Origin of the sequence: Streptomyces sp. NPDC006259, from assembly GCF_042870975.1 — a bacterium.
Lineage (GTDB): Bacteria > Actinomycetota > Actinomycetes > Streptomycetales > Streptomycetaceae > Streptomyces.
On the sequence record NZ_JBIAHY010000003.1, the window covers coordinates 285,108 to 1,194,085 of the forward strand.

Sequence of the window (908,978 nt, forward strand, 5' to 3'; positions counted from 1 at the left end):
CCGCTGCCGATGCCGGCCACCTGGAGCCAGCCCGTGTAGCCGCCCTGTTCGCGGGTGCCCCACTCCAGCCGCATCTGCTCGGGCCGCGCGCGCAACAGGGCCGAGGTGTCCTCGCCGGTACGGTCCTCGTGCACCGTGACGGCGGGCAGGTCCCCGGCGTCGACGTGCAGGGCGTCCGGCAGCCAGGCGTCCATCCCGCCGATGTCGGCGGCCCGGTCGAAGACGTTCTCGGGCGACGCGGGCATGGTGCGTGAACGTTCGTACTCGGTCATCGCGGTACCGTCCTCGGCTCGGGTACGTACAACGGATCGCGTGCCCGGGCCGGCCCGGACACGAGGTCGGGCGGCGTCGGGCGCCACCGTCCGCCGGGGCCGCGCGGCGAGCGCGCTGGGCAGATCCCGACCCCGGCGGGCGGGTCGACGGGACGGCCCTAGTCGTTGCCGAAGATGGCCTTCTGGACGTCGTTGGGACCGTCGAACTGCTTCGTCCCCGCGTGCGACAGCTTGTCGACGACCTTCTCGTCCGCGCCGTTGTCACGGGCCAGGGAGACGAGGTCGTCCCGGCTGGCGGGGTAGTCGGCGCCCTTGAGTGCCTTCTGCACATCGATCGGGCTCATGTCGGCCATGGCAGCCTCCTTACGTGGGTCGACGCGGGCGCACCCGCGCGTGGACGCCCCGGGTACCCAGCGTCCGAAGCGGACAATCGGCCCCGGAGACCGACGGCCGGCCCGAGGCCGCGGACCGTTCGGGCCCGCACGGCCGGGGCACCGTCCGGGGCGCTGATCCGACCGGCACTCGCGTCGGCGAAGAGGTGGGAAGCGCCGTTCACCACCCGGACTCCGGGGACGGCCCGTTCCGGAACCGGACTCACGGGCCGTCGCGGAGCGACTCGTCGTCCAGCGACACGATTCTGCGGAGCCTGTCAATGGTCCGCGGGTGGTGAGGCCCCGCGGGGCCTCGTCGGTCAGTGGGCGGCGCAGACGCTGTCCACTCGCACCACGGCGTCGGTCCGGGCGGTGATGTCCCCGACGGTGACGCCGGCCGCTTCACGGCGTCCCCTCGCGCAGGGCGTCGGAGACGGACTTGACGCCGCCGTGCGCGGTCATGCCGCCGTCCACCGGGATGTCGGCGCCGCTGATGAACGACGCGTCGTCGGACAGCAGGAACACGACCAGGGGCGCCACCTCGCCGACGGTTCCGGTGCGGCCGAGCGGAGTCTCCCTGAGGCTGGCCTCGCGGAAGGCGGGCGCGGCGGAGGCGGTCATCTCGGTCTCGATGTAGCCGGGGTGGATCGTGTTGACGCGGATGCCGCGCGGGCCCAGCTCCAGGGCGGCCGTCTTCGACAGGCCGCGCAGGGCCCACTTGCTGGTCGTGTAGGCGACCGGGTAGTGCGCGGTGAGGGCCGCCGAGGAGCCGACGTTGACGACGCAGGAGCCCGGTGGCATGAGCGGTGCGAGGTGCTGGATGCCGAGGAGCGGGCCGGTGACGTTGACGGCGTGGACGCGGGCCATGTCCTCGGGCCGCACGTCGCCGACGCGGGCCCGCCAGGTGATGCCCGCGTTGTTGACCAGTCCGTGGACCCGCCCGTACGACTCCCGCAGCTCGGCCGCGAGTCCGGCCCAGTCCTGCTCGCTGCTGACGTCGAGGCGCCGGCAGCCGGGCGCCTCGGTCACGTCGGTGGCGATGACGCGGGCGCCCTCCCGGCTGAGCAACTCGGCCTCGGCGGCGCCCTGCCCGCGGGCCGCGCCGGTGACGACGACGACCTTGCCGAGCAGCCTCTTGGGAGGCGGGCCGCTCACGGCCGCTCCCGGGACCGGCGCCGGCCCGCGGGCAGGGGGACGGGCTCGACGCCCGGGACGACGGTGTTGGTGAGGGTGCCCACGCCTTCGACGGTGAGGGCGACGGTGTCGCCGGGCTGGAGCGGCAGCGGGTCCTGCCCACCGCGTCGGCCCCAGAGTTCGGCGAGGCAGCCGCCGTTGCCGCAGGTGCCCGAGCCGAGGACGTCGCCGGGGACGACGCGGGTGCCGCGGGAGGCGTAGGCGGTCATCTCCTCGAAGGTCCAGCTCATGTTGGACAGCAGGTCCTCGCCGACGACCTCGCCGTTGACCTCGGCGGTCAGCGCGAGGCGCAGGAAGCCGTCGGTGTCCCGGTACGGCTCCAGCTCGTCGGCGGTGACGAGGTACGGGCCGAGGGTGGTGGCGGTGTCCTTGCCCTTGCAGGGGCCGAGGCCGACCTTCATCTCCGCGCCCTGGAGGTCGCGGGCGGACCAGTCGTTGAACACGGTGTAGCCCACGATGTGGTCGCGGGCCCGTTCCGGGGTGAGGTCGCGGCCCTCCCGGCCGATCACGGCGGCCACCTCCAGTTCGAAGTCCAGTACGGCCGAGCCGGGCGGTACCGGTATGCCGTCACGGTGGCCGTAGATCGCGTGGGGGTTGGTGAAGTAGAACGTCGGGGCCGCGTACCACTGCTCGGGGACGCCGCCGGTGCCCTCCACGGACCGGCGTACCCCCTCCACGTGCTCCTCGAAGGTGACGAAGTCCCGTACCGAGGCGGGTTGCAGCGGGGGCAGCAGCCGTACGTCGCGGGCATGCGGGCCGGGCGGCACGTCGAGGGCCGCGGCGCCGGCGGCGAGCAGTCCGGGGAGCCCGTCGGCACCCTGGATCAGTGCGGTGAGGGAGGTGACGCCGGGCAGGGGGAAGAGGGTGCCGTCCCCTTCCACCACCGCCACCCGGCGGCGGTCCTGGTGTTCGTAGGCGGCGAAACGCATGGTGCGGCTCCAGCGGGGTCGATCGGGGCGGCTCAGACCGGCGGGGCGACGAAGACGCCGCGGTCGGGGTCGTTGAAGGACTCCTTGGCGACGAGTTCGTTCATGGGGTTGGCGGTGCCCCACTGGTCGGTGACTTCGGGCTTGGAGAAGTCGTAGACGTGGGGGTGCCAGGTGTCCTCGTCCAGGCACTCCAGCTCGGTGGTGTACTCGACGGTGTTGCCGTGCGGGTCGAGGAAGTAGGTGAAGGTGTTGTCGCCGGCCATGTGCCGTCCGGGGCCCCAGATCTTCTGGAAGCCGGCCCGGATGACACGGCCCGATCCGCGCATGTACTCGTCGATGCCGCGCATCTCGAAGGAGACGTGGTGCAGCGAGGTGTGCGGACCCTTGGCCAGCGCCATGGAGTGGTGCTGGTTGCTGATCCGCATGAAGTGCATGACCTCGCCCATGTGCGGCGAGCTGAGCGTGTCCGAGAGCGCGAAGCCGAGGTGACGCTCGTACCACTCCCGCGTGCGCTGCAGATCCGGGGAGTTGAGGACCACGTGACTCAGCTTGACCGGGATGGCCTCCTTCTCCTCGATCCTGCGGTGCCGCCTGACCTCGACGTCGGCGGAGACCTCGATCGTGCGTCCGTCCACGTCGAAGAAGCGGAAGCCGTAGCCGCCGCCGGGCGTGTCCACCGTGCCGGGCCGCGTGATCAGCTGGACCCCGCCGGCGAGGAGCCGCTCGGCGAGGGTGTCGACGTCGGCGGCCGACGCGGCGCCGTAGGAGACGAGGTCCAGGCGCTTCTCGTCGGCCTTGCGGAGCCGGACCACATACTGCTCGGGGGAGCCCTCGGCGGCCAGGAAGGAGATGCCGGAGTCCTCGGCGACCTTGGTCAGGCCCCAGACGCCGGAGTAGAAGTCGAGCTGCTTGTCGTAGTCGGGCACGGCGAGGTCGACGTGCCGCAGGTGGGTGAGCAGGCGCATGGCGTCAGTCCTTGCGGAGGAGGGCGGCGGCGTTGCCGCCGCGGACGGCGTGGAAGTCGGCCTCGGGCAGTCGCGCGGCGCGCAGAGCGCCGACGGGGTCCTCGGTGCCCATGTCGAAGGGGAAGTCGGACCCGAGGAGCACCCGGTCGGCCCCGGCGACCCGGACCAGTTCCCGCAGCACGTGCGGATCGTGGACGAGGGAGTCGAAGTACAGCCGCTTCAGATAGCTGCTGGGCGGGTGCGCGCAGCCGGCGCCCGCGTCGGGGCGGGCCGACCAGGCGTGGTCGGAGCGGCCGATGTGCGTGGGCAGGTAGCCGCCGCCGTGCGCGGCGATCAGCCTGAGTCCGGGGTGCCGGTCGAGGACACCGGAGAAGACCAGGTGCGAGAGGGCGACGGCGTTCTCGGTGGGCTGGCCGACGGTGTTGGACAGGTACCACTGGCCCAGGCGCTCGTCGAGCGTGCAGCCGAAGGGATGCAGGAGGAGCAGGGCACCGGTCTCCTCGGCCCGGGCCCAGAAGGGCTCGTAGGCCGGGTCCGAGAGTTCGCGGCCGGGGGCGTGGCTGGAGATCTCCACGCCCAGCAGGCCCTGCGCGAGGGCGTGGTCGAGCGCCTCGACGGCGAGTCGGGGGTGCTGGAGCGGAGCGAGGCCCAGGCCGCGCAGCCGGTCGGGGGCGGTGGCACAGTGCGCGGCCGTCGCCTCGTTGGCGAGCCGGTACACCTTCTCCGCGGTCGGCTCGTCGGCCCAGTAGTGGTAGTGCGACGGGGAGGGGCTGACCAGTTGGAGGTCCACCCCCTGGGCGTCCATGGCCGCCAGCCGCACGGTCACGTCGGTCAGGCGGGGGAGGCGCTCGCGGACCATGGGTCCGCTGACGGCGAGTGCGGCCGGGCCGTTGCGGCGGGCGTCCAGGGCCCGCGCCTCGGCGAGCCCTTGCTCCCCCTCCACCAGCGCCTCGACCTCCGGCAGCAGGACGTGGGCGTGCACGTCCACGGTGGGGGCGGACGCCCCGAACTCCGGCGCGGTCACGGCAGCTCCCGCAGCATGGTCATGGTGTGGGCCATCAGAGCGGGCACATCGGCGTCGCGCACTCCGTCGAGCTGCCACTGCCCGATCTGCACGGACGCCTCGACGACCGGCCGGACACGGGCGATCCGCCGCTCGTAGTACGCCTGGAACAACGCGTCGTCCCAGTTCTCGGACGCGGTGAGCATCTGCGCGAGCACCCAGGCGTCCTCCAGCGACAGGGCGGCCCCCTGGGCGAGGGTGGGCGGACAGCAGTGGGCGGCGTCGCCGACCAGGACGACCCGGCCGCGGTGCCAGGAGCCCTCGACCAGCAGCCGGTCGAACCAGGTGTAGTTGACCTTCGCCGGGTCGGTGAGGTGCGTGGTGATCTCCGGCCAGAAACCGCCGTACGCCGAGGCCAGACGCCGCATCTCGTCGGCGTGGGTCGCCGCCGGTATGGAGGCGCGGTCGCGGTTGGCCTCGACGACGTACGCGTACAGCGTCGTCTCGCTGGTCGGGCAGTAGCCGGCGATGTAGGCCGGGCCGCCGTAGGCGAGATCGGTGCGGACGACTCCCGCCGGGCGTGGGGCGGCGATGCGCCAGATCGCCATGCCGGTGGGTTCGGGCTTCACCGTGATGCCGATCGCGGCACGGGTGGCGGAGCCGAGGCCGTCGGCGGCGACGACCAGGTCGTAGCGGTGGCCGGTGCCGTCGCTGAGGCGTACGGAGACACCGCCGGCGTCCTGGTCCAGGATCTCGGCCGTGGTGCCGAGACGGACGGTGGCACCGCTCGCCCGGACGGCCTCGATCAGGATCTGCTGGAGCCGGGGGCGCTGCATGCCCACGGTGGCGGGCAGGTCGTCGCCGCCCGTGCGCAGGTCGTCCTGCACGTGCAGGACGGTGCCGTCGGGGGCGGTGATGCCGACCGAGCCGAAAGCGAAGCCGGACGCCTCCACCTGGTCCCACACGCCGAGTTCGCGCAGGACGCGCAGGGCGTTGCCCTGGAGGGTGATGCCGGAACCGGCGGTGGCGTTCCAGTCGTCCCTGGCCTCGATCAGGTCCACGGTGAGACCGGCGCGGCGCAGCAGAAGCGTCACGGCGTTGCCGGCCGCGCCGCCACCGACGACGAGAACCGTGCGGGGCTGGGTCATGAAGAACTCCTTCGTCCCTCGGTCTACTTGACGGCGATCGGGTTGACGGGGGAACCGACCGCGCCGGTGATGGGCAGTGGCGCCGCGGTGAGCCAGAAGTCGTACGCGCCGTCGACGGCGCAGTCGTCGGCGAGGGCCTCGAGGTCCCACATCTCGCCGATGAGCAGGCCGAGGTGGGGGATGGCGACCTGGTGCAGCGGCTGGAAGGCGTGCTCGAACTCGTTGGGCCGCACCTCGAACCCCCAGGTGTCGGTGGCGAGCGCGGCGATCTCGCTGCCGTGCAGCCAGCCGGCCGTGGTGAACGACAGGCCGGGGGCGGGCCCACCGGCGTACTCGCCCCAGCCGGCGCGGCGGACCCGGGCCAGCTGGCCCGTACGCACGAGCACGAGGTCGCCGCGGCCGACCGTGACGTCCTGGGCCCGGGCGGTGGCGGTCAGGTGCTCCTCGGTGATCGCGAACCCGTCCGGCAGCTCGCCGTCCTCGCCGACGACCCGGCCGACGTCGAGGAGGACTCCGCGTCCGGCGACGTGCGGGGCCATGTGCTCGATACCGGTGACCTGGTCGCCGTCGGAGGTGACGACCTTCTCGGCGGCACGGCCGTTCCATGCCCTGCCGTGGTCGAAGATGTGGCCCAGGCCGTCCCACTGGGTGGAGCACTGCAACGGCATCGCGATCACGTCGTCGGCGCCGCCGATGCCGTGCGGCAGGCCCTGGTTGCCGAGGGCCGCGTCGGTGCCGGTGTCCAGCATGGTGTGGACCGGGTTGGTGCGGCGCCGCCAGCCCTTCTGCGGGCCGTCGATGTCGAAGCGCTGGGACAGCGAGAAGCTGACGCCCCGTCGGATCAGTGCGGCGCCCTCGCGACGCTTGGCCTCGTCGAGGAAGTTGAGGGTGCCGAGCACGTCGTCGTCGCCCCAGCGACCCCAGTTGGAGTACGCCTTCGCGGCCCTGGCGATCGAGCCCTCGGGGTCGGTGCGGTCCAAGGTCACCGGGTCGCCTCCGCCACACAGCGGGTGCGCTGGGCGCCGAGTCCGGTGATGGAGGCGTCCATGACGTCACCGTCGCGCAGCAGCCGGCCCCAATGCATGCCGTTGCCGGCGGGGGAGCCGGTCAGCACCAGGTCGCCGGGCAGGAGGCGGGCGGTCTGCGAGGCGTAGGAGACCATCCGCGCCACGTCGAAGATCATGTCCCGGGTGGACTCGTCCTGCATGGTCTCGCCGTTCAGCTTCAGCCTCAGACGCAGATCGCCCGTGTCCGCGACCGACCCCGCGGGCACGATCCAGGGGCCGAGCGGGGTGAACCCGGGGGCGTTCTTGCTGCGCAGCCAGTCGGTGCCGATCTGCGGCATGTCCCGGCGGAAGACGGTGGCCCGGTCGGTCAGGTCATTGGCGATCGTGTAGCCGGCGACGTGGTCGAGGGCCTCCTCGACGGACACCCGGTGGGCCGGGCGGCCGATCACCGCGGCCAGTTCCAACTCCCAGTCGGGCTTCTGCGCCCAGGTGGGCAGCACGACGTCGTCGTAGGGACCGGTGACCGCGCTCGGCAGGCCGATGAACACGTACGGCAGGTCCTCGGCCGCCCGCCGGTCCATGATGTCCGCGGCCTCCGCGCGCCGCTCGGCCTCAGGCCGGTCGTCACCGGGCGCGCGGTGCGCGACGTGCAGGTCGATGACGTGCTGCCGGTAGTTGGCGCCCGACTGGAACACCTGGCGAGGCTCGACGGGGGCGTGCACCCGGAACTCCGCCAGCGGGCCGCGCACGAGCGAGCCGTCCTCGGCGAGTGCGGCCAGCCGCGGTGCCACCGCGTCCCAGTCGTCCAGGAGCCCGCGCATGGTCAGGCCGGTGGAGCCGAGGACGGGACGCAGGTCGAGCACCTGGGCGTCGGGTGTGACGAGTGCGGGGAAGGCGGGCCCCTCGGGAGCGGAAAGGGTGGCCAGTGCGAAGGGTCCGGCGAAGAGTGCGGACGCGGCTTCAGGTTTCACGGACATGTCCTCCTGATGGCGAGGGCACTAATCTGGACCCGCCACACACGATCACGGAAATCGATTCCGTGGATGACTCTCATCCACCGAACGAATTCCCGCAGGTCGTCGCCGGACCGTTAGGGAAATCGCCGTGAATCTCAGTCGCCTGGACCTCAATCTCGTCGTCGCCCTGCGCGCCCTCCTCGAGGAGCGCAACGTCACCCGCGCCGGGCGGCGTGTCGGTCTCAGCCAGCCGGCGATGAGCGCGGCCCTGTCCCGGCTGCGCCGCCACTTCGACGACGACCTGCTCGCCCGGGTCGGCGGACACTACGAGCTGACGGCCCTCGGTCAGGTGCTCCTGGACCGCACCTCCACGGCGTACGACGTGCTGGAGCGCCTCTTCGCCAGCCAGGCGGACTTCGATCCCGCCCGAGAGCAACGCGAGTTCAGACTGATCGCGTCCGACTACGCCGTCGCGGTCTTCGGCGCCGAGTTGGCCCGGGTCATGCATGAGGAGGCTCCGGGCATCCGGCTGCGGTTCGCGCAGACCCCGACCACGGTGGTGGACGCCACCGACGCGCTGCTGAGCACGTCCGACGGCCTGCTGATGCCGCACGGGGTCATCAGCGACTTCCCGGCCACCGACCTGTACGGGGACCGCTGGGTCTTCCTCGTCGCCGACGACCATCCCAGCGTCGACGGCCGTCTCACCCGCCAGGACCTGGCCCGACTGCCCTGGGTCACCTACCAGCGCACCTACGACGCCCCGGCCGTGCGCCAGCTGGGAATGCTGGGCGTCGAGCCCCGGGTCGAGGTCTCTGTGGACAGCTTCCAGATCATTCCGCTGCTGGTGGCCGGTACCCGGCGCATCGCCCTCATCCAGGCTCGTCTGGCCCGGCTCCTCGCGCCGCTCGCCGGCGTTCGCGTGGTGCCGCCGCCGTACGAGGCCGTGCCGTTGCGGGAGGCCATGTGGTGGCATCCCGTGCACACGCACGACGCGGCCCACATCTGGCTGCGCGAGACGGCGGCCCGCGTCGGCAGACGGATGGCCGACGAGCCGGAGGAGTGAGCGCGGCCCGCCGCGCAAGAGCGGCGGACGCACCGCCCGTGAGCGGTGCTCGCGCCGTCCAGGAGCGATGGGCGCGCCGCCCGTGAGCGATGCTCGCGCCGGCCAAGAGCGACGGACACCATCCATGCGGCGGATGGAAGCCATCCACAACGTCCATGACGGCGGGGGTGGGCAGACCTCCGGCACCCGGCAGATGGCCCGCTTCTGCCTCGGCCCCTACGACTATCCGCTCCAGGGACCGCCGAACTGACCGCCGGGCGTCCCGTCACCGTGGAGATCACCTACGACAACGCCGCCGCGCAGACCGGTACGTGCGGCCGGGAGCGATGACGCTCGTCCCGGGTGTCCACACCTTCGCGACGGCGCGCTCGTCCCGCGCGGTCACCGCACAGCGGTCCCTCACCCTCGGCTGACTGCCGTCGGCACTCCGGTCGCCGGTGGTTCGCGCGGCCTCTCCACCGGTCGAGTGGACGCCGGACGAGCCGCCGCCCGGGGGCCCCGCCCCGACAGCTCGCACATCGCTCCAGCCACCCTCACTCTCCCTTCCCGCCCGGAGTCCGACCGTGACACGCACCGGACACCTGCTCGGCCTCGCCCTCCGCCCGGCACTCGCGGGACCACGACGACCTGATGCGCCGGCCGGATCCGGCAGAGACGCGTTCGGCCTGGTGAGGAGGGTGGCGCCGGTCGGTGGCGGGCATTTACGCTGCGTGCGGCAGTGGCCGACGCCGGCGGCCTGACCCGGTGGCCCGAGGCGGGCCACGGGGAGGGGACGGGCTCGCGCCCGCTCTCCCCGGTGGCCCGCTCCGCTGTCGCGCACAGCCCTTCGACGCACCCGAACCCCGAGGTCAGGTATGCGATTCACGACTCGTCCCACCCTGAGCGGAACCTTCGGCATGGTGTCCTCCACCCACTGGCTGGCCTCCCAGTCGGCGATGGCCGTCCTGGAGGACGGCGGCAACGCCTACGACGCCGCCGTGGCCGGCGCCTTCGTGCTGCACGTCGTCGAACCCCACCTCAACGGCCCCGCCGGAGAGGTGCCGATCCTGCTCGCCCCCAAGGACGGCGAGGTACGCGTGCTGTGCGGACAGGGCGTCGCCCCGGCCGGTGCCACCGTCGCCCACTACCGCGGCCTCGGACTGGACCTCGTCCCCGGCACCGGCCCCCTCGCGGCGGCCGTCCCCGGCGCCTTCGACGCGTGGATGCTCCTGCTGCGCGACCACGGCACCAAGTCCCTCGACGACGTCCTGAAGTACGCCATCGGATACGCCGAGCACGGGCACGCGCCCGTGGAGAACGTCGGCGCCACCGTCGAGACGGTACGCGAGCTGTTCGAGACCGAGTGGACGTCCTCGGCGGACGTCTACCTGCCCGGCGGCGAGGCCCCCCGCCCTGGCCGGCTGATGCGCAATCCCGCGCTCGCCGCCACCTGGAGGCGGCTCCTCGCCGAGACCGCCGGCGCGGGGGGACGGCAGGCCCGGATCGAGGCCGCGCGCGAGGTCTGGCGGACCGGATTCATCGCCGAGGCCCTCGTCCGGCAGGCCCGGCGCCCGACCCTGGACACCAGCGGCACCCACCACACCGGCACGCTCACGGCGGCCGACCTGGCCGGCTGGTCCGCGACCTACGAGGCGCCGGCGACGTACGACTGGAACGGCTGGACCGTGTGCAAGGCGGGCCCCTGGAGCCAGGGCCCGGTCTTCCTCCAGCAGCTCGCCCTCCTCCCGCCCGAGCTGCCCGCCCACGGCTCCGCCGACCACGTCCACCTCCTGGTGGAGGGCTGCAAACTCGCCATGGCCGACCGGGAGGCCTGGTACGGCGACGCGGCCGAGGTCCCGCTCGACGAGCTGCTCTCGGCCCCCTACAACGCCGGCCGACGCGCGATGATCGGCGGCAGGGCCTCGCACGAGCTGCGGCCGGGCCGCCCCGGCGGACGCGAGCCCCGGCTGAGCGCCCACGCGCGCGTGGTGGCCACGGACGAGCCCGGCTTCAGCCCCATGGGCGCCGGTGAGCCGACCGTCGCCAAGCCCTCGACGTCACCGGTGCCGGGGGAGCCCGCGACCGCCGCGGACGGTGCCACCCGCGGCGACACCTGCCACCTCGACGTCGTCGACCGCTGGGGCAACATGGTCGCGGCCACGCCCAGCGGGGGCTGGCTCCAGTCGAACCCGGTCGTGCCCGAACTGGGCTTCCCGCTCGGCACCCGTCTGCAGATGACCTGGCTGGAGGAGGGGCTGCCGAACTCCCTCACCCCGGGCCGGCGCCCCCGTACCACCCTGACGCCGTCGATCGCCCTGCGCGACGGCGTCCCGGTCCTCGCGTTCGGCACCCCCGGCGGGGACCAGCAGGACCAGTGGCAGCTGCACTTCTTCCTCGCCGTCGCCCACCGCGCGCGGGTGCGCGGCGGCCTCGACCTCCAGGGCGCGATCGACGCCCCGAACTGGCACAACGACGCCTTCCCCGGCTCCTTCTACCCGCGCGGCATGCGGCCGGGCAGCGTGACCGTGGAGTCCCGCTTCCCCCGCGCCGTCATCGAGGACCTGCGCGGGCGCGGCCACGAGGTGACCGTCGCCGACGCGTGGTCCGAGGGCCGGCTGTGCGCGGTCGCCCGCGACCCGGAGACGGGAATCCTGTCGGCGGCGGCGAACCCACGGGGCATGCAGGGCTATGCGGTGGGGCGCTGAGGCGGGCGGCGGACCCCGACTCCCGCCCCCACTTCGTCTTCCTTCGTCTTCATCCCGATTCCACCCGCTGTGCACCGGCGGGCCGGGGATTGTCAGTGGGGCGTGTTCTCATGGAAGCATGATCGAAGACACGGAAACCATCGACGAGTTTCTCGCCCGCCACGCCGCCGACGTGGCGGAAGCCGTCCGCGAGGCCGCGGCCACGGAGATCATGCCGCGCTTCCGGCAGCTCGCCGCGCACCAGGTGGACCGGAAGAGCGGGCCGCACGACCTGGTCACGGACGCCGACCGCAATGCCGAGCTGTATCTCACCGACGTCCTCGGCGCCCTGCTGCCGGGCTCGGTCGTCGTCGGAGAGGAGGCGGTGCACGCCAACCCGGCGAGCTACGAGGCGATACAGGGCGACGCCCCGGTGTGGATCGTCGACCCGGTCGACGGCACACGGCAGTTCGTCCACGGGGACGACGGCTTCTGCACCCTGGTCGCGCTCGCCCGGCACGGCGTCGTGCGGGCCTCCTGGACGTACGCCCCCGCCCGCGGCCAATTCGCCACCGCCGTGCGCGGCGGCGGCGCCTTCCTCAACGGCGAGCGGCTGTTCGCCGGGCCGCCCGCGCCCGGCCGCGACCTGACGGTGGCGACCTCCCACCCCGACTACACGACCGACGACCAGAAGCGCGCCCTGCTGGCCCTGTGGACGGACGGCGTCGCCCCGCGCGCCTGCGGCTCGGCCGGCCTGGAGTACCTCGCCGTGGCCCGGGGCGAGCTGGACGCCACGGCGTTCTCCTGGGAGGCGGCCTGGGACCACGCGGCCGGCCTGCTGCTGGTCGAGGAGGCGGGTGGCGCCCATCTCACCCTCGGCGGCGAGCCGTTCAGGATCAAGGGCGGCAACACCCTGCCGTTCACGGCCGCGCGGGACGCGGCGACGGCCCGGCGGGTGACCGGCCTGCTGTCCGGGACCCGCCCCTGACCCCGGCCGTGCCGCCGCCCGCACCGGGCAGAGGTCCGCTTCGAGGCCCACGCCCGCGTAGAGGCTCACGCCCGCGTAGAGGTCCGCTTCGAGGCCCACCCCGCGCCGAGGCCCGCGGTGAGGCCCACGCCCGCAGTCCGACCGGGCCGCCCGCGCTGTCCCACCCCCGGCATATCCTGACCGGGAGGCCGCCGGCTGACGAAGGGGTCCAAGTGTCGTCGATGCTCGATGTCGTGGTGGTGGGAGCGGGGCCGAACGGCCTGACCGCAGCCGTGGAACTGGCCCGCCGCGGCTTCTCCGTGGCGCTCTTCGAGGCCAGGGACACGGTGGGCGGCGGCGCCCGCACGGAGGAACTCACCCTCCCCGGCTTCCGCCACGACCCGTGCTCCGCCGCGCACCCCCTGGGCATCAACTCGCCCGCCTTCCGCGCCCTGCCCCTGGAGCGGTACGGCCTCGAATGGCTGCACTCCGAGCTGGCCATGGCGCACCCCTTCCCCGACGGCAGCGCGGCCGTGCTGTCCCGTTCGGTCGCCGAGACGGCCGCCTCCTTCGGCCCCCGCGACGCGGGCACGTACCGAAGGCTCGTCGAGCCGTTCCTGCGCAAGTGGGACGTGCTCGCGCGGGACTTCATGTCCCTGCCGCTGACGGCGCTGCCCCGCGACCCGGTCACCCTCGCCCGCTTCGGACTGGTCGGCCTGCCGCCGTCCACCTGGCTGACACGTCGTTTCCACGACGAGAAGGCCAAGACCCTGTTCGCCGGACTCGTCGCCCACGTCATGGCACCCCTCGGCGGCCTCGCCACCGGCGCGGTCGGACTGGTCTTCGCGCTCGCCGGGCACGCCCGCGGCTGGCCGGTGGCCCGGGGCGGCTCCCAGGCCGTCTCCGACGCCCTCGCCGGCTATCTGACGGACCTCGGCGGCGCCATCCACACCGACTACGAGGTCAAGCGCCTCGACGACCTGCCCCCGGCCCGCGCCTACGTCTTCGACACCTCGCCCACCGCCCTCGCCCGCATCGCCGGCCTAGGCCGCTTCTACGAGCGCTACAGGTACGGCGCCGGCGTCCACAAGATCGACTACGCGCTCGACGGCCCGGTCCCCTGGACCGCCGAGGAGGCCCGCCGCGCCACCACCGTCCAGATCGGCGCGGACAGCGCGGAGATCGGCGCCGCCCTGCACGCCGCCTCCCGGCAGGGCCGCCCACCGGAGAAGCCGTTCATGATCACGGTGCAGCCCGGTGTCGTCGACCCCACCCGCGCCCCGGCCGGCAAGCAGGTCTTCTGGGCGTACGCCCATGTGCCCAACGGCTGGACCGGCGACCTCACCGACACCATGGAACGCCAGCTGGAACGCTTCGCGCCCGGATTCCGCGACCGCGTCCTGGCCCGCGCCGTCGCCGGCCCCGCCGAACTCGCCGCCCGCAACGCCAACTACGTCGGCGGCGACATCGGCACCGGCGCGGCCTCGGGCCTCCAGCTCCTGCTGCGCCCCAGGCTCTCCCTGTTCCCGTACTCCACCCCGCACCCGGCCGTATTCATCTGCTCCTCGGCCACCCCGCCCGGCCCCGGCGTCCACGGCATGTCGGGCCACAACGCGGCCAAGGCCGTCTGGCGCAAGCTGCGGCAGGAGGCCTGACGCCGCCGTCACAGCGACACAGCACCCGCTCGGCAGGAAGAGGACAACCGTCATGACCGCCATCACGTTCGTGCGGGGCGACATCACCGCGGAGTCCGTGGACGCCGTCGTCAACGCCGCCAACTCCTCGCTGCTGGGCGGCGGCGGGGTCGACGGCGCCATCCACCGCCGCGGCGGACCCGCCATCCTCGACGCGTGCCGCACGCTCCGCGCCTCGCACCACGGCAAGGGCCTGCCCACCGGCCAGGCCGTCGCCACCACCGCGGGCCGGCTCCCCGCCCGCTGGGTGATCCACACCGTCGGCCCACGCCACAGCGCGGACGAGGACCGCTCGGAGCTGCTGGCCTCCTGCTACCGCGAGTCGCTGCGCGTGGCCGACGAGCTGGGCGCCCGCACCGTCGCCTTCCCGGCCGTGTCCGCCGGCATCTACGGCTGGCCCCTGGACGACGCCGCGCGGATCGCGGTGGAGACCGTACGGGCGACCCCGACGGCGGTCGAGGAGGTCAGGTTCGTCCTCTTCGACGAGCGGGCGTACACGGCGTTCGCCGCGCGGCTGGGCTGACGGGGCCACGGCAGGCCCCGCATGCCGTTCGGGGCTTCCGCTCCCGGCAACCGCGTCGCCCTCCGGCCTCCGGCACCCACCGTCGCCGATGACCCGCACGCGGGGCCACCGCGGCGGCTGCGGGGCCGCGGACCCCCGTGGGGCTGCCCGCTCACATCCGGCCACCCCCCGCTGTGCGCCGGGATTAACCCCCGACGGCCGGTCCGGGAGACACCTGCGTAATGCGCGGTTCGTACCGTCGCAGAAGCCTCGCAGCGGCTCTCACCAGGCCGATCGTCAGAAAGAAGGGGGCGCCCGTGGCCGTGCCGGACCCGCGGACCGACAGCACGACGAAGGTGCGCACGGTCTGCTCGTACTGCGGCGTCGGCTGCGGCCTGCTCCTCGACGTCGGCCTCGGACCGGACGGACGCCGTACGGTCCTCAAGGCATCCGGCGACAAGGAGCACCCGGCGAATCTCGGACGGCTGTGCACCAAGGGGGCGACCACCGCCGATCTGCTCGCCGCGCCGGGCCGGCTCACCACCGCCCTGGTCCGCGCGGACCGGGGCGAGGAACCCGAGCCGACGCCCGTCGACGCGGCCGTGGCCGAGACCGCCCGCAGACTGCGGGCGATCGTCGACGAGCACGGCCCCGACGCGGTCGCCCTCTACGTCTCCGGCCAGATGAGCCTGGAGGCGCAGTACCTCGCGAACAAGCTGGTCAAGGGCTACCTGCGCACCAACCAGATCGAGTCGAACTCGCGGCTCTGCATGGCCAGCGCGGGGACCGGTTACAAGCTGTCCCTCGGGGCGGACGGCCCGCCGGGCTCGTACGAGGATCTCGACCGGGCGGACGTCTTCCTCGTCATCGGCTCCAACATGGCCGACTGCCACCCGATCCTCTTCCTGCGGATGATGGACCGGGTGAAAGCGGGCGCGAAGCTGATCGTCGTCGACCCGCGCCGCACCGCCACCGCCGCCAAGGCCGACCTGTTCCTCCAGATCAGGCCGGGCACCGACCTCGCCCTGCTGAACGGGCTGCTCCACCTCCTGCACGAGGCCGGCCACACCGACCCCGCCTTCGTGGCCGCCCACACCGAGGGCTGGGAGGCGATGGTGCCGTTCCTGGCCGACTACCCGCCCGCGACCGTCTCGGACATCACCGGCATCCCCGAGGCCGACCTGCGCGAGGCGGCCCGGCTGATCGGCGAGGCGGGGGAGTGGACCAGCTGCTGGACGATGGGCCTCAACCAGTCCACGCACGGCACCTGGAACACCAACGCGCTGGTCAACCTCCACCTCGCCACCGGCAAGATCTGCCGTCCCGGCAGCGGGCCGTTCTCCCTCACCGGCCAGCCCAACGCCATGGGCGGCCGGGAGATGGGCTACATGGGACCCGGCCTGCCCGGACAGCGCTCCGTGCTCGTCGACGCCGACCGGGCCTTCGCCGAGGAGGTGTGGGGGCTGGCGCCCGGCACGATCCGCGCCGACGGCGTCGGCAAGGGCACCGTCGAGATGTTCCGGAAGATGGCCGAGGGCCACATCAAGGCCTGCTGGATCATCTGCACCAACCCCGTCGCCTCCGTCGCCAACCGCCGCACGGTCATCGAGGGCCTGGAGGCGGCCGAGTTCGTCGTCGCGCAGGACGTCTTCTCGGAGACCGAGACGAACGCCTACGCCGACGTGGTCCTGCCCGGCGCGCTGTGGACCGAGTCCGAGGGCGTCCTGGTCAACAGCGAACGCAACCTCACCCTCGCCCGGCCCGCCGCCGACCCGCCCGGCGAGGCCATGGCCGACTGGCGGCTGATCGCCGCCGTAGCCCGCGCGATGGGTTTCGAGAGCGGCTTCTCCTACGACAGCGCGGAGCGGATCTTCGAGGAGATCAAGCGCTTCCACAACCCGCAGACCGGCTACGACCTGCGAGGGGTGACGTACGAGCGGCTGCGCGCCACCCCGGTGCAGTGGCCGGCCGCCACCGTCGACGGCCCCGACCGCAACCCCGTCCGCTACGTCGAGGAGGACGGTTCGCTCACCTTCCCCACCGCGAGCGGCCGTGCCGTCTTCCACGCCCGTCCGCACGTGCCGCCCGCCGAGATGCCGGACGACGACTACCCGTTCGTCCTGAACACCGGCCGCCTCCAGCACCAGTGGCACACGCTGACCAAGACGGCGAAGGTGGCCAAGCTCAACAAGCTCGATCCGGGCCCCTTCGTCGAGGTGCACCCCGAGGACGCGGCCGGGCTCGGCATAGCCGACGGCGACTCGGTGGAGGTCGCCTCGCGGCGCGGCCGGGCCGTGCTGCCCGCCGTCGTCACCGACCGGGTGCTGCCCGGCTCCTGCTTCGCGCCCTTCCACTGGAACGACCTGTTCGGCGAGTACCTCAGCGTCAACGCCGTGACCAGCGACGCCGTCGACCCACTGTCCTTCCAGCCGGAGCTGAAGGTGTGCGCGGTGTCGTTGAGCAGGGTGTCGACGCCGGTGAGCGTGCGGGCGCCCGGCAGCACCCCGGCGCGGACCCCGACCGTCGAACCGAGCGCCGTCCACGCCGCCGTCGCGGCGGTCCCCCTCCCCTCCGCCACCTCCCCCTCGGCCACGTCCGTCCCGTCCGTCGCCCACCCGGCCCCCTCCGCGGCCTCCGTGTTCGGTCTGGAGCCCGTCCCGCCGCCGGTCCTGACCGAGCGGGAACGGCGGTACCTGGTCGGGTTCCTCGCCGGGATACCGGCCGGCGCCCCCGGCGTTCCCGTCCTGCCGCCGGACGCGCCCTTCAGCCCCGACCACGCCGTCTGGGTCAACGGCACCCTCGCCAGGATGTACTCCCGCACCGACACCCGCACCGACACCCGTACCGACACGGCGCCGGGGGGTTTCGAGGGACGCCGGGTGGTGATCCTGTGGGCCTCGCAGACCGGCAACGCCGAGGAGGTCGCCGCCGCCACCGCCGACCGGCTCGCCGCGGGCGGCCACAGCGCCTCCCTCGTCGCCATGGACGAGGCCGACCCGGCCGCGCTGCCCTCCGACGCCGACCTGCTGCTGATCACCAGCACCTTCGGCGACGGCGACGCCCCCGACAACGGCGCCGGCTTCTGGGACGACCTCGCCGACCTGGACGCCGGCCGCCTGACCGGCCGCCGGTACGCCGTCCTGGCCCTCGGAGACTCCTCCTACGACGACTTCTGCGGACACGGACGCCGGCTCGACCGCCGCATGGACGAGCTGGGCGCCGTACGGCTGGCACCCCGCACGGACTGCGAACCGGACTACGAGCCGCAGGCGGACGCCTGGCTGGACCAGGTGCTCATCGCACTCGAGGAGGCGGAACCCGGGCAGGCGGAGCCCGGGCAGGCGCGGCGCGAGGACGCGGTACGACCCTTGCCGCCGACCGTGTCCCTCGCGCCGGCCCTGCCCCTCGCGCCGGCCGCGCCCGCCGCCTTCGCCGCACCGGTCACGCTCACCCCACCCGTCACGCCCACCGCGCCTTCCCCGTCGGTCACCGCCGCCGCACGGCGCTCCGGGCGTCCCGCTCCCGTGACCGCCCGTCTGGTGGGAAACCGCTTGCTGAGCCAGCCGGGTTCCGGCAAGGAGGTACGCCGTTTCACCTTCGACACCCGCGACAGCGAGACGCCGCTCGGCTACGAGGCCGGCGACGCCCTCGGCGTACGTCCGGTCAACTCGCCGGCGCTGGTCGAGGAGTGGCTGGCCGTCACCGGTCTCGACGCGCGGGTCCGGGTGCGGCTGAACGGCGTCGGCGAGACCACCCTCGACGAGGCCCTGCTGCGCCACCTCGACATCACCCGGATCACCCCCGCCCTCCTGCGCTTCACCGCCGACCGCGCCCGCGACCCGCGAGAGCTGCGCAAGCTGCTGCGCCCGGACAACAAGGGCGAGCTGGCGAAGTGGTCCTGGGGGCGGCAGGCCGTCGACGTGGCCGCCGAGTTCGGCGTCCGGGCCGGGGCGCAGGACTGGGCCGAGGCGCTGGGGCGGCTCCAGCCACGCCTCTACTCCATCTCCTCGAGTCCGCTCACCGACCCCCATCTCGTCTCGCTCACCGTCTCCGTGGTGCGTTACGAGAACCTGGCGGGCCGTCCCCGGCAGGGCGTCTGCTCACCCTTCCTGGCCGACGCGGGACCGGGCACCGAGGTGCCGGTGCACGTGCAGCGTTCACCGCACTTCCGGCCGCCCGCCGATCCGGCGACCCCGATGGTGATGGTGGGTCCCGGCACCGGGGTGGCGCCGTTCGTCGGCTTCCTGGAGGAACGCCGGGCGCGCGGCCACCGGGCCCCCAACTGGCTGTTCTTCGGCGAGCAGCACCGGGCCACCGACTTCTACTACGAGGAGGAACTGACCGCCCTGCTGGCCGACGGCACCCTGGAACGCCTGGACACCGCCTTCTCCCGCGACCAGCGCGCCAAGGTCTACGTCCAGGACAGGATGCGCGAGCACGGCTCCCAGCTGTGGTCCTGGCTGCGGGACGGCGCCCACTTCTACGTCTGCGGGGACGCCTCCCGCATGGCCAGGGACGTCGACCAGGCCCTGCGCGACATCGCCGTCGTCCACGGCGGCCTCGACCAGTCGGAGGCGGCGGCCTACGTGAAACAGCTGGCAGCCGACAAACGGTACGTACGCGACGTGTACTAACGGCCGGTCACCCACGGTGATCCTCGTCAAGTCGCGTTGCGCCGAGTTGAGTTGATATTCGGCCAATATCGGCGCGCCCCTGTTCGGTTTCTCAACAGCAACGGACAAGATCTGACGCACCCTCCGTCCCGTGCAGCCGCACGGTTCGCCCCGAGGAAGGTCATGGTCATGTCGCACCCGCACGTGTCGTCCATGGACCGGCCGGACCGCCCCCAGCGGGTGGTCGTCAGCCGTCGTCGTCTCCTCGAAGGATCGGCCGCCGTTCTCGGCGCGCTCGCCCTCGCCGGCCCCGCCGCCGGCCGACGCGCGGCCGCCGCGGAGACGACCCCGGAGTGGAACGGTCACCTCGACGTCTTCCGGCTCGGCACCGAACCGCCCCACACCACCCTCATGCCGTACGCGAACCTCGCGCAGGCCCTCGCCGCCGACCGCACCCGTTCCCCCTACCGGCTCAGCCTGGACGGGACCTGGAAGTTCGCGCACGCCGACCGCCCCGACGACCGCGACGCCGACTTCCACCGCACCGACCTCGACGACAGCGACTGGGACACCCTGCCCGTGCCGTCCGTCTGGCAGATGCACGGGTACGACCGCCCGATCTACCTCAACATCACCTACCCCTACTGGGGCCCCAACGGCCACGGTGAGAACCCGCAGCCGCCCGCCGCGCCCACCCGCTACAACCCCGTCGGCCAGTACCGGCGGACCTTCACCGTGCCGCGGAACTGGGCGGGGCGGCGGACCTTCCTGCACTTCGAGGGGGTCAAGTCCGCGCACTACGTGTGGATCAACGGCCGCCTCGTCGGCTACCACGAGGACTCCTACACCCCCGCCGAGTACGACATCACCGAGCACCTGCGGCCCGGCACCAACCAGATCGCCGTCGAGGTCTACCGCTACTCGGACGGCGACTGGCTGGAGGACCAGGACATGATCCGGCTGAGCGGCATCTTCCGCTCGGTCCACCTGTACTCCACCCCCACCGTCCACCTGCGCGACTTCAAGCTGGACACGCCGCTGGGCGCCGACCACACCACCGCCGAGCTGGCGGTGACGGCCAGCGTGCGGGACTACGCCGGCAAGGGCGGCGAGGAGGGCAAGGGCGGCAAGGGCGGCCAGGAACGAGTATCCGGTGGACGGTATACCGTCGACACCCTTCTGTACGACGCCGCCGGACATCCCGTCTGGCCCCGGCCGCTCCGCCAGACCGTCGACCTCGCCGCCGGCGGCGAGACGACCGTACGGGCCGCCAGAGCCGTTCCCTCACCCCGCCTCTGGTCGGCCGAGGACCCCTACCTCTACACGGCCGTGCTGCACCTGCGCGACCCCGCGGGAAAGGTCATCGAAACCCTGTCCCACCGGGTCGGCCTGCGCGAGTTCGCCCTCAAGGACGGGCTGATGCGCATCAACGGCCGCCCCGTCTCCTTCCGCGGCACCAACCGGCACGAGATGCACCCCGCCCGCGGCACCGCCCTCACCCGCGCCGACATGATCCAGGACATCCGGATCATCAAGCGGCTGAACATGAACTCCGTCCGCACCTCGCACTACCCGAACAACCCGCAGTGGTACGAACTCGCCGACCAGTACGGCCTCTACCTCGTCGACGAGACCAACCTGGAGACCCACGGCATCCGCTCCGAGTACCCCGGCGACCACCCCGACTGGACGGCCGCCTGCGTGGCCCGCGCCCAGAACATGGTGCACCGCGACAAGAACCACGCCTCCGTCGTCATCTGGTCCCTCGGCAACGAGGCCGGCGGCGGCAGCACCTTCACCGCCATGCACGACTGGATCCGCTCCTACGACCCCACCCGCGTCATCCAGTACGAGGGCGACGACCGCCCCGGCGTCAGCGACATCCGCTCCGAGATGTACGACAGCCCCCAACGCGTCGAACAACGCGCGAAGGACACCGCCGACACCCGGCCGTACGTCATGATCGAGTACAGCCACTCGATGGGGAACTCCACCGGCAACTTCACGAAGTACTGGGACCTCGTCCGCCGCCACGACGTCCTCCAGGGCGGCTGGATCTGGGACTTCGTCGACCAGTCCCTCAACTGGCCCACACCGGCGCGCACGCTGTTCACCGAGACCGGCCCCGCCCGGCTGCGCGGTGAACTGATGGCGTCCAGCGGCACCTTCGACCGCACCCGAGGTGTCTCGGGAGCCACCGTCTTCGCCCGCGACCCCCGCCTCGACCTGACCGGCTCCCTCACCCTGGAGGTCTGGGCGACCCCGCGCTTCACCGGATACCACCAGCCCCTCATCGCCAAGGGCGACACCCAGTACGCCCTGAAGCAGAGCGACCGGACCCTGGAGTTCTTCATCCACGGCGGCGGCCAGTGGATCACCGCGAACTGGACCGTTCCCGAGGACTGGACCGGCCGCGAGCACCACATCGCGGGCGTCTTCGACGCGGACGCCGGCACCCTCACCCTGTATGTCGACGGCGTGCAGCGGGCCACCCGCACCACCACCCGCCGCCCCGCCGGCAACACCGCGCCCCTCGCCCTCGGCAACGACACCGACAACCACACCCGCGAGTTCAGCGGCAGCATCCGCCGCGCCCGCGTCTACGCCCGCGCGCTGACCGCGGCCGAACTCGCCGACGACGGCCGCGGCCCCGACGACGACGGTGTGCGGTTCTGGTTCGACGCGGCGACCGTCGCCGTCGACGAGAAGCAGCCGCACGAGAAGACCTTCCTCGCCTACGGCGGCGACTGGGGCGACCTCCCCAACGACGGGGCTTTCGTCGCCGACGGCCTCATCACCGCCGACCGGGGTCACACCGGCAAGGCCGCCGAGGTCAAGCGCGTCTACCAGGCCGTCAACGCCACCCCGGTGCCCGGCGGCGCCCCCGGCGCGGTCACGCTCATCAACGAGCACCTCTTCACCAACCTGCGCCGGTTTCGCGGTCACTGGTCGCTCGTCACCGACGGAAAGGTCACACAGAAGGGCAGGCTGACCCGCGGCCAGCTCGACGTCCCGCCCCTGAGCCGCAAGGACATCATCGTCCCCCTGAAGCTGCCCGCCGACCCGTCGCCCGGCAGCGAGTACTTCCTCGAACTCTCCTTCACCCTCAAGGAGTCCACCCCCTGGGCCAGGGCCGGCTTCGAGGTGGCGCGGCAACAGATCCCCGTCGACGCGGGCAGCCCCGCCGTGACTCCCGTCCCCCTCCGCGACGTTCCCGCCCTCACCCACCAGGACGGCGACACGACGGTCACCGTCACCGGCCGGGACTTCTCCGTCACCGTCGACAAGCGCACCGGCGTCATCACCTCCTACGAGGCCGGCGGCCACCGCCTCCTCACCTCCGGGCCCGCACCCAACTACTGGCGGGCGCCCACCGACAACGACCACGGGAACGGCCAGCACACCCGCAACCAGACCTGGCGCGACGCGGGCACCCGCCGCACGGTCACCGGCGTGAGCGTGCGCGCCCTGCGCGACCGGGCCGTCGAGATCGAGGTCACCGGCACACTGCCGACCACGACACCGTCGACGTACACCACCACCTACACCGTCTTCGGGAACGCCGAGATCAAGGTCGACCACACCCTGCGTCCGGGCGCCGCCGACCTGCCGTACATCCCGGAGATCGGAAGCATCCTGTTCCTGCCGGCCCGTCTGGAACACGTGCACTACTACGGGCGCGGCCCCGAGGAGAACCACTGGGACCGCAACGACGGCACCGACGTGGGCCTTTACTCCGGGACGGTCACCGGGCTGTGGACGCCGTACATCCGCCCGCAGGAGAACGGCAACAGGACCGACGTGCGCTGGGTCGCCCTCACCGACCGCGACGGCGTCGGCCTGCTCGCCACCGGCGAACCGCTGCTGGAGGTCAACGCCTCCCACTTCACGCCCGAGGACCTGTCGGTCGGCGCCCGCCACGACTACCAGCTCACCCCGCGCCCCGAGGTCGTCCTCCGCCTGAACCACCGGCAGATGGGGGTCGGCGGCGACAACAGCTGGGGCGCGCACACCCACGACGAGTACAAGCTGTTCGCCGACCGGGACCACGCCTACAGCTACCGGCTGCGTCCGCTCCAGCGCGTCTCACGGGCGACGGCCGCCGCTCGCCGGCCCACGGCGACGCAGTAGCCGCACCCGGAAGGGGCCCGCCGGAGCCGCCGGCGGTCCCCTTCCGCGGCGATATCGGACACACCTTGTTGATCTCTGTGGCGGTGGGCGCGCGGGAGCGGAACAATCCACCACGGAACGGGTGTCGCCGAGTGAGGAAGAGGAACGTCCCATGGTGGAGCAGGACGAGCGCTTCGATGTCGTCGTACTAGGCGCCGGGCCCGGCGGCTACGTCGCCGCGGTGCGCGCCGCCCAGCTGGGAAAACGCGTCGCGGTCGTGGAGGAGAAGTACTGGGGAGGCGTCTGCCTGAACGTCGGCTGCATCCCGACCAAGGCCCTCCTGCGCAACGCCGAACTCGCGCACATCTTCACCCGTGAGGCGAAGACGTTCGGGATCAAGGTCGACGGAGAGGTCTCCTTCGACTACGGCGAGGCCTACCGCCGCAGCCGCAAGGTCGCCGACGGCCGCGTCAAGGGCGTCCACTTCCTGATGAAGAAGAACGGGATCACCGAGTACGACGGCCGCGGCACCTTCCTCGACCCGCACACGCTCCAGGTGACCGGTTACGACGGGGAGACCCGCACCATCGGGTTCGAGCACTGCGTCATCGCCACCGGCGCCACGCCCCGGCTGCTGCCCGGCACCAAGCGCACCGCCCGGGTGGTGACCTACGAGGAGCAGATCCTCGCCGAGGACCTGCCGCAGTCCATCGTGATCGCCGGAGCCGGTGCCATCGGCATCGAGTTCGCCTACGTCCTGCACAACTACGGCGTGAAGGTCACGATCGTCGAGTTCCTGGACCGGATGGCGCCGCTGGAGGACGCCGAGGTCTCCGCCGAACTGGCCAAGCAGTACCGCCGACTGGGCATCGACGTGCTCACCTCGACCCGCGTCGAGTCCATCGACGAGTCCGGCCCGCAGGTCCGCGTCACCGTCACCGGCAAGGACGGCTCCCAGCGGGTCCTGGAGGCCGACAAGGTCCTCCAGGCCATCGGCTTCGCCCCGAACGTCACCGGTTACGGCCTGGAGAACACCGGCGTGACGGTCACCGAGCGCGGCGCCATCGACGTCGACGGCCGCTGCCGCACCTCCGTCCCGCACATCTACGCCATCGGCGACGTCACCGCCAAGCTGATGCTCGCGCACGCGGCCGAGTCCATGGGCATCATCGCCGCCGAGACCCTCGCCGACGCGGAGACCATGGAACTCGACTACGCGATGATTCCGCGCGCCACCTTCTGCCAGCCCCAGATCGCCAGCTTCGGCTACACCGAGGCGCAGGCCCGCGACCTCGGACACGACGTGAAGGTCGCCAAGTTCCCCTTCACCGCCAACGGCAAGTCGCACGGACTCGGCGACACCACCGGCTTCGTGAAGCTGATCAGCGACGCCAAGTACGGCGAGCTGCTCGGCGGCCACCTCATCGGTCCCGACGTCACCGAACTGCTGCCCGAGCTGACCCTGGCCCAGCAGTGGGACCTCACCGTCCACGAGGTCGCCCGGAACGTGCACGCCCACCCGACCCTGAGCGAGGCGGTCAAGGAGGCCGTGCACGGCCTGGCCGGGCACATGATCAACATGTGAGAGCCGACGGCGGGACGGTTCACCCGGACGGCACCGCCGCACTGGCCCCCGCCGTGCCCCCGGGATGTCCTGGCATCCGGCGCGCCGCGCCGAGGGACGCGCCGACGGACGCGCCGACGGAGGGAGGGCACCATGGCGGACGGTGCTGCCGGTTCGGGCGGCGACCCGAAGGGCGAGATCGGCACCGCGTGGTCCGTGCCGCCCGGCGGACCCCGCCCGCGCACGGACCGCTCCGAGCCCCGGACCACCGTCGGCGTCACCTTCGCCGGCACCCTGATGCTGTGCGGCGGATTCCTCGCCGTCCTCCAGGGCATCGCGGCGATCGCCGAGGACGACGTCTACGCCCGCGTCGGCTCGTACGTCTACGGGCTCAGCCTCCTCGGCTGGGGCCTGCTCCATCTCGTCCTGGGCGCCCTGGTCGCCGTCACCGGGGCGAGCCTGCTCAGGGGCGCGTTCCGGGCCCGCCTCCCCGGCATCCTCCTCGCCTCGCTCAGCCTGGTCGCCCAGTTCCTGTTCCTGCCGTACGAGCCGGTGTGGTCGGTGGTGGTGATGGCGATGGACGTGCTCGTGATCCGGGCACTGGCGTCGTGGCGGGAGTCGGCCGGCTGACCGGGGAGGCGAGGTCGGCCGACAGGCGGTCGTGGCGTCAGGCCGGGCGTGGGCGCAGGGGCGTCGACGTCAGTCGTCCCCGGCGACGCCGTCGGGGGCAATTGCGTCGCCGTGCCGCGTCACCGCGTGGAGGCGGCGGGGCCGCCGTGGGCTGCGCGAAGGCGGTGGTGGGACCGGCCGCGTGCGGCGGCCGCATCCGTGCCGGCCAGGCGGTCCCGAGTCACTCGGAGGTGTCGCTGATGCCCAACCGCAGATGCTCCACGTGGTAGACGGCCTGGTCGAGGAGGCCCGCGACATGGTGGTCGTGCAGTGCGTAGACGACCGAACGGCCGCTTCGCTCGCCGACCACGAGACCCAGATTGCGCAGCAGCCGGAGCTGGTGCGAGCACGCGGACTGCTCCATGCCGACCGCGGCGGCCAACTCCGTGGCGGGAAGCGGACCTTCGCGCAGGCGGGCGAGGATCAGCAGCCGGGAGGGGGTGGAGAGGGCCTGGAGGGTGGTGGCCACCTTGGCCACGTTGTCCGCGTCCAGGCGCACGCGGTCGGTGGCTGTGGTGGTGACGGCTCCATGACCCATGAGGGGTATCCTACCCACCAGGCATGAACGAATGAACGACTCTTCATGTGTTCCTGTATCGTGCGACGTGTGTCCACCTCCCTCGCCTCTCTTCCCACCGCCGCGGGCCCGACTCCGCCCCGTCGCCGCACTCGCCTCCTGGCCCTTCCGGAGGCCCGCTGGGCCCTCACGGCCACGGTCGCCTTCCTGGCCGGCCTCGCGTGCGACGTCGGCGGCGCACCGTCGTGGGCGTACGGGATCCTGTATGCCGTCGCCTACGCGGCTGGCGGCTGGGAACCGGCACGCGAAGGTCTGCGGGCGCTGCGCGAGAAGACCCTCGACGTCGACCTGCTGATGATCGTCGCGGCGCTCGGCGCGGCCGCGATCGGCCAGACCCTCGACGGCGCCCTGCTGATCGTCATCTTCGCCACCTCCGGCGCGCTGGAGGCGCTGGCCACCGCCCGCACCGCCGACTCCGTCCGCGGCCTGCTCGACCTCGCGCCCGACACCGCGACCCGCCTCACCGCCGACGGGGAGGAAACCGTCCCGGCGGTCCGACTCGCCGTCGGCGACCTGCTGGTGGTCCGTCCGGGCGAACGCATCGGCGCCGACGGCCGCGTCGTCGACGGCGTCAGCGAGGCCGACCAGGCGACCATCACCGGCGAACCCCTCCCGGTCGTCAAGCGCCCCGGCGACGACGTCTTCGCCGGCACCCTCAACGGCACCGGCGCGCTCCGCGTCCGTGTCGAACGCGACCCCGCCGACTCCGTCATCGCCCGCATCGTCACCCTCGTCGAGGACGCCTCCCGCACCAAGGCGCCGACCCAACTCTTCATCGAGAGGATCGAACAGCGCTACGCGGTCGCCGTCGTCGCCGCCACCCTCACCGTGTTCGCCCTGCCGCTCGCCTTCGGGGCGGACCTGACGGACGCCCTGCTCCGTGCGATGACCTTCATGATCGTCGCGTCGCCGTGCGCGGTCGTCCTCGCCACCATGCCGCCGCTGCTGTCCGCCATCGCCACCGCCGGCCGGCACGGCGTCCTGGTCAAGTCCGCCGTCGCCATGGAACGTCTCGGCGAGATCGACACCGCCGCCCTCGACAAGACGGGCACCCTCACCGAGGGCACGCCCGAGGTCACGGACGTCAGCCCGCTGCCGGGGTCCGGCCTCGACGCCGACGCCCTCCTCGCCCTCGCGGCGGCAGCCGAGCATCCCAGCGAACACCCGCTGGCGAGGGCGGTCGTGGGAGCCGCCCGGGCTCGCGGACTGCGGATCGCCCCGGCGAGCGGGTTCGCGGCGACGCCCGGGCGAGGGGTCCGCGCGACCGTCGAGGGGTGTGTGGTGGAGGTGGGCAGGATGCGGGATCCCGCCGACCGTATGGACGGGGTCGACGGTGTGCGAGATTCTGTCGACTGTATGCACGACCGCGGCGATGTGCCGGATTCCGCCGACGGTATGCACCGGCCCGACGGTGTGCCGGATTCCGCCGATCGTATGCACCGGCCCGACGGTGTCCCGGATCCCGCCGATCGTAGGCAGCACCGCGACGGTGTGCCGGAGCCTGCCGACCGTATGCGGAAGCCCGACGGTGTGCCCGGCGACCGTATGCACGGGGCCCTGCACCCCTCGGCCGGCACCACCGTCCTCGTCACCCGCGACGCCACCCCCGTAGGCACCCTCACCCTTGCCGACCGAGTCCGTCCCGCCGCTCCGGCCGCGACCGCGGCCCTGGCAGCGCTGACCGGCACCACTCCGGTCCTCCTCACCGGGGACAACGCGGACGCCGCCGCCCGGGTCGCCGAGGCCACCGGCATCACGGACGTCCGCGCGGGCCTGCTCCCCGAGGACAAGGTGAACGCCGTCCGTGATCTCCAACTCGCGGGGCGCAAGGTGCTGTTCGTCGGCGACGGGGTCAATGACGCGCCCGCGCTGGCCGCCGCCCACGCGGGCCTCGCTATGGGCCGGGCGGGTTCCGACCTGGCGCTGGAGACGGCCGACGCCGTGATCGTCCGCGACGACCTCACGGCCGTGCCGGCGGTCGTACGGCTCTCGCGGACCGCTCGCCGGCTGGTGCGACAGAACCTGGTGATCGCGGGCACGTTCATCACCGGCCTCGTGTTGTGGGACCTCGTCGGCCACCTCCCGTTGCCGCTCGGGGTGGCCGGCCACGAGGGATCGACCGTGCTGGTCGGCCTCAACGGGTTGCGGCTGCTCCGGGAGCGCGCCTGGCAGGGGTGATCGGCGACGGTGCTGGACGGACGAGGTCCATGTCGGATTCTCGCCAGCACCGGACGGGCCGGTGGCTGATGCTGGACACATGCTGAAAGGGATGTACACCGACCGGGAGCGCTGTGTGCGCGCCGTGCAGTCCAAGGACGCGCGGTTCGACGGCTGGTTCTTCACCGCGGTCCTGACCACCGGCATCTACTGCCGGCCGAGCTGTCCGGTGGTGGCGCCCAAGCCGGAGAACATGGTGTTCCACGCGAGCGCCGCCGCCTGCCAGCAGGCCGGGTTCCGGGCCTGCAAACGCTGCCGGCCCGACACCAGCCCGGGCTCCCCGGAGTGGAACCGGCGGGCCGACCTCGTGGCCCGCGCCATGCGGCTGATCGCCGACGGCGTGGTCGACCGGGAGGGTGTGCCCGGCCTCGCCGGCCGCCTCGGCTACAGCACCCGCCAGGTCGAGCGGCAGCTCCTCGCGGAACTCGGCGCGGGCCCCCTCGCGCTGGCCCGCGCCCAGCGCGCGCAGACCGCCCGACTGCTCGTCGAGTCCACCGCGCTGTCCATGGCGGACGTGGCGTTCGCGGCGGGCTTCGCCTCCGTCCGCGCGTTCAACGACACCGTGCGCGAGGTCTTCGCGCTCTCCCCGACCGAACTGCGGGCCCGCGTCCCGAAGCGGTACGACGCCACCACGGCGGGACTCCGCACCCCGACGCTCGCACCCCCGCCCCGCCCGGGTACGCGGCCCACCGGCACCGATGGCATCTCCACCACGACCGGCATCACGAGCCCCACAAGCCCCGCGAACACCACCGTGACACCGGCCGCCCCCGTCACCCTCCAGCTGCGCCTGCCGTTCCGCGCCCCCCTCAACCCCGACAACCTCTTCGGACACCTCGTGGCGACCGCCGTCCCGGGCGTGGAGGAGTGGCGGGACGGGGCGTACCGGCGCACGCTGCGGCTGCCGTACGGGCACGGGATCGTGGGGCTCGCCCCGCGCCCCGACCACGTCGCCTGCCGGCTCACCCTCGGTGACCTGCGGGACCTCACCGTCGCCATCAGCCGCTGCCGGCGGATGCTCGACCTGGACGCCGACCCCGTCGCCGTCGACGACCGGTTGCGCACGGACCCGCTGCTCGCCCCCCTGGTGGAGAAGGCGCCGGGTCGCCGCGTTCCGCGCACCGTGGACGAGGCGGAGTTCGCGGTGCGCGCGGTCCTCGGGCAACAGGTGTCCACGGCGGCGGCCCGTACCCACGCGGCCCGTCTGGTCGCCGCGCACGGGGAAGCCGTCGACGACCCGGAGGGCGGCCTCACCCACCTCTTCCCGACGCCCGAGGCGCTCGCCGAGGTCGACCCCGAGTCCCTCGCGATGCCCCGCACCCGCCGTACGACCCTCACCACACTCGTGGAGCAACTCGCTGAGGGAAGTCTCCACTTGGGGGTGGAGTCCGACTGGGATCAGGCCCGCGCCCGACTGCTGTCGCTGCCCGGCTTCGGCCCCTGGACGGTCGACGTCATCGCGATGCGCGCCCTCGGCGACCCCGACGCCTTCCTCCCCACCGACCTCGGAGTCCGGCGCGCCGCGCGGGAGTTGGGCCTTCCCTCCACTCCCGCCGCGCTCATGGCGCGCGCGGTGGCGTGGCGCCCCTGGCGGGCCTACGCCGTCCAGTACCTGTGGGCGACCGACACCCATCCGATCAACTTCCTTCCGGCCTGAGCACGTTCACGAACGGACCCACCATGAAGCGGCACACCGTCATCGACAGCCCGTACGGACCCCTCACGCTCGTCGCCGAAGACGGCGTTCTGTGCGGTCTCTACATGACCGAACAGCGCCACCGCCCGGCGGAGGAGACCTTCGGCCCTCGTGACGCCACCCTCTTCGGCGCCACCGAGGAGCAGCTGGAGGCCTATTTCGCCGGGGAGTTGAAGGAGTTCGCGCTCCCGCTGAGCCTGCACGGCACGCCGTTCCAGCGCACCGTCTGGGAGGCGCTGCGGCAGATCCCCTACGGCGAGACCCGCACCTACGGCGAACTCGCGGAGGCCCTCGGGAATCCGACCGCCTCCCGCGCGGTGGGTCTGGCCAACGGCCGCAACCCGATCGGCATCATCGTCCCCTGCCACCGTGTCGTCGGCGCGAACGGAAGCCTCACCGGATACGGGGGCGGCCTGGACCGCAAGCAGCGGCTGCTGAACCTGGAGCGCGCGGGGGGTGTGACGGCGCTGTTCTAGCGGGGTTCTCCGGCCGGCCCGGCCGCTCGGGGCGGGCTTGTTCCTCCAAGGCTGTCGTTCATGTGGATGAACAACAATCATGTGCACGACCGTTGACCCGCTCATGGCAAGCGCTTACCTTCCAGAACTAAGCGCTTTGGTCATCTGCGCGCGGAGTCCGGTCGTCGGTCATGTTCACCATGCCGAACCAGCCGTATGGTCGCACCGGGCCCGCCGCGGAGAAAAGGGGTCAGCCAACCCACCCCTCGTCGGACGAGCCGCAACCACCTGGAGAGAGAACGATGCAACGGAGACCCGTCATCGCGTGCGTCGGCCTGCTGGCCGGCACACTCGTCGCGTTGTCCGGCAACACGGCGCAGGCAGCGTCCACCCGCTACGAGGCCGAGAGTTCCCCGGCGGTCTGCACCGGCACCATCGACTCCGACTGGGCCGGCTACTCCGGCAGCGGATTCTGCAACGCCACCAACGCGGTGGGCTCTTACGCGCAGTTCACCGTGAACGCCTCCGCCGCCGGCACGGCGACGCTGAGCATCCGCTTCGCCAACGGGACGACCGCGGCCCGGCCCGCCACCCTCACGGTGAACGGCTCCTCGGCCACCACGGTCTCCTTCGAGAGCACCGGAGCCTGGGGCACATGGGCGACGAAGACCCTGTCGGTTCCGGTCGCCTCGGGCGGCAACACCATCCGGCTCAGCCCCACCGCCGCCGCCGGACTGCCCAACATCGACTACCTCGACGCCGAGGTCGGCGGCACCACCACGCCGCCCCCCTCGGCAACCGCTCTCTACGTGGCGCCGAACGGCACCGACGGCGCGGCCGGCACCCAGGCGGCGCCCACGACGCTCACCTCGGCGATCAGCCGCATCACCCCGGGCGGCACGATCTACCTGCGCGGCGGGACGTACGGATACGCCCAGACGGTCACCATCCCGGCGGGCAACAACGGCACCGCCGCCGACCGCACGGAACTCCTCGCCTACCCGGGTGAGACGCCGGTCCTGAACTTCTCGGCCCAGGCCGAGGACCCCGCCAACCGCGGCCTCGCCGTCAACGGGTCGTACTGGCACATCAAGGGAATCGTCGTCGAACGGGCCGGCGACAACGGCATCTTCGTCGGCGGCAGCAACAACATCTTCGAGCGCACGGTGACCCGGTTCAACCGCGACACCGGTCTCCAGCTCTCCCGGATGCTGTCCAGCACCCCCAGCAGCCAGTGGCCCTCCAACAACCTCATCCTGAGCGCGGAGTCGCACGACAACGCCGACTCCGACGGCGAGGACGCCGACGGCTTCGCCGCCAAGCTCACCACCGGTCCGGGGAACGTCTTCCGCTACGCGGTGTCCCACAACAACATCGACGACGGCTGGGACCTCTACACCAAGTCGGACACCGGCCCGATCGGCCCGGTGACCATCGAGGACTCCCTCGCCTACGACAACGGCACCCTCAGCGACGGCTCCCAGGCCGGCAACGGTGACCGTAACGGCTACAAGCTCGGCGGCGAGGACATCGCGGTCAACCACATCGTCCGGCGCTCCATCGCCTACCACAACGGCAAGCACGGCTTCACCTACAACAGCAACCCCGGCTCCATGACGGTGTCGGGCAACGTCAGCATCGACAACGCCCAGCGCAACTTCAACTTCGACGCCGGCACCTCGGTGTTCACCAACAACACCTCCTGCCGCAGTGGCAGCGGCACCAACGACCGGATCATCGGCACCGCCGACACCACCAACCAGTTCTGGTCCGGCACCAACGGCTCCCGCTGCTCGTCCTACGCCGGAGCGCTGCACTGGTCCTACGCCTCGGACGGCCGCCTGGTCGTCACCTTCGGCGGCAACTAGGTCCACAGCGGCGGCGACCGGTCCACGGACGCGGCCCGGCCTCGACGCCCCGACGCCCCGACGGCCCACCGGCCGCCGGGGCGTCCGCCTGCCCGGCTGCCGGTCAGCCGGCCGCCGATCTCCGGCCGCCACCGCCGCCACCAGCGGGGCGCGCGTGCTCTCAGGAACCGTTCCCGACGCCGAGCCCGCGCAGCACCGCGAGCAGGGCCGTGCCGACGGCCTGCCGGATCACCTCGTCGGCGATCCCGTCGTACGGGGTCGGCTCGGCTCTGACGATGAGCGGCCCGGCGCCGTGGTCGGCGGCCACCTCGACCAGACCTGCCGCCGGCTGTACCCGGAGACTGGTGCCGGCGGCGACGAAGACCTGACCGAGCCCGCACCGGCGGCCGCGCGGCCCCCCGGCGAGCGCCCCCACCGGGCACGGCCCCGGGGCGGTCACGCCACCCGGTGGCCGTTCTCCAGTTCCGCCGTCCCCGAACCGTCCGCCAGGACGTCCAGCGCGGCCAGTACCCGGAGGCCGAGGGCGCCCGGCAGGTGGTCGGTGAGCTCCTCGCGCCGCACCAGCCGCCAGGACAGCAGCTCCTCCTCCTGGAGGCGGATCGCCTTCAGGTCCTCCTCGCCGAGGACTCCGCCGTCGTACACGTACGCCACCAGCGGCGGCCGGTTCGTACCCTGCACCCAGTCGACGGCGAGCAGCCGGCCGAGTTCGCGGTCGAGGCCGATCTCCTCCAACGTCTCGCGGCGGGCGCCCTGGCGCGGGGTCTCGCCGTCGTCGGACTCGACGGTGCCGCCCGGAAGCGCCCACCCGGCACGGTAGTTGGGTTCGACGAGCAGCACCCGCCCCCGCTCGTCCCGGAAGAGCGCCGCGGCGCCGGCCAGGACGCGGGGCAGCGAGGCGATGTACGTGGCGTAGTCAGCAGTGGTCACCCTCGAAGGGTATCCAGCTCCCGGCGTCGGCCGTCGCCGCGCACGGAGGCGGACGACCGGCTCGGTCAACAGGCGTCCGCCCCCGCCAGCCGCAGCGTGCGCCCCGCCAGTTCGCTGATGCGCACCCCGTCGAAGCCGAAGACGGCGCTGCGCACGGTGTCCCGCAACGGCTCCGTCCACTGCGCGGGGATCGCCGCCGCCCCGGTCAGCACCCCGGCCACGGAACCCGCCGTCGCCCCGTTGGAGTCGGTGTCCAGACCGCCGCGGACGGTCAGGGCGATGGTGCGGGTGAAGTCCCCGTCGCCGTACAGCAGCCCGGCGGTGAGGACGGCGGCGTTCGGGACCGTGTGGATCCAGCCCAGCCCCGCCGTCTCCTCCGCCACGGTGGTGAGCGTGTCCTCCCAGCTCATGCGGGTGCGGTGGAGCGACGTGACCCGGCGTACGGTCCGGGCGAGGCGGCTGCTCGCCGGGATCACCGCCAGTGCCTCGTCCACGGCGTGGCGCGTCGACGGCGCGGTGAACGCGGCGGCCACCAGCGCCGCCGCCCACATCGCGCCGTAGACGCCGTTGCCGGTGTGCGACAGCACCGCGTCCCGGCGGGCCAGCGAGGCGGCGCGGCGGGGAAGGCCGGGGCTGGTCCAGCCGTAGACGTCGGCACGGATCAGGGCGCCGATCCACTCCTGGTACGGATTGTCGTACGTCGCCGTCAGCGGAGGCTTCAGCCCGCTCGCGAGGTTGCGGTACGCCGCGCGCTCCGCGGTGAACGTCTGGAGATACGGCAGCCGCAGCAGCCACAGGTCGCCGACCTGCTCGGTGCTGAAGCCGAAACCGTGGGTCTCCAGGAGGTGCAGACCGAGGATGGCGTAGTCGATGTCGTCGTCGCGGCAGCTGCCGTGCACGCGGCCGCGTACGCACTGACGCCACTCGGGGCGCAGTGGCGGCCCGTCGTCGTCGGCGGCCGGTTCGGGCAGGTAGTCGGTGAGCGGCAGGGCGTCCGCCCGCCGCAGATAGCGGTCGATGCGGTCGCGCGTCCACAGGTCGCCCTGCTCGACCGGCTTGCCCAGCATGTTCCCGGCGATCCGGCCCAGCCAGCCCCCGAGCACCCGGTCGGCGAGTTCGCGCTCGTTCACCACAGGGGTCATGCTTCCGGTCTACCCGATTCCCGGCCGGACCGCGCCACCACCCGACGGCCCACATCCCGTCCCACGCGCCGTCGCCCGCCGCCGGCGCGCCTCGGCCCTGTCCCAGCCGTGCCGCCGTCCGCCTCGCGTCCGCCCGCGTGCCGCCCGCTCCTCCGGTCGCTCGCGAGCTGCCCGCCCTCCGGCCACCCGCGGCGTGTCGACAGGGCGCGGGGGAGCCGCTTCGTGGCTGTTCACGGCCCGGACAGGCATGACGGCGGGGGCGTCCTCCGGTTAAGGTCGCAGCGGCGCGACTGGCCCCGAAATGCGCGGGCCCGGAGAGCAAGGGGATCAAGTGGCGGACGCCGGAACGCAGGGCACTCGCAGGGTGCTCGTGGCCGCGGACAAGTTCAAGGGCTCACTGACGGCCGTGGAGGTCGCCGAGCGGGTGACGGCCGGACTGCGCCGGGCACTGCCGGGGGTCGAGGTTGAGGCCCTGCCGGTCGCCGACGGCGGCGACGGCACGGTCGCCGCGGCGGTCGCGGCCGGATTCGAACGCCGGGAGGTACGGGTCGCCGGCCCCCTCGGCCAGGAGGTCACCGCCGCGTTCGCGGTGCGGGGCGACACCGCCGTCGTGGAGATGGCCGAGGCGAGCGGACTGCAACGGCTGCCGGCCGGCGTGTTCGCCCCGCTGACGGCCTCGACGTACGGCTCCGGCGAGCTGCTGCGGGCCGCGCTGGACGCGGGCGTGCGGACGATCGTGTTCGGGGTCGGCGGCAGCGCCACCACGGACGGCGGTGCGGGCATGCTGTCCGCGCTGGGCGCCCGCTTCCTGGACGCGGACGGCGAGCCCGTCACTCCGGGCGGCGGCGGCCTCGCCGACCTGGCGAGCGCGGACCTCTCCGGTCTCGACCCCCGCCTCACCTCCGTCGAACTCGTCCTGGCCAGCGACGTCGACAATCCGCTGACCGGCCCGAAGGGCGCTCCGGCGGTCTACGGCCCGCAGAAGGGCGCCTCGCCGGACGACGTGGCGGCGCTGGACGCGGCGCTCGCGCACTACGCCAAGGTGCTGGAGGCCTCGGTCGGTCCGCGGGCCGCCGAGTACGCCGCCGCACCGGGGGCGGGCGCCGCGGGCGGCATCGGTTACGGCGCGCTGCTGCTCGGCGCCCGGTTCCGCGCCGGCATCGAGGTCATGCTCGACGTGCTGGGGTTCGCACCGGCGCTGGAGCGGGCCGAGCTGGTCATCACCGGTGAGGGTTCCCTCGACGAGCAGACCCTGCACGGCAAGGCGCCCGCAGGGGTCGCGGCGGCGGCCCGAGCGGCCGGCAAGGAGGTCGTCGCGGTCTGCGGCCGTCTCGCGCTGCCGCCGGAGGCCCTGGGCCGGGCCGGGATCAGGCGCGCCTACCCGCTCACGGACGCCGAGCCGGACATCGCGAAGTGCATCGCGGAGGCCGGCCCGATTCTGGAGCGCGTCGCGGAGCGGATCGGGCGCGACTTCCTGACCTGATCGGTCCCCGCCGCCGACGAGCACAGGGGGCGGAAGCAGGAGTCGGGCGTGGGCGCAGGCACGGGCACGGGCACGGGCACGGGCAGTGTCCGGGCCGTCGGCGGGCGTGCGGACGGGTCGCCGGGAACCGGCGCCTCCCTCGGGCGCCGTGGGACGGGCCGTCGGGCTTCGTCGGCCACCGGCCTCTCGGGCGCCGTGCAGTGCGGACGTCCTCGAAGGTTGCCGTGCGGACGGGGCATCGGGCTTTCGTCGGCCACCGGCCCCCGGGGGGCGCTGTGTGGTGCGGACGTCCTTGAAGGTTGGCGTGCGGACGGGGCGTCGGGCTTCGTCGGCCACCGGCCTCCCGTGGGCGCCGTGCGGTGCGGACGTCCTCGTAGGTTGGCGTGCGGACGGGTCGTCGGGCTTCGTCGGCCACTGGCCCCCGGGGGGCGCTGTGTGGTGCGGACGTCCTTGAAGGTTGCCGTGCGGACGGGTCGTCCGGCCTCGCCGACCACCGGCCCCCGGGGGCGCCGCGAGGTGCGGCCCACCGGCCCCCGGGGGCGCCATGCGATGCGGACGTCCTCGAACGCGAAACGGGTGTGGCCCGGACCTCGGAGGTCCGGGCCACACCCGTCGGCGTGTGAGGGCGGCTACGGCAGCTGGGCCGCGCGCGCCTCGCGCCGGTTGTCGCGGAAGGTGTTCACCCGGCGGGCCGTGGCGAACAGCGGGATGACGGCGCCCATGACCAGCTGGAGCGCGCAGCCCGTCTGGAGGAGCAGCTGGCCGCCGGGGGCGTCGAAGGCCCAGGCGGTGAGCAGGCCCATCGCCAGCACGATCCAGACGAGCATCGCGCCGGCCAGGCGGCCCCGCGGCTTCGGGTACTCGACCCGGCTGACCATCAGCCAGGCGGTGCCCAGGATGGCGAGGAGGGTCGCCACGAAGGGCAGCTCCAGCAGGACGATCGAGACGACCGTGAGTGCGCCGCACGGTGACGGCATGCCCTGGAACATGCCGTTCGTCGGTGTCACACAGGAGAAGCGCGCCAGTCTCAGCACCACCGCCAGCAGGACGACGATCGCCCCCACCGCGGCCACTCGCTGGTAGGCGTCGTCCGCCACCATGCCGTAGACGAGGACGAAGTACGCCGGTGCCAGACCGAAGCTGATCAGGTCCGAGAGGTTGTCCAGCTCGGCGCCCATCGGCGAGGAGCGCAGCTTGCGTGCGACGAGACCGTCGAACAGGTCGAAGACCGCCGCGCACAGCATGAGGATGACGGCCGTGGCCGCGCTGTTGCGCGCCATGCCGGATTCCTGGCTGTCGGTGAGGTGCGGGATGAGGATGCCGGTGGTGGTGAAGTACACCGCCATGAAGCCGCACGTGGCGTTGCCGAGGGTGAGGGTGTCCGCTATCGACAGACGCAGCGAGAGGGGCATCTCCTCCACCTCGTCCACGTCGTCGGCCTCGGGCACCCAGCCCGTCTGGGTCTCCGGGTCAATCACGGTCAATGCGAGTCACCCCTGCCACGGTCTTCTGCCCCACCTCGACCGCCACGTCCACACCCTCGGGGAGGTAGACGTCGACGCGTGAGCCGAAGCGGATCAGGCCGATCCGCTCGCCCTGCTCGACCTTCGTGCCCTGGGGGATGTAAGGGACGATGCGGCGGGCTACGGCACCGGCGATCTGGATCATCTCGATGTCACCCAGCTCGGTGTCGAAGTGCCAGACGACGCGCTCGTTGTTCTCGCTCTCCTTGTTGAAGGCCGGCACGAACCCACCCGGGATGTGCTCGACCGACGTCACCGTGCCGGCCAGCGGGGCGCGGTTGACGTGGACGTTGAGCGGGCTCATGAAGATCGCGACCCGGGTCCGTCCGTCCTTCCACGGCATGATGCTCTGCACCACACCGTCGGCGGGGGAGATGACCCTGCCGGAAGCGATCTCGCGCTCGGGGTCGCGGAAGAACCACAGCATGCCCGCCGCGAGAGCGGTGGCGGGCACGGCGACGGCCTTGGCGACACCCGAGCGGCGGGCGCGGACCAGGCTGACGGCGGCGGTGGCGACGGTCGGGAGGAGCCACGGCGATGCTCCGCGCGCAAGGCGTACGCCGGCCAGGCTGTCGCGAGGTGCAGAGGTTTGGCTGTGGGGCATGGATGACCTTCGTAGCGAATGATGCCGCGCTTCGACGGGGGGACGGCGGCTTTCCCGCGATCGTAGCGGTTCGGGGCCGCAACTGGGTAAGCCAGGAAGCCGAGTCGACGGCAAGGGGTGGTTGACGGGGTGTGATCTTCTTCTCGAAGAAAACACCCCCAACCGGACATCTAGCCCTGGAATCGATACTCTTCGAGCAGTCTGCGACCGATGATCATTTTCTGGATCTCGGCAGTGCCTTCACCGATGAGCAGCATCGGGGCCTCTCGGTAGAGGCGCTCGATCTCGTACTCCTTGGAGAAGCCGTAGCCGCCGTGGATCCGGAAGGCGTCCTCCACGACCTCCTTGCAGTACTCGGAGGCGAGATACTTCGCCATCCCTGCCTCAAGGTCGTTTCGTTCCCCGGAATCCTTTTTGCGCGCGGCATTCACCATCATCGCATGGGCGGCCTCGACCTTGGTAGCCATCTCGGCCAGTTTGAACTGGATCGCCTGGTGCTGGGCGATCGGCTTGCCGAAGGTGTGGCGCTGCTGGGCGTAGCTCACGCCCAGCTCGAAGGCGCGCTGGGCGACGCCGCAGCCGCGGGCGGCGACGTTGACGCGGCCGACCTCCACACCGTCCATCATGTGGTAGAAACCACGGCCGGTGACCCCGCCGAGCACGCGGTCTGCGGGAACGCGCAGACCGTCCATGATCAGCTCGGTGGTGTCGACCCCCTTGTAACCCATCTTGTCGATCTTGCCCGGGATGGTGAGGCCGGGTCGGACCTCGCCGAAGCCGGGCTCCTTCTCCACCAGGAAGGTCGTCATCGACTTGTGGGGCGCGGTCCCCTCGGGGTGTCCTTCGTCACTGCGCACCAGAACGGCCACCAGGGAGGACGTACCGCCGTTCGTCAGCCACATCTTCTGGCCGTTCAGGACGTACTCCTCGCCGTCCTTCACCGCCTTGGAGGTGATCGCCGACACGTCCGAGCCCAGCCCCGGCTCCGACATCGAGAACGCGCCCCGGATGTCGCCGGCCGCCATCCGCGGCAGGAAGTGGTCCTTCTGCTCCCGCGTGCCGTGCTGCTTGAGCATGTACGCCACGATGAAGTGCGTGTTGATGATGCCGGAGACGGACATCCAGCCGCGGGCGATCTCCTCGACGCACAGGGCGTAGGTGAGGAGCGACTCGCCCAGACCCCCGTACTCCTCGGGGATCATCAGGCCGAACAGGCCCAGCTCCTTCAGGCCGTCGACGATCGCCTGCGGGTACTCGTCGCGGTGCTCCAGCTCGGTGGCGACCGGGATGATCTCCTTGTCCACGAAGTCGCGGACGGTGGAGAGGATCTCCTGCTGGACGTCGGTCAGACCGGCGGTCTGGGCTAGGCGCGCCATGGCTACTTCTCCGTCTTTTCCGAAGGGTCGTTCAGCTCCGGGCGGCCGGGCTGCTCGCCGCCGCGCTCCTTGGTGTACGTCTCGGTGGGCACCATCACCTTGCGGCGGAACACGCAGACCAGCGTGCCGTCCTGCTTGTAGCCCTTGGTCTCGACGTAGACGATGCCGCGGTCGTTCTTCGACTTGGACGGCCACTTGTCGAGGACGGTCGTCTGGCCGTACACCGTGTCGCCGTGGAAGGTCGGCGCCACGTGCCGGAGCGACTCGATCTCCAGGTTGGCGATCGCCTTGCCGGAGACGTCCGGGACGGACATGCCGAGCAGCAGCGAGTAGATGTAGTTGCCGACGACGACGTTCCTGCCGAAGTCGGTCGTCCTCTCCGCGTAGTTGCTGTCCATGTGGAGCGGGTGGTGGTTCATGGTGAGGAGACAGAACAGGTGGTCGTCGTACTCCGTGACCGTCTTGCCCGGCCAGTGCTTGTACGTCGCCCCGACCTCGAACTCCTCGTACGTGCGTCCGAACTGCATCGCCGTCACGCCTCCGGGATCTCGAACGTGCTGGTGCGCCGCATGCCGGCGGCGCGGCCCTTGCCGGAGATGACCAGGGCCATCTTGCGGCTGGCCTCGTCGATCATCTCGTCGCCGAGCATCGCGGAGCCCTTCTTGCCACCCGCCTCGGACGTGTAGTAGTCGTACGCGTCCAGGATCAGCTCGGCGTGGTCGTAGTCCTCCTGGGACGGCGAGAAGATCTCGTTGGACGCCTCCACCTGGCCCGGGTGCAGCACCCACTTGCCGTCGAAGCCGAGCGCGGCGGCGCGCCGGGCGACCTCGCGGTAGCCGTCGACGTTGCGGATCTGGAGGTAGGGGCCGTCGATCGCCTGGAGGTCGTTGGCGCGCGCGGCCATCAGGATCTTCATCAGGATGTAGTGGTAGGCGTCCGCCGGGTAGCCGGGCGGCTGCTCGCCCACGACCAGCGACTTCATGTTGATCGACGCCATGAAGTCGGCCGGGCCGAAGATGATCGTCTCGACCCGCGGAGAGGCCTGGGCGATCTCGTTGACGTTGTTGAGGCCCTGGGCGTTCTCGATCTGCGCCTCGATGCCGATGCGGCCGACCTCGAAGCCCATCGTCTTCTCGATCTGCGTCAGCAGCAGGTCCAGGGCGACGACCTGCTGGGCGTTCTGCACCTTCGGCAGCATGATGCAGTCGAGGTTCGGACCCGCGCCCTCGACGACCGTGACGACATCGCGGTACGTCCACTCGGTCGTCCAGTCGTTGACGCGCACGACCCTCGTCTTGCCCGTCCAGTCGCCCTCGTTGAGGAACTTGACGATGGTGTGCCGCGCCTCGGGCTTGGCGAGGGGCGCGCAGGCGTCCTCCAGGTCGAGGAAGACCTGGTCGGCGGGGAGGCCCTGGGCCTTCTCCAGGAAGCGCGGGTTCGAACCCGGCACGGCCAGGCAGGAGCGCCGCGGGCGGAGACGGTTGACGGTCATGCGGGGACCTCCAGGGGGTCGAGCTTGTTCGCTTTGCGGATCTCGTCCACGATGCGGCCGATGATCGCGGTGATGTCGAAGTCCTTCGGTGTGAACACGGCGGCCACTCCCGCGGCCAGCAGTTGTTCGGCGTCACCGCCTGGGATGATGCCACCGGCGATCACCGGAATGTCTGTGGCACCGGCCACACGCAGCCGTTCGAGGACGTCCGGCACCAGTTGGGCGTGCGATCCGGACAGGATCGACAGGCCGACCGCGTGCACGTCCTCGGCGACGGCCGCGTCCACGATCTGCTCCGGCGTCAGCCGGATTCCCTGGTAGACCACCTCGAAGCCGGCGTCGCGCGCGCGCACGGCGATCTGCTCGGCGCCGTTGGAGTGCCCGTCCAGGCCCGGCTTGCCGACCAGGAACCGCAGCTTGCCGACGCCGAGGTCCGAAGCCGTCAGCTCCACCTTGCGGCGCACCTCGGACAGCGCCGAGCCCGCCTCGGCGGGGATCGCCACCGGAGCCGACGAGACCCCCGTCGGGGCGCGGAACTCGCCGAACACCTCGCGCAGCGCCCCGGCCCACTCCCCGGTCGTGACGCCGGCGCGGGCGCACTCGAGGGTGGCCTCCATGAGGTTGCCGGTGCCCTTGGCGGCCTCCTTCAGCTTCTCCAGCGCCTTGCAGGGGCGCGGATGGTTGAAGGGCGGCTGGTACCGGGTGTCGCGCCAGTGCCGGAGGGAGGCGATCACACGGGCCTCGACGGCCGGGTCGACCGTCTGGATCGCCGTGTCGAGATCGGCGGTCAGCGGGTTCGGTTCGGTCGTCCCGAAGACGTTGACGCCGACGATCTTCTCCTGACCGGACTCGATACGACCCCTGCGCTCCGCGTGCGAGGAGACCAGCTGCGACTTGAGGTAGCCGGACTCGACGGCGGCCATCGCGCCGCCCATCTCCTCGATGCGCTCCATCTCGGCGAGCGACTCCTCGACCAGCTCGCCCACCTTGGCCTCGATCACCTTCGACCCCTCGAAGATGTCCTCGTACTCCAGCAGGTCGCTCTCGTACGCCAGCACCTGCTGCATGCGCAGCGACCACTGCTGGTCCCAGGGGCGGGGCAGGCCCAGCGCCTCGTTCCAGGCCGGCAGCTGCACGGCACGCGCGCGTGCGTCCTTGGAGAGGGTCACGGCCAGCATCTCCAGCACGATCCGCTGGACGTTGTTCTCCGGCTGCGCCTCGGTCAGTCCGAGGGAGTTGACCTGGACGCCGTAGCGGAAGCGGCGGTGCTTGGGGTTCTCGATGCCGTACCGCTCACGGGTGACGCGGTCCCAGATGCGGCCGAAGGCACGCATCTTGCACATCTCCTCGACGAAGCGGACGCCCGCGTTCACGAAGAAGGAGATCCGGCCGACGACCTCTCCCATACGCTCCTGCGGCACCTGGCCGCTGTCGCGGACGGCGTCCAGCACGGCGATCGCCGTCGACATCGCGTACGCGATCTCCTGGACCGGCGTGGCGCCCGCCTCCTGCAGGTGGTAGCTGCAGATGTTGATCGGGTTCCACTTCGGCATGTGGGAGACCGTGTACGCGATCATGTCGGTCGTCAGGCGCAGGCTCGGCCCCGGCGGGAACACGTGCGTGCCGCGGGACAGGTACTCCTTGACGATGTCGTTCTGGGTCGTGCCCTGGAGCCGGGTGATGTCCGCGCCCTGCTCCTCGGCGACGACCTGGTAGAGCGCCAGCAGCCACATGGCGGTGGCGTTGATGGTCATCGAGGTGTTCATCTGCTCCAGGGGGATGTCCTGGAACAGCCGGCGCATGTCACCGAGGTGGGCCACCGGCACGCCGACCCGGCCGACCTCGCCGCGGGCGAGGACGTGGTCGGAGTCGTAGCCGGTCTGCGTCGGCAGGTCGAACGCCACCGACAGGCCCGTCTGGCCCTTGGCGAGGTTGCGCCGGTACAGCTCGTTGGACGCCTCGGCCGTGGAGTGGCCGGCGTAGGTCCGCATCAACCACGGCCGGTCCTTCTCCCTCCGCGCACCGGAGGACTGACGCTCAGTCATGGGTGACCTCAGACGTTGCGGAAGCGGTTGATGGCGTCGATGTGCTGGGCGCGCTTGTCGTGGTCGCGCACGCCGAGCCCTTCCTCGGGGGCCAGGCACAGCACGCCGACCTTGCCCTGGTGGACGTTGCGGTGCACGTCGTGGGCGGCCTGGCCGGTCTCCTCCAGGGCGTAGACCTTCGACAGGGTCGGGTGGATCTTGCCCTTCGCGACGAGCCGGTTGGCCTCCCAGGCCTCGCGGTAGTTGGCGAAGTGCGAGCCGACGATCTTCTTGAGGGACATCCACAGGTAGCGGTTGTCGTACTCGTGGTGGTAGCCCGAGGTGGAGGCGCAGGTGACGATGGTGCCGCCCTTGCGGGTGACGTACACGGAAGCACCGAAGGTCTCGCGGCCCGGGTGCTCGAAGACGATGTCCACGTCCTCGCCGCCGGTCAGTTCGCGGATGCGCTTGCCGAGACGCTTCCACTCCTTGGGGTCCTGGGTGTGCTCGTCCTTCCAGAACTTGTAGTCCTCGGCGGTGCGGTCGATGATCGCCTCGGCGCCCATGGCCCGGCAGATGTCCGCCTTCTGCTCGCTGGAGACGACACAGATGGGGTTGGCGCCGCCGGCCAGCGCGAACTGGGTGGCGTAGGAGCCGAGGCCGCCGCTGGCGCCCCAGATCAGGACGTTGTCGCCCTGCTTCATGCCGGCGCCGTTGCGCGAGACCAGCTGCCGGTAGGCGGTGGAGTTGACCAGGCCCGGGGCGGCGGCCTCCTCCCAGCTGAGGTGGTCCGGCTTGGGCATCAGCTGGTTGGACTTGACCAGGGCGATCTCGGCGAGGCCGCCGAAGTTGGTCTCGAAGCCCCAGATGCGCTGCTCGGGGTCGAGCATCGTGTCGTTGTGGCCGTCCGAGGACTCCAGCTCGACCGACAGGCAGTGCGCGACGACCTCGTCACCGGGCTTCCAGGAGTTGACGCCGGGGCCGGTGCGCAGGACGACGCCCGCGAGGTCGGAGCCGATGATGTGGTACGGCAGGTCGTGGCGCTTGCTCAGCTCGCTGAGCCTGCCGTAGCGCTCCAGGAAGCCGAACGTCGACACCGGCTCGAAGATCGAGGTCCACACCGAGTTGTAGTTGACCGAGGAGGCCATGACGGCCACCAGGGCCTCGCCGGGGCCCAGTTCCGGCACCGGCACCTCGTCCAGGTGGATGGACTTGCGGGGGTCCTTGTCGCGGGTGGCGAGCCCGGCGAACATCTCCGTCTCGTCCTTGTGCACGGTGATCGCGCGGTACGACTCGGGGAGCGGCAGGGCGGCGAAGTCGTCCGGGGTCGAGTCCGGCGACTGGATCGCGTCCAGGATGTCCTTCACGGTCACGGTATTGCCTCCGGCGGTGAGCGCCCTGAGGGAGGGGCGCTGAGGGTTACGTCGTTGCTGCTGAGGGTGGGTAGGGGTGTGCCGTCGGTTCGGCGGGTGGTGCTGTTCGGCAGCGCTTTGTGGCGCGGGAGGTTGCCTGTGACGCAGGCGTCCGGGCGCGCGAGCCATGGAGCTTGCGGGGACAGCCGGCGTACGCATGGTCTCTGCACGCCGGCCGCCCGGACACCTTCAACGTATGACACGGCGTGTCACCTCGCAAGGCACTGAGTGCCAGAACTTCCCCTCAGATGAAATCTTTACGTAACACATGAGCGATGATCGATCGAACCGCCCCGGAAATCCCCGCGAAAAGGGGCTCTGACATGCCAAAACGGCCACCCGGTGGGGTGGCCGTCGTCACAGCGTCCGGAGGTCGTGAGGGGCGGTTCAGCGCTCCTTGAGCGCCTGCTCGATGGTCCGCATGACCTCGTGCAGCGGGGCGTCGGTGCGGGCGACCGTCACCAGGACCTCGCCCGGTTCGAAGACCGCCGCGGCGGCCGGCCGCGTCGCGGCGGTGCCGCGCCCGGCACCGATGCCGGTGCCGAACGTCTTGCGCACGATGCCGAAGGCGTGGTCGAGCTGGGCCTCGACGTCACCCTGGCCGCCCGCCCGCAGCCAGCGCCGCAGCACGTGGTTGTGGGCGGTGACCACGGCCGAGGCGGCGACCTCGGCCAGCAGCGGGTCGTCGTTGGCGTCGTCGTCGTGCGCGTGCTCGTCGAAGTGGCCCAGCAGGTAGCGGGTGAAGAGACGCTCGTAGCGGGCCACCGACGCGATCTCCGCCTCGCGCAGGGTCGGCACCTCGCGGGTGAGCTTGTAGCGGGCGACCGAGATCTCCGGCCGGGCCGCGTACATCTTCATGACTTCCTTGATGCCGCGGCACACCGTGTCCAGCGGGTGCTCGTGCGCGGGGGCCGCGTTCAGCACCGCCTCGGCCCGGATCAGGGTGTCGTCGTGATCGGGGAAGATCGCCTCTTCCTTGGAGCGGAAGTGGCGGAAGAAGGTCCGGCGGGCGACCCCGGCCGCGGCCGCGATCTCGTCGACGGTGGTGGCCTCGTACCCCTTGGTCGCGAACAGCTCCATCGCCGCGGCCGCCAGTTCGCGGCGCATCTTCAGCCGCTGGGCCGCCGCGCGGGAGCCCGCGGCACTCTCCGGCGCGTCGGCCGTGAAAGGTGTACGTGAGGACTTGGCGGGCTGGGGCATGCCCTGAACGTACTGCATGTGCGCAGCTCGGTGCGCCTGTCCGGCCCCTTCCCCGCCCCACGCGGGCAGGGAGGGGGCCGCCGTTCCGAGCAGCCCGCCCCAGTCCTCACCGGCCCTCGACCGGTCGCCGACGCCGTCAGCGGCGGGCATGTTCGCGGAAGCCCCGGCCCGTCTTGCGGCCGAGGCAGCCCGCGGCCACCAGGTGCTCCAGAAGCGGCGCCGGCGCCAGCCCCGGGTCGCGGAACTCGCGGTGCAGGACCTTCTCGATGGCGAGCGAGACGTCCAGTCCGACGACGTCCAGCAGCTCGAAGGGGCCCATCGGATAGCCACCGCCCAGCTTCATCGCCGCGTCGATGTCGTCGAGGGAGGCGTAGTGCTCCTGCACCATCTTGATCGCGTTGTTGAGGTACGGGAACAGCAGGGCGTTCACGATGAACCCGGCCCGGTCGCCGCAGTCCACGGCGTGCTTCCTGATCCTGACGCAGACCTCGCGGACCGTCGAGTGGACGTCCTCGGCCGTCAGCACCGTGCGGACGACCTCGACCAGCTTCATCGCGGGCGCCGGGTTGAAGAAGTGCATGCCGATCACGTCCTGCGGACGCGAGGTGGCGCGGGCCAGCGCCACGACCGGCAGCGAGGACGTGGTGGTGGCCAGGACGGCACCCCGCTTGCACACCTTGTCCAGCGCCGCGAACAGCTGCCGCTTGACGTCCAGGTCCTCGGCGATCGCCTCGACGGCCAGATCCACATCGGCGAAGGCGTCGTAGGACCCGGCCGGGGTGATCCGCTCCAGGGTCTGCGCGGCGGCCTCGGCGGTCAGCCGGCCCTTGTCGACGGAGCGCGCGAGGGACTTGCCGATCCGGGCCCTGGCCGTCCGCGCCTTCTCCTCGGTGCGGGCGGCCAGGACGACGTCGTAGCCCGCCTTGGCGAAGACCTCCGCGATGCCGGAGGCCATCGTGCCCGAGCCCGCCACGCCGACGCTGCGCACCGGACGGCCGGGGGCACCCGACGCGTCGGCGACGGGCGTCAGGGCGTCCGGCACGACCGTCGCGCCGCCGGGGGCGTCGTAGGTGTAGAAGCCGCGGCCCGACTTGCGGCCGGTCAGGCCCGCCTCGCCGAGCTGCTTGAGGATCGGCGCGGGGGCGTGCAACCGGTCCTGGGACTCGGCGTACATGGCCTCCAGGACCGTGCGGGCGGTGTCGACGCCGATCAGGTCCAGCAGCGCCAGCGGGCCCATCGGCAGTCCGCAGCCCAGCCGCATCGCGGCGTCGATGTCCTCGCGGGAGGCGTACTTCGCCTCGTACATCGCGGCGGCCTGGTTGAGGTAGCCGAACAGCAGGCCGTCCGCGACGAACCCGGGGCGGTCGCCGACCGCGACCGGCTCCTTGCCCAGGTCGAGGGCGAGGTCGGTGACCGCGGCGACGGCGGCGGGAGCGGTCAGCACCGAGGAGACCACCTCGACCAGTTTCATCGCCGGGGCCGGGTTGAAGAAGTGCAGGCCCAGCACCCGCTCGGGGCGCGCCGAGTCGGCGGCGAGCCGGGTGACGGACAGCGCGTTGGTGCCGGTCGCCAGGATCGCCTCGGGCCGCACGATGCCGTCCAGCTCCCGGAAGATCTGCTGCTTGATCTCGTACGACTCCGGCGCCACCTCGATGACCAGGTCGGCGTCGGCCGCCGCGGCGAGGTCGGTCGAGGTGCGCACGCGGGCGAGGGCGTCGGCGCGCTCCTGGCCGGTGAGCCGGCCGCGTTCCACGGCGCGGGCGGTGGAGGCCTCCAGGGCGGCGACGGACCGCGCGGCCTGGGCCTCGGTGATGTCGATGCCGATCACCTCACGGCCGGCCCGGGCCAGGACCTCGGCGATACCGGTGCCCATGGTGCCGAGACCGACGACGGCGATCGTCCGGAGGGCGGAGAGAGGGGCGGGGGACAGGGGAGCGGCCATCGCGGGACTCCAGGAATGAGGGTGACGGCTGGAAGCGTCCCCGGTGCGTCCGGGCGCCTTCGAAGGGCAGCGGGGACGCACCGGGGTGCGTGAAGCGGAGTGCTCGGTGCGGGTGTTTCCGGGCTGCGAGCGCACACGCCCGGGACCGTCGCTGCGGACGTGCACACGTCCGAGGAACGGTGATGACCGACCGGCCCTGTCCCGAGGCCGGGTCGTGCAAGCGGTACCTGACGTACCGAACCGACTCCGTCGCGGCGGCTGCGTCACCAGGCCGTCACGAACGGGGGTGCGAGTGGGTAACTCGCTCGTATGAGCTTAACCGGTGGGTAACGAGCGCGCCAGCCCCTCGGGTTTGTGATGTACGTCCCGACGCCGTCACCACCGCTCTAGGCTCGCCCTCATGGACGAAGAGTTGCGAACGCTCACGGAGCGCTTACGGCGGGAGTCGGGAGGGGGCGCCGTCTTCGAGGAGTTGACGGCCACCGCCGACCACGACGCGCTCGCCGAGGTGCTCACCGCCGCCGGGCAGCCGCTGTGGGCCAGGGAACTGGCCGCGTTCCGCCTGGGACTTGCCGGGGACCGGCGCGCCTTCGAGGCCCTCGTCCTCTTCCTCAACCACCGCGACCCGCCCCGCTGCGCCTCCGCCGCGCACGCCCTCGCGCGGCTGGGCGACCCGCGGACCGCGCGGGCGGCGGCCACCCTGGCCACCAACGAACTGCGCGTCGCCTACGCCCTGCACCCCGTCCGGCTCCTGGTGGAGCTGCGCGCACCCGAGGCGGTGCCCGCGCTGATCACGACGCTGCGGCGGCGGCTGCGCCCGCACGACCCGTACCGACGGGTCGCCCTCGCCTGCGTGGACGGCCTCGGCAGCCTGGGCGACGGCCGCGCCCGCCCCGTCCTCAACGACGCCCTCGCCCACCCGGTCCTCGCGGAGGCGGCGGTACGGGCGCTGGCGCGGATCCCCCGGCAACGGTGAGCCACCGTCGAGACCGGGGGACGGGGCGACCGGGCCGCGGGGCGACGGGGGTGACGGGGCGACGGGGGTGACGGGGCGACGGGGGTGACGGCCGAGGGGTGACGGCCACGGGGGTGACGGCCGCGGGGCGGCGATGCCGGAGGGTTGCTGTGCGGGGGCGCATCCGCCCGCGGGCTCGCCTCCCGGCGCCCACCGGATCGCACGCCGCGCTGCCGCGGGGCTGTCGGGCTCGGCCCGTGGCCCAGCGGGCCGGCAGACCCGGGGGACCCGCACCGCGCCGTCCGGCGACCCGGCCCAGCCCCGCCGCCTGGGTGCCCCTGGTCCCGCGGCCGGTCGCCCGGCAGCCTGGTCGGACCCGCCATCCGGCAGGCCGTCCCCGACAACCCGGCGAGACCGGACCCGGCCCTCGATCCGGCAGCCGTCAGCCGTCAACCGTCAGACATCAGCCGTCAACCGTCAGACATCAGGCGTGAGCCACCCGCCGTCAGGCCGTCAGGTCTCGGACGTACCGCACCTCCGGCACCTGCACCCCGTCGACCTCGAAGGGCTCCCGCTCGCCGTCCGCCTGGAAGCCCGCTCGTTCGTAGAAGCGGCGGGCCGCGGTGTTGCCCTCGATCACCCAGAGGTACATGCGGGGATGACCGGCGGCCGTGCCGCGGCGGACCGACTCGGTGAGGAGGGCCCGTCCGACGCCGCCGCCGAGGCGGGCCGGGTCCACGTAGATCGCGTACAACTCGGCGTCCGAGGTCCGTGCTTCGCCGTCGCGGTAGGCGCCGTGGGCGGCCCAGCCCAGCACCTCGCCGTCTCGCTCCGCGACCAGGTTCAGCACGCCGCCGTCGCCGCGCGTGAACCAGCCACGGCGCCGCTCGGCGTCCTCGGACACGCTGAGCGCGTCGAGGTGGGACTGGGGCACCAGGCCCCGGTAGGCGCTCTGCCAGCCGCGAATGCGGATCTCGGAGACGCGGTCGCAGTCGCCGAGGGTCATCTCGCGCACCCGGAGAGCCGTCATGCTCCGATCACCGCGTACGCCTCGATCTCCATCAGGAACTCCGGCCGGACGAGCGCGGCCGACTGCACGGCCGAGGCGGCCGGCAGCCGGTCGTCGGGTATGTGCGCGGCGCGGGCCGCGCGGATCGCCGGCATGTGTGCCATGTCGGTGACGAGGCAGGTGAGTTCGACGACGTCGCCGAAGGTCGCCCCGGCGGCGGCCGGACAGCGCCGCGGATTCTCGAAGACCTGCCGGGCCTGGGCCCGCGGATCGCCCTCGCCGACCACACGTCGGTTCTCGTCCAGGGGAAGCCGACCGGAGACGGCCACGAAACGGCCGGTGCCCGGCACCACACGGGTGTACTGCGCGGCGGCGGCGACGCCGTCGGGGGCGGGAATCCTGGTCAGCTCACTCATGCGTCCATGGTGGACCATGGGTCCGACAACGCCCCCGACGGGCCCGCGGCCGGCGCCGGCTCAGCCGCGGAAGCCGAGCAGCCCGTGCAGCGTCGCACCGTGGGCCGTGCCCGTGCCCGTGCCGGCCTTCGCGCTCAGCGGCTTCGGGTCGGGCAGCGCCTCGCACACCGCGTCGGCCGCGCCGATCCCGCGCGGCACCGTGCCGTCGGCCAGGTAGGCCGCCAGGTGCCTGTCCAGGCAGGCGTTCCCGCTCAGCGTGATGCCGTGGTTGCCGCCGCCCTCCTCCACGACGAGGCGGGAACCGCCGAGCAGGGCGTGCATCGTCGCCCCGCCCTCGTACGGGGTCGCCGCGTCGTCCGTCGCCTGGAACAGCAGCGCCGGCGGCAGCCGACCGTTGGCGACGTCGACCGGATGCCGCGAGCGGGTCGGCCAGAACGCGCACGGCGCGTTGTACCAGGCGTTGCTCCAGGTCATGAAGGGCGCCTTCGTGTACGTCGACCAGTTGTCGGAGCGCCACTCGTCCCAGTCGCGCGGCCAGTGGGCGTCACGGCACTGCACCGCCGTGTAGACGCTGTAGCCGTTGCCGTCGGCGGGGTCCACCGCGCCGAGGTCCCCGTACGTCTCGATCAGCGGCTCCGCGTCGCGGTCGTTCACGTACGCGGCGAAGGCCTTGGCCAGATGCGGCCAGTAACCGTTGAAGTAGCCGCCCGGCATGAAGGTGTCCTCCAGCTCGGAGGGGCCCACCTTGCCGCCCGCCGGCTTCTTCGCCAACGCCGCCCGCATGGCGTACCACCGCGCCTCGACACGCGCCGGGTCGGTGCCGAGCCGGTAGGTGGCGTCGTGCTCGGCGATCCAGGCCATCAGCGCGCGGTGGCGGTCGTTGAACGCGAGGTCCTGCGTGAGGTTGTCGTCGTACCAGACGCCGGTGGGGTCGACGATCGAGTCCAGGACCAGACGCCGCACCCGCTCCGGGTACAGCTTCGCGTAGACCGCGCCGAGGTAGGTGCCGTACGAGTAGCCGAAGTAGTTCAGTCGCCCCGCGCCGACGGCCCGGCGGATCGCGTCCATGTCCCGGACCGTGCTGAGGGTGTCGATGTAGGGCAGCACGCCCGCGTACTTCTTGCCGCAGTCCTCGGCGAAGGCCCTGACCCGCGCGAGGTTGGCGCGCTCGGTCTCGACGGTGAAGGGGACCGAGTCGGGGCGCACGGGAGCGAAGTGGCCCGGCCGGCAGTTCAGGGCCGGCGTGCTCCTGCCCACCCCGCGCGGGTCGAAGCCGATGACGTCGTACTGCGCGGCCACCGTCTTCGGCAGCGACGACGCGACGAACCCGGCGAGGGAGAGCCCGCTGCCACCGGGCCCGCCCGGGTTGACCAGCAGCGGTCCCTGGTACGTCCTGGCGGTGTGCGGGACCCGGGACAGCGCGAGCGTGATCTGCTTCCCGCTCGGGTTCCCGTGGTCGAGCGGCACCTTCAGGGAGGCGCACTGGAGCGTCGGACGGTCGGTGGTACCGCACTTCTTCCAGGCGGGCCTCGCCGCCGACGCCGCCTCGGCGGTGGGTGACGGGCTGGCGCCGGCGGGCCCGGCGGCCAACGCCCCGGCCACGACGACGGCGGCACCGCACAGCGCTGCTGCGCGTTTCCTCATGGGGTCCTCCCAGGACGGAGGTCGAAGGACCGCGTGGATCACGGTCCTCGGCGCATCGTCCCGGTATCGGGGCCCGGAAGAACCTGTTCTGGTGATAGTTGACCCGATCGGGTAGCCGGTTGCCCTCGGACGCGCTCAGAGCAGCGTGAGCTGGGTCGGTCCGGGCGCGGCGGGCTCCGCCGCCGGCCCGGTCGGCCGGATCCGGCGGGCTGTCCCCGCGCGCGTGGGGCCGATGCCGTACTCCTCGGCCAGGTCGTGGACCTGACGGGTGATCCGGCGCTGGTACCACTTCGGCGCGTAGGCGCCGTCCGCGTACAGGCGCTCGTAGCGGCGCACCAGGTGCGGGTGGTGCTCTCCGAGCCAGGCCATGAACCACTCGCGGGCGCCGGGCCGCAGATGCAGCACCAGCGGGGTGACGGAGGTCGCCCCGGACGCCGCGATCGCCCGCACCGTGTCCCGCAGCTGGGCCGGCCCGTCGCCGAGGAAGGGGATCACGGGAGCCATCAGCACCCCGCAGCCGATGCCGTGCCCGGTCAGGGTCCGTACGACGTCCAGGCGCCGCTGCGGGGCCGGCGTCCCCGGCTCGACGGTGCGCCACAGCTCGGTGTCGGTGAAGCCGACCGACACGGAGACGCCGACGTCGGTCACCTCCGCGGACTGCTTCAGCAGGTCGAGGTCGCGCAGGATCAGCGTGCCCTTGGTCAGGATGGAGAAGGGGTTCGCCCGGTCGCGCAGGGCGGTCAGGATGCCCGGCATCAGCCGGTAGCGGCCCTCGGCGCGCTGGTAGCAGTCGACGTTGGTGCCCATCGCGACGTGCTCGCCCTGCCAGCGGGGCGAGGCGAGCTGGCGGCGCAGCAGCTCCGGCGCGTTGACCTTGACGACGATCTGGGTGTCGAAGCCGATGCCGGTGTCCAGGTCGAGATAGCCGTGGGTCTTGCGGGCGAAGCAGTACACGCACGCGTGCGTGCAGCCCCGGTAGGGGTTCACCGTCCACTCGAACGGCATCCGGGAGGCGCCCGGCACCCGGTTCAGGATGGTGCGGGCCCGGATCTCGTGGAACGTGATCCCGGCGAACTCCGGCGTGTCGAACGTCCTGGTGGTGACCGCGTCCGCGCCGAACAGCGCGGCGTCGGCCGGCCGCTCGTGACGGGGTTCCGCGGCGGGTTCCACGGTGAGGTTCTCCCAGCGCATGACGCCTCCTCGGTAGCACTGGACCCACAATAGAACACTTGTTCCCATGATCGTGCGAAGGCCCTTTCCGACCGGCCCACGACCGCTTGCGCACCCCCGATTTGGGCGGCCGGGGACCGGGGTGGTTGGCTTGCCCCGATCCGAGGAACCACCGAGCAACAAGGACCTGGAGGAACCCCATGGCGCAGGTCGAGGCCACCACCGAGCGGGTCGTCGCGGCGGCCCCGGACACGGTGTTCGACGCGATCGCCGACTACAGCGGCACGCGCGCGAAGCTGCTGCCCGAGCAGTTCAGCGAGTACGAGGTGCGCGAGGGCGGCGACGGCGAGGGCACCCTCGTCCACTGGAAGCTCCAGGCCACCAGCAAGCGCGTCCGGGACTGCCTCCTGGAGGTCACCGAGCCCACCGACGGCGAGCTGGTCGAGAAGGACCGCAACTCCTCGATGGTCACCGTCTGGCGGGTCACCCCGGCCGGTGAGGGCAGCTCCCGCGTCGTCGTGACCACCACCTGGACCGGCGCGGGCGGCATCGGCGGCTTCTTCGAGAGGACCTTCGCGCCCAAGGGTCTCGGCCGGATCTACGACGTGATCCTCGGCAATCTCGCCACCGAGGTCGAGAAGTAGCACGACCAGGTCAAGGAACGGACGGTTCCTGACCGTTGCTCCACCTCACCGGTTCGAGTGGTTCTCGCTTCGGACCGGGTTGGCGCCGTAACTCGTCGCTCTTGCTCGGAGTTGTCGCTTCACGCGGGACTTGTGCGGCAGGTGCGACGAGGGGAGCGGCAGGTGGGCGGGACCACTGCGGTGCGGGAAGACCTGCGCGACGGATCGCCGGGCGCACCGGTGACGGCACTTCCACCGCGCCCCGCGCCCGCGCCCAAGGAGTCCCGGCCCGCCGGACCGAGCCCGCGCCAGGTGCGGTGGGTCTTCTTCGCACTCATGCTCGCGCTGCTCCTCGCGGCGCTGGAGCAGATGATCGTCGCCACCGCGCTCCCGAGGATCGTCGGCGAACTGCACGGCCTCGACAGGATGTCCTGGGCGATCACCGCCTACCTCCTCACCGCCACGATCGGACTGCCGGTCTACGGCAAACTCGGCGACCTCCTCGGCCGCAAGGGCGTCTTCCAGTTCGCGATCGTCGTCTTCGTCGTCGGCTCCGCGCTCGCCGGACGGGCGCGGACCATGGACCAGCTGATCGCCTTCCGCGCCGTGCAGGGCGTCGGCGCCGGCGGGCTCATGATCGGCGTACAGGCGATCATCGCGGACATCGTGCCGCCCCGGCAGCGCGCCCGCTTCATGGGCCTCATCGGCGCCGCCTTCGGCCTCGCCTCCGTCGCCGGACCACTGCTCGGCGGCTACTTCACCGACCACCTGTCCTGGCGCTGGTGCTTCTACGTCAACGTCCCCTTCGGCCTGCTCACCCTCGCCGTCGTGTCCGTCGTCCTCCACCTGCCCAGGCCGAGCGCCAGGCCGCGCTTCGACGTGCTCGGCACCCTGCTGCTCGCCGCCGCCTCCACCTGCCTGGTCCTGCTGACCAGCTGGGGCGGCACCGAGCACGCCTGGAACTCGCGCGTCGTCCTCTGCCTCGCCGCGGGGGCCGTCCTGTCCACCGCCCTCTTCCTGGTCGCCGAGCGCTTCGCCGCCGAACCGCTCATCCCGCTGCGGCTGTTCCGCGACCCCGTCTTCACCCTCACCAGCCTCGTGGGACTCGTGATCGGCGTCGCCCTGTTCGGCGCCGCCGGCTACCTGCCGACCTTCCTCCAGATGGTCGACGGCGCCTCCGCCACCGAGTCCGGGCTGCTCATGCTGCCCATGATGGGCGGCATCGTCATCGCCTCCGTCGTCTCGGGACAACTCATCACCCACACCGGCCGCTACCGCCTCCACCCCGTCCTCGGCGGCGCCCTCGCCGTGCTCGGCATGTGGCTGCTGTCCCGGCTCGACGCCGACACGCCCAGGCCGCACTACAGCCTTTGGATGGCAGTCCTCGGCGCCGGGATCGGCCTGGTGATGCCGGTCCTCGTCCTCGCCGCGCAGAACTCCGTGCGCCCCGCCGACCTCGGCACCGCCACCAGCGCCCACACCTACTTCCGCCAGATCGGCGGCAGCGTCGGCGCCGCCGTCTTCGGGGCCCTCTTCGCCGGCCGGCTCACCGACTCCCTGCGCGAGCGCCTCCCCGCGAGCGCGGACGCCGGCCTCCCCGACCCCGAGTCGATCACCCCGCAGCTCGTCCACACCCTGCCCCCGGCGCTGCGCGACGCCTACGTCGGCGCGTACGCCGACGCCATGCCGAGGATCTTCCTGTACCTCGTGCCGGTGCTCGCCCTCGGCCTGGTCCTCGCCTTCTTCCTCAAGGAGAAACCGCTGGTGTCCCACCACACCACCGAAACGGAACCCGCGCCCGTGACCACCCCCGTCCCGCACGCCCGTGTCGCGCACACCGCCGGCATCCCCGTCTGCGGCACGGTCCAGCACCCCGACGGCACCGCCGTGCCGCGCGCCGCGCTCACGCTGATCGACGTCGCCGGCCGGCAGATCGGGCGAGGCGCCAGCGGCGAGGACGGACGGTACGAGCTGGCCACGCCCGGCTCCGGCGCGTACGTCCTGATCGCCGCCGCCGGCGGGCACCAGCCGCAGGCCGTCGCGGTGACCGTCGGTGAGCGCCCGGTCGAGCTGGACGTCGTCCTCGGCGGCGCCGGACGCCTCGCCGGTGCCGTCCTCACCGCCGACGGCACACCCGTGCGGGACGCCGCCGTCACCCTCACCAACGTCCACGGCGAGGTCGTCGCCAGTACCCGCAGCGGGCGCGAGGGCGGCTACGTCATCACCGAGCTGGTGGCCGGCGAGTACACCCTCGCCGCCAGCGCCCCCGCCTTCCGCCCGGCCGCGCTGCCCGTCTCCGTGCAGGCCTCCCGGGAGACCCGCCAGGACGTCGAACTGGCCGGCGGCGCCGTGCTGCGCGGCACGGTCCGGGCCACCGGCGGGAGGTCCGTCGAGGACGCGCGCGTGACCCTCCTGGACGCCGCCGGCAACGTGGTGGACACCCTCACCACGGGCCCGGACGGCACCTTCCGCTTCGTCGACCTGGCCTCCGGCGAGTACACCGTCATCGCCGCGGGCTACCCGCCGGTCGCCACCGTGCTGCACCTGGCCGGCGGCGGGCGCACGGAGCGTGATCTGCAACTGGGCCACGAGGACTGAGAAGACGCCGGGAAAGGCCGTTACCCAGCACTTCCTCGGTGAAACCAATTCCAGAATTGCCGCACATCCCGAGCGGCGGGCGCCGTACGGTGGTGCCTGCCGGGCAGATCTTGAGCAGCTCTGGGGAGAGAGGGTCTGGGCCATGGACCGTGGCACCGAGAGGGGCACACCTCCCAGCCGCGGAGCCGGAAGCGGTGCGCCACCGGAGCCCGCGGACAGCGGACGCGTCCCGCTCGCCGTGGTCGTCGTCGACCGGGCCGGTCTCGTCTCGCACTGGAGCAGCGGCGCCCGTCGGCTGTTCGGCGTTCCGAAGGACGAGGCGATCGGCCGGCCCGCCATCGACCTGCTCCCCGTCTCCGGCGCCCTCCCCGACATCGACGACGGCCCCCCGTACGAGGAGTACGCGCCCGACGACGGCCTCGGACCCGGGCTCGGCACCTCCCTCGACGGCGGGCTGGGCTACCCGGCCGCCGGGCGGGCCCGGCTGACCGTGCCCGAGCGGGACGGGACGCACGGTCTCGCGCCCTCGGGATGCGGGAGGAACCGCGTCGACGTGCTGTGGTGGGCGTACCCGCTCGTCGGACCGGGCAGCGAGCGCCTCCTGGTGCTGGCCGCCGACGCGGAGGCCCTGCACCAGCCCGATCGGGACGACGGTCCGCTCGTCCCGCAGCGCATCGCGCCCGGCTTCGCCCTGCACACCGACTTCCCCGGCGCCGAGGACCTCGCCCGCCGGCTCCCCGAGATCCTGCCCAGCATGAGCGTCGGCCAGAGCGCCCGCATCGTCGCGCAGATGCTCGAACTCGGCTATCCGGTCCTCGAGTTCAGCCAGAACGACCGGGTGCCCGTGACCCCCGACTGGGGCGTCGCCCGGCGCGTCGAGCGCCGGGCCCGCCGCGAGCGGGCCGCCCGAGCCGCGGCCGCGGGCCGACCCCTGCCCGAGGACGCCGACGACGAGGGCGAGGACCTCGAGTACGTCGCCGTCCGCGAACGCCTGGAGTTCCTCAACGAGGTCAGCGGGAAGATCGGCACCTCGCTCGACCTGACCCGCACCATCGGCGAGGTCAGCAGGGCCGTGGTGCCGCGCTTCACCGACGTCGCCGGCACCTACCTGCGCGAACAGGTCGTCGCCGGCGAGGGGTTCCCCGACGGGGTGCCGGACACCACGACCATGTGGCACCGGGTCGCGCTGGAACACACCGACGAACCCGGCCGCTGGGACGACGTCGTGCCGGTCGGCGAGGCGATGCCCTTTCCGGCGCACACCCCGTTCTTCCAGTGCATGACCAGCGGCGAACCCGTCCTCGTGCCGCGCATCAGCGAGCAGCTGGGCCACGCCATCGCCTCGCAGTTCGAGAAACGGGACATCCGGCCCCTGATCACGGGCCGTTCGATGCTCGTCGTCCCGCTGAAGGCACGCAACGTGGTCCTCGGCTTCATGATCCTGCTGCGCCACCCCGAGCGCGCCGAGTTCAACGACATGGACCGGGTCACCGGAGCCGAACTCGCCGCCCGCGCGGGCCTGGTGCTCGACAACGCGCGCATGTACACCTACCAGGAGAGCGTCGCCGAGACCCTCCAGGACAGCATGCTGCCGCACATCCCGCCGCGCATGGCGGGCTGCGACATCGCGACCCGCTATCTGCCCGGCACCCTGCTGGGGCGGGTCGGCGGCGACTGGTTCGACTCCGTGAAGCTGCCCGGCGCCCGCACCGCGCTCGTCGTCGGCGACGTGATGGGCCATGGCCTCAACTCGGCCGCCATGATGGGCCAGTTGCGCACCGCGGTGCAGACCATGGCCGCCCTCGACCTGCCTCCCGCGCAACTCCTGCGCAACCTCGACGACCTGGCCCAGCGCCTGGGCGACAGCTACCTCGCGACCTGCCTGTACGCCGTCTACGACCCGATCGCGAGCGAGTTGCACCTCGCCAACGCGGGCCACATCCCACCCGTGCTGGTGCGCGCCGACGGCGGCCGCAGCGAACTGCTCACCCTGCCCACCGGCGCGCCCATCGGCGTCGGCGGGGTGCCCTTCGAGGCGGTACGCGTGCGCGTGGCGCCCGGCGACCGGCTGGTGATGTGCACCGACGGACTCGTGGAGATGCGCGGCGTGGACATCGGCGTGGGCCTGGCGACCCTGTGCGAGTCGGCCGCCCATCCGGCCGCCTCGATGGACGACGCCTGCGACACCATCATCCGCGCCCTCAACACCAGCGGTGGCCGCAAGGACGACGTGGCCCTTCTGATGGCCCGCCTCAACGGCATCGCACCCGACGACGTCGCCGAATGGACCTTCCCCCTCGCACCGGCCCAGGTCGGCCGGGCCCGCGCCGTGATCCGCGAACAGCTCCGTGCCTGGGGGCTGGCGAGACTGGCCGACCCGGCGGAGCTGATGGTCAGCGAGGTGGTCACCAACGCCGTACGGCACTCGCACGGCCGGCCGGTGGCCCTGCGGCTGGTGCGCGGGGACGCGCTGCTGTGCGAGGTGGACGACGACGACCACGAGCTGCCGACCCTGCTGAGCGCCGGACCCGGCGACGAGTTCGGGCGCGGGCTGAGCGTGGTGAGCGCGCTGGCCCGGGAGTGGGGCACCAGCCGTAACGCCGTCGGCAAGTCCGTCTGGTTCGAACTGGCCCTCCCCGGGCGCTGACCGGCGTCCTCCGGGGGGCGCGAAAGGCGCACAACGGCGCACGCCCACCGAACGAGGCGTGAAGGAACGCGTACGGCGCTTGTCCGCGCCACCGGGGGAGCGATACACCGTACTGGCCCGTCGCTCACGGCGGGCCGGTGTCGCACCCTGGGGAGTTGGCATGAGCGTGACGAGTCGGTACCGGGCGGCCTGGGAGGGTTTCTGGCGAGAGGCCCCGGGCGAGGTGGGGGCGGTGTTCTGGGACGCGGACCCGGCGGTGACGGCGGCCCGCCATCTCGCCTTCTTCGAGCCGCGGTTGCTCGATCACGCACTGCCGCTGGTGGACCTCGGCTGCGGAAACGGCACCCAGACCCGCTTCCTGGCCGACCGCTTCCCGCAGGTGATCGGCGCCGATCTGTCCGCCGCGGCGCTCGACCACGCCCGTCGTGCCGACCCCGCCGGACAGGCGGCGTACCGGCTGCTGGACGCGGCCGAGAGGGGTGAGGCGGAGATGCTGCACGCCGAACTCGGCGACGTCAACGTCTACATGAGGGGCGTCCTGCACCAGTGCGAGCCCGGCGACCGGCAGCCCCTGGTCGACGGGATCGCCGTGCTGCTGGGGGAGCGCGGCCGGGCCTTCCTGGTCGAGCTGTCGGAGGCCGCCCGGCCCGTCCTGGGCGGACTCGCACAGGGCCCCGACGGTCCTCCGCCGAAGCTCGCACCGGTCTTCCGGCACGGCATAGCGCCCGGCGAGGTCGCCGACGACGCGGTACCGGTGTATCTGGCCGCCGCCGGACTGACCGTCCTCGCCTCCGGCGAACTCCCGCTCACCACCACCGAGTTCGCCCCCGACGGCACCCGGATCGAGCTGCCGTCGAGGTGGATCCTGGCGGGCCGGGAGGGCTGACCGCGGTCGCACGGCGGTGACTCCTGGCCCCGTCGCGCCAGCCGGCGCCCGCGGTGAGGTTCCGGACCTGCTGTCCGGGGCGGAGCGGGCTGCCGCCGCCGTGGCGGCCTGAACCGGGTGGGAGGGGGTTTCCCGTGTCCGACGCCGGGAGGCTCGGGCCGGCCCGGTGGGCGACGGGGCGGACGCGGACGGGCGGGCGGGCGGGTGGAGTGAGGGCCGGGCGCGCGTCGATGCCGGGCCGAGAGCGCCCCGAGCGGCACCTGCGGTACCAGAACCAGGCCCGGGTGCCGGCCTCGCCCCGGCGTCGCAGGTGGGCGCCGCGTCTCCGCGGGCCTGCCGGCCGCCGGGGCCGGGTCCTTCGAGCGGGCCGCTCGGCCGCCGGGGCGGGGTCCCTGCAACGGGCCGCTCGGCCGCCGGGGCCGGGCCCTTCGAACGGGCCGCTCGGCTGCCGGGGCCGGGTCTCCGCAACCGCCCGCTCGGCTGCCGGGGGACAGCCTCGCGCTCCGACCCCCTGCCGGTCGTACCGCTGGGGGTACGTCCGACCTCCGGCGCGGGGGGACGGTTAAGCTCAGGGGGTTTTCCGGGAGAGGACGGACGCGGGTATGAAGATCCTGATCAGCGCTGACATGGAGGGCGCCACCGGCGTCACCTGGCCGGCCGACGTGCTGCCGGGGACGCCGCAGTGGGAGCGGTGCCGGGCGCTGTTCACCTCCGACGTCAACGCGGCCGTCCTCGGGTTCTTCGACGGCGGTGCCGACGAGGTCCTGATCAACGAGGCGCACTGGACGATGCGCAACCTGCTCCTGGAGCGGCTCGACGAACGGGCGCAGCTGCTCACCGGTCGGCACAAGTCGCTGTCCATGGTGGAGGGCGTCCAGCACGGCGACGTCGACGGCATCGCGTTCGTCGGCTACCACGCGGGCGCCGGCGCGGAGGGCGTCCTCGCCCACACCTACCTCGCCAACTCCATCACCGGGGTGTGGCTGAACGACGTGCGGGCGAGCGAGGGACTGCTGAACGCGCGGGTCGTCGCCGAGTACGGGGTGCCGGTGGTGCTGGTCACCGGTGACGACGTGGCCTGCGAGGACGCGCTCGGGTACGCGCCCGAGGCGCTGAAGGTGGCCGTCAAGGACCATGTGTCGCGGTACGCGGCGGTGTGCCGGACGCCCGCCAGGACCGCCGCCGACATCCGGGCGGCGGCCAGGGAGGCCACCGTGCTGGCGGTCCGTCAGGAACCGGTCGCGGCAGGTCCGTTCACCGTCGCCGTGGAGTTCGACGCCGAGCACCTGGCGATGGCCGCGACCGTGGTGCCGGGCGTGGCGCGGACCGGGGAACGCCGGGTCGCCTACAGCAGCGACACCATGTACGAGGGCATTCGCACGTTCAAGGCGGTCACGACGATCGTCTCGGCCGCGGTGGAGGAGCAGTATGGCTGACGGGCAGGCGAGGGACGAGGTCGTGCGCTTCACCTCGGATCTCATCCGGATCGACACGACCAACCGGGGCGGCGGCGACTGCCGCGAGCGGCCCGCCGCCGAGTACGCGGCCGAGCGGCTCGCCGGGGCGGGCCTGGAGCCGACCCTGCTCGAACGCACCCCGGGCCGCACCAACGTGGTCGCCCGCATCGAGGGCACCGACCCGTCCGCGGACGCGCTGCTCGTCCACGGTCACCTGGACGTGGTGCCGGCCGAGGCCGCGGACTGGAGCGTGCACCCCTTCTCGGGCGAGGTGCGCGACGGCGTCGTGTGGGGGCGCGGTGCGGTCGACATGAAGAACATGGACGCGATGATCCTCGCCGTCGTGCGGGGCTGGGCCCGCCAGGGCGTCCGGCCCCGACGCGATCTCGTCATCGCGTTCACGGCGGACGAGGAGGCCAGTGCCGAGGACGGTTCCGGGTTCCTGGCGGACCGGCACCCCCACCTCTTCGAGGGCTGCACGGAGGGCATCGGCGAGTCGGGGGCGTTCACCTTCCACGACGGCGCCGGGCACCAGATCTACCCCATCGCGGCCGGCGAACGCGGCACCGGCTGGCTGAGATTGACCGCGCGCGGACGCGCGGGCCACGGCTCCAAGGTCAACCGGGAGAACGCGGTGACCCGGCTGGCCGCCGCGATCACCCGCATCGGCGAGCACGAGTGGCCGCTGCGGCTCACCCCGACCGTGTCGGCCGCGCTCACCGAACTCGCCGCCCTGTACGGCATCGAGGCCGGCCCGGACGACGTGGACGGCCTGCTGGAGAAGCTCGGCCCGGCGGCCAAGCTGGTGGAGGCGACCGTCCGCAACAGCGCCAACCCGACCATGCTGAACGCCGGTTACAAGATCAACGTCATTCCGGGGGAGGCCGTGGCGTACGTCGACGGGCGGTACCTCGCGGGCTGCGAGGACGAGTTCCGCGCCACCCTCGACGCGCTGACCGGGCCCGACGTGAGCTGGGAGTTCGAGCACCGCGAGGTCGCCCTCCAGGCGCCGCTGGACTCGCCGACGTACGCCGGGATGCGGGCGGCCGTCGAGGAGTTCGCGCCGGAGGGGTACGTGGTGCCGTACTGCATGTCCGGTGGCACGGACGCCAAGCAGTTCTCGCGGCTCGGGATCACCGGCTACGGATTCGCCCCGCTGAAGCTGCCGGAGGGCCTCGACTACCAGGCTCTCTTCCACGGTGTCGACGAGCGAGTGCCCGTCGAGGCGCTGCACTTCGGCGTCGACGTCCTCGACCGTTTCCTGCGCACGGCCTAGAGGAGACAGACGTGCAGATCCTGCCGTACGGAGCCTGGCCCTCCCCCCTGGACGCGCGTCTCGCCGCCGCGCACGACGGGCGTCCCGAGTACGTCGGTTTCGTCGGCGACGAGGTGTGGTGGACGGCGCCCCGTCCCGCCGAGGGCGGCCGGCGCACCCTCGTGCGACGGCGCGCGGACGGCACCGAGGAGTCCGTCCTGCCGGCCCCGTGGAACGTGCGCAGCAGGGTCCTGGAGTACGGCGGACAGCCCTGGGCGGGGCAGGTGCGCGACGGCCGGACCCTGGTGGTCTTCGTGCACTTCGCCGACCAGCGGCTGTACGCCTACGAGCCCGGCGGCGAGCCCCGGCCGCTGACCCCCGTGTCGGCGGTGGGCGGCGGGCTGCGCTGGGCGGATCCGCAGGTGCTGCTCGCGCGCGGTGAGGTCTGGTGCGTGCTGGAGGAGTTCACCGGGGAGGGCCCCACCGACGTGCGCCGGGTGTCGGCCGCCGTTCCGCTGGACGGCTCGGCGGCGGCGGACCGCAGTGCCGTGCGCGAACTCACCGACGATCGGCGGCGGTTCGTCACCGGGGCCCGGCTGTCGCCCGACGGACGGCGGGCCGCGTGGCTGGCCTGGGACCACCCGCGGATGCCCTGGGACGGGACGGAGGCCCTGGTCGCCGAGGTCGGTGCCGACGGCACGTTCGGCACCCCGGTCGTGGTGGCCGGCGGGCCGGAGGAGTCGATCGCCCAGGTCGACTGGTCGACGGATGGCCGTCTACTGTATACAAGCGACCGTATGGGCTGGTGGAACCTGTACCGGGACCACCACCCGGTCTGTCCGCGCGAGGAGGAGTTCGGCGGAGCCCTCTGGAAGCTCGGTCACCGCTGGTTCGCCCCGCTGGCCGACGGGCTCGTCGCCGTCGTGCACGGTCGCGGGGCCGCCGTGCTCGGCGTCCTCGACCCGGAGACCGGTGAGGTCGTCGACGTGGCCGGACCCTGGACCGAGTTCGCCTCCACCCTCGCCGTGCACGGCGAGCGAGTCGTCGCCGTGGGCGCGAGCCCGCGCAGCGCCTACGAGGTGGTCGAACTCGACACGCGCACGGGCCGCGCCCGCGTGATCGGCGCCGCACACGACGACACCGTCGACCCGGCCCACTACCCCGAGCCCCAGATCCGCGCCTTCACCGGCCCCGAGGGCCGCGAGATCCACGCCCACGTCTACCCGCCGCACAACCCCGGCTGCGTCGCCCCCGGCGCCGAGCTGCCGCCGTACGTGATCTGGGCGCACGGCGGGCCCACCGACCGCTCACCGCTCGTACTGGACCTGGAGATCGCCTACTTCACCTCCCGCGGCATCGGCGTCGCCGAGGTCGACTACGGGGGATCGACGGGATACGGGCGCGAGTACCGGGACCGGCTGCGCGGGCAGTGGGGTGTGGTCGACGTCGAGGACTGCGCGGCGGTCGCCCTCGCCCTCGCCGACGAGGGCACCGCCGACCGCGACCGGCTGGCCATCCGCGGCGGCAGCGCCGGCGGCTGGACCGCCGCCGCCTCGCTGGCCGGCACCGACGTCTACGCCTGCGGCACGATCATCTATCCCGTCCTCGACCTCGCTGCCTGGGCGACGGGGGAGACCCACGACTTCGAGTCGCGCTACCTCGACACCCTGGTCGGACCCCTGGACGAGGTGCCCGCCCGCTACGCGGAACGCTCACCCGTGGAACACGCCGACCGGATCGACGTACCGTTCCTGCTGCTCCAGGGCCTCGACGACGTGATCTGTCCGCCCGCCCAGGCCGAACGGCTCCTCGCCCGCATCGCGGGACGCGGGATCCCGCACGCCTACCTCGCCTTCGAGGGCGAGGGGCACGGCTTCCGGCGGGCCGAGACGGTGGTACGCGCCCTGGAGGCCGAACTCTCCCTGTACGCGCAGGTGTTCGGGCTGAGCACGCCCGGCATTCCCCTCCTGGAGCTGACGAAGTGAAGCGACTCCTGCGGCCGCCCCGGCTCGCCCCCGGCGCCCGGGTGGCCATCGTCGCGCCCAGCGGTCCCGTCCTCGAGGAACGGCTCCAGGCCGGCCTCGACCTGCTGCGCGGCTGGGACCTCGACCCCTACGCCGCACCCCACGTCCTGGACCGGCACGGCGAGGTGGACTACCTGGCCGGAACCGACGCCGACCGGGCCGCCGACCTCCAGCGCGCCTGGTGCGACCCGTCCGTGGACGCGGTGATCTGCGCGCGCGGCGGCTACGGCGCCCAGCGCATGGTCGACCTGCTCGACTGGGAGGCCATGCGGGCCGCCGGGCCGAAGGTGTTCCTGGGCTTCAGCGACAGCACCACCCTGCACGAGGCGTTCGCCGTCCGCCTCGGCCTGGTCACGCTGTACGGCCCGGTCGCCGCCGGCGTCGACTTCGTGAAGAACGCCCGCGCGCAGGAACATCTGCGGGCCACCCTGTTCGCCCCGGAGACCGTCCGCACCCTCGCCTCCGCCGGCACCGCCCTCGCCCCCGGCCGCGCCCGCGGCGTCACCCTCGGCGGCTGTCTCGCCCTGCTGGCCACCGGGTACGGCACCCCCCACACCCGGTCCGGCGCCCGCGGCGGACTCCTGCTCCTGGAGGACGTGGGGGAGCGGCCGTACGCCGTCGACCGGACGCTCACCCAACTCCTGCGCACCGGCTGGCTCGACGGCGTCGCCGGGATCGCGCTGGGGTCCTGGGCGCAGTGCGGGCCCTACGAGGAGCTGCGGCCGGTCCTGGCCGACCGGCTCGGCGGGCTCGGCGTGCCGGTGGTGGAGGAACTCGGCTTCGGCCACTGCGACGGAGCCGTGACGGTGCCCTTCGGGGTCGCCGCCGAACTCGACGCGGACGCGGGCACGCTCACCCTCGACACACCCGCGCTGAGCTGACGCACGGGCCCCGGCCCGTGCGTCGGGAGGACCGTCCCGCACGCCGGCGCGCGGGACGGCCGCCACGCGTGGGGCCGTCCCACGCGCTCACCCGCGCGACCGGCCAGCCGTGCGGGGAGCGACCTCCGGTTGACGCGGGCGGCCCGTGCGGAGAGCGACCTCCGGCTGACGCGGGCGCCCGGCGCGTCACCCGTGGGCAGGCCTCGCCGCGCGCGGGGGCGCCCGCGGGCCCACCCTGGTCGTATGAGCCCGATGACCTCCGAGAGCGGCGGAAAGAGCGGCGGGAAGACCGGTGGAGCGGACGGAGCGCAGGCGCCCGCCCGGATCACCGTGCTGGCGCTCACCGTCCTCACCCTGATCTTCATCTTCGAGAACACCGGCGCCACGCGGATCAGGCTGCTGGTCCCCGAGGTGACGGTGACGGTGCCGCTGTGGACGGCGATGCTCGCCACCGGGGTCGTCGGCGCGCTGTGCGGCGCGTACGTCGTCAGACGGCGCGGCTGACCCCGTCGTACCCTGGCCCGATGCCGCACACCACGTCCCGCCACCTCGCCGAGGGCCCCCGCGTGGGCATACGCCACTTCACCCACGCCGACGCGGACGAGTTCACCGCCCGGGTGCGGGAGAGCGAGGACCTGCACCGTCCGTGGCTGTTCCCGCCCGCCACCGCCGAGGCGTACCGGGCGTACGCGGGACGGCTGATCCAGGACCCCACGAAGGCCGGATTCCTCGTGTGCGACCTGGACGACGGGGCCGTCGCCGGGTTCATCAACATCAACAACATCGTCGGAGGCGGCTTCCAGTGCGGCGCGCTCGGCTACGGCGCCTTCGCGCACGCCGCCGGCCGCGGACTGATGCGCGAGGGACTCGACCTGGTGGTGGAGCACGCCTTCGGGCCGATGCGGCTGCACCGGCTGGAGATCAACGTGCAGCCCGGCAACGCGGCCTCGATCGCCCTCGCGCGGGCCTGCGGCTTCCGCCTGGAGGGCTTCTCCCCGAAGATGATCTACCTGGACGGGGACTGGCGCGACCACGAGCGGTGGGCGCTCACCGCCGAGATGCGCACCCAGCGCTCTCCGGGCAGCCCACACTCTCCGGGCGGCCCGCGCCTCCCGAGGTCCGTCGGCCCTGCCGGTTGACCTTCGTCGCCGCCGCCCTCGGCCGCCACTGATCCGGTGTCAGCCTCACGCCGGGCGGCGGTCCACGTACTCGTACACCGCGCCGTCGGGATGCCGCACGATCAGATTGCGGCCCGCCGGGGTCGCCACCGGGCCCGCGATGATGTCCGCGCCCAGCTCGTCCAGCGTCTTGCGCGCCTCGTCGACGTCCGTCACGGCGATCGTCGCCGCGACCTTGCGCAGCACCTCCAGCTCGGTCGCGGGCCCGCTCATCAGCAGGAAGCAGCCGACCGCCGCGACCTGCACGCCGCCGCGCCCGAAGCGCAGCGCCGGGGTGCCCGAGAGGCGCTCGTAGAACGGGACGGCGGCTTCCAGGTCGTCGACGCAGACACGCAGGGTGGCTCCCAGAATGTTCATGCGGGGAAGCCTAGTTGGGCCGGCCGGCACACGGAGATCCCTTCCCCCGGTCCCTCGCTGGGCACGCCGTGGCCGTCCGGCTCCCGCCCGCGTTACCGGTCGGCAGGCCCGCCCGAAGGCCGGCAGGCTCAGGCGAGTTGGGGCAGTACCTTCGTGCGGTAGAAGTCGAAGAAGCCGCGCTGGTCGGGGCCGATCTGGTTGACGTAGATCCGGTCGAAGCCCGCGTCGGCGAACGCCTTGAGCGCGCCGACATGGTCCTCCACGTCGTCGCCGCACACCGTGTTCTCGGCCACCATCTCCTCCGTGACCAGCGGCTCCAGCTGCTCGAAGTGGCTCGGCGTGGGCAGCACCTGGCCCATCTCACCGGGCAGCAGCTGGTTCGACCAGAGCCTGCGGACCGTGCGGACGGCCTCGTCGCGGTCGGGGCCGTAGCAGACCTTCGTGCCGCCGCTGACGAGCTTGGCACCGCCGCCGCCCTTGCGGAACTGCTCCACCATCGGCTCCTGCGGCATCATCGTGATGTAGCCGTCGCCGATCCGGGACGCCAGCGCCGTGGCCTTCGGGCCGAATCCGGAGATGTCGATGGGGACCGGCTCGTCCGGGACCGTGTACAGGCGGGCGTTCTCCACCGTGTAGTGGGTGCCGACGTGGTTGACCTCCTCGCCGGTGAACAGCCGCCGCATGATCTGGATCGCCTCCTCCAGCATCTCCAGGCGTACGTGCGTGGGCGGCCAGGCGTCGCCCAGGATGTGCTCGTTGAGGGCTTCGCCCGAGCCGACGCCGAGCCGGAAGCGGCCCTGCGTCATCACCGCGCTCGTCGCGGCGGCCTGCGCCACCACCGCCGGGTGCATCCGCACCGTCGGGCAGGTCACGGCCGTCTCGATGGGCAGCGACACCGCCTCCGACAGGGCGCCGATCACCGACCAGACGAACGGGCTCTGGCCCTGTGCGTCGTTCCACGGGTGGTAGTGGTCGGAGATCCAGAGCGCCGTGAATCCGGCCTGCTCGGCCATCCGCGCCTGTTCGACGAGGTCCGCGGGGCCGAACTCCTCGCAGGACAGGAAATAGCCGTACTCGGGCATGGAGGTACCTCCGCTGGGGGGTGCGGCGGGTGGGCGGTCGCGGTCCGGGTTACCCCGCGGGCGGGCCGGAAACCGGGCGGCGACGCGGGACCAAGGGGACCCGGCACACGTTTGGCGGGCCCTGCCGGGGGGACGCGTAAACCCCCGTACGACACACTTCCCCGCGGCCCGCGCGGCGTGGGGCCACCGGAGGCGAACGTGAGTCGACCCCGCATCGTGATCGTCGGAGCCGGCTTCGCCGGATACCGCACGGCCCGCACCCTGGCGCGGGCGGCCCGCGGCCGGGCCGACATCACCCTGCTGAACCCGACCGACTACTTCCTGTACCTGCCCCTGCTGCCGCAGGTGGCCGTCGGGATCCTCGAACCGCGCCGGGTCACCGTCTCCCTCGCCGGCACCCTGCCGGACGTGCGGCTGGTGCTCGGCGAGGCCGGCCGCGTCGACCTCGACGGGCGCACGGTGCACTACACCGGCCCCGAGGGCGAGTCGGGCACCCTGGGCTACGACCGGCTGGTGCTGGCCGCGGGCAGCGTCAACAAGCTGCTGCCCATCCCGGGCGTCGCCGAGCACGCCCACGGCTTCCGCGGCCTGCCCGAGGCGCTCTACCTTCGCGACCACGTGACCCGGCAGGTCGAACTGGCCTCCTCCTCCGACTCCGCCGCGCTCTGCTCGGCACGCTGTACGTTCGTGGTCGTCGGCGCCGGCTACACCGGCACCGAAGTCGCCGCGCAGGGCCAGCTGTTCACCGACGCGCTGGTGCGCTCCCACCCCCTCCGCAAGGACGTACGGCCGCGCTGGCTGCTCCTCGACGTGGCCGACCGGCTCCTGCCCGAACTGGACGAGCGGCTCTCCGGCACCGCCGGCCGGGTGCTGCGCGAACGTGGCGTCGACGTGCGGATGGGGACCTCCGTGAAGGAGGCCACCGCGGACGGGGTCCTGCTCACCGACGGCGAGTTCGTCGACACCCGGACCCTGGTGTGGTGCGTGGGCGTACGGCCCGACCCCCTGGCGGAGTCCCTCGGACTGCCCATGGAGCGCGGACGGCTCCTCGTCGAGCCGACCCTCCAGGTGCCCGGCAGGCCCGAGGTGTTCGCGTGCGGTGACGCCGCCGCCGTACCCGATCTGGAGAAGCCGGGGGCGTACACGCCGATGACGGCGCAGCACGCCTGGCGGCAAGGCAAGGTCGCCGGTCACAACATCGCCGCCTCACTGACCGGTCGCGAGCTGCGGCCCTACCGGCACAAGGACATGGGCTTCGTCGTCGACCTCGGTGGCATTGAGGCCGCCGCCAACCCGCTGGGCGTCCCGCTGTCGGGGCCGGTCGCCGGCGCGGTCACCCGCGGGTACCACCTGGCCGCCATGCCCGGCAACCGCGTGCGGGTCGCGGCCGACTGGCTGCTGGACGCCGTACTGCCGCGCCAGGCCGTCCAGTTGGGACTCGTGCGGTCCTCGTCGGTACCGCTGGACACGGCGTCGCCGGAGCTGGCGCGGCTGCCGGACGGGCGGGAACGGCAGACGGCGTCCGCGAGGCCTGGCGCCGCCGCCGGCGGCCAGAAGGCCGTCGGCGGGGGTGGCGGCGAGGACACCTCGCGGACCATCACCTCGCCGACTCCGGAGCCGGTGAGGAGCGAGCCGGCCAAGCACGGGAACCGGCCGGGGCAGGCACCCGCGGAGAACCAGCCCGGTCCGGAGCCGGCGGAGAACCAGCCCGGTCCGGAGCCGGCGGAGAACCAGCCCGGTTCGGAGCCCGCGAAGAACCAGCCCGGTCCTGAGCCTGCCAAGAACCAGCCCGGTTCGGAGCCCGCGAAGAACCAGCCGCGCCCCGCGCCTCGGGAAGGAGGCCGGTAACCCGATGGACACCGCCGAACTCACCGAACTCGGCCAGCAGTTGCGGGTGGACAGTGTCCGTGCCTGCGCCGCCGCCGGCTCCGGGCACCCGACGTCCTCGATGTCCGCCGCGGATCTGATGGCCGTGCTGCTGGCGAACCACCTGCGCTACGACTTCGACCGCCCCGCCCACCCGGCCAACGACCGTTTCATCCTCTCCAAGGGCCACGCCTCCCCGCTGCTGTACGCGGCGTACAAGGCGGCCGGAGCCATCGACGACGACGAACTCCTCACCTTCCGCGGACTCGGCAGCCGCCTCGAAGGCCACCCCACCCCACGGCGCCTGCCCTGGGTGGAGACGGCCACCGGCTCGCTCGGCCAGGGACTGCCCGTCGGTGTCGGCATCGCCCTCGCGGGCAGCCGGCTGGACCACGGGGACCACCGGGTGTGGGTGCTGTGCGGAGACGGCGAGATGGCCGAGGGCTCGGTGTGGGAGGCCGCCGAACACGCGGGCCACGAGCACCTGGACAACCTCACGGTGATCGTCGACGTCAACCGGCTCGGCCAGCGCGGGCCCACCCGGCACGGCCACGACCTCGACGCGTACGCCCGCCGCTTCCAGGCCTTCGACTGGCACACCGTGCAGGTGGACGGGCACGACGTGGACGCCGTCGACCGCGCGTACGGCGAGGCGCTCTCCACCAGGGGACAGCCCACCGCGATCCTCGCCCGCACCCTCAAGGGCAGGGGCGTCGAGGCCGTCCAGGACCGCGAGGGCCTGCACGGCAAGCCGCTGCCGGACGCCGACGAGGCGATCGCGGAACTCGGCGGACTCCGTGACCTGCGGGTGGAGGTGCACGAGCCGCCCGTCACCCGCATGCTGCACTCCGTGCCCACCGGCCGTCTCGACCTGCCCCGCTGGGAGAAGGGCGACCCCGAGGAGGGCGTCGCCACCCGCGACGCCTTCGGGCAGGCCCTCGCCGCGCTCGGCACGGCCCGCGGCGACATCGTGGCGCTCGACGGCGAGGTGGGCGACTCCACCCGCACCGAGTCCTTCGCCAAGGAACACCCCGAGCGGTTCTTCGAGTGCCATATCGCCGAACAGCAGCTCGTCGCCACCGCGGTCGGCATGGCCACCCGCGGCTGGCTGCCGTACGCCTCCACGTTCGCGGCCTTCCTGACCCGGGCGTACGACTTCGTGCGCATGGCGTCCGTCAGCGGCGCCGGGATCAACCTGGTCGGCTCGCACGCCGGAGTGGCCGTCGGGCAGGACGGGCCCTCCCAGATGGGCCTGGAGGACCTGGCGATGTTCCGGGCCGTGCACGGCTCCACCGTCCTGTACCCCTGCGACGCCAACCAGACCGCCGGGCTGGTCGCCGCGATGGCCGGGCTCGACGGCATCCGCTATCTGCGCACCTCGCGCGGCGCGAGCCCGGTGATCTACGGCCCCGACGAGGAGTTCCCGGTCGGCGGCAGCAAGGTGCTGCGCTCCTCCGACGGCGACCGGCTGACCGTCGTCGCGGCCGGTGTCACCCTGCACGAGGCGCTGAAGGCCGCCGACGCCCTCGACGCCGAGGGCATCGCGGTCCGGGTGATCGACCTGTACTCGGTCAAGCCGGTCGACCGGGACACCCTGCGGCGGGCCGCCGAGGAGACCGGCTGCCTCCTGACCGTGGAGGACCACCACGAGGAGGGCGGCCTCGGCGACGCGGTCCTCGACGCCTTCACCGACGGGCGTCCCGTGCCCCGCCTGGTGCGACTGGCCGTCCGCACGATGCCGGGTTCGGCGAGCCCCGAGGAGCAGCTGCACGCGGCGGGCATCGACGCGGACTCCATCGCCGCCTCCGCCCGGCTGCTGGTGGAGACGGCGGTCCTGCCATGAGCGACGGGGGCCGCGCGGGGAAGGACGGCGGCCGCGCGGGGAGCGACGGCGCTCGTCCGGGGGGTCACGGTGGCGCGACCGTGCGGGCCGGACGCCGCACCGTCGAGGTGCACCGGCCGGACAAGGTGCTGTTCCCGGCCGGTGCCGACGGGACGGAGTACACCAAGGGCGACCTGGTGGCGTACTACCGCGCGGTGGCCCCGTTCATGCTGCCGCAGCTGCGCGGCCGGCCGCTGATGCTGGAACGGCATCCGGACGGCGTCGGCGGACCCCGGTTCATGCAGAAGAACACCCCCGAGCACTACCCGGAGTGGATCAGCCGGGTGGAGGTCGCCAAGGAGGACGGCACCGTCCTGCACACCGTGTGCGACGACTTCGCCACCCTCGTGTACCTTGCCGACCAGGCCTGCCTCACCCCGCACCGCTGGCTGTCGCGGGCCGGCCGGGTCGACCGCCCCGACCTGATGGTCTTCGACCTGGACCCCTCCGGCGACGACTTCGACGCCGTGCGCGAGGCGGCCCGACGGCTGGGCGAGCTGCTCGACGAGGTGCGGCTGCCGTCCGCCCTGATGACGAGCGGCTCACGGGGACTGCACGTCGTCGTCCCGCTGAACGGACGGCACGGCTTCGACGAGGTGCGCGCCTTCGCGCGGGACGCCGCCGACCTGCTCGCCGCCGAGCACCCCGACGACCTGACGACCGCCGCCCGCAAGAAGGACCGCGGCGGGCGGCTCTACCTCGACGTGCAGCGCAACGGTTACGCGCAGACCGCGGTCGCCCCCTACGCCGTGCGGGCCCTTCCCGGTGCCCCCGTGGCCGTGCCCATCGGCTGGGACCAGCTCGACGACCCCGGCCTGGGGCCGCGCCGCTGGACCATCGCCGACGCCGTGGAGCAGGCCCGCACCGATCCGTGGTCGGGGCTGGGCACCCGCGGCCGTGCCCTGGGGCCCGCCAGGCGCCGCCTCGACGCGCTGCGTGGCTGATGCACACATCGTCCGTGCGCAGGCCGTCCGGCCGGCGCGGCGGACGCGTACGCCTGTGAAGGTTTGGCCATGGTCCTTGCGGCCACACGAAGGAAGAGGTGGCCATGCCGAACACGAAGAACACGAAGACCACAACCGGAACACACACTTCACGAAACGCCCCGAAAACCCCTGACGACGACGACCCCGACGGCGAGGACCAGACCGTGACGGACAACCGGCCGAGCCCCATGGATGTGCTGCGCGAGGCGCGCGCCCAGCTCGCGGAGCTGACCGGCATGACCGCGGAGAGCGTGTCGTCCTTCGCGCAGACGGAGGACGGCTGGTCCCTGGAGGTCGAGGTCCTCGAACTCGAGCGGGTGCCCGACACCATGAGCCTCATGGCGACCTATGAGGTCGAACTGGACCCGGAGGGCCGGCTGACCGGCTACCGCCGCGTTCGTCGGTACGAACGCGGGCGGGCCGACGCGCACAGGTCCGGCGGCCGGTAGGCCGCTCGCCGCTTCACGGCACGGATCCCATACCACTCATCACAAGGAGGTGCGGTCGAATGACCGTGGTCCCGGCACAACAGTCCGGCGGCGGAGGTGGCTCCAGCGGCCTCTACGACGTCCTGGAACTCGTTCTCGACAGGGGGCTGGTCATCGACGCCTTCATACGAGTCTCCCTGGTCGGCATCGAGATCCTGAAGATCGACGTACGGGTGGTCGTCGCCAGCGTCGACACCTATCTGCGGTTCGCCGAGGCGTGCAACCGTCTCGACCTGGAGGCGGGGCCGCGCAAGAGCCCCGGCCTGCCCGAGATCGTCGGAGACGTCACCGAGTCCGGCGCCCGCGGCAAGTCCAAGGGCGCCCTGTCCGGCGCCGCGGAGACCATCTCCGGCGCCTTCAAGCAGGCCCGTGACGAGGGCGCCGAGACCGAGTCCAGGCCGCGTCCGCGCAAGGCGACCTCCGCGCGCCGCAAGGAGGAGCAGGAGTGAGCACCTACGTCTACGGCATCACCGCCGCTTCGCACCCCGCCCTTCCGGACGGCCTGAACGGTGTGGGAGAGCCTCCCCTGCCCGTGCGGGTGCTGCGCGCGGGGGACCTCGCGGCCGTCGTCAGCGACGCCCCCGAGAACCTGCGGCCCAAGCGCCGCGACCTCCTCGCGCACCAGACCGTTCTCGGCGAGATCGGGGCGGAGGGCTGCGTGCTGCCGATGCGGTTCGGCAGCGTCGCCCCCGACGACGACGCCGTCACGGGCGTCCTCACCGAGCGCGCCGAGCACTACGCGGAGCGGCTGCGGGCTCTCGACAACAAGGTCGAGTACAACGTCAAGGCCTCCCATGTGGAGGAGGCCGTGCTGCACCAGGTGATGGCGGACAGCCCCGAGCTGCGCGCGCTGGCCGAGGCGAACCGGCAGGCGGGAGGCGGCTCCTACGAGCAGAAGCTCCAGCTCGGCGAGATGGTGGCGGCCGCCGTCAAGGCCCGTGAGGCGGAGGACGCGGCGGAGATCCAGCGGGTGCTGGAACCGCTCGCGGCGGCCGTCGAGGCGGGTCCGGAGTCGACCGGCTGGCTCGCCAACGTCTCGTTCCTCGTGGACCGCGACGAGGCCGCGCGCTTCCTGGAGGCGGCGGAGGGCATCCGCGAGAGCCGGTCCTACCTGGAGGTGCGGGTCAACGGTCCGCTGCCGCCGTACAGCTTCGTCGAGCCCGGCCCCGCGAAGCCCGCCGTGCCGGCCGCCGAGTAGCGGAGCACAGAAGCGAAGGAGCCAAGGAGATGGGCCTGATCTCGGAGGTGTTGCTGTTGCCGTTCGCCCCGGTGCGGGGCAGCGGCTGGGTGATCCAGCAGGTCGTTCGTGAGGCCGAGCGGATCTACTACGACCCCGCCACGGTGAGGGCCGAACTCTCCAAGCTCGAGGAGCGGTTGGAAGCCGGAGAGATCACGGAGGAGGAGTTCGACCGGATGGAGGACGAACTCCTCGACCGGCTGGACATCGCCATGGGCACGAGCACGGGAACCGACGACGGGACGGCATCATGAACCGAGTGGGACTGGGCCTCGCGATAGGGGCCGGATACCTCCTGGGGCGCACGAAGAAGATGAAACTGGCGTTCGCCGTGGGCTCGATGGTCGCGGGCAAGCGGCTGAACCTGACCCCGCGCGCCCTGGCGGACCTGGTGTCCCAGCAGCTGAAGGACAACCCGCAGTTCAAGCAGCTCGGCGACGAGCTGCGGCAGGACCTGCGAGGTGTCGGCAAGGCGGCCTCCGGCGCGATGGTGGAACGCCAGATGAACGCCCTCGCGGACCGGTTGCACAGCCGTACCGGTCAGGTCCGCGACCAGCTTCAGGGGGTCGTCCCCGACATGCCGGGCGGCGGGTCGCGCGAGGACGAGGACACCGACGAGGAGTACGACGAGCCGGAGTCCGCGCGTGACGAGCGCGACGAGGACGAGGACGCCGAGGACGAGGCCGAGGATAACGGCACGGCCGAGAACGGGGCCGAAGACGGCGAGGCGGCCGAGGAGGAGACGCAGGAGCGTCCGCGCAAGAAGACGGCGGCGAAGAAGGCACCGGCGAAGAAGGCCGCGAAGAAGGCACCGGCCAGGAAGGCGCCGGTCAAGAAGACCGCCGCGTCCGGCCGTGAAACGGCCGCGAGGACCGCGTCGCGGGCACGGCGGCCGAAGGAAGGCGGTGAGTGATGACCGAGACCCTCGGATCGGCCACGTCCACGGCGGGCAAGGCGGCCGGCGGCAACCCGCTGGCAGGGGTCGCGCAGAGCGAGGCCGCCGACCGGCTGAAGGCGGAGGTGCAGGAGTACCTCGCCGCACAGACCGAGCGCGTGCTGGCCGGTGTCGGCCGCAAACTCGGCGAGACCACGGTCAAGCTGAACGACATCGCCGAGGGCAACAGCCCCGGCTTCGCCAAGCTCGCGCTGGACGGCGGCAAAAAGATCGCCGAAGGCAAGGGCCCCGTGCGCACCGCGCTCGAACTCGGCGCCTCGCGCGCCAAGGACAAGGTGACCGGCGCCCTGAAGAACCTGGGCGGCGGCAAGGGCAAGAGCAAGGGCGGATCGGGCAAGAAGCCCACCGTCATCATGGAGCAGATCGACGTCGGCGTGCCGCTGCGCACCGCCTACGACCAGTGGACGCAGTACCAGGACTTCAGCACCTTCGCCAAGGGCGTCAAGAGCGCGAGCCGCGCCGACGACACCACCAGCGACTGGCAGCTGAAGGTCTTCTGGTCGAACCGGAGCTGGAAGGCGAAGACCACCGAGCAGGTCCCTGACGACCGGATCTCCTGGACGTCCGAGGGCGCCAAGGGCACCACCAAGGGCGTGGTCTCCTTCCACCGGATCGCCGACAACCTCACCCGCGTCCTGCTGGTCGTGGAGTACTACCCCACCGGCCTGTTCGAGAAGACCGGCAACATCTGGCGGGCCCAGGGCCGCCGCGCCCGCCTCGACCTGAAGAACTACGCCCGGTTCGTCACCCTCAAGGGAGAGGTGGACGACGGCTGGCGCGGCGAGATCCGCGACGGCGAGGTCGTCCGGTCCCACGAGGACGCCCTCGCCGAGGAGGAGAGCGAGTCCGAGAACTCCGAGGAGAACGCCGAGCCCGAGGAGGAGGCGTACGACGAGGACGAGCCGGAGGCGGAGTACGACGAGGACGCCGAGCCCGAGGACGAGCCCGACGCCGAGTACGACGAGGCCGACGAGGTCGAGGGGACCGAGGAGGAGGACGAGCCCGACGCCGAGTACGAGGAGGCTGATGAGGCCGACGAGGCCGACGAGGCCGAGGCCGAGGACGAGCGCGCGTACGACGAGGACGGGAGCCGTCGATGAGCGTGCCGAGCCGGATGCCGGAACCGTACGGCCAGAGCGGCGGCGCCAACCTCGCGGACATCCTGGAACGGGTCCTCGACAAGGGCATCGTCATCGCCGGTGACATCCGGATCAACCTGCTCGACATCGAACTGCTCACCATCAAGCTCCGCCTCATCGTCGCCTCCGTCGACAAGGCGAAGGAGATGGGCATCGACTGGTGGGAGGACGACCCCGCGCTGTCCTCCCGTGCCGGACGCGACCAGCTCGCCCGGGAGAACGCCGAGCTGCGGGAGCGGCTGGCCCGGCTCGAGGAACTCGAGCCGCGCCGCTCCCGCGCGCAGGACCCCGCGCCCGCCCCCGCCCGTGAGGAGTCCCCATGACCGGACTGCGCTACGTCTACGCCGTCTGCCGGCCCTTCGGCGCGCCGCTCCAGGCCCAGCTGACGGGCGTGGCCGGCGCACCGGCCAAGATGCTGCACCACCACGGCCTGATCGCCGTCGTCAGCGACGTGCCGGAGCGGGACTTCGCCGAGGAGCCGCTCCGCGCCCATCTGGAGGACCTGGACTGGCTCGCCGCCACCGCGCGCGGCCACCAGCAGGTCATCGACGCGCTGACCGCGGTCACCACGCCGCTGCCGCTGCGGCTGGGCACCGTCTTCCGTGACGACAGCGGCGTCCGCGTGATGATCGAGGAACGCGAGGAGGTCTTCCTGCGCACCCTGGAGCGGCTGGACGGGCGCGTGGAGTGGGGTGTGAAGATCTACGTGGAGCCCACCGGCCAGGACGACACGGCCGGCCCGGACGCCGCGGAGGCGAAGCCGGTTTCCGGCCGCGACTACCTGCGGCAGCGGCGCATGCGGGTGAGGGCGCACGAGGACACCTGGCAGCGGGCGGAGCGGTTCGCGGGCCGACTCCACACCCTCCTCTCGGAACACGCGGACTCGGCCCGTCTGCACGCACCGCAGAACTCGGCCCTTTCCCGGGCGGCCGGACAGAACGTGTTGAATGCCGCCTATCTGGTTCCACGCGCCACGTCCGAGGAATTCGTGGAAATCGTGGACCGCACGAAGGGCGAGGAACCCGGAATGCGCGTGGAACTCACCGGGCCCTGGGCCGCCTACTCCTTCGTGGAGCCCGCGGCGGCCGAGGGCACGGAGAGCGGCACTCAGGCCGGGGCGCGGGGCGGGGCGAGCGGCGCGCAGGGCGCGGGGAGTACCGGGAACACGGGGGAGGAGGGCTCATGACCGTCGTGGAGCGCCGGGAGGTCGCCCTCGTCGACCTGCTCGACCGGTTGCTGGCGGGCGGAGTCGTCATCACCGGTGACATCACCCTGCGGATCGCGGACGTCGACCTGGTCCGCATCGATCTCAACGCCCTGATCAGCTCCGTGAACGAGAACGTGCCGTCGCCCTGGAGGGAGCTTTCGTGACCACGCAGCGCAAGCGTCATGTCGACCTCGAACCCGACACGGTCGAGCGGGACCTGATCAAGCTGGTCCTCACCGTCGTCGAGCTGCTGCGCCAGCTGATGGAACGGCAGGCGCTGCGCCGCTTCGACCAGGGCGACCTGTCCGAGGAGCAGGAGGAGCGGATCGGGCTCACGCTGATGCTGCTCGACGACCGGATGACCGAACTGCGCGAGCGCTACGGACTGCGGCCCGAGGACCTGAATCTGGACCTCGGGCCGCTCGGACCGCTGCTGCCCCGGGAATGAGGCGTCCGGCAGGACGCCGGTGAAGCGTTCCCGGGGTCAATTCACCACCTGTACCAACGACCCCGGCCTCCTCCCGCGGTGGTTCCGCGCATCAGGAATCCCAGGAGCCAGAGAACGAGAACCGCGATAGCGATCCACCAAAGCACGTTCACCGCGAATCCGGCACCGAAAAGAATCAGCACCAGAAGCAGTACCAGCAGGATGGGAACCATAGTTTCGAACCTCCTGCTGTCCGGGTTTCCCCGAATGCGCGATTCAGGCGTCCTTTCTGCACAGAATCTCTCCGTGCAGAACGGCGAACCAGCCGTCCGGACGCTCTCCCCATTCCCGCCAGGCCCGTTCCACGGCCGTCAGCCGTCCGGCGTCGGCGTGCCCGCCCTCGACGGCGCGTTCCGCGTAGGCGGAGGCCTGGGTGCGGTCGGCCCACAGGCCGCTCCACCAGGCCCGCTCCTCGACGGTGCTGAACGTCCAGGTGGCGGAGGTGGCCGTGATGTCGGTGAAGCCCGCCTCGCGCGCCCAGGACTTCAGCCGGCGACCGGCGTCGGGTTCTCCGCCGTTGGCGCGGGCCACCGTGCGGTACAGGTCCAGCCAGTCGTCCATGCCGGCCGAGGCCGGGTACCAGGTCATGGCGGCGTAGTCCGCGTCGCGGACGGCGACGTATCCGCCGGGCCGGGTGACGCGCCGCATCTCGCGCAGCGCCCGCACCGGGTCGCCGACGTGCTGGAGCACCTGGTGGGCGTGGACCACGCAGAACGTGTCGTCCGGGTACTCCAGGGCGTGCACGTCGGCGACCACGAAGGCGGTGTTGGTCAGGCCGCGCGCGGCGGCCGTGGCCCGCGCCTGCTCCAGGATGCCGGGAGCGTGGTCGGCGCCGGTGACGTGTCCGTCGGGGACCAGGGCGGCCAGGTCGGCGGTGATGGTGCCCGGACCGCAGCCGATGTCCAGGACCCGCATGTCCGGTTCCAGCGCACCGAGAAGGTACGCGGCCGAGTTGGCGGCGGTCCGCCAGGTGTGCGACCGCAGCACCGACTCGTGGTGTCCGTGCGTGTAGACGGCGGTCTCCCGTGCTCCCGGCATGGCTCAGCCCCTTCTCGACGACCCGGTCCCCGGACTCGGCGGAGCCCGGGGCCTGATGTCCGTCACCGTACGTGCGCAACCGCATGCTGAGACAGTTCGTCCCGCAGAGTGGAATGACGGAGCGTCAGGTCTGGGCGGGTACCCTTCAGGGGCCGACATCCCGCGCGGGGCGGCACGACACCGGAGGGTGAGCGCATGCGTCTGCTGCTGGTCCGTCACGGCGAGACTCCGACCAACGTGGCCCGCCTGCTGGACACCGCCGTCCCCGGCCCCGGCCTGACCGCGCTCGGCGAGCGGCAGGCCGCGGCCCTGCCCGAGGCCCTCGCCGACGAGGACATCGACGCCCTCTACGCCTCCACCCTGGTGCGGACCCGGCTCACCGCCGCGCCGCTGGCCGCGGCCCGCGGCCTCGACGTCCTGGTCCGCGACGGCATCCGGGAGATCTCCGCCGGTGACCTCGAACTGCTGCCGGGCGAGTCACGGGAGGGCGAGCGGTACATGCGCACGGTGTTCGCCTGGGCGGCCGGGGACCTGGCACTGCGCATGCCGGGCGGCGAGAGCGGCACCGAGTTCCTCGAGCGCTACGACGCCGTGGTCGCCGAGGCCGCGGCGAGCGGCGCCCGCACCGTCGCCCTGGTCAGCCACGGCGCCGCGATCCGCGCCTGGACGGTGGCCCGCGCCCTCAACGTCGACGTGCCCTTCGCCGCCGCCCACCGTCTCGCCAACACCGGTGTGATCGTCCTCGACGGCTCACCGTCCGACGGATTCAAGGCCCTGACCTGGGCGGGCGCGACCGTGGCACCCGCGGGCGAGGGCGGGCCGGCCGGCGAGCCGCTCGACCCGGCCGGATGAGCCGCGACCTGCGGGGACCGCGCCGATAACGGTTTGCCGCATCCGGCGGGCGGCCCGCAGAATGCACCCTCATGGGACACCTGGAAGCCGCGCACCTCGAGTACTACCTCCCCGACGGGAGAACGTTGCTCGGCGACGTGTCCTTCCGGGTGGGCGAAGGGGCCGTCGTGGCCCTGGTCGGACCCAACGGCGCGGGCAAGACGACCCTGCTGCGGCTGATCTCCGGCGAGCTGAAACCCCACGGCGGCACCGTCACCGTCAGCGGCGGGCTCGGCGTGATGCGCCAGTTCGTGGGCTCCGTACGGGACGAGACGACCGTGCGCGACCTGCTCGTGTCGGTGTCCTCGCCGCGCATCCAGGAGGTCGCCAGGGCCGTCGACAAGGCCGAGCACGCGATCATGACCGTCGACGACGAGGCCGCGCAGATGCAGTACGCGCAGGCCCTCTCCGACTGGGCGGAGGCGCACGGGTACGAGGCCGAGACGCTGTGGGACATGTGCACCACGGCGGCCCTCGGCGTGCCCTACGACAAGGCCCAGTTCCGTCAGGTGCGCACCCTGTCCGGCGGCGAGCAGAAGCGGCTGGTGCTGGAGGCGCTGCTGCGCGGCACCGACGAGGTGCTCCTGCTCGACGAGCCGGACAACTACCTCGACGTGCCCGGCAAGCGGTGGCTGGAGGAGCGGCTCAAGGAGACCCGCAAGACGGTCCTGTTCGTCTCCCACGACCGCGAACTCCTCTCCCGCGCCGCCGAGAAGATCGTCTCCGTGGAGCCGGGACCGGCCGGCGCCGACGCCTGGGTGCACGGCGGCGGCTTCGCCACCTACCACGAGGCCCGGCGCGAACGCTTCGCCCGCTTCGAGGAGCTGCGCCGCCGCTGGGACGAGAAGCACGCCCAGCTGAAGAAGCTCGTCCTGAACCTCCGGCAGGCCGCCTCCATCAGCCATGAGCTGGCGTCCCGCTACCAGGCGGCCCAGACCCGCCTGCGCAAGTTCGAGGAGGCCGGCCCGCCGCCCGAGCCGCCGCGCGAGCAGGACATCACCATGCGCCTCAAGGGCGGCCGCACCGGCGTGCGGGCCGTCACCTGCAAGGGCCTGGAACTGACCGGCCTGATGAAACCCTTCGACCTGGAGGTCTTCTACGGCGAACGGGTCGCCGTCCTCGGCTCCAACGGCTCGGGCAAGTCGCACTTCCTGCGCCTGCTGGCCGGCGACACCGTGGCGCACACGGGGGAGTGGAAACTGGGCGCGCGGGTGGTGGCGGGCCACTTCGCGCAGACCCACGCCCACCCCGAGCTGCTGGGCCGCACACTCCTGGACATCCTGTGGCAGGAGCACTCCCAGGACCGGGGCGCCGCCATGTCCCGGCTACGCCGGTACGAGCTGACCCAGCAGGCCGAGCAGGCCTTCGAACGGCTCTCCGGCGGCCAGCAGGCCCGCTTCCAGATCCTGCTGCTGGAGCTGGAGGGCGTCACGGCCCTGCTCCTCGACGAGCCGACCGACAACCTCGACCTGGAGTCCGCTGAAGCCCTCCAGGAAGGGCTGGAGGCCTTCGACGGCACGGTCCTCGCCGTCACCCACGACCGCTGGTTCGCCCGCTCCTTCGACCGCTACCTGGTGTTCGGCAGCGACGGCCGGGTCCGGGAGACCCCGGAGCCGGTGTGGGACGAGCGCCGCGTGGAGCGCGCCCGGTAGCGCCGGCCCCTCCGTCGGCCGTGTCCGGCGGGATGGCTCGGGGCGCCGTCGGCCGCCCGTGAGCGGCTTCCCGCCGGCGTGCTCCCGGTCGGGCGGCCCGAGTGTGCCCCCGGTCGGCCGGGAGTGCGTGCCGGGGTGCCGGCGCGGCCGCAGGCGCCGGGCCGGAGAGCCGGTGCGACGGATAGGGGCCGGATAGTTCCCTGGGTCGGAGAGTCTCCTGGTGCGGAGAGTTCCCCGGGTCCTCCCGGACGCCGGCCGGATGCCTGTGCTCCACCGGGGGTACTCGGGCCCCATGGACGAACACGACGAGTGGGGCACCACGATGACCGGAGTCGACCCCGACCGGCTGGACGACCAGCAGCTCATGAAGGAGCTGGAGACGATCCACCGCACCCGCCACGACACCCTCCTGCACGGCTCGAACGACGCCCTGCGCGCCCACAACGACCGGATGGCCCAGCTGGAGGGCGAGTACCTGCGCCGCAACCCGCGCCGCCTGGTCTCGCCGGGCCGCACCCGCGACGGAGCCAGGGAACGCACCGGATCCGCCGAGGGCACGGACCGCCCGGACACCCCGGTCGGCAAGTGGGGCCCGGGCACGGCGAACGGCCCCGGCCGGGCCTGAGCCCTGCCGGAGCCGCTCCGTCGACGGCCCGCTGCCGGGGAGCCGCTCAGGCGGCTTCCCGGCCGAACACGTCCAGGTACGTCTCGCAGAACGCCTTCAGATCGTCCGGCTTGCGGCTGGTCACCAGCTTGTTGGGCCCGTGGTCGCAGACCTTGACCTGCTCGTCGACCCAGGTGCCGCCCGCGTTCTCGAGGTCCGTCCGCAGGCTCGGCCACGAGGTCAGCACCCGGTCGCGCACGACGTCCGCCTCGATCAGCGTCCACGGGGCGTGGCAGATCGCGGCGACCGGCAGGCCCTGATCGAAGAACGCCTTGACGAACGCCACCGCCTGCTCGTCGGTGCGCAGGAAGTCCGGGTTCGCGACCCCGCCCGGCAGGACCAGCCCGCCGAAGGAGTCCGCCGAGGCCTCGCCGGTCACCTCGTCGACCGGGAAGGTGTCCGCCTTGTCGAGGTGGTCGAAGGCCTGGATCTCACCCGGCGCGGTCGACACCAGCACGGGTTCGTGGCCCGCGTCCTTCGCCGCCTGCCAGGGATCGGTCAGCTCCACCTGCTCGACGCCCTCGGGGGCCGTCAGAAACGCGATGCGCATGATCGTTCCACGTCCTTTCCTGATGATCTCGCTCGGATGTCGCTTGTGGTCGGATGATCAGCGTGTCGGCCGGCTCCCGCGGGCCGGCGGGAACGACCCCGCCCGGCCGCCGCCTCGCCGCACGTCTCCTTCGGATCCTCGGGATCCGGTCCACCGCGTACCCGGGGGACCGGGGCCGACACGAGGAACCGGCCGCCGACGTCGTGACCGCGGGTCACTCCCGCTCCGGCCCCGGCCCCGGCAGGAACTCCTGCACCTTCGCCTTGAACCCCTGCCTCAGCACCGAGCCCCCGTCCGCGTCGCCCCGCAGGATCGAGGCGGCCGTCGCCTCCATCTGCTCCCAGGTCGCGTGCGGCGGGACCGGCGGCACCGCCGGGTCGGTGAGGAACTCCACGACCGCCGGCCCGTCCGCCTCCAGCGCCGTACGCCAGCCCGCCGCCACGTCCTCCGGCTTCTCCACCCGCACCCCCGTCAGACCGAGGCTGCGGGCGAACGCCGCGTACTGCACGTCCGGCAGCTCCTGCGACGGCAGGAACGACGGGGCGCCGCCCATGGCCCGCAGCTCCCACGTCACCTGGTTGAGGTCCCGGTTGTTCCACACGGCGACCACCAGCCGCCGGTCCGGCCAGCGGTCCTGGTACTTCGCCGCCGTGATCAGCTCCGCCAGCCCGTTCATCTGCATCGCCCCGTCCCCGACCAGCGCGACCACCGGCCGGTCCGGATGGGCGAACTTCGCACCGATCGCGTACGGCACCCCGCAGCCCATCGTCGCCAGCGTGCCGGAGAGCGAGCCGCGCATGTCACCGCGCATCGTCAGATGGCGCGCGTACCAGTTCGCCACCGAACCCGAGTCGGAGGTGACGATCGCGTCGTCCGGCAGCAGCGGGTCCAGGGCCCGCGCCACGTACTCGGGGTTGATCGGATCGGCCGACACCCGCGCCCGCCGCTCCAGCACGTCCTGCCAGTGCCGGACGTTGTCGCACACCGTGTCGAACCACTCGCGGCCCCGCGTGCCCTCGGACGTCAGCATCGGGATCAGCCGCCGCAGGGTCTCGCGCGCGTCACCGACCAGGTTCACCTCGTACGGATAGCGCATCCCGACCATGTGCGGATCGAGGTCGATCTGCACGCCCCGCGCCTGGCCGAACTCCGGCAGGAACTGCGAGTAGGGGAACGAGGAACCGATCGTCAGCAGGGTGTCGCAGTCGCGCATCAGCTCGTACGACGGCCGGGTGCCGAGCAGGCCGATCGAGCCGGTGACGTACGGGAGTTCGTCGCTGAGGACGTCCTTGCCGAGCAGCGCCTTCGCCACACCGGCGCCGAGGAGTTCGGCGATCCGCTCCACCTCCGCGCGGGCCCGCGCCGCGCCCTGGCCGACCAGGATCGCCACCTTGTCGCCGGAGTCGAGGATCTCCGCCGCCCGCCGCAGCGACTCCTCCGACGGAACGGTCGTCCACTCGCTGCGGTCCAGGCTCGAGGGGACCATCTTGAACGCGTGGGTGGGCGGCGAGTAGTCCAGCTCCTGCACGTCCCCGGGGATGATCACCGCGGTCGGGCAGCGGCGGCCGTACGCGGTGCGGATCGCCCGGTCCAGCACGTTCGGCAGCTGCTCGGGGACCGTGACCGTCTCCACGAACTCCGAGGCGACGTCCTTGAAGAGGCTGTGCAGGTCGACCTCCTGCTGGTACGACCCGCCCATCGCGGTGCGGTGCGTCTGGCCGACGATCGCCAGGACCGGCACATGGTCCAGCTTCGCGTCGTACAGGCCGTTGAGGAGGTGGATGGCGCCCGGACCCGAGGTCGCCGCGCACACACCGAGCCGACCGCTGAACTTGGCGTAGCCGACCGCCTGGAACGCCGACATCTCCTCGTGCCGGGACTGCACGAAACGCGGTTGGTCGTCGGCCCGGCCCCACGCCGCGAGAAGCCCGTTGATGCCGTCGCCGGGATAGCCGAAGACCTGCTCCACACCCCATTCGCGCAGCCGGCGCAGGACGTGGTCGGAGACCTTGGTCGTCATGGAAGGGTCCTCCCTGGGCATGGGGCGGCGCGGCACCGCCAGGCCTGTCCCGAGTGACCCCGAAGACCGCCGGAAAACCTGGCCGGGCGGGCGCGGACAAGGGCGGGGGGCAGGCGCGGCACCGTCACTTCGGCGCCCCACGCGCCCGCGTCACCCGATCGGGTGCGGCCGTCCCGCCAATGGACCGTGGCCGCGGGCGGTGGCGGGCGGGGCGGGCTGTGATGGCTGTGGGGCACGGAGATGTGCCTCACAGCCGTCGGCCGAAGGAGCCGTGCCATGCGCCGCACCGCCCGTGTCCTGTCCGTCGCCGCCCTGGCCGGTGCCGTGCTGACCGGCGCCGCCCCGGCCGCGTTCGCGGACCCGGCGGTGGAGATCAGCCCGGCCACGGCCGCTCCCGGAGGCAGCGTCACCGTCACCGTGACCTGCGACCCCCTCGGCGCGCCCGCCCCCCAGACCATCGACGCCGCCTCGGACGCCTTCGAGGAGGGCAGCGTCAAGCTCACGCTGGAGCCCGGCGGCGACGAGCTGACCGGCCCCGCCTATCGCGGCACCGCCCGTATCGCCCCGGCCGCGGACCTCGACGAACCGGCCGACGCGGCCGACGTGGCCGACGCCGACACCGCGTGGACCGTCGACGGCACCTGCCCGGCACCGCCCGGCGGCCAGGGCGGCATGTGGAGCGCCACCTACGACGTCCCCCGCGCGGGCGGCGCGGGCGGCGGCGCGAGCGGCGGCGGCACGGGACCGACCATCCCGCCCTGCGCACCCGCGCACACCACGGCCTGCTCCACGCCCCAGCCGTGCGCGTCCGAACACACCACCCCCGGCCACACCACCCCCGGCCACGGCGCCTCCTGCCCCACCCACCCCGCACCGCAGCCCTGCCCCCCGTCCCGCGACTACGCGCCGCAGGGCATCGCGCCGCAGGGCATCGCGCCGCACGGCACCGCCTGCCCCGGCGCGGCCGTCGAGCACGGCGTGCGTGCCGGCTCCGGCGGCACCTTCACCGACTCCGTCCCCGCCCTGGTCGCCGGCGGACTGCTGATCGCCGGCGCGCTCGGCGCCGCCGCCCACCGCCTGTGCCGCCGGAACCGCACGGCGGGCGCCTGACCCCGCCCGGCCCGCGCTGTGATCGGCGCTACCCCGGGCCACGGCCATGGGGCGACCATGTCCGGGTACCCGACACCCCGAGGGCCCGCCCGGCCCCGGACGCCCGTCGCGCACCACCCGGCACGGGGACGAAGTCCCGCCACCGCACGGCGGGCCCGGCGGCCGGCGGCAGCACAGGGCAGCAGGCACCGACGGCGCGGAGGACGGCATGCGGGGCACGGAACCGGAAGGGCACGGCCCCGTCCGCTACGGGCCGGCGCTGCCCGCGGACGGCCTGCCCGTGCTGCCCGAACTCGCCGCCGTCCTCGCCGCGGCCGCCGAACGCGCCGACGGCGAACCCGTCGGCGGCGGCCGGGCCCTCCTGGACGCCGCCTGCGGCTACTGGGAACGCCGCGGCACCCCCACCGGGGCGGACCGGGTCGCGGCCGGGCCCGGCGCCCCCGCCCTGCTGGTCGCGCTGACCGCCGCCCTCGGCGGCGACGTCCTGGTGCCGAGGCCCTGCGCGGCCTGGTGGGCGCCGTACGCCCGCCTGCTGGGACGGCCCGTCTTCCATGTGCCCACGCCCGCCGAGTGCGGCGGCGTCCCCGACCCCTACGCCCTCCTGGAGACCGTGCGCCGGGTCCGCGCCGAGGGCGGCGACCCTCGGCTGCTGGTGCTGTCCGTCGCCGACGACCCCACCGCCACCGTCGCCCCGCCCGAGGTGCTGCACGAGGCCGTGGAGGCCGCCGCGGGCGCGGGCCTGCACCTGATCAGCGACGAGACCTGGCGCGACACCCTGCACGCCCCGCACGAGAGCGTCCCGGTCGGCCCCGCCGAGATGCTCCCCGACCGGGTCACCGTGGTCAGCGACCTCGCCGGCGCCCTGCTGCCCACCGGCTGGCCCGCGGCCGTCGCCCGCCTCCCCGCCACCGCCGCCGGGGCCGATCTCCACGCGCGCGTGCTCGACGTCCTCACCGCGCTCGACGCGCGCGTGGCCGCCCCCGTGGCCGCGGCCGCCGCCTTCGCCCTGACCGAGCCCGAGCCCGTCACCGCGCGGGTGGAGGCCGCCGCACGCCTGCACGCGCGCGTGGCCGCCGCCGCGCACACCGCCGTGGTCGCCGCCGGCGCCCTCGCCCTGCCGCCGCGCGCCGGCCGTCACCTGTACGTGGACCTCGGGCCGCTGCGGGAGGAGCTGACGGCGCGGGGCGTCGGCGACGCACAGGACCTGGAGGATCTCCTCACCGCCCGGCTCGGCATGCCCGCGCCGGGCGGCCACCGCTTCGGCGACGACCTCGGGGCGCTGCGCGTCCGGCTCTCCACGGGCATGCTGCTCGGCGGAACGGACGCGCAGCGCACCGCATGCCTCATGTCGCCCACACCACTGGAACTGCCACACGTGCAACGCGCGTTGGACCACCTGAGGTCGAACCTCGACGATCTCCGTGACGACGCTCAGCGACGGGAGCCTCCTCGATGACGCAGCAGTCCGAGTCGACCACCCCCATGCCCGTGCGGGACACCGACGCCCCGCCGGTCGATTCCCCCGTGACCTCTCCCGTCCCGCCGCTCGCCGAACCCCGCCCGCTGGACGAACACCGGGTGTGGCCGCGCTCCTTCCACGACCGGCTGACCGCCCCGCTGCCCGGCCTCAAGGCCCTCGCCCGCTTCGCCCGCGAGGGTGCCGTACGGCCCGGCCGGGAAGGTCTCGCCGACATCCCGCGGCTGCCCTTCGAGCCCGCCCCGCTGCCCCGCGTCGACACCCGCACCGTCGCCGTCACCTGGGCGGGGCACGCCAGTTGGGTGGTGCGGATCGGCGGCCTGACCGTCCTGACCGACCCCGTCTGGTCGCGCCGCATCATCGGCACCCCGGCGCGCATCACCCCCGTCGGCGTCCCCTGGGAGGCCCTGCCGCCCGTCGACGCCGTCGTCATCAGCCACAACCACTACGACCACCTCGACGCCCCCACCCTGCGCCGACTGCCGCGCGACACCCCGGTGTTCGTGCCGGCCGGACTCGGACGCTGGTTCCGGCGCCGCCGGTTCACCCGCGTCACCGAGCTGGACTGGTGGGAGGCGGCCGAACTCTCCGGCGTCCGCTTCGACTTCGTACCGTCCCACCACTGGTCCAAGCGCAGCCTCACCGACACCTGCCGCACCCTGTGGGGAGGCTGGGTGCTCACCGACCGCGACGGACAGCGCGTCTACTTCGCGGGCGACACGGGGTACGGCCACTGGTTCTCCCGCATCGGACAGCGCTACCCCGGAATCGACCTCGCGCTGCTGCCCATCGGCGCCTACGACCCCCGCTGGTGGCTCAGCGACGTCCACTGCGACCCGGAGGAGGCGGTACGGGCGGCACGCGAGGTGGGGGCGCGCCGGATGGCCCCCATGCACTGGGGCACCTTCGTCCTCTCCGCCGAACCCGTCCTCGAACCCCTCACCCGGGTGAGGGCCGCCTGGGCCAAGGCCGGCCTGGCCCGCGAGGACCTGTGGGACCTGCCGGTGGGGGGTTCGCGGGTGCTGTGAGGGGGTGCCGGGGAGAGAAGCGCGTGGCCCGCCGGGCGCGCGGCTCGGGGCGGTGCGCGTCGGGAGCGGGGAAGCGGCGTACCTCAGGGGACGCGGAACCGCACGCCGTTCGAGACTCGCGGCCCGAGACGTACGGCCTGGGAACTGCGGCCGGAGACGTACGGCCCGAGACGTACACCCTGAGACCCGCGGCCCGCGTCCCGCCGTTCCGCGACTCTCACCCGGCCGGCCGTTCGCGCAGTCTTCGCCACAGACCCGGCACCACGCTGACGGCCAGCGTCAGCACCACCGCCGCTACGACGCCCTGCCACGGCTCCGGGAACAGCGAACCTCCGAGGATGCCGATCACCTGATAGGTCACCGCCCAGGCCAGACAGGCCGGCAGGTTGCCCCGCGCGAACCGGCGCAGCGGCCACTCGGCCATCAGGCACGCCAGCATCACCGGGATGCGGCCCGCGGGCACCAGCCGGGACAGCACCAGCACGGCCGTACCGTGGTCGGCGAGCTTCTCCTGGGCCTGCGCGAGCCGTTCCTCCGGCGCCCGCGACCGGAGCGCCGCCAGCCAGCGCGAGCCGTTCCTCGACCGCATCCCGCGCCGGCCCAGCCAGTACAGCGCCGCGTCCCCGCAGAACGCGGCCAGCGACGCCGTTACGAACACCAGGGCCAGCGCGAAGGGCGCCGTCTGGTGGAAGGCGACCACGGCCGCCGAACTCACCAGCGCCCCCGTCGGCACCACCGGCACCAGCGCGCCGATCAGCACCAGCAGGAACAACGACGGGTAGCCGAGCGCCTGTTGCGTGGACTCCATGGGTATGACCGCCGGGAGGGTGGCCGGCGGCGTCATCGCGCGACCTCGGGGCGCACGCTCTCCCCGTGGCCGAGCCGGTGCACCACCACATCCGGCGCGCGCTCCGCCGCCAGGCGCGCGAACTCATCGCCGGGCGCGTGGAACTCATGAGGGCGCACGGCGTCCATCCCGATCGGCCAGTACGTGCCGTAGTGCACCGGCACCGCGCTGCGCGGCCCCAGCAGGGCCAGCGCCTCCGCGGCCCGTCCCGCGTCCAGGTGGCCCTCCCCGAGGTAGGGTCCCCAGCCGCCCACCGGCAGCAGCGCCACATCGACCCGGCCGACCTCGTCGGCCATCGACTCGAACAGGCCGGTGTCCCCGGCGAAGTACGTCCGTGCCTCGCCCTCCACCACGTACCCGAGCGCGGGGGAGCGGTGCCGGCCGACCGGCAGCCGCCGCCCGTCGTGCCGCGCGGGCACGGTCCGTACGCGCAGGTCGCCGACGGTCGTCTCGTCACCCGGCGCCACCTCGGTCAGCCGCAGATGGGTGAGGCGCCGCAGCCCCGGGACGGCGCGCGGCGCGCCACGGGGCACCAGCAGGCGTGTGCCCGGCGCGAGACGCGCCAGCGAGGGAAGGTGCAGGTGATCGGAGTGCAGATGCGACACGAGCGCCACGTCCGCGCGCCGGGCGTCCGGCGGGGGCAGCGCCCCCCGACGCCGCCGCAGATGCGCCAACCGGCGGGCGAACAGGGGATCGGTGAGCACACGGACGTCCGAATCCGTGATCGTGCAGGTGGCGTGACCCCACCAGGTGATCTCCACCGGCACCTCTTTACCCCCTTCGCGCGACTCCCCCGAAGCCTACGGGCAGGAGTAGGGTCGGCGGCGAAACCCGGAGGTGAGGGGGCGCCATGGGACCGGTCAGGGTCACGGCGATCGCGAGTCTGACGCCGCTGGAGGAACTGGACGCCGATCCCTTTCTGGTGGACTCCCGCAGCCAGCACGCGATGTGCGCGCGGTGGGCCGCGGAACGGGGGTACGTCGTCAGCCGCGAACTGCTGGTGCGCGGTCTGCGGCCGGACCACTGCGTGCTGTGGGACGGCGTCAGGCCCGGTGTCGACCTCTTCGTCGCGCCCAGCCGACGGGTGCTGGAGAGCGCCCTGTCGTCCGTCGAGGAGTTCGCCGAGGAGTGCGCGCGGCGGGGGGTGCGGGTCGAGACGGTGGGAGTCGCCGAACCCGCCTATGACGCGCAGATGAAGGCACATGTGCACCGGAGACTGTCGATGCCGACGGCCGGGTACGACGGGCGTTGACCGCTCGGCGGGCCGCGTCCGCGGATTCGCGCCCGCGAGGACGCGGTGCCTTCCGGCGGGGACGCCTCTCCGCGACGGCGTCTTGCCCGATCGTGCCCACGCGCCGCGCGCGGACATGCCCACCGGCGCAGCCGCACGGGCCGCAGTCCCGGCACCGTACGTCCCCGCAGTCCGGTAGCCGTGCGCCCCTGTGGTTCCGCGCCGTCCGGGCGTTGCCGGCACCGCCTCTTCGGTGCGGTGCCGAAGCGCTCCCGGTCCGGTGGCCTCCGCCGTCCGTGTGACAGGGTGGTGCGCGGAGGTCCGCTCCGACGACGGGCCGGGACGTGAGGTGTGCGGGGCGTGGGCGAGGGGCGTTGGCGGCGGGCCGTCAGTCAGGCCGGGCGGAGCGTCACGGTGTGGGCCGTGTCCACGGTCACGATGCTGGTGCTCGCCGGCATCCTGCCGGACTTCCGGCTCCAGTCGCCCGACGGCGACAGCGCCACCACCATCGCCGTCACCGCCGCCGCCGGGGCCGGTGTCTTCGGCGTGCTGTCGGCGCTCGCCTGGCCGCTCCTCGTCCGGCTGCTGCTGCTCGTGCCGGCGCTCGTCCTCGGCCTGCTGGTGTTCTTCCTCAACGGCTCCCTCCTTCTCCTGGCCCTGCGCCTGAACCCCTCGGGGCAGAGCGAGGCCGCCCCCGAGACCGCCGTCATCGTCGCCGCCGTGATGTCCGCCGTCGCCTCCGCGACCGGCGGCGCCCTGGCCGTGCGGGACGACGACGCCTACCGCCGCCGCCTCTACCGTCTCGCCGACCGCCGCCGCGGAAGCGGACCGCCCTGCCCCGCCACCCACGGCACCGTCTTCCTCCAGCTCGACGGGGTCGGCCACGACGTGCTGGCCGCGGCCGTCGGGAAGGGGCTGATGCCCACCGTCGCCAAGTGGCTGGGCGCCGGACCGCGGGCGACGGCCCGCCCCACCCACCGGCTCACCCCGTGGCGCACCGACTGGTCCAGCCAGACCGGGGCCAGCCAGCTCGGCATCCTGCACGGCAGCAACTTCGACGTGCCCGCGTTCCGCTGGTACGAGAAGGACAGCCGGGAGGTGATGGTCTGCAACCGTCCGACCAGCGCCGCCGAACTCCAGCGCCGGGCCGTGGAACGCACCGCCGACGGCGGGCTGCTCTCCGCCGACGGCGCCAGCCGGGGCAACCTCTTCGGCGGCGGCGCCGACGAACAGGCCCTCGTGCTGTCCATCGCCACCCGCCGCCGCAGCCGCGCGACCCGCTCGCGGGCCGGCTACTTCGCCTACTTCTCCGACCCGGCCAACGCCGTCCGCACCGCCCTGTCCTTCGTGGCGGAGGCCGGCCGGGAGATCGGCCAGTCCACCCGCGCCCGGCTGCGCAGACAGCGTCCGCGCGTGGCACGCGGCGGCCTGTACCCGTTCATCCGCGCCTTCGCGACCGTCGTCGAGCGGGACGTCGTCGTCGCCGCGGTGATGGGCGACATGCTGGCCGGCCGCAGCGCCGTCTACGCCGACCTGGTCGCCTACGACGAGGTGGCGCACCACTCCGGGCCGCTCGGCCGCGACACCGAGCAGGTCCTCGCCCGCCTCGACCGGTCCCTGGCGCTCATCGAGAACGTCGCCGACCACGCCCCGCGGCCGTACCGCATCGTCGTCCTGTCCGACCACGGGCAGAGCCCCGGCGAGACCTTCCGCGCCCGCTACGGCCTCTCCCTCGGCGACCTGGTCCGAGCCGGCTGCGGGCTGCCCGTACCGCGCCGGGCGCGGCGCACCCACAGCGGCGCCGAGGCCCGTGCGACCGTCCGGGCGGCGCTGCGCAGACCCGTAGAGGAGGGGGACGAACAGCACCGCCCGGCCCGCCGCTCGGAGCCGATCGTGCTCGCCTCCGGCAACCTCGGTCTGGTCTCCTTCCCGGACGTGCCCCACCGGATGAGCAAGGAGGAGATCGACGCCCGCCACCCCGCGCTGCTCCCCACGCTCGCCAACCACCCCGGCATCGGCTTCCTCCTGGTCCGCAGCGAGGAGCACGGCGGGGTCGTGCTGGGCGCCCACGGCGCGGAGATCCCCCTCGACCGGCTCGACGAGGAGCCCGGCCCGCTGGCCGGGTTCGGTCCCGGTGCGGCCCAGGCCGTGCGCCGCACCCACACCTTCCCGCACACCGCCGACATCATGGTGAACTCCTTCCACGACCCCGCCGACGGCGAGGTCCTCGCCTTCGAGGAGCAGATCGGCTCGCACGGCGGCCTCGGCGGCGCCCAGTCGAAACCCTTCCTGCTGTCGCCCCTCGCCCTGTCGGCACCGGCCGAGGACGGCGAGGACCTGACCGGCGCCGAGCAGATCCACCGCGTCCTGCGCCGCTGGCTGCGCGAGTCGGACGGGCCCCAGGTGCCGCTGGAGACGGCGCGGCAGGAGCGGGCGGCCTGAAAACCGGCTGCGACGACAGGTCCGTACGCACACACTGTTCGTGAATCGCGCGACCGCGCACCCGTTCGGACCCCGAGGAGTCGCTGCGTGCAGGCAGCCGTCACCGTCACGCCCTCCCGCATCCCGGAGCTGCTGCTCGGCCTCGCCACCGTGCGCCCCGTGTTCCTCTGGGGCGCGCCCGGCATCGGAAAGTCCTCCCTGGTGCGCGACTTCGCCGAGTCCCTGGGCCTCGAGTGCGTGAGCCTGCTGGGTACCCAGCTCGCGCCCGAGGACCTGATCGGCGTGCCGCAGATCCGGGACGGGCGCTCGGTGTTCTGCCCGCCGGAGGCGATCGCCCGCTCCGAGCCGTACTGCCTGTTCCTCGACGAACTGAACGCCGCCACCCCGGACGTGCAGAAGGCGTTCTACTCGCTGATCCTCGACCGCCGTATCGGGAGCTACGACCTGCCCAAGGGGTCCATCGTCATCGGCGCCGGCAACCGTGCCACCGACAACGCCCTCGCCCGCCCGATCGCCTCCGCACTGGTGAACCGCCTCACCCACGTCCACCTGGAGGCGTCCGCCGCGGACTGGCTCGTCTGGGCGGCGGGCAACGGCATCCATCCGTGGGTCCTGGACCATCTCACCGACCGGCCCGACCACCTGTGGTCCAAGCCGCCGAAGACCGAGGAGCCGTTCTCCACACCCCGCTCCTGGCACATGCTCTCCGACGCGCTGCACTCCTTCGGCCCGGACCTCGACGAGGACACCCTGCGGGTCCTGGCGCACGGCACACTGACCCCCGCGCACGCCACGGCCTTCTGCGGCTACGTCAAGATCGTCCGCAGCCGGTACGGCATCGAGGCCGTCATCAAGGGCGACGCCCCCTGGCCGCACCGCCCGCAGGACCGCGACCTGCTCTACTACCTCGCCGAGTCGTTCCGCGGCCGCCTGGTGAAGGAACTGCCCGCCGACAAGGAGCACATGTCGGCGAACGGCCGGCAGACCGCCTACCGCGCCAAGTCGCTGCTCGTGCAGCTCGCCGAGATCTCCGTCGAGGTCGCCCAGAGCGTCATCACCCCGGACGCCGACGGCAACCCCGTGCTGCCCGCCTGGTTCCTGATCGAGGCGGCCCGGGACATGCCCCGCCTGGTGGAGGCGCGCCGGTGACCCGCGGCCGCGGCGGCCGCAAGAAGCGCGACCTCGCCGGTGAGGCGTTCGCCGAGGGCATGCGGCTGCTGCGCGCCAACCCGGCGCTGGCCGCCGTCGACTTCGACGCCTGCCGGCACGAGGACTGCGACCTCGCACCCCGGACCGGTCTCCTGCGGGTCGACTCCGACGGCAGGGTCCACGCCCGCCCCGACCGGGTCGCGGAGCCCGCCCGGTGGGCGTGGTCGCTCGCCCACGCCGCCCTCCACCTCGGCTTCGGGCACCTCCCGGCGGACAAGGGCGAGCGGATCCAGCCCGACCGGTACGAACTGGCCGCCCGCTGCACGGTCGTCAACCGCTTCCTGCTGACGTTCCCCGTCGGCGCCGCCCCGGACGACCTGCCGCCCACGTATCCCGACGGCGACGAGGAGCAGCTCGCCGACCGCTGGCGGCGCACCGGCCTCCCGGCCGCCTACGAGCACTGCGGAACGGCGGGCGCCGAACCCGACCAGCTGTTGCTGCCGTGGGACGCCTGGCGTTTCGCCCAGCCGCCCGACCGTCAGCTGGCGTTCGCGACCGCCCTCACCCGCACCGTGTCCACCGCGATGGACGTGGCGGGCGGCCGCCGCGACGGTTTCGACGGCGAGCCGCCGGGCCGACGCCCCTGGGAGAAGGCGCTGAGCTGGTTCATCTCCTCGTACCCGCTGCTGGGCGGCGTCGCGGCCGGCATCAGGCTCGTCGCCGACGCGGAGATCGCCCGCGCCCACGGCATCTCCGTCGCCGCCGTCAACGCCGAGGCGGGCGAGGTGTACGTCAACCCCCTGCGGACGCTGGAGGACGAGGAATGGCGGTTCGTCCTCGCCCACGAGCTGCTGCACGCCGCCCTGCGCCACGGCGACCGCTGCGGCACCCGCGACCCCTACCTCTTCAACGTGGCCTGCGACTACGTCATCAACGGCTGGCTGCGCGAGATGCGGGTGGGCACCATGCCCGAAGGACTCTTGTACGACCGGGAGCTGGCCGGCCTGTCCGCCGAGGAGGTCTACGACCGGATCGCCGGCGACCTGCGCCGGATGCGCCGCCTGTCCACCCTGCGCGGCAAGGGCGTCGGCGACGTGCTCGGCGCCCCGCTCGGCCCGCCCCGCGACCATGTCGATCTCGACGGCTTCTACCGGCGCGGCCTCGCGCACGGCCTCGACCTGCACGAGCGCCAGGAACGCGGCTACCTGCCCGGCGGCCTCGTCGACGAGATCCGCGCGCTCAGCCACCCACCCCTGCCCTGGGACGCGCTGCTGGCCCGCTGGTTCGACGAGTTCGTGCCCCGCCCCGAGCCGGTGCGGACGTACGCCAGGCCGTCGCGCCGTCAGGCCTCGACGCCCGGCATCCCGCGCGCGGGCCGGTACTTCCCGCCCGAGGAGATCGCCCGCTGCACCTTCGGCGTCGTCCTGGACACCTCCGGTTCGATGGACCGCACCCTCCTCGGCAAGGCGCTCGGCGCCATCGCCTCCTACGCCGAGGCCCGGGACGTACCGGCCGCCCGCGTTGTGTTCTGCGACGCGGCCCCGCACGACGCGGGCTACCTGCCGGTCACCGAGATCGCCGGGCGGGTCAGGGTGCACGGCCGCGGCGGCACCGTCCTCCAGCCGGGCATCGACCTCCTGCTCCGGGCGGACGACTTCCCGCGGGGCGCCCCGGTCCTCGTCATCACCGACGGCTGGTGCGACGTCCTGCGCGTCCGGCGCGAGCACGCGTACCTCATTCCCCAGGGCCGTCACCTGCCGTTCACCCCTCAGGGGCCGGTCTTCCGGGTGCGGTGACGGCGAGTGTGATCGGATGGGCACGGAAACCCGTCGTACGGGAAAACCATGCGAAAGGAACAACCGTGGCCACCACGCGCTCCGCACACACCGTCTGGGAAGGCAGCCTGATCGAGGGCAACGGAGTCGTCACCTTCGACTCCTCCGGCGCCATCGACGAGCAGCCCGTGACGTGGGCCGCCCGCACCCAGGAGGCGAACGGCAAGACCAGCCCCGAGGAGCTGATCGCCGCCGCCCACTCCAGCTGCTTCTCCATGGCGTTCTCGCACGCCCTGGCCGGTGCCGGCACCCCGCCCACCAGGCTGGTCACGTCGGCCGACGTCACCTTCCAGCCGGGCGAGGGCATCACGGGCATCCACCTCACCGTGGAGGGCACCGTGCCGGGCCTCGACGAGGACGCGTTCGTCGCCGCCGCCGAACAGGCGAAGGTCGGCTGCCCGGTCTCGCAGGCCCTGAAGGCCGTACCGATCACCCTGTCGGCCAAGCTCGCCTGAGCCTTCGGGCACCCGGCCGGTCGCGCCGCCCGCACGACCGGCCGGTTCCCGGGGCCCCGGCGCGTCCACGAGGAAGAGGCATGACCCGACCCGCCGTCTCCGCCCATCGCGGCGGCAGCGAGCACCGCACCGCCGCCACCCTCGCGGCCTACGAGGACGCGCTCTCCTCGGGCGCCGAGTACGCCGAGTTCGACATCCGGCGCACCGCCGACGGCGTCCTCGTCGTCCACCACGACCCGCGCGCCGGGAGCGACGGCCCACCGCTGTCCCGGATCACCTACGCCGAACTGTGCGCGCGCACCGGAGCCGCCGTGCCCCTCGTCGAGGAGGTCATGGCGCTGGTCGCGGGGAGACTGATCGGGCATCTGGATCTCAAGGAGACCGGTCACGAGCGGGAGGTGATCGATCTCGCCGTGGCGGTGCTCGGCCGGGACGGGTTCGTCGCCACGACGCTGGAGGACCGTTCCGTCGCCGCCGTCACCCGTGACTTCCCCGGTGTGCGCACCGCCCTGTCGCTGGGGCGGGACCGCCGGGAGGTGGCGATGGGGCGGCTGGCCGCGACCCGCGCCGGCGAACTCTTCCCGGCCCGGCGACTGCGGGCCTGCGGGGCGCACGGCGTCGCCGTCCACCGGCGGCTGGCGCGCGCCACCGTACTGCGCGGGGCGGCCCGGCGGGGCCTGTTCACCCTGGTGTGGACGGTCAACGACGACCCCGGACTGCGGACCTTCCTGGCCGATCCCCGGGTGGACGTGCTGGTCACGGACCGGCCCTGGCACGCCGTGCGACTGCGCGGCGAGCCCCGCCGCGACCTTGCGGCGGACAGTCCGGCTCGGTGAGTCGGGAGGGTGGTCCGTCGTGGCTCGGGTGGGTGCGGGCCGGTGAGTCGGGAGGGTGGTCCGTCGTGGCTCGCGCCGGTGCGGCCGGGTGAGTCGGCAGGATCGTCCGTCCTGGCTCACACCAGCCCGGCCAGGCTCCCGATCACCGACTGCGCCCACTCCTGCGCACCGATCGCCGTGCCTGCCGCGACGCCGGTGGCGACCGGGGCCAGGGCTCCCTTCAGGCCGTTCACCGCGCGGCGCAGTCTGCGCTCCTCGGGCGGCCGGGGGCCGGTGATCTCCGCGAGGACCTCCTGGGCCGCGGCCTCGGCGTCCTCGCGGTCTCGATCCGTGAGACCGGCCTCGGGCAGCTGCCGCAGCAGGTCGCTCACCAGCGCCGCGAGCGCCTCGAAGCCGGGGGCGACCGCGGTGTTGTTCTGCTGGTTCTGGGTGACGGACTGGTTGTTCCACGCCAACATGGCGCCGGTGACCGGGTCGTTGAACACCGGGCCGTGGTAGTTGTGCACCTGCCGAGGGTCGCTCGTCGGGTCGCTCGTGGGATCGCTCATGGAGTGGCTCCGTCCTGGTCGTCACGGTCGTCGTGGTCGTCACGGTCGTCGTTCCGGATGACCCGCTGGATGACCTCCGGGACGGCCTCCGGGACGGCCTCCGAACCGGCCCGCGGGGTGGCTTCCGGCGCGGCCCGCGGGTCGGCCTGCTGGATGACCTGCCGGACGATCCGCTGGGTGATCTCGTCGTTGTTCCATGCCAGGTGCACCCCGTGCACGGCCGCGTTGAAGACCGGGCCGTGGTAGTGGTTGACGATCTGCGCGGGGGACGGCGCCGGTTCGGGGACCCGTTCCACCACCGGCCGTGACGACTGCAACGACACCAGGTCGACACGGCCGTTGTGCCGCACACCCACGCCTCGCGTGCCGGTCACGGAGCAGTTCACCAGCCGGCCGCCGCCCGACTCGTCGAAGGCGACCCCGGCGGCCGCGCAGTCGTCGAACCGGCTGTCGGCGACATCGACGTACGCGGACTCGGTGCCGCACAGGCCGAACGCCTCCGATCCGGTGACGGTGAGGTCGCGGGCGACGAGCCGCGCCCTGCCGAACGCCACGGCCCCGCCGGCGCGCGTCGCCGAGACAGTGCAGTCGTCGACCCTCAGGTACGCCTCCTCGCCGACGCCGAAGCCCAGCACCCCGCGCTCCGCCGCGACCCGCGTGAGGGTGACCCGGGCCTCGCCGGTGACCGCGACGGCGGCCAGGTCGAAGCCGGAGATCCGCGCGTCGGTGAGCCGGGCCGTCGTACCGCCGTTGCCCCGCGCCTCCAGGCCCGCCGGGCAGCGCTCGACCCGGACCTGCTCGAACACGGCCCTGGACTCGTCGAACACGCGCAGGGCGACGCCCGTCAAATCCTCGACGACGAGGCCCGTGAAGTCTCCCCTGGCCCTGTCGACGACGGCGACACCGACGTTGCCGCCCGACACGCGGCAGCCGGTCACCCGCGGCGCCCCGCCGTTGGTCGAGAACACGGCGACGCTGCCCGCGTGGTGGACCTCGCAGTTCTCGAACGTGCCCCGGCCCGTCGTCTGCACGTTGATGCCGGTGTCGCGGCAGTCGGCGAACACGCAGTCGCGCACCACCGGGTCGGCGCCGCTCGCCACGCCGATCCCGTGTTCGGCGTCGACGACGCGCAGGCCCCGCACGAGGCCGCGGGACTGCTCCACGAACATGACCGCCTCCGCGTGCACGGAGTCCACCCGGCAGTCGGACATGGTCAGTTCGGCCCGGGTGTCCGCCATCACGGCCGCCTTCTCGGTGCCGGTCAGCGCGCACCCGACGAGTTCCGCCCACGCGTCGCTGACCCGCACCCCGTGGATCCGGCTGCCCTCGACGCGGCTGTCTCGCACCGAGACGCGGGCTCCCTCGATCACCGCGACCGCGTTGTCCGCGGCGTCGTGGAAGGCGCACCGCACCACGTATCCGGCGGCACCGGCGAACAGGGTCCGGCCGGAGCGGAACACACTGTCCGTCAGCGACACCGACGTTCCCCGCCGGGCGTGCACACAGACCCCGCCGTGCGCCCGCACCTCCGTGTGGTCCAGCGTCAGGGTCCCTCCGCGGCAGTCGACGACGTCCGTCTCGCGGCCGACCAGGAGGAGACCGCGGACCCGGACCGTGCCGAAGGCGTCGAGCGCGGTGCCGCGCGACGGGCTCACCACGACCGAACCGGGTCCGCCCCGTCCGGCCAGCTCCACCTCGCCGCGGACGGTCAGGGACTCCTCGTAGTGGCCGGGCTCGATCTCGATCAGCGCCGGTCCGTGCCGGTCGGCGGCGGCCCGCAACGCCGACGAGATGTCGGGGTGCGCACGACGACCGCCGTGCGGTGCGACCACGTACTTCCTGACCATGCCCGCCTTCCCCGCAGCGCCCCGGAAGTCCCTCTCGTTCGCAGCCGCCGATGCTACCGGAGCGCTCGGCGCCCCGGCGGGGTCACGGGACACGGTCCGGTGCAGACGATCCGCTGTATGCGGTCGGCAGTGTGGCGCATACGGCGATCAGGGCGGACGCGGACGGTGTGGCGACGCCGGTGAACTCCGGCCGTGCCCGTGCCCGTGCCCGTGTCGTGCCCGTGCCCGTGTCGTGCCCGTGTCGGTGGCCGCGGCAGAGGCGTAGGCAGCGGAGAGGCAGCGGCCCTCCGAGCGGGCCGGGGAGTCTCAGTGCTTGCGGGCCACCCCCGCGTACACCGGCACGATGCCCTCCGCCTGGAGGGCCACGTCCTCCGGGTCCGGCCGCCAGCCGGAGACCGGGATCACCCCCGGACCGAGCAGTTCCAGCCCCTCGAAGAAGCGGGAGAACTCCGCGAGCGAGCGGGGGTGGAAGGGGGTGCCGCCGCGCCGGAAGTGGTTCGTGGCCTTCCCGATCGCCTCCGGGTTCAGGTCGGGGGTGACCTGGGAGAGGATCAGGTGACTGCCGGGCGCGAGCGCGGCCACGTACCGCTTCAGCAGCCCGTACACGTCGTCGCCCGCCGGGTCCTCGCCCAGGTAGTGGGTGAGCGCGACCAGTGACAGCGCCACCGGCCGGTCCAGGTCGAGGAAGTCGGCCGCCCGGCGCAGCAGCGTGTCGACGTCCCGGACGTCGGCGTGCACGTACTCGGTGGCGCCCTCGGGCGAGCCGTGCAGCAGCGCCTGGGCGTGCCGCAGCACGATCGGGTCGTTGTCGGCGTAGACGATCCTCGCCCCGGGGGAGACGGCCTGTGCCACCTGGTGCAGGTTGGGCTCGGTGGGGATGCCCGTGCCGATGTCCAAGAACTGGCGGACGCCCGTCTCGGCGACGGTGCGCACGGCCCGCTGCATGAACCGGCGGTTGGCGCGCGCCCCGCGCAGCACCGTGTCGTCCACGGCGAGGATCCTGCGGGCCAGTTCCTCGTCCACGGGGTAGTTGTCCTTGCCGCCCAGCCACCAGTCGTACACCCGGGCCGGGTGCGGCCTGCTGGTGTCGATGCGGACGGCGGCCTCGGACTCGGATCCGGTCATGCGCGGTCTCTCCTGGTGAGTGGGAGGAGCTGGGACGGTCGCAAGGGGCGGGCCGGGGTCAGAACCCCCCGCGGACGTCCCGCAGGAGCTTCCTCGTGCGCTGCGCCGACGCGGCGTGCGTCGTCATGTGGTCGAGGACCTCCAGATGCGCGGAGACCTCCCTGCGCGAGTCCAGGTACAGGGCCCCGGACAGGTACTCGGTGACGACCATGTCGGGCAGTTCGGGCTCGGCGAAACGGAACAGCGAGAAGGGCGCGGACGTCCCCGGGTGCGGGCCGTCGGCGAACTCCGCCACCTGCAGGGTGATCCGGTCCCGCTCCGCCAACTCCAGGAGTCTGTCGATCTGTTCGTACATGACGTCGGCGTCGACGCTGACCGGTCGGCGCAGTACCGTTTCGTCCAGCACGGCCCACAGGTGCGGCGGGTCGGGGCCCTCGAGCAGCTGTTGCCGGGCCAGCCGCAGCGACACGTGCCGCTCGATGGCCTCCGGTCCGGTCCGGCCGACCGTCCCGGCCTCCAGCACGGCTCGGGCGTACCGTTCCGTCTGCAACAGCCCCGGCACGAAGTGGGGTTCGTAGGACCGGATGAGCCGGGCCGCGCCCTCCAGGCTGACGTACAGGCTGAACCATTCCGGCAGGACGTCGTGGAACCGCTGCCACCAGCCGGGCCGGTTCGCCTCCTCGGCGAGCGCGACGAAGGTGTCGGTCTCCTCCTGGGCCACCCCGTAGGCGGCCAGCAGCACCAGCACATAGGGGATCTTGAGGGAGACCTCGGCCGTCTCCATGCGTCGCACGGTCGCCGGGGCCACCCGCAGCGCGCGGGCCGCCTCCTCGCGGCTGAGGCCCGCCGCCTCGCGCAGCTCCTGGAGCCGTCTGCCGAGTACCACCTGGCCCACCGTCGGCGCGGGCCGCCGCTCACTCACGCCACGTCTCCCCTGCGTGTCGAAACACGCCGGTCAGTGTGTCATGTTCGGGCCGTGCGGCGACAGGCAGCACGGGGAGACGCGGGACCGTGCGAGGGGCCTGCGGTGGGCGACCGGGTACGAGGGGCCTGTGGCGCGCCGCCTCGCGGGGGTGCGCCCGGGGCAAGGCGCTTTACTTCGTGGGTAATCGACGACGGACCGGTGGGCACGGGATCGTGGTGGCGACGGTTCCGGGGCGGCGCACTCCGCTCCGGAACCCGCTCGCACCGGCCGACCCGCGTGTCCGTCGGCTCGCCGGTGGCTGGGGACCGCCGGTGGCTGCGGACCGTCGGGGCTCAGCCCATCAGCGAGTGCAGGTACTTGACCGTCGCCGGGTCGGCGGGGAGCAGCGTCTCGACGGCCAGCTCGGCGACCGTCACGTCCATCGGTGTGTTGAACGTGGAGATCGACGAGATGAAGGACAGCGTCCGCCCCTCGTGCTCGATCAGCATCGGCAGCGCGAAGTACGGGACGGGCTCGGCGGGTTCGGCCTCCGGCATCGTCCGCGCCATCGTCTCGGGGACCGGCTCCGGGACCGGATAGGCGGCGACCTCCTCGTACAGCGCCCGCAGCGGCGGGAAACGGTGAAGGGCGATCTGCCGTTCCATCTGGGCCAGCAGGTGCCCGCGCCACTCGGGCAGGTTGCGGATGCGCGGCGCGAGGCCCTCCGGGTGCAGCGTCAGCCGCATCGCGTTCAGCGGCGGCGCGAGCAGCGACTCCGGGAGGCCCTCCATCAGCATGGTGACCCCGCGGTTGGCGGCCAGCACGTTGTACGTGGCGTCCACCACCAGTGCCGGATACGGCTCGTAGCCCTGGATCAGGCGCTCCAGGCCGGCGCGGAGCGCGTCCAGCGCCGGATCGTCCAGCGGGGTCTCGCGGTAGCGGGGGGCGTGACCGGCCGCCACCAGCAGGGCGTTGCGCTCGCGCACGGGCACGTCGAGGTGCTCGGCCAGCCGCAGCACCATCTCCTCGCTGGGCCGGGAGCGGCCCGTCTCGACGAAGCTGATGTGACGGGCCGAGGAGTCGGCGCGCAGCGCCAGTTCCAGCTGACTGACCTTGCGCCGCTCCCGCCAGGCCCGCAGCAGGGGGCCGACGCCCCGGTCGGCGGGGCCAACGGAGCCCGGGGTGCCGGTCGAGAGAAGGGTCATACGGAGGACCGTAGCCGAGGGGCGCGCGGACGACAGCGCCGCGTCCCGGCGGTGCCGCGCGGGGAACGGCTCGCGGACCCGTTCGGCGGCCTGCTCACCGTCGCCGGCCTCACCGTCGCCGGCCTCACCGTCGCCGGCCTCACCGTCGCCGGCCTCGCCGACGACGGTGTCCCCGCGTCCCGGGCACCGACGGCTGCCTGCCCGGACCGGCGGGAACCCGTCGGGCCGCGGCCGCCGCGGCTGCGCTGTGGCAGGCTGGACGGGTACCCGACACCAGCCCCCCGAGGGAAGGGACCAGGTCATGGCCGTCGCACCGCTGTCACAGGAGGAGATCGACGACCGGCTCGCGGAGCTGCCCGGCTGGTCCCACGAGGCCGGCCGCCTCACCCGCTCCTACCGCCTCGCCTCCCACTTCGCCGCGACCGCCCTGGTCATCCACGTCGCCCAGGTCCAGGAGGAGCTGAACCACCACTCCGAACTGACCCTCGGCTACGACACGGTCTCCCTCGCGGTGAACACCCACAGCGCGGGCGGCGCCGTCACCGACCTCGACTTCGAGCTGGCCCGCCGGGTGCGGGACCTGGCACCGGCGCACGGCACGCGCTGAGACGCGCGGCGGACGGGACGGGGGACCCACGTGCTGGACTACGAGGAGGAAGCCGCACGCTACGACGCCTCGCGCGGCGGCGAACCCAGGGCGGCAGCCGCCGCGGAGGGCGTCCTGGCCCTCCTGCCGGACGGCGCGCGCACCCTGCTCGACCTCGGCTGCGGCACCGGCATCGTCACCCGCAGGCTCGCCGCCGGACGCGCCGGCCTGCGGGTGACCGGCGTCGACCTCGCCGCGGCGATGGCCCGCCAGGCCGCCCTACGGCTCCCCGGCGCCGTGGTCCGGGCCGACAGCCGCCGACTGCCGTTCCGGGACGGCGAGTTCGACGCCGTCAGCAGCGTGTGGCTGCTGCATCTCGCACCGACCGACGCGGACGTGCGGGCGATCGTCGCCGAGTGCGCGCGGGTGCTGCGGCCGGGCGGCACGTACGTCACCACCGTCGACAAGGCCGCCTCGCACAACGTGGGCAGCGACATCGACGCCGTGCTCGCCGCCCGGCCGCCCAGCGCCGCCCGCGACGCGGCGACGCTCGTCGCGTCCCATGCCGTGGACTGCGGCCTCCTCCCCGCCGGCCAAGGCCGCTTCCCCGGTCGGGGCCAGGGCCGCAGCCCGCGCCGCACCGTCGCCGACCTGCGGCGCGGCTGGTTCGTCACGCTGCCGCCGGGCGAGCCGATCGCGGAGACGTTCGCCGCGCGGCTGGCCGCGCTGCCCGACCAGGACCGGCCCCGTCCCGATCCCTGCTTCACGCTGACGGTGTTCGAGAAGCCGGGGAGAGCACCCGAAGGCGCGTGAAGTCCGTGGATACCGCACCCGGCTGACCGGCCTGACCGCGCAGGAGGCCGAGGCGCTGTTCCTGGCGGGGGCGCCCGGTCCCGCCGCGCAGCTCGGCCTCGGCGCGGTGCTGGCCGCCGCCCAGCTGAAGGTGCGGGCGGCGCTGCCGACGGAACTGCGGGAGCACGCCGACCGGATCAGCGGGCGCTTCCATCTGGACGCGCCCGGCTGGTACGCGCGGGCGGAGGCGGCGCCGTATCTGCCGGAGGTCGCCGACGCGGTCTGGAACAACCGTGTACTGGATATCGCATACCGTCGCTGGCGTACCCCCACCGACGTGGACCGCCGACTGGAGCCGTACGGTCTCGTGCTCAAAGCGGGCCGTTGGTACGTCGTCGCCGGACCGGGCCCGCGGACGTTCCGCGTCGACCAGATCCTCCGGCTCACCGCCTCCGAGGAGCGGTTCGTCCGCCCGGACCACTTCGACCTGGCCGCCCACTGGACGGCGTACCAGCGGGACTTCCACGAGCGGCTCCACACCGCCCGCGCGGTGGTGCGGCTCGCGCCGGGCGTGACGCTGGCGCGCGCGACCCCCGTGGGAGAGGGCACGGAGGCCGACGGCCGGACCGTGGTCACCGTCCCCATCGAGTCCGTGGCGCGCGCGCACGACGAGTTCCTGCGCCTCGGCACGGACGTGGAGGTGCTCGCGCCGCCCGAGCTGCGCGCCCGCCTCGCGCGGACCGTCACCGCTCTCGCCGATCGCTACCGCGCGCCCCTCGACGACGCGCACCAGGACCCCGGCAGCCCCCGGACCGTCGGCGACGCCTGAGCGGACCGGGACCCGCCCGTCCTTCCTGCGCGCCGACGGTTGCAGCCTCGTCGGCCGGCGCCGTCGCGCGCGAAGGGCGCGCGCCGCTCACGGCACGCGCCCCACGGACCCGCCGGCTGCCCGGCTCGGGCCGGTCAGCTCACCGCGCAGCTCCGATCGCCCAGCGTGAACGCGGTCGGTTTCACGTTGGTGCCGGACCAGTTGCCCGTGAAGCCGAAGCTCACCGAGGAGCCCGCCGCCACGGTGCCGTTCCAGCCGATGTTCTTCGCGGTCACCGTCGCACCCGACTGGGTGTACTCGGCGTTCCACAGTTGGGAGACCATCTGGCCGTTGGCGAAGGCCCACTTCAGCGCCCATCCCGACCAGGCGGTGGTTCCCGTGTTGGCGAGTCTCACGTCCGCCTGGAAGCCACCGGACCACTGGTTGGTGACCGTGTACGTCACCGTGCAGGCGCCCGTCGGTGTCGGGTCCGTACCGCCACCGCCACCGCCACCGCCACCGCCTCCGGGGTCCGAGGTGTCGCCGTAGACGACGCCCCGGCCGTTGGTCGAGACGTAGACGCGGCCGTAGACCCGCGGGTCACCCGTGATCGCGGCGCCGGTCCAACCCCACTGGTGGGCGTCGTCGTTGATCCGGGTCCAGGTCGCGCCCCTGTCCGTGGAGCGGAAGATGCCGCGCACACCGCCGATCTTCGCGCTGGTGTAGAGCGTCTGGTACGAGGCACCCGCGGCCGCCTTGCCGAAGCCGATCGTGTCGGCCTCCTGGACGTTCGACAGCTTGCCGAAGCTCGCGCCGCCGTCCGTCGAGTGCCACAGCCCGTACGCCCCGTCGCTCGCCCCGCCGGCCAGCCAGATGTCGCCCTTCGTACCGGGCAGCGCCTGGAACCGCACGCTGTCCCCGCTGGGCAGACCGGTCGCCGAGGACGCGGTGAAGGTCGCGCCGCCGTCCGCACTCACATAGAACTTGCCCGACTTGAAGCCGTAGAAGGTCTTGGCGTCGACACGGTCGGACTCCACGATCGCGCCGGCCGGGATGCCGCTCGACGCCGACCAGGAGGTGCCGAAGCCCGTCGTGTGGTGCACGCCGGCACCCGCCGGGCTCCACACGAAGCGGCTGCCGTCGGCCGCCGCCGCCACCGTCCCCCCGCCGCTCACCCCCGCGGGGTCGGTGCCGCCGAACCAGTTGGCGCCGTTGTCCGTCGAGAACGCCACATGCGGGCCCGAGTCGAGATCGCCGGTCCGCACCACCGTGTTCGGGCTGGACTCGGCGAAGTCCAGGCTCGTCGTCGTGGTGAAGTTCGGCGAGGTGAACATCATCGACGGGACCTTGGTCAGGTCGGTGTGCCGGAAGCCGCCGATGTCGCCGAGGGCGCTGAGCAGCGGTGCACCCGCCGGGGGCGAGGCGAGGTCGTTGACCGCGGTCTCCTCCAGACCCTGCACCATCGGCTTGATGGTGAACTGGCTCCCGGAGTCCCAGTTGGTCAGGTTCTCCGTGCCGTAGAGCGTCGCGCCGGTGCCGTACATCATCCGGTTGGAGTCGAACGGGTCGATCTCCAGCGACTCCGTCATCCAGCCCAGCTTCGGCGTCTGCTCGGGCGGTGACGGGTTCGCGCCCCAGGTCAGCCAGGGGGAGGACGAGACGTCCATGGTGTACCGGTTCTGGCGGGTGGGATACGACGTGTAGTCCCACGCCTTCGTCCAGGTGCCGCCGCTGTCGGTGGAGCGGAAGATCTGGGTGTCCGGCCACCAGGAGCTGTAGGCGGTCGCCATCACCGTGCCGGGATGCTGCCGGTCGACCGTCAGCCCGCTGAAACCGTAGTACGTGTCGGCCTCCGCGACCGGGCTGATGTCCGTCCAGGCGCCGGTCGCCGTCGTGTACCGGTACAGCCGGCCCTTGCCGCCGTCGTACGGGCCGCCCTTGTCGCTGTATGCGATGTACAGCTGGCCGTTGACGGTATCCAGTACACCCTTGTGCGCCAGGTGTCCCGTCGGCTGTCCGGCCACCCGCGACCAGGTCGCACCCGCGTCCGTCGAGCGGTACACCGCGTTGTCCGTGTCCGCGACGCCGACGTAGATCGTCTTGGTCGCGCTGCCCGACGTGCCCGTCGACTCGTCGAAGGTGACCCAGACGATGCCCTGGTTGTCGGAGGCGTAGCCGCTCGTGTCGCTCGGATCCTGCACGTAGTCACCGACGTTGGGGAAGTTCGCCACCTGCGACCAGGTGACACCCGAGTCCGTCGACCGCCACAGTCCCCTGCCGCTCGGCGCGCCCAGGTACAGCACGCTGTTGCGGTTCGGGTCGACGGCGAGGCGCTCGCCCATGCCCCGGCCGGGCATGTTGCCGCCCAGCTTGAACGGCAGGTCCGTCTTCTGCCAGCTCGCCCCCCGGTTCGCGGAGCGCAGGACCGCCCCGTTCCCCGGGTCCCAGCTGTTGGTGTACGTGCCGACGGCCGCGTACACCCGGTCCGGGTCGACCGAGTCGGAGGCCAGGCTCACCACACCCGTGTGCCCCCAGTCCGCCCAGCCGACCGAGTCCAGCAGGGGGGTCCAGGTCCTGCTGCTCTGCTGCCAGCGGTAGGCGCCGCCGATGTCGGTGCGGGCGTAGGCGAGGTTCTTCTCCTTGCGGTTGAAGACGATGCCCGGGACGAAACCGCCGCCGTCGATCCGGGCGTTCTTCCAGGTGTACGACTCCGCCGCGAGCGTCGTGGGTGGGGCGCTGTCGGCGGCCAGCGCGGGCGGGGTGCCGGCGAGCAGGCCGGCCGCGAGCGCCAGCGCGGCCGTGAGGATACGGGTTCTTCGCACGGTGGGGATCCTTCCTCGCGAAGCCATGTGAGCCCGGACGAGGCCGTGGGGGCCGTGGGGAGGTCACAGGCCAGAGGTCAGAGGTCGGGTGAGGGGTCGTGCGGGAAGTGCGACGACCGGGCGGTCCCCTGTGCGGGTGGGGACCGCCCGGCGCGGTACGCGGAGCCTTAGCGGGGGCTTATTCGAGAAGCTCCGCGTACGAGCCCATGGCCATGGCGATGTCCGCCTGGGCCCAGAAGCGGTGGTACGTGAACACGGGCGCGGCTCCGCCCGCGAGATAGCTCTCGATCTTCGACCAGGACGGGTCGTCCTCGTAGAAGGACCTGATCGAGTCGAAGGTCGAGGAGGCGTTGATCGGGTCGCCGTTCGGCATCGTGCCGGTCCAGCCGCTCGGGACGTACACGCCGTCGTCGAAGCGGTTGTAGTCGGCGCGGGTCTCGGGGACCGCGATGCCGAGGGCGTCCTGGTTGTTCTTCCACATGCCGTCCAGGAGCGCCTTGGCGGTCGACTTCGCCTCCGCGTCACCGGACTTGGCGGCGTAGTACGTCAGGGTCCTGGCGTACGCGGCCGCCACGCCGACGTCGTTGGTGTAGTCGGCGACCGTGACGTGAAGTCCCGTGTTGGCGCTGGGACTCGACGCGTTCCAGGTGTCGGGCCGGCCCGACCACTGGAGGGTGGAGGGGATGCGGAAGGTGCCGTCCGGGTTGATCGTGGTCTTGGACAGCGCCCAGTCGACCCACTTGTCGAGGACGACCTTGGCGTCCGCGTCACCCGTCTGCTGGTAGTACTCGGCGACCCGCTCCATCGACCACGCCTGGAAGCCGAACCACTGGTTGGACGGCGGGTCGTGGTAGACGGGCTGCTCGTCGTAGTACATGCCGTAGAAGGTCGACGTGCCGGCCGGGGGAGTCGCGTAGCGGCCCGCCCAGCTGTTCGTCGCCCCGCCCGCGATGGCGCCCTCGCTGGACTGGAGCCACCGGTAGAACTCCAGCTGCCGGTCCAGCGACTTGGCCCAGTCCGCCTGTCCCGTCGCCGACTTGGGCTTCAGATCGGCGTAACTGCTGAGCGCGTAGGCGGCCAGGGGGTTCTGGTAGCCGCCGTGCGCATGGCTGGAACCGATGCGCCAGGCCCAGCCGGCGCTGGTGTCGGTGGCGCCGCCCCACGCGTAGTACCAGGACAGCAGGTAGTGCGAGGAGTCCTTGCCGGTGCCCGCGGGGCAGGTCGACGGACCCACGCAGTTGCCGATCTTCTTGAAGTACTTGTCGTACATCGCGTAGCGCAGGTAGTCGCCCATCTTGGCCGCCTTGGCGACGGTGGCCGAGACCTGGCTGCCCTTGCCCTGCTGCTCCGCCCAGACGTCCGCCCAGTACGCGGCCTGCACGGCCCGCGCGTCGGCGTCCGGGGCGTTGGTGAACTTCCACTGCTTGGCGTAGGAGGCGTCACCGGTGAACAGGTCCAGGTAGCCGTTCCTGCCGCCGTACTTGAAGGCGTCACAGGTGGGCTGCGGCACCGTCTCCCACACCGACTCCTGCGCACCGCGCTGGAAGGTGTTGATGTACGACGGGCCGGTGTCGGCCGGGCCGGCCTCGCACTTGCCGGGGGAGTTGCCGTAGCCGTACACGTTGTCGACGTCCTGGAGCCAGTGCATACCGTAGACGTCGTCCGTGCCGTACGCGGTCTTCAGTTCACCGGCGATCGGATCCTGTCCCACCGACGCCGAGGCGTCCAGCTTCGCCGGGTACTCGTTGGGCGTGTCCAGTTCCGGGGCGTACGTCGCCGGCTTGGACGCGTTGTAGAAGGAGTTCGTCGGCTGGTCGGCGTGGGTGGGGATCATGTACTTCTCCATGATCTCCCAGGCGCCGTTGAACTTGGTCCAGTCGCCCGTGACCTTGCCGTACATCGCCTGGAGCCAGAGCAGATAGCTGTAGGCCTCCGACGTGGTCTCGTGCCCGTGGTCCGGAGCCTCGACGATCAGCGTCTCCACCGAGTGGTAGGGAATGCCCTCGGGGGAGAAGTAGCCGCTCGCCGGGTTGGTGATCTTGCCGTACAGCTCCAGGAAGCGCGCGTCGTACGCCTTGGACGCGGCGATCTGGGTGACCGTGACCGAGGCCTTCGCGTGTCCGTTCGCCGACGACTCGAAGGTGGCCGTGCCGGTGCCGGAGCCGTTGCCCGTGATGGTCACCTTCTGCGCGGTGTTCCAGTTCGACGGAGTGAACGTCAGGCTCGCGCCGCCGGTCACCGTGAGTCCCGAGTTGCCGCTCGTCCGGGCGGTCGTCACGGTCACGTTGGCCGAGGGCTGGGTGGAGAGCCGTATGTCGTACGTCCCCGTCTTGCCCTGCTGGACGGCGAGTTGCGTGGTGGAGGCCACCACCGCCGGTCCGGAGGCGACCGTGATGCCGACCGGCGTGGAGGAGGCGGAGGCACCGAGGCTGTCGTAGGCCTTCGCCACCAGCGAATGACTGCCCACGGTCAACCCGGAGGCCGACAGGGAGTAGGGCGCGCTGGTGTCGGTGCCCAACAGGGTCGTGTCGTCGTAGAACTCGACCTTGGTGACGGTCGCGCTGTCCGCGGCCGCCGCGGTGGCGGCGAGCGGCACCGCGTTGCCCTGGGTGTAGACCGCGCCCGCGGCCGGGCTGGTCAGGACGGTGATCGGCGGCTGGTGGGCGCCGGTGCAGGGGGTGCCGTTGACCGAGAAACCGGCCGGAGCGGCGTTGCTGCCGCTGTAGGTGAACTGCGCGCCGGTGCTGACCGCCGCGCCGGCCGCGACCGTCCCGTTGTAGGAGGCGTTGGTGACCGTGATCTGCTTGCCCGACTGCGACCAGCTGCCGTTCCAGCCGTTCGTCAGCCTCTGGTCACCCGCGTAGGCGTACGTCAGGCTCCAGCCGCTGATCGGGTCCGTGCCGCGGTTGGTGAGGGTCAGGTCCGCGGTGAAACCGGAGCCCCAGTCGTTCGTCTTGTAGTCCACGCTGCACTGGAGTGCCGCAGCCTGGGCGGTGGTCGTGGTGGTGCTCAACATGGCCAGCGGGAGCGCGAGGGCCGCCACGGCGGCGGTCCACAGCCGCCGCGCCGTGCGACGTCTGCGTGAGGGATCCATGGTGCTGGTTCCTCCTTGCGGCTCGGAGAAGTGGGGAGGAGCAACAAGCCTTGAACCAGTGGGAGCGCTCCCATAGTGAGGATGGGGGTGGGGGCGGTCAAGGTGCTTGAAGAGTCGAAAAGATTCGACAGTCGATGCCGAGGAAAGTCGGGCAACCCCCCTGTTCTTTGCCGACGCTTGCCGCTAGCTTCGTTGACACCAGTGGGAGCGCTTCCATCAGTCGACGCGTCCGTACCGACGTGCCCGATCTGTGAGGAGTCGCTCCATGCGACACCCCCCGCGTTCAGTACTTTTAGCCGTCGCCGGCACGGTCGCCCTCGCCCTGGGCGCCACGCTGCCGGTCAGGGCGGCACAGGGCACCCGGCCCGTTCGGTGGCCCGCGTCGAGGCACCCGGCATGACGCCGGTCGTCGAACCGCACCGGACGTACGGCCAGTACACGGGCGACTCGGCCGGCTGCTCCGACGTGCGCGCCGATGGCCGGCAGCCGATGCCGGACCCGCGGTACACACCGGCGTTCCGGAAGCCGGTGGCCGACACCTTCGGGAACGGCCCGGCCGTCGTGTCCGGCCCGTTCCACGAGCCCTATCCCGACCGCGCGACCGCCACGGCCACCCGGCCCGGCAGTGCCGACGGGACGGCGGTACCTGCCCCGGCATCGGGTACGAGGTCGCCGGTATACAGGATCCGGTCGACGCCGTACGGTCGACCGGCGCCGATAACGTGATCCTCACCGACGGGATCGCCTCCTGCGACGACCCCATCCAGTGGCCGCCGCACGAACCGGCCGACCCGACGGACAACCGTGCCGCCCGGCACGTGCACCACGTGCGCCGGGCACGCGCACCACGTCGACTCCCGTTCCGACGCGGGCTGCCGAGCCCCACACTCGGCCCCGCCCTCATAGCTGGGCCGGACACGGAACACCCACCCGGGACGGCTCCACCGGTCCGTCCCCGATCTCGCACCACGACGGGACACCCACCGCGTACGGCAGGGGGCCGCGATCATCCGCGCCCCCGACGGGCCCGCACCCCGTACCACCGGACCACACCGGCACCACCGCACCACCGCACCACCGCAACCGATAGGGAAACGCGCACCGATCGACACCCGCAACCGAGAAGGAAACCCGCACTCATGAGCCGTAGCAGAACAGCGACACTCGCCGCGCTGGCGCTGGTCGCCGGTGCCTCCGGGACGGCACTGGCCGTCGTCCCCGGCGACGCCGGCGTCACCGCCGTGCCGTGCACCGTGGACTACAAGGTGCAGAACGACTGGGGATCCGGCTTCACCGCCAGCGTCACCGTCACCAACAACGCGGCTGCCAAGTCGAGTTGGGCCGTGAAGTGGTCGTACGCCGGAAGCCAGAAGGTCACCAACGGCTGGAACGCGAAGATCACCCAGTCCGGCACGGCCGTCACCGCCGCCAACGAGAGCTACAACGGCACACTGGCGACGGGCGGTTCGGCCAGCTTCGGGTTCCAGGGCACCTACAGCGGCAGTAACGCGCTCCCGACGGCGTTCACCCTCGACGGCGTCACCTGCAACGTCGACGGCGGCGGCCCGACCGACCCCGGCCCGACCGATCCCGGCCCCACCGACCCCGGCACCCCCGGTACCAGGGTCGACAACCCCTACGCCGGCGCCAAGGTGTACGTGAACCCCGAGTGGTCGGCGAAGGCCGCCGCGGAACCGGGCGGCACCCGCGTCTCCAACCAGCCCACCGGCGTCTGGCTCGACCGCATCGCCGCGATCAACGGCGCCAACGGGACCATGGGCCTGCGCGCCCACCTCGACGAGGCGCTGAAGCAGAAGGGCTCCGGCGAACTCGTCGTCCAGCTGGTCATCTACAACCTGCCCGGACGCGACTGCGCCGCCCTGGCCTCCAACGGCGAGCTGGGCCCGACGGAGATCGACAAGTACAAGACGCAGTACATCGACCCCATCAAGGCGATCCTCGGCGACTCCAAGTACGCCGGGCTGCGCATCGTCAACACCATCGAGATCGACTCGCTGCCCAACCTCGTCACCAACACCGGCGGCCGGGTCACGGCCACCCCGCAGTGCGACGTGATGAAGGCCAACGGCAACTACCAGAAGGGCGTCGGCTACGCCCTGAACAAGCTCGGTGACGTGCCCAACGTCTACAACTACATCGACGCCGGACACCACGGCTGGATCGGCTGGGACGACAACTTCGCCCCCAGCGCGGCCCTGTTCAAGGAGGCCGCGACCACCGAGGGCGCCACGGTCAACGACGTCCACGGCTTCATCACCAACACGGCCAACTACAGCGCCCTGAAGGAGAACAACTTCACCATCAACGACTCGGTGGCCGGCAAGTCGGTCCGCGAGTCGAAGTGGGTCGACTGGAACCGCTACGTCGACGAGCTGTCCTTCGCCCAGGCCTTCCGCAACCAGCTGGTGACGACCGGCTTCAACTCCGGCATCGGCATGCTGATCGACACCTCCCGCAACGGCTGGGGCGGTTCGGCCCGGCCCACCGGTCCCGGTGCCCTGACCACCGTCGACACCTACGTCGACGGCGGCCGCTACGACCGCCGCATCAACACCGGCAACTGGTGCAACCAGGCCGGTGCGGGCCTCGGTGAGCGCCCGAAGGCCAGCCCGGCCGCCGGGATCGACGCCTACGTGTGGATGAAGCCCCCGGGGGAGTCCGACGGCTCCAGCAGCGCCATCCCGAACGACGAGGGCAAAGGCTTCGACCGGATGTGCGACCCGACCTACACGGGTAACCCGCGCAACGGCAACAACCTGTCGGGCGCCCTGCCCAACGCGCCCGTCTCGGGGCGTTGGTTCTCCGCCCAGTTCCAGCAGCTGATGCAGAACGCGTATCCGCCGCTGCCGTAACCGAACGACCCGCCGGGGATCAACGCCCCGCTCTCCCCGGCGCAGTGCCCGGCCGCTCCCGTTCACCGGGAGCGGCCGGGCCGCGTTCGCCCGGGCCGCGTTCGCCCGGGCCGCGTTCGCTCGGGCCGCGTTCGCTCGGGGAACCGTCCGCCCGGAACCGTTCGCCGTCTTTTTGCCGTCCCGGCAACAGCGGTGGCCACCGGCCGGTGCGTCGACGCACGCTGTCGGCACCACGGACGAGAGGCTGACCACCATGGCGCGCGAACAGCACGAACAGCACGAACAGCACCAGCAGCACGAGCAGCAGCACCAGCACGGCGGCCACGCCCAGCCCGGCCCCCACGGCCACGGCCACGGGAACGGCACCGACATCGACTGGGCCGAGATGGCACCGCACCTGGAGGCCCAGGCCGAACTCTTCATGCCTCTGTACGAGAAGGCCCTGTCCTGGCTCGGCAAGGAGGTGACCGAGCCGGGTCTGATCGTCGACGCCGGCAGCGGACCCGGCGTGGTGTCCTGTCTGTTCGCCGAGATGTTCCCGGGCGCGCGGGTCATGGCCGTCGACGGCTCCGGACCGCTCCTGGAGCGGGCGCGGGCACGCGCCGGCCGACGCGGATTCGACGACCGCTTCGGCACACTGGCCGGCGAACTGCCCGGCGTGCTCGACGAGTTGGACTACCCCGCCGACCTGATCTGGGCCGGCCGCAGTCTGCACCACCTGGGTGACCAGCGCGCCGCCCTCGCCGCGTTCGCCGAGCGGCTGGCGCCCGGCGGCACGTTGGCGATCATGGAGGGGGGCCTGCCGAGCCGCTTCCTGCCGCGCGACCTCGGATTCGGCCGCCCGGGTCTGGAGGCGCGGCTGGACGCGCTGGAGGCGGAGTGGTTCGCCCGGATGCGCGCCGACCTGCCCGGAGCCGTCGAGGAGACCGAGGACTGGGCCGCGCTGCTGGGTGCGGCGGGCTTGAAGCACGCCCGCACCCGTACCTTCCTGCTCGACCTGCCGGCCCCCGCCTCCGACCGCGCCCGCGCCTACATCGCCGCCTCCCTCGGCCGTCTCCGGGACGTCTTCGGGGCCACGCTCGAGGCGGGCGACCGGGCCATGCTCGACCGGCTGCTCGACCCCGGGGACCCGGCGGGCGTGCACCGCAGGCCGGACGTGTTCGTGCTGGCCGCCCACTCGGTGCACACGGCGGTCAAGTCGGTCCGCGACGAGACTTCTTGACTTCGAGAGCGCTCCAAGTGATGGACTCCGTGCCGTTCACGCTGCACGCAGGGGGTACACATCATGAGCAGTTCTCCGGACACGACCGGCGCACCCGGAACGACGACCGCGCCGGTCGCCCTCATCACCGGCGGCGGCAGCGGCATCGGCGCCGCCGTCGCACGGCGCCTGCTGGACGCCGGGTACCGGGTCACCGTCACGGGCCGCGGCGAGGATCGGCTGCGCGCCTTCGCCACCGAACTCGGCGAGCCCGAGGGGCTGCTGACCATCGTCGGCAGCGCGTCCGACTACGGCCACGTAAAGTCGGCGGTCGACCGTACGCTCAAGGCGTACGGTCGACTGGACACGGTCGTCGCCAACGCTGGCGCCGCCACCCACGACTCCGTCGCCGAAGGCGACCCCACCGGCTGGACCGACATGGTCCTGACGAACGTGCTGGGCCCCGCCCTTCTCGTGCGCGCCTCGATCGACGCGCTGAAGGAGAGCCGCGGCCGGATCGTCCTGATCGGCAGCGTCGCCGGCTTCGTGCCCACCGCGGGCAACGTCTACGGCGCGACCAAGTGGGCGGTCACCGGGCTCGCCGAGAACACCCGCCGGCAGGTCACCGAATGGGGTGTCGGCGTCACCCTGATCGCGCCCGGCCGGGTGGAGACCCCGTTCTGGGACGGCTACGGCAGCCTGCCGCCCGGACACCTGCTGACCGCCGACCAGATCGCCGACTCCGTGGTGTGGGCGGTCCGCCAGCCCGAGGGGGTCGACATCAACACCGTCGTCGTACGCCCGGTGGGACAGCCCAACTGAGCGAGCGACGTGCGAAGGGCGCCCCTCGGCAGGAGGGGCGCCCTTCGTCGGTCGGTCCGGAAACTCAGCCGACGTCGAACGTGGCCGGGTCGGGGCCGATGCGCCGGTCCTCGTTCAGCGCGCTGATCGCGGCGAGGTCCTCGGTGTCGAGGCTGAAGTCGAACACCTCGATGTTCTCCCTGATCCGCGACGGCGTCACGGACTTCGGGATCACGACGTTGCCGAGCTGGAGGTGCCAGCGCAGCACGACCTGGGCCGGGGTGCGGTCGTGCTTGCGGGCGATGGCGACGATCGCCGGCACCTCCAGCAGCCCCTTGCCCTGGCCCAGCGGTGACCAGGCCTCGGTGGCGATGCCCCGCTCGGCGTGGAACTCCCGCGCGGCGTGCTGCTGGAGGTGCGGGTGCAGCTCGATCTGGTTGACCGCGGGGATGACCGAGGTCTCGGCGATGAGCCGCTCCACGTGCTCCGGCAGGAAGTTCGAGACGCCGATGGCCCGCGCGCGGCCGTCCGCGAGGAGCTTCTCGAACGCCTTGTAGGTGTCGACGTAGGTGTCGCGGGCCGGCAGCGGCCAGTGGATCAGGTACAGGTCGACGTGGTCGAGGCCCAGCTTCTCCAGCGAGGTGTCGAACGCGCGGAGCGTCGCGTCGTAACCCTGGTCGGCGTTCCAGAGCTTGGTGGTGACGAAGAGGTCCTCGCGGGCCAGGCCGGAGGCGGCGAGGGCCTTGCCGGTGCCCTCCTCGTTGCCGTAGATCGCCGCTGTGTCGATGCTGCGGTACCCGGCCTCCAGTGCGGTGGTCACCGCCTGCTCGGCCTCGTCGTCCGGCACCTGCCAGACGCCGAAGCCCAGCTGGGGCATCTCGACGCCGTTGTTCAGGATGATCGGGGGGACCTTGCTGCTCACGAGCTCTTGATCCTTCGGTTGTCCGTCAAGTGGTTCTCCCATCGTCAACGATCACGGGGTGTGATGCATTCCTGACCCCGGAACGCGCAGCCGGGGCTCACGTCCCGTACAGCGCGTCGACCTCGGCGGCATACGTGTTCTCGATGGCCTTGCGCTTCAGCTTCAGGGACGGGGTGAGGAGGCCGTGCTCCTCGGTGAACGGCTGGGCGAGGATGCGGAAGGTGCGGATCGACTCGGCCTGCGAGACCATCGTGTTCGCCGCCACGACGGCCCGGCGCACCTCCGCCTCCAGGTCCGGGTCGCGCACCAGCTCGGCGGGCGTCAGCCGCGGTTTGTCGCGCATCTGGAGCCAGTGTTCGACGGCCTCCTGGTCGAGGGTGACCAGGGCGGCGACGAACGGCCGGTCGTTGCCGACGACGATGCACTGGTTCACCAGCGGATGGTCCCGGACGCGTTCCTCCAGCAGCCCCGGTGAAACACTCTTGCCGCTGGAGGTGACGAGGATCTCTTTCTTGCGGCCCGTGATGGTGAGGTAGCCGTCCTCGTCGAGGGAGCCCAGATCGCCGGTGGCGAGCCAGCCGTCGTGCAGGGTCTCGTCGGTGGCCTTGGGGTTGTTGAGGTAGCCCTGGAAGACGTTGTCGCCGCGCAGCCAGATCTCGCCGTCGTCCGCGATGTGCACGGTCAGGCCGGGGATGGCCTGGCCGACGGTGCCGTACCGGGTGCGTCCTGGCGGGTTGGCGGTGGCGGCCGCGGTCGTCTCCGTGAGGCCGTAGCCCTCGTAGATCTGCACGCCGGCGCCCGCGAAGAACAGGCCGAGCCTGCGGTCCATCGCCGAGCCGCCGGACATGGCGTGCCGGACGCGGCCGCCCATGGCCGCGCGCACCTTGGAGTAGACGAGCTTGTCGAACAGCTGGTGCTGCATCCGCAGCCCCGCCGAGGGGCCCGGCCCGGTGCCCCAGGCCTTCGCCTCGACGGCTTCCGCGTAGTCCACGGCCACCTCGACGGCCTTCTCGAACGGCCCCGCCCTGCCCTCCCGCTCGGCCTTGCGACGCGCCGCGTTGAACACCTTCTCGAAGATGTACGGCACGGCGAGGAAGAAGGTCGGCCGGAACGCGGCCAGGTCGGGCAGCAGGGCGGCGGCGTGCAGTTGGGGCTGGTGGCCGAAGCGGACCCGGCCGCGGATCGCGGCGATCTGCACCATCCGGCCGAAGACGTGCGCGAGCGGCAGGAACAGCAGCGTCGCCGCCTCGTCGCCCTTCTTGGAGTGGAAGACCGGCTCCCAGCGCTCGATGACGGTGTCCGCCTCGAACATGAAGTTGCCGTGGGAGATGACACAGCCCTTGGGCCGGCCGGTGGTGCCGGAGGTGTAGATGACCGTCGCGGTCGACTCCGGGGTGACCGCCTCGCGGTGCCGGTGCACCACCTCGTCCTCGAGGTGGGCGCCGGCGTCGTACAGCTCCCGCACACACCCCGCGTCCAGCTGCCACAGCCGGCGCAGCCGGGGGAGGCGGTCGATGACGGTGGCGATCGTCATGGCGTGGTCCTCGTGCTCGACGACCGCCGCGGTGACCTCGGAGTCGTACAGCATCCAGAAGCACTGCTCGGCCGAGGAGGTCGAGTAGACGGGGACGACCTGGGCGCCGATGGTCCACAGGGCGAAGTCGAAGAGGGTCCACTCGTAACGGGTGCGGGACATGATCGCGACGCGGTCGCCGAACCGGACGCCTTCGGCGAGGAGGCCCTTGGCGAGGGCGAGGACCTCGTCGCGGAACTCGGCGGAGGTCACGTCCCGCCAGTCGCCCCGCTCGTCCTTGCGGCCCAGCGCGATGTGGAGCGGGTCGTCCTGGGCGTGCTCGAACACGACGTCGGCCAGACCGCCCACCGGCGGTGCCGACGCCAACGGAGGGTTGGTGAACTCGCGCAAACCCCGCACCCCGCTTCTCATGGCCGCACAGCGCCGTGAAAGCTACCCCACGCCCGCGCGGGGCGGGAGGGGGCCGGAAAATGGGACATTCTCTCGTCCGTGCTGGTGAGTGCGGGAAAATGGGTCCACCTGCGGAGGGGTCGGACAGAAAAACTGACCGAAGAGTAAGTTCCGGTGCCGTAATCTCCACCGAATCTGCCCGACCCGCTTACGCCGCCCACCCGGCGCGAAGGGTCAGCCGCGCGTCGGCGCGGTCCCTTCGGACAGCGACGGAGCGACCGGTTCCGTCCCGCCCTCGCGGCCGCGGCGCTCCGGCCCGACCAGCACCAGGACGAGGGCACCGGCGACCAGCCCGGCGGCGCCCGCCGTGAGCAGCGCCGCGTCGAGCCCGGCGGCGAACGCCGTCCGCAGGGCGTGTTCGCCGTACGCCCCGCGCAGCGCCCCGGCGCCGCCGCCCGCCAGTGTGTGGGCCGCCTCGCGCGGCAGCGCACCGGTCGCCCGCGAGGTCACCACGGTGCCGAAGAGGGCGACCCCGAGCGCGTAGCCGAGCTGGCGCACGGTGCTCACCGCGCCGCCCGCCATCCCCGCCCGCTGCGCCGGCACGGCGGCCAGCGCCGCGCCCGCGACCGTCGGCGCCACCAGCCCGGTCCCCACGCCCACCAGCACGAACCCGGGCGACAGCGCCGTCCAGGACGACCCCGCGTCCAGGACCGACTGGGCGCAGCAGCCCGCACCGATCAGCAGCAGCCCGCCGCCGATCGCCAGCCGGGCGGGCACACCGTGCAGCAGCCTGCCCACCAGCACCGCGACGACCATGGCCGCCACCGTCATCGGCAGCAGCGTCAGCCCAGCGCGGACCGGACTCATACCCAGCAGCGTCTGCATCCAGATCGACAGGTACGGCGTGACCCCGAACGCCACTGCGTTGAAGGCGAACGCCCCCAGCATCGCCCCGACGAAGGCGGGCCGCCGCAGCAGCGCCAGATCCAGCAGCGGGTGCGCGGCCCGGCGCTCCACCAGCACGAAGCAGACCAGCGCCAGCCCCGCGAGCCCCGCCGACACCAGCGTGGCCGTCGCGCCCCAGCCGTCCTCCCCGGCCCGCACCACCGCGTACGTCGTGCCGCCCGCGAACCCGGCGAACGTGACCGTCCCCGCCCAGTCCACGCTCATCCCGCGCGGCCCCTTCGACTCCGGCACCACCTTCAGCGTCAGCCACACCGCGACCACGCTCACCGGCAGGTTCACGAGGAAGATCCACCGCCAGCCGGGTCCCGCGGTGAGCAGCCCGCCCAGCACCGGCCCGACCGCCGCGGCGCCGCCGCTGACCGCGCCCCACACCCCGAGCGCGGCCGAGCGCCGCCGCCCCTGGTACACGGCGCCGAGCAGGGGCAGCGTCGTCGCGAGCATCGCCGCCGCGCCGACCCCCTGCACCGCGCGCGCCGCGACCAGCGTCCCCGGCCCCGGGGCGAGCCCGCAGAGCAGGGAGGCCACCGCGAACAGCACCACCCCCGCCACATGCACCCGGCGCCGCCCCAGGACGTCGGCGGCGGCGCCCGCCGCCAGCAGCAGCGCGGCCAGCGCCAGCGCGTACCCGTCCACCACCCACTGAAGATCGCTCAACGACGCGTCCAGCGCCTTCGCCATGTCGGGCAGCGCCACCACCACGATCGTCACGTCCAGCAACAACATGAACGTGCCCAGACACACCGCCGTCAGCGGCCCCCATACGCGCATGACTCCCACTCCCTCTCGAGGAACACGAACGCTCCGTACGATGAGCGGATGCCGGACGATCAGCAGGGAAAAGGGCGGCAGCGCGACGGAATCCGATGGGGGAGCGGCCGATGAGAAGGGAATCCGACACCTTCGACGAACTGGACCTGAAACTGATCTGTGCCCTGGAGATCGACGGGCGGGCCTCCTTCAGCAGACTCGGCGCCGCCCTCGGTGTCTCCGACCAGACCGTCGCCCGCCGCTACCGCAGACTGTGCGCCGAGGGCGGCCTGCGCGTCGTCGCGGTCCGCGACGCCGAGCGGCTCGGCCAGGACCAGTGGATGCTGCGCCTGCGCTGCGTCCCCGACAGCGCCACCGTCATCGCCGACGCCCTCGCCAAACGCCACGACACCAACTGGATCGGCCTCGGCTCCGGCGGCACCGAGATCGTCTGCATGACCCGCCCGCGCCGCCCCGGCGACCATGACGACCTGCTCCTCGGCAGACTCCCGCGCACCCCGAGCGTCGTGGAGATCCGCGCCCAGCAGATCCTGCACCGCTTCTACGGCGGCCCCAGCGGCTGGCTGCGCAAGTTCGGGGTCCTCGACGACGACACGACCGCGGCCCTGCTGCCCCGCCACGGCACGCCCGCCGGGCCGGCCCGCATCGACCCCGAGGACGAGCCTCTCCTCGCCGTCCTCGAACGCGACGGTCGCGCCGGCCACCCCGCACTCCAGCGGGCCACCGGCCGCTCGGAGTCCTCCGTCAAACGCCGCCTCGGCGCCCTGCTCGCCTCGGGGGCCGTCTACATCGACGTCGAGTACCACTCCGAGATCCTCGGCTTCCCCCTCACCGCCGCCCTCTGGATCACCACGACACCCGCCGCCCTGCACACCGTCGGCGAGGCCCTGGCCGGCCACGACGAGGTGGCGCACGCGGCCGCCACGGCCGGCCCGTCGCAGATCGTCGTCACCGCCGTCGCCCGCGACACGGCGGGCCTCTACGCCTATCTCAGCGGGCCCCTCGGCCGGCTGGAGGGCGTCCAGCACGTGGAGGCGACGCCGTTCCTGCGCAGGATCAAGCAGCTCACCTACCAGCGTCCGGCGCGCTAGTCCGCCAGGGTCCGACGAACGATCCGAGAGTCCCCGGCCGGGGCACCGGTCGCACCGATCGCACCGGCCGGCCCCGATGGCGCGGCCCGCGCCCGTCCGACCGGGGCCAGGCGGCCCGGTCCGGACCCGCCCGGCGGGGGCCCACGGCGCGGTCGGCACGAGCCGGGCGGGGTCAGGCGGCGCGGTCCACACGAGTCGGCCGGGTCAGACGGCCGGTCCGGTCCTGCCGGGCCGGGCCCGATGGCGCGGCCGCGCCCGCCCGGCACAGGTCAGGCGCCGGTCCGGCCCTGCCCGGCCGGGCTGATGGCGCGGTCCACACGAGTCGGGCGGGGTCAGGCGGCGCGGTCCGGGCCCGCCCGGCGGGGGCCGCGTCGGTGCAGGCGGTCGCCGCCCGCCAGGATCGCCGCCGCCAACGCGTCGGCCGCGCCCTGCGCCGCCGTACGCCGCCGCCCGTGCACCAGGACGAACTCCACCCGGCCCAGCTCGGGCAGGCCCGCCCGCTCCGGGACGCGCACCAGGCCCGGCGGGATCAGGCCGCGCGAGTGCGCCATCACGCCCAGTCCCGCGCGGGCCGCCGCGATGAGACCGTTCAGGCTGCCGCTCGTGCACACGATCCGCCACGCCCGCCCCTGTCGCTCCAGCGCCTCCAGGGCGAGGGCACGGGTGATCCCCGGCGGCGGGAAGACGATCAGCGGCACCGGGCGGTCGGCGTGCAGCCGCAGCCGGTCCGCGCCGATCCACACCAGCTCGTCGTGCCGGACCAGCTCGCCGCGCGGATCCTCGGGGCGCCGCTTGGCCAGCACCAGGTCCAGCTTCCCGGCCGCGAGCTGCTCGTGCAGCGTGCCGGACAGCTCCACGGTCAGCTCCAGGTCGACCTCCGGATGGTCGTGCCGAAAGCCTTCCAGGATCTCCGGCAGCCGCGTCAGCACGAAGTCCTCGGAGGCGCCGAAGCGCAGCCGCCCGCGCAACCGGGTACCCGTGAAGAACGCCGTCGCCTGCTCGTGCACCTCCAGGATCCGGCGCGCGAAACCCAGCATCGCCTCGCCGTCCTCGGTCAGTTCCACCGAGTGCGTGTCCCGGGTGAACAGCGTCCGCCCGGCGGCGTCCTCCAGACGGCGTACGTGCTGGCTGACGGTCGACTGGCGCAGCCCGAGCCGCCGGGCGGCCTGCGTGAAACTCAGCGTCTGGGCGACCGCCAGGAAGGTGCGCAGCTGGGAAGGTTCGTACACACCGGCCACCGTACCGGTCATCACGGTGCGCGATCACAGTGAGAGCGGTATGCCGGATTCCCGATCACGGAGTCGGGGAGGACGATGGACGGGGGGTCCGCGGGCCTCACGGCATGTGAACGAACGAGCGAGAACGACAAGTGGAGCACCGTGAAACACCTTCGCCGGCCGACCCGGATGCCGATCGACCCGTACATCCTCCTGCTGCTCGGGACGGTCGGTCTCGCGGCGCTCCTGCCGGCCCGCGGCGACGCCGCCGACGTGGCCTCCGGCGCCTCCACGGCCGCGATCGCCTTCCTCTTCTTCCTGTACGGCGCCCGCCTCTCCACCCGGGAGGCGGTGGACGGGCTCAGGCACTGGCGGCTGCACGTCACGGTCCTCGCCTTTACCTTCGTGATCTTCCCGCTGCTCGGCATGGCGACCCGCGGCCTCGTCCCGGTGATCCTCACCGACCCGCTCCACCAGGGACTGCTGTTCCTGACCCTGGTCCCGTCGACCGTCCAGTCCTCGATCGCCTTCACCTCGATCGCCCGCGGCAACGTGCCCGCCGCGATCTGCGCCGGCTCCTTCTCCTCACTGGTCGGCATCGTCGTCACGCCCCTGCTCGCGGCCGCGCTGCTCGGCAGCAGCGGCGGCTTCTCCGCGGACTCCCTCGTGGAGATCGTGCTGCAACTGCTCGTGCCGTTCGTGGCGGGGCAGGTGCTGCGGCGCTGGATCGGCGGGTTCGTCACCCGGCACAAGAAGGTCCTCGGCTACGTCGACCGCGGCTCGATCCTCCTCGTCGTCTACACCGCGTTCAGCGAGGGCATGGTCCAGGGCATCTGGCACCAGGTCAGCCCGGCCAGGCTCGCCGGTCTGCTGGCCGTCGAGGCCGTCCTGCTCGCCGTGATGCTCACGCTGACCTGGTACGGCTCCAAGGCGCTGCGGTTCGACCGCGCGGACCGGATCGCCATCCAGTTCGCCGGGTCCAAGAAGTCCCTGGCCTCCGGACTCCCCATGGCGAGCGTCCTGTTCGGCGCGCACGCCTCCCTCGCCGTGCTGCCGCTGATGCTGTTCCACCAGATGCAGCTCATGGTGTGCGCGGTCATCGCCAAGCGCCGCTCGCACGACCCGGAGGCGGAGAGCGAGAGGGATACGGCGAGCGGGACGGGGGCGGAGAAGGACTCGGAGGCGGAGACCGCGACGGGGACGGTCGCGGCGGGGGCGACGGACGCGGTGTCACGGTCCGCGGCCGACAGGCAGGCGCCATCGCGCTGAGGGCGTTCGCGCCGGGAACGGTGCGGGGTGGCGCTGCGGGGCGGGGACGCCTTCGCGCCGGGGCGGCCGCCCCACTCGCCGGGGGGCGTGGTCGAGGCGGGGCCCCTGCGACGCAGGGGGCGCTCCCCGCCGGTCGGGGCCCCGCCGCCGTGCCGCGGGCGGCCGCCTAGCCCCGCGCGGCCGTGGTCCGCAGGGCGATGCGGTCCTCACCCGCGTACACGTTCATGGAACTGCCCCGCAGGAAGCCCACCAGCGTCAGTCCCGTCTCCGCCGCCAGGTCCACCGCCAGGGAGGACGGCGCCGACACCGCCGCGAGCACCGGGATGCCCGCCATCACGGCCTTCTGCGCCAGCTCGAACGAGGCCCGGCCCGACACGAGCAGGATCGCGCGGGACAACGGCAGGCCGCCGCTCTGCAGGGCACGGCCGACCAGCTTGTCGACCGCGTTGTGCCGGCCGACGTCCTCACGGACGTCCAGCAGCTCGCCGCCCTCCGAGAACAGGGCCGCCGCGTGCAGGCCACCGGTGCGGTCGAAGACGCGCTGGGCCTCGCGCAGCCGGTCGGGCAGCACGGCGAGGAGTTCCGGTTCGATGCGGAGCGGGGGAGTGTCGGCGATGGGCCAGCGGGTCGTCGTACGGACCGCGTCCAGGCTGGCCTTGCCGCACAGGCCGCAGGAGGAGGTCGTGTACACGTTCCGCTCGAGGGTGATGTCGGGGAGGCTGAGGCCCGGCGCGGTCCGCACGTCGACGACGTTGTACGTGTTCGATCCGTCGACGGTCGCCCCGGCGCAGTAGACGATGTTCTGCAGGTCGGATCCCCGCGCCAGTACGCCCTCGCTGACCAGGAATCCGGCGGCCAGCGCGAAGTCGTCACCGGGCGTGCGCATGGTGATGGCGAGGGGTTTGCCGTTGAGCCGGATCTCCAGCGGTTCCTCCGCGACCAGCGTGTCCGGGCGAGTGGAGACCGCCCCGTCGCGGATGCGGAGCACCTTGCGTCGTTCGGTGACTCGTCCCATGTCCTCAGCCCCGGTTCTGTACGTGCTGGTAGCCGAAACGGCCCTTGATGCAGAGATTGCCGTGGGTCACCGGGCTGTCGTGCGGCGAGGTGACCTTCACGATCTCATTGTCCTGCACGTGCAGCGTCACGTTGCAGCCCACACCGCAGTACGCGCACACGGTCGTCGTCCTGGTCTGCGCCGACTCGTCCCAGGTACCCGCCGCCCGCCGGTCGAACTCCGACTTGAAGGACAGCGCCCCCGTCGGGCACACCTCGATGCAGTTCCCGCAGTACACACACGCCGAGTCGGTCAGCGGCCCGTCGTGCTCCACGGCGATCCGGGCGTCGAAACCACGGCCCGCGACGGTGATCGCGAAGGTGTTCTGCCACTGCTCGCCGCAGGCGTCGACGCACTTGTAGCAGAGGACGCACTTGCCGTAGTCGCGGACGTAGAGGTCGTTGTCGACCCTGGGTTCCTCGTTCAGGCGGGCCGCGTCGGGGCCGAAGCGGTCCGGCTTCGCCCCGTACTCCTTGATCCACTCCGCGGCCGACGGGGTCGTGGACAGATCGACCGAGGACGCGAGGAGTTCGAGGACGATCTTGCGGCTGTGCCGGGCGCGTTCGGTGTCGGTACGGACCTCCATGCCGGGCTCGGCCCTGCGGGAACAGGCCGGGACGAGCGTGCGCGAGCCCTCGACCTCCACGACGCAGAGGCGGCAGGCGTTCTTCGGGGCGAGCGTGTCCCCCTGGCACAGCGTCGGCACGTCCTTCCCCACCGCCCGGCAGGCGTCCAGGATCGTCGAGCCCTCCGGCGCGCGCACCGGTTCGCCGTCGACGGTGAACTCCAGCAGGCGGCGCGGGATCCCCAGCGGTGTCACGGTCATTCGTATGCCCCCAGACGGTCGATCGCCGACTCCACGGCGTTCCACGCGGTCTGCCCGAGACCGCAGATCGAGGCGTCCCGCATCGCGCGGCCCACCTCCCTGAGCAGGGCGATGTCCTCGGCGGCCGCCGCCCCCGTGCGCTCCGCGATCCGGTGCAGCGCCTCCTCCTGGCGGACCGTCCCGACCCGGCACGGTACGCACTGCCCACAGGACTCGTCGCGGAAGAACTCGGCGATCCGCACCAGGAGCCGGGGCAGCGGGACCGTGTCGTCGAAGGCCATCACGACCCCGGAACCGAGGGTCGTGCCCGCCTCGCGGGTGCCCTCGAAGGTGAGCGGGACGTCCAGCTCGTCGGGGCGTACGAAGCCGCCGGCCGCCCCGCCGAGCAGCACCGCGCGCAACCGGTCGCGGACGCCCGCCCGCTCCAGCAGCTCGCCCAGCGTCGCGCCGAACGGCAGCTCGTAGACTCCGGGCCGTTCCACCGACCCCGACACGCAGAACAGCTTGGGGCCGGTGGACGCGGCGGTGCCGATCGCCGCGTACGCCGGAGCGCCCATGGTCAGGATCGGCAGGACGTTGACCAGCGTCTCCACGTTGTTCTCGACCGTCGGCCGGCCGAACAGGCCCTTCTCCACCGGAAAGGGGGGCTTCGAGCGCGGCTCACCCCGGTAGCCCTCGATCGAGTTGAACAGGGCGGTCTCCTCACCGCAGATGTAGGCGCCTGCGCCGCGCCGGATCTCGATGTCGAAGGAGTAGCCCTGGCCGAGGATGTCGTCACCGAGCAGTCCACGGGCGCGCGCCTGGTCGACGGCACATTGCATACGGGACATCGCCCGCGGATACTCGCCGCGCAGATACAGGTAGCCACGGTCCGCGCCGACCGCGTACGCCGCGACCGTCATCGCCTCGACGAGCGCGTAGGGGTCACCCTCCATCAGCACCCGGTCCTTGAACGTGCCCGGTTCGGACTCGTCGGCGTTGCACACCAGGTAGTGCGGACGGTCCGGCCGGGACGCCGTCGCCTGCCACTTGCGGCCGGTCGGGAAGGCGGCGCCGCCGCGCCCCACCAGCCCGGAGTCGGTGACCTCCCGGATGACGCCGGCCGGGCCGAGGCCGAAGGCGATGCGCAGGGCCGCGTAGCCGCCGTGGGCCCGGTAGTCGTCCAGCGAGGCGGGGTCGACGACGCCCACCCGGCGCAGCAGGACCAGCCCGTCCTCGCCGGCCTGCGGGAGGGCCGCCACGGCGGGCGGCTCCGCCGCCGCCGAGTCCGGCGCGCTCGCGGCGAGCACGGCCTCGCGCACGGTCGCCGGCGCCGCCACCGCCGTACGCACCGGGTCGCCCGCCCTGATCGCGAGGGCGGCCGGAGCACGTTCGCACAGGCCCAGGCAGGGCCCGCGCTCGACCTGGACACCGCTGCCGGGGCCGAGCGCCGCCTCGATCCCGGTGCACAGGTCCCGCGCCCCGGCGGCCGTGCACGCCAGGTCCGTGCAGACGTGCAGGACGGTCGCGGGGCGGGGCCGGACGGAGAACATCGCGTAGAAGGTGGCCACCCCGTACGCCTCCGCCGGCGGCACGGTCAGCCGGCGGCACAGGTAGTCCAGGGCGCCCTCGCTGATCCAGCCGACGCGGTCGTTGACGGCGTGCAGCCCCGGCAGCAGCAGCTCGCGCCGGTCGCGGGCTTCGCGTCCGCCGCGCGCCCATCTGAGGTCGGCGTCGCTGCGGTCGGCGCCCTCCCAGGAGGACAGCGGAGGGCCCAACAGGGCGTCGACCGCCGCCCGTTCCTCGTCCGTCGGCTTGCTGTCGCCGAAGTGCAGGTCCACGCCGTCACCTCACACCGGTCGGGGTCGGGAGCTTCTCGATCCGGATCGCCGACGCCTTGAACTCCGCTGTTCCCGCGATCGGGCAGTTCGCCTCGGTGGTCAGCCGGTTGGTGTCCACCTCGTCGGGGAAGTGCATCGTCATGAACGCCAGGCCGGGCCGCAGCGCGGTGTCGATCCACACCGGCGCCGTCACCGCACCGCGCCGGGACGACACCCGCACCTCCTCGCCGACCACCACCCCGAGGTGCTCGGCGTCCTCCGGGCACAGCTCGACGAACTCGCCGCGCCTCAGGGGAGACGCGTAACCGCCGCTCTGCACGCCGGTGTTGTAGGAGTCCAGGCGCCTGCCGGTGGTCAGCCTGATCGGGTACGCCTCGTCGGTGAGGTCGACCGGCGGATCGTGCCGGACGATGCCGAACGGCGCCCGGGGACCCCGGAGTACCGGATCCGCCTCCCACAACCGCCCGTGCAGATACGCGGACTCGATCCGCCCGGTGCTCGGGCACGGCCACTGGATGCCCTGGTGCTCCGCGAGCCGCCGGTACGTCATCCCGTAGTGGTCCGGCGAGACCGAGCGCAGCTCGTTCCACACCGACTCCGCGTCGGCGTACTTCCAGTCGTGGCCGAGTCGGGACGCCAGGTCGCAGAGGATGTCGATGTCCTCGCGGGCCAGGCCGGGCGGTGTCACGGCGCGCCGCACCCGCTGGACCCGGCGTTCGCTGTTGGTGGTCGTGCCCTCGGTCTCCGCCCAGCCGGCCGTCGCCGGCAGCACGACATGCGCCAGCTCGGCCGTCCTCGTGAGGAAGATGTCCTGCACGACGAGGAAGTCCAGCGCCTTCAGCCGCCGTACGGCCTGCTCGCTGTCGGCCTCCGACTGCGCCGGGTTCTCACCGATGCAGTAGACGGCCTTCAGCTCACCGTCCTCCATCGCCTCGAACATGTCCGTGAGGTTCATCCCGTAGTGGGGCTGGATGACGGTGTCCCAGGCCGACTCGAACTTCAGCCGGGCCCCCGGGTCGAGGATGTCCTGGAAGCCGGGCAGCCGGTTGGGGATGGCGCCCATGTCGCCGCCGCCCTGCACGTTGTTCTGCCCGCGCAGGGGCTGGAGTCCGGAGCCGTACCGGCCGACGTGGCCGGTGAGCAGCGAGAGGTTGATCAGCGCGCGCACGTTGTCGGTGCCGTTGTGGTGCTCGGTGATGCCGAGGGTCCAGCAGAGCTGCGCGCGCTCGGCGCGGGCGTAGGCGTGGGCCAGTTCCCGGACGGCGGCGGCCGGTACCCCGGTGACCTTCTCGGCCAGCGACAGCGTCCATGGCTCGACCAGCGCCCGGTACTCCTCGAAACCGCTGGTCGCGCGGTCGATGAACGCGTGGTTCGCGAGCCCGGCGTGGATGATCTCGCGGCCGACGGCGTGGGCCAGGGCGATGTCCGTACCGACGTTGAGGCCGAGCCAACTGTCCGCCCACTCGGCGGTGGACGTCCGTCGCGGATCGACCGCATACAGTCGACCGCCGTTGTGGATCCCCTTCAGCACGTGCTGGAAGAAGATCGGATGCGCGAACCGGGCGTTGGAGCCCCACATCACGATGACGTCCGTGTGCTCGATCTCCTCGTACGACGACGTCCCCCCGCCGGAGCCGAACGCCGCCGACAGGCCGGCCACGCTCGGCGCGTGACAGGTGCGGTTGCAGGAGTCGACGTTGTTGGTGCCCATGACGACCCGGGCGAACTTCTGCGCCACGTAGTTCGTCTCGTTGGTGGCGCGCGCGCAGGAGAACATGCCGAACGCGCCGCGCGCGGCCGCCAGGCCCCGGGCCGCCCGGTCCAGCGCCTCGTCCCAGCCGGCCTGCCGCAACGGCTCGTCGAGACCGTCACGCACCAGCGGATGGGTCAGTCGTGTGTAGGTCTTCGGGGTCCGGTCGCGTTTCCTCATGCGGCGCTCCTCAGCGCGAGCAGGTCCGAGATGGCGTGCACGGTGCGCAGGGTGGGCACCTCCACGCCGGTGATCTCCGCCATCTCGACGACCGCCGCGAGGAGGACGTCGAGTTCCAGCGGCTTGCCGCGCTCCAGATCCTGGAGCGTGGAGGTGCGATGGTCGCCGACGCGCTCGGCGCCCGCGAGGCGCCGCTCGATGGACACGCCCACCTCGCAGCCGAGGGCCTCGGCGACGGCGAGCGTCTCGCGCATCATCGTCTCGATGACCTGACGGGTGCCGCCGTGCAGACACATCTGCCGCATGGTGGCGCGGGCCAGCGCGCTGATCGGGTTGAAGGAGATGTTGCCGAGCAGCTTGAGCCAGATGTCGTTGCGCAGGTCCGGTTCGACCGGGCACTTCAGTCCGCCCGCCCGCATGGCGTCACCGAAGGCCGCGCAGCGCGCGGACACGCTGCGGTCGGGTTCGCCGATCGAGAACCGGGTGCCCTCCAAGTGGCGGACGACGCCCGGCCCTTGGAGCTCGGTGGCCGCGTACACCACACAGCCGACGGCCCGTTCGGGCGCGAGGACGGCGCTGACCGTGCCGCCGGGGTCCACGCTCTCCAGCCGGTGGCCGTCGTGGGGGCCGCCGTGGCGGTGGAAGTACCACCAGGGGATGCCGTTCTGGGCGGCGACGACCGCCGTGGTGTCGTGCAGCAGCGGCTCGATCAGCGGCCCGCAGGCCGCGTACGAGTGGGCCTTGAGACCGAGGAGGACGAAGTCGACCGGGCCGATCTCGGCCGGATCGTCGGTGGCGTGCGCGCGGGCGGTGAAGTCGCCGCGCGGGCTGAGCACCCGCACCCCGTCCCGCCTCATGGCCGTCAGGTGCGGTCCACGGGCGACGAGATGCACGTCGGCGCCGGCGCGGTGGAGCGCGGCGCCGACATAGGCGCCGATCGCGCCGGCGCCGAGAACTGCGACTTTCACGGGACACTCCGTTCGGTTCGAGGGATACCGCGGAGAGGGGTGGGGCAGAGCTGCCGATGACCGGATCCTGTCGACGAAATATTGTCTACAGTATGGGGAACCGTCCAGCAAGGGGGCGCGCACGGTCGAGGCCGTTCCCTACCGTTCGCCGCAGCCCGCATACCGTTCACCGCATACGGCCGATGCGCCGACTGTCCAACTCCCGTGCGGCTGCCTACCGTCCCGGATCATGAGTCCCCCGGTCGCACCCCTGGGCTGGAGCCGCTGGCTCGTCCCGCCCGCCGCCCTCTCCGTCCACCTCTCGATCGGACAGGCCTACGCCTGGTCCGTCTTCAAGCCACCGCTCGAATCCGCGCTCGGCCTCAGTGGCACGCAGAGCGCGCTCCCCTTCCAGCTGGCGATCGTCATGCTCGGGCTGTCCGCCGCGTTCGGCGGCACGCTCGTGGAGCGCAACGGCCCGCGCTGGGCGATGACCGTCGCCCTGGTCTGCTTCTCCTCGGGCTTCCTCGTCTCCGCGCTCGGCGCCGCCACCGAGCAGTACTGGCTGATCGTCCTCGGCTACGGTTTCGTCGGCGGCATCGGCCTCGGCATCGGTTACATCTCGCCGGTGTCCACCCTGATCAAGTGGTTCCCCGACCGGCCCGGCATGGCCACCGGCATCGCCATCATGGGGTTCGGCGGCGGCGCGCTCATCGCCTCGCCCTGGTCGGCGCGGATGCTGGAGTCGTTCGGTTCCGACCACTCCGGGATCGCGCTGGCGTTCCTCGTCCACGGGATGTCGTATGCCGCCTTCATGACCCTGGGCGTCCTCCTGGTGCGGGTGCCGCGCGCCGTCGAGCCGGCGGCGGGCGGCACCGGCTCCGTCTCCGGCGTGCAGGTCTCCGCCCGCACCGCCGTGCGCACCCCGCAGTTCTGGTGCCTGTGGCTGGTGCTCTGCATGAACGTGACCGCCGGCATCGGCATCCTGGAGAAGGCCGCCCCGATGATCACGGACTTCTTCGCCGACACCTCGACCCCCGTGTCCGTCACCGCCGCCGCGGGCTTCGTGGCCCTGCTGTCGGCCGCCAACATGGCCGGCCGCATCGGCTGGTCGTCGACCTCCGACCTCATCGGACGCAAGAACATCTACCGCGTCTACCTCGGCGTCGGCGCCCTCATGTACGCGCTGATCGCCCTGGTCGGCGACGGCTCCAAGCCCGTGTTCGTCCTGGCGGCGCTGGTGATCCTCTCCTTCTACGGAGGCGGCTTCGCCACGATCCCCGCCTACCTCAAGGACCTGTTCGGCACCTACCAGGTCGGCGCGATCCACGGGCGGCTGCTGACCGCCTGGTCGACGGCCGGCGTCCTCGGCCCGCTGATCGTCAACTGGATCGCCGACCGGCAGGAGGAGGCCGGCAGGCACGGCTCGTCCCTCTACACCACGTCCCTGGTCATCATGATCGGGCTGCTTGCCGTCGGCTTCGTCGCCAACGAACTCGTCCGCCCCGTCCACCCCCGCCACCACCACGTCCCCGCCCCGAGGGAGGCCGCCGCCGATGTCGCAGCCGACACCGCAGGAACAAGTCCCCAGCAGTCCGGGTCCGCGTGAGCGGCGACCGCTGATCGCCTTCGCCTGGCTGTGGGTGGGCGCCCCGCTCGCCTACGGGCTGTACGAACTCGTACGGAAGGCGACGCAGCTGTTCACCGGATAGAGGGAGGGGCGTCCGTCCGCGGGGACCCGGGCGCCGCGGCGGACGGACGCCCGCGCGGAGCGGGGATAGCGGGAAGCCGACAAGCCCGGCGCGGGTTTCCTGTCGCTTCACGTGCCCGCGTACCCGTGAGTCACTGATCAGACTGGAGGATCCCGCTACCCAAGGCAACGAGGGGGACCCCCCAATGAACGGCTCGCGCATCGTCGCCGTCGGTCACTACCAGCCCGCCAAGGTACTCACCAACGAGGACCTGGCGGAACTGGTCGACACCAATGACGAGTGGATCAGGAGCCGGGTGGGTATCCGCACGCGCCACATCGCCGGGCCCGACGAGCCGGTGGACGAGCTGGCCGGGCACGCCGCCGCCAAGGCGCTGGCGGCGGCCGGTCTCACCCCCGCGGACATCGACCTCGTTCTCGTCGCCACCTCGACCGCTGTGGACCGCTCGCCCAACATGGCCGCACGGGTCGCGGCCCGGCTCGGCATCCCCGGGCCGGCCGCGATCGACGTCAACGTGGTGTGCGCCGGCTTCACCCACGCGCTCGCCACCGCCGACCACACGGTCCGCGCGGGCGCCGCGACCCGCGCCCTGGTCATCGGCGCCGACAAGATGTCCGACGTGACCGACTGGACCGACCGCACCACCTGCGTCCTGGTCGGCGACGGGGCGGGCGCCGCCGTGGTCGAGGCGTGCCCCGCCGGAACCGAGCCCGGGATCGGACCCGTGCTGTGGGGGTCGGTGCCCGAGATGGGCCACGCGGTGCGCATCGAGGGGCAGCCGGCCCGGTTCGCGCAGGAGGGGCAGAGTGTCTACCGGTGGGCGACCACCCGGCTGCCGCCGCTGGCGCGGCAGGCCTGTGAGCGGGCCGGTCTCGTGCCGGAGGACCTCGCCGCCGTCGTCCTGCACCAGGCGAACCTGCGCATCATCGAGCCCCTCGCCGCCAAGATCGGCGCCGTCAACGCCGTGGTGGCGCGCGACGTCACCGAATCGGGGAACACCTCTGCGGCGAGCATCCCGCTCGCCTTCTCCAAGCTGGTGGAGCAGGGCGTGATCGGCAGCGGTGATCCGGTCCTGCTGTTCGGTTTCGGCGGCAACCTCTCGTACGCGGGCCAGGTCGTACGCTGCCCGTGACGGGCGGCGTCAACGGATCCGGGCGGCGGTGTGACGCGGTCGACCGCGCCCGCCTCTGGCTACAGTGAGCCGTAGACTGTAGACGAAAGACAATCGATACTGGCTTTCCGGCTGCCGGCGCCCGGCGCTGCCCAGGAGGGGGACCGACCGATGTTGTCGACAGGACTGCCGCAGGGTGCCGTGCCCAAGCTGGAACGCCCCGGACCGCTGCGCGAGCGTGTCTACGAGGCGTTGCTCGAACTGATCACGACCCGCGCGCTCCAGCCCGGCCAGCACCTCGTCGAGAGCGAACTCGCCGGTCACCTCGGCGTCTCGCGGCAGCCGGTGCGGGAGGCCCTGCAGCGGCTGAACACCGAGGGCTGGGTCGACCTGCGGCCCGCCCAGGGCGCGTTCGTGCACGTGCCGACAGAGGAAGAGGCGGACCAACTCCTCACCGTGCGTACGCTGTTGGAGGCCGAGGCGGCCCGGCTCGCCGCCGCGAACGCCGACAAGGCCGGCATCGAGGCCCTGGACGAGCTTCAGGCGCAGGGCATGCTGGCGGTCGCCTCCGACGACGTGGACCGGGCCGTGCTGCTCAACGCCATGTTCCACGCGAAGATCATGGAACTGGCGGGCAACGCGGTCCTCGCCGAACTGGCGGGACAGGTCGACCGGCGGGTGCGCTGGTACTACACGCCCATCGCGCGACAGCGCGGTCACCAGTCCTGGATCGAACACCGGGACCTGATCGCCGCCATCGCGGAGGGCGACGAACAGCGCGCCACCCAGCTCATGCGCGAGCACACGGAGCACACGCGCCGCTCCTACCACGCCCGCCAGGGGGCATAACCCGGCGCCGGCCCGTCACCGGCACCACCGTCGTCCCCCCTGCCGCCGCGGCCCTCATCGCCGACGTCATCCCCTGCCGCCGCGGCCCTCGCCGTTGACGTCCCCCCTTCGCCGTGGCCCTGACCGTGGCCATCACGGCCGCCGTCGCCGCGTCCGCCGCCGCTCCTGCCCCGCGTGCCCCCGACGGGCCGCGGGGCACGGCTTTGTCCTGCGAGTGGAGAAAGTTGACGGTAATCCGTGCATGACTTCTTCCCACTCCCGGCAACCGCTGCTACGTTCCCCTCGAAAGCCCGACAGCAGGCGGCCGACCGAGGCGGGGAGGGGTTCGTGAGACGCATGACGGCGCGACCCGCGAACACGCATCAGGCCCGGCTGCTGCGGCTATTGCGCGACGGGGGCCCCAACTCCCGCGCACAGCTGGGTGACCAGGTCGACCTCTCCCGGTCCAAGCTGGCCGTGGAGGTGGACCGGCTGCTGGAGACGGGACTGGTCGTGGCCGACGGGCTCGCCGCCTCGCGCGGTGGGCGCCGCTCCCACAACGTCCGGCTCAATCCCCAACTCCGTTTCCTGGGCGTCGACATCGGGGCGACCTCGGTCGACGTCGCCGTCACCAACGCCGAACTGGAGACGCTCGGACACCTCAACCAGCCCCTCGACGTACGTCAGGGTCCGGTCGCGGTCTTCGAGCAAGTACTCGCGATGGCGGCCAAGTTGAGGGCGACCGGACTCGCCGAGGGCTTCGACGGCGCCGGAATCGGAGTCCCCGGCCCGGTCCGCTTCCCCGAGGGCATACCGGTCGCACCACCGATCATGCCCGGCTGGGACGGCTTCCCCGTACGGGAGGCGCTCAGCCAGGAACTCGGCTGCCCGGTCATGGTCGACAACGACGTGAACCTCATGGCGATGGGCGAGCAGCACGCGGGCGTCGCCCGCACCGTCGCCGATTTCCTCTGCGTCAAGATCGGCACCGGCATCGGGTGCGGCATCGTCGTCGGCGGCCAGGTCTACCGCGGCACCACCGGCAGCGCGGGCGACATCGGGCACATCCAGGCGGTGCCCGACGGCCGGCCCTGCGCCTGCGGCAACCGCGGTTGCCTGGAGGCCTACTTCAGCGGCGCGGCCCTGGCCCGTGACGCCACCGAGGCGGCCCAGCAGGGCCTTTCGGCGGTACTCGCGGCACGGCTGGAGACACACGGCGGCCTCACCGCCGTCGACGTCGCCGCGGCCGCCGCCGCGGGCGACGCCACCTCCCTCGACCTGATCCGCGAGGGCGGCAACCGCGTCGGCCAGGTCATCGCCGGACTCGTCTCGTTCTTCAACCCCGGCCTGGTGGTGATCGGCGGTGGGGTCACCGGCCTCGGCCACACCCTGCTCGCCGCCATCCGCACCCAGGTCTACCGCCAGTCGCTGCCCCTGGCGACCGGCAACCTCCCCATCGTCCTGGGTGAGTTGGGTCCCACCGCCGGCGTGATCGGCGCGGCCCGCCTCATCAGCGACCACCTGTTCTCACCCGCGTAGCCACCTCGTTCGTACCGGCGATCCCTTCATCCGCGTAGCCACCCCGTCCGTACCGGCGATCTCCTCATCCGCGTAGCCGTCCCGTCCGTCCGTAACGGCGGTCCCCTCACCCGCGTAGTCACCCGTTCGTGCCGGTCCTCCGCCTCAGCCTTCTCGCGCACCCTCCACCCCGCTTCGTACGGCCCGCCGGCAGGGCGCACCGCTGCGCCCTGCCCCGCCCCACCCCGAGAGCGCCCGCTCCATGGCGTTCTGCCCTGACTCCGGCCCGCACGCCCGCCGAGGGGAACTCACATGGCACCAGAACCACCGCTGCTCAGCATGTCCGGCATCACCAAGTCGTTCCCCGGCGTCCGGGCCCTGGACGGCGTCGACCTCGACGTCCAGGCCGGTGAAGTGCACTGCCTGCTCGGCCAGAACGGGGCCGGCAAGTCCACCCTCATCAAGGTTCTGGCCGGTGCCCACCAGCCCGACGGCGGTACCGTCCGCTGGCGCGGCGAACCCGTGGTCCTGCGCTCCCCGATCGCCTCCATGCGCCTCGGCATCGCCACCATCTACCAGGAACTCGACCTGGTGGAACACCTGTCGGTGGCGGAGAACGTCCACCTCGGCCACGAACCCACCGCCGCGGGATTCGTCGTCCGCAGACGGCGGGCCCGGCGGACGACCGGCGCCCTGCTCGGCCGACTCGGGCACGCGGAGATCGATCCCGCGCGCCCGGTGGGGGAGTTGTCCGCGGCGCAGCAGCAGGTCGTCTCCATGGCGCGGGCCCTCTCCCACGACGTCCGGCTGATCGTGATGGACGAGCCGTCCGCCGCCCTCGATCCGGACGAGGTCTCCAACCTCTTCCGGATCGTCGGCGACCTGACCGCGGACGGCGTCGCCGTCGTCTACATCTCCCATCGTCTCAAGGAGATCCGCCGCATCGGCGACCGCGTCACCGTGCTGAAGGACGGCCGGGCGGTGGCCGGCGGACTGCCCGCGAAGTCGACACCCACCCGTGAGGTCGTCGCCCTGATGACGGGCCGCAACGTCGAGTACGTCTTCCCCGAGCGGCCGACGGCCGGCCGGCCGCCGACGAACGGGACCCCTCTGCTGGAGGTGCGCGGACTGGCCAGGAAGGGTGAGTTCGAGCCGCTCGACCTCGACCTGCGGCCGGGGGAGATCGTCGGCCTCGCCGGACTGGTCGGCTCCGGGCGCTCCGAGATTCTGGAGACGGTCTACGGCGCGCGCAGGCCCACCTCCGGTCAAGTGCTCGTGGACGGGAAGCCGTTGAGGCCGGGCAGTGTTCGGTCCGCCGTACGCGCCGGACTGGGGCTGGCTCCCGAGGAGCGCAAGGCACAGGCGCTGCTGATGCTGGAGTCCGTCACCCGCAACGTCTCCGTCTCCTCCCTCTCCCGCTTCTCGCGCGCCGGCTGGATCGACCGCGGCTCCGAACGCGACGCGGCCCGCGCGGCGACCCGAGAACTCTCGCTGCGCCCCGACAACCCGTCCGTGCCGGTCCGCACCCTGTCCGGCGGCAACCAGCAGAAGGCCGTCCTGGCCCGCTGGCTGCTGCGCGGCTGCCGCGTCCTGCTGCTCGACGAACCCACCCGCGGGGTCGACGTCGGGGCCCGCGCCGAACTGTATGCGGTCGTGCGTCGACTGGCCGACGAAGGCCTGGCCGTGCTGCTCGTGTCCAGCGAGGTGCCGGAGGTCCTCGGACTCGCCGACCGCGTCCTGGTGCTCCGCGAGGGACGCGTGGTCCACACCGCGCCGGCGCACGAGCTGGACGAACACCGCGTACTCGACCTCGTCATGGAAGGAAGCCCGGCGTCATGACGCAGCCCCTCTCCCCGCCGCGGGACAGCACCGAGAAGGTGCCCCAGGTCCCGCTCCCCGCCTGGCGCGGCCTCATGGCCCGCACCGACGTCCGGACCCTGTCCCTCCTCGGCGTCCTCGCCGCGCTCGTCGTGATCGGCGGCATCACCAAGCCCGACGAGTTCCTCGACACCCGCAACCTCCAACTCGTCCTCACCCAGGCGTCGGTGATCGGTGTCGTCACGGTCGGCATGACCTTCGTCATCACCTCCGGTGGCATCGACCTCTCCGTCGGCGCCATCGTCGCCCTCGCCTCCGTCTGGGCGACCACACTCGCCACCCAGGAGTACGGCTTCGGAGGCGTCCTCCTCACCTCCGTCCTCGTCGGCCTCGGCTGCGGCATGGTCAACGGCCTCCTCATCGCCTACGGCGGCATGGTCCCGTTCATCGCCACCCTCGCGATGCTCGCCTCCGCCCGTGGCCTGGCCCTGCAGATCACCGACGGCAAGACGCAGATCGTCACCTCCGACAGCATCCTCGACCTCGGCGAGCGCGACGCGTACGTCCTCGGCGTGCCGCCCCTCGTGATGGTCTTCGCAGTCGTGACGATCATCGGCTGGCTGGTGCTCAACCGCACCACCTTCGGCCGGCGCACGGTCGCCGTCGGCGGCAACGCGGAGGCCGCCCGCCTCGCCGGCATCGACGTACGCCGTCAGCGGCTCTACCTCTACCTGCTCTCCGGACTGTGCTGCGGCATCGCCGCCTTCCTGCTGATCGTCCTGTCCGGATCGGGTCAGAACACCAACGGCAACCTGTACGAACTCGACGCCATCGCCGCCGCGATCATCGGCGGCACCCTGCTCAGCGGGGGCCGCGGCACCGTCGTCGGCTCCGTGCTCGGCGTCCTGATCTTCACCACGATCACCAACATCTTCGCCCTCAACAACCTGCAGAGCGACGTCCAGCAGATCGCCAAGGGCGCGATCATCGTCGCCGCCGTGCTGGTCCAGCGCCGTACCGCGAGCACGACCTGAGGAAAGGGTTCACCGCCATGTCAGAGCCGACGAGACCTTCCAGCCGCTTCACCAGCCGCCGGGGTCTGCTCCTCGGTACCGCCGCCGCCTCGGCCGGTGCCCTTCTGACCGGTTGCACCAGCAACGACCCCAAGGGCGAGAAGCCCGCCGCGGACACCCGGCCGGCCGCCGACGACAAGCCCGGCAAGCAGGTCACCATCGGCTTCGCCGGACCCCAGGCCGACCACGGCTGGCTCAACGCCATCAACGACAACGCGGAGAACCGGGCCAAGAAGTACTCCGACGTCACCCTGGAGATCACCGAGGGCTCCAACGACACCGCCCAGCAGATCGGCCAGATCGAGACCCTCATCAACAAGAAGGTCGACGTCCTGGTCGTCCTGCCCGCCGACGGCAAGGCCCTCACCCAGGTCGGTCTCCAGGCGATGCGCGCGGGCATCCCGGTCGTCAACCTCGACCGGATCTTCAACTCCCCGCAGGCGTACCGCTGCTGGATCGGCGGCGACAACTACGGCATGGGCCTGAACGCCGGTCACTACATCGGCGAGAAACTCAAGGGCAGGTCCGGCGCCCGGGTGATCGAACTGGCGGGCCTGGACAACCTGGAACTCACCAAGCAGCGCACCCAGGGCTTCGACGACGCGCTGAAGAACTACCCCAACATCAAGAAGGTGGCCCGCCAGGCGGCCGACTTCACGGTCGAGTCGGGGCAGGCCAAGATGGCCCAACTCCTCCAGGCGCAGCCCAAGTTCGACGCGCTGTGGAACCACGACGACGATCAGGGCGTGGGCGCGCTGCGCGCCATCGAACAGGCCGGCCGGGACGACTTCATGATGGTCGGCGGGGCGGGCGCCCTCTCCGCCTTCCAGGCGATCAAACAGGACAACGGCGTCCTCAAGGCCACCGTCCTCTACCCGCCCACCATGGCCGCCTCCGCCATCGACCTCGCCCGCGCCCTCGGCCAGGGCAAGGGCGTCACAGGCCTCGCGGAGTACGAGATCCCCGCGTCGATGACCCTCTACTCGGCGGTGGTCGACAAGGAGAACGTCGACCAGTACATGTCCACCGGCTTCCGGTGAGACACGGGCTCCGCCCGACCGGCCCGTACCGGGGCACCGGGCGGAGTCCGGTGGAACGGGACGGCGGGCGAACCGGTTCCGCTCCACTTCCCGCTGCCGCTTTCGCTTCTGTTCCCGCTTCCGCTTCAGCTCACGTTCCCGTTCTCCGCTCTCCCTCCCGCCGCCCCGACGACGACGGCTCGGGGCGGGACGTGTGCCCGGCGGGACACGCCTTCGGTGGGGACGCGCCTCCGGTGGCACGTGCCCCAGCCGGGCCACGTCCCCAGCCGGGCCGCGTCCCCCGGCGGGCCGCGTCCCCAGCCGGGCCGCGTCCCCCGGCGGGCCGCGTCCCCCGGCGGGCCGCGTCCCCCGGCGGCGCGTGCCGCCGCGCGGCCTGCACCGGGGGCGAGACCCGGCGGGCGAGGCGCACTCCGACCGACCGCCGGCCCCGAGCCACCCGCCCGGCAGGCCCCACCCCACCGCGCCACGACGACGAGGAGGACACCTGCATGGAACAGCCGCAGCAGTCAGCGGGACCGGAGGAGGCCGGTGCGGAGGCCGGCAAACCCCCGCTCCGCGTCGGCATGGTCGGCTACGCGTTCATGGGCGCCGCCCACTCCCAGGGCTGGCGCACCGCGGGCCGCGTCTTCGACCTGCCCCTGCGTCCGGTGCTCGCCGCGCTCTGCGGCCGTGACGCCGTCGCCGTCCGCGCGGCGGCCGAACGGCACGGCTGGGCGACGACCGAGACCGACTGGCGGGCGCTGGTCGAACGCGACGACGTGGACCTCGTGGACATCTGCACACCCGGCGACAGCCACGCCGAGATCGCGCTCGCCGCGCTCGCCGCCGGCAAGCACGTCCTGTGCGAGAAGCCCCTCGCGAACACGGTCGAGGAAGCCGAGACCATGGCACGGGCCGCGGAGACCGCGTTCACGGCACACGGTCGGCTGGCGATGGTCGGCTTCAACTACCGTCGGGTCCCCGCCACCGCGCTGGCCCGGAGCATGGTGGCCGAGGGCCGGCTCGGACGACTGCGGCACGTCCGGGTGACCTACCTCCAGGACTGGCTGAACGACCCGGAGTTCCCGCTGACCTGGCGGCTGCGCAGGGAGCTGGCGGGTTCCGGCTCCCTCGGCGACCTCGGCGCGCACATCGTCGACCTCGCCCAACACCTCGTGGGAGAACCACTGGCCGGGGTCTCCGCGCTCACCGAGACGTTCGTACGGCAGCGGCCGCTGCCCGGCGGGCCGACCAGCGGCCTGGCCGGCGGGGCCGGCGCCGGCACCGGAACGGTCACCGTCGACGACGCCGCCGTGTTCACCGGCCGCTTCCCCTCCGGCGCCCTCGCCTCCTTCGAGGCGACCCGCTACGCCACCGGCCGCAAGAACGCCCTGCGTCTCGAACTCAACGGTGAGCGAGGCTCGTTGGCCTTCGATCTGGAGCGGCTGAACGAGCTGTGGTTCCACGACGCGACCGAGCCCGGCACCCACGCCGGCTTCCGGCGCATCCTCGTCACCGAACCCGACCACCCCTACCTGGGCGGCTGGTGGCCACCCGGCCACGGCCTCGGCTACGAGCACACCTTCGTCCACCAGGCCCGCGACCTCGTCCACGCGATCGCCGGGGGCAGCAGGCCGCAGCCCTCCTTCGCCGAAGGACTCCAGGTCCAGCGCGTCCTCGCGGCGGTCGAGGAGAGCGCCGGGAAGAACGCCGTCTACACCCCGATCGCCGACTGAGGAGGACTCGCAGCATGCCCCGCAGATTCACACTCTTCACCGGCCAGTGGGCAGACCTTCCCCTGGAGGAGGTGTGCCGCCTCGCCCGCGACTTCGGCTACGACGGCCTCGAACTCGCCTGCTGGGGCGACCACTTCGAGGTCGACAAGGCCCTCGCCGACCCGACGTACCTCGACTCCAGGCGGGCCCTGCTCGACAGGTACGGCCTGCGGTGCTGGGCCGTCTCCAACCACCTGGTGGGACAGGCCGTCTGCGACGCCATCATCGACGAGCGTCACCAGGCCATCCTGCCCGCCCGGATCTGGGGCGACGGCGAACCGGAGGGCGTCCGCCGGCGGGCCGCCGCCGAGATCGCGGACACCGCCCGCGCGGCGGCGGCGTTCGGCGTCGACACCGTCGTCGGCTTCACCGGATCCGCCATCTGGCACCTGGTGGCGATGTTCCCGCCCGCCCCCGAAAGCATGATCGAACGCGGTTACGACGACTTCGCCGAGCGCTGGAACCCGATCCTCGACGTCTTCGACGCGGAGGGCGTGCGGTTCGCGCACGAGGTCCACCCGAGCGAGATCGCCTACGACTACTGGACGACCGTACGCACCCTGGACGCGGTCGACCGCCGACCGGCCTTCGGCCTCAACTTCGACCCCAGCCATTTCGTGTGGCAGGACCTCGATCCGGTCGGATTCCTCTGGGACTTCCGCGACCGCATCTACCACGTGGACTGCAAGGAGGCCCGCAAGCGCCTCGACGGCCGCAACGGCCGCCTCGGCTCCCACCTGCCCTGGGGCGATCCGCGCCGCGGCTGGGACTTCGTGTCCGCCGGCCACGGCGACGTGCCCTGGGAGGACGTCTTCCGGATGCTGCGCTCGATCGACTACCACGGCCCCGTCTCCGTGGAGTGGGAGGACGCCGGCATGGACCGGTCGCAGGGCGCCCCCGAGGCACTGAAGCACCTGAAGGCCTACGACTTCGAGCCGCCGTCGGCCTCCTTCGACGCGGCGTTCGGCAACTGATCACAGGCTCCCCACAGGCCCCCGGGATGACGGCGCATCCCGGCGCACCCACCCGCACGTACAACCGGCCCCATCCTGGAGGCACCCGTGCACGGGAACGACCCCACCACCCGCACCGCCGGACACCGGACCCGCAGGCGACATAACCCGCTGCACAGGGCGATCGCCCTGTTCGGCGGCGTCCTGCTGGCCGGGACGTCACTCGGCCTCACCGCACCCCGGGCCGGCGCAGCCGTCGCCGGCCGGGCAGCCCCGGCCGCGGCCGTCGCCGCGGCGGACTTCCAGCAGGTCACCCTCGCCAAGGGCGAGGCGGAGGTCGGCGAGCCCATGTCGCTCGCCGTCCTCCCCGACCGCTCCGTCCTGCACACCTCGCGCGACGGCGAACTGCGTCTCACCGACGCGGCAGGCAACACCCGCCTGGCGGGCAGGCTCGACGTGTACTCCCACGACGAGGAGGGCCTCCAAGGCATCGGCGTCGACCCGCGGTTCAACGCCAACCGCTTCATCTACCTGTACTACGCGCCCCCGTTGGACACCCCCGCGGGTGACGCTCCCGAGACCGGCACGGCCGCCGACTTCGCGCCCTTCGACGGAGTCAACCGGCTCTCCCGGTTCGTCCTGCGGACCGACGGCACCCTGGACCCCGCCAGCGAGACGAGGATCCTCGACGTGCCGGCCTCCCGCGGGCTGTGCTGCCACGTCGGGGGCGACATCGACTTCGACGCGGCGGGCAACCTGTACCTGTCGACGGGCGACGACACCAACCCCTTCCAGTCGGACGGCTTCACGCCCATCGACGACCGCCCGAACCGCAACCCCGCCTTCGACGCCCGGCGTTCCTCCGGCAACACCAACGACCTGCGCGGCAAGATCCTGCGCATCAAGGTGAACGCGGACGGCTCGTACACGGTCCCCGAGGGCAACCTCTTCGCGCCCGGCACGGACAGGACGCGGCCCGAGATCTACGCGATGGGTTTCCGCAATCCGTTCCGGTTCAGCGTCGACAAGGAGACGGGCATCCTCCACGTCGGCGACTACGGTCCCGACGCCGGCGCCGCCGACCCTGCCCGTGGTCCCGCCGGGCAGGTCGAGTTCGCCCGTGTCACGGGACCGGGCAACTTCGGCTGGCCGTTCTGCACGGGCGACAATGATCCGTATACGGCATACGATTTCGCGACGGGTGTATCCGGTGCGCCGTTCGACTGTGCCGCCCCGAAGAACACCTCGCCGCACAACACCGGCCTCACCGACCTGCCGCCGGCCCAGCCCGCCTGGATCCCGTACGACGACGGTTCGCTGCCCGAGTTCGGCAGCGGCTCGGAGTCCCCGATGGGCGGCCCGGTCTACCACTACGATCCGGCGCTCGACTCGCCGGTGAAGTTCCCCGAGGCCTACGACGGCGACTTCTTCGCCGGGGAGTTCGGCCGCCGCTGGATCAAGCGGATCACCAGCGACGCCGACGGCACGGTGCAGACGATCGACGACATACCGTGGACCGGCACCCAGATCATGGACATGACCTTCGGTCCGGACGGCGCGCTGTACGTCCTCGACTACGGCGTCTCCTGGTTCGGCGGCGACGAGCACTCCGCCCTCTACCGGATCGAGAACGCCACCGACGGCCACTCCCCGGTCGCCCAGGCCGCGGCCGACCGCACCTCCGGCCAGGCGCCGCTCAGGGTGGGCTTCTCCTCGGCCGGCACGACCGACCAGGACGGGGACGCCGTCACCTACAGCTGGGACTTCGGCGACGGCTCCACCTCCACCGCGGCCGACCCCACGCACCGCTACCGGAAGAACGGCACGTACACCGCCACGCTCACCGCGAAGGACCCGAGCGGCCGCACCGGAAGCGCGAGCGTGCAGGTGGTCGTCGGCAACACCGCACCGAAGGTCACCCTCGAACTCCCCAGGGACGGGCAGCTGTTCAGCTTCGGCGACGCCATCCCGTTCACGGTGCGCGTCACCGACCCGGAGGACCGCACGATCGACTGCTCGAAGGTCCAGGTCACCTTCGTCCTCGGTCACGACAGCCACGGCCACCCCGTGACCTCCGCGAACGGCTGCACCGGCACCATCCGGACCAGCGCCGACGGCGGCCATGACGACGACGCCAACATCTTCGGCGTGTTCGACGCCGAGTATACCGACGGCGGAGGCGGCGGCCAGGCGGCGCTCACCACCCACGACCAGAACCTGCTCCAGCCCCGCCACCGCCAGGCCGAGCACTTCGGGAACTCCTCCGGCACCACCGTGACCACGCGCGAAGCGGCGCACGGCGGACGGACCGTCGGCGACATCTCGTCGGGCGACTGGATCTCCTTCACGCCGTACGTCCTCGCCGACGCCAAGAAGATCACCGCCCGCGTCGCGTCCGCCGGTTCCGGCGGAACACTGGAGGTCCGCGCCGGCTCGCGCACGGGCACCCTCCTCGGCAGGGCGACCGTGCCGGCCACCGGCGGCTGGGACACCTACCAGGACGTCAGCGCCCGACTGTCCCGCGCTCCGAGGGGCACGACGACCCTCTACCTGGTCTTCAAGGGCGGCGGTTCCGCAGCCCTGTTCGAGCTGGACGACTTCACCCTCACCGCGAGCTGAGAGGAGGCTCCCATGCGCTCAACCGGCCCAGCGGCCACACCACTTGCGGGAGCCGCCCTGCTCCTGTGCGGCGTCACGCCGCCCGCCGCGTCGCATCCCTCCTCCCCGGACGAAGCACGAGTCCCGGAACTGCCCGTCAAGGGCTCCTGAACGGCGGCGGGCGGAGGACGCCGGACCTCCGCCCGCCGTCACCACCCCCTCGCCCGCCCGGCACTCGCCTCCCCACGTGCACCTCCACGACGCCCGCCTCCAGACGCCCGCCTCCATGACGCCCGCTTCCTCGACGCCCGTCTTTCGGCGCTCGCGTCCTCGGCGCTCGTCTCCTGCGCGCCCGCCACCTCGCGTTCCACCGTTTCGCACCGCTCCCGCCCCCCTTCCGCACCGCTCCCGACCCCCTTCCGCACCCAGCTCCGCGCCCGACTTCGCGCACGACAAGGAGGCCGCACATGTCCGCGCCCCGCCAAGTTCCCCCTCGCGTCGGCGTCTGGCTGATCGGGGCCCGTGGCTCCGTCGCCACCACCGTGGTGGCGGGGTGCGCCGCCCTGACGGCCGGACTGCGCCCGCCCACGGGCCTGGTCACCGAGACCCCCGCCTTCGCTGACAGCGCGCTGCCCGCCCTGTCCCGCCTCGTCTTCGGCGGCCACGACACGCTCGACTGCCCCTTGCCCAAACGCGCCGAGCAGCTCGCCGCCGGGGGAGTTTTGCCACCCGGCCTCCCCGCCGCCGTGGAGACGGAACTCGCCGCCGCCGACCGGGAGATCAGACCGGGCGGCCCCCTGCCCGGTGACACCCGCGACGAGGACCGGCTGATCACCGCGTTCACCACCGACCTGCTCGACTTCGTACGACGACACGGCCTGGCCCGCGCGGTCGTGGTGAACGTCGCCTCCACCGAACCCGCCCCTACCGGCCCCGGGCTCCCCGCCAGCTCCCTCTACGCGGCGGCGGCCCTGCGCGCCGGCTGCCCCTACGTCAACTTCACGCCGTCGACCGGCCTGCGCCACCCCCGCCTCGCCGCTCTCGCCGCGGCCAGCGGCCTGCCGTACGCCGGACGCGACGGCAAGACCGGGCAGACGCTGCTGCGGTCCGTCCTCGGGCCGATGTTCGCCCAGCGGGCCCTCGCCGTCCGCGCCTGGTCCGGCACCAACCTGCTGGGCGGCGGCGACGGGGCCGCCCTGGCCGATCCGGCGGCCGCCGCGGCGAAGAACGCCGGCAAGGGACGCGTCCTCGCCGACACGCTCGGCACGGTCCCCGAGGGCCAGGTGCACATCGACGACGTGCCCGCCCTCGGCGACTGGAAGACGGCCTGGGACCACATCGCCTTCGACGGTTTCCTCGGCACCCGCATGGTCCTGCAGACCATCTGGCAGGGATGCGACTCGGCCCTCGCGGCCCCGCTCGTCCTCGACCTGGCCCGCCTCCTCGCCCGCGCCCACGAACGCGGCCTGTCGGGCCCCCGCCCCGAACTCGCCTTCTTCTTCAAGGACCCGGTGGGAGACGCGCCGGCGTCCCTGGCGGAGCAGTACGCGCACCTGTGCCGGTTCGCCCGCCGGCTGAGCGACGAGGGCGGACGGTGAGCGCGGCACCGGCCCTCGCCCACGGCCGCCCCGACCCGCGGGCATGGGCCGAACTCCTGCGCCTGCCAGCCCTGTTCACCGTTCCCGGCGACGCCCTCGCGGGGGCGGCAGCGGCCACCGCCCGCCCCGACCGCCGCACCGTCCTCGCGATCGCCTCCTCCCTCTGCCTCTACGAGGCCGGTATGGCCCTCAACGACTGGGCGGACCGGGCGGAGGACGCCGCCGAACGTCCTCACCGGCCGCTGCCCTCCGGCCGGATCCGGCCTGCCGCCGCCCTCGGCGCGGCCTGCGCCCTCACCGCCACCGGCCTGGCCCTGGCCGCCCGAGCGGGCCGCCCCGCCCTGACGATCTCGGTCCCGCTCGCGGCGACCGTCTGGTCCTACGACCTCTTCCTCAAACGCACCCCCGCCGGCCCCTTCGCCATGGCGGCCGCGCGCGGCCTGGACCTGCTTCTCGGCGCCGCGGCCACCGGCGGCGGCCTCCGCCCGGCCCTTCCCTCGGCAGCGCTCCTGAGCACCCACACCCTCGCGGTGACGACGGTCTCCCGCCACGAGACGCGCGACGGCACGCCCGCCGCCCCCGTCGCCGCACTGGCCACCACCGCCGTCCTGGCGTGGCTGCTGCCCCGGCGGCCACCGCGCCACGGTCCACCGCCGCGACGGCGACACACCCGGCGTCGCGCCGCGACGACCACGGCCCTCACCGCCGCCTACGCCGCGACCGTCGCCCGCCCCTACCTCTACGCCGTCCTCAACCCCTCACCCCCTCTCACCCAACGGGCCGTGGGAGCTGGCGTCCGCGCCACGATCCCCCTGCAGGCCGCCCTCGCCGCCCGCACCGGAGCCGGCGCCACAGCGCTGTTCACGGTCGCCCTCGCCCCGGTCGCCCGGCGGTTCGCGAGGCGGGTGAGCGTCACGTGAGCCCACGGCGCCCGGCCCCCGCCGTCCCTGCGGCGCCCGTTCCGGTCGGCACCCCCCGTCCGCTCCGCTTCGGCTACGGCACCAACGGTCTGGCCGATCTCCGCCTCGACGACGCCCTCACCCTCCTCGCCGACCTCGGCTACGACGGCGTCGGGCTGACCCTCGACCACATGCACCTCGATCCGCTCGCCCCGCACCTCGCCGCCCGCACCCGGCGGCTGGCGCGGCGGCTGGACGCGCTCGCGCTCGACGTCACCGTGGAGACCGGGGGCCGCTACGTCCTCGACCCGCGCCGCAAGCACGGACCCTCCCTCCTGGACGCCGACCCGGACGAGCGGGCCCGCCGGGTCGACCTGCTGATCCGCGCCGTCCGGATCGCCGGCGACCTCGGCGCCCACGCCGTGCACTGCTTCAGCGGCACCCTGCCGCCCGGCACCGACCGGGAGACTGCCTGGCGGCGCCTCGCGGACGCCCTCGCCCCGGTGCTGGCGGCCGCCGTCACCGCAGGCGTGCCCCTCGCCGTCGAACCCGAACCGGGTCATCTCCTCGCCTCCCTCGCGGACTTCCACCACCTGCGTCTCCTCCTCGGTGACCCCGAGCCGCTCGGCCTCACCCTCGACATCGGTCACTGCCAGTGCCTCGAACCGCTCCCTCCGGCCGACTGTGTGCGTGCCGCGGCTCCCTGGCTGCGGCACGTGCAGATCGAGGACATGCGCCGGGGGGTCCACGAGCACCTTCCCTTCGGGGACGGCGAGATCGACTTCCCGCCCGTCCTCGCCGCACTCCGCGCCACCGGCTACCAGGGCCTGACGGTCGTCGAACTGCCCCGCCACTCCCACGCGGGCCCCCGGCAGGCCGAACTCTCCCTCCCGTTCCTCCACCACGCGGCAACACCCGCCCCGTTCCTCCACCACGCGGCAACACCCGCCCCACCCGACGGCCACCCGCCCGCCTTGGTGGAGCCTGCCCCCGGCCCGCCCGCGCCCGGAGCGGCCGGCCACCGCCCACCCATGCCCGGAGCGGCCGGCCATCGCCAACCAGCGCCCGAGGGATTCGGCGACGGCACACTCGCACCCGGGGAGGTCGGCCACCGCGCTCCCGCACCCGGAGGGCCCGGCTACCGCCCATCCGCGCCCGGAGAGGTCGGCCATCGCCCGCCCGCGCCCGAGGAGTCCGGCGACGGCAGACTCGCACCCGTGGGGGCCGGCCACCGGCCATCCGCGCCCGGAGGGCCCGGCTACCGCCCATCCGCCGCCGGAGAGGTCGGCCACCGCGCTCCCGCGCGCGGTGAGGTCGGCCACCGCGCTCCCGCGCGCGGTGAGGTCGGCCACCGCGCTCCCGCGCGCGGTGAGGTCGGCCACCGCGCTCCCGCCCCCGGAAAACCCGGCCACCACCCGCCCACGCCCGAGCAACCCGCCCACGGCACACCCGCCCCCGAGCAACCCGGCCACCGCCTCGAATCTCAGGAACCGCGGCCCACCCACCGGCCGCCCCTGCCGCCCCCGGCCCTCTCTCCCGTACCACCCGGCGAGCCCTGCGTCACCCAGGAAGGGAGCACTTCATGATCGACCGCCACACCACCGCGGCCGTCCCGGCGCGGTCGCGTCGGGGCACCACCCCCGCCCCCGGCGCGACATCCTCCGCTCCGGCGCCCGAAGAAGCCCGCCCCACCTGGGGCACGCCCGACGCACTCCGCCACCGTCTGGAGTCCGAACTGCCCGAACCGGCCCGCGCCTGGTTCCTGAAGGCCCTCGACGAGGCCGCCGCCCACCCCGGTACCCACGGTCCGGTCTCCACGTGGGAGTTGCGTCTCGCGGAGGCCGGCCGTCGCTGCGGGCGCCGGCACGCGGACGCCGTCCGGATGCTCATCCTGCGCGCCGCCCGCGCCGACCCCGCCGCCCTTTGCCGGGTGTACTTCCAGGGCACCGCCGACGAACGCCGGGCCGTGCTGCGCGCCCTGCCGTACCTCGTGTCCGGCCCGGACGCCCTGCCGCTGGTGGAGGACGCCCTGCGGACCAACGACACCCGCCTCCTGGCGGCCGCCGTCGGCCCCTACGCCGCCCGCCACCTCGACGCCCACGGCTGGCGCCACGCCGTCCTGAAGTGCCTGTTCACCGGTGTGCCCGTCGACGCGGTGGCGGACCTGGCGGGCCGGGCCCGCGCCGACGCCGAACTCGCCCGCATGCTCGCCGACCACGCCGCCGAACGCACGGCCGCGGGCCGTCCCGTCCCCTCCGACCTGCACCGCGTGCTCGCCCTGACCGACTCGGCCGGCCCCGCCGGTGCCGTGCCCCCGCCGCACGGGACGCGGCCGCACGGGACGCACCCGCCAGGGGCGCCTTCCCACGGCGCGGGCCACCCCCACGGCAAGGAGTCCTGATGCGCATCTTCGACCCCCACATCCACATGACCTCCCGGACCACCGACGACTACGAGGCCATGTACGCGGCCGGTGTCCGAGCCGTCGTCGAGCCCTCCTTCTGGCTCGGCCAGCCCCGCACCTCGCCCGCCTCCTTCCTCGACCACTTCGACTCCCTCCTGGGCTGGGAACCCTTCCGTGCCGCCCAGTACGGCATCGCCCACCACTGCACCCTCGCCCTCAACCCCAAGGAGGCCAACGACCCCCGCTGCGTCCCCGTCCTCGACGAACTGGCCCGCTATCTCGTCAAGGACCAGGTGGTGGCCGTGGGCGAGATCGGCTACGACTCGATGACCCCCGCCGAGGACACCGCCCTCGCGGCCCAGCTCCAGCTCGCCGCCGACCACGGGCTGCCCGCGCTGGTGCACACCCCGCACCGCGACAAGCTAGCCGGGCTGCGCCGCACCCTCGACGTCGTGCGGGAGTCCGCGCTGCCGGAGGAGCACGTCCTGCTCGACCACCTCAACGAGACCACCGTGAAGGAGGCCATGGACAGCGGCTGCTGGCTGGGCTTCTCGGTGTATCCGGACACCAAGATGGACGAGCGCCGCATGGTGGGCATCCTGCGCGACCACGGACCCGAGCGGGTCCTGGTGAACTCCGCCGCCGACTGGGGGCGCAGCGATCCCCTCAAGACCCGGGCCGTGGCCGACCTGATGCTGGCCGAGGGCTTCACCGAGGACGACGTCGACCGGGTCCTGTGGCGCAACCCCGTCGCCTTCTACGGCGTCAGCGGCCGGCTGGACGTCGAGGTCACCGCTCCCGGTGCCACCCACGAGGGCAACTCCGTGCTGCGCGGCGGGGAGTGAACGATGCGCTTCCGCCACCCCGACGGCACCACCGTCCACCTCGCCTACTGCACCAACGTGCATCCCGCCGAGACCCTCGACGGCGTGCTGGCGCAACTGCGCGACCACTGCGAGCCCGTCCGCCGGCGTCTGGGCCGTGACCGGCTCGGCATCGGCCTGTGGCTCGCCAAGGACGCCGCGCACGCCCTCGACACCGACCCGGCCGCCCTGCGCGGCCTGCGGGCCGAACTCGACCGGCGGGGCCTGGAGGTCGTCACCCTCAACGGCTTCCCCTACGACGGCTTCGGCGCCGAGCAGGTCAAGTACCGCGTGTACAGGCCCGACTGGGCCGACCCCGAACGCCTCGACCACACCACGGCCCTGGCCCGTGTCCTCACCGGTCTCCTCCCCGACGACCTCACCGAGGGCAGCATCTCCACCCTGCCCCTCGGCTGGCGCACCACCTGGACCGGCGCCCGCGCCGACGCGGCGCACACGGCCCTGCTCACCCTCGCCGAACGCCTGGACGCCCTCGCGGACCTCACCGGCCGCTCCGTCCGCGTCGGTCTCGAACCGGAGCCCGGCTGCGTCGTCGAGACCACCGGCGACGCCCTCGCCCCGCTCACCGCCGTCGGCCACCCCCGCATCGGCGTCTGCGTCGACACCTGTCACCTCGCCACCTCCTTCGAGGACCCGCGCACCGCCCTGGAGGCGCTCACCGCGGCCCGCGTCCCGGTGGTCAAGTCCCAGCTGTCGGCCGCCCTGCACGCCGAGAACCCCCGGCTCCCCGCCGTCCGCGAGGCCCTCGCCGACTTCGACGAACCCCGCTTCCTGCACCAGACCCGCACGTCCCCCACCCTCCCCTCCGTTCGAGCGGAAGGGACCGCCGTCCCCGCCGGCCTGAAGGGCACCGACGACCTCGGCGAGGCCCTCGCCGGCGACGTCCTGCCGGACACCTCGCCCTGGCGCGCCCACTTCCACGTCCCGCTGCACGCGGCTCCCGCCGCGCCCCTCGCCTCGACGCTGCCCGTCCTCGTGGACGCCCTGACCCGCCTCGTCGGCGGACCGCACCCGCTCACCCGTCACCTCGAGGTCGAGACCTACACCTGGCAGGCCCTCCCGCCCGAGCTGCGCCCCCGCGGCCGTGCCCAGCTCGCCGACGGCATCGCCGCCGAACTCGCTCTGGCCCGCGACCTGTTGACCGACCTCGGCCTGAAGGAACTGCCATGACCCCCGCCACCCCGCAGGCAGACCCGCAGGCCACCCCGGAAGCGGGCCCGCAGGCAGTCCCGCAGGGCACCCCAAAAGCCGGCCCGCAGGCCGGCGCGGTCCCCGGCCGTCCCGTCCCGCTCCTCGTCCTCGACGTCGTCGGTCTCACCCCTCGTCTCCTCGACCACATGCCCCGCCTCAGGTCACTGGCCGACCGCGGCTCGTGCGCCCCGCTCGGCACCGTCCTGCCCGCCGTCACCTGCGCCGCCCAGTCCACCTTCCTCACCGGCACGCACCCGTCCGAGCACGGCATCGTGGGCAACGGCTGGTACTTCCGCGAACTCGGCGACGTCCTGCTGTGGCGCCAGCACAACGCTCTCGTCGCCGGCGACAAACTGTGGGACGCCGCCCGCCGGGCGTACCCCGGCTACACGGTCGCCAACATCTGCTGGTGGTACGCCATGGGCGCCGACACCGACATCACCGTCACCCCCCGCCCCGTCTACTACGCCGACGGCCGCAAGGAGCCCGACTGCTACACGCGGCCACCGGCCCTGCACGACGAACTCACCGGGAGACTCGGCACCTTCCCCCTCTTCCACTTCTGGGGCCCCGGCGCGGACCTCGTCTCCAGCCGCTGGATCATCGACGCCACCCGGCACATCCTGCGCTCCCGCCGCCCCGACCTGGCCCTGTGCTACCTCCCTCACCTCGACTACGACCTCCAGCGCTTCGGCCCCGACGACCCGCGCTCCCTGCGGGCGGCCGCCGACCTCGACGCCGCCATGGCCCCGCTGCTGGACGAGGCGCGCGCGCAGGGCCGTACCGTCGTGGCGCTGTCCGAGTACGGCATCACCCCGGTGAGCCGGCCCGTCGACATCAACCGCGCCCTGCGCCGCGCCGGACTGCTGGAGGTGCACACCCAGGACGGCATGGAGTACCTCGACCCGACGGCGTCCCGTGCCTTCGCGGTCGCCGACCACCAGATCGCCCACGTCTACGTGCGCCGGCCCGAGGACCTGGACGCCACCCGTGCCGCCCTCGCCGGCCTGCCCGGCATCGGGGAACTCCTCGACGACGAGGGCAAGAAGGCGCACCACCTCGACCATCCCCGCTCCGGTGAGCTGGTCGCCGTCGCGGAGCCGGACGCCTGGTTCACGTACTACTACTGGCTCGACGACGCCCGCGCGCCCGACTTCGCCCGGCTCGTCGAGATCCACCGCAAACCCGGCTACGACCCGGTCGAGCTGTTCATGGACCCCCTCGACCCCTATGTGAAGGTCAGGGCGGCCACCGCCCTGGCGCGCAAGAAGCTCGGCATGCGCTACCGCATGGCGGTCGTGCCTCTCGATCCGTCACCTGTCCGGGGCAGCCACGGCCGCCCACCCGCGAGCGACGACGACGGTCCCCTCCTCATCTGCTCCACCCCCCGCGCCGTCGGTGACCGGGTCGCGGCCACCGATGTCAAGCAACTCCTGCTCCGTCTCGCCGGACTCGACCGACGCACGGCCACCGAGATCCAGCCGCTCTGAGTGAAGCACGCACCACTGACAACGGCCCGCCCCGCAAGCCCGGGGGCGGGCCACGACAGAAGGCAGGCAACCGTGACCCCGCACTCCGACTCGCCCCGCACCGACGCCCCGCACGCCACCGAGGGCCCCGACCAGGACCTGCGCCGCAGCCTGGGCGTCGGCCGCCGCCGTTTCCTCAGCACCTGCACCGCCGTCGCCGGCGCGGCGATCGCCGCCCCCGTCCTCGGCGCCTCACCGGCCTTCGCCCAGGACCGGGAGAACACCCACGGCCACCGTGAGCGCGGACACGGCGGTGACGTCCTCGTGCCGGCCCACAGGCGCGGCATCATCCTGTACACCGTCCGCGACGCGACCGGCCGTGACCCGCTCTCCACCGACCTGCCCTCGGGGTTCCGCGAGGTCTTCGCGCAGCTGGCCCGTTTCGGCTACCGCCAGGTGGAGTTCGCCGGATACGGCCAGCACGCCAACGCACCCGGCGGCGCCGGCCTGGAGTCCGTCGAGGGGGCCCGGCTGCTGCGGCGCTGGCTGGACGAGTACGGCCTGCGCGCCCAGGGCAACCACGGCTTCATACCGCCCTCCTGGCCGCTGACCACCGCCGACCTGGACACCTTCAAGAAGCACCTGGAGATCGCCAACATCCTGGGCATGGACCACATGGGCACCGGCGGTGACCCCACCAACAGCTCCTACCGGGCCGACTGGGACGTGGCCGCCGACAAGTGGAACGCCCTCGGGAGGATCGCCCGCCGCGAGGGCGTCAAGCTCTACACCCACAACCACGACGCCGCCTACGGCTTCCTCCTCGACGGCGGCCCCCTCGACGACCAGGGCCGTCCCACCCGCAGCTCCGGCGTCCGCAGGCTGGAGTACTTCCTCGAGGTGACCGACCCGAAGTACGTCTGGCTGGAGATGGACGTCTTCTGGGCGCACGTGGCCCGGTACAAGTTCCACACCTACACCGCGCACGACGGCTCCACCCGGGAGAAGGTCTTCGACCCCGCCGGTCTCGTCGCCCGCCACAACAAGCGCTACCCGCTGTTCCACGCCAAGGACGGCACGGTCAACACGGCCAACGGGCAGGGCTACGACATGGTGCCCTTCGGGACGGGCGTCATCGACTACGCCACGTTCTTCTCCCGGGTCGGGGAGCGCAACTACCACAACCCCATGGTGGAGCAGGACAACGCGCCCAGCTCCACCGATCCCGGGCAGTCCCTGCGGCATGCCCGGACCGGCCACGACAACCTCGCCGCCCTGCGCGGGCGGCGCCACTGACCGCACCCCCGCCCCCCGCACCCCCGCACCGGGCGGCCCTTCCCGCACCTCGCGGGAAGGGCCGCCCGGTCCGTCCGTCGGGGTCAGGCCGTCTCCTCACCGAGCGGATGCGGGTTGGGGACCACGTCCCGGGTCCTCGGCCGGTCCGGGGCCTTCAGGAAGAGGGCCAGGACCGCGGAGGCCAGTCCGACGGACCCCGCGATGACGAACGCCCCCTCGTAGTCCCACGCGCCGACCACGACCGCGCCCATCCCGGAGCCGACCAGGCCCGAGATCAGCTTGGAGCTGTAGACCATCCCGTAGTTGGAGGCGTTGTTGTTCTCGCCGAAGTAGTCCGCCGTCATGGCCGCGAACAGCGGGAAGATCGCGCCGCCGCCGAAGCCGGAGACCATGGAGCAGAACAGGAAGAACGGCATGCTGCCCATCCGGCCGGAGACCAGCACCCCGAACTGGGCGGTGCCCAGCACCAGGCAGACGATGATCAGGGTGCGGCGGCGGCCGAACCTGTCGGAGATCCAGCCGATCACGCCGCGTCCGGTGCCGTTGACGATGGCCTTCAGGGACATCGCCGTGGCCACGATCCCGCCCGCGAACCCCATGTCCTTGCCGAAGGGCACCTGGAAGGCGATGCCGAAGATGTTGATGCCGGCGGTGCACAGCAGACAGAACCACATCATCCACAGGACGGGTGTGCGGGCGGCCTCCCTCGGTGAGTACTGCTTGACCGCCGGAGGGTTCTTCTCCAGCGCGCGGCGGATCTTCGGGTCGTCGGTCTGCCGGAGCGGGTCCACGTGCGCGGGCCACCAGTTCTTCGGCGGGTCCTTGAAGAACCAGCCGGCGAAGGCGACGACCGAGCAGCAGATCAGGCCGACCGACACCAGGACGACCTCGTAGTTGCCGAGGTCCATGTACGAGGTGAACAGGAACACGAAGGGCACCGAGCCGTAGGCGAAACCGCCGTTGACCATGCCCGTCTTGCCGCCCTTGCGCTCCGGATACCACTTGCCGACCATGTTCACGCAGGTCGCGTAGACGAGGCCGGCGCCGATGCCGCTGAACATGCCGAACCCGATGTAGGCGACGATCACGTGCGGCGCGAACGCCAGCGAGAGGTAGCCGCAGACCGTGCCCAGCGCGCCGAGCATCATCGCGTACCGCGCGGGGAGCCGGCCGCTCTCGCGGAGCTGCCCGGCGGGGAAGGCCACGGCGGCCTGGAAGAAGATCCAGACCCCCATCAGCCAGAAGATGTGCCCGCTGTTCCACAGGTGGGCCTCGTGCAGGGTGTCCTCGGCGGAGGTGAACGCGTACTCCGAGGAGCTGATGCCCAGCATGCCCATCCACGGGAGGAGCACCATGGTCCAGCGTGGTCGCCCCATGATGTCCCGGTCGGTCTCGCCGATCCGGTACAGGCGGCCGTTGCGGTCCGTCACCTCCCGGTACGGGAGGGAGGTGGAGAAGTCGGTGGTCGTCATGTGTGTCGCACCCCTTGCGTCGAAAGATCTGGCCAGCGCCCCCTGTCCCATGCCTTTCGTGCGCGCTCGGGTCCCGGGGCCGGCCGACGCGCACCGTCGGCCGGCCCCGCGCCGGGTCACCTCATGAACCGCCCCCCAGCAACCCGGCCGCCCGCGCCCACCGGTACTTCGCGCCGAGCACCGCCACCGGCTTCTCGGTCGTGTACGGGTAGGCGACGACCCCCCGCTCGTACAGGTACTGGCAGGCCTCCTCGACCTCCACGTCGCCCGCGAGCGACGCCACGACGGGCTTCTCGATGCCGCGCGCGCGGAACTCGGCCACCACGCGCGCGGTCAGCTCCGCGAACACCATCGGGGGAGTGACGATGGTGTGCCAGTAGCCCAGGACGAGCGCGTGGACGCGCGGATCCTCCAGGCCGAGCCGGATCGTCGCCTCGTACGTCAACGGCGGCTCGCCCCCGGTGATGTCGACCGGGTTGCCCGCCGCGCCGAAGGGCGGGATGAACTCCCGGAAGGAGGCGTCCAGGTCGGGAGGGATCTCCATCAGGGTCAGGCCGTTGTCGGTCACCGCGTCCGACAGGAGCACGCCGCTGCCGCCGGCCCCCGTGATGATCACGATGTTGTCCCCCCGGGGAGTGGGAAGGACCGGCAACGCGCGCGCGTACTCGAGCATCTCGTTCAGCCCCGGGGCCCGGATCACCCCCGCCTGGCGCAGGATGTCGTCGTACACGGCGTCGTCGCCCGCGAGCGCTCCGGTGTGCGAGCCGGCGGCCCTGGCACCGGCCGCGGTACGTCCCGCCTTGAGCACGACGACGGGCTTCTTCGGCACGGTCGCCCGCGCGGCCTCGACGAAGGCGCGTCCGTCCTTGAGGTCCTCCAGGTGCATCGCGATGCAGTCGGTGTGCGGGTCCTCGCCGAACCAGGTCAGCAGGTCGTCCTCGTCCAGGTCCGCCTTGTTGCCGAGCCCCACGATCGCGGACACGCCCGTCTTCGTGGTCCGCGCGAAGCCCAGGACGGCCATCCCGATGCCCCCGGACTGGGAGGTCAGCGCGACCCCGCCCTTGACGTCGTACGGCGTGCAGAACGTGGCGCACAGGTTGTGCCAGGTCGCGTAGTAGCCGTAGATGTTCGGCCCGAGCAGCCGGACGCCGTGCCGCTCGGCGATGGCCACGATCTCGTCCTGGAGCGCGTGCTCGCCGGTCTCGGCGAACCCGGAGGGGATGAGCACGGCGTTGGGGATCTTCTTGCGTCCCACCTCCTCCAGGGCCGAGGCCACGAACTTGGCGGGGATCGCGAAGACCGCCACATCCACCTCGCCGGGAACGTCGGTGACACTCTTGTACGCCCTGCGGCCCAGGATGTCATCGGCCCGGGGGTTCACCGGGTGGATGGAACCGGCGAAACCTCCGTCGATCAGGTTGCGCATCACCGAGTTGCCGATCTTGCCCTGCTCGTTGGAGGCGCCGATGACGGCGACGGAGACGGGCTCCATCAGCCGCCGCATCGAGGTGAGGATCTCGGTGCGCGTGTAGCGCCGGCGTTCCTTGGCGGGGGCGTCGGAGAGGATCACGCGGATGTCCGCGGCGACCGCGCCGTCCGGGGTGGCGATCACCGGGTTGAGGTCCACCTCGGCGATCTCCGGGAAGTCGGCGACCAGTCGGGAGACGCGGCGGATCTGTTCGGCGACGGCCCACCGGTCCACGGCCGCCTGTCCGCGCACCCCGCGCAGGATCTCCGCCGCCCGGATGGAGTCGAGCATGGACAGGGCCTCGTCGGCGTCCACGGGCGCGAGCCGGAAGGTGACGTCCTTGAGGACCTCCACCAGCACCCCGCCGAGCCCGAACGCCACGACCTTGCCGAACGTCGGGTCGGTGACCGCGCCGACGATGACCTCCTGCCCCTTCGGCAGCAGCTCCTGCACCTGGACGCCCGTGATGCGCGCGTCGGCGTCGTACGCGCGCGCGTTGGCGACGATCCTGTGGAACGCGGCCCGTACGTCCGCCGCGCCCTCGACGCCGACGACCACTCCGCCGGCGTCGGTCTTGTGCAGGATGTCCGGCGAGACGATCTTCATCACGACCGGCCCGCCGAACCGGGCCGCGTACGCGACGGCCTCGTCGACGTCCCTCGCCAGTTCCTCGCCCGGTACGGCGATCCCGTAGGCGTCCGCGACCACCTTGCCCTCGGGCGCGGTCAGCGCGGTCCGTCCCTCGGCGCGCACCGTGTCGAGCAGCGCGCGCACCTGCGGTGCCCGGTCCTCGGCCGGCACGTCAGATCACCCCGTTCGACCGGAGCAGGCGCAGTTCCTCGTCGCCGAGGCCGAGTTCGCCCACGTACACGTCCGCGTTGTGCTGGCCGAGCAGCGGGGAGGCGGTCACCTCGACGGGGGAGTCGGAGAGCTTCAGCGGGCTGCCGACGGTCACGAACTCGCCGCGCTCGGGGTGCGGCACGCGCACCACCATCTCGTTGGCGGCGAGCGACGCGTCCTCGATGATCTCCTTGGTGGACAGGATCGGCCCGCACGGGATGTTGTGGGCGTTGAGCCGCTCCAGCACCTCCCACTTGGGCAGCGTCGAGGACCACTCCTCGATCAGCTGGAACATCTTGCCCAGCTTGGGCAGCCGGGCCCGGGGTGTCGCCCACTCGGGGTCGTCGGCCAGCTCAGGCCGGCCGATCAGCTCGGTGACCGGCCGCCAGCCGACGGGCTGCACGATGACGTAGACGTAGTCGTTCGGGCCGCCCGGAGCGCACCTGACGGCCCAGCCGGGCTGGCCGCCGCCGGACGCGTTCCCGGAGCGGGGAACCTCGTCGCCGAAGTCGTCGTTGGGATACTCGGCGAGCGGTCCGTGGGCCAGGCGTTGCTGGTCCCGCAGTTTCACCCGGCACAGGTTGAGCACGGCGTGCTGCATGGCCACGTCGACCCGCTGCCCGCGCCCGGTGTTCTCGCGCTGGTACAAGGCCGCGAGGATCCCCGCCACGGCGTGCACACCCGTCCCCGAGTCCCCGATCTGGGCCCCCGTCGCCAGCGGCGGCCCGTCCTGGAAACCGGTGGTCGACATCGACCCGCCCATGGCCTGGGCGACGACCTCGTACGCCTTGAAGTCGGTGTACGGCCCGTCCCCGAACCCCTTGATGGAGGCGTAGACGATCCGTGGATTGATCTCCCGGACGCGGTCCCAGGTGAAGCCCATCCGGTCGACGGCGCCCGGTCCGAAGTTCTCGACCATGACGTCGGAGCGCCGGATCAGCTCGGTGAGGATCTCCTTGCCGCGTTCGGTCTTGGTGTTGAGGGTGATGCTCCGCTTGTTGCAGTTGAGCATCGTGAAGTAGAGGGAGTCGACGTCCGGGAGATCGCGCAGCTGGCTCCGCGTGATGTCACCGGAGGGCGCCTCCAGCTTGACGACGTCGGCGCCGAGCCAGGCGAGCAGCTGGGTCGCCGAGGGCCCGGACTGGACGTGCGTCATGTCCAGGACGCGGATGCCTTCGAGTGCCTTGGTCATGGCCGGCGCTCCTCACTTGTACATGGTCTGGTTCATGGTTCCGGGGGCGTACGCGTCGGGGTCGACCCAGACGTTGATCAGCGAGGGCTTCCCGGACTCGCGGGCGCGCCGGAGCGCGGGGCCGATGTCGGCGGGGTCGCGGACCTCCTCGCCGTAGCCGCCCAGCATCTGGGCGAACCGGTCGTAGTGGACGTCGCCGAGGGTGTTGCCGATCCGCTCGCGCTCCTTGCCGTACTTGGCGGCCTGGCCGTAGCGGATCTGGTTCATGGAGGAGTTGTTGCCGACGACGCCGACGAAGGGGAGGTCGTAGCGGACGAGCGTCTCGAAGTCCCAGCCGGTGAGGGAGAACGCGCCGTCGCCGAAGAGGGCGACGACCTCCTTGTCGGGCCGTGCCTGCTTGGCGGCGAGGACGAAGGGGATGCCGACGCCGAGGGTGCCCAGCGGGCCCGGGTCCATCCAGTGGCCCGGCGACTTGGGCTGCACGACCTGTCCGGAGAAGGTGACGATGTCGCCGCCGTCGCCGATGTATATCGAGTCCTCGGTGAGGAAGTCGTTGATCTCGCTGACCAGGCGGTAGGGGTGGATGGGTGAGGCGTCCGAACGCAGTTGCGGAAGCCGCTTCTCCAGGGCGCTCTGCTCGGCGGCGCGCAGTTCGTCGAGCCACTCCTTGCGCCGTGACGCGCCCCCGTCGAGACGCCCTGAGGCGGCCTCGGTCACCGACTTGAGCACCAGGCCGGCGTCGCCCACGATGCCGAGGTCGATGTCGCGGTTCTTGCCGACGGTCCGGTAGTCGAGGTCGATCTGCACGACGGTCGCGTCCGGGGACAGCCGCTTGCCGTAGCCCATGCGGAAGTCGAAGGGCGTGCCGACGACGACGATGACGTCGGCGTGGGAGAAGGCGTAGCGGCGGGAGAGCTGGAAGTGGTGCGGGTCGCCGGGCGGGAGGGTGCCGCGGCCGGCGCCGTTCATGTACGCCGGGATGTTCAGGGTGCGGACCACCTCGACGGCCGCCTCCGTGCCGCGGGTCGTCCACACCTGGCTGCCCAGCAGGATCGCGGGCTTCTCGGCGTGTGTGAGGAGGTCGGCGAGTTTCTCGACGGCCTCGGGGTCGCCGGCCGAGCGGGTGGAGGCGCGGTAGGCGCCGGCCCGTGGCACCCGCGCCTTCGCGGCGGGCACCTTGGCGTCCAGGACGTCGCGCGGGATCTCCAGGAAGGAGGGGCCGGGGGCGCCGTGGTAGCACTCGCGGAAGGCCATGGACACCATGTCGGCGGCGCGCGCGGTGTCCGGCACGGTCGCCGAGAACTTGGTGATCGGCGCCATCATGTCGACGTGCGGCAGGTCCTGGAGGGAGCCCATCCGGTGCTGGCTGAGGGCGCCCTGGCCGCCGATCAGCAGCATGGGTGACTCGGCCCGGAAGGCGTTGGCGACACCGGTGACGGCGTCGGTGGTGCCGGGGCCGGCCGTGACGACCGCGCAGCCGGGTTTGCCGGTGACGCGGGCGTAGCCGTCCGCGGCGTGGGCGGCGACCTGCTCGTGGCGGACGTCGACGACTTCTATGCCCTCGTCGACGCAGCCGTCGTAGATGTCGATGATGTGGCCGCCGCACAGGGTGTAGATGCGTTCGACGCCCTCGGCTCTGAGCGCCTTGGCAACGAGGTGGCCACCGGAAATGGCGTCCTGGGTGTCGTCGGGCATGGCGAAGTCCCGTCCCTTCGTAGGGGGTGGAAAGCTCTCGCGGTACATTGCATACAGTCGACGAATACTGTATGAAGCTTGTTATCCCGCATCCGGTGGGTGGTGTCCAGGGGGCGTGCGGCACTTTCGGTCATCGGAGATCGGCCTCGCGATGACTTCGCAGACGGGAGCCGAGATGGACCTGTACGAGCACCAGGCAAGGGAACTCTTCGCAGAACACGGCATCGCGGTCCCGCGGGCCGAGGTGACCGACTCACCCAAGGAGGCGCGCGAGATCGCCCGTCGGCTGGGCGGCCGCGCCGTCGTGAAGGCGCAGGTCAAGACGGGCGGACGCGGCAAGGCGGGCGGCGTCGGCCTGGCCGCGGACCCGGCCGCCGCCGAACTGACCGCCCGGCGGATCCTCGGCATGGACATCAACGGCCACACCGTCCGCACCGTGATGCTGGCCCAGCCGGTCGACATCGAGAGCGAGTTCTACGTCTCCTACGTCCTCGACCGCGGGGCCGGCTGCTTCCTGGCCATCGCCTCCGCCGAGGGCGGCACCGAGATCGAGGAGGTCGCCGCCCGTCGCCCGGACGCCGTGACCCGTATCCCCATCGACCCGGCCCAGGGCGTCACCCCGGCGAAGGCGGGCGAGATCGTCGCGGCGGCCGGCCTGCCGTCGCAGGCCGTCGACGTCCTGGTCCGGCTCTGGCGGGTACTGGTCCGCGAGGACGCCCTCCTCGTCGAGGTCAACCCGCTCGCGCGCACCCCGCAGGACCGCCTGATCGCCCTCGACGGAAAGGTCACCCTCGACGACAACGCCTCCTTCCGGCAGGCCCGTTGGGGCGGGACCGCCGCCGGACCCGACGACCCGCTGGAGGCGGCGGCCGCGGCGAAGGGCCTCCACTACGTCAAGCTGGACGGCGAGGTCGGCGTCATCGGCAACGGCGCGGGCCTGGTCATGTCGACGCTCGACGTGGTCGCCGGCTGCGGCGCCCGCCCCGCCGACTTCCTCGACATCGGCGGGGGAGCGTCGGCCGGGGTCATGGCCGACGGACTGGCGCTCGTCCTGTCCGACCCGGCCGTCAAGTCGGTCCTCGTCAACATCTTCGGCGGCATCACCGCCTGCGACGCGGTCGCCGAGGGCATCGTGCGCGCCCTGGACACCGTACGGCTGACCAAGCCGCTCGTCGTCCGGCTCGACGGCAACAACGCCGCCAGGGGCCGAGCCATCCTCGACGAGCACCCGCATCCCCTGGTCGAACAGGCCACCACCATGGACAGCGCCGCGCGCCGCGCCGCCCGCCTCGCCACCGCAGCCTGAGGAGACCCCGTGGCCGTTTACCTCACCAAGGAGAGCAAGGTCCTCGTGCAGGGCATGACCGGCGGCGAAGGCATGAAGCACACCCGCCGCATGCTCGCCGCCGGCACGAACGTCGTCGGCGGCGTCAACCCCCGCAAGGCGGGCCGCACCGTCGCCTTCGACGTCCCCGCGTCCCCCAACGGCCCGGGCGGTGCCCCCGTCGCCGTACCGGTCTTCGGGTCGGTGGCCGACGGTGTACGGTCGACCGGCGCCGATGTCACCGTCGTCCTCGTCCCGCCCGCCTTCGCCGGGGCGGCCGTCACCGAGGCCGTCGACGCCGGCATCGGGCTCGCCGTGGTCATCACCGAGGGCATCCCGGTCCACGACTCCGTCGCCTTCACCACGTACGCCAGGGTGCGCGGCACCCGCGTGATCGGCCCCAACTGCCCCGGCCTGATCAGCCCCGGCCAGTCCAACGCCGGCATCATCCCCGCCGACATCACCGAACCCGGCCGCATCGGCCTGGTCTCCAAGTCGGGGACGCTGACCTACCAACTCATGCACGAGCTACGGGACATCGGCTTCTCCACCTGTGTCGGCATCGGCGGTGACCCGGTCGTCGGCACGACCCACATCGACTGCCTGGCCGCCTTCGAGGACGACCCCGACACCGACCTCGTCGTCCTCATCGGGGAGATCGGCGGCGACGCGGAGGAGCGGGCCGCCGCCTACGTCCGCGACCACGTCACCAAGCCCGTCGTCGGCTACGTCGCCGGGTTCACCGCGCCCGAGGGCAGGACCATGGGCCACGCCGGCGCGATCGTCTCCGGCTCCTCGGGGACCGCGCAGGCGAAGAAGGCGGCCCTGGAGGCGGCCGGGGTGCGGGTGGGAGACACACCCACCGAGACCGCGAAGCTCGTGCTCGGCCTGCTCGGCGACCGGGCCTGACCATGCGACCGGGCCTGGCAACTGGACGTGGCCCGAGGCCTCGACCGGGCCTGGCAACTGGACGTGGCCCGAGGCCTCGACCGGGCCTGGCAACTGGACCTGGCCCGAGGCCTCGACCGGGCCTGACAACTGGACCTGGCCCGAGGTGTCGACCGGGCCTGACAACTGGACCTGGCCCGAGGTGTCGACCAGGCCAGACGCCTCGACCTGGCCCAAGGCCTCGACCGGGCCCGAGGCCTCGACCGCGCGCGGGCCGGCAGGGCCCGTGCCCTCTCCCCCTTTTCCTCTCGACCGTGCACCGAGAGCGGAGCGACCGATGACATCCACCCTCACCCTCAAATCCGGCACCTCCTGGGCCGACGCCTGGCGACGCTGCCTCACCGCCGCCCCCGAGGCCTTCCGCGACGACCGGGTCCTCAACCTCTGGAACGCCACCTGGCAGGCCGACGGCCGCACCCTTCCCGCCACCAGCCCGGTCGACGGCCGACCCGTCATCGGACCGCCCCGCCTGGACGGAGCCACCGCCCACCGGGCGGTCCGCGCCTCCCTGGACCAGCACCGGGCCTGGCGCCACCTCCCGCTGGCCGAACGGCGCGCCCGCGTCGCCGCCACCCTCGACGCCCTCGCCGCCCACCGCGAACTCCTCGCGCTCCTGCTGGTCTGGGAGATCGGCAAACCCTGGCGGCTCGCGCAGGCCGACGTCGACCGTGCCGTCGACGGGGTGCGCTGGTACGTCGACGGCATCGAACCGATGCTGGCCGGCCGGGCCCCACTGGACGGCCCGGTGTCCAACATCGCCAGCTGGAACTACCCGATGAGCGTGCTCGTTCACGCGGTCCTGGTCCAGGCGCTGGCGGGCAACGCGGTCATCGCCAAGACGCCGACCGACGGCGGCGTCGCCTGTCTGACCCTGGCCTGCGCCCTCGCCGCCCGCGAGGGCATCCCGGTCACCCTCGTCAGCGGCAGCGGGGGCGAACTGTCGGAGGCGCTGGTGCGCGCGCCCGAGATCGGCTGCGTCTCCTTCGTCGGCGGCCGCGACACCGGCGCCGCCGTCGCCACCGCCGTGACGGACCTCGGCAAGCGGCACATCCTCGAACAGGAGGGACTCAACACCTGGGGCGTCTGGAACCACTCGGACTGGGACGGCCTCGCGGCCCTCGTCCCCCAGCTGTTCGACTACGGCAAACAGCGCTGCACGGCGTACCCGCGCTTCGTCGTCCAGCGGGAGCTGTTCGACGCGTTCCTCGCGGCCTACCTCCCGGCGGTGCGCACCCTGACGGTCGGCCATCCGCTGGCGGTGGAGAACCCCGACGACCCCTACCCGCGACCGGACTTCGGGCCGGTCATCAACGCGGCCAAGGCCAAGGACCTGCACGACCAGGTCGCCGAGGCCGTCGACCGGGGAGCCGTCCCGCTGTACCGCGGGGATCCGGCGGACGCCCGCTTCCTGCCCGGCCAGGACACCTCCGCGTACGTCCGTCCGGTCACGCTCCTCAATCCGCCGCCGTCGTCGCCGCTGCACCACGCGGAACCCTTCGGCCCGGTCGACACGATCGTCCTGGTCGACACGGAGGCGGAACTGCTCGCCGCCATGAACGCGTCCAACGGGGCCCTGGTCGCCACCCTCTCCACGGACGACCGCGCCACCTACGAGCGACTGGCCCCGCAGATCCGCGCCTTCAAGGTCGGCCACGGCCGACCCCGCTCGCGCGGGGACCGCGACGAACTGTTCGGAGGCTTCGGGCAGTCCTGGCGCGGCGCGTTCGTCGGCGGCGACCTGCTCGTGCGGGCGGTGACCCGGGGACCGGCGGGGGAGCGGCTGCCGGGGAACTTCCCCGAGTACCAGCTGATGCCCTGACCCCGAGCGGGGGCGGCACGTCCGTCCGGCGGCTTCCCGCCCGGTCCCCGGACACCAGCCGTTACCCTCGCCGCATGGTCCGTGACCGGGAGCCCCGCCCGCCGTCCCCCGAGCGTCCGCTCGGCCATCTGCTCGGGCGGGCCCACAGCCGGCTCACCCGGATGACCGCGGAGGCGCTCGCCCCGCACGGCGTGGACGGGCACGAGCTGACGGTCCTCGCCGTGCTCGCCGACGGCGAGGTGCTGTCGCAGGCCGGCGCCGCCGCCCGGCTGGGTGTCGACCGCCCCACGATGGTGTCGCTCATCGACGGACCGGAGGACCACGCTCTCGTGGAGCGGCGGCGCAGCCCGCACGACCGCCGCAGGAACCTGGTGACCCTGACGCCGCTGGGTGAGAAGTGCCTGCGCCAGGCGGAGCGGGCACGCCGCGCGGCGGAGCAACGCTTCCTCGCACCGCTGGACGAGCAGACGGCCGCAGCCCTCCGCCGGGCGCTGCGCACGCTGGTCCCCGAGGAGCGGCCGCCGGTCCCGCTGCCGTGACCGTGGCGGCACACTGGGTGACACCGGGCGCCGCGCCCCGCCCGGCCGCCCGGCAGGCCCCCGGCCAGCGGATACTCGGGTGAAGGGCACTCCGAAAGCTTGGTATTGTTGTCCATGTCGCCGCGGGGAACAGCCACGGCGGCAGACACCTGGTCCGGGTGGCGGAATGGCAGACGCGCTAGCTTGAGGTGCTAGTGCCCTTTATCGGGCGTGGGGGTTCAAGTCCCCCCTCGGACACGTATCACCCTCCGCATCGAGCGCTTCTCGCTCGGTGAGGACGGTCGCGGAGAGCCTCCGCCAAGACGTCGCCCGCATCCGGGAATCCCGGATGCGGGCTTTGTCGTTCCCTGCCGTACCGACTTCCGGGAAAACCCTCCGAACACCCGATTGCCTCCCGAATGCCGCGGAAGCGCGTTTATCGGTTGCGCCGGACGCGACTCTCCCGCGGACTCTTGACGAACCGTCAATGTTCATCTGTGGCGCCCATGTTGGCGACCTGTGACCGCTTCGTGTGGTGATACGATCACCGCGCTTGTAGAGCGGGCGGATGGGTGAAGGACGACATCCCCGACTACGGGGACAGTCCGGGCGGTGGTCTCGATGCGGGCGGTCCCGCCGGTCCACCCGCATTGACGGGAATTCAGCAACTGGCCGTCAGTCGCCTGAAGAGAGTCTTATGACTGATTACATACAGAACCCGGTACTCTGGGCTCTCCTCGCCGCCGTACTCGTCGCCGTCACCCTCATCGTTCGTCAGCGGAGGGCGGCACGGACGTTAAGGCAGGAGTTCGCAGATCTCAAGGCTCGCCACAGCGAGCTGGAGAACGGGTACGCGAAATCCGTCGAGGCGGCGCAGGAAAGAGCGGACGAGGCAACGAAAACAGTCCTGAAGTCCGCCATGCGGACCCTTCAGGGCCTCGCCGCGGAACAGCAGTTGATTGTTTCCCGGCTCCAGAACAAATACGGCGAGTCGGTCATTCTCCAGGACCTTCTGGAGATCGACCACACGAACTCTCAGTTCGGCCGCCGGGCCCAGTCCATCGCCGTCCTCTGCGACGGCTGGCTGGGACGGCAGCGCGATGTGGCGTCGGTCTACGACGTCGTCCGCAGCGCCCAGGGCAGGATCCGTCATTACCGGCGGGTGGAGATTCTCTCGCAGGTCGATTTCGGCATCACCAGCCGCGCCGTCGAACCGGTCGCCCTGGCCCTCGCCGAACTCCTCGACAACGCCACCAGCTATTCCAGCCCGGACACGGTCGTCGAGATCAACATTCGCACCGTGCCCAAGGGCATCTGCATCGTCGTGGACGACGCCGGTGTCGGTATGAACGACGAGGAACGCACCCGCGCGGAGAAGCTCCTCTCCAGTGACCGGGTCTCCGGCGTCTCCGGGCTCGGCAACCCGCCGCAGTTCGGGTTCGCGGTGATCGGCGTCCTCGCCGAACGCTTCGGCTTCGAGGTGTCCGTCGACTCCAGCTCGCCCTACGGCGGCGTACGCGCGGTCCTCCTCCTGCCGCACGACCTGCTCACCAACGCACCCCAGCAGAAGGAACCGACGCCGGCCGCACCGGCCGTCGCCGCACCCACCCGCGGCGGCCCCGAGCCGGCGCCGGCGCCGAGCACCACCGCCGACGGCCTGCCCAAGCGGCGCCGCAAGCGGCCCATGGCCATCGTGCCCGGCAGCGCGCCCACCTCCTCCGCCCCCTCGCGATCGGGCGCGGAGACGGCGGCAATCATGGGCGCCTTCCAGCGCGGCACCCAGTCCGGCCGGCGGGCCACCCCTGCGGACCCCGCGGAACAGTCCAGCAGCACACGTGGCGCAAGCAGTGAAGGGCATGAGTTCTCGTGAACGACGATCTGTCATGGATGCTTGACAGCGCCCTGGAGATTCCCGGGGCCCTGCACGCCGTCCTGATATCCGCCGACGGTCTGCTGATGGCCCGGACGCAGGACTTCGGGAAGGACGATGCGGACCGCGTGGCCGCCGCCATGAGCGGCGTGCAGTCGCTCAGCCGCTCCCTGGCCTTCTTCTGCGAGGACGCCCAGCAGCGCTGGCGGCAGACCCTGGTCGAGTTCGACGGCGGCTGGGTCTTCCTGATCTCCGCCGGCGAGGGCGCCTACCTCGGCGTCTCCGCCTCGCCCGACGTCGACATGGCGGACATCACCTTCCGGATGCAGCAGCTCGTCGGCCAGCTCGGCAAGGCGCTGACGACCCCGCCCCGCGAGAACCTCGGCGCGCGGTCATGAGCGGATTCGACGAACTGGAGCCCCAGACACCGGAGTTAGTGCGTCCGTACGTCATCACCAAGGGACGCGGACTGCCCGACGAGGAGCAGCTCTCCCTCATCACCCTGGTGACGGCGTCAGCCGACCACCAGCAGCGGCCCACCCGGCTGTCCCCGGAGGAGCAGAGCCTGCTCGAGCTGTGCTCGGCCGGCTACCTGTCGGTCGCCGAGATCGCCGGACACACCCAACTCCCGCTCGGCGTGGTGAAGATCCTCCTCGCCGCCCTCACCGAGGGCGGCTACCTCGTCACCCGCCCGCCCGTGCAGCGGGCACCCCTCGCCGACCGGGAGATCCTGGAGGAGGTGCTGAATGGTCTCAGGGCCAAGTTTGGATGAACACGCGTACGTCCGTGAGGGCGCGTCGCAGACGGCCGTGAAGATCCTCGTCGTCGGCCACTTCGCGGTGGGCAAGACCACGTTCATCGGGGCGATCTCCGAGATCCCCCCGCTGTCCACCGAGGAGACGATGACGCGGGCCGCGGAGGCCGTCGACGACCTCAAGGGAGTCCAGGGCAAGACCACCACCACGGTCGCCATGGACTTCGGTCGTCTGACCATCAGCGACCGGGTCGTGCTCTACCTGTTCGGGACGCCCGGTCAGCAGCGTTTCGTGCAGATGTGGGAGGACATGGCCCGCGGCGCGCTCGGCGCCCTCGTCCTGGTCGACCCCGAACGGCTCGCGGACTCGTTCGCCGTGATCGACCTGATCGAGCAGTACGGGCTGGACTACGCCATCGCCGTCAACCACTTCGACGGCTCCCCCCTGCGGGACGAGACCGCGCTGCGTGACGCGCTGGACCTGCTCGACGACACCCCCGTCGTCACCTGCGACGCGCGGGACGAGCGATCGTCCGCCGAAGCGCTCATCACTCTCGTCCGCCACCTGCAGGACCGTGCCCACTAGGAGCAGAAATGGACCAACCCACCGCTCCCGTGCCCCCGCCCGGGTGCCCGGCGCACAACAGCGGCGCCAGAGTGCCGCTCCACGGACCGGAGTTCGCGGCCGACCCGCAGGCCTACTACGCCTACCTGCGCCACTACGGGCCGACCGCCCCGGTCGAACTGGCCCCCGGCGTCGAGGCCACCCTCGTCACCGACTACGCCACAGCGCTGCAACTCCTCCAGGACTCCGGGTCGTTCCGTAAGGACGCCCGCCGCTGGCGGCACTTCAACGAGGGCAAGATCAGCCCGGACAGCCCCGTCACCCCGCTGCTGGCGTACCGGCCCAACTGCATGTTCGCCGACGGCGCGGACCATCTGCGACTGCGCCAGGCGGTCACCGACAGCTTCGCGCGGGTGGACTCGCTGCTGCTCGGCCACAGCACCGAGCGCATCTCCGACTACCTCATCTCCCAGTTCAGCGCCCGCGGTTCGGCCGACCTGCTCGGCGACTACGCCAAGCAGCTGCCGCTGTTCGTGTTCAACGAACTCTTCGGCTGCACCGCCGACATCGGCGACCGGGTGCTCTTCGGCATCTCCGGCATGTTCGACGGCATCAACGCCGAGAAGGCCACCGAGGTGCTCTTCCAGGCGGTCGGCGAGCTGGTCGCCCTCAAGCGACGCAACCCCGGCGACGACGTCACGTCCTGGCTGATGCAGCATCCGGCCGCGCTCACCGACGAGGAGATGGTCCATCAGCTCGCCCTGCTGCTGGGGGCGGGCGCCGAACCGCTGCGCAACCTCATCGGCAACACCCTGCACCGGCTGCTCACCCACGACCGGTATGCCCAGGGCGGGCTGATCGACGAGGCGATGGACGACACCCTGTGGGAGAACCCGCCGATGTCGAACTATGCCCCGCACTACCCGGTAGCCGACATGGAGTTCGCCGGCGGGCACCTGGAGGCCGGCGACCTGGTGATGGTGAGCTTCGCTGCCGCCAACACCGGTCCGGCGCTGTCGGCGGCCCGTCAGGCGGGCAGCAACCGGGCCCACCTCGCCTGGAGCGCCGGCCCGCACGCCTGCCCCTCGAAGGAGCCGGCGCGACACATTGCCGTAGCGGCCATCGAGAACCTCCTCAACAAGCTGCCCGACGTCCAACTGGCGGTTCCGGAGGACAGCCTGACGTGGCGTCCGGGGCCCTTCAATCGGGCCCTGGCGAACCTTCCGGCACGGTTCACCCCGGTCCGGACGGCGCGCCCGGAGAACCCGCAGACCCGTCCGGAGACGCCCGCGGCGGAAGTCGGCGACGCGGCGCGCAAGGGCGAGCAGAGCGGTGTCTGGAGCAAGTTCCTCACCTGGCTCACGAGGTGATTCACACAACATCCACAGTCTTCGCCCCCACAGCATGAAGTTTCGACGGCGGGGGTAGTGAGCAACGCGGTATGCGTGTTGCTCACGAGAAGAAGGAGGTGTCGTGGACCTCGTTTCCACCGGCGCCGCTGTCCCCCGACACCGCGCCCGACGGCTCCAGCCAGGACCGCACATAACCGGGGGGCGATCGAGCGCCCCCTCCGCCGACGCTCCCGGCACGGCGCCACTGCTGCACAGACGGCAAGACACGATACCCGCCCCACCGGGCGGGTATCTTCTTGCCCGCCCCCGCACGGCGGGGGAGGCCCGGTGACGCGCACGCGCACCGACCGCCGCAGTGGGCGGGACACCCCGACCCTGGGCGCGCTGACCGTAGGCCAGTTGTTGCGGTTGTGCCAGGTCGCGGGGCTGGACCGCACCGACGCGGAGGCGTACGCCGGCGTACTCGTCGAGGCGCTCGGGGCCGCGGCGGGACGGCCCCTCGACCTGCCGCCGCCCTCCCGGACCTTCCTCTCCGACGACCACACGCCGGTCGAGTTCTCGCTGTCCTTCCTGCCCGGCGGAGCGCCCTCGCTGCGCGTGCTGCTGGAACCCGGGTGCGCGGCAGGCAGCCTGAAACGCAACGGGCGCGCCGGACTGCGGGTGATCCGCGAGCTGGCACAGCGCTGGAGGTTCGCCACCGACCCGCTCGACGAGGTGGAGGACCTGTTCTTCCCGGCCAACCCTCAGGGATCCTTCGCCCTCTGGTGCGCGCTCGAACTCGGCCCCGGCGGCATACCCAGGCTGAAGGTGTACCTCAACCCCAACGCCTCCGGCGAGGAACGAGCCGCCGAGATCGTGCGCAAGGCCCTGCGCAGGCTCGGACACCGCAAGGTCCTCGCCACCCTGCCCCCGGCCGACGGGTATCCGTTCCTCGCCCTGGACCTCGGCGCATGGGAGGCGCCCCGGGTGAAGGTGTACGTCCGGCACGACGGCCTCGCCGCCGAGGAGGCGCCCAGCCTCTCCCGGATGGACCCCGGGCCGGGCCGGGCGGAGGTCGAGGAGTTCGTCCGCACCGCGGCCGGCTTCGGCGGCGACGCCTTCGGACAGGGCCTCGGTCACGAGGCTCGGCTCACCGGCCGGCCCGCCCTGACCTGCCACGCCTTCACCGAGGCGGGAACCGGCCCCACCGGCTTCACCCTGCACATCCCGGTCAGGGAGTACGCGCGGCACGACGGGGAGGCCCTGGCCCGGGCCACGACCCTGCTCGGCCGCTACGGCATGGACACCGCCGCGCTGTGGCGGGCCCTGCCGGCCGTCACCTCGCGCCGCCCGGAGGACGGTGTGGGACTCATCGCCTACCTGGCGCTGGCCCACCAGCACGGCCGCCCCCCGAGGGTGACCGCGTACCTCTCCTCGGAGGCCTACCGGGTCCGCCCGCCGGTCGCCTTCCCGCCCACCCTGGCCACGGCCGGCCGGTAGGACGCCGACGAACACAGCCACAGGCAGGGCCTCAGGGATCTGGGGGGAGCCGTACGCCGATGGAGTCGGACCGCTCCCCTCGCGCCGCGGCGGGACCCGCGGCGGTTCCCCCGACGGCCCGCCGCGGACCGCGAGCCGCCCGGTCCGCCCCCGCGGCGGCACGACGAAGGGCCCGGTACGACGAAGGGTCCGGCAGGGTCAAGGGTCCGGCAGGGGCAAGGGTCCGGTACGACGAAGGGTCCGGCCCGGCGCCGGGACCCCGGTCCGTACCGAACAGCCCTTGCGCGCGGGCAGGTACGGGACCTGTCACGGCTCGCCGCGCAGCTCCTCCAGGTACGGTGCCACGTTCACCTGGATCGACGCGCCCTCCGTCTGCCCGTACTGACCGGCGATGCCGTTCAGGTACGCGGAGATCTCCTTGCGCATGACCTCCGCCTCCGGCAGGACCGCCTCACCCGTGATGATGTCCGCGATCCACCGCGACTGGGCCTCCACGAGCCGGGTGATGGAACCGAGCGGACGGACCAGGCCGACGAAGTACAGCCCCGGATGGCCGGGGGCGACGACGCGCTTGTACAGCTCGACCGAACCCCGCGGACCGACCGGACAGCCGGCCGGCAGGAACGGGAAGGCCATGCGGTAGCCGGTGCAGTACACGATCGCGTCCGCCCGCACGGACGTGCCGTCGGTGAAGGTCACCAGGTCGCCGTCGACGACGTCGATCGCGGGCCTGGGTGTGACCGCGCCGTGCCGGATGCGGCTGAGGATCTCGTCCGAGATGGTGACGGCCGAGGCGAAGACCGGATGGTCCGGCTCGGGCAGGCCGTAGTCCCCGATCCTGCCGCGGACGACGAGCAGCGCCTGTTCGACGAAACGCCGCTGCTCGGCCAGGGACATGCTCGTCCACCACGGCGCGTCGGCGATCTCGTCGAGGGACATCCCGAAAAGCTGCTTGGGCAGGATGTGCAGTCCCCGGCGCACCGAGAGGACGGTCTGCGCGGCGTGCCGGGAGAGGTCCGCGGCGATGTCCACCGCCGAGGCGCCCAGCCCCACGACGACGACGCGCCGCCCCGCGTAATCGGCGCCGTCACGGTAGTCCACCGCGTGCAGGATCGTTCCTGTGAACGTCTCGGAGCCGGGGGGCAGGGCCGGCATGCTGGGTTCGGTGTTGTGCCCGGACGCGACGATCACGTGCGTGAAGCTCCGGGACGCGCGCACGCCCTCGGCGTCCCGGCTGACGACCGTCCACGTGCCGTCGGGCTCCGGCCGTACCGACTCCACGGCCGTCTCCAGCTCGATGTGGTCCACCACCCCGGCCCACTCGGCGAACGAGCGCAGATAGGAGGCGACTTCACTGTGCCGGGGGTAGAGCGGGTAGGAGGCCGGCATCGGGTGGTCGGCATAACCCGTCAGCTGCTTGGCGGTGTTGAGGTGCAGCGACAGATAGCCCGGACCGCGTTCGCCGGCCTGCACCCGCCGCCAGATACCGCCCACGTCCGGCGCCTGCTCCAGGCAGCGGAAGTCGATGCCCGCCGACCTCAGGGCATGGGCTGTCGCCAGTCCCGACAAACCCGCACCGATCAGACACACCCTCACGGATTCCCCCACAGAAGAGACACCATCCTTTCGCGCCGGGCAGTGACTGCCCATCCGGCACACGTCCCACTCTTCTCCCACCAGCGACAAGGATCACAGGCGTGCCTCGGGTGGCCGGTCGGCACGCAGAGAACGCGGAGACCGGCCGGGCGGGGAGGCGGGGCGGGAGACGCTTCGAGCGAGGTCGCCAGAGGTCCGCTCGAGACGTGGCCGACCGGTTCGTCCGGTGGATCGCCGGCCTTCGTGACGAACGCCGAGCGGGCGATGGTGACACCCCACGACCGACGGCCCGGCGCGCGTCCGTCGGCCAAGAGCCCGTGCCGACAACGTGTCCGACGAACCCCAGCGCCTCATCGATGGCCACGGTGGACAGTGTCCTGTCGACGTCCAGATGAGAAGGGCGGCGAGGCGCGGTACGGCTCAGGGCGCGGCGCAGGGCGCGTATCGAGTGGTGATCGGCAGAGCCGTGACGAAGCGCTGTGGCGCAACGGCGGCTCGATCCGCGGCCGGGCACGGCCAAGAACGATGTTGCCGCCGCCTGTGACGGTCACTAAGGTCGATCGGGTGACTGCCGGGTCGGCCATGGGCCACGCACGAGTGGGGTTCCCGGCCTCGGCGTGAGCACGAGGCGGGCAAGAGCCCCGCCCCCTTCTCCGCGTCTTAGCTCCCGGCGCCCGCACACGGGCGCCCATTCCAGCGGATCCCAAGACCGGAGACCCACCCACTGATGTCCTATGAGCAGCAGTACCTCCATGAATCCGAGCGGCCGGCGGCCGGCGTCCAGCTGAACCACACCGCCGTCTACGCGAGCGACCGGCATCTGTCCGCCGAGTTCCTCGCCGCGGTCCTGGGCTTGAAGGTCGGCGCCCCGTTCGGACCGTTCCTGCCCGTCGACCTCGGCAACGGCGTGACGCTCGACTACTACGAGAAGAGGGACGAGCCGATCCAGTCGCAGCACTACGCCTTCCTCGTCCCTGACGAGCAGTTCGACGCCGTGGTCACCCGTCTGGAGGCGGTCGGGGTCACCTACTACGCCGACCCCGGCCACACCGAACCCGGCCGGATCAACCGCCTGTTCGGTGGCCGCGGCGCCTACTTCGACGACCCGGACGGTCACAACATGGAGGTCATGACCCGGCCCTATGTCCGCCCTTAGGGTGGGACAGGGCTGTGTTCAAGGGGTGCCTCGGGTGAGGTCCCCTCCGTAGACGTGATTGAGCCCTGAAGGCCTGGGCTGTGTACGTCAGTTGCCGTTGAGGCCCCACGCGTCGAGTCCGCCGTAGGCAGGGGGTCTCCAGGCAGTGGAGGGGGGGCGGCGAAGCCGACTGCCTCGCCGCGGTGGACGGCGACGAGCGAATCGTTCCGCTGCTTCGGTGGAGATCCGACCGGACCTCGGTCAGTCGATGCCTTCGACGATGCGGAAGTCGCGCTCGACGCCGTCGGAGAGGGCGACCAGCGCCTCCTGGTAGGCCACATCTCGTGCGCCGCGACGGCCTGCTCGAAGGTGTCGAACTCGATCAGGACGCCGCGTTCGGCGATTCCGGCGTCATGCGCCACGACCCGACCGCCACGGACGAGGACCCGACCGCCACGGACGAGGACCCGACCGCCACGGACGAGGACCCGACCGCCACGGCCTTGACGGCCGGGGCGGCCGGCTTGTTGTGAGCAGCCGGCTTCTCAGGGTCCGAAATGGTGCGGTAGACGCTGACCCGGTAGCCCTTGGGCATGGAACCTCCAGTGTGGGATGAGCGCATCCGACTTACGAGTTGGTCTCCGACGAGCGTCGGCGGGCGAGAGCGAGGCTTGTCAGCGTCGTGATGGCCATGGCGCCGATGCCGACCAGCGCCGCGGTGGTGTAGGCGCTGTCGTCGGGGAGGAGGTGGCCGGGGCCCGCGGCGAGGATCAGGCCGCCGACGGCGCTGCCCAGGGAGTACCCGACGCTGCGGACGACGTAGTTGAAGCTCATGGCGCTCGACGTCTCGCTCCTGGGGGTGACGGCCAGGATGACGCCGGGCATCGCGGCCGAGAAGCCGCCGACGCCGAAGCCGAGCACGCCCATCGCCGCGAACAGTTCGGCCAGGTCCGACCGCGCTGCCGCGAACAGGGCGAACCCGCCGCCGACCACGACGGCGCTGCCGGCCAGGAGCAGGGGGTCGGCGATCCGCGTCCGGACCCGCGGCGTGAGCTTGCCGGCGACGAACCCCAGCACCGAGAACGGGATGAGGACCAGCCCGGCGACGAAGGTCGTCAGCCCGAAGCCGTAGCCGGCGCCGTGCGGCGTCTGCGCGTACCGGGTGATGAGCGTGAGCAGGAGGTACATGCCGATCCCGCCGACGAACATGGCGAGGTTCGCCCCGGCGACCGCCGGGTGCCGCACCGCCCGCACATCGACCAGGGGCGTCGTGCTGCGCAGCTCGATGACGGCCCAGACGCAGAGCAGCACCATCGCGACGACGGCGAGGCCCGCCGCCACGGCGAGGTGCCGGCTCCACAGATTCCGTTCGCCGGCGAGGAACAGGATGAGGAACAGCGCAGCGGCCAGGACGACGGCGCCTGCCACGTCCACGTGGGCGGAGCGGCCTTCGGGGGCGTCGGGCATGGAGCGCCACGCGGTCAGGAGGGCGGCGGCGGTGACGACCAGGCCGAGGCCGTAGGCGGCCCGCACCCCGCCGAACTCGGCGAGCAGTGCGGCCAGCGGGTAGCCGACGCCGGCCCCGATGATCGAGACCACCGAGATCAGGGCGATCACGGCCGCGCTGCGCTCCTCGGGGAGGTGGTCCCGGGCCACGCCCATCATCAGCGCGGTCAGCCCGAGCCCGATGCCCTGGGCCGCCCTGCCGGCCAGCAGCCACGCGAACGGCAGCGGCAGCACGGTGAGCGCGCTGCCGGCGACGACGACCGCCAGCGTGGCGAGGATCGTGGCCCGCCGGTGCGGGCCGGCTCCGAGCCGGCCCAGGACCGGCGTGGCGACGGCGCCGCTGAGCAGCGCGGCGGTCAGTGTCCACTGCGCGCTGCCGAGCGAGACGTGGAACGAGGTCGCCACGCTGGTGATGAGCGGCGTCCCGAGGCTGGCGACGGCCGCCACGACCAGAGCGATGAACATCAGGGCGGGGACCAGCGGCCGAGCCTCGGGACGCGCCACCGGGAGAGCCTTCACCGTGGCCCCGCCGGCCGGCTGCCCGGTCACTGCTTCCGTCCTTCGCGGTCCTGGCTCTCGAGTTCTGCGAGATGCTTCAGCGCCGGAAGGGCCGCCACCAGCGCCTCGACCTCGTCACCGGTGAGTTCGCCGATCAACCGCTCGAACGCGTGGACGCCCGCCTGGCGTCGCGTCCGGACGTAGGAGGCGCCGGCCTCGGTCAGGCACACCAGCGTGACCCGCTTGTCGGACGCGTCGCCCTGCCGCTCGACCAGGCCGGACTCCTCCATCACCCGGACCAGGGCGGTCATCGCGGGCTGGGTGACGCCCTCGACCGCGGCCAGATCGGTGATGCGCCGCGGGCCGGTCCGGTCCAAGGTGGCCAGGGTGGCGGCGGACGTCAGGCTCATGTCCCGGGGCAGGCGTCTCGCGGCCCTGGTGGCCAGGCCGTAGAGGGCTGCCCCGATGGCGGCGGACGCGCCCGGAGCGGTGTCTTGACGACTCATGCTGGAAGCATAGCGCTTTTATATTCACTCTCTATGTAAATGGCCGACTGGTGCGGGAGGCTCGGCCCTTGAGCGGCCGGCCCGCCGGATCCGGGGTCGGTGCCAGGCCCGGCAGCCGGTCGGCGCCGTCGCCCCCGGCGAGCCGGTCGGGGAAGTCGGACAGCACGCTGTGGTGGGCGCCGGGGTCTTCGGGTTCCAGGCCGAGGCGTACGTGAAGTCGGTGCGGCAGCGCACCGCCTCGGCGGCCTGGCGGTCCGGCACGTTCAGCGCGTACGGCAGCACGCAGAGGGTGGCCGGCTGCGCGGGCGAGAGCCCGAGGCGGCCGTCGCGCGGGTACCGGGCGGTGAAGGCCTCGTCGCGGAACAGGCCGTAGAGGCGGTCGCGGATCCACATCGCCGGGTGCCGTGGGGGCGGGGTCCGCGGCGGCCCTTGTGGACCCTCGCCGTATGTCAGAGGGATACCCGCGCTGTTCTGCCAGCGGCAGAACACCGGCCGCACCGGGCTCGACGATCACTACAGTCCCGTCGCATGACGACGATCACGACGCGTACGGTCGAGTATCCGGCCGACGGTTTGACGATGATCGGGCACCTCGCGCTCCCGGCCGGTGTCGATCGCCGGCCCGCGGTGCTGCTCGGACCGGAGGGCATGGGGCTCAGCGACGTCGAGCGCCGCCGGGCCGATGCCCTCGCCGAGCTGGGATACGTGGCGTTCGCGTTCGACCTTCACGGCGGGCGCTACCTGGGCGACCCCGAGGAGATGCTGGCCCGTTGCCTGCCACTGCTCGCTGATCCGGACCGGATGCGAGGCATCGGCCATGCGGCGCTCGACGTGTTGCGCACCGAACCGCGGACCGACCCCGACCGGATCGCCGCCGTCGGCTACGGCACCGGGGGCGCCGTCGGGCTGGAACTCGGGCGCGGCGGCGTCGGCCTGCGCGCGATCGGGACAGTCAACGCACTGACCACGGGCCGACCGGGCGAGGCGGCGCGCATCCGCTGCCCGGTGTGGGCCGGAGTCGGGTCGGAGGACCCGATCATGCCGCCCGCGCAACGGAACGCGTTCACCGCTGAGATGCAGGCCGCGGGCGTCGACTGGCGCCTCACGGTCTACGGCGGCGCCTTGCACGCCTTCCATCACCCGCCGGTCGACCACCCCGTGGTCCCCGGCGTCGGCCACCACCCACGGCACGCCCAGCGAGCCTGGCGCGACGTCGTCGACCTGCTCGCCGAGTGCCTGCCCCTGACGGAGGATCAGGGGCCCGACCGAGGTGGGCATGCCGGTCCCGGGCACTGACCCCTTCAGGGGTGGCGAATCGGCTCGGTCGGGAGCGCTCAGTCGAGATCGCTCGGCGTCGGTGTCGGCGTACGGCCCGCCCGAACCTCCTTCAGCCGCTCGGTGCCCTGCTCCACGGCGGACTCGGTGGTGTCCTCGTCGGCGCCGTCCAGCCCGCCGTTGGTGATCGTGATCGCGTCGTCGCCGACCCGCACGACGGCGACGTCGAGGGTGAGCGTCACGGGGTCGCCGTTCGAGGTGCCCTTCACGGTGACGGTGAGGCCCTGCCGGGCGTCGCCCTCGTCGGGCAGCGAGGTCTCGACGACCTGGACGGTACGGTCGCCGCTGTCACCGCCGGTCAGGGTGAACTGGTCGCAGGTGTCGGGCAGCTTCTTCAGCCAGTCCATCGCCTTGTCGAGCGGGGCCTTCTGGTAGGCGGCGACCTGGTACAGCAGCCGGGAGTCACCCTCCTGGAAGCCGTTCAGCGCCGACGCCCCGGACGGAGTGCCGAGCAGGGTCTCGTCGTAGAGCGCGTCGATCAGCCGCTGGCAGTCGGCCGCCTCGGCCTTCCCGGTGAGGAACTGGGCCGTGTCCACCTGCCCGATGAGCAGCTTGTCGCGCCAGGTCTGCGGGTCCTTCACCTGCACCCAGTCGTCCTCGATGTCCGCCGCGGTGATCAGCGCGTTCCGGGCGCCGGTCGCCGAGAGGGTGGCGGCGGGTGACGGGGCGGCGCCGGACGACTCGCCGGTGCCGGCGGACGGCGAGGCGCCGACCGACGGGGTGGTGGCCCGTGCGGCGAGGGGCCGCTCGGCGGCGGCGGTCTCCGAGCCGGCCGCCGCCCCGTCGTCCCCGCTGGAGCAGGCCGCCGTGGCGAGCAGCGTCCCGGTGGCCATCGCGGCGGCCAGGACACGGGCCGGGCGGACCGCGCGGGCCCGACGGTCCGCCGCGCGAGGTACGGCCGTGACCGGTGCGGCCGTACGGGGCGTGGCCGGGTCCGGCGCGGCGGCGGTCCTCACCGTGCGGGACGGGCGGCCGGTCGGGCGTGGGGTGATCACGTTTGCCTCCTGAGGACGGGACGGGTTCCCGGCGCACCTGTGCCCGGGCGGCCCCCCTTGCCTCCACCGCACCACCGGCCCGCCCGCCCGACCAGCGCAGGAGGTCATACGGGTGAGCGTGTACGCCCGGCGGCGGGAGCGGATGGGGGGAGCGGCGAGGCACCCGGGCGGGCCGACGTCGCCCTTGCTCGGGGGCGTGGCGGCGTCAGGGCACGGGGATGCGACGGTGCTGCGCCCGAGCGGGCCTGCGTCGCCCTTGCTCGGGGCGCCGGGACGCGGGGGAGTGCGGGCGCGGCGGCGTGGCGGCGCGAGGAATCGGCGGTGTGCCGGGGGCGCATCCGAGCGGGTCCGCGCGCAGCCCTTGGTCGGGGTGCTGCTCGCCGCAGGGCAGCTCGTGGGTGCGGCCGTCCGACGGGGGCCGCACCCGGCCCCGCGCCGGAAGGGCGGGTGCGGGCCGGAAAACCCGAGGTGGCCGGGCCGGTCGCCGGGGCATCATGACGACTCCCGCCGCCTTCTCGCGGCGTCGGCCGATCAGCTCAGGGGGACTCCGTGACCGTCCAGAACATCCTGCTGTCCGGCGTGGTCGGCTCGACCGCCTACGGGCTCGCCCACGCCGGTTCCGACGTGGACCGGCTCGGCCTCTTCGCGGCGCCCACCGAGGAGTTGCACGGACTGCACCCGCCGAAGGAGTCCCATGTCGGCACGGCGCCCGACCGGACCCTGCACGAGGCCGCCAAATGGTGCCGGCTCGCACTCGGCGGCAACCCCACCGTCATGGAACTCGTGTGGCTTCCCGAGGAGTTGTACGAGGTGCGCACCCCTCTCGGTGACGAACTCGTCGGCATCCGTGCCACGTTCCTGAGCGCCCGGCGTGTCCGGGACGCCTACCTCGGTTACGCCTCCCAGCAGTTCCGCAGGCTGCTCGGCCGTGGCGACGGTTCCTTCTCCGCGGACACGCGCAAGCGGACCGCCAAGCACGCCCGGCACCTGAAGCGGCTGTGCGGGCAGGGCTACGAGCTGTACACCACGGGCACGTTGAGCATTCGCGTCGACGACCCGGAGAGCTTCCACCGGTTCGGCGAGCAGGTCGCGGACGACCCCGACACGGCCCTTCCGCTGCTGCGCCGGTACGAGGCGGCGTTCGACGAAGCGCGCAGCGTGCTGCCCGAACAGCCCGACGAGCGTGCCGCCGACGCGTGGCTGCGCAAGGTACGGCGGCACTTCTACGCGTCCTGACGATGCCGTCGAGCCGGCGTCTCGCCGGCCCGCGGAAAAGCACGTGCCACGCGCGCCCGTTCCTCCCTAGACTCACTTCACCGAGCGCCGCCCACCCACGGGGCCGCGCCACACCGCGACGAACGAGGGGAGCCGGCCATGCGCGACCACAGCGCTGCCACCGCTCCCCGTTCCCGCTACGAGGTGATCCTCGTGTCCTTGTTCCTCCGGTGCCCGCGGCGCGGCCGGCACCGGACGGTCTGACGAGACCCCGGCCCTCACGACAGAGCTGCCCCGGCGACTTCCCGCCGCGGTGGCCGCTCCGCCGTCCCGTTGGCCGACAATCCGTCAGAAATCGCGCTGCCCTTTTCACGAGACACCCCTCGAAAGGCCATGGGCCGTGCGCGACAACCTCGACCGTCACCTCGCCTCCGTACGCAACCTGGGCATCCTCGCCCATGTCGACGCGGGCAAGACCACCGTCACGGAGCGGATCCTCTTCGCCACCGGGACCACGCACAAGCGCGGTGAGGTCCACGACGGTACGACCGTCACCGACTTCGACCCCCAGGAGCGCGACCGCGGGATCACCATCTTCGCCGCGGCCGTCAGCTGCGACTGGGACGGTCACCGCGTCAACCTGATCGACACCCCCGGACACGTCGACTTCGCCGACGAGGTGGAGCGTTCGCTGCGGGTGCTGGACGGGGCCGTCGCGGTGTTCGACGCCGTCGCGGGTGTCGAGCCGCAGAGCGAGTCCGTGTGGCGGCAGGCCGACCGGCACGGCGTGCCGAGGATCGCGTTCGTCAACAAGCTGGACCGGACGGGCGCCGACCTCGACACGGCCGTGGCGTCGATCCGGGAACGGCTGCACCCCGTCCCGCTCGTCGTCCAGCTTCCGATCGGCACGGAGGACGCTTTCACGGGCGTCGTCGACCTGCTGCGGATGCGGGCGCTGACCTGGGACGACGCTGGCGGGACGGCCGTGGAGGGGCCAGTGCCCGAGGAACTGCTGGAGGAGGCGCTGCGGCGCCGCCGACTGCTCGAGGAGGCGGTGGCGGAGCGGCATCCTGCCGCACTGGAGGAGTTCTGCGACCGGGAGACGGTCTCGGCCGCAACGCTCGCCGCGGCGCTGCGCGACCTGACCCGCACCCAGGACGGCGTGGTCGTGCTGTGCGGCTCGGCCTACCGCAACCGCGGGATCGAGCCGCTGCTCGACGCCGTGGTCGCCTATCTGCCGTCGCCACTGGACGTGCCGGCCGTATGCGGTATGCACGACGGTGTCGACGAGCGACGGCCGGCCGACCCCGCCGCGCCGTTCGCGGCCCTCGCGTTCAAGGTCAACGCCACACCCACCGGCAGGCTCACCTACCTGCGGGTGTACTCAGGGACGATCGGGAAGGGAGACGCGGTATGGGACGCGACCGCCGGCCGCGGCGAACGTGTCGGCCGGATCCTGCGCGTCCAGGCCGACCGGCACGCCCAGCTGGAACGCGCGGTCGCCGGGGACATCGTGGCCGTCATCGGGCTGAAGGCCGCCCGCCCGGGTTCGACCCTGTGTGCGCCGGACGCCCCGCTGGTCCTCGAACCCCCCGGGGTCGCCGATCCCGTCGTCGCGGTCGCGGTCGAGCCGCGCCGCGGGACCGACGCCGACCGGCTGGCCTCAGCCCTCGCCCGGCTGGCGGAGGAGGACCCGTCGCTCACGGTGCGGACCGACGCCGAGACCGGACAGACCGTGCTGTCGGGGATGGGCGAGCTGCACCTGGAGGTGGCGGTGGAGAAGATCCGCCTCGCCCTCGGGCTGGAGGTCAACGTCGGGCGGCCGCGTGTCACCTACCGGGAGACGGTGGGCCGAGGCGTGTCCCAACTGGTCTTCCGGCACGTCAAACAGGACGGCGGCGCCGGCCAGTTCGCGCATGTCGTGCTCGATGTCGAGCCGTTGGAGGACGGGTTCGACTTCCGGTCCGCCGTGGTCGGCGGGCGGGTTCCGCAGGAGTACGTCCGTGCCGTCGAGGCGGGCTGCCGCGACGCGCTCGCGGAGGGCCCCCTTGGCGGGCACGCGGTGACCGGCCTGCGGGTCACGCTGACCGACGGGTCGACGCATGTGAAGGACTCCTCCGAGACGGCCTTCCGCACGGCGGGCCGGCTCGGCCTGCGCGAGGCCCTGCGGGCCTGCGCGATGGTGTTGCTGGAACCGGTGGTGGACGTCACGGTCACCGTGCCCGAGGACGCCGTGGGCGGAGTCCTCGGTGACCTGGCCGCCCGGCGCGGCCGGGTGACCGGCTCCGAGGTCCGCGGCGGCGCGGCCGTGGTGACCGCGACCGTGCCGCTCGCGGAACTGTTCGGCTACGCCACCCGGCTGCGCAGCCGCACCCAGGGCCGCGGCACCTTCACGGCCCGACCGACGGGGTACGCCCCGGCACCGGCGCCGGCGGCGACACCGTAGGACCCGTACGCCCCGGAGGGACCACCCCTCCGGGGCGTAGCGGCGAACGCGGGAATCGGCGAGGGCGAGGGTCTCGGACGGGGCGGCGAAGGCATCGGCAAGGTGACGATGGCTCCGGCTCCGGGGAGGCGGCGGCCGGAGCACTGCCCCACCGAAGCCTCGGCCGGAGACCGCCGAAGCGGGGGCGGCCAAGACGCGGCCGAAGCGGGGGTCGGAGCACCACCGAAGCGCCGGCCAAGGCGACGGTCCAGCGGGGGTCGGCTCACCGCCGAAGCCTCGGCCAGAGCACCGGCAAAGCGTCGGCCAGAACACCGCCGAAGCGGCGTCGGCAAGGCGCTGGCACAACGGGGGTCGGAGCACTGTCGCAGCCTCGGCCAGAGCACCGGCAAAGCGTCGGCCAGAGCACCGGCAAAACGTCGGCCAGGGCACCGCCGAAGCGGCGGCCGAACCACCGCCGAAGCAGCGGCCGAACCACCGGTGGGAGTGGCGACGAAAGCCGCACCGAGTTGCACAACCCTCGTCGAAACTCTTGACGCGGCCCGCTTCCGAGGTTTAACTCACGTCCTAAATTAAGTCCTGATGAGAGACCCGGGAGTCGATCCATGCGCACCATCCGAGCCGCGGCCGCAGGCGCCGTCGTGATGTCACTCGCCCTGGCCGTGACGGCCTGCGGCGGCGGTTCGTCGACGGACGGGAGCGGGTCCGACGACTCGCCCAAGGAACTGACGTACTGGGCCTCCAACCAGGGCGCCAGCATAGAGATCGACAAGAAGGTCCTCCGGCCGGAGCTGGACAAGTTCGAGAAGGAGACCGGGATCAAGGTGAAGCTGGAGGTCGTGCCCTGGTCCGACCTGCTCAACCGGATCCTCACCGCCACCACGTCCGGGCAGGGCCCCGACGTCCTGAACATCGGCAACACCTGGTCGGCCTCGCTCCAGGCGACCGGCGGGCTGCTGCCCTGGGACGACGCCAACTTCGCCAAGATCGGCGGCAGGGACCGCTTCGTGGAATCGGCGCTCGGCTCGACGGGCACGCAGGGCAAGGCCCCCGCGGCCGTACCGCTGTACTCGATGGCGTACGCGCTCTACTACAACAAGCAGCTCCTCGCCGACGCGGGCATCTCCCAGCCCCCGGCGACCTGGGACCAGTTGGCCGCCGACGGCAAGAAGATCCAGGCGAAGGGCAAGCAGGTCCTGGGCGCCGAGGGCGCGAACGTCTCGGAGAACGTCCACCACGTCTTCACCTTCGCCAAGCAGCACGGCGCGGACTTCTTCACCACCGAGGGCAAGCCCGACTTCACCTCCGACGGCGCGGTGAGCGCGGTCAAGCAGTACGTCGACCTGATGGCGAAGGACAAGGCGATCCCGCAGGGCAACGCCGAATACGGGCAGAACCAGTCCGTCAGCGACTTCGCCAAGGGCAAAACCGCCTTCCTGCTGTGGCAGTCGGCCTCCGCCAACCTGAAGTCGCAGGGCATGGACGAGGACCAGTACGGCATCGCGCCCGTGCCCGTGCGGTCCGGCACCCCCGGCGCCGGCACCCAGGTCAACTCGATGGTCGCCGGCATCAACCTGGCCGTCTTCAAGAACACCGACAACCTCGACGGCGCCACCAAGTTCGTGAAGTTCATGACGAGCGACGAGGAGCAGAAGATCCTCAACAAGGCCTACAGCTCCATCCCGCCGGTCGCCTCGGCGCAGGCGGACCCCGCCTTCAACACCCCCGCCAACGCCGTCCTGAAGGACACCCTCGCCAAGAGCGCCGCCGCGCTGCCGCAGGTCCCCGACGAGTCGCAGTTCGAGACGGCCGTCGGTACGGCCGTGAAGGAGCTGTTCGCCGACGCGGCCGCCGGACGGGCGGTGACCACCGAGTCGGTGAAGGCCCGCCTGGAGAAGGCCCAGCAGCAGATGCCGACGAAGTGAGCGTGATGACGACCACGGTCACCGAGCAGGCCACCGTGCGCAAGAAGTCCCCCGGAGCGGCGGACGGCCCCCGCCGCCGCCCCGGCCGGATCCGGCGCATCGGACTGCCCTACCTGCTGCTTCTGCCCGCCCTGATCCTCGAACTCCTCGTCCACCTGGTGCCGATGGCCGTCGGCATCGTGATGAGCTTCAAGGAACTCACCCAGTTCTACATCCGTGACTGGGGCACCGCCCCCTGGGCCGGACTCGACAACTACTCGATGTCCGTGGACTTCGACGCCCCGGTCGGCGAGGCCCTGTTGCACTCGTTCCTCGTCACCGTCGCCTTCACCCTGCTGTCGGTGGGCCTGTGCTGGCTCATCGGCACGGCGGCGGCGATCTTCATGCAGGACACCTTCCGCGGCCGCGGACTGCTGCGGGCCCTGTTCCTGGTGCCGTACGCCCTGCCGGTCTACGCGGCCGTCATCACCTGGGTCTTCATGTTCCAGCACGACAACGGCCTGGTGAACCACGTCCTGCACGACCAGCTCCACCTCACCGACAAGCCGTCCTTCTGGCTGATCGGCGACAACAGCTTCTATGCCTTGCTCACCGTGTCGGTGTGGAAGGGCTGGCCGTTCGCCTTCCTCATCGTGATGGCGGGCCTGCAGAACATCCCGCGCGAGCTGTACGAGGCGGCCGCCCTGGACGGCGCCGGCGTGTGGCAGCAGATCCGCCGGATCACCCTGCCGTCGCTGAGCGCGGTGAACCAGGTCCTGGTCCTGGTGCTGTTCCTGTGGACGTTCAACGACTTCAACACGCCCTACGTCATGTTCGGCAAGGCCGCCCCGGAGGCCGCGGACCTCGTCTCGGTCCACATCTACCAGGCCTCGTTCGTCACCTGGAACTTCGGCGCCGGTTCCGCGATGTCGGTTCTGCTGCTGCTGTTCCTGCTCATCGTGACCGGCGTGTACCTGGCCGTCACCTCGCGCGGACGGAGGCCCGCCGATGCCTGACCTGCACCGGGCGCTGCCCGACTCGCCCATGGCGCCGCCGCGTTCGTTCCTGTGGGCGCGGCGCGTCTTCCTCACGCTGCTGGCCGGCTTCGTCCTGCTGCCCGTGTACGTGATGGTCTCCAGTTCCCTCAAGCCGCTCGCCGACGTCTCGGGCACGTTCCGCTGGCTGCCGAGCGACCTGACGATCAGGCCGTACATCGACATCTGGTCGACCGTCCCGCTCGCCCGCTACTTCGTGAACTCGCTCGTCGTGGCGGGCGCGGCGACGGTCTGCTCGGTGGTGATCGCGGTGTTCAGCGCCTACGCGGTGAGCCGCTACGACTTCCGCGGCAAACGCACGTTCACGGTCACCGTCCTGTCCACGCAGATGTTCCCCGGCATCCTCTTCCTCCTCCCGCTGTTCCTCCTCTACGTCAACATCGGCAACGCCACCGGCATCGCCCTGTTCGGCTCGCGCGGCGGGCTGATCCTGACGTATCTCACCTTCTCCCTGCCCTTCTCCATCTGGATGCTGATCGGATACTTCGACTCGGTGCCACGCGATCTGGACGAGGCGGCACTGGTGGACGGCTGCGGTCCGCTCGGGGCGCTGTTCAGGATCGTCGTGCCGGCCGCGATCCCCGGCATCGTCGCGGTCGCCGTCTACGCCTTCATGACGGCGTGGGGCGAGGTGCTGTTCGCCTCCGTCATGACCAACGACACCACCCGCACCCTCGCCGTCGGACTACAGGGCTACTCCACCCTCAACGACGTGTACTGGAACCAGATCATGGCCGCCTCGCTGGTCGTCAGCGTGCCCGTGGTGGCCGGCTTCCTCCTCCTCCAGCGCTACCTCGTGGCCGGCCTGACGGCGGGAGCGGTGAAGTGAGCAACCTCCGTGAATCCGAAAGGACCCCCGTGACCATCGACCTCGCCGCACTCCCGCACGACTTCCTGTGGGGCACGGCCACCTCGGCGTACCAGATCGAGGGAGCCGTGGCGGAGGACGGCCGTTCGCCGTCGATCTGGGACACGTTCTCGCACACCCCCGGAAAGATCGCCGGCGACGACCACGGCGACGTCGCCTGCGACCACTACCACCGCTGGCGCGAGGACATCGCCCTCATGCGCCGACTCGGCACCAACGCCTACCGGATGTCGATCGCCTGGCCGCGCGTGATGCCGGGCGGCGACGGCCCGGTCAACCCCAAGGGCCTCGCCTTCTACGACGAGTTGGTCGACACCCTGCTGGCCGCGGGCATCACCCCGTCCGTCACCCTCTACCACTGGGACCTGCCGCAGGTCCTCCAGGACCGCGGCGGCTGGCCCGAGCGCGACACCGCCGAGCACTTCGCCGCGTACGCGTCGGCGGTCGCCGGACGGCTCGGCGACCGGGTCTCCCACTGGACCACCCTCAACGAGCCCCTGTGCTCGGCCTGGATCGGCCACCTCGAAGGCACGATGGCCCCCGGCCTGACCGACCTGACGGCAGCCGTCCGCGCCTCCTACCACCTGCTCCTCGGCCACGGTCTCGCCGTACAGGCCATCCGGGCGGCGGCGCCCGGCGCCGAGGTGGGCATCGTCAACAACCTGTCCACCGTGCACCCCGCCAGCGACCGGGCCGAGGATCTCGCCGCGGCCCGCCGGGTGGACGGCCACACCAACCGCTGGTGGCTCGACCCGGTCCACGGCCGCGGCTTCCCGGCCGACATGCGCGAGGTCTACGGCGTAGAACTCTCCGAGCAGCCGGGCGACATGGAGACGATCGCCGCCCCCCTCGACTGGCTGGGCCTGAACTACTACTTCCCGGCGACCGTCACCGACGACCCCCAGGGGCCCGCCCCGTACGCCCGTTCCGTGCGCCGCCCCGGTGTGCCGCGCACCGGTATGGACTGGGAGGTCGACCCGAGCGGCATCGAGGCGCTGCTGCTGCGCCTGACCGACGAGTACGGCGCCCGGCGTCTGTACGTCACGGAGAACGGTTCCGCGTACCCGGACGTCGTCCGCCCCGACGGCACGATCGACGACCCCGAGCGCCAGGCGTACCTCTCCGGCCACCTCGCGGCCTGCGCCTCCGCCGCCCGCAAGGGGGCCCCGCTGGCCGGGTACTTCGCCTGGTCGCTGCTGGACAACTTCGAGTGGGCGTACGGCTACGACAAGCGGTTCGGGCTCGTCCACGTCGACTACCGCACCCAGGCCCGCACGATCAAGGGCACCGGACGCCACTACGCGGACATCATCCGCAGGCACCGGGAGGGGGTGGCGAGGGCGGCCTGACGCGCCGGCGGTGTGGTGAGGGTTCGGAGACGGGTGCGGGAGGCGCCGAGCAGGAACGGACGGTCGCCCCGGCGGCACGGTTTCCGGGCCCCGCCCCTCCGTCGTACGGAATCGGCGTCCTGCCGCCGTCGGGGGGACGGCCTCACCGGCGGTCGCTCCCCGCTCGGGCGGTCCGGTCAGAGGACCAGGTACAGGACCAGCACGAGCACGAGGACGACGAGGGCGACGACCGCCGCCACGGTCAGGGAGGCCTTCCGCCGGCCCTCCTCCGACAGCCGCCGCACGACGTCGAGCCGTCCGTCGGCACCCGGGAAGACGTAGAACTCCAGGTTGCCGGAGCCGGACGGCGTCGCCTTGACCACCGTGAGCCGCTGGATGGCGACCTGACGTTCCTTCTCCTCCTTCCGTGGGCGCAGGTGCGGTTCGAGGGCCTCGCGGTGGGCGGGGGAGAGGTCGTCGGGAAGCGGACCGTCGCCGAGCCGGTCCTCGTGCCAGCCGGCCGAGGCCAGCTCCGACGTCACCCGCCGGGGCCGCGGGACGGGCGGTCGCACCGTCTCGGTCTCCGAGGTCCACACGATCCGTCCCGCCGTCCAGGACGTGAGGTTGCCGTGCCCCTCACAGGTGGCGCACCGGACGGTGCCCGTACGCCCGCACGGCTTGCAGGCGATGCGCCCGCTCGCCTTGCACTTCCGGCACCTGACCTTCCCCCAGCCCCCGCATCTGGAGCACGCGCCGGCGGGTGTGTGACAGCCCTCGCAGGTCACCCGCTCGTCGGGCCGGCCGGGCCGACCGGGCCGCCCCGGCCCGGGCGGCCGGGGCGGGGTGCCGGGCAGGCCGCCGTGGTTGAGGTAGTGCGTGCACGAGGAGACGCCCTCGCACAGGGAGCACACCTCGGCGGGCTCGCACGGGCGGTACGTCATGCCGTCGCAGTCGGCGCATCGCCGCCGGCCGTTGCCGCAGTCGCAGGACCTGAGGTGCACCGAGCCGTTTCTGACCAGGTCGAGCGGCCGGTGGAGGGGCGTCTCGTGCGGGCCGAGCTTGTAGTGCTTCAGCACGTCGTAGACCGGACGCTGCGACAGATCGACGGTGCCCGGCAGGTGCCGAGTCTCCTGGGTGCGGTCTTCGACGCTGCGGGTGACGGTGCCCTCGAGCAGGTGCAGGCGGGTGAGGACGAAGTCCGTGGCCGACGGACCGGGACGCCCGTTCCTGCCCCGTGCCAGGAACGTGTCGAGCGCCGCACGCACCTCGTCGTCGGACGGATCGTCTGCTGCCACCGCGAACCCACCTCCCAAGTGGCACCCTCCCGCTCGCGATACAAGCCGGGCCGGTGCCGAGCGGCACCAGTGTGACGGGGCGGAGGCCGCCGCAGAAGAGGGCGACAGGGAGTGGCCGCGACGTCCGGGGCGCCAAGATGCTCGCCTACCATGTCGACGGACACGGTCCACTGCTGGTCTCTCTCCCGGGCGGGCCGGTGCGGGCCTCCTCCTACCCGGGGAGTCTCGGCCCTGCCGAGCCGACCGAGACAGGCCAGCACCATATGTCCGTCGACCAGGCTTCCTGGGAAGCCGCGGTGCGTCACCTGTACGAGGGCGCGTACCCGTACGACGCCACGGGCCCGCGTCGCCACGAGGACTGGGTCCTCGACGTCATGGCGCTGATGGCGCGGGTCCCGGACCCACGCGGTTGGGCCGGTCTCGACGACGCGGCTCAGGCCCCGGAGCGTGCGGCCTCACGTACGTATCCCTTCGTCGCCCATTCCCCGGAGCACATCGCGCCGCGTCTTCAGGAGATCGACCGTGCCGGCGCCGAGAATCTGCTCCTGGCCCTCACGGACGACGGGTGCACCCTGTCCAACCTGAGGCGCTTCGCGGAGAGCGAGGAGGAACTGCGGGAGATGGCACGCACGATCCTCGCGCGTTACGGGGGTGAGGCCGGCTATCACACCAACATCAACAGGCCGGGTCATGTGCGCGGCACGCTCGACTTCACGTCGTCGGGCTGGGCGTACAGCCCGCTCAGCGTCTACACGGAGGACTACGGCCTGATCGTCGTCTCCGACACCGAGGTGGGCATGTTCTGGAACTTCGCCGACTACTGACCCGTCGGAGCGCGGACCCTTGCCCCGTTCGTCGGAAGGATTCTCCCGTGCTGACCCGTTCCGCCTCCTACCCCGACCGGGAGACCGCCCATTGCCAAGTAGCGTGCTGTCACCCTCGCGGGTCGGTGCCGGCGGAGCGACCGCGCCGTGTCGGCGGGCCGAGACCCGGGATGCCCGCGCCAGGGGTTGGTCACACGTTCGGGTGAGGCTTCCTGGTGTGGGCACGGTGCGGACCGGCGGTCCGTTTGATCCGTCGACGAGCGCGTCCTGGTCGTGTTCGTCGCATTGATCGCGAACACCACGGGGGCACACATGACTCTGACCTTCCATCGCAACCCGGACGGCACGACCACCGGCCGGAACGAGGGGTCCGGTCTCACCGTGACCCACGCCGACGCGGAAGAGGTCAAGCGGCGGTTGTACGAGGACGCCGGGTGGGAGTACACGCCTCCGCCGCCTCCCGTTCCACCCGGTTGCCACCGGTTCTCCCTCCTGCACGAGGAGTTCGAGGCCGCCGGTTTCGGGGACGAGCGGTACGCGGACCTGCGGGCGCGTCCGCCGGAGGGGTGCCTACCGGTCGACCGGGGCTGCCTCGCCCTGGAATGCGAGCGGCCTGGGCGAACGCTCCTGGACGCGGTCGCGGGGACCGTCGCGGAGATCCGGCGCGAGTACGGGCTGGCGATGAACAGCCTGGGCGTCGAGAAACCGCAGGAGTGGCTCGGAGGCGACACGGACGGGCACCCGGCGAAGACTGTCGCGCAGCTCGTGCTGATGGCCGCTCATCGCGCCCGTCTGCTCGGCTATGGGCGCAGAGACCTGGTCCGGCTCATCGACGCGACGGGAATCGAGTAGCTGCCGAGGTGGCGGAGGAGACGGGAGGAGCGAAGGGGAGCGGGCGGGAGCGGGACCGGGCGGGGAGCCGGCCTGGGGTGCCGGTGATCTCTCGCACTGGTCCCCGACCCCGGCCACTGGTCACCCGGCACGAGCCCCCGGGTCCCGCCCACTGGCCAGAGAGCTGGCCTCGAACCGAGCAGCCCTACGAGGCAGGGAGCCGATACCAGCGGCCGGGAGGGGGGACCTGTGCGGGACGACCAGTGGCCCGTGCCTCGCGCCGGGCGACCGGCGGATCGGTCCCGTGCCTCGCGCCGGGCGACCGGCGGATCGGTCCCGTGCCTCGCGCCGGGCGACCGGCGGATCGGTCCCCTGCCTCGCGCCGGGCGACCGGCGGATCGGTCCCCTGCCTCGCGCCGGGCGACCGGCGAACCACCCCCCACACACACCCGCCCCGGACGCCCACCGCTGGAACCCGCTGCCAGCGACGCCGCCCCCGCACGCGACGAGGGCCCGGATCCGCCAGGTGGGCGGACCGGGCCCCTCGATGTCGTGTCACGCGGCCAGGGCCTCTCGTGCGGATCAGGCCGGGGTCGCGGGGTCGGCACCGCACCCCCGCCGCGTTGCCGTGGGTCTCCAGGGCTCCGCCCTGACTCCCTGCTCCGCCTTGCGATGCACGGCACGAGACCCTGCCCCCTGATCCGGGCCGATCCGAACGAAGACCCTAGTGTCCGGCCAGTTCCAGCCTCAGCTGGAGTTCCAGTTCGAGCCTCGTCCCCGTCGGCGCCGCCTTCGCCTTCACGTCCGCCTTCACATCCGTCCTCGTGCCCGGCTGCGCCTGCGCGCCTGCCGGTATCCGGGACTCCCGCCACAGCCACAGCACGTCCCGGCCGAACGACCACAGCAGGAGCGCCAGCGCCAGCAGGGCCACCCCGAAGTTTCCGGCGTGGGGGAGCAGGCCGGCGCCGGCGACGAGGAGGCAGATGCCCTGCATCGCGGCGACCGTCTTGCGGGCCGTGCTCGGGGGGAGGGGGGCGTTGAGCCACGGGGCCACGCGGGCCGCGGCGACGAAGGCGTAGCGCATCGCGCCGATCAGGAGGACCCAGGGGCCGAGGGCCGTGGAGACGTACACGCTGAGCACGAGGATCAGGAACGCGTCGACCTCCATGTCGAAACGTGCGCCCAGGGCCGTCGACGTGCCCGTGCGTCGTGCCACCTTGCCGTCCACGCCGTCCAGCAGCAGGGCCACGGCCGTCAGGCCGACCAGCAGGGACACCGGGGGCGCGCTCACGAAGGAGTCCGCCACCAGCGCCGTCACCCCGCCGACCAGGGTGGCCCGGCCGAGGGTGACCCGGTTCGCCGGGCCGAAGGTGCGCAGACCCGAGCGGTGCAGTGCCCGTGAGAGCACCGCCCAGGTGGCGACGGCGAAGACGAGGCCGGTCACCCAGCCCGCCGGGCCCATGCCGATCGCCGTGCCGAGCAGGGCCAGCACCAGGACCTGCACGCCCGCTCCCACAGCGGGCTCCTGCTGGACCAGCCTTGCGTCGTAAGTGTTGTTCAGGGCCACCGCACATCCTCCGGCCAGGTGACAGAGTCGATCAAGGCCGCGTACTGTGCGCGACCTGTGCACACCTCGGTACGTGAGCCAGTTCCCGAACGTTCAGGAGGACGCCGATGAACCGCACCGCACGTGCGTTCTGGATCGGTTCGCCCGGCCATGGCGAGATCCGTGACGTGACCCTGCCGGACCCGGCGCAGGGTGAGGTCGTCGTCCGCTCGCTGTACTCCGGCGTCAGCCGCGGCACGGAGACCCTGGTCTTCCGCGGCGGGGTCCCCGAGAGCCAGCACGCGGTGATGCGGGCGCCGTTCCAGGAGGGCGACTTCCCGGCACCCGTGAAGTACGGCTACCTCAACGTCGGGGTGGTGGAGGAGGGCCCGGGGGATCTGGTCGGGCGTACCGTCTTCTCGCTGTTCCCGCACCAGACCCGCTTCGTCGTCCCGGCGAGCGCCGTCACCGTCGTACCGGACTCGGTGCCCGCCGGCCGGGCCGTCCTGGCCGGCACGGTCGAGACGGCCGTGAACGCGCTGTGGGACGCGGCACCTCTGGTCGGCGACCGGATCGCCGTGGTCGGCGGCGGCATGGTCGGCTGCTCGGTGGCCGCGCTGCTGCGCCGCTTCCCGGGCGTGCGCGTGCAGTTGGTGGACGCCGATCCGGCGCGGGCGGAGATCGCCGAGGCGCTCGGCGTCGGCTTCGCCTCCCCCCAGGAGGCGCTGGGCGGCTGCGACCTCGTCGTGCACGCCAGCGCCACCGAGCAGGGCCTCGCCCGCTCCCTTGAGCTGCTGAGCGCCGAGGGCACGGTCCTCGAACTGAGCTGGTACGGCGACCGCAAGGTCTCCCTGCCGCTCGGCGAGGCCTTCCACTCCCGGCGGCTGGTCATCCGCAGCAGCCAGGTCGGCACCGTCTCGCCGCGCCGCGCGAACCGCGACTACGCCGACCGGCTCGCCCTCGCCCTGGAACTCCTCGCCGACCCCGCGCTCGACGCCCTCGTCACCGGCGAGAGCGCCTTCGACGAGTTGCCGGAGGTGATGCCCCGGCTCGTGAGCGGGGCGATTCCGGCCCTGTGCCACCGGGTCGCCTACGAGAAAAGCGCCTGACCTGAGAAAAGAGTGAGAGTCGGCTGAACACGGGGAAGGCAGGAGCCGTACTACACGGCATCCCCCGGCGGCCGATGGCCGGGGGACCAGACGCGCCGCACCTGGAGGGTCGTCCGTTGTTCAGTGTCACGGTCCGCGATCACATCATGATCGCCCACAGTTTCCGCGGTGAGGTCTTCGGACCAGCTCAGCGCCTGCACGGAGCGACGTTCCTCGTGGACGCCACCTTCCGTCGCGAGCAGCTCGACGACGACAACATCGTCGTCGACATCGGCCTGGCGACCCAGGAACTGGGCGCCGTAGTCAGCGAGCTGAACTACAGAAACCTCGACAACGAGCCCGATTTCGCCGGCGTCAACACCTCCACCGAGTTCCTCGCCAAGGTGATCGCCGACCGGCTCGCCGAGCGGATCCACAAGGGCGCGCTCGGCGAGGGCGCCCTTGGCATCGCCGCCCTCTCCGTCACCCTGCACGAGTCGCACGTCGCCTGGGCGAGTTACGAGCGTGCGCTGTGACCGACGTGACGATGGAAAAGGCACCGCTCGCCTACCTGCCCGCGCAGCCGGCGAGCCCGAGGAAGACCGGGGGGATCATCCCCATGTCCCTGCGTTCCGTGCACTTCGTCATGCCCGGCGGCGTCGACGACCCGGCGAATCCCAGTGGCGGCAACGCCTACGACCGCCGTGTCTGCCTGGACCTGCCCGGCTTCGGCTGGCAGGTCCACAAGCACCTAGTGTCCGGCGAGTGGCCCCGTCCGCGGGCCGCCGCCCGCGCCGAACTCGCCCGCACGCTGCGCGACCTGCCCGACGGCACCGTCGTCCTGCTCGACGGGCTGGTGGCCTGCGGCGTCCCGGAGATCGTCGTACCGGAGGCGGAACGGCTGCGGCTCGCCGTCCTGGTGCACCTGCCGCTCGGTGACGAGACGGGCCTCGACCCGGCGCTCGCCGCCGAACTCGACGCCACGGAGCGGACGGTGCTGCGTGCCGTCCCCGCCGTCATCGCCACCAGCGACTGGGCGGTCCGCCGCCTCGTCTCGCACCACGGCCTCGCGCCGGAGAAGGTGCACGAGGCCGCGCCCGGCGCCGACATCGCCCCCCTCGCCTCCGGCACCGACGGCGTCTCCCGCCTGCTGTGCGTGGCGGCCGTGACTCCCCGCAAGGGCCAGCACCGGCTGATCGAGGCGCTCGCCGCGGTGACCGACCTGCCGTGGACCTGCTCCTGCGTGGGCGGCCTCGGCCAGGACCCGGAGTACGTGGCCCATCTGCGCGGCCTCATCGGCAAGTACGGCCTCCAGGACCGGCTGGAGCTGGCCGGTCCGAAGGCGGGCGCCCAGCTCGACGCCGCCTACGCCTCCGCCGACCTGATGGTCCTCACCTCCTACGCCGAGACGTACGGCATGGCCGTCACCGAGGCCCTCGCCCGTGGCATCCCCGTCCTCGCCACCGACGTGGGCGGCGTGCCCGAGGCGGTCGGCCGCGCCCCCGACGGCGGTGTCCCCGGCATCCTCGTGCCGCCGGAGGACCCGGCCGCCCTCGCCGCGGAACTGCGCGGCTGGTTCGGCGAGGCCGACGTGCGGCGCCGGCTCAAGGCGGCCGCGCGAGGCCGGCGGGCGGCCCTCAACGGCTGGGCGAGCACCGCCCAGCGCCTCGCCGGCGTCCTCGGCCGGCTCCCCGGGGAACCCCGGAGGGCGGCATGAGGAAGACCACGGTGACGCCGGCCGACCTGGCACGGCGGATCGGACGGATTCCGGCCCAGCCCGGACCTCGGGAGGTGTCCTCGGACATGGAGACGCAGACAACCGGTGTCATCGAAGGCGCCGGCCCGGTGACCCGCCCCGGCGAGCGGCCGACCGTACGGCTGCGGGACGAGGACGGCGCGGCCCAGGAACCGCCCCGCTACGCCCCCGAGTGGCTGCGGCTGCGCGAGCCCGCCGACGCCGCCGCACGGGCGAACGACCTGCTGGACCCGCTGCGCATAAGGCTGGCCAACCTGCCCGGCCGCACCGGCGGGCTCGTCGTGCACGACCTGGGCTGCGGCACCGGCTCGATGGGCCGCTGGCTCGCCCCCCGCCTGGACGGTCCCCAGCACTGGATCCTGCACGACCGGGACCCCTACCTGCTGCACTTCGCGGCCGCCGGCTCCCCGCGGGCCGCCGCCGACGGCAGCCGGGTCACCGTCGAGACCCGCCGCGGCGACGTCGCCCGGCTCACCCCGGACGCCCTGGCCGGCGCCTCGCTGGTCACCGCGTCGGCACTGCTGGACGTCCTCACCCGCGAGGAGGTCGACACCCTCGCCGCCGCCTGTGCGGGCGCCGGCTGCCCCGCCCTGCTGACCCTCTCCGTCGCCGGGCGCGTCGAACTGAGCGCCGAGGACCCGATGGACGAGGAGATCGCCGCCGCCTTCGACGACCACCAGCGGCGCGGCGGCCTCCTCGGCCCCGACGCGGTCGACGCGGCCTGCGAGGCGTTCGCCGGCCACGGCGCGACCGTGGCGGTGCACCCCAGCGCCTGGCGGCTCGGCCCCGACGAGGCCGCGCTCACCGCCCAGTGGCTGCGCGGCTGGGTCGGCGCCGCCGTCGAGGAGCGCCCCGACCTCGCCGCCCGCGCCGGGACCTACCTCGCGGCCCGGCTGGCGGCCTGCGCGGCCGGTGAACTCCACGTCACCGTCCACCACAACGACCTCCTCGCCCTCGCCCGGCCCACCGGCGGCGTCTGATGGGCACGGAGACGGTGGGCGCGCGCGTCCCGGCGGCGTCACCGGCGCCGCGTGCGCGGACGGCCGTACGACGGTCCCGGCACGACGGCGCGACACGGGCGGGTACGTCCGTCCCCGCGGCCCGTACGGCGGCCGTGGATTCCCCGGCGCGTTCCGGCCCCGCCGTCTCCGAGGCCCGTACCGGCGCGACCGTGACCGAGTCGCGGGCCGCGCGGCCCGCCGCCCGTTCCCGGTTCGCGGCGCTGCGCTCCCACGTCGGCCCCCTCGCCGGGGTCGTGATCCTCGGTGTCCTGCTGTGGCGGACGGGCACCGGCCCCGTCCTGGACGGGCTGCGGCGGATCGACGCCCCGACCCTGCTGCTCGGTCTCGGAATCGGTGCCGTCACCACCGTGTTCAGCGCGTGGCGGTGGGCGCTGGTGGCCCGCGGACTGGGCATCCGACTGCCCCTGGGCCCCGCCGTCGCCGACTACTACCGCTCCCTGTTCCTCAACGCGGCGCTGCCCGGCGGCATCCTCGGGGACGTGCACCGCGCCGTGCGCCACGGGCAGAGCGCCGGTGACGTCGGACGCGGCGTACGGGCCGTCGTCCTGGAGCGCACGGCGGGACAACTCGTGCTGGCCGTCGCCGGAGTGACGATCCTGCTGACCCTGCCGTCCCCGGTCATGGGCGACGTGCGGCACTTCGCGCCGGCGGCCGGCCTCGGCGCGCTCGCCACGCTCGCCGCCGTACGCGCCGTGCGGAGGAACTCCCCGGCGTCCGGCCGGGGCGGACGGACGCGGAAGGCGCTGGCCGAGGCGCGCGCGGGGCTGCTGTCCCGACGCAACGCAGCCGGCGTCGCCCTGTCGTCGGCGGTCGTCCTGGCCGGGCACCTCGCCACGTTCGTCGTGGCCGCCCGCGCGGCCGGCTCAGGCGCCCCGGTGCTCACCCTGCTGCCGCTGGCGGTCCTCGCGCTGCTCGCCATGGGCGTGCCGCTGAACGTCGGCGGCTGGGGACCCCGCGAGGGCGTCACCGCCTGGGCGTTCGGCGCGGCCGGACTCGGCGCGGGCACCGGCCTCGCGGTCGCCGTCGTCTACGGGATGCTCAGCTTCGCGGCCGCGCTGCCGGGCCTGGTCGTGCTCGTCGCCCGCTGGTACACGGGACTGGGCGGCCGCGACGGCGCTCGGAGGCGGGACACGGATGCGGAGGCCGACAGGGATCGGGATGCGGATCGGGACGGGCGGACGGCGCCGGACAGCCCCGTTCCGCACCCGGCACCCGGTCACGCGCCCGAGGGGCACCGCGCCGGGTCCGCGGCCGACAGCGTCGTACCGGACACGGCGCGCCGCGGCGACCGTTACGCGGGATCGTCCTTGGAATCCTCCGCGGTGGTCCCGGTCGTCAGTATCGAGAAATACGTCCCGAAGGAATCCGCCAGGCTCGACAGGAGTTCCTTCCCCTTTTCCGCGGACCCCAGGGAGGGACGGCCGATGACGCCCGAATCGGTATAGGCGGACATTCCCAGCGTGAGCAGATGGCGACGGTCGTCCGCGGTGAAATCGGCCGACTCGTAACCGGGCCGGACGAGTTCGGGGTGGGTGTGCAGCAGGATCGAGGTCTCGATCTCCCCGGCGTGCATGTCGGTGAGCAGGGAGGTCGACACCCCGGACCGCTGCCGGGCGGTCTCCCAGTCCTCCGGGGCCGGGAACAGCGCCATCCGCTCGCCGCGGGCGGAGGACTCCTGGACGGCGTTGCCCAGGACGTAGTTCCCGCCGTGTCCGTTGACCAGCACCAGGGCCTCGACGCCCGAGCGGCGCAGTGAGGCCGCGATGTCCTGTACCACCGCGTGAAGGGTGACGGCGGAGATGCTGACGGTTCCCGGCCAGTCCGCGTGCTCGTGCGAGCAGGCGATGGTCACCGGAGGGAGGAGGTGCACCGGGTACGCGGCGGCGATCTCCCGCGCTATCGCGCAGGCGACGAGCGTGTCGGTCGCCAACGGCAGGTACGGTCCGTGCTGTTCGAAGCTTCCGACGGGCAGCACCGCCACCTGGACCGGCAGCTCCGCGCCGCGCGACCGCACGTCCTCGCTGGTGTCCGCGGGCATGATTCCGTACGCCGCCGTCCGCATTTCCGAACCACTCATCTTTTCCCGGCCTTTCGTCTCTGCTTAGGAACCAGATCATGACAGACAAATTTGGCGTGCTCGGCAAGAAGTCCTCCCAGCGCACCGGTGTGGAACGCGTGGTGAATGCACCGCTGCCCACCGTGTACGGCAAATTCCAGGCGATCGGTTACCTCGACCACGACCGCGGCGACGAGCAGGTGGCCCTGGTGTACGGCGAGCCGGGCCCCGAGAACGTGCTGACCCGGCTGCATTCGGAATGCCTCACCGGTGACGCGTTCGGTTCGCAGCACTGCGAGTGCGGCGATCAGCTCGAGTCCGCGCTGCGGGCCGTCGTCGCCGAGGGCCGGGGCATCGTCGTCTACCTGCGCGGGCACGAGGGCCGGGGCATCGGGCTGCTGGGCAAGCTGCGGGCGATGGCGCTCCAGGCGGAGGGTCTGGACACCGTGGAGGCGAACGTCGCGCTGGGCTTCCCGGTGGACGCGCGGGACTACAAGGTTGCCGCCGACATCCTGCGCGATCTGGGCGTGCGCTCCGTCCGCCTGATGTCGAACAACCCGCGCAAGCGGGAGGCTCTGATCGACAACGGCATCCAGGTCGCCGAGGAGGTGCCGCTGCTGATAGAGCCGTGCGAGAACAACATCACGTATCTGCGCACCAAGCGTGAGCGGCTGGACCACCGCCTGCCGCACCTGGACGCGGTGGCGCACTGGTCCTGACCGCGCGGCCCTCACCGGACCGCCCTTCACCACGCGGCCCGCACCGGGCGGCCGCTGGCCGTGACCGTACGGCCCCATCGAACGGCCCCTACCGGAACGGCTCCCGAGCAGGCCGCAGGGGCGGCCGGAACGGCAGGGGCCGCGACGGCCAAGGCGTATGACGGCAGGGGCCATGACGGCAGGGGCCATGACGGTCCGAGCCGGTGCAGGTCGAGCCGGTGAGGGTCGGGGCGTGTGCCGGTCGGGGCCATGACCGGCACACGCCGACCGGCAGGGCGCCGACCCGCAGGGCGCCGACCGGCGAGGTGCTGGGCCGGCAGGGCGCCGACAGCGGGGTGCCGACCGGCGGGGTGGGTGACGGGCCGGGCGACGGCGGCCCGCCCGGTCAGTCCGTGACCGCCTCGTGGACCAGCCGCTTGAGGTCGGGGTAGAGCTTCAGCGACTTCCTCGGCCGTACCTGTGTGAAGAACTGCACGGTCAGATCGCGGCTCGGGTCGACCCAGAACGTCGTCGTGGCCACGCCGCTCCAGCCGTACGTGCCGAGCCCGGAGGGGGCCTGGGTGCGGTCGGGGTCGATCACCACGGAGACGCCGAGGCCGAACCCCACACCGTCGTTGCCGGGTTCGTCGTGGGCGGGGCGGCTGCCGACCGTGCGCAGGTCGGCGCCGCCCGGCAGGTGGTTGCGTGTCATCAGGTCCACGGTCTCAGGCTTCAGCAGCCGTGTCCCGTCGAGTTCGCCGCGGCGGCGCAGCAACTCCGTGAACCGGTGGATGTCGTACGCGGTCGCGACCATACCGCCGCTGCCCGACAGGAACCGGGGCCGCCCGGACAGCGGCAGCCCCGCGATCGGTTCGATCCCGCCGTCCTCGGTGCCGCCGTACAGCTCGGCCAGCCGGCCCGCCTGGTCGCCGGTGACCTGGAAGCCGGCGTCGGGCATGCCGAGCGGGTGGAAGATCCGTTCGGCGAGGAACTCGTCGAGGGGACGGCCGGAGACGACCTCGATGATGCGGCCCAGGACGTTGGTGGCCACCGAGTAGTTCCACTGCGTGCCCGGCTCGAACTGGAGCGGCAGCCGCGCGTACGCCTCGACGGTCCCGGCCAGGTCCGAACCGGGCAGCACCGCCGATTCCAGCCCGGCCTCCCGGTATTGGGCGTCGACGGGGTGGCAGTGGTAGAAGGCGAAGGTCAGGCCCGCGGTGTGGGTCATCAGGTGCCGCACGAGCAGCGGCCGCCCGAGCGGCCGGGTCTCGAGGGACGGGCCGGAGCCGCCGACGTAGACGCGTGGCTCGGCGAAGGCCGGGAGGTGGGCGGCCACCGGGTCGTCGAGGGAGAGCCGACCCTCCTCCACCAGTATCAGCGCAGCGACCGAGGTGACCGGTTTGGTCATGGAGTAGATCCGCCACAGGGTGTCGGACTCGACGGGGAGCCCGGCGGCCATGTCGCGGCGGCCGTGCGCGGTGAGGTGCGCGATCCGGCCGCCGCGGGCGACGGACACCAGGAAGCCGGGGAGCCGGCCCTCGTCGACGTAGTGGGCGACATGCTGGTCGAGGCGGTCCAGCGCCTTCGCGTCCAGCCCGACCTCGGTGGGGTCGACCTCTTGCCGAAGCTGTGCCATCGCTCTCCTCCGGTGCGTTCGATCGAGGTGCGGTCCGGCATACCCCGCCGGAACGACCTCAGACTTCATCGTCGCCCAGTGACGGCCCGAAGGAACCCCTTTCGACAGGGGGAACGGTGTGCGGCGCGTCGCCGGGACCGGCGGGACGAGGCTGCGGGAGGGACCGGGGAGGGGCGGGACGAGGTCGCGGAAGGGACCGGGAGGGGGCGGCCCCGACGGCGGTGGGAACGCCCGACCGGGGCCGTCCGTCCGGGACCGTCCGGGACCGGCGCGGAAGCGGACGGCACAACGGCAGCGCCGCGGCGGCCACCACGGCGAGCACGACGAGCGGCGACCTGGTCCCGGCCGCGTCCATGAGCACGGTCGCCGACGCCACCCCGAGGACCGGCCCCACGTTCATCGCCGTCTGCTGCAATCCGCCCGCCACACCGGCCGACTCCACGGGAGCCTGCCGTACGACGACATGGGTGGCCGCGACCATGACCGTGCCGAATCCGGCGCCCACCAGGGCGAACCCGGCGCAGAAGGCGGCCGTGCCGGGGGCGGCGGAGAGGGTGAGGATGCCGACGGCGAGGAGGGCGATCGCCCCCGTGACGGTGGGACGGGCACCGGCCCGGCGCAGCAGGACGGCCGACGCCGGCGCCGCGGCCACCAGGGACGCGGCCAGCGGGAGGCTGACGAGGGCCGTGCGCAGCGGGGTGAGGCCCAGGTCGTCCTGGAGGACGTACACGCAGGCGAAGAGGGAGCCGTTGAGGACCGCCGAGGCGGTGACCAGCAGGGCCAGGGCCGCCCCGACGGCCGGGGAGCCGAGGACGGCGGGCGGCACCAGCGGTGCCGGGGCGCGGCGCTCGTGGCGGACGAAGCCGGCGCAGGCGACGACGGCCGTCAGGGCCCCCAGCGCGCCGGTGACGCCGGAGGGCGCGACGAGGGTGTGCACCAGGGAGGCCAGGACCACCGCGAGCCAGAGGGCGCCCGGCACGTCCAGGGCGAGGGCCGGCGACGCCGGTGGACGTTCCCGCCGCTCGGAGGCGAGGGCGAGCGCGCCGAACGCCAGCGCGGGCAGCACGTTGAGCAGGAACACCGCCCGCCACCCGAAGCCGGTCGTCAACGCCCCGCCCAGCACGGGCCCGGCCGCCGCCGCCAGCCCGATCGCGGCCGTCCGTGCGGCGATCGGCCGGCGCAGTCCTTCCGGCGGGTAGGCGGAGCGCAGCATGCCGAGCGTCGCGGGCTGCAACAGCGCCCCGAACACGCCCTGCACCACCCGCAGTCCGATCACCCAGCCCACGCTCGGCGCCACGGCGATGCCCGCCGAGGTCGCCCCGAAGCCGAGCATGCCGACGGCGAACGCGCGCCGGTGGCCGTAGCGGTCACCGAGCCGCCCGGCGAAAACCAACAGGGCGGCCACGGCGACGAGATACCCGGTGCTGGTCCACTGGACCTCGGCGAAGGACGCGTCCAGGTCACGTTGCAGGGTGGGCTGGGCGACGGTGAGGACGGTGCCGTCCAGGGCGACGACCATGGCGCCGGCGACACTGCTCGCCAGCGTCGGCGGACGCTTCACCGGCGGGCCCCCCGACCCAGATGGGCGTCGACGGCCGTCCGCAGCAGCGGTACGACGTCCTCGCTGCCGGTGGCGAGTTGGAGGCTGCCCCAGCTCCACAGCTGGGCGATGCCGTGCAGGTTCGCCCACAGCGCCGCCGTGACGGCGCGGGCGTCGGCGTCCGGCCGGACCCGGCCGACCAGCTCCACCAGCACCCCGAACAGCGGCAGACTGGTGTCCCTGAGCCCCAGATGGCCGCTGCGCAACAGGTCGTGACGGAACATCAGCTCGTACATGCCGGTGTTGTCGAAGGCGAACTCCAGGTACACCCTGCCCAGTTCGACGACCTGCTCGCGCGGGGGCGCGGTGCCGTCCCCGCGCGCCGTCGCCACCCGGTCGGCGAGTTCGGCGAAGCCCCTGCGGGCGATGGCCGACAGCAGCTCCAGGTGGGTGGGGAAGTGGCGGCGGGGCGCCCCGTGCGAGACACCCGCCCGGCGGGCGATCTCCCGCAGGGTCAGCGCCCCGACGCCCTCCCGGGCCAGCAGGTCCACACCGACGTCGACCAGTCGGACCCGCAGGTCCTGTCCGGCCTTCTCCTCATCGCTCATGGACAGTGTCTACCAGCTGGGCGTAGACACTGTCTACTCGCTGGGTCCGGGTGTGCGGGAGCGCCGCTCCGGCGCGGGGAATGCGGACGGGTCCCCCGCCCGTTGTCCCGAGATGACACCGGACACACGGCACGCACTGCTCGCCCTGCTCTCCGACGGCCACGGCGGGGTACTGGTCACCCTCAAGCGGGACGGCCGACCGCAGTTGTCGAACGTCAGCCACCACTACGACCCCGAGGAGGGCGTCGTCCGGATCTCCGTCACCGGCGACCGGGCGAAGACCCGCAACCTGCGCCGCGACCCCCGCGCCTCGTACCACGTGTCCACCCCGGACCGCCGCGCCTACACGGTCGTCGAGGGCACCGCCGAACTCTCACCCGTGGCCGCGCACCCCTACGACGACACGGTCGAGGAACTCGTCCGCCTCTACCGCGAGGTGGTCGGCGAACACCCCGACTGGGAGGACTACCGCGCCGCCATGGTCCGCGACCGCCGCCTGGTGGTGCGCCTCCGGGTGGAGCGCGCGTACGGCATCCCGAAGGTGGCCGACGGCGGCTAGGTCCCTCCGGGCGGACGAGGCCGATGCCGTCCGGGTCCGTCCTCGGCTGCGCCCTGGACGGCGGCCGCCCGGTCCGTGCCGCATGGCGAAGGCCCGCCGGAGGCGCTGTCCGGCCGATGTCGGATCGTCGATCCTCGTCGGCCGCGACTCCGGCGGGCCCTTCGTGTGATGTCGTCCGGCTAGGCGCGGACGTTCCACTCGGCGATCACGGGCCGTCCGTGCTCCCGGGACAGCCGGCTGACCGTGCCCGTGGCCAGCTGGAACAACCGCCCGTCGGCGGGCGGCAGTCCGAGCCGACGGGCCGTCAGGACCCGCAGGAAGTGGCCGTGGGCGACAAGGACGACGTCGCCTTCGCCACCCGCCAGTGCCGCGTCCACCCGGGTCAGCACGCGGTCCGCGCGCGCTCCGGTCTCCTGCGGCGACTCGCCGGGATGACCCTCGGGGCCGGGCGGCACGCCGTCCGTCCACAGGTCCCAGGTGGGCCGGGTGCGGTGTATCTCGACGGTGGTGACGCCCTCGTAGGCGCCGTAGTCCCACTCCCGCAGGTCGGGTTCGGGTACGGCCCCGGTGACTCCCGCCAGTTCGGCGGTGCGGACCGCGCGGCGCGACGGGCTGGTCAGGGCGAGCGAGAAGGGCCGGCCGGAGAGGAGTGGAGCGAGGGACTTGGCCTGTTCCTCGCCGCGCGTGGTGAGCGGCAGATCGGTCCAGCTGGTGTGCTGCCCCGACGCGCTCCACTCCGTCTCCCCATGGCGGACCAGAAGGAGATCCCCCACGGCCGGGCCTACTTCTTCGCCGACTCGACGGCGTGGCCGCCGAACTGGTTGCGCAGCGCCGCGATCATCTTCATCTGCGGCGAGTCCTCCTGACGGGAGGCGAACCGCGCGAACAGCGAGGCCGTGATCGCCGGCAGCGGCACCGCGTTGTCGATGGCGGCCTCCACGGTCCAGCGGCCCTCGCCCGAGTCCTCGGCGTAGCCGCGCAGCTTGTCGAGGTGCTCGTCGTCGTCGAGGGCGTTGACCGCCAGGTCCAGCAGCCAGGACCGGATGACCGTGCCCTCCTGCCAGGAGCGGAACACCTCGCGGACGTCGGTCACCGAGTCGACCTTCTCCAGCAGCTCCCAGCCCTCGGCGTAGGCCTGCATCATGGCGTACTCGATGCCGTTGTGGACCATCTTGGAGAAGTGGCCGGCGCCGACCTTGCCCGCGTGGACATAGCCGTACGGGCCCTCCGGCTTGAGCGCGTCGAAGATCGGGCGGAGCCGGTCGACGTGCTCCTTCTCGCCGCCGACCATCAGCGCGTAACCGTTCTCCAGACCCCACACACCGCCGGAGACGCCGGCGTCGACGAAGCCGATGCCCTTGGCGCCCAGCTCGGCGGCGTGCTTCTCGTCGTCCGTCCAGCGGGAGTTGCCGCCGTCCACGACGGTGTCGCCGGCCTCCAGGAGGTCGCCCAGCTCGTCGACGACGGACTGCGTGGGCGCACCGGCCGGGACCATCACCCACACCGTGCGCGGCGCTTCGAGGCTCTCGACGAGTTCGGCGAGACCACTCACGTCGGAGAGGTCGGGATTGCGGTCGTAGCCGACGACGGTGTGGCCCGCGCGGCGGATCCGCTCGCGCATGTTGCCGCCCATCTTGCCGAGACCGATCAGACCCAGCTGCATGTCAGTGCACTTCCTTCAGTTCACGGTAGGCGGCCACGAGGGCGGTGGTGGAGGTGTCGAGGCCGGGGACGTCGGCGCCCTGGGTGAGGGCGGGTTCGACGCGCTTGGCGAGGACCTTGCCCAGCTCGACGCCCCACTGGTCGAAGGAGTCGATGTCCCAGACGGCGCCCTGGACGAACACCTTGTGCTCGTACAGGGCGATGAGCTGGCCGAGTACCGACGGGGTCAGTTCGGCCGCGAGGATCGTGGTCGTCGGGTGGTTGCCCTGGAAGGTGCGGGGCGCGACCTGTTCCTCGGGGACTCCTTCGGCGCGTACCTCGTCGGGGGTCTTGCCGAAGGCGAGCGCCTGCGTCTGCGCGAAGAAGTTCGCCATCAACAGGTCGTGCTGGGCCGCGAGTTCGTCGCTCAGTCCGCCGACGGGGCGGGCGAAGCCGATGAAGTCGGCCGGGATCAGCTTGGTGCCCTGGTGGATCAGCTGGTAGTAGGCGTGCTGCCCGTTGGTCCCCGGCGTGCCCCACACCACGGGCCCGGTCTGCCACTCCACGGGCCGTCCCGCACGGTCCACCGACTTGCCGTTGGACTCCATGTCGAGCTGCTGGAGATAGGCGGTGAACTTCGACAGGTAGTGGCTGTACGGCAGCACCGCGTGCGACTGGGCGTCGAAGAAGTTGCCGTACCAGATGCCCAGCAGGCCCAGCAGCAGCGGGGCGTTGGCCTCGGCGGGCGCGGTGCGGAAGTGGTCGTCGACCGTGTGGAAGCCGTCCAGCATCTCGCGGAAGCGGTCGGGGCCGATGGCGATCATCAGGGAGAGACCGATCGCCGAGTCGAAGGAGTAGCGGCCGCCGACCCAGTCCCAGAACGCGAACATGTTCTCCGGGTCGATGCCGAAGCCGGCGACCTTCCCGGCGTTCGTCGACAGGGCGACGAAGTGCTTGGCGACCGCCTTGTCCTCCCCGCCCAGGCCGTCGAGCAGCCAGCTGCGGGCGGAGGTGGCGTTGGTGATCGTCTCGATGGTGGTGAACGTCTTGGACGCCACGATGAACAGTGTCTCGGCCGGGTCGAGGTCGCGTACCGCCTCGTGCAGGTCGGCGCCGTCCACGTTCGACACGAAGCGGACGGTGAGGTCGCGGTCGGTGAACGCGCGCAGCGCCTCGTACGCCATCGCGGGGCCCAGGTCGGAGCCGCCGATACCGATGTTGACGACGTTGCGGATGCGCCTGCCGGTGTGGCCGGTCCACTCGCCGGAACGCACGCGGCCGGCGAAATCGGCCATCCGGTCCAGCACGGCGTGCACCTGGGGCACGACGTTCTCCCCGTCGACCTCGATCACCGCCTCACGCGGAGCGCGCAGCGCGGTGTGCAGCACCGCCCGGTCCTCGGTGGTGTTGATCCTCTCGCCGCGGAACATCGCGTCCCGCAGCCCGAAGACATCGGTGGCCACGGCCAGCTCACGCAACAGCGCGAGCGTCTCGTCGGTGATCAGATGCTTGGAGTAGTCGATCCGCAGGTCGCCGACGCGCACGACGTAGCGTTCGGCGCGCCCGGGGTCCGTCGCGAACAGCTCGCGCAGACGCGCTTGCCACTGGGCGCGGTGGTCCTCCAGCGCGGCCCACTCGGGCCGCCGCGTGAGCAGGGGTGTCTCAGACATGGGACGGGGTCTCCTTGGTGCCTTCGCCGCGCAGGGCGACGGCGTACATCTCGTCGGCGTCGAGGCGCCGCAGCTCCTCGGCGATCAGTTCGGAGGTGGGGCGGACCTTCAGCGCGAGGGTGCGCGAGGGCTGGCCGGGCAGGGACAGCGTGGCCAGCGGGCCCTCGGGGCGGTCGATGACGATCTCGCCGCTGTCGGTGCCGAGCCGGACGGCCGTGACCACCGGGCCCGCGGTCTCCACCCGCTCGACGGACACCTTCAGCCGGGCCTCCAGCCAGCGCGCGAGCAGCTCGGCGCTCGGGTTGTCCGCCTCGCTCTCCACGGCCGCCGAGACGATCGGCATCCGTGCCTGGTCCAGCGCCGCCGCCAGCATGGAGCGCCACGGCGTCAGCCGGGTCCACGCCAGGTCGGTGTCGCCGGGGGCGTACGACCTCACGCGCGCCTCCAGTGCCTGGAGGGGCCGCTCGACGGCGTACATGTCGGTGATCCGGCGCTGGGCCAGCGCGCCCAGCGGATCCTTGACCGGGTTGTGCGGCGCGTCCACCGGCCACCAGACGACGACCGGCGCGTCCGGCAGCAGCAGCGGCAGCACGACGGAGTCGGCGTGCTCGGACACCTCGCCGTAGGTGCGCAGGATCACCGTCTCGCCGGTGCCGGCCTCGGACCCCACCCGGACCTCGGCGTCGAGGCGCGACTGGGTGCGCTCGCGGGGAGTGCGGGCGTGCCGCTTGATGACGACCAGGGTGCGCGAGGGGTGCTCGTGCGAGGCCTCCTCGGCCGCCTTGATCGAGTCGTAGGCGTTCTCCTCGTCCGTGACGATCACCATCGTCAGGACCATGCCCACGGCCGGTGTGCCGATGGCGCGGCGACCCTGCACCAGCGCCTTGTTGATCTTGCTTGCCGTGGTGTCGGTCAGGTCGATCTTCATGGCCTGCGCCAGCTCCGTCCGTCTTGTGCGAGCATCTCGTCGGCTTCCTCGGGTCCCCAGCTGCCCGAGGTGTACTGCGCGGGCCTGCCGTGCCGCGCCCAGTGCTCCTCGACCGGGTCGAGGATCCTCCAGGACTCTTCCACTTCCTGGTGGCGCGGGAACAGGTTGGCGTCGCCCAGCAGCACGTCCAGGATGAGGCGCTCGTACGCCTCCGGGCTGGACTCCGTGAAGGACTCGCCGTACGCGAAGTCCATCGTGACGTCCCGGATCTCCATGGAGGTACCCGGCACCTTGGAGCCGAAGCGGACCGTGACGCCCTCGTCGGGCTGGACCCGGATGACGATCGCGTTGGCGCCGAGTTCCTCGGTGGCGTTGGAGTCGAACGGGGAGTGGGGCGCCCGCTGGAAGACGACCGCGATCTCGGTGACCCGGCGGCCCAGGCGCTTGCCGGTGCGCAGGTAGAACGGCACGCCCGCCCAGCGGCGGTTGTCGACGTTCAGCCGGACCGCGGCGTAGGTGTCCGTCGTGGAGGCCGGGTCGATGCCGTCCTCCTCCAGATATCCGCGCACCTTCTCGCCGCCCTGCCAGGCGCCCGCGTACTGCGCCCGCACGGTGTGCCGGCCGAGGTCCTCCGGCAGCTTCACGGCCTTGAAGACCTTCAGCTTCTCGGTCAGCAGCGAGGCCGCGTCGAAGGAGGCGGGCTCCTCCATCGCAGTGAGCGCCATCAACTGGAGGAGGTGGTTCTGGATGACGTCACGCGCCGAGCCGATGCCGTCGTAGTAGCCGGCCCGGCCGCCGATGCCGATGTCCTCGGCCATCGTGATCTGGACGTGGTCCACGTAGGACCGGTTCCAGATCGGCTCGAACATCTGGTTGGCGAAACGCAGCGCCAGGATGTTCTGGACGGTCTCCTTGCCCAGGTAGTGGTCGATGCGGAACACCTGGTCGGGCTCGAACACGTCGTGCACGATCGCGTTCAGCTCCCGCGCGCTCGCCAGGTCGTGCCCGAACGGCTTCTCGATGACCGCCCGTCGCCACGATCCGTCCGGCGCGTTCGCCAGCCCGTGCTTCTTGAGCTGCTCGACGACCTTGGGGAAGAACTTCGGCGGTACGGACAGGTAGAAGGCGTAGTTGCCGCCGGTGCCCCGCGAGTGGTTCAGCTCCTCGACGGCGTCGCGCAGCTGCTTGAACGCCGTGTCGTCGTCGAAGTCGCCGGGGATGAACCGCATGCCCTCGGCGAGCTGCTGCCAGACCTCCTCACGGAACGGCGTCCGCGCGTGCTCGCGCACCGCGTCGTGGACGACCTGCGCGAAGTCCTGGTCCTCCCAGTCGCGGCGCGCGAAGCCGACGAGCGAGAAGCCCGGCGGGAGCAGGCCGCGGTTGGCGAGGTCGTAGACGGCGGGCATCAGCTTCTTGCGGGACAGGTCGCCGGTCACGCCGAAGATGACGAGTCCGGACGGGCCGGCGATGCGGGGCAGGCGCCGGTCGCGGGGATCCCGCAACGGGTTGTCCCAGGCGGCGTCAGTGCCGGCAGTGCTCATTCCGTGTCAACTCCCTTGGTGTCGGATCCCTCGGTGTCTACTGCCCCGATGTCGAGCGACTTTGTGACCGCGTCCAGAAGGTCCTGCCACGCCACCGCGAACTTGGCGACGCCCTCGTCCTCCAACCGGGTGACGACCTCCTCGTAGGAGATGCCGAGCGCCTCCACGGCGGCGAGGTCGGCGCGGGCCTGCGGGTAGCCGCCGGCGCCCGTGGGGCCGGTGACGGCGCCGTGGTCGGCGGTGGCGTTCAGCGTGGCCTCCGGCATGGTGTTGACGGTGCCGGGCGCCACGAGTCCGTCGACGTACAGCGTGTCCTTGTAGGCAGGATCCTTCACACCGGTGGATGCCCACAGCGGGCGCTGCCTGTTGGCCTTCGCCCCGGCGAGGGCCGTCCAGCGGTCTCCGGCGAAGGTCTCCTCGTACGCCTGGTAGGCCAGCCGGGCGTTGGCGAGCGCGGCCCGGCCCTTGAGCGCGAGCGCCTCGTCCGTGCCGAGGACGGTGAGGCGCTTGTCGATCTCGGCGTCGACGCGGGAGACGAAGAAGGAGGCGACGGAGTGGACGGTCGACAGGTCGACGCCCCGCGCGGCGGCCTTCTCCAGACCCGCCAGGTAGGCGTCCATGACCTCGCGGTAGCGCTCCAGCGAGAAGATCAGCGTGACGTTGACGCTGATGCCGAGGCCGATGACCTCGGTGATCGCCGGGAGGCCGGCCTTCGTCGCCGGGATCTTGATCATGACGTTGGGGCGGTCGACGAGCCAGGCGAGCTGCTTGGCCTCGGCGATCGTGGCCGCGGTCTCGTGGGCGAGACGGGGATCGACCTCGATCGAGACCCGGCCGTCCCGGCCACCTGTGGCCGTGTATACGGAATGCAGGATGTCGGCGGCCGCGCGCACATCCGCGGTCGTCATCATCCGGACGGCCTCGTCGACCGTGACACCCCGTACGGCGAGGTCGGCGAGCTGCTCCTGGTAACCCTCGCCGGAGCCGATGGCGGCCTGGAAGATCGACGGGTTGGTGGTCACCCCGACGACGTGCTTCGTGGCCACGAGTTCGGCGAGGTTGCCGGACGTGATCCGCTCGCGGGACAGGTCGTCCAGCCAGATCGAGACGCCCTCGGCGGAGAGGCGCTCCAGGGCTCCCGCGGCAGCGGTTGCTTCGGTCACTGTGATCATCTTCTTTCTGGCGATCGGATCAACCGCGGGCGGCGGCCAGGGATTCCCGGGCGGCGGCGGCGACGTTCTGCGGCGTGAAGCCGAACTCGGCGAACAGGATCCCGGCGTCGGCGGAGGCGCCGAAGTGCTCCAGGGAGACGATGCGTCCCGCGTCCCCCACGAAGCGGTGCCAGGTGAGGCCGATGCCCGCCTCGACGGCGACCCGGGCCTTCACCGACGGCGGCAGGACGCTGTCGCGGTACTCGCGCGACTGCTCCTCGAACCACTCCACCGACGGCATCGACACCACCCGGGCGCCGATCCCCTCGGCCTCCAGCGCCTCCCGCGCGGCGACGGCCAGGTGCACCTCGGAGCCGGTGGCGATCAGGACGACGTCCGGGGTGTCCTTCGAGGACTCCTTCAGGACGTAGCCGCCCTTCGCCGCGTCCGGGTTCGGCGCGTACGTCGGCACGCCCTGCCGGGTGAGGGCCAGGCCGTGCGGGGCCGGGCGGGTGCCGTGCCGGCGGAGGATCTCCGCCCAGGCGACGGCCGTCTCGTTGGCGTCGGCGGGGCGTACGACGTTCAGGCCGGGGACGGCGCGCAGCGAGGCCAGGTGCTCGACCGGCTGGTGGGTGGGGCCGTCCTCGCCGAGGCCGATGGAGTCGTGCGTCCACACGTACGTCACCGGCAGCTGCATCAGCGCCGACATGCGGACGGCGTTGCGCATGTAGTCGGAGAACACCAGGAAGGTGCCGCCGTAGACGCGGGTGTTGCCGTGCAGGGCGATGCCGTTCATCTCGGCGGCCATCGAGAACTCGCGGATGCCGAAGTGGACCGTGCGGCCGTACGGGTCCGCCCCGGGCAGCGGGTTGCCCTGCGGCAGGAACGACGAGGTCCTGTCGATGGTGGTGTTGTTCGAGCCCGCCAGGTCGGCGGAGCCGCCCCACAGCTCCGGCAGGACCGGGCCGAGCGCCTGGAGCACCTTCCCGGAGGCCGCTCGGGTGGCGAGCGCCTCGCCCTCCTCGAAGACCGGGAGGTGGTTCTCCCAGCCCTCGGGGAGCTGACCCGCGAGGACCCGGTCGAACAGCTTGGCCCGCTCCGGCTGCGCGCCGCGCCACACGCCGAGCCGCTTGTCCCAGGCGGCGTGGGCCTCGGCGCCCCGGTCGAGGGCGGCGCGGGTGTGGGCGAGGACGTCGTCGGGGACCTCGAAGGACCGCTCCGGGTCGAAGCCCAGGAGGCGCTTGGTGGCGGCCACCTCGCCGTCGCCGAGCGCGGAGCCGTGGGAGGCCTCGGTGTTCCGCGCGTTCGGCGCGGGCCAGGCGATGACCGTGCGCATCGCGATGATCGACGGGCGTGCCGTCTCGGCCCGCGCCGCCGTCAGCGCCGCGTACAGGGCGTGCACGTCGACGTCGCCGTTCTCCTGCGGCTCGATCCGCCGCACGTGCCAGCCGTAGGCCTCGTACCGCTTCAGGACGTCCTCGGAGAAGGCGGTCGCGGTGTCGCCCTCGATGGAGATGTGGTTGTCGTCGTAGAGGAGCACCAGGTTGCCGAGCCGCTGGTGGCCGGCGAGCGAGGAGGCCTCGGCGGAGACGCCCTCCTGGAGGTCGCCGTCGGAGACGATCGCCCAGATCGTGTGGTCGAACGGCGAGGTGCCCTCCGGCGCCTCGGGGTCGAACAGGCCGCGCTCGTAGCGGGCGGCCATCGCCATGCCGACGGCGTTGGCGAGGCCCTGGCCGAGCGGCCCGGTGGTGGTCTCCACCCCGGCCGTGTGTCCGTACTCGGGATGGCCCGGCGTCTTCGAACCGTGGGTGCGGAACGCCTTGAGGTCGTCCAGGTCCAGCTCGTAGCCGGCCAGGAACAACTGTGTGTACAGGGTCAGCGAGGTGTGGCCGGGGGAGAGGACGAACCGGTCACGGCCGGTCCACTCCGGGTCCGCCGGATCGTGTCGCATCACCTTCTGAAAGAGCGTGTACGCGGCCGGTGCGAGGCTCATCGCGGTGCCGGGGTGGCCGTTGCCCACCTTCTGCACGGCGTCAGCGGCCAACAGCCGTGCCGTGTCGACGGCACGCCGGTCGAGTTCGGTCCACTCCATGCTGTCCGGTGTCTGCGTGCTCATCTTCAAGAAATCCTCGGTGAGAGGGAACTGGCTGGTCTGATGTGTTCAAGAGTAAAAGTCTGACTTTTTCGGGGGAAGGTCCTCGTGTGTCAGGCTGTGGTGAAAGTGGGACACCCCGGCGGCGCCGGGCACGATCGAGGCGGCACGAGACGGACATGGCGGACACAACCGTCGAAGACGGCGACGGGATCAGGACGTTCCCCTTCCCGGTCGGCCTCAGTGCCGGCGGCGTCGGCATGCAGGTCGGCCCGATGGGCCCCGGCCGTACCTGGCACGCCGACGCGCCGCTGGAGCGTGTGCACCGGATCGACTTCCACATCGTCCTGCTGTTCACCGACGGCCCCGTCCGTCACATGGTCGACTTCGCCGAGTACGAGGCGACGGCCGGTGACGTCCTGTGGATCCGTCCGGGCCAGGTCCACCGCTTCTCCAGGACGAGCGAGTACCGCGGAACCGTCCTCACCATGCAGCCCGGCTTCCTGCCCCGCACCACGGTCGAGGCCACCGGCCTGTACCGCTACGACCTGCCGCCGCTGCTGCATCCCGACGACGCCCAGTCGGCCGGCCTGCGCGCTGCCCTGACGCACCTGCGGCAGGAGTACGACGACACCGCCACCGCGACCCTGCCCCTGACCCTGCACACCGCCGTGCTGCGGCACTGCCTGACGGCGTTTCTGCTGCGCCTCGGGCACCTCGCCACCAGCTCGCCGGAGGCGGCCCGCCGTCAGGCCGACACCACGTTCACCCTCTTCCGGGAGGCGGTGGAACGGGACTTCGCAACCAACCACAGCGTCAGCGCGTACGCCGACGCGCTCGGCTACTCCCGCCGCACCCTCGTGCGCGCGGTGCGCGCGGCGACCGGCGAGACACCCAAGGGCTTCATCGACAAGCGGGTCGTCCTGGAGGCGAAGCGGCTCCTCGCCCACACCGAGCTGCCGATCGGCAGGGTCGGCGCCGCGGTCGGCTTCCCCGACCCGGCGAACTTCTCCAAGTTCTTCCACCAGCACACGGACATGACTCCGGCGGCGTTCCGCGCGGAACTGCGCTGAGACGCCGCCGGGTCGGGTGGGCCGCCGTCAGCGGCCGAAGGTGAACCAGTTCACGTTCACGAAGTCGGCGGGCTGTCCGCTGGTGAAGGTGAGATAGACGTCGTGCGTTCCGGTCACCGCGGTGATGTTCGCCGGGATCGTCCGCCACGACTGCCAGCCACCCGTGTTGGCCACCGCGAAACTCCCCACGGGCGCGGCGCTACGACTGTCCAGGCGCACCTCGACCAGGCCGCTCACCCCGCCGGCCGCGCCGCTCGCCACCCGGGCGACGAACTGCCGGGCCGCCGTGGAACCGAAGTTCACGCCGCGGTAGAGCGCCCAGTCGCCGTTGGCGAGGGAGCCGATGTCCTGGCCGCCGCCGGTGTCGGTCGTGGTCTCGGTGACGGCACCGGACTGGCCGTCGTGGGACTCGGCCTGGACGGTGGCGTAGGCGTCGCGGCCGCCGGTCGGCGGAGGCGTGGTGCCGCCCCCGCCGCCGGCCGCCTGGAGGACCTGCACGTAGTCGACGACCATCGGCACCCCCGAGCGCGTGTCGCCGTCCAGACCGCCGCCGAACGCGTCCGGGAAGCCGCCGCCCATGGCCACGTTGAGGATGATGAAGAAGCCGTGGTTCGTCGCGTCGTTCCAGGTCGCGGCGGGGACCTGAGCCGCCGTCACGGTGTGGAAGGTGACGCCGTCGACCAGGAAGCGGATCGCCTCGGGGGTCACCGAGCGGTCCCACTCCATGGTGTAGGTGTGGAAGCCGGACTGACACGTCGTGTTGGGGCACGCGGTGGAGTTGCCGATGCCGGTGGTCTCGTTGCACGGGCCGCCCGGGCTGGTGCCGCAGTGCATCGTCGACCAGACCTTGTTCAGCCCCTGGACGTTCTCCATGATGTCCAGCTCGCCGACGCCGGGCCAGTTCTGGTAGTTGCCGCGGTACGGGGCGCCCAGCGTCCAGAACGCCGGCCAGTAGCCCTCGGCGGCGGTGCCGGTCACGTTGGGCATCTGGATGCGGGCCTCGACCCGCAGCTTGCCGCCGGACGGGGGCTGGAAGTCGGTGCGGTTGGTCTCGATACGGCCCGAGGTCCAGCGGCCCGCCGAGTCCCGCAGCGGGGTGATGCGCAGATTGCCGTTGCCGTCGAGCGAGACGTTGCTCGTGCTGTTCGTCATCGTCTCGACCTCTCCGGTGCCCCAGTTGGCGGGCCCGCCCGGATACGAGGTGCCGGTGGCGTACTGCCAGTTGGAGGTGGAGACGCCGGTGCCGGCGGCGCCGGTGAAGTCGTCGAGGAAGACCTGGGACCACCCCGCCGCAGGGGTGGGCGCGGAGGCGTTCGCGGAGGGGGAGGCGACGGCGGCGGCCGCCGCGAGGCCGAGGGTGCCGACGACGGCGCCGAGCGCCCGCAGCGGGGAGCGCCGTCTGCGAGGTGGGGTGCCGGAGGTGTCGCTCATGGTGGGGAGCCTCTCGGGTACGGAGTGGTCGTGCGCGGGTGCCTTCGACAGCGCCCCGGTGTTTGAGAGCGCTCTCAAAGTGCCGTCAATGTGCTCCTCGGTGCCCCGGTCGTCAAGAGTCAAAGCAGGGAAAGTCCCTGCCGCGCGGGTGTGTTCACGCCGTGAACCGCTTCCGCGGCTCACCGCCTCAGGTCAGACGGGCCGCCAGCCGAGCGCCCGTGAGATCCCCCGGGCCGCGAGCCGGACCGCCGGTGCCAGGACCGGGACCTCCGCTTCGGCGTAGGGCACGACGACCGACACGGCCGCGACCACCGTGCCGTCCGGCCCGCGCACCGGCGCGGCCACCGACAGGGCGTCGTCGGTGACCTGGCGGCTGCTCACCGCGACGCCGGTGCGCCGCACGTCGGCGAGCACCCGGCGCAACCGGGCCGGATCGGTGAGGGTGTGGTCGGTACAGGCCGTCAACGGGCCCTCGCAGTAGGTCTCCTGCACCTCGGGAGAGCAGTGCGCCAGCAGGACCAGACCGACCCCGGTGACGTGCAGCGGCCAGCGGGCGCCCACCCGGATGCGGACCCCGACCGCGGAATGCCCGGACAGCCACTCGGTGTAGACGACCTCGGAGCCGTCCCGGACCGCCAACTGCACGTTCTCGTGGGTGGCTTCGTAGAGGTCCTCCAGATACGGCAGCGCGGCCTGGCGCAGGGCCAGGCCGCGCGGGGCGAGCGCCGCGACCTCCCACAGCCGCAGCCCGACGTGGTACGTACCGGACGCGTCCCGCTCCAGCGCGCCCCAGGCGGTCAGGGCGGTCACCAGCCGGTGCGCGGTGGTGAGCGTCAGCCCCGCCCGCCGACTGATGTCGGTCAGGGTCAGCGCCGGGTGCGCGTGGTCGAACGCGGCGAGCACGGACAGCAGCCGGTCGGGCGCGGAGCGGGCGGTCATGGCGGGGGTTCCTCGGCTTCACGGGTACGGCGACGTCGTCACCACGACACCTTCACGGGCGGTGCGGCCTGCGGGTCCGGCGCGGCCTCGCGCTCACTGCGGTGTTCCTTCCCTGGCCGGGTCGGCGGACCGAGCCGGGGCGGGATCGAGCGCGTCCCCGCGCGTCTCGCGCAACCGCCACACGGTGACGGCGGTGATCGCGGCGCCACCGCACAGCAGCAGCGACACGGGAGTGCTTCCGCCGCCGTTCGACGCGAGCAGACTGCTCGCGATCAGTGGCGAGAAACCCGCGCCGATCAGTGTCGCCGCCTGGTAGCCGAGGGAGGCGCCGGTGTAGCGGACCCGGGTGCCGAACATCTCGGTGAGCAGGGCGCCGAGCGGCCCGTACATCGTGGACTGGGCGACGCCGTGCCCGAGGACGAGGGCGAGGATCAGCAGGCCGGGGGAGCCCGTGTCGACCAGTGCGAGTACCGGGAAGGCCAGGGCCGCCGAGGCGAGGGCACCGGCGAGCACGACGGGCCGGCGGCCGATCCGGTCGGACAGGGCGGAGGCGGCGGGCAGGACCAGCAGGGCCACGCAGGAGGCGATGGTGACGGCGGCGAGCACCTGCGGTCGACTGTATGCGCCGTGTTCACGGTCGACCGCATACGAAATCATGAATCCCGTCAGCAGTGACTGGGCCGTGAACGCCCCGATGCCCACGCAGGCCGCGAGCAGTACGGGCTTGGGCCGGCGCAGCACCTCCAGGACCGGCGGCCGGTCGAGCGGCTCGGCCCTGCGGAACAGCGGGCTCTCGGCGACCCGCAGCCGGACGAACATCCCGACCGCCAGCAGGACCACGCTGAGCAGGAACGGCACCCGCCAGCCCCACTCACGGAACTGGTCGTCCGGCAGCGTGGACACGAGGGTCACCACACCGGCGGACAGCACCGAGCCGAGCGGGGCGCCGAGCTGCGTGGAACTGGACCACAGACCGCGCCGGGAGCCCCCGGCCCCTTCGGCGTGTTCGGCGTGCTCGACGACCATCAGGGTGGCGCCGCCCCACTCGCCGCCGATCGCGAGGCCCTGCACGACCCGCAGGGTGACCAGCAGGACGGGCGCCCACACGCCGATCGCGTCATAGGTCGGCAGCAGACCGATGAGGAAGCTGCCGGAGCCCATCAGCGTCATGGTCAGCAGCATCATCGACCTGCGGCCGATCCGGTCGCCGAAGTGGCCGAAGACGAGGCCGCCGAGCGGACGCGCCACGTAGCCGGCGGCGAAGGTGCCGAAGGCCGCGACCGTGCCGACGGCCGGGTCGGCGCCGGGGAAGAAGAGGTCGCCGAAGACGAGCGCGGCGACGGTGCCGTAGACGAGGAAGTCGTAGAACTCGACGGTGGTGCCGAGCAGCCCGGACAGGGCTACGCGGCGCAGTTGCGGGGACGGGCGGCGGGCGGACGTACGGGATGGCTGCACGGAGGCTCCCTGGGGAGGAGGGCGGGGGATGGTGCAGATACCGGGGGAGAGTCCGGCGTCCCGTGAAGTTAGGCAGTTGTGTGGCCGCCGTCAATCATTTGCACGACATCAGTGGGGTCCGTCCTCCGCGATACGCAGCAACAGGGCGTGCAGCGTGGCGCGTTCCGTCTCGTCGAGCGGGGCGAGGAGGTCGTCGGTCACCCGCCGGCCGGCGGCGTCGGTGCCGCGCAGGAAGGCCCGGCCGTTCTCGGTCAGTGCGACGATCCGGCTGCGGCGGTCGTCCGGGGCCGGCCGGCGTTCGGCGAAGCCCAGCTTCTCCAGGTCGTCGACCAGGCCGACGATCGCGCTCGGGTCGTAGCCGAGCCGGGTGCTCAGCTCGCGCTGCAGCACGCCCTCGGACGTGGCCAGGAAGCGCAGCACGGCGTAGTGGCGCAGGCGCAGCCCCCACTCCTGCAGGGACGTGTTGAACAGTTGTCCCGAGCGCAGTCCCAGCCGGTACAGCAGATAGCCGGTGTCGGCGTGCAGTGCGCGCATCCACGGTTCGTCCGCGTCGATCGGGGTGGCGTTCACGGTGTCGTCCTGGCGGGCGATGGCGGGCTCCCTGGTGTCGGCCCCGGAGGGCGGTCCGGCGTGGTGCGGTCCAGCATGACGCACTCCATGCGACCACAACAACTATTGACGTCAACAATTATTGCTCTTAGCTTCGATCTCGAAGCCGCACCACCCGTGTGCGGCCGCACCCTGTGCGGTGCGGCCGACCCATGTGAAGGGACACCGTCGTGCCCAGCATCGATCTCACCGGCAAGGCCGCCGTCGTCACCGGCAGCGGCCGGGGCCTCGGCCTCGCCTACGCCCAGGCCCTCGCCGCCCACGGCGCCCGCGTGGTCGTCAACGACATCGACGAGGCGGTCGCCGAGCAGGCCGTGAAGTCCATCACCGAGGCGGGCGGCACCGCCGTCGCCGAGGTGGTCGCCGTGGGCACCTCCGAGGCCGCCGACCGGCTGGTGAACCGCGCCGTGCGGGAGTTCGGACGGCTCGACGTCCTGGTCACCAACGCGGGCATCCTGCGCGACAGGGTGCTGTGGAAGATGACCGACGACGACTTCGACGCGGTGATCACCACCCACCTCAGGGGCACCTTCACCTGCGCCCGCGCCGCCGCGACACGCATGCGCGAGCAGGGCGAGGGCGGCACACTCGTCCTGGTGGGCTCCCCGGCCGGCCAGCGCGGCAACTTCGGACAGACCAACTACGCCGCCGCCAAGGCCGGCATCGCCGCCATGGCCCGCACCTGGTCCATGGAACTGGGCCGCGCGAACATCACCGTCAACGCCGTCGTCCCGGTCGCCGCCACCGCGATGACCGAGACCATCCCCGCCTTCGCCCCCTACGTCGAGGCCATGAAGGACGGCGAGCCGCTGCCCGCCTTCCTCCGCAAGGGCGAGGGCTTCGGCACCCCCGAGGACTGCGCGGCCCTCGTGCCCTTCCTCGCCTCCGAGGCCGCCCGCTCCATCACCGGACAGGCCATCGGCATCGGCGGCGACAAGGTGGCACTCTGGTCGCATCCGCAGGAGATCCGCGCGGCGTACGCCGACGGCGGCTGGACCCCGGACGGCCTGGCCGACGCCTTCCGCACCTCGGTCGGCGCGGAACTCCAGACCGTCGGCATCCCGGCGCCCCAGTTCCCGGAGGCGTGATGGCTCCCTCCATGAACGTCGAGGACCTCGTCGCGATCGACGTCCACACCCACGCGGAGGTGTCCTCCCAGGGCCACTCCTCCCTGGACGACGACCTGCACGACGCCTCCTCCGCCTACTTCAAGGTCGAGGGCACGCGGAAGCCGACCCTCCAGGAGACGGCCGCCTACTACCGCGAGCGCAGGATGGCCGCCGTGATCTTCACCGTGGACGCCGAGTCCGCGACCGGCACCGCCCCCGTCCCCAACGAGGAGGTCGCCGAGGCGGCCGCCGCCAACGCCGACGTCCTCATCCCCTTCGCCTCCATCGACCCCTTCCGGGGCAAGGCTGGTGTGAAGCAGGCCCGGCGCCTGGTCGAGGAGTACGGGGTGAAGGGCTTCAAGTTCCACCCCAGCATCCAGGGCTTCTTCCCCAACGACCGGGCCGTGGCGTACGCGCTCTACGAGGTGATCGAGGAGACCGGCGCCATCGCCCTGTTCCACACCGGCCAGACCGGCATCGGCGCCGGCGTGCCCGGCGGCGGCGGCATCCGGCTCAAGTACTCCAACCCGCTGCACGTCGACGACGTCGCCGCAGACTTCCCGCACCTGCGGATCATCCTGGCGCATCCGTCGTTCCCCTGGCAGGACGAGGCCCTCGCCGTCGCCACGCACAAGCCGGGCGTGCACATCGACCTCTCCGGCTGGTCGCCGAAGTACTTCCCGCCGCAGCTCGTGCAGTACGCCAACACCCTGCTCAAGGACAAGGTCCTCTTCGGCTCCGACTTCCCCGTCCTGACCCCCGACCGCTGGCTCGCCGACTTCGACAAGCTGACGATCAAGGACGAGGTGAAGCCGAAGATCCTCAAGGAGAACGCCGCCCGGCTGCTCGGGCTGACCACCACACCGTGAAGGGGCGTGGAGATGCGCAACGAGGGACTGGGATCCTGGCCCGCACGCCGGGCCCGTAAGACCCCGCACCGCACGGCCCTGGTCCACGGCGACGTGTCGACCGCCCACGGTGAACCGGCTGCCGTCGGCGGTGGACCGTCTGCCGTCCATGCTGAACCGTCCACGATCCATGGTGAACGGTCCCCGGTCGACGGTGGTCCGTCCACGGTCCGCGGTGAACGGTCCACGGTCGACGGTGGTCCGTCGGCGGTCCGCGGTGGACGGTCCACGGCCGACGGTGACCCGTCGCCGGTCCACGGCGTACGGTCGACCGACTACCGCACATTGCATACACGCACCACGCGCCTGGCCCACGCCCTGCGTGCCCGAGGCGTCCGTCGCGGCGACCGGATCGCCTACCTCGGCCCGAACCACCCCTCCTACCTGGAGACCCTGTTCGCGGCAGGCACTCTCGGCGCCGTCTTCGTGCCGCTCAACATCCGCCTGGCCGGCCCCGAGATCGCCTACCAGCTCGCCGACTCCGGCGCGAAGGCCCTGGTGTACGGCCCGGCGTACGGCGGCCTGGTGGCTGGGCTGCCCGGCAGCACCGACGTCCGGACCTATCTGGAGGTCGGCGCCGAGTACGAGGAGGCGCTAGCGTCGGCCGCGGAGGACCCGATCGACGAGCCGGTCGGCGCCGACGACACCTGCGTCATCATGTACACCTCGGGCACCACCGGCCGCCCCAAGGGCGCGATGCTCACCCACGGCAACCTCACCTGGAACGCGCTCAACGTACTCGTCGACACCGACCTGATCGCCGACGAACGGGCCCTGGTCTCCGCGCCGTTGTTCCACACGGCCGGCCTGAACATGCTCACCCTGCCGGTCCTCCTCAAGGGCGGCACCTGTGTCCTGGTCGAGTCCTTCGACCCGGACACCACCTTCGACCTCGTCGAACGCCACCGGATCACCTTCATGTTCGGGGTCCCGACGATGTTCGACCAGATCGCCCGGCACCCGCGCTGGCAGGACGCCGATCTGTCCTCCCTGCGCATCCTGACCTGCGGCGGCTCCCCGGTCCCCACCGCGCTGATCGCCGCCTACCAGGAGCGCGGCCTCACCTTCCTGCAGGGCTACGGCATGACCGAGGCCGCCCCCGGCACCCTGTTCCTGGACGCCGAACACGCGATCTGCAAGGCCGGCTCGGCCGGTGTCCCGCACTTCTTCAGCGATGTGCGGGTGGTCCGGCCCGACCTGGCGCCCGTCCGGGCCGGCGAGACGGGTGAGGTGGTGGTGCGCGGCCCGCACGTCATGCCCGGCTACTGGGGGCTGCCCGAGGAGAGCGCCGCGTCCTTCGCCGACGGCTGGTTCCGCAGCGGGGACGCGGCGCGCGTCGACGAGGACGGTTACGTGTACATCGTCGACCGCATGAAGGACATGATCATCTCCGGTGGCGAGAACGTCTACCCCGCCGAGATCGAGGACCTGCTCCTCACCCACCCCGACATCGTCGAGTGCGCGGTCATCGGCGTGCCCGACGACAAGTGGGGGGAGGTGCCGCGGGCGGTGGTCGTGCCGCGCGAGGGCGCCTCGCCGGACCCCGACGAGGTACTGGCCTCGCTCGCCGGCCGCCTCGCCAAGTACAAGATCCCGAAGTCGGTCGTCATCGCGGACGAACTCCCGCGCACCGCCTCCGGGAAGCTCCTCAAGTCCCGGGTGCGCAAGCGCTTCGGCGACAACTCCTGACTGAGAAGGACGGCTGTATGAGCTTCACCGTGAACGGCCTCGACGAGCTGAAGAAGCTGGCAGGCAGCGACCTGGGCACCAGCGAGTGGATCGAGGTCACCCAGGAGCGCATCGACACCTTCGCCGACGCCACCGGCGACCACCAGTGGATCCACGTGGACCCGGAGCGCGCCAAGGACGGGCCCTTCGGCGCGCCCATCGCCCACGGATACCTCACCCTGTCCCTGTTCATCCCGCTGTTCACCGAGCTGCTGGACGTCCAGGGCGTCACCACCAAGGTCAACTACGGGCTGAACAAGGTCCGTTTCCCCTCACCGGTGAAGGTCGGCTCCCGCATTCGCCTCACCGGCCGGCTCACCGAGGTGGCGGAGGTGCCGGGCGGGGTGCAGATCACCGTCGACGGCGCGATCGAGATCGAGGGCGGTGCGAAGCCGGCGGCGGTGCTGCAGAGCCTGTCCCGGTTCTACGCCTGACCGATGCCGGCCCGACGGCCCGACGGCGGGCGGCCGGGCGGCCGGGCGGCACGCGTCGGCTCGCCACCGCGTCCGGGCGAACCGGTCGTGCGTCGGATTCGGGCACAGGCGGCCCCGCACCGGATCCGGACCGCCGGCCCTACGCCGGGTCGGGGCGCACCGGCACCAGGTCGAGCAGGTGCTCCACCGAGGCGTTCGCGAGCGGGGACAGCCGTTCGTGGACGCTTCGGAACGTCTTCTCCGCCTGCTCGGCCGGCCAGTCGTCCGGCAGGTGCTTCACGGGCAGACGCGGGTCGCCGCGGATGATCCGCAGCCACTCGGTCTGGAGCAGCAGCCGACGGGCCAGTGCGTCGTCGGGGTCCGGCGCCGCCGTCTCCCAGGGCTGCCAGCGTCGTAGGAACGCCGTGTAGCGGTCGGCGAGTTCGGGGAGTTCCCAGGTCTCCTCGATCATCGCGCCGATGTCCGTGCCGGCGTCGGCGTTCGCACGGAACACCTTCACATGGGAGGCGAGCCCGAGTCCGGTGACCAGGGCGGACACGTCGACCTCGCCCGGCGCGATCCACAGCCCGCCGAACAACGGGCCGAAACCGCTCCAGGCGAGTTTCGCGCGCAGGTCGTGACGCTGGCGCTGCCAGGACTCCGGCAGGGAGAAACCGAGCAGGGTCCAGGTGCCGTCCCAGTCCCGGTTCACGGCGCCGGTCCGCCATATCCGCCGCTCGCCGTCGCGCAGCACCTCCGCCGAGTGCCCGGTGAGGCCGAAGTACATCCGGCGGCCCTCCCGTTGCCGACGCAGCAGACCCCGGTGGACCATGCGGGTCAGTGTCGAGCGGGTCGCCTGCTCTCCCACGCCGACGCGGGCGAAGACGTCGATCACGCTGCCCGAGTACACGCACACGTCCCGTCCGAGCACCTGCTCGCCCAGGAAGGTGAGCATCAGGGACTGCGGTCGCAGCGACTCTTCGGTGGTCACGCGGCCACGGTACCTCCGGCCGGGGTCCGGTCAGGCACCCGCCGTCCCGTCGTAACACGGTGCGGGCGGTCCGGCGTCCCGGCGGGATGCGGTGCGGCGGTCCGGCGTCCCGGCGGGACCCGGTGGGGGCGGGTCGGCGTCCCGGCCGGCGCCCGCCGGGCCGGCCGCCGCCGAGCCGAGCGCGAACGCGGCGCCGAACAGGTCCGCCGGTGCGCGGAGCAGGCGCCGGGAGGCGCCCCGCGCGTCGAGGCCGGCGGGGGAGACGGACGGGGTCGGCCCAGGAAGGCGGCTGCCGCCCGGTCATCGTTCTCTCTCGGGGCTCGGGCTCAGTGGTTCATGAAGGAGGTGACGGGCAGCGCCCGTTCGACGATCCGTACGTCGCCCAGCCGGCCCCGCAGGATCCGGTCGATCCGCCCGCCGTACGCGTAGCCGCCGAGCAGCCACGGCAGTCCCACCGAGGCGATGCCGACCGACCTGGCCTTCGGGGTGCGGACGAGCGGGCATCCCTCGACGTAAAACGTGGTGTGCCGGCCGTCGTTGACGACGGCGAGAGGCCACCGGGTCTCCAGCGGGGTCTCCTGTCCCCAGTCGGTGGCGATGCCCTCCTGGTCGAACGGGCGCATCCCCCACTGCGGCTCGCGGTCGTTCGAGAGGGAGAGCGTGGCCAACGGCTCGTCGAGGTCGTCACCGGTCTTCCCGGCGCCCCACGACCGGCCGGTCGGTCTTCCGTCCGTCACGCCCTGGAGGATGCCGTGGTCCCGGAACCCCCGGATCAAGCCGCCCTGAAGTCCCGGGGTGGCCTCGCTGGCGGCCCAGCCACGTCGGTGACCGGAAACGCGCGGCACTCGTCGGGATGGGAAAGCCCGAGGCGAAGTGGGCATGGATTTGATCGAAAATGACGGATATCGTTCACGCCGTGGTGGCAGAACGACGACGCCGACTCATCCTGCGGGCCCGCGAGACCCTGCGGGCCCGGCGCTCCGGTGGGCCCGTGGCCGTGGACCATCTCTCCGGGCAGCTGGGCGTCAGCCCCGCCACGGTCCGGCGCGACCTGATCGGACGCGAGGAACATGGCCCGCCCGCACGTGTCCACGGCGGCACCGTCGTCGACGACGGCGACCGGCCCTTCACCCAGACCAGCGAGACCGCCGAGGTCGCTGACACCGCCGAGACCGCCGAGACCGCCGAGACCGCCGAGGCCCCAGTGGCCGCCGAGGGTCACCATGATCACCGGCGACCTGGTGGTCCACGAGGAACTCGCCGACGGCGAGGGTGCCGACCCGGTGCTGCTCGGTGGCATGCTCCGGCCTGAGTACCGCTCTCTACGCCATGATCAAGAGCGCCCAGGTCGTCCTGCCGGCGGACACGACGAAGTTCTTGCCCGCGACCGTGTTCCCGGCCACGCCGAAGTTCCCGGGTACGGGATGGCGAGGGTCCGTGGTCAGGGCGACCTGGACATGGTGGTGGCCGACGCGCCGGTGGACCCGGCGACCCGGTCCGTCGAGGAGACGGGTGTCGAGGTGGCCCCGGGCAGGAAAGGTGCAGGCGTGGCAGGAAGGGTGCAGGCGTGAAACTGACGATTCTGGGCGGCGGCGGATTCCGGGTGCCGCTCGTGTACGGCGCGCTGCTGACGGACCACGCCGAGGGGCGGGTCACCGAGGTCGTACTCCACGATGTGGACGACAGCCGACTGTATGCGGTAGCCCGGGTCCTGGCTGAACAGGCGGCGACGGTGGCCGACGCCCCCACCGTGACCGCGACGACCGATCTGGACGAGGCCCTGCGCGGCGCCGACTTCGTCTTCTCCGCGATCCGCGTCGGCGGCCTGGAGGGCCGGGCGAACGACGAACGGGTGGCTCTGGCGGAGGGCGTCCTCGGCCAGGAGACGGTCGGCGCGGGCGGCATCGCCTACGGTCTGCGCACGGTGCCCGTCGCGGTCGACATCGCCCGGCGGGTGGCCCGCCTGGCCCCGGACGCGTGGGTCATCAACTTCACCAACCCGGCCGGCCTGGTCACCGAGGCCATGTCCCGTCACCTCGGCGACCGCGTCATCGGCATCTGCGACTCGCCGGTCGGTCTGGGCCGCCGGATCGCGCGGGTCCTCGGCGCGAACCCGAGCGAGGCGTTCGTCGACTACGTGGGCCTCAACCACCTCGGCTGGGTACGAGGCCTGCGGGTCGCCGGCCGCGACGAACTCCCGCGGCTGCTGGCCGACTCGGACCTGCTCGGCTCCTTCGAGGAGGGCAGGCTGTTCGGCGTCGACTGGCTGCGGTCGCTCGGCGCGATCCCCAACGAGTACCTGCACTACTACTACTTCAACCGCGAGACCGTGCGCGCCTACCAGCAGGCCGAGAAGACCCGCGGCGCCTTCCTGCGCGACCAGCAGGCGCGGTTCTACGAGGAGGTGCGCCGGCCCGACGCGGCGGCGCTGACCGCCTGGGACCGTACCCGCGCCGAGCGCGAGGCGACCTACATGGCCGAGAACCGGGAGACCGCCGGTGCCGGCGAACGCGAGGCCGACGACCTGTCCGGCGGCTACGAGAAGGTGGCCCTCGCCCTGATGCGGGCCATCGCCCGCGACGAACGCACCACCCTGATCCTCAACGTCCGCAATCGGAGCACCCTCTCGGTGCTCGACACGGACGCGGTCGTCGAGGTGCCCTGCCTCGTCGACGCCAACGGCGCCCACCCCGTGTCGGTGGCCCCGCTGCCCGGCCACGCGACCGGGCTGGTCTGCGCCGTGAAGGGGGTCGAGCGGGAGGTGCTGGCCGCCGCCGAGTCGGGCTCGCGGGCGAGCGCGGTGAAGGCGTTCGCCCTGCACCCGCTCGTCGACTCGGTGCACGTGGCGCGCAGGCTCCTCGAGGGCTACACCGCGGTCCACCCGGGCCTGGCCTACCTCGGGTAAGCGCTTTCCCCCTGTTTCCCGTAGGTTCCAGCAGTTAGCCCTTCCCGGTTCCCTGGAGACTTCCCATGCACGACGAACGCCGCCGGATCGAGGAGCGCGTCGAGCGCGTCCACACCCAGCGCATCAAGCCCGCCGTCTACGCGGCCACCGTGCCCTTCGAGGTCGAGGCCTGGCAGGCGCCGGGCGAGCCCGTCTCCTTCGCGGAGGCCGCGGCGGCGCCGTACGAGCCCTTCGCGATGGACACGCCCTGGGGTCCGCCCTGGGGGACCACCTGGTTCCGGATGCGTGGCCGGGTGCCCGCCGAGTGGGCCGGGAAGCGGGTCGAGGCGGTCATCGACCTGGGCTTCGTCGGCGGCTGGCCCGGCAACCAGGCCGAGGCCCTGGTCCACCTGACCGACGGCACCCCGCTGAAGGCGGTCAACCCGCTCAACCAGTACGTGCCGATCGGCAACCCGGCGACCGGCGGCGAGGTGATCGACTACCTGGTCGAGGCGGCTTCCAACCCCGACATCCTGGCGAACGGCTTCGCGACCCCGACGCCGCTCGGCGATGTACTGACGGCAGGCGACCGTCCACTGTATACATTCCACCGCGCCGACATCGCCGTCCTCGACGAGCAGGTCTTCCACCTGGACCTCGACCTCCAGGTCCTGCGGGAACTCATGGCCCACCTCGGCGAGCACGAGCCGCGCCGCCACGAGATCATGCACACCCTCGACCGCGCCATGGACGCCGTCGACCTGGACGACATCTCCGGCAGCGCCGCCGCCGTCCGCGAGGTCCTCGCCCCCGCCCTGGCCAGGCCCGCCCATGCCAGCGCCCACACCGTCTCGGGCGTCGGCCACGCACACATCGACTCCGCCTGGCTGTGGCCCATCCGCGAGACCAAGCGCAAGACGTCCCGCACCTTCTCCAACGTCACCGCACTCGCCGACGAGTACGACGACTTCATCTTCGCCTGCTCGCAGGCCCAGCAGTACGAGTGGGTGCGCGACAACTACCCCCAGGTGTGGGCGCGCATCCAGGAGTCGATCAAGAAGGGGCAGTGGGCGCCGGTCGGCGGCATGTGGGTCGAGTCCGACGGCAACCTGCCCGGCGGCGAGGCCATCGCCCGCCAACTGGTCCACGGCAAGCGGTTCTTCATCGAGCACTTCGGGATCGAGACCAGGGGGGTCTGGCTGCCGGACTCCTTCGGCTACAACGCGGCCTACCCGCAGCTCGCCAAGCTCGCCGGCAACGACTGGTTCCTCACCCAGAAGATCTCCTGGAACCAGACGAACAGCTTCCCCCACCACACCTTCTGGTGGGAGGGCATCGACGGCACCCGCATCTTCACCCACTTCCCGCCGATCGACACCTACAACGCCCGCTTCAGCGGCGAGGAGATGGACCGCGCCGTCCGCAACTACGCCGAGAAGGGCGCCGGCACCCGCTCCCTGGCACCCTTCGGCTGGGGCGACGGCGGCGGCGGCCCCACCCGCGAGATCATGGAACGCGCCCGCCGCCTCGCCGACCTGGAGGGTTCGCCGAAGGTCGTCGTCGAACACCCCGACGACTTCTTCGCGAAGGCCCGCGCCGAGTATCCGGACGCCCCGGTGTGGAACGGCGAGCTGTACCTGGAGCTGCACCGCGCCACCTACACCTCCCAGGCCCGCACCAAGCAGGGCAACCGTCGCTCCGAACACCGCCTGCGCGAGGCCGAGCTGTGGGCGACGACGGCCGCGTTGCACGCACCGGGCTACGCCTACCCCCACGACAAGCTCGACCGGCTGTGGAAGACGGTCCTGCTCCACCAGTTCCACGACATCCTGCCGGGCTCGTCGATCGCCTGGGTGCACCGCGAGGCGGAGGCCGAGTACGCGCGCGTGGCGGGGGAGCTGGAGGCGCTGACGGCGGAGGCGATCGGCGCGCTGGGCGGTGGCGGGCCCCGGGTCTTCAACACCAGCCCGTACGACCGCGCCGAGGTGGTCCGCACCGCCGACGGCACGCCGGCCTTCGTGCGGGTCCCGGCGGGCGGCAGCGCCCCCCTCGCGGGCGGCGAGGCCCCGCCGCCGGTCGAGGTCTCCGGACGCGTCCTCGACAACGGGCTGGTACGGGTGGAGATCGCGGAGGACGGCACACTGTCCTCCGTACGCGATCTGCGGGCGGACCGCGAGGTCCTCGCCGACGCCGGCAACCTGCTCCGCCTGCACACCGACCTCCCCAACAACTGGGACGCCTGGGACATCGACCGGCACTACCGGAACCGGTACACCGACCTCCTGACCGCGGACTCCGTCGAGGTGGTCGAGGAGGGGCCGCTCGTGGGCGCCGTCCGCGTCACCCGGTCCTTCGGCAGGGGCTCGACCATCAGCCAGACGATCACCCTGCGCGCAGGCAGCCCTCGCGTCGACTTCGAGACCGACATCGACTGGCACGAAGCGGAGAAGATCCTGAAGGCGGCCTTCCCGGTGGACGTGCGGGCCCCGCACTCCTCCGCCGAGATCCAGTTCGGGCACGTGCAGCGCCCCACCCACACCAACACGACCTGGGAGGCCGCCAAGTTCGAGGTCTCCTGCCACCGCTGGGTGCACATCGGCGAGCCCGGCTACGGCGTCGCCGTCATCAACGACTCCACCTACGGCCACGACGTCTCCCGCTCCGTCCGGGAGGACGGAGGCACGACCACCACCGTGCGCCTCAGCCTGGTGCGCGCCCCGCGCGTCCCGGACCCCGGGGCCGACCAGGGCAGGCACCGCTTCACCTACGCGCTGCTGCCCGGCGCGAGCATCGAGGAGGCGGTCGCCGAGGGCTACGCGCTCAACCTCCCGCTGCGCGTGGCCGACGTGGCGGGCGCGAACGTCCCGGTGGTCTCCGTCAACGGCGAGGGCATCACCGTCGAGGCGGTCAAGCTCGCCGACGACGCGTCCGGCGATGTCGTCGTCCGGCTCTACGAGTCGCGCGGCGGCCGGGCCACCGGCACCCTGCGCGCCGGCTTCCCGCTCTCCGGCGCCCAGGTCACGGACCTGCTGGAGCGACCGCTGGAGCCGGCCGTCACCGACGGCGAGGACGGCGTCCTGGTGCGGCTGCGGCCCTTCCAGATCCTGACACTCAGGCTGGGCCGCACCACCGGCGGCAACTAGGGCTCTCGTTCGGATCAGGCCGGGCTCGCGGGTTCCGGTGCCGCACCTCGCCGCGTTGTCGTCGGTCCCCAGGGTTCCGCCCCGGTTCCCTCGTCCGCCTCGCGGTCCACGGCACCGGAACCCGCTCCCTGATCCGGCCCGGGAGCCGAACGAAATCCCCTGGCCCCGTCCACCCGGCCGGCCGCGGCCCGGACCGCGCCCGCCCTCGGCCCGAGCGCCTCTTCCGCGCATGGGGCGAGGCCGTCCCCGTGCGACCGTGGTGGGCGGTGCTCACCTCGGGCTGCCGTGCCCCGTGGCGCCCGCGACGTGCTCGGGCCGGCCGGTCGCTCCCCGTGACAGCGGCCGGCCGGCCCGATCCCCCGTTCCCTCGGGGATCCCCCGTCGATCCCCGAGTTCCCCCGATTCCCCCGTGCTCCCCCCTGGTCCCCCGTCGGTACCCGCGCGGTGGTGCTCGTCGTGCCCTCCCGCTCCCACGAAGGTCCCCCGTGACCCCGCCGTCCCCCGCGATCCCCCGTGGGCCGTCGGTGTCACACCGTTAAGAGCGCGCACCCCGGGTCCTGATACACCCTGGGAGAGAGAAATCCCCCGGACTTGTCGTCCGGGGGATTCGAGGGCGTCTCGCGACCGCCGTATCAGCCGGTGAAGCCGGCCGTGATGGAGGTGAACTGCCAGGTGGTCTGGCTGATTCCCGAGCAGTTGCTGGTCACTCCGCCGCCCGGGCAGGGACGGTCGCGGTTGACGGACCAGTAGGCGAGCCGGGCGATGTGCCGGCTGTTCGCCCAGTCGCGGATCTGGGTCCAGATCGCGGGCGACGTCAGCTCCTGCTGGTCGGAGAGGCCGTTCATGCCGGAGATGCCGATGTGCGCGTAGGCCGTGGCGTCGTCCCACCCGAAGGTGGACTTCAGCTTGTTCTTCAGCCCCTCGGAGGCGTTCACGGTGTTGCCGTACATGTCCGAGCCGCCGCCGAAGTCGAACGGCATGATCGTGAACACGTCGATGCCGGCGTTCAGCGCGCGCGCCTGCTCGATGAGCCGGTTGCCCCAGTACGTCGGGCCGGTCGTCGTGGTGCCGAAGGTGAGGATCGTCCGCAGGCCGGGATTGTTCGCCTTGACGATCTTCAGCGCGCCCAGGATGCGGTCCTGCACGGCCGCGTTCTCGAACTCGTCCGTGTTCTCGATGTCGACGTCGATCGCCTTGAGGCCGTACGCGTCGATCACCTTCTGATAGGCGCCCGCCAGCGCCTCGGCCGTCGAGCAGTTGGGGCCGAGCTTGTTGCCGCTCCACCCGCCGATGGACGGCACGATGTCACCGCCGGCGGAGCGGATGGAGTTGATGACCGCCTGGTCGTTGCCGCCGGTGAGCGCCCGCTGTCCGTCCCAGGCCGGGTTGCAGCCGCCGGAGGACAGGATGAACGCCAGCGTGTACCACTTGACCCCGGTCGCGTTCATCACCGAGGTCGCGCTCGGCGGATCGCCCCAGCCGAGGTACAGGTAGGGCGCGGCCTGCTTGAACCCGGTCCCGCCGTCACCGCCCGCGTTCGTCGTCACCGTCACGGCGGCGGAGGCCGCCGAGACGTTCCCCGCGGCGTCCCGGGCCCGCACGGTGAAGGTGTATCCGGTGCTCGGCGACAGCCCGCTGACGGTGGTGCCGGTCCCGGCCACGCTCTGCACCCGGTTCGTCCCGCTGTAGACGTCGTACGCCGTGACGCCCACGTTGTCCGTCGCGGCGTTCCAGGTCAGGGAGACGCTGGTCGAGGTCTTGCCGGTCGAGGCCAGTGCGGTGGGCGCGCTGGGTGCCTGGGTGTCGCCGCCACCGCCGCCGGGTCCGTCGAGGCTGATGTCGTCGGCCTGGTAGGTGCCCTGGGCGTACCAGCCGTGGACGTAGATCCGGGCGCTGGTCTGGCCGGCGCCGGTGGTGAAGGACACCGACAGCCTGCTGTACGCCGACGGCGACGAGGTCCAGGTCGAGGCGCCGCCGTCCACCCCGAGGTAGACGTAGCTGCCGCGCACCCAGCCGCTCAGCGTGTACGCCGTGTCGGGCTGAACGGCGACGGTCTGGGCGCACTGGGCGATGTCGCTCGAACTGACGGCGCCCGCGAGCGCCTTGGCGCCGCTGTGCACGGGGGAGGAGACGACCGAGCCGAGGCCGCCGGAGCAGGTCCAGGGGGAGAGGCCGCCGGATTCGAAGCCGGGGTTGCCGAGGATGTTGGCCGCCTGCGCGGTGCTGGGCAGTGCCACCGCCCCCGCGAGGGCGAGGGCGGCGGTGCCGAGCAGGGCGAGGAGCCGGCGTGGGGTACGTCCGAGGAATGAGGTGCGCACGCGATCTCCCTGAAGAAATGGGGGTGTTCGGGAGTGCAGAGAGGTGCTGGGATGCGCAACCCAAGTTGGTATGGACCAATCCCGCTGTCAAGGTGATCGACGGAATTGGTCCATACCGGTGAGGTCTACAGGGGCAGCGCCTGCGCCGCCTGGCCCACCTCGACGGAGTCGGCCGGCGCGGGCACGGCCGGCAGCAGGGGCTCCGTCTCCTCCGCCCGCTGCTGCGGAAGCGACACCGGACGCAGCTGACGCAGTCCCGACACCACCGCGTAGTCCTGTCCCAGGAACGGCGGCACGATCTCGCCGGGGTCCTCGCCCAGCGCCAACTGCACGGCCGCCCAAGGGGCGTTGACCCCGCACAGGGACAGTTGGTGCAGCCCGCCCGCCGGACGCGTGTTGACGTCCATCAGGACCGGCAGGTCACCGAACATCCGGAACTGGATGTTGGACAGGTAGTGCAGTCCGAACCCCTCGGCGATCCGCCGGGCCGGCTCCAGCCACTGCTCCTGGAGGGTGAAACCCCGGCGACGGCCGTTCTTGGTGCGGCCGATGGACAGCCGGATCCGGTTGTCCGGGCCGGTCAGGCAGTCCACCGACACCTCCGGCTGTTCCAGCCGCGGCATCACCAGCCAGTCCACCGGCTCATCGGCCTGCTCCAGCGCCTCGACGACCACGTCCAGCTGGACGTGCGGCGTCGGGAAGCCGCTGAGCCGGGACAGCGAGAAGGGCGAGCGGGTGATCACCCGGAAGCCCACCCCGCCCGCGCCGGACGCCGGCTTGAAGCACGCCGTGTGGCCGTCGGCCTCCAACTCCTCGACGGCGGCGACCAGTTGGTCCGCCGTCCGGACCCGCCGCCACGGCGGCACGGGCACGCCGATCGCCTGGACCGCCTCGTAGGCGATCACCTTGTCGTGGAAGACCGCGACGGCCTCGGGCGGCGGGGCCAGCAGCGCCGTACCGGCCGCGGCGAAGTCCGCGCGGTGCGCCACGATCGCCGCCTGGTGCAGCCGGGGCACGAACACGTCGATGCCGCGGCGCCGGCACTGGTCGAGTGCGTACTCGACGTACCCGGCCGGGGAGAGGCCCTCCGGCTCCAGGTCGGCGGTGTCGGCGGCGGCCAGGACGGGCGAGTCGGCGTCACCGTGCGTGGCGTGGATGTCCACGGCCCGGTCGCTCGGATTTCGCCGCAGCTGATCCATGAAGAACACGTTCTCCGCGTACGTGCGGTTGAGCCAGACGCGTACGCGAGAGACCATGCGGGCCGCCTTTCACGGTTCGCGGGCAGGGCGAAGCAGGCCCGGCCCGGGCAGGGGGAGTGGAGGGACACCAAACCGCCCTGCGCGAAGGCAGGTCGTGGCGGTGGTGTTGGGGCGATCATACGGCTTCCCGGAGGTGCCGCGTGCAACGCCCGTGTTACGGATGTTCCGAACATGTTCGTACGGAGCGCGCACGCGGGTAAGGATGGGTGGGCCGCGGCGCCGTTCGCGCGTGCGGTGACGGGTGACAGACGGGGAACGGGAGCAGAGCGTGACGTCGACGGCCGGTGGAGCCGGGCAGCTGCTGGCCATCAGCGATCTGCACATCGGCTATCCCGAGAACCGGGCCCTGGTCGAGCGCATGGCGCCGGAGAGCGACGAGGACTGGCTGCTGGTCGCCGGTGACGTCTCGGAGAGCGTCGCCGACATCCGCTGGACGCTGAAGACCCTCGCGAGCCGCTTCCACAAGGTCGTCTGGGCCCCCGGGAACCACGAACTGTGGACCCACCCCAAGGACGCCGTCACCCTGCGCGGCGTCGCCCGCTACGAGCACCTCGTGCAGGTGTGCCGCGAGCTGGGCGTGACCACCCCCGAGGACCCCTACCCCGTCTGGGAGGGCCCCGGCGGCCCCGTCGCGGTCGCCCCGCTGTTCCTGCTGTACGACTACTCGTTCCTCCCGGCCGACTGCGCCACCAAGGAGGAGGGCCTCGCCTACGCGCACCGCACGGGCGTCGTGTGCAACGACGAGTACCTGCTGCACCCCGACCCCTACCCGACCCGCGACGACTGGTGCCGGGCCCGCGTCGCCGAGACCGAGCGCCGGCTCGCCGCCCTCCCGGCGGACCTCCCCACCGTCCTCGTCAACCACTATCCGCTGGACCGGCACCCCACCGACGTCCTGTGGTACCCCGAGTTCGCCATGTGGTGCGGCACCCGGCTGACCGCCGACTGGCACCGCCGCTTCCGGGTCGCCGCCATGGTCTACGGCCACCTCCACATCCCGCGGACGACCTGGCACGAGGGCGTCCGCTTCGAGGAGGTCTCGGTGGGCTACCCCCGCGAGTGGCGCAAACGCCCGCAGCCGCCCGGCCGGCTGCGCCGCATCCTGCCCTGGGAGGACGAGAGCGCGTGATCGAGGAACTGCTGCCGGAGACGGTGATCGCCGTCGAGGCCCACGGCGAGGACGGCGTCCGCGAGTTCGGCGGCGGACCCCTGTATCCGGAGGAGGAGGCGCTGGTGGCGCGGGCCGTCGCCAAACGCCGCCGCGAGTTCACCCTCGTACGCTCCTGCGCCCGGCGCGCCATGGAGAAGCTCGGCGCGCCCCCGCAGCCCGTGCTGCCCGGCGAACGGGGCGCCCCGACCTGGCCGGCCGGGCTGGCGGGCAGCATGACCCACTGCGACGGCTACGCCGCGGCCGCCCTGGTCCGGGCCGCCGACCTGGCCTCGATCGGCATCGACGCCGAACCGCACCAGCCGCTGCCCGACGGCGTCCTGTCCGCCATCGCCCTGCCGGCGGAGCGGGAACGGCTGCGCCGGCTCGCCGCGGACCGGCCCGAAGTGCACTGGGACCGGCTGCTGTTCAGCGCCAAGGAGTCCGTCTACAAGGCGTGGTTCCCGCTCACCCGGAAGTGGCTGGACTTCAGCGAGGCCGACATCGAGATCGACGCCGGCCCCGAGGGCGGTGCGCAGGGCACCCTGCGGGCCCGCCTCCTCGTCCCGGGACCGGTGGTCGACGGCTGCCGCCTGGGACACTTCGAGGGCGGCTGGACCGTGGGGCGGGGACTGGTGGCGACGGCGATCACCGTCCCGCACGGCTGAGCCCCGCCGGACCGGTCGCCCGCGCGGGCGACCGCGGCGCCGCTGCACGGTCCGTCATCGGTCCGGGTACCAGTTCTGCAGCAGGCGGAAGAACTCCTCCTCGTTGCCCGCGAGGCCCGCGGCCGCCAGGGCCTGCTCCGCCTCGGCGAGGACGGCGGGCGGGACCACGGGGGGCAGGCGGTCGCACGGCGGACCGCCGGCGTCGTCCCCGAACGCCGCCCGGACGGTGTGCAGCAGCCGCAGGTAGGCCTGCACGGCGGTGCGCTCGCGGTCGGTCATTACGGCAGTGGGCATCGGTCGGCTCTCCCCGTGTCGGCGTCGTCTCCCACGCGCCCGGCGGCGCGCACGCCCCCGTACGGCGGCGCACCCTCCAGCTTGCCGCGCACCACTGACAATCCGGCTCGCCCCGGCTGCGGTTCGCCCGCTTAGCGGAGGTGAAACCTGACCGAAACCCCCTGGGGGAAACCGTCCCTACCCTGGACGCAGGGGCTTTCGGCCGACCGCCGGAGGCCAGGGTGACGGGAGGCGAACCGATGGTCGACACCCCCCAGCCCCGCCCCGCCCGGCCGCCGCGGCTGCGCCGGGTCGGCGACGGCGAACTCCAGGTGCGCCACCTTGTCCTGCACGGCTACCGGCGCGCCTTCCGGATGGCCGGGGAAGGCCCCGCGCTGGTCCTCGTCCACGGCATCGGGGACTCCTCCGCCACCTGGGCGGAGCTGATCCCCGACCTCGCCCGCACGCACACCGTCGTCGCCCCGGACCTCCTCGGCCACGGCGCCTCCGACAAGCCGCGCGCCGACTACTCGGTGGCCGCCTACGCCAACGGACTGCGGGACCTGCTCAGTACGCTCGGCATCGAGTCGGCGACCCTGGTCGGCCACTCGCTGGGCGGGGGAGTGGCCATGCAGTTCGCCTACCAGTTCCCCGAACGCACGGAACGCCTCGTCCTCGTCAGCGCGGGCGGCGTCGGCCGCGAGGTCAACCCCGGCCTGCGGCTGGTGTCGCTGCCCGGCGCCCACCTGGCGCTCTCCGCGCTGCGGCTGCCCGGCATGCGCTTCCCCGTAGGCCTCGCCGTACGGCTGATGAAACTCCTCGACACCGATCTCGGGCAGGACGCGCCCGAGCTGCTCACGCTCGTCGACGCCCTGCCGGACGAGACCTCGCGCAACGCCTTCATCCGCACCCTGCGCGCGGTCGTCGACTGGCGCGGCCAGGTCGTGACCATGCTGGACCGCTGCTATCTGACGGAGGGCATGCCGACCATGCTCCTGTGGGGCGACCGGGACAGTGTGGTGCCGGTACGGCACGCGTACGGGGCGCACGCGGCGATGCCCGGCAGCCGGCTGGAGATCTTCGAGGGCGCCGGGCACTTCCCGTTCCACACCGACCCGGCCCGGTTCCGCGCCCTGATCGAGGAGTTCACCCGCACCACGGCGCCGGCCGACTGGAGCCGCGACCGCTGGCGTGGCCTCCTGAGCGAGGGCCGCCCCGGCGCGGGAGCGTCACCCGCCGTCGGGGAGCGCGACCTGAAGGAGGCCGGCGAGCGCAGCGCCACCTGACCTGACCGGCCCTGGCCCGACGGTCACGCCCGGTCCTGCGGCCCCAGGTACCCCAGCGCGGCCTCGATCCGGCCCGCCAGGTGATCGCGCTGCCCGCGCGGCGAGGAACCGGCCAGCCACGTACGGCACTTGCTGGCGAGGAGCAGGCCGAAGCTCTCGGCGTCCCGTTCGTCGGCCTGGTCGAACCGGGTGCGTGCGGCGACCTTGCGGACCGCCGCCTCCAGGTCGGCGCCGTCGTGGAGCAGCCGGGCGGCGACCGCGGCGCCCTCCACGTGGTGGCCGCAGTGGCCCGCGTTCATGTGCCACAGCTCATGGCCGAGGATCACCAACTGGTGGTCCGGCGCGGTCCGTTCCTCGATCACGACGAGGTCCTGGTCGGCCATGTCGAGCCACAGGCCGCTGGCGGTGCCGGTCGGGAACGCGGCCGTACGGAAGGTGACCGGGCGGCCGCGGCGGCGGCTCATGCCGTCGCACAGGGCCCCGTACAGGTCGGCCGGGGCGGCGGGGGCGGGGAGGGTCAGTTCCGCGACCAGCTCGCCGCACAGACGGCGCATGTCCTTGGCGATGCCCACAGCTCTCCCAGTTCTCCCCCGGATCACGACTCGGGCCGCTTCACGCTCTCCAGGAGCATGTCCAGCCATTCGGCGACCTTGTCGCGGTGCTGGTCGGTGGGCAGTTGGGCTGCCCGCCACGCGATCCCGCGGACTCCGTGGTCCTGGAGCAGCCGCTCCAGCGGATCCTCGACGGCCGCGGCCGCCTCCCTGGCGGCGAGCTTCTGGAGCAGCTCCTGCTCGATGTGCTGGAGGGCGCCCGCGAGCGCCTCGGGATCCTCCGCCGTCAGGAAGCCGGCGTGCACGCGGAAGAAGCGCTGGAGGGCGTCGCAGTGCTCCATGGTGGGACGGCGGTCGCCGTTGATGAGGGCGCCCGCCTGCTGCCGCGACATACCGGCGCCGTCGGCGATCTCCTGCTGGGTGTACCTGCGGCCGTTGGGCTTGAGTCTGGTGCGGCGCAACAGGTCCAGGCGTTGCAGGAACCGGGCCTGCACGTCCGGCTCGCCCGCCGGGCGGCCGCTCAGGAGGGACTTGACCACGGACTCGGGGACGCCGGAGGCGACGGAGAGCCGCCCGGTGCCGAAGACCTCCGCGTGCGGCACGCCGAGCCGGTCGGCGAGAGCGGTGACACGGGCGACGACGGCCGACAGCAGCACCGTCGCCGTGGCGCCCGGAACCTCGAAGCCATCCGTCACCGACAGGTCTCCTACGTCTCTCACGAGCCTCTCACGGGCACACGCGATCGCCGTGAACTGCCCGGAGACTAACCGGTCTTTCGAACTCACATCCAGGTCTCGCCACAACTGTGGCCAATTTCAGCCGTCAACGAGCGCCGAATGCCACGATAGTTGACACGCCGCGCGCCGGGCACCAGGATCGGCACGCCGCGTGAAGGCCGCAGAGGCAAGAGGGGTGACCTCCCGATGGCATATCAGGCAGGTGGGCAGCGGTCGGTACCGCGGCCCGTCCCCGAGAGTCCCGAGGCCCAGTCCTATCTACGGGACTACGCCACGTACCTGGAGGCCGTGCCCTTCCCTTCCGTCGTACTCGACCACCGCTGGGACGTCGTCCTCGCCAACGCCGCTTTCGCGTCACTTTTCCGGGACGTGAGCCCGCATCCGACGGCCCTGCCGGACGACAACTTCCTGCGGTTCGTCCTCTTCCACCCGGACGCGCCCTCGGTCCTCGGCGACCACGAGGCCGGCTGGTGCCTGCCGGTGCTGGCCCGGTTCGCCGCCACCCTGGAGCGGCACGGCCACGACCCCGTCCTCCAGGCGATCCGCCGCGAGATCGCCCAGGATCCCCTCATGGAGGCCGCCTACCGGCAGGGCCTGCCGCACTGGGTGCGCGCCATGGGGGAGGACGCCGTCGAGCACGACGGGGCGGTCCGCACCCTGCTCCATCCCGATCCGCGCCGGGCCGCCACCGAGTGCCGTATCGTCGGCGAGACTCCGCGGACCCTGCGCGAGATGGGGTACACGCGGCTGACGATGGTGCTGCGCGAGGCACCCGCGCCGGCGCCGCGCGGAGTACGGCGTCCGCGCCGCACCGCGGGGCACCTCAGCGTGGTCCCGGCCCCCGAGGCCTGACCGGGCACCGTCGGCGTTCAGGTCGCCGACGGCGCCCGGGTCAGCGGGACGGCGGGGGGTCCGTCCTCGACACCGTCCCCTCGTCCGTCCCTCCGCCGGCCTGTACGTCCGCCTCCACCGGCGCGTCCGCCAGACCGACCGACTCCAGCGCGTCGGCCACCGACTCCCGCCGACTCGCCCTCCCCGACGCCTCCTGCCTCCACGGCAGTTCCACGTCGGCCCCGACCCGCATCCAGGGGAAGAGGCTGCGCCCAACCGCGGATCAGGGACCGCGCGGGATCCGCCCGGGACTATTCGAGGACCCCTGCCTCACAGGTCCAGCACGAGCCGCTCCCCCCGGCACCGGGAGACACAGATCATCATCGACTCCCCGGCCTCCCGCTCCGCGTCCGTGAGGACGGAGTCCCGGTGGTCGGGGATGCCGTCGAGGACATCGGTCTCACAGGTGCCGCAGGTTCCTTCGGTGCAGGAGAACAGCACCTCGACTCCGGCGGCGCGGACGGTGTCCAGCACCGAGACGTCGGGCGCGACGGTCAGCGTCCGGCCGCTGCGGGCCAGCTCGACCTCGAACGCGCGCTCCTCGCCGCCCTGTTGCCCCTTCGGCTGGAACCGTTCGACGTGCAGCGCGCCGGACGGACAGCGTGCCTCGACCGCGTCGAGCAGCGGACCGGGACCGCAGCAGTAGACCAGGGTCCCCTCGGGCAGCGCGTCCAGCACGGAGCCGAGGTCGAGCAGCCCGGCCTCGTCCTGCGGGGCGAGGGTCACCCGGTCGCCGTACCGCGCCAGTTCCTCGGTGAACGCCATCGAGGCGCGGGAGCGGCCGCCGTACAGGAGGGTCCACTCGGCGCCCGCCGCGTCGGCCGCCGCGAGCATCGGGAGGATCGGGGTGATCCCGATGCCGCCCGCGACGAAGCGGTAGCGGGGCGCGGGCCGCAGCGGGAAGTGGTTGCGCGGACCCCGTACCCGCACCGTGTCGCCCGGACCCAACTGCTCGTGCACATAGGCCGATCCGCCGCGGCCCCGCGGCTCCCGCAGCACCGCGACCCGCCAGCCGGAGCGGTCCGCCGGGTCGCCGCACAGCGAGTACTGGCGCTCCAGGCCCGGACCGAGGAGAAGGCCGACATGGGCACCGGGTTCCCAGGCGGGCAGGGGGTCGCCCAGCGGATGGCGCAGGGTGAGTGCCTGTACACCGTCGGCCACGGATCGCATACCGTCGACGACGAGGTGGGTTTCGTGGACCGTGGTCATGCGTCGCTTCCGTGCTTCGTGTCGGTGTTGGTGGAGTCGGCGTGCGCGGTGTCTGCGGTGTCCGCGGTCCCCGCGGTGTTCGCAGTGTCTTTGGTGCTCGCGGTGTCCGTGGTGTCCGTGACGTACGTGGTGTTCGCGCTGTTCGCCTCGTGCGCCGGGGGCAGGTGGCCTTCGGGGTGGGCGAGCATCCACTCCCACATCAGTACCGGGTCCTGGGCGGTGTGCTCGGCACCGCAGTGGCAGGTGCCGTGCAGGAGGTCGGTGCCCGGCAGCCAGGCGATGCGGTAGACCTCGCCGGTGGGGCCGCTCACCGGACCCTCTCCCGCGGCTTGTCGCCCTCCTCGACCAGACGGGCGAGGATCCGGCGGGCCGCCAGGCCGCCGGTGTCGATGTTGATGCTCAGCTCCTGGTAGCCCGACCGCTCCGAACCGAGCGTGCGCTGAAGGAGGTTGAGCGCGTCGACGTCCTGCATGACGACCGTGTGGTTGTTGCCCCGCAGGAACTCGGTGACCTCGTCGTCGTCCGTCGCCCAGTCCCGCGAGACCATCCAGAAGTCGTACACCTTGCCGTCCGAGGCAGGCGTGATGGCGTAGGTGATCTCAGTGTGGAAGCCGTTCGGGTCGGTGCCGTCGGCCTCCGGCAGGACACCGGCCGGCGCGATGCGGCTGTGCAGCAGGTAGAGGCAGGGCGCGTGGTACTCGATGTCCTGCCAGCGGGTGATGCGGCCCTCGATGCCAGTCGAACGGGCGTAGAACGGCGGGCACTCGGCGTCGTCCATGTGCCGGCTCACCCGCACGATGCCCGCGCCCTCGTCCACCTCGGTGGTGATGGGCGTCTCCGCGACCTCGGGCGTGCCGATGTAACCGCCGTGCAGATACGTCTCGTGGGACAGGTCCAGGAGGTTGTCGACCAGCAGCCCGTAGTCGGCGTCGATCGCTTCCATGCCGCGGACGGTGGTCCAGCCGGGCGAGTCCAGGTGGCGGGCGCGTGGGACGGCCCGCGGGTCGGCGAGTGCCGGATCGCCGATCCACACCCACACCAGGGAGTCCTGCTCGACCACCGGGTAGGAGGCGACACGGGCGGTGCGTGGAACGCGTTTCTGCCCCGGCACGTACACGCAGGTGCCGGTCGTGTCGTAGGTGAAACCGTGGTAACCGCAGACGATCCGGTCGCCGTCCAGGCGGCTCTCGGAGAGCGGGAAACGGCGGTGCACGCAGCGGTCGTGCAGCGCGACCGGGGTTCCGTCCTCCTCCGTCCGGTACAGGACGAGCGGCTCCCCGAGGACCGTGCGCCCGAGCAACTCCTCGCGCCCCACCTCGTGGCTGTAGGCGGCGACGTACCACTGGTTCCTGGCGAAGGCGGTCATGTGGGGCATGGCGTTCCCGTCCCTGTCGGCGGGGCGTCGGCGCCCCGCGTGCCGTGGTGGGCATCAGGGTCCTGAGCGCCGTGTCCACCGCGCAAGGCCGCTTCTGCCAGGCGGAAGGGCTTCCGGGAACCGGCTGGTCAGTGCCGTGCTCCGCCGGTCGGCGGCGACGGGGTCCGCGATGGCGCGTGGGGCGGGAACGCCAGGGGTCAGCGCAGGCCCGCCGCGTCGAGCAGGGTGTTCACCGTGGGGGCCACGAGCCCTGTCAGCGTGTCGGCTCCGATTCCCGCGCGGGCGCTGGCGCCGTCGAAGACCAGGATCAGCTGCCGTGCCAGCAGCTCCGGGTCGCGCGCCCCGCCCTGGTCGGCCTCGGTACGGAAGAAGGCCGTCAGGTTCCCCTTGATCCGGTGCGCCACCTGGCTCGCGGGGTGGCTCCGGTCCTTCAGCTCGATCTGAGCGGCCAGGTACCGGCAGCCTCGGAACTCGGGTGCGCCCGACTGTAGTTCCACCTGCTCGAAGACGTACAGGATCCGCTCGCGGGGGGAACGGCTGCCGTCGTCCGCCGGGGGCAGGAGCCCGGCCACGAATCCGGCGGCACGCTCCTCCAGGCTTGCCGCCAGCAGTTCGTCCTTGCTCGCGAACAACTGGTACATGGAACGCTTGGACACCGCCGCCGCCTTGCACAGCGCGTCGACACCGATTCCCACACCGTCCCGGTAGGTGAGCGTGGCCGCCGCGTCCAGCAGCCGCTCTCGGGAACTCTGCTTCACCCTGGTGGTCATACTGCGAGGTTAACCCGCCCCCGGAGAAATGGAAACCGACCTGTTTACGGGGCTCCGTCGGACCCCGCGCCTCCGCGCCTGCGCGCCTCCGCGCCTCCGCGCCGCCCACGGCGGAGCACGCCTCGGGGCGGGGTGACGGGCCGGTGGGGCGGGGTGATGGGGGGTGCGCCCGTCGGCAGGCGCCTGGTGCGACTGCCGGTGGACGGTTGGTGCGACCGCCGGTGGACGGTTGGTACGGCCCGCGGGCGGGCGGCCGGCGCGCCCGCGGGCGGGCGGCCGGTACGCCCGGGGTGGACGGCTGACGCGCCGCCAGCCGGGGGCACACGCGGCGACGGCAGGCCGGGAGGCTTCCCCGTCGTGGGTCCGCCCGCCCGCCGCCGTGACCAGGTGCCCGTCGGTCTCGGAAACCCGGCTCAGTGGGCGATCACGGGCTCGCCCTCCGAGGGCGCCAGAGCCGAGTTCGGGAGCAGGAACGCCGTGAGCACCGCACCGACCACGAAGATCCCGGCGCCCCACGCGAGGGTGGCGGTGTAGCTCTCGACCCCGGCCTGCGCCGCGGTCAGTGCGCTGGGCTTGTGCGAGGTCAGGTAGTCGGTCGCGGCTGATGAGGCGACAGTGGTCAGCAGTGCCGTGCTGATCGAGCCACCCACCTGCTGGCTGGTGTTGATGAGCGCTGAGGCGACGCCCGTGTCCTCGTGGTGCACGCCTGCGGTCGCACCTTGGAACGCGGTGGTCATCACCGCGCCGATGCCGAGGCCCAGAAGGATCATGCCGGGCATGATGTCGGCGACATAGGTGCTGTCCAGGGTGAGCCGGGTCAGCAGGGCCATGCCGGATGCGGAGATCAGGAAGCCGGCGCTGACCACGATCCTGGGACCGACCCTGGGCAGCAGCGAGGGCACGGTGGTCGACGAGGCGACGATGCCCATGACCATCGGCAGGAAGGACAGACCGGCCTCGATCGGCGAGTAGCCGATGCTGGCCTCCAGGTAGTAGGTCAGGAACAGGAAGATCGAGAACATCCCCATGCCCAAGATGAACACCGCCAGGAAGGAACCGCCGCGGGTCCGGTCCAGTACGAGACGCAGCGGCAGCAGCGGATGCGCGACCCTGGACTCCACCCGGACGAACACCGCGAGCAGTACCACCCCGCCGATCAGGAATCCGAGGGTGACCGGGTCGGTCCAACTCGTCGATTCGACGTGCGCGAACCCGTAGACGACGGCGAACAGGGCGGCGCTCACCGCGAGGGTCCCCGGAAGGTCGATGCGGGGCCGTTCGGCGATCGCGGGCCTGGCCAGCAGCAGTACTGCGCCGACCAGTGCGACGGCCGCGAAGACGACGTTCACGTACATCACCCAGCGCCACGACGCCCATTCGGTGAGCATGCCGCCCAGCAGCAGCCCGATGGCCGCGCCCGCACCCGACAACGCGCTGAAGATGCCGAAGGCCTTCGCCCTCTCGGCCCGCTCGGTGAAGGTCACACTGAGCAGGGAGAGTGCCGCGGGGGCGAGCAGCGCGGCGAACAGGCCCTGGGCCACGCGTGCCGCGACCAGGATTTCGAAGCTGCTGGCCGCGCCGCCGGCGACGGAGGCGCCCGCGAAACCGATCAGGCCGGTCACGAAAGTGGTACGCCGGCCGAACAGGTCGCCGAGCCGGCCACCGAGCAGCAGCAGGCTGCCGAAGGCGAGGGCGTAACCCGTGACGACCCACTGTCGGCTGCCGTCGCTGAAACCGAGGTCGTGCTGGGCCGCCGGCAGCGCGATGTTCACGACGGTCGCGTCGAGCGTGACCATGAGCTGTGCCACGCCCAGCACGACAAGCACCCACCAGCGCACGCTGTGTGAGCCGCGAAGGCCCGAGCCGGATGTCCCGGAGGCGGGCGCCCCGCGATCGATGGCGGTAGACATTGTTCCCCTTTGTCACTCTTCGTGGAGATGCACCGATCGGAAACCGATCTGTTTCCCCTCAGGAAAACAGATCGGTTTCCGTGGTGCAAGTGCGCCTTCGGCGACTCCCGCGCGGCCGACCCCCTTCGTCCAGCCCCTCCCGCTCCCGCGGCCGACCCCGTGGACCTGGGCCACGACCTGCTCCCGCGGCCGACTCGTCGCCGAGTGCGGGGTGTTCTCGGCGGGCCGGGGCATTCCGCCGGCCGGCGTCGAGCCGCGGCCCCGCCTCCCCGGCCGGGACGGTGGGGCGGGCCGGCGTGGCGGGCCGGTCGACGTGCGGAACCGGGCCCCTGACGACCACGTCCCCTTCCGGCCCGGTCGGCACCTCGTCCGCGATGACGCCGTACGGCCACGGACGCCACGTCTACGGCCCCCGGTGCTCGGGAACACCGCGCGACGGGACAGGCCCGGTGCTGGAGAAGTGCGGCCCCTCGTGGACGGGCCCGGTGCTGGAGAAGCGCGGCCCCGCGTACGCCGCGACGCCGACGGGCCCGGTGCTCGAAAGCACCGGGCCCGTCACGCCCCCGTCACCGCGCCTTCCCCGTCCCCACGGGCGGGCGCGGCTCGTCCCATGCCGCTCACATGTGGACGGTGGGGGCGGCGTCGGCGTCGACCGCCGGGACGCCACGTCGGTAGAGCAGGGCCGTGACCAGCGCGCCGGCCGCGAAGAAGCCGGCCGACCACCAGTAGGCGGCGGAGTAGGACTCCAGTGCGGCCTGTGCCTGGGTGAGCTTGTCGGTGGGGTTCTTGCCGACCAGGTAGGACGTGGCGGCGCTGGCGGCGAGCGTGTTGAGCAGGGCGGTGCCGATGGAACCGCCGATCTGCTGCATCGTGTTGACGGAGGCCGAGGCCACTCCGGCGTCCTCGGCGGCCACACCGCTGGTGGCGACGCTCATGGCCGGGGCCATGATCAGGCCGATGCCGAGGCCGGTGACCAGCAGCGGCGGCAGGACGTGGGCCGCGTAGGTGCTGTCCAGGCCGAGGCCGGTCAGCCAGACCATGCCGACGGCTCCGAGAACCATGCCGAGCGGGACCACGATCTTCGGCCCGATGCGCGGGAGCAGGGTGCTGGTGGACAGGGTGGCGCTCAGCATGAGGGCACCGACCATCGGAAGGAAGGCCAGGCCCGTCTGGACGGCGGAGAAGCCGAGGCTGAGCTGGAGGTAGTAGGTGAGGAAGAGGAACACGCCGAACATTCCGGCGCTGGAGACCAGCATGGCGACGAAGGACGCGCCGCGGTCGCGGTCCAGCAGTACGCGCAGCGGCAGCAGCGGGTGCGGGGCCTTGGTCTGCCACCGGGTGAAGGCCGTCAGCAGGACGGCGCCGGCCGCGAGGAAGCCCCAGGACAGCGGCGAACTCCAGTCGTGGGACTCGGCGTTGGAGAAGCCGTAGACGATGCTGAAGAGGCCGGTGGTGACCAGGACGGTGCCGGGGATGTCGAGCCTGGAGCCGCGGTCACGGGCCGTGCGCCGGAGCAGCAGGGAGCCGCCGACTATGGCGAAGGCCGCGATGAAGAGGTTGACGAAGAGGGTCCAGCGCCAGTCCATGTACTCGGTGAGGACACCGCCGAGGAGCAGGCCGACGGCCGCGCCGGAGCCGGCGATCGCGCCGAAGATGCCGAAGGCCTTCGCGCGTTCCCTGGGATCGGTGAAGGTGGTCGTCAGCAGGGAGAGCGCGGCGGGTGCGAGCAGTGCGCCGAACAGGCCCTGCAGGGCGCGGCCCGCGACGAGCATCTCGAAGCTGGTGGCCGCACCGGCCACGGCGGAGGCGACCGCGAAGCCGCTGACGCCGACCAGGAAGGCGGGCTTGCGGCCGAAGAGGTCGGCTATCCGGCCGCCGAGCAGCAGCAGGCTGCCGAAGGCGAGCGAGTAGGCGGTGACGATCCAGGTCCGGTTGCCGTCGGAGAATCCGAGGTCGGCCTGGGCGGACGGCAGGGCGATGTTCACGATGGTCGCGTCCAGCACGACCATCAGCTGGGCGAGCCCGATGACGGCGAGGATCCACCACCGGTGGCGGGGCCCCGCCTCCTCGGCCTGCGCACCGGTCTTCCCGAGCGACACCGTGTCCGGTGCGGCGGCTGTGTGAGCCATGGGGACGTACTCCAGTCGTGGTTCGGATGACGAACAGGTAAAACGAAACCGTTTCGTACAGCTAGCCTAGATGGCTCCGGAACGAAACGCAAACGTTTCGCTCGGGCGAGGGTGGCGCCGCGCGGGGAGCCGGTTCCGTGGAGCTGCGCCCGCGCCCCGCCCGGCCCTGTCGACCCCCTGACGACGCTTGACGGCTCAATGATGTGGTTGCACGTGATGTCCCCGCGCGTGGTGTTCCTGCGTGTGCGGACCGGAGGTCGACGACCGAGGAGAACCATGAGTGACAACCGGCGGAACGAGCAGCCGAACCACGCGGCCATCGAGGCGGAGCGGGGCCGGTTGCGGGAGCGGCATCTGCGGCCCGGTGGGGAGCGGCCCCCGTCGTCCGCCCGTGGGCTGCACCACACCGCGCTGATCAGCGGCGACGTCGAGCGGACGATCCGTTTCTACCAGGACGTCCTGGAGTTCCCGCTGACCGAACTGATCGAGAACCGGGACTACCCCGGTTCCTCGCACTTCTTCTTCGACATCGGGAACCGCAACCTGCTCGCCTTCTTCGACTTCCCGGGCCTCGACGTGGGCCCCTACGCGGAGGTCCTGGGCGGGCTGCACCACGTGGCGATCTCGGTCGAGCCGGAGCGGTGGACACACCTCGTCGACAACCTCACGAAGGCGGGCGTGGAGCACGTGGTGCACAGCGGGGTGTCCGTCTACTTCCGCGACCCCGACGGCGCCCGCGTCGAACTCATCGCCGATCCGCTCGGGGAGATGTACGGCGACGAGGTGCTGTGACGGCTGCCGCGCCCTCGACGGGGCCCGCCCCTCCCCGCACCGACAGGCCGCGCTCGTCGCCGGGCGCGGCGAACGTCAGGCCCGAGCGCGGTGGGTCGCGGGCCGGGTGCCGTGAACGACGGGGCAGCGCCCCGCCGCGTCGCGTACGTCCACGAGGGCGCGGTACGCCGACAGCCCGCCCGGCCTCGGCACCGCGACGGACCTGTGTCGATGTCGATGTCAGGGGGTCGCCGACCACACCCGTGACGGGGTGTGGGGCCGCGGAGCCGTCCCGCGATGTGCGGCTCCGCCGCGTGAGCGAGCATGACCGACCCCACCGGCCGACCCCCGAACCACGGCCCTCGAACGGCAGCACCCGAGCGACGGCTCCCGAGCCACAGCTCTCGAACCGCAGCTCCTGAGCCACGGCTCCCGTGCAACGCCTCGAACGGCAGCCCCCAACCCCAGCCCCCGAACCGCCGCCCCACCCCGCACCCCCCGTACCGGCGACCTTCACGTGGGCGCCATCCGTGCCTTCCCTCTCGTTGTGTGCTCTTGGAACACTCCTCGCGCATTCCCCCAGCGAACGACGGGCCGTCGAACGCGCCCCGCACGAGAGGTCCTTCACCCATGTCCGAAGTCAACCGGCGCAGATTCCTCCAGATCGCGGGTGCCACCACGGCGTTCAGCGCGCTGTCGAGCAGCATCGAGCGGGCCGCGGCCCTGCCGGCCCACCACCGCACCGGGACGATCGAGGACGTCGAGCACATCGTCGTCCTGATGCAGGAGAACCGTTCCTTCGACCACTACTTCGGCAAGCTGAGGGGCGTACGCGGCTTCGGCGACCCGCACCCGGTGACGCTCGCGAACGGCAGGTCGGTCTGGCACCAGTCGGACGGCACCAGGGACCTCCTGCCCTTCCACCCGACCGCCGACGACCTCGGCATGCAGTTCCTCGAAGGCCTCCCGCACAGCTGGCCCGACGGCCAGGCGGCCTACAACGGCGGCAGGTACGACAAGTGGGTGCCCGCCAAGGGCACGACGACGATGGCGTACCTCACCCGGGAGGACATTCCCTTCCACTACGCGCTCGCCGACCGGTTCACGGTCTGCGACGCCTACCACTGCTCGTTCATCGGCTCGACCGACCCGAACCGCTACTACCTCTGGACGGGTCACACGGGCAACGACGGCCGGGGCGGCGGCCCCGTCATGGGCAACGACGAGGCGGGCTACGACTGGACGACGTACCCCGAGCGGCTGGAGAAGGCCGGCGTCTCCTGGAAGATCTACCAGGACATCGGCGACGGCCTCGACGCGCGGGGCTCCTGGGGCTGGATCCAGGACGCCTACCGCGGCAACTACGGCGACAACTCGCTGCTCTACTTCAACAGGTACCGCGAGGCCGCCCCCGGCGACCCGCTGTACGACAAGGCCCGCACCGGCACGGACGTCAAGAACGGCGACGGCTACTTCGACCGACTGCGCGCCGACGTGAAGACCGGCAAGCTGCCGCAGATCTCCTGGATCGCCGCCCCCGAGGCCTTCTCGGAGCACTCCAACTGGCCCTCCAACTACGGTGCCTGGTACATCGCCCAGGTGCTGGACGCGCTGACCTCCGACCCGGCGGTGTGGGCGAGGACGGCGCTGTTCATCACCTACGACGAGAACGACGGCTTCTTCGACCACCTGGTGCCGCCGCTGCCGCCGGCCTCCGAGGAGCGGGGCAGGTCCACCGTCGACGTCACCCTGGACCTGTACCCGGGCGCCGGCGACCGCGTCGCCGGTCCGTACGGCCTGGGCCCGCGGGTGCCGATGCTCGTCGTCTCGCCCTGGAGCAAGGGCGGTTACGTCTGCTCCGAGACCCTCGACCACACCTCGGTCATCCGTTTCATGGAGCGCCGCTTCGGGGTGCGCGAGCCGAACATCTCCCCCTGGCGGCGGGCCGTCTGCGGCGACCTGACCACGGCCTTCGACTTCACCCGCAAGGACACCCGGCCGGTCGCGCTGCCCGACACCGACGGGTACGAGCCGCGCGACCGTGAGCGCCACCCCGACTACCGGCCCACCCCGCCCGCCGAGGGCGCCCTGCCCCGGCAGGAGCGCGGACTGCGGCCCGCCCGCCCTCTCACGTACGCGCCCTGCGTGGACGGTTCGGCCGACCCGGCCACCGGTAGGCTCACCCTCACCTTCGCCTCCGGCGCCAAGGCCGGCGCCGCCTTCCTGGTCACCTCCGCGAACCGTGCCGACGGGCCCTGGACGTACACCACCGAGGCCGGCAAGAAGATCTCCGACACCTGGGACCCGGCGGACCCGGGTGGCTCCCACGACCTCACCGTGCACGGGCCGAACGGCTTCCTGCGCGTCTTCAAGGGGCCGGGGAGGACCGCGGGTCCCGAGGTCGTCGCCCGGCACGTGGGCGACGACGTGGAGCTGACCTTCACCAACCGGACCTCCGCCACCGTGGAGTTGGAGGTGGCCGACGGCTACCGCGACCGCACCACGACCGTACGGGTCCGGGCGGGCGCCGTCCTCAAGCGCACCGTCGACCTGAGGGCCGGCCGCCGCTGGTACGACCTCACCGTCACCTCCGTCGCGGACCCGTCGTTCCAGCGGCGGTTCGCGGGGCACGTCGAGAACGGGCGCCCCGGCGTGAGCGACCCGGCCATCCTCACGGAATGAGCGTGCCGGCAGGGCGGAAGCGCGGTGAACACCGCGTCGTGGGGGCTGGTCAGGTCCTGGTGGGCTCGGGGTAGTGTGCCCCGGTGACCACGCATTCGAACACACCTTCAGGTTGGTACCCCGACCCGCACGGGGCCGACCGGACCCTGCGGTACTGGGACGGGTCCCAGTGGACCGAGCACACCCACGCCGAGCAGCAGCCGCAGGGCCTGCCGCAGACGCCGCCGCAGCAGCACGCACCGGCCCAGCAGCACGCACCGGCCCAGCAGCACGTACCGGCCCAGCAGTCGGTACCGGCGCAGCCCTTCCCGCCGCAGACGCCCGCGCAGCCGGCCGCCGGACCCGACCCCCGTGTGCAGCGCCAGGTGCAGCAGCAGGCGGGGGTCGCGGCGGGCGGCCCCGGCGGCGGCACGCTGTTCAGCGAGCCGGTACTGGTGGTCAACCAGAAGGCCAAGCTGATCGAGTTGACCAACGAGTACAAGGTCATGGACCAGCAGGGCAATCAGCTCGGCTCGGTCGTGCAGGTCGGGCAGAGCGCGCTGAGGAAGATCCTGCGCTTCGTCGCCAGCGTCGACCAGTTCCTGACCCACCGGCTGGAGATCCGCGACGCCCACGGTCAGCCGGTCCTGCTGCTGACCCGCCCGCGCAAGTTCCTCAAGTCCCGTGTGGTCGTGACGCGTCCCGACGGGCAGCCGGTCGGCGAGATCGTCCAGCAGAACGTCTTCGGGAAGATCAACTTCGCCATCAACGCGGACGGCCGGCAGGTCGGCGCGATCAGGGCGGAGAACTGGCGGGCCTGGAACTTCGCGATCGTCGACCACGCGGACAACGAGGTCGCCCGGATCACCAAGACCTGGGAAGGTCTCGCCAAGACCCTCTTCACCACCGCGGACAACTACGTCCTTCAGATCCACTACCAGCTGCCGGAACCCCTGCTGAGCCTGGTCGTCGCCACCGCCCTCACGGTCGACACGGCCCTGAAGCAGGACTCCCGCGGCCTCGGCTGACGCCGGTCACCACGCCGTCAGGTGCCCCGGCCCGGTGGTCGGCCGGGGCAGCAGCGCGGGTTCGGCGGAGGCCGTTTCCGGCTTGAGCGCCAGCACCGCGGCCACCGGATGTTCGTCGTGCCCGTCGCCGTGGCCTACGGCGTGCCCGTCGTCGTACCGCGAGCCGAACGCCGGTCCGTACCCGGAGCCGAGGACCGCCGTGGGGGCCCCGCTGGAGTGCGCGGTGGGTGGTGCGGCGGGCTGCGGCGTCGCCCGGGTCAGCAGCATCACGCCCCACGCGGAGAGTCCGGCCCCGGCGGCCGCGAGGAGCACGCCCGCCACCCCGCCCTGGAGCCGTTCGCCCAGCAGCGTGAGGCCGATCACCGCGGCGGCCATCGGGTTCGCCAGCGTCACCACCGCCAGGGGGGCGCCCAGTCCGCCCCGGTAGGCGGTCTGGGACAGCAGCAGCCCGCCCGTGGCGAGGGCGGCCACCAGCAGCGCCACCCCGACGACCTGCACGCTGAACAGCGGACCGGACCGGTCGGTCGCGGCCACCGTCACCGTCTGGGTGAGCGCGGAGGCCACCCCGGAGGCGAATCCGGAAGCGCTCGCGTGCCGCAGGCCGGGCCGGGTGCCGGGCCGGGCCAGCAGCCCGATCAGCGCCGCCGTCACCCCCGCCACGGCGACCGCCTCGGATCCGCTCAGCACGTCGTCGGGGGCCGGACCGGACGCGGTGACCAGGATCGCGGCCAGCCCGAGCAGGGTCAGGGCGGTGCCCCGCCACTCGGCCGCTCCGACCCGGCGTCCGGCGATGCGCGCGCCCAGCGGCACCGCCGCGACCAGGGTGAGCGCGCCGAGCGGCTGCACCACGGTCAGCGGACCGTACTTGAGGGCCACGACGTGCAGCATGGCGGCCCCGGCGTTGAGACCCACCGAGGCCCACCAGGCCCCGCTGCCCAGCAACCGTACGAGTCCGGTGCCGGCGGAGCGGGAGGCCAGCCGCTCCTGGGCGACGGCCGCGGCGGCGTAGGCGACCGCGGAGAACAGCGACAGGACGACGGCGACGAGGGCGGCGTTCATCGGCCGGCCCCCACGAGCACCTTCTCCTCGGCCGGTACGAGCGCGGGCGTCTCGCGTCCGGCCGTCGTCACCGTGCGCCGCGGCGGGTGGACGACCGCGAGGGCGACGCCGAGCAGCGCCGCGGCGACGAGCGCGTCGAGCCAGTAGTGGTTCGCCGTGCCCACGATCACCGCCAGGGTGAACAGCGGGTGCAGCAGCCACAGCCACCGCCCGCGCGACCGGGTGGCGGCGATCAGTCCGACGGCGACCATGAGGGCCCAGCCGAAGTGCAGCGAGGGCATCGCCGCGAACTGGTTCGACAGGGTGTCGGTCTGCGGGGGCCCGTACACCGACGGCCCGTACACCCGCGCGGTGTCGATCAGCCCCGTGGCCGAGAGCATCCGGGGCGGCGCGAGGGGGAACGTGAGGTGGACCACCAGGGCGGCGGCCGTGACGGCGGCCAGCACCCGGCGGGCCCAGACGTAGTGCGCGGGGCGGCGCAGGTAGAGCCAGACCAGGAAGGCCGCGGTGGCGGGGAAGTGGACGGTCGCGTAGTAGGTGTTCGCGAGGTGGACCAGTCCGTCGCCGTGCAGCAGAAGGGACTGCACCGTGTCCTCGTCCGGCAGCCGGAGCCACCGCTCCGCGTCCCACACGCGGTGCGCGTTGCGGAAGGCCTCGGCGGTGTGGCCGGTGGCCAGCTGTCGGCCGAACTTGTAGACGAGGAACAGTCCGGCGACGAGCAGCAGCTCCCGGACTATCGGCGGCCGTACCGGTGTGGCCGGTTCCGCTTGTTCAGGCTCGGTGCGGGCATTCATCCCCCGGCCCCTTCGCTGACGTGGTGCGTGTGCTGATGCACGTGCGTGGTTGGTGCTGGTGTGTGCGTGCGGGGCCGTGACCCCTGCATGCACCATCGATACGACATCGTACCGATACGCCAGTGTACCGATACGTTCGGGTACCGGTACACTGGCGTATCGATTGACATACGACACACTGGGATCGGGCCCGTGCGAAGGGCCCGCCGGACAGCAGTGAGGAGAAGGGCCGATGACGTCGCAGGCCGCGGACGGACCGGAGTCGGTCGCCGCCTCGCGCCGCTCCAAGCTCACGCCCGAGCGCGAGCAGGAGTTCTTCGACGCCGTCCTGGAGCAGATCCGCGAGTGCGGGTACGAGGCCGTCACGATGGAGGGCGTCGCCACCAGCACCCGGTGCAGCAAGTCGACGCTGTACCGGCAGTGGAAGACCAAGCCGCAGTTCGTGGTGGCCGCTCTGCGGTCCCGCCGCCGATCGCGACTCGACGGGATCGACACCGGATCACTCGCCGACGACCTGCGCGAGGCCGCGCGGGGAGCCGCTCGGTGGTCCATGACCGACACCAAGCTGCTCCAGGCCCTGGGGCACGCCGTCACCCAGGACGCGGAGCTGTCGTGCGCGTTGCGTGAGGCGATCGTCGAACCCGAGATCGCCGCTTTGCGGGAGATCCTGCGCCGGGGCGTCGAGCGCGGCGAGGTCGCGGCCGGCCACCCGGCGCTGGAGTACGTCCCGGCCCAGATGTTCGGCGTCGTCCGGGCCCGTCCGGTGGTGGACGGGGAGTACGCCGACGAGGACTACCTGCTGCGCTTCGTGGAGGCCGCCGTGCTGCCGGCACTCGGCCTCGGACCGGAAAGACCCAGGCCGCCGTCCGCGGGATGACCGGACGGTGACCTGCTCGCGCCGCACCGTGGGGACGGGGGCGGCGCGCACCCCCGGCCGGGTGGGGTTCCCCTTGAGCGGAGGGGAGCCCCACCCGGCCGCCTGTGTTCCGGCGCCACGGGGCTCGCACGGGGCCGACTCGGACCGGCTGCGAGCGGTCCGAACCGCGGGTCCGCGGGGCTGATGCGGACCGGCCGGACGGGCGGAGACCGGCCGACGCCGAATCCGACCTGGCCGCTACCGCCCACGCGCCCTGGCCGTTACCGCGCACGGCCTTCGCCGCTGCCGCTCACGCGCCCTGCCCGGCTCCGCTCACACGCCCTGGCCGTTACCGCGCACGGCCTTCGCCGCCGCCGCTCACGCGCCCTGCCCGGCCCCGCTCACACGCCCTGGCCGCTGCCGCCCCCCGTCGCCACCTTGATGCCCTTGGTCATCTCGTCGATGACGGACACCTTCTGGTCGGCGTCGACGCCGAAGCGCAGGACCACCATCCGCTTGCTGTCCGCGGGCGCGGGGAAGGCCAGGGACTCGACGTAGCCGTCGGCGCCCTTGCTCGTGACCGCCTTCCAGCGCACCAGGTAGCCCTTCTGCCCGGCCACCGTCACCGCCTTCGAGGCGAGCACCTGGTGGGAGGTGATCTCGCCGTACGTGGTGCCGCCGTAGGACTCCTCGGCGTTGGCCTCGATGTCCGCCTTGGCGACCGCCTCCGCGGTGGCGCCGGGCACCTGGGCCGGAGCCGAGTACACGCCGCCCTTGGTGCAGGTCTTCGACGTGTCGCCGGGGCACGGGTAGGAGGACTCGGACGTGATCTGTGCGCCCACGCTCAGCTCCTGCCCGCTCCAGCCGTCGGGGATCGGGATGCTGATGCCGTTGAGCGCGTCGGTCACCGCGCCGCTCTCGATCTTCGGCGCCTCCGACCCCTTGGGGGACGGCGAGGCGCCGCCCGAACCGCCCGAACCGCCCGAGTCGCCGAAGGGGTCCTGGCCGCCGGAACCACCCGGACCGCCCCGGCCGCCGGGCCCCTGCGCCGTACCGGTCGTGTCCGAACCGCCGCCGTCCCTGGTCAGCGCGTACACGCCGACCCCGATGCTGGCCAGGACCGCCACGGCCACCGCGACGGCCGTTCCGGTGCGCAGCCCACGCCGCGAGCCGGTGGGCGGCGCGGAAGGAAACGCCGGATATGCCGGGAACGCGCCGACCGTCGGGGCCTGCGCCGGAGCACCCCACGCGGCGGCCGAGCCCGCGGGACGGGTCCGGTCCGTCCATGCCCCGCCGTCCCACCAGCGTTCGGTGGGCGGGGCGTCACTTGTCTGCCCGGGGTCGGGATACCACCCGGGGGGAGTCACCTGCGTCATGCCCCCACCGTATGAGGCATCGGTGAAAGTCGTATGAGAGGGATGGCCCCTTGTTCGGGGAACCGTCGTGGCACCCCGTGCCCCGCTGGCGGGAAACCGACGTCAATTCGTCGTCGGTCCCCTCTCGTTGACGTCCGGGGGCTTCCTCCGCAGGCCCGCGGGGCCGCGCGGGCCACCGCCCGTCACCCGCCGGGGCAACAGCTGGGCGGACCACCCTCCGCGCGGACCTCCGGACGGCTACGCTCGAGGTCTGGTACGTCGTTCGGGCGACTTGGGGAGGTAGCGGGATGACGGAGGTACGGCCGGCGGCGGCCGCCTCGGCCTCCCTGTGGGAGCGCGACGAGGAAGTGGCCGCCATCGAGCGGGTGGTGGACAGGCTCTGCGCCGACGGGTCCACGTCGGGCCAGGTGCATCTGCTGCGCGGCGACGCGGGGATAGGCAAGACGGCACTGCTGGCCGAGACACGGCGTATCGCCGAGGCCCGTGGCTGCACGGTGTGGTCGGCCCGCGGCGGCGAGACCCTCAGGTCCGTCCCCTTCAACGTGGTACGGCAGTTGCTCCAGCCCGCGCTGCTGTCGCTGCACCCGGAGGAGGCCCGCGAGTACCTCGGTGACTGGTACGACATCGCCGGCCCCGCCCTCGGTATCGCCGAACCGGGTGAGAGCAATGCCGACCCCCAGGGCGTGTGCGACGGCCTCGTCGCCGCCGTGACCCGGCTGGCCAGGCGGGACTGGCCGCTCGTCCTGCTGGTGGACGACGCCCACTGGGCCGACCAGGAGACCCTGCGCTGGCTCGCCGCCTTCGTGGAGCGTCTCGACGACCTGTCCGTGCTGGTCGTCGTGGCCCGCAGGACCACCGAGGTCAAGGGCGACAGCGCCCAGCACCTCGACACGATCGCCGCCGCGGCCGGACAGTCCGTCACCAGCCTCAGCGCCCTGACCCCGGAGGCGGTCGCCGGCCTCACCCGCGCCACCCTCGGCGCGCACGCCGACGACCCGTTCTGCCGCGAGGTCTGGGCCGTCACCGGCGGAAACCCCTACGACACCGTCGAACTCCTCGCCAAGGTCCAGGACCGGGCGCTGGCCCCCGGCGAGTCCTCCGCCACCGAACTGCGCCCGCTGAACCGCTCGGCACGCGGCGGCGGCCTCGTCACCCGCCTCGAACAACTGGGCGTCGACGCCACCCGGTTCGCCATGGCGGCCGCGATCCTCGGCGCCGAGATCACCGTCGACCAGGCGGCCCGGCTCGCCGGCATGCGTCACGAGGTCGCGGTGCGCTGCGCCGAACTGCTGCGCACCGCCCGCATCCTCACCGCACCCGACGCGGCGACCGTCCCCGCCGACGACGTCGCCCTGGAGTTCGTCCACCCGCTGATCGCCACCGCCGTCTACGACTCCATCCCCGAGGGCCTGCGCAAGGCGATGCACGGCATCGCCGCCGAGGTCGTCATCGACACCGGCAAGGGTCTCGCGGCCGCCTCCCGGCATCTGCTCCAGGTCCACGCCGACGACGACGAGGAACTCGTCGAGCAACTGCGCGAGGCCGCCCGCGAACACCTCGCCGTCGGCGCCCCGGACGCGGCCCGCCGCTGCCTGGAACGCGCCCTCAGGGAGCCGCCCGCGCCCGACGTGCACCCGCACGTCCTCTACGAACTGGGCTGCGCCACCCTCCTGACCTCACCCGCCCGGACCATCGAGCACCTGCGGACCGCCCTGGCCATGCCCGGCCTCGACAACGCCGAGCGGGTCGACGCCGTCTACTGCCTCTCCCAGGCCCTCACGCACAACGACCAGCTGGAGGAGGCCGTCCGCACCGTGGAGGCGGAGGCCGCCCGGCAGACCACCGGGCCGGCCCGGATGCGGCTCCAGGCCGTGCAGTTCATGTGGGAGGGCATCCACGCGGGCGAGACCACCTCGCCCGGCCGCTCCGAGAAGCTCAGCAGGCTCGCCGCCACCTGCACCGGCCGGGACAACGCCGAGCGCGCCCTGCTCATCCTGCGCGGCTTCGACGCCATGACCCACGGCGAGAACGCGGAAGTCGTCGTCGAACTGTGCGACCGCGCCCTGGTCAACGGCCGCCTCGCGCCCGGCCTCGGCTGGACCGACCCCGAGTGGGGCCTGGAACTGCTGATGATGCTGGCCAGCTCGTACGCCTACACCGACCGCCTCGACCGGGCCGAGGCCCTCTTCAACGAAGCCCTGCGCGCCTACGTCACCGCCGGCTGGAGCGGCGGCCACCTCGCCCTGGCCCATGCCTACCTCGGACTCGGCCTGCGCCGCCGGGGCCGGCTGAGGGAGGCCGAGGAGTCCCTGCGGGAGTCACTGCGCATCGCCGAACGCGTCGGCCGCGGCCTGCCGCTGTACTGGTCGGCCGTCTGCAACCTCGTCGACACGCTGCTCGCCCGCGGTCATGTCCAGGAGGCCTGGGACATCGCCGAGCAGTACGGCTTCGCCCCGCCCTACCCGTCCACGATCGTGCTGCCCGACCCCCGCTCGGTGCGCGGCCGGCTGCTGCTGGCGGTCGGCCGCACCCAGGACGGCATCAACGAACTGGAGGAGGCCGAGAAGGCGGCGGCCGTCCGCGGCCACCTCAACCCGGTGATGGTTCCCTGGGCCGCCGATCTGGCCAGGGCCCTGGCCACCGAGGACCCGGCCCGGGCCGCCCGGCTGGCCTCCGACGCCCGACGCCAGGCCGAACGCTTCGGCACGGACACCGCCATCGGCGAGGCCCTGCGCTGCGCCGCCGCCCTGGAGACCGGCCAGCGCGCGGTCCGTCTCGCCGCCCAGGCGGTCACCTACCTGGAGGCCTCGCCCTGCCAGTACGAACACGCCGCGGCCCGCGTGGAGTACGGCATCGCCTCCCGCTCGGCCTCCGAACTCCACCGCGGCCTCACCCTGGCCCGCACCTGTCACGCCGACGGCCTCGTCGCCCAGGCACAGACCGCCCTGGACACCCTGGGCGCCCCGGCGGTCGGCCTGGTACCCGGACAGAAACACCGGTAGAGGCGCCCGTGCGGCCCCGAGGCGACCGGCCACGCCGGTGACCGGGGGCCAGGACCCCGGTGCGGGTGGTGGGCCCCGGTGACGTCACTCGGTGGTCTCCTCCTCCGCCAGCACCCGCTGGGCCGTCGCGAAGGCCGAGTTCGCCGCCGGTACGCCGCAGTAGACGGCCGTCTGGAGCAGGACCGCGCCGATCTCCTCCGGGGTGAGTCCGTTGTGCCGGGCCGCCCGGACGTGCATGGCCAGCTCGTCGTAGTGGCCGTGGGCGACCAGCGCGGTGAGGGTGATCATGCTGCGCTCGCGACGGCTGAGCGTCGGGTCGGTCCAGATCTCGCCCCAGGCGTAGCGGGAGATGAAGTCCTGGAAGCGGGCGGTGAACGGCGTCTGCCGGGCCTGCGCCCGCTCCACGTGCGCGTCGCCCAGCACCTCCCGCCGTACCCGCATGCCCGGCCCGGCGGTTCCGCTGCCGAAGTGGGCACGCAGCGCGGTCAGCACGGCTCGCGGACACTGCGCGGGGGCCAGGTGCGAGGCGCCCGGGATCTCCACGAGCGTGGCGCCCGGCACCGCGTCCGCGATCTCCCGCAGATGCGCCGGCGGCGTCGCCGGGTCCTCCCGGCCGGCGACCAGCAGCGTGGGTACGGCGATCTCCGCGAGCCTCTCGCGCAGGTCGAACGCGGCCAGCGCGTCGCAGCAGGCCGCGTAGCCCGCCGGGTCGGCGCGGCGGTGGTCGGCGACCAGGCGCGGCACGGTGAACCCGCCGCTGAACCAGCGCGCGTTCGCGCCGTCGGCGAGCGAGGCGAGTCCCTCGCGCCGTACCAGCGCGGCCCGTTCCCGCCACGGCCCGGCGCCGCCGAAGTGGGCGGACGAACAGACCACCGCCAGCGACGACACCCGCTCGGGACGGTGCAGTGCCAGATGGAGTCCGACCGCCCCGCCCAGGGAGACGCCCGCGTAGGCGAACCGGGCCAGGCCGAGGGAGTCGGCGAGCGCCAGCACCAGATCGGCGAGGTCGGCGACGGTGGCGCCGGGACCGATGAGGTCGGCGGCCGAGCCGCCGTGTCCGGGCAGGTCCCAGCGGATCACCCGGTGCGTGCTGGACAGTTCGGGCGCGACCTCGTCCCACAGGGCGTAGGAGGTGCCGAGGGAGGGCCCGAGGAGCAGCGGGGGAGCGGAGGCCGAACCCTCGGCACGGTGGTTGAGCAGCTTCTCGGTCAACGTCGCTCCAGCGCACGGTCGGTGAGGGCTCCGGCGGAGCCGGTGTAGTGGGCGGGGTCGAGGAGGTCGTCCAGGTCGACGCCCTTCAACGCCGGTTCCGAGGCGAGCAGTTCGCCCAGCGGGCGGCCCTCGGCGAAGGTGCGGGGAGCCAGCCGGGTCAGCAGCTCCTTGGCGCGGGCCCGGCCGAGCACCGCCGACAGTTCGGCGGAGAGCCGCTCGGAGACGATCAGCCCGTGGGTGAGCCCGAGGTTCCCGCGCATGACGTCCGCCCGCACCCGCAGGTCCTCGGTCAGTTCCGCCGCGTCCCGGGCGGCCCCGCCGACCAGCCGCAGCAGATCCCGCAGCGGCTCCCACTCGGCGTGCCAGGCCCCGGCCGGCCGCTCGTCCCGCGCGACCAGCGTGCCGTACAGCGTCGCCGCGAGCTGCGGGGCCCGCAGGGCGGCGGCCGTGATCAGCGTGGACCGCACCGGATTCGCCTTGTGCGGCATCGCCGAGGAGCCACCGCCACCGCCCTCCGCGACCTCGCCGACCTCGGTGCGGGAGAGGGTGAGCACGTCGGCCGCCGTCTTTCCCAGCGCCCCCGCCGCGAAGGCCAGGCATCCGGCCAGGTCGGCGATCGGAGTGCGCAGGGTGTGCCAGGGCAGCAGCGGCGCGCGCAGCCCCAGTTCACGCGCGTACGCGGCGGGCAGCGCGGTCGGGTCCTCGGCGCCGTACGCCGTGAAGGCCGCCAGCGTCCCGGCCGCACCGCCGAGTTGGGCGGGCAGCGAGTCCCGTACGCCCGAGATCCGGTCCCGCGCGTCCAGGACCAGCGACCGCCACCCGGCGGCCTTCAGTCCGAACGTCGTCGGTACGGCGTGCTGGGTGAGGGTCCGGCCCGGCATGGGCGTGTCGCGGTGCTCGGCGGCCAGCCGCGCCAAGGCCCGCTGCGCACGGTCGAGGTCGGCGAGGACCGGCTCCAGTGTCCGCACCGCGACCAGCATCGTCGCCGTGTCCATGATGTCCTGGCTGGTCGCGCCCCGGTGGACGTAGGGCCCGTGCTCCGCGCCGACCGCTTCGGTGAGGTCCGCGACCAGCGGGATCACCGGGTTCCCGCCGCGCCTCGCGCGCTCGGCGAGCGACCGTAGGTCGAAGGTGCCCGCGGTGGCCTCGGTCACGGCCGCCGCGGCCGCTTCGGGGGCCAGTCCGAGCGCGGCCTGGGCACGGGTCAGCGCGGCCTCCGCGTCGAGCAGCGCCCGCAGGTAGGCGGTGTCGCTCGTCGCGGAGGCGGCAGGGGAGCCGGTCCACCCGGGGGCGAGCAGACCGGCGTGCGACTGATCAGCTGTCACTGGAACTCCAGGAAGACCGTCTCGCCGTCGCCCTGAAGGCGGATGTCGAAACGGTAGGCGCCCCCGCCGTCGTCCGCCGCGATCAGCGTGCCGCGGCGCGCCGGGTCGAGGCCGGCCAGCAGCGGGTCCGTGGCGTGCGCGGCGGTGTCCCGCGGGAGGTAGATCCGGGTGAAGAGATGGACGAGCAGGCCCCGCGCGAACACGCACACACTCAGGTAGGGGGCGCTACGGCCGCGCGCGCCGGGTCGCAGGGTGCGCGCGTACCAGTGGCCGTTGGCGTCGGTCTGGATGCGGCCCCAGCCGGTGAACTCCACGCCGTTGCGTCCCAGATAGCCGCCGGTCGCGGGGTCCCGCCGGATCGAGCCGTCGACGGCCGGGACCCGGCCGTCCGGGTCGGGGCCCCACAGCTCGACGAAGGCGTCCGGCAGCGGCCTGCCCTCACCGTCGTACACGTGGCCCTGGACGGTGATCGTGTCGGGGTGGCCGACGGGCGCGATGTCGCCGCCGCCGGGGAAGGGCAGCGCGTAGCCGTAGAAGGGGCCGACCGTGTGCGACGGGGTGGGCAGCACGCTCTCCGGGCTGCTGGTGTCGATCTTCGTCATGGCGGGTCAGCGTCCTTCTTCGATCCAGGTGGCGTTCGGGCCGTCCAGCACGATGTCCCAGTGGTAGCCGAGCGAGAACTCCGGCACGGACAGACTGTGGTCGTAGGTGGCGACCAGTCGCTGCCGGGCCGCGTCGTCCGTCACCGACTGCAGGATCGGGTCGTGGGCGAACAGCGGGTCGTTCGGGAAGTACATCTGGGTCACCAGCCGCTGGGTGAACGCCGAACCGAACAGCGAGAAGTGGATGTGCGCGGGCCGCCAGGCGTTGACGTGGTTGCGCCACGGATACGGCCCCGGCTGGACGGTGGTGAAGCGGTAGAAGCCGTCGTCGTCGCTGAGCGTGCGGCCCACGCCGGTGAAGTTCGGGTCCAGCGGCGCGTCGTGCTGCTCGCGCTGGTGGGCGTACCGGCCCGCCGAGTTGGCCTGCCAGATCTCCACCAGCTGGCCGCGGACCGGCCGTCCGGAGCGGTCGAGGAGCCGGCCGGAGACGGTGATGCGCTCGCCGATCGGCTCACCGCGGTGATGCCGGGTCAGGTCGTTGTCGATCTCGGTGATGTCCCGCTCCCCGAAGGCGGGCGAGGCCAGCTCCACCAGCTCCGGGTCCTTGCCGACGTCGATCCGGACCGGCGGCTGCCGCGGATGGCGCAGGGTGGAGGAGCGGTAGGGCGCGTAGTCGCGGCGCGGATGGTGCTCGACGGGCGCGCCGTCCGCGACCCGCTTCCGGTAGGCGGCGCGCTCCGCCGCGATCTCCTGGTCGATGTCGGCTTGCGTGAGAGTCATGAGGGGTCCCGGGGTCACTGACGTTCGAGGACGAGGGCGAGGCCTTGGCCCACGCCGATGCAGAGGGTGGCGACACCGATGCCCGAGCCGCGGCGGGCGAGCTGGTGGGCGACGGTGCCGGCGAGGCGGGCGCCGGAGGCGCCCAGTGGGTGGCCGAGGGCGATGGCGCCGCCCTGCGGGTTGAGGATCGCCGGGTCGAACTCGGGCCACTCGGCCACGCAGCCCAGCACCTGGGCGGCGAAGGCCTCGTTCAGTTCGAGCACGGACAGGTCGTCGAAGCCCTTTCCCGCCTTGGCGAGGGCCCGGTTGACCGCCTCGACGGGAGCGAGTCCGAAGTACTGCGGGTCGAGGGCCGACACACCGGTGGCGCTCACCCGGGCGAGGGGTTCACGGCCGACGGCCCGGAGACCCTCCTCGTCGACGAGGAGCAGGGCCGCGGCGCCGTCGTTCAGCGGCGACGCGTTCCCGGCGGTGACGGTGCCGCCCTCCGTCCGGAACGACGGCCTGAGCTTGGCCATCGCCTCCAGGGAGGCGTCCGGCCGTACCGACTCGTCGGCCGCGAGGACCAGCGGGTCGCCCTTGCGGCGGGGGATCGTGACGGAGACCAGTTCGGGGTCGAACAGGCCCTGCTCCCGGGCTCGCGCCGCCTTGCGGTGGCTGTCCAGCGCGAACTCGTCCTGCCGCACGCGGCTGATCCCGTGCTTGTCGGCGATCAGCTCCGCGCTCTCGCCGAGCGGGACGGTCCACCGCGGTTCCATCCGCGGGTTGACCATCCGCCAGCCCAGCGTGGTCGAGTACAGCTCCGCGTGGCCCGCCGGGAACGGCCCGTCGCTCTTGGGCAGGACGTACGGCGCGCGGGTCATCGACTCGACCCCGCCGGCCACCGCGATCGAGGCGTCCCCGACGGCGATCGCGCGGGCGGCCTGGATCACCGCCTCCAGGCCGGAGGCGCACAGCCGGTTGACGGTCACGCCCGGCACGGAGGTCGGCAGGCCCGCGAGCAGCGCGGCCATCCGGCCCACGTTGCGGTTGTCCTCGCCGGCGCCGTTGGCGTTGCCGAAGTACACGTCCTCGATCCGGGACGGGTCCAGCGCGGGGGTACGCGCCAGGAGTTCGCGGATCGCGTGGGCGGCGAGGTCGTCCGGGCGCAACGAGGCCAGGCCGCCGTTGTAGCGGCCGACCGGGGTGCGGACCGCGTCGACGATGTACACGCTTCTCACGGCTGGATCCCCTCCGGGACGCCGACCTCGGCGTCGGTCTTCGCGACGATCTCGGCCACGCCCACGCCGGGCGCGGTCTCGACGAGCACCAGGCCGTCCTCGGTGACGTCGAGGACGCCGAGGTCGGTGATGATCCGGTTCACGCAGGCCCTGCCGGTCAGGGGCAGCGCGCACTCGGCGAGGATCTTCGGGCTGCCGTCCTTCGCGGTGTGCGCCATCACGACGATGACGGTACGGGCGCCGTGGACCAGGTCCATCGCCCCGCCGATGCCGGTGATCATCTTGCCGGGGATCGCCCAGTTGGCGAGGTCGCCCCTCTCGGACACCTGCATGGCGCCGAGCACGGCGACATCGATGTGGCCGCCGCGGATCATGCCGAAGGAGAGCGCCGAGTCGAAGAAGGAGGCGCCCGGCAGGACCGTGACAGTCTCCTTGCCGGCGTTGATCAGATCGGGATCGACCTGGTCCTCGGTGGGGTAGGGGCCGGTGCCCAGAATGCCGTTCTCGCTCTCCAGGACCACCTCGACGTCGGCGGGGAGGTGGTTGGGGATCAGGGTCGGCAGGCCGATGCCGAGATTGACGTACTGCCCGTCCCTCAGCTCGCGCGCGGCGCGGGCCGCCATCTGCTCGCGTGTCCAGGCCATCAGCCGTTCACCCGTTCCTTCGGCGCGGGCGCCGAGACGGTCCGCTTCTCGATCTTCTTGTCGGCGGCCTGCCCGGCCGTCAGGGCCACCACCCGCTGCACGAACACGCCCGGCAGGTGCACGGCGTCCGGGTCGATCCCGCCGGGCTCGACCAGCTCCTCGACCTCGGCGATCGTGATCCGCCCCGCCATCGCCGCGAGCGGGTTGAAGTTGCGGGCGGACCGGTGGAAGACGAGGTTGCCGTGCCGGTCCCCCTTCGCCGCCCTGACCAGCGCGTAGTCGGTGCGGATGGCGTGCTCCAGCACGTACTCGGTGCCGTCGAACTCGCGCACCTCCTTCGGCGGCGAGGCGAGCGCCACCCCGCCCCGGCCGTCGTAGCGCCACGGCAGTCCGCCCTCGGCGACCTGGGTGCCCACCCCGGCCGGGGTGTAGAAGGCGGGAATGCCGGCCCCGCCGGCCCGCAGGCGCTCGGCGAGCGTGCCCTGGGGGATCATCTCGACCTCCAGCTCCCCGGACAGGTACTGGCGTGCGAACTCCTTGTTCGCCCCGATGTAGGAACCGGTCACCCGGGCGATCCGCCCGGCGGCCAGCAGGACGGCGAGCCCCGACTCCATCGCCCCGCAGTTGTTGGAGACCACCGACACCCCGGTGACGCCCCGCTCGTACAGGGCCTGGATGAGGACGCCCGGTACGCCGCTCAGCCCGAAACCGCCCACTGCCAGCGACGCGCCGTCCGGCACGTCGGCCACCGCCTCCTCGGCCGTGGCGACCACCTTGTCCATGCGTGCAGCCCCATCTCTCTCCGTGCGCCCCCGCCTCAATTAATCAGGGCACTGACTATTTTGTCGAGGTGTCCTCACGCTGCCACCGACGAGCCAGGTCGTCAAGACCCGGGAGAAGGCCGAGGTCGCTCACGGTCGAACGAAGGCAGACAGCGGCCTTCCGTCCAGGTATCGTTCCGTGCACATACGATCCGACTTCGGGAGCACGCATGGCTGCGGTGGACCTCGACACCCATCCCGGGCACCTCGCCCGGCGGCTCCAGCAGGCGCACTACCTGCTGTGGAACGCGATGGTCTCCGAGGAGATCACCTCGCCGCAGTTCGCCGTCCTGAACGCCCTGGTCGCCGAGCCGGGTCTCGACCAGCGCACCGTGGGGGAGCGGGTGGGGCTGGACCGCTCCACCGTCGCCGAGGTGATCAGCCGGCTGATCCGGCGCGAACTCCTCGACAAGGTCCGCGATCCGCAGGACGGCCGCCGGTTCCTGCTGCGCCTGACCGACGACGGCGTACGCGCCCACCGCAGGCTCGCCGTGCGTACGGCCCGGATGAGCCAGGTCTTCCTCGCCCCGCTGTCCGCCGCGGAGCAGACGGTCTTCTTCGATCTGATCCGGCGGGTGGCGGACGCGGCGGAGGAACTGCGCAACCCGGCGGAACCCCTGGCCGACCGGGGCGCGCGTACCTAGGCTCCCTGCTCCGAGGTCCCGAACGAGGATCGCTGCGTCACGACGCCTGCGCGAGGACCACCCACACCTGGCCCTCGGCGAAGGCGACCGGCTCGCCGTCCCGCGTCGTGAACGCAGTGCCGTCCGCCGCCCGCGGACGCTGCCACCGCACGTCGTGGGAGCGCCCGTCGCGCAGCACCACGGCCGTCCCCGAACCGACCGTCTCCGTGTACGGCGTGTGGTTGCCGAGCGAGTCGTGGTACCGGGACGTGCGCACGTTCACGTACTGCACGACCACCGTCGCCGGCGCGAGCCGCCGTCCGTCGGCGGTCACCGTCGGCGTGCCGTCCGTCGTGACCTCCCAGCGCCGCCGCTCCCCGGACCAGGTGAAGGCGAAGCGGGCCGAGGGATAGCGCACGGTGCGGGAGGCGACGGGGGTGCCCCCCTGCGGTGCGGGGCCGTGGCGGAAGCCCGTGGTCAGCGCGGCCTCACCGGGCGCGGCCGGCAGCACCCGGCCGGGGCGCAGGTAGAGGTTGTGCGGGGACGCCTTGTCGGTGCCGCGGTAGTAGGCCCCTTCCGTGCCCTCCGGGGTGACGGCCTCCAGCGGCTCCTTGTCGATCAGCGGCAGCAGCCTGCCCTGCGCGCCGGAGAAGGCCAGCGCCGGCCGGTCGAACTGGCGCAACAGCTCCAGGTCGGACTCGCGGGCGCTGCGCACCGGCCCGACGGTCTTCGGCAACCGCGTCGCGTACACCGCCATCAGCCGGCTCAGGCCGCCCTCGACCTGCTCCACGTAGACGATGTCCGCGGCTTCCAGGCCGGTCTGCGGCCGGGCCGCGGGGGCGTTGTCGATCTTCACGACCAGGACCTGGCCGTGAGGGGCCGCGCTCGTGCCCGTGCTGCTCGGCGGCCGGTCGGTGCCGCGACCGTCGTCGGCCGGGCCTGAGCCGCTCGTGCAGCCCGCCGCGAGGGACAGCGCGAGCGCCGCGGCCAGCACCGCCCCGGTCGCCGGGCCGCGCCCGGGGTGGGTGCCCCGTCGCCCCGGCCACCGTCGCCCCGGCCACCGTCGGCCCGGCCGTCTTCGCTCCGGCCACGGTCGCTCCAGGGGCGGCAGCCGCCTGCCGTGGATCGGGCCGGTCGTGCCGGCCACCGTCGCCATGTCCACCATCGCCACCCCGTTCCGTACCCCGATTGTGCGCTTGTCCGCTTGCGGCCGGCCATACCCGATCGATCCTGATCGTTCGCGGAGACTGGGCCGATCGGCCCCACCCGCTCGTGCCGGGGTAGCCCGGCGGGAGCGGGCGTGCGCGATTCGGAACCGGGACCCCCGGGTACCCGGCCCGCACCCCGGGACCCGGCAACGGCAACGGCGGGCCCCGAACTCGGTGGAGGGAGCACGTCACGATGAAGGCAGTGACCTGGCAGGGAAAGCGGGACGTACGGGTGGAGACCGTGCCCGACCCGAAGATCCAGGAACCGACGGACGCCGTCATCCGCGTGACATCCACCGGACTGTGCGGCTCCGACCTGCACCTCTACGAGGTGCTCACCCCGTTCATGACACCGGGCGACATCCTCGGCCACGAACCCATGGGCATCGTCGAGGAGGTCGGCGCCGGCGTCCCCGACCTCAGCGTCGGCGACCGGGTCGTCGTGCCCTTCCAGATCGCCTGCGGCAACTGCTGGATGTGCCTGGACTCCCTCCCCACCCAGTGCGAGACCACCCAGGTCACCGCCGAGGGCATGGGCGCCGCCCTGTTCGGCTACACCCGCCTGTACGGCGCGGTGCCCGGCGGCCAGGCCGAGTACCTGCGCGTCCCGCAGGCCCAGTACGGCCCCATCAAGGTGCCGCAGGGTCCGCCCGACGACCGCTTCGTCTACCTCTCCGACGTCCTGCCCACCGCCTGGCAGGCGGTCGAGTACGCCGACATCCCCCAGGGCGGCAGCGTCGCCGTGCTCGGCCTCGGCCCCATCGGCGACATGGCCTGCCGGGTGGCCCGGCTCCGCGGCGCCGGGCGGGTGTTCGGCGTCGATCTGGTCGGCGACCGGCTGCGCCGGGCCCAGGCCAGGGGCGTCGAGACGTACGACCTCAGGAACTTCGACAGCGAGAAGGAACTGGTCGACGCGATCCGCGACCAGACCGACGGCCGCGGCCCGGACGCCGTCATCGACGCCGTTGGCACCGAGGCGCACGGCAGCGCCGCCGCCCGCATGATCCAGAACGCGTCCGCCCTGCTGCCGCGCAAGCTCAGCGGCCCCCTCGCCGAACGCTTCAGCGTCGACCGGCTCGCCGCCCTGCACACCGCCATCGAACTCGTGCGCCGCGGCGGCACGCTCTCCCTCGTCGGCGTCTACGGCGGCATGGCCGACCCGCTGCCGATGCTCACCATGTTCGACAAGCAGCTCCAGATCCGGATGGGCCAGGCCAACGTGCGCCGCTGGAGCGACGACATCATGCCCTACCTCACCGACGAGGACCCGCTCGGCGTCGACGACTTCGCCACCCACCGCGTCCCGCTGTCCGAGGCCCCGAAGGCGTACGAGGTGTTCCAGCAGAAGCGGGACGGAGCAGTGAAGATCCTCATGACCCCGTGAGGATCTTCATGACGCCGTGGCCGGACGCCCTGAACCCGGAAGGTGGCGCCGGGCAGGGTGAATGAGGGTCGGGGCGCGGGGCAGGGTGAACCCCGATGGTGAACCTCGATCGGGGCGCGGGGCAGGGTCAGGAGGGCGCCGTCCGCGGCGGCGCCCCGAGGATCTCCGCGAGGTCGTAGCGCACCGGCTCCTCCAGCTGCCCGTACGTGCAGCTCTCCGGGGTCCGGTCCGGGCGCCAGCGCCGGAATCGGGCCGTGTGCCGGAAACGCGCCCCGTTCTCCATGTGGTCGTACGCCACCTCGGCCACCCGCTCCGGCCTGAGCGGCACCCAGGACAGGTCCTTCTTGCCCGACCAGCGGCTCGGCGCCCCCGGCAGCCGGGCACCCTCATGCGCCGCCTCCTCCGCCCACGCCGCCCAGGGATGCCCCCGTACGTCGTCCAGGCGCAGCGGCTCCAGCTCCTCGACCAGCTCCGCGCGGCGCCGCATCGTGAACGCGGCCGACACGCCGACATGCTGGAGGGCACCCCGGTCGTCGTACAGACCCAGCAGCAGCGAGCCGACCACCGGCCCGCTCTTGTGCAACCGGTACCCGGCCACCACCACGTCCGCGGTCCGCTCGTGCTTGACCTTGTACATGGCCCGCTCGTCCGGGCGGTACGCCAGCGTCAGCGGCTTGGCGATCACCCCGTCCAGGCCGGCCCCCTCGAACTCCTCGAACCAGCGCCGCGCCACGTCGATGTCCGTCGTCGCGGGCGCCAGATGCACGGGCGGCGTCACCTGGTCCAACGCCCGCTCCAGCAGCGCCCGCCGGTCGGTCAGCGCCACGTCCAGCAGCGCCTCGTCGGCCAGCGCCAGCAGGTCGAAGGCGACGAAGGAGGACGGCGTCCGCTCGGCGAGCGTGCGCACCCGCGAGTCCGCCGGGTGGATCCGCTCGGTCAGCGCGTCGAAGTCCAGCCGGCCGTCACGGGCGATCACGATCTCCCCGTCCAGCACGCACCGCTCGGGCAACCGCTCCCGCAACGCCGCCACCAGCTCGGGGAAGTACCTGGTCAACGGTTTGCCGGTACGGCTGCCCAGCTCGACCTCGGCGCCGTCGCGGAACACGATCGCCCGGAAACCGTCCCACTTCGCCTCGTACTGCATCCCCGGCGGAATCGCCGCCACCGACTTGGCGAGCATGGGCTTCACGGGCGGCATGACGGGCAGATCCATGGTCCGATTCTGTGCGGAAACCGCCCGAACCGCCCGGTGTGCGAGCTGTGCGAGGTACGCCTACCGTGGCTCGCATGGGCGATGCGGTGGAACTCGAGGTGGCCGGCCGGACCGTGCGGCTGTCCAGCCCGGACAAGATCTTCTTCCCGGAGCGCGGCTTCACCAAGCTGGACCTCGCCCGCTACTACCAGGCCGTCGCCCCCGGCATCCTGCGCGCCCTGCGCGACCGCCCCACCACCCTGGAGCGCTACCCGGACGGGGTGACCGGCGAATCGTTCTTCCAGAAGCGGGCGCCGAAGAACATGCCCGACTGGATCCCGCGCGCCCACATCACCTTCCCCAGCGGCCGCAGCGCGGACGAGATGTGCCCCACAGAACCGGCCGCGGTGCTGTGGGCCGCCCAGTACGGCACACTCACCTTCCACCCCTGGCCGGTGCGGCGCGGCGACGTCGACCGCCCCGACGAACTCCGCGTCGACCTCGACCCGCAGCCCGGCACCGACTACGACGACGCCGTCCACGCCGCCCATGAACTGCGTGCCGTACTCGAGGAGTTCGGAGGCCTGCGCGGTTGGCCCAAGACCTCCGGCGGACGCGGCCTGCACGTCTTCGTGCCGATCGAGCCGCGCTGGACGTTCACCCAGGTCCGCCGCGCCGCCATCGCCGCCGGCCGCGAGCTGGAACGCCGGATGCCGGACCGGGTCACCACCAAGTGGTGGAAGGAGGAGCGGGGCGAGCGGATCTTCGTCGACTACAACCAGACCGCCCGCGACCGCACCATCGCCTCCGCCTACTCCGTACGCCCCCGCCCGCACGCCCCCGTCTCGGCACCCCTGACCTGGGAGGAGGTCGGCGTGGCCCACCCCCGTGACTTCGACATCGTGAGCATGCAGGTCCGTTACGCCGAACTCGGCGACGTGCACGCGGAGATGGACGAGCACGCGTACTCGCTCGACGCCCTCCTGGAGCTGGCCCGCCGCGACGAACACGACCACGGACTCGGTGATCTGCCGTACCCGCCCGAGTATCCGAAGATGCCGGGCGAACCCAGGCGGGTGCAGCCGAGCCGGGCCCGCAAGAACGGGCCGGACGTGCCGACGACCCCCTGACGCACGGCGCCGCACAAGGTCCGGTCCCGGACCACAGCGACGCCCCACCCACGTCGAGGGCGTTCGAGAGCGCTCTCACCTCCTCTCCCGCGCGGCTATCCTGAGCCGCACCGCACCGAGGAGGAGCCCCGAAGTGAGCGACACAGTGCCGCGTCCCACACTGGAGGCAGTGGCCGCACGGGCGGGCGTCTCGCGGGCGACCGTCTCACGGGTCGTCAACGGTGGGGACGGGGTCCGTGAGCCGCTCGTCGAGCGGGTCCGGCAGGCTGTGGAGGAGCTGGGGTACGTCCCCAACCAGGCCGCCCGCAGCCTGGTGACGAAGCGGCACGACGCCGTCGCCGTCGTCATCGCCGAACCGGAGGCACGGGTCTTCGCCGACCCCTTCTTCGCCCTCCAGCTCCGCGGCATCAGCAAGGAGCTGACCGCTCACGACAACCAGCTCGTGCTGCTGCTCACCGAGGGCCGCGACGATCACGGCCGGGTCGCCCGCTATCTCGCCGGCGGCCATGTCGACGGCGCCCTCGTCTTCTCCCTCCACGTCGACGACCCCCTCCCGGGACTGATCCAGGGCGCCGGGGTCCCGACGGTCTTCGGCGGCCGCCCCGGCTGGGGCGACGGCACGCGCGACGTCGTCTACGTGGACAGCGACAACCGCGGCGGCGCCCGTACCGCCGTACGCCATCTCGTCGGACTCGGCCGCACCCGCGTCGCGCACATCACCGGACCGCTCGACCAGACCTCCGCGGCGGACCGGCTCCAGGGCTGGCGGGACGTGATGGGGGACGCCGACCCGCGGCTCGTGGTGGAGAGCGACTTCACGCCCGGCGGGGGCGAGCGTGCCATGCGGGACCTTCTCGACCGCTGCCCGGACGTCGACGCCGTCTTCGCCGCCAACGACCTGACCGCCTCCGGCGTCCTGCGCGTGCTGCGCGAACGCGGGCTGCGGGTGCCCGAGGACGTCGCCGTGGTCGGCTTCGACGACATGGTGCCGGTCGCCGAACAGAGCGACCCGCCCCTGACCACGGTCCGTCAGGACATCGAGGAGATGGGCCGCATCATGACCCGCCTCCTGCTGGGCAGCATCAACCGCGGCAACGCCGGCGAGACTGCCCCGGACCCCGCGGAACCGGCCGTTCCGGGCGGTCTGGTCCTGCCGACCACCCTGGTGCACCGCGCCTCGGCGTAGCGGCCAGCGGCACAGCGTCCACCGGCGGGAACCGCACCCTGCCGTGTGTGCGTGCCGGACCGTCCAGGGCAGAGGCCCACCGGCAGTCGCTGCCGGAGCGCCGACGGTCGGTCCGGCGCGCCGCCGTGCGCCACGGTCCGTCGTGGGGGCACCATCAGTGCGGCCGGGGGCCCTGACGCGCCGCGTATATCCGTCGTTGATGGAACGTTTTTCGCCGTGGGCCACGATTCGGGCCATGTTCACCGACACGATCACCACCCCCGACCTCGCCTGGCAGCGGGAGGCACTGTGCGCGCAGACCGGGGCGGACTTCTTCTTCCCGGAACCCGGCAGCTCGGTGCGGGATGCCAAGCGCATCTGCGGCATGTGCGAGATGCGGACCGCGTGCCTCGACTACGCCCTCGCCCACGATGAACGCTTCGGCGTATGGGGCGGCCTGTCGGAGAAGGAACGCCTGAACCTGCGCCGCACCTCGCACTGAACCCGCGCCGCGCCTCGCACTGAACCCGCGCCGCACGCCGGACCCCGAGGGCGGGTGTACGACCGCATCGCGGGGGTGCGGTCAAGAACCGGGAGCGCTTGCGGACAGGTAGCCGCGTCCATCGCCCGCGACGGGCGGCCGGGCGCCGCGAGGCACGCGCCGCCGAGGTGCCGGCGCCGAGGCCGCTGCGACGACCGCGACCGGCGCCCGATGCCGACGCGAGGACGCCCTGTCGGCCGGGGCCGGCCACACCGGCGTCCTCCACGGCCCGCACCGTCCGCGCAGCCTTCAGACGACAAGTCGATGTGTCGACAGGGCGTGTCCTCCGCCGCTCCGCATCCGATCGAGCCCGCGCGGTGGAGCGTCCGGTCCCTCGGGTTCGGGGTGGTGCAGAACCCTCCGGGTCCCGGATCCGGACGAGGCGTGCTCGGCGCCCGGACCGAGCAGGGAACCGAGCGCCTGCCTGGCCGTGGAGCGGCGGGCGTGGCGGCAGGAGGCCGCAGGCGCGAACGGCCCGCCCCCGGAAACCGATTCCCGGGGGCGGGCCGTCACGTGCGGCGTGGGTCGCGACGTGGTGGGTCGCGGTGTGGCGGGTCAGCCCGCGGCGCGGGCCGCCATGCGGGCCTTGCGTGCCGCCAGCTTCTCGTCGAACTTCGAGGCCTCGGCGTCCAGACCGCCCATGTAGAGGCCGAGTTCCTCCTGCGCCTTCAGACCCTCCGGGCCCAGGCCGTCCATCTCCAGGACCCTCAGGTGGCGCAGGACGGGCTGGAGCACGTCGTCGTGGTGGATGCGCATGTTGTACACCTCGCCGATGGCCATCTGGGCCGCCGCCCGCTCGAAGCCGGGCATGCCGTGGCCGGGCATGCGGAAGTTCACGACCACGTCCCGCACCGCCTGCATGGTGAGGTCGGGTGCCAGCTCGAAGGCGGCCTTCAGCAGGTTGCGGTAGAAGACCATGTGGAGGTTCTCGTCGGTCGCGATGCGCGCCAGCATGCGGTCGCAGACCGGGTCGCCGGACTGGTGGCCGGTGTTGCGGTGCGAGATGCGGGTCGCCAGTTCCTGGAAGGCGACGTAGGCCACCGAGTGCAGCATCGAGTGGCGGTTGTCCGACTCGAAGCCCTCACTCATGTGGACCATCCGGAACGCTTCCAGCTGGTCGGGGTCGACCGCGCGGGAGGCGAGCAGGTAGTCGCGCATCACGATGCCGTGCCGGCCCTCCTCGGCCGTCCAGCGGTGCACCCAGGTGCCCCAGGCGCCGTCACGGCCGAACAGCGAGGCGATCTCGTGGTGGTAGCTGGGGAGGTTGTCCTCGGTGAGCAGGTTCACCACCAGCGCGATCCGGCCGATCTCGGTGACCTTCGACTGCTCCTTCTCCCAGGCCTGGCCGTCCTCGAAGAAGCCGGGGAAGTTGCGGGCGTCGCTCCACGGCACGTACTCGTGCGGCATCCAGTCCTTGGCGACCTTCAGGTGCCGGTTCAGTTCCGTCTCGACCACTTCTTCCAAGGCGTACAGCAGCCGGGCGTCGGTCCAGACGGCGGAGGGGCTGCCGAGGTTCGGAGAGGTGATCGTCACGGGTACTCCAGGGGGACGTGATGCAATGCGGACTACGTCCGGCAGGCGGTGCCGGAACTTACGGGATCGTAGGCTACGAACCCGTAGGTTACGTAGCCGTAGGTTAAGTTCGGTGTAAAGACTGCTGATCAGCCGCGTTGCGCGACACGCCGGGCACCTTGCCGGGTACCCCGGATTACGCCGGGACACCCAGGTCCCGGGGTTAATCCGGTGGCGCGTTCACCCGATCAGGCGTATAGGGCCCGCAGCCGCACCGAGAGACACGTCACACACCCCCCCAGTTTCTCGAACTCGCCGATGTCGACCACGACGGGTTCGTACCCGAGGTCGGCGAGCAGGCCCGCGGTCCTGGGCGCGCTCGCGGCGATCAGCAGCCTCGGTCCGCCGAGCAGCACCACGTGGGCGCCGGACTCCTCGGGTACGGACAGGAACCGGGGGAACAGCGCCGGCCGGTCCACCTTCGGGATGTGGCCGATCACCGTGCCGTCGGGCAGCGCGGTGACGGCCGACTTCAGGTGCAGCACCTTGCTCACGGGGACGGCCACGACCCTCGCCCCGAGCGGTTCGAAGGCCTCCCGCACCTGCTGGACCCCGGCCGCGTTGGTACGGCCTCCCCGGCCGACGTAGACCGTGTCGCCGTCCTTGAGGACGTCGCCGCCGTCCAGCGTGCCGGGCTCCCAGATCCAGTTGACCGAGCAGCCCAGCCGGGCGACGGCCTCCTCCACCGCGGCGGTCTCCGCGCGCCGGGACTCGGCGCCGGGGCGCGTGATCAGGGCGACGTTGCGGTACATCACGACCGTGTCCTCGACGAACACGGAGTCCGGGCAGTCGTCGGCGGGGTCGACCTCGATGGTCTCCCAGCCGTTGGCCCGCAGGGCCTCGGCGTAGGCCTCCCACTGCTCCAGGGCGAGGCCCACGTCGACCGTTCCGCGCTCGACGTGCGTGACCAGGCCTTCGGCGAGGCGTGGGCCGGGGCGGCGGATGAGGGCTTTCTTGCTGGGCACGTCCAGGTCTTTCGCGTCGGCGGTGGCTGACCGGCGCCCCGGGAAGGGGCGCCGGTCAGCCATCATGCAGGGCCGGTGCACGGCGGCAAAACCCTCGCCGCCGGGCTGTGGCCCTCCTGAGACCCGCCGCGCTACGCCGGATCCGCCAGCTCCCGCGCCGACGTCGCCCGCAGTTCCCCGTCCAGCAGCAGCCAGCGGGTGATCCCGATCGACTCCAGGAACGGCAGGTCGTGGCTGGCCACGATCAACGCGCCCTGGTAGGACTCCAGGGCGGACGTGAGCTGCCGCACGCTCGCCATGTCGAGGTTGTTCGTCGGCTCGTCCAGCATCAGCAGCTGCGGCGCGGGCTCGGCCAGCATCAGCGCGGCGAGCGTCGCCCGGAACCGTTCGCCGCCGGACAGCGTCGCCGCCTTCTGGTCGGCGCGGGCGCCCCGGAAGAGGAAGCGTGCCAGCCGCGCCCTGATCCGGTTGTTGGTGGCGTCCGGCGCGAAGCGGGCCACGTTCTCGGCGACCGTCAGCCCGTCGTCGAGGACGTCCAGCCGCTCTGGCAGGAAACGCAGCGGCACGTGCGCGTGCGCCTCGCCCGCGACCGGGGCCAGTTCCCCGGCGATGGTGCGCAGCAGCGTCGTCTTGCCCGCGCCGTTGCGCCCCACCAACGCCACCCGCTCGGGTCCGCGCAGGTCGAAACCGCCCTCCACGCGCGCGCCGTACGCGAGCCGCAGATCCAGCAGGCTGAGGACGTCACGGCCCGGCGGTACGGCCGTGTACGGCAGGTCGACGCGGATCTCGTCGTCGTCCCGGACGGCCTCGACCGCCTCGTCCAGCCGCTCCCTGGCCTCGGCGAGCTTCTCCTCGTGCATGATGCGGTGCTTGCCGGCGGACTCCTGCGCCGCCCGCTTGCGCGCCCCCATGACGATCTTCGGTTCGCGTTTCTGGTCCCACATCTTCTGGCCGTAACGCCTGCGCCGGGCCAGTTTCATGTGGGCGTCGGACAGTTCGCGTTTCTGCTTGCGCAGGTCGGACTCGGCGACGCGCACCATGCGCTCGGCGGCCTCCTGCTCGGTGGTGAGCGCCTCCTCGTAGGCGGAGAAGTTGCCGCCGTACCAGGTGACCTCGCCGGCGCGCAGGTCGGCGATCTGGTCGACGAGTTCGAGCAGTTCCCGGTCGTGGCTGACGACGACCAGCACGCCCGGCCAGGACGCGACGGCCGCGTACAGCCGGCGTCGGGCGTACAGGTCGAGGTTGTTGGTCGGTTCGTCGAGCAGCAGGATGTCCGGCCGGCGCAGCAGCAGTGCGGCCAGCCGCAGCAGGACGGACTCGCCGCCCGACACCTCGCCCACGGTGCGGTCCAGGCCGATGTGACCGAGTCCGAGTTCGCCGAGGGTGACCAGGGCGCGTTCCTCGACGTCCCAGTCGTCGCCGACGGTGTCGAAGTGCTTCTCGGACACGTTCCCGGCCTCGATGGCGTGCAGCGCGGCCCGGCGGGTGGCGATGCCGAGGGCCTCGTCGACGCGGAGGGAGGTGTCGAGTGTGACGTTCTGCGGGAGGTGTCCGACCTCCCCGACGGTGCGGACGGTGCCGTCCGAGGGGGTCAGTGCGCCGGCGATCAGCTTCAGCAGGGTCGACTTGCCGGAGCCGTTGACGCCGACGAGTCCGGTCCGGCCGGGGCCGAAGGCGACGTCGAGCCCGTCCAGGACGGGGGTGCCGTCGGGCCAGGCGAAGGAGAGGGACGTGCAGGTGATCGAAGATGACAAGAGGGCCTCGCGGTCGCGTGTGCGGTCAGGGCAACGCGTATCGAGACACCGGAGGCGGCGACCACCGCGGGAGCGGGCGGAGCGAAGGGGCACGGACAGCCGTGGAGAGGCCCTGCTCCGCGAAGGACGGCTCGAACGCCGAGGTCGCACGCGGCACCCACACCCGGCGGGGTGTGCGGTGCGGTGTCTCTGACCTCAGACGAGCAACGTCCTTCTCCTATCGGCGGCGACAGATGCGTTGTACACCGTAGGAGCGGGCCGGAAGGGCTGTCAACGGATATTAGAGCGCGTCCCGCATCAGCTCCGCGAGGTCGCGGTCCAGGTCGAGCTGCAGGTGTTCCAGACCGGCCGGTACCAGTTCGCCGGTGGCCTGGAGGAAGCGCCGGATCTCCGCCGAGTGCACGTGCACGATCGCGGTGCCCTCGGGCGCGTGGAACTCCAGCACCGTCCGGTCGTACCCGTACGGCCGCACGCGGACGTCGCCCTCGCCCTCGGCGTCGTGCAGACCCGCGGTGAGCAGGTCGCGGGCGAAGGTCCAGCAGACGTCCACGCCCTCCAGGGTGGCCGGGGCCGGGAAGGTCATGCGGACGGCGAAGGGATCACGCCGGTCGTAGTGCAGCGTGGCGGGGATGCTCTGCATCCGAGGTGCGGCGGCGACCAGGCGCGCCTCGACGGGCTGCTCGATGACGATGGACAACGCCTTGCTCCCTTGTGACGGCGGGACGGACTTCCGGGCGGGTGGGCCGGACACTGGAAGAGACGCCGGAACCGGCCGATCCGTGCACACGAGATCCGAGTGACCTCGGTCACCGCCTTCATGCACGGGAGTGACTCACCTCTCCTGCCGTGTCTCGTCGGGCGGTTGGGGTGATCGCGGCCATCTGGACGCCGCAGGTGCGGTGGACTAGCTTCGCCCGCCATGAGGCCCTTGGGGAAGACGCGACACCCGATCCGTACGGCGCGCACGGCACCGGCCAGGCGCGCGGGGCGTGCGGCGGCGGCGGGAGCGGCCTGCGCGGCGGTGCTGGCCGTGCTGACGGCCGTACCGGCGCAGGCGCAGCGGGAGGCCGGGCCGGGCGGCCCGGCGCCCGCGTGGGCGCTCAAGGACACCGGCGCCCCGGCCGTCCGCTTCCGCGGGCTAGCGGCGGTCGACCGGCGCACCGCCTGGGTGGCGGGAACGCGGGGCACCGTCCTGCGCACCACCGACGGCGGGAGCAGCTGGCGCAACGTCTCCCCGCCCGGCGCCGCCGACCTCCAGTTCCGCGACGTCGAGGCCTTCGACGCGCGGCACGCCGTGGTGCTGGCCATCGGCGAGGGCGAGGCCTCCCGCGTGTACCGCACCGACGACGGCGGGGCGAGCTGGTCGGAGTCGTTCCGCAACACCGACGCGCGGGCCTTCTACGACTGCCTGACCTTCTTCGACCGCCGGCACGGCCTCGCGATGAGCGACCCCGTCGACGGCAGGTTCCGCACCCTGTCGACCAGCGACGGCGGCCGCTCCTGGACGGTGCTGCCGGACACGGGCATGCCGCCGGCGCTGCCGGGCGAGGCGGGCTTCGCGGCGAGCGGGCAGTGCCTGGTGTCGGCCGGCCCCCGGGACGTGTGGCTGGCCACCGGCGGCGCCGCCCGCGCGCGCGTGCTGCACTCCGCGGACCGTGGACGGACCTGGACGGTCGCCGACGCCCCGATCCCGGCGGGCGACCCCGCGCGCGGGGTGTTCGCGCTCGCCTTCCGCGACCGCGGCCACGGTCTCGCGGTCGGCGGCGACTACCGCGCCGACCAGCCCTCCCCGTCGGCGGCGGCCACGAGCGGCGACGCGGGCCGGACCTGGCGGCCGGCCGGCACACCCCCGCCCGCCTACCGCTCCGGCGTCGCCTGGCTGCCGCACAGCCGCACCGCCGCCCTCGCGGTCGGCCCCACCGGCACCGACCTGACCACCGACGCCGGCCGCACCTGGCGCACTGTCGACACCGGCTCGTACGACACCGTCGACTGCGCCCCCGACCGCGGCTGCTGGGCCGCCGGCGAACAGGGGCGGGTGGCGCGCCTGGAGGGGCCGTAGGGGTCTCGTCGCCGGGCCGGAGGAAGAACTCCGGCCATCGCGGGTACCCGGCGGTCCGGACACGAGAGGAGTGAGCGCACATGCCACGCGGTTCCAGCCCCAAGCGCGAGCGTCAGTACGAGCACATCAAGGACAGTGCCGAGGAGCGGGGGGAGAGCACCGGACGGGCGAAGGAGATCGCCGCCCGCACGGTGAACAAGGAGCGCGCCCGGTCCGGCGAGTCGAAGACCGCGAGCCGGACCTCCACGAAGGACAAGTCGTCCGGCGAGCGGGGCGGACAGCGGTCCGGGAAGGGCTCCGGGGGCCCCACCTACGACCAGCTGTACGAGGAGGCCAAGCGGCGCGGTGTCCACGGGCGTTCGGACATGAACAAGAGCCAGCTGCAACGCGCCCTCGGCAAGAACTGACGGCCAGGACCGACGGCCGGCAAGGTTCGACGGGGCGGCCCGCTCAGCCGGGCGTGACCCGGTACCGCTCCAGCTCGGGCGTCGTCTTGGTGGCCTCGAACTCCGTGACGCGGTACGCGCACACGCCGGCGAGGACGAAGGGGTCGCCCGCCGTGACGTCCTCGATCCGGGCGCGGTCCTCCGCGACGGCGACGATCACCCCGCCGTCGCGGGGGTTCTTGCGTCCGGACGCCAGGAACACCCCGCGCGCGTACTGCTCGTCGAGCCAGGTCACATGGTCCGGGAGGACCGCGTCGACGGCGTCCAGCGGTGCGGTGTAGGTCAGTTCCAGTACGAACATGATCGCGAGCCTACGTCGTCCGGACCGGCCCCGTAGGCTCGTCCTCACCATGACGACCGTAAGCGTTCCGGCGGGCTGGCCCGCGACCGAGGCAGAGGCCCGCGCCGTCCAGGACGAGCTGCGGGCGCGGGTGGTGCTCCGCGAGGCGGGACCGCCACCCGGCACCGGGCACGTGACGGGTGTCGACGTCGCCTACGACGACGAGCGGGACGTGGTCGCGGCGGCGGCCGTCGTGCTGGACGCGGCGAGTCTCGCCGTGGTCGCCGAGGCCACCGCGGTGGGACGGATCTCCTTCCCTTACGTCCCCGGCCTGCTCGCCTTCCGTGAGATCCCCACGGTGCTCGCCGCCCTGGACGCCCTGCCGTGCGCGCCCGGCCTGGTCGTCTGCGACGGCTACGGCCTGGCCCACCCGCGCCGTTTCGGCCTCGCCAGCCATCTCGGGGTTCTGACCGGGCTGCCGACGATCGGCGTCGCGAAGAACCCGTTCACCTTCACGTACACCGACCCGGCCGACGCGCGCGGGTCCGCGGCGCCGCTGCTCGCCGACGACGAGGAGGTGGGGCGCGCCCTGCGCACGCGCGCGGGCGTCAAGCCGGTCTTCGTCTCCGTCGGCCACCGGGTGAGCCTGGACAACGCCTGCGCCCACGTCCTGGCCCTGGCTCCGCGGTTCCGCCTGCCGGAGTCGACCCGGCGGGCGGACGCGCTGTGCCGCGGGGCGCTTCGGGAGGCGACCACCGGGCACTGAGCCGGACCTTCGACCGGCGCCGGACACCGGGAATCGCGTGGATGCCCGCCCTGCCGGAGCGCCGGCCGCTGTCAGCCCCGCCGCCCAGGGCGAGACTGCCCAGACCCAGGCCGGCCAGACTGCCGACCATGGGCAGTTCCGCACCGCCGCAGTGCTGGTGGCTGTCGTCCTGGGGAAGCTGGGCGACGTTGCCACCGGCGGTGCCGACGCCGCCGGTCGCCGTGCCGCCGGCCGCGGCTCCGGAGGTGTTGTGGCAGAGGTTGCCGAAGGCGGGGCCGGCGATGGGCAGGATGCCTCCGGCCGACGCGGGCTGGGCACTGACAAGTGCGCCGAGAGCGACAGTGCATCCGATGCCGATGCCGATGCCGATGCCGATGCCGATGCCGATGCTTCGAGCGAGGGTCCGTGCGGGCATGCCACGGTCAACGTCCCGGCGGCCGGGGAGGTTATGGACCTACCCGGCGGCCGACACGCGGCCTCGTCGTCGGCCGTCGCGAACCCCTGGTCCCGTGGTCCGGGCGCGCTCCACGCCCCGGGCCGGGTACGCCCCGTACGGGGCACTCCGGCGCCGGCCTGCGGGCGCAAAGGCGGAAGTCGACGGCCGGGGCAGGAACCGGCACCGCCCGCCCTGGGCTCCTCCCGGCCGGAGGAGCCCAGGGCGGGGATGTGCGAGGGGCTACTCGGTGCGCAGGCCCTCCGGCCGCATCATCCGCAGCAGCGGCGGCAGGCTGAGCAGCGTGACCACGCCGACCACGGCCGTGCCCACGCCGGTCATGGTCAGGACGCTCGCCCAGTCCACGGCCACCGGTGTACGGGTCATCTTCAGCAGCACCGAGCCGAGGGTGATACCCACCGTGGTGGCCAGCACGAGGCCGAGTCCGACCGGGAGGGCCGTCTGCCACAGCACCGACAGGCTCAGCGTGCGGCGCCGGGTGCCGAAGGCGACCAGCGCGGAGAGCAGCTTCCTGCGCTCGCGCAGCTGCTCCAGCTGGGAGACCAGCAGACTCGCGCCGATCAGCGCCAGCACGAAGGCGGAGCCGACGAACAGGCCGGTGCGGAGGGAGGCGTACCGGGCGTCCTCCTCGGTCGCCGACCAGCTGTAGGCGTCTGCCAGGGGGTCGGTCCGGGCGACCACGTTGCGCACGTACTCCCGCGCGTCCGGCACCGACGGGTCCAGCCGCAGGTACACCCCGTTCGCGTACACCGCGGGCGCGGCCCCGGTGGGCAGGGCGGCGGGGGTGACCAGCACGCTGTTGGCGTCCCCCAGTGAGTCCTTGCGCGCGTCCACCACCCGCACGTCGGCCGGAACGGTCCAGGGCACCTCGAGGCCGCGTTCGGTGACGTCGCCGTACGACGGGTCGATCCAGAGCCGCCGACCGGGCTTCACCACGGCGATCTCCGCGGCGTTGCCGGCGGAGGTGTAGCCGCTCCTCGTCCGGGTGACGAAGACGTCGCCGTCCTCGCAGGAGGGAAGCGTGGCGAGTTCGCGCAGGGCGGCGCAGTCACCCACGGTCATGCTGTTGCTGTTCTTCGGGTCGCGGCGCGCGTCCCCGTACTGCGAGATGGCCAGGGCCACTGCGGCCTTCACTCCCTTGGTGCCGGTGAACGCGCGCTCGACACCGGACAGCGGCTTTCGGTCGCTGAAATCGACCTGCATCTGGACCCGGCCGGGGTCCTGGCCCGTGGCCTCGGTGTACTGGCTCTGCACTCCCGTGAACAGCATCTGCAGGGCGATGGCGCCGGCCACGGCGACGGCGATGCCGTTGACCATGCGTGCGGCTGTCCCGCTGCTCAGCTGCAACCGCCGTACCGCGAGCTGCCAGGACAGCGGGCCCTTGCCGAGGCGGACGACGACCGCCTCCACGACCCAGGGGAGCAGCGCGGTGATGCCGATCAGCAGCAGCAGCACGCCGCCGATGACGAGGTACTGGTTGAAGTCGCCGTGCTCGCGGCCCTTGCCGATCAACGGGTAGAGCATCGCCAGGCCGGCCGGGGGCGGCAGCAGCCGCCACCACAGCCGGCGGCGGCGCTGCTTCGCCGCGCGCACCACGCCCAGCGGCTCCACCACCACGCCGCGCAACGCGAGCAGCGTGACGAGGACGGCGGCGACCGGGACCGCCACGGCGACCAGCGCGGCGAGCGCGGGGGAGGGATCGAGGTAGCTGGGCCAGACGCTCACGCCCAGCACCTCGGCGGAGCCCAGCGTCTGACGGCCGAGGAGGAAGAAGGCGGTGCCGACGACCAGGCCGAGCAGGGCTCCGGCGAGTGCCTCGCCCGCCGCGATCCGCCGGGTCATGTGGCTGTCCGAGCCCACCAGGCGCAGCGCGGCCAGCCGGCGGTCGCGGCGCTCGCCGCCGAAGCGGACGGCGGCGGCGATGAACACGGCGACCGGGGTGAGCAGCACCACGAACACGACCAGGACCATGAGCAGCAGCACCGGGTCGGTCTTCTCGGCCGTCGCGTCCGGGTCGCCGTACCCGGTCAGCCGGTGCACCGGGGAGAAGTCCGTGGGTTTCAGCCCCGAGGCGCCCGCGTAGTAGGCCAGTTCGTGGGAACCGATGAGTCCGCTCTCACCGATCGTGCCGGTGATCCTGTAGGGCAGCCGCTCCCGCAGCAGCTCGGCGCCGTCCGAGGCGAGCAGGGCCTCGAGCGCGGGGGAGACGACCATCTCGCCCTTGCCCGGGAAGCTGTCGACCCCCGGGGGCAACGGCGCCCGTCCGCCCTCGGGCTCGACGAGCCGGCCCCGGATGTCGTCGTCGTGCCAGGTGGTGTCGGTGGCGGCGATCAGGACGGTGTCGTCGGCCTTCGGCGGGGCCTGTTCCGAGTACTGGAACGTGTTGTCGAAGCGGGCGTCCTCCACCTTGTCGCGGGCGGCGAACACGTTGGGCAGGGCGGTGCACAGCAGGAGCAGTGCCACGCCGAGGCCGACGCCGACGGCGGTGAGCGTCATCCGGACCCAGCCCTCGCGTCCGCCGGTGACGGCGAAGCGGGCCCCCATGGCCAGGTCTCGGACCCACTGGCGAGGACTCATACGGCGCGCTCCATGGAACGGGACCTGCCGTCGCGGACGACGATCTCGCGGTCGGAGTAGGCGGCCACGCGTGTCTCGTGGGTGACGAGGACGACGGCGGCATCGGTCGAGCGGGCCGCTTCGGTCAGCAGTTCCATCACGCGTTCGCCGTTGGAGGAGTCGAGGGCGCCGGTGGGTTCGTCGGCGAACAGCAGGCGCGGTCCGGTGACCAGCGACCGGGCCACGGCGACGCGCTGGCCCTGGCCGCCGGAGACCTCGCCGGGACGCTTGTCCCGGAGGTCGTCGACCTCCAGGCGCTCCATCCAGCCGAGCGCGGTGCGCTCGGCGTCCTTGCGGGGGGCGCCGTTCAGCCGCAGCGGCAGGGCGACGTTCTCCACGCAGGTCAGTTCCGGTACGAGCTGGCCGAACTGGAACACGAACCCGAACTCGGAGCGGCGCAGCGCGCTGCGCCGGGCGTCGCTCATCGTCGCCAGCTCCTGCCCGTCGTAGGTGATGGAACCGGAGTCGGGCGGCACGATGCCGGCGAGGCAGTGCAGGAGGGTGGACTTGCCGGACCCGGAGGGGCCCATGACGGCGACGACCTCACCGGGGTGGATGGAGAACTCGGCGCCGTCCAGCGCGAGGGTCGGACCGTACGCCTTGCGCAGGTCGTGCGCGGTGAGCAGGGGGCCTGGAGGAGAAGTCGTCATCGGGTCGGAGCCTCACGGAGTTCGTCGAGTCGGGCGGCGGCCGCTTCCGGCCGGCGTGGATCGGTTTCCGCACTCTACACACTGTGTATACGCCGAGTGTATAGATGGCGGGCGTACCGGGGGTGCCGGTCCGGGCGGCCCGTACGACAGTGCAGGTGGGGGAGGTGGGGACGCCCCTCGTCACGGTTCGGAAACAGCGCGCCGACAGCGAGGCAGGAGTTCTCCACCGGTACCGCGGGACGCGCGCCCCGGTCCGTAAGTGCCGAACGGCCGTCAGGGCGGCGCGGACCCGGTCCGTAGGTGCCGACGGCCGTCAGGGCGGCGCGGTGACGCCCCAGGGGCCGGACACGCCGCGTAGCCCAAACCGAGTACGCGTAGGTCGTCCTGAGTACCTGTACGGATGTGGGCCCGGTGCGCGACCGGCAGGCTGGCCGCATGACGACGCACCGAGCCCCGAAGCCCCTCGCCGACCCCGACCGGCCCGTCGAGCGCGCCGTGAACGCGGCGCTGATCCTCGCCGTCCTGGCCGGACTCGGCTGGATCGCCGGGATGATCCACACGCTGGTGGAGTGGCAGGTCTGAGCCGACGGGCTGCCGGCCGCGCGGTCAGCGGCTCGCCGCCACCCGGAAGCGGATGCCCGCCGCGCGCAGCCGTTCGGTCAGCGCGTCGCCCATCGCCACCGCCGTCGTGACCTGCCCGGCCGTCTCCGGCAGGTCGTCGAAGGCCAGGGCCAGCGCGGCCTCGGCGAACATCTTCGCCGTCTCGTCGTAGCCGGGGTCCCCACCGGAGACCTCCGTGTACACCCGCCGGCCGCCGCCCTCGCCCACGAACCGCACCGAGAACCAGCTCCGTGCCCGCTTCTCCGCGCTCGGGCCCTCGCCGGGCTTCAGCCGGTCGGACAGCCAGCGCCGGGCGGGCGGCACCTGGGCGGCGGCGAACAGCGCGCCGACGGCCGCGCTCCCGCCCACCGCCACCGGCAGCCGACGTACGGCCGCGTAGTGGCGGTAGCGGAAGTCGGGGCCGTAACGCTCCAGGGCCTTCGCCGACCGGCGCACGATCTGCGGGTCGATCGTCGGCAGGGGCAGCGCCCAGGCGCCGACCTCCGGGGCGAACCGGGGTGTTCCCAGCGGGGCCGTGGCCCGGCGGCCCATCAGGCGCGGTTCGTGCCGGCGCCGTTCGCGGGCCGCGGCCGCCATCTGCCGGCCGCGGGCGAACTGGCCCAGCGCGGAGGCGAACGTCCCGCCGGAGAAGGTGGCGTCGGCGCTCACATAGCCGTCCACGGTCAGTGCCACGCCCTCCGGGAGCTGCCGGACCGTGAAGTACGCCCCCAGGTCGTGCGGGACCGAGTCGAACCCGCAGGCGTGCACCAGCCGGGCGCCCGTCTCCCGCGCGCGTGCGTCGTGCCGGACGTAGGCCAGGTCCACGAACTCCGGCTCGCCGGTGAGGTCGAGATAGTCGGTGCCGGCGTCCGCGCAGGCGGCCACCAGCTCCTCGCCGTACGTCACGTAGGGGCCGACGGTCGTCGCCACCACGCGCGCGTGCTCGGCGAGGGCGCGCAGCGAGGCCGGATCGGACACGTCCGCCCGCAGCACACCGGGCTCCGCACCGCCCGGCAGCCGGTCCCGCAGCCGCCGCAGCCTCTCCTCGTCGCGCCCGGCGATCGCCCAGCGCAGATCGCCGGGCGCGTGGGCCGCGAGGTACTCGGCGGTGAGCGTCCCGACGAAGCCGCTCGCCCCGAAGAGCACGAGATCGTACGGACGGTCCGTCCTTTTCAGCCTGCTCATGACACCCCTTGGTCTCGCTGCCCGCGCCGCTGTCGGTGGCTGAGGCTAGCGTGAGGAGGGCGGAGCGCGAGGACGAGCCCGGAGGCAGCAGGTGGCCGTGGACGACAACGCCGTGAGGAAACGGGAGAAAGTACGCCGCTTCGCGCTCGGACTGCCGGGCGCGACGGAGGAGTTCCCGTGGGGCGAGACCGTCGCCAAGGTCGACGGGAAGGTGTTCGTCTTCCTCGGCGTCGACGACGGCGGTCACCCCCTCGGCCTCACGGTCAAGCTGAAGGACGAGACGGCCCACGCCCACGCACTGGCCTCCCCGGGCGCCGCGCCCGCCGGGTACGGCCTCGGCCGGGCCGGCTGGGTGAGCGTCCCGCTGGCGCCGGAGGGCGCCCCCGCGGCCGAGCTGCTGTGCGACTGGGTCGAGGAGAGCTACCGCGCGATCGCCCGGAAGGGGCGCACGGCGGAACTCGACGGCCGCTGACGCCGGCGGCGGGCGGACGGCGGCCCCCGGACCGGCTCCGCCTTCCGAGAACTGGCCAAGCGCTTGCTCGCCCGCTCTTGTGTCCGCTGGAACGGGTTCTTAGCATCACTGGTGTTACATCGGTTGTGTCACAGCAAGGGGGCTGGATGACGACGACAGCGGGGACGGCGGGGCACGGCCCGCTCGCCGGTGTGCGCGTGGTCGAACTGGCCGGCATCGGGCCGGGCCCCTTCGCGGCCATGCTGCTGGCCGACCTCGGCGCCGACGTCGTCCGCGTGGACCGCCCGGGCGGCACCTCCCTGGGCATCGACCCCGTCCACGACGTCACCAACCGCAACAAGCGCTCGGTCCTGGTCGACCTCAAGGCACCGGACGGCCCGGCGCGCGTGCTCGACCTCGCCGCCCGCGCCGACGTGCTCATCGAGGGCAACCGACCCGGCGTGGCCGAGCGCCTCGGTGTCGGCCCCGAGGCCTGCCACGCCCGCAACCCCCGGCTCGTCTACGGCCGGATGACCGGCTGGGGCCAGGACGGCCCCCTCGCCCAGCGCGCCGGCCACGACATCGCCTACATCGCCGTCACCGGCGCCCTCGGCATGATCGGCGCCCCCGGCACCCCGCCGCCCGCCCCCGCCAACCTCCTCGGTGACTACGCGGGCGGTTCCCTCTACCTCGTCGTCGGCGTCCTCGCCGCGCTGCACCACGCGCGCGCGACAGGTGCCGGCCAGGTCGTCGACGCCGCCATCGTCGACGGCACCGCCCACCTCTCCGCCATGATCCACGGAATGCTCTCCGCCGGCGCCTGGCGGGATCGCCGCGCAGCCAACCTCCTCGACGGCGGCTGCCCCTACTACGGCACCTACGAGACGGCCGACGGCGGCCACATGGCCGTCGGCGCCCTGGAGCCGCGCTTCTACGACGAGTTCCTACGCGCCCTCGGCCTCGACGGCTTCGACGACGCCCGCACGGACCCGACCCGCTGGGGCGACCTGCGCGAGGCCGTCGCCGCCCGCTTCAGGTCCCGCACCCGCGAGGAGTGGACGGCCGTCTTCGCGGGCACCGACGCCTGCGTGGCACCCGTGCTGTCGCTGCGCGAGGCGCCGCACCACCCGCACCTCGCCGCCCGCGGCACCTTCACCGACCACGACGGCCTCACCCAGCCCGCCCCCGCGCCCCGCTTCTCCGCCACCCCGACCGCCGTGCGCGGCGGGCCCACGCGTCCCGGCGCCGACACCGCCGCCGTGGCCCGCGACTGGGACCTGCCCCGGCTCGCCGACCCCCGAGACCACCAGCTCCCCGACCCTCACCGAAAGGCCTCCCCGTGAGCACCGAAGCGTACGTCTACGACGCGATCCGCACCCCGCGCGGGCGCGGCAAGGCAGGCGGCGCCCTGCACGGCACGAAGCCCATCGACCTCGTCGTCGGGCTCATCCACGAGCTGCGCGAGCGCTTCCCGAGCCTGGACCCGGCCGCGATCGACGACATCGTGCTCGGCGTCGTCGGACCGGTCGGCGACCAGGGCTCCGACATCGCACGGATCGCCGCGATCGCCGCCGGACTGCCGGACACCGTGGCGGGCGTACAGGAGAACCGCTTCTGCGCCTCCGGATTGGAGGCCGTCAACCTGGCCGCCATGAAGGTCCGTTCCGGCTGGGAGGACCTGGTCCTCGCGGGCGGCGTGGAATCGATGTCCAGGGTGCCGATGGCCTCCGACGGCGGCGCCTGGTTCAACGACCCGATGACCAACCTCGCCGTGAACTTCGTGCCGCAGGGCATCGGCGCCGACCTCATCGCCACCATCGAGGGCTTCTCCCGCCGGGACGTCGACGAGTACGCCGCCCTCTCCCAGGAGCGGGCGGCCACCGCCGTCAAGGAGGGCCGCTTCGACCGCTCGATCGTGCCGGTCAAGGACCGCGGCGGCCTCGTCGTCCTCGACCACGACGAGCACCCGCGCCCTGGCACCACCGCCGACTCCCTCGCCAGGCTCAAGCCCTCCTTCGCCTCCATCGGCGAACTGGGCGGCTTCGACGCCGTGGCGCTGCAGAAGTACCACTGGGTCGAGAAGATCGACCACGTCCACCACGCGGGCAACTCCTCCGGCATCGTCGACGGCGCCTCGCTCGTCGCGGTCGGCTCCAAGGAGGTCGGCGAGCGGTACGGCCTCACCCCGCGCGCGCGGATCGTCTCCGCCGCCGTCTCCGGCTCCGAGCCCACCATCATGCTCACCGGTCCGGCGCCCGCCACCCGCAAGGCCCTCGCCAAGGCCGGCCTGACCATCGACGACATCGACCTCGTCGAGATCAACGAGGCGTTCGCGGCGGTCGTCCTGCGCTTCGCGCGCGACATGGGCCTGTCCCTCGACAAGGTCAACGTCAACGGCGGCGCGATCGCCCTCGGCCACCCTCTCGGCGCCACCGGCGCCATGATCCTCGGCTCGCTCGTCGACGAACTGGAGCGCCAGGACAAGCGCTACGGCCTCGCCACCCTGTGCGTGGGCGGCGGCATGGGCATCGCCACGATCGTCGAACGCGTCTGACCACCCCGGCGGAACCAAGAGACTGCTACGGAGACCCTGTCATGACACAGAGCACCACCATCCGCTGGGAACAGGACCGCACCGGCCTCGTCACCCTCGTCCTCGACGACCCCGACCAGTCCGCCAACACCATGAACCAGGCGTTCCGCGCCTCCCTCGCCGTGGTCGCCGACCGCCTGGAGGCCGAGAAGGACACCGTCCGGGGCGTCATCGTCACCTCCGCGAAGAAGACCTTCTTCGCCGGCGGCGACCTGCGCGACCTGATCCGCGTCACCCCCGACACCGCCCAGGAACTGTTCGACGGCGGCCTGGAGATCAAGCGCAACCTGCGCCGCATCGAGACCCTCGGCAAGCCCGTCGTCGCCGCCCTCAACGGCGCGGCCCTCGGCGGCGGTTACGAGATCGCCCTCGCCTGCCACCACCGCATCGCCCTCGACGCCCCCGGCTCGAAGATCGGCTGCCCCGAGGTCACCCTCGGCCTGCTCCCCGGCGGTGGCGGCGTCGTCCGCACGGTCCGCCTGCTCGGCATCGCCGACGCCCTCCTCAAGGTCCTCCTCCAGGGCACCCAGTACAGCCCGCGGCGCGCCCTGGAGAACGGCCTGGTCCACGAGGTCGCCGACAGCCACGAGGAGATGCTCGACAGGGCCCGCGCCTTCATCGACGCCCACCCCGAGTCGCAGCAGCCCTGGGACAGGCCCGGCTACCGCATCCCGGGCGGCACCCCCGCCAACCCCGCCTTCGCGGCGAACCTGCCCGCCTTCCCCGCCACCCTGCGCAAGCAGACGGGCGGCGCCCCCTACCCGGCGCCGCGCAACATCCTCGCCGCCGCCGTCGAGGGCGCCCAGGTCGACTTCGAGACCGCACAGGTCGTCGAGGCCCGCTACTTCGTGGAACTGGCCGCCGGACAGACCTCGAAGAACATGATCCAGGCGTTCTTCTTCGACCTCCAGGCAGTCAACTCCGGCGTCAGCCGCCCCCGGGGCGTCGAGCCCCGCCAGGTCCGCAAGGTGGCCGTCCTCGGCGCCGGGATGATGGGCGCGGGCATCGCCTACTCCGCCGCCCGCGCGGGCATCGACGTCGTCCTCAAGGACGTCTCCCTCGAAGCGGCCGTCAAGGGCAGGGCGTACTCCGAGAAGCTCTGCGCCAAGGCCGTCTCCCGGGGCCGTACCAGCCGGGAGAAGGCCGACGCGCTGCTCGCCCGCATCACGCCCACCGCGGACCCGCAGGACCTGGCCGGCTGCGACGCCGTCATCGAGGCCGTCTTCGAGGACACCTCGCTCAAGCACAAGGTGTTCCAGGAGATCCAGCACATCGTGGAGCCCGACGCGCTGCTGTGCTCCAACACCTCCACCCTGCCCATCACCGTCCTCGCCGAGGGCGTCGAGCGGCAGGGCGACTTCGTCGGCCTGCACTTCTTCTCGCCCGTCGACAAGATGCCGCTCGTCGAGATCATCAAGGGTGAGCGCACCGGCGACGAGGCCCTCGCCCGCGCCTTCGACCTGGTCCGGCAGATCAGGAAGACGCCCATCGTCGTCAACGACTCGCGCGGCTTCTTCACCTCACGGGTGATCGGCCACTTCATCAACGAGGGCGTCGCCATGGTCGGCGAGGGCATCGAGCCCGCGTCCGTGGAACAGGCGGCCGCCCAGGCCGGCTACCCGGCCAAGGTGCTGTCCCTGATGGACGAGCTGACCCTCACCCTGCCGCGCAAGATCCGCAACGAGTCGAAGCGGGCCGTCGAGGAGGCCGGCGGCACCTGGCCCGGCCACCCCGCCGAGGCCGTCATCGACCGCATGGTCGACGAGTTCGGCCGCACCGGCCGCAGCGGCGGCGGCGGCTTCTACGAGTACGACGAGGACGGCGGGCGGGTCGGCCTGTGGCCCGGCCTGCGCGAGCACTTCACCCGCGAGGACGCGCGGATCCCCTTCCGGGACATGCAGGAACGCATGCTCTTCGCCGAGGCCCTCGACACCGTCAGGCTCCTGGAGGAGGGCGTCCTGACATCCGTCGCCGACGCCAACATCGGCTCCCTGTTCGGCATCGGCTTCCCGGGCTGGACCGGCGGCGTCCTGCAGTACATCAACGGCTACGACGGCGGCCTGCCCGGATTCGTGGCACGCGCGCGGGAACTCGCCGAGCGCTACGGCGACCGCTTCGCCCCGCCCGCGCTGCTGGTCGAGAAGGCGGAGAAGGGCGAGACCTTCACCGACGGGCGCTGAGCCGTCCCACCCGTCACGGGGAGCCGTCCGACTCCGGCGGCTCCCCGAGCCACTCCCGCACCTCCTGGGTCAGCGACCGCTGGAACGCCGTCAGCAGCGCCTGCACGACCAGCGGCTGCATGTGCGCCGACAGCGACCGCACCGCGCGCGCGTCCCGCTCGACCACGTCCTCGCGGAGCAGCCGCGACAGCTCGTGGGCCGCGGCCCGCGCATTGTCCACCAGCACGTTGCGGGCGGCCAGGATCGCCTCCTGGGACAGCGGCACGTCGAGGAGGCGGACGCCCAGCCTGAGCAGCCCCGCGTCGACGCGGTACGCACCGTCACCGGTCCGCTCGCCCAGCACGCCCATCGCGGCCAGCCGCTCCACGTCCTCGTCGTCCAGCGCCCGCCCCGCCCGCCGCTCCAGCTCCCCCCGGGTCACCGTCTCCACGGTGTCCGGCGCCCAGGACGCCACCACCGCCCGGTGCACGGCCAGGTCGTGGGCGTCGAGGCCGGGCGGCAGCCGGTCCAGGTACCGCTCGATCGCTGCCAGCGTCAGGCCCTGCCGTTGCAGCTCCTCGATCAGCGCGAGGCGCGCCAGGTGCTCGGGACCGTAGCGCCCCACCCGGCGCGGACCGATCACCGGCGGCGGCAGCAGGCCCTTGGTGCTGTAGAAGCGCACCGTCCGCACGGTGACCCCGGCGCGCGCGGCCAGCTCGTCGACCGTGAGGGCCGGCTCCTCGGTCTCGATCGTCATGTGCAGCAGTATCGCTGTCACACCAGTGCTGTGAAACCCGCGGACGCCGCGACGATCACCCTGTGAGAAGTGACGCGCTGTGACATGGGCCATCGCATGACCGCCGGCGGTCAGGGAAAATGCCCCCTTGGTCTGTGCCCCTACCCGGGAGCCGCCGGCCACGACAGTACGGACACCCGGGCGCACCACGCTCCGGGCGCACCAGAAGGTGGAACCACCCGTGAGCAAGGACGCCGTGCACACGGCCGAAGTCGCCGCCCACCCCCAGGCGACCGCGCACCCCGCGGACGCGGGCGACGCCGGCTACAGCAAGGACCTCAAGCCCCGCCACGTCAACATGATCGCGATCGGCGGGGCCATCGGCACCGGCCTGTTCCTGGGCGCCGGAGGACGCCTCCACGACGCGGGCCCGGCGCTCGCCCTCGCCTACCTGGTCTGCGGCGTCTTCGCCTTCTTCGTGGTGCGGGCGCTCGGCGAACTCGTCCTGTACCGCCCGTCCTCCGGATCCTTCGTGTCGTACGCGCGCGAGTTCCTCGGCGAGAAGGGCGCCTATGTCGCCGGCTGGATGTACTTTCTGAACTGGTCGACCACCGGCATCGCGGACATCACCGCGATCGCGCTCTACACGCACTACTGGAGCATGTTCACCAGCATCCCGCAGTGGGTGCTGGCGCTGGTCGCGCTCGCCGTGGTCCTCGCCGTGAACCTGGTCTCCGTGAAGATCTTCGGCGAGATGGAGTTCTGGTTCGCGATCGTCAAGGTCGCCACCCTCGTCGCCTTCATGTGTATCGGCATCTTCCTGCTGGCCACGAGGCACGAGGTGGACGGCCGGACCCCCGGCCCGGGCGTCATCACCGACCACGGCGGCTTCCTGCCGCACGGCGCGATGCCCGTGGTCCTCGTCATGCAGGGCGTCATCTTCGCGTACGCCGCCCTGGAGCTGGTCGGCATCGCCGCGGGCGAGACCGCCGAGCCCGAGAAGGTCGTCCCGCGCGCGGTGAACTCGATCATGTGGCGCGTCGGCCTCTTCTACGTCGGTTCGGTCGTCCTGCTCGCCCTGCTGCTGCCGGGCTCCGTCTACTCCGCCGACGAGAGCCCCTTCGTCACCGTGCTGTCGAGGATCGGCGTCTCCGGCGCCGGCGACGTGATGAACCTCGTCGTCCTCACCGCCGCCATGTCCTCGCTCAACTCCGGCCTGTACTCCACCGGCCGCATCCTGCGCTCCATGGCGATGGCGGGCTCGGCCCCCGGCTTCACCGCCCGCATGAACCGCAGCCAGGTCCCCTACGGCGGCATCCTCCTGACCTGCGCGGTCTGCGTCCTCGGCGTCGGCCTGAACTACCTCGTGCCGGACCAGGCCTTCGAGATCGTGCTGAACGTCGCCTCCCTCGGCATCATCAGCACCTGGGTGATCATCATGGTCTGCCACCTGGTCTTCGTCCGCCGCGCCGAGGCCGGCCTGCTGACCCGTCCGGCCTTCCGTCTCCCCGGCAGCCCGGTCACCGAGATCGTCACGATCGCCTTCCTCGTCGCGGTCCTCGCCCTCATGGGCAACGACCCCGACGTCGGCCGCAAGACCCTCCTCCTCATCCCGGTCGTCGCGGCGGCCCTGGTCGCCGGCTGGTTCGCACTCCGCCGCGGTGCCGCACGGTCGACGGACCGCGAGCCGAGCGACCTGACGAAGTAGCGGGCCCGGCCCACTGTCAGTGGCATCGCCTACGGTGGCGTCATGTCGGAGATCACTTACGTCCGGGGTGACGCCACCGCACCGTCGGTGCGGGGCGTCAAGGTGATCGCCCATGTCTGCAACGACATCGGGGGATGGGGGAAGGGCTTCGTCCTGGCGCTGTCGCGCCGCTGGCCCGAGCCGGAGCGGGCCTACCGCGCCTGGCACCGGGAGCGCGCGTCGAACGACTTCGGGCTGGGCGCCGTCCAGCTCGTCCAGGTCGAACCGCAGGTGTGGGTGGCCAACATGGTCGGCCAGCGCGGCATCAGGAGGGGCGGCAGGGGCGTTCCGGTGCGCTACGACGCCATCGACACGGCGCTGGCACGCCTGGCGGGTGAGGCCGCCCGACTCGGTGCCTGCGTCCACATGCCGCGCATAGGCTGCGGACTGGCCGGCGGCGAGTGGTCCCGCGTCGAGCCGCTCGTCCTCGGGCGGCTCGTGGAGCGCGGGATCGCGGTGACCGTCCACGACCACGGGGAGAGGCCGAAGTGAGCCGGGACATCGACGTGCTCGTGCTGGGCGGCGCGGGTGTGGACACCATCGTGCACGTGCCGGAGCTGCCGCTCCCGTACGCCGACAGCTACATGATCGACAGCGGGGTGCGGACCCGCGCGGGACAGACGGGGGACTTCGTCGCGCTGGGTCTGAGCACCCTGGGCCTGCGCACCCACCACCTGGACTTCCTCGGCGACGACCCCGAGGGCGACCTGGTGCGGGCCCTGCACGAGGACCGGGGCATCGCCCTCACCGCGATCCCGCAGCCCGCCGGCACCAAGCGCGCGGTCAACCTGGTCGGCCCGGACGGCCGGCGCCTCTCCCTGTACGACACGAGCCGAGCCCACCCCGGCGACCGCTTCCCCGAGGACGTCCTGCGGACCCTCGCCGCCGCCGGCCGCCACGCGCACGTGTCCATCACCCAACCCTGCGCCCACGCCCTGCCCACCCTGCGCGAGACCGGCGTGACCCTCTCCACCGACCTGCACGACTGGGACGGTGAGAACCCCTACCACGAGGCGTTCGCGTACACCGCCGACGTCGTCTTCCTCTCCACGACCGCCCTGGCCGACCCCGAGCGGACCATGCGCCGCATCGCCGAACGGGGCCGCGCCGAGGCGGTCGTCGCCACGGCCGGCGCCGAGGGCGCGTACCTCCTGTCCGACGGCGAGTTGACCCACGTACCGCCGGTGACGCCCCCGGCCCCGGTGGTGGACAGCAACGGCGCCGGGGACGCCTTCGCCGCCGCCTTCCTCTACGGCCGCCTCACCGGCGAACCCCCGCACCGATGCGCCGGGTACGGCGCGATCGCCGGGGCGTACGCCTGCACCGTGCCGGCCACGGAGGCGCGCGCGATCGGCCGGGAGCAGCTCCTCGCCGCAACGGCCCGGGGCGGTCCCGCCGGCTGACGGACCGGGACGGTATCCGGCCACCGCCGACGCCCAATCGCCCTCTTCTGCGCGGCAGTTGGCCGCTGTACCGTCCCGCCCATGCCGACACGCACGCGCTTCACGACCTGGAGACCGTTCGCGACCGCCGCCATCATCACCTTGGTGGCCGCCTTCCTGACCCCGGCGGCGGCCCACGCCACACCGCGCGAGAGCCTGCCCCGCTACTCCTACGACAACGCCGTCCGCGAGGCCGTCTGGGTGGACACGCGCCTCGACGGCGACGGCGACGGACGCACCGACCGGGTCGCCGTCGACATCGTGCGCCCCCGCGAACCCGCCGCCCGGGGCCGCAAGGTGCCCGTCATCATGGACGCCAGCCCCTACTACTCCTGCTGCGGACGCGGCAACGAGAGCCAGCGCAAGACCTACGACGCGCAGGGCCACGTCGTGCAGATGCCGCTGTTCTACGACAACTACTTCGTGCCCCGCGGCTACGCCTTCGTCGCCGTCGACCTGGCCGGCACCAACCGCTCCGACGGCTGCGTCGACGTCGGCGGCCGCTCCGACATCCTCTCCGCGAAGGTCGTCGTCGACTGGCTCAACGGCCGTGCCACGGCGTACACGACCCGCACCGGGACCACCACCGCCGCCGCGGGCTGGACCAACGGCCGCACCGGCATGATCGGCAAGAGCTGGGACGGCACCATCGCCAACGGCGTCGCCGCCACCGGCGTGAAGGGCCTGAGGACCATCGTCCCGATCAGCGCCATCTCCTCCTGGTACGACTACTACTTCCAGCAGGGCGCCCCGCTCTACGACTCCGGTCCCGACTGGCTGTCGGACTACGTCGACAGTCCCGACGCCCGCGCCAGGTGCGCCGCCGTCCAGCGCAGGCTCGTCGAGGAGGCGCCCCGCACCGGCGACCTGACCGGACTGTGGAGCGAGCGCGACTACGTCCCGGACGCCGGCAAGGTCAGGGCGAGCGTCTTCCTCGTGCACGGCCTCCAGGACCTCAACGTCCGGATGAAACACGTCGGCCAGTGGTGGGACGCCCTCGCGGAGCACGGCGTCGAACGCAAGATCTGGCTCTCCCAGACCGGCCACGTCGACCCCTTCGACTTCCGCCGCGCCGCCTGGGTCGACACCCTGCACCGCTGGTTCGACCACGAACTCCTCGGCTACGACAACGGCATCGACCGCGAACCCATGGCCGACATCGAACGCCACCCCGACCAGTGGGCGACCTCGAAGGTCTGGCCGCCCAAGGGCACCCGGACGGCCACCCTGCGCCCGGCCGCCGGAGACCGGCCGGGCGTCGGCACCCTCGGCCTGCACAGGGGCGAGGGCACCGCGACGTTCACCGACGACCCCGCGCTGAGCGAGACCGACTGGGCCGCGGCCGTCGACACCCCGACCCCCGCCAAGGCCGGGTTCACCACCGCGCCCCTCAGCCGGGACCTGCGCCTGTCCGGCTCCTCCCGCGTCACGGTGACCGCCACGCCCTCCACGCCCACGGCCCACCTGAGCGCCGTCCTCGTGGACCTCGGCCCCGACACGATCCGCGACTACGCCGCGAGCGGTGAGGGCGTCACCACCCTCACCGACCGCAGCTGCTGGGGTCCGAGCACCGCCGGCGACAGCGCCTGCTTCAAGGAGACGCGGGCCAGGACCGCCGACGTCGGGTACACCGTCCTCAGCCGCGGCTGGGCCGACGCGGGCACCCACGCCGACGCGGGCAAGGGCGTCCCCCTCACCCCGGGCAAGGCCTTCACGATCACCGTCGACCTGGCCGCCACCGACCATGTCGTCCCGGCGGGCCACCGCCTGGCGCTGATCCTCGCCGGCACCGACAAGGACCTCGTCGACCCGCCCGCCGACGCCCCGACCCTCACCCTCGACCTGTCCCGCACCACCGCCCACGTCCCGTTCGTCGGCGGCGTCGGGGCCTTCGCCGCCGCCACGGCCGGTACGGCGACGGCCGCCGCGCACTCCGGACCGCTGGACGGCGTGGCCGCCGCGACGCACCCGCACCGCGTTCCGTAGGGCGCCGGTTCAGGAGGGGGCGGCCAGCCCGGCCGCCTCCTCCGCGCAGCCCCACGCCACGGTCACCCCGGCTCCGCCGTGCCCGTAGTGGTGCACCACCACCCGCCCGTCCGGCAGCACCCGCCGCTCCAGCCGCACCGCCGGCCGGACCGGCCGCAGTCCCACCCGGTGCTCCAGGATCCGCGCCCCCGCCACCTCCGGCCGCAGCGCCGCACAGCGCCGCACGATCGCCGCCGCCACCGCCCGGTCCGGCTCCAGGGACCACACGTCGTCCTCCGCCGTGCCGCCCAGCAGCAGCCGCCCCGGCTGCGGGAAGAGGTAGGCCATCCCGCCGTCCGGCGTGGTGGACACCAGCCAGGTGCGCAGGCCCGGGTTCGCCACGACGACCAGCTGTCCGCGCACCGGCCGTACGGAGGGGTCCGCGGCCAGGTCACGGGCGCCCAGGCCGGTGCAGTTCACCACCACCGGCGCGTCCGCCTCGGCCAGATCCCGCACCGTGCGCTCCTCGACCGTGCCGCCCGCCCGCCGCAGCCGCTCCCGCAGCCAGGGCAGGTGTGCCGCCATGTCGATCAACGGCAGCCGGGCGTGGACGGCGGTGCCGCCTGCGTACTCCGCCGTCGTCGCCCGGCGCAGCCCGGCCAGCCGCCCGACGGCCCAGCCCTCGACATCGTCCAGGTCGGTCTCGCCCATCACCCCGTCGACCAGGCGCACCCCGGTCGTCCCCGGCCGCTCCGCCAGCTTCTCGTACACCTCCAGCGAGCGCAGCGCCCACGTCCGCGCCGACGCCATCGGCTCGATGTGGTACGGCCACCACAGCGCGCCCGCGACCGCCGAGGTGGTCCGCTCCACCGGGTCCCGCGTCCACACCCGGACCCGCCGGCCCCGTTCGGCGAGGACGAGCGCCGTCACCAGCCCGACGACCCCGCCCCCGACCACGATCACATCGTCACCGCGTCGCGTGTCCACGCCCGGACGGTAGCCGACCACCGGCCCGTCGGCGACGGTGCGAAACCGCCGCGACCCGGGCACCGGCGGTGCGACTAGGATCTACTCCCTGATGACTGCCACTCTCGTCGCCAAGAACCTCGCCGCCGGCCACGGCGACCGCGCCCTCTTCTCCGGGCTCGACCTCGTCGTCGCCCCTGGGGACGTGATCGGGCTGGTCGGAGCCAACGGCGCGGGCAAGTCCACCCTGCTGACGCTCCTCGCCGGGCTCTCCGCACCCGAGCAGGGCGAGCTGCGCCTGTCCCCGCCGACCGCGAGCGTCGGCCACCTGCCCCAGGAGCCCGAACGCCGGCCCGGCGAGAGCGTGCGCGAGTTCCTCGCCCGCCGCACCGGCGTCGCCGAGGCCCAGCGGACCATGGACGAGGCCACCCAGGCCCTCGTCGACGGGGCGCCCGGATCCGACGACGCGTACGCCACGAGCCTGGAACGCTGGCTGGACCTCGGCGGCGCCGATCTGGACGAGCGCGCCGAGGACGTCGCCGACTCCCTCGGGCTGGGTGTCGACCTGAACCAGCCGATGACCTCGCTCTCCGGCGGCCAGGCGGCCCGCGCCGGCCTCGCCTCCCTCCTGCTGTCCCGCTACGACGTCTTCCTCCTGGACGAGCCCACCAACGACCTCGACCTGGACGGCCTGGAGCGCCTCGAACGCTTCGTGACCGGCCTGCGCGCCGGCACCGTCGTCGTCAGCCACGACCGCGAGTTCCTCACCCGCACCGTCACCAAGGTCCTCGAACTCGACCTCGCCCAGCAGCAGGTCAGGCTCTACGGCGGCGGCTACGACGCCTACCTGGAGGAGCGGGACGTGGCCCGCCGGCACGCCCGCGACGACTACGAGGAGTTCGCCGACAAGAAGGCCGCCCTCCAGGACCGCGCGCAGACGCAGCGCTCCTGGATGGACAAGGGCGTCAAGAACGCACGCCGCAAGGCGGCCAACGACAACGACAAGATCGGCCGCAAGTTCCGCAGCGAGGCCAGCGAGAAGCAGGCCGCGAAGGCCCGCCAGACCCAGCGCATGATCGAGCGCCTGGAGGTGGTCGACGAGCCGCGCAAGGAGTGGGAGCTGCGCATGGAGATCGCGTCCGCCCCGCGCTCCGGTGCCGTCGTGGCGACCCTGCGCGACGCCGAGGTGCGGCGCGGCGGCTTCGCCCTCGGCCCGGTGACCCTCCAGGTCGACTGGGCCGACCGGGTCGCGGTGACCGGCGCCAACGGCGCCGGCAAGTCCACCCTGCTCGGCGCGCTCCTCGGCCGGATCCCGCTGGACGCCGGGCACGGCGCGCTCGGTTCGGGCGTCCTGGTCGGCGAGGTCGACCAGGCCCGCAAGCTGTTCCACGGCCCCGAGGCGCTGCTCGACGCGTTCGGCGCGGCCGTCCCGGACACCGAACCGGCGGAGGTGCGCACCCTGCTGGCCAAGTTCGGGCTCAAGGCGGAGCACGTGCTGCGTCCGGCGGCCACCCTGTCACCCGGCGAGCGCACCCGTGCAGCTCTCGCCCTTCTCCAGGGCAGGGGAGTGAACCTCCTCGTCCTGGACGAGCCCACCAACCACCTGGACCTCCCGGCCATCGAACAGCTGGAGTCGGCCCTCGACGCCTACGAGGGCACGCTCCTGCTGGTGACCCACGACCGCCGCATGCTGGACGCGGTCCACGTCACCCGCCGCCTGGAGGTCGCCGACGGCAAGGTGACGGAACGCCGGTAGAACCTGCCGTCGCGCCTCCGCCTGCCGGGCGACGCCCGGCACGCGCTCTCGCCGCACCGGGCCGAGGCCCGAGGACGGCCGGCCGCGGTCACCCCGCGACGCGGGTGGCCAGCCCCGGATAGTCGACGACGAAGCCGTCCGCGTCGAAGTCCAGGTCGCTGCGGAAGGTCGCGGAAGCGAACCGGACCCGGCCCCCGCCGCCGGGTGTGCGCGCCAGATGGGTGTACGTCTGCCGGGACGGCCGTACCGTCAGGTCCGGCACGGACACCCACGCCATCAGCAGCCGCCGCTCGCCCGCCACCCGGTGCAGCCGGTGCCGCAGCACCGGCATGGTGTTGGTGAGCGGGCTGCGCCCCAGGTCGCAGTCGAGCGCGCCGTCGAAGGCGGGCAGCCGTTCCCCGTCGGCCGTCCACCCGCCGCGCCCGTCGTGCCGCAGATCGAGGCTGCGGCTGCGGGCGGCGGTCTCGGCCGTCACCCGCAGCCGGCGCGTGACGCAGTCGGCCGACGTCTCCAGCTCATAGCTGATCCAGTACGGCTCCGGCAGGGTGGCGACCGCCCGCCCCCGGGCCCGCAGGACGTCACCGTCGAGTTCGGCCCAGGCGGTCTCGTATCCCCGGCCGGCGGATACGTCCCAGGTGAGTACACGCGAGGTGCTCATACCGGCACTGTACGAGACGGGCCCGGCCGCCGCGGAGTGCGGAGACCGGGCCCACCGCTCGCCCGTTACCGCTTGCCCCCGGGGTCGGCCAGTCCGGCCCGGCGCAGGGCGTCCGCCATCGCGCTGTTGGCCGGCGGCGGAGCCTGGCGCGCGCCGGCGGACCGCTGGCCCCCGCCGCGCTGTCCGTCCTGCTGCCGCTGCCCGCCCTGCCCGCCCTGCTGCCGCTGTCCGCCCTGTCGGCGCTGCTGCGGCGGACGCCCGCCGCGCTGCGGCCGGCCCTCGCCCGCCGGGTCGCCCTTGGGCGCCGCCTCGTCGTCCAGCCGCAGCGTCAGGGAGATCCGCTTGCGCGGGATGTCGATGTCGAGGACCTTCACCCTGACGATGTCACCGGGCTTGACCACGTCCCGCGGGTCCTTGACGAAGGTGTGGGACAAGGCGGAGACATGCGCCAGTCCGTCCTGGTGGACGCCGATGTCGATGAACGCCCCGAAGGCCGCGACGTTGGTGACGACGCCCTCCAGCACCATCCCCGACTCCAGGTCGGAGATCTTCTCCACGCCGTCCTTGAACGTGGCCGTCCTGAAGGCGGGCCGCGGGTCACGCCCGGGCTTCTCCAGCTCCTTCAGGATGTCGGTGACGGTCGGCAGACCGAACGTCTCGTCCACGAAGTCGGCCGGCCGCAGCGAACGCAGTACCGCCGTGTTGCCCACCAGCGAGGCGACGTCCTGACCGGACGTCCTCACCATCCGGCGTACCACCGGGTAGGCCTCGGGGTGCACGCTGGAGGCGTCCAGCGGGTCGTCGGCGCCGCGGATCCGCAGGAATCCCGCGCACTGCTCGTACGCCTTGGGGCCGAGCCGGGGCACCTTCTTCAACGCCTGCCGGGACGTGAACGGCCCGTTGGAGTCCCGGTGCGCCACGATGTTCTCGGCGAGGCCGGAGGTGATGCCGGAGACCCGGGCGAGCAGGGGGGCCGAGGCGGTGTTGACGTCGACCCCGACGCCGTTCACGCAGTCCTCCACCACCGCGTCCAGCGAACGCGACAGCTTCAGCTCGGACAGGTCGTGCTGGTACTGGCCGACCCCGATCGACTTCGGGTCGATCTTCACCAGCTCGGCCAGCGGATCCTGGAGCCGGCGCGCGATCGAGACCGCGCCGCGCAGCGACACGTCCATGTCGGGCAGCTCCTGCGAGGCGAACGCGGACGCCGAGTACACCGACGCGCCGGCCTCCGACACCATCACCTTGGTCAGCTTCAACTCCGGGTGCCTGTCGATGAGTTCACCGGCGAGTCTGTCGGTCTCGCGGGACGCGGTGCCGTTGCCGATCGCGATCAGCTCGACCGCGTGCTCCTTCGCCAGCCGCGCCAGCTTGGCGATCGCCTCGTCCCACCGGTTGGCGGGGACGTGCGGGTGGATGACGTCGGTGGCGACGACCTTGCCGGTCGCGTCGACGACGGCGACCTTCACGCCCGTACGGAAGCCGGGGTCCAGGCCGAGCGTCGCCCGCGTGCCCGCGGGGGCGGCGAGCAGCAGATCACGCAGGTTCGCCGCGAAGACGTTCACCGCCTCGTCCTCGGCGGCCGTGCGCAGCCTGAGCCGCAGATCGATGCCGAGGTGCACGAGGAGGCGGGTGCGCCAGGCCCAGCGGACGGTGTCCTTGAGCCACTTGTCGCCCGGCCGGCCGCGGTCCGTGATGCCGAACCGGTGGGCCACGATCCCCTCGTACGAGGACGGCCCGTCCGTCGGCTCCTCCGGCTCCAGGACGAGGTCGAGGACCTCCTCCTTCTCACCGCGCAGCATGGCCAGGATCCGGTGCGAGGGCAGCGCGGTGAACGGCTCGGCGAAGTCGAAGTAGTCGGCGAACTTCGCGCCCGTCTCCTCCTTGCCCTTCCGTACCTTCGCGGCGAGCCGGCCCCGGACCCACATCCGCTCGCGCAGCTCACCGATCAGGTCGGCGTCCTCCGAGAACCGCTCGGTGAGGATCGCCCGCGCGCCGTCCAGCGCGGCCTGCGGATCGGCGACGCCCTTGTCGGAGTCGACGAAGGCGGCCGCCGCGGCGAGCGGCTCCACCGAGGGGTCCCCGAGCAGTCCGTCGGCGAGGGGCTCCAGGCCCGCCTCGCGTGCGATCTGCGCCTTCGTCCGCCGCTTGGGCTTGAACGGCAGGTAGATGTCCTCCAGCCGCGCCTTGGTCTCGGCACCCCGGATCCGCGCTTCCAGCTCGTCGGTGAGCCTGCCCTGCTCGCGCACGGACTCCAGGATCGCCGTCCGGCGCTCCTCCAGCTCCCGCAGATAGCGCAGCCGCTCCTCGATCGTGCGCAGCTGCGCGTCGTCGAGCATGTCGGTCGCTTCCTTGCGGTAGCGGGCGATGAAGGGCACCGTCGAGCCGCCGTCGAGCAGCTCCACGGCGGACTTCACCTGCCGCTCCCGCACGCCGAGTTCCTCGGCGATCCTGCCTTCGATGGACCCTACGAGGGCTGGCAGCTGTGTCGTCACGATTCCCGTACCGCCTTCTCCACTGAGGTTGCGCGGCAATTGTGGCAGGCGGCGCCGACACTCGGGGGATCAGGACGTGTCCGGGCGGGCCTCAGGCCCTGCCGTGCCGCGTGCTGGAGGAGGCCCCGCCGAACAGGCGGGCGAGGGCCCGGAAGGGCAGCGTCACGACGGTGGCGATGGCCCCACCGATCTGCCGCAGTACGTCTGCGATGGCACGGAACACGGAGTTCTCCTTTCGTCTCCCGGCCACGACGGCCGGGACCTCCGGGTACCTCCTGCGAGGCCGATCATGCTTGCCCGCGTTCCGGCATCCTCCCCACCAGGGTGTTTTCCCCTGTTTCGGTCCTGTTTCGTCAGGGACGGCATCGTGTACCCGCACGGGCCGACGGCACGGTGGACGCGGAGGCCCGCACCGTCACCCCCCGCCGGGCCCGGCGCGTCCCGGCCGACACCGCCATGGACGGGGCCGCGGGCGCCGGGCCGACGACGGTCCGCCGGCGCGCCGCGCGCACCGCATGGCAGAAAGGGTGGGAAACGCGTCGTTGCGGCCGTCGCCCCGCCCGCGAAGAATCGACCGCATGGCCCAGCGCACCGTCCTCGTCGTCCTCTTCGACGACGTCCAGAGCCTCGACGTCACCGGCCCCGTGGAGGTCTTCGCGGGGGCCGACGCGCACGTCCCCGGCACCTACCGCGTCCGGACCGCCTCGCTGGACGGCGGTGCCGTGCGCACCTCCAGCGGTCTGACCCTCGTACCCGACACGGCCCTCTCCGACGCGCCCGACCCGCACATCCTCCTTGTGCCGGGCGGCCGGGGCACCCGCACGCCCGACCCGCGGCTGACCGACTGGCTGCGTGAGCACGGCCCGCGCGCCGAGCGCCTGGTCTCGGTGTGCACCGGCGCGATCCTCCTCGCGGAGGCGGGGCTGCTGGACGGCCGCCGCGCCACGACCCACTGGGCGTACTGCGACACCCTCGCCCGCGACCACCCGGCGATCGAGGTCCACACCGACCCCGTCTACGTGCGCGACGGGCACGTCTCCACCTCGGCCGGCGTCACCGCGGGCATCGACCTGGCCCTCGCCCTGGTCGAGGAGGACCTGGGCCGGGAGGTGGCCCTCGGCATCGCCCGCCACCTGGTCGTCTTCCTGCGCAGGCCCGGCAACCAGGCCCAGTTCAGCGCCCAGCTCGCCGCGCAGACCGCCCGGCGGGAGCCGCTGCGCGAGGTCCAGCAGTGGATCACCGAGCACCCGGACGGCGACCTGAGCGTCGAGTCCCTCGCCGCCCGCGCCCTGCTGTCGCCCCGCCACTTCGCCCGCGCCTTCCGCGCCGAGACCGGCACGACTCCCGGCCGCTACGTCGACCGGGTCCGCCTCGAACACGCCCGGCGGCTGCTGGAGGACACCGCCGGCGGTGTCGAGGAGATCTCCCGCGCCAGCGGATACGGCACCGCGGAGGCCATGCGCCGGGCCTTCGTCAAGGCCCTCGCCGTCTCCCCGGCCGAGTACCGCCGCCGGTTCCGCCCCGCCGCCCCCATGCGCCGAACGTTCACCGGTTCCTCCCCGAAAGGCAACGCATGCAGATCGCCATCGTCCTCTTCGACCGCTTCACCGCACTGGACGCCGTAGGCCCCTACGAGATGCTCGGCCGCCTCCCCGACGCGCGCACCGTCTTCGTCGCCGAGCGGACCGGCCCGGTGCGCACCGACACCGGGAACCTCGCCCTCACCGCCGACCGGACCCTCGCCGAGGTGCCGAGCCCCGACATCGTGGTCGTGCCCGGCGGCCCCGGCCAGACCCCCCAGATGGACAACCCCGTGCTGCTGGACTGGCTGCGCGCCGCCGACACCGCCAGCACCTGGACGACCTCGGTGTGCACCGGTTCCCTCCTCCTGGCGGCCGCCGGACTCCTCGACGGCCGCCGGGCCACCTCCCACTGGCTCGCCCTGGACCACCTGAAGCGGTACGGCGCCGAGCCGACGCGGGAGCGGGTCGTCACCGACGGCAAGTACGTCACCGCGGCCGGCGTCTCCGCCGGCATCGACATGGGTCTCACGCTGCTCGGCCGGATCGCCGGCGCCGAACGCGCCCAGGCCGTCCAGCTGCTGACCGAGTACGACCCGCGGCCGCCCTACGACGCCGGATCACCGGAGAAGGCACCGGCGCACCTCGTCGAGAAGTTCCGGGCCACGAGCCGGTTCACCCTGACGTAGTCCAGGTGAAGCGCGGCTCCCTGCGCTCCAGGAAGGCGGCGACCCCCTCCGCGGTGTCGCCGCCGGCCCGCGCCTGCGCCGTCCAGTGGGCGTCGCGGTCCGTGCGGCCGTCGGCGAACTCCTTCGCCGCGGCCTGCGTCAGCCGCGAGCGGGACACCAGGACGCCGGTGAACTCCGCGACCCTGTCGTCGAGTCCGCCGGCCGGCCGCACCTCGTCGACCAGACCGGTGCGCAGCGCTCGCTCGGTGTCGATCAACTCGCCGGAGAAGAGAAGGTACTTGGCGGTGGCCGGACCCACCAGCCCCACCAGCCGCCGGGTGGCGGAGGACGGGTAGACGATCCCGAGCCTGGCCGGCGTCACCCCGAACAGCGCGCCCTCCTCGGCGAACCGCAGATCGCAGGCGGCCGCGAGCTGCGCGCCGCCGCCCACGCAGTGCCCCTTCACCGCGGCCAGCGTCGGCTTGGGGAAGGCGGCGAGCGCCTCCTCGGCCCGCACGGCCAGCGCCTGCGCCTCGTCGGGCGAGCCCTGGAGGGTGGAGATGTCGGCCCCCGCGCAGAAGGTGCCGCCCGCGCCGGTCAGTACCAGCGCCCCCACGGCGGGATCGGCGGCCAGCTTCGCCAGCAGCGGTGGCAGCGCCCGCCACATCGCGGCCGTCATGGCGTTGCGCTTGGCCGGATGGTGCAGGACGACGGTGGCGACAGCGTCGGTGACACCGTGCAGCAGTTCGGGCTCCATGGCCCGGATGCTAACCGTCCGGCCGCGCACATGATCAAGCCCGGCCGGGTGAGCGGCACGGCATCGAGGGCACAGGGGACTCAGGGGGAACGCGCTACGAGGAGGTGCCCATGGACACGTCCACCCGGCCCCGGGGCGGGACGGCGAAGCTCCGCAGGGATCTCAGCTGGCTCGCCGTGCTCGGGGTGATCCTGGTGGTGGCCGGGCTCGTCGGGCTCGTCTACACCGGTGTCGCCACCCTGACCTCGATGCTGCTGTTCGGCTGGCTGCTGCTGATCGGCGGCGTCGTCGGCCTGCTGCACGCGATCCAGGCCCGCGGCACCAACTTCTTCTGGCTGGGTGTGATCGTGGCCGCCCTGAACATCGCCGCCGGAGTCGTGATCGTCCGCAAACCCGACGAGGCCGCCGCCGCGCTCACCATGTTCGCCGCCCTGCTGTTCCTCACCGGCGGTCTCTTCCGGCTGGTCGGCAGCATGGTCGTGCGGGGCCCGCAGTTCGGCTGGACACTCATGCTGGGCGCCTTCGACCTGCTGCTCGGCATCCTGGTGCTGATCGACTGGCCGAGCAGCAGCCAGTACGTCATCGGCTGCTTCTTCTCCCTCGCCCTGCTCTTCGACGGGCTCGGGCTGGTGGCCACCGGCTTCGGGGGCAGGCGCATCGTGGGCATGGTCACCGACCGCATGGCCGGGGAGGCCGACGCGGGGGACGAACCGGGCGGGGGCACCGCCCAACGCGTACAACCCGAATAGTGCGCGAAGGTGGCACGGACGTCACAGAAGCGGTCGGGTCTCCGGCACGGACGGTCCTGGGCGGTCGGAAGCGCTCGATATTCGCTGACTTCTGTTCAGGTATCCGGCCGGAAGCGCGGTGTTACCAACACTCGACGTGTGGTGACAATCGAGCGCAAGGACGGCGACCGGACGATGGAGAACCACGGGCGCGGGCCCGGCCCACGCCCCGAGGGCGAAGCGGGAGCACCTCCCGAGACGTCGGAGGCCTCACCGGACGACAGAGTGCCGCGACGGCCGCCGCGGCCGCTGCCCTACGAGGGTGTCTGGCGGTTCACCGCCCCCGCCGAGGACGTCTCGGTCCCGCAGGCCAGACACGCCGTGCGGGACCTGCTGTACCGGCAGGGGGTGCCCGCCTCGGACGACCTGGTCCAGGGCCTGCTGCTGATCGTCTCCGAGCTGGTGACCAACGCCGTACGGCACGCGGCACTGCTGTCGCCGATGCTCGCGGTGGAGGTGGCCGTCGGGGCCGAGTGGGTGCGGGTGTCGGTGGAGGACAACCACCCCTACCGCCCGACCGCCCTGGAGACCGACCACGGCCGGACCGGCGGGAGGGGCCTGCTGCTGGTGCGGGAGATCACCCGCGAGGCCGGCGGGGCCTGCGACGTCGAACACACCGCGGGCGGCGGCAAGGTGATCTGGGCCGCCCTGCCGCTCAAGCCCGCGGGACTCCGCTAGCTCGCCCACCGCTGGTTCACCAGCCGGCCGAGGGACCCGTCAGCTCCCGCACCGCCGGCCTGGCCGCGTCCAGCACGGTCATGAACCAGGAGGAGAACCCGTCCTTCGCATGCCGCTCCGCCAGCTCGGCGGCCGTCACGAAGGCCGTGTCACCGACCTCCTCCGGGTCCGGCCGCAGCGCGGACTGCACCATCCCCACGAACAGGTGGTTGTACTCCTGCTCCACCAGACCCGAGGCCGGGTCCGGGTGGTTGTAGCGGACCGTGCCCGCCTCCGCCATCAGCGAGGGGGACACCCCCAGCTCCTCGAAGGTCCGCCGCGCGGCCGCCGCGAACGGCGCCTCACCCGGGTAGGGGTGACCGCAGCAGGTGTTGGACCAGACGCCGGGGGAGTGGTACTTGCCGAGCGCCCGCTGCTGGAGCAGCAGCCGGCCCCGCTCGTCGAAGAGGAACACGGAGAACGCCCGGTGCAGCCGCCCCGGCGCCCGATGGGCCGCGAGCTTCTCCGCGGTGCCGATGGTCACGCCGTCCTCATCGACCAGTTCCAGCAAAATCGGGTCCGCGGTGCCGCTCGACGAGCCGTTCGTCGCGGTGGCAGGTGTGATCGGCATACCCATCCTTAACATCGTCCTCGCGCCCCAGTCTGCCGTACGCGCACGGCGCTTCCGGCACTTCCCCGCGAACGCCCGCATGTCCCGCCGCACGGCGCGACCGCGGCCGTCGCCACTCCGTCACCGGAAACGGGCCCCGGTGGGTGATCTTGCCCGGCACCGCGGGCGCGGAACCGTCCGGAACGCATGTGCGAACACCGTGCAGGGCGGGCGCTCAGTGGCACAGCCGCGCCTCGTGCTCCGCGTGCCCGCTGGGCTCCAGCTGGAAGGTGCAGTGCGCCACGTCGAAGTGATCGCCCAGGCAGCCCTGGAGTTCGTGCAGCATCTTCTCGTGGCCGATCGCGTCCAGCACGTCGGAGCGCACCACCACGTGCGCCGACAGCACCGGCATCCCGGAGGTGATCGTCCAGGCGTGGAGGTCGTGCACGTCCTCCACGCCGTCCAGGGCGACCATGTGGGTGCGGACCTCCGCCATGTCGACGCCCTTCGGGGCCGCCTCGAGCAGCACGTCCAGCGTCTCGCGCAGCAGCTTCACGGTGCGCGGCACGATCATCAGGCCGATGACGAGCGAGGCGACCGGGTCGGCCGCCTGCCAGCCCGTCGTCAGGATCACCACCGCCGACAGCAGCACCGCGACCGAGCCCAGCGCGTCCGCCGCCACCTCGAGGAACGCGCCCCGCACGTTGAGGCTGTCCGCCTGCCCACGCATCAGCAGCGTCAGGGAGACCATGTTGGCGACCAGGCCGATCCCGCCGAAGAGGATCATCAGGGAGCCCTCGGTCGGGGCCGGCGTGAAGAACCGCTGGACGGCCTCGTAGACGACGTAGCCGCCCACGCCGAGCAGCAGCAGACAGTTGGCGAGGGCGGCCAGGATCTCGGCACGGGCGTACCCGAAGGTGCGGTTCCCGGTCGGCGGGCGGCTCGCGAAGTGGATGGCGAGCAGCGCCATGCCCAGGCCGAGCGCGTCGGTCGCCATGTGCGCGGCGTCCGCGATCAGCGCGAGGGAGTCGGCGAGCAGGCCACCGACGATCTCCACCACCATGACGGTCAGCGTGATCGACAGCGCGGCGCGCAGTCTGCCCCGGTACGCCGCCGCCGCCGTGCCGGTGGCCGGCGCGTGCGTGTGGCCGTGATCGTGCCCTGCCCCCATGAGAAACAGCCTCCTGTGATCCGCCCGGGATCCCAGTCAACTACGGGTGGGGGGTATCCGGCAACGCGGCACTGAACACCGTTGTCATATGCCCTGACCTGCGGAAACGAACCGCAGGTCAGGCGCCTGCCGACCGCTCATCCGCCGTGGTGCGACTGCCAGCCCCGCCAGGCCGACGCGACCATCTCGCGCATCCCCCGCGAGGCGCTCCAGCCCAGTTCCCGGGCGGCCAGCGCCGCCGACGCCACCGCGCGCGGCGCGTCACCGGGGCGTCGCCCCTCGACGACGGCCGGCCGGCCGTCGCCGGTGACCTCGCCGATCAGCGTGACCAGCTCGCGCACCGAGACGCCCTCGCCGCGGCCGATGTTCACCGTCAGATCGCCGCCGGCATCCGGCGCGGTGAGCCGCCGGGCCGCCGCGAGATGCGCCTCGGCCAGGTCGGCCACGTGGATGTAGTCCCGCACACAGGTGCCGTCGGGCGTCGGATAGTCGTCACCGAAGATCCGCGGGGCCTCGTCGCGGGTGAGCCGGTCGAAGACCATCGGGACGATGTTGAAGACCCCGGTGTCGGCCAGCTCCGGCGCGGCCGCCCCGGCCACGTTGAAGTAGCGCAGGCAGGTCGTCGCGATGCCGTGCGCCTCGCCCGCCGCCCGCACCAGCCACTCCCCGGCGAGCTTGGTCTCGCCGTACGGGTTGACGGGGGCGCAGGGGGTGTCCTCCGTGATGAGGTCCACGTCCGGGTTGCCGTAGACGGCCGCCGACGAGGAGAACACGAACCGCCGGACACCGGCCCCGGCGACCGCCTCCAGCAGCGTGGCCAGACCTCCGACGTTCTCCCGGTAGTAGTGCGTGGGCCGCGCCACCGACTCGGCGACCTGCTTGCGCGCCGCCAGGTGCACCACCCCGGTCACCGCGTGCTCGGCCAGGACCCGCTCGACCAGGCCGGCGTCGAACGCCGAGCCCGCCACGAACGGCACCTTCGCCGGCAGCCGTCCGGGGACACCGGCCGACAGGTCGTCCAGCACGACGACGCGCTCGCCGGCGCCGGTCATGGCCCGCGCCACATGTGCCCCTATGTATCCGGCCCCGCCGGTGATCAGCCACGTCATGGCCGCCCACCCTATGCCGAGGCCCCGGGTCCGTGCGCAATGTCCCGGATGTCTGCCGTGCGGGAGCGCGGTTTGTCGACGGGGCCGCCGATCGCCCATGATGATCTCGGCGAAGGCCGGTCCGGGCCGCGTGGATCGGACCTGAACGGCCGGTGAACACGGCCTTCCCGGCATCCGATAGCCTCTGCCGAATGCCGCGCGCCCGGTGCCGTCACCGGTGCCGTCCAGGGGCGTCCGCCCTGCACAGCCCACCACGCAGAAGACCGGCGCGCACACGCCGGGACCCAGGGAGTGAGTTCGGTTGTCGACCGCCATCCTCACCGGTCAGCCGGTCCCCGGTTCGTCGATCGAGGCAGACCTGCGGTCCCTCGGCTTCGACGTCCGCACCGCCGCCGATGCCGCCGACGCGGAGACGCTGCTCGCCGCCGTCCCGGGTGAGGAGCGGGTCGCCGTCGTCGACACCCGCTTCGTGGGCCACCGGCACGCGCTGCGCCTCGGCCTGACCGACCCCCGCTTCCCGCTCGCCGCGGTGCCGGGCGCCGTCACCGCGCAGCCGGCCGGCCGCCGGGCCCTGACCCGCGCCATGGCCCGCGAGACCTCCGCGACCGGCGGCACCGCGCTCGCCGTGGACAGCCTCGCCGACCGCATCGTCACCGCCCTCGACGCCGACGGCAGCGAGGTCCACCGCCCCGAGCTGGGCAGCCTGGTCGCCGCCGTCCCCGCCGACCCGCAGGCCCGCAACGAGGCACGGCAGGCCGTCGGCGCCGTCGACGACGAGGCCGTACGCCTGAAGTCGGCGGTGAAGGCCCGCGACGGCTTCTTCACCACGTTCTGCATCAGCCCCTACTCGCGCTACCTCGCCCGCTGGTGCGCCCGCCGGGGCATGACCCCCAACCAGGTCACCACCGCCTCGCTGATCACCGCGCTGATCGCGGCGGGCTGCGCGGCCACCGGCACCCGCGTCGGGTACGTCGCCGCCGGACTGCTCCTCCTCCTCTCCTTCGTCCTGGACTGCACCGACGGTCAGCTCGCCCGCTACTCCTTGCAGTACTCCACCCTCGGCGCCTGGCTCGACGCCACCTTCGACCGGGCCAAGGAGTACGCCTACTACGCGGGTCTCGCCCTCGGCGCCGCCCGCGGCGGCGACGACGTGTGGGCGCTGGCCCTCGGCGCGATGGTCCTCCAGACCTGCCGGCACGTCGTGGACTTCTCCTTCAACGAGGCGAACGCCGACAGCACGGCCGCCAGCACCAGCCCCACCGCCGCCCTCTCCGGCAAGCTGGACAGCGTCGGCTGGACGGTCTGGGCGCGCCGGATGATAGTGCTGCCCATCGGCGAACGATGGGCCATGATCGCCGTCCTCACCGCGGCCACCACCCCGCGCGTCACCTTCTACGTCCTGCTCGTCGGCTGCGCCTTCGCCGCGACCTACACCACGGCGGGCCGCGTCCTGCGCTCCCTCACCCGCAGGGCGCGCCGCACGGACCGGGCGGCGCAGGCTCTCGCCGACCTCGCCGACAGCGGGCCGGCGGCCGGCCTGCTGGTCCGGTTCCTGCCCGGCGATCCGCGTCCGACGGCGACCCTCAGTGCCGCCGCCGGCGCCGTCATGGTCACGCTCGCGGCCTGGCTGTGGGGACCGGGCTGGTGGGTCGTGCCGGCGGCCGGCGCCTACGTCCTGCTGGCCGCCGAAGCCGTCACCCACCCCCTCAAGGGGGCCCTCGACTGGCTCGTCCCGCCGCTGTTCCGCGCCGCCGAGTACGGCACGGTGCTGCTCCTCGCGGCCAAGGCGGACGTGGACGGGGCGCTGCCGGCGGCTTTCGGGCTGGTCGCCGCCGTCGCCTACCATCACTACGACACGGTGTACCGCATCCGCGGCAACGCCGGAGCGCCGCCGGCCTGGCTGGTGCGCGCCGTCGGGGGGCAGGAGGGGCGGACGCTGCTCGTGGCCGTACTGGCCGCCGTGCTCACCGCCCGGCAGTTCACGGTCGCGCTCACGGTCCTGGCCGTGGCCGTCGCCCTCGTGGTGCTCTTCGAGAGCATCCGCTTCTGGGTCGCCGCCCACCGGGCAGGCGCCCCGTCCGTACACGATGAAGGAGAACCCGCATGATCGGCCTCGTGCTGGCGGCCGGCGCCGGACGGCGTCTGCGCCCCTACACCGACAGCCTTCCCAAGGCTCTGGTGCCGGTGGGGCCCGCGGGCATAGAGGGCGAGCCCACGGTGCTGGACCTGACCCTCGGCAACTTCGCCGAGATCGGTCTGACCGAGGTCGCGGTCATCGTCGGCTACCGCAAGGAGGCCGTGTACGAGCGCAAGGCGGCCCTGGAGGCGAAGTACGGCCTCAAGCTGACCCTCATCGACAACGACAAGGCCGAGGAGTGGAACAACGCCTACTCCCTGTGGTGCGGGCGTGACGCCCTCAAGGACGGGGTGATCCTCGCCAACGGCGACACCGTGCACCCGGTCTCCGTGGAGAGGACCCTGCTCGCCGCCCGCGGCGACGGCAAGAGGATCATCCTCGCCCTCGACACCGTGAAGTCGCTCGCGGACGAGGAGATGAAGGTCGTCGTCGACCCCGCCAAGGGCATGACGAAGATCACCAAGCTGATGGACCCCGCCGAGGCCACCGGCGAGTACATCGGCGTCACCCTCATCGAGGGCGACGCCGCCCCCGAACTGGCCGACGCGCTGAAGACCGTCTGGGAGACCGACCCCCAGCAGTTCTACGAGCACGGCTACCAGGAACTGGTGAACCGCGGCTTCCGGATCGACGTGGCCCCGATCGGCGACGTCAGCTGGGTCGAGATCGACAACCACGACGACCTCGCCCGTGGACGGGAGATCGCATGCCAGTACTGACCCGGCTGATCCCCTCCCCGGTCGTCGTCGACATCCGTCCGGGTGCCCTCGACGACCTCGTGGGGGTCCTCGCCGACGAGCGCATCTCGCACTCCGGCAAGCTCGCGATCGCCGTGAGCGGCGGCTCGGGCGCCCGGCTGCGCGAGCGCCTCACCCCCGCCCTGCCCGGCGCCACCTGGTACGAGGTCGGCGGCGGCACCCTCGACGACGCCGTGCAGCTCGCCGGTGACATAAAGGCCGGCCACTACGACGCCGTCGTGGGCCTGGGCGGCGGCAAGATCATCGATTGCGCCAAGTTCGCCGCGGCACGCGTCGGCCTGCCGCTCGTGGCCGTACCGACGAACCTCGCGCACGACGGCCTGTGCTCGCCGGTCGCCACCCTCGACAACGACGCGGGCCGCGGCTCCTACGGGGTGCCCAACCCGATCGCCGTCGTGATCGACCTGGACGTCATCCGCGACGCGCCGGTGCGCTACGTACGGGCCGGCATCGGTGACGCCGTCTCCAACATCTCCGCGATCGCCGACTGGGAACTCGCCCACCGCGTCAAGGGCGAGAAGATCGACGGCCTCGCCGCCGCGATCGCCCGGCAGGCCGGCGAGGCGGTCCTCAGGCACCCGGGCGGCATCGGCGACACCGGCTTCCTCCAGGTGCTCGCCGAGGCGCTCGTCCTCAGCGGCATCGCGATGTCGGTGTCCGGCGACTCCCGCCCGTCCTCCGGCGCCTGCCACGAGATCAACCACGCCTTCGACCTGCTCTACCCGAGGCGCGCCGCCGCCCACGGCGAGCAGTGCGGACTGGGCGCGGCCTTCGCGATGTACCTGCGCGGCGCCCACGAGGAGTCGGCGTACATGGCCGAGGTGCTGCGACGGCACGGGCTGCCGGTGCTGCCCGACGACATCGGCTTCACGACGGAGGAGTTCGTCAAGGTCGTGGAGTACGCCCCGCAGACCCGCCCCGGCCGCTACACGATCCTCGAACACCTCGACCTCAAGACCGAACAGATCAAGGACACCTACGCCGACTATGTCAAGGCCATCGGTAGCTGAACTCAGACCGGTCGTCCACCCCCCGGGGGTGAAGGACCGGCGCAGCGGTGAGCACTGGATGGGACGCCTCTACATGCGTGAGGTGTCCCTGCGGGTCGACCGCTACCTGGTCAACACCAGGGTCACGCCCAACCAGCTCACGTACCTGATGACCGTCTTCGGCGTGCTCGCGGCCCCGGCCCTGCTGGTGCCGGGGATCGCGGGCGCGGTGCTCGGCGTGGTCTGCGTCCAGATGTACCTGCTGCTGGACTGCGTCGACGGCGAGATCGCCCGCTGGAAGAAGCAGTACTCCCTCGGCGGCGTCTACCTGGACCGGGTCGGCGCCTATCTGACCGACGCGGCCGTGCTCGTCGGCTTCGGCCTGCGCGCCGCCGACCTGTGGGGCACCGGACGCATCGACTGGCTGTGGGCCTTCCTCGGCACGCTGGCCGCGCTCGGCGCGATCCTGATCAAGGCGGAGACCGACCTCGTCGGCGTCGCCCGCCACCAGGGCGGACTGCCGCCGGTCAAGGAGACGGCGTCCGAGCCGCGCTCCTCCGGCATGGCGCTGGCCCGCCGGGCCGCCGCCGCGCTCAAGTTCCACCGCCTGGTCCTGGGGATCGAGGCCTCGCTGCTCATCCTGGTCCTGGCGATCGTGGACCAGACGCGCGGCGACCTCTTCTTCTCCCGGCTCGGGGTCGCCGTACTGGCCGGTATCGCGCTGCTCCAGACGGTGCTGCACCTGGTGTCCATCCTCGCGTCGAGCAGGCTGCGGTGAGCGCCCCCGTGAAGGTCGGCGCGGTGATCATCACCATGGGCAACCGCCCCGAGGAACTGCGCGCCCTGATCGACTCGATCGCCAAGCAGGACGGCGACCCGGTCGAGGTCGTCGTGGTGGGCAACGGCTCCCCGGTCCCGGACGTCGCCGAGTTCGCCGCGCACGTGCGCACCGTCGAGCTGCCGGAGAACCTCGGCATCCCCGGCGGCCGCAACGTCGGCACGGAGGCCTTCGGGCCCAGCGGCCGCGACGTCGACATCCTGCTGTTCCTCGACGACGACGGTCTGCTCGCCCGGCACGACACCGCCCGGCTGTGCCGCGAGGCCTTCGCGGCCGACCCCGAGCTGGGCATCATCAGCTTCCGCATCGCCGACCCCGAGACCGGGGTCACCCAGCGCCGCCACGTGCCCCGGCTGCGCGCCTCGGACCCGATGCGCTCCTCCCGCGTCACCACCTTCCTCGGCGGCGCCAACGCGGTGCGCACCCAGGTCCTCGCCGAGGTCGGCGGGCTCCCGGACGCGTTCTTCTACGCCCACGAGGAGACCGACCTGGCATGGCGGGCCCTCGACGCGGGCTGGATGATCGACTACCGGGCCGACATGGTGCTGCACCACCCGACGACCGCGCCCTCGCGGCACGCGGTCTACCACCGCATGGTCGCCCGCAACCGGGTCTGGCTGGCCCGGCGGAACCTCCCTGCGCCCCTCGTCCCGGTCTACCTCGGCGTCTGGCTGCTGCTCACCCTGGTGCGCCGCCCCTCGCGCCCGGCGCTGAAGGCGTGGTTCGGTGGTTTCCGGGAAGGGTGGACCACGTCCTGCGGACCGCGCCGCCCCATGAAGTGGCGTACGGTGTGGCGGCTGACCCGACTGGGCCGGCCTCCCGTCATCTGACAAGCTCGTCCCCGAGGGCCCCGGGCCGTTCCGCGGCCCCCCGGCACGTGCCGGCCCGGTTCAGGCCGCGCATCCCGAAGACGAAGGTTTCCTACTGGTGAGTGAGACAACGCATGACGGCGGAGTCGCGGTGAGCGCGCCGCCGTCGCCCGACGAGGGCCTCACGGCGGCACAGCTGGCCGCCAAGTACGGGTTGGCCGTGAGCGGTGCCCGGCCTTCGCTGCGGGAGTACGTCCGCCAGCTCTGGGGGCGTCGTCACTTCATCCTGGCCTTTTCCCAGGCGAAGCTGACCGCGCAGTACAGCCAGGCCAAGCTGGGCCAGCTGTGGCAGGTGGCCACGCCGCTGCTGAACGCCGCCGTGTACTTCATGATCTTCGGCGTGATCCTCAACGCCAGCCGCGGCATGGACAAGGAGGTGTACATCCCGTTCCTCGTCACGGGCGTGTTCGTCTTCACCTTCACCCAGTCCTCGGTGATGAGCGGGGTCCGGGCCATCTCCGGCAACCTCGGCCTGGTCCGCGCCCTGCACTTCCCGCGGGCCTCGCTGCCGATCTCCTTCGCGCTCCAGCAGCTCCAGCAGCTGCTGTACTCGATGATCGTGCTGTTCCTGGTGGTGATCGGCTTCGGCAGTTACCCGGACGCCTCCTGGGCTCTGATCGTCCCGGTGCTGGCGCTCCAGTTCTGCTTCAACACCGGTCTGGCGCTGGTGTTCGCGCGGGCCGGCGCGAAGACCCCGGACCTGGCGCAGCTGATGCCGTTCGTGATGCGGACCTGGATGTACGCCTCCGGTGTCATGTTCTCCATCCCCGTCTTCCTCGCCGAGAAGCCGCAGTGGGTGGCCAACGTGCTGCAGTGGAACCCGGCCGCCATCTACATGGACCTGATGCGCTTCGCCCTCATCGACGAGTACGGCGCCGAGAACCTGCCCGAGCACGTGTGGGTGGTCGCCGGCGGCTGGGCCGCGCTGTTCGCGATCGGCGGCTTCGTCTACTTCTGGCAGGCGGAGGAGAGGTACGGCCGTGGCTGAGCAGGCGCCGGGCACCCGGGTCCCCACCGTCATCGCCGACGACGTGCACATCGTCTACCGCGTCAACGGCGCCCGGACGGGCAGGGGCAGCGCCACCGCCGCCCTCAGCCGCATCGTCAAGCGCGGCGGCGAGGAGCGGGGCGTGCGCAAGGTGCACGCGGTGCGCGGCGTCTCCTTCGTGGCCCACCGCGGCGAGGCCGTCGGCCTGATCGGCTCCAACGGCTCCGGCAAGTCCACCCTGCTGCGCGCCATCGCCGGCCTGCTGCCGCCGGAGAGCGGCAAGGTCTTCACCGACGGCCAGCCCTCCCTGCTCGGCGTGAACGCCGCCCTCATGAACGACCTCACCGGCGAACGCAACATCGTCCTCGGCGGTCTCGCCATGGGCATGACCCGGGAGCAGATCAAGGAGCGCTACCAGGAGATCGTCGACTTCTCCGGCATCAACGAGAAGGGCGACTTCGTCACCCTGCCCATGCGCACCTACTCCTCCGGCATGCAGGCCCGCCTGCGGTTCTCCATCGCCGCGGCCAAGGACCACGACGTCCTCATGATCGACGAGGCGCTGGCCACCGGCGACGCGAAGTTCCGCAAGCGCTCCGAGGAACGCATCCGGGAGCTGCGGCGGCAGGCCGGGACGGTGTTCCTGGTCAGCCACAGCAACAAGTCGATCCGCGACACCTGCGACCGCGTGCTGTGGCTGGAACGCGGTGAACTGCGCATGGACGGACCGACCGAAGAGGTCTTGCGGGAGTACGAGAAGTTCACCGGGAAGTGACCCGGACCCGGTGCCGCCGGGGCCCCGCCGGAACCTTCCGGCGGGGCCCCGCGTCTGCAAAGGAAGCGTCAACTCCTGCCCCTGGTAGGAATCTTGACGCCAATCGGTGCGTTGTTGTGATCTGCGGGACACCCCCGCGAACCCCGGCGCGTTGTACAACGTAAGCTGTAGCGGTCCCGAATCGCGTCAAGTGGGGCGATAACGCGCGACACCCTCGGGCACCGCCGCCGCGCGGGCGGCCGGGCGGCGTGTCCGAAATAGTGGGTGTCGGGTTGTCGGTGTAGAACGGGAGATGTGACGGCAATGGCTACGGAAACTCCCCAGCTCAACGCAGCATGCGCCGTCCCCGCGCCGGGCAGTCCGCGATGACGGCGCCGAGCATGGCGGACACGGAGCGCGGCACCCTGGCCAAGGCCGCCGGCGAGAACTTCCCCGTGGCCCCGTTCTTCCTGCCTCGGGACTGGCGCGAGGACCTGGTCGCCGTGTACGGCTTCGCCCGCCTCGTCGACGACATCGGTGACGGCGACCTGGCGCCCGGCGGCGCCGACGCCCACCTGCTGGGCGTGCCGGCCGACGAGGCCGAGGACCGCCTCGTCCTCCTCGACGCCTTCGAGGCCGACCTGCGGCGCGTCTTTGACGGCACGCCCCGCCACCCCCTGCTGCGCCGCCTCCAGCCCACCGTGCGCCGCCGCTCGCTCACCCCCGACCCCTTCCTCGGCCTGATCGCCGCCAACCGCCAGGACCAGCTCGTCACCCGGTACGAGACCTACGACGACCTGCTGGCCTACTGCGAGCTGTCCGCCAACCCGGTGGGCCGGCTGGTCCTCGCCGTCACCGGCACCACGACCCCCGAGCGCGTCCGGCGCTCCGACGCGATCTGCACCGCGCTCCAGATCGTCGAGCACCTCCAGGACGTGGCCGAGGACCTCGGCCGCGACCGTGTCTACCTGCCCGCCACCGACATGAGGCGTTTCCACGTCCAGGAGGCGGACCTCGCCGCGGCCACCGCGGGCGCGTCGGTGCGCGCCCTGGTCGCCTTCGAAGCCGAACGCGCCCGCGATCTGCTGAATGAGGGTGCCCCTCTCGTGGGTAGCGTCCACGGAAGGCTCAGGCTGCTGCTCGCGGGCTTCGTGGCGGGAGGAAGGGCGGCGCTCCACGCGATCGCCGCCGCCCAGCACGACGTTCTTCCCGGCCCGCCCAAGCCCGGCAGGCTCCGGCTGCTGCGCGAGGTGGGCGTGACCCTGCGAGAAGAGGGGTGATCCGGACCGTGGACTCTCCGCCACCCGTGTCCGCACCGGTACTCGCCGCCTACGGCTACTGCGAGACGGTCACCGGACAGCAGGCGCGCAACTTCGCCTACGGCATCCGGCTGCTGCCCACCGCCAAGCGGCGCGCGATGTCGGCGCTGTACGCGTTCTCGCGCCGCGTCGACGACATCGGCGACGGCGCGCTGGACGCCGAGGTCAAGGGCGCCCGGCTGGAGGACACGCGGGCGCTGCTCACCCGGGTCCGCGCCGGCGAGGTCGCGGAGGACGACACCGACCCCGTCGCGGTCGCCCTCGCGCACGCGGCGAAGACCTTCCCGATCCCGCTCGGCGGCCTGGACGAGCTGATCGACGGCGTCCTGATGGACGTCCGCGGCGAGACCTACGAGACCTGGGACGACCTGAAGACGTACTGCCGCTGTGTGGCGGGTGCCATCGGGAGGCTCTCCCTCGGCGTGTTCGGCACGGAACCGGCGGCGCGCGGCGCCGAACGGGCGCCGGAGTACGCCGACACCCTCGGCCTCGCCCTCCAGCTGACCAACATCCTGCGGGACGTCCGCGAGGACGCCGTCGGCGGGCGCGTCTACCTGCCCGCCGACGACCTCGCCAAGTTCGGCTGCTCGGCCGGGTTCGACGGGCCGACGCCGCCGGAGGGCTCCGACTTCGCGGGCCTCGTGCACTTCGAGGTGCGGCGGGCCCGCGCCCTCTTCGCCGAGGGCTACCGGCTGCTCCCGCTGCTCGACCGCCGCAGCGGCGCCTGCGTGGCCGCGATGGCCGGCATCTACCGCCGCCTCCTCGACCGCATCGAACGCGACCCCGAGGCCGTCCTGCGCGGCCGGGTCTCCCTGCCGGGCCGGGAGAAGGCGTACGTCGCCGTCCGCGGACTCTCCGGTCTGGACACCCGCCATGTGTCCCGGCTGGCCGGCAGGAGGCAGCTCTGATGGACCCACGGGGTGACGGAGCGGACCAGGGGGACGCCGCCGGCGGCGAACGGCGGGCAACCCCGCGCCGCGGCGCGGCGTCCCTGACTGCGACGATCGGCCGTGCGGAGTTCCACGGTCACGGTGGGCGCGCAGAGAAGGGTGCACGATGAGCGACGAACCGCGCTCCGGCAGCGCGGAGACCTCCGGGCGGGACGCCGTCGTGATCGGCGGCGGGCTCGCCGGCATCACCGCCGCGCTCGCGCTCGCCGACGCCGGCGTCCGCGTCACCCTGCTCGAGGGCCGGCCCCGGCTCGGCGGCCTGGCCTTCTCCTTCCAGCGCGGCGGGCTCACCGTCGACAACGGTCAGCACGTCTACCTGCGCTGCTGCACCGCCTACCGCTGGTTCCTCGACCGCATCGAGGGCGCGGCGCTGGCACCGCTCCAGAACCGTCTCGACGTGCCCGTCGTCGACCTCGCCAGGCCCGAGGGGCGACGGCTCGGCAGGCTGCGGCGCGACGCGCTGCCGGTCCCCCTGCACCTGGGGCGCAGCCTCGCCACCTATCCCCACCTCTCGCTCGCCGACCGCGCCAGGGTCGGCCGGGCCGCGCTCGCGCTCAAGGGACTCGACCTCGCGGATCCGGCCCTGGACGCCCAGGACTTCGGCAGCTGGCTGACCGCGCACGGCCAGTCGGCGCGGGCCGTCGAGGCCCTGTGGGACCTGGTCGGGGTCGCCACCCTCAACGCGGTGGCGGGCGACACCTCCCTGGCGCTCGCCGCGATGGTGTTCAAGACCGGTCTGCTGTCCGACCCGGGCGCCGCCGACATTGGCTGGGCCCGCGTCCCGCTGGGCGACCTGCACGACCGGCTGGCCCGCGAGGCGCTCGACGCCGCGGGCGTGCGCACCGAGGTCCGTACCCGCGTCACCGGGATCTCCGCCGACGAGCACGGCACCTGGACGGTCCAGGTCCCCGGCGAGACGCTGCGCGCGGACGCCGTCGTGCTCGCCGTACCGCAGCGCGAGGCGCACGACCTGCTGCCGGACGGGGCGCTGGACGCCCCCGAGCGGCTCCTGGAGATCGGGACGGCGCCGATCCTGAACGTGCACGTCGTCTACGACCGCAAGGTGCTCGACGTCCCCTTCTTCGCCGCGCTCGGCACCCCCGTGCAGTGGGTGTTCGACCGCACCGACGCCTCAGGACTGCGCGAGGGCCAGTACCTCGCCCTGTCGCAGTCCGCCGCGCGGGACGACATCGACGCGCCCGTCGCCGCCCTGCGCGCGCGCTACCTGCCCGAACTGGAGCGGCTGCTGCCGGGCACCCGCGGCGCCACGGTGCGCGACTTCTTCGTGACCCGGGAGCGCACGGCCACCTTCGCTCCCGCCCCCGGCGTCGGACGGCTCAGGCCCGGCGCCCGCACCAAGTCACCCGGCCTGTACCTGGCCGGGGCGTGGACCGCCACCGGGTGGCCCGCGACCATGGAGAGCGCGGTGCGCAGTGGCGTGAGCGCGGCGGACGCCGCCCTCGGCGCCCTCGGCCGGCCCCGCCCCCGCCGCCTCTTCGCGTTCGAGGAGGCGGCCCACCGCATCGTCCCGGGGGACGCCGCGTCCGACGGCGGCCGCGCCACGGGCCGGAGTGCCGGCCGAGAACCGGAGGGCCCGGGTGTTCCCCTGCGAGGTGGCACCCGGTGACGTTCGATCAGCACGGCCCGGCACACCCCCGCACCCCCTCCGGTACCGCGACAAGAGGAGAAACTGTGCCCACTGTGCCCCCGGCCGAGACGGCCGCTCGGAGGACCGCGGTGGACGTGACCGCGCTGCTGGAGCGCGGCCGGACCCTGGCCACACCGGTGCTGCGCGCGGCCGTCGACCGCCTGGTGTCACCCATGGACACGGTCGCCGCCTACCACTTCGGCTGGATCGACGCCCAGGGCAATCCGACCGACGGGGACGGCGGCAAGGCCGTACGTCCCGCGCTCGCGGTGCTCTCCGCCGAGGTCACCGGTGCCGCGCCCGAGGTGGGCGTGCCCGGCGCGGTCGCCGTCGAACTGGTCCACAACTTCTCGCTCCTGCACGACGACCTGATGGACGGCGACGAGCAGCGCCGCCACCGCGACACCGTCTGGAAGGTGCACGGTCCCGCCCAGGCCATCCTGGTCGGCGACGCCCTGTTCGCCCTGGCCAACGAGGTCCTTCTCGAACTCGGCACGGTCGAGGCGGGCCGGGCCGCCCGCCGGCTGACCACCGCCACCCGCGCCCTGATCGACGGGCAGGCCCAGGACATCTCCTACGAGCACCGCGACCGCGTCAGCGTCGAGGAGTGCCTGGAGATGGAGGGCAACAAGACCGGCGCCCTGCTGGCCTGCGCCAGCTCCGTCGGCGCGGTGCTCGGCGGCGCGGACGCGCACACCGCCGACACGCTGGAGCGGTACGGCCACCACCTCGGCCTGGCCTTCCAGGCCGTCGACGACCTCCTCGGCATCTGGGGCGACCCGGAGGCCACCGGCAAGCAGACCTGGAGCGATCTGCGCCAGCGCAAGAAGTCCCTGCCGGTCGTGGCCGCGCTCGACGCCGGCGGCCCCGCCTCCGAGCGGCTCGGGGAGATGCTCGCCGCCGACGCCAAGCGCGGCGACTTCGAGGACTTCTCGGAGGAGGAGTTCGCGGCCCGCGCCGCGCTCATCGAGGAGGCGGGCGGCCGGGAGTGGACCGCCGAGGAGGCACGCCGTCAGCACGCCATCGCCATCGAGGCCCTGACCGCCGTCCCCATGCCCGAGCGGGTGCGCGAACAGTTCACGGCGCTCGCCGACTTCGTCGTCGTACGAAAGAGATGATCACTATCGGTCGAATAGCCCTCGCGTAGTCGCCGGCCGGTGACGCGGGAAGAGACGCACCGGCCGACGGCGGACCCACAGCAGACGCAACGACATGCACACTGCACGAAGGGGAAGCCATGACAGCGACGACCGACGGAAGCACCGGGGCGGCCCTGCCGCCCCGCGCTGCCGCGGCCAGCGAAATCCGTATCGACATCCCCGTGGCGGCCGGGGTACAAGAAGCCGCCCAGCGCGCGATGCGGCGCGCGACCGACTTCCTGCTCGCCCGGCAGGACGTCGAGGGCTGGTGGAAGGGCGACCTCGAGACGAACGTCACCATGGACGCCGAGGACCTGCTGCTCCGTCAGTTCCTGGGCATCCTCGACGAGCCGACGACGCACGCCGCCGCCCTCTTCATCCGCGGCGAGCAGCGCGAGGACGGTGCCTGGGCCACCTTCTACGGCGGCCCCGGCGACCTCTCCGCCACCGTCGAGGCCTACGTCGCCCTGCGGCTGGCCGGGGACGAGCCCGACGCGCCGCACATGGCGAGGGCCTCCGCCTGGGTCCGCGACCGGGGCGGGATCGCCGCCGCGCGGGTCTTCACCCGGATCTGGCTGGCGCTGTTCGGCTGGTGGAAGTGGGACGACCTGCCCGAACTCCCGCCGGAACTCATGTACTTCCCGAAGTGGTTCCCGCTCAGCATCTACAACTTCGGCTGCTGGGCCCGGCAGACCATCGTGCCGCTCACCGTCGTCTCGGCCAAGCGCCCGGTGCGTCCGGCGCCGTTCCCCCTGGACGAGCTGCACACCGACCCGGCCGTGCCCAACCCGCCCAGGCCACTGGCGCCCGTGGCCAGTTGGGACGGGCTGTTCCAGCGGCTGGACAAGGTCGTGCGCGGCTACCGCACGGTCGCCGTGCGCCGGCTGCGCAAGGCCGCCCTGAACTCCGCCGCCCGCTGGATCATCGAACGGCAGGAGAACGACGGCTGCTGGGGCGGCATCCAGCCGCCGGCCGTGTACTCGGTCATCGCCCTGTACCTGCTCGGCTACGACCTCGAACACCCCGTGATGCGGGAGGGCCTGAAGTCGCTGGACCGGTACGCGCTGTGGCGCGAGGACGGGGCCCGCATGATCGAGGCCTGCCAGTCACCGGTGTGGGACACCTGCCTGGCCACCATCGCGCTGGCCGACGCGGGGGTGCCGGCCGACCACCCCCAACTGGTCAAGGCGGCCGACTGGATGCTGGGCGAGCAGATCGTGCGGCCCGGCGACTGGTCCGTACGACGTCCCCACCTCCCGCCGGGGGGATGGGCGTTCGAGTTCCACAACGACAACTACCCGGACATCGACGACACCGCCGAGGTGGTCCTGGCGCTGCGCCGGGTCCGCCACCACGACCCGGAGCGGGTGGAGAACGCCATCGGACGCGGGGTGCGCTGGAACCTCGGCATGCAGTCGAAGAACGGCGCCTGGGGCGCCTTCGACGTCGACAACACCAGCCCCTTCCCCAACCGGCTGCCGTTCTGCGACTTCGGCGAGGTCATCGACCCGCCGTCGGCGGACGTCACCGCGCACGTCGTCGAGATGCTCGCGTTCGAAGGCCTCTCGCACGATCCGCGCACCCGGCGCGGCATCGCCTGGCTGCTCGCCGAACAGGAGCCGGAGGGCTCGTGGTTCGGCCGCTGGGGCGTCAACTACCTCTACGGCACCGGCTCGGTGGTGCCCGCGCTCACCGCCGCCGGACTGCCCACCCGGCACCCGGCGATCCGGCGGGCGGTCGCCTGGCTGGAACGCGTCCAGAACGACGACGGCGGCTGGGGCGAGGACCTGCGCTCCTACCAGGACCCCACCCGCTGGAGCGGCCGGGGCGCCTCGACCGCCTCCCAGACCGCCTGGGCGCTGATGGCGCTGCTGGCGGCCGGGGAGAAGGACTCCAGGGCCGTCGAACGGGGCGTCGCCTGGCTCGCCGAGACCCAGCGCGAGGACGGTTCCTGGGACGAGCCGCAGTTCACCGGCACGGGCTTCCCCTGGGACTTCTCCATCAACTACCACCTGTACCGGCAGGTCTTCCCGCTGACCGCGCTCGGCCGGTACGTCCACGGCGAGCCTCTCGCCCCGAAGGCGCCGGTTGCCGTCGAGGCCGAGGGGAGCTGATGAACACGCCGCCCGCCTCCGCCCCGCTGCTGATCGCCTGCGCGCTCGGCATCGAGCACCTCGCCCTGCGCATGGGCGACCGCGGCGGGGCCGGCGGGCCGGTGACCGTGCTGCGCACCGGCATGGGGCCCAGGGCGGCCGAGCGCTCCGTCAGCCGGGTCCTGGCCGACCCGGTGCTCGGCGGGGCGGCCGTGCTCGCCACCGGTTTCTGTGCCGGACTGGCCCCCGGCATGCACCCCGGCGACCTGGTGGTCGCCGAGGAGACCCGCGACCCGCTCGGCACCGTGCCGTGCGTGAACACCGACCTGCTCGTCAAGGAACTCGTGCGCACGCTGCCCGGGCGCACCGTCCACACCGGCCCCCTGACCGGCTCCGACCACGTGGTGCGCGGGCCGGAGCGGTCCGACCTGCTCGCCACCGGCGCGATCGCCGTGGACATGGAGTCCGCGGCCACGCTGCTGAGCGCCGTCCGCGCGGGCCCCCGCCCCGTTGCGGCCGTCCGGGTGGTCGTGGACGCTCCTGAACATGAACTCGTCCGGATCGGCACGGTCCGCGGTGGAATATCGGCTTTCCGTGTCCTTCGTTCCGTCCTGCCTGCATTCTTCGAATGGCACCGCAATGTGCTGCTCCCCCGGAGGTGAGCCAGATGGCCATGCCGCTGCGCCAGTCCGTCAAGGTCGCTACATACTTGGCCGAACAGAAGCTCCGCAAGCGGGAGAAGTTCCCGCTCATCGTGGAGCTGGAACCCCTCTTCGCCTGCAACCTCAAGTGCGAGGGCTGCGGCAAGATCCAGCATCCGGCGGGGGTGCTCAAGCAGCGCATGCCGGTCGCCCAGGCCGTGGGGGCGGTGCTCGAATCCGGTGCTCCGATGGTGTCGATCGCCGGCGGTGAGCCGCTGATGCACCCCCAGATCGATGAGATCGTGCGCCAGTTGGTGGCGAAGAAGAAGTTCGTCTTCCTCTGCACCAACGCTCTGCTGATGCGCAAGAAGATGGAGAGATTCACCCCCTCGCCCTACTTCGCGTTCGCCGTGCACATCGACGGGCTGCGCGAGCGGCACGACGAGTCGGTGGCCAAGGAGGGCGTGTTCGACGAGGCGGTGGAGGCGATCAAGGAGGCCAAGCGACGCGGCTTCCGGGTCACCACCAACTCGACGTTCTTCAACACCGACACCCCCCAGACCATCATCGAGGTGCTCAACTTCCTCAACGACGACCTCAAGGTCGACGAGATGATGATCTCGCCCGCCTACGCCTACGAGAAGGCCCCCGACCAGGAGCACTTCCTCGGCGTGGAGCAGACCCGCGAGCTGTTCAAGAAGGCCTTCTCCGGCGGCAACCGGCGCCGCTGGCGGCTCAACCACTCGCCGCTCTTCCTGGACTTCCTGGAGGGCAAGGTCGACTTCCCGTGCACGGCCTGGGCGATCCCGAACTACTCCCTCTTCGGCTGGCAGCGGCCCTGCTACCTGATGAGTGACGGCTACGTGCCGACGTACCGCGAACTGATCGAGGAGACCGACTGGGACAAGTACGGCCGCGGCAAGGACCCGCGCTGCGCGAACTGCATGGCGCACTGCGGTTACGAGCCCACCGCCGTACTCGCCACCATGGGCTCGCTCAAGGAGTCGCTGCGAGCCATGCGCGAGACGGTCTCCGGGAACCGCGAGTAGTGCCATGACCGCCATGTCCTCGGGCTTCCCCGAGGTACCGGTCCGGCCGATCGCCACGCGGCGCGTGGCGCGGCGGATCCAGGTCGGACCGGTGGCGGTCGGGGGCGGCGACCCGGTTTCGGTGCGGTCGACGACGACGACCCGTACGTCCGACATCGGGACGACACCCCAGCGGATCGCCGAGCTGACCGGGTCCGGCTGCCGGCTCGTCCGCGTCGCCTGCCCCACGCGGTCGCCGAGCGCGCCGCCCGCCGAGGAGGTGGAGGTCGGCATCCAGAGCCTGGAGTCGCTCCACCCCCGGCAGCGCGGGCTGGAGATCGTCTCCTGCCCGTCCCGCGGCCGCGCCCGGGTCGACGTCTGCAAGCCGGCCGACGAGGTCACCGCGGGGCCGGAGGGCATGGCGGTCCCGCTCCGCGTCGCGGTCATGGGAGGTGCGGTCCGAAGGTCCCGGCGAGGCGCGGGAGGCGGACCTGGGGGTCGCCTCCGGCCACGGCAAGGGGCATCTCCTCGTCAGGGGCGAGGTCGTCAGGACCTCCTCCCCGAGTCGGAGATCGAGGAGACCTTCGTCGAGGAGGCGATGAGGATCGCCGAACGGAAGGAACAGGACGGCGTCGTCTCGGGGGAGCCGGCCGTCACCGTGAGTCGAACAGCACGGACCGAGAGGGGGCCCGAGCGTGACGATCCTGGAGAACATTCGGCAACCACGCGACCTGAAGGCGCTGTCCGAGGAGGAACTCGGCGACCTGGCCGGTGAGATCAGGGAGTTCCTGGTGCAGGCGGTCGCCAGGACCGGGGGACACCTCGGACCCAATCTGGGAGTGGTGGAACTGACCATCGCCCTGCACCGGGTCTTCGAGTCGCCGGTCGACCGCATCCTGTGGGACACCGGCCACCAGAGCTATGTGCACAAACTCCTGACGGGACGCCAGGACTTCTCCAAGCTGCGCGGCAAGGGCGGACTGTCCGGCTATCCCTCGCGCGAGGAGTCCGAGCACGACGTCATCGAGAACAGCCACGCCTCCACCGCCCTCGGCTGGGCCGACGGCCTCGCCAAGGCCCGCCAGGTGCGGGGCGAGGAGGGCCATGTCGTGGCGGTCGTCGGTGACGGCGCGCTCACCGGCGGCATGGCCTGGGAGGCCCTGAACAACATCGCGGCAGCCAGGGACAGGCCGCTGATCATCGTCGTCAACGACAACGAACGCTCCTACGCCCCGACCATCGGCGGCCTCGCCGACCATCTGGCCACCCTGCGCACCACCGACGGCTACGAGAGGGTGCTGGCCTGGGGGAAGGACGTACTGCTGCGCACGCCCGTCGTCGGGAACACCGTCTACGAGTCGCTGCACGGCGCGAAGAAGGGCTTCAAGGACGCCTTCGCCCCGCAGGGCATGTTCGAGGACCTCGGGCTGAAGTACGTCGGTCCCGTCGACGGGCATGACGTGGGGGCCGTCGAGTCGGCGCTGCGGCGGGCCAGGCGCTTCCACGGTCCGGTGCTGGTGCACTGCCTCACCGAGAAGGGCCGCGGCTACGAGCCCGCCCTCGCGCACGAGGAGGACCACTTCCACACCGTCGGGGTGATGGACCCGCTGACCTGCGCGCCGCTCGCCCCGGCCGGCGCCCCCTCCTGGACGTCCGTGTTCGGCGACGAGATCGTGCGGATCGGACGGGAACGCGACGACGTGGTGGCGATCACCGCCGCCATGCTGCACCCGGTCGGCCTCGGCGAGTTCGCCGCCCGCTTCCCCGACCGGGTGTGGGACGTCGGGATCGCCGAACAGCACGCGACGGTGTCCGCGGCCGGGCTGGCCACCGGCGGACTGCACCCCGTCGTCGCCGTCTACGCCACCTTCCTCAACCGCGCCTTCGACCAGCTGTTGATGGACGTGGCCCTGCACCGCTGCGGGGTCACCTTCGTCCTCGACCGCGCCGGGGTCACCGGGGTCGACGGCGCCTCCCACAACGGCGTGTGGGACATGTCCGTCCTCCAGGTCGTCCCCGGACTCCGGATCGCCGCCCCGCGCGACGCCGACCAGCTGCGCGCGCAGCTCCGGGAGGCGGTCGCCGTGGACGACGCCCCCACCCTGATCCGCTTCCCGAAGGAGTCGGTCGGCCCCCGCGTCCCGGCCGTCGGCCAGGTCGGCGGCATGGACGTCCTGCACCGCGGCGCGGCGCCGGAGGTCCTCCTGGTCGCCGTCGGCGTCATGGCGCCGACCTGCCTCGGGGCCGCCGAACTGCTGGAGGCCCGCGGCATCGGCTGCACGGTGGTCGACCCGCGCTGGGTCAAGCCCGTGGACCAGGCCCTGCCCGGCCTCGCCGCCGAGCACCGTCTGGTGGCCGTCGTCGAGGACAACAGCCGGGCCGCGGGAGTCGGTTCGGCCGTCGCCCTGGCGCTGGGGGACGCCGAGGTCGACGTGCCCGTACGGCGGTTCGGCATCCCGGAGCAGTTCCTCGCGCACGCCAAGCGGGCCGAGGTGCTCGCCGACATCGGCCTCACGCCGGTCGAGATCGCCGGGCGCATCAGTGCGAGCCTGGCCGTCCGCGACGCGGGCGGCCCCGACAAGAAGGCGACCGACGGCCCCACCGACGGGACGGCCGACGGCCCGGTCAAGGAGACACCGCGATGACCACGGAGTTCGACCTCGGCGCGCTGCTGGCCGAGCGCGGAGCCGAACGCTACGAGCTGCACGGCAGATACCTCAACCACCAACTGCCGCGCATGCTGCACACCATCGGCTTCGACAAGGTCTACGAGCGGGGCGAGGGCGCGTACTTCTGGGACGCGGAGGGCAACGACTACCTGGACATGCTCGCCGGGTTCGGGGTGATGGGCCTGGGCCGCCACCACCCCGTCGTCCGCAAGGCGCTGCACGACGTCCTCGACGCCTCGCTCGCCGACCTCACCCGCTTCGACTGCCAGCCGCTGCCCGGACTGCTGGCGGAGAAGCTCCTCACCCACAGTCCGCACCTGGACCGGGTGTTCTTCGGCAACAGCGGCACGGAGGCCGTCGAGACCGCGCTGAAGTTCGCCCGGTACGCCACCGGGAAACCGAGGGTCCTGTACTGCGACCACGCCTTCCACGGCCTCACCACGGGTTCCCTCTCCGTCAACGGCGAGGACGGGTTCCGGGACGGCTTCGCCCCGCTGCTGCCCGACACGGCCGTACCCCTCGGCGATCTCGACGCGCTGGCGCGGGAGTTGGCGAAGGGCGACGTGGCCGCCCTGATCGTCGAGCCGATCCAGGGCAAGGGGGTGCACGAGGCCCCGCCCGGCTATCTGCGCTCCGCCCAGGAACTGCTGCACCGGCACAAGGCGCTGCTCATCGCCGACGAGGTGCAGACCGGCCTCGGCCGGACCGGCGACTTCTACGCCTACCAGCACGAGGAGGGCGTCGAACCCGACCTGGTCTGCGTCGCCAAGGCGCTGTCCGGCGGCTACGTGCCGGTCGGCGCGACGCTGGGTAAGGACTGGATCTTCCGGAAGGTCTACTCGTCCATGGACCGGGTGCTCGTCCACTCGGCGAGCTTCGGGTCCAACGCGCAGGCCATGGCGGCGGGGCTCGCCGTGCTGTCCGTCATGGAGAACGAGCAGGTCGTCGCCGGCGCCCGCGTGACGGGCGAACTGCTGAAGTCCCGGCTCACGGCGCTGATCGACAAGTACGAGCTGCTCGCCGACGTCCGCGGCCGGGGCCTGATGATCGGCATCGAGTTCGGCAAGCCGCGGTCGCTGAAGCTGCGCAGCCGCTGGACCATGCTCCAGGCGGCCCGCAAGGGCCTGTTCGCGCAGATGGTGGTCGTCCCGCTGCTCCAGCGGCACCGCATCCTCACCCAGGTCTCCGGCGACCACCTGGAGGTGATCAAGCTGATCCCACCGCTGGTCGTGGGCGAACGGGAGGTGGACCGGTTCGTGGACGCCTTCACCGAGGTGATGGACGACGCGCACAACGGTGGCGGGCTGGTCTGGGACTTCGGCCGCACGCTGATCAAGCAGGCGGTGGCGAACCGGTAGGTTCACGCGGGCTGGGGGGGGTGAGAGGCTGAGGGGGTGACGGCCCGACGGGCTGCTGGGCCCTTGCTCCGGCGGTACGCTTCGGTCTGTTTCGCGCCGGGTCGCGCGGAACCCGTACCTCACCGAGGTTTGCCTCTGAGGCAACAAAATTGCCGCAGGGGCAAACTTCCGGCTGAATAGAGGCATGAGCCACCCTGTCCCGGATCCCGGGTCCGAGCCGGTCGGCGACCTGGGAGTCGTCGCCCCGCAACTGCGGGCCCTGCGCCGACGCGCCACCCTCACCCTGGAGGCGGCGGCCCGCGCCGCCGGGCTGTCACCGGCCCACCTCTCCCGCCTGGAGACCGGGCAGCGCCAGCCCTCGCTGCCGATGCTGCTCGCGCTCGCCCGTATCTACGGTACGACCGTCTCCGAGCTGCTCGGGGAAACGGTCGCGGGCCGGGACGCCGTCGTGCGCACGGCCGACATGGAACCCACCCACGCGGGCGGCTGGACGTACTGGCAGTCCGGGGCGCCGGGGCGGGGCATGCAGGCGCTGCGGGTGCAGGTGCCGTACGGCTCACAGGGCGACATGGTGCGGGTGCATCCCGGTGAGGAGTGGCTGCACGTCCTGCGCGGACGGCTGCGGCTGCGCCTCGGTGACACCACCCACCTGCTCGGCCCCGGGGACAGCGCGCACTTCGACTCGCTGACCCCGCACCGCATCGCGGCCCAGGACCCCGACGGGGTCGACCTGCTCTTCGTCCACACCCTGTTGCAGAGTCCGACGGCCGCACTGTGCCTCGGCCCCAACCCTGGAGAGACGCCATGACCGACATGGAGGACAAGTTCCCCCGGAGCCTGTGGATCCGGCTGATCATCTACATCGCGGTGGGACACGTCTTCGCCGGGTTCCTCTGGCTGCTGTTCGAGGTCGGCGCCAACCAGTAGCCGACGGGCGCCGGGAGTGCTCGCTCAGTCGAGCAGACGCTCCCGGAGCCGCTCGCGGGTCTCCGGGGCCAGGCCGAGACCCTGCTCCAGGTAGGCGTCGACCCCGCCCCAGGTCTCCTCGACGGTCTCGAGCGCGGCCGCGAGGTACTCGGCGCGGGCGTCGAAGAGCGGGCTGAGCAGCTCCATCACCTCGGGGGAGTACGCCTCTGCGGACGTGCTGCTGCGGCGCACCTTGTAACGGCGGTGCTTGGCGTTGGACTCCAGGTAGTCCGTCAGGATCGCCTCGCGTTCCACGCCCAGCGCGAGCAGTGTCACGGCGACGGACAGACCCGCGCGGTCCTTGCCCGCCGCACAGTGCATCAGCGCCGGGACGCTGTCCTCGGCGAGGGCGTGCAGCACGCGGGAGTGCTCGCCCGTGCGCTCCTTCACGATCGAGCGGTAGGACGCGATCATCCGGCCGGCCGCCTTGCCGTCGCCGAGGATCTCGCGCAGTTGGTCGATGTGGCCGTCGCGGACCATCTTCCAGAACTCGGAGCCGTCCGCCGGGTCGGAGAGCGGGAGATTCACATTGCGCACGCCCGGCAGCTCGACGTCCGGGCCCTCCAGCTTCTGGTCCGCCGCGTTGCGGAAGTCGAAGACCGTGTGCAGGCCCAGCGAGGAGAGGAACGCGGCGTCCTCGGCGGTGGCGTGCGCGAGATGTCCGCTGCGGAACAGCACACCGTGGCGGACCCGTCGGCCGTCGACGGTCGGCAGACCGCCCACGTCACGGAAGTTCCGTACCCCGGCCAGCTCGGGTTCGGTCGACGGGATCTGCTGCGTCACGGGGGCTCCTCCCGGTCGTCGGTTCCGGTCGGCGCGGCTCGACATGGCCACCGGAACACCTCCTGACCATACGACATGGATGCCTGGGGCAAACGGGCTCTCCACCACGGTTTCCGGCGGTCGCGGCGCCTCCGGCGGTCGCGGGGCACGGAGGGCATGTCGGGTGCCCGAAGGGCGGGCAAGAGGTGCCGGGCGCACGCCCCTGTCAGGTGTGGCTCCGGCGTCCGGCATTCGCAGCACGGACGAACAGGTGCGGAATTCGGCGAAACGGTCCGGTCGGACTCGCCCCGCGTGCGTAATGGGCCGGGCGACCCCGGAACGGGCCGGTGGCGCTTGTGCTGGGTTACGCGGCCCGTCACGGGTTACCCGGGGCCGCAATGGGCTGGGCGCGCTCGGAAAGGAATGAGCGCGCTCGGCCCGGATATAGCGAATGAAATGCCGTGAAACGGGCGATGTTCACCGGCCGCGATGTGTCATATCGCGAGGTGCGCGGCGAGATGTGCGGCTACCTCGATGCGGCGGTTATCCGCCTGTGTCGCATGTGGGGGTTCTGTCCGAATTGAAGCCTTCATTCCCACTCGCGCTGAATTACGGGACTATGGGGGCAGGGTGCGTGAGCAGGGTCATATTCGTGACCCTGCGTCGTCCGTCATGTTCACGTAATGCTGTTGTTTTCCCAGGGTGTTCACCGGGAAATCGGCCTCTCCATTCACGCAGGGTGACGGAGAATTCCCGCAGGGGATCAAGGGAATGACGCGGGGAGTACAACCTTCGCTTGTGGCTGTGCGTCGTGGTCGCTTACGTTCCACACCAATCCGGACGGACGCCCAATCCTGCCGCCGCCCGGAACCCGCACACTCACCCGTGAACGGCAGGAGCGGGGGACCCACAGGCAGTACCGCCTGTTCCGGTCTCCGGAACGGCTAGGGGTACAGCCGCGCCTCGGCGCGGCCGGACATCTCCAGTCCGCACCCGACAGCTCACCTCGCAGGCGCCGGAGAGGAATTCGTCATGCCCGCCAAGGGTAAGCACCGCCGTCCGAAGCCCCAGCGCTTCACCCGCTCCATCGCCGCCGCCGGAACCGGCGGCGCCGCGCTCGCCCTCCCGCTCATGGGGGCCACCGGTGCGCACGCCGCGCCGTCCCAGTCGGCGGCGCAGTCGCTCTCCCCCGTCTCCGCCGTTTCCCCGCTCTCCTCCGTCCCGGAAAAGGCCGTCGAGGCCGTCCCGGTGGCGCAGAAGTCCGCGAAGTCCGCCACGGGCGCCAAGACCTACACGGTGCGGTCCGGCGACTACCTCTCGAAGATCGCCGACGAGCAGGACGTCAGCGGCGGCTGGACCCGTCTCTACGCGGACAACCGCGAGGCCGTCGGCGACAACCCGTCGCTGATCCACCCGGGTCTGAAGCTGTCGATCGGTGAGCGGGCCGCGGCGGGCACGACCAAGTCGCCGTCGGGTCCCTCTGGTTCCTCCGGTTCGTCCACCCCGTCGAAGAAGTCCTCGGGCTCCTCCACGAAGTCGTCCTCCTCGGCCTCGTCCGGGAAGTCCTCCTCCTCGGACTCGGCCAAGTCGTCCTCGGCGAAGGCGTCCACGACGCAGGCCGCCGGGAACACCACCGCCGCCACCGGCTTCACCCTCCCGGTGTCCGGCGCGACCGTCGGCACGCCGTACAGGATGTCCGGCAGCATGTGGTCCAGCGGCTACCACACCGGTGTCGACTTCGTGGTCCCGACCGGCACCTCGCTCAAGGCCGTCGGCGCGGGCACGGTCGTCTCCGCCGGCTGGGGCGGCGCGTACGGCAACCAGGTCGTCATCAGGCTCGCCGACGGCTACTACGCCCAGTACGCCCACCTGTCCTCGCTCTCCGTCTCGGCCGGCCAGTCCGTCTCCGCCGGTCAGCAGGTCGGCCTCTCCGGTGCCACCGGCAACGTGACCGGCCCGCACCTGCACTTCGAGATCCGCACCGGTCCCGACTACGGCTCGGACGTCGACCCGCTCGCCTACCTCCGCTCGCACGGCGTCTCCGTCGGCTGACGTATCGCTCGCCCGGCGTCCCGTCGGCTGACGTACCGCTCGCCCGGCGTCGCGTCGGCCGACGTACCGCCCGTACGGCGTCCCGTCGGCCGACCGACGTACCGCTCGACCTTCCGCCTCCACCTGACACGCCGCCGAAGGCCGGACCCCGTTCCCGGGGTCCGGCCTTCGGCGTTTCCGAGGACCCGCATCGGTCCTCGCGGCTGGTCGACTTTGCGCGTTCATGATCGTTCTGTTGCGGTCTCATGGCGAGTCCGCCCGAGGCGTCGACAGGCGGGGCAGGGTGGGGACACAGTGGCGGAACGGAACGGCAAGCGCTTTCTACTCGCGCGCCCAGTCCGTCTCACGCAGCCCCGTGTCACGAAGGAGCCCCGGTGCACGCCACCCCACGCCGAAGAACCGTCACCGTCGCCGCGACCGCGGCGGCCCTGCTGGCGGGGCTGACCGCCGCACCGGCCGGCGTTCAGGCGGCCTCGGCGCACGCCGGGCAGCCGCGCCGCGTCGTCGAGAACCTCGACCGCGGACTGGTCGCCGTCCCGGCCGCCGGGGAGACCTTCCTCAGCTGGCGGCTGCTCGGCACCGAGTACGCCCGCCACGGCGACGCGATCGCCTTCGACGTGTACAAGAACGGCCGCCGCCTCAACCGCGAACCGGTCAGGAAGTCCACGACGTACCGCGACGCGACCCCCGGCAAGGGCGCCTACACCGTCCGCGCGGTCGTCGACGGGCGCGCGTCACGGCCGAGTTCCCCCGCCCTCGACTTCACCCACGGCTACGCCGAGATACCGCTCGCCGCCGCCGACGGCTACACCGTCCAGCACGCCTGGCCCGGCGACCTCGACGGCGACGGACGGTACGAACTCGTCGTCAGCCGGCTCCACGGGACCAGGGACCGTCCCGATCTGCTGGAGGCGTACACCCTCACCGGCGAGCAGCTGTGGCGGGTCGACCTCGGCCCCGGCTCCTACACGCAGGTCGGCGGGAACGGTGCCAACGACCCCGCGCCCGCCGCGATCAGCGGATCCACCGCGATCGGCGGCTACCGCAACGACGACAACGTCACGGTGTACGACCTCGACAGCGACGGGAAGGCCGAGGTGCTGGTCCACACGGCCGCCGGGACCACCTTCGCGGACGGTGCCCGCGTCACCGCCGACTCGCCCGCCGACCAGTTCGTCTCGGTGATCGACGGCGCGACCGGCACCGAGCGCACCCGGCAGCCCGTCCCCGACGACTTCGTCGCCGACGGCCCCTCGGGCGGCCACTTCGGCATCGCCCACCTCGACGGCGAACACCCCAGCCTCGTCACCAAGTCGGTCACCCGCGTCGGCGCCCGGCGCGGCGCCTTCCGCACCCTGTTCCAGACCTGGGACTACGACGGCACCGAGCTGACCCGCCGCTGGAAGTACGTCGTGGACCCGGCCTCCGGCGCGACCAGCTTCCACCAGATCCGCACGGTCGACGTCGACCAGGACGGCCGGGACGAGATCGCCGACGGCAACTACGTCGTCAACAGCGACGGCACCCTGCGCTATGTGGTCGACGGCGCCATCCACGGCGACCGCTTCTCCATCGCCGACCTGGACCCGGCCCGCCCCGGCCTGGAGGGCTTCGCCATCCAGCAGTCCGAACTGGGCGTCGTCTCGAACTTCCCCTGGTACTACTACGACGCCGACACGGGGGAGCGGCTGGTGACCGGCGCGCACCCGGCGAACCCGGTGAGCGACGCCGACCTCGACGTCGGCCGCGGCAGCGCCGCCGACATCGACCCGGGCCACCCCGGCTCCGAGTACTGGACCTCCACCGCGGACGTCACCCGGCCCGGCGCCGGTGTCTTCAACGTGCGGGACGGCAAGGTGTCCGGCACGACTCCCAGCGTCAACTTCCGCATCTGGTGGGACGGTGACAAGACGTCGGAGCTGCTCGACCTCACCCACGTCGAGAAGTGGGACCCCGCCACCGAGACGGCCACCAGGATCTTCGAACCGGCGGGCGTGGTGTCCGGCGCCCGCAACGCCACCCCCTTCTACGGCGACCTGGTCGGCGACTGGCGCGAGGAGATCCTCGCCGAGACCGCCGACCACACCGCCCTGCGCCTGTACACCACGACCGAGCCGACGAGCACCCGCGTCTACACCCTCGCGCAGAACCCCGCCTACCGGCTCGGCTGGACCGTGCGCGGCTACCTCCAGTCGACGTACCCCGACTACTACCTCGGCACCGAGACCCGTCGCATCCCCGAACCACGCGTCACCACGCCCGCCGTCACCCCGCCCGCCGTCACCACGCCCTGAAGGGGCCGCTTCCCATGACCACCACCCGCAGAACCTTCGGCGCCCTGGCCGCCGGCGCCGCCCTGGCCGCACTCGCCCCCGCGACCGCCGCGAGCGCCGTCCCCCGCCACCGCCGTCCGATCGCCCACGACGACTTCCGCCACGGCCTCGGCCGGTGGGCCGTCGAACTCGAGAAGGGCGGCACCGTCACCGCCTCCCGCGGCATCCTGGAGGTCGACGTGCCCGCCGGCGCGACGATCTGGTTCAAGGAGCGCCTCGAAGGGCCGTACGTCCTGGAGTACACGGCCACCCCCGTCTCCGAGGGCGGCGTCAACGACCGCGTCTCGGACCTCAACAACTTCTGGAACGCCGTCGACGCCCGTTCCCCGGACGACCTCTTCGCCACTCCGCGCGGCGGTGCCCTCGCCGAGTACGACCACCTCAGGACGTACTACGTCGGCTACGGCGCCAACACCAACACCACCACCCGGCTGCGCCGTTACGTCGGCCAGGCCGGGGTGCGGCCGCTGGTCCTCGACTACACCCGGCCGCTGCTGGTGGCGAACGCGCCGCACCACGTCCGCATCGTCTCCGACGGCTCCACCGTCCGGTGGTGGAACAACGGGCGGCTCGTCTTCGACTACACCGACCCCGAGCCGTACACGTCCGGGCACTTCGCCTTCCGCACCACCTGGAGTCATTTCCGGATCAGTGAATTCCGGGTGTGGTCGTTGCATCGACGCGACTGAGGAGGGCCTTATTCCCTCATTGGCCAAGTCTTTAGGAGTGTCTTATCTCACCGTCCGTCAACCCCTTCCTACGGTCGCGTAAGTCACATTCGAAGGTGAATCATGAACGGTTGTGGCAGACGATTCGAAGAATGACGACAGCTCAGTGATCGGGTCGTACGTGGCGCTGGGGGACAGCTTCACCGAAGGCGTCGGCGACCCCGGCCCCGACGGAGCGTTCGTCGGCTGGGCCGACCGGTTCGCGGTACTGCTCGCGGACCGGCGGCCCGAGGGCGACTTCCGGTACGTGAACCTGGCGGTGCGCGGCAAGCTGCTCGACCAGATCGTGGAGGACCAGCTCCCGCGGGCCGTCGAGCTGGCTCCGGACCTGGTCTCCTTCTGCGCGGGCGGCAACGACATCCTCCGGCCCGGCACCGACCCCGACGAGGTCGCCGAACGCTTCGAGCGGGCGATCGCGGCCCTGACCTCCGTGGCCGGCAAGGTCATGGTGACGACCGGGTTCGACACCCGTGGCGTCCCCGTGCTCAGGCATCTGCGCGGCAAGATCGCCACCTACAACGGGCATGTGCGCGCCGTCGCCGACCGGTACGGCTGCCCGGTCCTCGACCTGTGGTCCCTGAAGTCCATCCAGGACCGACGGGCCTGGGACGGCGACCGGCTCCACCTCGGCGCGGAGGGGCACACGCGCGTGGCGCTGCGCGCCGGTCAGATCCTCGGCCTGGAGGTGCCCGCCGACCCGGAGCAGCCCTGGCCGCAGCTCCCGCCGCGCGGCACCCTCGAGATCCGGCGCGACGACGTGCAGTGGGCGCGCGAGTACCTGGTGCCGTGGATCGGGCGACGACTGCGCGGGGAGTCCTCGGGCGACCACGTCATCGCCAAGGGCACGCTCTCGCCCGACGACATCAAGATGCGGATCGCGCCGGTGGCATGAGCCACCGGCGGGCTGCGAGGGTGACGCGGGGGCCGGCCGTTCCCCTGGTGCGGCCGGCCGCACCGGCCGGTGGGGCGAGCGCGGGAGCGGTGGCCTCGCCGGGCCCGTCGGCACTGCCGGGACGACCGCAGGTCCCTCGCCTTCACGGGCCGTTCGCCCGCGCGACGGCGCCGGAGACGGTGACGCCGATGGACGCACTCCACTGACTCCGCCTCAGCGCTCCCGGACGCTCGACGTCTCCGGTTCCAGGCCGAGTTCCCGGGTGACGGCCTCCTCCACCCATTCCTGCGCGCGGCTGCGGGGCACGGCGCCGTCGTAGGACGTGAGCTGTACGGCCAGGCCGTCGAGGAGGGCCGTCAGGCGCAGGGCCGTCCCGGCCGGGTCCGGACAGCGGAACTCACCCGCGGCCACGCCCTCCGCGATCACCTCGGCGAGCGCCGCCTTCCACCGCCGGTCCAGGTCACGGGCGACGTCCCGAAGGGCGGGTTCGCGCAGCGACACCGCCCAGCCCTCGATCCACAACCGCCAGCCCTTGGCCGGTCCGGTGGGGGCGTACCAGCGCACCGCCGACCGCAGCCGGCGCAGCGCGGTGGTCCGCCGGCCGAGCAGTTCGCGCAGACGGGCCAGGTCGGCCTCGGCGGCGTAGGCGAACGCGTCGGCGACCAGCCGTTCCTTGGTGGAGAAGTGGTAGAGCACCAGCGCGTTGCTCACACCGAGCGCCGAGGCCACGTCGGCGATCCTGACCGCCGCCACGCCCCGCGCCTCGATCTGCTCGATGGCCGCCCGCAGCAATTCCTCGCGCCGCTCGGCAACACTCAACCGGACCCTTGCCACGCCGTCACCCTACACAGGGCCCGCGACCTGCGGCGACGCCGTCGGAAGCGCCGGTCGGACCGCTCCACGGCGGCCGTCAGGCGCTGCCCGGCGATCGTCCGCGCGGCCCGGCGAGGGGAGGTGGCGAACGCTCCCGCGCCGTCACGGGTGCGACCAGGGCGAGCGTCGAGCGGCGCGCGTGTGGAGGCGGGCGGCCAGGTGTCCGCGCCGACGGAGCCGAGCAGCGCCCACCGCCGGGCGTCCCGGAGTCGACGACGGCGTCCGGCACGACGCTCACCCCGCGCGCGTGCGGGGGCTCCTCAGCGCCGGGCAGTACCGGAGGGCATCGCGCCGGCGCCGCGTCGACGTGCTGCGGCCGGCTCTCCACCAGGGCGGTCGGGAGTCTGTCGGACCGGCCGACCATAATGGAATCCTCAGCGACTCCCCCTGGAGGTACCGTGCCCGGATTCCGTTCCCTGAGCCCCGGGCTCCGCGCTCTGCAGCCCGAGGCCTTCGGCGCGGACCCGAGCGGTGAGCGCATGGCGCGTATCCGCAGATCACCCCACTTCGAGAACGGGGTCTTCCAGAACCCCGGCGGCCTCGGCGCGCGGATCCGGCCCTCGGGTTCCGCGCTCGACTTCGCCAAGGCCTTCTTCGACAGGGGTACGCGTCCCCGCCGCGCTCCCTCCGGGGCGGTCCCGGTGCACCCCACCACGCTCGCCGACCTGGCCCGGCCGCCCGCCACGGGCCTGCGCCTGACCTGGATGGGGCACTCCAGCGTGCTCGCGGAGATCGACGGCCACCGGGTGCTGTTCGACCCGGTCTGGGGCGAGCGCTGCTCCCCCTTCCCGTTCGCCGGCCCCAAGCGGCTGCACCCGGCCCCGCTGCCGCTGGCCACCCTCGGCCCGGTCGACGTCGTCGTCATCTCGCACGACCACTACGACCACCTAGACCTGCCCACGATCAAGGCGCTGGCCGGCACGGACACCCTGTTCGCGGTGCCGCTCGGCGTCGGAGCCCATCTCGAACACTGGGGGGTGTCCGCGGACCGGCTGCGCGAACTGGACTGGCACGAGGCGACCGAGGTCGGCGGCCTCACCCTCACCGCCACCCCGGCCCGCCACTTCTGCGGCCGCGGTCTGCGCAACACCCAGCACACCCTGTGGGCCTCCTGGTCCGTCGCCGGCGACCAGCACCGGATCTTCCACAGCGGTGACACCGGCTACTTCGACGGCTTCAAGGACATCGGCGCCGCGTACGGCCCCTTCGACGCCACGATGATCCAGATAGGGGCGTACTCGGACCTGTGGCCGGACATCCACATGACCCCCGAGGAGGGGCTGCGCGCCCACCTGGACCTCCAGGGCGGACCGAGCGGGGTGATCCTGCCCATCCACTGGGCCACCTTCAATCTGGCCACGCACGCGTGGTCGGACCCGGGGGAGGGCACCCTGGCCGCCGCGCGCGCCGCCGGCACGCGGGTCGCGCTGCCCCGTCCCGGCGAGCCGTTCGAGCCCACCGCGGAGACCGTGCCCGCCGAGCCGTGGTGGCGTGCCGTGGCGCTCGCCCCGGCGGGCGGATGGGCCGAACCGCAGCCGGAAGCAAAGGCCACGGCAGATACGGGGAGTGACATCTCGGAGAACGCGGCGGAGGACGGGGACGCTCCGGAGGTCGTCCCGGCGAGCTGACCGGACCGCCGGAGCCCGACTCGGCCGCCCGACGACGGGGCCGGGGAGCGAACAGCTCCCCGGCCCCGTCGCCTGTTTCCGAACGCCTCTGACCAGCTCTGATCGATTTCTTCACCTCAACTGTCCGGGTGTCTCGCGGGTTTATCGGTCTGTCGTACGAAGCCTCATACCAGAGCGGGACGCTCACCGGGGGACTTCGTCAACTGCCCATCGCACATGACGGATTGCCGACTACTGTGAGTGGTCGTCGGGTGAGAAGGGGCCGCGAAGGTCCCGGCTCTCCCGACCGACACCGCGATGGCGCGAGCCCGAGGAGCGCATCCCACGCGAGCCCCAGGCCCGACGGACAGTACGAGGACACCGATGTCTCACCTCCGCGCACCGGCCGCACGCGCAGACCGCCGTGAGGGCGGACGGCACGGAAGGCCGGTCGCCCGCACCGCGCCCGCACCGGCCGAGACGCACATACGGCCGCAACTGCTGCGGCTCGCCGTGCTGCCGCCGACCGCCGTCGCCCTCAGCGCCTGCGCGGTGATCCTGTTCACCGTGCGCTCCACCGGCACCCGGCCGGGACCGACCCTGTGGGCCGTGCTCGCCGGGGCCGTCGCGGTGACCGGCGTCGGCATCGTCGTCGCCGCCGTGGCCGCCGACCGGGCAGCCCGCGCCGTCGGCGACCGCGTCACCGCCCTGCGCCGCGACAGCGCGAGCCGCGAGGCCGACCTGCGCGGCCTGCTCGACGCCCTGCGCCGCGGCGAGGTCCCGCCGCGGCGCAAGCCGCGCGGCGGACCGCCCCACGACGCCGACGAGTTCGAGCTGCTGGCCGCCGATCTCTCCCGCGCCCACGACGGAGCCGTCGACGCCGTCGTCCAGGCCGCCCAGCTCTCCAGCCAGACCGGCAGCGAACAGAAGCTCGAGGTGTTCGTCAACCTCGCGCGGCGCCTCCAGTCCCTCGTGCACCGCGAGATCGCCACCCTGGACGAGCTGGAGAACGAGATCGAGGACCCCGACCTCCTCAAGGGCCTCTTCCACGTCGACCACCTCGCCACCCGTATCCGTCGGCACGCCGAGAACCTCGCCGTCCTCGGCGGCGCGGTCTCCCGGCGGCAGTGGAGCAACCCCGTCTCCATGACCGAGGTGCTGCGCTCCGCCATCGCCGAGGTCGAGCAGTACTCGCGGGTCAAGCTCGTCCCGCCGGTCGACGGCGAACTGCGCGGGCACGCCGTCGCCGACGTCATCCACCTGCTCGCCGAACTCGTCGAGAACGCCACGGTGTTCTCCGCCCCGCACACCCAGGTCCTGCTGCGCGCCAACCTGGTCACCTCCGGGCTCGCCGTCGAGGTCGAGGACCGCGGCCTCGGCATGCCCGTCGAGGAACAGAGCCGCATGAACGCGCTGCTCGCCGACCCCGACCAGGTCAACGTCGGCCGCCTGCTCGCCGACGGCCGCATCGGCCTCTACGTCGTCTCCCAGCTGGCCCGCCGCCACGGCATCCGGGTCCGGCTCCAGAACAACATCTACGGCGGCGTCCAGGCCGTACTCGTCGTACCGCAGTCCCTGCTGGGATCGGCCGGGCCGCCGTCGTCGCCGATGGAGGAGACCGGCGCGGGCCTGGTGCCGGCGGGGACCGCCGGGACGGCGGGCGCGGCGGGTGGACAGGTTCCGCGAGGAGGGGAGAGGCCGGCACTGACTCCTCAGATCCGCCCGCAGCCACCGGGCCAGGAACAGGACCAGCTCCAGCCTCAGCTCCGAGGTCAGGACCAGCCCCAGTTCCCAGGCCAAGGCCAACCCGAGTCCCAGCCCGAGCCCCAGCCCCAGCCCCACGATCAGGCCCGGACTGGCACGCAGCCGCAACCGCAACCGCAACCGCATGGCCGGCCGCAGCCGCCGTCCCTGCCCCCGTCGCTCTCACCCGAGCGGCCCCGGTCCGAGTCGAGCCCCCAGCCTCAGCTCCATCTCCGGCCCCAACTCCACCAGCGGGCCGATCTCCAGCCACAGACCCCCTCCCTGACGAACTATCAGCCCCAGCTCCAGCCGCTGTTCCCGCCTGAACCCGGCCCCCACTCCCCGACCCCACCGCAGAGCACCCCGCACAGCACCCCGCAGGGCCCGCCGCGTCCGGGCGACGCCGCCGCATCGCCCCCCGCTCCTCCCGCCCCGCTCCCCGTCCAGCACGACACCCCCCACCCGAACGACGGCCGGCCGGCCCCCCTCCCCGTCCGCGGCGCCCACGAGGAGCGGCCCAATCCGGCCGAGGCCGTACCCGGTGTCCGGCCCGGCGACCGGTCCGCCGTGGAGGAGATCGCGGGCCTGGCGCCCACCCCGCGGATGGGCACGGTGCGGGGCACCATGGGCAAGCCCCAACTGCCCCGCCGCCGAGCCCAGGAGCACCTCGCGCCGCAGCTGCGCGGCGGCCCCGCCCCCCGCCCCGACGCCGAGCCTCCCGCCGCGCACGACCCCGGTCTGATGGCCGCCTTCCAGCGCGGGGTCGGCCTCGCCGAGGCCCAGCAGAGCCTGGAGTCGGACGTCCTGCCGGACCGGACCGGCCCGTCCGCGGCGGACGTACGGCCCCTCTCCCCCCAGTCCGAGGCCGAGGCACGCACCGTGTACGGCCTTCCCGGTGGCCTCGGCCACCGGTCCACCACCCGGCACGACGGGAGCACACCAGCCGGATGATCACCCCCCTCACCAGCCCCGCCCTCACCCCCACCGCTCCCGCTGACCTTCGTACCTCAAGGAGTCGATCCACCATGGCGAGCGACGCGCCGACCGGCCAGGTATCCGATCTCGACTGGCTGATGAGCGGCCTCGTGCAGCGCGTACCGCACACCAGCAGTGCCGTCCTCCTCTCCTGCGACGGCCTCGTGAAGTCCGTCCACGGCCTCGACCACGACAGCGCCGACCACATGGCGGCCCTGGCCTCCGGGCTGTACTCCCTCGGCCGCAGCGCCGGCAACCGCTTCGGCGACGGCGGGGACGTACGGCAGGTCGTCGTCGAACTCGACTCGACGCTGCTGTTCGTCACCACCGCGGGCTCGGGCACCTGTCTCGCGGTACTGGCCGGACGCGAGGCCGACGCCGCCGTGCTCGGCTACGAGATGGCGATGCTCGTCAAGAGCGTGCGGCCCTACCTGGTGACCGCGCCCCGGCAGCACGCCGTCGAACCCTCGGTGATGGGACCTTGAGGGTGGCGGCGGCCGGCGACGGGCCCTGGCTCGACGACGCGGCCGGACGGCTGGTGCGCCCGTTCACGGTCAGCAACGGCCGCACCAGACCCACCGTCGCCCTCGACCTCATGTCGCAGGTGCGGGCCACCGGGGCGACCCCCCTCGGCTATCTCGGCCCCGAACACGCGCAGGCCCTGCGCCTGTGCCGGGACCCCGTCCCGGTGGCCGAGGTGGCCGCCCATCTGAGGTTGCCGGCGGCCGTCACCAAGGTGCTGCTGGCGGACCTCGTCGACTGCGGGGCGCTGACCACCAAGCCCCCCGAGTTCCACCACAGCCCCACCGACCGGGCCCTACTGGAGGCAGTGCTCGATGGACTACGACGACAGCTCTGACTACGACGACGGCACCGACCCCTTCCCGACCGCGCTGAAGATCCTGGTCGCGGGCGGGTTCGGGGTCGGCAAGACCACGTTCGTCGGCGCGGTGAGCGAGATCGCGCCCCTGAGCACCGAGGAGCTGCTCACCACCGTCAGCGCCGCTACCGACAACCTCGACGGCATCGAGAACAAGGTCGAGACGACCGTGGCCATGGACTTCGGCCGCATCAGCCTCGATCCGCAGCACGTCCTGTACCTGTTCGGCACCCCCGGACAGGAGAGGTTCTGGTTCATGTGGGACGAGCTGTCCGAGGGCGCCCTCGGCGCGGTCGTCCTCGCCGACACCCGCCGCCTGCAGGAGTGCTTCGCGGCCGTCGACTTCTTCGAGGAACGAGGCCTCGGCTTCATCGTGGCCGTCAACGAGTTCGACGGCGCCCACCGCTACGACCCCGAGGAGGTGCGCGCGGCCATCGACCTGGACCCGGCCATCCCCATCGTGCGCTGTGACGCCCGTATCTCCGCGTCGAGCGTGCAGACCCTGCTCACCCTCGTCCGCCACCTCATCGCCCACGCACCGGCGGCACCCCGGCCGAGCCGCGGCGCCCACATGTGATCACCGCACACCACACACCGGAGCCGCACATGCCGTACGTCCACACCGACGGAGTCCGCCCATGAGCTACGACCCGCCCCGCCCGGCCGGTCGACTGCTGCTCACCCCCGAGGACAAGGAAGCCCGTGCCCGCACCCTGAGGCTGCGCCGACTCGGCCTCGGGGAGCGGGCGGAGCCCGCCCTGGACGCCTTCGCGGACCGCCTCGCCGAGGTGACCGACGCGCCGTACGCGATGGTCAACTTCATCCACGAGGACCGGCAGTTCTTCGCCGGGCTGCACACCCCGCCGGGCGGCCGTGCCGCCCGCGGCGGCAAGCCGGAGATCAGCCGCCGGCTGGCCCGCGAGTACGGCTACTGCCCGTACGTCGTCGCGCGCCGCAAGGCGCTGGTGCTGGAGGACGTCCGTGACTACCCGCGGTTCGCGGGCAACCCGGTCGTCGACGAGTACGGCATCCACTCCTACCTCGGCGCCCCGCTGATCGACACGGCCGGTCTGGTGCTCGGCACGGTCTCCGTGGCCGACCTGGCGCCCCGGCCCTGGGGCAGAGCGGGCCTGGAGACCATCAAGGCGACCGCGGCGGACCTCGTCGGCCGGCTGGAACACCGGGAGGCCGGCGGACCGCCCCTGTGAGTGCGGGCGGCCGGCCGGTGTCCGTCAGAAACCCCGCCAGACGTTGTCGAAGGCGGCGTCCTCGACGGACCGGCGCTGCCGTACGGCCGTCAGCTCCGTCACCGCGTCGCCCACCGCGGCCAGCACCGTCACCACCGGCTCGGTCAACGAAGCCGGGAAGTCGTCGCCACGCTCCTCGCGGACACCGGCCGTGGTGGCCAGTCCGGCGAGGACGGGCTCGCCCGACGCCCAGCGTTCGGCGGCGCGGCGCCGGGCCGGTGAGTCCACCGCCTCGCTCCGGCCCGACCGCGCGGCGAACCAGTGGCCGCGCGGGCGGGTCAGCGTGCCGTCGGCCTCCATCCGGGCGGCGTAGGCCGAGGCGAGCCCGCGGCCACGGCGCCACAGCCACTCCTCGACCGACTCGTACGGCTCGTGCGGCTCCCGCCGTGCCGGCGAGGCCGCGGCCTCCGCCAGCAGCGGGTCGGCCGGTGCCGGTGCCGCGCCGGGCGTCACCCGGTCGCCGTCCAGGACGAGCACGCCCGCCCCCACCAGGTCGACCAGCTCGGCCCCCGCGAGGGCGAGCGAGAGTTCGCCCTGCTCGACGGGGTGTGCGGGCGTCACGTCCAGCGACACGATCATCAGGTCCTGCGCCGTGGTCATCGGCTGCTCCCCGTGGGTCGGTTGCCCTCCAGGGTGACACGCGGAGGCGGGGCGTGAAGCAGAGCTGTGGCGCCGCTTAAGAAAGTCTCGATGGACCGTGCCGCCGCCGTACGGCAGATTGCTACCGGATTCCACCCCTCTTCCCCCGCCGCGGGCCTTCCTCGGCATGCCCGGCGCGGGGATCTCACCGTCAGGAGCCGTAGCGTTGAAGGCGCTGGTCAAGGAGAAGGCGGAGCCCGGACTGTGGCTCGCGGACGTGCCGGAGCCCGCCGTCGGACCCGGTGACGTACTGATCAAGGTGCTCCGCACCGGCATCTGCGGCACGGATCTGCACATCCGGTCCTGGGACGGATGGGCGCGGCAGACGATCCGTACGCCGCTCGTGCTCGGGCACGAGTTCGTCGGCGAGGTCGTGGAGACCGGCCGGGACGTCGGTGAGATCAAGGCCGGTGACCGGGTGAGCGGCGAGGGGCACCTCGTCTGCGGCCGGTGCCGCAACTGTCTCGCCGGACGCCGCCATCTGTGCCGGGCCACCGTCGGGCTCGGCGTCGGCCGCGACGGCGCCTTCGCGGAGTACGTGGCGCTGCCCGCCGCCAACGTGTGGGTGCACCGCGTCCCGGTGGACCTCGACGTGGCGGCGATCTTCGACCCGTTCGGCAACGCCGTCCACACCGCGCTGTCCTTCCCCCTGGTCGGCGAGGACGTCCTGATCACCGGGGCCGGTCCGATCGGCCTGATGGCCGCCGCCGTGGCCCGGCACGCCGGCGCCCGCAACGTCGTCGTCACCGACGTCAGCGAGGAACGCCTCGAACTCGCCCGCAAGATCGGCGCGAGCCTGGCCCTGAACGTCTCGCGCGCCTCCATCGCCGACGGACAGCGCGAGCTGGGCCTGCGCGAGGGCTTCGACATCGGCCTGGAGATGTCCGGCCGCCCCGAGGCGATGCGCGACATGATCGCCAACATGACGCACGGCGGCCGGATCGCCATGCTCGGCCTGCCCGCCGAGGAGTTCCCGGTCGACTGGGCCCGCATCGTCACCTCGATGATCACCATCAAGGGCATCTACGGCCGCGAGATGTTCGAGACCTGGTACGCGATGTCGGTCCTGCTGGAGGGCGGCCTCGACCTCGCCCCGGTGATCACCGGCCGCTACGGCTACCGCGACTTCGAGGCGGCGTTCGCCGACGCGGCGAGCGGCACCGGCGGCAAGGTCATCCTCGACTGGACCGCGTGACCTCCCGGGACCGGGCCACTCCTGCGGACCGCGTAACCCCCCTTCGGTGACAGCACACTAGGAGCCTCCCTCATGTTCGACTCCGTGCGCGACGACCTGCGCGCCACCCTCGACGAGATCCGCGCCGGCGGCCTGCACAAGCCCGAGCGGGTGATCGGCAGCCCGCAGTCCGCCACCGTCTCCGTCACCGCGGGCGGCCGGCCGGGCGAGGTCCTCAACTTCTGCGCCAACAACTACCTCGGCCTCGCCGACCACCCCGAGGTGATCGCCGCCGCCCACGACGCTCTGGACCGCTGGGGCTACGGCATGGCGTCCGTGCGGTTCATCTGCGGCACCCAGGAGGTCCACAAGGAGCTGGAGGCGCGGCTGTCCGCGTTCCTGGGCCAGGAGGACACGATCCTGTACTCCTCGTGCTTCGACGCCAACGGAGGTGTCTTCGAGACGCTCCTCGGTCCCGAGGACGCGGTGATCTCCGACGCGCTCAACCACGCCTCCATCATCGACGGCATCCGGCTGTCCAAGGCCCGCCGCTTCCGCTACGCCAACCGTGACATGGCCGATCTGGAACGGCAGTTGAAGGAGGCCGTCGAAGGGGGCGCCCGCCGCCGGCTGGTCGTCACCGACGGCGTCTTCTCCATGGACGGCTACGTCGCCCCCCTCGCCGAGATCTGCGACCTCGCCGACCGCTACGACGCGATGGTCATGGTCGACGACTCCCACGCCGTCGGTTTCGTCGGCCCCGGCGGCCGGGGCACCCCCGAGCTGCACGGTGCGACGGAGCGCGTCGACATCGTCACCGGCACCCTCGGCAAGGCCCTCGGCGGCGCCTCCGGCGGTTACGTCGCCGCCCGCGCCGAGATCGTGGCGCTCCTGCGCCAGCGCTCCCGCCCGTACCTGTTCTCCAACACCCTCGCCCCGGTCATCGCCGCCGCCTCCCTCAAGGTCCTCGACCTGCTGGAGTCGGCCGACGGCCTGCGCGTCCGGCTCGCCGAGAACACGGCCCTGTTCCGCCGCCGGATGACCGACGAGGGCTTCGACGTCCTGCCCGGCGACCACGCCATCGCGCCCGTGATGATCGGCGACGCGGCGCGGGCGAGCCGCATGGCCGAGCTGCTGCTGGAGCGCGGCGTGTACGTGATCGGCTTCTCCTACCCGGTCGTGCCGCAGGGGCAGGCCCGCATCCGGGTCCAGCTCTCGGCCGCGCACTCCACGGCCGACGTCGACCGTGCCGTGGACGCCTTCGTGGCGGCGCGGGCGGAACTGGAGGCCTGAGCCGGCCACCCCGGACACCTTGCGATAATCCATCCCATGATCGAAGCGCGGCGGCTCCACATCCTCCGTGCGGTGGCCGACCACCGCACGGTGACGGCGGCTGCCGCCGCGCTGTACCTCACCCCCTCCGCCGTCTCCCAGCAGCTCACCGCCCTGGAGCAGGAGACCGGCCACCGCCTGGTGGAACGCGGCGCCAAGGGCGTACGGCTCACCCCGGCCGGCGAGATCCTGCTCGCCCACACCCACGCGGTGCTGGCGCAGCTGGAGCGGGCGGAGGCGGAACTGGCCGCCTACGACTCGGGTACGGCCGGCACGGTCACCGTCGCCGCCTTCGCCACCGGTATCGCCCTGGTCGTCGCCCCCGCCGTGGCCCGGCTCGCCGGCACCCACCCGGGGATCCGGATCCGCGTCCAGGACGCCGAGGGCGACGCCAGCCTGCCGATGGTCCTCGACCGGCAGGTGGACATCGCCGTGGCCGTCGAGTACCGCGGGGCACCGGCCGCGGACGACCCACGCCTCGCGCACGTGCCGCTCTACGCCGAGCCCTTCGACGCGGTGGTACCGGTCGCCCACCGCCTCGCCGAGTGCGCCGAGGTGCCGCTGGCCGAGCTGGCCAAGGACCCGTGGATCGGCCCGTACCCGGGCAACCCCTGCCACGACGTGGTCGTCCTGGCCTGCGAGCACGCCGGTTTCCAGCCCCGCCTGGAGCACTCCTCGGACGACTTCCGCGCGGTCGTGGCGCTGGCCTCGGCCGACGCGGGCGTGGCGCTGGTCCCGCGGTCGGCGCTGCGCGGCATGGATCTGGCCGGCGTGGTCGTCCGCCCGGTCGACGGTGCGGCCCCCACCCGCCGGGTCTTCGCGGCCGTACGGCGCGGGGCGGAGGAACACCCGCTGATCCGTCCCGTGCTGGAGGCACTGGAAGCGACCACACCGGCCTAGCGTCCCATATCTGGGATAGCATCCCGGATATGGGATCACCTGTCGAGGACGAGATCGACGCCCGCCTGGCCGCCCGCCTGGCCGAGCTGCGCGTCGAACGCGGCTGGTCGCTGGGGGAGGTGGCCGAACGCAGCGGGGTGAGCCGCTCCACCCTCTCCCGCGCCGAGCGGGCCGAGATCAGTCCGACCGCCGCCCTGCTCAACCGCCTGTGCCACGTGTACGGCCGCACCATGTCCCGGCTGCTCAGCGAGGTGGAGGCGGAAGTCGAGCCCACGCCGCTGGTACGCGTCGGGGAGCAGACCGTCTGGGAGGACCGCGCCTCCGGGTTCGTCCGGCGCTCCGTGTCGCCGCCGCACCCCGGACTGCGCGGCGAACTCGTCGAGGGCCGGCTCGCCCCGGGCGCCGACCTCGCCTACGACCGGCCGCCCGTGCCCGGCCTGGAACAGCACCTCTGGGTCCTGTCGGGCGGCCTCGCGGTGACGGCGCGGGACACCGAGCACCGTCTGGACGCCGGTGACTGTCTGCGGCTGCGGGTGTGGGGCCCGACCCGGTTCCGGTGCCTGGGCGACGCGGAGGCACGGTACGTGCTGGCGGTGGTGCTGCCATGACGGCGACCAGGCTCGACGCCGACCGGCTCCTCGGCCTGGCGGGCCGGTTGGCGGACCTGCTGGTCGACACGGTGGACGGCGGCGCCTCCGTCGGCTTCCTGTCCCCGCTCGGCCGCGCCGACGCGCTCGCCTGGTGGGAGGGGCGCGCGGCGGGCGTCGCCGCCGGGCGACTGGCGGTCTGGGCGGCCGTCGACGGCGACCGGGTCACCGGCACCGTCACCCTGGCCTTCCCCGACAAGCCGAACAGCCGCCACCGCGCCGAACTCGTCAAACTGATGGTCCACCGGGACGCCAGGGGGCAGGGCCTCGGGCGCCGGCTGCTGACCACCGCCGAGCACGCCGCCGCCGCGGCCGGTGTCACCCTGCTCCACCTCGACACCGAGACCGACAGCCCCGCCGAACACCTGTACCGCGCCGCCGGATGGACCAGGGCGGGGATCATCCCCGACTACGCCGCCGATCCGTCCGGCGTCCTGCGGCCGACGACCCTGTACTACAGGCGCCTGACCACGGGGTGACTGTCAGTGCCTGCCGCTACCGTGCGCAGCATGCCCGACGCCGAAGACGTACGCCGTGTCGCCCTGTCCCTGCCGGACACGACGGAGAAGACGGCCTGGAACATGCCCACGTTCCGGGTCGCGGGGAAGATGTTCGCCACCCTGCCCGAGGACGAGACCTCCCTCGCCGTGCGCTGCCCCAAGGAGGAGCGCGACGAGCTGGCCCTCGCCGAGCCGGGCAAGTTCTGGATCGCCGACCACGAGGCCCAGTTCGCCTGGGTCCGGGTCCGGTTGGCCGTTCTGGAGGACGAGGCCGAGCTGAGGGACATCCTCGCCGACTCCTGGCGCCAGGCCGCCCCGACGCGGCTGCTCGAGGCGCATCCGGGACTCGGAGTGTCGAGGGAGGGCTGAGGGACGGCCGGCGGGCGGTCGGCGGGCGGGGCGGCGGGAAACGCGTGCGCGATCATCGACCCGAGTGCGGTATTGTTGCCCTGCACGTCCGGCCGGGCGAAACCCCAGGTCAGACGGGCAACGGGACGTGGCGCAGCTTGGTAGCGCACTTGACTGGGGGTCAAGGGGTCGCAGGTTCAAATCCTGTCGTCCCGACTTTGCGAAGTCGCGGATCGGAGGCCGTCTTCTCAGCGATGAGAAGGCGGCCTTCGACGTGTCCGCGACCGGTTCGCGACGGGTCGGGGACGGGCGTCGAGGACGTTCCCGTCGGCCGCCTCCCGCAGGTGGCCGACGGTCACCGCCCCGACGCTCCGTCAACGGACCGGCGTTCTACGGTGGTCGGCGCGCCGTGCGTCCGCCGTGGCGCCGGTGTCCCTGCGCTCCCGTTCGCGCTCCAGGGCGTCGACGCGCCGCCGTCAGGTCGCGGTGGCCGTGCGACCGGCGTCGCCGTTGGCCCCCGTCATTCGGACCGGCTCCGGGTGGACCGGTTGGGGGTGGACCGGTTCGGGGTGGTCGGGTTCTGCGCGGTCGGGTTCTGCGCGGTCGGGTTCTGCGCGGTCGGGTTCCGCGCGCACGCCGTCCGCCACGCAGGTGCCCGTGACGCACGGGCGCGAACCGGGTGCGAACCGGGGGCGGTCCCGGTCGCGGCCTGGGGGCGCACGGGAGTACCGGTGCCGTCCGGCGTGTAATTCCTTGGACTCCGCCGCAGCCGTCGCGGCACACTGCGAAGGCCGGTCCGGCCGGCCGCCGGACGACCGCACGGGGTGGGGATGGGACCGTCTGAAGCACGCGAGGTCGCGCCCGAGAAGGGCTCCGTACTGCTGGCACTGCGCTACTACGGACGCGAGCTGGCCCGTCTCCGGTGGCTGACCGCTCCCGCCATGCTGGCGCCGGCGCTCGGCAACATCGGCATCAACTACGTCGCTCCGCTGGTCGTCGCCAAACTCGTCGGACGGCTGGCCGGGGACCCGGACATGGGGGTCGGCCAGGCCCTGCCGTACGTGCTCGGCCTCGCCGGTGTGCTGCTGCTCGCGGAGGCGTTCTGGCGGGTCGGGGTGCACTGTCTGAACCGTCTCGACGCGCTCGGTATCGAGCATCTGTACGTGATCGGGATGGACGAGCTGTTCGCCAAGGACGCCACGTTCTTCCACGACAACTTCGCCGGGTCGCTGACCAAGCGGGTGCTGAGCTTCGCCTCCCGCTACGAGGAGTTCGTCGACACGCTGACGTTCCAGATCGTGGGCAGTCTCGTGCCCCTGCTGTTCGGCTCGGTGGTGCTGTGGCGCTACGAACCGCTGCTCGTGGTGGGCCTGCTGACGATGATCGCCGTGACGGCGCTGTGCGTGGTGCCCCTGATCCGGCGCCGCCAGGCCCTCGTCGGCGAGCGCGAGGAAGCCATCGCGCGGGTCTCCGGCCATGTCGCCGACAGCCTGATGAACATGGACACGGTCCGCGCGTTCGCGGCGGAGGAACGGGAGGCCGCCGAGCACCGCTCCCGGGTCGCGGTGTCCCGGCGGCTCACGCTGAGGTCGTGGGACTACGGCAATCTGCGCATCGACACCCTGGTGGCGCCGATGTCGGTGCTGACCAACGTGCTGGGCCTGCTGCTCGCGGTCACGCTCGGCCGGGACGGTCAGGGCGTGGAGGCGGTGGTGGTGGCCTTCATGTACTACTCCAACGCGACCCGGATCATGTTCGAGTTCAACCAGATCTACCGCCGCCTCGAGAGTTCGATGACGGAGGCCGCGCAGTTCACCGACCTGCTGCTGGTACCACCGACCGTGCTCGACCCGCAGACGCCGGAGCCACTGCGGCCCACCGCCGCCGCCGACGTCCGCTTCGAGCGGGTGACCTTCGCCCACGGCGGCGCGAAGCCGCTCTTCCAAGGGCTCGAACTGGTCGTGCCCAGCGGGGCGAAGCTCGGCCTCGTCGGCCGGTCCGGCGGCGGCAAGACCACGCTGACCCGGCTCCTGCTGCGGATGACGGACATCGACGGCGGGCGCATCCTCGTCGGCGGCCAGGACATCAGCCGGCTCCGCCAGGCCGATCTGCGCAGCCTGATGGCCTACGTCCCGCAGGACCCGGCGATGTTCCACCGCACGCTGCGGGACAACATCGCCTTCGCCCGGCCGGGCGCCGGCGAGGCCGAGATCCGCCGTGCGGCCGAGGCGGCCCACGTCACCGAGTTCGCGGACGCGCTGCCGGAGGGCTTCTCCACCATGGTCGGCGAGCGCGGCGTCAAGCTGTCCGGCGGACAGCGTCAGCGGGTCGCCCTCGCCCGCGCGATCCTGCGCGACGCGCCGATCCTGCTGCTCGACGAGGCGACCAGCGCGCTGGACTCGGAGAGCGAGATCCTCGTCCAGGAGGCGCTGTGGCGGCTCATGGAGGGGCGCACGGCGCTGGTGGTCGCGCACCGGCTGAGCACCGTCGCCGGGATGGACAGCCTCATCGTCCTGGACCGCGGCCGGATCGTCGAGCAGGGCAGCCACCAGGAACTGCTGGCCTCGGGCGGCACCTACGCCAAGCTCTGGCAGCACCAGTCGGGCGGCTTCCTCGACGACAACCCCGCGCGGGCGGCCGACCTGCGCTGACGGCGGGCCCGCGCGCCCGTCCCGGTCCGGGCGACCGGCGTCGGCCGTTCCGGTCCGGACGGCCGGCGCCGGTCACCTACGGGCGCGGGCCGGGCGGGGTGGGGCGATGAACTGCAGTCGCAGGGTGGCCGGGGGTTCGGCGACGCCCGGGCCGCCCGCCGCCGCCCAGGTCAGGATCTCCTCGGTGCAGTCGTCGTCCATGGCGAAACCGACCCAGGTGGCCCGGCCGCCCGCCCGGCGCCCCGCGCCGGAGGGCTGGACGACGATCACGTTCGCCTGGTCGCACGGGCCCAGACAGTCCGTCGTACGGACCTCGAAGCCACCCGCCGACGCGGCGGCCGCCGCCCGCAGCCGCTCCAGTTGCCAGGCATGGTCGTAGCCGGGGTGCTTGCGGGCGTCACCGCAGCAGCAGCCCCGGCACACCACGACGGTGCAGGGCCGGCGCGCGGCGGCGCCGACCGACACCACGCGCTGGGCCGGCAGGCCTGCACGAGAACGAGGTCCCACGGCGGTCAGGACGCCGACTGGCCGACGTGGGCCAGCGCCTGCCGCACCAGGAAGCCGTGCCCGCCCGGCATCTCGCTCTGCACCGCCGGGGAGACCACCTCCTGCGGGTCGAACCACACCAGGTCCAGGGCGTCCTGCCGGGGCCGGCAGTCACCGGTCACCGGCACGATGTACGCCAGTGACACCGCGTGCTGACGCGGGTCGTGGTACGGCGTGATGCCCTGTGTCGGGAAGTACTCCGCGACCGTGAAGGGCTGCAGGGACGCCGGGACGTGGGGCAGCGCCATCGGGCCGAGGTCCTTCTCCAGGTGCCGCAGCAGGGCGTGCCGTACCCGCTCGTGGTGCAGGACCCGGCCCGAGACCAGGGTCCGGCTGACATTGCCGTCCGGTCCTATCCGCAGCAGCAGGCCGATCTTGGTGACCTCGCCGCTTTCGTCGACGCGCACGGGCACCGCCTCGACGTAGAGGATCGGCATCCGGGAGCGGGCGACTTCGAGTTCGTCCTGGCTCAGCCAGCCGGGCGTGGTATCCGTCAAGTCAGACATTGTTTGATCATACTTTCCGCGTCCTCGGTGAGCCGGTGGACCCGGCGGGCGGGGTCCACGGTGCCGAGAAGCGTCCGGCCGCCGGGATCTGGCGCTCGCCGCCCAGCGGGCTGTCGTGGGTGGGATGCGTCAGGACGAGATGGCTTTTGAGGGAACCGCCGCCATGACCCGGCGGACGACGTCCCGCGCGGCCTCCCCGTCCGGCAGGAAGTCGAGGACGCCGGGCATCCGGCGCACCCGCGGCCCGGGGCGAGCGGCCGGCTCCGGGTGCCCCGGTAGGGTGACAATCCGGTCACCCCCGTACAGGAAGCAGGACATGCCCTACTCCGACGCCCCCCAGCTGACCGCTCCCGAGCCCTCGGCCGGCAGCGCCGACATCCGTCTCGTCGTCACCGACATGGACGGCACGCTGCTCGACGACGACAAGCGGACACCCGACGGGCTCTGGGAGGTCCTCGCGCTGCTGCGGGAGCGGGGCGTGCTGTTCAGCCCCGCCAGCGGCCGGCAGTACGCCACGCTGGCGCGGGAGTTCGCCGAGGTCGCCGACGGCATGGTCTTCATAGCGGAGAACGGCACCTACGTCGTCCGCGACGGCGAGGAACTCAGCTCGGACCCGCTGGACCCCGCCGTGGTCGCCCGCGTCGTCGAGACCGTACGGCGGCTCGTGGCGGGCGGCGCCGACGTCGGGGCCGTCGTCTGCGGGAAGCGGTCCGCGTACGTCGAGCGAGCCGACGAGGCCTTCCTGGCGGAGGTGGGCCGGTACTACCTGAGTCACCGGGTCGTCGAGGACGCCGCCGCCGTCGAGGACGAGGTCATCAAGGTCGCCCTGTTCGACTTCGGGGCGGCGGAGGAGAGCACCGCGCCGGCCCTGGCGCCGTTCGCGGACACCCACCAGGTCGTCGTCTCCGGCGAGCACTGGGTCGACGTCATGAACCGCACCGCCAACAAGGGCGCCGCACTGCGCAGGCTCCAGCGGGAGCTGGGCATCACGCCCGCGCAGACCGTGGTGTTCGGCGACTATCTCAACGACCTGGAGATGCTGGACGCCGCCGACTGGTCCTTCGCCATGGCCAACGCCCACCCGGAGGTCGTCGCGCGGGCCCGCCACCGGGCGCCCTCCAACAACGACAACGGGGTCCTGCGCACCCTGGTCCGCCTCCTCGACCTGCCGGTCACCGCTGTCTGACCCGCGTCCGACCGGCGCGCCGGGCGTGGCGGTGCCGTCGGGACCGGGCCGCGGTTCGGGCGCGCGGCCGGGGCGACCGGCCGGGGCGACCGGCCGGTCCACGCCCGGCGCGCGGTCGGGGAGCGGTTCGGCGGACGCGGCCGTCCGGACGGGGGTCTCTACGTGACGGGGACTGCTGCGTGTGGGTGGTGAGGGCGCTGTCGCGCGCCGGCGATCCGGCTGCGGGCCGCCCGTTGCGGGCCTGCCGCGGGCGGAAGCCCTCCGGCAGGGGCCCGCACGCCCGCAGCACGGCACACGGCGCCCGGTGCGCCTACGCGCCCGGTTCGCGTAGGCGCACCGGGCGCCGTGGCGGTGGTCACGGTCGCCCGTATCGGGCGGTGACGTCGGGAGAGGGTGCCGGCCCGAGGCCCGCTGGGGGTCGGTCAGGGCTTCGTCGGCTCGACCGCGTCCGGCCCCGCCCCGGCGGCGGCCGCCGACTCGCTCGACCGCGTCCGGCCCGCCGACGGCAGCCGCTGATCGGCCGGGCGCCCGAGTCCCGCCGGGCCGGGACCTGTCAGGGCTTCAGCGGGTCGTGGCCGATCGTCATGAGCCGGCGGCGCAGACCGGTGTCCTCGGCCGCGGGCTCGTCCGCCATGTCCGTCCGGTCGTCGACCGTGTCCACGACCTCGCGCATCACGCGCAAGTCGTCCTCCGTGAGGTCGATGCGCCGCTTCTGGAGGATCGTCAGCACATGCCGGCCGGTCGGGGTGCCCGCCTCCTCGGGCAACGCCTCCGCGGTCTCGTCGGCGTCCCGCACCCGGAGCCAGGCGGCCAGCTCCTGCGAGGTCATGTTCACCACGCGGTGGAAGTCCTCCCACAGCGCGTCGAGTTCGAGGGCGTCGATCGGCATGGCGTCCCCTCCCATCGTGCTCGTGGTCGTGCTCGTGCGTCGTGCTCGCGCGTCCTGGTCCGGGCCGGCGGTTCAGCTCTCGCGCGGCCAGTTCTCCGCCTCGAACATCCAGCGCTGCTTCTCCAGCTCGGCGGTGATGCCGATCAGCAGGTCCTGCGTGACCGGATCGGCCTTCTCGGTCGCCTCGATGCGCTCCCGCAACCGGCCGATGGCAGCGCCCAGTGTCTCCGCGATCACCTCGACCACGTCCTCGTCGCGCAGCCAGCCGTTCTTCGGGGCCGGCAGCGTGAACGCCGAGGCGATCGTCTCCGGACGGCCGTCCGGGGACAGGCCGAGGGCGGCGGCGCGCTCGGCGACCGTGTCGGCGTACGCGCGGGCCGCCGAGACCACCTCGTCGAGCTGGAGATGGACCGAGCGGAACCGCGGGCCGACGATGTTCCAGTGCGCCTGCTTGCCGATCAGGGAGATGCCCAGGAGATCGACGAGCGTGCTCTGCAGCGCGTCGTAGGTGACCTGACGGGCCGGTTCGGGGAGCGGACTCTTCACGACAGTCATACGGAGGTGCTCCTTCTCACGTCGTCTCGTGCGGTACGGAGCAGGTCGGCGCGTTCCGCCTCGTCGGTTCCGCCCCACACCCCGGACATCGGGCCGCCGGCGAGGGCGTAGTCCAGGCAGTCGGCGGTCACCGGGCAACGGGCACACACCTGCTTGGCGCCCGCGGTCTCCCGCAGGGCCGGCCCGGACGTGCCCACGGGGAAGAACAGTTCGGGGTCCTCGCCCACGCAGGCGGCACTGCGCAACCAGTCCATGGAGGCGCGGGTGCCCAGGGCGAATCGGCGCAAACACGGCTCGGCGGCGGGCGGGAGCACCGTACCGCCGGACCTTTCCCGGCGACGTACCGCGGTCTATAGTAGGAAACTAGCAGTGCTAATTAATCTGCCGATCCACAGCGCCGTCGTCGGTCAGGAGTCCCCAGTCGTGCGTCCCGTCCACTTCGCGGCCGCCCGCCGCACCCCCATCGGAAAGCTGCGCGGCGCCCTGTCCGCCGTGCGGCCCGACGACCTCGCCGCCGCCGTCATCCGCGGCCTGGTCGCCGACCTGCCCGCGCTCGACCCGGCCCGGATCGACGACGTGTACTGGGGCGCCGCCAACCAGGCCGGCGAGGACAACCGCAACGTCGCGCGCATGGCCGCCCTGCTCGCCGGACTCCCCGAGACGGTGCCCGGCGCCACCGTGAACCGGCTGTGCGCCTCGGGCATGGAGGCCGTCACCGCCGCGGCCCGCACGATCGCCGCCGGCGAGGCCGAGATCGTGCTCGCGGGCGGCTCCGAGTCGATGAGCCGCGCCCCCTTCGTGCTCGCCCGCCCCGACGAGGCCCTCCCGCACCGTGTCGAGACCGTCGACACCCGGCTCGGCTGGCGCCTGGTCAACCCCGCGATGAAGGACCTGCACGGCCTGCTGTCGATGGGCGAGACCGCCGAGGAGGTCGCCGAGCGGTACGGCATCCCCCGCGAGCGCCAGGACGACTTCGCGCTCCGTAGTCACCGACGTGCCGCGCTGGCCCGCAAGAACGGCCACTTCGACGACGAACTGCTGCCGGTACGGCGCCCGGACGGCGTGGTCGTCGACGTCGACGAATGCATCCGCGAGGACACCTCCTACGACCGGCTCGCCGGGCTCAGGCCGGTCTTCCGGGAGGGCGGCACGGTCACCGCGGGCAACGCCTCCCCGATGAACGACGGCGCCGCCGCCCTCCTCCTGGTCAGCGAGGAGGCCCTCAACGCGCTGGGCCTGGAATCCCTCGGCCGCTACGTGGCGGGCGCCTCGGCGGGAGTCCACCCCGACGTGATGGGCATCGGCCCGGTCCCCGCCACCCGCAAGGCGCTGGACCGCGCCGGGTGGAGCGTCGGCGACCTCCAGGAGGCCGAGTTCAACGAGGCGTTCGCCGCCCAGGCGCTGGCCTGCGTGGACCAGCTGGGCATCGACCCCGAGCTGGTCAACCCCAGCGGCGGCGCGATCGCCCTCGGCCATCCGCTCGGCTGCTCCGGCGCCCGTATCCTCACCACCCTGCTGCACCGGATGCGGCGCACGGGTGCCGAGCGGGGCCTCGCGACCATGTGCGTCGGGGTCGGGCAGGGGAGCGCGGTGCTGATCGAGCGCCACTGAGACGCGCCGCGCCGCGCCGCGACGACGGGACCGGGTGCGCCCGCGACCCTCGGGTGGGCCCCCTCACCGCGGTCCGTCGGGTGTGCGTAGCATCGGCCCCCGCATGAACACGATGACGTTGTGGCACATCACCGGCTGGGAGTTCGCCGTCCTCGCCCTCGCGGCGCTCCTGGTCGGCTTCTCCAAGACGGCCGTCAGCGGGGCCAACACGGTCAGCCTGGCGATCTTCGCCGCGGTCCTGCCCGCCCGTGCCTCCACCGGCGTCCTGCTGCCGATCCTGATCGCCGGGGACGTGCTGGCCGTCCTCACCTATCGCCGGCACGCCCACTGGCCCACGCTGTGGCGGCTGTTCCCGGCGGTCGCGGCCGGTGTCGTCGTCGGCACGCTGTTCCTGATGCGGGCCGACGACGCGGCCGTCCGCACCTCGATCGGCGCGATCCTGCTGTTCATGGCCGGGGTCACGGTGTGGCGCCGGCGCACCGCCGGGGCGGCCGACGAGCCCGACGCCGTCGTCACCCGAGCCGGCCGGCTGAAGGCCCGCTCCTACGGCGTCCTGGGCGGTTTCACCACGATGGTCGCCAACGCGGGCGGCCCGGTGATGTCGATGTACCTGCTGTCGGCGGGCTTCCGCAAACTCGGGTTCCTCGGCACCTCCGCGTTCTTCTTCCTCGTCGTGAACATCTCGAAGGTGCCGTTCAGCGTGGGCCTCGGTCTGATCGACGGCCGCTCGCTGCTCCTGGACGCGGCGCTCGTCGCGTTCGTCGTGCCCGGGGCGCTGCTCGGCAGGTGGGCGGTGCACCGCATCGACCAGCGGCTGTTCGAGCGGCTCGTGATCGCGGCGACGGTGGTGGGCGGCGTCCAGCTGCTGCTGCGTTGACCGTGCCCCGCCGACGGGGCGGGCGGGCCCGGGAACGGGCGACGACCTGGTCCGCGGCGCGGTCGGCGGCCCTCGGCGTCCGTGACGGGGATCGTCGGCCCCGACCCGGCGCCCCGGCGATCCCCGCGCGCCGCGCCGCGAGGACGCCCGACAGACCCGCCCTCACGTGGTCACCGCCACCCCCGCCTCGTACGCTCGACGGCATGTCCGCGCACGTCCTGGTCCTCGGCGGCACCACCGAGGCCCGCGAACTCGCCGCCGCCCTGGCGGCCCGCCCCGGTGTCCGGGTCACCTCGTCGCTGGCGGGGCGCGTGTCACGGCCGGGAGCCCTCGCGGGGGACGTCCGGGTCGGCGGGTTCGGCGGGGCCGACGGGCTCGCGGCCTGGCTGGGCGAGCACGGTGCGGACGCCGTGGTCGACGCCACCCATCCCTTCGCCGCCGGTATCACCGCCAACGCGGCGCGGGCCACGACCGCCGCCGGAGTGCCCCTGGTCGTGCTGCGCCGACCGGGCTGGCGGCCCGGTCCCGGTGACCGCTGGCACCCGGTCGGCTCCCTGGCGCAGGCCGCGGAGCTGCTGCCCGCGGTGGGCGGGCGCGTGTTCCTGACGACGGGGCGCCTGGGGCTGGCGGCCTTCGCGCACCTCACCGCGCCGTACTTCGTCGTCCGGGCGGTGGAACCGCCGGAGCCGCCGATGCCGCCGCACACCGAAGTCGTCCTGGCGCGCGGCCCGTTCACCGTCGCCGACGAGCTGGTGCTGCTGCGGGAGCACCGCATCGACGTGCTGGTCACGAAGGACAGCGGGGGAGCGGCGACGGCCGCGAAGCTGACGGCGGCACGTCGGCTGGGCCTGCCCGTCGTGGTGGTACGACGGCCGCCGCTGCCGGAGGGTGTGACGGCGGTGCCGGACGTGGCGGGGGCCCTGGCACGGCTGGGGCTCAGCGCGCCGTGACGGAGGCGCGCGGCCGGTCGAGCGCGCGGAGCACGTCGGCGCGGTGCGTCGCGCCCGTGGGCCGGGCACGGCGGCCGCGTCGCGGCCGGCGAACGAACCCCGGGCAACCCCCGGGGCATCCCCCGTGCATGCCCCGGGCACCGCCCGTCCGTCTCTCGGTGACTGTCACGAGGTCACGATCACACCGGCCGCTCCATTCGGCCCTGACCCGACCCGCCCCCCCCGCCCCGCGCGGGCGAGGTCCGGCCGGGTGCGGGGCGACCCGCCCTACGCGTCCCGGGGGTTGCGGCGCAGCAGATACGTGTCCATGATCCAGCCCTTGCGTTCGCGGGCCTCGGCGCGCAGGCGCTCGATGCGGGGGCCGGCCTCGGCGAGCGGGCCGGAGACGAGGAGCTCGTCCGGGGTGCCGATGTAGGCGCCCCAGTAGATGTCGACGTCCTGGCCGGCGTACTGCCGGAAGGTCTGGTGGGCGTCGAGCATCACCACCACGTCGTCCACCCCGTCCGGGAAGCCTTCGGCGAGCCGCCGCCCGGTGGTGATCTGCACCGGCCGGGCCACCCGGTTCAGGCCCGTGCGGTGGCGGGCGACGAGCGCGGAGACACTGCTGATGCCGGGCACCACGTCGTACGCGAAGGCCACCGTGCCCCGCGCCAGCACCTCCTCCAGGATCCCGAGCGTGCTGTCGTACAGCGCGGGGTCGCCCCACACCAGGAACGCGCCGCTCTCGTCCTCGCCGAGTTCCTCCGCGATCAGCCGCTCGTAGATCTCGGCGCGGGCGCTGCGCCAGTCGCCGACGGCGGGGGAGTAGGCGGCGCCGCCCGCGCGGCGGTCGCGCTCGGGGTCGCGGGCCTCCACCACCCGGTAGCCGCCCTCCGGTACGTGCGTGTCGAGCATGTCCAGGCGCAGTCGCGTGAGGTCGCTCTTCACCTCGCCCTTGTCCAGGACGAAGAACACGTCCGTGCTTCGCAACGCCCGGACCGCCTGAAGGGTCAGCTGGTCGGGGTCGCCCGCGCCGATACCGATGACATGAATCTCTCGCACGACCCCGAGTCTGCCGTACGCCACCGACAGTGACCGTGGCGGGTGTCAGCGCAGCCTCGGCGCCGCCGCCCCGGCGTCCACCGCCGTACCCGACTCCTCCACCCGCACGGCCAGCCGCCGGGCCCAGCCGGCCAGCCCGGCGAGGTCCATCCCGTACGGCCGCCGCCGCCCGGTGTCGCCCGCCCACTCCTCCAGGGCCGCCGCCCCGCGCCGCAGCAGACGCGGCCCGCCCGTGAGGTTGCCGCGGGCGGCATGGGTGAGGCCCACCGCGAGCTGGGCCAGCCCCCGCCACAGCGCGCGCTCCTCCTCCGGGCCCGACTTCCAGGCGTCCTCGAACACCTCGTGCGCGTGGAACGGCTTCCCCGCGTCCAGGAGCGCCTGCGCCTGCGCGACGCTCTCCTGCGGGCGGCGTACGACGCCCTCGGGCTGGCGCTCCACGCCGCTCGCCCCGTACGGCAGGGGCCGTCCCAGCCCGTCCCGCGGGCGTGCGCTGCGCGCCCGCCCTTCCTCGTCCCGGTCCCTGGCGTCCTCGCCGCTCCTCGTGCTGCCCATGGGGTGATTGTGCCGCGCCGGTGCCCCTTTCGGCGCAGTGCCCGGCGTGGGGTAAAGTGCTGTTCGCGCGAGCACGCGGACATCCGCGGACAGCGCACCGGGACGTGGCGCAGCTTGGTAGCGCACTTGACTGGGGGTCAAGGGGTCGCAGGTTCAAATCCTGTCGTCCCGACCAGCGACATCGCAGGTCGGAAGCCGCTTTCTCACTCGTGGGAGGGCGGCTTCGGTGCGTTCGCGGCGCGATCGGCCACCGGGCCGCCGGGTGCGCCGGTGGCGCGGATATCGTGGGATCATGCCGTCCCCCCGCCGCACCGCCCGCCAGGCCGACCTGCTGGAACGACTCGTTGCGCTGCTGACGGCGGAGGGGTTCTCCGACCTCACCCTGGACGACCTCGCCGAGCGGCTGCGCTGCTCCAAGACCACCCTCTACCAGCTGGCCCGCAGCAAGCAGGGGCTGGTCGTGGAGGCGGTCAAGCACTACTTCCGCGGCGCGACCGAGGCTGTCGAGAAGCGGGTGGCGCAGACCGGGGATCCCTCGGACCGCGTCCGTGTCTATCTGACGGCCGTCGCCGAGCAGCTGCGCCCGCTGTCGCGCCGCTTCCTCGACGACGTGGCCGAGTTCCCGCCCGCGCGCGAGGTGTACGAGGCCAACACCCGGATGGCGGCGGAGCGGGTGCGCCGGCTGATCGCGGAGGGCGTCTCCGACGGCGCCTTCCGGGAGGTGCACACCGCCTTCGTCGGCGAGGTCGCCGCCGCCACCATGCGCCAGATCCAGCAGGGCGAGCTGAAGGCGCGCACCGGGCTGACCGACGCCGAGGCGTACGAGCAGCTCGCCTCGCTCATCGTGCACGCCGTCTCCTCCTGAGAGCGGCGGCCCAGGCCTTTTCCACGCCCGTCCGCGGGGTGCCCCGGCACACCCCCGTGGAGTACTGTGAACGATACGTTCGTACTCGTCGCAGTATCACTTCGTGGAGGTCGACATGCCTGCCACTCGCGCTCTGCCCACCGAGGAAGCCGTCGACCTCATCGAGTTGACGCGCACCCTCGCCGCCAAGGAACTCGCACCGCGGGTCGCCGACGCGGAGGCGGACGGGGCGTTCCCCCGGGAGGTCTTCCGCACCCTCGGGCGCAGCGGACTGCTCGGGCTGCCGTTCGCCGAGGAGCACGGCGGGGCCGGACAGCCGTACGAGGTCTACCTCCAGGTCGTGGAGGAGGTCGCGGCGGTCTGGTCCAGCGTGGCCGTGGGCATCTCGGTGCACGCGCTGTCCTGCTTCCCGCTGGCCCGCTTCGGCACCGAGGAGCAGCGGCGCGCCTGGCTGCCCGAGATGCTGGGCGGGGAACTGCTGGGCGCGTACTGCCTCTCGGAGCCGCACGCCGGCTCGGACCCCGCGGCCATGCTGACGCGCGCGGTCCGGGACGGCGACGAGTACGTCCTCAACGGCGCCAAGGCGTGGACGACGCACGGCGGGTACGCCGACTTCTACACGGTGATGGCCCGCACCTCCGACGACCGCGCCCGCGGCATCTCCTGCTTCCTCGTCCCGGCGGACACCCCGGGGCTCAGCGCCGACCCGCCGGAGCGGAAGATGGGCCTGACGGGGTCGGCGACGGCCACCATGCGGCTCGACGACGTGCGGGTGCCCGTCGGGCGCCGGATCGGGGCGGAGGGCCAGGGCTTGAAGATCGCGCTCGCCTCCCTGGACTGCGGCCGGCTCGGCATCGCCGCGGTCGCCACCGGCCTCGCCCAGGGCGCCCTGGACCACGCGGTGCGCTACGCCCGCGAGCGGGAGACCTTCGGCAAGCCGATCATCGAGCACCAGGGCCTGGCCTTCGTCCTCGCCGACATGGGCGCGGCGACCGAGTCGGCGCGCGCCACGGCGCTCGCGGCCGCCCGGCTCAAGGACGCCGGCCTGCCCTTCACCCGGGAGGCGTCCATCGCCAAGCTCGTGGCCACCGACAACGCCATGAAGGTGACCACGGACGCGGTGCAGGTCCTCGGCGGGTACGGATACACCCGCGACTTCCCCGTCGAGCGCTTCATGCGCGAGGCGAAGGTCATGCAGATCTTCGAAGGAACCAATCAGATCCAGCGCATGATCATCTCTCGTGCGCTGGACCGGAACGAGGGCGGTGCGCTCACCGTCCTCGGCAAGGAGTGATGATGCAGCTCGAGAACACCGCCGCCCTTGTCACCGGCGGTGCGTCCGGCCTCGGCGCCGCCACCGCCAAAGCGCTCGCCGAGGGCGGTGCGCGGGTCTTCGCCCTCGACCTCAAGGACGGCGTCGACAAGGCGCCCGAGGTGCCCGGCGTGACCTACGTGCCCGCCGACGTCACCGACCCCGAGCAGGTGCGGGCCGCCGTGGACACCGCCGCGGGCTCGGGCGTGCCGCTGCGCACGGTCGTCAACTGCGCCGGCATCGGCCCGTCCATGCGGATCCTCGGCAAGAAGGGCGTCCACGACCTCGCCCTGTACGCGAAGGTCATCCAGATCAACCTGATCGGCACCTTCAACGTCCTCGCGCTCGCCTCGGAGGCCATCGCCGCGACCGAGGCCGACGGGGACGGCCAGCGGGGCGTGATCGTCAACACCGCGTCCATCGCCGCCTACGACGGTCAGATCGGGCAGGCCGCCTACTCCTCCTCCAAGGGTGGTGTCGTCGGACTGACCCTGCCCGCCGCCCGCGATCTCGCTCAGTACGGCATCCGGGTGTGCACCATCGCCCCGGGCGTCGTGGAGACGCCGATGCTGGCCACCGTCTCGGAGGAGTTCCGCGCCTCCCTCGCCGCCGGAGTCCCCTTCCCGCAGCGGCTGGCCCGGCCCGAGGAGTACGCCAAGCTGGCTCTGGCGATCGTCGACCACGACTACCTCAACGGCGAGACCATCCGCATGGACGGCGCCCTGCGGATGGCACCCCGGTGACCCTCACGGTCTGACCGGCGGCCGGAAGTCGAAGGCGTAGCGGGACGCACGGGTAGACGTGCGTCCCGTACTCGACCGCGCGCCCCCTGTCTCGTACGCGTGCGCCGCATGGTCAGCAGGGCCGCTCCCGCCCGCTCCGTCAGCAGGACGGCCTCCCCGGCGGTGGCGGAGCGGGCGCCGATGGCCTGCCGGGCGCTGTGCGGCGTGACGCCCGCCGCGCGCAGCAGCCGGTACAGGCCCGTCCCCTCCGGCCGCGCCGTGGGGAGGTCCGGCAGGGCCGGGGGCAGGCAGTTGCACAGGTACGCAACCGGCTGTCCGTGTGTAGAGCGCAGCCGCTCCAGGAGCGTCACCTCGGTGCCCTCCGGTATCCCGAGCGCGGCGGGGACATCGGCCGCCGCCGGGAACACGTTCGTTGCGGACGACGCGCGTGGTGGCTCCCTGCCCGGCCGCCTCCAGGTCGTCGTAGCGGCTGCTCGGTTCCTGTGGCCGTCTGACCTGGCTGTGCACCACCTGCGTGCCCACTCCGCGGCGGCGCACCAGCGGACCCCTGTCGACCACTGACCGGATCGCCCGGCTCCTCGGGCGGCGGGTGACGCCCCCGCACGCGGGGTAGGGATCGCCCGCTCGGGTGCAGGGCCTGTCCGTCCCCCTGTCCGCTATTTGTTCTTACATTCGGACCTGCTCCTGAACTGATGTCCTAACAAAGTATTGACAGCGGGCGCCCCGGGGGGATTGGATCCCGTCCCAGCAGCGCCGCAGTTCCCGGCCTCCCGGTCCGGGCCCGGATCCTCGTGATCGCCCCCCTTTCCCCGTCGTTCCCCTGTCGCACAGTGAGGTGCAGGAAAGATGGACAGCTGTTCTCCCTCCCGTTCCCGCAGAATCGCCCCGGCCGTGGCCATGGCCGCGGCGGTCGCCCTGACCCTCGCGGGCTGCTCCAGCAGTGCCGGCGGCAAGAAGGCCGAGGAGAGCGCGGACGGCGCCTCCGCGGGCAAGGCGAGCACCCCGCGCATGACGGTCGCCCTGGTCACCCACCAGTCGCCCGGCGACACCTTCTGGGACATCGTCCGCAAGGGGGCCGAGGCCGCCGCGGCCAAGGACAACATCAAGCTGGTGTACTCCCGCGACCCGAACGCGGGCGGCCAGGCCACCCTGGTGCAGAACGCCATCGACCAGAAGGTCGACGGCATCGCGGTGACCCTCGCCAAGCCCGACGCCCTCAAGGACGTCATAGCCAAGGCGACGGCGGCGAAGATACCCGTGGTCGGCCTCAACTCCGGGGTGAGCGAATGGAAGAAGCTCGGCCTGCTGGAGTTCTTCGGTCAGGACGAGACGGTGGCCGGCGAGGCCCTCGGCAACAAGCTGAACTCGCTCGGATCCAAGAAGGTCGTCTGCGTCATCCAGGAGCAGGGCAACATCGGCCTGACCCAGCGCTGTGACGGCGTGAAGAAGACCTTCTCCGGATCCATCGAGAACCTCTACGTGAACGGCACCGACATGCCGTCCGTGAAGTCGACGATCACCGCCAAGCTCAGTCAGGACAAGAGCGTCGACCACCTCGTCACGCTCGGCGCCCCCATCGCGCTGACCGCCGCCCAGGCCGTCTCCGACGCCGGCAGCAAGGCCAAGATCGCCACTTTCGACCTGAACAAGGACCTGACCGGCGCCATCAGCAAGGGCACCGTCGAGCTGGCCGTCGACCAGCAGCCGTACCTCCAGGGCTACCTGGCGATCGACTCGCTCTGGCTCTACAAGAACAACGGCAACTACATGGGCGGCGGCGAGCAGCCGGTGCTGACCGGCCCGGCCTTCGTGGACAAGTCCAACGTCGACGCGGTCGCCGCGTACGCCGCGAAGGGCACCCGGTGATGAGCATGACCCAGCATGCCGAGCCGGCGGTGGGCACACCGCCGGCCCCCGGCCGCAAGGAGGGTGACGGCCGGACCACTCGACGTCCGCCGGTTCTGCGCCTGTTGGCCCGCCCCGAGGTGGGCGTCTTCCTGGGCGCCGTCGCGGTGTACGTGTTCTTCCTGATCTCCGCACCACCGGTGCGCGAGGGCAGCTCGATGGCGAACATCCTGTACCAGTCGTCGACCATCGGGATCATGGCGCTTCCCGTGGCGCTGCTGATGATCGGCGGCGAGTTCGACCTCTCGGCGGGCGTCGCCGTGATCAGCTCGGCGCTCACCGCGAGCATGCTCAGCTACCAACTGACCATGAACGTCTGGGTCGGTGTGGTCGTCGCGCTCCTGGTCTCGCTCGGCGTCGGCTTCTTCAACGGCTGGATGGTGGTCAGGACCGGGCTGCCCAGCTTCCTGATCACCCTCGGCACGTTCCTGATCCTCCAGGGCGTGAACCTCGCGGTGACCAAGCTGGTCACCACCAACGTGGCCACCGACGACATCAGTGACATGGACGGCTTCGGTCAGGCCAGGAAGGTCTTCGCCTCGTCGTTCGAGGTCGGCGGCGTCCAGGTGAAGATCACCATCGTGTACTGGCTGGTGTTCGCGGCGCTGGCCACCTGGGTGCTGCTGCGCACGAAGTACGGCAACTGGATCTTCGCGGTCGGCGGCAACAAGGAGTCCGCGCGAGCCGTGGGCGTGCCGGTGACGTTCACGAAGATATCGCTGTTCATGCTGGTCGGCTTCGGCGCCTGGTTCGTGGGGATGCACCAGCTGTTCACCTTCAACACCGTGCAGTCGGGCGAGGGCGTGGGCCAGGAGCTGATCTACATCTCCGCGGCGGTGATCGGCGGCTGTCTGCTGACCGGTGGCGCCGGCTCCGCGATCGGCCCGGTCTTCGGCGCCTTCATGTTCGGCATGGTCCAGCAGGGCATCGTCTACGCCGGCTGGAACCCCGACTGGTTCAAGGCCTTCCTCGGCGTCATGCTGCTGGGCGCCGTCCTGATCAATCTGTGGGTCCAGCGCACGGCCACCCGGAGGTGACCCCCATGACGAACGACCAGAGCGGCACCCACGGTGCCGTCCTCGCGGACATCCCCCCGGCCGACGCCGACCGCCCCCTGGTGGAACTGCGCGGCGCCGGCAAGTCCTACGGCAACATCCGTGCCCTGCACGGCGTGGACCTCACCGTCCGCCCCGGCAAGGTCGCCTGCGTGCTGGGCGACAACGGCGCCGGCAAGTCCACCCTCATCAAGATCGTCTCCGGGCTGCACCAGCACACCGAGGGCGAGTTCCTCGTCGACGGCGAACCGGTGCGCTTCTCCACCCCGCGCGAAGCCCTCGACCGCGGTATCGCCACCGTCTACCAGGACCTCGCCACCGTCCCGCTCATGCCGGTCTGGCGGAACTTCTTCCTCGGCTCGGAGACCACCAAAGGGCCCTGGCCCGTGCGGCGCCTCGACATCGAGACGATGAAACGGGCCGCCGACGAGGAACTGCGCGCCATGGGCATCGTCCTCGACGACCTCGAACAGCCCATCGGCACCCTCTCCGGCGGCCAGCGCCAGTGCGTGGCCATCGCCCGCGCCGTCCACTTCGGCGCCCGCGTCCTCATCCTCGACGAACCCACCGCCGCCCTCGGCGTCAAGCAGTCCGGCGTCGTCCTCAAGTACATCGCCGCCGCCCGCGAACGCGGCCTCGGCGTCATCTTCATCACCCACAACCCCCACCACGCCTACATGGTCGGCGACCACTTCAGCGTCCTGCGCCTGGGCACTATGGAACTCTCCGCCGACCGGGACCGGGTCAGCCTCGACGAACTCACCCACCACATGGCCGGCGGCACCGAACTCGCCGCTCTGAAACACGAGTTGGCGCAGGTCCGAGGCGTCGACGTGGAAGGGCTCCCCGAGGAGCGTGACCTCACCGCACCCGGGACGGGAGGCGGTGCCGACAACGCCTGAGGAGGCGTCAACTAGCCTGCCGGACATGGACACCACGCACGACACCGGCGCCCGAGCCGTACGACTGCGGGCCGATGCGACCGCGTCCGCGCCCCCGCTGCTGCTGCGCCCCTGGCGCGTCGAGGACGCCGCCGGCGTGGCCGAGGCCTACGAAGACCCGGAACTGCGCCGGTGGCAGTCCGTGACCGTGGCCGTGCGCGACGAGGCGGAGGCGCTGCGCTGGGTGCGGGCGCAGAACGACGGCTGGCGGACGGGGAAGCGCCTCGCCTTCGCCGTCCTGGAGGCCCGCCCCGACGGAAGCGAGGGGCGGCTGGCCGGGCACGTCGTCCTCAAAGCGCCGCGCGGTCCGCAGCCGGAGGTCGGCTACTGGACGGCCGCCCACGCACGCGGCCGGGCGGTGGCTCCGCGGGCGCTGAGCACGCTGACGGACTGGGCCTTCACCACCTTCCCCGCGGTGACCCGGCTCCGGCTGCTGCACGACTCCCGCAACACCGCCTCGTGCCGGGTCGCCGAGAAGACCGGCTACGACTTCGACGCCGTACTGCCCGCCCTGCCACCGGACATCCCGCACGACGGCCACCTCCACGTACGGGTCGCCACCGGCCGAGCGGCCGTGTGAACACCGTCCGCGGCTGACCGGGGCCGTCGCACCCCTCCTCCAGCCGGACGGCGGAGCCGAGGCCGCGGGGGAAGCGACGGAGCCCTCGTCGCCGGGTGCGGTGGGTCGACGGCCTGGAGGCGGACGGCTCCCCGCACGCCCGCCCGCGTGACGGGCGCCGTACAGGGCGCGGCCGAGGCCCTGCCGCGGCCGTCGTCGGTCGCGACCACGCGGACGCGGCCGGTGCGGTCCGGGTGACGTGACCGGTGAGGCGGCCCACCACGCCGTCGACGGACCGCGCGACCAGGCAGGCCGAGTCCAACTCATGTGTCACGGGCGGGAGATGCGAGGCGCGCAGGTCATGCACCCTCGGCGTCGGCGTCGGTGTCGGCGTCGGCGTCGCTGGTGGGCCCAGGACATCCCGGATGTCGCTGACATCGGCCGGACCGATCCGCGCGGACGCGGTCCGATCCTGATGCCGGGGGGCCGGGCCGCCGACGGGCGAGGGCCGGGCCGCGCTCCTATGCTGATGGAGATGGGCCGCGCGCGGCCCGTGCCCTTGGTGCGGCTGTGGCCTGCGGCGAAGTCTCCTGGCGGGAGTGAGCCCATGACGCGTCCTTGTGTCCGTCTGTACAGAGGAGCCGTCGTCGCGGCCGCGGTGGGGGCCCTGGTGGTGCCGGTCGCGGGCGGTACGGCGGGGGCGGCCCCCCTCGCCGCGGTCCCCGCCGCCGCGGCCCCCTCCCCGACGCCCTCCGGCGACGAGGTCCGCGACCTGACACCCGAGGTGAAGCAGCAGATCGACCAGGCCGTACGGCGCGTCATGGAGCAGGCGAACATCCCCGGCGTGTCCGTCGGCGTCTGGACCCCCGACAAGGGCGAGCACGTGAAGTCCTACGGGGTCGCCGACAAGGACACCGGCCGGAAGATGACCCCGAACCTGTTCATGCGGATCGGCAGCGAGACCAAGACGTTCACCGTCACGGCCGTGCTGGAACTGGTCGACGAGAAGAAGATCGGCCTCGACGACACCATCGACAAGTACATCGACGGCGTGCCGAACGGCGACAAGATCACCCTGCGGCAGCTGGCCGGCATGCGCAGCGGGCTGTTCAACTACTCGCAGGACGACGCCTTCTTCAAGGCGCTGACGTCCGATCCGCAACGCCCCTTCACCCCGCAGCAGTTGCTCGACTACTCCTTCAAGCACCCCGTGCTGTTCCAGCCCGGCGCCGAGTTCTCCTACTGCAACACCAATCTGGTCCTGCTCGGCCTGGTCGTCGAGAAGATCAGTGGGCAGAGCCTCGCGGACTACATCCAGGAGCACATCCTCGATCCGGCCGGCCTGGACGACACGAGCTTCCCCAGCGGCAACGAGTTCCCGCAGCCGCACGCCCAGGGCTACACGAACCAGACCGCGACCGGCGCGGTCGCGGACACGGCTGACTGGAACCCCTCCTGGGGCTGGGCTGCCGGCGCGATGATCTCCACCCTGGACGACCTGCGGGTCTGGGCGCGGACCGTGGCCACCGGCCAATTCCCCAACGGCGAACGGATGATCAGCCCCGCCACGCAGAAGGAACGGCTGATCACACCGCCGACGCCGATCCCCGGTGCCGGGTACGGTCTCGGCATCTTCGACGTGCAGGGCTGGATCGGCCACAACGGCTCGCTGCCGGGCTACGAGTCGCTGACCATCCACCTGCCGTCGGCGCAGGCCACCCTCGTCGTCCTGCTGAACACCGACATCAACTACAAGAACGAGGAGCCCAGCACCCTCTTCGGCGACGCCATCACGAAGATCATCTCTCCCGACCACGTGTTCAACCTGCCGAGCCAGCCCGCCGCGAGGTGACGGGGAGGCACCCGGCGGCGAACCGGGTGGGCTTCCGGCCGGGTGCCCCCGCCGTGAGGACAGCCGGCCGTACCCCGGTCAGGAGGCCCGGACCTCCGCGATCGTCACCGGGCGGTGCTCGTGCAGCGACAGCGTGCAGGCCTCCGCGATCCAGCCGGCCTCCAGGGCGTCCTCGACCGTGCAGGGCGAGGGCCGGGTGCCGGCCACCACCTCGGTGAACGCGGTGAGTTCGGCCCGGTAGGCGGCGGTGAAGCGGTCCATGAAGAAGTCGTGCGGGGTCCCGGCCGGGAAGGTCACCCCGGGCTCCACCGAACGCAGCGGCAGCTTGTCCTCCAAGCCCACCGCGATGGAGTCCTGGAAGCCGTGGATCTCCATGCGGACGTCGTAACCGCGTGCGTTGTGACGGGAGTTGGACACCACCGCGATCGTGCCGTCGTCGAGGGTGAGGATCGCGCCCGTGGTGTCGGCGTCGCCCGCCTCCCTGATGAAGTCGGCGCCCCGGTTCCCGCCGACCGCGTACACCTCGCGCACCTCGCGGCCGGTCACCCAGCGGATGATGTCGAAGTCGTGCACCGAGCAGTCCCGGAAGATGCCGCCCGACGCGGCGATGTACGCGGCCGGCGGCGGCGCCGGGTCCAGCGTGGTCGAGCGCACGGTGTGCAGCGTGCCCAGCTCGCCGGAGCGCACGGCGGCGCGCGCGGCGACGAATCCGGCGTCGAAGCGGCGGTTGTAGCCGATCTGGATCGGCACGCCCGCGCCCCGGACGGCACTGAGCACCTCGACGCCCTCCCGCATGGTCCTCGCGACGGGCTTCTCGCAGAACACGGGCACGCCCGCGTCCACGGCGGCCAGGATCAGCGCCGGGTGGGCGTCGGTGGCGGCGGCCACGACGACGCCGTCCACCCCGGCCGCCAGCACGGCCTCGGGCGAGTCGGCGACCTCGGCGCCGAACCGGTCGGCGGCGGACTTGGCGGCCTCGGCGAACGGGTCGGCGACGACGAGCGACTCGACGACGTCGAGTCCGGACAGGGTCTCGGCGTGGAAGGCGCCGATGCGGCCGAGGCCGAGAATGCCGATACGCATGGTCGTGCAGCTCCTTGGGGGTCGTACAGGGGGAGGCCGTACAGGGGACGGGGGGACAGGGGGGAGTGGGAGGGGGAAGAGGGGAGGGGAAGGGGACGGCGCTAGTCGAGGCCGCCGAGCACGTTCTGGTCCCAGTCGATCACCGACCCGGTGACCACGCCGGACCGGTCGGACAGCAGGAACACCACGAAGTCGGCGATCTCGTCCGGCCGGCCGAGCCTGCCCATCGGCAGCCGGGCGGCCGCCTGCTCGCGCCAGTCGTCCCCGGCGCCGTGGAAGGCCCGCTGGGTCGCGTCCTCGCCCTCGGTCGCCGTCCAGCCGATGTTCAGGCCGTTGACGCGGACCCGGTCGTAGCGGTGGGCGTGCGCCGCGTTGCGGGTCAGGCCGATCAGGCCGGCCTTGGCGGCGACGTACGGAGCGAGGAACGGCTGCCCGCCGTGCGCCGAGGTGGTGATGATGTTGACGACGGTACCGGGCGCTCCCCGGCCCACCATGTCGGCGACGGCGGCCTGCATGGCGAAGAACGGCGCCTTCAGGTTGATCGCGATGTGCTGGTCGAACAGCTCGGGCGTGGTGTCCAGCAGCGTGCCCCGTGCGGTCAGCCCCGCCGAGTTCACCAGGCAGTCCACCCGGCCGTACGTCTCGACCGTGCGGGCCACGGCGGCTTTCGCCTGTCCGGCGTCCGCGAGGTCCGCCCGGACGAACACCGCCTTGCCGCCGACCGCGGCCAGCTCGGCGACCAGCGCCTCGCCCGGTTCCGGACGGCGGCCGGTGACGGCCACCACCGCGCCCTCGCGGACGGCGGCCCGCGCGATCGCCGCGCCCACGCCCTGGCTGCCGCCGTTGACGAGGACGACCTTGTCGTCCAGGAGCCCCGTGGTGGGCGGAGGGCCGGTGGAGGGGAGTGATCCCATGGAGGGGAGGTCCTTTCAGCTCGCGCGCCGCCGGGCGCCGGCCCGCAGCGCGTCCCGCAGGGCTTCGGGGGTCCAGGCCTCGCGCAGCGCCCGCCGTACGGTGTCCGCCTGCGAGGGCGGCGCCAGACCGTCGGCCGGCGGGTCGCTGTCGAGGTTGGTGGGGAAGGGGTAGCCCTCGGCGCTCGCGGCGACCACCCGCTCCAGCCAGGCCGTGGGGGCGCCGTCCGCGGCGCGCTTCAGCAGCACCGGGTAGACGGCGTTCGTCACCGCCTCCCGGTCCACCGTCTCCATGGCCCGGCCGAACGCGGAGGACACCTGGAGCAGGTTGGCCGTGCGGCGGATGCCGGCGGAGCGGTTGGCGCCGGCCGCGTGGAACAGCGCCGGGTTGAAGAAGACGGCGTCACCCCGGGCGAGGGGGAGTTGGACGTGCCGTTCCTCGAAGTACCCGCGGAACCGCGGCAGCCGCCACGCGAGGTAGCCGGGCCCGTACTTCTGCGAGTGCGGCAGGTACATCGTCGGGCCGGACTCCACGGGCATGTCGCAGTGGGCGACCGCGCCCTGGAGGGTGAGCACGGGGGAGAGGCGGTGGACGTGCGCCGGGTAGGCGGCCGCGGCCTCCCCGGAGAGGAACCCCAGGTGGTAGTCGCGGTGCGCGGTCTGTGCGGCGCCTCCCGGATTGACCACGTTGACCTGCGAGGTCACCTGGTAGCCGGGGCCGAGCCAGGCGCGTGAGACCAGCGCCAGGAGGTCGTTGGCGTAGTAGTCGGCGAACGCCTCCGGGTCGTACCGGGCCGCCTTCTCCAGCGCGTTCCACACCCGGTCGTTGGCGCCGGGCTTCGCGAAGTGGTCGCCCCCGGTCGTGCCCGACGCGCGCTGCTCGGCGATCAGGGCGTCGAACACGGCCGTCAGCCGGTCGACGACCGCCGGGTCCGGGAAGGCTCCCCGCAGCACCACGACGCCGGGCCCGTCGGCGAGGGCGCGGACCAGCTCCGCGCCGACCTCGGGGAAGTCGGCGCGGCGCAGTCGGTCACCGTCGTACACGAGGACGTCCCGCTCCACGGAGGCGGCGAGCGGGTAGTCGGCTCCGTCGGTTCCGCGCTCGACCAGCGATCGGAAGGCGTCGAGGTCGCAGTCCCGCTCGGACAGCCAGGGGGTGAAGGACATCGTCGTCCTCTCGGTGACAGGGGTGGTTCGGCGGCTCGACGGGACGGCTCCGCGGGCCGCGGGCGCCCGGCTCGGTGACAGGGCTGCGGACCGGAACCGCCCGGCTCGGTGACAGGGGTTGCCAGGCGCTGCCATTCTTGTCAGTACAAACCCCTCGAACAACCAGCAGCAAGCCATCAAAAACCCCTCAAGGAGCCGATGACATGGGGCACCCCTTCCCGATCCGCGAGATCGCCCGTCAGGCGGGCCTCAGCGAGGCCACCGTGGACCGGGTCCTGAACGCCAGGGGAGGGGTGCGCGAGAGCACCGAGCGGGAGGTCCGCCGGGCGATCGCCGACCTCGACCGGCAGCGCACCCAGGTACGGCTGGTCGGCCGCACCTTCATGATCGACATCGTGATGCAGACGCCCGAGCGGTTCTCCACCGCCGTACGGGCCGCCCTGGAGGCCGAGCTGCCGTCGCTGCACCCGGCGGTCGTCCGCTCCCGCTTCCACTTCCGGGAGACCGGGCCCGTCGCCGAACTGGTCCGTACCCTCGACCGGATCGCCCGGCGCGGTTCGCAGGGTGTGGTCCTCAAGGCCCCGGACCTCCCCGAGGTCGCCGCCGCCGTCGGGCGGCTCACCGAGGCCGGCGTCCCGGTGGTCACCCTCGTGACCGACCTGCCCGCCTCCGCCCGCCTCGCCTACGTCGGCATCGACAACCGGGCCGCCGGCGCCACCGCCGCCTATCTGATGGGCCAGTGGCTGGGAGAACGGCCCGGCAACGTGCTCACCAGCCTCAGCAGTGGCTTCTTCCGCAACGAGGAGGAACGCGAGATGGGTTTCCGCGGCGCCATGCGCGCCCGCCACCCGCACCGCGCGCTCGTCGAGATCACCGAGGGCCAGGGCCTCGACGCCACCCAGTACGACCTCGTCCGCGCCGCCCTCGAACGCGACCCGGGGATCCGCGCCGTCTACTCCATCGGCGGCGGCAACATCGCCACCCTGCGCGCCTTCGCCGACGCCGGCCGCGAGTGCGCCGTGTTCGTCGCCCACGACCTCGACCACGACAACACGCGTCTGCTGCGCGAGCACCGGCTGTCCGCCGTGCTCCACCACGACCTGCGCCAGGACATGCGGGAGGCCTGCCACGCCGTGATGCGGGCGCACGGCGCGCTGCCGCCCGCCGGGCCGGTACTGCCGTCGGCGATCCAGGTGGTGACGCCGTACAACCTGCCGCCGGCCGCCGCCGGCTGAGGCCCGTCGGCTGAGGCCCGTCGGCCGAGGGCCCTCGGCCGAGGCCGTCCGGTCAGGCCGTGGGCACGTCCACCCAGATCCCGCTCTCCGCCGAACGCGCCATCGCGTCGAGTACGGCCGCACTGCGCACGGCGTCCGTGAGGGTCGCCCCGTACGGGGTGGACTCGGCGATCGAGCGCAGGAACCGGTAGGCCTCGATCACCTTCAGGTCGTCGTAGCCCATCGCGTTGGCCGCGCCCGGCTGGAAGGCGCCGAACTCCCCCGCGCCGGGGCCGACGTGGACGGTGGCGACCGGCTGGTCCTGGTAGGTGGTGCCGCGGCTGACGGCCAGCTCGTTCATCCGGCGGAAGTCCCAGAACACCGCACCCCGCGTGCCGTGCACCTCGAAGCCGTAGGAGTTCTGCTCGCCGACCGAGACCCGGCAGGCCTCCAGCACGCCGCGGGCGCCGGAGGCGAAGCGGAGCAGGCAGCTGACGTAGTCCTCGTTCTCGACCGGGCCCGGCTCGCCGCCCGTGGCCAGGGTGTGGCCGGCGGTGGTGCCGGTGGGGCGGGACCGCTGCCGGACGAAGACGGCGGTGTCGGCGGTCAGCGAGGTGATCTCGCCCAGCAGGAAGCGGGCCAGGTCGGCGCCGTGCGAGGCCAGGTCGCCGAGGACTCCGCTGCCGCCGCGCTCGCGCTCGTAGCGCCAGGTCAGCGCGGAGTCGGGGTGGGCGGCGTAGTCGCTGAAGAGGCGGATGCGGACGTGGGTGACGGCGCCGATGTCGCCGGCGGCGATCAGCTCACGGGCCGTCTCCACGGCGGGCGCGTTGCGGTAGTTGAAGCCGACCGCGCCCTGGACACCGGCCCCGGCGACCGCGTCCGCGACCGCGCGGGCGTCGTCGGCGGTGAGGCCCACCGGCTTCTCGATCCAGAGGTGCTTGCCGGCCCCGGCCATCGCCACACCGATCTCGCGGTGCAGGAAGTTCGGGGCGGTGACGCTGACCGCCGCCACCCGCGGGTCGGCGGCGACCTGCCGCCAGTCGCGGACCGCCGAGGCGAAGCCGTACTGCTCGGCGGCCCGTTCGGCCCGGCCCGGCACCTCCTCGGCGACCGTGATCAGCTCGGGCCGCAGGCCCAGCCGCGGGAAGTGGTGCGGCACGCGCGCGTACGCCTGGGTGTGCACCCGGCCCATCCAGCCGAACCCGACGACGGCGACACCCAGCGGATCACTCACGGCGGCAGCCCCTCTTTGGACCGGTCCATATCCTGTCCAGGTCACACTGGTCGCCTGATTCCCAGGGTGTCAAGGCCTTTGACAGGCGGCGCGGGCTCGTGGAACGGTCCACTCATGAGAGCGCCGACCATCCGTGACGTCGCCGACCGGGCCGGCGTGTCGAAGTCCCTGGTCTCCCTCGTCCTGCGCGGCTCCGGCCAGGTGCGTGCCGAGAAGCGGGAGGCCGTCCTCAAGGCCGTGCGCGAGCTGGGCTACCGGACCAACGCGGCGGCCCGCAGTCTCAGCGAACACCGCACCCGCACGATCGGCGTCCTCCTCCACGACCTGCGCAACCCCTGGTACGTCGATCTCCTCGACGGCCTGAACTCGCTGCTGTCGGCGAGCGGGTTGCACATGCTGCTCGCCGACGCCCGCCTCAACCGGCGGGTCGGCCACGACCTGGCCGGGCCGTTCCTCGACCTGCGGGCCGACGGGCTGGTCGTGGTCGGCACGCTGCCCGACCCGGCGGCCCTCGACGCGGTCGCCGCCCGTATGCCGGTCGTCGTCGCGGGCGCCCGCGAGCCGGTGCCGGCGGGCGTGGACGTCGTGGCGGGCGACGACGAGCGGGGCGCCCGCCTGGTCGCCGAGCATCTGATCGGCCTCGGCCACCGTACGGTCGCACACCTCGCGGGCTACGGCGCCGTCGGCGAACTGCGCCGCGGCGGGTTCGCGTCGGCGATGCGGGCGCACGGGCTCGCGGAGCGGGCGCCGGTCGAGCCGTGCGACATGACGGAGGAGGGCGGCTACCGGGCCACCGTTCGGCTCCTCAGCCGGCCCGACCGGCCCACCGCCGTCTTCGCCGTCAACGACATCGCGTGCGTCGGCGCCCTCTCCGCGGCCGAGGAACTGGGCCTCTCCGTCCCCCGCGACCTGTCCCTCGTCGGCTACGACAACACGAGCGTCTCCCGCCTGCGCCACCTGCGGCTCACCACCGTCGACCACGCCGGCCACGAGGTCGGCCGCCGCGCCGCCCGCTGTCTGCTCGACCGCCTGGAGCGGCCCGGCGGGGAGGGCCGCCTCCAACTGGCGGCGCCGACGCTCCAGGTGCGGGGGACCACGGGGCCGCCGCCGGCGCCGGGAACCGTCACAACGTGATCGCGTACGCCTTGCGCAGGGTCTCGTGCACCGTCCACGTCGTCCGGTCACCGGCCCGCAGCACGGCCATGTCGCCGGGCCCGACGCTCAGCGTGGGCCCGCCCTGGACCTCGACGGTCGCCGACCCGCTGATCACCACGAACAGCTCGTCCGCCTCGGTGTCGGTGACCACTCCCGGCGTGATCTGCCAGATCCCCCGGACCTGCCGCCCGTCCGACGACTCCCACACCACCTTCCCGGTCACCTCGGGCGTCCCGGACACGATCTGTCCCGGATCGAGCGGTTCGGGTTCGAGTTCGGCGTCGGGGACGTGGAGAGCGAAGCTGGGTGTCATGGGGGCGACCCTAACGAGGGGGAGCGGTGGGGAGTGTGGACACCGTGTGGGGTATCGGACGAGGATTCGCGGCACTTCGCCGAGACAGGACCGGCAACTTCCTTGACGCTCCGTGAGGGACCCTATTGAATCGCGTGATCATGTCAAGATCGTGAGGGTGGGGGCATCGTGTCACTGGGGTGGAAGAGAACCGAGGGGAACGAGCAGTGGCGGACGCGCCGCCGGGCGGTCGGCGTCACCGCCGTCGTGCTGGCGGCCGTCGCGCTGACGCCGGTGACGACGGCGGGCGCGGCGACCGCGGGTCAACCGCCGCATTCCGCGGACGAACGGGCTCGGGCGGGACGCGGCGACGGCGAGCCCGACCGCACGGCGCCGGGTGCACCGAAAGTGACGGTCGTGGCCCCGTACAGTGGGTGCCTGGCGAACGACTGCCGGGCGGCAGGCGGGCCGGGCGTCGACGTGACGTTCGCCCTGGCTCCGAACGAGGGCGACGCGAACGTCGTCTCCTATGCGTACCGGCTCTCCTCCGAGAACACCTGGCGGACGGTGGGCGGGGCCACCGCCAGGGTCACTCTGACGCCGCAGCGCTCGGGCCTGTTCTTCCTGGAGGTTCGCGCCCGCGACGACGTCGGAAGAGGGCGGCTCGGCCCGGGCACCCAGGTGTCCTTCATGGTCGCGGAGGGCGATGCAGAGACAGGACGTTGGCGCTTCGGCGAGGCGGCGGGCGCGGCGCTCGACTCGGGGACCTCGCAGGGAGCCCGCCACGACGCGGCCCTGTCCGTCGTCGGTGCGACCCGCGACGAACGGGGGCGGCGCGGCCGGATCTCCCTCGACACCCAGGGTGTACCGCTGCCCGAGCCGGTCACCGACCGTGGTCTTCTGCTGGACGGCACCGAAGGGTACGCGGCCACGGACGGCCCTGTCGTGAAGACCGGCGCTTCCTACACGGTGTCGGCGTGGGTGCGCCCGAACGCCCTCGGCAGCACGGACCAGGTGGTGCTGGCGCAGGGTGGCACCGACGGCTTCCGCCTGCTGTACGACGGTGCGCGCGGTACCTGGGCGCTGCGCACCGCCACGGAAGGCGGTCCTGGACAGGTGACCGTGGCGGCGGGCAGGCCGGCGGTCCCGGGAGTGTGGACCCATCTCGCCGCGATGTACGACGCGGCGGCCGGCCGGCTCCGGCTCTACGTCAACGGCCGGTTCCAGGCGGAGGAGAGCGCCGTGGCCCTGGTGGCGGCGGACGGTCCGCTGGAGTTCGGCCGGGCGGCGTCCACGGTATCCGCCGGATACGCCGGGTACTTCGGGGGATCACTGGACGAAGTGGGTGTCTGGCAGAGGCCTTTGACCGAAACCGAGATCGCCGACGAAGCACGGGTCGTCGTCAACGACGGATACAACGCCGTGGAACTGGTGGCCGACTGGTCCGCCACCGGCCGGAGCGGCACCACGCTCGGCGACACGGCCTCCGGTTACGCTCCCGAGCTGACTCTGTCCGGGGGTGCCGCCCTGGACGGCCGGGCGATCGTGCTGGACGGCGTCGACGGCGCGGCTACGGCGAACGGGCCGCTGGTGGACGACACCGGTTCCTTCACGGTGAGCACCGAGGTCGCGCTGGACGCCGCGGCGATCTCCACGAGGCCCGTCGGTTACGTCGGGCAGATCCTGGGCCGGCGCTCGGCCGACGGTTCCGTCTGGGGTCTGTGGTACCAGGTCACCGGGATGGACACCGTCCTGGACCCGGACACCTTCGAGGAGGTGACGGTCCCCGTGGGCGCCTGGCGCTTCGGCCGCCGGAACGCCGACGGCACCCAGGTGACGGTCACCTCCGACCAACCCGCCCGGCTGGACGGCCCGGTCCGGCTGACGGGGGTGCACGATGCCCAGGACGGAGTGATCGAGCTGTACGTCGGTGCGGTGCGCAACGGTGATGCCGAGCCGTTCACGGCCACTCCGGGCTCGGGTGACTTCACCGTCGGCGCCGTGACGGAGTCCGGCTCCTCGGGGGAGCATCTGCCCGCACGGGTGATGGATGTCCGGGTCTGGGCCGGTGCCATGGCGTCGTCGCAGCAGGTCGACGCCGCCACGGGCGGCTGAGCCGCCGCCGGCGAGCTGTGCGAGGGCCGGGCGGTGATCGCTTCCACGAGGCGATCACCGCCCGGCCCTCGGTCGTCCGTGATCCCAGAACGCCGGACAAAATTGTTGACAATCTTGTCTGGCTAGATTTAGGTTCGACAGGCACTCACTCAGGGAGAGCAACGATGCCGAAAGAAGCCCGTCCGAGCACCGGGGAGCAGGCCAAGCAGCATGCGCTCGCGCAGTTGCGGCAGGCGATCCTGCACGGCGAGATGGCACCGGCGCAGCGGCTGGTGGAGAACGAACTCGCCGAGCAGTTCGGTGTGACGCGGGCCAGCATCCGCGCCGCGCTCATCGATCTGGAGTCCCAGGGACTCGTGGAACGGATCCGCAACCGAGGCTCGCGGGTGCGGGTGGTGAGCGTGGAGGAAGCGGTCGCCATCACCGAGTGCCGGATGGTCCTGGAGGGGCTGTGCGCGGCGAAGGCCGCCGTCGCGGCCAGTGACGACCAGCTGGACCGGCTGGCCGACCTCGGTACGGCGATGAGCAAGGCCGTGGCCGACGGGGAGCCGGTGACGTACTCCGAGCTGAACCACGAACTCCACGTCCGCGTCCGGGAGTTCTCCGACCAGCGGACCGCGCAGCAGCTGCTGGAGCGGCTGAACGCCCAACTGGTCCGGCACCGCTTCCAGTTGGCGCTGAGGCCGGGGCGTCCGCAGCAATCCCTGAACGAGCACCTGACCATGATCGAAGCGATCAGGGCCAGGGACCCGCAGGCGGCCGAGACGGCCGTCCGCGCCCACCTCACCAGCGTGATCGAGGCGCTGCGCGACTGATCACGGCTGCGCGGGGCGGGCGCCCACCTGTCACCAGGCGAGTGAGCCGAAGGGGCGCACCGGTGCCGGGAGCGCGAGCGTGCACGGGCCCGAGGGGCCGACGGCTCGGTCGCGGTCCCGCGAACGCCGGCCGAAGCGTTCCGGAGGCGAGCCGCCGCCCCCAAGGGAGATTGCATGACCCAGGCCACAGTGCCCGCCGGCCCACCCCGATCGACCCTCGTCGTCACCGCGCACGCCGGTGACTTCGTGTGGCGGGCGGGCGGTGCCATCGCCCTGGCCGCCTCGCGCGGGGAGAAGGTCACCATCGCGTGCCTGACCTTCGGCGAGCGCGGCGAGTCCGCCAAGGCATGGCGCGAGGGCAAGCGGCTGGACGAGATCAAGGCGATCCGCCGGGACGAGGCCGAACGCGCCGCCGCCACCCTCGGCGCCGAGGTCCGCTTCTTCGACGCGGGTGACTATCCGCTGGTCGCGACCGCCGAACTGACCGACAGGCTGGTCGAGGTCTACCGCGAGACCCAGCCGGACGTCGTCCTCACCCATCCCCCCGAGGACCCGTACAACGGCGACCATCCGGTCGCCCACCGGATGGCCCTGGAGGCCCGCGTCCTCGCCCAGGCCATCGGCTACCCGGGCCCCGGCGAGATCATCGGCGCCCCGCCCGTCTTCTACTTCGAACCGCACCAGCCCGAGATGAGCGGTTTCAGGCCCGAGGTCCTCCTCGACATCACCGAGGTGTGGGAGACCAAGCGCAAGGCCATGGAGTGCCTCGGCGCCCAGCAGCACCTGTGGGACTACTACACCGACCTCGCCGTCCGGCGCGGTGTCCAGCTCAAGCGCAACGCGGGCCCCAACCTGGGCCTCGCGCACAGGACGACGGCCGAGGCGTACATGCGCCCCTACCCGCAGATCGCGAAGGAGCTGGCATGAGCGGCGTGATCGTCACCGGCCCGCCGAAGGCGGACCCGCGGGACGTGGCGGCGCTGGCCGCCTTCGGGGTGGCCACCGTGAGCGAGGCGATGGGCCGGACCGGCCTGCTGGGTCCGGGAATCCGCCCCGTCCAGCAGGGGGTACGGGTCGCCGGCACCGCCGTCACCGTGCTCAGCTGGCCCGGCGACAACCTGATGATCCACGCGGCCGTCGAGCAGTGCGGCGAGGGTGACGTCCTCGTCGTCACCACCACCTCGCCGTCCACGGACGGCATGTTCGGCGAACTGTTCGCCACCGCGCTCCGGCGGCGGGGCGTCCGGGGCCTGGTCATCGACGCCGGCGTCCGCGACACCCAGGAACTGCGCGAGATGGGCTTCCCGGCCTGGTCCCGCGCGGTCAGCGCGCAGGGCACGGTGAAGGCCACCGGCGGCTCGGTCAACGTGCCCGTGGCCGTCGACGGCCAGGTGATCCGCCCCGGTGACGTGATCCTCGCCGACGACGACGGTGTCGTGGTCGTCCCGCGCCGGCGCGCCCGCGCCACGGCCGAGGCGTCGAAGGCCCGCGAGGCGAAGGAGGCGGAGTCCCGCGCCGCGTTCCTGGAAGGCGAACTCGGCCTGGACCGCTACGGGTTGCGGGACACGTTGAAGCGGCTCGGCGTCGAGTACCGGACCTACGAGGAGTACTCCGAGGACGCGGGGGAGCCCTCGTGAGCGGAGTGCCCGAGGGCGTGCCGTGCCTGCTGATGCGGGGCGGCACCTCCAAGGGCGCCTACTTCCTCGCCGGCGACCTCCCTGCGGAACCGGCCCTGCGCGACGACCTGTTGCTGCGGATCATGGGCAGTCCGGACGAGCGCCAGATCGACGGCCTGGGCGGCGCGCACCCGCTCACCAGCAAGGTGGCCGTGGTCTCGCCCTCCGCGGACCCGGACACCGACGTCGACTACCTGTTCCTCCAGGTCGCCGTCGACGCGGCGGCGGTGAGTGACCGTCAGAACTGCGGGAACATCCTCGCCGGCGTCGGCCCGTTCGCCGTGGAGCGCGGGCTGGTGGCGGCAGGACCGGAGCGGACCTCGGTCCGCATCCGCATGGTCAACAGCGGCGACCGGGCCACGGCGACCTTCCCGACGCCCGGTGGCCGCGTCGACCCCACCGGCTGCGCCGAGATCTCCGGCGTACCGGGAGCCGCGGCGCCCGTGCTGATCGAGTTCCCGCCGGGCCCCCGCCCGCTGCTGCCCACCGGCAGCGTCCGGGAGGAGATCGAGGGCGTCGAGGTGACCTGCGTGGACAACGGCATGCCGACGGTCCTGATCGCCGCCGCCTCCCTCCAGGTCACCGGCTACGAGTCGCCCGCCGCGCTGGAGGGGGACCGGGGTCTGGCCGGCCGGCTCCGCGCCATCAGGCTGGAGGCGGGCCGCCGGATGGGACTCGGGGACGTGACGGACACCACCGTGCCCAAGCTGACCCTGCTCGCGCCACCCCGCGAGGGCGGCGCCGTCACCACCCGCACCTTCATCCCCGTGCGCTGCCACCCCTCCATCGGCGTGCTCGGCGCGGCCGGAGTCGCGGCGGGCCTCCGGATGGAAGGGAGCGTCGGGGCCGGCCCGGCGCGCCTGGAGCCCGGCGTCGACCGCGTGCGCATAGAGCACCCCACCGGATTCCTGGACATCGAGACCAGCCTCGAATCCACTCCCGAGGGCCTGCCCTCCGCCCGCCGCACGGCCGTGGTCCGCACCGCCCGCAAGATCTTCGACGGCACCGTGTTCCCCCGGTCCGCCGGGACGGCACCGATCCACCCGCACCCCCTTGGAGAGCAACGATGACTCCGCCGCTCGGCGACATCGCGCACATCGGCCACGCCCAACTGTTCACGCCCGACCTGGACGCCAGCGTGGGCTTCTTCACCGACTACCTCGGCCTCACCGTCAACGGCCGCGACGGCGACACCGTCTATCTGCGGACCTTCGACGACTACGAGCACCACAGCCTGGTGCTCACCGCCCGCTCCACCCCCGGTCTCGGCCGGCTCGCCCTGCGCGCCTCCGGCGAGGAGGCGCTGCGGCGCCGCGTGAGGGCGGTCGAGGAGGCGGGCGGCACCGGCCGCTGGACCGAGGACGAACCCGGCCTCGGCAAGCTGTACGTCACCACCGACCCGGACGGCCACGAGCACGCCCTGTACTGGGAGAGCGAGTACTACCGGGCTCCCGACGAGCTGAAACCGGCGCTGAAGAACCAGCCGCAGGCCAAGCCGAACCGGGGCGTCGGGGTACGCCGCCTGGACCACGTGAACTTCCTCGCCGCCGACGTCCTCGCCAACTCCGAGTTCCAGCAGCACGTCCTCGGCGCCCGGCCCACCGAGCAGATCCGGCTCGACACCGGGAGGATCGCGGCGCGCTGGCTGACGTACACGAACAAGTCCTACGACGTCGTCTACACCGCGGACCGGACCGGCAGCACCGGGCGGCTGCACCACATCGCCTTCGCCACCGACACCCGCGAGGACATCCTGCGCGCCGCCGATCTCGCCATCGACAGCGGGGTGTTCATCGAGACGGGGCCGCACAAGCACGCCATCCAGCAGACGTTCTTCCTGTACGTCTACGAGCCCGGCGGCAACCGGATCGAACTGTGCAATCCGCTCACCCGCCTGGTGCTCGCGCCCGACTGGCCGCTGATCACCTGGACGGAGGAGGAGCGCGAGAAGGGGCAGGCGTGGGGCCTGAGGACCATCGAGTCGTTCCACACGCACGGTACCCCGCCGGTCGCGTAACGGCGTTTCCCGGGCCCGCGCCCCGACGCGGAACCCCAGTCGATGAGATTGTTGACAAAAGTGTTGACGGAAATCGCCGTGGGTCTCTAGCGTCGGGGCACCCCGCCCGCACGAGAGGAAACAACGATGTCCTCCTCCTCCCCGCTGTCCGCCCGCGGCGGCAGACTGGCCCTCCTGGTCGTCGGCCTCTGCTGGCTGGCCGTCCTCTTCGACGGCCTGGACATGTTCATCTACGGCTCGGTCCTCCCCCACCTGCTGGAGACCCGGACCTTCGGCCTCACCCCGGACCGGGCCGGCGACCTCGGCAGCTACGCCACCTTCGGCATGCTGATCGGCGCGCTCACCGCGGGCACGATCGCCGACCGGATCGGGCGCAAGAAGCTGATGGTCTGCTGCGTGACCCTGTTCTCGCTGGCCTCGGGCCTGTGCGCGCTCGCCGACGGCGTCACGGTCTTCGGTCTCGGCCGCACCCTCGCCGGCGTCGGCCTCGGCGGACTGCTGCCGACCGCGATCAGCATGGTCTCCGACTACGCCCCGCGCGGCCGCGGAGCCCTCGTCATCGGCCTGCTGATGACCGCCCACCACGCCGGCGGCATCCTCTCCGCCTACGTCGCCCAGTGGCTCGTGGAGCCCGTCGGCTGGCGCGCCGCGTTCTGGGTGTGCGTGCTGCCGTTGCTGTTCGCCCCGGTCCTCGCCCGGTTCCTGCCCGAGTCGCTGAGCTTCCTCGTCGCCAAGGGGCGTACCGAGGAGGCCCGCGAACTGGCCGCCCGCTACGACGTCGAAGTGCCCGCCGCCAAGTCGGCCGGGGCCGGCGCGGGCGAGCGCTGGACCAACCTGGTCAGCCTCTTCCGCGGTGGCGAGTGGACCCGGACGCTGCTGTACTGGCCGGCCTCCTTCGGCGGTCTGCTCCTCGTGTACGGCGTCGCCACCTGGCTGCCCACCCTGATGCGTGCCGAGGGCTACGAGCTGGGCTCCGCGCTGTCCTTCGTGGTCGTCTTCAACCTCGGCGGCATCGTCGGCATGCTGGTCGCCGGCCGGGCCGCCGACCGCTTCGGCGCTCCGCGCGTCTCGGCGATCTGGTTCGCCCTCACCGCGGCCGGCGTGTACCTGCTCAGCGTGCACATGTCGATGACGGTGACGATGATCGTCGTCTTCGTCACGGGCGTCTTCCTCAACAGCGCCCAGACGATGATCTACGCGACGGTGTCCATCCGCTCCCACCCGGACAACCGCGCCACCGCCGTCGGCTGGACCTCCGGCATGGGCCGCTTCGGCGCGGTCTTCGGTCCCTGGCTCGGCGGCCGGCTCCTCGCCTCGAACCAGGGCGACTGGGGGTTCACCGCCTTCGCGCTCGCCGGTGTCGTCTCCATGGTCTTCATCGGGCTCGCGGCCCTGCGCCCCCCGGGGTCGGCCGCCCAGGACACCCCGCGCGAACAGCAGCTGGCAGCGCACTGACCGACCGGGCGGCCGGTCGAGGGCTGCCGGGCGAGCGGTGCCCGCCCCCCGGCCCGCCTGGCCCGGCCCGCCTGGCCCGGCCCGCCTGGCCCGGCCCGACGGGCGAGGCCGGGCCGGGGGACGGGCGAGAGGCCGGGCCACGTCCTGTCCGGGGGGCGTCGGACGGGCGGACGTCCCCGCCCCCGCGCTCCTCAGGAGGGGTCGCGCGCCGCGGCCTGCCGCAGGTGGCGGGCGATCAGCAGGTAGGTGGCCCTGGCCTTCTCGTCGTCCTTGGCGTCGTAGCCGTGGTCGGCGTCGGCGACCTCGTGGTGCTCGACCAGGGCGCCGGCCGCGGCCAGTCGCCCGGCGTAGCGCGCCGCCTCGGCGCGCAGCAGGTCGTACTCCGCCGTGATGACCAGGGCCGGCGCGATGCCCCGCAGGTCGGCGGTGTCCGAGGCGCCGGCGGGCGAGACCAGCCGGTCGGCTCGCCGGCGCGGATCCGGCACGTACGACGTGTCGAAGACGTCGGCCATCCAGGGCCGCAGCATCGGCCTGGCGACGGCGGCCTTCTTGTCGCGGGCGCTGGTCGCGAGGTCCAACGGGGGGTAGTGCAGCACCTGGAGCCCGATCGCGGGTCCGTCCTGCTCCAGGGCCTGGCGGGCCACGGCGGCGGCGAGCCCGCCGCCGGCGCTCTGCCCGCCCACACTGAGCCGGCCGCCGTCCCAGCCCTGTTCCGCGCCGTGCTCGGCGACCCAGCGAACGACGTCGTACGCCTGCGTGGGCGGGGCCGGGAACGGGTGCTGCGGGGCGACGACGTACCGCACGTTGACCACGACCACACCGGCCTCGACGGCGAGGATCCGGCAGAGCGCGTCGTCCATCTCCGGCATGGACATGACGTACCCGCCGCCGTGGAAGTTGACGTGGACGGGCGGCCGTCCGGCCGTCCCGGCCGGGGGCGCGTAGACGGTGACCGGAGCCGGGGCGACGGACGTGGGCACCGTCGACTCGCGGGCGTCCCGCGGGTAGGCGGGGAAGCGGGCCTGCCACGCGGCGGTGGAACCGGGACCGCCGGAACGGCGGCTCGCCAGTCGGGTGAGACCCTGCATCGTCTTGGCGGCGCGGGTCGCCACCGCGGGTCTGGCCAGGAGGGACATGGGCATTCCGTTCGTCGGGCCGTACCGTCGGGCGCCAGGTGCTGCTCACCGTCATCGACAGGATTCCTGGCGATCGATCGGGCTGAAAATAGCACGGTGCCGACCCCCGCACACCCCCTGGCCCGCCCTGCCCTCAGTCGCGCCGTGCCACGATCCGGTAGGCGTTGGACACGCCCAGCCGGTGCGACAGCGGCCGGACCGCGAACCGGTCCAGGAGGGTGGCCGCGATCAGCGCCGGAACGCCGGCGAGGAACAGGGCGGCCCGCAGCGCGCGCCGCGGCGCGCTCGGCCGCTCGGGCAGCCACGGCGCGTCCTCGGGGGGCGCCGCGTGGTCCAGCGCCAGCCATACGGCGGCCAGCAGATCCACCGGGTCGTGCGGTTCGGCGTGCTGCTCCGCGACCACCGTGAACCCCAGGTCCGCGAGCCGTTCCCGCAGGTTGGCCACCGGCACGAGGTGCAGGTGCTGCGGCTGGAGCCACGGCAGCCACCAGCGGCCGAGGAGGCGGGCGTAGCGGCTCTCCGGGTCCGGGACCTCGACGAGGAGGTGCCCGCCGGGCCGGACGGCCTCCCGAGCGGCGCGCAGTTCACGGTCGGGGTCCGTGCTGTGCTCCAGGTAGTGGAACATGCTCACCACGTCGTAACGGGCGGTCAGTTCGGACGCCAGGTCCGGGAACGCCCCCCGGTAGCCGTGCTCCACGCGCCCCTCCCGCGCGGCGAGTTCGACCCCGTCGGTGAAGTCCAGCCCGTCGAACACCGTCCCCGGCAGCACCTCCTTGGCGACCTCGCAGAAGTGCCCGTGCCCGGTGCCCACGTCCAGCCAGGTCTTCGGCGCGGCGTCGTGCGGGAGCATCGACTCGGCCCGCCCCCGGTACATCCCGGTGCGCCCGCCGAAGGTGTCGCCGAGCTTCTTCTCCCCGAGGCCGTCGTAGAAGTCCCGGTAGTAGAACTCCAGCCCCGCCGCGCCGAGCCGGGGGTTCTGGAAGATGTGCCCGCAGCCCTCGCAGCGGTCCAGGACGAACCGGCCCGGCTTGTGCTGGAGCAGGTCCGTGGTGCGCAGCCGCGTGGTCAGCCGGTCCGAGCCGCACCAGGGGCAGTCGGTGCGCCGGGGCTCGAAGAAGCGGTCCACGCCCGCCGCGAGATCGGCCTGGTAGACCGGCCGAAGTGCCGCGACGCGTTCCCCGGATCCCCTCTCGCCGCGCGCGGCGGCCCCCGTCCCGTCCCGTTCGGTCGGCTCCGTGCGGTCGCTCATGACAACTCCCTGGCGAGTTCCTCGAGATGGTCAGCGGCGGCGGACGTGCCGCCGGCCGCCCGGAAGGCGGCGCCGATCCGCCCGGCCGCCGCCCGGTACCCGGGTTCGTCCAGTACGGCGTCCAGGGCGGCGCCCAGTCGCCGCGCGCCGACCCGGCCGAACCGCACCCGCACCCCGGCCCCCGCGTCCGCGACCTGCCCGGCCACCACCGGCTGGTCGTCGCGGATGGGCGCCACCACCAGCGGGATGCCGTGCCACAGCGCCTCGCCCACCGTGTTGTGCCCGGCATGGCAGACCACCGCGGCCACACCTCGCTCCAGCAGGGCGAGCTGGGGAACATGCGGCACGACCAGCACGTCTTTGTCGTCGGCCGGCGCCCGCGGCGGAGAGCCGGGGTCGACGACCACCCCCTGCACCCGGTCCGCCCGTTCGCGCAGCGCTTCATCGCACACGCCGAGGAAGCGGCCGCCGACGTCGGTGTTCGCGGTGCCGAGCGTCACCAGCACGGTCGCGCGCGCGGCGTCGAGCCACTCCCAGGGGAAACCGGCCGCCGCGGGCCGCGCCGCGACCGAGGGGCCCACCCAGCGGACGCCCTCGGCGGGACCCGCCAGCTCCGCCACGCTGAACGCGAGGACGAGGTGCGGCGAGAACCGCGGGTCGGCGCCGCCCGCCGGGTCCCCGATCGAGGTCCGCAGCCGCGCGAGCCGCTCCTCCAGCCACTCCCGCACCTTCGGCAGCCCCGACAGCGGATCGGTGAACTCGGCCGAGGTGGTCGCCGAGGTCGCCCACGGCACGCCGAGCCGCTCCGCGACCAGCGCGCCCGCGAAGGCCTGCTGGTCGGCGACCACCACGTCCGGCCGGAACTCCCCGACGGCCACCCGCACCCCCGGCGCCATCGCCTCGGCGAGCGGCAGCAGGTACCACTCCCACAGGAACCTCAGCGCCTCGGGTCCGCGCAGCTCGGGCGGCCGGCTCCCTTCCGGCGCCCCGGCACACCCGAACACCTCGGCGCCCACCCCGGCGAGCCGCCGGAGCAGCGCGGGATCGGGGCACGCCCACGCCACCCGGTGGCCCCGCCCGGCGAGTGCGGCCGCCACGCCCACGGCCGGGTTGATGTGCCCGGTCAACGGCGGCACCACGAAGAGGAAGCGGCTCACCGGGCCTCGGCCCCCGTCGGCCGGGTCTCCCGCACCAGCGCCAGCACCTCGCCGCCCACCGCCGCGGCCGCCTCCACCAGCACCGAGTGCTCGTGCCCGGGGATCACCACGGTCCGGCAGCGCGGCAGCAACGCCTGGAGCCAGGGCGCCAGTTCGGCGAGGTCGGAGTCGCCGCCGTACACGGCGAGCACCGGGCAGCGGACCGCCGTGATCTCCTCCTCCGTCAGCACCCGGCTGGCCGGGATGTCCCTGCCCAGGGTGGTGTCGCGGGCGAGCCGCGCCGCGCCCCTGGCCAGCCGGGCGGTGTTGTGGCCGCGGTGCTCGGCGATCCAGGCGACGGCGTCCGGCTCGTTGTGCGCGAGCTGCGTCACCACCCGGTCCAGGATGCCGCCCAGCTTCACTGCCCAGGCGGCGGTGGCCGGTTCCGACTCGATGAGGGTGACGCTCGCCGCCCGCTCGGGACGGCGGGCCGCGTAACCGAACGCGACCGTCCCGCCGTAGGAGTTGCCGACCAGATGCACCGGGCCGGTCACCCCGAGGCGGTCGAGGAGCGCCGCCAGGTCGTCGATGTTGTCGTCCAGGGTGTAGCCCTCGGCGGGGCGTTCGCTGCGGCCGTGGCCGCGCAGGTCGTACATGACGACGTCCAGGCCCGCGGCGGCGAACGCGGGCGCCACGGTGAAGTAGTAACTGGCCAGGCTGTCGGTGAGCAGGCCGTGCACCAGCACCACGGTGGCGGTGGCCGCCCGGCCGTCGCGGGGGCCGATCCTCTGCACGTGCAACCGGACGGCGCCGGTCTCGACCATGGCCACGATCAGCTCGCCTCCGCGGCCTTCAGGCCCGCCACGACGTACTCGACGAGCCGTCCGACGGTCAGCTCGATGATCTCGTCGAACTCCATGCCGGCCAGGAACTCGGCGAAGTTGACCCGGTCGCCGTACCGCTCCTGGAGCAGCCCGGCCAGCGTGACCAGGTCGATGCTCTCCAGCTCCAGATCGCGGTTGAAGGTGGTGCGCGGGCCGATCTCGACGTCGTCGAGGCCGTACTCGTCCTCCATGAGCCGGGCGAGCATCTCCGTGAGGTCGGCGAGGACGGTCTCCTCGTCGGCGGTGACGGGGGTGTGGGGGGTCATCGGTCGTACTCCTTCGCTTCGACGGGACCCGTCGTCCAGGCCACGACATAGGTGCGGTCCGGCAGCCGGGACGGGTTGGCGGCCGGTGCGCAGTGCACGGTGTAGGCGCGTTCCAGGCGGCCCGCGACCGTCAGCCGGTCGCCGGCCGGGGCCGCGTCGAGGACGGCGAAGTCCCGCGGCCGCCCGCCGAACCCGGTGCCCTCCGCCTTGGCGACGGCCTCCTTCGCCGCCCAGAAGCGGGTGAACCACAGCGCCTCGGACCCGCCGGACGCCAGGGCGCGCAGCAGCCGCAGCTCGTCCGGGCCGAGGGCGGCGGCCAGGGTTTCCGGCGTCCGGCCGGTGACCTCCTCGATGTCGATGCCGGGACCGGGCCCGGGGGTGTGGGGCCGCACGATCGCCACGCCCGCCTCCGCGCAGTGGGCCAGCGACACGTCCAGCGAGGGCAGGACCCGGCCGTGCACACCGGTGACGTACGGCCGGCCCGCCTCGTCGTTGCGCACCCGCAGCTCGGCCGGGAAGACCGGTCCCTCACCCCGGTCCCACAGCCACCGCCGTACGGCGTCCTTGGCGGCGATCCGGCCGAGCAGCCACTGCCGGCGGCCGCGCGGCGGGTGCCGCGCGTACTGGGCGCGTTCCGGCCCGGCGAGCGAGTTGCGCATGATCAGCTCCCGGGACGCCAGGTCGGGCCAGCGCTCGTGGACCAGCGACCAGCCACCCGGACGGGCCTCGGAGAGGGTGTTGCGTTCCGGGAAGCGCTCGACGGGACGGGTCCTGGGGTCGTTGTCGAAGCGGCGGTCCTGCCAGCCGTACAGCTCCGCCCACACCACGCCGCCGACCGTCAGCTGGACGTCGGCCTCCAGGAGGGTGTCGGTGAGCGAGGTGATCCGCACCGAGCACGCCACCTCCGTGCCGGGTGCCGGGTGCGGCCCGTGGAAGCGCATCTCGCGCATGCCGACCGGGAACACGACGGTCCGGTCGTCGCGGCTCGCCATGATCCAGTAGCCGAGGATCTGGCCGACGTTGTCCAGCAGGGCGCCGGGCGCGGCCGGGGTGGTGATCACGCCCCGGACGTGCCGGTCGCCGATCGCGGTGAGATCGGTGACGCCCTGGAACGCCGGGCCGTGGAACATCCAGCGCTCGGCGTACAGCTGGGCGGCCGTGTGGTCGGGGCGGCGCTCGCCGGCGGGGCCGGCCGGCCAGGGGGCGGGCGGGGCCGGATGGGCGGCGGCGAGTTCGACGGTGGCGCGGGCCCGCGGGCCGAAGGAGACCGCCAGCCGGTCCGGGCCCTCGGGGACCGCCGTGACGGTGACGTCGACGGCGGGTGTGGCGGTGAGCCACTCCTCGAACCGCGCCCCGTGCACGGCGACCGGCACCCGGCCGGGCGCGGCCTCCCGCGCCGTGTCCAGGAGGTGCTGCACGATCGTCGTCGCCGGCACCACCGGCCACCGGTCGGACACCTCCGGCCAGCCGGGCCGTTGCGGGAAGAAGCAGTGGTCCAGGAGGTACGGCATCGTGTCGGGGGAGACCCGGACGGTCGCGCTGTACGGAGCCGGTGGACGGTCCGGGGGGACGGGGACGGGGACGGGGACGGGGACGGGGACGGGGACGGGGGCGGGGGCGGGGACGGGGGCGCGGACCGGTGCCGTCAGGAGGGCGGCCGCCGTGTCCGCCGTGTCCCTGAGCAGCGCGGACAGTTCGGCGGCGATCGGCGAGCCGGGGACGAGCGCGTCGAGAGCGCCGGGCGCGGAGTCCGCCTTCGTTCCCAACTGCGCTCGCAGAGAGGTGAGTTCCGCGGGCCCGAGGGACACCAGGGCGCCGTCCAGGTCGAGCCGGACCGGCTGCCGCGGCGGGCGTACGTCGCCGGTGCGGGCGGCCGGGGACGTCAGCGCCGGGGCCACCTCGGCGCCCGCCGCCCACAGCGCGGTCGCCACCCGGCGGAGCTGGGCGAGGCCCGTGCGGTGCGAGGAGTTGGCCGCGACGACGAGATGGTCGTGGCCGCCGAGGGTGGAGCCGACGAGGGAGCCGAGCTGCCCCGGTCCCATCTGCACGAACACCCGGTGGCCCGCCGTGTGCAGGGCCTCGGTCAGTTGCCGGAAGCGGACCGGTTCCAGCAGGTGCCGGACGAACAGCGCCCGCACCCTCGCCTCGTCCCCGGGGAAGGGCGCGGCGGTCGTGCCCGACCAGACGGGGGTGTGCGGCGCGTGCAGCCGGAACCGTGCGGCGGCCTCCTCGATCGGGCCGAGGTGGGGCTCCAGCATCGGCGTGTGGAAGCCGGAGCGGAACGGCAGCACCTGGCTCAGCACCCCTTGGGCGCGGAAGGCCCGCACGAACTCGTCGACGGCCGCGTCGGGACCGCACACCATCGACTGGCCCGGCGCGTTGTCGTGGGACAGCACCAGACCCGCTCCGTCCCACTCCTCCCCGCGCAGCGCGGCCAGCACCCGTTCGGCGGGCGCGCCGAGCACGCCGAAGGCGAGGCCCGGCACGGTGACGGCGTCCGGGTCGAAGCCGGCCATGAAGGCGTCGACCTCGCCCCCCGAGTACAGCCCGCCGGCCGCCATCGCGGTCCACTCGCCGAGGCTGTGCCCGGCGACGGCGTCCGGCACGATGCCGGTCCGGCGCAGCGCCGTGTCGAGGAGACGGCCGACGGCGACGACGCCCAGGCCGTGCCGCCCGAGGTCACCGGGCCCGTCCTCGGCGACGGTGAGCGCGGGCAGCCCGAAGTGGGCGGCGACATCGTCCACCCGGGGAGTGAAGTCGCCCTCCAGACCGGGGAAGAGGAGGGCCAGCTTTCCGCCGCCCGCGCCCAGCAGCGGGCCGGGCCGGAACCAGACGTCGCTGCGGCCGTGCCAGGCCCGCCCCTTGGCGACCGCGCGGCGGGCCAGGGCGAGCCGTCTGCCGTCCGGGCCGACGATGCCCAGCCGGACGGCTCCGGCCTGCGGACGGGGGCGGGCCGGATCGAGTCCGGCGGCGCGTACGGCACCGTCGTCGGCGTCCAGCAGGGCGGCGAGGCACTCGGGGGAGTCGGCGGCCAGGAGGAGTACCGGTTCCGGCTCGGTGACCCGGACAGCCGGACGGGGGCCGCGGATCCCCGGCGGTTCCTCCAGCACCACGTGCGCGTTGATCCCGCCGAACCCGAACGCGTTGACCGCCGCCCGCCGGACCGGCTGGTCCGGGCCGGTCTCCCAGGGGGCGGCCTTCTCCAGGGTGCGGAAGCGGGTGCGGGCCAGCGCCGGGTGCGGGTCGTCGCAGTGCAGGGTCGGCAGCAGCGTCGCGTGGTGGACGGCGAGGGCGGCCTTGACCAGTCCGGCGACCCCGGCGGCCGGCATGGTGTGCCCGATCATCGACTTGACCGAGCCCAGCACGGCCTCGCCGTCACCGGGCCCGAACACCTCGGCCAGCGTGGCGAGTTCGGCGCCGTCACCGGCCGGGGTGCCGGTGCCGTGCGCCTCCAGCAGGCCCACCGAACCGGGCGCCGCCGGATCGAGCCCGGCGGCCCGCCACGCCTGCCGTACCGCCTGTGCCTGGCCGCCCGGATCCGGGTTGACGAGCCCGGCCGCGCGGCCGTCGCTCGCCACGCCGGTGCCCCGGACGACGGCGTAGATCCGGTCGCCGTCGCGTTCGGCGTCGGCGAGCCGCTTCAGGACCACCACGCCCGTGCCCTCGCCGATCAGGAGACCGTCGGCGTCCCGGTGGAAGGGGCGGATGCGCTGGCTGGGGGAGAGGGCGCGCAGTTGGGAGAAGACGCTCCACAACGTGATGTCGTGGCAGTGGTGGACGCCTCCCGCGAGCATCAGGTCGCACCGCCCGGTGGAGAGTTCGCCCACCGCCTGGTCGACGGCGACCAGCGAGGAGGCGCAGGCCGCGTCCACCGTGTAGGCCGGCCCGCGCAGGTCGAGCCGGTTGGCGACCCGGGAGGCGGCCAGGTTGGGCACGAGACCGATCGCCGACTCGGGGCTGTCCGGCCCCAGCCGGTCGGTGAACGCCCGGCGCACCGCGTCGAGTTGGCGGTGAGTGAGGTCCGGCAGCAACTCGCCCAGGGTGTGCACGAGCTGGCCGGCGGTGCGCACCCGCTGGTCGAGCCGGACCAGGCCCGGGGTGAGGTAGCCGCCCCGGCCGAGGACGACACCGACCCGGCCCCGGTCCGGGAGGCGGTCCGCGCCGCCCGCGTCGTCGAGGGCGGCGGCGGCCACGTGCAGCGCGATGAGCTGGTCGGGCTCGGTCCCGGCCACCGAGTTCGGCATGATCCCGAACCGGACGACCTCGACCTGCGCGAGCCCGTCCACGAACCCGCCGCGCCGGGCGTACACCCGGTCCGCGACGGCCGGCTCGGAGGCGGTGCCGGGACGGTAGTAGTCCGCGTCCCAGCGCCCGTCCGGCACCTCCCCGACGGCGTCCACGCCGTCCCGCAGGTTCCGCCAGTACGTGTCCAGGTCGGGGGCGCCCGGCAGCAGCACCGACATCCCGACGATGGCGACCGGCACTTGACGAGGCGTCACGGCGCCGGTCACCAGCCCGGAGCGGTGTGGACGACGGCGGTCAGGGACTCGTCGCCCCAGGCCAGCTCCCGCAGCAGCGCCGCGGTGCCCTCCTCGGGGTCGATCAGCCGGATGCCGCGCCGGGCGTACTCGCGGGCCAGCTCCGCGCCCACCATGCCGCTGTGCCCGGCCGCGGGCGCCCACGGACCCCAGTGCACCGTCAGCGCACGACGGCCGGTGCGGGCGGCGTAGGCGGCGCCGAGGGACTCCAGGGCGTCGTTGGCCGCCGCGTAGTCGGCCTGGCCCCGGTTGCCGAGGACGGCGGCGACGCTGCCGAACAGCACCGTGAAGGCGGGCGCGGCGGGCAGTTCCTCCAACGCCGTGAGCAGCGCCCGGGCGCCGGTGGCCTTCGTGCCGTAGACCCGCCGGAAGGACTCGGCGCTCTTCTCCGCGATGAGCCGGTCCTCGATCACGCCGGCCGCGTGGACCACGCCGTCGAGCCGGCCGTGCTCGGCGTGGATCTCCTTCACGGCCTGGCGTACGGCGTCCGGCTCGCGGAAGTCCACCGAGCGGTAGCGGGCCGGGCTGCCGAGCGCGGCGAGTTCCTCCAGGGTCGCCCTGATCTCCCGCTGCGCGAGCAGGAGTTCGGCGGCACGGTTGATCTCGGCCGGCCTCGCCCCGCCGCGCGCGGCGAGCGCGGCGCGCAGCTCGGCCGGGGTGCGGGCGGCCGCGGTGTCCGCGTCCTCCGGCCGGTCCGGCGCGGGGGTGCGGCCGAGCAGTTCCAGCCGGCAGCGGGCCGCACCGGCGAGCGCGGCGGCGAACTGCGCGGTGATGCCCCGCGCCCCGCCCGCCAGCACCACCACCGAGTCCCGGTCCAGGCCCAGCGCGGCGGCTTCGGCCGCACCGTCCCCCGCCGGTCCGGCGCCGGTACCGCCCAGCGGGCCGAACGGCTCCCCCACCAGCTCGAACCCGTGCCGCCCGGCGGCCGACCGCACGACGACCGGCGTACGGTCCGGTGCGGCGGCCTCCTCGGCCACCGCGGCGGCGACGCCGGCGGGCGAGACGTCGGCCAGGTCGACGACCCGCGCCACCGTCTCCGGGTACTCGTGGGCCACCGTGCGGAACAGGCCGCGCAGCCCGGCCGACCGTGCCTCGCCGCCGGCCGGGCGGACGGCCAGCAGCCACCGCGGCCGGCCCGCCAGGGCCGCCTTCAGCACCGGGAACGCGTCCGGCAGGACGGACGTGCCGTCGTCCGCGAGCGCCCCGAGGTACAGCACCCCGTCCACCGGCCCGTCCGCGTCACCCAGCAGGTGCTCCGGGCCGCGCACGACCACCTCGGCGCCGAACGCCTCGATGCGGGCCGCCACTTCCGGGGCGTGGCCGAGGAGGACCCAGCGGGTGCCGCGGAACAGGGCGGCGGGGTCGGTGCCGCCCGGACCGCCGAGCGGCACCGGGCGCAGGACGTGCCGCCGCGGCGGCTCACCGCTCACCGCCTCCCCGGCGGGCGACCGCGCGGGCGTCGGCTCGTCCGGCGCCGCGGACGTCCCCGGCGCGAGCGGCGTCTCGGGTGCCGCCGACGTCTGCGGTGCCGCCGGCGTGCCCAGCCGGGCCGTCAGCCAGCCGGTCACCGCCGCCGCCGTACGCGCCTTGGCCAGCTCCTCCAGCTCCGCGTCGTCCATCGAGGCGAGGTCCGCGCCGCCCCCGGCGCCCAGCCGTCTGGCCAGTTCGCCGGCGATCTCGGCGCGCTTGATGGAGTCGATGCTGAGGTCGGCCTCCAGATCGAGGTCGGGCTCGATCATGTCGACCGGATAGCCGGTGCGTTCGCTGATGATGTCCAGGACCATCTGCTGGACGTCGACGGGCCCGGCGGTCCGTGCCGCGGGCTCCGGTGCCGGTTCCGGCACCCGCGGCGGTGCCGCGACCGGGAGGCCGGGCGGTCGGGGCACGGCCTCGACGGCGGGCAGCGGCACCTGCCCGAGGACGGGCGCGGCGGCCGGTCCGGCCACCGGCGCGCCGGGCGCCCCGCCGAAGTAGGTGAGCAGCACGTCCCGTTGGGCGGCGATCATCTCGCGGCTGGTGCGCAGGAACTCGGAGATGAGCGCGTCCCGGTCGGACGGGACGCCGGGCGGGGGGTTGGTCGTCACAGTCGCCTCCAGGGTGTCCACGACACGTCGGGCCGGTGCCAGGGCACCGGGGAGGAGGGCGCCGGCGGCGGTGCGGACGAGGTGCCCGTCCACCGTCCAGCCGGGGACCTCGGGCGCCGGGGCGCGTACCGCGTCGACCGCGTCCCGGCCGCGCAGCAGCCCTCCGGTGCGCACCGGCAGCCCCGCCACGGCGAGCCGGGCGAGGGCGTCGAGCCAGTCGCGCAGGCCACCGCCGGGCCGCGGCTCGCACGCGACGGCGGTGTGCGGCCGCTCGCCGAGGATCTGCCCGACCAGCCGGGTCAGCACCGAGCCGGGACCTGCCTCGACGAAGACGCGCGCGCCCGCCTCGTACATCGCCTCGATCTGCTCGGCGAACGAGACCGGGGCGCCGATCTGTGCGGCGAGTTCCGCCCGGACCGCGTCCGCGTCGGCGGCGTACGGGGCGGCCGTGCGGTTGGACCAGACCGGGAACTCGGGCGCGTGCACCGGGCGGGCCGCGAGCGCCTCGGCGAAGCGGGCACCGGCCCCGGCGACCAGCGGGCTGTGGAAGGCGCACGCCACCGGGATCCGCTGGACGCCGAGACCCGCCTCGCGCAGCAGCCCCACCACCTCGTCGACCGCGTCCGTCGGACCGGAGACGACCGTCTGGCGGGGGGAGTTGCGGTTGGCGACGACGACGGTGTCCGGTGCGCCCGCCGCCTTGAGGGCCTGCTCGACCTCCTCGGCGCCGGCGGCGACCGCGGCCATGGTTCCCGGGTCCTCCCCGGCGGCGGCCCCGAGGATCGCCGCCGCCCGCTCACCGCTCAGCTCCAGCAGGGTCTCGGGGGCGAGGGCGCCGGCGGCGCACAGGGCGACCAGCTCGCCGTAGCTGTGCCCGGCGGCCATGTCCGGCTCCACGCCGGCGGCCGTGAGCAGGGCGTGCGCGGCGAGCCCGGCGATACCGAGGGCGGGCTGCGCCACCCGGGTGTCGGTGAGCGCGGCCCGCTGCCGTTCCCGGGTGGCGTCGTCGAAGGCGGCCGGCGGGTGGATCGCGTCGGCGTGTTCCCGCCCGAGCTCAAGGTAGGCGCGCGACTCGGGGAAGGCGACGAACAGTTCGGCGAGCATGCCGGTGCGCTGGCTGCCCTGGCCGGGGAAGAGGAAGGCGACCTGGCCGCCGCCGGCGGAGCCGGGTGCCGCCAGGTGGATGCCGCGGGCGGGGTCGGCGCCGGCCGGGTCGTCGAGGACGGTCCTCAGCTTGCCGGTCAGGTCGTCCACATCGGTCGCCACGACCGCGATCCGCACCGGGTCGGTGCTCGCGTCCGAGCGCCGCGCCGCGGCGAGCGCCAGGTCGCGCAGGCGCCACGGACGGCCGTCCGCCTCGGCGGCCCCGAGGAGGTCCGCGACCGCGCGACGGGCCGACTTCTCGTCCCGGCCGCGGAAGACGAACAGTTCGGCCGGCCAGGCGTCGAGCCCTCGCGCCGGCGCCACCCCGTCGGCGTGGGCGCCCAGCACCACGTGGAAGTTGGTGCCGCCGAAGCCGAAGGCGCTGACCCCGGCGAGACGTTCGGCGGCGGGCACCGCCCACGGCCGGGCCCCGGTGTGGAAGGCGAACGGGCTGCGGTCCGCGTCCCAGGCGGCGTTGGGCGTCTCGACGTGCAGCGTCGGCGGCCGGACGCCCGTGTACAGCGCGAGCGCCGTCTTGATCAGGCCGGCCAGCCCGGCCGCGCACTTGGTGTGTCCGATCTGCGACTTGACCGAGCCGATCACACAGCCGCCCGCCGCGGCGCCCGCCTCGCCGAACACCTCGCCGAGGATGGCGAGTTCGGTGCGGTCACCGACCACCGTGCCGGTGCCGTGCGCCTCGACGAGGCCGACCTGGGCCGGGGAGACGCCCGCGTTCGCGTAGGCCCGCTCCAGCGCGGACCGCTGGCCCTCGGGACGGGGCGCGGTCAGTCCCAGGGAGCGGCCGTCACTGGAGGAGCCGAGGCCCTTGATGACGCCGTAGACCCGGTCGCCGTCGCGCTCGGCGTCCGCGAGCCGCTTGAGGACCACGCAGGCCACCCCCTCGCCGAGGGCGATGCCGTCCGCCGAGCCGTCGAAGGCGCGGGAGCGTCCGGTGGGGGAGAGGGCGTGCACCGAGGAGAAGAGGACGTAGTCGTTGATGCCGTTGTGCAGGTCGGCGCCGCCGCACAGCACGATGTCGCTGGTGCCGGCGAGGAGTTCCTTGCAGGCGACGTCGACCGCGGCCAGCGAGGAGGCGCAGGCGGCGTCGACGGTGTAGTTGGCGCCGCCGAGGTCCAGCCGGTTGGCGATCCGGCCGGAGATGACGTTGGCGAGCATGCCGGGGAACGAGTCCTCGGTGAGCCGCGGGAGCTGCTCGTCCAGACCCCGCGGCACCTTCCCGTAGTAGGAGGGCAGTACGGCCCGCAGGGTGGCCGCGTTGGAGAGGTCGCTGCCGGCCTCGGCGCCGAACACCACCGAGGTGCGGGAGCGGTCGAACTCCCTTCCCCCGTCGCCGTACCCGGCGTCCTCCAGGGCCCGCCGGGCCGCCTCCAGGGACAGCAGCTGGACCGGCTCGATGTGGCCGAGGGAGGCGGGCGGGATGCCGTAGCGCAGCGGGTCGAAGGGGATCGGCGGCAGGAATCCGCCCCACTTCGAGGGGGTGGACGCGCCGTGGTGCACGGCCGGGTCCCAGCGGTCGGCCGGCACCTCGCCGACGGCGTCCACACCGCCGACCACGTTGGCCCAGAACGTGGGCAGGTCGGGCGCCTGCGGGAACATGCAGGCCATGCCGACGACGGCGACGTCGAGCGGCGCGGGCGCGGTGGGACGGGGGGCGTCCCCGACGCCGAGTTCGGCGGCCCGCCGGGACAGGAAGGCGGCCGCTCCCGTCGTCACGGACGTGTGCAGTTCGGTGAGGGTCGTGGTCGCCGAGCGCAGCACGGCGACCTCGCCGGCCATGAACATGCCGTCGTCCAACTGCCGTTGCTCGTCGACGGGCGCGAGCACGCCGTCCGCCTCCCGTGTCACCCCCTTGCTCGCGAGGCGCAGCCGGCCGATGTTGAGCCGCTCCAGCTCCTCCCAGATCCGCCGGTCGGGGACGCCCTCGGCGCGCAGCCGGGCCGCCTCCTCGCGGTAGCCGGCGGCGAACGGGCTGGGCACGCAGCGCGTGGCGTGCCCCGGCGCCGACTCCAGCAGTGTGGTGCGGTCGGCGGCCAGCACCTGTCGCTGGAACAGCGGCCGGATCGCGCCGTGCGCCACCGCCTCCTCGGTGAACAGGTACGCCGTGCCCATCAGGACGCCGACGGCCGCCCCGCGCGCGGTCAGCGGCGCGGTGAGCGCGGCCACCATCGCGGCCGACCGCTCGTCGTGCACCCCGCCCGCGAAGAACACCTCGATGCCGGCGGCGTCCCCGCCCTCGTCGAAGTAGTCCTCCAGTACGCAGAGTTGGGCCTCCCACAGCGGGAAGCTGGCGCGCGGTCCGACATGCCCGCCGCACTCCGAGCCCTCGAACACGAACCGGCGCGCACCCGCCTGGAGGAACTGCCGCAGGAGCCCCGGCGACGGCACGTGCAGGAAGGTCCGGATCCCGTCCCGCTCCAGCGCCTGCGCCTGCGCGGGCCGCCCGCCCGCGATGATCGCGTACGTCGGCCGCAGCTCCCGTACGGCCTCCAACTGCGCCGCCCGTACGTCCTCCGGCGCGAAGCCGAGGACGCCGACCCCCCAGGGCCGGCCGGCCACCGCCTCGCGCGTCTCGGCCAGCATCTCCCGGGTGCGCTCGCCGTCCGCCAGGGCCAGGGCGAGGAACGGCAGCGCCCCGTCCGCGGCGACCGCCGCCGCGAACCCGGCCCCGTCGCTGACCCGTGTCATCGGCCCCTGGGCGACCGGCAGCCGGGTGCCCAGCGCCCGGCTCATCGGCGTCCCGTCCGCGGGCGCCCGTACGGTCCCCTCGTCGGTCAGGGCGGCGCGCACCGCGTCCCGTAACGCCCGTACGGTCCGCCGTGCGTCGCCCCAGCGGTCGGCGAACCGGGCGGCGAGGAAGCCGTCCTGGCCCACCGGCAGCAACTGGGTGCGCGGGTCCCGCGCGCCGAGCAGCGCCGCGATCTCCCGCGGTCCGGCGTCCTCCGGCAGCCGCGGGGCGTCCGGGCCCCGGCGCAGCAGCACCCGGTGACCGGCCACGACGACGGTCTCCGAGCCGTCCAGGGGGCGCAGTGCGGCGGCCGCGGCCTCGGGCAGCGCGGATTCCGCCAGCAGGGCGAGCTGTCCGTCGAGGACGACCCCGGCCGCCCCGCCGGCCACCGCGGCAGCGGCCGTGTGTGGTCCGATGCCCCCGCAGGCCCACACCGGTAGGTCCAGGTCCGGTGCGGACAGCAGCTGTTGGAGCAGCACGAAGGTGCTCAGCGAGCCGATGCGGCCGCCGCACTCGCCGCCCCGCGCGATCAGGCCGTGCGCCCCGTCGCGAGCCGCCTGCCGCGCGCCCGCCAGATCGGTGACCTCGACCAGGACACGGTGGCGTGCGGCGAGAGCGGTCGGCGTCCAGGACGCGTCGGCGGCCAGGACCACCGTGTGCGGGCCGTCGGCTCCGAGGCCGGCGGGCGACAGCCGGCACCGGGGGCCGACCCGGACCCCGAACCCGCCGGGCGCCGAGCGCCGCAATCGGGCCAGCGCCTCGCGTGATCTTCGGCCGCCGTCGCCGAGATCGAGCACGCCCAGGCCGCCGGCGCTGCCGACCGCGAGGGCGAGCCCGGCATCGGGTTCGCCGAAAGGGGTGATGCCGATGATCATGTCCTCGGAGCGCACAGTGGACGTCATTGATTCTCCGAATCAAGGGTGAAACTGCACGGTGGGGGGTTCGGGACGGCAAAGGCGTGCACCGGGATCCCGGCGGGAAAGGATCACCGCGGAAGACCGTAAGAGCGCTTGTTCGAAGCGCGTTGAAAGGTAGTGGTCTTATTACTCGCCAGTCAACGTTTGAACGACCGCTCGGTTTCGCGCCGTATTGATTCGGTCACCCTCGAGGAAAAGGCCACGGCGTAGGAAAACGGAACTATTGCGTTTCCCGCGGGTCCCGTTCGCCGGATCCACGCATTGTTGAAAGGCGCACGACCGGAGGAAATGGGTTCCTTTTGGATCGCATGTCCGGAACGGGAGCCGGAAGATCCGCTCCGATGCCGCCCCGCGCGCAGCGTCTCCGCGTCGCGCCCGAGTGACCGGGAAGGGCCCGGATCCGCCCGTCCCCTCCGGAGCCGGACCCGCTCGCCGCTCAGTGGGTGGCGTGGCCCCCGTCCAGGGCGACGGCCCACCCACCGCTCAGCGGGTGGCGCGGGCCCCGTCCAGGGCGACGGCCAGGACAGGCGGTCGGGCTGCGCGTCGTCGGTGAAGGAGGTGGTGGCCATGATGCCCGCCACCATCCGCGGCAGGCCGCCGAAGTGTCCGCCTCGGCGCGGCCCTCGCCGCCCTGCTGGTTCCGGTCCGCCGCGCCGCCCGCCCCTCGGGCCCGGCGCCCCGCCCCGCCTCGCCCTGGGCACCGGTACGCGTACGGTAGGGTTCACCTGCGCGTTCCCCCGGTTCAGCGGGGAACGCGGCGGGACGTGGCGCAGCTTGGTAGCGCACTTGACTGGGGGTCAAGGGGTCGCAGGTTCAAATCCTGTCGTCCCGACCGGCGTGAGGTGGTCGGAGGCCGCCTTCTCGGACGAGAAGGCGGCCTCCGTCATGGCCGGACCCGGCTCCCGCCACCGTGCGACGGGTACCGCGCCACGACCGCCCCCAGATACCCCCGCAGCATCACCTTCGCCTCCTCCAGCAGCGTCGCGTCCCCCGCCGGATCCCGGCGGAACGCCTCCTGCGCCAGGGCGTCCGCCGCCAGAACCGCCGCGTGGCACGCGCGGGACAGCGCCTCGTCGTCGTCCGCCAGGTCCAGGGCGAGCAGGACACGGCGGACGCCGTCGGCCATCCGGCGCTTGTGCTCGCGGTCGGCGGCCCGGGTCCGCTCGGTCAGCCCGCTGCCGAACCACAGGGCGCGGAAACCGTGTTCGGTGCGGTAGACGCCGGTGAACGCGTCGAGCAGCACGCCCACCGGGTCGGCCCACCGCTCGGCCGCGGCGGCCCGCGCCAGATCGTCCATGAGCCCTTCGATGCGCGCGATGTATCCCGCCGCCAGGGCGTCGATGAGCGCGTCGCGGTCGGGCAGGTACTGGTAGAGCGAGCCGACCGACACCTCCGCCTCGGCCGCCACCCGCGTCGTCGTGAGCGCCTCGACCCCCTCCGCGACCAGCACGCGTTCGGCGGCCTCGAGCACCAGTGCCAGCCGTGCCCGGCTGCGTGCCTGCCGGGGCGTGCGGCGCAACGGGGTGGCGCCCTGATCCGCGGTTGCCGGGCCCAAGAACAGCCTCCGAACATGAAGGTGACTTTGTTTCACGTTTACGCTACCGTCGCGCCCATGACCGACTCAAGCTCCGCGCTGGGTCAGGAGCGGGCCGCCGTGGCCGACGCCTGCCGGCGCCTGGCGGCCGAAGGCCTCCTCATCGGCACGGCCGGGAACGTGAGCGTGCGCGTGGGGGACCGGGTCGCCGTCACGGCGACCGGAGCGGTCCTCGGCCGGATCACCGCCGACCAGGTGACCGTCGTCGACCTGGACGGCGCGATCGTGGCCGGAACCCTGCGACCCACCTCCGAACTGGAGCTGCACCTCGGGGTCTACCACCGCTACGGCACCGGGGCGGTCGTCCACACGCACGCCCCGATGGCCACCGCCGTGTCCTGCGTCCTCGACGAACTCCCGTGCATCCACTACCAGTTGCTCGCGCTGGGCGGCACCGTGAGGGTCGCGCCGTACGCCACCTTCGGCACCCCCGAACTCGCGGCCTCGGTGCTCGACGCCCTGGACGGGCGCGGTGCCGCCCTGATGGCGAACCACGGCGCGGTCACCCACGCCCCGACTCTCGAACAGGCCGTCGAGCACGCCCTGCTGCTCGAATGGGCCTGCGGCGTGTACCGGCACGCCGCCGCCATGGGCCGGCCCCGCGTCCTGGACGAAGGCCGGCAACTCGCCGTGATCGAGGCCGCCCTGGCCCGCGACTACGGCACCACCCACCCCGTACCGCCCGTGCAGGAGGGAAACCGATGAACCCCGACACGATGGACGTCGTCACGATGGGTGTGCACGTCCTGGACGTGCTGGTACGGCCGGTGGAGGCGATACCCGAGGGGCAGGGCGCGACCCTCGTCGAGGACATCAGGATGACCGCCGCCGGGACCGCCGGCGGCACCGCCCTCACCCTCGCCAAACTGGGCGCCACGGTCCGCAGCGCCGGCGCCATCGGGACCGACGCCTCCGGGGACATGCTCGTCCAGCTCCTCCGACGGGCCGGGATCGACACGGAGTTCCTCGTCCGGCGCACCGACACCGCCACCTCCGCGAGCGTGCTGCCGATCCGCCCCGACGGCGGCCGGCCCTCGCTGCACCTGCTCGGCGCCAACATCACCTACGGCCTCGACGACGTGCCCTGGGACGCCCTCGCCCGGGCCACCCACCTGCACCTCGGCGGCCCCGAGCTGATCGGCGTCGACGTCGCCGCGCGCATCCTGTCGTACGCCAAGGAATACGGCACGGTCACCTCCGTGGACTTCCTCGCGCCCGGTGCGCTGGGCAGCTTCGAACAGATCGAGGCGGCACTGCCCCACATCGACCACCTGCTGCCCAACGAGGACCAGGTGCTCGGCTTCTCCGGTGAGCGGGACCTGGCGGCCGGCGTGCGCAAGCTGCGCGAGGCCGGCGCGGGCGTCGTCGCGGTGACCCGCGGCGGGGACGGCGCGCTGGTGGTGAGCGCCGACGGCAGCGAGACGGTCCCCGCCTTCGCGGTGGACGTCGTCGACACCACCGGATGCGGTGACGCCTTCTCGGCCGGATACCTGCGAGGTGTCTCCCTCGGGCGCGCACCGGCGCGGGCCGCCGTCCTGGGCTGTGCCGCGGCGGCCCTGGTCGCCCAGGGACTCGGCAGCGACCACGGTGACTTCGACCTCGCCGCCGCCGAGGAGTTCGCCGAGAGCGGGAAGACGCGGGCGTGAAATCCCCGGGCCGACAAATGGGTGGACAACGCCCGCACGGCTGACCATCGTTGAGCGACATGGATCAACAACGGATCTGGGACGCCGATGTCGCCGGACGCTACGACACCCCCGGCACCGGCATGTTCGCACCCGAGGTGCTCGGACCGGCCGTCGACCGGCTCGCCGAACTGGCGGAGGGCGGCCGGGCGTTGGAGTTCGCCGTCGGCACCGGGCGGGTCGCGGTGCCGCTCACCGGGCGGGGAGTGCCGGTGACCGGTGTCGAGCTGTCCCCGCCGATGATCGAGCGGCTGCGGACCAAGGCGGACGAGTCGGCGATCCCGGTGGTCGTCGGCGACATGGCGACGGCCCGCGCACCGGGGGAGTACACGCTCGTCTACCTCGTCTACAACACGATCTCCAACCTGCTCACCCAGGCCGACCAGGTCGCGTGCTTCCGCAACGCCGCCCGGCACCTCGGACCCGGCGGCCGGTTCGTCGTCGAGCTGTGGGTGCCCGAACTGCGCACGCTCCCGCCGGGGCGGGAGGCGACCGTCTGGCACTGTGAGCCCGGCTACATCGGCCTGGACACCTACGACGTCCTGCGCCAGCACGTCGTCTCGCACCACTTCAGGTTCGACGAGAGCGGTCGGCGGGCCCAGCTGGACCGCAGCCCGCACCGGTACGTCTGGCCCGCCGAACTCGACCTGATGGCGCAACTGGCCGGCTTCCGGCTGGAGTCCCGGCACGCCGACTGGACCGGCTCGGAGTTCACCGCCGAGTCGCGGTCCCACGTGTCGGTGTACCGGCTGCCGTCCCCCGACACCCGGCACCCGCGAGACCCCCGCCCCTGACACCCGCACACCCCGAGACCCCCGCCCCTGACACCCGCACACCCCGAGACCCGCACCCCCCGAGACAGGCGCCCCCTGACACAGGCGTCCCCTGCGACCGGCACCCCCGAGACTGGCGTCCCCTGCGACCGGCACCCCCGAGACCCCACCCCCTGAGACAGGCGCCCCCCTGCGGCCCGCGTCTCCTGACTCACCTGCTGGACGCCCTCTTGACGGCGACGGGGGGCGGATCGACACTCGGACCGGGAATCCTAGTGAACGGGTAGGGAAACACATGGGGTGTGAGACGGTAGCGGTCGCCCGTCGAGTGAGCCGCACGCAATGGGCGTCCCCCCTTCTCACCTCCCGCCGCCACATCGACCTGCTGCGCGTCTGCAGCGCGATGCCCCAGGGCTGAACCAGCCCTTCCCCTGCGCCGAGCCCCCTCGACGGTGTCCCCGCGGCACCGTCCGCGCCGGCGTGCGGAATGCGGGCTGGGCCCTCCGTCCGACCCCTCCCGTCCGACGTCACATCCGCCGCGCGTCCGCCCACGCGCCCGCCCCCGGGGAGAGTCATGACCGTCACACCGCAGGCCGCCCACCCGTCCACCCGACCGGCCCCCGCCTTCCGGGGCCGGATCGGCCGCGACGCGCGCAGCGGCCACTACGCCGTGCCGCGCCGCTACCGGCTCCACCTCTCGCCGGCCGACCCCGACGGCCTGCGCATCGCCGTCGTCCACAGCCTGCTCGGCCTGGACCGCGCCTGTCCCGTGACGTTCCTGCCCGCCGTCCCGGACTGTCCCGACGGCGGCCACTCGCAGCTGCGTCCCCTGTACGACGCCAGCGCGCACCACTACACCGGACCCGCCCTCGCGCCGGTCCTCAGCGACGACTGGTCGGGTCGGATCGTCTCCACCCACGGCCCCGACATCGCCCGCGACCTCGCCCGGCACTTCGGCGGCGGCCGGCCCTCGCTGTACCCGTGCGGCACGGAGTCGGAGATCGAGGCCGTCCAGCGGATGTGCGCCCAGGGCATCGAGGAGGCCGCCCAGCGCGCCGGAGCGGCCGGCGCCGACGCGTCGGAGCGCGCCGCGGCCCTCGACACGCTGCTCGGCACGCTCGGCGTCCTCGAACAAGGGCTCAGCGCCCGGCCCCATCTGATCGGCACGCAGATCACGGCGGCCGACGTCGAGTTGTGGGTGACGTTGGTCCAGCTCGACACCGTGCACCGCCACCACCTCGACGCCGACACGGTGCGCCGCGTCGCCGGGCACCCCGCCCTGTGGGAGTACGCCCGCCGGCTGGCCGCGCACCCCGCCTTCGGCGGCCATCTCGACCTCGACGGCGTCAACCGCCGCCACCACGCCCGCTGTCAGGGTCTGGAGGCCGCCGGCTCGGCCGTCCAGATACTGGACTGGGCGAGCCACACGACCCCCGTCACGGGCACGGAGGCGCAGGTCGCGCGGTCCTGACCCGGTCCAGTGGCTGGACCGGCGTTGACAACCGTTCGGGCGACTGTCTTAACTTACGACCCAGAACGGTCATGAGCGTCAGCGACAAGCCCTGGCTTGCTGACCGGCAACCCTCGCTCGGCGGTGGGGTGCCCCAGGTGACGACCGGACCGGATGACGTTCGGTAGACGTTTCGGTAAGCGCGAGGGCCCCACGGGGCCGGACAGTGACGGTGACGGACATGTACGCAGCCTCTCGGACGGCGCCCCGCCGCCTCCGCGGCTGCGTACGGCCGTACCTCGACGTCCTCGTCGCCGACCGCGCCGTCGATCTCCTCCGCGTGAACAGCGCGCTGTGTACCGCGCCGGGCCGTGCCCGCTGTCGGGGCTGAACCCCTCACACCCTTCGCCCCGTCACCGCGTTCCTGACGAACACCGCCTGCGCGGTGTGCCGTTGTCCGCCCCACCCCGGTTCCCCGTACGCATCCGCGCGCCGTGCCGCGCCGGCCCGTCACGGAGCGGCCACCGCCGCCCCGCCGCGCCGCCGCGGCCACCCACGCCCGCCGTGATCCGGGGTGCCCCGACTCCCGCCGGAGCCCCTCATGAGTGAACCCCCAGGCGCCGTGGCCCTCGCCGAGGCACCACCCGCCGTACCCCCGCCGCGCCACCGGCTCACCGCCCAGCGCGTCCAGCCGCTGCGCCGGCCCGGACGCTGGATCGCCACCGCGGTCGTCCTGGTGCTGGCCGCCCAGTTCGTCCACGGCCTGGTGACCAACCCGTTCTACCAATGGGACCGCTTCGGCTACTGGTTCCTGCGCCCGACGATCCTCGACGGACTGCTGATCACCCTCGAAGTGACGGCCTGGAGCGCGGTGCTGGGCCTCCTCGGCGGCATCCTGCTCGCCCTGGCCAGGCTCTCCCGCAGCCCGGTGCTGCGCGCCGCGAGCTGGACCTACGTCTGGGCGCTGCGCTCCGTCCCGCTCATCGTCGTGCTGCTGTTCCTCTACAACTTCAGCGCCCTGTACAAGACGTTGAGCGTCGGCATCCCCTTCGGACCCGCCTTCTTCAGCTTCGACGAGTCCCGGCTCGCCACCGACATGGCGATCGCCGTGATCGGCCTCAGCCTCAACGAGGCCGCCTACGCCGCCGAGGTGGTCCGCGGCGGCATCCTCTCCGTCGACCAGGGCCAGCACGAGGCGGCGTCCGCCCTCGGCCTGCCCAAGGGCTACCAGTTCCGGCGGATCGTCTTCCCGCAGGCCCTGCGGTCCATCACCCCCAACTACGTCAACCAGCTGATCGGCCTGGTCAAGAGCACTTCGCTGGTCTTCTACGTGTCGCTGCTCGACCTGTTCGGCACCGCCCAGTCGATGGGCTCCACCTACCCCGGCGACATCGTGCCCCTGCTGCTGGTCGTCACCGTCTGGTACCTGATCCTCACGAGCCTCGTCTCCGTGATCCAGTTCTACGTCGAGCGGTACTACGCGCGGGGCGCCACCCGCTCCCTGCCGCCGACCCCGTTGCAGAAGCTGCGCACCGGCCTGCGGGACCTGCGGGAGCGTGCGCGCAGGGAGGCCGCCGTATGACCGCCGAGACCGTCACCGCGACCCCGCGGGCCGCCGAGCCGGCCGCGGCGCGGCCCGCCGCCGTCCAGGTGCACGACGTCCACAAGTGGTACGGCGCCCACCGGGTGCTCGACGGTGTCGACCTGACGGTGCGGCCCGGCGAGGTCACCGTCGTCCTCGGCCCGTCCGGCTCCGGCAAGTCCACCCTGCTGCGGGTCATCAACCACCTGGAGAAGCCCGAGATCGGTTACGTCAGCGTCAACGGCGAGCCGATCGGCGTGCGCCGGCACGGCGACCGGCTGCGCGAGCTGAGCGAGCGGGCCATCCTCGCGCAGCGCAGCCGTATCGGGTTCGTCTTCCAGAACTTCAACCTCTTCCCGCACCTGACCGTGCTCGACAACGTCGCCGCCGCCCCCGTGGCGACCGGCAGGCTCGGCAAGGCCGCGGCGCGGGAACTGGCCCGCGAACTCCTCGACCGGGTGGGCCTCGCCGACAAGGCCTCCGCCTACCCCCGCCAGCTGTCCGGCGGCCAGCAGCAGCGCGTCGCCATAGCCCGCGCGCTCGCCCTGCGCCCCGGAGTCATCCTCTTCGACGAGCCCACCTCCGCCCTCGACCCCGAACTCGTCGGCGAGGTCCTCGCCGTCATCAAGAGCCTGGCGACCAGCGGCACCACCCTCGTCATCGTCACGCACGAGATCGGCTTCGCCCGCGAGGTCGCCGACCGGGTCGTCTTCATCGACGCCGGAAGGATCGTCGAACAGGGCCCGCCCGCAGAGGTCCTGGACAACCCGCGGCACGAACGCACACGGGACTTCCTCAGCAAGGTCCTCTGACACCCCGCGCCGCACCACCTCATCCCCTCCCTCCCCGCCACCAGTCACGAAGGACGGCCATGCCCACCCACATCACCCGACGCAGCCTGATGCGCGGCATCACCGCGGCGACCGCCGTCGCCACCCTGGCCACCGGGCTCGCCGCCTGCGGTGGTGACAGCGACGCCGCCACCACGACCGACACCGCCGCCTCGGGGAGCGTGACCATCGGCCGGCTCTCCAACGGCGCCGCGAAGGAGACCACCCTCAAGGTGTCCGAGGTGAAGTCGATCAGCGCCCAACTGCCCGAGGCCGTGCGCAGGAGCGGCAAGCTGGTCATCGGCAGCGGCACCCTGCCGTCCGGCTCCCCTCCGCTGGGCTTCGTCGGCGGCGACCAGAAGACCCTCACCGGCTCCGAGCCCGACCTCGGCCGCCTGGTCGCCGCGGTACTCGGCCTCAAGCCCGAGGTCAGGCGATTCACCTGGGAGAACCTCTTCGTCGGCATCGACAGCGGCAAGGTCGACGTCGCCCTGACGAACGTGACGGTGACCGAGGAGCGCAAGCGCAAGTACGAGTTCGTCTCGTACCGCAAGGACGACCTGGCCCTCGAGACGCCGAAGTCGAGCACATGGACGTTCGACGGCGACTACCAGGTGCTGGCGGGCAGGACGGTCTCGGTGGGCGCGGGCACCAACCAGGAGCGGATCCTGCTGGCGTGGAAGAAGAAACTGGAGAGCGAGGGCAAGAAGCTCACCGTCAAGTACTTCCAGGACAGCAACAGCACCTACCTGGCACTGAACAGCGGGAAGATCGACGCCTACTTCGGTCCGAACCCGAACCTGTCCTACCACGCCACCCAGTCGGCCGGCACGCCCAACGAGACCCGTATCGCCGGCCAGTTCTCCGGCGCGGGGGAGAGCCTCCAGGGCCTGATCGCGGCGACCGCCAAGAAGGACAGCGGCCTCGCCAAACCCTTGGCCGCCGCCCTCAACCACCTGATCGAGAACGGCCAGTACGCCCAGTGGCTCGCGGCCTGGCACCTCTCCAACGAGGCCGTCGCCAAGTCCGAGGTCAACCCTCCCGGCCTGCCCCTGACCGACTCCTGACCCGGCGTCAGAACACCGGCCGAACCGTCCCGCTCGCACAGGAAGGGACCCCGCCTCCGTGACCCGTCGTCCGACAGACCCTCGCGGAGGCGGAGCCCCCACCTCGCGCGCGCACGCCGCCGCCGGCGACGCCCCGGCGATCCGGCGCCACGAGTCGCTCCGCCTCACCGCGCGCCACCACTCGTCCGCCCGTGTCGGCACGCACGCGGGGAACACCCCGCCGCGGTGGGGTGTTGTGGCTCATGACGAGAGGCACCGATCGGCGCCGGGGACGGCGGCCGGCCGACCGCGAGGGGCGGGGGTGACGGACGTGCGGGACGCGCAGGCAGTGCGGCGCACCGGCGTCGCGACCCCGCTCCGGTCCCTGCATCTCCATTCCCGGCCCCACATCGACCTCCAGCGCGTGGCCGGCGCCCTCTGTTGCTCCTGACCCCGTTGCCCCGCCCCCGCGCCCGCCGCCCACCGGCGGGCCCGGCGCTCTCGTACGGACCTCCAGGAAGGCACCTCCGTGTCCTCGACTCCCGCTGTCCCCCTGCATCTCGCCGTCGCCCTCGACGGCACCGGCTGGCACCCCGCCTCCTGGCGCGAGCCGGTCTCCCGACCCCGCGAACTGTTCACCGCCGGCTACTGGGCCGACCAGGTCGCCGAGGCCGAGCACGGCCTGCTCGACTTCGTCACCATCGAGGACGGCCTCGGCCCGCAGTCCTCCCACTTCCTGGACCCGGACGAGCGCACCGACCAGGTCCGCGGCCGGCTCGACGCGGTCCTGATCGCCTCCCGGATCGCCCCGCTGTCCCGCCACATAGGCCTGGTCCCGACCGTGGTGGCCACCCACACGGAGCCGTTCCACATCTCCAAGGCCGTCGCCACCCTCGACCACGTCAGCTCCGGCCGTGCGGGCCTGCGCGTCCAGATCAGCGCCCGTCCCACCGACGCCGCCCACTTCGGCCGCCGCACCATCCCCCGCATCGAGGCCTACGACGCCCCGGCCACCCTGGAGCTGGTGGCCGACCTCTTCGACGAGGCGGGCGACCACGTCGAGGTCGTACGCCGCCTCTGGGACAGCTGGGAGGACGACGCGGAAATCAGGGACATCGCCACCGGCCGCTTCATCGACCGGGACAAACTGCACTACATCGACTTCGAGGGCCGCCACTTCAGCGTCAAGGGCCCCTCCATCACCCCCCGCCCGCCGCAGGGCCAGCCCCTCGTCACCGCCCTCGCGCACGACACCGTCCCCTACCGCCTGGTGGCCCGCGCCGCCGACGTCGGCTACACCACCCCGCACGACGCCGGACAGGCCCGCGCGATCCTCGCCGAGATCCGCGCCGAACAGCAGGCGGCGGGCCGCGCCGACGAGCGGCTGCACGTCTTCGCCGACCTGGTGGTCCTCCTCGACGACGACCCGGCCGAGGCCGCCGCCCGCCGCGACCGCCTCGACACCCTCGCCGGCGAGGAGTACACCAGCGACGCCCGGATCTTCACCGGCACTCCCGCCCAACTGGCGGACCTGCTCCAGGAGTTGGCGGAGACGGGGCTGACCGGGTTCCGGCTGCGCCCCGCCGTCGTGGGCCACGACCTGCCGGCCATCACCCGCGGCCTCGTCCCCGAACTCCAGCGCCGCGACGCCTTCCGCCACGCCTACGAGGCCGACACCCTGCGCGGGCTGCTGGGCCTGCCCCGCCCCGCCAACCGCTACGCCGCCTGAGCCGGAGGGGACACCCGACATGAGCAAGCCCCAGAAGCAGATCCACCTCGCCGCCCACTTCCCCGGCGTCAACAACACCACCGTGTGGAGCGACCCGCGGGCCGGCAGCCACATCGAGTTCAGCTCCTTCGTCCACTTCGCCAGGACCGCCGAACGCGCCAAGTTCGACTTCCTGTTCCTCGCCGAAGGACTCCGGCTCCGCGAACAGGGCGGCCGCATCTACGACCTGGACGTCGTCGGCCGCCCCGACACCTTCACCGTCCTCGCCGCGCTCGCCGCCGTCACCGACCGCCTCGGCCTGACCGGCACCATCAACTCCACCTTCAACGAGCCCTACGAGGTGGCCCGCCAGTTCGCCAGCCTCGACCACCTCTCCGACGGCCGCTCCGCGTGGAACGTCGTCACCTCCTGGGACGCCTTCACCGGTGAGAACTTCCGCCGCGGCGGCTTCCTCCCGCAGGACGAGAGGTACTCCCGCGCCAAGGAGTTCCTCGCCACGGCCAACGAACTCTTCGACTCCTGGCGAGGCGACGAGATCATCGCCGACCGGGCCACCGGCACCTTCCTCAGCGACGCCAAGGCCGGCGCCTTCGTCCACGAGGGCCGGCACTTCGACATCCACGGCCGTTTCAACGTCCCCCGCAGCCCCCAGGGCCGGCCGGTCGTCTTCCAGGCCGGCGACTCCGAGGAGGGCCGGGAGTTCGCCGCGTCGAGCGCGGACGCCATCTTCAGCCGGTACGCCGCCCTCGACACCGGCCAGGCCTTCTACACGGACGTGAAGTCCCGCCTCGCCAAGTACGGCCGCCGCCCCGACCAGCTGCTCATCCTCCCCGCCGCCAGCTTCGTCCTCGGCGACACCGACGCCGAGGCCGAGGAGATCGCCCACGAGGTCCGCCGCCGACAGGTCAGCGGCGCCACCGCGATCAAACACCTGGAGTTCGTCTGGAACCGGGACCTCTCCGGCTACGACCCCGACGGCCCCCTCCCCGACATCGACCCCGACACCGGCGAGGACCACATCGCCCGCGGCCGGGCCCAGGTCCGCATGTACCGCGACCCGCTGGCCGTCGCCCGCGAGTGGCGGGAGCTGGCCGCCGCGCACAACTGGTCCATCCGCGACCTGGTCATCGAGACCGGCAACCGGCAGAACTTCATCGGCTCCCCGGCCACCGTCGCCAGGACCATCAACGACTACGTCCAGGCGGACGCCTCCGACGGCTTCATCCTCGTCCCGTACATCACACCCGGCGGTCTCGACGAGTTCGCCGACAAGGTCGTCCCCCTCCTCCAGGAACAGGGCGTCTTCCGCACCGAGTACGAGGGCACCACCCTGCGCGACCACCTCGGCCTCGCCCACCCGGACGAGGGCGGCACGGCGCACAGGGCCGCGTCGTGAGGTTCCCCGCGGTCGGCTGAGCGCACACCGTCGTGGCCGCGCCGGAAGCGGCCGGCGCCCGTCTCCCTCCCCCGAAGGTGACGGACGCCGGCCACCTCCCCCCGGCGCCGGACTGTGGTCCGCGGGCGCGTACGGCGCCCTCCCGTGCCGTCACCAGCACATGACGGCGGTCTCTCCCGCGCCCCAGCCCGAGTACAGCCGGACCCGGACGAGGTAGCGGCGGCCCTTGACGAGCCGGGCCCTGATCGTGGCGTTGTGGGGAGTGCCCCCGTCGTCCCGGCCGGCCAGGAAACGCGGCTCGCCGTCCCGTTCCTCGAAGAGCACGACGACCGAGTCACCGTCCCCGAAGGCGCCGAACGTGTACTCCCGGGTCTCCGGCGGCTCGACGTGGAAGTCGGCCTGCTCGCCCGCCGCCAGCGACAGCGGTACCGAACGGAACGGCACCAGCACGGGCGGACGCGGCGCGTCGGGCGGCGGATACCAGCGCAGCGCGAACTCCTTGTCCAGCGGCGAGAGCGCGCCGGGCGGATGCACACCCCCGCGGAACTGCGCCGGTTCCAGGATCAGCCCCGCCGGGAACGGATACTCCATCACGGACTGCGGGTCCCACACCGAGCCGTTGACCTCGGCCGGGTCCAGTTTGCGCAGCACGTTGACGTACGTGCGGTCCCGGCTCCAGAAGTTCGGCGGGCCCGCCAGATCGGCGTACACGGCCTCGTCGTCCCAGTGGATGCCGGCGAACGGACTCTGGTGCTCGTGCTGCATGCCGAGCGCGTGCCCGATCTCGTGCAGGGCCGTCGCACGCTCCCCGGACGCGGTCAGATCCCAGCCGAAGTTCATGGTGCGCTCGTTCAGGCCCGCCCCCAGCGCGTCCCGGCCCACCGCGGACCAGGAACCGTCGCCCTGCTGGAACCCGATGCGCAGCTCGGCCTCCGACCGGTCGTCCACCTCGACGAACGACACCCCGATGCCGAGTTCCCGCCACTCGCGGAACGCGTCGCGCACCACGTCCCGCTGGGCCTCGTCCCCGATCCACGACACCCAGCGGATCCCCCCGGAACCCGGCACCGGGATCACCGATCCGTCGGTCTCGCCGTCCAGGAAGCAGTAGTGGAGCACGGTGCCGTTGACCCACATCCGACGACCGCTCATCAGCGCGCCGAGCCGTTCGGCGGCCAGGCCCGGCGCGAACGCGGGGGCCGGCTGCCGCGCGAGCGAGCAGTAACGGGCGGTCATGGACTCCAGACTGCACCGCGACGCCCGGCCGGGGCCTGAGTCGGGGGCTACTCAAGTCGGCCTGTATCAGGCATGAGTATGCGGACTCCTGTAGAGGTGACGACTTCCGTACGTGACGCAAGGACCCCGCGGCCGCTCCCGTCGCCGCCGTGGCCGTTCACCGGCCGCGCGGAGGAACTGGAGCTGGTCCGGCGCGCGTTGGGCGCCGGGCGCACCGGCATCGTGGTGACCGGGCCGCCCGGCCGCGGCCGCGGCCGGCTGGCCGCGGAGGCCGTACGCGGCACGGAGTGCGTGCGGGTGGCCGGCACGCCCGAGACCCGCGGCACCGCCCTCGCCGCGTTCGCCTCTCTGCTGCCCGAGGGCGTCACCCTCCACCGCGCCGTCCAACTCCTCTCCGACGTGGGACTGTTGCTGGTCGACGACGCCCACCTGCTGGACGACGGCTCAGCCGCGCTCGTCCATCAACTCGCCGTCCAGGGGCGCACCCGGCTGCTGGTCCTGGTCGCCGACGGCGTGCCGGCGCCGGACGCCGTGGCCCGTCTGCGCTCCGGGGACCTGCTGCCGCGGCTGGCCCTCCAGCCACTGCCCCGCGAGGACGTCGTCCAGCTGCTGACCGCCGCCGCCGGGCTCCGTCCGGAGCCGCTCACCGCGAACCGGCTGCACCGGCTGGCCGGAGGCGACCTCGGGCTGCTGCGCGACCTGCTGGACACTGTGCGGGACCAGGGGCCGGCCGGCCGGAGCGCCGACCGCGCGGAGTGGAGGTGGCGGGGGCCGCTCCCGGCTCCGCCTGCCCTGCGTGAACGGGCGGCCGCCGTCCTGGGCCGGCCCTGTCCCGAGGAGCGGGAGATCCTGGACCAGCTCGCCTTCGCGGAGCCGTTGCCGCTGGCGGTGGAGGAGCTGGACCTGGGCGTCCTGGAGCGGCTGGAGGGCGACGGGCTGATCCGGGCCGACGACGACGTGTCCGTCCGGCTCGCCCACCCGCTGCACGGGCCTGTACTGCGGGCGGTCGCGGGGCGGTTGCGGGCCCGGCGGCTGTCGCAGGGCCGCCCGCCCTGGGGCGCGGCGCTGGAGGCGGAGGCGCAGGAGGTGGCGCGGCGGATCGACGGGGCGGACGTGCGGTCGGGGACGGCGCCGGTGGGGGAGTGGCTGGTGGGGGAAGGGGAGGAGGTCCCGGCCGGGTACGCGGCGGTCCGGGCGCGGTTCGCCCGGTTGCGGGGGGAGGTGCGGGAGGCGGTGGCCTGGGCGCGGGAGGGGTTGGCGGGGACGCCGGGTGATCCGGGGTGTCTGGCCGAACTCGGATACGCCGACGAGCAGTTGGGGGAGTTCGCCCCCGCCGCCCCTTCCCGACCCGAACCCGGGGGCCATGCCCCCGGACCCCCCTTCGGCCCTGAACGGGCCTCGTCCGCGGGCCGCCCCGGCCGCGCCGGAGCGCGGCGGCCTTCGCCGTCCGCCGCACCGAACGGGGACGGGGGTGCCGCGGCGGACGGGGGTGCCCCGGCGGGAGCGCGGCCGGACACGGGGGAGGGTGGGCATGGGCCGGGAGGTCCGGGGGGCGGCTCCCCGCGCACGGGAGTGCGGGGGACGCGGCCGGGACCGCCGGACCGGGCGACCCACCACGACGCCGCACGGCGAGCCGCCCCCGCGGGCGGGGTCTTCGCACGGCATGCCGACGCGCTCGCCCGCGGGGACGGGCTCGGACTCGACGACGCCGCCGCGGAGTTGGAGGAGCGGGGGTTCCTCCTGCTCGCGGCCGAGGCGCATGCCCAGGCCGCACAGCTGCACCGGGACCCCCGCGCGGCCCGCACCGCCCGTACCCGGGCCGTCGCCCTGGCCCACCGCTGCCAGGGCGCCCGCACCCCCGCGCTGGCGGGTCTGGTGCTGGGCGAACTCACCGCCCGGCAACGCCAGATCGTCACCCTCGCGGCGGCCGGCCTCAGCAACCGGCAGATCGCCGAGCGGCTGACCCTGTCCGTGCGCACGGTCGGCAATCACCTGTACGGCGCGTACACCCGCCTGGGCGCGAGCGACAGGGCGGCCCTGCCGTGCCTCGTGGAGCTGCCGGACGGCCTGATCGGGCGGACGGCTTGATCGGGCGGACGGCCTGACCGGGTGGACGACCTGATCGGGTGGACGGCCTGACCGGCGGGTTGCGTGCCCTGGTGGGTGGGGTGCCCTGGCGGGTGGGGTGACCTGCCGGCGGCGGGGCTCGGCGGGTGGTGTGACCTGCGCGTGGCGTGTCGCGGTGGGCGGCCTTGCCTGCCGGGTGGCGTGTCGCGATGGGCGGTCGCACCTGTCGGTGCCATGGCCTGTCGGGTGGCGTGACCCGGCGGACGGCCTGTCCTGTCGGGTGGCGTGACCCGGCGGACGGCCTGTCCTGTCGGGTGGCGTGACCCGGCGGACGGCCCGTCCTGTCGGTCGGCGTGACCCGCCGGGTGGTCTGACTCGGTGAGTGGTCTGACTCGGCGGGTGGTCTGTCGCGGCGGGTCGTCCGCGCCGAGGGGCGGCGGGCGGTCACGCGGTTTCGTGGGTGCGGTGTTCACGCGGCTCCGAAGGCGGTGAACGCCCAGCCCGTCGCCTGGTGCAGGGCGTCTCCAGGCAGGGCGGCGCGGGCGTCGCGCAGCGCCTCCGCCAGGGAGAGGCCGCCACTGACACCCTTGTGCAGGGCCAGCATCAGCGCGACCACCGCCTCGTCGTTGACGGGTGCGCTGCTCGCGACCACCCCGGCCGTACCGAGCGGGAGCAACGCGGTGACCAGGCCGAGGAGTTCGTCGGCGCCCACCGAGGCCAGGCGGGCGGTGTCGCAGCTGGAGAGGATGATCCGGTACGGGCTGCGGGCGAGGCGCTCGAAGTCGTGCACGATCAGCGGGCCGTCGGCCATGCGCAGGGACGAGAACATGGGGCTGTCGGCCCGGAACGTGCCGTGGGCGGCGATGTGGGCCAGCGCGGCCCCGTCCAGTTCCTCCAGCACCCGCGGCACCCGCGCGTCCTCGTGTTCCAGCACCGTCGGCCTGCCGTACCGGCCCGCCACCTCGGGTACCTCGGCACCCCCGGTCGCCAGGCCCGGCCCCCGCACCAGTACGTGCCGCCCGTCCGGGGTGGGCTCGGTCTCCCGCGCGCGCAGCCAGCTGCCGGCCGACGGCGACACACTGAGCACCCGCTCCCGCAGCGACGGCAGCAGCGCCCACGGCACCTGATGCAGCCTGGCCGGAGGCACGATCACGACCGGGCCGGGACCCAGCCGCGCCGCGGCCTCGCCCAGCAGCAGGTTCTCCAGTCGCCGGCCCGCCGCCTCCACCACCGGCAGCCGCCCGTCCGCGCCGGGGTGCGCCAGCCGCCGCAGCCCGGCCTGCACATGCTCGGCCTCCCGCTCCGCCTCGGCCACCAGCCCGCCCGCGAACCTTCGGACCCGGCCACCCCCGCACAGCAGTACCTGCACCCGCCCGTCCAGTACGGCGATCTCGACCAGCCGCCCGTCGCCGAGCCGTTCCAGCAGCCGGCCCACGTCGAACCGGTCGCCGTCGCCGGGGGACTCGCCGCGGATGTGCAGGGTCCGGGAGCGGATCTCCCGTTCCAGCCGGCGCTGTTCGCGTTCCAGCGTCGGCACCGGGCGGCCGTCCATCCGGGCGCCCTCCGCGCGGGCGGCGATCTCCCGGTAGGCGGTCAGTCCGCTGAGCAGCGCCGGATCGGCGGGCGGCCGGGTCGGCGGCGCCGACAGGACGGTGGCCCGCCAGCGCTCGCTCCACACCAGCAGTTGCCGCGGCCCGCCCCGCTCCAGGCTCACCTGCTGCGCGAGCGAGGCGAGTTCGGCGCCCTGTGCGGTGGCGCGGGCCCGCAGCTCGGAGGCGCCCAGCGTGGTGCGGTGGTCGTCGAGGACGTCGAGTCCGCGCCGGCAGGCCTCCAGGACGCCCCGCGCCGATCCGGCCGCCCGTGCCCACAGCGCCTGCGCCGCCCAGCCCGTCATCCGCGCGAGCGGCGGCCCGCCGTGCCGGCTGCGCGCGGCGACCGCGAGATAGCGCTCGGCGTCCTCGGTCCAGTGCAGGTCCAGCGCGATCCGGCCCGCCAGCAGCCACCCCTCCGGTGCGGCGGGTGCCCCGAAGGAGGACAGCCGCTCCGCCACCCGGACCGCCTCCGCGACCAGCCGCCCCGAACTCCGCCCGGTCGCCATCCGGGCCTCGATCAGCACCAGTTGGGCGTGCGCCTCCCACCAGGTGCGCCGCTGTCCGGCGAACAGCCGCACGGCCAGCGCCGCCCGCGCGGTGGCCGTCGCCGGATCCTCCGCCAGCCGGGCCGCCCGCGCCGCGGCCAGCAGCAGTTCCGCCTTGCGGGTGGACTGTCCGCCGATCCCGTCGAGGACCGTGATCGCCGCGTCCGCCTCGGCGAGCGCCTCGGGTGCCAGCCCGGCGGCCATCAGCACCTCGCAGCGCCGGATGTCGAGCATGAAGGTGGGCGTCCCCAGCTTGGCGTACCGCTCCTCGGCCTCGTCCAGCAGCCGCAGCGCCGCCGGCACGTCCCCCGAGCGGAACGCGGCCAGCCCCCGGCTCTCCACCGCGTCGGCCTTGTCGTGCTCCTGACCGGTGGTCTCCCACAGGGCCTCGGCCGCCGTGAAGTCGGCGTCGGCCCGGTCCACCGCGCCGAGCGCCAGGTGCACCGTGGCGCGCAGGGTGAGGGCGCGCGCCGTCCAGATGACGTCGTCGACCTGGCGCAGCACGGTGATCGCCCGGCGCAGGTCGTCCAGCGCCTCGCGGTGATGCCCCAGGACCCACCAGGAATAGGCCCGCCGGTACCGCACACGCGCGCGTGTGTGCCCCGTACCGCGCTCGATGCCCCGCTCGAACGCGGCGAGGCCCTGTCGGGTGCGGCCCGCGTGGACCAGGGCCACGCCGAGCGTGGCCAGGACGTCCGCCTCCCGCTCGGCGGATTCGGCGCGCGCCGCCAGCGCGCGGGCGCGCCGCAGATGTTCCAGGGCGAGGCGCATGTCGCCCCAGTCCCGCTGCCAGATGCCGATCACCTGGTGGGCGACGGAGGCGTGCAGCGGCGTGGGATCGGTGTGGAGCACCCCCTCCGCCCGGGCCAGGGCGTCGTTGGGGGCGGCGAACACCATGGGCAGCAGTTCCAGAACCGTGTCGTTTCCCGCTGTCACCCCACGGATGGTAGTGCTCCGGTCGCGGGGCACACAGGGCTGGAGTCGTTTCACGTCGTATCAATTGGACGTCGCGTCAACGGGCCCCGCACACCGCCGGGTGCCAGCCCCGAGGCGTGCCACCGCGCACGCCGAGGGCGTGCCGCCGCAACCGCACGCCTACCCTCCGTCGTCGCACCACCTGTATCAGACGACGGTCCGGCGGGTCTGATAGACGACCACCGGGCTCAGGGGAGGACACGCCATGGCACCACAGAGATTCCACGAGCAGTTCGATCAGATCCAACGCGCGCTGCCGGGAGTGCCGTTGGCGATGGGCCCGGACGACTCCGCCGAGTTCATCTACGAGAAGGGGGTCGTCCTCGCGCGCGACGGAGAGGAGGCCCAGGTCGTCGAGGACGCCGTCCGCACGCACTTCACCGCGGCCCCCGACCTCACCCCCGACCATGTGCGCCGGGCCGGGCCGCAGGCCAACCGCTCCGGCATCACCCGCATCCAGGTCGCCGACCCCGGCCAGGGCGTGCCCGGCACGGACCGCGCCGTCGCGAGCGCCCTGCGCGCCCTGCGGGGAACCGAGGACCGCGCGGGGCGCCGGCTGGTCAGCCGCAACCACGTGGTCTCCATCGCGGTCAACGCCTGCCCCGGCGACGAGCCGGTGCCCGTCGCCCACAACGGGGCGCCCAACCCGGCCGCCGCCCCCGTGGCCCACGACCCGGCCGGCGCCGTCGGCGTGCTCGTCATCGACACCGGCCTGATGCACGACCACCGCTCCTACCCGCTCCTCGCCCACACCGAGGGCGACGCGCAGATCAGGGAGACCGACGAGAACGGCACCCTCCAGCAGTACGTCGGCCATGGCACCTTCATCGCCGGGCTGGTCGCGGCCGTCGCGCCCAACACCGACATCACCGTGCGCAACACCCTCAACGACGCCGGCGCGATCCTGGAGTACGACTTCGGCGACAGGCTGTTCGAGGCCGTCGAGCAGGGTGGCTGGCCCGACATCCTCAGTCTCTCCGCCGGCACCTCCAACGGCCGTATCGACGGCCTGCTCGGCGTGGCCGCCTTCATGGACGAACTGCGCTCCCAGCGCACGCTGTTGGTGGCCGCCGCGGGCAACAACGCCAGCGCGACCCCGTTCTGGCCCGCCGCCTACGCCGCCCTGCCCGAGTACGCGGACGCGGTGCTGTCGGTCGGCGCGCTGCGCGGCGACGGCGAGTTCGGCGCCTGCTTCAGCAACCACGGCCCCTGGGTGCGGGTCTACGCCCCCGGCGAGCGCCTCACCAGCGCCCTCACCGGCTTCGGCAGCCCCGTCCCGTACGTGTACCAGCACTCCACCTACGAGGCCTGCCGCTACGGCTTCACCTACTCCTGCACCTGCCAGTCACCGCGCCACACCGGGGTGTTGAGCGAGGAGCGGTCGGCCACCGCGGGCAAGCCGGACCAGGTCATGTTCGAGGGGCTGGCCTCCTGGAGCGGCACCTCCTTCGCGACGCCCGTCGTCGCCGCCCTCGTCGCCGCGCACATGACGGCCGGCGACCAGCCCGACCCCCGCGCCGCCGCCCGCGAACTCCTCGCCGCGAACGCCGAGTCGGCCGAGGTGCGCGGTGCCCATGTGCCGGCGCTGCTGCCGGCGACCTGGACACCGGTGCCCGTGGGGCAGCCGGCCGTGCCGGCGTGAGGGCGTCATGAGGTCCGGAGCCGGCCCCGTCACGGCGTACGATGACTTGCCGTACACAAGGGGTGGGACCGTGGACCGTAGTGAAGTCGGCGCGCTCGTCCAGTCCGCCGTCGACGGTGACACGGCGGCCTGGAAGGCGATCGTGGAAGGGCTCAGCCCCCTGGTGTGGTCCGTCGTGCGAGCCCATCGGCTCTCCGACGCCGACGGGCACGAGGTGTACCAGACCGTGTGGTTCCGGTTCGCCCAGCACCTCGGGCGGATCCGCGAACCGGACAAGGCGGGTTCCTGGCTGGCGAGCACCGCGCGCAACGAGTGCCTGAAAGTGATCAAGAGCCTGCGCCGGCTCACCCCGACGGACGATCCCCAACTGCTCGACCGGGTCAGTGAGGACCGTACGCCGGAGCAGTCGGTGCTGGACTCGGAGGAGGCGGCCGCGCAGAGTGAGCGCGTCCGGCACCTCTGGCAGGAGTTCGAGGCGCTCGGTGAGCGTTGCCGGCAGTTGCTGCGGGTGCTGATCTCCTCGCCGCCGCCCAGTTACCAGGAGGTCTCGGCCGCCCTGGGCATCGCCGTGGGCAGCATCGGACCGATGCGCCAGCGATGCCTGCGCCGCCTGCGGGCCCGACTCGACGCACGGGGAGCCCTGTGAGCCACATGCACGACGACATGGACGACGACATGGACGACAACGCCTTCGACGACTCCGTCCAGGGCTCCTTCCCGGACTCCGCCGACGACGGGGAGTTCGACCACATGGGCCTGGAGGCGGAGCTGCGCGAGGCCGCCGCGATCCTCGATCCGGTGCCGGCCGGGCTGCGCCTGCTCGCCGTGGAGGCCTACGCGCTGCACGACCTCGACGCGAAGATCGCCGAGCTGACCTTCGACTCGCTGGTCGACGCCATCCCGGTCAGGGGAGCGGTGGACGTACCGCGGATGCTCACCTTCCACACGGGCGGGCTGACCGTCGACGTGGAGGTGACTCCCCGCGGCATCATGGGCCAGCTGCTGCCCCCGCAGGCCGCGTCGATCGAGGTGCTCGACGGTCCCCGTCCCGGAGCGGCCCTCACCGCGGACGACATGGGCCGCTTCACCAGCGAGGCCCGGCCCACCGGCCCGTTCGCCCTGCGTCTGCGTGCGGGCGGCGAGGTCGTGGTCACCGAGTGGATGCGCGCCTGACCCGCCGGACACCGTCCAGCGAGGCGCAGCCGGCCCGATGATCCCCCTCGCTCCCCACCGATCACGATGGCCCGGCGCGGCGGCGGGCCACCGCCCGCCCGACCCGCCCACCGCCCGACCCGTTCACCGCCCGATCAGCCACCGCTGAAGCAGGCCACCGGGCGACTCGCCTACCGGTGAACCAGCCCACCGGGCGACTCGCCCACCGGGCGACCAGCCCACCGCTGAAGCAGCCCACCGGGCGCGCCACTCCCCCCGCACCCGCCCGACCACCGCTGAACCAGCCCATCGCGCGCACCACTCCCACCGCACCACTCCCACCGCACCGCCCCGCCCGCTCGCGCCTCTCGACCCGGTGGTCCCTCGCGTCCGCCGGAGGCGACGGCGGGTCAGGCGGAGACCGCGTCGACCAGTTCCGCGAGTGCCGTGGCCAGCCGCGGCAGCCCGGGGCCCGCCGGGCCGCCCGGTTCGGTCATGTAGGTGTCCCGGCGGATCTCCACCATCAGGGCGGAGACCCGCGGGTCCTTCCCGTAGTACTCCAGAGGTACGTACGCCCCGCCGAACGGGCTGTCGAGTCCCGTCTCCCCGATCTCCCCGAACGCCTCGCGCGCGGCGGTGAGCAGTTCGGGCGGCGTGTGGAAGGCGTCGGTGCCGAGGCAGACCGGGGGGCGCGGACCCCCGCCGTGCAGCTCGTAGGGCAGCGGGGCGGTGGGGTAGGAGTGCACGTCGATGACCACAGCCCGGCCGACGGCCGCCAGCCGTTCGGTCACGGCGTCGGTCATCGCCGCCGCGTACGGCCGGAAGTACCGGGCGATCAGCGGCTCGGCTTCGCCGTCCTCACCCCGCAGGACGTCCCGGTGCGTGGTCCGCGTGTACACCGCGCCCATCCCCACCGACAGCATCTCCTCGCGCTCGTCGGGGAACCGCTCCGGGTCGACGACCAGCCGCGACAGCGCGTTGACGAACCGCCACGGCGTCACCCCGGCCCGCCGTGCCGCCTCCTCGGCGATCTCCGCGGTGTGCGCGTCGGTGATGTGGTCCAGCTCCCGCTCCAGCGCCGGATCGTCCAGCACGATCCCCGCCCGCACCGCGGGGGGTATCTCCCGCGCCGAATGCGGCACATGAAGGATCACCGGCGAGTCACCGGCGCCCCGCAGGACGGCGAAGGACGGTTCGGCAGGCGTCATACGGGGGCTCCCGGGGGCTGATCGGCGGCAAGCTGCACGATCAAGGTGCCATATCGCCGAACCGCTCCCGCACGCACCTCCGTCCAGGCCCGCTCCCGCACGCACCTCCGCCCCGGCCGGGCGGTGCACCGGTCGGGGCGGAGGCTGGGCGGGTGGGCGTCAGCTCACCGAGGCGAGCAGCTCGTTCCAGGTGGCCGACGGGCGCATGACCGCCGCCGCCTTCGCCGGGTCGGGCTGGTAGTAGCCGCCGATGTCGACCGTCCGGCCCTGGACGGCGTTCAGCTCCTCGACGATCTTCTGCTCGTTCGCCGCGAGGGTCTCGGCGAGCGAGGCGAAGGCCTTCGCGAGGTCGGCGTCGTCGGTCTGCCGCGCCAGCTCCTGCGCCCAGTACAGGGACAGGTAGAAGTGGCTGCCGCGGTTGTCGATGCCGCCGACGCGACGGGTCGGGGACTTGTCCTCGTTGAGGAAGGTCGCCGTGGCGCGGTCGAGGGCGTCGGCGAGGACCTTGGCGCGGGAGTTGCCCGTGAAGTCGGCGTACTGCTCCAGCGACGGGACCAGCGCGAAGAACTCACCGAGGGAGTCCCAGCGCAGGTAGTTCTCCTTGACCAGCTGCTGGACGTGCTTCGGGGCGGAACCGCCGGCGCCCGTCTCGAAGAGGCCGCCGCCCGCCATCAGCGGGACCACCGACAGCATCTTGGCGCTGGTGCCCAGCTCCAGGATGGGGAACAGGTCGGTGAGGTAGTCGCGCAGGACGTTGCCCGTGACCGAGATGGTGTCCTCGCCGCGGCGGATGCGCTCCACCGACAGCTTGGTGGCCTCGACCGGGTCGAGGATCCGGATGTCCAGGCCCTCGGTGTCGTGCTCCGACAGGTACGTCCTGACCTTGGAGATCAGCTGGGCGTCGTGGGCGCGGGTCTCGTCGAGCCAGAACACCGCCGGGCTGCCGGTGGCGCGGGCGCGGGTGACGGCCAGCTTCACCCAGTCGCGGATCGGGGCGTCCTTGGTCTGGCAGGCGCGGAAGATGTCGCCCTCGGCGACCGGCTGCTCCAGGACGACGTTGCCGGCCGAGTCCACCAGGCGGACCGTGCCGGCGGCCTTGACCTCGAAGGTCTTGTCGTGGGAGCCGTACTCCTCGGCCTTCTGCGCCATCAGACCGACGTTGGGGACCGAGCCCATGGTCGACGGGTCGTAGGCGCCGTGGGCGCGGCAGTCCTCGATGACGGCCTGGTAGACGCCGGAGTAGGAGGAGTCCGGCAGCACCGCGAGGGTGTCGGCCTCCTCGCCGTCCGGGCCCCACATGTGGCCGGAGGTGCGGATCATGGCCGGCATCGAGGCGTCGACGATCACGTCGGACGGCACGTGCAGGTTGGTGATGCCCTTGTCGGAGTCGACCATCGCCAGGGCCGGGCCCTCGGCCAGCTCGGCCTCGAAGGAGGCCTTGATCGCGTCGCCGTCGGGCAGCGCCTCCAGGCCCTTGAGGATGCCGCCGAGACCGTCGTTCGGGGTCAGACCGGCGGCGGCGAGGGTGGTGCCGTACTGCTCGAAGGTCTTGGGGAAGAAGGCGCGCACCACGTGACCGAAGATGATCGGGTCGGAGACCTTCATCATCGTGGCCTTGAGGTGCACCGAGAACAGCACGTCGTCGGCCTTGGCGCGGGCGATCTGCGCGGTGAGGAACTCGCGCAGCGCGGCCACGTGCAGCACGGAGGCGTCGACGACCTCGCCCTCGAGGACCGGTACGGACTCGCGCAGGACGGTGGTGGTGCCGTCCTCGCCGACCAGCTCGATGCGCAGCGAACCGGCCTCGGAGATCACGGCCGACTTCTCGGTGGAGCGGAAGTCGTTCTCACCCATGGTCGCGACGTTGGTCCGGGAGTCCGAGGACCAGGCGCCCATGCGGTGCGGGTGGGTCTTGGCGTAGTTCTTGACCGACGCGGGGGCGCGGCGGTCGGAGTTGCCCTCGCGCAGGACCGGGTTCACGGCCGAGCCCTTGACCTTGTCGTAGCGGGACTGGATGTCCCGCTCCTCGTCGGTCTTCGGGTCGTCCGGGTAGGCCGGCAGCGCGTAGCCCTGCGCCTGAAGCTCGGCGATCGCGGCCTTGAGCTGCGGGATCGACGCCGAGATGTTCGGCAGCTTGATGATGTTCGCCTCGGGCGTCTTCGCCAGTTCGCCCAGTTCGTGCAGGGCGTCCGCGACCCGCTGGTCCTCGGTGAGGTACTCCGGGAACACGGCGAGGATGCGGCCGGCCAGCGAGATGTCCCGCGTCTCCACGGAGACACCGGCCTGCGCGGCGTACGCCTGGACCACCGGCAGGAAGGAATACGTCGCCAGGGCCGGGGCCTCGTCAGTGTGCGTATAGATGATGGTCGAGTCAGTCACCGGGTGCTCCGCTCCACGTCTGCAACATTGCTCGACATCAAGATATCTCGTGACCGACCCGGACTCGACAGGACCCCGCGGCGGCCGGACCCGGCCGGACGGGCCGGACCCGGCCGGAGCCGCCGCGGCCGGACCTGCCAGGCCTGGGCTGTCGGGCCGGACCTGCCGGGCCCGGGTTGTCGGGCCTGGGCTGCCAGGCCGAACCTGCCGGGCCCGGGTTGTCGGGCCGGACCTGCCGGGCCGCCGGATCAGTCGTACAGGGCGGCGGGGGGCACCAGCTCGTCGCCCGTGCGCTGCTGCGGGATGACCACCGCGCCCTGCTGGAGCGCCACGGTCCGGGCGGGCGCCGGGATGCGGATGCCCTCGGCGCGGTAGCGGCGGTGCAGGCGCTTGATGAACTCGTGCTTGATCCGGAACTGGTCGCTGAACTCGCCGACGCCCAGGATCACCGTGAAACCGATCCGCGAGTCGCCGAAGGTGTGGAAGCGGACCAGCGGCTCGTGGTCGGGCACGGCGCCGGTGATCTCCGTCATCACCTCGGTGACGACCTCGCAGGTGACCCGCTCGACGTGCTCCAGGTCGCTGTCGTAGGCGACGCCCACCTGCACCAGGATGGTCAGCTGCTGCTCGGGGCGCATGAAGTTGGTCATGTTCGACTTGGCGAGCTGCCCGTTGGGGATGACGACCAGGTTGTTGGACAGGGCGCGGACGGTCGTCTGCCGCCAGTTGATGTCCTCGACGTAGCCCTCCTCGCCGCTGCTGAGCCGGATGTAGTCGCCGCGCTGCACGGTCTTCGAGGCGAGGATGTGGATGCCGGCGAAGAGGTTGGCGAGGGTGTCCTGGAGGGCGAGCGCGACGGCCAGACCGCCGACGCCGAGGGCGGTCAGCATCGGCGCTATCGAGATGCCCAGGCTCTGGAGCGCCACCAGGAAACCGAGCGCGAGGACGAGCACCCGTGTGATGTTGACGAAGATCGTCGCGGATCCGGCGACGCCGGAGCGGGCGTGGGTGACGCTCTGCACCAGTCCGGCGATCACCCGGGCCGCGGACACCGTCACCGCGAAGATCAGCAGGACGGTCAGGCTCTGGTTGGCGGTGTGCTGGACGGGCTTGGTCAGCGGCAGTACGGCTGCCGCTGCCGCCCCACCGCCCACGAGGGCCGCCCACGGCACGACCGTGCGCAGCGCGTCCACGGCGACGTCGTCGCCGCTCCACCTGGTGCGCTTGGCGTGCTTGGCCAGCCAGCGCAGCAGCGTCCGCGACAGGAACGCCACCAACAGGCCGGTGGCGAGGGCGATTCCGGCGAGGACGGCGTCGTCGAGGGTCAGCGCGCGGTTCACCGGTGGCCTCCGGAGGAACGGTCAGCGGCGAAGGCGGTCGCCGACGGCCGGATGTGAAGTGTCGTCACGTGGTCACCTGCTCGATTCCGGGAAGTGCGAAGTGCGGTGGCGCCCGTCCCGTGCACGGACGCGACCGCTCATCCTGCCGTATCCGGAACGGCAGTTCGTACCCGGTGACCGGCTCGGAGGACGCCTTCGGCCGACGCCGCCCGCTCCCGGTCCGAGGCCGCGCCGGTCCGGTGCGGTGCTGTGCTGTGCGGGTGGCGGTCGGCCGATCAGGCGGGAACGCCCGCCCGGTCCAGCAGCGCCGTCATCTCGGCGACCGGCAACAGGGGGTTGGCGGCGGCGGCACTGCCCGCCTGAGGGTCGTCCAGCAACTCGACGAGTCTGCCCACCGACAACCTGCGGTCCCGCGCCGCCGCCTCGCGGACGAACCCGTCGGGGTCCCGGCTCAGCCGCTCCACCAGCTCGGGCGGAGCCGCGGGGTCGCGCAGCGCGAGGACGCGCTCCCGCGGATCCGCCGCGTCGGCGAACCGCTCCGCGAGCCCGGCCGAGGGGAATCCGGGCCGCGCGATCAGCATGCCGACGGCCCGGTGCGCGCCGTGCAGGTACAGGTCGAGCAGCAGCTCGGGCGGCGCCTTCGGATGCCGCTCGGCGAGCAGCAGTCGTACGGCGAAGTCCTCGTCCACCGCCAGGAGTCGAACGCAGTCGTCCGGCAGCTCGGCGCAGACCGCGGCACTGCGGCGCAGCCAGGTGTGGGCCGAGCGGGCGCACCGGCGCAGCAGGTCCGCGTCGGCACGGCCCCGCCACACCCAGACCAGCGGCTGGAGCCGGTCCTCCGGCGCCACCTCCCAGTCGATCGCCGCGCGTTGCTCCTCCGTGAGTTCGGGGCGGGCGGACACCGCGAGGCGTACGGCCGGATCCTCGTGCCGGGCCAGCGTGGCCGCGAGGTCGGCGGGGAACGTGGGATTGCCCGCCAGCCGTGCGAGATGCGTGCCCTCGGCGAGCAGACGTTCGGCGAGGCCGCGCTCCAGCCTCCCGTGATCGAGAACCTCCCCCAGCCAGAAGTGGTCCTCGCGCGTCTCGATCAGCCAGGCGGTGCGCTCCTCGTCGTCCGCCATGACCTGGAGCGCGGCCGCCGTACGCACCTTCGGGTCGGGGTCGGCGAGCAGGGCCCCGCGCACCTCCGGCGCCAGCCCGTCCCAGACCCTGCGGCAGGCCGCGAGCCGGAAGAGCGGGTCCCCGTGGCGGGCGAGCGGCAGCAGGACGTGGGCGGGCGTCGAGGGCGCGTCCACCGTCTCGTACCGGACATGGGCGTTGTCGTGGGCCAGCAGCCGCGCGTAGACGGGGTCGGGGAGCGGCGGCGCGATCGTGCCGTACGGGTGCGGACCGCAGGCGACGAGGATCGCGTCCGAGGCGGGACCGTCCAGGAGACGGCCCCGCAGCACGGGATCGGCGCCCGCGCTGTCCGCGAGGGCGGAGCGCACCCGGCGGTCGGGATGCGTCAGGAGGGCCTCGGCCACCTCGTCGGGCACCGACGGGCGCCACGTCAGCCGGGCCACCGTGTACCAGTCGTAGTCGAGCCTGAGCAGGCGCAGGAGAACGGCGGCCGGAGCCGCCGGGTTGCTCGCCAGGCCTGGTACCGCGTCATGTGCCGTCATGGCTACCGGTTCCCCCGTCGTCGGACCGCGGGGACAGTGTGCCTGACGGGGTGGTGCGGTGCGCTGGGACGGCATCAGCGGCGGCCGGGAGCCGGGAGGGCGGGTCGCGCACCGGCCTCGGCAACCGCCCACGGTCACCGGCCTCGGCAACCGCCCACGGCAACCGGACACGGAAGCCAGCCACGGCAACCGGCCAGAGTCGCGGTACAGCCGCGGCCACCGGCCACGATCACCAGGGGTCCGCGGCCGCCCGGAACCTTCGGCGAGAACCGGCGACACACCTCGGCATCTTGACCTCAACTTTGGTCGAGGTCCTACGGTCCTCTCCATGAGTATGGAGACCACCGCCTGGACGCAGCTGTACAGCGTCGTGAACGCCCGGCACGAACGCCGGCCCTTCCACCGCGCGACACTGCGCCGCATCGGCGCCTTCGCCCGCCCGCACCGCCGCCGTATCGCCGCCTTCGTCATGACCGGCGTGGTGACCGCGCTGTTCGCCGTGGCCACCCCCGTCCTCGCGGGCAAGGTCGTCAACACGATCGTGTCGGAGCACGGCGAGTCCTCGACCGTCGTCCGGCTGGCGCTCCTCATCGCGTTGATCGCCGTGCTGGAGGCGGCGTTCGGCATCCTGGGCCGCAGGCTCTCGGCGACGCTGGGGGAGGGGCTCATCCTCGACCTGCGCACGACGGTCTTCGACCACGTGCAGCGGATGCCGGTCGCCTTCTTCACGCGCACCCGCACCGGGGCGCTCGTCTCCCGGCTCAACAACGACGTGATCGGCGCCCAGCGCGCTTTCAGCAACACGTTGTCCGGCGTCGTCAGCAACCTGGTGACGCTGGTCCTCACCCTCGCCGTCATGCTGACCCTGTCCTGGCAGGTCACCCTCCTCGCCCTCGTGCTGCTGCCGGTGTTCGTGGTGCCGGCCCGCCGCATGGGCCGCCGGATGGCGGAGATGCAGCGCGAGGCGGCCACGCTGAACGCGGTGATGGGCACCCGCATGACGGAACGGTTCTCCGCGCCGGGCGCCACCCTGGTGAAGCTGTTCGGCCGCCCCGAGCAGGAGTCCGCCGAGTTCGCCGCGCGCGCCGCCCAGGTCCGCGACATCGGCGTGCGCACCGCCACCGCCCAGTCGGTGTTCATCGCCGCCCTCACCCTGGTCTCGGCCCTCGCGCTCGCCCTCGTCTACGGCCTCGGCGGCCGGCTCGCCCTGGACGGCACCCTCGACCCCGGCGCCGTCGTCGCCCTCGCCCTGCTCCTGACCCGCCTCTACGCCCCCCTCACCGCGCTCGCGGGGGCCCGCGTCGAGGTGATGAGCGCACTCGTCAGTTTCGAACGCGTCTTCGAGGTGCTCGACCTGAAGCCGCTCATCGAGGAGAGGCCCGACGCCCGCGAGGTGCCCGAAGGCCCGGTCTCCGTCGAGTTCGACGACGTCCGCTTCGGCTACCCGTCCGCCGACAAGGTCTCCCTCGCCTCGCTGGAGGAGGTCGCCACCCTCGACACCCGCGACGGCGCCGAGGTCCTGCACGGCGTCTCCTTCCGTGCCGAACCAGGCCGGACCGTCGCCCTGGTCGGCTCCTCCGGCGCCGGCAAGTCGACGATCGCCCAACTCCTCCCGCGCCTCTACGACGTCGACGGGGGCGCCGTCCGCATCGGCGGCGTCGACGTCCGCGACCTGAGCGCCCCCTCCCTGCGGGCGACGCTCGGCATGGTCACCCAGGACGGCCACCTCTTCCACGACACCGTCCGCGCCAACCTCCTGCTCGCCCGCCCCGAGGCCACCGAGGACGAACTCTGGGACGCCCTGCGCCGCTCCCGCCTCGACGACCTGGTCCGCTCCCTGCCCGACGGTCTCGACACGGTGGTCGGCGAACGCGGCTACCGGCTGTCCGGCGGCGAACGCCAGCGCATGACCATCGCCCGCCTGCTGCTGGCCCGCCAGCGGGTCGTCATTCTCGACGAGGCCACCGCCCACCTCGACAACACCTCCGAGGCGGCCGTACAGGAGGCGCTCACGGAGGCGCTCCAGGGCCGTACCGCCGTCGTCATCGCCCACCGACTCTCCACCGTGCGGACCGCCGACCTGATCCTCGTCGTGGAGGCCGGCCGGATCGTCGAACGCGGCACGCACGAGGACTTGCTGGCGGCGAACGGCCGGTACGCGGAGTTGTACCGCACCCAGTTCGAGAAGCCGGCCGCACAGGTGCCGGAACCGGCGTGAGACCCCGTCGCCGCCGGCCCTGGCCCGACGGAGGGCGACAGGCCGGTGGCCCTCGTTCCGGTGCGGCCGAGGGGACGGTGCGCCCGCCGACGTCGGCGAGCCGGACCGAACGGCGTCCGGCCAGGTGACCGTCGGCGGCGGGGGCACACAGTCGCCGTGGCGTGCCCTGCCGTGTCGTTCCGGTCGTGCCGTTCCGTTCCGGCCGTGCCGTGCCGTGCCGGCGGTGGCCGGTGGCCGTTGCCTGACACCGGAACGGCCCGCCCGGTCGGTCCGGACGGGCCGCGAGGAGACACCTTCCCGTCAGTCCTCCAGGCGGACCGGCATCAGGATCGAGAAGGTGGCCTCTTCGTCGGGTCGGCGGATCGCGATCGGGGCGGTGGGGGCGTGGAGTTCCAGGACCAGGCTGTTGCGGGCCCCGGCGGTCAGCGCGTCCAGCAGGAAGTCGCGGTTGACGGCCACGCGGTCCGGGCCCTCGTCGCCGTCGGCGCAGAGCGTCACCGTGCCGTCGTCCGCCACCCTCAGGACGCTGAGGTCCTGTCCGCCGGCCTCTGCCGAGCGTACGGGGCCGGTCTCCAGGGCCTTGCGGAAGGCCGCCACCTCGACCGGCGCGCGGCGACCGCCGGGCAGGGGGAGGAGGCGGCGGTACTCGGGGAAGTCGTGGCCGGGGCACTGACCGGCCACCTGCCGGTCCCCGGCCTCCAGCGTCACGCGGTCACCGTCGACGGAGAGGCGTACGGGGCCCTCGCCGTCCAGGAGCGGCCGCATCGCGTCCGTCAGGGGGGTGGGCACGATGACCCGCACGGGGCTCCCGTCGTGACCGGTGACGCCGGCCCGCGCGACGGCCAGGCGGTAGCGGTCGGTCGCCACGACGTGGAGCCCTTCGGGGTCGATGTCGAACAGGATCCCGCCGAGCATCGGCAGCTCCGGATCGGCGCTCGCCGCGAAGCGCACGGCGTCCAGCGCGGCGGCCAGTTCGGGCGCGGCGACGGACAGCCGGACGGTGGCCGTGCGGGTCGAGGTCATGGGGTTCTCCCTGCGATCGAGTAGTGCTCGGAGCGTGGAGAACGCGCCGCGGGCCTCGGACAGCCCCTGTTCGAGCCGGCGCAGATGCGACTCGAGCAGCGTGCGGACGAGGCCGGTGTCGGTGCCGGACCAGCCGGCCAGCACCAGCCGGATGTCCGCCAACGGCATCCCGGCCCGCCGCAGCCGCGCCAGCAGGCGCGCCTCGTCGAGCTGCTCGGGCCCGTACCAGCGGTAGCCGCTCACCGGGTCCACCCGGGCCGGCACCAGCACACCGGCCCGGTCGTAGAACCTCAGGGCACTCACACCCAGGCCGCTGTCCCGGGCCGTCTCACCGATGCTGCGCATCTCGCTCTCCACACCCGGGACTCTGCCCCCTCGACCAGGTCGAGGGTCAACCCGGCACCGCGGGACCGCGGCACGACCGCGGGAGCGGGGCGCTATGCGGGACCTTCCTCCGTCAGGTCGTTGATCAGCGGTACGAGGAGCGGGTGGACCGAGAAACCGGAGCCGGGCCCCGGACCCGACGCGTATGCGGCCGTGAGGACGGGAACGGCCGAGTCCGGAATCCTCCCCACGCTTGCCAGCAGGCGCGTGATGCGGGTGACCGGCTCGGTGAAGCCCCGGAGCGAGCGGTCCTCCGGGTACTGGCAGATGTCGTGGACGCTCTTGGCGTCCACGGCGCCTTCCCTCTCCGCGGCGTACTTGATCACCTCGACCCGGTCCTCGTAACCCTCGCAGGCCAGCCGGTCGAAGAGTTCCCGGAGCGCGTCGGCCGTCCAGCTCCCGTACGTCTCCTCCGTCCCGATGCGCTCGACCCGTTCGAAGTCCTCGACGGACCCTTCCTGGAGACCGAAGTCCAGGATCGGAGCGGCGACCTCCAGGAACCGCTTGGGCGTGAGCATGAAGAGCCGGCCGCCGCCGCGGGCCCTGAGTTCCTCGGTCAGTTCGGGCCGGGGGCCGCGGTTTACGCCCTGCTCCTTGCGCCACCAGTCCTCCTTGGCGTCCGCTGTCACGAACAGCACGTCACAGTGGCGCCGGGCGGCCTCACGAAGGATCTGCTCCCAGATGAGATAGTCGGCGGCGGCTCCCACACCGTCCTTCGCCTGGTCCATGTATCCCGGAGGCAGCCGCTCCTCGACCCGGCGCATTCCCTCCGCGATCGCCTTGTCGTGGTCCTCCGGGCTCAGCGGAGCACCTGCTCGGCCGTCGAGGGCGGGCTCCAGCTTCGCGATGACCGGGTCGGTGCTCGTGTCCTGAGTGATGTTCCGCCACTCGCCCTCGCCCACCTCGACGATCGTTTCCCGCACGTCGCCGAAGACCTCGTTCAGCTGATTGCGCAGCCTCTCGGTCTCGTCCTCGGGCAGGGCGACGCGACGGGCCCAGGCGAGGAGGGTCCGCTCGGCCTGCGTCGCGTGACCGGCCATGTCCTCCGCGGCCTGGGAGCCGGACGACCGGGCGTCGTTGAGGGTGCTTTCGCGGTTCCGCCAGAACTCCACGAGCACCTGATGCGGGACCCACAGCCGGCTCTCCAGGGCGCCGAGCGCGCGCAGCAGGTCTCCGCGCGCCTGCTCGGTGTACCGATAGAGATTCAGCAGGACGTTGGCGTCGGGTGCGACCAGACCGTTGGTCAGTACGGCCGTGAAGTCCTCGTCGATCGGCGTCCGGAAGGCCCCGAAGTCGTCGAAGAGACCTCGGCCGTCCGCACCGGCCGTCGTGTCCTGCGCCACCGGCGACCTCCGTCGTTCCATGGGCGTCGGAGGGCCGTGCGCCCCCTCACGTCCGCTTGGGGCGACCGTACCGATCCGATCGCGCCGGGTGAGGGGAAACGGGGAAGTCTCACGGCCTGCGGGTGGGGAAAGGCCGCCGACTCGGGTGGCAGAGCAGCTCCGCCCACACGGTCGTGCCGGAGGGCGGGCGGGGATCCGTGCCCCAGCGGTCGGCCGGCGCGTCGACCAGGAGCAGACCGCGGCCCGACTCGTCGTCCGGGCCGCGCTCCGGTGGGATCGCGGGGCGGCACTCGCCCCGAGTGTCGCTCACCGCGATGCGCAGGGTGCCGGCCACCTAGTCCAGGGTCAGGGCCAGCAGGAAGTCGCGGCCCTGGAGGCGACCGTGCAGCGCCGCGTTGGCGGCCAGCTCCGCGACGACGTGTGCCGCGCTCTCGATGACGCCGGGTGACATCTCCCATGCCATCAGCCGTTCCACGGCGAGGAGCCGGGCGAGGCGGGCGCCACGGCGGGTGGACGACAGCCGCTGCGCGAAGGTGCGTACGGCACCGATCAGTTGAGGCGTGGAGATGTTCACGGGGACACCGTGGCGGGTGTGCGGGGGTGTGTTCCAGCAGCACGGCCCGTACGCGGCGTCAGCGTACGGGCACGTTCTGTGGACGGTACGGGGATCTTGCCGTCACTGTGGGTGCTGTCGATCGCGGGGATGCCGCGGAGGGCGTACGCACGTGGAGGTGGCCGCGTATGACGGACAGCAGGGACATGACGGCTTGCGACGGGGAGCGCGAGCCCGGTCCTTCCGACAGTCTGCGGACCTTCGGGGCCGTCGTCCAGGCCCTGCGCGAGCATGCCGGGCTGAGCCGGGTGGACTTCGGAGCGCGGGTCAGGTTCTCCAGGCACACCGTGGAATCGGTGGAGTTGGGACGCCGGATGCCCGACGAGTCGTTCGTGGAGCGGGCCGAGGAGGCGCTGGGGAACACGGGCGCGTTGCGGAAGGCGGCCGGGCATCTGACGCGGGGCGAGGCCGGGCTGGCGGCTTGGTTCCGGCGGTGGGCCCGGCTGGAGAAGGTGGCGGTGAGCCTGTGCACGTACGAGTGTCGGCTGGTGCCGGGGCTGTTGCAGTCGGAGGGGTATGCGCGGGCGGTGTTCGAGGGCACGATTCCGGTGGTCACGGACGAGCGGCTGGAGGCTCTGCTCGCGGTGAGGACGGAGCGGCAGAGGATGCTGTACGAGCGACCGACCGTCCCCTTCAGCTTCATCGTCGAGGAGCATGTCTTTCGGCGTCGGTACGGGGACGCGGAGCAGATGCGGGACATGTTGGGCCACGTGCTCGAGCACACTGCTCCGCGCAACGTGACGCTGCAGATCGTGCCGCTGGAAGGCGCGTTGCATTCGTGTCTGGACGGACCTGTGCGTCTGTTGGAGACGGTGGAGGGACGGCGGTTCGCGTACTCCGAAGGGCAGCAGAACGGCCGCCTGATCGCTGACGTGAAAGAGGTGAGCCTCCTCCAACAGCGCTATGACACACTGCGCTCGCAGGCCCTGAACCCCCAAGACTCGCGGGGCCTGTTGGAGCGACTGCGAGGAGAGCTATGAGCACGTCGGAACTCGCCTGGTTCAAGTCCAGTTACAGCGGCAGCCAGGGTGACGACTGCGTAGAGGTCGCTGTTGCCGAACAGACCATCTGCGTACGGGACTCCAAGGATGTGTCGCGACCTCACTTCGCCGTCGGGCGTGAGGAGTGGTCGCGGTTCGTGGGGTTCGCGGCCGGGGCCTGAGCCGCGTCGTCCCGGCGGTCGCGTGGTCACGTTCACCGCCGGGACATCAGGTCAGCGGAGGTCGGGTCCGCCCGCCTCGACGATCTCACCGAGCACACTGATGTCGTCGTCGGCAGCGTCGTCCGAGAGGTCCGGGCCCATGTCGGGAAACGACGCGGACGTCTCCTCGTCGGCGAGGTGCGGGTACTTCTCCAGGAGGAAGCGCCGTCGGTACGCCATCTCGGCGGCGTCGACGACCCCTTCCAGCGTGGTCCAGTTGAGGGTGCCTCCCACCAGGATCCCGACGGCGGGTACGGCCTTGCCGAGTCCCTTCTTGGTGAGGCGGAAGCTGAACGCCTTCGCGAACTGCCTGGAGACCCTGGCGACAACCGTCTCGTTCAGGATCTCCCACGTCCTGCCGCGGAAGAGTGCTTGGGTGAGGCGCGAGATGTCTGCCATCGCCGCGTTCTTGGCGGTGGCCGAACTCGCCGTCCCGACGTTGACGACCGACATCACGAAGAGTTTTTCGGCAGGCTCCTCGGGGTCGTAGCCGTAGAACAGGGAGACCTGGCCGACGGCGCGGGAGGCGAGTCCGAGGACGACCGCGGTGTCGGCGACGAAGGCGCCGGTGATCGCGCCTCCCGAAGGGGCCGCCGCGGCGCCGGCGGAGGCCGCGATGACGAGCTGTCCTCCAGAGATCGCCAGCCCCGCGCCCGCTCCCGAGAGCGCGGCGGCGGCCGGGTAGTACCAGCTCGCCGCCCGTCCGCGGACCGCGTCGACCTGTTCGAGGTCGAGGCGGCGCAGGTCGCGCAGCGACGCGACGTCGTGCCCGCGCTTCCTGTGGAGCGCCACCACACGTTGGGGGGACAGGCCCGCTCGCGAGGCCCGGCCCAGCGTCTTCTGCATGGACTGAACGGCGGTGCCGCTCCATTCGGGCATGACGTCGGCCGCCTTGCGCGTTCCGGCGCCGACCTTCTGAGCGCCCTTGGCGACGAATTCCTGTCCACGGGAGACCGCCGCCCGGGCCCGCGGGTGGTTCTCCAGTTGCTTCGCGGCGCGCTTGCCGAACTCCGCGACGCCGTTGGCCACGTGGTCGCCGGCGTTTCTCATCGCCTGCGACAGCGGGCGGCCCTTGAACTGCTGGACCGCACGCCATGCGTCGAGTTCGTAGTCCGAGGGCAGCTGATCGGGCTGCCGCGGGTCCTGCGGATTGCTCATGGTCCCCCCTGGGGCGTGGCTGGTGATGCGTGAGCGGGTGACTCGGCGGGTCAGGTCGTCGGGAGCTGTCAGGCGGGGTGACGAGGGCCGTGGCCCGGGGGTGGTTCGAGGGGGGAAGTGTAGTTCTCGGCGGACGTGCCGATATCGATGTCCGGAGGACCGGTCACCAGCGGGGCGTGGGTGTGGTCGGGGTGTCGTCGTCGCGCACCGGTCGGGGGGGTTGGTTGAGGATCTCGCGGGCCGTCTCCCCGTCACCCTCGGCGGGGTGTCGCCGGGTCCGGCGGGTGACGAGGTGGAGGAGCAGGGCGAGTGCCCGTTTGGTCCGTTCCACGGTGGTTCCTTCCGGGGAGGTCTGGGCATATCCCTCGCGCACCTGAACAATGGACATCCATACGAGCTGAGGGCGGAATCATCTGGCTGACGAGGGGGTTGGGTGAGCGGCATCGGTGAGGACGGGCAGTCACCGGGTCTTCGTGAAGCGGTTGGGGGGACGGGGTCCGGCACACAGTTGTCCGCGGACGCCGTCCGGGTGTTCCGGTGGGTGAGCGACCAGGGATCGTGCGACGCGAGGACGCTGGGCGCCACACTCGGGTTACCGGAACGGGGCGTCGCCTCGGCGGTGGAGGCCCTGACCGAACTGCTGTTGCTGCGGCACCTGCCCGAGGAGCCCGACCGGCTCGTGCCCGTCGCTCCGGACGCGGCCATCGCCGCCCTGGTGGCGCCCAAGGAGGCGGGACTGCGTCGGCAGCTCGCCGAGATCGACCGCTTGCGGGGCGAACTGGCACTACTGGCGCCCCTCTACGCGGAGGGCCGGCGCCGCTGGCAGGGACGGGCGCCGCTGACGGAGGTGACGGACCTCAAGACGGTCGTGGGCATGATCACCGAGGCGACCATGCGGTGCCGGCAGGAGGTCCGCACCTGCCATCCCGGCGGGGGCCGCTCCCCGGCGCTGCTGGAGCAGGCGTTCGTCCAGGACCGGGACATGCTGCGCCGGGGCGTGCGGATGCGCACGCTGTACCAGCACACGGCCCGCTACCACCTGCCCACGCAGGAGTACGCGCGACGGATGACCGACGAGGGGGCCGAGGTCAGGACGCTGAGCGAACTGTTCGGCCGGATGGTCGCCTTCGACGAGGAGACGGTGTTCATTCCGCACCAGGACGATCTGGACGCGGCCATCGTCATCCAGGACCCGTCCACGGTGGCGTACCTGTGCGCGACCTTCGACCACGCCTGGTCGCTGGCCGAGCCCTATCACCCGGCCTGGACGGAGAGTTCGGCGCGGGACGAGGTCAAGCAGGCCATCCTGCGGCTGCTGGCGGAGGGCATGAAGGACGAGATGGTGGCCCGGCGGCTGGGCATGTCGCTGCGCACCTGCCGCAAACACATCGCCGAGATCATGGAGCAGTTGGGTGCGGCCAGCCGCTTCCAGGCCGGCTATCTGGCCCGTGTGCAGTCCTCCGGTCCGGCCGCGGCGGCCCCGGGCGGAGCCTGAGCACCCCACCGGAGAACGGGCCGAGCGGGCCGAGCGGGCCGCGTGTGGCGAGCGCTCAAAGAACACGGAGGGCACGGAGAACACGGAGGGCACGGAGAACGCGGAGTGCTTCCGGGAGTTGGGGGCCGTCCGCGTCGGAGTGGACGTGAGCGGCCCGGTTCCCCTCCTCCGGACCGGGTCGGGGGCTGCCGACGGGCACTTGTGGCCGTGGTCCGGTCCGTCCGGGGAGGGGGCCCGGCCGCGTCGGACCGGGTACGCCCTGGCCGGCACCGCCTACCCCCGGGTTCCCGGCGCCGCCGCCTGTTCCCGGGCGAACAGCAGGGTCAGCCAGGGCAGTTCGTAGCGCTCCGCCTCCGGTTCCGCCGCGAGGTGCGCGGTCACCTCGGGGCGGGACGGCGGCGCCAGGACGCCCACGTCGATCAGGTCCTCCAGGGCACGCTGCGCGTTCCTTCCGTCCGAGCCCAGGGCGCGGGCGGCGCCGGAGAGGGTGAAGGCCGGGCCCGGCAGCGCGGCCAGGGCGTGGAGGGTGTCGCGGGTCGTGGCGGGAAGCCGGGCCCAGGCGCCGGCGAGCCGGGCGCGGACCCCCAGCCCGCCGGACGCCAGCTCGTCCAGGGCCTCCAGGGGATGTTCGAGACGGTCCGCGTACTGCCCGAGAGGCATGTGGCGCAGCACGGACAACCGGTTCCCGCCCGCGCGCAGGGCGAACGGGAGGAACCCGGTGGCGGTGACGATCCGGATGGCCGCGGCGTACTCGGCGGCCACCCGGGTGCGCCCGATGACGCGGCCCAGCAGATCCAGGGCCTCCTCTGCGGTCAGCGGCGGTAGTTCGGTCCGGTGCACGGGCTCCAGACCGGGAAGCCGGCTCCGGGAGGTGATCAGCGCGGCGGTGGGACCGGACGGCGGCAGCAGCGGGCCGAGGGCGGTGGCATCGGGTGCGTCGTCCAGGAGCAGCAGGATCCGGCGGCCGGACAGCCAGGAGCGCCAGGCGGTGGCGGCCTCCTCCCGGTCGGTGGGCAGCCGCTCGGCGCGGCCCAGGGAGCGGGCCAGTTCCGCCAGCACCGACGCCCACGGGCGCGGGGAGCCGTCCTCGGCGCACAACCGGGTGGCGACCACGCCGTCGGGGTAGTGCGCGGCGAGGCGGTGCGCGACGTGTACGGCGAGGGCCGTCTTGCCGACGCCGGCCGGACCGGTGAGCAGCACCGGAGGGCCGCCCTCGCGACCCAGCCGAGCGGTGACGTCCTCCAGTTCCCGCGTCCGCCCGGTGAAGTCGGTGAGGTCCGGCGGGAGCAGCCGGGACCCGTGGGGAGCGCCGCGCACCCGGGACGGGGCCATCTCCTCCAGCAAGGAGCGGTAGGCGCTCTGCAGCGCCGCCCCGGGTTCCAGACCCAGTTCCCGGGAGAGCTGTTGACGGCAGTCGTCGTAGGCGGCCAGCGCCTCCGTTCTGCGGCCGACCCGGTGCAGAGCGGTGAGCTGGGCGGCACGCAGCCGCTCCCGCAGCGGGTGGCGGCTCACCATCTCGTCCACGGTGTCGGCGACCGGTGCCGGTTCGCCGGTCTCCAACTGCGCTTCGGCCCAGGCCTCGTACACGGCCAGCCGCCGGGCGTGCTGCCGCCCGACGGCGGCGCGCAGTACGTCGGCGTGGGCGGCGAGGTCGCTGAAGGGATCGCCGCGCCACAGGTCCAGTGCCTGGCGGTACAGCGGGGCGGCGCGGCTCGGCGCGCTCGCGCGCATCTCGGCGTCCCCGCGCCGGGCCAGATCCTCGAAGCGCAGGGTGTCGCATTCGTCGGCGCCGAGGTGCAGGACGTAGCCGCCGGGACCGTGGCGCAGCCGGCCGAGGTCCTCCGGGTCGAGCACCCGGCGCAGGGTCGAGACGTACACCTGGAGGTTCTTGCGGGCGGTGCGGGGCGGATCGTCCGGCCAGACGGCGTCGGTGAGTTCCTCCAGTGACACGGGCGTGTTAGGGCGGGTGAGCAGGACCGCCAGGACGAGGCGCTGTTTCAGCGGACCGAGCGGCAACGGCAGACCGTCGCGGGAGGCTCTCAGCGGACCGAGGAGGGTGAGTCGCAATGGGCTGCGGGCGCTGCCACGGCCGTCATCGGCGTGCGCTCGCGCGATCCCGGGACCGGTCTTCCCGCCGCGGCTCTCCGTGAAAGTGTCGCTCATTTTCCCTCAGCCCCTTCCCCAGCCGGTGTCGTCGGAGTTCTGGGCGAGGAGAACAATTCCGTACACGAAAGCCTCCGGGGAGCGGACGGGGAGTGAGGTGATTCGCGAGGAGCCGTGAACACTCGGGGAATGGAAAGGGAATTCCCTGTCGCCTTCACAGCATGCGCACAAGCCGGTGGCGGGGCCATGGCGCCGGGGGTGGGTCAAGGTGCATGCAGCAACGCACCCGCCGGGACGAACGACACATAACGGCGCCTTGCCCGACAAAGCGTCCAGCCCCCGTCCGGCCTCGGGTGCGACCGGCGGAGCCCTGCGGCGCGTACCGGGCCCGAACCGGGCGCCAACCGCGATCGAACCGGTGCCGCGCACGCTGACGCCGCAGGTCCCGGAGACCGACGGAGGTGACGCGATGCGGCTGGCGGAGATCATCGAGCTGCGTCCGGTGCCGGCTGCCGGGCTCCTCGCCACCCTCACCAGGCGCTGCCCGCTGAGCTGCGCCCACTGCTCCACCTCGTCGGGGCCGCGGGGGGAGGACACTCCGGCCGAGGCGCTGCGGCGCTTCGTCGGCGGCTTCACCGCCGGGGACCGTCCGGAGGTCCTGATGCTCACGGGCGGCGAGCCCCTGCTGCGGCCCGCGCTCGTCGGCGACCTCGCGGAAAGCGCGGCGTCGGCCGGAACGCGGACGTCCGTGCTCAGCGGCATGTTCTTCGCGACCGAGGGGCCGGTACCCGCACGCATCATGCGAGCGCTTAAGCACGTCGCCCATTTCTCGGCGAGCATCGACGTGTTCCACGAACGTGAAGTGACGCGGGCGGCGGCCTTTCGGGCGGTGCACCACATCATGGACAGCGGAATAGACGTGAGTTTCCATGTGGTGGGCAATTCGGCGGACGATCCGTATCTCGCGGACATCACCGCGTCCATTCGGGCCGAATTCCGGGACCAGGCGGCCGTCCTGGTCAATCACGTCCGGCGGGTGGGGCGGGCGGCGGGGTGGGCGGCCGCACGGCCGGTTCGTCTCGACGCCGCCGCGGAGGGGACGGGGGAGTGGGCCGCCGAGGGGGGAGGCCCGGCGCCGTGCGCGATGGCGGCCTGGCCGGTGGTGGCCTTCGACGGCACCGTCGCGGCCTGCTGCAACCAGCGGGTGGTGGACACCCGCCCCCTGCCGGAGCACCTGCGGCTCGGACACATCGCCGTGGACGACTGGCCGCGGATACGGCGCCGCTGCCAGGAGTCACCCGTGCTGCGCACCATCCGGACCGCCGGCGTCGCATCCTGCGCGAGCTGCCGTGCCCTGGCCCGCCGGCCCGCGGCGCTGGCCGCCGCCGAACGGGCCGGGTCCCGCCCGGCGGCCGGCATCATGGACACGCTCGGCGCCCGGCTCCAGCGCGACGCCGGGGCCGCGACGCTGCTGCGCCGGTACACAAGCGAGCGGTACGCGCCGCTGGTGCTGCTCGGCGGGCGGGAGGCCGGTGGTGGGTCCGGTTGCGAGGCGAGCAGCGACAGCGGGCGCGAGCCCAGCCGCGCAAGCGGAGGCGAGGCCAGTCGCGCAAGCGGGCGCGAGGCCAGCCGCGCAAGCAGCCGCGTGGCGAGCCGCTCAAGCAGCCGCGTGGCGAGCGGGGAGCCCAGTCGCGGAAGCAGCCCCAAGGCCAGCGGTGCAAGCAGCGACGCAAGCAACCGCGAGGCCAGTCGCGAAAGCAGCGACGAGGCCAGTCGCGAAAGCAGCCGCGAGGCGAGCCGGGAGCCCAGCCGCGCAGGCACCCGCCAGGCCAGCCGCGCAAGCACCCGCGAGCCCAGTCGCGCAAGCGGGCGCGAGCCCAGTCGCGAAAGCAGCGGCGAGGCCGGTCGGGAGGTCAGCCGCGTAAGCACCCGCGAGCCCAGCCGCCGAAGCGATCGCGAGCCCAGCCCCCGAAGCGATCACGAGTCCCACCGCGAAAGCCCACCCCGGCGCGAGGAAGGTGCCGCATGAGCCCCTCCGCCGTCGCGCGTCTGCGGCTCGAACTCTCCCTCGTGCAGCCCGTGGTGAGGACCGCCGCCGCCCGCGTGTGGCGTTCCGACGCCGGGCTCGCCGACCGTTACCGGGCCTACCTGTGCGCCATGCACCAGGTGATCCGCGCCTCCGTCCCGCTGATGGAGCGGGCCGCCGCGCGCTGCGAGGCGCTCGTGGACGACCCGGTGGCACCGCCGCTCGCGCGGTACCTGCGGGCCCACGCCGAGCAGGAACGAGGCCACGACGACTGGCTGCTCACCGACGCCGCCGCGTCCGGGACGCCACCGGGCGAGCTGACCGACGCCGCTCCGCCGGCCCACGTCGCCGCCCTGGTGGGAGCGCAGTACTACTGGATCGAGCACAGCCATCCGGTGGCCCTCCTCGGCTACATCGCGGTGCTGGAGGGCAACGCACCGGCACCGGGCCTGGCAGGCCGGCTGGCGCGGGAGACCGGGCTGCCGCCGGCCGCCTTCGAGGCCGTACGCCTGCACGCGGATCTCGACGACGGGCACAGCGCGGACCTGGACCGGCTGATCGGCCGGCTGCCCCTGGACCCCGCGCAGCGCTCCCTGGTCGCCGTGAGCGCACTGCACACGGTCGCCGCCCTCGCCGAGCTGTTCGACCGGATCGCCACGGCACCGACCCCTACCGGAGAACGCCCATGAATGACCACGCGCACGATCGCGACCGCCTCCGCGCGCTGGAGGACGCCGGGTTCCCGCTGGACAGCCTCTCCGCCGAGCAGCGGGAGGTGCTCCGCGACCTCAGCGCGGAGGAACTGACCCTGCTGCTGGGCCTGAAGGAGCGGCTGGACGCGGCCGAGCCGGAGGTGCAGGCGCACAGCGAGATCGCCGGCGGAGCGCTGTTCTGATGACCGGGACCGCGCGGACGAGGTGCCCACGGTGTCCCGAACCACCGCCGGACGGCGCGGCCTTCTGCCCCCGGTGCGGTTCCGCCTGCGTGACCGCGGCCGCCTCCGACACCGTCGAGGAGCGCCGGGTGGTGACCGTCGTCTTCTGCGACCTCGTCGGGTCGACGGCGCTGTCCGGACGGCTCGACCCGGAGACACTGCGCACCGTGACCCTGCGGTACTTCGCGCTGATGCGGGCCCGGATCGAGGAACACGGCGGCACGGTGGAGAAGTTCATCGGCGACGCGGTGATGGCGGTCTTCGGGATTCCCGCCCGCCACGAGGACGACGCCCGACGGGCCCTGGCCGCCGCCCGCGGGATGATCACCGGCCTCGACGGTCTCAACGCCGAGCTGGAGCGGGCGCACGGGGTGCGGCTCGCCGTGCGTATCGGCGTGAACACCGGCGAGGTCGTGGTGAACGTCGACCCCGCCGCCCGGCAGGCCCTGGCCTCCGGCGAGGTCGTCAACATCGGCGCCCGGCTCGAACAGCACGCCGGCGCGGGCGAGATCCTGATCGGCCCCGCCACGCTGGAGGCCGCCGGCGCCTCCGCGGTCACCGAGTCCGCCGGACCGCTCTCCCTCAAGGGGGTCGACGATCCCGTCCAGGCCCACCGCCTGGTCGCACTGCACGAGGACGACCCGGAGCGGGTACGCCGCTTCGACACCCCGTTCATCGGCCGTGAGCCGGAGCTGGCCGAACTCCGCCTGCTCCTGCGCAGACTGGCGACGGACCCGCGCTCGTACCTGGTGACCGTCTACGGCGAGGCGGGTCTCGGCAAGACGCGCCTGCTGCGGGAGTGGCTGAGGAACTGGCCGGCGCACGGCGAGGGCCGGTGCCGTCCGTACGGCGAGACCGGCACCCTCGCACCGCTCGCCGACGCGGTACGCCAGGTGCTCGCGGCCCTCGGGGAGGACACGGCGCTCGCGGGACTGCCGGACCACGAACGGGCCGAGGCGGAGCAGGCGTTGCGCCTGCTGCGGACCGGCCTGCTCGCGGACGGTACGCCCAGCCCCTCGACGGACGACACCCTCATGGCGCTCGCCTGCCTGCTCGACGGGCTCTCCCGGGAGCGCCCCGTGGTGCTCGTGCTGGACGACTGCCACTGGGCGTCCGCGCCCCTGCTCGACCTCGCCGGCCGGCTGCTGGACGAGCTGGACCGCTCCCCGGTCGCCCTGGTGTGCGCCGCGCGTCCCGAACTGCTGGAGACCCATCCGGGCTGGGGCAGCGGACGGATGCGTTCCGCGTCGCTCATGCTCACGCCGCTCAGCCGGGAGGAGGCCGCCGCTCTCGCCGGTGAGCTGGTCGAGGTGGCGGCCCACCGGCAGGGGGTGCTGGAGGCCACTCTCGACCGTGCCGAGGGCAATCCGCTGTACCTGGAGCACCTGACAGCGATGGCGGCCGAGTGCGACGACCTGCCGCTCACCGTGCACGCGCTGCTCGGCGCCCGCATCGACGCACTGCCGTCCGAGGAACGGACCCTGCTCCAGCTGGCCGCCGTCCTGGGACGCGAGTTCCGCCGCGCCGACCTGACCGCACTGGCCACCGCGGGTGAACGAGGAGGCTCCGCGGAGTCCGCCGCCGGTCCGCTGCGCGGCCTCGTGCGACGGCGCCTCATCGAGTCCGACGGCCGTACCCTGGCCGCCGGCTCCGCGCTCCGGTTCGGCAGCGCCCTGGTGCAGGAGATCGCCTACCGCGGGATGGCCAAGAAGGTGCGGGCCCGCCGTCACGAGCACGCCGCCGGGGTCCTCGTCCGGCACGAGGCGGGTGACGCGGCCGTCGGCACCCACCTGGCCCGCGCCCACCGTCTGCTCGCCGAACTGGGAATGCGCGACGACGACACCGACGTCCTGCGGGCCCGCGCCGCCGGTCTGCTCACCCGCGCCGGCACGGCCGCCCTGGCACGCTCCGACCTGCCGTGGGCCGACGACCTCCTCACCCAGGCCCTGGACCTGGCCGCCGCCGGCGAGCCCGCCGCGGTCGAGGCCGCCCGCCGCCTCGGCGAGACGAAGGTCGCCCGCGGCGAGCCGGTGCGCGGCCGGGAACTGCTGGCAGGCGCGCTCGACACGGCGGACCGGGCCGGTGACCGGCTGGCCGCCGCCCATGCCCGGCTCGCGCTGACCGCACTCGACCCCCGGCACGGATCCGCGGCCGAGGTCGCCGAGGCCGCCCTCGCCCTCTTCACGGTGGTGGGCGACGACCAGGGCATCGCCCGTGCCTGCGTCCGCATCGCCCAGGACCGCCAACGACGCGGACGGCACGCCGAGGCCGAGGCCCTGCTGAGCCGGGCCCTCGACCACGCCGACCGTGCCGACGCCGAACCCGAACGGGCCCTGGCGCTCGGCGCGGCCGGCATCTCCCTGTGGCGCGGCCCCACCCCGGTCGCGCGGGCGGTCGCGCGCTGCGAGGACCTGCTCGCGGCGCACGGCGCCGGCCGGCCGACCGTCCGGGCCACCCTGGCCTGCCCGCTGGCCGTGCTCCTGGCCCTTGAGGGCCGTCACGGCGAGGCACGCGAGCGGCTGGCCGAGGCGGCGCGGCTGGCCGGCGGTCTCGGCTACGCCGAGAGCGCGCTGTTCGTCCCGCTGTTCGCCGCCGAGGTGGAGGCCCTGACGGGTACGCCGGAGCGCAGACTCGCCCTGCTGGCCGAGGCCGCCCGCGCCGGCCGTGAACTCGGCGCCACGGGCGCGCTGCCCGGCATCGCCCGCGAGCGGGCCCGGATCCTGCTGGAGCGGGGGGAGCCGGCGGAAGCGCTGGCCCTGCCGGATCCCCAGGAGGCCGGCCTGCCCCCGGCGGAGTCCGCCGACGCGGACGGGCTGCGCGCACGCGCCCTCGCGCTCGCCGGGGAGGAGACCGCCGCGCACGCCTGCGCGGACCGGGCGACCGCCGCGGCCGGGGACACGGACTCCCCGGTCGTCCGCGGCACCGCGGCCCTCGACCGCGCCCACACGCTGCGGACGCTGGCCCGGCCCGGCGACGCGGAGCGGGAGGCACGCACGGCGCAGCGGCACTTCGCCGCCAAGGGCCACAGGATCGGCGCGGACCGCGCGGCCGCGTTCGCCGAGGACAGCGCGGCCGCCGCCCGGAACACGGGCGGCCCGGCCGGGCGGGAAGGCGGGACCGTATGACCACCGGGACGGCAGGAGGGCTCACCTGGAGCCTGCGCGACCGTACCCCCGAGGACCTCACCCTGCTCGCCGACACGGTGCCGGCCGTGCCCGCCGACCCCTCGGCGTGGTCGGACGGCGGCGGGGTGCGCGTGTGCGTGGTGGACACCGGGGTGGAGTGCGGTCACCCCTCGGTCGGCCCGGTCCAGGGCTCCTACGAGGTGGCGCCCGCCCCCGACGGGACCCTGCGGGTCGTCGACAGCGGTCCGCTGCCCGACGGCACCGGCGACGCCTGTGGCCACGGAACGGCGTGCGCCGGGATCGTCCGGCGCGTGGCACCGGACTGCGACCTGTACAGCGTGCGGGTGCTGGGCGAGGGCTTCACCGGCAGCGGCGACGCCCTGCTCACCGGGCTGCGCTGGGCGGTGGACCAGGGCTTCGACGTGGTCAACCTCAGCCTGTCCACGACCCGGCCCCAGTTCCTCGAAACCCTGCGCTCCCTGGCCGACCAGGCCTTCTTCAACGGCACCACGCTGGTGGCCTCGGCCCACAACACCCCGGTGGAGAGCTTCCCCTGGCGGTTCTCGTCGGTCATCTCGGTCGGTACGCACCGCGAGGACGACTCCGGACTCTTCCTCTACAACCCCGCACCCCCCGTGGAGTTCTTCGCCCCCGGCCAGAACGTGCAGGTGGCCTGGACGGGCGGCGCGACCATCCGCACCACGGGGAACAGCTTCGCCACCCCCTTCATCAGCGGGATGTGCGCGCGGCTGCTCGGCGGCCGGCCGAAACTGACGCCGTTCCAGATCAAGCACGCTCTCTACCTCTCCGCCGCGAACGTACGCATCGGCGAACCAGGAACCCGAGGTGAATCATGAGCCAGTTCCCCGGCCTCGTCCCCGCCACAGGGGTGGGCCCCGTGACACGGGCCGGCAGCGCCGAGCGCGAGCTGCTGCAGTCCGTCGTCGAGACGGCGCGGGCCATCTTCGGCGCGGCGGCCAGCTCCGTCCTGCTGCACGACCAGGACGCCGACGAGCTGGTCTTCCAGGCGGTGGCCGGGGAGGGCGCCGATTCCCTCGTGGGTTCGCGGTTCCCGGCCGGCCGGGGGCTGGCGGGCTGGGTGCTCGTCTCGGGCGAGCCGATGGTCGCCGACGACCTGAGGAGACAGGGCATGTTCGCCCGGGACGTCGCGGAGTCGACGGGGTACGTGCCGGACGCGCTGATGGCTGCGCCGCTCGCCCACCGCGACCGGGTGCTCGGGGTCCTCGAAGTCCTCGATCCCGTCCCGCAGTCCCGCTCCAGCCTCTCCGAACTGGACCTGCTCGCACTCTTCGCCCGGCAGGCCGCGGCGGCCCTCGCGGTCGTCACCGAACGGCGTCGGGAGGAGACACCGTCGGCGGTCCGCGCCCGGAGCCTGGAACTCGTGACCGCGCTGCGGGACGTCCTGCTCGACGGGGCGGCGGCCCCGCACGAAGGGTGAGGGGCCCCTCCTCAGCGTGCGGCCGCTTCCACGGCGTCGGCGGCGCGCGTCTCGCTCTTGCCGTCGGCGAGCAGGCCGCCGACCTCCACCGCGCGCGCACGCACCTCGGGGTCGCGGGCTATGTCGTCCACCGCGGCGCGCAGCTCCCGGGCGCCGGCACCGGGCTCCGGGAACGTGCGGGCGACGCCGGCGCGCAGACAGCCGGCGGCGAGGACCCGCTGCTCCGAGCCGTTGGGGGCGACGAGCAGTGGCTTGCCGTGCAGGAGCGCGGCGAGCACGGGTGCGGACGTCGCATTGGTCAGGACGAGGTCGGCGCGGTCCACCAGCGGACCCATCCAGGGGCGGCGCCCCACGATCAGGTCGGCGCCCGCGGCGGCCTCGGGCGCGGCCGAGCGTCCCAGTTCCACGACGCCCCGGTGCGTGCCCGAGGTGAAGGCCGCGTTGAGGCGCGGCCACAGGCTGGTGCCGCCGAACGTACGGCCCAGATGGACGTACGCCAGGGGCTTGTCACCCGGCAGCGGTTCCGCGGCCGGCGGTTCCGGCTCCCACCAGCAGGGGCCGACATGCCGTACGGCCGGGGGCAGTTCGGCGTCGGGCACCTCCATGACGGGGTGTCCGCGCAGCAGGAAGGCGGTGCCGAGCAGCGGGGTGTCCGCGAACCGGTCGCGCCGCGGGGCGAGACCGGCCAGTTCGCGGACCGTCCCGTAGTGCTTCAGGGTCTCCGTCAGCCGCCACGCGCGGCCGCACGTGTCCGCCCGCCCGGCGGAGCGGTAGGGCCACAGGTGGGCCGCCAGTCCGAGGACCACCACCGGCACGTCGGCGGCCTCGGCGGCCACCAGCGCACCGTGGCAGAGCACGGAGGTGACCAGCACGTCGGGCCGTAGCCGCCGGACCGCCCGCGCCACCGCGTCGTACTGCCGGTGCCCGCGGACCGTCCAGTGCGCCACCGACAGCGTCGTGCCGTCCGTGACGGCCGACACCCCCAGGCCCGCCGCGGTGACCGCGGGCGCGGCTCCCGGCCCCGCGAGGACGGTGACCGCGTGGGCGCGGCGACGCAGCTCCCGGCCGACCGCGAGCGCCGGGTACAGGTAACCCGGGTCGTTCAGCGGACACAGCAGCACCCTCATGCCGGGCCGCCCCCCGTCATGTCGAGGTCCAGGTGGTGGGCGAAGAAGGCCATCACGTCCGCGTAGAGGCCGGCACTGCGCGACGCCCCGCGGGTGCCGTGGCCGACGCCGCGCTCGGTGCGCAGCACGACCGGCCCGTCACCCGTGCCGGCCCACTGCAGGGCGGCGCACATCTTGCGGGCGTGCGCGGGGTCGACGCGCGTGTCGCCGTCGAACACGGCCAGCAGGACGGCCGGGTAGCGCGTGCCCTCCCGTACTTGGTGGTAGGGGGAGTAGGCGAGCAGCCGCGCGAACTCGACGGGGTCCCGCGCGCTGCCGTACTCGTCGCGCCAGCTCGCGCCCATCCCCGACAGCTCGTAGCGGACCATGTCGAGCAGGGGTGCCGCGCACACGACGGCCGCGTACGTCCGCGGCCGGCGGGTCAGCGCGGTGGCGGCCAGCAGGCCGCCGTTGGAGCTGCCGAGGACGCCGAGCCGGCCCGGCGCGGCCCATCCGGCGCGGAGCAGATGGTCGGCGGCGGCGTCGAAGTCGTCGAAGGTGTTGTGCTTGTGCTCACGGCGGCCGGCCCGGTGCCACGCCTCGCCCTCCTCGCCGCCACCGCGCACACAGGCCACCGCGTACACGCCGCCCGCCCGCACCCAGGGCACGGCCTGCGGGGTGAAGCCGGGGGTCATCGAGGCGCCGAAGCCGCCGTAGCCGGTGAGGACGGCAGGCCTGGGCCGGTCGGGACGGCCCGTGGGGGACATCACGAACAGGCGCACCTCGGTGCCGTCGGGGGACCGCGCGACCTCCTGGGTGACGCTCACGCCCTCGGCCGCGGGCACGGCGGGCGGACCGTCCGGCCAGGGGCGCAGCCGCCCGGTGACGGCGTCGTAGTGCAGGACGACGGTGGGCGTCACATGGTCGGTGTACGCGAACCACGCCTCATGGCCGCCCTCCTGGCGAACCGTCAGTCGAGTGACCGTCCCCTGTCCGGGAAGGCGCACGAGGCCGGCCGGGGCGCCGGTCCGGGCATCGTGCAGGGTCACCTCGCCGACCGCGTGCCGGGTCCGTACGACCACCAGCAGCGGCCGGTCCAGCGCCGGGCCGTCCAGGACCGCGAAGTCCTGCAGCACGGTGTCCGGCCGCTCGCCGACCAGGGTGCGCCACCGGTCCGGGCCCGTGGCGTCGCGAGGGGCCGCGGCGATCCGGCCGCGCGGGGCACCGGCGGTCGTCCGGAGCAGCAGCGGCCCGCCGCCCGGCCGCAGGCGGACGACGGTGCGCGCGTCGGCGCCGTGCGGGAGGCGGCGCAGGCCGGGCCGGTCCGGAGCGGCCCGGGTCAGGTCGGCGGTCCACAGCTCGTTGCGCGGCGCGGTGCCCTCACTGGCACCGACGACCAGGAGCCGGCCGTCGGGCGACGTGGCCACGGTGTAGTACTGGGTCTCCGGCCGGCCGGCGCCGAAGATCTCCGTGTCGCGGTCGGCCGGGGCGCCGACCTCGTGCAGATACACGCGGCGGTGGCGGCCCGCCCCGCCGGGAACCCGCCCCGGCGGCAGCCGGCGCACGTAGTAGAAGGCCCGGCCGCCCGGCAGCCACGCCACCGGGGAACGGCGGACCCGGTCCACCGGCCCGTCCACCGTCTCGCCGGTCGCCGTGGACAGGACACGCAGCACCGAGTGCTCCGTACCGCCCGAGGAGAGCTGTACGGCCACCAGGTCGCCCTCCCACGACGGCTCCCAGGCGTCGAGCACCGTGGTTCCCGCCGGGTCGGCCTCCAGCGGGTCGAGGAGCACGCGGGTCCGGCCGTCCTCCCGGACGGCGAGCACCGCGAGTTCACGCCCCGCCTCCCTGCGCAGGTGGAACTCCCGCCCGCCGCGCGGCACCGGCGGGCCGCTGCCACCGCCCGCGAGCAGCGCCGCCATCCGCCCGCGCAGCGCCTCCCGGCCCCGCCAGCGCGCCGCTTCCCCCGCGTAGAGCAGGTCCTGGGCGGCGCACCACGCGGCGGTCGCCGGGTCCCCCGGATCCTCCAGCCAGCGGTAGGGATCCCTCACCGGCCGTCCGTGCACGATCTCCACCGGTCCGCTGCGGGGGGCGGCCGGGTAGGGGGGCCGGGGCGGCGTGGGCCCGGCGTCGCGGGGCGGGGACACGGTCATCGCGGCGCTCCAGGGATGACGAACGGATCGGGCGCGGGACGGGGACGGGCCGGGGACGGGCCGGGGACGGGCCGGGGTCAGGGACCGCCGGTGCCCGGACGTGGCACCGGAGCCGGGACCAGCCCCACCGGCCCCACCCGCCCGGCGCCGTCCGGGGCCGCCGGCCCGGCCTGCGGCTCGTCCGCAGTCCGCTCGGCACGGCTCGCCCCGGCGGGGGAGGGGACGCCGCCCTCGTCGGCAGCGTCGGCGTCCTTGTCGCTGTCGCTGTCGCTGTCGCTGTCGTTGCCGGCGTCGGCGTCGGCGTCGTTGTCGTCCAGGCTGGTCTCCCGCAGCAGCGGCACCGACGACACCACCGTGACCACCGCCGCCGTACAGGCGAGGAGCAGCCATGTGCGGCTCGCCCCCACGGAGTCCACGAAGAAGCCCGCCAGGACCGGTCCGAGGGAGGCGAGACCGGCCATCAGCAGCCCCGTCGCCGTGCTGACCCTGCCCAGCAGGTCGCGCGGGGCGAGCACGAGTATCGCGCGGCCGACCACGATGCCCGCCGGCGGACTGAAGAAGACGACCACGACCAGCACCGGGCCGATCGTCCAGGGGTCCGTGGTCCACGAGAAGACGGCGAGACCGAGCGCCCACACCGCGCCGATGAGGAGGAACAGCCGGGCGGCGGAGATCCTCTTGATCAGCCAGGCCGCCGAGGCCGCGCCCAGCATCGCCCCGACGCCCGCGCAGCCCATCACCGCGCCGATCACCGTCCCGCCGGCGCCGCTCTGCCGCAGGGAGACGACCATCGTCGTCTGCGCCGCCGCCGAGACGACGTTGATGCCCGCGGCGAAGAGCAGCGCGGCCGGCAGCGCCCGCTGGCGCGCGAGCCAGCGCAGCCCGGCCGTGAGCCGGTTGTCGCGCTCGGCGTCCGCGGCCTCCCGCGGGGGCCGGGTGCCGATCCGCAGCAGCAGCACGGCCGACACCCCGTAGGAGAGCGCGTCGGCCGCGAACGGCAGGATCGGGTCCACGGTGAACAGCCAGCCGCCGAGGAAGGGGCCGATCAGCGAACTCGACGCCATGGCCGCCTGGCTGCGGCTCAGCGCGTCGGTGAGGTCCTTGCGCGGCACCACGTCGCGCACGGCGATCGTGGCCGCGGGGGCGAAGAGCGCGGTGGCCGCGCCCTCCACCGCGGCCACGCAGAGCAGCTGGGCCTGGCCCAGCTCACCCAGTTCCGCCACCAGGGGGATGCTGGACAGCGCCACCAGCCGCACCAGGTCGGCCCCGACCATGACGGTCCGCCGGTCGAGGCGGTCGGCGAGATGGCCCGCGGGCAGTCGCAGCAGGGTCCTGGTCACCAGCGACAGGGTCGCGACCGTACCGGCCTGGGCGGCGCTGCCGCCGATGGACAGGACGAGCAGCGGGAAGGCCAGCAGCGACAGCTGGGATCCGAGGGTGGACAGCGTCGAACTGAGCCAGTAGCGACGGAAGTCGGGGTTCGTGCGCAGAATGCGGGAACCCTTCGCCCCGGCCGTCCGGCCTCTCATCCCAGCCGTCCGACCGCGTCGAGGCAGTCCAGTACGCCTGCGTCCACCCGGTCCTGGAAGACGGCGCGGACGGCCGCCTCCTCGTCGTATCGGTAGTGGTCGTGGCAGCTGACCCAGCGGCCCTCCGTCTGCTCGGCGGGCAGATAGCCGTCGGCGACGGTGCCGACCTCCATGCCGGGCTTGCCGGCGGTCTCCCAGCAACTGGCGAGGACCCCGTCGGCGTTGATGACCGCGCCGTAGCGGCCGTCGGTGAAGGAGCAGGCCTGGCAGGGGACGTGGGCGCGGGGACGGGTCACCGTGAAGCCCAGTTCCAGCGCTCGGGCGTGCCAGCGGACGAACTCCTCGACGAGGCCGTCCTCGTGCAGCAGGTTGTTCGCGTAACCGACGCCGACGTCGCCGACCCGGGCGAAGTGGATGCCGCAGCGGGCCGGATCCAGCCGGGCGCCGAGGTGTTCCACCAGCGCGTCCACGCCGTGCCGGTTCAGGTGCGAGACGTTGACCCGCAGCATCCAGCGCAGGGACGTCTTCTCGATGGCGCGCGCGATGTTGGCGACGATGACGTCGAACGTGCCGCCTCCGGAGCGCCTGACCCGGATGGAGTCGTGGTCGGCCCGGTCGCCGTCGAAGGTGACCTGCACGGAGCCGAGACCCGCCGCGTTGAGTTCCTTGGCGATCAGCGGGGTGAGCAGGGTGCCGTTGGACGTCATCGACGCGGTGAGGGATCCCAGTTCCCCCGCCCGCGTGAGCAGGTCGCGGCAGCCCCGCGGGTTGAGCAGCGGCTCGCCGCCGAACAGCAGCAGCGACAGCCGGTCCAGCCCCGCCGCGTCCATGCGCTCGCGGGTGAAGTCCAGGACCTGCCCGACCGCTTCGGGGGTCAGCCGGGCGTGGCTGATCCGCGGCGGCCGGCTGCCGCCCTTGGGGTCCTGCGCGGTGTTCTGGAAGCAGTAGCCGCAGCCGAGGTTGCAGTCCGTGCTGGTCAGCACGGTGAGCGAGTACGAGGTGTAGGGCCGGACGTCGTAGAGACCCGCCTCGCGCAGATAGCGTTCGGCCGACGGCCGCAGGGTGCCGTCCGGTTCCACCTGGCCGGGCCGCATCAGCGCGTATCCGCCGGCGCCCAGGAACCACCACCCCCGGTCGGCGCGGATCAGACGTGCTCCGGCGGAGGGGACGGCGACGGACTGCGTACCGGACACGGCAACCTCCGGGTCGGGGGGATGGCAGGACGGGGGAGGGGCGGTCGGCGCGGACCCCGGCCGCGACGGCGTCGTGCGCCGCCGCGGCCGGGAGGACCGGCCGGTCGGACCGGATCAGGCGTTGTGCTCCTGGTGGACGCCGCACCAGGGGGTGTCCTCGCCCTCCTCGGAGTGGGCGACGACCTCCGGCTCGTCGACCGACTCCTGGTGCACACCGCACCAGGCGACGTTGTCCGCGGTGTGCGCGACCACCTCGGGCTCGTCGACCGACTCCTGGTGGATTCCGCACCAGGCGACGTTGCTCGCGGCGTGCGCGACCACCTCGGGGGTCTCCTCCGCGGGGGTCTCCTGGGGCTCGACGTTCTCGGCCATGCTGGTCCTCCATACGACGGGCGATCGGGACGACGGACGACGGCGGTGCGCCGACCGCCAGGAAGCTAGGAGCAGGCGGTTCGGCACCGGTTCGGCACCGGTTGCCCCGCGCTGAATCCGCCCGGTGGACGTGCCGGCGGGCCGGCCCGGCGGGGGCGCGGACATACCGGAATCGCGTCGGGCGCGAACCGGCGGGCAACCGGCCGTCCCTACGGTGGCCGCCGCACAGTCCGCGACCGCGAGAGGACGACCGCGCATGGACACCGAACCCGCCGTCAGGACCGGCGCGCCCGCGCCGGCCGGGGAACAGCGGCTGCCGGAGCCGCTCGGGGCCGAGTTCCTGGCCCGGCCGGACAGGACGCTCGCCGCGTTCCGGGAGACCTGTCCGGTGGCGCGGGTCAGGACGCCGGCCGGACGGCCGGCGTGGCTGGTGACCCGTGCAGAGGACGTGCGGGCCGGATTCCTGGACCCCCGGCTCTCGCTGAGCGGCGGTCGCGTTCCGGATCCCGGCGTGCGCCGACGCGCACTCGACGTGACGCTGGTCAACTACGACCCGCCCGACCACACGCGGATCCGCCGCCTGGCGACCCCGGCCCTGACCCCGGCGCGCATGGCCGCCCACCGTGAGCGGATCGAGCGCGCCGCGGACGAACTCCTCGACGCGGCCGACGCGGCCCGCGGCCAGGGCCCGGTCGAGCTGATGGACGCCTTCGCGCGCCCCTTCGCCTTCCGGTCGCTGTGCGAGGTCTTCGCGGTGCCGGAGGAGGAGCGGGCCGCACTCTACGAGCCCGTGGCCCGCCTCGCGGACAAGGCGAAGTGCACCGCCGGCGCGATCGAGGAGAGCGTCGCCCGGATCGACGCCTTCGTCCGCGAGACGATGGCCCTCCGCGTCACCGCCCCTGGTGACGACGTCGTCTCCCGCGTGCTCGTGGCCTGGCGGGAGCAGGGCGGCGCGACCGAGGACGAGGTGGCCTCCCTGCTGGCGATGCTGCTGCTGGCCGGCTTCGACAGCACGGTGCAGGCGATCGGGATGAGCGTGGTGGCACTGCTGGGCCACCCGCGGGCGCGGAACTCCCTGCGGGACGAGCCGTCGCGGATCCCGCGCGCGGTGGACGAGTTGCTGCGCTGGGACACCCCCGGCCCCTTCAGCACCAAGCGGGTGGCTCTGGAGGACATCCGGTTCGGGGACACGGTCGTTCCGGCGGGCAGCGGCGTCCTGCTGGCCGTCGCGGCGGCCAACCACGACCCCCGCTGCCACGCCGACCCCGGGACGCTGGACCCGGGCCGCAGCACCGCGAGCCGCCACCTGAGCTTCGGCCTGGGCCCGCACTACTGCCCCGGATCGGCGCTGGCCCGCCTGGAACTCACCGTGGCCCTGACCGCCGTCCTCGGCCGCTGGCACCGGCTGACACCGGCGGTCCCGCTGGACGAACTCGTCTGGGGCGGCGGCTACCTGCACCGCCGCCTGGCCGCCCTGCCGGTCCTGCCGGGGGGACCGGCGTAGGGCGTGCGGGTGTGGGGCGGGCCCGCGTAGGGCGTGCGGGTGTGGGGCGGGCCCGCGTAGGGCGTGCGGGTGTGGGGCGGGCCCGCGTAGGGCGTGCGGGTGTGGGGCGGGCCCGCGTTGGGCGGACGGTGTTGGGCGGACGGGCGTAGGGCGGAGGGGTGTGCGGCGGAGGGGCGTGGGGCGGGCCGATGTGGAGCGGAGGGGTGTGGGGCGGGCCGGCGTAGGGCGTGCGGATGTGGGGCGGGCCCGCGAAGGGCGGGCCGGTGTGGGGCGGACGGGTCCTGGGGCGGACCGGTGTGGGGCGGAGGGGGCGTGGGGTGGGCCCCTGTTGGGCGGATCGGCGTGGGGCGCGCGGGTATGGGCCGCAGACGCATCGGGCCGCAGACGCATCGGGCCGGAGACGCATCGGACGCCCTTCGGCAACCCGGAACGCACGCACGCACGCACGCACGCACGCCCGCACGCACGCCCGTGCGTGCCGTGGGCGGGTGGTGTGGAGGAGGTGCGTGCGGCTGACGGAGTGTGATCTTGGTCCGAACGGTGCGTGTTAGCCTGCCCGCGGTCACGATCGAACGCGTACGGGGGAGACACGGTGGGCTCGGACGGCTACCAGGTCAAGGCAGGTATGACCGGACAGGCCCAGCAACTCGACGACGCCGGCACGGACATGGACGGCGTCGGCTCGGCCGTCAAGTCCCGCACGAGCTACTCGTACGCCGAAGTCGGCGGCGACGACGCCGCGTCGGCGCTGAACGCGTTCGTCAAGGCCTGGGAGGCGGAGGCCAAGACACTGGCGTCGGCCCTGCACGAACTCGGTGGCAAGGTGCAGTTGGCCAAGAAGACCTACCACGGCACCGACGGCCTGGTGGAGACGGGCGTGGGCGGCGTCTCCGTCGGCGGCACGAGCAGCCTCACCGACACATCGACGCAGGGCGGACGCGTCTCGGCCCTGTCGGGTTACTGAGGAACCGGCCGGTGTCGTTCTTCTCCTCCCCCCTCGACTCGCCTACCTTCCGCCTCACATGGCTCGCCGGGCTGTCCAAGAAGATGCTCGGTGCCGGAAGCAAGAACGAACTCCTCGACCTGATCGACAACGCCCTCTCGGTGCCCGGACCGGGCGGCGACCAGGCCCTGCTGGAGGGTCTGGCAAGGCTGTACCGCGGCCAGGTCGACCAGGTCGGCAGCATCTTCGACCAGGTCGACCGGGTGGGCCGCAAGGGTCTTCCGGAGGTCTGGGTCGGTGACACCGCCGTTCTCGCCTCCGAGGTGGTGAACGCCGCCGGCCGGTCCGTGACCCAGATGAGCGAGGCCTTCCTGGGTTCCGCGTCGGTGCTGCTGACGCTGGCCGACGCGATCGCCGCCGCGCAGCGCAAGGACGAGCAGGGCCGCGGACAACTGCTGGAGCAGAAGAAGACCCTCGGCGGCAAGGACGGGTTCTTCGACGACCTCCACGAGAACGACGAGGAGGAGTGGGACCGCCAGAACGCCGCCCACTTCGGCTCCTCCGCGGTCGACCTGATGCACACGGCCGTCTCCGACGCGCAGGAGGCCACCCGCGTCGCGGCCCGGGACCTGAACAAGTGGGCCGCCGAGGCACGGGCCGGAAAGCTGGAGACCAGCGAACTCACCGCCGTCGACAAGCTGATGCTCGCCGACACCGGCGTCGCGGGCGCCGACACCGAGCTGAACGAGATCCTCACGGCCGACGACCTGGCGCGCGCGTCGACGCGCATGGACCTGCTGAGCCTCGACGACGAGACGGCCATGGAGCGGATGCTGGCGAAGTCGGACAGCCCGCAGGAGCGGGCCTACCTGATGAAGGCTTTGGCCGCCGGCCACGGTGTCGCCGAGATCGAGACGTTCCAGAACAAGATCCACGGCAAGGACCCCGACTGGCTGCGCCGGCACCTCACCCCGGTGGTCACCGCCGCGGACAGCATGGAGGACGAGGGCCTGGCGCCGGACGGCTCCAACAACAACAAGGACTACGCCACCTTCGACGGCCAGCGGTGGGTCCAGGGCGGCGACGGCTCCGAGGGCACGTGCGTGGCCTCGTCCACCGTCACGTCCCGCGCCATGGTCGACCCGCTCTACGCGCTCGACCTCACCGGCGGCCCCGACGGGCAGCAGGACGACCCCAACGCCTTCAAGCAGCGCCTGGTGGCCGAACAGCACCGGCTGCACACCGAGGGCGAAGGCGGCGAGAACTGGGGCGGCATGGGACCCGAGGGGCAGGAGCGGATCAACGACACCGCCGTCGGCAGCGCCACCGGCAGTGACTACGAGCGCCAGGACCTGAACAGCGACGCCGACCGCAGGGCGGTCCTCACCGAGGTCGAGAGGTCGGTGGCGCAGGGGCATCCGGTGCCCGTCGACGTGTCGGGCCAGAAGGGCGCGCACGCCATGACGATCATCGCCCAGGAGGGTGACATGCTCCAGGTGTACAACCCCTGGGGCTCGACCACCTGGGTCAGCGAGGACGACTTCATCAACGGCCACATGGGCAAGGCTTCCAAGAGTGATCTCCCCAATGCGTACAGCGTCTATCTTCCGCGGTAGCAGGGGCGGTGCCGCGATCGCGGCGGCCGCGCTCCTCGCTCTCGCCACGGGCTGCGGCCCGGACACCGACGCATCGGCCGACGGCTCCGCGAACACCGCGAGCCGTGCCACGAGCACCGCGAGCGGCCCGACGAACCACCCGCTGGAGGACACCAGCATCACCGCCCGGCCGGGCGAGCGCTTCACCCTCACCGTCGACCAGAACGACTCGACCCGCGAGTACTGGTACCTGGTCGACCCCGGGCCCGACCGTTCGGTGCTGGTCAGCCGCGGCCAGGAGCACGCGTCGGACTCCGGCGGCGAACCGCTGCCCGGTGCCGGCCGCGAACTCATCTTCACCTTCGAGGCCAAGGGCAGGGGGACCACCCGGTTCACGCTGCTGCACTGCACGTTCACCACCTGCGAGGGGAACACCTCCACCCGGCCCCCCGAGACGACCGGCCCCGCCGCCACCCCGACCGCGAGCGGCGCCCCACCCGCCCAGGCCCCCGAGCGCATCACCTACACCGTCACCGTCGACTGAGCCGCAGCGGACCAGTCGGATGAGACGAGACACCCGAGGCCCCGCCATGAACGACGCCGCCCCGCACCCGCCCGCCCGCACGGACGACGAGCTGGCCCGGCTCGACGTCACCGTCCTGCTGCGATACGGCCTTACCGCCGAGCCCGGCCCCCGGCGCACCGCCCTGTTCGGCGACGGCGCCGCGGCCGCGGCCGTCGTCCTCGACCGCCTCGGCACCGAACCGCGCTCGGTCGCCTTCCTCGCCGACACCGTGCGCGCCGGCGGACTCACCCACGCCGCGGAGCTGCCCGAGCCCCTGCCCCGCCGCGAGGCGGCCGACCTCGTACGGGAGTGGCTGCGGGCCGGCACCGAACTCGTGGGCGGGATCGCCGCCGACGACACGGCGGCCACCTGGCTGCGCGCCGTCGCGACCGTCATCGAAGTGAAGCAGCTGACCCGCCTTCGCTCCCACCCGCCGTCCGGCCCCCCGGAGCCATGGTGACCACGCCTGTCCTCGGGAGGCGCCGATCGAGCCGACGCCGCCGTCGTCCGCGAGGCCTGAGACGTGCCGGGCACGGGTGAGGACGGCCGGCGGCCGAGGGGCCCGGCGCTCCACCCCCTGTCATCGGTCGCGGGCGAAGGGGGCGGTGTGCCGGTCCTCGGCCGCCGGCCGGCATGCGCGGTCGCCCCACGCGGAGCGCGCGTGGCTCAGTTGCCCAGCAGCATGTCCCGGTAGGCCGGGAACTCGTTGTTGGCGCGGTCGTACTCCTCGGGGCGGCCGATGTCCATCCAGTAGCCGTCGAACTCGTACGACGTCGGGGGCGTGCCGCGCTCCAGGAGGTCGAGGACCAACTCGTCGAAACCCAGCGGGAGGCCGGGGGTGTACGGGTCGAGCGTCGCCCGGCTGAGCCCGTAGACCCCCATCGACACCTGGTAGGCCAGCTGAGGCTTCTCCCGGAACCCCGTGACCCGGCCGTCGGTGGTCGTCAGCACCCCGAAGTCGATGCTGACCTGGCGAGCGTGGGTGGCGATGGTCAACGGTGCGTTCCCGGCGCGGTGGGTCGTCAGGACCGCCCGGTAGTCCAGCGAGGTGAGGACGTCGCCGTTCATGACGAGGAAGTGCTCCGGAAGCCGGTCCTTCATCATCACGAGGGGGCCGAGCGTGCCGAGCGGACTCTCCTCGACCGCGTACTGGACGTCCAGCCCCCACTGGGTGCCGTCGCCGACGTAGGCGCGGATGATGTGGCCCAGGTGCCCGATGGCGAGGGTGACCTCGCTGAATCCCGACGCGGCCAGCTGGCGCATCACGATCTCCAGGATCGCGTGCTGGTCGCCGATGGGGACGAGCGGCTTGGGCAGGGCCGTGGTGTACGGCCGGAGCCTGATGCCTTTGCCGCCGGCCATGATGAAAGCGTGCACGTTCAGGTCCCTTCAGATGGGGGCGTGTCTCTGAGCTGACTGGGGGCGACGGGAGGGCCTCCGGCTAGGGGGAGGCCTACGTCGAAAGGCACTTAGAGTGGGTGCGTCGCCGCGGTTCCGTCGTGAGTAATGAGGTTCTGTTGTTCCCCTACACCGGCTCCGGTCCCTACTGCTTCTCCGATTCGCTCTCGATGGCTCTGGGCTCGGACTCGCCGGGTTCGGGGGTGCTGGAGGTGCTCACCGGGTCACCCTTCGGATTCCAGCTCATCAACGGGACCCTGCCGTTCTTCGATCCGTTCGGCTGGGATCCGGAGACCGGGCTCACCGCGGCGCTCGACCTGCTCGGCTTCGCGTGCCTGCGCAGTGACGGCGACACGGCCGCCGACGCGGAGCACCGGCTGCGGGAAGCGGCGGCCGAAGGGCCCGTCCTGGTGGGCCCGTTGGAGATGGGCCTGCTGTGGCAGGAGCCCGGCTCCGGCACCGCGGTCGGCGCCGACCACTACGTTCTGGTCGTGGAGGTCGACGCGGACACCGTCGTCTTCCACGATCCGCACGGCCACCCGTGGGCGACACTGCCGATGTCCGACTTCCTGACGGCATGGCGCGCCGAGGAGATCGACTACGTGGAAAGGCCGTTCGTCCTGCGCTCCCGGTTCACCCAGATCCGCGACACCACCGCGGCGCAGGCGCTGCGCGCCTCGCTGCCGGGTGCCGTGCGCCTGCTGGAGGCGTGCGAGAGCGGGGTCCCCGCAGGGATGTCCCCCGAGTCGCTCGGCGGCGGGGCCGGTCTGGAGCGGCTCGCCGATCTGGTGGCCCAGGGGCTCGACGAGGACATCCGGGGCATGATGGCGCGGTTCTCCGTGCGGGCCGGGACGCGGCGGCTGTCCGACGCGGCCGTCTGCCTGGCGGGGCTGGGACACGCCGGCCCGGCCGAGGTGCTGACCCGGCAGGCCCGGATCCTCGGGGCCCTGCAGCTCCCGCTGATCACGGAGGACGACGCCGCCCTCGAGGCGGGGTTGCGGCGACTCGCCCCGACCTACACGGAACTCCGTGAGGCACTCGCCAAGGAACTGGCCGCGGAGGGCGAGGCCCGGAGGGGCTGACCGGCCTCCGGCCGGGCGGGGCATGCGGGCCGAACCCCCACCGGCCGGCCGGGCGGTGGAGGCCGGGGCCTCACTCGGCGTCGGCATCGGGGCCCCGTTCCAGCAACCGCAGCCGGTCCTGAGAGGGGAGCGGCTCGCCGGCTTCGAGTTCCGCGACGATCCGCAGCGCGTCGCAGGCCGGGCCGGCCACGCGGCGGCCGTCCTCCAGGGCGAAGGACGAGTGGTGCAGGGGGCAGCGGATCTGCATCCTGCCCTCGTCGAGGTGACCGAAGAGGAGCCGCCCCTGCCGGTGGGGACAGGTGGCCGAGACCAGCAGCCGCCGGCCCCCCATCGCCAGCAGGACGAGGCCCTCGCTCACCTGCCGGGCGGAGGGCGACCCGTCCGGCTCGGGGGCGGCGGTGAGCGCGCTCACGCGGAACCCGCCTTCCGGGCCAGGGAGATCGCGGTCTCGGTCGCGTCGCCGACGATGGCACTGGTCAGCTCGACGCCCGCCCACACCTTCGCCAGGTCGAGTTCGCGGGCCGCGCCCGTCTCCCGGATCGCCACCCGCATCTGCTTGCTGTGGTAGGTGTCGATGTAGAGGTGCTCCGTGTAGTACTTCCCGGAGGTGAGCCCGAGCCGCCGGGCCGCCTGGGCGAAACTGCGGAACCCGTACAGCACGCTGGCCTCGAAGTAGGCGTACCCGCCGAGGAAGTACTCCGGGGAGGGGGCGCGGGAGGCGAGCCAGTGGAACATGTTGACGTACGCGTGGCTCTGCGGGCTGTAACCCTCGCGATACGCCTCCACCTCCGTGGGCATCTCCAGCTCCCGCAGCAGCGCGCGGTACAGCTCCGAGTGCGCCATGTCGTCGTTGCCGCAGCCCAGTTCGTCCACCATCACCCGGAACACCGCCATCCCGGCCCGGTACGGGAGGCGCGGAATCACGGGCAGGAGGTTGAGGGATTCGGTGAGGCCGTCCTTGGCGAATTCGCCGGCCACGACCTTGAACTGGTCGAGTGTCGCCTCCTCGGCGAGGAAACGGTGGTTGTCGGAGGCCGTCATCCCCTCGCGGGACAGGAACGCCGACAGCTCCCGCAGCAGCTCCGTGTGCGAGGCGAACCGCGGGGCGGTCCGGCGGTAGCCCTCGGCGAGCGGATTGATCCAGCGCTCCTCCAGCCGGAGCGTCTCCTCGTACTCGGCCACGGTCGGCACGGTCGTGTAGAGGTCGTAGAGCCGGCTCTGGTCGATCTCGGTGCAGGGAATAGGGACAGGGGACGGGGCGATGGTCATAGGGTGCTCCACAAGTGCGGCTGAGCGGGAAAGTCGCCGGTTGGTAGGGTGAATCCGCTGATCGGACAGGTGGCCGTGCAGCCGTTCCCCGGGGACGGTGCGCTGGTGCGGCCGGAAACGGAGTGGTCGTGGCGCGTCGTCCGGTGCTGGACATGTCCGACCCGTGGTTCCAACGACGTCCCGTCGACCGGCCCCGTCTGCGCCTGGTGTGCTTCCCGCACGCGGGTGGCACCGCCCACAGCTACTTCGGCTGGCCCGCCCGGATGCCGGCCGGTGTCGAGGTGCTGGCCGTGCAGTATCCCGGTCGACAGAATCGATTCGCCGAACCCTGCCTCACGTCCATGACCGAGTTGGCGGACGCGGTCGCCATCGCCCTCAAGGCCTACCTCGGACCTCCCCTGGTGTTCTTCGGACACAGCATGGGCTCCGCCGTCGCGTACGAGGTCGCGGTCCGGCTCCAGCGGGAAGACGGCCACCGCGTGCGGCAGTTGCTGGTCTCCGGCCGAGGCGCGCCCCACCGCAGTCACGCCGGCCGTGGCACCCGGGCGCTGGACGACGACGCTCTCGTCGCCCTGGTGCGCAGGCTCTCCGGAGCCGATGCCGAGGTCTACGACCACCCCGACATGCGGGAGTTGCTGCTGCCCGCGCTCCGCGCGGACTACACGCTGCTGGACGGTTACGACCCGGCCCCACCGCCCGTGCGCCTCGCGGCGCCGGTCACCGCGTACGGCGGCGAGGACGATCCGGCCTGCCCGGTCGCGGAACTGTCCACCTGGGCCGAGGTGACCGAGGCCCACTCCGAGGTCCGGACCTTCCCAGGCGGCCACTTCTACCTGCGCGAACACGAGGCCACGCTGGTGCACCACCTGACGCGGCGGCTGCAGCTGGACGTTCCGGCGGACTGAAGCGGGGCCGGACCGGCGGATCACGCCGGGCCGGGCCCTCATGCGTCGCCCACCGGGTGCCCGGGGTCCGCCGCGACCGACGCCAGCAGCCGCAGGTAGTCCTGCGCCAGTGCCTCGGCCCCTGCCGCGTCGAACAGGTCGAGGTCGTACTCCAGACGGCCGCCGAGCCCCCCCTGCCCGTCGTCGTCGAGGGCCAGCGCCACGTCGAACTTGGCCGTGCCGGTCTGGTACGTCTCGATGGCGGTGCGCAGTCCCGGCAGCTCGGGCGCCCGTGAGGGCGTGCTGCCGAAGGTGAACAACAGCTGGAACAGGAGGGTGTGGCCGGGGTCGCGCACCGGCCTGAGTTCCTCCACCACGCGCTCGAACGGTACGTCCTGGTGGGTCAGAGCCTCCTGGACGCCGCGCCGTGTCTCCGCCAGCACCTCCCGGAACCGCATCCCGGGCTCGACGGCGGCCCGCAGGCAGACCGTGTTGACGAACATCCCCACCACGTCTGCCAGTTCGGGTCGGTCCCGGCCCGAGGTCAGGGTGCCGACCACCAGGTCACGGGCGCCCGAGGCGCGGTGGATCTGCTCGTAGAACGCGCTGAGCAGCACCATGAACAGGGTGGCCTGCTCACCCGAGGCGATCCGGCGCAGCCGCCCGGTCAGTGCGGCCGGCACGCCGAACGCGACGGCCGCTCCCCGCCGGGTACGGGCCGTGCCGCCGGGCCCGGTGAAGGGGAGCCGCGTGGTCGCCGGAGCGCCCGACAACTGCTTGCGCCAGTAGGCCAGTTGTTCGTCGTAGCCCTGTCCCTGCGCCTGGAGCTGCTGCCCTCGCGCAAAGTCGGCGTACGCCACCCCCACCGGCGGGAGGGGAGCTGTCCGCCCGTCGAGCGCGGCCCCGTAGAGGGTCCCCAGCTCGTCGTACAGGATCTCCATCGAGGCGCCGTCGAAGACGATGTGGTGGAAGGTCAGCACCAGCAGGTGCTCGGTCGCGGCGCGCCGGATCAGGGCGGCCCGCATCAACGGGCCGCGGGCCAGGTCGAAGGGCCGGCCGACCAGCTCGGCCACCGCGGCGGACACCTCGTCCTCGTCGCGGCCCTCGAGGTCGACCGCCTCGATCCGCGGTGCGAGTGGATCCGGCTCCCGCACCACCTGTACCGGCCGGCCGTCCTCGGTCGCGAACACGGTGCGCAGGGCCCCGTGCCGGGCCTGCACGGCGCTCAGCGCCGTCTGCAGGGCTGCCCGGTCGAGGGTCCCGGTCAGCCGCAGGACCACCGGCTCGTGGAAGCGGGGCGACGCCGGGGCGAGCTTGTGCAGGAGCCACATCTGCTGTTGGGCGAAGGAGGCGGGCGCCACCGCACCCCCGGATCCGCTCCGGGAACCGTTCGGCGCCTCCCGCGGGACTTCCGGCTCCCCGGCGGCGCCGGACCGCGCGCGGTCGGCGTCCGCCTGCTCGACGGCCGCGGCCAGGGCCGCCACCGTGTGCGCCTGGAACACGGTCCGCTGGCGCACGGCGAGCCCAAGGCGGGAGCGGCACGCGGCCGCCAGGCGCACGGCGGTCAGCGAGTCGCCACCCAGCTCGAAGAAGTCGTCGTCGACCCCGACCGGCGAGGTCCCGAGGACCTCCTCCCAGACGGACACCAGCCGGGCCTCCAACGCGGTCCGCGGCGTGGTGACCGCGCGGTCCGCGACCGGATCGGCGAGCGGCATCGTGGCCAGAGCCCGGCGGTCCACCTTGCCGTTGGCGTTCAGGGGCAGGGCGGGCAGGGCCGCGAACCGGGCCGGGACCAGGGCGGGCGGCAGGGTCTCCCGGAGCCGGGCGCGCAGGGCCGCGGTCGCGGGGGCTCCGGCCCACACCACGCAGGCCACCAACTGCTCCGCGTCGGAGCCGTCGGCACGTGCCAGTACGGCGCTCTCGAGCACTCCCGGGAACTGGCCGATGGCGTTCTCCACCTCGCCCGGCTCGATCCGTATCCCCCGCACGTTGAGCTGGTAGTCGATGCGGCCGAGGAACTCCAGCTCCCCGCCGGGAAGCCGGCGGGCCAGGTCGCGGGTCCGGTACATCCGCTCACCCGGGCTCCCGGCGAACGGGTCGGGCAGGAAGCGCTCGGCGGTCATCCCGGGCATGCCGAGGTATCCGCGGGACACCCCCGGCCCGCCGAGGAACAGCTCCCCGGTCTCGCCCGCCGGCACCGGCCGCATGCGCTCGTCCAGGACGTACGCACGGGTGCCGGGCAGCGGCGTGCCGATGGGCACCCGGTCCCAGCCGCGAATCTCGTCCGCCTCCGCCTGCGTCTCGTACAGCAGCTGGGAGACCGTGGCCTCCGTCGCGCCGTACTCCTGGACCAGCCGCACGCCCGTGGCGCACCACTCGGCGACCCGCTCGACGGCGACGGGCTCGCTGCCCACGACCAGCAGGCGCAGGGAGGCGGGGGCCACCGGCCCGCTGCCGACCGGCAGCTCGCGCAGCCACTCGTACCAGTAGGAGGGGGTCAGCTGGAGTACGGAGACCCGCTCGCGCCGGATCAGGGCGAGCAGCCGGGCGCTGTCGGCGAGTTCCTCGGCCGGATCCAGGACGAGGCAGGCCCCGGCCGCCCAGGTGGACAGCACCTCCTCGGCGGCCACGGAGAAGCCGATCGAGGCGAACTGGAGGACCCGGTCCGCCGGGGTCAGGTCCAGCCGTTGCGCAATGCCCGACGCCAGGGCGGCCAGCGGACCGTGGGAGAGGGGCACGCCCTTCGGCCGCCCCGTGGAGCCGGAGGTGTACGCGATCCAGGCGAGGTTCCCCGGCCGGACGGCGAGCGCGGTGGAGGCGGCGCCGGGGCGGCTGCCGGATCCCGCGTCGGCCCGGCCGTTGTCCGGCCCGTCCACGAGGAGCACCTGCGCCGTGTGCTCGGGGAGTTCGTCCGCCAGCGAGGCGGAGGTGAGCACGACGGGTGCCGCCACGTCCGCCAGGATGAATGCGAGCCGCCGGCGCGGGTAGCCCGGGTCCAGCGGGACGCACGCCCCGCCGGCCTTGAGCACGGCGAGCAGCGCGACCGCCAGCTCCGCCGAGCGGCGCAGGTGGATGCCGACCGCGACCTCCGGCCCGACGCCTGCCGCGCGCAGCCGGTCGGCGAGCCGGGCGGCGCGCTCGTCGAGGACGCGGTAGTTGAGGGTGACGCGACCGCAGCTGAGCGCGGGTGCTTCGGGTGTGGCGCGGACCCGCTCCGTGAACAGGGTGTCCAGCGTTCCCAGCCAGGGAGCGGCGGAACTGGGGATGGGGGAGGCGGTCACGGTACCAGCACCACCTTCGAGGCCTGCCCGGAGTCGAAGAGCTTGAAGCCCTCCTCCGCTTCGGTGAGGGGCAGACGGTGCGAGATCACGAACGTCGGGTCGATGCGGCCCTGTCGCACCAGGGGCATCAGCCGGTCCCGGACGCTGATCGGGTCGCCGACGGCGAACCGCAGGGTCAGCTCCTTGCCGAAGGCGAGGCCGGTCGGCATCGGCATGGCCTGGGAGGCGTGTGCGCCGGCCGCGCAGACCGTGCCGCGCGGCCGCACGATCTCCAGGGAGCTGAGCAGCGAGGAGTCGACGCCGACGGCCTCCAGGACCACGTCCGCCCCACGGCCGTCGGTGAGCGCGCGGACCCGCTCGGCGAGGTCGCCGCCGGGCTCCAGGGGGGTCGCGCCGTGCCGGGAGGCCAAGGCGCGCCTGCTCGCCACCGGGTCGACCGCCAGGACCAGGGAGGCGCCCATCAGCTGCGCCGACTTCATCGCCATCAGCCCCACCGGCCCGCAGCCGACCACGGCGACCACGTCGCCGGGCGCGACCTCGCCGCGTTCGGCGCAGGCGTACCCGGTGGACAGGATGTCGCCGATGAACAGCGCCTGCTCGTCGGTGACCTCGTCGGGTATGGGGGACAGGACGGTGTCCGCGAAGGGGACGCGCACGTACTCGGCGTGCCCGCCCGCGACCGCGGCGCGGCCCACGACCGTGTCGTAGCCGAACAGTGCGACCTGGGCGCACTGGTAGTGCCAGCCCCGCAGGCAGTACCAGCAGCGTCCGCACGCGATCACGTCCGAGGCCACGACCCGGTCGCCCGGACGCAGTCCGTCCACGCCGGAGCCGGTCTCCTCGATGACTCCGGTGAACTCGTGGCCGGTGACCGTGCCGGGGGTGAAGCCGGGGATCTCGCCCCGGTAGGGATGCAGGTCGGTGCCGCACACGGCGGAGCGGACCACGCGGACCACGGCGTCGCGCGGCCCTTCGAGCACGGGTACGGGTACGTCGTCGGTCACGCGCACGTCGTAGGGCGCGTGCCAGCTCAGGGCCTTCATCGGATTTCTCCCCCGTGGTTGGTGGACAGCAGTGCGGCGGCCGCGCCGCCCATCAACGAGGCGTACTCGGCCTCGGTCAGCGCGGCCCCGTCCGGCCAGAGCGAGGCGTCGGCGGCCAGTTCGCGCATGCGGGACACCGAGTCGGTCATGGTGCAGAAGGGGTGGTCCGTCCCCCAAAGGAGGCGGTCCAGCACCCCGAGGCTGCGGGCCTTCGCCAGGGCCGCGGCCACCGTGGCGGCCGGCCGGTACCAGCTGAAGATCGACAGGTCCGCGTGCACCCCCGGGTGACGAGCCATCAGGTCGAGGGCCGCGTCGGTCCAGGGAGTGCCGAGATGGGCCAGGATCAGCCGCAGGCCCGGGAAGTCCCGGGCGACCTGGTCGAGGAGCCGGGGGGAGAAGAACCGCGGGTCGGCCTTTTTGGCTGGCGTGTACCCGGTGTGCACGAGCACGGGTACGTCGAGTTCCTGGGCCGTCTCGTACACGTCGTACCAGAGCGGGTCGGCCGGAGACATCCGCAGGTAGCACGGTGCGGTCTTGAGGCCCCGCAGACCCAGCTCGGTGACGGCGTGCCGGAGTTCGACCGCGGCGCCGGGGGTGCCGGCGTCGACCGAGGCGAAGCCGGTGAAGCGCCCCGGATGGCGTGCGCACATCGCGGCGACGAACTCGTTGGGGACCTTGAAGCCCTCGACCCGCTGGACGTCGAAGGCGAGCAGGAACGCCTGGTCGACGCCCGCTTCGTCCATGTGCGCCAGCAGCTTCTCCTCGGGCGAGGTGAGCGCCTCGGGAGGCATCCCCGTGGTCGCCATCATCTCCTCGGCGAAGGAGGCGGTGAAGTGCTTGTAGTACTCGCCCGCGTGGACATGGGAATCGATGATCACGGAGTGCCTGCCAGTCGGTCGGCCGGCGCCGTCACCGGGTGGCCGTGGGGTTCGCGGGTCCAGGTGACGAGGTGGACGGCCTTGGGGCCGAGCGTGAGGGGCTCGGAGCGACCGGCCCGGTGCAGGGTGGTGGCGACCGGGTGCGGGGCATGGTTGATCACCAGTGCGCAACGCTCCTCGTCGCGCCCCAGGACGGTGACCTCGGTGTCCGGGCTGTCGGTGCGCACGTCTGCGGCCAGCGCCCCGGTGAGGCCCTCCGCCGCGGCGACATCGGCGTACAAGCGGTGCCAGGGCGCCGCTTCGAGGCGGTGAGGGGCGTTCAACTGCTGCTCCAGCGGGGCGTTGAGGTGGTAGGCGACACCCTCGCCGTAGGCGTGCCGGGTGAGTGCGGGGGAGCCGTCCGGGAAGGCCGCCAGGACCTCCGCGGTGGTCGCGGCGAGGACCGGCAGCTGGCCCGGCTCCCGGACGAGCGGGTAGTGCGTGCCCTGCCAGGTGAAGCCGTCGGCCTCCTCGGTGCGCAGGGTGAAGTCGACGACGCGGACCCCGAACAGCTCCTCGCCCCCGAAACCGTGGAGCAGATCTCCGCCGGTGTAGAGGAGGACCCCGCCGCGGGCCACGTAGTCCGCCAGCAGCCGCTGGTCGTCGAGGGTGATGTGGCCCACCGACGGGCAGATCAGCAGCCGGTGGTCTCCCGGCGCGCCGCGGGTGAACTCGTACGGAAGCTGCGCCCGTTGGAGGAGCTGGGCGGCGTAGAAGCCCGCGGCCGGGTCGGCACCGGCGCTCGCCAGGTAGCCGGCGTCGCCCTCCGCGCGGTGCTCCGGCAGGTGGACGCCGACGGGGGAGGGCAGCGGCCGGAAGCCCGCCAGTTCACCGGTCGCACGACGGGCGAACTCCTGGAAGGCCTCCATCGCGGGCTTGGGCGTGCCGTCCGCCCGCAGCAGCCCCACGAAGCGCTCGTTGGGGCGCAGCCGGTAGGGCTTGCGCTCCGTGGTGAAGTCCTGCCAGCACCACACGACGACCCCGCAGGCGCCGGCCGCGAACGCGCCGTGCGCCGCGACCCTCAGGTAGTCGCGTGCCGTCTCCTCGTCGCAGCCGTAGCTGCCGAGTTCGTCGACCAGCACCGGGCGGAAGGGGCGGCCCCGGCGTACCAGGTACGGCACGAGGGCGCCCGCCTTCGGGGAGGCGACCGATTCCATGTGGAACGGCGTCCACACCGGGAAACCGTGCAGGCCCACCAGGTCCAGCGGTTCGGCGTGCTCGGGACGGAAGGCGTGCTCGCCGGTGACCGCGGAGACCTCGTTGGCCTGGAGGACCAGCGCGCCGGGATGGGCCTCGCGGACGGCGTCGGCCAGCGCGCCCCACCAGGCGCGGACGCCGTCCGGCCCCAGTGACCCGGAGGCGGCCCCGTCGACGTGGATGACCTCGTCCCCGATGTCGTACGCGAGGACGTCCCCCGTGTCGCGCAGGGCTCCGGCGACGTGCCGGACGAAGGCCAGCTGGCGTTCGACCATGTCGGCGTCGTGCCACAGGTCCCGGCCGGCGCGCCAGGGCGGGTCGAAGCGCTGGCCGTTCATCCAGATGGTGAGCAGGGAAGGCAGGCACTGCAGGCCGTGGTGTGTGGCGAGCGAGACGAACCGGCGCAGCCGCCGCGTCATCTCGGGGTCGTAGACGCCGGGCTCGGGCTCGAAGTCCGCCCAGAAGACGAAGAAGCGGACGGTGTTGAGGCCGGACTCGGCCATCGCGGCGAAGTCCGCGTCGAGCTGCTCGGCGTCCCACTCACGCCAGTAGTCGCAGCCGGTGCGGGACGGATGGTAGTTGACGCCGACGCAGAAGTACGGTTCGCCGTCGCGCAGCAGCGCGCCGTCGCTCAGGGTGTACCGGCCGGCCGGAGGCGGCGTCATGCGGTCGCCCGCGCGGCCTGGCGGACCGCGTCCACCACGAGCGCCGTGTCGTCGTCGCTCATGTCGACGTACAGCGGCAGGGAGACCTGGCGCTCCATCACGGCCTCGGTGACCGGGAGATGGCCCTCGCCGTGGCCGAACCGCTCGCGGTACGCGGTGAAGAGGTGAGTCGGCGGGTAGTGCACACCGCTCTGGACGCCCGCCGCGGTCAGGTGTTCCTGGAAGGCGGCCCGCGGCGTGCCCTCGGCGAGCAGAACCGGGAAGAGGTGGTGCGCGCCCCGCTCCACCGGGCGGTCCAGGAAGGGGATGTCGAGGCCCTCGACGTCCGCGAGTCCGGCGCGGTACTGCCGGACGATCTCCTCGCGGCGGCGCTGGCGGTCGGGCAGGCCACGGAGCTGGACCAGTCCGATCGCGCTGCCGACCTCGGTGGGACGGTAGTTGAGGCCGAACCCGTCGACGTCGTAGACGGACGGGCCGCCGCGGTGGCGGTCCTGCGCACTGACGGTGAGGGCGTGCGAACGCAGCCGCCGGATCCTCTCCAGGACCTCGGGGTCCCGCGCCACGACCATGCCGCCCTCTCCCGTCGCCAGGTTCTTGGTGGCGAAGAAGCTGTAGCAGCCGATGTCGCCGACCGTGCCGAGCACGCCGTGCTCCGAGCGGGTGGCCGGCGCGTGGGCGGAGTCCTCCACGAGGGCCACGCCGTGCTCACGGGCGAGGGCGGCCAGGGCCGGCAGGTCCGCCGCGTGGCCGCCGTAGTGCATGGCGACGATCGCCTTGGTGCGGGGGGTGATGCGGGCGGCGACGTCGGCGGGGTCCACGCACAGGTCGTGGGTGCCGGTGATGTCCGCGAAGACGGGGGTGGCGCCGCTCAGGGTGACGACGGCGGCGGCCGAGACGAAGCTCAGCGACGGCAGGACCACCTCGTCGCCCGGCCCCAGGTCCAGGGCGAGGAACGCCAGGTGCAGGGCAGCTGTGCCGTTGCTGACGGCGACGCTGTCCGTGGTCCCCGCGGCATCGGCGAAGGCCTGCTCGAAGCGCCGCGTGACGGGCCCGTTGGACAGCCAGCCGGACCTGAGCACCTCCGCCACGGCGTCGGCCTCGTCGTCACCGAGCCGCGGGCGGTACAGGGAGACCTTCCAGTCGGACATCAATCCACCATCCCTCCGCGCGCCCAGGTCGGTGCGCGGGTCTTCGATCGGGTGCCGGGTGCATGTGCATCGGGCACTGCGGGCCGAGGCGCGGGATCCTCCCCGCCTCGGCCCGGTTCCTGTCGCGAAGGACAGGTCCTAGAGCGCGGGCCGTCCCGTTCGGGCGGCCCGCGCGATGAGCCGGTCGTACACGTCCTCGACGCGGTCGGTGATCGCCTCCCAGCCGAGTTCCCGGTCGACCCGGGCCCGGCCGGCGGCGCCGAGCGCCGCGGCCTCACCGGGGTCGTCGAGCAGCCGGGTGACCGCCGCGGCCACCGAGGCGCTGTCCGGTTCGGAGATCAGCCCGTCCACGCCGTGCCGGACGACCTCGTCGCCGCCCATGAAGGTGGAGCCGATCACCGGCTTCCCGCTCGCCCAGGCCTCGACGTAGACCAGGGGGAACACGTCCACGGTCGACGGCAGGCAGAACACGTCGCACGCGGCGAGCGCGTCGGCCTTCTCCCCTTCGCCGATGAGGCCCAGGTCCAGGATCCTGGGGTCGGCGTGCGCGGCGAACAGCTCCGCGCAGTCCTCGTCCCAGTCCGGACCGGCGAAGACGAACCGGGTGTCGGGGTGGGTCCGCCAGACCGTCGTCGCCGCTTCGAGTAGCAGTCCGTAGCCCTTGGAGCGCATCTTGCGGCCCAAGAACAGCACCAGGGGACCCTCGATGCCGTGCCGTGCCCGGAACCCGGCGGCATCGGCGGTGCCACTCAGGTGCGCCCCCTGGCCGACGACGTGCAGCGCGGTGGGGTCGACCCCGGCCTCGCCGAGCATCCGGCGCTCGGCCTCGGTCAGGACGAACACGGCGTCCGCCTGGCGGCAGACGTCGAGGACCGCTTCCGGGTCCTGCCACACCCCGGGGGCCGAGGCCGGGGTGAACACGAACGGCACACCCCATTCCTGGGCGAGGCGCAGCGCGGCCCGCGGGTAGTCGGGCCACACCGAGTCGACGGCGTGGACCACGTCCGGGCGGTCCGCCGCCGGCGCCGCGGCGGGCAACACCTCGACGACGACCCCGGCGCCGGCCATCCAGCGGGCGGACTCCTCGTCCATCTCGCTGGAGTAGAGGCCGACCGTGTGGCCCCGGCGCCTCAGGGACTCGGCGAGGTACTGGGTCATCACCTCCGCCCCCGCGCGCGCCGGGAAGTAACCGCGGTGCACCACGCGTACGTGCGTCATGGCCGCGCGGCCCGTGATGCCCGCGCCCCGGCGTACCACGCGTAGGTCCGGCTGACGCCCTCGCGCAGGTCCACCTCGGGCTCGTACCCGGTGAGGGAGCGCAGCAGCGACACGTCGGGCACCCGGCGCTCGGGGGAGAGCGGCGGCGCGGGGTGGATCTCCAGGGCCGGGCGGCGGCCGACCGTGTCGAAGACCACGCGGGCGAGGTCTTCGATCTTGATCTCCTCGCGGTCGTTGCCGACGTTGACCAGGAGGGTCTCCTTGGTCGGCAGCGCCGTCAGGGCGGCGATGGCGTCCACGGCGTCGCTCACGTAGCAGAACGCCCGGAACTGGTCCGCGCCGTAGATCTCGAACGGGTCGGCGCCGCCGAGCAGGCGCTCGATGAACTGCGGGATGACGTGCTCGTAGCCCATGCGGGGGCCGTAGACGTTGTGGAACCGCACCATGCGCAGGGGGAAGCCGTACGCCTGGGCGTAGTTGCGGCACAGCAGCTCGCCGGCGATCTTGCTGAAGCCGTACGAGGAGCGGGCCACGGTGGGGTCCGAGACGACCAGCGGCACGTCCTCGGGCGTCGGCACCGGGGCCACCCCGGCGGTGACGCTGCCGGCGTACGCCTCGCTGGAGGAGGCGAAGCACAAGGTGGCCCCGTCGAGTTCCTTGAACCAGTCCAGGAGGTGGATGGTCGACAGAAGGTTCGTGCGCAGAACCCGCTGCGGCTCCTCGTTGGAGTACACGACGCCGACCACGGCGGCGAGGTGGTAGACCTCGTCGAAGTCGCGGGGCAGGTCGGCCGGCAGCGGCACGGTCAGGTCGTGCGTGAACACCGAGACCCGGTTGCGCAGTTCGTCGAGTTCGGTGTCCTCGCGGCCGCGGCTGAAGTCGTCGAGGAGGGTGACGTCGTGTGCGTCGGCGAGCCGGCGCGCCAGGTGCATGCCGATGAAGCCGGCGCCGCCGGTGATCAGGATCTTCTTACGCATGGCCGAGCCTCATAACGTTCTTCGCGGAGGAGGGAAGGATGCGCCAGGTGTCGTACACGACGGCCGGCGGCCGCATCCGGGCAACCAGGGCGTCCAGGTCCAGGTCGCGGTAGGAGAGGTGGTTGTTGAGGAACACCGCGGCGTGCGCGTCGGTGAACCCCTCCTCCAGTTCCACGCAGCGCAGTCCGAGCGCCGTGATGCGCTCGCGCGGCACCGCGAAGTCGTGCGCGACGATCTCGCCGACCCGGCCGCGCAGCAGTTCCAGGAGCGCTTCGTACGGGGCGCCGCGCAGGTCGTCCGTCTCGGGCTGGCCCTTGTACGCGAAGCCGGAGACCAGGATCTTCGCCTCGGCCGGGTCGCAGCCCTGCTCCCAGAGCGCGGCCATGACCCGCTCGCCGATCCGGCGCGGCAGCGACTCGTTGAGCGAGCGCGCGGCGGAGATCATGCCGGGGGTGTGGTCGTGCGGCTTGAGCGCGTGCATCAGCAGGTACGGGTCCTTCGTGAGGCAGCTGCCTCCGACGAAGCCCGGCATGCTCAGGTCGGGGCGGGGGTAGTCCCGGTTGGCACTGGATATCAACTCAACGGCGTCCAGGCCGAGTTTCTCGGCCATGAGGGCGATCTCGTTGCCGAACCCGTAGATCAGGTCGGTGTGGCAATTGCAGATCAGCTTGATCATCTCCGCCGCCTCGAGGGAGGAGACGGGCACCACGGTGGGTGTCTGCGAGGCGAACAGCTCCGTCGCGCGGCGTACCGCCTCGTCGTTGATCCCGCCGACGATCTGCGGCAGCGACAGGAGTTCGGCCAGTGCCTTGCCCTGGATGGTCCGCTCCGGGCAGAAGGCGACGAGCGGATCGGCCACCTTGCGGCGCAGGAGCGGCAGCACCAGGTCGCGGGTCGTACCGACCGGCACGGTGCTGCGGACGATGACGAGGGTCTCGTCGTCGATCCCTTCGGAGACGGTCTCGACGGCCGCTTCCAGGTGGAGCAGGTTCGGGTCCTGGCCGTCCGTCTGGATCGGGGTGCCGACGCAGATGATGACGACCGGGGGCAGCTTGGCGCCCGCCAGGTCGGAGGTCACGTGCAGCCGGTCCCCGGCCGACGTGCGGACGATCTCCTCGACCCCCGGCTCGGACAGTTGCAGGACGCCGGCGGCCAGGTCCTCGGCGACCGCCTTGTTGTACTCGTACCCGAGAACGCGCCTGCCGGTCGACAGCAGGGCCGCGGTGAGAGTGATGCCGACGTATCCGAGTCCTACGACGCAGACGTCGTAGTCCGCATAGGAAATGCGTGATTCCATGGTTCCCCCTCGGCTCTTGCTTTAGCGTGCAGAATGGTCGGTCGATTCCCCGACGACCCAGAATGTCTTTTCCGGCTTACCGCCGAGCTGGCGTTTCTGGTCGTCGAGTCCCTTGACCTCGGAACCGCCCGCGTCGACCTCGCGGATACCCTGCTCCCACATCAGGCGGAACACGCTGAGCCATACGTACTGGGGAATCGCGGTGAATCCCGTGCTGTCCTTGAACAGCCCGGTCAGGCGTTCCCGGAACCGCATGGTCATGGTGCAGTAGAGGGCGGCGCGCCGCTCGCTGATCCGCTCGCCCGCGAAGAACATCGCGGGGAACTTCTCGCCGTCCTCGGTGACGATGCTGCCGAGGTAGGAGAAGTAGTCCTGTTCGTTCTTGCCGCCGGGCTGCTCGCGGACGATCGCGAGGTAGTCCTCCGGCGTGGAGCCGACGACCGTGCCCTGCTCCCGGCGGGCCTGGAAGTAGCTCTCCACCACGCTGCGGGCGCTCTCCTTCTCGGGCCCGGAGTAACCGTACGGCTCGATCGCGAAGGACAGATGGGGATTGCGGTCCAGGAAGTTCTGGAAGCGCCGGTAGGCCAGCTTGTTCTTGTTCTTGTACTTCCTGCGCTCCTCGCCGGCCAGCTTCGACACCTGCAACTCGCCCTCGGCGTCCCGCTCGAACAGCTCGTCGAGGTAGTAGACGCGGTTGGGGAAGGTCTCGTCCTCCTCGGGCGCACCCAGGTGCCAGGGGTCCGTCTCGATCCCCGAGAACCCGGCCGCGAGGAACTCGTCCCGGTCCTCGGGGGACAGGTGGCGGACGTACACGGAGTCCCTGGCCAGGCCGGCCTCGCGCACCGCCGCGACGAAGTCCCGGACGGCCGCGACCCGGCCGGGCCCCTTCGGGGCGACGATGTGGAGGTGCTTGGCGACGTGCCCCTCCTTGCTGAAGTAACCGACCCCGAAGGCGTTGGTGCCGTCGTGGTAGACGAGACCGTTCGGATACTTGCTGCTCGCGCCGCGGACGTTGTACCCGTTCGCGTAGAGCATCAGGCCTATGTGGCCCATCGCGAAAGAGCCGTCCTTGTACTTGTCGATGATTTCGAAGGATTCCTCGACCGGAGTGATCTTGGAGCCGAAAAGGGCCCTCAGTCGATCCTCGAACTGGTCGCGTTCGGTCGCAAGAAGGCGCACCGGTATTCAACCTCCAAAAGGCTCCGCGATGAAATCTCGGTGCCCTGGTTCGTAGACGTGCAGCTTATCGTGTTCCATGCCGTCGACAAAGAAGAAAAGGAACTGGTTCGTCGACCGGGATTCTCTGGCGGATTCAGCGGCCGGGCAGGACCTCCGCCCGGGAGCGCAGCCGCGCGGGCGCGGGCAGCGCCTTGCGGTCGAGCTTCCCGATCGGCGTCAGGGGAAGGGCACCCAGCACCACGAACTGACTGGGCACCATGTGCTCCGGCAGACTGCGCCTGAGGTGGGCCCGCAACTGCTCCCCGGTCGGCGCCGAGGACCCGTCGGGCGCCGTGTAGGCGACCAGTCGGGGGCCGCCCGGCTGATCGTCACGCAGTACCACCGCAGCGTGTACGACACCGGCATGCGATGTCAACGCCTCCTCGATCTCGCCCAGTTCCACCCGGAAGCCACGCACCTTGACCTGCGCGTCGAGCCGCCCGTGGTAGTCGAGCAGACCGCCGGCCGGCCGTCGGCTCACCCGGTCTCCCGTCCGGTACATCCGCGCACCCGGAACGGGGCTGAACGGGTCGGGCAGGAACCGCTCGGCCGTGAGCCCGGGACGCCGGTGGTAGCCGCGTGTCACCTGTTCGCCGCCGACGAAGAGTTCCCCGGAGACGCCGTCCGGCACCGGCCGCAGCTCCTCGTCCAGGACGTAGGCCCGCACCGCCGGCAACGGCCTGCCGATGGAGACCAGTTCGTCGTCCCAGTCGAGCAGCGCCGCCGCCGCGCTCACCGTGGTCTCGGTCGGGCCGTAGATGTTGAACACCTCGGTCACGCCCGCCGCCCGCAGGTCGGCGAGCAGTTGCCTCGGCATCGCCTCGCCGCCCGTGAGGACCGCCTTGACGCGCGGGGGCGGACCGCCCAGGGCCACCATGTGCGCCAGCGCCGACGGCACGGCGCACACCGCGTCGCCACGGACCCAGGAGCCCTCCTCGCACAGCGAGAACACGTCCTGGGCGAGCGTGACCTGACCGCCCGCGTACAGCGGGGCGAAGATGTCGCACACGGAGAAGTCGAACGAGGTCGGGCAGGTGGCCACCATGGTCCCCTCGGCCGTCGGCCCCAGCAGGCCGACCGTCGCCGAGACGAACTCCGACATCGCCGCCCGGGGGACCAGTACGCCCTTGGGCCGTCCGGTCGACCCCGAGGTGTAGATCAGGTAGGCCAGTTGACCCCCGAACGGCTCCTCGCGGACGACGTCCGCGACCTGCCCGGCTGCGGAGTCGACCAGCTCCTCGAGAACCAGCTCGGGACCGCCGTACTCCAGGCTGCCCGCGTGGCGCCGCTCGGCCAGCACCGCCGTCGCACCCGAATCGGACAGCATGTAACCGAGCCGGTCCTGCGGATAGGCGGGGTCCAACGGCACATAGCCCGCCTGCGCCTTGAGGATGCCCAGCAGCGCCGCCAGCATCTCGGGCGTCCTGCCCGCGAGCACCGCCACCCTGCTCTCGCGCCCGACGCCCAGGGACCGCAGGCGCACCGCGATCCTGCCGGCCGCCGCGTCCAGCTCCCCGTACGTCCACGTCCGGCCCTCACCGGTGACCGCCGGGTGCCCCGGCCGCCGAGTCGCCCATCCCTCGAACGCGGCGACGACGTCGACGACCGTCCGGGTGTCCGCTCGCTCCACTGTGTCCTCCTTCTCCTCGTACCCGTCTGATCCGCGCCGGCCACGGGCCCCTCCAGGAGGCCGGCCCGGCGCTATGGCCGTGCTCCCGCGGTCTGGCGCAACTGGCGTGCGAGATAGGGCGCCAGCGCACTGTCGGGGTGGGCCGCGATCTGCTCCGGAGGGCCGGCGGCCACCAGTTCCCCGCCGTCCTCGCCGCCGCCGGGCCCGAGATCCACGATCCAGTCGCACGCCGCCGCGAACTCGACGCTGTGCTCGATCACCACCGCCGTGTTGCCGAGGTCCACCAGGTCGTGCACCACGCCCAGCAGGACCTGGACGTCCGAGAAGTGCAGGCCGGTCGTCGGCTCGTCGATCAGGTAGAGCGTCCGGCCGTCGTCCCTGCGCATCAGCTCGCGCGAGAGCTTGAGCCGCTGGGCCTCGCCGCCGCTGAGCGTCGTGGTGTCCTGACCCAGCTTCAGATAGCCGAGCCCCACCTGGCACAGCATCCGCAGCGGGTGCGCCACCGCCGGTACGTCACCGTAGAGCTCGAGCGCCTCGGTGACCTCGAGATCCAGCGTCTCGGCGATGTCCTTGCCCCGGTGCGTCACCTCCAGCACCCGCTGCGCGTAGCGTCGGCCCTCGCACGTGGGGCACTGCACCGAGAAGTCGGCCAGGAAGAGCATCTCGATGCGGATGGACCCCTTGCCCGCGCAACGGTCGCAGCGCCCGCCCTTCTCGGTGTTGAAGCTGAACATCGCGGTGGAGTACCGCCGGCGCACCGCCTCCTCGGTCTTCGCGAAGAGCTTGCGGATCTCGTCGAAGATCCCCACGTAGGTGGCCGGCGTCGAGCGGGACGAGGCGCCGATGGACTCCTGCGTGACGGTCACCACGCGGCTGAAGCCCTCCCAGCCCGTCAGCTCCGTGAACGGTCCCCGCGGGGCGCGGCGGCTGCTGAGCGCCTGCTGCAACGCCGGCTCCAGCGTGCGGGTGACCAGGGAACTCTTGCCGCTGCCGCTGACCCCGGTCACACAGGTCAGCAGCCCCACCGGGATCGACGCGTCGACCCCCCTCAGGTTGTGCAGCCGGGCGCCGCGCAGGGTGAGCCACCGGTCGTCCGGGCGGCGCCGGTCCGACCGTGGCGAGGCGACGGCCAGCTCGCCCCGGAGATAGGCACCCGTACGCGAGTCGGGGTGCGCGACGACCTCGGCGGTCGGACCCGCCGCCATCACCAGACCGCCCCGCGCCCCGGCACCCGGCCCCAGGTCCACGAGGTAGTCCGCCGCCTCCATGGTCTCCTGGTCGTGCTCCACCACCAGGACCGTGTTGCCCGCGTCGGCGAGCCGGCGCAGCATCGCGATGAGCCTGCCGTTGTCCCGGGCGTGCAGACCGATCGACGGCTCGTCCAGGACGTAGGTGACCCCGACCAGCCCGCAGCCGAGCTGCCGGGCCAGGCGCAGCCGCTGCCCCTCGCCCGCGGAGAGCGTCGGCGCCGACCGGTCCAGGGACAGGTAGCCCAGACCGACGTCGAGCATGAACTCCAGCCGGACGTCGATCTGCGCCAGCAGTTCCTCGGCCAGGCCGGCGAGGAACGTCGGCGCCAGCTCCGCGCGGACCGCCTTCAGCCAGGCGGCCAGGCGGCCCACCGGCAGGGCGTTCACCTCGGCGATGTTGAGGTCCCCGAGCCGTACGGCCAGCGCCTCCGCGTGATGGCGGGTGCCGCCGCAGGCCGTACAGCCGCGGGCCGCCATGAACGCCTGGTAGAAGGATTTGCGTTCCGGGGAGTCCGCCTCGCGGAAAAGCCGCTCCAGATGCTGGGCCAGCCCGTCGAAGGGCTTCTTCTCCACCTGCTCCGCGAGCGCGGCGGGCAGCCGCTCGCTCGTGGCGCCCACGAGGAGCAACTCCGCCACGCCCGGCGGCAGCTGGCACCACGGCGTGTCCAGCCCCGCACCCGCGAGTTCCAGGACCGCGGGCAGCTCCCGCAGCGGCCACCAGGTCTTCTTGCTGCGCGTGCGGTCGCCGAAGAAGGTCAGCGCGCCGGAGCGCGCCGACTCCCGGGGATCGCCGACCAGCAGCGCCGGGTCCACCCGGTAGGTGAAGCCGAGGCCCTGGCACTCCTCGCACATGCCGGCCGGCGAGTTGGGGGTGAACCAGTGCGAGGACACGGCACGGGCCTCCGTGCCGCAGGCGGCACAGACCCAGCCGCCGGTGAGGTGGCGCACCACGGTGGTGTCCCGCAGGGCGACCAGCGGCCGCTCCTCCCGGTGGGCGGCCTCGATGGCCTCGCCGGCCCGGGCCAGGTCCGCGGCGTCGGGAGCCGCGGGCAGGAGGAGCACGCGTGTGGCGGGGCCCTCCTCGGACGGCCGGGACAGCACCAGGGGGCCGTCGGCCGCGGCATCGGCGAGCGCCGCCAGGTGTTCGGCCACGTCACGGGGCCGGATGTCCCGGCCGCAGCCGCGGCACTCGTGCCGGCCGGCCCGTGCGAACAGCAGGCGCAGCCGGTCCGAGATCTCCGTGATGGTTCCCACGTTGGAGCGGGGGTTGCGGCTGATCGTCCGCTGCTCGATCGCCACGGTCGGGCTGAGACCGCTGATCCACTCCACGGACGGCTTGGGCACCTTCGGCAGCTTGCGCCGTACGTAGGCGGAGAGGCTGTCGAGATACTGCCGGTAGCCCTCCGCGTAGATCGTGTCGAAGGCCAGCGACGACTTGCCGCTGCCCGACACGCCGGTGAACACCGTCACGCCGTGCCGGGGTACGGCCAGCTCGTCGATCCGCAGATTGTGCTCCCGGACTCCCCGGAGCGCGATCCAGTCGCGCGGATCGGTGGCGGCGGCGCTGCCGCTGCCGTGGTCGGCCCTGCTCAATGTCCTCACCAGTTCTTCCTGAGCGTCGTTCAGTCGTGCGGGTGCGGTTCGGGGGGCGTCGCGGTGCCCACGAGGATCCGGGCGGGCCGCAGGTATCCCGGCAGCACCGTCCGCAGGCGGGCCGTCAGGCCGTCGGCATCCGGCGCCGTACCGCTGCCGTCGTCCGCCACCGTCACGTGGGCGACCAGCGCGCCGTCGGCGTCGAAGTCCACCTCCGCGCCGGTCACCCCGGCCAGCGCGGTCAGCGCCCAGCCGACCTCGGCCGGCCGGACCCGGTAGCCGCTCGCCGTGGTCCGCGGTTCCTCGGCGCGGCCGAGCAGTTCCACCCCGCCGGCCGCCGACTCCCGGGCGAGCAGCCCGGTGGCCAGCTCGCCGCCGGGCACCGAGGCGCCGGCCAGCCGCAGTTCGCCGACGGCTCCCGGCAGCACCCGCCGGCCCCGCGCATCGGTGATCCGCAGCTCCGGGCCCGTCGCGTCCGGGACGAGGGACGGACCGCGCCCCTCGTCGGCACCGGCCCGGAACGGCCACAGGGCCAGCCCCGCAGGACCGACCGCGCGCAGGACCGCGGGTGCGTCCGGGGCCGTGAGGGCACCGGGCAGCCTGCCGTGGCCGCCCGTGACGACCAGGGTCCGCAGTCGCGCCGCCGCCGCCGGGGCGAGCCGGGCGGCCTCGTCCGCGGGCAGCACCGCGAAGTCGCCGTGGGGGGCGCCGAGTACCTCCCCGGGCGCCGCCGGGACCAGGGTCGCTCCCGCGTACAGCGGCAACAGCACCTCGATCAGCGCCGTCGCCGTTCCCGCGGCGGCCGGGGCCAGACAGCGGTCGTCCGCTCCCACCGCGCACCGGTCGGCCCACAGCCGCAGGATCTCGGCCAGCACGGCGGGCTCCAGTGCCCGGCCGTCGCCGGCTTCGACCGCCCGCCCTCCGCCCAGCGCGGCGAGGAGCCGGACGACGGCCCCCGTACCGGAGCCGCCGACCGAGGCCGGTGCCGCTAGGGCGCCGGCTCCCGCCGACCGGTCCGCCGCCTCCTCCTCCAGCACGCGCTGCCACAACTCGCCGTAGCCCACCGGGCCGTCGGCGCCCGCCACGGCGGTGTGCCGGGGCCGCTCCCGGGCGTGCCGGCGCACCGCCTCGTACACGCCCTCCGCCGGGTCCGGCCCGGCGCGGAACCCGGACTCCGCGTCGGCGGCCGGCGCGTCGAGGGCGGCGTCCGGTTGCGCGAGCACGGCCGTCAGCAGTTGCTCGAACTGGGCCACGAGACGAGCCGCCCCTTCGGGCGTGAACAGGTCACGGCTGACGACGAACTGCACCGTCACCGTCCCGGGCTTCTCCACGAGCCGGGCCTCGACGTCGAACGGGCTGTGCACGTGGGTCTCGCCGATCCGGGCGAACCCCACGCTCAGCTCGCCGAGTTCGGCACCGGCCACGGTGTTCACCGCCTGCACGCTCAGGAACATCGCCTGTGTGAGCGGGTTGTGGCTCTCCTCCCGCCGGGGCCGCAGCCTGCCGGTGATCCGGTGGGCCGGCATGTCCGCGTGCTCCTGCGCCTCCAGCACCGCGTCCCGGGTGCTCAACAGCAGCTCGCGGAAGGTGGTGCCGGGTCCGTGACCGGCCACCGGCACGGAGAGCATGTTGCCGAAGTCGCCGATGACGTGCTCGACCTCCGGCCGGGTGCGGTAGGCGGTCAGCGTGGCCGTCGCGAACTCCTGCTGCCCGGTCGCCCGGGCCAGCAGGAGGTGGAACACCGCGGTCAGGGCCATGTACGTGGTGACACCCGAGCCACGGCACAGGCCGCGCAGCCGCTGGGTGCACGCCTCGTCCAGGTTCAGGTCGTGCAGCGTGCCCCGGAAGGAGCGGGTGGCGGGACGTGGCAGGTCGGCCGGCAGGTCGAGCAGCGCCGGGAGTTCGCGCAGCTTCTTCTCCCAGTAGGCGAACTCGTCCTCCATCCGCGCCTCGTCCATCCACCGGCGCTGCCAGAGGGAGAAGTCGGCGTACTGGACGGGGAGCGGGGGCAGCGGCGAGGGCTCACCGGCGGCGAATGCCGGGTACAGCGCCCCGACCTCGCGCACGAGCACCCCGATCGACCAGTCGTCGAAAACGAGTTGATGGGTGGTCAGGGCCAGGACGGCGCGATCGTCGTCCAGCCGCAGCAGCAGCGCCCGCAGCAGCCTGCCCTCGGTGAGGACGAAGGGCCGCTGCCGGTCTTCGGCCACCAGCCGGGCGACCTCGGCGTCCTGTGCGGCCTCCGGCAGGTCGCGCAGGTCGCACACGACGACGATCCCGCTCTGCTGCGGCTCCTCGGCCACCTGCACGGCAGCCCGGCCGAGGACGTGGAAGCTGCTGCGCAGGATCTCGTGGCGGACGACGATCTCCCGCAGCACACGGTCCAGCACCTCGGCGTCCAGCGGCCCGTCGAGCCGCAGGGTCGCGCCCACGTGGTACATCGCCGAGGCCGGCTGGAGCCGGCTGTTCCACCAGACCCACTCCTGGGTGTAGGACAGCGGGAAGAGGTTGAGGGCGCTGCCCTCGCTCTCCACCAGGCGGCCCAGCCGTCCGCGGTCGGCCGCCGACAGGGCGGCCAGTTTCTCGCTCCAGCGCATCGGATCACCCCTCGCCGTCGGTCAGTGCGCCGAGCCGGGACAGAAGGTCGTCCAGGCTCGCGTCGGTGCGGGTCACCGACCGGATCGGACCGGGAGAGCCCGGAACGTCCCCGCCGCCCTGCTGCTCGACGAGGGCGGCGAGCGCGGCGACGGTCTGCGCCTCGAAGAGCGAGCGGACCGGGATCTCGACGCCGATGGCCTCGCGCACCCGGTGCGTCACGACCGTGGCGAGCAGGGAGTGACCGCCCAGGGCGAAGAAGTCGTCGTGCAGACCGACCCGCGGCACCGCGAGCACCTCGGCCCAGATGGCTGCCAGCGTCTTCTCGGTCTCGGTGACGGGCGCGACGTACAACTCCTGCGCGTCCCGGTCGGCGGGTGGGGCGGCGGGCAGGCCCCGCACGTCGATCTTGCCGCTGCCCAGGCGGGGGAAGTCGGGGAGCCGTACGAAGACGGCCGGCACGAGGTACTCCGGCAGGGCGGCCCGCATGTGGTCCCGCAGTTCCCGCGCAGTGGGCGCGGCGTCGTCCGCCGGCGTGTAGTAGGCCACCAGGCGGCGGTCGCGGTCGTCGGCGCCGTCGGCGCCCACCACGCACTCCGCGACGCCGACGTGCTCGACCAGCCGGGCCTCCGCCTCACCGGGCTCCACCCGGAAGCCGCGGATCTGCACCTGCCGGTCCGCGCGGCCGACGAACTGCACCGTCCCGTCAGGGCGGTGGCGGCCGAGGTCACCGGTGCGGAACCAGCGGTCCGCCGGATCCCCGGTGAGCGGGTTCGGGAGGAACCGCTCGGCGGTGAGCCCGGGGTCGCCGAGGTACCCGTCGGCCAGGTGGGGGGAGCGGACGTGGATCTCCGCCAGCTCGCCCACGCCGGCCGGTGCGCCGGCCGGGTTGAGCAGCACCAGTTGGACGCCGTCGATCCCCGGACCGAGCGGAATGTCGGCCGCCGGTTCGCCGTCCGGCACCTCGTAGGCGCTCACCGCCTGAGGCGTCTCGGTCGCTCCGTAGAAGTTGACACACCGTACGCCGGGCGCGACGGAGCGGGCCAGCGCGACGTGGTGCCCCCGCAGCCGGTCGCCGCCGAAGAAGACGTACCGCAGCGGGGCCGCGGCGGCCGCGGACGGTGCGCCGCCCGCCAGGAACTCCAGCGTCGCGGGCGTCAGGTTGGCCACCGTCACCTGGGCCTCGGCCAGCCAGGAGGCCAGCTTGCCCGGCAGGGCCGCGTGGTCCGGTACGCACACCGTGGCGCCGAGCGTCAGCGGTATCAGCGTGTCGCGCAGCATCGGGTCGTGGCCGGGCGCCGACAGCAGCGCGAAGCGGTCGTCGTCCGTGAGCCCGTACGTGTCCCGGTACCAGGCGGCGAAGTGCGCGAGCGGCCCGTGCGGTCCGCGTACGGCCTTGGGCCGGCCGGTGGAGCCCGAGGTGAAGGCGAGGTAGGCGGGCGAGCCGGCGCCGACGGTGACCGCCGGGGGCGTGCCGGGCAGCTCCGACAGCGCCTCCCAGCAGGGCAGCGACGTCTCGGAGACGACGGTGGCGCGGGCCGCCAGGGCCACCTCGTCCGGTGCCTGCGCACCGCCGGCGGTGATCCAGCCGCGAGGCGCGGCGAGTCGTACCTGCTCCGCCAGCCGGGCAGCGGGCTCGGCGGTGTCCAGGACGAGGAAGGCCGCACCGGCGCTCAGCGTGGCGATCATTGCGCAGACCAGCTCCGCTCCGCGCGGCCCGTGCAGCGCCACCACCTCGCCCGGCGCCACCCCGTCGGCGATCAGCCGGTGGGCCAGCCGGTGCGAGCGCTCCGCCAGCAGGCCGTACGTCCAGCTCCGCGCGGGCTCGCGGAGGGCGATCCGGTCCGGCTCCCGCCGGGCCCGCGCAGCGAACGCCTCGGCCACCCCGCCGGTCCACGTGGCGTCCAGGGCGGCGGCCGGATCGGGCAGGGCCGTGCGGGCCCCGTCGGTGACCAGGTCGAACCGCGAGATCCGCCGGCCCGGAGCCCGCGCGATCTGCCCGGCGAGGTGCACGTACTGGTCCATGAGGTGGCCGGCGCGCTCGGCGCCGAACAGGTCGGCGTTGTAGACGAGAGTCAGGTCGCTGCCCTCGGCCCCGACGTACAGGGTGAGGTCGAACTTGGAACCGGTGTCCGGTACGTGCAGGAACTCGGCGGCCAGGCCGGGCAGTTCGAGGCGCTGCCCGGCGAACGGGACCATGTTGAAGAACACCTGGAAGACGGGTGTGCGGTCCAGGCGCCGAGTCGGCTGGAGATCGATGAGGATGCGCTCGAACGGCACGTCGCGGTCGGCGTACGCGTCGTACGCGGTGTCGCGTACCTTCGCGAGCAGGTCCCGGAAGGCGGGGTCGCCGGAGACGTCGGTGCGTACCGCCAGGGTGTTGATGAAGAAGCCGATGAGCGGCTCGATGTCCGAGTGGTTGCGACCCGCCTCGGGGATGCCCACGATCAGGTCGTCCTGGCCGCTGTGGCGGTGCAGCAGCACTTTGAACGCGGTCAGCATGGTCATGAAGAGGGTCGCGCCCGACTCCTGGCTCAGCCGCTTGAGGCCGTCCACCGTCTCCGGTGGCAGGGTGCGCTCGACGCGCGCGGCGCGGAAGGTCTGCACCGCGGGCCGCGCCACGTCGAGCGGCAGGTTCAGGTCGGGCAGCTCGCCCCCCAGCCGCTCCCGCCAGCGGGCGAGCTGCTCCGCGCACGCCTCGCTCTCCAGCCACTCGGCCTGCCAGGCGGCGAAGTCGCCGTACTGGAGCTTCAGCTCCGGCAGATCGGCGGGCCGGTCCTCCGTGAACGCCTGGTAGAAGGCGGCCAGTTCCTTGGCGAGGACCGAGACCGACCAGCCGTCGGCCACGATGTGGTGCAGTGTGAGCAGCAGGATGTGCTCGGTGTCGCCCGTGCGCAGCAGCGTGGTGCGCAGCAGGGCGTCCCGCGCCAGGTCGAAGGGGGCGACGGCCTCCGCCTCGGACAGGCGTCGGGTCTCGGCTTCCCGCTCGGCCTCCGGCAGCCCCCGCAGGTCACGCAGGAGCAGCGGGATCCGCCGCTCGGGTGCGATCCGCTGCACCGGACGCCCCTCGGGTGCCTCGAAGTTGGTGCGCAGCACCTCGTGCCGGGCGACGATCTCGCCCACGGCCCGCTCCAGCAGCGCGGTGTCCAGCGCTCCGGTCAGCCGGATCGCCGCCGGCATGTGGTACGAGGGGTTGCCGGGCTCCATCCGGTCGAGCAGCCACAGCCGCTCCTGTACGGGGGCAGGCGGCAGCGTGCCGTCGTGGGACCGGTGCACGGGCCGGGGCCCGGCCGCTGCCCCGCCGGCCGTCAGGAAGGCGATCAGCTCGTCCTTGTGCGCGGTGATCGCGGCGCGCAGCTCACCGGGGAGGCCCGCCGGTGGCGCGCTGTAGCGCAGCCGGCCGTTCTCCAGCCGGAGGTGGATGTCCTGCTCGCGCAGGCGGCCCATCAGGTCGATCAGCGACATGGTGCGTCGCACTCCTTACTGTCCACCGCGATGACGCGGAACTCGCATGTGTAGCGCTGGCCCTGATGGTCCGTCAGCCATGTCTGCTCGCTGGTCGGGAGCATCTCGCTGACGGCGATGGTCAGCCGTCCGTCCGGCTCCTCGGGCGCACCCCGGACGGCGTGCGCGAAGGCGTTGACGAACAGCGGGCTGTCCAGGTCGACGTAGAACGGCTTGGTCTCGTGTGCGGCCTTGACGAAGACGAACCGCGGGATGCCGTGCTCACGGGCCCAGGCGCGGGCCGCGACGAACCGGGAGGCCTCGTCCGTTTCCCGGGCGAAGGGAAGCTGGCCGGGGTGGAAGCGCCAGGACTCGCGCTGGACCACCAGCCGGTCGATGGACACGCGCGGGATGTGCGCGCGGGAGGCCAGCGGCTGGAAGCGGCTGACCACCTTGAAGCCGATCGCCTCGGCCAGCAGCTCGACGAGGTCGAACTCCGGGCCCCCGTCGCCGGTCCGCGCCACGACGCGGCCGTCGCGGAGCCCGATGCCCACCTGCGAGGCGTCCAGCGCCCGCGGGTCACCGGTCAGCCAGGACGCCTCCTCGCCGAGCAGCAGCAGGTGGTCGTGCGCGGACGTGAGCCGGGTCGTGGTGCGGGTGGAGTAGAGCCACTGCTTGGGCAGTACGGGGTGCACCCGGGGCGTCGGGATGTCCAGCTCGGTGGCCCGGACCAGCGCGTCGGGATCGGGGTGCTGGTCCACGAACAGGAGGTTGCGCAGGGTGTTGACGCCGACGTGCAGCTCGCCCATGACGAGCTGGTAGTCGCCGGCCGCGACCGCCTCGGGGCTCTCGGCCGCGATCATCACGTCGGGGGCCTGGTACCGGGCGCCGGGCCAGCCCGGCCCGTCCGCGGCGAACGCGTCCGCCACCCGCGGACGCAGGGACGCGGCGGTGAACTCGGCCCGGCGCCCCTCCAGCGGTCCGAGGATCGCGCCCCACCGTGCCTGGAGTTCCGCCACGACCCGGTCCACGACCGCCTGGTCCGGGCCGAGCACGGACGACTGGACGCGCTGCCAGAAGTCCGTCAGCCACAGCTGCCGCCCCGGCTTCTCGGCGCTGAGCCGGTCGTAGACGGCGCGGAACTCGCCGCGGTACTCCTCGGCGACCCGCAGGGTCAGCCAGCGCGCCGACTCCAGCATCAGCGACAGCGGGCCGCCGAGTTCCGCCAGCAGCTCCGGGCCCACCTCGACCCGGCCGTCGCGTCGGCAGTCCTCGTAGACCAGGGTGCGCGCACCGTACGTCTCACCGTGCGCCCGCGTCGCCGGCGTGGCGGTGAGCCGCGTGAAGGTCGCCTCCAGGTCCGCGAGGGCCCGGTCCAGCTCCTGCGGGCGGCCCGCGGCCGCCGCCACCCGGTCCCGTGCCGCGGTGAGCCGGTCGAGCCGGCCCAGCGCGTCGGCGCGCAGCGCCGCGTCCCCGATCCGCTCCAGCTGGCGGCGTACGGCCTTCTCGGGCTCCGGCTGCACGGGCAGTTCCAGGTCCCAGGCGACAAGTCCGGCGGCGCGCAGGGACTCCAGCAGGGCGAAGCCCTCCTCGGGCGACCCGAGGCCGAGCGCGTCCACCAGCTCCACCGCGGTCCGGCTGCCGTCGCACAGCGCCAGTACGGCGCGCAGCGCCGCGGCCTTGGCGGCCGGCAGTTCGGCCGTCCGGCCCGGCAGCCGAAGGGTGGTCCCCTCCAGGGCGGCGGTGGGCAGCCGTCGGGGCGCGAACCAGCGGCGCAGCGAGAGGTCCTGGCCGAGGGAGCGCACGAGCGCGTCCAGGCACCACTGCTCGAAGTACACCCCGCGGGAGGCGATCAGGTCGTTGCCGGGACGTACCGTCAGCGGTGCCCCGCTGTCGGTCGCCTCCGCCCAGCCGACCGGTCCGAAGAAGCCGATCGAGTCGTTCTTGACCGTGTAGCGCTGGAGGTAGCCGGCCACGAGCGCCTCGTGCTCGCGACGCCGGGAGTTGCGCCGGCCGCCGTCCTCGGCGCCCAGCTTGCTCACCCCGTCCGCGTACGCCTTGCGGTTCTGCCAGATCACCGCTTCCCGGAAGCGCGGGTCGGCGGCCGTCCCGCGCAGCGTGGCCGACAGCACCGCCATGTCGTCGGCGAAGGTCTTCTCCAGCTCGCGGCCCGCCTCGGCGGCCGCCTCCTCGGCCTCCGCGAGCCGCTGGGCCTGCGGCCAGTCCGCGAACCCGCCCCCCGGCGACCTGCCCTTGTTGAGCCGGGTGATGGCCCGCAGGAGGGGGCGGCGGCGCTCCAGGTCGTCCCAGTGTCCCTCCGCCCGCAGCGTGTCCAGGGCGCGGCGGAACGCGGCGACCGCGTCCTCGCGTGCCGCGGCGGCGGCCTCCCGGCGCCGGATCAGGCGTTCGGCGGCGGCCGCCGAGTCCGGCGCGCCCAGGGCGAGCACCCGGTCGGCCGGGAAGCCGGTGCCGCGCAGGCCCATCGTCCGCCACATGCGCCAGTCCCCGGACGGCAGCGGCACGAGGTGGTCGGGGCGGTGGGGGCGGTCCTCGGAGACGGTCACAGTTCGCCGTCCTCGCGGGCACCAAGGGCGGGTGCGCTCTCGCGGGCCCACAGCAGTGCGTCGATGACGGCGGCGCCCTGGGCGACGGTCCTGGTCTGCATCACACTGCGGACCGGGACGTCCACGCCGAGGGCGTCCCGGACCCCCGAGATCAGCTGGACCGCGAGCAGGGAGTGTCCGCCGAGGTCGTAGAAGTCGTCCTCGACACCGATGGGTTCGACCCCCAGTACCTCGGACCAGATCTTCGCCAGCACCCGCTCGCTGTCGGTGCGGGGGGCCACATATCCGGTCAGGTCGTCCTCCTCGGTCGCGGCGTCGCGTTCGGCGCGCCGGGTCAGCATGTCCGCCGGGCACAGCTCGGCGATCGGTCGGTCGGGCCGCTCGAGGAGGTCCTCCAGGACGGCCCGGTAGTGCGCGGCCAGCCGGCGCGCGCTCTGCTCGGTGAAGACGTCGGTGCTGTACTCCAGGGCGGCGTGCAGTTCCGGACCGGTGTCCACCACGGTCAGCATCAGCTCGTACTGCGCGGTCCGGTGCGCCAGCGGCTGGGGCGTGACGCGCAGCTCGCCCCACGACGTGCCGGCCCCGGTGGGGGTGCCCAGGACGAACGCCGCCGTCTCGGCGTGGACGTGGGGCCGCTGGAGGACGAAGACCGCCTGGAAGAGCGGGTTGCGGCCCGGTGCGCGCGGCGGCTGGACGCTCTCCAGCACCAGCGGCAGCGGAAGGGTCTGGTGGTCCAGGGCGCGGAGCACGGTCTCGTGCAGCCGGCCGGTGACCTCCCGGCCGGTGACGCCTTCGGCCAGCGAGGCCCGGACGGCGAGCACGTTGGTGAAGTAGCCGACCACCTCCTCGACGTCCCGGGCGCCCCGGTTCGCCGCCGCCGTGCCGACGACGATGTCGTCCTGGCCGCTCGCATGGTGCAGCGCGATGTGGAACGCCGACAGCAGCACCGTGTGGAGAGTGGTTCCGCACTCCCGGGCGAACTTCCGCAGCCGGTCGGCCCTTTCCGCCTCGACGCGCAGGGGGATCCGGGCGCCCCGGTAGCTGGGCGCCGGGGGGTGCGGGGCGTCCAGCGGCACGTCGAGCAACGGGAGCGGTCCGGCCAGTGCCGTCTGCCAGTACGCCCGCTGCGCCGCGCCCTCGGGTCCGGCCGCCATGCGCCGCTCCCGCCGCGCGTGGTCGGCGTATCGGGCGGCCGGGGCGGGCAGTTCCAGCGGGGCGCCGGCGGCCTGGGCCGCGTAGCAGCGACCGAGTTCGGCGGACAGGGTGACCAGCGACCAGAGGTCGGCTGCTATGTGATGCACCGTCATGAGGAAGACGTGCTCTCGCTCCGCGAGTGTCAGCAGGTGCGCCCTCAGCACGCCGTCGTGCTCGAGGTCGAACGGGCGGTGCGCCAGCCCGTACAGCCGCTCGGCGAGCCGCTCCGGGTCGTCGGCGCGGGCGTCGATCAGCTCCAGCGCCACGGGTCCGTCGACCGGGAAGGGCACCGTCTCGCCTCCCAGGACGCGGTAGCGGGTCCGCAGCATCTCGTGGCGGGAGACCACCTGCCCCAGGGCCCGCTCGAGCGCTCCCGCGTCGACACCGCCGGACAGGCGCAGCGCGACAGGGATGTTGTAGGCCGACGCCTCCGGGTCCTGCTGCTGCAGATGCCAGATGGCCCGCTGGCCCACCGACATCGCGTCCGCGGGCCGCTCCTCCCGCTCCTCCCCGTCACCGGAGTCCGCACCGGGGACGAGGGTCGCCTCGGCGGCCAGGGTGTCGATGTCGGCGCCGCCCAGCATCCGTCCGAGGGACAGCTCGACCCCGAGATCCCCGCGGACCCCGTTGGCCAGCAGGACGGCGGCCAGCGAGTCGATACCGAGGCTCGGCAGTGGCAGCGTGGTGCCGACCTCGTCCGGGCTTGTGCCCAGCGTCTGCGCGATCCGCAGCCGCAGCACCCGGGCCACCAGCGCGGCCCGATCCGCCGACGCCAGCTCGGCCACCTCGCCAGGGCCCGGCAGTTCGGCGGCCGGCTCGGCGGCCGCGTCGCCGCCGAGCGGTTCGAAGGCACCGGACGCGTAGCGCTTCCGGGCCAGCGAGCGCTGCACCTTGCCGCTGGTGGTCTTGGGGATGGCGCCGGGCTTGAGCAGGACCACCGCGTGCACGGCGAGGTCGCAGGCCTCCATGACCGCCGCGCGGACGCTCGCCGTCGCCTCCGGCACCGACAGGGTGCGCAGCGCGCGGCCCTCGACCTCCTGGAGGACCACCAGGACCTGCTCGCCGTCGTGCTCGGCGGTGACGGCGGCGCCGCAGCCGGAGCGGAACGCCGGGTGCGCGCCCTCGACCGCGAGTTCGATGTCGGTGGGGTAGAAGTTGCGGCCGCGCACGATGAGGAGGTCCTTGCGGCGGCCGGTCACGAACAGCTCGCCGTCGGCGAGGAATCCGAGGTCGCCGGTGCGCAGGTACGCCGCGTCCCCGGCGCGGCCGATGCCGCCTCCGTCGTCCGCGCGGGGGGCCGTACGGGCGCCGAACGCCTGCTCCGAGGCCTGCGGGTCGTCCCAGTAGCCGAGGGCCACACTCGCGCCCCGCACCCAGATCTCCCCGACCCGGCGCTCCGGCAGCGGGATCCGGGACTCGGGCTCCACGATCAGGACCTCCTGGTCGGCGGCGGCCCGGCCGCTGCCGACCAGGCGCCGGACCTGGCTGTCCGGCGTCGGGGCCTGCACGCGGTCCGTCTCCAGGGCCGCCGCGTCGATGTCGAGCACCGTCGGCTCGGCGGACGCCGGCGCACCGGTGACGAACAGGGTCGCCTCGGCCATCCCATAGCAGGGCAGGAAGCTGCCGCGCCGGAACCCGCACGCGCCGAACGCCTCCTCGAAGGCGTCCAGGGTGGCGGCGCGGATGGGCTCGGCGCCGTTGAAGGCGACCCGCCAGGTGCTGAGGTCGAGATCCCGCTTGTCCTCGTCGGTCGCCAGCCGCGCGCACATCTCGTACGCGAAGTTGGGACCGCCGCTCAGTTCGGCCCCCTCCCGGGAGATCGTGCGCAGCCAGTGCAGGGGGCGCCGCAGGAAGCTCATGGGCGACATGAGGGTCACGGGGAAGCCGGCGTACAGGGGCGTGAGGATGCCGCCGATCAGCCCCATGTCGTGGTACGGCGGCAGCCAGACGACCGCGCTCGTGTCCTCGTGGCACGCGAAGGCGTCGCTGATCATGCCGAGGTTGTGCAGCAGGTTGCCGTGGCTGAGCACCACGCCCTTGGGGGTCGCGGTGGAGCCCGAGGTGTACTGGAGGAAGGCGTGGCCGTCCGGGTCGGGCATCCGCCCGCTCCAGGCGTCGGCCAGGCCCTCCGGCAGCTCGTCGGTGGCCGCGGCGCGCAGGCCGCCCAGGCCGAGCGTGTCGTCGTCACCGAGCAGGTCCAGGACGGGCCCGACGGTGAGGGCGAAGCGCGCCCGGGAGTCGGCGGCGATGGCGCCCAGCCGGCCGACGTTGCGCAAGGTGCGCGGCGGGTACACCGGGACCGGCACCACACCGGCGTACAGCGCGCCGAAGAACGACCTGATGTAGTCGAGGCCCGGAGGGTAGAGCAGCAGCGCACGGTCCCCGGTGGCGGCGCCCTGCTCCCGCAGCAGTCCGGCTACCTTGCGGGCGTCCCGGTCCAGTGCCGCGTAGTCGGTGCTCACGGCGCTGTCCTCGTCACCGAGGAAGCGGAAGGCGGTGCGCGCCGGCGTCGCCTCGGCGCGGTGGCGCAGCAGCTCGACGAGTGTCGAGGTCATGAACGGGCTCCCCCTTGATCGATGGTGCCGGCGGTGCCGCGGGCGGCGGCCGCCGCGACCTCGGCCCGCCGTGTCTTGCCGGAGGAGGACTTCGGCAGAGAGCCGACGAACTCCACCTGGCCGGGCACCTGGTGCGGCTGGAGGTGCTCGCGGCAGTGGCGGCCGAGTTCGGCGGCGCTCACCGGTCCCGCGCTCACCACGGTCGCGCGGACCCGCTGCCCGCCGTCGGGCAGTGCCTCGCCCCAGACGACGGCCTCGGTCAGCAGGGGATGGCCGAGCAGGACCCGCTCGACCTCCACCGGGTTGACCTTCTTGCCGCCGACGTTGATGAAGGAGTCCTTGCGGCCGATCAGGTGCAGCAGGCCGTCCTCGTCGAGTCGGGCGAGGTCACCGGTGACGTACCAGCCCTCGCGCAGGACCGCCGCGGTGGCCTCGGGCCGGTCGTGGTAGCCCAGGAACATGGCGGGGGTGCGTACCAGGAGCACGCCTTCCGAGCCTGCGGCGACGTCCCGGCCGGCGTCGTCGACGAGCCGGACTTCCACCCCGGGGGCCGGCCGGCCGACCCCGCCGCTCCCCGCGGCGGGTGCGGAGCCGGGAGCGGCCCGGTGGGAGGCGATGATCCCGGCCTCGGTGCACCCGTACACCTCGCTGATCGCGACGCCGAACCGTTCGGTGAAGCGCTGCCCCGTGTCCGGGTGGAGTGCCGCTCCGGAGGAGAGGCACAGCCGCAGGCGCAGGGGGGTTTCGGACGCGGCGGCGCCGGAGCGCGTGAGCAGGTCGTAGGCCAGCGGTGCGGCGACGAGCACGGTCGCCCCGGTGCGCGCCAGCTCGCTCAGCAGCCGTCCGGGCGCGAAGCGGCCGAGCATCACCAGCCGTGCCCCGGTCAGCAGCGAGGTCACCAGTGCGGCCACGAGCCCGAAGGAGTGCAGCAGGGGAACCGCGGTCACCACGGTGTCCTGCGGGCCGTAGCCGAACGACTCGCGGTAGATCTCGGCACCCCGGACCAGGTTGTCCTGCGTGTGCACGGCCGCCTTGGGCGCGCCGGTGGAGCCGGAGCTGAGCTGGTGGAGGAACGGGGCGTCGCCGGCCGGGCCGGCCGGGGCCGCCGGGCCGGCCGCGCCCGCCTCCAGCTCCTCCCCGACCTCGACCACGGGCCCCGGCCACGGCCCGCTCGCCCGGACAGCGGCGAGCCGCTCGGCCCGGCCGATCAGCGTCAGCCGGCCCAGGTCGTCCGCGAGGGCCCCGAGCTGGGAGGGGGTCGCGTGGGGCTCGGCCGTCACCAGCCGGGCGCCGGTCCGGGCGACGGCCAGGAAGGCGATCACACAGTCGACGGTGTTGTCGAACAGCAGCACGGCAGTGCTCGTCCGCGTCAGGCCGGCCGCCGCCAGCCGGGCCGCGGCGCGCTCCACCCGCAGGTGCAGTTCGGCGAAGCCGAGACGGTGGCCGTCCTGCTCGACGGCGGTGTGTCCGGGCCAGCGGGCCGCCGCGTCGGCGACCAGGGTGCCCAGCGTGCGGGGCGGGTCAGCGAGGAAGGGCATCGACGGCCTCCTTTCCGATCTCGAAGTCGAGCTGCTGGTGGCGGAAGTAGTGGTCGTACAGCTCCGCGTACCGGCCGCCGGCCGCCAGCAGGGTGTCGTGGCCGCCCTGTTCGAGGACCCGGCCGCCGTCCACCACGAGAATCCGGTCCGCCTTGCGGACGGTGGGCAGGCGGTGGGCGACGATCACCGTGGTGCGGCCGGCGGACACCGCGTCCAGCCCCTCCTGCACCTGCGCCTCGGTAAGGGGGTCCACGTTCGCCGTGGCCTCGTCGAGGATCAGCAGCGACGGGCTTTTCAGCATCACCCGCGCCAGCACGATCAGCTGGCGCTGACCGGCCGAGAGATTGCGGCCGCCCTCGTTGGTCGGGGTCCGCAGCCCCTGGGGCAGTACGTCGATCCAGTCGCCGCCCGCGACCGAGCGGGCAGCCGCGAGGATCTCCTCCTCGGAGGAGCCCAGTCGGCCGAAGCCGATGTTCTCCTCGACCGTTCCGGAGAACAGGAAGGGCGCCTGGGGAACGATGCCGAGGTGGCTCTTGTAGGCGTCCAGGTCGAGGCCGCGTATGTCCTGCCCGTCCACGAGCAGTTCGCCGCCGTCGAACTCGTAGGAGCGGGTGATCAGGCGGATGATGCTCGACTTCCCGGCTCCGGTGTGGCCGACCAGCGCCACCGTCTCACCGCTGCCGATCTCCAGGTCGAGGCCCTTGAGCACCGGCTGGTCCGCCCGGTAGGAGAAGTCCACCCCGCGGAACTCGATCCGCCCGGAGAGGGAGGGGACCGGCGCCCGGCCGGTCTGACGCACCCCGGGCTCCAGGTCGACGAGGGCGAAGATCCGCTCGGAGGCGGCGAGGCCCTGCTGGAACTGGTTCCAGAACGAGGCGATGCTCGTCAGCGGGAACCAGAACAGCATCAGCGCCTCCAGGAACAGCGACCACTCGCCCGCCGTGAGGCGGCCGGACGTCAACTGGGAGCCGCCGAGCAGGACCACCGCGATCGTGCCCAGGCCGGTGAGGGTGAGCAGCAGCGGGAAGATGCCGCTGAACAGCCGGTTGAGCCGTACGGTCGCCCGGAACCAGCGCTGGTTGACGTCGGTCAGCCCCGCGTCGGTGGACTGCTCGCGCTGGAAGTTGCGAGCCACCGCGATGCCCCGCAGCGTCTCCTGCACGTACGCGTTGATCTGCGCGAGCGAGCGCTGCTGCTGGCGCGAGGCCCGCCGGGACACCCAGCGGAAGCCCAGGCTGACCAGGATGATCGTGAACGCGGTGGCGAGGGTGACCAGGGCCAGTGCCACGTTGATGACGAACATCGCGACCAGCAGGAGCGCGATCAGCAGTACTTGGCCGACGAGCCCCAGCGTCAGTGTCGCCAGCGTCGCGAACGCCTGGGTATCGGCGGTGATCCGGCTGGCCACCGCCCCGGAGGCCTGGCCGTCGTAGAACGACATGTCCTGCCGCAGGACCGCCTCGAACGCGCGGCGGCGGATCTCCAGGACCACGTCGCCGACCAGCGTGCCGATGGCCCGCTGCTGGAAGAACGTCAGTGCCCAGGCCACCAGGCCCGTGCCGAGCGCGGCCGTCACCAGGGGCATCACACTGTCGGCGACGCTGTCGCGCTGGGCGGTGTCCACCACCTTCGCCATCAGCAGGGGGAACGCGGCGCCGGCCGCCGCCGCGCCGACCACGGCCGCCGCGATCAGTGCGACCAGGCCGGCCTTGACGGTGAACAGCGGGACGATGCGTCGCAGCAGTTCCCGGTCTCCGTAGGCACGGTCGTAGCTGTCGGGCGTGATGCCGTCGAGAAGGTGCGCCATCAGTGGACTTCCTTTCCGGATGCGCCGGCCTGCTCCCGCAGATGCGGTGCGAAGATCCGGTGGTAGAGCTCGCAGCTCTCCAGCAGCTCCTCGTGCCGGCCCTGGCCGACGATGCGGCCCTGGTCGACCACCAGGACGAGGTCGGCGCTGCGGATCCGGGAGAGCCGCGGAGTGATCATGAAGGTGGTCCGGCCCGCGGCGGCCTTCCGGATGGCCTGCTGGATCTGCTGCTCCGTGGCGCTGTCCACGGCGCTCGTGGAGTCGTCCAGCAGCAGGATGCGCGGGTTCGCCAGCAGTGCGCGGGCGATCGCGATCCGCTGGCGCTGGCCGCCCGACAGGGTCGTGCCCCGTTCTCCGACCACCGTGTCGTAACCGTGCTCGGTCTCGGTGATGAAGGTGTGGGCGTGCGCGGCGCGCGCCGCCTCCTCCAGCCGCTCCCGGCTCACGTCCTTCCCCACGCCGAATGCCAGGTTGTCCGCGATGGACCGGGAGAACAGCACCACGTCCTGCTCGATCACGGAGATCTGCGAGCGCAGTACCTGCGCGTTCCAGTCCGCCGTGGAGACCCCGTCGACGAGCACCTCGCCCGAGTCCGGCGCGTACGTGCGGTTCACCAACTGGAGCAGGGTCGACTTGCCGCTGCCGGTCGGTCCCACGAGCGCCACCGTCATCCCCGGCTCCACCCGGAAGGAGACGTCGCGCAGCACGGGATCGCCACCGTGGCCGAACGTGACCCGGTCGAAGACGACGGCGCCCTCGACCTCCGCCTCGTGCCCCGAGGCCTGCTCCTCGGACCCGGCCCGGTCGTTGATGACCTCCAGGATGCGCCGGGCGCCGGCGATGCCGAGGAAGACCAGGCCGATGCTGAACGAGGCCAGCTGCGTCGGGCTGCGCAGCGCGCTCATCAGCCCCAGGTAGGCCACCAGCTGACCGACCGTCAACTGGTCGTGCTCCACCAGGTATGCCCCGTGCAGCAAGGCCGCCGCGAGGGCGAGCGCCAGCAGCAGCGTCGGCAGGTAGAGGGCCTGGGCGCGGGACTGGCGTACCGAGGCGTCCCGGTAGGCCGTCGCCCGCTCGACGAAGCGCTGGTGCTCCTCGCGTCGGCGTCCGGTGGCCTCCACCGTCTCCATCGCCGAGATGGTCTCCGAGACGTAGGCGCTGAGTTCGCCGAAGCGGGCCCGGGTCGCACCGGCCGCCGGGTCGAGCCGGCGCCCGTACTCGATCAGGGAGAGCGCGAACAGCAGCAGGAACAGCAGCGGCACCAGCAGCAGCCGGACGTCGATCAGTCCGATGAAGACGATCGGCACCAACAGGCCGAGCAGCATGTCGATGGTGAGGTCCAGACCGGGCGACAGCATCAGGTTGACCGCCTGCGCGTCCCCCGTCACCCGCGCCGAAAGGTCCCCGACCGGGCGCCGGTTGAAGAACTGCTGGCCCTTGTGGAGCAGCGCCGAGAAGAGCGTGGCGCGCACATCGCGCTCCAGGCCGCAGGCGTACGCCTCCAGGGAGTACGTCGCGACGAACCCGGCCACGCCGCGCACCGCGACCAGGGCGAGCAGGACCAGCACCATCGTGTCGAACCGGCCCTGGTCGGGGGTGTCACCCAGCAGCGCGTCGAACGCCGCGCCGATCACCAGCGGGGTCGAGGCCGCCAGCAGGTGCCACAGCACCGTGCCGCTCAGGTGGGCCGCGATCCACCCCTTGGAACGGGCCAGGTGTGCCCGCAGCCACGGGCCGACCCGTTCGTCGGTGCCCGCGGGAGGGGCCGGGCGCCGCTTCGTGGCGGTGGTCATGCGTTCTCCAGAGGGGGGAGGTCCGGGACCGGGCCGGTGGCCGGCAGGTATCCGCTGCGGACCAGTTCGTTCAGGTACGAGTGCAGCAGCGGCTCGTCGAGCGGAGGGCAGTCGACGCCCGCCGTCGCGTACGCCGAGCGCGCCGCGCCGGCTGCCGGGGCCGCGAGGGCTCCGGGGGCCCCGGCGGGGCCCTCGAACAGGCTGAGGAAGGGGAACAGCGCGTTGTCCCAGGAGGACCGGGCGGACTCCCGCAGAGCGGCCAGCCAGTCGGTGTAGGGGACGGCCCGCAGGTCGTGGCCGTGGGCCTTGACCCACGCGAAGACCGTGGTGAGGCAGACCGGTTCGGGATGGGCCAGATCGAAGGAGCCGGGCCCGTCGCCCTCGCGCAGCGAGAGCGTCAACAGGGCGTCGACCACCCGGTCCACCGGCACCAGTTGGACCGGAAGAGGCAGGTCGGGGTAGCACCCCACCTGCACACTGCCCTTGATCATCGCCCAGATCAAGTCCTTGGCGTTGCCGATTCCCGTCGTGCTGTGACCGCCGACGTAGTCCGGCCGGTAGACCGAGACGGGCACGCCCCGCCCGCGTGCGGCCACCGCGAGGTGTTCGGCCGCCCACTTGCTCCGGTTGTAGCCGCCGGAGACGGGCGCCGCGGACTCGACGCCCGGCTCGGGCACCGAAGCGGTGGACACGTGGTGGACGGGGATGCCGCCGCCGAGCGCCGCCAGGCGCAGCACTTCGGCCGTCCCGTCGACGTTCCCGGCGCGCAGCATCTCGTACGGCAGGGTGAAGCTGACCCACGCGCCGCTGTGGTGGACGGCGTCGAGCCCTTCGGCGAGTTCGGAGAAGCGCCGCGGGGTGAGTCCGAGCAGGGGCTCTCCCAGATCGCCCGCCTCCACCACGATCCGGCCGGTGTCGGGCTGCGGCAGCCCGTAAGAGGCGAGGGTCTTCAGCAGCCGTGCCAAGCCCTCCCGCGGGTCCTCACACCGGACGAGGCAGTGGACCGTGGCCGGGGTACGGCGCAGGAGCCCGTCGAGGAGGTGGGCGCCGAGGAAACCGGTCGCGCCCGTCAGCAGGACCGCCTGAGGCGCTCCGGTACGGGGCCGCGCCGCGTGCGGCTCGACCCGGATCGCCGGGTCCAGCGCGGGCGCCTCCAGCGGGCCCTGCTCGGGCGCGGCCCCGGCAGGGGCGCCGGACGCGGCGGGCGCCGACGCGGCGAGATCGACGCGGCGGGCCAGCTCCTCCACCGTCGTCGCCTCGAACAGGGTGATCAGCGGCAGGTCCACGCCGAAGGCCCGGCGCAGCGCGAACAGGACCCGCGGCACCAGCAGGCTGTGCCCGCCGAGCTGGAAGAAGTCGTCCTCGGCGGTGACCTCGTCGGCCCCCAGCACCTCGGACCAGATCCGTGCGACGCGCTCCTGCGTGGCGGTGGCGAACACGGCTGCGGGGCGTTGGACATCCGCCGCGGGGGCCGGAGCGGGCAGCGCCTTGCGGTCGTGCTTGCCGTTCGCGTTCAGCGGCATCCGCTCGAGCAGCGTGATGGTGGACGGCACCATGTAGTAGGGCAGTTGGGTACGCAGGTGTTCCTGGAGGGCGGCCGGGTCGGGGCCGCGCCCCGCCCGCGGCTCGACGTAACCGGCCAGGCGCCGCTCGCCCTGGGCGTCCTCCCGGATGATCACGGCGGCGGCCTGGACGTCCGGGTGCTGGCCGAGTACCGACTCGACCTCCTCCAGCTCGATCCGGAACCCGCGCAGCTTGACCTGCCGGTCCACTCGGCCCAGGACCTCCACGTCACCCGTGGGCAGGATCCGCGCCAGGTCGCCGGTGTTGTAGAGGCGGGCGCCCGGCCGGTCCGAGAAGGGGTGCGGAAGGAAGCGCTCGGCGGTGAGCGCCGGGCGCCCCACGTAGCCGCGGGCCAGGGCCAGGCCGCCGATGTAGAGGGTGCCGTTCACTCCGAGAGGCACCGGCTGGAGCCGGCTGTCCAGCACGTAGAACTCGGTGTTCGGCAGCGGGCGTCCGATCGGGACCGGCTCCTCGTCGCCACGCTCGGGCATCGGGGTCTCGAACAGGCCGCTGTCCACGGTCGATTCGGTGATGCCGTACGAGTTGACCAGACGGGTGCCGGGAGGACACAGCTTCGCCAGGTTCCAGTAGTCCCGCATGAACCAGATGTCCGCGCCGACGGCCAGCACCTTGAAGTTGTCCAGCAGCCGCCCCTGCTCCGCCACGTAGGCGCTGAGCAGGCGGATCACGACCGGCACGAGGTCGGCGAAGTCGATCCGCTCCCGCTGGAGCAGCGCGTACAGCCGCGCCGGGTCGAGCAGCGTCTCGCGGTGGCACAGCACGAGCGTGCCGCCCGAGCACAGGGCGCGGACCATGTCGCCGGTGAACACGTCGAAGGCGATGTTCGCGGCCTGGAGGTGCCGGTGCACCACCGTGCCCAGGTCGTAGACCCGCTCCCAGGAGCGGAAGGCACTCATCAGGGCGCCGTGGGTGAGCATCGCGCCCTTGGCGCGGCCGGTCGACCCCGAGGTGTACACGAGGAACGCCAGGTTGTCCGCGTTCGGTTCGGCGTGCCGCACCGGCGCGGTGGCGCCCGGCTCGCCCGGCGCCGCACCGGCGCCCTCGGCGAGCCAGTCGTCGAAGTGGCCGACGTCCAGCCCGTCGGTGAGCCCCGGTATCGAGGCCACCACGTCGTGGCGGGTCAGGAGCAGCCGTACCGAGGCGTCCGAGAGCACGTACCGCAGGCGGTCCACCGGGTGGGCCGGGTCGAGCGGCACGTACGCGCCGCCCGCCTTGAGGACGCCGAGCACCGCGGCCACGGAGTCGGGGCAGCGCGGCGCGCACAGCCCCACCCGGGACTCCGGGCCGACGCCGAGCGCGCGCAGCCGGGAGGCGATGATCCCGGCCCGCCGGTCGAGTTCGCGGTAGCTGACCCGGTCCTCCCCGTCCACCACCGCCACGGCGTCGGGGGCCGCGCGGACGTGTTCCTCGAACAGGCGGTGCACGCACGCGTCGGGGGCGACCTCGACGGAGATCCGGTTGTCCAGGGTCAGTACCTCGGCCCGCTCCGGTTCCGAGAGCAGCGGCAGCCGGGACAACGGCAGGTCGGGGTCCGCCACCGCGCCGGCCAGCAGCCGTTCGAAGTGGCCGGCCATCCGCTCGACGGTGGCGTCGACGAACAGGTCGACGTTGTACTCCCAGTCGCAGCGCAGCCGGTCGCCCTCGTCGACCACGTCCAGGCTCAGGTCGTACATGGCCGTGGCCCGGCCCGCGCCGCCGAACGGGCTGACGCGCAGCCCCGCCAGGTCCAGCGTGGCCCGGGGGACGTTGTGCAGCGACAGCATCGTCTGGAACAGCGGGGCGCGACTGAGATCGCGGTCCGGCTGGACCTCCTCGACCACCCGCTCGAAGGGCACGTCCTGATGGGCGAAGTCCGCCAGGCACGCCTGCCGGGTGCGCGCGAGCAGCTCGCGGAACGTCGGATCGCCCGCCAGGTCCGTGCGCAGGGCCAGGGTGTTCACCAGGAAGCCGATGAGCGGTTCGGTCTCCGGCCGGTGTCGGCCGGCCACGGAGGTGCCCACCACGATGTCGTCCTGGCCCGAGTAGCGGTGCAGCAGGGCCGTGTATCCGGCGAGCAGCGTCATGAAGAGGGTGGCGCCCGCTGCGCCGCCCTGTTCCCGCAGCCCGGCGGTCACCTCGGCGGACAGGGTGAAGGACCGGGTCCGGCCCGCGTACGTCTGGACCGGCGGGCGCGAGCGGTCGGTCGGCAGCCGCAGGCTGGGCAGCTCGCCGCTGAACCGCTCGCGCCAGTGCGCCAGTCCCTGCGCCACCCGGTTCGCCGCCCCGCCCGCGAACTGCTCGCGCTGCCAGTGGGCGTAGTCGGCGTACTGGACGGCGAGCGGCGGGAGCGGATCGGGGTCGCCGGCGAGGAAGGCCTGGTACAGCCGGCCGAACTCGCCCGTCAGCACCGCCATCGACCAGTCGTCGGTGACGATGTGGTGCAGGTTGATCAGTACGACGGTCTCCTGGTCGGAGAGCGCCACCAGAGTCACCCGCAGCAGTGGACCACCGGTGAGGTCGAAGGGCTCTCGCGCGTGCTCCGCCGCGAGCCGCCGCACCCGCTCCTCGGCGTCGCCCGTGCCGCGCAGGTCGACGATCAAGGGCTCCCACGCGTAGGCGTCCGCCGGGGCGATCGTCTGCACGGGCTCGCCGTCGACCGAGGCGAAGGTGGTCCGCAGGGTCTCGTGCCGCCGCACCAGGGCCTGGAATGCGCGGGCCGCCACGCCGAGGTCCACGGCACCCGCCAGGCGTAGCGCGTACGGCATGTTGTACGCCGTGTCCCCGGAACCGAGCTGGTCCAGGAACCACAGGCGCTGCTGGGCGAACGACAGGGGGGCGCCCGCGTCCGCCGGGCGTCCGGCGATGCCGGTCGGCGCGCTGGCGGCGCGCTCCTTGAGCTGCCGCATGAGCAGGGCGTATTTGGCGGGGGACTGCTCGCGCAGCCGCCGCAGCCGCTCCGAGGTGTCGCTCATGCCGTGCCCTCCTCCGCCGTGCCGGCGATGGACGCCAGCGCGGAGGCCGCCGCGCCGGCCGCGTCGAGCAGTTCGGCCGGACCCGTCCAGTCGAGGTGCAGCCGTCCGCCGCGCAGATGGCTGACGACGGCCAGCGGGTGCGGCTGCGGTCCGAACGGTGCGACGAGGTCGTGGTCCTCGGAGTCGGCGGGCCGCAGCGGGCCGTCCTCGGGGAACAGGCCGTCGAGGTCGCCGAGATGACCGAGCCGGACCACGGCGGCACCGGACGGCGCCGCCACGGGAACGGTCAGAAGGGTCCGGACCTGGCGCACCGCGGCACCGGCCGCCGCCTGCGGGTCCGCGGCGAGCGCGTAGAGGCCCGAGGCCAGTTCACCGGTGTGGTCGGTGACGCCCAGCAGCACCGCCGGCGCTTCCGACGCGCCGCTGAGGGCGTGGGTGACGGCGGCGGCCACGGCCGCGGCGAGCGGGGCGTCACCGCGGACCAGGGCCGCGGTCCGCTCCGCGTCCAGGACCGTGCGGCGCGTGGCGGCCGGGGCGCCGGGGCGCACACCGGCCGGCGGAGCCCACAGGGCGCCCTCGTACGCGGCGGGGGCGGTCTCGTCCGACACGGGGGCCGGGAAGGCCTGCCCGCCGCTCAGGACGACCCGGCCCCCCTCGGTGAGCTGGCGCAGGGCGCTGCCCAGATCGGCCAGCAGCCGCTGCCAGCCGGGCAGGTCGGCGGCCAGCTCGTGGACGACCAGCAGCAGCCGGGGGGCCCGCCGCGCACCCCGCTCGACGAGGACGGCCTGCACCAGCGGGCCCCGGCCGACGTCCAGGCGTCCGCGCAGCCGCTCGGCGGCCACCCGCAGCACCTTGGACTCCTGGACGCCGTCGTACTTCGACACGTCGACGCGGGCGACCGGCACCTGGCCTATCGGACCGGCCGCCGCGCGGCGCCAGCCGCCTTCGTGCCGCTCGAACGGGGTGCGCAGCGTGTCGTGGCGCAGCAGCAGTTCCAGGACCGCCTTCTTGACGGCGTCCGGGCCGGTGCCCGCCGGGAGGTCCAGCAGCAGGGCGCGGGCGCGGCCATCCAACGCCTCGCCCTCCTCCGCCAGCAGCAGCCGCTGGGCGGCGGTCGGCGCCGTCCCGGCCGCCGGCGCGTCGGCGGCCCCGGCCCCGTCCGGCCCCGACAGCCGCTTGCCCGACGCGGGCGCCGGGTCGGGCAGCGCCCGCCGGTCCACGGAGCCGGCGGCGGTGCGCGGCACCGTCGCCACCTCCACCCAGTACTCGGGGAGCAGGATCTCCGGAAGCCGTGCGGCCACCGCGTCGCGCACGTCGTCCGGGCTCACCCCGCCGCGCCGCACGTAGTACGCGGTCATGCGCCGGCCGAGCCGGCTGCGGTCGCCCGGGTCGCTGTACCCGATCTTCCCGAGCATCGAGCGGACCCGGCCGATGTTCACGGGGGTGCGCAGCTCGGCGTCGGCCTCGTCCTGCGACAGGTGCCCGAGGCGGACCTCCCAGCGCGTCGGGGACTCGTAGTTGTGGAAGCCGCGCTCCAGCTTGTGCACGTACACGCCGACGTCGTTGATCATGCAGTTGGAGCTGCAGAAGCCGGTGTCCTTGGGCGCGGACCACAGCGATTCCCCGCTGGTCAGGTAGGCCCGGATGTCGTCCTTGGTCACGTCGGAGAAGCGGTAGTAGTCGATGACCTCCACCCGGTCGAGCACCCCGTCGGACAGCGAGGACCCCACCTGGTGGTAGACCTTGCGGCCGGCCTCCAGCTGGTGCTCGATGCGCTCCCGCTCGAACTCGCCGTTCCGGTAGAACCACAGCAGCCGCTCGTCGATGATCTGGCCGCGGGAGAGTCCGGTGACGATGCTGGGGATGCCCCGCTCGTGGGCCAGCTGGTTGGCGAGGTCCAGCAGCGAGCGGAAGCAGCCGTTGCAGACGCTCTTGTTCTGCTGGAGGCTCTTCAGGAAGATCCGGTTCTGGCCGGCCCGGGTCATCGTCACGTGCTCGATACCGAGGGCCTTGGTGATCGTCTCGACGTTGTCCAGGGCGGTCTTGGAGATGAAGCCGTTGTCGAAGGTGAAGGTCATCACCTTCAGGCCCAGCCGCACGAGCTGGTGGAGGACGTACGTGGAGTCCTTGCCGCCGCTGAACAGCAGCAGCGCGTCGTACTCGGATCCGGCGGCCTCGGCCCGCTCCCGCACGAGGCGGACGAACTCGTCCACTTCACCGAAGTAGGACAGGATGCCCTTCTCGTGGGCGGCGTACATGACGCACAGGTCGCACACACCGTCGGGGTCCAGGACGGTGCCGGGGTAGGCCGCGTCCATGCCGCAGCGCACGCACCGCTCGGCCGGGACCGACTCGACGGCCGTGCCGTGGAAGACGACCGCGCAGTCGGTGATCGGCTCGTAGTCGATCAGGGCGTCCTCGATCTGACGTTCCAGCAGGCGGATGTGCTCGGGGTCGAGGGAGCCCTGGATATCCGCGTGGGTCGTGGTCATCTCAGTTGCCGCCGTTCTGGATCAGCAGTCGCTCGGCGTCGTCCTCGGTCACGTCGTCGAGGTCGGCGAGCAGGTCGTCGAGGTCCGTGCCGCCGGTCAGCAGCGCGTCCTCGATCTCGAGGGCGAGCGCCTCGATGGTGGGCGCGGCCAGGAACTTCTGGAGGTGCACCTCCACCCCGAACTCCGCGGTGACCGCCGCGAGGAGCCTCATGACGAGCAGCGAGTGCCCGCCGATGGCGAAGAAGTCGTGCCGGACGCCCGGACGGGCCACCGGGAGCAGTCCGGCCCAGATCGCCGCGAGGGACTCCTCGGTGGCGGTACGGGGGGCGACGTGGTCCTCGGCCGCGTCCTGCCGCGCGGGCAGCGGAGCGGGCAGCGCACGCCGGTCCACCTTGCCGCTGATGGTGCGGGGCAGCTGTTCCATGGGGACGAACACCCGCGGGACGTGGCCGTCGGGCAGCCGGGGCGCGAGGTGGGCGCGCAGCTCCTCCGGCCCCACGGGCTGCGCCGTTTCCACGAACGCGCAGAGGTAGAGCGGGTTTCCGGCCTCGTCCGGCACCATGACCACCGCCGTGTCCCGCACCGCGTGGTGGCCGCGCAGGAGGTGCTCGACCTCGCCCAGCTCGACGCGTACGCCGCCGAGCTTGACCTGCTGGTCGCGTCGGCCCACGTACTCCAGGCTGCCGTCCGCGAGGGTCCGGGCGAAGTCGCCGGTGCGGTAGACGAAGTCCTCGGGGTCGTCGCCGAGCGGGTTGGGGACGAACGCGGCACGGGTGGCGTCGGGCTGGTGGAAGTAGCCGAGCGACATGTACGGCGTGCGGATGTGGATCTCACCGACGGCGCCGGGCGCGCAGGGCTGGTTGCGGCCGTCGAGGAGGACCACGCGGGCGCCCGGCATGGCCTTGCCGATCGGGATGCTCGCCCGCTCGGTGTCCGCGGGGGTGACGACATGGAAGGTCTTCGTCATGGTCGTCTCGCTCGGGCCGTACAGGTTCAGCAGACAGACGCGCTCGCCGTACCGCTCGAACCACTGGGCCGCGTCGCTCGGCGCCAGCGGTTCGCCGGCCAATGCCACGCAGCGCAGCGACGCCAGCTCCGGGCCGCCGGGTGCGGCGATCGCGGGCAGCAGGCCGCGGAAGACCGTCGGCACGGTGTGGAAGAGGTCGATCCGCTCGCTGTCGATCCAGCGGGCCAGGGCCGGCCCGTCGAGGGTCAGGCCCGCCGGCGGGACGCACACGGTGCCGCCGGTGGTCAGCGGCACGAACAGGTCACGCAGGATCGCGTCGAAGGCGGGCGAGGCGAGCTGGGCGACCCGCCACCCCGGCTCCACCCCCAGCAGTCCGCTCTCCCAGCGGACGAAGTGGTCGATGCCCTGCATCCGGCCCACGATGGCCTTGGGCTGCCCGGTCGAGCCGGAGGTGAAGAAGATGTAGGCGGCGTCGTCCGGGTCGGGCCGGCGGACGTGCTCCGGTGCCTCGCCGGTCGGCTCGGCCGACAGGTCCAGCCCGACCCGCCGGGCCAGCGGAAGCGCCTCGTCGAGGATCTCCCCGGCCCGGTCGGCGGCGGACGAGCCGACGATCACCCACTCGGGCGCGGTCACGGTCAGCATGGCGCGCAGCCGCAGTCGGGGCGCCGACAGGTCGACCGGCACGAAGACACCACCGGCCTTCAGCACGGCGAGGATCGCGACGACCAGCTCGCGCCGGTCGTCCGCCAGGACCGGGACGACGCAGCCGACGCCGGCGCCGGACGCCCGCAGGGCGACCGCGAGTTCGTCCGCGCGGGCTTCGAGCTGCGCGTAGGTCAGCTGTCCCTGCGGGCACTCGATCGCGACCTGCTCGGGAAAGCGCTGAGCGGTCTGCTGTACAAGACCGTGGACTGCCTGGAAGGCCATCGAGCTTCCTCCATCGATTGGGGCGGGTACGGCGCCCCGGGGTTCATGCGTTGTCGGGAAGAGAAAAGGTGTCGAGCAGCACGCCGAAGGTCAGCACGGTCAGCAGCAGGTCGTCCCCCAGGTGCGGGTGGACCTCATAACCGGGTTGCCGGTACTGCTTCTTGAGGTGCTCGACCACGTCCGGGTCGAAGTAGCCCTGCCGCTTGACCACGTCGTAGGACAGCAGGTCCTCCACCCAGTCGATCCCCTCGCGCAGCAGCGCCGGGCTGCCCTGGGCGCGGAAGCCGAACTTCTCGCGGTGGATGATCTCGTCCGGCACGAGCCCGCGCGCGACCTCCTTGAGCGCGTACTTCTCGGTGCGCTCGGTCACCTTGAGGCGGGGCGGGACCGTGGTCGCGAAGCGCACCAGGTCGGGGTCGAGGAAGGGGTAGCGCGCCTCGACCGAGTGGGCCAGCGCCATCCGGTCCCCGTGGTCGGAGAGCAGGTGGTCGGTGAGGCGCAATTTGAAGTCGAGGTACGAGCGCTGGTGCACGGGATTGCGTCCGCGCAGCATCCGCGGGTCGACGACCGGCTCCGCCAGGCAGTCGATGTCGGCGAAGGAGTCGCGGACGTCCGGGGCGTAGAGGTCGAGCTTCGACTCACGCCAGGCGTGGTAGTCACGCTCGTAGAACAGGTGCGGATCGCCCCACATCAGGCGGCGCAGGTCGTCCTCGAACGGGTCGCCCGCGGCGCGCCGCCCGCCGAGGTCGAACCGGTAGCCCAGGTAGCCGGCGAACAGCTCGTCGGCGCCCTCGCCGGTCAGAACCACCCGGGTCCCGGACTCGCGGACCGAGGCGGACAGGGCCATGGAGCACGTGTTGTACGTCTCCTTGACCGGGCACTCGGCGTGCCACACCATCCGCCGCAGGTCCCCCGCGATGTCCACGGGGCGGAACGCCGTCTCGTGGTGGTCGGAGCCGAGGTGGCGCGCCATCAGCTGCTGGAACCGGGACTCGTCGATGCCCCGATCGGCGAAGGAGATGGAGAACGACCGCGGGCGCGTGCCGGTGCCGACGCGATGCACGAGCGCGCCGATCAGGGAGGAGTCCAGGCCGCCGCTCAGGTAGTAGCCGACCGGCACGTCCGCCTGGAGCCGCCTGCGAACCGACTGCTCCAGGAGCGCGCGCAGGGTGTCGGTGTAGTAGGCGTCCGGATGGCCGCCCTCCTCCTCGCCGTCGAGGGGGTAGTCCAGGTCCCAGTACTTGACCGTGCGGACCTCGCCGTCCTCCACCAGGAGGTAGTGGCCGTTCTCCAGACTGCTGACGCCCTGGAACAGGGTGCGCGCGCCGACCGTGCCCGGAAAGGTGAGGACCTGGTCGAGACCGGTGAGGTCGGGACGCCGGACGACCGCCGGGTGCTCGATGACCGCCTTGATCTCGGAGCCGAAGACGATCTGCCCCGCCGGCTGCGCGTAGTACAGGGGCAGGATGCCCATCTGGTCCCGGGCGAGGAAGAGGCGGCGCCGCCGGCTGTCGTGGATCGCGAAGGCGAACTGCCCGTTGAGCCGCTCCAGGAGTCCGGTGCCGTGCTCCTCGTACAGGTGGACCAGGACCTCGACGTCCGTGCTGGTGGTGAACCGGTGGCCCTTGGACTCCAGTTCGGCCCGCAGCTCGCGGTGGTTGAAGATCTCGCCGTTGCAGACCATCGCGATCGAGCCGTCCTCGTTGAGGATCGGCTGGTCGCCGCCTTCGAGACCCACGATGGCCAGCCGGCGGAAGCCCAGGGCCACGCCGTCGCGCACGAACCGGCCGCCGGAGTCGGGGCCGCGGTGCAGCAGGGTCGCGGTCATCCGGTCGAGCACGCCGTCGTCCTCGACGGCCGCGCCCCCGAGGTTCATGTATCCGGTGACACCGCACATGGCTAGACCTCCTCCAGAGCGTCGTTGAAACCGGCGGCATCGGCGTGGGCCTCGCCCAGGGACAGCGCCGAGACCGGGCGGTCGGGGTCGGCGCAGGCGTCGGTGAGCAGGGCCAGGTACTGCGCGGCCATCCGCTCGATCGTGGCGCGGTCGAACAGCTGCGTGCTGTACTCCAGTTGGCCGCGAAGCTCGTCCTCGAACTGGAAGAGGTCGAAGCGGACGTCGAAGATCGACGTCGCACGCACGTCGTCAAGCCGCGTCATGACCACGCCCGGCATCTCGGCCCGGCGGCGCCGCGCCGGGATGTTCTGCAGGATGAACATCACCTGGAACAGGGGGTTGCGGTTGGCCGCCCGCTCCGGCTGGAGCTTCTCCACCAGGGCCCGGAACGGCAGGTCGCGGTGCACGAAACCGGCGAGGACCGTGGCACGGGTGCGGCCGAGCAGCTCGCGGAACGACGGGTCGCCGCCGACGTCGCCGCGGATGACGAGGGTGTCGGCGAAGTAGCCGACCAGGGGACCCCATTCGGGCTTGTCGCGGTTGCCGACGGGCGTGCCCACCAGCAGGTCCTGGCGGCCGGTGAGCCGGGACAGCAGGGACACGAAGCCGGCGAGGGTGACCATGAACAGGCTGGCCTTGTGGGAGCGGGCCAGTGCGACCAGTTTCGTGCGCAGGGCCTCGGGCACCTGGAAGACGTACCGGTCGCCGGCGAAGTCGGCCACCGGCGGACGGGGCCGGTCGCCGGGCAGGCCCAGGTCGACGGGCGCGCCCGCGAGCTGCCGGGTCCAGTACGCCGCCAGCGCCTCGCCGCGCGGGCCGGCGAGCCGTTCCCGCTGCATCCGCGCGTAGTCGGTGAACTGCGCCGTCAACGGCGGCAGGGTGACCTCGGTGCCGGTCACGAACCCGGCGTACAGGTCCGCCACTTCCTGCAGGAGCACCTGGAGGGACCAGCCGTCGGAGACGATGTGGTGGATGACCAGGGCCATGACGTGCCGCTCGGGGCCCGTGCGGATCAGCGCCACCCGGAAGAGCGGAGGCCGCCCGAGGTCGAAGGGGCGGTGCGCGGCCTCGGCCAGGATCCGCTCCGTCGCGGCCTCGCGGTCCGCCTCCGGAAGGTCTGTCAGATCGGTGACCTCCAGGGGCAGCGGCACCTCGTCGGCCACCACCTGGTGCGGCACCCCGTCGGCGCTCACCACGTACGCCCGCAGCATCTCCTGCCGGCGGACGACGGTCTCCAGGGCTCGGGCCAGCGGCTCGGGATCGAGCCGGCCGTCGAGGCGCCACATCATGGGGGAGTTGTACGAGGCGTTCCCCGGGTCCACGCGGTCGAGCAGCCAAAGCTGCTCCTGGGTGACCGACAGGGGAGAGCCGCCGCGAGGGTCGTGGCCCCGCTCGGACCTATCCGTCATGGTGCTTCCTCGCCGTTGTCGAAAGAGCGTCCAGGGGGATGCCGGGATCCTCCGCGACGGCGGTGAGCACGTCGGTGATCTCCGCGAGCAGGGCGGTCGCCGTCTGCTCGGTGCAGCGCGCCAGATCGTGGGTGAGCAGCGCGCGCAGGTCCCCGTCCTCCTCGTAGAAGACAAGGTCGAGGTCGTAGAGCGTGTGCGGGTCGTGGTTGAGCAGGCCGGCCGTCAGGCCGGGGAAGGCGGGCAGTACCTCGGGGGTGCTCTGGTGCGAGAACAGCACGTTCACCAGGGAGTGGAAGCCCGTGCGGCGGCGCGGCCGAAGCTCCTCCACGACGCGTTCGAAAGGCAGCTCCCGATGGGCGTACGCGCCGAGCGAGCCGCGGCGTACCAGCCCCAGCAGATCGCGGAAGGTGACCGCGCGGGACACGTCGGTGCGGACGACGAGCAGGTTGACGAAGAAGCCGGCCGCGGACTCGAACTCCGGCCTGCTGCGCAGGGCCGCCCGGGTGCCGACGGCGACGTCGCTGGCCCCGGAGACACGGTGCAGCACGACCGTGAAGCCGGCGAGGAGCAGCATGAACGGGGTCACCCGCTCGCGTCGGCCGACCTCCCGCAGCGCATGGTGGACAGGGCGGGGGACGGTCGTCCACTGGGTCGCGACGGTCCGTCCGGTGCCCGCCGATCGGGTGACCGGGGCGGCCGCGGGGTCGAGGACGGGGAGCGGCTCCAGACCGGCCAACTTCTCCTTCCAGTAGTCCAACTGCCTTTGCGCGCCCGGCCCTTCGGACCAGGAGCGCTGCCAGTGCGCGAAGTCGGAGAACTGTGCCGTCGGCGGCTTCAGACCGGCCGGCTCGCCGGTCAGCTCGGACGAGTACAGCAGGGCCAGCTCCGGGAGCAGGACGTTCCACCACGACCAGGCGTCCGACACGAGGTGGTGCAGGGTGATCCGCAGGACGTGCTCGGCGGGGGCGAGAACGACCACCAGGGCGCGCATGACCGGCCCCTTGGCCAGGTCGAAGCGCCGCCGTACGTCGCTTTCGAGCACTGCCGCCAGCTCGCTCTCGCGCTCCGGCGGCGGCAGGTGCGAGAGATCGACCACCGGTACGTCGACATGGGTGTCGCCACCGATCTCCTGCACCGGGGCGCCGTCGACGACCGGGAAGGTGCTGCGCAGCGCCTCGTGACGCCCGCGCAGGTGCGCCAGCGCTCGCGCCATGGCCTCGATGTCGAGCGTGCCGGTGAGCCGGAAGGTCATCGGGTCGACGTAGACGGGGGAGCCCGACATGCGATCGAGGAACCACATGCCCTGCTGCCCGGGGGTCAGCGGGTGCCGGACGGTGGTGGGGCTGGGGCTATTCGGCACGGGTGCCGCCCTGGGCACGGGCCGCTCGGCCGTTGGCGGCGGCTTCCCGGGCGATGGCGCGGAAGAACTGCGGATAGCTGGGGGAGGTGTGCTTCGCGTACGACAGCGTCACATCGTGGCGCTCGCGGAGTTGGTTGATGGGAACGACCATGGCCGCGTGGTGTTCGACGTGCAGGTTGTTGCCGTTGGTGTACCAGGTGCTGAACCAGCTCCCGGTGATGGAGCGGGTGTTGCGCAGTACGTCGGTGCTGGTGTTGTCGCACATGATGTGCTCGGGCAGTTCGACGAGGAAGTGCAGGGGCACCGCGACCGACAGCGGAAGCAGCCACACCCACAGCACCAGTTCGCCCTGGCCGAGCGCGACGAGAGCGACGGCCGCGACGATCGGCAGCGCGAACATCCGGTATTCGGCGATCACTTCGCGCTTGCGGGCCGGAGCGATCTGGCCGGTGTCGTACGTCCAGGAGCCCCTCCAGGCGCGCACGACGTCCGCGGCCGCACCGCCCAGCCGGCCGAAGGCCAGGGCCTCGCGGACCAGGGCGCCCCAGGTGACGGGTTGTCGCGAGTCGAAGCCGAAGAACTCCGAGTCCTGGTCGGTGCCCAGGTAGCGGTGGTGCTGCAGATGCCGGACGCGGTAGTGGCTGTACGAGACCAGCATGGGCACGCCCAGCGGGATGCCGGCGATCCGGTGCCAGCGGGCGCGCCGGAATGCCGAGTGGTGCAGACACTGGTGCTGGAGTTCCAGCCAGTGGGCGTACATCGAACCGATCAGCACGACGCCGAGCACCCGCAGCGGCCACGGTCCGGCCAGCAGCGCGAGCGCCGCACCGAGGGCCCAAAGGGCGTACGCGACAAGGAGTTTGACAAGGAACGTCCGCTCGTCCGCGGCGGTGACCTTGGCTCGCCGGAACAGGTCCTGCGGCGACGCTGTGCTCGCGTCGGAAGTCATGTGGCACCTTCCCCTGTGGCAGCCTCCTACGAGATCGCTGCGGCAGCCGGGCAGGCGTCAGCGACCTCAGTGTGGATGAGGCACGAAGTTCGGAAGTGGCGCCCCCGGCCCCGAGGCCGGGGGAGGGCGTGCGCGTGGATGAAGAGGCGTCGACGGCGTCGACTGCGTACGGGTCGGCGGGGGGCCGCACCGGATGTCCCAGGACCCGGCGGTCGGCTACTCGACGCCGGCGGGCGACTGCGGACCGACGCGCGTGGTGAACGCGCGGCCGGTTAACGACCGTGCCCAGTGCGGGAGTTGAGGAAGTGGAAGCGGCGGAAGCGGAAGGCGTCGGGAGTGCGGCCCGCTACCGCGGAAGGTTGGCGACGAGGCACGCCGCCTGGGCGGAGGCCGTCGGCTGCTCGAAGAGCTGGTTGAGCAGCAGGCCCTCGAGCTCGAGGGCGGAGTCCTGGTCGATGCCGTGCGCGGCGAGGAGTCGCGCGATGCTCTGCAGCGCGAGCAGGGAGTAGCCGCCCAGCTCGAAGAAGTCGCTGGTCTCCGCGTCGATGAGGGCGGGCTCGATTTCGAGCACGTCCGCCCAGATGTCCACCACCACAGCGGCCACCGCCGGCAGCTCGGCTGCACGCGTGGGCGTGTCATGCGGTGTAGTGCTGCTGTCCATGCTCATACGGATCCCCCCGCAATGTGAATGAGTGCCAAACGAAGAAGAGACAGACGCGTGCGGATGGTCATCTCGACACGCTCGTCAGCCGTGTTGGCGACTTACTGTTGGAGCAACTCCCGTATCCAAACACGCTGTCGAGCCGGTTCGCAAGGTTCCAAGGTCCCTGGTTGCTCTCGCCTCTGGCCTGCGAAGACGACGGCGGGCGGGACTCGGTTGCGGGAGTCCGGCGCTGTGGTACTGTCACCGCGGCGTCGGGGGCTCCAGCGGTTTTCCTTTCTTTTTCTCATGCTTGGCAATCGATGCGCTCCCTGCCGGTCCCAAGAGACCTGGCGACATACGCGGAGCGCTCTCCAAACATTCTGCGCCGGGGACCATGAGTGGTTTTCCCCGGGCATTCCCAATAGGGCTGGACATCGTGATTCCGTGCGCCTCGGCCGGAATCTGCAGGGGGCAGTGCCTTGATACGAGTCGACCATCAACCGACAGCCCGAGAGGGACTGTCGGTGCCGCAGCGGACACTGGGAGTGCTGGGCGGCATGGGCCCCGCGGCCACCGCCGAGTTCCTCCGCCTGCTCGCCCTCGCCGCCCCCGCCGAATCGGATCAGCAGCATCCGCGGATCGTGATGCTCTCCGATCCCGGTATCCCGGAGCGGACCGGTGCCATTCTGGCCGGCACCGACGAGCCGGTCCCGCCGCTGCGAAGCGGAATGGCGGAACTGGCCTCCTGGGGCGCTGATTTCATTGCCGTCCCGTGCAACACCGCACACGCCTTCATCGACCGGATCGCGCCTGAGATCGCGGTGCCGGTCGTGCACATCGTCGACGCCACCCTGCGCGCCGCCGTGCGCGCCAACCCGGAAGGCGGCTGGCTCGCGGCCACCACGGGGACGGTGTACAGCGGCATCTATCAGAAGCGGGCGGCCGACCTCGGCTACCGGCTGCTGATACCCGAAGAACCCGAGCAGGACGCCATCCACGAGGCGGGCGTACTTGTCAAGGCGAAGCAGCCGGACCGGGCCGGGGCCGTACTGGCCGCTGCCGTACGCCGGTTGTGGCAGCGGCACGATCTTCCCGTCCTGAGTGCCTGTACCGAACTGCCGCTCGCCTACGCCGCCGCCGGACTGCCGCAGGAACGGTCCGTCTCCAGCCTTGCCGCGTTGGCCTCCGCGTGCGTGGACGTGCTCTACGCCCCGCAGGCCACGAGGGCCGGCGGGGCGAGGAGTTGAACGGTGCGCCGCGGCGCGGGCTACGGCCGTTCGGCCGGCCCGCCCGCCAGCACCAGTTCCGCCAGCTCGTCGGCGCGGGCGAACCGCACGTCACCGCGGGAGAGCGCGAACTGGATGAACTGCTCCAGGGCGTGCAGTCGCGAGGGCCGACCGGTGAGGAAGGGGTGGACGGTCAGCATGCACAGCGATCCGAAGGCGCGCATGGCCTCCAGCTCGGCGGTCCACAGGTCGACCACCTTGGACGGGGCCTCGATCAGCTGCCCGATGTTCGGCTCCGGCAGGAAGGCGTACTGCTCCCAGTCGTCCAGCAGCCACTGCACCGGCAGCTCCGCGAGCGTCCTGTCGCCGGAGCGCACCGCGTAGGGACGGTCGTCGTCCATCAGCGAGGAGTCGTAACGCAGCCCGAATTCGCCGAGCAGATCGAGGGTGAAGCGGGTCATCTCCCAATTCGGGGCGCGATATCCGACCGGTTCGATCCCGAACTTCGAGAAAGTCTTCAGGCTGCGCTCGATCTCCTCACGCTGTTCGCTTTCGGAAAGGTGGACCGGGTGTCGGTGGGTGAATCCGTGCAAGGCCGTCTCATGCCCGCGCTCGGCCACCGCCTCCATGACCGAAGGCCATCGCTCGGCGCTCACGCCGGGCACGAAGAAGGTGGCGGGGAGGCTGTAGCGGTCGAGCAGGTCCAGGATCCGCGGCACCCCCACACGCGGGCCGTAGGCCTGGTGGGACATGGTTGTCAGGTGGTTGAGGTAGTGCTCGCCGCGGGCGAGGACGGGGGATTCGGCGTCGACGTCGACGCTCAGGACCACGACGGCGGAGGCCCCCTGCAACCAGTCGCCCACCGGCGCCCGCTCGGGCCAGTCGACGGTGGGGACCTCGATGTTCTCCATCACTGATAAACCTTTTTCCAGACGAAAACGAAAGGCCGCTCGTGCGGCTTTATGGCGATACTCTAGCAATGTGTGAAGAAAAAGGAAGACACGTTCAGATGGGAAGTCCAGTGAGTGATATTGCGACGTCCGACGGGCAGTTCCGAGTCGTGGTCAATCACGAGGAACAGTATTCGGTGTGGCCGCTGGACCGGGAGATACCGGCAGGCTGGCGCGACGCGGGGAAGCAGGGCGCCAAGGACGAGTGCCTCGCCCACATCGAAGAGGTGTGGACGGACATGCGCCCCCTCAGCCTGCGCGACCAGCTGTCGGTGAGCGCCCCGGACGCGGGAGCCGGAGCATGAACCTCTCCCTGACGATCGCCGGCCAGGCCGTGCCGGGCGCCGCCCTGACACCGGTCGAGGACCCGGCGACCGGCCGCTCCTTCGCCGACGCGCCCGCCTGCTCCGCCGAGCAGCTCGACGCGGCCGTAGCCGCGGCCGTGGCGGCCGGCCCTGACTGGGCCCGCCGACCGGCCGACGAGCGCGCGGAGCTGCTGCGGTCCTGCGGTACGGCCCTGAGCGCCCACCTGGACGAGGTGGCCGCCCTCCTCAGCAGGGAACAGGGCAAGCCGGCCGCCGCCGCCCGCGCCGAAGTCCGGCTGTCGGCCGACTGGTTCGCCCACACCGCCGAACTGCGCCTCGGTGAGGAGGAACTGGGGGACGACAGTGCCAGGATCACCCTCGAGCGGGTGCCGCACGGCGTCGTGGCGGCGATCGCGCCCTCCAACTTCCCGATCATCCTGTCCGTCTGCAAGTTCGCGCCCGCGCTGCTCGCCGGCAACACGGTGGTGCTCAAGCCCTCCCCGGAGACCCCGCTCTCCACCCTGCGGATGGCAGAGGTGCTCCGGGACTGCCTGCCACCCGGCGTGCTCAACGTGGTCTGCGGCGACCACGCGCTCGGCGAGGCCCTCACCTCGCACCCCGGCATCGACATGATCTCCTTCACCGGGTCCGTCGCGACCGGCCGGGCCATCGCGCGTCAGGCCGCCGGAAACCTGCGCCCGGTGGTCCTCGAACTGGGGGGCAACGACGCCGCGATCGTCCTGCCCGACGCGGACATCACCGCGATCGCGCCCTCCCTCTTCGCCGGCGCCATGGTGAACAGCGGTCAGTTCTGCGCCGCGATCAAGCGGATCTACGTACCGCGCGCGAAGGCCGACGCACTCGCCGAGGCCCTCACCGCCCTGGCGAACGCGTCCGTCGTCGGTCCCGCGAGCGACCCCGCCTCACAGTTCGGCCCCCTCATCAGCCGTGCCCAGCTCGAGCGGGTCGCCGGACTCGTCGACGACGCGGTCGAGCGCGGGGCGCGGGTCGTCACGGGCGGTGCGCCGCTCGACGGCCCGGGCCACTTCTACCCCCCGACCGTGGTCACCGGGCTCCCCGAGGGCACGGAGCTGGAACTTGAGGAGCAGTTCGGCCCGGTCATCCCCGTGATCGCGTACGACGAGCCGGCCGAGGTCGTGTCCCGCGCCAACGGCACCCCCTACGGCCTCGGCGCCTCTCTGTGGGGCTCCGAGGAAGCGGCCCAGGAGCTGGCGCCACTTCTGGACTGCGGCACCGTGTGGATCAACACCCACGGGGATCTACGGCCCGATGTGCCCTTCGGCGGCGCCCGTTGCTCGGGCCTGGGCGTGGAGTACGGCTACTGGGGGCTCCTGGAGTACACCCGGATCAAGGTCCACAACCGAGCTGCACGGGGAGAGCGATGAGAGCCGGAATCCGCCGCACGGCCGGGGTGCTGGGCGCCGTGTGCACCGCGGGCGTGACGCTGTTCGTGTTCGGAGCCGGATTCGGCCCGGTGCCGGCCCTCGGCAGGTCGCTCGCCCCCGGCGGCGGCGTCTGGCCGTCCGCCGAGGACGCGCGCACACCCGGCAACGAGCGGCTGCGCGTCCCCGGGCTGTCGAAGCCCGTCGACGTGTCGTTCACCTCGGACGGCATCGCCTCGGTCCACGCCTCCTCCGACGACGACCTGTTCGTCGCGCAGGGCTACCTCGCCGCCCGCTTCCGCCTCGTCCAGATGGACGTACAGCGCCGGCTCGGCGCCGGACGGCTGGCCGAACTCAACGGACCCTCCGGAATCGACTCGGACGTCTTCGAACTGTCCCTCGGCATCCGGCGCACCGCCGAGGCCACCTGGGCGGCCACTCCGCGCGATGGCAAGGCGGCGAAGGCGCTCACCGCCTACGCGGCCGGCGTCAACGCCCGGCTGGACGAGCTGGAGGCCAACGGCCAGTGGCCCACCGTCTACGGGTTGGCCGGGGTGAGGCCCGAACGCTGGACACCGGTGGACAGTCTGACCGTTCAGGGCGTGCTCACCCAGACGCTCAGCTTCGACACCCGGCCGCTGACCTACGCCCTGCTCAGCAACTCCCTCGGCGCCGAGCGGGCCTCCGAGTGGTTCCCGGTGCTGCCCGCCAACGAGCAACACCCGTACGCCCCGGGCCCGTACAAGAACCTCGGCGTCGCACCGCTGCCCAGCCCGAACGCCAACGCGGCCGAGGCCGCAGGCCACACCGGCACCCGCGCCGACGGCGCGCCCGCCACCCCGGCCGCTCCCACCACCTCGGTGACCCCCGCGGCGGCGGCAACCGACAAGGCGTCGGCCGAGGCCGCGACCACCATCCTCACGAGCATGGCCAAGCTGCCCGACACCACACGGCACCTCTACCCGAACAGCAACGCATGGGTGGCCAACGGCCCCAAGGCCGCCGGCGGCGCGCTCCTGGCGGGCGACCCGCACCTGAAGCTGTCGCTGCCCTCGTACTGGTACCAGATGTCCCTGAAGTCCCCGGGCTACGACGTCAGCGGGGCGAGCCTGCCCGGCATGCCGGCCATCCTCATCGGACGCAACGCCGACATCTCCTGGTCGCTGACGGCCGTACAGAACCAGTCCACCTTCTTCTACCGCGAGAAGACCGACCCGGAGCACGCGGACGCGTACTTCTGGAAGGGGGCCTGGCACCCCGTCCAGAAGATCAAGTACACCATTCCGGTCCGTGGCGGCGCGCCCGTGCCCCTCCAGGTGGACCTGACGGTCCACGGCCCCCTGCTCACGAAGAAGGGCACGACCACCGCCGTCGAGTGGATGGGCAACAGGCCCTCCCAGAACCTGGCCGCGCTGTTGAACCTGAACGCCGCGAGCGACTGGAACAGCTTCCGCGACGCCCTGCGCGACTGGCAGGCGCCCGCCCAGAACTTCGCCTACGCCGACCGCAAGGGCAACATCGGCGTGATCGCGCCGGGCGCCTACCCGCAGATCGCCCGGGGCGACGCCCGGGGCCCGCTGCCCGGCACCGGCGAGTCCGACGTCGTCGGCACCATTCCCTTCGACGCGGTCCCCCAGGTCCACAACCCGCCGTCGCACCTCCTGGTCACCGCCAACCAGCGGCCCGTCGGCGCGGACTACCCGTACTACATCGGCCCCTCCTCGAACTTCGACACCGGCTACCGCACCAACCGCATCCTCGACGAGCTGACCAAGGCCAAGGTCCACACCGCGGACGGCTTCTCGAAGCTCCAGAACGACGTCACCGACGAGCTGGCCCAGCGCATGCTGCCCAAGCTGCTCGACGCCCTCAAGAATGCCAAGCTCACCCCCCAGCAGGACGCCGCCCGCAAGCAACTCGCCGAGTGGAACGCCTCCATGGACGCCCGGTCCCCGGCGGCGGCCATCTGGTTCGCCTTCTACGGCGGGTACGTCTCCGAGGTCTTCCAACCCTGGTGGGACTCCGCCAAGGTTCCGGTCAAGACCGACCCGGCCGGCCTGGACCTGCTGCGCACCCCCGTCGCGCTCATGCAGAACCTGGAGAAGTGGACCCTGACGGACCCTGGCAACGCGGCCTTCACACCGCCGGGCAAGCCCGCCCGGACCTCTGCCGACGCCATGCGGGCCGCCTTCACCGGCGCCGTCGACTTCCTCGACGGACGGCTCGGCAAGAACCCCACAGACTGGGCCTGGGGACGGATCCACGAGCGGGTCGTGCCGTCGCTGACGGGAGCCCCCGCGCTGGGAGACGGGCCCTACCCCGCCGGAGGCAGCCCATGGACGGTGAACGTCGCCGAGAACGGTCTGACGTCCGACTACGGCCCGAGCCTGCGCATGGTGGTCGGCTGGAGCGCGTCCGGTACGGCCGACGCCCGCGCGGTCTACCCGGGAGGACAGAGCGACCATCCCGCGTCGCCCTGGTACAAGAACCTCGCCCCGTACTGGTGGAAGGGCGAACTCCGGCCGCTGCGCACCGCCGACGAACAGGGCGACGGGGACATCCAGTGGACGCTCCAGGCGGAAAGGTGACCGACATGACCACGACCGAGACCCCGCACGACCCGGGCCCGCGGACCGTGCCGGAGCCGGCGGAACCCGCTGCTTCTCCCGCACCGTCCACCCGTCGGCGGGCCCTGGGGGGAGCCGTGACGATCCTCGGCGGCGCCGCCCTCGTCTGGCTGGGCACCCTGGCCGCGATGTGGTTCCTGCCGTTCCTGGTGGGAGCCGCGGCCGGCGTCGTGTCCAGGGTCACGCCCGGCGGGCGCCCGCGCGGCTACCTCGCCGCGTCGTGCGCGGCGGTACTCGGCTGGGCGCTGCCGCTTGCCGTGCAGGCCCTGGACGGAGCGCCGGTGGGGGCGGTGGCCCGTACCACCGCCGCCCTCGCGGGCCTGCCGCCGCTGGCCGCGGTGGCGTTCGGGCTGACCTTCCTGGTCGCCGTGGTCCAGGCGCTGTCCGGTGCGTGGCTCGGACGCACGGTCGTTCCCCGGCGCCTGAGCCGCACCACGCCCGCTCCGGCCGTCACCACGGTCTGACGGCCGCGGTCGGTCAGCCCCCACGGCAGAAGGGAACCACGAGATGGCGCTGTCCCTCATCGGCAGCAAGATGGCCACGCTCTCGGGCCTGCGCAGCATCATGGAAGACATCGCGGTCAGCACGGCCTCGGGTCCGGCGGACTGGCTGAACCTGGGGATCGGCAACCCGGCACCGATCCCGCGGGCCATCGCGGAATGGCGGAGCCTGACCGAACAGGCGCTGGCCGAGGACTTCGCCTCCGCCAGCTGTCTGTACGGGCCCTCCCGCGGGGCGCCGGTGCTCGTGCGGGCGATCACCGACTACTTCAACGACCGCTACGGGTGGGGTATATCACCGGAGAACGTCGTGGTCGGCCCCGGGAGCCAGATGCTGTGCTTCATCGCGGCAGCGCTGTTCTCGGGACCGGGGGAGTCGCAGGGCCGCCTGCGCAAGGTCGTGCTGCCGATGGCACCCGACTACACCGGCTACCAGGGGCTGTCCATGCACCCCGGAGGCATCACGGGCGTCCGGGCGCGACCGGTGGCGGAGGAGGGCAACTTCTTCCGCTATTCCCTCGACCTCCCGGCCCTGGAACGCCAGGACGACATCGGCATGATGCTGCTGTCCAGCCCCGGCAACCCCACCGGCCGCACCGTCGACGCCGCGGAGCTGGACTTCCTGACGGCCCTCGCAGCCCGCAGGGACGTGCCGCTCCTCCTCGACCACGCCTACGGTGAGCCCTTTCCCCGGATCGGCCTCGCCCAGGTGCCACCGGCCTGGCACGAGCACGTCGTCAACTGCTTCACCCTGTCCAAGGCGGGACTGCCCGGCGAGCGGGTGGCCTTCGCCATCGGCCCGGAGCGCTACATCACTCCCATGGTGTCGTTCCTCGCGAACTCCGCCCTGCACGCGCCCCAGCTGGCGCAGACGGTCATCGCGCGCTCCCTGTCGACGGGCCGGTTGGACGCGCTCGTCTCCGAGGCCATCAGCCCGTTCTACCGTGAGCGGAGGCTGATGGCGGAGAAGATGTTCCTCGAGCTGATGCCGGACGGCGTGGACTGGCGGATGCACTCCGGGGACGGCGGAATGTTCTGCTGGTTCTGGATCGACGACAGCCGCTTCGACGACATGGAGCTGTACGAGCGGCTCAAACGCAAGAAGGTGTTCGTCGTCCCAGGCCGGCACTTCTTCGTGGACGACCCGGCGTCCGCCCAGGGATCGGGGGCCCACCGCACACAGTGCTTCCGCGTCAGCCTCAGCCCCGACCCATCGGTGTTGGTCCAGGGCGGCGCACTGATCGCCGAGACCGTCCGCGAGATGTGCGGCGGACGCTGAGATCGCCCCCGGCGGCGGCTACGGAATCCGGAACCCGGCGGCGGGTACGGAAGCCCGGAACCCGCCGCCGGACCGGTCGGCACGGGCCCGAGGCGTGGGCCGACCTCCCCCGGCGGTGGAAGATGGCTCATGGTCCTGGACGCCGACGCGAGGTGCCTCGCACCATGGGGCCGGCCACTCCGCCGACGGTGGGTACCCAGGGGGAGGGTTCCCGCGGTTGGTTGCTCGTCGCCGCGCCAGTGGGACGGGGGACGCGGGGGCCGGCTGCCGCGAAGTGCCGACGGTAGGGAGGAGCAGAAGAGCTGGTGACAGCTGACCGAACGGGCGAATCGCTGTAGGCTCCGGAGAACGCCCTTGACCCGCGAATGCCGGCAGGGAGCAGACCTTTCGGGAGCTTCTTCATGTTTCGCACCATGTTCAAGTCCAAGATCCACCGTGCCACCGTCACCCAGGCCGACCTGCACTACGTGGGATCCGTGACCATCGACGCCGACCTGCTGGACGCCGCCGATCTGCTGCCCGGTGAGCTGGTCCACATCGTCGACATCACCAACGGCGCCCGGCTGGAGACGTACGTCATCGAGGGCGAGCGCGGGTCGGGGGTCGTCGGGATCAACGGGGCCGCCGCCCATCTCGTGCACCCCGGGGACCTGGTGATCATCATCAGTTACGCTCAGGTCAGCGACGCCGAGGCGCGAGCACTGGAGCCCCGGGTCGTGCATGTGGACCGCGACAACCGGATCGTGGCCCTGGGCGCCGACCCGGCGGAGCCGGTGCCGGGCTCGGACCAGGAGCGCAGCCCGCAGGCCGTGTCCGCCTGATCATCCACCACCGGTTCCAGGAGCGCCCATGAGCGACATCACCATCCGCGACGACCGGTCGGCCGGCCGCCTCGAGGCCCTCGGAGAGGACGGCGGGGTCGTCGGCCGCATCGAGTACTTCGTCCTGGAGTCGCCCGCGCCCGCCCTGGTCCCGGTCCACACCATCGTCGAGCCGGCCCACGAGGGCAAGGGCATCGCCGGGTCCCTGGCCCGCGAGCTGTACGCCCTCTCCGCACGCGAGGCCGTCCCCGTCGCCCCGCTCTGCCCGTACGTCGTGAAGTGGGCCGCGCGCCACCCCGAGGAGGCTCCGGCGGCCGACCCCGCGTCGCTGACCGCCGCCAAGGAGTGGCTGCGCGCCCACCCCGGCCGGTTCTGAGCGCGTCCGGTGCTCGCCCTGCTGCACACCTCACCCGTGCACGTCCCCGTCTTCGACGCCCTGCGCGACCGGGACCATCCCGGCCTCGAACTGCGGCACTTCGTCGACGAGGACCTGCTGGCCCGCGCACGGGACCGGGGGCCCGACGCGGTCGCCGCCGAGGTAGGGGCCGTGCTCGCGCGCGCCGTCGCGGAGGGGGCGCGGGCGGTGCTGTGCACCTGCTCGACACTCGGCGCCGTAGCGGAGGCCGTCGCGGAGTCGGCCGGGGTGAGGGTCCCGGTGCTCCGCGTCGACCGGCCGATGGCCGCCGCCGCGGTCGCCGCGGGCCCACGCGTCGTCGTCCTGGCGGCCCTGGAGAGCACCCTCGGTCCCACCGCGGAGCTGGTCGCGGAGGAGGCGGCCCGCGCGGGCCGCCCCGTCCGCGTGCGCACCCTGCTCGTCGACGACGCCTGGGACCGCTTCGAGGCGGGTGACACCGAGGGCTACGTCCGCCTGGTCGCCGCCACCGCCGACACGGTCACCGGCGCCGATGCCGACGCGGTCGTGCTGGCCCAGGCCTCCATGGCGCCCGCCCAGCACCTCGCGACCACACCGGTACCGGTCCTGAGCAGTCCCGCGCCGGGCCTGGCCGCGGCCGCCGAGGCGGCAGGGCGCCATCGACCGCGCGCGGCGGGGACCCGGCCGGACGCACCGCGTGCCACCACCGGGTGACTGCGCGCGCCGTCGTCGGGTAGGCGGGGCAGTAGTCCAGAGCCAAGCCCATCCCTGGCCGGAGGACATGATGACGAACCCGTACCCCGATCCCGTCCAGCCGCCGCCGACGCCCGTCCCCGACCCGTATCCCAGTCCGGTCCCGAACCCCCAGCCGCCGCCGGGCCCGGACCCGGCTCCGCCCGCTCCGGGCCCCGACCCGACCCCGCCCCCGGCGCCGCCGCATCCGGGCCCACCGGACCCCCGGCCGGACCCCGGCCCGGTCCCCCCGGGCCCGGACCCGGTCCCGAACCCCGAGCCGGGTCCGCCGCTCAGCTGAACCCCGGGTCGGACAGGCGCGCCGCACGGACCGGGCGGCGCAGGCTCTCGCCGACAGCCGACAGCCGACAGCCGACAGCCGACAGCCGACAGCCGACAGCCGACAGCCGACAGCCGACAGCCGGCCGGCGGCCGGACCACGACGGCGACGGACAAGCGGTGGGGGGGGGGCCCCGGGGCGCCCCCCCCCCCCCCCCCCGGCCGGGGGGGGGGCCAGGGCCCAACCCCCCCGCGGGGCCCCCCCCCCCCCCCGTGGGCCCCCCCCCCACCCCCTACGCCCCACCGCCCCCCCCGGGGGGGGGGCCGCCCCCCCCGGCCCCCGCCCCGGGGGGGGGGGGGGCCCGGGGGCCCCCCCCCCACCGCCACCCGTGCCGGGGTGGATGCCTAGGCCGAAACCTCCGAGCGGTCCCCGCCCCACAGCGTGTGGAAGGACCCGTCCCGGTCCACCCGCCGGTAGGTGTGCGCGCCGAAGAAGTCCCGCTGGCCCTGCGTCAGCGCCGCGGGCAGCCGCTCGGCCCGCAGGGCGTCGTAGTAGGCGAGCGCCGCCGCGAACCCCGGTGTCGGCACGCCCTGGAGCGTCGCGGCGACCAGGACCTCGCGCCACGCGTCCTGCGCGGCCCCGATCTCGGCGGCGAACGTCTCGTCGGACAACAGGCTCGGCAGGTCCGGCCGGGCGTCGTAGGCGGCACGGATCCGGTCGAGGAAGGCCGCCCGGATGATGCAGCCGCCCCGCCAGATCGCCGAGACGGCGCCGAGGTCGATGTCCCACCCGTACTCGGCGCCGCCCGCGGCGATCTCGTGGAAGCCCTGCGTGTACGACACGATCTTCGAGGCGTAGAGCGCCTGCTCGACCCGGTCCGCGAAGGCCTGCGCCTCCGCCCGGCCCAGCGGGGCGGCCTTCGGCCCGGACAGCCCGCGCGAGGCCTCCCGCAGCGCCGCGTGGCCCGACAGCGACCGGGCGAAGACGGCCTCCGCGATGCCCGACACCGGCACCCCGAGGTCGAGCGCGATCTGCACGGTCCAGCGGCCGGTGCCCTTCTGCTCCGCCTGGTCCACCACCACGTCGACGAACGGCTCGCCCGTCGCCGCGTCCACGTGCGACAGCACCTCGGCAGTGATCTCGATCAGGTACGAGTCCAGCCGCCCGGTGTTCCAGGTGCGGAAGATGTCCGCGATCTCGGCGGGGGAGTACCCGGCCACGTCCCGCAGCAACTGGTAGGCCTCACCGATCAGCTGCATGTCGGCGTACTCGATGCCGTTGTGAACCATCTTCACGAAGTGCCCGGCGCCGTCCGGACCCACGTGCGTCACACAGGGCGCCCCGTCGGCCGCCTTCGCGGAGATCTTCTCCAGCATGGGGCCCAGCGAGTCGTACGACTCCGGGGAGCCGCCCGGCATGATGCTCGGGCCGTGCAACGCGCCCTCCTCGCCGCCGGAGATGCCGGTGCCGACGAAGTGGATGCCCCGCTCCCGAAGCTCGCGCTCGCGGCGCCGGGTGTCCGCGAAGTGCGCGTTGCCACCGTCGATGATCATGTCCCCGGGCTCCAGCAGCGGCGCGAACTCCTGGATCACCGCGTCGGTCGGCTCCCCGGCCTTCACCATGATCACCAGGCGGCGGGGCCGCTCCAGCGCCGCCACGAACTCCTTGGCGGTCTCGGCGGCGATGAACTCGCCCTCGCCGCCGAACTCCTCCACGAGGGCCTGCGTGCGGGCCGCCGTCCGGTTGTGCAGCGCGACCGTATAGCCGTTGCGGGCGAAGTTGCGGGCGAGGTTGCGGCCCATGACCGCGAGTCCCGTGACGCCGATCTGGGCTGAGTCAGTCATCCGGTTGGCTCCTCAAGAGTCTGTGGTTCGTCGGCCCGGTGATCCGTGCGCGACCCGTACTCGCCGGCGCCGACGCCGGTCCCGTCCCGTGCACATCCTGTCCCGTCGCCGGGGCCACCGCACGTTTGGGACACGCGAAGTCGCCCACCCGTATACGGACACGGGACCCCGCCCGTCTCAGGAGTCACGCAATCAGGCTGCCACCCGGCCGAGTTGAGCCAGTGCGGCCGATAGTCGCCTTGTCACGGCCAGTGAGCAGCCCTTACTTTTGCCCCTCCTGACGCATGTCGAGGGGGATCTCCATGGCCGTACGCGGTCGGCACCGCCGGTATCAGCCGAACAGGATCAACCGGGCCTCGCTCACCGTCACGGCGGGTGGCGCCGGCATGGCGATCCCGCTGATCGGCGCCGGAGCCGCCCAGGCGGCCGACGTGGACACCTGGGACAAGGTCGCCGCATGCGAGTCGACCAACGACTGGCACATCAACACCGGCAACGGCTACTACGGCGGCCTCCAGTTCACCCAGTCCACCTGGGAGGCGTACGGCGGCACCCGGTACGCGCCGCGCGCGGATCTGGCCACCAGGGACCAGCAGATCGCCGTCGCGGAGAAGGTGCTGGACGGCCAGGGGCCGGGCGCCTGGCCCGCCTGCTCGGTGCGGGCCGGACTCACCGCGGGGGGCGACGCCCCCGACATCGAGCCGGCCGGCACCGCCGCGAGGACCGCCGGCACGAGGCCGGCCCACACCCTCAAGGACGTCCAGCCGCAGGCCACGCCCCAGTCGCGGGCGGGCACGGCCGAGATGTACACCGTCGTGCGCGGCGACACCCTCTCGGGGATCGCCGGCGAGAGGGACGTACGGGGAGGCTGGCAGCGGCTGTACGCCGCGAACCGGACGACGATCGGGACGGACCCCGACCTCATCGTGCCCGGCCAGCGGCTGAACCTGCGCGGCCCGGCGGTCACCGGGGCGCCCGGCCAGGAGCGCGGGGCACCCGCGCGGAAGAAGCAGGCCGAGAAGAAGTCCCCGGACAAGAAGCAGACCGAGAGGAAGTCGTCGGACAAGAAGCCGACGTCGGACTCGAAGTCGACCGGTCACTCCCTCGTCGCCCCCGTCGACGCCGGTCTCGGCACGCCGTACCACGCGACGGGTTCCTCGTGGTCGAAGGGCTACCACACCGGCGTGGACTTCCCCGTGCCCACCGGCACGTCCGTGAAGTCCGTCGCGTCGGGCACGGTGGTCAGCGCGGGCTGGGGCGGTTCCTTCGGGTACCAGGTGGTCGTCCGGCACTCCGACGGCCGCTACTCGCAGTACGCCCACCTGTCCGCCATCTCCGTACGGGACGGCCAGTCCGTGGGCGCGGGTCAGCGCATCGGCCGCTCCGGTTCCACCGGCAACAGCACGGGCCCGCACCTGCACTTCGAGGTGCGGACGGGGGCCGGGTTCGGCGCGGACATCGATCCCCTGGCCTATCTGCGGGCCGGCGGCGTCAGGATCTGATGCGGACCCGGTGCCGGTCCACGACCGGCATCGGGACGTACGGGCCGCCGTGGAACGGCCCGTACAACGGCATGGGCGCGGGAGCCGGCACCACCGGCTCCTCCGCCGCCTGCTTCGGCACGATCTCGGTCACCTCCGGGGAGGTCTCCGCGGCCGCCGAGCCGACGGACTGTTCCGGCACCGCGAGGTCCGGCCGCGCGCCCTCGCCCGCCCCGGCGGCAGACCCCGCGACCGCGGCGAGGGGCCGCGCCGCGACCGTGTCGTCAGCAGGCTCCGGAAACACGGCGAGGAGGTCGGCCACGGGGGCGACGACTCCCGTGGGGACCGGCCGCGTCTCCTCGTGCCGCGGGCCGGGGGTGTTCGGCTGGGTGCCCGCCAGCCGCTCGGTCGTCAGCAGGATCAGGCCACCGGCCGCCACCACGGCGCAGCTCAGGGCGAGAGCGGTGCCCGTGGCGCCGTAGCGGAAGCTCTCGCCGAACATGGTGATGCCGACGGCGGCCGCGACCACCGGGTTGACCACGGTCAGCGTGGCCAGCGGGGCCGCGAGGCCCGCGCCGCGGTAGGAGGCCTGCGACAGCAGCATGCCCGCCGTGGCCAGGACGCCGATCACGGCGAGGGAGGGCAGGTCGGCCGCCGAGACGCCGCCGGTCCAGTCGACCGCGACGGTCTTGGTGAACACCGACGACATGCCGAACGCCATGCCGGACGCGGTGGCCAGCAGCATGCTGCGCACCGCGGGGTGCCGGTGCGCGGCCCGGCCGGCGACCATCAGGGCCACGACCGCGCCGCCCGTGACGAGAGCGGCGCCGATCCGCTGCGGGGTGCTGAGCGACTGCGCGTCGGCCGCGCCCACCAGGGAGAGCAGACCGGCCAGACCGACGGTCGCCATGACGGCGCCGCGCCAGGCCGTCGCCCCGGCCTTGCGGCCCACGAACATCGCCGCCATCGGCAGCGCGAAGACGATGGTGAGCGCGCCCAGCGGCTGGACCAGGCTGAGCGGGCCGTAGGCGAGCGCCACCACGTGCAGCAGGCCGCCGAGACCGTTCAGCCCGACCGCCGCCCACCAGCCGGGCCGCCGCAGCGGGGCGTAGTGCTCGTCGGGCGAGTCCACCGCGACCTGCTCCTGCACGATCGCTCCGGCCGCGTAGGCCACGGCGGAGACGAGCGACAGGAGCACGGACAACGCGAGGGCGCTCATGAGCTGCTCCTCTGCGTGAGGCGGGGGCCGGGGGCCCGGCGCGGTGAACGGTCGGCTCTCATAGGCAACACGATGCCTTGTCGATCTGTTCCCGTCGTCGTACCTGAGCACCCAATGGGTCCTACTACCGATGGAGTAGGAAGCGCCCCCAGTCCTCCCCAGGGTGGGTGATACGCCGGGGATCCCCCTGACCGCGAACCCTGACCTCCTTGGTACTACTGCACTTCGTGGACCTCGACAGCCTCGACCCCCAACTGGCCGCGCTGCGCCCCCTCGGCGGCTTCTTCGCCCTGCGCACGGCACCGCCCACCACCGCGGGAGCGATCGCCCCGCCCCCGGCGCCCCCCACGGCCGGAGAAGCGGAACCGGCCCGGCCGACGCCGACCCTCGCGCAGGCCTACGCGGCGACGCCCGCCGGCGCGCACGGCGACCCGCTGGCCTTGCGGATCGGCAAGGTCGCCCGCTCCCTGCGCGCCCCCGAGCCGCGCGTCGCCGCCTCCGTCACCCAGCAGGGGCTCGCGGCCCGGCTGTGGTCGGTCGCGCTCGGCTGCGCCGTCCTCTACGGCCGCCAACCCGACCTGGCGCCGGGGCTGCTGCGCTGGGACCCGGACGGCAGCGCCCCGGACGACCTGTGGCTCACGGAGGTCCGCACCCGGCCCGGCGACGCGCGGACCCTGGCGGACACCGTCCTGCACGGCCACCTCGAACCGCTGGCGGCGGCCCTGCGCGCCCGCCACCGCCTCGCTCCCGGTCTGCTGCGCGGCAACGCGGCCTCGGCGCTGGCCGGCGCGGCCCGGCAGCTCGACCGGTGGGCGCGGGCCCACGGCCGCCCCGACGCGGCCGCCCGCGCCCGCGCGCTCACCGCCGAACTCCTCGCCCACCCCCTGCTCGCCGACACCGGGACCCTCACCGGAACGGCCTTCCGCCGGCGCAGCTGCTGCCTCTACTACCGGGTGCCGGGCGGCGGGGTCTGCGGCGACTGTTGCTTCCCACGACCCCCGCGCTCTTTCGCACACGGCCGGTCTGGGTGACCATGAAGGGGACCGACTTCACGTGCGAGCCCAGGGGGTTGCCGGGTGCGAGTGGGACTGCTGACCCGGGAGTACCCCCCGGACGTGTACGGCGGGGCGGGCGTCCATGTCGAGTTCCTCGCCCGCGAACTGCGCGAGCTGGTCGATCTGGACGTGCACTGCTGGGGTGAGGGCCGCGCGGAGGGCGTCCGCCGCCACCGCCCCTGGTCCGCCCTCGACGGCGCCAACGACGCGCTGCGCACGTTCTCCGTGGACCTGGCCATGGCTGCCGCGCTGGAGGGCCGCGAACTGGTCCACTCCCACACCTGGTACGCCAACCTCGCCGGGCATCTCGCCAAGGAGCTGTACGGCGTCCCGCACGTGCTGACCGCGCACTCGCTGGAGCCCCTGCGCCCGTGGAAGGCGGAGCAGCTCGGTGGCGGGTACCGCCTCTCCAGCTGGGCCGAGCGGACCGCCGTGGAGGCCGCGGACGCGGTGATCGCGGTGTCCGGCGCGATGCGCGAGGACATCCTGGCCTGCTACCCGGCGCTGGACGCGGACCGGGTCCACGTCGTGCACAACGGCATCGACACCGCCCTGTACCGGCCCGACCACCGCACCGACGCCCTCAACCGGATCGGCGTCGACCCGGCCCGCCCGTACGTGCTGTTCGTCGGCCGCATCACCCGTCAGAAGGGCGTCCCGCACCTGCTGCGCGCCGTCCGCGACATCGACCCGGCGGCCCAGGTGGTGCTGTGCGCGGGCGCCCCCGACACCCCCGAGATCGACCGGGAGTTCCGTGAGCTGTTCGCGGAGCTGAGCCGGGCCCGGGACGGCGTGCACTGGATCCCGCGGATGCTGCCGCGTCCGGAGGTCATCCAGCTCCTCACCCACGCCGCCGTCTTCGTCTGCCCCTCGGTGTACGAGCCGCTCGGCATCGTCAACCTGGAGGCGATGGCCTGCGGCACACCCGTCGTGGCCTCGCGGGTCGGCGGTATCCCGGAGGTGGTCGAGGACGGCGCGACCGGTCTGCTCGTCCCCGTGGCGGAGGGGGAGGAAGGGGCCCGCGCCTTCGAGGCGGGTCTCACCAGGGCCCTGGACTCGGTGCTGGGCGATCCGGCGACCGCCCGCCGGATGGGCGAGGCCGGACGGGTGCGGGCGGTGGAGGAGTTCGGCTGGGACGCGGTCGCCCGACGGACCGTCCGCCTGTACGAGGACACCCTCAAACAGGCGTAGTGCGCCCCGCGCGGGGGCACTAATGGATCAACATCTGGGTGAGGGGAGCGGCCATGCGTCGTGGTGGACCTTCGGTCCTCGGGATCGTGCTGGCGGGTGGCGAGGGCAAACGCCTGATGCCTCTCACCGCGGACCGCGCGAAGCCCGCGGTCACCTTCGGCGGGACGTACCGTCTCGTCGACTTCGTGCTGTCCAATCTCGTCAACGCCGACATCCTGCGCATCTGCGTCCTGACGCAGTACAAGTCGCACTCGCTGGACCGGCACATCACCACGACCTGGCGGATGTCGAGCCTGCTCGGCAACTACGTCACCCCGGTCCCGGCCCAGCAGCGCCTCGGCCCGCGCTGGTACCTGGGCAGCGCCGACGCCATCCTCCAGTCGCTGAACCTGATCTACGACGAGCGGCCCGAGTACGTGGCCGTGTTCGGCGCCGACCACGTGTACCGCATGGACCCGCGCCAGATGCTGGCCCAGCACATCGACAGCGGCGCGGGTGTGACGGTGGCCGGCATCCGGGTGCCGCGCGGCGAGTCCGCGTCGTTCGGCGTGATCACACCGGGTTCGGACGGGCAGACGGTGGAGCGGTTCCTGGAGAAGCCCGCCGACCCGCCGGGCCTCGCCGACGACCCGGAGTGCGTGTTCGCCTCGATGGGCAACTACATCTTCACCACCAAGGCCCTCATCGAGGCGCTCACGCGGGACGCCGAGGACGAGCACTCGGTGCACGACATGGGCGGTTCGATCCTGCCCCAGCTCACCGACCGCGGTGAGGCGCAGCTGTACGACTTCAGCGACAACCACGTGCCGGGGGAGACCACCCGGGACCAGGGCTACTGGCGGGACGTGGGCACGCTCGACGCGTACTACGACGCCCATATGGACCTCATCGCCGAGCGGCCCGCGTTCAACCTGTACAACCGCAGCTGGCCCATCTACACCCACTCGGGCCAGCTCTCCCCGGCCCGTTTCAACGCGGGCGGCATCGCCGGCGAGTCGATCATCAGTGCGGGCTGCCTCATCCGCGGCCAGGTCACCCGGTCGGTGCTGTCCCCGGGCGTCCTGGTCGATCCCGGGGCGGTCGTCCAGGGCTCGATCCTGCACGACAACGTCCACATCGGGCGGGGCGCGGTGGTGCGCGGGGCCATCCTGGACAAGAACGTCGAGGTACCGCCCGGCGCGACCATCGGCGTCAACCCGGAGCGGGACGCGGAGCTGTACTCGGTCTCGAAGGCGGGCGTGATCGCGCTCGGCAAGGGGCAGAGGGTCTCGTGAGCGGAGTGTCGTCCTCGATGACACTTTCGACTTGAATGACCTTTTTGGTACGTACTTCACGCGTTGTTAACTATGCGTAACTTGATCGTGCTTGACCGTAATCGAGGGAGGCGATTGACTACCGGTTCACTCCCCGTAGACGCGAGGCAAGTCCTTGACCGCTGATCCGCTGGCCCCCCTCGACCTGGCGTTCTGGAACATCGAGTCTCCCGAGAACCCGATGCACCTCGGCGCGCTGGGTGTCTTCGCCGCGCCCTCGGCCACCGCCGCCGCCCACGCCGCCGACCTGCTCGCCGGCCGGGCGGCCGCCGTTCCCGGACTGCGCATGCGGATCCGCGACGTGTGGACGCCGCTCGCCGCGCCGCTCTCCTTCGGCGGTGCCGTGCGCGAGCCGGACCCGGAGTTCGACCCGCTGCACCACGTCCACCTGCACCCGCCCACCGCCGACTTCCAGGCGGCGGCCGGACGGCTCATGGAGCGCCCGTTGGAGCGCGGCCGGCCCCCGTGGGAGGCGCACGTCCTGCCGGGCGAGGAGGGCGACGGCTTCGCCGTCCTGTTCAAGTTCCACCACGCCCTCGCCGACGGTCTGCGCGCGCTGACCCTCGCCGCGGCCGTCCTGGACCCCATGGACCTGCCCGCACCCCGGCCCCGCCCCCCGGTGCCGGCCCGCGCTCCGCTGCCCGAGGTGCGGGAACTCGCCGGACTGCTGCGCGGCGCCCTGTCCGACGTGGGCCGCGCCCTCGACATCGGGGCCTCCGTCGCCCTCCACACCCTCGGCATGCGCTCCACCGCCGCCCTCACCGCCGCACCCACCGGCACCCGCCGCACCGGCGGCGTGGCCGTCGACCTCGACGACGTGCACCGGGTGCGCAAGGTCGTCGGCGGCACCGTCAACGACGTACTGATCGCGGTGGTCGCCGGGGCCCTGCGCGCCTGGCTCGACGAGCGCGGCGACGGCAGCGAGGGGGTGACCCCGCGCGCCCTCGTCCCGGTCTCCCAGCGCCGCCCGCGCACCGCCCAGCCCCAGGGCAACCGGCTCTCCGGCTATCTGGTGCGGCTCCCCGTCGACGACCCGGACCCGCTCGGCCGGCTCCGCGCGGTCCGCGCCGCCATGAACCGGAACAAGGACGCCGGACCCGGCCGCGGCGCGGGCGCCGTCGCTCTGCTGGCCGACCACGTCCCCGCCCTCGGCCACCGCCTCGGCGGTCCCCTGGTCAGCCAGGCCGCCCGGCTCTGGTTCGACATCCTGGTCACCAGCGTGCCACTGCCGGGCATCGGTCTGAGGCTCGCCGGGAACCCCGTCACCGAGGTGTATCCCTACGCCCCGCTCGCCCGTGGCCAGTCGCTGGCGGTGGCGATCTCGACGTACCGGGGCCGGGTCCACTTCGGCATGGTCGCGGACGCCGAGGCCGTCCCCGATCTCGACCGGTTCGCGCGGGCGCTGACCGCGGAGGTGGAGACGCTCATCACGGCCTGCGGCTCTTGACCCGCGCGCGTTTGGAGGGGTGGCCCGGCGCTCCGTAGAATTCCCGGTTCGAAAGCGGGCGCGGTCGGAGCGCCGCACGGGGCAGCAGGGAAGCGGCAGCGCGATGACGGTGACACAGGACGGCTCGGCGACCATGGACGAGGTCGTGTACGGGCCCGGCATCGACCCCGAGCGGCTGGCGGTCTGCCTCGCCGTGCTGGAGGAACTCGACAAGCTCGACGTCGACCACCCCGACGCGATCGCCGTGCGCCGGGCCACCGCCGGTATCTACCGCTCGGTCAAGCAGCGTCGCCGCCAGGAGCGCCGGGCCGCCAAGACCGCCCACGACAAGGCGGTCACCGAGGCCACCGCGACCGGTTCCGCCCAGCGCATCGACGACGAGACGGAGGGCGTGCTGCCCTCGTCCTCGGTCACCGAGGAGGCCCGGATCGCGGGGGTGCTCCAGCGGCCCCGCTCCTGCTACACCTGCAAGACGCGCTACGTCGAGGTCGACTACTTCTACCACCAGCTCTGCCAGAACTGCGCCGCCGAGAACCGCGCCCGCCGCGACGCCCGCACCGACCTGACCGGCAGGCGCGCCCTGCTCACCGGCGGCCGCGCCAAGATCGGCATGTACATCGCGCTCCGGCTGCTGCGCGACGGCGCCCACACGACGATCACCACCCGCTTCCCGAACGACGCGATCCGCCGTTTCAAGGCCCAGGCCGACAGCGCCGACTGGATCCACCGCCTGAAGATCGTCGGCATCGACCTGCGTGACCCCGCCCAGGTCGTGGCGCTCGCCGACTCGGTGGCCGCCGAGGGCCCGCTCGACATCCTGATCAACAACGCGGCCCAGACGGTACGGCGCTCCCCGCAGGCCTACAGCGAGCTGCTGGCCGCCGAGTCCGCCCCCATGCCCGCCGGTGAGCTGCCCGCCGCCGAGGTGATCGGCACCTTCGGCTCCGGAGCGGTCGCCGCACTCCCGGTGCCCGGCGGCGGCGCCCTGACCGCCCAGGACGTGACGGACCTGGCGCTGGTGTCGGGCTCGGCGTCGCTGGAGCGCATCGCGGCCGGCACGGCGATCGACGCGGGCGGTCTCGTGCCCGACCTGCACGACACCAACAGCTGGATCCAGGCGGTGGAGGAGGTCACGCCGGTGGAGCTGCTGGAGGTGCAACTCTGCAACTCCACGGCGCCGTTCATCCTCATCAGCCGGCTGCGCGCGTCGATGGCGGCGGCCGAGGCCCGGCGGACGTACATCGTCAACGTCTCGGCGATGGAGGGCGTGTTCAACCGCGGCTACAAGGGTGCCGGCCACCCGCACACCAACATGGCGAAGGCCGCCCTGAACATGCTGACGCGCACCAGCGCGCAGGAGATGTTCGACAAGGACGGCATCCTCATGACGGCCGTCGACACCGGTTGGATCACCGACGAGCGGCCGCACCCCGACAAGGTCCGCCTGGCCGAGGCGGGCTTCCACGCCCCGCTCGACCTGGTCGACGGCGCGGCCCGCGTCTACGACCCCATCGTGCGCGGTGAGTCCGGCGAGGACCTGTACGGCGTCTTCCTGAAGGACTACGCGCCCGGCAAGTGGTGACGACGGCGCACCCGCACCGCGCGCGCCAGGGGTGACGGGGTCGTCAGCCGACGGCCCCCGCCCTGCCGACAGCCCCCGCCCGTGAGTCGGGGGTCGCCACCGTCGTCGGCGCGGTCCGCCGGTCCACCCGCACCTCGCGTCGAACCCGGCGACCGGCCCGCCCGACCGCGTCGGCCGTCGCACGGAGAGGCACCGAGCCGAAGTCGGTGACCGAGTGGTCGAGTTCCTCGATCGCCGTGTGCACTCCGGAGGTTCGCCGTGGTGCCGGCCCCCGGCGGTGCGGCCTCGCACCGATGGTCGGCGGCTCCTTACTCTCCTCCGCCGGCGGAATGGAGCTGGAAGTCGACGACGACGCGACCGACCCGTCCGTCCTCGGTGCGGCCGATCCAGACGGGGTACGCCCCGTCGCCCCGGCCGGCACGGAAGGCGATGAGGTTCGGCTCGAACTCCGTGCCGGGCAGTTCGACGCTGAAATGGCTGTCGAGGGGGAGGAACAGGCCCTCGTCCAGCTCGTCCTCGATCACCGTCCGAGTCGCGTCCATGAAAGCCGCTGTGCCGGTATCCACGCCGACCCCGTAGAACCGGCCCTCGCTGAGCAGCCCCAGGTCCTCGTCGGGCCGGAGGGCCATGTCCCACTCGTGGGCCGGGACGTCCAGGAGCGTCACCCCGGCCGCGGCGACATATGCCCCGCGGGTCGTGCGCAGAACCGACAGCGTGACCGGGAACTCGCCCGGTGGCACAGCGACGGTCCGCGGGGTCTTCCCGATCCAGCCGGGGTCCGAGACCACCAACTGCCCTGACGGGAGCCGCAGCAGGCCGGCGTCAACGGGCTCGACGACGGCCGGCCCGTCCGGGGTGTCGCACGCGCCCGGACGGAACAGTTCCTCGATTCCGCCGGCGCGCAGCGGTCCCGCCCCGTCGTCCACCGACACGTCTCTCAGGACTACGGCCGTGGCGGGCTCATGGCCCTGCTGGGCGAGGAGCGGCACGAACACCTGCCAGTCGCCGAACTCCGGTAGGGGACAGAGGAAACTTTCGACGGGCGCCGCGAACCGCCGCACGGGGACGGCCGACGGGTCGGATGGTCGAGCGTGCGGCGGTTCCGTCGACGCTCCCCTCGACCCGGCGAACTCGGACCTCACCTCGACCCGCCCGTCGGCCGAGACGATCGTGGTCTCCTGCACGTCCCACCTCGAGAACGCGTGCGACTGCTCGTCGGAGAACTGCCATCGGGTGTTCCGGTGAGCCAACAACATCCCCGTGCCGTGCGGCTTGAGGTCGATCATCTGCATGCACCAGGACCTGTCGTCGAACAGATACACCCGCCACATCCGGCGCGGCCAGTATTCGACCAGTGCCAGCGGTCGCTCCCGCGCGGACAGCAGAACCGCGTAATCCTTCCCGGCGGCATGTCTGCGTGCCGCGACCGCGCGCGACATCGGGTCCGGGTGGGTCGTTCCCCGATGGGGACCCCACATGTCGCCGTACGACACCTCAAGACTGTCGAAGATCACAGCCGCACATCTCCCCCGTGGCACGAGCCACCCCGGAGCAGTGGCGCTCGACGGGTGACCCCGTCGCGACGCCCTGCCCTTGCGAAACCTCGTCGTGCCGCGAGTCTGCCATCGAGGTGTGACACACAGGATCGTGAGAGGCCCGCCACGGCTACGGTTACGGCTACGGCTACGGCTACGGCTACGGCTACGGCTACGGCTACGGCTACGGCGCGACGGCGCGGCGGTCCGCCCCGTGTGGTCGTCCCCTCGTCCCTCGCCCCTCGTCCCTCGCCCCTCGTCCCCGCGCCGACCGAGCCCGAACCGCCGACGGTCATGCGGGGCCTGTGCGCCCCGGTACGCCGTACGAGTGAAGGTCAAAAGGTGTTTCCGGGGCCGAAAGGGTTGAATCATCTGCGGGGACATCTGGGTGACTTGCCATGGTTACCCCAAATTTTCGGCCCGATCGAGCGGTATCGCGCTCATCTGGTTACTCTGTAGCCGACGGACAGCAGGACGGAGTGCCACCCCACACCCACCGTCCGTCATGGGACAAGCCGGTTCACAGCGGCCTGCTCCTTCTGGAGTTGCCGGCGCCACCGCGTCAGAACTGCCCTTGAGCCAGACCCGAGGGGCGCCAGACGCCGGATCCGCAGACCGACCGGCACGCCCCGAGGGTGACCGACACATAAGGAGTGCGCGGTGACACCGGAGAAGACGAGTCGCGAGCAACGCCCCAAGGATCGCACCGAGCGTGCGGGCCGACGGCCCGGGGAGATCGGCAGCCTCGACGTGTGGGCGCGCTCCGCCCCCATCCGGCTGGCGGGCTACGAGGAAGACCTCAACGAACCCCACATCCTGCCCAGCGTCGACTGACGCCGGCGGGTCGTTCGCGATCGCCGGACGCATGGGCGTGCCGACAGCACGCCCATGCGACATCGGGCCTCTCGGCACCCCGGCACCCCGTCCCGGCGGCCCCGGCCGACCCCGCCGCTCCTCAGTCGAGCGGTGCCGTCCGCCGCCACGGCCGCAGCTCCTCCAACCGCTCCGCCACCCGCAGCAGACTCGTCTCCGCGCCCGGCAGCCCCACCAGTTGGACGGCGGTCGGCGCACCCGACGGGAGCGTGCCGAGCGGGACCACCATCGCCGGCCAGCCGGTCAGGTTCCACGGCGGCGTCAGCGGCGAGTAGTTGGTGTTCGCCAGCACATTGCGCAGCCACCCCCGCTCGTGCCACGGCGCCGACTTCGGCGACCGCCGCGCGAGCGCCGGTGTCAGCAGCACGTCGTACTCCGCGAAGAACGGCTCCAGACGCCGACGCAGCTCCTCGCGCGCCGTGCCGCCGCGCACCCCGGTCAGGAACCGCCGCCCCAGGGACGCGTGCACCCGGGTGCGACGGGTCAGCAGACGCGCGTCCAGGGACCGGGCGTCGACCGCCGTCCCCGCGGTCCAGTGGGCGAGCGAGGTGACGCCCAGCGACAGCGGATACGGCGGATCCGCCCGCCGCACCTGGTACCCGGCCCGCGTCAGTGCCCCGGCGGCCTCGCGCGCCGCCGCCACGTACGGCCCGCTCACCGTCACCCCGGCCAGCGGGCTGCGCACCGACACCGCGATCCTGAACGCGCCGGACTCCTGCGGCCGTTCGACCTCGGTGCCGGCGAGGACCGACAGCATGAGGCGGGCGTCCGCCACCGTCGTCGCCAGCGGACCGTTCTCCGACATCCCGAACCAGTCGCCGTCGCCGATCCCCGCCGGGACCACGCCGTGGCCCGGCTTGACCGTCACCAGGCCGCAGTTGGCCGCCGGAATGCGCAGCGAGCCCATGCCGTCGTTGCCGAGCGCGAGCGGAACCATCCCGGCGGCCACCGCCGCCGCGCTGCCGCCGGACGAACCGCCCGCCGTGCGCGAGGTGTCCCACGGATTGCGGGCGGTGCCGTGGACGCCCTCGGTGGTACCGAAGACGCACAGCTCCGGCACGTTCGTCAGGCCCACCACCACCGCGCCGGCCGCGCGCAGCCGGGCCACGGTGACATGGTCGGCGTCGGCGGGCGTGTCCGGGGTCGCGGCCGAGCCCACGCGGGTCGACTCGCCCCGCACGGCGAGGTTGTCCTTGACCGCCACCGGGACGCCGGCCAGCGGCAGCCGGTCCCGGTCGCCGCGGGCCGCCACCTCGTCGGCCTCCGCGAGCGCCGCCTCCGCCCGCACCACCCGGAACGCCCCGATCAGGCCGTCCAGGCGGGCGATCCGCGCGAGATGCTCCGCCACCACCGCACGGGGCTCGGCGCGCTTCTCGCGTACGGCGGCGGCGATCTCCACGGCGGTACGGCCGACCCACTCGGTCACAGGCGCTCCTCGGTGTGTGGGGGTACGGGGTGCTACTGGCGAGTACAGGGAGAACTGTGCCCCGCGGAGGGCGCCACGTCGAGGGGGCTAGGGGCCCACCTGGGCCCGGAGCCACTGCTCGACCTCACCGACGTGCGCGGCCGCAGCCGCGCGGGCCGCCTCCGGGTCGCGGGCGGCGAGGGCGCGGTGGATCGCGGCGTGCTCCCGGCGGGTGCGGGTGAACGCGCCCTCCTCCTGGTGCTCCCGCCGGACGCGGGCACGGAAGGTGCGCGAGGACAGGCCGTCCACTATGGCCGCCATCGTCTCGTTGCCGGCCGCCGAGGCGATCTCACGGTGGAAGGCGAGGTCGTGGGCGAGGATCTCCTCCGGGTCCTCCGTGGCGTTCATCGCCGCGAGATGGCCTTCCACGGCGGCCAGTTGCTCCGGCGTGATGCGGGCGGCTGCCAGGGCGGCCGCCGTCGACTCCAGGACGCGCCGCACCTCCAGCAGCTCCACCAGCCGCGGGCCCCGGGAGAGACCGGCCACCACACCGAACGTCTCCAGCAGGTCGCCCGCCCGGAGCTGTGTCACGTAGATGCCCGAACCGTGCCGGGCCTCCACCACGCCCATGACCGTGAGCGCCCGGATCGCCTCCCGCATCGAGCTGCGGGAGATCCCCAGCTGTGCTGCGAGGTCGCGCTCGGTCGGCAGCCGCTGGCCCGGCTCCAGCAGGCCCTCGCCGATCATCGCCGTGATCCTTTCGATGGCGCGCCGCGTCACCGTGCCCCTCGGGGCGGTGGGCGGCCCACCGGGCGGGATCTCGTTCACGCACCTCTCCTGTCGTCGATGCGCGCAGTCTAACCAGCCAGTGGTCGGACCACTTGTGCGGTGATCGCGCGTCCGGGGTGTCCCATGGGTGTTCTGGAAGGGAAGTGGTCCGATAAATAACTGACATGGCGTCCCCGACCCCACCCGCGTCATCACGGTCGGCACTTACGACATCCGCTTCCCCGCTTCCCCGCTCCCGCGAACCCGACGGCTCCGAGGCGATCAACCCGGACCCCGAGGAGGCCCCGCCAGCCGCGTCGGCGGCAGGTACTCCCGCACGTACGTCCGCCGCCAGCACGCACCCGTCTCCCGCCGCTCCCGCCGGCTCGTGTACCGGTAGCGGAAGAGGCGGGCACGGATGTGACGCGGGGGTTGGTCGGGCGGGAAGGGGGAGCGGCGCAGCAGGCGGAGCGTGGCGCGGTCGTTCTCCAGCAGCCGCTCCACCAGCGTGCCGAACCAGGGACCGGCGTAGGCGGGGGAGAGCGCGGCGAACCACATCATCCAGTCCAGCCGCAGATGGTAGGGGGCGAACTGGCGCGGCCAGCGCCGCGGATCGCCGGGCTTGCCCCTGAACTCGTACTCCCGCCAGTCGGAGTCCTCGCGCGGCACCTCGTCGAGGGTGCCCTCGATCACCACCTCGTGGCGGACCCGGCTCACACTGCCGAACGCGCCGTAGGTGTTGACCAGGTGCAGCGGGTCGAAGGAACGGTTCATGACCTGCCCGCGCGAGAGCATGTTGAGCACCGGACGGTGGCTGAGGAACAGCAGGAACGCGGCCACCGCCAGGACCACCACCACGTACCAGAGCGGGGCCGCGGGCGTGGACGGCGGGTCGGCGGGGAGTTCGACGGCGGGGACGGCCAGCACGATCGTGATCCAGTTCAGCCAGGAGAAGTTGCCCGAGAGCACCAGCCACAACTGGGTGAGGATCATCAGGGACGCGGCGGCGGTGGCGATCGGCTGCGGGGTGAACAGCAGGAACGGCACGAGCAGCTGGGTGACGTGGTTGGCGGCCACCTCCACCCGGTGCAGCGGCTTCGGCAGATGGTGGAAGTACCAGCTCAGTGGGCCGGGCATGGGCTGCGTCTCGTGGTGGTGGTCCAGACAGGTGAGCTTCCGCCAGCAGGGGTCGCCCCGCATCTTGATCAGGCCGGCGCCGAACTCCACCCGGAACAGCAGCCAGCGCAGCAGGAACAGCACGACGACCGGCGGCGCCACCTCGTCGTTGCCGAGGAACACGGCGAGGAACCCGGTCTCCAGCAGCAGGGACTCCCAGCCGAAGCCGTACCAGGTCTGCCCGACGTTGACGATCGACACGTACAGCGCCCACGGCACCAGCCACAGCAGCATCGCCGCCCACAGCGGCACCAGCGAGTCCAGGCCCGCGACCAGGGCCGCCGACACCGCGCAGCCCGTCCAGGCGCACCCGGCGAAGAAGCGGTCCGAACAGCGCAGGTGGAACACGCTGGGCGCCCGCCGGAACGGTACGCGCCCGACGAACCGGGAGACCGGCAGCACCCCGCGCTCGCCGAGCAGCGCACGGAACTGGAGCGCCGCGGTGAGGAACGCGACCAGGTACACGCCGGCCAGAGCCCGCTGGAAGACCGTCCGGCCGAGCCAGTAGTCGGGTGCGGTGAACCATTCCACGGACGGCCGCTCCTCTCCCGTTCTCCGGGTCCTGACACCCACCGTGTTCCACGCCGGGCCGCCTCAGGCACGTGATCTTCTCCCAGTCGAAGAATCGGACAAATCCTGGCAAGGTGGGCCCATGGTTGATCGGGGAGCGAGCGCACTGTCCCTCCCGGACGACTGGCCCGCCCACCCGGAGCCGATCCTGGCACTCAACCGCATGGGCGGCTTCGACTGGGACCTGGACACCGGCCTGTTCGCCATGGACGCGCGCGCCCACGAGATCTTCGACGTGACCCCCGAGGAGTACGACGGCCGCCCCGAGAGCCTGGCCCCGCGCGTCCCCCCGGCCGAGTCCCTGCGCCTGGACACCCTGGTGGCCCAGGCCATCAAGGACGGCAGCGAGAACTACGGCGCCTACTTCCGCATCCGCCGCCGCGACGGCCGCCTGCGCTGGACCCACACCCAGGGCTACATCCGGCGCGACGACACGGGCCGGCCCCGCCGGATCATCGGCATCGTCCGGGACGCGACCGACGAACTGCGCGACCTCGCCGCCCACCGGGAGGAGACCTCCCTCGACGACGCGCGCCGCGAGCAGACCAACGTCGTACAGCTCACCACCGCCGCCCTCGCACACGCCCGGACCGTGAAGGACGTCATCGACGTCCTCAAGGACACCCACGGCCTCATCCATCTGGGCGCCACCAGCCTCGTGATGGGCCTGGTCGAGGCCGGCCGGATCCGGCTGATCGCCGAAGGCCCCCAGGGCAGCTTCGTGCCCGGCACCCTGGTCACCCGGATCGACGAGCCGTACCCGATGAGCGAGGTGGTGCGCACGCTCACCCCCCGCTTCATCGAGTCGCCCGACGAGTTCGCGGCCGGCTACCCGGTGCTGTGGCCGCACATCACGGACCTGAAGATCACCTCGGCCGCCTATCTGCCGCTCATCGTCCAGGCCCGTCCCATCGGCGCGATGGGCCTGCTCTACAGCGACCGGCGCGGTTTCACCCCCGAGGAACGCAACATCCTCGTCGCCCTCGGCAGCAGCATCGCCCAGTCCCTGCAACGGGCCATGTTCTACGAGCAGGAGAAGGACATCGCCCAGGGCCTCCAGCAGGCCATGCTCCCGCGCACCATCCCGAGCGTGCCCGGCGCCGACGTCGCCGTCCGGTACCGCGCCGCCACCATCGGCGGCTCCCACGGCCGCGACATCGGCGGTGACTGGTACGACCTGATCCCGCTGCCCGGCGGGCGGGTCGGCGCCGTCATCGGCGACGTCCAGGGCCACGACACGCATGCCGCCGCCGTCATGGGCCAGCTGCGCATCGTCCTGCGGGCGTACGCCTCCGAGGGACACACCCCGGCCACCGTGATGGCCCGCGCCTCCGTCTTCCTCCACGAACTCGACACCGACCGCTTCGCCACCTGCCTCTACACCGAGGCCGACCTGTCCACCGGCGTCGTCCAGATGGTCCGGGCCGGCCACATCGACCCGATGGTCCGCGCCACCGACCGCACCTGCCGGCGCGTCTCGGTCCCCGGCGGGCTGCCGCTCGGCCTGTCCGCCGAGTTCGGCAGCCTCGACTACCCCGTGGCCACCCTCGAACTCGACCCCGGCCACACGCTGCTGCTGTGCACCGACGGGCTCGTCGAACAACCCGGCGCCGACCTCGACGACGGCATGCGGGCCCTCGCCGAACTGATCGCCACCGGCCCCGACGACGTCCGCGAACTCGCCGACCTGCTCATCGACGTCGCCGGGCAACGCGGCGGGGACGACGACGTGGCCCTGCTGCTGCTTCGCCGGCGCGGCCCGGACGCCCCGCAGGCCGACAGCCGGCTCCAGCAGCATGTGGCGCCCGGCGACCCCGAGGCCCTCACCCAGGCCCGGCACATGATCCGCGCCGCCGTCCGCGCCTGGGGCGCCCAGGAGCGTGCCGACGACGTCGAGCTGGTCGCCGACGAACTGGTCACCAACGCCCTCATGCACACCGAGGGCGCCGCCATCGTGACCCTGCGCCTCCTCACCGGCGGCGGGCGTCGGCTGCGCGTCGAGGTCGAGGACTCCTCCAGCGCCCTGCCGCGCCGCCGGGAGGCCGGGGACTCGGGCGTCTCCGGGCGCGGCCTGCTCCTGGTCGAGCTGCTGTCCGACGTGTGGGGCGTGGAGGCGCGCGGCGGCGGCAAGTGCGTCTGGTGCGAGTTCGGCGTGCCCGAGCCGCGCTGAACAGCCGGCCCGCGGATGGCACCCTGGACGTATGCCGGAACTCCCCGAGGTCGAAGCGCTCAAGGACTTTCTCACCGAGCACCTGGTCGGCCACGAGATCGTGCGGGTCGTGCCCGTCGCCGTCAGTGTGCTGAAGACGTACGACCCGCCCCTGGCCGCCGTCGAGGGCCAGGCGGTCGGCGCGGTGCGCCGGCACGGCAAGTTCCTCGACCTGGAGACCGCCGACGGCCTCCACCTCGTCACCCACCTGGCCCGCGCGGGCTGGCTGCACTGGAAGGACCGCCTCCCCGACGGCCCGCCCCGCCCGGGCAAGGGCCCCCTCGCGCTGCGCGTCGCCCTGGAGACCGGCGAGGGCTTCGACCTCACCGAGGCCGGCACCCAGAAGCGCCTCGCCGTGTACCTCGTACGCGATCCGCGGGAGATCCCGGGCGTCGCCCGGCTGGGCCCCGACCCGCTCGCCGCCGACTTCGACGAGGAGCGTTTCGCCGCCCTGCTGTCCGGCGAGCGACGGCAGCTCAAGGGCGCGCTGCGCGACCAGTCCCTGATCGCCGGCATCGGCAACGCCTACAGTGACGAGATCCTGCACGCGGCCCGGATGTCGCCCTTCAAACTCGCCGCGTCCCTCACCCCGCGGGAGACCCACCTCCTCTACGACGCCCTGCGCACCACCCTCACGGAGGCGGTGGAACGCTCGCGGGGCGTGGCGGCCGGCCGGCTCAAGGCGGAGAAGAAGAGCGGCCTGCGCGTGCACGGCCGTACCGGCGAGCCCTGCCCGGTCTGCGGCGACACGGTCCGCGAGGTGTCGTTCAGCGACTCCTCGCTCCAGTACTGCCCGACCTGCCAGACCGGCGGCAGACCGCTGGCGGACCGGCGGATGTCGCGGCTGCTGAAGTAGCGCGTCGGCGGTCGGCGCCGATCAGGTGGACCGGCGCGGCGAGGGCGGCGGTGACCGGGGAGGCGGGTTCGCCGGCGGCCCCGTCGTCCTGAGGCCGGCCCGAGCGGCGCGCACCGACCGCGACGGCCGCGGGATCCACGGCGTGCGCCGGCCGGGCCAAAGGTCGGGGGCGGGACCTCCCGGGGGCGGTGCGGAGCGGGCCTCGAACGGGCTCCCGGTGCTCGATCGGCCTCGACGTCGGTGCCGGCGGCCTCCGTCCGGGGGCGGGACGGTGATCCGGCCGAGGTCGGCGGTGCCGGTGGCGGGGCGTGCGGGCGGACCGGCGGTGCGGGTGGCGGGGCTTGCGGACGGACAGGCCGGCGGTGCCACTGGCGGGGCGTGCGGGCAGACCGGCGGGGCCGCTAGCGGGGCTTGAGGACGACGAGGGTCTCGCCGTCCATCGTGCGTACCTCGTAGCGCGCGATCTTGTCGGTCTGGAGGGTCGCGCCGCCCTTCATGGTGTTGGGGCGGGCGTCGTGGTCGGGCACCATCCAGCTGGTGACGATCTCCTCGGCGCCGTCGAGGCCGACGACGATCAGATGGCAGGCGCGGGGACCCGCGGCGTCCTTGACCTCCAGTTCGACCTGGCTGCCCCAGATCTCGTCCTCGGTGGTCACCTGCGCCCATACGCCCGACTTCTGGTCGGTCGCCGTGACGACCCGCACGGGCTCCTCGCCGCCGCCACCGGCCATCATGGCGAGCGCGGGACCGGCGACGGCGACCACCACGGCCGCGGCCACGGCGTACAGCAGCCGGCGCTTGACGGCCCGGCGCCGGGCGGCGACCTCGCCGAGGAGCCGGTCGAGCAGCTGCGGCCCGGGGCCGGCGAAGGGATGCACGACGCGCGGTGTCGCCCGCCGGTACAGCATCAACTGCCGGGTGGTGGCGCCGAACTCGGTGACCTCTGCCGCGCATCGAGGACACTCCATGAGGTGGTCCTCGAAACGGAAGGCCTCCGCCTCGTCCAGCACGCCCAGCGCGTACGCGCCGACGTCGCGATGCCTCTCCAGGGACCTCATGCCGAAACCTCGCGCCGTTGAGTGCCAGTGGGGTTACTCCTTGCTCCCACCGGTACGGACCAGGCCACGGAATCACTCAAGCCCCGTACCGAATCGTGACCCAGATGTTCGGAGCGGTCCGGCCCGTGGATTGGTCCCCGTCCGGGATGGCTAGAAAAGATGGATCGCGAGGTGTCCGAGGGGCAGGCCGAGCTGCCACGCGGGCGTCCAGACCTTGGGTCCCTCGTCCTCGCCGACGGGTGCGCCGCCCGGGACCGCGTTGAGGTCGGGGGCGAGCAGCTCGGTCTCCTCCAGCCAGCGCCAGGCCGCCGACGCCAGCTCCAGATCGGGGTCGGGGCCCTCCGACTCGGCTGACCGGGCCGTCAGTTGTGACATGCGTTCGGCGACCCAGTCCTGCCAGGGCTGGTCGTAGGCCGTGAGCGAGAGCCAGGTCTCCAGCTGGGTGACGACCCGGATGCCGGGGAGTTCGCCGTCGGTGTCGGACAGGAAGATGGTCAGCGCCAGGGCGTCGCGCCCGGCGCGGAACTCGAAGGACGTCGGCGGCATGAGATCGCCGGTCCGCAGCAGTTCGTCGGCGATGTACTCGGCGTACAACCAGGCCATGGGGACGGTGAGTTCCCCGCCGCCGGCGCCGTCCGTGCCCTGATGACCTCTGTGCGGCATCCCTTCCTGCCTTCCTCCGGTGCGTGCGCTTCGTTCAGCGCCGGAAAACCGGCGACCGGGCCCCATCCGGAACACGGATAAGGACACCCGATTACTCAACCGGGGTCCACGGCAAGGCGCTTTACGGAGGTTTGACTCGATCGTGGGTTTCAGCCCAGGTCGGGCGCGTATCCGGGAAGCACCCGGCGCAGGGCGCGCAGCGCGTAGTACGCGCGGGACTTCACGGTACCGGGCGGGATGCCGAGGGCTTGGGCGGCTTCCGCCACACTCGCCCCCCGGAAGTACACGAGCACCAGGACGTCACGGTGTTCCGGAGTGAGGGTTTTCACAGCCTCGCGGACATCGAGGGCGGCGGCGGCCCGCTCGGCGTGGTCGCCGCAGACCGGGGCGTTCTCCAGCACCGCGTCCCCGACCTCGGCCGGCCGGGCCTGCCGGGCCCGCCGCGCGTCGATGGCGAGCCGTCGGCCGACGGTGAGCAGCCAGGGCCGTACGGAGTCGAAGGCGTCGGTGCGCAGGGCCTCGGGATGCTGCCAGGCGCGCACCAGGGTCTCCTGCACGAGATCCTCGGCGCGCTGGCGGTCGCCGTCGCACAGCCTCAGCAGCAGCGCGAAGAGCGGCCGGCCGTGCTCGCGCTGGAGCGCGGCGAGTTCGTGTTCGGCGGTCGTCGTCCTGGTGGTGAGGATGGTCCCGGCGGTCATGGGCGTATGGCACCGCAGGGCGCCGGTCGCGGACAGAGTGCGCACGCAGGTCTGCGGCGGACGGTCGATCGCGTCGACGAACGGTTCGACGAACGGTCCGGGCTACGCCGATCGCGGGCATCCGGCCCGGTGGCGGGAGCGCCGGGGCCGTACTTCCCCGCCCATGGATTAGTAGTGGGACGTGCGTAAATATGACAATCCATATGACATGGGGTGATTGGGTGATCGCGCGCAGACACCAGGTGGCCCTGGCGCTGACGGCCCTCCTCGCGGCGGCCGCCGCCTGCCAGGCCCACGACCGCGAATCCGCCTCCGGACGCCCGGCCCCCTCGGCGCAGCGCGGCTTCACGCTCGTCGCCACCGGCGACATCCTCCCGCACGCCTCCGTCGTCGACCGGGCCCGCTTCGACGCCGGCGGCACGGGTCACGACTTCGGCCCGATGTTCGCCGGCATCCAGCCCGTCGTCGCGGGCGCCGACCTGGCGCTGTGTCACCTGGAGACCGTCCGCGGCGCCGCGGACCCGGCCGCCGCCCCCCTGCCCCAGCTCGCCGCAGCCCTCGCCGCCACCGGCTACGACGGCTGCTCCACCGCCTCCGAACACGCCCTCGACGACGGCCCCGACGGCGTACGCCGCACCCTGGAAGCCCTCGACGGCACCGGCGTACGCCACGCCGGCACCGCCCGCTCCGCGACCGAGGCCGCCTCCGTCACCCTCCTGCGCGCGGGCGCCGCCAAGGTCGCCCACCTCGCGTACACCTACGACACCGACGGAGTGCCGCTCCCCGAGGGGCAGCCCTGGGCGGTCTCCCTGATCGACGAGAACAAGATCGTCGCCGATGCGCGGAACGCCCGCCGGGCCGGCGCCGACGTGGTCGTCGTCTCGCTGCACTGGGGCACACCGTGGCAGGACGCCCCGGACGACCGCCAGCTCACCCTCGCCGGAGCCCTCACCGCCTCCCGCACCGGCGACCGTCCCGACATCGACCTGATCCTGGGCGGGCACGCCCACGTCCCCCAGGCGTACGAGAAGGTCAACGGCACCTGGGTCGTCTACGGCCTGGGGGACCAGGTGGCCGGCGAGACACCGAACCCCGCCGGCGTCGTCGACCCGCGCGCCAACCAGTCCAGCGTCGCCCGCTTCACCTTCGCCCCGCCCGCCCGGCCCGGCGCCCGCTGGGAGGTGACGAAGGCCGCCTTCGTCCCCGGACTGTTCGACCTCGACGCGGGCCGCGTCGTCGATCTCGACAGGGCCCTCGCCCAGGGCGCCGACGTACAGGGCGTGCGCGACCGGATCCGCGACCTCGTGCTCAGCCGGGGCGCGGCGCAGGACGGACTGGTGACGGGGGAGTAGCGGGAACGCCGGCTACGGCACCACCGTGACCGGCCACCGCCCCGCCTTCACCAGCCGCACCGCCACCGACCCCACGATCCGGTGACCGGCCTGCTCGGAGGCGCCCACCACCACCGCGTCGGCCTTCAGCTGGTCCGCGGCCTTCACCAGCCCGTTGTACGGGTCGCCGTGGAAGGTGTGGAACTCCCAGCGCACGTCGAATATCCCCCGGGACCGCTCGGTGGCCTCCCGGATCTGCGCCACGATGTCCTGGGCGATCTCGTCGGTCGCCTCCGCGACGGGTGCCCCGAGCGCCGCGCCGGCCGCCATCACCGGCTGCACGTACACCACGGCGAGCAGGGCGCGCTGGCGCCGGGCCAGACCGCCGGCGTAGGCGGCGGCCCGCAGCGAGGAGTCGGAGCCGTCGACGCCGACCACGATGACCTTCGGACCGTCCGTGCCCCGCTCGAAGGGGGAGGGATGCTGTTCCGTCACGGCGAGAGGCTATCGGAACCCGCAGGTCCGGCCGCCGCGCGGGCCGTTCGACCGGCGCGCGGTGCCGTCGGCGCGCGCCTGACGCCACCGCACCGATGCCTCCGCCTCTCCACCCCGGTGAAGGCCGAGCGCCGCCGGGTCCGGCAGCCCGCCCTCGGCACCGACGGGCCTGCGTCCCGCCGTTGGGCCTGCCTGCCGCCGTCGGGTCTGCCTCACCGCCGTTGAGCCTGCCTCTTGTCCCCGGTCTGCGCCCCGCCGTCGCTCCGCCTCCCGCCCCGGTCTGCGTCCCCCCACGGTCTGCCTCTCGCCCCTCTCGCCCTGGGGCGGCCGCTCGCCTCCGGTCCGCCTCCCGCGGCCCCTGGGTCTGCCTCTTGCCTCCGGTCCGCTCCCGCCGCCCCCGGGTCTGCCTTTCGCCTCCGGTCCGCCTCCCGCCCCCGGTTCGCCGCGCGGCCCGGGTCGGTCGCGCAGGAGATGCCGCAGTGCCCCAGCGGGTCACGGACACGTCCAGGCGTGCACGAGCGGCCGCGGTCCGGTGCGCGGTGCGGGACGACGGTCGGCCGGGCGGGGGAGCGCAGACGGTGTCGACGCTGCCGACGGTGCGGGGCCGAGGAAGCGCCCGCCTCGTCTCGCACCCGACCGTCTGCTCACGTGCCTCGCCGGCCCGACCATCCGCCGGACGGCCGCCCGCCCCCGCCGGGGAGACGGCCGCTGCGCCGAGCGGGTGGATTCGTGCCGCCGCGGCGGTGTCGTTGTGGTGCGCCGGGGTCCGGCCGGGCGACTGATGACTCATGCAGAAGGATCAGTTGTTCACCCGGCGCGAGGCGTTGCTCGCCGGCGCCGCCGTCGTCGGCGCGGCCGGCACGGCGTCCCTGTTCGCGTGGAGGGCGGGCGGCGGGTCACCGGTCCGCACCGGCGCCCCGGCGGCCGGTGCCCCCGCGCACCACCCCCCGGGGAGACCCTCCGCCTACCGCCTCCAGCCGCTGACCGGCTACGGCCCACCGCGCACCGCGCCCGCCCGCACCCCCGTGCGGCGCGAGCCGCTGCTGCGGATCACCGGCCGCGGCCGCACGATGGTGCTGACCTTCGACGACGGCCCCGACCCCCGCTACACCCCGGGCATCCTCGACACCCTCGCCGAGTACGACGTCCACGCCATGTTCTTCGTGTGCGGGGAGATGGCCGCCGACCACCCCCACCTGCTGACCCGGATGGCCGACGAGGGACATACCGTCGGCAACCACACCTGGTCCCACCCGCTGCTCACCAAGTTGACCCGCCGCCAGATCCGCTCCGAGATGACCCGCACCAGCGAAGTCGTCGAGGACGTTTACGGCGAGCGGCCGCGCTGGTTCCGCGCCCCCTACGGCGCCTGGAACCGCGCCGCCTTCCAACTCGGCTCGGAACTCGGCATGGAGCCCCTCGCCTGGACCGTCGACACCCTCGACTGGACCACCCCCGGCGCCTCCACCATCGTCGACCGGGTCGAGGACGGCGCCGCCCCCGGCGTGGTCGTCCTCTCGCACGACGCGGGCGGCGACCGCAGTCAGAGCGTGCGCGCCCTGCGCCGCTACCTGCCCCGACTCCTGGACTCCGGCTACCACATCACGGTGCCGCAACGGCAGCGCACCCAAGCCCTCCCACCGGATCCCGCCTTCTGAACCCGGCCCGACCCGCACGCAGGGACCCGCCCCGCCCGGCCGGGGCGCCGCTCAGCGGACCTCGACCAGGCGGGCGAAGGCGACCACGTTCCCGTCGTAACCGTTCGCCTTGGAGAAACCGCCCCCGCAGGTGATCACCCGGAGTTCGGGCGCGCCCTTGGAGGCGTACACCCGGTCACCGGGGAAGTTGTTCTTCTCGAAGACCTCGACGCCGTAGATCTCGAACACCGCCGTCTTCCCGTCCCGGCGGACCACCTCGACGTGATTGCCCTTCTTCAGGGCACCGAGGCCGTAGAACACCGCGGGCCCCTGCGTGTTGTCGACGTGGCCGACGACGACCGCGGTCCCCTTCTCCCCCGGGGAGACGGCGCCGCTGAACCAGCCGGCCAGATTCGGGTCCTCCGGGGGCGGCGCGCCGACCCAGCCGTCCGTGTCCAGGCCGACCTGCATGACCGGGGCGTCGACCTGGATGGCGGGGATCCTGACCCGGTCGGGCTCCGAGAACGGCAGGGCCTGAACGACGTTGCCGAAGGTGCCCCGGGCCGCGGCCGCGTCGGCGGCCGCCGCGGACGCGGGTTGCGGCGGGCCGACGTCGAACTCCCCCGAGCCATTCCGGATGAGCGCGAGACCGGTCAGCAGAACAAGCGCTATCACGCCCCAAGGGGCACGCTTCTTCGGCCGCTCCCCCTCTTCCGCCATTCCGGACAGCCCGTACCCAGACATTCGCCATCCCCTTTCGACGCGGCCGTCGCCACGTCCTTTCGCGCATACGAGAACGCTAAGTCCGGAGCGGGAAACCGGCGACGGGGCGGTGGCGAACGGGTGGCCCGCGTGCCCTTCGGTCCGCCATCCGAGTTGCCGCGCGGAGATATTTTCTGACGGTCCGTGACCTGCGGTGATGGCCGAATGCGCGACCTTCCCCCGGCGTGTCCTCTCACCAGGACGGACCATCGCCGACATGCGGGCGCGCGCACGGCATCTGAGGGTCGAATCGGGAGGCGTTCTCTCGCCGACAGACCGGGGACGGGCCCCGGGGCGCCTTCCGCGGAGGATCACATGCGAAACTCACGCGCCCTGGCGGCCGCGGCCACAGCGGTCGCCGTCCTCGGGCTCGCCGCCCCCGTGGCCGTCGCGGACGGTATGCCGCCCAACCCGGGCAGCCAGAACGACAACAACTGGGTGGACCCCGGAAGCAACAGCGGCGGGGGCCACCAGGGCAACGGCAATTGGGGCGGGAACAACGGCAACAACGGGGGAAACAACGGCAACAACAGCGGCGGGAACGGCAATAACGGCGGCGGGAACAACGGGGGCAACAACGGCAATAACGGCGGCGGCAACAACGGGGGCAACAACGGGAACAACGGCGGGAACAACGGGAACAACGGCGGCGGAAACGGCAACAACGGTGGTGGCAACAACGGTGGCAACAACGGCGGTGGCAACGGGGGGATCTCCCCCAGCAACATCGTGGCGCTGCCCAGCGTCGTCGCCCGCGGTGGTCGGCTGACCGTCACCGTCGACGGCTGCCGGGGCGGCGGCACCATGAGTTCGGACGCCTTCCCGACGACCCACCTCAGGCCCGTCAACGGCGCCAACAACACGGCGCAGGGGACCGCGACGGTCAACAGCAACGCGCGCCCCGGCTCGCACAGCATCACCGTCAACTGCAACGGCCGTACCCTCACCAACCCCACCGCCTTCACCGTCATCGGCGGTGTCCGGGGCGGTCTCGGCGGCAGCAGTTCCAGCGGGGCGACCCCGACCGACATGGCCATCGGCGGCGGACTGGTGGCCGCGGCCGTCATCGGCGGCGGCGTGTTCTGGATGCGCCGGCGCGCGGAGCGCCGGGTCTGACCGCCCCTTGCCGGACCCTTCGCAGCACGGACGCCGGCCCTTCGGGGGACCGGCACCGCACGTCACACGCCTTCGCCCCGGCTCCTTCCGGAGACCGGGGCGAAGGCGTGCCGCGCGGTGCCGTCGGCGACCGTCCTCACCTCGACGACCGAAACGCCGGAAAGGGGTGCGCGCTCCCGCGGTCCCTGTCCCGCGAACGGGGTGACCGGGTGGGCCGCAGGGCAACCGCGTTCCCGCGACCGGGGGACGGCGTCGGCGTGCCGCCCGCCCGTCGCCCCGGCCGGCGCGTTCACCCCTCGGCGTCCGGGAAGAGGCGCAGGAAGGGTTCGGCCGAGGCGGTGATGCCCCGGCTGTAGGGCGCGTCGAAGTCCCAGATCAGGAACAGCAGGAAGGCGATCAGCGCGGAGAACAGCCCCGCCAGGATCAGTTCCCGGGTGGTGCGGCGGATCTGGAGTGCGAAGACCATGCCGACGGTGACGACGGCGCCGGTGAGGAGACCGAACCACACCACTCCGGGCATGGTCGCCCCGGTCGAGCCGGCCCGGTTGTTGCGGGCCTGGTCGGCGGCGGCCATCTGGTCGAGGAGCGGCTGGTAGGCCTGTGCCTCGTAGTCGGACGCGGGCCGGTAGTCGGTGAGGTCGACGCGGAGCCGTTCGAGGAGTTCGTCGCCGCGTTCGGTCACCTCGCCCTTGTCGGCCATGGCCTTCCACTCGGTGGTGACGACGTGGGAGACATAGGCGTCGACGTCCCCCCGGACGCGGTCCCGGACGTCGGACGGGTACACCCGCACCCGCTCCGAGATCTCGTGCAGCGACTGCGCCTCCGCCTGCACGTGATCCTGCGCGACGCTGCGGGCCTCCCAGACACCGGCGATCGCCAGGCCCAGGACGATGGCGTACACCACGCCGATCCACATCGTCATGTACTCGATGACGTCCGGGGTCTCGGAGGGGTCCTCGTCGTCGGAGACCCTGCGGTGCCGGACGAACGTGACGGCGACCACCACCGCGCACGCGGCGAGCATCGCGAGGGTGAGAACAAGCCATTCCGGCAAGAGATGCCTCCTGGGACGTCAACGGGGCCGCAGCGCGGCGACGGCGATGATCGCGGGCGCGGTGATGAGCAGGACGTAGGTGACCGGCGACTGGTGGTGCCGGACGGGTGCCCGACGCGGCTGCGCGTGGTAGGCCGGGTAGGTCACGGGCGACACGGTGGGCCGAGGCGTGGGCTCGGGCGGCGGTGTGGGCGTGGGCGGCTTCGGGGCCGGCGCGGGCGCGGGCGGCCGTGGTGGGACGGGCACCTCGGGCTTCGGCGGTGCGGGCCGTGCGGGCGCGACGGGCGGCGCGGGCCTGGGCCTCGCCTGAGGTGGTGGGGCCGGTGGCGGGGTCGGCCTGGGGGTCGGCCGCGGGGTGGGCTTCGGCGGGGGTGGCGTCGGCTTCGGAGGAGGCGGCGTCGGCTTCGGCGGCGGTGGGGGCTCGGGCTTCGGAGGGGTCGGTGTCGGTGTCGGGCACCCCGGCGGGGGCGGCCATCCGAGGTTCCCCGCGACCGCCACCGCCTCGGTGCCGTCCGGGTCCGTCGAGGCGGAGGCGCAGGCGTCGGCCACGGCCGTCCCGGCCGGTACGGCCATGAGGATCCAGGCCACGGTCACCAGGGCCAGCGCCCTGGTCGACAGGGCGGATCGGGTCGATTCGGATCCATGCACGACGAGATCATGGGGCCTTGTGCGTGGGCACACGTCCGCGTGCGGGGGTGATTGCCCCGAACGGAGGACGTCCGCCGCCCCGGGTTTGCCGGCCGGGCGCTCGCACGTCCGGCTGTGCGTACGCACGTGCGAGACGATCCCCCGGGCTGGACCGTGCCACGGAACCCCCCGTCGACCCCGGGTACGGGCTTGCGGCGACCCCGCGTACTCACGGGCCTGCCGGGGCGCGCGTACCGGCCCCGCGGCGGCGCGTACCGGTGCCGGGGCGGAGGTCGGGTGCTCGGGTGCGGGTGGCCCGGAGGAGGCGGCGGCACAGGTGGCGAAAAGAAATCTGTGCCGCCTTTGAACACAATGACCCCCGCCATGCGTACCCATGACCGTGCGGCGGCGCAGCAGGGCGCTGCAACACCCTTGGGATGATCGGGGAGTTGAAGATGAAGACCTCCTGGCGGAGCGCCTCACTCGTGGCGAGCGCTGTGTCTGTTCTGGCGCTGACGACGGCGTGCGGTCAGGAAGGCGGTACCGCGGCGTCCAGCCAGAACGTGGGTGTCACGGCCCCGGCCGGCACCGTCGCCGGCGTGGGCAGCGGGTACGAAGGCGTCGGCGCGGGCACCAGCCCCAGCGCCGGTGCTCCGGGGGCCGTCGGTGCGGGCGGCGCCGCCGAGGCCGGTACGGCGGGCCAGCTGGCCGTCTCCGCCAACGCGGAGCTGGGCAAGGTGCTGATCGACGCGGCCGGCATGACGCTGTACCGGTTCGACGCGGACACCGCGGAACCGCCCAAGTCCAACTGCGACGGCGACTGCGCGAAGACCTGGCCGCCCGTGCCGGCCGACGACGCCACCGCCGGCGACGGCATCGACAAGTCGCTGCTCGGCGAGGTCACCCGCACCGACGGCAGCAAGCAGCTGACCGTCGACGGCTGGCCGGTGTACCGCTACGCCAAGGACGCCAACGCCGGTGACACCAACGGCCAGGGCGTCGGCGGCAAGTGGTTCGCGCTGGCCCCCGACGGCAAGAAGGCCAAGTCGGCCTCCGCCGCCGCCGGTCTGTCCGTGCGCGAGGACCCCAACCTCGGCTCCATCGTCGTCGACAAGAACGGCATGACGGTCTACCGCTTCCTGAAGGACGAGGCGTGGCCCAAGCCGGTGACCGCGTGCCTGGGCGCCTGCCTGGAGAAGTGGCCGGCCGTCGCCCCGGTCGCCACCAACGACACCGAAGGCGTCCAGAAGAAGGGCCTGATGAGCTTCACCCGGCCCGACGGCGTCAAGCAGATGACGGTCAACTGCTCGCCGATCTACACCTTCTCCGGTGACAAGGCCCCGGGGGACATCAACGGTCAGGGCGTCGGTGGCACCTGGTACGCCGTGGCCCCCGACGGCAAGCTGGTCGGCGCGCCGAAGCAGTAGGGATCACCTCCCCGGGGCACCGCCTCCCAGGGCGTCAGCGCCCAGGACCGATCCCCGCTCCCACGACGGCTCGTACGATCCGGTCCGCCCCCTCCGCGCCGCACGGAGGGGGCGGACCTCTGTGCTGCCGGGGCTGCCGGACCGCCCCGCCTCCCACCGGCGGTGGTGCGGGTGGTTTCGCCGCGCTTCATCCGGTTCGGGGACGGCTCCGCAGGACATCGGGTACTTTTCGTGAGCACCTCCGGGTATGTCATTTCGGCACGTGCCGCAGGCAGTGACCGGGAACGGACGGTCAATTTCCGTTTCCACTCGCCCTGTTGGCGGGCGATCAGTAGCCTCTGCTCGAACACCGGATCGCCTACGCCTTGGAGAGATTGATGGATCGTCCCGCCTGGGCCCCCCGGAGCATCGACATCTCCGTGCCCAGTGTCTCGCGGATCTACGACTACTACCTGGGCGGTTCGCACAACTTCGAGGTCGACCGGGAAGCGGCCCGCAAGGCCATGGAGTTCCTGCCGGGACTTCCCAAGATCATGCAGGCGAACCGGGCGTTCATGCGCCGTGCGGTGCGCTACGCGGCCGGCGAGGGCATCACCCAGTTCCTGGACATCGGTTCAGGCATCCCCACCTTCGGCAACGTCCACGAGGTGGCCCAGGCGGTCCGGCCCGGCGCCCGGGTCGTCTACGTCGATCACGACCCCGTCGCCGTCGCGCACAGCCAGGTGGTGCTGGAGGGTGACACGGACACCGCGGTCGTCGCCGCCGATCTGCTCAAGCCGCGGGACATCCTCTCCAGCCCGCAGGTGGGTCAACTGATCGACCTCGAGCGGCCCGTGGCGCTGCTGCTGGTTGCCATACTGCACTTCGTGGAAGACACGGACGACCCCTACGCCGCGGTCGCCGAGCTGAGCGCCGCGCTCGCGCCCGGCAGCCTGCTCGTCCTCACGCATGCCTCGTACGAGGGAATCCCGCTGCCGCAGGGACGGGCCGAGGGCGCGGTGGACGTATACAAGGACATTCGCAACCCGCTGGTCATGCGCTCGCGTGACGAGATCGCACGGTTCTTCGAGGGGTACGACATGGTGGAACCGGGACTGGTGCCGATGCCGCACTGGCGGCCGGAGACGGCACCGGAGGACGAGGACCCGTTCGCCTTCTCCGGTTTCGCGGGCGTGGGGCGCACTTCGTGACCGCCGAACCGGACGGGCCGGAGGACAGACTGCGGCGGTTCGCGACGATCTGGAGCCGGGCGGTCTTCCCGGTCACCTCCACGTCGCTGACCCGGCCGGAGCTGGAGGAGCGACTCCTGCCGCTGGCCCGGCGGTTGAGCGAGGCACTGCGCGCCAGGAACTTCGACGCTGAGGTACCGAAGGCGGTCGGGGCCGCCCTCGTCGGCGCCCACTGCACCGATCCGGAGGCCCTCGCCCACAGCCTGGACTGCGTCGACGCCTACCTGGTGCTCTACTGCGGCGAGGACGGACCCCAGGAGGATCTGCGCATCCGCTGCTCCCGGCTCCAGCACGGCATGGCCGCCGGGTTCGCGCACGCCCTGCGCGAGCGCACGCTGACCGAACAGGAGGCCATCGCACAGGCCGCGTTGCGGGCCCAGGGGGTGGTGGCACAGGCGTTGCACGCCAGCGAGGCCCGCTTCCGCGCGGTCTTCGAGGGCGCCGCGATAGGAATCGGCATCGCCGACCTGGAGGGCAACATCCTCGAGGTCAACGGGGCGCTGGTGCGCATGTTCGGCGGCGGCGAGCAGGCCGTCCGCGGGCGCAACGTCAGCGAGTGGACCCACGCCGACGACGCACCCCAGGTCTGGCGGCTCTACGAGGAGCTGGTGCGCGGCGAGCGCGAGCACTACCACGTCGAGAAGGCGTTCTACCGTCCCGACGGCACCGTCCTGTGGACCAACCTGACGGTCTCGCTGCTGCGGGACGCCGACGGACGGCCGCAGTACCAGCTCGCGCTCATGGAGGACACCACCGAACGCCGGCTGCTCAACCTCCGGCTGCGGTACGAGGCCACCCACGACGCGCTCACCGGCCTGCCCAACCGCACGCTGTTCTTCGAACGCCTGGAGAAGGTCCTGGCCGCCGGCGACGGCCAGCGCTTCGGCCTGTGCTACCTCGATCTGGACGGTTTCAAGACGATCAACGACAGCCTCGGGCACGCGGCCGGCGACCGGCTGCTCGTCGAGGTCGCCGACCGGCTCCAGTCCTGTGCGACCGCGCCCGGCGAGATGGTCGCCCGGCTCGGCGGCGACGAGTTCGTGGCGCTCACCACCGGCCCCGACACCCACCGCGAGGTCGACGACCTCGCCGCGCGCATCATGAACGCCCTGGTCGCGCCCGTGCGCATCGAGGGCCGGGAGCTGACCGTACGCGGCAGCATCGGCATCGTGGAGGGACCGGCGGCGGAGCGCAGCCCCGCGGAGGTGCTGCGCAGCGCCGACATCACCATGTACCGGGCCAAGTCGGCGGGCGGCAACCGCTTCGAGCTGGCCGACCCCGAGGCCGACGCCCGCGCGATCACCCGCCACGGTCTGACGACGGCGCTGCCGGCCGCGCTGGAGCGGGGTGAGTTCTTCATCGAGTACCAGCCGCTCGTCCACCTGGGCGACGGCAGTGTGCGCGGCGCGGAGGCCCTGGTGCGCTGGCTGCACCCGCAGCACGGCGTGCTCGGCCCCGACCGGTTCATCCCGCTCGCCGAGCACACCGGGCTGATCGTGCCGCTGGGCCGTTGGGTCCTGGAGCAGTCGGTACGCCAGGTCCGCGACTGGCGCCTGCGCAGCGGCGAGACGGGTCCCCTGCGGATCAACGTCAACCTCTCGCCGTGCCAGCTCACCCACCCGGGGCTGGTGCAGGACACCGTCGACATCCTGGAACGCGCGGGCGTGACGCCCGAGGCGCTGTGCCTGGAGGTGACCGAGTCGGCCCTGATCGGCGCCGACGACGACCTCCTCAAGCCGTTGCGCAGGCTGGCCGAGATGGGCGTCGACATCGCCCTGGACGATTTCGGAACCGGTTACTCCAACCTCGCCAACCTGCGCAGGCTGCCGGTGAGCGTTCTCAAGCTGGACCGCTCCTTCACGCAGAGCATGCAGCAGTTCCCCGCCGACCCCGTCGACCTCAAGATCGTGGAGGGGATCGTCTCGCTCGCCCACAGCCTGGACCTCGCGGTCACGGTCGAGGGCGTGGAGACCGGCGCCCAGGCCGAGCAGCTGCGCATACTGGGCTGCGACACGGCCCAGGGCTGGTACTACGCCCGCCCCGGCCCGCCGGACCGCCTGCACGAACTGGCGCTGGTGGACGCCACGGGGTGACGGCACCACTCGGTTGCGGGAGGAGCCGGGTCACGCGCGATCATGTGCGCATGACCCAGGAACCAGACGAGGTGGCCGCGGCGGTTGCGGGCGAACTGAGCCTCATGGACCCCGCCGTCCGCTCCTCCCGCACCGAGACCGCCCGCCTGCTCGACCCCGAGTTCACCGAGGTGGGCGCCTCCGGCCGCCGCTACACGTACGCCGAAACGGTGGCCGAACTCCCCGACCATCCCGGCAGCTCCCCGACGGGCCCCCGCTACGAGCCCTCGGCGATCAGAGGCGTACTCCTGGCGCCCGGCCTGATCCACCTGACCTACGACACGGACTTCGACGGCCACCGCGCCCACCGCAGCTCCCTGTGGCGCAAGCAGGACGAGCACACGGGCTGGCGCATGTACTACCACCAGGCCACCCCGTACACCAGCCCACAGAGACCCGACCACGAGGACACCACCCCCACGACCCCATAGTCGCCGGCCCAGGCCCCCCACCCAGGGGCGCGAGGAACCGCGCACCCAGCGACAACACGGCCGCACGCTGCAACGGCTCCCTCAGCCCCTGAGCCAATGGCCACCGGCCCAGGCCTCCCACCCAGGGGCGCGAGGAACCGCGCACCCCAGCGACAACACGGCCGCACGACGCAAGGGCCCCCATGCCCGCCGCTCCAGGAGGCCGACCCAGGGGCGCGAGGAACCGCGCACCCCAGCGACAACACCGCCGCACGACGCAAGGGCCCCCTGCCCGCCGGTCCAGGAGGCCGACCCAGGGGCGCGAGGAACCGCGCACCCCAGCGACAACACCGCCGCACGACGCAAGGGCCCCATGCGGCGCCGGTCCAGGAGGCCCACCCAGGGGCGCGAGGAACCGCGCACCCAGCGACAACACCGCCGCACCGAACACCAAGCCCCCCACCCCCAACCCCACCGGCCCAAGCGGCGCAGCCACCCTCACCGCTCCAGCAGCATCCGCTGCAACTCCCGAGCCGCCCGAGGCGGAGCCACATCACTGCGGTGCGCCAGCGCGATCACCCGATGCAACCCCGGCCGAGCCAACGGAGTGACCCGCAGTCCCTGCCCCGACCGCACAGCGACCATCCGGGGCACGACCGCGGCGCCCAGCCCCGCCCGCACGAACCCGAGCACCGCGTCCATCTCCCCGCCCTCCACCGCGAAATCGGGCTCGAACCCAGCGGAGCGACACGCGGCGACGGTCAGTTCCCGCAGGTCGTAGCCGTGCCGGAACATCACGAGGCGTTCGCCCTCCAGGTCGGCGACGCGCACGGTCCGGCCGCCGTGGCCCGGCGGGGGCGCCTCGGGCGAGGACACCACCACGAGGTCCTCCCGCAGCAGCTCGACCGTCGTCAGAGCGGGGGAGGGCGTCGGCAGCGGCAGCACCACCAGGGCGAGGTCGAGCGCGCCGCGTGCCAGCTCCCGCACCAGGTCGTGGGAGCCGCCCTCCTCGATGAGCAGCCGGATGCCGGGGTAGCGGTCGTGGAAGGCGCGCAGCACGTCCGGCAGCAGACCGGTGCACAGGCTGGGCGTCGCCCCCAGTCGCACCCGGCCGCTGCGCAGCTGCACCAGCTCCTGCACCTCGTGGCGGGCGGTCTCGGTGTCCGCGAGGATCCGGCGCGCGAGCGGCAGCAGTGCCTCACCGGCGTCTGTGAGCGTGATGTTGCCGCGCGCTCGCTGGAACAGGTCGGCCCCCAACTCCCGCTCCAACGCCTTGATCTGCTGCGACAGGGAGGGTTGCGCGACATGGACCAGCTCGGCGGCCCGGGTGAAGTGCCGGGTCTCGGCGACCGCCACGAAGTACTGGAGCTGTTGGAACTGCATGCGGCCAGGATAGGTGTTCCCTATGGAAACGAGCCGGACCATGTCTTGGACTGATGGGGCCGTTCGCCCGTAGCGTCCTGTTCCATGGCTCTGGCAACGCGGACGGACCGACGGACGTCCATGGCGCGCACCGTGTGGGACTCCTCCGTCGGCAAGAAGACGGTGATGGCCGTCAGCGGTCTGATCATGCTCCTGTACCTGGTCGCCCACATGATCGGCAACTTGAAGATCTTCTTCGGGCCGGGGGAGTTCAACCACTACGCGCACTGGTTGCGCACGGTCGGCGAGCCGTTCATGCACGAGGAGTGGACGCTGTGGCTGATCCGGGTCGTCCTGGTCGTCGCGGTGGTCGCGCACGCCGTGTCCGCGTACCAGCTGAGCCGCCGCGGCCTCGCGGCACGCCCGGACAAGTACGTCCACAAGAAGGCCCGGACGAGCTACGCGACGCGCACCATGCGCTGGGGCGGGATCATCCTGGGCCTGTTCGTCGTCTGGCACCTCCTGGACCTGACGACCGGCACCGCGCACCCCGGCGGCTTCCAGGAGGGCCGGCCCTACCAGAACGTCGTGGACACCTTCTCCACCTGGTACGGCAACGCCGTCTACATCGTCGCGATGCTCGCCCTCGGGCTGCACGTCCGGCACGGTTTCTGGAGCGCCGCCCAGACCCTGGGCGTCGGCAGCCGCGCCCGCGACCGCGCCCTCAAGACCGTCGCCGACATCCTCGCGCTGCTGCTCACGGCCGGCTTCGTCGCCGTACCCGTGGGCGTCATGACCGGAGTGGTGAGCTGAACATGACTTCCTACGCGGACTACACGACCGGCGAGCCCGTCGTCGACGCCAAGGCCCCCGGCGGGCCGATCGCCGAGCGCTGGGACACGCGCCGCTTCGAGGCCCGGCTGGTCAACCCGGCCAACCGGCGCAAGCACACCGTCATCGTCGTCGGCACCGGCCTCGCGGGCGGCTCCGCCGGCGCCACCCTCGCCGAACAGGGCTATCACGTCGTCCAGTTCTGCTACCAGGACTCCCCGCGCCGCGCCCACTCGATCGCTGCGCAGGGCGGCATCAACGCGGCGAAGAACTACCGCAACGACGGCGACTCCGTCCACCGGCTGTTCTACGACACCGTCAAGGGCGGCGACTTCCGGGCGCGGGAGTCCAACGTGCACCGCCTCGCGCAGATCTCCGTCGAGATCATCGACCAGTGCGTGGCGCAGGGCGTGCCCTTCGCCCGGGAGTACGGCGGCCTCCTCGACACCCGCTCGTTCGGCGGCGTGCAGGTGTCCCGCACGTTCTACGCCCGCGGCCAGACCGGTCAGCAACTGCTGCTCGGCGCCTACCAGGCGCTCAGCCGGCAGATCGCCGCGGGCACCGTCGAGATGCACCCGCGCACCGAGATGCTCGACCTGATCGTCGTCGACGGACGGGCGCGGGGGATCGTGGCGCGGGACCTGATCACCGGCCGGATCGACACGTACTTCGCCGACGCCGTCGTACTCGCCAGCGGCGGTTACGGGAACGTCTTCTACCTGTCGACCAACGCCATGAACTCCAACGCCACCGCGGTCTGGCGCGCGCACCGGCGGGGCGCCCACTTCGCCAATCCCTGTTTCACGCAGATCCATCCGACCTGCATCCCGCGCACCGGCGACCACCAGTCGAAGCTGACCCTGATGAGCGAGTCGCTGCGCAACGACGGCCGGATCTGGGTGCCGAAGGAGAAGGGCGACGACCGGCCGCCGAACCGGATCCCCGAGGACGAGCGCGACTACTACCTGGAACGGCTCTACCCCTCCTTCGGCAACCTGGTCCCCCGTGACATCGCCTCCCGCGCCGCCAAGAACGTCTGCGACGAGGGGCGGGGCGTCGGCCCCGGCGGCCAGGGCGTCTACCTGGACTTCGCCGACGCGATCACGCGGATGGGGCGTGCGGCCGTCGAGGCCAGGTACGGCAACCTCTTCGACATGTACCAGCGGATCACCGACGAGGATCCGTACCGGGTGCCGATGCGGATCTACCCCGCCGTCCACTACACGATGGGCGGCCTGTGGGTCGACTACGACCTCCAGACCACCGTCCCCGGCCTCTTCGCGATCGGCGAGGCCAACTTCTCCGACCACGGCGCCAACCGGCTCGGCGCGTCCGCGCTGATGCAGGGCTTGGCCGACGGCTACTTCGTGCTGCCCGCCACCATCAACGACTACCTCGCCCGCAACCCGCGGCAGAGTGAGGTCGGCGACGACCACCCCGTCGTGCAGGAGGTGCTGGCGGAGACCCAGGACCGTCTCCACCTGCTGCTGTCCGTCGACGGCGACCGCACGCCCGACTCCTTCCACCGCGAGGTCGGCGAACTGATGTGGGAGTTCTGCGGCATGGCCCGCACCGACTCCGGCCTGCGCAAGGCCCTCGAACGGATCCCGCAGATCCGCGAGGAGTTCTGGCGGCGCGTCAAGGTCCCCGGCACCGGGGAGGAGTTCAACCAGTCCCTGGAGAAGGCCAACCGCGTCGTCGACTACCTGGAGCTGGCCGAGCTGATGTGCCTCGACGCGCTGCACCGCGCCGAGTCCTGCGGCGGCCACTTCCGCGAGGAGTCCCAGACCCCGGACGGCGAGGCCGCCCGCCGGGACGAGGAGTTCGCGTACGCGGCCGCCTGGGAGTTCACCGGCACCGGCGAAGCACCCGTCCTGCACAGGGAAGACCTGGCCTTCGAGTACGTCCACCCCACCCAGCGGAGCTACGCATGAAGCTCACCCTGCGCGTCTGGCGGCAGAGGAACACCGACGCCGACGGCGCCATGTCCACGTACGAGGTGGACGGCATCTCCTCCGACATGTCCTTCCTGGAGATGCTCGACACCCTCAACGAGGAACTCATCCTCAAGGGCGAGGATCCCGTCGCCTTCGACCACGACTGCCGCGAGGGCATCTGCGGCGCCTGCTCCCTCGTCATCAACGGCGACGCGCACGGGCCGGAACGCACCACCACCTGCCAGCTGCACATGCGGTCCTTCCGGGACGGCGACACGATCGACGTGGAGCCGTGGCGGGCGTCCGCGTTCCCCGTGATCAAGGACCTGGTCGTGGACCGGTCGGCCTTCGACCGGATCATCCAGGCCGGCGGCTACATCACCGCCCCCACCGGGGCCGCCCCCGAGGCGCACGCCGCCCCGGTGCCCAAGCCGGACGCCGACCTCGCGTTCGAGCACGCCGAGTGCATCGGCTGCGGGGCCTGCGTGGCGGCCTGCCCCAACGGCGCGGCGATGCTCTTCACCTCCGCCAAGGTCAACCACCTGAACGTCCTGCCGCAGGGCGCGCCCGAGCGGGAGACCCGTGTGCTCGACATGGTGGCGCAGATGGACGAGGAGGGCTTCGGCGGCTGCACGCTGGCAGGCGAGTGTGCCACCGCCTGCCCGAAGGGCATCCCGCTGGTCTCGATCACCGGGATGAACAAGGAGTGGCTGCGCGCCACCCGCAAGGTGGCCAGGCGCTGAGCGCACACCGCACAGCAGGAGAACGTTCGCCGAGACGCGCGGACGGGCGGGGCCGGGAGTGGTGCTCATCCCCGGCCCCGTCTGGCTTTCCGGCCCCGCGGCGCGTCAGGCATGCAGCGACCCCACACCCACGCTCCCCGGCAGCCGTCGGCACCGTGCCCCGAAAGAGAACACCGACGGCCTTGTGCGGCAGTGCCTTTCGAGGGGCACTGACTCGGCCCGGCACAGCCGCGAGGACCTGGACGCGGTCGCAGCCGCGCTCGACAGCCGCCCACCTGAGGCGCTCGGCCGGGCAGCCCCGGCCGAGCGCCTGTCCCGGAAGCGGTGGGAAGCCCCCGCTCGTGGCCTTCGAAGGCCACGAGCGGGGGCGACGGCCATGAGCCCGAGGTCGTCAGAACCTGTACAGGGTGACAGTGACCGACCCGTCGTCACCGCGGATGGTGTACTCGCCGGGACCCTCGACCGGCAGGCACCCGACGGCGAGTTCGTCATCGGCGTTGATGCCGGTGTCGTCCTCGTTCACCAGGGCGCACACCTCGGTGACGGGGTGGTCGACGTACCTCATCTCGTAGAGGCTGTGGTCGGGGTAGCGGGGAAGGGTGGGGGTGTTGATGCCGACGTCAGGGTGCTGCCACAGTGCGGTCTCCTGGCCCCAGGGCGCCTGCACCCAGACCCTTCCGTAGGGCTCGGGCAGGTCGTTGTCGTCCTGCTCCTGGGGGTTGGAGAAGTCGATCGAGTACAGGACGGGTCCGGGTGCCGCTGCCTGTGCCGAGGTGGTCGCCCCGCCGAGCAGCAGCAGCACTGTCGAGGCCACGGCCGCCAGTCGGCCTGTGGACTTGATACGCATCCCTCTCCCCTTTCACTTGCCGTAACCGTGCGGCTACGGAGAGTAGATTAGGAGAGGGGGGCGGCCGATCGTGGGGAGCGATGGCTAAACCACTCAGGGGACTGGCTCCGAAGCTCACCTCGCACGACAAGTGCGCTGCCCGGCGCATCGCGTGCTTCCGCTTCCTGTGCGGCATCTGAACTGCCCGCCCACCAGCGGCACCGGTCGGTCGCCCGAGCCCTCCGGCCGGAGTCAAGGGCGCGGTCGGCGGTCCCCGTGCACCACGGCCGCCAGCCGTCGGTAGGAGTCCAGGAGTGCCCGACGGTCGTAGGTGCTGGTCGTGACGAGGACCTCCTCGGCCCCCGTGTCCTTCAGTACCCCTTCCAGTTCGTGGGCGACCTGTTCCTCGGTGCCGGCGATCTGACCGGCCAGGGCGGAATCGTAGAAACCCCGTTCCCGCGCCGTCATCGACGAAGCCTCGACCCGCTCGGCCGGGGGCAGTGGCGGGAACGTTCCGCGCGTGCGGGAGTGCGCCGCCGACCAGGCTTCCGGGATCAGCAGCCGGCGGGCCTCCTCGGGCGTCGCGGCGACCGCGACGGTCCCGGAGACGATGACGTACGGTTCCGCGGCCCAGGGGGAGGGGCGGAACCGGGCGCGGTAGTCGTCGACGCCGCGCCGCAGCCGGTCCCGGTCGCGCAGATCGCCGATGACCATCGGCAGTCCCGCCTCCGCCGCGATCCGCGCGCCCTCGCCCATCGCCAGCACGAACGGCGGCACGGTCAGCCCCTCGGCGGGGCGGGCGTGCACACCGGTCGGCGAGGTGCCGTCGAACCAGCCGAGCAGTTCCCGCAGTTGGGCGCCGAAGTCCTCGGCGTCGCCCTTGTCGCGCCCCAGTGCCCTGCGGACCCCGTCGGTGAAGCCGACCGAGCGGCCCAGGCCCATGTCGATCCGGCCGGGGAACAGCGACTCCAGCACCCCGAACTGCTCGGCGACGACCAGTGGACGGTGGTTGGGCAGCATCACCCCGCCCGTGCCGACCCGGATCGTGGCGGTCGCGGCGGCGACGGCGGCGGCGAGGACGGTCGGCGCGGAGCCGGCGACACCGGGCACCCCGTGGTGCTCGGACACCCAGAAGCGGTGGTACCCGAGCGCCTCCGCCTCCCGCGCCAGCGCCACGGTGTCCCGCAGCGCCGCGTCGGCCGGATGCCCCTCGCGTGTGCGGGAACGGTCGAGGACGGAGAACCTGGCGGCTTCGATCACTGAACTCACACGGTGTTCAACGCATGGCGGGCGCCGCGATTCCCGTACGGCGTCGGTCAGCCGTCGGGACGCAGCAGGCCGCGTTCGTACGCCCGCACCAGGTGCTGCGGGACGAGGTGGCGGACGCCGTCCACGGTGACCGGCACCAGTGTCGGCGTGACCGCCTTCCACTGGGCGCGGCGGTGACGGGTGTTGCTGCGGGACATCTTCCGCTTGGGCACGGCCATGGGAACCTCCTCGTCGGGCTGAGCACCGAGGACGCTACATGAAAATGGATCCCATTAACAATTGCCGGACCCTGCCGGACCCTGCCGGACCCTGCCGGACCCTGCCGGACCCTGCCGGACCCTGCCGGACCCTGCCGGACCCTGCCGGACCCTGCCGGGCCCTGCCCGGCCGTGAGGTTGCCCGCGGGCGGAAGATCCTTAGGGTGGTGCTGTGACCGACAGCAGCAGGCGGCCCCTTGCCGTGTTCGACCTGGACAACACCCTCGCCGACACCGCCCACCGGCAACGGTTCCTGGAGCGCAAGCCGCGGGACTGGGACGCCTTCTTCGCGGCGGCGCCGCAGGACCCGCCGCTCGCGGAGGGGATCGCGCTGGCCCTGGAGAGCGCGCGGGAGTGCGAGGTCGTCTATCTGACCGGGCGGCCCGAGCGCTGCCGCCGGGACACCCGCGAGTGGCTCGACCGGCACGGGCTGCCCGAGGGGCGGGTGTACATGCGGCGCGACGGCGACCGCCGGCCGGCCCGCCGCACCAAACTGGAGATCCTGCGCCGGCTCGGCGAGGACCGCGAGGTGCGGGTCCTGGTGGACGACGACCAACTGGTCTGCGACGACGCGGAGGCGGCGGGCTTCACCGTCGTCCGGGCGCGCTGGGCGGATCCGTCGGCCGCGCTGCGTGTGGCGCAGGAGCGGGAGGGGCGTACCTGAGGCGAGGGCGGTCGGCGGACCCGGCGGGTTGATCGGCCCTCCAGTCCCTTCAGCCCCTCCAGTTCCTCAGTGGTTCCCGTCCCTCCGGTCGGCGGACGTGCGACCGAACCGCGCTTCCGTCACTTCCGTCGGCGCACGTGCGACCGCACCGGCCCTTCCGTCGTCACTCCTGACGGCGGACCGTGCGGCCGGATCGTCCGTGTCGCCACGGCGGGCCGGCCGTCATGTCACTCGGACTCGTCCAGGCGGAAGCCGACCTTGAGGCCCACCTGCCAGTGCGCGACGTCACCGTTCTCGATCTGGCCGCGCACCTGGGTCACCTCGAACCAGTCCAGGTGCCGAAGGGTCTGCGAGGCGCGGGAGATGGCGTTGCGGATCGCCTGGTCCACGCCGTCGGGCGAGGTGCCGACGATCTCCGTGACCCGGTAGGTGTGGTTCGACATGCGGGTGCTCCTCTCGGCCGTGACGGCGGTGTCACCTGTGTCACGCGTCACTCCACCGTGCCCCAAGCTGCGGCGGAACGCGAGACGTCGGAGCACGGGGCGGTTTCCCCTTGACCTCCGTATTGGTCCATACCAAACTTCTGCACACCCGTTCGGGCAACCATGCCCGTTCCCCCACGTCGGGCCCCTCCACCCTGTCCACCAGGCAGAACAGGACCCCCGTGAGACGTCGCCTCCTCGCCCTCCTCTGTGTGTCCGCCTCCCTGCTGACCGGCTGCGGTGCCGTTCCCGGCATCGGCGGCGCCGACCGGCAGACCGTCACCGTCTGGCTGATGAAGGACAGCGCCTCGCAGGACTTCCTGGACCGGTTCACCGAGGACTTCGAACGCGACCACCCCGACCTCGACCTGGACATCCGCATCCAGGAGTGGACCGGCATCGGCGGAAAGGTGCAGACGGCCCTGGACGGCGAGGGCGAGGGCGGGCCGGACGTCATCGAGGTCGGCAACACCCAGGTTCCGCGGTACGTGGACGGCAACCGGTTGCTCGACCTGACCCTGGAGTCGGTGGCCAAATGGGGCCAGGACGCGTGGCTGCCCGGCCTCGCGGAGCCGGGGCAGCGCCGCTTCCACCAGTACGGCATTCCCTGGTACGCGGCCAACAGGGTCGTGATCTACCGCAAGGACCTCTTCGAACGGGCAGGCGTCACCACCCCGCCGCGCACCCGCGAGGAGTGGCTGGCCGCCACCGAGAAGCTGAACTCGGACGGGAACCAGGGCATCTACCTGGCCGGCCAGGACTGGTACACCCTCTCCGGCTTCATCTGGGACGAGGGCGGCGACCTCGCCACGGACGAGGCCGGCCGCTGGGAGGGCGCCCTGGACACCCCGGCCGCCCTGCGCGGCATGAGGTTCTACCAGCGCCTCCAGGCCCTCGGCGCGGGCCCGGTCGACGCGGACGAGGAACACCCGCCCCAGGCAGGCGTGTTCGCCGCGGGCAAGGTCGCCCAGCTCGTCGCCGTCCCCGGGCTCGCGCGGGCCGTCCTCCAGCAGAACCCCGGCCTGGAGGGCAAGTTGGGCTACTTCCCCGTGCCGGGGAAGACCGCGGCGAAGCCGGGTGCCGTCTTCATCGGCGGCTCCGATCTGGTGATCCCCCGCAACACCGACCGGCGCGAGGGGGCCGTCGCCGTCGTGGCCGCCCTGGCCGGCGCGGAGTGGAACACCGACCTGGCCCGCACCATGAACTACGTGCCGAACAAGGCGAAGCTGGCGTCGGCCGTGGCGGGCGAGGAGGGGGTCGCGGCCATGGCGGCGGGAGCCGCACAGGGCCGGGCGACCCCCAGCACGCCCGAGTGGGCCGCCGTGGAGGCGGACAACCCGATCAAGACCTTCATGACCAGGGTGCTCGGCGGAGCCGATCCGGTCACGGAGGCCCGCCGCGCCTCCCGACGGATCACGGAGGCGCTGGCGGTGTCCGCCGGCTGACCGCCCGGCCCGGCCGCGGCCTATCGCACGGTGCTCAACGAGAGCGCGAAGCGGTCCTCCCGGTCCGTCCACCAGTGGGACAACTCAAGTCCCGCCGCCGACAGTTCGGTGCGCACCCCCTCCTCGCGGAACTTCGCCGAGATCTCCGTCCGCAGTTCCTCGCCCGCCGCGAAGTCGACGGCGAGATCGAGCGCGGGGAGCTTCACCGTCTGCGCCGCGCGGGAGCGCAGCCGCATCTCGATCCACTCGTTCTCCGGGTCCCAGAGCGCGACGTGGTCGAAGGCACCGGGATCGAAGTCCGCGCCCAGTTCACGGTTGACGACGGTCAGGACGTTCTTGTCGAAGGCGGCCGTCACCCCGGCCGCGTCGTCGTACGCCCGCACCAGCACCCCCTCGTCCTTGACGAGGTCGGTGCCGAGCAGGAGCGCGTCGCCCGGCGAGAGCAGTGCCCGCACCGAGCCGAGGAAGGCCGCGCGCTCGTCGGGCAGCAGGTTGCCGATCGTGCCGCCGAGGAACGCCAGCAACCGCGGCCCCGGTGTGTCGGGGAGCGTCAGCGGCGCGGTGAAGTCGGCGATCAGGGCGTGGACGGTCAGGCCCGGCCGCTCGGCGATCAGCGCCCGCCCCGCGCCGGTGAGGGCGCTCTCGCTGACGTCGACGGGCACGTAGGTGTGCAGGTCCGTCAGCGCGTCGATGACATGACGGGTCTTCTCCGAGGACCCCGATCCCAGCTCGACGAGTGTGCGGGCACCGGCCGCGGCGGCGATCTCACCGGCCCGGTCCACGAGGATCTCGCGCTCGGCCCGCGTCGGGTAGTACTCGGGCAACTCGGTGATCCGCTCGAACAGCTCGCTGCCGTGGGCGTCGTAGAACCACTTCGGCGGCAGCGTCTTCGGGGTGGCGGTGAGTCCCTGGAGGACGTCGGCGCGCAGGGCGGCGTCCGTGGCGTCCTCGGGGAGGGAACGGGTGATCTTGAACGGGCTCACGAGCCGGTCTCCTCGGATGATGGGGGTTCCCCGGGCCGACCGGAGCCGGGAGTGGGGGAGGGTGCCGTGGCCGCGCTCGGGTCCTTCAGCGGGGTGAGCAGCACCTCGGTGCGGGTCGCCGTGAGCAGGGTGCGGTCGGGGACCTCCTGCCAGCGCGGATCGTCGTCGTAGGGTTCGGACGCCACGACCGTGCGGCCGGGTTCCGTCAGGTACCAGAGGGTGTCGCCCCAGGCCGTCGCCGTGATGGTGTCGCCGTTGCCGAGCAGCAGGTTGAGGCGGGAGCCGGGGGCCGCCTCGGCGACCTCCCGCACGGTGTCGGTGAGCGCCCGGCCCTCCGAGTCCCCGGCGCGCAGCCGGGCCAGCACCAGGGCCCATACGAACGCCGAGTCGTTGCGCGCCTCCATGGACAGCACCGCGTCCGCCGGCAGCGACCGGGCCAGCGGCTCCAGTGACCCCGGCCAGCCCGGCACGGCCCCGTTGTGGCTGAACAGCCAGGACCCCGCCGCGAACGGCGCCGCCGCGGCCTCGGCGTCCGCCCCGGCCAGCGTCGCGTCCCGCACGGCGGCCAGCACCGCGCGGCTGCGCACGACGCGGGCCAGGTCGGCGAAGGACAGGTCGGCCCAGATCGGCCCGGCCCGGCGGTAGCGGGCCGGTACCGGGTCGTCCTCGGCGTACCAGCCGACTCCGAAGCCGTCGGCGTTGACGGTGCCGTACCGCTGTCTGCGCGGTGCCCACGACTGGCGGTACAGGCCGTGCGGGGGCGCCACCAGGAGTCGGCCGAGCGGCTCGTCCGGTCCCAGGAACGCGATATGACGGCACATCAGGCGGCCCCGGTGCGGGCCGTGCGGAAGCCGGAGAAGATCTGCCGCCGGATCGGATAGTCCCAGTTGCGGAAGGTGCCCCGGCAGGCCACCGGGTCCACCGCGAACGAACCGCCGCGCAACACCTTGTGCTCCGGGCCGAAGAACACCTCCGAGTACTCCCTGTACGGGAACGCCCGGAAACCGGGGTAGGGCTGGAAGTCGCTCGACGTCCACTCCCACACGTCGCCGATCAACTGCCGTACGCCGAGCGGCGAGGCCCCCGCCGGATAGCTGCCGGCGGGTGCCGGGCGCAGGTGGCGCTGGCCGAGGTTGGCGTGCTCGGGCGTGGGATCGGCGTCACCCCACGGGTAGCGCGTCGAGCCGCCGGTCGCCGGGTCGAAGCGGGCCGCCTTCTCCCACTCGGCCTCGGTGGGCAGCCGCCGCCCGGCCCACCGGGCGTAGGCGTCGGCCTCGTACCAGGACACGTGCAGCACCGGCTCCTCGGGCGGCACGACCTCGGTGACGCCGAAGCGGCGCCGGAGCCACTGCCCGCCGTCGCGGTGCCAGAACAGCGGGGCGCCGATCCGGTGCCGGCGGATGTGGGACCAGCCCTCGGGGGCCCACCAGCGGGCGTCGTCGTAACCGCCGTCGTGGATGAACGCCTGGTAGGCCCCGTTGGTCACCGGCGTGGTGTCGATGTGGAACGCCGCCACCTCACGCCGGTGTGCCGGCCTCTCGTTGTCCAGCGCCCACGGCTCGCCGGAGGTACCCATCATGAACGGGCCGCCCGGCACGAGCACTTCCGACGGGCCGGTGAACAGCGGGACCGGTTCCGGGTCCGGGGCGGTCAGGGCCTGCGGGCCGGTGCGGAGCTGATGGGTGATCAACATGGTCTCGTCGTGCTGCTGTTCGTGCTGGGCGACCATCCCGAAGGCGAAGCCGGCCTCCGTGAGGCGCGTTCCGTCGAAGTCGGCCGACTCCAGCACGTCGAGCACGCGTCCGCGCACCTCCGCCGCGTAGGCGCGGGCCTCGGCGGGCGGCAGCAGCGGCAACGAGGGCCGCTCGGAGCGCGCGTGCTCGAAGGCGTCGTACAGCCCGTCGATCTCGGGACGCATCGGCTCACGGCCGGCCACCGCACGCAGCAGCCACAGCTCCTCCTGGTTCCCGATGTGTGCGAGGTCCCACACCAGCGGGGACATCAGCGGGGAGTGCTGGGCGGTGAGGTCGGGGTCCTCGACGCAGCTCGTCAGCAGGGTGGTGCGCTCACGGGCGGTGACGAGGGTGGTGAGCGCCCGCTCGCGCAACGCCTCGGCGTCCGCGGCCTCGGGGGCGAGGTCGGTCATGTGGGGATGTCCTTCCCGTGTGTGCGGCCTTCGGCGCCGCACAGGCGGTCGAGCTGGTCGTCGGCGGGGCTGCGGCCCTCGCGGACGTAGCGCTCCAGGTACTCGGCGACGGCGTCCGTCACCTCGGGGGTGGCGCCGATCCGGGGCAGGGCCTCCAGGGCCGTCGTGAAGCAGGCCACCGCGGTCTCGCGCAGCTCTGGGTCGGCGAGGCCGGTGCGGGCCGCCTCGTTCCACAGCGGATTGTGCGGGGCGGGCAGCGGCCCGGACCGTTCCGCGAGCGGCTTCACCGCCCGGTAGGCGCTCTCGGCGGCCTCCGGGTCGTCGAACAGCGCCGTCGTCACGGCGAGCGGCACGATCCAGCCGTCCTCGCCCGGCTGCGCGTCGATCATGCGCAGCTCCAGATGGCCACGGGGTCTGACCGGCGGGAACAGTGTGGAGACGTGGTAGTCGAGGTCCGCCCGGGTGGGGGCCCCCGAGCGGGTCCACTCCCGGAAGGTCAGATCCTCGGGCACGTCCCACGGCCCGTCGTCCCGGCGGACGCACATCACCGGGGCGTCCAGGACGTGCCGGGCCCACTCGGCGCGCGGTTCCCGGTCCAGGGCGGGCGCGCCCGCGCGGCCCGCGCCGATCTCCGTCCACAGCAGTTGCCGGCTGGAGCGCCAGCCCGTCGGAACGCCGCCCAGCAGCGGCGAGTTGGCGAAGGCGGCGATCAGCACCGGGCCCAGGGTGTGCGCCAGCCACCAGCGCCGTCCGTGCCCCAGCGGGCCGGGCTCCTCGTGGCCGGCGTCCAGGCAGACCTGCACGGAGGCCGAGGTGCACATCATGGCCCGCCCGGCCGGGCCGGCGCGGTCGAGGCACGCCTCCATGGCGTCGTAGCGCGGCTCCCGGAGGAACCGTCGCGGTGGGTGCCAGGGTTCGGTGCCGAGTCCGGCGAGGACCAGTCCCGCCTCGCGCAGGACCGCGCGGACGGCGTCCAGGTCGGCGGAGACGGTGGTCACGCACTCCATAAGGGAGGCGGCGGGCGGGGAGCTGAGTTCCAGCTGGCCGCCGGGTTCGACGGTGAGCGCCGAGGACAGCGGCACCGTCCGCAGGGCCTCGTAGGCCGCCGCGAGTCGTTCGGGTGTCACGGGGAGCCGCGGCGAGCGCAGCTCGTGGAGGAGCCATTCCACTTCGACCCCGACGGTGCGGGGTGGCCCGGTCTTGAAGCAGATGCCCTTGACCAGGGCCTCCACCTCTGCCTCGGTGAGGGCGGTACGGGTCTCCGTACAGTCACTCCCCGAAGCACTGCTCGATGTGTCTGACATGTCGGGATCCTCCTGATATGCCACCATGCCATCCGTCCGGCTTCGGTGGCGCCGGACCGGTTCGCTCATCCACCCAAGACCCTCGCGCCGAATCGCACAAGGGTGCACCGGGACGGACGGACCCTCCCTCCCGCGCCGTTTCCCGGGCGTTCGCGAGGAGACCCGCCGACGTTCCCCCTCGGCGAAACCCGGTTGCACGGCCCGTCCAGCATCGCTGACGATGCGTGCATGAGCACGACGGGGGAGACGCGGCGGACGGGCGGGGGACGGGACGCCGTGCCGGAGAGCGGGCGGCACCCGGCCGTGGCGCCCACGGGGGTGGCGCCATGAGCGCGCGGCTGCGCGCCATCGCGCGGGAGACGGAGGAGGCCGTGGCCGCGGGTGTGTACCGCACGCCCGACGGGCGCGAGGCACCGCTGGCCGCCGCGGTCCAGGCCGCTCGGGAGGGGACCCGGATGCTGGGGCCCGACCCGGTGCCGGTCCCGGCGGCCGGCCTGGAAACCGCCCCGTCCGCCCCGCGGATCGAGGTCACCGGAGAGAGCAGCCTGGAGGCCGCCCGCAGACTCGCGGACGCCCCGGTGGCGGTGCTCAACTTCGCCTCCGCGCGCAATCCCGGCGGCGGCTACCTCAACGGCGCCCAGGCCCAGGAGGAGGCGCTGTGCCGCGGCTCCGCGCTGTACACGTGCCTGCTGCGGGCCCCCGGGTTCTACGACCACCACCGCGCCCACCGCGACCCGTTCTACACGGACCGCGTCATCCACTCACCGGCCGTGCCGGTCTTCCGTGACGACCGGGGCCGGTTCCTGCCCGAGCCGTACACCGCCGGCTTCCTGACGGCCGCCGCGCCGAACGCCGGGGTGGTGCTGCGGACGGCGCCGGAGCGCGCGGGCGAACTGCCGCGCGCCCTGGCCGTGCGCGCCGAACGCGTCCTGGAGACGGCCGCGGCGCACGGCTACCGGCGGCTGGTCCTCGGCGCCTGGGGCTGTGGCGTGTTCCGCAACGACCCCGCGCAGGTGGCGGAGGCGTTCCGGACGCTGCTGGGCCCCGGCGGCCGGTTCCGGGGGACGTTCGCGCATGTGGTGTTCGGGGTGCTGGACCGCACGCCGGGGAGCGCCGTGCGGGAGGCCTTCGTACGGGCCTTCCCGGCGCCGCGGTCCCACGGCCAGGGGTGACCCCGAACGTGTCCCCGATCGGTCGGCCGGGGTTCAGCTCCAGCCGTACCGCTCCCGCAGCCGGCGCACCACCAGGTTGAACCGCATCCGGTCCAGGGCGCAGGCCTCGCGGCGCATGCCCAGCTCGTGCAGCCGCAGCACACGGTCGACGTCCACCCAGGAGTCCCGGCCCGAGCGATCCCAGGGGCCGCTGCCGATCGGCACCCACTCGCGGTCGCCGTCGTGCCGCTTGCTGGAGAGCTGCACGGCGAGGAAGGTGCCGGCCGCCTCCCGGGCGACGACCAGCACCGGGCGGTCCTTGCCCCGCCCGTCGTTCTCCTCGAAGGGCACCCAGGTCCAGACGATCTCGCCGGGGTCCGGGTCGCCGTCGTGCGCGGGCGAGTACTCGGTGCGCACCCGGCCGACCTCGCGGGGTTCGGCCTCGACGGTGGCGGAGGGGCCGAAGCGGCCCGGAACGTTCTCTTCGGTGGACGCGGTCACGAGGGCACCTTAAGGGCTGCCCTGGTCTGCCGAGGTGACCGTGTCCGCCCGCGCCCTGGTCCGTCGAGGTGACCGTGTCCGCCCGCGCCCTGGTCCGTCGAGGTGACCGTGTCCGCCCGCGCCCTGGTCCGTCGAGGTGACCGTGTCCGCCCGCACCCTGGTCCGCCGACGTGACCGCGTCCGCCCGCACCCTGGTCCGCCGACGTGACCGCGTCCGCCCACACCCCGGCCCGCCGACGTGACCGCGTCCGCCCGCACCCCGGCGACGGGCGCCTTCCGCGCGGTCGGCGGTGCCGGTGTCCAGTCGGGGGAGGAGCCCTGCGCTGCCGCCCGTCGTGGTTCATGGAGGCCGGCACCCGCCGGACACCTCCGTGAGCACGTCGTCGCCGAACGGTGACCACGGGCGGCCGACGGTGGAACACAGCCCCGCGTGCGGCGAGTTCCCCGTCCGCCACAGGTGCCGCACAGGGCACCGCCGTTCCTGTGCAAAGCATTGACGTGCCCTGGAGCCACCCCTACCTTCTGATCGACTTTCCGAACTTCGTTCGGCATGTCGAACGCTGAGCCGTAGGGAGAGAGCCGCACATGACCACACGTCGCCCCACCCCGTCCCGCCGCAGCCTGCTGCGCGCGATGGCAGCCCTGCCCGCCTCCGCGCTGGTGCTCGGCGAGATGCCCGGCCTGCTCGGCACCGCGCTCGCCGCCGCCCCGCCCGGCGGATCGGCCACCCGCTACACCATCGTGCCCTTCCTCAACAGCGACGACGGCACGGTGAACGTCTACCAGGCGGACGACGCCACCGACTTCCGCCTCGTCAGGTCCGCCGCCTACACCCCGCCCGCCAACCGCATCCGCGACGCGAGCGTCATCAAGCACACCAACGGCTACTACTACCTGACCTACACCACCCACACCTGGCAGGACCCCAGCACCACCATCGGTTTCGCCCGCAGCTCCGACCGGCTGACCTGGACGTTCCTGTACGACTACCCGGTTCCCGTCGCGAACCTCTCGCGGGCCTGGGCCCCGGAGTGGTTCGTCGACAGCGACGGCAGCGTCAACATCATCGTGTCCTGCTCCACCACGGACGACGAGTGGATGTTCACCCCCTACCTGCTGAAGGCCACCAACCCCGGCCTCACCGCCTGGAGTTCACCGGTCGCCCTGTCCGGCATCGGCGAGAACCACATCGACACCTTCATCGTGAAGCTCGGTTCGACCTACCACGCCTTCACCAAGAACGAGACGACCAAGTACATCGAGTACGCCACGGCCACCAGGCTCGCGGGCCCGTACACCATCTCCCGCACGGGCAACTGGGCCGGCTGGGGCAGCTACCGCGAGGGCCCGGCCCTCGTCCAGCTCGACAACGGCGGCTGGCGCATCTTCTTCGACGGCTACGGCGACGGCTCCTACTACTACAGCGACAGCTACGACACCTTCACCACCTGGAGCGCGCCGAAGGCCCTCCCGGGCGTCTCCGGCACGGCCCGCCACTTCACGGTCGTCAAGGAGACGGTGACCGGCGGTGTGAACCTGCCCAAGAACGTCACCCGCTCCTTCCGCTCCGTCAACTACACGACCCGCCACTGGCAGGCGCAGTCCTCGCTGCTCAACCTCTCGGTGGTGACCGCCTCCAGCACCACCGCCGAGAAGCAGGCGGCCACCTTCACGGTCGTGCCCGGCCTCGCGGACGCGAACGGCTACTCCTTCCGCGACGCCTCCGGCAACTATCTGCGCCACTACTCCTTCCGCGCCCGTTTCGACCCGAACGACGGCACCCCGACCTTCGCCAAGGACGCCACCTTCATCGCCCGCACCGGCACCACGAGCGGCTCGGCACGCTTCGAGTCGTACAACTACCCCGGGTACTACCTGCGCCACTACGACTACCAGCTCCGCGTGGAACAGCCGGACGGCACGGAGCTGTTCCGCCAGGACAGCTCCTTCCTGCCGGTGACCGCCTGGGCGTGAGCCGCCGGGCCCACAAGGCCGAGCCCGGCCCGCCGGCCGCCGCCGACGACGGGGTTCTCCCGCGCGGGCGCCGTACGCCTACGGGACGCCGCCCATCTCCGCGGTGAAGGCCACGGGGTCGCTGTCGAACCCCCGGACCAGTTCCCGGAACGTCCACTTCGTCAAGGTGTCGCGGGTGAACTCCGCGACGGTGGCGGCGGTGGAACCGGCGAGCCGGGCGAAGTCGTCCTTGAGCAGCTCGCGGTACCCCTCCACCACCAGCACCCCGGCGTTCGTCAGATCGCCGAAGGTCTTCGGCCCGCTGTTCTGGTGGATCACCACGCCCACGACCACCCGGGCGAAGGAGGACGCGAGGCGGTCCAGCTCCAGGGTCATCACCTCGACATAGCCGAAACCCTGACCGGTCAGGCTGTGCCGGTTCATGTTGATGGTGCCGTCCGGTGAGCGGCTGTCGAAGTGGACGACGTACACCGGCGGCCCGTGGGGGGCGTCCGCCGAGTAGGTGGCGGCGATGATGTCGAGGTGATGGGGTGGCTCGTCCCAAGGGGTGGGGTCCCACTTGAGCCGGACCTCCGCCTTTCCCAGTCCCTGGCTTTCGCTGCTCACCGGATCGCCGCCTCTCTCGTGTCGGGCACGGGACGCGCACCCGCAGGGGTCAAGTATGGCTCCCGGCCGTACGGTTGCCTTCCCGGAGGGACCACGGCAGGCGCCCCGGCGGCGGTCGGACCGGGTGACCCGGGGCGGGCCCGGCCCGACGGGGGGCCGCGGTCACGCCGACAACCTCCTCGCCGTCGACGGCGGCGCGGCGAGCACGGGGCGACCCCGGCAGCCATGATGATCACTGACAGGCATGCGCCGAGGTACGCCCTCGTCCTGCCGCCCGGTGACGGCGACCCCGCCGGTCGAGCCGGCGGCACGGGCGGGGCACGACGACAGGAGCCCCTATGAACCCCTCAGCCGACGTGAACACACGCATGGAGGTCATCGACGCCTACCGGGCCCATCTGCACGCGATGGCCGACGGTGACACCGCCGCGCTCGACGCCCTGCTCGACGAGGGGTTCACCCTGACGGAGACCACGGGGGACCAGCAGCCGAAGGCCGCCTGGCTCGCGGACCTGCGCGCCGCCACGTTCGTGCCCCAGGCGATCGAGGAGAAGACCGTGACCGTCACGGTCGACGGCGGCACGGCACGTCTGGTGGGACGCGTCATCACGCGCTCGACCGACGCCGCGCAGGAGGACCGCCGACTCCAGCTGACCATGGACTACGCCCGCGTACGCGACTCCTGGATCGCGCTGCGCGCCGTGGCCAGAAGCTGGTGAAGCGGGCCGGGCCCGCGTCCCGGGGTGAGACCATCGGCCCATGGACGTGAGGGCGGGGGACCGGATGGTCGACGTGGCGGCGGGCCGGGTGACGCTGGCGGACCGGCGGACGGGCCGGACCTGGGAGGTCGAGGTCGCGCCCTACCGGATCGGGGCGTACCCGGTCACCCGGGAGCTGTACGCCCGCGTCACGGACGGGCTGCCGGACGGGCCGCCGGGGCTGCCCGTGGAGAGCGTCTCCTGGTTCGACGCGGTCCGCTTCTGCAACGGTCTGTCCCGGCTGGCCGGGCTGACACCGGCCTACGACCCGGCCGCCGACGGCGAGAGCGTCGGATGGGATCCCGCGGCCGACGGGTACCGGCTGCCGACCGAGGCCGAATGGGAGTACGCCTGCCGGGCCGGCACCACCGGGCCGCGCTACGGCTCCCTCGACTCCATCGCCTGGTACCGCGGCAACTCGCAGGAGCGGATCCACGAGGTGGGCGGCAGGCTCCCCAACGCCTGGGGACTGCACGACATGCTCGGCAACGTGTGGGAGTGGTGCTGGGACCACTACGACACCGAGGTCTACGGCACCTACCGCGTGCTGCGCGGCGGCGGCTGGTTCGACGAGCACTGGAGCTGCCGGGCCTCCGTACGGCGCCGCAGCCACCCCACGTTCCGGGTGGACGACGTCGGTTTCCGCGTCGCGCGGTCGGCGGGCGCGCGGTGAGGGGCCGGCCCGTCGCGGTGGTGTTCGTGACCGCCGCGCTGTCGGGGTGCGCACTTCCCGGCCGGGAGGCGCCCTGCACCCTGATCGGCATGGACTCGGCGGTCGGCGTGCTGTGGGCGCCCGCCGACTTCGGGCGTGCGGCGGACGCGGCCCTCGTACGGGTGTGCGCGGGGAAGCGGTGCGCGCAGCGGGCGTCCGGCCGTCCCGACGACCCGTTCGCGAGCGTGTCCGTCCGGCTGTCGGACGACGTCGGCCCCGTCACCGTGCCGGTACGCCTCACCGTCACCTCGGCGGCGGACGGCCGGGTTCTCGTGGCGGACGAGGTCGCGGCGCGGCTGACGGAGCAGCACCCCAACGGTCCCTCCTGCTCGCCCACGGCCTGGACCGCGAGCTACCGCGCCCACCCGGAACGAGGGCTCGTCCCCGCGGCGGGGACCGGCCTGCGCTGACCACGGCGACCGCGGTCAGCCGCGGTCAACCGCGCGCCTCGCCGTCGAGCTGTCCTCGCCGTTCTCGCCGTCGGAGCCGTCGGAGCCGTCGGAGCCGTCGGAGCCGTCGGAGCCGTCCGAGCCGTCCTGGCCGTCGGAGCCGTCCTGGCCGTCCTCCGTGGACGGGCGCGGCCACGGGCGTCCGCCGATGGCCTCGATGCCGTTGTTGAAGCGCTTCAGGTACGAGGCGAACGCGGCGATGTCGTCCGGCGACCAGTCGCCCATCACCCGGTCCAGAACCTCGACGATGCCCCGCCGCTCCTCGTCGAGCAGCCGCTCGCCCTCCGTCGTGAGCCGGAACTTGCGGGCCATCCCGCCCTGCGGATCCGGGATCCGGTCGAGCAGCCCGGCGCGCACCGCGGCGGCGGTCTGCCGGTTCAGGGTGGAGGCGTCCAGCCCGAAGGCGTCGCTCAGTTCGCCGATCGACATCGGGCCCTGGACGCCGATCCGGCTCAGCAGGATGTAGGCGCTGCGCTCCAGCGCGCCGTCCGTGCGGCGGCCCCCGCGCCGGCTGAGGAACGTGTGGCGGCTGAGCAGCATCTGCTCGTACTCGACCTCGTGCGTCGGCCTCTGCATGTGCCCGAGCCTCCTGTTCGCGCGGCCCTCCCCGGGGCCCGTCCCGGCGGCGGCCGTTCCATCCTGGCACATCGCCGTGCAAGGACCACATCATGTGGCTCATGCACTACACATGTAGGATGCACATCCCTGCCCGTGGCTCGCTCCCGCCCCCGGTGCCCTTCCCCGGATCCCGAGCCGACCCCCAGAGAGAACGAGGACTCCGCCATGGACGCCCCCCAGCCCACCGCACGCGCGGGTGGCGTGGTCGCCACACTCGCCCTCGCCGGCGTCACGGCCGCGATCATGCAGACCCTGGTCACCCCGCTCATCGCCGAACTGCCGCGCATCCTCGACACCTCGTCCTCGAACGCGGCCTGGGTCATCACGGTCACCCTGCTGGCCGCGGCGGTCTGCGTGCCGGTCGTGGGCCGCCTCGGCGACCTGTTGGGCAAGCGCCGCATGCTCCTGGCGTGCGCCGTGCCGCTGATCGCGGGCTCGGTGATCTGCGCCCTCGCCTCCGACGTCGTCACGATGATCGTCGGACGCGGACTCCAGGGCATGGGCATGGGCATGCTGCCGCTCGGCATCGCCCTGCTCCGTGACGTCCTCCCGCCGGAGAAGCTCAGCTCCTCGATCGCCCTGGTCAGCGCCTCCATGGGCATCGGCGGCGGCCTCGGCCTGCCCATCGCCGCAGCGATCGCCCAGTACGCGAACTGGCGCGTCCTGTTCTGGGGCTCGGCCGGCCTGGCCGTCGTCGTCACCCTCCTCATCTGGTTCCTGATCCCCGACGTGCCCGCCGGCGCCAAGGGCCAGCGGTTCGACCTGCCCGGCGCGCTCGGCCTCGGCGCCGGCCTGGTCTCCCTGCTGCTCGCCGTCTCCAAGGGCGCCGACTGGGGCTGGGGGTCGGGCACCACCCTCGGCCTGTTCGCATCCGCCCTCGTGATCTTCGTGGCCTGGGGATTCTGGGAGACGCGCACCACCGACCCGCTGACCGACCTGCGCACCACCGCACGACCGCGCGTACTGCTCACCAACCTCGCGTCCGTCTTCGTGGGCTTCGCGATGTACGCCAGCATGCTCGTCATGCCGCAGCTGCTCCAGTTCCCGGAGGCCACCGGCTACGGACTCGGCCAGTCCATGCTCGCCACCGGCCTGTGGATGGCCCCCGGCGGCATCATGATGATGTTCGTCTCCCCGCTCGGCGGGCGGCTCACCAACGCCCGCGGCCCGAAGTTCACCCTGGTCTGCGGAGCGCTGGTCATCGCCGCCGGGTACGGCCTGTCCATGGCGCTGATGGGCTCCGCCTGGGGCCTGATGGTCGTCGGCATCGTGATCAACAGCGGCGTCGGCCTCGCCTACGGCTCGATGCCCGCCCTGGTCATGAGTTCGGTCCCGGTCTCGGAGACCGCCGCCGCCAACGGTTTCAACACCCTCATGCGGTCCCTGGGCACCTCGATCGGCGCCGCCGTCATCGGTGTCGTCCTGGCCCAGATGACGACCACCCTGGGCGGCTACACGTTCGCCTCCGAGGACGGCTTCCGGACCGCGCTCCTCGTCGGCGGCGCCCTCGCCCTGGTCTCCGCGGCCATCGCGGCCTGCATCCCGGGCGTCCGCCCGTCCGCCTCCGGCGCGGAGCGGGCCGACGCGGCCGGCACGACGGAGCAGGCCGTGGCCTGAGCCCGGCAGGGTCCAGCTCCCCGGCGTTCTCGGCGGCCGGCAGCAGACCGGCGCACACGCCCTCGACCGGCGCCCGATACGGGGGTCCGGGTGCCGGCCGGTACTCGACGGACACCACGACCCTGTCGAGTTACCGAGCCCCGTCGAGTACCTGGTCGACGCCGCCCCGGTGCGGGCCGAGGACCGTGCCGCCGTGCACGTGGTGGACGACCGGCCGGGGACGGGCGTCGGCCGGGGCGGTGGGCCGGCAGCTCAGCGGCGAGATGTCGCGGGCGCCGCCGGCACCGGGCCCGGCCCGGTCCTCCACCTCGAACACCCGGTCCTCCACCTCGAACGCCCCGCCGACGCCTGTGCCGGCAACGCGATGCCCGGGGCCCGGGGCCCGCCGGACCGTCTCGATGTCCTCAGGGCCCCTGCCGGGCGAGATGGCGTCCCTGATCGGCTCCAGGGCGGCGGCGGATTCGGGGTCGGGCTGGGCGGCGGCACGGTCGTCATGGTGTGTCCTCACGCGGTACGCGGCGGTCCGTGCCGCCGTCGTCGGCGCCCTCCCGCCGCGCGGGGCTGCGCCGGACGGCGGGAGCCGCCCGCCGCCCGGCGGGTACCGCCGCACCGGGTCGTCGCCACCGGGCCCATTGAGAGCCGTCCGACAGCGCGCCGTCCCGACGTGGGCGTCCCGACGTGGTCCGTCCGCCGTGAGGAGGGCGCGCCGTGAGCCGGGGGCGCGTTACGGCTTGGGGGCCGCGTCCGCGCGCATCAGCACGCAGTCGAACTCGATCACCCGGCCGGTGGTCGCCTCGCGGGTCACCGGGTACATGCCGGTGATGCCGAACCCGGCCGCCTCGTACGTCGCGACGGCCTCGCCCATGCCCGGACTGCCCTCGTACAGCCGCAGCACCGCGACCTCGGACTGCATGCCCACGAACTCGTCGACGCGCTTCCCGGCCCCCGCGAACACCTCCAGGTCATAGCCCTGGGTGTCCATCTTGAGGAAGGGGCGCGGATCGGCGAGGCCGTCCAGCGCCTCGTCCATGACCTCGTCGAGCCGCCGGATGCGGATCTGCTCGGTGTCGGACCTGTTGAACCGGCTGTACCGGTCCTTGCCGTAGTCGCTGGGCCCCAGCAGGGAGTTCATGGTCTTCCAGCCCGTGTGGATCTCGGCGGTCGTCTCCTCGCGGCCCAGACCGCACTGGTACACGTGCCAGTCGGGATCCTGAGCGGCGGCCTTCTCCAGCTTGGCGAACGTCTCCGAGGTGGGCTCGAACGACACGATCCGCCCTGTGTAGCCGAGCCGGCGCAGCCGCCGGGCGTACTGGCCGCTGTTGGCGCCGACGTCGAAGACGCAGTTCGCCTCGTACAGGGCGAGCATGGCGGCGACGTGCTGGGTGCACAGGTACTCGGCCGCCGCGAGTTGCAGTTTTCGTTCGTCGCGCCGCGCCGCCGCGTCCATGAGCAGCAGGGCGCCGGTCTCGCCGAGCCGGACGGCACTGGTGTCCGTGGAGTCGGCCGCGCCGGCCTTCGTCCGCCGGACGATCCAGGTGCCCCGGTCGGCACCGGTGACCGACAGGGGGGTGGCGGACCGGGACACCAGTGCCGTGCCCGGGGCGAGGTCGGTCACCTGGACGCCGATCCGGGGCATCAGCCGCAGGAGTCGTCGATAGAGAGTCTGCATCCCGCCAGCCCTATCAGACATGACGGGGTGCGGTCGCCCTGTTGAACGACATTCGGGGCCGTGGTTGACCACCTTCTTACACACGGCGCGTCCCCGGGCCCGTTCTTGACCTCGAGAGCGCTCCAGCGCCTAGCGTCGAGGCCGCTGACAATTCCGGTGGACGGAGACGGACATGCGTGTGGGTGTGCACATCAACCGGTTCGGCGGGTCCGGGGGCGGGCCCGCTCTCGGCGCCGAACTCGCCGCGGCCGGAGCCGCCGCCGAGGCGGCCGGGGTGAGCCGGCTGTCGGTGATGGACCACTACTTCCAGATGGAGTTCAACGGCGGCGCCGAGGAGCCCATGCTGGAGGCGTACACGACGCTGGCCTTCCTCGCCGCCCACACCTCCACGGTCCGCCTCGGCGCGCTGGTGACCGGGGTGACGTACCGGCATCCGGGCCTGCTCGCGAAGATCGCCACGACGCTGGACGTGGTGTCCGGCGGGCGGGCCTGGCTGGGCATCGGGGCGGCCTGGTACGACCGTGAGCACGAGGGGCTCGGCGTGCCGTTCCCGCCGGTCGCCGAGCGGTTCGAGCGGCTGGAGGAGACCCTGCGGATCTGCCGGAAGATGTGGGACCCGGCCGACAACGGGCCCTTCGAGGGGCGGCACTACCGGCTGGCCGAGACCCTGTGCGTCCCGGCACCGGTCAGCACGCCGCACCCGGAGATCCTCATCGGCGGCGGGGGCGAGCGCAAGACGCTGCGGCTGGTCGCCCGTTACGGCGACGCCTGCAACCTGTTCGCCTCCTCGCCCGAGGAGGTCCGCCACAAGCTGGACGTCCTGCGCGGCCACTGCGACGCGGAGAACCGTGACTACGCGACGATCCTGAAGACGCTCACCCACACCGGCGACGCGGTCACCGAGGGGGACCTCGACGCCTTCCTCGCGGACGTCACCGGCTACACCGGACTCGGCGTGGACACGGTCATCCTCGCTCCGCGACTGGGGGAGACGTCGGGGTGGCTGGAGCGGTTCGTCGGCCCGGTGGTCGAGCGGCTGGCGGAACTGGACTGAGCGGCCGACGGGTGTGCCACGACCGCGAGGGGTCCGGAGAACCCGGACCCCTCGCCGCCGCCATGGCGATCAGGCGGCCACGGTCTCGCCCGCGTGGCCGTGCAGCCGGGTCACGACCTCGGTCAGCTGCGCGGCGACCTCGGCGTCGTCGGCCGGGTGGGTCTCGGCGAAGCGGGTCAGGGAGCCGGGGATGGAGAGCTTGAGGTCCTCGATCACCTTGCCGCCGGCGATGCCCACGGCCTTGCGGGCCTCGTCCTGCGCCCACACGCCGCCGAACTGGCCGAAGGCGGTGCCGACCACGGCGACCGGCTTGCCGCCGAAGGCGCCGGCGCCGTAGGGGCGGGACAGCCAGTCGATGGCGTTCTTCAGTACGGCGGGGATGGTGCCGTTGTACTCGGGCGAGAAGAGCAGGAAGGCGTCGGCGGACTGGGCGGCCGCACGCAGCTCGGCGGCGGCGGCCGGGACGCTGCCCTCCACGTCGAGGTCCTCGTTGTAGAACGGGATGTCGGCCAGACCCTCGAAGAGGTCGACCTCCGCGCCCTCGGGAGCGACCTTGACGGCCGCCTCGGCGAGCTGACGGTTGGTGGAACCGGCGCGGAGGCTGCCGACGAGCGCAAGGATGCGGACAGACATGGGTTACTCCCAAAGGGGCTGAAACATTGCCGTTACGATCCGGACCGAGGTCCGCTTATCAAGTTGTAGCACTCTAACCGGACCGCGGTCCAGTTTCTTCCCCGGTGCTTTACGCTGAGTTCATGTCCGCCGCGCTGCCCCCCTTCCCCGGACCCGAGACGCCCCTCGGCGAACCCGAACTGCTCCAGCTCGGGTCGGCCGGGGACGAGCCCTGTCTGCGCGCCGACGCGGCCCGCAACCGCGCCCGGCTGCTGGACGCCGCCGCCCGGCTGGTCGCCGAGCACGGTGCGGCCGGCGTCACCATGGAGGCCGTGGCCGTCGCGGCGCACGTCGGCAAGGGGACGGTCTTCCGCCGCTTCGGCGACCGCACCGGCCTGCTGACGGCGCTGCTCGACCACTCCGAGCGGAAGTTCCAGGCGGCCTTCCTCGGCGGACCGCCGCCGCTCGGTCCCGACGGCGCGCCGGTCGAACGGCTGCGGGCGTTCGGCGTCGCCTACCTGCGCCGCGCGATCGACGAACTGGACCTGCTGCTCGCCGCCGAGGCCGGACCGGACCGCCGCTTCACCGGTCCGGTCCGCCGCCTCCACCACGGCCACCTCTCCCTGCTGCTGCGCCGGGCGGCACCGGACGCCGACTCGGACCTGCTGGCCCACACGCTGCTGGGCTACCTCGACCCGCCCCTGATCCACCACCTCGTCCGCCAGTGCGGAACCCCACCGGCCCGCCTGGAATCCGGCTGGAACGACCTGGTCGACCGGGTCACGGGAACCCGCGGCGGCCACGACTGACGTCGAGACAACCCACGGGGCCGCCGGGTCCGGCGACCGGCCTCCGCCCGCGGACCGCCCGTGAGGGCGGAGCCGCCGGAGCCGCCGGAGCCGTGCCGGAGCCGCCGGACCCGCCGGAGCCGTGCCGGACCCGCCGGACCCGCCGGAGCCGCCGGACCCGTGCCGGGCGCGGTGCCGTCCGGTGGCGGCAGGTCGGCAGCCGGCCACCGGCGGGGTGAACCGGTCCTTGCGGCCCGCGCCCTCTTCGAGCGGCACCCGCGCGTGGTGCCCGCGGCCCGCCCGGTTCGCCCGCCGCCCTTTTCCGCCGCCGGACGACTACGATGTTGCACGCTCAACCAGATACGCGTCAGACCCCCGACGCAGCTCCCCGGCTGCGCCGGACCGACCCCCGACGCAGCTCGCCGGCTGTGCCGGAGCACCGCATCCCCCCCACGCGGCCGCCCCGACGGGCGGCGAAGACACGGGACTTCCGGGACCACCGCTCCCGCACGAGTCCCGCGGGTCACTGATCGGAGAGCCGTCATGCCGTTGCTCGACCCCACCACGTGGCAGTCCCGCCGCCCGTCGGGCCCCGAGTATCCCGTGAGTGAGCCCGCCACCGGCTCCACCCTCGGCACGGTGGTCCTCGCCGGCGCGCAGGACGTCGCCCCGGCCGCGGAGGCCGCCCTGGCCGCCCAGGCAGAGTGGGCCCGCGTCCCCCACTTCGTCCGCGCCGGCGTACTGCGCAGGGCCGGCGACCTGTTCGCCGCGCACGCCGACGAACTGCGCGAGTGGCTCGTGCGCGAGTCCGGTTCGATCCCCGGCAAGGCCGACTTCGAACTCCATGTCGCCGCCCAGGAGTGCTACGAGGCCGCCGCCCTCGCCTCCCGTCCGGCCGGCCAGGTCCTGCCCAGCGAGGCGCCCCGGCTGTCGTACACGCGCCGCGTCCCCGTGGGCGTCGTCGGCGTGATCTCCCCGTTCAACGCCCCGCTGATCCTGTCGATCCGCTCGGTCGCGCCGGCCCTGGCGCTGGGCAACGCGGTCGTGCTGAAGCCCGACCCCCGCACGGCGGTCTGCGGCGGGCTCGCCCTGGCCGCGGTCTTCGCGGAGGCCGGCCTGCCCGACGGCCTGCTGCACATCCTGCCGGGCGGCGCCGAGACCGGCGCGGCCCTGGTCGCCGACCCGCGCATCCCGGTGATCTCCTTCACCGGCTCCACCGCGGCCGGCCGGACCGTCGGCGAGGCCGCCGGCCGCCACCTCAAGCGCGCCCATCTGGAACTCGGCGGGAACTCCGCCCTGATCGTCCTGGAGGACGCCGACCTCGACGCGGTGATCTCCACCGCCGCCTGGGGCTCGTTCTTCCACCAGGGCCAGATCTGCATGACCACCGGCCGCCACCTCGTGCACGCCTCGCTCTACGAGGAGTACGTCGAGCGGCTCGCGGCGAAGGCCGATGCCCTCGCCGTCGGCGACCCGCACCGCGCGCAGGTGCATCTCGGCCCGCTCATCGACGGCGGCCAGCTCGGCAAGGTGCACGGCCTGGTCGGGGCCAGCACGGCGGCCGGCGCGAAGCTCGCCGCCGGCGGCACCCACGAGGACCTCTTCTACCGTCCGACCGTCCTCGCGGGCGTCGACGACCACACCCCCGCCTACGCGGAAGAGGTCTTCGGACCGGTCGCCCCGGTGCGCTCCTTCGCCACCCCCGACGAGGCCGCCGCACTGGCCGCGGCCGGCTCCTACGGCCTGTCCCTCGGCATCGTCACCCGCGACCCGGCCCGCGGCCTCGACCTCGCCGAGCGCATCCCGACCGGGATCGTGCACATCAACGACCAGACGGTCAACGACGAGGCCGTGGCGCCGTTCGGAGGGGTCGCCGCCTCCGGCACCGGCGCCCGCTTCGGCGGCGAGGCCAACCTCGAGGCCTTCACCGACGTGCGCTGGACGACGGTGCGGGGAGACGTGGCGCCGTACCCCTTCTAGTCCCGGGGGTCACTCGCCCTGGGCGGTCCGCTGCTCCGCGACGGACTTGCGGACCTCGTCCATGTCCAGCTCGCGGGCCTGTCCGATGACGTCCGTGAGCGCGGCCTCGGGCAGGGCGCCCGGCTGCGCGAACACGGCGACACGGTCGCGCACGATCATCAGCGTAGGGATCGACTGGATGCCGAAGGCCGCGGCCAGCTCCGGCTGGGCCTCGGTGTCCACCTTGCCGAACACGAGATCCGGGTTCTCCTCGGCGGCCTTCTCGTAGACCGGGGCGAACTGACGGCACGGCCCGCACCAGGACGCCCAGAAGTCGATCAGGACGAAGTCGTTGTCGGTGACCGTCTGGTCGAAGTTCTCCTTGGTCAGCTCCACGGTGCTGCTCATGACGTCATTCCCTCTTCCCGGTGCTTCCTGCCGGGCCCTCCCGGCATGGGGTGAAGCCGTCCGCCAGAACGCGGCCGACCGGTCGCCTATTCCGCGCCCTACCCGTGTGGCCACCCCGCACACCACCCACCAGACTGACCCCATGACGGAAACGGAAACCATCGCGTACGACGTCGTGGTGCTCGGGGCCGGGCCCGTGGGGGAGAACGTGGCCGACCGCACCCGCGCGGCCGGTCTCACCACCGCGGTCGTGGAGAGCGAACTGGTCGGCGGCGAGTGCTCCTACTGGGCCTGCATGCCCAGCAAGGCCCTGCTGCGCCCGGTCATCGCCCAGGCCGACGCCCGACGCCTGCCCGGCCTGCGACAGGCGGTGCAGGGCCCCCTCGACGCGGCCGCGGTCCTCGCCCACCGCGACTACTACACCTCGAACTGGAAGGACGACGGCCAGGTCGGCTGGCTGGAGGGCATCGGAGCCGACCTCTACCGCGGCCAGGGCCGCCTGACCGGCCCCCGCACGGTGACCGTCGGCGACACGGTCCTGACCGCCCGGCACGCCGTCGCCGTGTGCACCGGCACCCGGGCCGTCCTGCCCGACCTGCCCGGCCTGGCCGAGGTGAGGCCGTGGACGAGCCGCGAGGCGACGAGCGCCCGGTCCGTGCCCGGCCGCCTGATCGTGGTCGGCGGCGGCGTGGTCGCCACCGAGATGGCCACCGCCTGGCAGGCCCTCGGCTCCCGTGTCACCCTCCTGGTGCGCGGCAAGGGGCTCCTCAACCGCATGGAGCCGTTCGCCGGCGAGATGGTGGCCGAGGCGCTCACCGCGGCCGGCGCCGACGTACGGACCGGGACCTCGGTGGAGTCGGTGACCCGCTCGGACGGCACGGTCGTGGTCGTCACCGGCACCGGCGACCGTATCGAGGCCGACGAGATCCTCTTCGCCACCGGCCGCGCCCCGCGCACCGACGACATCGGCCTCGACACCGTCGGTCTGGAGCCGGGTTCCTGGCTGCCGGTCGACGACACCCTGCGCGTCACCGGCAGCGACTGGCTCTACGCGGTCGGCGACGTCAACCACCGTGCCCTCCTCACCCACCAGGGCAAGTACCAGGCCCGTGTCGCCGGTGCCGCGATCGCCGCCCGTGCCTCGGGCGAGACGGACCTGGATTCCGGCCCGTGGGGCGCCCACGCCGCCACCGCCGACCACGCCGCCGTCCCGCAGGTCGTCTTCGCCGACCCGGAGGCGGCCGCGGTCGGTCTCTCCCTCGCGGAGGCGGAACAGGCCGGACACCGCGTCCGCGCCGTCGACGTCGACCTCTCCTCGGTCGCCGGGGCGGGCCTGTACGGCGAGGGCTACAAGGGCCGTGCCCGCATGGTGGTCGACCTGGAGGACGAGATCCTGCGCGGCGTCACCTTCGTCGGCCCGGGCGTCGGCGAACTGATCCACTCGGCGACCGTCGCCGTCGTCGGCCAGGTCCCCCTGGCCCGCCTGTGGCACGCCGTCCCGTCCTACCCGACGATCAGCGAGGTGTGGCTGCGACTGCTGGAGGCGTTCCGGGACGGCTGAGCCGGGCGGGCCGCGGCCCGCCCACGCCGTTCTCCCGGCCCGTGCCCGTGGGGAGCGGGCCGCGGCCATGAGCACCGCGTCCCCGGAGGAGGTGGCGGCCATGAACACCGCGTCCGCGGAGGGGGCGGTGAACGCCGAGCACCCATGGCCGCCGGCCGCGTCGGCGCCCCGGGGCCGACCCACGCCGCCGGCGTCCCAGGAGGGGGCCGCCCCACGCGCCGGGCTTCTCGGGAGCGTCCGGCAGCCGTACCCGGCCGAGCGCGGCCTCGAACCCCGACGAACCGGGGTCCGGGGCGCCCGTGCCGGAGGAGGGGCCGTTCGCGTGGCCGCGTGGGCCTGTCCCCGCGCGGCCGGGGCAGTGGCGGGTCCTCGGCGGCGGCCTCTTCGGAGGAGGGGACGGGCCGCCCGCCCGGTGGGTGCCGACCACGAGTTCCGCCCGCCGGTCGGTGCCGACCAGGAGTCCCGGTACGGCATCACGGGCCGGCGCGTGCTCGACCGGGTGCCGCCGGGAGGGGGCGGTGGGGCAGCCGGCCCATGCAGAGGAGTGGCGGAGGAGGTCGGCGAGCCGCCTCCTCGACGGGGCTGCCGCCGTCCGACCGGCCGGGGTGCGGCCCGGCTCAGTCCGGGAGGTCGAAGCGCAGCGCCCTCGCCGCCGTCTCCGGTGTCGGCTGCGCCCACCGCCGCGCCACCGTGTCGTTGGCGGACAGCGAGCGCAGTTCGGCCCGGTCCAGGTAGAGCAGGCCGTCGAGGTGGTCCGTCTCGTGCTGCACGATCCGGGCGGGCCACCCGCCGAACACCTCGTCCAGCGCCCGGCCCCGCTCGTCCTCGCCGGTCAGCCGCACCTCGGAGTGCCGGGCCACCACCGCCTGCCAGCCCGGCACGCTCAGACAGCCCTCGAAGAAGGCGGCCCGGCCGGAACCCACCGGCGCGTAGGAGGGGTTGACGAGGACCCGGAACGGCTGCGGCACCCGGCCGCGGGCCATCCGCACCTCCTCCGGCACCGGCGCCGGGTCCTCGATCACCGCGATCCGCAGCTCCACGCCGACCTGCGGTGCCGCCAGGCCCACCCCCGGCGCCGCGCGCATCGTGACGCGAAGCGCCTCGACGAAGCGGGCCAGCAGGGAGGGGCCGAGCTGACCGTCGTAGCGCTCAGTGCCGGCCCGCAGGACCGGGTCGCCCGCCGCCACGATCGGCAACGGGCCGCCGACGTCGAGGAGTTCCTCGACCCGCTCGGCAAGAGGTGCGCGGGGACTGGGAGATGCCATCCGGCCAGCATGCCACGACCCCGGGCCCTGTGACGCAGGTCACCGAACGGGCCGGGAACTCGGCGGGGCCGCGCTCCGACCAACTGGTCCGTCACGGCTGACACTCCCGCACCGACCACCGGAGAGGCCTCCGATGTCCACCGCCCCCTCGACCACCGCGCACGAGGCCCCACCGCCCGCCATACCCGGACCCGGATCCCGGGGCCCGTGGGTACCGCTGCGTCCCCTGGTGCTGCGCCTGCACTTCTACGCCGGCGTTCTCGTCGCCCCCTTCCTCCTGGTCGCCGCCCTCACCGGCTTCCTCTACGCGGGCGCCTTCCCGGCCGAGAGGCTCCTGTACGCCCACGAGACGACCGTCGCCGTCGGCGACTCCGAGCTGCCGGTGTCCGAGCAGGTCGCCGCCGCCCGCAAGGCCCACCCGGAGGGCACCGTCACGGCCGTACGGCCGTCCCCGGAGGACGGGGCCACCACCCGGGTGCTGCTCTCCGGCGTCGAGGGTGTCGACGCCACCCACTCCCTGGCCGTGTTCGTGAACCCGTACACCGGCGAGGTGCGTGGCGCGCTGGAGCAGTACGGCTCGACCGGCGCGCTTCCGCTGCGGACCTGGATCGACGAGTTCCACCGCGATCTGCGCCTCGGCGAGAACGGCCGCCTCTACAGCGAGTTGGCCGCGAGCTGGCTGTGGGTGATCGCGGGCGGCGGCGTCGTGCTGTGGCTCTCCCGCCGCCGCGCCCTGCGCAAGGTCCGCGGCACCGGCGGCCGGCGGCGCACGCTGGGCCTGCACGGCACGGTCGGCCTCTGGACGGCGGCCGGGTTCTTCTTCCTCTCCGCGACCGGCCTCACCTGGTCCCAGTACGCCGGCGCCCACATCGACGAACTGCGCACCTCGCTGGGCCAGTCCACCCCGGCCGTCTCCGCGGCGGCGGGCGGCGGCGAGCACGCCGGCCACGGCGCGGCCGGCGGCGAGGACGATGCCGCACCGGGCGGTGAACACGGGGTGGGCCTCGACAGGGTCCTGGCCGCCGCCCGCGCCGAGGGCCTCGACGACCCGGTGGAGATCGTGCCGCCCGCCGACGCCGCATCCGCGTACGTGGTCCGCCAGGTGCAGCGGAGCTGGCCCACCAAGCAGGACGCGGTGGCCGTCGACCCGGCCACCGGCGAGGTCACCGACGTCGTGCGCTTCGACGACTTCCCGGTGCTCGCCAAGCTGACCCGCTGGGGCATCGACCTGCACACCGGCATCCTGTTCGGCCTGGTCAACCAGATCGCCCTGATGCTGCTGGCGCTCTCGCTGATCCTGCTGATCGTGTGGGGCTACCGCATGTGGTGGCAGCGCGGCCGGGGCTCCGGCTTCGGCAGGCCGATCCCGCGCGGGGCGTGGGCCCAGGTCCCGCCGTACGTGCTGGTGCCTCTCATGGCGGGGACAGCCGTCCTCGGCTACTTCGTGCCGCTCCTCGGCATCCCCCTGGCCGGCTTCCTCGTCGTGGACGTCGTCCTGGGCGAGATCGTGCACCGGAGGGGGCGGCGGGCCACCGTGTGAGCGTGTGTACGCGGGGGCGGCCCGGCGGTGGACTCCGCCGCCGGGCGGGCCCGCGACGTGCCGGGCCCCGCCGTGGGTCCGCTGGGTTCCGGGAACACGCGGGCCGTCACTACGCCGTCCTGTTCCCCTACGCCTTGCGTGACGACGCCTGGTCCGTGGAACTGAGTGAGGCTCGGTCCGCGTCGGCCGGGAGGGGGAGGACTCCGAGGCCGTGGTGACCCACCTGCCCGGCGCCGTCGTCCTGCGGACCCTGGTCCCGGACGAGGACCCGGATCCGGAACCGACCGTCCGCATCCACAGCCCCGACGAGCGCGTCGTCCCCTACGAGATCGTGCGGTGGTTCATGGACCAGGTGGCCGACCAGGTCGAACGCTGCCGCGTCGCGTTCGCGCGGGGAGGGCCCGAAGCAGGGGAACGAAGTGGCCCACGACCCGAGGGGCCCACGACCCGACGCCTCACCCGCGGGACAGTGTGGCGGCGAGTTCCCTGCTGGCCCGGACGATGTCGTGGTCCGGTTCGTCGAGCAGGTGGCGCAGGACGCCGCGCTGGGCGTGGACGGCGTGGCGCGCGTCGCGTTCCCATTCCACGTACTTCTCGCGGCGGCGCAGCAGCTTGGGATAGACGGCCGCGGTGGTCTCCCACTGCCGGGCGTCGGCGATGCTCTTCAGCAGTTGCAGTATCTCGACGCGGCAGGTGACCTGCGGGAGCCGGACGAGTTCCCACAGGAAGGGCACCGTGGCGGCCGTGGCCTGCCCCACCACGAAGCCGTACTGGCAGACGCGCTGGCGCAGTTGGCCGAGCGCGGGCCCGGCGGCGTCGGCGTCGCCGCGGGCGACGGTGGTCAGCAGGGCCGGGATGGCCTCGGCGGACCCGGTCGAGTCGGCCATCTCGGGCCAGGGCACGTGGCCGAGGTCCCCGAGCGGCATCGCTTTCTCTATGGCAGTCATGTCAGGTGTGGGTACGGGTCGGGAGCATGGCCCAGACGGTCTTGCCCACGGGGGAGCGGCGGGTCCAGCCCCAGTGCTCCGAGAGGGCCTCGATCATGTGCAGTCCGCGGCCGTGTTCCAGCAGGGGATCTCCGGCGTGCGGGTAGACGGGCAGGGCGTCGCTCGGGTCGGTGACGGCGCACACCAGGTGGGAACGGCGCAGCGACAGCCTGAGCCGTACGTCCCCGGCCTCCTCGGGCGGGTCCGGCAGGGCGTGCAGGACGGCGTTGGCGGCGAGTTCGGTGACGACGGTGAGCGCGTCGTCGGCGCAGTGCTCCAGGGACCAGCCGTCCAGGGTGCGGTGGGTGAAGTCCCGCGCCTCGGCGAATCCCTCCCGGCTGCCCGAGAGGTGCAGGAGGGCCGTTCTGGGCGAGTCGCGGACGGACTCGTGACTCCGGAACTGCGCAGGTGATGGCACGTGCATCTCCCTGAGGCGACGTCAGTACGGGGCGGGGGAAGTGCGGTTGACGACACGGCTATTATCCACGCTGACGATGTCCTCGTGCAATTTCACGGGAAATTGCGCGTACTAGCGAGGAGAGTGCAGTGTCGTCAGTGCCGAACGGAGTCCGGGCGAGCGCGCTGGGTGCCCGCTGGATCAAGAGCAGTCACAGCAACGCCGAGGGCAACTGTGTCGAGGTGGCCGTCCTGGAGGGGGGCGGGGTCGCGATGCGCAACTCCCGCGATCCCGAAGGGCCGGCCCTGGTCTACACGCCGGCCGAGGTGGCGGCTTTCGTGGCCGGGGCGAAGGGCGGGGAGTTCGACCACCTGCTGTAGCGGCATGCGATCACCTGATGTCGGGGCGGCGCGGGCGGACCGAATTCCCGCGCGGCGTGCGGTCGGTGGCCTTCTGGTGCGACAATGACGTCCGTCGTCCGCCGGTCAACGCAAGCCGCAACGGGGAGTCAGGATGTCTGCCGAGTCGCCTCGCGTCTCCCGCCTCGAACCGTATCTGAACCGGGCCGAGCCCGCCCTGACCTTGCTGAAAATGCTGGTCGGCGTGCAGCTGACGGGTATCCGTGACGACGTCGGAATGTCCCAGGACCAGGCCGCGCGTGCGGTCGGGTTCAGCCCCGCGAAGCTGTCACGGATCGAGGCGGGCAAGGGGCGCCGCCCTCCCACGGAGGGTGACGTCCGCGCGCTCCTGAGCCTGTACGGGACCGACGAGTACGAGGCCTCCGTCCTGCTCCGGTTGCTGCGCCGGGCGGGCGAGCCGGGCTGGTGGCAGCGCTACGACAAGCGGCTGATGCCCGAGTGGTTCGACCGCCTGGTGGGACTCCAGGAGGCGGCCACCGCCATCCGTACCTTCGAGATCCAGTACGTACCGGGACTGTTGCAGACCCCGGCGTACACCAGGGCCGTCGTCCAGAGAGGCCTGCCGACGGCGCCCGTGCGCGAGGTCGAGCGCCGGGTGGAGCTGCGCACGCGGCGCACCCGGCTGCTGGATCGGCCGGACGCCCCGCAACTGTGGGCCGTCGTCGACGAGTCGGTGCTGCTGCGGGTGCTCGGCGGCCCCGAGGTGATGCGGGAGCAGCTCGACCACCTGGTGGCGATGGCCACGCTGCCCCATGTGACCGTCCAGGTGGTGCCGTTGGACGTCACCCACGCCTCCGCGCCGGCGATCCCGGTGACCTATCTGCGGTTCGGCGGCTCCGATCTGCCCGATGTCGTCTACCTCGAGCAGATCAGGAGCGCCACCTTCCTGGAGGAGCAGGACGAGACGGAGGAGTACCGGGTCACGCTGGACCGGCTGGCCGACGAGGCGCTCAGCCCCCGTGACTCCCTCGTGCTCCTGCGCGAGACGGCGCGGAGCCGCTACCCCGCTCCCTGACCGTGGCGCCGGTCAGGGAGCGCGCGGTGCCGGTCGGTCAGGGCAGCCGGGCCACTCCGCCGAACTCGATCCACTCCTGGGTGAGCTGACGTGGAGTCACCTCGGTGTCGGGCCGCCACGTGGAGACCTCCACCAGGCCCGGGTCGAGGATTTCGAGGCCATCGAACAGCGCGGTCACGTCCTCTTCCGTGCGTACCCGGCCCCAGTGGCCCTGCGTGGCCTGGTCCATGAAGTTCGTGACGTACTCGCGGACCTTCGGGTCCTCGCTGACGAGTTGGCACATCAGCAGGAAGCTGCCCGGTGCGAGGCGCTCGACGACACGGCGGACCACGGCCGGCGGGCCGTCGGTCTCGCTGTCCGGGATGCAGTGGAAGACCGAGTTGAACAGCACGGCCACCGGCTCCGAGAAGTCGATCAGACGTTCGGTGTCGGGGTGGGTGAAGATCGCCTCGGTCTCCCGCAGATCGGCGTGGATGACCGTGGTGCGCTCGTCCTGCTCCAGCAGGGCCCGGCCGTGGACGAGCACCATCGGGTCGTTGTCGACGTAGACGACGTGCGCGCTCGGGTCGATGCTCTGGGCGACCTGGTGCACGTTGTCCTGCGTGGGCAGGCCTGACCCGTGGTCCAGGTACTGCCGGATTCCGTACTCCCGCGTCAGGGTCCGTACGACCCGCTGCAGGAAGCGCCGGTTGTTCAGGGCGAGGGCGCGCGTGCTGGGGACGACCTTGTCGAGTTCCTCGCACGCCGCGCGGTCCGCCGCGTAGTTGTCCTTGCCGCCCAGATAGTGGTCGTACATGCGCGCGGCTGTGGGAACCGCGGCATCGATCGACGTGGACAGCTGCTTTCCAGGCTGCATCTCTTCCCCCAGTACGGGCCCGCGCCGAGGGCTGGCGCGGTCGGCAACCCATCCTAGGGAAACGGCAATTGGCGATGCCACCCCTTGATCCGTCCTTCCCTGGGGGCAGGACGGGCGTGAGAGGGGTCTGGAATATCTGTCCAGTAGTTGGAATCGTGGTCTAATGGGGAAACGGCGCCCACGACGCACCCAGGAGGAGCCGCATGACGGTCGAGGACCCCCCGGACGACGATCCCCGCAAGGCGGAGCGTGACGCGATCCTGCGCGCCCTCGCGCCCGTGGTGGAGGGCGTCGCGGCGACCTTCGGGCCGGTGTGCGAGGTGGTGCTGCACGACTACCGGCACCCCGAGAACTCCGTGGTCGCGGTCGCCGGAGACGTCACGGGACGGGCCGTCGGCGCGGCGATGAGCGAGATCGGCATGCGCGTCCTCGCCCGCGGCGACGACGCCGACGACGAACTGAACTACGTCACCCGTACCGGCACCGGCCGGACGCTGAAGTCCTCGACGATGGTGCTGCGCGATTCGGCCGGTACGGTCTTCGGCGCCCTCTGCGTCAATGTGGACGTCACGGAGGTCGGCCGCGCGCAGAGTCTGCTCGCCGCACTGGCCGGGGCCGGCGGTCCGCCCACGGACGCGCCCGTGACCACCTTCGGCGACGACATCGACTCCGTCGTCGACGCCCTCCTCGACACCCATCTGCCGCCCGAGCGGACCTGGGCCGGCCTGGAGCGGTCCCGGCGCCTCGCCCTGTTCCGCGCCCTCGACGAACGCGGGGTGTTCGCCGTGCGCCGGGCGATCGAGCAGGTCGCCGCCCGCCTCGGCATCTCCCGAGCCTCCGCCTACAGCCACCTGTCCCAGGCCCGGACGGACGCCGCACCCGGTCCGCACGCCACCTCCGAGGGAGCCCACCCGTGACGACCACACCCGCGCCGATCACCCTCGGCGACGTCCGCGACGCGGCCGCCCGGCTCAAGGGCGTCGCCCACCGCACTCCCGTCCTGCGTTCCCGCACCCTCGACGCGCTCGTGGGATCGGAAACCTTCCTGAAGTGCGAGAACTTCCAGCGGGTCGGCGCCTTCAAGTTCCGCGGCGCCTACAACGCCGCCTCCCGGCTCACCCCGGCGCAGCTCGCGCGCGGCATCGTCGCCTACTCCTCCGGCAACCACGCGCAGGCCGTCGCCCTCGCCGCCCGGGAACTGGGCACCACCGCGGTGATCGTCATGCCCGACGACGCCCCGCGCTCCAAGCGGGCGGCGACCGAGGCGTACGGCGCCGAGATCGTGACGTACGACCGCTACGGCGGCGACCGGGTGGCCGTCGCCGAGGCCCTGGCCGCCGAGCGGGGCCTGGCCGTCATCCCGCCCTACGACCACCCGCACGTCATGGCCGGACAGGGCACCGCGGCCCTGGAACTCCTGGAGGAGGCGGGCGAGCTGGGCGCTCTGCTGGCGCCGGTCGGAGGCGGCGGACTGATCGCGGGAAGTGCCACGGCGGCCAGGGGGCTGTACGAGGGGATCCGGATCGTCGGCGTCGAACCGGAGGCCGGGGACGACACGAGGCGGTCGTTGGAGGCGGGCCGGCGCGTGGAGATCCCGGTGCCGCGCACCATCGCCGACGGCCAGGCCCTGCACACGCCCGGCGAACTCACCTTCTCGGTGAACCGGCGGCTCGTCGACGAGATCGCGCTGGTCTCCGACGACGAGATCCGCGCGGCCATGCGGTTCGCCTTCGAACGACTGAAGATCGTGATCGAGCCGAGCGGTGCCACCCCGCTCGCGGCCCTGCTCTCCGGCCGGACCGGCCCGCTGCCGCGCCGGGTCGGCGTGATCGTCTCGGGTGGCAACGTCGACGCCGAACGCTTCGCGCGGCTCTGCGGCGGCGGCGCCTGAGGACGCTTCATGGCGATGCGGGACCCCGGCATTCACCCGAATGGCGGCACCCGGGTCGCGGACGGAGGATGAACGTGTGGGGACGGGCCCCACCGGTGACCTCCCGTGGCGCCGGGGAGACCGGCCCCGGCCGCGGTCGAGCGCGGCCGGAAGGGAGGAGCGTCATGATGGAAGTGAAGACGCTCGACAAGCCGGACGAGCGACGTGATTTCCCGCAGGGGCACCTCGAAGCCGTCCACATGACGGGGCTGGACTTCGCCGTGGCGACCTTCGAGCCCGGCTGGCGCTGGTCCGAGTCGGTGGCGCCGATCGCGGGAACGGACAGCTGCCAGGTCCACCACAACGGCTACGTCGCCCAAGGCCGGATGCGCATCCGCATGGACGACGGAGCCGAGAGCGAGGTGGGCCCCGGTGACGTGTTCGTCTGCTCGCCCGGCCACGACGCCTGGGTGGTCGGCGACGAGCAGGTCCTCGTGTACGACTTCGCCGGGCAGATGGCCCAGGAGTACGCGAAGGCCGACTGAGGCCGATCCGTTCAGACCGGGAGGATGCGGCTGACCAGCGCGCCGAGCTGGTGTGCGGTGCGGCACTCGTGCATCGCGACCAGTTCGGCGTAGTCCGGGGCGGCCGAGTCCCCCGTGCCCCACTGGGTGCGCGGCTCCGGGTTCAGCCAGTGCACCCGGCGTGCCCGGCCCGCGATCCGCCGTACGGCGGGCAGGTTGGGGTCGCTCATGTTGGTGCGGGCGTCGCCGAGCACGAAGACCGTCGTCCGGGGGCCGACCGCCGCGCCGTACCGCTCCGCGAACTCGCCGAGGGCGACGCCGTAGTCGCTGCTGCCGTGCCAGCCCGTCAGCGTGGCCTGCGCGCGAATGCGGGCGCCGAGACCCTCCGGGTCGGCCGTGCCGTGCCGCAGCAGACCGGTGACCTCGTCGACGCGGTTGACGAAGGCGAACACCCGCACCCTGGAGAACTGGTCGTGCAACGCCTGCACCAGCAGCATCGTGAAGTCGGAGAACCCGGACACCGACCCCGACACATCGCACAGCAACACCAGTTCGGGCCGGACCGGGCGCCGACGCCTCAGCACCGGCCGCATCGGCACCCCGCCCGTCGACAGGGACCCGCGCAGCGTGCGCCGCAGATCGATCGAACCGCGCGAGGCCCGGCGTCGGCGCGCCGCCAGCCGGGTGGCCAGCTTGCGCGCCAACGGGTGCACGGTGCGCCGCAGTTCGGCCAGCCGGTCCTGGCCCGCGTAGAGGAAGTCGACCCGGTCGGCGGTCGGGGCCACCGCCCGCCGGGCGATCTCGTCCCGGCCCCGCCGCTCGGCCACCCGCCGCCGCGCCTCCACGGCGACCAGCGCCCGGAAGGCCTCGATGCGCCGCCGGATCTCGTCCTCCAGCAGCCGGTCGGTGAAACCGGCGTCCCCGCCCCGCCGCCGGACCTCGTCCCGCACCCGCGCCAACAGGGTCTGCGGGCGCAGCCGTTCGAGGGTCTGGTACGCCGACCAGCCGTCCGTCCCCGGTGAACTCCCGTAGCCGCCCAGGCCGTCGACGGCCTCGATCGCCAACCGGGCCGACAGGGCCTCGTCGTCGGCGGCGAGGGCGGCGGCGAGCCGGTCCCGCAGGTCGTCCCGGCCGGCGGACGCCGCGGACCCGGAACCGCCGGCCCCGGGCGCGCCGACGCCATAGGGGAAGTACAGGTCGAAGACCGCGTCGAACACCCGCCGTTGGTCCGCGGAGTGCAGCAGCGTCGCGGCCAGCCCCTCGCGCAGCAGTGCCCGGTCCGCGAAGCCCAGGGCGGCCGCCGCCCGCGCCGCGTCGACCGTCTCGCCGGTGCCGACCCGCAGCCCGTGCGAGCGCAGCGCGGCGACCAGGCCGGTCAACCGCTCCGCCACCTCCGTCGTGCCGGTCACACGGCGTCCAGGTCGAGCTTCGCGGCCGCCTTGAGGACATCGTCCTGGTGCTTGAGGATCACGCCCAGCGTGGCGCGCACGAGATCCTCGTCGAGCGTGTCGGCGCCGAGGGCGAGCAGGGTGCGCGCCCAGTCGATGGTCTCCGCGACGGAGGGCGCCTTGCGCAGGTCCATCGCGCGCAGCGCACCCACCACGCGGACGACCGACTCCGCCAGGGCCGCGTCGATGCCGGGCACCCGCAGCCGCACGATCCGCCGTTCCAGCTCCTCCTCGGGGAATCCGATGTGCAGGAACAGGCAGCGGCGGCGCAGCGCCTCCGACAGCTCACGGCTCGCGTTCGAGGTGAGGACGACGAAGGGGCGGCGGGTCGCGGTGATCGTGCCCAGCTCGGGGACGGTGACCTGGAAGTCGCTGAGCACCTCCAGGAGCAGGCCCTCCACCTCTATGTCGGCCTTGTCGGTCTCGTCGACCAGCAGCACCGTCGGCTCGTCGCCGCGGATCGCGGTCAGCAGCGGGCGGGGGAGGAGGAACTCCTCGCTGAAGATGTCCGTGCGGGCCTCGTCCCACGTCTCGTCGCGGCCCGCGCTGATGCGCAGCAGCTGCTTGGCGTGGTTCCACTCGTACAGGGCCCGCGACTCGTCGACGCCCTCGTAGCACTGCAGGCGCACGAGCCGGGCCCCGGCCACCCGGGCGACGGCCTTGGCGAGTTCCGTCTTGCCGACGCCGGCCGGCCCCTCCACCAGGAGCGGCTTGCCGAGCCGGTCCGCGAGGAAGACCGTGGTGGCGACGGAGGGCGAGGCCAGATAGCCGGTTTCGGCGAGGCGGGCGGAGACATCGTCGACGGACGTGAACAACGGGGCCTCCGGCGGTCCGTGCGGGTGTGGGGCGAGGGCGTTGGGCGAGGTGGGTCCTGGGTCCGGGACTATCTAAGCGCTTGTTCAGCGCGCTTGTCATCCGGTCGGCAGGACCTTGTCGTCCGGCCCGAGGTGCCCGTCGTCCGGCCGGAGGGGCTCCTCGTCGGGCCGAGGCGCTCCTCGTCCGGTCCGCGTTGTCAGTGGCTCCCGGTACCTTCCGATCATGGGCGTCTACCTGGTGAGCATCGATGCGGGGGAATGGTTCGGCGAGGACGGGGGAGAGGGCGGGCACGGAGCCGTCGCCGCGGCGCTCGACGACGAGCTGCGCCGACGCGGACTGCGGCCGTACGAACCGGGGCGCGGGCCCGCGGGCCGGGGTGCGGGCGGCTGGTTCGAGGAGAAGGTCAGCCCTTCCATGAAGGGGTTCGACGCGTTCTGCCGGGACCGGCTGACCGAGGCCGAGCGCGAGACCTTCTACGGCTGGACCGTCCTGGTGCCGCTGTCGCTGGCGGAGCCGATCCCGCTGCCGTTCGGCTCCGCCTACACCGACGAGACGGTGATCGCCGGCGCCCCGCAGGTCCTCGCCCTGGGCGAGCGGCTGGCCGGAGTCCTGCGCCTGCCCCTGGACGCGATACCGGCGACGGGCGCCAACCTCGAACTGAGCCTGTGGTTCATGGACGGGGTGCGCGAGACCGCCGCCGCGAGACCGGGCCCGTGGACCGAGGACCTGGACACGGCCTTCTACGTGGCGCTGTACCTGCGCGCCGCCCGGTACGCGCTGCGGCACGGCTGCCCGGTCGCCTACAGCTGACCCGCGCCCGTCACCCCCGGAACGCGGCGGCGTGTCGGGGGCCGAGTCCGCGAGGGGGCGTGGCGCGTGCCCCGGCATCCGTTCCACGTCGGGGTTGAGGCCCACCGGTCACCCCTGGAGTGCGGAGGCGTGCCGACCGGGCCCACCCTCGCGAAGGGGCGCGCCGGCACTCGCTCGACGTCTGGGGTGGCGCCCGCCGGTCACCCCTGGAGTGCGGAGGCGTGTCGGCCGGGCCCACCCTCGCGAAGGGGCGCGCCCCGGCATCCGTTCCACGTCGGGGTTGAGGCCCACCGGTCGTCCGTGTCGGCCGGGCCCATCCCGCGAAGGGGCGCGCCCCGGCATCCGCTCGACGTCGGGGTTGGCGTCCACCGGTCACCCCCGGCATCCGCTCCACGTCTGGGCCGGCGCCCATCCGTCACCCCCGGAACGCGGCGGCGTGTCGGTGGGCCCAGTCCGCGAAGGGGCGTGGGGGGCGCCCCAGCACCCGCTCGACGTCGGGGCTGACGCGTCGCTCGGCCGGCGTGGGGTCGCCGAGGATCGCCAGCGTGGTCTCCACCACGGGCTCGGGCATGAACGCCAGCAGCTGGACGCGGGCCTCGTCGCGGCTCTGCTCGACGAACCGCACCGGTTCGCCGAGCGCCGCCCCGATCGCCTCGGCCCGCTCGCGGGGGGTCGTCGGCGCGGGGCCGGTCAGTTCGAGGACGGTGCCGGCGTGCCCGTCCTCGCGCAGGGTCACGGCCGCCACCTCCGCGATGTCGGCCGGGTCGACGGTGGGCAGGCCGACGTCCCCGAAGGGCGCCGCCACGGTGCGGTGGGCGCGGACCGGCTCGGCCCAGGCCAACGCGTTGGAGTGGAAGCCGCCCGGCCGCAGGATCGTCCACTCCAGCCCCGACTCGCGCACGGCGTCCTCCAGGACACGCGCCGCACCCCCGTGCGACGCCGACTCGGGCCGGGTCGCGACTCCCTGGGAGGACAGCAGGACCACCCGGCCGACCCCGCCCGCCTTCGCCGCGTCGAGCAGGTCGCGCGGGCTGAGCAGAGGCAGGCTCGCGCCGCCGTTCTGGAGGAACAGCGCGTCGGCGCCGTCGAGAACCGGTCGCAGGCCCTCCGCGTCGGTGAGATCGGCGCGCACCGCACGAACCCCGTCGGGCACCTCCGCGTCCGAGACGGTCCGGGACGTCGCCGTCACCGACTCGCCCGCCGCCGCGAGGACGCGCACGAGTTCCCGGCCGGCGTTCCCCGTCGCCCCTGTCACCACGATCATGAGTAACTCCCTGGTCAAGATGGGTTGTTGGTCGATGACAGGGACGCTAGCACCGTCGATATAGTAGGTACCCAGAGGAAAGTGACTTCCCCGAAGGGATGCGCATGACCGGCAGGACGACCGCCCCGCACGCCTCGGCGGAACCGGCCACCGCCCCCGAACTCGCCTGTCCCGTCTCCCCCGTCGTGGACATCGTGTTCAGCCGCTGGACCACGCCGATCCTGTGGACGCTCCACACCCACGGCCGGCAGCGCTTCGTCCACCTGGAGCGCCGGATCGGCGGCATCACCCCCAAGGTGCTGACCCAGCGACTCAGGCAACTCGAACGCGACGGGCTGGTCGTGCGCACCTACCACCCCGAGGTGCCCCCGCGCGTCGAGTACGAGATCAGCGAACTCGGCCTCAGCCTCGCGCCCCTCTTCGCCCACCTCGCCGAATGGGCCACGGACAACCTCCCCAAGGTGGAGCGGGCCCGCGAGGGCTACGACGGCAAGCGGTGACCCCACGGCGCACGGCCTCGGGCGGAGCCCGCCCCGCCCGGCCGTGTGACCGCCCCCGTCGCGGGCACTCGGAGCCCATGGAACAGCAGGCGGACATCCACGGGTCGTACTGGCTGGACACGGCGCCCCCCGGCGAGCCGGCACCTCCTCCGGAGGGGCCGCTCACCGTCGATGTGGCGGTCGTCGGCGCGGGCATCGCCGGGCTCAGTACAGCCCTGGAGCTGGCCCGGCAGGGCCGCTCGGTCGCCGTCCTGGAGGCGCACCGGATCGCGGCCGGCGTCACCGGCCACACCACGGCCAAACTCAGCGCCCAGCACACCCTCGTCTACGACCACCTGCGGCGTACCCGGGGCTCCGAAGGCGCCCGGCTGTACGCCCGCTCCCAGTCGGACGCCGTCCGGCACGCGGCGGCGATCGCCGCCGAACTGGGCATCGACTGCGAATGGGAGGACGCCGCCTCCTACACCTACGCGCAGGACCCCGCCCGCACCGACCTGCTGAAGGCCGAGGCGGAGGCCGCGCGGGAGGCGGGACTGCCGGCCGAGTACGTCACCGAGACGGAGCTGCCCTTCCCGGTCGCGGGCGCCGTCCGGGTCGCCGACCAGGCCCAGTTCCACCCCCGCAAGTACCTGCTGGGCGTCGCCGACGCCATCCGGCGGCTCGGCGGCACCATCCACGAGCACGCTCGCGTCACCGAACTCCACGAGGGCGAGCCCTGCGAACTGACCGTGGAGTCCCCGCTGTCCACGACGAAGGTGACCGCCCACGCCGTCGTCGTCGCCACCCACTACCCCGTCTTCGACCGCGCGCTTCTCTTCACCCGGCTCTCCCCGCGCCGCGAACTGGTACTGGCGGCGCCGATCGACGCCGGCCGCGCGCCGCGCGGCATGTACATCACGCCCGAGCGCAACACGCGTTCCGTGCGGACCGCGCCCCTGCCCGACGGCCGGCGTCTCCTCGTCGTGACCGGTGAGCACTTCACCCCCGGCGCGGGCGGAGACGTCGAGGAACGGTTCGACAGGCTGGCCGGCTGGGCCACCGAGCACTTCGGCGACCTCACCTTCACGCACCGCTGGGCCACCCAGGACAACGAGTCCACCGACACCGTCCCGCTCGTCGGCCCCCTCCATCCCGGCAGCGCGAACGCGTACGTGGCCACCGGCTTCGGCGGCTGGGGCATGAGCGGCGGCATCATGGCGGGCCGACTGCTGAGCGACCGGATCACCGGACGCGACTGCCCCTGGAGCGACCTCTACGACCCGCGCCGTATCGCCTCCGTCGTCCGCGAGGGGATGACCTTCCTCAAGCAGCAGGCCGACGTGGCCCGCCACTTCGTGGGGGACCGGCTGCCGACCGGGACCGGCTCGACGGTGGACGCGATCGCCCCCGGCGACGGCGCGGTCGTCCGCGTCGCCGGGGAGCGCTGCGCCGTCCACCGTGACGAGACGGGACAACTGCACGCCGTCTCCGCGCGCTGCACCCACCTGGGCTGCCTGGTGGCGTTCAACCGCGCGGAGCGGGCCTGGGAGTGCCCGTGCCACGGCTCCCGCTTCGACGTACGCGGCGAGGTCATCCAGGGCCCGGCACAACAACCCCTGGAGCGACGCGAGTTGTAAGGCCGCTCAGTCGACCAGGATCACTTCCAGGGTGCGCGGACCGTGCACCCCCTCCACCCGGTCGAGTTCGATGTCACTGGTCGCCGAGGGGCCCGAGATCCACGTCAACGGGCGCGCCGGGTCGAGCCGTTCGAGGGCCTGGGGGACGGAGGCGACCACCTGGTCGGGGACGCGCACGACACAGACGTGGTGGTCGGGGACGAGGGTGACACGGCGGCGGCCCTGGTCGGGGGAGCCGTCCAGGACGAGGGTTCCGGTCTCGGCCACCGCCACCGCGCACCCCGTGATCACGCTGTCGACCCGGTCGAGTTCGTGCGGCGTGCTCGTGGCGCTGTCCGGGAACCGCTCGGCCTCGGTGGCCGCCAGCCAGCCGGCGTCCAGCCCCGGCGGTGCGAGCACCGTCCGCGCGCCGCGCGCCGCCAGCACCGCCGCGACCGTCGCCGGCAGGTCCGCCGCGGTGCAGCGATGCACGATCGCCCGGTACTCCGCGAGGTTCTCGGCGAGCAGCTCCACCGTCTCCTCGACGCTCCGCTCACCGTGCTCGCGCAGATAGTCGCGGCCGACGGCCTCCTCGTACGGCGGCTCGTCCCGCGGCACGTCGGCCAGCGCGCGCCGCACCCGGCCCAGGATCCGTTCCCTGCTGTTCACCGGAGACCGTCCTTTCCGCCGTGCGTACGCTGCCACCAGTCGCGGAAGGGTTCCGCCGGCACGGCCGGGAGGTCTCGTGTCGCGCTCCACGCCCTGCCGGGGCCGGGGAGCGAACGCGGATGCAGCCGGCGGGTGCGGGAGGCGAGCCGCTGTCCGGTGCGCAGGGCGCCGGGACGGCTGAACGCCCAGCGGGCCGCCCGCATCGCCGCCCGCTCGGCGGCATGCCCCTTCGCCGGCCTCAGCACCGTCTTGTTGCCCTCGCGCGTCACCGGCCCGCCCTGGACGACCCGTTCCCGCAGGTGCACCAGCACCTCGGGGATGTCGATGGCGACCGGGCACACCTCGTAGCAGGCGCCGCACAGCGAGGAGGCGTACGGCAGCGAGGCGTCGATCTCGCTCTGGGTGCCCCGGAGCTGGGGACTGAGGATCGCGCCGATGGGCCCCGGATAGACGGAGCCGTAGGCGTGTCCGCCGGCGCGTTCGTAGACGGGGCAGACGTTGAGACAGGCCGAGCAGCGGATGCAGCGCAGGGCCTGGCGGCCGACCTCGTCGGCGAGGGTGTCGGTGCGGCCGTTGTCGAGGAGGACGAGGTGGAAGGTCCGCGGGCCGTCGCCGTCGGTGGTGCCCGTCCACGTCGAGGTGTACGGGTTCATGCGCTCGGCGGTGGAGGAGCGGGGCAGGGTCTGGAGGAAGACCTCCAGATCGCGCCAGGACGGCACGATCTTCTCGATGCCCACGACCGAGATCAGCGTCTCGGGGAGGGTGAGGCACATCCGCCCGTTGCCCTCGGACTCGACGACCACGAGGGTGCCGGTCTCGGCGACCATGAAGTTGGCGCCGGAGACGCCGACCTTGGCCCGCAGGAACTTCTCCCGCAGGTGCAGACGGGCCGCCTCGGCGAGTTCGGCCGGGGAGTCCGTCAGCCCCTCGGGCGCCGGACGGCCCCACTCGCCCATCTCGCGGGCGAAGATGGTCCGGATCTCCCCGCGGTTGCGGTGGATCGCGGGGACGAGGATGTGGGAGGGGCGGTCCTTGCCCAACTGCACGATCAGCTCGGCGAGATCGGTCTCGTAGGCGCGGATGCCCTCGGCCTCCAGCGCCTCGTTGAGCCCGATCTCCTGCGTGGCCATGGACTTGACCTTCACGACCTCCGACTCGCCGGTCTCCTTGACCAGTCGGGTGACGATCCGGTTGGCCTCCTCGGCGTCGGCCGCCCAGTGGACGACGCCGCCCGCCGCCGTGACCGACTGCTCCAACTGCTCCAGATAGCGGTCGAGGTGACGGAGGGTGTGGTCCTTGATCTGCTTGCCGGCCTCCCGCAGCCGGGCCCAGTCGGAGAGCTCGGCGACCGCCTTCTCGCGCTTGGCGCGGATGGTGTGGGTGGCGTGCCGCAGGTTCTTGCGCAGCGTCGTGTTGTCCACCGCCTCGCGGGCGGCCTCCGGAAACGCCGGCATCCCGACGAACGTCCCGCTCATACGGCCGGTTCCTCCTCCGTGCTCGCCAGGATCTCCGCGATGTGCACCGGCCGCAGGCCCGACCGGAGCCGGGTCATCGTGCCGCCGATGTGCATCAGACACGAGTTGTCGGCCGCGCACAGCACCTCGGCGCCCGTCGACTCGGCGTTGCGCACCTTGTCCGTCCCCATCGCGGCGGAGACGTCGGCGTTCTTCAGCGCGAAGGTGCCGCCGAAGCCGCAGCACTCCTCGGCGCCGGGCAGCTCGACCAGTTCCAGCCCCCGCACGGCTCGGAGCAGCCGCCGGGGCCGCTCCCCGAGACCGAGGCCGCGCAGCCCGTGACAGGTCGGGTGGTAGGTCACCGTGTGCGGGTAGTACGCCCCGACGTCGGTCACGCCGAGCACGTCGACCAGGAACTCGGTCAGCTCGTACGTCTTCGGCACCACCGGCGCCAGGGCGGCGGCCAGGGTGTCCCCGCGCCCCTCGGCCCGCGCCCGCTCACCCATCCGCGGATACAGCTCGCGCACCATCGCCCCGCACGACCCCGACGGCGTCACGATCGCCTCGTACTCCCCGAAGACCTCGGAGAAGTGGCGGGCCAGGGGCTCGGCCTCGTGGCGGTAGCCGGTGTTGTAGTGGGCCTGGCCGCAGCAGGTCTGGGCCATCGGGAAGTCGACCTCGACACCCAGTCCGGTCAGGAGCTTCACCACGGCGCGGCCGGTGTCCGGATACAGCGTGTCGTTGACACAGGTCAGGAACAGTGCGACACGCATCGCGGCTCCTCGGGGGTTGATCATCGGATGGGGGCAGGGTAGTCCGGCGGCCGGACCGGCGGGAGGCCCCGGCTCACCGTGCGGCGAGCCGGGCCTGCGCGTCCCGCCAGGGCCCGGTCCCGCCCCGTGGTTCGTAGCGCGTCAGGGGCTGGGTTCTGGCGAGCAGCGCGCGCATGGCGTGCCGGTCGCCGACCAGCCCGTGCGCCCCGGCCTGGACGAGGACGTTGCCGAGCGCGGCGGCCTCCGTCGGACCGGCCACCACCGGCAGCCCGCAGGCGTCGGCGGTGAGCTGGCACAGCAGCGCGTTGCGGGTGCCGCCGCCGACGATGTGCACGACGTCGACGGGGTGGGCGGCCAGCCGCTGGGCGTCCTCGACCGCGCGCCGGTGGGCGAGCGCGAGGGAGTCCAGGATGCAGCGGGTCACCTCGGCGGGTGTGTCCGGCACCGGCTGCCCGGAGGCACGGCACGCCTGCGCGATCCGCTCCGGCATGCGGCCCGGCGCCAGGAAGGCGGCGTCCCCCGCGTCGACCACGGACCGCAGTGCCGGCACCTCGGCGGCGGCGCGCAGCAGCCCGCCGAGATCCGGATCGCCCCAGGCCCGTACGGACTCCTGGAGCAGCCACAGGCCCATGATGTTGCGGAGGTAGCGGACCGTGCCGTCCAGCCCCAGCTCGTTGGTGAAGTTGGCGGCGCGGCTGTCCTCGGTGAGCACGGGCGCGTCGAGTTCCAGGCCGGCCAGGGACCAGGTGCCGGTGCAGATGTAGGCGAAGCGTTCGCCCGTCGCCGGCACGGCGGCCACCGCGGACGCCGTGTCGTGCGAACCGACGGCCGTCACCGGCACGGGTCCGGCGAGCCCGGTCTCCTCCAGCACCTCCGCCCGCAGCACCCCGGCCGCGTCCCCGGGCCGCCGCAGCGGCGCGAACAGCGAGAGGTCGATGTCCAGCCGCGCGGCCAGGTCGTGGGACCAGTCGTGGGTCCGGGGATCGATGAGCTGGGTGGTGGAGGCGTTGGTCAGCTCGGTGCCCTGCTCGCCGGTCAGCCAGTACGACAGCAGATCGGGCATGAGCAACAGCCTTTTGGCCTGGGCCAGTTGCCGGCTGCCACGGGCCGCCGTGAGCTGGTACAGCGTGTTGAACGGCGCGTACTGCAACCCTGTCGCCGCGTACAGCTCGGCGGCCGGGACGCGGGCCCACACCTTCTCCGCGACGCCCTCGGTCCGGGCGTCCCGGTAGTGCACCGGGTTGCCCAGCAGGGCACCGTCGGCGTCCAGCAGGCCGTAGTCCACGGCCCAGCTGTCGATGCCGACGGAGTCGACCTGGCCGGCCGCCCGCAGGCCCGCCAGCACCCCGGCGTACAGACCGAGCACGTCCCAGCGCAGCCCTTCCGGCACGCGCACGGGCCGGTTGGCGAAACGGTGCGCCTCGGCCAGCTCCAGCGAGTCCGGGCCGACGCGGCCGACCATCACGCGCCCGCTGGAGGCACCGAGGTCGACCGCGGCGTACGACTTCACGGCCGTCACCGGAGGAAGGCGGCCGCCACACCCGCGTCGACGGGGATGTGCAGACCGGTGGTGTGGGTGAGTTCGCCGCCCGTGAGCGCGAACACGGCGTTGGCCACGTGCTCGGGCAGCACCTCGCGCTTGAGGATGGTCCGCTGCGCGTAGAACTCGCCCAGCTTCTCCTCCTCCACCCCGTACACGGCCGCGCGCTTGGCGCCCCAGCCGCCCGCGAAGATGCCCGAGCCGCGCACCACGCCGTCGGGGTTGATGCCGTTGACGCGGATCCCGTGCTCGCCCAGCTCGGCCGCCAGCAGCCGCACCTGATGGGCCTGGTCGGCCTTGGTCGCGGAGTAGGCGATGTTGTTCGGGCCGGCGAAGACGGCGTTCTTCGACGCGATGTAGACGATGTCGCCGCCCAGTTCCTGGGCGATCATCACGCGGGCCGCCTCGCGGGAGACCAGGAACGAGCCCCGCGCCATGATGTCGTGCTGGAGGTCCCAGTCCTTCGCGGAGGTCTCCAGCAGCGGCTTGGAGATCGAGATGCCGGCGTTGTTGACGACGAGGTCGACCCCGCCGAAGGCGAGCGCCGCGGCCCGGAAGGCCTCGGCGATCTGCTCCTCGGAGGTGACGTCGACGGTCACCGCGACGGCCTTGTCCGGCCCGCCCAGCTCCTCGGCGACGGCGCCGGCGTTGTCCGCGTTGAGGTCGGCGACCACCACACACGCGCCCTCGGCGACCAGCCGGTGCGCGATCGCCCTGCCGATCCCGCTGCCCGCGCCTGTCACCAGCGCCACCCGCGTGGCCAGCGCCTTCGGCTTCGGCATCCGCCGGAGCTTGGCCTCCTCCAGTGCCCAGTACTCGATGCGGAACTTCTCCGACTCCTCGATCGGCGCGTACGTCGACACCGACTCGGCGCCGCGCATCACGTTGATCGCGTTGACGTAGAACTCGCCGGCCACCCGCGCGGTCTGCTTGTCCTTGCCGAAGGAGAACATGCCCACTCCGGGCACGAGCACGATCGCCGGGTCGGCGCCGCGCATCGCGGGGGAGTCCGGCTCGGCGTGCCGCCGGTAGTAGGCGGCGTACTCCTCACGGTAGGCGGCGTGCAGCTCCCTCAGCCGCGCCACCGCCTCCTCGACCGTGACGGTGGGCGGGAGGTCCAGGACGAGGGGCCGCACCTTGGTCCGCAGGAAGTGGTCCGGGCAGGAGGTGCCGAGCGCGGCCAGCCGCGGATGCTCGGCGGCGGCCAGGAAGTCCAGCACGACGCCGGAGTCGTCGAAGTGGCCGACCTGCGGCCGGTCCTGCGAGGCGATCGCCCGCACGTACGGCGCGAGCGCGGCGGCCCGCTCCCGGCGCTCGCCCTCGGGCAGCGCCCCGTAGCCCTCGACGAGGGGGCCGAACGGCTCGGCCTTGCCCCGCTCCGCCAGGAACGCCTCCGCGGTGCGGATGATGTGCAGCGAGTTGCGCTCACACTCCTCGGCGGTGTCCCCCCAGGCGGTGATCCCGTGCCCGCCGAGGACGCAGCCGACGGCCTGCGGGTTGGCCGCCTTCACGGCGGCGATGTCCAGCCCCAGCTGGAAACCGGGCCGGCGCCACGGCACCCACACCACGCTGTCCCCGAAGCACTCGGCGGTCAGCTTCTCCCCGTCGGCGGCGCAGGCGAGCGCGATCCCGGAGTCCGGGTGCAGGTGATCGACGTGGGCGGCGTCCACGAGGCCGTGCATGGCGGTGTCGATGGACGGCGCGGCGCCGCCCTTGCCGTGCAGGCAGTAGTCGAACGCGGCGACCATCTCGTCCTCGCGCTCGACGCCGGGATAGACGTCGACGAGCCCTCGCAGCCGGTCCAGCCGCAGTACGGCCAGCCCCGCCTCGGTGAGGGTCCCGAGGTCCCCACCGGACCCCTTCACCCACATCAGCTCGACGTCCCCACCGGTGACCGGATCGGTGTCGGTGCCCTTGGCGGACGTGTTGCCGCCGGCGTAGTTGGTGTTCCGGGGATCAGCGCCGAGCCGGTGCGAGCGGGCGACGAGAGCGGCGGCTTCGGGGTGGGTGGTCATGAACCTTCAGTCCTTACTAGACAGGGGCGAGTGCACTTGCTCCAGGGACGCGGGGAACCGCGCGACCAGCCACGGCGGACCCGCGGTCCGACACGGACAGGAGGGCGGACGCTCACGCGCCCCAACCTGCCTGCTCCCCGCCGACCCGCTCGGCGACGATCTTCTCGGCCCACCCGGACGCCTTGTACGCCTTGAGGGGCTCGGGGTCCAGACCCATCTCGTCCCGCACCTCGCGCAGCAGCGGCCGGACATCCGTGTTGTACGCGTCCATCAGCACCGCGTTCGCCTCCAGCACGTCGCCGGACGCCTGCGCCGCGGCCAACGCCGACCGGTCGACCAGCAGGGCTTTCGCCGTGGCCTCCTGGACGTTCATCACGGACCGGATGATCGCGGGGATCTTCGCCTCGATGTTGTGGCACTGGTCGAGCATGAACGCCACGTCGGAGTCGAACCCGCCGCCCCGGACGACCTCGTACATGATGCGGAACAGCTGGAAGGGGTCGGCCGATCCCACCATCAGGTCGTCGTCGGCGTAGAAGCGCGAGTTGAAGTCGAACCCGCCGAGTTTGCCCTCGCGCAGCAGCGTGGCCACGATGAACTCGATGTTGGTGCCCGGCGCGTGGTGCCCGGTGTCGACGACGACCTGCGCCTTGGATCCGAGCTTGAGGCAGTGCGCGTAGGCGGTGCCCCAGTCCGGCACGTCGGTCGTGTAGAACGCCGGCTCGAACAGCTTGTACTCCAGCAGCAGCCGCTGCCCGTCCCCGAGCCGCTCGTAGACCTCGGCGAGGCCCTCGGACAGCCGGTCCTGGCGGGCCCGGATGTCGTCCTGGCCGGGGTAGTTCGTGCCGTCGGCGAACCACAGCTTGAGATCGGCGGAGCCGGTCGCGTCCATGATGTCGACGCACTCCAGGAGGTGGTCGACGGCCTTGCGGCGGACCGCGGCCTCCGGGTGGCAGATGCTGCCCAGCTTGTAGGCGTCGTCCTGGAAGGTGTTGGAGTTGATCGTGCCCAGCTTCACCCCCCGGTCCTCGGCATGTTTCGCAAGTGCGGAGTAGTCCTCCACCTTGTCCCACGGGATGTGCAGGGCCACGGTCGGGGCGACGCCGGTGAACTCGTGCACCTTCGCGGCGTCGTCGAGCTTCTCCCGCGGGTCGCGCGGCACGCCCTCCTGGGCGAACACCTTGAAGCGGGTCCCGGAGTTCCCGTACGCCCACGACGGCGTCTCTACGGCCTGGGTCTTCAGCGCGGCCTTCACCGCGGCGGGGTCGGTCACTTGCGGCTCCTGTGACATCGGTCCGGAAAGACAACCTGAACGGCTTCCGGAAAGGCTTCCGGGTGAAACGATTCAGAACGGGAAGCTATGAGCCCGCCGGGGGTGTGTCAACCCCTCTGTCCAGGACCGCTTTCCGTGACCGGTGCGTGACCTTCGACTATCGAAAACTTTTCGAGACGAACCCATTGACGCGACATGTCGCTCATGCCTAACGTCCCGGCAATCCAGTTGAAACCTTTCACGACGTCGTGGCGGCCCCCAGGGACTGTCGGCGGACGTCGTCGAGGAGCCATCCATGACCCACCCGTCCGACACGGGACAAGCCCCGGTGCTGGCGCTCAGGGACGTTTCCAAGTCCTTCGGCGCCGTACGCGCTCTGCGGGGTGTCTCCCTGGAGCTGTTCCCCGGCGAGGTGCACGCTCTCGCCGGCGAGAACGGCGCGGGCAAGTCGACCCTCATCAAGACGCTCGCCGGAGTGCACCGACCGGACGCCGGTCAGGTGCTGCTCGACGGCGAGCCCGTCGTCTTCCACGGCCCCGGCGACGCCCGCGACGCCGGAATCGCCGTCATCTACCAGGAGCCCACGCTCTTCCCCGACCTTTCGATCGCCGAGAACATCTTCATGGGCCGCCAGCCCCGGCGGGCCCTCGGCCGCATCGACCACAAGGCCACTCGCGAGGCCACCGCCGCCCTGATGCGGCGCCTGGGCGTGGACCTGGACCCGGACCGCCCGGCGCGCGGCCTGTCGATCGCGGACCAGCAGATCGTGGAGATCGCCAAGGCGCTCTCCTTCGACGCCCGCGTCCTCATCATGGACGAGCCCACCGCCGCCCTCACCGGCAGCGAGGTCGCACGCCTCTTCGGGGTCGTGCGCACCCTGCGCGACCAGGGCGCCGCGGTGCTGTTCATCTCCCACCGGCTGGAGGAGATCTTCGAGATCTGCCGGCGGGTCACGACCCTGCGCGACGGCGCCCGGATCGCCGGCGAGCTTCTCGACGGCATGACCGAGGACGACCTGGTCCGCCGCATGGTCGGCCGCGACCTCGACGAGCTGTACCCCAAGCAGTACGTCGAGCCGGGCGAGGTCGCCCTCAGCGTGCGCCGGCTGACCCGCGAGGGCGTCTTCACCGACGTCTCCTTCGAGGTCCGGCGCGGCGAGATCGTCGGCCTCGCCGGCCTGGTCGGCGCCGGGCGCACCGAGGTCGCCCGCGCCGTGTTCGGCATCGACCGCTGGGACGCCGGGGAGGTGGAGGTCGGCGGCCGCAGGCTCACCAACGGCGCCCCGTCCACCGCCATGGCCGCGGGCCTCGCCCTGGTCCCCGAGGACCGGCGCGCCCAGGGCCTGGTGATGGACATGTCCATCGAGCGCAACATCGGCCTGACCGGACTCCGTACGACCGTGAAGGCCGGACTGATGGACCGCGGCGCGGAACGCAGCCGCTCCCTCGACTGGGCGGTCCGGCTCCAGGTGAAGTACGCCCGGATCGCCGACACCGTCAACACGCTCTCCGGCGGCAACCAGCAGAAGGTCGTCCTCGCCAAGTGGCTGGCCACCGGGCCCAAGGTGCTCATCGTCGACGAGCCCACCCGCGGCATCGACGTCGGCACCAAGGCCGAGGTGCACCGGCTGCTGTCCGAGCTGGCCGCCGACGGGGTCGCCGTCCTGATGATCTCCTCCGACCTGCCCGAGGTCCTCGGCATGGCCGACCGCGTGCTGGTGATGCACGAGGGCCGGCTCACCGCCGAGATCCCCCGCTCCGACGCCACCGAGGAAACCGTGATGGCCGCAGCCACGGGGAGGGCCGCCGCATGACGGTGACCGCTCCCGAAGCCCCCGCCGCCGAGGTGTCCAAGGCCGACGGCACCCGCCTGGTGGACCGCGTCTTCAAGATGCGCGAACTGGCCATCCTGCTCGTCTTCCTGGTGATGATCGGCATCACCCAGGCCGGCAACAGCGAGTTCCTGTCCGAGCAGGGCATCAAGGACCTGCTGCTCAACGCGACGATCCTGGTCCTCGTCGCCACCGGCCAGTCCCTCGTCGTCATCACCCGCAACGTCGACCTGTCCGTCGGCTCCACGCTCGGCATCAGCGCCTTCGCCGCCGGCGTCTACCTCCAGGACGGCGGCGACCCGGTCGTCGCGGTCGCCCTCGCGGTCCTGCTCGGCATCGGCTTCGGCCTGCTGAACGGCCTCCTGGTCAGCCTCGGCCAGGTGCCGGCCCTGGTCGTCACCCTCGGCACGCTGTACATCATCCGCGGCATCGACTCCATCTGGGTCGGCTCCCGGCAGATCACCGCGGCCGACCTCCCGGAGGGATTCGTCGACTTCGGCTCCGGCGGCCTCTCCGCGGTGCCCTGGCTCGCGATGATCGCGCTCGTCGTCCTGATCGCCACCGCCTACTACCTCAAGCAGTTCGGCAGCGGCCGCGAGCTGTACGCGCTCGGCTCCAACCCGGAGGCCGCCCGCCTCGCCGGCATCCCCGTCCGCAAGCGGATCCTCGTCGCCTACACCTTCTGCGGCGCCCTCGCCGGCCTCGCCGGGGCCCTGTACCTGGCCCGGTTCGGCAACGTCGACTCCGGCACCGGCAACGGCTACGAACTCACCGTCGTCAGCGCCGTCGTCGTCGGCGGTGTGGTCTTCACCGGCGGCTCCGGCAGCGTCTACGGCGCCGCCCTCGGAGCCCTGCTGCTGACCTCCATCAACAGCGTGCTGCCCGCCCTCGGCGTCAGCTCCGTCTGGGTGCTCGCCATCAACGGCATCCTGCTCCTCCTCGCCATCGCCGTCGACCGCGTGGTCGCGCTACGGGTGGCCTCGGCACTGAAGAAGAGGAACGCCCGCCATGCCTGAGTCCGGGTCCCTGGTGAATCGCGCCGTCCGGTGGGACACCGTCGTGGGCGCCCTCCTGATCGTCCTGCTCCTGCTGTCCTTCTCCCTCGTGGACGGCTTCGGCAACGCCCTCAACCTGTCCTTCCTGATCGGCAACACCCTCCCCATCGCGCTCATCGCCCTGCCGATGACCCTGCTGGTCGTCTCCGGCGAGATCGACCTGTCCGTCGCCTCCACGGCCGGCCTGTCCGGCGCGGTGATGGGCGCCCTGTGGAACCAGGGCATGACCATCGAGGCGATCATCCCGGTCTGCCTGCTGCTCGGCGTGGTCTGCGGCCTGGTCAACGGCCTGCTGGTGACCCGACTCGGGCTGCCGTCCCTCGCCGTCACCATCGGCACCATGGCCGCCTACCGGGGCGTCGCGCAGATCGTGCTCGGCTCCGACGCGGTGACCGACTTCCCCACCCAGTACCTGGACTTCGCGGCCGGGCGCATCGGGGACACCTTCGTCCCGCAGGCCCTCCTACCCTTCGTGGTCCTCCTCGCGATCGCCGTGGTCGCCCTGCACGCCACCCCGTTCGGCCGCTCCCTGTTCGCCATCGGCGCCAACGAGGAGGCGGCCCGGTTCGCCGGCATCCGGGTCAAGCGCCACAAGCTCGTCCTGTTCACGCTGACCGGCCTGATGGCCTCCCTCACCGGCGTCTTCTGGGCCCTGCACTACGCCAGCGCCCGCTACGACAACGCCACCGGCCTCGAACTCTCCGTCGTCGCCGCGGTGCTGCTCGGCGGCATCGACTTCGACGGCGGCAAGGGCACCCTCGGCGGCGCCGTCGCCGGTGTCTTCCTGCTCGGCGCCCTGCAGAACGTGATGAGCCTCCAGGACGTCTCCGCCCAGTCGCAGATCGTCGTCACCGGCGTCCTGCTCGTCCTCTCCGTGCTCGGCCCCCGCGTCGCCCGCCAGATCGCCGTCGCACGGGCCGGCCGCCGCTCCGCGTCCCCGCCACCACCGGCGGCGACACCCGCCCCGACCCCGTGACCCCTCAGCCGCCGCCCGCTTCCCCGCGTACTCACAAAGGACCCTCCGTCATGCGCAAGTCAACCCTCCGCCGTACCTGCGCGGCCCTCGCCGCCGTCACCTCCCTCGCGCTCGCCGCCACCGCCTGCGGCGGCACCACCAAGGAGGACGTGAAGAACGAGAGCACCGGCGCCGCGGCCTCCGGCGGCAAGGCCGACCCGAACGCCGCCACCAAGAAGGGCCTCACCGTCGGCTTCCTGCCCAAGCAGGTCAACAACCCCTACTTCACCAGCTCCGACAAGGGCGGCGAGGCAGCCCTGAAGGAGCTGGGCTCCAGCTACAAGGAGGTCGGCCCCTCCAGCGCCACCGACACCTCGGGCCAGGTGAGCTACGTCAACACCCTGACCCAGCAGCAGGTCGACGCGATGGCCGTGTCCGCGCAGGACCCCGGCGCCCTGTGCACCGCGCTCAAGCAGGCCATGAGCAACAAGATCAAGGTCGTCACCTACGACTCCGACACCAACCCCGAGTGCCGCAACGCCTTCGTCTCCCAGGCGTCCGCCGAGGACCTCGGCCGCACCGAGGTGCAGCTGCTCGCCGAACAGATCGGCTACAAGGGCGAGATCGCCGTCCTGTCCGCCGCGCAGACCGCCACGAACCAGAACATCTGGATCGACTTCATGAAGGACGAGCTGAAGGACCCCAAGTACAAGGACGTCAAGCTCGTCAAGGTCGCCTACGGCAACGACGACGCCCAGCAGTCCTTCCAGCAGACCCAGGGCCTGCTCCAGGAGTACCCGAACCTGAAGGGGATCATCTCCCCGACCACCGTCGGCATCAAGGCCGCCGCCCAGTACCTGTCCGGCTCCAAGTACAAGGGCAAGGTCAAGCTGACCGGCCTCGGCACCCCCAACGACATGCGCAAGTACGTCAAGAACGGCACCGTCGACGCCTTCGAGCTGTGGGACCCCTCCAAGCTCGGCGCGCTCGCCGCACAGACGGCCGTGGCGCTGGTCTCCGGTCAGATCACCGGCGCGCAGGGCGAGACCTTCAAGGCCGGCGGCACCAGCTACACCATCGGCAAGGACGGCGTGATCAGCCTCGGCAAGCCGACCGTGTTCGACGCCAAGAACATCGACCAGTTCAACTTCTGAGCAACCAAGGGGTGTTGATGCAGCGCGTGTGCTTCCTGCTGAAGGTCCGGGCGGACCGCCTCGACGAGTACCGCGAGCGGCACGCCGCCGTCTGGCCGGAGATGCTCGCGGCGCTCTCCGCCACCGGCTGGCACAACTACTCGCTCTTCCTGCGCGAGGACGGACTGCTCGTCGGCTACCTGGAGACCGAGGACTTCGCCGCGGCCCAGGCCGGCATGGAGGCCACCGAGGTCAACGCCCGCTGGCAGGCGGAGATGGCGCCGTTCTTCGAGTCGCTGGACGGCGCCCGGCCCGACGAGGCCATGAAACCGCTCACCGAGGTCTTCCACCTCGCCTGACCCACCGCAACCTCCCCCCCCCCGTTCACCTCGTACGACGACGGAGTCCCCGAGATGAAAAGACGTACGCTGCTCGGCGCGGCCCTGGCCGGTGCCGTGGCCACCCCCGCCCTCGCCGCCGGCACCGCACGGGCCGCAGACCCCGGCCCCTCGGTGACGAGGACCGGCACCACGACCCTCGACGGCCAGGCGCTCTACTTCGTCTCGTACGACGGCCTGGTCAACAACAACTCCTTCCAGAAGAACGCCCTGCTGACCTACAAGGGCTACCAGTACGCCGTCTGGTACACCGCCGACCGGGGCGCCGTCGTCGGCCGCCGCGTCCTCGGCGGCAGCACCTGGTCCACCGTGAAGGTCGGCCACGCGCTCCGCTACGACGACTCCCACAACGTCATCTCCATGGGCGTCTCCAGGTCCGACGGCCGGCTCCACCTCAACATGGACTCGCACAGCGACGGGTTCACCTACGTCAAGTCGGTCGCCGGCCTCCTGGACAACCCGTCCGGGCTGAGCTGGACCGCGAGCCGCTTCGGCGCACCGCAGTCCACGCTCGACGGACTCGCGCTCACCTCGCAGTTCACCTACCCGCAGTTCGTCTCCACCCCCGACGGCAGGCTCCAGCTCAGCTACCGGGCCGGGATATCCGGCAACGGCCGCAACGCGCTCGCGGAGTACGACGGCACCAAGTGGACCGACCTCGGCGAGTGGTCGGCCTCCACCGGCACCTACACCAGCGAGCACGGCTCCAGCACGGCCCGCAACATGTACCTCCACGGCATCGACTACGACCGCGTCGGCCGGCTGCACGCCTTCTTCACCTGGCGCGAGCAGAACGGTGCCGTCATGTGCAACGGCGGCGGCATCACCAACCACGACACCGGTTACGTCTACTCCGACGACCGCGGCCGTACCTGGCGCAACGACGCGGGCACGGTGGTCGGCTCCACCGGCGGCTCCGACAAGGTCTCCGTCACCGACGCCGCACTGGTCGTCGACCCGCTCAACCCGGACCACTCCCTGATGAACCAGGAGAGCCAGGCCACCGACTCGGCCGGCCGCCCGCACGCGATCATCAGCTACGTCCCCGGCCGCTTCGGCCAGTGCACCACGAACTACGTCGCCGACCGCACCGCGAACGGCCGCGCCTTCCACCTCCGCAAGAACGCCTCCGGGGCCTGGCAGAAGACGGAGATCCCGGTCCCGCTCAACTCCAGCCAGCGCACCAGGCTGGTCCTCGACAGGTACGACAACGCCTACGCGATCCTCCCGTTCGGCCGGATCGCCGGCGCCTCGAAGGCCTCCGGACACACCGACTGGAAGCTCCTGTTCGACGGCGCCGGCCTCAACGCCTTCGGGGAGGTCCTCATCGACGAGACCAGGATCGCGCAGGACGGCGTCCTGTCCGTCCTCTACCAGGAGAGGTCGAGCGGAACGACCCCCTCGGCGCTCCACGTCGTCGATTTCCGGCTGCCCGCCTGACCGGTCCGGTACGCGGCGGGAGGGCGGTAATGTGAAGGCCCCCCGCCGCCCCCTCGACCCTGTCTCTCTGGAGGTCCCTGCCTGATGGCCCAGTCGGTGGGAATCAAGGACGTCGCCCGCGCCGCCGGAGTCTCGGTCGGCACGGTGTCCAACGTCATCAACCGCCCGGACACCGTGGCCACGGAGACCCGCGCGCGGGTGCTGTCCGCGATCGACCGGCTCGGCTACGTCCGCAGTGAGTCCGCCCGCCAGTTGCGGGCGGGCCGCAGCCGGATCATGGGGCTGCTCGTCCTCGACATGGGCAACCCCTTCTTCGTGGACGTCGCCCGCGGCGCCGAACGGGCCGCCCGGCAGGCGGGGCTGGGCGTGATGGTGTGCAACAGCGCCGAGAGCGCCGGCGAGGAGGCCGAGTACCTGTCCCTCTTCGCCGAACAGCGGGTGCGGGGCGTCCTGCTCACCCCGGCCGACGCCACCGGCCGCAACATCGCCGCGTTCCGCCGCCACGGCATCCCGTTCGTCCTGGTCGACCGCGTCTCCGAGGGCACCACCGAGTGCTCGGTCTCCGTGGACGACGTGGCCGGCGGCGCCCTCGCCGTACGCCATCTCCTGGACGCCGGACACCGCTCCGTCGCGTACGTCAGCGGCCCGCCCGGACTCACCCAGATCCGCGACCGCCGCACCGGCGCCCTGCGCGCCCTCGCCGAGGCCGGCCTCGGCCCCGACCGCCTGCGCGAACTGCCCACCGAGCGGCTGGACGTGGCCGCCGGCCGGGACGCGGGCGCCCGCCTCCTCGGCCTGGCCGACCGTCCCACCGCCGTGTTCTGCGCCAACGACCTGCTCGCCCTCGGCGTCCTCCAGGCCATGTACGCGGCCGGCGTGAACGTCCCCGACGACCTCGCGATCGTCGGCTACGACGACATCGAGTTCGCCGCCGCCGCGGCCGTACCCCTGACGTCCGTCCGCCAGCCGGCCGTCACCATGGGCGCCCTGGCCGCCGACATGCTGCTGGAGGAGACCGAGGAGGAGTCCGGCGGCGCGATACGCGCGCACGAGCACCGCCGCGTCGTGCTCCAGCCGGAACTGGTGGTGCGCCGGTCCAGCCTGTCGTCCCGCTGACCGGCCGTTCAGCAGCGCCCGGTCCCGGACCGGCAGCGGACCGACCGGCCGTTCAGCGGCCGTTCATGATCCCCCGGGCTCCGCCGGCGCCCGGACATGTGCTGGACTGGAGGCGGCCCGCACCTCGATCGCCACGGGAGCCCCACGTTGTCCGTCAGCTACCGCCAGCCCGGCGTCGTCCTCACCGACCGCCGCTTCACCGTCCCCCTCGACCACGCCGACCCGGCGGGGGAGACGATCGAGCTGTACGCACGCGAGGTCGTCGCGAGCGACAAGGCGCGGCAGGACCTCCCCTGGCTGGTCTACCTCCAGGGCGGACCCGGCTTCGGCGCCCAGCGGTTCGTCGGCCGGCAGTCCTGGCTCGACCGCGCCCTGACGGAGTACCGCGTCCTCCTCCTCGACCAGCGCGGCACCGGCGCCTCCGCACCCGCCAACCGTCAGACGCTCCCGCTGCGCGGCGGCCCCGCCGAACAGGCCGACCACCTGACCCGTTTCCGCGCCGACTCCATCGTCCGCGACTGCGAACTGGTGCGCCGCGAGGTCACCGGCGGCGCCCCCTGGACCGTCCTCGGCCAGAGCTTCGGCGGCTTCTGCACGGTCACCTATCTCTCCCTCGCCCCCGAAGGGCTCGCCGCCGCCGTGATCACCGGCGGCCTGCCCTCCCTGGACGCCCACGCCGACGACGTCTACCGGGCCGCCTACCCGCGCATGGAACGCAAGGTCGCCGCGCACTACGCCCGCTACCCGCAGGACGTCGAGCGCGCCCGGCGGATCGCCGAGCACCTGCTCCACCACGAGGTGACCCTCCCGAACGGCTACCGCCTGGGCGCCGAGGCCTTCCAGACCCTCGGCATCCTCCTCGGCGGCAGCGAGGGCAGCCACCGACTGCACTTCCTCCTCGAGGACGCCTTCGTGCCCACCCCGAAGGGCCCCGCCCTGTCCGACGCCTTCCAGGAGGAGGTCCAGGGACTCCTGTCGTACGCCTCGCACCCCCTGTACGCCCTCGTCCACGAGTCGGTCTACGCCCAGGACGACCGGCCCACCGCCTGGTCGGCGGAGCGGGTGCGCGCCGAGTTCCCGCAGTTCGACGCGGCCAGGACCCTCGCGGGCGACGGACCGCTGCTGCTGACCGGCGAGACCGTCCACCCCTGGATGTTCGACCGCGACCCCGCGCTGCGCCCGCTGCGCGAGACCGCCGACCTCCTCGCCGCCCGCACCGACTGGACCCCCCTGTACGACCCGGCCCGCCTCGCCGCCAACGAGGTCCCGGTCGCCGCGGCGATCTACCACGACGACCTGTACGTCGACACCGCCCACTCCCTGCGGACCGCCCGCGCCATTCGCGGCCTGCGCACCTGGGTCACCGACGAGTTCGAGCACGACGGCGTCCGCACGAGCGGCCCCCGCGTCCTGGACCGGCTGCTGGCGCTGACCCGCGACGAGGCCTGACCCGGAGGAGGGCCCCAGGGTAGGGACCACGACCGTGCCGACGACCCCCCGGCTCACCCCCATGCCCGAGGACCGGCGGCGCACCCTCGCCGTCGTCGCACACCCGGACGGCCTGGGGTAGGGCTGCTAGGCGGCGATCGCCGCCCTCGGGCGCCGGAAGGGCGTCCGCCGGGTCGCCGTCGCCGGGTCCGCGACCCCCACGCACGCCGTGGACGCGGCGCCGGACCGGAGCGGGCCGTCGCCTCGCTGCGGCAACACCGGGCCTTCGTCGAGGCGTTGACCGACGAGGACCCCGGGACCTGCGTACGGGCCTTCCTGCCCGAGGTGGCACAGTCCGTGGGGGAACGGTCCGGCGGTACACCGGGGGTGGCCTTCGAACCGTTCGGCCGACAGGGCCCGCAGGGCCGACAGAGGAGAGGAACAGGGGGAACCGTGAACGACGAGGACGCATCGGCGGCCCGTTTCGAGGAGCACCGGGCCCATCTGGGCGCCGTGGCCTACCGGATGCTGGGCTCGCTCACCGAGGCCGACGACGCGGTCCAGGAGACCTGGCTGAAGTTCGTCCGCGCCGACACGAGCGAGGTGCGCAATCTCGGCGGCTGGCTCACCACCGTGGCCGGCCGGGTCTGCCTGGACCTGCTCCGCACCCGCGCGGCCCGCCGGGAGCAGCCCCTCGACGACGGCTACGACACCTTCGTGCCCGACCCGGTGATCCGCCCCCTGGCCCACACCGACCCGGAACAGGAGGTGCTGCGGGCGGACTCGGTGGGCCTCGCCCTGCTCGTCGTCCTGGAGACCCTGGAGCCCGCCGAGCGGCTCGCGTTCGTCCTGCACGACATGTTCGGCGTGCCCTTCGACGACATCGCGCCGATCGTGGACCGCGGCACGGCCGCCACCCGCCAGCTCGCCAGCCGTGCCCGGCGCCGGGTCCAGGGCGCCACGCCCTCGGCGGAACCCGACCGCGCGCGGCAGCGGAAGGTGGTCGAGGCCTTCATGGCCGCCGCCCGCGCCGGCGACTTCGAGGCGCTGCTCGCCGTCCTCGACCCCGACGTGGTGCTGCGCGCCGACTCGGGGACGACGGTGCGGGGCGCGGCCGCGTCCAAACTGGTGCGCGGCGCGGAGGCCGTCGCCCGACAGGCCCTGCTGTTCCGCCGGTTCGCCTCCCACGACCGGCTCGTCCTGGTCAACGGCGAGGTCGGCGTCCTCAACGCCCCGGACGGCGTCCTGCGGGCGGTCCTTGGCTTCACGGTCGCGGACGACACCATCGTCGCCCTGCACATCCTGGCCGACCCCGAGCGGCTCGCGGCCCTGGAGGTGTCGCCGGACGCCGACTGACGCGGACCGTGAGGGCGGGCGGGCCGGAGGCCGACAGGGGGCCCACACCCCGTTTCCCGGGGAGGCGTCGCCCGCCGTCGCGGACGACGGTGCCGTCAGGCGGAGCGACCCCGCGTCCGTCGGCCCCCCGCCGCGGCCGGCTGCCGACTCGGTGACGTCCGAGGCCGCCCTCTCGCTCGGACGGGAGGCCCCCGCCCCACGGCCTTACAGCCCCACGGCTCCCGAGTCCCACGGCCCCGGAGCCCGCAGTCCCGCAGCGCCGGCGGACGTCCTCGTTCCGCGCGAGCGCCGCGCACCGGTGCGCGGACAAGGAGCGCAGGTCAGTAGGGTGGACGGAATGCGAGACCAGACCGTGGACCGGAAAGACCTGCGCGGCGACTGCGAGAACTGCTTCGGGCTGTGCTGCGTGGCCCTGCCCTTCGCCCGCTCCGCGGACTTCGCCCTCGACAAGGACGCCGGAAAGCCCTGCCCCAACCTGGGCGAGGACCACCGCTGCGGCATCCACGCCCGGCTGCGGCACAAGGGCTTCAACGGCTGCACGGTCTACGACTGCTTCGGCGCCGGCCAGCAGGTCTCGCAGGTCACCTTCGGCGGCCGGGACTGGCGTACGGCCCCCCGGGACGAGACCCGCAGCATGATGGAGGTCTTCCCGGTGGTCCGGCACCTCCACGAACTCCTCTGGTACCTCACCGAGGCCCACGCCCTGCCCGCGGCCCGCCCGATCCACCCCGAGCTGGGACGGGCGCTCGAGCGCACCGAGGAGCTGACCCGGGGCACCCCGGAGGAACTCGCCGCGCTGGACGTGCCGGCCCACCGCGAGGAGGTCAACGCCCTGCTCCTGCGGACCAGCGAACTGGCCCGCGCGGGCCTGCCCGGCCGCAGGAAGGAACACCGGGGGGCCGACCTGATGGGGGCCCGCCTCAAGGGCGCCGACCTGCGCGGCGCGAACCTGCGGGGCGCCCTGCTCATCGCCGCCGACCTGCGCGGAGCCGACCTGAGGGGTGCCGACCTCATCGGAGCCGACCTGCGCGACGCCGACCTCACGGACGCCGACCTGACCGGCGCGCTCTTCCTGACCCAGCCGCAGCTCACCGCGGCCCGGGGGAGCGCGGGCACGCGGCTGCCGGGGTCAGTCGGCCGGCCCGCGCACTGGACAGCGGGGCGCTGAGGCGGCCTCCTCCGCCACCGGTTCGGCCACCGTGGCCGCCGTCGGGGCGCGCCGTTCCAGCCGTAGCCGCAGCCCTTCCGGCATCAGCGTCAGCCGTTCGGCCACCCGCAGGCGGTAGCCGGGGTCGGGCACCAACTCGTAGCGGCGCAGCAGCAGGCCGAGCACCAGCGTGGCCTCGTGCAGCGCGAACTGCCGCCCGATGCAGGCCCGCGCCCCGGTGCCGAACGGCTTGAAGGTGTGCGGGGCACGCGCGCGTACCGCGCCCGGCTCGAAGCGGTCCGGGTCGAACTCCTCGGCGTCGGCGCCCCACACCTCGGGGTCGCGGTGCAGCATCGCCGTCAGCACCAGCGCCCAGCCGCCCCGCCGCATCGGATGCTCACCGGCCAGGACGGTGTCCTCGCGGGCCTCCCGGGCGAACGCGGGCGCCGTCGGCCACAGCCGCAGCGACTCGTCGAGGACCCGGCGCACGTATCGCAGCCGGGCCACCTGGTCGTACCCCGGCACCGGGGCGTCGCCCCACACCCGGTCCACCTCGGCGCGGGCCCGGGCGGCCACCTCGGGGTGCCGGGACAGGTAGTGCAGGGCGAAGGAGAGAGCGCCCGAGGTGGTCTCGTGACCGGCGACCAGGAAGGTGACGACCTGGCGCCGTACGTTCTCCGCGGACAGCCGCTCCCCGGTGCTCGGGTGGGCCGTGTCCAGCATCCGGTCGAGAAGGTCGCCGTCGCCGCCCGGACCCGCCCGGCGGGCCCGCACCAACGCGTCGACCGTGCGGTCGAGGTAGGCGATGTCGGCCTCGTTGCGGCGCGTGGCCCGCCACAGCAGCCGGGGCGACGGCACGGTGTTGAGCCGCTGCGCGTAGCTCAGGGTGCCCACCATCGCCGTCACGAAGGGGTGCGGCCGGGGCCGTTCGAAGGAGCCGAAGTCGTGCCCGAAGCCGGTGCGCGCGATCGTCTCCAGCGTCAGCTTCGTCATGTCGCCGGGCACGTCCACACCGTGGCCCGAGGCCGCCGCGCGGTCCCAGTGACCGGTCAGCCGCTCCGCCACGTCCAGCATCATCGGGTGGTAGGCCTCCATGGCCTCCCGGCTGAACCCGGGCGCCAGCACGTCGTGCGCCAGCTGCCAGTTGGGCTCGTGGTTGTACGCCGTGAACAGGGCGTCCCCGACCACCGGCCGCAGGTTGGCGACCCCGAGCCCCACGTGCTTGGCGAACCGTGTCTCGTCCGCCATGTCGGCCGCGAGCCGCGCACCCCAGACGAAGACGAACTCCCGGCCGAAGGCGCGCCGACGGAATATCGGCCCGAGCCGGCGGCCGTACGTCAGGGAGTCCTGTACCGGGGTCCGGTGGCTCGCGCCGAGCACGTCCCCGAGGAGCGGCAGCCGGTACGGCGGGCGCGGGATGCGCCGCAGTTCGGGCCACCCCTGTTCGGCGTCGCGGAACCCCTTCGGCAGCGCGGTCCCGGTCTCCGGGCCCGGTCGCGGCCCGGCCCGCGTGCCCCGCTCCGCCCCGGACGTCGTCTCCGCCATGACGCGATCTCCTTTGATCCTGCGGCAGGTCGAGCGTGTTGTACGTGGGTTCAATAACGCTTCCAGTCTCGTCCCGTCGCTGATCCGGCGTCAAGTAGAGTGCCGGCATGGCCGCCAACCAGGGGGAGCGCACCCGGCGCCGCCTCAGCATCGAGGAGCGCCGCGAGCAGCTTCTGTCGGTCGGCGCGCGCCTGTTCTCGGAGAGTCCGTACGACCAGGTGCGGATCGAGCAGGTCGCCGAGATCGCGGGTGTCTCGCGGGGGTTGCTGTACCACTACTTCCCGGCCAAGCGGGAGTTCTTCGCGGCGGTCGTCGAGCGGGAGAGCGAGCGGATGCTGCGCATGACGGCGGCGGTCCCCGGCGTGCCCGTCCGCGAACAGCTCACCGCCGGCCTGGACACCTACCTGGAGTACGTCCGCGCCCACGCGCACGGCTATCGCGCCTTCCACCGGGCGGACGCGGCCGGCGACCAGGCCGTGCGCCGCGTCTACCAGCGGGCGCTGGCCGCCCAGGAGCGCCAGATCCTCGCGGCACTCGCCGCCGATCCCGAGTTCGGCGCGCTGTTCGGGGAGCGTGCCGAGGTGCGCCTCGCGGTGCGCGGCTGGCTGGCGTTCACCACGGCGGTGTGCCTGGAGTGGCTGCGCGGGTCCGGCGACGCGCTGTCCCGGGAGCAGGTCCGGGAGCTGTGCGCGCGGGCGCTGCTCGGCGTCATCGCCCGCTGAAGGTGCCACGGCTTCGGGGGGAGTGGTTGGCCTACGCCCCGGACTCCGATAGGTTAGGCAAGGCTTACCTAAGGAGGTTGGGGATGGGTGACAGCGACAGCTGGACGGCCGCGCCCGGCGTGGCGGAACGGGCCCGCTCGGTGCTCGCCGCGTCGTGGTCCTGCGCGGTGACCGCGGACGGCGGCCGCGAGGAGTTCGTCGGCGCGCACACCGTCGGCGACGACGGGCAGGTGGTCCTGCGCGTTCCGCGGGACAACGCGCTGCTGACAGCCGCGATCCTCGCGCCGCGCGGTGAGCCGTCCGCCGTGCTGGAGTTCGCCGACGTCGCGCCCGTCCCGGTCCGGGACCGCGTCCGCGCCCGGCTCTGGCTGGCCGGCTGGTTCGTCCCCGGGGACGGCCACCTCGCCTTCCACGCCACCCGCGTCGTGCTGAAGGAGTCCGCAGCGGTCGTCGTCGCCCTCGACGAGTTCGCCGCCGCCGAGCCCGACCCGCTGGCCCTGGCCGAGGCGCACCTGCTCACCCACCTCGCCGACGCCCACCCCGACGCCGTGGAGCGGCTCACCCGGCTCGTCCGCGCGCAGAACCTGCACGGCGCCGTCCGGGTCAGGCCGCTCGCCGTCGACCGGCACGGACTGACGCTGCGCATCGAACGCGCCCGCTCCCACGGCGACGTACGGCTGCCCTTCCATGCCCCGGCCGACGACGTCGGGCAGCTCACCGAGCGCATGCACGTCCTGCTCACGCAGGCCGCCGCCGCGTCCTGCCCGCGTGCCCTACAGCGGCAGCGCACAGACCGCGACGGGTGACGCGAACGGCTCGCCCGCGCGTCGCAGGGCACCGTCGCGGCCGTCCACCCGGAACACGCCGACCGTGCCGGAGCGCTGGTTGGCGACGAACAGCAGCCCGCCGTCGGGGGAGAGGGCGAGCTGGCGGGGGAACTCCCCGCCCGACGGCACCGTGCCGAGCAGCCGCAGCCGCGCCCCGTCCGCCTCGACGGCGTAACGCGCGATCGTGTCGTCGCCCCGGTTGGCGAGGAAGGCGTACGCGCCGTCCGGCGTGACGGCGAGCTGCGCCGGGTGGTTGGTGCCCGCCTTCGCTCCCGTGGACTGCGGCCGGCCGATCACCAGGCGGCCGGAGGAGGGGTCGTACGCGCAGACCGAGACCGTGTCGTCGACCTCGTCGGCCAGGTACGCGTACCGGCCGCCGGGGTGGAAGGTGAGATGACGCGGACCCGCGCCCGGCCGGGTGTGGGCCTGCGCGACCTCCGCCAGCGTGCCCGCCCGCTGGTCCAGCCGGTAGGAGTAGACGGTGTCGGTGCCGAGGTCCACGGCGAGGACATGGCCGCCGTCCGGGGCCGTGACGATCTGGTGCGCGTGCGGGCTGTCCTGACCCGGTCCGGGCGCCGGACGGCTGTGGGTGACCAGGTCGGTGCGCTCGCCGAGCGCCCCCGAGGCGTCGATCGGATGCACGGCGACCGTGCCCGAGCCGTAGTCGGCGCTCAGCAGCCAGCGGCCGCCCGGATGCACCGACAGATGACAGGTGTGCGCCCCGCCCGTCGCCCGGCTCCCCAGCACCCGGCGGTCCGCCGTGCGCACGGCGGCCACGGCACCGCTCTCCCGCTCCTGGACGGCGTACAGGGTCCGGCCGTCCGGATGCGCGGCGAGGTAGGACGGGTCGGGGACGCCGGTGATCGTGCCGGCGCCGGTGATCCGGCCCGACACGGGGTCGTACGAGGCGACGCCGATGCCCTTGCCGCCGCCCTCGGCGGAGGTGTAGGCGCCGAGGTACAGGGGCCGGGGGCCGGACGGCCTCCTCGGGGGCTGCGAGGAGGCGGAGGTCGTGGAGGCGGCGGACGGCCCGGCCGGGGTGCCGCTCGCCGTGCCGCCGTCCGGTGCGGCGGGGGTGCCCGGCCGGTCGGCCCCGCAGCCGGCCAGGGCCGGCCCCGCGGTGCCCGCGCCGAGCGCCGCGAGGAAACGACGCCTGCTCCAGCCTCCGTGTGCCGCTTCCGTCCCACTGCCCATGTGCCGCACCTCGGGTCGTCGTCCGTCACCGTCGTCACCGCCACCCTGCCGTGACGACCGCCGAACACAAAACCGGACGCGGAAGCCGAAGGCGGAAGCCCGGCGCCTGGAGGGCGCGGGGCCGGACGGTACGGCCCCGCCTACCGGTCGCCGTCCCGCACCGGCTCTCCCCCGGCCACCTCCGTGACCACCCCTGGCCGTCCCTCCGTGGCCGGCCCCACGGCCGTCCCCGTGGTCGTCGTCGCGAGGGGGCCCGGCGCCGGGCCCTCCCGGCGCGCGTCCTCGTGGGTTCGCCGTCTCACGTGGAACGACGCCGGTCCCGTTGCCGGGTGCGCCGCAGGCGGTCGGGAACCCTCAGCCGCCGGTGGATGCGCTCGCGCGACCGCGACAGCCACGGCAGCCGGCCGCTCTGCTCCCGCGTGGCGCGGTCCAGCTCCTCCAGCAGGCGGTGCGAGCGGTGCTCGGTGTCGAGTTCGTCGAGCATGCGGTTGACCTCGGTCAGCACCGCGCCGTGCAGCTGCCACTGCCGGGCGTCGTGCTGGAGCTGCTCCAGCAGCAGCTGGGCCAGCTTGTCGCGGGTGGCCGCGGCCTGCCGCAGCTGGGAGCTGAGGCGCTCCTCGGCCGACTCCGCGTTCTCGCTGACGTGCGTGGTCACCAGCACCGCGAAGCTCACCACCGCGTCGGCGATCTCCGACAGCAGCCGTTCCAGCGTGGCGCTCGTCTCCGCCGGGAACAGCGCCGCCGGCTCACGTTCCTTCGTCAGGTCGGTGAGGGTGCGCGCGAGGACCCTCAGGACGACCGTGCAGATCTCCAGGGTGTCCAGGCCGGTGCGCAGCACCACCCGGTGCAGCACGCCCTCGCGAACCCGGGGATTGAGCCGCAGGCTGTCCTCGGCCTGCCGCAGCGCCGCGTCCACCTCGACGATGTCGTGGTCCAGGCGGCGCGCCTCGTGCAGGCGGGCGGCGGCCTGTTCGGACGGGGTGCGGCCGGCGGCCTCCTCGCCGATCCGCAGCATCAGCTGCCGCACCCGCCGGGCCAGGCCCTCGATGGACTCGCCGGCCTCCTCCACCCACACCGGGGGTGGCAGCAGCAGGTTGATGCTCAGGCCCACGACGGCCCCGATCAGGGTCTCCAGGACCCGAGCCCAGGCCGTGTTCCCGACCGTGGTCACGCCCAGCACCAGCATGGCGCTGATCGCCACCTCGGGCACGTACTCGTCGACCCGCACCAGATGGCCGACGCCCAGCGCGGCCACGATCAGCAGCCCCAGACTCCACCAGGTCAGCCCCACCAGCAGGCTGAAGGCGATGGCGACCAGCACGCCCGCCACCACCGCGTTGACGCGCCGCACGCCGTTGGTGAGCGTCGCGTACAGGGTGACCTGGACGACGAGCAGCGCGGTCAGCGGCGCCGTGAGGGGCGCGGCCTCCGGGCTCAGGTGCAGCGCGATGACGTAGGCGATCGTCGCGGCTGCGGAGGATCGCAGGGCCTGGACGACCGCGGGTTCACGACGGCGCCGCACGAACCGCACGAGCGGTGCGGCACGCTCACGTACATCACGCATCCCTTGGCCAGTTCCCGTTCCTCATCACCCTCGAACGTCACGTACGTCACGCACTTCGAAAGGAGGCACCGAACGGACGCGTCGACCCGACGGGCACTCGGGACCTCCGGCGCGTCCCTTCCGAGGGGTGCTCCCGGAGATCAGTCGAACAGCTTGTCGAGAAAGGCGGCCAGGTTGCCGGTCGTCCGCGCGATCTGCTCCTCCAGCGTGAGGCTCTCCTCGAACCGGCCGCCCGACTCGGGGACCCTCTTCCCTCGCACATAGAGGGAACAGGCCAGGTCCGTGCACATGTACAGGCCCACCGAGTTGCCCTCACGCCCCGCCGCGCCCGCCTTGCGCGCGGTCATCAGGGAGACCCCGCCGCCGGGATGGGTGGTCAGGCACAGCGAGCACATGCTGCGATGCAGGAACCCGCGCCGCGAGGCCGGGAACCGCAGGGTCACACCGACCGGACGTCCGTCCCGCTCGGTCACCAGATAGCTGCGGTCCGGGGCGCCCGGATCCCGCCAGCCCAGGAAGTCCAGATCGTCCCAGGGCCGCGAGTCGAGATCCCGTGGCACCGCCAGTCTCCTGGCCTCCCCCTTGGAGCAGTTGACGAAGGAGTCGCGGATGTCGTGCTCGGTGAGTGTCCTCATCGCAAAGGTCTCCAGGATCGTGGGGCCCAGGGCGACCGGCGGACGGATCGCCTTTCCTTGGCCTCCTAGGTTTCTGCCTAAGCGTAAAGGGCCACGGCGAGCGGGAGCCACTGCTTTTCCCTCAGGTCTTGTCACCAGGGTGTGGGGGTGGTCGCGGGGGGTGTGAGGGCGGTCACGGCGTTCGCGCCCGCTACCACGCCACCGACACGGGGCCAGCCCTACGCGCGCGTGGCGGCCTGCGGCGCAGCGGCCACCGTGCTTTCCGCGCCGCGGTGCGCCGCCCCGCTTCCCGCCCGCGGCGCGCCGCCCCTGTTCCTACGGCACCGGCCCCCACCGTGCTGCCCCCGCCGCGATGCGCCGCCCGCTGCCCGCGCCGCGTGCGCCGCCCCGGTTCCTACTGCACCGACCGCCACCTCCTGTCCACGGCGCGAGCGGCCGCGTCAGGTGCCCCCGCGGTTCTCAGCCGTGCACCGGATGAGCCGCCTGCCAGGCGAGTCTGCGGTGCGCGGCCTCGCCGACGTGGGTGAGGAACTCGTCCAGGGCCAGGAACTCCTCCCAGGCGGGGCGCCCGCCGGCGCGGCACAGGCCGGCCACCACCAGGTCCTCCAGGCCGGGCACGCGCTTGTTCTTCCAGACCTTGTCGGCCAGGCTCACCAGCAGGTCCTCGACGGCGGTCTCCGGGGTCCAGGAGGCGTGTCCGGCGGCGAAACGCGCCAAGTCGGGCGGTACGCCGCGGGCCAGCAGGAGATCCCGGCCGGCTTCCTCGTGCCGCGAGCCGGGGCCGGACAGTTCGCCGGGGTGCAGGGCCTTGCCGACGTCGTGGGTGGCGGCGCCGAACAGCACCGCGCCGGCGTCCACCGCCAGTTCGGGGCGGTGTGCGCCGACCCAGTCGACGAGTTGCGCGGCGACGTCGTGCACGGCCCGCAGATGCGCCACCAGCCGGAGCGGTGCGGCCACGTCCCGCAGCAGTTCGGCCACCGCCGCGGGCAGCGGCCGCAGCGGCGGGTCGTGCGTCTCGTCCAGTGCGGTCGACAGCACGCTCGGGCGGCCTGTGGTCATCGGGCCAGGGTAGTCAGTACGGTCTACGCACCCGAGCGGGTAGGGCCGGCTCGGGTGTACGAGGACGGGGAAGGGGGCGCGCGGTGGCAGGGTCGGGGCAACGGGCGCCGCGCGCCCTGACGGTGGCGGGCCTCGCGCCTGAGCGCCTCACCCACATCGGCGCGCTCGGCGGGGGCGCCTACGACACCGACCGGCCGGGCCCGGCCGGCGGACCCGTCGGCGGGGAGCGGATGTTCCGGGGCGACCCTCTCGCCGACCTCGTCCCGTCGGCGCTGCTCGGCGACATCCGCGAGGACGCGGCCTTTCCTCGCCGGTTACCGGGAGGCGGGCGGGCGGAGTTCGACGCCCCGGCCCGCCTGCGCCCGGCGCTCCACGGCCCCCACCTCTGCCTCGTCATGCCCACCGAAACCGTGCCGCGAGCGTTCGCCGAAGGCCGTGCCCGGCGGGTCCGGGGGCCCGTCGCACCCGAGGCGCTCGCGGCTCTCGAAGAGACGGAGAAGACCGGCCTCTCTTAGCTCACAACGTGAACTAAGGGTTGGAGAATGTCGCGCCGACCGCACCCGCCCAGGTATGTTGCAGGTCGGGCAGGGTTCGAAGGGGGCCGACATGGCGGGGCGCAACGGGCGTACGGTACGCGATCTCAGGCGGGCCAACCGCACGGCCGTCCTGCAACGGCTCTACTTCGACGGCCCCCTCAGCCGCTTCGAGCTGGGCCCGGTCACCGGCCTCAGCTCCGGTTCGGTGAGCAACGTCGTCGCCGACCTGGTAGCCGACGGCCTCGTGGAGGAGGCCGGCAGCGTCGATTCCGACGGCGGCCGGCCCCGCACCCTGCTGCGCGTCGCGCCCGGCGCCGGCCACATGATCGGCGTGGACGTCGGCGAGACCCGCGTGCGCGTCGAGCTGTTCGACCTGACCCTGACCGAACTGGCCCGCACGGAACGCCCACTGGAGCAGCGGCGGTACGAGGTCGAGGGCATCGTCGGCCACATCCGCGACGGCATCGCCCAGGTGCTCGACGCCGCCGGCATCGCCCCCGCACGGCTGCTCGGCGTCGGCATCGGCGTCCCCGGCATCGTCGAGCGCGGCCCCGAGCACGGGGCCGTCGTGCACGGCCAGACCATCGGCTGGGACGCCGTCCCGCTGGAGGAGCTGCTGCGGGCGGGCTCCCCGCTCCCCGAGAGCGTCCCGTACTTCATCGACAACGGCGCCAAGACCCTGGGCCAGGCGGAGATGTGGTTCGGCGGCGGCCGGGGGGCCCACAACGCCTGCGTCGTCCTCTTCGGCTCGGGCGTCGGCGCCTGCCTCGTCACCCCCGAGGTGGAGCACGGCCGTGCCGTCGAGTGGGGACACCTGACCGTGCGGGTGCGCGGACGCCGCTGCCGTTGCGGTGCGCTCGGCTGCCTGGAGGCGTACGCGGGCGCCGAGGCGCTCCTCGACCGCTGGCGCGAGGAGGGGGGCGAGCCCCCTCGGGACACCGACGAGGAGACCGCGCTCACGGCGATGCTCGCCGCCGCCTACCCGGCCGACGGTGCCGAAGCCGACCCGGTCGCCCTGGCCGTGCTGGAGGAGACCGCCGAGTACCTGGGCGCGGGCCTCTCCGACCTGATCAACCTCTTCCAGCCCGAACGCATCCTCATCGGCGGCTGGGCCGGCCTCCAGCTCGGCGCCCGCTTCCTGCCCGCGGTACGCCACCACGCCACCGCTTACGCGCTGCGCCACCCGGCCGAGAAGGTCACCGTCGAACTCGGCCGGCTCGGGCCCGACGCGGTGACCGTGGGCGCCGCGATCCTGCCGCTCGCCGACTTCTTCTCGCGCGGCGGCCGGCGCCCCGAGCCCGTCCCCAGCGGACCGGCCCCCGCCTGGCGCACCGCGCTGCAGGAGCGCGCCCCGCACTGAGGTTTCGCCGGCCACCCGGGAGGTACCCGACCCCTCCGTGCGACACGACCCCGAAGGGAGGACGTCGTGACCGACCATCGTCTCGAAGGACCCGGAGAGAACGGCACGCCCGTCCCGCGCGACCTGCCCGACCAGCAGGCCGACGGCGGCGAGGACCCCTGGGAGATCGCCCCCGCCCGGTCGGGGGAGAACCCCGGTACGAGCGACGAGTCCGCCGACGCCGGTACGGACGCGGACGTCCCCGACACGGACGAGGCGGGCACGGGCCGCCAGGGCGCTCCCCGCCCGGCCACCGTGAACCCCGACCAGCCCACCCCCGACGAGCCGTCCGACTGAGGCGGTAGGGTCCCGGCGGCCCCCGATCACCGGCCGCCCGGTCGGCCTGCGGCGCTCGTCCGCACGGCCGACCGGGCGGTTTCGTCGTGCCGCGGTTCGTGGCGAGGGCAGTGGGCCCGGGGCCGGCTCCCGTCCGGCCAGCGGAGGGTGGGGGCTCCCGTCCGGCCAGCGGGGGGCTGGAGCCGGCTCCGGCCCGGCCGGCTCCGTGTGGTCCGGCCCGTCGTCCGGGGGGTCCGGACGCCTCCGACGAGTCCGGACCCCTCCGACGACCTGTTCTCCGCCTGTCGTCTTCTCCGCCCGTGGTCCGGGCCGCTCACGTCGGGAGGGCCCGGACGGGACGGTCGGGTGCGGCCGTCAGCCCACCGTGCGTCCCCGCATCGGCTCCGTCGGCGCTCCCGCGCCGGCGCGGACCCCGTGCAGGAACTCCTCCAGGACCTCCGTCGCCGTGTGCTGCGGATGCCAGCCCAGTTCGACGCGGGCGCGGGTGGAGTCCATCAGCGGAAGGCGCAGGACCGCGTCGAAGAGGTGCGGCGACGCGGGCAGCAGGCGCAGTCGCCAGGCGGCGGCGATCGCCGAGCGGGCCGCCGGCCTCGGCAGTCGCACCGGCCGGGCGTCGAACATCTCGGCGAGCAACTCGGCGTCCAGGGGCGGATCGGCCGCGAGGTTGAACGGCCCGCGCACGTCCGTGTGCACGGCGAGCCGGTACGCCTGGGCGGCGTCATCGGTGTGCAGCGCCTGCACCCGCAGCCCCGGCACGTCCGGCAGGAACGGCAGCAGCTCGGGACGCAGGGCCGGCCCCGGCAGGAAGCGGCCGCCGAAGATGCGGCGCTGCTCGCTCGCGGACTCCCGCTTGAACAGGAACGCCGGCCGCATCCGCACCACCCGCGTCCGCGGATGATCGCGCTCGAAGGTGTCCAGGGCCCGCTCCAGATAGGCCTTCTCCCGGCAGTACGCGGCGTCCGGCCAGCCGTGCGTGGGCCACGACTCGCCCACCGGGCGCTCCTTGGGCCCGGGTGAGTAGGCGCCCACCGACGAGGCGTGCACCAGCGTCGGCACGTGCGCCGCGGCCACCGCCTCGAACACCCGCAGACTGCCCAGCACGTTGGTCCGCCAGGTCTCCGCGGGATCGCGCGTCGGCTGGAACGCCCATGCCAGATGCACCACCGCGTCCGCGCCCTCGAACACCCCGGCGAGACCGGGGTCCTCGGAGCGCAGGTCGACCGCCGCCCACTCCGTCTTCGGCGGTGTCCGGTCCGGGAACCGCCGGGCCAGCCCCACCACCGACTCCACCTCGGGATCCTCCGCCAGCAGCCGCACCACACTCGTGCCGACGTTGCCGGTCGCCCCGGTGACCACGACCCTCCTGCCCGACCCGCTGCTCACTTCGACTCCTCTCGCCGCCCTCGGCTGGAGCGCGACGAGTACCCCCGTACGCGGCGAGGCACGCGACACCAGGTCTCGACGGGGCGGACTCGGGGGGTGCCGCAGCCGCCGGGCGGACACCGCCCGCGCCGGCCCGTCGCGGTGAGGCCGCCGCCCACCTCCGGCCACGCGGGAGAGCCCGCTCCGGTTGGAGCACGGTCCGCTGGACACGCACGGGGCGGCACGGGACAGAGGAAAGCCCCGACCGGGACGGGGGAATCACGGTCGGGGCGGTCCGAATGTGGGCGCGGACGGCGGTCGCCTCTCGGCGGAACGCTCCACAGGGCTTCAGCCGAACGATCGTCCCTGTGGGCAATAGGTGAGGCCCGGGGACACTGTCCCGTCCACACCCACGTCTGTTCAACGGTGAACCAACGATGGGTGTTCCCGGCCCTGCCGCCGCCCCCGGTGATCTGCGTCACCGGCTCCGGTCCGCCTGCCGGGCGGCCGGGAGGATCTCGGCCCACAGGTTCTCCGCCTGGAGCAGGAGCGTGCCCAGCACGGTCGTGTGCGCCGCGCCCCGCGTGGCGTCCTCGCGCAGGCTGTCCTGCAAGCGGTGCCGCAACTCCTCCAGTTCCACCGGGTCCCGTGCCCCCTCCCCACCTGGGACCCCGGCGGCCAGGAACTTCTCCGCCTCCGTCCGGCACTCTTCGCCGAGCAGTTCCAGCAGCCGGGCGTACGTCCGCAGGGCCGCCGCCTCCGGCGGGGCCGGCGTGCGGTCGCCGTCGGCCGCCACGGCGAGCGTGCGGGTGAGGGCCGCGACATGGTCGGTGACCCGGCCCCAACGGGCGTCCTCGGACTCCGGCGGCACGTCCAGGGGGGCCCGGTGCAGGGCGCGCAGCGGCCCGGAGGTCAGCCGCAGGCTCTCCCGGCTCCAGCCGCGCGCCGATAGCAGCCCCTCGCGTCGCCGTTCCAGCCGGGCGGCCGCCTGCGACCACTCGGTGGCCGTCGCCGCGTCCCAGTCGTCCTCCCGCAGCCCGGCCGCGACCGCGTCCAGCGTCTCGCCCGCCTCCCGGATCAGGGCCCCCAGGTTCTCCCGCACGTCCCGCAGATGCACCGGCGGCAGCACCAGCGCGTTGACGGCGATCCCGATCACCGCGCCCAGCGCCGCCTGCCCCACGCGGTGCCCGACCGCCGACGCCGACACCGCGCCCGAGGCGATGGTGAACACCGCCGTGGTGGCCGCGTAGATGCCCTGGTCGCCGAAGCGGTGCCAGTTGGCCAGCAGCATCAGCACCGGCAGGGACAGCGCGAGCGCGCCCAGGGTGTCCCCGGTGACGGCCTGGGCCGCCGAGGCGAGCAGCGTGCCCGCGCAGATCGCCGTCCACTGCTGGGCGGCCTGCCGCAGCGAGCCGTAGACCGTGGCCTGCACCAGGACCAACGCCACCCAGGGCGCCATCAGGGCCATCGGGTCGCCCAGCCAGAGGCCGGCCACCGACCAGGCCAGCAGCGCCGCCACCGCCGCCTTCAGCGACTGCACGACCAGGTCCCGTTCCCGGCCGGGCCCGCCGGCGGCGGCCCGCGCGGCCCGGCCGACGGCATCCGCCTCCCTGCGTACCGACTCCGCCAGGCGCCGCCCCCAGGGCACCTCCGTCACCCGCGTCCCCACTCGGTCGCTCATGCCAGCGGGCTGTCCTCCAGGGCCGCCAGCAGATGCGCCGGATCGTCGTAGACCGCCTGGGCGCCGGCCTCCTCCAGGTCGGCGCGCGCGATGCCGCCGCACAGCACGCCGACGCAGCGCACCCCGGCCCGGCGGCCCGCCCGCATGTCCCACACGGTGTCGCCGACGAACACGGCCCGCTCGGCGGGGACCCCGGCCAGCTCCAGGGCGTGCTCGACGGGCTCCGGCGCGGGCTTGCCCTCCTCGACGTCGTCCGCGCTCGCCGTGGCGGTGATCACCTCGTCGGCGTCCAGGGCACGACGCAGCGCCGACAGCTCGGCGCCGCTCGCCGAGGTGGCGAGGACCACCGTCCAGCCGTCGCCGTGCAGCCGCTTCAGCAGTGCCCCGGCGTCCCGCAGCGCGGGCAGCCGGTCGAAGTACTGGCCGTACAGCGCCGTGTGCGCGGCGCTCAGCCCGGCGTCCTGGTCCCGGTCGCGGTCCTCGCCCAGCAGGTGGGCGATCAGGTCGGTGGAACCGAGCCCGATCGCCCGGTGCACGGCGTGCATGGGCACCCGGTGGCCCGCCTGTCGCAGCGCCTCCCACCAGGTCACCACGTGCAGGTGGTTGGTGTCGACGAGGGTGCCGTCGACATCGAAGACGGCGGCGCGTTGCATCCGGTGTCCTTTCGTCCGTGCGGGCCTCACCCGTGCGGGGCCCGTCGTCCGTACGGGCCGGCCTCCCCGCCCGTACGACCGGCACCGGGTACCACGTCAGGCGCCCCTCACGCCCGCGGGTACGCGGCCCTCACGGGTCCAGGCCAGCAGGTCCTCCAGCGGCCAGGTGGTGACCACCCGTTCCGGGGGCACCCCGCACTCCTCGGCCCGCTCGCAGCCGAGGACCTGCCAGTCCAGCTGACCGGGCGCGTGCGCGTCGGTGTCGATCGAGAACAGGGTGCCCGCCGCCACGGCCCGGCGCAGCAGCCGCCGAGGCGGGTCGAGCCGCTCGGGCCGGCTGTTGATCTCCACGGCGGTGCCCGACTCGGCGCAGGCGGCGAACACGTCGTCCGCGTCGAAGAGGGACTCCGGCCGCCCCCGCCCGGTCACCAGCCGCCCCGTGCAGTGGCCGAGCACGTCCGCGTGCGGATCGCGGACGGCTTTCACCATCCGTCGCGTCATCGCACGGGCGTCCATGCGCAGCTTGGAGTGGACCGACACCACGACCACGTCCAGTCGCTCCAGCAGTTCGGGCTCCTGGTCGAGGGAACCGTCGTCGAGGATGTCGCACTCGATGCCGGTCAGCAGCCGAAAGGGCGCCCAGGTCGCGTTCAGCTCCGCCACCACGTCCAGCTGCCGGCGCAACCTCTCCGGGGACAGCCCGCGAGCCACGGTCAGCCGCGGCGAGTGGTCGGTCAGCGCCGCCCACTCGTGGCCCAGCGCGGCCGCCGCCAGCCCCATCTCCTCGATGGGGCTGCCGCCGTCCGACCAGTCGGAGTGCAGATGGCAGTCGCCGCGCAGCAACGCCCGCAGCCGGGCGCCACCGCCGGTCAGCGGCTTGCCGGCCTCCTCCTCCAGCTTCTCCAGATAGGCCGGGACCCCTCCGGCCAGCGCCTCGCGCACCACCTGCGCGGTCTTCGGACCGACCCCCTTGAGGGACTCCAGCGTGCCCGCGTCCACCCGCTCCCGGATCTGCCCGGCGGGCAGCCGTGCCAGCACGCGCGCCGCGGTGCGGAAGGCCCGCACCCGGTAGGTCGGCGCCAGGGACCGCTCCAGCAGGAAGGCGATCCGGTCCAGGGCCTCGACGGGATCCATCGCCACCTCCTGGCTCCAGGGTTCCCCACCCGTGCCCGGCCCGCACGACGGGGGCGCCGGTTTGGCCCGTCGCCACCCGGGTACTGCGACGTCCCGTCAACCTCGCCCGTCCCCGAGGAGGTCGCCGATGTCCGCCCCGACCGCGCCCCGCCCCCAGGTGGCCCTGATCACCGGCGCCGATTCCGGGATCGGCCGCGCGACCGCCGTACGCCTCGCGGCCGCGGGCATGGACATCGGCATCACCTGGCACAGCGACCCCGAAGGGGCCGAGCGGACCGCCGAGGAGGTGCGCTCGCACGGTCGGCGGGCCGCCGTCGCCCAGCTCGACCTGACCCGGCTGCCCGCCGCCGCCGACACCGTCGACGAGCTGTGCGACCGGCTCGGCCGCCTCGACGTGCTCGTCAACAACGCCGGTACGGGCACCATGACGCCCTTCCTCGACCTCGAGCTGGACGATGTGCGACGGGTTCTGGACGTCGACCTGATCGGCCCGTTCCTGTGCGGGCAGAGGGCGGCCCGGCACATGATCCGGCAGGGCGACGGCGGCCGCATCGTCAACGTCACGTCCGTCCACGAGCACCAGCCGCGCGTCGGCGCCGCCCCGTACTGCGCGGCCAAGGGCGGCCTGGGCCTGCTCACCCAGGTCATGGCCCTCGAACTCGCCGAGTACGGCATCACCGTCAACGCCGTCGCTCCCGGCGAGATCGCCACACCCATGACCGGGCAGGAGGACACCGACCCGCACACCCAGAGCCGCCCCGGCATCCCGCTGGGCCGCCCCGGCGACGCCCGCGAGGTCGCCGCCGTCATCGCCTTCCTCGCCGGACCGGACGCGACCTACGTCACCGGCGCCTCCTGGAGCGTGGACGGCGGCATGCTCCGGATGGGCCCGCAGGCCGGATCGCACCTCGGCGGCGACGACTGGCGCAGGCCCTGATGCCGCCTGCCGTGCGACTGCGTACCAGCTCCTGCGACGCCCCCGGCCTCACCCGGCTGCGCCACGGCCGCGGCTTCCGCTACCGCGACCAGAACGGCGATCCCGTCACCGACCCGCGGCAACTGGCCCGGATCCGCGCCCTGACCATCCCACCCGCCTGGCGCGACGTGTGGATCTGCCCCTGGCCCAACGGCCACCTCCAGGCCGTCGGCACCGACGACGCCGGCCGCCGCCAGTACCTCTACCACGAGAGCTTCCGCGCCCAGCAGGAGCAGGCCAAGCACGCGCACGTCCGCGAGGTCGCCCGCGCCCTGCCCGAGTTGCGGGCGCGGGTCTCCACCGACCTCACCGGCCGCGGCCTGAGCCGGGCCCGCGTCACCGCGTGCGCCGTCCGCCTGCTGGACCTCGGTTTCTTCCGCATCGGCAGCGACCGGCACACCAAGGTCAGCGAGACCTACGGCCTGACGACGATGCTGCGCGAGCACGTCACCTGTGGCCGCGGCGAACTGGCGTTCCACTTCCCGGCCAAGGGCGGCACCGAGATCGTGCGCGCGCTGGTGGACGAGCAGGCGCACGCCGTGGTCCGGGCCCTGCTGCGGCGCCGTCGGGGCGGGGAGCGGCTGCTGGTCTTCTGGGAACGGGGCGCCTGGCACGACCTGCGCGGCGCCGACCTGAACGAGGCGCTGCGGCGACTGGCCGGGGCCGACGTCACCGCCAAGGACTTCCGTACCTGGCACGCCACCGTGCTCGCCGCGGTCGCTCTCGCCATCACCACGGAGGAGGCCCGCGCCACCGCGGCCGCCCGACGCCGGCAGGCCGCCCGCGCGGTGCGGGAGGTCAGCCGGTACCTCGGCAACACGCCCGCCGTGTGCCGGGCCTCCTACATCGACCCGCGCGTCTTCGAGCTGTTCGACCAGGGCCGTACGATCGCTCCCGCGCTCACCCGGCTGGGCGAACACGGGGCCTTCGGGCGGCCCGCCACCCAGGGTGCCGTCGAGGCGGCCGTGCTGGACCTGCTCAACGGCGGGGACGGACGAATCGACGGCGATATCAAGTGATTCGTACCGACTGGTTGCGTTCTACGCTCTATGACATGACCGAAATCGCGAGCCCTTACATGTCCCAGCCGCGGATCACGGTGCTAGGGGTCCAGCCGGGAGAGTCGCCGTTCCGCATCGTGGAAATCGACGGGGAGGTGGTCGGTGAGGCCCGTGACGTCACCGACGTCCTCGAGACGGCCGCCGCGTTCGGCATCACGGTCCACGACCTCGACGACCCGGACGTGGTGCGCTGGGTGGGCGGCGACAGGTACACCTGGAAACCCCGCCCCACCAGGGCACATCGGCGGCCTCGCTAGGCCTCGTCCGCGGCCCCGCCAGGACTGACGCGTGCCCGTACCCGTGGAGCGGGACGGGTCCTGCGGCCTCGCCGGGCTCCGCCCGGGTCGTCGCGCGGGACCCACCCGCGTGGTCACACCCGGCGCGCGTGCACGGCCCGGCCCATCCGCCGGCCCAGCAGCAGGTAGCCGACGAGCGCTCCCGCCGTGTTGAGGATGACGTCGTCGACGTCGAAGGCGCGTCCGGTGACCAGCGCGCCCTGGGCGAACTCCACCAGCAGCATCACGCTCGCGGTCAGCAGCAGGACTTTCACCAGTCCGCGCGCCCGGGGCGCGACGACCGGCACCAGCACGCCGAAGGGCACCCCGAGCAGCAGGTTCCCGCCGATCTGCTTCACGGCGTCGCGCAGTTCGGGCTGGTCCAGATACGCCCTCAGCGACCGGCCGGGCCGGAGGTTGGTGTGCACCAGCGCTTCGGAGGCGGGGGACGGCTCCAGGGTGAGCCGGGCGAGCACGACGGCGAACGCCACCATGAACGCGAAGGCGAACAGCATCGCCAGCAGCCGCAGGGGCAGCGGCAACGGCCGGCGCCCGCCCGGTTCGGCGCCGCCGGACCTCGCCCGCCTGCCGAACCGCGGCCCCTTGCCCTTCCTGGCCGGCTCGGTCTCGGCGGGCGGTTCGGGCTTGGCGGTGCGCAGGCGAAACGTGGTGCGCGCGCGCAGCGCGGCGGCACGCGGACGTAGGGCTGCACGGTCCATGCGGTCCTCCAGACTTCAACTGGCCTGCGTGATAGGGGCGGTTACCCCGGAACGACCGGAGGATGCGAGGGGACCGGAACCCGGATCCGGGCACCGCCGCGGGTTCCTCCGGGCTGCCGTTGGCGGTCCTTCCGGCCGTGCCGGTCCTGGGGGTCCTGCCGGCCTTCCGGCCGTGCCGGAGCCGTGGAAGCGGTCCGGCGGCGCGGCACGGCACGGCACCGCGCAGCGCCCGAGCTGTCGGCCTGGCTCCCCGCCACGGCGGCAGCCGTCGTACCCGGTCCGAGCGGTCCGAGCGGTCCCACCGGTCCCGCCGGGCTGTGGCGCGGACGCCCGTCCGGTCGGGCGGTGGCGGGGGAGGTGCCGCGAGGTCATGTCCCGTAGGTCACGCGTACCTCCTTGAAGCCGAGGGAGCGCAGCAGGCCCTGGAGCATGCCGGTGGTGTTGGTCTCGGCGCGCGCGATCAGCTCGCTGTCCTTCGCCGCGTCGCCGATGTGCCGGACCGCGAGCTTCTGCACGGCCTGCTCACCGTTGGGGTTGTCGGAGAAGAGGTCGCCGAGCCGGTCCAGGAAGCCGCGCTGCTTGGAGACGGCGTAGGAGCGGTCGGGGTCCAGGGCCGGGGTGCCCAGTCGGGCGTGCGGCAGCCGGAGGGTGGCCGACGTGCGGTCGCCGTCGACCGCCACGTCCTTGTCGCCGACCTGACCGAGGTCGACGTAGGCGTCCACCGTGCCCGCCCCCACGTACAGGGTGCGGGTGCCGCGAAGCGCGTCGGGGAGGTACTTGGCGTCCTTCTCCAGGTCGACGACGACCTGGAAGTTGCCGGAGGCGGCCTGGTAGCGGCTCATGTCCTGGATGGACTGGAGCAGCGTCGGCCCCGTACGGTCGCGGGTCTCGGTGCCGAAGAAGTCGCGCAGTCCCGGCAGCAGACTGAGCCGGATCCCGGCGAACATCACGACCAGCACGACCACGACGGCGGTGAGCACCTTGGCCCAGCCGGGCATGCGCCTGGGGAGGCGCTTGATGGAAGTCGTCACGTCGACGGCCCTCCTTCCTGCTCACCTGATGCCCGCCAAACGCCGTGACAGGCCCGCCGGTTGAGGACCCGTGGCACGGACGTGCCGGTCGGCGTCGGACGGACTCGGCCGCGGACGGCGTACGGGTGAGGGTGACGGGACGGGTGAGATCGGCCAGCATGGGAGATCCCGCCGGACCAGGGTCATCCGAGGAGCCCTCAGTGCGCGACATCTCCGTGTTCAGCGGCAGTGCCCACCCCGACCTGGCCGCCGAGGTCTGTGCCCACCTCGGTGTGCCCCTCAGCCCGTCCCGGATCAGCAGGTTCGCCAACGACTGCCTGGAGGTCCAGCTCCAGGCGAACTGCCGGGAACGCGACGTCTTCCTCGTGCAGCCCCTGGTCCGGCCCGTGCAGGAGCACCTGGTGGAACTGCTGCTGATGTGCGACGCGGCCCGCGGGGCGTCCGCGGGCCGGATCACCGTCGTCATGCCGCACTACTCCTACGCCCGCTCCGACAAGAAGGACGCGCCCCGCATCTCCCTGGGCGGACGCCTGGTCGCCGACCTGATGGCGGCGGCCGGAGTGCACCGGGTCCTCACCATGACCCTGCACTCGCCCCAGGTGCACGGCTTCTTCTCGGTGCCCGTCGACCATCTGCACGCCCGCCGGGAACTCGCCGCCCACTTCCGCCGCTACGACCTCACCCGGACGACGGTCGTATCGCCGGACCTAGGCAACGCCAAGGAGGCCGCCGCGTTCGCCCGGATGATCGGCGCCCAGGTGGCGGCCGGCGCCAAGCAGCGGTACGCCGACGACCGGGTCTCCATCAACACGGTGATCGGCGAGGTCGCCGGGCGGGACGTGATCGTGCTGGACGACGAGATCGCCAAGGGCAGCACGGTCCTGGAACTCCTGGCCCGGCTCAGGGAGTCGGGGCCCCGTTCGATCCGGGTGGCCTGCACGCACGGACTGTTCGCGAGCGGCGCCCTGAAGCGGCTCGGCGAGCAGCCGGACGTGCTGGAGATCGTGTGCACCAACACGGTGCCCGTGGCCGTCGAGGAGCACACCGACAAGCTGCGCGTGCTGTCCATCGCCCCGGCCCTCGCCGAGGCCGTACGGCGCATTCACAACGGTGAGTCGGTCAGTGCCCTCTTCGACGCCGACCGTGCCCCGTAGGCCCTGGACGGGGTCATAACGAGCCGGACGTGGCGCCCGGCCGCTCCAGGGCCGCCTCCAGGCTCGGCGCGGGCGGCAGCAGCCGGGACAGGCCGGTGGCCCGCAGGACGCGCAGGGTGAGCGCGTGGGTGCAGATGAGGTGCAGGTCGCCGCCGCGGTCCAGGACCCGGCGGCGGGCCCGGTAGAGCAGTCGCAGGCCCGAGCAGTCGAAGAACTCGATCCCGCTCAGATCGAGCACCACGCGCGGGGCGGGGCCGGCGGTCGCCCGGTCCAGGTGCGAGCCGATCTCCGCCGCGGCAACGATGTCGATCTCGCCGCGGAACTCCAGCACCGTGTATCCGCGGTCCTCCCGGACGCGCAGATGCGGGGTGTCCGCGGCGGGTTCCTGCTGCACGACGACATCGCCTCCCACACAGCTCCACCGGTCGGGAGCCTCCGACGGCGGGGCCGCGCACGGCAGTTCCCCACCACAGCAAGTTACCCCGATGGAGTGAATTCCAGCATGTTCGATTGACATATGTCTTCGAATTAAGGGTGTGTCTCGACCGAGTTTTTTCGCGCCGTGAACGAAGTGGTGAGAATACCCCCATGCCGGGGGTCGCGCGCCCCTACGACAGGGCCTGCCACGCCTTGGACAGCGCCAGCCGGAACTGCTCGGCCTGGCGGTCGGTGAGGTCCCGCACCATCCGCTCCTCCAGCTCCCGCACCGGCCCGGCGTGCCGGTCGAGCACCTCCCGGCCCTCGTCGGTGAGGAGGATCAGCAGCTCGCGCCGGTTGCGGGGATTGCGTTCCCGCCGGATCAGCCCCCGGCTCTCCAGGGAGCGCACCACGTCGGCGATCGACTGGGCGGTGACGAACGAGTCCCGGGCCAGCTGCGCCGCCGACAGCCCGTCGTGCCGCTCCAGCACGGTCAGCGCCGTGTACTGGAGCGCCGTGATCCCGGACGGCCTGACCAGGTCGTCCAGGTGGGAGCGTACGACCAGTTCCACCTGTTTCACCATGTAGAGGAGGGACGGGGGCGCCTTGGCTGTGTGAGTGCCGACCATGAACCCGCAGCCTAGAGCATTGACAGGAAACCTGTCCGTAACGAGACTGCGGACCAACAGGATTCCTGTTTGTTGAAATCTTGGCGACGATGCTGGGGAGTGGCGATGACCACCTTCGAGACCGACCAGACCGGCCCGACCGGCCCCGGCCGACTCTTCGTCGGAGGACAGTGGCGCGACGCCGCCGACGGCGCGCGCACCGAAGTGGTCGACCCGTCCCGGGGCACGGTCGTGACCACCGTCGCGGCGGCGGGCCCCGCCGACGTGGACGCGGCCGTGCGGGCCGCCCGGGAGGCCTTCGACGTCGGCCCGTGGTCCGGGCTCAGCGGCCGGGAGCGGGGCCGCGTCCTGCACCGGGTGGCCGAGCTGATCCGCAAGGAGGCCGACGAGATCGCCCGTCTGGAGAGCCTCGACGTCGGCAAGCCGATCACCCTGGCGCACGCCGTCGACGTCACCAACGCGGCGAACGACTACGAGTACTACGCCGCCCTGGCCCACACCCTGGACGGCGCCACCCGCGACACCCCGCTCAACGCCCTCGCCTACACCAGGCGCGGCCCGCTCGGCGTGGTCGCCGCGATCACCCCGTTCAACTTCCCGCTGATCCTGGCCGGCTCGAAGATCGCCCCCGCGCTGGCGGCCGGCAACACGGTCGTGCACAAGCCCGCCGACGAGACCCCGCTCAGCGCCCTGTACATGGCGGGCCTGTTCCAGCGGGCGGGCGTCCCCGACGGCGTGGTCAACGTCGTCACCGGCGCCGGCCCGGTGGCGGGCGAGGCGCTGCTGCGCCACCCCGGCGTCGACAAGATCGCCTTCACCGGTTCCACCGCGGTCGGCCGGCACGCCGCGAGCGTCGCCGGCGAGGCTCTCAAGCCGGTCACCATGGAACTGGGCGGCAACGCGGCGCACCTCGTCTTCGAGGACGCCGACCTGGAGAAGGCCGTCGGCGCGGTCATCAAGGCGTTCGTCTTCAACACCGGCCAGTTCTGCATGGGGGGCCCGCGCCTGCTGGTGGCCCGCCCGGTCCACGCCACCTTGCTGAAGATCCTCGCCGAGGCCGTCCCCGGCGTCCCGGTCGGCGACCCGAGGCTGCCGGAGACCGTCGTCGGCCCGATGGCGGGGGAGCGGCACCTGCGCAAGGTCGAGGAGTACGTGGCCCTCGCCCGCGAGGAGGGCGGCCGGATCGTCTGCGGCGGCGAGCGTCTCGATCTGGACGGCGGCTACTACTACCGGCCCACCGTGATCGCCGACCTCCCCGACGACTCACGGGTGATCCAGGAGGAGGTCTTCGGCCCGGTCCTCACCGTCCAGCCCTTCGACAGCGAGGAGGAGGCGATCGCCCTCGCCAACTCCACGCCCTACGGCCTGGCCGCGGGCGTGCAGACCGGCAACCTGGCCCGTGCCCACCGGGTCGCCGCCCGGCTCCGGGCCGGCATCGTCTGGGTCAACGACTGGGCGATGCTCGACCCCGCCGTCCCCTTCGGCGGAGTCAAGGAGTCCGGCTTCGGCCGCGAGTACGGCCCGGAAGCGCTCGCCTCCTACACCACGGTCAAGTCCGTCGTCGTCTCGCTCGACTGAGCGCCGTATCCAAGGAGTCGCCGCATGTCCCTCATCACGCGCGCCGCCGTCGTCGAGTCCGGCGGAGCCCCCTTCACCCTGTCCGAGGTCGTCCTGGACGACCCCGCCCCGCACGAGGCCGTCGTCCGGCTGGTGGCGGCCGGGCTGTGCCACACCGATCTGAGCGTGGCGAGCGGCGGGCTGCCCTTCCCGCTGCCCGGCGTCCTCGGCCACGAGGGGGCCGGGGTCGTCGAGGCGGTCGGGCCGGCCGTCACCGGCGTCGCCCCCGGCGACCACGTCGTGCTCTCCTTCACCTCCTGCGGCGGGTGCCGGGAGTGCCACGGCGGGCACCCCGCCTACTGCGCGTCCTGGCTCCCGCTGAACCTCCTCGGCGGCCGCCGTGCCGACGGCACCGCCACCCTGAGCCGGGACGGCGAGGCGCTCGGCGGCCACTTCTTCGGCCAGTCCTCCTTCGCCGAACGGGCGTTGGTGGACGAGCGCAGCCTCGTCAGGGTCGACCCGGAGGTGCCGCTGGCCTCGATCGCCCCGCTGGGCTGCGGAGTGCAGACCGGGGTCGGCGCCGTGTGGAACGTACTGAAGCCGACGGCCGGCGGCACGGTCGTCGTGCTCGGCGCCGGAGCCGTCGGCCTGTCGGCGGTCATGGCGGCCGCCCTCGGCCCGGCGACCACCGTCGTCGCCGTCGACCGGATCGCCGAACGTCTCGATCTGGCCAAGGAGTTGGGCGCCACCCACACCGTGGACGCGGGCGAGGCCGACCTCGGCGCGGCCGTCGCGGAGATCACCGGCGGCCGGGGCGCCGACGGCATCGTCGAGACGACCGGCAACGTCGCCGTCCTGCGCCGGGGCGTCGACGCGCTCGCCGCCCGCGGCACCCTCGTCGTCGTGGGCGCCCCTCCCTTCGGCACCGAAGTCGCCCTGGACGTCAACGGGTTGCTCACCGGCAAGCGGGTCGTCGGCCTCACCCTCGGCGACAGCGAGACGCAGACCTTCATTCCGGCCCTGGTCCGGCTGGTCAAGGACGGACGGCTCCCGCTGCACCGCCTGGTCGGCACCTATCCGTTCGCGGACATCGACCGGGCGGTGCGGGACATGACCGAGGGCCGGACCATCAAGCCCGTGCTGACCTTCGGCGACTGACGGTCCGTCAGTCGACGGTCAGGACCAGCTTCCCGGTGGTCCGGCCGGTGTCGCCGAGCCGGTGCGCCTCGGCGGCATCGGCCAGCGGGAAGGTTCCGGCGATCGTGGCGCGCAGGCTGCCCGCCTCGACCAGCTCGGCGATCCGGCGCATCCCGGCCCGGTCGGCGTCCACCAGCATCCGCACCGCGCGCACGCCCAGCGCCTCCGCCTCGTCGAAGAACGTGCGCGAACCGACCGGCAGGATCGACACCACGACGCCACCCGGGCGCAGGACCCGCAGCGAACCCGTCGAGGTGCTCCCGCCGATGGTGTCCAGCACCACGTCGACGTCCTTCACGGCCTCGGTGAAGTCCGTCTCCCGGTAGTCGATCACCTCGTCGGCGCCCAGTTCCCGCAGGAAGTCGTGCTTGGCCGCGCTCGCCGTGCCGATCACGTACGCGCCGCGCTCCTTGGCGATCTGCACGGCCACGTGCCCCACTCCGCCGGCCGCCGCGTGGATCAGCACCCGCTGACCCGGCTGGAGATCGGCGACCTCGCCGAGCGCCTGGAGGGCGGTCAGGGACACCAGCGGCAGCGCCGCCGCCTGCACATGGTCGATCGAGGCGGGCTTGTGCCACAGGGCGCGGACCGGGGCGACGACGTACTCGGCGTGCGAGCCGTGGCCGTGCGGATAGGGCAGCATGCCGAAGACGTCGTCGCCGGGCGCGAAGGCGGCGACGCCGATGCCCACCTTCTCGACCGTGCCGGAGAGGTCCCAGCCCAGGGTGAACGGCGGCTTGCCGAGGAAGCCGCCCGAGGCGCGGTGCTTCCAGTCGGTGGGGTTCACCCCGGCGGCGCGCACCCGCACCAGTACCTCGTTGGGGCGCGGCTCGGGCCGCTCCACCGTCTCCGCCTTGAGAACCTCGGGTCCTCCGAGGGTGTCCTGTCCGATGACGCGCATCGTGCGCTCAGTACTCATGGGGCCACAGCCTGCCAGGATCCGCGCATCCGGCCAATGGCATGATTGCCACTCTTCGATAGAATCGTGCCATGCGTGGCAAGCAGCGGCATCCCGAACGCGTGGTCGTCCTCGCCCTCGACGGCGTCTATCCCTTCGAACTCGGCATGCCGAGCCGCATCCTCGGCGCGGCCGACGGCCGTTACGAGGTGCTGACCTGCACGGTCGACGGCCGTCCGGTGCGCACCGACGCGGACTTCACGATCGGCGTCGAACACGGCCCCGAGGTGCTCGAGACGGCCGACACCGTGGTCATCGCCCCCGTGTCGTCCTCGCGGGTCACCGCCGACCTCCCCGACGAGGTCGCCGCCGCCCTCGCCCGCATCCGCCCCGGCACGCGCCTCGTGTCCATCTGCACCGGCGCCTTCGTGCTCGCCGCCGCCGGTCTGCTGGACGGACGCCGGGCCACCACCCACTGGCAGCTCGCCGACCACTTCCGCCGGATGTTCCCGCACGTCGAACTCGACCCGGACGTCCTGTTCGTCGACGACGACCCGGTGCTGACCTCCGCGGGCGCGGCCTCCGGCGTCGACATCTGCCTCCACCTCATCCGCAAGGACCACGGCAGCGGCCTCGCCAACACGGTGGCCCGCCGCTGTGTCGTCCCGCCGTTCCGGGACGGCGGCCAGGCCCAGTACATCGACCGACCGGTGCCCGAGGCGGGCGCCACCAGTACGGCGGCCACCCGCGCCTGGGCGCTGCGGCGTCTCGGCGAACCCCTCACGCTCGCCGACCTCGCGGCGCACGCCCGGATGAGTCTGCGCACCTTCGCCCGCCGCTTCCACGACGAGGTGGGTCTCAGCCCCGGCCGCTGGCTGATCCAGCAGCGCGTGGCCCACGCCCGGCACCTGCTGGAGTCCAGCGACCTCACCGTGGACCAGGTCGCCGGCCGGGTCGGCTTCGCCACCGGCGCCTCGCTGCGCCAGCACCTGCACGCCGCGATCGGCGTCACGCCGCAGGCGTACCGGAAGACGTTCCAGACGGCCGCGTTGCGCCGCCTGTAGATCCGCCGGCCAGCAGGCAGGGGCCGGCCACCGCGGCCCTGCGGTCCCTGCGGGCCACTGCGGCCATCGCGGCTGCCGCGTCGGCCGGCCGCGGACATGATCCGCCCGCGCGGGCACGGTGTGGGCGACGCCGCCGAGGAGGCGGGGTGCGGATCACCTTCGGCTGTGGCCCGCGTCCCCGATGACGTGGGACGGACTGATCCGGGGCCGGCCGGGCCGATGAGGGGCCCCCTTGCCGGTGGACCGCCGCGTGAACGCCCGAGGGCCCGCCGCCCCTTTCGGGCGGCGGCGTGCTGACGGGACGGGCACGCACGACACCGCCGGCTGACACCGCCGGCCGCATCGGCCGTCTCCCGTGCGGCCGCAGCGTCCGAGTGGGAGGTTCCGGTCCTGGCCCGTCGGCGGAAACGGGTGCGCGGGGTGGCGGACGTCCGGTCGTCCAGCCGCTTCCGGCCCCGCGACCGTCCCGGCAGCCGTGGCCGGACGAACTCCCCACCCCCAGGAGGCGGTTGACGGCGAGGGGTCACCCGCCATGACCGCCGCCCGACCGATGTGACGATGTGCCCGGCGGTACCCGCCTTACGGCCCGTTGCGCCGGTGGGGCGCTATAGCCTGCCCGCGTGAGCCTGGACCAGATCATCTTGGCGCCCTTCATCCCCGTCTCGGCGGGGGTTTCGGTCCATGCCTTCCTGAAGGCGTGGACCAACTTCCGCCTCCTGGCCCGAGGGCAGTGGATCGAGGCGGAGATCGTCGGCGTCCGGGAAGAGGCGAACGGCGACGGCGACCCCCGTTTCTATCCCGAGGTCGCCTTCACCCCTCCGGACAGCGACGAGGTCCGGGTCGAATCCAAGGTCGGCCGGCTGTATCCGATCGACCGCCGGACGCGGATCCGCGTCCGGTACGACCCGGCCAAGCCCCGACGCGCCCGTCTGCAGGGCTACGGCGAACCTGGCCTGTTCGTCAGCCTGCTGACCGGGGGCGCGCTGGCCTTCCTCGCCGTGGGGCTGTTCCTGCACCTCTTCACCTGACGCACTCCCGCATGCCCCGGCCGCCGACACGCGCCCGGGCCCAGGCCCTCGGTCGGGCCGGCACCCGACGGCCCGACTCGTGGACGACAGGGTCCGGACCGGCGCCGGCCTGACGGAGGGACGTCAGGAAGTGGCGACACGTACGGCGGTCACGGCCAGGGTGGTGTAGTTCATCGTGAAGCGTCCGCCCAGGGAGTCGATGGCATCCCCGACCGCCTCCAGGATCCCGGCGAGCTGATCCGGACGGAGTTGCGTGAGGCCGCCGGTGGTGGGCAGCAGGTCCAGCCACCGGTCGCGGGTGTAGGACCGCTCCCAGTCGAATCGCCACTGTTCGGGAGCGTCGAACCGCCCGCTCTCGTGGATCCTGTCGGCGACCTTCGCGTACGCCGCCTGGTAGAGGTCGAGCGGACGTCTGGCCGGTTGGCCGTTGAGCGGGGAGTCGGGCACCGCCCGCCGGTAGGCCGCGGCGAACGGTTCGGCCACCTCGGCAGGCGGCTCGTACACATGCCCGAAGATCGCGAGCCTCCCCCCTGGGCGCAGCACCTGCGCCGCCTTCACGGCACCGGCGACCGGATCCACCCAGTGCCACGACTGCGCGGCGACGACCGTGTCGAACGTCCGGCCGGCCGGCTGCCAGGCTTCGAAGGAGGCCACCTCGACGTCCAGGCCGCGGGCTCGGGCGAAGTCGGCCATCCGGCCATCAGGCTCGACGCCGAGCACGGTGCAGCCGGCGGCCTGGAACTGGCGTGCGGCGATGCCGGTGCCGCAGCCGACGTCGAGCACGTCGGGCCCGGGGCTGCCGGCGACGATCCGTGCCACCAGCGCATCGGGGTAGCCGGGCCGGGACTGGTCGTAGCGTTGCGCGTCCACGCCGAACGACTCGGCCATCCGCCGGGCCCTGTACGGCTCCGACGGGGACGGTTCTGGTTGTTCTCTTGGTAAGGTGGGCATGCGCCCACCTTAGTGGGCGCATGCCCACTGGGCAACGGATGCCGACCGGCCCACGCACGAGAGGACTGCGAGTGCCGACTGGGGTGCACCTCCGCGACGCGCGGCAGCAACTGTTCGACGCCGCCGAACGCGTACTGCTGCGGGACGGGCCGAACGGGCTGACCAGCCGGGCCGTCACCGACGAGGCGGGCTGTGCCAAGGGCGTGCTCCACCGGCACTTCAGCGACTTCGACGCCTTCCTCGCCGACCTCGTGCTCGACCGGGCCGCTCATCTCGAGAGGCAGGCCAGGGCGCTGCGTGAGTCCGTCGGCGGCGGCACGGTGGCCGACAACCTCACCAGCGCGCTGACCACCCTGTTCGGACCGGTTCCGGTGGCGATCATCCCGCTCATCACCTTCCGGGACGAGCTGCGCGCCCGACTGCGGAAGGCGAACCCCGCGGGCGGCATCGCGATTCTGGCCCAGGCCACGACCGCGATCTCCGCCTACCTGGCCGACGAGCGCGAGCTGGGCCGCATCGCCGCCGACGCCGACATCGACTCGCTCACCCTCTCCCTGATCGGTGGCGGGCATCTCCTGTTCGCGGACCGCGACCTCGGCCCGCCGGCCACGGCGGCCGTCAACAAGCTCGTCACGGCGGTCATCGCCGACGCCGTGCAGCGACGACCGGTCCAGGGCCCCTGAACGTCGCGACTCGACGGGGCTGTTCGGCTGTGAGGTCCGAGCCGGGACACCGGCCCGGCCGGCCCGCCGAACGTTGCGGGCCCCCGCCGCGTCCCGGATGCAGGACCGGAGCGGTCGAGGGAACAGGGGCGGGAAATGATGGGCAGACGCTTCGTCGCGGTGACGGCGGTGACGGCGGTGACACTGGTGGCCGTGGGATGCGGCGCCGAGGGTGAGGACGTGGTGGTCGAGGGAACTCCGCCCGCCTCCCCGTACAGCGGCCGGCTGGGCATCCCCACCAAGGACGTGGACGGGAGCACCCGGCAGGCGCTGCTCGCCGTGACCGGCGCCGCGGGCCGGGCGCTGGAGTGCGACGGGGAGATCTTCGAGGGCAACGGGCCCGACGGCTGGGGGAGCGCTGACGGCGGCTCCACCCCGGAGGACGGGCTGCGGCTCTACTTCGACCTCTTCGCGCCCCAAGTGCCGCGCTCCGGCTACCGCGTGGAGCGCCGCGAGACGGACCGGGTGCTGTACTCCTTCGACGTCGGCGGCCGGACCAAGGTGGCCGTCGTGGTCGCCCACGACCAGCCGGAACGGCCCGGCTGGGGACCGGAGACCAACGCCTCCTGCGACCCGGCCGAACTCCCGGCGCGCTTCACCGACTCGGGGACGTACGAGTTCTGGACGGACGCGCGCGGCAGGCGGCAACCGGTGGCGCGGATCCACAGCTTCCGCGGCCCCGAGCACTGCGACTGGCAGAGCGCGCGCTTCCTGATGCTGGGCCGGGGAGAACAGGCCAGGACCTACGTCCGCGACCCCGGCAGCGTCCTCGGAACCGACCTGCTGACCGCCCCGTACGCTGCCGACGCCGCACTGCCGGCCGACGCCCGCGACACCGGATACCGGTACGGGGACGGGCAGTTGTGGATGACCGACGACCGGATGACGGCGTACGTCCGCACCCCCGACGGCGTCGAGGCCTGGCCCTCGGCGAAGGAGGCGGTGGCCTGCATGTGAGGTGAGGGGTCAGCGGCTCGCGTGCAGGGCGACCAGCAACTGCCACACCTGGTCGGCGATCTCGGCGGGACCGGCGTCCAGGAGGCCGTGCAGCCAGTCCGCGAGCACCCCGGCGAAGGTCGCGGCGACGGCCGAGGCGACCAGCGGCGCGTCCGCAGCGCCCGCCCGCTCACGCTCCCGCAGGCTGTACGCCCGAAGATCCCGGTGCAGCACCCGGCCCAGCGGTCCGCCGCCGCCCGGCGTCAACAGCGCCCGGTACAGCGCCGCGTGCGGGGCCAGGGAGGCGAAGAACTCCGCGAGCGCCGCCGGGGCGCGCACCGGATCGGGCCGCCCGCGCCAGGCGTGCAGCGCCTCCACCGCCTCGCGGACGACGTCCGCGCAGGCGTCGACCGCGAGGGCCTCCAGGCCGTCGTAGTGGACGTAGAAGGTGGCCCGGCCGACGCCGGCCCGGCGGACCAGCGCGGCCACGCCGACCTCGGCGAGCGGCCGTTCGGCGCACTCGGCGAGGAGCGCGGCACGCAGCCTCGCCCGGGTGCGGGCCGCCCGCGGGTCCGCGGGCTCGCCGCGGGTCACCGCGCGATCAGGACGGCGGCCAGGGCGAGGGCTCCGGGCAGCGCCTGCGCGACCAGGATCCGGCGGTTCGCCGTGACCGCGCCGTAGACGCCCGCGACGATCACGCAGGACAGGAAGAACACCTGGGCCCGGAACCCGGTCGGGTCGGCGGCGATCAGCCCCCAGACCAGGCCCGCCGCGAGAAACCCGTTGTACAGGCCCTGGTTGGCGGCCATCGGGGCGGTCGCCCGGGCCATCTCCGCGTCGAATCCGTGCAACGAGCGGCCGGGCTTCCTCTGCCACAGGAACATCTCCATCACCAGGATGTAGAGGTGCAACGCGGCGACCAGCCCCACGAGGACGTCGGCGACGGCTTCCATTTGGCTCCCCATTTCTTGGACAGGTGTCCACTATAGCTGGACGGTTGTCCAGGAAGGGCGCCGGTGCCGACCGAAGGGCGGGGCAGTGGCCGGTGGGCGGGACCGAGGGGCGGGGGAGTGGCCGGTGGCCGACCGGATCGGGGGTATCCGCAGGGTTCGGGGGCGGGCGCGGGTCCGCCCCGCCGTCGGACCTCGCGGAGGAGAGACATGGCACTGGTGAAAGCGGGCATCGTGGTGCTCGACTGCGCGGAGCCGGAGAAGCTCGCCGAGTTCTACAAGAGCCTGCTGGACGCCGAGGAGACCGACGCGAGCGCCAATCTCGTGGAGATCGTGGGCGCCGCAGGCACCCGGCTGGGCTTCCGGCGCGACGTCAACATGACCCCGCCCAGCTGGCCCCGCCCCGAGAACTCGTTCCAGGCCCACCTGGAGTTCCTGGTGGCGGACCTCGACGAGGCCGAACGCCGGATCGTGAGCCTGGGCGGACGGGCCCTGGAGACGAAGGGCGCCCCCGGCCCGCACCAGGAACGCCAGTACGCCGACCCGGCCGGGCACTCCTTCACCCTGCGCCTGAGGCCGTCCACGGCACCCAAACAGGACTGAGCGGGGCGACCCGGGCAGGACCGAGCGGGGCGACCCGGGCAGGACCGAGCGGGGCGCCGCCCCTCGACGGGGCGGCGCCGACCGGACCCGTCAGTCCCGGCCGCCCTTGTCCTTGGTGGGCCACACGCCGGTGGACCGTTCGATCGCCTTCGCGCCCGTACGGTCCGCCGCGCTGCGCACCGCGGCGAAGATCGCCCCCTGGATCGCCGCGGCCAGGATGACCTCCCCCCAGCCGCGGTCCCGGTCCAGCGCGTCGGGCGCGTCGTTCTCGTGGCGGACCGCCTTCCAGACCTTGCGGAAGGCCATCCCCGCCAGCGCTCCGCTGGCCCAGCCGAAGACGAATCCGACGGGCTGGTAGACGAGCGGGAGCTTCTGCTTCTTGCCCACGTGTACCTCCTGAGTGCGTTGGGACGTGATGGGGAGTGCGAGCGGAGTCAGGCCCTGCCCCGCGGGGGGACCTCCTCGCCCGGCCGTACCGGACCCGGCGGCGTCCCGTCGCCGAACGGCCGCCCGCCCAGCCGTTCCCGCCGGTGCGGGCTCAGCCAGCCGGACAGGTCGGGTCCGAGGGGCACGATCCGGGTCGGGTTGATGCCGGTGTGGACCTGGTGGTAGTGGCGCTTGATGTGATCGAAGTCGACGGTGTCACCGAACCCGGGCGTCTGGTAGAGATCGCGGGCGTACGCCCACAGCACCTCGTTCTCCGCCAGCTTCCACCGGTTGCACTTGAAGTGGCCGTGATAAACGGCGTCGAACCGCACCAGTGTCGTGAACAGCCGGATGTCCGCCTCGGTGATGGTGTCGCCGACGAGGTACCGCTGCCCGGCCAGCCGGGACGCCAGCAGCTCCAGCCGCCGGAAGACCGCCGCGCAGGCCTCCTCGTACTCGCCCTGCTCGCTCGCGAACCCCGCCCGGTACACGCCGTTGTTGACGTCCTCGTACACCTCGGCCATGACCGTGTCGATCTCGTCGCGCAGCGGCTCCGGGTAGAGGTCGGGCGCCCCCTCCCGGTGCAGGGCGCTCCACTCGGTGGCGAGGTCCAGGGTGAGCCGCTGGTAGTCGTTGGTGACCAGTCTCCCGTCGGTGACGTCCACGACCGCCGGCACGCTCACCCCGCCGGGATGGTCCTTCTCACGCCTGTCGTAGGCCTCGGCGAGGTAGCGGATGCCGAGCACCGGGTCCAGACCGTCGGGGTCCAGGGTGAAGCGCCAGCTCCGGTCGTCCTGGATCGGGTCGACGATCGCCATCGACAGGACGTCCTCCAGGCCCAGGAGCCGCCGGGAGATCACGGCCCGGCTCGCCCACGGGCAGGCCCGGCTGACGACGAGGCGGTAACGGCCGGCCGCCACGGGCCACCCGTCGCGGCCGTCCGCGGTGATCCGGTCGGCGAAGTGGCTCCTGGTCCGCTCGAACGCCTTGTGCCCGTAGGCGCTGTTGCCGTCGGCATCCCGGCCCGCCATGTTCCCTCCCGGTCGTGGTGCGTATGTGCCTGCCTCCCCGCCTTCCCCGTTTTCCGCCGACGGCACGGTGCGCGTGTGAGTCCGATCGGCCGGGGCAGCCGCCGGAGGTGACTGGGACAACCTCGAAAGACACGAACCCGGACGGCACCACCTCACCCACGACGGCCCCCGAAGCCACGGCCGAGAGGAGCACGGCCCCCGGCACCGGGCCGGCTGAGACTTCGACCTCGGACAGCGCCGCGCCGGGGAACGCGACCTCGGACAGCACCGCGGAGTCCGCCGCGGACCGCAGGACGCGCGTCACCGTGCTGGTGGCGCTCGCGGCCAACTTGGTCATCGCGGTCGCCAAGCTGGCCGGCGGGCTGCTCGCGGGCTCCCCCGCACTGCTGTCCGAGGCGGCGCACTCGGTCGCCGACAGCCTCAACGAGGTCTTCCTGCTGGCCGCGCTGCGCCGCAGCCGCCGCCCCGCCGACCGCCGGCACCCCTTCGGCTACGGCAAGGAACGCTTCTTCTGGTCGCTCCTCGCCGCCGTGGGCATCTTCGTCATGGGCGGCTGCTTCTCCTTCTTCCAGGGAGTCGAGGCGCTGCGCTCCGGCGCCGAGGAGAAGCTCGGCGGCTATGTGGCCGGCCTGGTGGTCCTCGGCGTCGCCTTCCTCGCGGAGGGAGCCTCACTGCTGCGGGCCCTGCACCAGGTGCGCCGCCAGGGCGGGGCCGGGGCGGGCCTGCGCGACCCGGCCCTGCGCACGGTCCTCGCCGAGGACGGCACCGCGGTGCTCGGCGTCACCTTCGCCGCGATCGGCATGACCCTGCACATGGTCACCGGCCAGGTGGTGTGGGAGGCGTCCGCGTCCCTGGCGATCGGCCTGCTCCTCGTCTGCGTCGCCTACGGCCTCGGCCGCGAGGCCCGCGACCAGCTGATCGGTGAAGCCGCCGACCCCGAGACCGCCGACCGGATCCGCGCGCTGCTGGCCGCGCAGCCGGAGATCGACAGTGTGGAGGGGCTGTTCACGATGCGGACGGGCGTGGACTCGGCGCTGGTGGCGGTCCGCGTCGACCTGGTGCCCGGCATGGACAGCGAGCGGGTCGAGGAGGTCGCGATGCGCATCAAGCGCTCCCTCGCCGCCATCGTCCCGGAGGCGGACCAGATCTTCCTCGATGTGACGGAGCGTCCCGCCCGCGAGCACGACGAAAGCCCCGCCGCGACGGGGGAGCGCGGCGGGGCCTGACAGTCGAGTGCCCGCCAGGGCGGCGTTCATGCCTGGCGCGGACAGATTTTTCTACGGGTCACCGGGCCGGAGGTCGCCGGCCGCGAGGCCCGCCGGGTCAGTGCGGCTGGTCGACGGGCTCCAGGACGAACACGGGGATCTCCCGGTCCGTCTTCTCCTGATACTCGGCGTACGGCGGGTACGCGGCGACCGCGCGCTCCCACCACAGTGCCTTCTCCTCGCCGGTGACCTCACGGGCCCTCATGTCCCGCTTGTGCGGGCCGTCCTGGAGTTCCACGCGGGGATCGGCCGTCACGTTGAAGTACCAGACGGGATGCTTGGGTGCCCCGCCCAGCGAGGCGACCGCGGCGTAGCGCCCCTCGTGCTCCACCCGCATCAGGGGCGTCTTGCGGATCTTTCCGCTCCTGGTGCCCACGGTCGTCAGGACGATCACGGGCCTCCCGGTGTCCTGGAGCGTGGTCCCCTCGGTGCCGCCGGAACTCTCGTACAACTCGACCTGCTCGCGCACCCACTGGGTCGGACTCGGTTCGTACTCACCCTTGAGAGGCATGGCATCCGTCCCTTCGTCTCCGTCATGTCGTCGACCGACACCCGCGTCCAACACTGGCGCCGGCGGATTTCATCCGCCACACGACACACCGTCACCCGGCCATGCGCACGGCCAGCACGGTCATCACCGCGCTCGACGCCAGCGCCGTCACCAGCCGCCCCCGGCGACCGGTCAGCGCCCGGCCCAGCAGGGCACCGCTCCCGGCGAGCAGCACCTGCCAGCTCGCGGACGCGGCGAGGGCCGCCAGCACGAACACACCCTGCTCGAAAGGGCGTACGACATCCGCGGTGCCGCTGCCGAGGACGAGCGCCGCGAAGTAGACCACGGTGGTCGGGTTCAGCAGGGTGAGACCGAGCAGGCTCAGATAGGCGCGCGCCGGGCTCGGCGGGGGAGGGGCGGCCCGGGTGGTGAGCCGGTGGGCGCGGTACCGGCGTACGGCGGTCGTCGCGCCCAGGGCCGCGAGGGCCAGCAGCACCAGGGCCGAGGCCCAGCGCAGCGGATCGAGCACGGGGCGCAGAGCGGCGGCCACGGCCGAGCCGCCGACGGTGGCGAGCAGGGCGTAGAGCCCGTCGGCGGAGGCGACGCCGAGCGCGGCGCACACACCGGTGCGCAGGGAGGTACGGGCGGTGAGGGAGACGAGGTAGGTCCCGACCGCGCCGACGGGTACGGCGATGCCGTATCCGGCGACCAGGCCGGCGACGAGCGCGGCCGTCACGGACGCGCGGGCTCGGACCTCCGGTGGCCGCGGGCCTGCTGCCGGACCCGTGCCGGAAGGGCGGCGGGGGACAGCGGCGGCAGGAGCGCGATGAGCGCGGGCGTGAACATGGGCAGATCCTGTGGGCGGCGCGGCGCCGCGGCAACGGGTTTTCCGGGCCGCGGGAGGCCGGGCGGGAGCGCGGCCCGCGGGACCGCACGGTCGTCGTCTCAGCCGCCGCACGGGGGTCCGTCGGCCCAGCGACGCGCGGACGAGGTCACCCTGGAGGGCGCGCGGACGAGGTCCTCCTGGACGGCGCGCGGCCACGCCCACCGGTCGGGAGCCGGGGCCTCATCGGCCGGGCGGCGACGGGGAAGGCCGGGGAGCGGCGCCCGCCGCCGCTGTCGAACCGGTCCCACCCGCAGAGGGGCGCCCGGTTCCCACCCGCGCAGGGCCGTCGCCCGCCTCGCCGGCGTGCGGAGGTGAATACGCCCCACAATGACGTCCCGAAATAGGACACCATTACAGCGACCGCCCCGAATGACGAACCGCCATTGACGATTTGTCAGAACTATTGTGTCGTCACGGAATCACGAAACCGCGAGATCTCTTGTTCTGCCTGGTCCGCGTGTGTAAAGGTGGGCCTCGTCGGCGCATGGAGAGTACTTTCCCCGACTGTGCGCACGAGGCATCCCCGTCCACACCCCCCACGTTGCAAAAGAGCCGCACTCCGCGGACGTTCGGGATGTCGAACACTGTGCGCAAGGATCCCGCCGCTGCGAGGGCGGGTTCACCCGCTTATTTGGTACGGACTTTATGCCGCATGTCCCCGGGAGGAATGCAGCCGTGAAAGACCCAGGCCTGTCGAATTCCCCTTCGGCGCGCCGCTTCGAGGTGACGGACGAACAGCTCAGCGCCGAGCTGAAGAACTGGACGGGCACCTCGCCCGCGTTGCACCCCGTCGGTGAACTGCTGGACCGGCACTGGGAGGCCGCCTTCGCCTACGCACGGCTGTGCACCGACGGGGAGCGTGCGGCCGGCATGCTCACCACGGCGGCCTTCACCCGGCTCTTCGGTGAGACCCTGCGCCTGAACGGACCGACCTCCGCATGGCGACCGCACCTTCTGGTCACCGTGCGCCGCATCGCCGCGGAGTGGGACTCCGACGGCCGCCGAGACCTGCTCCATCCCGACCTGCGCGCCGCCGGGGAAGACGGCGAGCGGCCGGCCGCCCGGCTGCTGCCGCCCGTCCACCGCCGGCTGTTGTCCCGGGCGTTCCAGCGACTGTCGCAGTCCGCGCGCTGCCTGCTGTGGCACACCGAGATCGAGGCCGAACCCCTCGCCGTCCCGGCCGGACTGCTCGGCCTGGAGGAGGAGGGCGCCCGTGTCGAACTGCGCCGGGCCCGCGAGCGGCTGCGCGAGGAATGCCTCCAGGTCCACCGCGAACTCGCCGTCGACGAGGACTGCCACCGCTACCACCGGCTCCTCGACGTCACCTGCCGGCGCGGCAGCGTCGACGTCGACCCCGACCTGCGCACCCACCTCGGCCACTGCCGGCACTGCGCGCACACCGCGGACCAGCTGGGCCAGTTCGGCGCGGGCCTCGGCATCGCCCTCGCCGAGGGCGTCCTCGGCTGGGGCGCCGCCGCCTACCTGCGAGCCCGGACGGAACCCTCCGCCGACGCGCCCGTCACGGCCCCGCCCGTCCGGCGTCCGGTCTCCGCCGCCGAGGCGTTCACCGACGAGACGCCCCTCGCCGCACGCCCCGGCGGGACGGCCGGTACCGGTGCGCCCGCCGCGGACCCGGCACCGGACACGGAGCCGCACGACGGCCCCTCCGGGGACCACCGTGGACCGAACCCACGCCCCGTCTCGCGCCGTTCGGCGCACAAGGCGGCCCGCCGCGTCCGCCGCCGCAACCTCGCCGCCGCCGTGCTCACGGTCAGCGGACTGGTCGTCCTGCCGCTCGTCCTGTATTCCGCGCTCTCCGGCGGCGACTCCGCCTCGTCGGGCGACGACGCCGCGGCCACCCCGGCACCCGACACGGACACCTCCACCTCCGGCCCGTCCTGGACCGGTGCCGGTGAGGAGACCCAGGGCACCCTGCGCGGTCGCCTGCACAACGTGGCCTCCGGGCTGTGCATCGGCGTCGTCGGCACGAAGGCGGTCAAGGACGCCGAGACGGAGCTGGCCACCTGTTCCTCGGACGCCGGCCAGCAGTGGTCGTACGAAGCCGACGGGCTGCTGCGCAGCACCGGCGACCCGGATCTCTGCCTCGACTCCCACCTCGGGTACTCGGTGCGCCTGGCCCCCTGCGCGGGAGCCTCGCAGCCCGGCGCCAGAAGCGTCCGCTACGACTTCACCCTCCAGGGCACGCTGGTCCCGCGCTCCAACCAGAACCTCGCCCTGGCACCCGCGGCCACCGACGGCTCCGGCGCCCTGGTCCTGAAGAACCGCACCGACAGCGCCGCCCAGCGCTGGGTGATCGACACCTCGCAGCCCGACCCGCAGATGCAGGTCGTCAACTGGGGCGCGGACAGCACCCTCGCCGACACCCGGACCCCGGCCGCGCCTCCCGCCCCCGAGGCGTCGAAGCCCGCAACCCCCACGCCCACCCGGACGCCGGCCCCCACCGCCACCCCCAGCCCGACCCCGAGCGCCGGTCCCGCCCCCGGCAACACCGCCTGCGTGCCCTACGGCTACCCCTGCCCGAGCGGCGGCGGTCCGCAGTACGGCTACGGCGGTTACGGCTATGGCGGCTACGGCGGTTACGGCTACGGATACCCCGGCCCGGCCCGCGGCCGCTGACGACACGGCCGACCGCGGCGGTTCCGGCCCCGACCGTCCTGGGGCCGGATCGGCCTGCGGCCGCACCGGACGCCGGATCAGGGACCGGTGCCGGGCGCGAGCACGGTGAGCCTCACCGACGAGGCGTTGCCCGACACGGGGACCTTCCCACCGGTCCACGGCACCCGCAGCGGGTCCCGCTCGTCCGGTGGCGTCACCAGCAGAGTCGTGGGAGTGGCCGCCTCGGCCCCGCTGACCTCCGGGTCGGAGTACGTCAGACCCGCCCACGCGCTGCGGCCCGGCGCCAGCGTCACGGTGACCGGGGCGGAGCCCGGTTCCCGCCGGGGATCGGGGCCCAGTCGCCTGCCGGAGGCGTCCAGGAAGGCGGCGCCCGGATAGCCGCGCACGGTGCACGTCCGGCCGGACGCGTTGGTCAGGACGAGCGGGAAGTTGTCCTGCCCCGCCCCGGGGTCGTCGCGTCCGACGGAGGCACGCAGCTCAGAGGTGTGGCAGCGACCGCCGGCGGCGCCGGACCAGGCTGGGGAGGGCGCGGTGCTCGCGTCGGCGGGCGCCTTGGACACCCGGGCGGACGTCACCGACGACGGGGCGGGCGCGGACGACGCGGGGGCGGACGACGCGGGGGCGGGCGCGGACGCGGAACCTCCATCGTCCGCACCGCTCCCGCCTGTCCCACCGCAGGCGCTCAGCAGCCCCAGCACCGCCAGGGCACCCGCCGCCAGAACGGCCGGACGCCGGCCCCTGGACGAGCCGGCAGGGGTCGAGCCGGCAGCGGGTTCGCCGCCGGCAGGAGGCGAACCGGTCGGCGGTGAACCCGCCCCGCACGAACCGGCCGGAGCCGAGCGCTCCAAGGTGAAGCCGATCGGGGAGGAACCCGCCGGGGAGGAACCCGCCAGGAAGAGACCCGCCGGGGACGAGCGCCCCCGGGCGGAGTGTGCCGGGTCGGAATCGGTCCGGGCCGTATCTGCCATCGCTCCACCCTTCGATGCCGCGCCACGCGTGCGGCGGTCGCCCGTGGGGCGGGCGGGTGCCCCGCCGCGGTGCGACCGACACCCGTCCCACCCGCACCCGCCGCCTCTCCGGGGTCGGTGTTCAGTCGTCTTCGAGCGGTCCCAGCTCGGCCCAGATCGTCTTGCCCTCCGTCGTGTGCCGGCTGCCCCACCGCTGGGTGAGCTGGGCGACCAGCAGCAGCCCCCGGCCGCCCTCGTCGAACGTCTTCGCCCGGCGCAGGTGCGGCGCGGTGTGGCTGGTGTCGGAGACCTCGCAGATCAGCGTCGTCGCGTCGTGGATCAGCCGCAACCGGATGGGACGGGCGCCGTACCGGATGGCGTTGGTCACCAGCTCGCTCACCACCAGCTCCGCCGTGAACGCGTGCTCGCTCAGCTCCCAGCGGGCCAGCTGGTCGACGACCTGCTTGCGGATGGGCGCGACGAGCGCGGGGTCCGCCGGGATGTCCCAGGTCGCCACCTGGGAGGAGGGCAGCCCGCGGGTGCGGGCGAGCAGCAGGGCCACGTCGTCGGCGGCGCCGCCCGGCGGCAGCAGGGAGTGCAGCACCCGGTCGCAGGTCTCGTCCAGGGAGGCCGAGTGCGCCGCCAGCGCCTCGCGCAGCACCCGATGGCCGGCGTCCGCGTCCCGCGCGCGGGACGCGACGAGCCCGTCGGTGTAGAAGGCCAGGACCGAGCCCTCGGCCAACTCCAGCTCGGCCGACTCGAACGGCAGCCCGCCCAGTCCCAGCGGCGGCCCCGCGGGCAGGTCGACCCCGCGTGGCTCGCCGTGCGGCGGCAGCAGCACGGGCGGCGGATGTCCGGCCCGGGCCAGCGTGCAGCGCCGCGAGACCGGGTCGTACACGGCGTAGAGACAGGTCGCTCCGACCTCGCCGGGGCTGCCCTCTCCGCCCGCCTCCTCGGAGAGCCGGACGACCAGGTCGTCCAGGTGGGTGAGCAGTTCGTCGGGCGCGAGGTCGATGTCGGCGAGGGTGCGCACGGCGGTGCGCAGCCGGCCCATGGTGGCCGAGGCCTGGATGCCGTGCCCGACCACGTCCCCCACGACCATCGCGACCCGCATCCCGGAAAGCGGGATCACGTCGAACCAGTCGCCGCCGACCCCGGCGCGGGCGGCCGGCAGATAGCGGGAGGCGGCGTCGACGGCGGCGGTGCGGGGCAGGGTGCGGGGCAGGAGGCTGCGCTGGAGGGCCAGGGCGGTCTCGCGTTCGCGGGAGTAGCGGCGGGCGTTGTCGATGCAGACGGCGGCGCGGGCCGTCAGCTCCTCGGCCAGCAGCACGTCGTCGGGCGAGAACGGCTCGGGCCGCCGGTGGCGGGAGAAGACGACCACGCCGAGCGTGGTGCCGCGGGCCTGGAGGGGGACGGAGATCGTCGAGTGGGTGCCGTACTCGTGGACCCGCTGGATCCGCTGCTCGTCCCAGGAGCGCAGGGCGTCCAGCTCGTCGCCGGCCGGCACGGCGGCCGTGACGGTGCGGCCCGCGAGCAGCGAGCCGGCCTGCGGGGAGGCGGCCGGGTAGCTGTCCAGCTGGCCCGGCTTGCACACAGCTTCGGGGGAGCCCGGGTTGACCGAGTGGTGGGCGGCCCGCCGCAACTGGACGGGCGCGGTCAGCGGGCCGCTGGCCTCGCCGCCGTACTCCTGTGTGTCGAGCAGGTCGACGCTGACGAAGTCGGCCAGGGTGGGCACGCACACCTCCGCCAGCTCCTGGGCCGTACGGGTGACGTCGAGGGTGGAGCCGATGCGCACGCTCGCCTCGTTGACCAGTTGGAGACGCTCGCGTGCGAGGAAGTGCTCGCTGAAGTCGTGCGCGGTCACACAGACGCCCCGGACCTGCCCCGCGGCGTCGGTGAGCGGCGCGATCCGGGCCAGCCAGGCGTGCGCCCGCTCCTCGCCCGGGGCCTTCGTGACGGTCTCCATCTCCTGGCGCTCGCCGGTGGCGAGGACCCGGCGCATGTGGGTCTCGATCTCCGCGTTCTGCGGTCGGCCGGCGAGGTCGGTGGCGCGCAGGCCCCGGATCCGGGCGGCGGGCAGTTCGACCAGCTCGGCCATGGCGTCGTTGACCGCCCGCAGCCGCAGCCGGTCGTCGAAGATCATGGTGGCGCAGGGGGACTGGACCAGTGCGGCGCGCACCAGGTCGTCGTCCTGCGGGTCCGGGAACCCCGCGGGCAGCGGTGTCACGGCGAGCCAGCTGAGCGGGCCGCCGTCCGGCGGCTGCCTGCGGTGGGCGAGCACCCACACGGACACGGTGTGTCCGTCGCGGTGGCGCAGCGCCAGGGTGCCGCTCCAGCGGTCCCCGTCGGGGACGGCCGGACCGGCCGGAGCGCGGTCGGCCAGCAGAACGGCGGCCGGCCTGCCGACCACCTCGGAGGAGCGGTGGCCCAGCAGACGGCGGGCGCCCTCGCTCCACCCGGCCAGCGTGCCGTCCTCGTCAATGACCGCTCGCGCCGTCGTGGCGTCGTCGAACGGGTCGTCCGAGGTCATCGTCCCCACTCCATCGCGGACACTCACAGTGAACGGGCAAGCCACTTCCGTTCCACCTTAGTGCTTGCGGCGCCGGCCCGGAGAAGAACGGCGGCCGCCCTCCTTCCGCGCGGCCGGGCGCGCGGAAGGAGGCCGCGTCGGGGCGCCCGGGGCGAGTGGGACGGCCGGGTGCGACCGCCCTCTTGACGGGCCCGAGTGGCGAGGCGTCAGATTCTGTTTGCCGACGTTCGGTTGTGAGTACTTCTGGTTCCTGATGAGGGAGACCCGCCATGACGGTCACGCGTCGATCGGTCCTGCTCGCCTCCGCCGCCGCTCCCGCCGCGAGCGCGCTCCTCGGCACCCCGGTGGCCGAGGCCGTCGGGGAGGCCGAGGCCACCGCGGGCGCCTCCGGCCGGCGCACCGTCGCGCTGCGCGACGGCTGGCGCTTCGCGCTGGTGAACCCGGGCGGGATCACGGACCCGACCGGACGGTACGCCGACGCCGCCGCTGCCGGTCACGACGACTCCACCTGGCGACAGGTGGCCGTCCCGCACGACTGGAGCATCGAACAGACCCCCACCACCGAGCACGGCACCACCAGCGGCACCGGCTTCTTCCCCGGTGGCCTCGGCTGGTACCGCCTCGCGTTCACCCTGCCGCCGGAGTGCGCGGGCAAGCGGATCTCCGTCGAGTTCGACGGCGTCTACATGGACTCGTACGTGTACTGCAACGGCGTCGAGGTGGGCCGCCACCCCTACGGCTACACCGGTTTCGCGATCGACCTCACCGACCTGGCGCACACCGACGGCAGCACCGAGAACGTGCTGGCGGTGAAGGTGCAGAACCGGCTGCCCAGCAGCCGCTGGTACTCCGGCAGCGGAATCTACCGCGAGGTCCGCCTGATCGTCACCGAGCCGGTGTACGTCCCCCGCTGGGGCACGTACGTCACCACTCCCGACGTCGGCGACGAGCGGGCCCTCGTCCGGGTGCGCACGGACCTGGTGAACCTCTCCGGCGCCGCCGCGGACGTGGAGGTCCGCTCCAGGATCATCGCGCCGAACGGCCGCACGGTGGCCCGTACGGCCACCACGGTCACGGTCGCCGAGCGGGCCACGGAGACCCATGAACTCGCCGTCCCCGAACCGTCGTTGTGGGACTTCGCCACACCCCGCCGGTACACCCTGGAGACCGAGCTGCGGGTCGGCGGCCGGCGCACCGACACCTGTCTGACCCCCTTCGGCATCCGCACCTTCCGCTTCGACCCCGACGAGGGCTTCCACCTCAACGGCACCCACGCCAAGCTCAGGGGCGTCGACCTCCACCACGACCTGGGCGCGCTCGGCGCCGCCGTCAGCGCCGACGCGATCCGGCGGCAGCTGACCCTCATGAAGTCGATGGGCGTCAACGCCTTCCGCACCTCCCACAACCCGCCAGCGCCGGAGATGATCCGGATCTGCGAGGAACTGGGCATCGTGATGCTGGTGGAGGCCTTCGACTGCTGGCGCACCGGAAAGAACCGGTACGACTACGGGCGGTTCTTCGACGAGTGGTGCGAGCGGGACGCCACCGAGATGGTCCTCGCGGCCCGCAACTCGCCCGCCGTCGTGCTGTGGTCCGTCGGCAACGAGATACCCGACTCGACCTCCACGGCCGGCCTCGCCATGGCCGACCGGATCATCGCCGCGATCCGCGCGGCCGACACCACCCGCCCCCTGGTGATCGGCTCCGACAAGTACCGCAGGCTTCCCGCGAAGGGCTCGGCGGCCGATCTGATGCTGGCCAGGCTGGACGGGCTCGGCCTCAACTACAACACCGCCAGGTCGGTGGACGACCTGCACGCGGCCTACCCCCACCTGTTCCTCTTCGAGTCCGAGTCGTCCTCGGAGACCTCGACCCGGGGCACCTACCAGGAGCCGGAGCGCCTCAACACGGGCGAGAACCACACCCCCGGCAGACGGGCGACCTCGTCCTACGACAACAACCTCGCCTCCTGGACCATGAGCGGCGAGTACGGGCACAAGAAGGACCGCGACCGGAAGTGGTTCACCGGGCAGTTCCTGTGGTCGGGCATCGACTACATCGGTGAGCCGACACCGTACGACGTGTTCCCGGTGAAGGCCTCCTTCTTCGGCGCCGTGGACACCGCCGGTTTCCCCAAGGACATGTACCACCTGTTCCGCAGCCAGTGGACGGACGAGCCGATGGTCCACCTGCTGCCGACGACGTGGAACCACGAGCCGGGCGACACCGTCGAGGTCTGGGCGTACGCCAACGTGGGGAGCGTCGAGCTGTTCCTCAACGGGAGGTCGCTGGGCGTCCGGGAGTTCGACGCCAAGAAGACCGTCGACGGGCGGCCGTATCTGGAGACCACGGAAGCCACCGGCGACGACAGAACGTTCACGGCCGGCCCCTACCCCGGCAGCTACACCAGCCCCACCGGCAGTGCGGGCAAACTCCATCTGACGTGGCGGGTGCCCTACGAGCCGGGCGTATTGAAGGCCGTTGCCCGCAGCGGCGGGAAGGCCGTCGCCACCGACGTCCTGCGCACGGCCGGCGCCCCGCACGCCGTCCGTCTCACCGCGGACCGCGAGTCGCTTCCCGCGGACGGCCGTTCGCTGGTGTTCGTCACCGCCGACGTCGTGGACGCGCGGGGTGTGGTCGTCCCCGACGCCGAGCACCTCCTCGCCTTCGAGGTGAGGGGCGGCTCCCTCGCCGGGCTCGACAACGGGCGCCAGGAGAGCGCCGAGCGCTATCAGGCCAGCACCCGCACGGCCTTCCACGGCAAGGCCCTCGCCATCGTGCGCTCCGGGACCAAGGCGGGCGCCCTGAGGGTGACCGCCCGCGTGGACGGCCTGCGCGCGGGCACCGTCACCGTGCGCACCACCCGCTCCCGCACGGCGGCGACGACCCCCGCGGCCGCCTTCGTACCGGACCTGCCGACGCCCCCGAACCACCCCTACGCCGACGCCGGTTACTCCGGCCGGACCGACACCCCGCCCGCCGCGATGCTGGACGGCGACCCGGCCACCGGCTGGTCCAACGCCTTCGTCAAGGCGGCCACCGCCCTGCTGCCCGCCTTCGACCAGGCCCGCCCGAAGGACTGGGTGTCGGTGGACTGGGGGCGGACGCGGACCTTCGACCGTGTCGAGGTGTCCTTCACGACCGGGGGCGCGCACAGCCTGCCCGCGGCGATCGTGGTCGAGGTCGGCGACGGGGAGCGCTTCACCCCCGTCACCGGGGCGGCCGTCGCGTGGGCGGACGCCTCGGACCGCCCCACCGTGATCACCTTCGACGCCGTCCGCGGCTCCCGCCTGCGGCTGAACCTGACGAGCAGCCACCCCGGTGAGGTCCAGGGGTCCATCAGGATCAGCAAGATGGAGGCCTAGGGTCTCTCGTCCGCGTCACCGCGGACCGCGCACCCCGCGTGAAACGGCCGGGCCGCTCCTTCGGGAGCGGTCCGGCCGTCGGCGTCCGGGGCGGTGGTCGGGCTCGCGCGGTCCGGTGCCGCAGCTCGCCGCATGGTCGTCGGTCTCCAGGCTCCGTCCTGACTCCCTCCTCCGCCTTGCGATGCACGGCACCGGACCCCGCTCCCTGATCCGGCCCGATCCCGCTCCCCGATCCGAACGAAAGACCCTGGACGCCCGCGGGGTCCGGGCGGGGCGACGGCCGTGAGGTCCGGGCGAAGCGGCGGCCGTGGGGCCAGACCGTTCTGTCCGGACCGTTGACGGGGTGTCATGACTGCAACAAACATGTCCTCCGACCGTATTTGGGAGCGCTCCCATCGCGGCTCGCGCACGGAGCGTTCCCGCACCTGCCGGAGGAACCCAGACGTGAAACGACGCAGAACCACCCTGCTGTCCCTGGCGGCCCTGCTGGGCGCGGCCCTCACCGCGCTGCCCGTGCCACAGGCCGGAGCCGAGGAGGTCGAGCAGATCAGGAACGGCACCTTCGACGCCGGCGCCGACGCCTGGTGGGCCAGCAACGCCACCGCCGCCCCGTCCGAGGGCCGGCTCTGCGCGGACGTGCCGGGCGGCACCGTCAACCGCTGGGACTCCGCGCTCGGCCAGGACGCCGTCACCCTGGTCAAGGGGGAGACCTACCGGTTCTCCTTCAAGGCCTCCGGCGTGCCCGAGGGGCACGTGGTGCGGGCGATCGTCGGCCAGGCCGTCGCGCCCTACGAGACCTGGCAGGAGGCGAGCCCGGTGCTGGGCGAGTCGGCCGGGTCGTACTCCTACACCTTCACCTCGTCGGTCGACTCCACCCAGGGCCAGGTGTCCTTCCAGGTCGGCGGCAGCCCCGATCCCTGGCGGTTCTGCGTCGACGACGTGTCCCTGCTGGGCGGGGTGCCGCCGGAGGTGTACGAGCCCGACACCGGGCCGCGCGTCCGCGTCAACCAGGTCGCCTACCTGCCCGCCGGGCCGAAGAACGCCACCCTCGTCACCGACGCCACGGCGAAGCTGCCCTGGGCGCTGAGGAACGCCACCGGCGCCACCGTCGCACGAGGCTGGACCGTGCCGCGCGGCCTGGACACGGCCTCCGGGCAGAACGTCCACTCCGTCGACTTCGGCGCGTACCGCACCCGCGGCACCGGCCTCACGCTGGCCGTGGACGGCGAGACCAGCCACCCCTTCGACATCGGCACCGCCGCCTACGAGCGGCTCCGCCTGGACGCGGTCAAGTACTACTACCCGCAGCGCAGCGGCATCGAGATCCGCGACGACCTGCGGCCCGGCTACGGAAGGGCCGCCGGACACCTCGGCGTCGCCCCCAACCAGGGCGACACCTCCGTGCCCTGCCAGCCCGGCGTGTGCGACTACACCCTCGACGTCTCCGGCGGCTGGTACGACGCCGGCGACCACGGCAAGTACGTCGTCAACGGGGGCATCGCCGCCTGGGAGCTGCTCAGCACCCACGAACGCGCGCTGACCGCCCGCACCGGCCACCCGGCCAAGCTCGGCGACGGCACCCTGGCGCTCCCCGAGAGCGGCAACAAGGTGCCGGACGTCCTCGACGAGGCCCGCTGGGAACTGGAGTTCCTGCTGCGCATGCAGGTCCCGGACGGGCAGGCCCTCGCCGGAATGGTCCACCACAAGATCCACGACGAGCAGTGGACCGGCCTGCCGCTGCTGCCGAGCGAGGACCCGCAGAAGCGCGAACTGCACCCGCCGACCACCGCCGCGACCCTGAACCTGGCCGCGACGGCCGCCCAGGCCGCCCGTCTGTACAAGCCCTACGACAAGGCCTTCGCCGCACGCGCGCTGACCGCCGCCCGCAAGGCCTGGACGGCCGCTCTCGCCCACCCCGCGGTGTACGCCGACCCGGCCGACGGCACCGGCGGCGGCGCCTACAACGACGACGACGTGACGGACGAGTTCTACTGGGCCGCCGCCGAGCTGTACCTCACCACCGGTGAACGCCCGTTCGCCGACCACGTCCTGAACTCCCCGGTCCACACGGCCGACATCTTCGTCCCCAAGGGCTTCGACTGGGCCCGTACCGCGGCGGCGGCCCGCCTGGACCTGGCGACCGTCCCCAGCAAGCTGCCCGGCCGCGACAAGGTGCGCCGCTCGGTCGTCCAGGGCGCGGACACCTACCTCGCGACCCTGCGCGGCCAGGCCTACGGCATGCCGTACGCGCCGGAGGACAACCGCTACGACTGGGGCTCCGCCGCCCAGATCCTCAACAACGCCGTGGTCGTCGCCACCGCCTACGACATCACCGGCGCCTCGAAGTACCGCGACGGGGCGGTCCAGGCGATGGACAACATCCTCGGCCGCAACGCCCTGAACATCTCCTACGTCACCGGCTACGGCGACGTCGCCGCCCATCAGCAGCACAGCCGCTGGTACGCCCACCAGCTCGACCCCAGCCTGCCGAGCCCGCCGGACGGCACGCTGGCGGGTGGCCCGAACTCCAGCATCCAGGACCCCCTCGCCCAGGCGAAACTCAAGGGCTGCGTCGGGCAGTTCTGCTACATCGACGACATCCAGTCCTGGTCGACGAACGAGACGGCGATCAACTGGAACGCGGCCCTGGCCCGGCTGGCCTCCTTCGTGGCCGACCAGGGGTAGCGGCCGGAAGCAGTGAGCGGGGACCGACCGGGGACAGCGGCACCGACCGGGGGCGGTGGCCGCAGAGGGACCGCTCACGGCCGAACGGTGTCCGAGCCTGCCAGGAAATGATCAGCGGCAGAACTGCTCGGACACCGTTCGGTACCGCCTTGCCACTACTTTCACCAGGGGATATTTACGAGTAAGTACCCGAGCGGTACCGTGAAGGACATGCCAGCCCTCAATGTGGAATTCAGCGATCGCGAGCTGGAGGACCTGCGGCAGATCGCCAAGGAACGCGGTACGTCGATGAAGGCGCTCGTCCGGGAGGCCGCCGCCGCCGACATAGCCAGGCACCGGGCGCTCCAGGAGGGCGCGGAGGCCTTCCGCAGGTTCTTCGCCACCCACGCCGACGAGTTCGCCGCGGCGTTTCCCGATGACGAGGCGCCCGTCAGGGGCGAGGGGCGGGTCGCCTGACCGATGACACCAGTCATCCACATCGACGTGCCCTGGCTGCTGCAGCGCCACGAAGAGGTCCTGCCGGACCAGCCCACCATCAACGACTTCTCCGCGCTGGTCGCCGCCGTCGCCCGCCACCGGGTCGACCCGCCCCGGCTCGGGGTGGACTCCGACCCCGCCTGGCGGGCCGCCGCGCTGCTCCACACCCTCGCGCTGCTCAAGCCCCTGCCCTCGGCCAACGCCCGCTTCGCCAGCGCCACGGCGGTGGCTTACATGTTCGTCAGCGGCGTCGGCATCGATCCGCCCTACGGCGCGCTGGTCGACCTGACCCGCGACCTGATCGACGGCAAGACGGACGTGTACGGCGCGGCCGACCGGCTGCGGTCCTGGCAGATCTGAGAGAACAGATCCGGGAGAGGGGCCTTCCCGGGCCGCCGGCCGAGGGCGGGAGGAACGGGGCCGGCGGCCGTTTCGCGCAGGGAGAGCCGCCGTCCCGCGCGTGGCCTCCGAGGAAGGGCCGGCCCCCAGTCCACTACGCGCCGCGCACGCCGGGAACGTGTGCGCGGCGCCACCGCGTGCGCGCGCTTCACACGGGGCGTGCGATGCGGACGGGGCGCGCGCTTCGTACGGGGTGTGGCTTCGCGGGGCGTCGCTCGGGTCTCTCCACGCGGGCCGTCTCTCCACGCGGGCCGTCTCTCCACGCGGGCCGTCGCTCCACGCGGGACGCGGGTTCGCGCGCGGCGCTGGTCGGCACTCCGGTGGCGACGGCCAAATGCTGTGCAGGCAGGGCGAATCGGGCGCCCCCTGTCGACATTCCCTCAACAGTGGCCGGGATTCCTCGGCGGCTTGTTGCGCGCGACTCGGTTGTGCGAAGGTGAGCCACTCGTGCGGGGGCCGGGGCCGGGTGTCCCGTGTTCGCCGGCGGAGGCGAACGCCTGCTCCCGCCGCGTCGGACAGGTACGTACCGAAGGAAGCCGCACAGTGCTCACCCCCCAGCCCCCCCGCCCGCCCTACCCCCCGCCCGGCTCGGGACCCGGTGAATCCGACGAGGCCCTCGCCTCGGGGACCCGCGGAGGGACGGACAGCGAGGTGGCCCAGTCCGCCGCGATGCTCATCGCGCGGCACTGGCAGCCGGTGCACGACTACGCGGTGATCTGCCTCGCCTCCCCGACGGGCGTCCCCTCCATGGTCGCCACCGCCGCCTTCCACCAGGTCCTCGACCGGCTGAAGCTGGGCGAGCCCGGCACCGCCCTGCGCCCCCGCCTGCTGGTCACCGTGCGCGACACGGTCCGGCAGTGGGCCACCGACGAGGGACTCTCCGGTGTCCTGCCCGACCTGGGGAAACCGGCCGGCGCCCGGGGGATGCGGGCCGCCAAGTCCATGATCCCGGAGAACCGGCTGCTCGCGGAGCGCGCCTTCGAGAGCCTGCCGCCGGTCGCCCGCTGCGTGCTGTGGCACACCGAGGTCGAGGCCGAGCCGGTCACCGTCCCCGCCGGCCTGCTCGGCATGGACACCGACACCGCGGCCGGCGTCCACGAACAGGCCAGGGAGAAGCTCCGCGAGGGATGCGTCCGCGCCCACCGGGACCTCGCGCCCGGCAAGGAATGCCGGTTCTACAACCGGCTCCTCGACGTGCCCATCGGCCGCGGCGGCGACCTTCTGCCCGACGTCCGCCGACACCTGGACGCCTGCCGCTACTGCCGCGCCGCGGCGGAACAACTCGGCCACTTCGAGGGCGACCTGGGCGTCCTGCTCGCGGAGGCGGTGCTCGGCTGGGGAGCCCGCCGCTATGTCGAATCGCGGCCCGGCCGCGCCACGCAGCAGCCGGTGCGCCTGCGCGGCTCGCACCGCGGCGGCCGCCCGCGCGGTACGCGCCGTGCCGCCGGTCTGTTCACCCGCACCCCTTCGCCCGGCCGCCGCGAACCCGGCGCCGCGTTCCGCTCCCCACGCGCCCTGTTCACGGGTGTCGGCCTCGCCGGGGCCGGTCTGCTGACCACCCTGCTCGCCGCCGGCCTGTGGACCGACGACGGCACGGCCGACCCGGCGGCCTCGCCCGCCACCGCCGGCACGCCCTCGTCCGGCACCGGCTCGCGGGCCGCCCCCACGGTTCCCTCGGGCCCCGACACCGCCCAACTCCCCGACGCCGCGCGGGAGACCCGGCTGCGCAACCTCGCCGCCGACCGGTGCCTGGACATCCGCGGCGAGGCGGAGGCGGGCGCCGTCCTCGAACTGGCGGACTGCTCCCACGACCGGTCCCAGCAGTGGTCGTACGAGGAGGACGGGCAGCTGCGCAGTCTGGCCGAGCCCCGGCTGTGCGTGGACGCGCACGCGGACGCCGGCGTGGTCATCCTGGAGGCGTGCGCGGAGGCCGGCGACCCGCGCGCCGACGACGTCCGCTACGGCCTCACCCCCCAGGGGGAGTTGCTGCCCCGCTGGAACGAGTCCCTGGCCCTCGCCCCGGCCGGTGCGGAGCCCGGCGCCGACATCGTCGTCAAGGTACGTGACCACTCCACCGGACAGCGCTGGCAGGTCTACGCGGCTCCGACCGCCACCGGCTCACTGTCGATCACCGGATCCGAGCCGCCCGCGGCGCGGCCCGTCGACCTGTCGGACGGCACCGCCTGAGGAGCGGCAAAGGCGCCGTCACCCGGCTGCCTGCTCCAGGTCCGCAGGACCGACGGTCGCCGGGGTGGCGTGACCGGACAGGGCCAGCGTGAGGTCCAACTCGGCGAGCAGACAGCGGATCACGTGCTCCACGCCGGGCTGTCCGTCCAGCCCGAGACCGTAGACGTACGGCCGGCCGAGCAGCACCGCGCGGGCGCCGAGGGCGAGCGCCTTGAACACGTCGCCGCCGCCGCGCACCCCGCTGTCGAACAGCACGGTCAGCCGGTCGCCGACCGCCGCCGCGACCCGCGGCAGCGCGTCGGCGGCGGCGACCGAACCCGCCACCTGCCGGCCGCCGTGGTTGGAGACCACCACGCCGTCCATCCCGGCATCGGCGGCCAGCCGGGCGTCGTCGGGATGCAGTACGCCCTTGAGCACGGTGGGCCCGTCCCAGTGCTCCCGCAGGAACGCCAGGTCCGGCCATGCCTTGCCGGGGTCCGAGAACAGGTTCACGAAGTGCGTCACCGCCGCGTTCGGGTCCTCCCGCACCGGCTTGGCCAGGCCCGCCAGGAACGCCGGATCGGTGAAGTAGTTCGCGGTGCCCACCCCGTGCAGGAACGGCAGATACGCCCGGTCGAGGTCGCGCGGCCGCCAGGCGAGCAACGGGGTGTCCAGGGTGACGACCAGCACCGAGAAGCCCGCCGCCCGCGCCCGGCCCAGGAAACTCCGCGCCACCTCCCGGTCCTTGGACCAGTACAGCTGGAACCAGCGTTCGGCGTCGCCCATCGCCGCCGCGACCTCCTCCATCGGCGTGCTCGACGCCGACGACAGGATGAACGGCACGCCCTGCGCGGCGGCGGCGCGGGCCGCCGCCGGCTCGGCCTCCGGATGCATGATCGACAGCACCCCCACGGGTGCCAGCGCCACCGGCGCGGGCAGGGAACGGCCGAGCACCTCCACCGACAGATCGCGCTCGCGCACGTCCCGCAGCATCCGCGGCACGATCCGGCGGCGCTCCAGGGCCGCCAGGTTGGCGCGGGCGGTGCTGCCGTCACCCGCGGCGCCCGCCACGTAGCCCACCGGCCCCGGACCGAGCCGCCGCTCGGTCAGCTCCTCCAGCCGGCTCAGGTCGGTGGGCAGCCGGGGAACCGCGCCCGTCATCCCGTTCAGATAGATCTCGTACTGGAAGTCCGCCCAGTGCCTGGCCATCCCCGGGTCCCGCCCCTCGTCGTCGAGCCGCGCGTCAGGGCGACCATACCGGCCGGTAGGCGAGGGGCGGACGGTGGCCCGGAGGAGCCGGAGAGGACCTGTGGGCCGACCGGGAGGGCCTGAAGCGGAATGTTTCCGGACGATTAACGAGCCTATGAAAACCGGTCACTCCGGCCAGGGAAGGGATCATGAAGCGCTTGTCCAGGGGGTTGGAACGTTCGAATTCCGTGACTTCACGCCACTGATTCAATACGCAAGGTTACTGAAACCCATGGGGTCGATGTGAGTTCCGGCGGCGGACTCGGCAGAGTGGCGCTCGCCGCGTTCGACACCGACCGAGTCGGACCGGCACCCCGAATCGAGCGGAAGGATGCACACAATGCGGAACACCGCGCGCTGGGCAGCGACCCTCGGCCTCACGGCCGCCTCTGTCTGCGGAACCCTGACCGGGTCCGCGCTCGCCGCCCCGGCCGCCCCGGCCTCGCTCTACGCCCCGTCGGCCCTGGTGCTGACCCTCGGGCACGGAGAGAGCGCCGCCGCCGTCAACCCGGCCCGTGCCGTCACCCTCACCTGTGCGCCGGGCCCCTCCGGCAGCCACCCGGCCGCCGCCCTGGCCTGCGCCGAACTACGCGCCTCCGGCGGTGACCTCGAGGCGCTGGCCGACCCGGCGGGGGACGCGCTGTGCACCAGGCAGTACGACCCGGTGGTCGTCACCGTCGACGGCGTATGGCAGGGCAGGCGCGTCTCCTACGAGCGCACCTTCTCCAACGAGTGCGTGAAGAACTCCTCCGGGAGCGTCCTCTTCGCGTTCTGAGACCGGGATCGCGTGGCCCCGTGGGCAAGATGAACGGCTCGTGACGTGGGGAGTGCGAGCCACTGACACGGACCGCCACGGCGATTCCGCGACCAGGGGCCGGCCGGGCGGTGTGGGGCTGCCCGCCGGTCCCTGGCATTTTCGGCGCGACCGTCGCCGTGAGAGGTGGTCAGGCGCGGTCGCGGTGGCTGGTGTCGCACCACGGATAGCGGCGGCTGCGCCGACAGGTGCACAGGGCGACCCGGAAGCGGTCGGAGGCGACCGTGGAGCCGTCCTCCAGTTCGATCTCGACGGGCCCCTCGACGAGGAGGGGCCCCTTGCGCTGCACGCTGATGCGGCGGGGCCGGTCAGCGGGGGAGTTCGGCACGGACGACCACCAGTTCCTCGTTGTTCTCGTCGGCGGACAGCAGCCCCCGGTGCCGCAGCCACTGCTCCCGGGAGCGCAGCACCGGCCCGAACGGAATGCGGCGGCGTCGTGTCACGGCGGCCTTCAGGCCCGCCGCGCGCAGATGGCGCACGGTCCGGTCCGGGTCGCTCAGCGCGGAGTGCACCAGCAACAGCACCCCGCCCGGCCGCAGCAGCCCCGGCGCCTCCCGGCAGATCCGGTCCAGCACCAGCCGGCCGTCACCGCCCGCGTCCCAGGCGCGGGCCGGTCCGCGCGGCGCACCCCCGCTCGGAGCGGGCACGTACGGCGGGTTGGCCAGGACGAGGTCGAAGGTGCGGCCGCGTACCGGTTCGAAGAGGTTGCCGCGCACCACGCGCACCGGCAGCCCGGCCCGCCAGGCGTTCCAGCGGGCGGCGTACACGGCGCGCCACGACACGTCGACCGCCGTCACACGGGTGCCGCGCCGCGCCGCCTCCAGGGCCAGCGCGCCGGAACCGGTGCCCACGTCGAGGACGTCGGAGCCCGGCGACAGAGGTTCTTCGGACAGCGCCCCGGCCAGCAGGTCGGTGTCCTCCTGAGGGGCGTACACGCCCGGAAGTACCAGCGGATCATTCACCCCGACCAGGTACCCAGACAATCAAGAAATATGGGCCATCTCGGTGGTGGGGGGAGTGCGCAGGGACGAACGTCCGGCACGCCAGGCGGTGAGCAGCCGCGCGGCCAGCCGGTCCTCCAGCAAGGTGGTGGCGCCGACGCCGAACGCCACGTCGGGCGCGAGATGCGGCTCCTCCTCCAGCAGACCGCCGATCACCTCGTGCCGTACGACCTGCTCGTGGACCGCGTCGGCCTCCACGTGCTCGTCGTAGAAGTGCACGGCGGCGGGACCGGCGCCCGCGCGGCGCATCGCCTCCGCGAGCCGCCGGGAACCCGGCGAGGAGGTGATCTCCACCGTCGCGAAGTGACCCACCAGCGCACCGCGCAGACCGCGGTGCAGTCCGAACAGGGACATCAGGTTGACCGTGGCCAGCGTCTCGGCGCAGGCGGCGTCAAGGTAGCGGCCGTACGTGGCGTCCAGGCCCAGGTCCGTCATCAGGTCCGCGAACAGGCGGGCGTGGACCCGGTCGGGGCGGCCGCCGCCGTACTCGTCGAACTCCACCGCCGCCATCGCCGCCTTCGCCCGCCCCCACAGCCTCGGCAGCACCCAGGCGTGCGGGTCGGCCTCCTTCAGGTGGTAGAGGGAGCGCTGGGCCGCGTACTCGCGCAGGTGCCACAGCTCGCCCTCGTCGCGCAGGAAATGGGAGACACCGCCGCCCTCCACCGGCTCGACGAGCAGCTCCGCGATCGCCTCCTCCACGCTCTCGTGGACGGGCGTGTCGGCCCGCAGGGCGGCGAGGAAGCGGGCCTCCAGCGCGGCGCGCAGCCGCAGCAGGTCGGGGTCCCACTCGACGTCGTCGCTCACTCCGGCGAAGCCGCGGTAGTGCAGCTCGTAGCAGAGGTAGAGGGCCAGCTGGAGGTCCTCGCCGTACGGGGAGGCGCCCGCGACCGTCGCGGCGGGCGGTAGGGGGCCCGAGCCCAGCAGGTACTCCCGGACAGCCGTGGAGACGGGGCCGCGGGCGGTGGGCAGCCGTGGTCCTTCATGTGCCATGAGCGCCGGGTACCCCGCAGGTCGCGAGCCATCCCCCCCCCGAGGGATGATCCCGGGCGCGCCCGCCGCCCCCGGGCGCCGCCCGCACATCGAGGCCGGGCACTGCGCCCCTGGCCCCGGCCCTCCGCGGGCCCGCTCCGATCGGTCAGCCGGTGAAGTGGCCTGACCGGACCATCCCGCCGGGAAGCGGGCTCGTCCCGGCGGGATGGCCGGGGAAGCGGGCCTGCCGACGGCCAGGGAGGCGGGCTCGTCCGGGCCATTCGGCCGGGAAAGCGGGCCTGCCGACGGCCAGGGAGGCGGGCTCGTCCGGGCCATTCGGCCGGGAAAGCGGGCCTGCCGACGGCCAGGGAGGGCCGCGCGAGGGCCGGCGGCGCCGCGACCGGTCGCCCAGCGCCCGCCGGGCCACGGCGGCCGACCCGTCGGGGTCGTGCGGGCGCCGGCCGGGCGGCCCCGCGGGTGGCGTGCGGCCTGGTCGTCACGGGTCTTGGTCGTCCGTCCGCAGGGGACTTCTCCTGGGCTGGGGGGTGGTGCTCTCGGGAGTCTCGCTTCACCTGCCGGGCCATGACGGCCGCCGGCCCGGATGGTGCGGGCGTTCGCCGGGCGGGCCCGGGGGTGGTGTGCGGGCCGGCCGTCACGGGCCGCCATTGCGGCCGCCGACCCGATTGTGCGGGCGTTCGCCGGGCGGGCCCGGGGGTGGTGTGCGGGCTGGCCGTCACGGGCCGCCATGGCGGCCGACCCCGTCGGGGTTGTGCGGGCGTTCGCCGGACGGGCCCTCGGGCGCCGTCCGGCCCGGCCGTCACCGGTCCCGGTCGTCAGTCCCCGTGGGACTCCTCCTGGGCTCGGGTGTTCGGGGTGATGGCCTCGCCTGCCTCACCCGGGTCGCGCCGGGGCTCCCCCTGCCCGTCGGCGCGGGTCTCGGCCTCCTCGATCTCCCGTACCACCTCCTCGAGCGCGGTCCTCGGACGGTCCCGCCGGTCCTCGCCGGCGTCCCGCTCCGTGTGCTCCTGTCGGTTCTCGGCGTCCTCTTCCACGGACGGCTCCCTTTCTCTCGATGCCCGGCCCTCGCGCACGGTGCCGGGCCTGGTCAGTGGGTGGTGGTGGCCGCGACCCGCAGCGGCACGGGATCCGGTGGCGCCGACTCGTCGGAGAGCCGGACGACCTGCGCCCACCAGGACGCCCCGTCCTCGATGTGCCGCAGCATGATGCCCTCGCGGATCGCCCACGGGCAGACCGTGACCGTCTTCAGGCCGATCAGCTTCATCGCCGTGTGCCCGACGACCGCGCCGGCCAGGCTCTGCGCGGCGCGCGGCGCGGAGATGCCGGGCAGCTCGGCCCGCGCGGCGGCCGGCAACTGTGCCAGCCGGCCCACCGCCTCACCGAGGTCGGCACAGTCCAGCGTGCGGGCCTCGAAGGGACCGTGACGGCCGGGCGGGGCCCCGCACAACCGGGCCAGCTGCTGGAACGTACGGGAGGTGACCACCGCCGTGCGCGGCCCCTCCCAGCGGATCCGGGCGGCCACGTCCCGCAGCTGGTGGCGGACCTTGCGGCGCAGCTCCCGTACGCGTTCCGCGGACGGCGGGTCCTGGTCCGCGAAGAACTCGTGGGTCAGCCGGCCGGCGCCGAGCGGCAGCGAGGCCACGAAGTCCGGCAGCCGGCCCCGCCCGAACGCCACCTCGAAGGAACCGCCACCGATGTCCATCAGCGCGAGCGGCCCCGCCCGCCAGCCCATCCAGCGCCGCGCCCCGAGGAACGTCAGCTCGGCCTCCACCTCGCCCGGCAGGGTGCACAGCGGGACACCGCTGCCGGAGGTGACCGTCCGCAGCACCTCCTGCCGGTTCGGCGCGTTGCGCACCACGGCGGTCGCGAAGGCCAGCGGGCTCGTCGCGCCCCACCGGGCCGCCGTACGGTTCGCGGCGGCGACCGCGTCGACCATGTTCTCGATCGCCTCGTCGGGGATGGGCTCTCCCGGCTTGACCTGCTCGGACAGCCGCAACCGCCACTTGGCCGTGTGGACCGGAAGCGGTACGCCGTCCTGCGCGTCCGCCACCACCAGCCGCACGGTGTTGGATCCCACGTCGAGCACGCTGATTCTCATGGCCGGTCGAGTACCCGGGGGAGCCGCTCCCTACGTCACTCCGCGGCATCGGGCTTCCACGCACCGACGCCACGGGCGCCCGCGAGCCCGGCACGCGAGCGGGGCCGTCGGCTCAGGCCAGCTGCCGCCGCACCAGCTCGTGCAGCCTGCCGCCGGTGTCCGCGAGCAGCCGGGACGGCGGGCCCTGCTCGGCCACCCGGCCGTTCTCCATCACCACGACCCGGTCGGCGTCCAGCACCGTCGACAGACGGTGGGCGATGACGACGCGGGTGGCGTCGAGCTTGCGGGTGCTGTCGATGACCGTGCGCTGGGTCTCGTTGTCCAGGGCGCTGGTCGCCTCGTCGAAGTAGAGGATCCGCGGGCGCCGGATCAGCGCCTGGGCGATCATCAGCCGCTGGCGCTGACCGCCCGAGACCGAGCCGCTGCCCGAGACGATGGTGTGCAGCCCCATCGGCATCCGCTTGATGTCCTCCGCGAGCCCCGCCATCTCGGCCGCCGCCATCGCCTCCTCGGGCGTGTACGACTCGGTGCCGCAGATGACGTCCAGGATCGACCCGGTGAACGGCTGGGCGTGCTGGAGCACCACCCCGCACTGGCGCCGCACGGCCGACTGGTCGAGGGCCGCCAGGTCCTGGCCGTCGTACAGCACGCTGCCCGAGACCGGGCGGTCGAAGCCGATGAGAAGACGCAGCAGGGTGGACTTGCCGCAGCCGCTGGGCCCGACGATCGCCACGAACTCGCCCGGCCGCACCTCGAAGGACACGTCGTCCAGGACCAGGGGGCCGTCGTCGGAGTAGCGGAACGACAGCCGGCGGGCCTCGACCGCGCCGGACAGCGGACCGGGCCGGGTGCTCGCCGCCCGCACCTCCGGGGTCGCCTCCAGCACCGGCCGGATCTCCTCGAACAGCGGCAGCGCGGCCACCGCCGACACGAACGCGCCGGTCAGCGAGGTCACGGAGGTGAGCAGCATCGTCATCGACGTGTTGAAGGTCAGGAAGTCCGCCGCCGACAGGGCGCCACGCGCCGGACCCGCCAGCAGCATGAACATCACCAGCGAGCACAACGGCAGATAGACCGCGCCCAGCACCGTGGTGAGGTTCTTGATCCGGCCGAGCCGTTGCTGGAGTTCACGGCTGCGGGCGAACTGACGCGCCCAGGCCGCGTAGGCGTAGTTCTCGGCGGCCGCGATCCGCAGCTTCGGCAGGCCCCGCAGGGTCTGGAACGCCTGGTTGTTCAGCTTGTTGGAGAGCACCACCAGCCTGCGCTGCCAGCGCACCTGCCACAGCCCCAGCCCGAGGAACACGGTGGCGACGACGACGAGCATGGCGATCGCGGCCAGCGCCATCGGCACGCTGTACCAGAGCAGCAGGCCCAGGTTCATGGCGCCGACGGTGACGGACTGCGCGACCGACGGGCCGAGCCCCGCCAGCAGCCGGCGGATCGCGCTGATGCCCATGGCCGCGCTCGCCAGCTCACCCGTGGAGCGCTCGGCGAAGAACGTCGTCGGCAGCCTCAGCAGCCGGTCCCACACGGCCGGCTGGAGCGTCGCCTCGATCCTGCCCTCCAGCCTCAGGATGGTCATGTTCTGGAGCAGCATGAACGCCGCCGCGACCACCCCGCCGACCAGTACGGCCACACACGCCTGAGCGATCAGCCCCTGCTGGGCCCGCGGCACGTACTCGCCGAGCACCTTGCCCGTGGCGATCGGCACCAGGGCGCCGACCAGCACCGTGACGAGCCCGCTGAGCAGCAGGTTCGTCAGATCGCGGCCGGTGCCCCGCATGCTGAACCGCAGCAGACCGAGCGGACCGAGCCGCCGCTCGGGCAGCGGACGGTAGAACATGACGGCCCGCGGCTCGAACTCCTCGGCGTTGGCCTTCTCCACCGGTGTCTCGCGGCCGGTCGCGGGATGCACGGCGACATAGCCGCCACGCCGCCACAGCAGGGCGACCGGCGCCCCGGACAGCGCCCGGTGCCCGACCAGCGGGCCGACGTCGTCACGCCACCAGCGGCCGTCCAGCCGTACGGCGCGGGTGCGGACGCGGGAGGCCAGCGCGATCTGCTCGACCGGGTCGAGACGGTCGTTGCCGGCGCCCATCCGGGCCGGCTCGACGAGCGCGATGCCGGCCGCCCGCGCGACCAGCTCGCAGGCGCCGAAGGTCGCGTCCGCGTCCGCGGCCGTCGCGCGCGGCCCCGCCTTCCGGCCGATCGACGCCAGCAGTGTCCGGTCGGCCTGCGCCCGCACCGCCTCACCGGCCCTGATGCCGGCGGCCGTGCGGGTCTCGTGGGTGCGCTCCACCTGCTCGATCCAGCGGTCCACCGTGGTGAGCAGGCGGTACTGCTGGTCGACCATGGCCTGCCAGACCGCCGGGTCCATCAACAGGTCGGCGGCGGCCTCCGCGCCGTACAGCGAGCCGTACTGGACGCTGCCCGGCGGCACCTGCATCCAGAACACGTCGTCGTCGGCGATCTCGGCGGGCCGCTCGGTGGCCATCGGCGCCTGGAAGAGGACGGACAGTCCGCGGCCCACGCCCAGGGCGAGGGCGTGCTCCAGCGGGCTCGACACCGGCGGCACGTACCGGGGATTGCCGTACTCGTCGTAGGACCAGGTCTGGGTGCTCGCGGGCTGGTACAGCTCGCGCAGGCCGACGCGGTGGACCGCGCAGTCGCGCGACGGGCGGGCCACCAGGGTGTGCCGAGGGCCGGCGACCGGGCCGAGGAGCAGCGAACCCGCCTCCAGCCGGCCCAGGTGATGCCAGTGGCCCTGCTGTTCGGCGTCGACCGCGAACAGGTCCAGCGCACCGCCGACGACCAGCCACAGCACCTGCGGCCCCTCCAGGTCGAGCCGGCCGGACCCGGCGCAGTCGACCCGTGTGCCCATTCGCCCCAACGCCGAGAGGACGACGTCGCCTTCGGATACGGCCGTCATCTCATCGCTCCCTGACCAGTGCCGCGTACGCCCCGCCGCGCGCGAGGAGTTCCTCGTGCCGTCCGCGCTCCACGACCGTGCCGTGGTCGAGGACGACGATCTCGTCGCTGTCGCGGACCGTGCTGAGCCGGTGCGCGATCACCACGCAGGCGCAGCCGCGCCGGCGCAGGTTGTCCATGACGATCTGTTCGGTCTCCGCGTCCAGCGCGCTGGTCACCTCGTCCAGTACCAGGATGCTGGGCCGGCGCACCAACGCCCGGGCGATCTCCAGGCGTTGGCGCTGACCGCCGGAGAAGTTGCGGCCGTCCTGCTCGACCCGGCTGTGGATGCCACCCGGCCGCCGCTCGACGACCTCGTACAGCGCGGCGTCCCGCAGCGCCTCGACCACCGCCTCGTCCGGGACGGAGGGGTCCCACAGCGCCACGTTGTCGCGGACCGTGCCCTCGAAGAGGAACACCTCCTGGTCGACGAAGGAGACGGAGGCGGCGAGCACCCCGCGCGGGATGTCCTCCAGACGCTGTCCGTCGATCCGGATCACCCCCTCCCACGGCGCGTACAGGCCCGAGATCAGCCGGGACACCGTCGACTTGCCGCTGCCCGAGCCGCCCACCAGCGCCACCTGACGGCCCGGCCCGACACTCAGGTCGAAGCCGGTCAGCAGCGGCTTGTCGAGCGGGCTGTAGCCGAAGCCGATGTTCTCCAGCTCCACGTGACCGTGGAGGCGGCGGGTGGAGTCGCCGCCGGAGCGGCGGTCGTAGAGCGGGTCGGCCCGGAAGTTCTCCACGTCCTTCAGCCGGGCCACGTCCGCCGCGAAGTCCTGGATGCGGCCCGCCACGCCGTTCAGCCGGGTCAGGGGAGCGGTGAAGCGGGCGACCAGCGCCTGGAAGGCGACCAGCAGGCCCACCGAGATGGCGCCCTCGATGGCCCGCGTCCCGCCGATCCACAGGATCAGCGCGCTGTTGACCGTCGCCAGCGTCGGTGCGACCACGCCCAGCCAGGCGCTCGGCACCCCGAGCCGTTGCTGTTCCTCCAGCGTGGTGGCGTGCTGTCCGGCCCACTTGCGGAAGTAGCCGTCCTCACCGCCGGTCGCCTTCATCGTCTCGATCAACTGGAGGCCGGAGTACGCCGTGTTGGTCAGCCGCGCGTTGTCCGCGCGCAGTTTCGCCGTACGGGTCGCGCGCAGCCGGATCACCACCCGCATGGCGACGAGGTTGAGCAGGGCCACGCCGATGCCGACGAACGTCAGCTGCGGGTCGTAGGTGTAGAGGAGGAGCGCGTACAGGACGACGACCACCGCGTCCACGCCCGCCGACGCCAGGTCGCGGGCCAGCGTCTCGGCCACCGCGTCGTTGGACTGGAGGCGCTGCACCAGGTCGGCCGGGCTGCGCTGGGAGAAGAAGGTGACCGGCAGCCGCAGCAGATGGCGCAGGAAGCGGGCGCTGGACAGGGTCGAGGAGATGATCCTGCCGTGGTGCAGGTTGGCCTGCTGGAGCCAGGTCAGCGCGACGGTGAGCAGCACGCACGTGCCCATGGAGGCGAACAGCACGTCGAGCAGCGAGGTCTGGTTGCCGATCAGGAACATGTCGATGTAGGTGCGGCTCAGTGCCGGGACGGCCGCGCCCACGACGACCAGCAGCAGGCTCGCCAGCACGGCGGCCGGCAGGGTGCCCGCGGTGCCGCGCAGCCGGGCCGGCATCGCGCCCAGCACTCCCGGCCTGCGCCCGCCGCGCTCGAAGCCCTCGCCGGGTTCCAGCACCAGCACCACGCCGGTGAAGCTGCTGTCGAAGTCCTCCATCGGCACGAACCGGCGGCCCTTGCCGGGGTCGTTGACGTACACGCCCCGGCGGCCGAAGCGGCGGCCCAGGCCCTCGTAGACGACGTAGTGGTTGAACTCCCAGAAGAGGATCGCGGGCGACCGCACCTCGGTGAGGGCCGCCAGGTCCATCTGCATGCCCTTGGCGGTCAGTCCGTAACCGCGGGCCGCCTTCAGCAGGTTGCTCGCGCGCGAGCCGTCCCGCGACACCCCGCACGCGATGCGCAGCTCCTCCAGCGGGACATGGCGGCCGTAGTGGCCGAGGACCATGGCGAGGGAGGCGGCCCCGCACTCCACCGCCTCCATCTGGAGCACCGTGGGGGTGCGGACGGTCTTTACCCGGCTCTTGGGGACCGAACGCCTGGGTGGCGCGGCCCGCCGTCTGCCGCGGGTCTCGGTCGCGGTCACGGAAGCAGCCAATCGAGGGGACGCCGGTCGGCCAGCCGGATCGAGGCGGTGGCCATGGTCATGGAGGTGAGGGCGTACGGCGGCCCGTCGGCGGACGACCACCGGTAGCCGCTCCTGGTCGTGGAGGAGGGGTCGAGGCGGACCAGGACCGCCACCGGGCGGCCCTTCTCGGTGAACTGCTCGCCGAGTTGGCTGTCACCGAGGAACGCGGCGATCCGCTGAGCGGACTGCGCCGCGCGGTCCACCGACTTCACATGGCCGCGCAGCACGCCGTACCGCTGGGACGGCACGGTCTGCACGGTCAGGTCGACGGCGGCGCCCGCCGGTACGGAGGCCGCGTTCTCGGCCGGGACGTACACCGTGGCGTACAGCGGGTCGTCGGCGTCGGCGACCTTCTCCACGGCGGCGACGTTCGCACCGGTGGTGATGATCTGCCCGAGGGAGGCGGCGAGCGCGGTGATCCGGCCCGCGGCGACCGTGCGCACCACGGTCTCGCCGTCGGCCGCGCGCACCTTCAGCACGGGGGAGTCGGCGGGCAGCCGCTCACCCTCCTTCGCGAGGACCGCGGTGACCTGCCCGGCGGCGGGGCTCTGCAGGATGTAGCTGCCCTCGCCGTGGGTGAGGACGGCGGGCGCGCTCACGGTGGAGGCGACCGAACCGGTCACCGCCCACACGGACGCGGCGGCCATGACGACCACGGTCACGGACAGCACGAGCCAGCCCTGGGGGCGGGCGAAGCGCACCGGCAGGTCGAGTTCCTCGGGCGACTGAAGCTTGGCGAGGGCCTGTTGGCGGAACTGCACGGGATTTCCCTCGGGGTCTCACGGCGCCGACTCGGGGTTGCGGAACACCGACTCGGGGGTGGCACACGGCGCCGGCCGGGAGTTGCACGGCGTCGACCGGGTTGGCACCCGGCGTCGACCGGGTTGGCACCCGGCGTCGACCCGGGCGTTGCGGGGCGCCGACTCCGGGCGTTGCGGGGCGCCGACTCCGGGTCGCACGGCACCGAAGAGTCCCGGAACCGGGTCACGGCTCCGGGACTCAGAGGGTCACAAGGCCGCGATCAGAGACCGGCGACCAGGTTGGTGACCGGCGCGGTGCTCAGGCCGGTCACACCCTCGACCGTGCCGACGACCGTGTCGACCAGGCCGGAGACCGGGGCGATGCCGTCCACCAGGCCGGTGACGGTGCCGAGAGCGTTCACGGACAGGCCGCCGGAGACGTTGTCGAGGTCGGCGTCGGCGATCTCGACGGTCTCGACCTGGGGGGTGGAGTTCATGGTGGAACTTCCCTTCACATGGATATCTCAATAAGGGGGGAGCGGCCCCCTCTGGGGACAGATGACGGCCGCGACCGCAGGCGCCGAAGGCCCGTTCCCGGAAACCCGGCGAACCTTGCGGTGCGATGGATCAAAGCAGGTCCGCCGCCGACGCATCCAATCAATCACCGCTCTCACCAGGGAACTTGCGTCACGCGAGGGTCACAGCGTGCAGGTGTGGCCACGCCTTGTCGGCGACTTCTTCACACCCCGGGCCGCGGTCGCTCCGATGAGCGGCGCACGCCCTCGTGGCGAAACCGACACACCCGTCCCAATGGCATGGCGGGCCCTGCGCGGTTGTGCAGAACCTCCGCGTCCCGTGACCTGCTTGGGCAATCGGTGTGCAGATTCTCTGAAGCAGGGATTCCGCTCTCCGAGCCGCACGGACCGTCAGCGGCCGATCACCGCCGGTGTCCCGGCGTCGGTCCCCGGCGGTCGGTGGCTCACCGTCGCCCCCGCACCCGTGGGGATCCCGCCGTCGCCGTCTCTTCCGCGGTGTCCGGTGACCCTCCCGCCGGCCTCAGCCCAGCAGGGCGTAGACCGTGCTCGCCCGCGCGGCGAGTTCACCGGACCGCTCGGCCGTCATCGTGACGTCCGCGAACGCCATCCGGCGGCCCAGCTTCGTCAGCACCGCATGGATCAGGACATCCGATTCGGTCACCGCGCGCTGGAAGGACGTCGACTGCTGCACCGTCGTCATGGGCGCGAAGGCGCCCCGGGCCGCCGAGACGGCGATCACCGTGGCGGTGTCCGCGGCCGCCATCAACGCCTGCCCCGACAGCCCGCCGCCCTCCCGGGCCAACTGTGCCGACCAGGGCAGACGCAGAACCGCCCGGTCGTCCCCCAGCGCCTCCACGGACAGGTCCAGCGCGCGCACCCAGGGCGCGAAGCAGTCGGAAAGGATCTTGTCGGCTTCGGTGGTCGTCATCGTCATATGGGCGATTGTTCCCCGGCCGACCGCCCCGGACTCCGGTCATGGCCGATTCACGGGTTCGCAAAGGGAGTTGGCAAACGCCATTGAACACACCACGTCTCCCCTGCGTACCCATCGGCAACCAGGCGCCGCTGTACGGAGCTGCCACTCCCCGGCAGCCGGACCCCGTCCCCCCAGGAGGTCGAGTTTTTTGAGTCACAAGCGAATGCCGAAGCGCAAGGCCGCGATAGCGGTGGGCGGTGTCGCGGCGCTCGGAGCGGCGGCACTCCTGCTCCCGCACGCCAACGCCTCCCAGGACGGCGGCGGCACGGCCGCTGCGGCGCCGAAGACCCTGAAGGCGGCGGACGCCTCGGACCTCGCCGCTCAGTTGCGGAACATGCTCGGCGAAACCTTCGCGGGCTCGTACTACGACGCCGGCCGCAAGCAGCTGGTCGTCAACGTCGTCGACGTCTCCGGCGCCCAGGACAACGCCATCGGCCAGGCGAGGAAGGCCGGCGCGCAGATACGCGAGGTCGAGAACAGCACGGCCGAACTGAAGGCCGCCGCGCAGACCCTCAAGGCCGAAGCGACCATCCCGGGCACCTCCTGGGCGGTCGACCCGCGGACCAACAAGATCCTCGTCACCGCCGACTCCACCGTCACCGGCGGCAAGTGGGACCGGCTGGAGTCCACCGTCCGCGACCTCGGAGCCGGAACGGCGACCGTCAAGAAGTCGGCCGGCACCTTCAAGACCTTCGCCTCCGGCGGCGACGCCATCTTCGGCGGCGGAGCGCGCTGCTCACTCGGCTTCAACGTCACCGCGGGCGACGGCTCCCCGGCCTTCCTGACGGCCGGTCACTGCGGGGTCGCGGCCGAGGCCTGGTCGGACTCCGAGGCCGGCGAGCCCATCGCCACCGTCGACCAGGCGGTCTTCCCGGGCGAAGGCGACTTCGCACTCGTGAAGTACGACGACCCGGCCACGGTCGCCCCCAGCGAGGTCGACCTCGGCGACCAGACCCTCCAGATCTCCTCGGCCGCCGACGCGACCGTGGGCACGCAGGTCTTCCGGATGGGCAGCACCACCGGCCTAGCCGACGGTCAGGTCCTCGGCCTCGACGCCACGGTCAACTACCCCGAGGGCACCGTCACGGGTCTGATCCAGACCGACGTGTGCGCGGAGCCCGGCGACAGCGGCGGCTCGCTGTTCACCCAGGACGGCCTCGCGATCGGCCTGACCTCCGGCGGCAGCGGTGACTGCACGGCCGGCGGCGAGACGTTCTTCCAGCCGGTGACCACCGCTCTGGCGGCGGTCGGCGCGACCCTCGGTGACGGCGGGGCCGGTGAGGGAGTCGGTGCCGACGACGGCGTCGGCGGCGAGGAGGCCGGAGCGGGTGCCGATGCCGGCGCCGGTGCCGGAGAGGAGGCCGGGGCCGGAGAAGAGGCCGGGGCCGGAGAAGCGGTCGGCGGCCAGGAGGCCGGCGGTGAAGAGGCCGGCGGCGACGCCGGTGCCGTCGCCGGTGCCGGTGGCGGTGAGGAGGCCGGTCAGGACGCGGGCGGTCACGACGCCGGCGGTGCTGCCGGCGCCGAGGACCAGAGCGGCGACGGCGCCCAGGACGACTCCGGGGCGACCGAGACCCACTGACACCCCGCACCGACCGCTCACCCGATACCACCGGCCGGACGTCCCCCCACCCGTCCGGCCGGTGTCACGGTCCGGCCCTCCCGCGCGGGAGGGCCGGACCGTCGCTATCCCCGCGAGGGTCCGGGCGACGGCCCGTCAGCCGACCTCCCCGGCACGGGCGCGCAGCAACAGCAGCGCCACGTCGTCGATCCGCTCCTCCGCCGCCGCGCGGTGCCCCACGAGCCGGTCGGCCATCTCCTCCAGTGGCAGCTCGCCCGCCTCGCCCAGCCGCTGCCCCAGGTCGGCCACCGCGTCCTCGATGTCCACCCCCGGCGTCTCGACCAGCCCGTCGGTGTAGAGGGCCAGCACACAGCCGGGCGACAGCTCGATCTCCGTGGTCGGGTACGTCGCCTCCGGGTCGATGCCGAGCAGCGGGCCGCCCGCCAGGTCGAGGACCCGCACCCGTCCGTCCGGCCGCCGCAGCAGGGGCGGCAGGTGTCCGGCCCGCGCCATCACCGCGCGACCGCGCTCCGGGTCCAGCCGCAGATACAGGCAACTGGCGAACAGCTCGGTGCCCAGGTCGATCATCAGCCGGTTGGTGCTGCGCATCACCTCGGCCGGTTCGTGGCCCACCGTCGTGTACGCCCGTACGGCCGTGCGGAGCTGCCCCATCAACCCGGCCGCCGTCACGTTGTGCCCCTGTACGTCCCCGATCACCGCCGCCGGCAACGGACGCGAGGGCACCAGGTCGTAGAAGTCGCCGCCGATCTCCATCCCCCGGGTGGCCGGCAGATAGCGGGCGCTCGCCTCGATGCCGGGCAGGGAGGGCAGCGAGTGGGGGAGCAGAGCCGCCTGGAGGCCGTGCGCCAGCCGGTGCTTGGCGTCGTACAGCAGGGCCCGGTCCAGGGCCTGCGCGATCAGCCCGGCCAGACTGGTCAGAACGGCGCGTTCGTGCGTGGGGAAGTCGTGCGGTTCGGCGTAGGCCAGCACGCAGACGCCCACCGGACGGCCCGAGGCGATCAGCGGCAGATAGGCCCAGGCCGCGAAGGGGTCGGGGGCGACGTGACGCGCCGGGTAGAGCTGCTCCAGCCGGCGGCGTGAGTCGAAGAACGCGGGCACTCCGTGGGTGACGGCGTGCGTGCCGGGCGTGGGGGAGGCCAGTGGCATCCCGTCGAACCGCTCCACCACGTGCGGGTCGGGGTAACCGTGGTGCCCCAGGACGTGCAGGCGCCCCGCCCGCGCCCCGAGGAGCGCCAGCGCGCCGCTGCCGACGGCCGGCGCGATCTCCTCGGCCACCAGCCGCACCACGTCCCGCACGCTCACCGTCTCGGTCAGCGCTCCGGCCAGGCTCAGCGCCTGTGACATCGACACCAGCCGGGGCGGGGCGTCGTCGCCCTCCGTACCGGCCGGGCTCGTCACCGACACCGCCCGTGCCCGGACCACCCGTACCGTGACCCCCGTGGCGCTGGGGTAGAACCGGAAGGACAGCCAGTCGGAGGGCGGGCGCAGCGCCACGAAGGACGTGACGTTCCGGCCGAGCAGCGCGGCCCGGTAGCGCTCCTCGTACATCGGGTCGGCCAGCCACGGCACCGCCGCCCACAGGTGGGCGCCCAGCAGTTCGCCCACCGGGACACCGAGCAGATCGGCGGCGGCGGCGTTGGCGAACCCCACCCGGCCGGTGACGTCCAGCGAGCACAGCCCGTACGGCAGCCGGGCCAGCAGCCGCGCCGCCTCCACCGTGCCCAGCGTGTCGGCCACCCCGGCCGCCCCCGCGGCCGGCGGATCGGCCTCGGCGCGCACCGGGCGGTTCTCGGTGGCCGCCCGCTCCAGCCGCAGCGCGAGCCGCTCGCAGCCCGACTGGAGTTCCTGCCGCTCCCGGTCCGACAACTCCGGCGGATGGGAGCCGGGCCAGGTCACGAAGACGGCGCCGTACACCTTGGACGCGGTCGCCAGCGGGAGCGCGGCCAGCGCGAACGGGTAGGGCAGGACCATGGCGATCCGCGGATAGGAGCGCGCCATCTCCTGTTCGTCGCCCACCCACACCAGCCGCCGCTCGCGCACCGCGCGGGCCACCGGGATCGGCGCGCCGAGCCCCACCCGCTCCCAGGGCGCCGCGAACGACCGGGGCAGCCCCGCCATCACCGCCATCTCCAGCACCGGCTCGTCGCCGGGCAGCAGGTAGACGGCGCCGGAGTGCGCCCCGACGGCGTCCATCATCGCCGTCAACGCCGGTGACAGCATCGGTCCGCCGACCGGATCCCCGGGCGCCCGGCGGGACCGCTGTCCCTCGGACACGGCGCCCACCTCCTCGCCCGACCGTACGACCCCAGGCAACCAAATCTGCCTCCTGCCGACCGCGAGCGCACGGCGAGGCGCCCGCGTCGCCGTGCGAGCGGGGCTGCGGCGCGAGGCCGTCGGGACGTCGGGACGTACGTACGTCGGTACGCCCTGACGCCTCGACGTCCGGGCGTCCGGGCATCGGTACGTCGGACGAGCGCCCGTGCTCCCGCCCGTGAGGCCGTCGGGACGCCCGACGAGCGCCCGTGCCTGCCCGGCGGCCCGGCGGCCGCCCGGCGGCCCCGCCTGCGGGGCCGTGGCGACGTACTAGGAGCGCCTGTGCCGCCCCGGGGCCCCGCGCTCCTGCCCGTGAAGCTGTGGGGATGCCCGACGAGCGCCCGTGCCTGCCCGGTGACCCGGCGGCCCGGCAGCCCGGCGGCCCCGCCTGCGAGGCCGTGGAGACGCCGTGTGAGCGCCCGTGCCGCCCCGGGCCCCCGCTCCTGCCGTGAGGCCGTCAGGACGCCCGACGAGCGCCGTGTCGGCCCCGGGACTTCCCCCGCCCCTCCTACGAGGCCGTGGGCACGCCCCGACCACCGCACCGCGCCGGCCCAGGGACCCCTCGCGCCCCCGCCCCCGGGCCCCTCCGCACTCCGGTGACCTGCCCGCGCCGTCGCAAGGGCTGCGGGAACGTCTCATAAGCGCTGTAATTACGGTCGTGGTCAGTCAGGGTGCGGCGGAGCGCAAGGCGAGAGCCCTGCGCGTCGAGGTTGCCCTGAAGACGGTCACGGGCGGCCCCGCCTCACCGGAACGGATGCGGCGCGTTCTCGAACAGGCCCTGGTGTTCTCCAGCGCGAGCCTGGCCGCCGTCTACACCCCGGGCGAGGACGGTGACCTGCTCTGCCTGATCGAGTCGGCCGGCGTCCCCAGGACCCTGTACGGACTGCGCGAGAGCTACCCGCTCGGCGGCAGGTCCCCGGCCGCCGACGCCCACCGCACCGGAACGCCCCTGTGGCTGGATCCCGAGCAGCTCGCCGACTGCCCGGAGTCGCGCCGGATGCCCGCGGGGGGCGTTCACCTGGCCGCACTGCCCGTGCGCGACGGTGACGGCGGCTGCCTGCTCGCCGTCAGCGAGAACCCCGGCGGCTTCGACACCGACGACCGCGCCTGTCTGCGACTGGTCGCGGAGGCCGTCTCCCTGCCCGCCCGCACCGAGCCCGCCGCTGCCGAGGAGCTGCGCGCCAACTCCTTCAGCCTCGCCATGGACACCGGCCGGGTGGAGGTCGGCGAGGAGATCCTGGTCCTGTTCGACCTGCGGGGGGACGAGTTCGACGGCCGTGTCGAGACCCTGCTCGGACACACCGTCCCCGACGACCTGCCCGCGCTGATGTCGGTGGTCGAGGCCGACCACATGTCCATCGGCGAACGTGAACTGGAGTTCCGGGTGCTGCGGGCCGACGGACCGCCCCGCTGGCTGCGGCTGCGCGGCCGTCTCCTGCCCGGCGGCGACGGCCACCCGGCCCGGCTCGTCGGCACCGTCGCCGACGTCTCCACCCTGCGTTCCGGCGTCACCGACGTGGCCCGCGTGCAGCGCCTGGCCGCCGCCCTCGCCACCGCCGGCACGGTCCGTGACGTCAGCCAGGCCGTCGTGTCCGCGTTGCGCCTCCCGCTGCGGGCCGACCGGATCGCGCTGGCCGAGCTGGAGAACGAACGTCTCGTCGTCACCGTCCTCGACCCGCCGGAACCCGAGTCCTGGCCCGAGCTGTGGCGGCTGGAGTGGCGCACCGAGTGGCCGGACGCGCCCGTGCGCACCATGCCCACCCTGGCCGCCGCCCTGCGCGAGGGCCGGGCCCGGATCTGGCCCGCGGGCACCGCCCTGGAACCGGCCCTCGCCGAGGTCGGACCCGGCGGCCTGGCCGTCCTGCCGCTGTCCGCCGGGGGCCGCATGGCCGGCGCCTGCCTCATCGGCTGGGACACCCCGCACGATTTCGGGCCCGACGAACGCGCTCTGCTCACGGCCTCCGCCGGCCTCGTCGGCCAGGCCCTGATGCGCGCCCACGCCTTCGACGCCGAGCACGAACTCGTCGGCATGCTCCAGCGCCAGCTGCTGCCCCGACGGTTGCCGAAACTCCCCGGCGCGGTCGCCGTCGCCCGCTATCTGCCGGCCACCGCCGGTCTGGAGGTCGGCGGCGACTGGTACGACGTGATCCCGCTGCCCGACAACCGGGTCGCCCTCGTCATCGGCGACGTCCAGGGCCACAGCACCGGCGCCGCCACCCTCATGGGCCAGATGCGCACCGCCCTGCGCGCCTACGCGGCCGAGGGACACCCGCCCGACGTGGTGGTCTCGCACGCCAACCGGCTGCTGATGGAGCTGGAGACGGACCTGTTCGCCACCTGCTGCTACGTCGAGGTCGACATGGAGGCCGGCACCGCCTGGTGCGTCCGCGCCGGACACCCGCCGCCCCTGCTGCGTCACCCGGACGGCGCAACGGAGATCGCCGAATCCGAAGGCGGCCCCCCGCTCGGCGTCGTCACCCAGGCCGACTTCCCGATGGCCCCGCTGCGGCTGATGCCCGGCACCGTCATCGCCCTGACCACGGACGGGCTCGTGGAGTCCGCCGAGATGGACATCGACACCGGCATGGACCGGCTCGCACACGAACTGTCCGTGTCGGACCCCGCGCACCTCGGCCTGGTCGCCGACGCCCTGCTCGGCAACGCCCACCGCGGCGACGACGTCGCCCTGCTCCTGATGCGCTACGACGGCATGGCCGTACGGCCCCTGCGCGAGGGCTGGACGGTCTGGCGGGTCCCCGAGGCCGCCCGGCACGCCCGCCGTTTCACCCGGCGCAGCCTGCGCGCCTGGGGGATCCCGGTGGACGCCATGGACGCGGCCCTGCTGGTCGTCTCCGAACTCGTCACCAACGCCCTCGTGCACACCGAGGGCCCGGTCCGCCTCGACCTCACCCTGGTCAACCACCGGCTGCGGGTCTCCGTCACCGACGTGTCACCGCGCTCGCCCGTCAAGCCGACCAGCCTGGGCTGGGAGGCGACGGGCGGCCGCGGCATCCTCCTCGTCGAGGCCGTGTCCGACGCCTGGGGAACGCTGCCGGTCAGCGGCGGCAAGCAGGTGTGGAGCGAGCTGCAGCTGGAGGGGTGAGCCGCGGGGGGAGCCGGCGGGGCCGGCCGGCGGCTCCGCGGGTGTTCCCCGGCGGGCTCGGGGTACCCGGCGTGCATGGAAACCATTGCCACCACCGTTCTGGCGGCGTCCGGAAGATCAGTTCTGGCCACCGTCGGCTTCGTCCTCGTCGGCGTCGCGCTGGTCGGCGGCCTGATCTGGGCCTTCCGGCTCGGCGCCAAGATCCGCAGCCGTGAGCCCGCGCCGCCCCGCCCCGAGGAGCAGCCCCGGATGCCCGCGTCGGGTCCGGTGCGGGAGAGCCACGGGGCGCGCGAACCGAACGAGATGCCGCAGTCGCAGGACGGCGAACGTCTCACCCCGCACGAGCTGCGGACCACCGGAAGCCGGCCGAGCGACGACCAGAGCCGCCCGCGCTGGAACCCCGAGTCCGGCGGCTCCTTCGGCAGCGGCGGCCCCGGTGCCCGCTGACCGTGACGCGGAGAGGCGCTGAACGACCGTGAGGACCTCGTCCCTGGAGGACGAACGCACCGCCCGCCGGCCCGAGACGGGCTGGGCCAGGGCCCGCAGGCTGCGCGAGGCCAGGGCCGGGCTGCTCCGCACCTGGACACCGGCCGTGGAGCCGCCCGGCACCGCGCCCCCGACGTCTTCGGGCCCGGAGGGCAACATCGTCAGGGGTGAGGACTGAGAGGGCCGGGGAGGCAGGGGGAGGACCGGCGTGGGAGCGGGACGGCGGGGAGCGGGCCGAGAGGACCGGGAGACTCCCGCCGTCCTACGCTGAGACCGTGCGCCTCCTGCTGATGTCCGACACCCATCTCCCCAAGCGCGCCAAGGCGCTCCCCCCGCCGCTCCTGGACGCGCTCGCCGAGGCCGACGTCGTCGTGCACGCGGGGGACTGGGTCGACACGGCGACCCTGGATCTGCTGGAGCGCCGCAGCCGCCGGCTGATCGGCGTGTACGGCAACAACGACGGTCCCGAGCTGCGCGCCCGGCTCCCCGAGATCGCGTACGCCGACCTCGACGGGCTGCGCCTGGGCGTGGTCCACGAGACCGGCCCCGCGAAGGGGCGGGAGGCCCGCTGCGCCGCCCGCTTCCCCGACCTCGACGTCCTGGTCTTCGGCCACAGCCACATCCCGTGGGACACCACCGTCCCCGGCGGGCCGCGCCTGCTCAACCCGGGCTCCCCGACCGACCGCCGGCGCCAGCCGTACCGCACCTACCTGACGGCCGTCGTCGACGCGGGCCGGCTGACCGACGTCGTGCTGCACCGCCTGCCGCCCCCCTGAGGGGAGCGGGCTGACGCGGGGGCGGCGGGGGCGGATCGCCCCCGGCCGTGGCCGTCAGCGGAGCCCCGCCGCCGCCCCGGCGCGGCGCGGCGATCTCGTCGGCCACGGACACGGCCACCTCCTCGGGCGTACGTGCCCCCGGGCCGAGCCTCACGGGGAACCGCGGCCGGGACAGTTCACGCTCCGTCAGCCGGGCCTCCACGACCGGTCCCCGCGCTCGTCGTGGCTACGACGGCTGCCCATCGCCCCGACGTACGCGGCCGGCCGGCGCAGCGCGACCCCCAGCAGTCACCGGCTCGTTCGCCGCGACGACTCGGCGACCACCCGGACGACGGATCGAGGACGGGCGCGACCGGCCGCACCAGCACGGTGATCCCGCCGCCGCGGGGAAGACCGGCCGTGAAGGCGTCCTCGTCGCCGTGGCCGAAGGTCTCCGACCGCGCCTCCCCGCTCGCCACCGCCTCCCGCGCCGGCTCGAACACCGCGCCCTCCACGCACCCCCGGACACGCTGCCCACGACCTCGTCGTCCGGCCCGACCGCCATGGCCGCGCCCGGACCGCGCGGCGCGCCGCGCCTGACCGCGACCACGGTGGCCGGCCCGGACGGCTCCCCGGCCGCGTACCGGTCCCTCGGCACCGGGAGGATCCCGCCACGCTCCGCACCGTTCCGCCGCCGGTCCCGCACCCGGACGGGCCCTAATTCCGTTGCCGCCGCTCCCGCTCGTCTGCTGCACTGCGAGGGACCCGTCACCGAAGGAACCAGGAGCAGAGATGCGAGCGACGTCCATGTCCCCCCAGGAAGGAATCACCCCCACTCCGAAGGACATGACGCTTCGTGCACCTGCTCAACCTCGGGATCCTCGCCCACGTCGACGCCGGTAAGACCAGCCTCACCGAGCGGCTGCTGCACTCCGTCGGTATCACCGACGAGATCGGCAGCGTCGACGCCGGCAGCACCCACACCGACACCCTCGCGCTGGAACGCCGGCGGGGCATCACCATCAAGGCGGCCGTGGTCTCCTTCCCGGTCGACGACGTGACCGTCAACCTGATCGACACCCCCGGCCACCCCGACTTCATCGCCGAGGTGGAACGCGCCCTCGGCGTGCTCGACGGGGCCGTGCTCGTCGTCTCGGCGGTGGAGGGCGTCCAGGCGCAGACCCGCGTCCTGATGCGGACCCTGCGGCGGCTGCGCATCCCCACCCTCGTCTTCGTCAACAAGACCGACCGGCGCGGCGCCCGCCGGGAAGGTGTTCTGCGAGAGCTGTCCGGCCGGCTCCGCGTCCCGGTGCTCCCGATGGGCACCGTCACGGACCTCGGCACCCGCCGGGCCGTGTTCCAACCCGGCGGCCCTGCCCCCGACGCGCTCGCCGACGTGCTCGCCGACCACGACGACGACCTCCTCGCCGCGTACGTCGACGGATCGCTCACCCCGGAGCGCCTGCGGGCCGCCCTCGTCGCCCAGACCCGCCGGGCCCTCGTCCACCCCGTCTTCTTCGGCTCGGCGGCGACCGGGGCGGGCGTGACCGAGCTGATCGCCGGCATCAGGGACCTGCTGCCCCCGGCCGACGGGGACCCGGAGGGTCCGCTCTCCGGGACGGTCTTCAAGGTCGAGCGGGGACCCGCGGGGGAGAAGATCGCCTACGCGCGCCTCTTCTCCGGCACCCTGCGCACCCGCGACCGGGTCCCCTTCGGCGGCCGGGACGGGAAGGTCACCGCGATCAGCGTCTTCGACCACGGCACCGACGTACGGCGGGAGACCGTCGGGGCGGGCCGTATCGCCCGGCTGTGGGGCCTGGCCGAGGTGAGGATCGGCGACAGCCTCGGCGTCCCGCGCACCGGGCCCGGCCAGGTCTTCGCCCCGCCCACCCTGGAGACGGTCGTGGTGCCCGGCCCGGACACCGACCGCCGCTCGCTGCACCTCGCCCTGACCCGGCTGGCCGAACAGGACCCGCTGATCGGCCTCCGTCACGACGAGGTCCGCCACGAGGTCTCCGTCTCGCTCTACGGCGAGGTGCAGAAGGAGGTCCTCCAGGCCACGCTCGCCGACGAGCACGGGCTGGAGGTCACGTTCCGCGGGACGACACCACTGTGCGTCGAGCGTCCGGCCGGGCAGGGAGCGGCCGTCGAGTTCCTCAGGAGGGACGGCAACCCCTTCCTCGCCACCGTCGGCCTGCGCGTCGAACCCGCCCCGCCGGGCACGGGGGTGACCTTCGGACTGGAGGTTGAGCTGGGCTCCATGCCGTACGCCTTCTTCAAGGCGGTCGAGGACACCGTCCGCGAGACGCTCGGCCAGGGGCTGCGCGGCTGGCGGGTCACCGACGCGGCGGTCACCATGACGCACTGCGGGTACTCGCCGCGCCAGAGCCACGCCCACCAGGGCTTCGACAAGAGCATGTCGAGCACCGGGTACGACTTCCGGGGACTGACCCCGCTGGTCCTGATCGAGGCGCTGCGGCGGGCGGGGACACGGGTCCACGAGCCGATGCACCGGTTCCGGATCGAGGCCCCGGCGGACACCCTCGGCGCGCTGCTGCCGGTGCTGACCGCGCTGCGGGCCGTACCGCGCACGACCCGGACGCGGGACGCCCTGTGCGTGCTGGAGGGCGCCGTGCCGGCCGCCCGCGTGCACCTCCTGGAGCAGCGGCTGCCGGGGCTGACGCGGGGCGAGGGCGAGCTGGAGAGCGCCTTCGACCACTACGCCCCCGTCGACCGCGGCACGGTCCCCGAGCGTCCGCGCACCGACCACAACCCGCTCGACCGGAAGGAGTACCTGCTGAACGTGACCGGCCGGACGGGCGGTTGAGGCGGGCGGAGCGCGAGATCTGACGTCTAGTCAGCTTACTCCTGAGTCAGGAGGTATTGACGGTGTCCGGAAATGGCCGGACTGTAGTGGACATGCCGAATATCCGGGCACGTCTGCTCGCTGTTCTGGTCGTCCTCTGCGGACTCTGCGGATTCCTGACGGTGGCGGGCACCCCGGCCGCCACCGCCGCCCCCCTCCCCGACTCCCTCCCGTTCGACGGCACCGCGCTCACCGTGTCCGGCGGCCGCTTCGTGGACGGTACCGGCCGCGAGGTCGTGCTGCGCGGCTACAACGTCTCCGGCGAGACCAAGCTGGCCGAGAACAAGGGCCTGCCCTTCGCCTCGGTGGCCGACGCGAAGAAGTCGGCCACCGCCCTGCGCGCCCTGGGCGGTGGCAACTCCGTGCGCTTCCTGCTCTCCTGGGCCTACGCCGAACCGGCGCGCGGCCAGGTCGACTCCGCCTACCTGGCCGCCGCCACCGACCAGATGCGCGCCTTCCTCGACGCCGGCATCCGCGTCTACCCCGACTTCCACCAGGACCTCTACTCCCGCCACCTCTTCGACCCCGACAGCTGGTACACGGGCGACGGCGCCCCCGCATGGGCGGTGGAGCTGGGCGACTACCCCGACGAGTCCTGCGGCATCTGCCTCTTCTGGGGCCAGAACATCACCCAGAACGGCGCGGTGAAGGCCGCTCAGCACGACTTCTGGCACAACGCGTACGGTCTCCAGGACGCCTTCCTGGCCACCGCGCAGCAGACCATGACGTACGTCCGGCAGCACCTCACCGCGGAGGAGTTCGCCGGCGTCGTCGGCTTCGACCCCTACAACGAGCCCTACGCCGGCGCCTACGACTCCGGCCAGACCAGCCGCACGTGGGAACGCGACCTGCTGTGGCCGTTCTACGTGAGGTTCCGGGCCCGGATGGACGCGGCCGGCTGGCAGGACAAGCCGGTCCTCGCCGAGCCGAACATGTTCTGGAACGCCAACATCGACTCCCAGAAGCAGGTGGGCGGCCTCCTCGACGCGGGCACGCTCGGCTCCCGCTACGTCTTCAACACCCACTTCTACGACCAGAAGGCCATCTCCGCGATCCTGATGTGGGGCAAGGCGGCCGACGGCCAGTACGTCACCGACTTCGGCACCGTCCGCGACCGGGCGGCGGCGGCCGGCACGACCGCCGTGGTCAGCGAGTTCGGTCATCCCCTCGCGGGCACGGTCTCCGACAAGGCGCCGACCGTCCTGAAGGCCATGTACCAGGCGCTCGACTCCCGGGTGAAGGGCGCCGGCTGGTGGACGAACCCGGCCGCCTCCGGGCCGGTCCTCTCCGGCAACCAGTGGCAGTGGGACATCTACCACGGCCGTCACCACGAGCTGATGAACGGCAACCCCGACAAGGTCCTCACCACCGGCGACGCCTGGAACGACGAGGACCTCTCCGCCGTACGCCTCGACGACTCCGGCAAGGCGACGCTCCGTCAGGACGCCCGCCTGCTGGACCGGATCTACCCGAGTGCCACCTCCGGCACGACCCTGGCCTTCACCTACGAGGACCGCTCCCGCGACGGCTCGACCACCCTCACCTGGAACCCGGTACCCGGTTCGCTGCCCAGCGTGGCCCAACTCGTCGGCTCCGGGCAGTACGGGCTGCTCGTCTGGCGCTCCGGCAGCGCAGCCGCACCGACCGAACTCCACCTGCCCGCCTCGTTCCCGACCGCGTCGACGACCGTGGTCTCCGACCTCGGAACGGCCCACGCCCCGCCGGCATACACGGCCACCACCCCGGTCGGCGTCGCCGCCGAGCCGGGCGGTACCGGGAGCCGGCGTCTGCTGCTGGCCGACACCGACACGAACACCGTGCACTACGCCCTGGTGACCAACGGCGCCACCGCCCCGTCCGCGGCCCTGCTGACCGCGGCCCGCGGGGAACTGGCCGCGTGGGCGGCACAGCGGATCGGCGGGTGACGGCCCCGCCCGTGCGCCGGGGGCCTCGCCCCACCCCGGCGCACGGGCGGACCGTGCCGCTCAGCGGGCCGGAGACGTCCAGTCGGCCGCGACGTGGCCGAGCCGGACCCGCTGCGGGTGGTCGCCCACCGGCACCGAGACGACCTTGCGGCCGGTGGCGAAGTCGATCGCCGTCACCTGGTCGGCCCCGCTCTCGGAGACGACGCAGTCCTTGCCGTCGCCGCCGACCGTCGCCCAGTAGGGCTTGGAGACGGGTACCAGCGGGCCCTCCTGGAGGGTGGTGCGGTCGACGACGGTCGCGTAGTCGTCCATCGTGCCCGCCACGCACACCTTGCTGCCGTCCGGCCGCATCGACAGCCCGTGGTGCCGGGAGTCGTTGACGAACGTGGTGCGGTCGTCGCTGGTCGCGGAGTTCTTCGGCAGCGTCTTGGTCCGGGTGATCCGGTCCGTGGCGATGTCGTACTCGAAGAACCCGTTGAAGAACGAGACCTGGAAGTACAGCTTGGACTCGTCCGGCGAGAACACGGCGGGGCGCACGGCGTCCGAATAGTCGGAGAGGCCGATCGCGTCCAGCCGCTGCCGCATGTCGATCGTCTTCACCGGCTGGTACGTCGTCGCGTCGACGACCGTGATGCGCCGGTCGCCCTTCGTCCAGTCCAGCCACGGCGCGTCGAGGGCGGTGTTCACGTCGCCGATCGACATGGTCCAGATGTACTTGCCGTCCTTGGTGAAGATGTTCTCGTGCGGCTTGTCGCCGGTGGCGTACGAACCGAGCTGTTTGCCGTTGGTGATGTCGAGCACGTGGACCGTGTTCGACGTCGACGCGGAGACCGCGACCCGCTTGCCGTCGGGCGAGACGGCCATGTGGTCGGCCCGGTAACCCGACACGGGGAAACGCCAGTTGACGGCACCCGTCGACACGTTGATCGAGACGACGTCGGCGAAGCTGGGCCGGGAGACCACCACGGAGGTGCCGTCCGGCGTGGAGTACATGTCGTCGACGAACTGGTCGTGACCCTCACCGACGCTGTTGCGGATCGTCATGAAGGCGATCCACCGGATGGGGTCGGCGTTGATCTCCGCCATCCGCTGGTCCTTGTCGGGGATGACGTTGATCCGGCCGATCTTCGCGTAGTCCCCGGTGGACTTGATGACGTCGGCGGTGCCGTCCCAGTTGTTGGCGACCAGCAGCACCTGCCGCAGCGCGGCGGCATCGGTGGTGGCGGTCGCGGCGGTGGCGACGGCGGTGGGGGCGGTGACGGTCAGGACGAGGGCGGCGGCTACGGAGCAAAGGTGCCTGGTTCTGAAGGCAGCCATGTCTGCTCTCTCCTCTGGGGGGTGGGAGGTCCCGAATCTGAACACGGGTGCGTTCAAAGTTGACTTACTGGAAAGTAAGGAAGGGGTGCCCTTCGCCACAAGCCACGTGCACGACAAAATCGAGAGACGCAGCGACGAGGGAGGGACCGTGGCGGGCAGGCTGAGGGCGCCGACCGGCCGATACGCCGGCAAGTCCGCCGAAGAACGGCAGGCGGAACGGCGGCGGAGATTCCTGGACGCGGCGCTGCGGCTGTTCGGCGACGCCCCCGGATACCGGGGCACGACCGTCGCGGCGCTCAGCGAGACGGCCGGGCTGTCGACGCGGCAGTTCTACGAGGAGTTCCACACCCTGGAGGACGTCCTGGCGGCGCTGCACCTCCAGGTCAACGACTGGGCGGAGGAGGCGGTCGTGGCCGCGTTCGCCGCCGCCAGGGACCTGCCGCTCGCGGAACGGGTCACCGCGATCTTCCGCGCCTACGCCGGCAATGTCACCGCCGACCCGCGCCGCATCCGCATCACCTTCGTCGAGATCGTCGGCGTCAGCCCGCGCATGGAGGAACAGCGTCTGGCACGGCGCGCCCGCTGGGTGGAACTCATCTGCGCCGAGGCCACGGCCGCCGCCGACCGGGGCGAGGCCGCCCCCCGCGACTACCGCCTCGCGGCGACGGCCTTCATCGGCAGCGTCAACGGCCTCCTGCACGACTGGAGCGCGGGCTGGGTGGACGCCACCCTGGACGAGGCCGTGGACGAACTGGTGCGGCAACTACTGGGCATACTGCGGCCGGTGGGGTGGGACACGGAGGAGTTCCGGTGACGGCGCACGGCGCCGCCGCGCCGAGGGCCGAGGGCCGAGGGTCGGGTGCCGGGTGCCGGGTGCCGAGGGCCGACGGCAAAGGGCAGAGGACCGGGTGCCGGCGGTCAGCCGGCGCAGGGGAACGGCCGGCGGGGCACCGCCGCATCCCCGCCGCCGTCGCCCGCCGCCGCCGTGGCGGACAACCGGTGGCGCCGAGCCCGGGCCGCCGGCACCGGCCCGGAGGCACCAGCGCCGGGCCGCCGGCACCGGCTTGGAGGCCCGGAGGCACCGGCCGAGGGCCGAAGCCGTGCGGCACGGAGCACCCGCGGCCCGTCCGGGACCGTCCGGGACCGTCCGGGCGGGTCCGGGCCCGGACGGGTCGGTCCGGGCCGGTCCTCGGACCGGCCCGGGAGCCCGGTGGCCTTCCTCCCTGCCTACTCGTCCCACGCCTGGATGATCGTCTGCTCGACGATCTTGCCGTCGCGCAGGGTGATCATCGACTCGGAGAAGACCTGGACGCCGTCCGCGTACACGCAGGACTCGCTGAAGGCGGCGCGGTCGTCCTGCACGACGCAGTCCTCGAGCCGGTGGGTCATGTCACGGCTGTACACGTCGTCCAGCATCTCGGCGATCCTGTCGCGGCCCCGCACGAGTGTCGGGTGGCTGGGCCGGCTGTTGTGGTCCACGACGCGTATCTCCGCGTCGTCGGCGTACAGCGAGAGCAGCGTCTGCGAAGTGTGACTCTCTATGCCTCTGCGCAGCATCTCGGCGTCGAAGGCGGAGCCTCTCGCGGTGCCCATGGTGACCTCCTTCGAGGACCGCGGGCCGAGGGGGACGGCCCGGCGGGCCCTCACCCTTAGAGACTCCTCCGCGGGGCCGTGACCGGCAAGCGCGGGCGGCGTGCTGCGCCCTGTCGGGTGAGCACGGCTCCCCACCCGTGTCCGAGGGGCGGTCCGGCGCGTTGCCGTAGGCATGATCTCCACTCGTCGCATCGTCGCCGTCGCCGCTCTCGCCGTCGGGGTCACGGGCCTCGCCGCCCCCCTGGCCGGCGCCACCGAAGCCCCGGCCGCAGGCAAGCTGAACCCGCTCAGCGCGCTGGACTCGCTCGCCGAGGCGCAGGTCCCCGCCGGGCGGCAGGGCGAACTGCCCTCGGTCACGGAGCAGGTGAACCAGCTGAACAATGTGAAGAGGCTCCAGCAGCTGAACGAGTTGCAGCAGGTCACCGGCCTCGTCGCCCCCGTCACCGGGCTGGCCCCGGCCATCCGGACCTGATCTGGCCCGTCCCTTCCCGCTGTCCCGAGTGGGGGCCGCCCGGACTCCGGGCGGCCCCCACCGGCGTTCAGCCCGCCGTCGCCAGGAACTGCGTCGCCGCCAGCTCCGCGTAGAGCGGGTCGGCCGCCACCAGCTCACGGTGGGTGCCCACCGCGCGCACCCGCCCGGCCTCCATGACGACGATCCGGTCGGCCGAGGTGACCGTCGACAGCCGGTGCGCGACCACCAGGACGGTCGTCGTACGGGCGACGTCCGCGACGGTGTCGCGCAGGGCCGCCTCGTTCACCGCGTCCAGCTGGGACGTCGCCTCGTCCAGCAGCAGCAGCCGCGGGCTGCGCAACAGGGCGCGGGCGATGGCCACCCGCTGGCGCTCCCCGCCGGACAGCTTGGTCCCGCGGTGCCCCACGAGCGTGTCGAGCCCGTCCGGCAGAGCGCCGACCAGGCCGTCGAGACGGGTCGTCCGCAGCACCCGCCGCACGGCGTCGGCGTCGGCCTCCGCGTTCCCCAGCAGCAGGTTGTCGCGCAGGCTCCCCGACAGCACCGGGGCGTCCTGCTCGACATAGCCGATGGCGGCACGCAGCGCGCCCAGTTCCCAGTCCGGCAGCGGACGGCCGTCGAGGGTGATCGTGCCGGAGTCGGGGTCGTAGAACCGCTCGATCAGCGAGAACACCGTGGTCTTCCCGGCGCCGGACGGGCCGACGAAGGCGGTCATGCCGCGCGCCGGGACGTCGAACGTCACCCCGTGATGGACGTACGGCAGATCGTCGGCGTACCGGAAGCGGACGTCGGTGAAGGCCAGTGAGGCCGGCCGGTCCGTCGGCGAGGGCAGGGACGCGGGGCGGGACGCCGGCTCGGCGGGCAGCAGCAGCGTCTCCTGGATGCGGCTGAGCGCCGCCGAGCCCGCCTGGTACTGCACGACCGCGCCGATGACCTGCTGGATCGGCGACATCAGATAGAAGACGTACAGCAGGAACGCCACCAGTGTCGCGATGTCGATCGCGCCCGTGGCGACCCGCGCGCCGCCCACCGCCAGCACCGTGATGAACGCGGTCTGCATCGCCAGCCCGGCCGTGTTGCCCGCGGCCGCCGACCACTTGGCGGCCGACACGCTCTGCCGCCACGAGTCGTGCGCCGCCGCGTGCAGCGCCTTCTCCTCGCGGTCCTCGGCGCCCGCCGCCTTCACCGTGCGCAGCGCGCCCAGCACCCGTTCCAGCGAGGCGCCCATCACCCCGACCGCGTCCTGCGCCCGGCGGCTGGCCCGGTTGATGCGCGGCACGATCACCCCGATGACCGTGCCCGCGACCAGGATGACCCCCAGGGTGACCCCGAGCAGCACCGGATCCACCACGCCCATCAGCACCACTGTCCCGACGAGCGTGAGCCCGCCGGTGCCGAGGCCGACCAGCGAGTCGGTGGTGACCTCCCGCAGCAGGGTGGTGTCCGAGGTGATGCGGGCCATCAGATCACCGGGCTCACTGCGGTCCACCGCCGCGATCCGCAGCCGCAGCAGATACGACGACAGCGCCTGCCGCGCGCTCAGCACCACCGACTCGGCGGTGCGCCGCAGCACATACGAACCCAGCGCGCCGACCGCCGCGTTGGTGACGACCAGCACCGACAGCAGCACCAACGCGCCGGTGATCGCCCGGTGGTGGGACAGGGCGTCGATCAACCCCCGCGCCACCAGCGGCAGCAGCAGCCCGGTCGCCCCCGTGACCAGCGAGAGCAGCGCCCCCGCCAGCAGCGTCCAGCGGTGCGGTCGGACGTAGTCGAGCAGCAGCCGCCACGGGGGCTGGACGGCGGCCGTCTCCGCGATGCTCACGAGGCTCCTCGATACCGGTCGGGTTGCGGCGTTCAGGCTACGTCGGCGCCCGCGCAACCCGGCCGCGGGACGGCGTTCCGGCCGGTGACCTGGCTCGATGTACGTCCTCTACCGATCGCTCACGCGTAGGGTCGGAAACGGACGGTCGGCCGCCGACGAAAGGAACAGCACCATGGCGCAGGAAGCGCGCGCAGTGATCGCACCGGGGAAGAACGAACCGGTGCGGGTGGAGACGATTCTCGTGCCCGACCCCGGACCCGGGGAAGCCGTGGTGAAGATCCAGGCCTGCGGGGTGTGTCACACCGACCTGCACTACAAACAAGGCGGGATCAACGACGACTTCCCCTTCCTGCTGGGCCACGAGGCGGCCGGCGTCGTGGAGTCGGTCGGCGCGGGCGTCACCGACGTGGCCCCCGGCGACTTCGTCATCCTGAACTGGCGGGCCGTCTGCGGGCAGTGCCGGGCCTGTCTGCGCGGACGCCCCTGGTACTGCTTCGACACCCACAACGCGCAGCAGAAGATGACGCTCGCCTCGACGGGGCAGGAGCTGTCCCCGGCGCTGGGCATCGGGGCCTTCGCGGAGAGGACGCTGGTCGCGGCCGGTCAGTGCACCAAGGTCGACCCGTCCGTCTCGGCGGCGGTCGCCGGACTGCTGGGCTGCGGCGTGATGGCCGGCATCGGCGCGGCGATCAACACGGGCAACGTCGGCCGCGGTGACACCGTCGCCGTCATCGGGTGCGGCGGGGTCGGCGACGCGGCCGTCGCCGGATCCCGCCTGGCGGGCGCGGCGAAGATCATCGCCGTCGACATCGACGACCGCAAGCTGGCCACCGCGCGCACGATGGGCGCCACCCACACGGTCAACTCCAGGGAGACGGACCCGGTCGAGGCGATCCGCGAGCTGACCGGCGGCTTCGGCGCGGACGTGGTGATCGAGGCGGTCGGCCGCCCGGAAACGTACCAGCAGGCCTTCTACGCCCGTGACCTGGCCGGCACCGTCGTGCTGGTGGGCGTGCCCACCCCGGAGATGAAGCTGGAACTGCCGCTGCTGGACGTCTTCGGACGCGGCGGCGCGCTGAAGTCCTCCTGGTACGGCGACTGCCTGCCCTCCCGCGACTTCCCCATGCTGATCGACCTGCATCTGCAAGGCCGCCTGGACCTCGGCGCGTTCGTCTCCGAGACCATCGGGCTCGACGAGGTGGAGAAGGCCTTCGAACGGATGCACCACGGCGACGTGCTGCGCTCGGTGGTGGTCCTGTGACGACCGCCCGCATCGAACGCCTCGTCACCTCCGGCCGGTTCAGCCTCGACGGCGGCACCTGGGACGTCGACAACAACGTCTGGATCATCGGCGACGACCACGAGGCCGTCGTCGTCGACGCCGCCCACGACGCCGACGCCGTCCTGGCCGCCCTCGGCGACCGACGGCTGACCGCCATCGTGTGCACCCACGCCCACAACGACCACATCGGTGCCGCGCCCGCCCTCGCCGACGCGACCGGCGCCACCATCTGGCTGCACCCCGACGACCTGCCGCTGTGGAAGATGACCCACCCCGGCCGCGACCCGGACGCCCATCTGGTCGACGGCCAGGTCATCGAGGCCGCCGGCGCCGACCTCACCGTGCTGCACACGCCCGGCCACGCGCCCGGCGCGGTCTGCCTGCACGATCCGGGGCTCGGCGTGCTGTTCACCGGCGACACGCTCTTCCAGGGCGGACCAGGCGCCACCGGCCGCTCCTACTCCCACTTCCCGACCATCATCGCCTCGATCCGCGACCGCCTCCTGACCCTTCCGCCCGAGACGAAGGTCCTCACCGGCCACGGCGACCCGACGACCATCGGCGCGGAGGCCCCCCACCTCCAGGAGTGGATCGCCCGCGGCCACTGACAAGCGCCCCGGCACCCGCCCCCGCCGACCGGGTGATCCTCTCGGAAAAGGCGACAGGAGATGTCCGGCTTCCACGTGATCCTCGATGACGGCATCGACGGAACACCCACAGGAGGTCGCACATGTCCGGTCCTTTGGAAGGCAGGGTCGCCCTGGTCGCCGGGGCGACCCGGGGAGCGGGGCGGGGCATCGCCGTGGAACTGGGGGCGGCCGGCGCCACCGTCTACGTCACCGGCCGCACCACCCGGGCCCGCCGCTCCGAGTACGACCGCCCCGAGACGATCGAGGACACCGCCGACCTGGTCACCGAGGCGGGCGGCCAGGGCATCGCGGTACCGACCGATCACCTCGAACCCGCCCAGGTCCGGTCGCTCGTCGACCGGATCGCGGCCGAGCGGGACCGCCTCGACGTCCTCGTCAACGACATCTGGGGCGGCGAGAACCTCTTCGAGTGGGACAAGCCCGTCTGGGAGCACGACCTCGACAAGGGCCTGCGGCTGCTGCGGCTCGCCGTCGAGACGCACGCCGTCACCAGCCACCACGCCCTGCCGCTCCTGCTGCGCCGCCCCGGCGGACTCGTCGTCGAGATGACCGACGGCACCGCCGAGTACAACCGCGACACCTACCGCGTGAACTTCTTCTACGACCTCGCCAAGGCGTCCGTCCTGCGGATGGCCTTCGCCCTCGCCCACGAACTCGGCCCGCGCGGCGCCACCGCCCTCGCGCTCACCCCCGGCTGGCTGCGCTCCGAGATCATGCTCGACCATTTCGGGGTGCGCGAGGACAACTGGCGCGACGCCCTCGCCAAGGTGCCGCACTTCGCCATCTCCGAGACGCCCCGCTATGTCGGCCGCGCCGTCGCCGCCCTCGCCGCCGACCCGGAAGCGGCCCGCTGGAACGGGCAGTCGCTGTCCAGCGGCGGCCTCGCCGCCGCATACGGCTTCACCGACCTCGACGGCAGCCGCCCCGACGCCTGGCGCTACCTCGTCGAGGTCCAGGACGCGGGAGGGCCGGCGGACACGACGGGCTACCGGTGAGCGGGCCCCCGGCCCGCGGCCGACGGTGAGGGCCGGCCGGTGCGGCGGTGGGGGCCCGGCCGGTGCGGCGGTGAGTGCCGCGAGCACCCGCTCGCCGTCCTCCTCGGTGGTGCGCCGGTCGCTGGACGCCGCCCGCGGCCCGGCAGCCCGCCGTATACCGTCGGCGTGAGGAAGGTCTCGCCGGACTCGGCGACGGCTGGCGGAGGCGAAGCGGGGGCCGCCGCACCCGGTCCACCGGCGAGAGAGTGGACCGCGAGGAAGTTCACCGTTTCGTCACAGTGCGGGGCTCCCTACAACCGAAGGACCGGCGGACGGGTCTAGTGGGTGGAGTCGCCGGAATCGGGCCAGGGAGAGGGTAGTGGCAGTCATGGGGGACATACGCAGACGAGGTGCCGTCATGCTGGGGGTCACGGGGCTGATCGCGCCGCTGACGCTCGCGCTGGGCGCGGCGCCCGCACAGGCCGCGAGCTGCACCACGCAGGCCGGGCCGTACCAGAAGCAGGTCGAGAAGTTCCTCGGCCGACCGGTCGACGGCAAGCAGTCGTCGACCGACTGCAAGGCCATCCAGGCCTTCCAGAACAAGCACGGCATCACGCCGAACATCGGCTACGCGGGGCCCGTCACCTGGGGTGTGATGGATCTCATGAACAAACAGAAGGCGGTGGGCAACAAGCCCAACAAGGCCGGCAAGTGCCCGACCAACAAGGGCCGCATCGCCTGCGTCAACCTCACGCTCCAGATCAGCTGGATCCAGGACGGCAGCCGCCTCGTCTACGGGCCCGTCCCGGTCCGCACCGGACGCGACGGCTACGAGACCCGCACCGGCCTGAAGAAGGTCTATTGGCGCAACATCGACCACGTGTCGAGCATCTACAACGTGCCGATGCCGTACAGCCAGTTCTTCGACGGCGGCCAGGCCTTCCACTCGGTCGGCGTCAGCATGTGGAACCCGCCCGGTTCGCACGGCTGCGTCAACATGACGAAGACCACCGCCAAGAAGTACTGGTCCCTGTTGAAGACCGGCGACGACGTCTTCGTGTACGGCCGCAAGCCGGGCACCTGACAGGCGGCGGCGCGACCGGACACGGGCGGACGGACGTGATCAGTGACACGTCCGGTTTGTCCGTTAGGTGCGTGTATCACTCACGGTGCCTTCACCTCCGGCACCGTAAGATTCACACCATGTCCACCACTGTTGAACCCCTCTCCGAGCGATCGGCCGCGGAGGTCAACGAGGAGATCAGGGCCCTGTGGCTCCGGTCGGGCGGGACACTGACGGGCGAGCAGCGCGAGGAGTACCGGCGGCTCGTCCTGGAGTGGGCCGCCGTGGCCCCGCAATCGGTCGAGGCGGCCTGACAGCCGTCCGGCCGCGGGGCTTCCAGCCTCGCAGCTCCGCCCCCGCAACTCCGTCCGGGCACCCCTCGTGGGTGCCCTTCTCGTTGTCCGGCGACCGTCCGGCGACCGTCCGGCGACCGCCCGACGGCGGTCCGGCGATCTGCCCCGTGACCTGTCCCCTGACCTGCCCCGTGACCTGACTGTCCGTGACGCCACGGTGGTCGGCGTCACCTCATCCCCAGCTCGCCGAGTACTGCCGCTGGTACGCCTTGCGGTCCTGCTCCGCCCGGATGTACCGGGTCGCCACCAGCGCGACCAGACTGCCCGCGATCACCAGCAGGCCGGGGCCGACGTTGCGCGGATCGGTGAGCCGCTCCGCCAGTGACACCGTGCCCGTACCGCCCGTCACGGGCGTCGTCGAGCCGGGCGTGACCGACCCCGGGGCCACCGCCGCCTGCGTCGGCGACGACGACGGCTGGGGCGCGCCCTGGGACGGCGCGGCCGAGGCGCCGGCGGCATCGGACGGCGCCGCCACGATCAACTGCACGCCGAGCTGCGCCAGCGCCTTCGTCACCGGCTGGAAGAACGTCGTGCCGCCCGTCGTGCAGTCGCCGCTGCCGCCCGAGGTGACGCCGAGCGCGACGCCGTCGGAGAACATCGGGCCGCCGCTGTCGCCGGACTCGGCGCACACGGTGGTCTCGATCAGCCCGGAGACGGTGCCCTCCGGGTAGTTGACCGTCGCGTCGAGACCGGTCACCTCGCCGTCGCGCAGTCCGGTGGTGCTGCCGCTGCGGAACACACGCTGCCCCACGGCCGCGTCGCCCACGCCGGTGATCCGTACGCCGTTGCCGTCGCCGATCGCCACGATGTCCGCCCCCGCGCCGGCTTTCCCGCTCGCGTACTGCACGAGCGAGAAGTCGGAGCCGGGGAACGTCGAGTTGACCGTCCGGCCCACCTGCTGGGTGCCCCGGTTGTCCGCGAACCAGCTGGACCCGGCGGGACCGCAGTGCCCGGCGGTGAGGATGAAGTCGTTCGACCCGTTGGTCACGTTGAAGCCCGCGGAACAACGGCCGCCGGTCGACAGGATGGGCTGCGCGCCGTTGAGCCGGGTGGTGAAGGTGCCCTCGGTGCGTTCCATGCGGACGAAGCTGCCGATGCCCGACGCCACGTCCGTCATCCGCCCCCAGTCGGAAGCGGACACGGTGCTGTCGCCGCGCACGACGACCTGGTTGGACTTGTAGTCCATGACCCAGGCGGTACCGGCCACCCGGGGCGCCGCACGCAGCGCCGCCGCGGCCGACCGCAACTCGTTCATGCTGTGCCCGACGACCTTCGCCCCGGCGCCCGCCGCGCGGACCGTCGCGGCCGTGTCCTCGTCGGTGACCGCGACGACCGGACGGCCCTCGGCGTCGACCCAGGTGCCCGCCGTGCGGGCGGCGCCGAGCCGCTTCACCAGGTCCGCGCCGGTGCTCCCGACGGACCGCGCCGCGGTACCGGGCACGGTCGCGGTGGCCGACGGCTCGCTCGCCATGGCCGCCTGCGTGACCATGGCACCGCCCAGGAGCAGCCCGGCGACGGCCGCCAGCCGTGTCGTTCGCCGGACGATCCGTCGTCGTACGTGCCTCATGCATGGCTCCCGGAAACAGCGAACGCGCGGCCCCAACACCGCGAGGACCTCCCGTCGTTGAGGACCCTCACTCCCATACGCGCCGGGACCCGGCCGCGTTCAGCCCGGAGACGATCACCTCACTGTTTGCGGGCCACCCCGCCGAACATGGCGACCTCCTCCGGCTCCGCCCCGCCGGTCCCCTCCGGCCGCCAGCGCGAGCAGGACACCACGCCGGGCTCCAGCAGTTCCAGACCGTCGAAGAAGCGGACCACGTCCTCGGGCGTGCGCTGGGTCAGCTTCGGCGTGCCGTGTTCGTTCCAGAACTTGACGGCCTCGTCCACGTCCGGCATCGCCGGGCTGGTGATGGTGTGCGACAGCACCAGATGGCTGCCCGCGGGCAGCCTGTCGACCAGTCGGCGCACCAGGCCGTAGGGATCCTCGTCGTCGCCGACGAAGATGACCACGCCGAGCAGGATCAGCGCCACCGGCTCGCTGAAGTCCAGCGTCCGTGCCGCGTGTTCGAGGATCGCGTCGACGTTGCGCAGGTCCTCGTCGAGATAGTCGGTACGGCCCTCGGGCGTGCTGGTGAGCAGGGCGCGGGCGTGCGCCAGGACCAGCGGGTCGTTGTCGACGTAGACGATTCGGGCGTCCGGGGCGGCGGCCTGCGCCACCTCGTGGGTGTTGTCCGCGGTGGGCAGGCCGGTGCCTATGTCGAGGAACTGGCGTATCCCGACGTCGTGGACCAGATGGCGTACGGCGCGGCCCAGGAAGAGGCGGTCCGCTCGGGCGTACTCGCCGATGCCCGGGTGGAGTTGGCGGATCTGGTCGCCGGCCGCGCGGTCGACCTCGTAGTTGTCCTTGCCGCCCAGCCAGTAGTTCCAGATGCGGGCGGTATGCGGCTGGCTGGTGTTGATGCGGTCGCGCAGCGACTGCGCCGCCTCGTCCACGGCCGGCGGGTTCTCGGTCACGGATCTGCTCCTGGATGCCTGGTGGTGACGGTTCTTTCGGGCCAAGGAGCAATCTAGACCGGCGAGTTGATCTCCGCGCAGGGTCTCCCGTTTTCCGCCGCCGCGGTTTTGTCCGGGTCCGGCCGCCTGCGCCGACGGCGCTCTATCTTGTGCCCATGACCAGGATCCCGCACGAACCGTCCGGTGAACCGAATCCGCTGCGCGCCCTCACCCTGGACCACCTCCGGCGCCGTACGAGCATGAAGTGGCGCACCTACCCCGACGACGTCCTGCCGCTGTGGGTGGCGGAACTGGACGTCCCCCTCGCCGAGCCCGTCGTCCGCGCGGTCGGTGACGCGCTCGCCCTGGGCGACACCGGCTACGCCGCGGGCAGCGCCTACGCCGAGGCGCTGGCCGCGTTCGCCGCCAAGCGGTGGGGCTGGCACGGCCTCGCGGTCGAGCGGACGGCGATCGTGCCCGACGTGATGCTGGGCGTCGTCGAGATGCTCAAGCTCGTGACCGGGCCCGGCGACCCGGTCGTGGTGAACCCCCCGGTCTACCCGCCGTTCTTCCAGTTCGTCGAGCACATGGACCGCCGGATCGCCGAGGCGCCGCTGGGCGCGGACGGACGCCTGGACCTCGACGTCCTGGAGGAGGCCTACCGGCGGGCCGTCGCGGGCGGCGGACGCGCCGCGCACCTGCTGTGCAGCCCGCAGAACCCGACCGGCACGGTGCACACCGCCGGGGAACTCGCCGCGGTGGCGGCCCTCGCCGAACGGTACGGCGTCCGGGTGGTCGCCGACGAGATCCACGCGCCGCTCACGGCCGGCGGGGTCGACTTCGTGCCGTATCTGAGCGTTCCCGGTGCGGACGCGGGCCTGTCGCTGATGTCGGCGACGAAGGCCTGGAACCTGGCCGGGCTCAAGGCCGCCCTCGCCGTCGCGGGACCCGCGGCCGAAGCAGACCTGGCCCTGCTGCCGGAGGAGGTCGGAGACGGCCCGAGCCATGTCGGCGTCCTCGCCCACACCGCCGCCCTGCGCTCCGGCACCACCTGGCTGGACGCGCTGCTCGGCGGCCTCGACGACAACCGCCGCCTGCTCGCCGACCTCCTCGCCGACCGGCTGCCCGGTGTCCGGCACCGGCCGGGCGCGGCGACGTACCTGGCCTGGCTGGACTGTCGGGCGCTGGACCTCGGCGACGATCCGGCGCGGGTCTTCCTGGAGCGGGGGCGGGTCGCCCTCAGCCCCGGCCCCGATTTCGGCACGGGCGGCGCCGGGCACGTACGGCTGAACCTCGGGACCTCGCCGGAGATCCTCGCGGAGGCAGTGCGACGGATGGCGTCGGCCCTGCGCTGACCCGGTGCCCGCGTGCCTACACTGCGGGTATGGACGACAAGGCGCTCGACCGGCTCGGAGCAGGCAAGTACCTGCTGATCACCAGCTATCGGAAGAACGGGTCCGGGGTCGCCACGCCCGTGTGGGTGGTCCGCGACGGGGACTCGCTCGGGGCGTGGTCGGCCGCCGACTCCTGGAAGGTGAAGCGCATCCGGGCCCGCGGTGACGTCATGGTCGGGCCCTGCGACGCACGCGGCAACCCCACCGGCGAGCAGCTCCCGGCCCACGCCGAGATCTGCGACGCGCGGACCACGGCCCGCTACCGCACCCTGTTGGCCCGCAAGTACGGCGTCGTCGGCCGCCTCACGCTGCTCGGCAGCCGGCTCCGGCGGGGCCTGGAGGGCACGGTCGGGATCCGCGTGACGCTGTGACCGGATGAGGGGGGGCGGGGACCGTCCGGTCCCCGCCCCCCTCACCGACGCCGAGCGGTCCATGGCGCGCGGGCTGCGGCGTGCGGTCTACGGCGTGCGGTCTACGGCGCGTCCGTCACCGTTCCCGTCAGGACGGGCCGGCCGGGAAGCGGCTCGGCCTCGTCGCCGGTGAGCGTCAGGCGCACCGACTCGACCGGCTCGGCCACCTGGTCCGCCACCGTCACCACGGTGAAGTCGGCGCCGGTGGCCCCGGCGGGAAGGCCCGTCCAGACCCACAGGTCGGCCTCGGACAGCGGGCGCTCCGGATCGGGCAGGGCACCGGCCCGGTCCAGCAGCCACGCCGGGTCGACGTCCCTGGTGGACAGCTCGGCGCCCTCGGTGACGGCGACCACGCGCACCGGCTGCCAGATCTCCACCTCGGCGGGCGCGGACAGGCCGATCCGCCAGGTCAGCGTCCCGCCCTCGGACACCCGGTCCGTGACCGGGGTCAGGGTCACCTCGGGCGCGGGGTCGTCGTTCCGCGCGGTGACACCGCCCCGGTGGCTGCCGATGACGGCGCCGCGCACGGCCTTCGCGACGAGGTCGTACCCCTCGTCGTAGCCGAAGCGGGTGTCGCCCTTCACCTCGACCGGCACGTCGACGGCGGTGGCACCGGGCCGTACCGCGACCAGCCTGTCCACGGCCTCGCCGGTGTCCGGGTCGAGCACGGAGAAGCGGACCGTGCCGCTGCCGTGCCCGGAGACCCGCACCGGGATGCGGTAGGTCCGGGCCCCGGAGTCGCCCTCCTCGACGGTGAGGCGGCCGATGTCGACGCGCGGCAGAGCCGCCGCCCGCACCGCCGGGGTGCCGGGCGTCCACCCCCAGGCGTCCATCAGCCAGGCCTGCCCGGACGCCGAACGCGGGGTCAGCTCCAACGACTTGACGTGCCGGAGGTCGAGCCCGGCGCGGGTGGCGGCGGTCAGCGGGACGCGCACCTCGCGCGCCCAGTAGGAGGCGGTGCGTTCGCTGCCGGGCAGCCCGTCGACGGTGACCCGGCCGAGCGGGGCGCGACGGCCCGCGGCGTCGGTGACCGCCACGTCCAGCGCGGTGCCGGTCGTGTTCGGCGGCACGAACAGGCGCAGCGCCAGGCTCCTGGCGCCGGTGAGGGAGAGCGGCGCGGCCGGGCGGACGCGCGTCGCGGTGCCCGGGGCCGTCCAGTCCAGTGCCACCGCGCCGCGGCCGGCCTCCCTGTCGGTCTCCCACCTGGCGAAGTGGGGCGAGGACCCCTTGGTGTCGGTGGGCAGACAGGCCTTGGCGGGGTCGGGGTCGACCGCCGCGCACAGTCTGCCGCCGGTCACCTTCACCCCGCCGTCGGGCAGGAACCCGGCGGTGCGGCGGGCGCCGACGGCGTGGGTCAGCACGGTGGCCGGGTCCGCGGAGGGGGCGCGTCGCCCCGAGCCGTCGAGCAGCGGGCGCACCCGGTCGTCACCGGCGACGAACAGGCGGGCCGCGGCGGCGATGTAGGTGGCGCCGGCCTGGTGCTGCCGGTCGGGGGTCAGCCGGGTCCGGGTCCCCGCGGAGCACACCGGGTCGGGCTGCTCGGCGTCGTCCCAGAAGTCGTCGGAGGCGGGCGCCTCGGACAGGCCGGGCGTCCACTCGCTGTTGAAGAAGTTGTGGTTCGCGCCGACCACGTACACGGCGCTGTGCAGCGCGGTGCCGCGGCTGACACCGCGTGTGCCGTCGACGTACACCTCGCCCTGGAGGTCGGAGACGTCGCCGTCGCAGCCCGGCAGGATCGTCGCGGACGGCACGTCGGCGACGGGATTCTGGCCGAAGACCGTCGGTCCGACGAGGACGGTGCCGCGGATCGTCCAGCGGGCCCGGCCGCGGTAGCCGTCCTGGGCGGCCGGCGGCGGGTACAGGCTGTCCATCGCCGCCCGGTTGACGCCCTCGCCGCCGCGGGAGTGCCCCACGAGCAGGACGCGCGAGAGGTCGGCCTTGGGGGCGGTGCGTACGACCGCGGGGGCGGTGCGGGGACGGGCGGCCCAGTCGGCCCAGCGCGCGAGGTGCTGCCGCACCAGCGAGGAACGGGCCTGCGCGCCGCCGTCCTCCGCCGCCCAGTCCTGGCCGTTGATGCCGTTGGCGGAGATCGACACCGTCACATAGCCCTGGGACGCGAGGAGTCGCTGGTCCTTGAGATAACCCCGGTGGCTCGGGATCGCCTTCGTGCCGGCCGGGCAGGGCCAGTCGCCGGTCACGTCGTCGCCGCCCGGCTTGTAGCACGTGCCGTGCCGGCCGTGCAGGAAGAGCGCGAGGGGACGCCTGCCGGTGGTGCCCCGGGGCGCGACGACCACGGCCCGCATCTCCACCGGCTCCGCGAAGCCGGGCAGCTTCACCGGGGCGAGGCCGTACTCACCGGTGACCGTGCGGTACGCGCCGGGTCTGCCGGGGTCCACGGAGTTCGCGGGGAGCGCGGCCGGGGGTTTCGCGGCGGACAGCGCGCCGCGCTCCCGCCTCGCGGTCCCGTCGGCGGGCGCGTCCAACCGGCGCCCGCCCGACAGGACGTGAAGGTCCTTCAGGGGGGCGTCGCCGACGGCGTCCAGGGGCAGTCGGAACGTACGGCCGTCGTGCTCTGCCCTCGGGGCGCCGAGCGGCCGGTCGCCGGCGCGGAACTCCACGCGGGCGTCGCCCATGGGCACGGGCCTGGGGGAGCGCCACACCAGCCCGCGTGTGGCGCCCTCGCCGTCGATGCGCCAGCCGGGCGGCAGGCCGCTGTCGAAGGACACGGTCGACGGTGCTGTCTCGGACGGTTGCCGGGCTTGTGCCAGTTGCGGTGTTGCCGCCAGGGCCGCGAGCGCGGCCACGGCGGTGACACCTATTCGCCGGGCACGGATCAAGGGTCCACTCCTCAGGGTTCGGAGCGCGGGAGCCCCGTCCGTATCGGGAGCCCCTCGCGTCCCGGAGGAAGCGAAAGAGGACCTGTGGGTTGCCTGTGCCGACGGATTCGGGTCGGATTCCGCCCGCTGGGGGCAGAGATCCGGTCACTTGCAACCGCCCGTGTCACGCGGGCACTTGGCCCGGCCGCGCCGGAGCGGGAGGAGACCGGGGTCAGCGCCAGGCCCGGTACGGCTCGTCGAGCAGCTGGAAGACCGGCTCGCCCCGCACCGGGTCCTGGGCCGTGGACAGCCGGACCCGGTCGCCGCTGTGGATGCCGATGAGCGGGCCCATCACCCGGCCGCGCACCACGAAGCCCTCGGCCATCTCGACCAGGGACACATTGCGCGCGGAAGGGGTGTTGCGGTGCACCACCGTGGCGTGGCGGACCGTGCCCGTGCCCTCGCTGCGCTCCGTGCGCAGGTCGCTGCCCTGGCAGACCGGACACAGCAGCCGGTGGAACATGGCGGTGCCGCACCAGGTGCAGCGCTGGAAGAGGATCGCGTCCGTGTCCGTGGCGGTCCGGCGGTCGAGGAGCCCCGCCGAGGAGCCCGTCGCCTGCTGAACGGCGCTTCCTGAGTCGTGGTACACGCTGGTCAACTCCCTGCACATCGGCCGGAATCCCCGTGCGCGGCTCACCCGGGCACAGGTGTGCGCGGTTCGCCGTGCCACCGTGCACGCCCACAGGTTATGGCACTCAGTGCCACTGGTAAAGGCACTGCGTACCCCCAATCTGGCGGGGTCCGCTCCGGGGCCTACCCCCGCCCCAGGGCCGTCTCGATCTCCCGCACCACCCGCCACAGGGGCGCCCCGCGCCGCGCCACGAGGACCACCACGTCCTCCGGGTGCCCGGCATCCCCCGTGCCCTTCGAATGCCCTGTGTGCCCTGTGTGCCCTGTGTGCCCTGAGTTCCCGGAGATCGCGGAGGCCCCTGCGCGCTCCGGCCGGTCCGGGAGTTGCTGCGCCGGTGTCACCGGCGGGGCGCCGAACGCGGACTGGACATAGCCCAGGGCATGGTCGACCGTCGTGCTCGCGTCACCCTCCCCGTCCGAACGAAGCCAGGAGCGGAGCGCGTTGTTGTGGGCGGCGACCACGGCGGCGGCGATCACGTCGGCCCGCAGGTTCCCGTCGGGCGGGCCGGCGAAGCGGTGGCGCAGGTACGCGGCGAGGGCGCGTTCGTAGCGCCACACCACCGACAGCTCGTACGCGCGCAGGCCGGGCACCTGCTTGGTGAGGCGGTAACGCTGCACGGAGAAGGAGGGGTTCTCGGCGTACATGCGCAGCACCAGCCGCGCGGCGTCGCACACCCGGCGGACCGGCTCGTGGCCCTCGTCGCTCGCGGCGAGGAAGGCGGTCATGTCGGCCAGGCAGCGCTCGTGGTCGGGGAAGACCACGGCTTCCTTGGAGGGGAAGTAGCGGAAGAAGGACCGTCGGCCGACCTCGGCGAGGGCCACGATGTCGTCGACGGTGGTCTGCTCGTAGCCCCGCTCCAGGAACAGCCGGAAAGCCGCCGCGACCAGGGCGTCCCGCATGGGCGGCTTGGTGCCGGCCGCCGCGGCGCTGTCACGGGAACTCATGGCAGGGAACGTAACACCCGACCTGCGGCGATGGCACTCGGTTCCCTCGCGCGGGGAACCGAGTGCCACCGGAGGTGGGATGCGTTCAGAACCGTTCGGCCGCCTCGACCACGTTGGTCAGCAGCATGGCCCGCGTCATCGGGCCCACCCCGCCGACCGGCGGCGCGAACGACCCGGCGACATCGCTCACGTCCGGGTGGACGTCGCCGAGGATGCCCTCGACGGTGCGGGTGAGTCCGACCGACAGTACGGTGGCGCCCGGCTTGACCCAGTCCGGCGTGACCATGTGCGCGACACCCGCCGCCGCCACGACGACGTCCGCCACGCGCGCGTGCGCGGCGACGTCCTGCGTCGCCTCGTGGCACAGGGTCACGGTGGCGTGCTCGGAGCTGCGGGTCAGCATCAGCCCCAGCGGCCGGCCCACGGTGACGCCGCAGCCGATGACGCAGAACTGCTGCCCGGTGATGGCCACGTGGTTGCGGCGCAGCAGGTCGATGATGCCGCGCGGGGTGCAGGGCAGCGGCGCCGGTATGCCGAGCACCAGCCGGCCCAGGTTCGCCGGGTGCAGCCCGTCGGCGTCCTTGACCGGATCGATCAGCTCCAGCACGGAGTGGGTGTCGATGTGCGCGGGCAGCGGCAGCTGCACGATGAACCCCGTGCACGCCGGGTCGGCGTTCAGCCGCAGCACCGCCGCCTCCACATCGGCCTGCGAGGCCGTGGCGGGCAGCTCCACACGGATCGACGCGATGCCGACCTGGGCGCAGTCGCGGTGCTTGCCGCCGACGTAGGAGCGACTGCCCGGATCGTCGCCGACGAGGATCGTGCCGAGTCCGGGGGTGATCCCACGTTCCTTCAACGCCTGCACGCGCAGGGCGAGTTCGCTCTTGATGTCGGCCGCGGCGGCCTTGCCGTCGAGGAGTGTTGCGGTGGTCACGGGAGTCGCGAGCCCTTCAGGAGTACCGAAGACGTACCGGAGAGACGTGGACGTACGAAAAAGACGTGGACATGCGGAGAGGCGGCGGGGGAGACGACGCTGTCCCGGACCGGTCGGACGATCCGATTCCCGACACTGTCATCGTACGTCCCGCCCGCCCCACGCCCGCCGCGACGAGAACGGCCGTCGGCGGACCCGGGAGCGGGACCCCTGTCCGCCCGACGTACGCTGCCCGCACCGCCACCGTCGTCGCGCTCCGTACCGCCCGTACCGCCGGCACCGCACGCACCACCGAGGAGTCACGCATGTCCACCGAACGCCCCCGTCTCCTCTACGTCACCGACCTGGCCTACGAGGCCCGCGGGCGCCGCTACGGCGACGAGGACGTCTTCCTCACCTCCCGGCTGCGCACCCACTTCGACCTCGCCCTGTGCCACCCCCTGGACGCGGTCGCCCTGATGGACGCCTTCGACGCCGTCGTCGTCCGCAACAGTGGCCCCGTCCTCGGTCACCAGGAGGCGTACGACGCCTTCCGCGAGCGCGCGCTGAGCGCCGGAACCCGCGTCTACAACCCGCTCACCGGCCGCGCCGACATGGCGGGCAAGCAGTACCTCCTCGACCTGAGCGCGGCCGGCTTCCCGGTGATCCCCACCGTCGACCGACCCGAGGACCTGCACCGGCTGCCCGAGTCGGACCGCTATGTGGTCAAGCCCAAGCTGGGCGCCGACTCGATAGGCCTGCGGATCGTCACCGCCGACGCCCTGCCGGCGCTGGCCGACGGCGTCTCCCTGATCCAGCCGTGCGTCGACTTCGCCCACGAGATCTCCTTCTACTTCGTCGACGACGACTTCCAGTACGCGCTGTACGCCCCGCGCCCCGACCGCCGCTGGCAGCTGGAGCCGTACGACGCCACCGCGCGGGACCTGCGGTTCGCCCGCCGCTTCGTCGACTGGAACGGCCTCGCGCACGGCATCCAGCGCGTCGACGCCTGCCGCGCCCCGGACGGCGAGCTGCTGCTCGTCGAGCTGGAGGACCTCAATCCCTACCTCTCCCTGGACCTCGTGGACGACAGGACGCGGGACGCCTTCGTCACCGCCATGACCCGTTCCCTGCACGGTTTCCTCGCCGGCTGAACCCGGCAGCCCCCGCGCCCGTACCTCTCCCCGGGGGACCCGGAGATCCCGGTACGGAGGGAGAGCGGCGTGCCGACGGCGGACGAGCCGGCGAAGCCTCGCGAACGCGCGGTCCTGGAACCCGTGCGGGTTCTCAGGCCGCGCAACACCGACGCCCTCGCGGAGCTGTTCCGCGAGATGACCGACGACACCGACGACACCGACGACGCCGAGGAATACGAGAGTGTCCCGCTGCCGGCCGAGGAGCGGACGCGGGAACTCCCGCCGGTCCGGCCCGGCCGGCGGCCCTCCGGCCGTGGGTCCGGACGGCGCCGGGGCGCCGTCGCCGCGGGCGCCGTGCTCGCGGCCGCCCTCGTCGGCCTCGGCTGCGCCCTCCTGCTGCCGGACGGCGACCGGGGAAGCGGCGCCCGGACGCTCCCGGCCGCCCCGCCCGCCGGCACCGCGCCTTCGGCCGACCCGGACGGCCCCGGCACCCTCCGGGAGGGCGCCACCGGACTCCGGGTCACCGACCTCCAGCAGCGGCTGCGGCGCATCCCGAACGTCTACGACGACGGCGCCACCGACGGCCGCTACGACACCGTCCTCACCGAGGCCGTGGCCCGCTTCCAGCTCTGGTACGGCATCCGGGGCGACGAGAGCGGCGTCTACGGTGACGACACCCGCCGTGACCTCGAATCGCGCACCGGCTGACGGCCGGCGCCTATGCCGCCGGGCTCTCGCCCTCCTCCGGCACCCTGATGTCCACCACGCACACGTCGTCCCGCCGCTCGGGCTCCAGCAGCGCGCCGAGCAGCCGGTCCAGCGGCGCCGATCCGCCCGCACCCGGCACCTCGGCGGCCGCGGCCAGCCGGTCCAGGCCGCGGTCGATGCTCTCCGAGGGCCGCTCGACCAGACCGTCGGTGTACAGCACCAGCCGGTCACCGGGCGCGAGACGGCACTCCGCCTCCTCGTACGTGGCGGTGTCGCCCGCGCCGAGCAGCATCCCGAAGGGCCGGTCGAGGTAGCGGGCCTTTCCGTCGCGCAGCAGCAGGGGCGGCGGATGGCCCGCCTGCGCCCACACCAGCCGGCGTTCGCGGGGGTTGTAGCGGGCCAGGACCATGGTCGCCGTACCGTGCGCGTCGCGGGAGTGCAGCAGCAGGGCGTTGAGCCGGTCGAGCGCCCCTGTCAGCGACGAGCCGGTGATGACCATGCCCTTGGCGGTGAACCGCAGCAGTGCCATCGCGGCGACGGCGTCGATGCCGTGCCCGGCCACGTCGCCCACCACGAACAGCGCGTCACCGTCCGGCAGTTCGATGGCGCTGAACCAGTCCCCGCCGACGTTGAGCCCTGACTGGGCGGGCAGGTAGGCGATGTCGACCCGCAGCCCCGCCAGCCGCACGGGTTGCTTCGGCAGCGGGAGCAGTGCGTCCTGGAGCCTGGCCGCGACCGTGCGCTCGGCCTGGAGCACGCCGTGCTGGGTCAGGATGGCCCGTTCGCTGGCCACGAGGGCGAGTTCGGCGCTGCGCTGCGCGGTGACGTCCTGGACGAAGCCGTGGACCTCGACCGGGGTGCCCCGGTCGTCCACCACGGCCTCGGCGACGGCGCGCAGATGCCTGATCCCGTCGCGGGTGGCGATCCGGAACGGCACGTCGCACGGCCGGCCCAGGCGCACCAGTTCGGTGACGGCTCGGGCCACCGCGGGCATGTCCTCGGGCAGGGACAGGCCCGGCAGCTGCGCCAGCGGCAGGGCGCCCCGGGCGGGGTCCCGGTCGAAGATGGCGTAGACCTGGGAGGACCAGTTCACCTCGCCGGTGACCAGGTGCCAGTTGGCCCAGCCCAGGTTGCCCAGCCGCTGCACGTCCGCGAGACGCTGCTCCTGCCGGTCCGAGGGATCGTGCCGGATCCAGTTGACGACCAGTCCGTCGCCCAGCCGTGCCACCCGCGCCGAGTAGGTGGACAGCTCGCTGACCCCGGCCACGACGTGCTGCCGGACGAACGGCTCGCTCTCGTAGGGCCGGCCGGTGACCAGGGTGTCCAGACAGCCCTGCCACAGCGGCTCCCCGGCGGTCCCCGGCCAGCACTCGAGGAAGCGCTGGCCGACCAGTTCGCGGCCCCTGCGGCCGACGGCGTCGGAGGTGTCCACGGTGGCGGCGTCGATGCGGAAGTCCTCGACCTCCCCCGACGGGGAGCGCAGCGGGGTGAGCAGGACGGCACTGCCCGCGAGCCGGTCGAACACCGTCCGCACCGCCGCCGCGGCCGCGCCGACCGCGGGGTCCTGCCGGATGCCGAACATCTTCAGCGGGCCCGCGCACAACCGGACGAGACCCAGCAGATGGTGACGGACCTCGGGGTCGAAGGACCCCTCACGGCGCCGGAGTATGCCGACCGCGACCTCGGCCGGCCTCCCCGTGGGCACGGGCAGCCAGGCGCGGGTCGGCCACTGTTCGGGCGGGTCCCCGATCAGCAGGTAGCGCCGCCGGTCCGCGTCGATGTCCTCCAGCCAGCACGCCTCACCGGAGTCGAGGGCGTCCAGCGCGGCGATCCCGCTCAGCGGCGGCACCCGGCTCCACTGCTGGACGAGCAGGTCGTCGACGCCCGCGTGTCCGACCAGTTCGAGCCCGCCGGCGGGCAGCCGCGTGAAGATCAGGACGGCCGCGGCCCCGGTGTCCGGCGGGAGGTGGTCGAGCAGGCAGCGGGCGAGATCCTGCGGTCCGCCGACCCGGACGAGCGCCTGGCCGAAGCGGGCGAGGGTCTCGCTGTCGGGGTCCGCCGCGAGCGCGGCCGACCGAGAGGGGGGTCCGGTGACCACGTCGGCCGGGAGCGGCTGCGCGGCCGTGCGGTTCTGCGGGCCCAGGCTGCCGAGGGTGATCCAGCACTCCTCCAGCAGCGTGCGCCGAGCCGTCCTGGCCCGCCGCTGAAGCTCCTCGTGGGCGGCGTCCGGCGTGCAGCCGGTGCCGGCCATGACGGCGCCCTTGGCGCGCTCGACGACCACCGCCGTGGCGGCCAGGTCCTGGAGTCGGTCCAGCTCGGCGCGCTGGCGGGCGACGACCTTGGTCAGGGCGGCCAGATCAGGTACGGCACCGGCCTCCGGGGGCCGGGCGGCTTCGCTCGTCACGCCTTGAGCATGGCACACCGGCCGGGGTCCGAGCACGGCCTTGTGTCGCTGCTCTCGCCAGCGACGATGGCCGAGGGGGCGGTGGAACGGAAGATGTCCTTCAGCGTCCGGGGCCGCTCTCCGCCAGCGCCTCGGCGACCGCACGGACACTGCGGGCGATGTGCTGGAGTTGCAGTACCTCGGCGGCGTACAGCTTGATCGTGTGTTCGATGACGGACTCGGGCAGTCCGAGGCGGGGCAGGTCGGCGCGGGCCGTCTGGAGAGCGGTGCGGGCCACCCGGATCTCGTGCTGGACCTGGATCTGCGCATGGCGGGCGAGCAGCACGGGGTGGCGCAGCAGCGCCGGGTAGCTCGCATAGCGCGCGGGCACCAGCTCGCGCAGCCACTTGGCAGCGGAGCGCTCCCAGTCGTAGCTGCCGGGGGCCTTGACCTGGCACGGCCAGTCCGGGCTGATGCGCGTCGTCGTCAGGGGCATGATCATCGCTTCCGGGTATGTGTCGTCGTGACGGGTGGTCCGACGGTTCTGGGCGGCCCCGGTCCAGGGGATTGACCGGGGCCGCCACGGGCGCTCGCTCCGGCGAGGCCCCGAGCAGCCTCGGCGCCGACGCGGGTAGGGGACGGCGGCTTCGGGTGCCCGTTCTGGTGCCCTCGGCGGGCGGGTGCGGCCGTGAGCAGTATTTATATATGCCGTCTCCTTTGCAAGACGTATGAAAACATTCATGCGCGATTTGTTGGCAATGATCCCTTGGCGCTTTCCCGGGGCCGGGGGTGCGGACGAGCCGGTGCGGCGCCGGGGTCATTCCCGCAGGAAGAACTGGTGCTGCTCGGCGATCTGCTCGTACTCCTCCAGCCGCGCCTGGGTGCGCTCGGGCCCCGCGTCCGTCATCGCCTGGAGCAGCGCCGCGGCCATCACGCCGGGGGCGGCGTAGGAGTCGAACACCAGCCGGGAGCCGGTCCCGGTGGCGAAGGTGACGTCGGCCTCGTCGGCCACCGGACCCAGCGCCAGGTCGGTGACCAGCGCGACCTTGAGGCCGGCACTGCGCGCGACCCGCACCGCGGTCAGCGTCTCCTGCGCGTGCCGGGGCATCGAGAACGCCAGCACCCACGTCCCGCCCGCCTCCCGGGACTGGAGCAGGGCGTCGTAGGCGACACTGCCGCCCCGTGTCACCAGCCGTACGTCCGGGTGGATACGGCGGGCCGCGTAGGCGAAGTACTCCGCCAGCGAGGCCGAGATGCGCAGGCCCACGACGGTCAGCGGGGTGGAGGCCGACAATCGTCGGCCCATGTCGATGACCTGGTCCGGGTCGGCGAAGTCACGGCGCAGGTTCTCCAGGTTCTCGATCTCCGCGTCGACCGCCGCCTGGAGTTCGTTGCTCCGGTTCTCCTCGGCCGGCGCCGGGCCGCCCGCGAGGGTGCCGAGCGCGATCGACTGGAGCCTCTCCCGCAGCGCCGGATAGCCGCTGAACCCGACCGCCGCCGCGAACCGGGTCACCGAGGGCTGGCTGACCCCGACCCGCTCCGCGAGGTCGGTGATCGACAGGAACGCCGCCTCGGTGAGGTGCTCGATCAGGTACTGGGCGATGCGCCGCTGGCCCGGGGACAGATGAGGCCCGTCGAAAAGCGCCCGGAGCCGGGAGGTCGCGGACACCTCCGCCTCCGGATCGGTCTTGCCCGAGGTGATCGTGGTCGCCTGTGCGCGTGCCTGCTGAGGCGATGGCACCGGTCCTCCTCCTAGTACTCCCACGAGGCTCAACATAGCTCACGCACCGTGCCCGACCGGGTGTCGGAGAGCGCGGGACGGCACTGGTGAGGGCGCCGGGGGAGGGGGAGCGGAAGGGTGCGCGGGAGCGGTCCGCGGACGGGCCGCGCCCGCGTCCGGACCGCTCCCGCCCGTCAGGCCGTCACCGCCGCACGAGGCGCACCGACAGGCCGCCCGCCGCGTACACCGGCACCGCCCGCAGCTCGTCGGAGTCCAGTTCCACGCGGTCGAAGCGACCGCGCAACGCGGGGGCGTCGATCACGCGGACGGTGCTGCCCACGGTCGGCGGCCGATCCTCGTCCAGACGCAGCGACAGCACACTGCCCGCGCCCAGCACCACCCGGCGCGTCACCGTGAGGACCGCCTGGTGCCGGCCCGCGCGCAGCGTGGGCTCCAGCGTGCCGGACTCCTGGGCGAACAGACCGTGCACCCGGACCGGCTCGTCGACGCGGACGGTCCCGCCCAGCACCCGGACGTCACCGTGGCCCAGCGCGTGCGCCGAGGCCGACACCAGGACGCCGTCCGCCACGACGGTCCCGCCGGTGTACCGGTTGTGGCCGGTCAGGGTGAGTGTGCCGGTGCCCTTCTTCGTCAGACCGCCCCGGCCGCCGATGTCGTTGCGCCAGGCGTCGGCCGCCCCGAAGCCGCCCGCGGACGCGTCCAGGGTGACCGTCACGTCCTCGTCGAAGGAGCCGTAGCCGTCCGCCGCCGTGAACAGGTCGAGGCGGCCCCACTGCTCGAAGCCGTCCAGCAGGACGTATCCGGCGGGCAGCGCGGTCGTGCGCAGCACCTCGCGGCGCTGGTCCGCGCTCAGGTACGGCAGCCGCGTCTCCAGCAGCACCTCCGCGCCCTTGGGGACGGTGAGCGGCTCGTCGCGGCCCTCGCGGGTGAGCACGTAGGTCAACCGGGGCTCCACCGAGCGGTGGTTGGCGCGAGGGTCGGCGTAGCGGTCGGCGGCGTCCGAGTGCGCGTGGGCGTACAGGGTGTCGGCCGTGGTGCCGGTCCGCTCCGTGAAGTACGCCAGCGCCTGGGCCCGCGCCGCCTTCTTCAGCTCGGCGTTGGCCGGGTCGGCCAGAGTGGCCGCGGCGAGGGCGGTGGCCATGACGCGGCCGCCGATGACGTCGACGGTGGAGTGCATGCCGGAGACGATCCGGGTGTGGCTCAGTTCGAAGGCGCGCGTCACCAGCTCCTGGAACCGCTCGGGCACCGCGTACGCGAACGCCAGCGCCGCCAGGTGGAAGGCGTTGGTGTGCCCGCTGGGGAAACCGCCGTCGTCGACCGGGGAGGTGCTGCGCTGGCGCAGCAGCTGGGTGACGACGACCACCTTCGAGTCGTAGACCGGGTAGCCGAGGGCGTCGGTGCGACCGGTGTCGACGACCTCGCTGTTCTCGTTCATGCGCCACGGACGCGGGTACTGGAAGGCGTACTTGCCGGGGTTGCCCGAGGCGAACGGGCCGCGCACGGTGTCGACCAGCCTGGCCACCTGCCCGAGATCCGAGGTGTACGACCCGGCGCCGAGCGCGGAACCGGCCGGGGCGTCGGCGGGAACGGCGTCGCTGATCGTGGTCGCGGGAGTGGTGTCCGGGGCGGTGGTGATCGAGGTGACCGCCTTGGCGCCCGCGCGGTAGAGGTCGGCGAGCGGGCCCAGGGCGCCGATCATCGCGTAGCTCTGGTGCTGGCGGTCGTGCACGAACGCCTCCCGGGCCTGCGCCTCCGTGCGGGCGGCGGTGACGCGGGCGCAGTAGCGCATGTTGGCGCGGAGCACGTCGGGCCGCAGCGCGGTCCCGGTGTTCCAGGCCGCGCCCGTCCGCCAGACCTTCGCCATGCCGCCCAGGACGCGCACCACGGCGTTGGTCTCGGGCGTCAGGTTCGCCATGACGTTGCTCTTGTAGTCGTCGGCGAACGCGAGCGGGGCCGTGGCGGCCTTGGCGTCGGCGGCGGCCAGCCAGGAGACGAGCGTGGGCGCGGCGACCAGCGCGGCGGAGCCGCCCAGGGACGCCTTGAGGAAGCCTCGTCGGTTCACGGCGGTTGACGGCATGGAGGTGCCTCTCTCAAGTGGTCCGGCCGTACGGCCGGAAGGTCGTGCGAGTGGGTGCGACTCTGAGGGGTTCTGACGATCCGTGAGCCGAACGGTGCGTACGTGCGAAGATCTACGGCCGTGTCGTGTCCCGTCGGCGAGGGGTCGGAGACCGGGACGTGTCGCGCGGGTGAACGCGGTCCCGGCTCGTCGGTGCGGGGGCGCGGACGGACGGGGCGGAGAGCGGGCACGCCGCGACCGCGGGGCGGGCGGACCACGGCGCGGACGCCGACGAACACCGGGGCACGACGGCGCCCCGGCGGGCGGCCTCCGGGCGGGTGGGGTGGTGGGTCGGCAGTGGCAGACGCGGTCGCCGGGGCACGGCGGTGCCCCGTGGACGGCGGTTCACGGCGGCGACCCGTGGACGGCGGGCGGCGGGTCCGTGGCTGAGGCCGTGTCCGTTCGTACCGGTCCTCGTGTCCGTGCGACCGTGCGCCGCGTGGGTGGTGCCTGCCGTGCCCTCCGGGCGGGTGGGGTGGTGGCTCGGCAGTGGCGGACGCGGTCGCCGGGTCACGGCGGTGACCCGTAGGCGGGGGCCGGCGCGGCCGTGTCCGTTCGTGCCGGTCCTCGTGTCCGTGCGACCGTGCGCCGCGTGGGTGGTGCCTGCCGTGCCCTCCGGGCGGGTGGGGTGGTGGCTCGGCAGTGGCGGACGCCGTCGCCGGGCCGCGGCGGTGCCCCGTGGGCGTCGGTTCACCGCGGTGACCCGTGGGCGTCGGCCGGCGCGTCCGTGTCTGTTCGCACCAGCCCTCGTGCCAGGGCGATCGCTCCCCGCACGGGTGGTACCCGCAGCGGCCTCACCCGTGTTCCCGGCAGGGCCGTCGCGAGAGCCGTGGTGAACGCCTCGTACAGCGCGGGCTGGGCGAGCACCGTGCCGCCCGCGACCACGACGTCGTCCACGGGAACCCCGCGGGCGGCGAGCCGGCTGACCAGGGCGGCGAGCGCCCCACCGGCCTCGGTGATCACGGTGCGGGCGAGCGGGGAGCCGTCGGCGGCGGCCGCGAAGACGGCGGGGGCGTGCCGGCCCCACTCGGCCGAGAGGTCCGAGGCCCCTTCCAGGGCCCCGCCGAGCGCGGGCACCTCGGCCACTCCGAGCGAGTCGAGCAACCGGACCGCGAGGTGTTCGGGGCGTTCCCCGCGGTCGTGGGCGGCCCATACGGCGCGGACGGCCTCCCGCACCAGACCGGCGGCGCCGCCCTCGTCGCCGAGGACCGCGCCCCAGCCGCCCACCTGCACGGCGGTGCCGTCGGGCAGCCGGCCCACGGCCACCGAGCCGGTGCCGGCGACGAGGCCGACGCCCTGGTCGAGACCGGCGGCGGGGACGAGGAGTTCGGCGTCGCCGACGATCCGTGCGGGCATGTCGAGGAGGGTGGCGACGGCGGCGCCGATCGCGGCGCCCTGGCGTGGGGTCTCGCAGGCGTGCGCGCCGACGGCGAGGGAGGCCGGGCGGGCGCCGGCGGGCAGCGCGTCGCGCACCAGGGCGGCCAGCCAGCCGGCCGCGGCAGCGGGGTCGTGCGGCCGCCAGCCGCCGCTGGCGCGGACGTGGTCGGCCACGAGGTCGCCCCCCGCTAGCGCGCGGAGATGCGTCTTGGTGCCGCCCACGTCGATGCCGACCAGCAGGGGGCACGCGGGAGGAGAGTCCTGCACGGATCCTCTTTCGTCGTTGCGCTGGGCTGCGACGGCGGGCGAACCGTGTCCTGGAGGACAGGAGGGAAACAGGAGTCGCGGAAGGTGGCGAAGCCCCGGGACGGGCCTCTGACGGAGCACGGCAGGCGAGTACCGTGATGTTCGTTAGGAAGTTAACTAACGAAGTACAGTGCGTCAAGAGTCGTCGCCCACTCGGGTCCGAGTGCGTCGCGACCGGGCCCGAAACACGCGGGAACGCGTGACGCCGGCCATTCCGTCGCCGTACTCCGCGGACCGATCGACCGAGATGATCGACGCGTGGGTGCGGACCATGACCTCTGTGGGGGAACCGTGGAACACGTCGTGGCAACAACCCCCCGCCTGACCGAGAGCGCGGGTGCGGTGTTCGCCGTGCTGGCCGAGGCGGGCAGCGCCACCCGGCCGCAGCTCGCGACCATGGCGGGCCTTTCCAAACCGACGGTGTCCTCCGCCGTCGCGGAGCTGGAGGGTGTCGGCCTCGCGGCCCACTCCGGCACCTCCTCCGGCGGTACGGGGCGCTCGGCGGCCGTGTACCGCCTCGGTCACGCGGCCGGGGCCGTGCTCGCCGTCGATCTCGGCCCCGCCCTCACCCGGGTGCGGTGCTGCGCCCTGGACGGCACGCTGCTCGCCGAGGCCACCGGCCCCCGGGCGGGCGCCGCCGACGTCGTACGGGAGGCGCTCGACGCGCTGCCGGCGGACGCCCCGCTGCGGACCATCGTCGTCGCCGTCGGTGACGTCGCCGCGCCGGGGGAGCGGGGCGGCGGCATGCGCCCGGCGACCGCCAAGGCCGGTCCCGTCTTCGACGCCGTGGCCGTCGTGCTGCCGCCGGGGGTGCCGGTCCACCTGGAGAACAACGTGAACTGCGCCGCGCTGGCGGAGTTGCACGAGGGGGCGGCGCGGGGCCGCCACACCTTCGGCTACCTGCGGATCGGCGTCGGCATCGGCCTCGGCATCGTCGTGGGCGGGCGGGTGCTGCGCGGGGCGAACGGTGCCGCCGGAGAGCTGGCCCGGCTGCCCTATCCCTGGGCCGGCGGGAGCGAGCCCCGGCACGAGGCGCTGGAGGAGTACATGGGCGCCCGCTCCCTGCTGCGGCGCGCCGCGGAGGTGTGGCAGAAGGCCGACGGGCCGTGCCCGCGCACCACGGACCGGCTGCTCGCCCTGGCCGGGAAGGGCAGTGCCCCGGCCCGTGCCGTCCTGGACCGTCACGCCGTCGACGTGGGCCGGCTCGCCGCCGCGGTGATCGCCGTACTGGATCCCGGACTGATCGTGCTGGGTGGCAGCACCGGCGCCGACCCGCGGCTGCTGCCCGGTGTGCGGGCCGAGGTGGAGCGGCTGAGCTGGCCCACCGAGCTGGTCAGCAGCACCGTCGGTGACCTGGGCACCGTGGTCGGCGCGGCCCGGCTCGCGGTGGCCCGGGGAGTCCAAACCGTGACCGAGGCGGCGCGGACGAAGGATTGACGGCCTCCGACTCGGTCTGCCAATGTCCGGACAAGCGCTTTCTAAGTCGGCCGGGACGTCGACTTGGGGCAGGCGTCCCGCCCGTACCCGAGGTACGGCAGCCGCACGAGGGCGTGCTCGTGTGACGACGGCCATGGCGGCCGGGGATCCGTACCCGTCAGGATGGCGCGGCCGGGCGAGGCCGCTCCACCGGAAGGCGCCATTCCGAGCAGCATCCCCGTGCCGCATCGACCGGCCGGGAAGTCCATCACGCACCTCAGGGAGGACCCGGTGGGTCACCAGATCTCGCGCAGAACCCTCTTCCGCACCGCGAGCGGTCTCGCCGTCGCCGGCGCGCTCGGCAGCTCGCTCGCGGCCTGCTCCGGCGGCACCGGGGCCGGCAGCACCAGCAGCAAGCTCACCATGACCTGGTGGGGCAGCGACGAACGCCACGCGGCCTACAAGAAAGCGCTTGCCGCCTTCCAGAAGGACAACCCGAAGATCAAGATCCAGGAGACCTACTCCGGGTACGACGGGTACTTCGACAAGTTCAACACCAATGTCGCCGGCGGCAGCGCCCCCGACCTCATGCAGATGGACACCGCGCTGGTCGCCCAGTACGCCCGCAAGGGCGTCCTCGCCCCGCTCGACTCCTACGTCGGCAAGGACCTCGACCTCACCGGCTTCTCCAAGACGCTCCTGGCCAACGGCACCGTCGACGGCAAGCTGTACGGCGTCCCGTCCGGCATCGGCGTCAACCAGCTCACCGTCAACCGCAGCGGCCTGGAGAAGCTCGGCCTGAAGCTGCCGGACCGCGAGTGGACCTGGGCGGACCTGAAGGCGATCAGCCAGGACGTCTACAAGAAGAGCGGCGGCAAGATCTACGGCGTCGACGACGGCGGTGGCGGCACCCTCCAGTGCTTCGAGATCTTCGCCCGGGAGAAGGGCCAGACGTTCTACTCCACCGACGGCAAGAAGCTCGGCTTCACCGCGGACACCCTCCAGGAGTGGTGGGAGTACTGGGCGGACATGCGCAAGGCCAACGCCTGCCCGCCGCCGGCCGTCACCTCCGCCGCGCACAACGACCTCACCAAGAACGCGGTCGTCATCGGCAAGGCCCTGTTCACCTTCGACTCCGGCGTCTACGGCGCGGGCGGCTCGATCACCGACGCGCAGCTGGACTTCCTGCCCACCCCGCAAGGTGACTGGTCGGGGGCGCGCGAGGGCAACTTCGTCAACGGCGGTGTGCTGCTGAGCGCCACGAAGAAGAGCAAGCGGGTCGCCGACTCCGTCAAGATCATCTCCTTCATCGCGCAGAACGACACCGCGATCAAGGACTTCCAGCTGCTGCGCGGCATCCCGCCGACGGACAAGGCCCGCAACCTGATCTCCGCGGGCCTGTCCGAGACGGACAAGCTGAACATGGCGAACGCCGACTACATCTCCCAGCGGGTGGCGAAGGCGACCGACGCGCTGCCCAACCCGGTGCCCCCGCCGCAGGGCGCCGACCAGGTCTGGGACCTGCTGTTCCAGTCCAACCTCGCCGTCGCCTTCGGCAAGAAGTCCATCAAGGCGCAGCTCGGCGAGTTCTTCGACCAGGCCGCAGGCATCCTGTCCGCCTGACTCGCGCGGCACGCAGAAAGACCGGGAGAGGGCCAGGGAGATGAGTATGACCACCGCGAAGTCCGACGAGGTCGTGAAGGAGACGCCGGCCCCGGCGACCCCGTCCGACCACCGGGACCGCGAACGTATGCGACGCCGCCTCGCCAGAAAGCGCGGCGGGGGCTGGTGGCCGTACCTCTTCCTGGCCCCCTGGTTCGTCGGCCTGTTCGGCCTGACGATCTACCCGATGCTCGACTCGCTGTACCTGTCCTTCACCGACTTCGACCTGCTGACGCCCGCCCAGTGGGTCGGCACCGACAACTACGAGCGGATGTTCGCCGACGACCCGGTCTTCTGGGACACGGTGCACGCCACCCTGCTCTACGTCGTCGTGTCGGTCCCGCTGAAGCTCGCGCTGGCCCTCGGTGTGGCGATGCTCCTCAATCGGGACCTGCGGGGGATCGGCCTGTACCGGGCCGCCTTCTACCTGCCCTCGCTGCTCGGCGGGGCGGTGGCCGTGGCCATCGTGTGGCGCCAGGTCTTCGGCGGCGACGGCCTGTTCAACGACTTCCTCGGCTGGTTCGGCATCAAGGGCCAGGACTGGATCTCCAGCCCCGACACCGCCATCTACACGCTGATCCTGCTCGCCGTCTGGCAGTTCGGCACCCCGATGGTCATCTTCCTCGCCGGTCTCAAGCAACTGCCCAAAGACGTCTACGAGGCGGCCTCGATCGACGGCGCCGGCCCCGCCACCCGATTCTTCCGGATCACCCTGCCGCTGCTGACCCCGATCGTCTTCTTCAACGTGGTCCTCCAGATCATCGACGCGTTCAAGACGTTCACCCCCGCGTTCGTCATCAGCAACGGCAGCGGCGGCCCCCTCAACTCGACGATGCTCTACTCCCTCTACCTGTACAAGAAGGGCTTCACGGACCTCCAGATGGGATACGCCTCGGCCCTTGCCTGGGTGCTGTTCCTGGTCATCGCAGGCTTCACGGCGGTCAACTTCATCGCCAGCCGTTACTGGGTCCACTACGACGACTGACACGACCGACGCCTGACGTCCGAGCGAGGAGTCCTTCCCACCATGTCCGCCACCACGTCCCACGCCTCGCCGCTCCAGAAGCTGCGCTCGGCCACCGGCGCCCGCCGGATCTTCATCCACACCGTGCTCATCGGCGTCGCGATCGTCATGCTGTACCCGCTGCTGTGGATGCTCAGCAGCTCGATCAAGCCCGACACCGAGATCTTCACCCATCCCGGACTGATCCCGAACAAGCTCAACCCGCAGAACTACGCCGACGGCTGGAGCGGGTCCGGCAACTCCTTCTCCCTCTACATCACCAACTCGCTGATCGTCACGATCGGCGCGGTGATCGGCAACGTGATCTCCTGCTCGCTGGCCGCCTACGCCTTCGCGCGCTTCGAGTTCCGCGGCAAGAAGATCTGGTTCGGCCTGATGCTCGGCACACTGATGCTGCCCACCCAGGCCGTCCTCATCCCGCAGTACACGATCTTCTACAACCTGACCTGGATCAACACCTACCTGCCGCTGATCGTCCCCAAGTTCCTCGCGGTGGACGCCTTCTTCATCTTCCTCATGGTGCAGTTCATCCGCTCCATCCCGCGCGAGCTGGACCACGCGGCGATGATGGACGGCGCCAACCCCTGGCAGATCTACTGGAAGATCATCCTGCCGCTGATGAAGCCGGCGCTGGTCACCACCACCATCTTCACCTTCATCTGGACCTACGACGACTTCCTGCACCAGCTCGTCTACCTCCAGCAGAACGACAAGTTCACCGTCCCCCTCGGCCTGACCCTCTTCCTGGACCAGACCAGCGGCTCCTCCTACGGCGCCATGTTCGCCATGTCGACCCTCGCCCTCCTGCCGACACTGATCTGCTTCCTCATCTTCCAGAAGAGGCTGGTCGAAGGCCTGGCGACCTCCGGCATGAAGGGCTGAGCACCCGTGTACCTCCCGCACCAGCGCGGCCCCCTGCACGACCTCGCGGACACCCCCGAGGCCTACGACGCCGTCCTCGCCGACGTCACCGAGCAGGCCCTGGCCCGGCTGACGCCCGAAGGCAGCCTGGAACACCCCGACTGCGTCGACGACATCGGCGACACCTCCCTCGGCGTCACCTCCCTGCTGGCCCTGGCCTGGCAGCGCTCCCGGGACCCGCGCCTGCCGGAGGCCGTGCGCCGCAGCGTCGGCTTCCACCTGCGCGAGCGCGTCTACCGCGAGGACAACCCCGGCTACCCGAACCTGCGCGTCCGCGACTCCGGCCTGCCGTACGCCCGCTACACCCTCGCGCCGGGCGCGCACCCGATCGGGGACTGGCCGAGCACGGTCTGGGCGCTCCTGCAGACGGTCGACGTGACCGAGACGGCGGCCGACCTGCTCGACGACGAACTCCGCCACGAGATGCTCCAGCTCGCGCACGGCTACTGGCGCTGGCTGACCGAGGCGACCTTCTTCAACCCGCAGGAGGCCGCCAACCAGGCCATCGGCTGCGTCGTCGGCGGACTCATGCTGGCCCGGCAGCTCCACGGCCCCGAGGCCGAGTCGGTGCGCGCACGGGCCATGAGCCTGTACGAGGAGGAGATCCGCGCCCACCGTGTGCGCGACCGCGGCGCCCTCCTGCCCCCCGAGCACGGCGGCGCCTACGACAACAACTACGGCCCGATCTCCCTGTCCTTCCTCGCCCAGGCCCACCGGGTCAGCGGCGAGGAGGTCTTCGCCCGCGACGGGGACGCGCTCGCCCGGTACATCGACGCCCGGCTGACCAACGGCGGCTTCGACAACGGCGGACCCCGCTACAGCGAGCAGCACTCCGGCTTCGAGTCGGTCCTCGGCCTGCGCTACTTCGGCCACCGGATCGGCTCCGACCTCGGCCGCTACCGGGGCGACCTCCGCTGGGGCCGGCACGCGGTGAAGGCCGACGGCGGAGTCGACGGTCACTTCGCGTGGATGCTGGTCTGGCAGATCCAGGACACCACCCGCTGGCACCGCCGGCCCGCCGAGGGCAGCGCGCGCCACCAACTGCGCGCCGGCACCGTCTCGGTGGCCTTCGACGACCGGATGACCCCCTCGCTGATCGAGGCGGGCGGCACCTACTACCTGCCCGCCGTCGTCGGCCGCCAGCACGGTTTCGGCCCCGTCGCCGACGGTTTCCTCCTGTGCCGCCCCATGGGCGAGGTCCGGGTCCGCGACGTCCGCGCCGGCGGCCTGACGGCCAAGCTGGTCACCAAGCCGGTCGTCGGCCGCGACCACGTCCTGAGGTACGTCCGCTCCCTGTACGTCAGTGACGGCTCCCGGCTGTGGACGACGGTGGCCGTCGAACGCCTCGACGGCGCGCCGTACCTCCTCGCCGGCCTGCCGTACGCCGAGGACGACGGCGACCGGGTGCGGCGTACGGCACACGGCGAGGTCGCCTCGGCCGGCGCCCTGCGCCTGACCCACCCCGAGGCGGTGGGCGCGGAGTACTTCGACGCCCGAGCCGAACTCACGCAGGAGCAGGCCGCCTTCGCCCTCGCCGCCGATCCGCGCGGCTACGGCAACCCCGACGAGGGCTGGCGGCACCTGGTCGGTTCGACGGCACTCGAGGCGGCTCCCGTCCCGGACGGCCCCGACGACCTGCACGTCTTCGCCGTGCGCTACGGCTCACCGGAGCCGCTGACGGTGTCCGTCGCCCGCGACGGCACGGGCCTCGTCATCCGCACGGACGCCTTCACGGCCCTCCTCGGCGCCGACGACGCCCACGGAGAACCGGAGCTGACCCTGCGCGCGCCCTGACCGCGCGCACCGTCACCACGCCGTGCGCGGCACACCGCGGAGGACGCTCGGCGGCTTCGTCGTCCTCCCGCGGCCGGCACCGGTGCGCCCCCGGGTCCGCCACCGCCGGGTCCGTGACCGGCTCGGTCCCGCCGACCGGGGCGCCCTCCGCCCGGCCGGGCGGCGCCCCGGCCGGCCCGGCCCGTGTTTCCCACAGCGGCTCCTCGGGGCAGACCGCCTCGTCCAGCGGATCGTGCCGCTCAGCCCGCGGCGTCCGCTCCGACTCCGCCCGGTCCGGTGCCGGCACGGTGATGTCCGAGCCCGTTCCGCCACCCCACGGGCCCCCGCAGCACCAGATCCGCCCGGTCCCGCGAGGCCGCGACCAGGTCGGCGTTGCGCTGATCGGTGCCCCGGGCCCAGGCGACCGCCTCCGCGTGGGCCTTGCCGAACTCCTCGTGGCGGGCGACGAGGCGGCGGACGCGTTCGTCCTCGTCGGTCTCGCAGAACCACACCTCGTCCAGCTCGGACCGCACGCGTGCCCACGCGCCCGTGCCCAGCAGCAGGTAGTTCCCCTCCGTCACCACGAGGCGGACGGCGGGCGGCACCGGGACGGCGCCCGCCAGCGGCTGCTCCAGGACCCGCTCGAAGCCCGGCGCGTACACGACGTCGTCCCCGTCGGACTCCTCCCGCAGCCGGCGCAGCAGGGCCGCGTACCCGGCCGCGTCGAACGTGTCGGGCGCCCCCTTGCGGTCGCGGCGGCCCAGCCGGTCGAGTTCGGCGTCGGCGAGGTGGAAGCCGTCCATCGGCACCTGCGCCACCCATGGCTCCCCGGTGCCGTTCAGCTCCCGCACCAGGCACTCCGCGAGCGTGGTCTTGCCCGCGCCGGGAGCACCCGCGATGCCGAGGATCGCGCGTCGCCCCCGCCGGGCGAGGGAACGCGCGCGGGGGAGCAGATCGTCGTAGGTGAGCACACAGCCGAGTGTCGCAGTCTTGGGGGGAACCCGGACCGGTCGGGACGGCGAGAGGAGGAGGACGGGAGATGTCGGAGGACGAGAGGCGGATCCGCGCGCTGATCACGCGCTGGGCCGACGCGGTCCACCGCGGCGACCTGGAGGCGGTCCTCGCCGACCACGCCGAGGACCTCCAGCTCTACTACGTGACCCCGCCCCACGAGGGCCTCCGCGGCCTCGCCGCCTACCAGGCACTGTGGCCGCCGTTCTTCGCCTGGCAGGCGCAGGGCGCGTCGTTCGACATCGACGTCCTCGACGTCGCCTCCGGCCCGGACGTCGCCTTCGCGCACGCCCTGCTGCGCTGCGGCACGCCCGAGGAACTGGCCGAGCGGCCCACCCTGCGGCTGCGGCTCACCTTCGGCCTGCGCAAGCGGCGCGGCCGCTGGATGATCACTCACGAGCACCACTCGTTCCCGCACGACTGACGAGGAGGTGCCGCCATGTGGCGTGCGCCACCCGGTGGAAGGCCAGCGGAAGGGAAGGGGTCCTGTATGACGACGACGCTCGGTCTCCCGGACACCATCCAGGCCTGCCTCTTCGACCTCGACGGGGTCGTCACCCGGACGGCGGTGGTGCACGCGGCCGCCTGGAAGGAGACGTTCGACGGGTTCCTGCGCGAACGCGACGGAGCGGACTACCGTCCCTTCGACTCCTCCCACGACTACGACGAGTACGTCGACGGACGCCCGCGCGCGGACGGGGTCCGCACCTTCCTCGCCTCCCGCGGCATCCACCTGCCCGAGGGCACCCCCGCCGACCCACCGGACGCGGCGACGGTGCACGGGCTCGGCAACCGCAAGAACGACCTGCTCCTGGCGAAGATCCGCACCGACGGCGTCGAGGCCTACGAGAGCACCCTGAGCTATCTGCGCGCCGCCCGCGCACGGGGCCTGCGCACGGCGGTCGTCTCCTCCAGTGCCAACACCCGTGACGTGCTGCGCTCCATCGACGCCGAGGACCTCTTCGAGGTACGCGTCGACGGCGTGGTGGCCGCCGAGCGCGGCCTGCCGGGCAAGCCGCGCCCCGACACCTTCCTCGCCGCCGCCCGCGACCTGGGCGTCGAACCGGGCCGGGCCGCCGTCTTCGAGGACGCCCTGGCCGGCATGGACGCGGGCCGCGCCGGGCACTTCGGGTACGTCGTGGGCGTTGACCGGGTGGGACAGAGCGACGCCCTGTACGCCCACGGCGCGGACGTCGTCGTGAAGGACCTGGCCGAACTGGGGGAACACGAGTGATCACCGACCGGTCCTACGCCGTCGAGCCCTGGTGCGTGCGCGAGACGCGCCTCAACCTCGACGTCCTCGCCCAGAGCGAGTCGGTGTTCGCCCTGTCCAACGGGCACATCGGCTGGCGCGGCAACCTCGACGAGGGCGAACCCCACGGCCTGCCCGGCAGCTATCTCAACGGCGTGCACGAACTGCACCCCCTGCCCTACGCCGAGGCGGGGTACGGCTATCCCGAGTCCGGCCAGACCGTCATCAACGTCACCAACGGCAAGGTGCTGCGGCTGCTGGTCGACGACGAGCCGTTCGACCTGCGCTACGGCCGGCTCGTCTCCCACGAACGCGTCCTGGACCTGCGCCGCGGCGTCCTGGAGCGCACCTGCGAATGGACCTCGCCGGCCGGCTCCACGGTGCGGGTGCGCTCCACCCGGCTGGTCTCCCTCGCCCAGCGCGCCATCGCCGCCGTCGCCTACGAGGTGGAGGCCGTCGGCAGCCGCTCCCGCGTCGTCATCCAGTCCGAACTCGTCGCCAACGAGAGCCTGCCCGACCAGGACGCCGACCCGCGCGCCGCGCGGGCGCTGAAGTCGCCGCTGGAGCCGGAGGAGGACGTCGCCGTCGGCCGGCGGCTGCGGCTCGTGCACCGCACCCGGCGCAGCGGCCTGCGCGTCGCCGTGGCCGCCGACCACACCGTCACCGGCCCGGAGCGCACCACCACGAGCAGCGAGAGCAATGTGGACGTCGCCCGTCTCACCGTCACCTCCGTGCTGGAGCCCGGCGAGACGCTCCGGGTGGAGAAGCTGGTCGCGCACGGCTGGTCCGGCGCCCGCTCCCGGCCCGCGATGAGCGACCAGGTGGAGGCGGCCCTCGCGGCGGCCGGCCACAGCGGCTGGCAGGGTCTCCTCGACGAACAGCGGGAGTACCTCGACGACTTCTGGGCCCGCGCGGACGTGGAGGTCGACGGCGACGAGGAGATCCAGCAGGCCGTCCGCTTCGCCCTGTTCCACGTCCTCCAGGCCGGCGCCCGCGCCGAGCGGCGTGCCATCCCCGCGAAGGGCCTCACCGGCTCCGGCTACGACGGCCACGCCTTCTGGGACACCGAGACCTTCGTCCTGCCCGTCCTCACCTACACCGCGCCCCACGCCGTCGCCGAGGCCCTGCGCTGGCGGCAGAGCACCCTGGACGCCGCCCGCGAGCGCGCCGCCCAGCTCGGACTGAGCGGCGCCGCGTTCCCCTGGCGCACCATCGAGGGCTCGGAGGGGTCGGCGTACTGGCCGGCCGGCACCGCCGCCTTCCACGTCAACGCGGACATCGCCGACGCCGTCGTCCGGTACGTCGCGGCGACCGGCGACACCGCCTTCGAGCGGGACACCGGGGTCGAGCTGCTGGTGGAGACCGCCCGCCTGTGGCGCTCCCTCGGCCACCACGACGCGCACGGCGTCTTCCACATCGACGGCGTCACCGGCCCCGACGAGTACAGCGCGGTCGCCGACGACAACGTCTACACCAACCTCATGGCGCGGGCGAACTTCCTGGCCGCCGCCGAAGCCGTCCAGCGGCATCCGGAGGAGGGCGCCCGGCTCGGCGTCGACGATGAGGAGTCCGCGGCCTGGCGGGACGCCGCCGCGGCCGTCCACATCCCGTACAACGAGGAACTCGGCGTCCACGAACAGCACGCCGGCTTCACCCGCTACCAGCGCTGGGACTTCGAGGGCACACGCCCCGACCAGTACCCCCTGCTGCTGAACTTCCCCTACTTCGACCTCTATCGCAAACAGGTCGTCAAGCAGGCCGACCTGGTACTGGCGATGTACACCTGCAACGAGTTCTTCGACGAGGAGCAGGTCGCCCGCAACTTCGCCTACTACGAGCCGCTCACCGTCCGGGACTCCTCCCTCTCGGCCTGCTGCCAGGCCGTCGTCGCCGCCCAGGCGGGCCATCTGCGGCTGGCCTACGCCTACACCGCCGAGGCCGCCCTGATGGACCTGGCCGACCTGGAGCAGAACACCCGTGACGGACTGCACATCGCCTCGCTGGCCGGCACCTGGATGGCGCTGGTCGCGGGGTTCGGCGGGCTGCGCCGGGACGGCGACCAGACCCTGTACTTCTCCCCCCGGCTGCCGGAGGCGTTCAGCCGCCTCGCCTTCTCCCTCCAGTTCCTCGGCCGCCGCCTGCACGTGGAGATCGGCCCCGAGAAGGCCACGTACACCCTGCTGTCCGGCCCGCCGCTGACGATCGCCCACCACGGGACGCAGGTCCACCTCAATGGCGACGGTCCCGCGGTGCGGCCCGTGCCGCCCGCGCCCGCCCGCCCGGAGCCGCGGCAGCCGCCGCACCGGCGCCCGCACGTCCGGTAGGGCCGGCGTTCGGGTCGGCCCGGTGTTCGGGGCGGGCCCGGTGCGCGGGGCGTGCCAACGGCGGCCTCATCCTGGTCCGAGCGGGGGCCCCGGCCCGCGCCGCGTCGCCGGCAGCCGGGGCTCCGCTCCGACCACCGCCTCGGCCCGCTAGCCACGGCACCGGACCACCCCGTTCCCCGACCCGCCCTGACCCGCACGGGAGGACGCCGGCCGGGCGCGCCCGCCCTCCGCATGCGCACCTGGCCGTATATCACCCTGCGTGCCCGCCCACCGCGCGTTAGTTTGACCATGTTTCTCCATGTACGGCAGGACAGTCAGGGGGTGGACGATGGCCGACGGCACGAACGCCATGCTCGTCGGCGCGCGGCGGGGCACACCGGCGACCGGGTCCGCGTCCTGGCGGGCCGACGGCTTCTGGCTGCTCGCGGCCGTCGCCGCGGCCTTCACCGTCGCGCAACTGGTCCTGGTCGGGCCGGGCCTCGGCCTCGGCTGGGACGAGACGGTGTACGTCAGCCAGATCTCCGCCCAGGCCCCGCCCGCCTTCTTCAGCGCGCCCCGCGCCCGCGGTGTTTCCCTGCTGGTCGCGCCGGTCACGTCATGGTCCACCTCGACCGAACTGCTGCGCGTCTACCTGGCCGTGCTGTCCGGCCTCGGCCTCCACCTGGCCCTGCGGGTCTGGCGGTGCTTCTTCCCACCCGGCGTCCTGGCCGCCGCGGGCGCCCTCTTCGCCTCCCTGTGGGTGACGCTGTTCTACGGCCCGGCGGCCATGCCCAACCTCTGGGTCGCGTTCGGCGCCCTCGCCTGCGTCGGCTGCTTCCTGCGGGCCCGCGCCGACCGCGGTGACCGGGCGGCGCTGTGGGGCGTCGCGGCGGGCGCCGCCCTCATGGCCTGGATGCGCCCCACCGACGCCGTCTGGACCGCCCTGCCCCTGCTCCTCGTGCTGATCGCGACCCGCGACGGACGGCCGGCCCTCCCCCTCCTGGGGGGTCTCGCGACCGGCGGCGGCCAGTGGATCATCGAGGCCTACCTCAGCCACGGCGGCCTCGGTCAACGGCTCTCCGAGGCCTCGCGCATCCAGGGCGGCCTCGGCTGGCACATGGCCGTCGACGACCAGCTGCGCAGCCTGGTCGGCCGCACCCTGTGCCGCCCCTGCACCGGCGCGACGCCCGACCCGGTGATCATGGCCTGGTGGTTCGCGCTGCCCGTGCTGGCCGCCGCCGGTCTCGCGGTGGCGGTCGGAGCCCGCCGCACCACGCCCACCCTGCTTCCACTGGCCTGCGCCGCGACGGCCGCCGCACCCTACCTCTTCATGATCGAGTACGCGGCCCCGCGCTTCCTGCTGCCCGTCTACCTCCTGCTCGCCATCCCGGTCGCCGACGCGCTGCACCACCTGGTCACCACCCCGGACGGCCGCCTGCGCGCGACCGCCGCCGGGGCGCTCGCGGTCGGCCTCGCCGGGCACCTGGCGGTCCAGTACGTCGTCCTGGACCGCGCCGTGGACCGTACCGCCGCCGACCGCCGCGACTGGACCCGCACCGCCGCCGACCTGCACCGGCTCGGCATACGCCCGCCCTGCCTGCTCACCGGCACGGAGGCCATCCCGGTCGCCTACTACACCGGCTGCGCCTCGGCCAACCCGCGCGGTCACAACGTCAACACCACCGAGGAAGGCATCGTCCGCACCGCCGGCCGCGTCCCGACCGCCGCCCTCTCCCCGCCGGGCGGCCCACCGCCGCCGTACGCCCGCGGCTGGCGGACCCACCCGTCCGCCGGACTCGACCTGCACCTCGCGCCGTCACCGGCCGGGGACGGGACGCGGTGACGGCCGAGCGGGTCGCCGTCGCGGCCGGCCGCGGAGGCGGCGCCCACTGGCGGACCGCGCTCACGCTCGCCGTCCTGGCCGCCACCGTCTGGCTGGCCCACCGGCACTGGCCCCTGCTGCACACCGGCGTCCTGCGGCTGGCCGACGCCGACCGGCGCCACCTGCTCGCCGGGGCGGTGGCGGCGTGCGGGACCTGGCTGTGCGCGGCCCTCGCCCAGCAGGGCGCCGTCGTCCCCCGGCTGCCTCCGGGACAGCTGGTGGCCGCGCAGTTCGCCGCGTCCGCCGCCAACCACCTGCTGCCCGCCGGGCTGGGCGCGGGCGCCGTCAACCTGCGCTTCCTGGTCCGCCGCGGACTGACCGCGGGTCGCGCGGCGACCGCCGTCGCCGTCAAGGCCACGGCCGGCGCGGTCGCGCGCGCCGCCCTCATCGCCGTACTCGCCGCCGCCTGTCCGGGGCTGCTGCGCGTCCCGTCCGGCTGGGGCGGCTGGGCGGTCCTCGCGGTGCTGGCCGTCGGCGCGGCCGTGGCGGCGGCCGCCCGGTACCACCCCCGCTGCCGGAGTGCCCTGGCGGCGGCGTGGACCGACGTCAAGGCCGTCCATGCCCTTCCCCACCGGGCCGCGGCCCTGTGGGGCGGCTCGCTGGCGTTCGCCGCCCTGCACGCGTGCGTGCTGATCGCCGTCACCCGGGCCGTCGCCCTGCCGCTGCCCGCACCCCAGGTGGCGCTGCTCTATCTCGCCGCGAGCGGCGCCGCCGCCCTGCTGCCCACCCCGGGCGGCCTCGGCTCGCTCGACGCCGCTCTCGCGCTCGCCCTGACCACGGCCGGAGCACCGGCCGGGACGGCCGCCTCCGCCGTGCTCGGCTACCGCCTCCTCACGGTCTGGCTGCCCCTCCTGCCGGGCCTGCTGGTCCTCGGACTCCTACTGCGCCGCAGAGCCCTGTGACCGGCGCCGCGCATCCACGACGCGCCCGGCCGCCGGCGGCTCCGTGCGCCGGGCCGTCGGTCAGTCGGGCCGTGTCCATTGCGTGCGACGGCGTACGAGTTGCTGCACCGGATCGCCCGTGTACGACCACGGGGTGCGGGTGGCGCGGCGGCCCAGCATCCGCAGGAGGGGGGCGGCCACCTCTCCCTCGCCCGCCAGACAGGCCGCGTGCGCCAGGTAGTTCACGTCGCGCAGCTCGCCGGGGGTCACCTCGGAGCGGGTTCGGCCCATGATCCAGCGCTCCCAGGTGCGGCGGACGTCACCGATCGCGCCGTCATGGTTCCAGTGCCGGCCGAGCCCCGTCGACGGGGGGCTGCCGCCCGCCGTGTCGAGGGCGTGGCGGTACTCCTCCACGCGCGCGTACTGCACCAGCACCGGCAGCGCACAGCCCGCCGGGGCCGCTCCCGCCGCGTCCCGGGCGAAGTCGTACATCAGACCGTGCGTACCGTGCCAGCGCGCCGAGTAGTAGTGCAGCACCTGGAGGTGGCCCTCCATGCTGTGCGGGTCGCGCCGGTACAACTCGTCCCACCAGCGGGCCAGTTCCCGCCTGCGTACACCCGACGGATACAGCCGCGCCACCGAGATCAGCGAGGTCCACGGCGTCGGATCGTCCGGACAGGCCTCGGTCGCGGCGAGGCAGGCCAGCACCGCGGCGTCCACCCGGTGCGGGCCGATCGGCACTCCCCGGCCCGCCGCGATGGCCAGGTGGAAGGCGCGGGTGGTCTCGGTGGCCGCGCGCAGCACGAGCGCGTCGGCGCTGTGCGGTTCGGCCGCCAGCCAGGTCTCCACCGTGGAACTGCCCGCGCAGGCCCGCGCGAGCGCCCGCATCCGGTGTCCGCGGGCCGGCCAGTCGCGGCCGGTGGCCCGCAGGAGGTCCCGCGGCCCCTGCCAGCGGCCGATGACGATGTCCTGCCGGGCCGAGGAGAGGGCCCGGTCCCCGCAGTCGGGGTCGAAGTCGGGAACGAAGCGGTCTCGCGCCATCGGGTCCCCCTCTAGAAGTCGGTGGGAAGACCCTCGTGGGCGGCGGAGCGCGCGGTCACGGCGGCTCCCGGCACGTACTCGGCCCGCACGGTCCGCGCGGCGTCCAGCCGGGCCGGCCGGTAGTAGTCGCTGCCCTTGCGCCAGTACCGGAGCATCGGCACCAGGCCCGCCGCGAGTCCGCCGAGGCCGATCGTGATCGCCGCGGTACTCAGCTCACCCAGTGACTCCACGAAGATCCAGAACATGAACAGGGCGCCGCCCAGCGGCCACACCCCGCCGAAGAGGAAGGCCGTCGGCGACTTCAGCAGGGTCCCGCGGTAGGCGACGACCGCCGCGAGACCGGCCAGACCGTAGTAGACGGAGATCTGGAGGCCGATCGCCGAGATCGCGTCGGAGAGGATCTCGCCCACCGAGCCGAGCGCGTTGGAGGCGACGAACATGCCCAGCGCCACCGCGCCGACCACCGCGACCGCCACCCACGGCGTGTTCCAGGTGCCGTGCACCCGGCCCAGCGCGGCCGGCATCGTACGGTCGCGGCCCATCGCGAACAGCGAGCGGGTGACCTGGATGAGGGTGGTCTCCAGGGTGGCCACGGTGGACAGCAGCACGGCCACGACCAACAGCCTGCCGCCCCAGCCCGGCCACACCTCCTCACCGAGCACCGCGAGCACGTTCGCGCCGTTCTCCTCCACCTGGGGGGCGCTGAGGATGACGTTCACCGCGATGGTGAACACCTCGAAGAGGAGGAAGACGACGGCCAGCCCGATCAGGCCCGCCAGACCCGTCGTGCGGCGGCTGTCACGGGTCTCCTCGCTGAGGTTGCCGGTCACGTCCCAGCCCCAGAAGTAGAACGCGGCCACCAGCGCACCCGACGCGAACCCGGACACGCCGTCGAACCGGCCGAGACCCAGCCAGGACCAGTCGAAGGCGCGGGCGTGGTCCGTGTGGAACAGCGCGAGGACGGTGAAGAGGGCGAGGATCGCCAGCTCCGTCCCCGACATGAAGAGTTGCGCCCGCACGGTCAGCCGGGCGCCGCCCAGCACGACGCCCAGCATGAGCAGGAACCAGGCGGCGCCCACCGCCGTGGACAGCGCCGTGTCGTCGGCGAGTCCCTCGTCGAACAGGGCGAGGGTCATCGACCCGGCGGGCAGCGAACCCGCCACCATGAAGAGCGTCGCCGACACGACCAGGGCCCAGCCGCTGAGGAAGCCGAGGAAGGGGTGGAGCGTGCGGCCCACCCAGGAGTAGCTGGCCCCCGCGTTGACGTCGATCCGGCCGAGATGGCGGAACGCGAGCGCGATCCCGAGCATGGGTATCGCGCAGTACAGGAGCGCCGCCGGACCCGCCACGCCCACCGCTGCGGCCAGTACCGCGGTGGTGGCGGCGATCGAGTAGGCGGGTGCGCTTCCCGCGATCGCCATCACCACCGTGTCGAACGTGCCGAGGGCGTTCGCCTGGAGCCCTCTGCCGTTGTCGTTCATGGTCGTGCCGCTTTCCGTCGTGCACACCGCCGGGGCAGGGGACGGCCCGACGGCGCAGAGGGGGGTGGGGGGTGGTACGCCGCCGCACACCGGTGGGGATGCCTCGCGGCGCGGGCGGGAAAGCCGTGGGGGATACCGTCCCACCTCTGCGTCGGGGGACGGTCACAGCGAGTGTGCGAGTGATGATATCCCCATCGTCCGGGCTCTCAGGGCCGGCGGACGGACAACGTCCGCATCCGCCCGTGCGGTTGGCATGTGCCACGGTTGGGGCGCGCGCGACGGGATACGCGGACGGGGACAGCGCAGCCGATACAGCACCCCGGGAGGTATCCATGGGCACGGAGCCCGAGACGACCGCCGACGACGCCTACCAGCCCACCGGAACCAACGAGGAGCAGGAGGACGCCTCGCCGCTCGACCTCCAGGACGCGCTCGACGAACGGACCTACGACGACATCCTGGACGAGGGCTACTCGCCGCCGGAGAAGCCGCTCGGCGTCACCAAGCACGGCACCACCGCGGCCGAACAGCACGAGGGGGAGACCCTCGACCAGCGACTGGCGCAGGAGGTCCCGGACGTGTCCGAGCCCGCCGGGGACGGCATCGGCGATCTGTCGCGCGGCGAGGGCGAACCGGTCGATCCGGAGGCGGGCGAGCGGCGCGCCGGCCGCCTGGTCGCTCCCGACGAGGGCGCGCATCCGGACGCCACCAAGGAGGAGATCGCCCAGGAAGTCGGCATCGACGGCGGCGCCGCGGGCGCGGAGGAGGCAGCCGTCCACGTGGTGGACGACGGGGACCTCCCCTAGGACCTCTCGTCACGGAGACCTCTCGTCCCGAGGAGGATCGCCCGGCCCGCCCCGAGGTCGCGGGAGTCAGTCCCCGATGCGGTCCAACTGCCGCAGCCTGTTGGTGGCGTCGAGCGCGGCGACCTTGTAGGACTCGGCGAGCGTCGGGTAGTTGAAGACCGCGTCGACCAGGTAGTCGACGGTGCCGCCGAGGCCCATCACGGACTGGCCGATGTGGATCAGCTCGGTCGCCCCGGACCCGAAGCAGTGCACGCCCAGCAGGGTGCGGTCCCCCGGGGACACCAGGAGTTTCAGCATCCCGTGCGCGTCGCCGATGATCTGCCCGCGGGCCAGCTCCCGGTAGCGGGCGATGCCCACCTCGAACGGCACCCGCTCCTCGGTGAGCTGGTCCTCGGTCCGGCCGATGAAGCTGATCTCCGGAATGGTGTAGATGCCGATCGGCTGGAGCCGGTGCGTACGCCCCACCGGCTCGCCGCACGCGTGGTAGGCGGCGGCCCGGCCCTGTTCCATCGACGTCGCGGCCAGGGCCGGGAAGCCGATCACGTCACCGACGGCGTAGATGTGCGGCACCTGTGTGCGGTAGTACTCGTCCACCGTGATCCGCCCGCGCGCGTCCGCCGCCAACCCGGCGTTCGCCAGCTCCAGTTCCTCGGTGAGGCCCTGTCGGCCCGCGGAGTACATCACGGCGTCCGCGGGGATCTTCTTGCCGCTCTCCAGCACCGTCAGCGTGCCCCGCGCGTGCCGCTCCACGGCGGCCACGGTCTCCCCGAAGCGGAAGGTGACCGCCAGGTCCCGCAGGTGGTACTTGAGCGATTCGACGACCTCGACGTCGCACATGTCGAGCATCCCGGCCCGCCGCTCCACCACCGTGACCCTGCTGCCCAGGGCGGCGAACATGCAGGCGTACTCCATGCCGATGACGCCGGCGCCCACGATCACCATGGACCGCGGAACCCGCTCGACGGTGAGGACGTTGTCGGAGTCGAGGATCGTCCGGCCGTCGAACTCCACGCTCTCCGGCCTGGCCGGCCGGGTACCGGTGGCGATCACGACGTGCTCGGCGCTCAGCAGCCGTTCCTGGCCGCCCGCCTCCCGCAGGGCGATCGTGTGCTCGTCGACGAACCGGCCGGTGCCGGAGTGCAGGGCGACGTGGTTGCGGGACAACTGGCTGCGGATGACGTCGGTCTCCCGGCTCACCACGTGCTGGGTGCGCGCGGTCAGGTCGGCGACGGTGATGTCCTCCTTCAGGCGGTAGCTCTGCCCGTAGAGGTCGCGCTGGGTGAGGCCGGTGAGGTAGAGCACGGCCTCGCGCAGGGTCTTGGAGGGGATGGTGCCGGTGTGGAGGGAGACGCCGCCCAGCATGTCGGGGCGGTCGACCACGGCCACGCGGCGGCCCAGCTTGGCCGCGGCGATGGCGGCCTTCTGGCCGCCGGGGCCGGATCCGAGGACGAGCATGTCGAAGTCGGGCACCTCCGGAGTCTGGCAGCCCGGAGGCCCCCTACGAAAGGGTGAACCGGCGACGTCCGTCACCGGCCGGCAACCGGTTCACCGGGTCCGCCAGGTCAGGGAAGCATCTTCTCGATGCTGTCCGGGCCTTCCGCCTCCAGCTTGCGCCGCGCCCACTCCAGGTTGCGCGGGGTGAGGTCCCGGCCGGCGGCCAGCACCATGTCCTCGGGGGACACCTCGGTGCCGGTGCGGGTGTGGAGCAGATTGTCCGGGGTGGTGCGCTCGGCGGGCGACAGGGAGGGATCGGGCTCTGTGGTCGACATGGTCACGGCTCCTCGGTCCGGAGGGCTGCTGCGGCCCCGGTGCGGTCATGGGGCCCACTAACACCATTCATCGCGGGAGCGAACCCTGCATCCCGGGGCCCTGGACGCGCCACCGGGACCGGACACTCCCCGGTACCGGAGTACCGACCCACGCCGGGACGTAACCTCGCCCCACCCGCCCCTCCCGGGGGCCTCGTCCCTTCCGGAGTCCGCCCAGCGGAATCCGTGCCGAGCCCCGGTCGCGACGGGACGGGGGAGTGGCGAGGAAAGCGTGGACCCGTCCTGCCCGAAGGGAACCCGGACCGGATCGTGCGCGAGCGGACACCTCCGGCGCCGGGATCGGCAGGCGGGATTCTCCCGTGTCGGCAGGCGTGTTCTCCCGTCGTTTCCCCGCACGCGCCGGACAGGCCGATCCCCGCACGCGCCGGACAACTGATGGCCGGGTTCCCGCCGCACATCCGGGGCGACGGGGCTGGTCCGTGGGGCTGCGAGCCCCTGGAGGACAGCTGAGGCGTTGTTGGGAGGTTTGCATGTCCCATCGCCGTGCATTCGGAAGACGTACACGCTTTCCGACGGAGATGGGAGAAACCGTGGGCATCATCGCCTGGATTCTGATAGGCCTGCTCGCCGGTGCCATTGCGAAGCTGCTGCTGCCCGGGAAGGACCCGGGCGGCATCATCGTCACCATGCTGATCGGAGTCGTCGGCGGTCTGCTCGGCGGCTGGCTCGGCAAGGTGATCTTCGGGGTGGACTCGATCGACGGCTTCTTCGACCTGTCCACCTGGGTGGCCGCGATCGTCGGCTCGCTCATCCTGCTGGTGCTCTACCGGGCCGTCACCGGCAACAAGCGCACGCACCGGCACGCCTGACCGGTCACCGGACACGGTGACCTCAGCCGGCGTCGGAGGCCAGTAGGCCCTCGGCCTCGGCGAGGATCTCGGTGACCCGCAGGCCGAACGCCGCATCGCACGGATGCGGACGCCTGTCACGGGCCGCGGCGCACAGCGCGTCCGCGGCCCGGACGAGCGCGTCCGCGGCGCTCGCGGCACTCTCCGGGAGACGCACCACCCCGGCCTCGCCCCGCAGCTCCACGCCGGAACCGGACGCGGCCGACGGGGCCGTCAGACTGAGCGTCAGTGTGCTGGAGGCGCCGCCGGAATGGTCCAGGACCAGGTGCACCGTGTCGCCGGGCCCCGGAGCCGCGGCGGCCACCCGGCGGACGTCGCCGAGGACCGGCAGCAGCACGGACAGCGCGTGCGGGCCGACGTCCCACAGGGCCCCCTTCTCCCGCCGCCACGGCGTGGCGAACGGATGGTCCCCGCCCGTGAAGACCGAGCCGAGCCACTGTGCCTGGCCGGTGAACCAGCCGCCCTCCGCCGCCTGTTCGGCGATCCACGCCTCGGGCTCGGGCAGGAAGCGGGTGGTGAAGAAGACCACCGACGCGACCCGCGCCTCCGCCACGGCGCGCACGACGTCGCGCGCTCCCGCCACCGTCGCGGCGAGGGGCTTGTCGAGCAGGAGATGACGACCGGCTCCGGCGGCCCGGACCGCGAGGTCCGCCTGCACGTCCGGCGGTAGCGCCACCGCCACCGCCTCGACGCCGGCGAGCAGTTCGTCCACGTCGTCGAAGGCGCGGGTGCCGTGCAGGTCCGCCAGTTCCTTCGCGGCGGCGGGGCGCCTGCCCCACACCCCGACGAAGTCGAGTCCCTCGTGTGCGTCCAGCACGGGCGCGTGGACCATCCGCGCCCAGGGTCCGGTACCGAGCAGACCGATACGCATGCCGCTCACTCTCCTGCTGCCGATCGGGTGACGTGGACGCCGAGCGAGGCGCCGTCCGTGTGCGAGCCTCGCACACGGACGGCGCCAGGGGCCCCGGTGGCCCGGCCTGTCAGGCGGCCCTGGGCCCGGCGGCGATCTCGTCGACGACCGGCTCCGGGCTCCCGGAGACGTCCGGGACCAGGCGCAGATGCCTCCTGCGCGCGGCATGCCGGCGCCTGACCCGGGCCGGGGCGAGCAGACGGTCCTCCACGCGGTCCATGACCGCCAGCAGGACGGACAACATCGGAAGCAGCAGTACGGCGATCCACAGCACGGCGTCTCTCCTCGTCCGGCGACCCGGCCCGGGTGAACCGGACAACGCCGTTGATGCGTCGAAACGCCGTCAGCGACGTGAAGGTGCCGTGAAACCGTCCGGCGGCCGTCCGCTGGGGCCGGCCCCCCCTGCCCCGCGACACCTCCCCCACGGCCGGGGCCGCCCGCACGGTGGACACCGCAGCGGGGTGGGCATGCGCTCCGCCGAGCCGGCCGCGCGGGTCACCGCACGCCGCCGCCCGGAGCGGCCGCGCACCCGCGCCGATCCAGCAGGAGTACGGCTCCGCGATCGTCTTCATCACGAACGACCTCGGCGTCATCTCCAACATGGCCGACGACCTGCTGGTGACGTACGCGGGCCGGCGGCCGCCGCGCCGGAGCGCGGGGAAGGGGCAGGCACCCGCGCGCGTCCGCGCACCACCACGTGTGCCGCGTGCTGGGCCACCACGTGAGGCCGGTGCCCCGCGTCCGCGCACCACCGGGTGTGCCGCGTGCTGGGCCAGCGCACGAGGCCGGTGACATTGCCGGTCCCCGGGGGTGACCGGGCCGTCATAGTGGCTGGGCCAGCCCGTACACGGGTCCGCCCGGCCGGGCGGGCCGACACGACAGAGAGGACGACTCGTCGTGCAGCAGCAAGCGCATACCGGCGCCGCTCACCGGATGCCCACCGCTTCCCCCCACCGCAGACTCGGCCGGTTCGCCGGCCTGGCGACGACGATCGCCGCGGTCGTCGGCCTCACCACCCTGAACGGAGCCGGGGCACAGGCCGCCGACAACCCCTACGAGCGCGGCCCGGCGCCGACCACGTCGAGCATCGAGGCGGCGCGGGGCCCGTACGCCGTCTCGCAGACCACCGTCTCCTCCCTCTCCGTCACCGGCTTCGGCGGGGGCACGATCTACTACCCGACCAGCACCGCCGACGGCACCTTCGGAGCGGTCGCCGTCTCGCCCGGCTACACCGGCACCCAGTCCTCCATCGCCTGGCTGGGTCCGCGACTGGCCTCGCAGGGCTTCGTGGTCTTCACCATCGACACCAACAGCACCCTCGACCAGCCCGACTCGCGTGGACGGCAGCTGCTCGCCGCCCTGGACTACCTCACCGGGCGCAGCTCGGTCCGGGGCCGCGTCGACAGCACGCGGCTCGGAGTCATGGGCCACTCGATGGGCGGCGGCGGCAGCCTCGAGGCCGCCAAGACCCGTCCCTCCCTCCAGGCGGCGATCCCCCTGACGCCCTGGAACACCGACAAGACCTGGCCCGAGATCACCACACCCACCCTGATCTTCGGCGCCGACGGGGACACCGTCGCCCCCGTGGCCAGCCACGCCGAGCCCTTCTACACCTCGCTGCCGTCCGCCCTGGACCGCGCCTACCTGGAGCTGAACGGCGCCACGCACTTCACTCCGAACACGTCGAACACGACGATCGCGAAGTACAGCGTCTCCTGGCTGAAGCGGTTCATCGACAACGACACCCGCTACGAGCAGTTCCTGTGCCCGCTGCCGCGGCCGAGCGCGACCATCGAGGAGTACCGGGGCAACTGCCCGCACACCTCCTGACGCCCCCGCTCACCCCTGCTCCGCCCTCACGCCCCACGACGTCGGCGGCGGTCGCGCGCACCTCGCGCGACCGCCGCCGCCGTTGTGCGCGCTCACGGCGGGGGGACGGCACGGTTGGGCACCGGCACAAGCCCGCACCCCGCAGTCCACCCGTGAACGCCCAGGTGGCGGGCGTGAAGCGGGGTCGCCCACGGGTGGACGGGTGGCTTCCGCCTCACGTTACCTGTGCGTAACGTCCTGGGGATGACCGGACAGACGACCGCGACTCCCGGCCCGGCGCCGCACCGGGCGACCGCCCCGGCGGACCGGTACGGCGGCGTACACGTCGTCACGGGCGAACCCGGCTGCGGCCGCACGTGGTTCCTGGAACGCGCCGCCGACTCCTTCGCCGCCGGACCCGTGGTGCGGCTACGGGCCGACCCGGCACGGACGGCCGTCCCCGGCGGCGGCCTGCGCGCGCTGCTGCGCGCCCTCGGCGACACCACCGGCCGCGCGCCGGTGGCGGGATCGGGGCGGGTGGCCCTGTCCGCGACGCTGTCCGCCGTCTCCCGCCCGCTGCTCGTGTGCGTCGACGACGCCCACCTGTGGGACCCGGTCTCGCGCGCCGCGCTGGGCGACGCGGCCCGGCACCTGTGCCGTACGGCGACGGCGGCGCGCCTGCTGCTCACCGTCCCCGGACACCGGCCGCCCGCCCCGGAGTTCGGCGGACTTCCGGTGACGAGGGTGGACCCGCTCACCCCGCCCGAGGCGGCGGCGCTCCTCGACGAGGTGACGGGCGGGGACCTCGACGCGGGAGTACGGGACGAGATCGTGGACGCCGCCGAGGGCAACCCGGCCCTCCTGCTGGCCCTCGTGCGGCGGCTCTCGTCCGCCCAGGTGCGCGGGGACCGCCCGCCGCCCCGTCCGCTGCCCGGCGCCGACGTGCTGACGGGCCTGGCCGGCGGGTACCTGGCCGGACTCCCGTCCGGCCGCCGCGACCTCCTGCTGACCGTGGCTGCCGCCGCACGGGACGACGAGGACGCAGGGCTCGACCCGGGACTCGTGCTGCGGGCGGTGCGGCACCTCGGGCACGACAGCGCCGTACCGCTGCCCGATCTGCTCACGTCGGCCGACGACGGGATCCGCTTCCACAGCGAGCTGCTGCGCGCGACGGTGTACGCGACGGCGCCCGACGGGCGGCGGCGGGCCGCGCACCTCGCGCTGGCCCGGGAGCTGGCGCAGGGCGACCCGCGGGCCGTGCTGCACCGGGCCTGGGCCGGAGCCGCAGGGGGAACCGAGCTGGAGGCTGCCGCCGGGGACCTGACGTCCCGGCGGCTGCGCTGCGCCGCGTACACCCGCGCCGCCGAACTGTCCGACGACGGTCCCCGGCGCGCCGAGCGGTACACGGCCGCCGCCGAGCAGGCCCTGCTCGGCGGGCGTTCCCACCACGCCCTGCGGCTGCTCGACGCGGCCCGGTCGGGCGCCGCCCCCGCCGGCGCACGGGGCCGTGCCGCACTGCTGCGGGGCACGACCGTGCTGCACGACGGGCCCGTCGACGAGGCCCAGGCCTCCCTCCTGCTCGCCACCTCCCTGCTGGCCGCCCGCTCCCCGGCGGACGCCGGGACCGCCGCACTGGCCGCCTGCGACGCGGCGTGGTCGGCGGGCGACCCGGCGGGATGCCTCGCCGCACTCGAACGCTGCGGCGAGGTCGCGGGGCACGCCTCCCAGGGTGGTCCCCGCACCGACTACCGGCTGGGACTGCGGGCCCTGCTGGAGGCCCGGTTCGAGGAGGCGGCGGTCCGGTTGCGACGGGTGGCGCGGGACCCGGACGGCTCCGGCGACCCCGAGGACATCCTGCGGGCCGCCGCGGCGGCGCTGATGCTGGGCGACCTCGCCGAAGCCCGCCGGGCGGGCGCGCGGGCCCTGGCCGCGGCCCGCACCCTCGACTCCGTCGCGGCGGTCCCGCGGGCCCGCGAGTACCTCGCCTACGCCGAACTGCGCGCCGGACGGCACGCGCTCGCCCGCACCCACGCCGAGGAGGGGCTGCGTGCCGCGCACCGGGCCGGGCAGCGCAACACGGCCGCCCACCAGCACGCCGTACTGGCACTGGCCGCGTCGATCGAGGGGGAGCCCGAGACGGTCGCCGGACATGTGGCCGCCGCGCTCGGCACCGCCCGCCGACACGGTCTCGCGCAGGTGGCCACGCTGGCGGAGTGGGCGGCGGCCCGCGCCGACCTCGGGCGCGGCCGGCCCCAGGAGGCCGCGGACCGGCTCGGGCCCCTCGTGCGGCCGGGCGCCCGGCGCGGACACTTCGCCCTGTGGATGCTCGCCGTCCCCTGCTACGTGGAGGCCGCCGTGTCCGCCGGACAGCCCGAGGGCGCCCGGACCGTCGTCGAGGACTTCGCCCGGTGGGCGGCCTTCGGCGCCGACCCGCAGGCCCCCGCCCAACTCCTGCGCTGCCGCGCCCTGCTGGCCCCGCCGGACCGCGCCGACGCCCTCTACCGGCAGGCCCTCGACCTGCACGAGACGGCCGGCGGCGACTTCGAGCGGGCCCGCACCGAACTCCTCCACGGCAAGTGGCTGCGCCGCCGGCGCCGGCTGCGCGAGGCCCGCGACCGCCTCGGCGCCGCCCTGGTCGGCTTCGAACGCTGCGGCGCCCGCGCCTGGGCCGAGCAGACCCGCGGCGAGCTGCGCGCCAACGGCGCCGCGGCGAGCGGACCGCGGACGATGGCACCCGCGGACCTGTCCGGACTGACCCCGCAGCAGCTGCGCATCGCCCGCCGTGTCGCCGAGGGCGCGACCAACCGGGAGGTCGCGCTGACCCTGTCCGTGAGCACCCGCACCGTCGACTACCACCTGCGGAGGGTCTTCGCCGCGCTCGGTGTGCGGTCCCGTCTGGAACTGGCCCGGCTGGTCGAGCGGGCGGAAAAGACCGGTGCACACCCCTAGGGACCGACCGGACGGTATGTCATCCTTCGGGCAGGACCCGCCAGCCGGCGGGACCCTCGCGCACTCCACGGCCGGCCCGGAGCCGCCAGGGAGCACCGCCGCGCGGGAGCCGCCGGGTCACCGACCCCTGGGGGAGGACGGCCATGCAACACGCCCTTCGGCCACGGATCGCGGTGCGCCCCGCACCGGCCGGGCCCACCGGACCGGGCCCGCGGCAGCGCCCGCGCGTCCGGTCGCTGATCGACGCCGACGCCCTGCGCGTGCTGCACCGCGCCGCGCGGGTACTGCTGGACGACCTGCCCGACCTCACCGACCGGCTGGTCGCCGCGCTCCAGGAGCAGGAACCCGCCTACCGCGTCGCCGTGGAGAGCGACCCCGCCGCCACCTGGCAGGAGGTCCACCGCTCGCTGCGGCACAGCGTGAACTCGCTCCTCGACCCGCGCGGCAACCGGGACGCGGCCCGCCGCTGCTCCTGGAAGATCGGCGCGGCCCGCGCGGAGCAGGGACTGCCCCTGGACGCCCTGCTGCACGCCTTCCGGCTCGGCGGCTCCCTGGTCTGGCAGGGCCTGGTCGAGGAGACCTCCCGCTCGGCCCCCGAGGACGTACGCCTCCTCGTGCACGTCGCCGCCGACGTGTGGAACTTCGTCGACGAGCACTGCACGCTCGTCGCGGACGCCTACCGCCAGGTCGAACGCCAGCTCGTCTGGCGGCGCGAGAACCGGCTGCGGCTGCTGGCCGCCGCCCTTCTGGAGGGCACCAGCCGCATCGCCGACCTGCCCGAGGCGGCACAGGCCCTGGACCTGCCCGAGCAGGGGCGTTACGTCGTCGTCGCGGTGTCCGGTGGCTCCCCGTCCGAGGCGGCCGGCGCACGTGCGGCCGTAGGACGCGGCGCACGTGTGCACTGGCACACCGGGGTCGAGGTGGACTACGGCATCGTCCTGCTCGGCGACGGCGAGGACGAGACGGCGATCGACGGCGGCCCGGCCTCGGGCGCCCGCGTCGGCGTCGGTACGGCGGTGTCGGGCCTGGCCGCCGTCGGCGACGCCCGGCGGCTCGCCGACACCGCGCTGCGCATGTGCCCGGGGACCGGCGGCACGGTCCGCCTGACCGAGCACCTCCCGGCGGCCCTGGTGATCTCCGCGCCCGATCTCGCCACCGCCCTCGCCGACCGGGTGTTCGGTCCCCTGCGAACCCTGGAACCCTCCGACGCGGCCGTCCTCCTGGACACCCTGGCGACCTGGCTGGCCTGCGACGGTTCCGCCCAGCGGGCCGGCGAGCGCCTCTACTGCCACCGCAACACCGTCCTCAACCGCCTCCGCCGCTACGAACAACTCACCGGCCGCAGCCTCTCCCGCCCGACGGACGTCGTCGAGATCACCCTCGCCCTGGCGGCACGCCGGGCGCGCTGACGAGGGCTGCGACAGGGGCGGCGGGGGAGTGGGCTGTGGCGCGGTTCGCTGATGCCTGCGGTCGGTGCTCGTGGCTGTCGTCGGGGGGCTTCGGCTGTGTGGCGGTGGGTTGATGCCTGCGGTCGGTGCTCGTGGCTGTCGTCGGGGGGCTTCGGCTGTGTGGCGGTGGGTTGATGCCCGCGGTCGGTGCTCGTGGCTGTCGTCGGGGGGCTTCGGCTGTGTGGCGGTGGGTTGATGCCCGCGGTCGGTGCTCGTGGCTGTCGTCGGGCGGCTTCGGCTGTGTCGCGGTCGGCTGACGCCCGCGGCCCGCGCGCCTGCCTGCCGTCGGGCGGCAGCGCCGCCGACACCCGCGCGGGTGATCCGTGGCCCCGCTTCCTGTCCTCGCGGTGGCGCGGGTGATCCGTGGCCCCGCCTACCGCCCTCGCGGCCGCACGCCGGTGATCCGCCCACCCGTCCTACCGCGCCCCCGCCGGCGCGCGTGCCCCGTCTGGGCAGCCGCACAACCCCCCGCCTCCCGCACTGGGCCCACGCAGCGACCCGGTCCTCGCGCCTGTACCGGCCCCTCGGCCCCGTGTTGTGGTGAGCGCCCCCCGTCCCCCGAAGTGCCGTGACCGGCCGGCACGGACCCGAGGAGCCGCGATGCCCGAAGCACCACCACAGGATCCGCCCGCACTGCACGTCGAAGGGCTCGACGTGATGTACGGGCGAGCCCTGTCGGCCCTGCGCTCGGTGTCCCTGACCGTTCCGCACGGCGCGGTCGTCGCCCTGCTCGGCGCGAACGGCGCCGGCAAGACCACGCTGCTCAGGGCGGTCTCGGGCACCCTGCGCCTGCACCGCGGCACCATCACCGCGGGCCGTGTCCGCTACGGCGGCACGGACCTCGACGGACGCGACCCGGTCGCCGCGGTCCGCGCCGGAGTCGTCCAGGTCCCCGAGGGCAGACGGGTCTTCGCCGGCCTCACCGTCGAGGAGAACCTGCGTGCCGGCGGCCTCGGCCTCGGCCGGCGCGCTCCCGGGCAGGTCCGGGAGAGCCGCGACCGCGTGTACGGCCTGTTCCCCGTCCTCGCCGAACGGAGCCGGCAGGCGGCCGGCCTGCTGTCCGGTGGCGAGCAGCAGATGCTCGCCATCGGCCGCGCCCTGATGGCCGCCCCCCGCCTGCTCCTGCTGGACGAGCCGTCCCTCGGCCTGGCCCCGCGCATGGTGTTCCGGATCGCCGAAGTCGTCCGCGAGATCAACGAGCAGGGCACCGCCGTCCTGCTGGTCGAGCAGAACGCCGGGATGGCCCTGTCCCTCGCCGACCACGCGCACGTCCTCGAGGTGGGCGAGATACGACTGTCGGGTCCCGCCGACGAACTCGCGCGCACGGACGCCGTACGCCGCCTCTACCTCGGCGAGAGCGCCGACGAGCCGGCCGGCGACCAGGGGGCCGCGTGAACATCCGCACCACCGGCCCCACGGCCGCCTGCGCCACCGCCGGTTCCCCGGCCGCACCGCCCGCGCTGCACGTCCGTGACGTCACCGTCCGCTTCGCCGGCCTCACGGCCCTGGACGCGGTGTCCTTCACCGTGACCCCGGGCTCCGTGCACGCCCTGATCGGACCCAACGGCGCGGGCAAGTCCACCTGCTTCAACGTCCTGTCGGGCCTGTGCCGCCCGGCCGGCGGCCAGGTCCTGCTGGGCGACACCGACCTGACGGGACTCGCCCCGCACCGGATCGCCGCGCTGGGCGTGGCCCGCACCTTCCAGAACATCGTCACGACCGAGGGCACGGTCGCCGACAACCTCATGCTCGGCCGGCACGCCCTGTCCCGCGCCGGTTTCGCCGCCAGTGCCCTGCGTCTGCCGAGCGCCGTACGCGAACAACGCGCCCATCTGGAGCGGGTCCACGAGATCGCCGCACTCACCGGCCTCGCCGCCCACGTCGACACCCCGGTCGCGCTGTTGTCGTACGGCGACCGCAAACGCGTCGAACTCGCCCGCGCGCTCTGCCTGGAGCCGCGCGTGCTGCTGCTCGACGAGCCGGTGGCCGGCATGAACGGCGCCGAACGCGCCGCCACCGCCGACGTCGTCCGCACGGTCCGGGAACAGCTCGGCCTGTCCGTCGTGCTCGTGGAGCACGACATGGGCCTCGTCATGCGCCTCGCCGACGAGGTCACCGTCCTCGACTTCGGCCGCCGGCTCGCCCACGGCACACCCGAGGAGATCCGCCGCCACCCCGAGGTCCTGCGCGCCTACCTGGGGACCGGCGCGCCCGACGAGAACCTCGGATCCATCGCGCCCCCCGGGCCCACCGAAGCGGCCCGAACAGCCCAAGAGGCCCCAGCGACCGAAGCGCCCCAAGCGACCGAGCCCCCCGGGGAGAACGCTCAGTGACCACCCTCCTCGACACCCTCCTCAACGGCCTCGCCCTCGGCGCCGTCTACGCCCTCGTGGCCCTCGGCTTCGTCGTCATCTTCAAGGCCTCCGGTGTCCTCAACTTCGCCCACGGCTCGCTCCTGCTGCTCGGCGGCTACCTCGTCGCCGTCCTCCACGACGACCTCGGCTTCGCCGGCGCCCTCGCGGTGGCCGTCCTGGCGACCGCGGCCGTCGCCGGCGCCCTGGACCGGCTGCTGCTGCAACGCGGGGACCCCGACCCCAAGGCCGCCCATGTGCAGACCATCGTCACCATCGGCGTCGACATCGTCCTGGTGACCGACCTGGCCCGGCGCATCGGCGGTGACCTCCTCACCCTGGGCGATCCGTGGGGCGACGCGGTGACCGGCCTCGGTCCGGTGACCGTCGCCGACAGCCGGCTCGCCGCGATCGCCGTCTCCGCCGTCGTCATCGCCGGGGTGTTCGCCCTCTTCCGCTTCACGCCCTGGGGCCTGTCCCTGCGCGCGGCGGCCGAGGACGTGGAGGCCGCGGCGCTGATGGGCGTACGGCTGAGCCGGGTCCGCATGCTCGCCTGGTGCCTGGCCGGTGCGCTCGCGGCGCTCGCCGCGGTGTTCCTCGCCGCGTTCCCGGCGCCGGGCCTGGAGCGCACCACCGGCCAGATCGCCCTCAAGGCCTTCCCCGCCGCCATCCTCGGCGGCATGGCCTCACCGCCCGGCGCCCTCGCGGGCAGCCTGCTGATCGGCATGACCGAGGCCCTCGTGGCGGGCTACCAGTCCGAACTGCACGTCCTGGGCGAGGGATTCGGCGATGTGGCGCCCTACGCCGTGATGGTGGTCGTCCTGCTGGTGCGGCCCACCGGTCTGTTCGGCGCGAAGGGAGCGGTCCGTGTCTGAACGCGTTCCCCAGTGGGCCAGGCTGCTGCTGCCCGCCCTCCTCCTGTGCGCCCTGCCCTTCTACCTCGACGCCTTCTGGCTGCGCATCGGCCTGTTCTCGATCGCCGCCGCCATCGGCGCCGTCGGCCTCGGCCTGCTCAGCGGCACGGCCGGACAGCTCTCACTCGGCCACGCCTTCTTCCTCGCGGTGGGGGCCTACGGCTACACCTGGCTGGCCGGCGACCCCGGCCCCGACCTGCCCCCGGCGCTCGCCGCCGTCCTGGCCGTACTGCTGGCCGGCGCGGCGGGCGGCCTGTTCAGCCCCGTCGCGGGGCGCGTGCGCGGCATCTACCTGGGCGTCGCCACCCTGGCGCTGGTCTTCCTCGGCCACCACCTGCTGCTGACCGCCGACTCCGTCACCGGCGGCTTCAACGGCCGCTCGGTTCCCCCGCTCACCCTCGGCGGGTTCGGATTCACCGCCGACGACCCCGAACTCACGGTGCTGGGCGTGCCGTTCGGCGCCGAGGAACGCCTCTGGTACCTCGGTCTCGCCCTGTTCGCGCTCACCTCGTTCACCGCGCGGGGTCTGCTGCGAGGCCGCCCCGGCCGGGCCCTCGCGGCCGTCCGGGACAGCGAGACCGCCGCGGCGGTGATGGGCGTGAACGTGGCCCGCTACCGCTCGGCCGCCTTCGTCGTGTCGTCGATGTACGCCGGTCTGGCCGGGGTCCTCCTGGCCCTCGCCTTCCGCCGGGTGGTGCCCGACTACTTCGGCCTGGCCCTCTCCGTCGACTACCTCGCCATGATCGTCATCGGCGGCCTGGGCTCGGTCGCCGGAGCCACCGCGGGAGCGTTCTTCGTCACCGCGCTGCCCCTGCTGATGACCCGGTACGCCGACCAGCTCCCGCTGGTCACCGCCCCCGGCACCGGAGGCGAGGGCGCCATCGGCCCGACCGAGGCCGCCCGCTACCTCTACGGCGCCGCGATCGTCGTGATCCTCCTGTACGCGCCCGACGGACTGCACGGCCTGACCCGCCGGGTCCGCGCCCGCCTGCGGCCCGCCCGGTCACCCGACCCGACGTCGTCCGCACCACCGCCGGCCATCACGAAGGCCTCACCGGACTCACCCGCACGAGCCAAGGAGCACACCCCGTGAATCCCAAGCACCGCACCCGCGGCACCGCCCTCACCGCGGCACTGGCTGCCCTGCTGATCGCGGCCACCGGCTGTAGCTCCAAAGCGGACGGCGACAGTACCTCCGACGGTGCCGACGGAGTGAAGTCCGGTCCCGGAGTGACCGACAAGACCGTCAGACTGGGCGCCCTCACCGACCTCACCGGCCCCTATGCCACCCTCGGCAAGAGCATCGTGCAGGCTCAGCAGCTGTGGGCCGACGAGACCAACGCCAAGGGCGGCATCTGCGGCCGCAAGGTCGAGATCGTCGTGAAGGACCACGGCTACGACGTCCAGAAGGCCGTCACCGCCTACGCCGACATCTCCCCGGACGTCGTTGCCCTGCCCCAGGTCATCGGCTCCCCGGTGGTCGCCGCCCTCCTCGACGACATCGAGCGCGACCACCTGCTGACCTACCCGCAGGCCTGGGCCGCCTCCCTGCTCGGCAAGGACTCCGTCCAGGTCATGGCCACCACCTACGACCTCGACATGATCGCCGCGGTCGACTTCCTCACCCGCACCAAGGGCCTGGCGAAGGGCGACACCATCGGGCACGTCTACTTCGAGGGGGACTACGGCGCCAACGCGCTCCAGGGCTCCACCTGGGCGGCGAAGAAGGCCGGCCTGAAGGTCGCCGGCCAGAAGATCAAGGCGACGGACACCGACCTCTCCGCCCAGGTGACGGCGCTGAAGAAGGACGGCGTGAAGGCGATCCTGATCAGCGCCGGGCCCGCCCAGACGGCCTCCCTGGTCGGCGTCGCCGCCTCCCGCGGTCTGCGCGTCCCCGTCGTCAGCAGTGCCCCGGGCTTCGCCCCGCAGCTGATGAAGACCCCGGCCGCGCCGGCCCTGACGGCCATGCTGAGCATCGTCAGCGGTGCCCCGGCCGTCAGCTCCGACATCCCCGGCGTCAAGAAGATGGTGACCGCCTACACCGCGAAGTACCCGGCCTCGCCGGTCGACTCCGGGGCGCTGTCCGGCTACAGCGCCGCCCAGCTCCTGGGCGCGGACCTGAAGAAGGCCTGCGAGGCCGGCAGCCTGGCCCGCGAGGACGTGGTGAAGGCCCACCGGTCGCAGAAGGCCGTCGACACCGGCCTCGGCAGTCCGCAGAACTTCACCGACGTCGGCCGGCCCGCCGCGCTGTCGACGTACGTGCTGAAGCCCGACGCGAAGGCGGCGGGCGGTGTGGTGGGTGTCGAGGACGCGCACCAGGCGCCGGGGGTGGAGGAGTACCTGGCGTCGGCCTCCTGAACCGGGCGGGCATTCAGCGGCCCCGCTGCTGAATGCGTTCGCTTTCTCGCATTGGACCTCCGAGGCCCACCGGGGTCAGGCTGGGACGTGTCCGGTGCACCGCGATCACCTTCCGGTGCACCGGACTTCGTCACGTCCCCAGCCGAGAGAGGTCACGAGCCATGCACACCCGCCGCATCGGTGACGTCGAGGTCAGCGCGATCGGACTGGGAGCCATGCCCATGTCGATCGAGGGCCGGCCCGACGAGGCACGCTCCCTCGCCACCGTGCACGCCGCGCTGGACGCCGGCCTCACCCTGATCGACACCGCGGACGCCTACCACCTCGGCGCCGACGAGGCCGGCCACAACGAGACCCTTGTCGCCAAGGCCCTCGCCTCCCACGACCGGGGCGCCGACGTGCTGGTCGCCACCAAGGGCGGCCATCTGCGCCCCGGCGACGGCAGCTGGACCCTGGACGGCAGCCCCCGCCACCTCAAGCAGGCCTGCGAGGCCTCGCTGCGCCGGCTCGGCGTGGAGGCGATCGGCCTCTACCAGTTCCACCGCCCCGACCCGCGCGTCCCGTACGCCGACTCGGTCGGCGCGGTGCGCGAACTGCTCGACGAGGGCAAGATCCTCGCCGCCGGCGTCTCCAACGCCGACCCGGACCGGATCCGGCTGGCGAACGACATCCTGGGCGGCCGGCTGGTCTCCGTGCAGAACCAGTTCTCCCCGGCCTTCCGCTCCAGCGAGCCCGAACTGCGCCTGTGCGACGAGCTGGGCATCGCGTTCCTGCCCTGGAGCCCGCTCGGCGGCATCTCCCGCGCCGGTGAACTCGGTTCCGCCCACGCCCCGTTCGCCCGGATCGCCGAGCGGCACGGAGTGAGCCCGCAGCGCGTGTGCCTCGCCTGGATGCTCGCCAAGTCGCCGGTGGTGGTGCCCATTCCCGGCGCCAGCCGCCCGGAGACCATCCGCGACTCGGCCGCCGCGGCCGACCTGGTCCTCGCGGCGGAGGAACTGGCGGAGCTGGACGCGGCCTGACCGGACGCGCCGACGGGGGCGCGCCGAAGGGGGCCCCGGCGGGACGCGTCGGCGGGGTGCGGCCCTGGTGAGCGGGGCAGGGGGCGAAGGCGCTCGCCCCTGCCCGCCGGTGCCCGCCCGGGGCCCGAGCTTCCGCCTGACCCCGCACGCACCCCGACCCCGCATCCGCGCACCCCGCAATCCGTATCCCGCACCCCGGGGAGGACCACCTCCGATGGCGTCGTCGCTCGACAGACCACTCGACCACCGCTACCGCGACGAACACCCGATCCGCACGCTCGCCTACCTCTTCCGCGCCGACCGGCGGCGGCTGGCCGGCGCGGTCGTCGTCTTCACCGTCAAACACAGCCCCATCTGGCTGCTGCCGCTCATCACGGCGTCCATCATCGACACCGTCGTCGAGCACCAGCCCATCGGCCGCCTGTGGACCAGCACCGGCGTCATCCTCTTCATCCTGATCGTCAACTACCCGCTCCACCTGCTCTACGTCCGCCTCCTGTACGGCAGCGTCCGCCGCATGGGCACCGCCCTGCGCTCCGCCCTGTGCACCCGCATGCAGCAGCTGTCCATCGGCTACCACTCACGGGTCAGCGCCGGTGTGCTCCAGGCCAAGGTCGTCCGGGACGTCGAGGCCGTCGAGCAGATGGTGCAGCAGACCGCGGAGAACGGGCTCGGCGCGATCACCGTCCTCATCGGCGGTCTCGTCATCATCGCCGTACGCACCCCCGAGTTCGTGCCCGTCTTCCTCGTCGTGGTGCCCGCCGCCGCGTTCGTCGTGGCCCGGCTGCGCTCCCGGCTGCGCACCCACAACGAGCACTTCCGCCACGAGGTGGAGACCCTCTCCTCGCGGGTCACGGAGATGACCCGGCTGATCCCGGTCACCCGCGCCCACGGACTGGAGGGCAAGGCGCTCACCCGCATGGACGGTACCCTGCGCCGCCTGCTGACCTCCGGGATGCGCCTCGACCTGGTCAACGGCCGCTTCGGCTCCATCGCGTGGGTCGTGCTCAACGTGGTCGGCGTGCTGGTCCTGACGGGCGCCGCGCTCGTGTCGTACTACGAGGTCTGGGGCGTCACCCCCGGTGACGTCGTCATGCTCAGCGCCTTCCTCACCACCCTCACCAACTCCACGACCACCCTGACCGGTCTGGCGCCCGTCATCACCAAGGGCCTGGAGTCGGTCCGCTCGGTCGGCGAGGTGCTCCAGGCGCCCGAACTGGAGGACAACGAGGGCAAGGCCGCACTGGACTCGCTGCACGGCGCGGTGACCTTCGAGGGCGTCGGACACGCCTACGAGGGCGGCCGGCCGGCGGTGCGCGACTTCACCCTGGACGTGGCGCCGGGCGAGACCGTCGCCCTGGTCGGCGCCTCCGGCGCGGGCAAGTCGACCGTGCTCAACCTCGTCATCGGCTTCATCCGGCCGACCTCGGGCCGGCTGCTGCTGGACGGCACCGACATGAACACCCTCGACCTGCGCACCTACCGGCGGTTCGTCTCGGTGGTCCCGCAGGAGTCGATCCTCTTCGACGGCACGGTCCGCGAGAACGTCGCCTACGGCATGGAGGACGAGGCCGACGAGGAAGCGGTCCGCGCCGCCCTGCGCGACGCCAACGCCACCGAGTTCGTCGACCGGTTGCCGCAGGGACTGGACACCCTCGTCGGTGAGCGCGGGGCACGTCTGTCGGGCGGGCAGAAGCAGCGGCTGGCGATCGCCCGCGCCCTGATCCGGGACCCCAAGGTGCTGATCCTGGACGAGGCGACGTCCGCGCTCGACACCCGATCCGAAGCGCTGGTGCAGCAGGCCCTCGCCCGTCTGCTGCACGGCCGGACCACCTTCGTGGTGGCGCACCGCCTCTCCACCGTGCGCGGCGCCGACCGCATCGTGGTGATGGGGGAGGGGCGCATCCTGGAGACCGGCACCCACGAGGAACTGCTGCGCCGGGGCGGCGCGTACACGGCCCTGCACAGCGGCCAGGTGGCCTGACGCGGGAAGGGGCCGACCGCCCCCGGACGGGCGACACCGGCCCTCGGCCGGGCGACACCGACCGGCGGGCGGGCCCCGGGGGCCGAGTGGCGAGAACCGTGCCCCCGGAGGGTGACACGCGTCCCACCCGTGCATGAATCGCCCAGGTCCGGGCACACGCAGGCCACCACACCTGGAAAGAGGGGCGCTCGTGATCGTTCCGGACCCGAAGACCGTCAGGACGCTGCTGACCCGCTACGCGTCGCTGAGGATCGCCCAGGCCGAGCGGGAGACACCGCACGCGGCCCGTGAGCTGGAGGACGTCACCTACACGCTGTGTGTCCTCATGGCCACCTCCGACGTCCGTGAGGCGGTCGCCGCGGCGGACGCCCTGCTCGCCGCCGAGGTACGGCCGCCGACGGCCCTGGTGCCGAGGCAGGAGAAGGACGCGGCGAGGGACGGGGCGACGAGGGACGGCGAGCGGGACGAGGAGAGCGGACTGTCCCTGGCGGTCTGAGGGACCTTACGGCCCGGCTCACGGCACCGCCGAACCACAGCGGTCCGCGGGCCGGGCCGGCCGCCGCGCAGGGGATCCGGCCAGCCACTCCGCCATGGTGCGGGCGATCGGCTGGCCGGTGTCCACCTCCACGAAGCCGAACTGGCCCGACTGGTTGCACTCCAGGAACCACCACGTCCCGTCGGCGTCCTCCGCGAAGTCGAAGGCGCCGTACGCCAGCTCCGCCTCGCGCAGATACGTCCGCACGGCCTCGGCCAGGCGGGGCGGGACGTCGACCGGGCACCACGGCGCGGTGGACGGCGCGAAACGCACGTCCACCACCTCCGGGTCGCCGTCGGGGCACGCGGCCTTGCGGGCGGCCAGCAGCCGCTCGCCCACCGCCGTCAGCCGGATGTCGGCCCGCTTGGCGACCCGCCGTTGCAGCAGCGTCGGGCCGTAGGCGACGGCCGCGAAGTCGGCGCCGGGCGGGACCCGGGTGGTGGGCACCGCCCGCGGCGGGTCCTGCGGATGCGCCCCGGACACCGGCTTCACGACGAGGTCGGGGTAGCGCTCGGCGAAGTCCCGCGCCGCCTGCGGGAACGTCGTGATGAGTGTGGCCGGCACGGGCAGCCCGCTGCGCTGGGCCAGCCGTAGCTGCCAGGGCTTGTGCCGGGCCCGCCGGGCCGCGTCCGGATGGTTCATCCAGCGCGCCTCGCCGCCGCGGAGCATCCCGTACAGCGCCTGCGAGGCCTCCTCCGTGAGCCACGCGGACGGTTCGGGGGCGTGGGCCGCCGCCGCGCCGGGCCGGCGCACCCACACCGAGCGCAGCGAGTCGAGGCTCACCAGCCGCCCCGCGGACGACAGATGGCCCCGGAAGGCGCCGTGCACGTACTCCCCGGAGAGCGCGACGGAACCGGTCAGGTCGGCGGGATCGAGCCGTACCACGGGAACGCCCGCGGCGTTCAGGTGCACGACCACCATGTCCGCCGTGACGTCCTCTTCACTGGTCAGGATGAGCACGGTCATCTGGGCCGCCGCTCTCAGTCGTCGAAGTGCGTCTTGGAGCCCGCTGTGGAGGTCGTCGTCCCCAGCTCTCTCAGCAGGGCGTGGTCGCGAGCGGCGATCCGGCCGTCGAGGAGCACGTTCAACTGCAGTCCTGGGTCGTAGGCGTACGGAGTTGCGAACTCCAACTCCGCCGCCGGGCGTGCGTAGTTGAGCGCGAACGGTTGCATCGTCTCTCCCTCGTCGGTACTGCGTCGATCAAGCGGTGCCGCCGTGCGACGTCACTCGGGCCCGCTGCTGTGGTGCGACCTTCAGTCACTTATACGAATCGAACGGGTGGTTGGTTTCCTTACTCTCCGTGATCATCACCGGGTCGGGCCGGGCACAGCGAGCTGAGCAGGGGCGATGAGCCCCGTGCCGGGTGAAAACCTCTTGCCGAGCGGCCAGTTGGTGAGACGCGAGCGGTCGGCCGGTGATGCCGTGCGGTCAGCCGGTGGTGCCCGTGCGGTCGGGGGCGCGGCGCAGCGAGCGCAGGGCGAGGAGCAGGACACCGATGTCGTCGAGGTAGACCGGGTCGGGCAGCAGGTCGGTGGGGAGGACGAAGTACGCGACCGCTCCCCAGAACACCCAGCGGGGTCCGGTCGGCAGGCCCGCCTGCCGGAGGCCGCGCCGGGCCCGGACCAGCCGCACCATGACGGTGGCGGCCACGGCGAACAGCGCCACCGCCGCTACCACGGCGACGGTGACGAGCGTGGCGGTCGCATCCACGGGCCCTCCCTGTGCGCGGTCCGTCGCGCGGTGTCCGGCGGTTCCCCCGACTGTCGATTTCCCCGTCCTCGACTGCCGAATGCCCCGTCAGGCCGGGAAAATCGCGCGGACCGGGTGCCGGCCGGCCGGGCCGTGAGCGCGCGAGCGCCGTCACACGGCTGCCCCGTCCGGGTGGCGGGCGGCGCGGGGGGCCCGTAGTAATGGTGAGCGTCACATGGCGTATCGCATGTCGGGGGTGCAGTTGTGACCGCAGCCTGCAGAGAGAGCCAAGCATGATCACCCGCTCCATACGGCCCGGTTCGGACGGCGCCGTCCCCTCCAGCCCACCCATCACCGACGCGGAGCGCACGGCCCCGCAGGGAGACGGCACGCCGTCCCCGGCACCGGACGCCCGCACCGCCTATCCCGACCCCATCGAGGGTCTTCTGCACGCCACCGTGGTCCACCGGTCGCTGGAGGACGTCGCCCTCCTCGTCGCCCTGCTCGAAGAGTCCGAGGAAGGCAGGCAGGCCGCGGTCGGCGTGCTGCGGGCCATCGGGACGGACCGCCCGGTGGAGGACGTCACCCGGCTGGTGGCCGTGCTGTCCAGGCCGCCCTACGAGGCCGGGCACGCCGACCACATGATCCGCGCCGCGGCCGAGAACCGGCCCGTCGAGGAGGTGACGCGGCTGATGGCGCTGCTGTACCGGGAACCACTGGAACAGCACTGTGGTGACGAGGCGGTCCTGGCGGCCGCCACCCATCGGCCGGTGGAGGAACTCGCCGAACTCGTCGCGCGGCTCGCCCGGCAACGCGAGGAGCAGGCGGCCCGGCAACGGCAGGAGCAGGAGGCCCGGCAACGGCAGGCCGGCCTGCCCGCCGGACCCTGGGACCATGTCCCCGGCGTCCCGGAGGATCCTCTGGCCCCGTTCGACGTCCTCGACGGCCCGCCGCCGAGGCCCGCCGAGCCACCGCCGTACCGGACACCGGCACCGGCCCGCGCTCCCGCCCCAACCGTGTCGCCGTGGGCGGCATGGACGGACTGGGCGGCGGCCGTGACGCTGGCGCTGTGCGGTGTCGCCCACGTCGCGGTGCACCGGCAGGGTGTTCCGGTCGGCGCCCTCGCCACCGCGCTGGCCCTGTCCGGGCTCTGCCTCCTGCTCGCCCTGGCGCTGCTGCGCAGGCCCGCCCTGCCGCTGCTGGTGCTGGGCGTGCTGGCGCCGGCGGTGTTCGCGGGCGCCCAGGTGTTCGCCGGACGCGTCGCCGTGGTGGGGTTGTCGCCGCTGACCGAGGCGACCCTCGCCCCACCGTGGATCGCCGGCCCCGTCGCCGCCGTCACCGCGGTGACGGTGACGGTGGCCCTCCTGGTCCATCTCCTGGACGACCGCCGTCCGGCCCGCGCCCCGGCACCCGACCGGAGGACCGCGGTACTGCCCGCACGGGACTGACCCGGCCCGGCCGTCCGCCCCGCCCACTCACCAGGTGGGCGGGGCGGACGTCGGTTCAGCGTCCGTACTCCAGCAGCGCGGTGAGCACCCGGTCCGGCGTGAGCGGGAGTTCACGCAGCCGGACGCCGGTGGCGTGGTGGACCGCGTTGCCCACCGCGGCGGCCGTGCCGACGATCCCGATCTCCCCGATGCCCTTGCTCCCCATGGGGTTCAGGTGCGGATCGTCCTCCTCGACCCAGTGGGCCTCCACGTCCGGCACGTCGGCGTGCGCCGGCACGTGGTACGACGCCAGGTCGGACTCCGCGAAGTCGCCGAACGCGGCGTCCATGGTGCTGCCCTCGGTCAGTGCCATGCCGAGGCCCATGGTCATGCCGCCGACGAACTGGGAACGCGCGGTGCGGGCGTTGAGGATGCGGCCCGCCGCGTACACCCCGAGGAGCCGGCGTACGCGCACCTCGCCGGTCACCGTGTCCACGGCGACCTCCGCGAAGTGCGCTCCGAACGCGTGCCGGGCGTAGGAGGAGCCCTCGTCCGCCGTACCGGCGGTGTCGGCGTGCTCCACCAGGCCGTGCTCCGGCACGGGCCCGGGGAAGGCGGTCAGCCGGTCGGCGAGCCGGACGCACGCCTCGTGGACCGACCGGCCCCAGGAGGCCGTACCGGAGGAACCGCCGGCCACCGGGGCGGACGGCAGGTCGCTGCTGCCGAGGCGGACCCGGACCCGCTCCAGGGGGACGTCCAGGGCGTCGGCCGCGATCTGCGCCAGGACGGTACGGGCGCCGGTGCCGATGTCCGTGGCGTTGACCTCCACGAGGAAGCTCCCGTCGGGCAGGGCGCGGGCCGCCGCGGCCGACGGGGAGACCAGCACCGGGTAGGTGGCCGCTGCCACGCCCGTCCCCACCAGCAACGGGCCCTCCGGGCGGGCGCGCGGGCGCGGATCGCGCCGCTCCCACCCGAACCTGCGGGCCCCCTCGCGCAGGCACTCCACGAGGTGGCGGCTGCTGAACGGCCTGCCGCTGTCCGGTTCGGTGTCGGGCTCGTTGCGCACCCGCAGCTCGATCGGGTCCATGCCCAGTTCCGCGGCCAGTTCGTCCATGGCCGACTCCAGCGCGTACATGCCCGGCGCCTCCCCGGGCGCCCGCATCCAGGACGGGCTCGGCACGTCGAGGCGCACCACACGGTGGGCGGTACGGCTGTGCGGGGCGGCGTACATGACACGAGCCGGTACCGCCGCCTGCTCCACGAACTCCTTCACCCGGGAGGTGTGGGTGGTGACCTCGTGCTCCAGACAGGTCAGCCGGCCGTCGGCGTCCGAGCCCAGGCGCAGCCGGTGCAGGGTGGGCGCCCGGTGCCCGACGGCCGAGGGCATGAAGCGGCGTGGCAGGACGACGGTGACCGCCCGCCCCGTGTGCCGCAGCGCGGCCATCGCCGCGAGCACCACGTCCGGCCGGGGCGTGCCCTTGGAGCCGAAACCGCCGCCGACGTGCTCGGCGACGACGGTGATCCGCTCCTCCGCCAGCCCCAACAGCCCCGCGAGCACGTCCCTCACCGCCGTCGTGCCCTGGCTGGACGTGTGCACCGTCAGGTGCTCCCCGTCCCAGCGCGCGGTGCTGGCGTGCGGCTCCATGGGGTGGTTGTGCAGGGGCGGCACCCGGTAGCCGACGTCGACCCGGACGGCCGCGGACGCGAACGCCGCCCGCGGCTCGCCGCGTTCCCGCACGGCCGGATAGCCGGCGTTGGCCGCCTCGGGCACATACGCCTCCGGGTGCGTCACCGACAGCGTGACGTCGTGCGGCTCCGCCGAGCAGTCGACACGTACGGCCGCGGCGCCGGCCCGCGCGGCCTCCGGACTGTCCGCCACCACCAGGGCGACGAACCAGCCCCGGTGCGGCACGCGCGCGTCCTGGAGCAGGGCGAGGGTCGCGTCGTCCGGCTCGGTGAGGCGGGGCGCGTTGTCGTGGGTGAGGACGGACACGACGCCGGGCAGGCCGAGGGCCGCCGAGACGTCCACCCCCGTGACCCGGCCGCGCGCGACCCCGGCGGGCACCGGACGGGCGAACAGCCTGCCCGCAGACGGGAACTCGGCGGCGTAGCGGGCCGTCCCGGTGACCTTCTCGCGCCCTTCCAGCCGCTCGGCCGGAGCGCCCGTGGCAGGCCGCCTCATGACGCGTCCTGCCCGTTCCGCGCGAGCCGCCCGACGACGTCGACGGCCAGGTTGCGCGCGAGGGGCACCTTGTAGGCGTTCTCGCCCAGCGGCCTGGCCCGCTCCAGCTCGAGGCCGACGGCACGCTCGCACGCCGCCTCGGTCGGTGCCGCCCCCAGCAGCGCCTCCTCCGCCCGCCGGGCCCGCCACGGCCGGTGCGCCAGCCCCCCGAACGCGATCCCGGCGTGCGCCACCACGCCCTCCGACACCTTCAGGACCACGGCGACGGACGCCAGCGCGAAGGCGTACGACGCCCGGTCGCGGGCCTTGCGGTACGCGGACGGCACCCCGGCCGTGGCGGCCGGCAGCAGCACGGCGGTCACCAGTTCCCCCGGCTCCAGCACGGTGTCCCGCTCCGGGTGCTCCCCGGGCAGCCGGTGGAACTCGGCGGCGGGCACCCGCCGGACGCCCGCCAGGCCGTACAGCTCGACCTGCGCGTCGAGCGCGGCCAGCGCGACCGCCATGTCCGAGGGGTGCGTGGCGACGCAGTGCTCGGAGTGGCCGAGCACCGCGTGGTCGCGGCGCACACCGGCCAGGGCGCCGCAGCCGCTGCCCGGCTCACGTTTGTTGCACGGCTTGGACACGTCCTGGAAGTACGGGCAGCGGGTGCGCTGGAGCAGGTTCCCGCCGGTCGTCGCGGCGTTGCGCAACTGACCGGAGGCACCGGCGAGCAGCGCCTGCGACAGGACGGGGTAGCGTTCGCGGACCTGCGGATGCGCCGCCAGGTCACTGTTGCGCACCAGCGCCCCGACCCGCAGCGAACCGTCCGGCAGCTCCGTCACCTCGGCCATGGGCAGACGCGTGACGTCGATGAGGGCGGTGGGCCGTTCCACGCCGAGCTTCATCAGGTCGACGAGGTTCGTGCCGCCGCCCAGGTAGTGGGCGCCGGGGTGGGAGGCGTAGGCGTCGGCCGCCTCGGCGAGACTGCCGGCCCGTACATAGGCGAAGGGCTTCACCGGATCACGTCCTCGACCGCGTCGACGATGCGGGGATACGCGCCGCACCGGCACAGGTTGCCGCTGAGCCGCTCGCGGATCTCGTCCCGGTCGAGCGGCACCGGCCCGGAGACCCGGGCGCCGGTGACGTGCGAGGGATGGCCGGCCTCCGCCTCGGCGAGGGCCCCGACCGCCGAGCAGAGCTGCCCCGGCGTGCAGTAGCCGCACTGGAAGGCGTCGCGTTCCAGGAAGGCCCGCTGGAGGGGATGGGGCTCCTCGCCGTCGCCCGACAGTCCCTCGACGGTCGTGACGTCGCAGCCGTCGACGGCGACCGCGAGCACCAGGCAGCTGTTGACCCGCCGCCCGTCGACCAGGACCGTGCAGGCACCGCACTGCCCGTGGTCGCAGCCCTTCTTGGCGCCGGTCAGGTCCAGATCCTCCCGCAACAGGTCCAGCAGCACCCGCCGGTGGTCCACGGTCAGGGTGCGCGGTGTGCCGTTGACCCGCAGGGTCGTCTCGGAACGGTGGTGGGGAGGTGCGTCGGCGCCCTGAGCGGGTTGCTGCTCGCTGCCCATGTCGGGGACCCCTTCGGAAGATCCGTCGTGCCGTGGGGTCCGCGTATCCAGCGGACGGCACTCGACACGTCCCGCGGGGGAGGAATCGGGCGGGGCGGAGGGGTCCCCTCCGGCGGCGACCGGCGGGCCGGACCGGGCTACCGGGCCTCGTCGCCCGGTGGCTCCCGCCGCCGCGGGTTCCCGGCCGGGGCCGGGCGCAGGCCCTTCGCCGTCTCGCGGAGGCGTTCCAGGGTCCGGCCCAGCGGCTGGAACGGGGAACCGGCGCGCTTGACGGCCGGCTCCGGACGCCCGCCCGCCTCGGCCGCCTCCCGATAGGCGGTCAACGCCTCGTGGGCCTGTTCGGCGGCCTCCCGGTACAGGTCCCGGGACTCGGTCATCGCCTCCAGGGCCTCCCGGTACATGACCACGAGGCTGCGCTCACGGGCCAGCTCCTCCTCCGGGGTCAGCAGCTGCCATTCCTCCCGCAGCGCGGTCAGCGCGGCCTCGCCGCCCTCCGGCAGCGGCCTGGGCAGGGCCGCGAACCGGTTCACCGCGTCCAGCAGTTCGGTGGGGTGCGTGCCGTCCAGGAACACGTTGCGCACCGAGAAGCCGGCGGCCTCGTACCCGGCCGGGGCAGGGGACCCCGGCAGCACGACCGCGCCGCCGCGGGGCAGCTCGACGTCGAACTCGCGCAGCGCCCAGTTCACGGTACGCAGCTGGTGCGGTGCCGCGCGGTGCTCCACGACACGGTGGTGCAGTCCCGGAGGCAGCAGCGGGATCAGGGAGCGGCGGCCCCGCTCGTCGGGCGTCATGGCCTCGTGCACCACCACATGCATCGTCCAGGTGTCCCGCTGGGCGCCGCGCAGCGCCCGCCGCAGTTCCTTGTCGTCCGCCGGGAGCGCGCTGACGTCGAGGTACCGCCCGCCGGTGACCGTCTCGTGGCCCCACGGGGCGTCCGCGTCCCAGGGCCAGAACATGGCGGCCGGGGACGGCCATCGCAGGTCCCACGGCCGTTCCGCCTCCGCGACCAGCGTCCACTCCTGCCCGCGCCCGGACCACTCGCCGAGCGTCAGCCGGGCCCGCACGGTGATGTCCTCGGGCACCCGCCAGCGGGCCTCGAAGACCAGTCCGCCCTCGACGGTGCCGCCGTCGGGGACCTCCAGGAAGTCGTGGAGCGTCCCGTCCTCCTTCAGTGACCGGAGGTTCTTGCGGAGGACGTCCGGCGCGGCGGGCCCGGTGTGGCGGCCACGGGTCAGCCACACCGTGGAGGGCGTCGGGGCGGGGACGGGCGGGGAGGTGAGCATGAGTCCCTTCGTGCGGAGCGGGGGCGACGGGGACTGTCAGTATCGCCGTCGCGGCGGGCGGGTGATCACGCGGGGTGGGCGCATATCGGGTCGTGGTGCGCATTCCCACCCGGGGAGTGCGTCACGCCTGGAGCGGGGCATCTGGGCGGCGGCCCTCGCGCCACGCGCACCCGCCGGGTCGGCGAGGGGGGAACAGGACCCCCACCGACCGTACGCGCGAGGGGAGAACCGGCGAAGCTGGGCCTGGCGGGACGGACGGCGCTGGTCACGGGCTCCTCGCAGGGCGTCGGCGCGGCGATCGCCGCCGGTTCGGCCCGCGCCGGAGCCACCGTGGGCGTCGACGGAGGGTACGTCGACCCGGTGCTGCCGTGGGACGCGGGGCCGTCGCGGCGCGAGGCGCTCGTCGTGGCCCGCGCGTGGCCCGCGCGTGGCCCGCGCACGGGGTGTGCGGCGCGCACCACCGGACGCGGGCGCGCACCCGTGGTCCCCGCCCGCCGCGGCCCCCACAATCGACCCGGCGGACGGGGCTCGCCCACCATCCGCGTCGGGGCGGGCCCTGTCCCCGTGCCCGCGACGCCGCTCCGCGGAGCCGGCGGCCGCCCACGCAGAGGGGTCGCACGTTCCAGAGGAAAATGCCAAAGCCGTCACCCGGACCCGCCACTTTCCGTAACCTCGGGATCACGCTCTCGGTGCTGCCCCGATGCCAGGCCCCGCCGGACCGGTGACCGCCGCGCCGTCGACACGCGCCGAAAGGAGACTGGTCATGGCCGTCGAGGCCGAGGTCCTGAACGAACTGCACCGGCTGCGCACGCGGATGCCCCAGCTGACGGGGGCACTGGCGGCCAGCGTCGACGGATTCGTCCTCGCCCAGGACATGCCGGGCGTCCAGCCGGAGGGCCTCGCGGCCCTCACCGCCGCGGCCCTCGGGGTCGGCCGCCGCCTGGTGGACCTCACGGCACGCGGCGACTTCCGCGAACTTCTGGTGCGCGGAGCCGGGGGGTACGTCGCCACCTACGCGGCCGGCCCCGCCGCCGTCCTCACCCTGCTCGCCGACGACCGCGCCAACGTCGGCCGCCTGCACCTCGAGGGCCGGCGCAGCGGCGCCCACATCGCCGCCCTGATGGCGGCCCGGCCCACCCCGCAACCGGCGTACCCCGGCGTTCCGGCAGTCCCGCCCCCACCCCGGAACCAGCCCTCGGGCGGCCTGCCGGTGCGCGTCCCCCGGCAGCTCGGACCCCAGCGGGGTCCGGAACACGGCGGTTGAACCGAGGCCGGCCACCACGGTGAACCGGCCTCCACCGCGCGACCCTCCGCCCTCATGACACCCGTCGGCGCTTGGCTCTCGCGGTGGGGTGGGGCTGCACCCGGCCATCTCCCGGCTGTCCCCGGCGCCTGGTTCTCGCGGTGGGGTGGGGCTGCACCCCGCCACCCCCGTCCGCCCCCGGCGCCGGCTCTCCTGGCGGAGTGGCCCACACCCGCCCCCCGTCCGCCCCCCCGGCGCCGGCTCTCACCGTGGCGTGCGCCTACCCGCCGCCACCCCCCGGCCGTCCCCGGCGCCGGCCCGTGCCGCGTCGTTGCCCGACGACGCGTTCCGCGCCACCCGCGCCGGGGGCGCTGAAGCCGCCGGGCACCAGCCGTGGAGGCGCCCCGGTCGGGGCCGACGGCGGGCGGACCTCCGCCGGGCGCGTGCCGGCCGGACCCGGACCGCCGGCGTCGGGCGGTGGCGGTGGCGTCGCACGGCCGATGATCCGGGTGTGCGGCATCAACGCGGCGCAGGCGGAACAGACCTCGCTGAGCGTCCACACCTGGCCCACGGAGGGATCGTGCCGCAGCACCAGCAGGACCGCGCCCGCGCAGCCGACCCGCGTGCCCTCGTGCAGGGCGCACTGCTCGCGGCGGCACCAGCAGGCGGCGTCGTACCGCACCGACGCCGCCCTGGCGTGCGCGGTGGCATGGGCTTCGGCGAAGCGGCGCAGGGCCGCGAGATCACGCGAGCGCGACGGCATCGCGCACGCGGAGGAGCAGGTGACCGACGCGGTACGGTCCCGGTGCCCGACCACACGAATGGTCCAGGAACGGCCGGGACGGCGGGCTGACGGTGCCTCAGGGTACGTTTGAGCCAAGACACATGTCCTTCGTGGGATGCGGGCGGGGAAAGGGCACTCCGGTCCGGTTCCGGCACGGCCCACCGGAAGCGACCTCGCCCGGAGCATGCCCGCCGCCGCGCGAGCCCATTCGCGCGATGCCCCGTACGGCAGGTGCACGGGGAGGTCACACCGGGGCACGAGCGGGCGCGCCCAAGGCCTAAGCTCCCCTCCCATGGGCACAGGGGGATCCGACAGACGCGTCGTGGACGGCCGGTTCGAGCTGGTCGAGCGGCTCGGCGCCGGGGGCATGGGCTGGGTATGGCGGGCACACGACCTCGCGCTCCACCGCGACGTCGCCGTGAAGGAGGTGCGGCCGCCCGATCCCGACCTCGCCGAGTACGACCCGGAAGGCGCCCGTAGGCTGCGCGAGCGCGTCCTGCGGGAGGCCCGCGCGCTGGCCCGCGTCCATCACCCCAACGTCGTCACCATCCACCACATCGTCGACGGCGGGGACGCCACGTACCCGTGGATCGTGATGGAGCTGGTGGAGGGCGGCTCGCTCCAGGACTGCCTGGAGGACGGCACGTTGACGCCCGCGGAAGCCGCGCGTCTGGGCCGTGAGCTGCTGTCCGCGCTGCGTGCCGCGCACACCGCCGGCATCGAGCACCGCGACGTGAAGCCGGCCAACGTCCTGCTGCGCCCCGACGGGCGGCCCGTGCTCACCGACTTCGGCATCGCCGCCGTCCGCGAGTCCGTCGGCCTCACCGCCACCGGTGCCGTCATCGGCTCACCCGACTTCATGGCCCCGGAGCGTGTCAGCGGCAAGGACGGCGGCCCCGCCGCCGACCTGTGGTCCCTGGCGATGCTGCTGTACGTCGCCGTCGAGGGCCACCACCCGCTGCGCCGCGGCAGCACGCTCGCCACGCTGGCCGCGGTGCTCGGCGAGGACGTGCCCGCGCCCCGGCGGGCCGGACCCCTGGCCCCCGTCCTCACGGCGCTGCTCGTGCGGGACCCGCGGAGCCGTCCCGACGCCGAGCGGGTCGACCGGATGCTGGCCGCCGTCACCGACGGACCGGCGCCCCGGACGGAGGCCGGCGCCCCCGGCGCCTCCCGGACCTCCTATCCGCTCACGCCCCCCGCCCCGGCGATCCCGGCGACGGGCTCGGCCCACGCCATGGCCGCTCCCCAGGTCACCGCGGCCCCGGGACCCCACCGCCCGCGCCGCGCCCGCGGGGCGGCGATCGCCGCGGCCGCCGCCGGCACGGCCCTCACCGGCGTGCTGGTGTGGACGCTGCTCCCGGACGGCGGCAAGCCCACCGACGGCACGGCCGCGCCGACCGCCACGGGGTCCCGCGGCACGGCGTCCCGCACCACCGGCCCGACGACGGCGTCCCCCAGCACCTCACCCGTCGACACCACCGCCGACCGCACCGACCTCCTGGGCGCGAAGGGCCTGCGCACGGCCGTGGCGAAGCTGACCGACGCCATGGGCGGCTCGAAGGTCACCAGCCTGGTCGTGTACGAGGAGTACGCCGTCGCCACCGCGCCCGTCCCCGACCGTCCCAAGCTGTACGACCGCTACATGTACCGGGGCGGGGACGTGGCGGTGAAGTTCGGGCCCGGCGGCACCGTCACGGACGGCTCGGTCCCCGTCGACCTGGACGACGTCGTCTGGGACGCCGTGCCCGCGCTGCTGACCAGGGCGACCCGCACCCTCGGCGTGCCGGACCCCACCAGCCGCTACCTGATCGTCAATCCGGCCTCCACCGTCTTCGACACCGACCCGACCCTGAGCGTCTACCTCTCCGACGAGTACGGCAGCGCCTACCTGAAGGCGGACCTGCGCGGCCGGATCATCGAGACCTACCCCCGCGACGACGGCTAGCCCCGGCCCCTCGTCGGCGCCCTCCCGGCCCGGCGCGGCGCCCCGCACGGCGTTCCAGCCGCCGCTCCACTTGCGGTGCGTACGGCGCCGCGCTTCGGTTGAAGGGACCCGTCGTCGCACCGGGACGCTCATGTCGATGCCGCCGTCGGGGTGTGGTCCCTCCGGTGACCCGGCCGTCGCCGACGCGCGGGACGACTCCCTCCCACGCACCGTGCGCAGTGGCCTCGCGGGACGCGGCGGAGAAGAAGGAGGGCGAGACGGTATGACGCACCACAAATCCAACCGCGCCGTCGAAGGCGACCCGTACTCCGGCCACGGCAGGGGCCTGCCCCTGCGGCCCGACGAGGAGGAACTCGCGCGGCGTACGGCCCTGGACCGTCAGGAGGCGGGCCTGCCGGACCGGCCCGCGGAGAATCCCGACCTCGTGTACCGCGACGTACAGGACGCGGTCGATCACGCGGTGGACACCGGCATGATCCCGGGGGCCACCGCCGCCCGGCGGACCAGGGAGGACTGAGATCACGGCACACGCCTGCACGGGCGTGTGCCCCCCAGGTAGCCCGCAGGGGCTCGGGAAGCCCGCCGGCGGCGACCGGCTTCGGCGAAGGCGGACGGGGACCCGGCGGAGCCGCTCCGGCGCGAGCGGACCGTCCCCGGGCGGGTCGCGGGTGAGCAGCCGGCGCACGACGGCCGACCCTCGCCGGACCAGATACCCGGTCAGCTAGTGGACCAGGCGCGTCGCGGTGGTCTGCGGGGACTCGGCGGGCTCGGAAGCGCCGGGCCCGGAGGCACCCGAGGGCAGTCCCGGGCCGCCCGGTACGTCCACCCGCGACCGGAGTCCGTCGTCCACGACGACCGCGTCCACCGCGCCCCCGGCAGCCTGCTTCGGCGTCATGGCCGCACGGTTCCACTCCGCACCGCGGGACCGTGCGGGCCCGTGGCTTCCACCCCCCGTTCGGCCCGCCGTGATGCCGTGAGGGCCCGCGGACGGCTGGTCCGCGGGCCCTTCCCACACGTGGCGTCGCGTCCCTTCCCGGACGGGACAGGCGCCGCTGTCACGGACCCGGACGGGACAGGCGCCGCTGTCACGGTGCCGTGGCGGGTCAGGCGCCGCTGTCACGGTGCCGTGGCGGGGTCAGGCGCCGCTCTCGCGGAGCATGTCCTCCCGCTCGACGAGCTTCACGCGCTCGCGGCCCTGCGGCTCGCCCAGCGCCTTCTCCGCGGCGTCCAGCCTGTACCAGCCCTCCCAGGTGGTGTGGCGGACCTCACGCTCGGCGAGGAACGCGTCCACCGCCTCGGGCTCGGGCGAGGACGGCGTGTGCAGTCGGCCGTTGGCGAAGTCGTCCAGCAGGTTCGACACCGTCTCGTTGGCGTCGCCCTTGGTGTGTCCGATCAGACCGACCGGGCCACGCCGGATCCAGCCGGTGACGTACGTCGACTGCAGGTGCGCGCCGCTCTCCTCGATGACCCGGCCGCCCTCGTCCGGGACGGTGCCCGACTCGAGGTCCCACGGCAGCTTCGGCAGCTTCTCGGAGAGGTAGCCGACCGCGCGGTAGACCGCCGTGACGTCCCAGTCCTTGAACTCGCCGGTGCCCTTGACGTTGCCGGTGCCGTCGAGGGCGGTGCGCTCGGTGCGCAGACCCACGACCCTTCCGTCCTCGCCGAGGATCTCCGAGGGCGACTCGAAGAAGTGCAGGAACAGTTTGTGCGGACGGTCGCCGGCGTCGCGGATCGCCCAGTTCTCCAGCGTCTTGGCGACCATGTCGGCCTGCTTGTTGCCGCGCCGGGTGGCGATCGAGCCCTCGTCGTAGTCGATGTCCTCGGGGTCGACGATGACCTCGATGGTGGGGGAGTGGTCCAGTTCCCGCAGCTCCATCGGCGAGAACTTTGCCTGCGCCGGGCCGCGGCGGCCGAAGACGTGGACCTCCAGCGCCTTGTTGGCCTTCAGTCCCTCGTAGACGTTCGGCGGGATCTCGGTCGACAGCAGCTCGTCGGCCGTCTTGGCGAGGATGCGGGCCACGTCCAGGGCGACGTTGCCGACGCCGAGGACGGCGACCTTCTCGGCCTCCAGCGGCCAGGTGCGCGCCACGTCCGGGTGACCGTCGTACCAGGACACGAAGTCGGCGGCGCCGTAGGAGCCGTCGAGATCGATCCCCGGGATCGACATCTCGCGGTCGGCCATGGCGCCGGTCGAGAAGATCACGGCGTCGTAGAAGGCGCGCAGGTCGTCCAGGTTCAGGTCGCGCGGGTAGTCGACGTTGCCGAAGAGGCGTATCTGCGGCTTGTCGAGGACCTGGTGGAGGGCGGTGATGATGCCCTTGATCCGGGGGTGGTCGGGGGCCACGCCGTAACGGATCAGACCGAACGGGGCCGGCATGCGCTCGAAGAGGTCGATGGAGACACCGGGGTCGGTGGCCACATCCGACTTGAGCAGCGCGTCGGCGGCGTAGATCCCGGCGGGGCCGGCTCCGACGATGGCTACCCGCAGAGGGCGGGGCATGATCAGGTTCCCTTCGAGCGGCGACAGATCGACTCGGGGGAAGCCTAAACTAAGGCAAACCTAACCCGGTACGCGGGTCCGGTCTATGAGCCCATAAACGTCACTTATGACCCGGTGGCCGGCTGCCCGGAGCCCCGTGAACGCCGCCGCACCGGCTCCCTCCGGCTCCCCCCGGCCGCTCAGGGCAGCGACTGCTCCGCCCAGATCACCTTTCCGGCCGGCGTGTAGCGGGTCCCCCAGCGGTCCGTGAGCTGGGCGACGAGGAACAGTCCGCGTCCCCCCTCGTCCGTCATGGCCGCGTACCGCAGGTGCGGCGAGGTGTTGCTGCTGTCGGAGACCTCGCAGATCAGTGAGCGGTCGCGCAGCAGCCGCACCCGGACGGGCGGGCTGCCGTACCGGATCGCGTTGGTGACCAGCTCGCTGAGGATCAGCTCCGTCGTGAACGACAGGTCCTCCAGCTCCCAGCGCACCAGCTGCCGGGCCACCGCCGCCCGTACCTCGCCGACGGCCGCCGGATCCACCGGCACGTCCCACTGCGCGACCCGGTCCGCGCCCAGCGCCCGGGTACGGGCCACGATCAGGGCGATGTCGTCGTTCGGCCGGGCCGGCAGCAGCGACTCCAGGACCACCCGGCAGGTCTCCTCGGGTGAGCCGTCACCGTGCCCGAGGGCGGTGCGCAGCCGTTCCAGACCGGTGTCGATGTCCTGCTTGCGGTCCTCCACCAGCCCGTCGGTGTACAGCACCAGCCGGCTGCCCTCCGCCAGCTCCACCTCGGCCGTCTCGAACGGCAGCCCGCCCAGCCCCAGCGGCAGGCCCGCCGGAACCTCCAGGAACTCCACCCGGCCGTCGGGACGGACCAGCGCGGGCGGCGGGTGCCCGGCCCGGGCGACGGCGCAGCGCCGGGACACCGGGTCGTAGATGGCGTACAGACAGGTCGCCCCGGCCACCTGCGCCGTGGTGCCGTCGGCCGCCTCGTCCTGGTCGATGCGGGCGACCATCTCGTCGAGCAGCGCGAGAAGCTCCTCCGGCGCCAGATCCAGGGCGGAGAAGTTGTGGACCGCGGTGCGCAGCCGGCCCATGGTGGCCGCCGCGTGCAGCCCGTGCCCGACGACGTCCCCGACGACCAGCGCCACCCGCGCCCCCGACAGCGGCAGTACGTCGAACCAGTCGCCGCCGACGCCGGCCTGCGCGGGCAGATAGCGGTAGGCGATGTCCAGGGCGCCCTGCTCGGGCAGGGTGCGCGGCAACAGGCTGCGCTGGAGGGTGACGGCCATCCCGTGCTCGCGGGTGAAACGGCGCGCGTTGTCGATCGAGACCGCCGCCCGCGCCACCAGTTCCTCCGCGAGGACAACCTCCTCCGGGTCGAAGGGCTGGGGCCGCTCCGAACGCCAGAAACTGACCACGCCCAGCACCAGGGCCCCGGCCCGCACGGGCACGGTGATCAGCGAGTGGATGCCGAACTCCACCACCTGCTCGGTCCGCTCCAGGTCCTGTGCCCGCCAGCCCGGCGACTCGGCGAGCCGGGCCTCCAGCACGGGCCGGCCCTCCGCCAGGCAGCGGGCCTGCGGGGACGACTCCACGAACCGGATCTGCTCGCCCACCGCGTACAACGGCGCGCCCTTGCGGATCACCCCGATCGCCGTCCGCCGCAGCGCGCCGAGCGCGTCCGGCTCCTCGCCCACCAGAACGGCGTCGAAGAGGTCGACGCACGCGAAGTCCGCGAACCGGGGCACGGCCAGCTCCGTCAGCTCCTCCGCGGTCCGCGTCACGTCCAGGCTCGTCCCGATGCCCACCCCGGCCGCGTACAGCATGTCCAGGCGCTCGCGGGCCGCCTCCGCCCGCCCCGACAGGGCGCGCAGCTCGGTCGAGTCGCGCAGCGTGGCGACACTGCCGGCCGGGCCGCCCGCGAGATCGGTGGGCCGCTGGTTGATCGCCAGCAGCCGCTCCCCGACCAGGTGCACCTCGTCGGTCGCCATCCGCCCGGAGGCGAGCAGCTCGGCGGTGTCCGCGTCCAGGCCGAGATCGAACACCTTGCGGAGTTCGGCGTCCGGCGGCAGATCCAGCAGCCGGTGCGCCTCGTCGTTGGCGAGGAGCAGATCACCCTCGCCGCCGACGATGATCACGCCCTCCCGCACGGCGTGCAGGACCGCGTCGTGATGCTCGTACATCCGGGTCATCTCGCGCGGACCCAGGCCGTGCGTCTGACGCAGCAGGCGCCGGCTGACCAGGGCCGTGCCGCCGGTGGCCAGGGCGAGCGCCACCCCGGCCGTCGACAGCACCAGCGGCAGCTGACGGTTCGCGTTGCCGCCGACCCGCGCGGTGGTGATGCCGGCCGACACCAGCCCCACGACCCGGCCGTCGGCCGTCTTCACCGGCACCACCGCCTGCACCAGCCGCCCGATCGTCCCGTCGACCTCCTCCACCACGGTCCCGCCGGCCTGCGCCGGGGCGAGCGTGCCGACGAACTTCCTGCCGATGCGGTCCGGCTTGGGGTGGGTGTAGCGGATGCCGTCGGGGTCCATGACGACGATGAAGTCGACCTGCGAAGCCTCGCGGGCGGCCTCCGCCCGCGGCTGGAGCACGGCCGTCGGGTCAGGGCCGCGCAGCGCCGCCGGCACGCCGGGGGAGTTCGCGAAGGTCTCCGCGACGGCGAGCGAGCGGTTGCGGGCCTCCTCGGTGGTGTCGTGCCGCGCCTGGAGGACCAGGGCGACGACCGCCGTGACGACCAGCAGCAGGACGACGACCACTTGCAGGACGAACACCTGCGCGGCGAGACTGCGCCCGCCGAGCGCGGTCTCGGGCGTGCGCCGCACCAGCGGGGCCCGGGGACGACGGGCCGGCCGGGCACCCGATCGCCCCAGGAGTCGGACCATGTGCCATGTCTACACTGCCCGGCTCCGTCAGGCGAGGGGCGTTACGCGGTGCGACGGACCCAGGCGGACCCGGACGGCGCCGGTGGGGCGAGGGTACGGGTGGCTCGGACGGGGCCGGTGGTCCGGATGGGGGCGGGCCGGCTGGGTCAGCAGGGGTGCCGTGCCGGGCGGGAGGCGACGGGTGGGCTGGGTGCCGTGGGGGGCGGGAGGCGGCGGGTGGGCTCGGTGGCGGTGCCGGGCGAGAAGGGGCGGGTGCCTGGGTGGCGGTGCCGGGCGGGAAGGGGCGGGTGCCTGGGTGGCCGTGCCGGGCCGGAGGCGGCGGGTGGGCTGGGTGGGCGTGCCGGGCCGAATGGGTGGTCGGCCCGTCGCCGGGCGGTCGCGGTGAATCGGTCGGTCGGGTCCGCGAGGGCAACGCCCTGAGGGTCGCCCGACCCCCGGCCGGTGCCCTGCGCGGGCGGTGCCGTCGTCGACGATGCCGTGCCCGGAACCGTCCTGACCGCCCGGCCGGAGCGGGTCGGGGCGCCGGCCGACGAGGCCCCTGCCAACTCGCCGACGCGGTCGTTCTCTTGGCCGTGACGGGTGGTCACCCCGCCCGCCCCCGCGGGTGTTCGCGGCTGACGCCGTCCGTCCGGGGTAACCGGCCGCCATGGGCGAGATACTGATCGGCTCCTGTTCGTGGACGGACCCGGCACTCCTCGGCAGCGGCTGGTACCCGCCCGGACGGCGGGATCCGGAGGGCCGGCTGCGGCACTACGCCGAACACTTCCCGCTCGTGGAGGCCGACGCGACGTACTACGCGCTGCCCTCCGAACGCAACAGCAGGCTCTGGGCGGAGCGCACCCCGGACGGGTTCGTGTTCGACGTGAAGGCCTTCTCCCTGCTGACCGGCCATCCCACCCGGTCCGCGGTGCTGCCGCCGGGGCTGCCGGACGACATCCGCTCCCCGAAGGCGCTCGACGAGGTGTGGCGGCGCTTCACGGACGGCATCCACCCACTGCGCGAGGCGGGGCGGCTGGGCGCCGTCCTGTTCCAGTTCCCGCCGTGGCTGCGGCCCGGCCCACGCGCGCGTGCCGTCCTCGCCGACTGCCGTGAGCGCACCGCCGGGTGGCCGGTCTGCGTGGAGTTCCGGCACCCCGACTGGTGGCGCGGCGAACAGCGGGACACCACCGAGGACCTGCTGCGGTCCCACGGTTTCGCCGCCGTCGCCGTCGACATGGAGCCGTCGCTGCCGTCCGCGATCCCGCCGGTCACGCCCGTGACCTGCGAGCGGCTCGCGGTCGTGCGGTTCCACGGCCGCAGCCACGCCTGGGGAACGGGCAGCAAGGAAGACCGTTTCCGCCACGAGTACGCCGACGACGAACTGCGCGAATGGCTTCCGAGGGTGCGGGCGCTCGCCGACCGGGCCGACCGCGTGCACGTGTTGTTCAACAACTGCTGTGCCGACGCGGCCGTGCGGGCGGCGGCCCGGATGCGTGAGCTGCTCGACTGAGACGGCCGCCGGGGCAGGGCCCGGTCAGGTGGTCGCCTTGAGCGTCCTCCTGGCCAGCTCGTACGCGGGCAGCATCGCCTCGTGCTCCTCGGTGTCCATGCCCCCGAGATGGACGACGACCGGGCCGTCGGGCGTGCTCACGGCCAGGGCGCGTTCCTTCTTCGTCTCCTCCAGCAGCTCGCTCGTCGTCGTGTACTCCACCTCCGCGCCGGAGAGCGAACCGGCCTTGAACGGGCGGTACTTCGCCCCGCTCGCCCCCTTCTCGGCGGTCACGAAGTCCTCCAGGACGGCGCGTGCGTCGGCGTCGCCCGGCTCCCCCGTCCACACCCGGAGGAAGCCGAGCTTGCCGGCCGGCTTGGCGTCGACCTCGCAGGCCATGGTGACCGGCCCCTGGTGCAGGAACGCGTCGGCGAGCTGGTCGGCGATCTCGTTGCCCGTGTCGCCCTCCTGCGAGGCCGTGTCGATGGCCTCGGCCTCCCAGAACTCGGCGATGTCGAACGTGACGGGCAGCTCACAGGCCGAGCCCGCCGCACCGATGCTCTCCCCCCGCGCCGCGACCCCGGCGGTGGCCGACGCCTTCCCCTCCGTGCCGGACCCGCCGGAGTCGTCCCCCGACTCCCCGCACCCTGCCGCCATCCCCGTCAGCAAGACCGCCGTCGCCAGGCCACGCCAGGCGTTCCCCACCCCACAACGCACCGCTGTCTCTCCTCTGTCGAAACCGGTTCCCTGTTCGATACCGGCGGAGCACTGTAACCGAGGTGACGTGCCGGGGGCACCGCTTCGCGCCGTCGCGCCGGCCCCGCCCGCGTCGGTCCCGCCCGCCTCGGCCTCGCGGCCGACGGTCCCGCCCGCGTCGGTCGCCTTGGCCGTCGCGACCGGTGCCGGAGAAGGCCTGCGGCTCGCGGCCCCGTCCGTCGTACGGCATCAGGAGCGCCGCAGCGGTCGAGCGGTGCGAATCCGTGGCTGGAGCCGCGAGAGATCGCGGACGGATCCGCGCCGCCGGAGCCGGCGCGAGGTCGACCGACTCGGTGGCGGGAGTGGCCGTGCGCGCCCGCCGGGCGCCTGATCGATCCCGTGCGCCGCCGGCGCGGGCCGTCGCGGCGCGGGTCACGGTGGGACTCCGTACGCGCCGCCGACCGGTCACCCGCGCCCCGCCCGCGCGCGGGAATGAGCCGGTCCCCTTCGCTGTTGTGCCCTCTGACTGGCATGCACCGCTCAACGGTGCGACGCCGGTGAAAGGAGGCCCCCATGGCACGCAGCACGGCGCGCCCCGTCGTCACCCTCAGGTCCACGGCCGGTACCGGCGCGACCTATGTGACCCGCAAGAACCGCCGGAACCACGCCGACCGGCTGGTTCTGCGCAAGTACGACTCCGTCGCCGGACGGCACGTCACGTTCCGCGAGGAGCGCTGACCCCGAAGAGCGGCAGGAGCGCTGACCCCGAGAAGCGAGCGTCGGCCCCGCGGTGCCGACCCGAGGAGGGCCGGCACCGCGGGCGCCGCACCGCGGACGCGAAAGAGGAGGCAGTCATGAAGGTGCGCAATTCCCTGCGTTCCCTGAAGTCCAGGCCCGGAGCCCAGGTCGTGCGCCGGAAGGGGGTCACCTTCGTCATCAACAAGAAGGAGCCCCGCTTCAAGGCCCGCCAGGGCTGAGGCCCCGCAGCGGCGGCCCGGTGGGCCCGGTCCCGATCGACACCCGGACCGGGCCCACCGGCCTGCCCGCCGCGGTTCACCCGTCCTGCCCACCCGCCGGGCGGACCCCGTGAGGCCCGCCTACGGTGGGGAGTGGCCGGCTCCCCACGGGAACCCCGGCCGGTCCCGGCCGGCGCCGACTTCCCCCCTGTCCGATCCGGCCGGGACCCCGCACCTCGCCCGAGACCGTCCGGTCGGATCGCGGATCGCGGATCGCGGACCGTGGCACCCGCGCCGGAAGGGGAACCCGTCACCGCATGGGCAACACCGCGCTGATCGTCATCGACATGATCAACACGTACGACCACCCCGACGCCGACCTGCTCCTGCCGGTGGCGCGCGAGGTGGTCCCGGCGGCGGCCGGGCTGCTGGAACGGGCCCGTGGCGGCAACATCCCGGTCGTGTACGTCAACGACAACTTCGGGGAGTGGCGGTCCCACCACGGCGAACTCCTCGCCACGGCCCTCTCCGGACCGCACGCCGACCTCGTCGAGCCGCTGGTCCCGGACGACGACTCCCTCTTCGTGGTCAAGGCCCGGCACTCGATCTTCTTCGAGACCCCGTTGGCCTACCTCCTCGACCAGCAGAACATCGACCACCTCGTCCTGTGCGGCCAGGTCACCGAGCAGTGCGTCCTGTACTCCGCGCTCGACGCCCACATCCGCCATTTCCAGGTGACCGTGGTGCGGGACGCGGTCGCCCACATCCACGCCGACCTGGCGGACGCGGCGCTGCGGATGATGGAACGCAACATGGGGGCACGGCTGTGCGACAGTCGGGAGCTGTGGACCTGACCGACGCCCGACGCGCGGGGGCCCCGGGAGGGCGCCGCCGGCCGGACCGGCCCGGTGTCCTGCCTGATCACAGCCTCGGACTGATCCCCGAAGGCCTTCCTGGCGTCTATATGGTCGTATGACCCGGCGCGCGGGTCCGGTCGTCCCGGCCGACACCGCGCGCGGGTGCCGGATCCGGCCGTGCGCTCCCCGCGCGCGGCGAGCGGTTGGGGAGACCTTGGGGATCGTGCGTCCAGCACAGGAACGACGGCGTGGCGCCGGTGACGGCCGCGGCCCGCGCGGCGGCGCGAAGGGCGGGCGGCGCGGCGCGGCGGCCCGCGTCATCGGCGCGGGCGCGTTCGTCCTGCGCCTGCTGCGCGCCGAGGCGCACAGCATCGTCGTCGACCCGGTACGGCGACTGCTCCGGCGGGGACCCGCGGGGCTGCTGCTCGCCGGTGTGGCCGTCGGGGGCGTGATCTTCTTCCATGCCCTCGCCCAGCGGCCGGCCGGGGCGGACTTCGTGCGGGCCGTCGGCGGTGTCCAGGGCGACCTGCCGTTGTGGCTGACCCTCCTGCGCACGCCGGTCTCGCTGTACGTCCCCGCGCTCGACCTGCCGGTCTGGGCCGGTATCACCCAGCTGTTCCTCGCCTTCGCGCTGGCCGAGAACAGCCTCGGCCGGGCCCGCACCCTCGTCGTCGCCTACGCGACCACGCTGGCCGGCACCCTCACCGCGCGGGTGATGATCATGGCGGGCCCGGACCGCTGGGGTTTCGGCCTCCCGCAGGAGGCGGGGCGGGTGCTCGACACGGGCCCGTCGGCCGCGGTCGTCGGGCTGTTCACCTACATCTCCGTCGTCCGGCGAGCCCCCGTCGTCTTCACGCTCACCGGGGGCTCGATGGTGTGGGAATCGATGGCCAAACCCAATCTCGCGGGCCGCGAGCACCTGATAGCGGTGGCCGCCGCGGTCGTCCTGGGCCTGCTCCACGGCCGACGCCCGGCCTGGCTTCCCGACTGGCGCCACCTCCGGCGGCGGCCCACGCCGGCCTCCGCGCCGTCCGCGCCGTCCGCACCCTCCGGATCAGCCGGACCCTCCGTGAAGGCCACCTCGCACTCGGCTCAGGCTCCGGCCAGCCCCACTCGGACCACCCCCGTCACTGCGGCCACTTCCACCGCCACGGGTGCTGCGGACACCGCGGAGGAACCCTCGCCCAGGGCAGGCGCCCAGGTGGGCGCGGATATCTGAGAAGTTCCCATGAATGCGTGGGGCGGTTGAACACTCCCGGGTCCGGCTGCGTATAGAGCCGCGGGGATCTCATGTCCTGGCCGCCGACGACGTTTTGGAGCACCTCGTGGGACACAGCAGGCGCAGGCGCCCGATGGGCGGACGACGAGCGACGTTCGCCGCGGTCGCCCTGATGCTCGGTGGCGGGGGGCTGATGGCCGTGAACGTCTACGCGTCCGCCACCGAGGACGACCAAGGGCCCTGGACCTCCGGTTCCGTCACCATCGACTGTCCGGACGTGGGCAGTCGGCTGACGTCGGTCCCGGACGGCGCGGGCCAGGAGGTCGACCGCGAACTCGCCCTGCTGGACCAGCAGATAGCCGCCGCCTACCGGCAACTCCAGGATTCGGCCCAGGCCGTCCGCGACGACGCGGGCTTCGCCGACAACGCGGTGATGAACCCGTTGAAGGAGAAGCGCGCCGCGACCATCGACCGCATCGGGATCGCCATCGACCGCGTGGGCGACCGGCCCGAGGGCCTCTCCGACCTGGCCGCCTGCACCCTGCGCACCGCCGACGACAACGCGGGCGAGGAAGCCGGGGACGACGGCGGCGAAGGCCAGAACCAGGACGGCGGTCAGAACCAGGACGGCGGTCAGCAGGGCAACGGTGGCGAAGGCGACGGTCAGCAGGACGGCGGAGGCAACGGCGGGCAGGCCGGCAACGGCCCCGTGGCCGCCGACTTCGCCGACATCACGTCCGTGCAGCCCGCCCGACAGGCCCCCGACCTCGGTGCCGGCCCCTCCAGGGGCACCTTCGCGACCAGCTGCGGTGTCAACGCCAACGGCCTGTTCAACTCCGACAACGTGATCGTCGCGCCGGGTGTCACCAACGGCGCCCACCACTTCCACGACTACGTGGGCAACCAGGCCAACGACGCCTTCGCCTCGGACGACGACCTCGCCGGCGGCGAGACCAGCTGCGTCGACCAGGGCGACAAGTCCTCGTACTTCTGGCCCGTGCTGCGGCTGCAGAACGGCGCCCAGGAGCAGGACGCCCAGGCTCCCGGCGGCGGCGTCGAGGGCAACGCGGGCGAGATCGTCAGGCCCAAGGAGGTCACCATGACCTTCGTGGGCAACCCGCGCTCCCAGGTGGCGGCCATGCCCCGGCTGCTGCGCATCATCACCGGCGACGCCAAGGCCTTCGTCAACGGCACCGCCAACGCCAACGCCTCCTGGAGCTGCACCGGCTTCGAGGACCGGCAGCTGAAGGACAAGTACCCGGTCTGCCCGAGCGGCAGCGACGTCGTGCGCACCTTCCGCTTCCAGAGCTGCTGGGACGGCAACAACATCGACAGCGCCAACCACCGCACCCACGTGGCGTTCGCGGCGGCCGACGGCGGTTGCCCGGCCGGCTTCCGGGCCATCCCGCAACTGGTGCAGCGCATCGTCTACGACGTCGACGCGCCGAGCCTCCAGGACGGCGGCCGTACGACCCCCCTGTTCGCGGTGGACTCCTTCCCCGAGCAGCTGCACAAGCCGGTCACGGACCACGGCGACTTCATCAACGTCTTCGACGAGGACCTGATGAACGAGATGGTCGACTGCATCAACCAGGGCCGCACCTGCGGCGCCGGCGGTGACAACGCCGGCGGTGACAACGCCGGTGGCGACAACGGCGGTGGCGACAACGGCGGTGGCGACAACGCCGGCGGCGACAACGCCGGCGGCGACCAGGGCGGCCAGGACCAGGGCGGCCAGGACCAGGGCGGCCAGGACCAGCCCGGCCAGGACCAGCCCGGCCAGGGCGACGGCCAGCAGCCCCCCGCCCAGAACTCCGAGGAGCCCCAGGCCGAGCCCGCCGCGGGCGACGCCGGTTCCGCCGACGTCCCCCGCACCGCCGAGCCCCGCGTCTACACGAAGCCGACCGCCAAGTCGACCGAGCCCGCGACGGCGGCCCCCGCCCAGGACACCGACGCGAAGGGCGAGATCGGTGCCCCCGCGACGGCCCCGGACAGGACCCCGGACCGCAGCCCGGCCCCGGACCGGAGCCCGGTCGCCGCGGACACCGGCGACATCCCGTCCGCCGTCCCCGCGCCGCAGGCGCAGGGAGGCCTGGCGGAGACGGGTGCCAGCCTGTGGCCGGCCGCCGCGGGCGCGCTGCTGTTGATCGGCGGCTTCGTCGTCCTGCGCCGTTCCGCGAAGCGCCCGTACTGAGTTCCGTCGCGGCGACCGCCGCGCACGGGCACGAACGGGTGCTCCCCGACGCGAGAGACCGCCCCGCCGCCGGGCCGCACGGTATATGTCGCTCGGAGCGACCGCACAGGTCGCTCCGGGCGGCGCCGGCCCCGGACCGGCGGGGCGGCCGCGTGACGAGGGGAGCCTCATGCAGCACACGCACGCCGGCACAGGCGCGCACAGCGACCCGGAGTACTACGACCTCGGCAGCCACCGCCGTACGGTCACCACGTCCTCCGCCGAGGCCCAGCGCTGGTTCGACCGCGGCCTCGTCTGGTCGTACGCCTTCCACCACGAGGAGGCGGTCGCCTGCTTCGAGGCCGCCGTCCGGGCCGACCCGGACTGCGCGATGGCCCACTGGGGGATCGCCTACGCGCTGGGCCCCAACTACAACAAGCCCTGGGAGTTCTTCGACGACCGGGACCTGGCACGGACCGTGGAGCGCACCCACGAGGCCGTGGAACGCGCGCACCGGAAGGCCGCGCACGCCACCCCCGTCGAACGCGCCCTGATCGGCGCGCTGCGCGCCCGCTACCCGCAGGACCGGCCCGCCCAGGACTGCTCGGTGTGGAACCGGCCCTACGCCGACGCCATGGCCGCCGTCCACGCCCTCGCCTCCGACGACCTCGACGTGGCCGCCCTGTACGCCGACGCCCTGCTGAACCTGACGCCCTGGCGGCTGTGGGACCCGCGCACGGGGCTACCCGCCGAGGGCGCCCGCACGCGTGAGGCGGGCGCCGTGCTCGACGCGGCGCTCGCCACCGAGGCCGGGTCCCGCCACCCGGGCGTCCTGCACTTCTCCATCCACCTGATGGAGATGTCCCCGACCCCGGAGAGGGCCCTGCCCGCCGCCGACCGGCTGCGCGACCTCGTGCCCGACGCCGGACACCTCCAGCACATGCCCTCGCATCTGGAGGTGCTGTGCGGCGGCTACCGCGCGGTGGTGTCGGACAACACCAGGGCGATCGCCGCCGACGAGAAGTACGCGGCCCGGGCCGGGGCGATGAACTTCTACACCCTCTATCGCGCCCACAACCACCACTTCAGGATCTACGGCGCGATGTTCCTCGGGCGGTCGCAGGTCGCCCTGGAGGCCGCCGCCCGGCTGGAGGAGTGCCTGCCGGAGGAACTGCTGAGGGTGGAGAGCCCGCCCATGGCGGACTGGCTGGAGGCGTTCCTCGCGATGCGGGTCCACGTCCTGATCCGCTTCGGCCGCTGGGCCGAGATCCTGGCGCTCCCGGAACCCGCCGACCCGCGGCTGTACTGCATGACGACCGCCATGCGGCACTACGCCCGCGGCGTCGCCCTCTCGGCGACCGGCCGCGTCCCGGAGGCGGAGGCGGAGCGCGCGCTGTTCGGGGAGGCCGCCGCCCGGGTCCCCGCGACGCGCATGCTGTTCAACAACACGTGCACCGACATCCTCGCCATCGCCGCCACCATGCTCGACGGCGAACTGGAGTACCGAAAGGGCCGGTACGAGGCCGCCTTCGCCGCCCTGGAACGGTCGATCGAACTGGACGACAACCTGCCCTACGACGAGCCCTGGGGCTGGATGCAGCCCACCCGGCACGCCTACGGCGCCCTGCTGCTCGAACAGGGCCGGATCGCGGAGGCGGAGGCGGTCTACCGTGCCGACCTGGGTCTCGACGACTCCCTGCCGCGGCCGTCGCAGCACCCCGGCAACGTCTGGTCCCTGCACGGGCTGCACGAATGTCTCGTCCGGCTCGGCAAGGACGGCGAGGCGCGCATCGTGGCCCAGCAGCTGAAGTTCGCGGACGCCCTGACGGACGTACCCGTCGAGGCGTCCTGTTTCTGCCGCCTCGACACCACGACCGGGGCCCCCGGCGCGAGTGGCTGCTGCGGCATGGACAATTGAACGACCGCCCGCCCGCCCGGGATGCCGAGCCGCCCCGCCGTCCCCACGATGGACGCAGGAGGGTCGAAGGCCCGGGCGCGGCCATCCGGTGAGCGGACGGGAGAGCGATGGCACAGGCCACGCCGGACAGGGGGACCTCGGACATGGCGGGCGCAGCGTGAACGAGACGCACACGAAGAGGACGGCGGCCACGGGCCGCGCGTCCGGTGGGACCGGGCAGGCCCGCGGGTGGGCGCGGCTCGCGCTGGCGCTGGTCGCCGGCTGTGTGGCCGTGGTCGTATCGGGCTTCGACTCCGGCGGCTGGCTGATCCTGCTCACCGGGTTCGCCGGGCTGGCGCTGGCCGGGGCGGGCGTCTGGTGGATGCTGGCGCACCGCGGCGGTGCCCGGCTGCTGGGCGGTCTGCTGGCGGTGGCCGCGCCGGTGGGCGTGCTGGTGCTGTACGCGGCGTCCGGGCTGTGGGTCGTGGCTGTCGGCGCGCTCGCCCTGTGGGCGGCGGCCCTCGCCTCGGCCCGCTCCGCGCTGCGCCGCCCGCGCGGGATGCACACCCGCAAGGCCCCGCCCCCGAAGCGGCCGGTGCTGCTGATGAACGTGCGCTCGGGCGGTGGCAAGGTCGAGCGGTTCGACCTGGTCAAGCGGGCCGAGGCGCTGGGCGCCCGCGTGATCGTGCTGGGCCCGGACGACTACCCCGACCCGGTGCGGGTGGCCCGGCAGGCCGTGGCCGACGGCGCCGACCTGCTGGGCGTCGCGGGCGGCGACGGCACCCAGGCGCTGGTGGCGGCCGTGGCCGCCGACCACGGGCTGCCCTTCGTGGTCATCGCCGCGGGCACCCGCAACCACTTCGCGATGGACCTGGGCCTGGACCGCGCCGACCCCCTGCACAGCCTCGACGCTCTCACCGATGGTGTGGAACTCCGCGTCGACCTCGGCGACGTGGGCGGCCGGCCCTTCGTGAACACCGTGTCCTTCGGGGCGTACGCGGAGATAGTGCAGAGCCCGGAGTACCGCGACGCCAAGGCCGCCACCGTCCTGGAGCATCTGCCCGACCTGCTCGCGGGTGAGGCCGGCACCACCCTCGACGTCCATGCCGACGACACCCACCTGCACGCCCCGCAGGCCCTGCTGGTCAGCAACAACCCCTACGCCCGCGCCGATCCGCTCGGTGGCGGCCGCCGCCCCCGCCTGGACACCGGGCAGCTCGGCGTGATCGGCGTCCGGGTGGAGGGGCCGGGGCAGGCCGCCGAGCTGGTCCTGCTCGGCGAACGCGCCAGCGGCATCACCTCGGTGACGTCCCGCCGGGTCACCGTGGAGGCGTCCGAGGGACACATTCCGGTGGCCGTCGACGGCGAGGCGCTCGACCTGCCCGTGCCGGTCGTGTGCACGCTGCGGCCCCGTGCCCTGCGGGTCCGGGTCCCCCGCCACCGTCCCGGCGCCGCCTACGCGCCCCCGACCGTCGACTGGCGGCGCATCGTCGCGCTGGCAATCGGCCGCAACGACACCCGCACGACCCAGGAGACGCCAGATGTCTGACCGCCGAACCGAGCCGCGCGTCCGCATGCCGCACCTGGTGCGCGACCTCGTCACCCTCGACCAGGCCCTCTACGAGGCCGTCACCGTCACCAGGACGCCCACCCTGGACACCGCCCTGCGCCGGCTGTCCGCTGCGGCGGACCACTCCAAGCTGTCCTTCGCGGTCGCCGGCGCCCTCGCGCTGAGCGGCGGCCGGCCCAGGCGCGCCGCCGCCCTGGGCGTCGCGGCCGTCGGGGTGGCCTCGGCGAGCGCCAACCTGCTGGGCAAGCGCCTGGTCCGCCGTCCTCGTCCGCATCGCGCCGTCGACTCGCCGTTCCCCGGCCGGCACGTGCCGATGCCCGACTCCGCGTCCTTCCCCTCCGGGCACACCGCGTCGGCCGTGGCGTTCGCGGCCGCCGTCGGTCCGGCGTTCCCGGTCGCCGCCGTTCCGCTGGGCCTGCTCGCCTGCGCGGTGGGGTATTCGCGCGTCCACACCGGAGTGCACTACCCGGGGGACGTGGTGGCGGGCGCGCTCCTCGGGACCGCGTCGGCGGCCCTGGTGCTGGCCGCGGCGGCCCGCCTGCCGACCGCGAACCGACGGCCGGGCGCGAACTGACGGCGGGACGCGCACTGACGGCCGGGCGCGGACCGACGGCCGGGCGCGGACCGCGCTACTCCCGCCCGCAGTACAGGAAGACGTGCGGCTCGGGTACGGCCTCGGGGTGGTCGGGGGTGAACAGGACGCTCTCCTCGGCCAGCACCGTCAGGCCGGCCCCCGCCACCGTCCCGACGAGATCGTCGCGGGCGAAACTGGTGACCCGCACCGGCTGCCCCATGAACACCGCGTCCACGCCCTCCACGTCCAGCGGCACCGTGGCGAGGACGAGGCTGCCGCCCGCCGGCAGGGCCCGCGCCAGCCGGCCGACCAGCGCGGTCTGCTCGGCGCGGTCCATCTGGAGCAGCGAGAAGTACACGCACACCGCGTGGAACGAGCCATTCTCCAGCGGCAGTTCGCGCACGTCCACGCACCGGAACGTCGCCTCGGGGACCTGTCGGGCGGCGAGCGCGACCATGACGGGGGAGACGTCGACACCCAGCACTTCGTGCCCGGCCCTGGCCAGGGTCTCGGCCGTCGGGCGGCCCGTCCCGCTGCCGACGTCCAGCACGCGGCTGCCCGGCGCGAGCCGCCCGAGCAGCCACTCCAGTGACCGGTGATGCGCCTCGGAGTGCGCGAACGCCTTCTCGTACCCGGACCCCAGCGCGTCGAACACCGCCGCCGCCCGCCGCTTCTCGTCCTCGCCGCTCACGTCGGCCTCCCGGGGTGATGGGCAGGCCCCGCGGCCGCGCGGGCCTGACGGCGCACCAGTGTAGGGCCGGGGCGGGTGCGCGGTGGTCCGGTTTCCGCAAGCGGCCGGAAGCCGAGTTTCCACTACCGTCAGTAACATGGTCCACTCTCCTTCAGAGGTGGGGCTACTGACCAGTAGGTGAGGCCCCGCGACCGTCGTTCCCTTCGGAGGACCCCCGATGACCTCGCCCGAGGAAGCCCTGCAACAGGCCCGTGCCACCTACGAGGAGCACGCCCGCACCTGTCGGCAGTGCCACTTCGACGCCGTGCCGTGCGCGGTCTCGAAGCACCTTCTGCGCGCCTACAACAACGCCCGTCGGGGGCAGATGCGGGCGAACTCAGGCGTGCGTTGAGCGATTTTCGTCACACCGGGTGACGGTGGGGGAGCGGTCAGGCCGGTCGGACCGCTCCGCGCAGCGCGCCCTCACCGACGGCGTGGACCGACTCCTCACGGATGGCCGCGCCGGGCCCCGGAGCGTGGATCATCATGCCGTCGCCCGTGCACAGACCGGTGTGGCTCAGGTCGTCGAAGAAGAAGACCAGGTCGCCCGGGCGCAGATCGTCCAGGGCGACGCGGGTGAAGGCCCGCGCCTGGTCGAGTGCCGTCCGCGGCAGCGTCACCCCCGCGGCCCGCCAGGCGGCCTGGGTGAGGCTGGAGCAGTCGTACGACTCCGGCCCCGTGGCGCCCGTCACGCACGGCCGTCCGATCTGGGCGCGGGCGAAGGCGAGGGCCTTGTCCGCCTTGCCGAGGTAACCGGTGCCGGTCGCGTGGGCGGTGACGCCCAGGGGGGACGGAGCGGGGGCCGGGACCGCGACCGAGGCGGTGGGAAGCGTGAACTGGGGCAGATCGAGGCCCAGTTCCGTAGCGGGGAGTGTCAACTCGGCGACCGAGAAGGCCGGTTCCGGGCTGGGGAGCGTGGCGTGGACCGGCTGGGGGGTGGCGACCGGGGCCGCGTACTCCGGCGCGGGCGGCGCCAGCAGGTCGCCGTAGCTGGCCGCCAGCAGGCCCGTCTCGGGCTCCGGAAAGGCGTTCGGGCGCACCGCGAGCGGAGGTTGGGGCACGGCGAACCCGGACGTGGGGACGGGGAAGTCGTACGAGGGGACGCCGACGTCGGATGTGGGGACGGGGAAGTCGTACGACGGGACGCCGACGTCCGGCGTGGGGACGGGGAAGCCGTACGGGGAGGTGTCGAGGTTCGGCGTCGGCATGGGCTGCCCTGAGTCGGCCCTGGGGTGGATGACGCTGTGCGGGCCGGTCTCCGTGAAGGCGGTGTCGCCGGCGCCGGTCCGCTGTCCCGCCCACGTGTCCGTCTCCGGGCGGTAGATCTCCTGCTGCCCGGTGTCCCCCAGTTGCTGGACCTCGGCCGGCCGCGGACCGCTCGAGGGCAGCGACGGCACCGGCTGCGGGGCGGCGCGGGCCAGCACCTCGCGGGCGATGGCGAGCTTGCGCCCGATCTTCTCCTTGCCGCTGCGCAGGGACGCCTGCGGAGCGGCAAGGGCGGGGGAGGGTGTGGCGGCCGGAGCGGGCGGCAGCGCCCCGGGCGTCCGGCCCGGTGCCTCGGGCGCCGCCGGCAGCGCGGCCAGGGGCTGCCGTCCGGTCAGCTCCGGTCTGCGCCGGGCACCCGACTCCAGTTCACGCCGGCCGCCCGCCTCCAGCTCCCGTACGGCTCCGCCGCCGGACGGCTCGGGCGTGTTCCGCGGACGCGGCGCCGCCCGGTCGGGGAGGCGGTCGGCGGGCAGGGTGGCAGGGGTGGTCGGTCCGAGGCGGCTGCGCGCCATGTCGAACCACTGCCGGGTCACGGCCTCCAGCGAAGGATCTGCGGCCGCCCGCCCGCTGTTGGCGACGGAGGTGACGGTCCGGCGGCCGCCGCCCGACCGAGCCCGGGTGGCGTTGAAGGTACCGGTGTCGGTCTCGGCCCGGTCGTACAGGGCGCTGACCCGCTGCTGGATCTCCGCACGGCTCGGGGTGCCGGCGTCCTCGATGCGTGCGGAACCTGTGCCCGTGGGCAGCGCGGTGCGATCCGTCGCCATGGAAGACGTACTCCTTCCGTGCTCCGCCGGCCGAGTGGGCGGGGGATCCGGGAGCGGTCCTCGGAGCAAGGTACTCCCAAGCTCGCCGCCTCGTCGGGCGGTTGGGCGTCTCACCCCGGGGACGGACGGTCCCGGCTCCGGCCGCGGCACTGTCACGGTCGGCGGAGGCCGCGCGGCCGGCGGGGTTCGCCGGAGTCGGTCGTGCGGCCTTGCGTCAACCTAGCCAACTTGTGTGGCTGGTGTGAAGATTGAAGCGTTAAATGTCCGATACGTAATCGTGACCTTGGTCTCTCTTCACCGGAACGGCGTTTGGATCGGTCCGAGTTGACCGATACGCCTGGCCCCGGTCGCGAGGCGCCGTCATGCCCCGCCGGTGTCCGGCTCGGGCAGGAGGGAGCGGTCCGCCTCGTCCTGGACGAGCAGCGACAACAGGGCCGCCACCGTCAGTCCGGCCTCGGCGGGGTGCCGCAGCACCTTGCCCGGCTCGATGCGGTAGGTGTTGCCGCGCCCCTCCCGGGTGTGGGACAGGTAGCCGTCCTCCTCCAGGTCCGCGATGATTTTCTGGACGGCGCGTTCGGTCAGCCGGCAGCGCGCGGCGATGTCGCGGATCCGGACCGTCTGGTTGTCCGCGATGACCGCCAGCACGCGGGCGTGGTTCGTCAGGAACGTCCATCCGGTGTGCGGTTCGGGCACCTCTGCCATGAGGCAATGATAAGGGCCCATCATTCGCGTATACAAATGCCGGAACTGAATTTCGTGTATCAGTTGACGTATGAGGGGTAACAGAGTGAGCCTGGGACGGTGAGCGGAGTGACCGGGGAGGCGGTCATGGCAGAGCCTGCGTACGACGCGGAGCGCGGCGCGGGGACGGGTGGCCTGCGGGCCGCGGCCGGCGGTGCGCCGCACGCCCGGCCGGCGCCCGAGATCGCCCTCCGTGCCGAGGGTGAGCGCGTGGCCGTGGAGGTCCGCGGAGAGCTGGACCTGGAGTCCGCCGAGCATCTCGAGCAGGCCCTGCGGGCCGCGCTGGCAGCGGCGGTCGGCGCCGTGGAGGTGGATCTCGGCGGTGTCGCCTTCTGCGACTGCTCCGCCCTGAACGTGCTGCTCGGACTGCGCGAACGGGGCGTGCGAGAGGGTAAGGCGGTGGTCATCCGTTCGGCCGCCCCCGCGGTCGAACGGCTCCTCGACCTGACCGGCACGGCCCCGCTGTTCGCCGACGCCGACCCCGATCCCCACCGCGACGGGGACGCCCCCGAGCCCGGCCCGCCGGAGAACTTCGGCGCCGAGCGGAACCTGCGCCTGGAGGTCGCCCAGCTGCGGCGGGCCATGCAGACCCGGCCGGTGATCGACCTCGCCCGCGGCATCCTCATGGCCTCCTTCGCCCTCACCGCACAGGAGGCGTGGCGCGTCCTGGTCGACGCCTCCCAGCACACCAACACCAAGCTGCACCACCTCGCCCGCGACCTCGTCGGCGCCGTGGAGGGAGACCCGCCGCCCGAGGCCGTCCGGGAGCAGATCGCCGCGGCCGTGGCCCGGGTCCGGTCCGGGTCCCCGGCGGGGGAGGGGCACGATCCCGTCGACGACTGATTCACGCGTCACGACCGTCGAATCGATCGTCGAGGCTTGCCACTCCCGTGCTTTCGGTCGTAGGTTCGGGTCATTCGCTCGTTCGGTCGAACCGGGGTGTGCCATGGACCGTGCCCGACTGCGTCACCTGCTGGCCCGCGAGAGCGCGGACGCCGAACGGCGCAACCCCCGCTCCCGGGCCGCCTACGACCGCGCCGACCACCTCTTCGGCCGCGTGCCGATGACCTGGATGAACAAGACGGCCGGCGCTTTCCCCCGCTACCTGGACTCTGCGCGCGGCGCCCGCGTCCGCGACCTCGACGGCCACGAGTACATCGACTTCTGCCTCGGGGACACCGGCGCCATGGCGGGCCACTCGCCGGCCGCCGTCGCCGACGCCGTGCAGCGGCGCTTCACCGCACTCGGCGGCGCGACCGCCATGCTGCCCACGGAGGACGCGGAATGGGTGGGCGCGGAACTGACCCGCCGCTTCGGACTCACCCGCTGGAGCTTCTCGCTCACCGCCACCGACGCCAACCGCTGGGCCATCCGCCTCGCCCGCGCGGTCACCGACCGCCCGAAGATCCTGGTCAACAGCTACTGCTACCACGGCAGCGTCGACGAGTCCCTCATCGTGACGGGCCCCGACGGCAACGACGGCCCCCGCCCCGGCAACGTAGGAGCGCCCTGCGACGTCACCCTCACCAGCCGGGTCGCCGAATTCAACGACCTGGACCACCTGGAGCGCGAACTCGCCCACGGTGACGTGGCCGCCGTCCTCATGGAACCCGCGCTCACCAACATCGGCATCGTGCTGCCCCGGCCCGGCTATCTCGACGGCGTACGCGCACTGACCCGCCGGCACGGCACGCTCCTCATCAACGACGAGACGCACACCTTCTCCGCCGGACCGGGCGGTTGCACCGCCGCATGGGGTCTGGAGCCCGACGTCCTGACCATCGGCAAGGCCATCGGCGGCGGCATCCCGGCGGGCGCCTACGGCCTGTCCGCCGATCTCGCCGACCGGCTCCTCGGCCGCGACGACCTCGACCTCGTCGACATGGGCGGCGTCGGAGGCACCCTCGCGGGCAACGCCCTGTCGGTCGCCGCCACCCGCGCCACCCTCGAACACGTCCTCACGGAGGACGCCTTCACGCACATGCACCGGCTGTCCGAGCGCTTCGAGGCCGGGGTCCGGGCCGGCATCGACGCCCACCACCTGCCCTGGTCCGTCAGCCGCCTCGGCGCCCGCACCGAGTACCGCTTCACCGCCCCCGCGCCCCGCACCGGCACCGAGGCCGCGGCGGCCGGCGACCCGGAGCTGGAGGACTTCCTGCACCTCTACCTCGCCAACCGGGGCATCCTGCTCACCCCGTTCCACAACATGGCCCTCATGTGCCCCGACACGACGGAGCAGGACGTGGACGCGCACACCGAGCTGTTCGCGTCCGCCCTGGCCGAACTGGCCGGCTGAACCCACCGACGGCACGACAGGAGGAGGACGCACCCGTGGACGACACCGACCGGGCCATCCTGCGCGAACTCCAGACCGACGGACGTATCGCCTACGCCGACCTCGGCCCCCGGGTCGGACTGTCCGCGTCCGCCGCCCGGCAGCGACTGCAACGCCTGCTGGACTCCCGCGCCGTCCAGGTCGTCGGCGTCACCGACCCGATGGCCATGGGCGGACAGGCCATGGCCCTCCTCGGCATCACCGCCGACGGCGACCCGCGTCCCGTCGCCGACGCGCTCGCCGGCCACCCCGAAGTCGTGTACTCCGTGCTCACCTCGGGCGGGTTCGACCTCTTCGCCGAGGTCGTCAGTCCCACCGCCAAGGATCTGCTCGACTTCGTCAACGACACGGTCCGGCAGCTCGAAGGCGTCGCCGCCGTCCAGTCGTTCCCCTACTTCGCCATCCACACCCACCGGTTCCTCTGGGACGTCGGCTGAGCCGGGGCGGCGTCCGCGCGACCCCGGCGGTCCGGTAGAACTGGCGCCATGCGCATCGACTACGCCCCCGACAGCCTGGGCGCCGGAGCCTTCTACCGGCTCCTCACCTCCGTCGTCGTACCCCGGCCCATCGCCTGGGTGTCGACCCTGGCGGCCGACGGCACGACGGCGAACCTCGCACCGCACTCCTTCTTCACCGTCGCCTGCACCGACCCGCCGATCGTCCAGTTCACCTCCGTGGGTCGCAAGGACTCCCTGCGCAACATCGAGGCCACCGGCGAGTTCGTCGTCAACCTCGCCCCCGAACCCCTCCTCGGGCAGATCAACGCCAGCGCGGTCGACTTCCCCGCCGAGGTGGACGAGTTCGACGCCGTCGGCATCGAACGAGAGCCCTCGCTGCGCGTCGGGCCGCCCCGCGTGGCCGCCTCGCCCGTGGCCCTCGAATGCCGGCTCCACTCCACCCTGGGCATCGGCAACTCGACCCTGGTCCTCGGCCAGGTCGTGCACGCCGCCGTGGACGAGGACGCCGTCGTCGACGGCCGGCCCGACATCCGCAGGCTGCGGCCACTGGCCCGGCTCGGCGGAAACGAGTGGAGCACCATCGGCGAGGTCGTCGACCGCGCCCGCATCCCCTACCGCGACTGGCCCAAGCCCTGACACCGAGCACGCCGGCCATCCGGTACGGCGATCCCGGCACGTGGGACGGAGGTGAGTGACCGGGGCGGGAACGGCTCAGCGACCGGTGCGGTGTGCCGTCAGGTCAGCGCACCCCGCCCGCGGCACGCCACTCGCGCGGCGAGACACCGTAGCCGTCCCGGAACACGCGGCTGAAGTGGGCCGGGTCGGCGAAGCCCCCGCGGTGCGCGACCGCCGCCACCGTCGGGCCGGCGGTGCCGCGGCGGCCCGGCTCGCGGCAGTTGTCAGCACCAGGCTCACCCGGTTCTCCTCTCCACCTGTGCGGTCGGCGGAGACCTCGGGTTCCGGCGTCGTGGAAGAAGCCGTGGCCGCGCGGGCGCGTCGCCGGTCGCGGTCGTCGGGGTGGGCGGCGACGCTGCGGCCCGGTTCGATTGCCGCACCCGGCCAAGCAGCGAGCCCCGAGGGTCTCCAGGCAGGAAGCAGGCAGAAACGGCGCACGCCCCGTCCCCGCGCCGGCGAGTGCGCTCACGGAACCAACCGGTGGGCGAGGGGCGTTGTCAGTGGTCGCCGGTAGCTTCGTTCCTGTCGCACCAGCTCCGGTGCGACAGCCCCCCTGTGCTGCGCCGACTCGGCGCGACCGGGCTTTGTGCTGCGAAGGAGTGGTGCGTTGTCGGACTGGGAGAAGTCGAGTACGGCCCGGGTGGTGCCGCCCGCGCGGCCCCGCAAACTGGCCAAGGTCCCCTTCGTCGAACTGGCCGACGGCCGCCTCCAGGGCGTGGTCTCCAGCGGCTCGGACATCGAGCGCGTGTACGTCTCGTCGGTGGCCGCCGGCACCTACGCGTTCACGTGCAGCACCAACAACAACCGCCCCTGCGGCGGCGCCCGCGGCTCGTTCTGCAACCACATCCGTGCCCTGATCACCGAGGCCGTCCTCCAGTACGGCGCCGAACGCGTCGCCCGCTGTCTGCGCGTCGAGCCGGCCGGCCCGGAGGCGACCGCCGCCGGCATCACCGACGCCATGACCGCCACCCGGCCCGCCCCGGCCGACGGCAAGACCGCGGCGGCCTCCGTCTTCAGCCGGTTCCTGCGGCACCTCGCCTACCTCGAACTCGCCCCCACCACGGCCCCGTTGCCCGAGATGCAGTGGTTCCCGCCGACCAGGACGGCGGACGCCGCCGGGGTGCCCGCGCACGCCGCCGAGCCGGTCGCGGAGGAGCGGCTCGCGAACCCGCTGACCGCTCCCGTCGAGGGGCTCGACGAGGCGCTGGCCGCCGTGGAGGCCTTCGACCGGGTCCTCGTCACGGGCCTGCTGCGCCCGCCGCCCGCCCGCGTCGCCGACCTGGCGGAGTTCGCCCGCGCCGTGGCCGGTTCGCCGCTGGCCGGCCGGACCGCGGAGGCCGTCGAGAAGGCCGCGGCGGGAGCCGCGGGCGAGGACCACCTCGTCGCCCTCGCAGCCGCCCGCACCGCCCTGCTGGGCGCCGCCCACTCCGCCCTGACGGCCCGCGCCGACGAGAGCACCGGCCGCACCCGCGGCACGGCGACGGCGGCGGCTCCCGAACAGCGAGAGGCCGTCAACCTGCTGCTGGCCGCCCGGAGCTGGCTCGCCGACCTCGCCCGCACCGGCTGGCGGGGCATCGAGCACGAACTCGTCGGTTCGGCCGCGCAGATCGTCTCCGCGATGCTGCCCGACCCGGCCCTGCGCCGACTGGCCACCCTGCTCGACGGCTTCGCCGCCGAACTCGCCGCCTCCTGCCCCGGAGCCGGTCAGGACCGCGTCCCGGCCCGCCGCTGGGGCGATCTGTGGGCGCGCGCCCTGCTGCTGACCCTCCCCGGCGCCGCCGAGTCCTCGCCGACCGTCCTCGTCACCGGCCGCCTGCTGCCCCTCGGCGTCGACCTGCACGAACACGCGACGGCCGCCCAGGCGCAGGTCCACGCCGTGTTCGAGCCCGCGGACGGGGGCGCGCCCCGGCTGGTGCGCGCGAGCGTCTCCGTGCCCAAACCGGACACCGTCGTCGCGGCCGGCGTCTGGCAGCTTCTGCGGCCGCATCTGGCGCTGCTCACGGCCCTCGGCGAAGGGCGGTCCATGCACCTCGCCGACATGCCCCTCACCGAGGAGGGCGACCTGATCTGGGACCAGGAGCGGGCTCGCGCGGGCGAACCTGCCGACGCCTTCGCCACCGCCCGCGTCGCCCTCCCGACCGCCGCCGCGTCGCCCACCGCGCCGCTGGACCGCCACCCCGCGCGCCTCGCGGAACCGGTGTTCCTGGAGGGCTACGCCGCCCGGCGGGACGGCGACTCCCCACTCACCTTCGACTTCCCCGGACACTCCCTCGCCGTGGACACCGACCGCGTCCCGGCCGCCGGTCCCCTCACTCCCGAGGCGGTGGCCGCCTCCGGCGCCTGCATCGGCCTGCTGCGCTGGGACGACGGCGCGTTCCACGTCCAGCCGCTCGCCGTCGAGACCACCGTGCGGAAGAAGGCCGTCGTTCTCCAGGCGGGCGCCTGGGCGGGCGGCACCACCGACAAGACCGGCGCCAGGGCGGAGAAGACCGCCACCGACGCCGTGACCGTCCTGCGGGAGCGGGCGGGAAGGCTGCTGCGCACATGACCGAGCCCGAGAACAGCGTCCAGCACACCACCGGGGCCGAGACCGGGGCCGAGCCCCACGACAACCGACGGCAGGTCCTCTACTGGCGCCTCCTGGCCCGCCTCTTCGACCCGGAGGAGCAGGCCGCGCTGGAGTCCGCGAGCCTCGCCGTCGTGGAGGACGTCGGCCTGCCGCCCGCGCTGCTCGACCCGGCGGCCTCCGTCGACTCCATCGTGCAGCGCCACCCGGAGCTGGCGGCCGAGTTCGACGGCCTGATGGTCCCGGAAGCCGAAGCCGAAGCCACGGCCGAACCCGAAGCCGAAGCCACGGCCGAACCCGAAGCCGAAGCCACGGCCGAAGCCGAAGCCACGGCCGAAGCCACGGCCGAACCCGAAGCAACAGCCAAGGCCGAGACCACAGCCAAGGTCGAAGCCGAAACCGAAGCCGAGCCCGACGCGGACGGCGGTGAACCGGACGCCGGTGCGGAGGACGCCCGTGACCGCCCGGCCGAGGTGCGGCGCGCCGCCCTCGTCTCCAAGGTGCTGCTCAACGTCTTCTCCACCGGCACCGGAGCCGTCAGCGCCGGTCAGCTGGCGCGCTGGCAGTCCGACGCCGGCTGGCTGGAGCGGGCGCTCGGCTGCTCGCCCGGCGACCTGCGCGGCGGCCGGGCAGGCGGCGGCCGGGGTGCCGGCCCGGCCGGCTCGGGTGGCCACGGCAGGACACCCGACCTCAGCCGGCTCATCCCGCTCATCGGACCCGAACTCGGCGCCCTCGAAGGCGACCTGGTCAAGCGGATGCACCTGCGCGAAGTGCTCGCCGATCCCGCGCTCGCCGCCCGGCTCACCCCGAGCATGTCACTGATCGAGCAACTGCTGCGGGACAAGAACAACCTCTCCGGAGTCGCCCTCGCCAACGCCAAGGCGCTGATCCGCCGGTTCGTCGACGAGGTCGCCGAAGTGCTGCGCACCCAGGTCGAGAAGGCCACGGTCGGCGCCATCGACCGGTCCGTCCCCCCGAAGCGGGTGTTCCGCAACCTCGACCTCGACCGCACCATCTGGAAGAACCTCACCAACTACAGCCCGGAGGAGGAGCGGCTCTACGTCGACCGCCTCTACTACCGGCACACCGCCCGCAGGACGACACCGCAGCGGCTCGTCGTCGTGGTGGACCAGTCGGGCTCGATGGTCGACTCCATGGTCAACTGCACCATCCTCGCCTCGATCTTCGCCGGGCTGCCCAAGGTGGACGTCCACCTCATCGCGTACGACACCCAGGCACTCGACCTCACCCCGTGGGTGCACGACCCCTTCGAGACCCTGCTGCGCACCAACCTCGGCGGGGGCACCGACGGCACCGTCGCCATGGCCCTCGCCCAGCCGAAGATCGCCGAACCGCGCAACACCGCCGTGGTGTGGATCTCCGACTTCTACGAGTGGCGCGGTGAACCCCTCTACGACAGCATGGCCGCCCTGCACCGCTCCGGGGTCAGGTTCATCCCCGTCGGCTCGGTGACCAGCTCCGGCCGCGGCAGCGTCAACCCCTGGTTCCGGGAACGCTTCAAGGACCTCGGCACACCGGTGCTCTCCGGCCACATCCGCAAGCTCGTGCACGAGCTGAAGACGTTCCTCACCTGAGACACCCGCCCCGCCCCGCTCTCCCACCTCTTCCTCGCCCTTCCGCAGAAAGGCCTGCCGATGTCCGACCTGTTGCGCGCCCCCGCCGAGATCAAGTACGCCGAGGAACTGGACTGGCTGGAGTCCGTCGACGACGGCCCCAAGCCGTTCTCCTGGCGGCTGTCGCCCAAGATGGTCCGGCTGTTCGTCCTCGGCTCCGAGCGCGCCGACGGCCTCGACCGCGAGGTGTCCCAGAAGTGGTTCGGCGACCGCGGCATCGTCGAGCGGGCCATCGTCACGCTCGCCTCCGACCGCGGGCTGCTGCTCATCGGCGACCCCGGCACCGGCAAGAGCTGGCTGGCCGAGCTGCTGGCCGCCGCGATCTGCCGCAACTCCACCCAGGTCGTGCAGGGCACGGCCGGCACCACCGAGGACCACATCAAGTACTCGTGGAACGTGTCCATGGTGATCGCCAAGGGCCAGTCCCGCGAGTCGATGATCCCCTCACCGGTCATGACGGCGATGGAGACCGGCACGATCGGCCGGTTCGAGGAACTCACCCGCTCCACCAGCGACGTCCAGGACGCCCTGATCTCCATCCTGTCCGAGAAGTACGTCTCGGTGCCCGAACTCGACAGCGACAACATCGTGTTCGCCAAGCCCGGGTTCTCCGTCATCGCCACCGCCAACAGCCGCGACCGGGGCGTCAACGACCTGTCCTCCGCCCTGAAGCGCCGCTTCAACTTCGTCCGCATCCCCGTCGTGACGAACAGGAACAGCGAGGCGGAGATCGTCCGCTTCCGCACCGAGGAACTGCTGCGCCGCCACCAGATCGAACTCGAGGTCCCGCCCACCCTGCTGGACGTGCTGCTCCAGAGCTTCGCCGACCTGCGTGCCTCCGCCGCCGCGGCGGCCAGTGACGACGAGAAGCTGGAGTCCGCGCTGTCCACGGCCGAGCAGATCGGCGTCCTGGAGGACGCCATCCTGCACAGCAACTTCTTCGGTGAGCGCACCCTGACCGCGCGCACCCTCGCCTCCTCCCTGGTCGGTTCCCTCGCCCGCCGCGAACCGGAGGACCTCGCCATCCTCAACAAGTACCTGCACGGCGTCGTCGAGCCGCGCGGCAAGGAGGAGGGGGGCTCCTGGCCGGAGTTCCTGGAGGGCGGCCGGGACGCGATCGCGACCCTGTCATGAGCGCCGTACCCGAGGGCACGTTCGGTGCCCTGCGCACCCAACTCCAGGACGCCGCCGCCGCGTTCGCCGACGGGCCCGGCGCCCTGGAGGGCATCCTGCGGGGCATCGTCGACGACGTCGAGCGCGCGGTGCGCGAGCCGCTGGAGATCTTCCCGGTCTGCCACCACTCCCCGGCCTCGGCGCTCGCCATGGCCCGCCGGCTCCGCGAGAAGCAGCCGAAGGTCGTCTACCTGGAGCTGTGCGAGGACATGGCCCCGCTCCTCGCCGAACTGCGCAACTGCCGCCTCCCGGTGGCCGTGCAGGCGTTCGCGACCGAGGTGGACGGCTTCCCGGCCGACTGGGCGCCGCTGTCCGTCGTCGCCCCGGTCACGGAGGCCTCCGCCGAGTACCAGGCGATCGCGTACGCCCTGGACACGCCGGGCGTCGACCTCGTCCTCGTCGACCGCTCCTCGGACCACGTCTTCCAGTGGGAGACCCCGCCGGCCGCCGACGCGGACCCGGACGCGCCGCCCGCCGACGCGGAGAGCGCCCTGCACGGCGACGCGGTCGGCGTCGAGATCGGCGACCTGCGCCCCCGTTTCGCCGAACTGGAGGAGCACCTGCTGCGACACGGCCGGGTGCGGCACTGGTCGGAGTGGTGGCACCAGTACGTCGAACTGCCGCTGGGCGACAGCGATCACGACGCCTACCGCCAGGTCATGCTGCTCATCGGCAGCCTCTTCCGGCGCCTGGCACCCGGCGATCGGCGCCGGGTGCGGATCGACGAGGACCGCGAGCGGTACATGTGGACGCGGATGCGCGAGCACCTCGCGGCCACCGGCACCGACCCCGCCGACTGCCTCTACGTCTGCGGCGCGTTCCACGCGGCCAGCCGTGTCGAGGAGTTCGGCGTCGAGGGCAGCGACACCTTCACCATCGGCCCGCCCACCGCGACCAGGTGGCGGCACGGGCTCATCCCGTCCAGCCACGCCGCGATCGAGGCCCAGTTCGGCCTCGCCGCCGGGTCGGTGTCCATCGCCGCCACGGAATGGGCGAAGAACCTGAAGCGGACCGGAGTGCGGCCCTACCGTCTGAAGGGACAGGCCGGCACCAGGCGGACCACCAGGGCGAGGAAGGCGGCCGTGCCCGCGCCGCCCGCCCCGCCGGCCGACCGGCTCACCGGGTTCCTCCAGCGGCCCCCCGCCCTGGACCCCCTCGACGAGGCCGAACTGCTCGGCTGGTCGGTGGAGATCGTGCGGGCCGCCCGGCGCAACGGCTACCTGGCCTCCACCGCCGACGCCATCGCCGTGTTCGAGACGTCGATCCTGCTGGCCGGCATGCGCGACCGGGTCCGCCCGACGCCGTACGACTTCCAGGACGCGGCCGTCACCTGCATCGAGAAGGAGGCCGTACCGGGGCGGCGCGACGTCGCCCGGCTCGTCGAGATCATGATGGGCGGCGACCGGGTCGGCCAGGTCGGCTACGACGCGCTGCCGCCCCTCGCCCGGGACGTCCACGACCGGCTCGCCCCGCTGAACCTCCGGCTCCAGCAGCGCGGTGTGCAGCGCGCCCTGCTGGACATCGCCGGCCGGCCCGAGCTGGAGCGCTGCTCCGACGTGCTGTGGATGCTGCGGCGGCTGCTCCCGCAGGGCGCCGCCCGGCCGATCATGGGCGAGCGGCGACTCGGCGAGCGCGCGATCCAGGAGTCCTGGGACCTGGCCCTCGGCACCCATCAGCGCGCCCTGATCGAGCTGGGCTACGAGGGCGTCAGCATCGAGCAGGTCCTGGAGCAGCGGCTGCGGCGCGCCGCGTACGGTCCGCAGGCCACGGCGGCGCAGGTCCTGGAGGCCGTCGAGGACGCCATCCTCCACCTGCGCAGCCGTCGCCTCGCCGACGAGCTGGGCACCCGCGCCCTGGAGGTCCTCGCGAGGGAGCGCGGCGTGGACGGCGCGCCCGAGGTGCTGCGCCGGGTGCGCCGCCTGCTGGCGTACTACCGCACCAGTGAGCCGGTCCTGCCGCAGTGGATCGAGTCCTTCGTCACGACCGGCTACGCGCACTACTGCACGCTGCTGCCGACGGCGTTCACCGACGAGGACGCCACCGACCGCCAGGTCGCGGCGACGCTGGGGTTCCTGTTCGGCATGGAGGGCCTCGCCCTCTCCCTCGGCTGCGACCGTACGCAACTGGAGCTGGCCCTCGCCCAGTCCCACCCGCGGGAGCCCTCCCGTACGGCACTGCTGTGGGCGGCGCAGACCCACCTGGGCACGCTGGACCGGTCGGAGCTGCGGGCCCGCTGCGACGAACTGCTCGGCAATCCCCTGGTGGTGCCCGCGTACCCGCGCTACCTCAGCGGGTTCGTCCACGCCCTGGAACCGGTGCCGGGGCTGGCCGACTTCGTCGTCGAGGCGGTGTCGAACGCCTTCGCGCGGCTTCCGGACCCGGTCCTGCTGCCCTGGCTGCCGACGCTCATCAGCAGCCTGCGAAGCGGTGGCGCGGAGCTGGCCCCGCTGCTGATCCGTGAGGCGGGCCGGGTCTTCCCGGCCCGGCTGGCGGAGCTGGACTCCTGGGTGCCGCCGTGGCGTGCCCCGCGCGAGTTCCCCGCCGTCGGGCCGGCCGCCGGTGCGGCCCGTGGCGCGGTCCTCCTCGCCGCACATCCGGCGACCTGTGACGCGCTGGCGGCCCTGCTGGGCTGCGAGGGCGCCTGGACGCGCCCCGAGGCGGACGCGCCGCGGGGCGCGGCGCTCCTCGCCGGCCATCCGGAGACCGCGACGGCACTGGAGGTGCTGCTGGCGGCCGGCTGACGCCGGACGGGCCGCCCCACCGCTGTCAGGTGCGGTGGAGCGGCCCGTCCGGCTCAGGAGGATCCGGTGCGTTGCGGAGGGACGGCCTAGCGGTGCCGGTCGCCGACGGTGACGACGCCCGTCACCTTCCCCCCACCGGTCAGGTCGTACACGACGTCGCCCGTGGTCTTCTTCCAGATCCTGACGCGGAACGTGTCAGGGGCGTCCGTGGCGGTGACGCGGAAGGCGTAACCCGCGGTGCCGTCGACGGTGCCGGAGCCCTGGAGGACGGCCCGGGATCCCGTGACGACCAGCCAGTCGAGCCCTGAGGAGCGCAGCTTCAGCCGTGCCGGTCCGAAGTCGAGGGTGACCCGGCCGGTCGGGGCGGTGGCGCCGGTGCGGTAGTCGGCGGCCAGGGAGAAGGCCGCCTTGCCGGCGAGGCGTGCGTCGGCCGGGTAGGCCCCGGCGGGGGAGACGACGAGGCCCGCGCCCGCCGCGGGGCCCGCGGCACGGTCGTACACGATCAGCTCGGGGAGCGTCGCGCTGTCCGAGGCGCCGTCGTCGTCCGTGACGGTCACCACCGGGCGGTGGATGCCCGCCGCGGTGTAGACGTGCGCGGCCCGGCAGTTCGTGTCGGTGACCGTGCCCGGCACCGGCTTCGTGCCGTCGCCGAAGTCGACCGCGCAGGTGTGGCTGTCGGAGGTGCCCGGGTCGGTGAAGGCGGCGGTGACGACGGCCCGCTGACGGACGCTCACCGGGGACTTGGGCCCGGCTGCGGACGTGATCGCCGGGGCCGCGTCGGTGACGGTCACGGTGGCCGTTTCGGTGCCGCGGCCGCCGGTCAGGGTCACCTCGTAGGTGCCGTCGTCGGTGCAGGTGACGGTGGTCCTCGCCGACTTGGCGTCCGCGAAGGCGCAGGGGGCGTCCTTCTCGGCCGTCCACTCGGCGGTGCCCGCGCCGGAGATCGTGCCGTTCAGAGCGATCGTGTCGCCTTCCTTGCCGGAGGCGTCCGGGCCGGCGCGGACGACGGTGACCGGGTCGATGCTCCCCAGGGTGGGAACGACCTTTTTCAGCAGGCCGTCGGCGTCGAACTCCAGCTTGTCGATGGTCGTTTCGCGGTGCGTGCCGTCACCGCCCGGGACGGCGAAGCGGTGGTAGGCGATGTACCAGTCGTCGGTGTTCGGGACGTGGACCACCGAGTGGTGACCGGGGCCCTTGATGCCGAGTGAGAGGTCCTTCTGCAGGATCACGCCCTGCTTGGTCCAGGGACCGGTGGGCGAGGAGCCGGTGGCGTAGGCGACCTGGTAGTTCTCGTCACGTGTGTCGTTCTCCGACCACATGAAGTAGTAGGTGCCCTTGCGCTTGATGACGAAGGTGCCCTCGTTGTAGCCGCTCGGGGTGATGTCGGTGACCTTCGAGGCGTCGAAGGAGACCATGTCGTCGTTGAGCGGCACCACGTAGGCGCGGCCGTTGCCCCAGTACAGGTACGACTGGCCGTCGTCGTCCGTGAAGACCGCCGGGTCGATCATCTGACCCCGGTGGTCGCCCGCCTTCAGCAGCGGCTTGCCGAGCGCGTCCTTGAACGGGCCGGTGGGCGAGTCGGAGACCGCGACACCGATGTTCGCATCGGCGCAGAAGTAGAAGTAGTACCTGCCGTTCCGTTCCTCCATGGCCGGCGCCCAGGCCCTGCTGTCCGCCCAGGAGACGTCCGGGCCCAGGTCCAGGATGACGCCGTGGTCCTTCCAGTGGACCAGGTCGGTCGAGGAGTACGCCTTGAACTGCGTACCGCTCCAGCCTTCGAAGCCGTCGGTGGTGGGATAGAGGTAGAAGGTGTCGCCGAAGCGGACGATGTTCGGGTCGGCGTTGAGGCCGGGGAGGACCGGGCTCTTCATGATCACGGCCGACACCGTCCAGGTGCGCTTCTTCCCGTCCGAACCCGTGACCTCGTACGCCACCGGCTCGGTGAAGTCGTGCAGGGTGCCGGAGGCGGGGCTGATGCTGGCGCCGTGGGCCAGGGTGAACTGCGGTGCCAGGGCGGTGACGTCACTGCCCTCGGTCAGCGGCAGGACGACCTTGCCGTCCTTGTCGTCGATCAGCGCGTCCACCTTGAGCGCCGGGTGGGTCGCCGCGGCGATGCCGGTGGTGTTGCCGCTCAGCTCCAGGACCTCGGCGGGCGTCAGGGCCCGGTTGTAGATCCGGAAATCGTCGACCTCGCCACCGAAGTACGGGTCCGGGGAGTACAGGGACCTGCCGATGTAGCCCGTGTGGTCCTTGGCGGGGTCGTACAGCTCGGACGGCTTGACGGTGACACCGTTCACGCGGGCCGCTTCGGCGCCGTCCACGTAGAGGATCGCCGTCTCGGTGGCCCCGTTCAGCGTGACGGTGATGTGCTTCCACTCGCCCTGGGTGAGCTGCGAGCCGCCGATCATCTGCTTCTCCCCGGACCACGTGGCCTTCGTGATCGCGGAGAACAGCTTGCCGCCGCCGTTGGAGGGGGTGGCGAAGAGGTACTTGTCGCTGTCGGGGCCGAGCCCGAACAGCCACTGGAAGTTGTCGCCGCCCTTCCACTTGACGTAGGTGGAGACGGTGACGCCGGCCGCGCCCTTCAGCACCCCGTTGGGGATCCTCACGTACGGCGAGTCGGAGCTGCTGGAGCCGCCGGACATCTTGAACGAGCCGCCGTCCACGCCGGTCCCGAAGTCGGGCGTACGGACGTAGGTGCCGTGGTAGCCGTGGCCGCTGGAGTCGCGGGCGATGTTGCCGCCGGTCTCGTCGAAGCCGTAGTGCAGGAGCAGGTCGGCCGGGACGTCCGGCCCCTCGGCGGAGACAGTGACCTCGGCGCTGACCTCGATGGCCGCGTCGCCGGGCAGCTCGCCCGTCACCGTGAAGGTGCCGGCCTGCGCGTACTGCGACTCGGCCACGTCCTCCCAGGCGACGGCGACGGGCCGCTTCGCGCCGTCCGCGTACTCGGCGATGACGGTGGCGGGCAGGACCGGGGCGTCACCGATGCGCGTCTCGACCTTGACGTCCTCGGCGCTCGTGACGATCTGGTCCGGCTGGTAGGTCTTCAGCAGCCGGTCGTACTCGGCCTGGGTGACCGGGAGCACGGTGCCGTGCCGGGGCTTGGACGGCAGGTCGTAGCCGGTGGACGGGGTCCAGACGCCGGAGTCGAGGTCGGTGGTCTCGAAGGGGATGTAGCCGCGGCCGCCGAACTCGTCGAGGAACGCGTACCACTTCTCCTCGGTGTTCGACTTGAAGACCAGCGGGCCCTCGGCGGCGTTCATCGCGCCCTTGCCGATGCCCTCGGCGACGGCCGTCCAGGAGGTGTCGAGGAGCGAGTCGCTCCTCTCCTCGAAGACGAACTTGCTGTTGGGCGTGGAGGAGGAGTTGTTCCGCTCGTCCTTCGAGAGCCGGTAGTAGGTGCCGTCGTGGCGGATCACGGTGGAGTCGATGACCGAGTAACCGCGGTCGATCCACACCTTGGGCTCGCTGAACGTGTAGAAGTCGCGGGTCGTGGCGTACATCATGCGGTTGTACGTGTCGCCGGAGTGGTCGGCGTTCGCGTACAGCTTCGACGCCCAGAAGACGACGTATGCGCCGAGCTGCTCGTCGTAGTAGGCCTCAGGGGCCCAGGTGTTGCCCGCCGAGTCGGGGGAGACCTTGACCAGGCGCTGGTCGGTCCAGTTCACCAGGTCGGTGGACTCCCAGACCATGATGGACTTGCTGCCGGTGCGCTGGGAGGCGTCCCAGTCGCCGTTGCCGTAGATCCGCAGGTCGGTCGCGATCTGGTAGAACTTGTCGCCCTCCGGGGAGCGGATGATGAACGGGTCGCGCAGGCCCTTCTCACCGAGCGTGGAGGTCAGGACCGGCTTGCCGTCGTTCAGCTCCCGCCACTTCAACGGGTCGTTGCCCTTGCTGAGGGCCGCGTAGAGCTGCTCGCCGTCGGAGGTGCCCTCGCCGGTGAAGTAGCTGAACATGTAGCCCTTGTAGGCCTGTGTCGCGGGCAGCTCGGGCACCTTGGCCGTCAAGGCGCGGGTGGTCCTCGCGTCGCCCTTGGTGACGGTCGCGGTCAGCTCGACGGTCGTGGCGCCGGCGCCGTGCGCCGGGCGGTGGACCGTACCGTCGTCGGCCACGACACCGGCGTCCGCGGAGGACCAGGCGACCTTCGTGCCGTAGGCGCCCGTGGCGGGCAGCGTGAGGTTGCCGCGTACGTCGTCGAGGTTGCGCACGGTGAGCGCTGCGGCGGCCCGCTCGGTGGCGGTCCTGTCGTCGAAGGCCGCGGGGACCGTGACCTCGAAGGTCCTGGTGTCGGTGACGGTGCCCTTCCGCAGGGTCGCCGTGAGCGTGGCGTGGCCGTCCGGTTCACCGGCGGCGGGGCGGGTCACCGCGCCGGAGTCCGACACCACCGAGGGGTTGTCGCTCCGCCAGCCGATGGCCGAGCCGCCGGCCGTGCCGGTCCGCGGCAGGACGAGGTCGGCGGTGACGCCGTCGGTGTCCCCGAGGGTGAGGGCCGCCTTGTCGTCGGCGACGCCCCGCGTGGCCACGGGGAGCGCGAGCTGTTCGACCTCGGAGCCGGCCAGTGCCCGGTCGTACACGCGGAAGTCGCGCATCCTGCCCTTGAACAGTTTGTCGCCGGAGTACACCGACCTGCCTATGGAGTTGGCCGTGGTGGTGCCGGCGCCGATCGCGCCGGGGGTGATGGTGACCGCCGTGTTGCGGGCGACCTCCACCCCGTCCTCGTAGAGCGTCCCCGTGCTGCCGGTCTGGGTGTACGTGACGTGCTTCCACACGGCGCGGGTCAGGTTGTGCGAGTCGGCGGGCCTGGTCGTCTGCTCGGTGGACCAGTTGCCGGTCGCGACGGAGGTGCGCAGGGAGTTGCCGGTGGTGAAGAGGTATCCGTTTCCGTTGCCGCCGCTGGAGTTGCCGAAGCCGTAGAGGAAGTACGGCGTGCTCTGGGCCGCGTCGATGAGCACGTCCGTGGAGACGGAGATCGAGTTCAGGCCCTTCATGATGTCGTTCGGCACCTTGACGTAGGTGTCCGTGCCGTTGAAGGCGAGCCCCTGGCCGGCGGCGGACCAGTCGGCGGTGCCCTGGACGGTGCCGTCGCGGCCGTGCCCGGACGAGTCGGTGACGCCGGCCGGCCCGTCGAGCGCGTACCGCAGCACGAGTCCGTCCGTGAGGTCGGCCGTCTCGTCCGCCGGGGCGGCGGTCGCGGTACCGGTGAGACCCAGGAGCAGGGAGGCGGCGGTCAGTCCGGCGAGGCGGGCCGCCCAACGTCTCGCGTGGCTGCGACGTCGTGGGGTGTGCGTCATATCGGCCTGCCGTTTCCGGTGTGTGACGTGGTGTTGCGAGAGTGTCAGACGGAGATCGGTACGCCGTCAATAGATCTCGAACGATGTCCGGCAGGTCGAACAAGGTGGGCGCGGGCAACGCCCTTGGCCGCGCGGCCCGTTGGGAGCCCGCGCCGCTCCGTCGCACTCCCGTCCGGAGATCGAGCAGCCGTACCCGCCCGAATCCCTCACCCGAGTGGAGTACGGGCCGTCATCGAATGAGTGGCAAGTGCAAAGGGCAGATCCTCCGTGACACGACGCGCGAGGGCGAGGAGCACGCCGGTGACCGACGTCTGTTTCAGGGCCGACTTCGCCTCGGCCGGCCAATGGGTCGCGGGCCGCTCGTGGGCCTATCCGGACGGCGGACCCGTCAACCCCGACGACGACAAACTCGACCACCTGGTGGCCGACCCCGCCTACGCCCGCGGCGGCACCTTCCGGGCCACCCGGCGCGCCGACGGCCTGTGGGACACCGGACTGCTCACCACGGAGGGCAGCGACGAGGACTTCCAGGCCCGTACCGGCGACCGGCTGGAGACCCGGGTCAGGCTGCCCGCCGAGACCGGGGCCTGGCCCGCCGTCTGGACCTGGCGCGACGGCGACCAGGAGATCGACGTCTTCGAGTACCACCCCGACAACCCGGACCTGCTGGAACTCTCCAACCACGTCCGAAGCGCCCACCGCTACCTCCGCGACGACGCGGTCCGCCCCGGCGGGTGGATCGACCTCGCCGTCGAGTTCGGCGCCCGCAGCGTGGTCTGGTCCCTGAACGGCACGGTGGTCTTCGCCGACCGGCGGGGCGTGGGCCGGCACTGGTCCGCCCACCTCATCGTCAATCTCTCGGTGTGCGCGGGCCGCTACCACCCGCCGCCCGACCCGGAGGTGACGGAGATGTCCTTCGAGGTGGCCTCCCTCACCGTCCACCGGCCCGCCGGCGCCTGACGTCGCGGGCGGTCGTGCCGGTCCGCTCGACGAGCCGGTGCCGGGCCTCGCGACGAACCGCGCGGAGCGCCGCCGAGGAGGACGACGACGGTGGAGAGGGCCGCCGCGAGCGTGCCGGACGGCCGGCCGGGGTGCGGGGCACTGTGCCACGGCCCGCGCCGGCCGGCCACCGGGCCACGGCGGTCGGGCCACGTCCTCCCCCGAATGGCCCGCCCCGACGGGACGCGGGGCGGTCCGCGCGGTCTTCTGGAGGAACGCCCGACAGAAGGGACGAGCCGTGTACGAGATGAAGGTGGGCCTCGGGTCGGGTGGCGGTGAGCATGTGTGGCACGTGGTGGTCCCGCACCACGGGACGAGCCTGTGCGGCACCGATGTCTCCGCCACCGGCGCGACGGCCACGAACACGACCGACCGCCATTGCGCCCCCTGCATGGTCCATTTGCAGACGCTACTGGACGCGGACCGGAACTGATCCGGCCGTCCTCCTCGCGGGGCCTCCCGCACCGTGCCCGCCCCCGGGCCCTGCCGCCCGGGGGTACGGCCGACGGGGGGACGAAAAGGTGCGGGCACCCGCGACAGCACATCAGATGGGAGGCATGCGAAGGCCCATGAGAGCGGCGTCCGGCCGCCTGCGTCTGTACGCGACCGGTCTGCCGGTCGCCCTGTCCATACTCCTGTCCCTGCACCAGCCGATATCCCCGCCGTCGCCCGGCGAGGAGTCACCCGGTACCCCTGCCCGCGGCACCGCCCGGATGGGCATGGGCGTCGCCCTCCACGACGGCCGGACCGGCTCCCCCGACAGCCGGGCGGCCGGCGGGCCCGAAGGCGTCGACGTCTCCAGCCACCAGCGCGAGGTCGCCTGGCCCACCCTGTGGGCCTCCGGCGTGACCTGGGCCTACGTCAAGGCGACCGAGGGGACGTCCTACACCAACCCCTACTACGCCAAGCAGTACAGCGGGGCCCGCGCCGTCGGCATGATCCGCGGCGCCTACCACTTCGCGACCCCCGACACCGCCGGCGGCGCCGCGCAGGCCGACTACTTCGTGGACCACGGCGGCGGCTGGACCGGCGACGGCGCGACCCTGCCCGGCGTCCTCGACATCGAGTGGAACCCGTACGGCGACGCCTGCTTCGGCAAGTCCCGGGCCTCGATGATCTCTTGGATCGCCAACTTCCTCGCCCGCTACAAGGCCCGCACCGGCCGCGACGCCGTCATCTACACCGCCACCAGCTGGTGGACGCAGTGCACCGGCGACTACGCCGGATTCGGCGCCGCCAACCCCCTGTGGATCGCGCGGTACGCCTCGACGCCGGGCGCCCTCCCGGCCGGCTGGGCCCACCACACCTTCTGGCAGTACACCTCCACCGGACCCACCGTCGGCGACCACGACCGGTTCAACGGAACCCCGGACGGACTGCGGAAGATGGCCACCGGCTGACCGCGCCGGGCCCGCGGTGTCCGCGGCGCCCGCTGCGCCCGTCCACGAGAGTCCGACGATCCGGACCGCGCCGGGCATGACCGGGCCGGTCCGGGGGACAGGCGAGATCATGCACACGTACGAAGACGGACCCGACCGCGACCACCGCCGTCCCGAAGGGGTGAGCGGCGCCACCGTCGAAGCCCTGGGCGCACTGTCCAAGGCACTGGAGACGACGGAGCGGGCCAGAGGTCACCTGTACGGGTTCCACCAGCTGACCGGCACCGCCGACTTCGAGCTGGGCGAGGCGGTCACCCTGCTGCGCAGGGCCGGGCACGAGGAGTGGGCCGACAAGGTCGAGACCGAGATCCTCGGCCGCAACGTCATTCCCGGTCACTGGACCTTCCAGATCGTCGAGGCCTACGACCGCACGTACTACGAGTCGTTCAAGCGACTCGCGCGGGCCGCCGTGGACGAGCTGGCCGAGGGCCGGGACCACCTCTACGAGGCCGAGCTGAAGGAAACACGCCGTACCGCCGGCCATCCTGACCACACCGCTCGCCCGGAAACGGGCGAAACGTGAGGGTGAGTGGCCCGACTCACATGGCACTCCGGTGACGGCACCGACACCATGGTCCCGTCACCGGCAGGCTGAAGGGATCCAGGATGTTCCGCAAGGTGCTGGTCGCCAACCGTGGTGAGATCGCGATCCGGGCGTTCCGCGCCGGCTACGAGCTGGGCGCGCGCACCGTCGCGGTGTTCCCGCACGAGGACCGCAACTCACTGCACCGGCTGAAGGCCGACGAGGCCTACGAGATCGGGGAGCCGGGGCATCCGGTCCGGGCCTACCTGTCCGTGGAGGAGATCGTCGGCGCGGCACGCCGGGCGGGCGCGGACGCCGTCTACCCCGGTTACGGCTTCCTCTCCGAGAACCCCGAACTGGCCCGCGCCTGCGAGGAGGCGGGCATCACCTTCGTGGGGCCCGACGCCCGCACCCTGGAGCTGACCGGGAACAAGGCCCGCGCCGTCGCCGCCGCTCGCGCCGCCGGCGTACCCGTCCTCGGCTCCTCCGAGCCCTCCAACGACATCGACGAACTGGTCCGCGCCGCCGACACCGTCGGCTTCCCCGTCTTCGTCAAGGCGGTGGCCGGCGGCGGCGGACGCGGCATGCGGCGCGTCCAGGACCCCGCCCAGCTGCGCGAGTCCATCGAGGCCGCGTCCCGCGAGGCGGCGTCCGCGTTCGGCGACCCCACCGTCTTCCTGGAGAAGGCCGTCGTCGACCCCCGCCACATCGAGGTGCAGATCCTCGCCGACGGCGAGGGCAACGTCATGCACCTCTTCGAACGCGACTGTTCGGTCCAGCGCCGCCACCAGAAGGTCATCGAACTGGCGCCCGCCCCGAACCTGGCCCCGGAGCTGCGCGACCGGATCTGCGCCGACGCCGTCCGCTTCGCCCGCGAGATCGGTTACCGCAACGCCGGCACCGTCGAGTTCCTCCTCGACCGCGACGGCAACCACGTCTTCATCGAGATGAACCCGCGCATCCAGGTCGAGCACACGGTCACCGAGGAGGTCACCGACGTCGACCTCGTCCAGGCCCAGCTGCGCATCGCCGCCGGCCAGACCCTCGCCGACCTCGGCCTGTCGCAGGACACGGTGACGCTGCGCGGCGCGGCCCTCCAGTGCCGGATCACCACCGAGGACCCCGCGAACGGCTTCCGCCCCGACACCGGCCGCATCAGTGCCTACCGCTCGCCGGGCGGCTCCGGCATCCGCCTCGACGGCGGAACCACCCACGCCGGTACGGAGATCAGCGCGCACTTCGACTCGATGCTGGTCAAACTCTCCTGCCGTGGCCGGGACTTCCCCACCGCCATCAACCGGGCCCGGCGGGCCGTCGCCGAGTTCCGCATCCGCGGCGTGGCCACCAACATCCCCTTCCTCCAGGCCGTCCTTGACGACCCCGACTTCCAGGCCGGGCGGGTCACCACCTCGTTCATCGAGGAGCGCCCGCACCTGCTCACCGCCCGCCACTCCGCCGACCGCGGCACCAAGCTGCTCACCTACCTCGCCGACGTCACCGTGAACAAGCCGCACGGCGAGCGCCCCGCACTGATCGACCCCGTCACCAAGCTGCCCCCGCTGCCCGCCGCCGAGCCGCCCGCCGGCTCCCGGCAGCGGCTCACCGACCTCGGCCCCGAGGGCTTCGCCCAGTGGCTGCGCGCCTCACCGACGCTCGGCGTCACCGACACCACCTTCCGCGACGCGCACCAGTCGCTCCTCGCCACCCGCGTGCGCACCAAGGACCTCCTCGCCGCCGCCCCGGCCGTCGCCCACACCCTGCCCGGACTGCTCTCCCTGGAGTGCTGGGGCGGCGCCACCTACGACGTGGCCCTCCGCTTCCTCGCCGAGGACCCCTGGGAGCGGCTGGCCGCCCTGCGCGAGGCCGTCCCCAACATCTGCCTCCAGATGCTGCTGCGCGGCCGCAACACCGTCGGCTACACCCCCTATCCGACCGAGGTCACCGACGCCTTCGTGCAGGAGGCCGCCGCCACCGGCATCGACATCTTCCGCATCTTCGACGCCCTCAACGACGTCGGCCAGATGCGCCCCGCCATCGACGCCGTACGCGCCACCGGGACGGCGATCGCCGAGGTCGCCCTCTGCTACACCTCCGACCTGTCCGACCCGGGCGAACGCCTCTACACCCTCGACTACTACCTGCGCCTCGCCGAGCAGATCGTCGAGGCCGGCGCCCACGTCCTGGCCGTCAAGGACATGGCGGGCCTGTTGCGCGCGCCGGCCGCCGCCACCCTCGTCTCCGCGTTGCGCCGCGAGTTCGGGCTGCCGGTGCACCTGCACACCCACGACACCGCGGGCGGCCAGCTCGCCACCTACCTCGCCGCGATCCAGGCCGGCGTCGACGCCGTCGACGGGGCCGTCGCCTCCATGGCCGGGACGACCTCCCAGCCGTCGCTGTCGGCGCTCGTCGCCGCCACCGACCACTCCGACCGCCCCACCGGCCTCGGCCTCCAGGCCGTCGGCGACCTGGAGCCGTACTGGGAGGGCGTCCGCCGCATCTACGCCCCCTTCGAGGCGGGCCTCGCCTCGCCCACCGGCCGCGTCTACCACCACGAGATCCCCGGCGGGCAGCTGTCCAACCTGCGCACCCAGGCCGTCGCGCTCGGCCTCGGCGACCGCTTCGAGGACATCGAGGCGATGTACGCCGCCGCCGACCGCATCCTCGGCCACCTGGTGAAGGTCACCCCGTCGTCCAAGGTGGTGGGCGACCTCGCCCTGCATCTGGTCGGTGCGGGCGTGGACCCGGCGGACTTCGAGGCGAACCCCGACTCCTACGACATCCCCGACTCCGTCATCGGCTTCCTGCGCGGCGAACTCGGCACCCCGCCCGGCGGCTGGCCCGAGCCGTTCCGCACCAAGGCCCTCCGGGGCCGGGCCGGGGCCAAGCCCGTCACCGAACTGACCACCGAGGACCGGGAGGGCCTGGAGAAGGACCGCCGCGCCACCCTCAACCGGCTGCTGTTCCCCGGCCCCACCCGCGACTTCGACACCCACCGCCAGGCCTACGGCGACACCAGCGTCCTGGACAGCAAGGACTTCTTCTACGGACTGCGTCCGGGCAAGGAGTACGCCGTCGACCTGGAGCCCGGGGTGCGGCTGCTGATCGAGCTGCAGGCCGTGGGCGAGGCCGACGAACGCGGCATGCGCACCGTGATGTCCTCCCTGAACGGGCAGCTCAGGCCCATTCAGGTCCGTGACCAGGCGGTCGCCTCCGACCTCCCGGTCACCGAGAAAGCCGACCGGTCCCAGCCCGGCCAGATCGCGGCGCCGTTCGCGGGCGTGGTCACGCTGGCGGTCGCCGAGGGCGACGAGGTGGAGGCCGGCGCCACGGTCGCCACCATCGAGGCGATGAAGATGGAGGCCACCATCACCGCCCCGCGGGGCGGCCGGGTCAACCGGCTGGCCATCAACCGGATCCAGCAGGTGGAGGGCGGCGACCTGCTCGTCGAGGTGGGCTGAGCCGGCCGGGGCGGGCACGGTCCGCCCGCCCCGGCCGTACGGTCACGCGGTCGGTCACTCCCCGGCGGCCGCGCCGCCGTTCTCCCGGCCGTCGAGCCCGGTACCCGCACGGCGAACGGCTCCCGCCGCTGGTGCGGCCGGGGACGTCATCGGCCCGGACAGAGGGTGCGGTGGGCCACCGTGGACCACGGCGACCTTGCTCTCGCTCACCCCGGCCAGGTCCCGGGTGGCCGCGCCGCCTGCGAGGTGGCGCGAGTACACCCAACCCCCCTTGCCCACGTGAGCGCCGGACGTCCAGGAGCAGCGCCTGCCGTACCAGGTATGGCCGTGATCGGACGTCTCCGCGCCCGGAGTGCTGGAGGAGGTCCCACACGGCGAGATTCGCGGGTAGCGCCGCAACAAGGGTGCGAGACCGGGTCATGTCGGGCGGGTCAGGGGCCGGCCGGCGGGGGTCTCGGCGCCGCGTCGCTCGTCCGGTCGCGGGACCGCGGCGTCGTCGGGGGCGCCCGCCTCAAGGGGAGACACCCACAGGCCTACGCGTCGGAGGTGCCGCCCGGTCGGACCAGCCCGCTCTCGTACGCCAGGATCGTGGCCTGCACGCGGTCGCGGAGCCCCAGCTTGGACAGCAGGGCGTTCACATGGGTCTTCACCGTGCCCGTGGTCACGCCGAGCGCGGCCCCGATCTCGGCGTTGGCCAGTCCCGCCGCGATGTGCAGCAGGACCTCCTTCTCGCGGGGCGTGAGGGTGGACAGGGCGCCGGTGACGGAGGGCGGCTGCGGGGCGCCCTGCGCGAAGGTGTCGATGAGGCGGCGGGTCACGGTCGGGGCCAGGATGCCCTCCCCGGCGGCCACGACCCGGATCGCGGACAGCAGCTCCTCGGGGTGGGCGTCCTTGAGAAGGAACCCCGAAGCCCCGGCGCGCAACGCCTCGTAGACGTAGGCGTCCAGGTCGAAGGTGGTCAGCACCAGCACCCGCGGGGCGTTCGGCGCCGCGGTGACGAGACGGGTCGCGGTGAGGCCGTCCATGCCGGGCATGCGGATGTCCATCAGCACCAGGTCCGGTCGCTCGGCGGCGGCCAGCGCCACGGCCGACGCGCCGTCACCGGCCTCGGCGACCACGGTGAGATCGGGCTCGGCGTCCACGATGGCGGCGAATCCGGCACGGACGATGGCCTGGTCGTCGACGACCATCACACGCGTGACGACGGGACACCTCCTGAACGGGGTCCGGAGACGACCGGACCGACAACGAACCCGTACGATACCCGGCCGTTCGAGGGAAGCGCGCCCCGGCGTCCCGGCGTCCGGCGCCTCGGAGGTCACGGGCGCGCGAGAAGACGACGGCCACCAAGAAGACGACGGCCACGACGGCCAGGACGCCGAGCGCCGCCGGCCCGGTGCGGCCCGAGGCGATCGCACCAGGGGCGGACACCGGGCCGCGGGGGAGACGGCCGTCCGACGAGGCCCGGCGTCCTCCGTGTCGCGGGCGGCCCGTGGCGTCATCCCCGGTCCCCGCCGCCCCGTTGCTCCGACGTGCTCAGCCCGTGCAGCAGTTCTCGCATGGCCGCCAGCGCCGACCGGGCCTCCGCCGCCACGTCCTCCAGGCGCGCCTGCCGGGCCCGTTCGACCAGCGTGGACGTGTGCTCCAGCACCGCGTCGCGCAACTTCGCCGCCAGCCGCCACCGTTCGGCGTCCGCCGCCCGCTCCGCGTGCCACAGCGACGCGCTGAGTTCGTGGTCGTCCACGGCCAGGATCCGCAGGCGCCGGCGGCGCACGGCCAGCCCGGCACCCCACAGGGCGGCGAACACCCCGGCCGTCATGACGGCCAGCGGGACGAACACCACCACGGCGGTGAGCCGTGCCGAGCCCAGCGTCGTCAGCTTCCCCTCCGCGGCGGCCGTCGCGACCAGCACCGAGGAGAGCGACACCGCCGACGCGCCCCAGGCCGGCCAGGTACGGTCGGCGCCACCGCCGTAGACCCCGATCGCGTACACGGCCAGCAGCTCCGCGAGGGCTCCGACGTCGAAGAACCGGGAGACCTGCTCCGGGACCGCGGCCACGGCGACCGCCGTCGGCCACAGCCACGACGTGGCCAGCACGCCGAGCAGAGCCGCCCACGGGGCGCGTCGGCGCCACAGCAGCGGCAGTGCGTGGACGGTCTGCAGCACGGCCAGGACGAGCAGTCCGGGCAGCGCGCCGCGCAGGTCCGCGGCCGTCCAGTCCTCCGCGACGGCGAGCGCGAACGTCAGGGGCAGCACCGCGGCGGCGAACACCAGGGCCGGATCGGCCAGCCGCTGCTCCCGCAACAGGTCCGCCCGCTCCGTCCCGTCGGGCGGGCCCCAGGGACCGGTGACGTCGGGCAGCGTGGCCCGGACCCGCCAGCCGCCGTCCGGCCGGGGTCCCGCCGTCGCCTCCCCGCCGACGACCGCCGCCCGCTCCCGCATCCCCGCCAGCCCGCGGCCCGACCCGAGGCCGCCCGCGCCGGACGTCGCGGTGCCGCGCGGCGGGGCGTTGTCCACGGTCAGCTCCAGGACGCCGGCCCCGCGCCGGACGCTCACCCGCACGGCGCAACCCGGCGCGTACCGAAGGGTGTTGGTGAGCGCCTCACGGACGATGCCGTGGACGGCCTCCGCCGCGGGGCCGGCCAGGTCCGCGGGGAGTTCGGCCTCGATCGGCCGTCCCAACCGGCCGAACCCGGCGATGAGTTCCTCGATGCGCGCGGTCATCGGGCCCGCGTCGGCGCCGTCGACGTCCCGCATCAGGCCGACCAGGCGGCGCAGGGCGGTCAGTGTCTCGGTGCCGGTGCGTTCGGCGAAGGACAACGCCTCCGCCGTCAACTCGGGTCGGGAGTCGCCCAGCCGGCGGGCCGCGTCGGCGGTGATGACGACGGACGTCAGATGGTGGGCGGTCACGTCGTGCAACTCGCGGGCCAGCCGGTGCCGTTCGGTGTCGGCCGCCCGCCGCCGCGTCTCCTCCGCGCCGGCCAGCCGACGGGCCGCGGCCGACCTCCCCCTCAGCCACTGCCGTCGGCCCTCGCCGAGCCCCGCGCACACCACGTGCACCAGCGCGCCGAGCGCCCATTCCGAGGCGAGCGCGGGCCGCAGCCCGACATGGGCGAGGGACAGCAGCCACTCGACGCCGACGACCGCCGCGACCGCGCGGAGGGTCACGGGCACGGGCCGGCGCACGGCGACCGAGTACAGCGAGACCAGCGCGCCGATACCGAAGTAGCCGTCCGGCCAGGCCCCCTGACCGAGCAGGAGCGTGCCCAGCGTCCAGGCCAGGGTCCGGACCGGCGCCTGCCGTCGACGGCCCAGCACGACCGTCTCCACGGCCAGGGCGACCAGGACGGCGGCGAGCCGAGGCGCCCCGGGCACCTCCTCGCCGGCCATCTCCGCGCCGCCGCACAGCCAGCCGGTCTGTCCGGCCGCCAGCAGGGCGGGGAGCAGCCGGTCGCGTAACGTCTCCATGTCGCCACGAGCGTAGGACGTGGCACGACCGCACCCTCACCCGGCCCCGGCACGAGACCGGTCTCCGCCTCGGGGTGGAGGCGCCGCGCCCGCGACGGGCCGGGATCCACGGCGGGTGTCCACGGGCAGGAGCCACCAGCACATCACCCTGGGCCGCCACCCACACGAGGGGCGCACACCGCGCCCCGGTGAGCCCTGTACGCGCCCCCTCGGGCGTGGGCAGAATGCGCTCTGCCAGAGTGACCACATGGCGGAGGCGTCGGTCCGCATCGCCCACTTCCCCGGGAAGGCAGGTCGGTCGCCGTGTTGTTGCGTCTCCCCACCTCCGTGTCCGAAGCGCAGGAATGCCTCGCCGAGGGTGCCGTGCCGATAGGCGGGGCCACCCTGGTGTGGGCCACCTGGCAGCGGGACGGATTCCCCGAACTGGCCATGTCGCTGCGCGACTTGCCCGCGGCCAACGCGGTCGGGCGCGAGGCGCTGGGCGCGGCCGTGGTGCTGCACCGCATCGACGGGGAGGTGCCGCGGGTGCTGCGCCGGGCGGCCTCCACCGTCGGCACCGGGGCCGTGCGCAGGACCGCCACCGTCGGCGGCAACATCGTCGGCAGCACCCTGCGCTGTCTGCTGCCCGCCGTCCTGGTGCTCGACGCGCGGGCCACGGTGCTCGAACCCGACCGGGTGTACGAGACCGATGTCGCCGAGGTCGTGGCCAAACGCCACCTCATGCTCGGGCTGCGCTGGCGCGAGCCCGTCGTGAGCGGCTACCACAAGACTCCCGCGGACGCGGGAGGTCCGCCGCCCTTCGTGGTGGCGACCGCCGTCCACGCCGACGGCGACGGCCGCCGGCTCCTGCGGGTCGCCGCCCGCGACGGCTACGAGGTGCTCAGCGAGGGCGTCCCGTGCGAGGCCGGCCCCGACGAGGCGCTGCACGCCCTTCACCGCACGGAGTTCGGCGCCCTGCCCGCGGAGGGCCGTGAGGTCGTCCGCCGGCAGGTCGTGGAGGTCCTGGCCCGCTGCGCCGAGGACTGACCGGGGGCCCCGTCGCCCTGGGGCCCCCGGCCGGACCCGCCGGTACGGCTGACTCGCCGCCGTACCGGCATGCGGTCCCGCGCTACCTCACGGGAACTGGGTGATCTTGGACGGGACGGTGTCCGTCCCCGAGGTCGGCGCACCCGTGTCGTTGACGACGTGCGCGTACTGTCCCTTGCCGCCCAGCGAGATCACCTGGAGGCTGTGCAGCCGCACTCCCGGTTTCACCGGGACCTGGAAGCCGTGGTGCTGCACGATCGAGGGGTCGGACGTGAAGTTGCAGTAACTCCCCAGCCCCCAGGCCTCGTGCACGTTCACCGTGTCGGCCACCTTGTAGGCCGCGTATCCGACGATGCCGTCATGGGTGACGGCGGCCGGGTTCGGGACGTCGTAGGCCTTCTCGTTCTGGAAGAAGATCGTCCGCCCGCGTTCGCCGCTCCACACGACGTCGTACTTGTTGAAGTGCTCCACGAACAGACCGGTGGCGAGGACGTCGTCGCCGTTGACCCGCAGACCGTAGTCGGCGCGGTTGGTCTCCCAGCCGACGCCCTCCCCGTGGTCGGCGCGCCAGATCCAGGTGTGGTCGATGACCACGTCGTCACTGTTGACCACCACCGAGTCGGTCGCCAGGCCGGGACCGGCACCGCCGACGCGCACGAACACGTCCTGCATGGTGGTGGGGTTGGCCGCGTGGTCGGCGCCGGACCCGGCCGGGCCGATCCGCAGCAGCGCGTCGGAGCGGACCGCGCCCGCGTCGATGAGGAATCCGGCGAGCCGGACGCCGTCGACGTCGGCCACGTGCATCGCGTCCACGCCGCCGTCGGGCACGAGTGTGGCCAGACCGAGCCCCAGCACGACCGTGTTGGCGCGGTCGACCTCGATCGCGCGGTCGAGGTGGTAGACGCCGGGCGTGAACAGCAGGTGCAGGCCCTGGGCGAGCGCCGCGTTGATGGTGGTGGCCGTCGCGCCCGGCTTGACGACGTAGAACTGGCTCAGCGGGATCGAGGTGCCGCCCGCGTTGGCCGGCCAGGACACCCCGCGCGCGTTGGTGCGCTTGGCGGGCACGAACACCTTGTAGTCGGAGCCGTCGAGGTACAGGAACGGCTTCTCGCGGGAGACCGGGGTGGTGTCCAGCGTGGTGTACGGGCCGGTGTCGAAGTTGGTGGCCGGGGCGCCCTGGACACCGGAGAACGTCATGTTCCAGACGCCGTTGGTCCAGCCGCCGACGGAGCTGTCCCGGGTGTACCACTGCTGCTGGGAGTACGGCCCCACGGTGCCGTCGATCTTGGAGTCGGCGATGTAGCCGCCCGAGGCCCAGCCGTAGCCGTTGGGCGCGAGGTTGAGGCCGCCCTGGACGTGGATCCGGCGGAACGGCGCGGCCTGCGCCACCGCCCACCGGTCGGTGCCGTTGACCGGGCGGATGGCCAGGTTCTCCGCCGAACGCCAGAAGTTCTGGGTGGCGTTGCCGTTGAACCAGCCCGCGTCGACGGTGACGTCACCGTTGATCTGGGTGTCGTCGGGGTTGAGACCGAGCCCGGAGATCGAGGTGTAGAAGCCGATCTGGGCGTTGATCCCGTTGTAGGTGCCCGGCTTCAGCAGGAACTGGTAGCGCCCGGAGCCGAACTGGTTCGACTCCTGCTGGGCGAAGATCTGGTCGAACTTCTGCTGGAGGTTCGGGGTGCCGGGGTCCACGACGATGACGTTGGGTCCCAGATCGCCGCCGCCCTCGATCGGGGGCGTGCCGCCGGTGCCGGTGTGGACGGCGACCTCCCACAGCGAGTAGCCGTACGGGGTGGCGCGGGCGGTCCCGTTGATCCGTACATAGCGGCCGGAGCCGCTGACGTCGTAACTCGCCCGGCCGCCGGTCGCGTTGGTCACGGCGCGCAGGGTGGTCCAGGTCTGTCCGTCCGAGGAGGCCTGGATCTGGAAGTCCTTCGCGTAGGCGGCCTCCCAGTTCAGGTCGATCTTGCACAGGTCCCGTACCGAGCCCAGGTCGACCCGCAGCCACTGGGGGTCGGAGGCCTGGCTGGACCAGCGGGTGCCGTCGTCGCCGTCGAACGCGGCGGAGGCGGGGGTGCCGGCGTTCTCCGTCGAGGAGGCCGAGGCGGCCTTGCCGCGCGCGGCGTTCGCGGTGTCACAGGTGGTGGGTGTGGTGCCGCCGGAGGTGCCGTAGACCTGGAACTCCCAGAGCGAGTAGCCCCAGGCGGTGGCGCGGTGCACGCCCTGCATCCGGACGTAGCGGCCCTGGCCGGACACGGCGAGGGTGTCGGTGCCGCCGTCGCCGCCGGTCACCGTGGACAGGTCCGTCCAGGCGCTGCCGTCCGCGGAGATCTGGAGTCGGTAGTCCTTTCCGTAGGCGGTCTCCCACTGGAGCACCACCTGGTTGACTGTCGCGGTGGCGCCCAGGTCGACCTGGAGCCACTGCGCGTCCGTGGCGGCGGAGGACCAACGGGTGCCGGTGTTCCCGTCCACGGCCAGGGCGGCGGCGGTGCCGGCGTTCTCGGTCGACGACGCGGTGGCCGTCCGGCCCTGGGACAGGAGGGTGTCGGCCGCGGCCGCGGACGGCTGGGTCGTCGGAAGGGTGAGCAACGCTGCCGTGGCGGCGAGCGCGACACCCAGGGATCTGAGTCTCATGCTGGTTCCCTGCGGGGGTGAGTACGGATGCGTGCGGGTGAGTGCGGGTGAGTACACGGGCGCGGGGGCGTGCGGGGGTGCCGGGGCTGAGCAAAGCGGTGGCACCACCGCTTAGTTCACGACTTGATTTAACTGATGACTTCTCTCGTCCGGCAAGCCCCGTGAAGCAGGAAACTTTTCAGGGGGTGACCGCGGCCGACTCGTGGGGGACACCGCCGCGTTCAGAGGATGACGCCGGGGGCCCACCCGAGGGCGGCCGGCCGCGCCGTCCGGGACGCCGTATCGGCACGTCCGTCCGGAGGCGCAGCCCCGCAGCCGGATCGCCGTCGCGCGGCGGCGCCCCCTCACGCACACGCAGCAGCCCGTCACGTAGCAGACCCCCGTCCGGACGGCCGCGTCCGCCGAGCCGTTCACCGACCGCGCGCCGGGCGCGGACCGGCCGGTCGCCCCGGCCGCGCCCCGACCGCGGCCCGGTCCCGACGACACGGCCACGCCCGGCGCACCGGGAGGACGCGGGTCGGACAGCGGTGACCGGCAGGTCGAGGAGGCGGACCAGGGTGCGCAGGACCCCGTCGTCGTTGTCGGAGGGTGCCCGGCGGCGGGCGCAGCCCCTCCTCGGCGTCCACGCGGACGGCGCCCCGGAGAAGCGCACCCGGCCGGCCCTCCCGAGACGGCCTTGACCTGCCGGTTCCCGCGCGGAACGGTGTCCGGGGGGTTTGATCCGGCGGATCGGGTCAACCGGTTAGCCATGACCCAGTCGACGCGGGAGACGGAACGGAAGTACGAGGTGCCGGCATCGGGCGGGATCCCCCGCCTGCCGGCACTGACCGGCGCGGGCACCGGCTGGTCACTCGTCGACGGGGGCGCCCACGACCTCGACGCCGTGTACTACGACACCCCCGACCTGCGTCTGCTCGGCGCCCGCGCGACCCTGCGCCGCCGCACGGGCGGCCCCGACGCCGGCTGGCACCTGAAACTGCCGCTGGACGACGACACCCGCGAGGAGATCCGCGCACCCCTGGGGACGAACGATCACGGCAACCCGGACGACGTCCCGGACAGCCTGCGCGACCTGGTCCTCTCCCGGACCCGCGGCGTCCGCCTCGAACCGGTGGTCCGCCTGCGCACCGAACGGACCGTGCGCGAACTGGTCGACGCCGACGGCGCCCTCCTCGCCGAGCTGACCCTGGACCGGGTCCGCGCCGACTCGCTGCGGGGCGACCGCGGGCACGCCGACTGGACCGAGCTGGAGGTCGAAGCGGTCGCCGAGGACACCGCCCGCACCGTCCTCGGACGCGTGGAGAAGGCGCTCCGCAAGGAGGGCTTCACCCGCTCGGCGGCCCCGTCCAAGGCGGCCCGGGCCCTGACCGAGACCGCACCCGGCACGGTGGCGGCCCCGCGGACCCCCGCCGGCACCGCACCCCGCACCGCCGGCGAGCACGTGCTGGCCTACCTGGCCGAACAGGCCCGAGCCGTCGTGGACCTCGACCCGGCGGTACGGCGGGGCCTGCCGGACTCGGTGCACGGGATGCGCGTCGCCTGCCGCCGACTGCGCAGCTGCCTGCGCTCCTACCGCCCCCTCCTCGACGCCGAGGTCACCGAGCCGGTCCGGGCCGAACTGAAGTGGCTCGGCGGCGAACTGGGCGCCGAACGCGACCACGAGGTACTGCTGCTCCGGTTGCGCGGCGGCGTCGACGCCCTGCCCGGCGAACTGGTCCTCGGCCCGGTCTCCGCCCGGCTCCAGGCCTGGGACGCCGCCCGCGCGGCCGAAGCCCGCGACCGGACCCTGGCGGCACTGTCCTCCCCCCGTTACGTGGCCCTCCTGGAGGCCCTGGACCGGCTCACCGGCCATCCGCCGCTGCGCCCGAAGGCCGCCCGGAAGGCGGCCAAGGTCCTGCCCGCGGCGCTCGTGAAGGAGCACGACCGCCTGGCCCGCCGCGTCGAGCGCGCCCTGCGGACGCCTCCCGGCCCCGAGCGCGACGCCGCCCTCCACCAGGCCCGCAAGGCGGCCAAACGCGTCCGCTACGCGGCCGAGGCGGCCCGCCCGGCCCTCGGCGGCCCCGCGAAACGCCTCGGCAGGCGCGGCAAGGCCGTGCAGACGGCGCTCGGCGATCACCACGACAGCGTCGTGGCCCGCGAGGCCCTGCGCCGCCAGGCCGTCGCGGCCCACCGGGCCGGCGAACCCGGATTCACCTGGGGTCTGCTGTACGGCCGGGAGCAGGCCGGGGCCGCCGACCGCGAACGGGAGCTGCCGGGGTTGTGCCGGGCCGCCACGCGCGGCGGCCTGCGCGAGGCGCTGCGCTCCTGACCCGCCGGGAGCCGACGCGCGAAGAGGCCCGCGCCCGCACCGTGCGGACACGGTGCGGGCGCGGGCTTCGGAACCGCCGGACGGAGCGCTAGGAGGCGTCGGTCACGTCCGTGACCCGCCAGCGCTGGTTGGAGCCGGAGTTGGGCTGCCAGGTCGTGACCGCGGCGCCCTCGTTCGTCGCCTGGCCGCCGACCTCCAGGACCCGGCTGGTCGCCGGGTTCACCAGGGTCCAGGTGCCGTCACCGGTGGTCGACATGACCCACTCGGTCGCCGGGTCGCGCTCTCCCGTGTCGGGCTCGACCACGGGGACGTTGTCGCGGACGGCCAGCCGCTTGCCCTCGGCCGGGTTGGCGAACACGTACCGCTGGCGGGCGCCGGTCTCGCCGTACCGGGCGTCGAGCCGCCACTGCTGGGCGGTGCCGCCGGTGCCGGTGCCGAGGACCAGGCTCGTGCCGTTCGGGGCCACGGTGACCGCCTTGCCGCTCTGCACGCCGGTCAGCGTGTAGGTGTGGCCCTTGCGGATCAGCGGGGCGTCCTTCGCCACCCCGGACACGCCCTTGACGGCGAAGGAGGTCACCGACTGGGCGGGCACGGTGAAGGTGGCCCTGCGGTCGCTGACCGCCACCGGCGCCTGCGGCTGGAGCTTGCCGTCGGCGCTGGTCACCACCGGGGTCACGGTCGCGTTCCTGGCGACCTTGCGGAACTTCGACAGGTCGATGGTGACGGTGCGGGCCTCGGCCGTGCTGTTGACGTGGACGAGCGAGGCGCCCTTGCCGTCCGCGGTGACGGCGGCGGCGCTGGAGGTGTCGTCCACCTTGATCAGCTTGTCGCCGGGCTTGATGAAGTGCGTGAAGTTGCGGGCGGTGTCGAACTTGGTGTTGGTGTGGATCGGGCAGGACGCGAGCGTGTCCTTCGAGGTGCAGCTGAACGGGAGCTGGATGCTGCCCCAGTTGCCGCCCTTCGCGGACTCGCCGCCCGGCTTCATGTTGTCGTAGTCCTCGACCGGCTGCCAGAACACCCAGGCCCTGGGCTCCAGTTCACGGAGGTCGTTGACCATCTGCTGGGCGAGACCGAGCCCCGGACGCATGTCGGTGAAGCTCTGGCCGTCGCCCCAGTCGCCCTCGACCTCGCTCATCCACAGCGGCTTGTCGGCCGCCTTGGCCAGGTCCCGCACGGCCGTGCGCTGACCGGTGCCGTAGGTGTGGACGTTCATCTGGTCGACGAGGTCACGGGAGGCCTGCGAGTAGGAGTTCCAGTTCGTCGCGAAGATGCCCGGGTTGGTCTCGTCCATCGCCGAGATGTCCGCCTTGACCTTCGCCTTCTTCAGCGCCGGGGCCAGGGCGGCGAGGACCTTCTGCTGGACCTGGGGGCCGATGTGGGCGCCCTCCTGACGGCCGCCGACCGGCTGGCCGTCCGCACCGAGACGGGTGCCCCAGTAGTTGGTGTTCGGCTCGTTGAACGGGTCGATCGTGTCGACCTTGATGCCCTCGGCCTTCTCCAGCCGCTTGGTCGCACCCGCCAGATAGGCGGCGAAGTCGTCGACGGACTCGGGCTTGAGCTGCTCGGCGCTGGAGTCGAACCCGCCGGAGACGTAGCCGCTGACGGTCATGAACCACGGCGGGGAGTTGCTGAACGTCTCCCAGTGGTCGATGTCGTTCTTGATCCGGTCGACCCACCAGCGCTGGTTGGCGTCGGCGTCCTTGTTCCAGTCGGCCGGGTCGTCGGCGCTCCACCAGTCGGTGTCCGTGCGGGTGGTGCCCGCGGGCGCCTTCCACCAGCCCTCGACCGCGCCGCCGGCGCGCAGGTAGTCCTTGACGTCCGGGGCGTTGCCGCCGCCGATGTTGTACCGGGCGATGTTGAGCGCCAGCCCGTCGTCGCCGAAGAGGAGCTTCGCCAGCTTCTCCCGTATCTCCGGCGGGTAGTCGCCGGTCGCGTTGGCGAACCAGACGAGGCTGGTGCCCCAGCCCTCGAACCTCTCCTGCTGGTACGACGGGTCGGGCTGCACGGTCACGGACGCGGCGGCCTCGGCCTGCGCCGGAACGGCGAGCAGGGCGGCCCCCGTGGCCAGCGCGGTCAGTCCGGCGGCCCCGAGGGTCCGTCCGGTACGGGTACGGCGTGCCATCTGTTCTCCCAACTGCGGTGCGGTCGCTGCATGGGCCCCTCCCGCCGAGGAGCGGGAGGGGATGGCCCCCGGCACGGGTGCGTGGCGTGCCGAGGAGTGGTGCGGGGTGGAGGTGCGCGCCCGGCTCGACGGGCGGCGCGTCTCAGCCGGCGGGCCGGCGCGGTACGGCTCTCAGCCGGCGGCCTGGCGCAGTACGGCGACCTCGCGCGGCCCGAGCACCAGAGCGCCGTCGGTGCCGCGGGTGCCGACCAGGACGTCCCCGGAGACCCCGGTGACGGGAACCGTGTCGTCGGTGCGGTTGACCAGGAACAGGAACCGTCCCTGGTCCCCGCGCCGGACGGTCAGTTCGACCCGCCCGCGTGCCTCCCCCACCAGCTCGCCGGCGACCCCGGCCGGCTCCAGCAGCCGCGGCAGCAGCGAGGTGAGCCCCTCGACGCCGAGGCGGGTGGAGACGTAGGACGCCGAACCCTCGCCCGTGGGGCGGCGGGTGACGGCGGGGCGCCCCGCCTGCGCGCCCGTGCGGTAGCGGGACAGGACCTCGGTGTCGGTGTCGGCGACGCTGATCTGGTCGGTCCACAGGGTGCCCGTGGTGCCGTCGTCCAGGTCCACGCTCTCCCCGGCCGTCAGCGGTGCGAACTCCTCGACGCGGATGCCGAGCAGCTCGCGCAGGGCGCCCGGATAGCCGCCCAGCCAGACGTGGTCGTGCTCGTCGACGACGCCGGAGAAGTACGTGGTGATCAGGTGGCCGCCCCGCTCGGCGTACCGCGTCAGCTCCTTCGCCAGCTCGGCGGGCACCATGTGCAGCACCGGCGCGATCAGCACCTGGTGCCGGGAGAGGTCGGCGCGGGTGGTGACGAGGTCGGCGCGGACGCCGAGGGCGAGGAGCGCCGAGTACCAGTCGAGCGCCTCCTGCCGGTAGTCGAGCAGCGAGGTGGGGTGCGAGTCCTGCTCGCTGGCCCACCACGACTCCCAGTCGTACAGGACGCCGACCCGGGCGCTCTCCCGCTCGGTCCCGGCGACCGGCGCGAGGGTCCTCAGGGTGGCGCCGAGCGCCGCCACGGCGCGGAACAGGTCGCTGTCCGCGCCGGCGTGCGGGACCATCGCCGAGTGGTACTTCTCGGCGCCGGCCGCGGACTGCCGCCACTGGAAGAAGCACACCGCGTCCGCGCCGTGCGCCACGTGCAGCAGCGCGTCGCGGGCGAGGTCGCCGGGCCGCTTGGCCACGTTGACCGGCTGCCAGTTCACGGCGCTGGTGGAGTGCTCCATCAGGAACCAGGGCCGCCCGCCGGCGATGCCGCTGACGAGGTTCGCCGAGAAGGACAGCTCGTCGCGGTCCTGCGGTCCGGGGTGGACGTAGTGGTCGTTGGAGACGAAGTCGATCTCCTCCGCCCAGTCCGGGTAGTTCATGCCTTTGGTGCCGCCCATCACCATGAAGTTGGTGGTGACCGGAACGTCGGGCGTCAGCTCGCGCAGGACCTCCCGCTCGGCGCGCAGGTAGTCCTTGAGCGCGTCGGAGGAGAAGCGCTTGAAGTCAAGCTGCTGCGTCGGGTTGGGGTGCGAGGCGGCCAGCCGCGGCGGCAGGATCTGCTCCCAGTCGCTGTAGCGCTGCGACCAGAACGCCGTGCCCCACGCGTGGTTGAGGGCCTCCAGCGTGCCGTAGCGGGCGCGCAGCCAGCCGCGGAAGGCGCGGGCCGCGTCGTCGGAGTAGTCGTAGACGTTGTGGCAGCCCAGCTCGTTGGAGATGTGCCAGGCCACCAGCGCGGGGTGGTCCTTGTACCGGGCCGCCAGCTCCCGCACCAGCCGCAGGGCGTGCTCGCGGAAGACGGGGGAGGTGGGCCGCCAGTGCTGGCGGGCGCCCGGCCACACCGTCTCGCCGCTCGCCGTCACCGGCAGGATCTCCGGGTGGGCGGTGGTCAGCCAGGGCGGCGGGGAGGCGGTCGCGGTGGCCAGGTCGACGCCGATGCCGCCGGCGTGCAGAAGGTCCATGACCTCGTCGAGCCAGCCGAAGTCCCAGGTGTCCTGGTCCGGCTGGATCCGGGCCCAGGAGAAGATCGCCACGGACACCACGGTGACGCCGGCCTCGCGCATCAGCCGTACGTCCTCCTCCCACACGTCCCGGGGCCACTGCTCGGGGTTGTAGTCGGCGCCGTAGGCCAGACGCGGGGCGGAGTCACCGTCCGCCCCGCGGCGGCGGGAGTGGAGGGTGGAGATCATGGCGGTCCTTCCGGGGTGTGGTGCACGGGGGCGGCGCGGAGATCGCCCGCGCCGCCCTGCGTCTGTCGCTGTCCTACTTCTCGACGGTGAAGCCCTGCTCCTCGCCGTACTTCACCGAGGCGTCCTGCCAGGCCTTCAGACCGTCCGAGAGCTTGGTCCCGGAGACGTAGGCCTTGCCGACGGTGTCGTTGAAGATCGAGTTGGCGTACTGCTGGAACGGCAGGTACGACCAGTCGTCGGCGACGTTCGCGGCGGACTCGGCGAAGATCTTGTTCGCCTCCTGGCCACCGAAGTAGTCGAACTTGGTGCTCTGGAACTCGGCGGACTGCAGCTCCGCCGTGGTGGCCGGGAAGGCGCCCTGCTTGACACGGGTCTGCACGCCGGCACCGGAGTTCGCGTACTCGACGAAGGCGTACGCGAGTTCCTTGTTCTTGCCGAGCGACGGGAGGGTCAGCGAACTGCCGCCGTTCTCCGCGCTGGCCTTGTCGCCCTTGGTCCACGCCGGCATCGGCGCCGCGCGCCAGTCACCGGCCGCGTTCGGCACACCGGTGACGAAGTTGGCGGGCATCCAGGCGCCGGTGGTCAGGGTGGCGATGGTGCCGTCGCCCAGGCCCTTGTACCAGTCGTCGGTCCAGCCGTTGATCGGCGAGACGAGCTTCTCGTCGATGAGCTGCTGCCAGGTGTCCGTGTACTTCTTGGCGCCCGCGTCGTTGAAGTCGATCTTCACGTTGGTGCCGTCGACCTTGTAGGGGCGCGAACCGGCCTGCCACAGCAGGCTGGTGGTGAAGCCCGCGTCACCGGCGTCGTTGGCGATGTAGACCTTGGGGTCGGCCTTGTGCAGCGCCCGCGCGGCGTCGACGTACTCGTCCCAGGTGGTGGGGACGGCGATCTTGTACTTGTCGAAGACCTTCTTGTTGTAGAACATCGCCATCGGGCCGGAGTCCATCGGCAGGCCGTAGACCGCCTTGTCCTCGGTGACGGCGTTCCACGGGCCCGGCGTGTACTTGGACGCCAGCTTGTCGGCGCCGAAGGGGACCAGGTCGGACAGGCCCTTGGTGAGCGCGTACTGGCTCACCGCGAAGTACTCGACCTGCGCGACGTCCGGGACGCCCTTCTCGGCCGAGATGGCGTTCGACAGCGCGGTGTAGTGCTTGTCGCCCGACCGCTCGCTGACCAGCTTGATCTTGACCTTGGGGTACTTCTTCTCGAAGTCGGCGGCGACCGTCTTCAGCGTGGGCTCCCAGGCCCACACCGTCACGGTGCCGCCCTTCTTCAGGGCCGCCTGGATGTCCGAGGCGGAGACCGCCTTGCCGGCGGAGTCGTCGTCCGAGCCGCCGCAGGCGGTGGCGCCCAGGGCGAGGGTGGACAGGAGGGCGATGCCGCGGAGCAGGCGGCTGGTCTTTCTGCGCATGGAGGTGCTTCCACTTCTTCGTGGTGGGGCGGGGTGAGGGTGGTGGTGCGCGGTGTGGGGCTGAACGTGGGGCTTGGGGCGCGGCCCGGGGGCCGCGGGATCACTCCTTGACGCTGCCCGCGGCGAGACCCGACTGCCAGTACTTCTGGAGCAGCAGGAACGCGGCGATGAGCGGCAGGATGGTGAGCAGCGAACCGGTGATCACCAGGTTGAAGATGACGTCGCCGCCGATGGTCTCGGCCTGCGAGTTCCACGCGCTCAGACCGAGCGTCAGCGGATACCAGTCCGAGTCCTTGAGCATGATCAGCGGCAGGAAGTAGTTGTTCCAGGTGGCGACCGTGGTGAACAGCAGCACGGTCACGATGCCGGGGGCGAGCAGCGGCAGGGCCACCGTGAAGAAGGTGCGCGCCTCGCCGGCCCCGTCGATGCGGGCGGCCTCGAGGAGTTCGGTGGGGATGGCCTCGGTGGCGAACACCCACATCAGGTACAGGCCGAACGGCGAGACCAGGGAAGGGATGATCACCGCCCACGGGGTGTCCGTCAGGCCCATCTTGCTGAACATCAGGAAGGTGGGCACCGCCAGGGCCGTCCCCGGGACCGCCACCGCGCCGATGACCGTGGCGAAGATGCCGCGCTTGCCGGGGAAGTCGAACTTCGCCAGCGCGTAACCGCCGAGCACCGCGAGGAAGGTGGCCCCGCCGGCGCCGAGCACCACGTACAACAGGGTGTTCAGCAGCCAGCGCGTGAACACGCCGTCGTCGTAGGTGAACGTGGAACGGATGTTGTCCCACAGCGCGAAGTCGTCGGCGAACCACATGCCGGACGAGTCGGCCAGACCGGCCTGCGTCTTGGTGGCGTTGATGGCCAGCCAGATCAGCGGTACGACGGTGTAGAGGACGATCAGCGAGGTCAGCACCGTCAGCAGCACACTGCGCCGGGGCTTCCCGGCGGAGGGCTTGCGCGGCTTGCGCAGCCGCGGGGCCTTCGGGCCGGGACCCGAGGTCTTCGCGGGTGCGGACGGGGAGGCGGTGGTGAGAGGGCTGCTCATCGGGTCACGCTCCCTTGCGCATGCCGCGCAGCTGCACGACGTAGGCGATCACCATCGTGATCAGGCCCATGATGATGGCCACCGTCGCGGAGTAGTTGTGCTGCTGGCCGTTGAAGGACAGCGAGTACGTGTAGAAGTTCGGCGTGTAGTCGGTGGTGATGGCGTTGCGGGCCAGTGGCCGCAGGATGTTCGGCTCGTTGAACAGCTGGAAGCTGCCGATGATGGAGAAGATCGTCGCGATGACGAGGGCGCCCCGGATCGCGGGCAGCTTGATCGCGGTGATCACGCGGATCTGTCCGGCGCCGTCGATCTCGGCCGCCTCGTACAGCGAGTGCGGGATGACCCGCAGCGCCGAGTAGAAGATCAGCATGTTGTAGCCGACGAACTCCCAGGTGACGATGTTGCCGATGGACGCGAGCACCAGGTCGGGGGAGAGCGGGTCGGGCAGCGAGACGCCGAACGCCTCGTTGACGTCACCGACGAGGCCGTACTTCGTGCCGTACATGAAGCCCCACATGAGGGTGGCGACCACGGCGGGCACCGCGTACGGCAGGAAGATCGTGATGCGGAAGAAGCTCTTGCCGTAGAGCCGGCCGCTGTCCAGCGCCAGCGCCACCAGCAGGGCGATGCCCAGCATGATCGGCACCTGGATGGCCAGGAACAGCGACACCCGCCCGAGCGCGCCCCAGAACTGGTCGTCCTTGAGCGCCTGCGAGTAGTTGTCGAGGCCGACGAAGCGCGTGCCGCCGATGAGCTGGTCGCGGAAGAGGCTGAGGTAGATCGAATACACGATCGGGGCCAGGAAGACCAGGGCGAACACGGCCACGAAGGGACCGATGAAACCCCAGCCCGTCCACGAGCGGCGGTCCCGTTTCGCCGGAGGGGGCGCCGGCCGCGGCTCGGCGGCCACCGGCGGTTGCAGCGTCGTCATGTCGTTCCTCGCTCATCCAGTCCTGGAGCCCGCGGTGCCGCGCCGACGTGCCGTGCGCACCGCCACGATGTTTGCGTAAACATCAGCCACCGCGAAGAGTCGGCCTGCTGTTATGTTTACGTAAACATCTGATGGCGGCATGTCTACACTGCCCCGATAACCATGGTCAAGGGTCATCTGAGGAGACCCTGGAAGCTGCGGCGACAGAAAGAGGGGGGCAACGCGTGGAGATGGCTGAAAGAGCCCCGGCGAACGGAGCCGGGACGGCCATGGGCCCGGCCGGGGGCGCTCCGGAGCCGGGCAGCGCGGTGCGACGCGCTCGCGGCCGTGGCCGGACCACCGCCTCGATGGCGGACGTGGCGCGCCTGGCGGGCGTGTCCTCGCAGACGGTCTCCCGGGTCTCCAACGGCTACGCCGGTGTGAACGAGGAGACCCGGCGACAGGTCCTCGCCGCCATGAAGGAGCTGGGCTACCGGCCCAACAGCGCGGCCCGTGCCCTCAAGCGCGGCGAGTTCCGCACGATAGGCGTGATCACCTTCACGCTCTCCACGACCGGCAACGTGCGCACCCTGGAGGCCATCGCGACCTCCGCCGCCGCCGAGGGCTACGCGGTGACGCTGCTGCCGGTCGCCGTGCCGACCCAGGACGAGGTGCGCGGCGCGTTCTCCCGCCTCGAGGAACTCGCCGTCGACGCGGTCATCGTCATCATGGAGGTCCACCTGCTGGACGCGGCGACGGTCACCCTGCCGCCGCACGTCCAGGTCGTGGTCGTCGACTCCGACGCCGGCAGCCACTACACCGTCGTCGACACCGACCAGTCCGGCGGCACCCGCACCGCCGTCCAACACCTCCTGGACCTGGGCCACCTGACGGTCTGGCACCTGGCGGGGCCCGAGGACTCCTTCGCCGCCCAGCGCCGCGCCGACGCCTGGCGCGGAGCGCTCACCGACGCGGGCCGTCCCACGCCGCCCCTCGTCCGCGGGGACTGGTCGGCCGAGTCGGGCTACCGCGCCGGTCTCGACCTCGCGGCCCGCGAGGAGTGCACCGCCGTCTTCGCGGCCAACGACCAGATGGCCCTCGGCCTGTTGCGCGCCCTGCACGAACGCGGGCGGCGCGTCCCCGAGGACGTCAGCGTGATCGGCTTCGACGACATCCCGGAGGCCGGCTCCTTCCTGCCTCCGCTGACCACCCTCCACCAGGACTTCGCCGAGGTCGGCCGCCTCTGCGTGCAGGCCGTCCTGCGCAAGATGCGCCGGGACGGCCCGCAGCGCGGCACGACGCTCGTACCGACCCGGCTGGTCGTCCGCTCCAGCACGGCGCCGCCGCCGGGCGTCGCCCGCGTCGGGGAGCTGCCGCCGGCCGGGGGACCGGGGGAGCGCTGAGCCCAGCGGGGCGGGGCCGGGGACCCGGAGAGCGCTGAGCCCAGCGGGGCGGGGCCGGAGTGAGACCCCGGAGCGCGGGGTGTCCCGCGAGGGTGCCGGCGTGGAGGGGGGTGGCGTTACAGGCGTCACCCCCGCCTACAGGCGTCACCCCCGCCTACAGGCGCCCGGCGGGCCGTCCCCCCTACACCAGGTCAAGTTCCCGGTGCCGTTCACCCACCGCGCGGGCCGCCGTGCGCCAGGCGACCGTGACGGCGGTGCGGGCGGCCGCCGTGCCCGTGTGGGCCTCCGCGGGGAGTCGCAGGGGGGCGCCCACGTGGACGTGGAAGTGGGGGCGGCGTACCGGTGCGGTGAGAGCGCCCGCCATCTGCTTGGCCGTCGAGCCCGAGGAGATCCGGCGGGCGCCGACGTGGCCCACCGGCACCACCAGCGCGCCGGACACCCGCGCGAGCCGGGCGAGTCCGGTGCGGAACGCCTCCGGCGGGCCCGGGGCGGCGTCCTTGCGGGCCGGCAGGCCGCCCTCCCCGTAGAGCAGCACGTGCCGGCCCCCGGCGAGCGCCTCGGCCGCGGCGTCGAGGGCGTTCGCGGCGCGCGCCGAGCGGCGGTGGACGGGGATGTGGCCCTCGCGGGCCAGCGCCCGCCCGAGCACCGGTACCCGCCACAGCCCCGCGGTCGCCATCACCACCGGCTCCAGCCCCAGCCCGCGCAGCGCGGCCAGGACGACCGCGGGGTCGGCCAGGGAGTCGTGGTTGGCCGCGAAGATGGTGCCCGCGGACAGACGCATGCGCAGTTCACTGGTCACGGTGAGGCGCCCGAACAAGGGCACCAGGGAGGAGGCGGCGCGGGTCAGCACGGCGGGCCCTTTCCGGTGGGGAGGGAGAGTGCGCCCAGTCTCGTGGCGGCACGGCCACCGCGCCTGAGTACGCCTACTCAGACAGCCGTACGATCTCTTGCGGATTCCGCCGTGTTCGCGGCCCGGTCGGGGGCATCCGCACAACGACGGACCCGACCGGGCCGACACCGGTACCCACTACCCCCCGAAGGGACGGACATCGTGCTGGCCATCATCGCGGCGGTGGCGTTCTTCATCGCCTTTCTGATCAATGCGGCGGAGATCTCGACCAACGACACGTTCACCTCCACCAACATCATGCTGCTCGGCCTGACTCTGCTAGCCCTCCACGTGGCCGGCATCGGCGCCGGCTGGTCGGCGCGCGGCCGCAGACGCTGAGGGAAAGGCCGGTCGGGCCCGTCCCCGCTGTCCGGGGGCGGGCCCTCGCGGAGTCGGACCTCGGACAGCGGCGCGCCGAGGACGGGCGGCAGCGCCGTCGACCGCCGTACCCGCGCTCCCGTGACGCCCTGCCGACCAGTGGGTCCGGTCACCTTCCGGTGGCCGGGCGGACTCGGGGTAGGCGGAAGGGAACCCAGGAAAGGATCGTCATGACGACCTACGTGATCAGCGTCCCCGGCACCTTCACCACCGGCGTCGACGCGGACACCCGGTCCCGGATCAGCCGCTCCCTGAGTCCGGCCGACCCGCACCGCACGCAGATGGGCAACAGCGAGGACCTCGACGCGCTCTCCCTGAACGACGACGACACGTTCACCATCCGGCTGACCGTGGAGGCGGACACCGCGCCGCACGCCGAGGAGAGCGCGCGACTGCTCGCCCAGTCGGCCCTGCGCGACTCCGGGCTGGACGAGAGCGACGCTCCGCTGGGACCGGCGGCGGTCACCGGCATCGACTCCGACGTCTGAGCCCCGCCGGGCGCGGCAGGCGCCGGCACGGCTTGGGAACGTCTGCCGGGCGCGGAAGGCGCCGGTACGGCATCCGGGAAACGTCTGCCGGGTGCGGAAGGTCGCGCGAACCGCTGCCGGGAACATCCGCCGAGCGCGGGGCCCCGGAACCGCCTCGGGGGAACGTCCTTCGAGCCCGATCGGCCCCGGAACCGCTTGGGAAGCGTCCGCCGAGCGCGGAAGGCGTGCGAAGCCGCTCTCCGGGACGTCTGTCGCGAGCCGCGCCGGGCACCCGCAGGACCACGACCACAGGGAGACAGGGAGGACATCGTGAGCGAATACCGAGAGCACAGCGTCCCGACCGCCGGACACACCCCGGACGACGACCTGACCGGCTACCAGGTGGACGCCAGGGACGGCCATGCGGGAAAGGTCAGCAAGTACTCCGCCGACCTCGGCCCGCAGTTCCTGGTCGTGCGCACCGGCGTCTGGTTCCTCGGCAAGGACGTGGTGGTCCCGGCGGACACCGTCATGGGCGTCGACCACGAGGCGCGCATCGTGCAGGTGTCCCGGACGAAGGACGAGGTCAGGTCGGCGCCCGTGTTCGACGTGGACACGTATCTCGGCGACCCCCGCCACCGCGACCAGCTCGGCGGCCGGCACGGTTCGGGTCACTGACCCCGGCGCCGCTCGGCACCCCGGCGCCGCTCGGCACCCCGGCACCCCGGCGCCGCCCGGCACCACGGTGCGGACCGGGGCGCGGACCGGGGCCCCCTCGCGGACCGGCCGTCCGACGGGGAAAGATGGGACGGCGAGCGACGGATCAATCCATGCGGAGGAACGGACCATGCAGCACGAACGAGCGGGCCGGCCGGCCGGCCCCGAGGACCTCGTCGACGTGGCCCGGCTGGTCACCGCCTACTACGCGCTGCACCCCGACCCCGCCGACCCGGCGCAGCGGGTGGCGTTCGGCACGTCCGGGCACCGCGGCTCCTCCCTGAACACGGCGTTCAACGAGGACCACATCGCCGCGACCAGCCAGGCCATCTGCGAGTACCGCACCGCGCAGGGCACCGACGGCCCCCTCTTCCTGGGCGCCGACAGCCACGCCCTGTCCGAGCCCGCCCGGGTCACCGCCCTCGAGGTGTTCGCCGCCAACGACGTGCACGTGCTCATCGACAGCGCCGACGGCTACACGCCCACCCCGGCCGTCTCGCACGCCATCCTCACCCACAACCGGGGCCGTACGGCGGGCCTCGCGGACGGCGTGGTCGTCACCCCCTCGCACAACCCGCCGGGCGACGGCGGCTTCAAGTACAACCCGCCCAGCGGCGGACCGGCCGGCTCGGACGCGACCTCCTGGGTCCAGGACCGCGCCAACGAGATCATCGCGGCCGGCCTCAAGGACGTACGCCGCGTGCCCTACCGTCGGGCGCTCGCCGCTCCGGGCACCGGCCGCCACGACTTCCTCGGCGCCTACGTCGCCGACCTGCCGGCCGTCCTGGACCTGGACGCGATCCGCGCCGCGGGCGTCCGCATCGGCGCCGACCCGCTGGGCGGGGCATCGGTCGCCTACTGGGGCCGTATCGCCGAGGAGCACCGGCTCGACCTGACCGTGGTCAACCCGCTCACCGACCCGACCTGGCGGTTCATGACGCTGGACTGGGACGGCAAGATCCGCATGGACTGCTCGTCGCCGTACGCGATGGCCTCGCTCATCGCGCAGCGGGACCGCTTCGACATCGCCACGGGCAATGACGCCGACGCCGACCGGCACGGCATCGTCACCCCGGACGCGGGCCTGATGAACCCCAACCACTACCTGGCCGCCGCCATCGCCTACCTGTACGCCCACCGGGAGCAGTGGCCCGACGGCACGGGGATCGGCAAGACGCTGGTGTCGTCGTCGATGATCGACCGGGTGGCCGCCGATCTCGGCCGCCGACTCGTCGAGGTGCCCGTCGGCTTCAAGTGGTTCGTGGACGGTCTGGTCGACGGCTCGCTCGGCTTCGGCGGGGAGGAGTCGGCCGGCGCGTCCTTCCTGCGCCGCGACGGTTCGGTGTGGACCACCGACAAGGACGGCATCATCCTGGCACTCCTCGCCTCCGAGATCACCGCCGTCACCGGGAAGACCCCGTCGGAGCAGTACGCGGCTCTCACGGCACGTTTCGGCGAACCCGCCTACGCCCGGATCGACGCCCCGGCCACCCGCGAGGAGAAGGCGCTGCTCGCCAAGCTCTCGCCCGCTCAGGTCACCGCCGACACCCTGGCGGGGGAGCCCGTCACCGGCGTCCTCACCGAGGCGCCCGGCAACGGCGCGGCCATCGGCGGCATCAAGGTCACCACCGAGAACGCGTGGTTCGCCGCCCGCCCCTCCGGCACCGAGGACGTGTACAAGATCTACGGCGAGTCCTTCCTGGGCCCCGACCACCTCCGCCAGGTGCAGGAGGAGGCCAGGGACGTGGTGATGACGGCCCTCGGCGGCTGACGCACGGGGCCGCGCCGCGGTGCGGACGACGGCGCCGCGGAACGCGCCGTCTCCCGCACCCGGCGTCGGCCACCCTTGCCGTTCGTCCGCGCGTACTCGGCGTCCGCCGTACGCGCCCTTCATCCGCCCGTACCCGACGTCAGCCACATGCGCGGCGCCTCCCGCGCCGGCCCGGTGCCACGGGCGCGCAGCGAGGGCAGGGCAGGGCAACGGGCCGTGAGGGCCGGTTCGGGGCCGGACATGCACCTCGGCAGGGCCCCGAGCGGGCGCACCGGCGGGCGTACCGGCGGGCGGCGCCACGGTGACCGGCCGACCGGCACCGACCGCCCGTCACGAGGACCTGGCCTGCGGGCAGCACGCAGGACCGGGTCACGCGCGCCTTCGACGCCCCGCCCCGCCCGCTGGTGACGGTCCCGGCCCCCGAGGTCCCGCGCTGTCGAACTCCCGGAGCATGTCGGTATCATCCAGTAAACGTAAAATGCGAGGTTCGCCCCGAAGGGGCTACCGTCCTCTCCCTCTCCGGAGTGAGCCATGTCCCGCAAGCGCCCGACGGACGACGGCGACGAGCTGCTGGCCAGGCTCGGTTCGCTCACCGCCCAGGCGCGCGAACGCGCGGAACGGCAACGGTCCCGCGTCGAACTGGCCATCGCCCTCCAGCGCGGCATGCTCCCGAGGGACCTGCCCACCGCCCGCGGCTACCGGCTCGCCGTCCGGTACGCGCCCGCCTACCACGGCCTCAACGTGGGCGGTGACTGGTACGACGCCTTCCGGATGTCCGACGGCCGCATCGGCCTGTCCATCGGCGACGTCCAGGGCCACAACATCGAGGCGACCGCCTTCATGGGCCAGGTCCGGGTCTGCCTGCGCGCCCTCGCCTCCGTCACCAGCGAGCCCGGCGAACTCCTCGCCGCCACCAACGACCTGCTGCTCTCCCTCGGCGGCGACCTCTTCGCCACGTGCACCTTCATGCGCCTCGATCCGGCGACCGGAGTGCTGGAGAGTGCCCGCGCCGGTCACATCCCGTGCGTGTGGGCCACGGCGGACGGCAGGTCCGGCGTGGCCCACGACGAGGGCGGACCGCCACTCGGCGTCCAGGAGGGGATGGAGTACCCGGTCACCCGTTACCGGCTCACCCACGGCGGGGTGTTCGTGCTGCTCACCGACGGCGTCGTGGAAGGACCGTCGATGAGCGTCGAGGAGGGCCTGGACCAGGTCGTACGCCTGGCCGGCATCGCCGCCGTCGCCGGTCTGGAGGCCCATGCCCTGGCCAACGCCGTGATGAAGGGCGCCGAGCGCGTCGGCCACGAGGACGACGCGGCCGTCCTGGTCGTCGGACACGACGGGATCCCGCACGGGTAGCACGCAGGGACCGGGGAGGACCGGGCCGGAGCGGTTGCGAAGGGACAGCGGCTCCGAAGGGGTGGGGGACCGGGATCCCGGACGGCGGGGACGGCGGGAACGGCGGGATCCCGGCCGACGGGAACCGGAATGCCGGCCGGGAAGGGCGACGCGTTAAGCCAGAGGGCCGGTCCACGCGCCTCTCGCCTCGCCGTCGGCACCGGCCCGGTGTCTGATGACTGCTGTGGTGGGTACCAGCGATCTGCGCCGGCCGGCCGTCCTCGCCGCGGAGACGGCGGCGGTCGCGGTCTGCTACTACGCGGCCGGGAAGCTGGGCCTGCTGCGCCAGCTCGTCGTCGAGGGCGCGATCTTCACCCCCATCTGGCCGCCCTCGGGCGTGGCCGTGGCGTGCCTGCTGATCCTCGGACTCCGCTGCTGGGCGGGGATCGCGCTCGGGGCGCTCCTGGTCATCCTGTCGATCACCTCGCCCGACCCGGCCCTCGTCTTCAACCTGGCGGGCAACACCGCCGCCCCCGTCTGCGCCTACCTGATGCTGCGCAGGGTGGGTTTCCGCAGCGACCTGGCCCGCCTGCGCGACGGTCTCGCCCTGGTGTTCCTGGGGGCGCTGACCGCGATGCTGCTCAGCTCGACCGTGGGCGTCGGGGTCCTCCTCGTCACCGACCGGCTGCCCGCGCACGCCTTCTGGCCCGTCTGGCTGGCCTGGTGGGTCGGCGACGCGATGGGCGTCCTGATCGTCACGCCCGTCCTGCTCGTCGTGCACGCGGCCCGCCGGCCGCCGCCCCTGACCCGCTGGAAGGAGGCCGCGGGCCTGACCGTCATCGCCGCCGCGGCGATCCCTCTGGCCACCAACAGCCGCGTCAGCCTCCTCTTCCTGGTCTATCCGCTGCTGATCTGGGCCGCCCTGCGCTTCCAGCTCGCCGGCAGCATGCTCTGCGCCCTGTTCACCTCGGTCCTGGCCACCGTCGCGGCCACCGACGGCGTCGGCCCCTTCGCGAACCTGACGCGCATGGAGGTCATGGGCAAACTGCAGGCCTTCAACGGCACGATGGCCCTGACCGCCCTCCTGCTGTCGGCCGTCATCACCGAACAGCGCAACACCCGCCGCTCGGTGGAACGGGCCTGCCAGGAACTGGTCGAGGTCCTGGAACACCTCACGGCGGGTGACGCGCCGTACGGCCGGCCGCCGAAGGACGTCGACGGCGATCCGCCCGGCGGCCCCTGAGGGGCGGGCGACATCCGGCGCGCGGGTCGGCGGACGCATGGTTAGCGTGAAGGAACCGGACACCACCTCTCACCGAAGGGCCGTCACCATGGCCGTGCGACGCGAGGGAACCCCCTGCTGGGTCGACGCGACGTTCACCGACGTGGAAGGCGCCAAGCGCTTCTACGGCGACGTCCTCGGCTGGACCTTCGGCGAGTCGTCGTCGGAGTACGGCAACTACACCCAGGCCCACGCGGACGGCAAGGCGGTCGCCGCCGTCGTACCGCCGATGCCCGGGCAGGAGGACCGGTCCGCCTGGTGTCTCCACCTCGCCGCCGAGGACGCCGCCGCCACCGCGGCGAGGATCCGCGAACACGGCGGCGAGGTGGTCAGGGAACCGATGCGGGTCGGCGGGTTCGGCACCATGTGTCTGGCCCGCGAACCCGGCGGCGCCCTGTTCGGCGTGTGGCAGGCCGGCAGCCACGAGGGCTTCGAGGCGACGGGCGTGCCCGGCGCCTACGCCTGGGCCGAGGTCTTCACCCGCGAGCCGCGGAAGACCGACAGCTTCCTGTCCGCGGTGTACGGCTACCGGCAGCGGCGACCGGAGGAGCAGGGGGACGAGGGGGACGGCTTCCGCCTCTACGACCTGGGCGGGCGCCCCGTCCTCGGCCGGATGGCGATGGGCGACGACTTCCCGCCCGAGGCGGCGTCCTACGTCAACGTGTACTTCACCGTCCCGGACTGCGACGAAGCCGTAGCCACGGCGACCGGGCTCGGCGGCCTGCTCCGGTTCGGCCCGATGGGTACGCCGTTCGGCCGGTTCGCCGCCCTCACCGACCCGCAGGGCGCGAACTTCTCGGTGATCGACGTCACCACCACCGAGGGCGGGACGCCGCAGACCAGGGCCGTCTCCTAGACCCTTCCCGGGCCTCGGCGGGCCCCGGCCGGGGCATGGCATGATCGTGTGCATGCGTGAACGAGTGGTGGCCGCCTGCGACGGGGCCTCGAAGGGGAACCCCGGTCCTGCGGCATGGGCCTGGGTGATCTCCGACGACTCCGAGGTCCCGGCCCGCTGGGAGGCGGGCCCGCTCGGGAAGGCCACCAACAACGTCGCCGAACTCACCGCCCTGGAACGCCTGCTGGCGGCCGTCGACGCCGACGTACCGCTGGAGATCCGCATGGACTCGCAGTACGCCATGAAGGCCGTCACCACGTGGCTGCCCGGCTGGAAGCGCAACGGCTGGAAGACCGCCGCGGGCAAACCGGTCGCCAACCGGGAACTGGTCGTGCGCATCGACGAACTGCTCGACGGCCGCACGGTCGAGTTCCGCTATGTGCCCGCCCACCAGGTCGACGGCGACAGGCTGAACGACTTCGCCGACCGGGCCGCCAGCCAGGCGGCGGTCGTGCAGGAGCCGGCGGGCAGTGCCCTCGGTTCGCCCGAGCCGCCGCCGTCGCCCGACGTTTCGCCCAAGGCCGGCGCACGCCGCAAGGCCGCCGGGGGCACGTCGCCCCGGCGGCCCGGCAGTGCGTCCGCCCGCACGATCAAAGCCAAGTTCCCCGGCCGCTGTGTGTGCGGGCGTCCTTACGCGGCGGGGGAGCCGATCGCCAAGAACGATCAGGGCTGGGGCCACCCGGAGTGCCGTACCGCGGCTGCCGGGTGACCGGAGGGGCCACGGTCAGACGACCGCGCCGCGCCAGGCGCCGGTCTCGTGGCCGCGTTCCTCGATGAACTCCTTGAAGCGCTTGAGGTCGCCCTTGGTCTGCCGCTTCACGAAGCCGAGCTTGTCGCCCACGGTCTCGGCGAGGCCCTCGGGCTCGAAGGCCATCTGGAGCATCACCTTCGTGCGATCGTCGTCGAGGCGGTGGAAGGTCACCACCCCGGCCTGACGTGCCTCGCCGCCCACCGTCGTCCAGGCGACCCGCTCGTCCGGGATTTGCTCGGTGATCTCCGCGTCGAACTCCCGGTGCACGCCGTTCACTTCCGTGACCCAGTGGGTGAGCGTGTCGGTGCGCTGTTCGACGCGCTCCACCCCGCCCATGAACTCGGGGAACGTCTCGAACTGCGTCCACTGGTTGTAGGCCTTGTGCACGGGGACACTGACCTCGATGGATTCCTCGACCTGCGTCACAGTCGTCTCCTCCTCGCTCTCGTCGGGTACGTGGCGCTCGGGTACCCGTGACCTCGACGGCCAACCCGGCCGCGGTCAGGCGGTGTCGAAGGTGTAGTGCGGGGTGTGGTCGAGCAGGTCGGCAGGGGTGGTGTCGTTCCACGGCTTCATCGTCTCGCGCAGGTCCACCACGTCCGGCGTCCCCGCCGCCGGGACGTAGCCCGAGCCGGGGTGCCGTCGCTGCCACGCCGCCCACAGCTTGTCTATGTAGGCGTGGTGCAGCCAGAACACCGGGTCGTTGGGGGAGACCCCGGTGGCCATCTGACCGCCGACCCAGACGTGCACCCGGTTGTGCAGGTTCACACCCCGCCACCCCTCCAGGTGGTTGCGGAAACCGTCCGACCCGCTGTTCCAGGGCGCCATGTCGTACGTCGGCATCGCCAGCACCGAGTCGACCTCGGCCCGCGTCGGCAGCTCCCGCACACCGGCACCCAGCGCGCGCCGCAGATACGTGCGCCCGTCGACGCGCACCCCGATGGGCCAGTTGCCGGTGGACGCGGCGAACGGGCCGTCCATCACCCGCCCGTCCAGGCTGCGCCCGGTGCCGCCGAGGAAGTCCGGAGCCCACAGCGAGGAACGCATCGAGCGGTCGACGGACCAGTCCCAGTACGGCAGCGTCACCGACGCGTCCACCGCCTGGAGCGCCCGCTCGAACTCCAGCAGGAATCTGCGGTGCCAGGGCAGGAAGGACGGCGAACGGTGGCCGGTGCGCTCGCCGTTGTCGGTGTCGCCGAGTATGAACGCGTTGTGCGTGGTGACGAAGGCGTCGTAGCGGCCGCTGCGCTTGAGTTCGAGGACGGCTGCCACGAAGCGGCGCTTCTCGTCGGCGGTGAGGGACGCCTGGTTCTTGCGGACGGTCATGGGTGCGGTGCTCCAAGTGGGCGCGGTGAAGTGGTCAGTTGGTGGGGAAGGGCAGCAGCCGTGCGCCCTGCAGTTCGTCGACCGCGGCGCGGGCGGCGGCCCTCGGGGACGGCACCGGGTCGTAGTGACTGACCACGCTGATCCAGCTGTCGTCGGCGTTGCGCATGAGGTGCAGCTCCACGCCGTCGACGAACACGGCGTAGCCGCCGTGATGACCTCCGCCGTGATGACCTCCGCCGTGCTGTCCGCCCCCGGCGGCCGGCCGACCCTGTATCCGGCGTCCCTTGTAGACCTCGTCGAAGGCGTCGGGGGCGTCGGGGGAGCCAAGGAGGCGGGGGGAGTTGGAGGCGGGGGAGGCGGGGGAGCCGGGGGAGCCGGACGGGGCCGCGGTCGCGGCCGCGGAGTGGGCCGCGGCCGTCGCGGTGGCGCCGGCGGTCACGGCGAGGGCGGCCGCGGTGGTGAGCGCGCGGCGACGGCTGAGTTCCGGCATGCGGGACCTCCTGGGGTGCGTGGGGTTGACGACCCCGTATGCCTATCCGCCGACCGGAGGACCGGAGAAATCCCTCGGGACCGGTTGGCCCGGATCCGGACAATCGAGAACAAGTCGTGCAATGTTGAATGAAGATGATCTTGCCGCCGGTCGGGTGCCCGCAGGGCGGAACGGGCAATTCCTTTCCCTGGAAGGGGCCCTTCCGGTGATCTTTCGCGTGCGGCCGTTCCGCCGGTGGTGTGGCTCACGTGGAGAAAGTGACGGAATCGCGAAGAAGCGCCCACCGTGACCGCTCTTACCGGCTGCTACTGTGCGTCGTCAACTGACCACGATTCGTCATTCCCGGGGGTGTGCGTGAAGGTCGCCTGTGTCGGAGGCGGGCCCGCCGGCCTGTATCTCTCCATCCTGCTCAAGCGGCAGGACCCGTCCCACGACATCACCGTCCACGAGCGGGACCCGGAGGGATCGACCTACGGCTGGGGCGTCACCTACTGGCGAGGACTCCTCGACCAACTCCACGCCCGTGACCCCGAGTCGGCGCGCGCCGTCGAGGAACACTCCGTCCGCTGGAGCCAGGGCGTCGCGCACGTACGGGACCTGGTGACCCGCCAGCCGGGCGACGAGGGCCACGGCATCGGCCGCCACAAATTCCTGGAGATCCTCGCCGCGCGGGCCCGCGCACTCGGCGTACGCCTGGAGTACGAGCGGGAGATCGCCCCCGACAACCTGCCCGAGGCGGATCTGGTGGTCGCCGCCGACGGTGTGCACAGCGCCCTGCGCACCCACCACGCCCGGCACTTCGGCACCGCACTGACGCCCGGCCGCAACCCGTACGTCTGGCTCGGCACCACCAAGGTCTTCGACTCCTTCACCTTCGCCTTCGTGGAGACCGGCCACGGCTGGATCTGGTGCTACGGCTATCCGTTCAGCTCGCGACGGAGCACCTGCGTCATCGAATGCGCCCCCGAGACCTGGGCCGGCCTCGGCCTCGACCGGGCCGACGACGCCGACGGAACCGCGCTGTTGGCGAAACTCTTCGCGCACATCCTCGACGGCCGACCCCTGATCGGCCGCCCCCGCGGGGACGGCGGCGCCCCCTGGCTGACCTTCCGCACGCTCACCAACCGCACCTGGTACCGGGGCAACGTCGTCCTCCTCGGCGACGCCGCCCACACCACGCACTACTCCATCGGCGCCGGCACCACCCTCGCCCTGGAGGACGCCTTCGCCCTCGCCGACGCCCTGCGGGACGGCCCCGACCTCCCGCGGGCCCTGGCCCGCTACGAGCGCGACCGCACGGCGGCCCTGCTGACCCCGCAGAGCGCCGCCCGGCACAGCGCCCAGTGGTACGAGAACCTCACCCGTTACATCGACCTGCCCCCGGAACAGATGTTCGCCCTGCTCGGCCAGCGCCACTCGCCCCTGCTGCCCTACGTCCCACCCCAGCTGTACTACCGGCTCGACAAGGCCGCCGGGCGGCTGGAGACCCTGCGCCGTTTCAAGCGCTGGCTGGGCCCCCGGCTCGTCAGGGCCGCGCGCACCGGCGAGCCGGCCTCCCGGAAGTAGCCCGGGACCGGCTCCCGTGGAACGCGTGCGCGCCCCGCACGGCGACCACGGCGACCACGGCGCCGTCCCGCCTGCCGAACCCGCTGCCGCCTCCCTCCGCCCCGCCCTGACGGACGGCGGCGCCCGCCTCCCCGAGCCGGGAACGGCCCCCCGGCGGTGACCACCGGCCGGCACGGCCCGACGCCGCGGCCGCACCTCACCGGCCGCCCCCCCACATGGACGAACCGCAGGTGGCGGGTGGGACCGCCCGGTTCCGCGGCCGGCCGCGACGAGTGACAGACTGCCCCCATGGACGAGCGCACATTCGGCAGGTCTGGTCAGCACGCATCCGTCATCGGTCTCGGCACCTGGCAACTGGGCGCCGACTGGGGCGACGTCGACGACAAGGAGGCCCTGGCGGTACTGGAGGCGGCCGCCGAGTCGGGCGTCACCTTCTTCGACACCGCCGACGTGTACGGCGACGGCCGCAGCGAGCAGACCATCGCCGCCTTCCTGAGCGGACGGCCCGACCTGCACGTGCTGGTCGCCACCAAGATGGGTCGCCGCGTCGACCAGATCCCCGAGAACTACGTCCTCGACAACTTCCGCGCCTGGAACGACCGCTCCCGCCGCAACCTCGGCGTCGACCGCGTCGACCTCGTGCAACTGCACTGCCCGCCCACCCCCGTGTACTCCACGGACGAAGTCTTCGACGCCCTCGACACCCTCGTGGAGGAGGAGCGCATCGCCCACTACGGCGTCAGCGTGGAGACCTGCGCCGAGGCCCTCACCGCGATCGCCCGGCCGGGCGTGGCCAGCGTGCAGATCATCCTCAACCCGTTCCGCATGAAGCCGCTGTACGAGGTGCTCCCCGCGGCCCGCGAGGCCGGTGTCGGCATCATCGCGCGCGTGCCGCTCGCCTCCGGCCTGCTGTCCGGCAAGTACACCAAGGACACCGTCTTCCCGGAGAACGACCACCGCACCTACAACCGGCACGGCGAGTCCTTCGACCAGGGCGAGACCTTCTCCGGCGTCGACTACGCCACCGGCGTCGAGGCCGCCGCCGAGTTCTCCGCCCTCGCCCCCGAGGGGTACACCCCGGCCCAGCTGGCGCTGCGCTGGATCGTCCAGCAGCCGGGCGTGACCACGGTGATCCCCGGCGCCCGTACGCCCGAGCAGGCCCGCGCCAACGCGGCCGCCGCCCGCCTGCCGGAGCTGTCCGAGCAGACCCTCGCCGCGGTCCGGGACCTCTACGAGCGGCGGATCAAGGAGCAGGTCGAGGGCCGCTGGTAGTCCGGCCCGCAACCAGGGCGGAGGAAAACGCCGATCAGCGGGTACTCGCCGGGGAGAACATGTAATCGAACCGGGGAGGACACGTGGCCGACACGGCAGCGGGGGCCGAGCGCCGCAGAGGGCGCAACGAGACCGAGGACGAGAGAGCCGACCGGATGTGGGGCGAGCTGATCCAGGAGGTCCGCGTCGCCCAGACGGGCGTGCAGATCCTCTTCGGTTTCCTGCTCACCGTCGTATTCACTCCGCGCTACGCGACCCTGGAGGACACCGACCGGGCCATCTACATCGTCACGGTCGTCATCGGAGCCTGCGCGACCGGCGCCCTGATAGGACCGGTCTCCCTGCACCGTCTGGTCTCCGGACGCCGGGTGAAACCCCAGGCGGTGACCTGGGGCTCCCGGATGACCTTCGTCGGCCTGGTGCTGCTGCTCGCCACGATGACCTCCGCACTGCTGCTGATCCTGCGGGTGGCCACCCACAACGACTTCGTGCCCTACCTGGTCACCGCGGTGGTCGTCTGGTACCTGGTGTTCTGGTTCGGGATCCCTCTGTGGACCCGGCGCCGCTACACGGCCCGCTGAGCGGCCCCGCGGAAGGCGGCGCGGCCGGGCGGGGACGACCGCCCGGCCGCGCCGCCCGCGACCGAGGCTGGACCCGTGGCCGACGTCCGGGGCCCACGCGACGTCCGTCGCGCGGTCCCTGCGCGAGGCCGCGACCTACCTCGCCGTCGGAAGGGGAGGGCCACGGCGGGACGCCGCTGGTCGCCGAGCGTCGCGGTAGGCGCCGAGGCGGGCCGTGAAGCTCAGCCGAACGCGTCGCGGAGGGCGGGCAGCAGGGTCTTCTCCGACCAGTCCAGATACGCCGGCTGCGCGTCGCCCCCGATCTGCACCAGGGCGACCTCCGTGAAACCGGCCTCCGCGTACGGGCGGACCGCCTCGACGAAGGCGTCCGGATCGTCGCCGCAGGGGATCGAGGCGACCACGTCGTCCGGGGTGACGAACTGGGTCGCCGACTCGAAGGAGTCCGGATGGGGCAGCTCCGAGTTCACCTTCCAGCCGCTGCCGAACCAGCGGAACTGGGCGTGCGCCCGCTTCACCGCCGTGTCCCGGTCGGGGTCGTAGGAGACCGGCAGCTGGCCCACGCGCGGCTTGTCCGTGCCGCCGTGCCGGTCGAAGGCCTCCAGCAGACCCGACTTCGGCTCGGTGGCGATCACCAGGTCGGCGAGGCGTCCGGCGAGCGCGCACGACCGCTCTCCCGAGACCGCGATGCCGATCTCGGGCGGCTGGTCGGGCAGGTCCCAGAGCCGGGCCGACTCGACGTCGAAGTGCGTGCCGTGATGCGTCACATGGCCGCCCTCGAAGAGCGCGCGGATGATCTGCACGGCCTCCTCGAGCATTTCGTGCCGCACATCCACGGTCGGCCAACCGCCGCCCACCACGTGCTCGTTGAGGTTCTCGCCGGAGCCCAGCCCCAGCCGGAAGCGGCCCTCGGACAGCAACTGCATGGTGGCCGCCTTCTGCGCCACGATCGCCGGGTGGTAGCGGAACGTGGGACAGGTCACGTACGTCATCAGCGGTATCCGCGAGGTGGCCTGGGCGGCGGCGCCCAGCACGCTCCACGCGTACGGCGCATGGCCCTGTGAACGCAGCCACGGGAAGTAGTGGTCCGAGGTCACCGAGAAGTCGAAACCGACCTGCTCGGCCCGCACCAGATGGTCGACCAGGTCACGGGGACCGGCCTGTTCGGTCATCATCGTGTATCCGATTCGCACCATGTGTGGCGAGTCCCCAGGTGCCGGGGAAGGAAACGGGTCGCGTGGGACGGGAAACGTCCGGGGAAACGCCCTCGAGGTCGTCGGGGCACGGGGAAGGATGCGGGCATGAGAGCCCGTGACCTGCCTTCCAGCACCCCGTCCGCCCAAGGTGTCGACGCCTCGGGCGTCCTCGCCTTCCTCGACGCCGTCGACACGGCCGGGGCCATCGAGCCGCACAGCCTCATGGTGCTGCGGCACGGTCACGTCGTGGCCGCCGGCTGGTGGGCGCCGTACACGCCGGACCGTCTGCACCTGCTGTACTCGCTCAGCAAGAGCTTCACCTCCACGGCCGCCGGGTTCGCCGTGGCCGAGGGGCTGATCGGGCTCGACGTCCCGGTGATCTCCTACTTCCCGGAGTTCGACGCCGACGTCACCGACCCGCGCAGCCGCGCGATGCGGGTGCGGCACGTGGCCTCGATGGCGAGCGGACACGAGGCCGAGACCCTGGACCGGGCCCGCGCGCTCGACCCCGACGACCTCGTGCGCGGCTTCCTGCTGCTGCCGCCGGACCGCGACCCGGGCACCGTCTTCGCCTACAACCAGCCCGCGACCTACACCCTCGCCGCGATCCTCCAGCGAGTCACCGGCCAGTCCCTGACCGGCTACCTGCGCCCCCGGCTGCTGGACCCGCTCGGTTTCGGCGAGGTCGCCTGGCTGGCCGACCGGACCGGCCGCGAGCTGGGCTTCAGCGGCCTGCACGGCACCACCGACGCGATCGCCCGGCTCGGCCTGCTCCACCTGGACCGAGGCACCTGGGAGGGGCGCCGGCTGCTGTCACCCGAGTGGATCGCCGAGGCGACCCGCGAGCACATCCCGACCGCGGGCGCCATGGGCGAGGCCGACCGGCAGGACTGGGACCGCGGGTACGGCTTCCAGTTCTGGCGGTCCCGGCACGGCTACCGGGGCGACGGCGCCTACGGGCAGTTCTGCCTCGTCCTGCCCGAGCACGACGCCGTCATCGCCACGACGGCGGCGACCGCCGACATGCAGGGACTGCTGGACCTCGTCTGGGAACACCTCCTGCCGGCGTTCCGCCTGGCCCCGCTGCCCGGCGGCCAGGACGCCGACGCGGCCCTCGCCGCCCGCCTCACCGGCCTCGCCCTGCCGCCCGCCCCCGGCAGGCCGGCGCCGCCGAACGGCTCGGGCCACTGGTCGGGAGCCGCCTTCACCCCGTACGGCGACGTCTGCGCCGACCAGCCGAGCCTCACCGGTGTCACCGTCACGGCGGACGCCGACGGCTGGGCGCTGGTCCTCGACGAGGGCGGCGAGCGCCTCCTGGCGCGCCTGGGCCGCGGTGCCTGGACGGTGACCGAGGGATCCGTGCCCCTCGCGGCGAGCGGCGGCTGGAGCGACGGCGGCACCCTCACCGCGGACCTGGCCTTCCTGGAGACCCCGCACCGCCTCCGGGTGACCTGCTCCCTCCCGGACCGGACCTTCACCGCCCGCTGGGCCACCCAGCCACTGCACGGCGGACCCCTGCGACGGCTGCGCGCGCCGCGGGGCCGGACAGGAGCGCCGCCCGGACGGAACCTCTAGCCCCTGCCCGGCCGGAAGGTCCGGAGGAAGGTGTCCAGCGCCTGCCTGTTGGCGGTGGTGTCCCAGTCGGCGGCGGGGGTCGTCCAGCGCAGGGAGAAGCCGCGGTGGCCGCCGAGCAGGAAGCCGCGGCCGAAGGTGCGCACCCGGGTGCCGTCCACGTCGACGAGCCATTCCATGTCGGCCGCCTCGTACCCCTGGTACGTCGTCGCCTCGATCGCCCCGATGCGCTCGAACCCGGCGGTCCGGCGCAGGCCCGGCTCCACGTCGTCGCGCCAGACCGCCACCGGGTCCGGTCCGACGACCTCGCTGTAGGTGACCGCGAGGGTGCGAGGGTCGCCCCCGGCGCCGAAGGTGACCCGGTAGGCGAGGTCCCCGGAGCGCGTGGTGTCCAGCCGGGTCCAGCCCGCGGGGAGGGCGACGGAGAAGCCCTCGGGCGCCCGGTACACCCGGAAGCCGGCCGGCAGGGCACCGGCCGTGGCCGACGGGGCGGCGGCCGTGGGTGATGGGGTCGGGGGCGCGCTCGGGGAGTCCGCGGGCGGCGAGGAGGGGGCCGGCGGGCTGGGGCTCGGCGTCGGCACGTCGGTGACTCCGTCGGAGCCGTCCTCGCCGGCCGGGGCGCTGGGCGCGGCCGGGCGGGAGCGGGCCCCGTCCGAGGCCGGGTCCTCGGTGCCGGGCAGCTGGCCCGTCGCGGCGAGGGCGGCGACCGCCACCGTGACGACGGCCAGCGCGGTCGCGGCCGCCACCGCCCGCCCGCTCCACCGCGGACCGGCGACCCGTGCGACGGCGTACGCGCGCCGCGGCCGGGGCGCGGGCGCCGCGTGCGGGTCCTCGTCCAGGACGCGGGCGAGGCTCTGGCGCAGCACCGGCCGGGTCATCCGCTCCCGCGAGTCCTTGCGCAGCAGCCCCTGCACGGCGGGTCCGAGCGGACCGGCCCGCAGCGGGGTGCGCAACGGCAGCCGGTCCACGCCCTTCAACGTGCCCTCCGGCCGGTCCCGGTCCCGGTAGGGCGGCCGGCCCTCGACCATCGTGTAGAGGATCGCGCCCACCGCCCAGAGATCGGCCGCGGGACCGATGCGCTCGTCCCGGGCCTGCTCGGGGGAGGCGAACGACGGGGCCGCGAGGCGCGGAGCGAGGGTGGCGCCCGCGAGGCCGAAGCCGGTGACGACGACCGGACCGCGGGCCCGCACGAAGATCTGACCGGGGCTCAGCTCCCCGTGGGTGATGCCCTCGCCGTGCGCGGCCTCCAGCACGTCGAGCAGTTCGAGACCGATCCGGGCGGCGCGGGTGTACGGGAAGACCCGCCGCTGCTCGATCAGTTGACCCAGGGGGAGGCCGTCGATCCACTCGGTCACGGTCCACAGCGACCCGGCCTCCGCGAGGGCGTCCAGGACGGTGGCGACCCGGCCGGGGCACACCCGCGCCATCGTCTCGGACATCCGCACCACGCGCTCGGCGGCCCGGTGCGCCTCCTCCTCGCCGAGGCCCGCCGGCAGCCCGATCCGGGTGACCAGGCAGGGCCGGGTGCCGGCGCCGGCCGGCTCGTCGGCGTACTCGCCGTACCAACTGACGCGGTTCGTCTCGCGGTGGACCACGTCGAGGAGCCGGTAGCGACCGGCGACCAACTCGTGCGTGGAGACGTGCGCCTTGACCATGGTCATCCCTCGCTGAACCCCCGGCTGTTCACCCTTTCCCAGTGGTACGGCGATCGAGAGGGTGTGCGTTCAAGGGATCCGCAACTCCGGCGGGATTTCTGTCTTTCATTCAAAAGAGCGAGCCAAAACACCGGTCATATGTGCGAGGAAAGGAAATCGCTTCGGGTCCGGCGGGGGGTGTAACCAGCGGTAATCGCGCTCCGCGCGTCGCTCGAACACCCCGCGGCGGCCGTCGTCGCATTCCCGGACGACGGCCGCCGAGGCGTTTTCCACGACTCAGCGCAGACCGAAACGCTCGACCCAGGAAGCCATGTCCGCGGCCGACGCGTTGCCCCCGCACACCACCAGTCCCAGCCGGGCGTCCGGGCCCACCCGCTCCACGACCCGCCGGGCGGCCGGCAACAGACACCCGGCGGCCGGCTCGGTCCACACCTTGGCGTGCTCGGCCAGCTCCAGGCAGCCCCGTACGGCCTCCCGGTCCGGCACCACGAGCACCTCGCTCACCAGCGCCGCCACATGCTCGTACGTCAGCGGCGCGACGGCCGGCGCGCTCAGCGTGGTGGAGATGGACGACACCTCCACCGGTACCGGCCCTCCGGCCTTCAGCGCCTCCGCCATCGCCTCCGCGCCCTCGGTCTCCACGCCCCAGATCCGCACCTGCGGCCGCAGCGCCCGCAGGGCCGTGGCGACACCGGAGATCAGCCCGCCGCCTCCGACGCTGACCAGGACGTCCGTCAGATCCTCGGCGTCCCGCGCGAACTCCAGGCCGACCGTGCCCTGGCCGGCCACCACCACCGGGTCGTCGAACGGGTGGACCAGGGTCAGTCCCTCGTCCCGCAGGTCGTTGACGAGCGAGAAGGCGCTGCCCATCCCGTCCGTCAGCCGTACCGACGCGCCCGCCTCCTCGACGATCTCGACGGCCCGGGCGGGCGCCGAACGCGGCATGACGACCGTGGCCTTCACGTCGAGGGCGGCGGCCATGACCGCCACCGCTATCCCGTGGTTGCCGCCGCTCACCGCGACCACCCCGGCCGCCCGTTCCGCCGCACCGAGGGAGAGCAGTTTCGCCGTGGCACCGCGCGCCTTGAAGGAACCGGTGCGCTGGAGGAGTTCCAGCTTGACGGTGACAGGGACGCCGAGCAGCCCGGAGAGTCCGGGGCTGGACAGCGTCGGGGTGCGGACGACGTGCCCGGCGATCCGTTCCGCCGCGGCTTCGATGTCCGTGATGCCGATCAAGACGACCACCTTTCCCGCGCGCTGTGCCGCGCGCTGTGCGCACCCTGTCGCGCGGCGGTGGCCCAGGTCAACCGAGGGCCGGGCGGTGGCCGGAGGCCGTGCCGCACCGGCAGGTCCGGCGACCGCCGAAGGCGCCGCGGAGGCGGGCGGCACGGCGCCTTCGGCGGTCGCCGGACCTGCGGCGGGCGTCTGCCGACGCACCGCGGCGAGCGCCGCCGCCCGGCCCCGGCCGAGCCGACGGGGCAGAGGGGCCCACGGGCTCATCAGGCGTCAGCCACCCAGGAGTTGCGTGCAGGCGTTCCCGGTGACCCCGCCATCCGAGTTCAGCGAGAGGCCCCTCTCCGCGTACCGCCCGTACCAGCACCTCCCGTACCGCTACCGCCCGTACCGCTACCCGTCTCCCGTTCCGGCGCCAGCAGTCCCTCCCGGTGGGCGATCGCCACCGCCTCCGTGCGGCCGGCCGCGCTCAGTTTGGCCAGGATGTTGGAGACGTGGACGCTGGCCGTCTTGCCGCTGATGAGGAGTTCCTCGCCGATCTGCCGGTTGCTGCGCCCGAGGGCGAGCAGCCGCAGGACGTCCCGCTCTCGGGCCGTCAGGACGGCCGGTGCCCCCCTGCCGGGCGGGGCGGGCGCGAGCCGGCCCCGCCGGACGAGGGAGTCCACCCGCTCCAGCAGCGGTGTCGCCCGCAGCCGTACGGCGGTCTCCCGGGCGGCGCGGGCCTCGGCCGCCGCCTCCTCGCGCCGGCCGGCGGCCAGCAGGGCCTCCGCGAGTCGCAGTCGGCAGCGCGCCCGCTCGTGGACGTCGCCGAACCGGAAGGCGGCCACCGCCGACTCCCACGCCGCCACGTCCGGTTCGCCGACCGCTCGCGCCCGCTCGGCCTCGGCACGTGCCAGCCAGGCCTGCCCCTCCGGACCCTGCGGCGCCCCGTTCTGGCCGCGCCGCGCCGCCGCCCGTGCGAGGTCCACGAGTTCGGCCGCGACCGCCGACCAGCGGGCCGCCGTGGCCTCGTCGCCGCGGGTGCGCGCCGAGGCGGCCGTGTCGGCGACCGGCGGCAGGGCGAGCGCGACGAGCCGGACGGTGACGTCCGGGCGGCCGCCCGCGTCGTCGGTGAGCGCCTCCAGGGAGGCCCGCAGCTGCGCCACGGCCGCCTCGGCGTCACCCCGAAGGGCCGCCTCGTCGGTGAGGACGACGGCCGCGACCAGCGACGCCATCCAGTCGGGGGCGTCCTCCGTCACGGCCCGTGCCCGTTCGGCCACACCGGCCTCACCGCGGGCCAGGGCGACGTACAGCGCGGGCCCGGCCGCGTACCCGCCCGCCGCGGGAAGCAGGGCCAGGTCGGTCGCCGCCGTCCGCACGCACTCGTCCCAGCGGCCCAGGGTGTGGAGCAGCAGCAGTTGCAGATAGCGCATCTCCATCGGATACGGCGAGGAGAGCAGTCCGGCCCGACGGGCCCGGTCCAGGCCGTCCGCCAGCCAGGGCAGGCACTCCTCGAACTCCCCGGCCTCGTAGCAGCCGATGGCCAGGTTGAACAGGGCCCGCATCTCCACCGGAGCGCTGCCGGCCCGCCGGGCCAGCTCGCGGGCCTCCCGCAGGCGTTCGCGACCCTCGGGGGAGCGCCGGCCACCGCCCTCCAGGACGGCCAGCGAGATCAGCAGATCGGCCTGCGCGTCGGTCACCCGCAGCTCGGCCGCGACGCCGAACGCCTGGCGGGCCACCCGCAGGGCGATGTCGTTCTCGCCCACCTGGCGGGCCGTCAGGACATGGGTGGCCGCGGCCCACACCCAGGTCGGGGAGGGCGGCTCGGCGGGGATCATCGCCAGGGCCTCGCTGCTGTAGCGGAAGGCGGCCGTGAGACTGTCGACGCCGAGGAGCGTGCCGGCCAGCGTGTACCGCACGCGCGCGGCGAGTTCCGAGTCGGCGTCCTGGTCGACCCCGGCGAGCGCGGCGCGGGTCAGGGACACCGCGCGGTGCCCCTGACCGGCGTGCGCGGCCGCCGCCGAGGCCCGCAGCATGAGGGTGACCCGGTCGACACCCTCGCCCGACGGCCGGGCGGAGGCGTCCACGACGGGCCACAGGTCGAGCGCGGTCTCCAGATGGCGCAGCTCCTCGGCGGGCGCGCCCACCCGCTGGGCGTGGTCGGCGGCCTCCAGCGAGGCGGCGAGCGCCTCCGGCAGGTCGTGGCTCTCGCGGTAGTGGTGGGCCCGCTCGGCGGCGGTCTCGGCGCGGTGCCCGCGGGCCGCGAGCAGCCGGGCGAACGCGCCGTGCAGCCGGGCCCGTTCCCCCGGGAGGAGGTCGGCGTACACCGCCTCACGCGCGAGGGCGTGCCGGAAGGCGTACGTGTCGCCCGCGCCCGCCACGAGGAGCTGCCGGCCGACGGCCTCGCGCAGCGCCGACTCCAGCTCGTCCTCGGGCAGCGCGATCGCGTCCCGCAGCAGGTCGTGTTCGACCCGCCGCCCTGCCACGGCCGCCGTCCGCAGCACCAGTTGGGCGGTCTCGGAGAGCTGTTCCACGCGGATCAGCAGCAGGTCGGCCAGCCCGCTCGGCACCCCGTCCGCCTCGTCGTCCGTGGCGGCGAGCAGCTCCTCCGCGTAGAACGCGTTGCCCTCGGCGCGCGCCACGATGCGGCGCACCGTGACCTCCGGCAGCGGGCGGTCCTCCAGGGCCCGCACCAGCCGGGTCACCTCGGCGTCCGCCAGCGGCCGCAGCTCCAGCCGTTCCACGCCCGGCAGCCGCACCAGCTCGGCCAGCAGCGGCCGCAGCGGATGCCGGCGGTGCAGATCGTCCGCACGGTAGGAGGCCAGCACCGCGAGCCGGTGGGCGGGCGCACCGCCCGCGGGCCGTTGCAGGACGCCCCGGCTGAGCAGGAACCGCAGCAGGTCCCGCGAGGACTCGTCCGCCCAGTGCAGGTCCTCCAGCACGACCAGCAGCGGGGCGACCTCCGCGAGATCGGCGAGCAGGCCCGCCATCCCCTCGAACAGCCGGAGCCGGCCGCCCAGGTCCCGCACGGCGTCGTGGGGCCCGCCGCCGAGCATCCGGTCGACGACGGGATGCTCGGCGAGGACGGCGGCGAAGCGTGCGTCCGCGGCGAGCAGACCGAGGATCTCGGTGAACGGCAGGTAGGGCAGGCCCACGTCGCCGAGGTCGACGCAGTGCCCGGTCAGCACGGTCGTGCCGGCCCGCGCGGCGCGTGCCGCGATCTCGGCCAGCACCCGGGTCTTGCCGACGCCGGCGTCCCCGGCGAGCAGCACCGCCCGCGCCTCCCCGGCGCGGGCGCGCTCCAGCACGTCGGAGAGCCGGGCGACTTCCTCGTCCCGGCCGATGAACGGGGTGTCGAACGCTGTGGGTGGCACGGCTCCATCCTGGCACGCGACACCGTCGACCCCGCCCGCGAGCAGCACGGCCCGGATTCCGCACCTCGGCGACTCAGCGGTACACCAGGTGGCGGAACACGACTCGGCAGTTCGGCTGTCGGCGGTCCGGCTCTCAACGTCCGGGCTCTCGCCGGTCCGGCTCTCGGCGGTCCAGCTTTCAACGTCCCGGCTCTCGGCGGTCCGGCTCTCAGCGGTTCAGCAGCCGGGTCCAGTCGTCCGGGACGCGGCCCGCGGGGCCGGGCGCGGGCTGGTCCAGCGGGTGGCCGGACGGCGCCGCCAGCTCCGGGCCGGACTCGTACAGCTCGTCGCCGTCGTAGTCCCAGAACCAGTCCTCGCCCGGCTCGAAGCTCTGCACCAGGGGATGACCCGTGGTCTTCCAGTGCGCGGTCGCGTGCTGGGCGGGGGAGGAGTCGCAGCAGCCGATGTGGCCGCACCGGGCGCACCGCCGCAGATGGAACCACCAGCCGCCGCTCGCGTCGCACTCGACACAGCCGGTGCCGCTGGGCGCAACGCTCGGGTCGATGGCGTGGGCGTCGGTCATACGGGCTCCTGGGCGGTGTCGGTGGCGGTCCCGGAGACGTTCTCCGGGGCGGTGTCGGCGTCGGCGTCGGTGTCCGGCGCGGTCTCCTGGGCGGTCAGCGGCAGCAGCACCTGGAAGCGGGTGTCGCCCGGCGCGGACTCGACCTGGAGACTGCCGTGGTGCTTGTTGACGACGATCCGCCAGGAGATGTCCAGGCCGAGACCGGTGCCCTCGCCGACCGGCTTGGTGGTGAAGAAGGGGTCGAAGATCCGGCTGCGGATGTCCGCCGGGATGCCGGGCCCGGTGTCGCGGAACTCCACCAGCAGCCGGTCGCCCTCACGCGCGGTCCGCACGGTCAGCGTGCCTTCCCCGCCGGCGCTGTCGATGGCGAACACCGCGTTGTCGACGAGGTTCGTCCACACCTGGTTCAGCTCCGCCGGGTAGGCGGGGACGTCCGGCAGGGAGCGGTCGTAGTCCTTGACGACCTCGATGCGCTGCCCGATCTTCCCGGACAGCATCAGCAGCGTGCTGTCGAGGAGTTCGTGCACGTCCACGACCCGGTAGGGGGCGCGGTCGAGCTGGGAGTACTGCTTGGCCGCGTCGACGAGATGGGAGATCCGGTTGGTGGAGTCGTCGATCTCGTCCATCAACAGTTCTGTCTCGACCGTGTAGTTGAGCCAGCCGATCGCGTTGGGCAGGATGTCGGCCTGCACGGCCGCCGCGACCTGCTCCAGCCAGTCCACGTCGAGCCCGGCCTGCACGAACGTCGGCGCGATCCGCCAGCCCTCCGGGACGCCGTGGTCGTCGAGCCAGTCGGCCAGCTCGTCCTCCCGGTCGGAGGCCTCCAGGGGACTCAGCACCGGTGCCTTGGCGACCCGTTCGGCGGTGCGCTCCTGGATCTCGATCAGTCCGGCGAGCACCTCGCGGGAGTAGGCACCCTGCGAGATGACGGCGAGCTTGTGGCGCATCTTCGCCACGCGTTCCCGCAGCGTCGCCGTGGCCCGTACGGCCGCGGCGGCGGGGTTGTTCAGCTCGTGCGTGAGTCCGGCCGACAAGGAGCCGAGCGCCAGCAGCCGTTCGCGCTGTCCGATGGCCCGCTGGGTGTTCTTCGAGCCGAAGAACAGGCCCTCCAGCAGATGCGCGGCCATCGGGAACCACTCCCGCATGATGCCGGAGAACGACTCCGCGGGCAGCACGAAGAAGCGGGTCGGCTCCGTCACCCGCATCGAGTTGTTGTAGACCTGCGGCACCCGGTCGCCGAGGTAGGCCTGCATCGCGCCCGCGTACACGCCGCGCTGCGAGGTGCGGCTGACCTCGACGTCGTCGCCGCCTACCCGGCGGTACAGCACCACCGTGCCCTCGATCATCACGTAGAAGCAGGTCGCCGGGGCGCCCTCGGTGTAGACCGGGCCGGGCTCGAAGCGCTCCACCCGCCCCTCGGCGCACAGCCGTCCGAGCTGCTCGGGGGAGAGCTTCTCGAACAGGAACAGCGTGCTGACCTCGGTCGGCTCGCAGGGCATCGGCCGCCCGCTCATGACTGCTCGAGATAACGGTGGACGAGCATGACGGCCATGGCTCCCTCTCCGACGGCGGACGCGACGCGCTTGGCGGACTCGGCGCGCGCGTCGCCCGCCACGAACACGCCGGGGATGTTGGTCTCCAGGTGGTACGGCGGCCGGTCCAGCTCCCATTCCGCCGGCGGCCGCCCGTCCGCCGCGAGGTCGGGCCCGGCCAGGATGAACCCGCGCTCGTCGCGCAGCACCGTGCCGTGCAGCCAGTCGGTCAGCGGGGCCGCGCCGATGAACACGAACATCCACTGCGCGTCGACGAGTTCGCTCGCCCCGGTCTCCACGTCCCGCAGCGTGAGCTGCTCCAGGTGCTCCTCGCCGTGCGCCGCCTCCACGACGGTCCGGGTGCGCACGGAGATGTTCGGCGCCTCCTCGATCTGCTGGATCAGGTAGTGCGACATCGACGCCCGCAGGGACTCCCCGCGCACCAGCAGCGTCACCGACTTGGCGCCCCGTGCCAGGTACATGGCCGCCTGGCCCGCGGAGTTGGCGCCGCCCACGATGTACACGTCCTGCCCCTGGCAGGAGGCGGCCTCGGTGAGCGCCGAACCGTAGTACACGCCGCAGCCGGTGAGGTCGGCGCAGCCCGGCGCCAGGAGTTGCCGGTACGACACACCGGTCGCCAGGATCACGCTGTGCGCGGCGACCGCCGACCCGTCGGAGAACCGCACGACGCGGGCGGCGCCGTTGACCTCCAGTCCCGTCACCTCGCGCGCGGCGAGGATCTCGGCGCCGAACTTGGCGGCCTGGCGGCGGGCCCGGTCGGTCAGCTGCGCGCCGGACACGCCGTCCGGGAAGCCCAGGTAGTTCTCGATGCGGGAACTCTGCCCGGCCTGGCCGCCGGTCGCCGACCGCTCCACCAGCACCGTCCGCAGCCCCTCCGAGGCGCCGTAGACGGCCGCGCCGAGCCCCGCCGGGCCGCCGCCGATCACCACGAGGTCGTAGAACTCCGACTCCGGGGTCGTCGCCAGACCGACGTGGGAGGCCAGTTCGGTGGCGTCCGGCTCCACGAGCGGGGTGCCCTCGGGGGTGATCACCAGTGGCAGCCGCTGCCCGTCGGCGCCGGCCGCGGCCAGCAGCCGCCGCCCCTCGGGCTCGTCGGAGGAGTACCAGCGGTAGGGCACCTGGTTGCGGGCGAGGAACTCCCGCACGTCCGAGGAGCGCGCCGACCAGCGGTGCCCGACGACCTTGGTGGCCGGCACGGGCCGGTGGTCGCTGGTGCGCCAGGCCGCCAGCAGGTCGTCCAGAACGGGGTAGAGCTTCTCCTCCGGCGGGTCCCACGGCTTGAGGAGGTAGTGGTCGAGGTCGACGACGTTGATCGCGTCGATCGCCGCGTTGGTGTCGGCGTACGCGGTCAGCAGCACGCGGCGCGCCCCCGGATAGACGTCCATGGCCTGTTCGAGGAACTCGATGCCGTTCATCTGCGGCATGCGGTAGTCGGCCAGGATCACGGCCACCAGGTCGCCCCGCAGCTTCAGCTCGCGCAGGGCGTCCAGCGCGGACTCACCGGACTCGGCGCGCACGATCCGGTACGCGGCGCCGTAGCGGCGCCGAAGATCGCGGGCGACGGCGCGGGAGACCCCCGGATCGTCGTCCACGGTCAGAATGACGGTCCGCGCGGTCTCGGCGGCCAGTGCCATACGTCTCCCACCCCGGGGGTCACAGGACGAACCGGAACGGCGGGCCCCGCGCCGGTTCCCACCCATCGTATGTTCGATCGCCGGCCCCCGCCCCGGGGAGCGGGCGGGCCGTGCGCTCCCGGTGCACGACGGTGCGCTGTCGGTGGACGCCCGACGGGCCTCAGGTCCCGCGGGCGGCCAGCACGCAGAACTCGTTGCCCTCGGGGTCCTCCAGGACCACCCACGGCACCTCGTCCTGCCCCACGTCGGCGTGGCGCGCCCCCAGCGACAGCAGACGGTCGACCTCCGCGCGCTGGTCCTCCGGCCGGAAGTCCAGGTGGAGACGGTTCTTGACCGTCTTCGCCTCCGGCACAGGCCCGAACAGCAGGCCCGGCAGCCGGTCCGGCGCCGGCCTGATCTCGAACTCGTCGGCCGCGTCGTTCACCACGACCCAGCCGAGGGCCTCGGCCCACCAGCGTCCCAGCGCGACCGGATCGGCCGCGTCGACGATCACCTGTTCCCACTCCAAGGTCATGACCGGAAGGCTAGTGGTGAAGACTGGACCCGACGAATCGATTGCGAAGCGGGGAGGCGGCAGGATGACGGGTCCGATCGCGGCAGGCGTCGACGGGACGGAAGAGAGCCTCGCGGCACTGGCCTGGGCGGCCAGGGAGGCCGTACGGCGGGACCTCGCGCTGCGGGTGGTGCACGTCTGGCGGTTCCGGTCCGACGCGGCGGCCGAGGTGGCCGACAGGGAGGCCCAGGAGGAATGGGTACGGGCCGCCGTCCGGGAGGCCGTCACCGATGTCTGCGGACGCCACCCCGGACTGCGGGTCACCGGCGACGTCCTGGAGGGCGACCCGGCGGAGACGCTGGTCGCCGTCGGGGCGGAGGCGGAACTGCTGGTGCTGGGCTCCCGCGGGCACGGCGCGGTCGTCGGGTTCCTGCTCGGCTCGGTGGGCCAGCAGGTGATCGCCGAGGCCCGGCGCCCCGTCGTGCTGGTGCGGGCCGGCGACGAGGCGAGCGCCGAGGTGGCCGGGCACGAGATCGTGGTCGGCCAGCACGGTTCGCCCGAGGACAGCGGGCCCGCGCTGCGGTTCGCCTTCGAGACGGCCGCCGCCCGCGGTGCCTCCGTGCGCGCCGTGCGGGCCTGGACGCTGCCCCCGGTGTTCTCCTACAGCCCCGCCTCGCTCAAGCTGCTCGACGACGCGGGCGGTCTGGAGCCGTACGAGAGGAAGGCGCTGGCCGAGGCCCTGGCGCCGTGGCGCGAGCGCTTCCCGGACGTGCCGGTGGTGGAGCACGTGGAGATCGGCAGCGCGGGACAGGTGCTGCTGTCGGTGTCCGGGCGGGCCCAGCTGGTGGTCGTGGGCCGGCGGGCCCGCCGTACCGCGGTCGGCGCCCGGATCGGCTCGGTGGCGCACGGCGTGCTGCACCACGCCGGCTGCCCGGTCACGGTGGTCCCTCACGAGTGATCCGGCCGGACGACCGGGTCGGGGCGCGGCCCGGTCGGGAGTGCGGTCGGCCGGTGTCCGGCCGGGCGTCCGGCCTAGCAGTCCCGGCCAAGCGGTCCCCGGTCGGGCGTCGGGCCAAGCGGTCCCGGCCGAGCGGTCCCCGGTCGGGCGTCGGGCCAAGCGGTCCCGGCCGGGCGGTGTCCGGCCGGGCGTCGCCCGGCTCACTCCGGTGTCGTCGGCTCCAGGGTCTCCCGCGCGCGGGGCAGGATCCTGGTGATGTAGTCCTGGACGGCCGTGTCGAGCCCGATGTCGTGCTGTGCGCGCTCCGACAGGTACCAGCGGTGTTCGAGCAGTTCGTGGTAGAGCTCCGCCGGGTCCATGGAGCCGCGCAGGTCGACCGGCACCGCCCGCACGGTCGGCCGGAACACGTCTCGCACCCAGCGGTGCGCCAGCACCTCGGGCCGGGCGGCGAGGGGGTCGCCCGGGGCGTAGTCGTCCTGGGTGGCCATCCAGCTCTCCAGGTCGTTGAGCAGCCGTCTGGCCTGGTTCTCCTCGGCGTCCAGACCGGTCAGCCGCAGCAACTGCCGCTGGTGGTGGCCCGCGTCGACGACCTTCGGCACGAAGGTGACCGTGTCGCCGTTGGAGGAGTGCTCGATCTGCATCTCCGCCACGTCGAAACCCAGGTCGTTGAGCCGGCGGATCCGGCGCTCGATGTAGTGGTACTTGCCCGCCGGGTAGACGGAGGTGCGGGTCAGCTCCTTCCACAGGCCCTGGTAGCGGGCGCAGATCTCCCTGCCGAACTCCACCGGGTCCACCGACGGGTGCAGGGCGCCCGAGGCCTCCAGATCGAGCAGTTCGCCGCTGATGTTCACGCGGGCCAGGTCGAGGTCGTAGTCCCGCTGCCCGGGGCTCAGCTGCGGATGCAGGTCACCGGTCTCCGCGTCGACGAGGTACGCGGCGTAGGCGCCCGCGTCCCGCCGGAACAGCGTGTTGGACAGCGAGCAGTCGCCCCACGCGAACCCCGCCAGGTGCAGGCGCACCAGCAGCACCGCCAGGGCGTCCATCAGCCGGTGCATGGTCGCCGGGCGCATCGTCGTCTCGAACATCGACCGGTACGGCATCGATCCGCCCAGGTGCCGGGTGACCAGCACCGACTCCAGCGGATCACCGGCCGTGTCGGCTCGCCCGGTGACCACGGCCAGCGGGTCGACGGCCGGGATGCCCAACCGGTCCAGGTCGCGCAGCAGCTCGTACTCGCGCAGCGCCGGGCGCTCGGCCAGTTCCTTGACGGCGATCACCTCCGCGCCGGCGCGGGCGTAGCGCACCACGTGCCGGGAGATGCCGCGCGGCAGCGGTACGAGGACGTCCTCGGGCCACTCCTCCAGCGGGATCTGCCAGGGCAGCTCCAGCAGGAGGGCCGGGTGCTCCGGGTTGGTGGCGCTGATCTGCAAAGCCATGGCCTGACCTTAGACGGCGCGTTCCCGGGCCCTCTGTGCGGCCTCCCGCACGGACCCCTGGTGCACGGGGCCGTGGCCGGGCAGCAGGGTGTCGGCGGCGAGGGACTCGATCACGTCCAGCGAGGCGAGCGCGCGGGCCCGCTCGTGGTGGAACATGCCGGGCAGCAACTGCGGCCCTCCGATCCGCGAGGTGGCGTGGCCGCTGACCAGCGCGTCACCGGAGACGAGTATCCCGGCCTCGGGGAGGTGGAAGACCGTGTGGCCGTCCGTGTGACCGGGGGTGTGCACGGGGACGGGCCGACCCGGCAGGTCCAGCGCGCCGGTGGCGGCCGGGAACGGCTCCGGCGCGGTGACCGGGTGCTGTTCGGTGCCGCCGGCGCGCAGCGCGTGCGCCATCCAGGGCAGCACGCCGGGCCGCCAGGCGTTGCGCAGGACCGTGCCGACGCTCACCTGCTGGAGGAAGTCCCTCCGGGCGTGCGGGACTTCGGCCGGATGCAGAAGAACCGGGATGCCGTACCCGGCGCGCAGGTGCTCGGCGGACCCCAGGTGGTCGTTGTGCGCGTGGGTGATGAGGACGGCGGTGACCGCCTCCGGTGAACGGGCGACCGCCGCGAGGGATGCGAGCAGCCCCGGCCGGTCCGCCGGATAGCCGGTGTCGATCAGGGTGACGGCGTCGCCCTCGGTGAGGATCACCCAGTTGGTGTTGTTGCCGTGCACCAGATAGGTGCCGTCCGCGACCTGTCGTACGTCTGCCCGCATGATCGTCCCGTGGGGTGAGGTCCGTGCTCGACGGGGACAGCAAAGCAGATCGGCGGCGTGCGCCGGACCCCGTGTGGGTGCTACCGCACGCCGTGCGGCCGGAATTGGACGCTGATGCGCGGCCCCGCGGCACGCGTCGACTTGGGGACGCAGTGCTCCCAGGTCCGCTGGCAGGAGCCGCCCATCACGATCAGATCGCCGTGACCGAGCGCCCGGCGCACGGTGTCGCCCCCGCGCACCGGACGCAGCAGCAGGTCGCGTGGCGCGCCCACGGAGAGGATGGCGACCATCGTGTCCTCGCGGGCGCCGCGGCCGATCCGGTCGCCGTGCCAGGCGACGCTGTCGCGGCCGTCGCGGTAGTAGCACAGGCCGGCGGTGGCGAAGGGCTCTCCCAGTTCGCCGGCGTAGTGCGCGCCGAGGGCCGCGCGGGCCTCGGCTAGTACGGGGTGCGGCAGCTCCCGGTCCTCGCCGTAGAACGCGAGCAGCCGGGGTACGTCGACCATCTGGTCGTACATCTGCCGGCGCTCGGCGTGCCACGGGACCTCGGCCGCCAGTTGTTCGAACAGCTGGTCGGCGCCGGTCAGCCAGCCCGGGAGCACGTCGATCCAGGCGCCGTGGCCGAGCGCGGTGCGGCGGGTCCCGGTGAGCGGGCCGAGGCGCAGCTCGTCGGTCTGGTCGAAGAGGGAGCCCTGGAGGTGCCTGGTCATGGATCCAGCGTACTCCTTAATCGAATGTGTGTTCCATGTGGATGTTCGCCTCCGGCCTCTCGCCCTTACAGCTCGTCGCGGTAGCGGGAGCCGTAGCCGGAGCCGAGCGGGAGCCGCCCCGCGACCCTTTCGATACAGCGATGCATCCGATACATTCGCGTATCGAACGGAGGTCGGCATGGCGGCGGAACAGACGGCGAGGCGTGTCACCCGGCGCCGGGTACGCACCCGGGCCAACCTCCTCGACGCCGCCTTCCAGGTGTTCGCCGCCAAGGGCTTCGGACGGGTCTCCATCGAGGAGGTCTGCGAGGCCGCCGGCTACAGCCGGGGCGCCTTCTACTCCAACTTCGCCAGCCTCGACGAGCTGTTCTTCGCGCTCTACCGGCAGCGCGCCGACCTCATCGCCCGTCAGGTCGCCGACGCCCTCGCCGGCGAGGGCCCCGGCCTCGACGTGCCCGCCTCCGTGGACCGCGTCACCGAGGTGCTGCTCCTCGACCACGACTGGCTGCTGGTGAAGACGGACTTCCTCGTGCACGCCGCCCGGTCCCCGGCCGTCGCCCAGTCCCTCCTCGAACACCGGGCGACACTGCGCGGCGCCATCGCCGAACGGCTCGGCCGCGACCGGGACCACACCCCACTGCCCGCCGCACTCGGCGACGCCGACGCCGCCGCTCGCGCGGTGGTCGCCGCCTACGACGGGGTCACCACCCAACTGCTGCTCGACAAGGACGTGGACAGTGCCCGCGCCTGGCTCAAGCAGCTCCTCACCGCGCTGCTGACCGAAGGCAGCCCGCACCCCCACAGCCACTCCGAAAGCCACCCCGAATGAGAAGGGCAACGGTCGCCATGGACGCGGACGTCATCGTCGTCGGAGCGGGCCTCGCCGGCCTGGTCGCGGCGCACGAACTCACCAGCAGGGGCCGGCGGGTCGCCCTGGTCGACCAGGAGAACGCCGCCAACCTCGGCGGCCAGGCCTTCTGGTCCTTCGGCGGGCTGTTCCTCGTCGACTCGCCCGAGCAGCGGCGCCTCGGCATCAAGGACTCCCTGGACCTCGCCTGGAGCGACTGGCAGGGCAGCGCGGGATTCGACCGCACCGACGACGAGGACTCCTGGGCGGTGCGCTGGGCGCGCGCCTACGTCGAGTTCGCGGCCGGGGAGAAGCGGACCTGGCTGGCCGGACACGGCATCTCCTTCGTGCCGACGGTCGGCTGGGCCGAGCGCGGCGATCTCCGCGCCGACGGACACGGCAACTCCGTGCCCCGCTTCCACGTCGCCTGGGGGACCGGCACGGGCGTCGTCGAACCGTTCGTGCGGTACGCCGAGCAGGCCTCGCGGGACGGGCTGCTCACCTTCCACCACCGTCACCGCGTCGACGAACTGGTCATCGAGGGCGGCGCCGCCCGGGGCGTGCGCGGCACGGTCCTCGCGCCCGACGACTCACCGCGCGGCGTCTCCTCCAACCGCGACCGCGTCGGCGACTTCGAACTGACCGCCCAGGCCGTCGTCGTCACCAGCGGCGGCATCGGCGCCAACCACGACATGGTCCGCCGCCACTGGCCCGAACGCCTCGGCACCCCGCCCGCCGAGATGGTCACCGGCGTCCCCGCCTACGTGGACGGCCGCATGCTCGACATCAGCGCCGAGGCCGGTGTCCGGCTCGTCAACCGCGACCGCATGTGGCACTACACCGAGGGCGTCCGGAACTGGGACGCCATCTGGCCCGGCCACGGCATCCGCATCCTGCCCGGCCCCTCCTCCATGTGGTTCGACGCCCTGGGCCGCCGCCTGCCCGACCCCTGCCTGCCGGGCTACGACACCCTCGGCACCCTCCGGCACCTGCGCACCACCGAGGACATCGCCGGACACGACCACTCCTGGTTCGTCCTCACGCGCAAGATCGTCGAGAAGGAGTTCGCCCTGTCGGGCTCCGAGCAGAATCCCGACATCACCGCCAAGGACCGCAAGGCCGTCCTGCGCGACCGCCTCCTCGGCAAGGGGGCGCCCGCCCCGGTGCGGGCCTTCCTCGACCACGGAGCGGACTTCGTCGTCGCCGACACCCTGGACCGGCTGGTCGAGAAGATGAACGGCCTGACGGACAAGGCCCTCCTCGACGCCGACGGCCTCCGCCGCCAGATCCGCGCCCGCGACCTCCAGCTGGCCAACCCCTACAGCAAGGACGCCCAGGTGCAGGGCATCCGCAACGCCCGCCGCTACATCGGCGACCGCCTCGGCCGCGTCGCCACCCCGCACCGCATCCTCGACCCCGACGCCGGACCCCTCATCGCCGTCAAGCTGCACGTCCTCACCCGCAAGACGCTCGGCGGCATCCAGACCGACCTGGACTCACGCGCCCTGGGCGCCGACGGCAGCCCCGTCGAGGGTCTCTACGCGGCCGGCGAGGTCGCCGGTTTCGGCGGCGGGGGCGTCCACGGCTACAACGCACTGGAGGGCACCTTCCTGGGCGGCTGCCTCTTCTCGGGACGCGCGGCGGGACGGGCGGCGGCACGCCAGACGAGCTGACGGGCCGGAACGGCCCGGCCCTCGACGGGGTCGGCCTTCCGGCGAGGCGGCGGGCCGACCACGTCCTGCCCGGTGGTCGACCCGGCCGTGGGACGAGCGCGCTGCGCGGACCTCGACGGGGCCGCCCCCCCCCAAGGAGGCGGCGGTGGGCTTCTCGGCCGGTGGTCGCTCCGGCCGTGAGCCGAGCGCGGGGCGCGGGACGCGGGGCGCCGACGGAGGGCCGGCCTGCGAGCGGCGGCGGGACGAGTGCCGCCGGTGGCCGGTCCGGCCGTGGGCCGAGCGCGGGCGCGGCCACCGACGGGGCCGGGCCGACCCTTGACGGAGTCGGCGTGTGGTCTCCCGGCCGGTGGCCGGTCCGGCCGTCGGCGGACCACAGGGCGCGGCCGCCGCGGAGTGCGTGCCGCAACAAGCTGCCGGCAGCGAGCCCGAGCAGTCCGCACCTCTTTCCGGCCGACCGGACGGCCTCGTCCTTGCCGAACAGTCGGCAGGCGGTGCGCCGACTGGGCAGTCCCCACGGTCGGGGCGGTCCGGGTGTGGGTACGGATGGCGGTCGCCTCTCGGCGAAAGGCTCCACAGGGCGCCTCAGCCGAGCAGTCGGCAGGCGGTGCGCCGACCGGACGGCCCCGCCCTCAGCCGAGCAGTCGGCGGGCTCTGGGCCGACTGGGCAGTCCGGGCCCTCAGCCGAGCGCTCCTCACGTCCTGAGCCGACCGGACGGCCCCGCCCTCAGCCGAGTAATCCACACACCCCGCCCCGCGCCGACCGGACGGCCTCGGCCTCGGCCGAGGAGTCCCCACGCCCCGTGCCGCCGGGCAGTTCCGCCCTCAACCGAGCAGGCGGGCCAGGACGGTCGCGTGGCTGTGTTCCGGTTCCTTCACGGCCGTGAGCAGGGTCACCGGTCCCGCCTGCGCCAACTGGCGCACCCGGTCGAGGAGTTCCTCCGCCTCGGGCTCGGCCAGCTCGGCCTCGTAACGCCGCGCGAACTCCTCGTACGAGCCCTCGCCCCCGTGGTACCAGCGGCGCAACTCGTTCGACGGGGTGAGTCCCTTGGGCCACTCGTCGACCCGTGCCGCGTCCTTCGCCAGACCGCGCGGCCACAGCCGGTCGACGAGGACGCGGACGCCGTCCTCCGGCTCGGGCGGTTCGTACACACGGCGTACGCGGACACTCATCGGCGGCCTCTCCACGTGCGGGCGGTGATGCCGAGGGTAAGCACGGGCCGCCCGCCCGCGCCCCACGGCTTGACCTGAACGAGGGTGAATCCGAGGGGCCCGGTGCCTAGTCTGATCACGTTTGATCAACAACCACCCTCCCAGGAGCGAACGTGACACACCTCCGCAGACGCCCCGCCCTCCTCGCGGCCGTACCCCTCGCCGTGACAGCCCTGCTCACGGCCGCGGACCCGGCGCTCGCGGCCGGTCCGGTGGGCACGCCCGGCGTCGGCGACCCCTACTTCCCGCTCGCCGGAAACGGTGGTTACCACGTCGACCACTACGGCCTGACCCTCCGCTACGACCCCGCCACCCGGCATCTCGACGGCAAAGCCGTCCTCACCGCCCGCGCCACGCGGCCCCTGACCCGTTTCGACCTCGACCTGAAGGGCCTGAAGGTCACCGCCCTGACCGTCGACCACGTCAAGGCCGGACACCGGCGCGACGGCCAGGAACTCGTCGTGACCCCGCGCCGCGCCCTGCGCAAGGGCGAGCGGTTCGAGGTGAGCGTCACCTACTCCGGCACGCCCGGCCCGGTCACCGACCCCGACGGCTCCCCGGACGGCTGGATCCCCACCGACGACGGCGCGTTCGTCGCCGGGGAGCCGCAGGGCGCCATGACCTGGTTCCCGGCGAACAACCACCCCACGGACAAGTCGTCGTACGACTTCACCATCACCGTCCCCGAAGGCCGCACGGCCGTCGCCAACGGCGTCCTCCTCGGCAAGCGGACCGCCCACGGGAGGACCACCTACCGCTGGCGGCAGGCCGAGCCCATGGCCGCCTACCTCGCCACGGCCACCGTCGGCACCTTCCAGGTCCGGCAGTACACCACCCGCGACGGCATCAAGGTCTACGACGCCGTCGACCCCCGCGAGGCGGCCGCGGCCAAGCCCGTCCTGGCGAAGCTCCCCTCCGTACTGCAGTGGGAGAGCGGCCTGTTCGGCCCGTATCCGTTCCGCGCGGCCGGGTCCATCGTCGACCACGCCCCGGACGTCGGCTACGCCCTGGAGACCCAGACCCGGCCCGTGTACGACAGCGCGCCCGACCTGAGCACCCTCGTCCACGAGAGCGCCCACCAGTGGTTCGGCGACTCCGTCTCGCTCACCACCTGGAAGGACATCTGGCTCAACGAGGGCTTCGCCACCTACGCGGAGTGGCTCTACGACGAGCAGCACGGCGGCGACAGCGCGCAGGCCGCGTTCGACGCGCTGTACGCCCGACCGGTGAGCGACGGCCTGTGGGCGTTCCCGCCCGGGAACCCCGGCAGCGGCGCGAACATCTTCGACACCCCCGTCTACGCCCGCGGCGCCATGGCCCTGCACGCCCTGCGCACCACGGTCGGCGACCGCGCCTTCTTCCGCGTCCTGCGCGCCTGGGCGACCGCACGGCACGACGGCAACGGCACCACGGCCCAGTTCGAGCGCCTGGCGGAGAAGGTGTCCGGCAAGGACCTCGGGAGCCTGTTCAAGACCTGGCTGTACGCTCAGGGAAAGCCCAACCACCCCTGAGAACCTGACCAGTTCCTCACACCTCCCGGCCAAGATCGAGTCATGATCACGCATCCAGCCAGCGCCGCGCTGCTCGCCGCGTCCCTTCTGCTCACCGGGTGCGGCGGCGGCGCGGCGGTCCCGCCCGACCACCAGGGCCCCGCGTCCAGCCCGGCGGTGCCGGGCACGCGGACGCCCGACGTCGTCGCGCGGACGGTCCCGCGGCAGCTGCCGGGCCTCGGCCCGAGGACCCGTGCCGCCGTGCCGGCCTCCGCGCGACAGGTGGTCGTGGTGACCGGACGCGGCCCCAACTCCCCGCTCTCCGAGGTCGTCCTCCACCGCCGCACCGACACCGGCTGGCAGCCCGGCCCGGTGTGGCCCGCCCACAACGCCCTGCGCGGCTGGACGCACCACCACCTCGCCGGCGACCTGCGCTCACCCGTCGGCGTGTACGGCCTCAGCGACGCCGGCGGACGACTGCCCGACCCGGGCACCCGGCTGCCGTACGACCGGTCGCCCGGCGGTTTCCGTTCGCCCGGCACCGGCTTCGAGGGCGAATCCCTCGACGGCTCCTTCGACCATGTGATCGCCATCGACTACAACCGTGAGCCCGGCACCTCGCCCCTGGACTGGACCCGGCCGCTGGGCGCCGGACGCGGCGGGGGCATCTGGATCCACGTGGATCACGGCGGACCCACGCACGGCTGCGTCAGCATCGCCGAACGGCACATGAGGGAACTGCTCCTCGCCCTGGACCCCGCCCTCCACCCGGTCGTCGTCATGGGCGACCATGCGTCCCTGGCCCGCTGACCCGGACCGACCGCCGATCGCCCGCAGACCGAAGGGGGGAACCGCCGCGTGTGCGCACACGTACTGGTCGCCGAGGACGACGCGATGCAGGCCGAACTCATCCGCCGCTCCCTGCTCGCCGAGGGCCACACCGCCACCGTCGTGCACGACGGCTCGGCCGCGCTCGACGCGGTGCGCCGGGACCGGCCCGACCTCGTCGTGCTGGACCTCATGCTGCCGGTCATCGACGGCTTCGGGGTGTGCCGGGTGCTCCGCCAGGACGACGACATCCCCGTCCTCATGCTGACCGCCCGCGCGGCCGAGGACGACGTGCTGCTCGGCCTGGAGCTGGGCGCCGACGACTACATGACCAAGCCGTACAGCCCGCGGGAGCTGATGGCCCGTATCCGCACCGTCCTGCGGCGCAGCGGATCGGCCGCCGGCCGGCGGGACGATCCGGTCGTCCGGGCCGCCGGGATAGCCGTCGACCCCCAGCGGCACGAGGTGCGGTGCGACGGGGAGGGCGTGGACTGCACGCCCGCCGAGTTCCAGATCCTCCTCGCCCTCGTCGGCGAGCCCGAACGGGTCTTCTCCCGTCGGCAGTTGCTCCAGTGCACCCGCGGCTACGACCGCGCCTCCACCGAACGAGCCGTCGACGTGCACATCATGAACCTGCGCCGCAAGATCGAGGCGGACCCGCGCAGACCCGTCCGGCTGCTGACCGTCTTCGGCGTCGGCTACAAGCTCAGCGGCGCCCGCCCATGAACCGCACAGACGACAAACGCGACCGCATCCGTGACCGCGTCCGCGAGCGCACCGGCACGCGCATACCGCTGCGCAAGCGGTTGCTGGTCCGGCTCCTCATCGCCTCCGTCCTGATCGCCCTCTGCTCCGTGGCCGCGACCGCCTGGCTGGCGGTGACCACCACCACCCGTGCCCTGCGGGAGGAACAGGGGCAGGCCCTCGCCGACGACATGGACATCCTCGCCCGGCTCAGCGGGTACGCAGCGACCCACCCCGACTGGACCGGCGTATCGGCCACCGTGCGCGCCCTGTCCGCGCAGACCGGCCGGCGCATCGCCCTGACCGGCGCCGACCGCGTCCTCCTGGCCGACTCCGCGCCCCGCGGCACCTCCCTGCCACCGCGCGCCGCCGCCACCGTCGACCCCCTGCGCACCGACACCTCCACCGAACCCGGCGCCCAGCTCAGCGGCACCGATCCGCGGGTCGTCGGCCCCTACCGCCTGACGGCCGGCGAACGCGCCAAGCTCGACGCGCTGGCGAGCAGACGGCAGAGCTGTTTCCTGCGCCACGGCATCGACACGACCGTCGTCCGCACCGCCGGCGGCCGTCCGGTCCTGCGGGGCGCGGACGACAGGGTCGAGGACGGCTACGTCCCCGAGCAGTGCGCCGACGGGCTGCTCAACACCGCCGTTCCCACGGAGGAGACGGCGTTTGCCGCGCTCCAGAAGCTCGCCCGCGGCTGCCTGGCCGGGGTGGGGGTGGATCCGGACACGCCCGTCGCCCTCGGCGGCCTCGTCGGTGCGGACCTGCGCTCCCCGACGCCGTCACCCGGTTTCCTCCTCAAGGCGGACGCCGCGACGACGCGCACGGCGCAGCGCTGCCTGGACGACGCCCGCCGCACCCAGCTCGATCCGTACGTCGCCCCCGTCGCCGAACTCTTCCTCGGCGGGGGGAACAACGGCGCCGCGCCCCGCTGGAACCTGTCCCCGGCCAACAAGGCCAAGGTCGTCGGCGCGGCCGGACTCGTGCTCGCCGTCACCGTCGCCGTGACCGCCGTCGTCGCCACCCGCCTGGTGCGGCCCCTGCGCGCCCTCACCGAAGCCGCCCAGCAGCCTCCCGAGCTGCACGCGCGCGTGCCCGTCACCACCCGCGACGAGACCGGCATCCTCGCGGAGGCCTTCAACGACCTGGCCGAGCGCCGCGAACGCCACGAAGCCCAGCGCAAGGCGCTGGTCAGCGATGTCGCCCACGAACTGCGCAGCCCGCTCACCAACATCCGGGGCTGGCTCGAGGTCACCCGCGACGGCCTCGTCGAGCCGGACCCGGAACTCCTGGCCGCCCTGCACGAGGAGGCCCTCGTGCTGCAACGGGTCATCGACGACCTGCGCGACCTCGCCGACGCCGACGCCGGCACCCTGCGCCTGCACCGCGAACCCGTCCCCGCCGACGACCTCCTCGCCCAGGTCGCCGCGGCCCACCGCGTCGCCGCCGACACCGCGGGCGTCACCCTGCGGACCGACGTCCACGGCGGCCCGTGGCTGGACGCCGACCCGGTCCGGCTGCGGCAGGCGCTCGGCAACCTCGTCACCAACGCCGTACGCCACACCCCGTCCGGCGGGACGGTCACGCTGTCCGCGCGCGCGGACGGCGGAGAGGTGGCACTGGAGGTCGCCGACACCGGCACCGGTATCGCGGCCGAGGATCTGCCGCACGTCTTCGAGCGGTTCTGGCGCGCCGAGAAGTCACGCAGCCGCCGCACCGGCGGCAGCGGCCTCGGCCTGCCGATCGTCCGCCATCTGACCGCCGCCCACGGTGGCACGGCGCGGGCGGCGAGCACTCCAGGCAGCGGAAGTGTGTTCACCCTGCGGCTGCCCGCCGGGCCGGCACCGCGGGACGGTTGAGTCGTCGCGGAGGGCGCGGGGCGGCTGATTCCGTCGGGGCGGTGCGGGTACCCCGTTGCCTGACGGCGGAGGCTGTCCAGGCGGAGAAGGAGGTCATGCCATGAGTTCGTCCGACGACCTGCCGGTCGCACGCTCCCTGGCCGAACTGGCCGACCTGGTCGCACGGCAGCGGGGCCTGTTCGTCCGCTGGTCGCGCGGGCCCGGCATCGACCTCGCCACGGCGTCCAGCATCGACGACCTCACCGGCATCCGGATGTCGGGACTCTCGGCGAACCCCCTCGACGTGGAGGACTGGTGGGAGGACCGCTCCCGCACCCTGTGGGTCGCGCGCCGCCTGTACGACTACGCGCACCTGCCGCACGAGAAGGGCCCCGGCGTCCAGCCCTGGATTCTCGCGGGGCGGGAGACGGGCCGGGGCCCCGACAACGAGCCGCTCGTGACCGACGTACGGCCGCTGTGCTGGATCGACCGGTCGGTGATCGACGCGGCGCGTGAGGAGGTGGCCCGGCAGGAGGCGCACTGGGGCCCGCTACGGCGGACGGGCCGGTGAGTACCGGCCCGTCCGCCGCAGCGGGCCCGCGCGCCAGGGTTCGTCGGCCAGGACCTCCCGGCTCCGGGCTCGTCGGCCGGAGCCTCATGAACTTCGTGGCCGGAGCCTCACGAACTTCGCTGTCGCGCCCTGATGCGCCGCTTGAGGGCGCGTCGTTCGGTCTCGCTCGTACCGCCCCAGACGCCGAGGCCCTGATCGGTCTCCATCGCCCACTCAAGGCACTGGGCGCGTACCGGGCAGGACCGGCAGACCGCCTTCGCCTGCTCGGTCTGCAGGAGTGCCGGACCCGAGGTGCCGATCGGGAAGAACAGTTCCGGGTCCTCTTGGCGGCACGCGGCGCGCTGTCGCCAGTCGTCCATCGAAGTCACCTGCGATCGAAGTCGTGTGCGGTTCCGGATGAGTTGCTTCCGTTCGGGTCACCGGTGAGACCGAAGTGAAACCGCGCCGGAGGGACCGGAGGCCATGACCGGGCCGAGGGCTCAGCTCCGCAGGGTCCTGGCCGCTGTCGCTGCGACGGCGGTCGCCACGGCGGCGAGGGCGGGGGAGTCGAGCTTCCACTGCTGCCAGAACAGGGGGACGTCGAAGGGGTGTTGCGGCGCGAGCGAGATCAGGCGTCCGGACGTCAGCAGGTGTCCGGCCTGCACTTCGGGCACCATGCCCCAGCCGAGTCCGGCCACCACCGCGTCGAGGAACCCCTCCGAGGTCGGCACGGCGTGCCGCAGCCGGCTCGCGCCGTCGGGACCGCGCCGCAGCCGGCGTACGAACGCGTCCTGGAGGTCGTCGCGCCGGTCGAAGGTGACGACGGGCGCCCGTGTGAGCGCCTCGGCCGGCGGGGCGCCGTCGAGGAAGGCGGCGGCGAAGCCCGGACTCGCCGCCGCGAAGTAGCGCAGGGAGCCCAGTGGCCTGACGGAACAGCCGGTGACGGCGTCCGGCAGCGAGGTCACCGCTGCCATCACGAGTCCCTCCCGCAGCAGTTCCGCCGTCCGCGTCTCGTCCTCGCGGTGCAGCTCGAAGCAGAACGGCGGATCGCGCGGTACGCGGGTGAGGGCGGGCAGGAACCAGGTGGCGAGCGAGTCCGCGTTGACCGCCACTGTCACGCGTGTCGGCTCCCCGACGCCGCTCATGCCCAGCTCGGACCGCGTGTCGCGCTCCAGCCTGGCCAGCTGCCGGGCGAACCGGACGACGATCTCCCCGGACTCCGTCGGCCGCACCGGTTTGGTGCGCAGCAGCAGGACCCGGCCGGTGCGCTGCTCCAGCGCCTTCACCCGCTGGCTGACCGCCGAGGGCGTCACGTGCAGGGCGGCCGCCGCGGCGTCGAAGGTGCCCTCATCGACCACGGCGAGCAGGGTGCGGACCTGGTCCAGGGGGAGATCGGTCATCACGAACACTAATGATACGTAAGAATCTTTAGCTGGTCATGAAGTGATCGGTTCCCTAGCGTGGAGCCATGTCCAGCTCCTTCGCCGCGGCGGCGGCCGGCTTCGGCACCGGCCTGTCCCTCATCGTCGCCATCGGCGCCCAGAACGCCTTCGTCCTGCGCCAGGGCGTCCGCCGGGACGCCGTCCTCGCCGTCGTCGCGATCTGCGCCCTGTCCGACGCCGCACTCATCACGCTCGGTGTGGCCGGGGTGGGGGCGCTGGTGGTGGCCTGGCCGGGTGCCCTGACCGCCGTCGCGTGGACCGGCGGGGCGTTCCTGCTCTGCTACGGCGCCCTCGCCGCCCGCCGGGTGCTCAAGCCGGGCGGCGCCCTGGAGACGACGGGTGAGGCCGGCGGCTCCCGGCGGCGGGCGGTCCTCACCTGCCTCGCGATGACCTGGCTCAACCCGCACGTCTACCTCGACACCGTCTTCCTGCTCGGCACCGTCGCCGCCGACCGCGGGCCGCTGCGCTGGACCTTCGGTCTCGGCGCGGCGGCGGCCAGCCTGTGCTGGTTCGCCACCCTCGGCTTCGGGGCCCGGCTGCTCGGCCGCTTCCTGACCCGGCCCAGTGCCTGGCGCGTCCTGGACGGACTCGTCGCCGCGACGATGATCACGCTCGGAGCCACCCTGATCGCGGGGGCCTGATCGTCCGCGACACGATCGGAACTGCGATAGTGACCCCTGGACCGGAAACGTGTAAGCACCAACCACCCCAACCGACCAGGGACTCCGTGGACACGAGCGAGAGCAGCGACGAACCTCAGGCCAGAGCCGAGGCCAAGACCGTTTTCGATCCGGGCCCCGCTCCCGGTCCGGGCCCTGCTCCCGGTCCGGGCCCTGTTCGCGGTCCGGGCCCTGCTCCGGGCTCTGTTGGCGCTCCGGGCCCGGCAGCCGCTCAGAGCCCAGCTCCCGATCCGCGGGGTGAGGCCCGCCGTGGCTGGCGCCGCTGGGCGATGGACACCCGTCCGCTGCGCCGGCCCGCCTACCGCCGGCTGTGGTCGTCGACCATCGTCACCGCCGTGGGCAGCCAGCTCACCGCCGTCGCCGTACCCAAGCAGATCTACGACATCACCGGCTCCTCCGCCTGGGTCGGCTATGCCAGCCTCGCCGGACTGCTGCCCATGGTGGTGTTCGCGCTGTGGGGCGGCGCGGTGGCCGACACCGTGGACCGGCGCAAGCTGCTGCTGATCACCAACACCGGCATCGCCGTCACCTCCGTGCTGTTCTGGCTCCAGGCCGCCGCGGGGCTCGACTCGGTGGCGGTCCTGATGGTGCTGCTCGCCACCCAGCAGGCGTTCTTCGGCCTGAACGCCCCCGCCCGCACCGCCTCCATCGCCCGCCTCGTCCCGGCCGGTGAACTGGCCGCCGCCAACGCCCTCGGCTCCACCGTCATGCAGACCGGCCTGGTCGCCGGCCCGCTCCTCGCGGGGGCCCTGATACCCGTCATCGGCCTGCCGGAGCTGTACCTGCTCGACGCGCTCGCCCTGAGCGTGACGCTGTGGGCCGTCGCCCGCCTGCCCGCGCTGCCGCCGCTGGCCGGCTCGGCCGCCCGGCGCGCGGGACTGCGCGAGATCATGGCGGGGTTCCGCTACATCGCGCGGCACAAGGTGCTGCTGCTGTCCTTCCTCGCCGACGTCGTCGCGATGGTCTTCGGCATGCCCCGAGCCCTCTTCCCGCAACTGGCCGCCGAGACCTACGCGCCCTACGGCGAGGGCCTCGCGCTCGGTCTGCTGTTCGCGGCCGTCCCCGTCGGCGCGGTGCTCGGCGGCCTGCTCTCCGGCACGTTCTCGCGGGCCCGCCGGCACGGCTGGATGGTCATCGGCGCCGTCGTCGCCTGGGGCGCGGCGATCGCCGGCTTCGGGCTCAGCGGCAGTCTGTGGCTCGCGGTGGTGTTCCTGGCCGCCGCGGGCGTCGCCGACATGGTCTCCATGGTCTTCCGCGGCGCGATCCTGCTGTCCGCGGCCACCGACGAGATGCGCGGCCGCATGCAGGGCGTCTTCACGGTGGTCGTCGCGGGCGGCCCGCGCCTGGCCGACGTGCTCCACGGCACGGCGGGCGCGGCGTTCGGCCCCCGCACGGCGGTGGCGGGCGGCGGACTGCTGGTCGTCGCCGTGATGCTGGCGCTCGCGGCCGCGGTACCGGCTCTGCGGCGGTACCGCGTCTAGACCCCTGCGGACCGGTCCCGTCCAGGCCCCTGCGGACCGGTCCCGTCCAGGCCAGGCCGGACGCGTCCCGTCCAGGTTCCACCAGACCCGTCCCGTCGAGGCCTTGGCGTCGCCTTCCCACCCGCCGGACGACGCACGGCCCGCACCCTCGCCGCACCGGGCGACATCCCGAGGACGTCCGGTACGAGACCTGTCCGGTACGAGGCCTACATCCGGTACGAGGCCCTTCGCCGCGGCCCGCCGGGAGCACACACCGGACGCCGCCCGGCCCTTGGGGCGGACGTGGGAAAGGTGGCGACGGAGCCCGGCCCGCCGCCGGTCAGATGACGCCGCGGCGGTGCATGCCGTACTGCTCCATGAGTTTGCCCCTGGTCGTCTCCAGGCGGTGGGCGAGGATCTCGGCCACGATCCGGACCAGGGACAGGCCGAGCGCGGGGTCCTCCTCGCAGAGCTTGAGCACCGGCCCGGCCTCGAACTCGTAGGCGCGGACCGGGCTGAACGCCTCCGCGCCGAAGTCCCACCGGTACGGCGGGAACAGCCAGGACCAGCCGAGCAGGTCGCCGGCGCCGAGACTGGCGACGGTGACCCGCTGTACGGACGTCACCCGCTGGTCCAGGGAGACCGCGCCGGAGCGGATGACCCAGAAGCGGTCGGCCGTGCCGCCGGCCTCGAAGATCCTGGTGTCCTCCGGGAAGGACACCTCGCGGGCCAGGGTCATCAGGTGCTGGCGTTGGGGCGGGGGGAGGGCGGTCAGCAGCTTGGTCGCTTTGGTCATGGCGCGGGGCTCCTCGCCGGCGATGGGTCCGGGATGTTCCCTGGGGCCACAGGGCCCCAAGCCCATTTCAGCCGCTGCGGGCGCCCCGGGCACCTCGGCGGCGGGGATTATTGTGCGCGGGCATGTGAAAGCCCTGGCTGGACGGGGGAAGCCAGCCAGGGCCGTCACATGCGGCATGCGGAGGAGTGAACTCGACTCCGCCACCACTGAGTGAACCGTAAACCATTCCGGCGCCATTCACCCACTCAAAACCCGGTCACGTGACCTGTTTCACTTCCGCTCCGTCCCCGCGCGGCGCCGTCTGTCTCCGTCTCACTCCGCGTCCCGCGCGACCACCCTGACCGTGTCGAGCCGGCGATCGGTCGGGTCCGGCAGGTTCATGCCCGCCTCCAGCCCCGAGCGCAGGTACCGCAGCACCGGATCGGTGAGCCGCTCGCCGGGAAGGACGGCGGGGATCCCCGGCGGATACGGCGTGATCATCTCCGCGGCGACCCGGCCGGCGGCCTCGGCGAGGGGGACGTGCTCGGCCGGGCCGAAGAACGCGTCCCGCGGCAACAGTCCCTGCGCCATGCGCAGTTCGGCGGGTGGCGGCACCTCCGTCCGGGGTGCCGGCCGCAGGTCCGGCGCGGCGCCGGCGAGGTCCTTGAGGGCCGCGAGCAGTTCCCCGGTCGTCGCGCGGTCGTCGCCGTGGCTGATCTGGGTGCCGATCCGGCGGTGGTCGGTCAGGTGGACGTCCACGGCCCGGTGCTTGTGCAGCCAGTCGGCGGCCTGGAACCCCGAGATGCCCAGCCCGTCGAGGTCGATGACGACCGGCAGGGGATCGAAGTCGTCGGCGAGGTCCGGACCGCAGAAGTCCGCACGGTCGTTCACGTGCATGCCGTCGATCTGCTCGACCGCCGCCCGTACCTCGGCCGCCAGCTCCAGCGTCGTGCCCATCAACTCCTCGCCGCGCAGGCACATCTGCCGCCGCCAGCCGTCGAGCCCGGCGTACAGCAGCACCGAGGGGCTGGTGGTGCCCAGCAGATCCGCACGCGTCTTCAGTAGCTCCGCCGGGACGCGGTCCCCCTGGAGGTGGAAGACGGAACCCTGTTCCAGGCCACTGCCCATCTTGTGCACGCTGGTGACGCAGATGTCCGCGCCCGCGTCCATCGCCCAGGACGGCAGCTCCGGATGGAACGGCAGGTGCGCGCCCCACGCCTCGTCCACGATCAGCGGCAGCCCCCGGCGATGACAGACCTCGGCGATCCCTCGCAGGTCCGCGCAGGCGCCGTACGGCGTCGGACTGGTGACCAGAGCACCCTTGGCGTCGGGATGGATCGTGAAGGCCTTCTCGAACGTCGCCGCGGACGGCGGATGCGCCAGATGCCGCTCGGCGTCCCACTGCGGCTCCACCCACACCGGCTCGATCCCGGCCAGGATCAGGCCGGACACCACGGACTTGTGCGCGTCCCGCCCGATCAGCAGCTTCTCGTGCGGACCGGCCACCGACAGCATCGCGGCCTTGACCGACAGGGAACTCCCGCACGTCGTGAAGAAGGTGTGCTCGGCGTGGACCGCGTCCGCCATCAGCTCCTCGGCGCGCTCCAGGACCCGGCCGCGGGTGAGGCGGTCGTCGAGCCCGCCCGACGCCAGCACGTCACCGAGGAACACCGCGTCGCCCAGTACCGCCCGCACATCGGGATCGGCGCCGCGCGCCTGCTTGTGCCCGGGTGGCGAGAAGGCCAGCCGGCCCTGGCGGTGATACTCGACGAGGGCTTCCAGGACGGGGGCGCTGGTGTGATCGACTGCCATGCGGTCCCGGGTGCCCGCGCCGGTGCCGGACAATCGGGCGCCCGGGAAAAGGCCTGGTCAGGCGGCGTCCGGATGGTGTCCAGGCGCCACGATCTCGTCCAGCACGTCGAGTACCGCCTCGTACGCCAGACCGCGTACCCGCGCGTCGCGCGCCGCGTCCGGATCGGTGCGCCCCAGATCCTCGGTCCGGGACCGCAAGGTGCGCAACTCCTCCCTCGCGCGGGCCCTGGCGCGCTGGATGCGCCGCAAAAGTTCGTCCGAGTCCACGACATCCGTCATGTACTCCGCCTACCCGCGCACGGCCCGTCGATGACCCCTTTCGTCCGTCGAACCGCGGGCCGTCGTCGACGGCCCGGCCCTACGAGGCCGAATGCCCGCTAAGGAAGGTTTGACCTGACTTCACAGGGCCAGCCGGACAGAGAGAGCCGCGCCCGCCCGGCGGGGGAGAGGGTCCATCGACCAGCCGAAGACGTCAGGAGAGCGAAGGGATGCGTGCGAACGCGAACCACCGGACCGACGGCACGAGCAGGACCGACAGGACCGACCCCACCGACGCGCCACCGCCGGTGCACTGTCACGGTGACGGCCCCTGCCGGCCGTCCGACGTCCGCGGCGCCATCCGGCGCGCGATCAACGGGCGAGGCAGGGCGGTCGGCTGTCCGTACGACGAGGAGGCCGTCTCCGACGCGCTGCTCGTCGCCTCGGAACTCACCACCAACGCCATCCTCCACGGGGGCGGCATCACCGACTTCGACGTGGACCTCGACGGGCGGGCCGTACGCGTCTCCGTGAGCGACCGCAGCGACCGGCTGCCCGTGGTCAGCGACCCGCTCGACGACCAGGGGCGGCACCGGACCGGTGGCCGGGGGTGGCCGATCGTCTGTCGGCTGGCCTGCGACGTCCGGGTGTCCGGCCTGCCGTCCGGCGGCAAGCGGATCACCGCCGTGGTCCCCGTGGCCTGATTCCCGGTCACGGCCGTACCAGCCCTCCGATCAGCTTTCCCGACGACCGGAGTTTGTTCCTCCGGGCGGCGGGCAGACGGAGGTTCGTGCTTCGGACCGGAGGCGCGCCGACGGGAGCGGTATGACCGCTCCGGGGCGCTTCGGATGCCCCGGACGGCAGCGACCCTCCCGTGGTCATACCCCTGACTCCATCGTTCAGGAGCTATTTCGCATGCTCATCGACATGTCGACAAGCCGTCCCGCCACCACCGCCCCGAACCCCACCCCCCAGTCCCGCCGGACCCACGACGACGCTCCCGACACCGCAAACCTGTTCCTCCGGCTGACCACGATGGAGGAGGGGCCCGACCGGGACGCCGTGCGCGACGCGATCGTCACCGCCTGGCTGCCCATGGCCCATCGGATCGCCGGCCGCTTCCGCGACCGCGGCGAGTCCATCGAGGACCTCCGGCAGGTGGCGGCACTCGGCCTGGTGAAGGCCGTCGACCGCTTCGACCCGGAACGCGGGGCCTTCGAGAGCTACGCCGTCCCCACCATCACCGGGGAGATCAAGCGGCACTTCCGGGACCGCATGTGGGCCCTGCGGGTGCCCCGGCGGGTACAGGAACTGCGCAACAAGGTCCGCGTCGCCCGACGCGAGCTGGCCCAGGCCCCCGGCGCTCCCGAGCCCTCGACCGCCGACCTGGCCGCCCACACCGGCCTCACCGAGGAGGAGGTCGCCGCGGGCCTCGAGGCCCTGGAGAGCTTCAGCACCCTGTCGCTGGACGCCGAACTCCCCGCCGGCGACGACGGCTACAGCCTCGTGGACACCCTCGGCGGTCCCGACGTCTCCTACGACATCGTGGTCGACCGGGAGTCCGCCAAGGAGAGCCTGCGCCGGCTGCCGGAACGGGAACGCGCCATCCTCTACATGCGCTTCTTCGAGGACATGACGCAGAGCCGCATCGCCGACCGGCTCGGCATCTCCCAGATGCACGTCTCCCGTCTCATCAGCCGCAGCTGCGCCCAGGTCCGCCAGGACGCCCTGGGTCGCCCCGACGACCACCGCTGAACCACCCCGCGAGCCGTACGCACCCACCCGTTTCGGACAAGGAGCGAACTTTGATGCTGATGCCCCATCCCGCCGTCCTGCGCACCCTCGTCGCCGAGTACGAGGCCGCGACGGCGACCGGGTCCACCGCGGCCGACACCAGGGCGCAGGACCTCGCCTACACGCTGTGCGTCTCCACCGGGACCCGCGAGGTGACCCAGGCGCTGGAGGTGGCCCGCAGCTGGCTCACCGCGGCCGCCGAAGCCGACGCCCCGACCCGTCGGACCATCGACGCCCCGACCCGTCGCACCCCGGACGTCTCCACCCGTCGCGCCACCGACGCCCCGGTCCGTCACAGCACCGACGACGGTCCCCGCGTGTACGCCTGACAGCCCGGCGCTCGGACGCCCCGCCGCGGTCGGCCCGCGGCGGGGCGTCCGCGTGTTCCGGGGGGTGGGGGCTCGGCACTGCCGTGCCTGGCCGGTTGGCACCGCCCGCCGAGGCCCGGAGCCGTAGTGCGGCCGTTGCCCGGTGTGCGGTGCTCGAGCCGGGGCATCCGGGATTCCGAGACTCTTCCAGGAGGTTGACATGAACGCGAGTGCCCTGGCGCGCAACGGCCGTATGGAGGCCGAGCGCGCGGCGCGGGGTTCGGTCACGCGGGGGGCCGCGCGAGCCGGGTTGGCGGCGCGCGGAGTGATCTACCTGCTCGTCGGGGCGCTGGCGCTCCAGATCGCCTTCGGCGAGAACAAGAAACGGCAGGCCGACCGGCAGGGCGCCCTCGCCGAGATAGCCGACAGACCCTTCGGCTCCGTGCTGCTCTGGGCCCTGGGGATCGGGCTGGTCGGCATGGCGCTGTGGCGGCTCTCCGAGGTGGTCTTCGGCTCCGTCGGACCGGACGGCCGCAAGGCCAAGAAGCGCCTGCTGTCCCTCGCCCGCTGCGCCTTCTACAGCTTCGTCGCCTACTCCGTCCTCGCCTTCGCCGCCGGATCGGGCGACGGCGGCGGGTCGAGCGACAAGCAGTCCCGCGACGTCACCGCGCGGGTGCTCGAACTTCCCGGAGGCCGGTGGATCGTCGGCGCGGCCGGCGCCGGGATCGTCGTCGCAGGCCTCTGGATCGGCGGCCGGGCCGTGCTCCGCAAGTACCGGAAGAAGCTGAGGCTCGAACAGATGTCCGCGCGGACCCGTCGCCTCGTGGACGTCACCGGAGTGGGCGGCGGCGCGGCGCGGGGCCTGGTGTTCGCGGCGGCGGGTACCTTCGCCATCCGCGCGGCCGTCGACTACGAGCCCGACAAGGCCAAGGGGCTCGACGACACCCTGCGCTCCTTCGCCGAGACGCCCGCCGGGCCGTGGCTGCTGGCCTGCGTGGCGGCCGGTCTGGTGCTGTTCGGGCTGTTCTCCTTCGCGATGGCCCGCTGGCGGAAGGTCTGAACATGCGGTCGGCGGGGAACCCGGGGGAGATGAACGAATCCGAGTTCCCGCCGGACGGACGGCCCGTGGACATGTACCTCGACCTCCTGCGCGTCCGCATGGACAGCGAGGACTTCGCGATGCTGCTCAAGGTCGTCGCGCCCGCCCTGCGTGCCCTCGACGAACAATCCCCGGAAACCCTCGACTTCGCGCTCGATCCGCAGGAGACCGAGGAGCTGCCCCAGCAGATCCGCGACGAGGCGGCCCTGGTCATCGCCACGGCCGTGACCGGCCGACTGGACAACCAGCTCGTCGAGATCCAGGTCGACGGCACCGGTCCGGTCCGCGTGGTCACCGACGCGGTGACCGCCTCCGACCCGGACCGCCTGGCCGAGATCGCCGGCTGCATCCAGCAGCGCCAGAACGACACGGAGGAACTCCGCGGCATCGCGGCGGCGAGTGGCCTGCCGACGGACTTCTGACCGCGGTCCCCGCGACCCCACGGACGCCCGCCTCGACGCCGAACCGGCGCCGGGCCGGGCGTCCGTTCCGCGCAAGCCCCGATGAGCCCGCCCCGTTCCGATGAGCCCGCCCCGCCAAGCCGTCGCGTCCCGTCGAGCCGCTGACCCGTGGGGCCGGTCCGCGGCGTTGCCGGCGAAGTCGGCTCACGGCAGGCCGTGTCACCCGGTCGGACGCCAGGCCGGGCGGGTGCCCCGCCCGGACCACCCGAGCCGGCCCGCCCCGCCGGGCCCGTCCCCGGCGACGCCGACGGGATCTGGCCAAGACGACCCACGGTCGGCTGTGTCGCCCGGTTCGGCGCCAGGCCGGTCTCCCGTTCCGCGTGGGGCCCCGCCGGGTCGGTCTGGCCCCGCCTGGCCGACTTCTCCCGACCGCCTTTACCCGCCGGGCTCCGCCCCGCCGGGACGATCGCGGCGTGCCGACGGGCTCCGCCGAAGTCGGCTCATGGCCGGCCGTGCAGCCCGGTTCGGCGCCAGGCCGGTCTCCCGTTCCGCGTGGGGCCCCGCCGGGTCCGTCTGGCCTCGCCTGGCCCCCTCTCCCCACCGCCTCACCCGCCCGGCTTGGCCCTGGTAGGACGATCGCGGCGTGCCCACGGGGTCCGTCGAAGTCGGCGCACGGCCGGCCGTGCCGCCCGGGTGCCTCGAAGACCCCTCGAAGGCTCCCGTCCCGGCGTCCCGCGTCCTGGCGCTCCCGCGTCACCGTCCCGGCGTTCCCGTCCCGGCGTCCGGCGTCCGGCGTCCTGGCGTTCCCGTCCCGGCGTTCTGCGTCCGGACGTCCCCGCGCCCAGGCCTCTGACATCCAGCGTCCCTGACCCCTCCCAACCTCTCCCCGCGCCCACCTCCCCGCGAGGCCCGGCCCCACCTCCCGCGAGGCCCCGCCCCACCACTCCGGCCAGGCCCGCGCCCACCTCCCTGCCAGGGCCCCGCCCCTACCTCCCAGTCGAGGCCATCGGGACCTCCAGCGGCCTGGCCAGGCCGGCCACCGCTTCGTCCAGGCGTTGCAGGTGGCGCAGGACGCGGTCGGTGACGCGGCCGTAGCGGGGGGTGCCGGGGGAGCCCTGGCCGAGCAGGGAGGCGACGCTGGGGCCGGTGCGGACCTCGGCGGTGCTGCGGTCGTCGGCGATCCGCGCGGCGATGGCGTCGATGTTGCGCAGGATGCGCTGTCCCGCGCCGCGCAGCCGGGGGTCGGCCGCGATGGACGGGTGGGTCGGCAACAGCTCGGCCGTCGCCGCGAGCGACCGGGCGTGGTACGCGCAGGTCTCCAGCAGGGCGACGACGTACTGGGCGGTGTCCCGACGGGTCCGCAGCGGGGTGACCGGATGGGTCAGCGGCTGGGTCGCGGAGCGGAGGTCGGACAACGCCTGGTCCAGCTCGCGGGCCCGGTCCAGCAACTCCGTCGGCGGCCCGCCGCTGAGCTGTTCCACGGCGGCCTCGGTGACGTCGGTCAGCCGGTCGAGGACGGTCGTGAGCAGTTCGTCCGTGCGCCGGTCCGTGCGCACCGGCAGCACCAGCGCCGCCGCCACCACCCCGCAGGCCACCCCCAGCGCCGTCTCCTCCACGCGCAGCACCAGTACGTCCAGGCTGTAGGTGTGCAGCAGCGTGTACAGCACGCCCAGCGCGGCGGTGACGAAGAACGACATCAGGGTGTAGGACAGCGGGGCCGTGTAGAACATCGCGAACACGCACAGCAGGACCACCGTGAACGCCGTCCACGTGTGGTGGCCGACCAGTCCCGCGAGCCCGATCCCCGCGACCACACCCAGCGCGGTGCCGAGCAACCGCCGGTACCCCTTGACCAGGATCTCCCCGGTGGACGCGGTGTTGATGAACACGATCCAGCAGGTCAGGACCGCCCAGTACCAGCGGTGGGTGGACAGCAGCTCGCCGCCGACGATGGCCAGGGCCGAGCCGACGGCGACCTGGACGGCCGCGCGGGTGGTCGGCCGCCGCAGTCCCGCGGGCTTCTCCGCGTTCTCCTCGGCGGCCTCGGCCCCGCCGATCGCCGCGTCCTCCGCGTCCAGTTCCTCCCGGGAGCGGGCCGTCTCGGGGCTGTCGTCGGACTCGTCCTGCGGCCCGTCGAGCGCGATGCGCAGCCCGAGGACCGCGCGGGCGCTCTCACCGACGCCCCGGAAGACGTCCCGTACGGCCGGGGAGGCGGGCGGCAGGTTCTCCTCGTCCCGGTAGCCGAGCAGCCGGTTGCGGACCTGCGCGAGCCCGGTGCCGTCGGCGACGGGGTGCCGCACCAGCAGGCGCAGCGCGCTCAGGTCGCGGCGGAGCACGTCCGTCGACTCCTGCGGCATGGGCAGCCGTCCGCCCTCGGGGGCCGGCGCGCCCGGCAGGTGCAGGGTCAGCGTGTCCGCGCGTTCGGCGCTGCGGGCCGTCAGCAGGAGCAGCCCCAGCCGCTCCGCCGCGATCTCCGCGTCGGCGATCCGGCGCTGCACCAGCCGGGCCGTCGCCTCGTCCGGCGTGCCCTCCTCCAGCCGGCCGTGGATCATCATGGCGGTCTCGTGCAGCCGGGCCGTGCCGGTGCGGACCCGCCCCAGTGCCTTGTGCACGTCGTCCGGGCCGGCGTCGAGCAGTTCCAGCTGGGCGTCGAGCAACTGCGCGAGCCGCGCCCTGAAGGCCTGCCGCAGCCGCAGCAGGATGCCCGCCGGCGTCTGCGGCACCAGCGCGAACCGGGCCAGCGCGCTGCACGCGAAGGCCACGGCGAGGACGCCCCAGAGCCCCGGCAGGAGGTGCCGGGTGGCGCCGACGAACAGGGACAGGAAGTAGACCTGGAAGCCGATCAGGCCGAGCGCGGTGCCCCGGTCGCCGAACCGGCGTCCGTACACCGCGCAGAAGATGAGCACGACGAAGAAGACGTCACCGGCCAGCACACGGGAACTCAGCAGTGCGGCCAGGGAGACCGAGGCCAGCGCGACCGGCAGTCCCAGTGCCAGGGTCACCGCCTGGGGGCCCCACTGCTTCTCCCGGACGGCGAAGGTCGCCACCATCGCCGCGATGGCCCCCGCCACCAGATGGGTGATGTCGGTGCCCAGCAGGGAGAGCACGGCCAGCGTGAGGGTGATCGCGCCGACCGTCCGCAGCCCGGCCGCGAGCCGCAGCAGCCCGGGATCGGATGCCATGACCCGGTCCCGCACCTCGGCCGCCCATGACCGTGCCGCCGCCTTCACGCCGCCGTACTCTCCCGCCTCAGCCGTTCTCGGGGCGCCCGCCCTCGACCTGGGCCCGCACCTGCTCGGGCGTCAGATAGGTGTCGGTGTACTCGAAGTCCTTCAGCTTGGCGGGTCGCCGGGCCTGGAAGCCGGTACGGACGAAATCGTCGCCCGCGATCGCGTTCAGCGTCCAGTTCGTCAGCACGCGCGCCTTGGCGACGCCCGTGCGCAGCGCACCCCAGTGGTACCCGCGGGCCACCGCCTGCGCGGGCAGCCCGCGCAGTTCGATGCCGAGCGGCTTGGACACCGCGTCGGTGCCGCCGAGGTCGACGACCAGACCGAGGTCCTTGTGCGCGTACGGCTGCATCGCCTGGCCACGCAGCCGCGCGATGACGTTGTCGGCGACGACCTTGGCCTGCCGCATCGCGTGCTGGGCGGTCGGCGGGCAGACGGCGCCGTCCTCGCCCTTGGTCTCGTCGGGGACGGCCGCGGCGTCTCCGAGGGCGAACACCCCGTCGCGGCCGGGCAGGTCCATGCGCGAGGTGACCGCGAGCCGCCCGCGGACCGTCTCCGCGCCGAGCGTGGCGATCAGCGGGCTGGCCACGACACCGGCGGTCCAGATCAGCGTGTGGGTCGGCACCACCCGGCCGTCGGTGAAGGTGACCTCCTGCTGCCCGGCCTTGGCGATGGACACCCCGAGGGACACCTCGATGCCCCGCCTGCGCAGCACGTCCTGCGCGCTGCGGCCGAGCTTGTCGCCGAGTTCCGGCATCAGCTTCGGCGCGATGTCGATGAGGTGCCACTTGATCAGGCTCGGATCGAGCCGGGGGTAGCGCTTGACCGCGTTGTGGGTGAGCAGCTGGAGGCAGGCGGCGGTCTCGGTGCCGGCGTAGCCACCGCCGACGACCACGAACTGGAGCCGGGCCGCCCGTTCCGCGGGGTCGTTGCTGGCGTCGGCGAGGTCGAGCTGGGTGATGACGTGGTCGCGGATGTAGGCCGCCTCCGCGAGCGTCTTCATGCCGAAGGCGTGGTCGGTCAGACCCGGGATGTCGAAGGTGCGGGTGACGCTGCCGGGAGCGAGCACGATGTAGTCGTACGGCTCGTTCACGATCTCGTCGGTGATGGTCCGGATGACGCAGACCTTCGCTTCCAGGTCCACGCCGATGGCGCCGCCCGGGATGATCCGGGTGCGGTACTTCTCGCTGCGGCGCAGCGACACCGCGATCGACTGGGGGGTCAGCACCCCGGAGGCGACCTGCGGCAGCAGCGGCAGATAGAGCTGGTAGGCGAAGGGCGTCACCAGGGTGACGTCGGCCTCCGCGGCGGCGAGTTTGCGTTCCAGGCGTCGAACGCACCCCACTCCCGCGAAGCCCGCGCCCACCACCAGGATCCTGGGTCGTGTCACGATGTCCATCCCTTTCTGCGGCTCCAGGCGGTCTGCCTCGACGTCGTGCGGGTGCCCGCCGGACGGCCTCTCGCACACCGTCGATCCCACCGCGACCGGAGCGGTTGCGCCAGCCGGACGGAGCATGCAGACGAACGTTCTCCTGAGGCCCTGTGGTACCCGCGCAACGCCCGTGTACGCCCCTGCGCCCCGGGTGGGCCGACGTACATGACAAGTGCGGTGGCCGGAGGGCGGGGGTGTGGCGTGCGCGGAGGGCGCCGACGACGGCCGGGGGAGACTGCCGGAGGGCGCAGGCCAGGAGGGTCGTCGACGCCGTGGAGGGCCTGGTGGCCGACCGGCTCGCGACGGAGGAGGGCACGCTCCGGCTGCCCGCCCGGCGGTCGCTCGCCCTGCGGACGGTGCGCCGCGCTCCTGAGCCCGATCCCACCGCCCTTGCCGAGCGACTCGGCGTGGGACGGCCGACCGCGAGCCGCCTGTGGGACCGGCTGGAGGCCTCCGCGACACCGCAGGCCGTCCCCTGACGACCACAGGCTTCTCGAGGCCGGCCTGCCGGAGCGCACCGTCCAGCCGCGCATCCGTCGCCGCGCACCGTCGCGAGCCGCGGCTCGTGGCCACCTCGCACGGCTGTCGCGTCCGCACGGACGTCACGGAACGTCGGGTACGCCGCCTGGCGACGGTCCTCGCGGCCATGACCCCGAGCCGGCGCGGCGCCCTGGGACGGGGCCTGTCCGCCTTCCGGCAGGCCGGCACCACCCACCGCGCGTCACCGGCCGGTGGGCAGGGGTGACCGACGGCGACGGAGCCCGCCGTGCGCCGCACGCCCTCAGCCGGCCTCGGCCGTCCCGCCGTCGATGTGGCACAGCAGCAGGCATACGTCGTCGTCGCGCTCGGAGTCGCTCAGCATCGGGTCCAGGATGCGCTCGGCCGCGTCGTCGAGATCCGCGTCCAGTTCGCCGGTGCGGAAGGAGCCGAGCGCCTCCGCGAGGCGTTCTATCCCCGGGTCTATGCCCTGGGCGCGCCGCTCCACCAGCCCGTCCGTGTAGAGCGCCAGTGTCGAGCCGGGCACCAGCGGCACCGTGTGGTCGGTGATCTCCTGGTGCAGCGGAATGCCCAGCATCGCCCCCGGCTTGGCGTCCAGCGTGCGCACCCGCCCGTCCGGCTCGCGCAGCACCGGGGGTGGATGCCCCGCGGCCGCCCAGGTCAGCACCGGCTCGCCGGGCTGGAACCGGGCGATGACGGCGGTGGCGTACAGATCGGGCTGGAGGTGGTGCAGGAAGGTGTGCAGCCGGGTCAGCAGCACACCGGGGCCGGCGCCGTCGACGGCGTAGGCGCGCAGGGCGGTGCGCAGCTGGCTCATCATGACGGCCGCGTGCAGTCCGTGTCCGGTCACGTCGCCGATGACGGTGACCAGGGCGCCGTCGGGCTGCCGGAACGCGTCGTACCAGTCGCCGCCGATGTTCAGCCCGTACGTGGCCGGCAGATAGCGGGCCGCCAGGCGCAGGCCGGGAGTGGCCGGCAGATCGGTCAGCAGGGCGCGCTGGAGCGTCTCGGCGATGTCCCGGTTGTGCTCGAAGCGGCGCGCGTTGTCCAGCGCGGTGCTGGCCCGCCGGGTCAGCTCGATCAGCATGACGGCGTCGTCCGGGTCCCAGCGCTCGCCCGGCGGGGTCAGGGTCAGTACGCCCAACGGCGTGCGACGGGTCGGCAGGGGGACGCACAGCAGCGGCCGGTCGCGATGGAGCGCCGACGGCGGCAGGTCGTCGACGCCGGGGAGCCCGCCGGGGTGGTCGGCGGCGTACTGCGGTCGTCCGGTCCGGGCGGCGACCACCGCGGCCGCCGGGCGCGTGGCGGAGGAGCGCGGGTCGTGGGAGCGCGGATCGTCCTCGGAGTCGAACAGCCAGATGTCGACCGTGCGCGCGTACTCGGGCACCAGCAGCTCCGGCAGCCGGCGCACGATCTCCTCGTGGTTGAGGGACGCCGTCAGCACCGCGCTGGCGTCCGCGAGGAAGGTCAGTCTGCGCCGGGCGCTCTCCGCCTCCTGGCGGGCCGCGCGCTCCGCGGCGAACGCCTCGCGCTGGGCCCGTCCGGCCGCGTCCAGCTCGGCGTGCAGAACCAGGACGCCCTGGTTGGTCTGGTGCAGCTCCTCCCGGTGGAAGGCGACCAGCTCCTCCTGCTCGGCCAGCCGGTCCAGCACCAGGGCGGTGTCCTCGTCGGCGCCGAGCAGGGCCTCCGCGAGGACATCCGTGTGGTCCGCCACCCCGGCGGACACCGCGGGGTCGGCCGGTTCGGGGCAGGGCACGGCGAGGTGCCACGGCACCTCCCCGGTGGCGGGGCGCGGGGTGACCTCGACGCGCAGCCGGCCCCCGCCGGTCTCCAGGCCGAGCCGCCAGCTGCCGCCCTTGGTCAGACACTGGCGCAGATGCCCGCTGAGCGCGGCCGCCAGCCGGGTCCGCTCCAGCGGCACGACGCCGTACGCGGCGGCCAGCCGCGCGACGGCGATCCGGGCGCGCGCCGCGTCGATGACGGTGGTGATCTGCCAGGTGCGCATCACGGGCGGTCCGGCGGGTTCGGGGACAGGACGGCCACCGCGGTGTCGTCACGGACCGGGCGGGCGGAACTGCTGGTGTCGCGCACGGTGACCGCCGCGGTGACCGCGGGGTCGGCCGTCGCCAGCCGGGGATCGCCGGGCGGTACCCAGCGGCTCGGCAGCCCGTCGCTGTGCAGGACCAGCAGACGGTCGGCCGCCCAGGGCGCCACGGTCTCCGGCAGTCTCGTGGGGCGGTGCACGCCCACTATGCCGGGCCGGGAGAGCAGATGACGCCAGGAGTCGCCCTCGCGCAGCCGGGCTCCCACGTTGCCGATCCCGGCGAACCGCAGCAGCTCGGACCGCGCGTCGAGCTGGGCCACCGCCACCGCGGCGCCTCGCGTGCCGCGCAGCGCGGTGTCCAGGCGGTGCAGGATCTCCGCGGGCGGGAGGTGGGCGCTGCGGTGCAGCTCGTCCACGGCCGCCGTGGAGGCGTGGGCCGCCTGCGGGCCGTGGCCCAGACCGTCGGCGAGCATCAGGGTCAGCAGGTCACCGTCGCGCACCCAGGTCCAGGCGTCGCCCGAGCACTCGGCGCGGGCGAAGGGAATGTTCACGCCGCCGGCCCGTGCCGGTGCCGGGTCGCCGGGGTCGGTCCGCGCGGCGGCACCCAGCCGGGCCAGCGCGACCGTGCCGCGCCCCGGCACGCTGTGCAGGTCGAAGCCGTCGCAGACCCGTCGGCAGGTGCCCAGCCCGGCGCCGAGGGAGCCCGCCGTGGAGAACCCGTCGCCGAACGCGGCCGGTACGTCGGCCATGCCCGGACCGTGGTCCACGGCGGCTATCTGCACGACGACCCCGCCCCGCCCGGCCGGCGGGGCGACCAGGTCGACGAGGAGCTGCCCGCCGCGGGCGTGCTTGAGGAGGTTGGTGGCCAGCTCGGTCGCCACCAGCGCGGCGGCCGACGCACGCCCCTCGTCGAGGCCGACGAGCGCCGCCGCCTCCTCCGCGGCCACGCGCGCGTCCCGCACCCGCGTCGAGTCGTGCACCGGCACGTCCCACACCCGGGGCATCAGGGCTCCTCGCGCGGCCGGGGCGTGCGGGCCGTCCAGGAGGTCACGGTGATGGTCGTACCGGCACCGGGGGCGCTGTCGATGACGAAGTCGTGCACCAGCCGCCGGGCGCCGCCCAGGCCCATGCCGAGGCCGCCGCCGGAGGTGAAGCCGTCGCGCAGGGCCTGTTCCACGTCGGCGATGCCCGGTCCCGAGTCGGCGAACACCAGCCGCAGCCCCTTGGCCCGGCCGTCGGTCACCGGCACCGCCCGCACCTCGCCACCTCCGCCGTACACCAGCGTGTTGCGGGCCAGTTCGCTGGCGGCGGTCACCAGCTTCGTCTGGTCCACCAGGCCGAAGCCGAGCGCCGCGGCGGCCTGCCGCACATGCTGCCGCACCCACACCAGGTCCAGATCGGAGCGGATCGGCAGGCGGGTCTCGACGCCCGCGGCAGTCTCGCTCACCGGGGCTCCCGGCGCGGGCCGCCCGACACCCTGGTGTCCACCCGGCCGAGCAGTCCCAGAGCGGCCTCCGTGCTCAGCGCGGTCCGCAGGCCCGGCAGGGTCAGGCCCAGTTCCACCAGCGTCAGCGCGACCGCGGGACGCATCCCGGCCACCACGGTCTGCGCGGCCAGCAGCCGGGCGTTGGCCGCGATCTCGGCCAGTACCCGGCCGAGGAAGGAGTCCACGATCTCGACACCGGAGATGTCGATGACGACGCCGGTCACCCGGCTGCGGGCGATCGCCTCCACGATGTCCTGCCGGAGCTGCTCCGCCGTGCCGTCGTGCAGATCGCCCTGGAGGGTGACCAGCAGGACGTCGCCGATCCTGAGCACCGGCACGGTGACCCCGACGGCGCGGGAGTAGTCGTCGTTCACCGTGGACCCGCACCACCGGGCGTCGCGTGCACGATGTCGGCGCCCAGCTCGTGCAGGGCGTACGCCAGGGCGTCGGCGAGACCGGCGCGGGTGATGACGGTCCCGAGGTCGAGACCGAGGTGCACGATGGTCTGCGCGATCGCGGGCCGGATCCCCGAGACGACGCACTCCGCGCCCATCAGCCGGACCGCCGCGACGGTCTTCATCAGGTGCTGCGCGACGAGCGAGTCGACCGTCGGCACGCCGGTGATGTCGAGGATCGCGTACCGGGCCTGCTGGTCGACGACCGCCTCCAGCAGCGTCTCCATCACGACCTGGCTGCGCGCGCTGTCGAGGGTGCCGATGAGCGGTACGGCGACGATGCCGTCCCACAGCCGGATGATCGGCGTGGCGACCTCCAGGAGCTGCATCTGCTGCCGGTCGATGAGCGACTGGACCTCCGTCAGGGCGGTCTCCATGACCACCAGCCGCAGGGTGCCCATCAGGACCGTGAGGATCTCGGTGGACTCCCGGACGTGGTCCGCCGACGCGTCCGGCAGATCGGCGACGAGCAGGTTCACCACGGGGGCCCGCAGGGCGTCCACCTCGCTGGAGACCTGCGAGGTGCTCATGCCCGACCGGGAACGGGAGGCCGACATCCGCGCCAGCTGCTCGCGCACGACGGTGAACCCGGCGCTGTCGGAGTCCTCCACCCGCCCGGAGACGGCTACCTGGGCGAGGGCGTCGACGACGCTCCGGCCCGCCTCCACCGCCTCCTCGCGCGAGACGGTGAACACGGCGCGGAACAGGGGTTCGTCGGCCCAGCGTTGGGCGATCTGCTCGCGGCGGCGGTTCAGGAAGGCCCCGACCTCCTGGGTCGGTGTCTCCTGCGGTGCGGCCGCTTCTTGCTCCGGCACTGCCTCACTCCTCATCTGCGTCCTGCCGTCGCGCACCGGCCCGCGGCCGGTGCGGGACGGCGTTCGTCCCTGGTGGCCGGACCTGCGCCGCGACGCCTGCGCGGCACCCGCCGCCGGCTCCGCTCACTCTCTTGCCCCCCGGCACAGTTGTCAAATGGCAACTGTTGTGCGGCCGTCAGCCGCACCCGCGCGGCGTCACGGGGTGCGGCTGACGGCCGGTCGGGACGGGGCCTCGGACTACGGCTGCGAGCCGTCGATCAGCGCCAGGGCGTCGTCCACCTTGTCCGAGATGGGGACCGTGATGCTGACCCCGGTGAGATCGAGGACCCGGCGCACGGCGGGCGTCGGATCGATCACGTGCACACTGCCGGGCAGGTCCCGTGCCTGCTGGTACACCCGCAGGATGATGTTCATCCCGGACGAGTCCATGAACGGCACCGCCGACAGGTCCAGCAGGAAGTGCCGGCGCCCGTGATGCAGCTGGTTCGCCAGATGGGCCTGGAACTCGGTCGCGGTATCGAGGTCCAGATGGCCTTCGACCGTGACCAGTGCCACGTCCTCCCGGGGCAGGGTGACCTCGACGGACAGCGGGTTCTGGGCGATGGACACGAGTACCTCCGAAAACTGACGGTCCGGGTTGTGCCCCGGCGGGCGACTGCGGTGCGGCCGGGACGCCGGGGGACGGGAGACGCGCCGGCCCCGGCCCGCGCGTCTCCCGTCCCCCGCGGAACCCGACCTCGCACCGCGAGCAGCGGATACCCCCGATGCGCACGGGCATGCACTCCCGGCCGAGGAAACCGTCTAACCCAGCCGCATGCCCACGATGCACGTGTCGTCGTCCGTGTCGGACCTGCTGTGGGTGAGCAGCCGGTCCAACTGCTGGTCCAGCGACGGGGTCCCCGTGCGCGCCTGGCTCAGCAACTGCGTCAGCGACTCCTCCACCGACCGGTCCCGCCGCTCTATCAGGCCGTCGGTGTACATCAGGAGCGTGTCCTCGGCCGCCAGCTCGACCTCCGCCTCCTCGTACGACGTCTCCGGTACGGCGCCCAGCAGCATCCCCTGGAGCAGGGGCAGCGGAGCGGCGGTCGAGCCGCGCACCAGGACCGGCGGCAGATGGCCCGCCCTGGCCCACCGCAGGGTGCGCCGGACCGGGTCGTACAGCCCGCACACCGCCGTCGCCGTGACGGCGCCCGTCAGATGGTGGGCGACGATGTTCAGCCACGACAGCAGCTGGCCCGGCCCGGCGCCGGTGACGGCGAGTCCGCGCAACGCGTTGCGCAGGACGACCATGCTGGTCGCCGCCTCGATGCCGTGTCCGGCCACGTCGCCGACGCACAGCATCACCAGCCGGGACGGCAGCACCACGGCGTCGTACCAGTCGCCGCCGACGAGGTGCTCCTCCTCGGCCGGCCGATAGCGGACCGCCACCTGAAGACCCGTCACCTCCAGCGGTGCCCGCGCGGGCGGCATGATCGCGTGCTGGAGCTGGAGGGCCAGCCGACTGCGCTCACTGGCGTGCTGCTCGGTCTGGGCCAGCTGGTCGCGGGTGGCGGCGAGCGCCACCTCCGTCCAGTGCTGGGCGGAGATGTCCTGGTATGCGCCGCGTACCGCCACCAGTTGGCTGTCGGTGTTCAGGACCGGCTCGGCGACGATGCGCATGTGCCGGGTCACCCCGTCCGGCCGCTGGAGCCGGAAGGCGGCGGACGCCGGACGCCGGTGGTGCAGCAGGGTGCGCAGGAAGCGGCCGATGGGGACGGCGTCGTCCGGGTGGGCGTGGGCTCCCAGCTCCTCCAGCCGCACCGGAGGGCTCGACGGATCCCGCCCGTACAGCGCGAACAGCTGCCCGTTCCACGTCGTCTCGCCCGTCAGGACGTCTTCCTCGAAGCCGCCGATCCGGCCGAGACGCTGGGCGTGCTGCAACAGGCTCGCCAACCGTGCCGTCTCGTCCTCGATGCGCCAGATGAGCAGGACACAGGTGCCGTGCCGGCTGATGCTCACGTCCGCGACCGCCGACAGCGGTACCTCGTCGACGAGCGCGGTCAGGCTCATCCGGCGGGCCCGGAACGGTTCGCCCGTGGCATGGACGCGCTCGATGCGCTGGAAGAGGTCGCTCTCGCCCGCCGCCATCGGGTAGGCCTCCAGCAGCAGGGCGCCGTTGACCACGGCCCGCGGCCGGCCCGCCGGATCGAGGAAGTGGTCGTTGACGTGCTGGATGCGGAAGTCCACCAGATGCCCCGCCGCGTCGACGAGCGGCACGAGCACCAGCGCCGGGTCGTGCAGGCCGTCCGCCAGGTCCATCAGTTCGGCCGCGTCCGGCAGGACCCGCGGCTCCTGGTCGGCGGCCTGGGCGTGGGGATACGCCTGAAGGGTGTGCGCGCACAGCTCCGCGAGCGCCTCCACCTGGCGTACGACCTGAGGCGGCTGCGGATCCAGGAAGGACGGCCAGGCGATCTCCAGGACGCCGTGGATCCGGCCGCCGGTCCCGGCGGGGACGGCGACCCGGCCGCCGTCCGGATGGGCCTGCCGGCCGATGGTGGGCAGCCCGGTCTGCGCGAGCGAGCTGATCCACTGGCCCGAGTGCTCGGTGAGGCCGAGCCGGGCCACCGTGGCGACGTCCGGGGGGACGTAGTGCCACCGGTCGGCCTCGGCCGGGGCGAAGCCGGCGCTTCCGGCGAGGGTCAGCGAGCCGTCGGAGCCCGCCGCCCAGATCGCCACCGCGACCGCGCCGAGCGGGTCCAGCGCGTGCTGGAGCAGCGAGTCGGCGACCGCCTGCGTGTCGTGGGCCGCCAGCGCCCCGCTCTCGGCCGCCCGCAGCCGCACGGCGGCCGACTCCTCGGCCGCCACGAACCCCGTGACGGCGGCCATGAAGGCGTCGGTCACCTCGGAGACCCGGTCCTTGGCGGCCTGGTTGATGACGTCCACCGCGAACTCCAGTGGCGTCACCCCGGCCTGCCGGGCCAGCTCGGTGAGCTGCCGGGACGCCTCCGCGGGCCCGCAGCCGAGCCGCTCGACGAGGATGCCCTTGGCCAGCTCGACCAGGGCCCGCCCCTCGGCCTCGGCCTGCGCCGCCCGCACCTCGCGCCGCAGCCGCTCGACGGTGGCCGCGAGGCGGCCGACGGGGGAGGGGGACGCCTCCCGGCCGACCGCCGCCACGCCGTGCCTGCGCGCCGTGATCCCAGCGCCCGCAGCCGCCTCGGGGGGCGGTGCGGCCGGGTCCCCGACGGCGGCTCCGGAGCCGCCGTCGGCCGACCCGTCGGGGGACGCCGCGGCGAGGTCCGGCGCCTGCGAGGCCGGTGCGGCCGGCTCACGGGCCGGTGCCGCCGACTGCGCGACGCGCGCCGGGACCGCGGGCGGCGTCGGGGACGCGGCCGGCGTGGGCCGGGCCCCTCCCTCGGTCCCCTCGGGCTGCTGTTCGGACTTGCTCACAGTGCGTGACTCCTCGGCCGGTACGCCTGGTGCTCGGACGGGCGGGCCGCGGTCAGGCGGTCAGCCAGCGGCGGACACAGGACATCAGGTCATGTGTGTCCACGGGCTTGGTGACATAGTCGCTGGCCCCGGAGGCGAGGCTCTTCTCGCGGTCGCCCGGCATCGCCTTCGCGGTCACCGCGATGATGGGCAGGTCGGCGTACTGCTGCATGGTGCGGATCTGGGCCGTGGCCGTGTACCCGTCCATCTCCGGCATCATCACGTCCATCAGTACCAGGGCGATGTCCGGATTGTCGCGCAGCGCCTCGATGCCCTCCCGCCCGTTCTCCGCGTGCAGCACCCGGATGCCGTGCAGCTCCAGGATCCCGCTGAGCGCGAACAGGTTGCGCGCGTCGTCGTCGACGACGAGGACCGTGCGGCCCACGACGGCGTCGTCGACCGGCTGCGGTGCCATGGGCTGCGGCTCGTCCGGCCGGACGAGGGCGAGCACGTCGCCGGGCTCCTCCGCCGACAGGTGCAGCGTGATGCGTTCCCGCAGTTCGTCGAGGCTCGACAGGAACTCCAGCGGCCGGTCCGCCGACCAGGACCGGAGCGCCTCCTCCTGGGCGCGGTCCGCGCGGTGGCCGCTGTGCACCAGCACCGGCACGCTCATCAGCGCCGAGTCGCCCTGGAGGGCCTCCACGAACCGGGAGGCCTCCGCGTCGGGCATTCCCAGCTCCAGGACCACGCAGTGGCACGGCTCGGCGGCCAGCGCCCCGGCCGCCTCCTGCGCCCCCACGGCGGTCACGACGTCGACCGGAGGCGGCGGGGCGGCGTCGTCCCTGCTCGCCATGTCGGCCACCACGCTCTCGGCGACCAGCGTCAGCAGACCGCGCGGGCGCTCCTCCACGACCAGCAGCCGGCGCGGACGCCGGGCCGCACCGGACGGCGTGATCAGGCCCGGCGGGAGCGCGGCCAGCGGCCCGTCGTCGTTCCCGCGCTCCACCGGCCGGCCGCTGCCGAGCCCCTCCTCGAAGTCCCCGCGGGCCACCGGCAGGTACAGCGTGAACGTACTGCCCTTCCCGGGCGCGCTGTCCACCGTCACCGCTCCGCCGAGCAGATGGGCGATCTCGCGGGTGATCGACAGTCCGAGACCGGTGCCGCCGTACTTGCGGCTCGTGGTGCCGTCGGCCTGCTGGAAGGCGCCGAAGATGGTCTCCAGCTGCTGCTCGGGGATGCCGATGCCGGTGTCCCTCACCCGGAAGGCCACCACCGTGCCGCCGCGGACCACCCCCTCGGGCACCGCTTCCGTGTCCACGGGCTCGATACGCAGCTCCACGCTGCCCTGCTCGGTGAACTTCACCGCGTTGGACAGCAGGTTGCGCAGCACCTGGCGAAGCCGGGAGTCGTCCGTCAGCAGGTCCGCCGGCGCGCCGGCGGCCGTGCTGACCGTGAACTCGAGGCTCTTCTGCGTCGTCATCGGGCGGAACGTCGCCTCGACGTACTCGATGAGCTGCCGCAGCGGCACCCGCTCCGGCGACACGTCCATCTTGCCCGCCTCGACCTTGGACAGGTCCAGGATGTCGTTGATCAGCTGGAGCAGGTCCGAACCCGCCGAGTGGATGATGCCCGCGTACTCCACCTGCTTCGGCGTCAGGTTGCGTGAGGGGTTCTGCGCGAGCAACTGGGCCAGGATCAGGAGGCTGTTCAGCGGAGTGCGCAGCTCGTGACTCATGTTGGCCAGGAACTCCGACTTGTACTTCGACGCCAGCGACAGCTGTTGCGCGCGCGCCTCCAGTTCCTGTCGTGCCTGTTCGATCTGGAGGTTCTTCGCCTCGATGTCCCGGTTCTGCGCCACGAGCAGCGAGGCCTTCTCCTCCAACTCGGCGTTGGAACGCTGCAGCTCCTCCTGCTGGGACTGCAACTCCGCCGACCGGGCCTGGAGTTCGGCGGTGAGCCGCTGCGACTCGCCGAGCAGCTCGTCGGTGCGGGCGTTGGCCACGATCGTGTTGACGTTGACCCCGATGGTCTCCCTGAGCTGTTCGAGGAAGTCCCGGTGGATCTCCTTGAAGGCGGTGACCGACGCCAGTTCGATGACGCCGAGGACCTGCCCCTCGAACAGGATCGGCAGCAGCACCAGCGCGCTGGGCTCGACCCGGCCGAGCCCCGAGGAGATGACGACGTACCCGGTGGGCAGGTCGTCGACCATGATCGTGCGTCGGCTGCGCGCGGCCTGGCCGACGAGGGAGCGGCCGAACGGGATACGGGTCGGGCGGGCGTCGTCGTCGGGGTAGCCGTAGGCGCCCACCAGCCGCAGCTCCGGGCCGCCGGCGCCGTCCTCGGCGAGGTAGAAGGCCCCGTACTGGGCCGCGACCAGCGGCACCAGCTCGTCCATGATCAGCTCCGCGACCACGGGCAGCTCACGGTGGCCCTGCATGAGCCCGGAGATCCGCGCGAGGTTGGTCTTGAGCCAGTCCTGCTCCTGGTTGGCGAGCGTGGTCTCGCGCAGGGACCCCACCATGGAGTTGATGTTGTCCTTGAGTTCGGCGACCTCGCCGGAGGCCTCCACGGTGATGGAGCGGGTCAGGTCGCCCTCGGCGACGGCGCTCGTCACCTCGGCGATCGCCCGCACCTGGCGGGTCAGGTTGCCGGCCAGCTCGTTGACGTTCTCGGTGAGGCGCTTCCAGGTGCCCGAGACACCCTCCACCTCCGCCTGTCCGCCCAGGCGTCCCTCGGTGCCGACCTCGCGGGCGACACGGGTGACCTCGTCGGCGAAGGCGGAGAGCTGGTCGACCATCGTGTTGATGGTCGTCTTGAGTTCGAGGATCTCGCCGCGGGCGTCGACGTCGATCTTCTTCGACAGGTCGCCCTTGGCCACCGCCGTCGTCACCAGCGCGATGTTGCGCACCTGACCGGTGAGGTTGTTGGCCATCGAGTTGACGTTGTCGGTGAGGTCCTTCCAGGTGCCCGCCACGTTCGGCACGTGCGCCTGGCCACCGAGCCGGCCCTCCGTGCCGACCTCGCGGGCGACACGCGTGACCTCGTCGGCGAAGGCCGACAGCGTGTCCACCATGGTGTTGATGACGTCGGCCAGCGCGGCGACCTCGCCCTTGGCCTCCACGGTGATCTTCTGCGACAGGTCGCCGCGCGCCACCGCGGTCGCCACCTGCGCGATGGAGCGCACCTGGCCCGTCAGGTTGGACGCCATGACGTTGACGTTGTCGGTCAGGTCCTTCCAGGTGCCCGAGACGCCCCGGACCGTGGCCTGTCCGCCGAGGTTGCCGGCCGTGCCGACCTCGCGGGCGACGCGGGTGACCTCGTCGGCGAAGGCGGAGAGCTGGTCGACCATCGTGTTGATGGTGTTCTTGAGTTCGAGGATCTCGCCGCGGGCGTCGACGGTGATCTTCTGCGACAGGTCGCCCTCGGCCACCGCGGTCGCCACCTGGGCGACGTTGCGGACCTGAGCGGTGAGGTTTCCGGCCATGAAGTTGACCGAATCGGTGAGGTCCCGCCAGGTGCCCTTGACGCCCTTGACGTCGGCCTGCCCGCCGAGCCGTCCCTCGGTGCCGACCTCGCGGGCGACGCGGGTGACCTCGTCGGCGAAGGCGGAGAGCTGGTCGACCATCGTGTTGATGGTGTTCTTGAGTTCGAGGATCTCG

Annotated in this window: 748 protein-coding genes, 4 tRNA genes, 15 pseudogenes and 2 riboswitches (1 of these 769 only partly in view); of the genes and pseudogenes, 421 read left to right on the plus strand and 346 right to left on the minus strand. The window is 73.1% G+C overall.

All coding sequences use genetic code 11. From position 1 onward, the window contains the following. From ACFYO5_RS12705 to ACFYO5_RS12745, 9 genes are all read right to left on the minus strand, one after another. Positions 1-272, minus strand: partial view of an SRPBCC family protein gene (locus ACFYO5_RS12705; protein ID WP_388707713.1) — the 5' portion only. Its footprint begins 142 nt before the window's first position; 272 of the gene's 414 nt are visible here — the first part of the coding sequence; the start codon lies at positions 270-272; the stop codon falls past the left edge of the window. 158 nt (positions 273-430) lie between these two features. After that, on the minus strand, positions 431-625 hold the full coding sequence (locus tag ACFYO5_RS12710) for a DUF2795 domain-containing protein (RefSeq protein WP_356561446.1): 195 nt from the start codon (positions 623-625) through the stop codon (positions 431-433). Positions 626-1,045: 420 nt separating this feature from the next. After that, positions 1,046-1,798: an SDR family NAD(P)-dependent oxidoreductase gene (locus ACFYO5_RS12715; protein WP_388707716.1), complete on the minus strand. Its 753-nt coding sequence runs from the start codon at positions 1,796-1,798 to the stop codon at positions 1,046-1,048. Then, entirely contained in the window at positions 1,795-2,766 is a 972-nt protein-coding gene (locus ACFYO5_RS12720) for a fumarylacetoacetate hydrolase family protein (RefSeq protein WP_388707719.1), read from the minus strand. Before ACFYO5_RS12720 ends, ACFYO5_RS12715 begins: the two co-directional genes overlap by 4 nt. A gap of 32 nt (positions 2,767-2,798) precedes the next feature. Further along, on the minus strand, positions 2,799-3,731 hold the full coding sequence (locus ACFYO5_RS12725) for a VOC family protein (protein WP_388707722.1): 933 nt from the start codon (positions 3,729-3,731) through the stop codon (positions 2,799-2,801). 4 nt (positions 3,732-3,735) lie between these two features. Continuing rightward, positions 3,736-4,755: an amidohydrolase family protein gene (locus tag ACFYO5_RS12730; protein WP_356561454.1), complete on the minus strand. Its 1,020-nt coding sequence runs from the start codon at positions 4,753-4,755 to the stop codon at positions 3,736-3,738. Beyond that, positions 4,752-5,882: an FAD-dependent oxidoreductase gene (locus tag ACFYO5_RS12735; protein WP_388707725.1), complete on the minus strand. Its 1,131-nt coding sequence runs from the start codon at positions 5,880-5,882 to the stop codon at positions 4,752-4,754. The genes ACFYO5_RS12730 and ACFYO5_RS12735 overlap by 4 nt, the downstream gene beginning before the upstream one ends. 23 nt (positions 5,883-5,905) lie before the next feature. Then, on the minus strand, positions 5,906-6,868 hold the full coding sequence (locus ACFYO5_RS12740; protein ID WP_388707728.1) for a cyclase family protein: 963 nt from the start codon (positions 6,866-6,868) through the stop codon (positions 5,906-5,908). Next, positions 6,865-7,866 carry a fumarylacetoacetate hydrolase family protein gene (locus tag ACFYO5_RS12745; RefSeq protein ID WP_388707731.1) on the minus strand — a complete coding sequence of 334 codons (1,002 nt, stop codon included), beginning with the start codon at positions 7,864-7,866 and terminating at the stop codon, positions 6,865-6,867. The genes ACFYO5_RS12740 and ACFYO5_RS12745 overlap by 4 nt, the downstream gene beginning before the upstream one ends. Positions 7,867-7,993: 127 nt before the next feature. Between ACFYO5_RS12745 and ACFYO5_RS12750 the strand changes: the two genes are divergently transcribed. From ACFYO5_RS12750 to ACFYO5_RS12790, 9 genes are all read left to right on the plus strand, one after another. After that, positions 7,994-8,911, plus strand: coding sequence for a LysR family transcriptional regulator (locus tag ACFYO5_RS12750; RefSeq protein ID WP_356561462.1), 918 nt, complete (start codon positions 7,994-7,996; stop codon positions 8,909-8,911). 854 nt (positions 8,912-9,765) lie between these two features. Then, positions 9,766-11,595 (plus strand): gamma-glutamyltransferase family protein, encoded by a 1,830-nt coding sequence (locus ACFYO5_RS12755; protein ID WP_388707735.1) that lies wholly within the window; start codon positions 9,766-9,768, stop codon positions 11,593-11,595. A 118-nt stretch (positions 11,596-11,713) separates the two neighbouring features. Then, on the plus strand, positions 11,714-12,562 hold the full coding sequence (locus ACFYO5_RS12760; protein WP_388707737.1) for an inositol monophosphatase family protein: 849 nt from the start codon (positions 11,714-11,716) through the stop codon (positions 12,560-12,562). A gap of 221 nt (positions 12,563-12,783) precedes the next feature. Next, the gene (locus tag ACFYO5_RS12765; protein WP_356561744.1) at positions 12,784-14,196 is read left to right on the plus strand and encodes an NAD(P)/FAD-dependent oxidoreductase; all 1,413 of its coding nucleotides are present in this window, start codon (positions 12,784-12,786) and stop codon (positions 14,194-14,196) included. Positions 14,197-14,248: 52 nt separating this feature from the next. Beyond that, a complete protein-coding gene (locus ACFYO5_RS12770; RefSeq protein WP_388707739.1) occupies positions 14,249-14,758 on the plus strand; it encodes an O-acetyl-ADP-ribose deacetylase in 510 nt (169 codons plus the stop codon). A 296-nt stretch (positions 14,759-15,054) separates the two neighbouring features. Next, on the plus strand, positions 15,055-19,371 hold the full coding sequence (locus tag ACFYO5_RS12775; RefSeq protein WP_388707741.1) for a molybdopterin-dependent oxidoreductase: 4,317 nt from the start codon (positions 15,055-15,057) through the stop codon (positions 19,369-19,371). Positions 19,372-19,539: 168 nt separating this feature from the next. After that, entirely contained in the window at positions 19,540-23,481 is a 3,942-nt protein-coding gene (locus ACFYO5_RS12780; protein WP_388707744.1) for a glycoside hydrolase family 2 TIM barrel-domain containing protein, read from the plus strand. Between the two features lie 151 nt (positions 23,482-23,632). Then, positions 23,633-25,045, plus strand: coding sequence for a dihydrolipoyl dehydrogenase (lpdA, locus tag ACFYO5_RS12785; protein WP_356561480.1), 1,413 nt, complete (start codon positions 23,633-23,635; stop codon positions 25,043-25,045). Positions 25,046-25,177: 132 nt separating this feature from the next. After that, on the plus strand, positions 25,178-25,654 hold the full coding sequence (locus tag ACFYO5_RS12790) for a hypothetical protein (RefSeq protein WP_388707748.1): 477 nt from the start codon (positions 25,178-25,180) through the stop codon (positions 25,652-25,654). A 220-nt stretch (positions 25,655-25,874) separates the two neighbouring features. Here the strand turns inward: ACFYO5_RS12790 and ACFYO5_RS12795 are convergent, their stop codons facing one another. Next, positions 25,875-26,231 (minus strand): metalloregulator ArsR/SmtB family transcription factor, encoded by a 357-nt coding sequence (locus tag ACFYO5_RS12795; RefSeq protein WP_356561482.1) that lies wholly within the window; start codon positions 26,229-26,231, stop codon positions 25,875-25,877. Positions 26,232-26,276: 45 nt separating this feature from the next. Between ACFYO5_RS12795 and ACFYO5_RS12800 the strand changes: the two genes are divergently transcribed. The 4 genes from ACFYO5_RS12800 to ACFYO5_RS12815 all read left to right on the plus strand — a co-directional run bounded on the left by ACFYO5_RS12800 (position 26,277) and on the right by ACFYO5_RS12815 (position 32,506). Next, positions 26,277-28,448 carry a heavy metal translocating P-type ATPase gene (locus ACFYO5_RS12800; RefSeq protein ID WP_388707750.1) on the plus strand — a complete coding sequence of 724 codons (2,172 nt, stop codon included), beginning with the start codon at positions 26,277-26,279 and terminating at the stop codon, positions 28,446-28,448. A gap of 79 nt (positions 28,449-28,527) precedes the next feature. After that, positions 28,528-30,144, plus strand: coding sequence for an AlkA N-terminal domain-containing protein (locus tag ACFYO5_RS12805; protein WP_388707753.1), 1,617 nt, complete (start codon positions 28,528-28,530; stop codon positions 30,142-30,144). A gap of 23 nt (positions 30,145-30,167) precedes the next feature. Then, on the plus strand, positions 30,168-30,659 hold the full coding sequence (locus ACFYO5_RS12810; protein WP_388707755.1) for a methylated-DNA--[protein]-cysteine S-methyltransferase: 492 nt from the start codon (positions 30,168-30,170) through the stop codon (positions 30,657-30,659). A gap of 281 nt (positions 30,660-30,940) precedes the next feature. Then, positions 30,941-32,506: a carbohydrate-binding protein gene (locus ACFYO5_RS12815; protein ID WP_388707758.1), complete on the plus strand. Its 1,566-nt coding sequence runs from the start codon at positions 30,941-30,943 to the stop codon at positions 32,504-32,506. Positions 32,507-32,666: 160 nt separating this feature from the next. Here ACFYO5_RS12815 and ACFYO5_RS12820 read toward each other — a convergent pair. From ACFYO5_RS12820 to ACFYO5_RS12830, 3 genes and pseudogenes are all read right to left on the minus strand, one after another. Continuing rightward, positions 32,667-32,873, minus strand: a pseudogene (locus ACFYO5_RS12820) (NAD-dependent deacetylase); the annotation flags it as partial. A 68-nt stretch (positions 32,874-32,941) separates the two neighbouring features. After that, on the minus strand, positions 32,942-33,433 hold the full coding sequence (locus ACFYO5_RS12825) for an NUDIX domain-containing protein (protein WP_388707760.1): 492 nt from the start codon (positions 33,431-33,433) through the stop codon (positions 32,942-32,944). Between the two features lie 65 nt (positions 33,434-33,498). After that, positions 33,499-34,575, minus strand: a complete 1,077-nt coding sequence (locus ACFYO5_RS12830) for an ADP-ribosylglycohydrolase family protein (protein WP_388707762.1) — start codon at positions 34,573-34,575, stop codon at positions 33,499-33,501. Between the two features lie 364 nt (positions 34,576-34,939). Between ACFYO5_RS12830 and ACFYO5_RS12835 the strand changes: the two genes are divergently transcribed. Continuing rightward, on the plus strand, positions 34,940-36,058 hold the full coding sequence (locus tag ACFYO5_RS12835; protein WP_356561746.1) for a glycerate kinase: 1,119 nt from the start codon (positions 34,940-34,942) through the stop codon (positions 36,056-36,058). A gap of 629 nt (positions 36,059-36,687) precedes the next feature. On the opposite strand, the gene pssA is transcribed toward ACFYO5_RS12835, so the two are convergent. The 9 genes from pssA to ACFYO5_RS12880 all read right to left on the minus strand — a co-directional run bounded on the left by pssA (position 36,688) and on the right by ACFYO5_RS12880 (position 47,631). Continuing rightward, positions 36,688-37,542, minus strand: coding sequence for a CDP-diacylglycerol--serine O-phosphatidyltransferase (gene pssA / locus ACFYO5_RS12840; RefSeq protein ID WP_356561493.1), 855 nt, complete (start codon positions 37,540-37,542; stop codon positions 36,688-36,690). After that, complete coding sequence (locus ACFYO5_RS12845; protein WP_356561495.1) at positions 37,529-38,185, minus strand: phosphatidylserine decarboxylase; 657 nt, start codon at positions 38,183-38,185, stop codon at positions 37,529-37,531. The genes pssA and ACFYO5_RS12845 overlap by 14 nt, the downstream gene beginning before the upstream one ends. Before the next feature lie 170 nt (positions 38,186-38,355). Further along, entirely contained in the window at positions 38,356-39,561 is a 1,206-nt protein-coding gene (locus tag ACFYO5_RS12850; protein WP_356561497.1) for an acyl-CoA dehydrogenase family protein, read from the minus strand. A 2-nt stretch (positions 39,562-39,563) separates the two neighbouring features. Continuing rightward, positions 39,564-40,088, minus strand: coding sequence for a MaoC family dehydratase (locus ACFYO5_RS12855; RefSeq protein WP_388707765.1), 525 nt, complete (start codon positions 40,086-40,088; stop codon positions 39,564-39,566). A 5-nt stretch (positions 40,089-40,093) separates the two neighbouring features. Beyond that, the gene (locus ACFYO5_RS12860) at positions 40,094-41,053 is read right to left on the minus strand and encodes a CoA ester lyase (protein WP_356561501.1); all 960 of its coding nucleotides are present in this window, start codon (positions 41,051-41,053) and stop codon (positions 40,094-40,096) included. After that, positions 41,050-43,098 (minus strand): protein meaA, encoded by a 2,049-nt coding sequence (locus ACFYO5_RS12865; RefSeq protein ID WP_388707768.1) that lies wholly within the window; start codon positions 43,096-43,098, stop codon positions 41,050-41,052. The genes ACFYO5_RS12860 and ACFYO5_RS12865 overlap by 4 nt, the downstream gene beginning before the upstream one ends. Before the next feature lie 8 nt (positions 43,099-43,106). Next, positions 43,107-44,450 (minus strand): crotonyl-CoA carboxylase/reductase, encoded by a 1,344-nt coding sequence (ccrA, locus tag ACFYO5_RS12870; RefSeq protein ID WP_356561504.1) that lies wholly within the window; start codon positions 44,448-44,450, stop codon positions 43,107-43,109. Between the two features lie 426 nt (positions 44,451-44,876). Then, a complete protein-coding gene (locus ACFYO5_RS12875; RefSeq protein WP_388707771.1) occupies positions 44,877-45,689 on the minus strand; it encodes a TetR family transcriptional regulator in 813 nt (270 codons plus the stop codon). Between the two features lie 136 nt (positions 45,690-45,825). Further along, the gene (locus ACFYO5_RS12880; protein WP_388707773.1) at positions 45,826-47,631 is read right to left on the minus strand and encodes a 3-hydroxyacyl-CoA dehydrogenase family protein; all 1,806 of its coding nucleotides are present in this window, start codon (positions 47,629-47,631) and stop codon (positions 45,826-45,828) included. Between the two features lie 400 nt (positions 47,632-48,031). On the opposite strand from ACFYO5_RS12880, the gene ACFYO5_RS12885 reads away from it, so the two are divergent. Further along, complete coding sequence (locus ACFYO5_RS12885; protein WP_356561509.1) at positions 48,032-48,607, plus strand: adenylosuccinate lyase; 576 nt, start codon at positions 48,032-48,034, stop codon at positions 48,605-48,607. 484 nt (positions 48,608-49,091) lie between these two features. On the opposite strand, the gene ACFYO5_RS12890 is transcribed toward ACFYO5_RS12885, so the two are convergent. From ACFYO5_RS12890 to ACFYO5_RS12905, 4 genes are all read right to left on the minus strand, one after another. Next, positions 49,092-49,616, minus strand: a complete 525-nt coding sequence (locus tag ACFYO5_RS12890; RefSeq protein WP_388707777.1) for a GNAT family N-acetyltransferase — start codon at positions 49,614-49,616, stop codon at positions 49,092-49,094. Then, a complete protein-coding gene (locus ACFYO5_RS12895) occupies positions 49,613-50,011 on the minus strand; it encodes a RidA family protein (protein ID WP_388707780.1) in 399 nt (132 codons plus the stop codon). The genes ACFYO5_RS12890 and ACFYO5_RS12895 overlap by 4 nt, the downstream gene beginning before the upstream one ends. 60 nt (positions 50,012-50,071) lie before the next feature. After that, complete coding sequence (locus tag ACFYO5_RS12900) at positions 50,072-51,655, minus strand: alpha/beta hydrolase (protein WP_388707783.1); 1,584 nt, start codon at positions 51,653-51,655, stop codon at positions 50,072-50,074. Positions 51,656-51,790: 135 nt separating this feature from the next. Continuing rightward, positions 51,791-52,846 (minus strand): Rv2578c family radical SAM protein, encoded by a 1,056-nt coding sequence (locus ACFYO5_RS12905; protein WP_388707785.1) that lies wholly within the window; start codon positions 52,844-52,846, stop codon positions 51,791-51,793. Between the two features lie 179 nt (positions 52,847-53,025). Between ACFYO5_RS12905 and ACFYO5_RS12910 the strand changes: the two genes are divergently transcribed. From ACFYO5_RS12910 to ACFYO5_RS12955, 10 genes are all read left to right on the plus strand, one after another. Beyond that, positions 53,026-53,469, plus strand: a complete 444-nt coding sequence (locus ACFYO5_RS12910; RefSeq protein ID WP_356561519.1) for an SRPBCC family protein — start codon at positions 53,026-53,028, stop codon at positions 53,467-53,469. A 162-nt stretch (positions 53,470-53,631) separates the two neighbouring features. Further along, entirely contained in the window at positions 53,632-56,046 is a 2,415-nt protein-coding gene (locus ACFYO5_RS12915) for an MFS transporter (protein WP_388707787.1), read from the plus strand. Between the two features lie 142 nt (positions 56,047-56,188). Further along, complete coding sequence (locus tag ACFYO5_RS12920) at positions 56,189-58,693, plus strand: SpoIIE family protein phosphatase (protein ID WP_388707790.1); 2,505 nt, start codon at positions 56,189-56,191, stop codon at positions 58,691-58,693. Between the two features lie 160 nt (positions 58,694-58,853). Beyond that, on the plus strand, positions 58,854-59,579 hold the full coding sequence (locus ACFYO5_RS12925) for a class I SAM-dependent methyltransferase (RefSeq protein ID WP_388707793.1): 726 nt from the start codon (positions 58,854-58,856) through the stop codon (positions 59,577-59,579). Between the two features lie 602 nt (positions 59,580-60,181). Beyond that, positions 60,182-61,015 carry a M55 family metallopeptidase gene (locus tag ACFYO5_RS12930; RefSeq protein ID WP_388707796.1) on the plus strand — a complete coding sequence of 278 codons (834 nt, stop codon included), beginning with the start codon at positions 60,182-60,184 and terminating at the stop codon, positions 61,013-61,015. Then, positions 61,008-62,312, plus strand: coding sequence for a M20/M25/M40 family metallo-hydrolase (locus ACFYO5_RS12935; protein ID WP_388707798.1), 1,305 nt, complete (start codon positions 61,008-61,010; stop codon positions 62,310-62,312). The genes ACFYO5_RS12930 and ACFYO5_RS12935 overlap by 8 nt, the downstream gene beginning before the upstream one ends. A gap of 11 nt (positions 62,313-62,323) precedes the next feature. Further along, on the plus strand, positions 62,324-64,276 hold the full coding sequence (locus ACFYO5_RS12940) for a prolyl oligopeptidase family serine peptidase (protein ID WP_388707801.1): 1,953 nt from the start codon (positions 62,324-62,326) through the stop codon (positions 64,274-64,276). Further along, positions 64,273-65,196 carry an LD-carboxypeptidase gene (locus ACFYO5_RS12945; protein ID WP_388707803.1) on the plus strand — a complete coding sequence of 308 codons (924 nt, stop codon included), beginning with the start codon at positions 64,273-64,275 and terminating at the stop codon, positions 65,194-65,196. The genes ACFYO5_RS12940 and ACFYO5_RS12945 overlap by 4 nt, the downstream gene beginning before the upstream one ends. A 243-nt stretch (positions 65,197-65,439) precedes the next feature. Beyond that, positions 65,440-65,700 carry a DUF1049 domain-containing protein gene (locus ACFYO5_RS12950; protein WP_356561531.1) on the plus strand — a complete coding sequence of 87 codons (261 nt, stop codon included), beginning with the start codon at positions 65,440-65,442 and terminating at the stop codon, positions 65,698-65,700. 20 nt (positions 65,701-65,720) lie between these two features. Continuing rightward, entirely contained in the window at positions 65,721-66,335 is a 615-nt protein-coding gene (locus ACFYO5_RS12955) for a GNAT family N-acetyltransferase (RefSeq protein WP_388707806.1), read from the plus strand. Positions 66,336-66,380: 45 nt separating this feature from the next. Here the strand turns inward: ACFYO5_RS12955 and ACFYO5_RS12960 are convergent, their stop codons facing one another. Both ACFYO5_RS12960 and ACFYO5_RS12965 read right to left on the minus strand, forming a co-directional pair. Beyond that, complete coding sequence (locus tag ACFYO5_RS12960; RefSeq protein ID WP_356561535.1) at positions 66,381-66,731, minus strand: VOC family protein; 351 nt, start codon at positions 66,729-66,731, stop codon at positions 66,381-66,383. A gap of 128 nt (positions 66,732-66,859) precedes the next feature. After that, positions 66,860-67,813 (minus strand): LLM class F420-dependent oxidoreductase, encoded by a 954-nt coding sequence (locus ACFYO5_RS12965; RefSeq protein WP_356561537.1) that lies wholly within the window; start codon positions 67,811-67,813, stop codon positions 66,860-66,862. A gap of 198 nt (positions 67,814-68,011) precedes the next feature. On the opposite strand from ACFYO5_RS12965, the gene ACFYO5_RS12970 reads away from it, so the two are divergent. From ACFYO5_RS12970 to ACFYO5_RS13030, 13 genes are all read left to right on the plus strand, one after another. Beyond that, positions 68,012-69,661 (plus strand): FAD-dependent oxidoreductase, encoded by a 1,650-nt coding sequence (locus ACFYO5_RS12970; RefSeq protein ID WP_388707810.1) that lies wholly within the window; start codon positions 68,012-68,014, stop codon positions 69,659-69,661. A 4-nt stretch (positions 69,662-69,665) separates the two neighbouring features. After that, positions 69,666-71,522 (plus strand): transketolase, encoded by a 1,857-nt coding sequence (locus ACFYO5_RS12975; protein ID WP_388707813.1) that lies wholly within the window; start codon positions 69,666-69,668, stop codon positions 71,520-71,522. A gap of 80 nt (positions 71,523-71,602) precedes the next feature. Further along, positions 71,603-72,505, plus strand: coding sequence for a non-homologous end-joining DNA ligase (ligD, locus tag ACFYO5_RS12980; protein WP_388709205.1), 903 nt, complete (start codon positions 71,603-71,605; stop codon positions 72,503-72,505). Between the two features lie 104 nt (positions 72,506-72,609). Then, positions 72,610-72,996, plus strand: coding sequence for a gas vesicle protein (locus tag ACFYO5_RS12985; RefSeq protein ID WP_388707815.1), 387 nt, complete (start codon positions 72,610-72,612; stop codon positions 72,994-72,996). A gap of 59 nt (positions 72,997-73,055) precedes the next feature. Next, complete coding sequence (locus tag ACFYO5_RS12990) at positions 73,056-73,484, plus strand: gas vesicle structural protein GvpA (protein ID WP_356561544.1); 429 nt, start codon at positions 73,056-73,058, stop codon at positions 73,482-73,484. Continuing rightward, entirely contained in the window at positions 73,481-74,233 is a 753-nt protein-coding gene (locus tag ACFYO5_RS12995; protein WP_388707818.1) for a GvpL/GvpF family gas vesicle protein, read from the plus strand. Before ACFYO5_RS12990 ends, ACFYO5_RS12995 begins: the two co-directional genes overlap by 4 nt. A gap of 29 nt (positions 74,234-74,262) precedes the next feature. After that, entirely contained in the window at positions 74,263-74,526 is a 264-nt protein-coding gene (locus ACFYO5_RS13000; protein WP_356561548.1) for a gas vesicle protein GvpG, read from the plus strand. Then, a complete protein-coding gene (locus ACFYO5_RS13005; protein ID WP_388707822.1) occupies positions 74,523-75,185 on the plus strand; it encodes a DNA primase in 663 nt (220 codons plus the stop codon). Before ACFYO5_RS13000 ends, ACFYO5_RS13005 begins: the two co-directional genes overlap by 4 nt. Then, a complete protein-coding gene (locus ACFYO5_RS13010) occupies positions 75,185-76,327 on the plus strand; it encodes an SRPBCC family protein (protein ID WP_388707824.1) in 1,143 nt (380 codons plus the stop codon). The genes ACFYO5_RS13005 and ACFYO5_RS13010 overlap by 1 nt, the downstream gene beginning before the upstream one ends. Next, positions 76,324-76,689, plus strand: a complete 366-nt coding sequence (locus ACFYO5_RS13015) for a gas vesicle protein (protein ID WP_388707827.1) — start codon at positions 76,324-76,326, stop codon at positions 76,687-76,689. The genes ACFYO5_RS13010 and ACFYO5_RS13015 overlap by 4 nt, the downstream gene beginning before the upstream one ends. After that, a complete protein-coding gene (locus ACFYO5_RS13020; protein WP_388707830.1) occupies positions 76,686-77,552 on the plus strand; it encodes a GvpL/GvpF family gas vesicle protein in 867 nt (288 codons plus the stop codon). Before ACFYO5_RS13015 ends, ACFYO5_RS13020 begins: the two co-directional genes overlap by 4 nt. Further along, positions 77,549-77,737: a gas vesicle protein gene (locus ACFYO5_RS13025; protein WP_356561558.1), complete on the plus strand. Its 189-nt coding sequence runs from the start codon at positions 77,549-77,551 to the stop codon at positions 77,735-77,737. The genes ACFYO5_RS13020 and ACFYO5_RS13025 overlap by 4 nt, the downstream gene beginning before the upstream one ends. Further along, positions 77,734-78,021, plus strand: a complete 288-nt coding sequence (locus ACFYO5_RS13030; RefSeq protein WP_356561560.1) for a gas vesicle protein K — start codon at positions 77,734-77,736, stop codon at positions 78,019-78,021. Before ACFYO5_RS13025 ends, ACFYO5_RS13030 begins: the two co-directional genes overlap by 4 nt. Positions 78,022-78,062: 41 nt before the next feature. Here the strand turns inward: ACFYO5_RS13030 and ACFYO5_RS13035 are convergent, their stop codons facing one another. Continuing rightward, on the minus strand, positions 78,063-78,233 hold the full coding sequence (locus ACFYO5_RS13035; RefSeq protein WP_388707834.1) for a hydrophobic protein: 171 nt from the start codon (positions 78,231-78,233) through the stop codon (positions 78,063-78,065). Between the two features lie 43 nt (positions 78,234-78,276). Next, complete coding sequence (locus ACFYO5_RS13040; protein ID WP_388707836.1) at positions 78,277-79,098, minus strand: methyltransferase domain-containing protein; 822 nt, start codon at positions 79,096-79,098, stop codon at positions 78,277-78,279. A 195-nt stretch (positions 79,099-79,293) separates the two neighbouring features. Between ACFYO5_RS13040 and ACFYO5_RS13045 the strand changes: the two genes are divergently transcribed. The 3 genes from ACFYO5_RS13045 to ACFYO5_RS13055 all read left to right on the plus strand — a co-directional run bounded on the left by ACFYO5_RS13045 (position 79,294) and on the right by ACFYO5_RS13055 (position 82,266). Further along, positions 79,294-79,950 (plus strand): histidine phosphatase family protein, encoded by a 657-nt coding sequence (locus tag ACFYO5_RS13045; protein ID WP_388707838.1) that lies wholly within the window; start codon positions 79,294-79,296, stop codon positions 79,948-79,950. A 71-nt stretch (positions 79,951-80,021) separates the two neighbouring features. Continuing rightward, positions 80,022-81,641, plus strand: a complete 1,620-nt coding sequence (locus tag ACFYO5_RS13050) for an ABC-F family ATP-binding cassette domain-containing protein (RefSeq protein ID WP_388707840.1) — start codon at positions 80,022-80,024, stop codon at positions 81,639-81,641. Between the two features lie 292 nt (positions 81,642-81,933). Beyond that, positions 81,934-82,266, plus strand: coding sequence for a DUF6158 family protein (locus ACFYO5_RS13055; protein WP_356561569.1), 333 nt, complete (start codon positions 81,934-81,936; stop codon positions 82,264-82,266). Positions 82,267-82,312: 46 nt separating this feature from the next. Here the strand turns inward: ACFYO5_RS13055 and ACFYO5_RS13060 are convergent, their stop codons facing one another. Together ACFYO5_RS13060 and ACFYO5_RS13065 are read right to left on the minus strand one after the other, a co-directional pair. Then, complete coding sequence (locus ACFYO5_RS13060; protein WP_388707844.1) at positions 82,313-82,855, minus strand: type 1 glutamine amidotransferase domain-containing protein; 543 nt, start codon at positions 82,853-82,855, stop codon at positions 82,313-82,315. Positions 82,856-83,069: 214 nt separating this feature from the next. Continuing rightward, positions 83,070-84,875, minus strand: a complete 1,806-nt coding sequence (locus ACFYO5_RS13065; protein ID WP_356561572.1) for a thiamine pyrophosphate-requiring protein — start codon at positions 84,873-84,875, stop codon at positions 83,070-83,072. A gap of 276 nt (positions 84,876-85,151) precedes the next feature. Here ACFYO5_RS13065 and ACFYO5_RS13070 point away from each other — a divergent pair, with 276 nt between their 5' ends. The 3 genes from ACFYO5_RS13070 (at position 85,152) to ACFYO5_RS13080 (ending at position 88,490) form a co-directional block, all read left to right on the plus strand. Then, a complete protein-coding gene (locus tag ACFYO5_RS13070; RefSeq protein ID WP_388707847.1) occupies positions 85,152-85,985 on the plus strand; it encodes a hypothetical protein in 834 nt (277 codons plus the stop codon). Positions 85,986-86,193: 208 nt separating this feature from the next. After that, positions 86,194-87,441, plus strand: coding sequence for an aminotransferase class I/II-fold pyridoxal phosphate-dependent enzyme (locus ACFYO5_RS13075; protein WP_388707850.1), 1,248 nt, complete (start codon positions 86,194-86,196; stop codon positions 87,439-87,441). Then, the gene (locus ACFYO5_RS13080; protein WP_388707854.1) at positions 87,438-88,490 is read left to right on the plus strand and encodes an MBL fold metallo-hydrolase; all 1,053 of its coding nucleotides are present in this window, start codon (positions 87,438-87,440) and stop codon (positions 88,488-88,490) included. The genes ACFYO5_RS13075 and ACFYO5_RS13080 overlap by 4 nt, the downstream gene beginning before the upstream one ends. A gap of 217 nt (positions 88,491-88,707) precedes the next feature. Here the strand turns inward: ACFYO5_RS13080 and ACFYO5_RS13085 are convergent, their stop codons facing one another. After that, complete coding sequence (locus tag ACFYO5_RS13085) at positions 88,708-89,298, minus strand: DedA family protein (RefSeq protein ID WP_388707857.1); 591 nt, start codon at positions 89,296-89,298, stop codon at positions 88,708-88,710. Positions 89,299-89,330: 32 nt separating this feature from the next. Then, the gene (locus tag ACFYO5_RS13090) at positions 89,331-90,104 is read right to left on the minus strand and encodes an MBL fold metallo-hydrolase (RefSeq protein ID WP_388707860.1); all 774 of its coding nucleotides are present in this window, start codon (positions 90,102-90,104) and stop codon (positions 89,331-89,333) included. Between the two features lie 83 nt (positions 90,105-90,187). Here ACFYO5_RS13090 and ACFYO5_RS13095 point away from each other — a divergent pair, with 83 nt between their 5' ends. The 6 genes from ACFYO5_RS13095 (at position 90,188) to ACFYO5_RS13120 (ending at position 97,285) form a co-directional block, all read left to right on the plus strand. Then, positions 90,188-90,589: a hypothetical protein gene (locus ACFYO5_RS13095; protein WP_356561581.1), complete on the plus strand. Its 402-nt coding sequence runs from the start codon at positions 90,188-90,190 to the stop codon at positions 90,587-90,589. Positions 90,590-90,919: 330 nt separating this feature from the next. After that, entirely contained in the window at positions 90,920-93,010 is a 2,091-nt protein-coding gene (locus ACFYO5_RS13100) for a phage holin family protein (protein ID WP_388707863.1), read from the plus strand. Positions 93,011-93,097: 87 nt separating this feature from the next. Next, positions 93,098-94,159, plus strand: a complete 1,062-nt coding sequence (locus ACFYO5_RS13105) for an ATP-binding protein (protein WP_388707866.1) — start codon at positions 93,098-93,100, stop codon at positions 94,157-94,159. A gap of 59 nt (positions 94,160-94,218) precedes the next feature. Further along, positions 94,219-95,955 carry a hypothetical protein gene (locus ACFYO5_RS13110; RefSeq protein WP_388709207.1) on the plus strand — a complete coding sequence of 579 codons (1,737 nt, stop codon included), beginning with the start codon at positions 94,219-94,221 and terminating at the stop codon, positions 95,953-95,955. A 65-nt stretch (positions 95,956-96,020) separates the two neighbouring features. After that, positions 96,021-96,449: an OsmC family protein gene (locus tag ACFYO5_RS13115; RefSeq protein ID WP_388707869.1), complete on the plus strand. Its 429-nt coding sequence runs from the start codon at positions 96,021-96,023 to the stop codon at positions 96,447-96,449. Positions 96,450-96,529: 80 nt separating this feature from the next. Beyond that, positions 96,530-97,285, plus strand: coding sequence for a glycerophosphodiester phosphodiesterase family protein (locus ACFYO5_RS13120; RefSeq protein WP_388707872.1), 756 nt, complete (start codon positions 96,530-96,532; stop codon positions 97,283-97,285). 116 nt (positions 97,286-97,401) lie between these two features. On the opposite strand, the gene ACFYO5_RS13125 is transcribed toward ACFYO5_RS13120, so the two are convergent. From ACFYO5_RS13125 to ACFYO5_RS13145, 5 genes are all read right to left on the minus strand, one after another. Further along, complete coding sequence (locus ACFYO5_RS13125) at positions 97,402-97,833, minus strand: hypothetical protein (protein ID WP_388707874.1); 432 nt, start codon at positions 97,831-97,833, stop codon at positions 97,402-97,404. Then, positions 97,830-99,680, minus strand: a complete 1,851-nt coding sequence (locus ACFYO5_RS13130) for a right-handed parallel beta-helix repeat-containing protein (RefSeq protein WP_388707878.1) — start codon at positions 99,678-99,680, stop codon at positions 97,830-97,832. Before ACFYO5_RS13130 ends, ACFYO5_RS13125 begins: the two co-directional genes overlap by 4 nt. Positions 99,681-99,986: 306 nt before the next feature. After that, a complete protein-coding gene (locus ACFYO5_RS13135) occupies positions 99,987-100,805 on the minus strand; it encodes an SAM-dependent methyltransferase (RefSeq protein WP_388707881.1) in 819 nt (272 codons plus the stop codon). Between the two features lie 58 nt (positions 100,806-100,863). Next, positions 100,864-101,727, minus strand: a complete 864-nt coding sequence (locus tag ACFYO5_RS13140) for a helix-turn-helix transcriptional regulator (protein WP_356561598.1) — start codon at positions 101,725-101,727, stop codon at positions 100,864-100,866. Between the two features lie 335 nt (positions 101,728-102,062). Further along, the gene (locus tag ACFYO5_RS13145; RefSeq protein ID WP_388707884.1) at positions 102,063-102,914 is read right to left on the minus strand and encodes a helix-turn-helix domain-containing protein; all 852 of its coding nucleotides are present in this window, start codon (positions 102,912-102,914) and stop codon (positions 102,063-102,065) included. A gap of 301 nt (positions 102,915-103,215) precedes the next feature. Here ACFYO5_RS13145 and ACFYO5_RS13150 point away from each other — a divergent pair, with 301 nt between their 5' ends. From ACFYO5_RS13150 to ACFYO5_RS13160, 3 genes and pseudogenes are all read left to right on the plus strand, one after another. Continuing rightward, positions 103,216-103,521: a 4a-hydroxytetrahydrobiopterin dehydratase gene (locus tag ACFYO5_RS13150; RefSeq protein ID WP_388707887.1), complete on the plus strand. Its 306-nt coding sequence runs from the start codon at positions 103,216-103,218 to the stop codon at positions 103,519-103,521. 30 nt (positions 103,522-103,551) lie between these two features. Further along, positions 103,552-104,313 (plus strand): class I SAM-dependent methyltransferase, encoded by a 762-nt coding sequence (locus tag ACFYO5_RS13155; RefSeq protein WP_388707890.1) that lies wholly within the window; start codon positions 103,552-103,554, stop codon positions 104,311-104,313. After that, positions 104,309-105,121 (plus strand): annotated as a pseudogene (locus ACFYO5_RS13160) (helix-turn-helix transcriptional regulator); the annotation flags it as partial. The gene ACFYO5_RS13155 and the pseudogene ACFYO5_RS13160, both read left to right, overlap by 5 nt. Before the next feature lie 134 nt (positions 105,122-105,255). Here the strand turns inward: ACFYO5_RS13160 and ACFYO5_RS13165 are convergent. Beyond that, the gene (locus ACFYO5_RS13165) at positions 105,256-107,922 is read right to left on the minus strand and encodes a cellulose binding domain-containing protein (protein WP_388707892.1); all 2,667 of its coding nucleotides are present in this window, start codon (positions 107,920-107,922) and stop codon (positions 105,256-105,258) included. A gap of 178 nt (positions 107,923-108,100) precedes the next feature. Further along, a complete protein-coding gene (locus ACFYO5_RS13170; RefSeq protein WP_388707895.1) occupies positions 108,101-111,016 on the minus strand; it encodes a glycoside hydrolase family 48 protein in 2,916 nt (971 codons plus the stop codon). Between the two features lie 1,139 nt (positions 111,017-112,155). On the opposite strand from ACFYO5_RS13170, the gene ACFYO5_RS13175 reads away from it, so the two are divergent. From ACFYO5_RS13175 to ACFYO5_RS13185, 3 genes are all read left to right on the plus strand, one after another. Further along, a complete protein-coding gene (locus ACFYO5_RS13175) occupies positions 112,156-113,889 on the plus strand; it encodes a glycoside hydrolase family 6 protein (protein ID WP_388707899.1) in 1,734 nt (577 codons plus the stop codon). Positions 113,890-114,142: 253 nt separating this feature from the next. Continuing rightward, entirely contained in the window at positions 114,143-115,111 is a 969-nt protein-coding gene (locus ACFYO5_RS13180; protein WP_388707902.1) for a class I SAM-dependent methyltransferase, read from the plus strand. A gap of 63 nt (positions 115,112-115,174) precedes the next feature. Then, entirely contained in the window at positions 115,175-115,912 is a 738-nt protein-coding gene (locus ACFYO5_RS13185) for an SDR family oxidoreductase (protein WP_388707904.1), read from the plus strand. Between the two features lie 64 nt (positions 115,913-115,976). On the opposite strand, the gene ACFYO5_RS13190 is transcribed toward ACFYO5_RS13185, so the two are convergent. The 3 genes from ACFYO5_RS13190 to ACFYO5_RS13200 form a co-directional block, all read right to left on the minus strand. Further along, a complete protein-coding gene (locus ACFYO5_RS13190) occupies positions 115,977-116,813 on the minus strand; it encodes an aldo/keto reductase (protein WP_388707907.1) in 837 nt (278 codons plus the stop codon). Positions 116,814-116,910: 97 nt separating this feature from the next. Beyond that, positions 116,911-118,737 (minus strand): AMP-dependent synthetase/ligase, encoded by a 1,827-nt coding sequence (locus ACFYO5_RS13195; protein WP_356561619.1) that lies wholly within the window; start codon positions 118,735-118,737, stop codon positions 116,911-116,913. 234 nt (positions 118,738-118,971) lie between these two features. Then, positions 118,972-120,471, minus strand: coding sequence for an MFS transporter (locus tag ACFYO5_RS13200; protein ID WP_388707910.1), 1,500 nt, complete (start codon positions 120,469-120,471; stop codon positions 118,972-118,974). 110 nt (positions 120,472-120,581) lie between these two features. Here ACFYO5_RS13200 and ACFYO5_RS13205 point away from each other — a divergent pair, with 110 nt between their 5' ends. Then, positions 120,582-121,562 carry an Lrp/AsnC family transcriptional regulator gene (locus tag ACFYO5_RS13205; protein ID WP_388707913.1) on the plus strand — a complete coding sequence of 327 codons (981 nt, stop codon included), beginning with the start codon at positions 120,582-120,584 and terminating at the stop codon, positions 121,560-121,562. Between the two features lie 332 nt (positions 121,563-121,894). Here ACFYO5_RS13205 and ACFYO5_RS13210 read toward each other — a convergent pair whose 3' ends face one another. Further along, the gene (locus ACFYO5_RS13210; protein ID WP_356561625.1) at positions 121,895-122,791 is read right to left on the minus strand and encodes a LysR substrate-binding domain-containing protein; all 897 of its coding nucleotides are present in this window, start codon (positions 122,789-122,791) and stop codon (positions 121,895-121,897) included. 177 nt (positions 122,792-122,968) lie between these two features. Here ACFYO5_RS13210 and ACFYO5_RS13215 point away from each other — a divergent pair, with 177 nt between their 5' ends. After that, positions 122,969-124,048, plus strand: a complete 1,080-nt coding sequence (locus tag ACFYO5_RS13215; RefSeq protein WP_388709209.1) for a bile acid:sodium symporter family protein — start codon at positions 122,969-122,971, stop codon at positions 124,046-124,048. A 166-nt stretch (positions 124,049-124,214) separates the two neighbouring features. On the opposite strand, the gene fdhD is transcribed toward ACFYO5_RS13215, so the two are convergent. From fdhD to ACFYO5_RS13240, 5 genes are read right to left on the minus strand one after another with little or no spacing between them, the layout of a single operon-like run. Continuing rightward, positions 124,215-125,063 carry a formate dehydrogenase accessory sulfurtransferase FdhD gene (fdhD, locus tag ACFYO5_RS13220; RefSeq protein WP_388707917.1) on the minus strand — a complete coding sequence of 283 codons (849 nt, stop codon included), beginning with the start codon at positions 125,061-125,063 and terminating at the stop codon, positions 124,215-124,217. 4 nt (positions 125,064-125,067) lie between these two features. Next, positions 125,068-125,928, minus strand: a complete 861-nt coding sequence (locus ACFYO5_RS13225) for a 2Fe-2S iron-sulfur cluster-binding protein (RefSeq protein ID WP_388707920.1) — start codon at positions 125,926-125,928, stop codon at positions 125,068-125,070. Then, positions 125,925-127,748, minus strand: a complete 1,824-nt coding sequence (locus ACFYO5_RS13230) for an NADH-ubiquinone oxidoreductase-F iron-sulfur binding region domain-containing protein (protein ID WP_388707923.1) — start codon at positions 127,746-127,748, stop codon at positions 125,925-125,927. Before ACFYO5_RS13230 ends, ACFYO5_RS13225 begins: the two co-directional genes overlap by 4 nt. Positions 127,749-127,752: 4 nt before the next feature. After that, positions 127,753-129,678: a molybdopterin oxidoreductase family protein gene (locus ACFYO5_RS13235; RefSeq protein WP_388707926.1), complete on the minus strand. Its 1,926-nt coding sequence runs from the start codon at positions 129,676-129,678 to the stop codon at positions 127,753-127,755. Further along, positions 129,675-130,646: a 2-dehydropantoate 2-reductase gene (locus ACFYO5_RS13240; protein WP_388707929.1), complete on the minus strand. Its 972-nt coding sequence runs from the start codon at positions 130,644-130,646 to the stop codon at positions 129,675-129,677. The genes ACFYO5_RS13235 and ACFYO5_RS13240 overlap by 4 nt, the downstream gene beginning before the upstream one ends. A gap of 229 nt (positions 130,647-130,875) precedes the next feature. Between ACFYO5_RS13240 and ACFYO5_RS13245 the strand changes: the two genes are divergently transcribed. From ACFYO5_RS13245 to ACFYO5_RS13335, 19 genes and pseudogenes are all read left to right on the plus strand, one after another. Further along, complete coding sequence (locus ACFYO5_RS13245) at positions 130,876-132,234, plus strand: OFA family MFS transporter (RefSeq protein WP_388707931.1); 1,359 nt, start codon at positions 130,876-130,878, stop codon at positions 132,232-132,234. Then, positions 132,182-132,337 (plus strand): hypothetical protein, encoded by a 156-nt coding sequence (locus ACFYO5_RS13250; RefSeq protein ID WP_388707933.1) that lies wholly within the window; start codon positions 132,182-132,184, stop codon positions 132,335-132,337. Before ACFYO5_RS13245 ends, ACFYO5_RS13250 begins: the two co-directional genes overlap by 53 nt. Positions 132,338-132,521: 184 nt before the next feature. After that, the gene (locus ACFYO5_RS13255; RefSeq protein ID WP_388707936.1) at positions 132,522-133,469 is read left to right on the plus strand and encodes a beta-ketoacyl-ACP synthase III; all 948 of its coding nucleotides are present in this window, start codon (positions 132,522-132,524) and stop codon (positions 133,467-133,469) included. 150 nt (positions 133,470-133,619) lie between these two features. Continuing rightward, positions 133,620-134,297, plus strand: coding sequence for a GntR family transcriptional regulator (locus ACFYO5_RS13260; RefSeq protein ID WP_356561639.1), 678 nt, complete (start codon positions 133,620-133,622; stop codon positions 134,295-134,297). Positions 134,298-134,633: 336 nt separating this feature from the next. Further along, a complete protein-coding gene (locus ACFYO5_RS13265) occupies positions 134,634-135,815 on the plus strand; it encodes an ROK family protein (protein ID WP_388709211.1) in 1,182 nt (393 codons plus the stop codon). Positions 135,816-136,106: 291 nt separating this feature from the next. Beyond that, on the plus strand, positions 136,107-137,633 hold the full coding sequence (locus ACFYO5_RS13270) for a sugar ABC transporter ATP-binding protein (RefSeq protein ID WP_388707939.1): 1,527 nt from the start codon (positions 136,107-136,109) through the stop codon (positions 137,631-137,633). Then, positions 137,630-138,646 (plus strand): ABC transporter permease, encoded by a 1,017-nt coding sequence (locus ACFYO5_RS13275; protein WP_388707942.1) that lies wholly within the window; start codon positions 137,630-137,632, stop codon positions 138,644-138,646. The genes ACFYO5_RS13270 and ACFYO5_RS13275 overlap by 4 nt, the downstream gene beginning before the upstream one ends. A gap of 17 nt (positions 138,647-138,663) precedes the next feature. After that, positions 138,664-139,725 carry a substrate-binding domain-containing protein gene (locus ACFYO5_RS13280; protein ID WP_388707945.1) on the plus strand — a complete coding sequence of 354 codons (1,062 nt, stop codon included), beginning with the start codon at positions 138,664-138,666 and terminating at the stop codon, positions 139,723-139,725. Positions 139,726-140,213: 488 nt separating this feature from the next. Continuing rightward, complete coding sequence (locus ACFYO5_RS13285) at positions 140,214-141,440, plus strand: Gfo/Idh/MocA family protein (protein ID WP_388707948.1); 1,227 nt, start codon at positions 140,214-140,216, stop codon at positions 141,438-141,440. A 14-nt stretch (positions 141,441-141,454) separates the two neighbouring features. Then, the gene (locus ACFYO5_RS13290) at positions 141,455-142,453 is read left to right on the plus strand and encodes a sugar phosphate isomerase/epimerase family protein (protein WP_388707951.1); all 999 of its coding nucleotides are present in this window, start codon (positions 141,455-141,457) and stop codon (positions 142,451-142,453) included. Between the two features lie 87 nt (positions 142,454-142,540). Next, positions 142,541-145,051 (plus strand): PQQ-dependent sugar dehydrogenase, encoded by a 2,511-nt coding sequence (locus tag ACFYO5_RS13295; RefSeq protein WP_388707954.1) that lies wholly within the window; start codon positions 142,541-142,543, stop codon positions 145,049-145,051. A 446-nt stretch (positions 145,052-145,497) separates the two neighbouring features. After that, a complete protein-coding gene (locus tag ACFYO5_RS13300; RefSeq protein ID WP_388707957.1) occupies positions 145,498-146,628 on the plus strand; it encodes an inositol-3-phosphate synthase in 1,131 nt (376 codons plus the stop codon). After that, entirely contained in the window at positions 146,625-147,548 is a 924-nt protein-coding gene (locus ACFYO5_RS13305) for an SCO3242 family prenyltransferase (RefSeq protein ID WP_388707960.1), read from the plus strand. The genes ACFYO5_RS13300 and ACFYO5_RS13305 overlap by 4 nt, the downstream gene beginning before the upstream one ends. Before the next feature lie 89 nt (positions 147,549-147,637). Continuing rightward, positions 147,638-148,525, plus strand: a pseudogene (locus ACFYO5_RS13310) (sugar phosphate isomerase/epimerase family protein); the annotation flags it as partial. Between the two features lie 584 nt (positions 148,526-149,109). Further along, the gene (locus ACFYO5_RS13315) at positions 149,110-149,928 is read left to right on the plus strand and encodes an EboA domain-containing protein (RefSeq protein ID WP_388707963.1); all 819 of its coding nucleotides are present in this window, start codon (positions 149,110-149,112) and stop codon (positions 149,926-149,928) included. Further along, the gene (locus ACFYO5_RS13320; protein ID WP_388707965.1) at positions 149,928-150,776 is read left to right on the plus strand and encodes a TatD family hydrolase; all 849 of its coding nucleotides are present in this window, start codon (positions 149,928-149,930) and stop codon (positions 150,774-150,776) included. Before ACFYO5_RS13315 ends, ACFYO5_RS13320 begins: the two co-directional genes overlap by 1 nt. Before the next feature lie 3 nt (positions 150,777-150,779). Then, positions 150,780-151,985, plus strand: a complete 1,206-nt coding sequence (gene eboE / locus ACFYO5_RS13325) for a metabolite traffic protein EboE (protein WP_388707968.1) — start codon at positions 150,780-150,782, stop codon at positions 151,983-151,985. Next, positions 151,982-153,496 (plus strand): alkaline phosphatase family protein, encoded by a 1,515-nt coding sequence (locus ACFYO5_RS13330; protein ID WP_388707971.1) that lies wholly within the window; start codon positions 151,982-151,984, stop codon positions 153,494-153,496. The genes eboE and ACFYO5_RS13330 overlap by 4 nt, the downstream gene beginning before the upstream one ends. Before the next feature lie 72 nt (positions 153,497-153,568). Then, positions 153,569-154,771: a sugar phosphate isomerase/epimerase family protein gene (locus tag ACFYO5_RS13335; protein ID WP_388707974.1), complete on the plus strand. Its 1,203-nt coding sequence runs from the start codon at positions 153,569-153,571 to the stop codon at positions 154,769-154,771. An 83-nt stretch (positions 154,772-154,854) separates the two neighbouring features. Here the strand turns inward: ACFYO5_RS13335 and ACFYO5_RS13340 are convergent, their stop codons facing one another. From ACFYO5_RS13340 to ACFYO5_RS13355, 4 genes are all read right to left on the minus strand, one after another. Continuing rightward, positions 154,855-156,243 (minus strand): OFA family MFS transporter, encoded by a 1,389-nt coding sequence (locus ACFYO5_RS13340; RefSeq protein ID WP_388707977.1) that lies wholly within the window; start codon positions 156,241-156,243, stop codon positions 154,855-154,857. Positions 156,244-156,364: 121 nt separating this feature from the next. Further along, positions 156,365-158,512 carry an acetate--CoA ligase family protein gene (locus tag ACFYO5_RS13345; RefSeq protein ID WP_388707980.1) on the minus strand — a complete coding sequence of 716 codons (2,148 nt, stop codon included), beginning with the start codon at positions 158,510-158,512 and terminating at the stop codon, positions 156,365-156,367. A gap of 1 nt (position 158,513) precedes the next feature. Next, complete coding sequence (frc, locus tag ACFYO5_RS13350) at positions 158,514-159,743, minus strand: formyl-CoA transferase (RefSeq protein WP_388707983.1); 1,230 nt, start codon at positions 159,741-159,743, stop codon at positions 158,514-158,516. 12 nt (positions 159,744-159,755) lie between these two features. Further along, positions 159,756-161,438: a thiamine pyrophosphate-binding protein gene (locus tag ACFYO5_RS13355; protein ID WP_388707985.1), complete on the minus strand. Its 1,683-nt coding sequence runs from the start codon at positions 161,436-161,438 to the stop codon at positions 159,756-159,758. A 175-nt stretch (positions 161,439-161,613) separates the two neighbouring features. Between ACFYO5_RS13355 and sucC the strand changes: the two genes are divergently transcribed. From sucC to ACFYO5_RS13410, 11 genes are all read left to right on the plus strand, one after another. Then, positions 161,614-162,744 carry an ADP-forming succinate--CoA ligase subunit beta gene (sucC, locus tag ACFYO5_RS13360; protein WP_388709213.1) on the plus strand — a complete coding sequence of 377 codons (1,131 nt, stop codon included), beginning with the start codon at positions 161,614-161,616 and terminating at the stop codon, positions 162,742-162,744. A gap of 9 nt (positions 162,745-162,753) precedes the next feature. Then, the gene (gene sucD, locus ACFYO5_RS13365) at positions 162,754-163,671 is read left to right on the plus strand and encodes a succinate--CoA ligase subunit alpha (RefSeq protein ID WP_388707987.1); all 918 of its coding nucleotides are present in this window, start codon (positions 162,754-162,756) and stop codon (positions 163,669-163,671) included. A gap of 316 nt (positions 163,672-163,987) precedes the next feature. Next, a complete protein-coding gene (locus ACFYO5_RS13370) occupies positions 163,988-165,529 on the plus strand; it encodes an aldehyde dehydrogenase family protein (protein ID WP_388707990.1) in 1,542 nt (513 codons plus the stop codon). Between the two features lie 74 nt (positions 165,530-165,603). After that, positions 165,604-166,068: a MarR family winged helix-turn-helix transcriptional regulator gene (locus tag ACFYO5_RS13375; RefSeq protein WP_388707993.1), complete on the plus strand. Its 465-nt coding sequence runs from the start codon at positions 165,604-165,606 to the stop codon at positions 166,066-166,068. 152 nt (positions 166,069-166,220) lie between these two features. Beyond that, a tRNA-Leu gene (locus ACFYO5_RS13380) sits at positions 166,221-166,305 on the plus strand. A gap of 439 nt (positions 166,306-166,744) precedes the next feature. Further along, positions 166,745-167,917, plus strand: coding sequence for an ATP-binding protein (locus ACFYO5_RS13385; RefSeq protein ID WP_388707996.1), 1,173 nt, complete (start codon positions 166,745-166,747; stop codon positions 167,915-167,917). Then, complete coding sequence (locus tag ACFYO5_RS13390; protein ID WP_356561669.1) at positions 167,914-168,315, plus strand: roadblock/LC7 domain-containing protein; 402 nt, start codon at positions 167,914-167,916, stop codon at positions 168,313-168,315. The genes ACFYO5_RS13385 and ACFYO5_RS13390 overlap by 4 nt, the downstream gene beginning before the upstream one ends. After that, positions 168,312-168,689 carry a DUF742 domain-containing protein gene (locus ACFYO5_RS13395; protein ID WP_356561671.1) on the plus strand — a complete coding sequence of 126 codons (378 nt, stop codon included), beginning with the start codon at positions 168,312-168,314 and terminating at the stop codon, positions 168,687-168,689. The genes ACFYO5_RS13390 and ACFYO5_RS13395 overlap by 4 nt, the downstream gene beginning before the upstream one ends. Then, a complete protein-coding gene (locus ACFYO5_RS13400; protein WP_388708000.1) occupies positions 168,664-169,257 on the plus strand; it encodes an ATP/GTP-binding protein in 594 nt (197 codons plus the stop codon). Before ACFYO5_RS13395 ends, ACFYO5_RS13400 begins: the two co-directional genes overlap by 26 nt. An 8-nt stretch (positions 169,258-169,265) precedes the next feature. Next, entirely contained in the window at positions 169,266-170,606 is a 1,341-nt protein-coding gene (locus ACFYO5_RS13405) for a cytochrome P450 (RefSeq protein WP_388708003.1), read from the plus strand. 309 nt (positions 170,607-170,915) lie between these two features. Next, positions 170,916-172,067, plus strand: a complete 1,152-nt coding sequence (locus ACFYO5_RS13410; protein ID WP_388708006.1) for a tryptophan dimethylallyltransferase family protein — start codon at positions 170,916-170,918, stop codon at positions 172,065-172,067. Between the two features lie 306 nt (positions 172,068-172,373). Here the strand turns inward: ACFYO5_RS13410 and ACFYO5_RS13415 are convergent, their stop codons facing one another. Next, the gene (locus ACFYO5_RS13415) at positions 172,374-173,663 is read right to left on the minus strand and encodes a flavin-containing monooxygenase (RefSeq protein WP_388709215.1); all 1,290 of its coding nucleotides are present in this window, start codon (positions 173,661-173,663) and stop codon (positions 172,374-172,376) included. A gap of 727 nt (positions 173,664-174,390) precedes the next feature. Between ACFYO5_RS13415 and ACFYO5_RS13420 the strand changes: the two genes are divergently transcribed. Beyond that, a complete protein-coding gene (locus ACFYO5_RS13420; RefSeq protein WP_388708009.1) occupies positions 174,391-174,819 on the plus strand; it encodes a VOC family protein in 429 nt (142 codons plus the stop codon). Positions 174,820-175,059: 240 nt separating this feature from the next. On the opposite strand, the pseudogene ACFYO5_RS13425 reads toward ACFYO5_RS13420, so the two are convergent. The 4 genes and pseudogenes from ACFYO5_RS13425 to ACFYO5_RS13440 form a co-directional block, all read right to left on the minus strand. Further along, a pseudogene (locus ACFYO5_RS13425) lies at positions 175,060-175,393 on the minus strand (DUF1330 domain-containing protein). Positions 175,394-175,425: 32 nt separating this feature from the next. Beyond that, on the minus strand, positions 175,426-176,853 hold the full coding sequence (locus ACFYO5_RS13430; protein ID WP_388708012.1) for an MFS transporter: 1,428 nt from the start codon (positions 176,851-176,853) through the stop codon (positions 175,426-175,428). Then, positions 176,850-177,212 (minus strand): MarR family winged helix-turn-helix transcriptional regulator, encoded by a 363-nt coding sequence (locus ACFYO5_RS13435; RefSeq protein WP_388709217.1) that lies wholly within the window; start codon positions 177,210-177,212, stop codon positions 176,850-176,852. The genes ACFYO5_RS13430 and ACFYO5_RS13435 overlap by 4 nt, the downstream gene beginning before the upstream one ends. 120 nt (positions 177,213-177,332) lie before the next feature. After that, positions 177,333-177,701, minus strand: coding sequence for a hypothetical protein (locus tag ACFYO5_RS13440; RefSeq protein ID WP_388708014.1), 369 nt, complete (start codon positions 177,699-177,701; stop codon positions 177,333-177,335). A 135-nt stretch (positions 177,702-177,836) separates the two neighbouring features. On the opposite strand from ACFYO5_RS13440, the gene ACFYO5_RS13445 reads away from it, so the two are divergent. Beyond that, positions 177,837-178,604 carry a dienelactone hydrolase family protein gene (locus ACFYO5_RS13445; protein ID WP_388708017.1) on the plus strand — a complete coding sequence of 256 codons (768 nt, stop codon included), beginning with the start codon at positions 177,837-177,839 and terminating at the stop codon, positions 178,602-178,604. A 38-nt stretch (positions 178,605-178,642) separates the two neighbouring features. Here the strand turns inward: ACFYO5_RS13445 and ACFYO5_RS13450 are convergent, their stop codons facing one another. Beyond that, positions 178,643-179,476, minus strand: a complete 834-nt coding sequence (locus tag ACFYO5_RS13450; RefSeq protein ID WP_388709219.1) for a hypothetical protein — start codon at positions 179,474-179,476, stop codon at positions 178,643-178,645. A gap of 711 nt (positions 179,477-180,187) precedes the next feature. Here ACFYO5_RS13450 and ACFYO5_RS13455 point away from each other — a divergent pair. From ACFYO5_RS13455 to ACFYO5_RS13480, 6 genes are all read left to right on the plus strand, one after another. Further along, a complete protein-coding gene (locus ACFYO5_RS13455) occupies positions 180,188-180,874 on the plus strand; it encodes a DNA polymerase beta superfamily protein (RefSeq protein ID WP_388708020.1) in 687 nt (228 codons plus the stop codon). A gap of 379 nt (positions 180,875-181,253) precedes the next feature. Further along, positions 181,254-183,299, plus strand: a complete 2,046-nt coding sequence (fusA, locus tag ACFYO5_RS13460) for an elongation factor G (RefSeq protein WP_388708022.1) — start codon at positions 181,254-181,256, stop codon at positions 183,297-183,299. Positions 183,300-183,901: 602 nt separating this feature from the next. Then, positions 183,902-185,221: an ABC transporter substrate-binding protein gene (locus ACFYO5_RS13465; RefSeq protein ID WP_388708025.1), complete on the plus strand. Its 1,320-nt coding sequence runs from the start codon at positions 183,902-183,904 to the stop codon at positions 185,219-185,221. A gap of 5 nt (positions 185,222-185,226) precedes the next feature. Next, on the plus strand, positions 185,227-186,216 hold the full coding sequence (locus tag ACFYO5_RS13470; protein WP_388708028.1) for a carbohydrate ABC transporter permease: 990 nt from the start codon (positions 185,227-185,229) through the stop codon (positions 186,214-186,216). 28 nt (positions 186,217-186,244) lie between these two features. Continuing rightward, a complete protein-coding gene (locus ACFYO5_RS13475) occupies positions 186,245-187,084 on the plus strand; it encodes a carbohydrate ABC transporter permease (RefSeq protein WP_388709221.1) in 840 nt (279 codons plus the stop codon). Positions 187,085-187,113: 29 nt separating this feature from the next. Beyond that, the gene (locus ACFYO5_RS13480; protein ID WP_388708031.1) at positions 187,114-188,472 is read left to right on the plus strand and encodes a GH1 family beta-glucosidase; all 1,359 of its coding nucleotides are present in this window, start codon (positions 187,114-187,116) and stop codon (positions 188,470-188,472) included. Between the two features lie 176 nt (positions 188,473-188,648). On the opposite strand, the gene ACFYO5_RS13485 is transcribed toward ACFYO5_RS13480, so the two are convergent. Continuing rightward, entirely contained in the window at positions 188,649-189,746 is a 1,098-nt protein-coding gene (locus ACFYO5_RS13485; RefSeq protein WP_388708034.1) for a hypothetical protein, read from the minus strand. A gap of 137 nt (positions 189,747-189,883) precedes the next feature. Here ACFYO5_RS13485 and ACFYO5_RS13490 point away from each other — a divergent pair, with 137 nt between their 5' ends. Together ACFYO5_RS13490 and ACFYO5_RS13495 are read left to right on the plus strand one after the other, a co-directional pair. Then, positions 189,884-190,570 (plus strand): hypothetical protein, encoded by a 687-nt coding sequence (locus ACFYO5_RS13490; RefSeq protein ID WP_388708037.1) that lies wholly within the window; start codon positions 189,884-189,886, stop codon positions 190,568-190,570. Positions 190,571-190,882: 312 nt separating this feature from the next. Continuing rightward, positions 190,883-191,422, plus strand: a complete 540-nt coding sequence (locus tag ACFYO5_RS13495; RefSeq protein ID WP_388708040.1) for a hypothetical protein — start codon at positions 190,883-190,885, stop codon at positions 191,420-191,422. 703 nt (positions 191,423-192,125) lie between these two features. Here ACFYO5_RS13495 and ACFYO5_RS13500 read toward each other — a convergent pair. Then, the gene (locus ACFYO5_RS13500) at positions 192,126-192,968 is read right to left on the minus strand and encodes a CDP-alcohol phosphatidyltransferase family protein (RefSeq protein ID WP_388708043.1); all 843 of its coding nucleotides are present in this window, start codon (positions 192,966-192,968) and stop codon (positions 192,126-192,128) included. 107 nt (positions 192,969-193,075) lie between these two features. On the opposite strand from ACFYO5_RS13500, the gene ACFYO5_RS13505 reads away from it, so the two are divergent. From ACFYO5_RS13505 to ACFYO5_RS13525, 5 genes and pseudogenes are all read left to right on the plus strand, one after another. Then, positions 193,076-194,056 carry a zinc-binding alcohol dehydrogenase gene (locus ACFYO5_RS13505; protein ID WP_388708046.1) on the plus strand — a complete coding sequence of 327 codons (981 nt, stop codon included), beginning with the start codon at positions 193,076-193,078 and terminating at the stop codon, positions 194,054-194,056. A 116-nt stretch (positions 194,057-194,172) separates the two neighbouring features. Continuing rightward, the gene (locus ACFYO5_RS13510) at positions 194,173-194,571 is read left to right on the plus strand and encodes a 6-pyruvoyl tetrahydropterin synthase family protein (protein WP_388708049.1); all 399 of its coding nucleotides are present in this window, start codon (positions 194,173-194,175) and stop codon (positions 194,569-194,571) included. Then, the gene (locus tag ACFYO5_RS13515) at positions 194,568-195,752 is read left to right on the plus strand and encodes a glycosyltransferase family 4 protein (protein WP_356561707.1); all 1,185 of its coding nucleotides are present in this window, start codon (positions 194,568-194,570) and stop codon (positions 195,750-195,752) included. The genes ACFYO5_RS13510 and ACFYO5_RS13515 overlap by 4 nt, the downstream gene beginning before the upstream one ends. Then, entirely contained in the window at positions 195,749-196,771 is a 1,023-nt protein-coding gene (locus ACFYO5_RS13520; protein WP_388708052.1) for a trans-aconitate methyltransferase, read from the plus strand. The genes ACFYO5_RS13515 and ACFYO5_RS13520 overlap by 4 nt, the downstream gene beginning before the upstream one ends. Next, positions 196,771-197,859, plus strand: a pseudogene (locus tag ACFYO5_RS13525) (lysylphosphatidylglycerol synthase transmembrane domain-containing protein); the annotation flags it as partial. The gene ACFYO5_RS13520 and the pseudogene ACFYO5_RS13525, both read left to right, overlap by 1 nt. A gap of 245 nt (positions 197,860-198,104) precedes the next feature. Here ACFYO5_RS13525 and ACFYO5_RS13530 read toward each other — a convergent pair. After that, positions 198,105-198,890 (minus strand): creatininase family protein, encoded by a 786-nt coding sequence (locus tag ACFYO5_RS13530; protein WP_356561711.1) that lies wholly within the window; start codon positions 198,888-198,890, stop codon positions 198,105-198,107. A 38-nt stretch (positions 198,891-198,928) separates the two neighbouring features. Here ACFYO5_RS13530 and ribA point away from each other — a divergent pair, with 38 nt between their 5' ends. After that, positions 198,929-199,588: a GTP cyclohydrolase II gene (ribA, locus tag ACFYO5_RS13535; protein WP_356561713.1), complete on the plus strand. Its 660-nt coding sequence runs from the start codon at positions 198,929-198,931 to the stop codon at positions 199,586-199,588. A gap of 385 nt (positions 199,589-199,973) precedes the next feature. Here ribA and ACFYO5_RS13540 read toward each other — a convergent pair whose 3' ends face one another. The 3 genes from ACFYO5_RS13540 to ACFYO5_RS13550 are packed head-to-tail and all read right to left on the minus strand — an operon-like array spanning position 199,974 to position 203,351. Then, complete coding sequence (locus ACFYO5_RS13540; protein ID WP_388708057.1) at positions 199,974-201,203, minus strand: serine hydrolase domain-containing protein; 1,230 nt, start codon at positions 201,201-201,203, stop codon at positions 199,974-199,976. A 58-nt stretch (positions 201,204-201,261) separates the two neighbouring features. Then, complete coding sequence (locus tag ACFYO5_RS13545; protein ID WP_388709223.1) at positions 201,262-202,722, minus strand: MFS transporter; 1,461 nt, start codon at positions 202,720-202,722, stop codon at positions 201,262-201,264. Between the two features lie 38 nt (positions 202,723-202,760). Further along, entirely contained in the window at positions 202,761-203,351 is a 591-nt protein-coding gene (locus tag ACFYO5_RS13550) for a TetR/AcrR family transcriptional regulator (RefSeq protein ID WP_356561717.1), read from the minus strand. Positions 203,352-203,463: 112 nt separating this feature from the next. Between ACFYO5_RS13550 and ACFYO5_RS13555 the strand changes: the two genes are divergently transcribed. After that, positions 203,464-203,910 carry a PPOX class F420-dependent oxidoreductase gene (locus ACFYO5_RS13555; RefSeq protein WP_356561719.1) on the plus strand — a complete coding sequence of 149 codons (447 nt, stop codon included), beginning with the start codon at positions 203,464-203,466 and terminating at the stop codon, positions 203,908-203,910. A gap of 179 nt (positions 203,911-204,089) precedes the next feature. Here the strand turns inward: ACFYO5_RS13555 and ACFYO5_RS13560 are convergent, their stop codons facing one another. The 7 genes from ACFYO5_RS13560 to tkt are packed head-to-tail and all read right to left on the minus strand — an operon-like array spanning position 204,090 to position 212,957. Further along, positions 204,090-204,683, minus strand: a complete 594-nt coding sequence (locus tag ACFYO5_RS13560) for a histidine phosphatase family protein (RefSeq protein WP_388708060.1) — start codon at positions 204,681-204,683, stop codon at positions 204,090-204,092. Between the two features lie 8 nt (positions 204,684-204,691). Then, positions 204,692-205,573, minus strand: coding sequence for a phosphogluconate dehydrogenase (NAD(+)-dependent, decarboxylating) (gnd, locus tag ACFYO5_RS13565; RefSeq protein ID WP_388708063.1), 882 nt, complete (start codon positions 205,571-205,573; stop codon positions 204,692-204,694). 1 nt (position 205,574) lies between these two features. Next, positions 205,575-207,221 (minus strand): glucose-6-phosphate isomerase, encoded by a 1,647-nt coding sequence (gene pgi / locus ACFYO5_RS13570; protein WP_388708066.1) that lies wholly within the window; start codon positions 207,219-207,221, stop codon positions 205,575-205,577. Beyond that, positions 207,214-208,149, minus strand: coding sequence for a glucose-6-phosphate dehydrogenase assembly protein OpcA (gene opcA, locus ACFYO5_RS13575; protein ID WP_356569671.1), 936 nt, complete (start codon positions 208,147-208,149; stop codon positions 207,214-207,216). Before opcA ends, pgi begins: the two co-directional genes overlap by 8 nt. Beyond that, a complete protein-coding gene (gene zwf, locus ACFYO5_RS13580) occupies positions 208,146-209,690 on the minus strand; it encodes a glucose-6-phosphate dehydrogenase (RefSeq protein ID WP_356569669.1) in 1,545 nt (514 codons plus the stop codon). Before zwf ends, opcA begins: the two co-directional genes overlap by 4 nt. After that, on the minus strand, positions 209,687-210,862 hold the full coding sequence (gene tal, locus ACFYO5_RS13585) for a transaldolase (RefSeq protein WP_388708071.1): 1,176 nt from the start codon (positions 210,860-210,862) through the stop codon (positions 209,687-209,689). Before tal ends, zwf begins: the two co-directional genes overlap by 4 nt. 19 nt (positions 210,863-210,881) lie before the next feature. Further along, entirely contained in the window at positions 210,882-212,957 is a 2,076-nt protein-coding gene (gene tkt, locus ACFYO5_RS13590) for a transketolase (RefSeq protein WP_388708074.1), read from the minus strand. A 155-nt stretch (positions 212,958-213,112) separates the two neighbouring features. Here tkt and ACFYO5_RS13595 point away from each other — a divergent pair, with 155 nt between their 5' ends. Further along, positions 213,113-214,006: an AraC family transcriptional regulator gene (locus tag ACFYO5_RS13595; protein WP_356569663.1), complete on the plus strand. Its 894-nt coding sequence runs from the start codon at positions 213,113-213,115 to the stop codon at positions 214,004-214,006. 27 nt (positions 214,007-214,033) lie between these two features. Here ACFYO5_RS13595 and ACFYO5_RS13600 read toward each other — a convergent pair whose 3' ends face one another. The 4 genes from ACFYO5_RS13600 to ACFYO5_RS13615 all read right to left on the minus strand — a co-directional run bounded on the left by ACFYO5_RS13600 (position 214,034) and on the right by ACFYO5_RS13615 (position 218,401). Further along, positions 214,034-215,437, minus strand: a complete 1,404-nt coding sequence (locus ACFYO5_RS13600; protein WP_388708077.1) for a glycoside hydrolase family 16 protein — start codon at positions 215,435-215,437, stop codon at positions 214,034-214,036. A gap of 192 nt (positions 215,438-215,629) precedes the next feature. Further along, complete coding sequence (locus ACFYO5_RS13605) at positions 215,630-216,376, minus strand: IclR family transcriptional regulator (protein WP_388708080.1); 747 nt, start codon at positions 216,374-216,376, stop codon at positions 215,630-215,632. 93 nt (positions 216,377-216,469) lie between these two features. After that, positions 216,470-217,831 (minus strand): MFS transporter, encoded by a 1,362-nt coding sequence (locus ACFYO5_RS13610; RefSeq protein WP_388708082.1) that lies wholly within the window; start codon positions 217,829-217,831, stop codon positions 216,470-216,472. A 108-nt stretch (positions 217,832-217,939) separates the two neighbouring features. Beyond that, entirely contained in the window at positions 217,940-218,401 is a 462-nt protein-coding gene (locus ACFYO5_RS13615; protein WP_388708085.1) for a MarR family winged helix-turn-helix transcriptional regulator, read from the minus strand. A gap of 209 nt (positions 218,402-218,610) precedes the next feature. Here ACFYO5_RS13615 and ACFYO5_RS13620 point away from each other — a divergent pair, with 209 nt between their 5' ends. The 4 genes from ACFYO5_RS13620 to ACFYO5_RS13635 all read left to right on the plus strand — a co-directional run bounded on the left by ACFYO5_RS13620 (position 218,611) and on the right by ACFYO5_RS13635 (position 222,619). Further along, positions 218,611-219,528: an SDR family NAD(P)-dependent oxidoreductase gene (locus tag ACFYO5_RS13620; RefSeq protein ID WP_388708087.1), complete on the plus strand. Its 918-nt coding sequence runs from the start codon at positions 218,611-218,613 to the stop codon at positions 219,526-219,528. Positions 219,529-219,539: 11 nt separating this feature from the next. Beyond that, positions 219,540-220,418, plus strand: coding sequence for an amidohydrolase family protein (locus ACFYO5_RS13625; protein WP_388709225.1), 879 nt, complete (start codon positions 219,540-219,542; stop codon positions 220,416-220,418). A gap of 93 nt (positions 220,419-220,511) precedes the next feature. After that, a complete protein-coding gene (locus ACFYO5_RS13630) occupies positions 220,512-222,146 on the plus strand; it encodes a long-chain fatty acid--CoA ligase (RefSeq protein ID WP_388709227.1) in 1,635 nt (544 codons plus the stop codon). 17 nt (positions 222,147-222,163) lie between these two features. Next, positions 222,164-222,619 carry a MaoC family dehydratase gene (locus ACFYO5_RS13635; protein WP_388708090.1) on the plus strand — a complete coding sequence of 152 codons (456 nt, stop codon included), beginning with the start codon at positions 222,164-222,166 and terminating at the stop codon, positions 222,617-222,619. Between the two features lie 139 nt (positions 222,620-222,758). Here ACFYO5_RS13635 and ACFYO5_RS13640 read toward each other — a convergent pair whose 3' ends face one another. Then, positions 222,759-223,589, minus strand: coding sequence for a PaaX family transcriptional regulator C-terminal domain-containing protein (locus tag ACFYO5_RS13640; RefSeq protein ID WP_388708092.1), 831 nt, complete (start codon positions 223,587-223,589; stop codon positions 222,759-222,761). Positions 223,590-223,915: 326 nt separating this feature from the next. Further along, positions 223,916-224,299, minus strand: a pseudogene (locus tag ACFYO5_RS13645) (Tat pathway signal sequence domain protein); the annotation flags it as partial. Between the two features lie 206 nt (positions 224,300-224,505). Between ACFYO5_RS13645 and ACFYO5_RS13650 the strand changes: the two are divergent. The 3 genes and pseudogenes from ACFYO5_RS13650 (at position 224,506) to ACFYO5_RS13660 (ending at position 229,616) form a co-directional block, all read left to right on the plus strand. Next, positions 224,506-225,160: pseudogene (locus ACFYO5_RS13650) on the plus strand (DeoR family transcriptional regulator). Next, positions 225,157-226,494 (plus strand): 6-phospho-beta-glucosidase, encoded by a 1,338-nt coding sequence (locus tag ACFYO5_RS13655; RefSeq protein WP_388708095.1) that lies wholly within the window; start codon positions 225,157-225,159, stop codon positions 226,492-226,494. The pseudogene ACFYO5_RS13650 and the gene ACFYO5_RS13655 overlap by 4 nt, the downstream one beginning before the upstream one ends. 65 nt (positions 226,495-226,559) lie before the next feature. Beyond that, on the plus strand, positions 226,560-229,616 hold the full coding sequence (locus ACFYO5_RS13660) for an alpha-mannosidase (protein WP_388708097.1): 3,057 nt from the start codon (positions 226,560-226,562) through the stop codon (positions 229,614-229,616). Between the two features lie 632 nt (positions 229,617-230,248). Here ACFYO5_RS13660 and ACFYO5_RS13665 read toward each other — a convergent pair. Both ACFYO5_RS13665 and ACFYO5_RS13670 read right to left on the minus strand, forming a co-directional pair. Continuing rightward, a complete protein-coding gene (locus tag ACFYO5_RS13665) occupies positions 230,249-231,934 on the minus strand; it encodes a carbohydrate binding domain-containing protein (protein WP_388708099.1) in 1,686 nt (561 codons plus the stop codon). Between the two features lie 125 nt (positions 231,935-232,059). Next, positions 232,060-233,190 (minus strand): ATP-grasp domain-containing protein, encoded by a 1,131-nt coding sequence (locus ACFYO5_RS13670; protein WP_356569640.1) that lies wholly within the window; start codon positions 233,188-233,190, stop codon positions 232,060-232,062. A gap of 271 nt (positions 233,191-233,461) precedes the next feature. Between ACFYO5_RS13670 and ACFYO5_RS13675 the strand changes: the two genes are divergently transcribed. Further along, a complete protein-coding gene (locus ACFYO5_RS13675; RefSeq protein WP_388708102.1) occupies positions 233,462-234,322 on the plus strand; it encodes a metallophosphoesterase family protein in 861 nt (286 codons plus the stop codon). After that, positions 234,319-235,008, plus strand: a complete 690-nt coding sequence (locus ACFYO5_RS13680) for a 4'-phosphopantetheinyl transferase superfamily protein (RefSeq protein ID WP_356569637.1) — start codon at positions 234,319-234,321, stop codon at positions 235,006-235,008. The genes ACFYO5_RS13675 and ACFYO5_RS13680 overlap by 4 nt, the downstream gene beginning before the upstream one ends. A 54-nt stretch (positions 235,009-235,062) precedes the next feature. On the opposite strand, the gene ACFYO5_RS13685 is transcribed toward ACFYO5_RS13680, so the two are convergent. Next, positions 235,063-235,302, minus strand: coding sequence for a hypothetical protein (locus ACFYO5_RS13685; protein WP_356569635.1), 240 nt, complete (start codon positions 235,300-235,302; stop codon positions 235,063-235,065). Positions 235,303-235,541: 239 nt separating this feature from the next. Between ACFYO5_RS13685 and ACFYO5_RS13690 the strand changes: the two genes are divergently transcribed. Next, complete coding sequence (locus ACFYO5_RS13690) at positions 235,542-236,567, plus strand: alpha/beta fold hydrolase (RefSeq protein WP_388708105.1); 1,026 nt, start codon at positions 235,542-235,544, stop codon at positions 236,565-236,567. Between the two features lie 23 nt (positions 236,568-236,590). On the opposite strand, the gene ACFYO5_RS13695 is transcribed toward ACFYO5_RS13690, so the two are convergent. Further along, positions 236,591-237,121, minus strand: coding sequence for a toxin-antitoxin system, toxin component (locus ACFYO5_RS13695; protein ID WP_388709229.1), 531 nt, complete (start codon positions 237,119-237,121; stop codon positions 236,591-236,593). Positions 237,122-237,162: 41 nt separating this feature from the next. After that, positions 237,163-237,813 carry a helix-turn-helix domain-containing protein gene (locus ACFYO5_RS13700; protein WP_388708108.1) on the minus strand — a complete coding sequence of 217 codons (651 nt, stop codon included), beginning with the start codon at positions 237,811-237,813 and terminating at the stop codon, positions 237,163-237,165. Positions 237,814-238,041: 228 nt separating this feature from the next. Between ACFYO5_RS13700 and ACFYO5_RS13705 the strand changes: the two genes are divergently transcribed. Continuing rightward, positions 238,042-238,707, plus strand: coding sequence for a hypothetical protein (locus ACFYO5_RS13705; RefSeq protein ID WP_388708111.1), 666 nt, complete (start codon positions 238,042-238,044; stop codon positions 238,705-238,707). Positions 238,708-238,747: 40 nt separating this feature from the next. Here ACFYO5_RS13705 and ACFYO5_RS13710 read toward each other — a convergent pair whose 3' ends face one another. From ACFYO5_RS13710 to ACFYO5_RS13740, 7 genes are all read right to left on the minus strand, one after another. Next, complete coding sequence (locus ACFYO5_RS13710; protein WP_388708113.1) at positions 238,748-238,939, minus strand: hypothetical protein; 192 nt, start codon at positions 238,937-238,939, stop codon at positions 238,748-238,750. 77 nt (positions 238,940-239,016) lie between these two features. Beyond that, a complete protein-coding gene (locus ACFYO5_RS13715) occupies positions 239,017-239,955 on the minus strand; it encodes a PDR/VanB family oxidoreductase (RefSeq protein WP_388708115.1) in 939 nt (312 codons plus the stop codon). Continuing rightward, entirely contained in the window at positions 239,952-240,266 is a 315-nt protein-coding gene (locus ACFYO5_RS13720; RefSeq protein ID WP_388709276.1) for a hypothetical protein, read from the minus strand. Before ACFYO5_RS13720 ends, ACFYO5_RS13715 begins: the two co-directional genes overlap by 4 nt. Further along, positions 240,263-241,330: an aromatic ring-hydroxylating dioxygenase subunit alpha gene (locus ACFYO5_RS13725; protein WP_356569625.1), complete on the minus strand. Its 1,068-nt coding sequence runs from the start codon at positions 241,328-241,330 to the stop codon at positions 240,263-240,265. Before ACFYO5_RS13725 ends, ACFYO5_RS13720 begins: the two co-directional genes overlap by 4 nt. Positions 241,331-241,527: 197 nt before the next feature. Further along, positions 241,528-242,100 carry a TetR/AcrR family transcriptional regulator gene (locus ACFYO5_RS13730; RefSeq protein WP_388708118.1) on the minus strand — a complete coding sequence of 191 codons (573 nt, stop codon included), beginning with the start codon at positions 242,098-242,100 and terminating at the stop codon, positions 241,528-241,530. Between the two features lie 413 nt (positions 242,101-242,513). Beyond that, positions 242,514-244,010 (minus strand): MFS transporter, encoded by a 1,497-nt coding sequence (locus tag ACFYO5_RS13735; RefSeq protein WP_388708120.1) that lies wholly within the window; start codon positions 244,008-244,010, stop codon positions 242,514-242,516. A gap of 617 nt (positions 244,011-244,627) precedes the next feature. Further along, complete coding sequence (locus ACFYO5_RS13740; protein ID WP_388708122.1) at positions 244,628-246,139, minus strand: MFS transporter; 1,512 nt, start codon at positions 246,137-246,139, stop codon at positions 244,628-244,630. 276 nt (positions 246,140-246,415) lie between these two features. Between ACFYO5_RS13740 and ACFYO5_RS13745 the strand changes: the two genes are divergently transcribed. The 3 genes from ACFYO5_RS13745 to ACFYO5_RS13755 all read left to right on the plus strand — a co-directional run bounded on the left by ACFYO5_RS13745 (position 246,416) and on the right by ACFYO5_RS13755 (position 250,599). Beyond that, the gene (locus ACFYO5_RS13745; protein WP_388708125.1) at positions 246,416-246,931 is read left to right on the plus strand and encodes a VOC family protein; all 516 of its coding nucleotides are present in this window, start codon (positions 246,416-246,418) and stop codon (positions 246,929-246,931) included. 609 nt (positions 246,932-247,540) lie between these two features. Then, positions 247,541-249,592 carry a phosphocholine-specific phospholipase C gene (locus ACFYO5_RS13750; RefSeq protein WP_388708128.1) on the plus strand — a complete coding sequence of 684 codons (2,052 nt, stop codon included), beginning with the start codon at positions 247,541-247,543 and terminating at the stop codon, positions 249,590-249,592. A gap of 83 nt (positions 249,593-249,675) precedes the next feature. Beyond that, complete coding sequence (locus tag ACFYO5_RS13755) at positions 249,676-250,599, plus strand: phospholipid scramblase-related protein (protein ID WP_388708130.1); 924 nt, start codon at positions 249,676-249,678, stop codon at positions 250,597-250,599. 6 nt (positions 250,600-250,605) lie between these two features. On the opposite strand, the gene ACFYO5_RS13760 is transcribed toward ACFYO5_RS13755, so the two are convergent. Together ACFYO5_RS13760 and ACFYO5_RS13765 are read right to left on the minus strand one after the other, a co-directional pair. Then, positions 250,606-251,658 (minus strand): hypothetical protein, encoded by a 1,053-nt coding sequence (locus ACFYO5_RS13760; protein WP_388708132.1) that lies wholly within the window; start codon positions 251,656-251,658, stop codon positions 250,606-250,608. Continuing rightward, positions 251,655-252,452, minus strand: coding sequence for a phosphatase PAP2 family protein (locus ACFYO5_RS13765; RefSeq protein WP_356569610.1), 798 nt, complete (start codon positions 252,450-252,452; stop codon positions 251,655-251,657). The genes ACFYO5_RS13760 and ACFYO5_RS13765 overlap by 4 nt, the downstream gene beginning before the upstream one ends. Before the next feature lie 232 nt (positions 252,453-252,684). On the opposite strand from ACFYO5_RS13765, the gene ACFYO5_RS13770 reads away from it, so the two are divergent. Then, a complete protein-coding gene (locus ACFYO5_RS13770) occupies positions 252,685-253,329 on the plus strand; it encodes a TetR/AcrR family transcriptional regulator C-terminal ligand-binding domain-containing protein (RefSeq protein WP_388708135.1) in 645 nt (214 codons plus the stop codon). A 380-nt stretch (positions 253,330-253,709) separates the two neighbouring features. Here the strand turns inward: ACFYO5_RS13770 and ACFYO5_RS13775 are convergent, their stop codons facing one another. Then, complete coding sequence (locus tag ACFYO5_RS13775; RefSeq protein WP_388708137.1) at positions 253,710-254,684, minus strand: DUF2510 domain-containing protein; 975 nt, start codon at positions 254,682-254,684, stop codon at positions 253,710-253,712. 287 nt (positions 254,685-254,971) lie between these two features. Here ACFYO5_RS13775 and ACFYO5_RS13780 point away from each other — a divergent pair, with 287 nt between their 5' ends. Then, complete coding sequence (locus tag ACFYO5_RS13780; RefSeq protein ID WP_388708139.1) at positions 254,972-257,686, plus strand: ATP-binding protein; 2,715 nt, start codon at positions 254,972-254,974, stop codon at positions 257,684-257,686. Positions 257,687-257,770: 84 nt separating this feature from the next. On the opposite strand, the gene pcaD is transcribed toward ACFYO5_RS13780, so the two are convergent. Genes pcaD through ACFYO5_RS13815 form a run of 7 tightly spaced genes read right to left on the minus strand, consistent with a single transcriptional unit; the run spans position 257,771 to position 264,251 of the window. Beyond that, the gene (gene pcaD / locus ACFYO5_RS13785; RefSeq protein WP_388708142.1) at positions 257,771-258,898 is read right to left on the minus strand and encodes a 3-oxoadipate enol-lactonase; all 1,128 of its coding nucleotides are present in this window, start codon (positions 258,896-258,898) and stop codon (positions 257,771-257,773) included. Beyond that, positions 258,895-260,223 carry a 3-carboxy-cis,cis-muconate cycloisomerase gene (pcaB, locus tag ACFYO5_RS13790; RefSeq protein ID WP_388708145.1) on the minus strand — a complete coding sequence of 443 codons (1,329 nt, stop codon included), beginning with the start codon at positions 260,221-260,223 and terminating at the stop codon, positions 258,895-258,897. Before pcaB ends, pcaD begins: the two co-directional genes overlap by 4 nt. Next, positions 260,220-260,825, minus strand: coding sequence for a protocatechuate 3,4-dioxygenase subunit alpha (gene pcaG, locus ACFYO5_RS13795; protein ID WP_388708147.1), 606 nt, complete (start codon positions 260,823-260,825; stop codon positions 260,220-260,222). Before pcaG ends, pcaB begins: the two co-directional genes overlap by 4 nt. Positions 260,826-260,831: 6 nt before the next feature. After that, entirely contained in the window at positions 260,832-261,605 is a 774-nt protein-coding gene (gene pcaH, locus ACFYO5_RS13800) for a protocatechuate 3,4-dioxygenase subunit beta (RefSeq protein WP_356569596.1), read from the minus strand. Positions 261,606-261,619: 14 nt separating this feature from the next. Beyond that, positions 261,620-262,825, minus strand: coding sequence for a thiolase family protein (locus ACFYO5_RS13805; protein ID WP_388708150.1), 1,206 nt, complete (start codon positions 262,823-262,825; stop codon positions 261,620-261,622). Further along, positions 262,822-263,469, minus strand: a complete 648-nt coding sequence (locus ACFYO5_RS13810) for a CoA transferase subunit B (RefSeq protein ID WP_388708152.1) — start codon at positions 263,467-263,469, stop codon at positions 262,822-262,824. The genes ACFYO5_RS13805 and ACFYO5_RS13810 overlap by 4 nt, the downstream gene beginning before the upstream one ends. Next, positions 263,469-264,251, minus strand: a complete 783-nt coding sequence (locus ACFYO5_RS13815; protein ID WP_388708154.1) for a CoA transferase subunit A — start codon at positions 264,249-264,251, stop codon at positions 263,469-263,471. The genes ACFYO5_RS13810 and ACFYO5_RS13815 overlap by 1 nt, the downstream gene beginning before the upstream one ends. A 209-nt stretch (positions 264,252-264,460) precedes the next feature. Between ACFYO5_RS13815 and ACFYO5_RS13820 the strand changes: the two genes are divergently transcribed. Continuing rightward, a complete protein-coding gene (locus ACFYO5_RS13820) occupies positions 264,461-264,934 on the plus strand; it encodes a MarR family winged helix-turn-helix transcriptional regulator (protein WP_388708157.1) in 474 nt (157 codons plus the stop codon). 37 nt (positions 264,935-264,971) lie between these two features. On the opposite strand, the gene ACFYO5_RS13825 is transcribed toward ACFYO5_RS13820, so the two are convergent. Continuing rightward, complete coding sequence (locus ACFYO5_RS13825; protein WP_388708159.1) at positions 264,972-266,078, minus strand: DUF3048 domain-containing protein; 1,107 nt, start codon at positions 266,076-266,078, stop codon at positions 264,972-264,974. Between the two features lie 236 nt (positions 266,079-266,314). Here ACFYO5_RS13825 and ACFYO5_RS13830 point away from each other — a divergent pair, with 236 nt between their 5' ends. Further along, positions 266,315-267,505 (plus strand): zinc-dependent alcohol dehydrogenase, encoded by a 1,191-nt coding sequence (locus ACFYO5_RS13830; protein ID WP_388708162.1) that lies wholly within the window; start codon positions 266,315-266,317, stop codon positions 267,503-267,505. Positions 267,506-267,632: 127 nt separating this feature from the next. Here the strand turns inward: ACFYO5_RS13830 and ACFYO5_RS13835 are convergent, their stop codons facing one another. Next, a complete protein-coding gene (locus ACFYO5_RS13835; RefSeq protein WP_388708165.1) occupies positions 267,633-268,718 on the minus strand; it encodes an ATP-dependent DNA ligase in 1,086 nt (361 codons plus the stop codon). A gap of 74 nt (positions 268,719-268,792) precedes the next feature. Between ACFYO5_RS13835 and ligD (ACFYO5_RS13840) the strand changes: the two genes are divergently transcribed. The 3 genes from ligD (ACFYO5_RS13840) to ACFYO5_RS13850 all read left to right on the plus strand — a co-directional run bounded on the left by ligD (ACFYO5_RS13840) (position 268,793) and on the right by ACFYO5_RS13850 (position 271,494). Further along, positions 268,793-269,827: a non-homologous end-joining DNA ligase gene (gene ligD / locus ACFYO5_RS13840; RefSeq protein ID WP_356569580.1), complete on the plus strand. Its 1,035-nt coding sequence runs from the start codon at positions 268,793-268,795 to the stop codon at positions 269,825-269,827. 133 nt (positions 269,828-269,960) lie between these two features. After that, complete coding sequence (locus ACFYO5_RS13845) at positions 269,961-271,013, plus strand: LacI family DNA-binding transcriptional regulator (RefSeq protein WP_388708169.1); 1,053 nt, start codon at positions 269,961-269,963, stop codon at positions 271,011-271,013. A gap of 235 nt (positions 271,014-271,248) precedes the next feature. Beyond that, a complete protein-coding gene (locus ACFYO5_RS13850; RefSeq protein WP_356569576.1) occupies positions 271,249-271,494 on the plus strand; it encodes a WhiB family transcriptional regulator in 246 nt (81 codons plus the stop codon). A 594-nt stretch (positions 271,495-272,088) separates the two neighbouring features. Here the strand turns inward: ACFYO5_RS13850 and ACFYO5_RS13855 are convergent. From ACFYO5_RS13855 to ACFYO5_RS13870, 4 genes are all read right to left on the minus strand, one after another. After that, positions 272,089-273,066, minus strand: coding sequence for an acyl-ACP desaturase (locus ACFYO5_RS13855; protein ID WP_356569574.1), 978 nt, complete (start codon positions 273,064-273,066; stop codon positions 272,089-272,091). A 227-nt stretch (positions 273,067-273,293) separates the two neighbouring features. Continuing rightward, positions 273,294-274,070, minus strand: a complete 777-nt coding sequence (gene ddaH, locus ACFYO5_RS13860; protein ID WP_388708173.1) for a dimethylargininase — start codon at positions 274,068-274,070, stop codon at positions 273,294-273,296. Positions 274,071-274,201: 131 nt separating this feature from the next. Continuing rightward, entirely contained in the window at positions 274,202-275,824 is a 1,623-nt protein-coding gene (locus tag ACFYO5_RS13865) for an ABC-F family ATP-binding cassette domain-containing protein (protein ID WP_388708175.1), read from the minus strand. Between the two features lie 280 nt (positions 275,825-276,104). After that, positions 276,105-276,521 carry an SsgA family sporulation/cell division regulator gene (locus tag ACFYO5_RS13870; protein WP_388708178.1) on the minus strand — a complete coding sequence of 139 codons (417 nt, stop codon included), beginning with the start codon at positions 276,519-276,521 and terminating at the stop codon, positions 276,105-276,107. Between the two features lie 222 nt (positions 276,522-276,743). Between ACFYO5_RS13870 and ACFYO5_RS13875 the strand changes: the two genes are divergently transcribed. Next, complete coding sequence (locus ACFYO5_RS13875; protein WP_388708181.1) at positions 276,744-277,886, plus strand: WD40/YVTN/BNR-like repeat-containing protein; 1,143 nt, start codon at positions 276,744-276,746, stop codon at positions 277,884-277,886. An 80-nt stretch (positions 277,887-277,966) separates the two neighbouring features. Next, positions 277,967-278,293 carry a plasmid stabilization protein gene (locus ACFYO5_RS13880; RefSeq protein WP_356569565.1) on the plus strand — a complete coding sequence of 109 codons (327 nt, stop codon included), beginning with the start codon at positions 277,967-277,969 and terminating at the stop codon, positions 278,291-278,293. Between the two features lie 43 nt (positions 278,294-278,336). Here the strand turns inward: ACFYO5_RS13880 and ACFYO5_RS13885 are convergent, their stop codons facing one another. Continuing rightward, positions 278,337-278,633 carry a YciI family protein gene (locus ACFYO5_RS13885; protein WP_388708184.1) on the minus strand — a complete coding sequence of 99 codons (297 nt, stop codon included), beginning with the start codon at positions 278,631-278,633 and terminating at the stop codon, positions 278,337-278,339. 49 nt (positions 278,634-278,682) lie between these two features. Between ACFYO5_RS13885 and ACFYO5_RS13890 the strand changes: the two genes are divergently transcribed. Next, positions 278,683-279,378, plus strand: a complete 696-nt coding sequence (locus ACFYO5_RS13890) for an endonuclease V (protein WP_388708186.1) — start codon at positions 278,683-278,685, stop codon at positions 279,376-279,378. Between the two features lie 676 nt (positions 279,379-280,054). Here the strand turns inward: ACFYO5_RS13890 and ACFYO5_RS13895 are convergent. Together ACFYO5_RS13895 and ACFYO5_RS13900 are read right to left on the minus strand one after the other, a co-directional pair. Next, the gene (locus ACFYO5_RS13895; RefSeq protein ID WP_388708189.1) at positions 280,055-282,409 is read right to left on the minus strand and encodes an ABC transporter permease; all 2,355 of its coding nucleotides are present in this window, start codon (positions 282,407-282,409) and stop codon (positions 280,055-280,057) included. After that, on the minus strand, positions 282,406-283,098 hold the full coding sequence (locus ACFYO5_RS13900) for an ABC transporter ATP-binding protein (protein WP_388708191.1): 693 nt from the start codon (positions 283,096-283,098) through the stop codon (positions 282,406-282,408). Before ACFYO5_RS13900 ends, ACFYO5_RS13895 begins: the two co-directional genes overlap by 4 nt. A 435-nt stretch (positions 283,099-283,533) precedes the next feature. Between ACFYO5_RS13900 and mmpA the strand changes: the two genes are divergently transcribed. Continuing rightward, positions 283,534-283,680 (plus strand): morphogenic membrane protein MmpA, encoded by a 147-nt coding sequence (gene mmpA / locus ACFYO5_RS13905; RefSeq protein ID WP_388708193.1) that lies wholly within the window; start codon positions 283,534-283,536, stop codon positions 283,678-283,680. A 24-nt stretch (positions 283,681-283,704) separates the two neighbouring features. On the opposite strand, the gene ACFYO5_RS13910 is transcribed toward mmpA, so the two are convergent. Beyond that, on the minus strand, positions 283,705-284,883 hold the full coding sequence (locus ACFYO5_RS13910; RefSeq protein WP_356566427.1) for a saccharopine dehydrogenase NADP-binding domain-containing protein: 1,179 nt from the start codon (positions 284,881-284,883) through the stop codon (positions 283,705-283,707). A 91-nt stretch (positions 284,884-284,974) separates the two neighbouring features. On the opposite strand from ACFYO5_RS13910, the gene ACFYO5_RS13915 reads away from it, so the two are divergent. The 4 genes from ACFYO5_RS13915 (at position 284,975) to ACFYO5_RS13930 (ending at position 290,107) form a co-directional block, all read left to right on the plus strand. Next, positions 284,975-285,355 carry an MmcQ/YjbR family DNA-binding protein gene (locus tag ACFYO5_RS13915; protein ID WP_356566429.1) on the plus strand — a complete coding sequence of 127 codons (381 nt, stop codon included), beginning with the start codon at positions 284,975-284,977 and terminating at the stop codon, positions 285,353-285,355. A gap of 146 nt (positions 285,356-285,501) precedes the next feature. Further along, entirely contained in the window at positions 285,502-286,677 is a 1,176-nt protein-coding gene (locus ACFYO5_RS13920; protein ID WP_388708198.1) for a CaiB/BaiF CoA transferase family protein, read from the plus strand. After that, positions 286,674-287,888 carry an acetyl-CoA C-acetyltransferase gene (locus ACFYO5_RS13925; protein WP_356566433.1) on the plus strand — a complete coding sequence of 405 codons (1,215 nt, stop codon included), beginning with the start codon at positions 286,674-286,676 and terminating at the stop codon, positions 287,886-287,888. The genes ACFYO5_RS13920 and ACFYO5_RS13925 overlap by 4 nt, the downstream gene beginning before the upstream one ends. 41 nt (positions 287,889-287,929) lie before the next feature. After that, positions 287,930-290,107, plus strand: a complete 2,178-nt coding sequence (locus tag ACFYO5_RS13930) for a 3-hydroxyacyl-CoA dehydrogenase NAD-binding domain-containing protein (RefSeq protein ID WP_388708202.1) — start codon at positions 287,930-287,932, stop codon at positions 290,105-290,107. 13 nt (positions 290,108-290,120) lie between these two features. On the opposite strand, the gene ACFYO5_RS13935 is transcribed toward ACFYO5_RS13930, so the two are convergent. Next, a complete protein-coding gene (locus ACFYO5_RS13935; protein WP_388708204.1) occupies positions 290,121-290,843 on the minus strand; it encodes a MerR family transcriptional regulator in 723 nt (240 codons plus the stop codon). A gap of 220 nt (positions 290,844-291,063) precedes the next feature. Here ACFYO5_RS13935 and ACFYO5_RS13940 point away from each other — a divergent pair, with 220 nt between their 5' ends. The 4 genes from ACFYO5_RS13940 (at position 291,064) to ACFYO5_RS13955 (ending at position 295,997) form a co-directional block, all read left to right on the plus strand. Then, positions 291,064-292,530 carry an amino acid permease gene (locus tag ACFYO5_RS13940; RefSeq protein WP_388708206.1) on the plus strand — a complete coding sequence of 489 codons (1,467 nt, stop codon included), beginning with the start codon at positions 291,064-291,066 and terminating at the stop codon, positions 292,528-292,530. A gap of 42 nt (positions 292,531-292,572) precedes the next feature. After that, positions 292,573-293,061 carry a macro domain-containing protein gene (locus ACFYO5_RS13945; RefSeq protein ID WP_388708208.1) on the plus strand — a complete coding sequence of 163 codons (489 nt, stop codon included), beginning with the start codon at positions 292,573-292,575 and terminating at the stop codon, positions 293,059-293,061. After that, entirely contained in the window at positions 293,058-293,972 is a 915-nt protein-coding gene (locus tag ACFYO5_RS13950; protein WP_388708211.1) for a PfkB family carbohydrate kinase, read from the plus strand. Before ACFYO5_RS13945 ends, ACFYO5_RS13950 begins: the two co-directional genes overlap by 4 nt. Before the next feature lie 81 nt (positions 293,973-294,053). Further along, positions 294,054-295,997 (plus strand): Xaa-Pro dipeptidyl-peptidase, encoded by a 1,944-nt coding sequence (locus ACFYO5_RS13955; protein WP_388708214.1) that lies wholly within the window; start codon positions 294,054-294,056, stop codon positions 295,995-295,997. A 9-nt stretch (positions 295,998-296,006) separates the two neighbouring features. Here ACFYO5_RS13955 and ACFYO5_RS13960 read toward each other — a convergent pair whose 3' ends face one another. Continuing rightward, positions 296,007-296,963 carry an FAD-dependent oxidoreductase gene (locus ACFYO5_RS13960; RefSeq protein WP_388708216.1) on the minus strand — a complete coding sequence of 319 codons (957 nt, stop codon included), beginning with the start codon at positions 296,961-296,963 and terminating at the stop codon, positions 296,007-296,009. 91 nt (positions 296,964-297,054) lie between these two features. On the opposite strand from ACFYO5_RS13960, the gene ACFYO5_RS13965 reads away from it, so the two are divergent. Continuing rightward, positions 297,055-298,698 (plus strand): ABC-F family ATP-binding cassette domain-containing protein, encoded by a 1,644-nt coding sequence (locus ACFYO5_RS13965; RefSeq protein ID WP_388708219.1) that lies wholly within the window; start codon positions 297,055-297,057, stop codon positions 298,696-298,698. An 88-nt stretch (positions 298,699-298,786) separates the two neighbouring features. Here ACFYO5_RS13965 and ACFYO5_RS13970 read toward each other — a convergent pair whose 3' ends face one another. The 3 genes from ACFYO5_RS13970 to ACFYO5_RS13980 form a co-directional block, all read right to left on the minus strand. Continuing rightward, entirely contained in the window at positions 298,787-299,356 is a 570-nt protein-coding gene (locus tag ACFYO5_RS13970) for a putative glycolipid-binding domain-containing protein (RefSeq protein ID WP_388708221.1), read from the minus strand. A gap of 65 nt (positions 299,357-299,421) precedes the next feature. After that, positions 299,422-301,851, minus strand: coding sequence for a Tex family protein (locus tag ACFYO5_RS13975; RefSeq protein ID WP_388708223.1), 2,430 nt, complete (start codon positions 301,849-301,851; stop codon positions 299,422-299,424). A 91-nt stretch (positions 301,852-301,942) separates the two neighbouring features. Next, positions 301,943-302,074, minus strand: a complete 132-nt coding sequence (locus ACFYO5_RS13980; RefSeq protein ID WP_356566453.1) for an LPFR motif small protein — start codon at positions 302,072-302,074, stop codon at positions 301,943-301,945. 355 nt (positions 302,075-302,429) lie between these two features. Here ACFYO5_RS13980 and ACFYO5_RS13985 point away from each other — a divergent pair, with 355 nt between their 5' ends. Both ACFYO5_RS13985 and ACFYO5_RS13990 read left to right on the plus strand, forming a co-directional pair. Continuing rightward, positions 302,430-303,476 (plus strand): GlxA family transcriptional regulator, encoded by a 1,047-nt coding sequence (locus ACFYO5_RS13985; protein ID WP_388708227.1) that lies wholly within the window; start codon positions 302,430-302,432, stop codon positions 303,474-303,476. Beyond that, positions 303,425-304,060, plus strand: a complete 636-nt coding sequence (locus tag ACFYO5_RS13990; RefSeq protein WP_388708229.1) for a DJ-1/PfpI family protein — start codon at positions 303,425-303,427, stop codon at positions 304,058-304,060. Before ACFYO5_RS13985 ends, ACFYO5_RS13990 begins: the two co-directional genes overlap by 52 nt. Here ACFYO5_RS13990 and ACFYO5_RS13995 read toward each other — a convergent pair. Beyond that, entirely contained in the window at positions 304,047-304,796 is a 750-nt protein-coding gene (locus ACFYO5_RS13995) for an enoyl-CoA hydratase/isomerase family protein (protein ID WP_388708232.1), read from the minus strand. The two genes, ACFYO5_RS13990 and ACFYO5_RS13995, sit on opposite strands and share 14 nt — an antisense overlap. Before the next feature lie 110 nt (positions 304,797-304,906). Between ACFYO5_RS13995 and ACFYO5_RS14000 the strand changes: the two genes are divergently transcribed. Together ACFYO5_RS14000 and ACFYO5_RS14005 are read left to right on the plus strand one after the other, a co-directional pair. Then, complete coding sequence (locus ACFYO5_RS14000; protein ID WP_388708234.1) at positions 304,907-305,545, plus strand: HdeD family acid-resistance protein; 639 nt, start codon at positions 304,907-304,909, stop codon at positions 305,543-305,545. Between the two features lie 174 nt (positions 305,546-305,719). After that, positions 305,720-306,262 (plus strand): ATP-binding protein, encoded by a 543-nt coding sequence (locus ACFYO5_RS14005; RefSeq protein WP_388709231.1) that lies wholly within the window; start codon positions 305,720-305,722, stop codon positions 306,260-306,262. A 16-nt stretch (positions 306,263-306,278) separates the two neighbouring features. Here the strand turns inward: ACFYO5_RS14005 and idi are convergent, their stop codons facing one another. The 3 genes from idi to galE form a co-directional block, all read right to left on the minus strand. Further along, on the minus strand, positions 306,279-306,872 hold the full coding sequence (gene idi, locus ACFYO5_RS14010) for an isopentenyl-diphosphate Delta-isomerase (RefSeq protein WP_356566461.1): 594 nt from the start codon (positions 306,870-306,872) through the stop codon (positions 306,279-306,281). A gap of 214 nt (positions 306,873-307,086) precedes the next feature. Next, entirely contained in the window at positions 307,087-308,022 is a 936-nt protein-coding gene (locus tag ACFYO5_RS14015) for a cation diffusion facilitator family transporter (RefSeq protein WP_356566463.1), read from the minus strand. A 137-nt stretch (positions 308,023-308,159) separates the two neighbouring features. Next, complete coding sequence (gene galE, locus ACFYO5_RS14020) at positions 308,160-309,131, minus strand: UDP-glucose 4-epimerase GalE (RefSeq protein WP_388708237.1); 972 nt, start codon at positions 309,129-309,131, stop codon at positions 308,160-308,162. 301 nt (positions 309,132-309,432) lie between these two features. Between galE and ACFYO5_RS14025 the strand changes: the two genes are divergently transcribed. From ACFYO5_RS14025 to ACFYO5_RS14120, 20 genes and pseudogenes are all read left to right on the plus strand, one after another. Continuing rightward, entirely contained in the window at positions 309,433-311,238 is a 1,806-nt protein-coding gene (locus ACFYO5_RS14025; RefSeq protein WP_356566467.1) for a DUF5941 domain-containing protein, read from the plus strand. Then, a complete protein-coding gene (locus ACFYO5_RS14030) occupies positions 311,235-311,987 on the plus strand; it encodes a sugar phosphate nucleotidyltransferase (RefSeq protein ID WP_388708239.1) in 753 nt (250 codons plus the stop codon). Before ACFYO5_RS14025 ends, ACFYO5_RS14030 begins: the two co-directional genes overlap by 4 nt. Then, the gene (locus tag ACFYO5_RS14035; protein ID WP_388708241.1) at positions 311,975-313,036 is read left to right on the plus strand and encodes an iron-containing alcohol dehydrogenase family protein; all 1,062 of its coding nucleotides are present in this window, start codon (positions 311,975-311,977) and stop codon (positions 313,034-313,036) included. The genes ACFYO5_RS14030 and ACFYO5_RS14035 overlap by 13 nt, the downstream gene beginning before the upstream one ends. Then, complete coding sequence (locus ACFYO5_RS14040) at positions 313,014-313,793, plus strand: CDP-alcohol phosphatidyltransferase family protein (RefSeq protein WP_388708244.1); 780 nt, start codon at positions 313,014-313,016, stop codon at positions 313,791-313,793. The genes ACFYO5_RS14035 and ACFYO5_RS14040 overlap by 23 nt, the downstream gene beginning before the upstream one ends. Continuing rightward, positions 313,790-314,683: a glycosyltransferase gene (locus ACFYO5_RS14045; protein ID WP_356566474.1), complete on the plus strand. Its 894-nt coding sequence runs from the start codon at positions 313,790-313,792 to the stop codon at positions 314,681-314,683. The genes ACFYO5_RS14040 and ACFYO5_RS14045 overlap by 4 nt, the downstream gene beginning before the upstream one ends. A 97-nt stretch (positions 314,684-314,780) precedes the next feature. Continuing rightward, entirely contained in the window at positions 314,781-315,710 is a 930-nt protein-coding gene (locus ACFYO5_RS14050; protein WP_356566476.1) for an ABC transporter permease, read from the plus strand. Beyond that, positions 315,703-316,485 (plus strand): ABC transporter ATP-binding protein, encoded by a 783-nt coding sequence (locus tag ACFYO5_RS14055; RefSeq protein WP_356566478.1) that lies wholly within the window; start codon positions 315,703-315,705, stop codon positions 316,483-316,485. Before ACFYO5_RS14050 ends, ACFYO5_RS14055 begins: the two co-directional genes overlap by 8 nt. A gap of 365 nt (positions 316,486-316,850) precedes the next feature. Beyond that, positions 316,851-317,744: a squalene synthase HpnC gene (hpnC, locus tag ACFYO5_RS14060; protein ID WP_388709233.1), complete on the plus strand. Its 894-nt coding sequence runs from the start codon at positions 316,851-316,853 to the stop codon at positions 317,742-317,744. Further along, positions 317,741-318,691: a presqualene diphosphate synthase HpnD gene (gene hpnD, locus ACFYO5_RS14065; RefSeq protein ID WP_356566482.1), complete on the plus strand. Its 951-nt coding sequence runs from the start codon at positions 317,741-317,743 to the stop codon at positions 318,689-318,691. Before hpnC ends, hpnD begins: the two co-directional genes overlap by 4 nt. After that, positions 318,691-318,843, plus strand: a complete 153-nt coding sequence (locus ACFYO5_RS14070) for a DUF6380 family protein (protein ID WP_388708248.1) — start codon at positions 318,691-318,693, stop codon at positions 318,841-318,843. The genes hpnD and ACFYO5_RS14070 overlap by 1 nt, the downstream gene beginning before the upstream one ends. After that, on the plus strand, positions 318,840-320,360 hold the full coding sequence (gene hpnE, locus ACFYO5_RS14075; protein WP_388708250.1) for a hydroxysqualene dehydroxylase HpnE: 1,521 nt from the start codon (positions 318,840-318,842) through the stop codon (positions 320,358-320,360). The genes ACFYO5_RS14070 and hpnE overlap by 4 nt, the downstream gene beginning before the upstream one ends. A gap of 74 nt (positions 320,361-320,434) precedes the next feature. Continuing rightward, on the plus strand, positions 320,435-321,499 hold the full coding sequence (locus ACFYO5_RS14080; protein WP_356566717.1) for a polyprenyl synthetase family protein: 1,065 nt from the start codon (positions 320,435-320,437) through the stop codon (positions 321,497-321,499). Positions 321,500-321,618: 119 nt separating this feature from the next. Next, on the plus strand, positions 321,619-323,634 hold the full coding sequence (gene shc, locus ACFYO5_RS14085) for a squalene--hopene cyclase (RefSeq protein ID WP_388708253.1): 2,016 nt from the start codon (positions 321,619-321,621) through the stop codon (positions 323,632-323,634). Then, positions 323,634-324,275 carry a 1-hydroxy-2-methyl-2-butenyl 4-diphosphate reductase gene (locus ACFYO5_RS14090; RefSeq protein ID WP_388708256.1) on the plus strand — a complete coding sequence of 214 codons (642 nt, stop codon included), beginning with the start codon at positions 323,634-323,636 and terminating at the stop codon, positions 324,273-324,275. Before shc ends, ACFYO5_RS14090 begins: the two co-directional genes overlap by 1 nt. Positions 324,276-324,280: 5 nt before the next feature. Further along, entirely contained in the window at positions 324,281-325,303 is a 1,023-nt protein-coding gene (gene hpnH / locus ACFYO5_RS14095) for an adenosyl-hopene transferase HpnH (RefSeq protein ID WP_388708259.1), read from the plus strand. Between the two features lie 4 nt (positions 325,304-325,307). Continuing rightward, positions 325,308-325,946: pseudogene (locus ACFYO5_RS14100) on the plus strand (flavodoxin-dependent (E)-4-hydroxy-3-methylbut-2-enyl-diphosphate synthase); the annotation flags it as partial. Positions 325,947-325,977: 31 nt separating this feature from the next. Continuing rightward, positions 325,978-327,927 carry a 1-deoxy-D-xylulose-5-phosphate synthase gene (gene dxs, locus ACFYO5_RS14105; RefSeq protein WP_388708262.1) on the plus strand — a complete coding sequence of 650 codons (1,950 nt, stop codon included), beginning with the start codon at positions 325,978-325,980 and terminating at the stop codon, positions 327,925-327,927. Further along, complete coding sequence (locus tag ACFYO5_RS14110; RefSeq protein WP_356566492.1) at positions 327,924-329,309, plus strand: aspartate aminotransferase family protein; 1,386 nt, start codon at positions 327,924-327,926, stop codon at positions 329,307-329,309. Before dxs ends, ACFYO5_RS14110 begins: the two co-directional genes overlap by 4 nt. A 184-nt stretch (positions 329,310-329,493) precedes the next feature. Next, on the plus strand, positions 329,494-330,117 hold the full coding sequence (locus tag ACFYO5_RS14115) for a helix-turn-helix domain-containing protein (RefSeq protein ID WP_388708265.1): 624 nt from the start codon (positions 329,494-329,496) through the stop codon (positions 330,115-330,117). Continuing rightward, positions 330,114-330,236: a DUF6126 family protein gene (locus tag ACFYO5_RS14120; protein WP_388708268.1), complete on the plus strand. Its 123-nt coding sequence runs from the start codon at positions 330,114-330,116 to the stop codon at positions 330,234-330,236. The genes ACFYO5_RS14115 and ACFYO5_RS14120 overlap by 4 nt, the downstream gene beginning before the upstream one ends. Before the next feature lie 24 nt (positions 330,237-330,260). Here ACFYO5_RS14120 and ACFYO5_RS14125 read toward each other — a convergent pair whose 3' ends face one another. Next, positions 330,261-331,058 carry a tyrosine-protein phosphatase gene (locus tag ACFYO5_RS14125; protein ID WP_388708270.1) on the minus strand — a complete coding sequence of 266 codons (798 nt, stop codon included), beginning with the start codon at positions 331,056-331,058 and terminating at the stop codon, positions 330,261-330,263. A gap of 845 nt (positions 331,059-331,903) precedes the next feature. Next, a riboswitch (cyclic di-AMP (ydaO/yuaA leader) is annotated at positions 331,904-332,065 on the plus strand. Between the two features lie 4 nt (positions 332,066-332,069). Between ACFYO5_RS14125 and ACFYO5_RS14130 the strand changes: the two genes are divergently transcribed. From ACFYO5_RS14130 to ACFYO5_RS14145, 4 genes are all read left to right on the plus strand, one after another. Continuing rightward, the gene (locus ACFYO5_RS14130) at positions 332,070-333,089 is read left to right on the plus strand and encodes a peptidoglycan DD-metalloendopeptidase family protein (protein WP_388708273.1); all 1,020 of its coding nucleotides are present in this window, start codon (positions 332,070-332,072) and stop codon (positions 333,087-333,089) included. A 374-nt stretch (positions 333,090-333,463) separates the two neighbouring features. After that, entirely contained in the window at positions 333,464-335,383 is a 1,920-nt protein-coding gene (locus ACFYO5_RS14135) for a hypothetical protein (RefSeq protein ID WP_388708275.1), read from the plus strand. A 14-nt stretch (positions 335,384-335,397) separates the two neighbouring features. Continuing rightward, positions 335,398-336,111, plus strand: coding sequence for a DUF6250 domain-containing protein (locus ACFYO5_RS14140; protein WP_388708277.1), 714 nt, complete (start codon positions 335,398-335,400; stop codon positions 336,109-336,111). A gap of 145 nt (positions 336,112-336,256) precedes the next feature. Continuing rightward, complete coding sequence (locus tag ACFYO5_RS14145; RefSeq protein ID WP_356566719.1) at positions 336,257-337,042, plus strand: SGNH/GDSL hydrolase family protein; 786 nt, start codon at positions 336,257-336,259, stop codon at positions 337,040-337,042. 213 nt (positions 337,043-337,255) lie between these two features. On the opposite strand, the gene ACFYO5_RS14150 is transcribed toward ACFYO5_RS14145, so the two are convergent. Then, positions 337,256-337,876 carry a TetR/AcrR family transcriptional regulator gene (locus tag ACFYO5_RS14150; protein WP_388708279.1) on the minus strand — a complete coding sequence of 207 codons (621 nt, stop codon included), beginning with the start codon at positions 337,874-337,876 and terminating at the stop codon, positions 337,256-337,258. Between the two features lie 437 nt (positions 337,877-338,313). On the opposite strand from ACFYO5_RS14150, the gene ACFYO5_RS14155 reads away from it, so the two are divergent. From ACFYO5_RS14155 to ACFYO5_RS14180, 6 genes are all read left to right on the plus strand, one after another. Beyond that, complete coding sequence (locus ACFYO5_RS14155) at positions 338,314-339,543, plus strand: MBL fold metallo-hydrolase (RefSeq protein ID WP_388708282.1); 1,230 nt, start codon at positions 338,314-338,316, stop codon at positions 339,541-339,543. A 363-nt stretch (positions 339,544-339,906) separates the two neighbouring features. Next, positions 339,907-342,216, plus strand: a complete 2,310-nt coding sequence (locus ACFYO5_RS14160; RefSeq protein ID WP_388708284.1) for an ATP-binding protein — start codon at positions 339,907-339,909, stop codon at positions 342,214-342,216. A gap of 74 nt (positions 342,217-342,290) precedes the next feature. Beyond that, positions 342,291-342,725, plus strand: coding sequence for a roadblock/LC7 domain-containing protein (locus ACFYO5_RS14165; RefSeq protein ID WP_356566509.1), 435 nt, complete (start codon positions 342,291-342,293; stop codon positions 342,723-342,725). 2 nt (positions 342,726-342,727) lie between these two features. After that, on the plus strand, positions 342,728-343,099 hold the full coding sequence (locus ACFYO5_RS14170) for a DUF742 domain-containing protein (RefSeq protein ID WP_356566721.1): 372 nt from the start codon (positions 342,728-342,730) through the stop codon (positions 343,097-343,099). Next, positions 343,077-343,697 carry an ATP/GTP-binding protein gene (locus tag ACFYO5_RS14175; protein WP_356566511.1) on the plus strand — a complete coding sequence of 207 codons (621 nt, stop codon included), beginning with the start codon at positions 343,077-343,079 and terminating at the stop codon, positions 343,695-343,697. The genes ACFYO5_RS14170 and ACFYO5_RS14175 overlap by 23 nt, the downstream gene beginning before the upstream one ends. A gap of 61 nt (positions 343,698-343,758) precedes the next feature. After that, on the plus strand, positions 343,759-344,328 hold the full coding sequence (locus tag ACFYO5_RS14180; RefSeq protein WP_356566513.1) for a GAF domain-containing protein: 570 nt from the start codon (positions 343,759-343,761) through the stop codon (positions 344,326-344,328). Positions 344,329-344,352: 24 nt separating this feature from the next. On the opposite strand, the gene ACFYO5_RS14185 is transcribed toward ACFYO5_RS14180, so the two are convergent. Next, complete coding sequence (locus ACFYO5_RS14185; protein WP_388708288.1) at positions 344,353-344,967, minus strand: GPP34 family phosphoprotein; 615 nt, start codon at positions 344,965-344,967, stop codon at positions 344,353-344,355. A 205-nt stretch (positions 344,968-345,172) separates the two neighbouring features. Between ACFYO5_RS14185 and tdh the strand changes: the two genes are divergently transcribed. From tdh to ACFYO5_RS14225, 8 genes are all read left to right on the plus strand, one after another. After that, the gene (gene tdh / locus ACFYO5_RS14190; RefSeq protein ID WP_388708291.1) at positions 345,173-346,201 is read left to right on the plus strand and encodes an L-threonine 3-dehydrogenase; all 1,029 of its coding nucleotides are present in this window, start codon (positions 345,173-345,175) and stop codon (positions 346,199-346,201) included. A gap of 72 nt (positions 346,202-346,273) precedes the next feature. Next, a complete protein-coding gene (locus ACFYO5_RS14195; RefSeq protein ID WP_388708293.1) occupies positions 346,274-347,473 on the plus strand; it encodes a glycine C-acetyltransferase in 1,200 nt (399 codons plus the stop codon). 36 nt (positions 347,474-347,509) lie between these two features. Further along, entirely contained in the window at positions 347,510-348,412 is a 903-nt protein-coding gene (locus tag ACFYO5_RS14200) for a LysR family transcriptional regulator (protein WP_388708296.1), read from the plus strand. Positions 348,413-348,441: 29 nt separating this feature from the next. Then, the gene (locus ACFYO5_RS14205; RefSeq protein ID WP_388708299.1) at positions 348,442-349,020 is read left to right on the plus strand and encodes a helix-turn-helix domain-containing protein; all 579 of its coding nucleotides are present in this window, start codon (positions 348,442-348,444) and stop codon (positions 349,018-349,020) included. Next, a complete protein-coding gene (locus ACFYO5_RS14210) occupies positions 349,017-349,538 on the plus strand; it encodes a GNAT family N-acetyltransferase (protein WP_388708304.1) in 522 nt (173 codons plus the stop codon). The genes ACFYO5_RS14205 and ACFYO5_RS14210 overlap by 4 nt, the downstream gene beginning before the upstream one ends. A 30-nt stretch (positions 349,539-349,568) precedes the next feature. Further along, the gene (locus tag ACFYO5_RS14215; RefSeq protein ID WP_388708307.1) at positions 349,569-349,928 is read left to right on the plus strand and encodes an MmcQ/YjbR family DNA-binding protein; all 360 of its coding nucleotides are present in this window, start codon (positions 349,569-349,571) and stop codon (positions 349,926-349,928) included. 121 nt (positions 349,929-350,049) lie between these two features. Beyond that, positions 350,050-350,123: transfer RNA gene (locus ACFYO5_RS14220), tRNA-Pro, on the plus strand. A gap of 614 nt (positions 350,124-350,737) precedes the next feature. Continuing rightward, positions 350,738-352,558 (plus strand): ABC transporter ATP-binding protein, encoded by a 1,821-nt coding sequence (locus tag ACFYO5_RS14225; RefSeq protein WP_388708309.1) that lies wholly within the window; start codon positions 350,738-350,740, stop codon positions 352,556-352,558. Positions 352,559-352,630: 72 nt separating this feature from the next. Here ACFYO5_RS14225 and ACFYO5_RS14230 read toward each other — a convergent pair whose 3' ends face one another. Beyond that, positions 352,631-353,041 carry a (2Fe-2S) ferredoxin domain-containing protein gene (locus tag ACFYO5_RS14230; protein ID WP_388709236.1) on the minus strand — a complete coding sequence of 137 codons (411 nt, stop codon included), beginning with the start codon at positions 353,039-353,041 and terminating at the stop codon, positions 352,631-352,633. Between the two features lie 29 nt (positions 353,042-353,070). Beyond that, positions 353,071-353,610, minus strand: a complete 540-nt coding sequence (locus ACFYO5_RS14235; protein ID WP_356566529.1) for an NUDIX hydrolase family protein — start codon at positions 353,608-353,610, stop codon at positions 353,071-353,073. Between the two features lie 316 nt (positions 353,611-353,926). Here ACFYO5_RS14235 and ACFYO5_RS14240 point away from each other — a divergent pair, with 316 nt between their 5' ends. Continuing rightward, positions 353,927-354,796 carry a Cof-type HAD-IIB family hydrolase gene (locus ACFYO5_RS14240; RefSeq protein WP_388708312.1) on the plus strand — a complete coding sequence of 290 codons (870 nt, stop codon included), beginning with the start codon at positions 353,927-353,929 and terminating at the stop codon, positions 354,794-354,796. A gap of 553 nt (positions 354,797-355,349) precedes the next feature. Here the strand turns inward: ACFYO5_RS14240 and ACFYO5_RS14245 are convergent. The 3 genes from ACFYO5_RS14245 to ACFYO5_RS14255 all read right to left on the minus strand — a co-directional run bounded on the left by ACFYO5_RS14245 (position 355,350) and on the right by ACFYO5_RS14255 (position 356,494). Beyond that, a complete protein-coding gene (locus ACFYO5_RS14245) occupies positions 355,350-355,685 on the minus strand; it encodes a DUF3140 domain-containing protein (protein ID WP_388708315.1) in 336 nt (111 codons plus the stop codon). 72 nt (positions 355,686-355,757) lie between these two features. After that, positions 355,758-356,240, minus strand: coding sequence for a Dps family protein (locus tag ACFYO5_RS14250; protein ID WP_388708317.1), 483 nt, complete (start codon positions 356,238-356,240; stop codon positions 355,758-355,760). Next, complete coding sequence (locus ACFYO5_RS14255; protein WP_388708320.1) at positions 356,237-356,494, minus strand: WhiB family transcriptional regulator; 258 nt, start codon at positions 356,492-356,494, stop codon at positions 356,237-356,239. The genes ACFYO5_RS14250 and ACFYO5_RS14255 overlap by 4 nt, the downstream gene beginning before the upstream one ends. A 169-nt stretch (positions 356,495-356,663) precedes the next feature. On the opposite strand from ACFYO5_RS14255, the gene ACFYO5_RS14260 reads away from it, so the two are divergent. The 3 genes from ACFYO5_RS14260 to ACFYO5_RS14270 all read left to right on the plus strand — a co-directional run bounded on the left by ACFYO5_RS14260 (position 356,664) and on the right by ACFYO5_RS14270 (position 359,678). After that, positions 356,664-357,851 carry a thiolase family protein gene (locus tag ACFYO5_RS14260; RefSeq protein WP_388708322.1) on the plus strand — a complete coding sequence of 396 codons (1,188 nt, stop codon included), beginning with the start codon at positions 356,664-356,666 and terminating at the stop codon, positions 357,849-357,851. Positions 357,852-357,954: 103 nt separating this feature from the next. After that, a complete protein-coding gene (locus ACFYO5_RS14265) occupies positions 357,955-358,728 on the plus strand; it encodes a sulfite exporter TauE/SafE family protein (protein WP_356566540.1) in 774 nt (257 codons plus the stop codon). A gap of 203 nt (positions 358,729-358,931) precedes the next feature. Next, a complete protein-coding gene (locus tag ACFYO5_RS14270) occupies positions 358,932-359,678 on the plus strand; it encodes a cobalt-precorrin-6A reductase (RefSeq protein WP_388708325.1) in 747 nt (248 codons plus the stop codon). 267 nt (positions 359,679-359,945) lie between these two features. Here ACFYO5_RS14270 and cobF read toward each other — a convergent pair whose 3' ends face one another. After that, positions 359,946-360,719 carry a precorrin-6A synthase (deacetylating) gene (cobF, locus tag ACFYO5_RS14275; RefSeq protein ID WP_388708327.1) on the minus strand — a complete coding sequence of 258 codons (774 nt, stop codon included), beginning with the start codon at positions 360,717-360,719 and terminating at the stop codon, positions 359,946-359,948. A 45-nt stretch (positions 360,720-360,764) separates the two neighbouring features. Then, the gene (locus ACFYO5_RS14280) at positions 360,765-361,271 is read right to left on the minus strand and encodes a DUF309 domain-containing protein (protein ID WP_356566546.1); all 507 of its coding nucleotides are present in this window, start codon (positions 361,269-361,271) and stop codon (positions 360,765-360,767) included. 98 nt (positions 361,272-361,369) lie between these two features. Between ACFYO5_RS14280 and ACFYO5_RS14285 the strand changes: the two genes are divergently transcribed. The 4 genes from ACFYO5_RS14285 (at position 361,370) to ACFYO5_RS14300 (ending at position 364,191) form a co-directional block, all read left to right on the plus strand. Beyond that, a tRNA-Pro gene (locus ACFYO5_RS14285) sits at positions 361,370-361,446 on the plus strand. A 117-nt stretch (positions 361,447-361,563) separates the two neighbouring features. Then, entirely contained in the window at positions 361,564-362,136 is a 573-nt protein-coding gene (locus ACFYO5_RS14290; RefSeq protein ID WP_356566548.1) for a TetR/AcrR family transcriptional regulator, read from the plus strand. Positions 362,137-362,251: 115 nt separating this feature from the next. Next, positions 362,252-363,430 carry an acyl-CoA dehydrogenase family protein gene (locus ACFYO5_RS14295; protein WP_356566550.1) on the plus strand — a complete coding sequence of 393 codons (1,179 nt, stop codon included), beginning with the start codon at positions 362,252-362,254 and terminating at the stop codon, positions 363,428-363,430. Between the two features lie 2 nt (positions 363,431-363,432). Continuing rightward, on the plus strand, positions 363,433-364,191 hold the full coding sequence (locus tag ACFYO5_RS14300; RefSeq protein WP_356566725.1) for an SDR family NAD(P)-dependent oxidoreductase: 759 nt from the start codon (positions 363,433-363,435) through the stop codon (positions 364,189-364,191). Between the two features lie 3 nt (positions 364,192-364,194). Here ACFYO5_RS14300 and ACFYO5_RS14305 read toward each other — a convergent pair. Beyond that, a pseudogene (locus ACFYO5_RS14305) lies at positions 364,195-364,761 on the minus strand (GntR family transcriptional regulator); the annotation flags it as partial. A gap of 276 nt (positions 364,762-365,037) precedes the next feature. Here ACFYO5_RS14305 and ACFYO5_RS14310 point away from each other — a divergent pair. The 5 genes from ACFYO5_RS14310 to ACFYO5_RS14330 all read left to right on the plus strand — a co-directional run bounded on the left by ACFYO5_RS14310 (position 365,038) and on the right by ACFYO5_RS14330 (position 370,503). Further along, entirely contained in the window at positions 365,038-366,057 is a 1,020-nt protein-coding gene (locus ACFYO5_RS14310; protein ID WP_356566552.1) for a sugar ABC transporter substrate-binding protein, read from the plus strand. Further along, positions 366,057-367,133: an ABC transporter permease gene (locus tag ACFYO5_RS14315; protein ID WP_388708333.1), complete on the plus strand. Its 1,077-nt coding sequence runs from the start codon at positions 366,057-366,059 to the stop codon at positions 367,131-367,133. Before ACFYO5_RS14310 ends, ACFYO5_RS14315 begins: the two co-directional genes overlap by 1 nt. Positions 367,134-367,138: 5 nt before the next feature. After that, a complete protein-coding gene (locus tag ACFYO5_RS14320; protein ID WP_388708335.1) occupies positions 367,139-368,053 on the plus strand; it encodes an ATP-binding cassette domain-containing protein in 915 nt (304 codons plus the stop codon). A 25-nt stretch (positions 368,054-368,078) separates the two neighbouring features. After that, on the plus strand, positions 368,079-368,672 hold the full coding sequence (locus ACFYO5_RS14325; RefSeq protein WP_388708337.1) for a GNAT family N-acetyltransferase: 594 nt from the start codon (positions 368,079-368,081) through the stop codon (positions 368,670-368,672). A 586-nt stretch (positions 368,673-369,258) separates the two neighbouring features. Beyond that, a complete protein-coding gene (locus ACFYO5_RS14330) occupies positions 369,259-370,503 on the plus strand; it encodes a serine hydrolase domain-containing protein (RefSeq protein ID WP_388708340.1) in 1,245 nt (414 codons plus the stop codon). Between the two features lie 78 nt (positions 370,504-370,581). On the opposite strand, the gene ACFYO5_RS14335 is transcribed toward ACFYO5_RS14330, so the two are convergent. The 3 genes from ACFYO5_RS14335 to ACFYO5_RS14345 form a co-directional block, all read right to left on the minus strand. Next, positions 370,582-371,586, minus strand: a complete 1,005-nt coding sequence (locus tag ACFYO5_RS14335) for a Gfo/Idh/MocA family oxidoreductase (RefSeq protein ID WP_388708343.1) — start codon at positions 371,584-371,586, stop codon at positions 370,582-370,584. A 101-nt stretch (positions 371,587-371,687) separates the two neighbouring features. Then, positions 371,688-372,500 (minus strand): SDR family oxidoreductase, encoded by an 813-nt coding sequence (locus tag ACFYO5_RS14340; RefSeq protein WP_388708346.1) that lies wholly within the window; start codon positions 372,498-372,500, stop codon positions 371,688-371,690. A 15-nt stretch (positions 372,501-372,515) separates the two neighbouring features. Further along, positions 372,516-373,664 carry a phytanoyl-CoA dioxygenase family protein gene (locus ACFYO5_RS14345; protein ID WP_388708349.1) on the minus strand — a complete coding sequence of 383 codons (1,149 nt, stop codon included), beginning with the start codon at positions 373,662-373,664 and terminating at the stop codon, positions 372,516-372,518. Between the two features lie 203 nt (positions 373,665-373,867). On the opposite strand from ACFYO5_RS14345, the gene ACFYO5_RS14350 reads away from it, so the two are divergent. Then, a complete protein-coding gene (locus ACFYO5_RS14350; RefSeq protein ID WP_388708353.1) occupies positions 373,868-374,899 on the plus strand; it encodes a LacI family DNA-binding transcriptional regulator in 1,032 nt (343 codons plus the stop codon). 52 nt (positions 374,900-374,951) lie between these two features. On the opposite strand, the gene ACFYO5_RS14355 is transcribed toward ACFYO5_RS14350, so the two are convergent. Beyond that, positions 374,952-376,112 (minus strand): Gfo/Idh/MocA family protein, encoded by a 1,161-nt coding sequence (locus tag ACFYO5_RS14355; protein ID WP_388708356.1) that lies wholly within the window; start codon positions 376,110-376,112, stop codon positions 374,952-374,954. Positions 376,113-376,226: 114 nt separating this feature from the next. Here ACFYO5_RS14355 and ACFYO5_RS14360 point away from each other — a divergent pair, with 114 nt between their 5' ends. Then, positions 376,227-377,246, plus strand: a complete 1,020-nt coding sequence (locus ACFYO5_RS14360) for a LacI family DNA-binding transcriptional regulator (protein WP_388708359.1) — start codon at positions 376,227-376,229, stop codon at positions 377,244-377,246. Here ACFYO5_RS14360 and ACFYO5_RS14365 read toward each other — a convergent pair. Further along, positions 377,236-377,580, minus strand: coding sequence for a cupin domain-containing protein (locus tag ACFYO5_RS14365; RefSeq protein WP_388708362.1), 345 nt, complete (start codon positions 377,578-377,580; stop codon positions 377,236-377,238). The genes ACFYO5_RS14360 and ACFYO5_RS14365 overlap by 11 nt on opposite strands. A gap of 396 nt (positions 377,581-377,976) precedes the next feature. Here ACFYO5_RS14365 and ACFYO5_RS14370 point away from each other — a divergent pair, with 396 nt between their 5' ends. The 7 genes from ACFYO5_RS14370 (at position 377,977) to ACFYO5_RS14400 (ending at position 385,637) form a co-directional block, all read left to right on the plus strand. Beyond that, positions 377,977-379,674 carry a LamG-like jellyroll fold domain-containing protein gene (locus tag ACFYO5_RS14370; protein WP_388708364.1) on the plus strand — a complete coding sequence of 566 codons (1,698 nt, stop codon included), beginning with the start codon at positions 377,977-377,979 and terminating at the stop codon, positions 379,672-379,674. A 164-nt stretch (positions 379,675-379,838) separates the two neighbouring features. Then, positions 379,839-380,489 (plus strand): GntR family transcriptional regulator, encoded by a 651-nt coding sequence (locus ACFYO5_RS14375; protein WP_356566576.1) that lies wholly within the window; start codon positions 379,839-379,841, stop codon positions 380,487-380,489. 174 nt (positions 380,490-380,663) lie between these two features. After that, on the plus strand, positions 380,664-381,416 hold the full coding sequence (locus ACFYO5_RS14380) for a PIG-L deacetylase family protein (RefSeq protein ID WP_388708367.1): 753 nt from the start codon (positions 380,664-380,666) through the stop codon (positions 381,414-381,416). Continuing rightward, positions 381,413-382,126, plus strand: coding sequence for a 4-carboxy-4-hydroxy-2-oxoadipate aldolase/oxaloacetate decarboxylase (locus tag ACFYO5_RS14385; protein WP_388708369.1), 714 nt, complete (start codon positions 381,413-381,415; stop codon positions 382,124-382,126). Before ACFYO5_RS14380 ends, ACFYO5_RS14385 begins: the two co-directional genes overlap by 4 nt. Before the next feature lie 5 nt (positions 382,127-382,131). Then, on the plus strand, positions 382,132-383,235 hold the full coding sequence (locus ACFYO5_RS14390; RefSeq protein ID WP_388709239.1) for a 4-oxalomesaconate tautomerase: 1,104 nt from the start codon (positions 382,132-382,134) through the stop codon (positions 383,233-383,235). Beyond that, positions 383,232-384,182: a VOC family protein gene (locus ACFYO5_RS14395; protein WP_388708371.1), complete on the plus strand. Its 951-nt coding sequence runs from the start codon at positions 383,232-383,234 to the stop codon at positions 384,180-384,182. The genes ACFYO5_RS14390 and ACFYO5_RS14395 overlap by 4 nt, the downstream gene beginning before the upstream one ends. Before the next feature lie 126 nt (positions 384,183-384,308). Further along, positions 384,309-385,637: an MFS transporter gene (locus ACFYO5_RS14400; protein ID WP_388708373.1), complete on the plus strand. Its 1,329-nt coding sequence runs from the start codon at positions 384,309-384,311 to the stop codon at positions 385,635-385,637. A gap of 191 nt (positions 385,638-385,828) precedes the next feature. Here ACFYO5_RS14400 and ACFYO5_RS14405 read toward each other — a convergent pair whose 3' ends face one another. The 7 genes from ACFYO5_RS14405 to ACFYO5_RS14435 form a co-directional block, all read right to left on the minus strand. After that, positions 385,829-386,773 (minus strand): alpha/beta hydrolase fold domain-containing protein, encoded by a 945-nt coding sequence (locus ACFYO5_RS14405; RefSeq protein ID WP_388708375.1) that lies wholly within the window; start codon positions 386,771-386,773, stop codon positions 385,829-385,831. Positions 386,774-386,906: 133 nt separating this feature from the next. Then, positions 386,907-388,022 (minus strand): class I SAM-dependent methyltransferase, encoded by a 1,116-nt coding sequence (locus ACFYO5_RS14410; RefSeq protein ID WP_388708377.1) that lies wholly within the window; start codon positions 388,020-388,022, stop codon positions 386,907-386,909. After that, complete coding sequence (locus ACFYO5_RS14415; RefSeq protein WP_388708380.1) at positions 388,019-389,179, minus strand: glycosyltransferase; 1,161 nt, start codon at positions 389,177-389,179, stop codon at positions 388,019-388,021. Before ACFYO5_RS14415 ends, ACFYO5_RS14410 begins: the two co-directional genes overlap by 4 nt. Continuing rightward, complete coding sequence (locus tag ACFYO5_RS14420; protein WP_388709241.1) at positions 389,176-389,982, minus strand: alpha/beta fold hydrolase; 807 nt, start codon at positions 389,980-389,982, stop codon at positions 389,176-389,178. Before ACFYO5_RS14420 ends, ACFYO5_RS14415 begins: the two co-directional genes overlap by 4 nt. An 8-nt stretch (positions 389,983-389,990) precedes the next feature. Further along, positions 389,991-390,308 carry an acyl carrier protein gene (locus tag ACFYO5_RS14425; RefSeq protein WP_356566593.1) on the minus strand — a complete coding sequence of 106 codons (318 nt, stop codon included), beginning with the start codon at positions 390,306-390,308 and terminating at the stop codon, positions 389,991-389,993. Then, positions 390,305-394,771 (minus strand): beta-ketoacyl synthase N-terminal-like domain-containing protein, encoded by a 4,467-nt coding sequence (locus ACFYO5_RS14430; RefSeq protein ID WP_388709243.1) that lies wholly within the window; start codon positions 394,769-394,771, stop codon positions 390,305-390,307. Before ACFYO5_RS14430 ends, ACFYO5_RS14425 begins: the two co-directional genes overlap by 4 nt. Positions 394,772-394,815: 44 nt before the next feature. Further along, positions 394,816-401,721 (minus strand): SDR family oxidoreductase, encoded by a 6,906-nt coding sequence (locus tag ACFYO5_RS14435; RefSeq protein WP_388708383.1) that lies wholly within the window; start codon positions 401,719-401,721, stop codon positions 394,816-394,818. Between the two features lie 773 nt (positions 401,722-402,494). Here ACFYO5_RS14435 and ACFYO5_RS14440 point away from each other — a divergent pair. Next, positions 402,495-402,568, plus strand: a tRNA-Pro gene (locus ACFYO5_RS14440). A gap of 51 nt (positions 402,569-402,619) precedes the next feature. Here ACFYO5_RS14440 and ACFYO5_RS14445 read toward each other — a convergent pair. After that, entirely contained in the window at positions 402,620-403,291 is a 672-nt protein-coding gene (locus ACFYO5_RS14445) for a TetR/AcrR family transcriptional regulator (protein WP_388708386.1), read from the minus strand. A 57-nt stretch (positions 403,292-403,348) separates the two neighbouring features. On the opposite strand from ACFYO5_RS14445, the gene ACFYO5_RS14450 reads away from it, so the two are divergent. The 10 genes from ACFYO5_RS14450 to ACFYO5_RS14495 all read left to right on the plus strand — a co-directional run bounded on the left by ACFYO5_RS14450 (position 403,349) and on the right by ACFYO5_RS14495 (position 413,821). Further along, positions 403,349-404,035, plus strand: a complete 687-nt coding sequence (locus ACFYO5_RS14450; protein ID WP_356566603.1) for a class II aldolase/adducin family protein — start codon at positions 403,349-403,351, stop codon at positions 404,033-404,035. Positions 404,036-404,046: 11 nt separating this feature from the next. Then, complete coding sequence (locus ACFYO5_RS14455; protein ID WP_388709245.1) at positions 404,047-404,976, plus strand: carbohydrate kinase family protein; 930 nt, start codon at positions 404,047-404,049, stop codon at positions 404,974-404,976. Between the two features lie 59 nt (positions 404,977-405,035). Continuing rightward, positions 405,036-405,809, plus strand: coding sequence for a class I SAM-dependent methyltransferase (locus ACFYO5_RS14460; protein ID WP_388708389.1), 774 nt, complete (start codon positions 405,036-405,038; stop codon positions 405,807-405,809). A gap of 553 nt (positions 405,810-406,362) precedes the next feature. Next, complete coding sequence (locus ACFYO5_RS14465; RefSeq protein WP_388708392.1) at positions 406,363-407,259, plus strand: glutathione S-transferase C-terminal domain-containing protein; 897 nt, start codon at positions 406,363-406,365, stop codon at positions 407,257-407,259. Between the two features lie 67 nt (positions 407,260-407,326). Next, positions 407,327-407,447, plus strand: a riboswitch (SAM riboswitch). Between the two features lie 392 nt (positions 407,448-407,839). After that, positions 407,840-408,820, plus strand: a complete 981-nt coding sequence (locus ACFYO5_RS14470) for an amino acid ABC transporter permease (RefSeq protein WP_388708393.1) — start codon at positions 407,840-407,842, stop codon at positions 408,818-408,820. Beyond that, on the plus strand, positions 408,817-409,632 hold the full coding sequence (locus tag ACFYO5_RS14475) for an amino acid ABC transporter ATP-binding protein (RefSeq protein ID WP_388708396.1): 816 nt from the start codon (positions 408,817-408,819) through the stop codon (positions 409,630-409,632). Before ACFYO5_RS14470 ends, ACFYO5_RS14475 begins: the two co-directional genes overlap by 4 nt. Positions 409,633-409,691: 59 nt before the next feature. Beyond that, on the plus strand, positions 409,692-410,717 hold the full coding sequence (locus tag ACFYO5_RS14480) for an ABC transporter substrate-binding protein (RefSeq protein WP_388708398.1): 1,026 nt from the start codon (positions 409,692-409,694) through the stop codon (positions 410,715-410,717). 328 nt (positions 410,718-411,045) lie between these two features. Further along, entirely contained in the window at positions 411,046-411,147 is a 102-nt protein-coding gene (locus tag ACFYO5_RS14485) for a putative leader peptide (RefSeq protein ID WP_356566731.1), read from the plus strand. A gap of 78 nt (positions 411,148-411,225) precedes the next feature. Continuing rightward, positions 411,226-412,425 carry an LLM class flavin-dependent oxidoreductase gene (locus ACFYO5_RS14490; RefSeq protein WP_388708401.1) on the plus strand — a complete coding sequence of 400 codons (1,200 nt, stop codon included), beginning with the start codon at positions 411,226-411,228 and terminating at the stop codon, positions 412,423-412,425. Between the two features lie 19 nt (positions 412,426-412,444). Then, positions 412,445-413,821, plus strand: coding sequence for an NtaA/DmoA family FMN-dependent monooxygenase (locus tag ACFYO5_RS14495; RefSeq protein WP_388708404.1), 1,377 nt, complete (start codon positions 412,445-412,447; stop codon positions 413,819-413,821). A 150-nt stretch (positions 413,822-413,971) separates the two neighbouring features. On the opposite strand, the gene ACFYO5_RS14500 is transcribed toward ACFYO5_RS14495, so the two are convergent. After that, positions 413,972-415,057 carry a M12 family metallopeptidase gene (locus tag ACFYO5_RS14500; protein ID WP_388708407.1) on the minus strand — a complete coding sequence of 362 codons (1,086 nt, stop codon included), beginning with the start codon at positions 415,055-415,057 and terminating at the stop codon, positions 413,972-413,974. Positions 415,058-415,153: 96 nt separating this feature from the next. Here ACFYO5_RS14500 and ACFYO5_RS14505 point away from each other — a divergent pair, with 96 nt between their 5' ends. Then, entirely contained in the window at positions 415,154-417,145 is a 1,992-nt protein-coding gene (locus tag ACFYO5_RS14505; RefSeq protein ID WP_388708411.1) for a LuxR C-terminal-related transcriptional regulator, read from the plus strand. Between the two features lie 448 nt (positions 417,146-417,593). On the opposite strand, the gene ACFYO5_RS14510 is transcribed toward ACFYO5_RS14505, so the two are convergent. Next, positions 417,594-420,197 carry a CHAT domain-containing protein gene (locus ACFYO5_RS14510; RefSeq protein ID WP_388708414.1) on the minus strand — a complete coding sequence of 868 codons (2,604 nt, stop codon included), beginning with the start codon at positions 420,195-420,197 and terminating at the stop codon, positions 417,594-417,596. A 244-nt stretch (positions 420,198-420,441) separates the two neighbouring features. On the opposite strand from ACFYO5_RS14510, the gene ACFYO5_RS14515 reads away from it, so the two are divergent. Genes ACFYO5_RS14515 through ACFYO5_RS14525 form a run of 3 tightly spaced genes read left to right on the plus strand, consistent with a single transcriptional unit; the run spans position 420,442 to position 423,051 of the window. Next, positions 420,442-421,878 (plus strand): S8/S53 family peptidase, encoded by a 1,437-nt coding sequence (locus ACFYO5_RS14515; RefSeq protein ID WP_388708417.1) that lies wholly within the window; start codon positions 420,442-420,444, stop codon positions 421,876-421,878. A gap of 7 nt (positions 421,879-421,885) precedes the next feature. Beyond that, positions 421,886-422,524: an RNA polymerase sigma factor gene (locus ACFYO5_RS14520; RefSeq protein WP_388708420.1), complete on the plus strand. Its 639-nt coding sequence runs from the start codon at positions 421,886-421,888 to the stop codon at positions 422,522-422,524. Between the two features lie 29 nt (positions 422,525-422,553). Further along, positions 422,554-423,051: a hypothetical protein gene (locus ACFYO5_RS14525; protein WP_388709247.1), complete on the plus strand. Its 498-nt coding sequence runs from the start codon at positions 422,554-422,556 to the stop codon at positions 423,049-423,051. A 389-nt stretch (positions 423,052-423,440) separates the two neighbouring features. Here the strand turns inward: ACFYO5_RS14525 and ACFYO5_RS14530 are convergent, their stop codons facing one another. From ACFYO5_RS14530 to ACFYO5_RS14545, 4 genes are all read right to left on the minus strand, one after another. After that, positions 423,441-424,238: an N-formylglutamate amidohydrolase gene (locus ACFYO5_RS14530; RefSeq protein WP_388708423.1), complete on the minus strand. Its 798-nt coding sequence runs from the start codon at positions 424,236-424,238 to the stop codon at positions 423,441-423,443. Between the two features lie 159 nt (positions 424,239-424,397). Beyond that, positions 424,398-426,617 carry an NADP-dependent isocitrate dehydrogenase gene (locus ACFYO5_RS14535; protein ID WP_388708426.1) on the minus strand — a complete coding sequence of 740 codons (2,220 nt, stop codon included), beginning with the start codon at positions 426,615-426,617 and terminating at the stop codon, positions 424,398-424,400. A 248-nt stretch (positions 426,618-426,865) separates the two neighbouring features. Next, positions 426,866-427,957, minus strand: a complete 1,092-nt coding sequence (locus tag ACFYO5_RS14540) for a mechanosensitive ion channel family protein (protein ID WP_356566634.1) — start codon at positions 427,955-427,957, stop codon at positions 426,866-426,868. Positions 427,958-428,232: 275 nt separating this feature from the next. After that, positions 428,233-429,618 carry a hypothetical protein gene (locus ACFYO5_RS14545; RefSeq protein WP_388708428.1) on the minus strand — a complete coding sequence of 462 codons (1,386 nt, stop codon included), beginning with the start codon at positions 429,616-429,618 and terminating at the stop codon, positions 428,233-428,235. Positions 429,619-429,952: 334 nt separating this feature from the next. Between ACFYO5_RS14545 and ACFYO5_RS14550 the strand changes: the two genes are divergently transcribed. Further along, a complete protein-coding gene (locus tag ACFYO5_RS14550; protein WP_388709249.1) occupies positions 429,953-431,836 on the plus strand; it encodes an ABC transporter ATP-binding protein in 1,884 nt (627 codons plus the stop codon). Positions 431,837-432,136: 300 nt separating this feature from the next. Here the strand turns inward: ACFYO5_RS14550 and ACFYO5_RS14555 are convergent, their stop codons facing one another. The 4 genes from ACFYO5_RS14555 to ACFYO5_RS14570 form a co-directional block, all read right to left on the minus strand. Further along, positions 432,137-433,204 (minus strand): MerR family transcriptional regulator, encoded by a 1,068-nt coding sequence (locus ACFYO5_RS14555; RefSeq protein WP_388708431.1) that lies wholly within the window; start codon positions 433,202-433,204, stop codon positions 432,137-432,139. Between the two features lie 92 nt (positions 433,205-433,296). Next, positions 433,297-434,586: a PIN-like domain-containing protein gene (locus tag ACFYO5_RS14560; protein WP_388708434.1), complete on the minus strand. Its 1,290-nt coding sequence runs from the start codon at positions 434,584-434,586 to the stop codon at positions 433,297-433,299. A 109-nt stretch (positions 434,587-434,695) separates the two neighbouring features. Continuing rightward, a complete protein-coding gene (locus tag ACFYO5_RS14565; RefSeq protein WP_388708436.1) occupies positions 434,696-434,920 on the minus strand; it encodes an ATP-binding protein in 225 nt (74 codons plus the stop codon). After that, positions 434,921-435,160 (minus strand): hypothetical protein, encoded by a 240-nt coding sequence (locus ACFYO5_RS14570; RefSeq protein WP_388708439.1) that lies wholly within the window; start codon positions 435,158-435,160, stop codon positions 434,921-434,923. 167 nt (positions 435,161-435,327) lie between these two features. Between ACFYO5_RS14570 and ACFYO5_RS14575 the strand changes: the two genes are divergently transcribed. Beyond that, entirely contained in the window at positions 435,328-436,179 is an 852-nt protein-coding gene (locus ACFYO5_RS14575; protein ID WP_388708441.1) for a Scr1 family TA system antitoxin-like transcriptional regulator, read from the plus strand. Next, a complete protein-coding gene (locus ACFYO5_RS14580; RefSeq protein ID WP_388708444.1) occupies positions 436,176-436,361 on the plus strand; it encodes a DUF397 domain-containing protein in 186 nt (61 codons plus the stop codon). Before ACFYO5_RS14575 ends, ACFYO5_RS14580 begins: the two co-directional genes overlap by 4 nt. Before the next feature lie 51 nt (positions 436,362-436,412). Here the strand turns inward: ACFYO5_RS14580 and ACFYO5_RS14585 are convergent, their stop codons facing one another. Then, positions 436,413-437,558 carry an EcsC family protein gene (locus ACFYO5_RS14585; RefSeq protein ID WP_388708447.1) on the minus strand — a complete coding sequence of 382 codons (1,146 nt, stop codon included), beginning with the start codon at positions 437,556-437,558 and terminating at the stop codon, positions 436,413-436,415. A 163-nt stretch (positions 437,559-437,721) separates the two neighbouring features. Beyond that, positions 437,722-437,946, minus strand: coding sequence for a hypothetical protein (locus ACFYO5_RS14590; protein WP_388708450.1), 225 nt, complete (start codon positions 437,944-437,946; stop codon positions 437,722-437,724). Positions 437,947-438,099: 153 nt separating this feature from the next. On the opposite strand from ACFYO5_RS14590, the gene ACFYO5_RS14595 reads away from it, so the two are divergent. After that, complete coding sequence (locus ACFYO5_RS14595) at positions 438,100-439,053, plus strand: LuxR C-terminal-related transcriptional regulator (protein ID WP_356566652.1); 954 nt, start codon at positions 438,100-438,102, stop codon at positions 439,051-439,053. 273 nt (positions 439,054-439,326) lie between these two features. Here ACFYO5_RS14595 and ACFYO5_RS14600 read toward each other — a convergent pair whose 3' ends face one another. Next, complete coding sequence (locus ACFYO5_RS14600; RefSeq protein WP_388708453.1) at positions 439,327-441,216, minus strand: BTAD domain-containing putative transcriptional regulator; 1,890 nt, start codon at positions 441,214-441,216, stop codon at positions 439,327-439,329. Between the two features lie 409 nt (positions 441,217-441,625). On the opposite strand from ACFYO5_RS14600, the pseudogene ACFYO5_RS14605 reads away from it, so the two are divergent. The 6 genes and pseudogenes from ACFYO5_RS14605 to ACFYO5_RS14630 form a co-directional block, all read left to right on the plus strand. Further along, positions 441,626-442,675: pseudogene (locus ACFYO5_RS14605) on the plus strand (radical SAM protein); the annotation flags it as partial. 506 nt (positions 442,676-443,181) lie between these two features. Next, a complete protein-coding gene (locus tag ACFYO5_RS14610) occupies positions 443,182-443,871 on the plus strand; it encodes an iron-containing redox enzyme family protein (RefSeq protein ID WP_388708456.1) in 690 nt (229 codons plus the stop codon). Further along, complete coding sequence (locus ACFYO5_RS14615) at positions 443,868-444,077, plus strand: aroma-sacti cluster domain-containing protein (protein ID WP_086773021.1); 210 nt, start codon at positions 443,868-443,870, stop codon at positions 444,075-444,077. Before ACFYO5_RS14610 ends, ACFYO5_RS14615 begins: the two co-directional genes overlap by 4 nt. Before the next feature lie 89 nt (positions 444,078-444,166). Next, a complete protein-coding gene (locus ACFYO5_RS14620) occupies positions 444,167-447,241 on the plus strand; it encodes an AAA family ATPase (protein ID WP_388708459.1) in 3,075 nt (1,024 codons plus the stop codon). Continuing rightward, positions 447,238-448,098 carry a S8 family serine peptidase gene (locus ACFYO5_RS14625; RefSeq protein ID WP_356566661.1) on the plus strand — a complete coding sequence of 287 codons (861 nt, stop codon included), beginning with the start codon at positions 447,238-447,240 and terminating at the stop codon, positions 448,096-448,098. The genes ACFYO5_RS14620 and ACFYO5_RS14625 overlap by 4 nt, the downstream gene beginning before the upstream one ends. After that, complete coding sequence (locus ACFYO5_RS14630) at positions 448,095-448,700, plus strand: GAF domain-containing protein (protein WP_356566663.1); 606 nt, start codon at positions 448,095-448,097, stop codon at positions 448,698-448,700. Before ACFYO5_RS14625 ends, ACFYO5_RS14630 begins: the two co-directional genes overlap by 4 nt. Before the next feature lie 11 nt (positions 448,701-448,711). Here the strand turns inward: ACFYO5_RS14630 and ACFYO5_RS14635 are convergent, their stop codons facing one another. The 5 genes from ACFYO5_RS14635 to ACFYO5_RS14655 form a co-directional block, all read right to left on the minus strand. Continuing rightward, complete coding sequence (locus ACFYO5_RS14635; protein WP_388708462.1) at positions 448,712-449,827, minus strand: glycosyltransferase; 1,116 nt, start codon at positions 449,825-449,827, stop codon at positions 448,712-448,714. Next, on the minus strand, positions 449,824-451,959 hold the full coding sequence (locus ACFYO5_RS14640) for a prolyl oligopeptidase family protein (protein ID WP_388708464.1): 2,136 nt from the start codon (positions 451,957-451,959) through the stop codon (positions 449,824-449,826). Before ACFYO5_RS14640 ends, ACFYO5_RS14635 begins: the two co-directional genes overlap by 4 nt. Positions 451,960-452,036: 77 nt before the next feature. After that, the gene (locus tag ACFYO5_RS14645) at positions 452,037-453,488 is read right to left on the minus strand and encodes an MFS transporter (protein ID WP_388708466.1); all 1,452 of its coding nucleotides are present in this window, start codon (positions 453,486-453,488) and stop codon (positions 452,037-452,039) included. Beyond that, positions 453,485-454,681 carry a radical SAM protein gene (locus ACFYO5_RS14650; RefSeq protein WP_356566671.1) on the minus strand — a complete coding sequence of 399 codons (1,197 nt, stop codon included), beginning with the start codon at positions 454,679-454,681 and terminating at the stop codon, positions 453,485-453,487. The genes ACFYO5_RS14645 and ACFYO5_RS14650 overlap by 4 nt, the downstream gene beginning before the upstream one ends. 114 nt (positions 454,682-454,795) lie before the next feature. After that, on the minus strand, positions 454,796-455,053 hold the full coding sequence (locus ACFYO5_RS14655; protein ID WP_356566673.1) for a hypothetical protein: 258 nt from the start codon (positions 455,051-455,053) through the stop codon (positions 454,796-454,798). Between the two features lie 256 nt (positions 455,054-455,309). Here ACFYO5_RS14655 and ACFYO5_RS14660 point away from each other — a divergent pair, with 256 nt between their 5' ends. The 5 genes from ACFYO5_RS14660 (at position 455,310) to ACFYO5_RS14680 (ending at position 460,120) form a co-directional block, all read left to right on the plus strand. Further along, complete coding sequence (locus ACFYO5_RS14660) at positions 455,310-456,557, plus strand: cytochrome P450 (protein WP_388708469.1); 1,248 nt, start codon at positions 455,310-455,312, stop codon at positions 456,555-456,557. 592 nt (positions 456,558-457,149) lie between these two features. Beyond that, positions 457,150-457,521 (plus strand): hypothetical protein, encoded by a 372-nt coding sequence (locus tag ACFYO5_RS14665; RefSeq protein ID WP_388708471.1) that lies wholly within the window; start codon positions 457,150-457,152, stop codon positions 457,519-457,521. An 11-nt stretch (positions 457,522-457,532) separates the two neighbouring features. Next, complete coding sequence (locus ACFYO5_RS14670; RefSeq protein WP_388708474.1) at positions 457,533-459,116, plus strand: peptidoglycan-binding protein; 1,584 nt, start codon at positions 457,533-457,535, stop codon at positions 459,114-459,116. Further along, entirely contained in the window at positions 459,088-459,639 is a 552-nt protein-coding gene (locus ACFYO5_RS14675; RefSeq protein WP_388708477.1) for a protease inhibitor I42 family protein, read from the plus strand. The genes ACFYO5_RS14670 and ACFYO5_RS14675 overlap by 29 nt, the downstream gene beginning before the upstream one ends. 46 nt (positions 459,640-459,685) lie before the next feature. Then, entirely contained in the window at positions 459,686-460,120 is a 435-nt protein-coding gene (locus ACFYO5_RS14680; RefSeq protein ID WP_388708480.1) for a hypothetical protein, read from the plus strand. Positions 460,121-460,326: 206 nt separating this feature from the next. On the opposite strand, the gene ACFYO5_RS14685 is transcribed toward ACFYO5_RS14680, so the two are convergent. Then, positions 460,327-461,037, minus strand: coding sequence for a sugar phosphate nucleotidyltransferase (locus ACFYO5_RS14685; RefSeq protein WP_388708483.1), 711 nt, complete (start codon positions 461,035-461,037; stop codon positions 460,327-460,329). 140 nt (positions 461,038-461,177) lie between these two features. Between ACFYO5_RS14685 and ACFYO5_RS14690 the strand changes: the two genes are divergently transcribed. Further along, entirely contained in the window at positions 461,178-462,140 is a 963-nt protein-coding gene (locus ACFYO5_RS14690; protein ID WP_388709251.1) for a hypothetical protein, read from the plus strand. 70 nt (positions 462,141-462,210) lie between these two features. On the opposite strand, the gene ACFYO5_RS14695 is transcribed toward ACFYO5_RS14690, so the two are convergent. Next, the gene (locus tag ACFYO5_RS14695; protein ID WP_388708485.1) at positions 462,211-462,552 is read right to left on the minus strand and encodes a Rieske (2Fe-2S) protein; all 342 of its coding nucleotides are present in this window, start codon (positions 462,550-462,552) and stop codon (positions 462,211-462,213) included. After that, positions 462,549-463,409, minus strand: coding sequence for an iron-containing redox enzyme family protein (locus tag ACFYO5_RS14700; protein WP_388708488.1), 861 nt, complete (start codon positions 463,407-463,409; stop codon positions 462,549-462,551). The genes ACFYO5_RS14695 and ACFYO5_RS14700 overlap by 4 nt, the downstream gene beginning before the upstream one ends. Before the next feature lie 128 nt (positions 463,410-463,537). Here ACFYO5_RS14700 and ACFYO5_RS14705 point away from each other — a divergent pair, with 128 nt between their 5' ends. Continuing rightward, positions 463,538-464,314 carry a thioesterase II family protein gene (locus tag ACFYO5_RS14705; protein WP_388708490.1) on the plus strand — a complete coding sequence of 259 codons (777 nt, stop codon included), beginning with the start codon at positions 463,538-463,540 and terminating at the stop codon, positions 464,312-464,314. 38 nt (positions 464,315-464,352) lie between these two features. Here the strand turns inward: ACFYO5_RS14705 and ACFYO5_RS14710 are convergent, their stop codons facing one another. The 26 genes from ACFYO5_RS14710 to ACFYO5_RS14835 all read right to left on the minus strand — a co-directional run bounded on the left by ACFYO5_RS14710 (position 464,353) and on the right by ACFYO5_RS14835 (position 514,414). Then, on the minus strand, positions 464,353-467,574 hold the full coding sequence (locus ACFYO5_RS14710) for an amino acid adenylation domain-containing protein (protein ID WP_388708493.1): 3,222 nt from the start codon (positions 467,572-467,574) through the stop codon (positions 464,353-464,355). Next, positions 467,571-468,617: an alcohol dehydrogenase family protein gene (locus tag ACFYO5_RS14715; RefSeq protein ID WP_388708495.1), complete on the minus strand. Its 1,047-nt coding sequence runs from the start codon at positions 468,615-468,617 to the stop codon at positions 467,571-467,573. The genes ACFYO5_RS14710 and ACFYO5_RS14715 overlap by 4 nt, the downstream gene beginning before the upstream one ends. Next, on the minus strand, positions 468,614-469,495 hold the full coding sequence (locus ACFYO5_RS14720; protein WP_388708498.1) for an amidohydrolase family protein: 882 nt from the start codon (positions 469,493-469,495) through the stop codon (positions 468,614-468,616). Before ACFYO5_RS14720 ends, ACFYO5_RS14715 begins: the two co-directional genes overlap by 4 nt. After that, entirely contained in the window at positions 469,492-471,396 is a 1,905-nt protein-coding gene (locus ACFYO5_RS14725; protein ID WP_388708500.1) for a beta-galactosidase, read from the minus strand. Before ACFYO5_RS14725 ends, ACFYO5_RS14720 begins: the two co-directional genes overlap by 4 nt. Continuing rightward, complete coding sequence (locus tag ACFYO5_RS14730; RefSeq protein ID WP_388708502.1) at positions 471,393-472,544, minus strand: DegT/DnrJ/EryC1/StrS family aminotransferase; 1,152 nt, start codon at positions 472,542-472,544, stop codon at positions 471,393-471,395. The genes ACFYO5_RS14725 and ACFYO5_RS14730 overlap by 4 nt, the downstream gene beginning before the upstream one ends. Before the next feature lie 138 nt (positions 472,545-472,682). After that, the gene (locus tag ACFYO5_RS14735; protein ID WP_388708505.1) at positions 472,683-473,762 is read right to left on the minus strand and encodes a glycosyltransferase family 4 protein; all 1,080 of its coding nucleotides are present in this window, start codon (positions 473,760-473,762) and stop codon (positions 472,683-472,685) included. Continuing rightward, a complete protein-coding gene (locus ACFYO5_RS14740) occupies positions 473,759-474,739 on the minus strand; it encodes an NAD-dependent epimerase/dehydratase family protein (protein ID WP_388708507.1) in 981 nt (326 codons plus the stop codon). Before ACFYO5_RS14740 ends, ACFYO5_RS14735 begins: the two co-directional genes overlap by 4 nt. Then, the gene (locus tag ACFYO5_RS14745) at positions 474,732-476,036 is read right to left on the minus strand and encodes a nucleotide sugar dehydrogenase (RefSeq protein ID WP_388708510.1); all 1,305 of its coding nucleotides are present in this window, start codon (positions 476,034-476,036) and stop codon (positions 474,732-474,734) included. Before ACFYO5_RS14745 ends, ACFYO5_RS14740 begins: the two co-directional genes overlap by 8 nt. A gap of 21 nt (positions 476,037-476,057) precedes the next feature. Then, the gene (locus tag ACFYO5_RS14750; protein WP_388708513.1) at positions 476,058-477,215 is read right to left on the minus strand and encodes a hypothetical protein; all 1,158 of its coding nucleotides are present in this window, start codon (positions 477,213-477,215) and stop codon (positions 476,058-476,060) included. Positions 477,216-477,348: 133 nt separating this feature from the next. After that, positions 477,349-478,884 carry an amino acid adenylation domain-containing protein gene (locus ACFYO5_RS14755; protein WP_388708515.1) on the minus strand — a complete coding sequence of 512 codons (1,536 nt, stop codon included), beginning with the start codon at positions 478,882-478,884 and terminating at the stop codon, positions 477,349-477,351. A 71-nt stretch (positions 478,885-478,955) separates the two neighbouring features. After that, positions 478,956-481,736, minus strand: coding sequence for an excinuclease ABC subunit UvrA (gene uvrA, locus ACFYO5_RS14760; protein WP_388708517.1), 2,781 nt, complete (start codon positions 481,734-481,736; stop codon positions 478,956-478,958). Between the two features lie 20 nt (positions 481,737-481,756). Continuing rightward, positions 481,757-484,324, minus strand: coding sequence for a condensation domain-containing protein (locus ACFYO5_RS14765; RefSeq protein WP_388708519.1), 2,568 nt, complete (start codon positions 484,322-484,324; stop codon positions 481,757-481,759). 4 nt (positions 484,325-484,328) lie between these two features. Beyond that, on the minus strand, positions 484,329-487,787 hold the full coding sequence (locus tag ACFYO5_RS14770) for an amino acid adenylation domain-containing protein (RefSeq protein ID WP_388708521.1): 3,459 nt from the start codon (positions 487,785-487,787) through the stop codon (positions 484,329-484,331). After that, complete coding sequence (locus ACFYO5_RS14775) at positions 487,778-490,330, minus strand: lantibiotic dehydratase (RefSeq protein ID WP_388708524.1); 2,553 nt, start codon at positions 490,328-490,330, stop codon at positions 487,778-487,780. The genes ACFYO5_RS14770 and ACFYO5_RS14775 overlap by 10 nt, the downstream gene beginning before the upstream one ends. Then, entirely contained in the window at positions 490,327-494,079 is a 3,753-nt protein-coding gene (locus ACFYO5_RS14780; RefSeq protein WP_388708526.1) for a condensation domain-containing protein, read from the minus strand. Before ACFYO5_RS14780 ends, ACFYO5_RS14775 begins: the two co-directional genes overlap by 4 nt. Continuing rightward, the gene (locus tag ACFYO5_RS14785; RefSeq protein ID WP_388708528.1) at positions 494,076-495,617 is read right to left on the minus strand and encodes a class I adenylate-forming enzyme family protein; all 1,542 of its coding nucleotides are present in this window, start codon (positions 495,615-495,617) and stop codon (positions 494,076-494,078) included. The genes ACFYO5_RS14780 and ACFYO5_RS14785 overlap by 4 nt, the downstream gene beginning before the upstream one ends. Next, a complete protein-coding gene (locus tag ACFYO5_RS14790) occupies positions 495,601-497,424 on the minus strand; it encodes an ABC transporter ATP-binding protein (protein ID WP_388708530.1) in 1,824 nt (607 codons plus the stop codon). Before ACFYO5_RS14790 ends, ACFYO5_RS14785 begins: the two co-directional genes overlap by 17 nt. Further along, positions 497,424-499,217 (minus strand): ABC transporter ATP-binding protein, encoded by a 1,794-nt coding sequence (locus tag ACFYO5_RS14795; RefSeq protein WP_388708533.1) that lies wholly within the window; start codon positions 499,215-499,217, stop codon positions 497,424-497,426. The genes ACFYO5_RS14790 and ACFYO5_RS14795 overlap by 1 nt, the downstream gene beginning before the upstream one ends. Beyond that, on the minus strand, positions 499,214-503,752 hold the full coding sequence (locus tag ACFYO5_RS14800) for an amino acid adenylation domain-containing protein (RefSeq protein ID WP_388708536.1): 4,539 nt from the start codon (positions 503,750-503,752) through the stop codon (positions 499,214-499,216). Before ACFYO5_RS14800 ends, ACFYO5_RS14795 begins: the two co-directional genes overlap by 4 nt. Further along, positions 503,749-506,244, minus strand: a complete 2,496-nt coding sequence (locus ACFYO5_RS14805; RefSeq protein ID WP_388708539.1) for a condensation domain-containing protein — start codon at positions 506,242-506,244, stop codon at positions 503,749-503,751. Before ACFYO5_RS14805 ends, ACFYO5_RS14800 begins: the two co-directional genes overlap by 4 nt. Before the next feature lies 1 nt (position 506,245). Next, positions 506,246-508,138 carry an amino acid adenylation domain-containing protein gene (locus tag ACFYO5_RS14810; protein WP_388708541.1) on the minus strand — a complete coding sequence of 631 codons (1,893 nt, stop codon included), beginning with the start codon at positions 508,136-508,138 and terminating at the stop codon, positions 506,246-506,248. A gap of 43 nt (positions 508,139-508,181) precedes the next feature. Beyond that, positions 508,182-510,035, minus strand: a complete 1,854-nt coding sequence (gene asnB, locus ACFYO5_RS14815; protein WP_388708544.1) for an asparagine synthase (glutamine-hydrolyzing) — start codon at positions 510,033-510,035, stop codon at positions 508,182-508,184. Between the two features lie 2 nt (positions 510,036-510,037). Continuing rightward, positions 510,038-511,444: a condensation domain-containing protein gene (locus ACFYO5_RS14820; protein WP_388708547.1), complete on the minus strand. Its 1,407-nt coding sequence runs from the start codon at positions 511,442-511,444 to the stop codon at positions 510,038-510,040. Further along, complete coding sequence (locus tag ACFYO5_RS14825) at positions 511,434-512,804, minus strand: condensation domain-containing protein (protein ID WP_388708550.1); 1,371 nt, start codon at positions 512,802-512,804, stop codon at positions 511,434-511,436. The genes ACFYO5_RS14820 and ACFYO5_RS14825 overlap by 11 nt, the downstream gene beginning before the upstream one ends. Then, positions 512,794-513,753 carry a fatty acid desaturase family protein gene (locus tag ACFYO5_RS14830; protein ID WP_388708553.1) on the minus strand — a complete coding sequence of 320 codons (960 nt, stop codon included), beginning with the start codon at positions 513,751-513,753 and terminating at the stop codon, positions 512,794-512,796. Before ACFYO5_RS14830 ends, ACFYO5_RS14825 begins: the two co-directional genes overlap by 11 nt. A gap of 346 nt (positions 513,754-514,099) precedes the next feature. Further along, positions 514,100-514,414, minus strand: a complete 315-nt coding sequence (locus ACFYO5_RS14835) for a phosphopantetheine-binding protein (RefSeq protein ID WP_388708555.1) — start codon at positions 514,412-514,414, stop codon at positions 514,100-514,102. A 506-nt stretch (positions 514,415-514,920) separates the two neighbouring features. Between ACFYO5_RS14835 and ACFYO5_RS14840 the strand changes: the two genes are divergently transcribed. Further along, entirely contained in the window at positions 514,921-515,643 is a 723-nt protein-coding gene (locus tag ACFYO5_RS14840) for an aspartate/glutamate racemase family protein (RefSeq protein WP_388708557.1), read from the plus strand. A gap of 20 nt (positions 515,644-515,663) precedes the next feature. Here the strand turns inward: ACFYO5_RS14840 and ACFYO5_RS14845 are convergent, their stop codons facing one another. Next, a complete protein-coding gene (locus tag ACFYO5_RS14845) occupies positions 515,664-516,533 on the minus strand; it encodes a polysaccharide deacetylase (protein ID WP_388708560.1) in 870 nt (289 codons plus the stop codon). Between the two features lie 98 nt (positions 516,534-516,631). On the opposite strand from ACFYO5_RS14845, the gene ACFYO5_RS14850 reads away from it, so the two are divergent. The 8 genes from ACFYO5_RS14850 (at position 516,632) to ACFYO5_RS14885 (ending at position 524,594) form a co-directional block, all read left to right on the plus strand. Next, positions 516,632-516,877: an MbtH family protein gene (locus ACFYO5_RS14850; protein ID WP_388708562.1), complete on the plus strand. Its 246-nt coding sequence runs from the start codon at positions 516,632-516,634 to the stop codon at positions 516,875-516,877. After that, positions 516,874-518,283 carry an aldehyde dehydrogenase family protein gene (locus ACFYO5_RS14855; RefSeq protein ID WP_388708565.1) on the plus strand — a complete coding sequence of 470 codons (1,410 nt, stop codon included), beginning with the start codon at positions 516,874-516,876 and terminating at the stop codon, positions 518,281-518,283. Before ACFYO5_RS14850 ends, ACFYO5_RS14855 begins: the two co-directional genes overlap by 4 nt. Beyond that, entirely contained in the window at positions 518,280-520,868 is a 2,589-nt protein-coding gene (locus ACFYO5_RS14860; protein ID WP_388708567.1) for a penicillin acylase family protein, read from the plus strand. Before ACFYO5_RS14855 ends, ACFYO5_RS14860 begins: the two co-directional genes overlap by 4 nt. A 5-nt stretch (positions 520,869-520,873) precedes the next feature. Beyond that, a complete protein-coding gene (locus ACFYO5_RS14865; RefSeq protein ID WP_388708570.1) occupies positions 520,874-521,371 on the plus strand; it encodes a hypothetical protein in 498 nt (165 codons plus the stop codon). Between the two features lie 43 nt (positions 521,372-521,414). After that, positions 521,415-522,686: an aminotransferase class I/II-fold pyridoxal phosphate-dependent enzyme gene (locus ACFYO5_RS14870; protein WP_388708573.1), complete on the plus strand. Its 1,272-nt coding sequence runs from the start codon at positions 521,415-521,417 to the stop codon at positions 522,684-522,686. A 401-nt stretch (positions 522,687-523,087) separates the two neighbouring features. Continuing rightward, the gene (gene panD / locus ACFYO5_RS14875) at positions 523,088-523,507 is read left to right on the plus strand and encodes an aspartate 1-decarboxylase (RefSeq protein ID WP_388708576.1); all 420 of its coding nucleotides are present in this window, start codon (positions 523,088-523,090) and stop codon (positions 523,505-523,507) included. A gap of 28 nt (positions 523,508-523,535) precedes the next feature. Then, on the plus strand, positions 523,536-523,883 hold the full coding sequence (locus ACFYO5_RS14880; protein WP_356566711.1) for a GNAT family N-acetyltransferase: 348 nt from the start codon (positions 523,536-523,538) through the stop codon (positions 523,881-523,883). 9 nt (positions 523,884-523,892) lie between these two features. Then, entirely contained in the window at positions 523,893-524,594 is a 702-nt protein-coding gene (locus ACFYO5_RS14885) for an aspartate/glutamate racemase family protein (protein WP_388708579.1), read from the plus strand. Positions 524,595-525,296: 702 nt separating this feature from the next. On the opposite strand, the gene gndA is transcribed toward ACFYO5_RS14885, so the two are convergent. Further along, positions 525,297-526,736, minus strand: coding sequence for an NADP-dependent phosphogluconate dehydrogenase (gene gndA / locus ACFYO5_RS14890; protein ID WP_388708581.1), 1,440 nt, complete (start codon positions 526,734-526,736; stop codon positions 525,297-525,299). A 302-nt stretch (positions 526,737-527,038) separates the two neighbouring features. On the opposite strand from gndA, the gene ACFYO5_RS14895 reads away from it, so the two are divergent. After that, positions 527,039-528,238, plus strand: coding sequence for a transglycosylase family protein (locus tag ACFYO5_RS14895; RefSeq protein ID WP_388708584.1), 1,200 nt, complete (start codon positions 527,039-527,041; stop codon positions 528,236-528,238). Here ACFYO5_RS14895 and ACFYO5_RS14900 read toward each other — a convergent pair. Beyond that, positions 528,228-529,436: a DMT family transporter gene (locus tag ACFYO5_RS14900; RefSeq protein WP_388708585.1), complete on the minus strand. Its 1,209-nt coding sequence runs from the start codon at positions 529,434-529,436 to the stop codon at positions 528,228-528,230. The two genes, ACFYO5_RS14895 and ACFYO5_RS14900, sit on opposite strands and share 11 nt — an antisense overlap. 209 nt (positions 529,437-529,645) lie before the next feature. Between ACFYO5_RS14900 and ACFYO5_RS14905 the strand changes: the two genes are divergently transcribed. The 5 genes from ACFYO5_RS14905 to ACFYO5_RS14925 all read left to right on the plus strand — a co-directional run bounded on the left by ACFYO5_RS14905 (position 529,646) and on the right by ACFYO5_RS14925 (position 536,024). Then, entirely contained in the window at positions 529,646-530,467 is an 822-nt protein-coding gene (locus tag ACFYO5_RS14905; protein ID WP_388708588.1) for a (2Fe-2S)-binding protein, read from the plus strand. A 45-nt stretch (positions 530,468-530,512) separates the two neighbouring features. Continuing rightward, positions 530,513-531,682 (plus strand): glycogen synthase, encoded by a 1,170-nt coding sequence (glgA, locus tag ACFYO5_RS14910; RefSeq protein WP_388708591.1) that lies wholly within the window; start codon positions 530,513-530,515, stop codon positions 531,680-531,682. A gap of 53 nt (positions 531,683-531,735) precedes the next feature. Then, positions 531,736-532,956, plus strand: a complete 1,221-nt coding sequence (glgC, locus tag ACFYO5_RS14915) for a glucose-1-phosphate adenylyltransferase (RefSeq protein ID WP_356566060.1) — start codon at positions 531,736-531,738, stop codon at positions 532,954-532,956. A gap of 154 nt (positions 532,957-533,110) precedes the next feature. Then, positions 533,111-534,442, plus strand: a complete 1,332-nt coding sequence (locus tag ACFYO5_RS14920) for a wax ester/triacylglycerol synthase family O-acyltransferase (protein WP_388708594.1) — start codon at positions 533,111-533,113, stop codon at positions 534,440-534,442. A gap of 103 nt (positions 534,443-534,545) precedes the next feature. Continuing rightward, positions 534,546-536,024: an SDR family NAD(P)-dependent oxidoreductase gene (locus tag ACFYO5_RS14925; RefSeq protein ID WP_388708597.1), complete on the plus strand. Its 1,479-nt coding sequence runs from the start codon at positions 534,546-534,548 to the stop codon at positions 536,022-536,024. Between the two features lie 308 nt (positions 536,025-536,332). On the opposite strand, the gene ACFYO5_RS14930 is transcribed toward ACFYO5_RS14925, so the two are convergent. After that, a complete protein-coding gene (locus ACFYO5_RS14930; RefSeq protein WP_388708600.1) occupies positions 536,333-537,538 on the minus strand; it encodes a DUF4241 domain-containing protein in 1,206 nt (401 codons plus the stop codon). A gap of 681 nt (positions 537,539-538,219) precedes the next feature. Here ACFYO5_RS14930 and ACFYO5_RS14935 point away from each other — a divergent pair. Continuing rightward, positions 538,220-538,393, plus strand: a complete 174-nt coding sequence (locus tag ACFYO5_RS14935; protein ID WP_356566052.1) for a hypothetical protein — start codon at positions 538,220-538,222, stop codon at positions 538,391-538,393. Positions 538,394-538,514: 121 nt separating this feature from the next. On the opposite strand, the gene ACFYO5_RS14940 is transcribed toward ACFYO5_RS14935, so the two are convergent. From ACFYO5_RS14940 to ACFYO5_RS14950, 3 genes are all read right to left on the minus strand, one after another. Further along, positions 538,515-539,858, minus strand: coding sequence for an amidase (locus tag ACFYO5_RS14940; RefSeq protein WP_388708602.1), 1,344 nt, complete (start codon positions 539,856-539,858; stop codon positions 538,515-538,517). 87 nt (positions 539,859-539,945) lie between these two features. Beyond that, positions 539,946-540,665, minus strand: coding sequence for a FadR/GntR family transcriptional regulator (locus ACFYO5_RS14945; RefSeq protein WP_388708605.1), 720 nt, complete (start codon positions 540,663-540,665; stop codon positions 539,946-539,948). 222 nt (positions 540,666-540,887) lie between these two features. Next, positions 540,888-542,312, minus strand: a complete 1,425-nt coding sequence (locus ACFYO5_RS14950) for a lipase maturation factor family protein (RefSeq protein ID WP_388708607.1) — start codon at positions 542,310-542,312, stop codon at positions 540,888-540,890. 121 nt (positions 542,313-542,433) lie between these two features. Between ACFYO5_RS14950 and ACFYO5_RS14955 the strand changes: the two genes are divergently transcribed. Then, positions 542,434-544,521, plus strand: coding sequence for a SpoIIE family protein phosphatase (locus tag ACFYO5_RS14955; protein ID WP_388708609.1), 2,088 nt, complete (start codon positions 542,434-542,436; stop codon positions 544,519-544,521). A gap of 31 nt (positions 544,522-544,552) precedes the next feature. After that, positions 544,553-545,416, plus strand: coding sequence for an Fpg/Nei family DNA glycosylase (locus tag ACFYO5_RS14960; protein ID WP_388708611.1), 864 nt, complete (start codon positions 544,553-544,555; stop codon positions 545,414-545,416). A 401-nt stretch (positions 545,417-545,817) separates the two neighbouring features. Here ACFYO5_RS14960 and ACFYO5_RS14965 read toward each other — a convergent pair whose 3' ends face one another. From ACFYO5_RS14965 to ACFYO5_RS14975, 3 genes are all read right to left on the minus strand, one after another. After that, entirely contained in the window at positions 545,818-546,474 is a 657-nt protein-coding gene (locus ACFYO5_RS14965) for a zf-HC2 domain-containing protein (protein ID WP_356566041.1), read from the minus strand. A gap of 150 nt (positions 546,475-546,624) precedes the next feature. Further along, positions 546,625-547,137 carry a hypothetical protein gene (locus ACFYO5_RS14970; protein WP_388708614.1) on the minus strand — a complete coding sequence of 171 codons (513 nt, stop codon included), beginning with the start codon at positions 547,135-547,137 and terminating at the stop codon, positions 546,625-546,627. 149 nt (positions 547,138-547,286) lie between these two features. Further along, positions 547,287-547,835, minus strand: coding sequence for a sigma-70 family RNA polymerase sigma factor (locus ACFYO5_RS14975; RefSeq protein WP_388708617.1), 549 nt, complete (start codon positions 547,833-547,835; stop codon positions 547,287-547,289). 221 nt (positions 547,836-548,056) lie between these two features. On the opposite strand from ACFYO5_RS14975, the gene ACFYO5_RS14980 reads away from it, so the two are divergent. Beyond that, positions 548,057-549,187, plus strand: coding sequence for a CapA family protein (locus ACFYO5_RS14980; RefSeq protein WP_388709253.1), 1,131 nt, complete (start codon positions 548,057-548,059; stop codon positions 549,185-549,187). Between the two features lie 12 nt (positions 549,188-549,199). Here ACFYO5_RS14980 and ACFYO5_RS14985 read toward each other — a convergent pair whose 3' ends face one another. Further along, entirely contained in the window at positions 549,200-549,661 is a 462-nt protein-coding gene (locus ACFYO5_RS14985) for a universal stress protein (RefSeq protein WP_356566034.1), read from the minus strand. A gap of 788 nt (positions 549,662-550,449) precedes the next feature. Between ACFYO5_RS14985 and ACFYO5_RS14990 the strand changes: the two genes are divergently transcribed. Further along, complete coding sequence (locus tag ACFYO5_RS14990; protein WP_388708620.1) at positions 550,450-551,319, plus strand: polysaccharide deacetylase family protein; 870 nt, start codon at positions 550,450-550,452, stop codon at positions 551,317-551,319. Positions 551,320-551,370: 51 nt separating this feature from the next. On the opposite strand, the gene ACFYO5_RS14995 is transcribed toward ACFYO5_RS14990, so the two are convergent. After that, on the minus strand, positions 551,371-552,042 hold the full coding sequence (locus tag ACFYO5_RS14995) for a class F sortase (RefSeq protein WP_388708623.1): 672 nt from the start codon (positions 552,040-552,042) through the stop codon (positions 551,371-551,373). Positions 552,043-552,727: 685 nt separating this feature from the next. Between ACFYO5_RS14995 and ACFYO5_RS15000 the strand changes: the two are divergent. Next, positions 552,728-553,176, plus strand: a pseudogene (locus ACFYO5_RS15000) (hypothetical protein). Positions 553,177-553,465: 289 nt separating this feature from the next. Here the strand turns inward: ACFYO5_RS15000 and ACFYO5_RS15005 are convergent. Together ACFYO5_RS15005 and ACFYO5_RS15010 are read right to left on the minus strand one after the other, a co-directional pair. Beyond that, positions 553,466-554,230, minus strand: a complete 765-nt coding sequence (locus tag ACFYO5_RS15005; RefSeq protein WP_356566028.1) for a DUF4239 domain-containing protein — start codon at positions 554,228-554,230, stop codon at positions 553,466-553,468. A gap of 18 nt (positions 554,231-554,248) precedes the next feature. Then, on the minus strand, positions 554,249-554,377 hold the full coding sequence (locus ACFYO5_RS15010; protein ID WP_356566026.1) for a hypothetical protein: 129 nt from the start codon (positions 554,375-554,377) through the stop codon (positions 554,249-554,251). Positions 554,378-555,312: 935 nt separating this feature from the next. Here ACFYO5_RS15010 and ACFYO5_RS15015 point away from each other — a divergent pair. The 4 genes from ACFYO5_RS15015 to ACFYO5_RS15030 all read left to right on the plus strand — a co-directional run bounded on the left by ACFYO5_RS15015 (position 555,313) and on the right by ACFYO5_RS15030 (position 560,076). After that, the gene (locus ACFYO5_RS15015) at positions 555,313-556,284 is read left to right on the plus strand and encodes an SCO0930 family lipoprotein (protein ID WP_356566086.1); all 972 of its coding nucleotides are present in this window, start codon (positions 555,313-555,315) and stop codon (positions 556,282-556,284) included. 377 nt (positions 556,285-556,661) lie between these two features. Then, positions 556,662-557,474, plus strand: a complete 813-nt coding sequence (locus tag ACFYO5_RS15020) for an SAM-dependent methyltransferase (protein WP_356566024.1) — start codon at positions 556,662-556,664, stop codon at positions 557,472-557,474. Then, the gene (locus ACFYO5_RS15025; RefSeq protein WP_388708628.1) at positions 557,471-559,606 is read left to right on the plus strand and encodes a putative bifunctional diguanylate cyclase/phosphodiesterase; all 2,136 of its coding nucleotides are present in this window, start codon (positions 557,471-557,473) and stop codon (positions 559,604-559,606) included. The genes ACFYO5_RS15020 and ACFYO5_RS15025 overlap by 4 nt, the downstream gene beginning before the upstream one ends. A gap of 50 nt (positions 559,607-559,656) precedes the next feature. After that, entirely contained in the window at positions 559,657-560,076 is a 420-nt protein-coding gene (locus ACFYO5_RS15030; protein ID WP_388708630.1) for a DUF4440 domain-containing protein, read from the plus strand. Between the two features lie 477 nt (positions 560,077-560,553). Here the strand turns inward: ACFYO5_RS15030 and ACFYO5_RS15035 are convergent, their stop codons facing one another. Next, a complete protein-coding gene (locus tag ACFYO5_RS15035; RefSeq protein ID WP_356566018.1) occupies positions 560,554-561,438 on the minus strand; it encodes a LysR substrate-binding domain-containing protein in 885 nt (294 codons plus the stop codon). Positions 561,439-561,558: 120 nt separating this feature from the next. Here ACFYO5_RS15035 and ACFYO5_RS15040 point away from each other — a divergent pair, with 120 nt between their 5' ends. The 3 genes from ACFYO5_RS15040 to ACFYO5_RS15050 are packed head-to-tail and all read left to right on the plus strand — an operon-like array spanning position 561,559 to position 564,928. After that, the gene (locus ACFYO5_RS15040) at positions 561,559-562,230 is read left to right on the plus strand and encodes a succinate dehydrogenase (RefSeq protein WP_388709255.1); all 672 of its coding nucleotides are present in this window, start codon (positions 561,559-561,561) and stop codon (positions 562,228-562,230) included. 2 nt (positions 562,231-562,232) lie between these two features. Continuing rightward, on the plus strand, positions 562,233-564,182 hold the full coding sequence (locus ACFYO5_RS15045) for a fumarate reductase/succinate dehydrogenase flavoprotein subunit (protein ID WP_388708632.1): 1,950 nt from the start codon (positions 562,233-562,235) through the stop codon (positions 564,180-564,182). Then, a complete protein-coding gene (locus ACFYO5_RS15050) occupies positions 564,179-564,928 on the plus strand; it encodes a succinate dehydrogenase/fumarate reductase iron-sulfur subunit (RefSeq protein ID WP_388708635.1) in 750 nt (249 codons plus the stop codon). The genes ACFYO5_RS15045 and ACFYO5_RS15050 overlap by 4 nt, the downstream gene beginning before the upstream one ends. 391 nt (positions 564,929-565,319) lie before the next feature. On the opposite strand, the gene ACFYO5_RS15055 is transcribed toward ACFYO5_RS15050, so the two are convergent. The 3 genes from ACFYO5_RS15055 to rpmF form a co-directional block, all read right to left on the minus strand. Next, the gene (locus tag ACFYO5_RS15055) at positions 565,320-565,775 is read right to left on the minus strand and encodes a hypothetical protein (protein ID WP_356566012.1); all 456 of its coding nucleotides are present in this window, start codon (positions 565,773-565,775) and stop codon (positions 565,320-565,322) included. 231 nt (positions 565,776-566,006) lie between these two features. Continuing rightward, positions 566,007-567,023, minus strand: a complete 1,017-nt coding sequence (locus tag ACFYO5_RS15060; protein ID WP_388708638.1) for an LLM class flavin-dependent oxidoreductase — start codon at positions 567,021-567,023, stop codon at positions 566,007-566,009. 47 nt (positions 567,024-567,070) lie between these two features. Beyond that, the gene (gene rpmF, locus ACFYO5_RS15065; RefSeq protein ID WP_356566008.1) at positions 567,071-567,241 is read right to left on the minus strand and encodes a 50S ribosomal protein L32; all 171 of its coding nucleotides are present in this window, start codon (positions 567,239-567,241) and stop codon (positions 567,071-567,073) included. Positions 567,242-567,452: 211 nt separating this feature from the next. Here rpmF and ACFYO5_RS15070 point away from each other — a divergent pair, with 211 nt between their 5' ends. Continuing rightward, positions 567,453-567,944: a hypothetical protein gene (locus ACFYO5_RS15070; RefSeq protein WP_388708641.1), complete on the plus strand. Its 492-nt coding sequence runs from the start codon at positions 567,453-567,455 to the stop codon at positions 567,942-567,944. 227 nt (positions 567,945-568,171) lie between these two features. Here the strand turns inward: ACFYO5_RS15070 and ACFYO5_RS15075 are convergent, their stop codons facing one another. Beyond that, positions 568,172-568,387, minus strand: coding sequence for a dodecin (locus ACFYO5_RS15075; RefSeq protein ID WP_356566004.1), 216 nt, complete (start codon positions 568,385-568,387; stop codon positions 568,172-568,174). A 221-nt stretch (positions 568,388-568,608) separates the two neighbouring features. On the opposite strand from ACFYO5_RS15075, the gene ACFYO5_RS15080 reads away from it, so the two are divergent. Beyond that, a complete protein-coding gene (locus ACFYO5_RS15080; protein WP_388708644.1) occupies positions 568,609-569,871 on the plus strand; it encodes an extracellular solute-binding protein in 1,263 nt (420 codons plus the stop codon). Positions 569,872-569,891: 20 nt separating this feature from the next. Here ACFYO5_RS15080 and egtD read toward each other — a convergent pair whose 3' ends face one another. From egtD to egtA, 4 genes are read right to left on the minus strand one after another with little or no spacing between them, the layout of a single operon-like run. Beyond that, entirely contained in the window at positions 569,892-570,854 is a 963-nt protein-coding gene (gene egtD, locus ACFYO5_RS15085) for an L-histidine N(alpha)-methyltransferase (protein ID WP_388708646.1), read from the minus strand. Continuing rightward, positions 570,851-571,675 (minus strand): ergothioneine biosynthesis protein EgtC, encoded by an 825-nt coding sequence (gene egtC, locus ACFYO5_RS15090; RefSeq protein WP_388708648.1) that lies wholly within the window; start codon positions 571,673-571,675, stop codon positions 570,851-570,853. Before egtC ends, egtD begins: the two co-directional genes overlap by 4 nt. Then, positions 571,675-573,000 (minus strand): ergothioneine biosynthesis protein EgtB, encoded by a 1,326-nt coding sequence (gene egtB, locus ACFYO5_RS15095; protein ID WP_388708651.1) that lies wholly within the window; start codon positions 572,998-573,000, stop codon positions 571,675-571,677. The genes egtC and egtB overlap by 1 nt, the downstream gene beginning before the upstream one ends. Next, positions 572,997-574,304 (minus strand): ergothioneine biosynthesis glutamate--cysteine ligase EgtA, encoded by a 1,308-nt coding sequence (gene egtA / locus ACFYO5_RS15100; protein ID WP_388708654.1) that lies wholly within the window; start codon positions 574,302-574,304, stop codon positions 572,997-572,999. The genes egtB and egtA overlap by 4 nt, the downstream gene beginning before the upstream one ends. Positions 574,305-574,630: 326 nt before the next feature. On the opposite strand from egtA, the gene ACFYO5_RS15105 reads away from it, so the two are divergent. Then, complete coding sequence (locus ACFYO5_RS15105; protein WP_388708657.1) at positions 574,631-575,476, plus strand: TIGR02452 family protein; 846 nt, start codon at positions 574,631-574,633, stop codon at positions 575,474-575,476. Between the two features lie 33 nt (positions 575,477-575,509). Here ACFYO5_RS15105 and ACFYO5_RS15110 read toward each other — a convergent pair whose 3' ends face one another. Beyond that, entirely contained in the window at positions 575,510-575,956 is a 447-nt protein-coding gene (locus ACFYO5_RS15110; protein ID WP_388708659.1) for a type II toxin-antitoxin system PemK/MazF family toxin, read from the minus strand. 585 nt (positions 575,957-576,541) lie between these two features. Here ACFYO5_RS15110 and ACFYO5_RS15115 point away from each other — a divergent pair. Beyond that, positions 576,542-577,930, plus strand: a complete 1,389-nt coding sequence (locus ACFYO5_RS15115) for a glycoside hydrolase family 43 protein (RefSeq protein ID WP_388708662.1) — start codon at positions 576,542-576,544, stop codon at positions 577,928-577,930. Positions 577,931-578,008: 78 nt separating this feature from the next. Here ACFYO5_RS15115 and ACFYO5_RS15120 read toward each other — a convergent pair whose 3' ends face one another. Continuing rightward, positions 578,009-578,536, minus strand: a complete 528-nt coding sequence (locus tag ACFYO5_RS15120) for a TerD family protein (RefSeq protein WP_388708665.1) — start codon at positions 578,534-578,536, stop codon at positions 578,009-578,011. A gap of 338 nt (positions 578,537-578,874) precedes the next feature. On the opposite strand from ACFYO5_RS15120, the gene ACFYO5_RS15125 reads away from it, so the two are divergent. From ACFYO5_RS15125 to ACFYO5_RS15135, 3 genes are read left to right on the plus strand one after another with little or no spacing between them, the layout of a single operon-like run. Then, positions 578,875-579,255, plus strand: a complete 381-nt coding sequence (locus ACFYO5_RS15125; RefSeq protein ID WP_356565985.1) for a nuclear transport factor 2 family protein — start codon at positions 578,875-578,877, stop codon at positions 579,253-579,255. Positions 579,256-579,295: 40 nt separating this feature from the next. Then, positions 579,296-579,967 carry a formylglycine-generating enzyme family protein gene (locus tag ACFYO5_RS15130; RefSeq protein ID WP_388708668.1) on the plus strand — a complete coding sequence of 224 codons (672 nt, stop codon included), beginning with the start codon at positions 579,296-579,298 and terminating at the stop codon, positions 579,965-579,967. A gap of 26 nt (positions 579,968-579,993) precedes the next feature. Further along, positions 579,994-580,416 (plus strand): hypothetical protein, encoded by a 423-nt coding sequence (locus ACFYO5_RS15135; RefSeq protein ID WP_388708670.1) that lies wholly within the window; start codon positions 579,994-579,996, stop codon positions 580,414-580,416. Between the two features lie 162 nt (positions 580,417-580,578). Here the strand turns inward: ACFYO5_RS15135 and ACFYO5_RS15140 are convergent. Next, positions 580,579-581,031: pseudogene (locus ACFYO5_RS15140) on the minus strand (MarR family winged helix-turn-helix transcriptional regulator); the annotation flags it as partial. A 207-nt stretch (positions 581,032-581,238) separates the two neighbouring features. On the opposite strand from ACFYO5_RS15140, the gene ACFYO5_RS15145 reads away from it, so the two are divergent. Then, complete coding sequence (locus tag ACFYO5_RS15145; protein ID WP_388708672.1) at positions 581,239-582,690, plus strand: MFS transporter; 1,452 nt, start codon at positions 581,239-581,241, stop codon at positions 582,688-582,690. 130 nt (positions 582,691-582,820) lie between these two features. On the opposite strand, the gene ACFYO5_RS15150 is transcribed toward ACFYO5_RS15145, so the two are convergent. Together ACFYO5_RS15150 and ACFYO5_RS15155 are read right to left on the minus strand one after the other, a co-directional pair. Beyond that, the gene (locus tag ACFYO5_RS15150) at positions 582,821-583,198 is read right to left on the minus strand and encodes a hypothetical protein (protein ID WP_388708674.1); all 378 of its coding nucleotides are present in this window, start codon (positions 583,196-583,198) and stop codon (positions 582,821-582,823) included. Positions 583,199-583,414: 216 nt separating this feature from the next. Further along, positions 583,415-584,359: an FkbM family methyltransferase gene (locus ACFYO5_RS15155; protein WP_388708676.1), complete on the minus strand. Its 945-nt coding sequence runs from the start codon at positions 584,357-584,359 to the stop codon at positions 583,415-583,417. A gap of 172 nt (positions 584,360-584,531) precedes the next feature. Here ACFYO5_RS15155 and ACFYO5_RS15160 point away from each other — a divergent pair, with 172 nt between their 5' ends. Further along, positions 584,532-585,413: an LLM class F420-dependent oxidoreductase gene (locus tag ACFYO5_RS15160; RefSeq protein ID WP_388708678.1), complete on the plus strand. Its 882-nt coding sequence runs from the start codon at positions 584,532-584,534 to the stop codon at positions 585,411-585,413. 69 nt (positions 585,414-585,482) lie between these two features. Here the strand turns inward: ACFYO5_RS15160 and ACFYO5_RS15165 are convergent, their stop codons facing one another. After that, entirely contained in the window at positions 585,483-586,046 is a 564-nt protein-coding gene (locus tag ACFYO5_RS15165) for an NAD(P)H-dependent oxidoreductase (protein ID WP_356565971.1), read from the minus strand. A gap of 104 nt (positions 586,047-586,150) precedes the next feature. On the opposite strand from ACFYO5_RS15165, the gene ACFYO5_RS15170 reads away from it, so the two are divergent. Both ACFYO5_RS15170 and ACFYO5_RS15175 read left to right on the plus strand, forming a co-directional pair. Continuing rightward, positions 586,151-586,834 (plus strand): TetR/AcrR family transcriptional regulator, encoded by a 684-nt coding sequence (locus ACFYO5_RS15170; RefSeq protein ID WP_388708681.1) that lies wholly within the window; start codon positions 586,151-586,153, stop codon positions 586,832-586,834. 522 nt (positions 586,835-587,356) lie between these two features. Further along, positions 587,357-588,793 carry an aldehyde dehydrogenase family protein gene (locus tag ACFYO5_RS15175; protein ID WP_388708684.1) on the plus strand — a complete coding sequence of 479 codons (1,437 nt, stop codon included), beginning with the start codon at positions 587,357-587,359 and terminating at the stop codon, positions 588,791-588,793. A 9-nt stretch (positions 588,794-588,802) separates the two neighbouring features. On the opposite strand, the gene trxA is transcribed toward ACFYO5_RS15175, so the two are convergent. Continuing rightward, complete coding sequence (gene trxA / locus ACFYO5_RS15180) at positions 588,803-589,180, minus strand: thioredoxin (protein ID WP_388708687.1); 378 nt, start codon at positions 589,178-589,180, stop codon at positions 588,803-588,805. Between the two features lie 142 nt (positions 589,181-589,322). Here trxA and ACFYO5_RS15185 point away from each other — a divergent pair, with 142 nt between their 5' ends. Beyond that, positions 589,323-590,741: a dihydrolipoyl dehydrogenase family protein gene (locus ACFYO5_RS15185; RefSeq protein ID WP_388708690.1), complete on the plus strand. Its 1,419-nt coding sequence runs from the start codon at positions 589,323-589,325 to the stop codon at positions 590,739-590,741. A gap of 617 nt (positions 590,742-591,358) precedes the next feature. On the opposite strand, the gene ACFYO5_RS15190 is transcribed toward ACFYO5_RS15185, so the two are convergent. After that, positions 591,359-592,006: a peptide deformylase gene (locus ACFYO5_RS15190; RefSeq protein WP_388708692.1), complete on the minus strand. Its 648-nt coding sequence runs from the start codon at positions 592,004-592,006 to the stop codon at positions 591,359-591,361. Between the two features lie 133 nt (positions 592,007-592,139). On the opposite strand from ACFYO5_RS15190, the gene ACFYO5_RS15195 reads away from it, so the two are divergent. Then, a complete protein-coding gene (locus tag ACFYO5_RS15195) occupies positions 592,140-593,546 on the plus strand; it encodes a PepSY-associated TM helix domain-containing protein (RefSeq protein WP_388708694.1) in 1,407 nt (468 codons plus the stop codon). A 455-nt stretch (positions 593,547-594,001) separates the two neighbouring features. Here the strand turns inward: ACFYO5_RS15195 and ACFYO5_RS15200 are convergent, their stop codons facing one another. Together ACFYO5_RS15200 and ACFYO5_RS15205 are read right to left on the minus strand one after the other, a co-directional pair. Further along, a complete protein-coding gene (locus ACFYO5_RS15200) occupies positions 594,002-594,493 on the minus strand; it encodes a hypothetical protein (protein WP_388708697.1) in 492 nt (163 codons plus the stop codon). Position 594,494: 1 nt separating this feature from the next. Continuing rightward, the gene (locus ACFYO5_RS15205) at positions 594,495-594,950 is read right to left on the minus strand and encodes an ATP-binding protein (protein ID WP_388708700.1); all 456 of its coding nucleotides are present in this window, start codon (positions 594,948-594,950) and stop codon (positions 594,495-594,497) included. A gap of 128 nt (positions 594,951-595,078) precedes the next feature. On the opposite strand from ACFYO5_RS15205, the gene ACFYO5_RS15210 reads away from it, so the two are divergent. Continuing rightward, positions 595,079-595,309 (plus strand): DUF397 domain-containing protein, encoded by a 231-nt coding sequence (locus tag ACFYO5_RS15210; protein ID WP_356565951.1) that lies wholly within the window; start codon positions 595,079-595,081, stop codon positions 595,307-595,309. Between the two features lie 133 nt (positions 595,310-595,442). Continuing rightward, positions 595,443-596,363 (plus strand): helix-turn-helix domain-containing protein, encoded by a 921-nt coding sequence (locus tag ACFYO5_RS15215; protein WP_388708703.1) that lies wholly within the window; start codon positions 595,443-595,445, stop codon positions 596,361-596,363. A 37-nt stretch (positions 596,364-596,400) separates the two neighbouring features. Here the strand turns inward: ACFYO5_RS15215 and ACFYO5_RS15220 are convergent, their stop codons facing one another. After that, positions 596,401-597,219, minus strand: coding sequence for an SAM-dependent methyltransferase (locus ACFYO5_RS15220; protein ID WP_388708706.1), 819 nt, complete (start codon positions 597,217-597,219; stop codon positions 596,401-596,403). Between the two features lie 203 nt (positions 597,220-597,422). On the opposite strand from ACFYO5_RS15220, the gene ACFYO5_RS15225 reads away from it, so the two are divergent. The 3 genes from ACFYO5_RS15225 (at position 597,423) to ACFYO5_RS15235 (ending at position 599,634) form a co-directional block, all read left to right on the plus strand. Next, the gene (locus ACFYO5_RS15225; RefSeq protein WP_388708709.1) at positions 597,423-598,136 is read left to right on the plus strand and encodes a transcriptional regulator; all 714 of its coding nucleotides are present in this window, start codon (positions 597,423-597,425) and stop codon (positions 598,134-598,136) included. After that, positions 598,133-599,110, plus strand: a complete 978-nt coding sequence (locus ACFYO5_RS15230; protein WP_388708712.1) for a pyridoxal-phosphate dependent enzyme — start codon at positions 598,133-598,135, stop codon at positions 599,108-599,110. Before ACFYO5_RS15225 ends, ACFYO5_RS15230 begins: the two co-directional genes overlap by 4 nt. A 164-nt stretch (positions 599,111-599,274) precedes the next feature. Then, a complete protein-coding gene (locus tag ACFYO5_RS15235) occupies positions 599,275-599,634 on the plus strand; it encodes a cupin domain-containing protein (RefSeq protein WP_356565941.1) in 360 nt (119 codons plus the stop codon). A gap of 11 nt (positions 599,635-599,645) precedes the next feature. Here the strand turns inward: ACFYO5_RS15235 and ACFYO5_RS15240 are convergent, their stop codons facing one another. Together ACFYO5_RS15240 and ACFYO5_RS15245 are read right to left on the minus strand one after the other, a co-directional pair. Next, positions 599,646-601,022 (minus strand): VWA domain-containing protein, encoded by a 1,377-nt coding sequence (locus ACFYO5_RS15240; protein ID WP_388708715.1) that lies wholly within the window; start codon positions 601,020-601,022, stop codon positions 599,646-599,648. Beyond that, complete coding sequence (locus tag ACFYO5_RS15245; RefSeq protein ID WP_388708718.1) at positions 601,019-601,876, minus strand: AAA family ATPase; 858 nt, start codon at positions 601,874-601,876, stop codon at positions 601,019-601,021. Before ACFYO5_RS15245 ends, ACFYO5_RS15240 begins: the two co-directional genes overlap by 4 nt. A 223-nt stretch (positions 601,877-602,099) precedes the next feature. Here ACFYO5_RS15245 and ACFYO5_RS15250 point away from each other — a divergent pair, with 223 nt between their 5' ends. Continuing rightward, complete coding sequence (locus ACFYO5_RS15250; RefSeq protein WP_388708721.1) at positions 602,100-602,687, plus strand: hypothetical protein; 588 nt, start codon at positions 602,100-602,102, stop codon at positions 602,685-602,687. A gap of 415 nt (positions 602,688-603,102) precedes the next feature. Here ACFYO5_RS15250 and ACFYO5_RS15255 read toward each other — a convergent pair whose 3' ends face one another. Continuing rightward, on the minus strand, positions 603,103-603,951 hold the full coding sequence (locus tag ACFYO5_RS15255) for an NAD(P)H-binding protein (protein WP_388708724.1): 849 nt from the start codon (positions 603,949-603,951) through the stop codon (positions 603,103-603,105). A gap of 104 nt (positions 603,952-604,055) precedes the next feature. Here ACFYO5_RS15255 and ACFYO5_RS15260 point away from each other — a divergent pair, with 104 nt between their 5' ends. Both ACFYO5_RS15260 and ACFYO5_RS15265 read left to right on the plus strand, forming a co-directional pair. After that, a complete protein-coding gene (locus tag ACFYO5_RS15260) occupies positions 604,056-604,451 on the plus strand; it encodes a winged helix-turn-helix transcriptional regulator (RefSeq protein WP_388708727.1) in 396 nt (131 codons plus the stop codon). Positions 604,452-604,528: 77 nt separating this feature from the next. Then, positions 604,529-606,067: an FAD-dependent oxidoreductase gene (locus tag ACFYO5_RS15265; RefSeq protein ID WP_388708730.1), complete on the plus strand. Its 1,539-nt coding sequence runs from the start codon at positions 604,529-604,531 to the stop codon at positions 606,065-606,067. 6 nt (positions 606,068-606,073) lie between these two features. Here the strand turns inward: ACFYO5_RS15265 and ACFYO5_RS15270 are convergent, their stop codons facing one another. The 6 genes from ACFYO5_RS15270 to rhaI form a co-directional block, all read right to left on the minus strand. Continuing rightward, entirely contained in the window at positions 606,074-606,715 is a 642-nt protein-coding gene (locus tag ACFYO5_RS15270; RefSeq protein WP_388708733.1) for a lactate utilization protein C, read from the minus strand. After that, on the minus strand, positions 606,712-608,190 hold the full coding sequence (locus ACFYO5_RS15275) for a LutB/LldF family L-lactate oxidation iron-sulfur protein (protein WP_388708736.1): 1,479 nt from the start codon (positions 608,188-608,190) through the stop codon (positions 606,712-606,714). The genes ACFYO5_RS15270 and ACFYO5_RS15275 overlap by 4 nt, the downstream gene beginning before the upstream one ends. Further along, on the minus strand, positions 608,187-608,942 hold the full coding sequence (locus tag ACFYO5_RS15280; RefSeq protein ID WP_356565927.1) for a (Fe-S)-binding protein: 756 nt from the start codon (positions 608,940-608,942) through the stop codon (positions 608,187-608,189). Before ACFYO5_RS15280 ends, ACFYO5_RS15275 begins: the two co-directional genes overlap by 4 nt. 73 nt (positions 608,943-609,015) lie before the next feature. Next, entirely contained in the window at positions 609,016-610,452 is a 1,437-nt protein-coding gene (locus ACFYO5_RS15285) for a rhamnulokinase family protein (protein ID WP_388708740.1), read from the minus strand. Positions 610,453-610,457: 5 nt separating this feature from the next. Further along, positions 610,458-612,497 (minus strand): bifunctional aldolase/short-chain dehydrogenase, encoded by a 2,040-nt coding sequence (locus ACFYO5_RS15290; RefSeq protein ID WP_388708743.1) that lies wholly within the window; start codon positions 612,495-612,497, stop codon positions 610,458-610,460. A 112-nt stretch (positions 612,498-612,609) separates the two neighbouring features. Beyond that, positions 612,610-613,770 carry an L-rhamnose isomerase gene (gene rhaI, locus ACFYO5_RS15295; protein ID WP_356565923.1) on the minus strand — a complete coding sequence of 387 codons (1,161 nt, stop codon included), beginning with the start codon at positions 613,768-613,770 and terminating at the stop codon, positions 612,610-612,612. 295 nt (positions 613,771-614,065) lie between these two features. Here rhaI and ACFYO5_RS15300 point away from each other — a divergent pair, with 295 nt between their 5' ends. From ACFYO5_RS15300 to ACFYO5_RS15350, 11 genes and pseudogenes are all read left to right on the plus strand, one after another. Then, positions 614,066-615,583 (plus strand): sugar ABC transporter ATP-binding protein, encoded by a 1,518-nt coding sequence (locus tag ACFYO5_RS15300; RefSeq protein ID WP_388708746.1) that lies wholly within the window; start codon positions 614,066-614,068, stop codon positions 615,581-615,583. Beyond that, positions 615,580-616,617, plus strand: a complete 1,038-nt coding sequence (locus tag ACFYO5_RS15305) for an ABC transporter permease (protein WP_356565920.1) — start codon at positions 615,580-615,582, stop codon at positions 616,615-616,617. Before ACFYO5_RS15300 ends, ACFYO5_RS15305 begins: the two co-directional genes overlap by 4 nt. After that, positions 616,610-617,632 carry an ABC transporter permease gene (locus tag ACFYO5_RS15310; protein ID WP_388708750.1) on the plus strand — a complete coding sequence of 341 codons (1,023 nt, stop codon included), beginning with the start codon at positions 616,610-616,612 and terminating at the stop codon, positions 617,630-617,632. The genes ACFYO5_RS15305 and ACFYO5_RS15310 overlap by 8 nt, the downstream gene beginning before the upstream one ends. A 50-nt stretch (positions 617,633-617,682) precedes the next feature. Further along, entirely contained in the window at positions 617,683-618,765 is a 1,083-nt protein-coding gene (gene rhaS, locus ACFYO5_RS15315; RefSeq protein WP_388708753.1) for a rhamnose ABC transporter substrate-binding protein, read from the plus strand. 17 nt (positions 618,766-618,782) lie between these two features. Further along, entirely contained in the window at positions 618,783-619,103 is a 321-nt protein-coding gene (locus ACFYO5_RS15320) for an L-rhamnose mutarotase (protein WP_383244162.1), read from the plus strand. A 54-nt stretch (positions 619,104-619,157) separates the two neighbouring features. Then, a complete protein-coding gene (locus tag ACFYO5_RS15325; RefSeq protein ID WP_388708756.1) occupies positions 619,158-620,582 on the plus strand; it encodes a BNR repeat-containing protein in 1,425 nt (474 codons plus the stop codon). An 84-nt stretch (positions 620,583-620,666) separates the two neighbouring features. Beyond that, positions 620,667-621,698 carry a LacI family DNA-binding transcriptional regulator gene (locus ACFYO5_RS15330; RefSeq protein ID WP_356565912.1) on the plus strand — a complete coding sequence of 344 codons (1,032 nt, stop codon included), beginning with the start codon at positions 620,667-620,669 and terminating at the stop codon, positions 621,696-621,698. Between the two features lie 147 nt (positions 621,699-621,845). After that, positions 621,846-623,147 carry an alpha/beta fold hydrolase gene (locus ACFYO5_RS15335; RefSeq protein ID WP_388708759.1) on the plus strand — a complete coding sequence of 434 codons (1,302 nt, stop codon included), beginning with the start codon at positions 621,846-621,848 and terminating at the stop codon, positions 623,145-623,147. 160 nt (positions 623,148-623,307) lie between these two features. Beyond that, positions 623,308-623,537 (plus strand): annotated as a pseudogene (locus ACFYO5_RS15340) (PIG-L family deacetylase); the annotation flags it as partial. A 42-nt stretch (positions 623,538-623,579) separates the two neighbouring features. After that, complete coding sequence (gene sigJ / locus ACFYO5_RS15345) at positions 623,580-624,482, plus strand: RNA polymerase sigma factor SigJ (RefSeq protein ID WP_388708762.1); 903 nt, start codon at positions 623,580-623,582, stop codon at positions 624,480-624,482. Positions 624,483-624,819: 337 nt separating this feature from the next. Beyond that, a complete protein-coding gene (locus ACFYO5_RS15350) occupies positions 624,820-625,650 on the plus strand; it encodes a pentapeptide repeat-containing protein (RefSeq protein WP_388708765.1) in 831 nt (276 codons plus the stop codon). On the opposite strand, the gene ACFYO5_RS15355 is transcribed toward ACFYO5_RS15350, so the two are convergent. Then, positions 625,612-627,174 carry a cytochrome P450 gene (locus ACFYO5_RS15355; RefSeq protein WP_356565907.1) on the minus strand — a complete coding sequence of 521 codons (1,563 nt, stop codon included), beginning with the start codon at positions 627,172-627,174 and terminating at the stop codon, positions 625,612-625,614. The genes ACFYO5_RS15350 and ACFYO5_RS15355 overlap by 39 nt on opposite strands. A 107-nt stretch (positions 627,175-627,281) precedes the next feature. Between ACFYO5_RS15355 and ACFYO5_RS15360 the strand changes: the two genes are divergently transcribed. Together ACFYO5_RS15360 and ACFYO5_RS15365 are read left to right on the plus strand one after the other, a co-directional pair. Next, positions 627,282-627,896: a TetR/AcrR family transcriptional regulator gene (locus tag ACFYO5_RS15360; RefSeq protein WP_356565905.1), complete on the plus strand. Its 615-nt coding sequence runs from the start codon at positions 627,282-627,284 to the stop codon at positions 627,894-627,896. A gap of 83 nt (positions 627,897-627,979) precedes the next feature. Next, positions 627,980-628,702 (plus strand): DUF2470 domain-containing protein, encoded by a 723-nt coding sequence (locus ACFYO5_RS15365; RefSeq protein WP_388708769.1) that lies wholly within the window; start codon positions 627,980-627,982, stop codon positions 628,700-628,702. On the opposite strand, the gene ACFYO5_RS15370 is transcribed toward ACFYO5_RS15365, so the two are convergent. The 4 genes from ACFYO5_RS15370 to ACFYO5_RS15385 all read right to left on the minus strand — a co-directional run bounded on the left by ACFYO5_RS15370 (position 628,670) and on the right by ACFYO5_RS15385 (position 633,175). Continuing rightward, positions 628,670-629,917, minus strand: a complete 1,248-nt coding sequence (locus ACFYO5_RS15370) for a lactonase family protein (protein WP_388708772.1) — start codon at positions 629,915-629,917, stop codon at positions 628,670-628,672. The genes ACFYO5_RS15365 and ACFYO5_RS15370 overlap by 33 nt on opposite strands. Positions 629,918-630,215: 298 nt before the next feature. Next, entirely contained in the window at positions 630,216-631,481 is a 1,266-nt protein-coding gene (locus ACFYO5_RS15375) for an aromatic acid exporter family protein (RefSeq protein ID WP_388708775.1), read from the minus strand. A 140-nt stretch (positions 631,482-631,621) separates the two neighbouring features. Next, positions 631,622-632,116 carry an FBP domain-containing protein gene (locus ACFYO5_RS15380; RefSeq protein ID WP_388708778.1) on the minus strand — a complete coding sequence of 165 codons (495 nt, stop codon included), beginning with the start codon at positions 632,114-632,116 and terminating at the stop codon, positions 631,622-631,624. A gap of 459 nt (positions 632,117-632,575) precedes the next feature. Next, a complete protein-coding gene (locus tag ACFYO5_RS15385; protein WP_388708781.1) occupies positions 632,576-633,175 on the minus strand; it encodes an HD domain-containing protein in 600 nt (199 codons plus the stop codon). Positions 633,176-633,258: 83 nt separating this feature from the next. Between ACFYO5_RS15385 and ACFYO5_RS15390 the strand changes: the two genes are divergently transcribed. The 3 genes from ACFYO5_RS15390 to ACFYO5_RS15400 all read left to right on the plus strand — a co-directional run bounded on the left by ACFYO5_RS15390 (position 633,259) and on the right by ACFYO5_RS15400 (position 635,407). Beyond that, positions 633,259-633,690, plus strand: coding sequence for a hypothetical protein (locus tag ACFYO5_RS15390; protein ID WP_388708783.1), 432 nt, complete (start codon positions 633,259-633,261; stop codon positions 633,688-633,690). A gap of 91 nt (positions 633,691-633,781) precedes the next feature. Next, positions 633,782-635,071, plus strand: a complete 1,290-nt coding sequence (locus ACFYO5_RS15395) for an ROK family protein (protein ID WP_388708786.1) — start codon at positions 633,782-633,784, stop codon at positions 635,069-635,071. Positions 635,072-635,137: 66 nt separating this feature from the next. Continuing rightward, complete coding sequence (locus tag ACFYO5_RS15400; RefSeq protein ID WP_356565891.1) at positions 635,138-635,407, plus strand: hypothetical protein; 270 nt, start codon at positions 635,138-635,140, stop codon at positions 635,405-635,407. 354 nt (positions 635,408-635,761) lie between these two features. On the opposite strand, the gene ACFYO5_RS15405 is transcribed toward ACFYO5_RS15400, so the two are convergent. From ACFYO5_RS15405 to ACFYO5_RS15420, 4 genes are all read right to left on the minus strand, one after another. Continuing rightward, positions 635,762-636,790: an SDR family oxidoreductase gene (locus ACFYO5_RS15405; protein WP_388708788.1), complete on the minus strand. Its 1,029-nt coding sequence runs from the start codon at positions 636,788-636,790 to the stop codon at positions 635,762-635,764. 457 nt (positions 636,791-637,247) lie between these two features. Next, positions 637,248-638,450, minus strand: coding sequence for an aromatic acid exporter family protein (locus ACFYO5_RS15410; RefSeq protein ID WP_388708791.1), 1,203 nt, complete (start codon positions 638,448-638,450; stop codon positions 637,248-637,250). Further along, complete coding sequence (locus tag ACFYO5_RS15415) at positions 638,447-639,103, minus strand: HAD family hydrolase (RefSeq protein ID WP_388708793.1); 657 nt, start codon at positions 639,101-639,103, stop codon at positions 638,447-638,449. The genes ACFYO5_RS15410 and ACFYO5_RS15415 overlap by 4 nt, the downstream gene beginning before the upstream one ends. Before the next feature lie 96 nt (positions 639,104-639,199). Continuing rightward, on the minus strand, positions 639,200-640,237 hold the full coding sequence (locus ACFYO5_RS15420; RefSeq protein ID WP_388708795.1) for a PHP domain-containing protein: 1,038 nt from the start codon (positions 640,235-640,237) through the stop codon (positions 639,200-639,202). A gap of 127 nt (positions 640,238-640,364) precedes the next feature. Here ACFYO5_RS15420 and ACFYO5_RS15425 point away from each other — a divergent pair, with 127 nt between their 5' ends. From ACFYO5_RS15425 to ACFYO5_RS15435, 3 genes are read left to right on the plus strand one after another with little or no spacing between them, the layout of a single operon-like run. Further along, on the plus strand, positions 640,365-641,174 hold the full coding sequence (locus tag ACFYO5_RS15425; protein WP_388708797.1) for an SDR family oxidoreductase: 810 nt from the start codon (positions 640,365-640,367) through the stop codon (positions 641,172-641,174). An 11-nt stretch (positions 641,175-641,185) separates the two neighbouring features. Next, the gene (locus tag ACFYO5_RS15430) at positions 641,186-642,232 is read left to right on the plus strand and encodes a DNA topoisomerase IB (protein WP_388708800.1); all 1,047 of its coding nucleotides are present in this window, start codon (positions 641,186-641,188) and stop codon (positions 642,230-642,232) included. A gap of 35 nt (positions 642,233-642,267) precedes the next feature. Then, a complete protein-coding gene (locus tag ACFYO5_RS15435) occupies positions 642,268-642,531 on the plus strand; it encodes a hypothetical protein (protein ID WP_388708803.1) in 264 nt (87 codons plus the stop codon). A 113-nt stretch (positions 642,532-642,644) separates the two neighbouring features. Here ACFYO5_RS15435 and ACFYO5_RS15440 read toward each other — a convergent pair whose 3' ends face one another. Then, positions 642,645-643,268, minus strand: coding sequence for a VanZ family protein (locus tag ACFYO5_RS15440; protein WP_388708805.1), 624 nt, complete (start codon positions 643,266-643,268; stop codon positions 642,645-642,647). 368 nt (positions 643,269-643,636) lie between these two features. Then, positions 643,637-644,299, minus strand: a complete 663-nt coding sequence (locus ACFYO5_RS15445) for a DUF4230 domain-containing protein (protein ID WP_388708807.1) — start codon at positions 644,297-644,299, stop codon at positions 643,637-643,639. Between the two features lie 200 nt (positions 644,300-644,499). On the opposite strand from ACFYO5_RS15445, the gene ACFYO5_RS15450 reads away from it, so the two are divergent. Then, positions 644,500-645,453 carry a ribose-phosphate diphosphokinase gene (locus tag ACFYO5_RS15450; RefSeq protein WP_388708810.1) on the plus strand — a complete coding sequence of 318 codons (954 nt, stop codon included), beginning with the start codon at positions 644,500-644,502 and terminating at the stop codon, positions 645,451-645,453. A gap of 13 nt (positions 645,454-645,466) precedes the next feature. Here ACFYO5_RS15450 and ACFYO5_RS15455 read toward each other — a convergent pair whose 3' ends face one another. Next, entirely contained in the window at positions 645,467-645,847 is a 381-nt protein-coding gene (locus ACFYO5_RS15455; protein WP_356565872.1) for an anti-sigma factor antagonist, read from the minus strand. Between the two features lie 214 nt (positions 645,848-646,061). Beyond that, positions 646,062-646,499 carry a MarR family transcriptional regulator gene (locus ACFYO5_RS15460; protein ID WP_356565871.1) on the minus strand — a complete coding sequence of 146 codons (438 nt, stop codon included), beginning with the start codon at positions 646,497-646,499 and terminating at the stop codon, positions 646,062-646,064. A 105-nt stretch (positions 646,500-646,604) separates the two neighbouring features. On the opposite strand from ACFYO5_RS15460, the gene ACFYO5_RS15465 reads away from it, so the two are divergent. Both ACFYO5_RS15465 and ACFYO5_RS15470 read left to right on the plus strand, forming a co-directional pair. Beyond that, positions 646,605-648,077: an aldehyde dehydrogenase family protein gene (locus ACFYO5_RS15465; RefSeq protein WP_388708813.1), complete on the plus strand. Its 1,473-nt coding sequence runs from the start codon at positions 646,605-646,607 to the stop codon at positions 648,075-648,077. A 24-nt stretch (positions 648,078-648,101) separates the two neighbouring features. Next, positions 648,102-649,214 (plus strand): NAD(P)-dependent alcohol dehydrogenase, encoded by a 1,113-nt coding sequence (locus tag ACFYO5_RS15470; protein ID WP_388708815.1) that lies wholly within the window; start codon positions 648,102-648,104, stop codon positions 649,212-649,214. Between the two features lie 7 nt (positions 649,215-649,221). Here the strand turns inward: ACFYO5_RS15470 and ACFYO5_RS15475 are convergent, their stop codons facing one another. Next, positions 649,222-650,172, minus strand: a complete 951-nt coding sequence (locus tag ACFYO5_RS15475) for an NADP-dependent oxidoreductase (protein WP_356565866.1) — start codon at positions 650,170-650,172, stop codon at positions 649,222-649,224. Between the two features lie 71 nt (positions 650,173-650,243). Here ACFYO5_RS15475 and ACFYO5_RS15480 point away from each other — a divergent pair, with 71 nt between their 5' ends. Together ACFYO5_RS15480 and ACFYO5_RS15485 are read left to right on the plus strand one after the other, a co-directional pair. Continuing rightward, positions 650,244-651,215 carry a helix-turn-helix domain-containing protein gene (locus ACFYO5_RS15480; RefSeq protein ID WP_356565864.1) on the plus strand — a complete coding sequence of 324 codons (972 nt, stop codon included), beginning with the start codon at positions 650,244-650,246 and terminating at the stop codon, positions 651,213-651,215. 620 nt (positions 651,216-651,835) lie between these two features. Further along, positions 651,836-652,243: a DUF3592 domain-containing protein gene (locus tag ACFYO5_RS15485; RefSeq protein WP_388708819.1), complete on the plus strand. Its 408-nt coding sequence runs from the start codon at positions 651,836-651,838 to the stop codon at positions 652,241-652,243. A gap of 123 nt (positions 652,244-652,366) precedes the next feature. Here the strand turns inward: ACFYO5_RS15485 and ACFYO5_RS15490 are convergent, their stop codons facing one another. Continuing rightward, positions 652,367-653,194, minus strand: coding sequence for a class I SAM-dependent methyltransferase (locus ACFYO5_RS15490; RefSeq protein WP_388708822.1), 828 nt, complete (start codon positions 653,192-653,194; stop codon positions 652,367-652,369). Between the two features lie 71 nt (positions 653,195-653,265). Between ACFYO5_RS15490 and ACFYO5_RS15495 the strand changes: the two genes are divergently transcribed. Next, on the plus strand, positions 653,266-653,877 hold the full coding sequence (locus tag ACFYO5_RS15495; RefSeq protein WP_388708825.1) for a TetR/AcrR family transcriptional regulator: 612 nt from the start codon (positions 653,266-653,268) through the stop codon (positions 653,875-653,877). Between the two features lie 138 nt (positions 653,878-654,015). After that, positions 654,016-654,873, plus strand: coding sequence for a hypothetical protein (locus ACFYO5_RS15500; RefSeq protein ID WP_388709257.1), 858 nt, complete (start codon positions 654,016-654,018; stop codon positions 654,871-654,873). Between the two features lie 9 nt (positions 654,874-654,882). Here the strand turns inward: ACFYO5_RS15500 and ACFYO5_RS15505 are convergent, their stop codons facing one another. Both ACFYO5_RS15505 and ACFYO5_RS15510 read right to left on the minus strand, forming a co-directional pair. Beyond that, a complete protein-coding gene (locus ACFYO5_RS15505; protein WP_388708827.1) occupies positions 654,883-655,446 on the minus strand; it encodes a TetR/AcrR family transcriptional regulator in 564 nt (187 codons plus the stop codon). Next, positions 655,443-655,805, minus strand: a complete 363-nt coding sequence (locus ACFYO5_RS15510; RefSeq protein ID WP_356565853.1) for a DUF1304 domain-containing protein — start codon at positions 655,803-655,805, stop codon at positions 655,443-655,445. Before ACFYO5_RS15510 ends, ACFYO5_RS15505 begins: the two co-directional genes overlap by 4 nt. Positions 655,806-656,012: 207 nt before the next feature. On the opposite strand from ACFYO5_RS15510, the gene ACFYO5_RS15515 reads away from it, so the two are divergent. Then, positions 656,013-656,405 carry a VOC family protein gene (locus tag ACFYO5_RS15515; RefSeq protein ID WP_356565851.1) on the plus strand — a complete coding sequence of 131 codons (393 nt, stop codon included), beginning with the start codon at positions 656,013-656,015 and terminating at the stop codon, positions 656,403-656,405. A gap of 90 nt (positions 656,406-656,495) precedes the next feature. Here the strand turns inward: ACFYO5_RS15515 and ACFYO5_RS15520 are convergent, their stop codons facing one another. Together ACFYO5_RS15520 and ACFYO5_RS15525 are read right to left on the minus strand one after the other, a co-directional pair. Continuing rightward, positions 656,496-656,792 carry a DUF4235 domain-containing protein gene (locus ACFYO5_RS15520; protein WP_356565849.1) on the minus strand — a complete coding sequence of 99 codons (297 nt, stop codon included), beginning with the start codon at positions 656,790-656,792 and terminating at the stop codon, positions 656,496-656,498. Between the two features lie 47 nt (positions 656,793-656,839). Continuing rightward, entirely contained in the window at positions 656,840-657,862 is a 1,023-nt protein-coding gene (locus tag ACFYO5_RS15525; protein ID WP_388708832.1) for a glutathione S-transferase family protein, read from the minus strand. A 305-nt stretch (positions 657,863-658,167) separates the two neighbouring features. Here ACFYO5_RS15525 and ACFYO5_RS15530 point away from each other — a divergent pair, with 305 nt between their 5' ends. Next, positions 658,168-659,088: a cation diffusion facilitator family transporter gene (locus ACFYO5_RS15530; RefSeq protein WP_388708834.1), complete on the plus strand. Its 921-nt coding sequence runs from the start codon at positions 658,168-658,170 to the stop codon at positions 659,086-659,088. A 97-nt stretch (positions 659,089-659,185) separates the two neighbouring features. On the opposite strand, the gene ACFYO5_RS15535 is transcribed toward ACFYO5_RS15530, so the two are convergent. Together ACFYO5_RS15535 and ACFYO5_RS15540 are read right to left on the minus strand one after the other, a co-directional pair. Beyond that, positions 659,186-659,638, minus strand: a complete 453-nt coding sequence (locus ACFYO5_RS15535; protein ID WP_388708837.1) for a nitroreductase family deazaflavin-dependent oxidoreductase — start codon at positions 659,636-659,638, stop codon at positions 659,186-659,188. Positions 659,639-659,729: 91 nt separating this feature from the next. Then, a complete protein-coding gene (locus ACFYO5_RS15540; protein ID WP_356565843.1) occupies positions 659,730-660,353 on the minus strand; it encodes a LysE family transporter in 624 nt (207 codons plus the stop codon). Positions 660,354-661,178: 825 nt separating this feature from the next. Here ACFYO5_RS15540 and ACFYO5_RS15545 point away from each other — a divergent pair. Further along, entirely contained in the window at positions 661,179-663,140 is a 1,962-nt protein-coding gene (locus tag ACFYO5_RS15545; protein WP_388708840.1) for a ricin-type beta-trefoil lectin domain protein, read from the plus strand. 77 nt (positions 663,141-663,217) lie between these two features. Here the strand turns inward: ACFYO5_RS15545 and ACFYO5_RS15550 are convergent, their stop codons facing one another. After that, a complete protein-coding gene (locus ACFYO5_RS15550) occupies positions 663,218-663,859 on the minus strand; it encodes a DUF4232 domain-containing protein (RefSeq protein ID WP_388709259.1) in 642 nt (213 codons plus the stop codon). 370 nt (positions 663,860-664,229) lie between these two features. After that, complete coding sequence (locus ACFYO5_RS15555) at positions 664,230-666,617, minus strand: SpoIIE family protein phosphatase (RefSeq protein ID WP_388708843.1); 2,388 nt, start codon at positions 666,615-666,617, stop codon at positions 664,230-664,232. 269 nt (positions 666,618-666,886) lie between these two features. On the opposite strand from ACFYO5_RS15555, the gene ACFYO5_RS15560 reads away from it, so the two are divergent. The 5 genes from ACFYO5_RS15560 to ACFYO5_RS15580 all read left to right on the plus strand — a co-directional run bounded on the left by ACFYO5_RS15560 (position 666,887) and on the right by ACFYO5_RS15580 (position 675,730). Continuing rightward, entirely contained in the window at positions 666,887-669,982 is a 3,096-nt protein-coding gene (locus ACFYO5_RS15560; protein WP_388708845.1) for a glycoside hydrolase family 2 TIM barrel-domain containing protein, read from the plus strand. Between the two features lie 444 nt (positions 669,983-670,426). After that, complete coding sequence (locus ACFYO5_RS15565; RefSeq protein WP_388708848.1) at positions 670,427-672,667, plus strand: glycoside hydrolase family 9 protein; 2,241 nt, start codon at positions 670,427-670,429, stop codon at positions 672,665-672,667. A 210-nt stretch (positions 672,668-672,877) separates the two neighbouring features. Then, on the plus strand, positions 672,878-673,123 hold the full coding sequence (locus ACFYO5_RS15570) for a hypothetical protein (protein WP_363088026.1): 246 nt from the start codon (positions 672,878-672,880) through the stop codon (positions 673,121-673,123). A 3-nt stretch (positions 673,124-673,126) separates the two neighbouring features. After that, on the plus strand, positions 673,127-673,504 hold the full coding sequence (locus ACFYO5_RS15575; RefSeq protein WP_356565833.1) for a toxin Doc: 378 nt from the start codon (positions 673,127-673,129) through the stop codon (positions 673,502-673,504). A 582-nt stretch (positions 673,505-674,086) separates the two neighbouring features. Next, entirely contained in the window at positions 674,087-675,730 is a 1,644-nt protein-coding gene (locus ACFYO5_RS15580) for an RICIN domain-containing protein (RefSeq protein WP_388708852.1), read from the plus strand. Positions 675,731-675,748: 18 nt separating this feature from the next. Here the strand turns inward: ACFYO5_RS15580 and ACFYO5_RS15585 are convergent, their stop codons facing one another. Further along, positions 675,749-676,918, minus strand: a complete 1,170-nt coding sequence (locus ACFYO5_RS15585; protein ID WP_388708855.1) for a lactate 2-monooxygenase — start codon at positions 676,916-676,918, stop codon at positions 675,749-675,751. Positions 676,919-677,297: 379 nt separating this feature from the next. Between ACFYO5_RS15585 and ACFYO5_RS15590 the strand changes: the two genes are divergently transcribed. Then, positions 677,298-677,732, plus strand: a complete 435-nt coding sequence (locus ACFYO5_RS15590; RefSeq protein WP_356565827.1) for a subtilase-type protease inhibitor — start codon at positions 677,298-677,300, stop codon at positions 677,730-677,732. Between the two features lie 169 nt (positions 677,733-677,901). On the opposite strand, the gene ACFYO5_RS15595 is transcribed toward ACFYO5_RS15590, so the two are convergent. The 10 genes from ACFYO5_RS15595 to ACFYO5_RS15640 form a co-directional block, all read right to left on the minus strand. Further along, entirely contained in the window at positions 677,902-678,099 is a 198-nt protein-coding gene (locus ACFYO5_RS15595) for a CDGSH iron-sulfur domain-containing protein (protein WP_356565825.1), read from the minus strand. Beyond that, positions 678,080-678,706: a HemK2/MTQ2 family protein methyltransferase gene (locus tag ACFYO5_RS15600; RefSeq protein WP_388708858.1), complete on the minus strand. Its 627-nt coding sequence runs from the start codon at positions 678,704-678,706 to the stop codon at positions 678,080-678,082. The genes ACFYO5_RS15595 and ACFYO5_RS15600 overlap by 20 nt, the downstream gene beginning before the upstream one ends. Before the next feature lie 48 nt (positions 678,707-678,754). Then, positions 678,755-679,762, minus strand: coding sequence for an iron-containing redox enzyme family protein (locus tag ACFYO5_RS15605; RefSeq protein WP_388708860.1), 1,008 nt, complete (start codon positions 679,760-679,762; stop codon positions 678,755-678,757). A gap of 812 nt (positions 679,763-680,574) precedes the next feature. Then, positions 680,575-680,793, minus strand: a complete 219-nt coding sequence (locus ACFYO5_RS15610; protein ID WP_388708863.1) for a hypothetical protein — start codon at positions 680,791-680,793, stop codon at positions 680,575-680,577. 53 nt (positions 680,794-680,846) lie between these two features. Next, complete coding sequence (locus ACFYO5_RS15615; RefSeq protein ID WP_356565820.1) at positions 680,847-681,857, minus strand: Ppx/GppA family phosphatase; 1,011 nt, start codon at positions 681,855-681,857, stop codon at positions 680,847-680,849. A 112-nt stretch (positions 681,858-681,969) separates the two neighbouring features. After that, positions 681,970-684,786 (minus strand): NHLP bacteriocin export ABC transporter permease/ATPase subunit, encoded by a 2,817-nt coding sequence (locus ACFYO5_RS15620; protein ID WP_388708865.1) that lies wholly within the window; start codon positions 684,784-684,786, stop codon positions 681,970-681,972. 1 nt (position 684,787) lies between these two features. Then, complete coding sequence (locus ACFYO5_RS15625; protein ID WP_388708868.1) at positions 684,788-687,007, minus strand: NHLP family bacteriocin export ABC transporter peptidase/permease/ATPase subunit; 2,220 nt, start codon at positions 687,005-687,007, stop codon at positions 684,788-684,790. Next, the gene (locus ACFYO5_RS15630) at positions 687,004-687,810 is read right to left on the minus strand and encodes an HlyD family efflux transporter periplasmic adaptor subunit (protein WP_388708871.1); all 807 of its coding nucleotides are present in this window, start codon (positions 687,808-687,810) and stop codon (positions 687,004-687,006) included. Before ACFYO5_RS15630 ends, ACFYO5_RS15625 begins: the two co-directional genes overlap by 4 nt. A gap of 260 nt (positions 687,811-688,070) precedes the next feature. After that, complete coding sequence (locus tag ACFYO5_RS15635; RefSeq protein WP_356565813.1) at positions 688,071-688,286, minus strand: type A2 lantipeptide; 216 nt, start codon at positions 688,284-688,286, stop codon at positions 688,071-688,073. Positions 688,287-688,845: 559 nt separating this feature from the next. Further along, positions 688,846-689,259: a PaaI family thioesterase gene (locus ACFYO5_RS15640; protein ID WP_356565811.1), complete on the minus strand. Its 414-nt coding sequence runs from the start codon at positions 689,257-689,259 to the stop codon at positions 688,846-688,848. A gap of 190 nt (positions 689,260-689,449) precedes the next feature. On the opposite strand from ACFYO5_RS15640, the gene ACFYO5_RS15645 reads away from it, so the two are divergent. Continuing rightward, on the plus strand, positions 689,450-690,880 hold the full coding sequence (locus tag ACFYO5_RS15645) for a S1 family peptidase (RefSeq protein WP_388708875.1): 1,431 nt from the start codon (positions 689,450-689,452) through the stop codon (positions 690,878-690,880). 135 nt (positions 690,881-691,015) lie between these two features. Here ACFYO5_RS15645 and ACFYO5_RS15650 read toward each other — a convergent pair whose 3' ends face one another. Beyond that, a complete protein-coding gene (locus ACFYO5_RS15650; protein WP_388709261.1) occupies positions 691,016-693,163 on the minus strand; it encodes a SpoIIE family protein phosphatase in 2,148 nt (715 codons plus the stop codon). A gap of 688 nt (positions 693,164-693,851) precedes the next feature. Between ACFYO5_RS15650 and ACFYO5_RS15655 the strand changes: the two genes are divergently transcribed. The 4 genes from ACFYO5_RS15655 to ACFYO5_RS15670 all read left to right on the plus strand — a co-directional run bounded on the left by ACFYO5_RS15655 (position 693,852) and on the right by ACFYO5_RS15670 (position 697,558). After that, positions 693,852-696,296, plus strand: coding sequence for a SpoIIE family protein phosphatase (locus ACFYO5_RS15655; RefSeq protein WP_388708878.1), 2,445 nt, complete (start codon positions 693,852-693,854; stop codon positions 696,294-696,296). 75 nt (positions 696,297-696,371) lie between these two features. Next, the gene (locus ACFYO5_RS15660) at positions 696,372-696,743 is read left to right on the plus strand and encodes a DUF6479 family protein (RefSeq protein ID WP_388708881.1); all 372 of its coding nucleotides are present in this window, start codon (positions 696,372-696,374) and stop codon (positions 696,741-696,743) included. A gap of 28 nt (positions 696,744-696,771) precedes the next feature. Further along, a complete protein-coding gene (locus tag ACFYO5_RS15665) occupies positions 696,772-696,960 on the plus strand; it encodes a hypothetical protein (protein ID WP_388708883.1) in 189 nt (62 codons plus the stop codon). A gap of 97 nt (positions 696,961-697,057) precedes the next feature. After that, positions 697,058-697,558: a metallophosphoesterase family protein gene (locus tag ACFYO5_RS15670; protein WP_388708886.1), complete on the plus strand. Its 501-nt coding sequence runs from the start codon at positions 697,058-697,060 to the stop codon at positions 697,556-697,558. 226 nt (positions 697,559-697,784) lie between these two features. On the opposite strand, the gene ACFYO5_RS15675 is transcribed toward ACFYO5_RS15670, so the two are convergent. After that, positions 697,785-698,309, minus strand: a complete 525-nt coding sequence (locus tag ACFYO5_RS15675) for an XdhC family protein (RefSeq protein ID WP_388708888.1) — start codon at positions 698,307-698,309, stop codon at positions 697,785-697,787. A gap of 84 nt (positions 698,310-698,393) precedes the next feature. Here ACFYO5_RS15675 and ACFYO5_RS15680 point away from each other — a divergent pair, with 84 nt between their 5' ends. Next, positions 698,394-700,364 (plus strand): GTP-binding protein, encoded by a 1,971-nt coding sequence (locus ACFYO5_RS15680; RefSeq protein WP_388708891.1) that lies wholly within the window; start codon positions 698,394-698,396, stop codon positions 700,362-700,364. A 92-nt stretch (positions 700,365-700,456) separates the two neighbouring features. After that, positions 700,457-702,328, plus strand: a complete 1,872-nt coding sequence (locus tag ACFYO5_RS15685; RefSeq protein ID WP_388708893.1) for an endoglycosylceramidase — start codon at positions 700,457-700,459, stop codon at positions 702,326-702,328. Between the two features lie 60 nt (positions 702,329-702,388). Here the strand turns inward: ACFYO5_RS15685 and ACFYO5_RS15690 are convergent, their stop codons facing one another. Next, positions 702,389-703,645, minus strand: coding sequence for a YncE family protein (locus ACFYO5_RS15690; RefSeq protein ID WP_388708896.1), 1,257 nt, complete (start codon positions 703,643-703,645; stop codon positions 702,389-702,391). A gap of 148 nt (positions 703,646-703,793) precedes the next feature. On the opposite strand from ACFYO5_RS15690, the gene ACFYO5_RS15695 reads away from it, so the two are divergent. Beyond that, on the plus strand, positions 703,794-704,459 hold the full coding sequence (locus tag ACFYO5_RS15695) for a TetR/AcrR family transcriptional regulator (RefSeq protein WP_356565794.1): 666 nt from the start codon (positions 703,794-703,796) through the stop codon (positions 704,457-704,459). A 413-nt stretch (positions 704,460-704,872) separates the two neighbouring features. On the opposite strand, the gene ACFYO5_RS15700 is transcribed toward ACFYO5_RS15695, so the two are convergent. Further along, positions 704,873-705,238, minus strand: coding sequence for a nuclear transport factor 2 family protein (locus tag ACFYO5_RS15700; RefSeq protein ID WP_388708899.1), 366 nt, complete (start codon positions 705,236-705,238; stop codon positions 704,873-704,875). A 172-nt stretch (positions 705,239-705,410) separates the two neighbouring features. Here ACFYO5_RS15700 and ACFYO5_RS15705 point away from each other — a divergent pair, with 172 nt between their 5' ends. After that, positions 705,411-705,710, plus strand: coding sequence for a hypothetical protein (locus tag ACFYO5_RS15705; RefSeq protein ID WP_356565790.1), 300 nt, complete (start codon positions 705,411-705,413; stop codon positions 705,708-705,710). 67 nt (positions 705,711-705,777) lie between these two features. Here the strand turns inward: ACFYO5_RS15705 and ACFYO5_RS15710 are convergent, their stop codons facing one another. Then, complete coding sequence (locus ACFYO5_RS15710) at positions 705,778-707,532, minus strand: ABC transporter ATP-binding protein (RefSeq protein WP_388708901.1); 1,755 nt, start codon at positions 707,530-707,532, stop codon at positions 705,778-705,780. Between the two features lie 172 nt (positions 707,533-707,704). Between ACFYO5_RS15710 and ACFYO5_RS15715 the strand changes: the two genes are divergently transcribed. The 5 genes from ACFYO5_RS15715 (at position 707,705) to ACFYO5_RS15735 (ending at position 711,815) form a co-directional block, all read left to right on the plus strand. Beyond that, positions 707,705-708,793: an S-(hydroxymethyl)mycothiol dehydrogenase gene (locus tag ACFYO5_RS15715; protein ID WP_388708904.1), complete on the plus strand. Its 1,089-nt coding sequence runs from the start codon at positions 707,705-707,707 to the stop codon at positions 708,791-708,793. Continuing rightward, positions 708,790-709,422 (plus strand): MBL fold metallo-hydrolase, encoded by a 633-nt coding sequence (locus tag ACFYO5_RS15720; RefSeq protein WP_388708906.1) that lies wholly within the window; start codon positions 708,790-708,792, stop codon positions 709,420-709,422. Before ACFYO5_RS15715 ends, ACFYO5_RS15720 begins: the two co-directional genes overlap by 4 nt. Before the next feature lie 122 nt (positions 709,423-709,544). Continuing rightward, complete coding sequence (locus ACFYO5_RS15725; RefSeq protein ID WP_388708908.1) at positions 709,545-710,459, plus strand: SDR family oxidoreductase; 915 nt, start codon at positions 709,545-709,547, stop codon at positions 710,457-710,459. A 367-nt stretch (positions 710,460-710,826) separates the two neighbouring features. Then, positions 710,827-711,522 carry a L,D-transpeptidase gene (locus ACFYO5_RS15730; RefSeq protein ID WP_356565781.1) on the plus strand — a complete coding sequence of 232 codons (696 nt, stop codon included), beginning with the start codon at positions 710,827-710,829 and terminating at the stop codon, positions 711,520-711,522. A gap of 119 nt (positions 711,523-711,641) precedes the next feature. Then, a complete protein-coding gene (locus ACFYO5_RS15735; protein ID WP_086770288.1) occupies positions 711,642-711,815 on the plus strand; it encodes a hypothetical protein in 174 nt (57 codons plus the stop codon). Positions 711,816-712,026: 211 nt separating this feature from the next. On the opposite strand, the gene ACFYO5_RS15740 is transcribed toward ACFYO5_RS15735, so the two are convergent. Then, positions 712,027-713,421, minus strand: coding sequence for a S1 family peptidase (locus ACFYO5_RS15740; protein WP_388708911.1), 1,395 nt, complete (start codon positions 713,419-713,421; stop codon positions 712,027-712,029). Between the two features lie 119 nt (positions 713,422-713,540). Further along, a complete protein-coding gene (locus tag ACFYO5_RS15745; protein ID WP_356565778.1) occupies positions 713,541-714,371 on the minus strand; it encodes an SAM-dependent methyltransferase in 831 nt (276 codons plus the stop codon). Between the two features lie 155 nt (positions 714,372-714,526). On the opposite strand from ACFYO5_RS15745, the gene ACFYO5_RS15750 reads away from it, so the two are divergent. Both ACFYO5_RS15750 and ACFYO5_RS15755 read left to right on the plus strand, forming a co-directional pair. Next, positions 714,527-715,705: an aminotransferase class I/II-fold pyridoxal phosphate-dependent enzyme gene (locus tag ACFYO5_RS15750; protein WP_388708915.1), complete on the plus strand. Its 1,179-nt coding sequence runs from the start codon at positions 714,527-714,529 to the stop codon at positions 715,703-715,705. Positions 715,706-715,734: 29 nt separating this feature from the next. Further along, positions 715,735-716,115 carry a PPOX class F420-dependent oxidoreductase gene (locus tag ACFYO5_RS15755; RefSeq protein WP_356565775.1) on the plus strand — a complete coding sequence of 127 codons (381 nt, stop codon included), beginning with the start codon at positions 715,735-715,737 and terminating at the stop codon, positions 716,113-716,115. Between the two features lie 101 nt (positions 716,116-716,216). Here the strand turns inward: ACFYO5_RS15755 and ACFYO5_RS15760 are convergent, their stop codons facing one another. The 4 genes from ACFYO5_RS15760 to ACFYO5_RS15775 all read right to left on the minus strand — a co-directional run bounded on the left by ACFYO5_RS15760 (position 716,217) and on the right by ACFYO5_RS15775 (position 721,539). Beyond that, positions 716,217-718,991 carry a hypothetical protein gene (locus ACFYO5_RS15760; RefSeq protein WP_388708918.1) on the minus strand — a complete coding sequence of 925 codons (2,775 nt, stop codon included), beginning with the start codon at positions 718,989-718,991 and terminating at the stop codon, positions 716,217-716,219. 211 nt (positions 718,992-719,202) lie between these two features. Continuing rightward, on the minus strand, positions 719,203-719,619 hold the full coding sequence (locus ACFYO5_RS15765; RefSeq protein ID WP_388709263.1) for a Zn-ribbon domain-containing OB-fold protein: 417 nt from the start codon (positions 719,617-719,619) through the stop codon (positions 719,203-719,205). Between the two features lie 164 nt (positions 719,620-719,783). Next, a complete protein-coding gene (locus ACFYO5_RS15770) occupies positions 719,784-720,560 on the minus strand; it encodes a TetR family transcriptional regulator (RefSeq protein WP_388709265.1) in 777 nt (258 codons plus the stop codon). A gap of 130 nt (positions 720,561-720,690) precedes the next feature. After that, a complete protein-coding gene (locus tag ACFYO5_RS15775) occupies positions 720,691-721,539 on the minus strand; it encodes a bifunctional methylenetetrahydrofolate dehydrogenase/methenyltetrahydrofolate cyclohydrolase (protein WP_356565772.1) in 849 nt (282 codons plus the stop codon). A 305-nt stretch (positions 721,540-721,844) separates the two neighbouring features. Between ACFYO5_RS15775 and ACFYO5_RS15780 the strand changes: the two genes are divergently transcribed. Together ACFYO5_RS15780 and ACFYO5_RS15785 are read left to right on the plus strand one after the other, a co-directional pair. Beyond that, positions 721,845-722,672: a hypothetical protein gene (locus ACFYO5_RS15780; RefSeq protein WP_388708921.1), complete on the plus strand. Its 828-nt coding sequence runs from the start codon at positions 721,845-721,847 to the stop codon at positions 722,670-722,672. Between the two features lie 69 nt (positions 722,673-722,741). Then, positions 722,742-723,362: a peptidoglycan-binding protein gene (locus tag ACFYO5_RS15785; protein ID WP_388708923.1), complete on the plus strand. Its 621-nt coding sequence runs from the start codon at positions 722,742-722,744 to the stop codon at positions 723,360-723,362. A gap of 10 nt (positions 723,363-723,372) precedes the next feature. Here the strand turns inward: ACFYO5_RS15785 and ACFYO5_RS15790 are convergent, their stop codons facing one another. The 5 genes from ACFYO5_RS15790 to ACFYO5_RS15810 all read right to left on the minus strand — a co-directional run bounded on the left by ACFYO5_RS15790 (position 723,373) and on the right by ACFYO5_RS15810 (position 731,246). Beyond that, positions 723,373-725,766, minus strand: coding sequence for a SpoIIE family protein phosphatase (locus ACFYO5_RS15790; protein ID WP_388708926.1), 2,394 nt, complete (start codon positions 725,764-725,766; stop codon positions 723,373-723,375). Between the two features lie 100 nt (positions 725,767-725,866). Further along, a complete protein-coding gene (locus ACFYO5_RS15795) occupies positions 725,867-726,247 on the minus strand; it encodes a hypothetical protein (RefSeq protein WP_356565765.1) in 381 nt (126 codons plus the stop codon). 315 nt (positions 726,248-726,562) lie between these two features. After that, entirely contained in the window at positions 726,563-727,486 is a 924-nt protein-coding gene (locus ACFYO5_RS15800; RefSeq protein WP_388708928.1) for a MurR/RpiR family transcriptional regulator, read from the minus strand. A gap of 181 nt (positions 727,487-727,667) precedes the next feature. Further along, on the minus strand, positions 727,668-729,563 hold the full coding sequence (locus ACFYO5_RS15805) for a phosphatase PAP2 family protein (protein ID WP_388708930.1): 1,896 nt from the start codon (positions 729,561-729,563) through the stop codon (positions 727,668-727,670). Positions 729,564-730,292: 729 nt separating this feature from the next. Next, the gene (locus ACFYO5_RS15810; RefSeq protein WP_388708933.1) at positions 730,293-731,246 is read right to left on the minus strand and encodes an N-acetylglucosamine kinase; all 954 of its coding nucleotides are present in this window, start codon (positions 731,244-731,246) and stop codon (positions 730,293-730,295) included. Between the two features lie 342 nt (positions 731,247-731,588). Here ACFYO5_RS15810 and ACFYO5_RS15815 point away from each other — a divergent pair, with 342 nt between their 5' ends. The 5 genes from ACFYO5_RS15815 (at position 731,589) to ACFYO5_RS15835 (ending at position 738,102) form a co-directional block, all read left to right on the plus strand. Next, positions 731,589-732,722: an ROK family transcriptional regulator gene (locus ACFYO5_RS15815; RefSeq protein WP_388708935.1), complete on the plus strand. Its 1,134-nt coding sequence runs from the start codon at positions 731,589-731,591 to the stop codon at positions 732,720-732,722. 270 nt (positions 732,723-732,992) lie between these two features. Continuing rightward, the gene (locus ACFYO5_RS15820; RefSeq protein ID WP_356565756.1) at positions 732,993-734,324 is read left to right on the plus strand and encodes an extracellular solute-binding protein; all 1,332 of its coding nucleotides are present in this window, start codon (positions 732,993-732,995) and stop codon (positions 734,322-734,324) included. A 46-nt stretch (positions 734,325-734,370) separates the two neighbouring features. Beyond that, a complete protein-coding gene (locus tag ACFYO5_RS15825; protein WP_356565755.1) occupies positions 734,371-735,348 on the plus strand; it encodes a sugar ABC transporter permease in 978 nt (325 codons plus the stop codon). A 42-nt stretch (positions 735,349-735,390) separates the two neighbouring features. After that, positions 735,391-736,269: a carbohydrate ABC transporter permease gene (locus ACFYO5_RS15830; protein ID WP_356565754.1), complete on the plus strand. Its 879-nt coding sequence runs from the start codon at positions 735,391-735,393 to the stop codon at positions 736,267-736,269. 6 nt (positions 736,270-736,275) lie between these two features. Continuing rightward, positions 736,276-738,102 (plus strand): hypothetical protein, encoded by a 1,827-nt coding sequence (locus ACFYO5_RS15835; protein WP_388708939.1) that lies wholly within the window; start codon positions 736,276-736,278, stop codon positions 738,100-738,102. A gap of 239 nt (positions 738,103-738,341) precedes the next feature. Here ACFYO5_RS15835 and ACFYO5_RS15840 read toward each other — a convergent pair whose 3' ends face one another. Next, positions 738,342-739,052 (minus strand): nucleoside/nucleotide kinase family protein, encoded by a 711-nt coding sequence (locus ACFYO5_RS15840; protein WP_356565751.1) that lies wholly within the window; start codon positions 739,050-739,052, stop codon positions 738,342-738,344. Between the two features lie 68 nt (positions 739,053-739,120). Here ACFYO5_RS15840 and ACFYO5_RS15845 point away from each other — a divergent pair, with 68 nt between their 5' ends. The 5 genes from ACFYO5_RS15845 (at position 739,121) to ACFYO5_RS15865 (ending at position 745,431) form a co-directional block, all read left to right on the plus strand. After that, positions 739,121-739,516 (plus strand): nuclear transport factor 2 family protein, encoded by a 396-nt coding sequence (locus tag ACFYO5_RS15845; RefSeq protein WP_388708942.1) that lies wholly within the window; start codon positions 739,121-739,123, stop codon positions 739,514-739,516. 66 nt (positions 739,517-739,582) lie between these two features. Then, on the plus strand, positions 739,583-740,326 hold the full coding sequence (locus tag ACFYO5_RS15850; protein ID WP_388708945.1) for a beta-phosphoglucomutase family hydrolase: 744 nt from the start codon (positions 739,583-739,585) through the stop codon (positions 740,324-740,326). After that, positions 740,323-742,668: a glycoside hydrolase family 65 protein gene (locus ACFYO5_RS15855; RefSeq protein WP_388708947.1), complete on the plus strand. Its 2,346-nt coding sequence runs from the start codon at positions 740,323-740,325 to the stop codon at positions 742,666-742,668. The genes ACFYO5_RS15850 and ACFYO5_RS15855 overlap by 4 nt, the downstream gene beginning before the upstream one ends. A 328-nt stretch (positions 742,669-742,996) precedes the next feature. Beyond that, positions 742,997-744,490: a hypothetical protein gene (locus ACFYO5_RS15860; RefSeq protein WP_388709267.1), complete on the plus strand. Its 1,494-nt coding sequence runs from the start codon at positions 742,997-742,999 to the stop codon at positions 744,488-744,490. Beyond that, positions 744,487-745,431 carry a lysylphosphatidylglycerol synthase domain-containing protein gene (locus ACFYO5_RS15865; protein ID WP_388708949.1) on the plus strand — a complete coding sequence of 315 codons (945 nt, stop codon included), beginning with the start codon at positions 744,487-744,489 and terminating at the stop codon, positions 745,429-745,431. Before ACFYO5_RS15860 ends, ACFYO5_RS15865 begins: the two co-directional genes overlap by 4 nt. A gap of 60 nt (positions 745,432-745,491) precedes the next feature. On the opposite strand, the gene ACFYO5_RS15870 is transcribed toward ACFYO5_RS15865, so the two are convergent. Both ACFYO5_RS15870 and ACFYO5_RS15875 read right to left on the minus strand, forming a co-directional pair. Continuing rightward, positions 745,492-746,451 (minus strand): hypothetical protein, encoded by a 960-nt coding sequence (locus ACFYO5_RS15870; RefSeq protein WP_388708952.1) that lies wholly within the window; start codon positions 746,449-746,451, stop codon positions 745,492-745,494. An 11-nt stretch (positions 746,452-746,462) separates the two neighbouring features. Beyond that, a complete protein-coding gene (locus ACFYO5_RS15875) occupies positions 746,463-747,932 on the minus strand; it encodes an APC family permease (RefSeq protein ID WP_388708955.1) in 1,470 nt (489 codons plus the stop codon). A 332-nt stretch (positions 747,933-748,264) separates the two neighbouring features. Here ACFYO5_RS15875 and ACFYO5_RS15880 point away from each other — a divergent pair, with 332 nt between their 5' ends. Then, positions 748,265-748,738, plus strand: a complete 474-nt coding sequence (locus tag ACFYO5_RS15880; protein ID WP_388708958.1) for a DUF5709 domain-containing protein — start codon at positions 748,265-748,267, stop codon at positions 748,736-748,738. Positions 748,739-748,804: 66 nt separating this feature from the next. Here ACFYO5_RS15880 and sthA read toward each other — a convergent pair whose 3' ends face one another. Together sthA and ACFYO5_RS15890 are read right to left on the minus strand one after the other, a co-directional pair. Beyond that, on the minus strand, positions 748,805-750,208 hold the full coding sequence (gene sthA / locus ACFYO5_RS15885) for a Si-specific NAD(P)(+) transhydrogenase (RefSeq protein ID WP_388708961.1): 1,404 nt from the start codon (positions 750,206-750,208) through the stop codon (positions 748,805-748,807). 92 nt (positions 750,209-750,300) lie between these two features. Next, positions 750,301-750,507: a hypothetical protein gene (locus ACFYO5_RS15890; RefSeq protein ID WP_356565732.1), complete on the minus strand. Its 207-nt coding sequence runs from the start codon at positions 750,505-750,507 to the stop codon at positions 750,301-750,303. Between the two features lie 590 nt (positions 750,508-751,097). Between ACFYO5_RS15890 and ACFYO5_RS15895 the strand changes: the two genes are divergently transcribed. Further along, a complete protein-coding gene (locus ACFYO5_RS15895) occupies positions 751,098-751,376 on the plus strand; it encodes a GlsB/YeaQ/YmgE family stress response membrane protein (protein WP_356566072.1) in 279 nt (92 codons plus the stop codon). Positions 751,377-751,398: 22 nt separating this feature from the next. Here the strand turns inward: ACFYO5_RS15895 and ACFYO5_RS15900 are convergent, their stop codons facing one another. Together ACFYO5_RS15900 and ACFYO5_RS15905 are read right to left on the minus strand one after the other, a co-directional pair. Further along, positions 751,399-752,286, minus strand: a complete 888-nt coding sequence (locus ACFYO5_RS15900; RefSeq protein WP_388708963.1) for a Gfo/Idh/MocA family protein — start codon at positions 752,284-752,286, stop codon at positions 751,399-751,401. A gap of 109 nt (positions 752,287-752,395) precedes the next feature. Next, entirely contained in the window at positions 752,396-752,599 is a 204-nt protein-coding gene (locus tag ACFYO5_RS15905; protein WP_388708966.1) for a hypothetical protein, read from the minus strand. A gap of 263 nt (positions 752,600-752,862) precedes the next feature. On the opposite strand from ACFYO5_RS15905, the pseudogene ACFYO5_RS15910 reads away from it, so the two are divergent. The 12 genes and pseudogenes from ACFYO5_RS15910 to ACFYO5_RS15965 form a co-directional block, all read left to right on the plus strand. Further along, a pseudogene (locus ACFYO5_RS15910) lies at positions 752,863-752,979 on the plus strand (ABC transporter ATP-binding protein); the annotation flags it as partial. 279 nt (positions 752,980-753,258) lie between these two features. After that, complete coding sequence (locus ACFYO5_RS15915; RefSeq protein ID WP_356567206.1) at positions 753,259-754,155, plus strand: alpha/beta hydrolase; 897 nt, start codon at positions 753,259-753,261, stop codon at positions 754,153-754,155. A 243-nt stretch (positions 754,156-754,398) separates the two neighbouring features. Continuing rightward, a complete protein-coding gene (locus tag ACFYO5_RS15920; protein WP_388708969.1) occupies positions 754,399-757,083 on the plus strand; it encodes a LuxR C-terminal-related transcriptional regulator in 2,685 nt (894 codons plus the stop codon). A gap of 143 nt (positions 757,084-757,226) precedes the next feature. Continuing rightward, complete coding sequence (locus ACFYO5_RS15925) at positions 757,227-758,492, plus strand: helix-turn-helix domain-containing protein (protein WP_356567203.1); 1,266 nt, start codon at positions 757,227-757,229, stop codon at positions 758,490-758,492. 639 nt (positions 758,493-759,131) lie between these two features. After that, positions 759,132-759,926 (plus strand): ABC transporter ATP-binding protein, encoded by a 795-nt coding sequence (locus ACFYO5_RS15930; RefSeq protein WP_388708972.1) that lies wholly within the window; start codon positions 759,132-759,134, stop codon positions 759,924-759,926. After that, entirely contained in the window at positions 759,923-760,864 is a 942-nt protein-coding gene (locus tag ACFYO5_RS15935) for an ABC transporter ATP-binding protein (protein WP_388708975.1), read from the plus strand. Before ACFYO5_RS15930 ends, ACFYO5_RS15935 begins: the two co-directional genes overlap by 4 nt. Continuing rightward, complete coding sequence (locus tag ACFYO5_RS15940) at positions 760,861-761,757, plus strand: branched-chain amino acid ABC transporter permease (RefSeq protein WP_356567197.1); 897 nt, start codon at positions 760,861-760,863, stop codon at positions 761,755-761,757. The genes ACFYO5_RS15935 and ACFYO5_RS15940 overlap by 4 nt, the downstream gene beginning before the upstream one ends. Beyond that, positions 761,750-762,889, plus strand: coding sequence for a branched-chain amino acid ABC transporter permease (locus ACFYO5_RS15945; protein WP_388708979.1), 1,140 nt, complete (start codon positions 761,750-761,752; stop codon positions 762,887-762,889). The genes ACFYO5_RS15940 and ACFYO5_RS15945 overlap by 8 nt, the downstream gene beginning before the upstream one ends. Continuing rightward, positions 762,886-764,154 (plus strand): ABC transporter substrate-binding protein, encoded by a 1,269-nt coding sequence (locus ACFYO5_RS15950; protein ID WP_388708982.1) that lies wholly within the window; start codon positions 762,886-762,888, stop codon positions 764,152-764,154. Before ACFYO5_RS15945 ends, ACFYO5_RS15950 begins: the two co-directional genes overlap by 4 nt. A 161-nt stretch (positions 764,155-764,315) precedes the next feature. After that, entirely contained in the window at positions 764,316-765,173 is an 858-nt protein-coding gene (locus ACFYO5_RS15955) for an aldo/keto reductase (RefSeq protein ID WP_356567191.1), read from the plus strand. Between the two features lie 214 nt (positions 765,174-765,387). Further along, positions 765,388-767,157, plus strand: a complete 1,770-nt coding sequence (locus ACFYO5_RS15960) for an ABC transporter ATP-binding protein (RefSeq protein ID WP_388708985.1) — start codon at positions 765,388-765,390, stop codon at positions 767,155-767,157. A 190-nt stretch (positions 767,158-767,347) separates the two neighbouring features. Beyond that, the gene (locus ACFYO5_RS15965; protein WP_356567187.1) at positions 767,348-767,653 is read left to right on the plus strand and encodes a DUF5133 domain-containing protein; all 306 of its coding nucleotides are present in this window, start codon (positions 767,348-767,350) and stop codon (positions 767,651-767,653) included. A gap of 18 nt (positions 767,654-767,671) precedes the next feature. On the opposite strand, the gene tgmB is transcribed toward ACFYO5_RS15965, so the two are convergent. The 3 genes from tgmB to ACFYO5_RS15980 all read right to left on the minus strand — a co-directional run bounded on the left by tgmB (position 767,672) and on the right by ACFYO5_RS15980 (position 769,402). Then, positions 767,672-768,658 (minus strand): ATP-grasp ribosomal peptide maturase, encoded by a 987-nt coding sequence (gene tgmB, locus ACFYO5_RS15970; RefSeq protein ID WP_388708989.1) that lies wholly within the window; start codon positions 768,656-768,658, stop codon positions 767,672-767,674. A 14-nt stretch (positions 768,659-768,672) separates the two neighbouring features. Next, entirely contained in the window at positions 768,673-768,864 is a 192-nt protein-coding gene (gene tgmA, locus ACFYO5_RS15975; RefSeq protein ID WP_352251714.1) for a putative ATP-grasp-modified RiPP, read from the minus strand. 256 nt (positions 768,865-769,120) lie between these two features. Further along, entirely contained in the window at positions 769,121-769,402 is a 282-nt protein-coding gene (locus ACFYO5_RS15980; RefSeq protein ID WP_388708992.1) for a DUF1232 domain-containing protein, read from the minus strand. Positions 769,403-769,674: 272 nt separating this feature from the next. Between ACFYO5_RS15980 and ACFYO5_RS15985 the strand changes: the two genes are divergently transcribed. Next, positions 769,675-770,829, plus strand: coding sequence for a hypothetical protein (locus tag ACFYO5_RS15985; RefSeq protein WP_388708995.1), 1,155 nt, complete (start codon positions 769,675-769,677; stop codon positions 770,827-770,829). A gap of 55 nt (positions 770,830-770,884) precedes the next feature. On the opposite strand, the gene ACFYO5_RS15990 is transcribed toward ACFYO5_RS15985, so the two are convergent. From ACFYO5_RS15990 to ACFYO5_RS16005, 4 genes are all read right to left on the minus strand, one after another. Further along, entirely contained in the window at positions 770,885-772,990 is a 2,106-nt protein-coding gene (locus ACFYO5_RS15990) for a xanthine dehydrogenase family protein molybdopterin-binding subunit (protein WP_388708998.1), read from the minus strand. Further along, entirely contained in the window at positions 772,987-773,985 is a 999-nt protein-coding gene (locus ACFYO5_RS15995) for an FAD binding domain-containing protein (RefSeq protein ID WP_388709001.1), read from the minus strand. The genes ACFYO5_RS15990 and ACFYO5_RS15995 overlap by 4 nt, the downstream gene beginning before the upstream one ends. After that, entirely contained in the window at positions 773,982-774,539 is a 558-nt protein-coding gene (locus tag ACFYO5_RS16000) for a 2Fe-2S iron-sulfur cluster-binding protein (protein WP_388709003.1), read from the minus strand. The genes ACFYO5_RS15995 and ACFYO5_RS16000 overlap by 4 nt, the downstream gene beginning before the upstream one ends. A gap of 137 nt (positions 774,540-774,676) precedes the next feature. Next, a complete protein-coding gene (locus ACFYO5_RS16005) occupies positions 774,677-775,822 on the minus strand; it encodes a hypothetical protein (RefSeq protein WP_388709006.1) in 1,146 nt (381 codons plus the stop codon). 763 nt (positions 775,823-776,585) lie between these two features. On the opposite strand from ACFYO5_RS16005, the gene ACFYO5_RS16010 reads away from it, so the two are divergent. After that, positions 776,586-777,086, plus strand: coding sequence for a roadblock/LC7 domain-containing protein (locus tag ACFYO5_RS16010; protein ID WP_388709008.1), 501 nt, complete (start codon positions 776,586-776,588; stop codon positions 777,084-777,086). 259 nt (positions 777,087-777,345) lie between these two features. Here the strand turns inward: ACFYO5_RS16010 and ACFYO5_RS16015 are convergent, their stop codons facing one another. Then, positions 777,346-777,828 (minus strand): hypothetical protein, encoded by a 483-nt coding sequence (locus tag ACFYO5_RS16015; RefSeq protein WP_388709010.1) that lies wholly within the window; start codon positions 777,826-777,828, stop codon positions 777,346-777,348. Positions 777,829-778,141: 313 nt separating this feature from the next. On the opposite strand from ACFYO5_RS16015, the gene ACFYO5_RS16020 reads away from it, so the two are divergent. Together ACFYO5_RS16020 and ACFYO5_RS16025 are read left to right on the plus strand one after the other, a co-directional pair. After that, positions 778,142-779,794 carry a protein kinase gene (locus ACFYO5_RS16020; RefSeq protein ID WP_388709013.1) on the plus strand — a complete coding sequence of 551 codons (1,653 nt, stop codon included), beginning with the start codon at positions 778,142-778,144 and terminating at the stop codon, positions 779,792-779,794. Between the two features lie 262 nt (positions 779,795-780,056). Further along, complete coding sequence (locus tag ACFYO5_RS16025; protein ID WP_356567166.1) at positions 780,057-780,311, plus strand: hypothetical protein; 255 nt, start codon at positions 780,057-780,059, stop codon at positions 780,309-780,311. Between the two features lie 204 nt (positions 780,312-780,515). On the opposite strand, the gene ACFYO5_RS16030 is transcribed toward ACFYO5_RS16025, so the two are convergent. From ACFYO5_RS16030 to ACFYO5_RS16040, 3 genes are all read right to left on the minus strand, one after another. Then, positions 780,516-780,689 carry a hypothetical protein gene (locus ACFYO5_RS16030; RefSeq protein ID WP_388709015.1) on the minus strand — a complete coding sequence of 58 codons (174 nt, stop codon included), beginning with the start codon at positions 780,687-780,689 and terminating at the stop codon, positions 780,516-780,518. A 240-nt stretch (positions 780,690-780,929) separates the two neighbouring features. Further along, positions 780,930-782,294 (minus strand): FAD-dependent oxidoreductase, encoded by a 1,365-nt coding sequence (locus tag ACFYO5_RS16035; protein WP_388709017.1) that lies wholly within the window; start codon positions 782,292-782,294, stop codon positions 780,930-780,932. 179 nt (positions 782,295-782,473) lie between these two features. Next, the gene (locus ACFYO5_RS16040; protein WP_388709019.1) at positions 782,474-785,167 is read right to left on the minus strand and encodes a SpoIIE family protein phosphatase; all 2,694 of its coding nucleotides are present in this window, start codon (positions 785,165-785,167) and stop codon (positions 782,474-782,476) included. Positions 785,168-785,813: 646 nt separating this feature from the next. Between ACFYO5_RS16040 and ACFYO5_RS16045 the strand changes: the two genes are divergently transcribed. Then, positions 785,814-786,656 carry a DUF72 domain-containing protein gene (locus tag ACFYO5_RS16045; protein ID WP_388709021.1) on the plus strand — a complete coding sequence of 281 codons (843 nt, stop codon included), beginning with the start codon at positions 785,814-785,816 and terminating at the stop codon, positions 786,654-786,656. 24 nt (positions 786,657-786,680) lie between these two features. Here the strand turns inward: ACFYO5_RS16045 and ACFYO5_RS16050 are convergent, their stop codons facing one another. Beyond that, complete coding sequence (locus ACFYO5_RS16050) at positions 786,681-787,352, minus strand: lipoprotein (protein ID WP_388709023.1); 672 nt, start codon at positions 787,350-787,352, stop codon at positions 786,681-786,683. A gap of 552 nt (positions 787,353-787,904) precedes the next feature. On the opposite strand from ACFYO5_RS16050, the gene rpmG reads away from it, so the two are divergent. From rpmG to ACFYO5_RS16090, 8 genes are all read left to right on the plus strand, one after another. Beyond that, complete coding sequence (gene rpmG, locus ACFYO5_RS16055) at positions 787,905-788,069, plus strand: 50S ribosomal protein L33 (RefSeq protein ID WP_356567156.1); 165 nt, start codon at positions 787,905-787,907, stop codon at positions 788,067-788,069. Between the two features lie 116 nt (positions 788,070-788,185). Further along, the gene (gene ykgO / locus ACFYO5_RS16060) at positions 788,186-788,308 is read left to right on the plus strand and encodes a type B 50S ribosomal protein L36 (protein WP_073498960.1); all 123 of its coding nucleotides are present in this window, start codon (positions 788,186-788,188) and stop codon (positions 788,306-788,308) included. A gap of 296 nt (positions 788,309-788,604) precedes the next feature. Next, the gene (locus ACFYO5_RS16065; protein ID WP_388709025.1) at positions 788,605-789,141 is read left to right on the plus strand and encodes an isochorismatase family cysteine hydrolase; all 537 of its coding nucleotides are present in this window, start codon (positions 788,605-788,607) and stop codon (positions 789,139-789,141) included. A gap of 226 nt (positions 789,142-789,367) precedes the next feature. Continuing rightward, entirely contained in the window at positions 789,368-790,363 is a 996-nt protein-coding gene (locus ACFYO5_RS16070) for a hypothetical protein (protein ID WP_388709027.1), read from the plus strand. A 193-nt stretch (positions 790,364-790,556) separates the two neighbouring features. Then, complete coding sequence (locus ACFYO5_RS16075) at positions 790,557-792,557, plus strand: DUF1996 domain-containing protein (protein ID WP_388709269.1); 2,001 nt, start codon at positions 790,557-790,559, stop codon at positions 792,555-792,557. A gap of 169 nt (positions 792,558-792,726) precedes the next feature. Next, entirely contained in the window at positions 792,727-794,454 is a 1,728-nt protein-coding gene (locus tag ACFYO5_RS16080; RefSeq protein WP_388709029.1) for a hypothetical protein, read from the plus strand. 157 nt (positions 794,455-794,611) lie between these two features. Beyond that, positions 794,612-795,982: a diacylglycerol/lipid kinase family protein gene (locus ACFYO5_RS16085; RefSeq protein ID WP_388709031.1), complete on the plus strand. Its 1,371-nt coding sequence runs from the start codon at positions 794,612-794,614 to the stop codon at positions 795,980-795,982. Next, entirely contained in the window at positions 795,975-796,577 is a 603-nt protein-coding gene (locus tag ACFYO5_RS16090) for a phosphatase PAP2 family protein (RefSeq protein WP_388709033.1), read from the plus strand. The genes ACFYO5_RS16085 and ACFYO5_RS16090 overlap by 8 nt, the downstream gene beginning before the upstream one ends. Positions 796,578-796,632: 55 nt before the next feature. Here ACFYO5_RS16090 and ACFYO5_RS16095 read toward each other — a convergent pair whose 3' ends face one another. Then, positions 796,633-797,268 (minus strand): class I SAM-dependent methyltransferase, encoded by a 636-nt coding sequence (locus ACFYO5_RS16095; protein WP_388709035.1) that lies wholly within the window; start codon positions 797,266-797,268, stop codon positions 796,633-796,635. 217 nt (positions 797,269-797,485) lie between these two features. On the opposite strand from ACFYO5_RS16095, the gene ACFYO5_RS16100 reads away from it, so the two are divergent. Next, entirely contained in the window at positions 797,486-797,659 is a 174-nt protein-coding gene (locus ACFYO5_RS16100) for a hypothetical protein (protein WP_356567142.1), read from the plus strand. Between the two features lie 37 nt (positions 797,660-797,696). Here ACFYO5_RS16100 and ACFYO5_RS16105 read toward each other — a convergent pair whose 3' ends face one another. Then, complete coding sequence (locus ACFYO5_RS16105) at positions 797,697-799,337, minus strand: NlpC/P60 family protein (RefSeq protein WP_388709037.1); 1,641 nt, start codon at positions 799,335-799,337, stop codon at positions 797,697-797,699. A gap of 360 nt (positions 799,338-799,697) precedes the next feature. Further along, positions 799,698-800,039, minus strand: coding sequence for a helix-turn-helix transcriptional regulator (locus ACFYO5_RS16110; protein ID WP_388709039.1), 342 nt, complete (start codon positions 800,037-800,039; stop codon positions 799,698-799,700). Positions 800,040-800,165: 126 nt separating this feature from the next. On the opposite strand from ACFYO5_RS16110, the gene ACFYO5_RS16115 reads away from it, so the two are divergent. The 9 genes and pseudogenes from ACFYO5_RS16115 to ACFYO5_RS16155 all read left to right on the plus strand — a co-directional run bounded on the left by ACFYO5_RS16115 (position 800,166) and on the right by ACFYO5_RS16155 (position 811,660). Further along, a complete protein-coding gene (locus ACFYO5_RS16115; protein WP_388709041.1) occupies positions 800,166-800,921 on the plus strand; it encodes an anti-sigma factor antagonist in 756 nt (251 codons plus the stop codon). Between the two features lie 103 nt (positions 800,922-801,024). Further along, entirely contained in the window at positions 801,025-802,374 is a 1,350-nt protein-coding gene (locus ACFYO5_RS16120; protein ID WP_388709043.1) for a transaminase, read from the plus strand. Between the two features lie 35 nt (positions 802,375-802,409). Next, entirely contained in the window at positions 802,410-802,850 is a 441-nt protein-coding gene (locus ACFYO5_RS16125; protein ID WP_388709045.1) for an Lrp/AsnC family transcriptional regulator, read from the plus strand. A 48-nt stretch (positions 802,851-802,898) separates the two neighbouring features. Further along, positions 802,899-803,507, plus strand: a complete 609-nt coding sequence (locus ACFYO5_RS16130) for a flavin reductase family protein (protein ID WP_356567131.1) — start codon at positions 802,899-802,901, stop codon at positions 803,505-803,507. Between the two features lie 679 nt (positions 803,508-804,186). Next, positions 804,187-804,654 (plus strand): annotated as a pseudogene (locus ACFYO5_RS16135) (hypothetical protein); the annotation flags it as partial. A gap of 12 nt (positions 804,655-804,666) precedes the next feature. After that, the gene (locus ACFYO5_RS16140; RefSeq protein ID WP_388709271.1) at positions 804,667-806,094 is read left to right on the plus strand and encodes a hypothetical protein; all 1,428 of its coding nucleotides are present in this window, start codon (positions 804,667-804,669) and stop codon (positions 806,092-806,094) included. Continuing rightward, positions 806,091-807,707, plus strand: coding sequence for a VWA domain-containing protein (locus ACFYO5_RS16145; protein ID WP_388709047.1), 1,617 nt, complete (start codon positions 806,091-806,093; stop codon positions 807,705-807,707). The genes ACFYO5_RS16140 and ACFYO5_RS16145 overlap by 4 nt, the downstream gene beginning before the upstream one ends. Positions 807,708-807,767: 60 nt before the next feature. Further along, positions 807,768-808,880 (plus strand): AAA family ATPase, encoded by a 1,113-nt coding sequence (locus tag ACFYO5_RS16150; protein ID WP_356567128.1) that lies wholly within the window; start codon positions 807,768-807,770, stop codon positions 808,878-808,880. After that, complete coding sequence (locus ACFYO5_RS16155; protein WP_388709049.1) at positions 808,877-811,660, plus strand: hypothetical protein; 2,784 nt, start codon at positions 808,877-808,879, stop codon at positions 811,658-811,660. The genes ACFYO5_RS16150 and ACFYO5_RS16155 overlap by 4 nt, the downstream gene beginning before the upstream one ends. An 86-nt stretch (positions 811,661-811,746) precedes the next feature. Here the strand turns inward: ACFYO5_RS16155 and ACFYO5_RS16160 are convergent, their stop codons facing one another. Continuing rightward, positions 811,747-816,951, minus strand: a complete 5,205-nt coding sequence (locus ACFYO5_RS16160; protein WP_388709051.1) for a family 43 glycosylhydrolase — start codon at positions 816,949-816,951, stop codon at positions 811,747-811,749. Positions 816,952-817,251: 300 nt separating this feature from the next. Here ACFYO5_RS16160 and ACFYO5_RS16165 point away from each other — a divergent pair, with 300 nt between their 5' ends. The 5 genes from ACFYO5_RS16165 to ACFYO5_RS16185 all read left to right on the plus strand — a co-directional run bounded on the left by ACFYO5_RS16165 (position 817,252) and on the right by ACFYO5_RS16185 (position 823,370). Then, positions 817,252-817,911, plus strand: coding sequence for a beta-glucanase (locus tag ACFYO5_RS16165; RefSeq protein ID WP_388709053.1), 660 nt, complete (start codon positions 817,252-817,254; stop codon positions 817,909-817,911). Positions 817,912-818,188: 277 nt separating this feature from the next. Continuing rightward, positions 818,189-818,383, plus strand: coding sequence for a hypothetical protein (locus tag ACFYO5_RS16170; protein ID WP_356567120.1), 195 nt, complete (start codon positions 818,189-818,191; stop codon positions 818,381-818,383). 124 nt (positions 818,384-818,507) lie between these two features. Beyond that, positions 818,508-819,350: a lysozyme gene (locus tag ACFYO5_RS16175; RefSeq protein ID WP_388709055.1), complete on the plus strand. Its 843-nt coding sequence runs from the start codon at positions 818,508-818,510 to the stop codon at positions 819,348-819,350. A gap of 109 nt (positions 819,351-819,459) precedes the next feature. After that, entirely contained in the window at positions 819,460-819,912 is a 453-nt protein-coding gene (locus tag ACFYO5_RS16180; protein ID WP_388709057.1) for a hypothetical protein, read from the plus strand. 83 nt (positions 819,913-819,995) lie between these two features. Beyond that, positions 819,996-823,370, plus strand: coding sequence for a pyruvate carboxylase (locus tag ACFYO5_RS16185; RefSeq protein ID WP_388709059.1), 3,375 nt, complete (start codon positions 819,996-819,998; stop codon positions 823,368-823,370). Between the two features lie 533 nt (positions 823,371-823,903). Here ACFYO5_RS16185 and ACFYO5_RS16190 read toward each other — a convergent pair. Both ACFYO5_RS16190 and ACFYO5_RS16195 read right to left on the minus strand, forming a co-directional pair. Beyond that, positions 823,904-824,560 carry a response regulator transcription factor gene (locus ACFYO5_RS16190; protein ID WP_356567215.1) on the minus strand — a complete coding sequence of 219 codons (657 nt, stop codon included), beginning with the start codon at positions 824,558-824,560 and terminating at the stop codon, positions 823,904-823,906. Positions 824,561-824,868: 308 nt separating this feature from the next. Continuing rightward, on the minus strand, positions 824,869-826,839 hold the full coding sequence (locus ACFYO5_RS16195) for a sensor histidine kinase (RefSeq protein ID WP_388709061.1): 1,971 nt from the start codon (positions 826,837-826,839) through the stop codon (positions 824,869-824,871). A 303-nt stretch (positions 826,840-827,142) separates the two neighbouring features. Between ACFYO5_RS16195 and ACFYO5_RS16200 the strand changes: the two genes are divergently transcribed. Next, positions 827,143-827,865, plus strand: coding sequence for an FAD binding domain-containing protein (locus ACFYO5_RS16200; RefSeq protein ID WP_356567112.1), 723 nt, complete (start codon positions 827,143-827,145; stop codon positions 827,863-827,865). An 87-nt stretch (positions 827,866-827,952) separates the two neighbouring features. On the opposite strand, the gene ACFYO5_RS16205 is transcribed toward ACFYO5_RS16200, so the two are convergent. Beyond that, on the minus strand, positions 827,953-830,499 hold the full coding sequence (locus tag ACFYO5_RS16205) for a discoidin domain-containing protein (protein WP_388709063.1): 2,547 nt from the start codon (positions 830,497-830,499) through the stop codon (positions 827,953-827,955). Between the two features lie 748 nt (positions 830,500-831,247). Here ACFYO5_RS16205 and ACFYO5_RS16210 point away from each other — a divergent pair. Further along, positions 831,248-832,807: a CHAD domain-containing protein gene (locus tag ACFYO5_RS16210; RefSeq protein ID WP_388709065.1), complete on the plus strand. Its 1,560-nt coding sequence runs from the start codon at positions 831,248-831,250 to the stop codon at positions 832,805-832,807. An 88-nt stretch (positions 832,808-832,895) separates the two neighbouring features. On the opposite strand, the gene ACFYO5_RS16215 is transcribed toward ACFYO5_RS16210, so the two are convergent. From ACFYO5_RS16215 to ACFYO5_RS16235, 5 genes are all read right to left on the minus strand, one after another. Continuing rightward, positions 832,896-834,929: an RICIN domain-containing protein gene (locus ACFYO5_RS16215; RefSeq protein WP_388709067.1), complete on the minus strand. Its 2,034-nt coding sequence runs from the start codon at positions 834,927-834,929 to the stop codon at positions 832,896-832,898. A gap of 171 nt (positions 834,930-835,100) precedes the next feature. After that, positions 835,101-837,143: a beta-galactosidase gene (locus ACFYO5_RS16220; protein ID WP_388709069.1), complete on the minus strand. Its 2,043-nt coding sequence runs from the start codon at positions 837,141-837,143 to the stop codon at positions 835,101-835,103. A 73-nt stretch (positions 837,144-837,216) separates the two neighbouring features. Beyond that, the gene (locus ACFYO5_RS16225; protein WP_388709071.1) at positions 837,217-838,554 is read right to left on the minus strand and encodes an ABC transporter substrate-binding protein; all 1,338 of its coding nucleotides are present in this window, start codon (positions 838,552-838,554) and stop codon (positions 837,217-837,219) included. 100 nt (positions 838,555-838,654) lie between these two features. Continuing rightward, positions 838,655-839,602 carry a carbohydrate ABC transporter permease gene (locus ACFYO5_RS16230; protein WP_356567103.1) on the minus strand — a complete coding sequence of 316 codons (948 nt, stop codon included), beginning with the start codon at positions 839,600-839,602 and terminating at the stop codon, positions 838,655-838,657. Between the two features lie 4 nt (positions 839,603-839,606). Next, positions 839,607-840,533 (minus strand): sugar ABC transporter permease, encoded by a 927-nt coding sequence (locus tag ACFYO5_RS16235; RefSeq protein ID WP_356567102.1) that lies wholly within the window; start codon positions 840,531-840,533, stop codon positions 839,607-839,609. Positions 840,534-840,880: 347 nt separating this feature from the next. On the opposite strand from ACFYO5_RS16235, the gene ACFYO5_RS16240 reads away from it, so the two are divergent. Next, positions 840,881-841,915 carry a LacI family DNA-binding transcriptional regulator gene (locus ACFYO5_RS16240; protein ID WP_356567100.1) on the plus strand — a complete coding sequence of 345 codons (1,035 nt, stop codon included), beginning with the start codon at positions 840,881-840,883 and terminating at the stop codon, positions 841,913-841,915. Positions 841,916-842,096: 181 nt separating this feature from the next. Here the strand turns inward: ACFYO5_RS16240 and ACFYO5_RS16245 are convergent, their stop codons facing one another. Next, positions 842,097-842,765 (minus strand): lysophospholipid acyltransferase family protein, encoded by a 669-nt coding sequence (locus ACFYO5_RS16245; protein ID WP_356567098.1) that lies wholly within the window; start codon positions 842,763-842,765, stop codon positions 842,097-842,099. A gap of 201 nt (positions 842,766-842,966) precedes the next feature. Here ACFYO5_RS16245 and ACFYO5_RS16250 point away from each other — a divergent pair, with 201 nt between their 5' ends. The 8 genes from ACFYO5_RS16250 (at position 842,967) to ACFYO5_RS16285 (ending at position 850,361) form a co-directional block, all read left to right on the plus strand. Beyond that, the gene (locus ACFYO5_RS16250; RefSeq protein ID WP_356567097.1) at positions 842,967-843,143 is read left to right on the plus strand and encodes a hypothetical protein; all 177 of its coding nucleotides are present in this window, start codon (positions 842,967-842,969) and stop codon (positions 843,141-843,143) included. Between the two features lie 209 nt (positions 843,144-843,352). After that, a complete protein-coding gene (locus ACFYO5_RS16255; RefSeq protein ID WP_356567095.1) occupies positions 843,353-843,670 on the plus strand; it encodes a hypothetical protein in 318 nt (105 codons plus the stop codon). Positions 843,671-843,979: 309 nt separating this feature from the next. Next, positions 843,980-844,327 (plus strand): PRC-barrel domain containing protein, encoded by a 348-nt coding sequence (locus tag ACFYO5_RS16260; RefSeq protein ID WP_356567094.1) that lies wholly within the window; start codon positions 843,980-843,982, stop codon positions 844,325-844,327. 169 nt (positions 844,328-844,496) lie between these two features. Then, positions 844,497-846,137, plus strand: coding sequence for a phosphoglucomutase (alpha-D-glucose-1,6-bisphosphate-dependent) (gene pgm, locus ACFYO5_RS16265; RefSeq protein ID WP_388709075.1), 1,641 nt, complete (start codon positions 844,497-844,499; stop codon positions 846,135-846,137). A gap of 531 nt (positions 846,138-846,668) precedes the next feature. After that, positions 846,669-847,496 carry a PP2C family protein-serine/threonine phosphatase gene (locus ACFYO5_RS16270; protein WP_388709077.1) on the plus strand — a complete coding sequence of 276 codons (828 nt, stop codon included), beginning with the start codon at positions 846,669-846,671 and terminating at the stop codon, positions 847,494-847,496. A gap of 214 nt (positions 847,497-847,710) precedes the next feature. Then, positions 847,711-848,718 (plus strand): MASE1 domain-containing protein, encoded by a 1,008-nt coding sequence (locus tag ACFYO5_RS16275; protein WP_388709079.1) that lies wholly within the window; start codon positions 847,711-847,713, stop codon positions 848,716-848,718. Positions 848,719-848,806: 88 nt separating this feature from the next. Next, positions 848,807-849,613: a VOC family protein gene (locus ACFYO5_RS16280; protein ID WP_388709081.1), complete on the plus strand. Its 807-nt coding sequence runs from the start codon at positions 848,807-848,809 to the stop codon at positions 849,611-849,613. 40 nt (positions 849,614-849,653) lie between these two features. Beyond that, a complete protein-coding gene (locus ACFYO5_RS16285; RefSeq protein ID WP_388709083.1) occupies positions 849,654-850,361 on the plus strand; it encodes a ribonuclease H in 708 nt (235 codons plus the stop codon). Positions 850,362-850,376: 15 nt separating this feature from the next. Here the strand turns inward: ACFYO5_RS16285 and ACFYO5_RS16290 are convergent, their stop codons facing one another. The 3 genes from ACFYO5_RS16290 to ACFYO5_RS16300 all read right to left on the minus strand — a co-directional run bounded on the left by ACFYO5_RS16290 (position 850,377) and on the right by ACFYO5_RS16300 (position 852,219). Beyond that, positions 850,377-850,829, minus strand: coding sequence for an SRPBCC family protein (locus ACFYO5_RS16290; protein ID WP_388709085.1), 453 nt, complete (start codon positions 850,827-850,829; stop codon positions 850,377-850,379). A 75-nt stretch (positions 850,830-850,904) separates the two neighbouring features. Continuing rightward, positions 850,905-851,729: a tyrosinase family protein gene (locus tag ACFYO5_RS16295; protein WP_388709087.1), complete on the minus strand. Its 825-nt coding sequence runs from the start codon at positions 851,727-851,729 to the stop codon at positions 850,905-850,907. Between the two features lie 34 nt (positions 851,730-851,763). Next, complete coding sequence (locus tag ACFYO5_RS16300; RefSeq protein ID WP_388709089.1) at positions 851,764-852,219, minus strand: tyrosinase cofactor; 456 nt, start codon at positions 852,217-852,219, stop codon at positions 851,764-851,766. Between the two features lie 354 nt (positions 852,220-852,573). Between ACFYO5_RS16300 and ACFYO5_RS16305 the strand changes: the two genes are divergently transcribed. The 3 genes from ACFYO5_RS16305 (at position 852,574) to ACFYO5_RS16315 (ending at position 855,638) form a co-directional block, all read left to right on the plus strand. Next, positions 852,574-853,785 (plus strand): FAD-dependent monooxygenase, encoded by a 1,212-nt coding sequence (locus ACFYO5_RS16305; RefSeq protein ID WP_388709091.1) that lies wholly within the window; start codon positions 852,574-852,576, stop codon positions 853,783-853,785. 288 nt (positions 853,786-854,073) lie between these two features. Then, positions 854,074-855,057: an aldo/keto reductase gene (locus tag ACFYO5_RS16310; protein WP_356567076.1), complete on the plus strand. Its 984-nt coding sequence runs from the start codon at positions 854,074-854,076 to the stop codon at positions 855,055-855,057. 83 nt (positions 855,058-855,140) lie between these two features. Next, complete coding sequence (locus ACFYO5_RS16315; RefSeq protein ID WP_388709093.1) at positions 855,141-855,638, plus strand: DUF6328 family protein; 498 nt, start codon at positions 855,141-855,143, stop codon at positions 855,636-855,638. 221 nt (positions 855,639-855,859) lie between these two features. Here ACFYO5_RS16315 and ACFYO5_RS16320 read toward each other — a convergent pair whose 3' ends face one another. Continuing rightward, positions 855,860-856,831 carry an LLM class F420-dependent oxidoreductase gene (locus ACFYO5_RS16320; protein ID WP_388709095.1) on the minus strand — a complete coding sequence of 324 codons (972 nt, stop codon included), beginning with the start codon at positions 856,829-856,831 and terminating at the stop codon, positions 855,860-855,862. 105 nt (positions 856,832-856,936) lie between these two features. On the opposite strand from ACFYO5_RS16320, the gene ACFYO5_RS16325 reads away from it, so the two are divergent. Continuing rightward, entirely contained in the window at positions 856,937-858,406 is a 1,470-nt protein-coding gene (locus ACFYO5_RS16325) for a serine hydrolase domain-containing protein (RefSeq protein ID WP_388709097.1), read from the plus strand. Here ACFYO5_RS16325 and ACFYO5_RS16330 read toward each other — a convergent pair. From ACFYO5_RS16330 to ACFYO5_RS16360, 7 genes are all read right to left on the minus strand, one after another. Next, positions 858,403-860,064, minus strand: coding sequence for an APA family fibronectin-binding glycoprotein (locus ACFYO5_RS16330; protein WP_388709099.1), 1,662 nt, complete (start codon positions 860,062-860,064; stop codon positions 858,403-858,405). The genes ACFYO5_RS16325 and ACFYO5_RS16330 overlap by 4 nt on opposite strands. A 270-nt stretch (positions 860,065-860,334) precedes the next feature. Then, positions 860,335-861,294, minus strand: coding sequence for a threonine/serine dehydratase (locus ACFYO5_RS16335; protein ID WP_356567068.1), 960 nt, complete (start codon positions 861,292-861,294; stop codon positions 860,335-860,337). 323 nt (positions 861,295-861,617) lie between these two features. Continuing rightward, positions 861,618-864,644, minus strand: coding sequence for an AAA family ATPase (locus ACFYO5_RS16340; RefSeq protein ID WP_388709101.1), 3,027 nt, complete (start codon positions 864,642-864,644; stop codon positions 861,618-861,620). 208 nt (positions 864,645-864,852) lie between these two features. Further along, entirely contained in the window at positions 864,853-865,206 is a 354-nt protein-coding gene (locus ACFYO5_RS16345) for a UBP-type zinc finger domain-containing protein (protein ID WP_356567064.1), read from the minus strand. Then, complete coding sequence (locus ACFYO5_RS16350) at positions 865,203-866,720, minus strand: ATP-binding protein (RefSeq protein ID WP_356567062.1); 1,518 nt, start codon at positions 866,718-866,720, stop codon at positions 865,203-865,205. The genes ACFYO5_RS16345 and ACFYO5_RS16350 overlap by 4 nt, the downstream gene beginning before the upstream one ends. After that, the gene (locus ACFYO5_RS16355) at positions 866,717-868,393 is read right to left on the minus strand and encodes an FAD-dependent oxidoreductase (protein WP_356567060.1); all 1,677 of its coding nucleotides are present in this window, start codon (positions 868,391-868,393) and stop codon (positions 866,717-866,719) included. The genes ACFYO5_RS16350 and ACFYO5_RS16355 overlap by 4 nt, the downstream gene beginning before the upstream one ends. Positions 868,394-868,553: 160 nt before the next feature. Continuing rightward, positions 868,554-868,907 (minus strand): VOC family protein, encoded by a 354-nt coding sequence (locus ACFYO5_RS16360; RefSeq protein ID WP_388709104.1) that lies wholly within the window; start codon positions 868,905-868,907, stop codon positions 868,554-868,556. A gap of 64 nt (positions 868,908-868,971) precedes the next feature. On the opposite strand from ACFYO5_RS16360, the gene ACFYO5_RS16365 reads away from it, so the two are divergent. Continuing rightward, positions 868,972-869,844 (plus strand): universal stress protein, encoded by an 873-nt coding sequence (locus ACFYO5_RS16365; protein WP_388709106.1) that lies wholly within the window; start codon positions 868,972-868,974, stop codon positions 869,842-869,844. Between the two features lie 200 nt (positions 869,845-870,044). Here ACFYO5_RS16365 and ACFYO5_RS16370 read toward each other — a convergent pair whose 3' ends face one another. The 3 genes from ACFYO5_RS16370 to ACFYO5_RS16380 form a co-directional block, all read right to left on the minus strand. Further along, positions 870,045-871,280, minus strand: coding sequence for a DUF4032 domain-containing protein (locus ACFYO5_RS16370; protein WP_388709108.1), 1,236 nt, complete (start codon positions 871,278-871,280; stop codon positions 870,045-870,047). 9 nt (positions 871,281-871,289) lie between these two features. Then, on the minus strand, positions 871,290-872,039 hold the full coding sequence (locus ACFYO5_RS16375; protein WP_388709110.1) for an MBL fold metallo-hydrolase: 750 nt from the start codon (positions 872,037-872,039) through the stop codon (positions 871,290-871,292). A gap of 80 nt (positions 872,040-872,119) precedes the next feature. After that, a complete protein-coding gene (locus ACFYO5_RS16380) occupies positions 872,120-872,746 on the minus strand; it encodes an alpha-ketoglutarate-dependent dioxygenase AlkB (protein ID WP_388709112.1) in 627 nt (208 codons plus the stop codon). A gap of 178 nt (positions 872,747-872,924) precedes the next feature. Between ACFYO5_RS16380 and ACFYO5_RS16385 the strand changes: the two genes are divergently transcribed. Continuing rightward, positions 872,925-873,575 (plus strand): TetR/AcrR family transcriptional regulator, encoded by a 651-nt coding sequence (locus tag ACFYO5_RS16385; RefSeq protein WP_388709114.1) that lies wholly within the window; start codon positions 872,925-872,927, stop codon positions 873,573-873,575. 17 nt (positions 873,576-873,592) lie between these two features. Then, complete coding sequence (locus ACFYO5_RS16390) at positions 873,593-875,266, plus strand: FAD-binding dehydrogenase (protein ID WP_356567211.1); 1,674 nt, start codon at positions 873,593-873,595, stop codon at positions 875,264-875,266. 822 nt (positions 875,267-876,088) lie between these two features. On the opposite strand, the gene ACFYO5_RS16395 is transcribed toward ACFYO5_RS16390, so the two are convergent. Continuing rightward, complete coding sequence (locus ACFYO5_RS16395; RefSeq protein ID WP_388709116.1) at positions 876,089-876,436, minus strand: DUF488 domain-containing protein; 348 nt, start codon at positions 876,434-876,436, stop codon at positions 876,089-876,091. Positions 876,437-876,588: 152 nt separating this feature from the next. Here ACFYO5_RS16395 and ACFYO5_RS16400 point away from each other — a divergent pair, with 152 nt between their 5' ends. From ACFYO5_RS16400 to ACFYO5_RS16420, 5 genes are all read left to right on the plus strand, one after another. Further along, on the plus strand, positions 876,589-877,986 hold the full coding sequence (locus tag ACFYO5_RS16400; protein WP_388709118.1) for a M1 family metallopeptidase: 1,398 nt from the start codon (positions 876,589-876,591) through the stop codon (positions 877,984-877,986). 42 nt (positions 877,987-878,028) lie between these two features. Then, a complete protein-coding gene (locus ACFYO5_RS16405) occupies positions 878,029-878,775 on the plus strand; it encodes a hypothetical protein (protein WP_388709120.1) in 747 nt (248 codons plus the stop codon). Positions 878,776-878,823: 48 nt separating this feature from the next. Beyond that, positions 878,824-879,519 carry a response regulator gene (locus tag ACFYO5_RS16410; RefSeq protein ID WP_388709122.1) on the plus strand — a complete coding sequence of 232 codons (696 nt, stop codon included), beginning with the start codon at positions 878,824-878,826 and terminating at the stop codon, positions 879,517-879,519. Then, positions 879,516-881,399, plus strand: a complete 1,884-nt coding sequence (locus ACFYO5_RS16415) for a sensor histidine kinase (protein WP_388709124.1) — start codon at positions 879,516-879,518, stop codon at positions 881,397-881,399. The genes ACFYO5_RS16410 and ACFYO5_RS16415 overlap by 4 nt, the downstream gene beginning before the upstream one ends. Positions 881,400-881,499: 100 nt before the next feature. Beyond that, complete coding sequence (locus tag ACFYO5_RS16420; protein WP_388709126.1) at positions 881,500-881,949, plus strand: DUF6098 family protein; 450 nt, start codon at positions 881,500-881,502, stop codon at positions 881,947-881,949. Positions 881,950-882,056: 107 nt separating this feature from the next. Here ACFYO5_RS16420 and ACFYO5_RS16425 read toward each other — a convergent pair whose 3' ends face one another. Both ACFYO5_RS16425 and ACFYO5_RS16430 read right to left on the minus strand, forming a co-directional pair. Further along, positions 882,057-882,308, minus strand: coding sequence for a WhiB family transcriptional regulator (locus tag ACFYO5_RS16425; RefSeq protein WP_356567037.1), 252 nt, complete (start codon positions 882,306-882,308; stop codon positions 882,057-882,059). Positions 882,309-882,428: 120 nt separating this feature from the next. Then, the gene (locus tag ACFYO5_RS16430) at positions 882,429-883,328 is read right to left on the minus strand and encodes a LysR family transcriptional regulator ArgP (protein WP_388709128.1); all 900 of its coding nucleotides are present in this window, start codon (positions 883,326-883,328) and stop codon (positions 882,429-882,431) included. Between the two features lie 68 nt (positions 883,329-883,396). Here ACFYO5_RS16430 and ACFYO5_RS16435 point away from each other — a divergent pair, with 68 nt between their 5' ends. Together ACFYO5_RS16435 and ACFYO5_RS16440 are read left to right on the plus strand one after the other, a co-directional pair. Next, positions 883,397-884,011, plus strand: a complete 615-nt coding sequence (locus tag ACFYO5_RS16435; protein WP_388709130.1) for a LysE/ArgO family amino acid transporter — start codon at positions 883,397-883,399, stop codon at positions 884,009-884,011. Between the two features lie 86 nt (positions 884,012-884,097). After that, a complete protein-coding gene (locus ACFYO5_RS16440) occupies positions 884,098-885,531 on the plus strand; it encodes an MFS transporter (RefSeq protein WP_388709131.1) in 1,434 nt (477 codons plus the stop codon). A gap of 319 nt (positions 885,532-885,850) precedes the next feature. On the opposite strand, the gene ACFYO5_RS16445 is transcribed toward ACFYO5_RS16440, so the two are convergent. The 3 genes from ACFYO5_RS16445 to ACFYO5_RS16455 form a co-directional block, all read right to left on the minus strand. Then, entirely contained in the window at positions 885,851-886,306 is a 456-nt protein-coding gene (locus ACFYO5_RS16445; RefSeq protein WP_388709133.1) for a cyclic nucleotide-binding domain-containing protein, read from the minus strand. Positions 886,307-886,618: 312 nt separating this feature from the next. Beyond that, entirely contained in the window at positions 886,619-888,097 is a 1,479-nt protein-coding gene (locus ACFYO5_RS16450; RefSeq protein WP_388709135.1) for an aminotransferase class I/II-fold pyridoxal phosphate-dependent enzyme, read from the minus strand. A 57-nt stretch (positions 888,098-888,154) separates the two neighbouring features. Continuing rightward, complete coding sequence (locus tag ACFYO5_RS16455; RefSeq protein ID WP_388709137.1) at positions 888,155-888,376, minus strand: hypothetical protein; 222 nt, start codon at positions 888,374-888,376, stop codon at positions 888,155-888,157. Between the two features lie 209 nt (positions 888,377-888,585). On the opposite strand from ACFYO5_RS16455, the gene ACFYO5_RS16460 reads away from it, so the two are divergent. The 5 genes from ACFYO5_RS16460 to ACFYO5_RS16480 all read left to right on the plus strand — a co-directional run bounded on the left by ACFYO5_RS16460 (position 888,586) and on the right by ACFYO5_RS16480 (position 891,978). Next, complete coding sequence (locus ACFYO5_RS16460; protein WP_388709139.1) at positions 888,586-889,059, plus strand: ATP-binding protein; 474 nt, start codon at positions 888,586-888,588, stop codon at positions 889,057-889,059. 211 nt (positions 889,060-889,270) lie between these two features. Then, complete coding sequence (locus tag ACFYO5_RS16465) at positions 889,271-890,110, plus strand: SigB/SigF/SigG family RNA polymerase sigma factor (protein ID WP_388709141.1); 840 nt, start codon at positions 889,271-889,273, stop codon at positions 890,108-890,110. 53 nt (positions 890,111-890,163) lie between these two features. Next, positions 890,164-890,478, plus strand: coding sequence for a DUF5133 domain-containing protein (locus ACFYO5_RS16470; RefSeq protein ID WP_388709143.1), 315 nt, complete (start codon positions 890,164-890,166; stop codon positions 890,476-890,478). A 199-nt stretch (positions 890,479-890,677) separates the two neighbouring features. Further along, a complete protein-coding gene (locus ACFYO5_RS16475) occupies positions 890,678-891,517 on the plus strand; it encodes a DUF1206 domain-containing protein (protein ID WP_388709145.1) in 840 nt (279 codons plus the stop codon). Between the two features lie 29 nt (positions 891,518-891,546). Continuing rightward, positions 891,547-891,978, plus strand: a complete 432-nt coding sequence (locus tag ACFYO5_RS16480; protein ID WP_356567017.1) for a hypothetical protein — start codon at positions 891,547-891,549, stop codon at positions 891,976-891,978. A gap of 965 nt (positions 891,979-892,943) precedes the next feature. On the opposite strand, the gene ACFYO5_RS16485 is transcribed toward ACFYO5_RS16480, so the two are convergent. Both ACFYO5_RS16485 and ACFYO5_RS16490 read right to left on the minus strand, forming a co-directional pair. Beyond that, on the minus strand, positions 892,944-895,139 hold the full coding sequence (locus ACFYO5_RS16485; protein ID WP_388709147.1) for an FUSC family protein: 2,196 nt from the start codon (positions 895,137-895,139) through the stop codon (positions 892,944-892,946). Positions 895,140-895,206: 67 nt separating this feature from the next. After that, entirely contained in the window at positions 895,207-896,583 is a 1,377-nt protein-coding gene (locus ACFYO5_RS16490; protein ID WP_388709149.1) for an NAD(P)/FAD-dependent oxidoreductase, read from the minus strand. A 305-nt stretch (positions 896,584-896,888) separates the two neighbouring features. On the opposite strand from ACFYO5_RS16490, the gene ACFYO5_RS16495 reads away from it, so the two are divergent. After that, on the plus strand, positions 896,889-897,095 hold the full coding sequence (locus ACFYO5_RS16495; protein ID WP_388709151.1) for a hypothetical protein: 207 nt from the start codon (positions 896,889-896,891) through the stop codon (positions 897,093-897,095). A gap of 302 nt (positions 897,096-897,397) precedes the next feature. Here the strand turns inward: ACFYO5_RS16495 and ACFYO5_RS16500 are convergent, their stop codons facing one another. The 8 genes from ACFYO5_RS16500 to ACFYO5_RS16535 form a co-directional block, all read right to left on the minus strand. After that, entirely contained in the window at positions 897,398-899,122 is a 1,725-nt protein-coding gene (locus tag ACFYO5_RS16500; RefSeq protein WP_388709153.1) for a PP2C family protein-serine/threonine phosphatase, read from the minus strand. After that, entirely contained in the window at positions 899,119-900,162 is a 1,044-nt protein-coding gene (locus tag ACFYO5_RS16505; protein WP_388709155.1) for a SpoIIE family protein phosphatase, read from the minus strand. The genes ACFYO5_RS16500 and ACFYO5_RS16505 overlap by 4 nt, the downstream gene beginning before the upstream one ends. Beyond that, positions 900,162-900,605, minus strand: a complete 444-nt coding sequence (locus tag ACFYO5_RS16510; protein ID WP_356567005.1) for an anti-sigma regulatory factor — start codon at positions 900,603-900,605, stop codon at positions 900,162-900,164. The genes ACFYO5_RS16505 and ACFYO5_RS16510 overlap by 1 nt, the downstream gene beginning before the upstream one ends. Next, complete coding sequence (locus ACFYO5_RS16515; RefSeq protein WP_388709158.1) at positions 900,602-901,018, minus strand: STAS domain-containing protein; 417 nt, start codon at positions 901,016-901,018, stop codon at positions 900,602-900,604. Before ACFYO5_RS16515 ends, ACFYO5_RS16510 begins: the two co-directional genes overlap by 4 nt. Next, positions 901,015-901,914 carry an STAS domain-containing protein gene (locus ACFYO5_RS16520; RefSeq protein ID WP_388709160.1) on the minus strand — a complete coding sequence of 300 codons (900 nt, stop codon included), beginning with the start codon at positions 901,912-901,914 and terminating at the stop codon, positions 901,015-901,017. The genes ACFYO5_RS16515 and ACFYO5_RS16520 overlap by 4 nt, the downstream gene beginning before the upstream one ends. A gap of 237 nt (positions 901,915-902,151) precedes the next feature. After that, positions 902,152-902,523: an STAS domain-containing protein gene (locus ACFYO5_RS16525; RefSeq protein WP_388709162.1), complete on the minus strand. Its 372-nt coding sequence runs from the start codon at positions 902,521-902,523 to the stop codon at positions 902,152-902,154. A gap of 192 nt (positions 902,524-902,715) precedes the next feature. Next, positions 902,716-905,088 carry a SpoIIE family protein phosphatase gene (locus ACFYO5_RS16530; protein WP_388709274.1) on the minus strand — a complete coding sequence of 791 codons (2,373 nt, stop codon included), beginning with the start codon at positions 905,086-905,088 and terminating at the stop codon, positions 902,716-902,718. A gap of 304 nt (positions 905,089-905,392) precedes the next feature. Next, positions 905,393-908,978, minus strand: a 3,586-nt coding sequence (locus ACFYO5_RS16535) for a HAMP domain-containing protein (protein WP_388709164.1), incomplete at its 5' end; no start/stop codon positions are given.

What these genes read in the sequence shown, in the direction of transcription:
- ACFYO5_RS12710 (WP_356561446.1), bottom strand. Translation starts at nt 625, where the DNA reads ATGGCCGACATGAGCCCGATCGATGTGCAGAAGGCACTCAAGGGCGCC.
- ACFYO5_RS12720 (WP_388707719.1), bottom strand. Translation starts at nt 2,766, where the DNA reads ATGCGTTTCGCCGCCTACGAACACCAGGACCGCCGCCGGGTGGCGGTG.
- ACFYO5_RS12725 (WP_388707722.1), bottom strand. Translation starts at nt 3,731, where the DNA reads ATGCGCCTGCTCACCCACCTGCGGCACGTCGACCTCGCCGTGCCCGAC.
- ACFYO5_RS12735 (WP_388707725.1), bottom strand. Translation starts at nt 5,882, where the DNA reads ATGACCCAGCCCCGCACGGTTCTCGTCGTCGGTGGCGGCGCGGCCGGC.
- ACFYO5_RS12745 (WP_388707731.1), bottom strand. Translation starts at nt 7,866, where the DNA reads ATGTCCGTGAAACCTGAAGCCGCGTCCGCACTCTTCGCCGGACCCTTC.
- ACFYO5_RS12755 (WP_388707735.1), top strand. Translation starts at nt 9,766, where the DNA reads ATGCGATTCACGACTCGTCCCACCCTGAGCGGAACCTTCGGCATGGTG.
- ACFYO5_RS12760 (WP_388707737.1), top strand. Translation starts at nt 11,714, where the DNA reads ATGATCGAAGACACGGAAACCATCGACGAGTTTCTCGCCCGCCACGCC.
- ACFYO5_RS12765 (WP_356561744.1), top strand. Translation starts at nt 12,784, where the DNA reads ATGCTCGATGTCGTGGTGGTGGGAGCGGGGCCGAACGGCCTGACCGCA.
- ACFYO5_RS12770 (WP_388707739.1), top strand. Translation starts at nt 14,249, where the DNA reads ATGACCGCCATCACGTTCGTGCGGGGCGACATCACCGCGGAGTCCGTG.
- ACFYO5_RS12780 (WP_388707744.1), top strand. Translation starts at nt 19,540, where the DNA reads ATGTCGCACCCGCACGTGTCGTCCATGGACCGGCCGGACCGCCCCCAG.
- lpdA (WP_356561480.1), top strand. Translation starts at nt 23,633, where the DNA reads ATGGTGGAGCAGGACGAGCGCTTCGATGTCGTCGTACTAGGCGCCGGG.
- ACFYO5_RS12790 (WP_388707748.1), top strand. Translation starts at nt 25,178, where the DNA reads ATGGCGGACGGTGCTGCCGGTTCGGGCGGCGACCCGAAGGGCGAGATC.
- ACFYO5_RS12795 (WP_356561482.1), bottom strand. Translation starts at nt 26,231, where the DNA reads ATGGGTCATGGAGCCGTCACCACCACAGCCACCGACCGCGTGCGCCTG.
- ACFYO5_RS12800 (WP_388707750.1), top strand. Translation starts at nt 26,277, where the DNA reads ATGTGTTCCTGTATCGTGCGACGTGTGTCCACCTCCCTCGCCTCTCTT.
- ACFYO5_RS12805 (WP_388707753.1), top strand. Translation starts at nt 28,528, where the DNA reads ATGCTGAAAGGGATGTACACCGACCGGGAGCGCTGTGTGCGCGCCGTG.
- ACFYO5_RS12810 (WP_388707755.1), top strand. Translation starts at nt 30,168, where the DNA reads ATGAAGCGGCACACCGTCATCGACAGCCCGTACGGACCCCTCACGCTC.
- ACFYO5_RS12815 (WP_388707758.1), top strand. Translation starts at nt 30,941, where the DNA reads ATGCAACGGAGACCCGTCATCGCGTGCGTCGGCCTGCTGGCCGGCACA.
- ACFYO5_RS12830 (WP_388707762.1), bottom strand. Translation starts at nt 34,575, where the DNA reads ATGACCCCTGTGGTGAACGAGCGCGAACTCGCCGACCGGGTGCTCGGG.
- ACFYO5_RS12845 (WP_356561495.1), bottom strand. Translation starts at nt 38,185, where the DNA reads ATGCCCCACAGCCAAACCTCTGCACCTCGCGACAGCCTGGCCGGCGTA.
- ACFYO5_RS12850 (WP_356561497.1), bottom strand. Translation starts at nt 39,561, where the DNA reads ATGGCGCGCCTAGCCCAGACCGCCGGTCTGACCGACGTCCAGCAGGAG.
- ACFYO5_RS12855 (WP_388707765.1), bottom strand. Translation starts at nt 40,088, where the DNA reads ATGCAGTTCGGACGCACGTACGAGGAGTTCGAGGTCGGGGCGACGTAC.
- ACFYO5_RS12860 (WP_356561501.1), bottom strand. Translation starts at nt 41,053, where the DNA reads ATGACCGTCAACCGTCTCCGCCCGCGGCGCTCCTGCCTGGCCGTGCCG.
- ACFYO5_RS12865 (WP_388707768.1), bottom strand. Translation starts at nt 43,098, where the DNA reads ATGACTGAGCGTCAGTCCTCCGGTGCGCGGAGGGAGAAGGACCGGCCG.
- ACFYO5_RS12875 (WP_388707771.1), bottom strand. Translation starts at nt 45,689, where the DNA reads ATGCCCCAGCCCGCCAAGTCCTCACGTACACCTTTCACGGCCGACGCG.
- ACFYO5_RS12880 (WP_388707773.1), bottom strand. Translation starts at nt 47,631, where the DNA reads ATGGCCGCTCCCCTGTCCCCCGCCCCTCTCTCCGCCCTCCGGACGATC.
- ACFYO5_RS12885 (WP_356561509.1), top strand. Translation starts at nt 48,032, where the DNA reads ATGGACGAAGAGTTGCGAACGCTCACGGAGCGCTTACGGCGGGAGTCG.
- ACFYO5_RS12890 (WP_388707777.1), bottom strand. Translation starts at nt 49,616, where the DNA reads ATGACGGCTCTCCGGGTGCGCGAGATGACCCTCGGCGACTGCGACCGC.
- ACFYO5_RS12895 (WP_388707780.1), bottom strand. Translation starts at nt 50,011, where the DNA reads ATGAGTGAGCTGACCAGGATTCCCGCCCCCGACGGCGTCGCCGCCGCC.
- ACFYO5_RS12900 (WP_388707783.1), bottom strand. Translation starts at nt 51,655, where the DNA reads ATGAGGAAACGCGCAGCAGCGCTGTGCGGTGCCGCCGTCGTCGTGGCC.
- ACFYO5_RS12905 (WP_388707785.1), bottom strand. Translation starts at nt 52,846, where the DNA reads ATGCGCTGGGAGAACCTCACCGTGGAACCCGCCGCGGAACCCCGTCAC.
- ACFYO5_RS12910 (WP_356561519.1), top strand. Translation starts at nt 53,026, where the DNA reads ATGGCGCAGGTCGAGGCCACCACCGAGCGGGTCGTCGCGGCGGCCCCG.
- ACFYO5_RS12920 (WP_388707790.1), top strand. Translation starts at nt 56,189, where the DNA reads ATGGACCGTGGCACCGAGAGGGGCACACCTCCCAGCCGCGGAGCCGGA.
- ACFYO5_RS12925 (WP_388707793.1), top strand. Translation starts at nt 58,854, where the DNA reads ATGAGCGTGACGAGTCGGTACCGGGCGGCCTGGGAGGGTTTCTGGCGA.
- ACFYO5_RS12930 (WP_388707796.1), top strand. Translation starts at nt 60,182, where the DNA reads ATGAAGATCCTGATCAGCGCTGACATGGAGGGCGCCACCGGCGTCACC.
- ACFYO5_RS12935 (WP_388707798.1), top strand. Translation starts at nt 61,008, where the DNA reads ATGGCTGACGGGCAGGCGAGGGACGAGGTCGTGCGCTTCACCTCGGAT.
- ACFYO5_RS12950 (WP_356561531.1), top strand. Translation starts at nt 65,440, where the DNA reads ATGAGCCCGATGACCTCCGAGAGCGGCGGAAAGAGCGGCGGGAAGACC.
- ACFYO5_RS12955 (WP_388707806.1), top strand. Translation starts at nt 65,721, where the DNA reads ATGCCGCACACCACGTCCCGCCACCTCGCCGAGGGCCCCCGCGTGGGC.
- ACFYO5_RS12960 (WP_356561535.1), bottom strand. Translation starts at nt 66,731, where the DNA reads ATGAACATTCTGGGAGCCACCCTGCGTGTCTGCGTCGACGACCTGGAA.
- ACFYO5_RS12965 (WP_356561537.1), bottom strand. Translation starts at nt 67,813, where the DNA reads ATGCCCGAGTACGGCTATTTCCTGTCCTGCGAGGAGTTCGGCCCCGCG.
- ACFYO5_RS12975 (WP_388707813.1), top strand. Translation starts at nt 69,666, where the DNA reads ATGGACACCGCCGAACTCACCGAACTCGGCCAGCAGTTGCGGGTGGAC.
- ACFYO5_RS12985 (WP_388707815.1), top strand. Translation starts at nt 72,610, where the DNA reads ATGCCGAACACGAAGAACACGAAGACCACAACCGGAACACACACTTCA.
- ACFYO5_RS12990 (WP_356561544.1), top strand. Translation starts at nt 73,056, where the DNA reads ATGACCGTGGTCCCGGCACAACAGTCCGGCGGCGGAGGTGGCTCCAGC.
- ACFYO5_RS13000 (WP_356561548.1), top strand. Translation starts at nt 74,263, where the DNA reads ATGGGCCTGATCTCGGAGGTGTTGCTGTTGCCGTTCGCCCCGGTGCGG.
- ACFYO5_RS13005 (WP_388707822.1), top strand. Translation starts at nt 74,523, where the DNA reads ATGAACCGAGTGGGACTGGGCCTCGCGATAGGGGCCGGATACCTCCTG.
- ACFYO5_RS13010 (WP_388707824.1), top strand. Translation starts at nt 75,185, where the DNA reads ATGACCGAGACCCTCGGATCGGCCACGTCCACGGCGGGCAAGGCGGCC.
- ACFYO5_RS13015 (WP_388707827.1), top strand. Translation starts at nt 76,324, where the DNA reads ATGAGCGTGCCGAGCCGGATGCCGGAACCGTACGGCCAGAGCGGCGGC.
- ACFYO5_RS13020 (WP_388707830.1), top strand. Translation starts at nt 76,686, where the DNA reads ATGACCGGACTGCGCTACGTCTACGCCGTCTGCCGGCCCTTCGGCGCG.
- ACFYO5_RS13025 (WP_356561558.1), top strand. Translation starts at nt 77,549, where the DNA reads ATGACCGTCGTGGAGCGCCGGGAGGTCGCCCTCGTCGACCTGCTCGAC.
- ACFYO5_RS13035 (WP_388707834.1), bottom strand. Translation starts at nt 78,233, where the DNA reads ATGGTTCCCATCCTGCTGGTACTGCTTCTGGTGCTGATTCTTTTCGGT.
- ACFYO5_RS13040 (WP_388707836.1), bottom strand. Translation starts at nt 79,098, where the DNA reads ATGCCGGGAGCACGGGAGACCGCCGTCTACACGCACGGACACCACGAG.
- ACFYO5_RS13045 (WP_388707838.1), top strand. Translation starts at nt 79,294, where the DNA reads ATGCGTCTGCTGCTGGTCCGTCACGGCGAGACTCCGACCAACGTGGCC.
- ACFYO5_RS13050 (WP_388707840.1), top strand. Translation starts at nt 80,022, where the DNA reads ATGGGACACCTGGAAGCCGCGCACCTCGAGTACTACCTCCCCGACGGG.
- ACFYO5_RS13055 (WP_356561569.1), top strand. Translation starts at nt 81,934, where the DNA reads ATGGACGAACACGACGAGTGGGGCACCACGATGACCGGAGTCGACCCC.
- ACFYO5_RS13060 (WP_388707844.1), bottom strand. Translation starts at nt 82,855, where the DNA reads ATGCGCATCGCGTTTCTGACGGCCCCCGAGGGCGTCGAGCAGGTGGAG.
- ACFYO5_RS13065 (WP_356561572.1), bottom strand. Translation starts at nt 84,875, where the DNA reads ATGACGACCAAGGTCTCCGACCACGTCCTGCGCCGGCTGCGCGAATGG.
- ACFYO5_RS13070 (WP_388707847.1), top strand. Translation starts at nt 85,152, where the DNA reads ATGCGCCGCACCGCCCGTGTCCTGTCCGTCGCCGCCCTGGCCGGTGCC.
- ACFYO5_RS13075 (WP_388707850.1), top strand. Translation starts at nt 86,194, where the DNA reads ATGCGGGGCACGGAACCGGAAGGGCACGGCCCCGTCCGCTACGGGCCG.
- ACFYO5_RS13080 (WP_388707854.1), top strand. Translation starts at nt 87,438, where the DNA reads ATGACGCAGCAGTCCGAGTCGACCACCCCCATGCCCGTGCGGGACACC.
- ACFYO5_RS13085 (WP_388707857.1), bottom strand. Translation starts at nt 89,298, where the DNA reads ATGGAGTCCACGCAACAGGCGCTCGGCTACCCGTCGTTGTTCCTGCTG.
- ACFYO5_RS13095 (WP_356561581.1), top strand. Translation starts at nt 90,188, where the DNA reads ATGGGACCGGTCAGGGTCACGGCGATCGCGAGTCTGACGCCGCTGGAG.
- ACFYO5_RS13110 (WP_388709207.1), top strand. Translation starts at nt 94,219, where the DNA reads ATGCGGCTGCTGCGCGCCAACCCGGCGCTGGCCGCCGTCGACTTCGAC.
- ACFYO5_RS13120 (WP_388707872.1), top strand. Translation starts at nt 96,530, where the DNA reads ATGACCCGACCCGCCGTCTCCGCCCATCGCGGCGGCAGCGAGCACCGC.
- ACFYO5_RS13125 (WP_388707874.1), bottom strand. Translation starts at nt 97,833, where the DNA reads ATGAGCGATCCCACGAGCGACCCGACGAGCGACCCTCGGCAGGTGCAC.
- ACFYO5_RS13130 (WP_388707878.1), bottom strand. Translation starts at nt 99,680, where the DNA reads ATGGTCAGGAAGTACGTGGTCGCACCGCACGGCGGTCGTCGTGCGCAC.
- ACFYO5_RS13135 (WP_388707881.1), bottom strand. Translation starts at nt 100,805, where the DNA reads ATGACCGGATCCGAGTCCGAGGCCGCCGTCCGCATCGACACCAGCAGG.
- ACFYO5_RS13145 (WP_388707884.1), bottom strand. Translation starts at nt 102,914, where the DNA reads ATGACCCTTCTCTCGACCGGCACCCCGGGCTCCGTTGGCCCCGCCGAC.
- ACFYO5_RS13150 (WP_388707887.1), top strand. Translation starts at nt 103,216, where the DNA reads ATGGCCGTCGCACCGCTGTCACAGGAGGAGATCGACGACCGGCTCGCG.
- ACFYO5_RS13170 (WP_388707895.1), bottom strand. Translation starts at nt 111,016, where the DNA reads ATGGATCCCTCACGCAGACGTCGCACGGCGCGGCGGCTGTGGACCGCC.
- ACFYO5_RS13175 (WP_388707899.1), top strand. Translation starts at nt 112,156, where the DNA reads ATGAGCCGTAGCAGAACAGCGACACTCGCCGCGCTGGCGCTGGTCGCC.
- ACFYO5_RS13180 (WP_388707902.1), top strand. Translation starts at nt 114,143, where the DNA reads ATGGCGCGCGAACAGCACGAACAGCACGAACAGCACCAGCAGCACGAG.
- ACFYO5_RS13185 (WP_388707904.1), top strand. Translation starts at nt 115,175, where the DNA reads ATGAGCAGTTCTCCGGACACGACCGGCGCACCCGGAACGACGACCGCG.
- ACFYO5_RS13200 (WP_388707910.1), bottom strand. Translation starts at nt 120,471, where the DNA reads ATGCGCGTATGGGGGCCGCTGACGGCGGTGTGTCTGGGCACGTTCATG.
- ACFYO5_RS13205 (WP_388707913.1), top strand. Translation starts at nt 120,582, where the DNA reads ATGAGAAGGGAATCCGACACCTTCGACGAACTGGACCTGAAACTGATC.
- ACFYO5_RS13215 (WP_388709209.1), top strand. Translation starts at nt 122,969, where the DNA reads ATGCCGATCGACCCGTACATCCTCCTGCTGCTCGGGACGGTCGGTCTC.
- fdhD (WP_388707917.1), bottom strand. Translation starts at nt 125,063, where the DNA reads ATGGGACGAGTCACCGAACGACGCAAGGTGCTCCGCATCCGCGACGGG.
- ACFYO5_RS13225 (WP_388707920.1), bottom strand. Translation starts at nt 125,928, where the DNA reads ATGACCGTGACACCGCTGGGGATCCCGCGCCGCCTGCTGGAGTTCACC.
- ACFYO5_RS13235 (WP_388707926.1), bottom strand. Translation starts at nt 129,678, where the DNA reads ATGAGGAAACGCGACCGGACCCCGAAGACCTACACACGACTGACCCAT.
- ACFYO5_RS13245 (WP_388707931.1), top strand. Translation starts at nt 130,876, where the DNA reads ATGAGTCCCCCGGTCGCACCCCTGGGCTGGAGCCGCTGGCTCGTCCCG.
- ACFYO5_RS13250 (WP_388707933.1), top strand. Translation starts at nt 132,182, where the DNA reads ATGTCGCAGCCGACACCGCAGGAACAAGTCCCCAGCAGTCCGGGTCCG.
- ACFYO5_RS13255 (WP_388707936.1), top strand. Translation starts at nt 132,522, where the DNA reads ATGAACGGCTCGCGCATCGTCGCCGTCGGTCACTACCAGCCCGCCAAG.
- ACFYO5_RS13260 (WP_356561639.1), top strand. Translation starts at nt 133,620, where the DNA reads ATGTTGTCGACAGGACTGCCGCAGGGTGCCGTGCCCAAGCTGGAACGC.
- ACFYO5_RS13265 (WP_388709211.1), top strand. Translation starts at nt 134,634, where the DNA reads ATGACGGCGCGACCCGCGAACACGCATCAGGCCCGGCTGCTGCGGCTA.
- ACFYO5_RS13270 (WP_388707939.1), top strand. Translation starts at nt 136,107, where the DNA reads ATGGCACCAGAACCACCGCTGCTCAGCATGTCCGGCATCACCAAGTCG.
- ACFYO5_RS13275 (WP_388707942.1), top strand. Translation starts at nt 137,630, where the DNA reads ATGACGCAGCCCCTCTCCCCGCCGCGGGACAGCACCGAGAAGGTGCCC.
- ACFYO5_RS13280 (WP_388707945.1), top strand. Translation starts at nt 138,664, where the DNA reads ATGTCAGAGCCGACGAGACCTTCCAGCCGCTTCACCAGCCGCCGGGGT.
- ACFYO5_RS13285 (WP_388707948.1), top strand. Translation starts at nt 140,214, where the DNA reads ATGGAACAGCCGCAGCAGTCAGCGGGACCGGAGGAGGCCGGTGCGGAG.
- ACFYO5_RS13290 (WP_388707951.1), top strand. Translation starts at nt 141,455, where the DNA reads ATGCCCCGCAGATTCACACTCTTCACCGGCCAGTGGGCAGACCTTCCC.
- ACFYO5_RS13300 (WP_388707957.1), top strand. Translation starts at nt 145,498, where the DNA reads ATGTCCGCGCCCCGCCAAGTTCCCCCTCGCGTCGGCGTCTGGCTGATC.
- ACFYO5_RS13315 (WP_388707963.1), top strand. Translation starts at nt 149,110, where the DNA reads ATGATCGACCGCCACACCACCGCGGCCGTCCCGGCGCGGTCGCGTCGG.
- ACFYO5_RS13320 (WP_388707965.1), top strand. Translation starts at nt 149,928, where the DNA reads ATGCGCATCTTCGACCCCCACATCCACATGACCTCCCGGACCACCGAC.
- eboE (WP_388707968.1), top strand. Translation starts at nt 150,780, where the DNA reads ATGCGCTTCCGCCACCCCGACGGCACCACCGTCCACCTCGCCTACTGC.
- ACFYO5_RS13330 (WP_388707971.1), top strand. Translation starts at nt 151,982, where the DNA reads ATGACCCCCGCCACCCCGCAGGCAGACCCGCAGGCCACCCCGGAAGCG.
- ACFYO5_RS13340 (WP_388707977.1), bottom strand. Translation starts at nt 156,243, where the DNA reads ATGACGACCACCGACTTCTCCACCTCCCTCCCGTACCGGGAGGTGACG.
- frc (WP_388707983.1), bottom strand. Translation starts at nt 159,743, where the DNA reads ATGACCAAGGCACTCGAAGGCATCCGCGTCCTGGACATGACGCACGTC.
- ACFYO5_RS13355 (WP_388707985.1), bottom strand. Translation starts at nt 161,438, where the DNA reads ATGCCCGACGACACCCAGGACGCCATTTCCGGTGGCCACCTCGTTGCC.
- sucC (WP_388709213.1), top strand. Translation starts at nt 161,614, where the DNA reads ATGGACCTGTACGAGCACCAGGCAAGGGAACTCTTCGCAGAACACGGC.
- ACFYO5_RS13370 (WP_388707990.1), top strand. Translation starts at nt 163,988, where the DNA reads ATGACATCCACCCTCACCCTCAAATCCGGCACCTCCTGGGCCGACGCC.
- ACFYO5_RS13375 (WP_388707993.1), top strand. Translation starts at nt 165,604, where the DNA reads ATGGTCCGTGACCGGGAGCCCCGCCCGCCGTCCCCCGAGCGTCCGCTC.
- ACFYO5_RS13385 (WP_388707996.1), top strand. Translation starts at nt 166,745, where the DNA reads ATGACTGATTACATACAGAACCCGGTACTCTGGGCTCTCCTCGCCGCC.
- ACFYO5_RS13395 (WP_356561671.1), top strand. Translation starts at nt 168,312, where the DNA reads ATGAGCGGATTCGACGAACTGGAGCCCCAGACACCGGAGTTAGTGCGT.
- ACFYO5_RS13400 (WP_388708000.1), top strand. Translation starts at nt 168,664, where the DNA reads ATGGTCTCAGGGCCAAGTTTGGATGAACACGCGTACGTCCGTGAGGGC.
- ACFYO5_RS13405 (WP_388708003.1), top strand. Translation starts at nt 169,266, where the DNA reads ATGGACCAACCCACCGCTCCCGTGCCCCCGCCCGGGTGCCCGGCGCAC.
- ACFYO5_RS13420 (WP_388708009.1), top strand. Translation starts at nt 174,391, where the DNA reads ATGTCCTATGAGCAGCAGTACCTCCATGAATCCGAGCGGCCGGCGGCC.
- ACFYO5_RS13435 (WP_388709217.1), bottom strand. Translation starts at nt 177,212, where the DNA reads ATGAGCCTGACGTCCGCCGCCACCCTGGCCACCTTGGACCGGACCGGC.
- ACFYO5_RS13440 (WP_388708014.1), bottom strand. Translation starts at nt 177,701, where the DNA reads ATGTGGATCCGCGACCGCCTCTACGGCCTGTTCCGCGACGAGGCCTTC.
- ACFYO5_RS13445 (WP_388708017.1), top strand. Translation starts at nt 177,837, where the DNA reads ATGACGACGATCACGACGCGTACGGTCGAGTATCCGGCCGACGGTTTG.
- ACFYO5_RS13450 (WP_388709219.1), bottom strand. Translation starts at nt 179,476, where the DNA reads ATGGCCACCGGGACGCTGCTCGCCACGGCGGCCTGCTCCAGCGGGGAC.
- ACFYO5_RS13465 (WP_388708025.1), top strand. Translation starts at nt 183,902, where the DNA reads ATGCGCACCATCCGAGCCGCGGCCGCAGGCGCCGTCGTGATGTCACTC.
- ACFYO5_RS13470 (WP_388708028.1), top strand. Translation starts at nt 185,227, where the DNA reads ATGACGACCACGGTCACCGAGCAGGCCACCGTGCGCAAGAAGTCCCCC.
- ACFYO5_RS13475 (WP_388709221.1), top strand. Translation starts at nt 186,245, where the DNA reads ATGGCGCCGCCGCGTTCGTTCCTGTGGGCGCGGCGCGTCTTCCTCACG.
- ACFYO5_RS13490 (WP_388708037.1), top strand. Translation starts at nt 189,884, where the DNA reads ATGCTCGCCTACCATGTCGACGGACACGGTCCACTGCTGGTCTCTCTC.
- ACFYO5_RS13495 (WP_388708040.1), top strand. Translation starts at nt 190,883, where the DNA reads ATGACTCTGACCTTCCATCGCAACCCGGACGGCACGACCACCGGCCGG.
- ACFYO5_RS13505 (WP_388708046.1), top strand. Translation starts at nt 193,076, where the DNA reads ATGAACCGCACCGCACGTGCGTTCTGGATCGGTTCGCCCGGCCATGGC.
- ACFYO5_RS13520 (WP_388708052.1), top strand. Translation starts at nt 195,749, where the DNA reads ATGAGGAAGACCACGGTGACGCCGGCCGACCTGGCACGGCGGATCGGA.
- ACFYO5_RS13530 (WP_356561711.1), bottom strand. Translation starts at nt 198,890, where the DNA reads ATGAGTGGTTCGGAAATGCGGACGGCGGCGTACGGAATCATGCCCGCG.
- ribA (WP_356561713.1), top strand. Translation starts at nt 198,929, where the DNA reads ATGACAGACAAATTTGGCGTGCTCGGCAAGAAGTCCTCCCAGCGCACC.
- ACFYO5_RS13540 (WP_388708057.1), bottom strand. Translation starts at nt 201,203, where the DNA reads ATGGCACAGCTTCGGCAAGAGGTCGACCCCACCGAGGTCGGGCTGGAC.
- ACFYO5_RS13545 (WP_388709223.1), bottom strand. Translation starts at nt 202,722, where the DNA reads ATGGTCGTCGCCCTGGACGGCACCGTCCTCACCGTCGCCCAGCCCACC.
- ACFYO5_RS13550 (WP_356561717.1), bottom strand. Translation starts at nt 203,351, where the DNA reads ATGAGCGATGAGGAGAAGGCCGGACAGGACCTGCGGGTCCGACTGGTC.
- ACFYO5_RS13555 (WP_356561719.1), top strand. Translation starts at nt 203,464, where the DNA reads ATGACACCGGACACACGGCACGCACTGCTCGCCCTGCTCTCCGACGGC.
- gnd (WP_388708063.1), bottom strand. Translation starts at nt 205,573, where the DNA reads ATGCAGCTGGGTCTGATCGGTCTCGGCAAGATGGGCGGCAACATGCGC.
- pgi (WP_388708066.1), bottom strand. Translation starts at nt 207,221, where the DNA reads ATGTCTGAGACACCCCTGCTCACGCGGCGGCCCGAGTGGGCCGCGCTG.
- opcA (WP_356569671.1), bottom strand. Translation starts at nt 208,149, where the DNA reads ATGAAGATCGACCTGACCGACACCACGGCAAGCAAGATCAACAAGGCG.
- zwf (WP_356569669.1), bottom strand. Translation starts at nt 209,690, where the DNA reads ATGAGCACTGCCGGCACTGACGCCGCCTGGGACAACCCGTTGCGGGAT.
- tal (WP_388708071.1), bottom strand. Translation starts at nt 210,862, where the DNA reads ATGATCACAGTGACCGAAGCAACCGCTGCCGCGGGAGCCCTGGAGCGC.
- tkt (WP_388708074.1), bottom strand. Translation starts at nt 212,957, where the DNA reads ATGAGCACGCAGACACCGGACAGCATGGAGTGGACCGAACTCGACCGG.
- ACFYO5_RS13595 (WP_356569663.1), top strand. Translation starts at nt 213,113, where the DNA reads ATGGCGGACACAACCGTCGAAGACGGCGACGGGATCAGGACGTTCCCC.
- ACFYO5_RS13600 (WP_388708077.1), bottom strand. Translation starts at nt 215,437, where the DNA reads ATGAGCGACACCTCCGGCACCCCACCTCGCAGACGGCGCTCCCCGCTG.
- ACFYO5_RS13605 (WP_388708080.1), bottom strand. Translation starts at nt 216,376, where the DNA reads ATGACCGCCCGCTCCGCGCCCGACCGGCTGCTGTCCGTGCTCGCCGCG.
- ACFYO5_RS13625 (WP_388709225.1), top strand. Translation starts at nt 219,540, where the DNA reads ATGAACGTCGAGGACCTCGTCGCGATCGACGTCCACACCCACGCGGAG.
- ACFYO5_RS13635 (WP_388708090.1), top strand. Translation starts at nt 222,164, where the DNA reads ATGAGCTTCACCGTGAACGGCCTCGACGAGCTGAAGAAGCTGGCAGGC.
- ACFYO5_RS13660 (WP_388708097.1), top strand. Translation starts at nt 226,560, where the DNA reads ATGCACGACGAACGCCGCCGGATCGAGGAGCGCGTCGAGCGCGTCCAC.
- ACFYO5_RS13670 (WP_356569640.1), bottom strand. Translation starts at nt 233,190, where the DNA reads ATGGTCTCTCGCGTACGCGTCTGGCTCAACCGCACGTACGCGGAGAAC.
- ACFYO5_RS13685 (WP_356569635.1), bottom strand. Translation starts at nt 235,302, where the DNA reads ATGCCCACTGCCGTAATGACCGACCGCGAGCGCACCGCCGTGCAGGCC.
- ACFYO5_RS13690 (WP_388708105.1), top strand. Translation starts at nt 235,542, where the DNA reads ATGGTCGACACCCCCCAGCCCCGCCCCGCCCGGCCGCCGCGGCTGCGC.
- ACFYO5_RS13695 (WP_388709229.1), bottom strand. Translation starts at nt 237,121, where the DNA reads ATGCGCCGTCTGTGCGGCGAGCTGGTCGCGGAACTGACCCTCCCCGCC.
- ACFYO5_RS13705 (WP_388708111.1), top strand. Translation starts at nt 238,042, where the DNA reads ATGGCATATCAGGCAGGTGGGCAGCGGTCGGTACCGCGGCCCGTCCCC.
- ACFYO5_RS13710 (WP_388708113.1), bottom strand. Translation starts at nt 238,939, where the DNA reads ATGCGGGTCGGGGCCGACGTGGAACTGCCGTGGAGGCAGGAGGCGTCG.
- ACFYO5_RS13715 (WP_388708115.1), bottom strand. Translation starts at nt 239,955, where the DNA reads ATGACCACGGTCCACGAAACCCACCTCGTCGTCGACGGTATGCGATCC.
- ACFYO5_RS13725 (WP_356569625.1), bottom strand. Translation starts at nt 241,330, where the DNA reads ATGCCCCACATGACCGCCTTCGCCAGGAACCAGTGGTACGTCGCCGCC.
- ACFYO5_RS13730 (WP_388708118.1), bottom strand. Translation starts at nt 242,100, where the DNA reads ATGACCACCAGGGTGAAGCAGAGTTCCCGAGAGCGGCTGCTGGACGCG.
- ACFYO5_RS13735 (WP_388708120.1), bottom strand. Translation starts at nt 244,010, where the DNA reads ATGTCTACCGCCATCGATCGCGGGGCGCCCGCCTCCGGGACATCCGGC.
- ACFYO5_RS13740 (WP_388708122.1), bottom strand. Translation starts at nt 246,139, where the DNA reads ATGGCTCACACAGCCGCCGCACCGGACACGGTGTCGCTCGGGAAGACC.
- ACFYO5_RS13745 (WP_388708125.1), top strand. Translation starts at nt 246,416, where the DNA reads ATGAGTGACAACCGGCGGAACGAGCAGCCGAACCACGCGGCCATCGAG.
- ACFYO5_RS13750 (WP_388708128.1), top strand. Translation starts at nt 247,541, where the DNA reads ATGTCCGAAGTCAACCGGCGCAGATTCCTCCAGATCGCGGGTGCCACC.
- ACFYO5_RS13760 (WP_388708132.1), bottom strand. Translation starts at nt 251,658, where the DNA reads ATGAACGCCGCCCTCGTCGCCGTCGTCCTGTCGCTGTTCTCCGCGGTC.
- ACFYO5_RS13765 (WP_356569610.1), bottom strand. Translation starts at nt 252,452, where the DNA reads ATGAATGCCCGCACCGAGCCTGAACAAGCGGAACCGGCCACACCGGTA.
- ACFYO5_RS13770 (WP_388708135.1), top strand. Translation starts at nt 252,685, where the DNA reads ATGACGTCGCAGGCCGCGGACGGACCGGAGTCGGTCGCCGCCTCGCGC.
- ACFYO5_RS13775 (WP_388708137.1), bottom strand. Translation starts at nt 254,684, where the DNA reads ATGACGCAGGTGACTCCCCCCGGGTGGTATCCCGACCCCGGGCAGACA.
- ACFYO5_RS13780 (WP_388708139.1), top strand. Translation starts at nt 254,972, where the DNA reads ATGACGGAGGTACGGCCGGCGGCGGCCGCCTCGGCCTCCCTGTGGGAG.
- pcaG (WP_388708147.1), bottom strand. Translation starts at nt 260,825, where the DNA reads ATGACGAAGATCGACACCAGCAGCCCGGAGAGCGTGCTGCCCACCCCG.
- pcaH (WP_356569596.1), bottom strand. Translation starts at nt 261,605, where the DNA reads ATGACTCTCACGCAAGCCGACATCGACCAGGAGATCGCGGCGGAGCGC.
- ACFYO5_RS13810 (WP_388708152.1), bottom strand. Translation starts at nt 263,469, where the DNA reads ATGGCCTGGACACGCGAGCAGATGGCGGCCCGCGCCGCGCGCGAGCTG.
- ACFYO5_RS13815 (WP_388708154.1), bottom strand. Translation starts at nt 264,251, where the DNA reads ATGGACAAGGTGGTCGCCACGGCCGAGGAGGCGGTGGCCGACGTGCCG.
- ACFYO5_RS13820 (WP_388708157.1), top strand. Translation starts at nt 264,461, where the DNA reads ATGGCTGCGGTGGACCTCGACACCCATCCCGGGCACCTCGCCCGGCGG.
- ACFYO5_RS13825 (WP_388708159.1), bottom strand. Translation starts at nt 266,078, where the DNA reads ATGGTGGACATGGCGACGGTGGCCGGCACGACCGGCCCGATCCACGGC.
- ACFYO5_RS13830 (WP_388708162.1), top strand. Translation starts at nt 266,315, where the DNA reads ATGAAGGCAGTGACCTGGCAGGGAAAGCGGGACGTACGGGTGGAGACC.
- ACFYO5_RS13835 (WP_388708165.1), bottom strand. Translation starts at nt 268,718, where the DNA reads ATGGATCTGCCCGTCATGCCGCCCGTGAAGCCCATGCTCGCCAAGTCG.
- ligD (WP_356569580.1), top strand. Translation starts at nt 268,793, where the DNA reads ATGGGCGATGCGGTGGAACTCGAGGTGGCCGGCCGGACCGTGCGGCTG.
- ACFYO5_RS13850 (WP_356569576.1), top strand. Translation starts at nt 271,249, where the DNA reads ATGTTCACCGACACGATCACCACCCCCGACCTCGCCTGGCAGCGGGAG.
- ACFYO5_RS13875 (WP_388708181.1), top strand. Translation starts at nt 276,744, where the DNA reads ATGAGGCCCTTGGGGAAGACGCGACACCCGATCCGTACGGCGCGCACG.
- ACFYO5_RS13880 (WP_356569565.1), top strand. Translation starts at nt 277,967, where the DNA reads ATGCCACGCGGTTCCAGCCCCAAGCGCGAGCGTCAGTACGAGCACATC.
- ACFYO5_RS13885 (WP_388708184.1), bottom strand. Translation starts at nt 278,633, where the DNA reads ATGTTCGTACTGGAACTGACCTACACCGCACCGCTGGACGCCGTCGAC.
- ACFYO5_RS13890 (WP_388708186.1), top strand. Translation starts at nt 278,683, where the DNA reads ATGACGACCGTAAGCGTTCCGGCGGGCTGGCCCGCGACCGAGGCAGAG.
- ACFYO5_RS13895 (WP_388708189.1), bottom strand. Translation starts at nt 282,409, where the DNA reads ATGAGTCCTCGCCAGTGGGTCCGAGACCTGGCCATGGGGGCCCGCTTC.
- ACFYO5_RS13900 (WP_388708191.1), bottom strand. Translation starts at nt 283,098, where the DNA reads ATGACGACTTCTCCTCCAGGCCCCCTGCTCACCGCGCACGACCTGCGC.
- mmpA (WP_388708193.1), top strand. Translation starts at nt 283,534, where the DNA reads ATGACGACGCACCGAGCCCCGAAGCCCCTCGCCGACCCCGACCGGCCC.
- ACFYO5_RS13910 (WP_356566427.1), bottom strand. Translation starts at nt 284,883, where the DNA reads ATGAGCAGGCTGAAAAGGACGGACCGTCCGTACGATCTCGTGCTCTTC.
- ACFYO5_RS13920 (WP_388708198.1), top strand. Translation starts at nt 285,502, where the DNA reads ATGACGACGACAGCGGGGACGGCGGGGCACGGCCCGCTCGCCGGTGTG.
- ACFYO5_RS13930 (WP_388708202.1), top strand. Translation starts at nt 287,930, where the DNA reads ATGACACAGAGCACCACCATCCGCTGGGAACAGGACCGCACCGGCCTC.
- ACFYO5_RS13935 (WP_388708204.1), bottom strand. Translation starts at nt 290,843, where the DNA reads ATGACGATCGAGACCGAGGAGCCGGCCCTCACGGTCGACGAGCTGGCC.
- ACFYO5_RS13945 (WP_388708208.1), top strand. Translation starts at nt 292,573, where the DNA reads ATGTCGGAGATCACTTACGTCCGGGGTGACGCCACCGCACCGTCGGTG.
- ACFYO5_RS13955 (WP_388708214.1), top strand. Translation starts at nt 294,054, where the DNA reads ATGCCGACACGCACGCGCTTCACGACCTGGAGACCGTTCGCGACCGCC.
- ACFYO5_RS13965 (WP_388708219.1), top strand. Translation starts at nt 297,055, where the DNA reads ATGACTGCCACTCTCGTCGCCAAGAACCTCGCCGCCGGCCACGGCGAC.
- ACFYO5_RS13970 (WP_388708221.1), bottom strand. Translation starts at nt 299,356, where the DNA reads ATGAGCACCTCGCGTGTACTCACCTGGGACGTATCCGCCGGCCGGGGA.
- ACFYO5_RS13985 (WP_388708227.1), top strand. Translation starts at nt 302,430, where the DNA reads ATGGCCCAGCGCACCGTCCTCGTCGTCCTCTTCGACGACGTCCAGAGC.
- ACFYO5_RS13990 (WP_388708229.1), top strand. Translation starts at nt 303,425, where the DNA reads ATGCAGATCGCCATCGTCCTCTTCGACCGCTTCACCGCACTGGACGCC.
- ACFYO5_RS13995 (WP_388708232.1), bottom strand. Translation starts at nt 304,796, where the DNA reads ATGGAGCCCGAACTGCTGCACGGTGTCACCGACGCTGTCGCCACCGTC.
- ACFYO5_RS14000 (WP_388708234.1), top strand. Translation starts at nt 304,907, where the DNA reads ATGGACACGTCCACCCGGCCCCGGGGCGGGACGGCGAAGCTCCGCAGG.
- ACFYO5_RS14005 (WP_388709231.1), top strand. Translation starts at nt 305,720, where the DNA reads ATGGAGAACCACGGGCGCGGGCCCGGCCCACGCCCCGAGGGCGAAGCG.
- idi (WP_356566461.1), bottom strand. Translation starts at nt 306,872, where the DNA reads ATGCCGATCACACCTGCCACCGCGACGAACGGCTCGTCGAGCGGCACC.
- ACFYO5_RS14015 (WP_356566463.1), bottom strand. Translation starts at nt 308,022, where the DNA reads ATGGGGGCAGGGCACGATCACGGCCACACGCACGCGCCGGCCACCGGC.
- galE (WP_388708237.1), bottom strand. Translation starts at nt 309,131, where the DNA reads ATGACGTGGCTGATCACCGGCGGGGCCGGATACATAGGGGCACATGTG.
- ACFYO5_RS14030 (WP_388708239.1), top strand. Translation starts at nt 311,235, where the DNA reads ATGATCGGCCTCGTGCTGGCGGCCGGCGCCGGACGGCGTCTGCGCCCC.
- ACFYO5_RS14035 (WP_388708241.1), top strand. Translation starts at nt 311,975, where the DNA reads ATGCCAGTACTGACCCGGCTGATCCCCTCCCCGGTCGTCGTCGACATC.
- ACFYO5_RS14040 (WP_388708244.1), top strand. Translation starts at nt 313,014, where the DNA reads ATGTCAAGGCCATCGGTAGCTGAACTCAGACCGGTCGTCCACCCCCCG.
- hpnC (WP_388709233.1), top strand. Translation starts at nt 316,851, where the DNA reads ATGACGGCGCCGAGCATGGCGGACACGGAGCGCGGCACCCTGGCCAAG.
- ACFYO5_RS14070 (WP_388708248.1), top strand. Translation starts at nt 318,691, where the DNA reads ATGGACCCACGGGGTGACGGAGCGGACCAGGGGGACGCCGCCGGCGGC.
- hpnE (WP_388708250.1), top strand. Translation starts at nt 318,840, where the DNA reads ATGAGCGACGAACCGCGCTCCGGCAGCGCGGAGACCTCCGGGCGGGAC.
- shc (WP_388708253.1), top strand. Translation starts at nt 321,619, where the DNA reads ATGACAGCGACGACCGACGGAAGCACCGGGGCGGCCCTGCCGCCCCGC.
- ACFYO5_RS14090 (WP_388708256.1), top strand. Translation starts at nt 323,634, where the DNA reads ATGAACACGCCGCCCGCCTCCGCCCCGCTGCTGATCGCCTGCGCGCTC.
- hpnH (WP_388708259.1), top strand. Translation starts at nt 324,281, where the DNA reads ATGGCCATGCCGCTGCGCCAGTCCGTCAAGGTCGCTACATACTTGGCC.
- ACFYO5_RS14110 (WP_356566492.1), top strand. Translation starts at nt 327,924, where the DNA reads ATGACCACGGAGTTCGACCTCGGCGCGCTGCTGGCCGAGCGCGGAGCC.
- ACFYO5_RS14115 (WP_388708265.1), top strand. Translation starts at nt 329,494, where the DNA reads ATGAGCCACCCTGTCCCGGATCCCGGGTCCGAGCCGGTCGGCGACCTG.
- ACFYO5_RS14120 (WP_388708268.1), top strand. Translation starts at nt 330,114, where the DNA reads ATGACCGACATGGAGGACAAGTTCCCCCGGAGCCTGTGGATCCGGCTG.
- ACFYO5_RS14130 (WP_388708273.1), top strand. Translation starts at nt 332,070, where the DNA reads ATGCCCGCCAAGGGTAAGCACCGCCGTCCGAAGCCCCAGCGCTTCACC.
- ACFYO5_RS14140 (WP_388708277.1), top strand. Translation starts at nt 335,398, where the DNA reads ATGACCACCACCCGCAGAACCTTCGGCGCCCTGGCCGCCGGCGCCGCC.
- ACFYO5_RS14160 (WP_388708284.1), top strand. Translation starts at nt 339,907, where the DNA reads ATGTCTCACCTCCGCGCACCGGCCGCACGCGCAGACCGCCGTGAGGGC.
- ACFYO5_RS14165 (WP_356566509.1), top strand. Translation starts at nt 342,291, where the DNA reads ATGGCGAGCGACGCGCCGACCGGCCAGGTATCCGATCTCGACTGGCTG.
- ACFYO5_RS14175 (WP_356566511.1), top strand. Translation starts at nt 343,077, where the DNA reads ATGGACTACGACGACAGCTCTGACTACGACGACGGCACCGACCCCTTC.
- ACFYO5_RS14180 (WP_356566513.1), top strand. Translation starts at nt 343,759, where the DNA reads ATGAGCTACGACCCGCCCCGCCCGGCCGGTCGACTGCTGCTCACCCCC.
- ACFYO5_RS14185 (WP_388708288.1), bottom strand. Translation starts at nt 344,967, where the DNA reads ATGACCACGGCGCAGGACCTGATGATCGTGTCGCTGGACGTGACGCCC.
- ACFYO5_RS14195 (WP_388708293.1), top strand. Translation starts at nt 346,274, where the DNA reads ATGTTCGACTCCGTGCGCGACGACCTGCGCGCCACCCTCGACGAGATC.
- ACFYO5_RS14200 (WP_388708296.1), top strand. Translation starts at nt 347,510, where the DNA reads ATGATCGAAGCGCGGCGGCTCCACATCCTCCGTGCGGTGGCCGACCAC.
- ACFYO5_RS14205 (WP_388708299.1), top strand. Translation starts at nt 348,442, where the DNA reads ATGGGATCACCTGTCGAGGACGAGATCGACGCCCGCCTGGCCGCCCGC.
- ACFYO5_RS14210 (WP_388708304.1), top strand. Translation starts at nt 349,017, where the DNA reads ATGACGGCGACCAGGCTCGACGCCGACCGGCTCCTCGGCCTGGCGGGC.
- ACFYO5_RS14215 (WP_388708307.1), top strand. Translation starts at nt 349,569, where the DNA reads ATGCCCGACGCCGAAGACGTACGCCGTGTCGCCCTGTCCCTGCCGGAC.
- ACFYO5_RS14225 (WP_388708309.1), top strand. Translation starts at nt 350,738, where the DNA reads ATGGGACCGTCTGAAGCACGCGAGGTCGCGCCCGAGAAGGGCTCCGTA.
- ACFYO5_RS14235 (WP_356566529.1), bottom strand. Translation starts at nt 353,610, where the DNA reads ATGTCTGACTTGACGGATACCACGCCCGGCTGGCTGAGCCAGGACGAA.
- ACFYO5_RS14240 (WP_388708312.1), top strand. Translation starts at nt 353,927, where the DNA reads ATGCCCTACTCCGACGCCCCCCAGCTGACCGCTCCCGAGCCCTCGGCC.
- ACFYO5_RS14245 (WP_388708315.1), bottom strand. Translation starts at nt 355,685, where the DNA reads ATGCCGATCGACGCCCTCGAACTCGACGCGCTGTGGGAGGACTTCCAC.
- ACFYO5_RS14250 (WP_388708317.1), bottom strand. Translation starts at nt 356,240, where the DNA reads ATGACTGTCGTGAAGAGTCCGCTCCCCGAACCGGCCCGTCAGGTCACC.
- ACFYO5_RS14255 (WP_388708320.1), bottom strand. Translation starts at nt 356,494, where the DNA reads ATGGACTGGTTGCGCAGTGCCGCCTGCGTGGGCGAGGACCCCGAACTG.
- ACFYO5_RS14265 (WP_356566540.1), top strand. Translation starts at nt 357,955, where the DNA reads ATGAACACGATGACGTTGTGGCACATCACCGGCTGGGAGTTCGCCGTC.
- ACFYO5_RS14270 (WP_388708325.1), top strand. Translation starts at nt 358,932, where the DNA reads ATGTCCGCGCACGTCCTGGTCCTCGGCGGCACCACCGAGGCCCGCGAA.
- ACFYO5_RS14280 (WP_356566546.1), bottom strand. Translation starts at nt 361,271, where the DNA reads ATGGGCAGCACGAGGAGCGGCGAGGACGCCAGGGACCGGGACGAGGAA.
- ACFYO5_RS14290 (WP_356566548.1), top strand. Translation starts at nt 361,564, where the DNA reads ATGCCGTCCCCCCGCCGCACCGCCCGCCAGGCCGACCTGCTGGAACGA.
- ACFYO5_RS14295 (WP_356566550.1), top strand. Translation starts at nt 362,252, where the DNA reads ATGCCTGCCACTCGCGCTCTGCCCACCGAGGAAGCCGTCGACCTCATC.
- ACFYO5_RS14300 (WP_356566725.1), top strand. Translation starts at nt 363,433, where the DNA reads ATGCAGCTCGAGAACACCGCCGCCCTTGTCACCGGCGGTGCGTCCGGC.
- ACFYO5_RS14310 (WP_356566552.1), top strand. Translation starts at nt 365,038, where the DNA reads ATGGACAGCTGTTCTCCCTCCCGTTCCCGCAGAATCGCCCCGGCCGTG.
- ACFYO5_RS14315 (WP_388708333.1), top strand. Translation starts at nt 366,057, where the DNA reads ATGAGCATGACCCAGCATGCCGAGCCGGCGGTGGGCACACCGCCGGCC.
- ACFYO5_RS14320 (WP_388708335.1), top strand. Translation starts at nt 367,139, where the DNA reads ATGACGAACGACCAGAGCGGCACCCACGGTGCCGTCCTCGCGGACATC.
- ACFYO5_RS14325 (WP_388708337.1), top strand. Translation starts at nt 368,079, where the DNA reads ATGGACACCACGCACGACACCGGCGCCCGAGCCGTACGACTGCGGGCC.
- ACFYO5_RS14330 (WP_388708340.1), top strand. Translation starts at nt 369,259, where the DNA reads ATGACGCGTCCTTGTGTCCGTCTGTACAGAGGAGCCGTCGTCGCGGCC.
- ACFYO5_RS14335 (WP_388708343.1), bottom strand. Translation starts at nt 371,586, where the DNA reads ATGCGTATCGGCATTCTCGGCCTCGGCCGCATCGGCGCCTTCCACGCC.
- ACFYO5_RS14340 (WP_388708346.1), bottom strand. Translation starts at nt 372,500, where the DNA reads ATGGGATCACTCCCCTCCACCGGCCCTCCGCCCACCACGGGGCTCCTG.
- ACFYO5_RS14345 (WP_388708349.1), bottom strand. Translation starts at nt 373,664, where the DNA reads ATGTCCTTCACCCCCTGGCTGTCCGAGCGGGACTGCGACCTCGACGCC.
- ACFYO5_RS14350 (WP_388708353.1), top strand. Translation starts at nt 373,868, where the DNA reads ATGGGGCACCCCTTCCCGATCCGCGAGATCGCCCGTCAGGCGGGCCTC.
- ACFYO5_RS14360 (WP_388708359.1), top strand. Translation starts at nt 376,227, where the DNA reads ATGAGAGCGCCGACCATCCGTGACGTCGCCGACCGGGCCGGCGTGTCG.
- ACFYO5_RS14365 (WP_388708362.1), bottom strand. Translation starts at nt 377,580, where the DNA reads ATGACACCCAGCTTCGCTCTCCACGTCCCCGACGCCGAACTCGAACCC.
- ACFYO5_RS14375 (WP_356566576.1), top strand. Translation starts at nt 379,839, where the DNA reads ATGCCGAAAGAAGCCCGTCCGAGCACCGGGGAGCAGGCCAAGCAGCAT.
- ACFYO5_RS14380 (WP_388708367.1), top strand. Translation starts at nt 380,664, where the DNA reads ATGACCCAGGCCACAGTGCCCGCCGGCCCACCCCGATCGACCCTCGTC.
- ACFYO5_RS14385 (WP_388708369.1), top strand. Translation starts at nt 381,413, where the DNA reads ATGAGCGGCGTGATCGTCACCGGCCCGCCGAAGGCGGACCCGCGGGAC.
- ACFYO5_RS14395 (WP_388708371.1), top strand. Translation starts at nt 383,232, where the DNA reads ATGACTCCGCCGCTCGGCGACATCGCGCACATCGGCCACGCCCAACTG.
- ACFYO5_RS14400 (WP_388708373.1), top strand. Translation starts at nt 384,309, where the DNA reads ATGTCCTCCTCCTCCCCGCTGTCCGCCCGCGGCGGCAGACTGGCCCTC.
- ACFYO5_RS14405 (WP_388708375.1), bottom strand. Translation starts at nt 386,773, where the DNA reads ATGTCCCTCCTGGCCAGACCCGCGGTGGCGACCCGCGCCGCCAAGACG.
- ACFYO5_RS14410 (WP_388708377.1), bottom strand. Translation starts at nt 388,022, where the DNA reads ATGAGCGACCGCACGGAGCCGACCGAACGGGACGGGACGGGGGCCGCC.
- ACFYO5_RS14420 (WP_388709241.1), bottom strand. Translation starts at nt 389,982, where the DNA reads ATGGTCGAGACCGGCGCCGTCCGGTTGCACGTGCAGAGGATCGGCCCC.
- ACFYO5_RS14425 (WP_356566593.1), bottom strand. Translation starts at nt 390,308, where the DNA reads ATGACCCCCCACACCCCCGTCACCGCCGACGAGGAGACCGTCCTCGCC.
- ACFYO5_RS14430 (WP_388709243.1), bottom strand. Translation starts at nt 394,771, where the DNA reads ATGTCGGTGCTGCTGCCGGGCGCCCCCGACCTGGACACGTACTGGCGG.
- ACFYO5_RS14435 (WP_388708383.1), bottom strand. Translation starts at nt 401,721, where the DNA reads ATGACGTCCACTGTGCGCTCCGAGGACATGATCATCGGCATCACCCCT.
- ACFYO5_RS14450 (WP_356566603.1), top strand. Translation starts at nt 403,349, where the DNA reads ATGACCGACTCAAGCTCCGCGCTGGGTCAGGAGCGGGCCGCCGTGGCC.
- ACFYO5_RS14455 (WP_388709245.1), top strand. Translation starts at nt 404,047, where the DNA reads ATGGACGTCGTCACGATGGGTGTGCACGTCCTGGACGTGCTGGTACGG.
- ACFYO5_RS14460 (WP_388708389.1), top strand. Translation starts at nt 405,036, where the DNA reads ATGGATCAACAACGGATCTGGGACGCCGATGTCGCCGGACGCTACGAC.
- ACFYO5_RS14465 (WP_388708392.1), top strand. Translation starts at nt 406,363, where the DNA reads ATGACCGTCACACCGCAGGCCGCCCACCCGTCCACCCGACCGGCCCCC.
- ACFYO5_RS14470 (WP_388708393.1), top strand. Translation starts at nt 407,840, where the DNA reads ATGAGTGAACCCCCAGGCGCCGTGGCCCTCGCCGAGGCACCACCCGCC.
- ACFYO5_RS14475 (WP_388708396.1), top strand. Translation starts at nt 408,817, where the DNA reads ATGACCGCCGAGACCGTCACCGCGACCCCGCGGGCCGCCGAGCCGGCC.
- ACFYO5_RS14480 (WP_388708398.1), top strand. Translation starts at nt 409,692, where the DNA reads ATGCCCACCCACATCACCCGACGCAGCCTGATGCGCGGCATCACCGCG.
- ACFYO5_RS14495 (WP_388708404.1), top strand. Translation starts at nt 412,445, where the DNA reads ATGAGCAAGCCCCAGAAGCAGATCCACCTCGCCGCCCACTTCCCCGGC.
- ACFYO5_RS14500 (WP_388708407.1), bottom strand. Translation starts at nt 415,057, where the DNA reads ATGACCGCCCGTTACTGCTCGCTCGCGCGGCAGCCGGCCCCCGCGTTC.
- ACFYO5_RS14515 (WP_388708417.1), top strand. Translation starts at nt 420,442, where the DNA reads ATGGCACCACAGAGATTCCACGAGCAGTTCGATCAGATCCAACGCGCG.
- ACFYO5_RS14520 (WP_388708420.1), top strand. Translation starts at nt 421,886, where the DNA reads ATGAGGTCCGGAGCCGGCCCCGTCACGGCGTACGATGACTTGCCGTAC.
- ACFYO5_RS14525 (WP_388709247.1), top strand. Translation starts at nt 422,554, where the DNA reads ATGGACGACAACGCCTTCGACGACTCCGTCCAGGGCTCCTTCCCGGAC.
- ACFYO5_RS14530 (WP_388708423.1), bottom strand. Translation starts at nt 424,238, where the DNA reads ATGACGCCTGCCGAACCGTCCTTCGCCGTCCTGCGGGGCGCCGGTGAC.
- ACFYO5_RS14545 (WP_388708428.1), bottom strand. Translation starts at nt 429,618, where the DNA reads ATGACGGCACATGACGCGGTACCAGGCCTGGCGAGCAACCCGGCGGCT.
- ACFYO5_RS14550 (WP_388709249.1), top strand. Translation starts at nt 429,953, where the DNA reads ATGGAGACCACCGCCTGGACGCAGCTGTACAGCGTCGTGAACGCCCGG.
- ACFYO5_RS14555 (WP_388708431.1), bottom strand. Translation starts at nt 433,204, where the DNA reads ATGCGCAGCATCGGTGAGACGGCCCGGGACAGCGGCCTGGGTGTGAGT.
- ACFYO5_RS14575 (WP_388708441.1), top strand. Translation starts at nt 435,328, where the DNA reads ATGACGGACAGCAGGGACATGACGGCTTGCGACGGGGAGCGCGAGCCC.
- ACFYO5_RS14580 (WP_388708444.1), top strand. Translation starts at nt 436,176, where the DNA reads ATGAGCACGTCGGAACTCGCCTGGTTCAAGTCCAGTTACAGCGGCAGC.
- ACFYO5_RS14585 (WP_388708447.1), bottom strand. Translation starts at nt 437,558, where the DNA reads ATGAGCAATCCGCAGGACCCGCGGCAGCCCGATCAGCTGCCCTCGGAC.
- ACFYO5_RS14590 (WP_388708450.1), bottom strand. Translation starts at nt 437,946, where the DNA reads ATGTCCATTGTTCAGGTGCGCGAGGGATATGCCCAGACCTCCCCGGAA.
- ACFYO5_RS14600 (WP_388708453.1), bottom strand. Translation starts at nt 441,216, where the DNA reads ATGAGCGACACTTTCACGGAGAGCCGCGGCGGGAAGACCGGTCCCGGG.
- ACFYO5_RS14610 (WP_388708456.1), top strand. Translation starts at nt 443,182, where the DNA reads ATGAGCCCCTCCGCCGTCGCGCGTCTGCGGCTCGAACTCTCCCTCGTG.
- ACFYO5_RS14615 (WP_086773021.1), top strand. Translation starts at nt 443,868, where the DNA reads ATGAATGACCACGCGCACGATCGCGACCGCCTCCGCGCGCTGGAGGAC.
- ACFYO5_RS14625 (WP_356566661.1), top strand. Translation starts at nt 447,238, where the DNA reads ATGACCACCGGGACGGCAGGAGGGCTCACCTGGAGCCTGCGCGACCGT.
- ACFYO5_RS14630 (WP_356566663.1), top strand. Translation starts at nt 448,095, where the DNA reads ATGAGCCAGTTCCCCGGCCTCGTCCCCGCCACAGGGGTGGGCCCCGTG.
- ACFYO5_RS14635 (WP_388708462.1), bottom strand. Translation starts at nt 449,827, where the DNA reads ATGAGGGTGCTGCTGTGTCCGCTGAACGACCCGGGTTACCTGTACCCG.
- ACFYO5_RS14640 (WP_388708464.1), bottom strand. Translation starts at nt 451,959, where the DNA reads ATGACCGTGTCCCCGCCCCGCGACGCCGGGCCCACGCCGCCCCGGCCC.
- ACFYO5_RS14645 (WP_388708466.1), bottom strand. Translation starts at nt 453,488, where the DNA reads ATGAGAGGCCGGACGGCCGGGGCGAAGGGTTCCCGCATTCTGCGCACG.
- ACFYO5_RS14655 (WP_356566673.1), bottom strand. Translation starts at nt 455,053, where the DNA reads ATGGCCGAGAACGTCGAGCCCCAGGAGACCCCCGCGGAGGAGACCCCC.
- ACFYO5_RS14660 (WP_388708469.1), top strand. Translation starts at nt 455,310, where the DNA reads ATGGACACCGAACCCGCCGTCAGGACCGGCGCGCCCGCGCCGGCCGGG.
- ACFYO5_RS14675 (WP_388708477.1), top strand. Translation starts at nt 459,088, where the DNA reads ATGCGTACAGCGTCTATCTTCCGCGGTAGCAGGGGCGGTGCCGCGATC.
- ACFYO5_RS14680 (WP_388708480.1), top strand. Translation starts at nt 459,686, where the DNA reads ATGAACGACGCCGCCCCGCACCCGCCCGCCCGCACGGACGACGAGCTG.
- ACFYO5_RS14700 (WP_388708488.1), bottom strand. Translation starts at nt 463,409, where the DNA reads ATGACCATCGCCCCGTCCCCTGTCCCTATTCCCTGCACCGAGATCGAC.
- ACFYO5_RS14715 (WP_388708495.1), bottom strand. Translation starts at nt 468,617, where the DNA reads ATGAAGGCCCTGAGCTGGCACGCGCCCTACGACGTGCGCGTGACCGAC.
- ACFYO5_RS14725 (WP_388708500.1), bottom strand. Translation starts at nt 471,396, where the DNA reads ATGACGCCGCCTCCGGCCGGCCGGTACACCCTGAGCGACGGCGCGCTG.
- ACFYO5_RS14730 (WP_388708502.1), bottom strand. Translation starts at nt 472,544, where the DNA reads ATGTCCGACTGGAAGGTCTCCCTGTACCGCCCGCGGCTCGGTGACGAC.
- ACFYO5_RS14735 (WP_388708505.1), bottom strand. Translation starts at nt 473,762, where the DNA reads ATGACGCACGTACGCGTGGTGCACCGCGGTTACTTCCCGGCGCGCGCG.
- ACFYO5_RS14740 (WP_388708507.1), bottom strand. Translation starts at nt 474,739, where the DNA reads ATGCGTAAGAAGATCCTGATCACCGGCGGCGCCGGCTTCATCGGCATG.
- ACFYO5_RS14745 (WP_388708510.1), bottom strand. Translation starts at nt 476,036, where the DNA reads ATGGAATCACGCATTTCCTATGCGGACTACGACGTCTGCGTCGTAGGA.
- ACFYO5_RS14765 (WP_388708519.1), bottom strand. Translation starts at nt 484,324, where the DNA reads ATGCGCTGGAGCGAGAAACTGGCCGCCCTGTCGGCGGCCGACCGCGGA.
- ACFYO5_RS14770 (WP_388708521.1), bottom strand. Translation starts at nt 487,787, where the DNA reads ATGTCGCTGATCGACCTGATGGGCCGCCTGCGCGAGCAGGACATCCAC.
- ACFYO5_RS14780 (WP_388708526.1), bottom strand. Translation starts at nt 494,079, where the DNA reads ATGACCTCGACACTCGTCGAGCTGCTGCGCCACCGCGCCGAGGCGACG.
- ACFYO5_RS14785 (WP_388708528.1), bottom strand. Translation starts at nt 495,617, where the DNA reads ATGCCCTTCCTCGCTGACCCGCCCCGCACGCTGGGCACCCTGGTCGCC.
- ACFYO5_RS14790 (WP_388708530.1), bottom strand. Translation starts at nt 497,424, where the DNA reads ATGGCGCACCTTCTCGACGGCATCACGCCCGACAGCTACGACCGTGCC.
- ACFYO5_RS14795 (WP_388708533.1), bottom strand. Translation starts at nt 499,217, where the DNA reads ATGACCACCGCCACGAAGCGGCGCCCGGCCCCTCCCGCGGGCACCGAC.
- ACFYO5_RS14800 (WP_388708536.1), bottom strand. Translation starts at nt 503,752, where the DNA reads ATGAGCGACACCTCGGAGCGGCTGCGGCGGCTGCGCGAGCAGTCCCCC.
- ACFYO5_RS14805 (WP_388708539.1), bottom strand. Translation starts at nt 506,244, where the DNA reads ATGACCACGACCCACGCGGATATCCAGGGCTCCCTCGACCCCGAGCAC.
- ACFYO5_RS14810 (WP_388708541.1), bottom strand. Translation starts at nt 508,138, where the DNA reads ATGGCCTTCCAGGCAGTCCACGGTCTTGTACAGCAGACCGCTCAGCGC.
- asnB (WP_388708544.1), bottom strand. Translation starts at nt 510,035, where the DNA reads ATGTGCGGTGTCACCGGATACATGAACCTCGGGGGCGCGGCCGTCGAG.
- ACFYO5_RS14820 (WP_388708547.1), bottom strand. Translation starts at nt 511,444, where the DNA reads ATGACGGATAGGTCCGAGCGGGGCCACGACCCTCGCGGCGGCTCTCCC.
- ACFYO5_RS14830 (WP_388708553.1), bottom strand. Translation starts at nt 513,753, where the DNA reads ATGACTTCCGACGCGAGCACAGCGTCGCCGCAGGACCTGTTCCGGCGA.
- ACFYO5_RS14835 (WP_388708555.1), bottom strand. Translation starts at nt 514,414, where the DNA reads ATGGACAGCAGCACTACACCGCATGACACGCCCACGCGTGCAGCCGAG.
- ACFYO5_RS14845 (WP_388708560.1), bottom strand. Translation starts at nt 516,533, where the DNA reads ATGGAGAACATCGAGGTCCCCACCGTCGACTGGCCCGAGCGGGCGCCG.
- ACFYO5_RS14850 (WP_388708562.1), top strand. Translation starts at nt 516,632, where the DNA reads ATGGGAAGTCCAGTGAGTGATATTGCGACGTCCGACGGGCAGTTCCGA.
- ACFYO5_RS14855 (WP_388708565.1), top strand. Translation starts at nt 516,874, where the DNA reads ATGAACCTCTCCCTGACGATCGCCGGCCAGGCCGTGCCGGGCGCCGCC.
- ACFYO5_RS14860 (WP_388708567.1), top strand. Translation starts at nt 518,280, where the DNA reads ATGAGAGCCGGAATCCGCCGCACGGCCGGGGTGCTGGGCGCCGTGTGC.
- ACFYO5_RS14865 (WP_388708570.1), top strand. Translation starts at nt 520,874, where the DNA reads ATGACCACGACCGAGACCCCGCACGACCCGGGCCCGCGGACCGTGCCG.
- ACFYO5_RS14870 (WP_388708573.1), top strand. Translation starts at nt 521,415, where the DNA reads ATGGCGCTGTCCCTCATCGGCAGCAAGATGGCCACGCTCTCGGGCCTG.
- panD (WP_388708576.1), top strand. Translation starts at nt 523,088, where the DNA reads ATGTTTCGCACCATGTTCAAGTCCAAGATCCACCGTGCCACCGTCACC.
- ACFYO5_RS14880 (WP_356566711.1), top strand. Translation starts at nt 523,536, where the DNA reads ATGAGCGACATCACCATCCGCGACGACCGGTCGGCCGGCCGCCTCGAG.
- gndA (WP_388708581.1), bottom strand. Translation starts at nt 526,736, where the DNA reads ATGACTGACTCAGCCCAGATCGGCGTCACGGGACTCGCGGTCATGGGC.
- ACFYO5_RS14895 (WP_388708584.1), top strand. Translation starts at nt 527,039, where the DNA reads ATGGCCGTACGCGGTCGGCACCGCCGGTATCAGCCGAACAGGATCAAC.
- ACFYO5_RS14900 (WP_388708585.1), bottom strand. Translation starts at nt 529,436, where the DNA reads ATGAGCGCCCTCGCGTTGTCCGTGCTCCTGTCGCTCGTCTCCGCCGTG.
- glgC (WP_356566060.1), top strand. Translation starts at nt 531,736, where the DNA reads ATGCGTCGTGGTGGACCTTCGGTCCTCGGGATCGTGCTGGCGGGTGGC.
- ACFYO5_RS14925 (WP_388708597.1), top strand. Translation starts at nt 534,546, where the DNA reads ATGACGGTGACACAGGACGGCTCGGCGACCATGGACGAGGTCGTGTAC.
- ACFYO5_RS14955 (WP_388708609.1), top strand. Translation starts at nt 542,434, where the DNA reads ATGGTTGATCGGGGAGCGAGCGCACTGTCCCTCCCGGACGACTGGCCC.
- ACFYO5_RS14960 (WP_388708611.1), top strand. Translation starts at nt 544,553, where the DNA reads ATGCCGGAACTCCCCGAGGTCGAAGCGCTCAAGGACTTTCTCACCGAG.
- ACFYO5_RS14965 (WP_356566041.1), bottom strand. Translation starts at nt 546,474, where the DNA reads ATGAGGTCCCTGGAGAGGCATCGCGACGTCGGCGCGTACGCGCTGGGC.
- ACFYO5_RS14970 (WP_388708614.1), bottom strand. Translation starts at nt 547,137, where the DNA reads ATGCCGCACAGAGGTCATCAGGGCACGGACGGCGCCGGCGGCGGGGAA.
- ACFYO5_RS14975 (WP_388708617.1), bottom strand. Translation starts at nt 547,835, where the DNA reads ATGACCGCCGGGACCATCCTCACCACCAGGACGACGACCGCCGAACAC.
- ACFYO5_RS14990 (WP_388708620.1), top strand. Translation starts at nt 550,450, where the DNA reads ATGCAGAAGGATCAGTTGTTCACCCGGCGCGAGGCGTTGCTCGCCGGC.
- ACFYO5_RS14995 (WP_388708623.1), bottom strand. Translation starts at nt 552,042, where the DNA reads ATGTCTGGGTACGGGCTGTCCGGAATGGCGGAAGAGGGGGAGCGGCCG.
- ACFYO5_RS15015 (WP_356566086.1), top strand. Translation starts at nt 555,313, where the DNA reads ATGAAGACCTCCTGGCGGAGCGCCTCACTCGTGGCGAGCGCTGTGTCT.
- ACFYO5_RS15020 (WP_356566024.1), top strand. Translation starts at nt 556,662, where the DNA reads ATGGATCGTCCCGCCTGGGCCCCCCGGAGCATCGACATCTCCGTGCCC.
- ACFYO5_RS15030 (WP_388708630.1), top strand. Translation starts at nt 559,657, where the DNA reads ATGACCCAGGAACCAGACGAGGTGGCCGCGGCGGTTGCGGGCGAACTG.
- ACFYO5_RS15035 (WP_356566018.1), bottom strand. Translation starts at nt 561,438, where the DNA reads ATGCAGTTCCAACAGCTCCAGTACTTCGTGGCGGTCGCCGAGACCCGG.
- ACFYO5_RS15040 (WP_388709255.1), top strand. Translation starts at nt 561,559, where the DNA reads ATGGCGCGCACCGTGTGGGACTCCTCCGTCGGCAAGAAGACGGTGATG.
- ACFYO5_RS15045 (WP_388708632.1), top strand. Translation starts at nt 562,233, where the DNA reads ATGACTTCCTACGCGGACTACACGACCGGCGAGCCCGTCGTCGACGCC.
- ACFYO5_RS15050 (WP_388708635.1), top strand. Translation starts at nt 564,179, where the DNA reads ATGAAGCTCACCCTGCGCGTCTGGCGGCAGAGGAACACCGACGCCGAC.
- ACFYO5_RS15055 (WP_356566012.1), bottom strand. Translation starts at nt 565,775, where the DNA reads ATGCGTATCAAGTCCACAGGCCGACTGGCGGCCGTGGCCTCGACAGTG.
- rpmF (WP_356566008.1), bottom strand. Translation starts at nt 567,241, where the DNA reads ATGGCCGTGCCCAAGCGGAAGATGTCCCGCAGCAACACCCGTCACCGC.
- ACFYO5_RS15075 (WP_356566004.1), bottom strand. Translation starts at nt 568,387, where the DNA reads ATGTCGAACCACACCTACCGGGTCACGGAGATCGTCGGCACCTCGCCC.
- egtC (WP_388708648.1), bottom strand. Translation starts at nt 571,675, where the DNA reads ATGTGCCGTCATATCGCGTTCCTGGGACCGGACGAGCCGCTCGGCCGA.
- egtB (WP_388708651.1), bottom strand. Translation starts at nt 573,000, where the DNA reads ATGACCGACCTCGCCCCCGAGGCCGCGGACGCCGAGGCGTTGCGCGAG.
- egtA (WP_388708654.1), bottom strand. Translation starts at nt 574,304, where the DNA reads ATGTCAGACACATCGAGCAGTGCTTCGGGGAGTGACTGTACGGAGACC.
- ACFYO5_RS15105 (WP_388708657.1), top strand. Translation starts at nt 574,631, where the DNA reads ATGAGCGCGCGGCTGCGCGCCATCGCGCGGGAGACGGAGGAGGCCGTG.
- ACFYO5_RS15115 (WP_388708662.1), top strand. Translation starts at nt 576,542, where the DNA reads ATGACCACACGTCGCCCCACCCCGTCCCGCCGCAGCCTGCTGCGCGCG.
- ACFYO5_RS15125 (WP_356565985.1), top strand. Translation starts at nt 578,875, where the DNA reads ATGAACCCCTCAGCCGACGTGAACACACGCATGGAGGTCATCGACGCC.
- ACFYO5_RS15130 (WP_388708668.1), top strand. Translation starts at nt 579,296, where the DNA reads ATGGACGTGAGGGCGGGGGACCGGATGGTCGACGTGGCGGCGGGCCGG.
- ACFYO5_RS15145 (WP_388708672.1), top strand. Translation starts at nt 581,239, where the DNA reads ATGGACGCCCCCCAGCCCACCGCACGCGCGGGTGGCGTGGTCGCCACA.
- ACFYO5_RS15155 (WP_388708676.1), bottom strand. Translation starts at nt 584,359, where the DNA reads ATGCAGACTCTCTATCGACGACTCCTGCGGCTGATGCCCCGGATCGGC.
- ACFYO5_RS15160 (WP_388708678.1), top strand. Translation starts at nt 584,532, where the DNA reads ATGCGTGTGGGTGTGCACATCAACCGGTTCGGCGGGTCCGGGGGCGGG.
- ACFYO5_RS15165 (WP_356565971.1), bottom strand. Translation starts at nt 586,046, where the DNA reads ATGTCTGTCCGCATCCTTGCGCTCGTCGGCAGCCTCCGCGCCGGTTCC.
- ACFYO5_RS15175 (WP_388708684.1), top strand. Translation starts at nt 587,357, where the DNA reads ATGCCGTTGCTCGACCCCACCACGTGGCAGTCCCGCCGCCCGTCGGGC.
- trxA (WP_388708687.1), bottom strand. Translation starts at nt 589,180, where the DNA reads ATGAGCAGCACCGTGGAGCTGACCAAGGAGAACTTCGACCAGACGGTC.
- ACFYO5_RS15185 (WP_388708690.1), top strand. Translation starts at nt 589,323, where the DNA reads ATGACGGAAACGGAAACCATCGCGTACGACGTCGTGGTGCTCGGGGCC.
- ACFYO5_RS15190 (WP_388708692.1), bottom strand. Translation starts at nt 592,006, where the DNA reads ATGGCATCTCCCAGTCCCCGCGCACCTCTTGCCGAGCGGGTCGAGGAA.
- ACFYO5_RS15195 (WP_388708694.1), top strand. Translation starts at nt 592,140, where the DNA reads ATGTCCACCGCCCCCTCGACCACCGCGCACGAGGCCCCACCGCCCGCC.
- ACFYO5_RS15200 (WP_388708697.1), bottom strand. Translation starts at nt 594,493, where the DNA reads ATGACTGCCATAGAGAAAGCGATGCCGCTCGGGGACCTCGGCCACGTG.
- ACFYO5_RS15215 (WP_388708703.1), top strand. Translation starts at nt 595,443, where the DNA reads ATGTCTGCCGAGTCGCCTCGCGTCTCCCGCCTCGAACCGTATCTGAAC.
- ACFYO5_RS15220 (WP_388708706.1), bottom strand. Translation starts at nt 597,219, where the DNA reads ATGCAGCCTGGAAAGCAGCTGTCCACGTCGATCGATGCCGCGGTTCCC.
- ACFYO5_RS15225 (WP_388708709.1), top strand. Translation starts at nt 597,423, where the DNA reads ATGACGGTCGAGGACCCCCCGGACGACGATCCCCGCAAGGCGGAGCGT.
- ACFYO5_RS15235 (WP_356565941.1), top strand. Translation starts at nt 599,275, where the DNA reads ATGATGGAAGTGAAGACGCTCGACAAGCCGGACGAGCGACGTGATTTC.
- ACFYO5_RS15250 (WP_388708721.1), top strand. Translation starts at nt 602,100, where the DNA reads ATGGGCGTCTACCTGGTGAGCATCGATGCGGGGGAATGGTTCGGCGAG.
- ACFYO5_RS15255 (WP_388708724.1), bottom strand. Translation starts at nt 603,951, where the DNA reads ATGATCGTGGTGACAGGGGCGACGGGGAACGCCGGCCGGGAACTCGTG.
- ACFYO5_RS15260 (WP_388708727.1), top strand. Translation starts at nt 604,056, where the DNA reads ATGACCGGCAGGACGACCGCCCCGCACGCCTCGGCGGAACCGGCCACC.
- ACFYO5_RS15265 (WP_388708730.1), top strand. Translation starts at nt 604,529, where the DNA reads ATGGAACAGCAGGCGGACATCCACGGGTCGTACTGGCTGGACACGGCG.
- ACFYO5_RS15275 (WP_388708736.1), bottom strand. Translation starts at nt 608,190, where the DNA reads ATGAGCGGGACGTTCGTCGGGATGCCGGCGTTTCCGGAGGCCGCCCGC.
- ACFYO5_RS15280 (WP_356565927.1), bottom strand. Translation starts at nt 608,942, where the DNA reads ATGCGTGTCGCACTGTTCCTGACCTGTGTCAACGACACGCTGTATCCG.
- ACFYO5_RS15290 (WP_388708743.1), bottom strand. Translation starts at nt 612,497, where the DNA reads ATGACCACCCACCCCGAAGCCGCCGCTCTCGTCGCCCGCTCGCACCGG.
- ACFYO5_RS15300 (WP_388708746.1), top strand. Translation starts at nt 614,066, where the DNA reads ATGACCCACCCGTCCGACACGGGACAAGCCCCGGTGCTGGCGCTCAGG.
- ACFYO5_RS15305 (WP_356565920.1), top strand. Translation starts at nt 615,580, where the DNA reads ATGACGGTGACCGCTCCCGAAGCCCCCGCCGCCGAGGTGTCCAAGGCC.
- ACFYO5_RS15310 (WP_388708750.1), top strand. Translation starts at nt 616,610, where the DNA reads ATGCCTGAGTCCGGGTCCCTGGTGAATCGCGCCGTCCGGTGGGACACC.
- rhaS (WP_388708753.1), top strand. Translation starts at nt 617,683, where the DNA reads ATGCGCAAGTCAACCCTCCGCCGTACCTGCGCGGCCCTCGCCGCCGTC.
- ACFYO5_RS15320 (WP_383244162.1), top strand. Translation starts at nt 618,783, where the DNA reads ATGCAGCGCGTGTGCTTCCTGCTGAAGGTCCGGGCGGACCGCCTCGAC.
- ACFYO5_RS15325 (WP_388708756.1), top strand. Translation starts at nt 619,158, where the DNA reads ATGAAAAGACGTACGCTGCTCGGCGCGGCCCTGGCCGGTGCCGTGGCC.
- ACFYO5_RS15330 (WP_356565912.1), top strand. Translation starts at nt 620,667, where the DNA reads ATGGCCCAGTCGGTGGGAATCAAGGACGTCGCCCGCGCCGCCGGAGTC.
- ACFYO5_RS15350 (WP_388708765.1), top strand. Translation starts at nt 624,820, where the DNA reads ATGCGAGACCAGACCGTGGACCGGAAAGACCTGCGCGGCGACTGCGAG.
- ACFYO5_RS15355 (WP_356565907.1), bottom strand. Translation starts at nt 627,174, where the DNA reads ATGGCGGAGACGACGTCCGGGGCGGAGCGGGGCACGCGGGCCGGGCCG.
- ACFYO5_RS15360 (WP_356565905.1), top strand. Translation starts at nt 627,282, where the DNA reads ATGGCCGCCAACCAGGGGGAGCGCACCCGGCGCCGCCTCAGCATCGAG.
- ACFYO5_RS15365 (WP_388708769.1), top strand. Translation starts at nt 627,980, where the DNA reads ATGGGTGACAGCGACAGCTGGACGGCCGCGCCCGGCGTGGCGGAACGG.
- ACFYO5_RS15370 (WP_388708772.1), bottom strand. Translation starts at nt 629,917, where the DNA reads ATGGGCAGTGGGACGGAAGCGGCACACGGAGGCTGGAGCAGGCGTCGT.
- ACFYO5_RS15375 (WP_388708775.1), bottom strand. Translation starts at nt 631,481, where the DNA reads ATGCGTGATGTACGTGAGCGTGCCGCACCGCTCGTGCGGTTCGTGCGG.
- ACFYO5_RS15380 (WP_388708778.1), bottom strand. Translation starts at nt 632,116, where the DNA reads ATGAGGACACTCACCGAGCACGACATCCGCGACTCCTTCGTCAACTGC.
- ACFYO5_RS15385 (WP_388708781.1), bottom strand. Translation starts at nt 633,175, where the DNA reads ATGACCACAGGCCGCCCGAGCGTGCTGTCGACCGCACTGGACGAGACG.
- ACFYO5_RS15395 (WP_388708786.1), top strand. Translation starts at nt 633,782, where the DNA reads ATGGCGGGGCGCAACGGGCGTACGGTACGCGATCTCAGGCGGGCCAAC.
- ACFYO5_RS15410 (WP_388708791.1), bottom strand. Translation starts at nt 638,450, where the DNA reads ATGAGCGACCGAGTGGGGACGCGGGTGACGGAGGTGCCCTGGGGGCGG.
- ACFYO5_RS15415 (WP_388708793.1), bottom strand. Translation starts at nt 639,103, where the DNA reads ATGCAACGCGCCGCCGTCTTCGATGTCGACGGCACCCTCGTCGACACC.
- ACFYO5_RS15420 (WP_388708795.1), bottom strand. Translation starts at nt 640,237, where the DNA reads ATGGATCCCGTCGAGGCCCTGGACCGGATCGCCTTCCTGCTGGAGCGG.
- ACFYO5_RS15425 (WP_388708797.1), top strand. Translation starts at nt 640,365, where the DNA reads ATGTCCGCCCCGACCGCGCCCCGCCCCCAGGTGGCCCTGATCACCGGC.
- ACFYO5_RS15435 (WP_388708803.1), top strand. Translation starts at nt 642,268, where the DNA reads ATGACCGAAATCGCGAGCCCTTACATGTCCCAGCCGCGGATCACGGTG.
- ACFYO5_RS15440 (WP_388708805.1), bottom strand. Translation starts at nt 643,268, where the DNA reads ATGGACCGTGCAGCCCTACGTCCGCGTGCCGCCGCGCTGCGCGCGCGC.
- ACFYO5_RS15460 (WP_356565871.1), bottom strand. Translation starts at nt 646,499, where the DNA reads ATGGTCGGCACTCACACAGCCAAGGCGCCCCCGTCCCTCCTCTACATG.
- ACFYO5_RS15465 (WP_388708813.1), top strand. Translation starts at nt 646,605, where the DNA reads ATGACCACCTTCGAGACCGACCAGACCGGCCCGACCGGCCCCGGCCGA.
- ACFYO5_RS15470 (WP_388708815.1), top strand. Translation starts at nt 648,102, where the DNA reads ATGTCCCTCATCACGCGCGCCGCCGTCGTCGAGTCCGGCGGAGCCCCC.
- ACFYO5_RS15475 (WP_356565866.1), bottom strand. Translation starts at nt 650,172, where the DNA reads ATGAGTACTGAGCGCACGATGCGCGTCATCGGACAGGACACCCTCGGA.
- ACFYO5_RS15480 (WP_356565864.1), top strand. Translation starts at nt 650,244, where the DNA reads ATGCGTGGCAAGCAGCGGCATCCCGAACGCGTGGTCGTCCTCGCCCTC.
- ACFYO5_RS15490 (WP_388708822.1), bottom strand. Translation starts at nt 653,194, where the DNA reads ATGCCCACCTTACCAAGAGAACAACCAGAACCGTCCCCGTCGGAGCCG.
- ACFYO5_RS15500 (WP_388709257.1), top strand. Translation starts at nt 654,016, where the DNA reads ATGGGCAGACGCTTCGTCGCGGTGACGGCGGTGACGGCGGTGACACTG.
- ACFYO5_RS15510 (WP_356565853.1), bottom strand. Translation starts at nt 655,805, where the DNA reads ATGGAAGCCGTCGCCGACGTCCTCGTGGGGCTGGTCGCCGCGTTGCAC.
- ACFYO5_RS15515 (WP_356565851.1), top strand. Translation starts at nt 656,013, where the DNA reads ATGGCACTGGTGAAAGCGGGCATCGTGGTGCTCGACTGCGCGGAGCCG.
- ACFYO5_RS15525 (WP_388708832.1), bottom strand. Translation starts at nt 657,862, where the DNA reads ATGGCGGGCCGGGATGCCGACGGCAACAGCGCCTACGGGCACAAGGCG.
- ACFYO5_RS15535 (WP_388708837.1), bottom strand. Translation starts at nt 659,638, where the DNA reads ATGCCTCTCAAGGGTGAGTACGAACCGAGTCCGACCCAGTGGGTGCGC.
- ACFYO5_RS15555 (WP_388708843.1), bottom strand. Translation starts at nt 666,617, where the DNA reads ATGACCTCGGACGACCCGTTCGACGACGCCACGACGGCGCGAGCGGTC.
- ACFYO5_RS15560 (WP_388708845.1), top strand. Translation starts at nt 666,887, where the DNA reads ATGACGGTCACGCGTCGATCGGTCCTGCTCGCCTCCGCCGCCGCTCCC.
- ACFYO5_RS15570 (WP_363088026.1), top strand. Translation starts at nt 672,878, where the DNA reads ATGCCAGCCCTCAATGTGGAATTCAGCGATCGCGAGCTGGAGGACCTG.
- ACFYO5_RS15575 (WP_356565833.1), top strand. Translation starts at nt 673,127, where the DNA reads ATGACACCAGTCATCCACATCGACGTGCCCTGGCTGCTGCAGCGCCAC.
- ACFYO5_RS15585 (WP_388708855.1), bottom strand. Translation starts at nt 676,918, where the DNA reads ATGGCCAGGCACTGGGCGGACTTCCAGTACGAGATCTATCTGAACGGG.
- ACFYO5_RS15590 (WP_356565827.1), top strand. Translation starts at nt 677,298, where the DNA reads ATGCGGAACACCGCGCGCTGGGCAGCGACCCTCGGCCTCACGGCCGCC.
- ACFYO5_RS15605 (WP_388708860.1), bottom strand. Translation starts at nt 679,762, where the DNA reads ATGGCACATGAAGGACCACGGCTGCCCACCGCCCGCGGCCCCGTCTCC.
- ACFYO5_RS15615 (WP_356565820.1), bottom strand. Translation starts at nt 681,857, where the DNA reads ATGAGAATCAGCGTGCTCGACGTGGGATCCAACACCGTGCGGCTGGTG.
- ACFYO5_RS15620 (WP_388708865.1), bottom strand. Translation starts at nt 684,786, where the DNA reads ATGACGGCCGTATCCGAAGGCGACGTCGTCCTCTCGGCGTTGGGGCGA.
- ACFYO5_RS15635 (WP_356565813.1), bottom strand. Translation starts at nt 688,286, where the DNA reads ATGAACTCCACCCCCCAGGTCGAGACCGTCGAGATCGCCGACGCCGAC.
- ACFYO5_RS15640 (WP_356565811.1), bottom strand. Translation starts at nt 689,259, where the DNA reads ATGACGATGACGACCACCGAAGCCGACAAGATCCTTTCCGACTGCTTC.
- ACFYO5_RS15660 (WP_388708881.1), top strand. Translation starts at nt 696,372, where the DNA reads ATGGAAACCATTGCCACCACCGTTCTGGCGGCGTCCGGAAGATCAGTT.
- ACFYO5_RS15685 (WP_388708893.1), top strand. Translation starts at nt 700,457, where the DNA reads ATGCCGAATATCCGGGCACGTCTGCTCGCTGTTCTGGTCGTCCTCTGC.
- ACFYO5_RS15690 (WP_388708896.1), bottom strand. Translation starts at nt 703,645, where the DNA reads ATGGCTGCCTTCAGAACCAGGCACCTTTGCTCCGTAGCCGCCGCCCTC.
- ACFYO5_RS15700 (WP_388708899.1), bottom strand. Translation starts at nt 705,238, where the DNA reads ATGGGCACCGCGAGAGGCTCCGCCTTCGACGCCGAGATGCTGCGCAGA.
- ACFYO5_RS15705 (WP_356565790.1), top strand. Translation starts at nt 705,411, where the DNA reads ATGATCTCCACTCGTCGCATCGTCGCCGTCGCCGCTCTCGCCGTCGGG.
- ACFYO5_RS15715 (WP_388708904.1), top strand. Translation starts at nt 707,705, where the DNA reads ATGGCGCAGGAAGCGCGCGCAGTGATCGCACCGGGGAAGAACGAACCG.
- ACFYO5_RS15725 (WP_388708908.1), top strand. Translation starts at nt 709,545, where the DNA reads ATGTCCGGTCCTTTGGAAGGCAGGGTCGCCCTGGTCGCCGGGGCGACC.
- ACFYO5_RS15730 (WP_356565781.1), top strand. Translation starts at nt 710,827, where the DNA reads ATGGGGGACATACGCAGACGAGGTGCCGTCATGCTGGGGGTCACGGGG.
- ACFYO5_RS15735 (WP_086770288.1), top strand. Translation starts at nt 711,642, where the DNA reads ATGTCCACCACTGTTGAACCCCTCTCCGAGCGATCGGCCGCGGAGGTC.
- ACFYO5_RS15740 (WP_388708911.1), bottom strand. Translation starts at nt 713,421, where the DNA reads ATGAGGCACGTACGACGACGGATCGTCCGGCGAACGACACGGCTGGCG.
- ACFYO5_RS15750 (WP_388708915.1), top strand. Translation starts at nt 714,527, where the DNA reads ATGACCAGGATCCCGCACGAACCGTCCGGTGAACCGAATCCGCTGCGC.
- ACFYO5_RS15755 (WP_356565775.1), top strand. Translation starts at nt 715,735, where the DNA reads ATGGACGACAAGGCGCTCGACCGGCTCGGAGCAGGCAAGTACCTGCTG.
- ACFYO5_RS15770 (WP_388709265.1), bottom strand. Translation starts at nt 720,560, where the DNA reads ATGCGGGACGCCCTGGTCGCGGCGGCTTTCCGGCTGTTCCTGGAGCGG.
- ACFYO5_RS15780 (WP_388708921.1), top strand. Translation starts at nt 721,845, where the DNA reads ATGTCCACCGAACGCCCCCGTCTCCTCTACGTCACCGACCTGGCCTAC.
- ACFYO5_RS15795 (WP_356565765.1), bottom strand. Translation starts at nt 726,247, where the DNA reads ATGATCATGCCCCTGACGACGACGCGCATCAGCCCGGACTGGCCGTGC.
- ACFYO5_RS15805 (WP_388708930.1), bottom strand. Translation starts at nt 729,563, where the DNA reads ATGCCGTCAACCGCCGTGAACCGACGAGGCTTCCTCAAGGCGTCCCTG.
- ACFYO5_RS15825 (WP_356565755.1), top strand. Translation starts at nt 734,371, where the DNA reads ATGACCACCGCGAAGTCCGACGAGGTCGTGAAGGAGACGCCGGCCCCG.
- ACFYO5_RS15830 (WP_356565754.1), top strand. Translation starts at nt 735,391, where the DNA reads ATGTCCGCCACCACGTCCCACGCCTCGCCGCTCCAGAAGCTGCGCTCG.
- ACFYO5_RS15845 (WP_388708942.1), top strand. Translation starts at nt 739,121, where the DNA reads ATGTCGGAGGACGAGAGGCGGATCCGCGCGCTGATCACGCGCTGGGCC.
- ACFYO5_RS15850 (WP_388708945.1), top strand. Translation starts at nt 739,583, where the DNA reads ATGACGACGACGCTCGGTCTCCCGGACACCATCCAGGCCTGCCTCTTC.
- ACFYO5_RS15860 (WP_388709267.1), top strand. Translation starts at nt 742,997, where the DNA reads ATGGCCGACGGCACGAACGCCATGCTCGTCGGCGCGCGGCGGGGCACA.
- ACFYO5_RS15870 (WP_388708952.1), bottom strand. Translation starts at nt 746,451, where the DNA reads ATGGCGCGAGACCGCTTCGTTCCCGACTTCGACCCCGACTGCGGGGAC.
- ACFYO5_RS15875 (WP_388708955.1), bottom strand. Translation starts at nt 747,932, where the DNA reads ATGAACGACAACGGCAGAGGGCTCCAGGCGAACGCCCTCGGCACGTTC.
- ACFYO5_RS15880 (WP_388708958.1), top strand. Translation starts at nt 748,265, where the DNA reads ATGGGCACGGAGCCCGAGACGACCGCCGACGACGCCTACCAGCCCACC.
- ACFYO5_RS15890 (WP_356565732.1), bottom strand. Translation starts at nt 750,507, where the DNA reads ATGTCGACCACAGAGCCCGATCCCTCCCTGTCGCCCGCCGAGCGCACC.
- ACFYO5_RS15900 (WP_388708963.1), bottom strand. Translation starts at nt 752,286, where the DNA reads ATGCGTATCGGTCTGCTCGGTACCGGACCCTGGGCGCGGATGGTCCAC.
- ACFYO5_RS15915 (WP_356567206.1), top strand. Translation starts at nt 753,259, where the DNA reads ATGCCCACCGCTTCCCCCCACCGCAGACTCGGCCGGTTCGCCGGCCTG.
- ACFYO5_RS15920 (WP_388708969.1), top strand. Translation starts at nt 754,399, where the DNA reads ATGACCGGACAGACGACCGCGACTCCCGGCCCGGCGCCGCACCGGGCG.
- ACFYO5_RS15925 (WP_356567203.1), top strand. Translation starts at nt 757,227, where the DNA reads ATGCAACACGCCCTTCGGCCACGGATCGCGGTGCGCCCCGCACCGGCC.
- ACFYO5_RS15930 (WP_388708972.1), top strand. Translation starts at nt 759,132, where the DNA reads ATGCCCGAAGCACCACCACAGGATCCGCCCGCACTGCACGTCGAAGGG.
- ACFYO5_RS15955 (WP_356567191.1), top strand. Translation starts at nt 764,316, where the DNA reads ATGCACACCCGCCGCATCGGTGACGTCGAGGTCAGCGCGATCGGACTG.
- ACFYO5_RS15960 (WP_388708985.1), top strand. Translation starts at nt 765,388, where the DNA reads ATGGCGTCGTCGCTCGACAGACCACTCGACCACCGCTACCGCGACGAA.
- tgmB (WP_388708989.1), bottom strand. Translation starts at nt 768,658, where the DNA reads ATGACCGTGCTCATCCTGACCAGTGAAGAGGACGTCACGGCGGACATG.
- tgmA (WP_352251714.1), bottom strand. Translation starts at nt 768,864, where the DNA reads ATGCAACCGTTCGCGCTCAACTACGCACGCCCGGCGGCGGAGTTGGAG.
- ACFYO5_RS15985 (WP_388708995.1), top strand. Translation starts at nt 769,675, where the DNA reads ATGATCACCCGCTCCATACGGCCCGGTTCGGACGGCGCCGTCCCCTCC.
- ACFYO5_RS15990 (WP_388708998.1), bottom strand. Translation starts at nt 772,990, where the DNA reads ATGAGGCGGCCTGCCACGGGCGCTCCGGCCGAGCGGCTGGAAGGGCGC.
- ACFYO5_RS16000 (WP_388709003.1), bottom strand. Translation starts at nt 774,539, where the DNA reads ATGGGCAGCGAGCAGCAACCCGCTCAGGGCGCCGACGCACCTCCCCAC.
- ACFYO5_RS16005 (WP_388709006.1), bottom strand. Translation starts at nt 775,822, where the DNA reads ATGCTCACCTCCCCGCCCGTCCCCGCCCCGACGCCCTCCACGGTGTGG.
- ACFYO5_RS16010 (WP_388709008.1), top strand. Translation starts at nt 776,586, where the DNA reads ATGGCCGTCGAGGCCGAGGTCCTGAACGAACTGCACCGGCTGCGCACG.
- ACFYO5_RS16015 (WP_388709010.1), bottom strand. Translation starts at nt 777,828, where the DNA reads ATGCCGTCGCGCTCGCGTGATCTCGCGGCCCTGCGCCGCTTCGCCGAA.
- ACFYO5_RS16020 (WP_388709013.1), top strand. Translation starts at nt 778,142, where the DNA reads ATGGGCACAGGGGGATCCGACAGACGCGTCGTGGACGGCCGGTTCGAG.
- ACFYO5_RS16025 (WP_356567166.1), top strand. Translation starts at nt 780,057, where the DNA reads ATGACGCACCACAAATCCAACCGCGCCGTCGAAGGCGACCCGTACTCC.
- ACFYO5_RS16030 (WP_388709015.1), bottom strand. Translation starts at nt 780,689, where the DNA reads ATGACGCCGAAGCAGGCTGCCGGGGGCGCGGTGGACGCGGTCGTCGTG.
- ACFYO5_RS16035 (WP_388709017.1), bottom strand. Translation starts at nt 782,294, where the DNA reads ATGCCCCGCCCTCTGCGGGTAGCCATCGTCGGAGCCGGCCCCGCCGGG.
- ACFYO5_RS16040 (WP_388709019.1), bottom strand. Translation starts at nt 785,167, where the DNA reads ATGGTCCGACTCCTGGGGCGATCGGGTGCCCGGCCGGCCCGTCGTCCC.
- ACFYO5_RS16045 (WP_388709021.1), top strand. Translation starts at nt 785,814, where the DNA reads ATGGGCGAGATACTGATCGGCTCCTGTTCGTGGACGGACCCGGCACTC.
- rpmG (WP_356567156.1), top strand. Translation starts at nt 787,905, where the DNA reads ATGGCACGCAGCACGGCGCGCCCCGTCGTCACCCTCAGGTCCACGGCC.
- ykgO (WP_073498960.1), top strand. Translation starts at nt 788,186, where the DNA reads ATGAAGGTGCGCAATTCCCTGCGTTCCCTGAAGTCCAGGCCCGGAGCC.
- ACFYO5_RS16065 (WP_388709025.1), top strand. Translation starts at nt 788,605, where the DNA reads ATGGGCAACACCGCGCTGATCGTCATCGACATGATCAACACGTACGAC.
- ACFYO5_RS16075 (WP_388709269.1), top strand. Translation starts at nt 790,557, where the DNA reads ATGGCCGTGAACGTCTACGCGTCCGCCACCGAGGACGACCAAGGGCCC.
- ACFYO5_RS16080 (WP_388709029.1), top strand. Translation starts at nt 792,727, where the DNA reads ATGCAGCACACGCACGCCGGCACAGGCGCGCACAGCGACCCGGAGTAC.
- ACFYO5_RS16090 (WP_388709033.1), top strand. Translation starts at nt 795,975, where the DNA reads ATGTCTGACCGCCGAACCGAGCCGCGCGTCCGCATGCCGCACCTGGTG.
- ACFYO5_RS16100 (WP_356567142.1), top strand. Translation starts at nt 797,486, where the DNA reads ATGACCTCGCCCGAGGAAGCCCTGCAACAGGCCCGTGCCACCTACGAG.
- ACFYO5_RS16105 (WP_388709037.1), bottom strand. Translation starts at nt 799,337, where the DNA reads ATGGCGACGGATCGCACCGCGCTGCCCACGGGCACAGGTTCCGCACGC.
- ACFYO5_RS16110 (WP_388709039.1), bottom strand. Translation starts at nt 800,039, where the DNA reads ATGGCAGAGGTGCCCGAACCGCACACCGGATGGACGTTCCTGACGAAC.
- ACFYO5_RS16115 (WP_388709041.1), top strand. Translation starts at nt 800,166, where the DNA reads ATGGCAGAGCCTGCGTACGACGCGGAGCGCGGCGCGGGGACGGGTGGC.
- ACFYO5_RS16120 (WP_388709043.1), top strand. Translation starts at nt 801,025, where the DNA reads ATGGACCGTGCCCGACTGCGTCACCTGCTGGCCCGCGAGAGCGCGGAC.
- ACFYO5_RS16130 (WP_356567131.1), top strand. Translation starts at nt 802,899, where the DNA reads ATGCGCATCGACTACGCCCCCGACAGCCTGGGCGCCGGAGCCTTCTAC.
- ACFYO5_RS16145 (WP_388709047.1), top strand. Translation starts at nt 806,091, where the DNA reads ATGACCGAGCCCGAGAACAGCGTCCAGCACACCACCGGGGCCGAGACC.
- ACFYO5_RS16150 (WP_356567128.1), top strand. Translation starts at nt 807,768, where the DNA reads ATGTCCGACCTGTTGCGCGCCCCCGCCGAGATCAAGTACGCCGAGGAA.
- ACFYO5_RS16155 (WP_388709049.1), top strand. Translation starts at nt 808,877, where the DNA reads ATGAGCGCCGTACCCGAGGGCACGTTCGGTGCCCTGCGCACCCAACTC.
- ACFYO5_RS16160 (WP_388709051.1), bottom strand. Translation starts at nt 816,951, where the DNA reads ATGACGCACACCCCACGACGTCGCAGCCACGCGAGACGTTGGGCGGCC.
- ACFYO5_RS16175 (WP_388709055.1), top strand. Translation starts at nt 818,508, where the DNA reads ATGCGAAGGCCCATGAGAGCGGCGTCCGGCCGCCTGCGTCTGTACGCG.
- ACFYO5_RS16180 (WP_388709057.1), top strand. Translation starts at nt 819,460, where the DNA reads ATGCACACGTACGAAGACGGACCCGACCGCGACCACCGCCGTCCCGAA.
- ACFYO5_RS16185 (WP_388709059.1), top strand. Translation starts at nt 819,996, where the DNA reads ATGTTCCGCAAGGTGCTGGTCGCCAACCGTGGTGAGATCGCGATCCGG.
- ACFYO5_RS16190 (WP_356567215.1), bottom strand. Translation starts at nt 824,560, where the DNA reads ATGGTCGTCGACGACCAGGCCATCGTCCGTGCCGGATTCGCCGCCATC.
- ACFYO5_RS16195 (WP_388709061.1), bottom strand. Translation starts at nt 826,839, where the DNA reads ATGGAGACGTTACGCGACCGGCTGCTCCCCGCCCTGCTGGCGGCCGGA.
- ACFYO5_RS16205 (WP_388709063.1), bottom strand. Translation starts at nt 830,499, where the DNA reads ATGAGACTCAGATCCCTGGGTGTCGCGCTCGCCGCCACGGCAGCGTTG.
- ACFYO5_RS16210 (WP_388709065.1), top strand. Translation starts at nt 831,248, where the DNA reads ATGACCCAGTCGACGCGGGAGACGGAACGGAAGTACGAGGTGCCGGCA.
- ACFYO5_RS16215 (WP_388709067.1), bottom strand. Translation starts at nt 834,929, where the DNA reads ATGGCACGCCGTACCCGTACCGGACGGACCCTCGGGGCCGCCGGACTG.
- ACFYO5_RS16220 (WP_388709069.1), bottom strand. Translation starts at nt 837,143, where the DNA reads ATGATCTCCACCCTCCACTCCCGCCGCCGCGGGGCGGACGGTGACTCC.
- ACFYO5_RS16225 (WP_388709071.1), bottom strand. Translation starts at nt 838,554, where the DNA reads ATGCGCAGAAAGACCAGCCGCCTGCTCCGCGGCATCGCCCTCCTGTCC.
- ACFYO5_RS16230 (WP_356567103.1), bottom strand. Translation starts at nt 839,602, where the DNA reads ATGAGCAGCCCTCTCACCACCGCCTCCCCGTCCGCACCCGCGAAGACC.
- ACFYO5_RS16235 (WP_356567102.1), bottom strand. Translation starts at nt 840,533, where the DNA reads ATGACGACGCTGCAACCGCCGGTGGCCGCCGAGCCGCGGCCGGCGCCC.
- ACFYO5_RS16240 (WP_356567100.1), top strand. Translation starts at nt 840,881, where the DNA reads ATGGCGGACGTGGCGCGCCTGGCGGGCGTGTCCTCGCAGACGGTCTCC.
- ACFYO5_RS16255 (WP_356567095.1), top strand. Translation starts at nt 843,353, where the DNA reads ATGACGACCTACGTGATCAGCGTCCCCGGCACCTTCACCACCGGCGTC.
- pgm (WP_388709075.1), top strand. Translation starts at nt 844,497, where the DNA reads ATGCAGCACGAACGAGCGGGCCGGCCGGCCGGCCCCGAGGACCTCGTC.
- ACFYO5_RS16270 (WP_388709077.1), top strand. Translation starts at nt 846,669, where the DNA reads ATGTCCCGCAAGCGCCCGACGGACGACGGCGACGAGCTGCTGGCCAGG.
- ACFYO5_RS16275 (WP_388709079.1), top strand. Translation starts at nt 847,711, where the DNA reads ATGACTGCTGTGGTGGGTACCAGCGATCTGCGCCGGCCGGCCGTCCTC.
- ACFYO5_RS16280 (WP_388709081.1), top strand. Translation starts at nt 848,807, where the DNA reads ATGGCCGTGCGACGCGAGGGAACCCCCTGCTGGGTCGACGCGACGTTC.
- ACFYO5_RS16285 (WP_388709083.1), top strand. Translation starts at nt 849,654, where the DNA reads ATGATCGTGTGCATGCGTGAACGAGTGGTGGCCGCCTGCGACGGGGCC.
- ACFYO5_RS16295 (WP_388709087.1), bottom strand. Translation starts at nt 851,729, where the DNA reads ATGACCGTCCGCAAGAACCAGGCGTCCCTCACCGCCGACGAGAAGCGC.
- ACFYO5_RS16300 (WP_388709089.1), bottom strand. Translation starts at nt 852,219, where the DNA reads ATGCCGGAACTCAGCCGTCGCCGCGCGCTCACCACCGCGGCCGCCCTC.
- ACFYO5_RS16310 (WP_356567076.1), top strand. Translation starts at nt 854,074, where the DNA reads ATGGACGAGCGCACATTCGGCAGGTCTGGTCAGCACGCATCCGTCATC.
- ACFYO5_RS16320 (WP_388709095.1), bottom strand. Translation starts at nt 856,831, where the DNA reads ATGGTGCGAATCGGATACACGATGATGACCGAACAGGCCGGTCCCCGT.
- ACFYO5_RS16325 (WP_388709097.1), top strand. Translation starts at nt 856,937, where the DNA reads ATGAGAGCCCGTGACCTGCCTTCCAGCACCCCGTCCGCCCAAGGTGTC.
- ACFYO5_RS16330 (WP_388709099.1), bottom strand. Translation starts at nt 860,064, where the DNA reads ATGACCATGGTCAAGGCGCACGTCTCCACGCACGAGTTGGTCGCCGGT.
- ACFYO5_RS16345 (WP_356567064.1), bottom strand. Translation starts at nt 865,206, where the DNA reads ATGACCGACGCCCACGCCATCGACCCGAGCGTTGCGCCCAGCGGCACC.
- ACFYO5_RS16350 (WP_356567062.1), bottom strand. Translation starts at nt 866,720, where the DNA reads ATGAGCGGGCGGCCGATGCCCTGCGAGCCGACCGAGGTCAGCACGCTG.
- ACFYO5_RS16355 (WP_356567060.1), bottom strand. Translation starts at nt 868,393, where the DNA reads ATGGCACTGGCCGCCGAGACCGCGCGGACCGTCATTCTGACCGTGGAC.
- ACFYO5_RS16360 (WP_388709104.1), bottom strand. Translation starts at nt 868,907, where the DNA reads ATGACCTTGGAGTGGGAACAGGTGATCGTCGACGCGGCCGATCCGGTC.
- ACFYO5_RS16365 (WP_388709106.1), top strand. Translation starts at nt 868,972, where the DNA reads ATGACGGGTCCGATCGCGGCAGGCGTCGACGGGACGGAAGAGAGCCTC.
- ACFYO5_RS16370 (WP_388709108.1), bottom strand. Translation starts at nt 871,280, where the DNA reads ATGGCTTTGCAGATCAGCGCCACCAACCCGGAGCACCCGGCCCTCCTG.
- ACFYO5_RS16375 (WP_388709110.1), bottom strand. Translation starts at nt 872,039, where the DNA reads ATGCGGGCAGACGTACGACAGGTCGCGGACGGCACCTATCTGGTGCAC.
- ACFYO5_RS16380 (WP_388709112.1), bottom strand. Translation starts at nt 872,746, where the DNA reads ATGACCAGGCACCTCCAGGGCTCCCTCTTCGACCAGACCGACGAGCTG.
- ACFYO5_RS16385 (WP_388709114.1), top strand. Translation starts at nt 872,925, where the DNA reads ATGGCGGCGGAACAGACGGCGAGGCGTGTCACCCGGCGCCGGGTACGC.
- ACFYO5_RS16390 (WP_356567211.1), top strand. Translation starts at nt 873,593, where the DNA reads ATGGACGCGGACGTCATCGTCGTCGGAGCGGGCCTCGCCGGCCTGGTC.
- ACFYO5_RS16395 (WP_388709116.1), bottom strand. Translation starts at nt 876,436, where the DNA reads ATGAGTGTCCGCGTACGCCGTGTGTACGAACCGCCCGAGCCGGAGGAC.
- ACFYO5_RS16405 (WP_388709120.1), top strand. Translation starts at nt 878,029, where the DNA reads ATGATCACGCATCCAGCCAGCGCCGCGCTGCTCGCCGCGTCCCTTCTG.
- ACFYO5_RS16415 (WP_388709124.1), top strand. Translation starts at nt 879,516, where the DNA reads ATGAACCGCACAGACGACAAACGCGACCGCATCCGTGACCGCGTCCGC.
- ACFYO5_RS16420 (WP_388709126.1), top strand. Translation starts at nt 881,500, where the DNA reads ATGAGTTCGTCCGACGACCTGCCGGTCGCACGCTCCCTGGCCGAACTG.
- ACFYO5_RS16425 (WP_356567037.1), bottom strand. Translation starts at nt 882,308, where the DNA reads ATGGACGACTGGCGACAGCGCGCCGCGTGCCGCCAAGAGGACCCGGAA.
- ACFYO5_RS16430 (WP_388709128.1), bottom strand. Translation starts at nt 883,328, where the DNA reads ATGACCGATCTCCCCCTGGACCAGGTCCGCACCCTGCTCGCCGTGGTC.
- ACFYO5_RS16435 (WP_388709130.1), top strand. Translation starts at nt 883,397, where the DNA reads ATGTCCAGCTCCTTCGCCGCGGCGGCGGCCGGCTTCGGCACCGGCCTG.
- ACFYO5_RS16445 (WP_388709133.1), bottom strand. Translation starts at nt 886,306, where the DNA reads ATGACCAAAGCGACCAAGCTGCTGACCGCCCTCCCCCCGCCCCAACGC.
- ACFYO5_RS16450 (WP_388709135.1), bottom strand. Translation starts at nt 888,097, where the DNA reads ATGGCAGTCGATCACACCAGCGCCCCCGTCCTGGAAGCCCTCGTCGAG.
- ACFYO5_RS16455 (WP_388709137.1), bottom strand. Translation starts at nt 888,376, where the DNA reads ATGACGGATGTCGTGGACTCGGACGAACTTTTGCGGCGCATCCAGCGC.
- ACFYO5_RS16460 (WP_388709139.1), top strand. Translation starts at nt 888,586, where the DNA reads ATGCGTGCGAACGCGAACCACCGGACCGACGGCACGAGCAGGACCGAC.
- ACFYO5_RS16465 (WP_388709141.1), top strand. Translation starts at nt 889,271, where the DNA reads ATGCTCATCGACATGTCGACAAGCCGTCCCGCCACCACCGCCCCGAAC.
- ACFYO5_RS16470 (WP_388709143.1), top strand. Translation starts at nt 890,164, where the DNA reads ATGCTGATGCCCCATCCCGCCGTCCTGCGCACCCTCGTCGCCGAGTAC.
- ACFYO5_RS16475 (WP_388709145.1), top strand. Translation starts at nt 890,678, where the DNA reads ATGAACGCGAGTGCCCTGGCGCGCAACGGCCGTATGGAGGCCGAGCGC.
- ACFYO5_RS16480 (WP_356567017.1), top strand. Translation starts at nt 891,547, where the DNA reads ATGAACGAATCCGAGTTCCCGCCGGACGGACGGCCCGTGGACATGTAC.
- ACFYO5_RS16485 (WP_388709147.1), bottom strand. Translation starts at nt 895,139, where the DNA reads ATGGCATCCGATCCCGGGCTGCTGCGGCTCGCGGCCGGGCTGCGGACG.
- ACFYO5_RS16490 (WP_388709149.1), bottom strand. Translation starts at nt 896,583, where the DNA reads ATGGACATCGTGACACGACCCAGGATCCTGGTGGTGGGCGCGGGCTTC.
- ACFYO5_RS16505 (WP_388709155.1), bottom strand. Translation starts at nt 900,162, where the DNA reads ATGCCCCGGGTGTGGGACGTGCCGGTGCACGACTCGACGCGGGTGCGG.